Source organism: Microbacterium sp. KHB019 (genome assembly GCF_037285405.1).
Taxonomy (GTDB): domain Bacteria; phylum Actinomycetota; class Actinomycetes; order Actinomycetales; family Microbacteriaceae; genus Microbacterium.
Map to the genome: position 1 here is coordinate 674,264 of NZ_JBBDHF010000001.1, position 660,449 is coordinate 1,334,712.

Here is a 660,449-nt window from a genome sequence, read left to right on the forward strand (position 1 = left end):
ACAGTGAAACGGGGGATGCCACCATCCTATTGCCGCCGTCAGTGGTTGAAGACGATCAGCAGGACGCCCGACAGCACAGCAGCGCCGCACAAGACGAAGCAGATGTAGGCGCCGATGAGCGCGAGCGTCTTCTGACCTTCGGAGAGCGGGCTCTTCTGCGCAGCCTTGGCCGCGTGCTTCGCGGCCCGCTTCGCCTCCTTGTCGGAGATGATCGTGATCGCGTCGGTGAACTCCGCCGGCGTGACCACGGGAACGCGACCCGCTCGAACGAGAAGCCGAACGCCTGTCGCGTAGAAGCCGACGATCAGCAGGGCGCCGACCAGCGCAGCGACGAAGACGCTGACGAAGGCCATCCAATCGATCTCGACGCTCATCGCTGTGCCTCCCTGCGCGCGGCCTCTTCCTCAGAGACGTCCCATTCTGCGAGTTCGGCGCGAGCGCGCCGACTGGCGCTGAGAGTCTCCCAGTCCTGCGCGGCCTTCTGCGCCTCGGCGAGCTTGCGGTTGGCGCGATCAGCGGCCTTCCGAGCCGCCTTGACCTCGGCGGCGGAGCCGCCCTTCTTCTTCAGCTTGCGTGCGCGACGACCCGCCTTCTCGGCTTCCTCTGCCTTGCGCTCCGCGCGATCGAGCGCGCGGACGAGTTCCATGCGCGACTGGCGCCGCGTGGGCGGCGGCACGTCGGGATGCTCGACGGCGTGTCCCGAGTCGGCGACGTCGCTCATCGCGTTGGCGTGCGTGACCTCGTTGCGGCGCGAGCGCAGGAACAGCCCGACGATGATGGCAACGGCCAGGACGGCGTCGATGAGGACGCCGACTGTGCCGAGCCACACCACGAGCAGCGCGGCCAGCCCTCCAACGGCGCCGGCAGCCGGCAGCGTGAGCAGCCACCCGAGTGCGATGCGTCCCGCTGTGCGCCAGCGCACCTGCGAGCCGCGACGTCCGAGCCCCGAGCCGATGACCGATCCCGATGCGACCTGCGTGGTCGACAGGGCGAAGCCGAGCGCGCTGGACGCCAGGATCGTGGCCGCCGTCGAACTCTCCGCTGCGAAGCCCTGAGCCGGCTTCACCTCGGTGAGTCCCTTGCCGAGCGTGCGGATGATCCGCCATCCACCGAGGTAGGTGCCGAGCGCGATCGTGACGGCGCACGCGACGATGACCCAGAGCTGCGGCTCGTGGCGCTCGCCGGACTGCCACCCGACCGTGATGAGCGCGAGAGTGATCACGCCCATGGTCTTCTGCGCGTCGTTGGTGCCGTGGGCGAGGGCGACCATCGACGAGGTGAAGATCTGGCCGAGGCGGAAGCCGGATCGTCCGTCGGGCTTTCCGTCGTAGCGCCGGGTTATGCCGTACGCGATCTTGGTCGCTGCGAAGGCGATGAGGCCGGCGGTGAGGGGCGCGATCAGCGCCGGCAGAACGACCTTCGACATCACGACGCCGAAGTTGATCCCTGCCACGCCGACGCCGACCAGCGTCGCACCGATCAGTCCGCCGAACAGGGCGTGCGACGAGCTCGACGGGAGGCCGAGCAGCCAGGTCAGCATGTTCCACGTGATCGCGCCGATGAGTCCGGCAAAGATCAGCGACGGGAGCAACGCGTGCGAGATGTCACCCTCGTTGACGATTCCGCCGGAGACGGTCTTGGCGACTTCCGTGGAGAGGAACGCGCCGACGAGGTTCAATACCGCCGCGAGCAGGACCGCCGTCTTGGGCTTGAGAGCGCCCGTTGCGATGGGAGTGGCCATCGCATTCGCGGTGTCGTGGAATCCGTTGGTGAAGTCGAAGAAGAGTGCCAGTGCGATCACCAGCACGACAATGAGGGCTGCGGTTTCCACCGTTCGCTTTCAGGTCGACGAAGCAGGATTGTGCCGACGTGATCGGCGTGACGAACGAAGAGTTCATCGTGGGTTTCACATCCGTTTACCGGGCCCGCACAATCCTCGCACCGACCTCTCTACCGGTCAACTCGACACGGGATAGCGTTGAACCGTGACCAACGCTCCGCACGCCCCACGCCGTTCACATATCCGCACACACCACGGAGACTCGTTCGACGACCCGTACGAATGGCTGCGTGAGAAGGACTCCCCCGAGGTCGTCGCCCATCTCGAGGCGGAGAACGCCTACACCGACACCGCCACCGCCCACCTCGAGGAGCTCCGCGAGAAGCTGTTCCAGGAGATCAAGGGCCGCGTGCAGGAGACAGATCTCTCCGTGCCGTCGCGACGCGGCGACTGGTGGTACTACAGCCGCAGCGAGGAAGGATCGCAGTACGGCATCCACTGCCGAGCTGCGGCCGAACCCGGAGACTGGACTCCCCCGACCCTGGAGCCGGGCGTGCCCGTCCCCGGCGAGGAGATCCTGCTCGACGGCAACGTCGAAGCCGAGGGCCATGAGTTCTTCTCGCTGGGTTCGTTCGACGTGTCGGACGATGCGACCAGGCTCCTCTGGGCCCCGGATTACGACGGCGACGAGCTGTACACGATCCGGGTTCGGGATCTCGCGACCGGCGAGACGCTCGCCGACGAGATCCCGCGAACGGGCGGAGGGTTCTTCACTCCGGACGGCAGTGCGATCGTCTACACCACCAGAGACGACGCGTGGCGCCCCGACACCCTGTGGCTGCACCGTCTCGGCACCCCAGTCGAGGACGACGTGAAACTGTTCCATGAGGCGGACGAGCGCTTCTGGCTGGGAGCCGGCATCACACGCAGCCGCCGCTACCTCGTGATCGGCGTCGGCTCCAGCATCACCAGCGAGGAGTACCTCGTCGACCTCCAGGGCGACATCACGGCCGAGCCCCGACTCATCTGGCCGCGCATCGAGGGAGTCGAGTACGAGGTCGAGCACGCCGTGGTCGACGGTGAGGACCGGCTGCTGATCCTGCACAACCAGGACGCTCTGGACTTCGAGCTCGTCTCGGTGGCGGCATCCGACCCGCAGGGCGGGCGTCGGGTGGTCATGGCGCACGAGCCGGGCCGACGCATCCTCGGTGTGGACTGCTTCCGCGACTTCGGCGTCGTCGGGTACCGCAGCGAGGGACTCGAGCGGGTCGCCCTGCTCGACTACTCATCCGCCACCACTGAGGAGCTGCGCTTCGATGAGCCGCTCTTCTCGGCAGGCCCTACGGGCAACCCGGAGTGGCACTCGCCGTTCCTGCGCCTGTCGTACACGTCGTTCGTGACGCCGGCGACCGTGTACGACCTCGACCTCGCCACACGCGAACTGGTGCTGCGCAAGCAGCAACCGGTGCTGGGCGGGTACGAACCGGCGGAGTACGGGCAGGAGCGGCGCTGGGCCGAGGCGGCCGACGGCACGAAGGTGCCGATCTCGCTGGTGTGGAAGAAGTCGTTCGGCGACCCGGGCGCTGAGGTCCGCCCTCTGCACCTGTACGGCTACGGCTCGTACGAGCACTCGATCGATCCCGGATTCTCTGTCGCCCGGCTCTCGGAGCTCGACCGAGGCGTGATCTTCGCGGTGGCCCACGTGCGAGGAGGCGGCGAGATGGGCCGCAACTGGTACGAGGAAGGCAAGCTGCAGCACAAGCGCAACACCTTCACCGACTTCGTCGCGTGCGCCGAGCATCTGATCTCCAGCGGCGTGACGTCGCCCGAACGGATGGTCGCAGAGGGCGGCAGCGCCGGAGGCCTGCTGATGGGCGCGGTGGCGAACCTCGCTCCTTCGTCGTTCGCCGGCATCCTGGCATCCGTGCCGTTCGTCGATGCGCTCACGTCGATCCTCGATCCGTCGCTGCCGCTCACGGTCATCGAGTGGGATGAGTGGGGCGATCCGCTGCACGACCCCGAGGTGTACGCGTACATGAAGACGTACACGCCGTACGAGAACGTGCGGACGGATGCCGCCTACCCGCCCATCCTCGCGATGACGTCGATCAACGACACGAGGGTGCTGTACGTCGAGCCGGCGAAGTGGGTGGCTGCTCTCCGGCACGTCGGTGCGCAGGACGTGCTGCTCAAGTGCGAGATGGCCGCCGGACACGGCGGGGTCAGCGGTCGCTACAACGCGTGGCGCGAGCGCTCGTTCGAGCTCTCCTGGATGCTGGACCGCCTCGGGCTCGCCTGAGTCGTCGCGGCTCCGTCGCCGCCCGGCTTCGAGCCCCCGCCTTATGGCCGACGCCCCGTCGTAGGCACCGGCGTACGACGGGGTCTCGATGCGAAGACGGGGGCTCGGCGCCGCGAGAGCGCTCTACAAATCAGCCGAAGAGCGCTGCAGCCTCGTCGTAGCGGTAGCGCGGGACGGTGTTGAGCTCGCCGAGGGCCTCCTCGAACGGCACGCGGACGATGTCGGTGCCCTTCATCGCGACCATCTGCCCCCATGCTCCCTCGACGATCGCGTCTGCCGCGTGCAGACCGAGTCGCGTGGCGAGTACGCGGTCGAAGGCGGAGGGCGATCCGCCGCGCTGGATATGCCCGAGGATCGTCGCCCGGGTCTCGACTCCTGTGATCTGCTCGATCAGAGGGGCGAGCTGATCACCGATGCCGCCCAGGCGCGGGCGGTTGAACGCGTCGAGCCCCTTGTCGCTGTACGCCTCGTCCATGCCCTTGAGCTTGAAGCCCTCCGACACGACGACCAGCGGCGCACGTCCGCGGTCATGAGCGCTGGTAACGAGCGCGGCGATCTCGTCGATCGACATCGGCACCTCGGGAATGCAGATGACGTGCGCACCGGCGGCCATGCCTGCGTGGAGTGCGATCCATCCGACGTGGCGGCCCATGACCTCGGCGACCATGCAACGCTGGTGCGAGTCGCCGGTCGTGCGGAGGCGATCCATCGCGTCGGTCGCGATGTTCACCGCCGTGTCGAAGCCGAACGAGTAGTCGGTGGCCCTCAGGTCGTTGTCGATCGTCTTCGGCACACCGAGGACCTTGATGCCGTCCTTGGACAGTCGGTCAGCAGCAGCGAGCGTTCCCTCGCCGCCGATCGCGATGATGCCGTCGATCTTGTGACCGTAGAGAGTCTTGGCGATGTTGTCGGCTCCGCCGCGCTCGCCCTCGTACGGGTTCGTCCGGCTGGTGCCGAGGATGGTGCCGCCAACCTTCGACAGACCCTTCACCTCGTGTCGCGTGAGAGGCATGAAGTCGCCTTCGACGACGCCTCGCCAGCCGTCGCGGATGCCGACGAACTCCAGATCGTACGACGTGGTGCCCTTGAGCACGACGCCGCGGATCACTGCGTTGAGGCCGGGGCAGTCGCCGCCGCTGGTGAGGATGCCGATCTTCATGCTGATGCCTTCGGACGTTTCGGGTGGGGGAATCGGCGACGCTGCCTGCTCTCGACCCTAGTGGGCATCAGTGCCGGATGCCATTCACGAGGCGCGAGAATGCCCGATCTTGCACCCGCTTTCGACGGGATGGGCGCGTTCCACGGTCAACCGTCCGATAGGCACCGGATTCGCCCGCAAGAATGACGATTCTTGCGGGCGAATCCGTGTGGTTCAGATGCTGAGCGCCTCGCGCAGCAGATGCATCAGAGCAGCCAACTGCACGGGCTCACTCGCCGTCTCATCGACGGCCTCGCCGTCGAGAGCGCGGGCAGCGAGGCCCTGCTTCTGATCGATCAGCTCCGCGATCTTGGTGTCGATCGTGTGCGCGGCGATGATCCGCCACGCCGTGACCGGCTCGTCCTGGCCGATGCGGTGCACACGGTCGATCGCCTGCGTCTGCTCGGCCGCGGTCCAGCTGAGCTCGGAGAGCACGACGTTGGACGCCGCCTGCAGGTTGAGCCCGACACCGGCTGCGGTGAGCGAGCACACCGCGATGCCGACGCTCTCGTCGCCGTTGAAATCGTCGATCGCCTGTTGACGAGCGGGCGTCGTCTGGTCGCCTCGGATCGAGACGTACCGGATGCCGGATGACGCGAAGTGCGCCTCGGCCTGATCCATGACATCGATGTGCTTGGCGAAGAAGACGACCTTGCCGACCGAGCGCTGCAGTTGCGCCGCGTAGTCGGCGGCGAGCACGGCCTTGGCCTGACCGATCTTGCGCACCATCGTGAAGACGTTGTCTCCACCGGTGCCAGCGGCCTTCGACTCCTCGAGCTCGTTGTGCGCGACGAGACGGACGATGTCCTCGTCGATCTCGCCCTCGGCTAGCCCGCGGTCGCCACGTGCCTCGATGATGCGACGGTACTTGGCTGCCAGGCGCTCGCCCAGCTCGCGCTCCGCCTGACGGATGCCGCGGCCGAACTCGTCGTCCAGCTGCACTGGCAGGTCGGCGATCAGCTTGTCCGGCAGATCGGCGGCGACGTCCTTCTTCTTGCGCCGGACGATGCCCATCGAGATGACGGCGTCTCGCGCCTCACCGTAGAACGCCTTGTCCGCCGGCGTGAGGCCGGTGGCATCCAGCTTGCCCATCAGCTCGGAGCCCGGCTTGTCTCCCGTCGTCCACCCAAGGAACCGCCAGATCGCGTCGAAGTCCTCGACGTCGTTGATCAACGGAGTCCCGGTGAGGGCCATCATGAGCGGGTTGCGCGTGTGCTCCCGGATCCGGGAGGCCAGCGCCAGCACGTTCTGCGAACGCTGCGACGAGAGGTTCTTGATGAAGTGCGCCTCGTCGACGACCATGCCCTTCAAGCCGATCGAACCGAGCCACGACAGATGCCGATCGAGGATCTCGTAGTTGACGATGAACACGTCGGCGAACGCGTCGATGTCGGTGCCGTCGCCCTGGATGACTGTCGCACGGCGCTGCGGTGTCCACCGCTCGACCTCGCGCGCCCAGTTCATCTTGACGACGTTCGGGACGACGACCAGCAACGGGTATGCGTCCGCGAGGGATGCTGCGAGCACGGACTGCGCCGTCTTGCCGAGGCCGGGCTCGTCCGCCAGCAGGAAGCTGCGGTGACCGGCGCGCACCGCTTCGAGGAAGCGGGACTGGTGCACCATCACCTCGAGCCCCTTGGGCGAGATGTGGTCGTACTCGGGCAGCGGCGGCAGTTCCATCGTCGCCGACGAACCTCCGGCCCCCGTCTCGAAAGCCTTGTACAGCGGGCCCATGAGCTCCCACCCGTCCAAGCGACGACGCGGAGTGGTCGCGGGTCGCGGGGTGAGATCGGGGGCGAGGAAGGGATTCGCGAGCTGGCGGGACTCGACCGATGGGGGCGTCACCTGCTTCTCGGCGAGAGCGGCCGGCACGACGGGGGTCTGCACGGGAGCGATGTCCGTGATGATGAGCTCCTCGGGCGCCAGCTCGGCACCCGACTCGAGCAGCCAATCGCGGCGCATGCGCTTCGCGACTGGACTCGTGGCCTGATCGGCCTCGAGCAGCTGGATCAGCGAGGTGTCGCGTGCTGCGGTTTTCGCGAGGATCGTCGCCACGCCGTCGAGCCGCTTGAGCAGCTCGGCGCGCGCGGAGTCGCTGAACGCGTCATCCGTCTTCACCCTGGCGCGCTCCTCGCGCACCAGGAATGCGATCACCTGGAACTTGACCCTGTTCGTCGGGCCGAGTTTGCCGCGCTGTGCCTTCGCCTCGATCTCGCGGACCTTGCGGGCCAGGATCGGGATCAGCGGGGCCTCGTCATCACGACGAGATGTCTTCCTGCGCCGCGTCGCGGCAGTTGCCGAAGTCGGCATGCTCCTCCTGAGCGTGAATACCGGATCGCCGTCGGAGGCGGTCCGTGCCGTACGAGTCGCCCGCGTGTGGCGTGAGCCAGGACCGTGCGGACGTCGTTCTCGCGCTCAGCGATGCGCGAAATCCGCACCAGCAACGTCGAGAACCACACTCATCCTAGAGCATCTGAGCCCAGAATCGCGCGCGCGGCGTCGACATCCGCTGTCATCTGGACCATCAGAGCGTCAATTCCCTCGAAGGCGACCATGCCGCGGAGGCGCTGCGTGAACTCCACCGTCACGTCGTGACCGTACAGGTCGAGCGCGTCTTCGTCGATCACGTGCGCCTCGACCTGACGCACGAGCACGTCGTCGAAGGTCGGGTTCGTTCCCACCGAGACAGCAGCGGGATACCGGATGCCCGTGTCGTGATCTTCGAGCCAGCCGGCGTAGACGCCGTCGGCCGGGACGAAAGCGTCGACGGTCTCCGACAGGTTCGCCGTGGGGAATCCGAGCTCGCGCCCGCGCTTGAGGCCGTGCACCACTTCTCCACGGACGTCGACGGCCCGACCGAGCGCACGCTCCGCCGTCGCGACATCGCCTTCAGCGAGAAGCTCGCGGATCCAGCTCGACGAGACGCGCCGGTCCGAACCCTCCAGGTACACGTCATCGACCACGTCGACGGTGAATCCGTACAGCGGCCCCAGTTCTCGAAGCAGCTCGGGCGTCCCGGCACCCCGATGGCCGAACCGGAAATCCTCTCCGACGAGAACAGTCGACACGTGCAGAGCGCCGACCAGGATCTGCTCGACGAACGCCTCAGGCGACTGCGAAGCGAGTTCGCTGTCGAATGTCAGCAAGAGCGTGGCGTCCAAGCCGAGACCTCCGAGGAGCTCGAGCTTGCGATCGGTGGAGACGACGTTGTCAGGGCACAGCTCGGGGCGCAGAAGCGCGAGCGGGTTGCGATCGAACGTCACGGCCACGGAGCGTGCACCGGATGCCGCGGCATCCGCCTTCAAGCGCTCGATGACAGCCCGGTGTCCGGCGTGCACGCCGTCGAACTTGCCGATCGCGACGGCCGACCTCCCGAAGTCCGCCGGTACCTCGCTCGGGCCACGGAAGACGATCACGCGATGACCTCTGCAGGAGCCGTCGTGCGCACGACGGGGCGATGCGTACGCAGCCACCAGATGCCGAACATCGGCAGGACGAGCGGGATGAACAGGTACCCGCGGCCGAAGACCGACCACACGGAGTCGTGCTGGAAGAGTTCCGGGGCCGTCAGGCTGAGAGCGCCGACGATGAGGACGCCGGCGAGCTCGAAGACGATCGCCACCCACGCGACGGTGTACCAGCCGCGCCGGCCGGCCAGAACGAGACCCAGCGTCGCGATGATGTAGACGACGGCGGCGAGAGCCGAGAGCGAGTACGCGAGCGGCGCCTCGTCGAACCGGCGGATGATCTGCACGAAGCTCCGGCCGGTGGCGGCGAGCGCCATGACCGCGTAGACGATGACGAGAACGCGGCCGATGCCGGTCATCCGCTGTCGGGTTTCGGTGGTGGTCATAGCGTCTTCCATCCTAAGCGCGCGCGATGCCGCCGGATGCCGGGCGCTAGGCGACCTGGACCGTCCAGATAACTTCCATGCGCCACAGCATGATCGCGACGGCGAAGGCGATGACGCCGAGGATGACGGTGCTCCACCTGCTGCGCTCGAGCAGCGCCCAGATCACACCGCCGATGGGCAGCAGCACCGCAGAGACCAGGTACACCCAGAACTCGAGCAGGTCGCCACTGGGCGGATTGCCCGCGAAGGGGGCGATGATCGCCATGACGACCTGCACGATCAGGAGAACCTCGACCAGCGCAAGCGCACCGACCGTGTAGTCGCTCGGGCGTCGGCCCATGAGCCCGGCGATGACGGCGAACAGCCCCGCTGCGACCGCCACGACGATCTGGACGTTCGTGAACCACAGGATCACCGAGTCTCCTCCGGCATGTTCATCGCGCTCTTGAGGTCGCGGCCACGACGTTCGACGACGCCGACCAGGACGCCGTCCTCGTCGATCGCCGCGGCCTGCCGGCCTCGCAGCCGTTCCGCGTGATCGATGAGTCGCTTGCCGTGGCGCAGATCGCGAGCCTCCTGTGCGGACACGTCCAGTCGGTCGAGCACTCTCGCCGCGGCTTCAGCAGCCGTGAGCGTGCTCGCGCCCTCGAGGGATTCGATATCAGCAGCATCCGCGACGTCGAACGGTCCGACCCTGGTGCGCCGCAACGCCGTCAGGTGCCCGCCGACGCCCAGGGCCTCCCCCAGGTCGCGTGCGAGCGCGCGGATGTACGTGCCGGACGAACAGTCCACGACCACATCGAGATCCAGGAAGCCGTTTCCGCGACGTTCGGCGAGGACCTCGAACCGCGAGACGGTGACCGCCCGCGCCTTGAGCTCGATCTCTTCGCCGGCGCGTACACGGTCGTACGCGCGCCTCCCGTCGACCTTGATCGCGGACACGGAGCTCGGCACCTGCGAGATGGGGCCGGTGAGGGCGGCGATCCCGTCCGCCAGCCGGACGGGCGTCACGGCATCCACGTCCTCGGCCGAGGCACGCACGGTGATCTCGCCCTCTGCGTCGTCCGTGGTCGAGGCCTGACCGAGGCGAATGGTGGCGAGGTAGGTCTTGTCCGCGCCGACGATGTACGTCAGAAGCCGCGTCGCCCCTTCGATGCCGAGCACGAGCAGGCCGGTGGCCATCGGGTCGAGCGTGCCGGCGTGGCCGACCTTGCGCGTGCCCAACGCACGGCGCGTCCGCGCGACGATGTCGTGGCTGGTGAGCCCACCGGGCTTGTCCACGAGAAGGATGCCGGGTGAGACCATGCCCCCAGCCTACCGAGGCAGAGCGCGACCTCGTGTCAGCCGCAGGTCTCGTACGGAGGTGCCTCGAGCGTCGTCACGGTCACCGCGTTCGCCTGGTCTCCGGTGTAGTACTCGAAGAACATGGTCGCGCCGTCCGTGGGGACGCTGAGCCAGGTGCCGTCGCCGATCGGCGCATCTCCCTCACTCGCATCCGGATACTGCGCGAGCACCTCGTCCTTCGTCGACCCGATGCCGAGGCCCTCCTCGGTGCGCGGCCCGACCCCTGCCGTCACAGGATCCGCGGCGGATGCCGACGCCAGCACGATCGGCGCGTCATCCGACTCCGTTCCGCGGACGAAACTCATCGAGTAGCTGTTGTCATCAGCTTTCCACCATGCGGCCCAGGAGCAGTTCTCGTCGTTGTTCCACGAGTCGGGAAGCTCGGCGAGAGTCCCCTGAAAGTCTCCGCCGGTCTCGATCGGGCCGATGCCCGCGGCGGTGACGGGCCAGGTCGCCGGATCGTCGGGATCCAGGGACGGTTCGGGACTCGGAGATGGTTCGGACGATGGTTCGCCGACCGTCGAAGTCGGCGTCGGGTTCGACGTCGCACCCGGATCGGTCGTCGCGGTTGCGCATCCCGCGAGCAGCAGCGCGCTCAGCGCTGCGAGGACGACTGGGCCTGCTGTTCTGCGTGACACGCGGAAACTCCTCTGCTTCCCCCCGGAGCGCCCATCCCCTCGGCGTCCTGTGCCGAGCGCTCCACATAGGCTAACGAGATGACTCTCCGTTCGACACCCCCTGTGCATCTGGCCGCAGAGCTGTCGGACTGGTATCGCGATACCGCCAGAGACCTGCCGTGGCGCAGGCCCGAGTTCCACTACCGCTACGGCGCATGGGGCACGCTGGTGAGCGAGTTCATGCTGCAGCAGACGCCGGTCACCCGCGTGATCCCGCGGTTGGAGGCGTGGCTCGACCGCTGGCCGACGCCGGCGAGGATGGCGCAGGCGACGCCGGCTGAGGTCGTGCACGAGTGGGCTAACCTCGGCTATCCGCGCCGGGCGCTCTGGTTGCACCGTGCCGCGATCGAGATCACCGAGCGGCACGGCGGCGAGGTGCCCCGGGACGTCCCTGCGCTGCTCGCTCTGTCAGGCATCGGCGACTACACGGCGCGGGCTGTGGCCGCCTTCTCGTTCGGAGACCGGCATCCGGTCGTCGACACCAACACGCGCCGGGTGATCGCGCGTGCCGTGGACGGCCGATCGCAGCCCGGTCCTGCCGCGCGCCGCGACCTGCTCGCGATGTCCGCGCTCCTACCGGACTCGGACGCCGAGTCCGCCGTGTTCAACGCCGCCATCATGGAGCTCGGTGCGGTCGTCTGCGTGTCCAGGACGCCCCGATGCGAACGGTGCCCGATAGCCGACTCCTGCGCGTGGGTCGCCGCGGGGCGCCCTGACACCGGCGACGCCCGCCCGCGACAGGCTCGATACGAGGGTTCGGACCGTCAGGCGAGAGGAGCGGTTCTCAAGGAGCTGCGCAGTGCTGTCGCCGATGGTGTTCCCCTTGCGAGCGTGATCCACGATTGGGCCGATGCCGCCCAGCGCGATCGCGCCATCGACTCGCTGATCGCTGACGGCCTCGCCGAGGCGATCGACGGGATGCTGCGCCTGCCACGCTGACCGCTTCAGAAGACCCGGCCTGCGCGATGCGCCATCACAGCGAGCTCGACACGATTGCGGACGCCGAGCTTGTCGAAGAGACGGCCGACATGAACCTCGACCGTGCGGACGGAGACGTCGAGCGCCTTCGCGATCTCACGGTTCTCACCGCCGGCGGCCACCCGCATCGCGACTTCCAGTTCGCGCTGGGTGAGGAGCGTCTCCCACGCCGCGCGCCCTGCCGCGAGCGGGTCATCGTCGCGTATCACTGTGATCGGATCGGTCATCGGGTCGCTCGCTGCCGCCTGCGCCACGTGGAGTCGCGACATCCGCGCGTCCATCGCATCGCGCCATGCGTGCGCGCCCGAATCGTCGAACAGGCGCCGCGCGGCCCGCAGATGGCGGCGACCTGCCGCCAGATCGCCATGGAGCAGGCAGGTGGAGCCCAGCAGAGCCTCGACCCTGCCCCGGTCGAAGGAGGAACCGAGGCGACGGCACGCCTCGGAGATCTCCGAGTGGGCGTGGCGCCACGACGTCTCAGGGAGACTGCGGATGCGGTGGATGAGCTCACGGGCCTCGCTCGACTCCGGCGGCTCGACGCGCACCCGGTCGACGAACGGCCCGACCTCTTCGAGCCCGGCGACCGACAGGGCAGGCTCAGGAGCTCCGCGGTCCCGCCACAGCGCGAGATCGGTGGCAGCCTGCTCGGACTCGCCGTCGAGGTAGGCGCTCAGGCCGGCGTCAACGAGGCCGTCGATCCGGATGCCGTCCGGCAGCGTCACCGTGAGCGCCTGCGACAGCGGACCCGGTGCTCCGAGCGTCGCGGTGTCCAGGCGCTGGGCCAGAGTCGCACCGAGTCCGGCGAACGGGATGCCGACGGGCAACGACAGCGACGCCGTCGATAGACGCTCCCGCGCCACCTCGATGTCGCCGCGCCAGAACAGCAGGAGCGACTCCGTCACGGCCAGATACGCCTCGACGAGCGGGCTGTGCTCGAAGCCCGGTACCAGCGGGTCGTGCTCATCGATCAGGCTCGTGTGAGTGCCAGCCATCAGTTGGAGCCCCTCGTCGACATCGCCCGTGACAGCAGCTCGCAGCGCTGCGCTCATCGTCCCGGAGAACGGCCCATCGGCGTACGGGTTCGCGTCGTCGGCGTCCCCCGTCAGCATCCAGCACAGTGCGGCCGTCGGGTCGCGCACTTCGCCCCCGGCGCCGGCGCGAGCGTCCGCCTCGCGGACCTCGGCCAGCCAGGTGCGCATGGCCGGCGTCGCGCCGCGCTCGGCGCACATCAGCGCGGCCAGCCCTGCCGTCCGCGCCCAAGCGCACCAGTGGTGAGCATCCGAGACCTGCGGGCGCAGTTCGGCCGGTTCCAGCGCCGGTACCCATCCGCGCGCGCAGGTCTGCGCCAGGAGCACGCCGGGGAGTGCGCCGATGCGCGTGGCCGCGTCTTCGCTCTGGAGGAGCCCCGCCAGCAGCTCGTTCGCGTCGTCGAAGCATCCCGCCGCTGCCGCAGACGTCCCGGCGATCAGACGTGCCGTCTCGCGCTGCGGGTCATCCGCGTGCTCGGCCGCGGCAGTCGCGAACGCGAACGCCGATTCCATCGAACCGAGCAGGCTCAGTTCCCTGGCCGCGGTGGTCAACGCGCGCGCGACCTCAGGGCGACGCGTGACAGCGCCGCAGGCCGCATGCCAGTCCGCGGCCGCCTGGTTGCCGTGCTCTCGATGCGCACGCTCCAATCGCGCGTGCGCGTTCACCGACTCGAGCGGTGCGGCCGTGTGATCGAGCCAAATGCCCATTCGCGGATCGTGAAGAGCGAACCGGCCGTTGGATGCTGTCAGGTGCTCGGCGAGACCGCCCTGCAGGAGCTCATCGGCGGTGCAGCCGCAAGCGTCGAGCAGCGGCTCGACGCGGTCATCGATGCTCAGCGCCGCCGTCAGCAGGACCGCGCGCGTATCCGCGTCCAAAGCGACGCGGGAGAAGGCACCCTCGATCGACGGCACCAGCGGCAACGGGGATGGGAGCATCCGCTGACCGGAGCGATGAGCGCCCGAGAGTGCCGCTGCTGCTTCGCGCACGGCGAGGACGTCGCCGTTCAGTCCGCGCAGCAGACGGGTGATGACGTGCGGAGCCGTAGGCAGCTCGTCCGACAGCAGTCCGGCCGCGATGTCGGCCGTGAGCTCGCGCTCATCGGTCGAATGCTGTCCGAGCCGCAGGTCGTCCTGCCACACCGTCGTCACCGGATCGATTCCCCCCGAAATCCTGATCGCACACCGCCGGCATGCCGACAGTGCCGTTCAGGGTATCAAGGGAGGGGCGATACGGCTAGCGCTCTTCGTCGTCGGTCGGCTCGACGCGGTACGGGTCGGCATCGCCGGCGTGCTGCGCCGATGATGCGAGCTTGGCGACCTCGGCATCCCGCTCCTGCGCCTGACGCAGCAGTGCGCTGATGTTGTCTGCGTTCTCCGGGAGCGCATCGGGGATGAACTCCAGCGTCGGCACCAGACGCGTGCTCAGCTGACGGCCGACTTCGCTGCGGAGCATCCCCGTCGCGGACGCCAGTGCGGCTCCGCTGGCGACGCGCTCCTCTTCCGTGCCGAGCACGGTGTAGAAGACGGACGCGTGCTGGAGGTCACCGGAGACGCGCACGTCGGTGAGCGTGACGAAGCCCAGGCGCGGGTCGCGCAGTCCCTTCTCGAGACGCTCTGCCAGGATGACGCGGATGCGGTCCGCCAGACGGGCCTGTCGTTCTCCAGCCATTTCCTTCTCCTCTTGTGACGAATGAGGGGCGCCCGTAGGCGCCCCTCACGATCGATCGGATCAGCCGCGAGGCTTCTCCACCATCTCGGTCGTCTCGATCTCGTCGCCGATCTGGATGTCGTTGTACTTGCCGAGGCCGATGCCGGCCTCGAAGTCCGTACGCACCTCGGTGACGTCATCCTTGAAGCGGCGCAGCGACTCGATGGCCAGGCCATCGGCGAGCACGACGCCATCGCGGATGACACGGGCCTTGGCGTTTCGGGTGATCGTGCCCGAGCGGACGATGACACCCGCGATGTTGCCGAACTTCGAGGAGCGGAACACCTCGCGGATCTCGGCGACACCCGACTTGACCTCTTCGAACTCCGGCTTGAGCATGCCCTTGAGGGAGCTCTCGATCTCGTCGATCGCCGCGTAGATGACCGAGTAGAAGCGCACGTCCACGCCTTCGCGGGCCGCGGCCTCACGGGCCTTCGGGTCGGGCCGGACGTTGAAGCCCACGATGATCGCGTTGTCGATCGTCGCCAGGTTCACGTCGGACTCGGTCACTGCACCGACACCGCGGTGGATGATGCGCAGCTGCACCGAGTCGTCGACCTCGATCTTGAGCAGCGACTCCTCCAGCGCCTCGACGGCACCGGACACGTCGCCCTTGATGATGAGGTTGAGCGTCTCGACCTTGCCCTCTTCGAGAGCGCGGGTGAAGTCCTCGAGCGAGATGCGCTTGCGGGCCTTGGCCAGCAGGGCGTTGCGCTGGACGGCTTCACGCTTCTCGGCGATCTGACGGGCCATGCGGTCTTCCTCGGTGACGATGAAGACGTCGCCGGCACGGGGCACGGAGTTCAGACCCTGCACCTGGACCGGACGGGAAGGCGCCGCCTCTTCGACGGCCTCGCCATTCTCGTCAGCCATCGCCCGCACGCGACCGTAGGCCGTTCCCGCGACGATCGAGTCGCCGACGCGCAGCGTTCCGGACTGGATGAGGACGGTTGCGACCGAACCGCGACCCTTGTCGAGCTTGGCCTCGATGGCGACACCACGCGCAGCCTTGTTCGGGTTGGCGGTGAGGTCGAGGCCCGCGTCTGCGACGAGCAGCACGGCGTCCAGGAGCTCCTGGATTCCGGTGCCCTGGCGAGCCGAGACGTCGATGAACATGACGTCTCCGCCGTATTCCTCGGCGACCAGACCGTACTCGGTGAGCTGCTGACGCACCTTGGCGGGATTCGCCTCCGGCTTGTCGACCTTGTTCACCGCGACCACGATCGGCACGTTCGCCGCCTGGGCGTGGTTCAGCGCCTCGACCGTCTGCGGCATGATGCCGTCGTCGGCTGCGACCACGAGGATCGCGAGGTCGGTGACCTGCGCACCACGAGCACGCATGGCCGTGAAGGCCTCGTGACCCGGGGTGTCGATGAACGTGACAGCGCGCTCGTGGCCGTCGTGCTCGGTCCAGACCTGGTACGCACCGATGTGCTGGGTGATGCCTCCGGCTTCGCCCTCGATGACGTTGGTCTTGCGGATCGCGTCGAGCAGTCGGGTCTTACCGTGGTCGACGTGACCCATGACGGTGACCACAGGAGGACGGATCTCGAGGTCGCCCTCGTCTTCCTCGTCGAGCTCCTTCTCGAGGTCGAGACCGAAGCCCTCGAGGAGCTCCTTGTCCTCGTCCTCGGGCGAGACCATCTGGATCTTGTAGCCGAGCTCTTCACCGAGGACCTCGAAGGTCGCCTCGTCCAGCGACTCGGTGGCCGTGGCCATCTCGCCGAGGTTGAAGAGGATCGTGACGAGGGTTCCGGGCTGAACCGTGTATCCGGTCAGCGTCTCGATCTTGTCCGCGAAGTCCGAGATCGATGCGCCGCGGCGCATGCGGATGGTCTCCCCGTTGCCGCGGGTGACGTTGACGCCACCGACGACGGGGGCATCCCGCATCTCGAATTCCTGCCGCTTCGCCCTACGCGACTTGCGCTGCTTGGACTTGCCGCCTCCCTTGCCGAAGGCGCCCGCGGTTCCACCACCGGGTCCACGGCCGCGGCCGCCGCCGCCACCCGGGCGACCTGCGAAGCCGCCACCAGGACGTGCACCGGGGCCGCCTGCACCCGGACCGCCGCCCGGGCGGCCTGGGCCACCCGAACGCTGCTGGAACGGAGCACCTGGGCGACCGCCCTGACCGCCGCGAGGGGCGCCGGGACGAGGCGAGCCCGGACGCGGAGCACCCGGACGGGGCGCACCGGGGCGGGGAGCCTGCGGACGCGGGATGTTGCCCGGCGTCGGACGCTGGCCCATCCCCTGCGCAGAGGCGAAGGGGTTGTTGCCAGGACGGGGACCGGCGGGACGCTGGCCCATGCCCTGCGAGGACGAGAACGGGTTGTTGCCGGGGCGAGGCGCACCGGGCTTCGGTGCGTCCTTGTCGGCGGACGGAGCCGGGGTGCCGGCTGCGGGGGCGGCGGGAGCCGCGGCCTCCGGGGCAGCGGGTGCCTCAGCGGCGGGCTTCTCGGCTGCCGGCTTCGGCCCGGGCTTGGGGCCAGGGGTCGGCGCCTTGGGGCCGGGCTTGGCCGCAGACGAGGAGGCCGCGGGCTTCGCCGCCGGCTTCTCGTCCGCCTTGGGCTTGATCGCGCCGTCCGCCTCGATGGCAGCACGGAGCTTGCGAGCCACCGGCGGCTCGATCGTCGACGAGGGGCTCTTGACGAACTCGCCGAGCTCCTTCAGTTTTGCAAGTGCGACCTTGCTGTCGACGCCGAGTTCAGCGGCGATCTCATGTACGCGTGGTTTACCAGCCACAATTCTCCTGTCTGGGTCGGTCTGCCCAGACAGGGCAGACCACTAGTCGCGGACGGGTCTCATTTCGAGCCGTTCACTTTGTTTCCATAGCCGTTCAGCCTTTGTTCTGCGGAAGGTGCTGTTCGATGGTCTGCGAGACGGCGCCCTCGGAGAATCCGATGGATGCCGGCACGCGTAGTGCTCGTGCGAAGGCCCGGCGCCGTACGGCGTTCTCCAGGCACTCTCGCGTCGGATGCACCCACGCGCCCCTCCCCGGCATCACAGCGCGATCATCGAAGATGAGAGCGTCTGGGGATGCCACCACTCTGAGAAGAGCAGATCGGGAAGCACGCATGCGACAGCCGACGCATGTCCGTACGGGATCCATCCTACACCGCACCGCTGGGTGACGACTCCGCGACGCGGACGTCAGTCCAAGATGCTGTCGGGCTGGATGTCGATCTTGGCGCCGGTGAGCTTGGCCGCGAGGCGGGCGTTCTGGCCCTCCTTGCCGATCGCCAGCGACAGCTGGTAGTCGGGCACCAGAGCGCGGACCGCCTTGGTGTTCGCATCCAGCACGAATGCGCTCGTCACCTTCGCGGGCGACAGCGCGTGCGCGACGAAGGTCGCGAGGTCGCCGTCGTGGTCGACGATGTCGATCTTCTCGCCGGCGAGCTCCTCCGTCACAGCGCGGACGCGGCGCCCGAGCTCTCCGATGCACGCACCCTTGGCGTTGATCGACGGGTCGTTGGCCTTCACGGCGATCTTGGTCCTGTGGCCGGCCTCGCGCGCCAGCGACACGATCTCGACGAGACCGGCCGCGATCTCGGGAACCTCGAGCGCGAACAGCTTGCGCACCAGACCGGGGTGTGTGCGCGAGACCGTGATCTGCGGTCCCTTGAGACCCTTGGCGACGCTGGTCACGTAGACGCGCAGACGCGAACCGTGAGCGTACTCCTCGCCCGGCACCTGCTCCTCCGGCGGCAGGATCGCCTCGACGCTGCCGAGGTCGACGTGGATCATCCGCGGGTTCGGTCCCTGCTGGATGACGCCGGCGACGATGTCGCCCTCCTTGCCGCGGAACTCGCCGAGAACGGCGTCGTCGGCGATATCGCGCAGACGCTGGCTGATGACCTGCTTCGCGGCGAACGCAGCGATGCGGCCGAAGTCGTCGGGGGTGGCATCCTCTTCGCCGATCACGGCGCCCTCGTCGTCGGTGACGGGCTGCATGACGGTCACGTGACCGGTCTTGCTGTCGAGATCGACTCGCGCACCGGCCGGAACCGCGCCGTCAGCGGAGACGTGCTTGCCGTAAGCGGTCAGGATGGCCTGCTGAATGATCGTGACGAGTTCGTCGAAGGGAATCCCCTTCTCCTTCTCGATCCCTCGTAACAGCCCGAGTTCAATGTCCATGACGGCCTCCGTATTCAGCTCTTCGCCGCGGCATCGTGCACGCGCGGCATCCGTACAACGATACCCGCTCCGCGCGAGAGCTGTCAGCCGCGGGCCGACCCCAGAAGATTGATCGCGTCGATGAGCCGGTAAAGGCCCCCCACCTCGCGCTGACCGAGATGCAGAGCCAGACGCGGGAGCTCGATTCGATCGTTGTCCGCACGTTCGACGGGCAGGGCTCCGGAGCGCTCGATGCGCCCCTCGGCGACGATCGATGAGAATTCCTCGTTGAGGCGCTCGATCTCGGCATCCGTGGGCTGGTTCTTCAGTCGAAGCACCAGCAGGTCGTCGACCCAGCGCAGCGAGTCGTAGTTGTGCCAGAAGCCGGTGATCTCGGTCACTGCGTCTTCGGCGGAGTCGGTCACGAGCACGCGCTCGAAGTCGTCGGGCGAGATGACGCCTGCGGGAATCAGCGTGTCGATGATGAACCGCTCGAGGCCGCGCCAGAACGTACCACCCGGTTCGTCGAGCAGCACGATCGGCATGGGCTCGGCCTTGCCGGTCTGCTGCAGCGTGAGCAGCTCGAACATCTCGTCCAGCGTGCCGAAGCCGCCTGGCAGGCAGATGAAACCCGTGGACTCCTTGACCAGCATGAGCTTGCGCGTGAAGAAGTACTTCATCTCGACCGAGTGGGTCTCATCGGCGATCACCGCGCTGGGCTTCTCCTCGAACGGCAGGCGGATCGAGACTCCGAGTGCCATCCTCTCTCCCGCGCCCTCTGCTGCGGCCTGCATGATCCCGGGCCCCGCGCCCGTCACGACCATCCAACCTCGTTGGGCGAGCGCCTCGGCGACGGATCGGGCTTGGCTGTACAGCGGATCGTCCTGCCGTGTTCGCGCCGAACCGAACACGGTCACCTTGGGGACGTCCGCGTAGGGCTGGAACAGCCGGAAGGCGTCGCGCATCTCGGCCAGCGCCGCAGACGCGATCTTGAGGTTGAGCCGTTCCGTGCCGTCTTCGCCGAGCTGAATGCCGGTGCGCACGATCCTTCGGATCAGCGAGCGGTTCGCAGCCACGTCCGTCTCAGCCATGATTCGCTCGATGGCCTCGTTCAGTGCGTCGTGCTGCCCGTCCGTCATGATCAGCGTGTCAGTCGTGCGACGGCGTCAGCGAGCGCGAGGCTCTCGCGCTCCCCGGAGCGGCGGTCCCAGAGCTCGACCTGGCCGTCGGCGGCGCCACGGCCGACGACGAGCACCCGCGGGATGCCGACGAGCTCGGCGTCGCCGAACTTCACACCGGGCGACACCTTCGGGCGGTCGTCGTAGAGCACGTCGAGGCCTGCCGCCTCGAGGTCGGCCGACGCCTGCGCTGCGACGTCGAAGGCGACCTGGTCGCGTCCTGCGGCCACGACGTGAACGTCGAACGGCGCGACGGATGCCGGCCAGATCAGGCCCCGCTCGTCGTTGTTGAGCTCGGCGATTATCGCGAGGATGCGGGTGACGCCGATGCCGTACGAGCCCATCGTCACGGTCACGAGCTTGCCGTTCTCGTCGAGCACCTTGAGCCCCAGCGCCTCGGCGTACTTGCGGCCGAGCTGGAAGACGTGTCCGATCTCCATGCCGCGCGCGAGCGAGACAGGGCCGGAGCCGTCGGGGGCGGGGTCGCCGTCGCGGACGTTCGCGATCTCGACGATGCCGTCGGCGATGAAGTCGCGACCGGCGATGACCGTGTGCGCGTGCTTCTGATCGATGTTGGCGCCCGTGATCCACTGCGTGCCGTCGGCGACGCGGGGATCCACGAGGTAGCGGATACCGGTGGCGGACTCTTCGCCGAGGACGGCTCCGGTCGGCGACCAGGGTCCGATGTACCCCTTCACGAGCAGCGGATTCGCCTCGAAGTCGTCGGGCGTCGCCGTGGACACCTCGGCGGGCGCGAAGGCGACTTCGGCGCGTTTGTCGTCGACCTCGCGGTCGCCGGGGATGCCGACGACGACGAGTTCGCGGGTGCCGTCGAGATGGGTCAGCGCCAGCACGACGTTCTTGAGCGTGTCCGCCGCGGTGACCTCACGGTCGAGGACCGCGTTCGAGTGCGCGACGAGCGTTTCGATCGTCGGGGTGTTCGGGGAGTCGAAGACCACAGCCTCAGGCGCGTCATCGAAGGGGACGGCATCCGGAACCGCTGTCGTGAACGCTTCGACGTTGGCGGCGTACCCGCCCTCGCTGCGCACGAACGTGTCCTCGCCGACGGGCGTCGGGTGCAGGAACTCCTCGGAGCGCGAACCGCCCATGGCGCCGGCATCCGCCTGCACGATCGCGTACTCGAGCCCGAGGCGCTGGAAGATGCGCTCATAGGCGTCGCGCTGAGCCATGTAACTCGTGTCGAGGCCGGCATCGGATGCGTCGAACGAATACGCGTCCTTCATCGTGAACTCGCGACCGCGGAGCAGGCCTGCGCGCGGGCGCGCCTCGTCGCGGTATTTGTCCTGGATCTGGAAGATCGTCAGCGGCAGGTCCTTGTACGACGAGTACAGGTCCTTCACGAGCAGCGTGAAGGCCTCTTCGTGCGTCGGTGCGAGCAGGTAGTCGCCGCCCTTGCGATCCTGGAGTCGGAACAGCAGATCGCCGTACTCGTCCCAGCGCCCGGTTGCGGCGTACGCCTCGCGCGGCATGAGCGCCGGGAAGTGGACTTCCTGCGCGCCGGCGTCAGCCATCTCCTCACGGACGACGGCCTCGATCTTCGCCTTGACCTTGAGGCCCAGCGGCAGCCAGGCGAAGATACCTGCTGCCTGCGGTCGGATGTATCCGGCGCGGATCAGCAGCTTGTGGCTGGCGATCTCGGCGCCGGCCGGGTCTTCGCGGAGCGTGCGGAGGAAGAAGTTCGATAGACGTGTGACCACGCGTCAAGTCTAGTGACGCGTGATCACACGATCCGTACGGTCAGTTCAGGGCGCGCGTGCCCTCCGGGATCACGCCGTCGGCATACAGGCTGGTTGCGACATCCTGCACGGCGGTGAGGGCGACGCGCTGGATCATCGGACCGTACGAGATGCGGGCGACGCCGAGAGCCTCGTACTCGGACGCGGTGAGCGCACCCGGCAGGCCGATCACGCTGATCTTGCCGCGGCCGATGCCGTCGACGAGTTGGGTCGTGACGTCCGCATTCAGGATGCCGGGGATGAAGACACAGGTCGCGCCGGCGTCGAGGAAGGCACGACCTCGCTCGATCGCGTCCTTGATGCTCTCATCGATCGGCCGTTCTCCCGCACGCACGAACGCGTCGGTACGTGCGTTGAGGGCGAAGGGGATTCCTTCGGCCTCTGCTGCCTTGACGATCGATTCGACGACCGCTACGGATTCGCCGAGGGGCTTCAGACGGTCCTCGACATTGGCGCCGACGATGCCTGCGCCGATGGCGAGGCGGGTGGTCTCCCCCGCGTCGCCGTACGCATCGTCGAGGTCCGCGCTGACGGGGAGGTCGGTGGATGCCGCGATGATGCCGACCATGTCGATCATGAGATCGCGCGGAATCTGCCCATCGGCGTAGCCGAAGGTAGCGGCGATCGAGTGGCCGGCGGTGGCGAGCGCAGTGGTCTCGGGGAGGGCTGCGACGGCCTTGGCCGAGACGGAGTCCCAGATGTTGACGACCCGGAGGATCTCGGGGGCGGCGTAGAGCGAACGGAGGGTGCTTGCCTTCTCTGCAACGGTCATGGCTTCACGCTAGCCCTGTTCGCACGCTGCAGGGCGGGAATTAGGGTGGGGTCATGCCTCAGCGTCGCGCCCATGTCGCCCCGTCCGCTGCCCAGAGCGAGCTCGCCGCCGCGCTCGCGGCACTGCGCACCGGGTTGGATGCGCCTCGCGAGTTCTCCGTCGAGGCCGAGGCCGAGGCTGCGGCGGCGTCCCCACCGGCACCCGAACTCGATCTGCGCGGCGTGGCGTTCGCGACTCTGGACCCGGCGGGCGCGAAGGATCTCGATCAGGCGTTCCATCTGTCGAAGAACGGCACGGGCTACGTCGTGCGTTATGCGATCGCTGACGTGCCGGCGTTCGTCGCCCCGGGCGGAGCTGTGGATGCCGCCGCTCGTGAGCGCGGGCAGACACTCTACGCCGCGGACGGGCGCATCCCGCTGCATCCGCCGATCCTCAGCGAGGATCACGCGTCCCTGCTGCCGGATGTGGATCGCCCCGCTCTGGTGTGGACGTTCGATCTCACCTCTGACGGGTCGGTCTCGGCGTTCCGCCTGGAACGCGCTCTGATCCGCTCACGCGCACAACTCGACTACGTCACCACCCAGGCTGCGCTCGATCGTGGGGAGGACTCCCCCGCGTCACTGCTGCGCGAGATCGGCGAACTGCGGATCGCGAAGGAGCAGGAGCGCGGAGGCGCGAGCCTGAACATGCCCGACGAGGAGGTCGTTCAGAGTGCGGACGGCACCTACTCGATCGTCCGCGGAACCCCGCTGCCGGTCGAGGAGTGGAACGCGCAGCTCTCCCTCATGACCGGGATGGCGGCCGCCGAACTCATGGTCGACGCAAAGGTCGGCGTGCTGCGCACGATGCCCGCGCCCGACGAGCAGGCATTCGATGCCTTCCGCCGTCAGACCGAAGCGCTCGGCAGGCCGTGGACGACCGGTGAGTACGGAGAGTACCTGCGCAGCCTCGACCGCGACGACCCGCTGACGCTGCCCGTGCTGGAGGCCGCGGCTTCCCTGTTCCGCGGCGCCGGCTACGTGAGCTTCGACGGCTCCGTCCCCTCAGGCATCGAGCAGGCGGCCATCGCCGCCCCGTATGCACATGCCACCGCTCCCCTGCGACGCCTCGTCGACCGCTGGTCCCTGGCGATCTGCCTCGCGATCTCAGAGGGCTCGGAGGTGCCCGCGTGGGCACGCGAGTCGCTGAACGACCTGCCGGATCTCATGCAGGAGTCGTCGCAGCGGGCATCGCGGTTGAACGCAGACACGGTCAACCGCGTGGAGGCGGCGCTTCTTCGTCCGCTGATCGGCAAGACCATCGAGGCGACCATCATCGAGATCCGTGACGGCGGCGAGCGCGCCGGCATCCAGATCGCGGATCCGGCTGTGGCGGCATCCGCCCCCGTTCCTGCGGGCACGAAGCCGGGCGACACCGTGACGTTGACGGTCGTGTCCGCGGATATCGCGAAGGGCGAGGTGGAGTTCGCGCTGTGAGCGAATGGGGCCGACTCTCGCCTGTGCAGCAGGCATGGGCGCTCGAACACTTGGGAACCGCCGAAGTCGTCCGCGACATGTCATGGAACCTCGTCGAATCGATCGTGCTCCACGTGCGCACAAGTGCAGGCGACGTGGTCGTGAAGGCCGGGGATGCGAACAACCACCACATCGCTCGGGAGCTGTCCGCCCATCCGAGGCACACCGGGCCGCTCGTCGCCTCCGGACATGCCGCGAGACTGCGCGCGGCGGACGCGGATCTGCGCGTCATGATTCTCGACCATCTGCCCGGCCAGTTACTGGAAGGCACTGATGCTGAACAGCAGCCAGCGGCGTACGAGCAGGCGGGCGCACTCCTGCGCCGACTGCACGAGCAGGAGACCCGGGAGGACGCGGAGTACTGGACGCGAACGATCGCGCGGGCCCTGTCCTGGCTCGACAAGCCGAACCGTCTGGACGCCGAGGCTTCGGCTGAAGCCCGGCGCATCCTGCTGTCCTCCTGCCTCACCTCGGCGGCCGTGGTGCCCACCCACGGTGACTGGCAGCCGCGGAACTGGCTGATCGACGGCGATGTCGTGCGCGTCATCGACTTCGGGCGATTCGGATTCCGTCCCGCGGCGACGGATCTCACTCGGCTCGCGGCGAAGCAGTGGCGCAACCGCCCCGATCTGGAGTCCGCATTCTTCGCGGGGTATGGGAACGATCCGCGTGAGCGCAACCAGTGGCGGCTGGAGCGCCTACAGGAAGCCGTCGGCACCGCGTGCTGGGCCTTCGCAGTGGGTGACGTCGAGTTCGAGGCCCAGGGACATCGGATGCTGGCCGAGATTCTGTCGGAGTTCTGACGCCCGCTAGTCGCCCATCTCGTCCTCGTCGAGGATCCGTCGCAGCGTGCTGCGCCCGAGAGCGCTCATCGTCGGATTGGAGTCCGCGTAGTACCAGACCAGACCCATGGCCTGCTGGAACGCCCACGCTCTGCCCCTGTTCCACTCGAGGTCGTCGGATCCCAGGTCCGCACGGAGCACGGCACGCGCATCGGCCTCGAGCAGATGCCAGGCCGCCACGAGGTCGAGGGATGGGTCGGCCGGACCGAAGGCGCCGCCGTCTAGGACGCCGACGAGTCGGCCGTTCTCGATGAGGAGGTTGCCGGGGATCAGGTCGCCGTGGGTCATCGCGAGCGCGCCCGGATCGGGCAGCTCTCGCAGTTCCTCCCAGAGGGCGCGCAGATCGTCGACCGGGAGCAGTCCCGTGCTCTTCGTGAAGCAGAGGTCCATCCACTCGTCCGCGTCCTGCAGGTTCCCACCACGACCGACGCCGGAGAATCCGCGCCCCCCGGTGTCCGTCGCGCGCACGGCGCGGATGAGCGTTGCCAGGTCCGTGGCGAACTCCGGCGAATGCGAGACGGCATCCGGTGTCGCGACAATGCCGGGGATCCACGTCTGAACCGACCACGGCAGCGGGTAGCCGGCGCCCGGCTGTCCGAGCGCGACAGGGCGGGGAGCCGAGAACGGAGAGGCACCGGCGAACGCGGCGAGCGCAGCGGCCTCGCGGCGCAGCGTCTCGGCCGCGGCATCCGGATCGTCCCCGGTGAGCGGGAGACGCGCGGCGTGATCCTCCCCGATGCGGAAGATCGCGTTCACGGTGCCCGAACCGGCGACGCGTCGGATCGGCATCGAGCGCCACTGCGGGAACTGATCGTCGACCAGTTTCCTGAGGGTCCCGTCGTCGATGGACACCTCGTCGTCGTGCATCCTCACAGTCATGAGGGTATCGGCACGGGTCATTCCGCCAGGAAGTCCTCGATCGCGGCGATCGTCGAGACGTTATCTCGATGCAGAACAGCACGGATGCCGCACCGCTCGGCGCCGCGCTTCGGACCTTCGTTGTCGTCGATGAAGAGGACCTGCTCCGGGGACGCGCCCATCCTGTCGAGCGCGGCTTCGTATGCGCCGGCATCCGGCTTCGCCGCACCCTGCTCGTGGCTGTAGCAGATCGGATCGAAGATCGATGAGAAGCCGAAACGCCGTTCCTCCTCCTCGCGCGCGCCATCGCCGGAGTTCGACAGGATCGCCAGACCCGCGCGCCCCGTCAGAGAGCGCGCGTGATCGAGGAGTTGGATGTTCGCCTCGCCGCAGTAGGCGTCCCACATCTGTTCCCGCATCGCGGCGACTTCCGCGTCGTCGATGTCCAGGGCGATGCCGAATTTCCGCCAGTACTCCCCCGCGACGCCCGCCTGCACCGTCGTGTCAGGAAGGTCTGCGGCATCCAAGCGGTCACGCAGTTCATCGACGGGGATGCCGAGGCGATCGCTCCAGCTCTCCTCCAGTCGTTGCGGCCAGGTGTGATCGTCGACGAGTTCGAGGACGCCGCCGATGTCGTAGAGAATCCACTTCATCGGGGCAACCTAGCGCGGAATGCCGAGTGTTGGGCATTCGCCACCCGTGTCAGCGCGCTGCGATGTCGAATTCTTCTTCGAATGTCGGTGGTCTGCGAGAACATGAGTCATGGCCTTCTTCACCGACATCACCGACAGGATCAGCGCGATGCGCGATCTCGTCGGCGAGTGCGCCGAGGCCGAAGAACTGCCCGACCGCATCGAATCCCTCGCGGACGAATCCGTGATCTCGGTCCTCCGGGAGGCGAATGAGATCGTTCAGGCAGTGGAGCAGATGAGCCTGGTGGCATCCGGCGTGATCTCTCGGCGCTCCCGGCGAGAAGCCGGTCACTCCGGGCTCGCCCAGACGCACGGGCACCGCAACGCGACCTCCCTCATCCAGGACATCACCGGAACCTCTCGAGCGGATGCTGTGCGCCAGAGCCGCGTCGGCGAATCCCTTCTCGACGCCGAGGAAGAGACACCATCACCTGGCGAATCGCCCGATGGCGAGCGCCCCGGCGACGGGGCAGACGAGAATGCGATTCACATGGATGCCGCTGCTCCCGCACGCTGGGACGAACCGCTGCGAACAGCCCTGTTCAAGCGAGTGATCTCGAATCAGCAGCACGATGCGATCCGGCGCGGCCTCGGCGAGCCCCCGACCCCGGAGGGGGCTGCGGAAGCGGTGATCCACGGATTCGCCGCGCACCACATCGATCCGTTCTCGGAGGGCGGCAGAACAGACATCGATCGCGGGATCCTGCTGTGCCGGTTCCACCATATGGAGCCGCATCACGGGCAGTGGCGCATCCTGCGCGACGGCACCGAGGAGTTCCGCCTCCGACATCGTTCCGGCGAAGAGCATGAACTGAGACCTCGTGCGGTTCTCGCGTATGCGTGGGCGGGAATAGACCCACCGCCGAAACGATTCCGGCCGGAGGCCGCCTGAACGCGAAGCCGCCTGATGAGAAGCGGGCGTGAGGGCTGCTGCCTACTCGGACGGCACCACCGACGTCGTCATCACGAGAAGCTGAGGGTCGGAGAGATCCAACGACACGGAGATCGACGCGAACTCGGCGAGCGAGCGCACATGCGTGCCGCCGCACGGGAAGGAGACCTCGCCGTTGGGCAGCTCGCACACCCAGCGCCTGAGGTCGACGATCGTCGGGCCGTCGACATCGATCCGGCTCGCGGAGCCGGCGTCGACCCACCCGGCGAGCAGCTCGTTGATGCGAGCCACACGCTCGCCGAGCGACGCGGCCAACCCCTCGGTGTCGAACCCAGCCTTGCGCAGGCTCTTGCCGAGCCGGTACTCGTCAACGCTGCCGTTCGCTTGGATCCGGCTGGACTGATTCGCCCGGCCCTCGAAGTCTGGGTTGCCCAGCGGGTCGACGCCGACCTCCTTGCGCCACAGATCGGCGAGCGCGGCGTCCAGTGCTAGTGAGGCGAGATGGCAGGCCGTGTGCCCGCGGCTGAGACCCGCACGGGTGTCAGCATCCACCTCGAGCGCGACACGATGCCCCGGGGCGACGTCAATCGGGATGTCGCCGTCGACACGGTGACCGACCAGCCAGGTCCAGCCCTCACCGCCCCGCTTGACGGGAATATCGGCTCCGATGGCCAGCAGACCCTCGTCGCTCACGGCCGCCATGACGGCTTCTGCCACCGGCATCCGGTGATCACCGGCGACGATCGCGCCGGAATCGCCCGGTTGGTCCGGCCAGGTGTGGTCCACCGGGTGGAAGGGTGTCGCATCGACGATGACGATCGACGCCGCACGGTCGACCAGAAGCACTTCGGCATCCCCGGTGAGAGACCCTGCGGGGAAAGTGACGTTCGTGGAGCGCATCAGGCTGTGATCACCTGAGCGGTGCCCGGCTTTGCGTCCGGTCCCATCTCGTCGGCGATGCGGTTCGCCTCCTCGATGAGGGTGGCGACGATGTCTGCCTCGGGGACGGTCTTGATGACCTCGCCCTTGACGAAGATCTGCCCCTTGCCGTTGCCGGAAGCCACTCCGAGGTCGGCCTCGCGCGCCTCGCCGGGACCGTTGACCACACAGCCCATGACGGCGACGCGCAGGGGAACGGTGACGTCCTTGAGCCCCTCGGTCACCGAATCGGCAAGCGAGTACACGTCGACCTGTGCGCGGCCGCACGACGGGCACGACACGATCTCGAGCTTGCGCTCGCGCAGGTTCAGCGATTGCAGGATCTGGTGGCCCACCTTGACCTCCTCCGCAGGAGGCGCCGACAGCGAGACGCGGATCGTGTCGCCGATGCCCTCCGAGAGCAGGATGCCGAAGGCCGTGGCCGACTTGATCGTGCCCTGGAACGCGGGCCCGGCCTCTGTGACGCCGAGGTGCAGCGGCCAGTCGCCCCGCTCGGCGAGCTGGCGATAGGCCTTGACCATGACGATCGGGTCGTTGTGCTTGACCGAGATCTTGAAGTCGTGGAAGTCGTGCTCCTCGAACAGCGATGCCTCCCAGACGGCGCTCTCGACGAGCGCCTCAGCGGTCGCCTTGCCGTACTTCTGGAGGATCCTCTTGTCGAGCGAGCCGGCGTTGACGCCGATGCGCAGCGAGACGCCGGCAGCCTTGGCCGCCGCCGCGATCTTGCCGACGTTGCCGTCGAACTCCCGGATGTTGCCCGGGTTCACGCGCACGGCGCCGCAGCCGGCGTCGATAGCGGTGTAGATGTAGCGGGGCTGGAAGTGGATGTCGGCGATCACCGGGATCTGACTCTTCATCGCGATGATCTTCAGCGCGTCGGCATCGTCCTGATGCGGCACAGCCACGCGCACGATCTCGCAACCGGATGCAGTCAGCTCGGCTATCTGCTGAAGCGTCCCATTGATGTCGGTCGTCTTGGTCGTCGTCATCGACTGGACGCTGACAGGCGCGTCACCGCCGACCAGCACCTTGCCGACCTTGATCTGACGGGACTTGCGACGAGGGCTCAGGACTTCGGGGACGCTCGGCATCCCAAGATTGACTGCAGGCACGACTCAAGGTTACGCGGCTCTCATCGACAGGGGCTGGATGCCACCCAGCACTGTGATAGTTTCAGCGCATGCGAACGATCACCTGGTGGCCCGCCTTCTAGGCGGTGCGTTCGCAGATACTCGAATCCAGACCGCCTCCGGGGCGGTCTTTTCGTATGTCCGAGCCGGAGCACTCCACAGGAGACATCGATGACCGAACCCCTGCTCGCCGCGCTCGCCGACGACCCGGACGCCTCCTTCGTGCTGATCGCCCGCGACGGCGCGCAGACCGTCGAGATCCTCACCGGGCAGATCCACGACGTCGACCTGCTCGGCGACATCCCGCTCACCCGCGACGGCATCGTCCGCGAGGTGTTCGCGATGGTCCCGTACCGGCAGGTGCGCGAGCGCGGCTTCGACGCCGTGGACGACGGCACTCCCCTGCGCTGCCTGATGGTCGACGATCACCGGCACCTCCCGATCAGGGAGGCGCTCGCCGCCCTGCCCGCCGAACCCGTGCCCCTGACAGACGCCGGGTTCGACATCAGCGACGACGACTACGCCGAGATCGTCACCCGCGTCATCTCCGACGAGATCGGACGAGGCGAGGGCGCGAACTTCGTCATCCGCCGCGACTACACCGCGACAGTGGATGCCGACGAACGACGGGCCGCCCTCACCTGGTTCCGCGCCCTGCTCGAACACGAGCGCGGAGCGTACTGGACGTTCGCGGTCGTCACGCCCGGGTACATCGCCGTGGGTGCGAGTCCCGAGGCCCACGTCGTCGCCCGCGACGGGATCGTCACCATGAACCCGATCTCCGGAACCTTCCGCCACCCCGCGGGCGGCGCGACCAAGGAGACGCTGATCGGATTCCTCTCCTCCACCAAGGAGACCGAAGAGCTCTTCATGGTCGTGGACGAGGAGCTCAAGATGATGAGCGCCGTCTGCTCGGACGGCGGCCGCATCACCGGCCCGCACCTGAAGCAGATGTCGCGCCTCACGCACACCGAGTACATGCTGCGCGGCCGCAGTCGCCTCGACCCGCGCGACATCCTCCGCGAGACGATGTTCGCCCCGACCGTGACGGGCTCCCCCATGCAGAACGCGTGCGCCGTGATCCGGCGGCACGAAACCAGCCCGCGCGGCTACTACTCCGGCGTCGCAGCCCTCTTCACCCCCAACATCGAGGGCGGGCACGACGTCGACGCGCCGATCCTCATCCGCACCGTCTATCTCGAGAACGGCCGCCTCCGCGTTCCCGTCGGCGCCACGCTCGTGCGTCACTCCGACCCGTACGGCGAGGTCAGCGAGACGCACGGCAAGGCCGCCGGCGTCCTCGGCGCCATCGGCGCGATCCCCCGCGACACGGTGGCGGAGACGACGGCCGACCCGGACCAGCCGGATGCCGCTCCGGTGACGCTCGCGGACGACCCCGAGGTGGCCGAACTGCTCGCCTCGCGCAACTCGCGCCTGGCCGAGTTCTGGATCAACCCGCAGGGCGACGGCGCTTCCGGCCCGTTCGCCGGCCGGAGCGCACTGGTGATCGACGCCGAGGACCGCTTCACCACCATGCTCGCCCACCAGCTGCGACACCTGGGACTCGACGCCAGGATCGTGCCGTGGAGCGAGGTGCAGGATGCCGATGTCAACGCGGCCGAGCTCGTCGTCGCCGGGCCCGGTCCCGGCGACCCGCGGGACGTGGTTTCGCCGCGCATCTCGCGTATGCGCGAGATCGTGACGCGCCGGAACCACCAGGGCCGCCCACTGCTGGCGGTGTGCCTCAGCCATCAGATCCTCGCGGATTCGCTGGGCATCGATCTCGTACCGCTGAGCAGTCCGCATCAGGGACTGCAGAAGACCGTCCCGATCTTCGGAGAGGATGCCTCGATCGGCTTCTACAACACATTCACCGCCCGAGTCGCCCCCGGCACGGAGCGGGTGGGAGCGGCGGCGGTCTCAGCCGACCCCGTCACCGGCGACGTGTACGCCCTGCGCGGCGAGCGCTTCGCCAGCGTCCAGGGACACCTCGAGTCGATCCTGTCGCGCGACGGCATCCGCACCCTCGAGCGGCTGATCGCGCACGCGCTCGGCTGACTACTGCGCACCTGACTACTGGAACAGGTTCACCGGGTTCACGACGTCGGCGATCATCAACAGCGCGCCCATCGCGATCAGCACGACGGCGACGACGACCGTGAGCGGCACGAGCCTGGTCGCATCCACTGGTACGGGCGGCGGGCGACGGAACAGCTGCGCCCACGCGCGCCGGATGCCGTCCCACAGCGCCACCGCGACGTGACCTCCGTCCAGCGGCAGCAGCGGGATGAGGTTGAACACGAAGAGTGCGACGTTCAGCGAGCCGAGGAGGGTCAGCAGCACGACGAAGCGGTTCAGGATCGGAGCATCCGTCGCGGCGACCTCGCCGGCGAGGCGCCCGACGCCGACGACGCTCAGGGGGCCGTCCGGGTCACGATCGGATCCGGTGACGAGGGAGACGCCGACGTCCCAGAGCTTCACCGGCAGCTGAACGATCAGCTCACCCACGCGTGCGACGTTCTGGCCGGTCAGCTCCGCACCTGTGCCGATGGGCTGCGGTACGAATCCCATCTGCGCGCCCATGCCGACATACCCGACCTCCGCGACGATCTGCTGGCCGTTCGCATCCAGCCGCGGCTGTCCCCCGGCGTCCGTCAGCTCTCGTTTCGCAGCGATCGGAGTGATCGACAGGTGCTGCTGCCCGCCGTCGCGCGAGACCACGAGGGCGAGGGTCTTCCCCGGCGACGCCTGCACGATCTCCGTCGCGTCGGCGAAATCCGATACCGGCTGACCGTCGATCGAGACGAGCACATCACCCGGCACGATGCCGGCCTCAGCAGCGGGGGATGCCGGATCGCCCGGTTCGCACTCGGTCTGCGTGGTCCCGGCCGGCAGAACACACTCCGTCACACTGGCGATCGTCGTCGTGCCCTGCTGCAGACCGATCCCGGATGCCAGGATCGTGAAGATCACTGCAGCGAGAACCAGATTCATCACCGGGCCGCCGAGCATGACGATGATCCGCTTCCAGACCGGCAACCGGTAGAACACGCGCTCCTCGGCACCCTCCGCGATCGTCTCGTCGTTCGCGGTCCGAGCATCCTGGACCAGCGACGCGAAGAGCCCTCGCACCTGCTTGCCGTCGGATGCCGGATACATGCCCGACATCGAGATGAAGCCGCCGACCGGCAGAGCCTTGAAGCCGTACTCGGTCTCACCGATGCGCTTGGACCAGAGTCGGGGCCCGAATCCGATCATGTACTGACCCACCCGCACACCGAACAGCTTCGCCGGGACGAGATGCCCGATCTCGTGCAACCCGATCGACAGTCCGAGGCCGATCAGCATGAACACGATGCCGAGGATGTAGAGGAGGATTTCCACTCCCCAAAACTACTGCCAGCGAACTAGGAATCCGCCGCACGAGCAACCGGGGTGCCCGCAGTAGGCTGAGGGGGTGACCTCCCGGCAGCTGCGACTCCTGCGTGGAGCAGCCGCCGCCTCTGTCGCGACGATCATCGCCGCCGTATCGCACACGGTCGGCGGCGGCGCGGCACCGCACCCGTTGCTGATCGCCGCGCTGAGCGTGTTCCTCACCCCGATCGCCGCCCTGCTGATCGGCCGGCGCGCCAGCATCGTGCGTCTCATCGCCGTCGTGCTGCTGTCGCAGAGCGTCTTCCACGTTCTGTTCGTCGCGTTGAACGCGACCGTCACCCCGGCCGTCGCGAATGCGGGTCACCAGCACACGCTGAGTCTCGTATTCGTGGAGACGCTCGGTTCGGCTGAAGAAGCCGCCGCCCCCGACACCGCGATGCTCGGCGCCCACGTCGTCGCCGCCGTCCTGACGACCGCGCTGCTGTGGCGCGGCGAGACCGTGCTGCGCGCGATCCACCGGTGGGTGCGAGCCGTGCTGCGCCGCCGGGCCCTTCAACCGCACGCGGACTGGCCGGTGCCGGCATCGATCGCGGACACGACCCGCGTCTTCGTCTCGACGATCCTCGTCGGCGACGTGCGACGCCGAGGACCCCCAACGCTCTCCTGCGTCTGAGAACCGCTTTCGGCGGCTATCGGCGCACACGTGCCACTCATACACCGCGGATTCCGCGCGCCATCGGCGCGCCCGCACGCAGAGACGACTCTGCACACGTTCAAGGAGAAACCATGCTGAAGACCCCTCGCGGCGCACTGATCGCCGCCCTCGCCGCAGGCCTCGTCCTCGTCCCAGCCGCCGCAGCCCAGGCGCACGTGGGTGTCACCCCCGACACGGTGACACCGGAGGGCTCCGCCGTCCTCACGTTCTCGTTCACGCACGGCTGCGAGAACTCCCCCACCGCCGCCCTGCGCATCACGATGCCCGAGGGGCTCACCTCCGTCTCGCCCACGATCGACGCCATGTGGGACATCGACGTCGAGCGTGCAGACAACGGTCTCGTCTCCGCAGTCACGTACACGGCCACCGAACCCGTCGCCCACGACCTGCGCGGCGCGGTCACGATGGCCGTCCGAGTCGGCGAGGATGCGCCGGAGACGCTCGCCTTCCCCGTCGAACAGCGATGCGAGACCGGTGTGAACGAGTGGGTCGAGATCGCGGATGAGGGTCAGGACCCGCATGACCTCGAGTCGCCGGCTCCTGTCGTCACGGTGACGGATGCCGGCTCGGAGACCGGTCACGGCGACCACGCGCAGACCACGGATGCCGGCGCCGAAGCGACCACCGACACCGCCGACCCCGCACCCGCCGTCGGCATCGTCCTCGGCTCAGCCGGGCTGCTCGCCGGCTTCGCCGCCCTAGTGATCGCGGTTCGGGCATCCCGCCGCGCGAAGCGCTGAGCTGACCTCGGGGGCGCGCCGGGCAAGGTGCCCAGCGCGCTCCCGAGATCGCGCGTGAGATCATGTGAAGGCTATGTCTACTCAGCCCAGCCTTCCCCCCGTGCTCCGTCCTGAAGCTCCGCCACAGCGGGCCCTGACGGACCTCGCCGCCCGATTCGGCGCCGCCACCCGCGGTGAGATCGACGGCGTCACCCTGACCGGAATCACCCTCGCGACCGCCGACCTGCGAGCAGGTGAGGTCTTCGTCGCCATCCGCGGCGTCAACCAGCACGGTGCGGTGTTCGCCGCCACCGCCGCCGAGAAGGGTGCCGTCGCGATCGTCACCGATGCCGACGGCGCCGACCTCGCGCAGGATGCCGGTCTGCCGATCGTGATCGTCGACGACCCCCGAGGAGTGCTCGGAGCGCTCAGCGCCTGGGTGTACGGCACCGGAGCCGACGACGACCTGCCGCTGCTGTTCGGCACCACGGGGACGAACGGGAAGACGAGCGTCACGCACCTGCTCGAGGGGATCCTCCGTCAGATCGGTGTCGTCGCCGGCTTGTCCTCCACAGCGGAGCGTCACATCGCCGGAGAGGTCATCATCTCGCGGCTCACCACGCCCGAGGCGTCGGAGACGCACGCCCTGCTCGCACTGATGCGGGAGCGCGACGTCGAGGCCGTCGCCGTCGAGGTCAGCGCGCAGGCGCTGTCCCGTCGCCGGGTGGACGGCATCGTCTTCGACGTCGCCGGATTCACGAACCTCTCGCACGACCATCTCGACGACTACGCCGACATGATCGAGTACTTCGAGGCGAAGCTGCCGCTGTTCCGGCCCGACCGCTCTCGGCGGGCCGTGATCTCGCTCGACTCCGTATTCGGCACCGACGTCGTCGCAGCATCCGAGGTGCCCGTCGTCACGGTCGGCACCCCGGCCATCGCCGCGAACCCCGACGAGGCCGCACAGGCCGACTGGGTCGTCACGATCGACGAGGAGCGCCAGCGCGGTACGCGGTTCACGATGACCGGCCCCGAAGGACGCACCCTCACGACCGTCGTTCCCGTGATCGGCCCCCACATGGCCGCCAACGCGGCCCTCGCGATCATCATGCTGCTCGAGGGCGGATACGCCTGGGAGCGCATCACCGGGGCACTCACCCGCGATGGACGCATCGATGCGTATCTGCCAGGACGCACAGAACTCGTCTCCGGCGAACGGGGGCCGGCCGTCTACGTCGACTTCGGACACACACCTGATGCCTTCGTGAAGACGCTCGCCGCGGTCCGTCGCGTCACCCCCGGGAAGGTGCTGATGCTGTTCGGCGCCGACGGCGACCGCGACGCCACCAAGCGGCGCGACATGGGACGCACGGCCGTCGAGGGCAGCGACATCCTCGTCATCACCGATCACCACCCGCGCTTCGAGGATCCGACATCCATCCGCGCGACGCTGCTCGATGGTGCGCGCACGGCGCAGCCGGATGCCGAGATCCACGAGTTCTCGCCGCCGGAAGAGGCCATCGTCGCCGCCGTCGGCATGGTCACGGACGGCGATGCGATCCTGTGGGCCGGCCCCGGCCACCAGGACTACCGCGACATCCGCGGCGTTCGGACTCCGTACTCGGCGCGTGAGCTCGCCCGGCGAGCCGTGCGTGAGGCCGGATGGCCCGTGCCGGAGCCGCACTGGCCGGTGCCCTACCCGGACTGAGACTCGGCGTCAGACGACGAGCCGAAACGGCTATGCCGAGGCGATCAGGCGGTCGGCGATCGTGCGAGCCCATGCCTCGGCGTCCGCCAGCGACTCGACCGTCAGGGCATCCGGCGCTTCGTGCGCGTCGACGACCCGAGCGATCGTGTCGACGATGCCGAGGAATGACAGCCGTCCCTCGTGGAAGGCGTCCACGGCCTGCTCGTTCGCCGCGTTGAACACGGCGGGGAACGTCCGACCGGCACGGCCGACGCTCTTCGCGAGCACGACGGACGGGAACGCCTCATCGTCGAGCGGCTCGAAGTCCCAGCTGGTCGCCTGAGTCCAGTCCAGGGGGCGTCCGACGCCGCCGATGCGGTGCGGCCAGTCCAGCGCGAGCGAGATGGGCAGCCGCATGTCCGGAGGCGAGGCCTGCGCGATCGTCGACCCGTCGATGAACTCCACCATCGAGTGCACGATCGATTGGGGATGGACGACCACCTGGATGTCGTCGTAGTCGACGTCGAACAGCAGGTGCGCCTCGATGACCTCGAGGCCCTTGTTCACGAGCGTGGCGGAGTTGGTGGTGACGACGCGTCCCATGTCCCAGGTCGGGTGCGCCAGCGCTTCCGCCGGAGTGACGCCGGTCATCTGCTCGCGCGTGCGCCCGCGGAACGGCCCGCCGGATGCCGTGACGACCAGCCGCCGGATCTCCGCGTGCGTCCCCGACCGGAGAGCCTGCGCGAGCGCGGAGTGCTCGGAGTCGACGGGGACGATCTGCCCTTCGGCAGCAGCGGATTTCACGAGCTCGCCGCCGACGATCAGCGACTCCTTGTTCGCGAGCGCGAGCGTTCGGCCGGCTTTCAAGGCTGCAAGGGTCGAACCCAGGCCTATCGAACCGGTGATGGCGTTGAGGACGACGTCCGCCTCGACGTCGCGAACGAGCTGCTCGGCCTCAGCGGCTCCGAGTGCGGTGTGCTCTATCTGGAACAGATCGGCCTGCTGCCCGAGGACCTCGGCATTGGTGCCCGCCGCAAGACCCACCAGCTCGAACCTGCGCGGATTCGCGCGGATCACATCCAGCGCTTGCGTGCCGATGGAGCCGGTGGACCCGAGGACGATGATGCGACGCATGCCGCCAGCCTATGCCCGGCGCTGCGGCCTACTGGGCAGCCGCGGCGGGGTGCATCGTGGCGAGGATGTCGATCACGAACACCAGGGTCTTGCCGGCCAGCTCGTGGTCGCTGCTGCCTTCTTCGCCGTATCCGAGCGACGGCGGGATGACGACGAGCACCTGAGAGCCGGCCTTCTGGCCCTTCAGCGCCTCGACGAAACCGGGAACGTAGGTGTTGCCGTCGATCGAGATCGGCGCCCCGTTCTTCCACGAGGAGTCGAAGCTCTCGCCGGTCGACCAGTCGACCCCGTAGTACTGCAGAAGCGTGGTGTCGCCGTCTTCGACCGCGATGCCATCGCCCTCCTTGAGCACGGAGACCTGCAGCTCGGACGGAGCATCCCCCTCGGGGATCTCGACGCTCGGTTGACCGTCCTCGGCCAGAGTCACAGCCGGCATCCCCGCGGTCGGCTCCTTGTCCTTGCCCCAAGCCGCGGTCGGCACGACGTCGAGGACGTCGAGGACGTAGTACTGCGCGGCTGCGTCCTCCGTGGTCGGGAACACGATCGACAGACGGGAGCCGACGGTCGCGCAGCCGATCAGCTGGCCCATCGGTACATCAGCGGTGAGCTGAACGGGGAGCAGCTCTCCCTCCGTGTAGCCGGCATCACCCAGTCGATCGCCGGAGTCGCCGTCGAAGGCGCTGAGCGCGTACTGCACGTAATCGCCGTCGGCGATCTTCTCGCCGTCCCCCTCGGACAGCACCGAGCGCTGCGCCTCGTCGACCTTCTGCTCGAGATCGAACGTCGCCGTGGATGCCGTGCCGAAGTCGCCGTCGACCTTGACGCTCTCGGCGGCAGCGCCGGATTCGACCGTCGCGGAGCACAGGTCGCCCGATGCGGACTCTGCGTCATCACCCGTGGTCCCGTCAGTGCCGGTGCAGCCGGCGAGCAGCAGAACGGCAGCGGCCATGGTGGACAGGGCGACGAGCGGGCGAGTGCGCACAGTGATACCTCGGATCGAGAAAGGGAACCATCCCATCTTGCCGCACGCGCCTTTGCCCCCGCTGTATGGGCATGCCGCGTCCGCATTCCGCAGATGGAATGGACCGCGGAGTAGCCTGATCCGATGAGCTCTGCGCAGTCCGACCTTCCCGAACCGAACGCCGAGACACCCGCAGACGCGACGCCGGAGGAGACCGCTGCTCCCCGGCGTGCCGGATTCACCTACGCGCTCGGTCGTGCGGTGATCAGACCCCTTGCGCGCCTCATCTACCGGCCACGTGTCGAAGGGCGCGACAAGGTCCCGGTCGACGGGCCCGTCATCTTCGCGAGCAACCATCTCTCCTTCATCGACTCGATCGCCATCCCCGTCGCCGCTCCTCGGCCGGTGCACTTCCTCGCGAAGTCCTCCTACTTCGAGGGCCATGGGTTCACCGGGGCGGTCAAGCGCAACTTCTTCCAGTCGATCGGCGCGATCCCGGTGCGCCGCGGCGCTGGTCAGGCTGCTCTCGACGCGCTGGATCAGCAGCGTCGGCTGCTCGACGAGGGTCTCACGGTCGCGTTGTACCCCGAGGGCACCCGGTCTACGGATGGACGCCTCTACAAGGGCCGCACCGGCGTCGCCTTCCTGGCGCTGCAGACGGGCGCTCCCGTCGTCCCGGTCGGGCTCATCGGCACGGACAAGGTGATGCCCAAAGGCGCAACGATTCCCTCCATGAAGGAACGGATCACGGTCCGCTTCGGAGACCCGATCGACGTCTCAGTGCACGGACCGGCCGCAAGCGGCAAGGCGCGACGACTGGCCACGGATGAGATCATGGCCGGCATCCACGCCCTCAGCGAGCAGGAGCTCGCCGGCGTGTACAACGAGCCGCCGGCGCAGACCCCGATCGAGAAGATCAAGCAGGCGCTCCCCCACGAGCGCCGCTGACGGGTCAGCGCGACGTCACGACTGCTTCGTGGCGCACAGGGAAGTTCACCGAGTTCGCGATGAAGCACATGCGGTTCGCCTCGGCGTGAGCGTGCTCTGCCCGTTCGATCATCGACGGATCAGCCACGACGACCTCTGGGCGAAGCAGCACATCCGTGAACGCCGCACCGCTGCGGCCGTCCTCGGTCATGACGCCGGTGGCGCGGTCCTGGTAAGAGACGACCACCACGCCGGCGGTCACGCACGCGTGCAGGTACGACAGCAGATGACACTCGGACAACGCCGCGAGCAGCATGTCCTCGGGGTTCCATCGCGACGGGTCTCCCCGGAAGGGCTTGTCAGCGGATGCCAGCACGTCGGGCTTGCCATCGACCGAGAGCGTCACATCCCGGGAGTAGTCGCGGTAGCCGCTCGTGCCGGTGCCGAGGTTGCCGTTCCAGGTCGCGGTGAGTGCGTAGCGGTGTTCGCCGAGAGTCATGGCGCCAGTCTCGCACGCCGTAGACCTCGTGGCGCTGGTGTGGCCGTTAGGCTGGAGCCGTGCTGGAGACTCTCACCGTCGCGGATGCCGTTGAACTCGCTGTCGTCGAACGCAGCGGCTTCGTCGAATCCCGCCACGCGGGTGCCGCGATCGTCATGTCGCCGGACGGCGAGGTGGTCCGCAAGCTCGGCGACCCCGATTCGCTGTTCCTGCCGCGTTCAAGCCTGAAGCCGCTGCAGGCGATCGCCTGCATCACCGCGGGCGCCGAACTCGCCGGCGAGCAGCTCGCGCTGGCGACGGCGAGCCATGTCGGCACCGAACGTCATGCGAACGTCGTTCGCGAGATCCTCACCGGCGGCGGCTTGACCGAGGACCATCTCGCATGCCCTCCGGCGTGGCCGAGCGACAGCGCTTCTCGTGACGAACTCGTGCGCGAACACGGGCAGCCCTCCCGCATCCGCATGACCTGCTCCGGCAAGCATGCGGCGATGCTGCGCGCCTGTGTCGCCACGGGCTGGCGAACCGATGGCTACCTGGATCAGCTGCACCCCATGCAGGCTCACATCCGCGAGGTCGTCGAACGGCTGACCGGTGAGAAGATCGCGCACACGTCTGTCGACGGCTGCGGCGCGCCCGTTCACGCGATCACCCTCACCGGTCTCGCACGGGCCATGCACCGCATCGGGACGGCGTCGGAGCGCTCCCCCTTCGCCCTGCACCGTGTCGCCGGAACTCTGGTGCGAGCCGTGAAGGAGAACCCCTGGACGATCGAGGGCCCTGGTAAGCCCGACACGGTCGCGATCGAGAAGCTCGGCGTCTTCGCCAAGGGCGGCGCCGAGGGTGTCATGGTCATGATCGCCCCGAGCGGCGCGACGGTCGCGCTGAAGATGCTCGACGGTGCGGCGCGGGCCTCGACGATCGTCGCCGCGACGCTTCTCGCACGCGCAGGAGCAGTCAGCGACGCCGACGCGGCCTCGCTGGCCGAAGCACTTCCCCTCGCCGTCCTCGGCGGTGGGAGCGACGTCGGGATGATCCGTCCCGGCGCCGGTATCTGATGCCCTGACCCTGGGCCGTACGATCCCCTCGACGATGAGGGGTGGAGAGGAAATCACGATGAGGATCAGCGTCCCCACCGAGATCAAGAACAACGAGTACCGCGTCGCGCTCACCCCGTCGGGCGTGCACGATCTGGTCTCCGCCGGTCACGAGGTCTTCGTGCAGTCCGGCGCCGGAATCGGCTCGTCCATGCCGGATGAGGAGTACTCCGACGCCGGCGCGACACTGCTGGACGACGCGGCCGAGGTGTGGGCCCGCGCGGAGCTGCTGCTCAAGGTCAAAGAACCGATCGCGAGCGAGTACGAGTACTTCCGCGACGATCTCGCCCTCTTCACATACCTTCACCTCGCCGCCGATCGTCCGCTGACCGAGCGATTGATCGCCAGCGGGATCACGGCCATCGCCTACGAGACGGTGCAGCTGCCGAACGGCAGCCTGCCGCTGCTGGCGCCGATGAGCGAGGTCGCCGGTCGCCTCGCTCCCCTGGTCGGTGCGAACACTCTGATGCGCTCGAACGGCGGCATCGGCCTGCTGATGTCCGGCGTGCCTGGTACGCGCCCCGCAACGGTCACCGTGATCGGCGGTGGCGTCGCAGGCGCCAATGCAGCGGTCATCGCGAGCGGCATGGGCGCGGACGTCACGGTCTTCGACACGAACATCCCGCGCCTGCGGATGCTGGACGATCACTTCGGCGGGCGGGTGAAGACCGCGGCATCCAATCCCCTCGATCTACGGCGTGCCGTGCTGGACTCGGACCTCGTGATCGGTTCCGTGCTCATCCCCGGTGCACGCGCTCCGAAACTGGTCACGAACGAGATGGTCTCCCAGATGCGGCCAGGCAGCGTCCTCGTCGACATCGCCGTCGACCAGGGCGGATGCTTCGAAGACACGCATGCCACGACCCATGCCGACCCGACGTTCGCCGTGCACGACACGGTGTTCTACTGCGTAGCGAATATGCCAGGCGCGGTGCCGAACACCTCGACGTCAGCGCTGACGAACGCGACGCTGCCGTACGTGCGGAGGATCGCCGCGCACGGCTGGCGCAGCGCACTCGGCGCCGACCCCGCTCTCGCTGCCGGCCTGAACGTGACGAGCGGCACTGTCGTCAACGAGGGCGTCGCCGTCGCGCACGGGTTGGGTGCGCAGCCTGTGAGCTCAGTGCTCTGAGTCTGCTCCCGCCTGAGCGCCGGCAGTGCTCGGGTCGAGCTCGGGGATGATCACGCGCTCAGGTGCCCGGCCGTCGACGATGCTCCAGGCTCTGCCCCTGTGCGTTTCAGCGTACGGGGGCAGTTCACGGCATCCGGCGAGTGATCGCAGCTCCGATGCGCACTCGGCAAGCACGAGCATCTCGCCCTCCGCACGTACACGCTGCCAGAGCGCCCACTGGCGTTGCCAGCTCTCGGCGTCGCCGACGATGATCTGCGTACCGTGAGCATCGGCCGCAGAGTCTCCGACGGGTGCGACCTCGCTCTGCGGATGTGCACGCCGCAGGCATTCCACGGCTCGGCGCACACCGGGTGCGACGACACCGACGAGTTCGGCCGACGGCTTCCATCGGTGCCCCTCGTCGCCCAAGGCGACCTTCGGCGAGCGATCGGTCCACGCGATCTGAACCTCGGTGTCCCCGACGCGCGCACGCCCCGGCAAGCGGCCGCGAACGTATCCGTCGTTGTCTCCCCCCGCGGCCAGATGCTCAAGCTTCGTGCCCGTGCGCAGTATCATACGAGTCGGCAGCGCGTCCATGACCCGCGCCAGCTGCCCTGACACACGCCCCGTCGCCAGCGCGAAAGTCATCCGCCGTGCCGCACCCGCGCGGACGAGCGTCTCCAGCCGCTCCACGAACGCCATGCTGTGATCGGAGGGCAACCGGCCGACCAGCTGATCCAGGTCGTCGCACAGCACCAGCCGCGGCGACGCACGCCCGGCGGACAGGTCGGCCACAGCATCCCACGCCTGCTCTGGGTCCGCCGTCACCCACAGCGCATCGGGGCTCTGCGCCGCCAGCACGCGCAGCACGCCGGAACGGCCTGATCCGCTCCCGCCGACGATCGCGAGTCCTCTGTCGCGCCCCGCATGAAGGATCACCGGTCGCTGCCACTGCTGCTCCGGCTCGTCACCGAGTCCGACGAGCAGTACGCCGTCCTCGGCGTTGCCGGTCACCTCGGGGTGCTGAAGCTCGAGCTGCTCGATAGGGAGTCGATGCGGAAGTGACGGCAGCCACGGGCTGGCTGGAGGGACGGCATCCGCCCACCGTGCTCCGACTGCACGCAGATCTGAAACGCCGGTGAGGGCGATGCGCGTGGCGATCGGTCGCTCGTCCTGAGATCGCCGGACGAATGCGAGTCCGCGCGACTCCGCGCCACCGGAGAGCTCGGCGGCGTCATCCGTGCCGATCACCAGACGACTGTCTGCGGCGTCGGCGACACGCAGGCTCACCCGCAGAGGGCAGTTCGCCGCAAGCGCGTCCCGGATCACTCCGGCGGCGCGCTGCGTGCCCAGGATCAGATGCATGCCGAGCGCACGGCCTCGCGCGGCGATGTCTGTGAAGACGACGGCGAGATCGGGATGCTCCTGCAGCAGCGCAGCGAACTCGTCGACGACGATGACGAGCCTGCCCATGCGTCCGGCCGTCTCTGTGATGCTGCGTGCCCCGAGATCGGCGAGCAGAGTCTCTCGTCGGCGCAGCTCGGCGGTGAGGCTCTGCACTCCGCGCCGAGCACCGTGGTCATCGAGATCCGTGATGACGGCGGTGACATGCGGCAACTCGCGCAGCGGGTCGAAGGCTGTGCCGCCCTTGAAGTCGGCGAGCACGAACGCCACCTGCTCGGGACTGTGCGCGTGCGCGATCGCAGTGACCCAGGTCACGAGCAGTTCGCTCTTGCCCGAGCCCGTCATTCCCGTGACGATCGCATGCGGCCCGTCCTCGACGAGGTCGACCGCGTGCGATGCGGTCTCGGTCTGCCCGATCACGGCGAGGAGACCGGTCGCGTCCCCGACCGGGGTCAGGTCGCCGAGGGCCACATGGTCGGGAAGCTGCGCGACCTCCCCCTCGCGCTCGACACTCGAAGCCGCGATCGCCACGGTCTGCGGCCGCGACAGGCACTCCACTGCGATGTCCTCCAGCCCCGCCGCCGTACGCAGCCGCGCCCGCGACGGATCGATGCAGTCTATGATCGTGGTCACGCCCTCCGGCACGTCACCGTCGACGTCACGCAGTCGGATCTGGGCTGCAGCATCCGGCACTTCTTCGTCACCGATCACGACGGCGAGCCGCCACGCACCACGCCGTGCTCGTCCGGCGTGCGGAAAGCCGGCGAGGCCGAGTGGTTCGAGGGCGCCGCCGGACAGTGCCAGTTGCGAGGGAGCATGCTGCAGACACAGCTGCACGACCAGTGCGCGCGCTGCAGCGGTCACGACCGGAAGCGGACCACGCAGGCACACGCCCCGCCCCATCGGCACCGCGATCGGCGCGTCGGAGATCGCTGCGGCACGCTCACGGAAGTCGCGCGAACGCTCCGTGTCGTCGCCGTGCACGCGCAGGGCACTCGGACGGTCCCCCGAACCGATGACGACGGGCGTGCCCGCGTCGACCGGCTGCAGGTCGCGCAACGGCGGCTCCCGCAGAGACGACGCGACGTCGGGGAAGCTGCGTCGCATCTCACGCCGCTCCCGGCGGTGTCTGCGCTGGAGCTCCTGCTCCGCCGCGCTCCAGGCGTGCATCTCGCGCTCAGCGGCCAGCCGGCGCGCTCTGCGCCGACTGCGGATGCCATCCAGCAGGGAAGCGCCGATCATCAGCGGCCCGAGAGCGGCGAAGCACAGCGAGAAGATCGAGCCGGTGATGAGCCACAGGACGACGCCTGCGGCAATGGGCACCACGGCTGCGAGGAAGGGCACCGGCTGCCGTGGGGGTTCTTCAGCCGCGGCGGGAAGCGAAAGGGATTGGAGGTCCATCCCCCCATCTGAGGGGAACCGCGATCAGCGGATGCTGTTGTGCACAGCCGTTCGGGCTATTCGGCCGATTCGTCGGATGTGGAGGGCGAGTCCGCTGCTGCGGGCGCGTCGATCGTGTCGACCTTGGCGGTGACGGCATCCGCCTCATCGTCCTGTCCTGTGCGCTCGATCTTCACGACGATCAACGTGACGTTGTCGCGCCCGCCGTTCTCGAGGGCGGCTGCGAGCATCGCGTCGACGGCTGCTGCCGGGTCGGCGTTCTCGCGAAGGAAGTGCTGGATGCCGTAGTCCGTGAGCTCCTTCGTGAGCCCATCGGAGCAGATGACGAACCGGTCGCCGTCCAGTGCCTCGATGCCGAGGTAGTCCGGCGGCGTGAGCTCACTCGCGCCGACCGCACGCGTGATGACGTTGCTGTAGGGGTGGCTCTCCGCTTCCTCCGGGCTGAGGCGACCCGAGCTGATCAGTTCCTGCACGACGGAATGATCGGTCGTGACCTGGACCAGCCGCTGATCGCGCATCAGGTAGACGCGGGAGTCGCCGATGTTCAGCGACACCCAACGGGGCTCGCCGTCGGTGATGTCGAAGAAGATACCGGTGAGCGTCGTCCCGGTTCCCTCGTCCGTGGTCTCGGGGTGCGCGGCGATGTCCTCCACCGCGTGTTCCAGCGCGGCCTCGATCGCGTCCGTGGTCACACCGCCCGAGTCCACGACGTCCTTCAGACGCGTGATCGTGCTCTGGCTTGCGATCTCTCCACCTGCGTGTCCGCCCATACCGTCGGCGACGACGAAGAGCGGGAACTCGGCGAGGAAGGCGTCCTGATTGTTGTCGCGGCGGCGACCGGTGTCGGTCGCTCCCGCCCAGGTGAGGCTGATCTCATCATCATCTGCAACGGCGACGCTGTGCGAATGCGTGGTCGTCTCAGACAAAGGGATCCTCCGGGGTCGATGCGGCGTTGCGAGCCATACGTCTACGTTATCGGAGCCACGGCTCTCACATGACGAAGGACCCTCGATTGCTCGAGGGCCCTTCGTGCGCCATCAGGCGGGCGGCTGGTTGGGGTCCGCGGGCGGAGTCGGCGGTGCAGGCGGTGCTGCCGGAGGCGGCGTGGTCGGCGGAGTGGTCGGAGCCGCCGGAGGAGCAGCCGGCGCCGAGGGAGGCGGCGTGGGCGCTCCCGGCGCTGCCGGAGGCGTCTGCGGAGCTGCAGGAGGCGTCTGCGGAGCGGCCGGGGGCTGGTAGCCGGGCTGCTGGTAACCGGGAGTCGGAGGCTGGTATCCGGGAGCCTGCTGGGGGTAACCACCGGGCTGCTGGTAGCCCTGCGGAGCACCATAGCCGGGCGCCGCACCGGGCGCTGCGGCGGCGGACGGCTGGACGGGTACGCCGTCCCACACCGTGCGGTCGCCGAAGAAGCCGTTGCCGGCCCACTGTGCCGGAGCGATCTGCGCGTTCCAGCGCGACTTGTCGAAGGCGTTGATACCGAGCCAGACGAGCGTCGTGATCCCCGCGGTCAAGATGCCGAGCGCGTAGAGGACCACGAACCCAGCGCCCTTGTTGAGCTTGAGTCCGACGCGGTACGCCGCGAGCACCATCAATACGAACGAGGCAAGGCCGAGCAACTGACCGATGACCGGAAGCCAGCTGAGCAGAATGGATGCCCCAGCCGCGTACAGAATCAGCCACGGACTCATGTCGCCGAGCTTGAGGAAGATCATGCTGTTGTAGACCGGGATCCAGGCGCGCCACTTGCCCTGCACCCCTGCCTTCTCGAAGATGTTCATCAGGAACAGCGACGAGATCACGTAGATGACCAGCGCGATGATCGGAACGATCAGAAGCAGGAAAGCGAGAAACGCGAACGCTCCGCCGTCGTCGTAGTAAGAGTTCATGAGCCCCTCCGTAGTGAACGACGCGTTCCGCATCGCGTGAAACACACTAGCGTGACCGGTGCATAGCGCAACAGGCACACGCTGTCCTGGTCAGGAAGCGACCAGTTCGACGATGCCGTCTTCAGCAGCATCGCGGATCTCGATCGCGCGACCGGAAGCCCACTTGCGCAGGCCTGCGAGCGAGCGCACCCGCGGCCGATCCTCCGCGAGGGCCCGCACGAGCTCACCCTTCGCCTTCTTGTTGAAGTGGTTCAGCGCCCGTCCTGAGGCGGTCACGACGCGGACGTACGTCGAGGGGACGGATGCCGGCACCGGCCCGAGCGCGACGTACGCTTCGCTCCGCAGATCGAGCACGAATGCCGGTGCTTCCTGCGCGATCGCCGAACTTACGGCCTCGGCCCAGTGCCGTCGCAGGGGCGCGAACCCCGGAAGCGACGTCCCGGCAGCCAGACGATAGGACGGGATGCCGTCCAACGCGCCGACCGGACCGAACGGCGCCGCATGCACCCAGGCGTGCGCGCCCAGCCATCGCCGTGACGGAGCGCTCAGCGTCCCGGCATCCAGAGCGTCGTAGAGGACGCCGGTGTAGCGATCGACGGCCGGCATCGTCGCTGAGGCGCGCAGCATCCGGTTGTGTTCGATGTCGCCGACCTGACGGTCGCTCAGCTTCAGTACGCGCTGCGACTCGCCGGCATCCGCCGCAAGCGCGACGAGCGCTTCCACGACCGCCTCGCGCTGAGGCGCGAGCACGGGCAGACCGAGATCGTCGAACGCGAGCGGCGCACCGGAGCCACCAGGGCGCTTGGTCTCCGACGGAGGGAGAAGTACCTTCATGTCTCCTCGCACAGGCGAGAACGCGCCCGTCCGCCACCCGGATGGGTGACGGACGAGCGCGTTCGCGGTGGGTGTATCAGGCGATGAGCGCCGCGTTGCCGGCGACGATCGTGAGCTGGCTGCCCTCCATGGAGAGGAAGCCGTCCTGAGCGTTGGCGAGCACCTTCGTTCCGTCGAGCTGCGTGATGCGGACCTCGCCCTCGGCGAGGATCGCGAGGATCGGCTCGTGGCCGGTCATGATGCCGATCTCGCCCTCGACGGTCTTGGCGACGACGAGCGACGCCTCTCCCGTCCAGACCTCCGCGTCCGCGGAGACGAGGCTGACCTGCAATGCCATGATCAGCCGTTCTCCTTCTGGATCTGCGCCCACTTCTCTTCCACGTCGGAGATGCCGCCGACGTTGAAGAAGGCCTGCTCTGCGACGTGGTCGAAGTCGCCCTTGGCGATCGCGTCGAACGACTCGATGGTCTCCTTGAGCGGAACCGTCGAACCCTCGACACCAGTGAACTTCTTCGCCATGTAGGTGTTCTGCGAGAGGAACTGCTGGATGCGACGTGCACGCGACACGACGATCTTGTCCTCTTCGGAGAGCTCATCGACACCGAGGATGGCGATGATCTCCTGCAGTTCCTTGTTCTTCTGAAGGATCTGCTTGACCGTGGTCGCCACGCGGTAGTGGTCCTCGCCCAAGTAGCGGGGGTCCATGATGCGCGACGTCGAGGTCAGCGGGTCGATGGCCGGGTACAGACCCTTCGATGCGATCTCACGGCTCAGCTCGGTCGTCGCGTCGAGGTGCGCGAAGGTCGTGGCCGGTGCCGGGTCGGTGTAGTCGTCGGCGGGAACGTAGATCGCCTGCAGCGAGGTGATCGAGTGACCGCGGGTCGAGGTGATGCGCTCCTGGAGCACACCCATCTCGTCGGCGAGGTTCGGCTGGTAACCCACGGCGGAGGGCATGCGGCCCAGCAGCGTGGAGACCTCGGAACCGGCCTGCGTGAAGCGGAAGATGTTGTCGATGAACAGCAGCACGTCCTGCTTCTGCACGTCACGGAAGTACTCCGCCATCGTCAGAGCCGACAGGGCGACGCGAAGACGCGTTCCCGGCGGCTCGTCCATCTGGCCGAACACGAGCGCGGTCTTGTCGAAGACGCCCGCCTCCTCCATCTCGGCGATGAGGTCGTTGCCCTCACGGGTGCGCTCACCGACACCGGCGAACACGGACACACCGCCGTGGTCCTGAGCGACGCGCTGGATCATCTCCTGGATGAGGACGGTCTTGCCGACGCCGGCGCCGCCGAACAAACCGATCTTTCCACCCAGCACGTACGGGGTCAGGAGGTCGATCGACTTGATGCCGGTCTCGAACATCGTCGTCTTCGACTCGAGCTGGTCGAAGCTCGGAGCCTTGCGGTGGATGGGCCAGCGCTCGGTGATCTCGATCTGCTCACCGGGCTCGGCGTTGAGCACCTCGCCGATGACGTTGAAGACCTTGCCCTTGGTGACGTCGCCGACGGGGACCGAGATGGCCTCTCCGGTGTCGCGAACTTCCTGGCCGCGGACCATGCCGTCGGTCGGCTTCAGCGAGATGGCGCGAACCAGGTCGTCGCCGAGGTGCTGTGCGACTTCGAGCGTGATCTCGGTCGACTCGGAGCCGATCGTGATCGTGGTCTTCAGCGCGTTGTAGATGTCAGGGATCGAGTCGTGCGGGAACTCGATGTCGACGACCGGGCCCGTGACGCGTGCGACGCGCCCGACGACCGCGGTCCCAGCCTCAGCTGTGGCGGTGGGGGTCATATCTTCGTCTCTTTCTTGATGGTCTATTTGCTCGACGAGAGGGCGTCGGCGCCGCCGACGATCTCAGCGATCTGCTGCGTGATCTCCGCCTGACGCGCGTTGTTGCGCAGGCGGGTGTAGTCGGTGATGAGCTTGTCGGCGTTGTCGCTTGCGGACTTCATGGCCTTCTGCGTCGCGGCCTGCTTGGCGGCCGACGACTGCAGCAGGGCGTTGAAGACCCGGCTCTGGATGTACACCGGCAGGATCGCGTCGAGCACGGTCTCGGCATCCGGTTCGAACTCGTAGAGCGGGTAGACCGTCCCCGACGGCTCGCTGGATGCCTCGTTCTCGACGATCTCGAGCGGAAGCAGGCGCACTGTCTCGGGAGACTGCGTCATCATGCTGACGAACCGGTTGTAGACGAGGTGGAGTTCGTCGACACCGCCGTCTTCGCCACCGCGGTTGAAGGCCTCGAGCAGCGTGGCCGAGATCTCCTCTGCGGTCTTGAAATGCGGGGTATCCGTGTCGCCCGTCCACTCCGCCGCTGCCTGGATGCCGCGGAACTGGAAGTACCCGACAGCCTTGCGTCCGACGAGGTAGTACACCGGCTCGCTGCCCTGGGAGCGGATCAGCTCGCCGAGCTCCATCGCCTCGCGAAGGATCTGCGAGTTGAACGCACCGGCGAGGCCGCGGTCCGACGAGAAGATCACGACGGCGGAGCGACGGATCGTGTCGGGCTCACGGGTGAGCGGGTGGTCGACGTTGGAATACGTCGCAACGGCGGAGACGGCCTGCGTGACTGCGCGCGCGAAGGGCGACGACGCGCGCACGCGCGCCATCGCCTTCTGAATGCGCGAAGCCGCGATGAGCTCCATCGCCTTCGTGATCTTCTTGGTCGTCTGAGCAGAAGAGATCTTCTGCTTGTAGACCCGGAGTTGAGCGCCCATGGTTCAGTACCCGCGCCTTACGCGCGACGACCCTTGACGATCTTCTCCTGGTTGACGTCGTCCACATCCTGCGCGGCGTGCTCCTCGTTGCCGACGGCGCCGATGGACTGGCCCTTGCCACCCTGGAACTCGAGGATGAACGCATCGACCTGCTTGTCGAGCTCTGCGACGGTGTCGTCGCTGAGCACGTTCGTCTCACGCAGCGTGTCGAGCACGGTGGTGTTGCGACGCAGGTGGTCCAGAAGCTCACGCTCGAAGCGCAGCACGTCCGAGACCTCGATCGTGTCGAGCTTGCCGTTGGTGCCGGCCCAGATCGAGACGACCTGGTCCTCGACCGGGTACGGCGAGTACTGAGGCTGCTTGAGCAGCTCGGTCAGTCGCGCGCCGCGGTCGAGCTGGCGACGGGATGCCGCGTCGAGGTCGCTCGCGAACATCGCGAAGGCCTCGAGCGAGCGGTACTGCGCGAGCTCGAGCTTCAACGTTCCGGAGACCTTCTTGATGCTCTTGACCTGAGCGTCACCACCGACTCGCGAAACCGAGATTCCCACGTCGACCGCCGGGCGCTGGTTGGCGTTGAAGAGGTCGGACTGCAGGAAGATCTGGCCGTCGGTGATCGAGATCACGTTGGTCGGAATGTACGCCGAGACGTCGTTTGCCTTGGTCTCGATGATCGGCAGACCCGTCATGGAACCGGCACCCAGCTCGTCGGACAGCTTCGCGCAGCGCTCCAGCAGACGGGAGTGCAGGTAGAAGACGTCACCGGGGTACGCCTCGCGTCCCGGCGGACGACGCAGCAGCAGTGACACGGCGCGGTACGCCTCGGCCTGCTTCGACAGGTCGTCGAAGATGATCAGGACATGCTTGCCCTCGTACATCCAGTGCTGGCCGATGGCCGAGCCCGTGTAGGGCGCGATGTACTTGAAGCCGGCCGGGTCGGAAGCGGGAGCAGCGACGATGGTGGTGTACTCCATCGCACCGGCGTCCTCGAGCGCGCCCTTGACGGAGGCGATCGTGGAGCCCTTCTGACCGATGGCGACGTAGATGCAGCGAACCTGCTTGTTGACGTCTCCGGACTCCCAGTTGGCCTTCTGGTTGATGATCGTGTCGATCGCGATGGCCGTCTTGCCGGTCTGGCGGTCGCCGATGATCAGCTGACGCTGACCACGACCGACGGGGATCATGGCGTCGATGGCCTTGATGCCGGTCTGCATCGGCTCGTGCACGCTCTTGCGCTGCATGACGCCAGGCGCCTGCAGTTCGAGCTCGCGGCGACCCGTGGTGGCGACCTCGCCGAGGCCGTCGATCGGGTTGCCGAGCGGATCGACCACGCGGCCGAGGTAGCCGTCGCCGATCGCGACCGAGAGGACCTCGCCGGTGCGGCGAACTTCCTGACCGGCCTCGATGCCGGCGAAGTCGCCGAGGACGACCGTGCCGATCTCGTGCTCGTCGAGGTTCAGTGCGAGGCCCTGCGTTCCGTTGGCGAACGTGAGGAGCTCGTTCGCCATGACGCCGGGCAGGCCCTCGATGTGGGCGATGCCGTCCGCAGCGTCCACGACGGTGCCGACCTCGGTAGCTGCCGCGCCGGTGGGCTCGTACGCAGCGGCGAAGTCCTTCAGCGCGTCACGGATGACGTCGGGGCTGATCGAAAGTTCTGCCATTGTCTTCCCTTTGTATCTGGGTGCGCGGTTTCCCGCGCGAAGTCGTATTAGCCCGCGAGCTTCTGTCGAAGTTCGGCGAGCCGCGCGGAGATGCTGCCGTCGATGACGTCGTCGGCGACCTGCACACGCAGTCCGCCCACGACCGTGGGGTCGATCACTTCGTTGATCGAGACAGCGCCTTCATAGCGGGCTGCCAGTGCGTCGCTGAGTCGGGTGCGCTGCGTGGTCGACAGCGGCGTAGCCGTGTGAACCGTGGCCACGATGCGACCGCCCTGTGCCGAGACGATCTTCATCGCCCGGTTCAGCAGCTGGCGCACGCGGCGTCCGCGGGGCTGGCGCACCAGTGACGAGACGATGAGCACGGTCGGTGCTCCCGCCTTGCCGCCGAGCAGCTTCTCGACGAGGGCGCCCTTCGCGGTGTTGTCACCGAGACGGCCGCCGAGCGCGAGCTCGAGTTCCGCGTTCGAGGCGACGACGCCGAGGAAGGAGAACAGCTCCCCCTCGATGTCGGCAGAAGGCTCTGCGATCGCCGTTGCGCGAATGGCGAGCTCCTCGATGCCGTCGACGAGTCCGTCGGCATCCGACCAGCGCTGCCCGACAGCGGTCGTGATGACCTGCCGGGTCGCGTCAGACATACCGGCGAAGACCGACGCGACGAGCTTCTCGCGCAGGCCTGCTGGAGCAGCAGGATCCGCAAGCGCGCCGCTCAGCTGACCGGATTCGCCCACAAGACGCGCAGCGGTGAACAGCTCACCGGCCGTATCGAGGGTGACGCCCTTCGCCTGAGCGAGGGCCGCCGTCGAAGCCGCGAGTGCCTGAGTGGTCGCGCTGCCCATTACTTGGCCGCCTTCTCTGAGGCTTCGAGGTCTGCGAGGAAGCGGTCCACGACCGCGGTGGCGCGAGCGTCATCGGACAGCGTCTCTCCGACCACGCCACCGGCGAGGTCGATCGCGAGCGTGCCTACCTCGGAGCGCAGGGCGACGAGCGTCGACTGACGTTCTGCCTCGAGCTGGGTCTGCGCAGCCGCGGTGACGCGAGCAGCCTCGGTGGTCGCTGACTCCTTGGCCTCGGCGATGATCTTCTTGCCGTCCTCGCGAGCGGACTCGCGGATCTGACCGGCCTCGGTGCGTGCCTCGGCGAGCTGACGGGTGTACTCCTCAAGAGCCGCCTCCGCCTGCTTCTGCGCCTCATCGGCCTTGGCGATGTTGCCCTCGATCGCGGCGGAGCGCTCGTCGAGCATCTTCGCCACGTTCGGAAGTGCGACCTTCCACGCCACGAGCAGGATGATGACGAAGCAGACCGCGGACCAGACGATGTCGTACATCGCCGGAAGAAGCGGATTGTGCTCCGCCTCCTCGGCTGCGAGCGTGACAAGAGCGTTCAGCATCCTGTCTCCTTACGTGTGGTGGGAGGGATCAGTAGCCGAAGAGGAACGCCACGCCGATACCGACGAACGCGAGGGCCTCGGTGAAGGCGATACCGATCCACATGGTGCCCTGGAGCTTGCCGGACAGCTCAGGCTGGCGAGCAATGCCCTCGATCGTCTTGCCGACGACGATACCCACACCGATGGCCGGGCCGATGGCTGCCAGGCCGTAGCCGACGTTGGCGATCGAGCCGGTGATGTCGACGTTGATCTGGGCGAGAACAGAGATGGGATCCACTGGATCTTCCTTTCATTGTTGGGGAGCCGGGGCTCCCCGCTAGCTGTGTTTAGTGTTCTTCCGCGACTGCGAGCTGGATGTAGACCGCGGTGAGGATGGTGAAGACGTACGCCTGGAGGAAGGCCACCAGGATCTCGAAGGCCGTGAAGGCGAAGCCGAAGGCTAGCGTTCCCGCACCCAGCACCGTCCAGAAGCCGCCCATCGAGAAGATGAAGAACTGGGTCGCCGCGAAGAAGAGCACCAGCATGAGGTGGCCGACCATCATGTTCATCAGCAGTCGCAGCGTGAGCGTGACCGGACGGACGATGAAGGTCGAGATGAACTCCAGCGGCGCGACGATGATGTACAGCGCCGGCGGAACGCCGGGAGGGAAGAGCGAGTTGCGGATGAAGCCCCACGGGCTCTTGCGCACACCGGCGTAGATGAAGGTGACGTAGGAGATCACCGCGAGCAGGAGCGGAACTGCGATGATGCTCGTTCCTGCGATGTTCAGGAACGGGATGACGCCGGTGATGTTGAAGAAGAGCACCATGAAGAAGATGGTGGTCAGCAGCGGCAGGAACCTGTCGCCGTCCTTCTTCCCGATCATGTCGTGCGCGATGTTGACGCGGACGAGGTCGAAGCCCATCTCGAGCAGAGCCTGTCCACGACCGGGGACCAGCTTCAGCTTGCGGGTGCCGAGCCAGAGGATGAGCACGACGACGAGGGTCGCGAGGAACTGCACCAGGTGGATGCGGTGCACCGCGAGCGGGCCGATGTTGAAGAGGATCTCCGGGAAGAATTCCGCGATCGACGGTGGGTGGAATTCATCCGTTGCGAATCGGACGAGGAGGCTCCCGGCGTGAGTCAACATTGCTCCAGCTTCTGGGCATCGATCAAGATCGACGCGAAGATTTGGTGAGGGATTCGAGCTGAGTCGGGATTTCTCGCACGACGCAGGAAGTCGCTCAGCGAACCCGGATTCAGACTATCAAGATTTTTTCAGGCTCACGAATCCTCGCGCGCTTCCGGATCGCTCGTCGGAAGCGTCACGTCCGACACGTGCGGCACTCGGAGTCGGCTGAATGCGACAGCGTCGATGACGAGACTCACGACGATCCCCGCGACGAGCGAGAGGAAGATGACGGCGGGCACGACCCAGCTCTGGCCGCGGAGGATCACGATGGCGACGATGAAGATGACGAGCTTGAGCAGCCACCCGCCCATGACGATCCCGAAGAAGACGGTCGCGAACATCTCGCGACCGTAGAAGCGGTTGGCGATGAGCACGCTGATCGGCGTGAGCGCCAGGAAGACGACGGCGAGTCCGACACCGGTCAGACCGCTCCAGAGCCCGTCAGAGCCGGCGACGAGATAGCCGATGCCTCCCCCGAGGATGATCAGCGCCGCTGCTGCGATGCCCGTCCAGAGCAGGACGGTCCGCAGCACCGGATTGATGGCCGGGGCGGTGGGCTGGGCGGGTGAATCGCTCATCGGGTCTCCAGGGATGGGGTCGGCTCCGGCGCGCTCGATGCGCGATGGGAGGGCAGAAGGGTCACTGTCAGACAGGCAGCGGCGCCGACGACTCCGAACGCAACGCCCGGCAGGTACTGGCCCGGCCAGTCCTCGCGGGATCCGACGTACATCAGCAGCACGGCGAGTGAGATCACTGCCGTCCAGGCGTAGAAGATCAGGACGGCGTCGCGGTCGCGGTGCCCGAGATCCAGCATGCGGTGATGGAGGTGCTTGCGGTCAGGTGCGAACGGCGAGCGACCGGCGCTCATCCGCCGGAAGACGGCGAGACCGAAGTCCAGCAGCGGGAGGATCACGACGACCAGCGGGAGCAGGATCGGGATGAAAGCACCGAGCAGCTGGGAGCGCCCGAATTCCTCCGGGTCCATCGCGGCCGAGGACATCTGGCCGGTCAGGGAGATCGCCGACGTCGCCATGAGCAGTCCCATGACCAGCGCGCCCGAGTCGCCCATGAACAGCTTCGCGGGGCTCCAGTTCAGCGGCAGGAAGCCGATGCACGCGCCGATCAGGACTGCAGCGATGAACGATGCGAGGTTGAAGTAGCTCGAAGCGCCCGAGTCGCGCGTGAGGATGAACGAGTACGCGAAGAACACGCCGTTCGCGATGAGGCAGACGCCGGCGACCAGGCCGTCGAGTCCGTCGATGAAGTTCACCGCGTTCATGACGACGACGATCGCGATCATCGTCACGGCGATGCTCAACCAGCTGGAGACGATGACCATCTCCCCCAGCGGGAGCGAGAGGATCTGCAGACCGCCGACGACCGTGATGATCCCCGCCGCGAGGAACTGCGCGCCGAGCTTGATCATCCAGTCCAGGTCCCACAGATCGTCGATGACGCCGATGATCGCGATCAGAAGCGCGGCGCCCAGGATCGCCCACATGGTCTGAGGCGGGACCCAGATGATGCTGAAGAAGGGATTGGCCGCTGATACGCCGATGGCGGCGGCGATGCCGAGGAACATCGCCACTCCCCCGAGCCGCGGCGTCGGGGTCGTGTGGACGTCGCGCTCCCTGATGCCGGGGTAGAGCTTGAATCGGAGGCTGAGCTGCCAGACGGCCCAGGACATCACGAACGTGATGGTTGCCGTCAGGATGATCGTGAAGAGGTACTGCTTCACGCCGCGCCGTCCGCCGCGTCCTCCGGCTCGAGCAGATCGCCGAGGATGCTTTCGAGTCGGCGCCGGGTGACGGCGCCTTCTCGCAGCACCCGCACGCGCGGCTCGATCGCGGCATCCGCGCCCCGTCGTACCAGCGACGTCGCGTCGATGATCGTGGAGGCGACGCCGGTCTCGCTGTATCCGCCGTCGAGGTACACCGCGACGCTGTCGCCGAGCATGCCCTGCGCGTCCGCGGCCGAGATCGCTGCGGCCTTGCCGGTGAGGTTGGCGCTCGAGACCGCGAGCGGACCGGTCTCTGCCAGCAGTTCGAGAGCGACCCGCTGGTCGGGCATGCGAACCGCGACGGTGCCGAGCGTGTCTCCGAGGTCCCACGAAAGGGAGGGCTGCGCCGGGAGCACGATCGTCAGTCCGCCCGGCCAGAATTCGTCGACCAGACGCTGGACGGGTTCGGGGATCTCCTCGACGAGGGCTGCGAGTGCCGACTGCCCCGCCACCAGAACAGGCGGAGGCTGATCGCGGCCGCGTCCCTTCGCATCGAGCAGACGCTGCACCGCAGCCGGCGCGAAAGCGTCGGCAGCGACGCCGTAGACGGTGTCCGTGGGCATCACGATGAGCTCACCGCGGGCGATCGCCTGACGCGCGTGACGCATTCCGGCGAGCAGCTGAGCCTCGTCGCCGCAGTCGAAGAGAGAGGACATGACGTCGACAGTCTACGGGTTCGAACCGCAGACTCCCCGGCTCGGCGTCAGGGTTTGAGAGCAGTGGTCGCGCGGTCTCGCTGGGCGAGGTCGCGGTGGGTGGTCGTCGCACGCCAGCCGTCGGCCTCGAGCAGAGTGCGGATCTCCGCTCCCTGCAGCTCGCCGTGCTCGATCACGAGGGTTCCCCCCGAACGCAGCAGCCGGAGCGCCCGTCGGCTGAGGACGCGCACGACGTCGAGTCCGTCCGGTCCCCCGTACAGCGCCATCGCCGGGTCGTGCAGGCGCACCTCCGGGTCCCGCGGGATCGCGTCATCGGGTACGTACGGTGGATTGGAGATGACGACGGATGCCGTGCCGTCGAGTTCGCCGAGCGTGTCGGCGAGGTCCCCGTGGACGAGGGAGAGGTTCTCGGCTCCAGCGGTGTTGCGAGCCGCCCAGACGTGCGCGTCGGGTGAGAGTTCGACGGCGAAGACGCGCGAGTGCGGCACCTCCGTCGCCATCGCCAGCGCGATCGCTCCGCTGCCGGTGCAGAGGTCGACCCCGATGGGAGACGGGTCGGCATCCGCCGCCAGCGCGTCTATCGCGAACTGCGCCACGATCTCGGTCTCCGGCCGAGGCACGAACACTCCGGGGCCGACGGCGAGCTCGATGTGACGGAACGGAGCGGTGCCCGTCAGATGCTGCAGAGGTTCGCGGGCGGCACGCCGGGCGACCAGCTGCTGGAGCGCGGCGTCCTCCGGCTCGCTGAGCAGATCGCCGCGCACCATCCCGGCCTGCACCTCACCGCGACGGAGCCCGCGGATGTGTCCGATCAACAGCTCGGCGTCCACGACCGGGTCCGGTACGCCGGCTGCTGCAAGGCGCTCTGCGGCGGCGCGGACGGCGGCTGCGAGGGTCTGTTCGGGCATCCCTTCAGCGTACGTCCTCGCATCGGGCAGCCCGTCATATTGACCCCGGCGCTGCATCCGCTCGCATAGGCTGAGAGCGCACCCGTTCCGCGAACGAAAGGCCAGCCATGCCCGGCATCCACGACGACATCACGACCGCTTTCGGCAACACCCCCCTGGTGCGCCTGAACCGCGTCACCGAGGGCGTCGGGGCGACCGTGCTCGCGAAACTCGAGTTCTACAACCCCGCGTCGAGCGTGAAGGACCGCATCGGCATCGCGATGATCAACGCCGCGGAGGCATCGGGTGAGCTGAAGCCCGGCGGCACGATCGTCGAATCGACCAGCGGCAACACCGGCATCGCGCTGGCGATGGTGGGGGCTGCCCGCGGCTACAGGGTGATTCTCACGATGCCGGCATCCATGTCGAAGGAGCGTCGAGTGCTGCTGAAGGCGTTCGGCGCGGAGATCGTCCTCACCGATCCGACCAAGGGCATGAGCGGAGCGATCGAGGAGACGAAGAAGATCGTCGCCGACACCCCCGGCGCCATCTGGATCAAGCAGTTCGAGAACGCGGCGAACCCGCAGATCCACCGCGAGACCACGGCGCAGGAGATCCTCCGCGACACCGACGGCGACGTCGACATCTTCATCGCGGGCGTCGGCACCGGCGGCACGGTCACCGGCACCGGTCAGGCGCTGAAGGCGGCCAAGCCCGACGTGAAGGTCATCGCCGTCGAACCGAAGGACTCTCCCGTTCTGACCGAGGGCCACCCCGGTCCGCACAAGATCCAGGGCATCGGCCCGAACTTCGTTCCTGACGTCCTCGATCGCGAGGTGCTCGATGAGGTCATCGCCGTCGAGTTCGACGAGTCGCTGCGCCTCGCGCGCGAGCTCGCGGCGAAGGAGGGCCTGCTGGTCGGCATGTCCTCCGGTGCGGCTCTCTCGGCTGCTCTGCAGGTCGCGGCTCGGCCGGAGAACGCAGGCAAGACCATCGTCGTCGTCATGCCGGACACCGGTGAGCGCTACATCTCGACCGCGCTCTTCGAGGATCTGCGCGAGAGCTGATCCCCCACATGAGTCCCCTCTCGCGCCTCCGCGAGGACATCGCCGCCGCGCGTCTGCGCGACCCCGCCGCTCGTACGGGCCTCGAGGTCGCTGCGCTGTACCCGGGGCTGCACGCCGTCTGGGCGCACCGCGCCTCGCACGCGCTGTGGCGTCGCGGACTGCGTCTTCCCGCACGCGCGAACTCGCAGCTCGCTCGGGCGCTGACCGGGATCGAGATCCACCCCGGCGCGAAGATCGGCCGGCGGTTCTTCATCGACCACGGTTCAGGCGTGGTGATCGGGGAGACCGCAGAGATCGGCGACGACGTGATGCTGTATCACGGGGTGACTCTCGGCGGTCGTACCAGCGACGACACCGGCAAGCGGCATCCCACCCTCGCCAACGGCGTCGTCGTCGGAGCTGGTGCGAAGATCCTCGGGCCGATCACGATCGGACGCAACACCGTGGTCGGCGCGAACGCCGTCGTGACTAAGGATGCCCCGGAGGAGAGCATCCTCACCGGCGTCCCCGCTCGTGCTCGCAAGCGACGTGGCCACGACGATTTCAGCGACCTGCGCCTCGCCTCCGACTACTCGATCTGACTCAGCCCTTCCGCCGCTCTTTCGCGTCACGCTTGAGGAAGATCATCGGCAGCAGCAGCGTGCACAGCGCTGTCACGATCCAGACGATCACCGCGCCGACGATCCAACCGGCGGCATCCGTTATCCGCAGGCCGCCGATCGGCAGCAGCACGACGACGATCAGGGCGACGAGCGTCGAGACGATGCCGATGCCCCCGGTCAGCACCGGGGCGTAGCGGTCAGCGAGTCTCGCGATCAGCGGGCTCAACGCACTCTGCAGGATCGCGAAGATCACGATGCAGATGACGAAGCCCCACCAGCGATCCCACTGGATCATGAAGCCGGGCAGGACGAGATCCGCGACGATCAGTCCGATCGCCGCAGAGGCGAGGAAGACGAACAGTCGAATGAGAAAGGTGATCACGCCGCCGATCCTAGACCCGGACGGCGCGCAAGGTCAGTCTCCGCCGACAGCGGCGAGGCGCGCCTCTTCATCCGCCGTGATCGCGGACTCGATGATCGGATCGAGTGCACCGTCCATGACCTGATCGAGGTTGTACGCCTTGAAGCCGGTGCGGTGATCCGCGATGCGGTTCTCGGGGAAGTTGTAGGTGCGGATCCGCTCCGACCGGTCCATGCCGCGGATCTGGGACTTGCGGGCATCGGATGCCGCGGCATCCCGTTCCTCCTGCTGCTTGGCGAGCAGGCGGGCGCGCAGCACGCGCATACCGGCCTCGCGGTTCTGCAGCTGGGACTTCTCGTTCTGCATCGAGACGACGATGCCGGTCGGCATGTGCGTGATGCGCACCGCAGAGTCGGTCGTGTTGACGGACTGCCCGCCAGGGCCGGACGAACGGTAGACGTCGATCTTCAGGTCGTTCTGGTCGATCTGAAGCTCTTCAGGTTCATCGACCTCTGGGAACACGAGCACGCCGGTGGTCGACGTGTGGATGCGGCCCTGCGACTCGGTCGCCGGGACGCGCTGCACGCGGTGCACGCCGCCCTCGTACTTCAGGTGCGCCCACACGCCCTGCGCAGGGTCGGAGCTCGAGCCCTTGATCGCGATCTGGACGTCCTTGTAGCCGCCGAGGTCCGACTCGTTGCGGTCGAGCAGCTCGGTCTTCCATCCCTTATGAGCGGCGTACTGCGTGTACATGCGCAGCAGGTCGGCCGCGAACAGTGCGGACTCGGCGCCGCCCTCCCCCGCCTTGATCTCCATGATCACGTCGCGGGCGTCATCCGGGTCGCGCGGAATGAGCAGGCGACGCAGTCGTTCCTGCGTCTGCTGCACGTTCTCCTCGAGGGAAGGGATCTCCTCGGCGAACGCGTCGTCGTCCTTCGCGAGCTCACGAGCCGCATCGAGGTCGTCGACTGCCGCGATCCACGCGTCATGCGCGGTGACGATGCGGCTGAGCTCGGCGTAGCGCCGATTGACGCGCTTCGCGCGGGCAGCATCGGCGTGCACCGCCGGGTCGGAGAGCTCCTCCTGCACCCGGCGGTGTTCGTCGATCAGAGCCTGAACGGACTCGAACACGCCGTATCTCCTGAGCGGATCAGCGGATGCTGTTCTCGTGCCCGTGGCTGTGTCCACCGGCGACAGGAGCGGGCATCGACTTCTGCATCTGCACGAGGAACTCGACGTTCGACTGCGTCTCCTTGAGCTTGCCGAGCACGACCTCGAGGGCCTGCTGGGTGTCGAGGCCGGCGAGGGCGCGACGCAGCTTCCAGGTGATCTTGACCTCATCCTGCGACAGGAGCATCTCCTCACGGCGGGTGGACGACGCGTTGACGTCGACGGCCGGGAAGATGCGCTTGTCGGCGAGGGCGCGCGACAGGCGGAGCTCGCTGTTGCCGGTGCCCTTGAACTCCTCGAAGATGACCTCATCCATCTTGGATCCGGTCTCGACGAGAGCCGTGGCGAGGATCGTGAGCGATCCGCCGTTCTCGATGTTGCGAGCGGCTCCGAAGAAGCGCTTCGGCGGGTAGAGCGCTGCAGCGTCGACGCCACCGGTGAGCACACGGCCCGAGGTGGGCGTGGCGATGTTGTAGGCACGGCCGAGGCGGGTGATCGAGTCGAGAAGCACGACGACGTCGCGACCGAGTTCCACGAGGCGCTTCGCGCGCTCGATGGCGAGCTCGGCGACCGTGGTGTGGTCTTCTGCCGGACGGTCGAACGTCGAGGCGATGACCTCGCCCTTGACGGTGCGCTCCATGTCGGTGACCTCTTCGGGGCGCTCATCGACCAGCACGACCATGAGGTGGACTTCGGGGTTGTTCTGAGCGATCGCGTTCGCGATCTGCTGCAGGACGATCGTCTTGCCGGCCTTCGGCGGCGCGACGATGAGACCGCGCTGCCCCTTGCCGATCGGAGCGACGAGGTCGATGATGCGCTGCGTGAGCTTTTCAGGAGCGGTCTCGAGTCGCAGGCGCTCCTGCGGGTAGAGCGGCGTGAGCTTGCCGAACTCGACGCGGGTGGCGGCGTCCTCGACGGACAGGCCGTTGATCGAGTCGACCTTCACCAGCGCGTTGTACTTCTGGCGGCCCTGCTGCTCGCCCTCGCGGGGCTGCTTGATGGCGCCGACGATCGCATCGCCCTTGCGCAGGTTGTACTTCTTCACCTGGCCGAGCGAGACGTAGACGTCGCTGGCGCCGGCGAGGTAGCCGGTAGTGCGCACGAACGCGTAGTTGTCGAGCACGTCCAGGATGCCGGCGATCGGGATCAGGACGTCGTCCTCGCCGATCTCGGTCTCGAACTCGTCGGATGCGCCACCGCTGGTGCGGCGCTTGTTGCGCTGGCGGCCGCGGCCGTTGCCCTCGTCATCGGAGGAGGCGTTCTGCTGGGCGTCCTGGCCGTTCTGACCGTTCTGCGCGTTTCCGCCGCGGCCACGGCTGCGGCTGCGGTTACGGCTGCGGCTGCGGCCGGAGCCCTCGTCGCCGTCACCGGCGTCGGAGCCGTCGGCATCGCTCTGCTTGTCATTCTGGGTCTGATCCGCCTCGGCCGGCTTCTCCGACTTCGTGGACTTGCCTGCGTCAGCGGCCTCGGGCTGGGAACCGGACTTGGCGTCGGACTTCGCGTCTTCACCGGTGGGTGCTGCGTCTGCTGCGGGCTCGGTCTTCTTGGTGCGGCGTCCCCGGCCCGACTTGGGAGCGGCCTCGGCGGGTGCCTCGGCTGCGTCGGATGCTGCGCTCTCGGTTGCCGGCGCTGGTGCGTCCGCCTCGGCGGACGCGGTGTCGGCGTCAGCCTTCTTCGCGCGGCTGCGGCGCGGTGCCTTCGCCTTGGGCGCGTCAGCGGCCGGCGCGTCGGCAGCAGGTGCCGCCTCAGCAGCGGCAGGTGCAGCGACCGGTGCTGCGTCAGCGGCAGGAGCCGCCTCGGCGCCCTTGGCAGCTGCTGTCGCCGTCGTCGCCCGACGCGGAGCGCGCTTGCGCGGAGCCGTGGTCTCGGTTGCGGTGCTGTCGGCGGCTGGAGCCGAAGCGTCGGTTGCCGACTGGTCGTTCTGGGTCTCGGAGAAATTCTCCACGAGTACTCCCTTATATGTCGTGGGAAATGAGCATGTCTCGCGCACAACGGGTGCTGTGCGCGATCGCACGGACAGACGCTCGGCGTCCGCCAGCCAGCACCGGAAAAGCAGTACTGGGGGTTGCGTGCGGGTCTCGCAGAATTGCGATGGGGGTCAGAGTCACGAAATTACGTGGAACCCTCCGCTCGTTCCCTTACTGTACCACCACGCACGTCGACGGCCAGCATGAGGCCCTCCCACGGAGTGTCAGTGACGGAATCGGCGAGTTCCTTCGCCTCCTGGCGACCGCCAGGACCGTCGCAGAGGACCAGGACGCTGGGCCCCGCACCGGAGACGACGGCCGCGAATCCGGCCGAGCGGAGCGCCTGCACGAGCGCATGAGTCTCTGGCATGGCCTCGGCACGGTAGTCCTGATGCAGTCTGTCCGCTGTTGCATCGAGCAGCAGTTCTGGGCTCTGCATGAGCGCAGCGATCAGCAGTGCTGTGCGAGAGACGTTGAACACGGCATCCTCGCGGGACACCTGCGGCGGCTGCAGCGAACGGGCGAGCGTGGTCGACATCGTCCGCTCAGGGACGAGTACGAGCGGGGCGACACCACGGTGAACGAGCAGCTTCTTGTGCTGCGGTCCGCTCTCGCCAGTCCAGGCGATCGTCAGACCGCCGAACAATGCCGGAGCGACGTTGTCCGGGTGTCCCTCGAGCTCTGTCGCCAGTCGGAGCAGGTCGGCATCGGAGAGCTCGACGTCACCGGCGAGGAGTCCCTTTGCTGCGAGAACCCCCGCCGTCACCGCGGCGCCGGACGACCCCAGCCCTCGACCGTGCGGGACGCCGTTCCTGGCCGTGATCCGCAGCCCTGGCATCTCGCGACCCACGGACTTGTAGACATGCTCGATCGAACGCACGACGAGGTTCGACTCGTCGCGCGCGATCTCATCGGCACCCGACCCGGAGACGTCGATCTCGAGGCGGTCGCCGTCGAGCGCCGTGACGGTCAGTTCGTCGTACACGCTCAGTGCGAGTCCGAGGGTGTCGAACCCGGGGCCGAGGTTCGCGCTGGTGGCTGGAACCTGCACCTGCACCGTGCGCCCCTCGACAGCCGCCATCACTCGCCTTCCACGCGCAGCACGGAGACGACGCGCTCGACGACGTCACTCGCGGCGAGCTTCTCGACCGTGTCGCTGAGCGCCTGATCTGCGGCGCGGTGCGTGCCGATGATGAGGCGCGCTGTGGGGTCGTCCTCGCCCTGCACCGTCTGCACGACGGTCGCGACGGACACGCCGCCCTCGGAGAGGATGCCGGCGACAGTGGCCAGAACACCTGGCTGGTCGTTCACCTCGAGGGTGATCTGGTAGCGCGTGATGACGTGCCCGATCGGAACGGTCGGCAGGTTCGCTCGCGTCGACTCCCCGACCCCGACGCCGCCGGCGATGTGGCGTCGCGCTGCCGAGACGACGTCGCCGAGAACGGCGGACGCCGTCTGGACGCCGCCGGCACCGGCGCCGTAGAACATGAGTGAACCGGCGGCCTCGGCTTCGACGAATACGGCGTTGTTGGCACCGTGCACCGAGCCGAGCGGGTGTGTACGAGCCACGAGCGCGGGGTAGACGCGCACCGAGATCGACTCGGATCCGTCGACCGTGATGCGCTCGCACACGGCGAGCAGCTTGATGACGAATCCGGCCGCGCGGGCCTCTTCGATCATCGCCGGCGTGATGGCGGTGATGCCCTCGCGGTGCACGGCGTCGAGAGGGACGGCGGTGTGGAAGGCGAGGGATGCCAGGATCGCCGCCTTCTGCGCGGCGTCGTAGCCTTCGACGTCGGCTGTCGGGTCGGCTTCGGCATAGCCCAGGCGCTGCGCGTCGGCGAGCACCTCGGCGAAGTCGGCGCCCTCGCTGTCCATGCGATCGAGGATGTAGTTGGTCGTGCCGTTGACGATTCCCATGATGCGGACGACGCGGTCGCCGGCGAGCGAATCGCGCAGCGGCCGGATGATCGGGATCGCGCCGGCCGCAGCCGCCTCGTAGTACACCGAGGCGCCGACCTGATCGGCCGCCTCGAACAGCTCGGTGCCGTGGGTCGCCAGCAGCGCCTTGTTGGCCGTGACGACGTCTGCTCCGGAGTTCAGAGCGAGCAGCAGGTTGCCGCGTGCCGGTTCGATGCCGCCCATGAGCTCGATGACGATGTCGCTGCCGACGATGAGGCTGTCCGCATCGGTGGTGAACAGCTCCTTCGGGAGCTCCACATCGCGCGGAGCATCCACGTCGCGGACGGCGATGCCGGCGAGCTCGAGCGACGCGCCGGCACGGTCTGCCAGCTCGTCGCCGTGGCGCAGCAGCAGGTCGGCGACCTGTGAGCCCACGGCGCCGGCGCCGAGAAGCGCCACGCGAAGTCGTCGATACTGGTCGCTCGATTGGGGCTGGGTCATCGTGCTCCTTCGTTCGTGCTGATTCCGGCATCCCGCGCGAGCAGGTCATCGATGGTCTCGCCGCGCACGATCACGCGCGAGCTCCCACCGGAGACCGCGACGACAGCGGGACGCGGGACATGGTTGTAGTTGCTGGCCAGCGAGGCGCAGTACGCACCCGTCGCCGGGACGGCCAGCAGGTCGCCAGGGGCGACATCATCGGGGAGGTACTCGTGGTCGACGACGATGTCTCCCGACTCGCAGTGCCGTCCGACGACGCGGGAGAGCGTCGGCTCGGCGTCACTGGTGCGCGAGGCGATGCGGGCGGAGAACTGCGCGCCGTACAGCGCCGGCCGCGCGTTGTCGCTCATGCCGCCGTCGACGCTCACGTACAGACGGCTGGCGCCGGAGTCGAGGCTGACCGGCTTGGTCGTGCCGACTTCGTACAGCGTCACTCCGGCAGTGCCGACGATGGCGCGGCCGGGTTCGAACGCGAGCGTCGGCAGCGGGATGCCGCGTTCGGCGCATCCGGACGCCACGGCGTCGACGATCTCCGAGGCGAGACGGGCGATGGGCGTCGGGTCGTCGACGCTCGTGTAGGCGATGCCGAAGCCGCCGCCGAGGTTCAGGATCGGGATCTCGCCGCCGGCGCGCAGCGCCTGGTGGAGTTCGAGCACACGGGCAGCTGACTCGCGGAACCCCGCGACGCCGAAGATCTGCGATCCGATGTGGCAGTGCAGCCCGGCGAACTCCAGCGACGGCAGTTCACGGATGCGAGCGACGGCGGTCTCGGCATCCGCGAACGGCATGCCGAACTTCTGGTCTTCGTGCGCCGTCGCGAGGAAGTCATGGGTCTCGGCGTGCACACCGCTGTTCACCCGCACCAGAACGCGCTGCACGATGTCGAGGCGGGAGGCGGCGGCGGCTATGCGCTCGATCTCGATCGCGCTGTCGACGATGATCGTGCCGACGCCGGCGGCGACAGCCCGCTCGATCTCGGACGGGAGCTTGTTGTTCCCGTGGAAACCGATCCGCGCAGCATCCACGCCGGCGGCAAGTGCGACCTCGAGCTCACCGCGCGTGCACACGTCGACGCCCAGCCCCTCTTCGGTCACCCAGCGAGCGACTGCGGTGGACAGGAATGCCTTGCCCGCGTAGTAGACGCGAGCCGTCGTGCCGTGCTGGGCGGTAGCCGCCGCGAATGCGTCGTGGAACTCGCGCGCCCGACTGCGCACCTCGTCTTCGTCGAGCACCAGCACCGGTGTTCCGTGTTCGTGGACGATCTCGGACACCGGCATCCCGCCGAGGACGATCTCTCCATCGGCAGCGCGGTTCGCGGATGCCGGCCACACTCCTGCTGCGAGCGCATTCGCGTCGTCTGGCACGACGAGCCATTCCGGGGCGAGCGGATCTGCAGGGGGAAGCACACAGCACCAATCATGGGAGGGAAACCCCGGTGAAGACGGGCCACTCGAGGTTGCCCCGATTCTATGGCACCTGCCAGGGCGACCTGGCACCGCGCAACCCCCTCGCCGCCTCAATCCGAGATTCATTACGGTGAAGGCATGGAGATTATCAAGTCCGTGATCGCCTGGGTGCTGCGCCTGAGGGTCGTTCGAGCGTATCTGCTGTACTCCGAGCGTCGCGGTCCGATGCTCGCCGACAGCGTCACCTATCGCGCTCTGTTCAGCGTCTTCGCCGGGCTCCTGCTCGGATTCTCCATCGCTGCGATCTGGCTCGCCGGCAACCCGGACGCGTGGAAGCCGATCCTCGATGCGATCGACTCGGCCGTGCCGGGCCTGGTCGGGCCGGACGGTGTCGTGAAGGACCCGACGGAGATCGAGCCGGCCGGGTTCACGATCACCGGAATCATCTCGCTCGTCGCGCTCATCGGTGCCGCGTTGGGCGCGATCGGGGCCCTGCGGACGGCGGTGCGCAGCATCGCGGGCACCGTTCAGGACGACGTGCTCTTCGTCTGGGTGATCCTGCGCAACCTCGCGCTGGCCCTCGGGATCGCCGTCGCGTTCATCGCTGCGGCAGCGGTGACCTTCCTCGCCCGTATCGGCCTCGGCTTCGTCACCGACCTGCTCGGCCTGGCAGACGACTCCGTCATCGCCGAGTGGAGCATCCGCGTCGTCTCGCTGCTTGTCGTGTATGCCCTCGACGTGGCCCTGATCATCGGGATCTTCCTGCTGCTGTCCGGTCTGCGCGCGCCGGCGAAGGCGATGTGGGGAGGCGCGTTGCTGGGAGGCATCGGGCTCGTCGTCCTGCAGGAGCTTTCGAGCCTGTTCGTCGGCGGGGCCACCTCGAACCCGCTGCTGGCGACGTTCGCCTCGCTCCTGGCGCTGCTGATCTGGATGAACCTCTCCAGCCAGGTGATCCTCATCTCGTGCGCGCTCATCACCACCGGAGCAGAGGAGGCGCACGATCGGATCTCGGCGACGTACGGGGCGCGGACGTTCGCGCAACGGCGCGTGCAGCGCGCTCAGCAGGAGGTCGCGATCGCGACACGGGCCCTGCGTTCGGCGGAGGAAGCGGAATCCGCCGAACGGAATTCCGGCGAGAAGCAGAAGAGCTAGTCGCAGGAGCCGTTCTGCTGGAGGCTCTCGTCCGTCGCAATGGCACCGTCCACGTCGACGTCGATCACGGCCTCCGTGCCGTCGATCTTCAAGCCGGTAACGGTAAGACCTGCGGGCAGTTGATCGGCGATGCACACGCGCTGCGGCTCGGTGATCCGCGACGCCGCGTCGCCAAAGCGCTCAGCGATGTCCGCGGCGTTCAGAGTGAGACCGGCGACCTCCAGTTCGACCGGGGTCAGCACGATGTCACCGGCATCCGCGCCAGGCGTCACGGTGAGTGCGACCGGCACCGGCATGCCGAATACCTCGAAGCTGCCGGACGCCGTCACATCGGGCTCCGCGAACGTCACCGTGTCGATGGGCAGATCGGATGCCGTGACGAGCGCCGTGAACTGCTCCTGGTCGATCCGCACGGTGCCGTGCGCATCGGTGAGGTCGCCGCCGCGCAGCGGGATGCCGGTGGCCGTCACGTCGGCGGACCCTGTGATGCCGCCGAATGTCACCGCGTCCGTCGACAGGTGCAGCTCGTCGAGTCTTCCGCCGATCAGCTGCGGCAGCAGGATCCCCGCCGCGTCCACGTCGAGCTGCTGGTCCTGGGGCAGCTCGAGCTGGTCGATGACGATTCCGCGTACGACGCCGGGCAGGATGGCCCTGGCCAGGAGTTCTCCGGCGACAGCGAGTGCGGCCAGCACCAGCACGATGACGAGCACGACCCACGGCCAGCGCGCGCGACGCCTGGCGGGGCGCGGCTCGTCTCCCCTGCCGGGGATCACGAGCGTCGGATGCTCCGACGACGGCTCCGGGTAAGGCAGGGTCTGGTGCTCGTCGCTCATGGCTTCGCTGCTCCTGATGTCACATGCGCTCGGGCGCCGAGACGCCGAGCAGATCGAGGCCGTTGCGCAGGACCTGCCCCGTGGCGTCGTTCAGCCACAGACGCGTGCGGTGCACACTCTCGATCGGGTCGTCGCCGAGCGGCGTGATCCGGCAGTTGTCGTACCACCGGTGGTAAAGGCCGGCGAGTTCCTCGAGGTAGCGCGCGACGCGGTGCGGCTCGCGAACCTCGGCCGCGAACGCGACGATGCGCGGGAACTCCTGCAGGGCACCGAGCAGCGCCGATTCCGTCTCGTGGGAGAGGGTCTCGGGGGCGAACTCGCTGCGTTCGATGCCAGAGTCTGCGGCGTTGCGGCTCGCGTTGTGCGTGCGGGCGTGCGCGTACTGAACGTAGAACACGGGGTTGTCGTTGGTGCGCTTCTGCAGCAGCTCCGGGTCGAGGTCAAGCGGCGAATCGGCCGGCGAGCGCTCCAAGGAGTACCGGAGCGCGTCGGTGCCGAGCCAGTCCAGCAGATCATCCATCTCGATGATGTTTCCGGCGCGCTTGCTCAATCGAGCGCCGTTGATCGACACCATCTGACCGATGAGCACCTGGATGTTCTTCTCCGGGTCCTCACCGGCGGCACCCGCGACGGCCTTCAACCGGTGCACGTAGCCGTGGTGATCGGCACCGAGCAGATAGATCTTGTTCTGGAAGCCCCGGTCGCCCTTGTTCAGGTAGTAGGCCGCGTCGGCAGCGAAGTACGTGTACTCGCCATTGGAGCGCCGGATGACGCGATCCTTGTCGTCGCCGAAGTCTGTGGTGCGCACCCACACGGCACCTTCCTCGTCGAAGACGTGACCCTGCTCGCGCAGTCGATCAAGCGCCTGGTCGATGAGGCTGGTGCCTGCTGCACTCTTGGCGTGCAGGGTGCGCTCGGAGAACCAGACGTCGAAGGGAACGTTGAAGCGATCGAGTGAATGCTTGATCTCGGCGAGCTGGTACTCGTAGCCGAGATCCTCAGCCACGCGGAGCTTCTCGGCCTCGGGGAGGTCGAGAAGGTCGGGACGCGACTCGAGCACGCGCGCGGCGAGCGACGCGATGTATTCGCCCGGGTAGCCGCCCTCCGGCGTCGGCTCGCCCTTGGCCGCCGCGACGACGGAAGCCGCGAACCTCTGCATCTGCGCGCCGGCATCATTGATGTAGTACTCACGGACCGCGTTCGCGCCGCTGGCGAGCAGCAGGCGGACGATGGAATCGCCGAGGGCCGCCCAGCGCGTGTGCGCGATGTGCAGCGGGCCGGTCGGGTTCGCCGAGACGAACTCGACGTTGACGCTCACCCCCTGCTGCGAATCGTTGCGGCCGTACGCGTCGCCGGCTTCGACGATGGTCTTGGCGAGCACGCCGGCCGCGGCCGCGTCGAGACGGATGTTGATGAATCCGGGGCCGGCGACCTCTGCGCTGGCGACGCCGTCGATGACGACGAGGCCGTCCGCGATCTGCTGAGCCAGCTCGCGCGGGTTCGTGCCGAGCTTCTTCGCGAGGCGCATCGCGAGATTCGACGCCCAGTCGCCGTGGTCGCGGTTGCGGGGGCGCTCCAGCGGGATGTCGGACGCATCGATGTCGAGCGCCTCGTCGGGTCGCAAGGATGCCGCGATCGGCGTGACGACGGCGAGGATGGCTTCGGCGAGAGTGTCGGGATTCATATCCCCTCGATTCTAGGGCGGGAGTTGGTGTTCACCTTCCGTTCGCTTACCCTCTTCCCATGGGTTGGGGAGGTACGCGTCGGCGGAGCCGCGCGACAGTGATGGTCGTCGTCCTCGTGGCGGCGGTGTCAGCGGCGATTCTGGGCGTCTGGCGGCCGTGGGTGCCACAGGCTCTGGACGCGCCGCTTCTCGCGTCCGACGAGGTCGTCGTCGTCGCTCCGACGCCGCTCGTACTCCCTGAGAACCCTAGAGTGCTCGTGTTCGGCGACTCGTGGACGTACGGCTCAGCGGCCAGCGACCCGACCCTCGGATACGCCTACGTTCTCGCCGATCTGCTGCAGGGCGAGACGATCGTCGACGGCGTGCGCGGCAGCGGTTACCTGAAGCCCGGTCTCGACGGTCCGGCCTTCGGCGAGCGCATCACCGCGCTGGATGCTTCGATCGCTCCCGATCTCGTCATCGTCCAGGGGTCGATCAATGACCGTGCGCAGGGCGCGGAGGGCTATCGGGACGCGGTGACGGCCGCATGGGACGCTCTGGCCGCGAAGTTCCCCGAGACGGCGATCGTCGTCCTGGGTCCGGCGCCGCATGAGCTCCCGGTCGGTGCGGAGACGGCCCGGATCGACGCGGACCTTGCGGCGCTCGCCGGCGCGCGGGGCTGGTGGTACATCTCCCCCGTCAAGCAGGATTGGATCACCGATCAGAACTACCTCGACGTCATCGACGTCGACCTCGGCAACAAGCATCCGTCCACCGACGGCCACCGCTACCTCGCCGAGAAGGTTGCCGCCGCTCTCGCGGATATCGAGGCCGCCCCCGTGACCGAAGCGGGCGGTGCGGAGACCACCCCCGGTCAGTGATATCGTCGTTCGGTACGCCTCCGTAGCTCAGTGGATAGAGCGCCGGTTTCCGGTACCGTAGGTCGCAGGTTCGACTCCTGTCGGGGGCACGTGCAGAAGGCCGCTCATCGAGCGGCCTTCGTCGTTTCTAGAGGCGATCGATCGCCTTCTGAGCGGTCGACACGTCCTGCTGCGCCTCATGGAGGCGCTCGCGGGCATCGCCTCGGAGCGCGTCGACCTCATCGCTCTCCTGCTCCCGCCCCTTGAGCTCCTGCCGCGTGCGCTCGAGTTCCTGCTCGAGTTCCTCGATCCGCGCGCTGAGCCGCTCGGACTTCTCGGCGACCGACTTCGCCTTGCGCTCCAGTGCGTCTCTGTCCTGTTCCGCCTTCTTCAGCGCGCGCTCTGCGGAGCGCAGCTCGTCCTCGGCGGCCTTGCGTGCGCGGCGTGCCGCCAACTCATCCGGTCTGGTCGGGGCCGGTACGGCTGCTGACGCGACATCCAGGTCACCGGCGACGGCATCGGACACCTCTGCGGAGTCTTCGCCCGCGGCGTCCAACGGGCGGATCAGCCTTCCGGACGCCACGGCGAGCGCCGCATCGGCACGGAACATCGCCGCGTTCAGCGTCTGCTCGACGGCATCCGTCGTGGCCGGCGTGATCTTCTCCCCTCGAGCGCTCGCGAGCTCGCTCGCCTGTTGCGCTAGTGCGCCGACGAGCGCACGACGCTGCCGCCCCAGCGCCGAGAGTGCGCGTGCATCCAAGTCGTCCTGCGCCTCGCGTAGCTCACTCGCCAACTCGAGAGCACCGCGCAGGGCCGCTGCCTGTTCACGCGCGAACAGGTTCACGACCCACGCGGCGAGCAACGGCTTGCGGAGCGCACGAACCCGCTTCGCGCGCGCGGCATCCGCCAGCTGCTTGGCACGAGCGTCGCGCGCCGCGGTGAACTCCTTCGGCGGCAGCGCGTACAGCTCGGTCGCGATGTCCTCGAGTGTGACGTCCGCTTCCCGTGCCATCGTCCCATTGTGCCCGAGCCCTTCCGCTCTGCCTAGAATCACCGGATGGACTACGTCGACCTCGCTGAGCGCTTCATCGCGGCCCGATTTCCGAAGGCATCCATCGCGGTGATCGGCGGCAGCACGTCTCGCGGCGAGCGCACTCGGACGAGCGACATCGATCTCCTCCTCATCGGCGACGATCTGCTGCCCGACGGTGAGATCGGCGCTGCCCTCACCCTCGAGTTCGAGCGCGAGGCCTTCGAGGTGTTCGCCTACACGCCGCAGGGATTCGACGAGTGGGCGCAACGCAGCGTCGCGCAGCACCGTCCGGTCATCGTCCACATGCTCGTCGAGGGCACCCCGGTTCGGGCAGGCATCGAACTCGTGACGCTGCGCGCCACCTGGTCCGAACGACTCGATCGCGGCCCATCCGTCGACGCCCACGAGCTGGACTTCCGCCGATACGTCATCACCGACGTGCTGGACGATCTGCGCGACGCGACTGACCCGCTCGAGCGTCGCGTCATCGCCGCGACCGTTTTCGAGCGCACGGCAGAGCTCATGCTCCTCACCGCCGGCCGGTGGATCGGCACGGGCAAGTACCTGCCCAGGCGACTTCGTGAACTGCCGGCTGAGCGCGTCGACGAGCTGGCCGTGCCGTATCTGAGCGGAGACTTCGACCAGCTGGCGGATGCCGTGGAACGCGAACTCGACGCTGCGGGCGGCAGACTGCAAGCCGGCTTCGCCCGCTGACGCCCGGCGCGTGGAGCACCGTAACGGGCGTCAGCACGCACACCGCACGATCTACGATGGAAGCACGACCCGGCATCCATCCCCGAGCACGAACGAGGTTCCTGACGTGCAGTACATCTCCACACGCGGCGGCACGCTCGGACAGTTCAGCGACGTCCTCCTCGAAGGGCTCGCCCCCAACGGCGGCCTCGCCGTTCCAGAGCACCTCCCCCGGCTCGGCGCCGACGATCTCGAGCGCCTGCGCGTGCTGACCTACCCGCAGCTCGCGACCGAGATCATCGGCCTGTTCGCCACCGACATCCCCCGTCAGGATCTCGCCCGTCTCACCGACGCCGCCTATGGCGACGGCAAGTTCGCCGCCGAAGAGGTCGTACCGCTGACCGCGATCGACGATCTGACGCTCGTCGGGCTCTCCGAAGGCCCGACCCTCGCGTTCAAGGACATGGCGATGCAGTTCCTCGGTCAGGCGCTCGAGTACGTCCTCGAAAACCGCGACGGCGTGCTCAACGTCGTCGGCGCGACCTCCGGAGACACGGGCTCCGCCGCCGAGCACGCCCTGCGCGGCCTCGACCGCGTCTCCGTCTTCATGCTCTCGCCGCAGGGGCGCATGAGTGCGTTCCAGCGCGCCCAGATGTATTCACTGCAGGACGAGAACGTGCACAACATCGTCGTCGAGGGCGTCTTCGACGACTGCCAGAACCTCGTCAAGCGCCTGAACACCGACCTGGACTTCAAACGAGCGCACAGCATCGGCGCCGTGAACTCCATCAATTTCGGACGCATCTCGGCGCAGATCGTCTACTACGTGTGGGCGTGGCTTCGCGCGACGGACGCCATCGCCGAAGCCGACCGCTCATCCCATCACGTCTCGTTCGCTGTCCCCTCGGGCAACTTCGGCAACATCCTCTCGGGCCACTACGCCCGCACCATGGGCGTCCCGATCCGCCGTCTCGTGCTCGCCACGAACGAGAACAACGTGCTCGACGAGTTCTTCCGCACCGGTCAGTACCGCCCGCGCACCTCGGCGGACACCCTGGCGACATCGAGCCCGTCGATGGACGTCTCGCGCGCGTCGAACCTCGAGCGATTCGTGTTCGACCTGCTGGGCCGCGACCCCGAGCGCACCGCCGCCGCCTGGCACGAGCTCGAAGAACGCGACGAGATCGACCTGTCGGCAGAGCTCGGCCGTTTCGAGGCCGAGTTCGGCATCGTCAGCGGCACGAGCACGCACGACGACCGACTCGCAACCATCCGCGACGTCCACGAGCGGACCGGCGTCACGATCGACCCGCACACTGCGGACGGCGTGAAGATCGCCCGCGAGCAGCTCGAGGACGGCATCCCGATGCTCGTGCTCGAGACCGCCAAGCCCGCGAAGTTCGCCGACCTCATCCAGGAGGCACTCGGCGAGAGTCCTGAGTTGGATGCCGACACGCGAGCCCTGCTGGATGCGCCGCAGCGCGTGGTCGAGATGCCGGATGACGAGCAGCAGTTGCGGGCCTACATCTCCGAGCGTGCCCTGCACGCGTAGCCGCTCCGGTTTACGAGAAGGGCGTTCGGCGCTTTACTCGAGGCATGGTCGACACGCTCGCAGAAATTCTCGACAGGCACGTCGCGCAGGGCACGGCACCGAGCATCCTCGCCGTCACCGGCCGAGCAGGTGACCCGCTCGAGTTCACCGCTGCTGGCGACGTGCAGCAGGACGCCCTCTTCCGGATTCAGTCGATGACCAAGCCGGTTCTCGCCGTCGCCGCCCTCCGGCTCGTCCAGAACGGCCTGATCGACCTGAGCGACCCGGTCGAGAGGTGGCTTCCCGAGCTCGCCGACCGACTTGTCCTGCGCGCGCCCGACTCGCCGCTGTCCGACACCGAGCCCGCGCACCGGTCGATCACGGTCCGAGACCTCCTGACCAACACATCGGGTTTCGGCATGATGACGTCGGAGTCTCCGCTGAAGCAGGCGATGGTCGACAATCTCACCGAGGCGGGCTCGGATGCCGTCGCGCTCGGAGCCCAGGATTGGCTCGACGCCCTCGCCGAACTTCCGCTCGCCTTTCACCCCGGCACCGGATGGCGCTACCACCACTCGTTCGGCATCCTCGGGATCCTGCTCTCCCGCGTGGTCCAGGCGCCGCTCGAAGATCATCTGCGTGCAGACCTGTTCGATCCGCTCGGTATGCCGGATACCGGCTACACGGTTCCGAAGGATCAGGCGCACCGACTGCCTGCCACCTACCGCCACGACGAGTCAGGAAGTCTGGCGCAGGTCGAGCCCGCCGGCGGGGGCTTCTACGTGGCTCCGGCGCCCTTCGATCTCAGTCACGCCGAGCTCGTCTCCACGGCGGCCGACTACGCAGCGTTCGCATGCATGCTCGCGAACGACGGACGCCACGGCGCCGACGCGATCCTGGAGCCGGAGCTCGTCGATCAGATGCGCACCGATCAGGTGCCGGCATCCGTCAAGACCGACGACAGCTTCTTCCCCGGCTTCTGGAACGGCGTCGGATGGGGCTACGGGGTCGCCGTCGAGACCGCAGGCGAACACTCCGGGCGCTACGGCTGGTCGGGCGGCCTCGGCACAGACCTCTCCATCTCGCCTGATGGATCCTTCTGCCTCGTGCTGACGCAGGTCGAGATGGGCGATCAGATCATGGGACTGTTCAGGGACGTGCTGGCATGACGAAGGTCGACTTCAAGAAGACGCTCGACGCGTATCGTGCGCGAAAGGGCCGCTTCGACCTCGTCGACGTGCCGGCGATGTCGTACCTGATGATCGACGGGCAAGGCGACCCGAACACGTCACCGGAGTTCACGACGGCCATCGAGGCGCTCTACCCGATCGCCTACGGACTCAAGTTCGCCAGCAAGCGCGACCTCGACCGCGACTACACCGTCATGCCGCTCGAAGGCCTGTGGTGGGCGGACGACCACGCTTCGTTCACATCGTCGCGCGACAAGTCGGCGTGGCACTGGACGCTGATGATCATGCAGCCCGAATGGGTCGACCATGCGATGCTCGCGGATGCCGTCGCCAGGGCATCCGCCAAGAATCCGGATGTCCGCGCCGACGAGGTGCGCCTGGAGTCGCTGCACGAGGGCCTGTGCGCCCAGACGCTGCACGTCGGCAGCTACGACGATGAGGCGCCGGTGCTCGCCACGATGCATGACGAGTTCATCCCCGAGCACGGCCTGCGGTTGACGGGAACGCACCACGAGATCTACTTCAGCGACCCCAGACGCGGCGACCCGGCCAATCGCCGGACGCTGCTGCGTCAGCCCGTTCGTACGGTCAGCTGATCGCGACGGCCACGGCGAGCGCGATGACCGCCAGCAGCGGCAGTCCGCCCTGCAGCAGCGCGGAGCGTGCCATCTTCGGGTTGGAGAGCACGAGGACGAGCGCGGCTGCGAGCATCATTCCCACACCGGCGAAGATCAGGGTGAGACCGACGGTCGCCTGACCGGACAGCACCAGGACGATCCCGAGCAGCGCCGCGATCGCGAGGAACAAGTTGTAGAAGCCCTGATTGAACGCGAGCGGCTTGGTGACCTGGGCATCCGCTTCGCTGGCGACCCCGAAGATCTTCCTGGTCGCTGGCTCGGTCCACCGCACCGATTCGAGCACGAAGATGGACACGTGGAAGGCAGCCGCGAGCGCGGCGAGCAGAAGACCGACGAAGAGCATGCGTTGATTCTGCACCCTGATCGGGCCTCAGACGAGGAAGACAGGCAGCAGTCCCGGATTGTGCGCGTGCACCAGGACGGCGAACACGACGGCGTCGAACAGCAGATGCACGGTCACGACGTAGGCGAGCGAGTGGGTCCGCAGGAAGATGTAGCCCTGCAGCAGCGCGAACGGGATGGTCAGCGCCGGACCCCACTCGCGGTAGCCGAGCTCCCACAGGAACGACACGAACACGATGGCCTGCAGCACGTTCGCCGCAGCATCTGGAAAATGCCGGCGGAGCAGCGCGAAGACCGTGCAGATGAAGAACAGCTCGTCCCAGATGCCGACGGCGCCCACGCCGACGAACAGGCGTGCGACGAGGTCGGGGGAATCGACGACGGGCCAGTTCTGATAGACGCCGCTGGTGATGAAGTAGAACGGCAGGATCAGCCAGCCGAGCACGAGCACGGCGACCAGCCAGCCCCATTGCAGTCGACCCCAGCGCTTGCGCGTACGCCACGGGAAGGAGATCGCGCGGTCGCGGTAGACGAACCGAGAGATCACGTACGGGATGACCACAGCGCCGCCCAGGGCGAGGGTGAAGCGCAGCATCGCCAGATCGTCGAGCTCGGCCGCCAGCGGGATGCTGCTGACGATCAGCATCCCCAGTGCGATCAGCGACAGATCACGGGTGAGCGACGAACCGGATGCCGTGACCGCACTCCGCTCGATGATCCATGCGGTTCCGACGCCGGCGGCCATCAGAAGCCAGCCCAGCCACGGCACCTGCGCGACGAAGAACGCGGGAGCGGCGAGGCACACGAGCAGCGCAGGGGCGAGGCTCGGCATCCAGCGCTCGCCGGCGCTGGTCACCCTCGGTGCTTTCGCCGGTAGACCAGATCGCGGATCTCCCGACCCTTGGCGATGCCCTTCCGCTCGAAGGCTGTCATGACGCGACCGTCGAATCGTGCCGCCCACTCCCCCTCGAACGCCCGCTCGAACAGGGGCTCGGCGTCGAGCACCTCGCGCATCTGGAGCGCGTAGTCCTCCCAATCCGTTGCGAGGCGCAGCAGGCCCCCATCGGCGAGGGCGCGGGCCGCAGCATCCCCGAAGCCGGGGCGGATCAGTCGCCGCTTGGTGTGGCGCTTCTTGTGCCAGGGGTCGGAGAAGAAGATCCAGACCTCGGCTGCGCCGCCCTCCGGCAGGTAGGTCGAGAGCACCTCCGGCGCGTTCGCCTCGATCAGTCGCAGATTGCGGACGCCCGCCTTGTCGGCATCCAGCATCGTGCGCGCGAGCCCCGCACGGAACACCTCGACGGCGAGGAAGTCATCATCGGGGCGAGCAGAAGCCGCCGACACGATGGCGTGCCCCTGGCCGGAGCCGATCTCGACGATGAGCGGCGCGCGGCGCCCGTACTCGGCCGCCGGATCCATCCGAGCCTCCGGGTGCACGCTCGTCCACGCGATGTCACGAGGCACCTCGAGCAGATAGTTTGGGGCGAGTTCGTCGAAAGCGCGTTCCTGTGCCTCCGACATCCGTCCGCTCCGGCGCACGAAGGAGACCGGTTCATCGCGGAAAGTACGGGGTTCGGGCATGTGTCCAGATTACCGGGCGGGCTCTGTGACGAAGTCGATGAGCTCCTCGACGCGGCCGAGCAGCGCGGGCTCCAGATCACGGTATGTACGCACCTTGCTGAGGATGTGCTGCCAGGCCCTGCCGGTATCGCCCTGCGACTCGTACGGCCACCCGAACGCCTTGCAGATGCCGGTCTTCCAATCGGTGCCGCGCGGGATCTCGGGCCAGCGACCGATGCCGAGCGTCTGCGGCTTCACGCACTGCCAGACGTCGATGAAGGGATGCCCGACGATCTTCAGGTGCCTGCCGTGCGGGCCGCGCAGGATGGCGTCCGCGAGCCGCGTCTCCTTGGACCCGGGCACGAGGTGGTCGACCAGCACGCCATAGCGGCGCGTCGCGCTCGGCGGCTCGCTCGCGAGCAGCTCGTCGAGCTTGTCGACGCCTTCCAGATACTCGACGACGACTCCCTCGACACGCAGGTCCGCACCCCAGACCTTCTCGACGAGCTCGGCATCGTGTTTGCCCTCCACGAGGATGCGACTGGGCAGCGCGACTCGAGCGCGATGATCGGCGACGGCGAACGATCCGGATGCCGTGCGTCTGACCCCCTGCTTCGATGCGGCCGGGACGGTGAGCCGCACCGGTTCACCGTCGATCATGAATCCGCCCCCGAGCGGGAACACCCGCTTGCGCCCGACTCGGTCCTCGAGCTCGACGTGCCCGCCCTGCACACGGGTCACCGCTCCGCAGTACCCGTCGTCGGCGACCTCGACGACCAGATCGCGCTCGGCCGCGATGTCACGGACCTTCTTCGCGCCGCGATCGCGCCACCCAGCAGCGAGCACGTCAGAGCCGTACATATCGTCCATGCCATCCAGGGTATGTGTCAGTGCGGGCTTCCCTGCGGCGACACAGACTGTTTCCCTAGAGTCGCTATCGTCTGTCGTCGGTAGTGAATAGACTCGGAGCGCACGGGGCCAGTGGCCTCGCGGAGGGAGTGCAATGCGGACTCGGTTTACGGTCGTTCTGGGGCTGATCGTGGCGATGTTCGCTTCGGGGTGGGCAGCCTCCGCCGCCTTCGCCGCGCCGCCGGTGACCCTCGACTCCGGTTTCGTGACCGACGAGGCGGGCGTGCTCTCGTCCAACGAACTCGAAGCCTTGAACAGCAGACTCACCGCCCTCGCGGAAGCGAACGGCGGAGACCTCTACGTCGTGTTCGTCGATGAGTTCTCCGATCCGTCGGACAGCGTGGCGTGGACCGACCGGACCGCCGTCGACAACGGTCTGGCCGTCGACCAGTATCTGATCGCCGTCGCGGTGGATGCCGGCCAGTACGCGATCTCGGCCGATGCGAACGGTCCGCTCAGCGACGGTGAGGTCGACCGCGTCGTGCAGGCGATGGAGAACGGCTTGCGAGCCGGCGACTGGGACGGCGCCGTGATCGCCGCCGCCGATGCCTTCCCCGGGCAGGGAGCGAGTGTCGACGGAGGCGGCATCGTCTGGATCGTCGTCATCCTCGTCGCGATCGCGGCGGTGATCCTGATCATCGTGCTCGCGGTTCGCTCGCGGAACAAGAAGAAGCGGGGCGCCGTCGCGACGATCCCCGACCCCGACGACCCGTACTCTTCGGTCAACGACGAAGAGCTCGAGAAGCAGGCGGGCACCGCGCTCGTGCAGGCCGACGACGCCATCACCTCGAGCCGTCAGGAGCTCGGCTTCGCCGTGGCCCAGTACGGTGACGACTCCACCCAGGAGTTCACGCACGTCGTCGAGTCGGCTCACGCCAAGGTCGCCGAGGCCTTCTCGCTCAAGCAGAAGATCGACGACGAGGTGCCCGACACGGTGGAGCAGCGCCGCGCCTGGCACATCCAGATCATCCAGCTCTGCGATGAAGCCGACGATCTGCTGAACGAGAACATCGAGGCCTTCGAAGAGCTGCGCAAGCTCGAGGCAGAGGCACCGCAGGCGCTCGAGCGCATCAAGGCTCGACGCGCGACGGCGGAGCAGACTCTGGCCACGGTCGAACCCGCGCTCGCGGCTCTCGGGCAGACGTACGACGGCGCGGCCCTCGCGACGGTGCGCGACAACTCCTACCAGGCACAGCAGCGTCTCGCACTCGCCGATTCGGAGATCGCCGAAGCCGGCGCTGCGATCGCGGCGAACAAGAACGGCGAAGCCGCCTTCTCGATCCGCACGGCAGAGGAGGCCGTCGAGCAGTCCGAGCATCTGATCGACGCCGTGACGACCCTCGGATCGAACCTGACCGCTGTCGAGGATCAGGCACGCGCGATGATCACCGATCTCGAAGCCGACATCGCCGCGGCCGGAGCCATGCCGGATGCACAGGGCCAGCTCGCCCCGATCGTCGCTAGGACCCGCTCGAACATCGACGCGGCCCAGACCGCTCTGCAGGGAACGTCGCGCAATCCGCAACAGGTTCTGGACGCTCTGGGCGCCGTGAACACCGAGATCGACGGTGCACTCGGCCACGCACGTGAGACGAGCGAGCAGGCGCAGCGCACGGCGCGCATGCTCGAGCAGCGCCTGACCCAGGCGCAGGCGCAGATCGCCACGACGAACGACTTCATCAGCACCCGACGCGGCGCGATCGGCGCCATGGCACGCACCCGGCTGTCCGAGGCGAACTCGGCCTACGCCGAAGCCATCGCCGCGCAGGGTGCTGACCCGGTCCTCGCCCTCGACCGCGCGACGCGCGCGTACAGCCTGGCCTCGGAGGCGCTCGCGTCGGCGCGCAGTGAGGTCGACACATTCAACACCGGCGGGTGGTCCGGCGGCCTCGGGGGCGGCTACGGCGGCGGTTACAACAACCGCGGCAGCGACCTGGGCGGAGCCATCCTCGGCGGCATTCTCGGCGGCCTGTTCAGCGGCGGAGGCGGAGGCGGTGGAGGCGGTGGTTGGAGTTCCGGTGGCGGGTGGCGCTCCAGCGGCAGCAGCCGCAGCAGTCGCCCATCGAGCTTCGGCGGCGGCTCACGCAGCAGCTCCCGAAGCGGAGGCCGGTCACGAGGGGGTCGGTTCTAGCATCCGCTCCTTCTTCGCACGCTCACGAACAGCACGAACTCGAACGACCCCGTTCCAACCGAAAGGAAACACCATGGCCAAGCAGTCCATCTTCAGTCGCATCTCGACACTCATGAAGGCGAACATCAACGCCCTCATCGATCAGGCCGAAGACCCGCAGAAGATGATCGATCAGCTCGTCCGCGACTACACCAACAACGTCGCTGACGCCGAGGCCGCCATCGCCGAGACCATCGGCAACCTGCGCCTGCTCGAGCGCGACCACGAGGAAGACGTCCAGGCGGCCAAGGACTGGGGCAACAAGGCGATCGCTGCGAGCCGCAAGGCCGACGAGCTGCGCAGCTCCGGCAACACCGCCGACGCCGACAAGTTCGACAACCTCGCCAAGATCGCCCTGCAGCGCCAGATCGGCGAGGAGCGCGAAGCGAGCGCGGCCGAGCCCACCATCGCCTCGCAGACCGAAGTCGTCGACAAGCTCAAGAGCGGCCTGAACGGCATGAAGGAGAAGCTCGGCGAACTCAAGGCCAAGCGCAGCGAACTCCTGGCCCGCGCGAAGGTCGCCGAGGCGCAGACCAAGGTGCAGGACGCGGTCTCGTCGATCAACCTACTCGACCCGACCAGCGAGCTCGGACGCTTCGAGGACAAGGTCCGCCGGCAGGAGGCTCTCGCCCAGGGCAAGGTGGAGCTCGCGGCGTCCAGCCTCGACGCGCAGTTCGAGAGCCTGGATGACCTTGGCGAGCTCACCGAGGTCGAAGCCCGCCTCGCGGAGCTCAAGGCCGGCGGCTCATCGCAGTCGCGGGCGCAGCTCGAGTCCTGAGGCTCCGGATGCCCCGGGCCTCGTGCCCGGGGCATCTCCGTTAACCCCCGCATCACCGTCACATCCCAGGAGGTCCCCGTGGCCCGATTCCTCGTCGTCCCGCAATGGCAGGGGTCTCCATCTGCCAGGGCGATGCTTCTCGTCGACGGTGCATCCGCGATCGCCGGCGACCTGCCCCGCAACGCCACGACCGTGCTCGACATCCCGCTGGAGGCCGGCGAAGCCCTGGGCACCGGCGTGCACCGATTGAGCTCGCTGCAGCGGATCCGGGCGATGATCGCCGAAGCGATGACACCCGACACCGTTCTGGTCGGCGGCGACTGCAGCGTCACCGTCGCCGCTCTCGACACGATCGATCTGAGTGACGTCGCACTCGTCTGGTTCGACGCGCATCCCGACCTTCACACGGATGAGACCTCGCCGTCCGGGGCGTTCTCGGGCATGGCGCTGCGCGCGATCCTCGGCGAAGGCGAGCGGCAGCTCGCCCTGTCCCCCGGGCTCCCGGCCGAGCGCGTGATCGTCGCCGGCGCGCGCGTCCTCGACGACGCCGAAGAGGATCCGTTGTCACGCCTGACGCAGCTCTCCGTCGACGAGCTCGATGATGCGGAGTCGCTCGCGAACGCGGTCGAGCGCACCGGTGCGTCCCGCGTGTGGGTGCACATCGACGTCGACGTCCTCGATCCTGCCGAGATGGCAGGCGTCTCCACCGCCGCTCCGTTCGGCGCCACTGCAGCCGCACTGTCATCCGCCGTTCGTGCACTCCGCGAGCGTGTTCCGCTCGCCGGCGCGACGATCGCCGGCTTCGCTCCGCGCTCCCCGCTGGATGCGGTCGACGACCTCGGTGCTATCCTCCGACTCGTGGCGGCCGTGGCATGACACCGACGTCGCACACCGTGCCCGACTGGCAGCCGGCCGCTGACGCCGCGGTGGAACGGGGTCGCAGATTCGACCGCCGCATCCCGTCGTTCCTGCTCCGCTCACCGATCAGCCGGATCGGTTACGCCTGGGGAACGGCCGTCGGATGGGTATGGGGGTCCCTGTGGAGCACGGGTCCCGTCGAGCGACGAGCGGGCCTGTGGGTCTTCCGGGGCATGCCGAAGTGGACCTTCAACCGCGGCGGGGTGTGCGTCGGCGGCTGCTACCTGACAGGGGACACGAACCCGACCGACGCGGTGCTGCGGCACGAGGCCGTGCACAAGGCGCAGTGGTTGACGTACGGATTCCTCATGCCCGTGCTGTATCTGTTCGCCGGGCGGAACCCGTTGCGGAACAGGTTCGAGATCGAGGCGGGTCTCGAGGACGGGAACTACGTCCGCTCTAAATAGCGGTCCCTGAGCCTGTCGAAGGCGCAGGCAGCAGACCGAAGCGTTCTGGGGCGCTGATCGTGGATGCCGGGACATCGAGCGTTCCGGTCAGGTGCTCGACGATGTCGGCCGTGCCGAGGTAACCGCCGAAGAGCGTCACATGCGTCGGGAGCTCGCTGTCGCAGAGCATCTCGTCCGCCCACGCGCAGGTGGCTCGCGCCAGGGCGGCCCCCGGTGCGCAGGAGCGACCGGTGCCAGGCGCCCCGGAGCGCGACGAGCGCGCGAGCCAGGTGACCGTCATCCGGGCCGGCGCGTCGATGACGCCGATGTCGCTCGCGTCAGGCACCTCGATGAACACGCGTCCGGAGGCGCACAGCGGGAGCGTCGCCAGGAACGTCTCGAGCTCGAGCAGCGAGTTCTCGTCGGCCGTCACCAGGTGGTGCGAGCGCAGACGAGCGGCCCGGCGCTGGGCGCGGCCGCTGCGAACGTCGATGGACATCGTCATGATTCCTTCATCATATCACCGATGAAGGGTTGCCTTACCTTGCCCGTCGGAGGTCACCGTTCGACGAGACTGTCGCGAAGCGCCGCGAGTTCGTCGTCGGCGAGACCGTGCGCGCGCAGGTAGTCGGCGGCCGAACCCCAGCGCGCGTCCACCTGGTCGAGCAGGCTGCGCATCACCTCCGCCGGCGACAGCGTGGCGAGCGCGACCGCGTTCTCGGCGTGCGGATGCTGCGCCCGCAGAAACGCCGTGATGCGGCGGTTCCTCTCCTGCGGGAGAAGCGACGCCGTCAGGGCGTAGTCGGCGACCACGGCATCCCGATCGGCCTCGACAGCCGACAGCGCGAGCGCCACGGTGACGCCTGTCCGATCCTTGCCCACTGTGCAGTGCACGAGGGTGCGATTCTCTGTGGCGATGACGCGTACGGCGTCGGCCAGCCGCTGGCCGCTCTCGTCGAGCAGATGGCGGTACATCTCGCCGAGCCCCATGTCCTCATCGAAGAACGAGGCGACGGACCCGAGGAACAGCGGCAGGTGCGTGGTGGCGATGGAGGTCACCGCCGACGGCGCCTCAGCGACCTCCTGCCCGTCGCGCAGGTCGACGATGTGTCCGACCCTGCGCTCGATCTCGGCGATGCCCGACGGCGTCGCAGCGACGAGACTCCCCGATCGCAGAAGCGCCCCCTCACGGACACGCCCCCGCGCGGTCGCCATTCCACCGACATCCCGGACGTTGAAGACGCCCTCGATATCGAGAACCGTCACGCCGTCGCCTTCTCAACCCGCGGCAGGACCGGATAGCGGCCGGCGATCACGACGCGATTGAACGCATTGATCGACACGCACGCCCAGCTCAATGCCGCGTACTCCTTCTCGGTGAACACGCTGCCCACCCGGTCGTACACGTCGTCCGAGACGCCCTCATCGTGGATGAAGGTGAAGGATTCGGCCAGTTCGAGTGCTGCACGTTCCCGGTCGGAGAACACCCCGCTCTCGCGCCAGGTGGCGATCTGGAGGAGCGTGTCCGCGTCGAGTCCGGCCTTGACCGCGCGGTCGAGGTGGATGCGCGTGCAGTACGCGCATCCGTTCAGCTGCGAGCAGTGGATCATGACGAGCTCCTTGAGACGATCGTCGATGCCGTTGTCGCGGCAGATCTGCCCCACGGTGCGGGAGAACTGGTCCAGGGCCTCGTACGCCGCCGGCTCGGTCTTCGACAGGTGCACTCGCGTCTCGCTCATGCCCTCAGCTTAGGCTCAGACCCCCTGTCTAGCGTTGGTGCAGATGGCGAACTCTCAGCGCATAGCGAGTCTCGACGGGGTCCGTGGAATGGCCTCGCTGGTGGTGGTGATCTATCACTGCAGCCTCGTGGCGATGCCGCACCTGGACGAGACGCTCTCCGCCTGGCTCACCCAGAGCCCGGTCAAGCTCGCGTTCGCCGGGACGGAAGCCGTCCTGGTGTTCTTCGTGCTCTCCGGCTTCGTGGTGACCCTGCCGGTGCTGCGCGAAGGATTCAGCTGGATTCGCTACTATCCCACCCGCGTGCTGCGGCTCTATCTGCCCGTCTGGGGATCGGTCGTGCTGGCCACCGCGCTCATCGCGCTCGTGCCGCGCGGCCCCGCGAGCATGCCGGATGGCTCGTGGATGCAGAACGCGCAGGCGTCGAGCGTGAGCTGGGGCTCGTTCCTCGACGAAGCGCTCCTGCTGACGAAGAGCTACGACATCAACAACGTGCTGTGGTCGCTGCGGTGGGAGCTGATCTTCTCCCTCGCACTCCCCCTGTTCGTCGTCCTTGCCGTGGTGCTGCGTCGTCACGCGATGCTGGCGGCGACCGCCGCGTGCGCACTCACTGTCGTCGGGCGGATCATCGATGTGGAAGCACTCGTGTACCTGCCCGTGTTCATGCTGGGCTCGCTGATGGCCGTACGCCTCGACGATCTGCTCGCCTGGGTGCGCAGACCCCGCCCCCGGGCGTTCTGGCCATGTGTCACCACGATCGCGCTGACGCTCCTCATCGCCAGTTGGCTGACGCGGCCGTTCGCGGAGCCGTCGAGCATCGTGGGGCGCGCGATGTGGGGGCTCGCCGGGATCGGTGCCGCCCTGGTCATCGTTGTCGCGATGGGCTGGCCGCGGCTGCGCGCGGGGCTGGAGTCTCCTGTGCCGCAGTGGCTCGGGCGCACCTCGTACAGTCTGTATCTCGTCCATGTCCCGCTGATCGGAACGCTCGCCTACCTGTGGGGAAGCGAGAACTGGGCGCTGGTCGCGGCCGTCGGCATCCCAGCAAGTCTTTTTCTCGGCGCCCTGTTCCATCGCGTCCTCGAGGCACCAGCTCACCGGTTGGCGCGAGCCGCCGGGGCGGGTGCCGCGCCGCTCGAGCGGATGCGCTCACGCGTCTGATCGCTCGTATCGGCCGCTGAGTCGGATGATCCGTCGTTTCGCGCGGCCGATGGCTCGGCGCAGACGTCGGATCGTGGATTGCGGCGAGGATGCGGCGTGCTTGCGCTCGTACGCGCGCTCCATCTCGCGCGCCCAGGCACGAACGACTGCTCGATCGCTGAACTGCGCGGCGGTGGCCCTGGCACGCCGCCGCATCGTCTCGACGCGGTGACGCGGCATCCGCTGCAACTCGACGATGCGCTGCGCCAGGCCGTCGACGTCCCCCGGCGGCACGAGGAACCCGTTCGACCCGTGCGCGATCACGTCGGCGGGTCCGTAGGGGATGTCGTAGGCGATCGGCACGCAGCCGGCCGCCATGCCCTCGACGAGCGCGAGCGGAAGCCCCTCGGCCTTCGAGGTCAGCAGCATGAAATCCGCCGTGGCGAATGCTGATCTGGCCGCATCGTCGTGCCCGCGCAGCGACACCCGCTGCTGCATCCGCTGCGACCTGATCGTCTTCTCCAGCAGGGGGCGCCGCACCCCTTCGCCGAAGACGTCGAGTGTCACATCGGCCTCTCTGGATGCACGTGCCACCGCCTTCACTGCGTGCGAGACGCGCTTGCGAGCCGTCAAGGAAGCGAGCATGAGGCCTCGGCCGCGGCGATGCGCGGCCGGACCGCCGGACATGACGTCATTGAAACCGTTCGGGATGACGGCGACGTTCTCGTGAGGTCCGAGGTCGCTGATCAGGTCCGCCCGCTGCGCCCGAGTCAGCAGCGCGACGGAGTCGAAGTCCCCGAGGTTCTCGAGCACGCTCCGTCGGGAGGAGCTGAGACCTGAACCGTCCGCCGTGCGGTGCGACCCGTGCAGCACGTGCATCGTGACGACGTTGCGCCGACGGTAGGTGCGGGCGAACCGGGCGGCGGTCTTCGAATCGACGATGAGGAAGCTCTCGTCGTCGCCGACGAGTTCGTCCAGCCAGTGGCGATAGAGGCCCCAGGCACTCCCCCAGCTGCGCACCGGCCGGCCGCGCCGGTCGTAGAGCACCACGCTCCGCTTGCGGGTCTGCGGATCGCGGCGGTCCGTCACGAGCAGGGTGCCGTCACGACGGAACCGATCCGCAGCCAGTGCCCCGCCGTCAGCCGCGCGAACCTCTCTGAGCAGGACGACGTCGCCGTGCCGGTGTTCCACGGAGTCGGCGTCAACGGGAATCGGGTCATGGATGTGGCGAGGCGCAGTCTCCGCCCCACCGGCGTCCTCGCCGGAGTCTTCGCGGTCGCGGAGCCAGTCCCAGATGTTGATGATGCGGATGCCGTCGATCAGCTCGCCCCTGGCACGCAGGCGCTGCTCGAGCTCCGGATAGTCGACGCGGTCATCGAGAGTGAGGATGTCCACCGGGCGATCGGCCAGCAGCGCGAAGGAACGGGACCGATGCATGAGCGCTCCGGTCATGCCGCTGAACGGCTCAGGGATGCTCCACGTCAGTGCGAACTGCTTGCCAGGTCGGAAGCGGGGAGAGAGAATGGACGACCGCATACGCCACGACGCTAACAACCTCCGCTGGGAACCGGCTTCAGACACCCGGAACGCATAACGACAAGACGGACGCGTCTTTTCCTCCACTTTCGCGCACTCAATCCGCACCAAGGACTGACAGATTGCTTCAGAGTTTCACACTGGGCAGCGGTTCGGAGCAGAATATGGGCGTGACGACTGAGATCAGCGAGTTTCACTACCTCCCGCTCCAGGCGGAGGCACTCGGTGTATCTGTTCCCGCCGTCGAGCGGCTGACGCTCACGCTGCCGGACGGTCGCGAGCTGAGCGCGCTGCGCTACGGCACCGGCGCACCCGCCGTGACCCTTCTGCATGGAGCCGGTCTCAACGCACACACCTGGGACACGACCGTCCTGCTGCTCAAGGAGCCGGTTCTCGCGATCGACCTCGCAGGACACGGGGACTCGAGCTGGCGCGACGACGCCGACTACTCGGGCCGCGCACTTGCCCCCGACATCGCCTTGGCGCTGCAGGAGTGGACCACGCAGCCGCAGATCCTCGTCGGGCAGTCCCTGGGTGGGCTGACCGCGGCGGCCGTGGCATCCACGCATCCTGAACTCGTTCGCGAGCTCGTCATCGTCGACATCACGCCGGGGATCGACACCTCAGGCGGCCCCTCGGCCCTGCGTGCCTTCTACGAGGGCCCGACCGACTTCGCCACGAGGGACGAGCTCGTCGACCGCGCCATGTCACTGGGTTTCGGCAGCACCCGCCCCGAGACCGCACGCGGAGTGTTCCTGAACACTCGGGTCCGCCCCGACGGGCGCATCGAGTGGAAGCACCACTTCGCCCATCTCGCCGCGAGGGCACTGGCGATGCCCTCGTCGGGCGATGCCGGCCCTGGCGCCGTTCTCGATGCCGGCGGCTGGGATGACCTCGCCGCCGCGGCGGCGCCGATCACCCTCGTCAGGGCAGCACGCGGTTTCGTCACAGAACCAGACGCAGAAGACTTCCGGCGTCGCGTGCCGGGCTCCCGCATCGTCGCCATCGACGCCACCCACAATGTCCAGGAGACCGCGCCGACCGAGCTCGCCGAGCTCATCCGCGCCGCCTTGGTCTCTCCGGCCTGATCTTCATCTCCGACCAGACATCATCCGCCCGGCACACAGCACCCGCCGCCCGAGAGGACCCAGCACCCATCATGTTCCGCCGCACCAGACGCCTCGGCGTCGTCTCCGCGCTCGCCGCGACTGCCATCATCCTCACCGCGTGCGGGGGGTCCTCCCCCGAGCCGACTCAGACCTCGGTCGGCGAGCCGGACCCAGCCGCCACGCTCACGGTCGGGCTGGTTCTCGAACCCACCAACCTCGACATCCGCCACACGAGCGGTGCGGCCCTCGAGCAGGTGCTCGTCGACAACATCTACGAGGGCCTCGTCACGCGCGCCCAGGACAACTCGATCGAGCCTCGTCTCGCCTCGGACTACGAGGTCTCCGGCGACGGCCTGACCTACACGTTCACCCTCAACGAGGGCGTCACGTTCCACGATGGTGCGGCTCTCACGTCCGCGGATGTCGTGGCATCCTACGACGCGGTCCGCACCGACGAGTCCTTGCAGGGGAACGCCGAGTTCGCCACGGTCGAGTCGATCACGGCTCCGGACGAGAAGACCGTCGTGATCACCCTCACCGAGCCGAACCAGAACTTCCTGTTCTCTCTCACGGGGCCCGCGGGTCTCGTCTTCAAGAACGGCGACAAGACGGATCTGCAGACCGCGGAGAACGGCACCGGTCCGTTCGTCCTGCAGAACTGGAGCCGCGGCAGCAGCATCACATTCGACCGCTACGCCGACTACTGGGGCGAGCCGGCCGGTGTCGCGGAGGTCGTCTTCGAGTACATTCCGGACTTCACCGCCGGAGTCAACGCAGCCCTCGACGGCAGCCTCGATGTGCTGACGGCCGTCGACCCGAACCTCGCGCCCGAGCTCGAGAGCTCCGGCGAGTTCACCCTGACGACCGGTCGCACCACCGACAAGGCCACGCTTGCCTTCAACAACGCCAAGGCGCCGCTCGACGACGTCCGCGTGCGTGAGGCGCTGCGCCTCGCCATCGACCACGAAGGCCTCATCGAGGCGGTCGGAGCGGGCGAACCGCTGTACGGCCCGATCCCCGAGCTCGACCCCGGCTACGAAGACCTCTCCGATGTCGCACCCTACGACCCGGAGAAGGCGAAGAAGCTGCTCGCCGAAGCCGGCCAGGAGGACCTCGAGCTCACGCTCACGATCCCGTCGTTCTACGGCACCACGGTGCCGCAGGTGCTGATCTCGGACTTCGCGAAGGTCGGCGTCACCCTCGACGTCAACCCGGTCGAGTTCCCGACGTGGCTCGAGGACGTCTACACGAACAAGGACTACGAGCTCAGCTTCGTGCTGCACGTCGAGCCGCGCGACTTCGGCAACTTCGCCAACCCGGACTACTACTTCGGCTACGACAACCCCGAGGTGCAGGGCCTGTACACCCAGGCTCTCGCCGAGACCGACGCCGGCGCCTCCGCGAAGCTCCTCGCCGAGGCCGCCCGCCTGGTGTCGGAGGACCACGCGGCGGACTGGCTGTACAACGGCCAGACCATCACAGCTGTGCGGCCGATCGTCTCGGGCTTCCCCGAGGACTCGATCAACTCCCGCATCAACCTCGCCGGCGTCACGGTCGCCGGCGAGTGACCTGAGCCGACTGTCGCAGAGTGATCCGGTACACGCTGACACGAGGGGCCCTGCTCATCGCGGGACTCCTCGTGTCGAGCGTGCTGATCTTCCTCACGCTGCGCGTCTTCCCCGGCGATGTGGCGCAGCTCATCGCCGGAACGCAGGCACCGCAGGCAACCGTCGAGGCGCTCCGCGAATCGCTGGGTCTGAATCGCCCGCTGCCGGTGCAGTACGGCGATTGGATCGGAGGCGTGCTCACCGGTGACCTCGGCACGTCGCAGCTGAGCGGCGCATCGGTCGGCGCGGAGATCGCAGAGAAGGCGCGGGTGACGGTGCCGCTCGGCATCATGGCGCTGGTGATCGCCCTGCTGATCGCCGTGCCCTTCGGCGTCCTGTCGGCCCTGCTGCGCGGACGCGCCGGCGGAACGGCGATCAGCGTCGCATCGCAGGCCCTCGCCGCCGTGCCGGTGATCTGGGCCGGCATGATGCTGATCGTCGTTTTCGCGGTGCTGCTCGGCTGGTTGCCCGCTCAGGGTTTCCCCCGAGGGGGCTGGGACGAGCCATGGCAGGCCTTCCGCTCTCTTCTGCTGCCCGCCCTGACGATCGGCATCGTCGAGGGCGCCATGCTATTGCGGTTCGTGCGCAGCGCCACTCTGCAGGCCCGCGGTCAGGACTTCGTCCGCACGGCCGCTGCCAAGGGGCTCACCCGCAACCGCGCACTGATCCAGCACGGCATCCCGGCCGTCGGACTGTCGATCGTCACGGTGCTGGGACTGCAGGTCGCCGGCATCGTCGTCGGCTCGGTGATCATCGAGCAGCTGTTCACCCTTCCAGGCATCGGCCGGATGCTCGTCGCCGACGTCGGCACCCGCGATCTGGTGAAGGTGCAGAGCGAGCTGCTGGTCCTCACCGGTCTCGTGCTCGTGATCGGCTTCATCGTCGACCTCATCCACCACGTCGTCGACCCACGGCAGAGGGAGGCATGATGCCGAGCTGGTTGCGCAGACTGTGGTCCGGTGCCACGGGACGTTTCAGTCTGATCGCCGTCGCGGCGATCGCCCTCATCGCGTTGGTGGCACTGTTCTGGACGCCGTTCAACCCTCTCGACGCGGACGTCCGCAACCGCTGGGCCGCACCCAGCTGGCCGCATCTGCTGGGCACCGACGGCACAGGTCGCGACATCCTGAGCCTCATCATGGCCGGAGCGCGCACCACCGTCTTCGTCAGCATCGGCGCCGGGATCGTCGCGACGCTCGTCGGCATCGCGCTGGCGGCCCTCGGGGCGCTGACGTTCCGCTGGATGCGCGAGGCCGTCGCTGTTCTCGTCGACATCCTCATCGCGTTCCCGGTGCTCATCATCGCGATGATGATCTCCTCGGTGTGGGGAGGGTCGCTGTGGGTCGTGGTCTGGGCGGTCGGAATCGGCTTCGGCGTCAACATCGCCCGCGTCACCCGGCCAGAGCTGCGTCGCGTGCAGCAGAGCGATTTCGTGCTCGCCGGCCGTGCATCCGGCCTTACCCCGGCGCAGAACCTCGTCCGGCATCTGCTGCCGAACGTCGCGCCTGTCTTCATCGTGCAGTTGTCGTGGTCGATGGCCGTCGCCGTGCTCGCCGAGGCGGGGCTCTCCTATCTCGGCTTCGGCGCCTCGGTGACCGAGCCCTCCTGGGGCATCCTGCTCTCCGACCTTCAGCGATACATCAGCATCCATCCGCTGTCGGTGGTCTGGCCGGGCCTGGCCATCACCATCACGGTCCTCGCGCTCAACCTGCTCGGCGACGCATTGCGTGAGGCCACGGATCCGACGCTGCAGCACAGGTCAGCGCGGCGTCGAGAAGCCGAGTCCCACACCCCGGCGGTGGTCGCGTGAGCCTCGTCGTGCAGAATCTGATCGTCGAGATCGACGGCGACCGCGTCGTCGACGGCATCTCGTTCGAGGTTCCGGACGGTGCTCGACTGGGCCTCATCGGCGAATCCGGCTCGGGCAAGTCGATCACCGCGCTCGCCGTGCTCGGTCTCCTCCCCGACGGAGCGACGGCTCGGGGCAGCATCCGCTGGGATGGCACGGAGCTGCTCGGGATGCCGGAGCGGGAACTGGCGCGATTCCGCGGCGACGACATCGGCATCGTCTTCCAGGAGCCGCGCACTGCCCTCAACCCCATCCGCACCGTCGGCCGGCAGATCGCGGAATCGGTGCGCATCCACACCGGCGTCAGCAAGCGCGAAGCGCGTCAGCGCGCGATCGAAGAGGCAGCCCGCGTGCGCCTGCCAGACCCCGAGACGATCGTCGACAAGTATCCGCACCAGCTCTCCGGGGGCCAGCGTCAGCGCGTCGCGATCGCCATGGCCCTCGCCTGCCGCCCTCGGCTTCTCATCGCCGACGAACCCACCACCGCTCTCGACGTGACGATCCAGGCCGAGATCCTGAAGCTGCTGCTCTCACTCACTTCCGAGCACGGCATGTCGCTGATGTTCATCACCCACGACCTCGCCGTTCTCGCTCAGGTCGCGACCGATGGCGTCGTGCTGGAGGACGGCCGCGTAATCGAGGCAGCACCCGTGTCGACACTGCTCAGCGCCCCGGCGTCGCCGATCACCCAGGGGCTGCTCCGCGACGCCACAGCGACGCTGTGGCGACCGGACGGAGACGACTCATGAGCCTCATCGAGGCCCGCGGGCTCAGCCGCGACTTCGCCGTGCCGACCCGGTCGGTGTTCGAGCGAGCCGGCCGTCAGACGGCTCTGCAGCCCACCGACCTCGACATCGAAGCCGGTGAGTCGATCGGCATCATCGGCGAGTCGGGTTCAGGCAAGTCCACACTGGTCCGTCTGCTGCTGGGCCTGGATCGCCCGACGACGGGCAGCGTGCGCGTCGACGGACGCGCAGTGGATGCCGCGGCATCCGCTCGTTCGCTGCACTGGCTGCGACGGGCGACGGGGCTGGTGTTCCAGGACCCCTACGCGTCGCTGGACCCGCGCATGAACGCCGGCCAGATCATCGCCGAACCGCTGTGGGCGCTCGGCATCGACGACGACCGGCGGGCACGGGTGCGCGAGGTGCTCGCCCAGGTCGGACTCGAGCCCTCGATGGCCGATCGCTACCCGCACGAGTTCTCCGGCGGTCAACGCCAACGCGTGGCGATCGCGCGCGCGATCGTGCACCGCCCGCGCATCCTCGTCGGCGATGAGCCGCTGTCTGCCCTCGACGTCACCGTCCGCGCGCAGATCCTCGAGGTGCTCGAGCATCTGCTCGAGACCGAGGACCTCACCCTGATCCTCGTCTCGCACGACATCGGCGTCGTGCAGAACCTGTGCGACACCGTCGCCGTCATGAACGACGGAGCGATCGTCGAGCGAGGAACGACCCGCGACGTGCTGCTGCATCCGCAACAGGAATACACGAAGAAGCTGCTCTCAGCCATTCCGGTGATCCCCGGCCGAGGCCAGGTCAGCTCCGGCGACGACGCCCCTTCGGTTTGAGCGATCGCTGCAGGTAGACGGTTCCCAGCGACCGACCGAACTTGAATCCGACCCGGCCCATCCTGCCGACTTCGGTGAAACCGTGCTTCTCGTGCAGCCGGATGGATGCCTCGGCGCCGCTGTCGCTGATCACCGCGACGACCTCGCGCAGACCGATCTGCTCGCATGCCTCGATCAGGGCCTCGAGCAGCGCTGTGCCCAGCCCCTTGCCTCCGGCGCCCGGACCGAGGTAGATCGAGTCCTCGACGGTGTACCGGTAGGCGGACTTGCTCGCCCACGGCTGCACGAGCGCATAGCCGATCACCTCGTTCGACGGCGTGACGGCTACGAGGAACGGCAGCTTGAGCTTGGCCAGGAATGCGAACTTCTCGCGCCAATAGCGATGCGTCGAGGCCTTCTCGTCGAAGGTGACGACGGAGTTGGCGACGTAGTGGTTGTAGATGCCGCGGACGTCGGGCAGATCGCCCACCCGAGCGGGGCGGATCGTGTACGAGAAGGTGTCCGGCTCGGGCGCCGGCGCCTGCAGGTGGCGCGGCAACCGGCGACGCTGGTCGCCTGGTTCGAACTGCACTCGCTCAGCCTAACCGCAGCGAGTGAGCTCATGCTTCGCCGGCCACACGCCAGTCCACCGGCGACGCACCCTGCTCCTCGAGCAGAGCGTTCGCGCGTGAGAACGGCCTCGACCCGAAGAACCCGCGTCGGGCCGACAGCGGCGAAGGGTGGGCCGAGGCGATGACAGGTGTCTCTCCGAGCAGAGGCTGGAGATTAGCGGCATCCCGGCCCCAGAGGATCGCGACGAGCGGCTGGTCGCGGGCGACGAGGGTGCGGATCGCGAGCTCGGTGACCTGTTCCCAGCCCCAGCCGCGATGGGATGCCGGGGCACCGGGCCGCACGGTCAGCACTCTGTTCAGCAGCAGCACGCCCTGATCGCTCCACGCTGTCAGGTCGCCGTGCGGCGCAGGAGGGATGCCGAGATCGCTCTGACGCTCGGCGTAGATGTTCGACAGACTCCGCGGCAGCGGGCGCACATCCTTGTCGACGGCGAACGACAGTCCGATCGCGTGACCTGGGGTCGGGTACGGGTCCTGCCCCGTGATGAGCACCCGGACGTCCGCGAGCGGACGCTGGAAGGCCCGCAGCACGTGTGCGCCGTCGGGAAGGTATCCGGCACCGCCGGCCTGTTCGGCGCGCAGCCGCTCACCCAAAGCACGGATGTCTTCGGCCACGGGGGCCAGAGCAGCCGCCCAGCCCCGATCGATCAGGCCCTCGTCGGCGAGCTGCTCCAGCGATCTGCCCGGCACTGACCTCAGTCCTCGACCTCGGGGCGCACGCGCAGCGGGCCGCGGGCGAGGATGTGCTGCGCCGACTGCGCGACAGGGCGCATCGTGATGAGGTCGAGATTCACATGACCAGGAGCATCCAGGGCGTACCCGATGACGTCGGCGACGTCGTGCGCCGTGAGCGGCGCCTCGACCCCGGCATAGACGGATTCGGCCGCCACCTGATCTCCGCCGAGCCTGTTCAACGTGAACTCCTCGGTGTGCACCATGCCCGGCGCGACCTCGACGACGCGGATCGGCTCGCCGTTCAGTTCTTGACGCAAGGCCTTCACGAGCATGGATTCTGCGGCCTTGGCAGCGTTGTATCCGCCGCCGCCCTGGTACGCCGTCTGGGCAGCGGTCGACGTCACGAACACCGCATCGGCATGCCCGTCGGATGCCGCAGCTCGGCGCAGCAGCGGAAGGATGCGGGCGACGAGACGTTGGGTGGCGAGGACGTTCACCTCGTACATCCACTGCCAGTCCTCCGTGCTGCCGTCCTCTACGCGGTCGGTGCCGCGGGCGCCTCCGGCCACCTGGACCAGCGCGTGCACCGGTCCAGAGGCTTCGAGCTCGCCGATGAGGGCGGCGACGGCGTCCTCATTCGTGAGATCGCAGGCCACCGCGGACGCTCCGGTCTCTTCGGCCAGCGCCCGCAGGCGGTCCGCGCGGCGGGCGACGCCCACGACCTCCCACCCGCGAGAGCGCAGATCCCGCACCGTCGCCTCGCCGATCCCGGAGCTCGCACCCGTCACCACTGCGCGCCTCGCCGCACCTGCCTGTGTAGCCATGCCTCCACCGTACGACTTTTCCGCACGATCACGCGGATCCGAGATGTTACGTAACATTTCCCGCGCGTTGTCGCGCGAGGGCTCGTTCCGTAATCTCACATCAACGGCATCCGCCGCATCGATTTCGAATCCAGCCGAGGAGGCACACAATGTCCGCACCCGAGACCTGGCGTTTCGAGACCAAGCAGATCCACTCCGGCGCAGCGCCCGACCCCGTGACGAAGGCTCGAGCCACGCCGATCTACCAGACCACGTCGTACGTGTTCGACAACGCCGACCATGCCGCGAACCTGTTCGCCCTCGCCGAGTTCGGCAACATCTACACCCGCATCCAGAACCCGACGCAGGACGTTCTCGAGCAGCGCCTCGCGGCCCTCGAGGGCGGTACGGGCGCGCTCGTCCTCTCCAGCGGTCAGGCCGCATCGACGTTCGCCGTGCTGAACATCGCACAGGCCGGCGACCACTTCGTCTCGTCGAGCTCGATCTACGGCGGCACCTACAACCTCTTCAAGTACACGCTCGCCAAGCTCGGCGTCGAGGTCACGTTCGTCGAGAACCAGGACGACATCGAGGAGTGGCGCGCCGCGGTCCGCCCGAACACCAAGCTGTTCTTCGCCGAGACCATCGGCAACCCGAAGATCAACGTGCTCGACATCCGAGGCATCGCCGACGTCGCTCACGAGAGCGGCATCCCGCTGATCGTCGACAACACGATCGCGACGCCGTACCTGATCCGCCCGTTCGAGCACGGCGCCGACATCGTCGTGCACTCGGTCACCAAGTTCCTCGGTGGCCACGGCACCACCATCGGTGGCGCGATCATCGACGGCGGCACGTTCGCCTGGACCGAGCACGCCGAGAAGTTCCCCGAGCTCACCCAGCCCGACCCGTCGTACCACGGCGCGGTCTACACCGCCGCTGTCGGCGACGCCCTCGCCTACATCATCAAGGCCCGAGTGCAGCTGCTGCGCGACCTCGGATCGGCCATCGCGCCGCAGAGCGCCTGGAACCTGATCCAGGGCATCGAGACGCTGTCGCTGCGCATCGAGCGCCACGTGCAGAACGCGCAGGAGATCGCGGAGTGGCTCGAGAACCACCCCGATGTCGCCTCGGTGAACTACTCCGGGCTGCCCTCATCGCCGTGGTACGCCAAGGCCAACGAGTACGCGCCGAAGGGCGTCGGCGCCGTGCTGTCGTTCGAGCTGAAGGGCGGCGTGGAGGCCGGCCGTGAGTTCGTGAACTCGCTGTCGCTGTTCAGCCACCTGGCGAACATCGGCGACGTGCGCTCGCTCGTCATCCACCCTGCATCCACCACGCACTCGCAGCTCACGCCGGAGCAGCAGCTGACCTCAGGCGTCACGCCCGGGCTGGTGCGTCTGTCGGTGGGGCTGGAGAACATCGACGACCTCAAGGCCGACCTCGACGAGGCCCTCGCCGCAGCTCGCCGTGTCTCGGAGGCCGCTCGCGCCTGAGCATCCTTTCGCAGTAGCGCACGAATCTCGCAGACTCTCTCCGGAACTCTGCGAGATTCGTGCGTTTCTGCGATGTTTCCGCCCGCACGGCGAGCGCGACGTAACGTTCGCCCGCGAGCGGACACGAGCCGCGACAATGGAGACATGGACTGGCAGAGCACCTCCGAGGACACCGTGCCATCGGCGCGCGTGACCGAAGACGACGCCCGCCTCCTGCGTGCGCGACCGCCCGTGACCGGAGCGTGGCGTGACGGCGACCCCGCCGGCAACCGCAAGTTCGCCGCCTTCGGCGCCTTCCGCACCGAGATCGGACAGGAACTGCCAGGCATCCGCGTCGCGTACGAGTCGTGGGGCACGCTCAACGCCGCGCGCGACAACGCGGTTCTCGTGCTGCACGCCCTGACCGGCGACAGCCATCTGCGCGGCGACGCCGGCCCTGGGCATCCCACCGACGGGTGGTGGCACGATGTCGTCGGACCGGGCGCGGCACTCGACACCGACCGCTGGTTCGTCATCGCTCCGAACATGCTCGGCGGATGCCAGGGCTCCACGGGCCCCGCCAGCATCGCCCCCGACGGTTACGAGTGGGCGTCGCGCTTCCCGTACCTGACGATCCGGGATCAGGTAGCGGGGCAGGTCCGCCTCGCCGACGCCCTGGGCATCGACCGTTGGGCCGCCGTCGTCGGCGGATCCATGGGCGGGATGCACGCGCTGGAGTGGGGAATCTCCCACCCGGAGCGCGTCGAGCGCCTCGCCGTGCTGTCCACTCCCCCGGTGAACACCGCCGACCAGATCGCCCTGAACTCCGTGCAGCTCGAGGCGATCCGCATCGACCCGCGGTTCCAGGCCGGCGAGTACTACGACCAGAGCGTCGGCGAAGGCCCCCACCGCGGGCTGGCTCTCGCCCGCCGCATGGCCCTTCTGAACTACCGCAGTCCGATCGAGCTGAACCAGCGCTTCCAGCGGTCGTGGCAGTCCGAGGTCTCCCCCCTCGGTCGCGGCGGACGCTTCGCCGTCGAGTCGTACCTCGACTTCCACGGCAACAAGTTCACGCGCCGGTTCGACGCCAACAGCTACCTGACTCTCGTCGAGGCGATGAACTCGCACGACGTCGGCCGCGGACGCGGCGGCGTCGAGAGCGCACTGCAGTCGGTCACGGCGACGACGCTCGTGCTCGGCATCGACACCGACCGCCTGTTCCCCGTCGACGGGCAGCACCGCATCGCGCGCAGCATCCCGAACACCCTCGACGGCAACGAGGCGGTCGTGCTGAACAGCGACTTCGGCCACGACGGCTTCCTCATCGAGACGGATGCTGTCAGCCACCACCTGCGGCGACTCCTCGCAGCCTGAACGGTCAGTCGCGCACGTACTCCCAGGGCAGCGCGGCTGTTCCGAGCCGGTGCCGCCCCGAACCGCCATCCGGATGCTCGGCATCGCCCGCCCAGAGGAACACGCCGTCGCCCAGAAGGTGCGTGGAGTACAGCTCCGGAACAGATGCCGCGGCGACAGCGGCCGCGATGGACGAGTGCGCCGCCAGTCCCTGAAGAGTGACCCACGTCGGCGGGAAGAGCACGATCTCCCCGTCCGCGTGCCGTCGTAGAGCTTCCGCCGGCGACAGCCACTGCACGTCGATCACCTCGTCGGGCGCAGCCCGCACCTCGCCGTCCGGGGCCTCAGCCAGGAAGAACCAGGTGCGGACGCGCTTGGGCGCCTCGATCGGCGGCACCCAGCACGAGAGGGTCGTGAGCGCCGTCGGACGCAGTCCGACCTCTTCCTCACATTCGCGGGCGGCTGCCCGAGCAGCCGTGGCGTGCTCGGTGTCGCCCGTCATGATATCGACGTCCTCGACGACGCCGCCGGGAAAGACCCAGGCGCTGGCGAACGAGCCGCGGTCAGGACGACGGATCAGAAGCGTCTCGATCCCCGGATGCGCGGCACGCAGCAGAACGGCGGTCCCGCCGACGAGCATGGTCTGATCCATGCCCTCACCCTATGCGGTCGCCGTCACCCGCTCCGAGCGGTACGCCACCATCGTGATTCCCAGCCCGATGACGGCGAGCACGGCTCCTGTCCATGCCGGCGCGGTGAACCCCCAGCCGACGGCGATCACGGCACCGCCGAGGAAGGCACCCAGGCTGTTGCCGATGTTGAGCGCCGAGTGGTTCATCGCCGCTGCGATCGACTGGTTGTCGCCCGCGACATCCATGAGCCGGGTCTGGATCGCCGGACTCAGCACCGACGAGACCAGTCCGACGGCGAACGCGAAGACCGCGAGAAGGATGATCTGGAACGACAGCAGTGCCAGCATCGCGAGAACGAGCGCCATCCCTCCCATGCCGATCAGCAGCGTGCGGCGCAGGTCGCGGTCGGCCATGAATCCGCCGAGCAGGTTGCCCACCGTCATCCCGAGCCCGACGATGACGAGCACGATCGGCACGGCCCACTCCGGAGAGCCGGCGACGTCCGTGACCAGCGGCGCGACATAGCTGTAGACCGCGAAGAAACCGCCGAACCCGATCGCGCCGATGCCGAGCGTGAGCCAGACCTGACCGACGCGGAACACGCCGAGCTCCGAACGCAGTGTTCTGCCCGGTTCGCCGGGATGCCTTGGCACGAACAGAGCGATCGACGAGGCGGCGAGCGCGAACACGATCGTCACGACGAGGAACGCCGTGCGCCAGCCCCACTGCTGCCCGAGGAACGTCCCCAGAGGCACGCCGACGACGTTCGCGATCGTGAGTCCGGTGAGGATGAAGGCGACGCCCTGCGCGCGCTTGCCCGGTCCGAGGACGTCAGCGGCGACCAGGGCGCCGATGCCGAAGTACGCACCGTGCGGGAGTCCGGCGAGCAGTCGCGAGGCGCCGACGAGTTCGAAGGTGGGCATGACGACCGTCAGCGCGTTGAAGACCGTGAGCGCGATCGCGAGACCGATCATCACCCGGTGCCGCGGGAAGCGCGCTACGAGCCCGGCGATCGTCGGCGCGCCGATCACGACGCCGAGCGCGTAGAGCGAGATGAGGATGCCGGTCTGACCGATCGCCTCTTCAGGCGAGGCGGCCCACTGCGTGGGCAGCAGATCCTGCGCGATGTTCGGGAGCAGGCCCATCACGACGAACTCGGTCATGCCGATGCCGAAGGAGCCGATGGCGAGGGAGAGGAGCGCCATCATCGCCGCACCCCTCGAAAATGTCGAGGAGTGAGTCACCAGACAATGCTACTGGGCGTCGGAGTCCTCGATGGCCGCCTCGAGTCGCTCGATCTTGGCGTCGAGCTCTCCGGTGAATCCGGGTCGGATGTCGGCCTTGAGAACGAGCGACACTCGGGAGCCGAAGGGCATCACGGCCTCTGTGGCGCGCTTGACGACGTCCATGACCGTGTCCCAGTCCGGGCCCTCGACCTCGGTGAACATGCTGGTCGTGCGATGCGCAAGCCCGGACTCGCGAACGATCTTGACCGCTGCCGCGACCGCGTCGTGCACGGAGCCGTCGGTGTTGCCGGTGCCGCCTGGTGCGACGGAGAAGGCGATGAGCATGATCAGTACCTCAGTTTCTCTGGTGGGTTCGGGGAACAGGCACGCGCACGAGCGCCCGCGCAGCCATGATCAGCAGCACGGTCACCAGCACGTTGCGCACGGTCAGCAGCAGCACGGGCAGCGGCTCGGCGCGGAGCAGTCCGTCGTAGGTGAGCGGGTAGACGAGACAGGTCAGCGCACTGAGCGCGAGGACGAGCGCGACGGGGAGCCCGGAACGGGTCCTGTCGAACACGATCCAGAGGATGACGGGCGCGATCAGCCAGGTCTGGAACTGCGGCGAGCCGACCTTGTTCGTCACGATCAGCACGGCGACGAGCGTGAGGGCGAGCGGCGGGAACAGCCGAGGGAAGGATGCTCCGCGTGCCGCCTTGAACGCGCCGTAGACAAGAGCGCCGACCGCGGCGAGCGCCATGAGCGGAGTGAGCAGCGCCGAGACCGCGTCGACCCCCGGCGCGCCGATCTGGAAGGTGAGGATCTCGTAGCTGTAGTCGATGGATGCCGCCCCCGCCGCCGCCATCCACATGAAGGGCGTCGCGGCGACGGATTCGATCTGCAGCCCGCGCCCGGTCTGCTCGAACACGAACCCGAGCAGGTGCCGGTCGGCGCCGAGGAGGAACAGCAGCACGACGATCCCCGCAGTCGCCGCGAGGAAGACCAGCAGCATCCGCATGCGCGTCCGCGCCGCCGCCACCGCAGCGACGAACAGTGCACCCGGCCAGATCTTGATCCACGCGGCGAGGGCGAGCATGGCAGCGGCCAGCGCCGGGCGCTTCACGAGCCAGCAGCCGCCGATCACCGCCAACGGCACCGTGATCGCGTCGATGCGGTACATCGCGATGGGACCGAGCAGCAGGAGCGCAGCCGTCCAGAACCAGCCGGCCGACCGCCGAGCGGCCGCGCCGTCGCGCCCGACGAGCACGCCGAAGCCGACGGCATCCAGAGCCGTCACGAGCACAGCCCAGCCGATCAGATACGCGCCGGTCGTGCCGGCGAGGCCGTTCAGGGGCCACGCCAGCAGCTGGGTGAGCAGCATCGGCAGCAGCGCCGGCTGCGGGTAGACCCACGACTCGGTGATCCCGACGATCGCGCCGCCGCTGAGCGCCGAGGCGGACCACGGCTGATACACGAGCACGACATCGCCCATGGGCTGGGTCGGGTACACCCAGCCCAGCCAGGCGACGATCACGTGCGCGGCGAGGAAGGCGGCCCACAGGGCCGTCACGCGCATCTTCACGACAGCAGGTCTTCGATGGCAGCGGGGATCGCCTCGGCGACGTCGAGCGCGACGATCGGGTGCCCCGGTCCGTCGGCGGCACCGGATGCCAGCGCCGCCGCGTACCCGTGCAGCCACGTCGCGGCGGCCGCGACCTCATCGAGTGGAGCATCCGCGTTCGTGGCGATCAGCGCCCCGAGCATCCCGGCCAGTACGTCGCCGGCACCCGCGGTGGCGAGCCATCCCGGCGCTCCCGTGACATTCGTGACGCTGCCGTCGGGAGCGGCTATCAGCGTCGTCGCACCCTTCAGAAGGACAGTCGCGGACAGCAGCGCCGCCACCTCGGCAGCGTCAGCCGCACGATCGCCTGAGCTGCCCGCGTTCAGGCCGAGCCGCGCGCGCAGCCGAGCGAACTCGCCCGCGTGCGGGGTGACGACCAGCGGTGCGGTGGCTTTCGGCGCGAGATCGAGGGCGCCCGCGTCGACGGCGACCGGCGCCGTGCCGGCGAGGATGTCGTGGAGCGCGCGATCCTCGTCCCAGCTGCGGTGCGCCGCACTCGTGCCGGAGCCGATCACCCAGGCGTCGACGCGTGTACTGCCGATGTCTGCCGCGGCGACGGTCTCGGGGCGCCGGGCGATCACGGCATCCGCCGCCCTCCCCTCCCCGACGAAGCGGACGAACCCTGCACCGGTGCGCCACGCCGCCTCGACGCCGAGCACGGCGGCGCCCGGGTACGCGTTCGAACCGGTGCGCACGGCGACGACGCCGCGAGAGTACTTGTCATCGTCCGCGGTCGGCACGCGCAGAAACGGCACTGTGTCCGCACGGGACCATTCGCGGACATCGACCATGTCTTCCACGCTAGCGCGCCGACCCCCTCCACGCCGGTACTACGTTCGAAGCGTGAGTCTTCTCTTCTCCCCGCTCCGCATCCGTTCCGTCACATTCCCGAACCGGCTCTGGGTATCACCGATGTGCATGTACAGCGCCGTGGACGGCGTCGCACAGGAATGGCATCACGCGCACCTCACCCAGTTCGCGTCCGGAGGTGCCGGGCTGATCGTCGCCGAAGCCACCAGCGTCGTCCCCGAGGGGCGCATCTCCCCGCGGGACACCGGCATCTGGAACGACGAGCAGCGCGACGCCTGGGCGCCGGTCGTCGAGGCCATCCATCACCGCGGCGGAATCGCGGGCATCCAGCTCGCCCATGCCGGACGCAAAGCCTCGACGTGGTGGCCGTGGGCGGATGATCGCGGCTCCGTGCCGGAGGCGGACGGCGGGTGGGCGACGGTCGCTCCCTCCGCCGTGGCCTTCGAGGGGTTCGCCAAGCCGGTCGCCCTGGACGCTGACGGCATCGAGCGCGTCGTCATCGGATTCCGGGACGCGGCCCGAAGAGCGCTGGATGCCGGATTCGACGTGCTCGAAGTGCACAGCGCGCACGGCTACCTGCTGCACCAGTTCCTCTCCCCCCTGTCCAACCGACGTTCCGATACGTACGGCGGGTCGCTGGAGAACCGCGCACGGCTGCTGCTGAGGGTGGTCGATGCCGTGCGCGAGGTCGCAGGCAGCGGCGTGCCGATACTCGTGCGCATCTCTGCCACCGATCACGCCGAGGGCGGGTTCACCCCTGAAGAGGCCGCGACGGTGGCCGAGTGGGCGATCGCTCGCGGTGCCGACCTCATCGATGTCTCCAGCGGAGGCCTGGTCGCACACCAGCGAATCGACGTCCACCCGGGGTATCAGGTACCGCTGGCCGCCACGGTGCATCAGGAGGGCGGGATCCCCGTATCGGCGGTCGGCCTCATCACCGATGCGGCGCAGGCCGAGCAGATCCTCGCCGACGGCTCGGCCGACGCCGTCTTCGCGGGTCGCGAATGGCTGCGAGATCCGCACTTCGGACTGCGCGCGGCCCACGAGCTCGGTGCAGAGGTCGTCTGGCCGCCGCAGTACCTGCGCGCACGCTGGCGTTGATCCTGCGGCGGCCGTCGACTATCGGCCGTGCACCCTCCTGGTCGCGTCCTGGACCTCGCCGACGAGCTCCTCGAGGATGTCCTCGAGGAACAGCACCGCCGTGGTCTCGCCTCGGGCGTCGCGCACCCTGGCGAGGTGGCGGCCGGCGCGACGCATGATCGCCAGTGCATCCTCGAGGTCGGTGTCCTCCTGCACCGGCACCATGTGGTGGATGCGCTTGGAGGGGATCGGCACCAGCGTCTTCGCAGCCGCGTCGTCGCCCTCCGACGCACGGAGGATGTCCTTGAGATGCACGTACCCGAGCGGCATGCTCTCGTCGTCGACGATCACATAGCGCGAGAAACCGTACCGGGCCACGGCCCGCTCGATGTCATCCGGCGTGGTCGTCTGCGGCAGCGTCACCAGATCGCTCAGGGCGACGGCGACGTCACGCGCCTTCTTGTCGGTGAACTCGACGGCCTTCGCGACCGCACCTGAGGCGTCGCTCAGAACGCCCTCGCGTCTCGACTGGTTGACGATGGTCGCGACCTCGTCGATCGTGAAGGTCGACGCAGCCTCGTTCTTCGGCTCGACGCGGAACAGCCTCAGCACACCGTTCGCTGCTGCATTGAGCACCCAGATCACGGGGTGGAAGACCTTCGAGACCCAGACCAACGGCGGTGCGAGCATCAGCACCGCCCGATCCGGCACTGAGAACGCGAGGTTCTTCGGCACCATCTCGCCGAACACGACGTGCAGGTAGGACACCAGCACCAGGGCGATGACGAATCCGACGATGTCGACGACGGGCTCGGCCCATCCGAGGGCGTGCATCGGCACGCCGAGCAGGTGGTGGATCGCCGGTTCTGAGACGTTCAGGATCAGCAGCGAGCAGATCGTGATGCCGAGTTGCGATGTCGCGAGCATGAGCGTCGCGTGCTCCATCGCGTACAGGGCGGTCTTCGCAGCACGCGATCCCTGCTCTGCACGCGGCTCGATCTGCGAACGGCGCGCGGAGATCACGGCGAACTCGGCGCCGACGAAGAAGGCGTTCGCGATCAGCAGGATCACGAGCCAGAGGATTCCCATCCAGTCGCTCATCGGGTCACCTCCTCGGTTGTGGCATCGACCGGCACCGGGGTGTACCGGATGCGGTCGACACGGCGGCCGTCCATGCGGACGACCTGCAGCACACCGGAGTCGAGGGTGACCTCGTCACCGGTGGCCGGAACGCGCTCGAGAACGCTCATGATGTAGCCGCCGACGGTGTCGTAGACATCACCTTCCGGCACGCGCACACCCGTGCGGTTCCGCAGCTCGTCCGGGCGCAGCTCGCCGGGGAACGTGATCGAGTCACGCCCCTGCACGACGCCGGCGCGGCTTCGGTCGTGCTCATCAGAGACCTCGCCGACGATCTCCTCGACCAGGTCCTCGAGGGTCACGATTCCGGCGGTCCCGCCGTACTCGTCGACGACGATCGCGAGCTGGTAGCCCTTGGCGCGCAGTTCGGAGATCAGCACGTCGAGGTGCAGGGTCTCGGGGACGCGCAGCGGTTCTGTCGCGAGCGCGCCGACCGGCACCTCGTTGCGACGCTCACGCGGCACCGAGACGGCGGCTTTCAAGTGGACGACGCCTGTGATGTCGTCCAAGTCGTCGTCGTAGACGGGGAAGCGGCTGTGGCCGGTGCGGCGCGCGAGCTGGATGACATCCTCGGCGGAGTCGCTCGCGGCGATCGCGTGCATGCTCGGCCGCGGCGTCATGACGTCGTCGGCGGACAGTCGGGCGAACGTGAGGCTGCGATCGAGCAGGGTCGCCGTATCGGCCTCGAGGACGCCGGCGCTGGCGGAGCGGCGGACGAGCGAGGAGAGCTCCTCGGCGGTGCGTGCTCCGGAGAGCTCTTCCTTGGGTTCGATGCCCATCGAACGAAGGATGCCGTTGGCGCTGTTGTTGAGAAGCAGGATCGCCGGCTTGAACACGGTCGTGAACGCCACTTGGAACGGGACGACGAGCTTCGCCGTGGCCCGCGGGAGAGCGAGCGCGAAGTTCTTCGGCACGAGTTCGCCGAGGATCATCGACAGCACGGTCGCGATGAACATCGCCACGATCGTCGAGATCGGGCTCACCGATGCTTCTGACAAGCCCCACCCGAGGAGGACGGGACTCAGCAGGTTCGAGAGAGCCGGTTCCATCGTGTAACCGGTCAGCAGCGTGGTCAGCGTGATGCCGAGCTGAGCGGACGACAGATGGGTGGAGGTGTGCTTGAGGGCGCTGATCGTCAGCGACAGCCGCGATTCACCGCGCGCCTGACGTGCTTCGAGTTCAGCGCGGTCGAGGTTGACGAGCGCGAACTCGCTGGCGACGAACAGGCCCGTCCCCACCGTGAGCAGGAGCCCCACGCCCAACATGACGTAATCCATCAGACGCTCCCCTCCTCGGAGTGGCAGCGCGGGCAATGGGGCGATGTACTACAACTGGGAGGGTCGTCCATGGTGCATCGATTCTACCGAATCGCCCGGACGCTCTCTGTTGTTTTCGCTGTGAGTTCCCGCGGGCGCGCGACCGGCTACCAGCTGACCGGCAGCGCCTTGCCCTCTTCGTACCCCGCCGCCGACTGACGTCCCACCAGCGCACGGTCATGGAACTCGGGCACGGAGGCGGCACCGGCATAGGTGAACGACGAGCGCACGCCGGACGTGATCATGTCGAGCAGGTCCTCGACGCCCGGGCGCAGCGGATCGAGGTAGATCTTCGACGAGGAGATTCCCTCGGCGAAGAGCTCCTTGCGAGCCCGTTCGTACGCGTCGAGACGTCCGAAGCGCGCCTGCACCGCCTTGGTCGAGGCCATGCCCCACGACTCCTTGTAGAGGCGCCCGTCGCCGTCTGCCTGCAGTCGGCCCGGCGCCTCGATGGTTCCGGCGAACCACGAGCCGATCATGACGGATGCCGCACCGGCGGCGAGCGCGAGAGCGACGTCCCGCGGGTACCGCACTCCCCCGTCCGCCCATACGTGCGCCCCTGCGGCGTGCGCGGCCTCTGCGGTCTCGAGCACGGCGGAGAACTGCGGCCGCCCCACGGCGGTCATCATGCGGGTCGTGCACATGGCGCCGGGGCCGACGCCGACCTTGAGGATCGATGCTCCGGCGTCGACGAGGTCGTTCACGCCGTCGGCGGTGACGATGTTGCCGGCCACCAGCGGGATGCCGAGATCGAGAGCGGACACGGTGGCCAGAGCCCGGAGCATGCCCTCCTGATGCCCGTGCGCCGTGTCGAGGACGAGGACGTCCACGCCCGCCCCAGCCAGGGCACGCGCCTTCGCTGCGACATCGCCGTTGATGCCGATGGCCGCTCCGACCGCGAGCCGTCCCTGCGCGTCGACGGCCGGAGAGTAGAGGGTCGACCGCAGCGCACTGCGAGCGCTCAGCGTGCCGACGAGGTGCCCGTGGTCGAGCACCGTGACCAGTTCGGCGCCCGTCTCGCTGATCACGTCGAACGCCGCCCGCGGGTCGGCGGCATCCTCCGCCTCCAGCGCTGGGCTGCCGGAGCGCACGAGATCGCCGAGCTGAGCGTCGGGCAACGCCGTCGCCAACCGCGTGGCGGGCAGGATGCCGCGCACTGCGGAGGCGTCGATGCCGCGGCCGCCATCGGCCACGACGACACCGTGCCCCGCCACGGGCGGCAGCAGCTGCAGCGCATCGGCGACAGTCGCCGCCGGCGACAGAACGAGCGGGGTGTCCCATCGCACGGGCTGCGCCTTGACCTCGCGGATCGCGGCGTCCAGGTCCTGCAGCGGCATGTCCTGGGGAAGGATGCCCAGGCCACCGCGTCGTGCCAGTACGGCTGCGAGTCGAGGACCGGTGACGGAGTTCATGTTCGACGCGACCAGCGGGATGGTCGCCGGGGTGCCGTCCTGGGGTGCGAGATCGACCTCGAGCCGACTGGTGATGTCCGACCGGCGCGGCACCAGGAACACATCCGAGTACGTGAGATCTACGGCTGGTTGCTCGCTGACGAACTTCATGACTCCACGGTAGCTTTCCCGGCCGCTCCGCGGGCGCGTCACGTCACCTGTCCCCGTGTGAGAACACGTTAGGCTAGACGGCAGGATGCGCGAACCCGGGGGCCTCCCGAACTCGCGTGCACAAATATCTTCAGCGATGAAAGAGGGCGATAACGCGTGGCCAACCAGGTAGCCGGCGTCGGGGGTTCGGACGACGGAGATTTCGGAGCCAATTCCTGGCTCGTCGACGAGCTGTTCGAACAGTTCAAGGCCGATCGCAACTCCGTCGACAAGGAGTGGTGGCCGATCCTGGAGAACTACACGCCGGATGCCGCATCCGCCGCTCCCGCATCCCCCACGGCGAGCACGGCGACTGATCAGCATCCCGTCACCGCGCCCATCCCCGTGATCGGCACGCAGCCGGTCGCGAAGACCACGGCGAAGCCGGCCAAGCAGGCGCCCATCCCCGCACAGGCGCCCAAGCCGGACCCGAAGGCGAAGCCGGCCGACGAGGTCGCTGTCGATGAGGACAAGGTCACCGTCCTCCGCGGCATGCCGAAGACCCTCGCGGCGAACATGGACCAGTCCCTCACCGTTCCCACCGCGACCAGCGTCCGCACGATCCCGGCGAAGTTGATGATCGACAACCGGATCGTCATCAACAACCACATGTCGCGCTCGCGCGGCGGCAAGGTGAGCTTCACGCACCTCATCGGCTGGGCACTGATCCAGACGTTCAAGGAGTTCCCCAGCCAGAACGTGTTCTACGCCGAGATCGACGGCAAGCCCTCGGTCGTCGCCCCCGCGCACGTCAACTTCGGCATCGCGATCGACCTGCCCAAGCCGGACGGGACTCGCGCACTCATGGTGCCGAGCATCAAGAACGCCGACACGCTGACATTCACCGAGTACCTCGCCGCCTACGAGGACCTCGTCACCCGCGCCCGCGGCAACAAGCTCACCGCTACAGATTTCGCCGGCACCACGGTCTCGCTGACCAACCCGGGTGGAATCGGAACGGTGCACTCGGTGCCGCGTCTCATGAAGGGCCAGGGCTGCATCATCGGCGCCGGCGCCCTCGAGTACCCGGCCGAGTTCCAGGGCTCCAGCGACAAGACGCTCGCCGAGCTCGGCATCGGCAAGACGATCACCCTGACCAGCACCTACGACCACCGCGTCATCCAGGGCGCCGGTTCGGGTGAGTTCCTCAAGAAGGTGCACGAGCTCCTCATCGGCCAGCGCGGCTTCTACGACGAGATCTTCGCTGCGCTGCGCATCCCGTACGCGCCGATCCGCTGGAACTCGGACATCGCCGTCGACCTCGCCGAGCGCGTCGACAAGCAGTCGCGCGTGCAGGAGCTGATCAACTCCTACCGCGTGCGCGGCCACCTGATGGCCGATATCGACCCGCTCGAGTACGTCCAGCGCTCGCACCCCGACCTCGAGATCGAGAGCCATGGACTGACGTTCTGGGATCTCGACCGCGAGTTCGTCACCGGTGGCTTCGGCGGCAAGCGCGTCATGAAGCTGCGCGACATCCTCGGTGTGCTGCGCGACTCCTACTGCCGCACGCTCGGCATCGAGTACATGCACATCCAGGACCCGGAGCAGCGCCGCTGGTTCCAGGAGAAGCTCGAGATCAAGTACCAGAAGCCCGGCCACGACGAGCAGTTGCGTGTCCTTCGCAAGCTCAACGAGGCCGAGGCCTTCGAGACCTTCCTGCAGACGAAGTTCGTCGGGCAGAAGCGGTTCTCCCTCGAGGGCGGCGAGTCCCTGATCCCGCTGCTCGACGAGATCCTGCAGGGTGCGGCGACCGGTGGCCTCGACGGCGCCGCGATCGGCATGGCGCACCGCGGCCGCCTGAACGTCCTCACCAACATCGCCGGGAAGACCTACGGTCAGGTCTTCCGCGAGTTCGAGGGCACCCAGATGCCCGGCAACCAGCGCGGATCCGGCGACGTCAAGTACCACCTGGGCACCGAGGGCACATTCGTCGCCGACGACAAGTCCGAGCTGCCGGTGTACCTGGCGGCCAACCCGTCGCACCTCGAGACCGTCGACGGCGTCCTCGAGGGCATCGTCCGGGCCAAACAGGATCGCAAGCCCATCGGCACCTTCTCCTGGCTGCCGATCCTGGTCCACGGCGACGCCGCGTTCGCGGGTCAGGGCGTCGTGGTCGAGACCATGCAGATGTCGCAGCTGCGCGGCTACCGCACCGGCGGCACGATCCACGTGGTCGTCAACAATCAGGTCGGCTTCACGACCACGCCGACCGATGCTCGCTCCTCCGTTTACGCGACGGACGTCGCCAAGACGATCCAGGCGCCCATCTTCCACGTGAACGGCGACGACCCCGAGTCGGTCATCCACGTCGCTCAGCTGGCGTTCGAGTACCGTGAGCGGTTCAACCGCGACGTCGTGATCGACCTCGTGTGCTACCGCCGCCGCGGTCACAACGAGGGCGACGACCCGTCCATGACGCAGCCGCTGATGACCGACCTCATCCAGGCCAAGCGCTCGGTGCGCAAGCTCTACACCGAGGCTCTCGTCGGTCGAGGCGACATCACCGAAGAGGAGTACGAGCAGGCGAAGGCCGACTTCCAGAGCCGCCTCGAGGTCGCCTTCGCCGAGACGCACGCGGCCGAGACCGGCGCAACGCCGATCGCCCCCGAACTCGCCCCTGTGGACGAGGTCGTCGGCGCTCCGGACGTCACCGGCATCTCGAACGAGGTCGTCTCGCTGATCGGCGAAGCCTTCGGCAACAAGCCGGAGGGCTTCACCGTGCACCCGAAGATCCAGCAGCTGCTGGACAAGCGGGTCGAGATGACGAAGACGGGCAACATCGACTGGGGCTTCGGCGAACTGCTCGCATTCGGCTCGCTCCTCGTCGAGGGCACCACGGTGCGCCTCGCCGGCCAGGACTCGCGCCGAGGCACCTTCGTGCAGCGTCACGCGGTGCTGCACGACCGCGCGAACGGCCAGGAGTGGCTGCCGCTGGCGAACCTGTCCGAGAATCAGGGCCGGTTCTTCATCTACGACTCGCTGCTCAGCGAGTACGCGGCGATGGGCTACGAGTACGGATACTCGGTGGAGGCGCCGGAGGCGCTGGTCCTCTGGGAGGCGCAGTTCGGCGACTTCGCCAACACCGCGCAGGCCGTCATCGACGAGTACATCTCCTCCGCCGAGCAGAAGTGGGGCCAGCAGTCCGGCGTCACGCTGCTGCTCCCCCACGGCTACGAGGGGCAGGGACCCGATCACTCGTCCGCGCGCATCGAGCGCTTCCTGCAGCTGTGCGCGCAGGAGAACATGATCGTCGCCCGACCGTCGACGCCCGCGTCGCACTTCCACCTGCTGCGCCGCCAGGCGTACGCTCGCCCGCGCAAGCCGCTCATCGTGTTCACGCCGAAGGCCATGCTGCGACTGCGCGGCGCGACCAGCAACGTCGAGGACTTCACCACCGGCCGCTTCGAGCCCGTGCTCGACGACGAGCGCCAGCTCGACCGCAATGAGGTCAAGCGCGTGCTCGTGCACTCGGGCAAGATCCACTGGGATCTGCGCAGCGAGCTCGAGAAGAACCCCAACGATCAGATCGCCCTGGTCCGCCTCGAGCAGCTGTACCCGACCCCCATGGAGGGGCTGAAGCAGATCACCGACACGTACCCGAACGCCGAATTGGTGTGGGTGCAGGACGAGCCGGAGAACCAGGGCGCGTGGCCGTTCCTTGCGCTCGAGTTCGACAAGGTCCGCGACCGCGGCTTCCGTGCGGTGTCCCGCGCCGCATCGGCGTCACCGGCGACGGGCTCGTCGAAGGTGCACGCCAGCGAGCAGGCAGACCTGCTCAAGCGCGCGCTGACGCTGGACTGACGACCAGGGCGCTCGTCCTCAGTACCAGATGCCGAGGACGGGCGCCTGCACGGCGCGGAACGCGTCGTCGATGGATGCGGCGACCTCTGCCGCGGCATCCAGACGCCCGGCGTTGCGCAATTGCGTCGCGCTGACTCCCCCGACGTAGAGCGCCGAAAGCGTGGCGGCGTCGAGCACGGCATCCGGTATCCCGGATTCGGCCGACACGACGGCAGCCCGCCCGTCGGTGACCGTCAGCCGCCACGTCCCGGCGGCGAAGCCCAGGGAGTCGTCGACTCTCAGCACGAGGTCGAGGGGCGCCCGATACGTGCGGGCCTCGAGGGCCGCCGCGACATCGAGGATCCGCAGCCAGCCGTGGTCGTGCACACGGATCTCGACGCCGCGGGGATCCTGCACCATCCACGGCAGCGGGTCATCCACGGGGCGCAGATCAGCGGTCACCCTGTCGACGAGGTCGTGCTGCAGTGCGAAGCTCCACAGTGCGGAGAGCGCATCCGGCGTCACAGCCGACAGCAGCGAGATCTGCATCTCCGACCGGAACGCACCGGGGATGTCCTCCAGCGTGTACACGAGGACACCCCGCACGTTTCCCTCGCCGTCGACGTAGCGGACGCCGCGCACCTTTGCCGCTGAGGGATTCCCCGGAGCGACGCCGGTCATGCGGCCCCAGCGCCGCGGCCAGCCCGCGATCTGCCCGGCACGCTGCGTCCGTTCGACGTCGTGGACCGTCGCGACCGTCGTGGGCAGCGCATCCTTGTCGACGTACTCGACACGGCCCGCCGGCGCCGGCGCAGCCCAGCCGGCTCGTCGGGTGTCGACGATGACCTTGGCCACCGGGACTGCCGGTGCGAAGCCGTAGCGGCCGTAGATCGTCGCCTCCGACGCGGTGAGGCCCGCGATCGCGACGCCGGCCGTGGCGGCGGCCCGCAGCTCGCCCTCGAGGAGGGCGCGTGCGATGCCGCGGCGTCGGTGCGTGCCGGACACCGTGACCGAGCTGATCGCCCACATGCCGATCTCGCCGCCGGGCACGGTCAGCGGTGCGACCCAGGAGTTGACCGTGGCGACAGGCCAGGTGCCGACCGGAGCATCGGTCTCGAAGACGCCGACGTTGCGGCGCTCGACGATCCCGGCGCGATCCGCCGCTACGACGTCCTCTGCCGGCTCAGCATCCAGGAATCCTCGAGAATCCGCACGGAGGAACGCCTCGGTGTCGGCATCCGATGCGGTGTCGACGAGCCGGTAGGTCAGGCCCTGAGCTCTCAGGCGCTCGGCGGATGCGGGGTCGACGGGGATCTGGCGTGCGTCGGTCATCGTGCCAGCCTATGGGAGGCAGCGGACGCGGCGACAGCGCGACGCGTCAGTGGGCCGTCGCCTGCACCGCGCGCAGCTTGGCGAGCACGAGGTCGCGCAGCTCCTCAGGAGCCGTCTCCTTGCATGCGCGCGCCACGACCTCGGTCAGGGTGCTGGCGACCAGCGCCTCTCCCTGGCAGGACGGGCAGTTCTCGATGTGCTCACGGATCTGCGAGTGCTCTGTCTTGCACACCTCGTTGCGGAGGTACTCCTCGAGATCCTGACGGGCCTTGTCACAGCCGCAATCGGTCATTTCCTGCTCCTCGTGGTTGCCGTGGCGATTCCTCGCTCGGCGGCATAATCCGCCAGCAGCTCCCGTAGCATCCGCCTGCCACGATGCAGGCGGCTCATCACGGTGCCGATGGGGGTCTTCATGATGTCGGCGATCTCCTGATACGCGAATCCCTCGACGTCTGCCAGGTACACCGCCAGGCGGAAGTCCTCAGGGACCTCCTGCAGCGCGTCCTTCACGGCGGATGCCGGCATCCGGTCGATCGCCTCGGCCTCAGCCGAACGGCTGTGCGTGGCCGTCGTCGACTCCGCACCGCCCATCTGCCAGTCCTCGAGTTCGTCGATCGTCCCCTGGTACGGCTCGCGCTGCTTCTTGCGGTAGATGTTGATGTAGGTGTTCGTGAGGATGCGGTAGAGCCACGCCTTCAGGTTCGTACCCTGGGTGAACGACGACCAGGACGCGAACGCCTTGACGAACGTCTCCTGCACGAGATCAGCGGCGTCAGCGGGATTGCGCGTCATGCGCATCGCCGCGGCGTACAGCTGATCCATGAAAGGGATCGCCTGCTCCTCGAACTGGCGCTGAGCGTCGTCGGGAGTGTCTACGGAAGTCGTGTCATCCATCAACGGCCAGTCTAGGCCGACGAGGACTTCGAGCTCACGCTCGATCGTTGCGATCACGCCCCCTCCTCTCTCAGCGTTCTCGGGGCCATTCACTAAGGTTGAAACCGATGAGCGACACGACCTATTCCCCATCTCCCGCCGCGGGCGCCTACGCAGCGCCCGCAGCCGCCGGAGCCGTGCACGCAACCCTGACGATCCCCGGGTCGAAGTCGCTCACGAACCGCGAACTGATGATCGCCGCGATCGCCGACGGACCAGGCCGACTGATCGCTCCGCTGCACTCGGACGACTCGCGCCGCATGGTCGAAGCGCTGCGTGCGCTGGGCATCGGAATCGAGGAGGTCGACGGAGCCGGCGAGTTCGGTCCAGACCTCGTGATCACGCCGGAACCGCTCCACGGAGACGCGACGATCGACTGCGGTCAGGCGGGCACCGTGATGCGTTTCATCGCGCCTCTGGCGGGGCTGGCAGCGCAGGACGTGCACCTGACCGCCCATGAGAGCGCTCTGCACCGGCCGATGGGAGCCATGATCACCGCGCTGCGCGACCTCGGTGTCGACATCGACGACGAGGGCACCTGGTCGCTGCCGTTCACGATCCGCGGTCACGGCCGCATCCGTGGCGGTCGGATCGAGATCGACGCCTCCGCATCCAGCCAGTTCGTCTCCGGGCTCCTGCTGGCCGCTCCTCGCTTCGATGTCGGCCTGCACCTCGTGCACACCGGCGAGCACCTGCCGAGTCTTCCGCACATCGACATGACCATCGAATCCCTGAGCCGCCGGGGCATCCGCATCGAGCGACCGGCCGTCGGCGAGTGGCTCGTCGAAAGCGGAGTCCCCCGCGCCAAGGAGATCGCGATCGAGCCGGATCTGTCGAACGCCGCACCGTTCCTCGCCGCGGCGATGATCACCGGCGGCGAGGTGTCAATCCCCGGCTGGCCCCTGCACTCCACTCAACCGGGCGCGCTCCTGCCCGACATCCTGCAGGCCATGGGAGCGCACGTCGGCCGTCACAGCGGCACGATGACCGTGCGCGCCGGCGACGGCATCCGTGGTCTGGATCTGGATCTGTCGGCCGCCAGCGAGCTGACCCCCACGATCGTCGGACTCGCCGCGTTCGCCGACAGGCCGACGTCCATCCGCGGGATCGGACACATCCGTCTGCACGAGACCGATCGCATCGCAGCCCTCATCGCGAACCTCGCGGCGCTCGGCGGCGAGGTCGAAGAGCTGTCCGATGGGCTGCGGGTGATCCCCCGGCCGCTGCACGGCGGCGAATGGGCGGCGTACCACGACCACCGCATCGCGACCACGGGCGCCCTGATCGGGCTGCGGGTGCCTGGCGTCGTCGTCGACGACATCGGCACCACGGCCAAGACCCTGCCGGAGTTCACCCTGCTCTGGGATCGGATGCTGGCCGGAGGAGGCAGCGGCGCGTGAGCTGGCTCGATCCGGACGACGACCTCGACGACGAGTTCGAGGACTTCGACGAGAGCAGCATCCGCACCCGTCCGAATCCGAAGGCGAACCGTCCGCGGACCAAGCGACGTCCGGCGCACGAGGACGCAGAGATCGGTCGCGTGCTCGGAGTCGACCGCGGACGCTACAGCGTGATGCTCGACGAGGGCGGCTCCGATGAGCGCGTCATCACCACGACCAGAGCGCGTGAGCTGCGGCGCACACCAATCGTCACGGGCGATCGGGCTCGCGTCGTCGGCGACACCTCCGGCGTCGTGGGCACGCTCGCGCGCATCGTCGGACTCGATCCGCGCGCGTCGCTTCTGCGGCGCAGCGCCGATGACACCGATCAGGTCGAGCGTGTGATCGTCGCGAATGCCGATCAGATGCTCATCGTCGTGGCTGCGGCGGACCCCGAACCCCGGCCCCGGCTGGTCGATCGTTACCTCGTGGCGGCCCTGGATGCCGGCATCCGCCCGCTTCTCGTCGTCACCAAGACCGATCTCGCCGATCCTGCGCCGTTCCTCGCCCATTTCGCGGGGCTCGACCTCCGCGTGTTCACGAGCGAGCGCGACGAGATGCCGGTGGACGAGATCGGCGAGGCGCTGATCGGACACTCCACCGTCTTCGTCGGCCACTCCGGGGTCGGCAAGTCGACGCTCGTCAATGCTCTGGTTCCGTCCGCCGGTCGTGCGACCGGCCATGTCAATCAGGTGACAGGCCGCGGACGCCACACCTCATCCTCGACAGTCTCGCTGCGATACGAGACCCCGGCGGGCACAGGGTGGGTCATCGACACCCCCGGGGTCCGCTCGTTCGGGCTCGGACACGTCGACCCCTCGCACATCCTCGCGGCGTTCACCGAACTCGCCGAGATCGCCGAGAACTGCCCACGAGGATGCACGCATCTCGCCGACGCCCCGGATTGCGCGCTGATCGAGGCAGCGGATCGCGGAGAGCTCGGCGCCGCAGAACTCGCTCGGCTGGACTCGCTCCAGCGCCTGCTCCAGACATTCTCGGACAAGGCAGAGGGAAGAGACGCGAAGTAGGCTGGGAGGCGTGACGAATCTGCGCCTGGAACCCGGTACCCCTGCCCCCGACTTCTCGCTCACGGATCAGGACGGCGACACCGTCAGCCTGTCCGACCTGCGCGGTCAGAAGACCATTCTGTACTTCTACCCGGCTGCGATGACTCCCGGATGCACGACCCAGGCGTGCGACTTCCGCGACAGCATCGCTTCACTGCAGGGTGCCGGATACCGGGTCGTCGGCGTCTCGCGCGACGAGCCGGCGAAGCTCGCAGAGTTCCGCGACCGCGACGGGCTGACCTTCACGCTGCTCAGCGACCCGGATCACGCCGTGCACAGCGCCTACGGCGTGTGGGGCGAGAAGATGAACTACGGCAAGGTCATCGAGGGCGTCATCCGCTCGACCTTCGTGCTGGACGAGGACGGCGTCATCACGCTCGCGCAGTACAACGTCAAGGCGACGGGGCACGTCGCCCGGCTGCGCAAGGCGCTCGGCGTCGACGCCTGATCAGCTCTCGACAGGCCGGTCGCCTGCGCCCGCGTCGCCTGCGTCGGCCTTGCGCTCGCGCCTGGCTTCGATGCGCGTACTCGCGATCAGCAGCACGAACCCGACCACCCCTGGGATCCCGACACCGAGCACGAAGGGCCACGGGACAGGCGGTACCGTGAGCGAGGCCAGGGCGATCGCGATCGCCAGCACCTGAAGCACCACCCCGCCGGAGCGAGCCCAGGTGCGCCCGCGCCTCGTACCCGCCGCGAAGGCGAACAGCGCGGCCGCTCCGATCAGAGTCAGGACGATCAGCGCGATTGCCGTCGGCAGCGATGCCGCCTCGCCCGCGCCCAGTCCGATCAGGTCGATGACGGCGAACATCAGGAGGGCGAGCCCCTCGAGAGCGAGGACCGCGGCGGCGGCTGAGGCGATGGCAGATGAACGCACGGTGTCTCCGAGAAATCAGATTGCTGGCAGAAAATCCTTGATTTCACGCCACGGCTGTAACACAATGTTAACAGTCATGTGCTCCCACAGCGGCGTGGGGCGAGTATCCGCTCGCACTACTGATGAGCGTCGAACCCCGATATCGTCGCTCGCAATCGAGTCTTCGCATCGCGAACGCTCACCGTTCATCCACACCGAGGAGCCCCCATGGACTGGCGCGACAAAGCCGCCTGCTTGACCGTCGACCCCGAGCTGTTCTTCCCCGTCGGGAACACCGGCCCCGCCGTCGACCAGATCGAAAAGGCGAAAACCGTCTGCGCCACCTGCACGGTGACCGAGATCTGTCTGCAGTACGCGCTCGAGACCAGCCAGGACTCCGGTGTCTGGGGCGGCCTCTCCGAGGACGAGCGCCGCGCACTCAAGCGCCGCGCCGCACGCGCACGCCGCGCTTCCTAATCCACCGGATCCACCGGGTCAGCCGAGCCGCCTGCGGACCGAGGTCTCGACACGGCGCTTCCCGCCTCGCTCAACCATGAGTCATTTGTTGAGCCAGCGCAGCGGGATGTCGATCGACACCTCGGTGCCTTCGCCCTCCGCACCGCGCCACTCGATACTGCCGCCCAGCTCCCCCTGAATGAGGGTGCGGATGATCTGGGTGCCCAGCCCCTGGCCGACACGGCCCTCCGGCAGTCCGTGACCGCTGTCGCGCACCGACACATGCAGCTTGTCGTCCGTGCGCACGGCGTCGATCGTCACTGTGCCCTCCTTGCCAGCGAGTCCATGCTCGACGGCGTTCGTGACGACCTCGGTGAGCGCCAGTGCCAGCGGAGTCGCGTACTCGCTGGGCAGCACGCCGAAATGGCCGGTGGACTGCGTCCGCGCCCGCGTGTTCGGAGCGGATGCGACCTCGGCGACGAGCTTGAGCACGCGGTGGAACACCTCGTCGAAATCGACCTTCTGCGTCAGACCCTGCGCCAGGGTGTCGTGCACGACGGCGATCGCGTCGACACGTCGCATGGCCTGGGTGAGAGCATCCCGAGCCTCATCCGAGTGCGTACGGCGCGCCTGGATCCGCAGCAGCGAGGCCACGGTCTGCAGGTTGTTCTTGACCCGGTGGTGGATCTCGCGGATGGTCGCGTCCTTGGTGATGAGCTCCTGCTCCTGGTGACGGAGCTCGCTGACATCGCGGCAGAGGATGATGGCGCCGATGCGCGTGCCGTGGTCGCGGAGCGGGATCGCCCGCAGCGACACCGTGACCCCCCGCGCCTCGATGTCGGTGCGCCATGGCGCGCGCCCGGTCACGACGACCGGGAGCGACTCGTCGACCTGGCGAGTGCTGGGCAGGATGCGCGTGGTCACCTCTGCGAGGGACTCCCCCTCGAGCTCGTCGTCGAAGCCCATCCGGTTGAACGCGGAGAGCGCGTTGGGGCTGGCAAAAGTGCTGATGCCGTCGACGTCGATGCGGATGAGCCCGTCCGACGCGCGCGGGGCTCCGCGGCGGGGAGACGTGGGAGCAGCGAGATCGGGGAACTCCCCTGAGCTGATCATGCGGAACAGGTCGTTGGCGCACTCGTCGAAGGTGATCTGCTGGCGTGAAGGCGTCCGCGCCTCGCCGAGATTCGTGTGGCGGGTGACGACCCCGATCACGGGCGGCGTCTGCCCGTCCCGTGCCCGCGACCGGACGATCGGCACCGCCCGCACGCGAGTCGGCGTCTCCTCGAACCAGTCCGGTGACGACGAGTCGACGATCTCGCCGGAGTCGAATGCGCCCTGCACCTGAGTCCGCCACTGCGGGCGAACGCGCTCGCCGACGATGTCGCGGTAGAACAGGGTCGCTGCCCCGCTCGGACGAGTGTGCGCGACGGCGATGAAGGAACCGTCTTCGGTGGCCACCCAGATCACGATGTCCGCGGAGGCGAGATCCGCAAGCAGCTGGCCGTCACCGGCGAGACGATGGAGCCATTCGACGTCTTCGTCGTTCAGGCAGCCCTGGGCATGGACAAGGTCACTGAGGGTCGACACCCTTCCAGACTAGTCAGCGCGAGCGGCGATCAGAGCACGGCGAACGACGTGGCGCGCCAACGCCGGTCGAGACCCTCGAGCCGGATGGCGACCGCCCTGGTGCGGCCCGGTCCTGCGACGATCACGACCGCCTCGACGATGCCGTCCGCCGGCTCGGACTCCCGGATCGACAGGACTTCGAACACCGGTCGCGCCGGGGCCGTACCCCTGGCGCTGCGGGCTCGGGAAGAGAGGTTCGCTCGCGCGCTGAGCTTTCGGAACGCCTCTTCACTGAACCAACGGGCGAGCTGGTCGAGTTCTCGTACACCGGCGAAGACCTCGAGGACGCCCTGCGTGAGACTGCGCAGCAGCGGTGCGGGGTCTGGGAGATCCGACGCGGGCGTCGGCTGCGGTGCGAAATACTCTTGAAGCGTCATCATCGTCACTCTCGGTCAGCAATGGGTGCAAGTAGAGCACGCGAGCGCAGTGCTCCGCCGGGCCGCATGTAGAAGATGTGGATAACTCGTACGCCGCCGCGCACCCCTGCCGTACGCTCTCGGTGTGCATTGGGATCGTCTGTTCGAAGACCTCGAAGGTCAGCTCGCCGCCGAGTGGGAGGCCGAGAAAGCGGCGCTGGATGCCGAGTCGGAGCGGCTGCGGATCTCGAAGCTCACGCTCCTGCAACGGCTGCGGCTGATGCAGCGCAGCGATGCGCCGTTCGCCGTGCGACTCGCCGACGGTGAGCGGCAGACGGGTCGTCTGCGCGCGGTCGGAGCAGATTGGATCGCCATCCAGACCCAGGACGCCCCGGCCGCGTTGATCGTCCCCATCGCGGCCGTAGCGGGTGTCGAGACGCATCATGGGGCGATCCTGGAGACGCTCGAGGACGTCGAGATTCCGAACGACGGCATGCGCTCCCGCATGACCATGGGCTTTCTCCTCCGCGACTTCGCTCGACGCCGCCTCGCCGTGCGTCTTGCTCTCACGGACGGAGAGCAGTTGCACGGCACGATCGATCGCGCCGGGGACGACCACCTCGATCTGGCGATGCACGACCCAGGCGAGCCGCGGCTGTCCACCGTCGTGCGCGGCTTCCGGATCGTGCCCTTCACTGCAGTGCAGTGGGTTCGCACCGCCAGCGGCGCGGTCTGACCGGTGGTTCAGGGGCGGTGGGGACGCTGCGGCCCCCACACCTCGGGGAAGCTCGCCTCGTCCGCCTGTCGCCACAGAGCCATGCGCCGCGCCTCTTCGGTCTGCTCCGCGAGGTAGTCGGCGATGCTGCTCTCCTCCACCCGCCACCGCGCCGGCGTGCCCAGCTGCGCGCCGCGGAGACGCCCGGCCGTCACGAGGGCGATGACCTCATCGACCTCGATGCTCAGCAGCTCGGCGACCTGCGCGGGCGCGAGGAAGCGGGGAGCAGATGCGGGCGAATCGGCCATGCGTCCATTCTGACGTGCCGGCGCGGGCGACCTGCACCACCGCTCCCTCCTGTGGATAACTTCCGACTCGACAGCGGCGATTCTGTGACGATGAAGTCATGACGACCCACCCACGTCCCAGACGCCCGTTCTGGGGCGACATCCGGTTCCTCATCGGCGTCGTGCTCGTGATCCTCTCGATCGCCGGCGTCTGGCTGATCGTCTCCTCCGCACGGAACACGACGCCAGTGCTGCAGGCGAATCGCACGATCACCCAGGGCGAGTCGCTCGCCTCCGGCGACTTCCGCGTCGTCGAGGTGAGTCTCGGCGCCGTCGTGGATGGCTACCTCGCGCCTCAGGATCTCGAGCCCGGCATGATCGCCGCCCGCACCGTGGAGAGCGGCGAACTGCTCTCGACCACGGCAGCGGCAGACGCGCAGAGCGGGCGGACGACGAACATCGTCGTGGACAGCAGCGTCGGCATTCCCGCCCGCGTCGAGGCGGGTACGCCGGTGGAGCTGTGGTATTCGCCGCCGCTGGAGGACGACGGAGAGTACGACGCGCCGCGGATCCTCGCCGCCGACGTCGTCGTGGCATCCATCCCCGAGAGCGACGGAATGCTCGCACAGCGCAGCGCGGCCGTCGAACTCGTGATCGATCGCGCCGATGTGGCGGATGTGCTCGCAGCCATCAACGCCGGCGCCGCGCTGTCGATCGTTCCCGTCGGGTCCGGCTCGTGACGGCCGTGATCGTCGCCGTCGCCGACCCCAGGGCGACCGAGCTCGCCAGAGAACTGGAGCGCATCGGCCATCGCATCGTCGGCATCGCACCCGATCCCGATGTGCTGCACGATCAGCTCCATGACGCCGAGGCGATCATCCTCCCCGCGACCCGCACGGTCCTGAACGCCGACCTCGTCGCGGCGTGCGACGCCGCAGGAGTGCGGATCGTGACGCTCGGCGCGGGAGACTCGCGACTGCTGAGCCGATACGGACTCCCCGAGGCGCTGCCGGAGGACGCCGACGCCTGGCAGATCGCCGACGCCCTCGACGATGAGACGCCCCGTACGGCGACGAGGAGCGAACCGTCGCATCGGCGTGTGGTGGCGGTCTGGGGCTCGCACGGTGCTCCAGGCAGGTCGACCGTCGCGATCCAGCTCGCGCTCGAGCTCTCGCGTGGTCGGCGGTGCGCGCTGATCGACGCCGACACGGTCGCCCCGTCGCTGGCGCTGCTGCTCGGCCTCGGCGACGATGCTCCTGGTATCGCGGCCGCCTGCCGTCGCGCCGAACTGGGCGGCCTGGATCCGGCGGAGCTCGACCGCGTCGCGGTGGCGATGGAGACCAGCGCGGGCACCGTCGACGTCCTCGCCGGGCTCAACCGGCCGTCGCGCTGGCCGGAGCTGTCTGCCGACCGGTTGCGCGCGACCCTCGGCGTGTGCAGGGAGTGGGTCGAGGAGACCGTCGTCGATGTGTCGGCGTCGTTCGAATCCTACGAGGAGGTCTCAGACGACCTCAGCGGCCCTCGCCGCCATGCCGCCACCACTGCGGTGCTGCGCGAGGCCGATGTCATCGTCGCCGTCACCGCCGCCGATCCCCTCTCGATCTCGCGTTTCTTGCGTGATCACGCAGAGTTGCGCGGACTCGTCGGCCCCACCGCGCGCATAGTGGTCGTCGCCAACCAGGTGCGCCCTGGCCCGCTCGGCATCGACGCACGTGGACAGGTTCGACGTGCGCTCGAGCGCTTCGCCGGCATCACCGACGTGACCTTCCTGCCGTTCGATCAGCGCGCGGCCGACGCCGCCCTGCTGCACGCCGGGCCCATGGCGGATGTCACGCCGCGGTCGGCTCTCGTCGCAGCGGTCCGGCGCCTCGCCGAGCATCTGGAACCGGCGCCGACGCGCACGACCGTCACTGCCGGTAGGTCGAGAGGAAGTTCCCGAGTCGCTCGATGGCTTCGCCGAGCACCCGCGGTTCCGGCAGGGTGACGACGCGGAAGTGATCAGGTGTCGGCCAGTTGAATCCGGTCCCCTGAACCAGCAGGATGCGCTCGGCGATCAACAGGTCGTAGACGAACTTCTCGTCGTCATGGATGGCGTGCACCTCGGGGTCGAGCCTGGGAAACGCGTACAGCGCTCCCTGCGGCTTGACGCAGCTCACTCCGGGGATCGACTCGAGGCCCTGCCAGGCGATGTCGCGCTGCTCGTGCAGGCGCCCTGTGGGAGCGATCAGCGCATCGATCGACTGAACGCCTCCCAGAGCCGCCTGCATGGCGTGCTGCGAGGGGACGTTCGGGCACAGCCGCGTGGATGCCAGCAGCGTGATGCCCTCGAGGAATCCCTTGGCGTGACGCTGGGGCCCGGTGATGACGAGCCAGCCCGCGCGGTACCCGGCGACGCGGTAGGTCTTCGAAAGTCCGTTGAATGTGAGGCACAGCAGGTCGGGCGCCAGCGTCGCGGTGGAGATGTGCTCGGCGTCATCGAAAAGGATGCGGTCGTAGATCTCGTCGGAGAGGAGCAGCAGCTCGTTCTCACGCGCGATCTGCACGAGCCCCTCGAGCACCTCGCGCGAGTACACGGCACCGGTGGGGTTGTTGGGGTTGATGATGACGAGGGCCTTCGTGCGCGGCGTCACCTTGGCGCGGATGTCCTCCAGGTCGGGCTGCCAGCCGTTGTTCTCATCGCAGACATAGTGCACAGGGGTGCCTGCGGCCAGGCTCGTCATCGCCGTCCACAGCGGGTAGTCCGGTGCGGGGATCAGGACCTCGTCGCCCTCGTCGAGCAGGGCCTGCATCGTCATCGTGATGAGCTCGGAGACACCGTTGCCGAGGTAGACGTCATCCGGCCCGAACGGCGGAAAGTCCTCAATCTGCTCGTACCGGCTGACGACGGCCCTGCGGGCGGAGATGATGCCTCGGCTGTCGCTGTAGCCGTGCGCGGTCGGAAGAGCCGCCAGCATGTCGTGGACGATCTGGTGGGGTGCCTCGAAGCCGAAGATCGCCGGATTTCCGGTGTTGAGCTTGAGGATGCTGTGGCCCTCTGCTTCCAGACGCGCCGCCTCTGCCGGAACCTTGCCTCGGATCTCGTACAGGACGTTCTTCAGCTTCGACGACTGGTCGAAGGTGCGCGTGTGGGTCATTGAGAAAGCCTACCGGCATTCACCGGCAGGCTTTCTCAACGGAAGTTCAGCGCTTCTTCTTGTCTGCGGCTCGGCGCTGTTCACGGTTCTGCGGAGCGGCTGCCGGAGCATCGACCCGCTGGCCGAACGCGCCGCGCGCGCTCTCCTGCGGAGCCGCGGCATCCGTCTCGGGCGCCGCCTTCTTCACCTGGCCGCGGTCGTTGCGCACCTCGACCTCGCCGGCGTCGTTGGGCGCGGAGTACTCGAGGCGCTGCTCGCCGACATCGCTGACGAGACCCTTCGCCTCGACCTCGGTGACCTCGGAGTCCGCGGCACGACGCACCTCGACCTCGAGGTTGTAGAGGTATCCGACCGACTCCTCCTTGATCTGGCCCATCATGGACTGGAACATGGAGAAGCCCTCGCGCTGGTACTCGATGAGCGGATCGCGCTGCGCCATGGCGCGCAGACCGATGCCGTCCTTCAGGTAGTCCATCTCGTAGAGGTGGTCGCGCCAGCGGCGGTCGAGCACCTGGAGGACGACGCGGCGTTCCAGCTCGCGCATGGCAGCCTCGCCGAGGGCCGCCTCGCGCTTCTCATAGGCGATCTTCGCGTCGGAGAGCAGCTCGCGCGTGAGACCGTCCGTCGTGATCCCGCCCTTGCGTCCGCCAGCCTCGGCGACGACCTCGTCGATCGTGACGCTGACGGGGTAGAGCGTCTTCAGCTCGGTCCACAGCGCGTCGAAGTCCCAGCTCTCGGTGTGGCCCTCGCCGGTGTGGTCGGTGACGACACCGGTGACGGCATCCTCGATGAAGTGCTGGACGCGGTCGGCGATGTCGTCGCCCTGCAGGATGTGTCGGCGATCCGCGTAGATCGCCTCGCGCTGGCGGTTGAGGACGTCGTCGTACTTGAGGACGTTCTTGCGCATCTCCGCGTTGCGCGATTCGACCTGCGACTGGGCGCTGCGGATCGCACGCGAGACGAGGCCGGATTCGATCGGGACATCGTCGGGGAAGTTCGTCCGGGCGAGGATGGCCTCAGCTGCTCCGGACTGGAACAGACGCATCAGGTCGTCGGTGAGGCTCAGGTAGAAGCGGCTCTCTCCCGGGTCGCCCTGACGTCCTGAACGTCCGCGCAGCTGGTTGTCGATGCGGCGCGATTCGTGGCGCTCGGTGCCGAGCACGTAGAGGCCGCCGGCTTCGGTGACCTTGGTGCTCTCCTCGGCGACGACGGCCTTCATGGCCTCGTACGCTTCGTCCCAGGCGGCCTCGTACTCCTCGGGCGTCTCCGCCGGGTCGAGGCCCTTGCCCCTGAGCTCCTGGACGGCAAGGAATTCGGCGTTGCCGCCGAGCATGATGTCGGTGCCTCGACCGGCCATGTTCGTCGCGACGGTGACGGCACCGAGGCGTCCGGCGCGGGCGACGATCTCGGCCTCACGTGCGTGGTTCTTGGCGTTGAGGACCTCGTGCTTGATCCCCTTCTTCGCCAGCAGGCGAGAGAGGTACTCGCTCTTCTCGACGCTGACGGTGCCGACCAGGACCGGCTGACCGGTCTCGTGACGCTCCGCGATGTCCTCGACGACCTGGGCGAACTTCGCCGTCTCGTTCTTGTAGACGAGGTCGGCGTTGTCCTTGCGGATCATCGGCTTGTTCGTCGGGATCTGCACGACGCCGAGCTTGTAGGTCGACATGAACTCGGCCGCTTCGGTCTCGGCGGTGCCGGTCATGCCCGCGAGCTTGTCGTACAGGCGGAAGTAGTTCTGCAGCGTGACGGTGGCGAGGGTCTGGTTCTCGGCCTTGACCGGAACGCTCTCCTTGGCCTCGATGGCCTGGTGGATGCCCTCGTTGTATCGGCGGCCGACCAGGATGCGGCCGGTGTGCTCGTCCACGATCATGACCTCGTCGTTCATCACGACGTAGTCGGTGTTCTTCTTGAACAGCGCGAGCGCCTTGATCGAGTTGTTGAGGAACGAGATCAGCGGCGTGTTGGCGGACTCGTACAGGTTGTCGATGCCGAGGTAGTCCTCGACCTTCTCGATACCGGGCTCGAGCACGCCGATCGTGCGCTTCTTCTCATCGACCTCGTAATCCTCGCCCGCTTCGAGCGTGCGGGCGATCTTCGCGAACTCGGTGAACCAGCGGTTGGCCTCGCCCGAGGACGGACCGGAGATGATCAGCGGCGTGCGAGCCTCGTCGATGAGGATCGAGTCGACCTCGTCGACGATGGCGAAGAAGTGCTCGCGCTGGACGAGGTCCTCCTTGCGCCACGCCATGTTGTCGCGCAGGTAGTCGAAGCCGAACTCGTTGTTCGTGCCGTACGTGATGTCCGCGGCGTACTGCTCACGGCGCACCGCAGGCGTCTGGCCCGAGACGATGATGCCGGTCGTCATGCCCAGCGCCCGGTACACGCGACCCATGAGCTCGGCCTGGTACGAGGCAAGGAAGTCGTTGACCGTGATGACGTGCACGCCCTCGCCGGCGATCGCGTTCAGATACGCGGGGAAGGTGGCGACGAGCGTCTTGCCCTCACCGGTCTTCATCTCGGCGATGTTGCCGAGGTGAAGGGCTGCGCCACCCATGAGCTGCACGTCGTAGGCGCGCATGCCGAGTGTGCGCTTGGCCGCCTCGCGCACGGCGGCGAAGGCCTCGGGCATGAGCTGGTCGAGCGTCTCGCCGTTCTGGAAGCGCTCGCGCAGCACCGTGGTCTCGTTCGCGAGATCCTCATCGGTGAGCTTCTCGAAGTCCCCCTCGAGGGCGCCGACGGCCTTGACCACCTGGTTCAGGCGCCGAAGGATGCGGCCTTCACCTGCGCGCAGCAGCTTCTCAAGAGGATTCGCCACTTAAGTCATCTCCCTGTTGTGGGTCAGATCCCAGCCACCCAGATCGGGCTTCGGTGCCGGGCATACTTCGCTATGTTACCGGCCCGTGACCTGCACGTCGTCTGCACAGGACACGCCGTTCGGCCCGATCTGGCAGTAGCGACCCATTTCCGTGTATATATTTACTCAGAAATGATTTCAGGAGGTCACCGTGTCCGTTCGCCAGAGCCTGCTCGCCATCCTCGACCAGGGGCCCTGCTACGGGTATCAGCTGCGTGCGGAGTTCGACCGCCGCACCGGCTCGACATGGCCGCTGAACGTCGGGCAGATCTACAACACGCTCGAACGCCTCGAGCGTGACGCTCTGGTGCAGCGCGGCGAAGCAGACGAACAGGGCCACGTGTACTGGCAGATCACGGATGCCGGATCCGCCGAGGTCGCGCAGTGGCTCTCCTCCCCCGTCGTGCGCACCCAGGCCACGCGAGACGAGCTCGCGATCAAACTCGCCGTCGCCGCCACGCTGCCCGGCGTCGACGTCGCCGCGGTCATCCAGGCGCAGCGACGCGCGTCGCTGTCGCACCTGCAGAGCATGCAGCGGGCCAAGTACGCGGGCGGCGACCCTGAGGGACCGGCCGAGCTCGCGTGGTCCCTGGTGGTGGACTCGATGATCTTCGCCGCGGAGGCAGAGGTGCGCTGGCTGGATCACACCGAGCAGCGCCTGGCGCTTCATCCGAACCATGCGATGGGACTCGAGCTCGCGACCGAGCGGCCCAAGCGAGGGCGCCCGGTCGTTCGACAGGGGCACGCCGTCGGCACCGAGACCGAGGGATGAGGATCATGACCGAAGCAGTGCTGCAGCTCGTCGGCATCACCCAGCAGTACGGGCAGGGCGCGACAGCGGTCTCCGCGCTGTCCGGCGTCGACCTCGAGGTCAGGCAGGGCGAACTGGTCGCCATCATGGGGGCCTCGGGCTCCGGCAAGTCGACTCTCCTGTCGATCGCCGGGGGCCTCGCGACCCCGACCAGCGGCGAGGTGATCATCGAGGGGTCCTATCTCAGCGAGCAGTCCCGCTCCCAGGTCGCGAAACTGCGTCGCCGCTCGCTCGGATTCGTGTTCCAGGACTTCAACCTCATCCCGACGCTCACAGCCATCGAGAACGTGATCCTCCCGCTCGAGCTCGACGGATTCCGCGGGAGAGTCGCCCGCCGTGCCGGCAAGGACGCTCTCGCCTCGGTCGGCCTCGCCGACAAGCTCGACTCCTACCCCGACGACCTGTCGGGCGGGCAGCAGCAGCGCGTTGCGATCGCCAGAGCCGTGGTCGGCGGCCGGCGCCTCATCCTCGCGGATGAGCCAACGGGCGCCTTGGATTCCGTCACGGGCGAGATGGTGCTGAAGATGCTGCGAGCGCGGGTCGACGCGGGAGCCGCGGGCATCCTCGTCACGCATGAGGCACGCCATGCGGCCTTCGCGGACCGAGTTGTCTTCCTCCGTGACGGCCGCATCATCGACGAGACTCGACGCGACGGCGCCGAGAGCCTGCTGACCGGCGCAGCGCAATGAGCTCGACACTCGAACGGCAGCGCAGCCGGTCGACGAGACGAAGCCCGGAACCGCGACCGACTCGCGAGCGCGGCACGCATCGCGCCCGCTGGCGAGTCGCCTCACGGCTCGCGCATCGTCAGGTACGGCGCACGATCTCGTCGAGCATCCTGATCGCGACACTCATAGCGCTGCCGATCGCCGGCATGGCGGCGTTCTCGATCGTCTCGTGGAGCGCCGCATCCACGCCGGAGGAGGCCGTGCGCGCAGAACTCGGCCAGATGGAGGCGTGGGTGCAGCCGGTCGGCGTGCCGGACTCCGGGTTCTGGCAGGCACCGACGCAGCCGGACTGGAACGGCTATCCCTTCGAGAACGATCAGATGACGGTGACCGACGGCGACCCGCTGCCGGACCCGATCGGCGCCCTCCCATCAGGGACCGAGACGATCCCGGTGACCGAAGGCCAGATCCGCGCGAACACGGGTGCCGGGGTGGCGACGCTGTCCGCGTGGGCCGGTGAGGTGTGGGACGAGCGATTCGATGGCCGCTTCGACCTCGTCGAGGGGCGGATGCCCGCGGCATCCGACGAGATCCTCGTGACGCCGGCCGGTCTCGAGCGGTTCGACATCGCGATCGGCGGAGACGTCGAGATGACGGACTCCGGCGAGACGTTCACGGTCGTGGGGACGATGACCGCGAAGACCGTACCGTCGGATCAGACGGCTCTGTTCCTCCCCGCCGGCGCTCTGAGCGGATCGACGCAGTGGTTCCTGCCGAGCACACCCCTGACCTGGAGCGATGTTCAGGCGCTGAACGAGAACGGAATCATCGCTTACTCGCGTGATGTGATGCTCGACCCGCCGGCGGCGAAGGCCGGGGACCCATGGGCAGGCATGGGCGAGTACTTCGCGTGGCAGGGTCTCGTGATGATGCTGGTGGCGTCCGGCCTCTTCGCCGCGTACGTGGTCATCATGCTCGCCGGGGCGGCGTTCTCCGTGGCGGCCCGTCGCCAGCAGCGCTCGCTCGCCGTCGCCGCGAGCGTCGGTGCGACCGGAGCCGACCTCCGCCGCACCGTGGTCCTGCAGGGGACCGTCCTCGGTCTTGTCGGCGGACTGATAGGACTCGCTCTCGGCACCGGGCTCGCCGCGGTCATCATGGCTTTCACAGATGACGGCTCCGGCACGCGGTACTGGGGTTTCCACATGCCGTGGGTGGCACTCGGCGCCATTCTGGTCTTCTCCGTCCTTGTGGGAACCGCATCGGCGGCGATCCCGGCGCGCACCGTCGCGCAATCGGACACGCTGAGCGCCCTGCGCGGCGCACGACGGCCGCAGACGCCGAGAGCATCGCGACCGATCTGGGGCTCTGTCATCCTGATCGTGGGAGTGGGGATCACGATCGCGAGCGCGGTACTGACGGCTTCCCTGGGTGCTGTGCCATACGAGGAACTCGCGGGAGATTCCCCCCTGCGGGCGATCCCGCCGTTCGGGATCGTGATCGGCCCCATCCTCGTGCAGATCGGCATCCTCCTCTCGGGCAGGTGGCTGCTCTGGCTCACCTCGCGCACCCTGTCTCGTTTCAGCCTGTCCGCCCGGGTGGCGTCGCGGGATGCCGCGGCGAACGCCTCGCGCACCGTTCCCGCCTTCGCTGCCATCGGGGCGACCGTCTTCATCGCGGTGTTCGCGATGTCTCAGTCGTCGATGCAGATCGGCAACTCGAACCGGAACTGGTTCTACCAGGGGCCCGTCGACTCGCTGTCCGTGGAGTTCTACCCGGCAGGCAACGGAGTCGTCATGCCGGTGAACGCCGAGCAGGCGGATGCCGCAGCGGACGCCGCGGTCGAGCTCGTGACAGACGCGGGTGCGTCGAGCGTCGGGCTCGTCCAGGCGCAATCAGAGCCCGTGTACTACCCGTCGTCCGACGATGTTCCAGCGGACGATCAGTGGATCATGGCCGTGATGCCCGAAGAACACCTGCTCGATCCGACCGTGACCATGTCCTACGGCTTCATGCAGTCGCCGATGAACCCGATCTCCGTCGTCGAGCCCGCTGCACTGTCAACGGTGCTCGGCGTGGATCTCTCAGCCGCTCATCTCGCAGCGTTCCGTGCCGGCAGTGCACTCGTCACCGACGATCGGTGGGTGACCGACGGCACCATCGACGTCGCCGCGTGGACGGCTCGCGAGTCGTATGAAGGGCGCCTTCCGGACAACGTCTGGCAACGACAGCCTGAGCTGTCGCCCGTCGCCGAAGCGCAGTGGGAGCGGGCCGTCGAAGCGATCGTGCTCGATGTGCCGGATCAGCCGCTGGCGATCGTCATCGCTCCGGAAACAGCCGAGCGACTCGGTATGGTGGTCCAGCCGGTCACGGTCGTCGCCGCGATGCCCGAGCCGCTCGCGAACGAGGACATGGATCGCGTGTACTCCCACGCCACGCTCCTCAGCAGTCCCGACGTGGCACTCTCACCGTCATACGAGCGCGGTCCGACCACGGACTGGTTCTGGATGATCCCCACCCTCATCGGCGTCGCCGTGCTGGTCCTCGGGGCGTCCGCCGTGGCGCTGGGCCTTGCTCGCTTCGAACGCCGGCCGGACGACGCCACGCTCACAGCGGTCGGCGGCACGCCGAGCCTTCGACGACGGATCGGCTTCTGGCAGGGGCTCATCATCGCCGGATTCGGCACGATCGCGGGAGCTGCGGCCGGGATCCTCCCGCCGATCGGGTTCGCGATCCAGTCCCGGGGTGAGCTGCTCGTGGCGGACATGCCCTGGGTGGCGCTGGCGGGACTGGCGCTCGCGCTGCCCCTGCTGATCGCCGTGGCATCCTGGCTCATCCCGCCCCGAACGCCGGAGCTCACGCGCCGAACGGTCATCGCCTGACCCGCGACCCGCGCTGCGGATCAGAGATGATCCACAGCGCGCGCATCGCATACGGAAAGTAGGATCGAGCCATGGCAGGTTTCTGGGGCAAGCGTAAACGTGAGCAGGAGGCCGCTCAGGCGGCCCAGGATGCCGATCTGGCGCGCCGGGCCGAGCAGGCTCTCGTCGCAGCGGACGAGCGGATCCGCACCGCCGGTGACGAACTCGCGTTCGCCGAAGCCGAGCTGGGCGTCTCGCTCACGAAGGATCTGAAGGCCGCACTCGAGTCGGTGAAGACGCACCTCCGTGAGGCGTTCCAACTGCACCAGCTCAATCACGACGAGATCCCCGACACCGACGAAGAGCTGCGCACCCGCAACGCTCGCATCGTGCAGTTGTGCGAGTGGGCAGAAGACCTCCTCGACGAGAAGACCACCGCCCTCGCCGACTCGGTGTCGCGCGTACGGCAGGCTCCCCAGATCATCGAACAGGTCCGCAGAGATGCCGAGGCGCTCGCCGCGCGCATCCCGCAGACGCGCTCGAGCATCGAGCGACTCTCGACGCGCTACGCCGAATCGGCGATGCACCAGATCTCGGCATCCGCAGACGAAGCGGAGCAGCTCATCGCCTTCGCCACCCACGGCGCAGACGTCTCGGAGCGCCGGCGCGCTGCGCGACAGAACGAAGAGGCGAACCTCGCGCTCGAGACGGCGACGGAGGCCACCCGCCGCGCCGGCGCCCTCATGGATGCAGTGGAGGACTTCGAGATCGAGGCGCTCCGCGCCGAGTCCACCCTCGCCGAGGTCGTCGCAGACTCGCGCGGAGACATCATCGCCGCCCGGAGCGCTCCGAAGGCGCCCGCCGTCACGGCCGCCGTCGCCGAGCTGGAGCAGGCACTCGAAGCGCTCTCCCCCGCCGGATCCCGCAACGACCCGTTCGCGGAGCTCACCCAGTTGCGCACCGCCAACACCGCCCTCGACGACGCGATCGCCAAGGCGCAGTACCGCGCTCAGAACCCGCTGCCCAGTGTGGCGCAGGTGCAGCACTCGCTGGATGACGCCGACCGGCAGCTCGGCGTCGCCCGAGGACTCATCTCCGGCCACCGCGGCTGGATCGGCGCCGACGCGCGAACGCGGTTCGCCGAGGCAGAGCGCCTCCGCATCGACATCCCCGAACTGATCGCGCCGGAGGAGACCCGCGAGCAGGCTCTGGCTGCGTCCCGTCGGGTCGCCCAGCTCGCCGCCGAGGCGCTTCAGCTGGCCCAGCGCGACATCGACTCGGCGCGTCCGCAACAGCAGCAGGGCTGGGGCGGCGACGGCTGGGGCGGTGGACGCCGCGGCGGCGGTGGCGACATCATGGGCGGCATCATGGGCGGCCTGGTCATCGGAAGCATCCTGGACGGCATCTTCGACTGAGGGTCAGAACACGGAGAAGGCCCGGCATTGCATGCCGGGCCTTCTCCGATCACGTCAGGATGCGAGCGCCTCCGCGTGCTCAGGCGACGCCTGGGTGGTCAGCGAGATCACGCCGTAGTCCCAGCCCTTGCGCCGGTACACGACGCTGGGGTGATCGGTGCGAGCGTCGACGAACAGGAAGAAATCGTGCCCGACGAGCTCCATGCGATCGACGGCCTCCTCGACCGTCATCCACTCGGCTTCGAAGTTCTTGGTACGGATGACGACGGGCGAGTACTCCTCTTCCTCCTCGCTCTGCACCGGGATCGTACCTGTGGCGACCGCTTGCAACACGTCCACGGATGCCGGCTGCACGTCGATGCCCTCGAGCGAGCCGCTGCCCTTCTCGAAATGCGCACCGCGAGGGTGCTGACGACCGTCGACCCGCTTCTCCTTCGCGCGGCGCAGCTGCTCGGCGAGCTTGTCGACCGCGAGGTCGAGGGCGACGAACTTGTCTCCGTCGACGGCCTCGGCGCGAACGATGGGGCCCTTGCCGACCAGCGTGAGCTCGACGGTCTCATCCGGTACGCGTCCGCCACGATAGGCGCGATGCGTCACCTTCACATCCAGCCTCTGCGCCTTCGCGGCAAACTGCTGAACACGGGCGATCTTCTCTTCGACAACGGTTCGGAAGCGATCGGTGATACCCACCCCGACGCCAACGATGCTTGTTTCCATTGCTGCCTCCTTGTCCCGGTCCTCCCGGCCAAGGGCGGACCGTGGTCGCCTTGTGGTCCCCTACCGTAGTCCGCGTTTCCCTCGATGTCACGGTTCCTTCACAATGTGTTCCCTCAGAATTCTCGTCGGCGCGGCGTCGCCGCCAGAGTGACGGCCCCGCACACCCGGAAACCTGCCGCTGTCAGCGCCCTGGCGGCTTCGTCGAGGGTCGATCCGGTGGTCACGACATCGTCGACGACGACGACGTCACCCGCGTCCCGGGCGTGTCGCGCCCGCATGCTTCCCGTCACGTTCCGGCGACGCTCCTCGACATCGAGGTCACGCTGGTCCCTGGTTCGTCTGGTCGGTCTGAGAAGCCGTGCGGGTGCAAGCCCTGCACGCCGCAGGAGCAGGTCGGGCACCCGGTACCCGCGACGACGGAACGACGCCGCGCTCGTCGGCACCGGCACGAGCAGCGCATTCGGATGGACGGCGAGCAGTCCTGCCGCCGCGTCCGCGAGGGCCGCGCCGAGAGGCCGCGCGAGCAGGGTCTCACCGTCCTCCTTCACCCGGCGGATGCAGCGCGCGACGATGCCGTCGAAAGCAAGCGCCGAGATGACCGGCATCCCGTCGGGGGTCGAGGTGTGCACCGGCTCAGCGGTGAGCGCCGCTCGACACTCATCGCACAGCAGCGTCCCCGGCGCATCGCATCCGGCGCAGCATCCGGCCAGCACGAAGGCCGCGATCTCGTCCGCCAGCGCCGCCCACAGTGCCATGTCTCTACGGTGACGTCCTGCGCGCGCACCGCGCGACGCCGAGCGCACGACCTGCGGACGACGTGCTCCTGTGCAGGACGAGTCGCCTGCCTGGCGCGCGCCTACTGTCCGGCGTGCGTGCCGAGCACCAGCACTCCGGAGAGCCCCAGCTGCCACGTCGTGCCGCGCTGGGCGTACAGCACGCCCTCATCGCCGAGGATGCGCAGCGCGGAGTTCGTGCGGCCGCCGGAGAGCATGAGGGCGCCGCTGGGCGCGGCAGCCGCGGTCCCTGGGCCTCCCACGCTCTGCGTGACCACGAGATGAGCGGACTCGTCCTGAATGAGGACGCCGAGAGCGTCCTCGCCGATCCACGACAGCGCAAGGGGTGTGCCGTCGATCTGCGCCACCAGGTGCACATCGCCGAGCGCGACCGGCGCGTGCGCGTCGTCGCGGGTGATCGCGGCGAGCGCGATCCAGCGCTGGCCGCCGACGCTGATCACGGCTGCCAGGCGCACGCCGTCGGACGCGACGCGCAGCTGCATGATGGATGAGGCACCGGGGAATGCCTCTGCGACCTTGACCGAGGTGACATCGGACCGCCAGGCCTCGACGTCGTGCGGCGACGCCCTCGGCACGGTCCAGGTGTAGCCGTACGGGTCTATCGACGGCGCGATCTGCCCCGGTCTGGTGGGGATCTGGTTGACCTGCCCGTCTTCGACGATGTAGATCGCGCCGTTCTTGAACTGCATGGCCGCCAGCGAGTCATCCGCTGCGACATCCACGGCAGCGACCGACGAGGCGACCTCGATGATCTGGTCGCTGATTCCGTCGTACGGCGTGATCTCCTGCCCGACGAACGATCCGAACGCGTCTTCAGTGAGGACGACGGGGCTGGACTCGGCGCGTCCCGTCTCCACGGCGGCCGTTCCCGCACCGAGATCGCGACCGTTGACGAGCAGCCGCACCTCGGTCACACCCGCCGGCCGGAGAGTCGCCTCGAGCTGTGTCCGCATGCGAGAGAGCTGCCGATCGTCCAACGCCGCCGCCGCGGCCGTCAGTTCTACGGTGGCGATCTTCTCGGGGCTGATCGGCACCGAGTCGCTCGCCAACGAGACATCACCAGGAAATGCGCTGCGGACCGCAGGAGCGAGCCACTCGCCAGGGCTTCCGTCGAGCAGCGCCTGCGTGAGGGTGGTCGCGATCGTCTGCCTGCGCGGATACCACCGGAGGTCAGGCACCAGGTGCGTCCAGCTCTGATCGAAGTACTGCAGTGGATATTGCCGATACACCTGTTCGAACGCGCCGGCATCCAGCACGATGCCGTCCGCCGCCTCGGTGATGCGCCACTCCCCCTCGTCGTTCTTGGCGACGGCGAAGGATGCGACGGATTCGTCTCCTGGCAGTTCGGCGTACGCGCCGTCCTCATCGACTCGGGCGACGAGGTCGAGCACCACGCTCACGTCGCCCGTTTCGGCGTCGTCGCTCTCCAGATCCGATGAGAACTCCCGCATTCCGGCGCCGGAATCGATCGTCACGCCGGCGCTGGGCCGCCAGGTCGCCGCGAACTCAGGGCTCAGGAACTCCCGTGCGATCGCCCACCCGTTGTCTGGCGTGAGCGCAGCGTCCAGGAATCCTTCGACGATCTCTGCCGGGCTCGCCCCCTCGAGCGGCCTCGCGGCGATCTGGCTGATGTCGGGGTCGAGGTCGACGTCGTCCAGGACGAGCCCCACGTTGACCTCTCCGGCGCTCGGCAGACTCGTGCATCCGGCGAGGACGGCGGTCAGCGCGGCGAAAGCCACGATGCTCAAGCGGCGATGCCAACGGGTCATGAGTCGTCCTCCGATCGTGCGTCGAAGTACATCTCGCGCAGCTCCGTCAGCTGAATGGGCTGTGTCAGCGGACCGACGTCCGCGATGCTCTCCTGCGGCTCGAGCGACACGGGTGAGGTGCCATCGCGCTGCGCAGGATCACGCGGGATCGTCAGCACGAAGTTCGTGCCGACGGTGAGCTCGGACCAGACCGCCAGGGTGCCGCCGTGCAGCGTGGCATCCCCCAGCGCGATCGACAGCCCCAGGCCCGTTCCGCCGATCGTGCGCTGGCGCGAGGGATCGGCGCGCCAGAACCGGTCGAACACGCGCTCGGCGTCCTCCGGCGTCATGCCCAGGCCGAAGTCGCGGACGCCGACGGCGACGGCGTACTGGTTGCTGTCCACCGTGATCACGATCGGATGCTGCTCCCCGTGCTCGATCGCGTTGCCGATGAGGTTCCGCAGCACGCGGCGCACGCGCCGCGGGTCCATCTCGACCGGCGAATATCCGCCCGGTGCGACCAGACGCAGCTCGGAGCCGCGCTCTTCGGCGAGCGGACGCATCTGCTCGATGACATCCTCGGCGAGCTCGGCGAGGCTGGTGGCGTCCAGCTCGAGCTGCACGGACCCCGCGTCGTAGCGGCTGATCTCGAGCAGGTCGCTCAGCAGCGTCTCGAACCGCTGGACCTGCGTGTAGAGCAGCTCGGCGGTGCGGGAGGTCGTGGGGTCGAACTGGTCACGCTGATCGTTGAGCATGTCGGCCGCGAGCCGGATGGTCGTCAGCGGCGTGCGGAGCTCGTGCGAGACGTCCGAGACGAATCGCTGCTGCACGAGCGAGAGCTCGCCGAGCTCTTTGATCTGGGCCTCGATGCTGTCGGCCATCGCGTTGAACGACTGTGCGAGCGTCGCAAGCTCGTCCTCGCCGTGCACGGGCAGCCGCACGTCGAGGTCGCCCGCCGCGAGCCGGGCGCTGGTCTCCGAGGCTTCGATGATCGGCTTGGACACGAGGCGGAGCACGAGCCACGAGATCACCGCCACGATCGCGATGAGCACGAACCCGGCCGCCCACAGCGTGCTCTGCACGAACTGCAGCGTCTGCTGCGAGTCGGCGAGGTCGTACGCGATGTACACCTCGAACGCGCCGACGCCTGGCAGGAACAGCTGCTGGCCGACGACGATGCCCGGCGCCACCGACCCATCGGGCATGGGGATGGCGATCGACTGCCACGACTGACGGTCGGGGAACGACACCACGCGCTCGCGCAGGCCGGGGCTGATCAGGTCGGCGCTCAGATCGGTGCGGAATCCCTGCACGCCGCTGCCGACCGGCGTGTCGTCGATCGGAGAGGCGTAGACGCGCGACGACGAGGACGCCCGCGGGATCGTCTCCTGCACATCCGTCCACAGCGCACGCAGGCCGGAAGGGTCGTCCGTGACCTCCGCCGCGTCGACGCGGTTCTGCGCCTCCGCGACGGCCCGCAGCGCATCGGAGAGCACCTCGTCACGGCGCGACTCGAACAGGTTGTTCTGGATCACCAGGGCCATGATCACGCTGGTGATGAAGATCGCCATCGTGGTCAGCAGCAGCGTGATCGTGATGGTGCGGAACCGCAGCGAACGACGCCACAACGTGGCGGCGACCTCCGGCCAGCTCCGCGGATCGCGCCACACTACGGCGGCCGTCGGCGTCGCGCTCGTCGCGATCAACGCGCGCTCCTCATCGGTTCGGGCCCCTAGCTGACGCTCCCGGCCCGGTAACCGACGCCGCGGACCGTCATGACGATCTTCGGCGCGTCCGGGTCGAGCTCGACCTTGGCGCGCAGGCGCTGCACGTGCACGTTGACGAGTCGCGTGTCGGCCTTGTAGTGGTAGCCCCACACCTGTTCGAGCAGCATCTCGCGCGAGAACACCTGCTGGGGCTTGGATGCCAGCGCCACCAGCAGCTGGAACTCGAGCGGCGTGAGAGGGATCGGCGTGGTGCCGCGGCGCACTTCGTGCGCGTCGACGTCGACGACGAGGTCGCCGATGCGCAGGATCTCGCTGATCGCCTGGGTGACCGGGCGCAGCCGGGTGCGGATGCGCGCGACGAGCTCCTTCGGGTTGAAGGGCTTGACCATGTAGTCGTCGGCACCGACCTCGAGACCCCGAACCACGTCGGCCGTGTCGCCGCGAGCCGTGAGCATGATGATCGGGATGCCGGATTCGGCGCGGATGCGGGTGCAGATCTCGATGCCGTCCATACCGGGGAGCATGAGGTCGAGGAGCACGAGGTCAGGGTGCTGGGTGCGCCACTCCTCGACGGCCTCCGCACCATCGGCGCAGAAGACGGGCTCGAAGCCCTCGGTGCGTAGCACGATGCCGATCATCTCGGCCAGCGCGGTATCGTCGTCGACCACGAGGATCCGTGAGGTCATCTGATCCCAGCCCCATCTTTCTACCCAGGCGCGCCGCCGTTCGAGTGAAGGCTGAACGCGGTCGTTCCCCAGCGTACTTCATGACAACATTTCGATCACGGTAGCGCTTCCGATCCGTTCACGGCGGCAGGCGACGGATATGACACGATGGTCGTGCACCTGGGAGGGGAGCTCGATGAGCGCACAGAACTGGACACCGGCGGTCAAGGCCGGACTCGTCCCGCTCCATCCGCTGACGTTCGGCGCCCTGATCGGAAAGCCGTTCGCCGCGCTGCGGCACAACCCCAAGGTGCTGTTCGGGTTCGCGATCGTCATCCAGCTCGTCATCGCCGTCGTCACGCTCGTCGTCGTCGGCGCCGTGGCACTCGCCACGTTCGCTCGCATCGAGTCGCTGTCGCCGAGCAACCCGGACTTCTACCCCGTGCTGTGGGGGACGATCGCCATCAACGGCCTCGTCGTCCTGGCGATGAGCTTCGTGAGCCTCGCGTTCACCGCGGTCATGCAGGGCGTCGTCGCGGCCGACATCGGCGAAGCCGCACTGGGACAGAAGGCCCCGCTCGGACGCCTCTGGAAGCGGATGCGCCCTGCGTTCTGGCGCCTGATCGGCTGGAGCCTGCTGCAGGCGCTGGCCGCGATCGTCCTCATGGTCGTGATCGGCGGGATCATCGCCCTCGGCGTGATGGCCGGCGTCGGCGGCTCCGGCGAAGGCGTCGCGGTCACCGTGGTGATCGGCATCCTCGTCGTCCTGGCCGCGATTCCGCTCTGGGTGTGGCTGAGCACGAAGCTGCTCCTCGTCCCCTCCGTGCTCGTCCTCGAGCACGCGCAGCTGCGGCCCGCCCTGGTGCGGTCATGGCGACTGACCCGTGGCAGGTTCTGGAACACCTTCGGCGTGATGTTCCTCATCAGCGTCATCATGAGCATCGCGGTGAGCGTCATCAGCGTTCCGCTGTCGCTGCTCGGCACGCTGCTGCTGCCCGTGATCGCCCCCACCGGCGGTGCGGACGAGGTCACGACCTTCGCGATGGGGATGCTCGCCGGCGTCGCCCCGCAACTGCTCGTGTACGTCCTGCAGGCCGTCGCGATCGTCGTGCAGTGCGCCGCCGGTGCGTTCATCTACCTCGACTGCCGCATGCGCTACGAAGGTCTGGACCACAGCCTGATCACGTATCTCGAGCGGCGCGACCTCGGCGCAACGGACGCAGAGCTCGGCGATCCGTTCGCCGTCGACCCTGAGCGGGCCGTCAGCAGCGCCCCACCGCCCGCGCAGACTCCGCAGTACGTCGCGTCTCCGGTGGGCTGGGATCAGTACGCGGCGGCACCGCAGTATCCGGCGCAGGAGTACCCGGCGCAGCCGATTCCGCAGTACCCGCCGCAGCCGTATGCCGCGGGCGAGGCACCCCCGCCCGCTCCATACGCCCCACCGCAAGCTCCTCCGCCGCCACCGCCGGGGCATCACGGGGCATGATCTTCCTCGCCAGCCTTCTCGCGAACGATCCGTACGCTCCGGACGGTGACGACGCGCGCCGTTGGGCCGAGCAGGAGCTGCAGAATCCGCGCTACGCCGATGCGAAGCCGACGTGGTTCGACTACCTGGCGGAGGACATCGCGGAGTTCGTCTCCGGGCTCTTCTCGCCGGACACGGGGCAGCAGGTCGGCAGCACTGCCCTCGTGATCGTCACGGTCGTCATCGTCGCCGCACTCATCACGGTCCTCATCCTGTGGGGACGACCGCGCGCCTCGCGACGGGTGAGGCGCCGCGGCGGCGAGCTGCTCGGGGAGCGCGACGACCGCACAGCGTCGCAGCTGCGAACAGACGCCGAGCGCAGAGCTCGAGAGGGCGACTGGGACGCGGCGACGGTGCTGCGCTTCCGTGCGCTCGCACGTGGTCTGCTCGAACGCGACATCGTCGACCCCGCGCCCGGTGCGACCGCGCAGGCGATCGCACGCGAAGGCGCTGCCGAGCTCGGATCGCTGCACGCAGAACTCGCCGCCGCGGCGAGCGCGTTCGATCTGGTGCGCTATCTGCAGCATCCGGCATCCGAGAAGAGCTACCGCGAGCTGGTGAGCATCGACGATGCCGTCTCGAAGGCGCATCCCGCCGTGCGCGGGCCCGAGCAGCGCTCCCCCGAGAGCGTGCCCGCATGACCGACATAACGGTTCGTACGACCGGCACCGCGGTTCGCGAGAAGGGCCGACTGCGCTCGGTCCTGGGCTGGGCGGCGATCGCTGCGGCCGTCGTCGTCTTCGCCCTGATCATCAGCGCGCTCTCCTTCGGAGCCCCTGATTCCCGCGATGGTCTGGATCCCGAGAGCGCCAAGGATTCCGGCACTCTCGCCCTGGCCGAGCTGCTGCGCGATCAGGGCGTGGAGATCACCGTGGCGCGTACCCGCGGGGACGCGCAAGCTGCGATATCGGACGACACCACCCTCGTGATGGCCGATCCGTACGCCCTGTCGGACGACGCGGTCCGAGAGCTCATCGAACCTGCGAACCACACGGTGCTCCTCTCCAGCGCCTCACGGATCCTGCGTCTGCTCGACCTCGGCGAGAATGCGGCCCCGCCCGTCGCCGAGGCGCTCGCTGCGGGTTGCGATGTGCCGGAGTTCGCCAACATCGGCACGGTGCGACCCGACCGCTTCTTCGCGCCGGCGGACGGTGTCACCGGATGCTTCTCTGACGACGGGGCCGCCGGGCTGCTCATCGATGATCGGGCCGGCATCCGAACCGTGATGATCGAGGGTGCGTCACTCTTCAGCAACGAGCATCTCGCCGAGAACGGCAACGCGGCACTCGGGCTCGCGCTTCTCGGTCAGACCGGTCACGTCGTCTGGTACGTGCCATCGCTCGCGGACACCGACATCGAAGCGCAGACGCCAGACACGCTCGCGAGCCTCACCCCACCCTGGGTGACGCCGGCGATCCTCCTGCTGCTGCTCGCCGGGATCGTCGCCGGCATCGCACGGGGTCAGCGGTTCGGCCCCCTCGTCACCGAGACGCTCCCGGTCACGGTTCGCGCATCCGAGACGATGCACGGACGTGCGCGCCTGACGGCCAAGGCGGGCGACGCGGCGCACGCCGCCGCCGCGCTGCGGGACGGCTCGCTGCGGCGCCTCGCGACGCGTCTGGGCCTGACGGCTCGCTCGACGCCCGTCGAAGTCGCGGATGCGGCATCCGATCGTCTGCGCATACCGCGCGGCTCCCTGCACGACCTCCTCGCCGGGCCTCTGCCCGCCAACGACTCCGAACTCGTCGACACTGCCCGTCGACTCGCAGAACTCGAGACGGCGGTCGATTCCGCCGTGCACGTGGAAAGGAACACCCAGTGACCGATACAGACGAGTCCGTGACCGGCGCCGCTCCAGCAGCGTTCGATGACGCTCAGCTGCGCAAGGCCATGCACCGCGTGCGCACCGAGGTCGACAAGGCCGTGGTCGGCCAGGCAGGAACCGTCACCGGACTTCTGGTGTGCCTGCTCGCCCGCGGCCATGTGCTGCTCGAGGGCGTACCCGGTGTCGCCAAGACGCTGGTCGTGCGATCGTTCGCGCGGGCGCTGGGTCTGGACACCAAGCGCGTCCAGTTCACCCCCGACCTGATGCCGGGTGACGTCACGGGTTCGCTCGTGTACGACGCGAGAACCGGCGAGTTCGAGTTCCGCCAGGGGCCGGTGTTCACGAACATCCTGCTCGCCGACGAGATCAACCGCACCCCGCCCAAGACCCAGGCCGCTCTGCTGGAGGCGATGGAGGAGCGGCAGGTGTCGGCCGACGGCGAGAGCCGCGACCTGCCCGACCCCTTCCTGGTCGCTGCGACGCAGAATCCGATCGAGCACGAGGGCACGTATTCTCTGCCCGAAGCGCAACTCGACCGCTTCCTCATGAAGCTCGTCGTGGGGATGCCGGAGCGCGACGCCGAGGTCACGGTGCTGCGGCTGCACGCCGGCGGCTTCTCGCCGCGCGAGCTCACGGGCGTCGAGTCGGCCGTCACCGCGGAGGAGATCCGTGCCGCTCAGGATGCAGCGGCCCGCGTCGAGGTCACCGATGAGGTGCTCGGCTACGTCGTGGACCTGGCCCGTGCTACCCGCCAGTCCCCGTCCGTGCTGCTGGGCGCGAGCCCGCGCGCCTCGACCGCGCTGCTCGCGGCCGCGAAGGCGTGGGCGTGGCTGAACGGGTCCACCGCAGTCACCCCCGATCATGTGCAGACCATGCTCGTTCCGGTCTGGCGGCACCGACTGCAGCTGCGACCGGATGCCGAGATGGAGGGCGTCTCGGCGGACGCCGTGCTCGCGTCGGTGATTCAGCAGACCCGGGTGCCGATCTAAGTGTTCATCACCCTCCGCCTCGCACTCCTCACCGGGATCGGACTCGTCCCCGTCGTGGCCCTCGCCATCGCGGGTGCACCGGTGTGGGCGGTCATCGGCGGATGGCTCGTGCTGTGCGGCATCCTGCTCGCGATCGACGTGTCCCTGGCGGCGAGCGCCCGCACCGTCACGGTGACCCGACGCGTGCCTGCGCGTGCTCGCATCGGCGAGCCGATCGACGCCGAGCTGGTGCTGCACAACCACGGACAGCGGACCCTGAACGCACTGATCAGGGACGCCTGGCAGCCGACGGCCGGGGCGAGTCCCGAGCGGATGCGGCTCGTCGTTCCAGCCGACGAGCGGCGCCGGCTGACCGTGCCCCTGCTCCCCCGTCGTCGCGGCGAACTCGTGAGCACTTTCGTCTTCATCCGCTCGCGGGGGCCGCTGGGGCTCGGCGGCAGGCAGGCCAGGCATGAGGTGCGCGGCGCCCTCCGCGTGCTGCCGGCATTCGCCTCCCGCAAGCACCTGCCGTCGCGTCTGGCGCGGCTGCGTGAACTCGACGGCAACACCAGCATCCAGGTCCGCGGGCAGGGCACAGAGTTCGACTCGCTGCGCGAATACGTCCGAGGAGACGACGTGCGCTCGATCGATTGGCGTGCGACCGCCCGCGCGGGGACGACGATGCTGCGCACCTGGCGACCCGAGCGCGACCGGCACGTCGTCATCCTGATCGACACCGGACGGACCGCGGCCGCCCGCGTCGGCGACAGCACCCGTCTGGATGCCGCGCTCGAGGCCTCTCTCCTCCTCGCCGCCCTCGCCGCGAGAGCCGGCGATCACGTGCATCTGCTGATGTACGACCGCGTCGTGCGCGGCCGCGTCACCGGCGTCGACGGCCCCGGACTCCTGCAGGCGATCACAGACGCCATGGCACCGGTGCACGCCCGGCTCGTCGACACCGACTGGGGCGGTGCGTTCGCGGCGATCCGGACGCTCACCACGCGGCCGTCACTGATCGTCGTCCTCACCGCGCAGGATGCCGCCGAGTCCGCCCGCAGCTTCCTGGGCGCGTTCCCCAACGCCTCACGCGCCACGACCGTGCTCGTCGGCTCCGTCACCGACGATGCCGTCGGAGAGCTCGCCATGCAGCGCGACTCCCGCGAGGACATCTATCTCGCGGCCGCCGCAGAACGCACCATCCGCGATGCGGAGAACGTCGCGGATGCCATCCGTCGCGCAGGCGGCGAGGCCATCGCCGCCGATCCGGAGGAGCTTCCGCCGAAGATCGCCGACCGGTATCTCGAGCTCAAGGCCGCCGGACGCCTCTGAGGCCGGCATCCGCCCCGAGCCCTTTCAGGTCGCAGAATATGCCGTTCTGAACGCGCGATACCGGCACAATTCGCGACCCGAACGCGCCGCGGTTCCGTGGAGGACGATCCAGACCCTTGGGTCGCACAATTCGCCGCTAAGCGTGAGCGATACCGGCACAATTCGCGACCCGAGCACTCGTTCGCGGCCCACTTGTGGATAACTCCCGCGGGCGGGGCGCCGAGTCGCCGTGTTGGCGGCATCCGGGGCTCAGGTCGCAGAAAACGCCACCATGGATGCCGTCATAGCGGCACAATTCGCGACCTGAACGCGCGCCGCGGCTTCGGTGAGTACAGCGCGGACACAGTGCGACGCTGTGGACAACGGCCGTGAAGGAGACGACGTCGGTGGGACGGTTGTGCGATGCGAACGCCCCGCCTGATCCCCTACCAGCTCGGACCCGCGTTCACCGTGCAGGCTGCCCGGGATGCCGGGCTGAACCGCGGTCGGATGCGCCGCACTGATCTCGACGCGCCCTTCCACGGCGTCCGCGCGCGGGGCGCCCCCATCGAAGAGACCGACCTCGACATCTTCGAACGACAGGCTGCCGAGCGCCGGACGCGCGCTGTCCGGTACGCGCCGCGGCTCAAGCCGGATCAGTTCCTCAGCCACGAGACCGCTGTGGCCATGCTGCGTGGCCCGCTTCCGCTCGCGACCGACCAGACGGGAGTGGTGGATGGCATGGCGCTCCACGTCCACGTGAGCACTCGCGGTCCGGGTCCGCTCGTCCGTACTGTCGGCGTGCGTGCACATCGCGCTGATCCTCGTACAACGCAGACGCTCGAGCTGCACGGATTCCTCGTCGCTGATCCAGCAACAGCTTGGGCGCAGCTCGGGTCCTGGAGTGTTCCCGATCTCGTCGCCCTGGGCGACTTCTTCTGCCGGGTCTGGCGTCGCGGCCCAGGGCGTCCAGACGCCGGGAGGCCTCCGCTCAGCACTGTAACCGAGCTGCATAGCCGGATCGAAGGAGCCCGACGGCACGGCATCCGCCGGCTGCGCGAAGCCATCGAGTTGATCCGCGAGGATTCCTGGTCGCCGCGCGAGTCGAAGCTGCGGTGCCTCATCGTCCAGGGAGGTCTCCCGGAGCCCGAACTCAACTACGACATCCATGACGGCGACGGCCGGTTCCTGGGATGCTTCGACCTCGTCTACCCGGGCAAGAAGGTCGCGATCGAGTATCACGGGCTCTTGCACGCCTCGACGTACGCCGCGGACGTCGAGCGCATCGCCGCGCTCCGCGCCGCCGGCTGGACGGTCATCGAGGTCACCAGCGCCCTGTTCGCACGTCCCACCGAGCTGCTCGCACGCATTCGTCGCGCAATCAGTCGGTGACAGCATCCGATGACCCGTTCAGGTCGCGGAATATGCTGCTTCCACGCGCCGAGACCGGCACAATTCGCGACTTGAACGACGGGTGGCCGTCCCGTAAACCTGACCGGTTCCTTTTTGTGAATGATTCAGAAAAAGGCTACAATGGATGCGATGACAATCGCCGCCCCGCATGAAGCACCCGAGCGCCTGCGCGCCGCTGGTCTGCGTGTCACGGTGCAGCGCGTGGCCGTTCTCGAAGCGCTGGCCGCTCGGCCGCACGCCTCGGCGGAGACCGTCTTCTCCTCATTGCGCGACCGACTCAGCGGTGTGGCGCTGCCCACCGTTCACGGCATCCTGGGCGACCTCACCGGCGCTGGAATCGTGCGCAAGGTGAGCCTCCCCGACGCCGGCAGCGCCCTCTACGAGGTGCAGGACGAGTTCGACAACCACCACCACCTGCAGTGCGTCGAATGCGGCCGCGTCGAAGACGTCGCGTGCGCCGTCGGCGAAGCCCCCTGCCTGCATCCGTCCCACGACCACGGGATGCGGATCATCGAAGCCTCTGTGACCTACCGAGCCATCTGCTCCGACTGCGAAAGGAAGAAGTGAAATGACTGACAAGACTTTCACGACCACCCAGACCGGAACACCTGTCGCCAGCGACGCACACTCGCTGACGTCCGGTCCCGACGGGATCACCGCGCTGCACGACCGATACCTGGTCGAGAAGCTCGCCTCGTTCAACCGCGAGCGCGTGCCGGAGCGCAACCCGCACGCCAAGGGCGGCGGAGCCTTCGGTGAGTTCGTCGTCACCGAGGACGTCTCGCAGTACACGCGTGCTGCCGTCTTCCAGCCCGGCGCCACGAGCGAGACGCTGCTGCGCTTCTCGTCGGTCGCCGGCGAGCAGGGCTCCCCCGACACGTGGCGCGACGTGCGCGGATTCTCGCTGCGCTTCTACACCACCGAGGGCAACCTCGACATCGTGGGCAACAACACCCCCACGTTCTTCCTGCGCGACGGCATGAAGTTCCCCGACTTCATCCACTCGCAGAAGCGCCTGACCGGCTCCGCCCTGCGCGACGCCGACATGCAGTGGGACTTCTGGACGCTCTCCCCCGAGTCGGCCCACCAGGTCACCTACGTCATGGGCGATCGCGGTCTGCCGCGCTCGTGGCGCCACATGAACGGCTACGGCTCGCACACCTACCAGTGGGTCAACGCCGAGGGCGAGCGCTTCTGGGTGCAGTACCACTTCCTCACCAAGCAGGGCGTCGAGCCGATGTTCTCCGACGAGGCCGAGCGCATCGCCGGCCAGGACGCCGACTACTACCGTCGCGACCTCTACGAGGCGATCGAGAACGGCGACCACCCGTCGTGGGACGTCTACGTTCAGGTCATGCCGTACGAAGAGGCCAAGACGTACCGCTTCAACCCGTTCGACCTCACCAAGACCTGGTCGAAGAAGGACTACCCGCGCATCAAGGTCGGCACCTTCACGCTGAACCGCAATCCGCGCAACTTCTTCGCCGAGATCGAGCAGGCCGCCTTCTCGCCGGGCAACCAGGTTCCGGGCACCGGCATCTCGCCCGACAAGATGCTCATGGCTCGCGTGTTCTCCTACCCGGATGCCCAGCGGTACCGCATCGGCGCGAACTACAACCAGCTGCCGGTCAACCAGCCGCACGCCGCCGAGGTGAGCAACTACATGCATGAGGGCAACATGCAGTATCACTTCAACACGGCGGAGCACCGCGTCTACACCCCGAACTCCTATGGTGCAGCCGGTGGCCCCGAGGCCGACCCGCAGCGCGGTGTCGAGGCGAGCTGGGAGAACGACGGCGCGCTCATCCGCACGGCGGCGACTCTGCACGCAGAGGACGACGACTTCGGCCAGGCGCGCACGCTGATCAACGAGGTCTTCACCGCCGAGGAGCGCCAGCGCTTCATCGAGACCCTCGCCGGTCAGTACGACGCGCTGACCGTCCCGGCCATCCAGGAGCGCTTCTTCTGGTACTGGGGCCAGGTCGACCAGAAGGTCGCTGATGACGTGCGCGCGCTCACCAGCCGTGCGTTCGACAACGCGGAGCCGGTGGGCGTCGGCGAGTGAGCCGCTGATTCCCTGAATCGTCGATTCGCGCGTGGGGTCGGATGCTTCGGCATCCGGCCCCACTAGCATGTGCCCTGAATTCGATCGATCCCGGTCGAACCGACGAGAGGGAATTCCATGAGCGAAACGCTCGCTGAAGCTGCGGCTCCGGTCCCGTCCACCGGATCCAAACTGACCGCCGAAGCTCTCGGCACCTTCCTGCTGGTCCTCGGCGGCGTCGGCACCGCACTGTTCGCCTCCAACCACTTCACCGACCCGGGCTCAGGCTCGGCCGTGTATGTGGCCGTCGCCTTCGCCTTCGGCCTCACGGTGGTCGTCGGCGCCTACGCGTTCGGCCCGATCTCGGGGGGACACTTCAACCCCGCTGTCACGCTCGGTGTCGCTGCCGCAGGACGCCTCCCGTGGCGCGACGTACCCGGCTACATCATCGCCCAGGTCGTCGGCGGCATCGTCGCGAGCACGATCCTCGTGCTCATCGGTCTGTTCGGACCGGACGGATGGCTCACCACCGCACAGGACGCCGGATTCGCCAGCAACGGCTGGGGAGAGCACTCCCCCAGTGGATTCGGCATGTGGGCGGCCATCATCATCGAGATCGTGCTGACGGCCGTGTTCCTGTTCGTGATCCTCGGCACGACGCACAAGCTGCGTCCGACGCCATTCGCCGGGCTCGCGATCGGACTCACGCTGACGCTCATCCACCTCGTCAGCATCCCGGTGGACAACACCTCGGTGAACCCGGCACGCTCGATCGCCGCGGCGATCTACGGCGGCGTCGGTCCGCTCTCGCAGCTGTGGGTGTTCATCGTCTTCCCGATCGTCGGCGCAATGCTCGCCGGCGTCGCGTACAAGACGCTGCTCGACGGCACCGTCGTGCACGACGCCAGGAAGCGCGCCTGACGCGAGAAACGCTCAGCCGGCGGTGAGCTGCGGAGTTCCTGCTTCGTACTCGAGGAGGTCTCCGCGCTCACCGCGCCGGTACGCACGACGCCCGACCAGCAGCATGTAGACGAGGAACACCGCGAGAGCGGCAGCTCCGATCCCGATCTTCACCGGCCACGGAAGCGACCAGCCGGTGACGAAGCCCTCGACGAGGCCGGACAGGAACAGCGCGAACACGAGCCCGATCGCCACGGTCGCCAGCGCCCTGCCCTCTTCGGCGAGGGCTGCGCCTCGGGTACGACGGCCGGGGGCGACCCACGCCCAGAACAGGTGCAGGCCGGCGGCTGCGGCCACGAAGATGCTCGTGAGCTCCAGCATCCCGTGCGGCAGGATGTACAGCACCATGACGTCGAGGCGGTCGTGTGCGGTCATGATGGCGGCGGAGACGCCGACGCCGAATGCGTTCTGCACGATCACGTACACAGGCCAGACACCCGTGACGCCGAATAGCACGCACTGCGCGGCGATCCAGGCGTTGTTGGTCCACACCATGCCGGCGAACACCGCCGCAGGATTCTCGGTGTAGTACCCGGTGAAGCTCTCCTCGGCGTACTGCTCGAGGAAGTCCGCTGGCCCGAGCGTCGCCACCAGCGCCGGATCGCCCGAGATCCAGGCCGCCACCAGTACGGTGATCGCGATGAAGACCACGGCGATCACGAGGGTGGTCCAGCGCAGCCGGTACAGAGCCGCCGGGAGCTGGTCGACGAAGAACCGGGCGATCTGGGTCAGGATGCTGTCGGACGCACCGGTCAGGCGCAGGCGCGCCTTCGAGAGCACGGATGACACGTACGCGCCCTGCGGCGAGTCGCCGACCGATGTCTTGAGCTCGGCGAGATCCGCGGATGCCGCGCGGTAGCGCACGATCAGCTCATCGACGCCTTCGCCGTCCAGGCGCGCGCGGCTGAGCTCGTTCAGTCGTTCCCACTCGGCGCGGCGCGTATCGGCGAGAGCATCGGCATCCACCTGATTTACTGTACTCATGTCAACGCCGATCGACACCGCCGACGAGGTCCTCTCGGGCGAAGCGGTCGCGATCGACGTCCAGCCGCTCGGATTCTTCATGCGGGCCCTGGGCTCGCTGATCGATATGGCCGTCGGCTGGGTGCTGTTCGCACTGTTCATCTGGCTCCGCACGTGGCTGGTGGTCTCCGGGATCATCGGCGGTTCGATCGACGGCATCCTGACCGTCGCCGCTCTCGTCGTCTGCTTCGTCGTCGTGCCGATCGTCGTCGAGCTGGCCACACGAGGCAGAAGCCTGGGTCGCCTGGCCGTCGGCGGCCGCATCGTGCGGCTGGACGGCGGCGCGGCAGGTTTCCGCCACGCCTTCATCCGCGCGCTGATCGGCGTCCTCGAGATCTACATGACGGCGGGCGCCGTCGCGATCCTGTCCGGAGCCTTCACCGCACGCTCACAGCGGCTGGGCGATCTCGTCGCGGGTACGTACAGTCAGCGTGTGCGAACGCCGAAGCTCGTCCCGCTCTCGCCCGTGATGCCGCCCGCTTTGGCCGGATGGGCCCAGATCGCGGACGTCGCGCGGATGCCCGACCGACTGGCACGACGGATCTCCCAGTTCCTGCAGCACGCCGAGCGGATGTCGCCGCCCGCTCGCGCTCGCGTCGCTCACGATCTCGTCGCCGAATCGTCCGCGTACATCTCGCCCCAGCCGGCGGCGCACCCCGAACAGCTGCTCATCGCCATCACGGTGCTGCGCCGTGAGAGGGAGCGCAGGGCACTCGCGATCGCGGATGCACGGGCCGAGAGGCTGACCGGCCGATGCGTCGGGATCTGACCCTTCGACAGGCTCAGGGATCGCTAGGCGCGCAGCGCCTCATGGCGAACGACGATCCACCCCGCCGGCACGGACAGCCGGTCGGCGTGCTGAGCGCACAGGTCGTGGGCGTGCGGATGATCTGTGCCGCCGAGCGGCCCGAGAGCGGCCATCTGGTCGCCGTAGTCGAACGTCAGCGTGGCCACAGCCTCGCGTGCGCAGGTCACCTTCGAGCAGAGTCGTCCGTCCATCTCTGCCAGCGTAGGCCGCGCGACCGGTCCGGTCGGGATGCCGCGCGGAACACATAGACTTTCGACATGACCCGCCGTCGAACCGCTGCCTCACCTCCCCGTCGCGGAGCCAGGCACGGACGCCACGGACGCCTCGGACGCAGTGAGGTCGTCCGCCCGCCTCTTCCGCCGCTCGACGGCCGCATCGACCGGTTCGACGCGACGATCGGCACGGCGGTCGAGTTCCTCCGCGGTACCTGGCCGGAACTGCAGGAGGTGCGCTTCGAGATCGGCGGGCTCCCGATGAAGCCCGACGCGGACGGCATCCCTCGTTGGGAGATCGATCGCGATCAGCGGAGGATCGTGGTCTTCCGGATCCCGATCGAGCGCCTCCTGCCGCCGGGACACGATGACGACATGCACCGGCGGGTTGCCATCGAGAGCGCGGTCTTCCGCGCGGCGGCCGAGTACGTCGGCAAGGATCCGTGGGAGTTCGGCTCCGACGGCCCCTGAGCCCGTCCGTGAAGACGACGGAGATCAGGGGTAGACAATGATAGCCTCCTGCGCCGCTGCTCCCGGCCACACCGGCCATCCCGCCAGCGCATCCGTGCCGGAGAGCATGACCGCAGCGCGAACGGGCTGATCCGTCGTGAGCGCGTACACCCGGTCGGCTCGAACGTCCACGACGCTGTCGCCACCGGCGGGGATCGTGATCTCCTGAGCCGCTCCGCCCGCGGCCGGGTTCAGGGTGATCGATGCATCCGCTTCCGACGAGTTCGCCAGATGCAGGCGCGGGCTCGGGCCGGAGGGAACAGCGACGAACACCTCGCCGCGCAGCTCGGGCGCCGACGGCGTCCATGCGAAATCGCTTCCTGCGCCCGCTCCCGTCGTCTGACGGACCGCACCGACGACGGAGGCATCCGCCTCGATGTCGATGCTGTACACGCCGGGCTCGAGCTGGTCGAGATTCACCTCGGCGGGAATGCGGGCGTCGAGCGGGACGGAGGTCTGCATCACTTCCGTGCCGTTCGATCGCACGACGATCCGCGCCTTGGTCGCCTGGTCGGTGGCCATGAGCCGGAGAAGCGTGAGTGCGGTGTCCTCGCTGGTGTCCAGGACCTGGATGCCTGCGAAGCCGATGCGCGCGTTCGGTGCGGCCGCGGAGTCCTGGATATCGATGCCGGAGGGATCGAGGGTGCGGATGAGCGACGACTGCAGCTCAGCGCGCAGCGGCGCGCCCTGAGCGGTGACTCGCACGACGGGTGACGGCGTTCCGGCGGCGACGGATGACAGCGGCACGGTGACCTGCGTCCCAGCCGGCACGAGTGCAGTCGTGGACGTCTCCGTTGGTCCGAACACCGTCAGCGTCGCGGTGGCGGTCACATCGCCGGGGTTGGACAGGATGATCAGGTCGCTCGTCCCCGTCTCGACCGTGCCCCCGACCAGCCAGGACTCGGTGCGCGTCTCTCGACATGCTGATGCCGCCAGGCCAGACAGATCGTCTGCGGCGAGAGTGAGCGATTCCGCTGCGGCCACGAGTGCCGCACCGCCCTGCTCCGCACTGCCGACGAACCGCTTCGGGCCGCTGGACTCGCCGATCTCAGGGGCAGCGAGCACGGAGTCGGCGAGGACGCCGGTGCTGCCGACGGTGAGTGACGGCGTGCCGGCGGACATCTGCTGCGCGGCATCCGCCGGGTTGCGTCCGAGTGCGCGGAACTCCCCGGAGCAGACAAGAGTGGTGTCGCCCGCCGTCGGCGTGACGGACACCTGGGCGGGTTCGCTCTGCGCGCCGGGCCACGGCAGCGCGACAGCGATCACCACGGCAACGACGCAGCCGACAGCGAGCGCCGCTCCGGTCAGGAAGCGTGCACCGGTGGCGACGAGTCGGACGGCTCGGTTCTGGATCATCGGTCCTCCTCGTCATCATCATCACCGTCGTCGTCCGCGCGCTCACGAGGCGGATCCTCACGACGGCGAGGCAGGATCATCGGCTCTTCAGAGGACCGGCCGACGATACGGGACTGCGCCCGAGCTGCACGGCGGGAAGCACGGGTCGGGATCGCGAGCAGGAGGGCGGCAAGCAGAAGGACGAGCTGGACGGCGATGATCGTGCTCGCCGTGCCGCCTTCGGCGCGGGTCAGGTTGGCGCGCTCGGCCGGCTTGGTGTCCAGGCGCCACAGCACGCCCTTGTCGGTCTCGCCGACCTTCACGAATCCGGCGCGCTGGTCGAGTGCGGTGATCGCTTCCACCCGGAAGGCGCGCGCGGCGTCCGACTCCTGGCCGCTCACCTGATCGAGAAGGACGAAATGGATGCCGTGAGCCGCAAGCTCGGCCGGCGCATCGAAGGTGCGCGGGGAGAGGAGGTCCACCGCGAGAGCGCTGACGTCGACCCCCTGCGGCGCTGTCGCGGTGCTGAGCATCGTCGTCTGCGCTCCGAGCGTCTCGCTGGGCCCCCAGACGACGCCTGCTGCGAGTCCACCGTTGTTCTGCGGGGTCAGCACGAGAGTCGAGATCTCGCGGTCGCCGCGCGCTTCGGCAGCCACATAGGCGGGGAGCGTGCTCTCCGGGCCGTTGGTGAGCTCGGTACGGTCGCCGTGAAGGGCTGTGAGTGCCGGCACCGCGCAGACGGCGAGTGAGAGGCCGGCCAACGTGACGGCGAGGATGCGGAGCTTCGGCATCGTGATCGCCGTGTCGAGCGTGACGAGCGCACCCCCGATCAGTCCGGCCCACGCGAGGCTGAGTCCGGTACCGGGCCAGATCTCGACGGGGGTGCCCTGGACGAAACTGACCGTCACACCGACGGCGAGGAAAGACGTGGCGATGCCGGCCATCGTGACACCGAGCAGAGCGATGCCGGCACCCCATCGTGGAGCGACGGCGGCAGCGAGCGCCAGCAGCGCGACAGGAGCGATGAGAATGGGAGCCCAAGCCGCGAGTGCCGGATCGAGGACGTCCATCCACCCGGCGAGGTCCGTGGTCGGGAAGCCGGTGGCCAGCAGCAGCCGGCCGGCAGAATCGGCAGCGACCTGGGGGCCCGCCCACACAGCACCGGGGTCGGCGAACACCGCCCAGATGTTCCCGTGTCGGGCCTGCCAGACGATGAGCGGCGCGAACAGGGCCGCGGTCGGCACCAGGATCCAGAGCAGTCTGACCGCACCGTGGAACCAGGCGCGGGAGAGCACGATGATGATCGCCAGCAGCCAGAGCACGAGAAGCGCCGGGGCGAGCGAGGGCGCGCACGCGAGAGTCGCCGCGAGAACGATCGATGCGGCACCCGCCGCGCCCCAGGAGCGGTGTGCGACGACAGCGGTGTGGAAGAGCCACGGCAGCAGCAGATGCAGCAGTACGGCGGCTGGTCGTCCCTCGATCAGGGCGGTGAGGAAGGTCGGCGCCAGCGCCCAGGCCACGCCGCCGAAGATCCGCAGCCCCCCGCGATCCGTGATGCGCGTCGCGGCGAACCACCCGCCGAGCACGGCCAGCGGCAGGGCGGCCAGCCACAGCAGCACCATCGCGAAGGACGGAGCCCCAGGCCACAGCGAACCGACGACCGCGAGCACGCCGGCGAACGGATCCGCCGGCCCCGTCACGTCGATGCCCAGGCCGCGCTGGCCCCAGGCCGCGTCGGCCCAGAGGCCTGCGAGCGTGTCGCGCATCGGCAGGAGCGCCCCACCGCCGATCGCGGGCCACGCGAGCAGGGTGGTGAAGGCGGCCACGCTCACGACGAGCGCGCCGAGAACTGCCCATGCGCCCCCGCCGGAGAAGAAGTCGAGTTCGCTGACGGCTCCGCCCTCGCTGCCGTGCCCATCGTCGAGGCGGCGGTGCAGCTCACCGCGGGTGATGCGGAGCGGCGCGATGCTCGCCCAGGATGCCGTTCGGTGCGAGCGGATGCCGCGACGCGATCTGGCGACGGAACCGAAGCGCGCCATCGCTGTCACAGCGGCACCCCACTCCGGTGCCACCGCCGCCGGACGCTTCGCGATCAGGTGGACGATCGTCCGCCACAGGGCGAGCGGCAGCAGCGTGAGCCAGTGCAGGGGCACGGCTGCCGCTGGAGCGTAGGAGAGACGGCGGTGCAGCTGGGCGAGACGCGTGCCGAAGGCTCGCTGCGCCACGCCCTGCGGCAGCGCCGCAGGACCGTCGGGGCTCACGGTGATCCGGGCACTCGGCGCGAGGACCACTCGACCACCGCCCAGGCGCGCTCGGACGCCGAGGTCGAGCCCCTCGTCCGCTCCGCCCAGGGCCGGGTCGGGCTGCAGATCGCGCCGCACCTCTGCACGGATGAGCGTGCCGCGGATGTCCGCGCCGAGGACGTCCTCGCGCCCGTCGTGCTGATTCTGGTCGAGTTCACCCGCAGCCAGTTCGACGGAACGACCCCAACGAGTCATGGTGACGCCGAGGCTGACAAGTTCACGATCGTTGTCGACGTCCACGAGCTTGGGAGCGGCGACGGAGGCGGACGGTGAACGCTCGAGGGCGCCGGCGAGCTGTGCCAGCGCCTGCGGGTGCGGCGCCGTGTCGTGCGCGAGCAGCCACACGGCTGTGTCGTCGGCCACACGCGGCTGCGCGTAGGCGACGGCCTCGGCGAACGATGTGCTGCTCCGGGCTTCGATGATGCCCTCGACCGAACGCGCGATCACCTCGCTCTCGCGAGCCGCCGTTCCGTCACCGCAGACGACGAGTGTCACGGCATCGGGCTGACGCGTCTGCAACGTCAGCGCATCGAGCGTCCGCAGCAGCTGAGCACGAGATGACTGTCCTGGACGCGCGACGATGATGGCATGGACTCGGGTTGGCATGGCCTGGTCAGCCTAAGCGCTCGGACTCGACCACATCGTCAGCCCGCGCGGCGTGGCCGCCAAGCAGTCCGCTCAGCCGGCCTGTCGCTTGAGCTTGCGGCGCTCGCGCTCGCTGAGACCGCCCCAGATGCCGAAGCGCTCATCGTTGTTCAGCGCGTACTCGAGGCATTCGCCGCGTACGTCGCAGGACGAGCAGATGCGCTTCGCATCGCGCGTCGAGCCGCCCTTCTCAGGGAAGAACGCTTCCGGGTCGGTCTGCGAGCAGAGTGCGTCGGTCTGCCACGCGAGAGCCGTGTCCGCTTCATGCTCTGGACGCCTGACCCCGGGTACCCCGAGATTGACCGGATCGACAAACCAATTCTCGGGAACGTCGGAACGGTAACCCGTCATATCGTTCTCCTTGCCCTATAACAGTCCCCCACTGGGCTTTGCTTCACTAATTACACCCGTGTCATTCGCCTCGGTCAAGTCGCGGATCGTAAACCCTCAAGCGCATATTGAAAGTTCACGGCGTGTCATCGGCGTGTCGCGCCGGGCTCGGCGACGAAGGCGACTCCCTCCCCCGACAGCACCAGGGTGCGTTCGCCCTCCGAGGCGAAGACGACCTGGCCGACGGGCACGGTGACGGTCGCAGCATCCGCCCCTTCGACGGTCACCTCTCCCCCGGCGCTCAGCACCATCGCCGGGGCGACGACGTCGACGGGCACCGGCGTTCCGTCGAGCACGACACGGCGCAGCGCGAAGTCGGGGACATCGACGGGGTACGACGTCACGGGATCCGTGGTCGCCGGGCGCAGAACGGGGACCGCCCCCGGCGTGGTGTCCAGAATCGAGAGCAGTTCGGGCACGTCGATGTGCTTGGGCGTCAGTCCGCCGCGCAGGACGTTGTCACTGGCCGCCATGATCTCGACGCCGAGGCCGGAGACGTAGGCGTGCAGCAGCCCGGCGCGCAGGAAGATGCCCTCGCCGCGGCCGAGCACGATGAAGTTCATCAGGAGCGCCACGACGACGCCGGCGTCGCCGGGGTTGCGAGCCGCGATCCTCCGCGCTGCGTCCAGCTCGGGGGCGAACTCGTCGGATGCTGCGTGCTCCAGTGCCGCGATGATGTCGGCCACCTCGGCCTGCGCCGCGCCGGAGAGCAGCCAGGCGATTGCGTCTCCCAGCGCGTCCCCGTCGGCCGACAGGCGCACGCGCAGTGCTGTGACGGCGGATGATGGACCGAGACTGTCGAGAAGGCGCAGCGTGTCCGCGACGGGACGCAGCCCGCCGAGAGCCTCGAAGCGGTCGCTGAGCGCCACGATGAGCTCCGGTTTGTGGTTCTCGTCGCGGTAGTTGCGGGTGGGGTCGTCAGCGGCGAGATGAGTCTCCCGTGCCCAGCCGTCGCGTGCCTGTGCGATCGTCGGATGCACCTGGATCGAGAGCGGGTCACCGGCGGCGAGGAGCTTGAGCAGATACGGAAGGGTGCCCCCGGTGACGGCGTCCAGCGTCGAGCCGTCTTCGACATCGGCAGGGTCTCCTGGGTGATCGCCGAACCAGACCTCCGCCTCCGGGGAGCCGCTCGGCTGTCGACGCTCGAGCTCGGCCAGAAGGGTGGGCGATCCCCAGGCGTAGTCGCGAGGGATGTTGGAGAGACGAAGCAGCATGGGCCCAGCGTATCGATCTGCCGTGGCACGGCTGGGCCGAGGGTGTCGCGCGGTAGCCTGATTGCGATGGCGCAGTACACGAAGCACCCAGTGGCGGCCCCGCCCACCGCGCCGGAGCGCGAGTCGACGGGGCATCTTCTGCTGCGCGGGTACACCACGCTCATGCTGTTCGTCGTGTTCGCGCACACCGCCGTGTACAACCTGCTCGGCGAGGTCGGGGCCGCGGTGGTCCTCGGACTGTCGGTTCTCGGATCGTGCGCCATAGGCATCCCGATGCTCGCGAAGAACCGTCCGCACCCGTTCGCCTGGCGGCGACTCCCGTGGGCGGCGCTGGGCTATGTCGCGCTCGCGCTGCTGTCTTTGGCGTGGTCGCAGTGGCGCGCCGCCACGATCGTGACGTGGGTGCTGCTGGCGGCCGTCACCGTCACCGCACTGCTGATCGCCCACGTGCTCACGTGGCACGAGATCGTGCAGTCCCTGGCATCCGCCTTCAAGTGGATCGTCGGCCTGTCCCTCGCGCTCGAGCTGCTCGTCGCGGTGGTGCTCCGGCATCCGCTGCTGCCCAACTTCCTGACGCTCCCCGAGGGCGACGTCGATGCGCAGTGGTACTGGGTGCGAGAAAACCTCTTCGACGGCGGACGCATCCAGGGGATCGTCGGCAACGCGAACGTGCTCGCGATCCTGTGTCTGTTCGCGATCATCACGTTCGGTGTGCGCATCGCGCAGCGTGCGCGCTGGCGCGTCACGCATGCGCTGTGGATCGTCGTCGCGGCGTATCTGATGCTCCGGGCGTCGTCCGCCACGGCGTACGTCTGCGCCGCGGCGGTCGCTGTCGTGCTGGTCGTCGCGATCCTCATCAGACGGACGCACGCGCCGGGTGCACGCGCACGGATCTACGCCACGTGCGGCACGCTCGTCACGATCGCCGTCGCCGCCGTCGTGGTCTTCCGCGAGCCCCTGTTCACCGCGCTGGGACGAGGTGCAGATCTCACCGGACGGACCGACCTCATCTGGGCGAAGGTCGTCGAGCGCGCCGGACACCACCCGATCTTCGGGAATGGCTTCTCCAGCCCATGGGTTCCCACAGAGCCGGCGTTCGACAGGTGGATCGTGGACCACGGCATCACGGTCTTCCACGCGCACAACATGTGGCTGGACGTGCTGATGCAGCTCGGCGTCGTCGGCGTGATCCTGATGGCAGCCGCCTATCTGAGCCTGCTGTGGCGGGCGTGGTTCTTCGCAGCAGACCGGCCGCGCTGGGATCTGCGAGCCGACCGTCCGTTCTCCCCTCTGACGCTGCTGCCGATCCTGTTCACGGTGATCCTGCTCGTCCAGGGCCTCGTCGAGTCCACGCCGATCATGCTCTGGGGCTGGATGCTGCTCGTGCTGTTCTCGTTCAAGGTCAAGGCCGTTCCCCTGATCGGAGTGGGCCTCGACGAGAAGTCCCGCGTCACGGAGCGCGGCCGTGAGGCTCGGCGCATCCCGTGACGGGGGGTCAGGCTGCGCTCACCCGCCTGCTCGGGTCTGTGGAGATGGCGCGCGCGTACACGCTCACAGCACTCGGTGCGACGTTCGGATCGTTCGCGATCGAGCGGATGACCTCCGCTGCGACGTTCGCGACGATCGTGCTCCTGCTCGCGCTGCTGGGCATCGCGATCCTGTTCGTCCGCCGCGAGGAGCTCTCGCTGCTGCGCATCGCACCCACGTCGCTGCTGATGTTCCTGACGCTGGCGCTGGTGAGCATCATCTGGACGACCGACAGATCGGACACCTTCATCGGGTGGCTGTGGCTGCTCGGCTTCGCCGTGATCGCGATCACGATCGGCCACATCCGCGACACGCTGCAGACGGTGCGTGCGATCGGCGACACGCTCCGGGTCACGCTCGGGCTCTCGCTCGGCGTCGAGATCCTCTCCGGCGTACTCCTCGACGTGCCGATCCATTTCCTGGACATCGCGGGCAACCTCGCCATCGGCGGCCCTATCCAGGGCCTGTTCGGCACGAGGAACATGCTCGGCTTCGTCGCCGTGATCGCACTCATCACGTTCGTCATCGAATGGCGCTCGCAGTCGGTGATCGCCCCCATCGCCGTCCCGTCGATCGCATTGGCCGGCTTCCTCGCCCTGCTGTCCGCGTCCCCGACGGTCCTCGTGCTCGCCGTCGCCGTCGGTGTGGTCACGGGCGCACTGACGATCGTCCGCCACACCTCGGTCGAACGACGCACGTTGGTTCAGTGGGCGCTCGGCGCGCTGGTCGCGCTGGCACTCGCCCTGGCGTTCGCGTTCCGGCATCCCATCATCAGGTGGATGGGCGCGGGGTCCGACTTCTCGACGCGAGCGGATCTGTGGAACAAGATCCTCGACTTCTCAGCGGTCAAGCCCCTCCAGGGGTGGGGCTGGTTCGGGCCGTGGGATCGCGGCGAGTACCCCTTCGTCTACATCAACTACTGGCTCGCCGACCACCACGAGACGGCGCTGAACGCGTTCTTCGACGTGCTGCTCCAGCTCGGCATCATCGGGCTCGTGCTGTTCCTGCTGCTGGGTGGAGTGGCGATCGTGCGCTCGTGGCTGGTCGCCAGCGCGCGCCGTTCCGTCGTCTACGCCTGGACGCCGCTGGTGCTCGTGACGCTCGCTGTGGATTCGATGTTCGAGAGCTTCACGCTCGCGGGCGCCGGATGGTTCATGCTGGTCCTCTGCGCCCTGCGTGCCGGGCAGTCGAGGTCATGGCGGGAGAACATCGATGCGGCCAACACCGGGGTCGTGCCGACGCTGCGTGCGGAGGGGTGACGGGTCATCCACAACTGCGACGGGTAGGCTGTTCCTGCTCGTCGAACCCCGTTGGGCACCCGAACCGGGTCCTGCGGGAATAGAACTTCGGAGATCCATCACGTGACTCACGTCCTTCAGAATGTCGTCTTTCCCCTCGACCGCGACCCTGATCTGCTTCCGCTTTACGCCGACCCGGAGACGTGGTCGTTCATCGATGAGAAGCCGGTTCGCGTCTCGAACCGTGCGCAGCTCGGAAACGTGCTCGGCCGTCATCGTGCCCGCATCGTCTCGGGACGCCGAGTCTCGCTCGGCACGTACTTCAACGCGTTTCCCGCTTCCTACTGGCAGCACTGGACGAGCGTTCGGCAGGTGCGGCTCACGGTTCGCACCACGGGGCCCGCGACGATCCTCGTGTACCGCTCGAACGGCTCTGGAGTACGTCAGCGCATCGATACGCGCGAGGTGACGGATGAGGCCACGACAGCCTTCGACCTCGAACTCACTCAATACAGCGACGGTGGCTGGATCTGGTTCGACATCGTCGCCGAGGACAAGCAGGCAGTGCTCGAGGGCGCGGAGTGGACGACGGAGCAAGAGCCCGCTCGCGCGGGCAAGGCCTCCCTCGGCATCACGACCTTCAACAAGCCCGACTACTGCGTGGAGACGCTTCAGGCGCTTGCCGCGTCGCCGGACGCCCTCGAGTTCGTCGACCGAATCTTCCTGATCGACCAGGGCACCCAGCTCGTCGCTGATCAGGACGGCTTCGATGGGGTCGCAGGTCAACTCGGCGACACGCTGCAGGTGGTGCGTCAGCCGAATCTCGGCGGCTCGGGTGGATTCGCGCGGGCCATGCACGAGACACTGCAACGTCCCGAAAGCGACTTCGTGCAATTGCTGGACGATGACGTGCGGTTGGAGCCGGAGTCCCTGCGTCGCTCGATCGTGTTCGGCCAGTACGCCACGAAACCCGTCCTCGTCGGCGGGCACATGTTCGATCTGCTCGACCGCCCCAAGCTGCACGGTTGGGCAGAGGTCGTCGATGAAGCGCCGTTCATGTGGCGCAACCTGTATCAGGAGGAGATGCCGCACGACTTCGGGGCATCGAACCTGCGTCAGTCCACACTCCTGCACATGCGCATGGATGCCGACTACAACGGCTGGTGGATGTGCCTGATCCCCCTCGATGCGATCCGCGAGGTCGGCCTCGCGTTGCCGGCATTCATCAAGTGGGACGACGCCGAGTTCTGCCTGCGGGCAGGCGAAGCCGGATTCCCGACCGTCTCCATGCCCGGTGTCGCGCTCTGGCACGTCTCGTGGGTGAACAAGGACGACACGATCGACTGGCAGGCGTACTTCCACGCGCGGAACCGCATCGTCGCAGGTCTCCTGCACTCGAACGCGCCACGCGGTGGGCGGCTGATCAGACACAGCCGTCGCGCCGATCTCAAGCACCTCATGATGATGCAGTACTACCCCGTCGAACTGCGGGCACGCGCACTGCGTGATGTCCTATCCGGCCCAGACCACATGCCGAAGAATCTGGCGACGGCGATGCCTGCTGCCAGGGCCCTCGCCGCCGAGTATCCGGAGACCACGGTCCACCGCGATCCGTCGGCGGTCTTGCATTCGCGGTACGGGCGACGCGTGTACAAGCAGACCTCTCGGCACGAGTTCGACAGCCCGAGCGGTCTACAACTGCGATGGTTCACCTTTGTGACGCTCGTGGCGCACTGGCTCCACAAGCCCGACCCCGCGAACGTGGAACGGCCGGAGGTCGAGTTCGGCAAGGAGGACGCCCACTGGTGGCGTGTGCCGGCCTTCGACAGCGCGCTCGTGAGCGCCGCGGACGGTTCGGGCAAGAACATCTACACCCGTGACCGCAAGAAGTATCGGCGCATGCTGCGCGACACGATCCGGCTCCACGCCGAACTCCAGCGACGGTGGCCCGAGCTGCAGCGTCAGTACCGGCAGGCGCTGCCGGAGCTCGTCTCGCCAGAGTCCTGGCAGCAGATCTTCGAGGAGACGGCATGACCGCGGCGTTCGATCCCGCGTCTTCGGCGATCGTCATCGTCACCTACAACCGCTCCCACCTGTTGTCCGGCCTCCTCACGAGCATCACCGCGATGGATCCGAAGCCAGGACGCGTCGTCATCATCGACAACGCGTCAGTTGACGACACGACGGAGGTCGTCGAGTCGTTCCGCGACGGCATCGGCACGGAGATCGTCTATCGCAAGCTGGAGACCAATACCGGCGGCTCCGGTGGTTTCAGCGAGGGCATGCGGACTGCGTACGAGCTCGGCAGCGAGTGGATCTGGATGATGGACGACGATGTCGAGGTCGTCCAGGACGGCCTGGCGAAGATGGGCAAGTGGGCCCCGCGGTTCAAGAGCATCCAGGGACGTCGTTACGACTACGACGGCAGCGAGTTCTACTGGCAGTACCGCATCGCCGAACGGATGGGCATCCCGATCCCGTTCGCACCGGCCGGGTTCGATGGCTCCGGCTTCAAGGAGATGAACAGCGGATGCTTCGAGGGGATGTTCATCCATCGCTCGATCGTGTCGCAGATCGGACTCCCTGACCCGCGCTTCTTCATCTACTGGGACGACCAGATGTACGGATGGCTCGCCTCGCGGCTGACGACTGCCGTGATCGTCGACGAGTTCGTGTTGCGCCGTACTCGCGAGATCAAGCAATGGGACATGGGCGTGCGGCACATGAATGCCTCGAGCAACGCCTACCGCTACTACATCATGCGCAACCGCGCGTTCATCAAGCACTACTACCGGGTGCACGGCGTCTACAATCCGGTCCTTTTCGGTCTCGGGACCACAGCGACGTTCTTCAAGGAGCTCATTCGCCTCGTGTTCGTCGAGAGAACCGTGCGCGGCACCAGTAATCTGTTCCGAGGTCTCCGCGACGGCGGCAAGGCCGCACGTGATCGCACCTGGCAGCCCATGCCCGCATTGGAGAAGTGATGAGCGACGGACAGCCTCGAGCCGAATGGATCTTCCCGGAAGAGAAGAAGAGCAATAAGGGTCGCATCTGGCTGATCGTGGGCCTGTCTGTTCTCGCTCTGGCGATCGTCGGGACGCTGCTGTTCTTCCTGCTGCCTCGCGACGGTGAGCCAACACCATCTCCGTCTCCGAGCGCCAGCTCCTCTGCGACGACGTCGCCCTCGCCGACATCAGCGCCGACGCCGACTTCCACGCCCACGTCCGAGCCCGTCCCTACTCAGCCGCCTCCTGCTCCAGATCCGGACGTCGATGCCTTCGTCGCTCAGGTGCAGCCGCGTCTGGACGACGCTGTACGCGGGCTTCAGCTGGTCAGGGACAACATGGACCTCGGCGCGCAGATCGTCGACTCGTTGCAGAACGATGCAGCCGTGTTGTCGGACACCCCCGCCCCGAGTTCGCTCGCTGCGGACTGGAGCGACGCGGTTTCGCAGTACGCCTCGAAGCTTGCCGACCTTCGTGCGGCGTACGACAACGGTTCAGATCCGCAGGCGCCTCTCGAGGCGGCGAGCACGGCTTTGCAGAAGGTTCGCGCGGTCGCCGGGCTCTGAAGTCACTTCACGCCAGAGTCGGCGTTGTAGCGGTCGAGGACCTCGTCGATCCCGGCATCCAGTACCAGCGCGCCCTTGTTGAGATAGAGGCCGCGCTTGCAGAAGCGGCGAAGGTCGCGCTCGTTGTGGCTGACGAAGAAGAGCGTGCGCCCCTCGGCGAGCAGCTCGTCGATGCGCTGGTAGCACTTGTCACGGAACGCCTTGTCCCCCACCGCCAGGACCTCATCGACCAGGAGGATCGGCTCGTTGAGCTGTGACACGACCGAGAACGCGAGCCGCACTTTCATACCGTTCGACAAGTGCTTGTAGGGCGTCTCCTGGAAGTCCTCCAGCTCCGCGAACGCGATCATCTCGTCGTACCGACGTGCGATCTCCGCCTTCGACATGCCGTGCAGCCCAGCGGTCATCCGCACGTTCTCACGAACCGTGAGATCACCGACGAACCCGCCGGTGAGTTCGATCAGGGGGGCCACTCCCCCATGCACGGTGACTGAGCCCTCATCGGGGAGCAGGACCCCGGCGACGAGCCGCAACAGTGTCGACTTGCCTTGGCCGTTGCGGCCCACTACGCCGATCGATTCGCCCTGTTGCACGGTGAATGAGACGTCGCGCAGCGCCCAGAACTCGCCGGGGCGGCTACGGCGTGACGCGCCCGCGAACATGTCCTTGAAGCTTCGCCGTCCCCGACGATTGCGACGGAAATGGACGCCGAGTCTCTGGACGTCGATCGCGGCAGACATCACAGCTCCTTCAGCACGGGACGCTCGAGTGTGCGGAACACCCACGAGCCGAGAACGAAGATCAGAACGCTCATGACCGCACCGATGACCACGGTGTTCGTGTGCCACTGGTCGGGGAAGAAGGCCATCCGATAGAGGGTGAAGATCCCCGCCAGCGGATTGAAGGATCCGATCGTCTCGAACGGGCCCGGCAGGTTGTTCACGCTGTAGATGATGGGTGTGGCGTAGAAGAGTGCTCGCAGGATCAGTCCCGTGGTGCGCTCCAGGTCGGAATACAGCGCGCAGAGCGGTGCGACGAGCATCCCGAGTCCGACGAGCAGGATCACCTGGAGAAGCATGGCCACGGGGAACCACAGGATGCCCCACCCGAACTGTGTCCCGGGCGAGAACACCGCGAAGAGTACGAGCACAGGGAGCGAGAACAGGAACTCCATCCCCTTGCTGAGGACGATGCGGTTGACCCAGATCGAACGAGGGATGTTCGTTGAGCGCACCAGTCTGGAGTCGCGCTTGAATGCCTTTGTGAAATCCGACACCGAAGAGTTGAACCACACCCACGGCAGCAGTGCGCTGATCAGGAACACGATATACGGATCTTCACCGACGTCGCGCTTGAAGATCTGGGTGAACACGAACCAGTAGATCGCACTCATGACGAGCGGATCGAGGACGGACCAGAGGTATCCGAGGAAGCTCGTCGAGTAACGAACCTTCAGGTCGCGGGCAGACAGCAACCACAACGAATGCAGATACCGCCGGGGCGTTCCCGGCGCCCCGACAGCAGCGTGACTCACGATTCTGAGTCTAAGAGAGAGTGTTGTTCCACATCGACAGCGCCGAGCCGATGGCCATGTGCATGTCGAGGTACTGGTACGTGCCGAGGCGCCCGCCGAAGTGGACGTCCTTCTCGCCCTTCTGCAGCTCACGGTAGGCCAGCAGTCCATCGCGATCAGCGGGCGTGTTCACCGGATAGTACGGCTCGTCGCTCTTCTCAGCGAACCGGGAGAACTCGCGCATGATGACGGTCTTGTCCGTCGGGTACACGTCCTTGCGCTCCGGGTGGAAGTGCTTGAACTCGTGGATGCGGGTGAAGGGGACATCCATGTCGGGATAGTTCATGACCGGGGTGCCCTGGAAGTCGCCGATGTTGAGCACTTCCTGTTCGAAATCGAGCGTGCGCCAGCTGAGCTCACCCTCGGCGTAGTCGAAGTAGCGATCCACCGGGCCGGTGTATACGATCGGCACCTGACCGACGAGCGCCCTCTTGTTCAAAGGCTGCGACTCGTCGAAGAAGTCCACGTTCAGCTTCACGTCGATGTTGGGGTGCTCGGCCATCCGCTCCAGCCACGCGGTGTAGCCGTCGGTGGGCAGGCCCTCCCATGTGTCGTTGAAGTACCGGTTGTCGTAGTTGTACCGGACGGGCAGACGGCTGACGATGTCACCGGAGAGCTTGTGCGGGTCGGTCTGCCACTGCTTCGCCGTGTAGTCACGGAAGAACGCCTCGAAGAGAGGGCGGCCGACGAGGGCGATGCCCTTCTCTTCGAAGTTCTGCGCTGTCTTGACGTCGAACTCGCCAGCCTGTTCCTTGATGAGGGCTCGTGCTTCGTCCGGCGAGTACGCGGCCTGAAAGAACTGGTTGATCGTTCCGAGGTTCACTGGCATCGGATACACGACGCTGTTGTGGTTCGTGTACACGCGGTGGACGTAGTTCGTGAAGGACGTGAAGCGGTTCACGTACTCCCATACCGTCGCGTTCGACGTGTGGAACAGGTGTGCACCGTAGCGGTGGACCTCGATACCGGTTTCGGGCTCCGCCTCGCTGTAGGCGTTGCCGCCGATGTGAGGGCGGCGGTCGATGACGGTGACCTTGCGGCCGGCTTCAGCGGCACGCTCAGCAATGGTGAGGCCGAAGAAACCCGACCCTACGACGAGGAGATCCATCAGGCGGCCGTCCCGACGACGACGCGGGGTGTTCCTGCCCAGAGGGCGGCGTCGGTGGCGTTGCGTCCGTCGACGAGGAGCTTCACACCGGGGAGGTCTGCCGGGGTGAGGGTCTTGTAGTCGGCGTGGTCGGTCTGCAGGATGACCAGGTCAGCGTCCCCGCCGATCTCGTACGGGTCGAACCCGAGCCCGCGCAGTTCCTCGTCTGTGTAGAGCGGGTCGTGCACGACGACCTGCGCCCCACGATCCGTCAGCGCCTTCACGGTCGGGAACACGCCGGAGAACGCGGTCTCCTTCACCCCGCCCCGGTACGCAGCACCCAGCACGACAGCCTTCTGCCCGGACAGATCGCCGAGGATCCCCTCAGCCTGCGCGACCAGACGTTCCGGCATCGACGCGTTGAGCTGCCGGGCCACGCGCACGATGTCCGCATCCGGATCCGTCGACAGGTACAGCCGCGGATACACGGGGATGCAGTGCCCGCCCACGGCGATACCCGGACGGTGGATGTGGCTGTACGGCTGCGAGTTGCACGCCTCGATCACCTTGTACACGTCGATACCGTGCGACGCGGCGAACAGGCCGAACTGGTTCGCCAACCCGATGTTCACATCCCGGTACGTCGTCTCAGCGAGCTTCGCCATCTCCGACGCCTCCGTCGACCCGAGGTCCCACACCCCGTTCGGCTGGGCAAGGTCGGGACGCTCATCGAACTGCAGCACCGCCTCATAGAACTCCCGCGCCCGCCGGTTGCCCTCCTCCGAGAGCGCGCCGATCAGCTTCGGATACTTACGGAGGTCGGCGAAGACCCGCCCCGTCAGGACGCGCTCCGGCGAATACGCCAAGAAGAAATCCTTCCCCTCGACAAGACCCGACCCCTCCTCGAGCATCGGCTTCCACCGGTTACGGGTCGTTCCCACTGGGAGAGTCGTCTCGTACGAGACGAGCGTGCCCGGGGTCAGATGCTCAGCGAGCGAACGCGTCGCCGCGTCCATGTACTTGAAGTCCGGCTCCCAGGTCTCATCGTTCACGAACACCGGCGCGACCAGCACCACGGCATCCGCACCGGGGATCGCGTCCGCGTAATCCGTCGTCGCACGAAGCCGACCGGCCGGAATCAGCTCAGACAGCTTCTCCTGCAGATGAGCCTCACCCGGGAAGGGCTCGAGCCCCGCGTTGATGGTGTCGACTGCCCGCTGGTTCACGTCGACCCCCACCACCTCATGACCGGAGTCGGCGAACTGGACGGCGAGGGGAAGCCCGATCTTTCCGAGGGCGACGACGGCAATACGCATGAGATCCAGTCTACGGGGCGAAGGTGTGGCGGACGCTCAGGCAGACTCAGGCTTCGGCAGCGTCGAGGAGCTCGCTGATCACGCGCTCCGCTGCGTGGCCATCACCGTACGGTGCCGCGTCAGTAGCGATAGGCCGAGGCCGCGTCACGGCCGCGGCGATCTCTTCGGCGCTGTTCGCGAGGACGTTCCATCCCAGTTGAACCGTCTCGACCCACTCGGTCTCCGTGCGCACCGTCGTGCACGGGACACCCAACAAGAACGCCTCCTTCTGGAGGCCGCCGGAGTCGGTGACGACACCTGCGCTCGAGAGCGCGGCGGCGATGAGCTCGGGGTACGCCAGAGGTGCGTGTGCGATCAAAGATCCCTCCATGAGCTGGATGTCGTGTGAAGCGGCCTTGGCGACGACCCGCGGGTGGGCGAGAAGAACCACAGGCTTGTCGAGCCCGGCCAGACCGGCTACCACGTCCCGAAGACGATCCGGATCATCGGTGTTCTCGGCTCGATGGATCGTCGCGACGTAGTACCCGCCACGGGTCAGGCCCAACTCCTCCAGCAGCGCGGAAGGTCGACCGGCGACATCGTCGCGAACCTCGAAGAGCACGTCGGTCATGACGTCGCCTACGAGCACAGTCCGGCCGGCCAGCCCCTCGGTCGCAAGGTGGTCGACTGCCACCTGGGTCGGAGCCAGCAGCAGGTCTGCCGCGTGGTCGGTCATGACGCGGTTGTGCTCTTCGGGCATCCGCCGGTTGAAACTGCGCAGGCCGGCTTCCAGGTGCGCGACGGGGATATGCATCTTCACCGCGCTGAGGGCTGCCGCGACCGTCGAGTTCGTGTCGCCGTAGACGAGCACCCAGTCGGGCCGATGCTCGTCGAACACTGCGTCGAGGGCCGCGAGCATCGATCCGGTCTGCACCCCGTGCGACCCGCTCCCGACGCCCAGGTGCACGTCTGGCGCGCCGATGCCCAGGTCGTCGAAGAACACGTCCGACAGCATCGGGTCGTAGTGCTGTCCGGTGTGCACGATGATGTGCTCCACCCCGGCGGCGAGCGCCGCCTTGTGGATGGGAGCGAGCTTGACGAACTGCGGGCGCGCGCCCACGACACTGACGATCTTCACGGCGTCAATCTTAGGGTGCCCGTCTGATCCTCCGATGGACCACGCGCATCGCGGATGGTAGACCGCGCACGCACGCGCGCGGTCTACGCCACGAGCCTGCGCAGAATCTCGTCTTCGACGAGCACATCGGACTTCGAAGACAGCCGTTCGGCGACACGGTCGGCAGCCAACTTGAAGCCGGCGATCTGATCTGCGGTCAGACCGCGAATTGCGTCCGCCAGATCTTCCGCGGAGTATCCGGGCACGATGACACCGAGACCATTCTCATTGATGAGTCGGTCGGTCTCGACCGCCGAGCCGAAGACGAAGCCGAGGCGCGCCTGGACGAAATCGAAGAACTTGTTCGGCAGCATCAGCCGGTGGTTCGGCGTATGGTGCGGCAGCGCGAAGACACCGAGGTCGTAGGGATTCAGCGTCGCCGGCAGATCGTCAGGTGCCACCGCGGCGTGCAGCTGCGTACGGGGGCTCGCTTCGACGCGAGCGACCAGCTGGCGCCAATAGGCATCCGCCTGCCTGGACTTCACCAGGTAGAGGTCAAGGGTGTGCCCGTCGCCGAGCAGGTCGACGGCATCGATGATCGCCTCCAGGTTGCGCCCCGGCACCGCCCCACCGCTGTGCACCAGACGGATGCTGTCCGCCGCAGGCGACGGCGAGAGTTCCGGCCGGTACTCGATGGCGTTCCGGACGATCTCGCAGCGGACTCCGAACTGCTCCTCGTACATCTGCGCGATCGACGCGTTCACAGTCGTCGCGGCATCCGCTCGCGGGAGATACTGCGCGCATACCCAAGTCATGAACGGCGCGACCAGAACACGCCACGACAGCACATGCGTCCGCTCCTCCGGCGCCCACTCGTGCAGATCGCACCAGATCTTCGGTGCCCCCGCCACCTCGAAGGCGAGAGGAAGCGCGCGTGCCTCGTTGGCCACCACGATGTCGAACTCCCGGCCGCCCAGAAGTGCCCTGGCTGCCTTCACGGCAGGTGCCTCCATGGCGACGGATCGGAATCGACGCAGCGCGAGTTTGACGACGCCGACGGGCGTCTGCGGCAGTGAGGGCAGCTCGCTCGGAATCGAGAGATGATCCGCGGCGGCGTCCGGGCGGTCGCCGTACGACAGGGTGGTGACGTCGCCATGTCGGGCGAGCACCTCCAGCTGCCTCAGGACGCGGGCGTCGCTGCGGATGTCCGAGAAGGAGATGCAGAGGATGCGCGGGCGGGTCATGAGTGCTCCTCGGTCAGATCGCGATAGTGCGCGGACAGCTCAGCAGCGCTGGTGCGCAGGCTCCGCTTCTCGACGACGAAGTCCCTGGCCCTGGCGCTCATGGCCCTCCAGTCGGCACCCGGCAGGGCGAGCACGGAGCGGATCGCATCACCGAGCGCCGGGATATCTCCCTCTGGCACGACGACGCCCGTGCTGCCGTCTTCGAGCATCTCGGCCGCTCCCCCTGAATCGTAGACAATCGCCGGGACACCGGACGCCTGCGCCTCCAGCGACACAAGGCCTGCGGCCTCGCGCCAGCGACCGTACCGTTGCGTAGGAAGAACGAAGACCGACGCACCCGAAAGCGCGTCGCGGACGCCAGCTCGGTCGACCGGCCCGCGCACGTCGATATGGGAGTGCCCAGCGGCCGCGGCCTCAGCTTCCGCGCGCAGCGCCCCGTCGCCGACGAGGACGAGCTCGTGAGGAACGCCACCGACGATGTCGATGGATGCGCGGATAAGGTCGCGCACCCCCTTCGCCGGAGAGAGCGCGCCGACGAAGACGACCCGCGGAATCCCGTCGCGCACGGCAGCTGCAGGGCGATAGAGGTCGGTATCGACGCCCTGGTAGTGCACCTCCACCCGCGCCGAATCGGCTCCGGCTCTGACAACCATGCCCGCGAGATACTCGCTCACCGCGAGAATCCGCGTCGAGGCGTCGAATGCCCTCGTCACAGTGCGTTGGTGCCACCGGAGCATGGGCTTGCCGAACGCGTTCCGCTCGGAGAGCGGGGTCAGCGGCACATACACGTCTGCACCATGAACGGTGAGCAGGAGAGGCACGCCGAGCCGGCGTGATGCCGCGACAGCCGGCTGCGACCAGTTCGCGAAGTGCTGGTGCACCACTTCCGGTGCAAACTGCTGGATCTGACGTCTCATGCGCCCGAAGAGCAGCGGGAGGGCCCGCTCGCGACGGCTCCAGGAGAGCCGTCGCGACGGCACGAGCGAACCGGCCGACGCGTCTTCTACTCGGATCCCCCGCAGCACATCCGCGTCGGTGACCTCGGCGGCCATCGTGAACATCCTGAAGTCGAAGTCATCGGCGAGCGCGAGAGCATGCTGCACGGCGAAATAGGTCGGGGGAATCCGCAGTGACCCCTTCGTCAGAGCGATCCGCGTCGTGTTCATGGTCGCACCACCCGCCGCAGGGCTTCGATCCGCGGAGCCAGCTGCGCGTGGCGCGCGTAGCGCGAGCCCCAGGCCTGCGCTTTCGCCCGCTCCTCGGGACTCTGGCACGCAGCAATGCCTGCTGTCTCACCCAGCGCATCGGCGATGTCGGACGCACCGAGTGATCGGGCGCCGACCCAACCAGGAGCGCCTTGGATGACGTCCGTGGCCGCGTTACCAGGGTCGTGCACCGAGATGATCGGGATACCGGTTGCCGCGTACTCATAGACCTTTCCGCTGGTGACGTACTTGCCGGTACCGAGCGCAAGCACCAAGGCGTCGAAATCTGCGTAGGCCTCGCCGATCCGCGACTTGCTCACGGGCCCGAGGAAGCTCACGCCGTCCGCCGCGAACTCACCCAGCACTCCCGAGGCGGCACCGTCGCCGGTGTGGCCCAGGTACCCGTGGATCACGAGTTGAGCGGACGCGGGCACATCGCCGCGTTCTCTGGCCAAGCGCCAGCCCTGCAGTAGCGGCGCGATCGGAACCTGATCCGTCACTGTGCCGATGTAGCCGAAGACCAGTCCATTCACCCGATCCGGTCGAACGGGCGCGGTGAGCGGCACCTCATACTCGTCGAAGCCGTTCGCCACGACGTGCATCCGGTCGCCTCGACCGTACCGACGCTCATGCCACGCTCGGATCGGATCATTGACGAACCACACCTCGGTCGCGGACGACAGGAGCCTGCGCTCGAGGCGCGCCACTCCGGGGATCCAGCTGTGGAGAGTCTCGCCGCTGAACACGTCCAGCGTCCACGCGTCGCGGTAGTCCATCACATACGGGATCTCGTAGCGACGCGCGAGGTACGCTCCAGTCGAGAAGTCCACGTTCGGGTTCGCGGTTCCGATGCACAGGTCGACCGGATGCGCTGCGTGCACGCGCGCCGCTGCCCTCTCCAGCTCGGGACGCCAGCGACCGTAGGTGAGCTCGGGAAAACTTCGAAGATCGCGCAGTCGATCGATACCGCGCCAGAGCTCGATGTTGCGCGCGCGCAGTCGACTCCACGCCCGCAGATCGTTGCGATGCGCAGTGGCGTGTGGGTCGACGCGCACCACTCGAACGCCCGGATCCACCGTCTCCTCGAGGGACGGGTCGATACCGGTGCTGGTCTCGAAGACCGCACGCGGAACGGTGAGTACAGTGACATCCCAGCCCGCGCGCGCGAACGCATTGACTGTTGCGAGCGCCCGGTACACCCCGCCCGCACGGCTCGGGGGAAAGCTCCACGCTGTGTACAGCAGGTGGGGTCGTCTCATCGGCCCGCCTCTCACGGTACTTCCTGCTTCGCCGCCGCATAGCCGCTCACTGCACGGAGATCCGCGCGGCGCGCGAGCTGCCAGCAGGTGAAGTTGGCGTCGCGGTCGCCGGCGACCAGCAGGTCGACTCCGCAGAGGAACTCGCGCACGCGCGCGTCACCGCGAACCGCGCGCCAGAATCGCGCGCCCGGATCCAGCGGAGACATCCGCAGAAGCATCCGCGCAGCTGCGTTCCGCGACAGCATCCTCGAGATGCGATCCGCCGCGCGCGCGACGGGTCCATGCGGCTGCGCGATGACCAGCACCTCTGCCGACGAGTGCACTCCGCCCGTGGGCATCATCCAGCGAACACGCACCGTGTCCGACAGATCACCCAGCGGCTGACTGGTCGGAGCGCGCGTCGTCACGACGACCACGTTCACGCGAGACCCGCCAGACGTGCCTGCGCCGCGAACGCCGGGTTGGTCGCGACGACCTCGTCGAACGTGCCCTGGGCGCCTATCGTGCCGTCCTGCATGAAGATGATCTGATCGGAGTCGCGGATGGTGCTGAGGCGGTGCGCGACGGCAATGACCGTCACGTCGCCGTGCAGTTCCCGGATCGCCTCGGCGACATCGGCCTCGGTCTTGGTATCCAAGGCGCTGGTCGCCTCATCGAGCACGAGCACCAGGGGCTCGTTGTAGAGGGCGCGGGCGATGCCGAGACGCTGCCTCTGCCCCCCGGACAGGCTCAGGCCACGCTCGCCCACCCGGGTGTCGAGACCATCGGCTCGTCCCTCGATGACGCTCCACAGCTGCGCACGACGTGCTGCCTCCTCGACCCGAGCACGGTCGTAATCGTCGCTCCACGTCAGCGCGATGTTTTGCGCGATGCTGCCATCGAACAGAGTGACCTCCTGAGGCACATACCCGACGTGGCTCCGCCACGCCCGCAGCACATCGGCCAGCGGGCGGTCGTCGACGCTGATGGCCCCCCCGGTAGGTGAGAGCAGACCGAGGAGCAGGTCGACGAGCGTCGACTTACCCGCACCGGAGGCACCGGCGATGCCGACCGTGCTGCCGAGCGGTATGTCGAGGGAGACATCGCGAACGGCGGCGACGTCGCTGCCCGGGAACGCGAATGACACGTCCTCCAGTCGCAGAGCTTGCGGCTGGGCCGGGAGCGGCTCGTACCCGAGCATCTCGCGGTCGGCGTGATATCTCTTCGAGGCCTCGATATCGGCGATGACGAGTTCGATGTACGGAGCCGCGGTGACCGTGCGGGTGAGCACGGTCTGAAAACCAGTCAGCGAGGGCACGAGCCGGAACCCGGCGACGCCGAAGAGTGCGACCGCCGAGATCGTTGCGCCCATGTCACCGCCGTTGGTGAGATACGCTCCACCGCCCACGACGATGAACCCGCCGATGATGGCCGCATCGAACACGAATCGCGGCACGGCGGATAGGAAGCTCGAATTCGCCCGCGCCTGCGAGGTGCGTGCACGGGTTGCGCCGACCACTGCAGTCACCTCGTCCGCCTTGTCACGGAGCGTGATCTCCTTCAGCGCGGCGATCATCCCCGAGATCAGAGCGGCAACGCGAAGGGAGGAATCACGGGCGACCCTGGCGGCCTGGCGAGTCTTCCCGCTGAGCACGAAGTACTGCAGCAGTGCGATACCGCCGAGGTACACGATCGTGATCAGCGCTGTCAGCGGCTGCGCCACGACGATGACGGCGACGACCCCGACAGACGTCACGAGCAGGCCGGGCAAGGTCGTGATCGGCAGCAGGAAACCCGCGACGACGTTCGCGATCGCGCTGTCGGTCATAGCGACGATCTGGGCGCTGTTACGCGATATCCGGTCGGTCCACGAGGAGCGGATGTAGGCGCCGAACAGCTCCTGCCCGACCGCCAGCTCGTAGCTCGCGAACCGGCGCGTGGCGATCCACTGCAACCAGACGTTGGCTGCGGACTTCGCGATGACGATCGCGGCCAGAATGAGGATCAGCCACACCAGTTGGTCCTGGGGAATTTTGCCCACCAGCGGAAGCGAGGCACCCGTGCCGGCGACCGTCCCCGCCAGGGCGACCGCGAGCAGCATCAGCGCGGTGACATCGATCAGAGCGAGGACCGCCGACACTAAGCCGAAGACCGTCAGGAACCTGCCCGTGGACGGCGGCAGCAGGGGCAGCAGCCGCCTCAGGGTGCGAAAGATCTCGAGCATGGCTCAGAGGTGCACTGACTCGCCGACGCGGGCGGATTCCAGGGCCGCTTCCACGACGACGAGCGTGCGCTGTCCCTGTTCCATCGTGACGACATCGGTCTGCTGTCCCAGGACGGCGTCACGGAAGTTCTCGTGCTCGACACGCAACGGCTCGCGCTTGGCGAACGCGAAACGCGTGACATCGCCCTCCGACACACCTCGGAACGACGACACAGACTCCCACTCGAGCGGGATCGTTCCGTTGGCGTAGAACGTGAGGTCGCCTGTGGAGGTGTCGGCGATGAAGGCGCCCTTCTCACCCGTGACGACCGTGACACGCTCCTTCATCGGAGACAGCCAGTTCACGATGTTGTTCACGATCACACCGGATGCTGTGCGCCCGGTGATCGTGATCATGTCCTCGTATTCACGACCGGACTTAAACGCGGTCTGCGCGAAGACCCGCTCGTAGTCGGATTGCACGACCCACGCGGTGAGATCAACGTCATGGGATGCGAGATCCTTTGCCACGCCCACGTCAGCGATACGCGACGGGAACGGGCCCTGACGGCGTGTGGCGACCTGGTACAGAGCGCCCAGCTCGCCTGCTTCGATCCGACGGCGCAGCTCCTGCAGAGCGGGGTTGAAACGCTCGATGTGCCCGACGGCACCGACCAGACCTGCAGCCGCGAACGCATCAACCATCCGCTGTCCTGCCTCGATGCTGTGCGCAATCGGCTTCTCGACCAGCGTATGAACACCGGCGGCCGCAAGCTTCAGCGCAGCATCCTCGTGGAACCGAGTCGGCACCGCCACCACGGCGATGTCGATGCCCGCATCGATCAGCGCGTCGATATCCGGAAGGACCTGCAAGTTTCCGGCCACGCCATGCGGGTCTCCGCCCGGATCAGCGATCGCGGCGAGCTCGACTCCGTCCAGCTCACGCAACACACGGGCATGATGGCGGCCCATCATGCCCACACCGAGTAGACCAGCGCGCAACACCATCAGGCACCCGCCTTCGCGACAGCGTTCACCGCGGCGACGATCCGATCCAGATCGTCCTGCGACAGCGACGGATGCACCGGCAGGGAGACGACCTCACGCGCGGCCCGCTCCGTCTCGCGAAGATCCAGCCCCGGAGCGTAGGGTGCGAGCGAGGGCAGACGGTGGTTCGGGATCGGGTAGTACACCCCGGCGCCCACATTGTGCTCCGCCTTGAGCGCGGCGACGAACCCGTCACGGTCCTCGGGAACCCGGATCGTGTACTGGTGGTACACGTGCACCGCGCCATCGGCGACCGGCGGTGTGAGCACGCCGCGCAGATTCGCATCGAGGAAGGCTGCGTTCTGCTGCCGCGTTTTCGTCCACGCGTCAACCTTCGTCAACTGCACACGGCCGATAGCAGCGTGGATGTCCGTCATGCGGGCATTGAACCCGATGATCTCGTTCTCGTACTGCTTCTCCATGCCCTGGTTGCGCAGCAGCTTCACCCGACGGGCGAGGTCCTCCGTGGCGGCGGTCACCATGCCGCCTTCGCCACTGGTCATGTTCTTCGTCGGGTACAGGCTGAACATCGCGAACTCGCCGAACGTGCCGACCGGGCGCCCCTCCAGCGACGCACCGTGCGCCTGCGCGGCATCCTCGTACAATGCGACGCCGCGCTCCGCGGCCAGCGCCTCCAACTCCCGCATCCGCGCGGGGTGCCCGTACAGATGCACTGGCATGATCCCCTTCGTCGCGGACGTGAGCGCCGCGGCAACGGCCTCAGGATCCAGCGTGAAAGTGTCCGGCTCGATGTCGACGAACACGGGCGTCGCACCCGTCAACGCCACCGAGTTGCCCGTCGCCGCGAAGGTGAACGACGGGACGATGACCTCGTCACCCGCACCCACGCCCGCCGCCAGCAGGCCCAGGTGCAGACCTGCCGTACCCGAATTCACCGCGACCGCCGCGCGGCCCGCGACGAAATGCTCCGAGAACTCGCTTTCGAATGCGGCGACCTCCGGCCCCTGTGCGACCATGCCGCTGCGCATCACACGATCGACGGCTTCCCGCTCCTCATCACCGATGATCGGCTTCGCGGGGGGAATGAAATCGCTCACACGGACTCCTTGCTCAAAATGCCATCGTTCTCTACATACCGGTCGCCGGTGTTCGGGCAGACCCACACGTCCTCGTCCTCGCCCGCCACGAGCGGGATGCCCGACTCCCCCACCCAGCCGATTCGGCGCGCAGGGACGCCCGCGACGAGTGCGTAGGGCTGAACGTCCTTGACGACGACGGCACCGGCGGCGACCGTCGCCCAGGCCCCGATCCTCACAGGGGCGACGCAGGTCGCACGCGCGCCGACGGATGCCCCGCGCTCGATTGTCACGCCGACGGGCGTCCAGTCATGGGCGCTCTTGAGCGAACCGTCCGCATTGATAGCGCGAGGGTACGTGTCGTTCGTGAGAACCACGGCCGGGCCGATGAAAACGCCGTCACCGAGTCGAGCCGGTTCGTAGACGAGTGCGTAGTTCTGCACCTTGCAGTTGTCGCCCATGACCACGCCGTTGCCGATGTACGCGCCACGCCCGACGATGCAGTTCTCGCCCATCCGCACGTTCTCGCGCACCTGCGCGAGGTGCCAGATAGAGGTGCCATCGCCGATAGATGCGTCAGCTGCGACGTCGGCGGAGTCGACGATGCGAACAGAAGTGGAGCGAGTCACGCGGCCTGCCCTTCATCTCGGTCAGCGGGTCTGTCCGAAGCGTCCCCCAGCTTACCCGCGGTGCCCAGGGCCGCCTGGGAGACCACCGCCGAGACGCGCGCTGCGACCGCGGTGAGAGACACGTTCGCTCTCGCCCACGAGCTCCGCTGCGCACGCAACCGCTCACGCGTCCCGTCCTCGGTCTCGGCGATCAGCTCCCGCATGGCCGCGGCCACGGCCACAGGGTTGAAATCGACGGCGTGACCGAGTTGAGCCGAACGCACCAGCTCCGAGCCGGTGGCGGGACCTGCGAAGAGCACCGGGGTTCCGACGGCGGCCGCGGCGTACGTCTTCGTCGGTCGCGCGAAGTCGTAGCCGATTCCCGGCACGATGCTCACGAGCGAGGCGACCGCGCCGCGGATCCAGGACGCCGACTCCTCTGGGGTGACGACTCCGCCGAACTCGACCCGTCCGGGCACGAGTTCCTCCGCGATCCGCTGCAGCTGCTCCTTCATCGCGCCCTGTCCGAAGAATCGCAACCGCACGTCGGGAACCTCATCGGAGATCTGAGCGAACCCGCGGACGAAGATCTCGGGCTGCTGCCACTCGGACATCGTGCCGGTGTACACGAAGTAGCGGTCGGACGCCGCCGGCTCCACCTCCGGGGTGAACACGTCCGTGTCTACGCCGTTGCCGACGGTCGTGACCCGGCCACGGTCGGCGCCGAGCGCGATGAGCCGCTCCGTCACCTCATCCGAGACCGAGATGATACGAGCGGAGCGCGCAAGTACGGTGCGCTCGAGCATCTTCATGATCGTGATCACCGCTTTGGGAGCACCCATCGAGATGACCCCGTCGGTCCACACGTCTGCGGCGTAGTACACCACGGGCTTCCGGCGCAGAATGCCGGCGAGCACGACCACAAGGCCCGTCGTCGGCGGGGACTCCGAGACTGCGACGTCGAAGCGGCGCGTGAGGACGCGCAGCATCAGTGGGATGTCGAAGCTCATGTACTGCACGTAACCGCGGACGTTTCCGCCGGCGTCGCGCAGCACGGGCCAGCGGCGCACATGCACGCCAGGGGGGTCGGCGATCGTGGGCGCCGTGCTCGGGGGCGTCGTCGTCAGCACGGTCACCTCCGCCTCGCGACGGGAGAGGGATCGGGCGAGCGCGCCGAGCCGGAACGCGCCGGCGCTCACCTCCGGTGGGAAAAGACGAGAGGCGATCAGGGCACGGATCGGGCGTCTCATTCGGTGCGGTCCTCCGGGCTCTGGTCATCGGGATGCTTCGGCGCACTGAGGCGTCGCTCGAGCTCGGCGATGCGGTGCTCGTGGAACGCGGATCGTTCGGCGAGCGTGCGCAGCTTCTCCTCGACGCGAGTGAGCTCGGCCCCGTACTGCAGACTCACGAGGAAGAGGAGTCCGATGGCGATGAAGAACACGAGGTTCGTCGGAACGCTCACACCCAGCGTGCGGGCGGCCCAGGTCAGCGTCTGCGGGAAGATCGCGATGACCAATGCAAGGACGCCGCCGACAAACCACCACACTGCGTGGCGTTCGCGCAGCGTTCCCCGGCGCATCAGCTCGACGATGGCGATGAGGGCGAAGACGGCGGCAGCAATGCCGAAGGCATAGGTGATCGGATTCACGCTTCCTCCTCCAGCGGCGTGCGCGGCCGCATCATCGCGAGGCCGAACGCGGCGCAGGCACGGAATAGGTACACCGCGGCCTTGATCGGGTGGTGCGACGGCGTACCGGCCTGGCGTTCGTGCATCACCACCGGCAGCTGACGGATGATGAGCCCCGACCGTGCAGCAATCACGAGCGACTCGATGGTGTCACCGAGGTACTCCGCAGGGAAGCTGTCCGCGAACAGGCGCACTGCCCTGGGGCCCGCAGCTTTGAAGCCGCTCGTGACGTCGGTGAGCCTGGTGTGCGCCACCGAGCTCATCACGACGGCGAGCAGACGCATCGCCCATCTCCGTGGTCCGCGCGCGCCGTACTCCCCAACACCGGCGAATCGCGCCCCGATAACGAGATCGGCCTCGTCGAGCGCAGCGATCAGCTGCGGAATGGCGACCGCGTCATGCTGTCCATCGGCGTCCACTTGCACGACGACGCCGAAACCGCGATCGAGTGCGAAGCGATAGCCCGCGCGCATCGCCCCGCCGACACCGAGGTTGTACGGCAGCGTCAACACCTCCGCACCCGCCTCTGCGGCACGCCGGGCAGTCGCGTCGGTTGATCCGTCGTCGATGACCACGACCGTCGCGGTCGGGACCGCGGAGCGCACGTTGCGGACCACGTCCGCGACGGAATTCTCTTCGTTCAGCGCCGGAATCACGACGAGAACGGACAGCTCTAGTGGACGCATCGCCTGTGATCCTACCGACTCGGCCGACCGTTTCACGGAGCGCATGCCGTGATGCGCCACAGAGACGCATCACCCCGCTCTGCAACAAGCTCGAAGCCGTCCTCGCCAGCGAAATCGGTCATCCCCGGCATCAGCCACCGGCCGGCCCGCGCCTCGCCCGGCCCGAAGTCGAGCACGAACTCGGGGTCGCCAAACGCGTGCAACGCCGTGCACACGGCGGGATCGGATGCGGCATCCCGCAGATCCTCCGCGAGGACGTTCCACGCCTTGCCAGCGGGGGGCGACCAGGTGCGAGGGAACACGTCGTAGCCGGCGAGCATGTACCCGAATCCCGCTCCCGTGGACGGATTGGCGATGATGCGATCCCCTGGCGGCACGTACTCTCGCAGATCTTCGAGAAGCTCCCGTTCATCCGGCTCGAGATAGTCGCTTTCCTCGACGGCGTACTTCGAGTGCAGTTCGACGGTCGCGTCGAGGAACTGGGGCATCGCGACCGGGCGCAGCAGCACCAGCACCACCATGCCCACCACAGCGACCGCGAGCGGGATCAGGGTGGTGCGCGTGTCGTCATCGCCATGCTTTCGCGGCACCCGCTGCCGGACCAGCCGCACTAGCGCATCGAAGCCGATGGCGGCAAGAGGCACGACGACGATCGGGGCGAGAGCTGCGAGACGGTACGGGTCGGCGTACCACACGGCGAGCACCCCGTTGCGGATGTTCTCGCGACCGACGGTGGCGACGAGGAAGTAGAGCACGCTCACCGCGACCCAGCCCACTGCAAACCACTGCAGAGGCCGACGCCGCACGGCGACCGCGAGCCCGACGACCATGAGGACGCTTATGCCCACGGCCCACGGGATGCGCATGTGCCCGTTCAGGAGGATGTCGAGAAGTGCCTCCCCGCGGCTCCGGAACGGAGGCCAGTGCGACCCACTGGTACCGGATGCGAGGTATCGCCACGTCACTGCGACGACCGCCCACGCGAGGACGACGAGACCGAGTCTTGCCACAAGGGCGCGCGGCACAGGGTTGCGCAGAATCCAGAACGTGAACCAGATCGCACACAGCAGCGCCCACGGGACCGCCGTCGACGGCTGCGCTAGGAGCAGAGAGACCGCGGCGATTCCGACGAGGATCACTCCGAGGATGCCGTGGCGCACCGTGCGGTCTGCGAGAAGCCAACGTGGCAGCGATACCACCGCCGCCACCGCGGCCGGAACGAGCGCAGTCGACAGCGCGTTCGGATAGAGGACGCCCCATTGAAACAGCAGCAGCGGGAAGGTCTGCAGCGCACCAGCGAACACAGCCGCGAACCCTGCAACGATCCCGGAGCCGGTGAGCACCCGCGTCAGCCATGCGATGCCGAGCGTCCAGATGCCGGCCCCAATGACGAGCGTGACGACGTTCGCCGCGACGGGGATCTCCACCCCTGTGACGAGGACGATGAGTGAGACGAAGCCGTGCCACACGGCCGGATAGAAACTGTGCCCACCGATCACGCCGCTCACGTGCAGGACGGACGCGTCAGAGGTGTCCAGGATGTACTGGACGGCATTCAGATGGAACACCGCATCGTTCGTCTGCGAGATCGCCGACGCCGGTCCGATGTAGGCGATCAGCCGCCATCCAGTCACGAGCATCCCGACCGCGATCGCCACGGGGAGCACCCACGTCCTGCCGACGAAAGTCCGATGCTCGACACGCACGCGCCCGAGGAAGACACCCAGCAGCCAGGCGACTGCGGCGAGCAGCAGCAGCGCTAGCGCGACGGTCAGCGGATTCCAGGAGACGCCGGCGAAGCCGAAGATCAAGCCGACGGCAGCGAGCATGATCGCACTCACCGGGGGTGCGAACGCAACGAGGGGCAGGCGGCGCACCCCGATACCCGCGAGTGCGACGCCACCGGGTACGAAGAAGAGCGCAACCGCGACGAGCAGCGCCGGCAGCGCGGCGACCCACTCGCCAATCATCGGTCTACCAGCGCGATCGCGCCCTCGATGTCGCCGTCGAAGACCACCTCGCCCTTGTTGATGACGACGCCGCGGGTGCACAGCTCGCGCACCATCTCCATGTCGTGGCTGACTACGACAAGCGTCTTGCCCTGCTCGATGAGCTCTTCGAACTTCAGCCTGCACTTCTCACGGAACGGAGCGTCGCCGACGGAGAGGATCTCATCGACGAGGAGCACGTCGAGTTCGACGTGGATCGCAACTGAGAACGCAAGACGCATGAACATGCCCGACGAGTAGTGCTTGACCTCCTGGTCGATGAACTGCTCGATTTCGCTGAACGCGACGATCTCATCGTAGCGTTCCTCAATCTCATGCCGTTTCATCCCGAGGATCGCGGCGTTCAGGAACACATTCTCTCGCCCGGAGAGTTCGGGATGAAAACCCGCACCGACCTCGATGAGGCCGGCGACCCGACCACGAGTGAGGACATCGCCCTCGTCAGGCTCCATCACACCGGAGATGAGCTTGAGCAGGGTGGACTTGCCGGATCCGTTAAAGCCGAGGATCGCCACTGACTCGCCCTCTTCAATGACGAGGTCGACCCCCTTGAGCGCTTCGAATTCGCTGGTGAGTTTGCGTCGCTTGATCCACGACACGACGGTGTCCTTGAGCGAGAACGCGTGATTGAGGGTGAAGCGCTTGCGAGCGTCGTCGATGATGATGCTGGGCTTGGACACGGTGTGCGCAGTCATAGGTCCTGGGCGAACCTTCCCTCGAGGCGGCGGAAGACAGCCTGTCCGATCAGCAGAGTGACGATGGCGATGAGGAACGTCCACAGGGTATTCCAGCCCAGATTCGGAGGCAGATCGGCCATGCCGATCCCCTCGATCGTGATCGTTCCCTCGGAAACCGGGCGCCAGAACGCGTAGTGGAATAACTCCACGGCCTGTGTGATCGGGTTCAGAAGGTAGACCTCCACGAGCCACTGCGGCCAGCCGAGCTTGCTGACGATCGCATCCTGCACCTGAGTCCAGCTGTACAGAACCGGCGACGCCCACGTGGCCAGTAGCAGGAGGAGTTCGACGATGTTCTCGGCATCCCGATAGCGCACGTTGAGCGCGCCGAACAGCAGACCGAGACCCAGGCTGAATAGGAGTACGAGTGCGATTGCTGCGAAGATCGCTAGCACTCCGAGGAGCGACACGTGCGTGATCCAGCCGAGCACGAGGCAGACCAGCAACAGCAGCGCGAGCTGCGGCAGGAAGTGCACCAATGCCACGATGGCAGCAGAGACCGCGAACAACTGCCGCGGCAGGAAGACCTTCCGTACCAGCGGCGCATTGCCGACGATCGACGTCGTCGCGTTCTTGAACGCCTCGGAGAAAAGGTTGATGACGATGATCCCCGAGAAGAGGTACACCGCATAGTTCGGGATGCCCCGATCGAGGTTCAGGAAAAGTCCGAGAACCACCCAGAACACCAGGAACTGGGCGCCGGGACGCACGTACGACCATGTCCAGCCGAGCACGGAGTTGCGGTACCGCGTGGTGACACCTGTGCGCACTAGGAGCAGGAGAAGGTAGCGCCAGCGCACCACGTCGATCAGGCCACGGCTCTTGCCCGGTGTGTCGAACTGGTTGCGCGGGACAGCGGCGAAAAGATCTCGGGTGTCAGTCACGGGCCTACTCATTCAGCACGCGACGACGGTTACGCCGCGGGGATGACGCCATTCTAGGACAGAGAACCTGAGTCGCCACTCATCGCGGACGCGTGCGCGTCGCATGCGCGTCGTCGTCGGCGACACGTCTTTCCAGCCACTGCGCGTAGGCGGCAACGGCATCCGGCGCCCAGATCGCGGGGTCGGCCGTCGCGACGAACCGCCCTCCGTGCTCGATGTCGGCGAGCCTCGCCGCGACGCCGGGGACGTCGACGACGCGCACACCGAATGCGTCGCCGATGACGTTTTGCGCGAATGCGCTGTCGCGCGCGATCACCGTGCAGCCGAATGCGCGTGCTTCGAACAGCACCGTGCTCGCCTCCCCGATGACCACGGCAGCATGCTTCAGGGACTCGTAAACGTCGGGTTCGACGTCCACGGCGATGCCGGGAGTCGACGCGATCCGCGGGTACCGTCGTGCTGTCTCCGCGCGCTCGCCCGGATGCGGACGGAACGCGATCGCCCAGTCACCGCCCACTGCGGCGTGCAGATCGGCGACGAACCCATCTGTCGCGCTCGGATCGGTGCGTGAGGAGATGACGAGTATCCGTCTCGGGCGCTCGGCCTCGGCCAACGCCGCCTGACGCTCGAGATGAGGCTTGCCGATGGTTGTGACTCGACCGGGGTGACGGATCGAATCCGTCCAGTAGTCCCCGAACGTCAGCACCTCGTCCGGGAGGGCGCGTCGAAGCGATGGCTCCTGGAATGCTCGCCCGTAGTTGTAGGCGGCATGCGAGGGACCAATCCAGCCGTGCTGCGGTTCGACGACGTACGCGCCTGCGTCCTTCATCGCACCGACCGTCTCGCCGTGATACGAATACGATCCGTTGTCGAACACGACAAGGCGTGGGCGCATCCTGTCCAGCATCCGACGCAGTTCGTCCATCTCGAACGGACGAAGACGTTCCGTCCGCAGCGCGCGCGTGCCGATGTCGTCGAAGGCGTCGGCCTCGACTCCGAGCCTCGACGCGTACTCACGGAGCAGTCGTCGCACACCGTCTGCGAATCCGGTGGGCAGCATCGCGCCGCGCTCGCGCCACCTGGCCCGGGCTGTCGCGGGCTCCATGCTCAGCGTCGGTCGGAACAGCGGCGCTCCGGCGGGCGCAGGGAGCGGCTTCTTCTGCACGACGACCGCGCCGGGTGTCACGAAGGCGAAGTCGTCCACGAGCCAGTTACGCGCACGATCACCTGCGACGGTGAGCGTCGTACCGGAGACGTAGAAGCATACGTCGTGTGCGCGGCCGTGGCGCACGGCATCCCATCGGCTGGGGAGGTGGCCGCGGACGACGCGCCTGAACTCGCCCCAACGCGTCCACGTGGATTCCGACGCGACGGACACGCTCCCCGTCTGCCGTTCGCCGAGCGCCCAGGCGATCTGGACGCGCACGTGCGCCCAGAACGGAACAGTGGCCCCTGGAAGCACCTCGAAGAGCGAGTCAGGCGACTCCTCCTCCAGTTCGAGGATGGCGCGCACGGCATCCGAGGTGCGTCCATCGAGATCGGCGTGATCGGTCACAGGTCGACCCGCTGGTCCATCAGCCATTCGACGATGCGGAAATCGAACTCGCTGTCGACGTCGATGGATCGCTCCGCCGGCATCTCGTACAGGATCGTTGACGGAAGGAACACCACTTGATCCTCCAGCAGCGACTCCCGGCGCCAGACGTAGATCGAGCCGTTCATATCGAAGCAACGAGGCGCATCCTGTCGGCGCAGAACCGCATCGTCGGGCTTCTTGCTCACCGCGACAGTGCCGTCCGGCTGCTCTTCGACAAGGTTGAAATACGGATTCCGGCGTGCTTCCGACCCTGTGATCAGGGACTCTGGACGGACCTCTTCGAACATCGACACGGCAGTGCGGATGTCGTCGACGGTGCGAAGCGGGCTGGTCGCGTCGAGATCGACACACACGTCGTATCGGGCACCGGTGCGATCTTCCGTGCTGCGCACGGCGTGGGCGATGGCCGGGACCTTGCCCGCGGTGTCCGTCGCCATCTCGGGCGGGCGGCGGATGACCCCGGTGGCACCGAACGTGGGGGCTAGAGCCAGGATCTCGTCCGAGTCGCTGGAGACCACGACCTCGTCGAACAGTCCGGTGGCGACGGCCTGCGCCACCGAGTGGCCGAACAGCGGTCTGCCTGCCACGATACGGAGGTTCTTCCCCGGCACGCCTTTCGATCCTGCTCTCACCGTTATCGTGCAGATCCTCATCGTCCGCTCCGTTCCCACGCCTGTCGAGCGCGCTCAAGATCCTCTGGGCGCCCCACGTCGATCCACTCCTCGTGGATCTCGAAGGCTCCGACGGACCGACCTTCGTCCATGAGCCGGGCGAGCACCGTCGGCATGTCGCAGTACTCGTCGGCCGCGAGCGACTCCAGCACTCTCGGGTCCAGCACATAGATGCCGGCGCTGACGAGCTCGCTGTGATAGGGCTTCTCCGCGAGCGCGGTTACCCGGTCGCCTTCGCGTCGAATCACCCCGAACGGGATCTCGAACCCGTACTCGCGCGCGCCGATGGTGGCCGTGTGTCCGGCAGCCGTGTGGGATGCGAGCATGCGACGAAGATCGACCTGGGTGAGCAGGTCGGAGTTCATCACCACGAAGGGCTCATCGACGGCACCACGGAGCTGCGCCAGAGCGCCGGCGGTCCCCAGTGGCGCTGGTTCATGCAGATACGTGATCTCGAGGCCGTGCTCTGCACCGTCTCCGAGATGCTCCTCGATGAGATGACCCAGGTGATTCACCGAGACATGCACCCGACGGAAGCCCTGATCGTACAGTCGGCTGAGGATGATATCGATCATCGGCACGTCGCCCAGCGGCACCAGCGGTTTGGGGATGTCCTTCGTGATCGGATAGAGCCTCTGTCCCCGACCGCCGGCCATCAGCACGACCGGCGTGGGCAGAGGCGTCGCGATGCGGTCGCCCTCCGCCACCACATCGACCATTCGCCCGGCGTCGTCGACGACCGCGACCACTCGGATGCCGCGGCGCGACTTGAGCTCGTCGACGACTTCCTGGCTCGCGGTCGGAGCAACGGTGGCCGGAGTCCGATTCATCACTGCCTCAACACGGTCCTCCAACCCGGAGCCCGAGAGCAGTCCTCGACGCACGTCGCCGTCGCTGACGGCACCGACCAGCCGACCCTCGACGTCCTCGACGAACACGACTTGAAGGCGGCTGCGGTCCAGGTGTATCAATGTCGTCCTGATCGTCGTGTCCGGCGCAACGATCAGGTCCGTCCTGTCGATCATGCATGCACTTCCTTGTTCGGGCGGGGCCGCGCGGGCACGCCGACCACTGTGACGCCCGGAGCCACGTCCGAGATCACGACCGCTCCCGCACCGACGACACTCCCCGACCCTATCGTGAGCCCTTGTAGCACACGGGAGCCGAGCCCGATGTGGGCGCCGCCGCCGATACGGACCTCCCCGCCCAGTACAGCCCCCGGCGAGACGTGCGCATGCGCCTCCACGATGCAGTCGTGCTCGACGATCGCTCCGCTGTTGACGATGGCGTCCACGTCGATCGTCGCCCCGGCGCTCACGATGGCGCCGGCGAGCACCTGCGCCGACGGATCGATGCTGGCTTCAGGATCGACGATCGCGCGGGGATGAATCACGCCGACGACGGTGAACCCGCGCGCGATTGTGTGATCGTGCAACCGGCGGCGGGCTGCTGTGGAGGCGATTGAGCCTAGTCCGTTCACGATGCGGACGTCCGCCGGATCCAGACCGTCGAGGACGTCATCGTCGCCCAGGTAGGGCAGCGACCAGTCCGGCGACGGCTCGGGGGCGAGGTATCCGCGCACACTCTCCCCCGCGGCGAGAAGCGCAGCGAGCACGGATCGCGCATGTCCCCCGCCGCCGAGAAGGATGAGGTCAGGCATCGATCAGATCACCCCTGCGGTACGCCCGACTGGCGCTAGTGCCGACGACCTCCCAGAAATCGAACGATGTCCGGCCCGATGCAGGTCGGAAGCAGGCGACGTCATCCTCGACGATCGTCGCGCCGGCGGCGATGGTGCGCGTGGCGACGAGGCTGCGGCGCACGACCGCGCGATTCCCCTCCTCCACCGGCTGACAGTGCTTCTCGCGCGAACCGAGCATCACCGGCACGCGTCGCAGGTCTGCGACATACGCGTGCAGCCCGTCCGGGTCGAGCGACGCAGCGTGGTCTGGGCCGTCTGCGTTCACGTCGAAGGTGAAGTGCTTCTCAACGACAGTGGCGCCCAGGCCGACCGCGATGACAGAGGCCAGCGATCCCAGCGAGTGATCCGAATAGCCGACCCTGTGTCCGAACGTCTCGGCGATTGTCTGCATCGCGCGAAGGTTGAGATGCTCGTCAGCCGCCGGATACTCGGTGGTGCAGTGCAGGATCGTCACGTGCTGCGAGAAGTCGACGAACTGGTCTCGTTGCGCCCAGGCACGGGCGAGTTTGTCCTCGTGCAGGCGTGTGCCGACCGGCAGTACGCCATGTGCCTGCGCCACCCCGGCTGCAAGGAATCGCAGCGCCCGCTGGATTTCGGGAATCTCGGCCATCCCGGTTGAGAGGATGATCGGAAGCCCCGTACGACCGGCGGCGACCAGTAGCGGGGCGAACGTCAGGTCACCCGAGGCGATCTTGACGATCGGGATGCCGAGTTCGCCGACGAGGAAGTCGAGCCCCGCCTCGTCAAAGGCCGTCGACAGGAACTGGATGCCGCGTGAGTCACAGTGGTCACGCAGGGAGCGGAACTCTTCGTGCGTCAGTTCGAGCTGTCGCAGCAGATCATGCTGCGTGCGACCGTCTTCGTCGGACAGTCGCTGGTAGTCGGCAAGCGCGGCGCTCTCCAGCGCAAGTGCATCAGCCGAGAACGTCTGGAACTTCACGGCGTCAGCGCCGGCGGACGCGGCGAGATCGACGAGTTCCTTGGCCGTCTCGAGCGAACCGTTGTGGTTCACTCCTGCTTCTGCGATGACGAAAACCTGGTCAGTCATGGGCGGGTTCTCCCTGAAGGTCGTGGAAGGACTTGCGTGGCGGGCGCGGAATGGTCGCGTCACGCAGGGTAGCGGCGGTGCGTTCAGCGAAGCCGGAGCCCCCGAAGATGCTGGTCTCGACCGTGGTCGAGGTTCGCTCGATCGCCGCGCGCACGGCGGCCGCGATCGAGTGGCGATCCGGCCGGGGGACAGCGACGGACTCCGCGATCGGGCGACCCTTCTGTCGGTCCCCGATGAGCACGGATGGAACGCCGAGGACCGGAGCCTCGAGCACGGTGCTCGACGAGTTGCCCGCGACGACGGCGACGGAGGACATCGCGCTGAGGTACCCGAGCTGACCAAAGGACTCGACGAAGTCGACTCTGTCGGGATGCTCGGTGACGAAGGCCGCGATGCGGGCTCGCACGTCCGCCGTGCCGATGTCCGAGTTCGACCCCGTGATGACCATGTGCAGCCCGTTCACGGCGAGGAGGCCATGGAGAAGCTCATCGACGAGAACCTCGGGCTCTGCGGCATCCATCACGGCAGGATGGAAGGTGACCAGAGCCGTCGGTTCAGGCAGGCGGATGCCGAATCGACGCTCGACCTCACCCTTGGACAGCAATTCAAGAGCATCCAGCGCGTCGACGATCGGGGCGCCATGGGCGTACACGCGGTCCGGCGCTTCCCCGAGCTGGATAACGCGGCGGCGATGATCCTCTGTGGACGCGAAATGCAGGTATGACATCTTCGTCAGCGAGTGCCGCAGCGCGTCATCCATCGCGCCTTCGGTGACCTCGCCGCCGTGGATGTGCGCGACGGGCACGGAGAGGATCGTCGCCGCGGTCGCTGCGGCGAAAGCTTCGAGCCTGTCACCGAGAACTACCAGCACATCGGGAGCGATCTCGGCGAGCGCGTGTGCATAGCGGGGTATCGCAGCACCCACATCTGCGGCAACGGCCAGCCGGTCGTCGCAGCCGGTCCAGATCGGAACGGCTGCGGCGACGGCGAATCCGTCAGCCTCGATCTCGCTGCTCGTCCGTCCGAACTCGTCAACGAGATGGGTGCCGGTGGCGATCAGCCGCAGCGCGAGCTCCGGGTCGTCTTCGATGGCACGAAGAAGGCCCCGCAGCAATCCGTAGTCCGCCCGCGTCCCGGTCAGAACCGCGATCGTCCTCATGCGGCCGCCAGCGACGGCGTGCTGGGGATGCAGATCGTACTGGCATGCAACGCCTCGGCGACTGGAGTCTCTGCACGGGGAAGATCGCGGTACGGCGCTTGCCTGTGGAGCAGATTCCAGAACGGTCGGCACTGCAGCCCGGCGTCGTTGGTCGCCTCCAGCACCGCGTCACGCTCGCGCAAGCCGCCATCGACGCGCAGCGCGCAGAGCCAGTAGTTGCTGGTTGTTCCGGTCGGTTCGGCGAGGAAGTGCAGTCCAGGCATGTCGGCGAACGCCGACCGGTACCGGCCGGCGAGCATGCGCTTGGCCGAGAGAAACTCGGGTAGCCGCTCGAGTTGGGCCACGCCCAGTGCGGCGTTCAGATTCGGCATTCGGTAGTTGTAGGCGACCTCGTCGTGTTCGAACTCCCAGCGATGTGGAAGCTTCGCCGTCGTGGTCACGTGTTTGGCGCGTCGGGCGAGTTCGTCGTCCGCGGTGAGAATCATGCCGCCGCCGCCCGTTGTGAGGATCTTGTTCCCGTTGAAACTGAGAATGCCCAGGCGGCCGAAGATTCCGGTGTGCATGTCAGCGACCCGGCTGCCGAGGGACTCAGCGGCGTCCTCGACGACGGGCACGCCGTACTCGTCCCCGAGCGCCACCAGCTCGACGATCCGCATCGGATGGCCGAGGGTGTGCATCGGAACGATCGCGGCGATCCGCCGCCCCGTGCTTCCGTCGACCAGGCCGTCAGGCCCGGAGCTTGCGGCACGCAGTACACGCGCGACAGCTTCGACGGACATCCCGAGCGTCTCCTCGTCACTGTCGACGAAGAACGGCACGGCCCCGGCATGGGAGACGGCGTTGGCTGTCGCGACGAATGAGAGTGTCGGGACGATCACCGCGTCGCCAGGACGCACACCGGCGAGTTCGAGAGCCACCTGGAGCGCGGAAGTTCCGTTGGAGACGGCGATCGCGTGCGCCGCGCCGGTGTACGAGGCGATGCCGTCCTCGAAATCTGTGACGAATGTGCCGACGCTGGAGACGAAAGTCGAGTCCAGACACTCGAGCACCCTGGCCTTCTCACGCTCGGTGATACTCGGGATGTGGAGTCCGACGAACGAGTCGTCGCCGACGACACTGCGGATGGCGCCGACGACCTCTGCCGCGACGCTCATACGACGTACGCGTCGGTCCGATAGCGGGCGAGGTTGTCCGGGTCGGTGAACCACTGCGCGGTCTCGCGCAGCCCCTCGCGGAAGCCGTCGTCGCCGCTGAAGCGGGGAGCCCAGCCGAGGATCTCCCTCGCCTTGGTGTTGTCGGAGAAGAGTCGCTCGACCTCGGAGTTGGCCGGGCGCAGTCGCGCGGGGTCTTCGGTGGCGACCGCGTCGATTCCCATGGCTTCGGCGATGAGCTCGAAAGTGCGCCCGATCGAGACCTCGAAGCCGACGCCGAGGTTGATGACCTCGCCAACTCCCGCGGTGCTCGTGAGTGCAGTAGTGAAGCCCGCCACAGTGTCAGGCACGTAGGTGAAGTCGCGCGTCGGTGTCAGCGCGCCGAGCTGGATCTCACGCTTACCCGCCGCGAGCTGGCTGATGATCGTAGGAATCACGGCACGCGCCGATTGCCGGGGCCCGAACGTGTTGAACGGGCGGATCGTCACCGTCGGCAGGCCGAAGGACGCGTGATATGAGTTGACCATCTGGTCGGCGGCGATCTTGGAGGCCGAGTACGGCGACTGCCCCTGGAGCGGGTGCCCCTCGTCCATGGGGACGTAGCGAGCCGTGCCGTAGACCTCGCTCGTCGAAGTGTGGATGAAACGGCTCACGTCCGCCGCCCGCGCCGCATTGAGGAGGTTCAGGGTGCCCTGGATGTTCGTCTGGACGTAGAGGTCGGGAGCAGCGTACGAGTACGGGATCGCTATCAGCGCGGCGAGGTGCAGGACGGCGTCGCGGTCGCGAACAGCCGACATCATCAGCGCGGGATCGCGGATGTCTCCAGGGAGGAACTCGATCTGAGAGGCCACGTCGGGAGAGATCCCGTCAAGCCATCCACGCGAGTCGAACGAGTTGTACAGCACGAGTGCCCGGACGTCGTGTCCATCCCTGACGAGCTGCTCCGCGAGGTGCGATCCGATGAAACCGTCAGCGCCTGTGAGCAGTACCTTCATACTCCCAGTCTAGCCATCGCAGCCGCTCACCCTCACTTGAAGGTGGTGACCGCCGGCTTGCCAGGAGAGTACGAGATCGTGCCGCCTGTGAACGTCTGCGAGCACGTTGTCCCGGAGCAGGTCTCGGCTCCCGTCGGCCATCCGAGCTTGCCCCGCAGCCATCCGGCCGCGCTGTACGCCTTCATCACGGTCGACGACGATGCGAACGTTCCTGCGGCCGATGAATGCACCCAACCGCCCTGGAACGACTGGGCGACGCCATTGCCGTTGCGGTCGGTCACGACCTGCTCGGCCTTCACCGGCCAGCCCAGGTCGCCACGCACCCAGCCCGCCGCGCTGTACCCTGCCATGATCTTGCTGGAGGACGCGTACGTGCCTGCGTTCGACGAGTGGATCCAGCCACCCTCGAACTCCTGAGCGACACCATTGCCCTTCGGATCGGTCACAGTCTGCTCAGCCTTCACCGGCCACCCCAGCGAACCACGAAGCCAGCCCGCAGCGCTGTAGCCGGTCATGATTCTGAGGCTCGACGAGAACGTTCCTCGATCCGAGGCATGCAGCCATCCTGCCGCGTACTTGCGAGCGAGCCCGTTTCCGTTCGGGTCCTTCACGACCTGGACGCCAGCAGCCGCAGCACCGATACCGGTCGCCTGCGGGGATCGGAGCGTTGCAAACGCCTGGGCAGCGATGCCATGCAACGCGACAGCGGGTTTGCCGGGCGAGTAGGCGATCGTGCCCCCTTCGAACGGCTGAGAGCACAGCGTTCCAGAGCAGGTCTCGATCCCCGTGGGCCAGCCGAGCGTGCCACGCAACCACCCAGCGGAGCTGTACGCGGTCATGACGCTCGTCGAGGAGACGAACGTTCCCTTATCCGAGGAGTGCACCCATCCGTTCGCGAACTTCTGAGCCAGCCCGCTGCCGTTCGGATCCGCGATCACCTGGAGCGGTGCCTGTGCGGCACCGAGCGACTTCGTCACGTTCACCTGTTGGGTGGCGGCCGTCTTCATCGCTGCGGGTGTGACGCCGATCTTCGTGACGGCGCCCTGGCCCTTGACGTATCCGATCACACCCTTGGTGAAGGCCTGGGCACACGCCTGCCCGGTGCACGCCTCGTCGCTCGTCGGCCAGCCGAGCTGTCCGCGCACCCAGCCGGCAGCGCTATAAGCCTTCATCATCTCGGTCGACGAACTGAACGTGCCTGCGGTTGAAGAGTGCACCCAGCCGCCTTGGAACTCCTGCGCGACACCGTTCCCATTCGGATCGCTAACGATCTGCTCCGCCTTGATCGGCCAGCCGAGGAAACCGCGAAGCCACCCGGCGCGGCTGTAGCCGGTCATGATGCCCGTCGATGACCAGAACGCTCCTGAAGAGGAGGCATGCATCCACCCGTTCTGATACTTCTGAGCGAGCCCCCCGCCGTTCGGGTCACCCACCACCTGCAGTTCGCCGACCATCGCTCCGACAGTGCTCAGCCCGGGGGATGCCGCATACAACGACCGCTCTGTGAGGCCGAGAGTCGTCGTCGCTGGTTTTCCGCTCGCGTAGGAGATGATCCCACCGTCGAACAATTGCGTGCAGGAGCCGTTGGCGCAGGCCGTCTGCGAGAGCGGCCATCCGAGGCTTCCACGCAACCAGCCGGCCGCGCTGTAAGCCGTCATGATCGGCGTCAGTGAGGAGAACGTCCCCGCCGCGGATGAGTGGATCCAACCTCCCGCGAACTTCTGCGCGAACCCGTTGCCGTTCGGGTCCGTTACGGCCTGCACTACCGCAGCGGGCTTCCCCAGCGCGCCCGAAGCGCCGCCCATGCGCTTCCACTCGGTGGCGATGGCTCCGGTGGGTGTGATCGCCGGGGTCTGCGTCGACCCGAACCAGTCGGTGAAGTAGTTGTAGAAGTTTCGGTTGCCATAGCTCGAGCAGCCGTCGCCCGTCCCGTAACCCGCCTTCAGCGCTGCCGCGTTGGGCTGGTACGGCGTGTAGTAGTAAAGGGCCTCTGTCGCCTTGTTCGCGATATACACGGGCGCCGTACCGCAGGAGGCATTCGGGTGGTAGAGCACCGGCCAGGTCCTGCCGGCCTTGTACCACTGGAAGTACTTGCCCTCCATGTAGATCTGCATCTGGCGCGCAGCGCCGTACACCTGCGCGAAGAAGCCGGCGAATGCCGTGTCGCAGGGTGCCGTATCCGGGCACGCCTGGCCCATCGCCTTGTTGTATCGCCAGTTGCTCGGCCACACGTGGTTCACGAGACCCTGCTCCTTCTGGAGCATGACGATCAGCACCTGCGGATTGATGTTGCAGGCGCGAGCCACCTTGTAGAGAATCCGCGCCGCTGGCTCACTCGAAGCGCCTGCGTACGCCGAGCAGTACATGTCGGCCGCCTTCGACTGCGTCGGTACTTTCAAGTCCTTGAGGCAGACGAACGGCAGACCGTCCTCGTCCTTGCCGACGACGCACTTCGCGACTTTCCCGTTCAGGAACGACTGGATCTGCGCCTCGGTCATCGTGCCCGAGTTCGTGAACATCGCATCGCTGATGATGTTGCCGGGATTGAACCCGGCAAGCGACGTCTTGACCATGCCCGTCTGCGCCACATCGCCCGTCGACCGCGCGAGGCTCGTCGACGCGGACATCGCTGCAGACGCCGTCGCCGACTCAAGCGGCGCGACCGTGCCGATGACGACGGCGATGGCGGCGACGAATACGGTCAGGAACCGAGTACGGTGACGCACGGATCCGGAGCGTTGGGCACGACGAGACATGTGACTAGTGTGACTGAAGTTGCGAGATGATGCCACTGGGATTCATAGATCCGCATAAGAAACCGGCGTGTCGCACGAACTGTCAGCCAGCGTGCAGGCTCCGAACCCGCACAAAATGCGTCAAAGATCGGCGTGCAGCGCCCACACGCGCTCCGCCGAACTCGCCCACGAGAACGCCTTCGCTCTGTCGCTTGCGAGCACCCTGAGCCGCCGCTCCCCCGCAGCCACGGCATCCACCACCGCATCCGCGATCTCGTCGGAAGACACGAGCATCCCGCCTTCAGCGATCGCGTCGCGATGCCCACCGCTGGCAGCAGCGACGATCGGAACTCCCAGGGTCAGAGCCTCCATCGCCCGCCATGGCCACGCGGACCGTTCGCTGGTCGCCACCAGAGCGGAAGCCGCTCCGAGCACCGCGGCCCGGTCCTCGAGCGACAGCGTGCCGCGGATGTGCGCGCGTCGCTCCGGCAGGCCGGCGGCCGAGGCTGCGTCGGCGAGCCGCGGCTCTGCTCCCTCAGCGACATCCAGCACGACCGCATCGATGTCGGCTGCGGCCGCGGCCCGGAAGCCGGACTGCAGCTCGCCGGCAGTCCCGGTCAGCACCACATAGCGCGACGGCAGAGACAGTTCACCCCTGCGCGCACCGGCATCGACCGGAACAGCGAAACCGGTGGGCGGGGCGCCGGCGATCACCCGCACCCGATCGCCGAGCTTCGCGAGCTCTCCGATCCGCTCCGCCATCGCGTGCGAAGGCACGACCACGGCATCGGCATGCTTCGCCGCTCGCCGCAGCATCCCGCGCTGCCAGGCCACCGCGGACTTGGACAGCGTCTGCGGCGCCTCCCACGCATTCAGATCCCACACGGTGATCGCCGTCTGATCGTGATCATGCACTCGGTCGTGCTTGGCGAGCGGTGCCATCAAGGACGGCGCGTGGATCAGTCCTCCACCGACGCCGGAGACCAGACCGAGTTGCCAGGACGCCGCGAGTTCGCGTCGGCGGAGGCCCAACGCGTGCACGGAGGCGACGCCGTCGATCTCAGCCGCCGAGCCGGAGGGGACGATGACCTCCACTGTGCAGTCCTTCGGTGCGGTCTCGACGAGCCCGACGACGAGATCGCGTGCCGCGCCGGCCTGATCGACGTCGACGACGCTCGCGATCTGGTCGAGGACGACGCGCAGCTCAGCACTCATGTGCACAGCGTAATCGCGCAGACGAGCGGTTACACGGATCGCCTCACCCTTCGACGCCCCAGGGACCGGGCTGAACCCGAATCGCGAACATCGGCAGCACGCCGCGACGTGCTTGAATGCAGTCATGAGCGACGGGCGACTGCCGACACGACGGCGTTGGGCCGGGTGGACCATCGCCGTGGTCGCCGTGGTCATCGTGTTCGCGGTCAGCTGGGTGGTCGTCCGCGGCTTCGGCGCGTTCAGCGAGCTCCAGAACCTCCGCCATTCCGCGGCCCAGCTGCGCAGCGCGATCGACGAACGCGCCTACGAACGCGCCGAGCGGATCGCACCCCGCATCGCGGACCATGCCGCCCTCGCCCACGACCTCACCTCCGACCCGATCTGGCGAGGCTTCGAGTTCATCCCCTGGCTGGGCCAGAACCTCACCGCCGTCCGCGAGGTCGCCGAGATCGCCGACGACGTCGCGGACGACGCCGTCGCGCCGATCGTCGCCCTCGCCCCCGACGTCGACCTGGCGACGCTGGGGTTCGCCGGGAGCCGGATCGACCTGACCACACTGCCGACCATCGCCGAGCCCCTCGCAGACGCCGCCTCGGCACTGGCAGGCGCGAACGCTCGGGCGCGCCTCATCGACGCCGAGGTCTCTCTTCCCCCGATCGCGGATGCGGTGCGCGAGGCCAAAGCTCTCCTCCGCGACGCGGCATCCAACGTGGGGGCGCTGCACGATGCGTCCCTGCTGCTGCCGGGCATGCTCGGTGGCTCCGAACCGCGCACCTACCTCATCGCGGTGCAGAACAACGCCGAGCTGCGCTCGCAGGGCGGTGCGATCGCAGCCCTCGTCCTGGTCAGCGCCGATGATGGAGCGATCTCCATCGACCGCGCCATGACCGGACACGATCTTCCCTCGTTGAAGGATCCCGCCCCGACGGATGATGCGGTGGTCGCACTGTTCGGCGACGCCCCTGGTCGCGTGGCGCGCGATCTGACGAGCATCCCGGAGTTCTCCCTGGCCGGGGAGCACCTGGCTCAGCGATGGCAGGACGCGTTCGGCGGCAAGGTCGACGGTGTCGTGGCGGTCGATATCGAGACCATGCGCAGGATCCTCGCGGCCACAGGCGGCGTGACCTTCGATGGATTCAGCGCGACCGACCGGTCACTCGTCTCCATCCTCACCGCCGAGGTGCCGGCGACTGCGGCCGATCCCAGAGCACAGGATGCTGCATTCGCGCATGCCGCGACTGCCGTCCTCACAGCCGCGCTGTCCTCTCAGGAGCCGGCCGCCGTGCTCGCAGCTCTCAGCGGAGCCGCGACCGACGACCGCATTCGTGTCTGGAGCGCCCGCCCCGAGGAGCAAGAACTGCTCGCCGCATCCAGTCTCGCCGGCGCACCGCCGACCGACGGCGAGAGCGCGTCCGACATCGGGGTGCTGTTCAACGACCGGACCGGAGCGCCTCTCGGCGCGTACGCCGACGCGACGATCAGCACGGCCATCGGCACGTGCGAAGGCGCACCCACGACTCAGGTGCGCGTGACGTGGACGAGCGAGGTCCCTGAAGGCATCGCGGCCGCAGCGCCAGCACCGGCTGACGGCGCCCCGGGTGACATCCGAACGCTCATCGCCGTCTACGGGCCGGACGGATCGACTGTTCGCGGCGGGGCGACGACGGCGATGCTGGGCGCCCGCCCTGTCGTCCAGCAGGATGTGACGGTATCCCCCGGCGAATCGACGACCGTCACCGCCACCTTCACCGGCGGTGGCGCAGGCGAACGAGTCGCACGCGTCCACCACACACCGCTCCTCGCGTCACCGGACGTCGTCCGGGCGGACGTCGACTGCGGCTGAATCGCCGCCCAACCTACGGCGTCGGCGTCGGCGTGGCCGTCGGCGGATGCAGCGTCTCCTGCGCCAGTTCACGGATGTGGGCGTAGTCCGGCTCGAACTCGTCGACACCGCTAGCCGGGGTCAACTCGATCGATGTGACCGGCTGCTCCTTGGCCTTCATCATCAGGTCGAAGAACTCCGGCAGCTTGTCCTTGGGGAGGTCGGTGTCGATGAGAACCGTGCCGGCGGCCGCGATCTCGTTGAACCGCGACAGCACGTTCTGCGGTGTGAACTGCTTCAGCATCGCGACCTGCAGCTCGCGCTGCCGCTCCATGCGATCCCAGTCGCTCGTGGTGTAGCGCGACCGGGCGTACCACTGAGCGGTGTCGCCGTTCATGTGCTGCTGCCCTGGTTCGATCCAGCCGATCGCCCATTCATTGACATCGTTGCCGGTCCAGCCCTCGGGCGGTCCACCCTTGGGCAGCCGCTCCGTGACGTTGATGTCGACGCCGCCGAGCGCGTCGATCATGTCGGCGAACCCGTGCATGTCGATGAAGACGTAGTACGGGATCTGAATGCCGAGGATCCCCTCTGCGGCGTCCTTGGTCGCTTCGATCCCCGGAGCGGAGCCGTGGGCGGCCGCATCCGGATACAGGCTCGCGCCCTCGTCCTCACGGCAGACCTCGGCGGCGTAGCGGATGTGATTCACCCAGCCGTTCCATCCGCAGGTCGCCGATGACTGACCCTGGAATCCGTCCGGGTACAGCTCTTGCATCGGGCTGCCGTCACTGAACGGCGGGTGCGGCAATTCACGCGGGATGCCGAAGATCGTCACAGCTCCGGTGTCCGCGTTGATCGACGCGACAGAGATGCTGTCGAAGCGCATGGAGTCGCGTCCGTCACCGCTGTCGGCCCCGAGGAGCAGGATGTTGTAGTACCCGTCGCTGGGCTCGACGCTCGGACCGCTGTTGGCGAAAATGTCTCCGAGGGCACCGCGGCCGGATGCTGCCGCACTGGCTGCGTACAGCGCGCCCCCGCCGACGAGCGCAAGCACGAGCAGTGACGCGATCGGAATCGCCCACCGCGAGACCGGCGGCACCTTCACCAGACGCACCAGCCGCAACGTATCGGTCGTGAGCACCAGCCACAACACGAAATACCCGATGAGCAGCACCTGCACGAGCGTCAGCACGCCCCACGACAGCGGACCGCTCACGAGCCACACGAGTGTGGAACGCGCGAACAGTGCGATGCCGGCAGCCACGAGAACCAGCAGCCACCCGAACAGCGTCGCCCCGAGGCCGAACCTTCCGAGCTTGCGATTGCGCCCCGCGAGGATCTGCGCAGAACCGGGCACCAGGACGTTCATCGCGACCAGCCACCAGCCGCGCCGGCCCATGAACGCCGGATCGGCGCTGTCGGGGTTGCGCAGCGGCCGCGGCTCGATCAGCCGGCGGCCGACGCCCGCTGTCGCGCGCGGTGCGGCAAGGGTCACAGGGAATCCTTCAGCCGCTCGTTCTTCTCCGCCACCTGCGACTCGAGGGTCTTCGCGTAGTCCTCGAGACTGTCCGCGATCGCGGCATCCGCCGCTCCGAGGATGCGGGCAGCGAGGATCCCGGCATTGCGAGCACCGCCGATCGACACCGTCGCGACGGGGATGCCGGCCGGCATCTGCACGATCGACAGCAGAGAGTCCATACCGTCCAGGTACGCCAGCGGCACGGGGACGCCGATCACGGGCAACGGCGTCATCGAGGCGACCATTCCTGGCAGGTGCGCTGCACCGCCTGCGCCGGCGATGATGACCCGGATGCCGCGTGATCGCGCCTCGCGCGCATAAGACATGAGCTTGTCCGGCGTCCGGTGCGCCGAGACGACCTCGATCTCGTGCGGGATGCCGAAGTCGGTGAGCGCCTGGGAGGCGTCGCTCATCACGCGCCAGTCGGAGTCGGACCCCATCACGACGCCGACGACGGGCACGCTGGAGGAGTGCAGTTGCTCAGTCACCAACCCAGGCTACTTTCTGGTCGCCGATGATCGACTGAACGGCGCGCGCGGTTTCGACTCGGCTGCGCCCCGCTCAACCCGTTTCGTCTCGCGTTGCTCGCTCAACGACCGCCCGCTCGTGTCAGGCGAAATGTGCGGCGGCGGCGCGGGCCTTGTACACGATGTCGTCGAGGTCGTCACCCGAGACGTTGACGTGTCCGACCTTGCGCCCGGGACGCGCAGCCTTGCCGTACGTGTGGATCTTCGCGTCAGGATGCTCGGACATCGCCGCCTCGAAACGGCTCTCGAAGGTGCCGTCGGCCGGGCCGCCGAGGATGTTGACCATCGTCGCCCACTCGGCGGTCGGTGATGCATCGCCGAGCGGCAGATCGGCCACGGCCCTGAGGTGCTGTTCGAACTGCCCTGTGACGGCGCCGTCCTGGCTCCAATGGCCGCTGTTGTGCGGACGCATCGCCAGCTCGTTCACGAGGATCCGCTCGTCATCGGTCTCGAACAGCTCGACCGCGAGCATCCCGGTCACCCCGAGGCCCTCCGCGATCAGCCGGCCGATCCCCTCGGCCACCTGCGCCAACCGATCCCCCGCGCCGGGTGCCGGGGCGAACACCTCGGCACACACGCCGTCGCGCTGCACGGTCTCGACGACCGGATAGGCGACCATCTGCCCGCTCGGCCGGCGCGCGATCTGCTGCGCGAGCTCGCGCCGGAAGGACACGAGCTCCTCCACGAGCAGCGCATCGCCGGCCTCCGTCTGCGCGAACCAGTCCGCGGCGTCGTCCGCCGATCGCACGACCCGCACGCCCTTGCCGTCGTAACCGCCGCGCGGTGTCTTCACGACGGCACGGCCGCCGTGGTCGTCCAGAAAGGCCTGCAGTTCGTCGGCATCCGTCACCCGCGCCCAGTCGGGCTGGGGAACATCGAGTTCGGCAAGACGAGCGCGCATGTCGAGCTTGTCCTGCGCGTACCGCAAGGCATCGGGTCCCGGGTGCACGGCTGCGCCGTCGGCCACCAGGGCCCGAAGCACTTCCTGCGGCACATGCTCGTGATCGAACGTGATCACGTCGACGTCCTTCGCGAAGGCGCGCACCGTGTCGAGATCGCGGTAGTCCCCGACCGCCGTCGCCGCCAGTTGCGCCGACATGCCATCGGACTCGGCGAGCACGCGGATCTCGATGCCGAGTTCGACCGCCGGGGCGATCATCATCCGGGCGAGCTGTCCGCCGCCGATCACACCGATGCGCAACGCCATGTGGTTCTCCGTTCGTCGGGTCCTATTGTCTCGCACCGGACGAACGGCTTCGACTCCCTGCGGTCACTCAGGCCGTTTCGTCTCGCTGCGCTCGCTCAACGATCCGCAGGAGCAGGCTCGCTCAACGCCCCCAGCACAGGAAACCGTGCGCGTGCGTCAGGCGACAGGATCGGTGTCGCCCATCGTCTGCGCGTCGCGGTGAGCGAGGATCTGGTTCACCTCGATCTGGTCGGCGAGAGCCTCGTGCACCAGCGTCACGTGCGGGATGTTCACCAGGCGCAACGGCGCATCCAGGCCGTTCGTCAACGTGATCGTTCCCGCACCCCACATGCGCTGCGGGATGCCGCGGCGCACACCGATCGAGTACCCGCGCACATGCGACATCTCCCGCCGCTGGCGCGCCCCCATGCCCTGGCGGACGATCACGCGGCGAGTGGTCAGAGTGTAAGTGCGTGAGAGCCAGACCGAGTACGGGACGACGACACCCACGAGGATGAGCGCACCGGCGGCTGCGAGCAGCATCCAGTTCTCGAATCCGGCAGGCAGGTTGTCGTAGAAGAACGCCGTCGCCCCGCACACGGCGATCAGCAGCAGCGCGCACCAGAAAAGCCCGCGCCCCTGGCTGCGGAAGCGCGCGATGAGCAGCTCTTCGGCAGGCGCTCCCGGCGGCGGCATCATGGGCCGACCACCGAGGGTCACTGGCTGGGTCATGGCTCCATTGTGCCTGCCGTCGCAGACATCTCCCGCCGTGTGACGGCGTGTCCTGGCAGGCCTCGCTTCAGGCGAGCCGCGCGTGCACGACGTCACCCGCCGAGATGAGCCTCTCAGCACCGTCGACATCGACGCACAGCCGGCCATCGCGTTCGAGCCTCACAGCCGTACCCTGCAGCGTCGAGTCATCCGGCAACGACACCTCCACCTCGCGACCGAGCGTCACGCAGCGCGCCGAGACGGCGGAATGCACCCCGCTGCGGTCGGCATCGCCCCACGCGGAGAGCGCGGAGAGCAGCCCGTCCAGGCGACGGAGGTAGTCCGCGATCAGTCGGTCTTCGTCGGCCACCGCGCCCAGCGCGGCGAAGGACGTCGCGGTCGGCACCGGCAGCTGGGCCGCCGTCATCGCCGTGTTCACACCCGCGCCGAGCACGATCGCCGATCCGGTCGACTCGGCCAGGATCCCGCAGAGCTTCTTATCGCCGACGAGCACGTCGTTGGGCCATTTCACGCCCACCTGATGATCCGCGAGCTGAACCGTGACGGCATCCGCCATCGCGAGCCCGGCTACCAGGGGGATCCACCCCATCGCCTCAGGGTCGCTCGGCAGCTCGCGGATCAGCACCGAGATGGCGAGCGCGCTCCCTGCCGGCGTCTCCCAGGACCGGTCGAGGCGCCCTCGTCCAGCCGTCTGGTTGTCCGTGAGCACGACGGACAGGTGCGGCCATGCATCCGCATCGCTGGACAGGACGCGCATCGCCGCGTTCGTCGACGCCGATTCGGCAAGGTACTCGAAACGGGATGCCACGGCCGAAGCCTGAGGAAAGTCCATGCGACCAGTCTATGAATCCGACCGCCCCTCCGTCAGGGGCGCGTCAGATGTCAGGGCACGTCAGAGCTCGTCGTCCTTGTCCTCTTCGTCGTCGTCGTCCTCGTCGGGCGTGATGGCGCCGATCTCACGGTCGCGCCAGCGCTCCCACAACGCCATGAGCTGCTCGATCGCCGCATGGAACTTCGCGGTCGCCACGCCCGGGGCGGTGTCGCCGAAGTAGTGCTGAACCCACATGCGCAGCTTCGCGATCGCCTCGTCGTCAGCACGGACCCGGTCGACCTCGGCCACGATGTCGGCCGCCGTGTCCGCCGTCAGCCACTCGCAGTCCGAGAGGTAACCCGCAGTGTCGATCGAGGCGCGCTCGTCGAGAGGTCGGGTGATCATCAGTGGCTTGCCGGAGGCGAGACGGTCGTAGACCATGGCCGAGATGTCGACGATCGCGACGTCGGCTGCGGCGAGCTGCCAGCCGAGCTCGGGCCCGTCGTCGTAGATGTGGTTCGCCGTCGTGTCGTTCGCATTCGCCTCAGCGATCGCCGTGATGATGCGTCGGTGCGCGGCGCCGTATTCGTCATCGACCACGCCGCTGCGCGGGTGGGGCCGGTAGACGACCCGGTGCCGGCCTGTGGCGAGCAGCCCCTTCACGAGCGTCTCGCCGTGCGTCGCTATCGAGCCGTAATGGGCGCTCGGACGGTCGCCCTCCCAGGTCGGCGCGTAGAGAACGACGATCCGGTCATCGGGCGTGTAGGGCAGGATGCCGGAATAGTGGTCGGCCTGCGGACGCCCGATGTCGATCGTCCTGGCATCCACGTTGTAGTGCCACAGCGTGCGGCTGAGCCGGTCGCGCGCAGCCTGGCCGGCGACGAACGCGTAGTCGTACGCCTTGTACTGGTTCGTGGTCATGTACATCTTGTCGGACTCGCCGTGGTTGATGAACACGTGCCAGCGTCGGCCGTACCGGAACATCTGGAAGTTGCGGGTGTTCTGGTTCACGTAGAGGACGATGCGGATGTCCTGCTTCGCGATGAATCGCTCGAGGTCGCGGACGGTCGGGACGAAGGCGACCGGCGGAGCATCCTCTTCGATCAGCTTCTCCGCACCGCTGGCATTGCGCGCGAGCACCACGACCGGCCACAGCTTCTGCAACTCGGCCAGCGGGCGGTACCACTGACGCATCTGGTACATGTTGACCGCGCCGTCGGCGAAATAGACCGCGATCTTGTAGTGCTGCTCCGGGTGGACAGGGCGGGATGCGAGCGTTCGACGGACGCGCTGCACGGCCTTGCGCGAACGCAGGGCCTTCCGCAGCAGCCGGTACGCCTTCTTGACATCGCTGACACCACTCACCACTCAAGAGTACGCATGGAGCCTGCGCGCGCCATGACATGATCGACGGGTGGAAGAGCACGATTCGACAACACCTGCGACCGGGGTGTCGTTCGTCATGCCCGTGCTCAATGAGAGGGCCTATCTGGAGCACGCGGTGGCATCCGTGCTCGCGCAGGAGCTGACGGGGCCGAGCGAGCTCGTCCTCGCGCTGGGGCCGTCGACGGACGGCACGACGGAGCTCGCCCGACGCCTGGCAGCGGAGGACGACCGCATCCGCCTCGTGGAGAACCCGGCGGCGCACATCCCCGTCGGCCTCAACGCCGCCATCCGCGAGAGCCGTTACCCCACCATCGTCCGCGTGGACGCGCACTCCGAACTCGCACCGGGGTACGCCGAGCGTGCACTGGCGACGCTCGAGCGCACCGGAGCGGCGAACGTCGGCGGTGTCATGCGCGCCGACGGCCGCACGCCGTTCCAGCGGGCAGTCGCACGCGCCTACAACTCCCCGATCGGCCTCGGCGGCGGCGCGTATCACGGCACGACCCACGAGGGTGAAGCCGAGTCCGCCTACCTCGGGGTCATGCGGCGCTCCGTGCTCGACGAAGTCGGTCTGTTCGACGAATCGGTGCGACGGGGCGAGGACTGGGAACTCAACCTGCGCATCCGGCAGGCCGGGTACAAAGTGTGGCTGGACCCGAAGCTGTCCGTCACCTACTGGCCACGGGAGAGCTGGTGGCGTCTGGCCAGGCAGTTCCGCGCGACCGGCGCGTGGCGCGGCGAACTCGTTCGCCGGTACGGCCGCAGCAACGGCCTGCGCTTCTTCGCGCCACCCGCGCTCGTCCTGAACGTCGCACTCGCGCTCATCGTCGGAGTTCTGCAGCTCACCCGCGTGCTCGGCTGGGTCGCCTCGGTCGTGGCATCCATCGTCTATCTGCCGCTCATCGCCTACGCGTTGCTCGTCACCGTCATGGCCCTGAAGCCAGGAGGCGGGCGCACCCCGAGAGAACGGCTCTGGACGCTGGCAGTGCTGCCGACGATGCACCTCTCGTGGGGTCTGGGGTTCATCAGCGGCGTGCTGCGCGGCGCACGTGACACCGTGGATGCTTCGCGTCTGGGCACCCGGAACACGCCGCTGCCGTAGCCGACTCAGCCGTCGATGTACCCGAGATCGATCAATCGGGAGACGACGCGCTCCGCCGCGTGACCGTCGTCCAGGCCGTTGAACTGACGCCGCCATGCGGCGTATCGCTCGGCGTACTGCGCGGGCACGCCCTCGTCGAGCACCGCGGCGACGAGCTCGTCCTGCGAGCCGACCAGCGGGCCCGGTGAGCGCTGAGCGAGGTCGAAGTAGAAGCCGCGCAGCTGCCCCCGGTAGTGCTCGAGGTCGGGGACGAGGAAGTACATCGGCTTGCCGGTGACGCTGAAGTCGAACATCACCGAGGAGTAGTCCGTGATCAGCGCATCGGCCACGCTCAGGAGCCGTGCCGTCTCGGAGAAACCCGTCACATCGATAACCCGCGCTCCGCCGTGGTCCTTGCCGGGTCGCAGCGTCCGCGAGTGGCCGCGCACCAGAACGACGGCATCCGTCTGCTCGGCGAGCAGCTGCGGATCCACGAAGTCGACGATCTCCGACCGGTCGTCACGCCACGTCGGCGCGTACAGCAGCACCTTCTCGTCCTCCGCGATGCCGAGCTGCGCACGCGTGGCTGCGCCGTCGTCGGTGCTGAGCATGTCGTTGCGCGGGTACCCGTCGGTCCAGATCGGCTTGCCGAAGAATGCGTAGGCCCGCTTGAGGATGCGCTCGGCGTACAGGTTCTGCGCGAGCAGCACGTCCCAACGACGTGATTCCTTGACCACGGCGGCCATGCGCCGCGGGTCGAACCCGGGGCGGTGCAGCGCCAGGCGTTTCAGCGGTGTGCCGTGCCAGGTCTGCAGAACCTTCTGGCCCGCTTTGCGCGCGAACCGTCGACGCAGCCAGTCGTTGACGATGAGCAGCCGGGCAGCTCCCCGCGCGCGCCACCATTCCGGGCTCCCCTCGACGATCGCCACCGCACCCTCGGGAACGGGGACCGAGAGGTCGACGACGCTCCAGTACCGGGTCACGCCCGGTGCTCGACGTGCGAGCTCACGGTCGATCGCACGCGGATTGCAGCCTGCGCTCTGTCCGTAGAAGCTCTCGAAGAACACCGCGTTCTCGTCGCCGCCTGCCTGAGCGGCGTAGCTCGCCTCGAGCGCCGCCTGCCCGCCTGGCGACTCGTTCTCCTGATCGAGCGGCGGCGCGATCTCGACGTCGGCGCGGTGGATCGAGATCCGCAGCGTCGGCAGCAGGCGCACCTCCGATTCGATCGCCGACAGATCGACGGCGTCGACCGCCAGCCGGTACGACCCTGACGGCAGCGGAAGCTCCTCGCCACCCCACCGCGACGCCCGAAGCGGGAACGCCGCCTTCCAGGTCTTCCCGCCCCCGGTGATGACACCGTCGACGCGCGCACGGGCGCCGGCCAGAACCGCAGACGCGGGTCGGGGTCCGACCCCTGCGATGATCAGTCGCTCGGCCTGCTCGTCGATGCGGGCAGTCGTCATCGTTCTCCTCTCGGCGCGGAGATCATCCGCGCGCGGATCGCGTCGTACACGCGCCGCGTGTTGCGACCGTCACGATGGGCATGCATCCGAGCGCTGAGCGCAGCGGACTGCTCGGAGCGCTCGGCGAACGCCCGCTCATCGGTCAGCAGGCTCTCGATCTGGTCGATCAGCGCGGGCCAGTCGGCGGCCGCGCTGCCGCCCGTGACCGCCTCGTAGCGGCCGTAGAAACCACGCGTTCGCGCGTAGTCCGCGGCATCCGGTGCGAGGTAGAGCACCGGCATCGCGAGCAGTCCGACGTCGTACGCCATCGACGAGTAGTCCGTGATGAGCACGTCGATACCGGGGAGCGCGGGCGTCACATCAGCGAGGACATCCGAGCCGAGCATCCGCACGCGGGCACTCGGGAGCGGTGGCTGGTAGGAACCGGCTCCCAGCGGATGCGACCTCACGAACAGGACCGCGTTCTGCTGCTCGAGCAGAGCGATGATCCGCACCCAGTCCGCTGCCGTCGGCACGGCAGGGTCCTCTGCCCCGTCGCGCCAGGTGGGCGCGTACAGGACGGTGCGGGCGTTCGGCGGAATGGGGCCGGCGGTCGCTTCGAGGAGAACGGATGCCGCCTGCTGGCGCTCGTCGCTCGTGCCAGCCGAGAGCACATCGACGCGCGGTTCTCCGGTCACGATGACACGGCCGCCACCGAGTGCGAAGGCGGATTCCAGTCGCCCTCTGGAGCGATCGGATGCGGCGGGCATCAGCGAGATCCGCTGAGCGGTGCTGCGGTACAGGACCCCGACGAGCCGGCGCAGCAGCGAAGCTCCGGGCACAGCCGGGACCTGGGTCGTGGCCGAGGAGTCCAGACCGATGCGCTTGAGCGGGATTCCGTGCCACAGCTGGACGAGAAAAGCGCCCGAGGTCGCGTAGCGGTTCACATCGCCTTGACCGTGCGTGACGACGAGCACACCGGCCCGCGCCGTCGCCCACCATCCGCGCAACGACGACTTCGGGATCGTCGGGATGCCGAGATGCGCAGCATCCGTTCGCTCACGGTCCGACGACGTGAGCCAGACGGCATCGCGCCCCTCGTCGGTCGCGACCCGCCACAGCGCCAGCGCGCCGTCACCGATCCCCGCGCCGCAGCCGAACACCCAACGGCGACCGCGCGGAACGACGAGGGTTCCTATGCGTCCTGCGGCATACAACGGCATCCGCAGCAGCTTGGCCGCGTTGCCGGAGCCGAAAGAGAAGGACGCCACCCCGCGAGCCTATCGCGGGTGGCGTCCTTCTCCCTGAACGGTCTCGGCTCAGAGATCGAGCTCGCCGAGGGTGACATCCACCTCGAAGGTCTTGCCCCCGCGGACGTAGGTCACGGTCGCGTCGCTGCCCGCGGCGGCCGCCCGCACCTGAGCGGTGAGGTCGGTCGCTCCAGAGATCGGCAGCCCGTTGAACTTCGTGACGATATCGCCCTTCTTCAGGCCGGCATCGGCCGCAGGGCCTCCCGGGGTCGGGTCGACGATCACGGCACCGGCGACATCCGCGCTCGAGACCGACGTGGCGTCCTGGACCGTCGCACCGAGCAGCCCGTGCGTGGCCGCGCCGCTCTCGATGATCTCCTCGGAGACGCGCTTGGCGATGTTCGAGGGGATCGAGAATCCGACGCCGATCGACCCGGACTCCTCCGAGCTTCCTGCGGTCGCGATCGCGACGTTGATGCCGATGAGCTTGCCCTCGCTGTCGACCAGTGCGCCACCGGAGTTGCCGGGGTTGATCGCGGCGTCCGTCTGGATCACCGAGATCGAGATCGACGAGTTCGGGTTCTGCTGCTGAGTGCCCGGGAGGTCGAACTGGAACGGGCTGCCGCCCTGATCCCCCTGGTCGCCCTGGTCATCCTGCGAGTCCTGAGTGGAGTCCGGCACGGCCGAGGAGGCGATCTGGATGCTGCGGTTCAGCGCGCTGACGATTCCGGTGGTCACCGAGTTCGACAGGCCCAGAGGCGCACCGATGGCGACCGCTGTGGAACCGACATTGAGCTTGGACGAGTCACCGAATTCGATCGGCGCGAGGTCGCTCGCACCCTCGAGCTTGATCACCGCGAGGTCGTAGATCGGATCGGTGCCGACGACCTTCGCGTTGTAGAGGTGGCCGTCGGAGGTCGTCACGCGGATCGTCGGGTCGGCCTCGGCGCCGCCGAGGGTCACGACGTGCGTGTTCGTGAGCACGTAGCCGTCATCGCTGAGAACCACGCCGGAGCCGCTGCCTGATTCGCTGCTGCCGGCGACCTGGATGGTCACGACGGACGGGAGGACCTCGGTGGCGATCGCCGTGGTCTCGTTGACGGAGCCGGGATTGTTGACGGTGATCGTGTCCGGGCCGGTCGCAGTCGATCCGACGGGCTGCGACCACAGGGTGCTGCCGAGGTAGCTGGTGCCGAGTCCTGCTGCGCCGCCGACGAGCGACGCTGCGACGATGAGCGCCGCGACTTTGCCCGCGCCGAAGGACTTCTTCTCCCTGGGCTTGGTCGCGACAGGCGTCACAGGTGCTGTCTGGTCTTGCCCGATTCCCTCGGGTCCCTGCGGCCGGATGCCGAAGGACGAACCGTTCGCGGTGTTCGCCGCCGGTGCGGTGAAGTGCGCGACAGGAGCGGTGAACTGCTCGGTCGGTGCCGTCTGCTGCGAGGCGTGCGACGTGAACGCGGCCGGCATGTCGTGGCCCGAACCGGTGCCGCCCTGGGGCTGTGAAGTCTGCTCGGGGACCGAGTTCTCTTCGGGGGTGTTGTTGTCGTTCATGTCTGCTCCTTCATCGACGCCATCTCAGATTGCCGCCTGTTGCTGTGCGTTCGATATGGGCGAGGTGAGTGCGGCCTATGGCCTTAGCCTGGTTTGCATGAGTGCAATTCCCGGCGCCTGGCGGCGCACTGCAGCCGGAGCGGGCCTGCTCTCCCCCGACGGCGTCGTCGCGCCCACCATCTTCGCAGAGATGTCGGCGGCCGCGGTCCGAACCGGGGCGATCAACCTCGGCCAGGGCTTCCCCGACGAGGACGGCCCGGCCGAGGTTCTCGAGGCTGCGCGCGAAGCGATCGCGCGGGGCGTGAACCAGTACCCGCCGGGCCGCGGCAACCCCGAGCTGCTCACGGCGATCAGTGAGCATCAGCGCCGGTTCTACGGGCTCGAGGCGGATCCGGCGACAGAGATCATCGTCACTGCCGGTGCGACCGAGGCGCTGACGGCGACGCTGCTCGCGCTCATCGATTCACCCGACGACGAGGTTGTCGTCTTCGAGCCGTACTACGACTCGTATGCCGCGGCCGTCGCCCTCGCTGGAGCGCGGTTGCGGACGGTACCGCTGCGGCTGCCGGATTTCCAACCGGATCTCGAGGTGCTCGCGGCATCCGTCACCGATCGAACCCGGATCATCCTCGTCAACGACCCGCACAATCCGACCGGAGTCGTCTTCACGCCGGCGGTGCAGGCCGAGATCGTCCGGCTCGCCGACGAGCACGACGTGATCATCGTCACCGACGAGGTCTACGAGCACCTGACGTTCGCCGGCCCTCATGTGCCGCTGGCGACGCTCCCCGGGGCTGCGGAACGGACGCTGACGATCTCCTCGGCCGGCAAGACATTCTCGACGACGGGGTGGAAGATCGGCTGGGTGCACGGCCCCGCCGACCTCATCTCCGCCGTGCTGACCGTCAAGCAGTACCTGACGTATGTGAACGGGTCGCCGTTCCAGCCGGCCGTCGCGGTCGGGCTGCGGATGCCGGATTCATTCTTCACGGATGCCGCGGACGCCCTGCGACGCAAGCATGCGATTCTCGGCGATGGCCTGCGCGCAGCGGGCTTCGACGTCATCCCGCCCCAGGGCGGATATTTCACGGTCGCAGACGCCACGTCCCTGGGTGGGGCGGATGCCGCGGCCTTCTGCCGAACCCTGCCGGAGACGGCCGGGGTCGTCGCGATCCCGCTGAGCGCGTTCGTCAGTTCGGAGCACCAGGGCGATTTCGCCGGACTCGTGCGGTTCGCGGCCTGCAAGCGCGTCGAGGTACTCGAGGAGGCCGCCTCGCGGCTCGCGGCGGCGACGTTCTGAGGTCGAGGCTTCGGCTCGTCGCTGCCCTCCTCGCTCAGCCCGTTTCGTCTCGCTTCGCTCGCTCAGCGACCCGGTGCTGCTCCCCGGCGGGTCGTTGAGCGGAGGAGGCGCAGCCTCCGAAGACGAAACGCGTTGAGCGAGCCGCAGGCGAGTCGAAACGGCGTCAGCGCGGGACGACTGCGTAACGACGCAGTCGCAGCACGGGGTTCACCTCGCGCACTCGAGCGATGGCACCGGCCGTGATCTCCGCGACGGCGATGCCCTCCCCTGTCCCGACGCCGGCGAGGACGACGCCCTGCGGGTCGATGACCTGCGAGTGGCCGACGCCGATCGGTCCTGGGTGGTCGGCGGCGACGACGTACACGGTGTTCTCGATCGCGCGGGCTGCGAGCAGGGTCGTCCAGTGCTGCTCCTTGAGCGGGCCGCGCACCCACTCGGCCGGAACGACGATCACGTCGGCCCCGGCGTCGACGAGCGTGCGGGCGACCTCGGGGAAGCGCAGGTCGTAGCAGGTCATCATGGCGAACCGCAGTCCTTCGATCTCGAGGGTCTGCGGCTCGTCGATCGCGCCGGCCTCGATCCAGTCGGACTCTGTCTGCCCGAACGCATCGTAGAGATGCTGTTTGCGGTACACAGCGCGCAGCCCTGTGGCATCCACGGCGACGAGGGCGTTGCGCACCTTCTCGCCGGCATCCTCGACGAGCCCCGCGACGATCGTGACGTCGTGAGCGGATGCCGTCTCCTGCAGCGCCCGCACGAACGCGCCCTCCAGCGGCTCGGCGTTCTCGGCGAGGGTGGAGTCCATGGGGTCGACGAAGTAGCTGGAGTACTCCGGGAAGACCACCAGGTGCGCCCCTCGGCGCGCGGCTTCCGCTGTCAGATCCGCGATGCGCGCACGATTGTCCGCACGCGAGGCGGTCGGGCTGAACTGGCAGACGGCGACGATCGTGGACATGCCCCCATCCTCGCGCATCCCGGCCGGTGGCATCCCGCACTCCGAACGCGTGCTAAGCTATAAGACGTGCCGCGGGGTGGAGCAGTTCGGTAGCTCGCCGGGCTCATAACCCGGAGGTCGCAGGTTCAAATCCTGTCCCCGCAACGAGAATGCGACACACGAAAGGCCCCTGATCAGGAGAAATCCGATCAGGGGCCTTTCGCTTTCGCGCACGCAAGCGGCCCGCATCCGTGTCGCAGAAATGGCGGGTCGCGCACGCGCGAACCCGCCATTTCCCAGACATTCCGCCGGCTGGACCGGCTCCGATCACTCCCCGGCTGCGGCCTCCAGCGCCAGCAGCTCGGTGACGGCATCCGTCAGGCGCTTGTCCGCCTCGGCGAACGCCGTGAGATCGCCGTCCTTCAGAGCCGCCTCGCGGTCGGCCAGCGCCTGCTGAGCCGCGTTGAGCGCCGTCTGGTAGGCGTCCGCGTCGGTTCCGGTACCCGGAGTCTCCGTTCCCGGGTCCGTGCCGCCCTCATCCGGGGGCGTCGTCTCACCAGGAGTCGGTTCCACCTCTTCATCGCCGCCGGTGGCACCGGAGTCTCCGCCGAAGATCGTGTCGAGCGCCGCGGTGAGCGTGTCCTCGAAGGCGACGTTGTCGCCGAAGGTCACGAGCACCTTCTGCAGCAACGGCAGCTGCGTGCCGCCGGCATCGGACGACTGAACGTACACGGGCTGGACGTACAGCAGACCGCCGCCGACCGGGAGGGTCAGCAGGTTGCCGTACTTCACCTCGGACTCGCCCTGCTGCAGCAGGTTGAGCTCTCGCACGACGTTCGGGTCGGAGTTGAACGTGTTCTGCACCTGACCGGGGCCGGGCACCGTCGTATCCGCGTCGATCTCGAGCAGACTCAGCTTTCCGTAGCCTTCGGACTTCTCACCGGCGGTGGATCCGGCATCCGAATCCACGGCCAGGTAGCCCATCAGGACGTTGCGACTCGTCGTACCCTGCGCCGAGGCGGGGATGAACGTCGAGAACATCGAGAATCGCGGCGAATCCTGACCGGGCATCTGCATCGACAGGTAGTACGGCGGCTGCAGCGACGTCGGGTCGCGCGGGTCGTCCGGCGTCTGCCAGCGGTTGTCCTGCTGAGCGAAGGATCCTGCCGTGTCGACGTGGTAGACGCCGAGGATCTGGCGCTGCACCTTGAAGAGGTCGGTCGGGTACCGGACGTGACTCATCAGATCGGCGGACATCTCGCTGATCGGTTCGACGGTCGTCGGGTAGACGTTCTCCCACGCCTTGAGGATCGGGTCCTCGTCGTCCCAGGCGTACAGCGTCACCGAACCGTCATAGGCGTTCACCGTGGCCTTGACGGAGTTGCGGATGTAGTTGATGTTGTCGAGCGCGAAGCTCGGCGCCGGTGTGTTCGAATCGGTGATCGCATCCGGCAGGTTCACACCGGTGGAGTACGGGTACGTCGCACTGGTCGTGTACCCGTCCACGACCCACACGATCTCGCCGTCGACGACGCTCGGGTACGGGTCGCTGTCGAGCGTCAGGTACGGCGCGACCTTCTGCACGCGATCGACCGGGTCGCGGTCGTAGAGGATCTGCGATTCGTCGTTCACGAGGTCGGAGAACAGGATCTCCGCCTCCTGGAACTTCAGCGCGTACAGCAGCTTGTTGAACGTGTTGCCGATCGCGGGGCCGCCGTCGCCGTCGAACGTGTTCTTCGTCTCGTTGGCACCGTCCTCACCGCGCGGGTAGTCGATCTCGACGGGGTCGGTGCCCTCCGGCGCTCCGACGATCGAGTAAGGCGGCGAGGTCTCGCCGAAGTACACCCGCGGCTCGAACTTCTCGGCGTCGGTGAGGAAGCCGGACGACGGGATGCCGCGCTCGAGGAACACCGGCTCGCCCTCGCTGCTGCGCTGGTTGCCTGCGGCGACGACGAGGCCGTAGCCGTGCGTGTACACCGCTGTGCGGTTGTTCCAGTTGTTGCTGTCGCCGAGGCGATTCACGTCGAGTTCACGGACCGCGACGACGGTGTCCTGCGTCTCTCCATCGATCTCGTACCGGTCGACGTCGAGCGTGTCCTGGAACTGGTAGTAGCCGCGGAACTGCTCGAGCTGCTGCACGGTGGGGCTGATGATGCTCGGGTCGAGGATGCGGATGGATGCCGTGGTCTCGGCGTCATCGCGCAGCTGACCGGCCTCGGCCGTGGTCTCTGCCTTGAACGGCGTGACCTCGAGGTCGTCGATGCCGTACGCCTCTTTGGTGCCGTCGATGTTGCGCTGGTAGTACTCGGCCTGGAAGCTGTTCTGGTTCGGGCGCACCTGGAAGGTGGTCACCACCCAGGGGTAGCCGATGCCGACGACCAGGGCCGCGACGATGAGCAGCGCGGTCGCCGCCAGCGGGAAGCGCCAGCGGCCGATCACGGCGGTCACGAAGAACAGCACCGCGACGAGCGCTGCGAGGATCGCGAGGATGGCAAGGCCGGGGATGGTCGCGTTCGCACCGGTGTAGGCCGCACCGGTGATGCGGTCTTCCTCGGTGACGAGGGTCTTGTAGCGGTCGAGCCAGAGGCTGGCCGCCTGCACCAGCAGGTAGAGACCGGCCAGAACCGCGAGCTGGATCCGGGCCGGCTTGGAGATGCGAAGCTCGCCCTGGCCGATGCGCACCGAGCCGTACAGGTACGAGACGAGGGCGGTGACGATGAGGCAGAGCAGGAGGACCGCCGACACGAACGCGAGGACGATCGAGTAGAACGGCATCGCGAACAGGTAGAAGCCGGTGTCCATGCCGAACTGCGGGTCGGCTACGCCAGTGGAACCGCCGCTGAACCACAGCCAGACGGTCTCCCAGTTTCCGGCTGCGGCGAAGCCCGCGAAGATGCCGAAGAAGATCGGCATGCCCCACATGGCCAGGCGGCGCAGCGGCTCGATGACCTCCTGGTAGCGGTCGAGCTGCGAGCTCAGCCGCACGTACACCGGGCGCAGCCGATAGGCCAGCTGGATGACGACGAACAACGGTGCGGCCATGCCGAGGAAACCGATGACGAACATCACTGCCGCCGCGAGCCACTGCGTGGTGAGCACTCGCTGGAATCCGAGCTGATCGAACCACAGGAAGTCCGTGTACAGCGAGGCGAAGACGAAGAAGGCCGCGACCAGCGCGGCGATGATCACCAGCGAGATCGTGAGGATCCGTCGGGAGGTTCGGGGCGTGGCCGGATTCGGCGCTGAGGTCGTGGTCACCTGACCATCCTATGTGCGCTCCCTATGTGCGGGCCGCGTGTCAGGAGACGTCGGCAGTGCATTTCGGCAGATCGCCGACGTCGCCTCCGTCGGCGATCACCTCGATGGCGTCGATCGACTCCTCCAGCGTGGCGGTGCTGATGACGGTGAGGCCGTCGGGCACATGACCCACGACCTCGTCGCAATTGGACGCCGGCGCGAGGAAGTAGTTCGCTCCGGCATCGCGCGCGCCGTAGAGCTTCTGACGGATGCCGCCGATCGGCCCGACCGCACCGGTGGCGTCGATCGTGCCGGTGCCGGCGATGTCGTTGCCTCCGGTCAGCTCCCCCGGTGTCAGTTCGTCGACGATGCCGAGGGCGAACATCATGCCTGCGCTCGGTCCGCCGACGTTGTCGAGCTGGATGTGGACGTCGAACGGGAAGTCGTACTCCGTGCTCAGGGTGATTCCCACCAGCCAGGTGTCGACCCCGTTCACCTGTTCGAGCTCGGGGGCGACGTCGATGCCCAGCTGCTGGTCGCCGCCCCGCAGCACGGTCAGCTCGACGGCACCCCCCTCGGAATCCTGGATCGCCGCCCGCAATGCGGCGGCGCTCGTGACGTCGACGCCGTCGACCTTCTCGACGATGTCGCCCTCCTCGAGCAGCCCGTCGGCCGGTGAGTCGTCGATGGTCGAGACGACCGTCACCTCGGCGCCGGTGTCGTAGCCCAATTCGTGCAGGGCAGCGGCCGTCGCCTCGTGCTGCGAGTCGACCATGAGGTCGGCGTTGCGCTCGTCGCGCTCCTCGGTGGTGACACCCTCAGGGAATACCGAGTCGAGGGGCACCACGGCGCGTGAGGAATCCATCCAGGCGAGGGCGAGCTCGAACCACGACGGCGTGCGCTCGCGGTTGCCGACGACCTGCACGGTCGTGAGATTGAGGCTGCCACCCGTCTCGTACGTGTCCGCACCGTCGATCGCGATCAGCGGCACCTGCTCGCCGTCCGTGCTGGCGGCGCTGCCGAGTGTGTCGTACACGGGTCCTGGTCGCTGGATCACGTAGGGGGTGGGCAGGAAGGTGAGCACGACCAGCGCGACGAGCGCGACGATGAGCGCCCAGACTCCGAGCCCGATGCGGGCAGGGCGGGTTCGTGTCACGGTTATCCTCCGTCGTTCGCGACCGGCGTACAGCGATCTGCTCGCGTCGGGGGTGCGTGCAGAAACCTGCAACTAGCGTAGATGGCACGGCTAGCGACGTGCTGAGAGGCGACCGACATGGCAGACAACGATCCGAATCCTGAGGACTTCCAGGAGTTCCTGCGAAGGATGATGTCCGGCGAGGGCCCCGGCGACTTCGACCTGAGCGCGCTGCAGAACGCGTTCGGCGGAGCTGAGGGACTCCAGATCGACCCGGCGATGATGGCCGCACTCTCGCAGCAGCTGCAGAACGCCTTCAGCGGCGACCCCTGGGAGAACACGCTGCGCCAGGCGCTGCACATCGCCAATCGCGAGGGCCAGGGGATCACCGACGGCTCGCGACACTCGCTCGTCGACGCGTTCGCACTGGCGAGCCTGTGGCTCGGCGAGGCGACCACGATCTCGGAGCTGTCCGAGAGCCCGCGTCCGATGACCCGCGGCGAGTGGGTCGAGAAGACGCTTCCGGTGTGGAAGGAGATCGCCGGCCCCGTCTCGACGAGCATCGCCGACGCCCTCACCAGCGCCCTGGACACGCAGGTGCCCGACGACATGCGAGGCGCGATCCAGGGAGCGGGCAAGCTCATGCGCGGCCTCGGCTCCTCGGTCTTCGCCGCTCAGTTCGGCCAGGTGCTCGGCAATCTCTCACTCGAGGCTGTCTCCGGCGGAGACGTCGGCATCCCCGTCCTGCCCCCGGGCACGGCGGCCGTCATCCCGCAGAACATCACCGCGTTCGGCGAGGGCCTGGAGATCCCCGAAGACCAGATCACGCTCTACCTCGCGACCCGCGAACTCGCGTACGCCCGCCTGTACCGCCACGCGAAGTGGCTGCACCTTCAGGTCATGTCGCAGATCACGGACTTCGCCAGGGGCGTGACGGTCGACGTCGACGCACTCGAAGACGTGGCGAGCAGGCTGGACCCGTCCAACCCCGAGGAGCTGCGTGCGGCGATCGAGGGCGGGGCGCTGCTGCCGGCGCAGACCGAGGCGCAGCGCGAGGCGCTCGCCCGTCTCGAGAACATCATCGCCATGATCGACGGCTGGGTCGACGTCGTCACCAGTGAGGCGACCTCACGCCTCCCCGACGGCGCTCGACTCGCCGAGGCCGCACGTCGTCGTCGCGCCGTCGGCGGACCCGCCGAGGATGCTCTGGGCGCCCTGGTCGGACTGAAGCTGCGCCCGCGTCGCATGCGCGAGGCCGCCGCGATGTGGCGCAAGGTGACGGATGCCGTCGGCATCGCGGCGCGTGACTCGCTGTGGGACTACCCCGATCTGCTGCCGACAGCCGCCGACATCGATGACCCGACAGGACTCATCGACCGGCTCCAGGCCCGTGCCCGCGGCGAGGCTCCTGCCGCCGATGAGTTCGACGAGGCGCTGGCCCGCCTGCTCGACGGCGACGACTTCTCCGGCGCTGACGACGAGAACACCGAAGAGGACGACGACCCCGGCGAGGGCGAGAAGCCGGTCTGATCCGCCCAGCGCAACTCGTTCTGCACCACTCGGCGATCCGCCGAAGTTGTGCACGGATCGTCGATCGGCGCTCCGCCGACGCCCCCGGCTGAGCAGAATCGGGGCATGTCTCCGACGACACCGACCACCGTGACCAGGATCGATCCGGCGCAGCCGCTGCTGTGGCGCGACGCCGACACGATCCAGTTCGGCCTCGACGGCACGCTCAGGGTTCCGCTGACGGCGCCCTGGATCGAGCCGCTCCTCCAGAGGATGCGATCGGGATTCCGGCGCTCGGGGTTCGATGTCATCGCGCACGGCATCGGCGCGCCACGCGAAGACGCACGGGCACTGCTGGCTGCACTAGAACCGATTCTCATCACCGACCGTCCGCCGCTCCCCTGCATCTGGATCGAGAGCATCGACATCGACGATTCCCGCGTCGATGCACGCATGGAGCTCGCCCTGTGCGACGAGGGGTTCGGGACAGCACCCCGGGGCGCCGCGGGATCGGTGGGGATCGTGCTCGTGCAGGGCGCGGCATCCGCCCATCGGCTCGGCAGCTATCTGCGCGACGACCTCACGCACGTGCCGGTCGCCTTCGAACCGGGAGCCACCGTCGTCGGCCCCCTGATCGTCCCGGGTCGCACGCCGTGCCTGTCCTGCCGCGACGCGCACGAGCGCGACCGCGATCCGGCCTGGCCGGGCATGCATGCGCAGCTCATAGGCGCGAACTGCGGACAGATCACCACCACTCGCACTGCAGAGGCAGCAGGTCTCATCGCCCGACTGCTCGGCGACGCCGATGTCGCCAAGCGCAGGAAGTCCGTGCGGATCAGCCCCGACGGACGCCGCGTGTGGCGCGAGGCGACGTTTCACGAAGAATGCCGGTGCCACGACCAGTCGTTCCGATCTCCTGAAGGAACCGCGACGGACGACGCTCCCCTCGGCCCGCCGAATGCGACCATGTCAGCTCCAGCGTTCGCGCGGCGCGCGTGATACCCACGTAGGCGAGCCTGCGTTCCTCGTCTATCGCGTCGAAGCTCGTCGCGTACGAAATGGGAAGCGCACCCTCCGCGCATCCGGCGAGGATGACGTGCGGCCACTCGAGTCCCTTCGCCGCGTGCAGCGTCGACAGCGTCACCATCTGCATGGTGGGCTCGTGCTGGTCCTTCGCGCGAGCCATGAGCGTGTCGCTGAAGGATCGCAGGGTGGTGTCGTCCGGGGCTTCCTCGGCGAGTCGGAGGATGGCCCGTCTCGCCTCCCATCCGTCGCGCTGCGCTCCGCCCGCTGTCGGGGGCTCATCCGTGAGCCCCATCTCACGCAGCACCCGCCGTACGTTCGGCAGGAAGCCGCGCTCGGTGGGCGCGACCGAGGCGCCGCGCAGAGCGAGAACGGCCTGACGGACCTCTGGCATGTCGAAGAATCGTTTGCCGCCGAGGACCGTCGCGGCGATACCTGCGCCGGCGAGCGCCTGCTGGATCGCGGCGGACTGCGCGTGGGCGCGGTACAGCACCGCGATCTCCGACGACGCCGCTCCGGACTTGATGCGGGCCGCCACGGATGCGGCGATCCCCGCCGCCTCCTCCGTCTCGCTGTCGAACGCCGTGAGCGTCGGCGGTTCGGCTGTCGGTGCCTCGCGCGCTGCGACGAGCTCGAGCGCGCCGGGCCGCCCCTTCATGAGTGCGTTGGCTGCGGCGAGGATCGGCGGCTGCGACCGGTAGTTCGTCTCCAGCCGCACGATCGTGGCATCAGGGAACCGCCGGCCGAACTCCAGCAGGTAGCGCTGGTCGGCGCCGGCGAACGAGTAGATCGTCTGGCTGGCATCGCCGACGACGCAGAGGTCTCTGCGCTCACCGAGCCAGAGCTCGAGCAGCCGGTTCTGCAGCGGCGATACGTCCTGGTACTCGTCCACGGTGAAGTGGCGGTACTGCTCGTGCACGGATGCCGCCACTCGGGGCTCGGCCTCCAGCATCCCGGCGCAGGCGAGCAGGACGTCCTCGAAGTCGAGCTGACGCCGGTCGTCCTTGAGCACCTCGTAACCGCGCTGGAGGTCGGCGAGCTGCTCGGTGCCGACCCTGCCGACCGACTTGCCGAGCGCTGCGTGCTGGTCGATCGACATCATCGAGACCTTGCGCCATTCGATCTCGCTCGCGACGTCACGGAGAGTCGCGGTGTCGAGCCGCAGACGCAGCTGCTCCGCGGCCTGGCCGAGCACGCGCACCTTGTTGTCGATGATCGAGGGCGCGGGAGAGCCGGCGAGAGTCGGCCAGAAGAAGTTCAGCTGCGCGAGGGCCGCGGCGTGGAAGGTGCGTGCCGCGACACCTTCGATCCCGAGCGCGCGCAACCGCCCCCTGAGCTCACCGGCGGCTTTCGCCGTGAATGTCACCGCCATGACACGGCTCGGCGAATAGGCGCCCGTGTCGACGCCGTGCGCGATCCGGTGGGTGATGACGCGCGTCTTTCCGGTACCGGCGCCGGCGAGCACCGCAACCGGCCCACGCAGCACGGATGCTGCTTCCCGCTGGCGTTCGTCGAGTGCGTCGAGCGCACTCACGCGCGCTCCTCGCACCAGTCGAGGATGAGTGATCTGGCGATGGATGCCGGACCAGGCAGCCCGACGGGGCCATCGCCCCTCAGGGCGCTGCGGATCTCGTCGCGGGTGAACCAGCGGACGTCGATGATCTCCTCGCCGTCCGGACGGGCGCGTCGCTGATCGGATGCCGTGGCCCGGAAACCGATCATCAGCGACCGAGGGTACGGCCATGCCTGCGAGGAGATGTAGCGGACCTCGTCGAGCAGGACACCCGCCTCCTCCTGGATCTCGCGGTGCACCGTCGTCTCGAGCGACTCCCCTGCTTCGACGAATCCCGCGAAGCACGAGTACATCCGCCCCCGCCAGTTCGCGTTCGCGCCCAGAAGCAGCCGTTCCCCATCGGCGCTCTCGACCGCGACGATCACCGCGGGGTCCGTCCGCGGGAAGATGTCGTGTTCGCATCTCTCGCAGCGGCGCGACCACCCGCCCTGACCGAGAACCGTCTCGGCGCCGCACGCCTGACAGAAGCGCGCCTCGCGAAGCCAGGAGGCGAGGGCGACCGCTGTGACCAGGAGATCGGTGCCCTCGGCATCCAGCACTCCGCCGCTGTCGCGGACGCCGAGCCAGGTCTCGGCCGGTGCGGAATCGATCGACTCGGCTTCCGGGCCCTCGGCGGCCAGCAGCAGCGGGGTTCCGTCGCTGCGGCGGCCGAGGAGCGTCCATACAGCGTCGTCGTCGACGTCGGCCGGGGTGACGGCGACGAGCGCGCCGTCCTCGACACGGGCGCGACCGTCTCGGACGACGATGACGCGGGCGTCGGCTGATGACCGCAGTGCGTCGATGATGCCCGGCTCGTCGCGGAGGTGTCCCGCTCGATCGAACTGAGCGCTCTGGACGGTCATCGACTCCCTCTCTCACAGGCGTGGCGTAGGCGGAACCGCGCCCGACCAGACCTAATCTTGGGGTCATGGCACGGTCTCCCTTTACTCTAGCGGCGGCGGTCACAGCCGCACTGCCCGGGGCGGAGGTCGTGGGCGCACGATCGCTCACCGCCGACGGTGACGGACGCTTCGACTCCGCCGTCGCCACTCTCGCCGATGGACGCGAACTCGCTATCCGGGTCGCCGAGGACGATGAGACATCGCGCGAGCTCGCAGCCGAGGCACTGGCGCTGCGCGCGCTCACCGCCGGCGCTCGCGCGATGCTGCCTTTCGCCGTGCCCGAGTACGTCGGCGAGACCCGCCTCGCAGAGGGCCGCGCGCTGGTCGCGGAGCTGCTGCCCGGTTTCCAGATCGAGGCGCACCACGTACCCCGAGGCCGTGGTGCCGCGACCTCGATGGGCGCATCGATCGCCGCCGTCCATTCCCTCCCCGCTTCGGTGGTCCGCAGCGCTGGGCTCACCGCACGGAGCGCCGAGGAGGCGCGCGACGAGATCCGTCAGCTCGTCGATCGTGCTGCAGCCACCGGCCGGGTGCCGGCCCGCCTGACCGTGCGGTGGCGCGAAGCCGTCGAGGACGACGACCTGTGGCGCTTCGAATCCGCCGTGACACTGGGCGGCACGAAGGCGACGTCGTTCCTGTTCGACGACGACCCTGACCGCGGGCCCGAGGTCATCGGCGTCCTCGACTGGAACGGTTTGTCGCTCGGCGACCCCGCAGTCGATCTCGCCTGGCTGTCGTCCGCACCGGACGCCGCAGGCGACGTGCACGCCGCATACGCCGAGGCGTCCGACCGCGCACCGGATGCGGCGCTGGCCGTGCGGGCGCGGATGCTGGCAGAACTCGAGTTCGCACGCTGGCTGGTGCACGGCGATGTGCTGCGCCGTCCGGACATCGTCGACGATGCTGCGGCCCTTCTCGAAGCCCTCGCCGACGGACTGCGCGAGAACGACCTGTCCGTCATCGCAGCGCGAGGCGAGGGCGTCGACTCGGCGCTCGATGCGCTCGACCGTGTGCCCGAGACAGCAGCCCCGAGCATCAACACCTCGATGCAGACCGATGCATACAACCCGAGCGATCTGATGCCCGAAGAACTCCACGACCTCGAGGAGGCGCCGGTGGGTGACGCCACGGAGGACCTCAGCGAGGTCGCCGCCGCCTGGGACGACGGATCAGGGGACGGTGCCGGGCCATCGACGGGCTCAGGGACCGACGCGGCTGAAGCGTCTTCGCTCGCTGGGCCCGTCGACGGCCCGGAGAACGACGGCGAAGAGCACGACCCAGCCGACGAGGCTCAGCGGGCCGCGCGAGCGGCACTCCACCGCTGGACCAACTCCTCCTCGGAGTAGACCCGGTCGCCGCGGATGATCAGGTCGTCTGCGACGTAGTACAGCGCCACGTCGATCTCCTCGAGCGGAACACCGAAGCGGCGGTGATAGGCGAGTCGGTACAGAGCGAGCTGCAGCATCCGCTCCTCCCGCTCAGCGGCCGTGCGGGGCGCTCGTCCGGTCTTCCAATCGACGATCTCGATGCGCCCGCCGCGGTCCTCACGGCGATAGACCGCGTCGAGCTTGCAGATCACGATGTGCTCCGGGTGGCCGGCGACCGAGCCGGTACCCCCGAATGCGAAGTCGATCTCGATCTCCACCGCGATCGGACGAAGCGGGGCCCACTCGCTGCGCTCGAAGATGTCACGAAGCGACTGCAGGTCAGCGTCGTCCGCTGCCGACACGCTCCCCTGTTCCGGCTGTTCGTCATCGCTGTCCCACAGCGCGGCGTCGACGCTGGGACCGGCGCCGACGAGACCCGATCGGTGCTCGACCCAGGCGTGGAAGAGCGTCCCGAGCCTCGTCTGCCGGTACGGGCGCTCCGGCATCGGACGCGACAGCTCGCGCACCGTGCTGTCGAAATCGGTCACGTAGTCCTTGAACTTGGATGCCGGCACACGTGTCGGCGGTTCGGCGATGACTCCCCGCTGCCGCTCGGCACGCTCGGCGAGCAGACGCTCGAGGTGCGGCGACGCGGGGGTCGGCTCGCCCTCGAGCGCGGTTCTCACGAACGCGGCGGCAGCCTCGACCTTCGCACGGCGCGCCCCCAAGGGGTCGAGCGGCCACACGGTGGTCTTGCCCTCGCCCTCGTACGGGTTGTCCTCGGCGTCCACCTCTCCGATCACGTCCGCATCGAGGACGGTCATCGCCTCGAGCAGATACGGCCCGGCCTCACGCGGCTTCTTCTGCCCGGCCCAGTGCGCGCCGGTCAGCAGCAGGTCGGTGCGCGCGCGGGTGACGGCGACGTACGCCAGGCGACGCTCCTCCTGCTGCTGATACCCGCGGTACGCGTCCTTGAACATCGTGATAGCACCAGGAGCCGTCTTGCTCTTGCTGGTGAGCGACGCGACGCCGGCCTTCAAGCGCTTGGCCGGATTCGGTTCATCATCGAGCGGAGCACTCCACGAGAACCTCGGCAGTGCGTCGCTGTCGCCGCGCAACGCGAAGGGCAGCACGCCGAATCCGAACCAGCCCGACGTGTCCGTCGGCCTGGACGGCAGTTCGCCGTCGACCATGCGCACCACTGCCACGGCATCCCATTCGAGGCCCTTGGATCCGTGGATCGTCAGGAGCTGCACGACACCGGGCTCCGGTGGCTCGGGGCGTGGCATGAGTTCATCGGTGCTCTCGGCCTTGTCGAGCCACGCGAGGAGGCTGCCGATGGTGCCGCGCTCGTCAGCGGCGAGGAACGTGCGCACCTCATCGGTGAACGCGCGCAGCTGGGTCGATGCGACGCGCGCAGGACCCCGGGTCTCATTGGCTGCCAGCTCGATGTCCAGCCGCAGCTCGACCTCGATGAGGCGGATGAGCTCAGGGATCGGCTGCGCGGACGCGCGCCGAAGCCTTTCGAGCATCTCCCCCGCCGCGCGGATGCGTTCGCGCCCCTCTGGAGTGATCTTCTCGATGAGCCGGTAGTCGTCACGGAGTCCCCGGACGACATCGACCGCGTCCACGATCGACACGGCCTCGTCCGCCCCGCGGGAAGCGCGGATGCGGGCGCGGAGCTCATCGGGCAGGGGCAGCAGCCCGCTGTCGCGCCGAGCGAGCTCGCCGGCGAGATCGTAGAGGGCGCCCATGTCGGCGACGCCGACGGCGAACCGTGGCCCGACGAGCAGTCGGATCAGCGCTGACCCGGCGTTCGGATCGTGGACCACCCGCAGCATCGAGACCAGGTCGACCACCTCCGGCGTCGCGAGCAGCCCGCCCAGCCCCAGGATGCGGTGCGGGATGTCACGGGCGGCGAGCGCCTCGGCGAAGGTCTGCATGTGACGCTTCGAGCGGAACAGGATCGCCCCGGTGTGCGGCTTCGCCGTCCCCAGCGGAGCACGACCGTCATGCTCTGCACGACGCTCGGCGAACCAGTCGGCGACCTCGGCTGCCTCGTCGTGGACGGTCAGCGGATAGCGGACCTCGACGTTGCCGGCGCCGGCGCCCGGTCGCGGCTCGAGCGGCGGGACGTCCAGGCCCGGCCGCTGCAACGGCTCGAGAACGCGGTTCGCGATGCCGAGGATCGCGCTGTCGTTGCGCCAGCTCGTCATCAGGCTGTAGCTGTGCGAAGGCTGCTCGGCGGCGAACGTCCGTGCGAACGCGTACAGGTTGTCGGCGCTGGCCCCGCGCCACCCGTAGATGGACTGGTGCGGGTCGCCGACGGCCATAACGGCCGAGTCCCGGAAGACGGCGGAGAGGAACCGGGTCTGGATTACCGAGGTGTCCTGATACTCGTCGAGGAGGACCACCCTGTGCTGCTCTCGTAGGGCGTCACGCACGTCGGGCGACGATTCGACGATGTCGAAGGCACCGCTGACCTGATCGGCGAAGTCGAGCACGCCCCTGCGCTGCTTCTCGGAGATGTACTCGCGCACGAGAGAGGCGAGCGTGGGAAGGGCGAGCAGGTTGTCCGCTGCCTTCTGGACCTCGCCGTTGCTGCGATACGGCTCGAACGCGGCCGCATGTTCGAGAGCGATCCGCTCCGCACGCTCGAGGTCGGCGCGGTGATCGAGTGACTCCCCTGCCAGACGCTGCACGGCGTCGACGACGGTGGCGACGGACAGCTCGATGTCCTCCAACTGCGGCAGGTCGGCGCGCAGCACGACCTCGCGCGCCAGCATCCACGACGCTGCCTGGCTCAGCATCGCGACATCAGGGTCACGACCGATTCTGGCGGCGTGCTCGCGCACGATCGAATCGGCGAAGGCGTTGTAGGTCGACACCCGAGGGCGGATCAGCATCTCCTCAGCGGTGCGCGGCGTCGCGGCATCCCAGCCCGTTTCATAACGCGCCGCCAGCTCGTCCAGCGCGTGTGCTCGCACGGCGGATCGGTTCGCGGCGTCGGCGGCGTCGACGCGCGCCAGCGCACCGGATGCGACGATGGCGGGGACGTGCGGGAGCAGGCCGCGGCGTCCGAACTCGTCGATCACGGCGAGGCGGGCGCCGATGCGCTCGGCCAGTTCGCCTGCTGCCTTGCGCGTGAAGGTCAGGCCGAGGATCTCATCCCGGCGAACGTGACCGTTCGCGACCAGCCAGACGACCCGTCCCGACATCGTCTCCGTCTTGCCGCTCCCAGCGCCGGCCACGACGAGCGCCGGTGTCGGGGGAGCCTCGATCACGCGCTGCTGAGCGTGCGTAGGCGGCGGCTGACCGAGAGCGGCAGCCACCTCCAGCGCGGACAGCCCAGGGCCGGTGTCACCCCAGACGGCGCTCATGCGCTCACCGAGGGAACCGTGTGGATGCGACAGGGCTGAACACGCCACTGCACATCGGCGCAGTGGGCCTCGACATGGGCCGTGAAACTGCCGGCGGACATGCCCCGAGCGGCGTCGGCGAGCCGATTCAGGAAGCGCGTGCGCAGCTCGCCCTCGAGCGTGTGCTGATGGGCGACCCGATACTCGCTGCCTGACAGGGTCTTCGAGATGATGAGCAGTCGTGCACCCGTGAGAGCGGCGGGGTCAGCACCCTCGATGAGCCCCTGCTCCACAGCGATCTGGTAGGCGGCGAGCTGTGCGTGCTCCTCGACCTTGCCGTCGGATTCCGGCTCGTACTTGCCCGTCTTCAGATCCACCACGACGACGCATTCCCCGTCGGAGCCCTCACCCATCGGCGCAGCCCCGCGGCCGCGTGCGACCATGTGCTCCCCCGCACCGCTCGGGTATGCCTCGACGCGGTCGATGAAGCCGTGCACGACGGCGCGCGACGGCCCGCCCGCGTCTTCGCCGATGTGCACCGCCGGCGTCGCCGCCGAGCCCGCGTCGCCCACCTCGACCGCGAAGCGGAACTCCACCTCGCTCGCGAGCACCCGGCCTCCGTCGCGCGCGACCTCTCCGAGGTACGAGCTCAGCCGATCGACGTACAGATCGGCCCTGCGGTGCTCCTTGCGACTGATCCACTCGGTCTCGAAGTCCAGCTCTCCCCAGTGCTCGGCGACGATCGCGCGCATGACGTCGAGATCTCCGTCCGGCACCTTCTCCATCGCCTCATGGATGATCGTGCCGATACCAGCAGACGGGGGCAGCACCGTGTCACCGCCCAGGGCGGAGATCGCCCAGTGCAGCTCGCACTCCTCGAAGGACTCCATCCGCGACGGCGACACCCGCGCGGCTTCGACGGCCAGATCGTTCAGCGGCGCCAGCGTCGACGGCGCGGCCGTGCCGTACCACTCGGTGGGATCGGCGCCGGGGACGCCCTCCCTCGCGAGCACAGCGAGCTGGCCGGCGGCTTCAGCACGCGAGGCAGGATCGGGCGAGCTCGTGAGCGTGCGTCGATGACGTGCGACCAGACCGCGCAGCGTCAGGGGATGCTCGGCGGCCGGATGGTCGGATGCCGGGGGCGGTTCGGGGAGGAACATGAAGAACGGGCTGGCGCTGGAGTCGTCGTCATCGACCGCTGTCATGAGGATGCGCGAACGCGCACGCGACACCGCACGCACGAACAGGCGCAGCTCGTCATGCAGCGCGTCGCGGCGACGGTCGAGCACACCGGGATTTCCTGCTGGGCTCCCCGTGCGGGCAGAGACCACGGCATCGGCCAGCCGCCAGGTCTCGAGCAGTCCGCCGCGCAGGCGCGTGTTGGGCCACACGCCGTCCTGGACACCTGCGACGACGACGACCTCGAACTGGGTGCCGAGAGCGGTGGCCGGTGTCAGCAGGGTGACGAGGCCCGGCCGATCGGGCGTCGAGAGCGAGTCCTCTGGCACCTCGCTGTCGAGGATGTCGCGAACGAACGTCTCCGGATCCTCGTTCGGCGTGCGCTCGACGAATCGCTTGGCGGCGTCGAACAGCGCCACCAGAGCGTCGAGGTTGCGTGCGATCTCCGCGCCGCCAGGCTGCCCTGCGGCCTCCTGCCAATGCCGGGCGAGCTTCGAGCCGTCGAGAGCGCGGGCAGCGTCCCAGACGCGCCAGAGCAGCTCATGAATAGTCTCGTGCGCCTCGGCGGCAGCAGCCGTCTCGGCGAGGGTGGTGGCGAATCGCGCCGCGATGCGTGCCTCCGGCGCGTCGACGAAGGTGAAGTGCGCGGGGAACTCCAGCGCCTGACGCAGCAGCTCGGAAGCCGGCGTGGCGCCCCCGTCGGCGAGCTCGACATGCCGCAGACGAGCCCGCAGGCGCCGGAGCCCGACGGCGTCCAGCCCGCCGAAGGGCGAGCGCAGCGCTTCGACGAGGTCTTCCGGAGTGCGTTCGGATGCCGGCTGCAGCGCGAGACGCACGATGCCGACGAGGTCGCGCACTACGCCCTCGCTGCCCAGCGGCCGCTGCACGCCGGCCGCCCTTGTCGGCACCTCCCGCGCGGCCAGCTCGGTCTCGAGCGTCGACACCTGACGGGTGTCGTGCGCGATCACGGCCATGTCGCTCCACGGGATGCCATGGCTGAGGTGCCAGTCACGAAGGGTGCCTGCGATGCGGTCGACCTCCTCATACGGCGAGGACGCCAGATACGCCTGCACCGGCTCATCGGAGGTGCGCACCGGGTCTGGCGTCTGCGGCGCCGGCCGAGGCGGACGCCGATGCTCGACGCGACCGGCGACGCCGATGGCCTGCGTGACCTTTCTGGTCAGGTCGGTGAGCGCAGGGCGCTGCCGATGCGCGCCGTCGAGCACGTGCACGTCGCCGAGCAGACTGGACAGCTCGTGGAACAGTTGCGGGCTCGCCCCGCGGAACGCACCGGATGAGATGTCGGGATCGCCGAACGCCGTCACCGAGATGCCGCGATCACGCAGCGCACGAATGAGCGCGATGCCGCCGCGAGTCACCTCCTGCGCGTCGTCGATCAGCACGACGCGCAGTGCCGCGAGCGGACCGAGAGCGGCCGGTTCGGCGTCGCGCAGGATCGCCGACGCCTCGCTCAACAGATCGGCCGCGTCGCGGTACGCCGTGCGCATGCCGGCGAGCACCGTGCGGTACTCGTCGATGAACGTCCCGGCGGCCGCCCAGACAGGATTGTCCGAACGCTGCAGGTCGCCGGGCAGCACCTCGAGCTCCGTGCATTCGGCGAGGAAGGCGCGCAGCTCGGATCGGAAGTCCTTCGAGGCGCGCACGCTCGCCGACAGCGTCGCCGGCCAACGGCTGTGCATCCCGGCGGCCTCATCGTCGGCGTCTCCGGCCAGCAGGTCGGCGATGATGCGATCCTGGTCGGCCCCGGTGAGCAGGGCGGGGGGCTCGGAGCCTGCGTGCACCATCGCGCCGCGGACGAGCTGGAAGGCGAACGACCCCAGCGACCGAGCGAGCGGCCCCGGCGTCGCCTGGCCGATGCGCACGCCGATCCGATCGCGGAGGGTCGTCGCTGCCTGTCGGCTCGGCGTGAGGACGAGCACTTCCTGCGGCGCGAGCGCGTGGTGACTCAGAAGAGCCACGACACGGTCGATGAGCGTGTGCGTCTTGCCTGTTCCCGGCGCGCCGATGACGACGCCGGATGCCGTGACAGGTGCGTCCACGACCGCCTGCTGCCCGGCATCCGCCGTCACTCGGGCAGCGGCATCGGTCATGGCATCCACGCTATCGGCCGCTGCCGACATCGTCCGTTCGCGGCCTCGCGAGCCGCCCCGTCGAGATGCTTGTGCGCCCAGGGCGAAACCGGTCGTGTGCCCGATCCGCCGCTGCATCGCCGGGGTAGAGTCGTCTCAGTCCCCGAATCTTCAAGGAGCACGCGTGGAAATCCGCATCGGCATCATCAACACCGGCCGCGAACTGAACTTCGAGACCGCCACCAGCGCGGACGATGTCCGCACCCAGGTGGCCGCCGCTCTCGAGCAGAACAGCGCTCACGTGAGCTTCACCGATGTCAAGGGCAACTCCTACATCGTCCCGACCGCGAACCTCGCATACATCGAGCTCGGCACCGAGGAGTCCCGTCGCGTCGGCTTCGTCGCCTGACCCGATGTACATCCTCCTCGCGCTGATCGCCGCGTGCGCGTTCGGCATCGGCGTGCACTTCCTGCTTCCAGACCGCGCGCTGCGCGGCGTCGCGGTCGTGCCGGCCGTCGCCACGGCCGCGGCGGCGAGCATCTACACGCTCATGCAATGGTCGGGCGTCGGCGAGGACAGCGGCTGGCTCTGGCTGGCCAGTATCCTCGGCAGCCTCGTCGTCGCCGCGGCCGCGGGCCTCGCCCTCACGGCATCCCGTCGCAGGTCGGATGCTGCGAAGCGCGCCGCGCTCGGAATCTGAGCCCGCTGCCGCCCGAGAAACCACTTCCGACGCGAGACACCGCGCGCCACGTGATGTTTCGTGCAGTTCGTGATTTCTCGCGGGACGGACGCTACGCGGCCAGCCCCATCGCGTCCATGCGGCGCGCATGCGCGCCCATGAGCTCGGTGTACACGGGCTCGACGCGGTCCTCGTCCTCGATGAGGCGCTCGGCTCGCAGCGCCTGCCGCGCCACCAGCACGGTGTCCCCAACCATGCGCCGCGCCCACATCGACAACAGCGAGCGCCACTCGTTGTCGATCTCGATCGTGCGCTTGAGGATGGCGACGATCTCGCCGGTGTCATCGTCCTCGCGCAGGATCTCGGCGACCCGTGCGCCGGTATCGCCGTAGCTCGAGGCGAGGGCGAGGTAGAAGTCGTCCAGCATCCCCGCCGTGATGTACACCGCGAGAAGCGTCTCGCGCGGCCTCGCGCCGATGGTCTTGCGCCGGAAGGCGTCCAGGTGCTCCTGGAACGGCAGCATGATCTCGGTCGGATCCTCGCCCTGGGCGCGGATCACCTCGACGATGCCGCGGTGCTTGCTGAGGGCCGCGCCGGCGGCTCGTGCGAGCGCTTCCTTCTCATCGAGCTCAGGGGTAGCGCGGATGAGGCGCGTGAGCGTCTCGAAGTAACCGAGCTGCAGATAGGCGGCCTGCCCGAGGAAGCGGTTGAGCTCCGGCGCGAGTTCGGCGAAGTCGACGCGTGTCGCGTCTCCCATGTCCCCCCGACTGCGCAGGGTCAGGGTGCGCCGGGGCTTGTCTCGCTGCCAGAACCACTTCACCACGGGATCAGACTACCTGCGCGCACCGGATCCTCGTCTGCGGGGCCGCCTCGGGTAGGCTGGACGCGTCCTGCCGGTGGAGCAGGACGCCGCGCCTGTGGCACAAGAGACGGCGTGGATCCGTAACGTGGTGGCTCCGTCTTCGTGAAGGCCGCCGGACAGGCAACAGAACAAGTGACAACTTTCGCTGATCTCAACATCGATCAGGACATCATCGACGCGCTCGCTTCCAAGGGCATCGTCGACGCGTTCCCCATCCAGGAGCAGACCATCCCCCTGGGCCTTCCCGGGCAGGACATCATCGGGCAGGCGAAGACCGGCACCGGCAAGACCTTCGGCTTCGGCATCCCCGTCGTGCAACGACTCGGCAAGGACCCGGAGCACGGCGTCAAAGCCCTCATCGTCGTCCCGACCCGCGAGCTCGCGGTGCAGGTGTACGAGGACATCGACCTGCTGACGAGCAACCGCTCGACCAGCGTCGTCGCCATCTACGGCGGCAAGGCCTACGAGGGCCAGATCGACCAGCTCAAGGCCGGTGCGCAGATCGTCGTCGGCACACCGGGCCGTCTGATCGACCTCGCCGGTCAGCGTCTGCTCGACCTGTCGAACGCCACGGAGGTCGTCCTCGACGAGGCAGACAAGATGCTCGACCTCGGCTTCCTCGCCGACATCGAGAAGATCTTCCAGAAGGTGCCGGCGGTCCGCCACACCCAGCTTTTCTCGGCGACCATGCCCGGCCCGATCGTGGCGCTCGCCCGCCGCTTCATGTCGAACCCGATCCACATCCGTGCGAACGACCCCGACGAGGGCCTCACCCAGGCGAACATCAAGCACCTCGTCTACCGCGCGCACTCACTCGACAAGGATGAGGTCATCGCCCGCATCCTGCAGGCCGAGGGCCGCGGCAAGACCGTCATCTTCACGCGCACCAAGCGCGCGGCGCAGCGACTCGTCGACGAACTCGGCGATCGCGGGTTCAACGTCGGCGGCGTTCACGGCGACATGGGTCAGGAGCAGCGCGAGCGCTCAATGGCCGCGTTCAAGGCCGGCAAGCGCGACGTCCTGGTCGCGACCGACGTCGCCGCCCGCGGCATCGACGTCGACGACGTCACGCACGTCATCAACCACACGATCCCCGATGAGGAGAAGACGTATCTGCACCGCGCCGGGCGCACCGGCCGCGCCGGCAAGACCGGTATCGCCGTGACGTTCGTCGACTGGGAGGACCTGCACAAGTGGGCCCTCATCAACCGCGCGCTCGAGTTCGGTCAGCCCGAGCCCGTCGAGACCTACTCGTCGAGCGCGCACCTGTACACCGACCTGGACATCCCCGAGGGCACGAAGGGCCGTCTGACGACCGCACCCAAGGCCGAGAAGACGGCGGCAGAGCGTCGTCAGCGTCAGCCCCAGAAGGCAGCGGATGCCGCCGCAGAGGGTACGGACGAAGGCACCACGAAGCGTCGGCGCCGCCGCCGCCGCGGTGGCGCGAGCGGTGCAGTCGGCTCGACGTTCACCGAGGACGCTGCGACCCCCGCCGCCGGCGGATCGGAGTCGGCACCGGCCGCAGGCCGTGATGCCGAGGGCGCCGGCACCCATGACGGCGACGCCACCAGCGAGCACCGCGACGGCAAGCCGGCGCCGCAGCGTCGTCGCCGTCGTCGCCGCTCCGGCGGTGCAGCGCCGGCCGGAGCCTGAGCAACGGCGCCGGCTACGGGTAGCGGGGGCTCGTCCCCGTCGCCTGGGCGATGATCCGAGCCACCATCTCGTCCGAGGTGGTGTTCTCGCCCGGCCTGTTGGGCTTGCCAGCACCGTGGTAGTCGCTCGACCCCGTCACGATGAGGTCGTGCTTCGACGCGAGCTTCTGCAGCGTCCGTTTGCCCTGTTCGGTGTTCTCGCGGTGGTCGATCTCGAAGCCGCCGAGCCCTGCGGCGATGAGCTGCTCGATGAAGTCGAGCGGCATCATGCGATCGCGCCCTGACGTGACGGGGTGCGCGATGATCGTCACTCCCCCCGCATCCGCGATCAGCCGGACGGCGGTGAGTGGATCCGGCGCGTAGTGCGGCTCGTAGTACCCCTCGCGGGGATGGAGAATGCCGTCGAACGCCTCTGCGCGGTCGCGGACGATCCCGCGGGCGACGAGTGCGTCGGCGATGTGCGGGCGGCCGACCGTGGCATCCACCGTCGTCTGCTCGAGCACATCCGCCCAGCTCAGCTCGTAGTCCCGGCCGATGTTGCGGACGATCCGCTCCGCCCGCCCGACCCGGTCGTCGCGGATGCGGTCCGTCTCGGCACGGAGCGCCGCGTCCTCCGGATCGAACAGGTATCCGAGCACGTGGACGCTGCGCCATTGGTGCTTCGCCGACAATTCCATGCCGGGGATGAAGGTCATGCCGAGAGAAACGGCGGTGCGAGCCGCCTCGTCCCACCCTGTGGTGCGGTCATGGTCGGTGAGCGCCATCGTGCGGATGCCGTGTTCACGCGCCTGACGGACGACCTGACCGGGGTTCTCGGTGCCGTCGGAGTGATTCGAGTGCATGTGCAGGTCGCTCGGCCCCGCGAAGCTCCGGTCGGTCATGACTCGACACTACTGCGGGCCCAGGACGACGGCGCGGCGCCCTCACGGCAGGCGATTCACAGCGTGCGCCCTTAAGCTCGAGAGGATGTTTCGACTGCTGGGAATCCTCCTCACCGTGCTGTTCGCGATCGCGTCGGCGATCGTGGTGTGGCCGCAGTTCTTCCAGCTCGAGCAGACCTTCCCATTCGCGCAGCTGGTAGCCGTTCGCGGCCTCGTGCTGGCCGCTTTCGTGGCCATAGCATTGCTCTCGCTGCTGCTGCTGTTCGCCCGCCCGCTGCGCGGGTTCGCAGCATCCATCCTCATCGTCGCCCTGCTGGGCGCGGCGGCAACCGGCGCGATCGGTGCGATGCGCGGCTTCGGCACGGGTCCCCTGCCCGAGAAGACGGATGCCGGCGTTCGGGTCCTCACGTGGAACACCGCCGGCGAGGCGGTCTCGGCCGAGACGATCGCCGACGCCATCCTGACGCAGCAGGTCGACGTCGTAACGCTCCCCGAGACGGCGGAATCCGTGGGCGAGCGCATCGCCGTCATGCTGCGGGAGCAGGGGCATCCGATGTGGGTCCACCACGTCCAGTTCGGCAACGTCGAGAACGGCCCGCAGGCGTGGGAGACGACGATCCTCATCTCACCCGAGCTCGGCGACTATTCGGTGATCGCGTCGTCCGAGGACGGCAGCAGCAACACCAGCTCCGTTCCGAGCGCCGTGATCATGCCGGTCAGCGGTTCGGGGCCCACCATCGTCGCGGTGCACGCTGTGGCACCGCGCGTCGAAGCGATGGCGCGGTGGCAGTCCGACCTGGAGTGGATCGCGGATCAATGTCCCCAGGGCGATTTCATCCTCGCCGGCGACTTCAACGCGACCCTCGACCACATGGCCGGGCTCGGCGTCGACGGCGGCGACATGGGCAACTGCCGTGATGCCGCGTCGCGCACCGGCACCGGGGTCACCGGCACCTGGCCCGCCGACTATCCCGAGCTGATCGGCGCCCCGATCGACCACGTCATGGCGACCGAGAACTGGAATCCGACCGGCTCCCTGGTGCTGGATGCCGCCGGCTCCGACCACCGCGCGCTCGTCGTGCAGCTCGAACCTGCCGGCTGACCCCGCGCTCAGGAGGCCGTTCGCGCCCGTGCCCGCCGCACGAGTGCGGCCACAGCGCGCCAGCCGAGCAGGAACAGGGCCAGTGTGAGCGTAGCGACGATGATGAAGGGCACCGCCGTCCCCTGACCGCTGACGGCGCGCAGCAGCAGGCCGAGGACGACCGTGACGGCCCACACGAGCAGCCCTGGCAGCATCCTGTCGGGCCGCGCCCGGCGAAGCAGAAGCGCGGCGTGCGCGATGAGCGCCGCCACCGCGAACGGCCAGATCGTGTTCATGAGTCCAGGTAGGTCGCCGAAGATCCCCTCCGCGTGCGAGAGCCGTCCGATCACGCAGAAGACGACCACGAGCACCAGATCGATGAGAATCACCACATTCCCCACCCTACGCAGGAGTGAGAGACTGGATGGATGAGCACCGCAGAGAACGAGACGATCGAAGAAGCCCCCGTCACGAACCGCAAGCAGCCGTTCCCGCGAGGATTCCTGGACACGATCTCCACCGGGTGGGCCGAGCGTCCGGAGTCGCTCCCCGCCGCCCGCGAGCAGGCCGCCTACGCCGCTGCTCGTCGCGACAAGGTGTCCGCAGCCTTCCCCGGCAAGCGCCTGGTGATCGAGGCCGGCTCCCTCAAGCAGCGCAGCAACGACACCGACTACCCGTTCCGTGCGCACTCCGCCTTCGCCCATCTCACCGGGTGGGCGGCCGACACCGAGCCCGACTCCGTCCTGGTGTTCGAGCCCCGTTCTTCGGACGCAGCGGATGACGGTCACGACATCACCCTCTACTTCCGTGAGCGGGCCGACCGCACGACGACCGAGTTCTACGCCGATGCCACGGTCGGGGAGTTCTGGATCGGCCCCCGCCCCTCGCTCGCCGGCGTCGCCGCCGACCTGGCGGTGACCACAGAGCACCTCTCCGCGTTCGGCGCGACCGACGACGACGTGACGCTGGCGGATGCCGACCTCGAACGCTTCGTGTCCGAACTGCGCCTGGTCAAGGACGACTACGAGATCGCCGAGATGCGCCGAGCCGTCGAGATCACGGCGCGCGGATTCGACGACATCATCGCGGCTCTCCCCGACGCCGCCCAGCATGCCCGCGGCGAACGCGTCGTGGAGGGGGTCTTCCACCGCCGCGCCCGCGAGGACGGCAACGGCGAGGGCTACGACACGATCTCGGCTTCCGGACCGCACGCCTGCTACCTGCACTGGACGCGCAACGACGGCGCCGTTATTCCCGGTGACCTGATCCTCGTGGACGCCGGCGTCGAAGCCGACAGCCTGTACACCGCGGACATCACCCGCACCCTGCCGGTGAACGGGCGGTTCTCGGACGTGCAGCGCCGCGTCTACGAGACGGTTCTCGAAGCCGCTGACGCCGCATTCGCCGCAGCGCGCCCCGGTGTCCGTTTCCGCCAGGTTCATGAGGCCGCCATGGCTGTGATCGCGAAGCGCACTGCCGAGTGGGGCCTGCTGCCGGTGACCGCCGATGAGGCTCTGGACGCCGACGCAGGGGGCCAGCACCGCCGCTACATGGTGCACGGCACCTCACACCACCTCGGCATCGACGTGCACGACTGCGCACAGGCACGCCGCGAGATGTACTACGACGGCGTGCTGGAGGCCGGCATGGTCTTCACGATCGAACCCGGCCTGTACTTCCAGATCGATGACCTCACCGTTCCGGAGGAGTTCCGCGGCATCGGCGTGCGCATCGAGGACGACATCCTCATGACCGCGGACGGTCCCGTGAACCTGTCGGCCGACATCCCTCGCACGGCCGACGAGATCGAGGCCTGGATCGCTCGGGGCTCTGAGGCTCGGGGCTCTGAGGGATGACGGGCCCGGGGGCTTGAGCAGTTCGCGCGGCGTCGCCGGCCGGCTCTTCTGGGCCGGTTTCGCGGCGTACTCCGCGTTCGCCGTGTGGGCGGAGTACGTCCATTGGCGATCGAGCAGGCGGATGCTTGGTGCAGCCGCACCGGCGAGCAGCACCGAGGCCGTCGTCGTCCTCGGCTACGGCAACCGCGGCGAGCGCGCGAACTTCATCAACCGCTACCGCGTGCGCGCCGGCATCCGCTCCATCGATCGCGATGCCCGCAGCACCGTCGTGATGTGCGGCGGCACCGTGGAGGGCGACGTGCCGGAGGCCGTCATCATGGAGCGGTACGCGCGCGAGGAACTCGACTACACCGGACACATCGTGCTCGAGCCGGACAGCCGTTCCACGTGGGAGAACATCGAGAACGCGATTCCGCTGATCGAGCACGCCGACCGGATCAAGATCGTCTCGAACTCCCCGCATGCCGAAGTGGCTCGGGAGTACCTGCGTCAGCAGCGTCCGGACCTGGCCGACCGCCTCGTGCGAGCCGATGAGCACCGCTTCGGCGAGATCGTGCCGATGAAGATCGGAGCGTCGCTGCGGCTGCTGCTGTTCCGGTGGCAGCACCGCTGAGAGGCAGGTCGGCGTCGTTCACCCGCTGAGATCATCAGTTCGAGGTGAAGTCCGCGACCACCGGGGCGAGCGATGCCCCGATCTCGGCGGCCGGTCGCTTCTGCCCCTTCACCTCGAACGAGTGTCCGCCGCCTTCGACCCAGACGACCTGGGCGTCCTGGCAGGTCCGGACGACCTCCTCGAGCTGGGCAACGGGCTGTACGAAGGGGTCGTTCGTTCCTTCGATGAACAGCTGGGGCACGGCGATCGCCGGCAGGTGCTCCGCGCGCAGCTTCCCAGGGTCGCCCGGCGGGTGCAGCGGGTAACCGAGATACACCAGTCCGTCGACGACGAGCCCCTCAGCGACTGCCATCGATGCCATCCGTCCCCCGTAGGACTTGCCCGCCGCCCACAGCGGACCGGCGGGATCGAAAGTGCGGGCATACGCCACTGCGGCCTTCCACGTCGCGATCGCGTGGGCGGCGGGTCCGGGCATCCGCCTGCCCTGCTCGCGGTACGGGAAGTTGAACCGCAGGGTCGAGAGACCGATGGCGTTCAGAGCGTCGGTGAATCCGACGAGGAACGGATGCTCCATCCCGGCGCCGGCGCCATGAGCGACGAGGACGGTTCCGCGCCCGATGCCGTCTCCCCAGGCCGTAGAGATCGACACCGTCCCCCGAGGGAGCTCGACGTCGAAGCCCATGTCAGGCCCGGTCGTCGCGCTTCTGGGCCGACTCGTCCGTCACGGGCGCGGCTTCTGCGGAAGTCCCCGTCCCTCCGGGCGCTGTCTCAGCGGTGGCCGACTCGGGCGCAGCATCCCCGTCAGCGGCATCCGTCGGCGTCGGGTCCTGCGTCGGCGCGGCCTGCTCGACCCGCTCGCCGTATTGCGGCCGCGCTTCCGCAGGACGCGGGTCAGCGGGACGGGGAGGGATCACGTGCCCGGCGGGAGCCTGCGCGCCCGCCTGCGCCGCGGTCTCGGTGCCAGGAGCGACCCGCTCGCCGTACCGCGGCGGTTCGTCCAGGTCGACCGTCGGCCGGGCGACCTGGGTGCGCGGGGCGGATCCGAGCGCCGCGCGAGCCTTCGCGAGGGAGTCCGGCGCCACCGTCACCTCGTAGTGATCGGCCGCGAGCTGCGTCACGCTCGCGAAATCCCGCCTGCGGCGAACGATCGCATAGGTCACAAGGCTCAGGATCATGCCGAGCGCGACACCGATGAACACGAAACCCACGAACAGCTGGATCGGAGCATCCGGGTTGCCGATCACGAGGATCGCCGACAGCAGAAGCCCGATGAGCACGCCGTTGACCGCCCCGGAGCGTGCCGCTGCGGCATAGCCGAGCCGTCCTGTGACGCGCTCGATCGTCCGGACGGACTGGCCGACGATCGCGATGTCCCTGGCGGGGACATCGGCGGCGATCAGTTTCGACACCGTCTTCTGCGCGGCCTCGTATTCGCGGACCGACGCGACGGTCTCACCGACGGCAGTGCCGTTCGCAGGACGGTTCAACATGCTCATACCTCCATTGTTCCATGCGCGTCTCTGCGGGGCCCGAGTTCGCAGGCTCGCGCACTACGCTGGACAGCGTGAGCACACAACGGGTTTTCGTCGCGCGCCTGGCAGGCTGCGCCGTCTTCGACCCCGTGGGCGACCGGCTCGGCAAGGTCCGGGATGTCGTCATCGTTTACCGAAGTACCGCCTCCCCCCGCGTGATCGGACTGGTCGTCGAGATCCCCGGCCGCCGGCACGTGTTCATGTCCATCGGCCGGGTCACGTCGATCCGCGCCGGGCAGGTTCTGACCACCGGACTGATCAACGTGCGCCGGTTCCAGCCCCGGCCCGGTGAAGTCCGTGTGCTCGCCGAGCTTCTGGGCCGGCGGGTCGAGCTCGCCGACGGCAGCGGCAGCGCCGTGATCGAAGACGTCGCGATCGAGCCGAACCGCCTCGGAGAGTGGAGCGTCAATCAGCTCTTCCTCCGCAAACCCAAGACGAGCGCCTCGCCGTTCGCGAAGGGACCGACCACGTTCGCCGCGTGGAACGAGGTCGCCGAGAAGCGCGCACCGGGCGAGTCGCAGTCCGCCGAGCAGCTCGTCGCGACCTACTCCGAGCTGCACGCCGCCGACCTGGCCACCACGCTGCTCGACCTTCCGCAGCAGCGTTTGATCGAGGTCGCCGAAGAGCTGCCGGACGACCGGCTCGCCGACGCTCTCGAGGAGATGCCGGAAGAGGACCAGGTGCACATCCTGGACGGTCTCGGCGACGAGCGCGCCGCCGACATCCTCGACCACATGGAACCGGACGACGCGGCCGACCTGCTCGCCCAGCTCCCGAAGAAGCGCCTCGAACAACTCCTCGACCTCATGGAGCCGGAAGAGGCCGAGGACGTCAGGACTCTGCTGAGCTACGGGCCGGACACCGCCGGCGGTCTGATGACCACCGAGCCGATCGTGCTCTCGGCCGATGCCACCGTCGCCGAGGCTCTGGCACTGATCCGTCGGCACGAGCTGCACCCCGCACTCGCCGCCGCGGTCTTCGTCACCCTTCCGCCGTTCGAGACGCCGACCGGTCGCCTGCTCGGCGTCGTCCACTTCCAGCGGATGCTGCGCTACCCCCCGCACGAACGCCTAGGTGCGATCGTCGACGAGACGATGGAGCCCATCTCGGCGATGGCCTCCGCAGCGGAGACCGCCAGGCTGCTCGCCAGTTACGACCTCGTGTCGCTGCCGGTGGTCGATGCCGCCGGCCGCCTCGTCGGGGTGGTGAGCATCGACGACGTTCTCGACTATCTGCTGCCCGATGACTGGCGCACACAGGATGCCGACGACAGCGAGACGGCGGGCGGTGCACGATGATGGCCAAGAGCGACCGCTCCGGTCTCGACGCCCCCCTCGGCCGCGGCACGACGCGGCAGCGCCCCGAATCCAGCGACCGCTTCGGCCGGTTCACGGAGTGGGTGGCCCGTGCGATGGGCACGCCGACGTTCCTGCTCATGCTCACCCTGTTCTGCCTGCTGTGGATGGTCTACACGGTCGTCGCCGAGCAGAACGGCTGGTGGCGCTTCGACTCAGCCGCGCTCGGCTTCACGGCGCTCACGCTGATCCTGTCGCTGCAGGCCTCGTACGCCGCCCCGCTCATCCTGCTCGCGCAGAACCGCCAGGACGACCGCGACCGCGTGCAGATCGAGCAGGACAGGCAGCGCGCAGAACGAAACCTCGCCGACACCGAGTACTTGGCCCGCGAGATCGTCGCTCTGCGCATGTCGCTCGAGGAGCGCAACACCCAGGCCGTGACTCGCGATGTGCTGCGGCAGGAGCTGCGGGCGCTGCTCGCCGATCTCAGCGAGGAGCACGACGGCGACGCCGACACCAGGACGGCTCCGGTCAACAGGCCGGGCCGCCAGCGACCATGAGCCGTGCCGACCAGGTTCGCCGCGCGGTCGGCGCGGTCTCCGATCCGGAGCTGCGCCGACCGATCGGCGAACTCGACATGCTCCGCGACGTCTCCGTCGAGGGCGATCATGCGACGGTCGGCATCGCCCTGACGATCGTCGGATGCCCCGCCGCCGACCGCATCGAATCGGATGTGCGCCGTGCCGCAGCATCCGTCGTCGGCATCGACGAGGTCACGGTCGAGGTCGGTGTCATGACTCCGGGCGAGCGGAAGGCCCTCACCGAGAAGCTGCGCGACGGACGCCCTGCACGGCAGATGCCGTTCGGGCCCGACTCGCTGACGCGGGTGATCCTCGTCTCCAGCGGCAAGGGCGGGGTCGGCAAGTCGACCATCACCGCGAACCTGGCCGTCGCCCTGGCCGAGAAGGGGCTCGCCACTGGTCTCGTGGATGCCGACGTGCACGGCTTCTCGATCCCCGGACTCCTCGGAATCCCCGCAGGCACCCAGCCCACGCGCATCGACGATCTGATGCTGCCGCCTGTCGCCCACGGCGTGAAGGCCGTCTCGATCGGGATGTTCCTGCGTGACGGCGAGGCCGTCGTCGCATGGCGCGGTCCGATGCTGCATCGCACGGTCCAGCAGTTCCTCACGGACGTGTTCTTCGGCGATCTGGACGTGCTGCTCATCGACATGCCTCCTGGCACCGGCGATGTCGCGATCTCGATCGGGCAGCTCCTCCCCCATGCCGAGGTGCTGGTCGTGACGACACCGCAGACGGCTGCCTCCGACGTCGCGATCCGCAGCGGTCTGGTCGCGCGGCAGACCGGACAGCGCGTGATCGGCGTCGTCGAGAACATGGCCGCGTTCACGCTTCCCGACGGCACGACGGTCGACCTGTTCGGATCAGGCGGCGGGGCCCAAGTCGCCGGCGCACTGTCCGGACCGGATGACGCGGTCCCGCTGATGGCCTCCGTGCCGCTGAGCCCCGCGCTGCGCGCAGGGGGCGACGCCGGCGTCCCGATCGTGCTCAGCGACCCGCAGGATGCCGCGGCGCAGACCATCCGCGGCATCGCGGACCGGCTGGCGCAGCACGGCCGAAGCCTCTCCGGCCGGTCGCTGCCGATGTCCGTGGCCCGGACCCCGGCATCCGAGTCATGACAGACTCGTGACGTGACTGCCGACTCCGCCGCCCGTACCGCCACCGTCGACGCCGAGATGATCCGCGGCATGACATGGGATGCCGTCATCTACACGCTCACGCGCCCGCTCGCCGTCATCGCGTACACGGCCCTCATCGCGGCGTTCGCGGTGAACGCGATCGTGCTGGGGATGGTCGGTGGCGCCGATCAGGAGCAGACGACCACTCTGACCTGGACGATGGTGGCGATCGCGGCGCTGATCGTCGCCTCGATCATCTTCACCCGTGCATCCACCCGCCGTGCGATCAGCACGACGATGCCATCCGGGTCGGTCGTGCGCGTAGAACTCGGCGACGAGTCGATCAAGATGGTGTCCAAGAGCGGCGTCTCCGATGTCGCCTACTCGACGTTCCGGTCGGTCCACGTCGGCAGGTACGCCGCGCTCCTGCGCCTTCGGGGCACGTCGGTGGTCACTGTGGTGCCGCGCATCCTGCTCAGCGATGACGACGTGGTGCGCCTGAAATCACGCGTGAAGTCGACGAACTGACCCCGCGGGCCGGCCGGTCGGATCAGGTCGCCTCGAGGTCGAACGGCGGCGGCGAAGCCTTCGTGAAGTCCGGGCGCACCCGCGACGGCTGTCGTTCTGCGACCGCAGCGGGCACCGCGGCAGGAGCGACGGCAGTCGCGGTCGCGGTCGTCGACGGGGCGTCCTCGAGCAGCGCGTCGCGGATGATCCGGCGAGGGTCGTACTGACGTGGATCGAGCTTTCGCCAGTCCACCTCGTCGATCTCAGGACCGATCTCGTCACGCATCCTCGTGCGGGTGTCCCGCAGGTACTCCCCGACCTTGCGGACGACGCCGGCGAACGTCTCAGCGGCCTTCGGAAGACGCTCGGGGCCGATGATGAGCGCGGCGATCACACCGATGAGAAAGAGCTTCTCGATGGTGAGGCCGAAATCCATGTAGACAGGCTACCCGCCGCGCCTGACGGCGATGAACACGACGGGCGAATACTCTGGATGCGGAGGATACGGCCATGAGTGAGAACGACGCGAACGCACGGTACATCCGCGAGGCGATCATCGAGCCGGCGCACATCGCCAGGGCCCGCACCCACGCGCAGGAGCTCGGCGTCACTTCGGTGAGCCCCGCTGTCGGCTCGCAGCTGGCCGTGCTCGCCGCGACGACCGACGCCCGCTCGATCGTCGAGATCGGCACAGGCGCCGGGGTCTCCGGCCTGTGGATGCTGCGCGGCGCCCCCCGCGCCGTCCTGACCTCGATCGACAACGAGCCGGAGCACCTTGCCGCAGCGCGGCGAGGTTTCAGCGAGGCGAAGGTGCCGTCCACCCGCGCGCGGTTCATCACCGGTCGCGCCGCCGACGTCCTGCCCCGCATGAACGAGGGCGCGTACGACATCGTCCTCGTCGACGCCGACCCGGAGAACGTCATCGAGTACGTCGAGCACGGGCTGCGCCTGGTGCGCACCGGCGGGGTCGTCGCGGTTCCGCGCGTGCTGGCCGGTGGCCGCGTCGCCGACCCTGTGCAGCGGGATGCCGTCACCAGCGCATTCCGCTCACTGATCCAGGAGACGCAGGAGTCGCCTGCCGTCCTCGCCGCGATCTCCACCGCAGGTGAGGGGCTGCTGCAGCTGGTCAGTCTCAGCACCGAGTAGTCGCAAGCACCGAGCAGTCGCAAGCGCCGAGTAGTTGCAAGCACCGAGCAGTCGCACCCGCAGACGTGAGCTGCGCCCCGGCCTGAGCCGGGGCGCCGCTTCTGCGTGCTGGTCGGATCAGTCGAGGATGCCGCCGAGCATCGAGTCGACATCGCCGGACACGTCGCCGATGAGGTCATCGACGTCAGCGCCGATGTCGCCGACCGAGACGCCGGAGTCGTTGCCGGAGCCGACGACGTTGCCGTTGGCGTTGCCGGAGCCGACCTCGTTGCCTGAGACGTCGTTGCCGGAGCCGATCGGAGCATCGATCGGGGCGGTCACGTCGTTGCCCGAGCCGACAGGGGCCGAGACCTCGTTGCCGGAGGCGACCGGGGTGTCGTTGCCCGAGAGCACGTCACCGCCGAGGGAATCGCTGACCAGCGGGCCGTCGACCACGGGGCCATCGACGAGACCGGTGTCGTTTCCGCTGGCGAGGACGGTCTCGCCGAGCCAGGCCTGGAGTCCCTCGATCGAGCTCATGAAGTCGGTCGTCGAGGTGGTGGAGGTGGATTCCTGCGTGCTGTCGGACGACTCAGCGGCCGTGGCCGGCAGAGCGAATCCTGCGATCGCGAGAGCGGCTGCGCCGGCGCCCGCGGTGCTGATGAGTCCGAGTCGTGTCATCTTGCGCATGATGTTCCTTTCCGTTTCGTGCGACATTCGCCGCACAACAGGTCGTTCGGACCCGTCGTGGAATCGGATGGGATGGTGCTCGGATCGCCGCAGCAGACGCAGAAGGGCGGCGGATCCGAGGATCCGCCGCCCTTGAAGGTGCTACCGGTTCAGCTCACGACGCCGGCGAGGACGTCGTGCAGCTCCTTCGCCTCTTCGTCGTTGACCGAGACGACCAGTCGGCCGCCACCTTCGAGGGGAACCCGCACGATGATGAGTCGTCCCTCTTTCACGGCCTCCATGGGTCCGTCTCCGGTCCTCGGCTTCATCGCTGCCATCGTGGCTTCCTTTCCCTCGGTGGTATGCATCAAGTTTATCGGTACACTTCCGCCCCGGCGCGCGCGGTGCCGTAATACCTCGTGAACACCACGTCACGTGACGTCTTCGCCGCGGTCACGGCACCTGCCAGTAGGCGCTCCCCTGCGCGTAGACCTGATCGATCCAGATCCACTGACCGAGCACGCACAGCGCGAGCACCACGATGCGGTAGCCCCGCGACCTCGGAACGGCCAGCGCTCCCGCCAAGGGCGTGAGCGGCAGCAGCAGGCGGAACGTGCTCGACTGCGGGAAGAACACGGCCAGCAGATACAGCAGGTAGCTCGCGCTCCACAGCCGCAGATCGACTCCGAGGCGGCGCACCTGCGGGGAGAAGAGCAGCATCGCCGCCGCAGCGAGCACGAGGATCCCGAGAGCGATGAGACCCCACCACCCAGGCATCCCCCATTGCGTGAACCAGAACTGCGCGGCCTGCACCCAGCCGTCGAACGGCACGAACGCCGCGTCGTCGACGCCCCAGTTGCGACGCCAGGACAGTTCGGTCGCCATGTACGCCCCGGGGTCTCCCGTGACGAACCAGGCGATCAGCTGCCATGCGAAGCCGGTGGCTGTCGCGAGCGCCCCGAGCGCGATGATGTGCACGACCTCACGGGTCGAGAGCGGGTCATGACGGCGGCGGATCCAGCGCAGGATGCCGTGCAGCCCGAGATACAGCGCGAAAGCCAGGATGCCTGGACGGGTGAAAGCCATCACGGGGATGACGAGGTACAGCCAGGCGTACCTGCGCCGAGCGACCAGATCGAGCGCGATGAGCAGCAGGAGCACGAACAGCGACTCGGCGTAACCGACCTGGAACAGCGCGGCCAGCGGGCCCCAGGCGAAGAAGACCACCGCCCACATCGTCGCCGAGGCGCCGATCCGATGCCGAAGAAGCCGATGCAGCGCGACGCAGGCGAAGAACCCGGCGACCAGCGATATCAGCAGGGCCCCTGCGCCCCACGCGCCGAACGGCAGGCCGACGATCTGCGCGGCGTACGCGTATACGGGCATGAACGCCCACGCGTTCTCGGTGACCTGCCCGGTCTCGGTGAGGGGCAGCACATGGGGATAGCCCTCCCAGGCGACCAGCCAGTACCACTGCGCGTCCCATCCGAGCACGAAGCTGCCGATGGTCGCGTCCGCACCGAACCGCGATCCGACTGTCGAGCGCTCCGCGGCCAGCAGCAGGAATCCGGTCGTCACCGCTCTGCCGAGCAGATAGACGACGGCGATCCGCGCGATCACGGGCAGGCGCACCCAGTGCTCGAGCACCCCGCGGCGTGCGCCGACGGTCAGCGCCCGGTGAGCCACGCCCGAAGGCCCTGCTCGATCGCGTCGATCTGCGCGAGCGGCACGCGCTCCTCGTCGTGGTGGGCCAGGTGCGGGTCGCCTGGGCCGTAGTTCACGGCAGGGATGCCGAGAGCACTGAACCGCGCGACGTCGGTCCAGCCGTACTTGGGCCGAGGGACGGCGCCGACCGCGGCGACGAACTGCTGTGCGATCGGAGCATCCAGGCCGGGACGAGCGCCGTCGGCGGCGTCCGTGATCTCGACGTCGAAGCCCTGGAGCACTCCTCGCAGGTGCGCCTCTGCGTCTGCGGACGTCTTGCTCGGGGCGAAGCGATAGTTCACCTCGACCTCGCACAGGTCTGGGATGACATTGCCCGCGACACCGCCGGTGATGCGCACGGCGCTCAGACTCTCGCGGTACGCGAGCCCTTCGACAGTGACCTCCTTCGCCCGGTACTCGGCCAGACGCGACAGGATCGGCGCCGCGGCGTGGATCGCGTTCTCGCCGATCCACGCCCTCGCGCTGTGCGCACGGACACCACGTGTGCGGACCATCGCGCGCAGAGTGCCGTTGCATCCACCCTCGACCTCGCCGTTCGACGGCTCGCCGAGGATAGCGAAGTCTGCGGTGAACAGATCGGGGCGGTCCTTCGAGAGCAGGTTCAACCCGTTGAGGGATGCCGCGACCTCTTCGTTGTCGTACCACATCCAGGTGATGTCGACGATGGGCTCGGTGAGCTCGGCGGCGAGCTTGAGCTGCACCGCGACGCCGGCCTTCATATCAACGGTTCCGCGCCCCCACAGATGCGGCTTCCCGTCGATGTCGACGAGCCGCGTCGGCAGGTTGCCGTTGATGGGGACCGTGTCGATATGACCGGCGATCACGACCCGTCGGTCGCGGCCGAGGTTCGTGCGGGCGACGATCGTGTTGCCGTGTCGGATGACCTCGAGGTGGGCCAGCGGTGCGACAGCGGCTTCGACGGCATCCGCCAGGGCTGCCTCGTCACCGGAGACGCTGGGGAGGTCGCAGATCGCGCGCGTGAGGTCGACGGAGGAGACGGTCGGGTCGAGCAGCATGCGTCCAGCCTACGGCGCGGCCCTGCCTCGGGAGCGCGGTAGCGTGGACGTATGACCAACGCGCGCACTGTCTGGGGACTCGGCCTCACCACGATCGCCGGCAACGGCACCGTTCTGGATGCCTGGTACCCGAAGGTCGGCATCGGCTCCGTGATGGAGTCCTCCCCGGCGACGGACTCGACGGCCGCAGACCTCGAGGCGCAGACCGGTGCGGACGAGCGCCGAGGCGTCACGATCGAGACGGTGACGCTCGAGATCGATCTGGACGCTCCCCCCGTCTCGACCGCGGACGCGTACCTGCGCCTGCACGCGCTGTCGCATCTGCTGGTGCGTCCCAACGAGCTGAACCTCGACGGCATCTTCGGCCACCTGCCCAATGTCGCCTGGACCAATGCGGGCCCCATGCACCCCGACGACGCCGCTCGCCTGCAGCCGCAGATGCGCCGCCACAGCATCCAGGTTCAGGGGCTCGACAAGTTCCCGCGCCTGACCGACTACGTGCAGCCCGCCGGCGTCCGGATCGCGGATGCCTCGCGCGTTCGCCTCGGCGCCCACCTCTCCCCCGGCACCACCGTCATGCACGAGGGGTTCGTGAACTTCAACGCCGGCACGCTCGGGGCCTCGATGGTCGAGGGTCGCATCTCGCAGGGTGTCGTCGTCGGCGAGGGCAGCGACATCGGCGGCGGAGCATCCATCATGGGCACGCTGTCCGGCGGCGGAACCGTCCGCGTCTCGATCGGCGCGCGCACCCTCCTCGGTGCGAACTCGGGGCTCGGCATCGCCCTCGGCGATGACTGCATCGTCGAGGCTGGCGTCTACATCACCGCCGGGTCGAAGGTCGTCCTCGCCGACGGCACTCGCACAGCCGACGGCGGCCAGCGCATCGTGAAGGCAGCGGAGCTCAGCGGGCAGAACGGCATCCTGTTCTGGCGGAACTCGGTCACCGGCGCGATCGAGGCGAGGCAGCGCCAGGGCGCCGGCGTGACGCTCAACGACACCCTGCACGCCTGATACCCAGCCGCACTCTGCTAGTCTTGTGAGGTTGCCCGGCATCGGGCGACTGCGTCGTCGACACGGGGTCCACCCAGACCGAAGTGAGCTGCAGAGCTCCTCCACCAGTTGGCGTTTCGAACGGCGAACCTCTGCGCACCTCCTGTGCGCGGTCGCCCATCTCACTATTCGCGCACGGATCATCGTGCGCTGACGGAGTATCTCTATGCCCACCTTCCTTGAACTCGGCGTGCCCGCACGCCTCGCTGACGTGCTCGCCGCGGACGGCAAGACCGAGGCGTTCGCGATTCAGCGCGACACCCTTCCCGACTCGCTCGCCGGGCGCGACCTGCTCGGCCGCGGCCGCACCGGCAGCGGCAAGACGATCGCGTTCGCACTGCCGCTGGTCGCTCGACTGAGCGCCTCGCAGAAGCGCACGCGCCCTCAGCACCCGCGCGGTCTGGTGCTCGCACCGACGCGTGAACTCGCCACGCAGATCGCGGCGACCGTCGCGCCTCTCGCCGAGGCCGCCGGCCTCCGCGTCACCACCGTCTTCGGCGGTGTCAGCCAGCGTCCGCAGGAGCAGGCGCTCCGCAGCGGCGTCGACATCGTCGTGGCGTGCCCTGGCCGCCTCGAAGACCTCATGAAGCAGAAGCTCGTCTCGCTCGACTCGGTCGAGGTGGCCGTCCTCGACGAGGCCGACCACATGGCCGACCTCGGCTTCCTGCCAGGTGTCACGCGCATCCTCGCCTCGACTCCCGCCGGTGGCCAGCGCCTGCTGTTCAGCGCGACGCTGGACCGCGGAATCGACTCGCTCGCCAAGCGCTTCCTGTCGAACCCGGTCAGCCACGAGGTCGACGAGGCAAGCGTCCCCGTCGGCGAGATGACCCACCGCGTGCTCGTGACGACCTCGACCGAGCACAAGACTGTGCTCGTGCGCGAGCTCGCCTCCGGTACCGGGCGTCGCATCCTCTTCACCCGCACCAAGCACCAGGCGAAGAAACTCGCCAAGGTGCTCACCGCGGCCGGCATCCCCTCCGTCGACCTGCACGGCAACCTGTCGCAGAACGCTCGTGAGCGCAACCTCAGCGCGTTCTCGGCCGACCCCGCCGAGGGCGGCGTGCGTGTGCTCGTCGCAACCGACGTCGCTGCCCGCGGCGTGCACGTCGACAACGTCGATCTCGTCGTCCATGTCGACCCGCCCATGGAGCACAAGGCGTACCTGCACCGCTCCGGCCGCACCGCGCGTGCGGGCGCTGCCGGCACCGTGGTCACCGTCGTGCTGCCAGAGCAGCGCCGCGATGTGAAGGATCTCCTGCGCAAAGCGCAGATCACGGCCGAGCTCGAGACGGCGAACTCCACGATCGTCGACGAGCTCGTCGGAGATCGCGCCGCCCACGTCAAGCCGGCGCCGGTGCAGCCGCAGCAGCGCCAGCAGCCGAAGAAGCCGCGTCAGCCCCAGCAGGGCGGCGCGCCGGCCTCCGGCTCCCCCGCTCGGCGTCGCCGTCGTCCGCAGGGACAGGGCGGCCAGGGTCAGGGCGGACACGGACAAGGCGGCCACGGACAGAGCATCCAGGGCCAGTCCGCAGGTCAGGGCCAGCGTTCCGGTGGCGGGCAGCGCGGCGGCCAGCAGAACCGCATCCAGGTGGGCCAGCGCGTCGACACCCGGCGCCCGCGCCGCGCGCAGGGCGGCGGTTCGCAGGGACGCTGATCCCTCGGATACGAAAAGCCCCGGCCGCTTCCTTCGGGAAGCGGCCGGGGCTTTTCGCATCCCGCGCTGTGCGGAACCGTCCGATCAGCGGGTCTGGAACTGCCGCTCCGGCGCCCCCGTGTACAGCTGCTGCGGGCGACCGATCTTGGTCTGCTTGTCGAGGTTCAGCTCGCGCCACTGCGCGAGCCAGCCGGGAAGACGACCGATCGCGAACAGCACGGTGAACATGCGGGTCGGGAAGCCCATCGCCTTGTAGATGACACCGGTGTAGAAGTCGACGTTCGGGTACAGGCGACGCTCCTTGAAGTAGTCGTCCGCGAGGGCGATCTCTTCGAGCTCCTTGGCGAGGTCGAGCAACGGGTCGGTGACGCCGAGTTCGCGCAGCACCTCGTCGGCAGCCTCCTTGACGAGCTTGGCGCGCGGGTCGTAGTTCTTGTACACCCGGTGGCCGAAGCCCATGAGCTTGACGCCCTCTTCCTTGTTCTTGACGCGCTCGACGAAGCGCTGCACGCCCTGACCCGAATCGCGGATCTCGGCGAGCATGCTGAGCACGGCCTCGTTCGCGCCGCCGTGCAGCGGGCCGGAGAGAGCCTGGATGCCGGCGGAGATCGACGCGAACTGGTTGGCGCCGGTCGAGCCGACCAGGCGAACCGTGGACGTCGAGGCGTTCTGCTCGTGGTCCTCATGGAGGATCAGCAGCAGCTCGAGCGCCTTGGACATGACCGGATTGATCTCGTAGGACTCGGAGTGGACACCGAAGTTGAGCTTGAGGAAGTTGTCCACGAAGCTCAGCGAGTTATCGGGGTACAGGAACGCCTGCCCGACGCTCTTCTTGTGCGCGTAAGCGGCGATGACCGGGAGCTTGGCGAGCATGCGAACCATGTTCAGTTCGACGTGCTCGGGGTTGTTCGGGTCGGTCTGGCCCTCGTAGTACGTCGACAGGGCCGCGACTGCGGACGAGAGCACCGACATCGGGTGCGCGGTGTGCGGCAGCGCCGAGAAGAAGTGCTTGATGTCCTCATGCAGCAGCGTGTGACGGCGGATGCGGTCGTCGAAATCGGCGAGCTCGGACGGCGTCGGCAGCTCACCGTAGATCAGCAGCCAGGCGACCTCGAGATACGTGCAGTTCTTCGCGATCTGCTCGATCGGGTATCCGCGGTAGCGCAGGATGCCCTGGTCGCCGTCGATGAACGTGATCTTCGACTTGGTGGATGCCGTGTTCACGAACCCGTAGTCGAGACCGGTGTAGCCGGTCTGCTTGGTCAGCGTCGAGAAGTCGATGCTGTCGGCGCCTGCAGTGCCGCGCAGAATGGGGAATTCGGCAGTGGTCTCGCCGATCGTGAGAGTGGCCTTCGCCTGCTGGTCTCCCGCTGCACTCACGCGGACCTCCTTGTACGTTTACGCGACCGTGGTCGGTCAGAGTCGTCCTGTTGGTCGGATGGATCGAGGGCGATGCACGGCGCAGAGCGCCTGGCCGGGTCACGACCGAATCGCCTTTACAGCCTAGTCGCCAGATCGGCCTACTGTGACATCCGCCAAGAGATGGAGGAGTTCAGCGGTGGGAACCTACAGCGACTCGCCGCGCAGGCGGCGAGCACCCTCGGCGACGCGCTCGAGCGGGGCCGTCAGCGCGAGGCGCACATGCTGCGCGGCATCCGCTCCGTAGAAGGGCCCAGGGCCGGCCAGGATGCCGAGATCCGCGAGCGCGCCCATCGACTCCCAGGCGTCCCTGCCCTCTGTGGCCCAGAGATACAGCCCGGCCTCCGAGCCGTCGATCCGGAAGCCGGCCTCCTGCAGGGCTGGGCGCAGCAGGTCACGGCGGGCGCGATACCGCTCCTTCTGGGCGGCGACGTGCTCGTCATCGCCCAGAGCTGCGACCATCGCCTGCTGAACAGGGGCGGGCATCATCAGACCGAGGTGCTTGCGAGCGCTCAGCAGGTCGGCGATGACACGTGCGCAGCCGGCTGCGAACGCTGCACGGTACCCCGCGAGGTTGGACTGCTTGCTCAGCGAATAGACGCTGAGCAGGTTCTTCCGCGAGCCCCCGGTGACGCGAGGGTCGAGCACTGATGGCACCGGCTCGGCGGCCCAAGGACCGTCCCAGCCGAGCTCCGCGTAGCACTCGTCGCTCGCGAGCACGGCGCCGAGCTCGCGGGCACGGCGGACGGCGACCGCGAGCTCGTCGACGGTCCAGGTGCGCCCGTCCGGGTTGCCGGGGGTGTTGATCCAGATGAGCTTCGTGCCCTCCGGCCACGCCGCGGGGTCGTCTTCGGCGACCGGTGCGGCGCCGGCGACGCGCGCACCGACTTCGTAGGTCGGGTACGCGACGCGGGGGAACACGACGATGTCGCCCTGGCCGAGGCCGAGCAGCGTCGGCAGCAGCGCCACGAGCTCCTTCGAGCCGACGGTGGGCAGGACGTTGTCCACGGTGAGGTCGGGCACTCCCCTGCGGCGGGCGTACCAGGCGACGATCGCCTCGCGCAGCGCCGGGGTGCCGATGTTCTGCGGGTACGCATGAGCGTCGGTCGCTTCGGCGAGCGCGCGCCTGATCACCTCAGGCGTCGGGTCGACGGGAGAGCCGATCGACAGGTCGACGAGCCCCCGTGGATGCAGTGCCGCGCGCTCACGGAACGGGACGACGGCATCCCACGGATAGTCGGCGAGGTCCCGAACCCCCACGCGTCACTCCCCCTGCGGCGGGAGCGCGGCGATGATCGGGTGATCGTGCTTGATGACGCCGACCTTGGCGGCGCCGCCAGGCGAGCCGATCTCTTCGAAGAACTCGACGTTCGCCTTGTAGTAGTCCTGCCACTCGTCGGGCAGGTCGTCCTCGTAGTAGATCGCCTCGACGGGGCACACGGGCTCGCAGGCGCCGCAGTCGACGCATTCGTCGGGGTGGATGTACAGCGACCTTTCGCCCTCGTAGATGCAGTCAACGGGGCACTCGTCGATGCAGGCGCGGTCCTTGACATCGACGCACGGAAGGGCGATCACATACGTCACCCCTTCAGTCTACGACCCGTTCTCGGGGTGAGGCGCCTCACGCGGCGCGTGCTGTGCCTGGCGTCGGAGGTTCGGCCAGGCGATCACGAGCAGCGCGATGCCGGCGACGAGGTAGATCCAGACCTGCCCGATCGGGGTGTTCGGAACGATGATGGAGCCGCCGGGCCCTGGGCCGGAGATGATCAGCAGCATCCCGATCATGCCGAGAGCCGTGGCGATGGTCGCCGCACGGTCGTGGGTGAGTGCGCGCACAGCAATGAGCAGTGCGGCACAGGCGATCGCGCCGACGATGAGCCCGATCGGCACCGGCCCCCACATCAGACTGTGCGCGATGGTGCCGGCGGCGCCGTAGACGACACCGACAAGGGCAGCGGCGATCCAGGACAGCGTTCGAGACAACCAGTTGGGCACGGACAGATCTTACGCCGCGAGTGCCGGGTTCCCGCCTTCAGACAGCCCAGCCGACGAGCCGCAGCACGGCGGCGACTGCGGCTGCAGCGATCACGACGACGAGGAACGACTGGCGCAGGTACAACAGCCCAGCCGCGACCAGGACGGCCGGGATCCGCGCATCGACCACGATGGCCTGACCGTTGCCGAGGGTCTGCACGGCGACCAGGGCGGCGAGAAGGGCGACGGTGAGCAGATCCGAGATCCGCGCCGGCCGCGGCGCTTCGAGCAGGCGTGCGGGGATCAGGTAGCCGAAGGCCTTGAGCGCCGCACAGATGCATGCGGCCAGCAGCACCGCGCTCCAGACGCTCACCGGGCTCCCTCGCCCGACGGGCTCTGGTCGCGCCCCAGCCAGTTGAACCACCCGACGAGGATGGCGACGACGGCGGCCACGAGCACCGGCAGCCCCGGCATGATGAACGGGGTCAGCGCCGCTGCGACCACGGCAGCCGCCACGCCGACCGCGATGGCCTGACGCTGCTTGAGGCGCGGCCAGAGCAGCGCGAGGAATGCGGCTGCGGCCGCCGCATCCAGCCCCCAGGTCTTGGGATCGCCGAGCACGTCGCCGAGGAGCGCGCCGAGGAGTGTGGTGAGATTCCAGCCGATGAACACGCCGAGACCGGTGACCCAGAAGCCCAGACGACGCAGAGGCGTCGTGCTCTGCGAGATCGCCACGGCCGTCGATTCGTCGATCGTGACATGCGCGGCGGCCGTGCGACGCAGGGCGCCGGCGCCGATGATGGGCGACATCCGCATGCCGTACGCCACGTTGCGCACGCCCAGGAGGGCAGCCGAAGCGATCGCCGAGGGCAGGGCGCCGATGCCTCCTGCGCTGAGCACCCCGATGAACGCGAACTGGGATCCGCCGGTGAACATCAGCAGGCTCAGCACGCACGTCTGCCAGACGTCGAGGCCGGATGCCACGGCGAGGGCTCCGAACGAGATGCCGTACGCGCTCGTGGCCACGGCGACGCCGATGCCCTCGCGCCAGACCTCGCGGCGCGCGACATCGGCGGATCCGGCATCCGCCGTTCGATTCGATGAACGCATGCTCGTCATTCTGAACACCTGCCGCGGGATAGTCAAGTGAACGAACGTTTGACATGATGAACGCATGGATCTCGGAACACGCATCGCGCGAACTCTGCGCCGAGAGCGCGAAGCACGCGGGCTGTCCGTCTCGGAGCTCGCCAGGCGAGCCGGAGTGTCGAAGGCGACGGTGTCGCAGCTCGAGGGCGGATCGGGGAACCCGAGCGTCGAGACGCTCTGGGCCCTCGGCGTCGCGCTGGACGTCCCGTTCGCCGTCCTCGTGGATCAGCAGGCGAACGCGCCGACGCTGATCCGCGCAGCCGACCTCGCCGGAGTGCCATCGGCGGCCGCCGCGTACAGCGCAACGCTGCTGTCGGCCAGCCCTCCTGGCGCCCGTCGCGACGTTTATCTCATCCAGGCCGAGCCCGGTGAACCGCGCCGATCCGACCCGCATCACGCCGGCACGACGGAGCACGTCATCCTGCTCTCCGGCCAGGCGCTGATCGGACCGGCGGGAGACGGCGTGCTGCTGAACCCCGGGGACTATCTCGCGTACGCCGGCGACACCCCGCACCTGTTCGAGGCGAAGGTCGCCGGCACGAGCGCTGTGCTCATCTCCGAGTTGCGCTGAGCGGCGGGCGCTAGGTCGACACAGGATCCGGATCGGGGATCTCGTCGGGCTTGTATCGAGGCAGACGCGAGGCCGGCAGGATCGCCAGCGCACTGATGCCGGCGAGGATCAGAAGGCCGAGCCGCAATGTTCCGAGCCTGGACTCCTCGTTGACGGTGACGGCCGCATCGACCTGCTCCTGCGTGGCATCGGTACTCTCGAGCACCGCGCGCAGATCGTCGTTGCTGACGAAGTTGATGTCATCCATGTTGACCTGCGCGACCAGCGACGGGGGCAGCTCAGGATGCTCGAGCACTGCTCGCCCGACGCTGATGCCGAGCAGAGACACCAGGAGTGCGCCGGCGACCGCTGTTCCGACTGCCGAGGCGAGGTTCTGCGTCGTGCCGCGAAGGGAACCCACATCTCCCGCGAGCGCGGCAGGGGCGGAGGTGACGAGCACATTGAACACCAGCGTCACCAGAGCGCCCTGCCCGACGCCGAAGACGAACAGGCCGAGGATGGTCGGAAGCGTCTCCCAGTTGTTGTTCACGACGATCGACAGCCAGATCAGTGCCGCAGTCGTCAGAATGAAGCCGAAGACGCCGATCGTCCGCGGCGGATACCGCTTGTAGAAGCGAACGACCAGGGTCGCGGTGACGAACACGGTGAGATTGAACGGCATCATCGCCAGAGAGGTGTCGAAGGGCGTGCGCCCCTGCACGATCTGGATGTACAGCGGGATCGAGAAGTTGACGCAGGCCTCGAGCGCCACGACGATGAACATCGCGTAGACGGCGGCGCGCTCCCGCGGTGAGTCGATGATGCTGAGGTCGATCAGGGGCACCTGCCCTCGCGACATCCGCCGTCTCGTCCAGAGGAAGAATCCCTGACCGAGCACGACGCCGACGATGATGAACAGCGGTGCCGGCGACAGGCCGAACACGGTGAACGGTGCCCCCTCGGTCGCGGCGAGCGCTCCCCAGGTGTTGAGGTTGTTGAAGCCCAGGGTGAGGAGCACGATCGCCGAGCCGATCAGCAGCGCGGCGACGAGGTCGATGCGGATCGTGGCGTTCCCGTGGTCGCCGCGCAGTGTGAAGCTCAGCGCGAAGACGACGACGGCGATGCCCAGCACGATCATGAACACCGGTCGCCAGCCGACCAGGGTACCGAGCGTTCCTCCGATGAGGAACGCGCTCACACCGGAGATCGCACGCGCCGAACCCAGAGCGCCGATCGCGGTCGCCTGCTGCGGGCCGTGGTAGTTCTCGGCGATCAGCGCGACGAGCGATGGCACGATGATCGCTGCCGCGGCTCCGGCGGCGGCCTGACCCGTGATCGCCCAGGCCACCGTGGGCGCGAAGATCATCAGCAGGGATGAGCCGGCGAACAGCACGATCACGATGCGGAAGATCAGCACCCAGCCGACGCGCTGCCCGAGCTTCGCGCCGGTCATCACGAGCGCCGCCACCGCGAGCCCGTACACGACGATGGTCGAACTCGCGATCGTCGGCGGCACACCGAAGTCCTCGACCATGCCGCCCAGCGAGATCGGCAGCGCTGCGACGTTGAACGACATGAGCACCTGCGCGAGGAACAGGCTCACCATGGGCAGCCAGGACGTCCTCTGCGAGGCCTCCTTCGCGACGGTGTCGGTCATGATCATCACTCCTCGGCGCGGGTCATCGGCGCTGATGCGAACAGGTTCAATCCCAGTGATCGTGAGAGATGGCCGATCGCAAGCTGCGCGCGCACCGAGTTGCCTGCGCTGTCCAATGGCGGCGAGAACGCGCCGGCCGCCCCTTTGCCGGGCGCGACGGCGACGATGCCGCCGGACACCCCTGACTTCGCCGGAAGGCCGATCTCGAAGAGCCACTCCCCCGAGCGTTCGTATAGTCCGGATGCCGCGACCACGGCGAGAGTGTCGCGACAGACATCCGCGGAGACGACTCGACGCCCCGTGACGGGGTTCACGCCGCCGTCCGCGAGAGTCGCGCCCATGACGGCGAGGTCATGCGCCGGGACGTTCAGCGAGCACTGGCGCGTGTAGACGTCGACGATCTCGTCCGAGTCGCCCGTCAAGCGTCCGTAGCTGCCGAGCAGCCGACCCAGTGCGCGGTTGCGTTCGTTCGTCTGGATCTCCGAGTGATACACGTCGTCGTCGAACGGGAGCTCCCGCCCGGCGAATGCGGAGAGCCCGTCGCGGATGCTCTCCCATTTGGCATCAGGGTCGGCACCGGGCATCAATGCCGTCGTGGCGATCGCCCCGGCGTTGACCATCGGGTTCATCGGATGCCCGCCGTTGAGCTCGAGCGCCATGACCGAGTTGAACGAGAGCCCGGTGTTGTTGACCCCGACGATGTCGCGCACGGTCTCATGGCCGTGCTCCTGGATCGCGAGCGCGTACACGAACATCTTCGAGATCGACTGGATAGAGAACGGATGCAGAGCGTCACCGGCGTCGTGGACGCCGCCCGTGGCATCCACCACGGCGAGTCCGAACAGCGCCGGGTCCGCCGCTCCGAGAATCGGAATATAGTCGGCGACCTCGCCCGACGCCTCACCCGAGTGCCGACGATGCGCCTCGAGCACGAGTTCTTCGACACGCTCCCAGCCCGGCAGCGCGCCCGTGGCGACCGCTTGGTCGATTCCTTCGGTGTCGGTCGGGATCAACCCGAGGCTCCTCACGCTCTCGGTGTCACCGTAGACCCGGCCGAGGTTTCTGTACAGACCGGCCTGCACAGGATCCTGACACGACGAAACCCCCTCGCGGCACCCGCGCCCCCGCGCAGCGACGTACGTCAGCGGGGGCGTCGGCGGCCGGAGGGGGCCTCGACGGAATGAGGTGTTACGCGTTCGCGTCCTGACGCTTCATGCGCGAGGTCTCGCGGCCGCGGATCGTCTGGTCGAGGATCACCTTGCGGATGCGGACGACTTCAGGGGTCACCTCGACGCATTCGTCGTCGCGGGCGAACTCGAGGCTCTCCTCGAGCGTGAGCTGGCGCGGCGGCGTCATCGACTCGAAGGAGTCCGAGCTCGCGGCACGCATGTTCGTGAGCTTCTTCTCCTTGGTGATGTTCACGTCCATGTCGTCGGCGCGCGAGTTCTCGCCGATGACCATGCCCTCGTAGACCTCCTGCGTCGGCTGCACGAAGAACGACATGCGCTCCTGCAGCGCGATCATCGCGAACGGGGTCACGACGCCCTGTCGGTCGGCGACGATCGAGCCGTTCTGACGCGTGGTGATCGAACCAGCCCAGGGCTCGTAGCCGTGCGAGATCGCGTTCGCGATGCCGGTGCCGCGCGTGGTGGTCATGAACTCGCTTCGGAATCCGATGAGGCCGCGCGACGGGACGATGAACTCCATGCGCACCCAGCCGGTGCCGTGGTTGATCATGTTGTCCATGCGACCCTTGCGGTTCGCCAGAAGCTGCGTGATCGCGCCGAGGTGCTCTTCCGGCGTGTCGATGGTCAGGTGCTCGAAGGGCTCGTGGACCTTGCCGTCGACCTTCTTGGTGACCACCTGCGGCTTGCCGACGGTGAGTTCGAAGCCCTCACGGCGCATGTTCTCGACGAGGATGGCCAGCGCCAGCTCGCCGCGGCCTTGAACTTCCCAGGCATCCGGTCGGCCGATGTCGACGACCTTGAGCGACACGTTTCCGATGAGCTCGCGGTCCAGGCGGTCCTTCACCATGCGAGCGGTGAGCTTGTGCCCCTTCACCTTGCCCATCAGAGGCGACGTGTTGGTGCCGATCGTCATCGAGATGGCCGGGTCGTCCACATGGATCTGCGGCAGCGGGCGCACGTCCTCTGGGTCGGCGATGGTCTCGCCGATCGTGATGTCCTCGAAGCCGGCGATCGCGACGATGTCGCCCGGCGCGGCGGACTCGGCCGGGTAGCGCTCCAGAGCGCGGGTCTTCAGAAGCTCGGTGATGCGGGCGTTGCTCGTGGTGCCGTCTGCACGGACCCAGGCGACGGTCTGGCCCTTCTTCAGCGTGCCGTTGAAGACGCGCAGCAGGGCGAGGCGGCCGAGGAACGGGCTGGAGTCGAGGTTCGTGACCCACGCCTGCAGGGGCGCCTCGTCGTCGTACGACGGAGCCGGGATGTGCTCGAGGATCGCACCGAACAGCGGCTCGAGGTCGTCGTTGTCGGGCAGGCTGCCGTTGTCGGGACGGTTGAGGCTGGCAGCACCGGCACGGCCGGACGCGTACACGACGGGGACGTCGAGCAGCGCATCGACATCGAGGTCGGGCACGTCGTCGACCAGGTCGGATGCCAGGCCGAGGAGCAGGTCGTGCGCCTCTTCCTCCACCTCTGCGATACGGGCGTCCGGACGGTCGGTCTTGTTGACCAGGAGAATGACCGGGAGCTTCGCCTCGAGCGCCTTGCGCAGCACGAAGCGGGTCTGCGGCAGCGGGCCCTCCGAGGAGTCGACCAGCAGCACCACACCGTCGACCATGGACAGGCCGCGCTCGACCTCGCCGCCGAAGTCGGCGTGGCCGGGGGTGTCGATCACGTTGATCGTGATCTCCTCGCCCTTGGCGTGCTCACCCTTGTAGGTGATCGCGGTGTTCTTGGCGAGGATCGTGATGCCCTTCTCGCGCTCGAGGTCGTTCGAGTCCATGGCGCGCTCGTCGACGTGAGCGTGCTCACCGAAGGAGCCCGTCTGACGAAGCATCGCGTCCACGAGGGTCGTCTTGCCGTGGTCGACGTGCGCGACGATAGCGACATTGCGGAGGTCAGAGCGAAGGGCGTGCGCCATGCAGGTTTCCTAAAGGGATTGGTATGTGATGGAGGTGCCGCTTGTACTGAGCGAGCGTCAGCGAGACGAAGTGACGGTACAGGATATCGCACGCTCGCTGACCGCTCACCGAGCACCCATATGAACGCTCCCGTAACATCGGGCTGTGTCGTCGGAATCCGCCTCTGTCTCACGTGCTCGCACGTGGTGGGAGATCGCCATCGTGCTGGGCCTCGGACTGGGCGAATCGGCGATCTACGCGATCGTGCAGCTCGCGTACCGGCTCACGGATGCCACGCCTCTCGCCGACCAGACCACCACGCTCAACCCCTCGCGCAGCGACCGCGAGGTGTTCGACCTGATCTACCAGGTGCTGGGGATCGGATTCTCGATCGTTCCCGTGCTGCTCGTGTGCTTCGTGATGTGGCAGAGCGCTCGTCCTCATCTCGGGCGACTCGGACTGGACGGCACGCGAGTCGGCAGGGATGCCGGTCACGGCATCCTGCTCGTGCTCGCCATCGGGATCCCCGGCCTCGCGCTCTACGTCGGCGGCCGGATGCTCGGGCTGTTCGTCGCCGTGGATCCTGCCGGGCTCGACACGCACTGGTGGACGGTACCTGTTCTGCTGCTGTCGGCCGCTCGCGCCTCGATCATCGAGGAGTTCGTGGTGCTCGGATACCTGTTCTCCCGCCTCCGCACGCTCGGCTGGGGCCTGTGGCCGATCATCATCGCCACCTCGGTGCTGCGTGCCAGCTATCACCTGTACCAGGGCCCTGGCGCGTTCGTCGGCAACCTCGCGATGGGCCTGCTGTTCGGGTGGCTGTTCGCCCGAACAGGCCGCCTGCTCCCGTTCCTCGTCGCGCACTTCCTCATCGACGGGATCGCGTTCGTCGGCTACCCCTTCGTCGCTCCCCTCCTCCCTTAGCGAGACTGCAAAACCACGCCGAGACCGCATCGCTTCGCGTGCGTCTCGGCGTGGTTTTGCAGTCTCGGTAGTGACATCTCTCTCTGCACATCAAGCGCCACGGGCCCTACCTGTGGAAACGCGGTGCCAGTGGACACATAACGTCCATTGTGGGGTGATGCAGCTTCTCCCCAGCCCGTTGTCTCTGCTCCTCTCCCGCGACGAAGGCGTAAGCCACACCGAACGAGGCTGGCGCTCCGGAGCACTCACACGCCTCGCACGCGGCGTCTACGTGAACACTGACGGTTGGCGACTTCTCCCGCCGTGGGAGAAGCAGTTGGTACGCGTGCATGCCGTGTTGGCAGTCGATCCGCGACGAGTGATCTGCGGCGAATCAGCGGCCGCCCTCCTCGGCGTGCTCGTCGCTCACCCGTCCCGACCTGTGCATCTGCTCACGGAAACGGGAGCCTCACGCGAGTATCGCGGCGTCCGTACACACTCCTCCGTCGATGCGCGCGAGATCATCGTCGTCGACGGCATCCGTCTCACGTCGCCCGCCGCCACTGCAGTCGACATCGCACGTTCTCGCCCACCGGCCGAGGGTCTGGCATACGCGGACGCACTGATGCGAGCGGATCCCACGATCTCGCGAGCGTCCCTCATCGCATTGAACGATGCGCTCGCATCCGGGCGAGGACGGCGTCAAGCGCGCTGGGCTCTCGAACGTGCGACGGGCCGTCCCGAGAGCGTCCTCGAATCGGCCAGCCTCGCCGTGATCGAGTGGCTCGGCTACGAGGCGCCCACCGTGCAGCAGGAGTTCTTCTTCGAGGGGCATGTCGACCGCGGGGACTTCTACTGGGAAGATGTCGATGTCGTCGGCGAATCTGATGGGGATTTCAAGTACTTGGGCGATCTGGGAGACCCTGCTCAGACGATCATCGACGAGAAACGTCGAGAGAACCGTTTACGTCGAAACACCGCAGGGCTTGCGCGATGGGGATGGACGGAGCTTCACGAGATCGAGCCGCTTGATGCGGCACTACGTGCAGCTGGTCTGCATCCTGTGCGCCCTCGCGACACGATGCGCCTGACCGGATTTCGTCCGCTCGGCCGAGACTAATTCCGAAACTGCAAAACCACGCCGAGACCACATCGCTTCGCGCGTGTCTCGGCGTGGTTTTGTTGATTCGAGGGATCAGTGGGCACCGAGCGAGATCGACGCGCCGGGGATCGCGCTGAGCAGACGCTCGGTGTACTCCTGCTGCGGGTTAGCGAAGATATCGTCCACGGTGCCCTGCTCGACGATCCGGCCCTTCTCCATGACGCAGACGCGGTCGGCGATGACGCGGACCACCGCCAGATCATGGGTGATGAACAGGTACGTCAGGTTCAGCTCGGCCTGCAGGTTCGCGAGCAGGCTCAGCACCTGGGCCTGCACCAGGACGTCGAGCGCCGATACCGCCTCGTCCAGAACAACGATCTCGGGCTTGAGTGCCAGCGCGCGCGCGACGGCGACGCGCTGCCGCTGCCCACCGGAGAGCTCGTTCGGATACCGGTCGACGATGCTCGACGGCAGTGCGACCTGGTCGAGCACCTCGAGCACACGAGCACGACGCGAATCCGTATCGCCCACTCCGTGAACCCGAAGCGGCTCGGCGACCGTGTTGCCGATGTTGTGCAACGGGTCGAGCGAACCGTACGGGTCCTGGAAGACCGGCTGCATCTGGCGACGCATCGCCAGCAGCTCCGACCTGTTCATCGTGTCGGTGTCGCGGCCGTTCACGAGGATCGAGCCGGACGTCTTGTGCTCCAGGCGCAGCAGCATCTTGGCCGCAGTCGACTTGCCCGACCCGGATTCGCCGACGATCGCCATCGTCGACCCCTTAGGCACCTGGAACGAGATGTCATCCACAGCCGTGAAACGCGTCGATGTGAACCCGGTTCCCCGGATCTTGAACACCTTCGTCACGTCCCGGAACTCGATCACCGGCTCTGCCGACTCGATGGCATCGTGATCGACGACGGTGGGGATGACGGCGAGGTCATCCAGCCCCTCGACCTCGATCGAGTCGACGGACTCATCATGGCTTGAAGCGGACTGGATGCGCTTGGACGCCAGGCTCGGCGCAGCCGCGACGAGTCGCTGCGTGTACGGATGCTGCGGATTCTGGAGGATTTCCAGCGCCGGCCCCGACTCCACGATGCGTCCACGGTGCATTACGACCAGGTTCTCGGCGCGCTCGGCTGCGAGCCCGAGGTCATGCGTGATGAACAGCACGGCGGTGTTCCGCTCAGCGGCGAGACTCTCGAGGTGATCGAGGATCTTCTTCTGCACCGTGACATCCAGCGCACTGGTCGGCTCGTCGGCGATCAGCAGCTCGGGATGCGACGACAGGCCGATCCCGATCAGGACGCGCTGCCGCATCCCGCCGGAGAACTCGTGCGGGAACTGGCGCAGTCTGGACTCAGCATCCGCCAGCCCCGCCTGCTGGAGAACCTCGACGGCGCGCTTGCGAGCGGCCCTCTTGCTGTCTGCGAGCCCGTTGGCCCGGATGGTCTCCTCGACCTGGAACCCGATGCGATGCACCGGATTGAGGCTGTTCATCGGGTCCTGCGGGACGAGGCCAATGAGCTTGCCTCTGACCTCTTCGATCTGGGACTTGCTCAGCGTCGTGAGATCCCGCCCCTGGAACAGCACCTTTCCTCCGGTGACCTGCCCGCTCCCGGGGAGCAGGTTGATGATCGCGTGGGCGGTCGTCGACTTGCCGGAACCGGATTCCCCCACGATCGCCATGGTCTCGCCGGGATAGATGTCGAAGCTTACGCCGCGCACGGCCGGCACGACGCCGTCCTGGGTGCGGAAGGCGACCTCCAGATCCTGCACCGACAGCAGCGGAACGTTCGCGTCAGCAAAAGGCATCATCGCAGCGCCCTCGCCTTCGGGTCGAGCGCATCGCGCACTGTCTCTCCCAACATGATGAACGACAGCACAGTCAGCGACAGCGCGATCGATGGATAGATGAGCGGCATCGGGTCGGTGCGGAGGCGGATCTGCGCATCGGCGATATCCTTGCCCCACGAGACGACGTCGCCGGGAAGCCCCACGCCGAGGAACGACAGCGTCGCCTCGGCCGTGATCGCCGCGGCCAGACCGATCGTGCTGACGACGATCACCGGAGCGATCGAGTTCGGCAGCACGTGGGTGAACATGGTCCTGACCTTCGAGACGCCGAGCGCCTCGGATGCCATGACGTAGTCCGCAGACCGCACTCGCAGAATCTCCGAGCGCAGGATACGGGCAAGCGCAGGCCATCCGAAGAAGCCGATCGCGAGCGAGATCACGAGGATGTTCCGGTTCGCGAGGAACATAGACATGATGACGACGGCCGCGAGGACGTAAGGGATCGCGAAGAACATGTCGCCGATGCGCATCAGCACCGCGTCGACCCATCCGCCGAAGAACCCGGCGAACGCTCCGATGACGATCCCCATCACGGCGATGATGAGCGTCACCAGGAGTCCGACGGAGAGCGAGGTGCTCGTGCCGTGGATCACGCGGGAGTAGACGTCGCAGCCCTGGAAGTCGAAGCCGAGCGGATGCCCCGACTCAGGTCCCGCGTTGGAGTTGGACAGGGCACAGTCGTTCGGGCCCACCTGCACGAACAGTCCGGGGAACACCGCCACGACGACGAGGATCAGGACGAACACCCCCGACACCCAGAACATCCAGCGTCCGCGCAGATCGCGCCAGGCATCCAGCCAGAGATTGCTCTTGCGCTCGCTGACGCGCACGGCGTCGACGGCTCCGAGTCCGACCTCGTCGAGTTCGGCGACATAGTGCGGCATCCGCCGCGTGGAGTCATTTGACATAGCGGATCCTCGGGTCGAGCACGCCGTACAACAGGTCGATCACCAGGTTCACGAGAACATAGATGACCACGAGCACGGTGACGATGGAGACGATCTCCGGGGCATCGTGTCTTCGAATTGCGCCGAACAGCTCGTTGCCGACGCCTGGCACGTTGAAGATCCCCTCCGTGACGGTGGCACCGACGATCAGGATGCCGAAGTCGGCCGCCAGATTCGTCGTGACGGGGATCATCGAGTTGCGCAGCACGTGCACCGGTATGACGCGACGCGTTGGCAGGCCCTTTCCGAAGGCCATCCGCACGAAGTCCTGCTGGCGCGTCTCGATCACGGACGCACGGGTGAGGCGGACGACGTACGCGAAGTTCAGGGCGGCGAGCACAATCGCGGGAAGCAGCAGGTCTTCCCATGGCACGCCTCTGCTCACCGTGGGTCTGAATATCCCCAATTGGATGCCGAGAAAGAACTGCGCCACGAAGGCGAGGACGAAGACCGGCAGCGAGATCAGGAACAGACTGATGAGCATCGACACATGGTCGAAAACGCTGTTCTTGCGGAGTCCGGCGACCAGGCCGACGAGCACGCCGAAGACGAGCTGGATGATGATCGCGAGAAGGGCGAGTCGCAAGGTCACCGGGAAGGTGCGCGCGAGGATGTCGTTCACACTCTGGCCGCGGAAGGTCGTACCCAGGTCGCCCTGGAACAGGTCGCCGAGGTAGATCAGGTAACGGGTCAAGAACGGCTGGTCGAGGTGGTATTCGGCCTGCAGCGCGGCGTACTGCGCGTCCGTCGGTGTCTTGTCACCGAACAGCGCGAGGATCGGGTCGCCCGGTAGAAGGAAGACCATCGAGAAGATCAGGAAGGTCGCCCCGAGGAAAACGGGTACCGCCTGCAGGAGGCGTCGAAGAATGTATCCAGTCATAGCGAGTACCAGAACCGTGCGGTGCGGTGCGGGGCGACAGAACCTCATCGCCCCGCACCGCACGCTCCGGACAGAGCCTGTGTCTTACTCCGCCTTCGTGATCTGGTAGACGATCGGCCAACTGTCCCAGCCGTACTCGACGTTGTCGACGGCGGTGGAATAGCCGGCGTTCGTCGACCGGTACCAGAGCGGCAGCACGGGCAGATCCTTGAACAGAACCTCCTGAGCCTGCTCGAACTTGGCGTTGCCCTCTTCGACGGACGGTGCCGTGGCGCCCTCCTGCACGAGCTTGTCGTACTCGGGGTTCGAGTAGTCGCCGTCGTTGGAACCGGCGCCGGTGATGAACAGCGCGCCCAGGATGTTGTACGCACCCGGGTAGTCGAACTGCCAGCCCGAACGGGTGGCGGCGTTCAGCGTGCGGTTCTTGATCTCCTCACGCAGCGTCGCGAGGTCGGGGAACGCCTGACCCTGCGCGTCGATGCCGAGAGTGTTCTTCAGCTGGTTCGACACAGCGTCGACCCACGGCTGGTGTCCGCCGTCGGTGTTGTACGCAATGGTGAACGTGCCGCTCCACGGGGAGATGGCGTCGGCCTGCGCCCACAGATCCTTCGCCTTGTCGGCGTCCGCGTGGGTGACCTCTGAACCGGCGATGTCATCCTTCCATCCGTCGATGACCGGTGACGTGTAGTCGACGGCGGGCGTGCGGGTGCCCTCGAAGATGACGTCGGTGATCTCGTCGCGGTCGATCGCGTAAGAGATCGCCTGGCGACGCAGGTTTCCCTCTTCGTCGTTGCCGAAGTGGTCGAGGCGAGCCGGGATGGTCAGACCCTCCCAGATAGCAGCGGGCTGATCGACGGCGCGGTCGCCGAGGTCGTCCTTGTACGTCGCCAGAGCGGACGGCGGGACACCGGGGTTGATCACGTCGAGGTTGTCGGAGAGCAGGTCGGCGTATGCGGCCTCACCTGTTCCGTAGAAGACGAGGTCGACGCCGCCGTTCTGCGGCGTGCGGGGTCCGTCGTAGCCTTCGTTCGGGACGAGGGAGATGACCTGGTCGTGCTCCCAGTTGTCGAGCTTGTAGGGGCCGTTGCCGACCGGAGCCTGACCGAAAGCCTCCGGGTCGTCGAAGAACGAGTCGGGCAGCGGAGAGAACACCTGGTAGCCGAGACTGATCGGGAAGTCCGACTGCGGTGCGGCGAGCTGGACGGTGAAGGTGGTGTCGTCGACGACCTCGAGCGAGAGAGTGTCTTCGCCGCCTTCGGCGGAGTATCCCTCGAAGTTCGCGAACCACCACTGGTTCTCGAAGGCCGCGTCGGATGCCGCGTACTGCCAGGCCTTCACGAACGACTCGGCGGTGACAGGAGTGTCATCGCTGAACTTCGTGCCTTCCTTGATCTTGATAGTCCAGAGCTGGTTGTCCTCGGACTCGATCGACTCGGCGACGTCCATCGCCATCGCGCCGTCGGCTTCGTAGTACACCAGGCCCGCGAAGAGGTTCTGCAGCGCAAGACCGCCACCGACCTCGTTAGTCACAGCCGGAATCAGCGGGTTCTGGGGCTCATTACTCTGAACCGTGACGATGCCGGTAGAGGCTCCGCCGCCTCCGCCGTCGCTGTCACCGCCGCCAGTGCTCGATGAGCATCCGGAGAGGGCGATCGCGCCTGCAGCAAGCAGGCCGACGGTCGCCAGCAGAATCCTTTTTCTCTTCACGTTGTCCTCCTGTGGACATGTAGAAGTGCACCCCCTCGTCTTCGAGAGGCAGATAGTCGAGAATAACCCGACGTGGTGCCCGCAACTCGCATCCGTGTCCCTCCGTTAATCAACCGTTACTGAACGATCGGACAGGAATTACCAACCACGCTTCCCGATACCGCAAAACCACGCCGAGACGACGTCGTTACGACGTCGTCTCGGCGTGGTTTTGTCGATCGGGAAGAGGACCTACGCGAAGGCCTCCACAGGCGGGCAGGCGCACACCAGGTTGCGGTCGCCGTACGCCTGGTCGATCCGGCGCACCGGCGGCCAGTACTTGCCCGCGACGAGGGAGTGCACGGGGTAGGCAGCATCCTCGCGGGTGTAGGCGTGGTTCCACTCCCCCGAGATCAGCGAGACGGCGGTGTGCGGTGCGTTCACGAGCGGGTTGTCGTCGGTCGGCCAGCGACCGGCCGCCACCGCTTCCGCCTCCTGCTTGATCATGATCATCGCCTCGATGAACCGGTCGATCTCGCCGATGTCCTCCGACTCCGTCGGCTCGACCATGAGCGTCCCCGGCACGGGGAACGACATGGTCGGCGCGTGGAAGCCGTAGTCGATCAAGCGCTTCGCGACGTCGTCGACCGTGATGCCGGTGGCCTCCTTGAGCGGACGCAGATCCAGGATGCACTCGTGGGCGACGCGGTCGTGCTCGCCGGTGTACAGCACCGGATAGTGGTCGCGCAGGCGTGCGGCGATGTAATTCGCCGAGAGGACGGCCGCGGCCGTGGCATCCCGCAGTCCTTCGGCGCCCATCATGCGCACGTACGACCACGAGATCGGCAGGATGCCGGCAGAGCCGTACGGTGCGGCCGACACCGGGCCGCCCGCGAATTCGAATCCGCCCGCGTGTGCCGCGCGCTGCGCGAGCGGGTGCGACGGCAGGTGCTCGGCGAGGTGCGCCTTGGCGGCCACCGGTCCCACGCCGGGTCCCCCACCGCCGTGCGGGATCGCGAACGTCTTGTGCAGGTTCAGGTGCGAGACGTCGCCGCCCAGGTCGCCGAAGCGGGCGAAGCCGAGCAGCGCGTTGAGGTTGGCGCCGTCGACGTACACCTGGCCGCCGGCGTCGTGCACCGCGGTCGTGATGTCGACGACATCCTGCTCGTAGACGCCGTGCGTCGACGGATACGTGATCATGAGCGCCGCGATCTCGTCGGCGTGCGCCGAGATCTTCGCCCGCAGGTCGTCGAGATCGACGTTGCCGAGCTCATCGCAGGCCACCACGACGACCTTCATGCCAGCGAGCACGGCGGATGCCGCGTTCGTGCCGTGCGCGGACGACGGGATCAGGCACACGGTGCGGTGCTCGTCGCCGTTCGCCAGATGGTAGCCGCGGATCGCGAGGAGCCCGGCGAGTTCGCCCTGCGAGCCGGCGTTCGGCTGCAGCGAGACCGCGTCGTAGCCGGTCACCTCGGCGAGCCAGCCCTCGAGCTGATCGATCATCTCGAGGTAGCCCTCGACGTCGGACTCCGGCGCGAACGGGTGGATCTGCGCGAACTCCGGCCACGTGATCGACGCCATCTCGGTCGCCGCATTGAGCTTCATCGTGCACGAGCCGAGCGGGATCATCCCGCGGTCGAGCGCGTAGTCGCGGTCGGCGAGGCTCTTCAGGTACCGCATCATGGCGGTCTCGGAGCGGTGCACGTGGAAGACGGGGTGGGTGAGGAACTCGTCCTTGCGGTGGAGTTGCTCCGGCAGAGCGCCGTGCGACCCGCTTCCGAAGAAGCCGAACGAGCGCTGCTCCTTGCCGCCGAACATGATCGCCACCTGGTGCAACGCGCCGAAGTCCGTCGTCTCGTCGACCGAGATGCCGATCGTGTTCTCGTCGACGAGGCGGAGCAGGATGCCGAGCTCGTCGTGTGCACGGGCCACGACCGCCGCGGCATCAGAAGTGCGCACCTCGACCGTGTCGAAGAACGCGTCGTGGACGACCTCTGCGCCCGCCTCGACCAGCCAGTCGCGGAACATCGATGCGCGGAGCGCGACGTTGCGTGCGATGTTCGCCAGCCCGTCCGGGCCGTGGTAGACCGCGTACATCGACGCCATGACGGCGAGCAGCACCTGTGCGGTGCAGATGTTCGAAGTCGCCTTCTCACGGCGGATGTGCTGCTCGCGGGTCTGCAGCGACAGGCGGTACCCGGGCTTGCCGTCGGCATCCACAGAGACCCCGACCAGGCGTCCTGGCAGCTGACGCTCGAGTCCCTGACGGACGGCCATGTACCCGGCGTGCGGACCGCCGAAGGCCATCGGCACCCCGAAGCGCTGGGTCGTGCCCACCGCGACGTCGGCGCCGAGCGAGCCGGGCGAGGAGATCAGGGTGAGGGCGAGCAGATCGGCCGCCACGACCGCGAGACCGTCGGCGAGGTGCGCGGCGTCGATCACGGCCGACGGGTCCCAGATGAGACCGGATGCCGCGGGGTACTGCACGAAGACGCCGAACAGCTCCTCCGGCAGAGCCTCGCCGCCGGACAGGTCGCGCTCGACGAGCTCGATGCCCAGCGCCTCGGCCCGCGTCGCGAGCAGTGCCTTCGTCTGCGGGAACGCATCGGCGTCGACGACGAACACGTTCGACTTCGCCTTGGACGCGCGCCTGGCCAGCAGCATCCCCTCGGCGACCGCCGTCGACTCGTCGAGCATCGACGCGTTCGCGGTCGTGAGGCCGGTCAGGTCGGCGACCATCGTCTGGAAGTTGATGAGCGCCTCGAGGCGCCCCTGCGAGATCTCGGGCTGGTACGGCGTATAGGCGGTGTACCAGGACGGGTTCTCGAGCACGTTCCGCTGGATGACACTCGGGGTGATCGTGCCGTAGTAGCCGAGCCCGATCATCGGGGTGTTCACCGTGTTGCGCGATGCGAAACCGCGGAGCTCCGCGAGCGCCTCGGCCTCGGTGGCGGCGTGGGGGATGCGTGTCTCTCCGAACGCGGTCTTGACGTCGGTGTATATGGCACCGGGAACCGCCTGACGCATCAGCGCCTCGACCGGGCTGATGTCGTCGGTCGCTGCCGTGAGCCCGAGTGTCTCGAGCATCGTGTACTGCGTCTGAGCGGTGGTTCCGATGTGGCGATCGGCGAAGCCTGTCACGAGTGGGGTCAACCCTCCGTCAGGGCGACGTAGGCGTCGCGGTCGAGCAGACCCTCGGCCGCGCCGTCCGCGATCGTCACCTTGATGAGCCAGCCGCCCTCGAACGGCTCGGCGTTCACCAGCGACGGGTCGTCGACGACGGCGTCGTTGATCTCGGTGACCGTGCCCGCCAAGGGCGCGTAGAGCTCGCCCACCGACTTGGTCGACTCGACCTCGCCGACCACCGCGCCGGCGGTGATCTCGGTGCCGACGGCAGGGAGTTCGACGAAGACGACGTCGCCGAGCTTGTCAGCGGCGTAGTCGGTGATGCCGACAGTCGCCGTGGTGCCGTCGATGGCGAGCCACTCGTGCTCGTCGGTGTACTTGAGAGCGGTGAGATCGGTCATTTCTTCCTCCGGTAGAAAGGCAGGGCGGTGACGGTCGCGGGGATCTTGGTGCCCCGCACATCCAGGTAGACGGTGGTTCCCGCATCGGCGGACGCGGGGTCGATGTAAGCCATCGCGATCGGGTGGCCGAGCGTCGGACTGAGCGCGCCGGACGTGACCTCGCCGAGCACGGTGCCGTCCTCGGCGACGACGGCGTAGCCGGCGCGGCCGGCGCGCTTGCCCTCGGCCTCGAGGCCGACGAGCACGCGGGCGCCGTCTGCGCCGGTGGACGACTTTCCGACGAAGTCCTCCTTGTCGGATGCCACGACGCGGCCGAGGCCCGCCTGCGCGGGCTTCGTGTCGAGCGAGAGCTCGTGGCCGTACAGCGGCATGCCCGCCTCGAGGCGAAGGGTGTCGCGGGCTGCGAGCCCTGCGGGGACGAGTCCGTGCGGGCTGCCGGCGGCGAGCGCCGCGTCCCATAGGTCTGCGGCGTCCTCGGCGCGGACGAGCAGCTCGAAGCCGTCCTCGCCCGTGTAGCCGGTGCGTGCGATCAACAGCGGATGCCCGAGGAAGAGGGCGTCGGACCACGCGTAGTACTTCTGGTCGCTCCATGGTGCGCCGAGCTCGGTGACGCCGGCGATCTGCGAGACGATCGCTTCGGATGCAGGACCCTGGACGGCGATGAGCGCGTAGCCGTCAGACACGTCGGCGACGATGACGTCGAACCCGCCGGTGCGTTCCGGAAGCGCCGCGGCGACGGCGTCCCGGTTGCCCGCGTTAGAGATGATCAGGAAGCTGTCGCCCCCGAGTCGATAGACGATGACATCATCGATGATGCCGCCGTCCTCGGCGAGCAGCAGCGAATACTTCGCCTTGCCGACCGCCATGGTCGACAGGCGGCCCGCGAGTGCGTAGTCCAGGTAGGCCGCGGCATCCGGCCCCTCGATCGTGAACTCAGCCATGTGCGAGATGTCGAAGAGCCCTGCCGCCTGACGCACGGCGTGGTGCTCGGCGAGGTCGGAGGTGTAGCGAACCGGCATCTGCCAGCCGCCGAAGTCCGTGAAGGACGCGCCGAGCGACTCATGTCGCTCGCGAAGCGGGGTGTAGCGGGCCTCGGTCATGGAGTTCTCCCGTATCGATCGGAAGGATGCCGTACGGAATGCACGGTATCCGAGAACTCCCCCTCTGTCATGGGCCTGAGAGTTTCGCCGCCCGTTGCGCACGGGGGCTTTCACCGTCGGCGGATCGTGAGATCGCTTTTCAGAGCGGCCGGACGTGCGCGGTATGGATACCTGAGAGATTGGCGGGGAGGCTTGCTCCTTCGGTGCCCGATCGCGTTCATCGGGCTCTCCCGCGCAGGTCATGCGGCCTGTGTTCACTTAGCGCTCCCAGCATAGCCGCACCGCTCATCTACGCTCGATCATGTGGACGCATCCCCAGCCAGTTCCGACGCGATCCGCGTCGCCGTCTCGACCGTCATCTTCTCGCTGCGGGCGGGCGACGACGGCGACCGGCTCATGCTGCCTCTGGTCCGGCGCACGCGCGAGCCGCACCTGAGCATGTGGGCGCTGCCAGGCGGCTGGCTCGATCCGGCGGAAGACCTGGATGCCGCAGCATCCCGCACCCTCGCTGAGACGACAGCATTGGGGCCCAGCCATCTCGAGCAGCTCTATACGTTCGGCGACGTCGATCGCTCTCCCGCGCGCGCCGTCTCGATCGTCTACTGGGCGTTGCTGCGCTCGGACCTCGTGGATGCTCAGCGCGGTGCCGCCGGGGCGCCCGAGAACGTCGAGTGGTTCGACGTGGACGACCTGCCGACGCTGGCGTTCGATCACAACCGCATCGTCGAATACGCGCTGTGGCGGCTGCGGAACAAAGTCGGCTACAGCTGGATCGGCGCGGGGCTGCTGCCCGACGAGTTCACACTCACCGAGCTGCGCGAGGTCTACGAGACGGTGCTCGGCCGCAGGCTGGATCCGTCGAACTTCCGGCGTCTGCTCGAAGGATCGGACGAGCTCGTGCCGACGGAGTCGTTCCGCACCGGCAAGCACCGCCCCGCCCGCCTGTTCCGCCTTGCGACGGGAACCTGACGCACCGCGAATTGCACTTATGGTCAGGTCGACATAATCTGATCCTGCACAGTAAGTGTCGATTCGACCATAAGGCGGCGCCCCGATGCCAACCTCGACCATTCGCATCACAGACCCCTCAGTCGACCACCTGATCCAGGCGGCGCCGGCTGACTCGTGCAGCACCGATCTCGCCGCGAGCCCGTGGACCTTCGACAGCATCCCCGGCTATGGGCCCGGCTCGTCGATGGGCGACGTCATCCCGACCGGTGCTCCTCGACAGGGCGAGCTGCCTGCGGCGTACCGCGAGGCGGACGAGGCCGATCTCGAGCGGCGCATCCGCGCAGCCAAGGCCGCGCTCGGCGACCGCGTCGTCGTGCTCGGGCACTTCTACCAGCGCGAAGAGGTCGTGCAGCACGCCGACTACGTGGGCGACTCGTTCCAGCTCGCGAACGCCGCGCTCGAGCATCCCGATGCGGAGGCGATCGTCTTCTGCGGCGTGCACTTCATGGCCGAGACCGCCGACCTGCTCTCTACCCCCGACCAGGCCGTGATCCTTCCGAACCTCGCGGCCGGCTGCTCGATGGCCGACATGGCCGACATCGACCAGGTCGAGGACTGCTGGGAGCAGCTCGCCGACGTCCTCGGCCCACTCGACCGCGTCGACGCCGACGGCCGCGTGCCGGTCATTCCGGTCACCTATATGAACTCCTCCGCAGCGATCAAGGGCTTCGTCGGCCGGCACGGCGGCATCGTCTGCACCTCGTCGAACGCAGAGACAGTGCTGGAATGGGCGTTCGAGCGCGGCCAGCGTGTGCTGTTCTTCCCCGATCAGCACCTCGGCCGCAACACCGCCAAGGCGATGGGCGTGCCGCTCGAGCGGATGCCGATGTGGAACCCGCGACGCCCCCTCGGCGGGTCGTCCGCCACCGACCTGGAGGACTCCGAGGTCATCCTCTGGCACGGCTTCTGCTCGGTGCACCGCCGGTTCACCGTCGCGCAGATCGACCAGGCGCGAGCCGCGCATCCGGATGTCCGCGTTATCGTGCACCCCGAGTGCCCGATGGAAGTCGTGGATGCCGCCGACGAGGCAGGCTCCACCGACTACATCCGCCGCGCGATCGCCGCCGCGACGACGCCCACGACCTTCGCGATCGGCACCGAGATCAACCTCGTGCGTCGGCTCGCGGCGCAGTTCCCGCAGCACGAGACCTTCTGCCTCGACCCCGTCGTCTGCCCGTGCTCGACGATGTACCGCATCCACCCCGGCTACCTCGCGTGGGTGCTCGAAGAGCTCGTCGCCGGCCGCGTCGTCAACCAGATCTCCGTGACGGCGGAGGTCGCAGATCCGGCCCGCGTCGCCCTCGAGCGGATGCTGGCAGCGAAGCCCCGCTCATGAATGTCATCGTGGTCGGCTCCGGGATCGCGGGTCTCACCGCGGCGCTGCATGCGGCCGATGCCGGGCACCGGACGACGCTTGTGACGAAGGACGCGCTCGGCGGCGGCTGCACGCCACTCGCGCAGGGCGGCGTCGCCGGGGTCTACGGCCCCGACGACTCCCCCGCCCTGCACGCGTCGGACACGCTTGCGGCGGGCGCAGGGTGGTCGGATCCAGCAGCCGTCGACATTCTCGTGCATGACGGATCGGCGCGCATCGCCGAGCTGATCGCTCGTGGGGTCGCGTTCGATCGCGATGCGAACGGGATGCTCCTGCTCGGCCGCGAGGCCGCTCACACGCACGCACGCATCGTGCACGCCGGCGGAGACGCGACGGGTGCGGCGATATCTCGCGCCTTGGTCGCGAAAGTGTGGTCGTCGAGCATCGAGGTGATCGAACACGCGCTGCTCGTGGATCTTCTCGCGCACGACGGTTCCGTGCGCGGCATCCGGATCCTGCGGGGCGGCGCCTGCACTGAGATCCATGCGGATGCCGTGATCCTCGCGACCGGCGGCGCGGGGCGACTGTTCGCGCACACGACCAACCCGCCCGGCGCGACGGGCGACGGCATCGCTGCAGCACTGCGGGCCGGCGCCATGGTCGCCGACCTGGAGTTCGTTCAGTTCCATCCGACGGTTCTGGATGCCGGTGAGCCATTCCTCATCTCCGAGGCCGTGCGCGGCGAGGGTGCGGCGCTCATCGACGACGAGGGGCGACGGTTCGTGTTCGAGGTGCATGCGGACGGCGAACTCGCCCCGCGGGACGTCGTCGCGCGGGCAGTCGCCCGTCAGGCTGCGTCTCAGGGATCGCCGGTGCGGTTGGATGCGACGATGATCGGCGCCTCGCGTCTCGCCGAGCGGTTCCCGACGATCGACCGCGTCACACGGGAGCGGGGGTTCGACTGGTCGCGGGAGCCCATTCCGGTGACGCCGGCCGCGCACTACCTGATGGGCGGCGTGGTCACGGACCTCGACGGACGTACATCGGTGCCGGGGCTCTTCGCCGCCGGCGAGGTCGCCCGCACCGGGGTGCACGGCGCGAACCGCCTGGCGTCGAACTCGCTGCTCGAGGCCGCGGTCTTCGGAGCGCGAGCCGCGGATGCTGTGACGAGCAGCCTGTTCAGATCGCGAATCATGCCGGTATCCGCGGTTCTGAGCGGCGGAATTCGCGACCTGAACGTCGTTGGTTTCTCACGAAGCGCACTCCAGCACCTGATGTGGGACCACGTCGGGCTCCTCCGCACCCGCACCGGAATCGCAGAGGCTCTCGAGACGATCCGCGCGTGGCGCGCCGCCGCCCCGGCCCCGACCACCCGCACCGAGCACGAAGACGCCGACCTGCTCCTGGTCGCCGAGGCGATGGCATCCGCTGCCCTCGCGCGCACCGAGTCCGTCGGCGCGCACCATCTCGAACTCGAACCCGCCCTGATCGGAGCCTGATGCTCACCACCGCCACCCTCACCCGCGTCGTCGGTGCCGCTCTCGAAGAGGATTCGCCGTGGGGCGATCTCACGAGCACGACGCTGCTGCCGGCTGATCTCACGGCGACCGCCGACCTCACGGCGCGTGAGCCGGGCGTGTTCAGCGGCGGCGACGTCTTCTCGGCGGCGTTCGCCCTCACCGACCCGTCGCTCACCGTCGACGTGCACGTCGGCGAGGGCGACGACTTCGCCCCTGGCGACGTGCTGGCGTCCGTATCAGGACCGGCGCGCAGCATCCTGACGGCCGAGCGAGTCGCGCTGAACTTCACGCAGCGGATGAGCGGCATCGCCACGCTGACCGCACAGTACGTGCGCGCCGTCCACGGCACCGGTGCGCGCATCGCAGACACCCGCAAGACCACGCCGGGGCTCCGCGCCTTCGAGCGGCATGCGGTCGTCTCGGGCGGCGGAAGCAACCACCGTTTCTCCCTGTCGGATGCCGTGATGGCCAAGGACAACCACCTCGCCGTGCTGACCTCAGCACGCGGTGACCTCGCCCAGGCTCTGCGCGCGGCGCTGTCGAAGCTTCCGCACACCACGCACGTCGTGATCGAGGTCGACCGGCTCGATCAGATCGAGACCGTGCTCGCCGGGGGCGCGAACACGGTTCTGCTGGACAACTTCTCGCTCGACGACCTGCGCGCCGGCGTGGCTCTGATCGGTGACCGCGCGAAGGTCGAGGCATCCGGAGGAGTGAATCTCGACACGGTGCGGGCGATCGCCGAGACCGGTGTCGGCATCATCTCGGTCGGCGCACTCACGCACTCGGCCCGCGCGCTCGATCTCGGCTTGGACGTGCGGATCGGCTGAGCATGCTCTATCTCGACCACGCAGCGACTTCCCCGGCGCGTCCGGAGGTGCTCGGCGCGATGCGCCCGTACCTCACCGGAGTGTTCGGCAACCCGTCCAGTCACCACACGGCCGGTGAGGCGGCGGCGAGCGCGCTCGAGGACGCCAGGGCGCGCGTCGCGCGGGTGCTGGGCATGCGGGCCGGCGATGTGATCTTCACGGCGGGCGGCACCGAGGCGAACAACCTCGCAGTGAAAGGCATCGTGCTGGCCGCTCTCGACCGCGGTCGTGCGCACCTGATCACCTCGACGATCGAGCACGAGTCGATCCTCGAATCGGCGGCGTACTTGAAACGGTTCCATCGCGTCACAGTGACCATGGTCGACGTCGACGGCACGGGCCGCGTCTCTCCCGACTCGCTCGCTGCGGCGATGCGCGATGACACCGCACTGGTCTCGCTCGGCCATGCGAACAACGAGATCGGCACGGTGCAGGACGCCGTGTCCCTCGCCCGGATCGCGAAGGATGCCGGCGTCCCCTTCCACCTGGATGCCGTGCAGTCCGCCGGGTGGCTGCCGCTGGGTGAGCTCGGCGCCGATGCCGTCTCGATCGCGGGGCACAAGCTCGGCGCCCCCAAGGGCATCGGTGCTCTGGCGGTGCGCGGCCGGGTACCGCTCGAGCCGCTGCTGCACGGCGGCGGACAGGAGCGGGGCCGCCGCTCTGGGACGGAGAACGTCGCGGGCGCAGTGGGACTCGCGGCGGCGCTGGAGCTCGCGGAGACCGAGAGTGCTTCGCGCGCCGCTTCCGTCGGCGCGCAGACCGCGCTGTTCATCGACGGCGTACTCGCGAACGTGCCGCAGGCTGCACTGACCGGCGATGCAGATCATCGGCTGCCGGGCACCGCGAGCTTCACGTTCGCCGGCACCAGCGGCGAAGCCGTGCTGCTGGAACTGGAGCGGCGCGGCGTGATCTCGTCGAGCGGCTCGGCATGCGCTGCGGGCAGCGATGAGCCGTCGCACGTGCTGCTGGCGTGCGGAGTCGCCCCGGACGTCGCGCAGACCTCGGTGCGGTTCACGTTCGGTAGAGAACCGCTGCCGGAGGACGCACCCGAGCGCCTCGCCGCCCTCGTGGCGGATGCGGTTACCGCGGTTTCCGGCTGAGCGAGAGGCTTCGACTCGCCTACGGCTCGCTCAGCCCGTTTCGTCTCGCTCCGCTCGCTCAACGACCCGCAGGAGAGTTCTCGCGGGTCGTTGAGCACGGGTCGTTGAGCGCAGGCGCGAAGCGCCGAGGCCGACCTCGACCGAATAAGCTCGACGAGTGCCAGACCCGATCGTCACGCTCATCGTCCCCGGCCGCGACATCGAGTCGTTCGCGCCGGCGGCGATCGCCTCGCTGCAGGCTCAGACCGAACCCCGCTGGCGCGCCGTCCTCATCGACGACGGGTCGGTGGATGCCACGGGCGACGTGTTCGCGGATGCCGCGGCATCCGACTCCCGGTTCACGGTTCTGCGCCACGAGGCGTCCCGCGGCCTCGGCGCTGCTCGCAACGTCGGACTCGACCTCGTCGACACTCCCCTGCTCGGGTTCCTGGACGGCGACGACGAGCTCACCCCGACCGCACTCGCGCGTCTGACGGGGACGCTGCTCGAGACCGGCAGCGCCTTCGTCGCCGGCGCCTACGTCCGCTCCCGTCTGCGCGGAGGTTCATACGCGCCAGGACGCGTGCAGCCCTGGACCGTCGCAGCAACAGCGCCCGAGCGGATGCGCACGAACATCTTCGAGCACCCCGCGGCCTCGGCGAACATCGTCGCCTGGTCGAAAATCAGTCGCACGGACTTCTGGGCCGACCTGCGATTCCCCGAAGACGTCGCCTATGAGGATCAGGTCGTCGCCCAGCGGATGTACACCCGGGCGACGGCGTTCGATGTCATCCCGGATGTCGTGGTGAACTGGCGCCTCCGCGCCGATGGCACCTCGATCACGCAGGGCAGGTCGCGGCTGCCGGTGCTGCGCGACTACCTCGAGGCTCTCCGCGGCGGCATCCGCGTGCTTCACCAAGCGGGCGCGATCGCTGCTGTCGTCGCACGGCTCGACCTCATCCTCGCGATGGACGTCCCTCCTCTCCAGGCGATCGCGGCCACGCACGACGACCCGGGCTACAGCGCCGCGCTCACGGAGTTCCTCGACGACCTGCGGTCCCTGCCCGAATACGCCGAGGCCCGCCCCGATCCGAACATCGCGGCCGCGCTGGCATGGTGAATCCGACGAGGCGCGAATCCTGCGCGAAGGGAGCCTGATGAATTCCTACCTCTCCGAGCTGTTCTCGCTCGATGGCCGCACGGCGGTGGTCACCGGCGGCAGCTCAGGCATCGGGCGCGGCATCGCCACCGCACTCGCGCGTGCCGGAGCATCCGTCGTCATCGTCGCGCGCGGGCGCGAACGCATCGACGAGACCGTCACCGAGCTGTCGGCATTCGGCGCGCGGGCTGCCGGAGTCGTGGGCGATCTCAGCACCCGCGACGGCATCCACGCCGCCGCCGAGGACGCGACGACGCCGTTCGGCGAGCCGGACATCCTCGTGAACTCTGCCGGCATCAACATCCGCCCGCCGTTCGCGGAGATCACCGAGTCCGACTGGGACGCCACCATGACCGTGAACGCGCTGGCACCGTTCCTGCTCGGGCAGCGGTACGCACAGGGCATGGCCGAGCGCGGGTACGGGCGGCTCATCCACATCAGCTCTCAGCAGGCGCACCGCGCTTTCGTCGGCAGCGGCGTGTACGGCGCGTCGAAGGGCGCAGTGGAGTCCCTGATGCGGTCGGAGGCCGAGGCCTGGGGCCACCACGGCGTCACCAGCAACGCGCTCGTGCCCGGCTTCGTGCTCACGCCGCTGAATGCGCGACTGCAGGACGACCAGGCGAAGGTCGCCGAGCTCGCCGACCGGACGATGATCGGCCGCAACGGCCTGCCGGAGGACTTCGCATCAGCAGCGGTCTTCCTGGCCGGGGCGGGCTCGGCCTATGTCACCGGCCATTCCCTTTTCGTCGACGGCGGCATGTCGGCGCACTGAGAGCCGCCCGCACGAGCCCGCCGCGACTCACCCCTCGGCCGGGTAGACGCGCTGGTCCGTCCCCTGCCCGTCCAGGAGCGGCACCGACGCGGTGAGTGTGTTCACGGCATCCTCTGCGACTGAGCCGTCGGGCGCGCGATCCGCCCGCCGGTCGGCGAACGCCGCCATCAGACCGCCGGAGACGCCCTGCTCGATCTCCGCCTCGGTGTTCAGAATCTGGGATGCGGCGACCTGCTGAGCCGCGAGCTCGGCGTACAGCCCCCCGGCCGCGAGCAGCTCCGCGTGTGTGCCCGACTCGACGATCCTCCCGGCCTCGAGGACGTGGATGACATCCGCACCCATCACCGTCGACAGGCGATGCGCGATCGACAGCACCGTCCGCCCCCTGGCGGCCTCGTCCAGGGCCTCCTGCACGACCCGCTCGGACACGGTGTCCAGGGCGCTCGTGGCCTCGTCGAGCAGCAGCACCGGCGGGTCCTTCAGGAGCACCCTGGCGATCGCGATGCGCTGCTTCTCTCCCCCGGAGAGCCGGTAGCCGCGTTCGCCGACGATCGTGTCGTAGCCGCGCTCGAATCCGGCGATGATGTGGTGGATGTTGGCCGCCTGGCAGGCCGCGATCAGCTCATCCTCCGTGGCGCCGGGCTTGGCGTAGAGGAGATTCTCGCGGATCGTCGCATGGAACAGGTACGTCTCCTGCGACACGATGCCGACGTCATCGATGATCGACTCCTGCGTCAGCGTTCGCACATCGGCGCCGGCGAACAGCACCGAGCCGCCGTGAGCCTCGTACAGCCGGGGCGCGAGGTACAGCACCGTCGTCTTGCCTGCACCGGACGGTCCGACGAACGCGACGTGCTGACCGGGGTCGGCTGTGAACGAGACTCCCTGCAGCGTCGGCCGGGTGTCGGGTGCGGCATCCGGGTATCGGAAGACGACGTCCTGGAACTCGAGGCGTCCACGAGGCCCTGGCGCCTGCGACACCGCAATGGCATCCGGGGCGTCCTCGATCTCGGGCACAAGGTCGAGGTATTCGAAGATGCGCGCGAACAGTGCGGACGACGTCTGCAGATCGAGCGATACGCGCATGAGACCCATCAGCGGCATCAGCAGTCGCGCCTGCACCGTGGTGAACGCGACGACGGTTCCGGCGGTGATGGCGCCCTCGCCGCCCGCGATGAGGTATCCGGCCACGAGATAGATGACGGCGGGGACGGATGCCATCAGCACCTGCACGACGGCGAAGAAGCCCTGACCGCTCATGGCCCGCCGTACCTGCAGCGTCACCTGGTTGCGGTTCTCCGACTGGTACCGGTCGGACTCCGTCCGCTGTCTGTTGAACGACTTCGACAGCAGCATCCCCGAGACGCTCAGGGTCTCCTGCGTGATCGAGGTGAGCTCTGACAGCGACTCCTGCGTCTCCCCCGCGATCCGAGCGCGCACCTGTCCGACCTTGCGCTGCACGACGATGAGGAACGGCATCAGCACGACCGCGATCAGCGTCAGCCTCCAATCGATGAGGATCATCGCGACGAGCGACGCGATCACCGTCACGACATTGCCCAGGATGCTTGTGACCGTGTTCGTCAGCACTCCGGATACCCCGCCGACGTCGTTCTGCAGACGCGACTGGATCACGCCGGTCTTGGTCCGGGTGAAGAATCCGAGCTCCATGGCCTGCAGGTGCTCGAACAGCCGAACACGCAGGTCTCCGGTGACGCTGTTGCCGACCGTCGAGGTCAGCCACGTCTGCGCGACGCCGAGCACGGCGGAGAAGAGGAACAGCCCGACCATGGCGAGGACGAGGCGGATGAGCAGTCCGATCTCGGGGTTGCCGCCGTCTGTCGGGAAGAGAGCGTCATCGAAGATGCGCTGCACGATGAGCGGCGGGATCACCGCGATGGCGGCACCGGCGATCACGAGGATGCCGGTGACGATGATGCGGCCGAGGTAGGGCCGGAACAGCGCCACGACTCGCCTGCCGAGGCCGTCGATCCTGGGCGCCTGCGCGTTCAGCTTCTTCTGCGCGGCCTCGTCGACACCCCGGAATCCGCCGCCACCGCCGCCGCGTCCGCCGCCCATTCCACCCATGCTCATGCGCTCAGCCTAAACCGCCGAAAAAATGTGGCGGCGACGGGAATGCGGAGCATCCTCAGGGGGTTATCCTGGAACGTCGCGCACGAGCGGATGCCAGATCTGTCGGCTCCGCGCCCGGCCTTCCCGCCCACCCCATGCCGTTGAGGAGACGTTTTGGCCACCACTTCCACCGGTTCTGTTCCTGTCGTCAAGGCCGCGCCCGTCATCGCGCCCTCCGACATGCGCGTCATCTGGCTGCTGCTCGTCGCCGCGTTCGTCGCGATCCTCAACGAGACGACGATGGGGATCGCGATCCCGCACTTGAACACCGACCTCGGCATCCCGCCCGAGCTCGGTCAGTGGCTCACGAGCGCGTTCATGCTCACGATGGCCGTCGTCATCCCCACGACCGGCTTCCTGCTGCAGCGCTTCACGACGCGTCAGATCTTCATCGCCGCGATGAGCGCGTTCACACTCGGCACCCTCGTCTGCCTGCTCGCACCCGGATTCACGGTGCTCCTCGTCGGACGCGTCATCCAGGCCGGCGGTACGGGCATCATGATGCCGCTGCTCATGACGACCATGATGAACGTCGTCCCACCGCAGTCGCGAGGTCGGATGATGGGCCGGGTCGGCCTCGTCATCTCGCTCGCGCCCGCGATCGGCCCGACGCTCGCCGGCGCCGTCCTCGACGCGTTCAATTGGCGCGTGCTGTTCGCCATCGTCCTCCCGATCGCGATCATCGCCCTGGCGATGGGTGCCAAGTGGATGACGAACCTCGGCGAGACCCGCAACGCCCCGATCGATGTCCTCTCGATCGTGCTGTCCGCCTTCGGCTTCGGCGGCGTCGTCTACGGCCTGAGCCAGTTCGGCGGCGAGAGCGCATCAGGCGGTGCGACGATCGGCATCGTCTCACTCGCCGTCGGTGCCATCGCCCTCGCCCTGTTCGTGTGGCGGCAGCTCGTGCTGCAGCGTGTCGATGACGCCCTGCTGGATCTGCGCGTGTTCCGCACCGGCAACTACACGGTCGCGGTGATCGTCATGGCGATCCTCGCGCTGTCGATGTTCGGCACGCTCACCCTGCTGCCGCAGTACCTGCAGAACGTCGCCGGCCTCGATCCGCTCCAGGCCGGTCTGATCCTGCTGCCCGGCTCCGTGCTGATGGGCCTGCTCGGACCGCTCATGGGTCGCATCTACGACGCACGCGGTACGCGGACGCTTCTCGTACCAGGAACGATCATGGTCTCGGCCGCGCTGTTCTTCTACTCGACCGTCGGAGAGCACACCGAGTGGTGGATGCTCGTGATCGCGCAGACCGTGATGTCGGTCGGACTCGCGATGTCGTTCACCCCGCTGTTCTCGTCGTCGCTTGGTTCGCTGCGTCGACACCTGTACTCGCACGGTTCTGCCGCGCTGAACACGATTCAGCAGGTCGCCGGCGCTGCCGGTGTCGCCCTGCTGACGGTGACGTACTCGTCGATCCTGCATGCAGGCGAGCACGAGGGTCTCGACACCGCGGTCGCCGGCGCACCGGGCGCGCGTATGGCGTTCCTGATCGCCGCGATCATCTCGCTCGGCGCGGTCGTTCTCAGTGCTTTCGTCCGCAAGCCTGCAGACGACGTCGACGGTGAGTTCGTCGGCGGGCACTGACAGCTGACGGGGTCGACGGGTTCTGCGTCAGAGCGAGCAGCACCCGTCGGCGCCGCAGCATCCACCCGCGTTCGTCTCACCCAGAAGGTTGAGGCCGGCGGGCGCGGCGAGCGGCTGCGCGTCCTGCGTGGCGGCCGCCTGCGTGGTCTGCGATGAAGTCATGCCTCCATGCTACGCCGGAATGCCGGAACCGGCCCCGTCATCCTGGGCAGTCGCGGACGCGCTGCCCGACGCCGTCAAGGGTCTGGACAGGACCGTCCTCGTCTGACCAGACTCGGCACATGGACCACGACGCCCCCACCGAGGACGCCCTGAGCGAAGACGGCCGCGATGAGACGGCGAACGAGCGCGCCGACCGCAACTGGGATGAGCTCATGCAAGAGCTGCGGGTCATGCAGACCGGCACTCAGGTGCTTTCGGGGTTCCTGCTGGCCGTGGCGTTTCAGCCGAGATTCACGGAGCTGGATCCGCTGCAGGTGGGGTTGTACCTGGTTCTGGTGGGTCTCGCCGCGCTGGCCACTATTCTCGCGCTCGCCCCTGTGGGGATGCACCGCTCGCTGTTCGGCAGGCGACGCAAGCCCGAGCTCGTGCGAATCGCAGCACGACTCGTCAAGGCGAATCTCGTGGTCGTCGGCATCCTGAGCGTCGGGGTGACGGTGCTGGTCGTCGATTTCGCGCTCGACCGCACGGTCTCGGTCGTCGTCCTCATCGTCGGCGCCGTCGTGGTGCTGAGCCTGTGGCTCGTTCTGCCGCTGTTGATCGGGCGCGGACGGCAGCAGTCCTGAGCTCCCCATGCCCGATCACGCATACCGCGTGTCCTACGGTGGGAGGATGCTGCGACGACTCATCGCCCGCGCTTTCTGGGCTGTCAGCCGTTGGAAGCTCGTCGGCGAATCGGCCCCTGACCGCCCGACCGTGTTCGTGGGTGCTCCGCACACGTCGAACTGGGATTTCATCCTCATGCTCGCGATCGCCTGGCGGCTCGGCGTCGACATCCGCTGGCTCGGCAAGAAGAGCCTGTTCGCCGGCTGGCGCGCACCGCTGATGCGCAGACTCGGGGGGATCCCGGTCGATCGGGCGGACGCGAGCAGGGTGGTCGACGATGTCGTCGCGCTCGCTCGCGCCGGGGAGGTCTTCGGTCTCGTGATCACTCCTGACGGCACGCGCGGCAGCAACGACTACTGGAAATCGGGTTTCTACCGCATCGCGCGCGACGCCGGGATGCCGGTGACGCTGTGCTTCGTTGATCGCACGACGATGACGACAGGACTCGGCCCGACGTTCGAGCTGACCGGCGATGTGCGTGCCGACATGGACCGGATCCGCGCGTTCTATGCGGATAAGTCCGGGTTTCGACCCGAGCGGCGCAGCGAACCCCGTCTGCGCGAAGAGGAGCCGCGTCCGTGAACCTCACGATCGACCCCATCTCACCGGATGACGCCGGTGAGATCATGACCGTGCAACGCGCGGCTTTCGTGTCGGAAGCCCTCATCTACGGCGACGCTGACATGCCGCCGCTGACGCAGACGCTCGAACAGGTGCGCGCGGAGATCGCCGAGAACTCCGGCTGGGTCGCTCGTGTGGACTCCCGACTCGTCGGGGTCATCCGCGCAGTGCAGGACGGTGATCTGCTGCTCATCGGGCGCATAGCGATCGCGCCGGACATGCAGGGCGAGGGCATCGGCCGCGCCCTGCTCGAGGCGACTGAGAAGGCCAGCTCGGCGAACGAGGCCGAGCTGTTCACCGGCAGTCTGAGCGAAGCGAACATCCGTCTGTACGAATCGTGCGGCTACGTCGAGACGCACCGTGTTCCTCAGGGTGACGGAATCGAGCAGGTGTTCCTGCGCAAGCGGCTGCGCAGCTGACCGCGAAGTCGCAAGAGCCCCGAGGGTGGGGATCCCCCGAAGCTCTCGCGGGCTCTCTCAGGCTTCGACGTCACCGCGCCATGCGCCGGTCTCCGACCCGCGCGCTTCGATGAACTCCTTGAAGTTCTGAAGATCCTTCTTCACTGCGTGAGATCCGACGCCGAGCATCGACCCGGCCTTCTCGACGAAGCCTTCGGGCTCCCAGTCGATCTGGACGGTCACGCGCGTGGACGCGTCGTCGAGCTTGTGGAACGTGACTGCGCCGGCGTGTTCGGTCTCGCCACCCGTGCTCGTCCAGGCGACGCGCTCGTCCGGGTGCTGCTCGGTGATGACGGCGTCGAACTCCCGCTCCGTGCCGCCGACCTTCACCTTCCAGTGCGTGTTCGTGTCGTCGACCTGCGTCAGGGAGACGACCTCTTCGAGGAACTCCGGAAAGCTCTCGAACTGGGTCCACTGGTCGTACGCCGCGCGAACGGGAACCTCGACGTCGACGGTCTCGATGATCTGCACCATGTTCTGCTCCTCTGTCTCGGTGTTCTCGGTATCGATGCCAGTCAGCCCGGCCGACTGTCCATGGCACAGGGGGTTGACACGATCGAGAAGCCCGATGCACCTGGACATGAGAGGTTCCTCCGAATCCTGAGCTGAGCTTGAAGACGACGGCAGGGTGCGGAATCGTGGCCCGGACATGTTCTGACCGGAGCATGTCCGCAAAACGGAAGGAGAGCGCTGTGCTCACCCTGACCGAGAATGCAGATGCCGTCGTCACCACGATCGTCGGCCGAGAGGATGCCGGTGCAGAGGCGGGACTGCGCATCCAGACCGCGGAGGGGCAGGGACCGAACGGCGAAGCACGTTTCGCCGTTCACGTCGTGCCCACTCCCGAGCCCGCCGATGTCGTCGTCGAAGGACCGGCGAGCCGAGTCTTCCTGGAGGACACCGCCGCCGAGGCCCTCTCGGACAAGGTGCTCGACGCCGGGGTGGACGACCAAGGCGCAGTGAGCTTCACGATCCTGCCGCAGCCGGCGTGACGATGTGAGAAGTACGAGAAGGTGGGGTGCTCCGGCATCCCACCTTCTTTGTCCTCGCACGTCAAGCCCCTCGTGGGATCCGCGAGATCTGCAACAGTATGGGGCCATCGAACGGAAGGAAGACATCATGTCCGATCCGAAGGACCCGGAAGACGAGCAACTCACCGACGCGCCCGCAGAGAACACTCGAGACGACAGCGACGGTTTCGAGCCCATCACCCCCGACGGCGTGCAGACGGGAACCCCGGCCGTACCCGACCCCAAGGATTCACAGAATCCGCCGCCTCGGCGCCTGTGACGCCGAACCGTCCGCGAGACCATCACGAACGAGGAGAGATCATGGCACAGCTTGATGGCAAGACGGTGGCGTTCCTGCTCACCGACGGATTCGAAGACAGCGAACTGACCAGTCCCTGGGGTGCGGTGATGGATGCCGGAGCACGGGTCCGGCTGATCTCACCAGCTGACCAGACCGTGACCGGCAAGAACGGACACGAGCAGAAGGTCGACCAGGACGTCGCGGATGCAGATGCGTCCGACTTCGACGCCCTCGTGCTGCCCGGTGGCGTCGTGAACGCCGATCATCTTCGGATGGATCGGGATGCCGTGGCGTTCGCCAAAGCGTTCTTCGAGGCGCACAAGCCGGTGTCGGTGATCTGCCATGGCGCCTGGATCCTCATCGAGGCCGATGTCGTCCGCGGGCGCACGCTGACGAGTTACCCGAGCCTGCGAACCGACCTGCGCAACGCTGGGGCCACCTGGGTCGATCGGCAGGTGGCGGTCGACAGCGGGCTCGTGTCGAGCCGCACCCCCGATGATCTGCCGGCGTTCAACTCCAAGACGATCGAGGAGATCGGCGAAGGGTCGCACGCCGGTCAGCACCCCTGATGACCGAATATCGCCTGGACGGGTCAGGGATCAACGGGATCTCCGACCTCTACGAACAGTTCAACCGCGAGTTCATGCGCGATGAGGATTGGCGGATGGGCGCGAGCCTGGACGCGCTGAACGACATCCTGTACCGCCTGGATGCCGAGTCGCGCGACGGGGAGCCAGTGGTCGTCGTATGGCGCGACCATTCGCGCAGCCGGGAGGTGCTCGGGTTCGACGAGACGCAGAGATGGCTGCTCGGCAAGCTCGCCCAGCCTGGAACGTTCAACGAGGCCCGGCTCATGGCAGACCTGGACGCGCTGCGCGCTGGAAAGGGCAAGACCTACTTCGAGATCGTGCTCGAGGTGTTCGCCGATCACCCGCTCATCGACCTGCGGCTGCAGTAGGCGCCGGGGGCCGGGTCAGTCCCAGTCGAGATACTCCTCGATGATGACGGCCGTCTCGATCGGGTGCGTCACCGGGAAGAAGTGATCCGCGCCCTCGAGGTTCTTCACACTGGCCCGCTCAGGGGCGGTCGCCTGGAGTCGCTCGCCGTTCGTCGGCGGAGTGACGGTGTCTTCCGATCCCTGCACGATGAGGACGGGGATGGCGGGGGCGAGCGGGGCGTCGTCGTCTTCAGCGCCGAGCAGCAGCAACCCGTTGACGCGGTCGGTGTGCGTGGCGGCGAACGCGCGTGCGACGGTGCCGCCGAAACCATGGCCACCGATCCACGTGTCGTCCAGGCCGAGATCGTCGATCAGCGCGAGGACGTCATCGATCTGCTCGGCGGCGGCAGCGGGTTCCGCACCTTCGGCCTGCAGGCCGACGCGGACGACGTGGAAGCCGGCCTCCTCGGCGAGATAGTGCGCGACGACGCCGAGACCATCGCTTTCGAGGTCGCGCACCGTCACGAGGACGAGGGAGACGGGCCCCTCCCCCTCGACGACGAACGGCACGGCACGGCCTTCCGGCTCGAAGATGCTCTGCTGAGTCACGGTGGTCGGGCCTCCTGAGTACGACGGTTCTTCCGCCACCAGTCTAGATGTCGGCGCGCGGTCGCCGACGAGCGCGGATCGGGCCAGTGCGGATCGGGCCAGTGCGGATCGGGCCTGTATCGATCAGACCTGTGCGGCAGACTGGTTCCATGGATGATCTGCGCGTGCCGCCGGGCCCGGGCGCGCCGCACGGTCTCCGCATTCCGGATGTCGAACTGATCGAACAGTTCACCCGTGCGTCCGGCCCTGGAGGTCAGGGAGTCAACACGACCGATTCGCGCGTGCAGCTGAGCATCGATCTGGGCAGCACGACGGCATTGGACGACATCCAGCGGACGCGCGTCATCTCCCGGCTCGGAGGACGCCTCGTGGGAACAGTGCTCACGATCACCGCCGCCGAGCACCGTTCGCAGCGCCAGAACCGCCTGGCTGCGAGAGAGCGACTCTCGGATCTTCTTCGTGAGGCCGTCGCACCCGCCGTCGCACGACGATCGACAAGACCGACCGGCGGATCCCGACGACGGCGGCTCGAGGGCAAACGGCGCCGCGCGGAGACGAAGGCGGGGCGCAAGCGACCTGGTTCGTCCGACTGACTCGCGTTGTTCTCTGCGGTCTTGGCGTCAAGCAGCCCGTCGGTAGTGCATTGCGACGGCACCGTTGCTGAGCGGCTCGGCTGAGACCAGAGCGAGACGGCGCGTCGCCGGCAGCCCGCCCTCGTGAAGCCTCGGGCCGTGACCTGCGATCATCGGGTGCACGAGGAACTTGTACTCGTCGATGAGGTCCAACCGGTCGAGCTCCGCCGCCAGCCTGCCGCTGCCGACGAGCACTCCTTCAGGCGTTCGTTCCTTGAGTCCTCGCACCGTCGCGCTCAGCTCGCCGGCAAGGTGGTGGCTGTTGGTCCAGGGGAAGTCACTTCGAGTCGTCGACACGACGTACTTCGGCTTGGCCTCGAGCTTGAGCGCCCACTCGCGCAACGCCAACGGTGCATCGACCTCGCCGCGGGCGATCTGCGGCCAGGAGCTCTCCATCATCTCGTAGGTGGTGCGGCCCCACAGCATCGCGCCGGACTCATCCATGAGGCTGGTGAAGTAGGCGTGCGTCTCGTCGTCGGCGATCCCCTCGCGGTGATCGACGCAGCCGTCCAGGGTGACGTTCATGCTGAAAGTCAGAGCACTCATGCGGTGATTCTAGGCCGCCGGGCGTCTGGACGTCATCGGTCGACGGCTGCTCATCGCCGTCACGCACGCATTCGAACTCCAGTCCCGCCCGTTTGGCGAGTGGGCTGTCGCAAGCGTGAGCGACACCGGCCATCTGTGCGTTAGGGGTGTGCGCCGCCGCGCGGCACAACCCGTCAAGCCGGTGTCGAAATGAGCCGCGCCCGTTCGTGGTCCTGATAGCCGGGATGCAACGATTTCGGCCCGATCAGGAAGGGCCTCCTCCATGTATATCGATCCGATGTTGACGATCACCTACCTCCAGGCCGAGATCCAGCGGGCCGTGGTCGAGGCGGAGCGGCGTCGCGTTGCCGCTGAACGCAAGGCAGCCGCCAAGGCCGAGGGGCCGCTGCGAAAGTCTTCCGATCGCACACCGATCCGAAGGATTTTCCGGAAGACTCTCGCAAGCTGAACGGCCCGCTCGGAGAGCAGATGCAGCGAGGAGATGATGACCATGCCGGAGCCCCGGGACGACACTCGGGATGTCGCGACGGTGATCACGCGCACGCATCGCGAGGAGTGGGCGCGGATCGTCGCGGGACTCACGCGGCGGTTCGGAGATCTCGACCTGGCCGAGGAGATGACCGCGGAGGCGTTCGCGACCGCCGTCGAGCATTGGCCGGCACACGGCATACCGCCGAACCCTGCCGGGTGGGTGACCACGACAGCGAATCGCAGGGCGATCGATCGGCTCCGACGGGAGGCGCGTCGAGACGAGAAGCATTGGGAGGCGCTGCGGCTGCATGATCCGGAACCCTCCGCCCCGACCGGCGCCATCGAGGATGATCGGCTTCGGCTGCTGTTCATCTGCTGCCATCCGGCGCTCTCGCTCGACGCGCGCGTCGCGCTGACCTTGAGGATCGTCGGCGGGCTCACCGTCGCCGAGATCGCCCACGCGTTCCTCGTGCAGGACGCGACCATGGGTCAGCGGATCAGCCGGGCCAAAGCGAAGCTCAAGGCGGCCGGCATCCCCTTCGCGATCCCCGCGGCGGAGGATCTCCCCGCGCGCATCGATGCCGTCCTCGTTGTGCTGTATCTCGCCTTCAACGAGGGATACCTCGCTTCCGGCCCCGACACGCCTGCGATCCGGCGCGAACTGACCGCCGAGGGGATCCGACTCACCCGGCTCGCACATGGACTCCGTCCTGACGATGCCGAGGTGGTCGGTCTGCTCGCATTGATGCTGCTCACCGACGCCCGCTCTCAGGCCCGCGTCTCGGTCGACGGTGAGCTGGTGCGGCTCGATGAGCAGGATCGTGGGTCCTGGGACCGAGAGCTGATCGCTGAGGGGCTGCAATTGCTCGGATCACGGGATGCTGATGAGCCCTTCGGCAGGTACCGGCTGCTCGCGGAGATCAATGCCGCCCACGTCATCGCCCCGCATCCGCGTGACACCGACTGGGCGCGCATCGCGAGCCTCTACTCCCGGCTCGAGGAGATCGACCCGAGTCCACTCGTCACCCTCAACAAGGCCATCGCGCTCTCCGAGCACGACTCACCCGACCTCGCTCTCGCAATCATCGATCGACTCGCCGACAAGCTCGACGGTCACCACGCCTTCCACGTCACCCGTGCGGAACTGCTGCGCGCGACCGGCCGCTCCGCCGACGCCCGAGCGGCCTATGACCGCGCAATCGATCTGGCCGGGAACACCGCCGAGACTGCTCACCTCATCCGCCGACGAAATCAGCTCGCACCATCGAATGGAGAACTCTCATGAGCGGCAAGTACCTCGTCATCCACATGTCCGACCCCACCGGCACCGATCTGACCCGGGCCGAGGACCAGGCGATGCTCGAACGCTGGGCTGCCGAGGGCGAAGCGGCGGGACGTCTCGGCGAGGGGGCACCCGTCGCGGGTCCCGAGCAGGCGAAGTCCGTCGTCGTCCGTGACGGCCGACCCCTGATCACCGACGGCCCGTTCCCAGAGTTCAAGGAGTGGTTCGCCGGCTACGACCTCATCACCGCCGATTCGATCGACGAGGCCGCCGAGTACATGACGAAGCATCCGGTCGCGACCCTCGGCCGCATCTACATCCTGCCGCAGGTGAGGCTGCCGTGGGATCAGGAGTGACCGGCGACAAGAATGACGCTAGACGTTGAAGCGGAACTCCACCACGTCGCCGTCCTGCATCACGTAGTCCTTGCCCTCCAGGCGTGCCTTGCCCTTGGCGCGCGCCTCGACGACCGAACCCGTCTCGACGAGGTCATCGAACGAGATGACCTCGGCCTTGATGAAGCCCTTCTCGAAGTCGGTGTGGATGACGCCGGCGGCCTGCGGAGCCTTCGCGCCGCGTGGGATCGTCCAGGCGCGGGACTCCTTCGGACCGGCGGTCAGGTAGGTCTGCAGGCCCAGGGTGTCGAAGCCGATGCGGGCCAGCTGGTCGAGTCCGGACTCGTCCTGACCGGTGGATGCCAGCAGCTCGGCCGCGTCCTCGGGGTCGAGGTCGATGAGCTCGGACTCGATCTTCGCGTCGAGGAAGATCGCCTTCGCCGGCGCGACCAGGGCTTGGAGCTCGGCCTTGCGCGCAGCATCCGTCAGCACGCTCTCATCGACGTTGAAGACGAAGATGACCGGCTTCGAGGTGAGCAGGCCCAGCTCCTTGATCGGTGCGAGGTCGATGCCGCTGACCGAGAGCAGCTGGCCGCGCTCCAGTGCATCCTTCGCGGCGTTCGCTGCCTCGAGGACCGACGGGTCGAGCTTCTTGCCGCGGACTTCCTTCTCGAACCGGGGGATGGCCTTCTCGACGGTCTGCAGGTCGGCGAGCATGAGCTCGGCGTTGATCGTCTCGAGGTCGCCCTTCGGGTTGATCGCGCCGTCCACGTGCACCACGTCGTCATCATCGAAGCCGCGCACGACCTGGGCGATGGCATCCGCTTCACGGATGTTCGCGAGGAACTGGTTGCCGAGCCCCTCGCCCTCACTCGCTCCGCGCACGATGCCGGCGATGTCGACGAAGGACACGGTCGCAGGCAGAATCCGCTCGCTGCCGAAGATCCCGGCGAGCGTGTCGAGTCGCGAGTCAGGAAGGTTCACGACGCCGACGTTGGGCTCGATCGTCGCGAACGGATAGTTCGCCGCGAGCACGTCGTTCTTGGTCAGCGCGTTGAAGAGGGTGGACTTGCCGACGTTGGGCAGGCCGACGATTCCGATAGTTAGGGCCACGGGGGTCCAGTCTACCGTCGGCCGCTACTCCAACCGCTTCCAGTGACCTTCGGAGATCAGGTCGACGTCGCTGCCGACGACACGGATCGCCGTCTGGTCGTCGATCGCGTATGCGGGCCCGTCGATGTGCTCCGCCCACTTCTCGGCATGCGCCAATGTGTTCTCGGGGAACGTCGGGTAATCGAGGTGCGGGAAGATCGAGAAGTCCACGAGGCCGAGTGCGCCCTCGCCCTCCTCGGGCGACGTCCACTGCTCGAACTCCTCGCCGATGCGCGGCGTCATCACCATGCTCCCGGCGCTGACTCCCACCCATACTGTTCGTTCGAGGCGAGGGAACAGCTTCAGAAGTCCCGACCGGCGGATCCAATGCGCGAGATAGGTCGCATCGCCGCCGTCAACGAGCAGGGCGTCGGCCGACTCCACCCAGGGGATCCACCGCTCCCCCGCCATGGAAGGCAGCGCCGTGAGCTCGAGCACACCGACCGATGCCCAACCGAGTGCCGTCATCGACTGCGGACCGGCGAGCGACCGGAAGGTGATGTCCGGCGTGCACATCGGATGCCCGTACTGAGCGGTCGGGATGTACAGGGCCGATGACGCTTCGATGGGCTTGCCGAGCATCTCGACCAGAGCCGTACGGATGCTGGGGTTCGTCACCCCGCCTGAGGTGAGCAGAAGTCTCATTCCGTCAGGGTACGACCGCGCTGAGCCGAGAGGGGTGTCAGTCCCGCACTGCGCGGAAGGCGCGCGTCACGTACGGCAGGTCGATGGTGGCGTCGCCGTGCACGCCCAGCTCGTCGAAGAGCGCGTCCATGTCGTCGTGGATGCTGCGCCGGACCGATTCGGATGCCGTGATGAAGAAGCTCCGGGAGTCCGCCATCCGGTGCAATCGAGCACGTGTCATCGGGCGCACCCACCGCCAGTCGTTCGCCTCGAGCTCGGCGAAAGGTGCCGCGACGGTCGGGCCGTCGCCCTCGAACATGCCCGCCGCCGGCGACGTGCGCATGATCTCGGTCAGCCGCATCACCCACTCCACGCTGTCGTCGCGCAGATTCCAGATCAGCCCGAGGGTGCCACCGGAGCGAACCGCTCTGCCGATCTCGGCTGAAGCTGCGACCGGATCCACCCAGTGCCACGCCTGGCCGAGCACCACGGCGTCCAGGCTGGCGTCCGGGAGGGACAGCTTCTCCGCCTTACCGAGAAACGTCGGGACACCGGGGACGCTCTCGCGCAGTTTCGCGAGCATCTCGGCATCCGGATCTATCGCGATCACCTCGGAACCCGGAGCATCCGCGAGCACGCGGGTCAGCTTGCCCGTGCCGGCGCCGACATCGGCGACGCGACTCGATCCGATCGGCAGATTCTCGAGCATCCAGGCCACGGCCTCGAACGGATAGTCCGGCCGCGAGGCCTCGTAGTCGCCTGCTGCGACACCGAATGAGGTCGCCCGCTCATCGCTCATGTCGCCAGCCTACGGCGAGCCTGCGTCGTCCGCGTCGCGAGCGGCGAGAAGGTGAACAGGTGCCCCTGGACTTCACCGCGATCGACTTCGAGACCGCCAACTCCAGTTCCGCATCCGCCTGCTCCGTCGGTCTCGTGCGGGTGCGCGACGGCCAGGTGGTCGCCACAGCCGGATGGCTGATCCGCCCGCCGGCAGGGCACGACGATTTCCAGGAGTGGAACGTCAAGATCCACGGCATCCGTCCGCAGGATGTCGAGGACGCCGCGACCTGGCCCGAGCAGTTCGATCGGCTGTGCGGCTTCGCCGGCGCCGACGTGCTCGTGGCGCACAACGCCGGGTTCGACCTGAAGGTGCTGCGCACCGCCTCCGAGGTCACCGCACTCGACTGCCCTCCGTACCGTTCGCTGTGCAGTCTGCAGGTCGCACGCAAGGTGTACGACCTCGATTCGTACCGGCTGCCGAAGGCCGCTGCCGCAGCCGGGTTCGCCGATTTCTCGCATCACGACGCCCTCGCGGATGCCCGCGCATGCGCCGAGATCGTCATCGACTCCGCGCGACGAGTCGGCGCCGCTGACGTGCACGCGCTCGCGAAGGCGCTGAGCCTGCGGGTGACGGATGCTCCGGCGCCCGTCGCTCAGGATCGCGCGGCCTGAGCGCATTCGCACGCCCGTCACGCCAGAATGAGTGCATGACGAATCCTTCCGGAGACTCCCCCGTCAGCCTCGAGGTCATCGAGGGCACCTTCGACCTCGCGCGCCAGGGCCGCACCGGACCGCTCGGCGAGATGATCGACGCGGGTGTGCCGATCGATCTGCGGAATCCGCGCGGCGACACGTTCCTCATCGTCGCGACCTATGCCGAAGAGGCGCACACGGTCGCGGACCTGATCCGACGGGGCGCAGCCCTGGATGCCGTGAACGACAACGGCCAGACCGCGATCTCGTGCGCTGTGTTCCGCAAGAACGAGACGCTCCTTCGGATGCTGCTGGACGCCGGCGCGGATCAGACCGCAGGGGCCCTCTCCGCGCTTGCGATCGCCGACCAGTTCGGGCTGTCCGACATGCGCGCGATCCTCGAGGAGCACGCCGCGCGCTGAACGCCGCTCGGGGCGTCGGCGCCGTAATGTCGGTGGCCGTCGGCATCATGGCGGTATGGATGCTCCGCTAATCGTTCTCCTGGCCGTCGCGGCTCTCGCCGCCGGCGCCGCCATCGGGTGGTACGCGCGCGCAGCTCGGTCGTCGACGCAGCTGTCGTCGGCTGCAACCGACCTCGCGCGTGCTCAGGCAGAGCTCTCCGCCGCTCGGGATGACCGCGACCGGCAGTACGACCTGTACCGGGATGCCGTCGAGCACGCCCGCACGCAGCAGCGGGCCGAGGCAGACCGGGTGCAGCAGCAGAACGCCGTGCTCACGGCACTCGCCCCTGTGCGAGAGTCGCTGCAGCAGATGCAGAGCAAGGTCGCCTCACTCGAACAGGAGCGGCATGCGCAATTCGGCTCGCTGGCCGAGCAGCTGCGCAGGGCTCAGGAGTCGGATGAGGCGCTGCGGGCCACGACCGAGTCGCTCGCGGGAGCACTGCGTTCGACATCGACGAGGGGCGTGTGGGGTGAGACCCAGCTGCGGCGCGTCGTCGAGGCCGCGGGCCTCACCAGGCACGTCGACTTCGATCTGCAGTCGACGATCTCGTCCGACCGAGGGCAGGGGCGACCAGACATGGTCGTGCGTCTCCCGGGCGGCACCTCGATCGCCGTGGATGCCAAGGTCCCCCTCGACGCGTATCTCGAGGCGACGGCGCTGCCGGGCGGCGACGGGCACGAGGCGCAGCGCCGTGCGCACATGCAGAAGCATGTGAAGGCCGTCCGGGCGCACGTGGACGCGCTGGCGAAGAAGGCGTACTGGTCAGGGCTCGACGCGAGCCCCGAGTTCGTCATCTGCTTCCTCCCGAGCGAGTCACTGCTGGCCGCGGCCATCGATGAGGACCCTGCGCTGCTCGACTACGCTTTCGGCAAGCGCGTGGCTCTGGCGTCACCGGTCAACCTCTGGGCGGTGCTGAAGACCGTCGCCTACACCTGGACCCAGCAGGAGGTGTCGACCGAGGCCCGCACCCTGCTCGCGCTCGGCACGCAGCTGTTCGACCGGCTCGGAACACTCGCCGGCCACGCCGACGACCTCCGGCGGGCGCTCGAGCGCACGGTGGACAGCTACAACCGCTTCGCCGGTTCGCTGGAGACGCGGGTGCTCGTGACGGCGCGGCAGTTCCCCGGGATCGATGCATCATCGCTGGAGGCTGCGCCACCGGTCATCACCAGCAGCCCGCGCAAGTTCACCGCCCCTGAACTGACCGGCGACGCACGCGACGGCGGCGGGCCGGCAGCAGATCAACCGATCGTCGAGATCGAGGCGGATCTCGGGCCGGTGCGGCACCGACTGGCTGACGAGGATGTAAGCAGGGATCAGGCGCTGTAGGGAACCCAGCTGAGCAGGGCGATCACAAGGCCCGAGCTCACGACGAATGCGCCGACCATCCACCACGGGCTGAGTTCATGCCCTTCGGCACGGCGGACGCGGAACAGCACGTCGGTGCGGCGTGCGGGATCCATGTTCGGGGGCGCGGTCGTGGCGGCTGCCGCAGCGGCTGCGCGGGCGGCCTCGTCCTCTGGCGAGATCCGAAGGATGCGACCTGTGTTGGTGGTGACCATCTTCACCGGTGCCGGCTTGTCGCCGCTTCCCGTCGTTCCCGTGGTCATCTCTCACCCTCCTGGAGGCCGTCGCCGTTGAGCTCGACGACGACTCCCATTCTGCCAGGTAAGCCTGAGAAGCGCGGGAGCCGCTCTCAGGAGCCGCGTGCAGCGACCGGCTCCGACGTCAGAGCCACTTCGAGACGAGGTGCTCCGACGAGATGCGGCGGAGCGTCCCAGATGCCCCGCGAAGCACGACGGACTCGGTGTAGACGTAGTTTCCCTCGCGGCGCACACCGGCGACGAGCTGTCCGTCCGTGACACCGGTGGCGACGAACAGCGTGTTGTCGCCCTTGACCAGTTCATCGGCTTCGTACACGTAGTCCATCTGGAGCCCGGCGTCGACGCCGCGCTGGCGTTCCTCGTCATCGCGCGGCCAGAGGCGCCCCTGGATATGACCGCCGAGCGCCTTGATCGCGCAGGCGGTCACGATGCCCTCCGGGCTTCCGCCGACGCCGACGCACATGTCGGTGCGCGCCCCGTGGCGCGCCGCGTTGATGCCTCCGGCGACGTCGCCGTCGCTCATGAGGCGCGTGCCGGCTCCGGCCTCGCGGATCTCTTCGATGAGCCTCTCGTGGCGGGGACGGTTCAGCACCGATACGACGATCTCGTCGATGGGCTTGTCGAGCGCCTTCGAGAGCAGACGGATGTTCTCACCGATCGGCAGGCGGATGTCGACCACGCCGACTCCGGCCGGCCCGGTGACGAGCTTGTCCATGTAGAAGACGCTGGAGGCGTCGAGCATCGTTCCGCGATCCGACACCGCGATCACGGACAGCGCGTTCTGCCGTCCGGCGGCGGTGAGCGAGGTGCCGTCGATCGGGTCGACGGCGATGTCGCACTCGGGGCCGCGCCCTGAGCCGACGACCTCGCCGTTGAAGAGCATCGGGGCGTTGTCCTTCTCGCCCTCGCCGATGACGACTCTGCCCTGGAAGTTCACGGTGCCGAGGAACGCGCGCATGGCGTCGACGGCCGCGCCGTCTGCCGCCTCCTTGTTCCCCCGACCGATGAACGGCACGGCGCGGATCGACGCTGCCTCGGTTGCGCGCACGAGCTCCAGCGCGAGGTTGCGGTCGGGACGCAGTGGGCTCATATCGGCCGTCAGACTCACCATGGGGCCAGCCTAGCCAGCACGATAGCGAGAGAACGGGCAGTTTCGGGCCGAAACCGATGAAGGAATCGTCATTCTTAACATCCGGGAAGACCAGCACTCTCGGGAGCGATCGCCGCCGACGGCAGCCATCGATCGCCAGCGATAGAGTGAGCACTGTCCCGGTCTCATCTATCGCAGGAGATTTTCATGCCCGTCGCCACTCCGGAACAGTACGCAGAGATGCTCGACCGCGCGAAGGCCGGTGGTTTCGCGTATCCCGCGTTCAATGTCTCCAGCTCGCAGACCATCAATGCCGTCCTGCAGGGCCTGACCGAAGCCGGCTCCGACGGCATCATCCAGGTGACCACCGGCGGTGCGGACTACTTCGCCGGCCACACGGTCAAGGCACGCGCGACCGGCGCCCTCGCCTTCGCCCGCTACGCCACCGAGGTCGCCAAGAACTACCCCGTCACCGTCGCGCTGCACACCGACCACTGCCCGAAGGACGCCCTCGCCGGTTTCGTCGAGCCGCTCATCGCGGCATCCGAGGAAGAGGTCAAGGCCGGACGCAACCCGATCTTCCAGTCGCACATGTGGGACGGGTCGGCCGTGCCGCTGAACGAGAACATCGAGATCGCGAAGGACCTGCTCCCCCGCATCAAGGCGATCAACGCCATCCTCGAGGTCGAGATCGGCGTCGTCGGTGGCGAAGAGGACGGCGTCCAGCACGAGGGTTCGAACGACGCGCTCTACACGACCTTCGCCGACGTCGACCAGGCCGTTCAGGCGCTGGGTCTTGGTGAGCAGGGCCGCTACATCGCAGCCCTCACCTTCGGCAACGTGCACGGCGTGTACAAGCCGGGTGGCGTGAAGCTGCGCCCCGAGCTGCTCGGCGACATCCAGGAGCAGGTCGCCGCGAAGTACGGCACCGGTCCCAAGCCCCTCGACCTCGTCTTCCACGGCGGCTCGGGCTCGACCGACGAGGAGATCGCGACCGCGGTCGCCAACGGCGTCATCAAGATGAACATCGACACCGACACCCAGTACGCCTACACGCGTGCGATCGCCGACTACATGTTCAAGAACTACGACGGCGTCCTGAAGGTCGACGGCGAGGTCGGCAACAAGAAGCAGTACGACCCGCGCGCCTGGGGCAAGGTCGCCGAGTCGGCGATGGCGGCCCGCGTCGCGGAGTCAACGCGCCAGCTCGGCTCGCACGGCCAGTCCCAGAGCTGACGCACGCACCGCGAACCCGCAAAACCACGCCGGGACCACGTCGATTCGACGTGGTCCCGGCGTGGTTTTGTCGTTTCGAAGCCGGATGGCGCGCTCAACTAGCGCGTCGACCCGTCCAGGTAGGCGATGAAGGCCGGGTCGCTCATCATCGGAACGCTGATGCAGATCGACGCCACGATCATGGTCACGGCCGCGCCGACCAGCGGAATCCACCAGGTGAGCCTGCCCCGCCGAAGACGCCGCATCGACAGCCACGCCGTGATGACCCAGCCGATGACGAGCACGATCGCCGCGGTCGTGCCCCAGATCTTGGCCTGGTCGAAGTTCGTGAACTCCCCATCGATCCCGAGGATGTTCATGCTCTGGTTCATGACCGTCGGGAGGTCGAGGTACGACATCCCCGTCATGAAGACGTTCACGATGCCGTAGGCGAGGAGCGCGATCGTGATGACACGATCCCACGGACGCGCCGCCGGCTTGGCCGCTGATGCGGCCCCTGTGGGAACGGCGTCGGCGGGTCCGGACGCCGTGGCCACAGCCGCCTCCGGCGCAGCATCCTCCGGCGCAGCATCCACCGGCGGCAGGCCGGCGAGCCGCCGCTGCTCCTCCGGTGTCGCGTACTCGCCGTACTGCGGGCGATCGGTCATGACGTAGCGGTCTTCGTGCGTCCGCCCGGCCCGCGCGCGTCCCGCTGACCTGCGAGATCCTGGCGCAGCTCCTTGGGCAGGGAGAACATCAGGTCCTCCTCCGCGGTCCGGACCTCTTCGACATCCGCGTATCCGGCGGTGCTGAGCGTCTCGAGCACTTCCTTGACGAGCACCTCCGGCACAGAGGCGCCGCTGGTCACGCCGACCGTCTCGACGCCGTCGAGCCACTCCTGCTTGACCTCCTCGGCGTAGTCGACGCGATAGGCGGCCTTGGCGCCGTACTCCAGCGCGACCTCGACCAGGCGGACCGAGTTCGACGAGTTCGCCGATCCGACGACGATGACGAGGTCGGCATCCTTCGCGACCTTCTTGATCGCGACCTGGCGGTTCTGGGTGGCGTAGCAGATGTCGTCGGACGGCGGATTGTGCAGCTCGGGGAAGCGAGTGCGCAGGCGGTTGACCGTCTCCATGGTCTCGTCGACGGACAGCGTGGTCTGCGACAGCCAGACGACCTTCGACGGATCCTTCACCTGCACGGTGTCGGCCTCTTCCGGCGAGTTCACGATCGTGACCCGCTCGGGCGCGTGGCCGGCGGTTCCTTCGACCTCTTCGTGGCCGTCGTGGCCGATCAGCAGGATCTCGAAGTCATCGCGGGCGAATCGCACAGCCTCGCGGTGCACCTTCGTGACCAGGGGGCAGGTCGCGTCGATCGCGTGCAGCCCTCGGTCGGATGCCGCGTTCACGACGGCGGGCGAGACGCCGTGCGCGCTGAACACGACGTGGGCGCCCTCCGGCACCTCGTCGACCTCTTCGACGAAGATCGCACCCTGCGCCTCGAGCTCGGTGACGACATGGATGTTGTGCACGATCTGCTTGCGCACGTACACCGGTGCACCGTAGCGCTCCAGAGCCTTCTCGACGGCGACGACGGCACGGTCCACACCGGCGCAGTAGCCTCGCGGGGCTGCGAGCAGGACGCGCTTGTGTCCGTCGACCGGGTTATTCTGAAGCCGCGTCGCCCGCGACCGAGGGATGCGGGGAACGGGAAGATGTACGGTGGCCTGGCTCACACCTCGAGTCTACCGAGGGACGCCATGGAGGGGCCTGGACGACGATTCAGGTGCGAGCAGACGGAAAGGACCCGATGACGGTCTTCGAGGCATCTCACGTGAACGGTCAGACGCCGCCGGCCGACGCCGTCGCGCCGCGTGATTCGACGGCGGATGCCCCCACCTCCGTGGCACGTCTGAACGGCACCATCCGCGACTTCATCGCGCGATGGAATACCGTCTGGGTCGAGGGTGAGATCACCTCCTGGAACATCCGCGGCGGGAACGTGTTCGGGCGGCTCAAGGACACCCAGTCCGACGCGCAGATCTCGATCCGCGTATGGTCGAGCGTTCGCGGTCGCATTCCGGCGGACATCGGCGTCGGCGACCACGTCGTCGCGGCGGTCAAGGCGGACTACTTCGTCAAGGCGGGTGACTTCAGCTTCACCGTCTCGAGCATGAAGCACGTCGGACTCGGTGATCAGCTCGAACGGCTCGAGAGGCTTCGATCCCAGCTGCGCCAGGAGGGGCTGTTCGATGCGGCGCGCAAGAAGCAGCTGCCCTTCCTCCCCCATGTCATCGGCCTGATCACCGGCGAGCGATCGGATGCCGAGAAGGACGTTCACCGCAATGCCGAGCTCCGGTGGCCGCAGGTGCGCTTCCGCACGCGGTACGCCGCGGTGCAGGGCGACCGCTGTGTGCCGGAGACCCTCGCAGCGCTGGCAGCGCTGGACGCCGATCCTGACGTCGACGTCATCATCATCGCCAGAGGCGGTGGCGATCCGCAGACGCTGCTGGGGTTCAGCGATGAACGCCTCGTGCGGGCGGTGGCCGCGGCATCCACCCCGATCGTCTCGGCCATCGGACACGAGAACGACCACCCGATCCTCGACGATGTCGCCGACCTGCGCGCTTCGACGCCGACGGATGCCGCCGAACGCGTCGTCCCAGACGTCGGAGAGCAGCGCGCACTCATCGGCCAGCTGCGCGCTCGTGCCACGTCGCGTCTCACGCAGCGGGTGAGTCACGACATCGCGCAGCTCGAGCAGCTGCGGTCGAGGCCGGTGCTGCGTTCACCCGACCCGATCATCGAAGACCGGGCGCAGGAGCTGTGGCTGCTGCTGTCACGCGGCCGCGACAGCGTCGCCCGTCAGCTCGACTCGGCGGCCCGCAAGACGTCCGAGCTGCGCGCCTCGCTGCGCGCGCTGTCGCCGGCGGCGACGCTCGCCCGCGGCTACGCGATCGCCCACCTCGACGGCGGCGTGATTCTGCGGGATGCGGCAGACGCTCCGGCCGGCACTGCGCTGACCATCACGGTCGATCGAGGCTCGCTCGCTGCGCGGTCGGACGGCGAGATCGCCGAAGCCGACTGACGCGGCATCCGACCGGCCGCCCGAGAATTGCTTTGCATGCCGAAACGGCCGCTGCCAGCAGCATTCTCGGCGCGCAGGGCGATTCTCAGTGGCGAAAGCGCGGCGGCGGCCCCGTCGTAGGATGGAAGGCGTGACTGCGCCGAACGCCACCCCCGTGGAGACCCTGTCGTTCGAGGCCGCCCGTGATGAGCTCGTCCGTGTCGTCGCCGAGCTCGAACAGGGCGCGCCGACCCTCGAGCACTCGCTCGCCCTGTGGGAACGCGGCGAGGCCCTCGCTGCGCGCTGCGAGGAGTGGCTGCTGGGCGCGAAGCGCCGCCTCGAAGCGACGCGGCCAGAGGCATCCGGCGCCGACTCCGCATCAGCCGAGGACGAGTCATGAGCAAGCAGCCTCCGATCGTCGCGGAGCTCGGACGTCCGGAGACTCCGGCCGAAACCGCTGCGCGCAAGGCGGAGTTCAGCAGGAACTACCGGGCGAGCCAGTCGTTCCGCAATCTCATCGCGGCCCTCATCATCACGCTCGCCGTGGTCGCCATCATCATCTTCGGCGTGCCGCGCGGCCAGCCGGCGACGGAGCACGAGATCGACGTCGACCGCATCGCGGCCGATGTCGAGTCGACCATGCAGCGCCCGGTCATCATCCCGGATCAGGGTGACTTCTGGCGTGTGAACGCCGCCAGCCTCGAGGGTGGGGCGATCAACGTCTGGAAGGTCGCCCTGGCCCCGGCCGCGGAGAACGAGCGCGGCTTCATCACGGTCGCTCAGGCGTTCGACGCCGACGCCTCGTGGGCGCCGCAGGTCCTGAACGGTTCGGCTCCCACCGACACGACCCGGATCGGCGGGCTCGAGTGGGACGTCTACTCCCTCGCCGGCAAGACCGAGAACAACGTCAGTTACGCCGTCGGCACCCAGGCCGGCGACGACTACGTGCTGCTGTACGGGGCCCGTTCGGCTGACTCGACCGCGGAGTTCGCCGAATCCCTCGTCCCGCAGATCCGCACCGTTTCGGAGGCAGAATGACAACGCTCACCCCGACCGCCGCCTGGCAGGAGATGCTGGACGGCAACCGCCGATTCGTGGCCGGTGAGCCGCGGCATCCGAATCAGAACGTCGAGCGACGTCACGACCTCGCGAACGAGCAGCATCCCGTAGCGACCCTGTTCGGATGCTCGGACTCGCGCCTCGCAGCCGAGATCATCTTCGACAAGGGCCTCGGCGACCTCTTCGTCGTGCGCAACGCCGGACAGGTCATCGGCGAGTCGATCGTCGGCAGTCTCGAGTACGCCGTCGAGATCCTCCAGGTGCCGCTCATCGTGGTCCTCGCGCACGACTCCTGCGGCGCCGTACGCGCCGCGATCGACGGGACCGCGATCGACGCCGCTCCGCTCCCCCCGCACATCTGGAAGCTGATCGCCCCGATCATCCCCGCCGCTCGCAAGGTCCTGGCGGCGAACGGCGGGTCGACCCCCGCCGAGATCGACGCCGAGCAGGTCGGGCGCGAGCATCTGCGCAACACCGTCGCGAACCTGCTGCAGTCGTCCGAACTGATCAGCGAGGCCGTCGCCGAAGGACGCCTGGGCATCGTGGGCGCGAACTACCGTCTTGCCGAGGGCACGGCCGTGCCCGTCATCACTGTTGGAATCGACACGGGGTCAACCGGCGACCTCGAAAACCAGGAGGGATCGAAGTGACCGAATCACACCAGCGCAGCGGCGAAGAATCGCAGGGCTACCGCATCGAACACGACACGATGGGCGAAGTGCGAGTGCCCGTGAACGCGCTGTACGGCGCGCAGACGCAGCGCGCCGTGGAGAACTTCCCGATCTCGGGCAAGGGACTGGAGTCCGCTCAGATCGCCGCGCTCGCGCGCATCAAGAAGGCCGCTGCCCTCGCCAACAAGGATCTCGGCACGCTCGACGGCGCCATCGCCGACGCGATCGCTCGGGCCGCCGATGAGGTCGCTGCCGGTCGCCACGACGGCGAGTTCCCCGTCGACACCTATCAGACCGGCTCCGGCACCTCGTCGAACATGAACATGAACGAGGTGCTGGCGACTCTGGCCACCGGCATCCTCGGCTCCGCCGTGCATCCGAACGACCACGTGAACGCATCGCAGTCGTCGAACGACGTGTTCCCGACGTCCGTGCACATCGCCGTCACGCAGGCGCTGATCGACACGCTGATCCCATCGCTCGACCACCTCGCCGTCGCCCTCGAGGCGAAAGCCGAGCTGTGGAAGGACTCGGTCAAGTCCGGTCGCACCCACCTGATGGATGCCACGCCCGTCACTCTCGGCCAGGAGTTCGGCGGCTACGCCCGCCAGGTGCGCCTGGGCATCGAGCGCGTGCAGTCCGCGCTCCCCCGCGTGGCCGAGGTTCCGCTCGGCGGCACGGCCGTCGGCACCGGCATCAACACCCCGCTCGGCTTCCCGCAGAAGGTCATCGAGCTGCTCGCCGCCGAGACAGAGCTGCCGATCACCGAGGCGAAGGATCACTTCGAGGCGCAGGCCAACCGCGACGGCCTGGTCGAGACCTCTGGGGCGCTGCGCACGATCGCCGTCTCGCTGACGAAGATCAACAACGACCTGCGCTGGATGGGCTCCGGCCCGAACACCGGCCTCGGTGAGCTGCACATCCCCGACCTGCAGCCCGGTTCGTCGATCATGCCCGGCAAGGTGAACCCCGTCGTGCCCGAGGCCGTGCTCATGGTCTGCGCACGGGTCATCGGCAACGATGCGACCGTGGCATGGGCCGGAGCATCCGGTTCCTTCGAGCTGAATGTCGCGATCCCTGTCATGGGCACCGCGCTGCTCGAGTCGATCCGCCTGCTGGCCAACGCCTCGCGTGTGCTGGCCGACAAGACCGTCGACGGCCTCGAGGCGAACACGGAGCGCGCCGCCGCGTTCGCGGGTATGAGCCCGTCGATCGTCACCCCGCTGAACAAGGTCATCGGCTACGAGGCAGCGGCGAAGATCGCCAAGCACTCGGTCGCCAAGGGCATCACGGTGCGCGACGCCGTAATCGACCTCGGCTACGTCGAGCGCGGCGAGATCACGCTCGAGCTGCTCGACGAGAAGCTCGACCTCCTCAGCATGACGCACCCGGGCTGAGCCCGGGCGGCCAACGCCCCCCGCGACACGTTGGGGGCCACTTGCACGGATGTCGGACGATTCTTCGGAATCGGTCCGACATTCGTCGTTTCGGCCCCGTTCTGTCGCCCGCGACTTGCCCTGCACAGGATGCCGGGCAGAGGAGTCGTCCACCGATAGTGGATCCCACGCCATCAGGCCGGGCCGGCACCCGTCAAGGTGGCAGCATGTTCGATCCAGCGACACTGCTCTCGCGCCTGGGCGGCATCAGCCGTGGAGTCACACTTCAGAAGTTCGGCGTGACACGACATCAGCTTGCGGCCGCTGTCGGCAACGGCGAAATACAGCGAGTCCGCCCAGGAACTTTCGCATCTTGGGACGCGAGGCCTGCGCTCGTGACGGCCGTATGGCACGGCGGAGCCTTGACCTGCTCCGCAGCGCTGCGCCATCACGGAGTGTGGGTCTTGTCCGCAGCAGGAGCACCACACGTGTGGGTCGGTCAGCGCGGCCGCGTGCACGTTCATCCTCAGTGCGTCTGTGTGAGTCACTTCTTCCGAGGAACCCCTCCCCTCGGCCTCGCCGCAGTGGAAGACGCTCTCGTGCATCTTTATCGCTGCGAGGGAGCCGAGTCGTTCTTCGCTTCGTTCGAATCAGCCTGGCAGCTCGGTCGTCTCTCGAGATCGGCTCGATCACGCGTACGGTCGGCTCTGCCGGCATCCGCTCGATGGCTGGTCGATTTAGCACGGCCAGATGCCGGCAGCGGTCTCGAATCCCTCCTCCGCTTGCGGCTTCATCTGATGGGAATCGTGCTCGCATGTCAGGTACACATCGATCGCGTCGGCCGGGTGGACTTCGTCGTGGGTGGCCGGCTGATCATCGAGGTCGATGGGCGGGAGAACCATGAGGGGCAATCGATGCGCCACAAGGATCTGACACGCGATGCCGCGGCATCCGCACTCGGTTACGAGACTCTCCACTTCGACTATGCCCAGGTCATCCACGACTGGCCGAGCGTGCAACAGGCCGTGGTCGGGGCGCTTGCGCGCCTCCGCGAGCACGCGTGACTGACACTTCGGGGGTGCAAACGACGGATGTCGGACGATCTCCCCCGATCAGTCCGACATCCGTGTTCTCGACCCCCGAACTGTCGGGGTGGCGGGCTCAGCTGAGCTCGCCGCCCTCCAGCAGGTCCGTGACGAGCGCCGCGATCGCCGAACGCTCTGAGCGCATCAGGGTCACGTGCCCGAACAGCTCATGTCCCTTCAGGGTCTCGATCACCGAGGCGATGCCGTCGTGGCGGCCGACACGCAGGTTGTCGCGCTGCCCGACGTCGTGGGTGAGCACGACGCGCGAGTTCTGCCCCATGCGGCTGAGCACGGTCAGCAGCACGTTGCGCTCCAGCGACTGCGCCTCGTCGACGATCACGAAGGCGTCGTGCAGCGAGCGTCCGCGGATGTGCGTGAGCGGCAGCACCTCGAGCAGCCCCCGTTCTACGACCTCGTCCATCACGTTGCCGGAGACCACAGAGCCGAGCGTGTCGAACACTGCCTGGCCCCAGGGACCCATCTTCTCGTTCTGGTCTCCGGGCAGGTAGCCGAGTTCCTGCCCGCCGACGGCGAACAGGGGGCGGAAGACGATGATCTTCTTCTGCTGCTGCCGCTCCAGCACCGCCTCGAGACCGGCGCACAGCGCGAGCGCCGACTTGCCCGTTCCGGCGCGGCCGCCGAGTGAGACGATTCCGACCTCCGGATCCAGCAGCAGGTCGATCGCGATGCGCTGCTCAGCCGAGCGGCCATGCATGCCGAACAGTTCCCGGTCACCGCGAACCAGTCGGTACTCGCCTTCGCCGGTCATCCGGCCGAGCGCCGAACCCCGTTCGGAGTGGATGATGAGACCGGTGTTCACCGGCAGTCCTCTGGCGTCTTCGCTGATTCCGACTTCGCTCTCGTACAGGTCGCTGATCTCGTCGCCCGACAGGTCGAGCGGGGCGATTCCGGTCCACCCGGAGTCAACGGCCTGCTCGGCGAGGTACTCCTCCGCGATGAGCCCCAGCGACGCCGCCTTCACACGCATCGGCAGGTCCTTCGAGACGATCGTGACGTCCTGCCCGTCCTGCGCGAGATTCATGGCGACGGCGAGGATGCGACTGTCGTTGTCGGCCAGGCGGATGCCGCTGGGCAGCGCACTCGCGTCCGTGTTGTTCAACTCGACACGGAGGGTTCCCCCCTCGCCGACCGGCACGGGGAAGTCGAGCCGTCCGTGCTCGATGCGCAGCTCGTCGAGATGACGCAGCGCCTGCCTGGCGAAATAGCCGATCTCCGGATCGTGGCGCTTGCCCTCGAGCTCCGTGATCACCACGACCGGAAGGACGATCGAGTGCTCTGCGAAGCGGAACAGCGCCTGGGGATCCGACAGCAGCACCGACGTGTCGAGCACATATGTGCGGAGGTCCTGATCCTGGGCGTCCGAAGACGACCTGTCCGAGGACGACCGGCGCGAGGCCTGACGGGTGGACTGCTGTGCTGTACGTGTGGTCACGACCCACTCCCGACCCGGGATGTTTCCCGGCTATGCCACGAGTCGACCTGGGGCCACGAGTCGCGTACCTTAAGGCCGACTCGACCGGACACCATGTCCGATGCCTTGAACGTACGACCGGGTCGCCGATCACGACATACGACACGCCCGAAGCGTCGGTTAAGCCGAGATTAACTCTGCGCGCGGGTCAGACGCCGGGCGCGACGACGGTCCGGAGCGCGTCGTCGAGCATGCGCAGAGTGTCGTCGCTCGTGCCGGCGTGGGCGGCCACACGCACCGTCGTGCCGCGCGTCGTCGCGACGATCCCCTCGTTCGTCAGTGCCGCCGAGACCGCGGCAGGAGCCTCCGGGGCGAGCGTGACGATGCCGGCGCGACGCTCGCGGTCCCGCGGTGTGAGAACCGGGATGCCGTGACGGTGGGCGATCTCGAAGATCGTGTCGATCCGCCCGCGGATGGTCTCCTCGATCTCCGCCACACCGGCGTCGCGCACATCGCGGAGCCCGATCGCGAGGCGCGCGACCGCGAGCTGGTCCGGCCCGTTGACGATGAACGCCCGAGCGGATGCCGCTGGCGCGGGCAGCTCGTCGATGGGGAGCCCGCCATCCACCCCGGCGAGCCCGGACAGCACGGGTTCGATGCGCTCGCGCGCCTGAGCCGAGAAGGATGCGAAGCCGGTTCCCCGCGCGGCGCGCAGCCACTTGTAGCCATGGCCGACCACGACGTCCGCAGCTGCGTAGTCGTCGTCCACGACGCCGAACGACTGCACGGCGTCGACGATCAGGAGCCGATCGGGCCCGAGGACGTCACGCAGCCCGGCGAGATCGGTCCGGTAGCCGGTTCGGAAGTCCACGTGGCTCACCACGAGGGCTGTGACGTCGTCATCGAGCGCTTCGGCGACGGCATCCACCGTGACGAATCCGTCCTCCGGCATGATCCAGCGCGGCACGAGGCCACCGGCCGACAGCTGCGCAGCACGCTCGAGCGTCATCGTGACGCTCGGAAACTCTGCGGTCGAGGCGATCACGGTTCCGGAGAGGCCGAACAGGGCGTGCATGAGGCCGTGCGACGACGACGGCTGCAGCGTCACCGTCTCGGAATCGACACCGAGCAGTTCGGCCGCGAGGACACGCGCCTCATCGAGACGCTCGGCGACCAGTGAGCGCGATGACGGTCGTCCGCTGCCGAGCAGATCGGCGTCGGCGAACACCTCGGCGCGCACGGTCGGCGAGATCGGCCCGAAGGCTGCCCAGTCGAGGTAGCCGGGGTCGCCGTCGAACGTGGCGAGATAGTCGTCGAATGTGCTCACTCGATGAGTCTCCCATGGGAGCTCTCCGGCAGGTATGGGTAGTGGGGCCCGGTCCTTCCCGGGGTCAGCGCCCGAATCGGCGATCGCGGTCGGCGAAGTCCCGGATGGCGCGCAGGAAGTCGACCTCGCGCAGATCCGGTCCGAGCGCCTCCACGAAGTAGAACTCGCTGTGCGCGCTCTGCCAGAGCAGGAAATCGCTCAGCCGCTGCTCGCCGCTCGTGCGGATGACGAGATCGGGATCGGGCTGCCCGCCGGTGTAGAGGTGCTCGCCGATCATCTCGGGCGTGAGGTGGGCTGCGAGGTCCTCGAGGGTGCCGCCTGAGGCGTCGTGCTCGGCGATGATCGAGCGCACCGCATCCACGATCTCGTTGCGTCCGCCGTATCCGACGGCGAGGTTCACGTGCAGTCCGGCGTTCCCTCGGGTGCGCTCCTCTGCGTCGTGCAGCACTCTGGCGAGCTCATCGGGGAGGATGTCGGAGCGACCGACGTGCTTCACGCGCCAGCCCGCCTGCTGAGACAACGACTCGGCGAGCTCGGCGATGATCTCGATGAGGTCTTCGATCTCCTTCGAGTCGCGCTTTCGGAGGTTGTCGCTGGAGAGCAGGTAGAGCGAGACCACGCGGACGCCGATCTCATCGCACCAGCCGAGGAACTCGCGCATCTTCGCCGCTCCGGCGCGATGCCCGTCGGCGGCCGAGTCGAAGCCCAGCTGCCTGGCCCAGCGCCGATTGCCGTCGATCATCATCGCGACGTGGTGCGGCACGGACGCCCTCTCGAGCTGACGCCGTAGACGGCTGCTGTAGAGCCGGTACAGCGGGCCCCTGCCCTCGCTCGTGCGTGGATTCACGTGCCTACGCTATCGCGAGGACTCCTGCGGCCCGTGTGATGGTGCTGTGGATCGCCGATATGTGTGGTTCGAGGCATGAGCGGCGATTTAGAGTAAGCACGTGAGTACTCCCGAGACTGACGCCGTCCCCGTGCCCGAGCTTCCGCTGCTGAAAGCAGCGGCAGCCGATGCCGAGATCAAGCCGACCTGGCGTGGATGGCTGCACGCCGGGACCTTCCCCGTCGCGATCGCGGCGGGGATCGTGCTCATCGTTCTTGCGCAGGGCGCCCCGGCGAAGTGGGCGGCCGTCGTGTTCATGGTGAGTTCTCTGCTGCTGTTCGGCAACTCGGCGCTCTATCACCGGATCGACTGGAAGCCGAAGACCAAACTGATCCTCAAGCGGATAGATCACGCGAACATCCTGCTGCTGATCGCGGGCACCTACACGCCGCTGGCGGTCAACGCACTGATCCCCGAGAAGGGCGTGCTGCTGCTCTGCGTGGTGTGGGGCGGCGCGATCCTCGGGATCCTGTTCCGGGTGTTCTGGATCAATGCACCGCGATGGCTGTACGTCGCGCTGTACCTCGCCCTCGGCTGGGCCGCCGTGATGTACATGGCCGACCTCGTGCAGGCCAATGTCGCCATGATGGTGCTGGTCTGCGTCGGCGGCGTCCTGTACACGCTCGGCGCCGTCGCCTATGCGCTCAAGAAGCCCAACCCGTGGCCCGGGCACTTCGGTTTCCACGAGATCTTCCATCTGTGCACCGTGCTGGCGTTCCTGTGCCACTGGACGGCCTGCCTGCTGATCTCCCTCGCCCCGTACTCCCCCTCGCTCGGCCTTCCCGGCTGAGCATCCGGACTCGAACCATCCAGCCCCAAGGAGAAGAAATGGCCGACGTCGAGAGCTTCACGCTCGACCACACCGCTGTCCTCGCCCCGTACGTGCGTCTGATCGGCGTCGAACACGGACCGAAGGGCGACGCGATCTCCAACTTCGACGTCCGCTTCGTCCAGCCGAACGAGGGCGAGATCCCCACGGCCGGCCTGCACACGATCGAGCATCTGCTCGCGAGCCTCATGCGCGACCGCATGGACGGCATCATCGACATCTCGCCGTTCGGATGCCGCACAGGCTTCCACTTGATCACCTGGGGCGAGCCGCAGGTTCCTCAGATCGTGGATGCCGTCACCGGCAGTCTCACCGCCATTGCGGAAGAGATCACGTGGGACCAGGTTCCCGCGGTCAGCGCGGTCGAATGCGGGAACTACCGCGACCACAGCCTGCACAGCGCGCGCGAGTGGTCGAAGCGCATTCTCGAGCAGGGCATCAGCTCGGATCCGTTCGAGCGCATCGGCGTCTGACGCCCTGAGTCGCCGAAGTCCGCGGCCCGATCAGGACGGCGGGTTCTGCTCGTCCTCCTCCTTCGCCGCGGCCTCCTCAGCGTCCAGCTCCTCGCGCACCTCGGCGCGGTAGCGGACCCGGCGGACTCGGCGGTTCATGTCCCAGATCAGCAGCGCGACGGCGATCACGACGATCACGATGACCGCGAAGCCCGCGGGGCCAGGGGTGACCGAGTTCGGGTCGACCGTCATCGACGGCGTCGGCATCGGGGTCCCTGTCTGGGAGAACACGGCACCAGCGAGCACCGCTCCGAAGTCCACCATCATCTGTCAGCCTCTCGATCTCAGGTCGCGTAACCTGGAATCTCAAGCCTAACGACCGAAAGGCCCGCGCCGTGACGACCGCACTCGAGCTCGACGAGCGATACGGGCGCACTCGCCGCGGGCGGCTCCCCTGGGTGATCGGCATCATCGTCGTCATCGCCATCGTCGGAGCCTTCGCATGGATGACGCTCGCCCAGTCGATGAACTCCGTGGACACCGACGACCTCGGATTCGAAGTCACCGATGAGCACAGCGTCACAGTGCGGTTCCAGGTCACCGGCGGACAGGGCAAGGACGTCGCATGCGCGGTCGAGGCGCTCGATGAGGAGTTCGGCATCGTCGGCTGGAAGATCGTCGAGATCCCGGCATCCGAGGGCCATCTGCAGCAACTGAGCACGACGGTCCCCACCGTCTCGGAGGCCACCACAGGTTTGGTGAACGCCTGCTGGGTCGCATAGAATCCTCTGAGACGACGCCCTGGCCCATTCGCCGGGGCGTCTTGGCATATCCCCTCCGCCGGAGACGGCGGTCAGCACACTCGCCCTGAAGGGCGTTCGATGAAGGAGCACGCTGTGTCCACAGACGCTCAGGTCCCGTTCCTCACGCAGGAAGCCTACGATCGGCTCGTCGCCGAGCTCGAGCACCTCTCCACCGTCGGTCGCGATGAGATCGCCAAGCGCATCGAAGCGGCCCGTGAAGAAGGCGACCTCAAGGAGAACGGCGGCTATCACGCCGCGAAGGACGAGCAGGGCAAGCAGGAGGCGCGCATCCGCACGCTCGAGCAGCTCCTGAAGACCGCCAAGGTCGGAGAGGCTCCGGCCAGTCGCGGCATCGTCGAACCGGGAACCGTCGTCACCGCGCTCGTCGCGGGCGGCGAGGAGCAGTTCCTGCTCGGCAGCCGCGAGATCGCCGGCGGCACCGACCTCGATGTCTACAGCGAGGCGAGTCCGCTCGGCCAGGCCATTCTCGGGCTCAAGATCGGCGAGAAGACGTCGTACGAGGCGCCCAGCGGCAAGTCGATCTCGGTCGAGGTCACCGGCGTCGAGACGTACTCCGGCTGACGGGCTCCGAAACTCCGAATGGCCCCTCCGTGCGGAGGGGCCATTCGCGTACGGCGCGGGTCAGTCGGGGACGACGATGGGGTCGTAGCCGGCTTGGCGGAGCGTGTCGAGCGTGAGCTCCGTGTGCTCAGCGCCGCGCGTCTCGATGCTCAGCTGCAGGCTGACCTCGCTGATCTGCAGCCCCTGACCGTGGCGGGTGTGCATGACCTCCATGACGTTCGCGCCAGCCTGGGCGACGAGTTCTGACACGCGAGCGAGCTGGCCAGGACGATCAGGCAGCGGGATGCGGACGGTCAGATAGCGACCGGATGCCGCAAGACCGTGCGAGACCACGCGCTGCAGCAGCAGCGGGTCGATGTTGCCGCCGGTGAGAACCGCGAGGGTGTTGCCGGTGTCCTTCACCTTGCCCGCGAGGATCGCTGCGACGCCGACAGCCCCAGCGGGCTCGACCACGACCTTCGCCTGCTCGAGGAGCACGAGGATGGCACGCGCGATGTCGTCGTCGCTGACCGTCACGACCTCGTCGACGAGGTCCTGGATGATCTCGAACGGCACGTCGCCGGGCTTCGCGACGAGGATGCCGTCGGCGATCGTCGGGTGCGTGACGATCTCGACCGGATGCCCGGCCTCCAGCGACGGGGCGACGGCGGCGGCGTTCTCGGCCTGCACACCGATCACGCGGATCGTGCGACCGAGCCGGGCCGCTGCGGCCTTGGCTGCGGTGGCGACTCCGGCGATGAGACCGCCCCCGCCGATGCCGACGAGGATCGTGTCGACATCAGGAGCGTCCTCGATCAGTTCGATCCCGAGCGTCCCCTGCCCGATCACGATGTCCCGGTGGTCGAACGGATGGATCATGATCGCGCCGGTGCGCTTGGCGAACTCCGCGGCGAGGCGCAGGGACGTCGCGACGGTCTCGCCCTCGAGGACGACTTCCGCGCCATAGCCGCGCGTCGCGAGAAGCTTCGGAACCGGGACGCCAAGCGGCATGAAGATCGTCGCGGGGATGCCGAGGGCTTGAGCCGCGAGCGCGACGCCCTGCGCGTGGTTGCCGGCGGATGCCGCGACCACGCCGTGCGAGCGCTCCTCCTCGGTGAGCTGCGCGAGGCGGTGCCCCGCGCCGCGGATCTTGAACGATCCGGTGCGCTGGAGGTTCTCCATCTTGAGGACGACGGGAGACCCGAGGATGTCGGACAGCGCCCTGGACGGCAGCGTGGGCGTGTGGGAGATCACGCGCTCCAGCCCCCGTGCGGCCTCTTCGAACTCTGCCAGGGTGGGGACTGCGCTCATGTATTCCTCCGTCGCCGCTCGCGCGGCACTGTACTCCAGATGAGATCACCGGCTGGTTGTCTGCCGGTGCGCCACGAGCCGGTGCTCAGCGTCACCGCGACGACGTTCACGAATGCGGCCAGCGGGACGGCGAACAGCGCACCGGGGATGCCTGCGATCATCGACCCGCCGGCGACGACGAGGACGACGGCCAGCGGATGCACCTTCACGGCCGACCCCATCAGGATCGGCTGCAGGATGTGACCCTCGATCTGCTGAACGCCGATGACGACGACCAGCATCCAGAACGCGTTCCACGGGTCGTTGTAGACCAGCGCGAGGAAGACGGCGACCGTACCGGTGGCGACGGCTCCGACGATCGGGATGAACGCACCGAGGAAGACGAGCACCGCGACGGGGATGGCGAGCGGAACCCCGAGCAGGAACGCTCCGAGGCCGATGCCGATCGAATCGATCGTCGCCACGAGCAACTGCGTCTTGGCGTAGTTGACGACTGTTCGCCAGCCGCTGCGGGCCGACGCGTCGACCGCGGGGCGCGCGTCACGCGGGAAGAGCTTGGTGGTCCACCTCCAGATGCCGCCGCCGTCGGCGAGCAGGCAGATGAGGACGAACAGGGTCAGCAGAGCGCCGACCACGACGTGGCCCGCGGTACTGCCGATCGCCAGGGCACCCGACCAGAGGAGCTCGGCCTGCTGCTGGATGAGGGCCCAGCCCTGATCGAGGTAGTCCTGGATCTGCGTCTCGGTGAGGTGGAGCGGGCCGTCGATGAGGTACTTCCGGAATTCCTCGACCGCGGCGACCGTGCGCGATTGGACCTCGGACCATTCGCGGGCGACCTGCCAGCCGACCAGCCACATGAGCCCGGTGACGATCGCGATCGTGCCGAGCAGGGCGATGAGGATCGCGAGCCACCGCGGGAACCGGCGGCGGAGCATCCACTCGAAGGCGGGCCAGAGCAGGGCGGTGATGAGGATGCCGATGAGCAGCGGGATGACCAGGAGCTTGAGCTGGATGACGATCCAGATGATGACGCCGGCAGCGGCTGCGATCAGGAGCAGCCGCCAGGCGTAGGCCGCCCCGACACGCAGCGAGAGCGGAACGGTGTTGTCCGCCTCGGTGGACACCGTGCGGTCCGTCGGCATGCGACCCCACAGAAGATCGCGCTTGCGGGGGCGCTGCTCGTCCGTCATGGGCCAAGTCTAGTTGCGGCGCTGTGGGGATGCTGTGACGCACGCCATCCGCCCATGTCGGAGGCGGGCGGTACGCTGACCGGGTGCCAGAGACACTCAGCGCCGCCCAGGCTCGTCGCGTCGCCCTGGCCGCCCAGGGGTTCACTCGTCGGCGTCCGGTGGCTCAGGTCTCCGCGCGCCACGTGCACCGAGCCATGGAGCGGCTCGGTGTGCTGCAGATCGACTCCGTGAACGTCTTCGCCCGCAGTCACTACCTGCCGCTCTTCTCGCGCCTGGGTGCCTACGACCCTGCACTGCTCGACCGCGTGTTCATGTCGCGCACGACGCACTACGTCGAATACCTCGCGCACGAGGCGACGTTCGTCCCCGTCGATGACTGGTCGCTGTGGCGGTTCCGCATGGACGACTTCCGACGGCGCTGGGCCGCGCCCGATTCGTGGGTGAGCCAGAACTCGCGCACGCTCTCGTGGGTGCAGGACGAGCTGCGCGATCGCGGGCCTCTGCGGCCGGCCGAGCTGCGTGCCGACGCGCCGCGCGAGCGCGGCACCTGGTGGGACTGGGACGAGGTGAAGCTGGCGCTCGAGCATCTGTGGCGCACCGGAGACGTCGCGATCAGCGGTCGACGCGGGTTCGAGCGGCTGTACGCGCTGGAGGAGCAGGTGATCCCGGCCGATGTACGCTCACGCGAGGTGCCGCGGCAGGATGCCATCCGCGAGCTCGTCCATCGAGCCGCACGATCTCAGGGTGTGGCGACGGAGTCCGACCTGGCCGACTACTACCGTGTCCGTGATCGCGTCTCGATTCGTCAGGCGATCGACGATCTGGTCGATGCCGGCGATCTGCAGCCGGTCCAGGTGCGCGGCTGGGAGCGGGGCGGTCGGCCGGTTCCGGCATGGATCCATCGCGAGGCCGTCGTGCCCCGACGAGTGGATGCCGCAGCCATCCTCACGCCGTTCGACCCGGTCGTATGGTTCCGTGATCGCGCGTTGCGCGCGTTCGATCTCGACTACCGGATCGAGATCTACGTGCCGGCGGAGAAACGCCGCTACGGGTACTACTCCCTGCCCGTGCTCGTCGGCGACCGGATCGTCGCGCGCATCGATCTGAAGTCGGAACGGGCTTCCTCGACGCTGCAGGTGCAGTCGGCCTGGTGGGAGCCGCAGGCGCGGCCCGGCGACGCCGACGCGATCGCCGACGAGCTCGCTCTGGCGGCTTCCTGGCAGGGCCTGGAGAACATCTCCGTCTCCGGGTGGGGCGATGCCTCGGATGCCGTGGCCGCTGCTCTGCACATCAATCGCGGCGGCGTGCTGCGGCACGTGCACGATCGGCAGCGTCAGGCGTGACCAGGAGGGCGCGCGTCGGCGTCGCGGCGATCATCGTCGTCGCACTCATCGTCGTCGCTGTCGTCGTGATCGCGCTGTGGCCGCGAGAGGGCGATTCGACAGCGCCGCGAGCCGGCTCAGGGGTGGCGTCCGAGCTCGCCGATGACCAGTTGAGCGCTCTCGCGCGGCGGCCGTTCGACGCCCTCGTGGAGACCTGCGCGCAGCCGTCGACCGAGGTGTCGAAGGGCTGCGGCATCCGACTCCCCTGGGCTGCCGACTTCGCTGAGGTCGACGGCATCCGGTACCGCGTCGAAGCGCCGCCGACCCTGACGGTGACGCCTCCGACGTTCCGCGCGGACGACGGCATCCTCGTCGCGACCGTCACCGGAACGGGCATCGACGGCGCCACGAAGTCACTGACCTATCGCACGGAGAACTGGATGCTCCGCGGCGATGTGACGGTCAAGAACGCCGGGGTCGTGCTGTCGGCCTGGTGACCGTCTCGATCAGAATTGCACGCGCGGCGGCTCGGCGATCGCCGCGCCGTCGGCGACCTCGAAGAACTCGCGCTCGGTGAAGCCGAGGCTGCGGGCGAACAGGTTGTTCGGGAAGACCTTGATCTTCGTGTTCAACTCGCGCACACCGCCGTTGTAGAAGCGACGTGCGGCCTGGATCTTGTCCTCGGTGTCGACCAGCGCGTGCTGCACCTGCAGGAAGTTCTGGCTCGCCTGCAGCTGCGGGTACGCCTCGGCGACGGCGAACAGGCTCTTCAGCGCCTGCTGCAGATGGCCCTCGGCGATGCCCGCCTCCCCTGGACTGGTGGCTGCGAGTGTCTCGGCCCGAGCGCGCGTCACGTTCTCGAACACGGCCTTCTCGTGCGAGGCGTATCCCTTGACCGTCTCGATGAGGTTGGGGATGAGATCGGCTCGTCGCTTCAGTTGCACCGTGATGCCGCTCCAGGCCTCATCGACGCGGACGTTCAGCTGCACGAGGGAGTTGTACGTCGCCCAGAGATAGATGCCGATCAGCACCACGACGGCGACGACGATCAGTACCGGAATGAGCCATTCCATCTCAGGCAACCCCCTCGGAGCGAATTTCTTTCATCCTATCCAGGCACCCTGCGTGTGCACTGGGGATCGGGTCACTCACCGAGCACGCGATCCAGGTATCTGTTGGCGAATCGGCGAGCAGGATCGAGGCGATCGCGCAGCGCCGTGAAGTCATCGAACCGCGGGTAGCGTTCGCGCAGCCGGGCGGCGTCCAGCGTGTGCAGCTTGCCCCAGTGCGGCCGGCCGCCGTGCTCGAGGCAGATCTGTTCGACCGCCTCGAAGTACTCGGTCGGGTCTGCGCGCCAGTAGCGGTGGACCGCGATGTATCCGCTCGCTCTGCCGTGCGCGGTGGAGAGCCAGAGATCGTCGGATGCGGCGAAGCGCACCTCGATCGGGAACTCGATCTTCCATCCTCGTCGGCGGATGAGCGCCTGCACCTCCCGGAACGCCGGAGCGATGTTCTCGGCGGGGAGTGCGTACTCCATCTCGCGGAATCGCACCGTCCTGCTCTGGGTGAGCACCGTGTGCGAGCGGTCGATGTACTCGCGATCGCCGGTGAGCTTCACGGCCAGCCGGCTGAACGGGGGCGTGATGACGGGTGCGATCTGACCGGCGGCGCACACGACCCGGTAGACGCCGTTGGAGAGAAGCGACTCGTCGATCCAGCGCCCCAGCTTCGGCAGCGGGCGGCGCGGGGCGGACTCCGGCAGACGCGTCTGGCGCTTCGTGAGGGCGACCTCGGTGTGCGGGAACCAGTAGAACTCGAAATGGTCGGATGCCGCGACCCGCTCGTCGAGCGTCTCGAGCACCTCATCGAGCGGTGCCGGCTCGTCGATCGCGTGCATGACGAAGGCCGGCACGCACTGGAGGGTCACCTCGACGAGGATGCCGAGAGCCCCGAGCCCGAGCGCCACGGCGGGCAGCAGTTCGGCGTTCTCCGTCTCGCTGACACGCAGGAACTCGCCGTCGCCCGTGATCAGCGTGGCCGCGACGACCTGGGTGGCCAGGCCGCCGAACCCGGCACCGGTGCCGTGCGTTCCGGTGGAGATGGCGCCGGCGATCGACTGACGGTCGATGTCCCCGAGGTTCTGCATCGCGAGGCCGTGCGGCGCGAGCAGCCGCGGAATCCTGTGCAGCCGGGTGCCGGCGAACAGCGTCACCCTGGACTGCTCGGCGTCAACCGAGACCAGCCCCTGCATGTCGTCGAGTTCGAGCAGCACACCGGGTGCGACGGCGATGCCGGTGAAGCTGTGACCGGCACCGACAGCCTTGATGGGCAGGTTGTGGGCGATCGCGGCTCGCACTGCGCGCTGCACTCCCTCAGGGCTGCGCGGTCGTTCGACGCTGGCGGGCTTCACGGTCGCCGACCGGCCCCAGTTCTGCCAGGTGCCACCGGGTCTGGTCACAGGAACGTCTTCCCTTCGCCGCGGTAGGTCGGCAGTTCATCGATTACCTCGGTGCCGGAGACCAGGTGGTACGTCTCGATGCGCTCGGCCGGCTCACCGCTCTTGGCGTGCCGGAACCAGACACGGTCGCCGACGCTGAGCCCAGCCGCCGCACGACCCTGCAGCGGCGTCTGCACCTCGCCCGCAGCCTCACGCGGCATGGTGCGCAGTCCCTCGGGCCAGATCGCGCGCGGCTGGCGAGATGCGACGGCGGGGCCGGAGGCGATCCATCCGCCGCCGAGGACGGTGGCGATGTCGGCGGCCGGTCGCCGCACGACGTCGAATGCGAATGCACTCGCCGGCGCGGGGTGGAACGAGCGGTAGCCATCGAAGAGGTGCCCGCCGAGCAGCCCGCTGCCGGCTGACGCCTCGGTCACGGACTCGTCGCTGCCCGTGAACTCCAGAGATCCTGTGCCGCCCCCGTTGAGGAACTCGAGCGGTGCGATATCGGTGAGCGCGTCGGCGATCTCCGCTCGGCGGGTGCGGAGTTCGGCGCGCGAACGTGCCTGCACCGTGCGGATGATGGGGGAATCAGGGCCGTTGTCGCCCTGACCGGCGATCTGCGCCTCGTACATCTGCAGGCCGACGAGCTCGAACCCGGGCCGGGCGACGATCGTGCGCGCGAAGCGCGTCACGTCGGATGCCGTGAACAGGGGCGACCGGCGAACGCCGATGTGCCCGAGCGCCGATGAGCGCCACGACGCATCCGCGTCGATCGCGACCCTCACTGTGGCGCGGTCGCCCGGTGCAGCAATGCTGTCCACGAGGTCGAGGTGGGCGACGTCATCCACCATGAGCGTGATGCGGGATGCCGCCTCCTCGTCGTGCACGAGCCGCTCCAGGCTCGCCCGGTCGACGGTCGGATAGCCGACGACGATGTCGTCGTGGGTCTCGGCCAGCCAGAGCGCCTCGGCGAGCGTGAACGACAGGATGCCGCGGTACCCGGGGATCCGCAGCACGGCGTCGAGCACGGCACGCACCCGCACCGACTTGGAAGCCACGCGGATCGGGATGCCGCCGGCGCGGACGAGCATGTCCATCGCGTTGTGGCGCAGCGCATCGAGATCGATCACGCCGACAGGTGCAGGGAGGTGAGCCGTGGCCTCGGTCAGACGCGGCCACCATCGCGACGGGTCCTCCCAGGCACGATCGGCTGCGGACGTCGGCGGCGCGGTGAGGTCGAGCACTCCCCCACCATACGACCTCGGAGTCTCGAGACGCCCTAGGCTGAGGATGTCATGCCCCCATAGCCCAATGGCAGAGGCAGGCGACTTAAAATCGCTTCAGTCTGGGTTCGAGTCCCAGTGGGGGCACCGCCTCGAGAACGCAGAAACCGCCCTTCCCGAATGCGGGAGAGGGCGGTCTCTGCGTTGTCGCGTTACTTCGCGGCTGCCTTCGCAGCCTCGGCGGCCGAGACGGACGGCTTCGCCGGAGCCTTCTTCGCGGTCGCCTTGGCGGCTGCGGGCTTGTCAGCAGGCTTGGCCGCGGGAGCAGCATCCGCTGCCGGACGCGGACGCGCGGCGAACTCCTCGAAGATGTAGCGCGGGTTCTGCACGGTCTGCAGGTTCACGAGGTCGCGACCCAGCCACAGGTTGTTCCACCAGCCCCACAGGACGCGCCACTTGCGCTCCCACGTCGGCATCGCGAGGCCGTGGTAGCCGCGGTGCGCGACCCAGGCGACGAAGCCCTTGAGCGCGAGGTTGCCCGACTGGAAGACACCGTTGTAGAGGCCGAGACCGGCCACGGCACCGAGGTTCTTGTGGAAGTAGTCCTTGGTCTCCTCGCCGCGCAGGACCGCGGTGAGGTTCTTCGCGAGGCGCTTGGCCTGACGAACGGCGTGCTGTGCGTTCGGGACGCAGTAGCCGCCAACGCCGCCACCCGAGAGATCGGGAACGGCGGAGACGTCACCGGCCGCCCAGGCGCCCTCGACGAAGGCTTCTGGCGTGCCGACGCGGAGGTCGGCACGGGTCTGGATGCGACCGCGCTCCTCCGCGGGAAGGTCGCCGCCGCGGACCACCGTCGGATTCGCCATGACGCCCGCGGTCCAGATGATGAGGTCGGTCGGGATGACCTCGCCGGTGGAGAGTGCTACGTTGCCGCCCTCTGCACCCTGAACCTGCGTGTCGAGGTGCACGTACGCGCCGCGCTTGGCGAGGTCCTTGAGTACCCACTCGCTCGTCTTCTGCGAAACCTCGGGCATGATGCGCCCCATCGCCTCGATGAGGTGGAAGTGCGTGTCGTCGAAGGTCAGCTGCGGATACTTGCCGACCAGCGAGGAGGCGAGCGAGCGGAGCTCGGCGAACGCCTCGATGCCGGCGAAGCCACCACCGACGACGACGACCGTGAGCAGGCGGTCGCGCTCGGGGCCCGCAGGCAGCGATGCGGCCTTGTCGAAGTTCGACATGAGGCGGTCGCGGACCGCGACGGCCTCTTCGATGGTCTTCAGCCCGATCGCGTTGTCGGCGATGCCCGGGATCGGGAACGTGCGCGACACGGCACCGGCGGTGACGACGATCTGGTCGTATTCGAACTCGTACGACTCACCGAGCGGAGGCGTGATCGTGGCGACCTTCTGCGCGTGGTTGATGCCGGTCACCTTGGCGGTGATGACATTCGTGCGCTTGAGGTGACGACGGTGGGCGACGACAGCGTGACGCGCTTCGATCGAGCCGGCTGCGACCTCTGGCAGGAACGGCTGGTAGGTCATGTAAGGCAGCGGGTCGACCATGGTGACCTCCGCCTCGCCCTTGCGGAGGTGTTTCTCGAGCTTCCACGCCGTGTAGAAACCTGCGTAGCCGCCACCGACGACCAGAATCTTGGGCACGCTGTTGTTCGTAGGCACAGTGTTCACTCGCTCAGTGCTGTTCTCAGGCACAGAAGGACAACTCCTCGTCAGGCTGCTGGCGTGCTTGGCTTGCGCGCCGATCGGATGCGCCGGGCAGCTGCGGTGACGCCTAGCGCAATCAGAATACCAGGGACTGTGAGCACCAAGAGCGGCAGGGTACCGTAGCGCAGCGACTCGGCACTCGGAATCAGCGGAGAACCGGGTTCGCTGGGCGGATCGGCGGCCGGCAGCGGCAGCACCTCGGCCGGTTTCACCTCCGGTTCGGGGGCCGGTGCGGCGTCCGCGCGGCGGTAGAGCCGCACCCATTCGGCGAGATCGCCCATCGGATTCTTGTCGACCAGGGGCAGCGAGGTCTTCACCGCTGCGGCGGCGTTGAGCAGACCGTATCCGTACAGTGGATCGGGCAGGTCCGTCACGCCCTCGACGGGGATCGCGGTCTTGATGATGCGGTTGATCACGTTCGCGGCATCCAGCTCGGGGTGAGCCGACCGGATCAGAGCGGCGGCACCGGCGACGATCGGCGCCGCGCCGCTCGTACCGCGCCACGAGGCCAGCTCGCCATCGGCCGAGACGCCGAGAAGGCCCTCACTGGGCGCGGAGATGCCGATCGTGATGCCCTGCGTCGAGGCTTCGACGCTGGCTGTCCCCGTCTGGTCGACGCCGCCGACCGTCAGCACGCCGGGGATCGTCGCCGGTGCACCGATCATCGACGTGCCGCTGCCGCGGTTGCCTGCGGCGACCACGACCACGACGTCGTGCTCATAGGCGTAGAGGAACGCGTCGTCCCAGCTCTCATCCCAGTCGAGCGTGTTCGTCGTGAAGGACATGTTGATGATGTCCGCACCGTTGTCAACAGCCCACCGGATGCCCTTCGCGACCTGGTCGACGAAGGGGACGGATGCCGATGCTCCGAAGCCGATCGAGACCGACAGCAGGTTCGCCTCCGGTGCGACGCCGATCATTCCGGTGCCGTCCGCCTTGCCGCGCCCTGCCGCGAGCGACCCGACCCAGGATCCGTGGTCGCCGTCGACCACGCCAACGGGCGAGCGCCCGTCCGACGACCCGCTCCCCGACACGTCGGTGCCGCCGACGACAGCATCGCCGAACACCGAGGGCACCTTGCCGATGCCGGTGTCGATGACGGCGATCGTCACGCCCTTGCCCCGCGTCGTCTGCCAGGCTTCGCGGATGCCGGCGCCGTCGAGCCAGTACTCCAGCGCCCGCACCGGATCGGTCGGGTCGTCGGGAATCGGCGGGGTGGGCGTCGGCGATGGTGTCGCCGTCGCTCCGGTGAGCAGAACGGATGCCGCGACCGCAACCGCTGCGACGGTGCCTCGCAGCATCGCCTTCCACCTCATCGCGTCGCGGCTCCCGGATCCTCGCACTGGCAGCGCTCGGGCGACCAGCTCGAGCGCTCGAGCGCGGCATCCCCGATCGGATTCACGCCGGGGCCGGCGGCGAGCGCGTGTCCGGCGAGTGCATGCAGGCACTTCACGCGCGTGGGCATGCCACCGGCGGAGATGCCGTCGATCTCCGGCACCTCACCGAACTGCGCACGGTCGGCCAGGTAGGCCTCGTGCGCCGCGCGATAGGCGTCGGCGACCGTCTCGTCCGCTTCCAGCAGCGCGGCGAGCTCTGGCATCACCTGAGTGGCCTCGAGCGTCGACATGGCCGCGGTGGCCGCCGGATGGGTGAGGTAGTAGAACGTCGGGAACGGCGATCCGTCATCGAGACGGGGGCTGGTGGCGACCACGGTCGGATTGCCGCAGACGCACCGAGCGGCGATCCCGACGACGCCGCGCGCCCGGCGACCGAGCTGCGCCGACACCACGTCGATCTCGGCAGGCGTCGGCAGGGCGAAGGGGGGCGTCGTCACCGTCACAGCCTACGGGAGCCCCACCTGGGAAACCCGTGGACTACTCCGCGGACGTGGCGTTCTGAGCGAGCCCGGCACCGGCGACGGAGCGCAGCAGCTGCGGCATCCAGTCCGCCGGCGTCTCCTCCAGTTCGTCGCTCACCGGCGCCTGTTCCTGCGGAAGAGATGCCGGGTCCAGATCGTTGTCCACGAGGTACACGACCTCGCCGGGTTTGACGTAGTACAGCCGCTCGCGCGCCTGCGTGGTGATGTACGCCGGGTCGTCCCAGCGTTCACGCACCTGCTCGAGCTCCTCGATCTGCTCGGCACTCACCTGCACCGATGCCTCGAGCGCCGCGATCTTCTGCCGCTGGTCGATGTAGGTGCCGAGCGTCGGCACCAGGACCCAAGCGCCCAGGATCACCAGCGAGAGCATGATGACCATGAATCCGGACAGGCGGATGCCCGACGCCCAGTCGCGAACGTCGACCTGAGGCCGTCGGGATGCGCGCTCCGCCTGAGCACGCTGTGCCTGTGCAACAGACGGTGCCTGAACACGAGAAGGGGGAACCGGACGCCTGGCCATGGTTCCCCCTTCTGTCGTGTCTCAGCTGCGCTGCGTCAGCATTCAGCCCTGGAACCGGGGGAACGCCGAGCGACCCGCGAACACGGCGGCGTCCGCGAGGTCCTCCTCGATGCGCAGAAGCTGATTGTACTTCGCGACGCGCTCGCTGCGAGCGGGCGCACCGGTCTTGATCTGACCTGCGTTCGTAGCGACGGCGAGGTCGGCGATCGTGGTGTCCTCGGTCTCACCCGAACGGTGCGACAGCATGGCGGTGTAGCCGGAGCGCTGGGCGAGGCTGACGGCGTCGAACGTCTCGGTCAGGGTGCCGATCTGGTTGACCTTGACCAGCAGCGAGTTGGCGACGCCGCGCTTGATGCCGTCGGCGAGACGCTGCGGGTTGGTGACGAACAGGTCGTCTCCGACCAGCTGGACCTTCGAGCCGAGCGCGTCGGTGAGGAGCTTCCAGTTGTCCCAGTCGTCCTCGGCGAGGGCGTCCTCGATCGTGACGATCGGGAAGTCATTGACGAGACCCTGGTAGTACTCGATCAGCTCGGGGCCAGACCAGTCCTTGTTGTCGAGGCGGTACACGCCGTCGCTGAAGAACTCGGTGGCGGCGACGTCGAGGCCGAGGGCGATGTCCTTGCCCGGGGTGAAGCCGGCCTTCTCGATCGCCTTGATGAGGAACTCGAGACCCTCGCGGTTGCTGGGCAGGTCGGGGGCGAAACCGCCCTCGTCGCCGAGGCCGGTGGCGTAGCCGGCGGCCTTCAGCTCGCTGCGCAGCACGTGGTAGGTCTCGACGCCCCAGCGGAGCGACTCGGAGTACGTCTCTGCGCCGATCGGGGCGAGGAAGAACTCCTGCATGTCGATGCCGTTGTCGGCGTGCTCGCCGCCGTTGATGACGTTGAACAGCGGCACGGGCAGAACGTGCGCGTTCGGTCCGCCGAGGTAGCGGTACAGCGGCAGGTCGGCGCTGTCCGCGGCGGCCTTGGCCACGGCGAGGCTCACGCCCAGGATGGCGTTCGCACCGGTGCGCTTCTTGTTCTCGGTGCCGTCGGTCTCGTTGAGGATCTCGTCGACGATGCGCTGCTCGCTCGCCTCGACGCCCTCGATCGCAGGGCCGAGCTCGTCGATGATGGCCTCGACGGCCTTCAGGACGCCCTTGCCGCCGTAGCGGGACTTGTCGCCGTCACGAAGCTCATACGCCTCGAATGCGCCGGTGGATGCGCCGGAGGGGACAGCTGCCCGCTGGACGATGCCGTCGTCGAGGAGCACCTCCACCTCGACGGTCGGGTTGCCGCGGGAATCCAGAATCTCGCGTGCGCCTACAGCCTCGATGAGTGCCACGTATGTGCTCCTTGCTCAGAGAAAGGGTGGTGTGTGGAGCGTCGTCGATCCGTCGCCAGTCTAGTGCGCGGCATCCGCCCGTCACAGGACGAGAGCGAGCGCGACGCCGTCCCAGCCCTTGATCCCGACGGTCTGCAGCGCCGTGGCGTCGAAGCGCGGATCGTCGGCCAGCATCCGCAGACCGTCGCGGGTGCCGATCACCATCGGGTCGGTCGTGTCGTCGTCGACGATCTCGCCCTCACGGCCGATGTTGTCGACGATCACGACGGTTCCGGACCGACCGAGGCGTGCGGCCCAGTCGAGGTAGATCGTGTTCGACTCCTTGTCAGCGTCGATGAAGACGAGGTCGAACGGATCCGAGCCTTCGAGGGTCGGGAGAACGTCTGCTGCGCGCCCGATGCGGATCGCCACACGATCGCCGACTCCTGCTGCGTCGATGCTGGTTCGTGCGATCGCCGCGTTCGCCGGCTCCGCCTCGATCGTCACGACCTCTCCCCCGTCGCCGACGCCTCGCGCGAGCCAGATCGTCGAGTAGCCGCCCAGCGTGCCGATCTCGAGCACGCGCCGCGCGCCGCTGAAGCGTGCGAGCAGGTTCAGCAGCTTGCCGCTGACCGGCGCGACCTCGATCTCGGGAAGCCCGGCGTCATGCTGCGCGGCGAGCGCCGCGTCGAGACCGGGGTCGTGTCCGACGAGCAGATCGGAGAGGAACTCATCGGTGCGGCGCCAGTTCGCCGGTGTGGATTCGGCCATGGCTCCACCCAACCCCGCCCGGTCGATGCCGTCAAGGCTCAGGAGCGCGGCGGCGAGAGCAGCCGCCCTGGGGCTCCGGCGAGCTCCGGCTGCCGACGGAACTGGCCCGTCACTGCGAGCACGACGGCCGCGATGGCGCAGACGATCCATCCGGCGACGCCGAGGGAGCCTGCGACCGCCATGTCGAAGGTCGTGCCCGATGCGTAGAGCAGCGTGATGAGCGCGGCGGACGCGTTCATCATGCCGTGCGCGAAGACAGCGGGCCACACCGACGCCGAGCGCAGGCGCAACCAGCCCAGCAGGATGCCCCAGGCGATGCATCCGCCCGTCATGAACAGCACGCCGGTGAGGTCGAACCGGCCGAAGTTGTAGCCGAGCAGGATGATCGGTGCGTGCCAGACGCCCCAGATCGCTCCGCTGAGCAGTAACGAGGGCCAGGTGCCGAGCGGCCGGAGCGCCGGCACGAGGAATCCCCGCCATCCGAGCTCCTCCCCGAAGGCGACGACGGCGTTGACGGTCGTGGCTGCGATCGGGATGAGCACGAGCTGCGACAGGATCGCGAGACCGGCGGGCGGCACGGGCGCACCGGCAGGCACGACCTCCGCCAGCACGTCGGCGTAGCCCGAGAAGTGCACGAGGTCGAGCTGCACCCAGCCGAACAGCGCCGCCACCGCGACGGATGCCACGACGAGCACGAGCGGTGCGAACAGGCCGAGGACGATCATCCAGACGACGCACTTCGCCGGGCGCAGCGGCCACATGCCGAGGAATCGCAGTCTCTCGCCCGCCGGCACGGGACGCAGCACGAGCATCACGATGACGACGGCGATCGTCGGAGTGAACATCATCAGCGGGACGAGAACGCCGAACAGCGGACTCGCGAGTCCGCCATCCATCCACAGGGGCAGGGCGACGAGCCAAGCGAGCCCCAGGGCCAGGATGACGAACGAGATGGTGGCGATCGGGCGGATGCGGGTCATGAGCTGACTCCCTTCACTGCAGTGGACAGAACGGCGGCTGCGGTCGCGGCATCGTCGACGGTGACGACGAATCGGCGGCCGCTCCGGCGCGTCACCTGAAGACCGTCGCCTGTACGCAGGACCACCCCCATCCGACCGTCGACCGCGATGCGCACGCCCCACCCGCCGAAGTCGCCCATCGGATTGACGGACACGGCGCGCACGTCGGTGATGTCCGATGCCGGGATGCTCCAGCGCGGCCAGCCGGCGATCGACCGCACCCGCAACCCCTCGGCGCTCACTCGGACTCGGAACACGAGGCTCGTGGCGATCAGCACGATCACGAGCAGCGTCGCCGCTGCCAGGATCCAGCCGACCCCGACGTCCATCACGAACACCCAAGCGGTCGTGGCGGCCAGGAGCAGCACCGCCAGCACCAGTCCGATGACGCCGGGTCGCCCCATGGCCGCCGTTCCGAACCAGGCGGCGCGCTCCCCTGGCGCCAGGCCCAGCTGCACGGCGCGGCGCGTGGCAGGTGACATCGTCACGTTCGGCTGCAGGAACCAGCCGACGACCCCGAACACGAGCATCCCGCTGAAGCCGATCGCCATGACGATGCCGATGCCCGCGCCGTCACCGCCGCCGCGCTGCACGGCGACGGAGCCGACGGATGCCGAGGCGATCAGCACGGAGGCGCCGAGTGACACCGCTGCGAGAAGCCGGCAGGTCATGCCCCACGCCTCGCGCATCAGGCCGAGCACGGGGAGCGTCAGAAGCAGCGGGACGCCGAGCCCGACGATGAGTTGAAGCCAGATGTACATGTCGGGGCTGCCGAAGCCGTCCGGTCCGTTGGGCCCCCAGTGCGTGACGACCCGGTCGGGCAGCTCAGGGAGCCAGATGAGGATCGGGGCGAGCGCGGCGGCCGCGATCACGAGAGGGGCCGCGAGTCCGACCAGGAGGAAAGCCCGCCGCGCGCGGCGCAGGTCTGCGGGGCGCTGTTCGGATGTGTTCATGAGTCGACCTCCGTGACGACGACGGCCTCTGTGATCAGAGCGGCCAGAGTTGTGGACGAGATTCCGAGAGAGGCTGCGCGGCGGACGAGATCCGCGACGTCCCCGGCGAGTTCCGCGAGTGGAGCAGCGGATGCCGAGATCACGGCACCGCGTCCGCGTCGAAGGTCGACCAGACCCTCGTCGCGCAACTGCTGGTAGGCGCGCAGCACCGTGTGCAGATTGATGTCGAGCGCTTCTGCCACGTCGCGCGCTGTGGGCAGTCGATCGCCTGGCCCGACGCGTCCGGCGAGGATGTCGCCGCGCACAGAGGACGCGACCTGCTCGAACAGTGGTCGCGTGCTGTCCGCGTCGATTCTGATCAGCATGGCGCCCCTTTCCTTGTGTGACTAATTCTAGTACTACTAGAACAACTGTGACAACCCTGCAAACACTTTCGGGCGCACGGAGCGGATCGCCAGACTGAGATCATGAAGATCACGCCGCGTCGTCTGGCGCTCGGCATGAGCCTGTGGATCCCGAACCTGTTCACCGGCATCCGCATCCGCCGGTTCAGCGACGACTGGACGCACGCGACGGTCGAACTGCACGTCAACGTCCTCACCCGCAACTACGTGGGGACCGCCTTCGGCGGGTCCATGTCGGCGATGACCGACCCGTACTTCTTCATGCTCGTGATGCACCAACTCGGACGCGATTACGTCGTGTGGGACACCCGCGGCGAGATCGAGTTCCTCAAACCGGGCCGCGGGGTGCTTACGGCGCACTTCCACGTCTCGAAGGAGCGTGCGGAACAGATCCGCGACCGAGCCCACGGCGGCCAGAAGGTGCTCGAGTGGTTCGAGACCGAGATCACCGATCGCGACGGCGACGTCGTGGCGAAGGTGCGCCGCGAGGTGTACGTCCGCGAGAAGAGACGGGTAACCAGCGCGCGTACGAGCTGATCCCGATCGTTCACCTGCGCGTGCCACGATGAACGGGTGCAGCTCGCCCGACGCCTGACCCTCACCGACGCGGTGGCCGTCGGACTCGGCTCGATGATCGGCGCAGGAGTATTCGCCGTCTGGGGCCCGGCGCTCGAGGCCGCAGGGTCTGGACTGCTCATCGCCCTCGCGATCGCCGCGGTCGTAGCCTTCTGCAACGCCACCTCGTCGGCCCAGCTCGCTGCCGTGCACCCGGTCGCCGGTGGCACGTACGCGTATGCGCGTGCGGAGATCGGCCCGTGGTGGGGCTTCATCGCCGGATGGTGCTTCGTGATCGGCAAGCTCGCCAGCTGCGCGGCGATGGCGATGACCTTCGCGGCGTACGCGGCCCCCGCCGGGTGGGAACCGCTCGTCGCCGCCGTCGCCGTCGCCGCTCTCGCGACCGTGAACTGCTTCGGCGTGACGCGCACGGCACTGCTGACCCGCATCCTCGTCGCCGTCTCCCTGCTCGGACTCGCCGTCGTCGTCGCGGTCGGGTTCGCGTCGGTGCCGTCCTCGGGACCCGCTCCCCTGCCCGATCTCACCGCGTACGGCGTGCTGCAGGGCGCCGGGCTGCTGTTCTTCGCGTTCGCGGGGTACGCGCGCATCGCCACGATGGGTGAGGAGGTCGTCGACCCAGCGCGCAGCATCCCGCGCGCGATCGTCCTGGCGCTGACCGGAGCCCTGGTCGTCTACGTGCTCGTCGCCGTCGTCGTCCTGCTGACGCTGGGTGCGGATGTCTCGGCCCATACCGCTCCTCTGGCAGCCGTCGTCGATGCCGCAGGGCTGACGGGGCTGGAACCCGTCGTCCGCATCGCCGCAGCCGCGGCATCGCTCGGCGCTCTGCTCGCCCTCCTGACCGGCATCGGACGCACCACGCTCGCGATGGCACGGGAGTCCGATCTGCCACGGTTCCTCAGCGCGGTGCATCCGCGCTGGCGGGTGCCCTATCGTGCCGAAATCGCCGTCGCCGGCATCGTGATCGTGATCGTGCTCGTCGCCGACCTGCGTGGCGCGATCGGATTCTCGTCGTTCGGCGTGCTGCTGTACTACCTGATCGCGAATGCCGCGGCGTTCCGGCAGGCGGGCGCCGCGCGCCGCTATCCGCGCGCGCTGCAGGTGCTCGGCGTGCTGGGCTGCCTCGTTCTCGTGAACACCCTGCCGGTACTCGCATCGCTGATCGGCACGGGTGTCCTGCTCATCGGCGTGGCCTACCGGATGCTGCGACTGCGCCTCACGCGGGCATCGACGCCGTCGCCCTGACAGCGGGCGCGGCGAGCGCCATCTCCACGGCGGGCAACAGGGCCTCGGCCGTACGGCGGTAGCCGGCGGCGCTCGGGTGGAATCGGTCGAGACCGAACATCTCATCCGGTTGCTCGCGGAACGTCGGACCCACCGCCTGTCGCAGGTCGACGGGAATGGCCCCTGTACGCCAGGCGACCTTGGTCTGCTCGAGTGCGAGCCGGTGCGACATCCGCGAGAGCAAAGAGCGCAGCGGCTGCGGCACCGGCTGCAGGGTGCCGAGGTCTGGGCAGGTGCCGACGACCACCGGAGTGCCGCACTCCTGGAGGCGGGTGATGGCCCTTTCGAGCTCGGCCGCCGCCGACCACGGCGGCACGAGATGCGTGACGTCGTTGCCGCCGATCACGATCACGGCGACGTCGGCACGGTAGTCCTCCGGCAGCGCGTCGAGCTGCCCGGCGAGCGCCGTGGACTCCGATCCCACGACGGCTGCCGTTCGCAGCCGCACGGGGCGCAGCATCCGTTTGGCTACGGCCTTGGCGATCCGCCCGCCCAACGTCTCCTTGCGCCGCTCAGCACCGAGACCGGCGGCGAGCGAGTCGCCGAGCAGCAGCAGTTCGATCGGCGTGCCGTCGAGGGACTTCTTCCACACGCGATCGGCGTCGATCGACTCCTCACCCAGCGGCTTGCCGATTCGACGCCGCGCGATCGCGGCCTGACGGGTCAGCAGAGTCCGGATGCCGAGCGCGACGAGGCCAAGCGCTGCCGCAGCTGCCAGGATGCGCGCCCTGATCATGCGCCCATTCGACAGGAACCGCGTGAACGCGGCATGAACGCCCGGGGTCGCGAGACAAGGTCGGAGCGGGCGGGAGCCGGTGGCCCGGCAGCCCCGGTACACCTGCACGACGCGGGTACGGATGTACGACTGAAACTGCGGATGCGTCGTGCAAGTGTTCCCGGGTCGTGCAGGTGTTCCCGAGACAGGACGGCGGCGAGGGTCAGTTGAGCGGCTTGATCTCCAGCGATCCGGGATCGGTGCCGGCCGACACTGTTGCGAACGCGGTGTAGCCATCGGCGGCCGAGCGATCGAGCAGCGCCTTGAAGTTCTTCACGCGGCGCTCCAGCCGCACCCGACCCTGCGTCATGAGCGCGGCCTTGTGGGCGATGAGCTCGGTCAGCGGCACGTCGGCGTCGTGGACCAGCACGATGGCCCTGGTTCCGGCATCCGCCTCGGGTTCGAGCAGATCCGCGAGGCGTTCGAATCCGAGCGAGAACCCGACGGCTGGGACCTGCTGGCCGAGGAATCGGCCGATCATGCCGTCATAGCGTCCGCCGCCGCCGAGCGAGTACGACACCGAGGGGTGCGCGAGCTCGAAGATCGTGCCGGTGTAATAGCCCATGCCTCGCACGAGGAAGGGATCGAAGACGAGGGGGATGTCGGCAGCGCCGGTGCCGACGGCGACGGCCTCGCCGATGCCGACCAGGTGCGCGACGATCTCGTCCGGCGCGTTCTCCGGCAGAGCCTTGCGGATCTGCCGCTCGCCGTACGGGTTGTACTCCATGGTCTGCGGGCGGCGGAGATACGCCTCGAACGCGTCGACGGCGGATGCAGTCGCCCCGCGCTCGCGCAGCTCGGAGACGATGCCATCAGGGCCGATCTTGTCGAGCTTGTCGATCGTGATCAGCACTCCGGGACGCTCGTCGGCGGAGAAGCCGAAGGCATCCAGCATCCAATCGAGCACGCGGCGATCGTTGACGCGGACCGTCGCGCCGTCCAGTCCCAGCGCGCCGAGCGCGTCGAGGGATGCCACAATCAGCTCGGCCTCGGCGCGCGCCGAGTCGTCCCCGATGATGTCGATGTCGCACTGCACGAACTGGCGATAACGGCCCTTCTGCGGGCGCTCGGCGCGCCAGACCGCGCCGATCTGGATCGCACGGAAGACCGTGGGCAGCTGGCCGCGGTTACTGGCGTAGAAGCGGGCCAGGGGGACGGTCAGGTCGTAGCGGAGCCCGAGGTCGCTGAGCGCGGCGGGATCGTCGGCTGCTTCGCGGATCGCGTCGGCATCCAGACCGCGGCGCAGGATGTTGTACGACAGCTTCTCGTTGTCGCCGCCGATGCCGGCGTGCAGGCGGTCGTACTCCTCGACGACGGGCGTCTCGATCTCGTCGAATCCATGCGCCAGGTAGCGTTCGCGGATGACGGAGAGCAGGCGCTCACGACGGGCCTTGTCGGCGGGGAGGATGTCGCGCATGCCGCGCGGCGGGTTCACAGTAGCCACGCCTCTATCTTTCCAGGTGTCGTCGGCGGCTCGCACGTCGGCACAACTTCGGATGCCGCGGGCGACACGCCGCGAATCAGCGGCACACAGCGGAGTGTCGGGCGCCGAGTCCGAAGTCGTGCACGGGGAACCCGGCGGCGTCAGGCTTCGGCGTCGCGGACCTCGTCCTCGAGCAGCCGCAGGCGCTCGCGCAGGGCGCGCTCGGCGTCCCAGCCGTTCGCGCGGGCCGTGGCGGTGAGCGTCAGCAGCAGGTCGCCGAGCTCCTCCTCCGTCTCCGGCGCTGCGCCGATCTCGGCCGCGTCGTGTGCGGCGAGCGCGACCTCTTCCCCCGCTCCCACCGAAGCCGCGCGACCCAGCACCTTCTGCGCACGCGCCAGCGACGGCATCGCCGATGGCACACCATCGAGCACGCTGCGGCGCTCGCGCTTCTCGGCCGCCTTCGCGGCGTTCCAGTGCACGAGCACCTCATCCGACGTGGTCGCGACGGCATCGCCGAACACGTGGGGATGCCGTCGCACCATCTTCTCGGTCAGAGTCTGGGCCACGTCGTCGATGTCGAACGGGTCATCCGGATCCTGCGCTGCGATCGCGGCATGGAACAGCACCTGCCACAGCAGGTCGCCGAGCTCCTCCCGCAGATCCGCGCGCGTACCGCCCTCGACGGCGTCGATGACCTCGTGCGACTCCTCGATCAGGTACGGCACGAGATCGCGGTGCGTGATCTGCTGAGACCACACGCAGCGCTCGCGCACGGCCTTCATGGTGTCGGCCGCGCCGCGCAGCGGGTCGATGTCCGTCATCGCATCCTCCAGGTCGTCAGGAACTCGCAGCCGTCACCCTGCGGTGCCACGCCGCCCTGGCGGACACGACGATCCCGGCGAGCACCACGGAGATCAGCGATCCGACGAGCACTCCGAGGATCGCCTGATCGCGGGTTGCGGGGTCGCTCGCGAACGCCAGGTTGGCCAGCAGCAGCGACACGGTGAACCCGATGCCGCCGAGCGTCCCGGCGGCGAGCAGATCGGTGACCGTCAGAGCGGGGGGCCGGCCACGGGAGCCGATCCGGATCGCGATCCAGCCGAACGCGGTGATGCCGATGATCTTGCCGAGCGGAAGAGCGACGGCGATGCCGAAGAACGCCGGCGAGAGCTCGGACGGAGACACTGCGGGGATCACCACGAACGCTGCCGCGAACGCGAAGATCGGCAGGATCGCACCGTTCACCCACGGTTCCAGCACGTGACGGGCTCTCATCGACGGCGACTGCGCGATCGCGAGTCCGAGCATGACGCCGGCGATCGTGGCGTGGATGCCGGACAGCAGCACCAGCGCCCAGACCACCACACCGATGATGATCATGGCCGTGATGATGATCCAGGAGCGCTTGTCCGGCAGCATCCGGGACAGGAAGCCGAACGCGACGACGCCGACGATCGCGAGGACGAGGTACAGCCAGTTCAGATCGTGCGCGAACAGCACGGCGATGAAGACGATGCCGATGATGTCGTCGAGGATCGCGAGCGCGAGCAGGAAGACGCGCACGGCTGCGGGCAGTCCCTTGCCGAATACGGCGAGGACGCCCAGGGCGAAAGCGATGTCGGTGGCGGTGGGGATCGGCCAACCGGATGCAGTCGCATCTCGACCTGCGATGACGAGGTAGATGATGATCGGCACGAGGACGCCACCCGCTGCGGCGATGGCCGGCTGCAGCGCCTTGCCGAAGGAGTTCAACTCGCCTCGGGTGAGTTCGTACTGGAGCTCCATCGCCACGACGAAGAAGAAGATCGCCAGCAGGCCGTCCGAGATCCAGTGCGCGACCGACAGGTCGATGCCGGTCCCCGGAATCGCGATGTGGAAGCCCAGCACCGCATCGATCGGGCCGAAGCTCGGGAGATTCGCGAGGAGAATGCCCAACGCGGCGGCGACAAGGAGCAGCACCGCAGGGAACTGCTGCGAGCGCAGAAAGTTTCGGGTATCAGACATCCGCTCCATGCTATGCCCCGGTCGTCACGCCTCGTCACGTGGTCGGGACTGCCGCCAGGACGCCGCTAACCTCGAAAGAATGACCCCCGAGCCCACCAACACAGAGGCCATCCGCGTCATCGGCCGGTTCGAAGCCGGACGCGGGATTCCCGACGAGATGCGTGCGGACGTGCGCATGCTCGGTGCCCTCCTCGGTCAGGTGCTGCGCGAGTGCGGCAGCCCGGGACTGTTCGAGGACGTCGAGCGTCTGCGTCTGGCGACGATCCAGGCGTATGAGGCGGAGACCGCCCTCGCGGAAGGAACCGAGGCGTTCGAGCGCGCGACCGAGATCGCCGAGTCGTTCACGATCGAGCGGGCCGATGAGGTCGCCCGGGCCTTCACCTGTTACTTCCACCTCGTGAACCTCGCCGAGGAGCACCAGCGGGTGCGCATCCTCCGCGAGCGCGCCGGTCAGCCTGGGCGCGAGGATGCCACGGACACGGTGGCGGCCGCGTACGAGCAGCTGCGCCGCGAGGTCGGCGACGACGAGGCGCGGCGGCGCCTGGCAGGGCTCCGCTTCCACCCGGTGTTCACCGCTCATCCCACCGAGGCGCGGCGTCGTGCCGTCTCCACCAGCATCCGCCGCCTGTCGGAGCTGCTCACCGATCACGATGCCGCGAGCGACGGCGGGTCGGAGGAGCACCGTGCACGCCGCCGGATGCTGGAAGAGGTCGACACGCTGTGGCGCACCGCGCCCCTGCGGGCACAGAAGCCCTCGCCGACCGACGAGGTCCGTACCGTCATGTCGGTGTTCGACGAGACGCTCTTCACGACGGTCCCGCACGTCTACCGCCGGATCGACGACGCGCTGCGGGGAGAGGACTCCGGCGCCAGCACCCCTGTCGTACCCGCCTTCGTGCGAGTCGGGTCGTGGGTGGGCGGCGACCGCGACGGCAACCCGTTCGTCACGGCATCCGTCACCCGCGAAGCGGCCCAGATCGCCTCTGACCACGTCCTCCGCGGGCTCGAGCGCGCCATCGACCGGATCGGCCGCGGACTCACCCTCGACGCCGACAGCACGCCGCCAAGCGACGAGGTCGCCGCGATGTGGGACGCGTTCTCGGCGTCGCAGCAGGACGTGGCCGACGAGATCGCCGCACGCTCTCCGGAGGAGCCGCACCGCCGCGTGATGCTCTCGCTCGCCCGCCGCGTCGCCGCGACCCGCCTGGGCGGCGACGGCGCGTACACCGCGCCAGAGCAGCTTCTCGCAGATCTCCGCGCCGTGCAGGAGTCCCTCGCGGCATCCGGCGCGAAGCGGCACGCGTTCGGCGGCATCCAGCATCTGATCTGGCAGGTCGAGACCTACGGGTTCCACCTCACCGAGCTCGAGGTGCGCCAGCATTCGCAGGTGCACCGCCAGGCCCTTGCCGAGCTCGAAGCCGGCGACGACCAGCAGCTCAGCGAGCAGACGCTCGAGGTTCTCGAGGTGTTCCGAGCGATCGCCGAGATCCAGCGCCGCTACGGTCTGCGCGCCGCTGGACGCTACGTCGTCTCGTTCACGCAGTCCGCCGAGGACCTCGCGAACGTGCATCGCCTCGCCAGGCACGCCCTGGGCGACGATGTGCCGGTATTGGACGTCGTTCCGCTGTTCGAGACCTTCGCCGACCTGCAGGCGGCGCCCGCGATCCTCGCTGAGGTCGTCGAGTTCCCCGAGTTCCGCGCTCGCATGTCCGAGACCGAGAACCGACTCGAGGTCATGCTCGGCTACTCCGACTCGTCGAAGGATGTCGGACCGGTCGCGGCGAACCTCGCTCTCTACGAGGCGCAGGAGAAGATCGCGCTGTGGGCGCAGGGTGCCGGCATCGCACTGACACTTTTCCACGGTCGCGGCGGAGCACTCGGACGCGGCGGCGGCCCCGCCAACTCGGCGATCCTCGCGCAGCCGCCGCACTCCGTCGACGGACGCTTCAAGCTCACCGAGCAGGGCGAGGTGATCTTCGCCCGCTACGGCGAGCCCGCGATCGCCATGCGGCACATCGACCAGGTCGCCGCCGCCACCCTGCTCGCATCGTCGCCGAGCGTCGAGCAGCGCACCAGCGGCGCTGCCGCCCGCTACGCGGACATCGCGCAGAAGATGGATGCCGCCTCCCGCGAGCGCTTCTTCTCGCTGGTCAAGGCGGACGGCTTCGCTCCGTGGTTCGCCACGGTCACCCCCATGGAGGAGATCGGGCTGCTCGCGCTGGGCTCCCGCCCTGCTCGCCGCGGTCTCTCCGTCGAGTCCCTCGAGGACCTGCGGGCGATCCCGTGGGTGTTCGCGTGGACGCAGGCTCGCATCAACCTGGCCGGCTGGTTCGGACTCGGCACTGCGCTCGAAGCAGTCGGCGACGAGGCGCGCCTCGCGGAGGCCTACCGCGAGTGGCCGCTGCTGCGCACCATGGTCGACAACGTCGCCATGAGCCTGGCGAAGACCGACGAGCGCATCGCTCGCCGCTACCTCGCCCTCGGCGACCGCGATGATCTCGCCCAGCTGGTGCTCGACGAACTGGCCCTCACCAGGGAGTGGGTCATCCGCCTCACCGGAGGCTCCGGCCTGCTCGAGAACAAGCCGATCCTGCAGCGAGCGGTGGCCCTGCGCAGCCCGTACGTCGACGCCCTGTCCCTGCTGCAGCTGCGCGCTCTGCGCGAGCTGCGGTCTGCGGCATCCGCCCCCGAGGGGTCGGGAGCCGACGACGAACAGCGCCGTCTCCTCCTGCTGTCGGTCAGCGGCGTCGCCGCCGGCCTGCAGAACACCGGGTGATCCCGCCCGTTCCTCACACGGAAAACCCCGGGGTAAAGTGAGATCTCGCGCCCGATCCGGCGCACTTCTCACGCGACACGATCGCCCCTCAGCCGTCCAACTCAGAAAGCCGTCCCCGCGTGACCGCAACTCTCACTGAATTCCACCCGCTCACCGAGTCCGTCCAGCCCGTGTTCGACACGGTGCTGGCCCGCAGCCCGCACGAACCCGAGTTCCAGCAGGCCGTGCACGAGGTTCTCGGAACGATCTCGCCGGTGCTCGAGCAGCATCCGGAGTACGTCGAGGCCGGCATCCTCGACCGGGTCGTCGAGCCGGAGCGGCAGATCATGTTCCGCGTGCCGTGGATCGATGACGCCGGCAAGATGCAGGTCAACCGTGGTTACCGCATCCAGTTCTCCTCGGTTCTCGGGCCGTACAAGGGCGGGCTGCGGTTCCACCCCTCGGTGAACCTGTCGATCATCAAGTTCCTCGGCTTCGAGCAGATCTTCAAGAACGCGCTCACCGGTCAGGGCATCGGCGGCGCCAAGGGTGGGTCGGACTTCGACCCGCACGGCAAGACCGACGCCGAGATCATGCGCTTCTGCCAGTCGTTCATGAGCGAGCTGTACCGCCACCTCGGCGAGCACACCGACGTCCCCGCCGGCGACATCGGCGTCGGCGGCCGCGAGATCGGCTATCTGTTCGGCACGTACCGCAAGATCACCAACCGTCACGAGTCGGGCATGTTCACGGGCAAGGGCACCGGATGGGGCGGCGCCGAGGTGCGCACGGAGGCCACCGGCTACGGCGCGGTCTTCTTCGCGCAGGAGATGCTCGCCGTCCACAACGAGTCGTTCGAGGGCAAGCGCGTCGGCATCTCCGGTTCCGGAAACGTCGCCATCTACGCCATCCAGAAGGCCACCCAGCTCGGTGCGACCGCGGTGACGGCATCCGACTCCTCCGGCTACGTCGTCGACGACGCCGGAATCGACCTGGATCTGCTCCGTCAGATCAAGGAGGTCGAACGCGGCCGCATCAGCGAGTACGCGGCTCGACGCGCAAGCGCCCGCTTCGTCCAGGACGGCAGCGTCTGGGACGTTCCGGTCGACATCGCCGTCCCCTCGGCCACGCAGAACGAGCTCAGCCTCGAAGACGCCGAAGCCCTGATCGCGAACGGCGTTCGGGCCGTCTCCGAGGGCGCGAACATGCCCTGCGTCCCGGATGCCGTCGCAGCCTTCCAGCGCGCAGGGGTTCTGTTCGCCCCCGGCAAGGCCGCCAACGCCGGCGGTGTGGCGACCTCAGCGCTCGAGATGAGCCAGAACGCGGCGCGTCAGCGCTGGACGTTCGAGGACAGCGAGAACAAGCTGCGCGAGATCATGCGCGACATCCACCAGGCGGCGTTCGACGCGGCGGAGAAGTACGGCGTTGGCGGCGACTACGTCGCAGGGGCGAACATCGCCGCGTTCCAGCGCGTCGCGGCCGCGATGCTCGCGCAGGGCGTCATCTGAGTCGGTTCGGCGTTTCGTCTCGCTTCGCTCGCTCAACGACCCGCGCAGAACAGTTGCGGGTCGTTGAGCGAAGGCGCGCAGCTCCGAAGACGGAACTGGCTGAGCGAGCCGATGGCGAGTCGAAGCCGCTACACCGCGTGGTCGTCGGCGTGCCGCGCGAGGGACGAGCCGTAGCGCTCTGTGAGCTGCACCATGAGATCAGGGGTGTCGCGGTCGACTCCGAACACGTGCCCTGGAAAGTCCAGGTCGGGCTGAGCTGCGGCGATATCGTCGGCGCGGTCGGGTGAGAACAGCTGCACCGGGTCGCCGGCGGCCACCCATCCGATCGGGACGACGGTGCCCTCGGGCAGCACGGCACGACGGGTCACGATCGCGTTGACCCTGATCTCGCAGCGCGACCCGACGATCGCGCCGTTGAAGATCCGGGCGCCTGAGGCGAAGAACACCTCCTCGCCGACGGTCGCTCCGGCGACGCTCGCGAGCGTGCCGACGAGCGTGTGATCGCCGATGTGCACCGCGTTGGCAGCCGTGGCCCTGATGAGTGCGTTCTCCATCACGATCACGTGCTCGCCGAGCGTGATCGGTCCGCCCTCGGCGGTGATCACGGCACCGTGCAGCACCTGGCAGTTGGCGCCGATCTCGACGTCGCCGGAGATCACAGCGGTCGGCGCGACGACGGCGGTGTCATCGATGCGGGGCCGAGCCCCGAGGTGCTCGTACAACATGCCGCCAGACTAGCCCGACGAGTTCACTGCGGTGCACAATTTCGGACGACACCGGCGACACGCCGCGGCATCCGGCATGGTGCCGGCGCGCCGCGCGCCGGATCCGAAGCGGTGCACGGGATGCCGGCACGAGGCGTGACAGTATTGCCGTGGCGCGCGCCGCGGCGTACCGTCACGACATGACGGTGACACGGCTGTTCCCGATCCTGCGCACGACCGACTTGCCGCGACTGGTGGCGTTCTACGAGGCTGCGTTCTCGGCATCCATCGACTACCACTACGAGCAGGACGGAACAGACGTGTACGTCGCTCTCGCCGTCGGGGGCGGGAGCATCGGAATCGGGCTCGAGCCAGGCGTCTCCCCCGGCGATCCGGTCGCGATCTGGCTGTACGTCGACGACGTCGACAGCGCGCACGCCCGGGCAGTGGATGCCGGGGCGACGTCAGTCGCGGACCCCGAGGACATGCCCTGGGGCGAACGCGTCGCGCAGGTGCGAGACCCCGACGGCACGCTGCTGTACCTCGGCGCCTGATCCGGCCTCTGATCAGCTCGCGGTCTTGACCTGCTCGGGGAACATCGCGGCGATGAGCTGCGAAACCCACTCGAGGATCTCGACGTCCGCCGGGACCGGCACGAGCAGCGCCTCTCCCCCGGCGACGAGCTTCGACTTGGGGTAAAGCCGCTGCAGGCGGACCTTCATCGAGTCCTCGAGGCGAGCGGGCGCCACCCGCAGGTTCGAGCCCATGACCACGACATCCGTGAGGCCCGACGCTGCGGCACGACGACGCAGCCGCGCGACGGAAACGAGTCCCTCGACCTCTTCCGGAGGAGTGCCGTACCGGTCGGTGAGCTCTTCGACCACGAGGTCGATCGCCTCGTCCTTCGCACTCGGCACGGCAGCGGCCGACAGCTTCTGATAGGCCTCGAGCCGTAGCCGCTCGCTGTCGATGTACGTCTCGGGGATGCGAGCGTCCACCGGAATCTCCATCCGGAGCTCGACGTCACTCGACGTGTCCTCGCCGCGGAAGTTCGCCACGGCCTCGCCGATCATGCGCAGGTACAGGTCGAAGCCGACACCGGCGATGTGGCCGGCCTGCTCTCCGCCGAGCATGTTGCCAGCGCCGCGCAGCTCGAGGTCCTTCAGCGCGACCTGCATGCCGGAGCCCAGGTCGTTGTTGATCGCGATCGTCTGCAGGCGATCCGCAGCCGTCTCGGACAGCGGCTTGGAGTCGTCGTAGAGGAAGTACGCGTAGGCGCGCTCGCGTCCTCGTCCGACACGCCCACGAAGCTGGTGCAGCTGCGACAGACCGTACTTGTCGGCCTTGTCGATGATGATCGTGTTCGCGTTCGAGATGTCGAGACCGGTCTCGATGATGGTCGTCGACACGAGCACGTCGTACTTGCGCTCCCAGAAGTCGTCGACGACCTGCTCGAGCTGGTGCTCGCCCATCCGGCCGTGCGCAACGGCGATCCGCGCCTCGGGGACGAGCTCAGCGAGCTCGGATGCGACGCGCTGGATCGACTGCACCCGGTTGTGCACGAAGAACACCTGACCCTCGCGCAGGATCTCGCGCCTGATCGCGGCCGCGATCTGCTTGTCGCTCCGCGGCCCGACGAACGTGAGGATCGGGTGCCGGTCCTCCGGTGGCGTCGCAAGCGTCGACATCTCGCGGATGCCGGTGACCGCCATCTCGAGCGTCCTCGGGATCGGCGTCGCACTCATGGCGAGGATGTCCACGTTGGTCTTGAGCTTCTTCAGTCGGTCCTTGTGCTCGACGCCGAACCGCTGCTCCTCGTCGATGATCAGCAGCCCGAGGTCCTTGAACATCACCTGATCGGTGAGGATGCGGTGGGTGCCGATGACCATGTCGACCGAGCCGTCGAGCAGTCCCTCGAGTGCGAGGCGCGCCTCCTTGTCAGTCTGGAACCGTGAGAGCGGCCTGACCTTCACGGGGAACCCGGCGAACCGTTCGGTGAACGTCTCGAGGTGCTGCTTGACCAGCAGTGTGGTCGGGACGAGCATCGCGACCTGCTTGCCGTCCTGGATCGCCTTGAATGCAGCGCGCACGGCGACCTCGGTCTTGCCGAAGCCGACATCGCCCGAGAGCAAGCGGTCCATCGGGATGTCCCGCTCCATGTCGGCCTTGATCTCATCGATCGTCTGCAGCTGGTCGAGTGTCTCGGCGAAGGGGAAGGCCTCTTCGAGCTCCCGCTGCCAGGGCGTGTCCGGGGCGAAGGCGTACCCCTTGGCCGCCATGCGCGCCGAGTACAGCTTGACGAGCTCGACGGCGATGTCGCGGACGGCCTTGCGGGCCTTGCCTTTGGCTGCTGACCAGTCGCTGCCGCCCATCTTCGACAGGGTCGGAGCCTCGCCGCCGACGTACTTCGAGAGCAGGTCGAGCTGGTCGGTCGGCACGTACAGCTTGTCCCCGGGGTAGCCGCGCTTGGACGGTGCGTACTCGAGCACGAGGTAGTCGCGGGTGGTCTTGGTGGCGTTGCGACCACCCGTCGAGACCTCGCGCTGCGTCATCTCGACGAACTTCGCGATGCCGTGCGTCGCGTGCACGACGTGGTCGCCGTTCTTCAGCTGCAGGGGGTCGACGACATTGCGCCTCCTGGAGGCGAGCTTCTTGACGACGCGCTGGTCGCCGCCGATCGTGCGGCCGTAGAACTCGTTGTCGGTGAGGACGGCGAGTTTCGCCTCCGGCACCTGGAACCCGGATTCCAGGGATCCGAGCACGAGAGTCGCGACACCGGCATCCGGAGCATCGGTCAACGTCTCGACGGGACGCGCGGCGAGCCCGCGGTCGGAGAGCACGTCGCGCGCGCGGTCGACGAGGCCGGTTCCGGATGCCACGACCACGACGCGCCAGTCATCAGCCAGGCGAGCGGCGACGAACTCGATCGCACCGTCGACGTTGCCGTGGAAGGACGGGATGATCGAGGCATCGATGTTCGCGGCATCCGCATCGTCGGTGGCGAAGGGGCTGAACCGCCACCACACACCGTCGCGCGCACGGACGATCTCGCGCAGCCGCGCGACGCTGAGGAAGTCGCCCGCACCCAGGTCGATCGGAGCGGATGCTCCGGACGTCGCAGCGCTCCACGCGGCATCCAGGAACTCGCGGTTCGTCTCGCCGAGGCTCTGCGCACGGGTGCTCGCGCGCTCCGGGTCGACGAGCGCGACGGCGGTACCAGGGGCGAAGTACTCGGCGAGCGACTTCAGGGGGCCGGCGACGGCGGGCAGCAGGGACTCCATGCCCTCGACGGGGATGCCTTCGGCCATCTTCTCCAGCATCCCTGCGATGGCGGGGAACCCGGCGACGAGCGAGCGGGCCTTGTCGCGCACGTCCGCGGTCAGCAGCAGCTCGCGGGTCGCAGGGAGCTCGACCAGGTCGACGTCACCGGGGAGCGAGCGCTGATCGGCGACCGAGAACGCGCGGATCTGGTCGATCTCGTCGCCGAAGAACTCGACGCGATACGGGTGCTCGCTCGTCGGCGGAAAGACGTCGAGGATTCCGCCGCGGACCGCGAACTCGCCGCGACGGGACACCATGTCGACTCGGGTGTACGCCCGTTCGACCAGCTGCTCGATCGTGTCGTCGAGATCGAGACCGCGGGCGCCGAGCGCGAGCGAAAGCGGTGCGGTGTCACCGAGGTTGGACGCGATGGGCTGCAGAGCCGCGCGCACGGAGGCGACGACGATGAGCGGGTGATCGCCCGCCCAGGTCGTGATGCGGCGCAGGGTGTCCAGGCGCCGTCCGACCGTGTCAGCGCTGGGGCTCAGACGCTCATGCGGCAGCGTCTCCCAGGCCGGGAAGCTGAGGATCTCGGCATCCGGGACGAACGAGCCCAGCGCTGCGGCGAGCGACTCGGCGCGACGCCCGGTCGGCGCGATGACGAGGAGGGATGCCGGATGCCCCGAACTCGCACGCTTCTCGAGCAGCCCTGCGATCGTCGGGGCGTCGAGCCCGTCGACGAGCCCGAGGTCGGCATCGGTCTGCGCCCAGGCGAGGGCGTCGTGGTACAGGTTCGCCCTTTCCAAGGCGCGCAGAATCCCCGGAACAGTCACCAGGCAAGCTTAGACGCGGCATCGGACATTGCGGCAGGCTCGGCAGGCTCAGCGCATCGCATCGGCATCGCGAACAGCCACTAGCCTGTCCGGATGGAACCCGTCACGCTGCGCACCGAACGCCTCGTCCTCCGCGCACCGACCGCTGACGACATCGATGCGATCACCGCCGCCTGCCAGGATCCGGCCATCCAGCGCTTCACGTCCGTGCCGAGCCCTTACGCACGCACGGACGCCGAGGACTTCGTTCGCCTCGTCGCCGAGTGGTGGGAGGACGCGTCGCAGACGGTCTGGACGATCTACGAGCAGGATGTGCTGATCGGCGCCGTCGGGCTCCATCACATCGATCAGGGTGCGGCGGAGATCGGCTACTGGGGCGTGGCGGAGCACCGTGGCCGCGGGCTCCTCGGAGAAGCGGCACTCGCCGTCACCGATTGGGGGTTCGGCGCACTGGGCCTCGTGCGGCTGAGCTGGCGCGCGGTCGCCGGCAATCTCCCGTCCGCCCGGCTCGCGCGAAGCCTGGGCTTCCGCTACGAGGGCACCCTGCGCCAGGCGTTCATGCACGGTGCGCACCGCGACGACGGGTGGGTGGCCGGCCTCCTGGCATCCGACGACCGGATGCCGGTGGACTGGCCGGTCGCGCTCGCCTGACGCACGCCACCCTGTCGAACGTCCCACCCGGATGGCAGGATGGGCGCATGCCTGAGATGCCTGAGGTCCAGGGGCTCGTCGATTTCCTCGGCGAGCGCGCGGTCGGGCACGCGATCACGCGCACGAGCGTCGGCGAGATCGCAGCGCTGAAGACCTACGATCCACCGAACACCGCCCTGCACGGTGCGACGATCACGGCCGCAAGCAGGCACGGCAAGTTCGTGGTGCTCTCGTGCGGCGCCGAGCTGCACCTCGCCTTCCATCTGGCGAAGGCCGGTTGGCTGCGCTGGTACGAGCTGCTGCCGACGACGCTGATCAAGCCGGGCAAGTCGCCGATCGCACTCCGCGTCGCACTCGACGACGACGGAGGATTCGACCTCACGGAGGCCGGCACGAAGAAGTCCCTCGCGGTGTACGTCGTGCGCGATCCGCAGGACGTGCCCGGCATCGCGCGCCTCGGTCCGGAGCCGCTCAGCGATGCGTTCACCCGCGACGCCTTCGCGGGTCTCCTGGAGGGCAGGCGGATGCAGATCAAGGGCCTGCTGCGCGATCAGTCCGTCATCGCGGGGATCGGCAACGCATACAGCGATGAGATCCTGCACACCGCGAAGATGTCTCCCTATGCGATCAGCGGAAAGCTCGACGCCGACGAGATCGACGGCCTGTACGAGGCGATGCAGACGACGTTGAAGGATGCCGTGACCGCCGCATCCGGCAAGCCGCCTGCCGACCTCAAGGACACCAAACGCGCCGGCTTCCAGGTGCATGCGCGCCGAGGCGAGGCGTGCCCCGTCTGCGGCGACACCGTCCGCAGCGTGTTCTTCGCCGACCGCTCGCTCGAGTACTGCCCGACGTGCCAGACCGGCGGCAAGATCCTCGCCGATCGGCGGCTGTCGCGCCTCCTGAAATGACGGAGTGCGTCACCGGAATGAAATGCGCGTGCATGCGTTGAGTACACTGAGCATCAACGTGCTCCGGGGTCGGTGTGAATCCGAACCGGCGGTGACAGTCCGCGAGCGCTTCGGATCTCCGAAGTGCCGATCCGGTGGAATTCCGGTACCGACGGTGATGTGAGAGAGATCTCACTAGTCCGGATGGGAGGCAGCACGATGCGCGGCGACGCGCATTCTGTCATCCCCGGAGCCTGGACGAAGGACGACGGATGGCAGTGACCGAGGCGGAGCGCCGCGCGATGACGCGTGCGCTCGAACTCGCAGCCAACGGCCCCCGCGGCATCAACCCGCAGGTCGGGGCCGTCCTCCTCTCCCCAGCCGGCGACGTCATCGCCGAGGGCTGGCACCGCGGCGCAGGAACCCCGCACGCCGAAGTCGACGCGCTCTCGAAGCTCGCGGACGGCGCCGCGCGCGGCGCGACCGCAGTCGTCACTCTCGAACCGTGCAACCACACCGGCCGCACCGGCCCGTGCGCCCTCGCACTCATCGAAGCCGGGGTCTCCCGCGTCATCTACTCACTGGACGACCCAGGCGCCGTCTCCGGCGGCGGGGCAGAGCGCCTGCGCGCCGCGGGCGTCGAGGTCGAGTCGGGCGAACAGGCCGGCTCCGCGCACGCCCTCATCGCTGACTGGCTGACCGCGAAGCGGCTGGGCCGCCCGCACATCACCGTCAAATGGGCGCAGAGCCTGGACGGCCGCGCCGCCGCAGGCGACGGGACGAGCCAGTGGATCACCGGCCCCGAGGCCCGCGCCGACGTGCACCGTCGCCGCGCAGCGGCCGACGCGATCGTGGTCGGCACCGGCACCGTGCTCGCCGACGACCCCTCGCTCACCGCCCGCGACGGGGACGTCCTGCACGCGCACCAGCCGATCCCGGTCGTGATCGGAACGCGTGAGACACCGGCGGATGCCGCGGTCCGCAGGCACCCGCACGAGCCGCTGTTCTACGGCACGGGCGACCTGCACGCCGTCACGCGAGATCTTCATGCCCGCGGCATCCAGAGCGTCTTCATCGAGGGCGGGCCGACACTGGCCAGCGCGTTCATCGCCGCCGGCCTCGCGGACCGGATCCTCGCCTATGTGGCGCCGGTGCTGCTGGGCGGCGAGCGCCTGGCCCTCACCGACATCGGCGTTCCCACGATCGGCGCCGCCCGCCGACTGACGATCGACGAATGGGTTCCGCTCGGCGCCGACATGCTCGCGATCGCGCGATTCGAAACACAAGAAGGAGTCCGCTGATGTTCACCGGAATCATCGAGGAGATCGGCGAGATCACCGCCATCGCACCGTCCGGCGACGGCTGGCGTCTCACCGTCCGTGCGCCGAAGGCCGCGCAGGATGCCGTGCACGGCGAGTCCATCGCAGTGTCGGGTGTGTGCCTCACCGTTGTCGGGTCGACCTCCGGCACCTTCGACGCCGACGTCATGAAGCAGACGCTCGACGTGTCGGCGCTGGCGGCGGCATCCGTCGGCACCCCCGTCAACATCGAGAAGGCGATGCCGGTCGGCGCGCGTCTGGGCGGTCACATCGTCCAGGGACATGTCGACGGCACCGGTGAGATCGTCGAGGTCCGCCCCGGTGATCAGTGGAGCGTGCTCCGCGTCGCGATCCCCGCCGACCTCGCACCGCTCGTCGTCGACAAGGGGTCGATCTCGATCGACGGCACGTCCCTCACCGTGAGCGGCGTGAGCGCCGCCGGCGACGCAGAGCACTGGCTCGAGGTCTCGCTGATCCCCGAGACCCTCGCCGCCACCACCCTGGGAAGCCGCACCGTCGGCGACCGCGTCAATCTGGAAACCGACATCCTCGCCCGTCATGTCGAACGCCTCCTGGCGTTCCGGGCTGTCTCGGAAGGAGGCTCGCGATGAGCCTTGCCACCATCGAAGAAGCTCTCGAGTCGCTGCGTGCAGGTCGCCCTGTCATCGTCGCCGACGACGAGAACCGCGAGAACGAGGGCGACGTCATCCTGTCGGCCGAGCTCGCCACACCGGAGTGGGTCGCGTGGACCGTGCGCTGGTCGTCCGGATTCATCTGCGCTCCCATGCCCGCTGACCTCGCCGATGCGTTGAACCTCCCCCCGATGGTCGAGGCCAACGAGGATGCGCGTTCGACCGCGTACACGGTGAGCGTGGATGCTGCAGAGGGAGTCACGACGGGCATCAGCGCGTCCGACCGCGCACGCACCCTCAACGTGCTCGCGGATCCGGCCTCGACGTCCACGAGCGTCATCCGCCCAGGGCATGTGCTCCCGCTTCGCGCGGTCGACGGCGGCGTGCGCGAGCGCGGCGGCCACACCGAGGCCGCCGTGGACCTCATGAAGCTCGCTGGTCTCCAGCCGGTCGGTGCGATCGCCGAGGTCGTCGCCGAGGACGGCAGCATGATGCGCCTGCCCGGTCTCAAGGAGCTCGGCAAGCGCGATGGCGTTCCCGTCATCACGATCGAGCAGCTCATCGCCCACCTCAACGAGATCGACCCGCTGGACGGCCCTGTGACCTCATCCCGCGCCGGCCGACGCCGCGTGAGCCTGCGTGCGGACGCCACGGTGCCCACCGACCACGGTGTGTTCCGGTTCCTCGCGTACAAGGACCGCGTCACCGGCACCGACCACATCGCGGTCGTCTCCGGCGAGCCCGCCGAGACAGCGCTGGTGCGCGTGCATTCCGAGTGCCTGACGGGTGAGGCGTTCGGCTCGCTGAAGTGCGAGTGCGGACCGCAGCTGGACGCGGCGCTGGATGCGATCGAGCAGGACGGCGGCGTCGTCATCTACATGCGCGGCCACGAGGGGCGCGGGATCGGCCTCATCAACAAGCTGCGTGCGTACAGCCTGCAGGAGGAGGGGCTCGACACCGTCGACGCCAACCTCGCTCTCGGCCTTCCGGCCGATGCCCGCGAGTACGCCGCCGCGGCCGGCATCCTCAGCGACCTCGGGATCTCGAAGGTGCGCCTGCTCACGAACAACACCGACAAGGTCAAGCAGCTGCGGGAGCTCGGCCTGGACGTCATCGAACAGGTGCCGCTCATCGTCGGCGTCGGACCGAACAATCACCAGTACCTCGAGACCAAGCGCGATCGCATGGGTCACATCATCGGCGAAGCAGAGCTCGCCGAGGCCCTCGCGCACGGAAAGGACAACGCATGAGCGGCGCAGGAGCCCCTTCCCCCACCGAGAAGATCGACGGCACCGGCCTCCGCGTCGTCGTCATCGCCGGCACCTGGCACGAGGTCATCACGAACGGGATGATCGCCGGCGCTGAGCGCGTGCTCACGGCATCCGGAGCATCCTACGAGATCGTTCGCGTCCCTGGATCGTTCGAGCTCGCGGTGGCCTCGCAGGCGGCGTTCGCCGGCGGCGCGGATGCCGTGGTCGCCCTCGGCGTGATCATCCGCGGCGGCACCCCGCACTTCGAGTACGTATCGGCCGCGACGACCGACGGCCTCACACGCGTGGCTCTCGACGCCGGCAAGCCGGTCGGCTTCGGTGTGCTCACGATCGACGACGAGAAGCAGGGTCTGGATCGCGCCGGCCTCGAGGGGTCGAAGGAGGACAAGGGCGCCGAGGCAGCGGATGCCGCGCTCCGCACCGCGCTGGTGGTCAAGGCACTCCGCCGATAACCTGAGCGCATGGAGACCCTGCGCCTGATCGTCGTATTCATCCACCTCATCGGCTTCGCCGTGCTCTTCGGAGCGTGGGCGGCCCAGGCGTTCGGCGGCAAGCGCCAGATCACGCGGGTGATGGATTACGGCCTGGCGATCGCCGGTCTCGCCGGCCTTGCCCTCGCAGCCCCGTGGGGCATCTCGTACGACCTGAACTACGTCAAGATCGGCGTGAAACTCGTCGTGCTGCTGATCATCGGGGCGCTGCTCGGCATCGGGTCCGCTCGCCAGAAGCGCGGTGACGCCGTGCCCGCCGCCGTCTTCTGGCTCGTCGGCATCCTGACACTCGCCAACGCCGGAATGGGAATGCTCTGGCGGTAATACGCGGCAATTCGCGCTCAGCTGATTCCCAGGTGGCGTAAACTCCCGGGGTGCTCTTTCTCTGAGCACCGATCGTCAGGAGCACCTTGAGCACCACCGTCAAACCTGCCAACCCCCGCTCGCGCGTCATCACAGCGAGTCTGGTCGGCACCACCATCGAGTTCTACGACTTCTACGCCTACGCGACGGCCGCTGTTCTCGTCTTCCCGATCCTCTTCTTCCCGAGTGACAACGAGACCGCGTCGCTCCTGGCGTCCTTCGCCGTCTTCGGCGCCGCCATGGTCGCGCGCCCCATCGGCGCGATGGTCTTCGGGCACTTCGGCGACAAGTACGGGCGCAAGGCGACGCTCGTGGCATCCCTGCTCACCATGGGAATCGCAACCGTCCTCATCGGCGTGCTGCCGACGTTCCAGCAGATCAACTGGGTCGCGCCTCTCCTGCTGCTCGTCCTGCGTTTGGCGCAGGGCTTCGCGCTCGGCGGCGAATGGTCAGGGGCCGCGCTCGTCGCGACCGAGAACGCCCCCAAGGGCAAGCGCGCCTGGTACGGGTCGTTCCCGCAGCTGGGTGCCCCGATTGGCTTCATCATCGCGAACTTCATCTTCCTGGCGATCAACTGGCTTCTGCCGCACGCCGAGGACCCGTCGCTGAAGTCCGAGGCGTTCCTGGCATGGGGATGGCGCATCCCGTTCCTCTTCTCGGCCGTCATGGTCATCATCGGCCTGTGGGTGCGACTGCGGCTCGTCGAGTCCGACACGTTCAAGAAGGCCGCCGAGACCGGAGCGATCCGGAAGATGCCTCTGGCGACGGTGTTCCGCCACTACTGGAAGCAGCTCCTCCTGGGCACGTTCATCATGCTGGCGACATACGTGCTGTTCTACCTGATGACGAACTTCACGCTCACCTACGGTGTCGCCCTGACCGATGCCAAGGTGCCAGGTCTCGGGTTCGGATACACCGATTTCGTGCTCATGCAGATCGTCGGGGTGGTGTTCTTCGGCATCTTCACGCTCCTGTCGGGCCCGATCGCTGACGCTGTCGGACGCCGTCGCCTGCTGATGTGGGTCACCGCGGCGATCATCGTCTTCGGTCTCAGCTTCAACGTGTTCCTGCTTCCGCAGGTCGACCCGAGGTTCACGGGAGCGCTGACCCAGGCGTTCCTGATCCTCGGCTTCATGCTCATGGGCACGACCTTCGGCCCGATGGGGGCGCTGTTGCCCGAGCTGTTCCCGACCAATGTGCGGTACTCGGGGTCGGCGATCTCGTACAACGTGTCCTCGATCCTCGGTGCCGCCGTCGCACCGTTCATCGCCGTTGCGCTGTGGAGTGCTGTCGGCGGCCAGCCGTGGCTGGTCGGCCTGTACCTGTCGGCCATGGGCGTGCTGACCTTCATCGCGCTGATCTTCACGCCCGAGACCAAGGATCACGACTACGAGTCCGATCTCGGGCTCGCGCAGAGCGCGGAGCTGTAGCCCGCGCTACCGCGTCCCGCTTGCCGAGGCCCCGTCTCATAACCGAGGCCCCGTCGCAGAGTCACATCTACGACGGGGCCTCGGTACGTAGACGGGGGCTCGGCGTCAGTAGATCGCGTGGATCGTGCGTGCCGCGCCGTCGAGGAGCATCCGGCCGCCGTACGGCACGATCCACTGCGGACGAGTGTGCCCGAACGGCACACCGACGCAGACGACCGCATCCGGGTTGTAGCGCGCGACCGTCTCGATGACGACGTCGCGCTGGGCGCGGCGGAGCGCCTCGGCCTGGGATGCTGAGGGGCGGAAGTCGAAGTCGCTCACCGGCGGACGGGCGACGACGACTCCGGCGACCGCCGAGAGGATGCCCCGCTCCCCCAGTCCGCGCATCCATCGCGCGACCCAGGATGCCGGGGGCCGCTCCTCGCTCGTCTCGATCAGCAGGATCGCACCCTCGAGATCGGATGCCGGAGGCAGACGATCAGCGAACGCCACGCCGTCGAGTACCTCGAGGCAGCCGCCCCACGTTCGCCCCTCGACCCGCGCGGCGGGTCCTGCCCAGACCCATGGCTCGGTCACGACGCGGTCGCCGTACTCCGTGAGAGCACGCGGGTCCTCCCAGCGCTTGCCGACGTCTTCGGACTCCCCTGGCTCGGTGAGCTCGAGCTCTCCGCCGTCGAGGAGCGCAGCGCGCAACGATCGCAGGTGGATGTCGTCGACGGCGGGACCGGGTCCGAGGTGCACGGCGGTCGAGCCGCCGTAGAAGCCCGGGATGCCGAGGCCCCACAGCCAGTTCAGGAGGTTGGTGTTGTCGCTGTACCCGACGAAGTGCTTCGGATCGGCCTGTGCGAGCGCGGCATCGAGATGCGGCACCACGAGGATCTGGTCGTCGCCGCCGATGGTCGCCAGGATGGCCCGGATGCTCGGGTCGGCGAACGCTGCGTTGACATCGGCCGCTCGCGCCTCGGGCGAGGCACCGAGTTCGCGGGTCGTCGGGTACTCGACCGGGACGAGTCCGGTCAGCTCTGTGAGGCGGCGCAGCGCCTGTTCGTGAAGCTCAGGAGCGACCGCAGGAGCCGCGAAGGCGGGCGAGAGGATGGCGACGCGGTCGCCGGGAACGAGCTTGGGCGGTGTCAGCATCAGGCCATTCTGCCGGTCGACGACGGACGCTGTATCGCTTTGGTCGGCTTCGAACGATCAGAACCGACCGAAGTCATACAGCATGACGCACTCAAGCGTCAGCTTTTGTTGACACAGACCGAGCGGTCAACATAGATTGACGCTATGACCGTTCACACCGCGCAGGCCCTCGACCCGGACGGCGAGCCGATCGCCGAACTGCACCGGCTCGCCGGCATCCGTCTCGAGATCGCCCGCGCCGAAGAAGCGCAGGTGCGCCGCGCACGCCTGGCCGGATACTCCTGGCAGGCGATCGCCAGCGCCCTCGGCGTGACGAAGCAGGCCGCGCACAGGAAGTACGGTCGTAGGTAACCCCTTTTTCTTCAGATCGAGGTCTCGCATGTCTCGTACGGCGCCCACTCGCCGGCGCGGACGCGGTGCGCCGCAGGACGGTCCGCGCGCCACATTCCGCCAGCTTCTCCCCTTCCTGTTCGAGCACAAGCGCACGCTGATCGTCGTCGCCGTGCTCAGCGTCATCGGCGCACTCACCTCGCTGGCCCAGCCGCTGCTGGTCGGTCAGGTGATCGGGTTCGTCCAGGAGAGCCGGCCGCTCGGCATGCTTATCTGGGCACTCGTCGGGTTCGTGATCGTCTCGTCGGTGATCTCGGGGTACCAGCACTACCTGCTGCAGCGCACAGGAACCGCCGTCGTGCTCTCCAGTCGCCGCAAGCTCATCGCCCGCATCCTGCACCTGCCGATCCGCGAATTCGATGCTCGACGCACCGGCGACCTCGTCTCACGTGTCGGCACCGACACGACGCTGCTGTACGCCGTCCTCACCCAGGGGCTCGCAGACGCCGTCGGCAGCGCGCTGCTCTTCCTCGGCGCTCTGATCGCGATGCTCGTCATCGACCCGCTCCTTCTTCTGATCATCGTCGTGGTCGTAGGCGTCTCCCTGGTCGTCGTCGTGCTGCTCAGCGGCCGCATCCGCACGGCATCCACGGCCCAGCAGGTAAAGGTCGGCGAACTCGCCTCGGCCGTCGAGCGCGCGGTCGGGTCGATTCGCACCGTACGAGCGTCGGGAGCGACCGAACGCGAGACGCACTCCGTCACAGGGCTCGCCGACGAGGCCTACGGCATCGGCGTGCGGATCGCGAAGGTCTCGGCGCTGGTCGTGCCGATCGCCGGCGTCGCCCTGCAGCTGTCGCTGCTCGCTGTGCTCGGCGTCGGCGGCTTCCGGGTAGCGGCCGGTGCCATCACCGTCGCCTCCCTGGTCACGTTCGTCATGTTCCTTTTCATGCTGATCATGCCGCTCGCCACGACGTTCGGCGCGATCACCTCGGTGAACCAGGCGCTCGGCGCGCTCGGACGGATCCAGGAGGTGCTCGACCTGCCGACGGAGGACCAGGAGGATGCCGCGATCGCCCAGTCGCTGTCGGCGGAATCCGTCCCGTCGGCAGATGCCGGGCCGACGGTTCCCGCGCTCTCTTTCCACGACGTCCGCTTCCGCTACCCCGACGCTGTCGTCGCAGCCCGCGAGGCGGCGGCCAGCGAAGCACGCACGCTGCTCGTCGACGCTCATCTCGAGCGCCAGGGCGATGCGGTGCCCGAGGAGACCGAACGCGCTGAGGTGCTTCGCGGGGTGTCGTTCTCCGTCCCGCGCGGTGCGCGCGTGGCGCTGGTGGGGCCCAGCGGTGCCGGTAAGAGCACGATCCTGTCTCTCATCGAGCGCTTCTACGACCCGACCGGCGGATCGATCCGTCTGGACGGCGACGACATCCGCACGTACCCGCGGGCCGAGCTGCGCGCGAACTTCGGCTATGTCGAGCAGGATGCCCCGACCCTTGCCGGCACCCTCGCCGACAACCTGCGGCTCGCGTCCCCCGACGCCACGGATGCTGACTGCGAGCGCGTCCTGCGCGCCGTGAACCTCGGAGACGTGCTGGAGCGGGGGCCTCTGGGTCTGCAGACACCGGTAGGCGAGGACGGCGTGATGCTCTCGGGCGGTGAGCGTCAGCGGCTCGCGATCGCGCGGGCCCTGCTCACCGAGGCACCGATCCTGCTGCTGGACGAATCGACGTCATCTCTCGACGGCGTGAACGAGCAGCGCATGCGCGAGGCCATCGACGCCGTCTCGGCCGATCGCACCCTCATCGTGATCGCACATCGGCTGTCGACCGTTGTCGACAGCGACGTGATCGTCGTGCTGGAGGACGGCGAGGTCGTCGGCACCGGCACGCACACGGAGCTCATCGAGCAGGTTCCGCTCTACCGGGATCTCGCGAGGCATCAGCTGCTGGCGTAGCATCCGGTCGTCACGAGGCTTCAACTCGCTTCGTCAGCCCTTTTCATCTTCGGGCTTCGCCCTTCGCTCAACGACCCGCGAGTGCGCGAAGGTGCGGACGCTGTCCCGATCTGCAGACTGATTCCCCCGAAACGTCTGCAGAGCGGGACAGGCCCGGCTGTATCGCGGCGGCAGGATGATCGGGACCACTCAGCCATGGGTTTGTCCCTGCCATCCCGCCGCCGCGAGTCTGTGCGAGGCGCCTACTGCGCCTGTGCGAGGCGGTACCGCAGCGACGCGAGCTCGGTGCGGAGCGCCGCCGGCAGGGTCTCGCCGAAAGTGTCGTAGAACGCCTCGGTGGAATCGGCTTCCTGAGCCCAGGCAGCCGGGTCGACGCTGAACAGCTCCTCGAGATCCTGCTCAGGGATGTCGATCCCGTCGAGGTTCAGATCGGAGGTCAGCGGCAGGCGGCCGATCGGGCTGTCGACGGCTGCGACCTCGCCGCTGATGCGACGGATGATCCAGTCGACGACTCGGGCGTTGTCGCCGAAGCCGGGCCACAGGAAGCGGCCGTCCGATCCGCGGCGGAACCAGTTGACCTGGAAGATCCGCGGTGCACGGTCGAAGCGCAGGGAGCGTCCGACCTTGAGCCAGTGCGCGAAGTAGTCGCCCATGTTGTAACCGCAGAACGGCAGCATCGCGAACGGGTCGCGGCGCAGCTCGCCGAGCGTGCCCTCGGCCGCGGCGGTGCGCTCGGACGAGATGGTCGAGCCGAGGAAGACGCCGTGCGTCCAGTCGGTCGCCTCGACGACGAGCGGGACGTTGCTCGCGCGACGGCCACCGAACAGGATGACGTCGAGCGGGACGGCCTCTTCCCAGTCGTCGGAGATCTGCGGGCACTGCGCAGCAGCGACCGTGAAGCGCGAGTTCGGGTGGGCTGCGGGGCGTCCGGAGTCGGGCGTCCAGTCGTTGCCCTCCCAGTCGATGAGGTTCGCGGGCGGGGTGTCGGTGAGTCCCTCCCACCAGACGTCACCGTCGGGGCGCAGCGCGACGTTGGTGAAGATCGTGTTGCCCCAGAGCGTCTCGATCGCGGTCACGTTCGTCGACTCGCCGGTGCCAGGTGCGACACCGAAGAATCCGGCCTCGGGGTTGATGGCCCACATGCGGCCGTCCTCACCGGGACGGATCCAGGCGATGTCATCGCCGAGCGTCTCGACCTTCCAGCCAGGAATCGTCGGCCGGAGCATCGCGAGGTTCGTCTTGCCGCACGCCGAGGGGAAGGCGGCGGCCACGTGGTAGGCCTTGCCGTTCGGGTCGATCACTCGGATGAGGAGCATGTGCTCGGCGAGCCATCCCTCATCGCGGGCGATCACCGAGGCGATGCGCAGTGCGAAGCACTTCTTGGCGAGGATGGCGTTTCCGCCGTAACCCGAGCCGTAGGAGTAGACCTCGAGAGTGTCGGGGAAGTGGACGATGTACTTGTCGTCGTTGCACGGCCACTCGACATCGGCCTCGCCCGGTGCGAGCGGAGCTCCGACGGAGTGGACGGTCTTGACCCAGGGAGCGCCCTCGGCGATCTGGCGGGTCACGGCGTCGCCGACCCGAGTCATGATTCCGATGGATGCCACGGCGTACGCGCTGTCGGTGACCTGGACGCCGATGTGCGACAGCGGACCGCCCACGGCACCCATCGAGAACGGCACGACGTACATCGTCCGGCCGCGCATCGAGCCCTCGAAGATCTCGGTCATCTTGGTGCGCATCTTGGACGGGTCCGCCCAGTTGTTCGTGGGGCCGGCGTCCTTCTCCTGCTCCGAGGCGATGAAGGTGCGCGCCTCCGTGCGAGCGACGTCGCTCGGGTGCGAGCGGGCCAGGTACGAGCCAGGACGCCATTCGGGGTTGAGCTTGATGAGCTTGCCCTCGTCGACGAGACCGCGCAGCATCGCGTCGTTCTCGGCGGGCGACCCGTCGACCCAGTGGACGGCGGCGGGCTGCGTGAGCTCGCGGATCTCTTCGACCCACGCCTTGAGCTCGGACAGGGCAGGAGTGTCGTACGTCGGAGCCGCGCCCAGGGTGCGCACTGCGGAGACCGCGGGAACGCGAGGGGTGAAGGTCTCGGCCATAGCCATTTCTGCTCCTTGGGTTGAGGATCCGTGGATCGAAGGGATCGGTACCTGCATCCATTCTGTGCAACCTTGACGGCCGTTTTCGGGCGATTCCGATCTAAAGAAGCTCGTTTCTTTCGCTATGCTCAAAGAATGAGCAGCTCCGGCATCCATCTCACGACACTGGGTCATCGCATCAGGCACCACCGCGTCTCGCACGGGTTCACGCTGGACGAACTCGGCGCGAAGGTCGGCGTCGCCGGGTCGCAGCTCAGCCTGATCGAGAACGGCAAGCGCGAGCCGAAGCTGTCCCTGCTGCAGGCGATCGCCCAAGCGACGGACACCGACGTCGCCGACCTCATCTCGGGCGAACCGCCGAACCGGCGGGCAGCGCTCGAGATCGAGCTAGAGAAGGCGCAGGCGAGCCCCGTGTTCCGCCAGCTCGGCGTCAGTCCGGTCCGGGTGTCGAAGGGCATCCCGGACGAGACGATCGAGTCGATCCTCGGACTGCACCGCGAGCTGCAGAGGCGGGAGCGCGAGGCGATCGCGACGCCGGAGGAGGCTCGCCGAGCCAACACCGAGTTGCGGCTGCGCATGCGCGCGCAGAACAACTACGTCGCCGAGATCGAGAAGCTCGCCGAGAAGCAACTGAAGTCGGCCGGCCACGTCAGCGGAGCGCTCACCCACCGAACCGTGATCCTCATGGCCGAGAAGCTGGGATTCGAACTCATCTACGCGAGCGATCTCCCGCACTCCACGCGGTCGGTGACCGACCTGGAGAACAGTCGCATCTATCTGCCGCCGGCATCCATCCCCGGCGGCCACGGCCTGCGCTCGATGGCGTTGCAGGCCATGGCGCACCGGCTGCTGGGCCACACCCCGCCGACCGACTACGCGGACTTCCTGCAGCAGCGGCTCGAGATCAACTACTTCGCCGCTGCGTGTCTGATCCCCGAGACCGCTGGGGTCGCGTTCCTGCAGCAGGCGAAGAAGGACCGCAACCTCGCCGTCGAGGACTTCCGCGACGCATTCGGAGTGACCCACGAGGCAGCGGGCATGCGGATGACGAATCTCATGACCGAGCACCTGGGCATGAAGCTGCACTTCCTGCGCGTCGAGGACAGCGGCGCCATCACCCGCGTCTACGAGAACGATGATCTGCCGCTGCCGATGGACGTCACCGGCGCCGTCGAGGGACAACCCGTCTGCCGCAAGTTCCAGGCTCGGGCGGCCTTCACGCAGCAGAATCGCACGACCGAGCGCTATCAGTACACCGACACCCCCTCGGGCACGTTCTGGTGCGCGACGCAGACGGGATCGGGCAGCGACGGCGAGTTCTCGGTCACGGTCGGGGTGCCGTTCGACGACGCGCGCTGGTGGCGTGGACGCGAGACGTCGGACCGCGTGGTGTCGACCTGCCCGGACGAGGCCTGCTGCCGCCGCCCCGACCCCGCCCTCGCCGCACGCTGGAACGGCAACTCCTGGCCGAGCGCCCGCGTCCACACGCACATGTTCTCGCCGCTCCCCCGCGGCGCGTTCCCCGGAGTCGACGACAGCGAGGTCTATGCGTTCCTCGACCGGCATGCGGTGGAGTGAGGCGCGCGATCAGCCGGTGATGAAGGCCGCGTAACGGTCGAGGGCTGCGATGACGCCCGCGTCGCTCGCGCTTCCCGGGGCGAGCAGGTCTGGCACGGGGTCGTCGGCGTGGCGGCCGACGGCGGTCGAGTGCCGCCACGTGCCGACGACCACGCCGTCCGCCAGGAGGATCGGGCGCACCATGCCGTTCTTGCCCGGCCCAACGGCCGCCGAATGCTCCGGCGCACACGCGACCGAGCGGTCGGCGTACGAAATGTAGTACTCCTCGAATGAGGCGAGGGCCAGCACGGATGCCGCACGCGGACTGCGCCGCGGCCGGCCCCGCGCGGCGAAGACGCCGTCGTCGACCTCGTGGATGCGCTCGTCGCCCTGTGCCGCCGACGCCGCAGCACGCGCCACCGTAAGCGTGAGACCGGCCCACCAGGCGAAATCGGCAGCCGTCGCCGGACCGTGCCCGCTGATGTATCGCACGAACATCTCCGCAGCGGGATCAGCGGGCCACGCCGACTCGCGGATATGCTCCTCGACGAGCACGAAGTACTGCTCGCGGCTCACCCCGCCCGGTCGCGCCACCACCGGCCCCTGGCAGATGATGCCGTGCAGCGCGAGGGCGCCGATCGCGTGGGCGCCGCGCTGTCCGGCGGGGTCGACGCCGATGCCGGTGAACAGATCGAACAACTCTGCGCGCGTCAGGGCGTTGCCGCCTCGCAGCGCCGCCCGGACGGCGTTCTCAACCCGCGTCAGCACATCGGCGTCGAGCCCGAGCTCCCGCAGCCGCGGCTCCTGTGCGCGCATCTGGCGTGCGCCGGTGGCCTGCAGCATCCATCCGAAGTCGCGCGCCGGGACGATGTGCAAGGTGCCGCGCTGCGTCCACGCCCGGATGAGGATGCCGCGCTCGAACAGCCGATCGACGGCGCTCAGCGTCGGCGCACCCGTGGCGCGGGATGCCAAGGCCCAGCGGCCGCCCCAGAACTCCTGGGCCTGCACGGCGAGCATGTGGCGCGCGGCATCCGCCACCGAGCGCGCCGGCGCAGTCAACCGGTGCGAGCGCAGGCGCTCCGCCCGCAGCATCCCGGTGTCCATTCCCCCATACTGCCCGCCGCCTCCGACATCGCCCACCCGCTAGGGTCGATTCCAATGCTGACCCGACGAGGACGGACGACGATGGCTGCGGAATCTCGAAGACCCAACTGGTTCGCTGTCTGGATCTCGATCGGCGTGGTGATCGCGCTGGTCGTCGCGGGCATCCTTGTCGTGGTGCTCAACCAGCGGAAGGGCACGGAAGCCCTGGCTCCCGGCGGAGCCATCGTCGATCAGCAGACCGGTGCCATCACGATCGGCGATGGTCCTGATGACGTCGAGCTCTGGTTCGACTTCGCGTGTCCGCATTGCCAGGACTTCGAGGAGCTCTACGGTCCGAGCATCCAGGATCTCGTCGACGACGGCGCGATCAGCCTGCGTCTGCAGCCCGTCGCCCTCTCGGGTCTCAACGCGGCATCCGGCACGCAGTTCTCGGAGCGGTCGGGAAGCGCGCTGTACTGCGTCGCGGACGCTGCCCCCGGCGCCGCCTACCCGTTCTTCACGAAGCTGTTCGCGATGAAGCCCAGCGGCCCTGGCGTGCCGGACGACGAGCTGACATCACTCGCCGCCGAGGTCGGCGGCGCGGATGCCGCGGAGTGCATCGCAGATGGCACCTACCGGCAGTTCACGGTCGATCAGGCGCAGCAGCTGCCGCAGAATCCGCAGACCGGCGGAGCGGGCACCCCGACGCTGGTCGTCAACGGCGAGTACATCGCCGTGACGGGCGACGTGGATGCCGACATCGTCAGCCGTCTGAACGGCTGACCGACCTCGCTCAGGCTGTATCGATTCGGTCGGTTGTGAACGATCAGAACCGACCGAATCGATACCGCATCCGGTCTGGGGGGCCGCCTCAGCCCTGCAGCGTCACCTCGCGGCGCGGAGGCAGCACGACGGGGTGCGAGCCCGCCATGACCTCGAGCACGCGGATGACCTGGCACGAGTAGCCGTACTCGTTGTCGTACCAGACGTAGAGGATGACGTCCTGCTCGTTCGCGATCGTGGCGAGCCCGTCGACGATGCCTGCGCGGTGCGACCCGACGAAGTCCGTCGAGACGACCTCCGGCGACTCGACGTAGTCGATCTGCTGCCGCAGCTTCGAGTGCAGTGAGACGCGACGCAGATAGTCGTTGAGCTCGTCCTTCGTCGCCGGGCGCTCGAGCGTCAAGTGGAGGACGGCGAGCGAGACATCGGGAGTGGGAACGCGGATCGACGACCCGGTGAGCTTGCCCTCGAGCTCGGGCAGGGCACGCGCCACCGCCTTGGCCGCCCCCGTCTCGGTGATGACCATGTTCAGCACCGCCGAGCGCCCGCGGCGATCACCCGAGTGGAAGTTGTCGATGAGGTTCTGGTCGTTCGTGAAGGAGTGAACGGTCTCGACGTGGCCCCGCACGATCCCGTATGCCTCGTCGACGGCCTTCAGCACCGGCGTGATCGCGTTCGTCGTGCAGGACGCCGCGGACAGGATGCGATCCTCGGGCGCGATGGTCGCGTCGTTGATGCCGTGGACGATGTTCTTCAGCTTCCCCTTGCCAGGGGCGGTCAGCAGCACGCGGGCGACGCCCTTCGCCTCGAGGTGACGGCTGAGACCCGCTTCGTCGCGCCAGCGCCCGGTGTTGTCGACGACGATCGCGTTCTGGATGCCGTAGCCGGTGTAGTCGACGGATGCCGGGTCGTTCGAGTAGATCACCTGGATGCGGGTGCCGTTGGCGATGATCTGCTCGGCGTCCTCGTCGACGGTGACGGAGCCCGCGAAGCGGCCGTGCACGGAGTCGCGCATCAGCAGCGACGCACGCTTGACGAGGTCGTTCTCCGACCCTCGACGCACGACGATCGCGCGCAGCCGCAGACCGCTGCCGCCGCTGTTATGCGCGATGAGGATGCGGGCGAGCAGACGCCCGATACGACCGAACCCGTAGAGAACGACATCAGTTGGTTCAGCCGGGGTCGCTCCCATCGCGGGGGCGAGTGCCTCCCGCAGGTACTCGTCGAGCGGGGCATCCGTTCGTCCGGCGACGAGCCGGGCGACATCGATCGACGAGGCTCCTGGTTCGAGATCGCGCAGCCCCTCGAGCACGGCGAGAGTGTCGTCGAGAGCGAGTTCCTCGTGACCGAGCTGAGCGACGCGCTCGTGCAGCTCGATGATGCCGGTGGTCGACAGACCGAGCAGGCGATGCCCGTGCAGCGACGTCACCACCTCGTGATCACGTCGCAGCGCACCGACCAGCGGAACCATCCGCTCGGCGAGCTCCTCTCTGGCCATCCAGTCGTCACGGTGTGTCACGAAGCCCTGTGCCGCGAAGTCGTTCATCTGCGTCCTTGCATGTCTGAGCGCGCCGAAGATCGTCCGGCGCGCGGGTTGCCGGGTGGAGCATCGGGGGATGTACCCAGGATAGTGGGCGGCGGGGGCGTCCATCGCCCGGGCTAGCCTGGACGCATGGTCACGACTCTCACCGCCCGCGCCGCGCTCCTCGACATGGACGGCACACTCGTCGACTCGACGGCCGTGGTCGAGCGGCTGTGGCTGGAGTGGGCCGAGCCCCACGGCCTCGACCGCGACACCGTGCTCGCGACGGTGCACGGGCGTCAGGGATGGCAGAGCATGTCGATCCTGCTCCCGGAGCGCGACCACGCGATCAACCTCGAGGAGAATCGGCGGATGCTCGCCCGCGAGAGCGCCGAGACCGACGGCGTCGTCGCGATCGCCGGCGCGGCGGAGTTGCTGCACGCGCTTCACGGCTACCCGCACGCCATCGTCACCTCCGCGGACGTCGCTCTCATGACCGCTCGGATGGGCGCCTCGGAGCTCAGCATCCCCGAGCTCGCCATCACGGCAGAGCGGGTGACCAACAGCAAGCCCGATCCGGAGGGCTTTCTGCTCGCGGCGTCCACGCTCGGCATCGCTCCCGAGGACTGCGTGGTCTTCGAGGACTCAGGCGCCGGCATCCGCGCCGGACTCGACGCCGGCATGACGGTCATCGGCGTCGGAGCGCACGCGCCCGCTTTCGGCCCTGCCCACCACGTCGACGATCTGACGCAGCTCGTCATCGCGCCCGGCGGCGAAGGCTTCGAGATCCGGATCAGCTGAGCGCCGCGATCGCCTCACGCAGGATGCCGTCTGCCTGAGCCAGCGCTCCGCGCGCCCGATCCACGTCCGCACCGGTGGCCAGCGTCAGCAGGGCGAGCTTCACCGACCCGCCGGCCACCTGCAGCGCTTCAGCAGCCTCGCCGACTCCAACTCCGGCGATCTCCGTGACCGTCCGGATCGACCGGGCATGCAGCTTCTCGTTGGTCGCCAGCAGGTCGACCATCACGCCGCGGTATGTCTTGCCGAGTTTGATCATCGACAGCGTCGTCAGCATGTTCACGACGAGCTTCTGGGCGGTCCCCGACTTCAGACGCGTCGACCCGGAGATGAACTCGGGGCCGGTCACGATCTCGATCGGAACTTCGGCCGCCGCCCCGATATCGGAGTCACGGTTCGATGCGATCGCCACCGTCAATGCGCCGATCCCCCGCGCGTACCGCAGTCCGCCGACGACGTACGGCGTGCGACCGGACGCCGAGATCCCCACGACGGTGTCGCGGTCGGTGAGTCCGATCTCCCGCAGCGAAGCCTCTGCCGCGTCGGCGTCATCCTCCGCGTTCTCGACCGCCGAGCGGATCGCCGGCTCTCCCCCAGCGATGATGCCGACCACCATGGACGGATCCGTGCCGAACGTCGGCGGGCACTCGCTCGCGTCGAGCACGCCGATGCGTCCGGCAGTGCCGGCACCGATGTAGATGAGCCGCCCACCACGGCGGAATCGCTCGGTGATCCCGTCGACCGCGCGAGCGATGTCGACTGCGCGCTCGGCGACAGCGACCGGAACGCGCTGATCCTCGGCGTTCATCCGACGCACGAGATCGACCGTGTCGAGCAGGTCGAGATCGCCGCGCTCCGTCGTGGCCGCCTCGGTGTCGAGCTGCGAGAGCACGCCGAGCAGTTCTGCGAGGCGAGTGGAGTCGGAGGAGTTGTTATCAGGCACGGTGTCATCAGGCACGGTTTTATCAGGCACGGTGGACGAACCTTTCGTGGGGCGTATCGGTATGGCGTGCGAGCAGCGCAGCGCCGTCGAGGGCATCGCCGGCCGCGGCCACGATCACACGCCCGGCGGAGGTCAGGAGTTGTTCGAGCTCGGCGCGGAACCAGGCGTGGTCGCCGAGGCCGCCGTGGATCACGACGTCAGCATCATCGGATGCCGCGACAGCTGAAGCTGTGAGCAGGCGTGCGGCTTCGGCGGCGATCCCGGCGGCGACGTCGTCGCCGGCCGCCGCCGCATCGAGCACGAGCGGCGCGACGCTGGCGAGCTGCCGGGCGACGGGTTCGTCGCCGGCCAGCCAGGCGACGGCATCCGGAGCCGGAGCGATGTGCGAGCGCACCGCGTCGCCCAGGACCGTCGGCCCGCCGAGGCCGTCGCGGGCGCGCAGCGTCGCGCGGATCCCCTCGCGACCGATCCAGGACCCGCCCCCGAGGTCTCCGAGATCGGGCCCCCAGCCGTCCACCAGGCGAACCCCTGAGGAATCCGCACCGAGCGCGGCGGCACCGGTGCCGGCGATGAGGAGAGTGCCCGATGCTCCGCTGAGCGCCCCGGCGTGAGCGGTGACGACATCGGAGGTCACAGCCACGGCCGCGCCGGTGGACTGCGCCAGCAGGGCTGCGAGCTCACGCGCGGCATCCGGGACGCTCCACGCGCCGGCGACGCCGATGCTCAGGCTCTGGACGTCGCCGGTCTGGGCGAGCAGAGGAAGGATCGCAGCGAGAGCCGTCTGCACGCCATCGGGTGTCGCCAGGCCAGGGGAACCCGCACCCGCATACGACTCACGCCCGTCGGCGGCGATCACCGCGAGGCGACAGCGCGTCTTTCCGAGATCGACGGCAACGATGGGGTGCTCGATCGGCATCTCTCAACTCTCAGAACAGCTCGGCTTCGGAAAGAGTCTACATGGCACGTAAACTTTTTGAAAAGAATTTACCATCGGTCGACTCACCGCCGAGACAAGACCGTCGACGCGACATACTGTAATCCCAGCACTCAGGAGCGCGGATGAGCATCCAGACCACCATCGAAGCGGCCGCTTCGACCCTGCCGCCCTCGCTCGCGCGCATCGCGACAGTCGTACGCGAGAGTCCGTCCGTCGTCGTCGACATGACGATCAACGAACTCGCGAACCGATGCAGCACGTCGGTGGCCTCGGTCGTGCGATTCTGCCGAGCGATCGGATTCAGCGGTTACGCTCCCCTGCGCATGGCTCTGGCGACCGAACTCGGCAAAGAGGCGGCGCAGTTCTCCGCCAGGGGCATGGTCGGACCCGAGATCTCGGACGGCGATTCGCTGCGCGAGGCGGTCTCCAAACTCGCCGCCCTCGAGCTGCTCGCCATCGAGGAGACCGTGGAGGCGCTCGACTTCGACGTGCTCGAGGCCGCGATCACCGATATCGATCGAGCAGACCGCATCCTGCTGTACGGCATCGGAGCCAGCCAATTCGTGGCCGAGGACCTGGCGCAGAAGCTCCTTCGCGTGGGGCGCAACGCCCACGTGCTCCGCGATCCGCATGAAGCCGTCGCAGCGACGGTCCTCAACACGGGACCGACCGTCGCGATCGGGTTCTCCCATTCGGGGACGACGAACGAGACGGTGCGGTTCCTGCGCACCGCGCGACAGAGCGGCGCAGCGACGATCGCCGTGACCTCCGCCAAGAGCTCGCCCCTTGCGCGTGCCGCGGACCACGCGCTGTTCACCGAGGTGCGTGAGTCGTCCTTCAGGGCCGGCGCGATGGTCAGCCGGATCGCACAGCTCACGGTCGTCGACTGCCTGTTCGTCGGCATCGGCAAGCGTCGGTTCGCCGAGACGATGGATGCCCTCCAGCGCACCCGCGAAGCCACTCGCGCTCTGCGCGACTGAGTTTCACACCGCCGGCTGCTGCTCGACGGCGTTCTCGGTCGCCGGCTGCGACTGCACGTCGTCGGCGGCACGCAGGAACACGATGATCCAGCTGAAGATGAGTATTGCGGCGATCAGCTCGACCGCGGTGAGGTTGTAGTAGCCGGTCGCGAAGAAGATGCCCAGCAGGACGATCACGGCGACGTACACGTAGCCCATCCCCACAAACACGCGCGAGATCGACGGGAGCAGCCACGGCAGCGCGATCACGACCGCTGCGAAGGCGACGGCCATGCCCGTTGCCACGGTGTTGTGCACGATGAAGAACGCGTCGACAGGGAAGACACCGACGCAGGTGAGGAAGATCCCCATCAGGATCATGCCGATCCGAACGTAATGGCGGCCGCGCTTCTGCTGCGGATCGGCGACCGGCAGACCGGCGGTCGCATAGCGGCTGACCGTCGTGACGATGACCCCCGCGACGATCAGCGTTCCGTTGAAGATCCAGGCGGAATCGTTGCTCGCCATGCCGAGGGCCGAGAGGTTGTCGCGCCACCAGTGCCGGTCGGTCGCCGTGAGCATGCTCGCGAAGGCGCCAACCACGAGGAAGATCGCGAGCACCAGCGAGAGCATCATGGGCGTGAGGGATGCCGCGCTCAGGAAGCACACGTATGCCGTGAGCGCGAAGGCCACGGCCACGAGGATCGCACCGGGGAAGTCGTAGACGGGAGCATCCGCGAAGCTGAGTTCGAGCAGCGCGGCGATGCCGGACCAGCCCAGCAGGGCGGTCGCGGCGTACGCGAGGGTGATGGCCGCCGTGTCGTACCAGCGCAGGCGATCGTCGCGCATGGTGAGGCCGTCGGCCTGTGCGGCTATCCGGCCCCGCCGCACGACGACCCGCCCCAGCAGCACCGAGAGGATGGCGACGACCGCTCCGCCGACGGCGGCGTACGCCCCGATCGACCAGGCGCCGGCGATGTCGAGCTCTCGTCCCCAGAACAGCGGGAGCGACACCACGAATCCGACGGAGAAGAACGCTGCCCCGACGAGAAGCGCCGTCGTCTCGAGCGACAGGGAGCCGGCCCTCGAACGCCGAACCAGGTCGTGCCAGAGAGAAGCCGCGCGTGTCGCCATGCGACCATTCTGGCCGGAGTGCGGAGCTAGAATCGAGGGGTCCGGTTCAGCCGGTGCTCGAAAAAAGGGCACGAAGCCGACGTCGCATCGATGCGCCGCGCGAGACACATACGGAATCTCTCACCGATACCGTCTCGAAAGGCACTGTTATGCCCTCCGTCTCCGCTCACGTCGCCCTCACGCTGGCGCAGCACATCGACGCCGTCTTCGGCGTGATGGGCAACGGCAACGCGTACTTCCTCGATGCTCTCGAACGCGACACCGACGCTTCGTTCACCGCGGTCCGCCACGAACAGGGCGCGGTGGTGGCGGCCGATGCGCACTATCGCGCGTCGGGCAGGATCGCCGCCGGTACGGCCACGTACGGCGCCGGCTTCACGAACACGCTGACGGCGCTCGCTGAGGCGGTTCAGGCACGCATTCCGCTGGTTCTCGTCGTCGGCGACGAGCCCACATCGGGTCCGCGGCCGTGGGACGTCGACCAGATCGCCCTGGCGTCGGCCGTCGGCTCTCGTACGTACACGGTGGGCAGAGCGGATGCCGCGGCGACCACGATCATCGCCATCGAGCATGCTCTGACCTATCGACTGCCGGTCGTGCTGGCCATCCCCTACGATGTCGCCGCGCTCGAGGCAGGGCCGGTGCCCGAGGCGCCGTCACCGCGCTCCCCTGCTCCGCTCGCTCCGAAGGGCGAGTTCGCCGACGGGATGCTCGACGAGATCGCAGCAGCCCTCCGGGACGCCGAGCGCCCGTTCCTGCTGGCCGGCCGGGGCGCGTGGCTTGCGGGAGCCGGTGAAGCGCTCGGCGCTCTGGCCGACGCGACCGGGGCGCTCACGGCATCCACCGCGCTGGGGCGGGGCGTCTTCCCCTCCGCGGAGCACGACCTGGGCGTGACGGGTGGGTTCGGCGCCGAGGGCGCCATGGACCTCGTCCGCGAGGCGGATGTCGCGGTCGTCTTCGGAGCGTCGCTGAACCAGTTCACGATGCGCTTCGGCGAGCTGTTCGCACCGGGGACCCGGGTGTTCCAGGTGGATGTCGCGCCGGCCGCGACGCACGCGAACGTCGGCGGGTTCGTCCGCGGTGATGCTCGCGTGGTGGCGGAGGCGCTCGTCCAGCGCCTCGCCTCCATGAGAAACCATCTCCGGCACGAGAAACCACGCGGGGAAGGGTTTCTCGCGCCGGAAGTGGTTTCTCAAGGCGGGCCGTGGCGTGAGACCGTCGACGTGGCGGCGGCCCGGACGTATGACGGCGGCGACGAACTCGCCCCCGACGGCCGACTCGACCCGCGCTCCGCCGCCCGTCGCATCGCCGAGCTGCTGCCGCAGGACCGCGTCGTCGTCTCGGACGGCGGGCACTTCATCGGGTGGGCGAACATGTACTGGCCGGTGGCATCGCCCGACCGCATGATGATGATCGGCACCGCCTTCCAGGCGATCGGCCAGGGCTGGCCGAGTGTCGTCGGCGCGACCCGCGCGAGGCCCGAATCCACGATCGTCCTCACCAGCGGTGACGGCGGCGGGTTGATGGCGATCGCGGACCTCGAATCAGCCGTTCGTGCAGCAGGAGGCCGTGGCTGCGCCGTCGTCTGGAACGACGCCGCCTACGGTGCGGAAGTGCATCTGTACGGACTCAAGGGCCTGGCCGAGGACCCCATGCGCATCCCGGAGGTCGACTTCGCCGCCTTCGCCGCGGCAGTCGGTGGCGAAGGCGTCGTCGTGCGCACTCTCGAGGACCTCGAGCGACTGGAGACGTGGTCTGCGGAGCCGGCATCCGAGCGGCCTTTCCTGCTTCTCGACCTGCGCATCTCCCCCGCCGTCGTCGCGCCGTACCAGCAGGAGATCATCCGCGTGAACAGCTGATGCGCTCCCTCCGATAGGCTCCTCGCCATGGCCGATGCCCCCGAGATCCTGCGCTACAGCGCGTTCGCAGCGACACCGGAGGGCGGCAATCCGGCGGCTGTCGTCCTGGATGCTGCGCACCTCGACGATGCGTCGATGCAGCGGATCGCGGCCGAAGTCGGGTACTCGGAGACGGCGTTCGTCATCGGTCAGGATGTCGAGACGCACAGGTATCGGGTGAGATTCTGGTCGCCGGCCGCCGAAGTGCCGTTCTGCGGCCACGCAACCGTCGCGACGGCCGTCGCACTGGTCGAACGGGGCGGCGCCGGGGACGCATCCTCCGAAACCCTGTCTTTCGAAACACAGGGGGGACGCGTGGAACTGCGCCCGACGCGGAGCACCGACGGCTCCGTCACGGTGTCTTTCACCAGCGTGGAGCCCGAGGTCCGCGACATCGACGTGCGGGTGCGCGACCGGCTGCTCGCCCTTCTCGGACTCGGCGAGGCCGATATCGACCCGCGCTTCCCCGTACGCGAATCGTTCGCGGGCAATTGGCATCCGATCGTCGTCATCACTGATCCGGAGGTGTTCCACCAGTTCCGCTTCTCCCCCGCCGAGGTCGCCGCCCTCATGCGCGAGCAGGGCTGGCTCGGGACCGTGACCGTGCTCCATGCCCTGAGTCCGTGGGAGTTCGAGGCCCGCAACCTCTTCCCCGTCGGAAGGATCACTGAAGACCCGGCGACGGGCTCGGCCGCCGCGTCCACCGGCGCGTACCTGCGCGCCCAGGGATATCCGGAGCAGGTGATCCGGATCCAGCAGGGACGGCACGTCGGCCGGCCGAGCACCCTCGACGTGAGGATCCCGACCGCAGGCGGCATCGAGGTGACCGGCGGCGCGACGCGGATCGCCTGATCGCTCAGTCGAGTGGTTCGATCCCCTGCATGCGAACCTGCTCGAGGTCGAGGTTCGCAGAGATCCGCCGGACGACGATGTCATCGACCGTTCCCGACCGGCGCAGGCTCAGCAGCACCTCGCGCTTGTGGTCGAGCATCGCCAGCTTGAGTCTCGAGAACTCGTCGTACCTGATCAGCGGCGAGCGCTGCTCCAGGTCCACATCGGCGGACGTCGCGACCATCTGCAGCGTCGTTCCGTCGACGACCGTCGGCGCACTGCTCACGTCGGCGGAACCGTCGGCGAACGGGTCGGGAGCGCCGAGCATGTCCTCCATCGCGCCGACCTCGGCGTCGATGAGCGCCCGCTCCCTCGCCATCGCCCTGGCGTTGGCGAGCTCCAGCATCTCGTACCCGTCCCGCCGCACACGATCGCGCACCTCATCGCTGATGCCGTGCTCGGACGCCAACGCGTCGAGCGCCGCCATCGCCGACCCCGAGATCGCACGCTCAGCGAGCTCGAACTCCTCGTCCTCGCCGTGGTCGACGGGGTACCGCGCCCAGCGGACCACCGCTGGGAGCAGCGGCCCCTGGACCAGCAGGCTCAGCAGGATCACTCCCGCGGTGACGAAGATGACCTCGTCGCGGCCCGTGAGCGCCGAGCCGTCCGGCATCGTGAGCGGCACGGAGAGAGCGATCGCGAGCGAGACGGCACCGCGCATGCCCGCCATCGTGCTGACCACCATCATGCGTGTGCGCAGACCCCGCGGATGCTGCGCGCCGCCGCGCTGGAACGGCACCGAGAGCAGCTGGAACAGGAACCGCACGACGAGCAGCGCGACCCACACCGCGACTGTGGCGAGTGAGAGCCAGCCGATCATCGGCAGCGACGTCTGGTGGACGACCCACTGCACCTCGAGACCGATGAGCACGAACAGCGCGCCGTTGAGCAGGAACACCCCGAACGGCCAGGCGGCCTCGGATTGGCGGCGGGATGCCGCCGTCGTGATCCGCGGGCCCACGTAGGCGGCGATGAGGCCGGCCACCACGACAGCCAGCACGCCGGACGCATGGATCAGCTCGGCCACCATGAACGCGGTGAACGGCACCAGCAGCATCGTCACGTTGATCGCGATCGTGCTGTGCACTCGCCGAAGCAGCAGCCACGCGGCCGCCGCGACCAGTCCTCCGACGGCGATGCCGCCGACGTAGGACACGACGACGGTCCCGGTGATCATCAACGGCGTGACCTGACCGCCGACCGCGAGCGAGACGGCGATCGCGTACAGCACGAGGGCCGTACCGTCGTTCGTCAGGCTCTCGGCCTTCAGCTTCATGAAACTGCGCCGAGGCAGCAGCCGCCCGAGGGCGGCGACGGCCGTGGCGTCCGGCGGCGCGACCGCCGCGCCGAGGATCAGGGCGATCTCCCATGGCATCCCGAAGAGCACGGCGACCGCGGCGACGGCGAATGCCGAGGCTACGACGAGCAGCGTGCTCATCGGCAGGATGTACCGGAAGTCGCGACGGATCGACCGCAGTGACGTCGTCACGCTCTCCCAGAACAGCATGACCGGCAGGAACAGCAGCAGCACGGTCTCCGGCGGCAGCTGGACCTCGCGCAGGGCGGGGACGAACCCGAGCAGCAGACCGAACACCACGAGCACCAGGGGCAGCGCGAGGCGCACCCGGGGCGCGAGAAGTGTTCCGACCAGAATCGTCAGCCCGAGCAGGACTGTGACCTCAAGACCTTCCATACGCGCACCCATCTGCCGTCGCGGACGGGCGCGACGTGCGAAGAGACACAGCGCCCGTCAGGCAAACCGTATTCCCGACTCGCCGCACGCGGAAGCCCCGAATGCGAACGCGTCGCGGATCAGCCGGCTGTGCTGTAGTCGGGCATCTGCTGCAGAGTCCAGGTGTTGCCGTCCGGGTCGTCGAACGTCACGAACCTGCCCCAGGCCTGCTCGTCGACACCGTCGGCCTCGACCCCTGCATCGCGCAGTTGCGCGAGCGCAGCATCCGCATCGGGCACGACGACCTGGATCGTGTTCTGTTGACCGGGCTCCAGGTCGACCCCCAGTCCCTCGCCGAACGCGATCGAGCACGCCGACCCAGGCGGGGTCATCTGGACGAACCGCAGGCCCTCCTGCACCACGTGATCGTGGTCGGCGTTGAACCCGATCCCGACGTAGAACGCCTTCGCCCTGTCGACATCCGTCACCGGCACGAAGATTAGCTCGATCTTCCAATCCATCACGCACTCCTCCTGGCGAGCGTCGGCGCCCGACCACGGCTCACGCTACGCGCGGGGTCGGACATCCGACGCGGACGATCGGCTAGATCCAGCCCTTGTCCTGCGCGATCCGCACGGCCTGCGCTCGATTCGCGGCCCCCACCTTTCCGATCGCGGCCGACAGGTTGTTGCGCACCGTCCCCGCAGACAGGAATACCTCGGCGGCGATGGCCGCTGCGCTGCGTCCATCGGCCGCGAGCCGCAGCACCTGCTGCTCGCGATCGCTCAGCGGGTTGGCGCCTTCGAACAGGCTCGCCTCGGCGAGCGCGGAGTCGACGACCCGCAGTCCCGAATGCACACGTCGCACCGCATCGGCCAGTTGCTCCGCCGGGGCGTCCTTCACGACGAAACCACTGGCGCCGGCATCCAGAGCAGAGCGAAGGTAGCCGGGCCGCGCGAAAGTCGTCACGATGAGCACGCGCGTGTCAGGGCTGGCGGCGCGCACAGCGCGCGTCGCGGCGATGCCGTCCATCCCCGGCATCTGGATGTCCATCAGGCACACGTCCGGGGCGGTGTCGGCGACCAGTCGGACCGCCTGCTCGCCATCCCCTGCCACCCCCACGACCGTGAGATCGTCCTCGAGTTCCAGCAGCGCAGCCAGCGCGCCGCGCAGCATCGCCTGGTCATCGACGATGACGATGCGGATCGTCGCTGCATCCGTCACCATGTCACCTCGATCCGGGTACCGCCCGGCTCATTCGAGTGCACAGTCAATGCTGCGCCGCCGGTGGTCGCACGCTCTCGCATGCCCCGCATCCCGTTGCCCTCACCGCCGGCGAGACCGCGACCGTCATCGGCGACCGAGAAACTCCCCGGCACCATCCGCACGGTCATCGTGCGCGCGCCGGCGTGGCGCAGCACGTTGGTCGTCGCCTCGCGTAGGATCCAGCTCGCGGTCAGCGACTGCGCCGGCGACAACGCCGCCGCGTCGCCCTCCACCCTCATCGACACGTCTGCGGCAGCCAACGCTCCGCGGCACGACTCGAGTTGATCGATGAGGGTCGCATTGCGCACCCCGGCCACCGTCGCACGCACACCGGCGATCGCCTCTGCCGTGAGCGATTCGATGTCGGCGAGCTCGGCCTTGGCCCGCTCAGGGTCGCTGTCCATGAGCTTGCGCACCAACTGAGCCTTGAGCTTCACCACCGTCAGCGAATGACCGACCAGATCATGCACGTCGCGGGCGACGGCCTCGCGCCCCTCGCTGGTGGCGAGTTCGAGACCGAGCTTCTCAGCCTCAGCGGAGCGGATGATGAGGCTCGTCGAGACCGTGTTGACGACGCCGAGAAGTGCGAGGATCGCGAGGATCGTCAGATAGTCCAGCCCTCCGGGCGTCAGGAACACGATCAGCGCGGTGATGACGATGCTCGCTGCCAGAGTGAGCCAGTGCGCCAGGCGCGTGAGCCCGTACGATGCGAACGACATGATGAACGGCATGAAGCTCAGCGCTGACCCGCCCGCGGCCGGCACCGTCAGCACCGCGCACACGATCATCCCTCCGAAGGCCACCCACTGGATCGGCTTCGGAGGGTCCGTGAGCCCGCCGCCGCCGAAGCTCATGCCGTTCATGAACCCCGCGACGTAGACCAGGATGAACGCTCCGAGCGCCACCCAACCGGTGATGATCCAGGCTTGTGCGGCATCCGATCGCAGCAGCGCGATCACCGGGTAGGCGAGGAACACCAGCCAGACCGCTGCCATGACCCATCCGAAGCGTTCCCACGGCGATCTGGCTCCCTGGCCAGGGCTCGTCCTGCTTCGACGGCTCCCCGGTGCGCCCAACGCGGCTGGGGTGACGCCGGCCGCTGTGGCCGCCGCCGCATCCCGCGCATCCCGCGATCGCGTCACGTCATCCGTCATGCTGTCGACACTATCGGCGAGAACGCGACCGCTTGACGCCGAATGCCACGAGGACGGCGAACACGATCAGCCATGCCACGACGTTCAGCGAGACCATCAACAGCGAGTCGGTCTGCCCTGTTGTGAGAACGCCATCCGTGAGCGGCCAGCGGCTCAGCGCCACGAACCCGTACAAAGGTGTGAAACGGGCGATGTCGAGCATCACGCCGTCGAGCGGGATGAAGACGTTGCCGAAGAACGCGAAGAACGTCATCGAGATGGATGCCAGCGCCGCCGCCGTGTCGGAGTTGAAGAACAGTCCGACGCCGAGGCCGTACAGGCCGAACATGAGTCCGATGGCCAGGATGATCCCTGCGGTCGCCCACCAGCGCCAGGCTTCCGTCGCCTCTGCGCCGGTCATGAGCCCTGCGATGAAGACGAGGAGCACGGCGAGCGCCGAGAACGAGACCGCAGTGAGGAGCTTCGTCCACGCGTAGCCTGCTGTGCCGAGCGGGGTCATCGCGAGCTGGCGTCCCCACCCCTGCTTGGCCTCGGTCGCGGCGAGCGATGTGATCGAGCTCATGGCCACGGCAGTGCCGTAGGCCGCCATGGACACCATGACGTAGAACTTGACGTTGCCGTTGCCTGCGGTGATCGAGCCGTAGCCCATGCTCGCGCCGAACAGCAGGTACATCGCGACGGGCATGCCCAATGTGAACGCGAGCGTGTACGGGTTGCGGATCTGGCGGATGGCCTCGACGCGCAGCATCGTGGGTGAGATCGACATGGTCATGATCAGTCCTCCGTGAGAGCTGTGAAGGCGGTTTCGAGGGTGGGGGCCGCGATCTCGAGATCGTGGGCCCCGGCGTTCAGAAGAGCGGATGCCGCAGCGTCCGAGTCCAGAGCTCGCAGGCTCACGCGATCGGCGTCGACGCGGACGTCGCTGATGCCGTCGGTCTCGCTCAGCCGCTGGACGAGAGCGTCTCCCCCCGCTGTCGGCAGGTTCGCGGCGAGCGTGCGGCCGCCGAGGTTCGCGCGCAGCTGCGCGGTGGGTGCATCGGCGACGATGATGCCGCGGTGCATGACCACGGTTCGCCGCGCGAACTGCTCGGCCTCCTCGAGGTAATGCGTGGCGAAGATGATGGTCCGCCCGGCATCCGCATCGGCACGCATGACGTCCCAGAAATGGCGGCGGGCGTTCACGTCCATGCCTGCGGTCGGCTCGTCGAGCACGAGGATGTCGGGGTCCGCGACCAGCGCGAGCGCGAACTTCACCCGCTGCTGCTCGCCGCCGGAGCACTTGGAGATGCGGCGGCGGGCGAGCCCCGCGAGCTCGGTGCGGGCGAGGACCTCTGGCACGCGCGCGAGCGACTCGCGCCCGTGCAGGGATGCGATGACTTCGACCGTCTCACGGACGCTGAGGTCGGAGAGCAGTCCTCCGGTCTGCAGCACCCCGGCGATCACGCCGGCCTTGGCCGCCCTGCCCGGCTTGTTCCCGTACACCGAGACGGTTCCGGTGCTCGGGTCCGTCAGCCCGAGGAGCATGTCGAGTGTGGTCGTCTTGCCTGCACCGTTCGGGCCGAGGAGGGCGACCACCTCGCCACGACGGATGCTGAGATCCAGCCCGTCGACCGCCTTCACCGTGCGCTCCCCCAGGCCGAAGTGCTTGGTGAGGCCGGCGATGGAGACGGCTGTCTCGGATGCTGTGGCCGATGTGCTCGTGCCGGATGCGCTCGGGCGGGATGTGCTCGGGCGGGTCGGTGCTGCCGCTGCTGTGGTCATGGTTCCAGCGTGGCGGACGCCGTCCGCCCGATCAGGAGGGCGGTGTCACCTCCTGCACATGACACGTGTCATCCGGATGCGGCCCGCCCGCCGCACTCAGGCCGGGAGGAACGCGCCGTCGAGGAAGGCGGCGAGTTCGGCCGTGGCATCCAGCGGCAGCACCGCGGCGACGTACTGATCAGGGCGCACTACCACGACAACGCCGTCGCGGGACAGCTCCCGCTCGTCGAAGATGTCGCTGCGGCACCAGGCGTTCGGCGCCGCGGAGTAGACCTTCTCCCAGTCCGTGAGTCCGAGCGGCCCCGTCCGCGGCAGGAACAGCTGAGGCGCGGCCAGCTGATCGAGCGAATCGAACGACTCCTGATACACGACCTTCGCGTCGATGACGGCATCCGCATCGGCATCCGCCGGGGTGACACGGGCGATCAGAGGCGCGACCGCCGACGCCCACTCGCGCAGGCGCGTGCCACCGGCATCCGCGAACGCATACACGCGCCAGCGACCGTCGGCCTTCGCATGGTGGCCGAGGTGCACGACGTTGCCGTCGCAGACCCGGACGACCTCGGCCGACTTGAACCGCTTGCCGATCGGGAACCCGGCGGCCAGACCCTGATGCGACGCGTCGCCGGTGATGGCGGAGGGGCCGTACTGGGTCATGAAGCCGGAGGGGAACTCCGCCGTGCCGAGATAGTAGTTGGCGAGCTCCTGCGGGTCGGAGATCTCCTCTGGTTTGCGCGCCATGAGCGATGACCATTCGCGGTCGAAGTCGATCAGCTGCTGAGCGACCGGGCGCCGCTCCGCGCCGTAGGTGGCGAGCAGGCTCTCCGGCGACCGGCCGGTGAGAACGGCGCCGAGCTTCCACCCGATGTTGAACCCGTCCTGCATCGACACGTTCATGCCCTGACCGGCCTTGGCGCTGTGGGTGTGGCAGGCGTCGCCGGTGAGGAACACGCGGGGCGTGCGGTCGGAATCGTCGATGACGTCGTCGAACCCGTCGGTCACCCGGTGTCCGACCTCGTAGACGCTGTGCCAGGCGATCTCCTTCACGTCGAGCGTGTACGGATGCAGGATCTCGTTGGCCTTCTCGATGATCTTCTCGATCGGCGTCTGGCGCACCCGGTGGTTGTCGTCGGCTGCGACCTCGCCGAGGTCCACGTACACGCGGCTGAGGTATCCGCCCTCGCGCGGGATGTGCAGGATGTTGCCCGCCTTGGCGTTGATCGCGCACTTGGTGCGCCAATCGGGGAAGTCGGTGTTCACCAGGATGTCCATCACGCCCCAGGCGTGTGCTGAGAATGCGCCGACGTGCTTGCGCCCGATCGCCTCCCGCACGCCGCTGCGGGCGCCGTCGGAGCCGATGACGTACTTCGCTCGGATCGTACGCTCCCCCGACGCCTGGCGGACGCGCACCTCGACCGGGTGATCGCCCTCGTCGTGCACGGTCAGGCCCAGGAACTCGACGCCGTAGTCGGGCACGATGCGCCCTGGGCCGTGGGCTGCCGCTTCGGCGAAGTAGTCCAGCACCCGCGCCTGGTTCACGATGAGATGCGGGAACTCGCTGATCTTGAACCCGTAGTCCTCGGTACGGGTGGTCCGGATGATGTTCTCGGGGTTAGCGGGATCCGGATTCCAGAAGTTCATCCATCCGATGTTGTAGGCCTCGGCGATGATGCGTTCGGCGAACCCGAATGCTTGGAAGGTCTCGACGCTGCGCGGCTGGATGCCGTCCGCCTGACCGAGCACGAGACGCCCCTCGCGCTTCTCGATGATCCGCGTCGTGACGCTCGGGAACTGCGACATCTGCGCCGCCAGCAGCATACCGGCGGGGCCGGAGCCGACGATGAGCACGTCCATCTCGTCCGGCAGATCAGCGGAGCGATCGATCCCCGTGCCCGCCGCCGCGACGATGCGCGGATCCTGAGAGACGTAGCCGTGGTGATGGAACTGCATCGATTCTCCTTGTTGGTACGTTCTGTCGGGGCGGATGCCGCATGCATCCGCCCCGTCGATGGCTCAGGCCTTGGCAAGCCCGTAGATCGGGCTGACCGACTGCTCCTCCTCGTGATCCGGCCCGAGCGGGATGCCGCTGCGGTCGCGCAGCAGCAGCGTCGCGATGAGGCCGATGACCGTCATGCCGGCGAGGTACCACGTGACCGACATCGTCGTGCCGGTGCTCTTGACGAGCGCGGTGGCGATCGTCGGCGCGAACGCGCCGCCCGCTATCGCGCCGATCGCGTACGAGATCGAGACGCCGGAGAAGCGGATGCTGGCGGGGAACAGCTCGGTGTACAGCGCTGCCTGCGGGCCATAGGTGAAGCCGAGACCGATCGTGAGGATCGCGAGCCCGGCGAACAGCAGTCCGATGCTTCCGGTGTTCACCAGCGGGAACAGCGCGAACACGCCGACGAGCTGCAGGACCCAGCCGATGATGTACGTCGTGCGGCGACCGAGCCGATCGGAGACGAAGCCGGCGATCAGAGTCGACAGCAGCCAGGTGACTGCGGATCCCGCGACGGCCCAGAGCACGGGTCCTCGGTCGAGGGCGAGCGGGCCTTCGGGGTCGGTCGAGTAGTTCTGGATGTAGCCGCCGGTGGTCATGTATCCGACGGCGTTGTTGCCGGCGAACACGAGCGCAGCGATGATCACGAGCAGCAGGTGCTTGCGGAACAGCTGCACGATCGGCATCCGCGCCTTCTCCTTGCGCTCGGCGAGTTCAGCGAAGACCGGGCTCTCCTCGACGTTGCGACGCACGTAGTAGCCGACCAGGATCAGCACGACGCTGAGCAGGAACGGGATGCGCCAGCCCCACGCGACGAACTGCTCTCCCGGGGCGATGGCGGTCATGATGGCCATGACGCCCGATGCGAGCAGCAGCCCCAACGGCACGCCGATCTGCGGCGATGCGCCGAATGCCCCGCGCTTCTTCTTGGGCGCGTGCTCGACGGCCATCAGGACCGCGCCTCCCCACTCGCCGCCTGCGGAGAGTCCCTGCAGGATCCGCAGCAGCACGAGAAGGATCGGCGCCGTCATGCCGATGTTCTCGTACGTCGGCAGCACACCGATGAGGGCGGTCGCCGCTCCCATCAGGATGAGCGTCCACATCAGCACCCGCTTGCGGCCGAGGCGGTCGCCGAAGTGCCCGGCGAGGAACGCTCCGAGAGGGCGGAACAGGAAGCTGATGCCGACAGTGGCGAACCCGATGAGGATGCTGTCGGCGCCCAGCGCCTTGAAGAACAGCTCCCCGAACACGAGGCCGACGGCGGTGGCGTAGATGAAGAAGTCGTACCACTCGACGGTGGTTCCCACGACCGTGGCGAAGACCACGCGTCGCCGGTCGGCTGGACTGGCGATGGTGCCGGTCGGTGTGAAGCCGGGCTGATCAGTCATTGAAGCTCCTTGGATGACGTCGTTGTCCGGGTGATCAGGTCGTCGTGAAGCGATGCTTGCCACCCGTTGTCAGGATGATATACGATTTCAAATACATCGCACAAGGGCGATGAATCGACGCAAGGAGGCGCTACCTGTGACGGACCAGCCCATTCTCGGCAGCCAGGTCGCCCGCCCGGGCAAGATCATCGCGATCCACCTCAGCTACGCATCCCGCGCCGACCAGCGCGGTCGTCGCCCCGCCCACCCCTCCTACTTCTTCAAGGCGACGAGCTCCGTCGCGGCCTCCGGCGGCACCGTCGAGCGCCCGGCCGGCACCGAGCTGCTCGCCTTCGAGGGCGAGATCGCCCTCGTCATCGGCGAACCGGCGCGCAACGTCAGCCTCGAGGACGCCTGGTCGCACGTGGCCTCCGTCACCGCGGCCAACGATCTCGGCCTCTACGACCTGCGCGCGAACGACAAGGGCTCGAACGTCCGCTCCAAGGGCGGAGACGGCTACACGCCGCTCGGCCCCGACCTCATCGACGCCCGCGCGGTCGACCCGCACGACATCCGCGTCCGGACCTGGGTCAACGGCGAGCTGCGCCAGGACGACGACTCGTCCGGCCTCATCTTCCCGCTCGCGCAGTTCGTCGCCGACCTCTCCCAGCACTTCACGCTCGAGACCGGCGACGTCATCCTCACCGGCACCCCGGCGGGGTCGTCCGTGATCGTTCCCGGCGACGTCGTCGAGGTCGAGGTGGATGCTCCGAACGCGCCGGGTGCGCCCACATCGGGTCGCCTGGTCACCACTGTCGTCCAGGGCGATGTGCCGTTCGACGAGACTCTCGGGTCGATGCCGGCGGTCGATGACCTGCAGCGTACCGAGGCATGGGGATCGGCCGAGGCGGCCGGGCTGGAGCCGGCCCCCGCGACGACGACCGCCCTGTCCGCAGAACTCCGCGCCAAGCTCGAGAAGGCGCCGACCGCAGGGCTCTCGGCACAGTTGCGCAAGCGCGGCCACCACCACTGCTTCATCGACGGCGTGAGCGCGAACCTCCCCGGCACGAAGATCTTCGGCACGGCCCGCACTCTGCGCTTCATCCCCGCACGCGAAGACCTCTTCACCAGCCACGGCGGCGGCTACAACGCGCAGAAGCGGCTGTTCGACACGGTCGACGAGGGCGAGATCATCGTGATCGAGGCGCGCGGGGATGCCACGACCGGCACCCTCGGCGACATCCTGGCGCTGCGTGCCACGGCACGCGGGGCCGCCGGCGTCGTCACAGACGGCGGCGTGCGCGACTTCGACGAGGTCGCGCGCATCGGGCTTCCGGTCTTCTCGCAGGGCGCCCACCCGTCTGTTCTCGGACGGAAGCACGTCCCGTGGGACCTCGACGTCACGATCGCCTGCGGCGGGGCCGCCGTGCAACCAGGAGACGTGATCGTCGGCGACGGCGACGGCGTCATCGTGATCCCGCCGTCCCTCGCGGAGGAGGTCGTCGACGCGACGCTCGCCCAGGAGGACGAGGACTCCTGGATCGCCGTGCAGGTCGAGGCGGGGCATCCCGTCGACGGCCTTTTCCCGATGAACGCCGAGTGGCGCGCCAAGTACGAAGCGAGCCGCGGATGACCAAGGGAAAGACGCTGAGCAAGTCGCAGCAGGCGTACCACTGGATCAAGGGACGCATCGCCAGCCAGACGTTCACGCCCGGGTACCGGCTCGTCCTCGGAAGCATCGCCGGGGAACTCGATATGAGCGTCGTCCCGGTGCGCGAAGCGATCCGCCAGCTCGAGGCCGAAGGGCTCGTGCAGTTCGAGCACAACATCGGAGCCCGCGTCGCCATGGTCGACGACAGTCAGTACCGGAACAGCATGGAGGCCCTCAGCATCCTCGAGGGCAGCGCGACCGCGCTCTCCGCCCCGCGCCTGACGGTCGATGATCTCAAGGCCGCCCGCGCGATCAACGCGAAGATGATCGAGACGCTCGACCACTTCAACCCGTCGGCGTTCACCCAGCTGAACCAGGAGTTCCACGCCGTGCTCATCGCGCCGTGCCCCAACCCTCGGCTGCATGAGCTCGTCACGGTCGAGATGCAGCGCCTGAACCGCCTGCGCGACTCGACATTCAGTTTCGTGCCCGGCCGCGCGCACGAGTCCGTCAAGGAGCACGAACAGATCGTGTCGCTGATCGAGAACGGCGCCCCCGTCGTCGAGATCGAACGCGCCGCGCGCCTGCACCACGCATCCACGCTCGACGCCTATCTCAGCAAAGAGCACGGCGCCGACTCCGACATGCGCGGCGACGCCGCCGCCACCCACGTCCACTGAACTGGTCCACCGCACCGGAGGAATCATGACCGACAACCGCATCCCCGCTGATCTTCCCGATCACATCCAGCACTACATCGACGGCGAGTTCGTAGATTCGATCGACGGCGACACGTTCGAGGTGCTCGACCCGGTGACCAATGAGAACTACACCACCGCGGCAGCAGGCAAGAAAGCCGACATCGACCGTGCCGTCGCCGCCGCCAAACGGGCGTTCGACGAGGGCCCGTGGCCGAAGATGCTCCCCCGCGAGCGCTCGCGCGTCCTGCACCGCATCGCGGACCTCGTCGAGTCCCGCGACAAGCGCCTCGCCGAGCTCGAGTCCTACGACTCCGGTCTGCCGATCACGCAGGCGCTGGGCCAGGCCCGCCGCGCGGCCGAGAACTTCCGCTTCTTCGCCGATCTGATCGTCGCCCAGGCGGATGACACGTTCAAGGTCCCCGGCCGCCAGATCAACTACGTCAACCGCAAGCCGATCGGTGTGGCCGGCCTCATCACGCCGTGGAACACGCCGTTCATGCTCGAGTCGTGGAAGCTCGGCCCCGCGCTCGCGACGGGCAACACCGTCGTGCTCAAGCCCGCCGAGTTCACGCCGCTGTCGGCATCGCTGTGGGCGGGCATCTTCGAGGAGGCAGGGCTGCCGAAGGGCGTCTTCAACCTCGTCAACGGCCTCGGCGAGGACGCCGGCGACGCCCTCGTGAAGCATCCGGACGTGCCGCTGATCTCGTTCACCGGCGAGAGCCGCACCGGGCAGATCATCTTCGCCAACGCCGCTCCGTACCTCAAGGGCCTGTCGATGGAGCTCGGCGGCAAGTCGCCCGCGGTGGTCTTCGCCGACGCCGATCTGGATGCCGCGATCAACGCGACGATCTTCGGGGTGTTCTCCCTCAACGGCGAGCGCTGCACGGCCGGCTCCCGCATCCTCGTCGAACGCAGCATCTATGACGAGTTCGTCGAGAAGTACGCGGCTCAGGCGAAGCGCGTCAAGGTGGGGTTCCCGCACGACCCGTCGACCGAGGTCGGTGCGCTGGTGCACCCCGAGCACTACGACAAGGTCATGAGCTACGTCGAGATCGGCAAGACCGAGGCGCGCCTCGTCGCCGGAGGCGGGCGCCCCGATGGCTTCGAGACCGGCAACTACGTCGCCCCGACCGTGTTCGCCGATGTGTCGCCGGATGCCCGGATCTTCCAGGAGGAGATCTTCGGCCCGGTCGTCGCGATCACTCCGTTCGACACCGACGAGGACGCGCTGGAGCTGGCGAACAACACGCGCTACGGTCTCGCGGCGTACATCTGGACCAATGACCTCAAGCGCGCGCACAACTTCGCGGGCAATGTCGAGGCCGGCATGGTGTGGCTGAACTCGAACAACGTCCGGGACCTCCGCACCCCCTTCGGCGGCGTGAAGGCATCAGGCCTCGGCCACGAGGGCGGCTACCGCTCGATCGACTTCTACACCGACCAGCAGGCCGTGCACATCAACCTCGGTGAGGTCCACAACCCCGTTTTCGGAAAGCAGTGAGGACGCTGACATGACGAACCGTGCAGACATGACGCTCACCTCATCGGGCTACTACGTGAGCCAAGAGGCCCCGATCGAGACCGACAATCCGATCGCCACGCCCCAGGCGTCGCCGCCCGATATCCTCCGCTGCGCCTATATGGAGCTCGTGGTCACCGATCTCGCGGCATCCCGTCAGTTCTACGTCGACATCCTCGGGCTGTACGTCACCGAGGAGGACGACGAGGCGATCTACCTGCGATCGACGGAGGAGTTCATCCACCACAACCTCGTGCTGCGCAAAGGCCCGGTCGCCGCTGTCGCAGCGTTCTCGTACCGGGTGCGCACTCCGGAGGATCTCGACCTGGCCGTCGCCTTCTACGAGGAGCTCGGCTGCGACGTCCGCCGCAGCGCCGAAGGGTTCGTGAAGGGCATCGGCGACTCGGTGCGCGTGGTCGACCCGCTCGGCTTCCCGTACGAGTTCTTCTTCCAGGCCGACCACGTCGAGCGGATGTCGTGGCGCTATGACCTGCACGTCCCCGGCGAGCTCGTCCGCCTCGACCACTTCAACCAGGTCACCCCCGATGTGCCCCGAGCCGTGAAGTACATGCAGGATCTCGGCTTCCGCGTCACCGAGGACATCCAGGACGAAGAGGGCACCGTCTACGCCGCGTGGATGCGCCGCAAGCCCACCGTGCACGACACCGCGATGACCGGCGGCGACGGACCGCGGATGCACCACGTGTGCTTCGCGACGCACGAGAAGCACAACATCCTCGCCATCTGCGACAAGCTCGGGGCTCTCCGCCGCTCGGACGCGATCGAGCGAGGCCCAGGGCGCCACGGCGTCTCGAACGCGTTCTACCTGTACCTGCGCGACCCCGACGGGCACCGCGTCGAGGTGTACACGCAGGACTACTACACCGGCGACCCCGACAACCCCGTGGTCACCTGGGACGTGCACGACAACCAGCGCCGCGACTGGTGGGGCAACCCCGTCGTCCCGTCGTGGTACACCGAGGCGTCTCTCGTGCTCGACCTCGACGGCAACCCGCAGCCCGTTCACGCCCGCACCGACGACAGCGAGATGGCCGTGACGATCGGCGCCGACGGCTTCTCGTACACGCGCCGCGATGAGGGCGAGGAGTCGATGCCGGAGTACAAGCAGGGCGAGTACAAGCTCGGGAACCAACTGTGACGCTCACACCCGAGCAGCGCGAGCAGATCGCCGATGAGCTCGCCGATGCGGAGCACACGCACGCGGTGATCCCCCGGATCACGGCGCGGTACCCGGATGCCACGATCAACGACTCGTATGCCATCCAGGGCATATGGCGCGACAAGAACCTCGCTGCCGGGCGGACGCTCGTCGGTCGGAAGATCGGTCTGACCTCCAAGGCGATGCAGCAGGCAACCGGGATCACGGAGCCCGACTACGGCGTCATGTTCGACGACACCGTGTACGCGACGGGCTCCGAGATCCCGTTCGACGACTTCTCGAACGTGCGCATCGAGGTCGAACTCGCGTTCGTGCTCGCCCGGCCGCTCGAGGGCCCGGACTGCACGCTCGACGATGCCCTCGCCGCGATCGACTACGCCGTGCCCGCGCTGGAGGTGCTGAACTCCCACATCGAGCTCGAGGGCCGCACGATCGTCGACACGATCAGCGACAACGCCGCCTACGGCGCGATGGTGCTCGGCGACGTGCACCTGCGCCCCGACGAGATCGACCTGCGCTGGGTGCCCGGCGTGCTCGCGCGCAACGGCGAGATCGAGGAGACCGGCGTCGCACAGGGCGTCCTCGGCCACCCCGCGACCGGAGTCGCCTGGCTGGCGAACAAGTTCCACCAGCACGGCGCGCGGCTCGAGGCCGGCGAGATCATCCTGGCAGGATCGTTCACGAGACCGATGTGGGTGCACAAGGGCGATCTGGTGCGCTGCGACTACCGCGAGATGGGAGTCATCGAATGCCGTTTCGTCTAGAACCTGCGCCGTCGTTCCGCGACCGGCTGGCCTCCGCCTCGCGCGCGCAGGTCGGAGCGTGGATCTGCTCCGGCAGCCCGATCGCCGCCGAGATCATCGCCGGCTCCGGCCTCGACTGGACGCTGATCGACGGCGAGCACAGCCCGATCGGCCTGGAGTCGATCCTCGCCCTGCTGCAGGCCGTCGCGCCGTATCCGATCACCCCGGTGGTCCGGGTGCCGTCGGCGGATCCGGTCTGGATCAAACAGGTCCTCGACACGGGAGCGCAGAACCTGCTGGTGCCGATGGTGAACACCGCAGCGGATGCCGCAGCCGCCGTCGCCGCGACCCGCTACCCGCCGCGCGGCATCCGCGGAGTCGGCAGCGCGCTCGCGCGCGCCGGGCAGTTCAACCGGATCGAGAACTACCTGCACCGCGCGCACGAGATCACTTCGCTGAGCGTGCAGATCGAAACGGATGCCGCCGTGCAGAACGCCAGGTCGATCGCCGAGGTCGACGGGGTGGATGCCGTGTTCATCGGCCCGAGCGATCTCGCGGCGTCCATGGGGCTGCTCGGCCAGCAGGAGCATCCCGATGTGGTCGCCGCGGTAGAGCACACGATCGCCGAGGTGCGCGCGGTCGGCAAGCCGGCCGGCGTGAACGCCTTCAACCCGGACACCGCCCGTCGTTACCTCGACGCTGGAGCATCGTTCGCGCTGGTCGCCGCCGATGTTTCGATCCTGGCCCGTGCGACGGAGAAGCTCGCTGCCGACTGGATCCCCGAAGCCGATCCGACTCAGCGCGCCGGCTACTGAAGCCGGGAAGACAGCGGGTCGGCGAGCAGCTCGGCGAAGGCCGCTTCTGCTGCGCCGATGAGCAGGCGGTCCAGACCGAGCGCTGCCGAGGCGATCTCGAGGCCCTCAGCCGCGACGGCGAGAGAACGCTCACGAACGTCGGCGTCGAATCCCTCGGGGTCGCGGTCGCGCAGGATGCCGAGGAACCCGCCGAGCACGATCATCGACGGGTTCAGCGCGTTCACCGCGTTGCTGATCGTGGCCGCGAGCACTCGACGCTGACGCACCACCTCTTCGTCGGCGGTCGGGCCGGGGGCACCGGAGAGTGCCGCTGCGAGCGCGTCGTCATCACCGGCGACCAGCGTCGCCGCCGCCATGAGCCGGGCGCGATTGACCTCGTCCTCGAGCACACCGTCGTGAGTGCGGCGGTGCGCCTCGTTCGCGATGCCCGGCCTCGTCTGGCCCCACTCCCCTGCGTAGCCGCCGGCTCCGCGGATCAGGGTTCCGTCCAGGATCACCCCACCGCCGATACCGCTCGCGCCGCCGTTGAGGTAGACGACGTCGGTGTGCTCGCGCGCCGCTCCGAACAGGTGCTCGGCCCGCGCGCCGAGCGAAGCGTCGTTGTCGACGGTCACCGGCAGCCCGAGAGCCTCGGCGAGAGGCGTCGCGATGTCCTCGTCGCGCCAGCCCAGGTGCGGTGCGAGGCGCACGAGCCCGTCCGATGCTCGCACGAGACCCGGGACGGCGACACCGACACCGACGATCCGGCATCCGACGAGCTCCTCGCTCCGCCAGCGCGTGACGAGATCCGCGATCGTGGCGACCGCATCAGCGACAGCCGGCACGTCCGTGAGCTCGATCCGCGCGCGTGCCCGCAGACCGCCTCCGAGGCTGACCGCACCGATCTCGATCGCATCGACCTCCGGGTTGACGCCGATCGCCACCACATCCGCGCTGGCCGTGACCACGGGGCTCGGGCGGCCGACGCGCTTGTTCGCATCCGGTTCCTGCTCGGACACGAGCCCTCGCTCGGCGAGCGCCGTCACGAGATCGGCGACCGTCGATCTGTTGAGCCCCGTCTCTGCCGTGAGGAGCGAGCGCGAGCGCGGACCGTGTCGGTGGACCAACCGCAGCACCTCGCCCAGGTTCGTGCGGCGCACCGCTTCGACGGCAGTCGCGCGTTCCTTCATCGATGGCTCGTTCCTGTGGGCTGCGGCGGGTGCACTCAGGCTATCGGCACGGCGGTGGCATCTCTGCGCGGCTCGTAACGGAATTCGTCGATCCGCACCGTGCCGCTCGGCGGCAGGCCGTCACTGGTCGCGAAGACTCCCAGCCAGACGCCGAGGAAACCACCGGTGGAAGACGCGTCGAGCTCGCGCCCGTCGACAGCGGCGAGCACCTCGCCACCGGCGACGAGCTCGTAGGAGTAGCCCCGCACGCGCACACCGAGATGCACGGAATCCGTCGCGTCGTCGACCTGCTCGGCGAGCACCGTGTCCACTCCGCCACGGCGATGCATCGCCCGAACCACGAGCCCCTCAGCCGTCCTGGCCACGTGAACGGTGGCGTGATCCTGCTCCGATTGCCGGACGATGAGGCCGGCCCGCTCGCCGTCGGCGAGTGCTGCTAAGTCGAGGATGCCTGTCACGTCGACCTGGGCGTGCTGCTGTCGGATGCCGAGGAAGGCGACCGTACCGGCATCCGCCGGCGTCTCACCGCGGACGGGAAGCACCCACGACCCGTGCGCATCCGCGGTCGCGATGTCGTTCGGCAGAGCGCGCAACGACGTCCATCGCGCATCGCCCGGTTCGACGACGCCGGGCCGCCGGTCGTCCGGCTGCCAGCTCCCCGCGGGGGCCGCGGCATCCGCCCAGGGGATCTCGATGCTGTCGGGCAGTCGGCCGAGCCCCGGCGCGAAGACCGGCCAGCCGTCCTCCCACGCGATCGGGCACAGGAACGTCTCCCGTCCGAGCGGATAGTGATGCCCGTCGGCAGCCCGCATGGCGAGCATGACCGCGTGCCATGATCCGTCCGGCGCCTCGACGAGGTCGGCGTGACCGGCGCCGATGACGTCCACGCCTCGCCCGAGGTGACGATGCGTGAACACCGGATTGGACCGCGTGCCCTCGTACGGCCCGGTGACCGAGTCCGCCCGTGCGACGCTCACGGCGTGGTGGAACTCCGTACCCCCCTCGGCTGCGATCAGGTACCAGCGCCCGTCGATCCGGTACAGATGCGGGCCCTCGGCCCAGACCGCTCCGTGCACGGCGCCCCGCCAGATGACGTGCTCGTCGCCGACCAGGGCGTGTTCGTCGCGCGAGTACTCGCGCACCCAGACCTCCGTCTGGTCGTGCCACTGCGGGTCGCCGGCCAGACGGGTTCCGTGCATCCACACCCTGCCGTCCTCGTCGAACGCGAGGGACGGATCGATCCCGTCGGCATCCATCCGGATCGGGTCGCTCCACGGGCCCGCAGGATCGACGGCGGTGATCACGAAGTTCCCGCCGCGGGTCGCGTCCGTCGGGTCGACCAGCGTGCAGACGATCCAGAACCGTTCCCCGTCGTGCCGGATCGTCGGCGCGTAGAGCCCTCCGGACGACGGGATGCCACGGTAGTCCAGCATCCCCGAGCGATCGATGGCGTGGCCGATCGTCTCCCAGCGCACGAGGTCGCGGGAGCGCATGACGGGCAGCCCCGGCAGGTACTCGAACGTCGAGGTGACCAGGAAGTAGTCATCTCCGACCCGGCAGATCGACGGGTCGGGGTGGCACCCGGGGAGGATCGGATTGGACGCTCTGATCATCCCTGAACGACCTCGACGATCCGCGCGTCTCCGGCCGTGACCTCATGCACATCGCCCGTGAGCACCACGGTCCGTCGGGGCGTGGCCGTGCCGGGGACCTCGCGGTGGTCACGGCCGCGCGAGTTCGAGATCACGCCGCCGGTCGCGGCATCCATCTCCGTCGTGGACGACGCGGCGGCGGCGTGCGAGGCGACCCACACGTCGATGTCGCCTGGTTCGACGATCTTCACTCCGCGGCGATCCGTGAACGCCAACCGCGTGGTCGGCACCTCGAACCTCACGCGGCGCGACTCCCCCGCAGCCAGCCTCACGCGCGCATAGCCGAGCAGCTGAGCCACGGGCCGGGTGACCGAGGCGACGCGGTCGCGTGCGTACAGCTGGACGACGTCCGTACCGGGCCGGTCGCCCGTGTTGCTGACCGTGACCGACGCGGTGAACCGTCCGCCGGTGCCCGTGCGCTCGTCGACGGCCAGGTCGTCGTACGCGAAGGAGGTGTATGAGAGCCCGAAACCGAAGGGCCGCGCGGGAGTCGAGTCCGCCGAGGTGACATCCGACGCCCCGCCGAGGATCGGGTGCAGGTAGGTGTACGGCTGCGCTCCGGCCGACCGGGGAAGACTCACGGGGAGCCGTCCGGACGGGGACGCCTCACCGGTCAGGATCGCGGCGATCGCACGGCCGCCCTCCTCCCCGGGGAAGAACGACTGCAGCACGGCCGCCGGGCGGGCGGGCTTGTCGTCCAGCGCCCAGCCGATCGCGTACGGCCGACCGGTGAGCATGACCATGACGACCGGCGTTCCGGTCGCGACCAGACGCTCGACGAGCTCCCGCTGCACGCCGGGAAGCTCGAGCGAGTCGACGTCGTTGCCCTCGCCGACGGTTCCGCGGCCGAAGAGTCCCGCCTGGTCGCCGATGACGACGATCGCGACATCGGCGGAAGCAGCCGCAGCGGCTGCCTCATCGAACCCCGATCGGTCGTCTCCCTCGACGTCGCAGCCTCGAGCGACGACGACGTCCGCGCCTGGCAGCGCTTCGACGAGCGCCTCGCGGACGCTGGGAATCTCGAACCCGACCTCGTACCCGGGGTGGTGCGCAAGCACATGATTGGCGAACGAGTAGCAGCCCTGCAGAGCCTCGGCACGGTCGGCGTTCGGACCGATCAGCGCGATGCGGTTCGCGGACGCGGCGAGCGGGAGCACGGGGCCCGACCCCGCAATCGGGTCGTTGGACAGGAGCACGATGGACTCCTCCGCCAACAGGCGTGCGACTGCGCGGTGACGCGGGCTGTCGAGGTCGACGTCCTGCGGCGGCTGCCCCTCGAAGGCGTCCTCGTCGAGCAGACCGAGCTCTTCCTTCTGCTTCAGCACGCGGATCACCGCGCGGTCGAGGTACGCCTCGTCCAGCATCCCTGATCGCACGCGATCGACGAGCGGCGCCAGATACGCGTCCCCCGACGGCAGTTCGACGTCGATCCCGGCCGTCAACGCCAGTTGGGCCGCCTCGCCGCGGTCGGCCGCGACGGCGTGCATGGCTTCCAGGAACGCGACGGCGAAGTAGTCGGCGACGACCACGCCGTCGAATCCGAGCTGCTCGCGCAGGAGTCCCGTCAGCAGCGCCGGGTCGGAGGCGACGGGCACCCCGTCGATCTCGGCGTAGCTGTTCATGACGCTCCGGACCTCGCCGTCGCGGATCGCCATCTCGAACGGCGGCAGGAAGATGTCGGCCACCTCGCGCGGTCCGGCCGAGACGGGCGCGTGGTTGCGGCCGGCGCGCGAGCCGGAGTATCCGAGGAAGTGCTTGAGCGTGGCGTGCACCCCTGTGGACTGGAGACCCCGCACATACGCCGTTCCGACTGTTCCGACCAGGTAGGGGTCTTCGCCGATGCATTCATCGACGCGACCCCAGCGCGGATCGCGGATCACGTCGAGCACAGGAGCGAGCCCCTGATGGATGCCGAGATCGCGCATCGACTCTCCGATCAGCGACCCCATCTCGGCGACGAGCTCCTGATCGAACGAGGCGCCCCACGCGAGCGGCGTGGGGAAGGATGCGGCCTTCCAGGCGGCGAGCCCCGTGAGGCACTCCTCGTGCACGAGCGCCGGGATGCCGAGCCGGGTCTCACGCTTCAGACGTCGCTGCTCCTCCCACAGCCAGGCGGCGCGCTCCGCAGGCTCGACCGGGCGGGTGCCGTACACCCGCGTGTAGTGCCCGATGCCGTCCCTGGTGATGTCGGCGAGCGTCTCGCCTGCGCCGGTGCGACCCATCTCGTTCTGCATCGGGGCGACGACCTCACCGCCCTGATCCAGCCAGTAGCCCACGAGCTGGGCGGCCTTCTCCTCCAGCGTCATGCGCGCGAGCAGCTCGCTCACCCGCGGTGAAGCGGCCGGGAAGGCGGGGATGTCCGCGGACATGGGGGTCTCCGTCGAAAGTGCGTTGGTCACAGATCAGCCCTTCACAGCGCCGGTGAGGCCGCCGACGATGCGGCGTTCGAAAAGGCTGAAGAAGATCAGCGCCGGCAGCATCGACAGCGACGTGTACGCGAGCACACGCGCGGTGTCGACCGAGTACTGCGAGGCGAAGTTCTGCACGCCGAGGGGAAGAGTGAACAGGCCGGGGTCGCTGAGGATGAACAGCGGCAGCATGTACCCGTTCCATGAGCCCACGAAGGCGAGGATGCCGACGGTGACGACCCCTGGGAGGCTCAGCGGGATCACCATCCGCCAGAAGAACCCGAGCCGGGATGCTCCGTCGATGGCCGCCGCCTCTTCCAACTCCTTCGGGATCGCCCGGAGGAACGGCACGAGGATGATGATCGTCGTGGGAAGCGCGAACGCGATCTGCGGCAGGATGATCCCGGCCAGGCTGTTCACCAGGCCGAGGTTGCGGATGAGCAGGTACAGCGGCGTGATCGCCACCGTGATCGGGAACATCAGTCCTGCGGCGAACAGCGCGTACATGACGCCCCGACCGCCGAAGTCGTATCGCGCGATCACATAGCTCGCCATCAGGCCGAGGAGGACCGCGCCCGCCGTTGTGCCCACCGCCGCGATGGTGGAGTTCAGCATCGCGCTCCAGAACTCGGAGCTCGCCAGCACGTCGCCGTAGTTGGCCACCTCCCACGGAGTGGGGAAGCCCGATGGGTCCACGGTGATCTGCGCGTTCGTGCGGAACCCGCCGATGATGATGTACAGCACAGGGGTGATGCAGATCGTGATCAGCACGATCGCGATGAGGTACACGCCTGGACTGCCCCAACGCACCTGGGGGGCACGGCGCCGGCCGTCGGGGCGCTTCGGCTGGATCACGAGCGACGTGCTCAGGCTGTCGGTCGTCATGAGCGCTTCCTTCCGCTTGCGCCGGTGACAGCGCCCTCCGTGTCGCGCCGCAGGACGAAGCGCTGGTAGACGAGTGCGATGACGAGGGAGATCAGGAACAGCATGACGGCGACCGCGTTGCCGAAGCCGTAGCTGCCGGCCAGGTGCCCGTTCTGATACATGTACGTCGCCATCGTCGATGTGCCGGCGGTCGCGGCGATGTACTGGCCCCAGATGATGTTGACGAGGTCGAACAGCTGCAGCGATCCGATGATCGACAGGAAGGCCCAGATGCGGATGGTCGGTCCCAGCAGCGGCAGCGTGATGCTCCACTGGATCTTCCAGAAGCCGGCGCCGTCGATGGCGGCAGCCTCGTACAGCTCCTCCGGGATCGACTGCATGCCGGCGAGCATGAGGATCACGGCGAAGCCGATGTACTTCCACGTGATGATGACCATGAGCGTCCACATCGCGATGGACGGATCGGCGAGCCAGGACTGCTGGAGCACGCCGAGGCCCCATTTCTCGAGAAGGGAGTTCAGCGCTCCTGCGTCCTGCATCATCAGGCTCCACCCGATGCCGACGATGACCTCGGAGATCACGTACGGCATGAAGATCAGCACGCGGATCAGCGAGCGACCGCGGATCTTCTGGTTCAGCAGCAGGGCGAACAGGATGGCGATCGGGCCCTGCATGACGAGCGAGAGGACCACGATGATGAAGTTGTGCAGCACGGCGTCGCGGAACGACTCGTCCTGCCAGATCAGGAGGTAGTTGTTCAAGCCGACGAACTCGGTCGGCCAGCCGAAGCCGTTCCATTTGAAGAAGCCGTAGAACGCGGCCATCGCCACCGGGAAGATCACGAAGCCGACGAACATCAGCAGCGCAGGTCCGGAAAGCAGCGCTATCTCACCGCGCTTGCGCCAGTCGACGCGCGGGCGGCGGCGCACCGGGGCTGGCGTGTCGCCGGCCCCGGTGCGGACGTTGCTCTCAGGCACGGCAGCCGCCATCACCTGGGTCTCTGTCATCGCCCGTCTCAGCCCCTCGCCGAGGCGTCGGTGATCTTCGACACGAGCTTCTCGGGAGAGCCCTGGCCCGCGAGCAGCTCGACGACGCCCGTGTTCAGCGCGTTGCCGACGTTCTGGCCGAGTGCGGTGTCCAGCCACAGCGCCACGTACGGCGCCTTGCTGTAGGCCTCCATCAGCGGCGTGAGCGACGGGTCGGTCACGGCACCGGTGGCGTCCTGCGATGCGGGGATCGTCTGGAACGCGACGGCGTACTTCTCCTGCCACTCCTTCGACGAGATGAAGTTGAGGAACTGCTCGCAGGCCTCAGGCGAATCGATCGAGCAGGAGTAGCCGTCGACGCCGCCCATCATGGCGCCGGGGGTTCCGTTGCCGCCGTCGACCTCGGGGAACGGGAACCAGCCCAGATCAGGCAGCGGCTTCTCGTCCGGCGTCAGACCGGCGATGACTCCGACGTCCCAGGCGCCCATGAGCTCCATGGCCGCCTTGTGGTTGGCGACGAGGCCGGCCGAGGAGTTCGCGCCCTCCTGCGCGGAGGTGGTCAGGAATCCGCTGTTGAAGGGCTCTGTGGCCACGAAGTCCGCGAGGTTGTCCGCCGCGGTGAGCCAGCATTCGTCGCTGAAGTCCGGGTTGGTCGCGAGGTTCGAGATGATGTCCTCGTCGCAGGCGCGGACCGCGAAGAAGTAGTACCAGTGCGCAGCCGGCCAGGCGTCCTTGGCGCCGAGGGCGATGGGTGCGATGCCCGCGTCCTTCAGCTTATCGACGGCCTCTCCCAGCTCGTCGATCGTCGTCGGCTCCGCGGTGATGCCGGCCTGCTCGAAGAGATCCTTGCTGTAGAAGATTCCACCGGGCAGCACAGCGCTGGGCATCCCGTAGATCTTGCCGTCGACGGTGAAGGCGCTGAACGGCGCGTCGCCGAACGCGGTCTTGACGTCGTCGTCGATCAGGTCGGTCAGGTCCTTGACCTTGCCTGCCCCGACGATGTCCGCGAGCTTGCCTCCACCGCGCGCCATGAAGATGTCCGGCATGTCTCCGGAGTTGACGGCGGTCTGCAGCTTGCCGTCCATGTCCTCGTTCTGGATCGACGTGACCTTGATCGTCACCTCGGGGTTCTCCTCGTGGAAGGCCGCCGCGGCGTCTTCCCAGTACTGCTTGCCTGGGCCGGTGGTCGAGTTGTGCCACATCGTGAGCGTGGTCTCGCCGCCATCTCCTGCGTCGCCTGATCCGCCGGAACAGGCGGTCAGCCCTACTGCCATCAGGGCTGCGACGGCTGCCGCTGCGGCCCGTGCATTGCGCGTCTTCATTGCCGTGTCTCCTCTTCATCGAGTGATTGCACCGCTGCGTCGAGCGGTGGGATGCGGCGGAGGGAGGGTGCCCCACTGCCAATTTGTTGCCAGCAACACCAATATGCTGTGCGCCAACTCTGACACCAGATCCCGGCGCGTGTCAATCGATATCGATAACGTTTTCTACGATCCCGATATCATGATGCCATGAACCGTCGGACCACGATCAACGATGTCGCTCTCGCTGCCGGAGTCTCGGTCGCGACCGTGTCCAAGGCGATCAACGGCCGATACGGCGTCTCCCCCGAGACGCTGTCCCACGTAATGGGGATCGTGGAGGACCTCGGATACGAGAGTTCGATCGTCGCGACATCCATGCGTCGGCGCAGCACGAACGTCATCGGCGTGCTCGTCGCCGAGTTCGAGCCGTTCGCCCTGCAGCTGCTGCGCGGCGTCTCCACCGCTCTCGAGACGACCGATTACGACGTGCTCGCCTACGCCGGAAGCGTCTCAGCCGGCGAGCACCTGGGCTGGGAGCGGCGGTCGCTTTCGCGGCTGGGCGGAACACTGATCGACGGCGCGATCCTCGTGACGCCGACGACCACCCCCACCCAGACGTCGGTGCCCATCGTGGCGGTCGACCCTCATGTCGGCGCCGCCGACGCCGCCACCGTGACCGTGGCCAACGTCGAGGGGGCGCAGGCGGCCACCGAGCACCTCATCTCCCTCGGGCACCGCCGCATCGCGCACCTGCGCGGACGCACCGACCTGGAATCCGCCAGGGAGCGCGAGCAGGGCTACCGCAGTGCGCTCGAGGCAGCCGGCATCCCCTTCGACCCCACCCTGGTCGTCGACGGCAGCTATCGCGCCGCCGACTCGACGGCCGGAGCGAACGCCATCCTCGACCTCGCGGACACACCGACCGCCGTCTTCGCGGCGAACGACCTCTCCGCCATCGAGATGATGCGGGTCGCCGCCGAACGGGGGCTGCGTGTGCCCTCCGACCTGTCGGTCGTCGGCTTCGACGACATCCTCGACGCGGGATCGCACGTGCCGCAGCTGACCACGGTGCGCCAGCCCCTTCCCGAAATGGGGACGGCAGCGGTTCGGATGCTGCTCGATGTGCTGCAGGGCCACGATCCCGAGCCGATCCGGATGCCCACGACGCTCGTGGTGCGCGAATCCACCGCACCGCCGCACGCCTGACGTCTCGCTTCTGGCGCGCCGCGACGCGATTGCGGACGCTCGGCGGATGCTATATGTTGTGTTTCACAACTTATATTCGTCCATCCGCTTGCAGAGGAGCAGCCATGCCCACCCCCACCCGCGAAGACAAGTTCTCCTTCGGTCTCTGGACGATCGGGTACAACGGCACCGACCCGTTCGGCGGCCCGACCCGCCCCGCCATGGACGTCGTGCACGCTGTCGAGAAGCTCGCCGAGCTCGGCGCGTACGGCCTGACGTTCCACGACGACGATCTGTTCGCCTTCGGGTCGTCCGACACCGAGCGACAGAACCAGATCGACCGGCTGAAGGGCGCTCTGGCCGACACCGGCCTCATCGTCCCGATGGTCACCACGAACCTGTTCAGCGCCCCCGTGTTCAAGGACGGCGGCTTCACCTCCAATGACCGGGATGTGCGCCGCTACGCGCTGCGCAAGGTGTTCCGTCAGCTCGACCTCGGTGCAGAGCTGGGCGCCAAGACGTTCGTCATGTGGGGCGGCCGCGAGGGCGCCGAGTACGACTCGGCAAAGGACATCCGCGCGGCGCTCGAGCGCTACCGCGAGGCCGTGAACCTCCTCGGCGACTACGTCACCGACAAGGGATATGACATCCGCTTCGCGATCGAGCCCAAGCCCAACGAGCCGCGCGGCGACATCCTGCTGCCCACGCTCGGCCACGCGATCGCGTTCATCGACTCGCTTGAGCGGCCCGAACTCGTCGGACTCAACCCCGAGGTCGGGCACGAGCAGATGGCGGGCCTGAACTTCGCCGCCGGCATCGCCCAGGCGCTGTACCACGGCAAGCTCTTCCACATCGATCTGAACGGCCAGCGCGGCATCAAGTACGACCAGGACCTCGTCTTCGGCCACGGCGATCTGCACAACGCATTCGCGCTCGTCGACCTGCTCGAGAACGGCGGCCCCGGCGGGGTCCCGGCGTACGAGGGCCCGCGTCACTTCGATTACAAGCCGAGCCGCACCGAAGACGAGAAGGGCGTGTGGGACTCGGCTGCTGCGAACATGCGCACCTACCTGCTGCTCAAGGAGCGTGCAGCGGCCTTCCGCGCCGACCCCGAGGTGCAGGAGGCGCTGGCGGCAGCCAAGGTCGACGAGCTCTCGACGCCGACACTGAACCCCGGTGAGTCGTACGACGACTTCCTCGCCGACCGCAGCGCGTTCGAGGACTTCGACGCCGACGCGTACCTGGGTGGCAAGGGCTTCGGCTTCGTGCGCCTGCAGCAGCTCGCCACCGAGCACCTCCTCGGCGCACGCTGACCCGACCGCCCTCCTCTTCGTCGAGACCCCGTCTTCGCGTCGAGACCCCGTCGTGCAGACGTCACGAAGACGGGGTGTCGACGATACGACGGGGTCTCGGCAATGCGATGAAAGGATGCCGAACATGACACTCGTGATGGGCGTCGACAGCTCGACCCAGTCCTGCAAGGTCGTCGTCGTGGACACCGCCTCCGGCGCGATCGTGCGCACAGGTCGCGCGTCGCATCCTGACGGGACATCGGTCGACCCCGAGACGTGGTGGGAGGCGCTGCAGGCGGCGATCGCGGATGCCGGAGGCCTGACCGACATCGCGGCCTGGGCGATCGGCGGGCAGCAGCACGGGATGGTCGCCCTCGACGCAGACGGTCGCGTGATCCGCGACGCTCTGCTCTGGAACGACACCCGGTCAGCGGATGCCGCGGCCGATCTCATCGCGGAGTTCGGAGCGGAGCAGCTCGCCGCGCGCACCGGGCTCGTGCCGGTGGCATCCTTCACGATCACCAAGCTCCGCTGGCTGCGCGACACCGAACCAGAGAACGCCGCCCGCGTCGCGGCCGTAGCACTCCCCCACGACTGGCTGACCTGGCGCCTGCGCGGATTCGGACCCGACAACCCCGTCCTCGACGAGCTCGTCACCGACCGTTCGGACGCCTCGGGAACCGGCTACTGGAACCCCTCCACCGGCGAGTACGACCGTGAGCTGCTGATCACGGCGCTCGGGCACGACGCGATCCTCCCTCGGGTGCTCGGACACGACGAGAGCGTGCGCGACGCGGATGGCCGCCTGGTCGGCGCCGGAGCCGGCGACAACGCCGGAGCCGCTCTCGGTCTCGGAGCAGAGCCCGGCGACGTGGTCGTGTCGATCGGCACCTCGGGCACCGTCTTCGCAGTGAGCGACAGGCCGGTGACCGACCCGACGGGCACAGTCGCCGGGTTCGCGGATGCGACCGGCAACTTCCTGCCCCTGGTCGCAACACTCAACGCCGCGCGCGTGCTGAGCGCGACGGCATCCCTGCTCGGCGTCGAACTCGACGAGCTCAGTGAACTCGCACTGCAGGCGGAATCCGGAGCCGGCGGGCTCACCCTCGTGCCCTACTTCGAGGGCGAGCGCACCCCGAATCTGCCTGATGCCACGGCCGAGCTCACGGGCATGACGCTGTCCTCGACGACCAGGCCGAACCTCGCACGCGCCGCCGTCGAGGGGATGCTGCGCGGACTCGGCGCCGGAATGCAGGCGCTCCGCGACCTCGGCATCCCCCTCGAGCGAGCCATGCTGATCGGCGGCGGTGCGCAGTCCGAAGCCGTGCGCCGGATCGCCCCCGACGTGCTCGGTGTGCCCGTCGAGGTGCCGGAGCCGGCCGAGTACGTGGCGCTGGGCGCCGCACGGCAGGCCGCGGCCCTCACCAGCTAGAGGCAGACCCACTGGAGACGCACTCTCTAGAGGCCGAACCGCTCCAGGTAGTCGTTCACGAACTTCCGCTCGGGGTCCAGGCGATCCCGCAGCTGCGCGAAGTCGTCCCACCGCGGGTAGCGGGCACGGACCTCGTCGCCCGGAAGCGTGAACACTTTGCCCCAGTGCGGACGAGCGGACGACGGCAGCGCAGCCTCCAGCTCGGGCAGGAGGGCCCGGACGGACGGCTCGTCGGGTCGCCAGGTGAAGTGCAGGCCGACGGCATCCGTGCCGTATGACGAGCTCAGCCAGAGGTCATCCTCCTGTACCGTTCGGATCTCGTTCACGAGCAGCAGCGGCGCGATCCGGTCGGCCATGGCCCGCACGGCCTCGATCGCGGCGACGGCATCCGCGCGCGGCACGAGGTATTCGCTCTGGATCTCGGCGCCGGCCGAGGGCGTGAAGTCCATACGGAAATGCGGGAGGCGCAGGAACCAGGGTCCCGGGACGCCGTCCTGCTCGGTGGCAGCCTCGGCGGGCTCGGAGAGGATCGGATGCCGCCGGTGCGTGGCCGCTGCGGCCGAGAGGCGCGCCATCACGGCCTCGCGTTCGTCGCGCGTGGCATCGGGCTGGGCCTGTTTGACCCAGATCTGATCGGCGTCATCGGTGCGCTGCCAGGTCGAGAAGATGCTGACGCTCGTTCCGGCACTGGTGACGACGTCGAGGTCCTCGAGGACGGCGTCCCAGCGCGGATGCTCGAACACGTGCTGCGCGTACGGCACGGAGGGCTGCAGGTCGAGGGTGACGTCGAGCACGGCGCCGAGCGCGCCGAGCGAGACGACGACGCCGTCGAAGTCCGCCTCCCCGCGCGTGACGGTGCGAACGCCGCCGTCGGCGGTCAAGAGCGAGACGGCGCGGACGGCGCTCGCGAGCGATCCGGTGCGGTCGCCGGATCCGTGCGTTCCGGTGGCAACGGCGCCCGCGATCGAGATGTGCGGAAGCGACGCGAGATTGGCGAGTGCGAGCCCCTGCGCCTCGAGAACCGGCGCGAGGTCGCCGTAGCGCAGGGCGCCTGCGACGCGCACAGCATCCCGCGCCTCGGTCACCTCGATCACCGGGGGCAGGCCGGCGAGACTGAGCTGCGTGCCCGCTGTGTCGGCGATGTCGTTGAAGCAGTGCCGCGTGCCGAGGACACGGATCGAGCGGCTGCGGGCGATCAGCTCGCGCGCCTCGTCGACGGAGGCGGGCTCGGCGAGTTCCGCTGCCCGGTAGGTGAGGTTGCCCGCCCAGTTCTTGCGCATCACAGTCCGTTCAGGAGGTTCGATTCAGATCGCGCTGGTCCGTCGATGGCACTGATCCGCCAGGAGGCGTAGTGCTCGTCGCCCGGCGCGAGCGTCACCAGGTCGACACCGGAGTTGAAGGCATCCGGCGGGCAGGTCATCGGCTCGACGGCGAGCCCTGCGCGGTGGGCTGCGGGCAACGTCGGGTTGTCGGCCGTGTGGATCTGCACCCATGGGCAGCCCCGGTCCCAGCTCATCGACACGCCGGTGCCGTCGGATGCCGTCACCCGCACCTCGGCGAGGTCATCCGTGCGGTCGAGTCCGGTGAAGGCGTGGTCGATGAAGACGTCCTGGATCGGCCGCGGCATCCGGAAGTCCCACTCGGGGTGCGCGTCGACCGGCTCGACGCCGGTGGGGATCAGTCGGTCTTCGGTGACCGTCAGGACCTCGGATGCCGGCAGCAGAAGCGTCCAGTCGTCCACGTTCCCCGGCCCGCCGACGAGGTACGGATGCGGGCCGGTGCCCCAGGGCGCGGCATCCGCCCCGAGGTTGCGGGCAGTCACGGTCTGCGAGAGACCGTCGTCGTCGAGGCGGTACTCGACCTCCACTTCGACGCGGAACGGATAACCCGTCTGAGGTTCGATCGTCGCCGCGAGAACGACGCGGTCGGGTTCGACCGTGCTGTCGAGAGTCGTGCGCACGGCGAAGTCGGCCCAGCCGAGCAGCCCGTGCAGGGCGTGGCCGCGTTCGGGCTCGGTCAGCGGCAGTTGCAGCTCGACATCGCCGAGGCGATAGCGGCCGTCGACGATGCGGTTGGGCCAGGGCGCCAGCGTCGCGCCCCGGTACGCCGGACGGACCTCGTCGGCGTCGAACGGCACGACGAGATCGCGGCCGCGGTGGCGCAGCGCTCGGAGGGTGGCGCCGACAGTGGCGATCTCGGCCTGGTAGTCGTGGTGGGAGAGGGCCAACTGGCGGCCGGATCGCGGGGTCATCATCGTCTGCGAGTCTATGGCGCGGTACCCCCGGCCGCGTCCCCCGGCGCCGGGGAAGGGGGTGAAAAGATATCTGAATGCTCGGCGCGATGCAGGACTCAGGATTCCGGTGGTTCTTCATCGCCCGTGCGATCACGCTGATCACCGGATCGATGTCGTCGATCGCGCTCGCCTTCGCAGTCCTGCAGGTCGACAACGAGGCCCTCTCGCTCTCGTACGTCCTCACCGCGTTCACGGTCGCGAACATCGTCTTCGTGCTGTTCGGCGGAGTCGTGGCCGACCGGCTCCCCCGGGCCCTGATCATCCAGAGCTGCTACGTGCTCGACATCCTGTCGATGGGCACCGTCGCCGCTCTCCTGTTCACCCAGACCGCCACGATCCCGCTCCTCGTCGGCCTGGCTGCGGTGAACGGAGCATCCACGGCCTTCGTGCTGCCGGCGATGCAGGGCATCATCCCGCAGCTGACCAAGCCGGAGCACCTGCAGCAGGCCAACGCGATGCTGTCGTTCGTGCGATCGGCGGTGACCATCGGCGGGCCGGTCATCGCCGGCGTCCTCGTCGCGACAGCGGGTCCGGCGTGGGCGATGGTGGTCCAGGTCGGCGGATGGGTCGTCGCGATCCCGGTGCTGGCACTCGTGAAGCTGCCGCCACCGCCGCGCAACGAGGGCTCGACATTCCTTCGGGACCTCCGCACCGGCTGGGACGAGTTCCGCAGCCGCACCTGGCTCTGGGTGATCGTCCTGGCCTTCATGATCATGAACGCGATCCACGTCGGCGCGTGGGGCGTCGCAGGCCCCTACATCGCGAAGAACGACGACCGGCTGGGGATCACCGGCTGGGGATGGGTCGTCAGCGCCGAGGGCATCGGCGTGCTGCTGATGACCGTCGTTCTCATGCGGTTCCCGCTGCGCCGGCCGCTTCGGCTCGGCATGATCGGGATGGCCTTCTTCGCCGTGCCGCTCACCATGCTCGGCATCCACCCGGCCGTCGTGCTCCTCGCGATCGCCGCGCTGATCGCGGGTGCCGGTGCCGAGGTCTTCAGCACAGGCTGGAACGTCACCCTCATGGAGAACGTGCCCACCGACAAGCTCTCGCGCGTCTCCAGCTACGACATGCTCGGCAGCTTCGTGGTGATGCCGATCGGCACCCTCATCTACGGATGGCTCATCACCCACGCGGACGTCGGCGTCGTCCTGGTGACCTCCGGCGTGCTCTACGCGGCGTGCGCCGTGGCCACGCTCGCCGTGCCCAGCGTGTGGCGGATGGGAAGGAGGGCCCACACGGTGGAGGTGGCGGACTCATAGGATCTGCGGCCAGACTGTTCGCATGACCTTCGCAGCACTCCAGCCACTCGCCGATCGCGCCGCCCTGTTCGCCGCACTGCGCCAGGACGCGCTCACCGACGCCGTCGACGCCCTCGGCGAGCACCGCTGGGATGCTGACATGGATGCAGGGACCCTGACCTTCAGTTCGGCAGTGGACCCGACGCGCACCATCGTCACCCGCCCGCACCTGATCGCGACGATCGCACCAGGGCCGCGCTCGATGCTCTGGGCATGGGCGCACCCGCAGGGCGACCCGCAGGGTGTCGCGGCGCAGTTGCGCGACTACGGCACCCAGTACGGACTCGAGGAGCTGGCGCAGGCTGAAGTGTCGTTCCCCGCCGACATCGGCGACGACCTCGAGACCTGGATCGCGAACACCGCGCATCAGATCGGCACGATCGCGGTCGAGATCACCGGTCGTTCTCCGTACTACTCGGCACCGATCGGCGGCGGCACGCGCGCTGTGTTCCTGCTCGACGCACCGATCGCGCAGACGACGGTCGCCGAGGCCGTGACCAAGGCACCCCGGCTGCTGTCGTCGCTCGACCTCGGCGACGCCCGCTCCTCGGTATGGGATGCCGCACGCCTGGCCGGCTGGAACATGGAGTGGACTGACGAGGCGTTCACCGGCGCCACGATCAGCGACTCTTCCGGCTCCGCTACTTTCCGATTCGACGAGCAGGCGCGCATCACGGGCATCGAAGGCAGCCTCGGCGGCTGAGTCCATCCGACTCGGGTGCCCCGATCGGCACGCGTGTGCAAGGCTGATCGCATGAAGAACTGGCTGATCCGCGCAGCATCGCTGTACGTCTTCAATGTCGTCGTCCTGCTGCTGATCGGACTGCTCATGCGCAGCGTCAGCGTGGGCTGGAACGCGCTGTGGGCGTCCGTCATCCTCACACTCGCGACACTGGCCCTGAAGCCCGCACTGCTGAAGGCGTTCCGCGGTGCCGCTGCCAGGTCGGCTGACACCCGCACGCGGGTAGGCGAGAAGGTCGTCCAGTACGTGCTCGTCTTCGTCGTCGAGCTCATCGTCTGGGTGCTCACGGTTCTGCTCAGCGGAGTCGACGTCAGCGGCTGGTTCTGGGGTTACGTGCTGCCGCCGATCTACTTGCTGATCGCTTGGGTCGTCTACGACCAGATCGACGACAGGATCGAGGCCAAGACCGGCGAGGTCATCGGCTCGGTCTCGTCTCGCATCAAGCGATCGGATGCTGCGGCATCCGCCCCGTCGTCGGGCGCAGCATCGTCGACCTCGACCTCGCCCGAATCGAAGATCGGGCGCGACGAGCTGAACGACGGGCTGACGCCCGAGCAGCGCCGGATGCTCGACGAGCTGTAGCCCGTCCTCGTCCGCGAGTCGTTGAACGAGCGGAGCGAGACGAAACGCGTCAGCCGGCCAACCGCTCCGCGGCCTCGACGACGTTCGTCAGAAGCAGCGCGACGGTCATCGGACCGACCCCACCGGGGTTCGGCGAGATGAAGCCGGCGACCTCGGCGACATCAGGATGCACATCCCCGAAGACCCTGCTCTTGCCGGTCTCCGGGTCGTCCTCACGCGTGACGCCGACGTCGAGCACAGCAGCGCCCGGCTTGACGTCCTCGGCGCGGATCAGGTGCTTGACGCCCGCTCCGGCGACGATCACGTCGGCCTGACGCAGGTACGGGCTCATGTCCGGCGTTCCCGTGTGCACCTGAGTGACGGTCGCGTTGATGTCGCGACGGGTCAGCAGCAGGCCCATAGGGCGTCCGATCGTCACGCCGCGACCGACGACGACGACGTGCTTGCCCTTCAGGTCGTAGTCGTTGCGCAGCAGCAGCTCGATCACGCCACGCGGTGTGCACGGCAGCGGCGTGTGGATCGGCGCGTTGACGTTCAGCACGAGGCGACCGAGGTTGGTCGGGTGCAGACCGTCGGCATCCTTGGCCGGATCGATGCGCTCGAGGATCGCGTCGGTGTCGATGTGCTTCGGAAGCGGCAGCTGCACGATGTACCCGTGGCAGTCGGGGTCGGCGTTGAGCTCGTCGATCAGGTCCTCGACCTCGGCCTGCGTCGCATCAGCCGGCAGCTCGCGCTGGATGGAGTTCATCCCGATCGCCTCGGACTGGCGGTGCTTCATCCCGACATACAGCTGAGACGCCGGGTCCGCCCCGACGAGCACTGTGGCGATGCCGGGGATGGTCCCCCGCGCACGCAGCGCCGCGACGCGCTCTGCGAGCTCGCTCTTGATCTCCGCCGCCGCGGCCTTGCCGTCGAGTATCTGCGCGGTCATGTCAGGCTCCTTCCGTTCGCCGAAAAACCATGTGCCGACTGAGACACCATCTCTCACGTGGTTTCTCAGGCGCGACGTGGTTTCTCGCTCGCGTGTATGCGATGAGAGGGTTACTGGTGCAGGTCGGGGTACAGGGGGAACGCCTCGGCGAGGCGCACCACTCGGGCCTTCAGGGCAGCCGTGTCAGCGCCCGGCAGCAGCGCGAGCGCGATGATGTCCGCGACCTCGGTGAACTCGGCATCCCCGAACCCTCGGGTGGCGAGCGCTGCGGTGCCGATGCGCAGGCCGGAGGTGACCATCGGCGGGCGAGGGTCGTTCGGGACCGCGTTGCGGTTGACCGTGATCTGGATGTCGTGCAGCAGATCCTCGGCCTGCTTGCCGTCGATCGCGGCATCCCGCAGGTCGACGAGGACGAGGTGGACGTCCGTGCCGCCGGAGCGCACCGCGATGCCCGCGTCCGCGACATCCTGCTGGGTGAGACGGTCGGCGAGGATGCTCGCGCCGGAGAGCGTGCGCACCTGACGGTCCTTGAACTCGGGCGTCGCTGCGAGCTTGAACGCCGTGGCCTTGGCGGCGATCACGTGCATGAGCGGCCCGCCCTGCTGGCCGGGGAAGACGGCGGAGTTGATCTTCTTCGCGATCTCGGGGTCGTTCGAGAGGATGAAGCCCGAGCGGGGCCCGCCGATCGTCTTGTGCACGGTCGACGAGACGACGTGCGCGTGCGGGACGGGGTTCGGGTGGAGGCCGGCTGCGACGAGCCCGGCGAAGTGCGCCATGTCGACCCACAGGTACGCGCCGACCTCGTCGGCGATCGCGCGGAAGGCGGCGAAGTCGAGCTGACGCGGGTACGCCGACCAGCCGGCGACGATGACCTTCGGCTTGTGCTCGAGCGCGAGGCGGCGCACCTCGTCCATGTCGACGAGCGAGGTCTCGGGGTCTACGCCGTAGGCGACGATGTCGTACAGGCGGCCGGAGAAGTTGATCTTCATGCCGTGCGTGAGGTGTCCGCCGTGGTCGAGCGAGAGGCCGAGCAGCGTGTCGCCGGGGCGGGCGATGGCGTGCATGACGGCTGCGTTGGCGGTGGCGCCGGAGTGCGGCTGGACGTTCGCGAACTCGGCTCCGAACAGCGACTTCACGCGCTCGATGGCCAGGGATTCCGCGATGTCGACCTCTTCGCAGCCGCCGTAGTAGCGACGGCCGGGGTAGCCCTCGGCGTACTTGTTGGTGAGCACGGAGCCCTGCGACTGCAGCACCGAGACGGGTACGAAGTTCTCGGACGCGATCATCTCGAGGAACGTGCGCTGACGGTTCAGCTCGCGGTCGAGGACCTCGGCGATTTCGGGATCGACCTCGGAGAGCGGGGCGTTGAAGTACGGATCAGTCATGTCCTCTTCTTTCGTTGCGGAAGCTGCCATCGGGAATGGATGTCATCGGCCCAGGCGCGCGGTCGAATTCCGTAACGGTCGCTCCCCGGTGGTGACCCACCCAGACGCCAGTCGCGACCGTTCGAGCATAGCGGACTCCCCCGTGCGCGGTAGGTTTTGTTCATGGTCTCAACCGTCATCCACTCGGCTCGGCTCATCAGCGACGGCGCGGAGACGGCGGACGCCTGGGTCCGTTTCGACGACGGCGTGGTCACTGCCGTCGGCACTGGTGCCGTCCGGCCGGATGCCGACACCGTGCTGGATGCGACCGTCATCGCCGGCGCGGGCGCCGTTCTCGCGCCGGGGTTCATCGACATCCACGGTCACGGCGGAGGCGGCGTCTCCTTCGATGACGGCACGTCGTTCGATGAGACCGTCACCGCGATCCGCACCGCGCGCGACCTGCATCGCGCCCATGGCACGACGCGCGCCGTGGTCTCGCTCGTGACCGCGCCACTGGACGACCTGGCGCGGAGGGTCGGCGAGATCGCCGATCTCATGCAGACGGATGCCGACATTCTCGGCTCGCACCTGGAGGGCCCGTTCCTCGACCCGGCGCATCACGGCGCTCACGAGCCGTCGCTGCTGCGCGAGCCGGTTGCGGCCGACGTGCAGCGGCTGCTCGACGCCGGGCGCGGCACGGTGCGACAGGTCACTATCGCCCCGGAGCTGCCTGGCGGCATCGACGCCATCAGAATGATCGTCGCGTCGGGTGCTGCCGCTGCCGTCGGCCACACGAGCGCGGATGCCGCGCTGGCCGCCGCCGCGTTCGACGCTGGCGCCACGATCCTCACGCATGCGTTCAACGCGATGCCGGGCATCCATCACCGCGCACCGGGGCCCGTCCTCACCGCGGCCGCCGATCACCGCGTGGTGCTGGAGGGGATCGCCGACAACATCCATCTGAACCCGATGGTCATCAAGCTGCTGTTCGATTCCGCACCCGGGCGTGTGGCGCTGGTGACGGATGCCATGGCAGCGGCCGGCAGTGCAGACGGACGGTACGACCTCGGTGCAGTCAGAGTGACGGTGACAGACGGGGTCGCCCGAGCGGACGAAACCGGCTCGATAGCCGGATCCACGCTCACACAGGACGTCGCGCTGCAACGGGCGGTCCAGGCCGGCGTCCCGCTGGTCGAGTCGGTGCGCGCGCTCACCTCGACCCCGGCGAGGGCGATCGGACTCGACTCCCAGCTCGGGAAGTTGGCTCCCGGGTTCCTCGGCGACGCCGTGCTGCTCGACGAGAACCTGCAGATGAGGCATGTGCAGACCGGAGCGCGCATCCGCTGAACCGCGCCCGCTGCTTCGGTTCGCAGGGGACAGACGGGGGCCGCCGCAGCGGCGGCCCCCGGCGTTCCTCCGATCGAGAGCGGGCGGGCCCAGGCGCTCCTCCCCCGAGGCTCCCGAGCCCGCCCGACCGGCACGATCCCCCTCGCACCGATGCCCGAACTCCCCCTCCCCCGGTGAAATTCGCGGCTGTCTCTACTGATGAGACGTCGCGCAACGCAGATCATTACGCGGAACCCGAGATTCTTCTGACGGGCTGTATGCGAGTTCTCCACAGGGGTGGCCTCACTCAGCTTTTCGAGAGACAATGGCTCGGGCGCGTCGAGAGGAACCAGTTCACGCGCTTGTTCATGTGGAGGCACATCCTCGCCCCACGACCAATGGATGACTGTGCACAACGACTTCGAGACAGGCCAGACAGCCGACGCAGATCTGATCCTGCGCACGCGCTCCGGCGACGCAGACGCGTTCAGCGAACTGTGGCGCCGTCATTACCCATCGGGCATCGCCGTCGCGCGATCCATCACGTCGAGCATCGACCCCGACGACCTCGTCCAAGAGGCGTTCGCACGCATCTTCCAGGCCGTCGTCCGCGGCGGCGGGCCGAACGGCTCCTTCCGCGCATACCTGTTCACGAGCATCCGCAACACGGCGGCTGCCTGGGGCCGCGCCCGCCGTGAGACCCCGATCGACGAGCTCGAATCCATCGTCGACCCGGACAGCACCGAGCAGGCTGCGGATGAGGCCCTCGATCGCAGCCTCACCGCTCATGCCTTCCGCGGACTGCCGACGCGCTGGCAGGAAGTGCTCTGGTACACCGAGATCGAGCAGATGAAGCCCGCCGAGGTCGCCCCGCTGCTCGGGATGAGGGCCGGCGCGGTGTCTCAGCTCGCGTTCCGCGCCCGCGAGGGCCTGCGCGAAGCCTGGATCCAGGCGCACGTTCGCAGCACGGCATCCGACTCCGAATGCCACTGGACGATCGCGCACCTCGGCGCCCATTCCCGTGGCAACCTCAGCACGCGCGATCAGAAGCGGCTCGACGCGCACCTCGACGACTGCGCCCGGTGCATCATCGTCGCCGGTGAGGTCAAGGACGTCTCCAGCAGACTCGCGCTCGTCCTCCTCCCCCTGGTCCTCGGCGTCACGGGGGCCGCCGGGTACACCGCGCTGCTCCAGCAGGGCAGGATTCCGACCATCGCCGTCGCGGGGATGCCGTCGGACGTCGTCTCCGGTGCTGTCGCCGCGACCGGCATCGGCGCACCGAGCGGCCTCGCGGGAACGACGCTCGGCGGGTCAGGTGCAGCCGCCGGTTCGACATCGGGTGCGGCTCCCGGCGGCGCCATCTCGGGGATCGGCGCACTGGTCGGCGCCGGCTCAGCAGCCCTCGTCGTCGCGGGTGTCGTCGCGGCAGCGACCATCGTCCCCGGGCTCGTCAGCGCCAGCCCGGTGACCTCGCTCCCCAGCGCAGGAGACGCGGACGGTTCGTCGATCTCGTCCGAGCTCGTCCCCGGCAACGACATCGAGGCGGACGAGATGCTCGTCCTCGAGCTCCCAGCGCCCGACGACAGCGACGATGATGTGGCGCCGCGGAAGGCGCCGCCGCCTGTCACCGCGCCGGAGGAGGCAGCGCCTCCCGCAGCGAGCACGCCGGTGAGTGATGAGAAGCCCGCAGGCGGAGCAGGTGGCGACGGAAGCGAGTCCACCGAGCCGCCGTCGACACCCGAGCCGGAGCCAGAACCCGAGCCGCAGGTGCCGGACGGATCTCCAGAATTGGGTTCTGCCACTCAGACGTGCACCGGCGATGACGGTCTGGTGACCCAGTACTCCGTGCCGCTCTCCGGAGCTCCCAACGCGACCGTCCGCGTCGTGGTCGAAGGCGCCGCCGGCGCGGATGCCGGTGTTTACCGCACCGTTCTCTCGGCGCAGGGCGCCGGCACAGTCGATCTGAGGCCGACGGACGCGCAGGTTCAGGATGCAGCGCAGATCGACGTCTCGCTCGGATACATCCTGGGTGACAGCAACGGAGAGCAGAAGGTCATCGCGTTGGCCGCGCTTTATGCCGGCCCGACGTGCCAGGAACTGGCTGATGCTGCTGCGGACGAACCTGCGCTGGAAGAGCCGTCCGACGTCGCGCCTCCGACCGACGGCGCCGCGGCTGACGACGCACTGACCGGTGAGGCTCCATCAAGCCCCGAATCGACGGAGGACGCGTCGACAGAGGAGAGTCTTCTCACCCCGGCACCGGTTGAGGACACCGCCGCAGACCTCCTCGCGCTGGCTACGCCGAACGAGGCCCTCGCCCCCGCCGAATAGACTGGGGGCATGCCCGAAGCCCCCGACGCCGTGCCTGGTGTCAACCGTCCGAACATCACCCCGCTCGACATCATCCGGGCCGTCGTCCTGGTCGTGGCGCTCGCGTCATTGGCGCTGTGGGGCTTCGCGATGTGGGACTTCCCGTGGAACCTCGTCTTCGGCATCGGCTCGCCGCTGATCGTCCTGCTGATCTGGGCGCTGTTCCTCTCACCGCGTCCCGTGCTGCAGCTGCATCCGTTCATCCGCGCGGCCGTCGAGCTGCTCATCTACGCCGGCGTCACACTCGCCTGGTGGTCGATGGGCCAGGCGTGGGCCGGTGTGGCGTTCGCCGTCGTCGCGGTCGCCGCGGGTCTCTTCGCCGGTCGGAGAACCCTGAAGTGACAGTGGTCGCGGCCCTGCGCGACGCACTCGGCGACGTCGTCGATGTGACCGAGGTCTCACTCGAGGCGGCCAGGGGGGACCGGTCGGGTCACCGCTCCCCCGGACGACCCATCGGCGTCGTCCACGCGCGGACCGTCGCCGACGTGCAGCATACGATGCGCATCGCGACGGCGACCCGCACACCCGTCGTCGTGCGTGGCGCCGGCACCGGTCTCGCGGGAGCCGCGAACGCCGGACCCGGCGAGATCGTGCTGTCCACGATGCGTCTGAATCGCGTGCTCGAGGTGCGACAGGACGATCTGCTCGCCGTCGTCGAACCCGGGATCCTGAACGCCCAGCTCAATGCGCGCCTGGCCGAAGACGGCCTGTGGTGGGCGCCGGACCCCGCCAGCCGCGACATCTCCACGGTCGGCGGCAACATCGCCACCGGCGCCGGCGGGCTGCTGTGCGCGAAGTACGGCGTCGTCAGGGATGCCGTGCTCGGCGTCGACCTCGTCCTCGCCGACGGCCGGCTCCTCCACCTCGGCCACCGCAGCGTCAAGGGCGTCACCGGGCTCGACCTCACAGCGCTCGTGATCGGATCAGAGGGGACGCTCGGCGTCGTCGTCGGTGCCACACTGAAACTGAGAAGACTCGTCGAAGGCGAGGTCTGCACCCTCACCGCGTTGTTCCCGACCGTGCGCGCTGCGGCCGCCGGGTCGGCGGCGGTGACGGCATCCGGAGTCCAGCCCGCGATCATGGAACTGATGGATGCCCCGGCGTTCGCCGCCGTGCACGCGCACCTCGGCCTGCCTGCGCCGGCGGCCACCACCTCACAACTGACGATCCAGACCGACGGCCCTGCGGCCGCCGCCGAGGCTGCGCGCATCGCCGAGACGCTGCGCGCGTCAGGCGGCACCGTGACGCTCACGACCGACCGCGCGGAGGGCGAGCAGCTGCTGGCGATCCGGCGGTCCATGCACGGCGCCATGGCAGCCCTCGGCACCACTCTGATCGAAGACGTCTCGGTGCCGCGCAGCGCGCTTCCGGCCATGTTCGACGAGATCGCTCGGATCGAAGCCGCCCACGGGCTCACGATCCCGACGGTCGCGCATGCCGGCGACGGCAACCTGCACCCGAACTTCATCTTCGAGGGCAGCGAGGTCCCCGACCACGTCTGGGCGGCAGCAGACGAGCTGTTCCGCGCCGCCGTACGTCTGGGCGGCACCCTCACCGGAGAGCACGGCATCGGCATCCTGAAGAGCCGCTGGCTCGCTGACGAGCTCGGCGAGGATCAGTGGGAGCTGCAGCGGCAGATCAAGGCCGTGTTCGATCCGCTCGGCATCCTGGCTCCGGGAAAGGTGTTCGCGCATGCCTGACATCCACGTCAGCGCCGCCGTCATCCACGATGAGAGCGGACGTGTCCTCGTCGTGCGCAAACAGGGCACGACGGCGTTCATGCAACCGGGCGGCAAACCGGAGGCCGGCGAGAACCCGGCGCAGACGCTCGCCCGCGAGCTGGAGGAGGAGCTGGGGCTCAGCATCGACGAGAACGCGATGCGGCCGCTCGGGCGCTTCATCTCCGCCGCCGCGAACGAACCCGGCCACCGGGTGATCGCCGACGCGTTCGCCCTGACGATCGAGGCGGATGCCGTGACCGTGCAGGCCGAACTCGCCGAGCTCCGCTGGATCACGCCCGACGCGATCGGCACGCTCGAACTCGCACCGCTGAGCCTCGAGCACCTGCTCCCGATCGCGTGGCCCGACGTGCTCGGAAGCGCCAGCCGGGGTTAGAGGCCCTGCCAGGCCGGCTTGTTGTCGAACGTGTAGCGGTAGTAGTCGGCGAGCTTCAACTCGGATGCCGCCGCCTCGTCGACGACGACCGTGACATGCTCGTGCAGCTGGATCGCCGACCCCGGGAGGATCGCGCTGACCGGCCCCTCGACCGCGGCAGCGACGGCCCTGGCCTTCCCAGAACCGAACGCGAGCAGCACGAGGTGACGTGCACGCAGGATCGTGCCGAGGCCCTGGGTGATGCAGTGCATCGGAACGTCGTCGATCGAGTCGAAGAACCGCGCATTGTCCTCACGGGTCTGCACGGTGAGCGTCTTCACGCGCGTGCGCGATGCGAAGGAGGATCCCGGTTCGTTGAAACCGATGTGTCCGTCGGTGCCGATGCCGAGGATCTGCAGGTCGACGCCACCGGCGGCCTCGATCGCCGCCTCGTAGTCGTCACCCGCGTGCTGCACACCATCGGCGGCACCGTTGGGCGTGCGGATCAGCTCGGGGTCCAGCCCCAGCGGCTCGACGACCTCGCGCGTGATCACCGAGCGGTAGCTCTCGGGGTGAGCGGGGTCGATGCCGACGTACTCGTCGAGGGCGAATCCGCGCACGCGCGAGACATCCACTCCCGCGAGACGCGACGGCAGCGCTTGGTACACCGGCAGCGGCGTCGAACCCGTCGCCAGGCCGAGCACGGCATCCGGCTTCTCCGTGATGAGACGAACGATCTCATCCGCGACCAGCGCACCCGCAGCGGGGGCGTTCTCGACGATGACGACTTCAGCCATGGACGGCGATCTCCTGTTCAGAAGCGAGCGGACTGCGAACGCGATGAGCGCTGCCGCGGGGAAGAAGGGGAAGACAGTTCGATTGTCTCAGAGTGCGGCGTCCTCAGGAGACGCCGAGCTGGCTCGAGAGGACCATCACAGCCGTTCCGCGGAGCACGATATCCGGCTGCTGGGTCGGACGGATCACGACGTCATCGAAGACGCCTTCGAGGGTCCGCGACCGGAGAGTCCGGGTAGCTGCGTCGATGAACGTCCCGTCGAGCAGGTCGAGCGGCCCCGACAGCACGATCTCGGAGAGGTCGAGCGCGGTCACGATCGGTGCGATGGCGATCGCCATCCGGGTTCCGGCATCGCGCAGGACCACGTCGCGGGATGCGGGATCGGCGGCGATCTCGTCGCGCAGTCGGCTGACGCTGAGCCAGGCCTCGAGGCACCCGTCACGACCGCACACGCAGTGCGGGCCGCCGTCGGTGCCGACGACGACGTGACCGATCTCGCCCGCGGCGTACCGGCTGCCGAGAAGCGGCTGGCTGCCGGAGATGAGCCCGGCGCCGACACCGAACCCGATCTTGATGAGGACGAAGTCCGAGCGAGCCTCGCCGAACGTGTACTCCGCCAGCACCGCGGCGTTCGCGTCGTTGCGGGCGATCACCGGCAGCCCGAGATCGCGGCCGAGCTCGGATTCCAGCGCGAAGTCCGTCCAGCCGATGTTCGGCGAGCTGAGCACGACGCCGTCCGGCCGGACGATGCCAGGGGTGCCGACCCCTACGCCGAGCAGCGTCGCCGTGGATGCCGCGACGAGCTCCTCCGCGAGCCCTCGCACAGCGGCGTACGCGCCCTCGCCGTCCGACGGCGCCGGCCTCGCGACTTCGCGGCGCTCGAGCACGTCGCCGTCGAGGCTCATGACCGAACCGCGGTACACCTCGGCATCAGACAGATCCAACCCGATGATCTGGTGACCGAGGCGGTCGATGTCGACGAGGATCGGCGGCTTGCCCGGCCCGACCGTCTCGCGGATGCCGAGTTCGATGATGATGCCGTCGGCGATGAACTCGGCGACCAGGTCAGAGATGGTGACGCGGGTGAGGCCGGTCTCCCTCGACAGATCAGCCCGGCTCATCGATCCGGAGTGGTACAGCGTCTGCAGCACGAGCGCGCGGTTGTGTCCTCTGGCGTGCTCCGGGAGGACCTTGGTGCGCGATCGGAGGTTCTGCGACGACCCGAAGGCGTGCGTCGCCGCGTTGGTTCGCGCGGCCGGTGCGGCCTGTCGCGGTTCACCCGTCTCGGACATATCTGTCAATTCACCTTCGGAGCATGAGCTGGGCCATGGCGGAAACCGGCGACCAGGTCGGAGACGTGTCGTTCGCGATCGGCGACGCTTATCGGTTTTCCAGGGATTCCGTCTCGTCGCTGATCGGGTGTCGGGCCCTGGAGCCGACGATACTGCACCCCGGCACGCGCGAGACGCCGCAGGTGCAGCGGAAGACGCCGCAGGAATGCTTCCGTTTCGCCCGGCTCTCCCCCGGCCCACAGGCGCTCGGCGATCGCGCTCAGCCGCGGGAACATCGCGTAGTCGAGCCGATCCCTGGTGGGCAGGTGCTCGGTCCAGGTGTTCGCCTGTCCGCCGACGGCGCCGGCCGGAAGCGTCAGGGTGTAGGCGCGCTCGATGGTCAAGGGCGGTCCGACCGGCACGGGTTCGTCCGCCGATTCGGATTGGCGGTAATCGAGATACGCCTCCAGATCGGGGCATCCGACCACCGGGATGCCGCGCCGCAGCGCCTCCGCCATCGCAGCCGGTCCTCGCCAGGCGAGGATCCGCACGCCATCGGGCACGTCGCCCTCGAGAACCTCGTCCCACGCGAGGGCCGTGCGGCCGTGCGAGTGGACATGCGCCACGAAATGCTCGGTGAACCAGGGCTGCACGTCGTGCGGCTCCGCGAGCCCGAGCAGACGCATCCGTTCGCCGGCGGCAGCGCTCTGCGCCCATTCGTCGACAGGCACCTCGTCGCCGCCGATCCCGATCCACGGCGAGTCGAAGATGTCGCACAGCGCGTCGATCGCGGCTCGGCCGAAGTCGAGCGCCTCGTCGGTGGGCGCGAGCACGCGCGGGTTCACGCCGAACCGCTCCCATGGCGCCGTGACCCTCTCACCGATGTCGGTGTTGCCGAGCTCGGGGTATGCGGCGAGCGCAGCCTGGACGTGACCTGGCAGCTCGACCTCCGGCACGATGGTCACGAAGCGGTCGGCCGCGTATGCGACCAGTGAGCGCAGCTCGGCCGTCGTGTAGAAGCCCTCGTGGACGCCGGGTTCGACGGTCGCACGCGGGCCGTGGCCGCGCTGGGTGGCCTCTCGCCGCGCACCGATCTCGGTGAGCCGCGGGAATCCGGGGACCTCGAAGCGCCAGCCCTGATCGTCGGTGAGATGCAGGTGCAGCACGTTCAGGTGGTGCATCGCCAGCAGATCGATGAGGCGACGGACGTCATCGGCCGGGCGGAAGTGCCGAGCGACGTCGAGCATCGCTCCCCGCCATCCATACGCCGGCTCACCCTGCCAGACACCGGCCGGGATACGAGTGGCGATCGCGGTCTCGGGCGTGCACAGCTGCCGCAGGGTCATCGCGGCACGGAAGACGCCGACGGGAGCGGCGCCGATGAGCTCGACGCGCTCGGCGGTGACGTCGATGCGGAAGGACTCCTCCCCACCGAGGCTCTCGTCCACACGCAGCAGGATCGATGGGGCCTCTGGGTCGGAATCCGGTGCGAGGTCGAGGGCATCGCGCAGCAGGGAGGCGATCCTCGAGAGGTCTTCTGACCCGATGATCGGCGCATCGTGATGCAGGAGGAACGGAGCCGCCTGCGGATCGATCGTCGAGTCGATCAGCGGCACCGTGGCACGGTGCGGCTGCGGTGGCATCCGCAGGGCGCTGCCCGGGGTCGCGCCGGCGACCTCGCCGCCGGAGATCACCGCGACGCCGGACACCAGCACCTCATGGATGCCGACCGGAGCCGCGCGTGGATCGTCGAATGTCGCGCCGGCGGCGATCATCTCAGGATCGAACAGCACGAGGTCGGCCATGGCGCCGGCACGGATGACGCCGCGCGGCGTGTCCCCGCGGTCGAGGCCGAGACGTCGCGCCGGAGCGGCGGACAGGTGCTGCACTGCCTCCTCGAGGCGGAGGACGCCGAGCTCGCGCACGTAGTGGCCGAGGTAGCGCGGGAAGGTCCCGAACCCGCGCGGGTGCGGCTTCGCGCCGATCAGGATGCCGTCGCTGCCGCCCGTGTGACGGGGGTGCCGCATGATCGCGCGCACGTTCTGCTCGTCGCCGATGTGCATGAGGATGCCTGTCGCCCCGGCATCCGCCACGATCGTGTCGAGGACGACATCGACGGGACGGCGTCCTTCGGTACCGGCTATCTCATCGATCGTGCGCCCGACCAGGTGCGCGAGCGCGGGGTTCGCGGTGCCGGAGACCTCGATCTGCGACCAGTCGGCCCGCTCCCCGTGGAAGCCGTCGCACCCGATGTCCTCGAGCTCGACGCGCACCTGCTCGCGCTGAGCGTCGTCCAGCGACCGGATGCCGGCGACGAGATCGCCGCCCGCCGCGAGGCGGCTGGGCAGGAGGGCCGAGAGAGTCGTCGCCCCTGGCAGGTACGGGTAGGTGTCGAGCGTGACGTCCACACCGTCGGCGATCGCCTCGTCGACGAGGGCGAGCAGCTCGGCGGCCCGCCCACGGTTGGGGGCGAAGTTCATGGTGGCGTGCGTGAGGTGCACAGGGCATCCAGTGCGGCGGCCGATGTCGAGCGCCTCACGGTACGCGTCCAGCGCACCGGCGCCGTAGCTGCGGGTGTGCGGAGCCCAGTAGCCGCCGCGCTCGGCGACGACGCGGCAGAGCGTCTCCAGCTCCGCGGTGGAGGCGTACATGCCCGGTGTGTAGGTCAGGCCGCTCGACATTCCGAAGGCTCCGGCGTCCAGGGCCGCGCCGAGCAGCGCGCACATGGCCTCGAGCTCATCCGGAGTCGCCGGACGGTTCTCGTGCCCGATGGTCATCATCCGGAGGTTGCCCTGCGGCACGAGCACGGCGACGTTGGCGACCGTCGCCGCGTCGATCGCGGCGAGCAGCTCGTCCACGGTGCGCCACGGGACGTCGCCGGACGTGCTCGGGCCCGTCGTGCTCAGGGCAGGAGCGCCGTTCCAGCCGGCGATCTGCGTGGGGACGGCGGATGCCGCGACGTCGTCGAGCGGTGCATAGCCGAGTCCGTCCTGCCCGATGACCTCGGTCGTGACGCCCTGCCTGATCTTCGCCTGATGATCGGCGCCCGTGAGTACGGCGAGGTCGCTGTGCGCATGCATGTCGATGAAGCCGGGTGCGAGGACCAGATCGTCGGCCTCGATCTCCACCGCGCCGGAGGGAAGCTCGAGAGCCTCGTCGTCGTCGGCGCGGACGACCGCGACGATCGTCGAGCCCTCGATCGCGACGTCCGCACGGTACCGATCGGCTCCTGTGCCGTCGACGACGGTCGCCCCGCGGTACACGCGCACCCGGCCGGCTCCAGCCTGCTCGGCACTCAGAAGCATGTCGCCACCGCCCCGATCACGCGCGGATCATCGGCATCCGGATCGTCGATCACCGGGATGACCCGCCACTTGTCGAACGCCGTGCACGGATGCGAGAGCCCGAGTCTGACGACGTCGCCGACGGCCGCCTGCGCGCCGGGGGCGAGGGAGAGGAATGCGTGCTGATCGTTCAGCGCGGTGACGTCGCCCGCGACCGACTGCGGTATGGGGAGGTCGATGTCGAAGGGCACGTCGCGGCGGCCGGCATCCAGCAGCGCGAGGCCCGGCTCTGGTCGCGAGACGACACGGGCCCAGGCGTGCATGGCCGAGCGCAGCGGGGCGGTGCCGGTGAGTGAGCCGAACGGAGACATCCGGGAGTAGAACCCGTCGTCGTGGATCTGGAAGGCACCGGAGCGCAGCACGATCTCGGCCTCGCCGCGCAGCGGCGCGAGCACGGCGGCTGCGCGGTCCGGAAAGGCGCTGCCTCCGGCAGTGAGGATGGGCGTCGGCCCCTCGCCGTAGGTCAGCCGGCGGTGCAGGTCGACGATCGTCTGGAGGTACGCGTCCACTGCTCGCACCGACGCGTCGCTGCGGTCGGGTCCGAACGGACCCTCGTACCCGCCGACGCCGGCGAGCCGCAACCCTGGGGCGTCATCGATCGCGCGGGCGATCCGTTCGCCCTCCTCGACCGTGCGGGCGCCGGTTCGCCCTCCTGCGCCTCCCATCTCCACGAGGACGTCGAGCGGATGCTCCTGATCGATGCCGGCGGCGGCGAGGAGTGCGACGGTGTCGGTCGAATCGGCCCAGCAGATGATCCGCAGCTCTGGATCGGCAGCCAGCTGGGCGCCGAGGTCGACGACTGCGGCAACATCGGTGACGGCGTTCGCGATGAGGATGCGGTGGACGCCGGCATCCACCGCGACGGCGGCCTGCCACGGCGTCGCGACGGTGATGCCCCAGGCCCCGGCATCCAGGAGGCTCTGCCACAGCGCCGGCGCCATCGTGGTCTTGCCGTGCGGTGCGAGCACGACGCCGACGTCGCGCGCCCAGTCGAACACGGCCTGCTCGTTGTGGGCGACCGACTGCTCGTGCAGGGTCATCACCGGAGTGCTGAACTCGGACAGCGACAATCCAGCATCCGGGATCTCGCTCAGCCGCAGCCCGTGCGAGCGAGCCGGGAACGCCTTCGCCCACGGGCCGAGCGTCGGATCCGGAATTTGTAGAGGCATCTAACAAGGCTACTAGGCTGAGGTGATGAGCACGAAGACTCGAATCACGACCGACGCCGCCCCCGCTCCAGCTCACACGTTCTCGCAAGGCGTGCGCAAGGGCCCGTTCGTCCAGGTCTCCGGACAGGGACCGGTCGACCCCTCGACGAACGAGTACGTGTTCGAGGGCGACGTGGCCGCGCAGACCACCCGCACGCTCGAGAACGTGAAAGCGATCGTCGAGGCGTCGGGTGCGACGTTCGACGACGTCGTCATGCTGCGCGTCTATCTCACGCAGCGCTCCGACTTCGCCGCCATGAACGACGCGTACGGCGCGTTCGTCGCGGCGCACACGCCGAGCGGCGTTCTCCCGTCGCGGACCACCGTCTTCACGGGTCTTCCGCGCGAGGAGATGCTCGTCGAGATCGACGGCATCGCCATCGTCGAGGGCTGACCCTGCGGCGGGTCATGGGTCATTCTGCCCATCGAGACCCCCGTGGCCGGTGTGCTTGACTGGTTTCTCGACCGGAGAATCGAGCACCGCACTTCGTGGTGCCGTCATTGAGGGGTAATCACATGAACCGCCGTATCGCAGCATTCGCCATCGCCACCGTCGCCGTCCTCGGCCTGACCGCCTGCTCCGGTGCGGCTGAGGAGCCCACGTCCGACAAGGCGGACTCGGGCGACTCGGCTCCCGCAGAGGAGACGAACACCGACCAGTCCGTCGAGGACGCGTGCGGCATCGTCATCCCGCAGCTGACCGAGGCCAGCAACGCGATGTCCAGCATCGACCCGGCGAGCGCCGACCCGCAGGCGACCGTCGACCAGTTCAACGAGTACATCGGCAAGCTCGGCGACACCGTCGACAGCGTCTCCAACACCGAGGTCAAGGAAGCCACCACCGCCGTGTACGACGACTTCGTCGCACTGGGCGAGGTGCTCACCAAGGTCGTCGTAGAGCAGGATCTCGACGCTGCCGGCGACCTCAGCACGATCACCAGCGACGTCACCGAGTCGGCCACCGCACTGCAGCAGCTCTGCAGCTGACGCACGGCCGCATCGATGATGCCCCGGGATCCGCGTGATCCCGGGGCATCATCGTCTCAACCGTTGCCCGCTCGTTATCTGCGGCCACGTATGATAGAGAAACTGTCGCGTTGACTCTCGGGGGGTGAAATCGTGACCGACCTTGTCGCCGCATCCGGTGAAGCCACCGGCGAGTCCACGACCAGCACGCAAGCGATGCCGCCGATCGACGGTGCTCGTCCAGTCGAGTGGGCTCCCCGCGAGCCTGCGCCGAAGAGGCATCGCACCGGCCTCTGGGTCGGCGTCGGCGTCGGCGCGCTGCTTCTCGCTGCGGGCGCGGCATCCACGATCCTCATCGCACCGGGTACGACGATCGCCGGCGTTCCGGTCGGCGGACTGACGCCGGCCGCCGCGGCAGAGACCGTCGAGGCGCACCTCGCCGGCCTGCAGATCTCGCTCACCGACTCCGCGGAGGACCTGGTCGTGACCGGGTCCGAGCTCGGCGCCTCGATCGATGCGAAGGCTCTTGCGGATGCCGCGTACGCCGAGCACCCGATGTGGAACGTCGGTGCCTGGCTGCCCGAGCCCATCGCCGCCGACATCTCACTCGACCCAGAGGTCGCGCACGACACTTTGCGCGGCCTGGTTCCCGCGAGCTACGAGGACGCGATCGACGCGAAGGTGTCGTTCGACGCCGGCAGCGCGTCCTACACGACCACCCCCGCTGTCGCGGGAACCGGCATCGACCTCGACGCGCTCACCGGCGCCATCACCGAGGCGATGAGTGACGGTGCGGGCACGCTCGAGTTCTCCGCCGCGCCGGCAGAGGCACCGGCTGCGGTCAGCGACGAGGAGGCCGCGGCGGTCGCCGACCAGCTGAACGGCATGCTGGCCGAAATCGGCTTCTACGTCGGCGACGAGCGGACGGTTCCGGTGTCGCCAGCCGTCGCAGCGACCTGGCTCGACGTCGTCGACACGGACGGCGAGCTGACGATCTCCGCAGACGCCTCAGCCATCCAGGAGACCGTCGACACCCTCGCCTCGAAGGTCGATCGCGCTCCCGTGGACGCCAAGACCATCGTCAACGGCAGCGGCACCGTCCTGCAGGAGCTGACCGCCGGCGTCACCGGCCGCACCCTCGGCGACACCAGCACGCTCGCGTCCGATTTCGCCGCGCAGCTCGAGAACGGCACGGCCGTTCAGCCGGTCGAGGTCGAAGAGGTCGCGTTCAAGACGACCACCCTGCTGCGACAGATCGACGTGAACCTGTCCACCCAGGTCGTCAGCGCCATCGAGAACGGCGTCGTCGTCGACTCCTGGTACGTCTCCTCCGGTGTCGACGGATTCAACACCCATCCCGGCACGTACCCCATCGGCTGGAAGACGTCGAGCCAGAACATGGGCAACCGCGATCTCACCAAGGCGCCGCACTACTTCCAGCCCGATGTCAAGTGGGTCATGTACTTCAATGGCGACCAGGCGCTGCACGGCGTCTACTGGCACAGCAACTGGGGCACGCGCATGAGTCACGGCTGCGTCGGCATGCCGGAGTGGCGCGCGCAGTGGTTGTTCAACTGGACGCCGCAGGGTGTCGGCGTCAACGTCCACTACTGACGCCCCGCAGACAACCTCCTCGCGCTGCTGTTCCCAGCCTCGCGCTGCTGTTCCCTGTCGACGCTGCTGATACTTCTGCAGCGCGAACAGGATTGAACAGCACGAACGAGGCGGACACCGCGCGCCGGTCAAGACGCGAAAGGCCGGATGCATCAAGCATCCGGCCTTTCGTCGACTGAGCATCAGACCGCGTCGATGATCCCGTTCAGCGTCTGCGACGGGCGCATGATCTGCGCGACCTTGGCGACGTCGGGGCGGTAGTAGCCTCCGATGTCCACCGCGTGGCCCTGGGCGCCGTTGAGCTCGGAGACGATGTCCTGCTCCTTCGAGGTCAGGTTCTCGGCGATCGGGGCGAACGCCGCTGCGAGCTCGGCGTCCTTGGTCTGCTTGGCCAGCTCCTGAGCCCAGTACAGGCCCAGGTAGAAGTGGCTGCCGCGGTTGTCGATCGTTCCGAGCTTGCGGCCCGGCGAGCGGTCCTCTTCGAGGAAGGTGCCTGTTGCGGCATCCAGCGTCTCGGCCAGTACACGCGCCTTCTCGTTGCCGGTGCGGTCCGCGAAGTGCTCGAGCGAGGCGGCCAGCGCGAAGAACTCGCCGAGCGAGTCCCAGCGCAGGTAGTTCTCCTCGACGAGCTGCTGCACGTGCTTCGGGGCCGATCCGCCTGCACCGGTCTCGAACAGCCCGCCGCCGGCGAGCAGCGGGACGATCGAGAGCATCTTCGCCGAAGTGCCGACCTCGAGGATCGGGAACAGGTCGGTGAGGTAGTCGCGCAGCACGTTGCCGGTGACAGAGATGGTGTCCAGGCCGTGGCGCATACGTGCCAGCGTGTAGCGGGTCGCCTCTTCAGGGGCGAGGATCGAGATCTGCGCTCCATCGGTGTCGAGGGTCGCGAGCGCCTGGTGCACCTTGGCGATCAGCTGCGCGTCGTGTGCGCGGTTGAGGTCGAGCCAGAACACGGCAGGGGCCCCGGTCGCCTGGGCACGGGTGACCGCGAGCTTCACCCAGTCCATGACAGGGATGTGCTTGGTCTGCGTCGCACGCCAGATGTCTCCGGCGCCGACATGGTGCTCGATGACGACGGTTCCGTCGCCGTCCACGACCTCGATGCGACCGGCCGAGGCGATCTCGAACGTCTTGTCGTGGCTGCCGTACTCCTCAGCCGCCTGCGCCATGAGGCCGACATTGGGGACGGTGCCGATCGTGGCCGGGTTCAGCGGGCCGTTGGCGATCACGTCGTCGAGCACGGCCTGGTACACACCGGCGTACGACGAGTCGGGGATGACGGCGAGCGTGTCATCTTCGGCGCCGTCGACGCCCCAGAGCTTGCCGCCGTTGCGGACGAGCGCCGGCATCGAGGCATCCACGATGACGTCCGAGGGGACGTGCAGGTTCGTGATGCCCTTGTCGGAGTTGACGTACGACAGACGGGGGCCGTCGGCGATCTTCTTCTCGAAGTCCGCAGCGATCTCGGCTCCGCCCTCGATGCCGGCGAGTCCGGTGAGGATCGAGCCGAGGCCGTCGTTGGCGCTGAGGCCTGCGGCGGCGAGCTGATCGCCGAAGCGCGCGAACACGTCGGCGAAGAACGTCTTGACGACGTGGCCGAAGATGATCGGGTCCGAGACCTTCATCATCGTCGCCTTGAGGTGCACCGAGTAGAGCACGTCGTCGTTCTTGGCGGTCTCGAGCGTCTCGGCGAGGAACGCGTCGAGAGCTGCTGCCGACAGGAAGGTCGCGTCGATGATCTCGCGCGGCAGCACCTTGAGGTTGTCCTTGAGGACGGTGACGGTGCCGTCTTCGGCGATGTGGCGGATGGTGAGGACGTCGTCGTGCGCGGCGATCCAGCTCTTCTCGTTGTGCTTGAAGTCGTCGTGCCCCATGGTGGCGACGCGGGTCTTCGAGCCCTCGGCGAACGGCTTGTTGGTGTGCGGGTGCTTCTTGGCGTAGTTCTTGACGGCCAGCGGCGCGCGGCGGTCGCTGTTGCCCTCGCGCAGAACGGGGTTCACGGCAGAGCCCTTGATGCGGTCGTAGCGAGCGCGGATGTCCTTCTCGTCGAGCGAGGACGGCTCGTCCGGGAAGTTCGGGATGTCGTAGCCCTGGGCCTGCAGCTCGGCGATGGCCGCCTTCAACTGCGGGATGGATGCCGAGATGTTCGGCAGCTTGATGATGTTGGCCTCGGGGAGCGTGGCGAGTCCGCCGAGTTCGGCGAGGGCGTCGGACACCTCCTGCTCGGCGGTGAGGCGCTGCGGGAAGGCTGCGAGGATGCGGCCGGCGAGCGAGATGTCGCGCGTCTCGATCTCGATGCCCGCCTTGCCGGCGTATGCCTGGACGATCGGGAGGAGCGATGCGGTGGCGAGAGCCGGTGCCTCGTCCGTGTAGGTGTAGATGATGGCGTCGTCGGTCACCGGGAGATTCTCCGTTCACGAGTCAAATTTGTCTCGATACCAAGATACCTGAGTGCCCCAGTCCACGTTCCCGGACTTCTTTCTGTCCGCACTCGTCCAGAGAGGTTACCCTGGGGCTATGACTGAACTGCGCGTGGTCGAACTGTCCGCTGCGACGATCGTCGCCGTCAACAATCTGTCCCTGAAGCCGGGGCAGGAGCAGTACCTCGCGCCCGTCTCGTACGGGATCGCCGCTACCGTCATCAACCCGCAGACCTCCTGGCAGCGCGTCGTTCTCGACCGCAATGAGGTCGTCGGATTCGTCAGCGCGAACTTCGACCCCGAGGCTCCGGAAGAGCACTTCCGGTCGGTCCTGTGGCGCATCAATGTGGATGCCGACGACCAGGGTCGCGGCATCGGACGGTACGCCGTCGAGGCGCTGATCGAAGAGGCTCGCTCCCGAGGGATGAACCACGTCGATGTGATCTACGAAGCCGGTGACGCGGGTCCTGCCGCGTTCTTCGAGCGCGTCGGATTCACACAGGTCGGCGAGACCGAGTACGGCGAGGTCATCGCCTCCATCCAGGTCTCATCCTCGTAGCGGCGGCGGGGTCTCGGATCCCCTCCCCCACCGAGGCTCCGTCGTCTTTCGACGCGGGGTCTCTCCACGCCTCGATCCAGGAGAACCGAATGACGACCACGACCGGCTCCGCCGACTACCGCGACACGGGCCTCGTCTTTCCGCCATCGTTCACGTTCGGGTCTGCCACCGCGTCGTATCAGATCGAGGGCGCGGCTTCGGAGGACGGTCGCACGCCGTCGATCTGGGACACGTTCAGCAAGACGCCGGGCAAGGTGTGGAACGGCGACACCGGGGATGTGGCGTGCGACCACTATCACCGGCTCGATGAGGACCTGGACCTCATGGCGGAGCTCGGCCTGCAGGCCTACCGCTTCTCGATCGCGTGGCCGCGGATCCAGCCGACTGTCGACGGCGCCGTCGACCAGCGCGGGGTCGACTTCTACTCGCGCCTCGTCGACGGACTGCTCGCGCGCGGCATCCGGCCTGTCGCCACGCTCTACCACTGGGATCTTCCGCAGTACCTCGAGGACGCCGGAGGCTGGACCTCCCGCGCGACCACGGACGCGTTCGAGCGCTATGCCTCGGTCATGGGTGAGGCGCTCGGGGACCGGGTGCACACCTGGACCACGCTGAACGAGCCCTGGTGCTCGGCATACCTCGGCTACGGCCAGGGCGGTCATGCGCCCGGCCGCACCGAGCCGGCATCGGCCCTCTCGGCGGTGCACCACCTGAACCTCGCGCACGGCAGGGCGATCCAGGCGCTGCGCTCCACGTCCGCCGGCGACCCCGACTACTCGGTGACCCTGAACTTCCACGTGCTGCGCGGGCAGGGCGACGGCGCTTCGGAGGCGATGCGCCGGATCGACGCTCTCGCGAACCGTGCGTTCACCGGCCCGATGCTGCGAGGCGAGTACCCGGCCGATCTGCTCACCGACACCGCAGGGGTGACCGACTGGTCGTTCGTGCAGGACGGCGACCTGCAGACCATCAACCAGCCGATCGACGTGCTCGGAGTCAACTACTACTCCACCGCGACCGTGCGGCTCTGGGACGGCGTCTCCGAGAAGCAGCAGAACGACGGGCACAAGGGCACCTCAGCGGGAACCGCGTGGCCGGGCAGCGATCAGCTCGTCGAGTTCGTCGAGCAACCGGGTCCGTACACGGCGATGGGCTGGAACATCGCGCCGGAGGGACTGGAGGAGCTGCTCGTCTCGCTGTCGGAGCAGTTCCCCGGCCAGGCGCTCATGGTGACCGAGAACGGTGCCGCGTTCGACGATCAGGTCGCCGAGGACGGGTCGGTGCCCGATCCGGAGCGCACCGACTATCTGCGCCGCCACTTCACTGCGGCGCACCGGGCGCTGGCGCGGGGCGTCGACCTGCGCGGCTACTTCGTGTGGTCGCTGCTCGACAACTTCGAATGGGGCTACGGCTACGCCAAGCGGTTCGGCATCGTCCGGGTCGACTTCGACACGCTGGAGCGAACGGTGAAGGACTCGGGCCGCTGGTACCAGGAACTCGTCCGCACGCGCGCGCTGCCCGCGTAGGCGGCTCGGCGTCGCCTCACGAACGCGTGGGTTCGTCGTCCTTCGGCTTGCGGCGGGCGGTCCACGTCGCGAATGCGGACGCCGCGGCCCCGGCAGCGCGGTCCAGTGCCTCCGCCGACCGGCTGAGCACGTCGTGCGCTGTCTCCTGCCAGGCCTGCGAGGCACCGGGGTCGCGCCCTGCGGCCCGCTCCTTCGCCGTGTACTCGGCGACGTCGAACGTGCGCTCGAGATCGGCTACGGCATCCCGGTACGCCGAGAACTCCGCCGGCGTCACACCGGACGTCGACGATGGCCGCAGGTCGCGTGCCCGCCGCGCTGCGGCGAGGAACGCCGCCATCGCCGGATCCTTGCCGTTGCTCATGACGGGGTAGGCGATCAGCTTCGCCGGGTCGGTCTCGTAGTCCATCCACCGCGCCGTGATGGCGTCGTGGGCCCTGTGCAGCCGCGCGACCGGATAGCGGTCGGCCTGGGATGCGCGAGGCAACTCTGCCTGGGCTGCGCTGACGCGCGCCCGCCGTGCACGGACGTCAGCGGACGCGGCCTTGGCGTCGTACTCGGCCTGCTTCAGCGCGCGCCGCCCGCTGGCGACATCGGCGCTCGAGGCTCGGGATGCCGTCCGCTCTGCGACCAGACGGGCATGCTCGGCCCGCGCGACCTTCACGGCACGCCGGCGCTCGCCGACCTCGCGCTGAGCATCCCGCAGATCGCTGCGCGCGGCATCCAGCGCCAGGCGTCGGCCGCTGCGCTTACGACTGCGGCGCACGCCGACGGCGGTGACGGCACCGGCTCCGACAGCGGTCGGGGCGATCCACCACCACTCGGCGGCCAGCATCCACAACGGATCCACGTTCCGATCGTATCGGTCCCGCCCCATCGCGTCTCCGGTGTCGGGAGGGGTCGCAAGTCGTCGCCTCAGCACCCGCCAGGCGACCAGACGCGACCCCTCCCGCGCAGGGCGGGCGGATGCCCGCGCTAGACCAGCGTCTCCTGCCAGGCGGCGTGAAGCTGCGCGAACTTGCCGGTGCCGCCGATGAGGGCAGCGGGGGCGTCGTCCTCGATGATCTGTCCGTGCTCCATCACCAGCACGCGGTCGGCGATCGCGACCGTCGACAGGCGGTGCGCGATGATGATCGCCGTGCGGTCCTTGAGCAGCGTCTGCAGCGCATCCTGGATGAGCCGCTCCGACGGGATGTCGAGTGACGCCGTGGCCTCGTCGAGGATCAGCACCGCCGGATCGGCGAGGAACGCCCGCGCGAACGAGATTAGCTGACGCTGCCCCGCCGACACCCGACCGCCACGCTTGTTCACGTCGGAGCTGTATCCGTCGGGCAGGGCCGAGATGAACTCGTCCGCGCCGACCGCCCTGGCCGCCGCCCTGATCTCGTCGAGCGTGGCATCCGGCTTCCCGAGCGCGATGTTGTCGGCCACCGTCCCGCTGAACAGGTACGCCTCCTGCGTGACCATGACGATCGCGCGGCGCAGGTCCTTCGGATGCAGCGACCGCAGGTCGACGCCATCGAGCGTGACCCGACCCAGTGACGGGTCGTAGAACCGCGAGATGAGCTTCGCGAGCGTCGACTTTCCCGCACCGGTCGTGCCGACCAGCGCGATCGTCTGACCGGCGGCGATGTCGAGCGAGAAGTTCGGGAGGATCGTCTTCTCCCCCGAGTATCCGAACGTGACCTCCTCGAAGCGCACGTGACCGCGCGACTCCCACAGATCGACCGGCACCTCTGGATCGGGAACGGTCGGCTGCTCCTCGAGCACGCCCGACACCTTCTCGAGAGCGGCGGTGGCCGACTGGTAGGAGTTCAGGAACATCGCGATCTCCTGCATGGGCGCGAAGAAGTTGCGCACGTACAGCACGGCCGACAGCAGCACGCCGACGGTGAGCGCACCGTCGGCGACGCGGATGCCGCCCCAGAGCACGACGAGGCCGAGCGTCAGCGCGGCGACCGCCATGAGGCCCGGCTCGAACGTGCCGAACAGCAGCATCGAACGACGGTTCACATCGCGGTAGTCCCCGGCGACCTTCTGGAAGGTCACGTCGTTGCGGGGCTCCTTGCGGAACGCCTTGACCGCACGGATGCCCGTCATCGTCTCGACGAACTGCACGATCACCTTGGCGCTGATCACGCGCGACTCGCGGAACACGACCTGCGACCGCGAGTAGAACCAGCGCATGAGCAGGTACAGCGGGATGCCCGCTACAGCCAAGATCACACCGGACTGCCAGTCCCACACGATGAGCGCGATGAACGTGAACGCACCGAAGAGCACGCCGGAGACGAGGTTGTTCAGACCGCCGTCGAGGAGCTCGCGGATCGAGTCGAGGTCGCTGGTCTGGCGCGAGATGATCCGGCCGGACGTGTACGTCTCGTGGAACTCCAGGCTCAGACGCTGCGTGTGCAGGAAGATGCGCTTGCGCAGATCGATCAGCACGGCCTGCGTGATGCGAGCGGCGACGACGACGTACCAGCCGATGAGCGCCGCGGCCGTGGCACCGGCGAACAGGTAGATGAAGCCGATCGTGAACGCCGGCATCCAGTCCGCGTGATCGAGGACCTGCGGCAGCGCCTTGTCGAGCCCGATGCTGATGAGGATAGGGCCGGCGACCTGCAGCGCCGTCGAGACCACGAGCACGATCGCTGCGAGAACGATCTGCGCCTTCAGCGGCGACACGAGCGAGCCGAGCAGACGCAGCGAGCGCTGGCGGATCGCCTTGCTCTCCTCGCGGGTGTAGTTGGAGCGGTCTTCGCCCTGGGTTCCGGTGAGTGCCGTGCTCACGCCTGCACCTCCTCTTCCTCGGTGGTGGATGCTTCGACCGCGGCTGCAGCCTCTTCGGCCTCTTCGAGATCCTGATCGGTGATGATCGGGATCGCGCCGGTGCGCGCGGCCTCCTCGGCCTCGAGGCTCGAGATCACGTGGCGGTAGTGCGTGCTCGTCCTCAGGAGCTCGGAGTGCGTGCCGACGGCGGTGATGCGCCCGCGCTCGAGCAGCGCGACGCGGTCGGCGAGCGCGACCGTCGACGGGCGGTGTGCGACGATCATCGCCGTGGTGTCGGCGAGGACGTGGCGCAGTGCCTCCTCGACGAGAGCCTCGGTGTCGACATCGAGCGCGGAGAGCGGGTCGTCGAGCACCAGCACCCTGGGCTTGGCCGCGACGGCGCGCGCGAGAGCGAGACGCTGGCGCTGCCCACCGGACAGGCTCAGCCCCTCTTCGCCGATGACCGTCTCGACGCCTTCAGGCAGCTGGTCGACGAACCCGGCCTGCGCGACGTCGAGTGCCTCGCGAAGCACGCGCTCGCCCTCTTCGCTGTGGACGTCGAGCTCGGCGCGGCCGAGCAGCACGTTCTCGCGCACCGAGGCCGAGAACAGCGTGGCGTCCTCGAACGCCATCGCGATGTGCTGACGCAGCTCGACGAGCGTCAGGTCGCGCACGTCGACGCCATCGAGCGTCACGCGCCCGCCTGTCACGTCGTACAGGCGCGTCGGGAGCGTGGTGAGGGTGGTCTTGCCGCTGCCGGTGAGGCCGACGAGCGCCATGGTCTCCCCCGGGCGCAGCACGAGGTCGATGCCGTCGAGCAGGTCGCGCTCTGCAGCGCCGGCATCCTGGTACCGGAAGTGCGCGTTCTCGAAAGCGAGCTCGCCGCGGGGCTCCGCGATCGTCACGGGGTTCTCCGGGTCGGTGATCGCGTTCGTCTCGGAGAAGATGTCGAACACGCGGTCGGTCGCGGTGCGGGCATCCAGCATGAACGAGAACAGGAACCCGATCGATTCGATCGGCCACCGCAGCACGGTCGCCATAGCGAAGAAGGCGAACAGCTCGGGCAGCTCGATGGCGCCCTGCGCGATCAACCAGATGCCCGACATCAGGCTGAGGCCGAACGCGATCTGCGGCATGAGGTCGAGCCAGAACCAGATCGATCCGATCGCGCGGGCCTTGCTGAGCTCGGTCTCGCGCAGGCTCTCCGCCTGCGTGCTGAAACGGTTGAGGGCGTGCTTGCCGCGGCCGAAGGCCTTGAGCACGCGGATGCCGTGGACGCTCTCCTCGACGCTGGTCGCGAGGTCGCCCGCCTGGTCCTGGCTCTGGCGAGCCAGGCGCCCGTAGCGCTTCTCGAAGAGGTAGCCCTGGATCCACAGCGGGATCGCCGTGACGATGAAGATCGCGCCCAACAGCCAGTGCCAGCGGAACAGCAGCACGGAGCCGATGATGATCGTCAGGATGTTGACGACGAGCAGGATGAGACCGAACGCCAACCAGCGGCGGATCAGGCCGATGTCCTGCATCATGCGGCTGAGCAGCTGCCCCGACTGCCAGCGGTCGTGGAACGCGACCGGCAGCGTCTGGAGGCGCGAGTAGAGCTGCGTGCGCATCCGGTACTCGACCTCGGTCGAGGGCTTGAGGATGAACCAGCGCCGCAGCCAGACCATGACGGCTTCGCCGAGGCCGAGAGCGAGGACGGCGAGAGCGCCGAGGACGATCATTCCGACCGCGCCGGACTGCACGGGGCCGCGCACGATCTGCTCGAGCACGATCGGCACCATCAGGGCGATGATCGCAGCAGCGAGCGCGCTGGCGGCACCGCCGACGAAGCGCCAGACGACCGGCTTTACGAAAGGCGCGAGGCGCCACAGTGCCCGGGGCGTGGACAGCGAAGAGGACGTTGAAGACGAAGAAGGCGAGGAGGACATGACTCTCAGACGAGTTGTGGAGCGGAAGAGGTTCGAGTGGAGGGCGCGGCTGCGAAGCGCAGCGCCCTGGATGCGGCGGGCGGCCGGGAATCAGCCGCGCGAGAACCGGGTGGCGGTGTGGGCCGGGTTCGAGCCAGGAACGGTGATCTGCGCGACGGCGATCGAAATCATGGTGTCCTCCTCAGGCTCGAAGCCTCGCACCGGTCGGCGCGACAGCCCTCCAGCCTATTCCTGTGAACCGGCTGAGGGCAAGAACCATTCCGGATTTTGTTTGCGCTCCGCTCGAATTCACCGTGCGGCGCGTTCTCGGGCGAGCAACGACTCCTTCACGTCGACCCCCCAGGCGAAGCCGCCCATCGATCCATCCCCCCGCAGCACGCGATGGCACGGGACGAACAGCGCCGGCGCGTTGCGCGCGCAGATGGATGCCGCGGCGCGCACAGCGCTCGGGCTGCCCAGGGCCACGGCGAACTCCGTATAGGTCAGCGGCTGCCCCGGTGTGACGCGCCGGAGTGCGTCCCACCCGGCCCGCTGCATCTCGGTGCCGAACTGTCGCACCGGCACGTCGTCGATAGCGGAGAGATCGCCGTCGTAGTACGCGCGGACGGCGGACGCGGCATCGGTTGTGCCGTCGCGGACCTCTGCCGGACGGTTCTTCTCGGCCAGTCGGCCGACGATCTCGTCGTGGTCCGCGGTCCAACCCGAGGCGAGGACGCGCTGGTGCTCGTCGACGAGGATGGTGAACGGCCCGTCTGCGGTGTCGATGGTCTGGATGAGAGCGGTCATGAGACCTCCTTGGTCGAAGGTGTGGTCGAGGACGTAGTCCGTGTCTGTCGAGGTCGTGGAGTGCGAACGGGTGCTGCGCGCCACAGATGAGCGCAGAGGTAGCTGCGCCACGGGGCCGTGCGTTCTGCCCAGGTCGTGAGTTCGGCGGCTGGGCCGACCGCACCATCGATCTTCTTCGACGCGATGATGCCGGCTGCGGCGGCCCCGGCGCGGACGGCGACGTCTCCCGGCAGCAGGATGTCCGGATCGCCGAGAACGCGCATCCGCACGTAGTCCGCGGTCCACGGCCCGATGCCCGGCATCGCCAGCAGCGCCGCACGCTGAGCAGCGCTGTCGTCGCCGACCGTGAGGGCGAGCGAGCCGTCGGCGAGTGCGGCGGCAGCGCCGGTGACGGCGCGGATGCGCGCGGCGGGCCCGCGCAGCACTTCAGCCCCGTGCTCGGCGATCGCCGTCACGGTCGGGAACAGGAGTCCGTCGTCGGCCGCTCTCTCCCCCAGCGCCTCGGTCAGCGACGTCAACGCCGTTCGGGCGGCGGCGACGGTGATCTGCTGGCCGACCATGGCCCGGATGAGCATCTCATGCGGGTCGGCCGCGCCCGGGACGCGGATGCCGGGGACCCGAGCCACGAGCGGCGCCAGCTCTGAATGAGCCGACAGCGCCGAGTCGATCGCGACGGGATCGGCATCCAGGTCGAAGATCCGGCGCGCTGTGGCGACCAGCGGAGCGAGGTCGCCGAGGTGGGTGACGCGGGCTCGCAGTCGCAGTCGTCGGTCCACGCCCTGGCGCACCTCGAACCACGCCGGCCCGCCTGGCATCCGCAGGTGCCGGGCGAACGATGTCGCGGTCGCCGTCTCGACGCCGGGGATGGCGCGGGCGATCATCCAGGCGAAGATGCCGGCTGCATCCATCGGCTCACGGTGCGGCAGAAGCAGGTCGATCTCGCCCGGCGTCTCGATCCCGCGGTGCCGCTTCGCGCGCAGCTCGGTCGGGGTGAGCCCGAACACCTCGCGGATCGTCTCGTTGCACTGGCGGATGCTGGCGAATCCGGCCGAGAACGCGATGTCGGCGATCGGCAGGTCGGTGCCGACCAGCAGCATCCTGGCGTTGTGGGCGCGGTGAGCCCGGGCGAGGGCCAAGGGTCCTGCGCCGAGTTCAGCGGTCAGCAACCGCGTGAGGTGGCGGCTGGAGTATCCGAGCCTCGATGCCAGCCCCGGAACGCCCTCGCGCTCCACCACGCCGTCGGCGATGAGGCGCATGGCGCGTGCCGCGGCATCCCCCCGCACGTCCCACGCCGGCGAGCCGGGCGCGGCCTCGGGAAGGCAGCGCTTGCATGCGCGGAAACCGGCCTCATGAGCTGCGGCGCTCGTCGGGAAGAAGCTGACGTTCTCGCGCTTCGGCGTGCGCGCAGGGCAAGAGGGGCGGCAGTAGATGCCGGTGGAGTGCACGGCCGTGACGAACTGCCCGTCGAAGCGGGTGTCGCGCGCGTCGATCGCGCGATACCGCTCGTCGAATGTCATGCCGCTCAGAGAGCTGGTTGCCATCGTCAGGAGGCTCATGCCTCCACTCTGACACGTCCGAAAGCCGCCGGCTCGCGGAAATCGGACATAACAGTGACACCTACAATCGAGGCCCCGTCTTCGCATCGAGACCCCGTCGTACACACGTCAGTACGACGGGGTCTCGACAACAAGACGGGGTCTCGCGTGGCCTGGCGAAGCGTCAGTGGAAGAAGTGGCGCTCGCCCGTGAAGAACATCGTCACACCGGCCGCCTTCGCCGCCGCGATGACCTCGTCGTCGCGCACCGAGCCGCCGGGCTGGATGATCGTCGAGATGCCGGCGTCGAGCAGCACCTGCGGTCCGTCCGCGAACGGGAAGAAGGCGTCGGATGCCGCCACCGACCCGGCAGCCCGGTCGCCTGCCCGCTCCACCGCGAGGCGGCAGGAGTCGACGCGGTTGACCTGGCCCATGCCGATGCCGACGGTGGCGTTGCCCTTGGCGAGCACGATCGCGTTGGACTTCACGGCGCGGCAGGCCTTCCACGCGAAGATCATGTTCTCCATCTCGGCCTCGTCAGGCTGCTCGCCGGTGACGAGCTGCCAGTCCTTGGCGACCGACTGGATGTCATCGGGGAACCGGTCGGCGTCCTGCAGCAGCAGGCCGCCCGAGACCAGGCGCACGTCCATGCGCTCCTGCTGCCAGTCGTCCGGCAGCTGCAGCAGACGCAGGTTCTTCTTCGCCTTGAAGACCTCGAGCGCAGCGGGCTCGAACGACGGCGCGACGATGACCTCGGTGAAGATGTCCTTGAGGTTCTCGGCCATCTTCAGGGTGACGGTGCCGTTCGTGGCGATGACGCCGCCGTACGCCGACACCGGGTCGCACTCGTGCGCACGCAGGTGGGCGCTGGCGATCGGGTCGAGAGCGTTCGGGGCCGTCGTCGCGATGCCGCAGGGGTTCGCGTGCTTCACGATCGCCACGGCCGGCAGGATCATGTCGAACGCGGCGCGCAGCGCGGCATCCGCATCGACGTAGTTGTTGTACGACATCTCCTTGCCCTGCAGTTGCACGGCCTGGGCGATGCCATGGCCGCCGACGCGGCTGTAGATCGCTCCGCGCTGGTGCGAGTTCTCGCCGTAGCGGAGGGTCGCGAGGCGCTCGGCTTTGATCGTTAGGTGCTCCGGCAGCTCGCCGCCCTCGGTGAGGGTGCCCTCGGCGAACCAGGCGGCGACGGCCGTGTCGTACGACGAGGTGTGCGCGAACGCGCGGGCTGCGAGCTCGCGGCGCTGCGTGAGCGTCGTGCCGCCGCTCTGGATCGACTCGATGATCGCCGGGTACGACTCCGGTGAGACGACGATCGCGACGTTGGCGTGGTTCTTCGCGGACGCGCGCACCATCGCGGGGCCGCCGATGTCGATCTGCTCGACGACGTCATCCCCGGTCGCGCCGGACTGCACGGTCTCCACGAACGGGTACAGGTTGACGACGACCAGCTCGAACGGCGAGATGCCGAGCTCGGCGAGCTGACGCTCGTGATCCTCGAGGCGCAGGTCGGCGAGCAGGCCGCCGTGGATGCGGGGATGCAGGGTCTTCACTCGACCGTCGAGCATCTCGGCGACTCCGGTGACGGCAGCGACGTCCGTCACCGCGAAGCCCGCCTCGCGGATGGTGGCGGCGGTCGAGCCGGTGGAGACGACCTCGACACCCGCATCGGCCAGAGCCGCTGCGAGCGCGAGCAGATCGGTCTTGTCGCTCACCGAGACCAGTGCGCGCTTGATCGGGACGATGTCGCGGTCGCGGTACAGGGACTTGTCGTGGCTCGGGCCGGCCATGGATGATCTCCTTCTTGCGTGGGCGTGCGGGGTCGGTCAGTGGGTGAGGGCGAGGTCGCCGGTGGCGATGCGACGCACGACGTCGATGAGCAGGCGCCTCTCGACGGGCTTGATGCGCTCGTGAAGCGTGTCCTCAGAGTCGCCCGGATGCACCGGGATGCGCTCCTGGGCGAGGATCGGGCCGGTGTCGACGCCGTCGTCGACGACGATGACGCTGGCCCCGGTCTGGGTGACGCCGGCGGCGAGCGCATCGCGGACGCCGTGTGCGCCGGGGAACTCGGGCAGGTATGCCGGGTGGGTGTTGATGATGCGAGGCGTGTACCGGGCCACGATCGCGGCCGGCAGGAGGCGCATCAGCCCGCTGAGCACGATGAGGTCGGGCTGCCAGACGTCCAGCTGCGCGGCGACGGCCTGGCCCCAGGCGTCGCGGGTCTCGAAGTCGCGGAACGACTCCGTGAAGCTCGGGATGCCGTATTCCTCGGCGTGCGCGAGTCCTTCGGCGTCGCGATCTGCACCGACGACGACGATCCGCGCTGGGAAGTCCGGGTGGCTTGCTGCTTCCAGGAGTGCGCGGAGGTTCGAGCCGGTGCCGGAGATGAGAACGGCAACCGTGAGCACGGTGCCAGTCTAGTGGGGCGCCTCGCCTAGCGAGGTGTCGGGGTGCCGTCCCCGAGGAAGCCGTGATCGTCGAGGGGCTGCGTGTCGTTCTGGTCGGGGACGTGCGCGTCCGCCGTACCGGCATCCGCCCACGAGAACACCGCATCGGGATCGGCCGTCGGCGAGGTGCCCATCTCGGCGACCCAGCGGTCGGTGCGCTCCTCGGCCAGCTCATCGCGGTGCCGCGGAGCGAGCAGCAGGATCGCCGCGCCCACGAGCACCTCGAGGCCGACGGCGAGCGCGGTCCAGCCGACATTGGGACCGACCTGCGCCATGCGCCCCGGTCCGATCGAACCGGATGCCAGCACCACGGCGATCGCGACGACGCCGGCTCCGGCGATCGCGATGCCGGCCGCGATGCCGACCCGAGGAGCCAGGGGGCCGGCGGCATCCTGCCAGACCAGTCGCGATCGGACGATCCACCCGGCGAACGCCCCTGCGCCGACGGGCAGCAGGATCACGATGAGCATCCAGATCGAGCTGTTCTCTGGGAGCAGACCGAGCATCGGGATGCCGGGGACCACCCCGAGCTCGGTACCGGCCGGCGAGACCGACGTGCCGGCGCCGACGGCGAATCCGGGGCCTGCGAGCCACGCGACGGCCCACACGAGCAGCGTCGGCAGGTAGGCGAGGTGGCCGAGCGTGAGGACGGTGGCGCCGGTGGCATCCACCCGCGCGGCCTCGAACAGGGCGACCATCTCCGCCCCGCGCACGGCGACCATGACGGCGACGGCGAGGCCGGCGATGCCGGTGAGGGCGACCACGACGACGGTGGTCCCGCGGACCACCTCTCCGGGGACGACGCTCCAGTGCCCGAGCCCGTCTACGCGATCATGGATGCGGTCGATGAGCCCGCCATCCCCCTCGCGCCATGCGTAGCCGACGGCACCGGACAATGCTCCGACGAAGTAGACGCCGGCAGGCAGCAGGATCGCCAGCCACATCGGGACGCTCGCGATGTCCGTACCCGCCGTGACGGCGACGGCGGCCGCGATCACCGCGAAGGTCAGAGTGCCCGCAGCCACCCCGAGACCCCAGGCACCCGAACGCGCGGCCCGGACTCCGGAGCGGCCGGCGAACAGCAGCGTGAACACGAGGAACGCCAGGGGCGTGAGCGAGAGCGTGAAGTTCGCGGCATCCGGCGCGATGCCGATGGCGGAGACCACGGCATCCGGCAGAGCGATCTCGAGCGGGACGCCGTGGCCGAACTGCCAGAGCGTTCCGGTGGCCGGCCACAGGCCGCCCCAATCGGCCGTCGCACCGAACGCGAGCGTCCACAGCAGAGTGAGAGGTGCGAGCAGCACGGCGAGGCCGACTGCCGCCGCGATGGCAGCGTCGACCGCGGCGAGGATCGCGACGAGGAGGCGTTGCATGTCTCAACGAGACTACGACGAGAACCTGGCGGTCCCGCGCGGGCGCGCGCGAGGGCGCAGACACGATATCGTTCCCGAGGAGGTTCCCCGATGACAACTGCCCCCTCGTCCGCACCCGATCAGACCGCCGAGCCGAAGAACGCGCTGGATCGCTTCTTCGAGATCACCAAGCGGGGCTCGACGATCGGCACAGAAGTCCGTGGCGGCATCGTCACATTCGTCACGATGGCGTACATCGTGATCCTGAACCCGATCATCCTGTCCGGCGCGGCCGACATCGACGGCAACACTCTGAGCTTCAGCGCGGTCGGCGCCTCGACCGCGCTGACCGCCGGCGTGATGACCATCCTGTTCGGTCTGATCACCCGTCTGCCGTTCGCGTTCGCGGCGGGCCTGGGCATCAACGCCTTCCTCGCGTTCTCGGTCGTCGGACAGGTCACCTGGCCCGAGGCCATGGCACTGGTGATGATCAACGGTGCGGTGATCGTGCTGCTGGCCGCAACCGGCCTTCGGAAGATGATCTTCGACGCCGTGCCGTTCCAGCTGAAGATCGCCATCACGGTCGGCATCGGCCTGTTCATTGCCTTCATAGGCTTCGTGAACTCCGGTTTCGTCACCTCTACCGGCAGCGCATCGCCGCCCGTCGGGCTCGGCATCGGCGGCTCCGTCGCCACCGTTCCGACCCTGCTGTTCGTGGCGACCCTGATCATCACCGGCATCCTCGTGGCTCGCAAAGTCAAGGGCGGGCTGCTCATCGGCCTGGTCACCGGCACCGTGCTGGCCGTGATCGTCGAGGCGATCTGGCACCTCGGTCCGCAGTTCGGCGATGACGGCTCGGTCAACCCCGGCGGCTGGAGCCTCACGGTTCCCGCGCTCACGGGTACGCCGGTGAGCCTGCCCGACCTCAGCCTGGTCGGCGCCGTGGACTTCGGATTCGACTTCGGCAAGGTCAGCGTCGTCGCCCTGGTCATGATCGTGTTCACGCTCGTCTTCTCGAACTTCTTCGACGCCATGGGCACGATGACCGGACTCGCCAAGGAGGCCGGCCTCGCCGATGCGAAGGGCGACTTCCCCCGCATCAAGTCCGCCCTGATCGTCGAGGGCGTCGGCGCCATCGCCGGTGGTGGCACTTCATCGTCGTCGAACACGGTGTTCATCGAGTCCGGCGCCGGTATCGGCGAGGGCGCCCGCACCGGATTCGCCAACGTCGTCACCGGCGTGATGTTCCTGCTCGCGATGTTCCTGACGCCCCTGACGTCGATCGTCCCGACCGAGATCGCAGCGGCCGCACTGGTGATCGTCGGCGCGATGATGATGGCTCAGATCAAGCACATCGATCTGAGCGACTTCGGCGTCCTGCTGCCGGTGTTCCTCACCGTCACCGTGATGCCGCTGACCTACTCGATCGCCAACGGCATCGGTGCGGGCTTCGTCAGCTGGGTGCTCGTCCAGGCACTGGGAGGCAAGGCGAAGAGCGTGCACCCGCTGCTGTGGACCGTGGCGGCCGGTTTCGTGCTGTTCTTCGCCCGCGGACCGATCGAGGCGGCCTTCGGGGTCGCCTGACGCGCACACCATGGCAGATCAGCGGGGCGGATGCTGCGGCATCCGCCCCGCTTTCGTTCCGTTGGACGGCGTCAGAAGAAAGTAACGAAAAGGTCTCGACTTCGAGGCGGCTTCTCTGCCAGGATGCGGATCATGAGCGGTCGCCGTCGACGCCTGTGGAGCACAGGAGCCATCGGCGTCGCCGCGTCCCTGGCCCTTGCGACGTTCTCCTCCCCGCCCGCTGAAGCGCTGGCGTCCCACCCTGCGCATTCCCGTCCAGCAGCAGAGGTCTCCACTGCGTCTGCTCCCGCGGCGAAGACCTCGCTCGCGGCGCTCGACGCGATCATCCTGCGACCGCTCACTGTGCTGCGCGGCCCCGGCGAGGCGGGAGCGATCATCGCGCACCGCGGCAATTCGTCGGCGGCTCCGGAGAACACGATGCCGGCGTTCGTGTCGTCGATCGAGAGCGGTGCGGAGTACTGCGAGATCGACATCCGTCTGTCGAAGGACGGCGTCCCTGTCGTCATCCACGACCGCACCGTCGATCGGACGACGAACGGGGCGGGTGCCGTCTCGGAGATGACGATCAGCGAACTGCGGGCGCTGGATGCCGGTTCCTGGCTCTCCGAAACGTTCGCCGGGACACCGATCCCGACACTCGACGAAGTGCTCGCCCTGGCGGCCTCCAGCGGGACGCGAGTGCTCATCGAGTACAAGGGCACATGGAGCAAGGCAGGCGTCAAGACGACGGTCGACATGATCGAGGCGGTCGGGCTCACGAGCACGGTCGTCGCCCAGAGCTTCAGTCAGAAGACTGTCGCTCGCATCGCGGATGCCGCCCCCGAATTGACGGTGGGGTGGCTCACCGAGGATCTCGACGCGTCGACCGTCGCGACGGCGACGGCTATCGAAGCGGACGCCGTGAACCCGCGCACCGCGACCGCACGGGGAGTCGCTCGCGCTCACCGCGCCGGGCTCGGGGTGTTCGTCTGGACGCAGGATGCGGAGACGGACTGGCGGGCGCTCACGGCGATGGGTGTCGACGGCATCATCACGAACCGACCCGATGCACTCCTCGAATGGGTGCTCGACCGGGAGAAGTCCGCCGCCGGCCTCTTCTGATTCGGCATCCGGCATCCGCTATCCGCTCGACAGTCTGGGGGCCCGGACGACGGCCGGATACGAGTGAAGGCCCCGGGGTGGAGCCCGGGGCCTTCACTGAGAGTCTACCTGCTTACAGCGACTCCACGATCGCGCGCATCAGGTCGGCGGTCTCGGACGGGGTCTTCCCGACCTTGACGCCGGCGGCCTCGAGGGCCTCCTTCTTCGCCTGGGCGGTACCGGCCGAGCCGGAGACGATGGCGCCTGCGTGGCCCATGGTCTTGCCCTCTGGGGCGGTGAAGCCTGCGACGTAGCCGACGACCGGCTTGGTGACGTGCGCCTTGATGTACTCGGCCGCACGCTCCTCGGCGTCGCCGCCGATCTCGCCGATCATGACGATCGCCTTGGTCTCGGGGTCGGCCTCGAACGCCTCGAGAGCGTCGATGTGCGTCGTGCCGATGACCGGGTCGCCGCCGATGCCGATGGCGGTCGAGAAGCCCAGATCGCGCAGCTCGAACATCATCTGGTAGGTCAGGGTGCCCGACTTCGAGACGAGTCCGATCGGGCCCTTACCGGTGATGTTCGCCGGGGTGATGCCGACGAGCGCCTCGTCCGGCGTGATGATGCCGGGGCAGTTCGGGCCGATGATGCGGGTCTTGTTGCCCTTGCTCTTCGCGTACGCCCATGCCTCGGCCGAGTCGCCGACGGGGACGCCCTCGGTGATGACGACGAGGAGCGGGATCTCGGCGTCGATGGCCTCGATCATGGCGGATTTGGTGAACGCACCGGGGACGAAGGCGATCGACACGTCGGCGCCGGTCTCCTTCATGGCCTCTTCGACCGAGCCGAAGACCGGAAGCTCGACCGGAGCGCCGTCCTTGTCGGTGTGCGAGACGGTCGTGCCGGCCTTGCGGGCGTTGACGCCGCCGACGACCTGGGTGCCGGCCTTGAGCATGAGGGCGGTGTGCTTGGTGCCCTCACCGCCGGTGATGCCCTGGACGATGACCTTGGAATCCTTGTTCAGGAAGATCGACATTTCTTCTTGTTCCTTTGCCTTAAAAATCCGGTCCCTGAGCCCGTCGAAGGGTCAGGCGTTCGCCAGCTCGGCGGCCTTGTCGGCGCCCTCGTCCATGGTGGCGGCGAGAGTCACGAGCGGGTGGGCGTACTCGGCGAGGATCGCGCGACCCTCTTCGACGCGGTTGCCGTCGAGGCGCACGACGAGCGGCTTGGACGCCGTGTCGCCGAGCGTCTGCAGAGCGCCCTTGATGCCGTTGGCGACGGCGTCACACGCCGTGATGCCGCCGAAGACGTTGACGAAGACGGACTTCACCTGCGGGTCGCCGAGGATGACGTCGAGGCCGTTCGCCATGACCTCGGCGGATGCTCCGCCGCCGATGTCGAGGAAGTTGGCGGGCTTCACGCCACCGTGGTTCTCGCCCGCGTACGCGACGACGTCGAGCGTGGACATGACCAGGCCAGCACCGTTGCCGATGATCCCGACCTCGCCGTCGAGCTTGACGTAGTTCAGGCCCGACTTCTTGGCCTTGGCCTCGAGCGGGTCGGCAGCGTCCTTGTCCTCGAGCTCTTCGTGCTCGGGGTGGCGGATCTCGGAGGCGTTCTCGTCGAGCGTGACCTTGCCGTCGAGCGCGATGATGTCGCCCTCTTCGGTGCGGACGAGCGGGTTGACCTCGACGAGGGTGGCGTCCTCGCCCTTGTAGACCTCGTACAGCTTGACGAAGACGTCCGAGACCTTCTCGATGAGGTCCTCGGGGAACTTCGCCGCACGGGCGATCTCGACGGCCTTGGCCTTGTCGATGCCGGTCAGCGGGTCGACCTCGATGCGGGCGAGGGCCTCGGGGCGCTCGACCGCGAGCTCTTCGATCTCCATGCCGCCCTCGACGCTGCACAGCGACAGGTAGGAGCGGTTGGAGCGGTCGAGCAGCACGGAGAAGTAGAACTCCTCGGCGATGCGGGCGCCGGCGGCGACCATGACGCGCTTGACGATGTGGCCCTTGATGTCCAGTCCGAAGATCGCCTTGGCTGCTTCGTACGCCTCATCGGGGGTCTTGGCGACCTTGACTCCGCCAGCCTTGCCACGACCTCCGGTCTTGACCTGAGCCTTGACGACGACCACGCCGCCGAGCTTCTCCGCTGCCGCTTTCACCTCCTCGGGGGTGTCCGCGACGATGCCGGCGAGGACCGGCACTCCGTACTTCTCGAAAACGTCTCGTGCCTGGTACTCGTACAGATCCACTGTGCTTCCTTCACTGGGCTGCGGGGGCGGAAAGTCTCTCGATGTCGAGATATCGACCAGGAACAAAGCTTACTACTCCTGCCTGAACGGCCCTGCCGCCGGTAGCCGCGTTCACTCGGCATTAGGCTTCTCGCTATGCATGAGTCCGCGCGGATGCCGGGCGGCGTCGTTGCCGCCGCACTCGACCTGTTCCAGTCGCAGGGGTTCGATCAGACCTCGGTCGAGCAGATCGCCAAGGCAGCCGGTGTCTCGCGGTCGACGTTCTTCCGCCAGTTCGGCGGCAAGGAGGATGTGGTCTTCGCCGACCACGAGGTGCTGCTGGGCGAACTGCGCGACTTCCTCGCCGAGGGCCACCCCGACCCGTGGGAGGCGGTGTGCCGCGCATCGCAGCACGTGTTCGATCATTTCGCGCACGATCCGGACCTCGCGCGGCTGCGCTACCAGGTGGTGCGCCAGGTGCCCGCTCTGCGCGAGCGCGAGATCGTGACGGTGTTCCGCTACGAACGGCTCTTCGACGACTACCTGCGCCGATCGCTCCCCGGCATCGATCCGCTGGATGCCGTCGGCTTCGCCGCCCTGGTCACCGCGGTCCACAATCACGTGCTGCGCCAGCTGCTGCGCGGCACCAAGCGCGTCGCGCCGGCGGTGCTGCAGTCGGCGCTCGACGATGTGCGCCGCCGTTACGGTGTGTTCCAGGACGGCGACGCGGATGCCGCGGACGATGTCGTCGTGGCGGTCTTCCCCCGCGCGATGCCGATCGCGGAGATCTCGCGCCGGTTGCAGTCGCAGCTCGAGAAGTAGTCCGGGCCGGGCTCAGTCGCAGCCGCAGCCGCCGGAGGCGTTGCGGACCATGAAGCACACGTCGCACACCCCGTAGTCCCGCTCTGCGACCGGTTTCGCCTTCGGCTTCGCCGGCGAGACAGGCGTCGCACGAGGCGTTCTGGTCGATTTCTTCGTCGAGGTCGTCACCGGCAGGAACTCGCTGGGATGCACCGCGTAGAAGTACGGTGCGCGGCCTTCGCTGGGCTGCAGACGCAGCGGCGCCGACCCGACGACGATCGTCTCGTCCTCGGCGAAGCCGTTCGTGTAGGTGCGACCGATGTGCAGCGGTGCGCCGTCGCCACGGCGGATCGCCTCGATGTAGCGGCCACGGTCGATGAGCGTCGAGATGCCGACGGCATCCACGATCGCGGTGATGAACTCGTGGTTCGCCGGGTCGATCCGGTGCGCGCGAAGCGCGTCGGACAGATTTCGGTACGGTCGGGAAGTGCCGGTGGGCGTCGGGCCCTGGGTCTCGTTCATCACCTCCAGGATCGCACGTTCGAGGACCGTCTGAAAGACTGAGGGACATGAGGCGCGCGACGATCGTCGGCAGCGGACCGAACGGGCTCGCGGCAGCCGTCTCCCTCGCCCGCGCGGGCTATGAGGTGCGCGTGCTCGAGGCGGCGGACAACGCCGGCGGCGGCCTGCGCACGACGGCGTCGACCCTGCCCGGTTTCGCCCACGACGTGTGCTCCGCCGTGCATCCGGCCGCCCTCGCCTCCCCGTTCTTCCGGGCGTTCGGGCTTGCCGAGAAAGTCGACTGGATCACCCCGGAGATCTCGTACGCCCACCCGCTCGACGGCGGCCGGGCGGGTGTCGCGTGGCGCGACATCGAACGGACGGCGGCTGCGCTCGGACAGGACGCGCGCGCCTGGCTCGCGCTCCTGAGGCCGTTGAGCCGGCACATCGACGGCGTCGTCGACTTCACCGGCAACCAGCTGCTGCGGATGCCGCGAGATCCGGTGACCGCGTTCCGATACGCCGTCAGGATGCTGGAGCAGGCCACACCCCTCGCACGCGCTTCTCTCCGCACCGACGAGGGCTCCGCGCTGCTCTCCGGCGTGCTCGCCCACGCGAATGCTCCCCTGCCGTCGCTCGCCGGCGCTGCGGCCGGTCTCCTGCTGGCGGCTCAAGCGCACGCCGGCGGCTGGATGTATCCGCGAGGCGGCGCCCAGCGCATCGCGGACGCCCTGATCGCAGACCTGCAGACGCACGGCGGCACGCTCGATACCGGCGCGCGGGTGCGCGACCTCGACACCCTCGACTGGGGCGACCCGTCTCAGGGCGATGTGCTGCTGCTGAACACGTCTCCGCGGCTGGCACTGACGCTGGACAGCATCCCGTCGTCATATGCGCGGGCGCTGCGCGGCTACCGGTACGGCCCGGCGGCCGCGAAGGTCGACTTCGCGCTGGACGGGCCAGTCCCGTGGTCGAACCAGGAGGTCGCGCAGTCCCCGACCGTGCACGTCGGCGGCACCCGCGACGAGGTGTGGGCGAGCGAGAACGCCGTCGCGACCGGCCGCGTGTCCGAGCGGCCATACGTTCTGACGGTGCAGCCGTCGGTATTCGACGACTCCCGGGCGCCGGAGGGCAAGGCCGTGCTCTGGGCCTACATCCATGTTCCCCACGGATCCGATCTGGATGCCACCGAGCTCATCACCCGGCAGATCGAACGGTTCGCCCCCGGCTTCCGCGACCGCGTGCTCGCGACGCATTCCGTCCCGGCATCCGACCGGGAGGCGATCAATCCGGCCGAGATCGGCGGCGACGTGCTCGGCGGAGCGTTCACGATCTCCCAGGCGCTGCGTCGCCCCGTCCTGTCGACGCGGCCGTGGCGCACACCGGTGCGCGGCGTGTATCTGGCATCCGCCTCCACTCCGCCGGGGCCCGGCGTGAACGGCATGGCCGGCTGGCACGCGGCCAGCACCGTCCTCGAGGATGCCGGCACGTTCGACGCGCTCGACGACAGTCAGCTGCTCGCCGACCTGTTCGCGTGACCTCGCCCGGAACACCCGGCTGGACGTTCGCACACCTGGCTGATGTTCGGGCGAGAACGGACAGCCGCCCGCCCCATCCTCCAGCCATCCGTCCCGTGTTCAACCGATCTCGCGGTGGGAGGCATCCGCGCGCGAAGATGGTCGCATGCGCTACGAGATCCCCGCCCCCATGCTGGCCAAGGCGGCAGCACGCGTCCCCGACCCGGCGAAGACACCCGGTGGGATGCTGTTCGAGCCGAAGTGGGACGGGTTCCGGGGCCTGATCGCATGGGACGGCGACACCGTCGAGATCGGCTCCCGCGGCGCCAAGCCGCTCACGCGCTACTTCCCCGAACTCGTGGAGGCTCTGCCGCAGATCCTCCCCCAGCCGTGCCTGCTCGACGGGGAGATCGTCGTCGCCACGGGAGAGCAGGGGTCGCAGCGGCTGGCCTGGGAGGCGCTGAGTCAGCGCATCCACCCGGCGGCGTCGCGCATCGCGCTGCTCTCGGAGCAGACGCCGGCGATGTTCGTCGCTTTCGACCTGCTCGCCCTCGGCGACGAGTCCCTGCTGAACGAGCCGTTCCACGCGCGCCGCGCGCGGCTCGAGGAGCTGCTCGCCGACGCCCGGCATCCGCTGCACCTGACGCGCACGACGACCGATCACGCGACGGCGACGCGCTGGCTCGACGAGTTCGAGGGCGCAGGACTCGACGGGGTGATCGCCAAACCCCTCGACCAGCCCTACGCGCCGGGCAAGCGCACCCTGATCAAGATCAAGCACGCCCGCACCGCCGACGTCGTCGCGCTCGGCTACCGCATCCACAAGTCGGGCTCGGGGGTCGGATCGCTGCTCGTCGGTCTGTACGACGGCGACGGCACCCTCCATCAGGTCGGCGGCGTCGCGGCCTGGAGCGACAAGCGTCGGCAAGAGCTCATCGACGAGCTCGCCCCGCTCGTCGAACGAGACGACTCGGGTGAGGCCATGAAGGCCGAGGGCGAGCGGAGCCGGTTCACCGGTGCGAAGGACGTGTCGTTCGTTCGGCTGCGACCGGAGCGCGTTCTCGAGGTGCGCTACGACCAGCTCGAGGGTGCGCGCTTCCGTCACACGGTGCAGTTCGAGCGCTGGCGGCCCGATCGCGAAGCGCGTTCGTGCACGTACGACCAGCTCGACACCGTCGCCGGCTACGACCTCGCCGACGTGCTCGCATGATGCGCGGGTGGAAGGTCCTCTCGGTGATCCTGGCCGTCATCGTCGCGTGCTGCGCCGTGAGCGCCTGGGCGTTCATCGCCTTCCTCGCCCCCGTGGCGCTGGGCACTGGCGAGGTCTGGCCGCGTGACCAGACCGCGCTGCTGTGGTTGGCAGTCGGCACCATGATCGTCGGTGTCGTGCTCGGCTTCGTGCTCGACTACTCATCCCTGTGGACCGACCGGCTGCCGCTGCTGTCCGATTCAGGGAGCGCAGCATCGCTCGCCGGCTCCGCGCTCGGGTCTCTCGCCGCCTCGGTCACCTTCGCCGCCGCCGTTCGCGATGCAGCCGCCATCGTGGTCATCGCCGGCGCGATCGCTATCGTGTTCGCGTGGTTCGCCTGGCGGCGGTATCGCACCGCGGTTCGCGAGGCGCGCTCCCACGATCGGGAGCTGGCGCGTGTCGACGCGCTGCACGCAGAGGGGACCCGCGTTCGTGCGGACGTCGTCGACGTCCGGTTCCACAACACCTGGGTGGGCGGGGATGCCCCGCTGTTCACCGTGACAGCGGACTACGACACGCCCTCAGGCAGACAGCACGCCGAGGGCCGCACGATCACCACGCCGGAGACCGCTCCGATCGTCGGAGGCACGGTTCTGCTGTGGTTCGCCGGCGACGGCTCCGACACGTCGAACGTCGACATTTGGCGCGACCCGGAGAGCATCGCCGACCCGGATGCCGCTGATGCCTATCGGGCGCCGACCGCCTGACGCTCCCGCGGCGCGTGGGTCAGAGGCGCTCGACTAGTCGCCGACGCGATTGCCTTCGGCGTCCCAGTTCTCGGCGACGCGCTTGCTCGGCTGCACGCGGGGCGGCTCGCCGGGCATCTTCGGGAACTCCGGCGGGAACGACAGCTCCCCGAGCCCGTTCTCGACGTCGCGCTCCCACCAGCCGAGCAGCGTGTCGATGCGCCCTGGCTTGTCCTGCATCCGCGCCCAGGGATCGCCGACGTCGGCCAGGCGCTGCGGGATGCTGCGCACCGTGAAGCTCGCAGGCTCGACCTCGTCCAGCTCCTCCCACTCGACCGGAGTCGACACCGTCGCCGTGGGCAGGGCACGCGGGCTGTACGCGCCGGCCATCGTCCGATCGCGGTTGGCCTGATTGAAATCGATGAAGATGCGCTCGCCGCGCTCTTCCTTCCACCAGTTCATGGTGACCTGCTCCGGCATCCGGCGCTCGAGCTCGCGCCCGGCAGCGATCACGGCATGGCGGACGTCGAGGAACTCGTGCGCAGGCGTGATCGGGCAGAACACGTGCAGTCCCCGGTTGCCACTGGTCTTGATGAACGGCTCGAGGTCGGCCTCACGGAGCACTTCACGCAGCCCGTGGGCTGCGACGACGGCATCCTTGAAGTCGGTACCAGGCTGCGGATCGAGGTCGATGCGCAGCTCGATCGGGTTGTCGGTGTCGGAGGCGAGCGAGGCCCACGGGTGGAACACGATCGTGTTCATCTGCACGGCCCACACGATGGCGCTCGGGCGGTTGAGCACGATCTGCGGATGCTGCCGGCCGCTGTTGTACGTGACGGTCACGGCATCGACGAAATCGGGAGTGCCCTTGGGCGGGTTCTTCGAGAAGAAGCTCTCGGATCCGGCTGTCACTCCGTTGCGGAAGCGCTCAAGGGACACCGGACGGTGACCGTTCGCGTTCAGGAACGGCTCCGCCACGGTCTGCACGTAGTCCGCGAGCTCGGCCTTGGTGATGCCGGAGTCCTTCCAGATCACCTTGTTCGGACTCGACAGGTCGACGTCGCGCTCCCCGTCGGGATCCGAAACCGTCAGCGTCACGCGTTCAGAGGCCATGCTCCGACCCTATGGGCGCCGCGCGTCACGCGGTAGGGGTCACCCGCCGGCGGTCACCCGACGACGTTCACTCGCTGACATTCACTCGCTGACATCGACTGCGCGGACGAGCACGGCTCCGAGCGCCGCGCGCTCGACGACCATCGACGGCCCTGCCGAGTCGACGATCACACCGGCCAGGGAGTCGTGCCCCGACAGCACCTTCGCGAGCTGTTCCGGCTCGAACGGCATCGGCTTGTCGCTGCGGCCGAGGGCGACGATCTCGAGCGGGTGCGAGAACACCTGGAGGAAGCGACGACCGTCCGCGGTCTGCGCCTCGGCGATGCCGACCTGCCCGTTGCCACTGCCGTCGTTGACGGCCACCCACATCTTCGTCTCGGCGAGCGCGTCGCCGACCTTCTGCTGCGAGTCCGCGTCACGGGGCGCTGCGAGCAGCATCTTGATCGTCATGTTCGCGTCGGCCTGCTCAAGGGCCTTCGACAGCACCTCGACGGGGAACACCGCGCGGTGGACACCGGAGGCGTTGTCCAGGATGAGTCCGGCGAACTCGCCCGTGACGACCTGGTGCAGCACCGCGGTCACGGGCTGCGCGATGGCGGACGTCGCTGTCGGGTCGGTCTCGCGCTGGACCGACTCGCGCACGGCGGCAGCCGAACTGAACGCGAGCATGTAACTGCGATCGCCGTCGCGCACGACTGCGATCGACAGGGGCTTGCCCTCGGCGAGCTGCTCTCGGGCGTCGCCGTGGACGCGCAGGTACAGATGGTTCTGCATCATCTGGCGCAGAACGCCGACGAGCTGCTCGTTGGTCGCGCCCTCCTCCAGCTCGGAGAGCGCTGCGCGCAGCAGGACGTTGTCCTTCATCCCCGGCACCGATTCGGTCGGCTCGGGGGGCAGGGCAGGGGCCAGCGGCAGGGCGCGCTTCTGCGGTGCCTGCTGACTCTGCTGAGCCTGTGGAGCGGATGCCGTCACCGTGGGCGCTGCGGCTCGAGCGGCGCTAGCGGCATCGGGGTCGGGAAGCTTCACCTCGGGGCCGGCGTCAGCGCCGACGCCGCGGAACGCCTGGACCGAGATGCCGATCTCGGGCACCGGCTCGCTGGGAGCCTGTTCCTCGTGCAGGGCGTCTTCCGGAGCATCCGCCTCGGTCGGCGTCTGCGGGTCGGAAGGTGCGTCGTCGGTCTTCTTGCGGCGAGAGAACAGTGCCATATCGCTCAGCCTAACCCGGTCGGCAGTCCGGGTCGGCCCGTAGCATGGGGCGCATGGCAGCCCCGGAGAAGCTCTCTGACATCGTCACGTCGTTTCTCGACATCGTCCACGACCGCCTCATCAGCGACAGACGCGGGGCGGTCGCCGACTACATCCCGCAATTGGCGGATGCCGACCCCGAGTTGTTCGGGATCGCACTGTGCGGCCTCAACGGCCGCGTGTACGAGAGCGGAGACACCCGGGAAGAGTTCACCATCCAGTCGGTCTCCAAGCCGTTCGTGTATTCACTCGCCCTCGACGACTGCGGCCTCGACGCCGTCCACGACCGGGTCGGTGCGGAGCCGAGCGGCGAGGCGTTCAACTCCGTCAAGCTCGAGGCCGGCACCGGGCGCCCGCCTAACCCGATGGTCAACGCCGGTGCGATCGTCACGACGTCGCTCGTGGGCGGCCGCTCATCCGAGGATCGCTTCGCGCGCATCCTCGCCAGGCTCAGCGCGTTCGCCGGCCGTGACCTGTCGGTCGACGAGGCGGTGCTTGCGTCCGAGCAGGAGTCGGGCGACCGCAATCGAGCGCTCGCCTACCTGATGAGCGGCGCCGGGTCGCTGACGGCTCCTGTTCTGGAGACGCTCGACACGTACTTCCGGCAGTGCTCCGTGCTGGTGACCGCGCGGGACATCGCCGTGATGGGGGCGACGCTCGCCAACGGCGGCGTGAACCCGGTCACCGGCAGGCGGGTGACCAGCGCGGAGACGTGCCAGCACGTGATGACGATCATGGCCACGTGCGGCATGTACGACTATGCGGGTGAGTGGCTGCTTCGGGCGGGCCTGCCGGCGAAGTCCGGCGTCGCCGGAGGGCTCGTTGCGAGCTCGCCCGGCGAGTTCGGGCTCGGCCTGTTCAGCCCGAGGCTCGATTCGAGCGGGGCGAGCGTGCGCAGCGTCGTGGCCGCTCAGCAGCTCGCGACCCGGTTCGGGCTGCACGTGCTGCATCGTCCGCTCACGCTGTCGGCATCCGAGGTCATGGCCGCGAACGACGAGCTGGCGGCCGGCCTCGGCGCAGAGCAGGATGCCGCCGCGGCGCAGATCCTGCAGCAGAACGCCGATGATCTGGCGGTGTGGCGTCTGCGCGGTTACATCGACTTCGACGGCGCCGAACGGCTGCTGCTCGACCTCGACGCCTGGCTCGACGCGCGCCCTGCCGACCGTGAATCGCCGGCGGTGATCGTCCTCGATCTGACCGAGGTGACGCAGTTGCAGTCCGTTGCGGTCTGGATGCTCGCCGCCCTGGCCACGTGGTGCCGGGCGCGCGGCATGCGGGTCATCGCCAGCGATCCGCAGGGTCGAAGCCTCGGCGTCGCCGGGCTCTCGCAGTCCGCCGGATTCGAGGATGCCGTACGCGACGCCGCAGCCATGACGGGTGCGAACCCGAACGACTGAGAGGTCAGCGTCAGAGCTTCTCGATCGGCGCGATCTTGATGAGGAGCTTCTTCAGGCCCGCGGAGTCGAATCGCACGTGGGCGATGCGTTTCGCGCCCTCGCCGGTCACGGCGTCCACCCGGCCCTCGCCGAAGTCGTCGTGACGGATGCGGTCGCCTGCCACGAGCTCGAGGTCGCCGTTGTCACGGACCTTGCCGGTGACCTTGTTCGGGAACTTGTCCATCGCGGTCGACAGCGGCTTGAGACCGTCGCGCTTCGCGAGCGGCTGGATGCCGAACCTGTCGCCGCCGCCGTTGCCGCCGCCGAATCCGCCGCGACGGGCGTTGAGGGCGCGTGACTGGGTGCCGCCGCGGGAGTTCACATCGCCAGGCGACTGCCGCCAGTCGACGAGCTCGGCCGGGATCTCTTGCAGGAAGCGGCTGGGCATCGCCACCGAGACCTCCCCGAACTGCGCGCGGGTCATGGCGAGCGACAGGTGCAGGCGCTTGCGGGCACGGGTGATGCCGACGTAGAACAGCCGACGCTCCTCCTGCGGGCCGCCGGGCTCCCCCGCCGAGATCCGGTGCGGGATGAGGTCCTCCTCGACGCCGGTTACGAACACCGCGTCGTACTCGAGTCCCTTGGCGGTGTGCATCGTCATGAGCGACACAGAGCCGGACTCGTCGTCCAGATCATCGGCGTCGGAGACCAGCGCGACCTCGGTGAGGAAGTCGGCGATCGTGCCCTCGGGATTGTTGCGTGCGAAGTCGCGGGCGACGGCGACGAACTCGTCGAGGTTCTCGACGCGGGCCTCGTCCTGCGGGTCGCGGCTGGCACGCAGCGCGTCCAGGTAGCCGCTCTTCGCGAGCAGCAGGCTGAGCCCGTCGGCGACGACGGTGGGCGCCGGAACCTCGCCGGATGCCGGCAGCATCAGCTCGGTCGCCTCTCGCAGCACGGCATCCAACTGACCGATGCCCGCCTGGATCTTGGGTCCGACGCCCAGCTGACCCGGCACCGACAGCGCCTCGCGGAACGTGATCCCGTGCGTCTCGGCGAACTGCGCGATGCTGGCCTCGGTGACCCCGCCGATTCCGCGACGGGGCTTGTTCAGGATGCGGCGCACCGCCATCTCGTCGGCGGGGTTCGCGACCGCGATGAGGTAGGCCAGCGCGTCCTTGATCTCGGCGCGCTCGTAGAACTTCGTGCCGCCCATGATCTTGTACGGCACGGCGGAGCGGATGAAGATCTCCTCCAGCGCGCGGGACTGCGAGTTCGTGCGGTAGAACACCGCCATCTCGGAGTACGGCATGCCTGCTCGGCGCAGTGCCTCGACCTCGTCGGCGACGAACTGAGCCTCGTCGTGCTGCGAGTACCCGGTGAAGCCGACGATCTTGTCGCCGTCGCCGCGATCGCTCCACAGCTTCTTGTCCTTGCGGTCGAAGTTGTGCCCGATGACCGCGTTCGCCGCCGAGAGGATGTTCTGCGTCGAGCGGTAGTTCTGTTCGAGGAGGACGACCCTCGCCCCGGGGAAGTCGCGTTCGAACTCGCTGATGTTGCGGATGTCCGCCCCGCGGAAGGCGTAGATCGACTGATCGGAGTCGCCGACCACGGTGAGCGATGCGCCCTCGAGCTCGGGCGTCGTCGCGTCTGAATGGGACGGCTCGAAGATCATCATGCCGTTCGAGGCATACGGGTCTGGGGCTTCTGCCGAGACCGGGCGGGTCAGCTCGTGGATGAGGGCGTACTGCGCGTGGTTCGTGTCCTGATACTCGTCGACGAGGATGTGACGGAAGCGGCGACGGTACGTGTCGGCGACCTTAGGGAAGGCGCGGAACAGATAGACCGTCTGGCCGATCAGGTCATCGAAGTCGAAGGCGTTCGCCTTGCGCAGCTGCCGCTGGTAATCGGCGAAGATCTCGACGAACTTCTGCTCGGCCGGGTCGCTCATGTTCGCGTCGCGAGCGTAGGACTCGGAGTCCTGCAGCTCGTTCTTGAGCTTGGAGATGCGGCCCTGCACTGATGCCGGCGTCAGCCCGTACGCGTCGGCCTCGTGCTCTTTCACGAGGCGCTTGATGAGCGCCCGCGAGTCGCCGGAGTCGTAGATCGTGAAGGACTTCGTGAAACCGAACTGCTCGGCCTCTCGACGCAGGATCCGAACGCACGCCGAGTGGAACGTCGAGATCCACATGCCGCGAGATGCCTCGCCGACCAGAGCGGCCACCCGCTCGCGCATCTCGCCCGCTGCCTTGTTCGTGAACGTGATCGCGAGGATCTGGCTCGGCCACGCCTCACGCGCGCGCAGCAGCGACGCGATGCGACGGGTGAGCACGCTCGTCTTGCCCGAGCCGGCGCCCGCGACGATGAGCAGCGCCGGTCCCCGGTAGGTGACGGCGGCGAGCTGCTGCGGGTTGAGTCCGGCGAGGAGGTCGTCCCCGTCGGGCGCTCCCGAGGATCCGGGACCGACGGAGGAGGGAACGATCCGTGCAGAGTCAGTGAGAGGGGCTTCGGTCATGGCCCTACGAGTCTAGGCTGGGCCGCAGACACCCGCTTGCGAGCCGCATCGAGGAGGACGAGATGATCAGCGATCTGCAGGAGAAGGAGTGCTACGAGCTCCTGACCAGCACCACGGTGGGAAGAATCGGGTTCGTTCTCGACGAGCGCGTCGAGATCTTTCCCGTGAACTTTCGCGCTTCGGGACAAGATCTCGTCCTGCGCACCGCATCGGACGGCATTCTGCGTCGAATCGCTGACCACGGCGCGCAGGTCGCGTTCGAGGTCGACTACCACGACGACCTCGGCGGCACGGGGTGGAGCGTGCTGATTCACGGGCGCCTCTCCGTGGTCGCGGACGAGGACCCTCCGGAAGGGCTCCGACGCGTATCCCCCTGGGCCGGCAGCGATCGCGCGACCCCGCTGCGACTCGCCATCGACAGCATCTCGGGCCGTCGCGTCCGCCGCGAACAGCACTGATCGAAGGACGGATCGATGCGCACAATCCTCAACATCATCTGGGTCGTCTTCGCCGGCTGGGTGCTCTTCCTCGGCTACGTGGTCGCCGGCATCCTGCTGTGCATCCCGATCGTGACGATCCCCTGGGCCATCGCCTCGTTCCGTCTGGCCGGGTACGCGTTCTGGCCGTTCGGGCGGCGCGTGGTCGAGAAGCCCACCTCGGGTGTGGGCGCATTCCTCGGCAACATCATCTGGGTGGTGCTGGCCGGCTGGTGGCTCGCGATCGGGCACATCCTGTCCGGTCTCGCGCTGTGCATCACGATCATCGGCATCCCGATGGCGATCGCCGACTTCAAGATGGTGCCCATCTCGCTCATGCCGCTCGGCAAGGACATCGTGTCCACGCGGCGCGGCCCGTTCGACGCGAAGTAGCCGGCATCCGGCTCAGTCGCGATCCGGCTCAGTCGCGATCCGGCTCAGTCGCGATCCGGCTCAGTCGCGGCAGCACCGGGGCGGGCGAGCGCCCAGCCGGCGGCGACGAACATCCAGACGAACAGGGCGAAGGCAAGCGTGATGTGGATCGACCGCGGCACCGGTTCGGTCCAGGACGCGAACCAGTAGCCGCCTGGCCCGCTCAGCGACACCGCGACGAGCGTGAGAGCGCAGCGCAGCACGACAACCCCGCCGACCACGGCGATCACCGGCCATGGCGAGCGCCGGCGCGCCATGAGCACCACCACCACGAGGAACGCCGCCCAGGCGCCGAGCACGATCGCCGGATGCGTCCACCACAGCAGCGAGGTCTGCACCGCCCTCGTCGCCACGAGCAGAGCCGCTGGTACCGCGACCAGCAGCACCCGGTCGGCTCCCAGCATCCCGAGCGTCGATTCCTCCGCACGCCATGGTCTGGTCGCGCTCACCCAGCTGGCTCGCGCTGCGGCAGCGCCGGGGCGCCGCACGAGACGGGTTCTGGCGGCCAGCATCCCGATGACGAGCCACGCGATCGCCAGCGCGAGCAGCACCCGCGCAATCCAGGCCATCGCGAGGTCACGGTCTGCGCGCTCGATGCCGAGTTCGGCGGCGGCGACGTTGTGCGCCGGATAGTCGACACCCCCGACGGCGAGCGACAGCCCGAAGCCGGCGCCGAGCAGAACCAGCACGACGAGGATCGCGATCCCGCCCCGCCATCGCGCCGTCGCTCCCATACGAGGACTCTAGTTCGCTCAGGCGGTATCAGTTCGGTCGGTTACTCCGCGCCATAACCGACCGAACTGATCCCGCATGGGACTGCGGGGATACGCCGAAGGCGCGTGGAGCGCTGGGCCCCACGCGCCTTCGTGCGCGGTCCGGTTACACGTTCTGCATGCGGCGGCGCAGCGTCAGGGCCAGGCCGCCGGCGAGCAGCAGGCCGAGCGCGAGGACGAGTCCACCGGCCGACGTCTCGGCACCGGTCGTCGCGAGCTCGCCGCTTACCTGGATGTTCGCCCATCCGAGCAGTTCGCCGTCGGCCGAGTACACCGCGAGGCGGTGGGCGCCGGCCGGAGCATCCGCGGGGATGGTGACCGTGATCGCACCGGCGGCGTTCAGCGTACCCGCCGCGAGGAAGACCGGGTCGGAGTACATGAACACCTCGACGTCCACACCGGCGTGCTTAGCACCCAGCGTGATCGTCACCTGGCCGCCGGGTGCGACGACCGTCTGGTCGACGGTCGCGCCACCGCGGTTGTCGTCCACCAGGCCGGTGCCGGGGAGCGGCTCGACCGACGGACCGGGCTGGTTGCCGCCGTCGTCGGATCCGCCGCCACCCGGGTTCTCGCCGGGGTTCTCACCCGGGTCCTCTCCAGGGTCGGTGTCTGCGAGACCAGGCATTGTTCCGACGTGCAGCGCCTCCGACGTGAACCCGTCGGCGAACCACCACACCGGACGCTGGCCGTCGGTCGACAGCGAAGCAGGCGCCGTGGCGAAGCCCTCGTTGTTGATGTCGGGCATGCCGGCCGGGCGCGCGAAGTGCGCGATGCCGGGCTTGTCCGTCCCGTTGAGCGTCACCTGCGCCGAGGTGCCGCCGCAGCCGTCGTCGCACACCGCCCACAGGACGCCCAGGAACGAGTCGTAGTCGAGGCTCATGACACCGGCGAGGCCGGGGTCGATGGTCGACACGAGCGTTGCGAACCCGCCCGCTGCGAGCGCGAAGGCGTACACGCCGCCGTTGTCCTCGACAGCGACGAAGAACAGTCCGCCGCCGGCGTACGTCGCAGCTTCGTACGGCGCCTTCGTGTTGTCGTCGTAGAGCTTGCCGGCCAGCGCCGCATCCGGCACCCACTCGACTGCCTCCATTCCGAGGTTCGCGCCTACCGCAGGCAGCTGGGCGGTGAGGTCCCACTCGGTCTGAGCGACCAGGTCGGGGCCGGGTGCGTTCGGGTCGACCTGCAGGATCTTGTTCTGGTTGACGCCCTTGTCGCCGTTGTCGCGCTCGGATGCCACGTAGACCAGCCCATTGCCGTCGACGGTGATGCCCTCGGTGTCGGGGCCGGCCGCGTTCGGGTCGGATGCGTCCTTCTGGAAGCGCACGCGCTTGCCGTCGGCCCAGCCGTCAGCGAACGCGACGGATCCGTCCGCTGAGGCCGTCATCTTCCAGATCTTTCCTGTGCCGTTGTCCACGGCCCAGAGGAACGTGCCATCTGCGGTCTGCTGGACGTCGAGCCCTGAACTGTCCTCGAGGAAGGTCGGGATGCTGTCGAGCGCACGCACGTCGGCCGAACCGGGCCACGGCGACACCGGGATCTCGCCGACGCAGACGTTCGGCGCACCGGGTGTCGATTCCGCCGTCGCGGCGAATGCGCCGGTCGTGTCCGGGCAGCGTCCCCAGGTCGGAGCCACGTGCCCTGCACCCCACGAGGTGGAGTCCACGAGCATGTCGCCGTCGAACACGCGGATCGTGTCGTCCTTGCCGATTCCGAACTCGAGGTCGTCGAGAACGAGGTAGCCGTTCGCCGGGATGCTGGTGCCCGCGGCGATCTCGTGAACGTGGGTGTCGTCGTCGTCCTTCACGACGATGCCGGAGACATCGAGCACCTCGGCGGTCGGGTTGACGAGCTCGACCCAGTCGGGGTCGCCGTCCGATTCGACCTCGTTGATGCGCACGGGGTTGCCGCAGGCGTTGCGGAGGCCCTTGGTGCTGACCGCGACGTCGACGAACTCGCCGGTGCCGTCCTCGCACCGTGCGAGGACGCCCGCTGCGTGCTCTGCGTAGACGTGCTCGTCGACGGTGCTGCCGTTGGCATCGCGCACGGTGACCGTGTCGCCGCCGCCCAGGCCGAACGCGAAGTTCGTGTTCTGGTCGAAGACGAAGTATGCGCCGGGTTCGAGCACCGTGCCGGTCGGCAGCGGCGTGGTCTCGCCCGCGTGACCGACCGGGTCGCTGTCCATGAGCGTCCAGCCGGAGATGTCGACGGGCGCGGAACCGATGTTGACTACCTCCACCCAGTCGGTGGCGTCGCCGTTCGACTCGATCTCGTTGATCGCGACGGTCGGCGGCACGCACTCGTTTGCCGCGCCCTTGGTCTCGAAGGCGAGCACGAAGTCGCCGGTGCCGTCGGGGCAGCGCGCGAGCGTCGCCGCAGCGAAGTCGCCGTCGATGCTGGCGTGCTCCTGCCAGGTTCCGGTGCGGTCGACCAGCTCGAGCGCGGTGTCGAACAGGCGGACCTCGTCGGCGCCGCCGATGCCGAACTCGCCGAACGCGGTCTCCACTCCTGCGGTGAGCCCGATGTCGCCCTGTTCGACGACGAGGAACTCGCCTCCGGCGAGCGTCGTTCCCTCGAGGAAGGCCCAGCGGTGATCGGTGTCGTCGTCGCTGTCGCGGATCTCATAGCCCGAGAGATCGAACGGCTCGGTGCCGGGGTTGTACAGCTCAACCCAGTCGGACGGCTGCGAGTCGACCTCGTTCAGCACGACGGAGCCGGACACGGTCTCGCCTTCGCCCGGTTCGCCCTCACCGGGCTCGCCCTCGCCGGGATCGCCTTCACCGGGTTCGCCCTCACCGGGTTCGCCCTCACCGGGTTCGCCCTCGCCGTCGGACGCGAAGACGTTCGCCGCGCCCTTCGTGGATTCGGCCGTCAGCTCGTACGTGACGTCGGCGGCGTCGCCCTTGGCGCCCCAGCTCGGCACGGCGTGTGTGCCGGCCGGCCACGTCGCCTGGAGCAGCGGGTCAGCGCCGTTCGCGTCACCGGGCGCGAACAACCGGACGCTGTCGCCCTTGCCCAGGCCGAAGTCGAAGTCGCCCACGCCGTCCACCAGCGTGTCGAGCACGAGGTACGCACCGGGCTCGAGAACCGTCCCGGTGGGAAGCGTGTACGGGTTCTTGTCGCTGTTGTCCTGGACGATGTAGCCGCTCAGGTCGACCTGCGTCCCGGAGTAGTTGTAGAACTCGATCCAGTCATCCGGGCTGCCACTGTTCGAGACGACTTCATTGATGCGGACGCCGAGCGGCGCCGCTTCGGCGAGAGCTGCGGTGGGCACGGCGAACAGGGTGGCTGCGCCGAGGGCGCACACCGCCGATGCTGCCAGCCCGCTGGTCAGGCGAGACATGTGACTCCAGAAGAATCGGGATCGGGACACGAACGTGCCTCAGTCGACCGATTCCGACTGTCCGGCAGTCGCACGGGGTCCGTCCAGAAGGTGAACGGCCCGTGTCGCAACGGGGTCAGGCGAGCAACCCGATCCAGATGAGCAACGCGGTCAGGCGATGCGGGTACCGGGTGGCAGCATCCGCGCCGGCGTCGTCGTTCGCGCCCAGGCGCCGGCGAACAATCCACCGGCGAGCACGATCTGGACGCCCAGACCGACGAACCAGCTCGGAACGGTGCTGTCGATGACCTCCTGGGCGGTCCGGTCCTGGGCCTGCGACTCGTCCGGGTTGCACTCGTCCCAGCGGTAGTCCTGCGGCGGCAGCTGCGCGCTGCGGACGCCGTACTTGATCTGACCGAACATGTCGGCCGGCCATCCGCCGTCGCCGTAGACAGTGGGCGTGGCGTCGGCCAGCACGACGAAGGGGTTCGCCGCGAGCACCCACCAGACGCGATCGAATCGCGGCGTCTCGTAGGTGTAGGTCTCCCAGCGGTCGCAGTCCACGTTGCCGAAGCTGTCGTAGGGCCGGTTGTAGTTCGTGGTCTCGGTGCGAAGCGCCGTGCCGCCGAGGGCGAAGACGATGAGCGTCCCGATCGCGAGCGCCGCGACGACCAGGTAGGTGGCAGCGACCGAGAACAGCGGCCGGGCGATCAGACCGCTGAAGCCGACGCCGATCGCGGCGACGACGATGATCTCCACGGCGAGCACGATCAGTGACACCGCGAGCGTGCCGGGGTGCGCTCCCCCGCCGATCAGCGAGATCGCGAGGAACGGCACGGCGACGAGCAGGAACGCCCCGCCCGTCGCGACAGCCGCAAGGAGCTTGCCGAGCATGATGTCGCCGGTGGAGACGGCCGTCACCTGCACGGCCGCGAGGGTGGCGGCATCCCGATCGCCGTTGATGGCGTTGCCGCTCAGCGTGGGCGAGACGAGGACGACCAGCAGCAGCACGATGTTGACGACGATCGAGTACACGCCGGCGCCGGCCATGCCGGTGTACGAGTACACCGCGAACGACAGGCCGGTGATGCCGAGCAGGATCAGCGCGTAGACGCCGAGCAGGATGTACCAGCCGACACTGCGGAGCCGCTGCGTGAGCTCGAGCCGGGCGATGATGCCGATGTGCGTGAGGTTCATGCGTTCGGCCCCGTCTGCGGCAGGTTCAGGAAGGTGTGCTCCAGCGCGCTCTGCGCGGGTGAGAACTCGGTCACGTCGAGTCCGGCTTCGACGATGAGGCGGAGCCCTGCGGCCGCCGCCTGCTCGCTCTCGAACCCGGCGACGGCCGCGTTGCGGTCGATGCCCAGCGCACCGGGCTCCATCCCGAGCGCTGCGGCTATCCGATCCGCGTCCGCCATCCCGCGTGCAGGGTCGGCGCCGGCGAGGCGGATGCGCCAGCCGCGGGCGGTCGAGTTCGCCGGGGCTGCGTCGACGACAGCACCGGCGACGAGGAAGACGGCGTCGTCGATCACCTCTTCGAGCTCGGAGAGGATGTGGCTGGAGATCAGGATCGTGCGACCCTCGGCCGCCAGCCGTCGAAGCAGAACACGCAATTGCACGCGAGCGGCGGGGTCGAGGCCCGATGCCGGCTCGTCGAGCAGCAGAACCTGCGGATCGTTCACGAGGGCGCGGGCCAGGCCCAGCTTCTGCTTCTGCCCGCGGGAGAGCACCTTCGCCGGAGAATCGGCGAGCTCGCCCAGCCCGACGAGCGAGAGCAGTTCGGCTGCCTTCTGCTGCGCTGCGTCGCGTTCGATGTCGTACAACCGCGCGGTCGTGACGATCGTCTCGCGGGCGGTGAGCGAAGGCCAGGCGCCGAGAGCGTCCGGCATCCACCCGAGCAGGCGTCTGGCGCTCAGCGGATCGTCCATCGGGTCGACCTCGCCGATCCGGATCGTGCCCGTATCGGGGGCGAGCAGGGATGCCAGCATGAGCAGCAGCGTCGTCTTCCCCGCGCCGTTGGGCCCGACGAGGCCGGTCACGCGACCCGGCTCAGCGCGGAAACTCGCACTGCGGACGGCCTGCACGGTACTCGCTCCTGTACCGAACGATCTGCTGACGCCCTCGGCGACGATTCCGGTCATGCGGTCAGTCTGGCAGGGAATCAGCGACGGAAGAACGCCACGCCGAGATCGGGATGGTCGACGAACACGCCGTCGATGCCGCTGCGGGCCAGGACCGCCCACTCGGCCTCGTAGTCCCCGTATGCCTGGCGCCCCCCGTCCCCGCGGAACTCGGCCGCGAGGAACGCGTTCTCCGGGCGCGCGGTCCACGTGAACACCTTCAGTCCGCGTGCATGCGCGTCGGCGACGATCGTGTTGTCGCGGGCGAGCAGCATCCGCTTGTTCACGCTGATGCCGTCGACTCTGCCGATCAGGGCATCCAGACCCTTGGGAGTCACGACCGACTTGTACGACGCGGCGTGCCTGCCGACGGCCACGACCTGATCGTAGGGGCGACCTGAGGCCTCGATCAGGTAGATGTACGAGGCCGAGATCCCCTCCGCCCGAAGCTGGGCGAGCACCGTCGACTCGAAGGACTCGATCGTGAGCGGCAGTTCGCCGTCCGCCCAGCCGGCCGCGCGCAGATCACGCGCGATCAGCGGTGCGAGGTCGAGGCCGATGCTCGAGAAGTAGGTGGCGTGCTTGATCTCGAGCACGACGCCGATCTCGCGACCGTGCTCGGTCGAACCGGCCCGCACGAGATCGAGCAGGTCGATCAGGCGCAGCATCGGCTGGGCATCGCCGAAGGTTGCGCTGGAAGGGCGGACCTCCGGCAGCCGCTCCCTCGTGCGAAGTATCGACAGTTCCTGCCAGGTGAAGTCCTCGGTGAACCATCCGGTCAGCGGCTGCCCGTCGATGCGCTTGGTCGTCTTGCGTGCCGCGAACTCCGGACGGTCGGCGACATCGGTCGTGCCGGAGATCTCGTTCTCGTGCCGGATGACGAGCACGCCGTCGCTGGTGGCGACGACGTCCGGTTCGACGGCATCGACGCCCATCGCCAGCGCCAATTCGTATGAGGAGCGGCTGTGCTCCGGGCGATAACCCGGGGCGCCGCGATGTCCGATGACGAGCGGGGACTTCCTGGGCATGGATTCAGGTTAGAACACCCCACGCATAGGAATCCGCCGGTATCGTTGAAGAAAGCGACCTTCAACCACTTTCGGAGTGAGGCCCACAATCATGAGCAACTTCGCCTTCAACAACCCGGCGTTCCAGAAGCAGGATCCGCGCAACGTGGCCACCTATCCGGGCGCGCCTGGCGCTCAGACCGGTATGCAGGGCGCTCACACCGCGTCCTTCCAGCACGCGAGCATGGATGCCGCGGCCAACGCGCAGCTCGAGGGCATGTACACGGCCCCGTCCGCCGGCGCCATCGAGACGGACCGCATGTCCGTCGAGGACACGGTGTGGAAGACCGCCGGCCTGTTCGGCATCCTCCTCGTCGCCGCGGCTGTCGGCTGGGTGTGGACCCTGGGCGGCATCGCCGCCCCTGAGTACAACCCGTACTCGGACTTCGCGCCGAACATGCTGCCGTGGATCGTCGGAGCGCTCGGCGGCTTCGTCCTCGCCATGGTGATCACCTTCACCGCGCGCAAGAAGGTGCGTCCCGCTCTGATCTTCGCCTACGCGGTCTTCGAGGGGCTCTTCGTCGGCGGCATCTCCGCGTTCTTCGAAGTCATCTACCCGGGCATCGTGACGCAGGCCACGCTCGCGACGGTCGCGGTGGTCGGCGTGACCCTCGCCCTCTTCGCCAGCGGCAAGATCCGCGCGTCGAAGAAGGCCACCAAGGTCTTCATGATCGCGATGGTCGGCTACCTGGTCTTCTCGCTCCTGAACCTCGTGCTGATGTGGACCGGCATCAACCAGAACGCCTTCGGCCTGTTCAGCACTGAGATCGCCGGCATCCCGCTCGGCCTCATCATCGGCGTGCTCGTGGTCATCATGGCCGCGTACTCGCTGGTGCTCGACTTCGACCAGATCCAGCAGGGCGTCCGCAACGGCGCGCCGCGCAAGTTCGGCTGGATGGGCGCCTTCGGCATCATGGTCACGGTTGTCTGGCTGTACGTCGAGATCCTGCGCATCATCGCGATCGCCCGCGGAAGCAACTGATCCGAATCGTCTCAAGGGGCCCGTTTCTTCGGAGACGGGCCCCTTGCCGTATCTGCGACACTCCGTCAACGGGGTACATGAAACTCACAGACAAGAGGATCATGTAGCCACCGTCACAATCACAGACGTAAAGGAGCACATCATGGGTTTTCTCGGATTCCTTCTTCTCGGACTCATCGCCGGGGCGATCGCGAAGCTGATCCTCCCCGGCAAGCAGGGCGGCGGCTGGTTCGTCACGCTGATCCTGGGCGTTGTCGGCGCACTGCTCGGAGGCTGGATCGGTGGCCTGCTCTTCGGCCGCGGGCTCGAGGAGTTCTTCGATCTCGGCACGTGGGCTCTCGCGATCGGCGGCGCGATCATCGTGCTGCTGATCTACGGCCTCATCGTGGGTCGTGGCAACAAGGTGCGCGACTAGCCGATCTCCGCGCGTAGACGCGCCACGAGGCCCCCGGGTGTCACCACCCGGGGGCCTCGCTGCGTCAGTCTTCGGCTTTCGACTCCAGAAGGGCGCGCTCTCTGTCGTTCCCCGCGAGTCTCGCAGCAGTGGCGAACTCGGTGCGGGCCTCGTCCTTCCGCCCCAGCCTGAGCAGCAGCTCGCCCCGTGTCGCCGGAAGCAGGTGATAGCCGGCGAGTGCGCCGGATGCTGCGACCTCGTCGATGATCCGCAGAGCGGATGCCGGCCCCGTCGCCATCGCCACGGCCGCGGCCCGGTTCAGCTCCACCACGGGAGACGGCGCGATCCGGCCGAGCGCCTCGTACAGCAGGACGATCCGGTCCCAGTCGGTCTCCTCGACGGATGCCGCGACGGCGTGGCATTCGGCGATCGCGGCCTGGAGTCCGTACGAGCCTCTCCCCTGCCCCAGCGCGTCCGCCTGTCGGAGTGCTGCCCGGCCGCGCGAGATGCGGCTGCGATCCCAGCGGCTGCGGTCCTGATCGGCGAGGAGGATCGGTTCGCCGTTCGCGTCGATCCGCGCGGGAAACCGGGCGGCGGTGAGCTCCATGAGCGCGAGCACGCTGTGCGCATCGCGCTCTCCAGGCACCAGCGCCGTGAGCACGCGCGTCAGCCGGATCGCCTCGTGGCTGAGCTCAGGGCGCATCCAGCTGTCGCCGCTCGAGGCCGCGTGCCCCTCGTTGAAGATCAGATAGAGCACCCCGAGGACCGCGCTCAACCGCTCGGCGTAGTCCTCGCGCGACGGGACTTCGAACGGCACCTTCGCGGCTCCCAGGGTCTTCTTCGCTCGCACGATACGCTGCTGCACCGTGGCCGTCGGGACGACGAAGGCCCGGGCGATCTCTTCGCTTCCGAGACCGCCGACGACCCGCAGTGTGAGTGCCACGCTGGCCTCCCGCGAGAGCACGGGGTGACAGGAGATGAAGATCAGGCGCAGGACGTCATCGTCGATGGCATCCGGGTCCCAGGGAGCGGCATCCATCGCGTCCGCGTTCTCGCTTTCGAGGTCGTGCGCGATCGTGGTGATCCGGTCGTCATAGCGCTCCTGACGGCGCCAGCCGTCGATCGCGCGACGCTTGGCGACGGCCGTCAGCCAGGCCGCGGGGGTGCGCGGCACACCGACCTGGGGCCACTGCTGCAGTGCTTCGAGGAGCGCGTCCTGTGCCAGGTCCTCCGCGAGGCCGAAGTCGCCGACCATGCGCGTCAGCGTGGCGACGATCTTCGCCGACTCTATGCGCCATACGGCGGCGACGGCGCGCTCCGCATCAGTTGTGGAACGCACCGTCTCGCCGCTTTCAGCAGAGCTCATGGCATCGCCGGTTCACTGCTGCGCGCGCTGCTCGGCCTCGTCGCGCCAGCCCTGTTCCTTCTGGATCCACTCGTTATCGGCCGGGAAGTCGTCCATCTCCTGGACGCGCCGCACTTCGAGGAAGTTGCCTGCGGTCAGCGGGGCGCGGCTCGCCCATTCGGCTGCCTCTTCACGCGAGGAGACTTCGATGATCCAGAAGCCGTTGAACAGCTCCTTGGTCTCGCCGTAGGGGCCGTCGGTGATGAGCGGCTTCTCGGCGCTGAAGTCGACGACGAACCCCTCGGAGGCGTCGCTGAGGCCCTCGCCGGCGGCCAGGACCCCGGCCTTGATCATCGACTCGTTGTACTTGCCCATGGCTTCAATGATCTGCTCGAACGGAATCTCGCTGTACGCCTGGACAGCCTCGTCGGTCGCGCGCATGATCAGCATGAACTTCATGATGTTCTCCTTCAGTTGCGGGGTCGGTTCCGACCCTCTCACTGAAGACGTCGAACGGGAAGACGTCAGATCGACATCGGCTGCGAAAAAATCTCAACCGATCTCACTCCCACTCGATGGTCCCCGGGGGCTTCGAGGTCACATCGAGCACCACGCGGTTGACATCGCGGACGCCGTTGGTGATGCGGTTGGAGATCTTCGAGAGCACGTCGTAGGGCAGTCGGGTCCAGTCGGCTGTCATGGCGTCCTCGCTGGACACGGGGCGCAGAACGATCGGGTGCCCGTAGGTGCGTCCGTCGCCCTGCACGCCCACCGAGCGCACATCGGCGAGCAGCACGACGGGGCACTGCCAGATCTCGCTGTCGAGGCCGGCCTTGGTCAGCTCCTCGCGGGCGATGGCGTCGGCCTCGCGCAGAATCTCGAGGCGGTCAGCGGTGACCTCACCCACGATGCGGATGCCGAGGCCGGGGCCCGGAAACGGCTGCCGTCCGACGATCGCCTCAGGCAGTCCCAGCTCGCGGCCGATCGCGCGGACCTCGTCCTTGAACAGGGTGCGCAGCGGCTCGATGAGCTCGAAGTCGAGATCCTCCGGAAGGCCGCCGACGTTGTGGTGCGACTTGATGTTCGCCGTCCCCGTTCCGCCACCGGACTCGACGACGTCGGGGTACAGGGTGCCCTGGACGAGGAACTTGATCGGCTCGCCCTCGGCCTTGGCCTCGGCGACCAGGTCGAGCTGCACCTTCTCGAACGCGCGGATGAACTCGCGTCCGATGATCTTGCGCTTCTGCTCCGGGTCGCTGACGCCTTCGAGGTGCCCGAGGAAGGTGTCGGCGGCGTCCACTGTGATCAGGCGGACGCCCGTTGAGGCGACGTAGTCGTTCTCGACCTGCTCGCGCTCGCCCTTGCGGAGGAGGCCGTGGTCGACGAAGACGGCGGTGAGCTGGTCGCCGATGGCCTTGTGCACGAGGGCCGTCGAGACGGCGGAATCGACGCCGCCGGAGAGGGCCGAGATGACGCGGGCCGAGCCGACCTGCTCGCGGATGCGGGCGACCTGCTCGTCGATGACGTTGCCGCTGTTCCAGTCCGAGGCGAGGCCGGCGGCCTTGTGCAGGAAGTTCTCGAGAACCTCCTGGCCGTGATCGGAGTGCTTGACCTCGGGGTGCCACTGCACGCCGTAGAAGCACTTCTCATCGCTGCCGAACGCGGCGACGGGGGTGTCGGTGGTGGATGCCAGCACGTCGAAGCCTTCTGGCGCACGGGAGACCTGGTCGCCGTGGCTCATCCAGACGTTCTGCGTGCTCGGCTGACCGCCGAGCAGCACGCCGCCGTCTTCAGCGATCACCGCATCCGTCGCGCCGTACTCGCGCAGGCCGGTGTTGGCGACCTCGCCGCCGAGCGCACGCGCCATCATCTGGAAGCCGTAGCAGATGCCGAGGGTCGGAACGCCGAGGTCGAAGATCGCGGAGTCGAGCGCTGGTGCGCCCTCTTCGTAGACCGATGACGGCCCGCCGGAGAGGATGAGCGCGACCGGGTTCTTCTCGCTGATCTCGGCGGCCGAGACGCTGTGCGGGACGATCTCGCTGTAGACGCCGGCCTCACGGACGCGGCGGGCGATCAGCTGCGCGTACTGGGCGCCGAAGTCGACGACGAGGACGGGGCGCTGGGCGGTGTCGGCGCTCATAGCGCTGCCTCCTGGGTGAGTGATGCTTCGGCGACGGATGCTTCGCGTGATGCGAGGTAGGCCTTCACCTCGCGAGAGACGCGGACCTCCATGATGAATGAGAGGGCCGGGATGACGCCGCCGAGGGCGAGCATGATGAAGCGGACGAACGGCCAGCGCATCAGGCTCCACAGGCGGAAGATCGCGAACAGGTACACGACGTAGAACCAGCCGTGCGCGACGAGGATGAGCAGCGAGATGTTCGTCCCGTCGCCGACGGAGGTGAGCTCGCAGCCCATGCCGCCGGGAACGAACAGTGAATACCACTGGCATCCGTCGCCGACGATGACGTCTGCGAACCAGAGCAGGCCGCCGGAGCCGCCGGCGAACAGCTCGAGGTGCGTGGGGCTGTACTTGAGGATCATCTCGGCCAGCAGCAGAAGCAGCATGACACCGGTGATGATCGAGGCGACCTGATAGAACCTCAGCGCCCCGCGGATCTTCGGGAACGAGGCTGCTTTCGGTTCGGGCATGGCCTCAAGTCTACTAGCGCGCGGCGCACGGCGAAGGCCGCCGGGAATGCTCCCGGCGGCCTTCGCCGTCAGTCGCTCAGAACCAGCCGGAGATCAGATCCCACAGCCAGTCGACCACCGCCTTGATGATGCCGCCGAGGCCGCCGCCGTTGCCGCCGCCCTTGTTGACCGTGACCTGATCGGTGGCCTGGTCGCCATCGGCCTGTGCGACGATCACGGTGTAGCGCCCGGCATCCGTGTTCTTCGGCACCGTGAGGGATGCGGAGAACGAGCCGTCCTCGTCGACCACGACGGTGCCGAGCTCGACGAGCTTGCCCTTCTTCGACTCGAGGGTCACGGTCACCGTCTCGCCCGGCGTGAAGTCGTCGCCGGAGACGGCGAGCTTCTTGCCTGCGCTGACGGTGTTGCCCTTGACCTCGATCGTCCCTTCGAACTCCTCCTCGCCCGCATCCGCGAACGTGATCGGAACGCGGACGTTCGTGCCGGCATCCACGACCGCGACGGTGAGCAGCTGCTCGCCGGACACCCCCTCCGGGACCGTGAACGTCAGGCTCGCTCGGCCGGCCTCGTCGGTGGTGTCGACGACCGTCGGATCCACCGCGCCGCTGGCGAGAACGACGTCACCGAGCGAGACGCTGACCTCACCCGGCGCCGGGTCGCCGCCGCTGAACGCGAGCGATGAGAGGTCGATGGTGACCTCGTCGCCAGCGCTGTAGCCGTCGGCATCCGGAGCGCTGAGCGTCACGCCGACGGCGCGCTGCGCGAGGTCGGGCGTCGCCGTGCCGTTGGCGTCGAACCAATCGACCACGGACTGCAGGTCGATCTTGCCCGTGTCGGCCTTGTTCGTGCCCTCGGCGAGGGTGAAGAAGTTGTCTCCACCGGCTGCGAGGAACGAGTTGGCCGCGACGACGTAGGACGCCTCAGGGTCGATCAGGTCGCCGTTCAGCGTGATCGCGGTGATCCGCTCCCCCGCCGCCGCCGTCGGGTCGTACGTGTACTGCAGACCCTCCGAGAGCCCCAGCTTGAGGAACGGACGGCTCGCACCCGCCGGCTGCCACTGCTCCTCGAGCACGCCCTTCAGCTGCGCACCGGTGAGGTTCAGGGTGACCAGCGTGTTGGCGAACGGCTGCACCGTCGCCGCCTCACGGAACGTCACGTTGCCGTCCGGATCGGATGCCCCGGACGACGCGTACGTCAGGTTCGCTCGGATGCCACCGGGGTTCATGATCGCGAGGTCAGCACCGGTCGCCCACTGCTGCACGTCGGCCACGAAGTTGCCGATCGTGGACTCGCCGCCGCGGTTCTCCGAGCCGTTCGTCTGACGCGCCCGGTTGAAGTCACCGGTGATGGTTCCGACCGGCTCAGCACCGAGGACGTCGGCCTCTGCCTTGGCATCGTCGACGATCGACTGCACCTCGGCGATCGGCTCGTAGAGCGGAGCACCGTCCTGCGTGAGGGGCTTGATCTCGTTGGTGATCGAGAGCAGTTCCTTCGTCTCCGGGTCGACCTGCAGGTTCATCAGGCCGAAGTTCTCGCCGTACTGACCCGCCGAGACCACAGGGCGGCCGTCGATGACGTGGTTGTACGCGAGGTGGGTGTGCGCCGAGACGATCGCGCTCACACTGTCGTCGACGCCGTCGACGATCGTGCCCAGCGCCGACTCGGGCGTGATGCTCGCGACGTCCGTGGACGTCGCACCCTCGTGCACGAGCAGGATCAGCACATCGGCCTCGCCGTTGGCGGAGTCGCCGTCGGTCAGATCATCGGCCACGTCGTTCACCGAGTCGACGATGCTGCGCACCTCCAGATCGGCGATGCCCTCTGGCGAGACGAGCGAGTCGAGCTCCTCGGTCACAGCGCCGATGAAGCCGACGCGGACGCCGTCCATCTCCTTGACCCATGCCGGGGCCAGGGCGGTCTCGCCGGTCTCGGTGAGGAACACGTTCGAGGAGATGTACTCCCAGTCCGCGCGGTCCTGCACGCGGTCGCGAAGGTCCTCCCAGCCCTGATCGAACTCGTGGTTGCCGGCGGCGCTCACTTCGAGCCCGGCGGCGTTCAGCGCGTCGATCGTGGGGTTGTCGTCGTTGATGAACGACGTGAACGTGGATGCTCCGATGAGGTCGCCCGCAGCGGCGAACACCGTGTTCGGGTTCGCGTCGCGGACAGACTTCACAGCCCCGGCGAGCACGGCGGCACCGGCCGCCGCACCGTCGGCCTCGATGCGACCGTGGAAGTCGTTGATCGTGACGATGTCGATGTCGACCGGCGGGATCTCGCTCGAGATGCCGACGATGACCGGGTCGTGGTCGCTGGAGCGGAACGGCGTGCCCGCCTCGGTGGCGCCGAACGCGTAGCCGCGGTCGCTCCACTCCGGCGAGTTGATCGTCCAGACACCAGTGCCGGTGATCGACGCCGAAAGGGACGGCGAGGCGATGGCGTGGTCGAGGGAGCCGAGCTCGCCGTCGAACGAGTACGTGTATTGGCCTGCGGCGTTCGCTGGCACGAGGTCGCTCCAGCCCGCCTCGGAGAACACGTTGATCGGGTCCTCCTTCGCGTACGCGTTGAAGTCGCCGAGGAGCAGAACGTCGTCGCTGCCCGATGCCTCCGTGATCTCGTCGGTGAACTCCAGCAGAGACTGCGCCTGAGCGGTGCGGTCGGCGTTGAAGTGTCCCTGACCGTCGGCCGGCTCTGCGCCGTCGCCCGACTTCGACTTGAAGTGGTTGGCGACCACCGAGATCGTGCGACCATCCATGTCGAAGGTCTGCGCGATCGGCTCGCGGGCGTTGCCCCACACCGTCTCGTCGATCTTCGCCATGCTGTCTCCCACCGGGGTGACGGCATCCTTCTTGTAGATGATCGCGCTCGTGATGACGTCGGTCGTCGTGTCGAGCAGCTCGTCGGGCGTCTCGACGTAGTCCCACACGTCGCTGCCCGCGTCGGCATTCAGACCGTTCACAAGGTTCTGCAGCGCCACGTCGGGCGTTCCGTCGCCGAAATGCACCGAGTTCTCGATCTCCATCAGCGCGACGACGTCCGCATCCAGGCCATTGATCGCCGTGACGATCTTCGAGCGCTGGATGTCGAAGAACGCCTGGTTCTTCGCCCCGCGGGCGTCGGGGTCGTCCTCCGAGAACGTCGTGAAGTAGTTGAAGACGTTGAACGCCGCGACCTGGACGTCACCGCCGACCTCGGGGGCCGTCGCAGACCGAGGGTTCTCGGTGGCGAACGTCGCCTTGTCGGCGGCGGCCGTGTCGCTGTTGATCGGCGTGACCGGCTGCAGGCGCCAGTCGTCGAATCCGTACTGCAGCACGTAGCCGTCCTGGGCGAAGTCGACGGCGTCGCCGTTGCGGACCACCGTGTCCTTCGTGAAGTACGGCTGGTCGCCGGGGTGCGCGCTGTTGCTGATCTGGACGTTGTATCCGTCGTCGAGGAGGATGCGATCGGCGCGGTTGGATGCTGCGATCGCATTCGCCGCGTCACCGGGGCGCTCGAGCTCGGTGCTCTTGACGTTGAGCTCGCCCGGGTTCAGCCACAGGGTGCCGAAGTTGTAGAGCTGGTGGCTGGACGCGATCAGGTAGTCGCCGGACGGGGCGACGAGCATGTTCTCGTACGCCTCGCGGTCGCCGCCGACGACTGTCCCGGGGAGCGGCGTCGCTGCGGGAACACCCGCACCGGCGGTCACGAGCGTGACGCCGGCGGCGACCGCCGGGCTGATCTGGGTCTGCCCGAAGTACTCGGAGACGGTTCCGGTGACCGAGACGAGGTCGCCGATGGCTCCGGGAACCGTCTTGCCGTTCAGGAAGACGAAGACGCCGTCGGAGGCACCGGGGGTCGCGTCGTTCTCGCCCCCGGAGTCCTTCGTCTGGATGACGATGCCGTTGTAGCCGCCGGTGCGGTAGTCCGCCGTGACGACGCCTTCGACGGTGACGGTCTGTCCGTTCAGGGGCGAGACGTCCGTCGCGCCCTGCACCTCGGCGATCGTCGCCGTCGTGGGATCGGGGTCGCCGGGGTCACCGGGGTCGCCCGGGTCTGTCTCGGAGGCCTGCGGGGTGATGGTGGCCGAGAGCGTGAAGTCGGCCGAGTTGTCGTCGGTGTCCACGCCGTCGGTTCGGTTCAGGGACTTGACGTCGGTGTTGCCGGCCGGAGCCGTCGCCGGTGCGGTCTCGAACGTGTTGGACGTGCCGTAGCCGAGCACGTCGATGACGCCGTCGGCGCCGACGACGGAACCGGTTCCGAGGGCGACGGCCGCCGTGCCCTGCACCAGGGCGAGCGTGCCGGTGGTGCCGCTCGGGTTGAGGTTGCCTGCGGCGTCGGCCTCAGGCAGCACGGCTCCGTTCGCGCCGTTCGAGCCGCCCTGGACGAGGTAGTATCCGCCGGCGGGGATGACGCCCGAGAGCGCGACGACGCCGTTCGAGTTGCCGGTGCCTGTCGCCGACCGGTACTGGACCGACATGCCGTCGAGGGTGATGTCGGCATCGGTCGGGTTGTACAGCTCGACGAACTTGTTCTTGAAGGCGGCACCGGCGCTGCCGCCGGACAGGTACGCCTCGTTGATGACGACGCCTGTGCCGTCTGCGGCGGCGAAGGCGGGCGCGGCGACGAGCGTTCCGAAGCTCAGCGCGCATGTGGTGGTCAGGGCGAGGGTCGCGATGCGCCCCCGTCTGCGTGCGATGGACGACCCAGCGCGACGCGCTGCACCGTCAGGGGTGGACGACATCATTCGGTTGTTCTCCTCGTCGACAGATGAGACCCCGGGCGTCGCCATGAGGCGCACGAGGGAGCTTTCGCGACGCACAGGGTCGGTGCATGCGGCCACTCGCGTGTGAGCTTATGAGCGGGCTGAGACTTTCCCGAGAGAGTTCAGAGATCGCTAACCGGAAGTTCTTCCGAGCCGACCTGCGTTACGACTTTCGGCAGGGCGCAACGTCGGCAGTCATTGGACGAAAGTGGAAGGGCCGTGCTGCTCCGATCAGGATGCCGCGGCCGCGCGCTCCTCGAACTCCTCGACCTCGAGCTGCCACCGGTCCTTCGCGAGCCGGTACCAGATGTAGAACGCGAAGCCGGCGAACACGGCCCACTCGATGGCGTAGAAGACGTTCAGCCAATTGACGCTGGACAGCTCGTGCGGCGCAGGCGAGACGATGTCGACGAGTCCGTCCGGAGCATCCACCGATGCGAGGTACGGACGGTACATCGACAGCTGCTCCACGTCGTGCCACTGCCCCAGCAGCATCGCCGGCGACATCTTGCTCAGCGCGAAGGGCTCGTCGGCCGGTGGGAGGGCAGCGCCCTCATCGGAGATGATGCGGCCGGTGATCTCGGCATCGGCACCGGCGGCATTCCTGTCCAGATCGGCGACGGCGGCATCCGCGCTCTCACGATCGGGCGCCCAACCGAGCGCGACGGCGATCGATGTGCGATCGGCGACGCGGAGCTGCCCCGTCACCCAGTAGCCCGACGTTCCCTCATCGGCTCCGTCGCCGTCGTTGAACCGCGACGAGACGACGAGGAAGTCACCGCCCACCCAGGTGCCGGAGGTCTCGACCCGCTGTCCGACCAGCGGCTCCGCCAAATACTCGCCCGGTTCGAGGACGTCGGCGAGCGGCCGCACCTCCTCCGTGATCCCTGCCGGCGGCGGATCCGTGTCGATGGCGCGTTCCAGCTGCCATTGGCCGAGGAACGCGAAGACACCGGCCACGACGAGGCATGCGCACAGCACGCCGATCCAGCGCCCGCGCAGCATCACCTCGCGCAGAGTCGGCGGGAACTCCTGAGTCGGCGGGATCTCGGGCGTGGTCGTCACGGGCAGCGCGCGCCCGTCACGACTCGTACGGGGCGAGTACGACCTCGACGCGCTGGAACTCCTTGAGGTCGGAGTAGCCCGTCGTGGCCATCGACTTGCGGAGCGCGCCGATGAGGTTGGCGGTGCCGTCGGCGACGGGCGCCGGTCCGTACAGGATCTCCTCGAGCGTCGCGATGCCCGGTGTCTCGACGCGACGGCCGCGCGGCAGCTGCGGGTGATGAGCCTCGGGACCCCAGTGGAAGCCCCGGCCGGGGGCGTCGGTGGCGCGCGCGAGCGCGACACCGAGCATGACGGCATCCGCGCCCATCGCGAGCGCCTTGACGATGTCGCCGGAGGTGCCGACGCCGCCGTCGGCGATCACGTGCACGTAGCGTCCGCCGGACTCGTCGAGGTAGTCACGACGTGCCGCCGCGACGTCCGAGACGGCGGTGGCCATCGGAGCGTGGATGCCGAGCGTCGCGCGAGTGGTGGATGCCGCTCCCCCGCCGAATCCGACGAGCACGCCGGCTGCGCCGGTGCGCATGAGGTGCAGGGCCGCGGTGTAGGTCGCGGCTCCGCCGACGATCACGGGCACGTCGAGGTCGTAGATGAACTTCTTCAGGTTCAGCGGCTCGTCGACGCTGGAGACGTGCTCGGCCGACACCGTGGTGCCGCGGATCACGAACAGGTCGACGCCGGCAGCGGCGACGGTGTCGTAGAGCTCCTGGGTGCGCTGCGGGGTGAGGGATGCCGCGACGGTGACCCCGCCCTCACGGATCTCGGCGATGCGCGTGGTGATGAGCTCGGGCTTGATCGGCTCCGAGTACAGCTGCTGCATCCGTACGGTGGCCTTGTCGGCCGGGAGGGCAGCGATCTCGGCGAGCAGTGGCTCTGGGTTCTCGTAGCGCGTCCACAGGCCCTCGAGGTCGAGGACTCCGAGGCCGCCGAGCTTGCCGAGCATGATCGCGGTCTGCGGGCTCACCACCGAGTCCATCGGGGCGCCGATCACCGGGGTGTCGAACGAGAACGCGTCGATCGACCACCCGGTCGAGACGTCCTCCGGGTTGCGGGTGCGCCGCGACGGCACCACCGCGATGTCGTCGAACGTGTATGCGCGGCGCGCGCGCTTGCCTCGACCGAGTTCGATGTCCATGCTCACCCGTCCAGCCTACCCGTGCCGTCGGAGGGGTCGGGAGTGGCCGCCATACCGATTCCGTGGCGACGAGTTGCGACCCCCGCCCGGCTGCGCGGCGGTGGCAGCTAGCTCGCGGCGCGGGTTGCGTGCTTCTCGGCCTGAAAGACCCGGATCGCCTCATAGCGATCGGCGGAGCGGGCCCGGCGCTTGGCAGCCTCGTGCTCGCGGTTCTTCGGCGGCGCTGTGGTCACCAGGTCGTCGAGGAGACGGCGAGTCGCCTCTGCGATCTCGGCGACTGCGCGGTCGAACACGGCCTGGTTGGCCCTGGACGGCGCGTTCGACCCGGAGATCTTGCGCACGAACTGCAGGGCCGCGTCCTGACACTCGTCGTCGGTCGCGGCGGGTTCGAGGTTGTTCAGCGGGACGATGTTGCGGCACATGCCCGTCACGCTACGCCGCGGTCGCGGCATCCGGAACCCCGGGAGCACCCCTCACGCACTCGAGCCCCCGTCTTGTTACCGAGGCCCCGTCGTAGAAGCGTGAATGAGACGGGGTCTCGACACTAAGACGGGGGCTCGACACCGGGGGCTCGACACCGGGGGCTCGACACTGGGGCGGGACGACCTACTTCTTGTAGTTGGGCGCCTCGACGACGATCTGCACGTCGTGCGGGTGCGACTCCTTGAGTCCTGCCGCCGTGATGCGCACGAACTTGCCGCGGGTCTTGAGCTCTTCGATGGTGCGCGCGCCGACGTAGAACATCGACTGCCGCAGGCCGCCGACGAGCTGGTATGCCACCGCCGACACCGGGCCGCGGTACGGGACCTGACCCTCGATGCCCTCGGGGATGAGCTTGTCGTCGCTGGGCACGTCCGCCTGGAAGTAGCGGTCCTTCGAATACGAGGTCTGCTTGCCGCGCGTCTGCATCGCACCGAGCGATCCCATGCCGCGGTACTGCTTGAACTGCTTGCCCGACTGGAAGACGATCTCACCGGGAGACTCGTCGGTTCCTGCCAGCAGCGAGCCGAGCATCACGGCATCCGCACCGGCGACAAGGGCCTTGGCGATGTCGCCGGAGTACTGCAGACCGCCGTCCGCGATGACCGGGATGCCGGCTGGACGAGCGGCGAGCGAAGCCTCGTAGACCGCGGTCACCTGCGGAACGCCGACACCGGCGACGACACGGGTCGTGCAGATGGAACCGGGACCGACGCCCACCTTGACGGCATCCACGCCGGCGTCCACGAGGGCCTGGGCGCCCTCACGGGTCGCGACGTTGCCGCCGATCACGTCGATGTGCGCGAACGACTCGTCCGCCTTCAGACGCCGCACCAGATCGATGACGCCCTGCGACTGGCCGTTGGCCGTGTCGACGACGAGCACGTCGACACCGGCGTCGCGCAGCGCCTCTGCGCGCTCCCACGCGTCCCCGAAGAACCCGATCGCCGCTCCGACGCGCAGGCGGCCCTGCTCGTCCTTCGTGGCCAGCGGGTACTTCTCGCTCTTGTCGAAGTCCTTGATGGTGATGAGACCCGCGAGCTTGCCGCTCTCGTCGATCAGCGGCAGCTTCTCGACGCGGTGCTTCGCGAACAGCGCGATGACCTCGCCCGCCGCGACGCCGACGGGCGCCGTGACGAGGTCCTCAGAAGTCATGACGTCCTTGACGAACGTCGTGGGCCGCTCGAAGCCCGAGACGAAGCGCATGTCCCGGTTGGTGATGATGCCCACCAACCGGCCATCGCCGTCGACGACGGGAAGGCCGGAGATGCGGTACTTCGCGCACAGCTGGTCGACCTCTTCGACGGTGGCGTCGGGGCTCGTCGTGATCGGGTCGGTGATCATCCCCGACTCGCTCCGCTTGACGCGGTCGACGTGCGCTGCCTGGTCGGCGATGGAGAGGTTGCGGTGCAGGATGCCGATGCCGCCCTCTCGGGCCATGGCGATGGCCATGCGCGACTCGGTGACGGTGTCCATCGCGCTCGAGAGCAGCGGAGTCGCGACCGAGATGCGGCGCGTGATGCGCGAGGAGGTGTCCGCCTCGCTCGGGATCACGTCGGTGTGCCCGGGGAGGAGAAGGACGTCGTCGTAGGTGAGTCCGACGAAACCGAAGGGATCGTGCTGGTCCATGGATGATCCTCCTGCAGGCGAGAGCGGCGCGTTCACCAAGTCTAAACGGCGCAGACGTAACGAAAATTCCTCGGTTCGGGCGCGTGACTAGTGAATGGCCGCGCGCCACAGTACGCTCAAACCCACGCCTGGCCGACCCGAAGCCGTGGCGAGCACTCAATGTGGAGGATGCGTGAGACCCACGTCCGTTGCCGTCCGTCGAGCCCGACCATGGATGGTCGCCGCGCTCGGTGTGCTGATGGCGCTCTCGTTCTTGATATTCCAGCCCGCGGCATCCGCGCTCGCCGAGACGGACGACGGGCAGGAGGTCACCGACTACTACTTCGCCGGGGTCATCACCTTCGACGATGAGCCGGTTCCCGATGTGACGGTGAAGATCGACGGCAACGGCTTCGACGCCGAGACCACGACGGATGCCGACGGCAAGTGGCGCCTGTACGTCCCCGAGAAGGAGACCTACACGCTGACGGTCGACGAGGACACGCTCCCCGAGGGCGTGATCGTCGAAGGCGACTCGGCATCGCAGGAGGTTGAGTTCGCCCTCACGAACACGAAGATCGTCAACCTCTTCCTCGGCGAGGGCGTTCGAGAGACCACGTCGTTCATCGATCAGCTGCTGTCCCGCATCGTCGGCGGCCTGAACTTCGGCCTGCTGCTGGGACTCGCGGCCATGGGCGCGGCCCTGATCTACGGCACCACCCGCCTGTCGAACTTCGCCCATGGCGAGATGGTCACCTGGGGCGCCGTGATCGCGCTCCTGTGCACCTCGTTCTGGCACCTGCCGATGTGGCTCGGCATCATCGCGGCGATCATCGCCGGCGGCCTGCTCGGTCTCGCGATGGACGCCGGACTCTGGCGTCCTCTTCGCCACCGGGGCCTGGGCATCGTGCAGCTCATGATCGTCAGCATCGGGCTCTCGCTGGCACTGCGCTACTTCCTGCAGTACATGATCGGCGGCGCCACATACCAGCTGCAGGGCGCGAGCCCGACCCCGATCAAGCTCGGCCCCGTGTCGCTGTCGTACATCGACATGATCGGCATGGGCACGAGCATCATCGTGATCCTCGGCGTCGCCTACTTCCTCACGCGCACCCGAGTCGGCAAGGCCACGAGGGCCATCTCCGACAATCCGCAGCTGGCCGCGGCATCCGGAATCGACGTGGACAGGGTCGTCCGCATCGTCTGGGTCCTCGCCGGCATGCTCGCGGCGGTCTCCGGCGTCCTGTGGGCGTACTTCCGCCCCGGTGTGAAGTGGGACATGGGCATGCAGATGCTGCTGCTGATCTTCTGCGCCATCACGCTCGGCGGCCTCGGGTCGGCGATCGGCGCCCTCATCGGCTCCATCATCGTCGGCCTCGCCGTCGAGGTGTCAACGCTGCTCGGCGTCCCCTCCGATCTGAAGTACGCGACGGCGCTGGTGGCGCTGATCGTGATCCTCCTCGTCAGGCCCCAGGGTCTGCTGGGACGCAGGGAAAGGCTGGGCTGATCATGGACTTCGGCAACATCTTCGGCAATACCGCCTCGTACCTGCTCAGCCCGACGACCATCGCGTACGCGCTGGCCGCGACGGGTCTGGCCGTGCACTTCGGCTACGCGGGTCTGCTCAACTTCGGCATGGCGGCATTCATGGCCGTCGGCGGATACGGCTACGCGATCTCGATCCTCAGCTTCGGCTTCCCCTGGTGGGGCGGTGTGGCGTTCGGCGTTCTCGCCGGCGCCGTGTTCGCGCTGCTCCTCGGCATCCCGACTCTGCGTCTGCGAGCCGACTACCTCGCCATCGCGACCATCGCGACGGCCGAGGTCGTCCGCCTGCTGTTCCTGACCGAGCTCTTCCGCGAGTGGACGAACTCGGCCGGCGGTCTCAGCGGGTACCACCAGAGCTTCCGCGACATGAACCCGTTCCCCGAGGGCACCTACGGCTTCGGCCCGTGGACGTACAACGCCACGGACCTGTGGGTGCGCCTGTTCGGCCTGATCGTGCTCGGGCTGTCGGTGTTCGTGGTCTGGGCGCTCATGCGCAGCCCGTGGGGCCGTGTGATCAAGGGCATCCGCGAGGACGAGGACGCCGTGCGCTCGCTCGGCAAGAACGTCTTCGCATACAAGATGCAGGCGCTCGTCGTCGGTGGCATCATCGGCGCACTCGGCGGCGTCGTCTTCGTCCTGCCGTCGGCCGTGATCCCCGGCAGCTACTCGACGTCGTTGACGTTCTTCCTCTGGACGATCCTGCTCCTCGGCGGAGCTGCGACCGTGTTCGGCCCCACCCTCGGTGCGGTGCTCTTCTGGGTCGTGTTCGCCTTCCTCGGCGGACTGCTGCCCGAGATGGCGCGCGTCGGCTGGCTGCCGATGACGACGAACCAGGCCGACGTCGTCCGCTACATCGTGATCGGCATCGTGCTCATGCTGATCGTGATCTTCCGTCCGCAGGGCATCCTCGGGAACAAGAGGGAGATGACCTTTGTCAAGTAACATTTCGACCCCTGAGCCTGTCGAAGGGGCCCAAACGGGCAGCATCCGCCGTCCGAAGACGGCGGGCCTCGCCAAGGGACCGGCTGCACCGGGCGTGGCGAAGGTCGATCCGATCCTCGTCGCGGATGCCGTGACCCGCCGCTTCGGCGGACTCACCGCCGTCGACGTCGATCACCTCGAGATCCCCCGCGGCGCCATCACGGCGCTGATCGGGCCGAACGGCGCCGGCAAGACCACCCTGTTCAACCTGCTGTGCGGGTTCGACCGCCCGAACACCGGCACGTGGTCGTTCGACGGCAAGAACCTGTCAGGCATCCCATCGTTCAAGGTCGCCCGCATGGGCCAGGTGCGCACGTTCCAGCTCACCAAGTCGCTCTCGCTGCTGACGGTGCTCGAGAACATGAAGCTCGGTGCGACGCACCAGCGCGGCGAGGGGTTCTGGGCGAGTCTGTTCCCGTTCCTCTGGCGGGCGCAGGACGCCGAGATCGAGGAGAGAGCCCGTGAACTGCTCACCCGGTTCAAGCTCGACGCGAAGGAGAAGGACTTCGCCGCCTCGCTCTCGGGCGGTCAGCGCAAGCTGCTCGAGATGGCGCGCGCGCTGATGAGCGACCCTCAGCTGGTCATGCTCGACGAGCCGATGGCCGGCGTCAACCCGGCGCTGACGCAGTCGCTGCTCGATCACATCCTGGATCTCAAGGAACTCGGCATGACGGTGCTGTTCGTCGAGCACGACATGCACATGGTCCGCCACATCGCCGACTGGGTCGTCGTGATGGCTGAGGGCCGAGTGGTCGCGGAGGGCCCGCCGGACACGGTGATGGAGGATCCGGCCGTCGTGGACGCCTACCTCGGCGCCCACCAGGACGTCGACCTCGGCGCCGTCACCGGACGCCTGCAGGTCATCCCGGATGCCGACGCCGCCGAGCTGCGCGAGCAGATCGAGGCAGAGGCAGAAGCAGAGCTCGAGGCCGACAGTGCGGCCACCGACGAGGAGAAGGCATGACCGACAACGTGTCGACCGGGCAGGGCGCCGATGACGTGATCGTCGAGATGAAGGACGTGCACGCCGGATACCTGCCGGGCGTGAACATCCTCAACGGCGCCAACCTCGTGGCGCGCCGCGGGGAGCTGATCGGGATCATCGGCCCGAACGGTGCGGGGAAGTCGACGCTGCTGAAGGCCATCTTCGGCATGGTGCAGGTCCGCGACGGCGACATCACCGTCAAGGGCGAGAGCATCGTGGGTCTGAAGGCCGACAAGCTCGTCAGACGCGGTGTCGCGTTCGTACCGCAGACGAACAACGTCTTCCCCTCGCTCACCATCGAGGAGAACCTACAGATGGGGCTGTACCAGAACCCCAAGATCTACGCCGAGCGTCTGGAGTTCGTCAGCGACATCTTCGCCGAGCTCGGCAAGCGCCTGAAGCAGCGTGCCGGTTCCCTCTCGGGCGGAGAACGGCAGATGGTCGCGATGTCGAGGGCACTGATGATGGACCCGTCTGTGCTACTGCTCGACGAGCCGTCCGCCGGCCTGTCACCGGTGCGTCAGGATGACGCGTTCATCCGCGTCTCGGACATCAACAAGGCCGGTGTCACGACGATCATGGTCGAGCAGAACGCTCGCCGCTGCCTGCAGATCTGCGATCGCGGTTACGTCCTCGACCAGGGTCGGGATGCATACGAGGGGTCAGGGCGCGACCTGCTGAACGACCCGAAGGTCATCGGGCTGTACCTCGGCACGCTGGGCACGGACGCCGCGTAGGTTCTGGCGCCCGCCCTAGGCTCGTCCTATGACGAGCATTCTCTACCTGGGCGGCACCGGAACCATCAGCGCGGCGTGTGTGCGCCGCTCCGTCGAACGAGGCCACGACGTGACTGTGGTCAACCGCGGCAGCGGTCGGCGTGGTCTGCCGGATGCCGTGACGACGGTGTCGGCGGATGTCCGCGACCCCGCGGCGCTGAGGGATGCACTCGCCGGGCGCGAGTTCGATGCGGTGGCCGACTTCCTGTCCTTCTCCCCTGCGGACATCGCCGGCAACCTCGACGTGTTCGAGGGGCGCACGGGACAGTACGTGTTCATCAGCTCAGCGTCGGCGTACCAGAAGCCGCCGGCGCAGCTGCCGATCACCGAGCGCACGCCGCTCGAGAACCCGTTCTGGCAGTACTCCCGCGACAAGATCGCGTGCGAGGACCTGCTGCGCGCAGCATCCGCCGACCGCGGACTGCCGATCACGATCATCCGCCCCTCGCACACCTACGACGAGCGCCGCTTCCCGACGATGGGCGGCTGGAACGACATCGCGCGCATGCGCGCCGGACGCCCGGTCGTCGTGCTCGGCGACGGCACGAGCCTGTGGACCGTCACGCACGCCGATGACTTCGCCGTCGGCTTCACCGGGCTCATCGGTCACAAGGGCGCGATCGGCGAGGACTTCACGATCACCGGTTCCCACGCGCCGACGTGGAATCAGATCTACACCTGGATGGGCGCTGCGGCCGGTGTCGATGCGCCGGAGCTCGTGCACGTGGCATCCGACACGATCGCGGCGTTCGCGCCGGATCTCGGCCCGACCCTGATCGGAGACAAGGCGAACTCGACCCTCTTCGACACGTCGAAGCTGCAGGCGCTGGTGCCCGAGTTCGCCACGACGATCACGTTCGACGAGGGCGCGCGGCGGGCCGTCTCGTACCACGACGCGCATCCGGAGGCGCAGGTCGTCGATGCAGAGCGCGACGCGCAGTTCGACCGCATGATCGCCCACGCCCGCTCCGCCGGGTAGAAGGCCGGCACACACGAAAGCGCCCCGGATGCTGCATCCGGGGCGCTTCCTGTGTGCTGTTGTTACTTGATGCGAGTGGTCACGTTGTCGGCATCGAACTCGTAGACGCCGATCGCGGCACCCTGCGGGTCGTTGTCGTCGTTGAACGTGACCTCGCCGGAGAGGCCGTCGTAGTCGGCCACGCCTCCGCCGTTGATGATCTCGGCGCAGTCGGCGAACGTGGTGCACTTCTCGCCTTCGCCCGAGCCTCCGGACACCTCCTGCATGTTGGCCGCGATGTCCTTGCCCTCGACCGAGATGCCCTTGAGAGCAGCCAGTGCGATGAGGATCGTCGCGTCGTACGCCTCAGCGGAGTACGTCACGGCGTCGATCGGCTGGTTGCCCTGCGCGGTCCACACCTCGTTGAGCTGGTCGATGAAGTCGTCGGGCAGCTCAGCGCCTGCGCGCGTGCCCTTCGAGCCCTCGAGGCTCACACCGAGGTCCGGCCAGTCCTTCAGGTTTCCGTCGACCAGGTACAGCGCGCCGGTGTCGACGCCCGCGTTGCCGAGCAGCGGGGCGATCGTGGCGAACTGGTCGTACGAGACGATGGCCACGGCGTCCGGGTTGGCCGCTGCGACCTCCTGCACCTGGGCGTTGAACTGACCGTCGCCCTGGTTGTAGGACGTCTCGGCGACGACCTCGCCGCCTGTGCCCTCGAACGTGGACTTGATCGCCTCGAACAGGCCGGTGCCGTACGGGTCGTTCTGGTAGATGATGCCGAGGGTCTTGTGACCGTCCTCGGCGATCTGGTTGCCCAGCACCTCGCCCTGCAGGTTGTCGCTCGGCGCCGTGCGGAAGTACATCGGGTTGATGCCCGTGAAGTCCGGCGACGTGTTCGACGGCGAGACGGTGAGGATGCCTGAGCCGGCGTTGCCGTCGAGGATCAGCTTCGTGACGCTCGACGAGGCGGCACCGACCATGGCGGTGATGCCTGCGCTCTGCAGGTTGGTGATCGAGGTCTCGTACGCCTTGTTGTCGAGGTCGCCCTCGTCAGCGGGGGTGAGGTTGACCTGGATGCCGGCATCCGCCTCATTGATCTGGGCGACGGCGAGCTGCACGCCTGACTCCATCGGGGCGCCCAGGAAGGCGAGCGATCCGGTCGAGGGAAGCAGCGATCCCAGCTCGAGTGTCAGGTCGACATCGGCCGGGCGCTCGGTGTTCGTGCCCTCACTGGATTCGGGTTCGGGTGTGCTGCTGCTGCAGCCCGTGATCACAAGCGCCGAGGCGCTGACGAGCGCAAGGCCAGTCAGCCACTTCGTACGCGACAGCGTGCGGTTCATAGTGCTCCTTTGCAACGATGGGCATGCATGCATGCTCTCGGGTGATCCAACTTTATGGTGCGGGCGGGGCCGGTGGGTCTCGGTGCGCTAACGATCTGGTCGCAAGCAGCAGATCGACGACGAACACCCCGACGGCGATCCACACGACGATGAAGCCAACCCAGCGCTCCAGCGGCATCGGCTCGTGCAGGATCAGCACCCCGGTGAGGAACTGCAGGATCGGGGTGACGAACTGGATCATCCCGATCACCGTGAGGTTGATGCGTCGGGCGCCTGCCGCGAACAGCAGCAGCGGGACGGCCGTGGCGATGCCCGCGAACAGCATGAGCGCGGTGTGCCAGGCGCTCACGGTGCCGAAGGTGATGCCATCCGCCTGCGCGACCACGATGAGCTGGATGATCGCGATCGGGATGAGCCAGAACGATTCCAGGGTCAGACCGCTCACGGCATCCACCGCCGGTCCGATCTTCTTCTTGATCAGGCCGTAGACGCCGAAGGACGCCGTCAGCGACAGCGCGATCCACGGGAAGGAGCGGTACGCGACGACGATGACGACGACGGCGAGCGCGGCGATCCCGATCGCGATCCACTGCAGGCGACGGATCCGCTCATGCAGCACGAAGACGCCCAGCAGCACGGTGGTGATCGGGTTGATGAAGTAGCCGAGCGCCGTCTCGACCACCCGACCGCTCAAGGTTCCGATCAGGAACACCTGCCAGTTGACGTAGATGAGCACGCCGGCGAGCGCCGTCCAGACGAGCAGCCGCGGCTGCCGGATGATCGCCATGATCCGCCGCCAACCGCGCATGATCGTCAGAAGCAGCACGCAGAAGACGAACGAGAACAGCACGCGCGCGGCGACGACCTCCCACGGGCCGGTCGGGACGAGCAGCAGGAAGTACAGGGGCAGGAACCCCCACAGCAGATAGGCCCCGCCCGCGTAGGCGACTCCCGCCGCACTGGTTCTCGCGGGCGCATCGGGGGTCACAGATTCACACTAGCCCTCGCCGGGAACACCCCTACCGCCCGGCGGCCAAACGACCTATAGTGAGCGTGTCCGACTCCACAGCTGGGGGATGGTAGGCGGAAAGGGAATGGGCGAGTCCGAATTCGTACTCGCGCTTGACTTGGGGAACAGCCGCATCACAGCGGCATCAGCGGGTCTCGCGCAGAGTGAAGAGATCGACGCCGACTCCAAGGTGCTGGGGCACCGGAGCGGCCCCCTCGCCGCGCTCGCCTATGTGACTCCCGAGGGCGATCTGCTGTTCGGCGACGTCGCAGAGCAGCGCGGCTTCACCCACCCGGAGAACCTCATCCGCTCGTTCATCGGCGATGTCGGCGACGACGTGCCCCTCGTCGCCGGGACGCGCTCGATCACCGCGGCCGAGTTGACCGCCGCGCTGATCTCGTGGGCGGCAGGGCTCGCCGAGCGGCACAACGCGCGGCCCCCGGTTCTCGCGATCGCGCACCCGTCGTCGTGGAGTGCGCATCGGATCGATGCGCTGCGCACAGCGCTCGGCGACGCCGGGCTCGAGGACGCTCACCTGATGACGTCTGCGGCAGCTGCTCTGCATCACCACGAGCGGATGCTCCGCGACATGGACGCACCCGCCCTGGCGACGGGCAGCATCACCGCGGTCTACGACCTGGGTGGCGAGACGTTCGAGGCGACCGTGCTGCGCAAGGACGGAGCGGCGGAGTATCGGATCATCGGTGAGCCGGTCGCCCTGCCGGACGCCGGGGGCGCGCTGTTCGACGACCTCGTGCTCGAGCACGCCATCCGCATGTCCGCCGGCGCTGATGGCCCGTCGATTCCGGATGCCGGCGACCGCGTGGCCCTTGCACGGCTGCGGCGAGCGTGCGTCTCGGCCAAGGAGTCGCTCTCGTTCGACTCCGACGCCGCCATCCCCGTGACCCTGGCCGGGCGCAGCGCGAGCGTGCGGATCACCCGCTCGGAGCTCGACACGATGATCGACTCGACGCTCGATCGCACGGTGGAGGCCCTCGAGCGCGCTCTGGACGACGCGCAGGTGCGGTCGGACCAGGTGGATCACATCCTGCTCATCGGCGGGTCCTCGCATGTCCCGTTGGTCGCTCAGCGGTTGTCCGAGCGGTTCGACCGGCCTCTCGTCTCCGCCCCGGATGGCGCCGCTGCGTTCGGCGCTGCGGTGCTCGTGTTGGAGGAACTCGGCGCAGAGCGTCGGTCCGTCGCCGCTCTGCCGACGGAGACGGCTGCCGAGCAACCGAGCATCGATATCCAGGCGGATGCGGCGCCGCGACCTCGACGGAGGCGCTTGATCCCGATCTTCGGTCCCGCATCCGTCCGCACGGCGACACCGGCCGTCGTGACGATCGCCGCAGTCGTGGTCGCCGCAGGCGTGGCCACCAGCACAGCGGGGGCCGCGACCCTGCGAGGCACCGCAGACGATGCTCCGGCGACGACGAGCACAGCGGCGCTCACGGACCTCGGCGTGCTCGACCCCTTCGCACCGCTGTTCTCCCCGGTCGAGGGGCCGGCGCCTGCCGATCAGGTGGCTCCGGTCGACGTTGAGCCGGCGCCGATCATCACGCCGAAGCCGGCAGAGCCGTCCGGCCCGCGCAACGTCGTCCGCGACACGCTCCCGTCTGCGGAGAAGAAGCGCCCTCAGGCGCCGGAGCAATCGCGTCGTGGTCCGGTCATAGAGAACGCGGCGACGCCGCCCTCCTCCCCGCCCTCGTCCACCCCGGTCAGGACGCCGTCGCCGAACCCCGCTCCCTCCGTCGCCCCGACGCCCAGCGACCCGCCGCCGAGCGACCCGCCGACCGACCCCCCGGTCGACCCGACACCGAGCGATCCCCCGAGCGACCCGCCGACCGACCCCCCGGTCGACCCGACACCGAGCGACCCGCCGACCGACCCCCCGGTCGACCCGACACCCAGCGACCCGCCGACCGAACCCCCGGTCGACCCGACGCCCACCGCAGCCCCTGCCGACCCTGTTCCGACGCCGCCGGCCGACGGGCCGACGCCTTCTGCTCCCTCAGCGGATCCGACCTGAGAGAGCCGACCACTATGACTGTTGTTTCCATGCGGCAGGACCATGCGCCGCACGCCGCCCCCGTCTTCCTGTGGAACCGACAGCTGCGGGCGGTCATCGAAACCATCGCCGCGTCGCCCGAGTCCCCTCCTCGGGCGACGCTCATCGGGAACGCCGGCTCCGGCAAGTCGGCGTCGCTGCGGCACCTGCGCCGGATGCTGCTCGATCGCGGCCTCAGCGCGGAGCTCCTGTCATCACCTGACCCGGCGCTGATCGGCAGGACCCCTCCCGAGACGGTCCTGCTGGTCGACGATGCGCACCTCCTCGACGATGAGCAGCTGGCCTCGCTGCGGGAGCGAGCCGACGACGCGTCGACGGCGCTCATCGTCGCAGCACGCCCCTGGCCGTCGCCGGAGTCGCTGCGCGGCATCGCGCGAACGCTGGAGCGGACGGGCTCGTCGGTCGTTCTCGGGCATGTCAGCCCCTCGGACCTGATTCCGCACCTGGAGGCCGATGCGACGGCGATGCGCGATGCCTGTCTGCAGCACATTCTGCAGTCCACGGGCGGGGTGACCTGGCTCGTCGTCGAAGCGCTGAGCCATCACGACGAGCTGGACTGCATCGACGACGACGCGCACGCCGAACTGCAGCGAACGCTCGCCGAGACCGTGCTGCACCGGCTCGACACCATCGACCCCGTCCACCGTTCGACCGTGGAGGCGCTGTGCCTGCGGTCGGCTCAGCACGTCCCCTCCGCCGAGGCGGACGACGCCGTGCGGTGCGGGCACGCCGAGGGGCTGCTGCTGCGCAGCGGACGCCCCGTCCCCCTGGTGCTGTCGGCTGTCCGGGCCTCGCTCCCCGCGCGCAGACTCGCCGAGCTGAGCGGCTCGATCACGGTGACAGACGCCGAATCCGACGGCCAGGGGGTCATCGCTCTGGCGGAGGAGATCGGCTCGGAGGCCGTGGCCGACGCCCTGGTGCGACACGGCGACCGGATGCTTGACACCGACCCCGCCCGCGCCGAGGAGGCCTACCGGGAAGCGATCCTGTGCGGCACCGTGCCGTCTGCACTCGCCGCCAGACGGGCGGCAGGCGCCTGGGCGCGAGGCGAGCTGGACGACGCGATCGCCATCGCCGACGAGGCCACGCCGGATGCACGCGCCGTCGACGCCGGCCTGCTGACCGACGTCGCCGCCGGGGTGTGGTCCGCTCGGGCGATGATGACGCAGGCGGATGCGGTCTACCGCGCCTGTCCACCGCAGGATGCCGTGTCAGCCGTCCTCGCCACGATCGCCGCCGTGGCAGTCGGATCCGCCTCCGCCTCTCCCGCGGCGGGCGACGACGGTGCACCGTCGACGCTGAGCGTGGCCATGATGCTCCTGCGCCGGGGCATCCAGGCGTCGATCGCCGGCGACGCCTGTGACGCCGTGCTCGCCGACGTGGTCCGCTCCGCCGAGATGTACACGAGTTCGCGCGCCACGGGTGCCGTCCCTGAGCTGCCGGCGGTCATCGCGGCCGTCATCGCGTTGAACGCCGGGGCCACCGCGACAGCGCGGACCGTCGTCGACGACGCGATCCGCGGCGCACACGGCGGGTCATGGGCCGCACCGCGCCTGCTGCTCTGGCGCGCGTGGATCGCCGTGCAGCGCGCCCGCCCTGCCGACGCCCGCGCCGACCTCGCCCGCGCGTACGAGCTCGCGCCGTCGATGTCGGCGCGGGATGACCTGCTCGCCCACGCCGTGCGCGTCGCGATCGCCAGGCGCTACGAGGACGCCTCCGGCGCCGAGGAGGCGTGGCGGCATGCGCGCGGCAGCGTCCTGCGCGCGGAGATCGACCTGTTCCTGCTGCATCCGCTGTCGGAGCTCATCAGCTCGGCGACCCGCGCGGGCGACGCCGCACGCGTCGAGCAGCACTTCGCGCACGCGCTCGCGATCACCGCTGGCATCGGCGACCCGCCGCTGTGGATAGCGCACCTGCGCTGGGCAGGGATCCAGCAGGGCATCCTGCTCGGCAGCCCCGCGCACCTGACGCCTCATGCGAAGGCGCTGGTCGCGGCATCCACCGGCAGTCGGGTCGCCGCTGTGATGGCGCGCGCCGGTCGCGTCTGGACCTCTGTGCTCGGCGGCACCGTCGACCCCGCCGCAGTCGAGGCCGCGGCGGAGGGTCTCGCATCCATCGGTCTGAAATGGGACGGCGCCCGCCTGGCCGGCCACGGCGCCGCGCGCACGGAGGACCGCAAGATCGCCGCTCGGCTGCTCGCCTGCGCTCGCGAACTGCATCCGACCGAGGCCGCACGCAAGGCGTCAGAGGCCGCGGCGGCAGACGACCAGGGCGAGACCCGGACCTCCCAGGAGGAACTGCTCAGCGACCGCGAGATCGAGGTCGCGCGCCTGGTTCTGCAGGGCAAGACCTACGCCGAGATCGGCGAGGCCATCTTCATCTCGCCCCGTACGGCCGAGCATCACATCGCGCACATCCGCAACCGCCTGGGCGCGACATCGCGCTCCGAGGTCCTGGCGAAGCTCCGGCAGCTCATCGGTGAGGATCACACGGTCGGCTTCATCCGCCCCGTCGACTCGTCTCCGGTCGGCGAATCCCCCACCCCGCAGCTGCGGGTATCGGGGTGATCCCCGATGCCACGGGCGGTGGGCGCGCATACGCTCCGTATCAGGATCTGGGGATCTGCGGGCTCGCGCAGGGGCGAACGCCCGGCGAAGTGCATTGAGCTTCGAACGATATCCAAGAGGGGGACTTCTCCATGACGTCACCGATCGAGACGATCGCGGATGCGCTGATCGCCTTCATCCTGAGCCTGCTCCGCGATCCGGATGCAGCAGCAGATTTCGCGGCCGATCCCGACAACGCTCTCGAGCAGAACAATCTGCACGGTGCCTGCCTGGCCGACGTCGCATCCATTCGCCCGGTCATCGTCGATCGGCCTGATGTCGTCACGCGCACGCAGCCGGAGAACCCGCCTCCGCCCACCACCCACACCGAGGTGACCAACGAGATCATGCGGATGGTCCAGCAGTTCACCACCATCGACGCGCGGTCGACGATGATCGACCAGTCGGTGAACCAGAACATCTGGACGGCCGGCGGCGACGTCACCCAGGTCTTCGATCAGGATGCGATCGTGGCATCCGGCGACGGCTCTGTGGCCGCAGGTGATGACGGCATGATCGACGAGAGCGACACGGATGTGACCGTGGGAGACGTGTCGATCGGCAACGAGACGTACGACGGCAGCTTCAACGACGCCGACGTGGACGTCACGGTCCCCGATCCGGCCGACCCCGTCGCCGTCGACCCGGCACCGGCTCAGGAACCTGTCGCGCCTGCAGCACCCGTCGACGTCGCCGAACCCGCCGATGTCCTCGACACCGACATGTCGGCCGCCGACGACGCCTACGACGCCGATGCGGCGAGCGCAGCGATCGCCGACGAACCGGCCGTCGAAGAACCGCTCGAGGAGGACTGACATCGGCGCCGTGACCGAACAGGATCCGGACCAGGCTCGGGAGGCACCGCGCCGTCCGGAGGTGACCAGTGCGAACGTCGCGCCGGTGCTGGTGAAGCTGACGCCGCCGTTCGAGGTGCGGCTCAGCCAGTTCTTCTGGATCATCAGCTTCGCGGTCGGCGCGTTCGCGGTCGTGTTCCTGTTCGTCGTCAGGGAGGAGCTGCTGCCCCTGATCGAAGAGGTGGCGCGCGGTGTCACGGACGGTCGCAGCGATGAGACCTACACGAGCGCAGCCGACATCCTGTTCTGGATCGTGTTCGGAGCGCTCGTCGCCGTGCTGCTCGTGCAGATCACCCTGATGGTCTCGTTCACCAGCCGGCGCCCGAACGTGCGGTGGTGGCAGCTGTCCACTCTCGCTCTGCTCGCGCTGATCGTCGTCCTCTCACCCGAATGGGTGGCGCTGGGATCACACGGGGCGCAGTTTCAGGCGATGATCGCGGCGCAGGCGGGGCTCGTCGTCCTCGCGCTGCTGTGCAGCATCCTGCCGAGGGCCATGAGCTGGTCGGCCCGCCGGGTCGACGTCAGGCGCGGACCCGCGGGAGTCCAAGGGCACGTCGATCTCTGACGCGATCCCCTCGAGACTGCGAATCACCACCCGGCACACCTCGAGCGCTCCCCGGTCGGCGAGCGGTGATGCGCTGAGCCGTCGCCAGTGCCCGATGGCCTCGCGGGCAGCGGAGCAGACGGCGTCGTCATCCGCCTGCGGCGACAGCCCGAGCCTGGTGCGGGCGTCGGTGCCCTCGGCGCCGATGATCCGCTCCGCCTGAGGCGCATCGTCGTCCGAGACGGGCAGCCCCTGCGATCGTGCCTGGGCGAGCAGCGAGAGCTCGCGCAGCGTGTGCGCCGCCAGCGTGAACCGCTCGACACCGGCGCGGATGGCCTCTGTCCCCGCGCGAGGCGACTGGTGCACGAGCCGCTCGAGCTGGTGCACGATCCCCCGCGCCTTGAGCGTGGCCGCGCGAGGCTGGAACTGCGTCGCCACGACGTCCTGGATCTCCAGCAGGCCGCTCTGCTGCACCAGCTGGTCGGAGAGCTCCGACGAGCTGGCCGCGCCGCCGCGGATGATCGCCGTCGCCATCCGAACTCCGAAGATGCCGAATCGGGCCAGCAGATCGCGGCGGACGACGACGCTCAGGCCTGTGGCATCCGTCTCGCGCAGGAATCGGTCGGCCGAGATGAGCAGCCGTTCCCGCTCGTCCCTGTCGAGGCCGGCGAGCTCGCGGAAGGCGATGTACTCGCTCTCCCGAAGCGTCCGTGCGCCTTCGGCCACCAACCCGGTCACGGGGACCACTCCGAGCGTGAGGGAGGCGAGCTCCGGGTCCCGCTGATAGCGATGCGCGACTCTCCGCGCCGAGAGCAGGGAGTCGATGCGCCCTGACCCGACCTCGTCCGCCCGCGAGAGCACGCTGATCGCGCACACGGTCTGGGCGGCACCGGCGGCGTTGTCGTGGAACGCCTCGAGGAACTTCACGTCGGACCCGTGCAGGTGACGCAGCAGATACACCACGGCATCCGCCGCGGATGGAGCGTCCTCCGGGGTGAGGAAGCGGACGGCTCTGGTCGAGGTGTCCTCCGACAGGGATGCGATACCCGGCGTGTCGATCAGGATGACCGACTTCAGCGCCTGCAGCGGCCAGCCGACGTCGATCCACTCGACCTCCTCTGCCGCGAGTCCGCCGAGGTCGAGCACGAGCAGCCCGTGATCGCGTCGGATCGGCATCCTGCGTGGTTCGCCGACACGGGGATGCAGGGTGATGGTCGGTGTCGGCGAGAAGCGGTACCAGGTGACGACGCGCGTGCACTCCCCGGTGTCCGTGGGGGCGATCCGCTCGCCGAGCATAGCGTTGAGGAGCGTCGACTTGCCCGCCTTCACCATTCCGGCCAGGGCCAGTCGCAGGGGCTCGTGCAGACGCTGCTCGAGCTGCTCGATGATCTCGAGCTCGGCGGCATCGCCCTGGTAGACGTCGCGGGCCGTTCCGAGGAGGTCCTCGGTGATCTCGATGATGGATGCCGTCATGAGTCGGCGCGTCCGAATCCGCCGGCACCCAGCGCACCCACTGGCCTCGGCGTGTGCTCGATCGCCTGGGCCGCGGCGGGATCGAGCGCTGGGATCCGGCTTCTGAGCTCGTCGAGCTGACTGATGCGCGCGCGCAGCGTGTTCACGCGAGCGTCGCGCTTGGAGGTGAAGGTCGTCGCCGCCTGCTTGGCGGTCGTGAGTGCTTCGGAGAGCGAGCGGTGCAGCTCCTCAGCCATCGATCCGAAGTGGTCGCGGGCGGTGCGCTGCACGAGGCGCAGGCGATCCTTGAGCTGCTTGCCGACCTGGAAGGTCACCTCGTCGATGTGCCGGCGGACGATGAGCTTCGCCTCCTGCTGACGCCTGGCCAGGCGCGCATGCATGTCCTCGCGGTACGCGCGTCGTCCCACCAGGACGCCGGCGAGCAGGGAGAGCGGGTTGATCAGCGTCATGCCGATGAGGCCGGTGACCAGACCCACCATGAGAACGCCGCCATAGGAGCCGCGTACGCCGATGTAGATCTTCTCACCCGCGCTGAGCTGCCCCGGGTCCAGGCCCGCGATGTCCTCCACCGGGTCGAGCACGCCCCCGGTGTCGCGCACATCGATCGCCGGCAGCGCCGTCTCGCCGCGGCTGAACAGGTCGGCGACCTCTTCGGACAGCCACCTCGATCGCTCGTCGGTCCAGACGAAGGTCTCGGCGACGGCCGCGGCCACCCGCTGATCGAGCCATTCGGTGATCTGATCCCAGATCGGACCGGGATCGCCCTCGTCGATCGACTTCTCCGCCTCACGCATGACGCGGCGAAGACGGTCGCGGACGTCGTGCTCCATGTCGGCGACGAGATCGGCGATGCCGTCCGTCAGCGTGACCTGCCAGCGGGCCGATCGTCCGCGGAACTCGTCCGCGCTGGCCTTGGCGGCCTCGAGTTCGGCGATCATGCGCGGCGTGTCCTCAGGGTTCTGCAGCGCGTTCAGTTCGGTGCGCATCGACAGCGTCAGCTGGTCGATCACCGAGAGCAGATCGTGCACGGCGCCGCGTTCGTGGATCACCTCGGCGCGGCCGAGCACCTCGCGGCGCAGGTGCGCGACGAGCGCGGGGAACCCCGAGTCATCGTTCAGGCTCCGGTCCTGCATCTCGGCGGCCAGCAGCCGCAAATCGCTCGAGACCGCGAAGATCGGCACGTCACCGGCATCCATCAGATGCCGACGATCGATCTGCTCGACCTCCCGCCATTCCGGGTACAGGTCGGTCTTGGCCAGCACGGCCGCCACATTGGGCGAGATGCGCATCGCGTGGCGCAGGAACTGCACTTCGGGTTCGGTGTATTCCTGAGAGGCGTCGGAGACCATGAGCACGGCATGCGCCGAGGAGAGTGCCGCGAGCGTGGTCAAGGCGTTGGTGGACTCCAGGCCGCCGACTCCTGGCGAGTCGATCAGTTGCAGGCCGCCCTTGAGTATCTCGCGAGGCAGGAGCACCTCGGCCGAGACGATTCCGCGTTCATTGCCCGGATTGCCGCGCTCCGAGACGTAGTCGGCGAGCTCCGCGAGCGGGATCTCTCGGCGTTCGAAGTTCTGATGCAGCGGGTCTCGGCCGCTGTTCTTGCCGCGCTCGATGATCCACGCGGAGGGCTCCGGCGCGTAGCCGACGACGGTCGCGACGCTGGTCGCCACGTCGTCGTCCACCGGGCACGCCGGCGCATTGACCAGCGCGTTGATCAGCTTGCTCTTGCCCTGCTTGAACTCGCCGACCACGATGACCCTGATGCCGGGATCGAGCAGCCGATCCCGCGTCTGCTCGAGACGCTCGGCAAGATCGGCTCTGCCGGCGGACGCCGCGAGGCTGCCCACCTCGCGGACTGTTTCTGCGACCGATTCCCCAGCGGTGCGCACTTCCGGCACGTGCTCCCCCAATTGCTTGTGAGCTGACGAGGTGGTGCACCACCTCTGCTCCCCGTTTCGAGATCAGGCCAGAAGGCCTGGTCCCACTGCTGCCCCGTCCAGGTCGGGTGCGGCAGCCGGGTCATCTCCCCAGATGACGTCCGGATCCACTTCCCAGTCGGAAGAGTCGATGTTCTCGATCTCCGCAGTGAACATGTTCGTCCCCGCCGGGTCGGTGTCTGCTGCGGCATCCGTCCAGACGGTCGCATCGAAGACGGAGTCGTCGATCGGCTGCTCTGCCGATTCGCTGTCACCGTACATCTCTCACGACCTTCGGATCGGATTGTCTGCAGTGTACTGCTCTGCCCGGCCGCCTTCCAGAGGCAGCCAGGCAGAGCAGGCTCTGTGCCTCAGAAATCGACGTCGTTCATGTCTCCCGTAGGGCTGCCGACATTGATGTCGTCGACCGCCACGTCGACATCCAGCGAGTCGTCGACCATCGAGTTGTCCTGGAACGAGTCGTTCACGGACCAGGTGTCGGAGTTGTCCGTCATCGAGTTGTCCTGGAACGAGTCGTTCACCGACCAGTTGTCCGACAGATCGGTCATCGAGTTGTCGGAGTTGTCCGTCATCGAGTTGTCCGAGTTGTCGGAGTTGTCCTGGAACGAGTCGTTGATCGACCAGTTGTCCGAGAAGTCCTCGTTGAAGGAGTCCGTGTTCCAGGTGTTGCCGATCGACACATCGCCCACCGTGATGTTGGTGTTGATGTTCGTCAGCGACCCGTCTCCGCCGGCTGCGACGGATCCGTCCCCGGATGCCGTGATGCTGCTGTTCGCGATGACCTGGTTGACGTCGCCACCGGTGGTGTCGCCGCCGCCTCCACCCCCGCCGCCGTAGCCCAGGGTGGCGAGTCCGGCCGAGCCGGCCGCGCCGCTGGCTGCGGTGGAGATGTTCTGGTTCACGGACTGGTCGTTCAGCGTCGCCCTGGCGTCGATCGTCAGGTTTCCGCCCGCACCGGCCGCCCCCGCTGCACCCGCGATGTTCAGATCGTTGAATCCGGCGTTGAACTGCCGCGTGCCGACGCTGATCGAGTGATCGTTCAGCGTGGTGTTGCCGGAGTCGTGAACCGAGTTGTTCTGGAACGAGTCGTTGATCGAGTTGTCCGAGTTGTCCGAGTTGTCGGAGTTGTCGCTGTGGTCGGAGTTGTCCTGCCACCAGCTCGAGTTGTCGGAGTTGTCGGAGTTGTCGCTGTTGTCCGAATTGTCGGAGTTGTCCGAGTTGTCGGAGTTGTCGGAGTTGTCCGAGTTGTCGCTGTTGTCCGAGTTGTCGGTCGAGTTGTCGGAGTTGTCCGAGTTGTCGTCCGCCGAGTTGTCCGAGCTGTCGCTGTTGTCCGAGTTGTCCGAGTTGTCGGAGTTGTCCGTCCACGAGTTGTCGGAGTTGTCCGAGTTGTCGGAATTGTCCGTCGCGGAGTTGTCCGAATTGTCCGTGTTGCCGTTGCCGACGTCTTCGATACCCAGATTCCACTGAGCGCCGAGCAAGTTGGCGTTGTCCTGCACAGCCATGATGAGACCCCTTTATCCGTGTGAGTGCCGAGTGGCGCTTGATACGAGTCTGGAACTCACGGCAGCGCCGGGCATCGGGGAGCATCCCGCGCCGTATCGGGGAATGGTCGGGGGATCATCGGGGGCGCGGTGGGGGTCAGTAGGGGTCACCGGATACGACGAAGGTCCGGATGCTGAAGCATCCGGACCTTCGAAATTGAAAAGCGCGTCAGCGAACGACGACGGCGAGGACGTCGCGGGCCGACAGGACGAGGAACTCGTCTGCGCCGAACTTCACCTCGGTGCCGCCGTACTTGCTGTAGAGCACACGGTCGCCGACGGCGACGTCGAGCGGGACGCGGTTGCCGTTGTCATCGATGCGGCCGGGGCCGACGGCCACGACCTCGCCCTCCTGGGGCTTCTCCTTGGCGGTGTCGGGGATGACCAGGCCACTCGCGGTGGTCTGCTCGGCCTCGACCTGCTTGATGACGATGCGGTCTTCGAGCGGCTTGATGGAAACCGACACGGTCTACCTCTTCTTTCTTGACGCTGACACGAAAGACTTGTTCGCACTCTCAACCCGAGAGTGCTAATCACAGTGTAGGCGCTGGGTTGGCACTCATGCAACGCGAGTGCCAACCCTCCTCACACCCCTGTTGCCTGAATCAGCTTTCATATACGGTGATGCGCAAACCGATCAAGGAGGATCGATGACGTTGCAATCACCAACACGCATGCCTCGACGGCGTCTCACTGCCGCTCTCGTCACGGCGGGGCTCTCGCTGGCCGCACTGGTCGGGATTCCGGCCGCAGCCCAGGCGATCACGTGTCCGCCGGGATTCGAGAGTCTCCCCGGCTGCACGAATACCGAGGGTGGAGGCACCGACACCGGCGGCGGTGGCGCCGCATCGCCCGGCACGTGGTCGTCCGAGACGATCGCCGGCATGACCGTACGCCTCTACACGCCGACGACGCAGGCGGCTCTCCCCGCCGGCCGCGCACTGATGGTGAGCCTGCACGGCTGCGTGCAGACCTCGTCCGATATGCAGAACGCCGGCAACTGGGCTGCGACCGCGGAACAGTACGGGATGGTCGTGGCGCTCCCTTCCGCTCCGAACGGCGGAGTCCTGCTGGGCTGCTGGGACTACTACGACGCGAACCACTCCAGTTCGGCGCCATCACGCCACGACGACAACCTGCTCGATCTCGTCTCGGCGCTCACCGCACGCTCCGCGCTCGGGATCGACGCGGATCAGGTCTACATCTCCGGGCTGTCGTCCGGGGGCGGAGAGACGATGGTCATGGGATGCCTCGCGCCGACTGTCTTCGCCGGCATCGGGATCGACGCCGGACCGACGGTCGGCACGACGTCCGGTCAGATCGGCGCTGTCGCGGTGTCGAAGGCTCAGGGCACGGCGACCTGCAACGCGTTCGCGGGCACGGGATCCAGCGGATTCGCCACGCAGCTGACGTCGGTCGTCTACGGCAGCAGCGACACGACGGTGGCGACCGGCTACAACGCGTTGAACGCGCAGATCATGGCCGGTCTGTACGGTGCCGCATCGACGTCGTCGTTCTCACTCGCGGGTCTTCCTGGTGCGAACACGAACGGCACCGGCACCCTCTACTCCGACGGCGACGGCCCTCGGGTCTCGCTGATCCAGAACACCGGGCTCGGTCACGCGTGGCCGGCGGGTGCCGGCAGCGGCGGCAACTACATCTCGGCGAACAGCATCGACTACCCGGCGTACGTCACGGAGTTCTTCTTCGACAACAACCGCCGCGTCGACCGCGACGCGACGGATCCCGACCCCGACCCCACGCCGACGCCGGACCCCACGCCGACCCCCGATCCCACGCCTGATCCGGACGGCTGCTTCACGGCATCCAACGCGGATCACAAAGCCGCGGGGCGCGCGACGTCGTACGGCGTGAACCCGTACAACCCCTACTACGCGAAGGGCTCTCTCGCGTACATGGGGCAGGGCGACGCCACCGTCACCAGCCTCATGCAGACGGGCGACGCGTCGTTCGCGCTCGTCGCATCCTGCAGCTGACGCGACGATCTCCACCCGCTCGGTCGTTAGGCTGAGCGGGTGGAGATGTCCGAGCTGACCGCGCTGCTCACCCCCGACGGGCTTCGGCTGCTCGACGAGGTCGGGACGATCAGCACGACCTCCGAAGTGGCGCAGACCGTATCGCGGCTGCGCGCCGCTGGTCATTTCCCGGATCTCGTGTCCGCCGTCGTCGGCCAGGCGCATCTGCGTGCGAAGGGCGTCGCGAAGTTCGGTGCCTTCGCCGAGCGGATGCTGTTCACGAGGTCGGGCCTCGAGCAGGCTACGCGTCTGGGCGTGGCGGCCCGGCACGCCGGTCGCATGCGCCGCGCCGGCATCGAGAGCGTCGCGGACCTGGGTTGCGGGATCGGCGGCGACTCCCTCGCGTTCGCCGGCGCCGGGCTCAGCGTGCGGGCGGTGGATGCGGATGAGGTCACCGCGGCGATCGCCGCGTACAACCTCGCTCCGTTCGGGGAGGATGCCACTGTCCAGCACGGCACTGCGAAAGACTTCGTCGGCGCGAACTTCGCAGATGAGCACGAACTTCGCACGAATTCGGGCGATTCCTACGAAGAAACTGCGCTTCTGCGATGGAAGCGCACGGCGGTGTGGCTCGACCCCGCCCGCCGCACGGCTGGGCACAGCGAGACGCGCCGGGTCGCGGCATCCGACTACTCCCCCTCGCTCGGCTGGGCCTTCGATCTGGCGGAACGGATGCCCGTTGGCATCAAGCTCGGTCCAGCGCACGATCGCGATGCGCTCCCCGCGGACGCAGAGGCTCAGTGGGTCAGCGCGGACGGCAGCGTCGTCGAGCTGGTCGTGTGGTCCGGCGCCCTGGCGCGCGAGGGCGTGCGGCGATCGGCTCTGGTGATGCGCGGCGACGAGTCTCACGAGCTGACGGCGGGTGCGGACTCTGAAGATGCCGAGACCCGCGAGCTCGGCGCGTTCGTCCACGAACCGGACGGCGCCGTCATCCGTGCGCGCCTGATCGGCGATGTCGCCCGGAGCCTGGATGCCGGGATGCTCGACCCGAAGATCGCCTACCTCACCGGGGATGCCGCGGTGACGAGCCCGTTCGTGCAGTCGTTCAGGGTGCGCGAGGTCGCAGCGGCGAACCCCAAGTCGATCAACCAGATCCTGAAGGCGCACGGCGTCGGGACCCTGGAGATCAAGAAGCGCGGGATGGATGTCGACCCCGCGGCCTTCCGCAAGAAGCTGACCCTGCGCGGCACGGAGTCGGCGACGCTCATCCTCACGCGGGTCGGCGACAAGCGGATGGCGATCCTCGCCGACCGCGTCTGAGACCTACTCGCCGGTCTTGTCGTCGATCTCCGGATCGTCGCTGAAGAGGTCGTCGAACATCGGGTCGTCGCCGGAAGGATCGATCACATCCCCGGTCTCGGAGTCGACCGTGGTCGGCGCCGGATGACGGACGACCGTGAACTGCGGGCCGCGCATCTCCGTCTGCGAGAGGATGTAGTCCGTCGGCACACCGTCCACGGTGGTGCTCAGCGCGACGTCGACCCCGACGTCCTCCGCGCAGTCGTCCAAGACCTGGTCGTCGATGATGGCGATGATGCACAGGCCCTGGCCCGCCCAGTCGTACCAGATGTTCGTGTCGCCATCGCTGCCGATGATGCTGAGGTTCTCCGGCCTGTACCCGGCCGCCTCGATCTGCCTCAGCTGCGCGAGCTCAGCATCGGAGTACTGGGACTCCCAGTCCCAGTCGTCACTGGACTGGAGTTGGATGTACGGCACGAGCTCACCGTCGACGGTGCGCAGCACCGCGGCGGACAGGGATCGTCCGGCGTTCTCCTGCCCGTCGGGGACGGTGATCGAGGTGGATGGCCACCAGCCGTTCTTCTCGAGCTCCTCGTATGTCGTGCAGCTGCTCGAGGTGCGGTCGGACAGCGTGATGATGACGCACGTATCCTCGCCGTTCGAACGCTCGGCCCGCCAGACGACGGCGCCGTGCTGTTCGGCCATGGCGACGACCGTGCCCGGATCGTATTGCTTCTCGAGTTCTGCGCGTTGGTCGCCGTGAGCGGCGGTCAGCGCGAACGACCGCGCATCCCAGCCCCAGATCGCCCACCCGATGCCGAACCCGATCGCGAGGATTCCGGCGATGGATGCCGCGAGCACGGGCCAGCGGCGGCGAGCTGCGGCCGGAGCTTGTGTGGAGGCTTCGGCGCGCTCCGCGTGCTCAGCCCGTGGTTCCTGAGCCTGTCGAAGGGTCGTCTCGCTGCTGCGCTCCTCGCTCAACGACCCGAAGAGGTCTTCCTGCGGGTCGTCTTCCGGCGAGTCGTCTTCGTGCGGGTCGTTGAGCGGAGGCGGCGAAGTCGCCGCAGACGGCCGAAGCCGCCCCTCGAGCTCCTGCAAGCGCGCAAGCTCGTCCGCCGACAGGTCTCCGCCAGGGCCGTAGGCCTTGGCACGCAGCATCCGCAGCTCTGCGGAGGAGTCGGCGTCCGGCATCCTTTATCCCACTCTCTCGAGCTGCATCCCGGCCCAGATGAGCCAGCCCAGGCTGAAGAGCGTGGCTGCGAGGCCGAGCACCAGGGCCCAGGTCGAGATCGCCCGGCTCTCGACCGGCCGCCGCAGCGACATGATCGCGGCGATCACGGCGATGATCGCGAGCGGGATGCCCCACCCGACGAACCACGAGGCGACGAGCGCCACGATCGCGGCGACGAGGGCCCACGGAGCGAGACGACTGTTGTCGTCGGCGGAAGGCTCATCGTGCGGGGCCCACTGCACCGCCCCCATGCCCGCCGTGTCGGCCGGGCCGCTGGCGACCAGGGGTTCCGTGCTCACGGGTCCGGTGGGCATCTTCGTGTACTCACCGCGGGGGGCGCCAGGAACACGGGCGCGATCGGCCGGATGCTCGACCTCGGGGTGCGGAGGCTCGACCTGCGGCTGCTTCTGCGGTTCCAGGTCGCTCATGCGGCGCTCCCCTGGGTCTCGACGCGCTCGGCGACCTGGATCTCGGTGACGGGCAGCGTCGAGTCCGCACCGAACGCGAGCGTGGAGGGACGGCGTCCGGAGGCGATGAGATCGGCGGCGAGAGCGGCGATCATCGCGCCGTTGTCGGTGCACAGGCTCAGCGGCGGGATGCGCACCGTGACACCGGCGGACTCTGCACGCTGGATCGCGACCTCCCGGAGGCGCTTGTTGGCGATGACGCCTCCGCCGAGCAGCAGCCGCGGCACACCGCGGTCAGCGCACGCGGCGAGCGCCTTGGTGACGAGCACGTCGACGACCGCCTCGCGGAAGCTCGCGGCGACATCGGCGCGCTGCGACGCGCTCAGGGCGCGACCGGCGTCCTCCTCGCGCTCGACCCACCGCGCGACAGCGGTCTTCAGTCCAGAGAACGAGAAGTCGTAGCGGTGCTTCGCCATGTCGGTGGCCTTCGACAGCCCACGAGGGAAGCGGATCGCCTTCGGGTCGCCGGCTCCGCTCGGCGAGGAATCGGCTGCGCGATCGATCTCTGGTCCGCCGGGATACGGCAGCGAGAGCAGGCGGGCGACCTTGTCGAATGCCTCGCCGGCTGCGTCGTCGATCGTCTCGCCGAGCAGCTCGACGTCCGTCGTGAGATCGCGCACGTGCAGGAGCGACGTGTGTCCGCCCGAGACCAGCAGCGCGATGGTCGGGTACTCCAGCGGCTCGGACTCCGGCGTCACGATGTCGGCGGCGATGTGCCCGACCAGGTGGTTGACGGCGTACAGCGGCTTGTTCAGCGAGACCGCGAGCCCCTTCGCCGCGCCGACGCCCACCATGAGGGCTCCGGCGAGACCCGGGCCGCTGGTGACGGCGATGGCATCGAGATCGTGGAGCGAGACCTGCGCCTCGGCGAGTGCGGCATCGATCGTCGGCTGCAGCGCTTCCAGGTGCGCGCGGGCGGCGACCTCCGGCACGACGCCGCCGTAGCGGGCGTGCTCCTCCATGCTCGACGCGATGGTGTTCGAGAGCAGAGTGCGACCCCGGACGATGCCGATCCCGGTCTCGTCGCAGCTCGTCTCGATGCCCAGCACCAGGGGTTCCAAGACCAGTGGTTCGTTCATGCCAGTTTCACCTTCATCACGATGGCATCCACGTCGTCGGGCTGGTAGTACCGGGGTCGACGGCCGATCTCCTCAAAGCCCTCGGACAGGTACAGCCCTTCGGCGGACGGGTTGTCGGCTCGCACCTCGAGGAACACCTCGCGCGCCCCGCGGGCAGCGGCCTCGGCAAGCAGCGTTCGCAGCATGGCGCGCCCCCTGCCCTGTCCCCTGCGCGTCTCGGCGAGCGCGATCGTCTGGATGTCGGCATCCGCGTTTCCTGGAATGGATCGGAGCCCGGCGTACCCGATCACGGCGCCGGCGTCCTCATCGACGATGTAGTGGCTGTACGCGGTGGCGAGTTCGGCGGCCATGGACTCGCTGCTCCAGGCGTCGGTGGGGAACGAGGCGTTCTCGAGCGCCATGATCGCGTCGAGGTCGGCTGGCGTCGCGGTGCGGATGGTCATCAGCTCACCCGCTTCGGCGCGCCGGGGACGGTGACGTCCGGCTGGCGCAGGTAGATCGGCTCGACGCCGGTGAGCTCGCGGCCTGCGCGGGCCGCGAGCATCCCGACACGGGCGAGGGCGCCGGCGTCGAGTGTCGCCACCTCGATCTGGTGGATGCCGTCGAGCCGCGCATCCGCACCGGACCTGGGCACGAGGACGGTGGGTTCGACGAGATTCGGGATGCCGTCGGCATCCACCCCGTCGAAGACGGAGATCGCCACCTCGCGGCGGCGGGCGTCGGTGACGATCGCGAAGCGGGTCTCCGGAGCCTCCGCCTCGAGGATGGAGAGGGCCGCGGCGAAGTGGCTGGGGACGGGGACGACGGGGATGCCGCGACCGATCGCGAACGCTCGTGCCGTGGCGATTCCGATCCGCAGGCCGGTGAAAGGGCCGGGCCCCATCCCGGCCACGACATGCGTGATGACGCCATCGCCGATATCGCTCACAGTCCGTTCCAGCAGGGTGCCGATGACCTCGGCGTGTCCGAGCGGATCGGGGCTGCAGGCGTCGGCGCGCACCTGACCGTCGGAATCGATGAGGGCGACGGCCGTACCCAGCGAGGTGTCGACGGCGAGGATCACCTCTCCAGGGTAGTCGGCGCCTTCTTCACCCGCTCCCAGCGATCGCCGCCCTCGTCGCGCGCGCGGGCGGCGGCCTGCGCTGCAGCTTCGATGAGCTCGTCGTAGTCGTAGCCGACGACGCTCACACCGGCCCATCCGACGCTGGCGGACAGGCGTATGCCCGCGCTGGCACCAGCGCCTCCGATGGTGGAGATCCGCCGAAGCATCGTGCGCACATGGTGCTGCACCGACTCGTCGCTGCCGTGGATGATGACGATGCAGCGGTCGTCGTCGACGCGATCCGCATCGGCCGCGGCGGGGAGGCTGTCGATGATGTCGTCGTGGAACCGGTCGACGATCCGTCCGAAGCCCACGCCGGTGGTGGATTCACGCAGATCGGCCGTGTCGTCCAGGCGCACGTCGAGGATCGACCAGGCCTGATCGCCGTGCAGACGCGCCTTCTGCAGCCGGCGTCGGGCGCGCACGGCTCCGAGCGCGGCGGTGTCGACCTGCTGGCCGTCGGCTCGGACCAGCAGCACCAGCGTGAACGCCGCGCACACGCTCGTCACGAGCGTGCCGACGCTGTTGATCTCCCGGAGCACGTCGAGCTGCACTGACAGGCTGAGCTCCGTGTCGAACAGCGCAGCCGCTCCGCCCACGACCGCGAGTATCGCGAACGCGCAGGACGCCAAAGCGAGGGGCAGTTTGATGTCACGGCGGGGGCTGGGGTTGCGGAAGAGCTCGTACGCGATGAGCGCCGCGAACACGCCGGCGGCCAAGAAAACGGCACGGAACACGGGCTGGAAACCCGGACCGTCGGCCGACACGGCGAGAACCGCAGGCACGATCAGGACGAACGCCACGACCGGCCACCAGATCGGACGCTTGCCGAAATGCATGCGCAGGCCCAGCCAGATGATCGGCTCGAAGCAGATCATGAACCCGGATGCCGCGGCCTGCAGCACGGCCGAGTCCATCTGCTGAGCCCCGACCCAGAGGTATGTCCCGAGCAGACCGAGGCCGAACGCGACGCCCCACGTGATCGTGGCGCGACTGGGACGAGCGAGTGTGATCAGACCGAACACGAGCGCCGTGACGAGAGTCACCATCGCGACGAGCCCCGTCGAGGCGTCGACGCGGATGGCGTCGTGAGCGGCGTTGACGATCATGCTGGCTCTCTTTCGTCTGTGCGCTGCGTCGCACGCTGTGTCGAGTGCTCAGCCGAGGCGTGCGTCGACCGCTCCTCGCGCTGGCGCGGGAACCGCAGCGTGACGCTGGTCCCGACGCCCGGCTCGCTGGTGATGTCGATGGTGCCGCAGTGCGCGGTGATGATGTCTCGCGCGATCCCCATGCCGAGGCCCGTTCCGGGGATGCCGCCCGATCTGGCCTCATCGGCACGGAAGTACGGGTCGAACAGGTGCTCGAGCTCGTCCGGGGCGATGCCGAGACCCGTGTCGGTGATCGTGACCTCGGCCCTGCTCTCGTCGTCCACGCCCAGGTCGATCCCGATGCGACCGTTCGCCGGTGTGTACTTGACGGCGTTGCTGAGCAGGTTGTCGATCACCTGTCGCAGTCGGAACGCGTCCCCGTAGATGAGCAGGGTGTCGCGACCCGTGACCTCGATCGTGTGCCCCTGGCTCGTCGCGGTCGGGTGGTAGCTGGCGACTGAGGCGTCGACCACCTGACGCAGATCGACGGGCTCGGAGAGCACGACCGGCTCGTCCTTGGACTCGTCGAGCGCGGTGGACACCAGTCGCAGCATCCGCTCGCCGGCATTCGCGACGACCTCGAGCTGCGCGACGACGTCGGAGGGCAGATCGTCGCGTTCCAGCATCAGGTCTACGTGTCCGATGACGGCCGTGAGCGGATTGCGCACCTCGTGCGAGACGATCGCCGAGACGTTGCGACGGTTCTCGGCCGCTTCGAGCGCCTCGGTGACGTCGTCGATGATGATGAGCGTCGTGCGCTGCGCGTCGGATGCCCCTGCGAGCTGCTGCGTGCTCACCTGCAGTGCCCTCCACCGGCCCTGGCTGTCGTACAGCCACACTCGCTCTCCGCGCATGAGCTCGCAGCGCGCCGCTCGGGCGAGGACCGTCTGATCCGGAGGGAGCGGCTCTCCGCGGCGGTCGTCGTACTCGACCGCCGGCGAAGGGAGGGTCGCGCCGAAACGATCGCGTCCGTAGAGCGAACGGTAGGCATCGTTCATCCGCTGGATGACGCCGTCCTCGCCGATCGCTGCCAGAGCAGTATCCAGCACGTCGATGATCTGCGTGACGCGCTGCTGGTGCGTCTCGGCGCGCGTCGCAGCCGTGTTCACCTGTTCGGACTGCCGCTGCAGCAGGCGTCGGGCTGCGCGCGAGCGCTGGGTGCCGATCCGCAGTGTGGTGCCGAGGAAGCCGAGGGTGATCACCACGATGAGCACCCGCAGCATCATCTGCGCCGGATCGCCAGGGTGGTTGCCGAACGCGATGAGGCACACGCTGATGAAGGCGATGCCGATGAACACCCAGGGCATGGTGAAGTACGTTGCGAGCCAGGTGACCGGGAACACCCACAGGAAGCCGAGTCGAATGTCGGGTGTGCTCGTGGTCAGGCCGATCGCGAAGGCGTCCAGCAGAGGGACGCTGACGGCCGCGATGGCGGGCAGCCGGTCCCAGGGAACCATGATCGTGGCGAGTGTGATGAGGATGACCAGCGCGAAACCGGCGACGACCAAGGGGGTCGCGAACGTCGCCGGCCGGAAGGCCGCGATCATCACTGCGATGGCGACGATGCCGCCCGTGAAGATCAACTGCCAGCGCCAGATCGATGGCGTGCGGACCATGCGTGCTCGCCTCTCGGAACGGATACTCAAGTCTGCCGCAAGATTACTCAAAGAACGGCTCGACTGCGTTCCCACGGCGCACGCCTGATCATACGATCATGAGCGGGAATCTGAGGCCGCGGTGATGGGGCACCGCGGCCTCAGTGGCGCGAGAGGGACATGAATGAGCAGCACGAACGGTCATACGGCCACGCCGCGACGCCGCAGGCAGTGGGGCACGGAGAAGACACATGCTCCGCTTCCCGCCGTACACGCGCGTCCGTCGACGCGCAAGCTCGTCCTGGCGCGAGTGGCGATCTGGCTCACCATCGCGGCGTGGATCCTCTACGTGCTCACCGTTCTGCTCACGCTGTTCCTGGCGGGCGAGTTCGACACCACCTGGCGCATGATCGAGGCGGCGTCCTACATCGTCGTGGTGTCGTTCCTCACCTTCTCCGCCCTGATGTATCTGCTCGCCCGCTACGGGGCGTTCCAGCGGTTCCGCACGCACCGGCGCACGGCGCGCGCCGAGCTCGACCGGCACTTCTCGGTCGATCATCGTCCCTTGACCGTGCTCGTCCCCTCCTACGCGGAGGAGCCGGGCGTCATCCGCAAGACGCTGTGGTCGGCCGCGCTGCAGGAGTACCCCGAGATGCGCGTGGTGCTGCTCATCGACGATGACCCGTACCCGAGCAACCCCGAGACGCGCGACAAGCTGAACGCCACACGCGCCGTGACGGCAGAGATCGCCTACGCCCTGCACGAGCCGCGCGAGCGCGCCGTCGACGCGCTCGCCTTCTTCGAGAGCATCCGCGATCTGCCTGGCATCGCGGAGGACGCCCTCCCCGATCTCATCGACCAGCACTGGCTCGCGATCACCTGGCTGCGGGACTTCGCGGATGCCGAACCCCGCGAGGACCACGTCGACGACTTCTTCGTGGAGGAGATCCTTCGAGGCCTGGCCGATGATCTGGAATCGACCGCCGTCGCGCTCGAGATGGCTGCGGCCGAAGGCTCGGCGCCGACCCCTGAGCGGGTCCACGAGCTCTACCGCCGCCTGGTGTGGATCTTCTCCGTGGAGATGACCTCGTTCGAGCGCAAGCGCTACGCATCGCTCTCGCACGAGGCGAACAAGGCCATGAACCTGAACGCCTACATCGGCCTGCTGGGGGGCCGGTTCGTCGAGCACGTCACTCCGGACGGCGTGATGCTGCGGCCCGCACCGGGAGGCGCTGCGGCCGATCTCGAGATCCCGTACTCCGACTTCGTGCTGACCCTCGACGCCGACTCCCTGCTGCTGCGCGACTACTGCCTGCGGCTGGTGCACTTCCTCGAGCAGCCCGAGAACGCGAACGTCGCCGTGACCCAGACGCCCTACTCGTCGTTCCGCAACGCCCCGACGCGCATCGAACGCCTCGCGGGGGCGACCACCGACGTGCAGCACATCCTGCATCAGGGCATGACGAAGTACAACGCGACTTTCTGGGTCGGCGCCAACGCCGTGATCCGCATGGAGGCGCTCGACGACATCCTCGAGATCGAGAGCATCGACGGCATCGAAGTCCGTCGCTACGTGCAGGACCGCACCGTCATCGAAGACACCGAGTCGAGCGTCGACCTCACCCTCTTCGGCTGGAAGCTCGTCAACTATCCGGAGCGTCTCAGCTACAGCGCCACTCCCCCTGACTGGGGCTCGCTGATCGTGCAGCGCCGCCGGTGGGCCAACGGCGGTCTGCTCATCCTGCCCAAGATGTGGCGACAGATGCGCGACAGCCGGCGGCTGCACAAGCCGCTCGGCACGGCCGAGATCTCCCTGCGGATGAACTACATGGCCTCGATCGCCTGGGCGAGCTTCGGCTTGATCTTCCTGCTCGTCTATCCGTACGACAACAGGCTCGTGAGCCCGTTCATCCTCTTCGGAGCCCTGCCGTACTTCCTGGCCATGTCCAGCGATCTCCACTACAGCGGATACAAGCGCACCGACATCTTCCGGATCTACGGCTTCAACCTCATCCTGCTGCCGGTGAACCTGGCCGGCGTCCTCAAATCGCTGCAGCAGGGCATGACGGGTCGCAAGATCCCGTTCGCCCGCACACCGAAGGTCAAGGACCGCACGAGCTCGCCGCTGCTGTACATCATCAGCCCGGTGGCGATCATCGCGTACTCGGCATTCATCGCCTGGCGCAGCTACCAGGACGCGTCCTGGTGGACCCTCGCATTCTCGGCCTTCAACGCGATCTGCGCTGCCTGGGCGTTCCTCGGGAACATCGGCATCCGCAACGGGCTCGTCGACACCTGGATCGGGCTGACCGACTGGATGTACGTCGACATCGAGCGTCCGGAGCCTGCGGAGCAGACGAAGGATGCCACGCCGGACTGGCGGGCGATGCTGCACGAGGGGCACCCGGCACCTGGGACGTCCGCACCGCGCGCGACAGCGCAGGAGCGACCCCTCGTCGAGCCGGAGCAGGCCGATGCACGCTCCGAGCTGGAGCTGCGCTCGTGAGCGGCGCCGAAGGGCAGGAGGGACTGGAGTTGTCCGAAGATCAGCCGACGCAGGAGCCGAAGGACCGGCCGAGCCGGGAGCGCGCACCCCGTCAGGGACGCCATGCCGGCAAGCGTCTGTCTCCCTGGCGCGTGCTCCTGGGCATCGCCGTCGTCCTCGTCGTCGCGACCGGAGCCGTGGCGGTGCCGTGGTACCTCACGCGGGCCGATCCCGCGATCGCGGAGACGGCGGGCCCGCAATGGTTCGGCGGCTACTTCGATGTGACGGCGGCGGACGTCTCGATGTCGCCGACCGTCGGCGACGGCAATGACGACACGATCGTGCTCGGGTTCATCGTCGCGTCCAGCGCGACGCGGTGCGCTCCGTCCTGGGGCACCTTCTACAGCCTCTCCGAGGCCGGCGCGAAGCTCGACCTCGATCGCCGGATCGACGGCATGCGGCGCGACGGCGCTCACGTGGCGGTGTCGTTCGGCGGCGCGCTGAATCAGGAGCTCGCCGTCGCCTGCGACACCACCTCGTCGCTGATGCAGGCGTACTCGCGGGTGATCGACCGGTACTCGATCACCACGATCGATCTCGACCTCGAGGGCGAAGGACTCGAGAATGTCGAGGCCGGCGCCCGCCGCGCGGCGGCCATCGCGGCGCTGCAGCGTCAGCGAGAGGCGTCCGACGGCGCTCTCGACGTCTGGGTGACCCTGCCCACCGCGCCGACGGGCCTGACCGCATCCGGTGTCAACGCGGTCCAGCAGCTGCTGGAGGCCGGCGTCGACCTCGCCGGCGTGAACGTCATGACCATGGACTACGGCACTGATCTCGGCGACGCGACCATGGCGGAGACGTCGATGCAGGCGCTGAACGGCGTGCACGACCAGCTGACGACGCTCTACCGCAGCCTGCGGGTGCCGCTGCCGGCGGCCGGCGCCTGGGCCGTTATGGGCGCGACGCCCATGATCGGGCAGAACGACGTCCGCGAGGAGGTGTTCACCCTCGACGACGCCGCAGCATTGAGCGACTTCGCCCAGCAGAAGCAGCTCGCGCGGATGTCGATGTGGTCGATCAACCGCGACCGTACCTGCGGACCCAACTATCCAGACGTGTCGATCGTGTCCGACTCGTGCAGCGGCGTCGAGCAGGCCGGGGAGACCTTCGCCGGCATCCTCTCGACCGGCTACGACGACTCGCCGTCGGATGCCGCAGCCACCCCGGCCGCGACGCCGGTGCCGGACGACCCCGAGACCAGCCCGTACCCGATCTGGTCGGAGGACGCCTCGTACTCGCACGATGTTCGCGTCGTGTGGCACGGATACGTCTACGCGGCCAAGTGGTGGGTCAGCGGAGGACCTCAGCCGGATGACCCGACCCAGACGGCCGAGACGACGTCATGGGTGCTGGTGGGCCCCGTGCTGCCGGAGGACGAACCGTACGCGCTGCCGACGGTTCCCGCAGGGACGTATCCGGAGTGGAATTCGGGTCAGGTCTACCAGAAGGGCGCCAGAGTCGTCGTCGACGACGTTCCGTTCGAGGCCCAGTGGTGGACTCAGGCGGAGGATCCGCTGGAGGGCATCACCGACCACGACCGCTCACCGTGGGAGGTCGTCGACTGACGGGCGCCGCCGGGTATCCGCCAGACGCACGACGCCCGCCGGACGGCGGGCGTCGTCAGATGATGGCGGGAACCTCGGCTGGTGTGAGCCGATAGCCGACGCCCCGGACCGTCTCGATGTAACGCGGCTCGACCGTGTTGTCGCCGATCTTGCGACGCAGATTGGTCATGTGCGCCTCGATAGCGCGCTTGTCCGGCTCTCCGACGTAGTACGACGTCGAGCCGAAGGCCTCCCCGCGCAGGACGAGGGCGAGGTCCGCCTTGCTCCGCACACGGCGCTTGGACTCGAGCAGCGTCGCGAGAAGATCGAACTCGGTCGGGGTGAGCTCGACCTCGCGCTGCGAGACGAGGGCGGTGTGGGTCGCGAGGTTCAGGCTGATGTCGCGGTGCGACTCCCAGCGGTCCAGGCTCTCCGGGTCCACGATCGAGATGGATGATGTGGCTGTGGGGTTGCGCGCCGCGGTGGGCACCGGCCCCGTCGTGGCGGCGTCCGCGGACGGCGGGTCGAGGCGGGGGCGTCGCATCAGCGCCTCGATACGTGCACGCAGCTCGCGCGGTCGGAACGGCTTGACGACGTAGTCGTCGGCGCCGGAGCTGAGTCCGAGCACGACGTCGGTCTCCTCGGACAGAGCCGAGAGCATCATGACGAACGAGGAGCTCGTCTTGCGGATGCGACGCACGACCTCGATGCCGTCGATGCCGGGAAGGTTGACGTCGACCGTCGTGATCGCCGGTTCGTGCTCCTTCACAGCGGCGATGCCGTCGAGGCCGGAGCCGGTGAGGACGACCTCGAAGCCGGCTGAGCGGAAGACCGCGTCGAGCAGACTGCGCACGTCCGGATCGTCGTCGATCACCACTGCGACTTTTGGCTGGCCCACGACCGTCGGCTCGAGGTCGATCTCCGATTGCACTGCGACACCGCTCATAGCTGTCCCCTCAGACTCATCGGGGAATGACGTCAAGAGCGCCAACTTCCCGATGCTCGGAATTATAGCCATAGGTCGTAAACATCCGACACCATCTACGACTTAAGTCCACATCGAGTCTCAGCTCAAGGCTGCACGCAGCGGGTAGTCCTGCCCCTCCAGAATCACCTGAGAAGCGACACCGGTGCCGCGGTTCACCACGACCGGAGCGAGGAGATTCACGCTGACGCCATCGGCCGCCGGGTGCGCCACGACGAGCAGCATCGCGTCCTCGGGCGCGGAGAGCGCGAGCTCGTCCGTCTGCTCGTCGGTCAGCATCGGGGCGTAATCGGTCAGCACCGTGCTCGGATCGACGAGGTACAGCCGCAGCTCCGCGTCGTCGACGGCGCGCAGGGTGAACAGTCCATCGGAGCCGTCGACGGGCGTCAGGGCGAAATCCACGTGCGGCGCGAGCCCGGGCGGCGGCGCGACGAAGCTCAGAACGGCGCTCATCGCAGGAAGTCCATGAGGGACGGCTGGAGCACGCGCGCGTTGACGGCGAGAGCGGATCGGTAGACGAGCTCCTGAGCCTGCAGCTTCACCAGCACCTCCACTGAGTCCACATCCTCGACCGCCGCACGGCGCGATTCGAGCGAAACCGAGTTCTGCACAGCCGCCTCCTTGGCGCGTTCGATCTGTGACTGGCGGGTGCCGACCGCGCCCTGGGCACTGAGCATCGCGTCGCGGCGATCATCGATCTCGGCGAGTCGCGGCCCGACGTTCGTCCCGGAGCGCAGATCCGAGATGATGTTGTCGACCAGGGCGAACACCGAGCCCGCCCCCGTGCCGAACACGGCGGCTCCGTCGGTGTCGACCCGAACGGATGCCGTGTCGGAGACGCGGCGCATCACCTGTCCGTCCGATGACCCGCTGTGCGCGTACGCGCTGTCGAACGCCGCGGTGTCGGAGGTGCCGGCGAACACCGAGCGGCCGAGGATCCTCGTATTGGCCTGCGCGAGCAGCTCGTCGCGGATGCCCTCGAGCTCGACCGCGATGGCCTCCTTCGCCGTGGCATCCATCGCGCCGTCGTTCGCGCCCTGGATCGTGAGGTCGCGTACTCGGCCGAGGAGCGCGGTGCTGCGAGTGATCGCGGAGTCGGCGGTGGTCACCCACGCGAGCCCGTCGTCGATGTTGCGCGCGTACTGGTCGTTGCGACGCTGCTCGGCGTGCAGGTCGAGTGCGGCCGCCGCTGCGGCCGGATCGTCGGATGGCGCGGCGAACGCGCGCTGGGACGTCGCCTGCTCCTGGAGCCTCGCGAGCTCCGACAGATTGGACTGCAGATGGCGCATGGCCGTCTGCGTCATCGAGGATGCTGTCACACGGGAGATCATGATGGCCCTTCCATCAGCGTCCGACGACGCCGGTGCGGTTGATCAGGACGTCGAGTGCTTCGTCTACGGCGGTCAGTACTCGTGCTGCGGCCTGATAGGCGGTCTGGTAGGTGAGCAGGCTGATCGTCTCCTCGTCGCCGTCGACGGCGGCGACGGACTGCTGTGCCGCGGCTGCGGTGATGGTCGCGGTCTCGGAGACCCTGGCGCGCTGGATGTCGGCGGCGGTGCTCACGCCCAGGCTCGACACCTGCGCCGCCCAGATCGCGTCGGGGCCGCCGGCGCTGAGACCGATCTGCGAGATGTCGTCGGCATTGCTGGAATCCCAGGCACCGGCGCCGGGCTTCGCGAGCGCGAGCTCCGCGCCGGAGGTCACGACGACGCTCAGCCCGAGCGCAGCGGGGCCGGTGGTGGAGATCGCGAAGAAGTCGCCGCCCGGCTGACCGGAGGAGGTCACCCCCGCGCGGTGCTGCGTGTTGACCGTGCCGGCGAGAGCCGTGGCGACCTCGTTGTACCCGGCGGCGAGCTTCGCCAGCATCCCGCCATCCTCTGCGGGAGCAAGGACCGACAGGTTGCCGCCGAGTTCGCCGCCGACGATCGACACCGGGATGTCGGATGCCGAAGCCCACGACACGGTCATGCGCCCACCCGCGTCGATGGAGGTCGGTCCGCTCAGGGCCAGATGGCGGGCGTCGGAACCGGCGACGAGCGCGTTGCCGTCGATGCGCACTGTGAGCGTGCCGTCGCTTTCGATGCTCGCCTTCCCTCCGGCGAGACGGGCGACGTTCTGCGCGAGCACGCTGCGCTGGTCGATGAGCTCGTTCGCGGAGTGGCCAGAGGCGAGAGCGTTGCGGATCTCACGGTTCAGATCGGCGATCTGGTCCGCGACCGCGTTGACCTGGGTCACGGTGCGCTCTGCCGCCGTTCGGGCGTCCGACCACTGGGTGGCGACCGTGCGGTATCCCCCGGCGATCTGGGCGGCGAGTTCTCCGGCGGATTCCAAGACGACGGATGCTGCCGCTCCAGCGTCAGGCGTGTTGGCGAGATCCTGCCAGCCCGCCCAGAACTGCGAGAGCCGAGCGGCCAGTCCGTCGGCTGTCGGCTCGGCGAGCGCCGCCTCCATCGTGGTGGCGGCAACGGCCCTGGTGGACCAGAAGCCCGACGACGCCAGGGTGTCGCGCACTCGCGCGTCGAGGAGCGCGTCGCCGAGACGCGCCACTCCGTCGATCGAGACCCCGTGCCCCGGTGCCGCTCCGGTGCTGAAGCGGCCGGTGTGCGCCAGGGCGGCGACGGACGAGGTGACCACGCGCTGCCGGGTGTACCCCTCCGTGGTCTGGTTGGCGATGTTCTGGCCGACCACGTCCATTCCACGGCGCGCTGCGGCGAGGCCGCTCGCGGCGGTGGTCAATCCACTGAAAGTCGACATCGTCTCTTCTCTGTCCGATCGCGGTGTGTCAGATCTGGGTGTCGACGATGCGCGCTGAATCGTCTCGCGCACGGACGCCGGCGGTGGTGTACTCCCCCGTGTCCAGGCCGAGGCTGGCGATCGTCTCCTGCGTGGCGCGCATGACGCCGGCCAGCTGGTCGGCGTTCGTGTCGCGAAGCTGCGCGATCTCGGCGGTCAACTGCGTGAGGGCATGCATGTGGTCGGCGAAGACATCGCGCCAGACGCCCTCGGGTGCGTGCTGAAGCAGCTCGCGCAGCGACGAGTCGTCGGCCGCGCCCCATTCCTCTGCCACCGCCGAGACCTCGACGGAGCGTGCGAGCGCGGTCGCGCGCAGACGCTCGAGTACCTGCTCGATCTCACGTGTAGCAAACTGTATCCAGTGCGATCGCCCTGCGGCGAGCAGAAGCTGCTGTTCGTCGAGTTTGAACAGCAGCATCTCCAGCAGTTCACGCTCTCGCCACAACTGCATCGACAGTTCGTTGGCTCCCATTTTTCCTTCCCCAGTACTCCCCAGCGGTGCGCCGAATTTTTTCGGCTCGTTGTACCTCTATCGGCCACCGTGGCCCTAAGGTTACTACCGGGGTATTTGATGGATAGTTCTCCCCATGGACATATCGCTGTGGTAGTGATATGGACGAGACCGAGTTGCAGACGAGCGTTTCGCTCCCATGAGAGGTGGACACCCCCATGTCGCCGCTTGCCGACCGCAATCGCCTCGTCGAGGAGAACCTCCCCCTCGTCGGATACCTCGCAGCAGAGACGCACGCGCGCGCGACGCACATCCCGCGTGAAGAGCTCGCCGCTGTCGGAGCCCTGGCTCTCGTCACCGCGGCCGATGCGTTCGACGCCTCGCTGGGCGTCCCCTTCGGCGCGTATGCGCGCCGTCGCATCCTCGGCGCCTTCGCCGATGAGATGCGCGCCATGGACTGGGCCTCACGCGGCATCCGCAAGCGCATCAAGGAGACGACGGCGGTTCGCGACACGCTGACGGCGGGCCTTGGTCGCACGGCGACGGTCGCAGAGATCGCGACGGCGATGGCGGTTCCGACGGACGTCGTCTCCGAAGCACTGGCCGACGCCTCACGCAGCGTGGTCACGCTCGAAGACCCGTCTGCGCACGCTCTTGCCTCCGACATCCCCCTCCCCGACGAGTCCGCCATGGTGAGCGAACGGCGCGAGGTGCTCGAGCACGCGGTCGCCGCGCTCCCCGAGCGCATGCGCTTCATCGTGCAGGCGGTGTACTTCGACGAGCGCCCGGTGAAGGAGATCGCCGAAGAGCTGGGAGTCTCGCACTCCGCCGTGTCGCAGCAGCGTTCCGAGGCGATGCGCCTGCTGCGTGACGCTCTCGAGCAGTACTTCGCCGACGGAGAGGCGCCGACACCCGTCGCCCGGGTATCGGTCGCCGTCCGGGACGCGTTCTTCGCGCGGATCGCCGAGACCGGCAGCGCCCGCCTGGGGAACGTGTTCCGCGGTGCGCCGGCCGCGTCGGCCATCGCCTGAAAATCCCGGTCAGAGCAAGATTTCTTGGCTTGAACCCCTCCGTTTTTCGAACCTTTGTACTACCATGGATGCATGGAGCAGTACTTCGACGATGTGGACGATCGGCCTCGTGACGCCGCGTTCGCCGTCGAGTCTGCGTTGGCCGATCTGCAGTGCGCCGACATCGATCTGAACCGGTACGCGGCTCGTCGTGCGGGGCAGATCGCGGATGCTGTGGCCCTCGCTCGCCGGAACCCCGAGGTATACGTGCTCGAGTGCGGCCCGGATGCTGCCGATGAGGCCGAGCGGGCGGTGATCTTCGACATCTCGCTGCGGCTGAAGCGGTCTGAGGACGACGTGAGGGCCGAGCTTTCTGTGGTGCAGACGGCTATGCGCCAGTTGCCGAACCTGTGGCACCACGCCCGGGATGGATTCGTGTCGATGCACCTCGTGTCGCGTGCGGTGTGGGCGCTGCGTCGGCTGCGGGCGCCTGTGAACGCCACGCCGGAGCAGCGGGATGCCGCGCGTGCGGCTGCCCACCGGATCGATGAGGAGACGTCGGAGTGGGCGTTCACGTGTTCGCCGGCGAACTTCCTGCGCCGGCTGCGTAGACTGGCCGATCGGCTCGACCAGGAGCCCCGCGAGGTGCGTCATGCCCGCGCGGTGGCGGACCGTCGCGTGGGGTTCGAGCATCTGGATGACGGGGTGAGCTGGATAGGCGCGCTTGTTCCGACGCCCGAGGCTGTGGAGATCCAACAGCGTGTGACCGCGAGCGCGACGCAGGTCAAGAAGAACGACCCGAACGAGGCGCGCACGCTCGCGCAGATCCGCGCCGACTTGTTCTCGGACTGGCTGCGCGGCGTCGGCACCGACCGGGCCTCGAAGACGAAGATCTTCGTCACGGTCCCCGTTCAGCTCCTCGACGGCGCAGCCGCGGATGGCATCGCTGATCTGCCGGTGCCGGAGGCGGAGATCGTCGGTCAGGGTCCGATCGATCCGCTCACCGCGAAGCAGCTGTTCCTCGACACCGGGGTCTTCCGCCGCGTTGTCGTCGACCCGATCCGCAGCGTGGTCGTCGACATGGACCGCCGCAGCCGCCGCGCCACGCCGGCTCAGCGTGATTGGTTGGTTCTGCAGCACGGCACGTGCGCGGTCGACGGGTGCACACGGCTCGCCCTCGACACCGACATCGACCACGAAGTCCCCTGGGCGCAGGGCGGAAAGACCGACCTCGCCGGGCTCCGTCCCCTCTGCCCTCGACACCACACGCTGCGACATCGCGCACGCGCCGTCTTCCGATCACGACCAGACGGATCCGTCGAAGTCACCACGCCGACGGGGTTCCGCAGCTCGGCGCCACCGCCCGAATCCAGGATCGGAGTGAGCCTCACGGCCGATCTCGCCGTTCCCGATCCCGTCGCACCGCCGTTCTGACGGACGCGCACCTCTGTCTAGCGCCCGGCTCTGCCTAACGTCCGGGAGGGTTCCGCCGATAGGTCTGTACGGAGCCCACGGATGGGCTTCAGTACGAACCCAATCACGGAGGAACACACCATGGGTATGCAGATCAACACCAACGTGTCGGCGCTCAACGCCTACCGCAACCTGTCCAGCACGCAGAACGACGTGTCGAAGTCGCTGGAGAAGCTCTCCAGCGGCCTGCGCATCAACCGCGCCGCGGACGACGCCGCCGGCCTCGCGATCTCCGAGGGCCTGCGTTCGCAGGTCAACGGTCTGAACGTCGCCGCGCGCAACGCTCAGGACGGCATCTCGGTCATCCAGACCGCTGAAGGCGCCCTGACCGAGGTCCACTCCATCCTGCAGCGTGTGCGCGACCTTGCGGTGCAGGCCGGTAACGACTCGAACAACGCCGACTCGCGCGCCGCGATCAAGACCGAGGTCACCGGTCTCGTGGATGAGCTCACGCGCATCGCAGATTCGACGAACTTCAACGGTATCCAGCTCCTCAGCGGTGACGTTGACGGTGTCGGTGCCGGCACCGGTGCTGTGCTGAGCTTCCAGGTCGGTGCAGATGGAACTTCAGCAAACCAGATCGAGGTTGACCTCAGCGGTGCCGACATCAAGACGCTTGCTGCGGACCTCAAGACTGCGATCATCACGACTGATGGTTTCGCGGACGCAGCGGCGGCCGCTGGGACGATCACGACAGTCAGCGACGCCATCAAGGACGTTTCGTCGGCTCGCTCTACTCTCGGTGCCGCGCAGAACCGCTTCGAGTCGACGATCAACTCGCTCAACGTCTCGTCGGAGAACCTGGCTGCTGCCGAGAGCCGCATCCGCGACACCGACATGGCGGCCGAGATGGTCAAGTACACCGCTGCGAACATCCTGTCGCAGGCCGGTACGGCGATGCTCGCTCAGGCAAACCAGAGCACGCAGGGCGTTCTTCAGCTCCTGCGTTGATTCGCTCGCTGGTTCCGGGTGGGCGGGAGACCCTCGCCCACCCGGAACCAGCACACGCCACTGATTCGGAAGGGCACCCATGGGTATCGCGCTCGACGGCCTCGTCTCCGGCCTCAAGACTTCAGAGCTCATCGACGCGCTCATGGACGTGCAGGCCATTCCGCGCAACCTCATGAGCGCGAAGTCCGATGACAAGAAGTTCATCATCACCCAGCTGCAGACGCTCAACACCTCTCTGCAGGACCTCGCGGCCAAGGCGAAGAAGGCCGCCTCCGGCGAGAGCATCGCTCAGCTCTCCGCGGCCTCGTCCTCCGAAGCGGTGAAGGTCGCCCTCCGATCCGGAGCATCCGCCGTCACGGCCGACATCGTCGTCGACCGGCTTGCCCAGAAGCACACCGTCGTCACTGCGGCATCCACCCAGTGGCCGGATTCGCCCCCCACCCTCATCCTCGAGAACGCCGCCGGCGAGCGCGTCGAGGTCACGGCCGACTCCTCCTCGATGGCCGACATCGCCCGCGCCATCAACAAGGCCGGAGCCGGCATCTCGGCGACCGTCGTCTCGGCCGGCACGGACGCCGACGGCAACCCCCTCCAGCGCCTTCAGCTCATCGCGACGGAGTCCGGCGCCGATGGCAGCTTCCGCGTCCTCCGTGCGAACGGAGACGACGTCGCCACCGCCCCCGGCGCAGCCGTGGTCGCCACCGGCTCCGACGCGCAGGTGCGGCTGTGGGCCGGCACCGCGGCCGAGCAGGTGATCACATCATCGAAGAACACCTTCACCGATCTGTTCACCGGAGTGGACGTCACCGTCAGCGCAGTCTCGACAGAACCGGTCACCGTGTCCGCTGCCGCTGACGATGCCGCGAGCACGAAGGCCGCCGCCGAGTTCATCAAGCAGGTCGCTTCCCTCCTGACCCGCATCGACAATGGCTCCAAGGCCACGGTCGGCGCGACCGCGGGCGAGACGACGACCCTCGGCGTGTTCACCGGCGACAGCACGATCCGCGCGCTTCGGCAGTCCCTGGCTGACGCGATCCAGCATCCGATCGACGGCACCTCCCCCTCGAGCATCGGCATCTCCATCGACCGCTACGGGGTTCTGACCATCGACGAGACGAAGTTCGCGGCCGCGCTGGCCGACGACCCGACTGCCGTCACCACCATGTTCACCGGTATCGCCGAGCGCGTGCAGCAGACGACCGAGACGTACTCCGACAAGTACGACGGCCTCCTCACCGCGCGGATCACCGGCCAGCAGAGCGAAGTCGACAGCCTGGGCAAGCAGCTCGAGCGCTGGGACCTCCGGCTCGAACAGCGCCGCGCGACGCTGGAGCGCACCTACGCGCGCATGGAGACGATGCTTTCGCAGATGCAGTCCCAGTCCTCCTACCTCACCTCGCAGCTGTCGAGTCTGCCGAGCTACGACACCGGATCGAAGTGATCTCATGAACGCCACAGCCGTACTTCGTGCCCAACAGCGCTACCGTGACGACGCCGTCCTCTCCGCCACCCCCGAGCGTCTCGTCACCATGCTCTACGACAGGCTTCTGCTCGACATCGAACGCGGCGAGAGCGCCCAGCGCGCCGGCGACTGGACCGAGGCGAACACCCAGCTGCAGCACGCCCAGGCCATCGTCGCGGAACTGACCTCGTCGCTGTCGAACGACTGGACCGGCAGCACCGGCCTCCGCGCGCTCTACACGTTCCTGACACAGACCCTCATCGGCGCGAACATCGGCCGCGACCCCGAGCGCACGCGGGCCTGCCACGAGCTGGTCGTCCCGCTGCGTGAGGCCTGGCACGCCGCCGCGGCGGCCGTCACCGAGGCACGAGCATCATGAGCGACGCCTGGGTGGCGCTGCTGGATCGCTTCGAGGCCGATCTCGACGAGGCGACGGCCGTGCTCGCTCCGTGGACCCCGCCGACCACACCGATCCCCGCGCATCTCCACGACCGCGCCCATACGGTGCTGCGCCGGCAGCAGGAGCGGATCGCCCTCATGGGACAGGTGCTCGATGACGTGCGGCACCAGCTCGAAGTCCTGCGAATGGTTCCCGCCGACGGCCGGTGGGATGCCCCGGCCTACCTCGACGTCAACGGCTGAGATACCCGCCTAACGAATTCCTTCCCACCGCCGATAGAGCACTCCGAGCAGGGAACGCTCGCTGACTCGGCCATGGATCGGCCGCACCACCCACCGACGGGAAACGGGTTCGTGTTCGATTCAGTGACCATCTCCGCGCTCTCCAGTGCGCTCGACGGCCTCGCACTGCGCCAGCGTGCCATCGCCGACAACATCGCCAACGTCAACACCCCGAACTACCACGCCAAGCGCGTGCAGTTCGAGGAGGCACTCGCGGATGCCGTCGCGTCCGGTACCGGCCGTGCGACCGCCACGGTCGAGGAGTCCCTCGAGCCGACCCGCCTGGACGGCAACAACGTCAACCTCGACACCGAGACGCTCTCCAGCATCGACACGATGCTGCGCTACCAGTTCGCGACGCAGGCGATCAACGGATCGTTCTCCTCGATGCGCACGGCGATGAGGACCTCATGACCTTCGACGCCATCGGCATCGCCGGCACCGGACTGACCCTGCACCGCAAGTGGCTCGATGCCGTGAGCGACAACATCGCCAACATCAACACGGTCACCGCGACGAACGGCGACGCATTCCGCCAGAGGTACGTACTCGCGCAGACCAGCCCCGACTCCCCCGGCGCCTACGTCGCCGGCACCGCGCTCGGCAGCGCTGAGGGACGCCTCGTGCACCAGCCCGACCATCCGCTCGCCGACGAGGACGGCTACGTCCGCCTGCCCGACATCGACCTCGGCGACCAGATGAGCCAGCTCATCCTCGCTCAGCGCGGCTACCAGGCCAGCGCGGCGATCGTCGACCGTGCGCGCAACACCTACGAAGCCGCCCTGCAGATCGGACGAAGCTGATGGCCGCCGTCTCCGGCATCGAGGGCATCTCCTCGGCACTCACCGCTCCCGCCTCCCCGCTCGCGAACACCGCTCCGACCGGAGATTCGGCGTTCGCGACGAGCCTCACCGGCGCGATCGACGAGCTGCACGCCCTGCAGTCCGAGTCGAACACGCTCAAGGTCGCCGCCGTCACGGGCGATCTCGATGACATCCACTCGGCCATGATCGCGTCCTCGCGTGCGTCGGTCACCCTCGAGCTCGTCGCCGCCGTCCGTAACAAGGGAGTCGACGCGTTCAACGAGATCATGAGGATGCAGGCCTGATGCCCCAGGCAGTCCAGAACGTGTTCCAGCGGATCGGCCGCGTGATCGCCGGGTTCACCGTCGCTCAGCGCACGATCGCCATCATCGGTGTCGCCGTGCTCGCGCTCGGGATCATCGCTCTGTCCAGCTGGCTCTCCCGCCCGACGTTCACACCCCTGTTCTCCGGCCTCAGCCCTTCGGACGCCAACGCCGTCGTCGAGCAGCTGCGCTCGGCATCCGTGCCGTACGAGCTGAGTGCCGGCGGCACGACCGTGCTCGTCCCGGAGAAAGACGTGTACGACCAGCGACTGACCGCCGCTGCGGCAGGTCTTCCCACCTCGAGCTCCGGCGGTTACTCGCTGCTCGACGACATGGGCGTGACGACCTCGGAGTTCCAGCAGTCGGTCACGTACAAGCGCGCGATCGAGGGCGAGCTGGCAGCGACCATCTCGGCGCTCGACGGCGTCTCGGCCGCATCGGTGCAGCTCGCGATCCCCGAGGAGAGCGTGTTCGTCTCGGAGACCGTCGACCCGACGGCATCCGTCTTCATCGAAACAGGCAACGGGTCGACGCTCTCTCAGAAGCAGGTCGAGGCGATCGTCCACCTGACCTCCGCGGCGGTCAGCGGCATGAAGCCCGAGAACGTGGCCGTCGTCGACCAGACGGGGCACACGCTCTCCGCCGCCGGTGTCGGCGCGACCGGTGGCGTCGATCAGCAGGCCGGCGATTACGAGGCGCGCGTCGAGGCATCCGTGCAGCAGATGCTCGACACGGTCGTCGGCGCCGGCAACGCGACCGTCACCGTATCCGCGGTCATCGACCGCTCGCAGAACGAGCGTCTCGACGAGACCTACACCCCGGCTGAGGGCACCCCTCCGCTGACCGAGGAGATCCGCAGCGAGACGCAGAACGGCAGCTCGACGGGCGCGGGCGTGCTCGGCCCCGACAACATCGCCGTCCCCTCAGAGGGCGGCGACGGCACATCGGAGTCCACGGCCGAGACCCGCACCAACGCCATCAACAAGACCACGCAGTCGACGACGACACCGGCGGGAAGCCTCACACGGCAGTCCGTCTCGGTCGCGATCGACCAGGCCACCGCCGGCGACGCCAACATCGCGAAGCTGAACGATCTGGTCGCAGCCGCAGCCGGAATCGACACGGATCGCGGCGACACGCTCAGCGTCGAGATGGTGGCGTTCAGCCAGACCAGCGCCGAGGCTGCGCAGTCGGCGCTTCAGGCTGCAAAGGAAGCAGAGCAGGCCGCGCAGCAGGCCGCGCTGCTGAACACCGTGATCGTCGCGGCGGCGATCGGCCTGCCGCTGCTGGCCGCCGTGATCGCCCTGATCGTGCGTGCACGACGGAAGTCGGGGGCCGCCGCTGAGATGGACGCCATGTTCGGCGATCGCCCCGAGGCACTCGGCACGCTCGGTTCGAACCTGCTCACGGCGCCCACCGCGCTGCTCGATTCGCCGACCGTGCCGCTCGCGATCACTGAGCCGGACCCGCATCCGGTGGCGGAACTCGAGATCGAGACCGAGCCGGCACAGGTGACCCTCGAGCGGCGCCGCATCGAGCTTGACGCGCTGACGCGGCAGGACCCCAAGCGCACGGCCGAGCTGCTGCGCACCCTCATCGACGACAGGCAGCCGGCGTGAGTGCGCTGAGTGACCGCCAGACGGCGGCAGTTGTGCTCATGAACCTCGATCGGGCGCATGCCATCGAGGTGATGAAGCATCTCTCCGAGGCCGAGGCCGAAGCCGTGGCATCCGAGATCATCGGCCTGCAGAATCTCGACACCGAGACCACCGCGCACGCCCTCAACCGTTTCCACCGGATCGCATCCGGCCACCTGCCGCCCGCCCGCGGCGGCCGCGACATCGCCGCCGGCCTCCTGGAGGCATCGTTCGGCGCGGAGCGCGCAGCGGCCGTACTCGGTCGCGTGACCTCCACCACGGCGAACTCGTCGTTCGACTTCCTCGGCGCGGCCGACCCTGCTCAGCTCGCCACCCTCCTGGACGGCGAGCTGCCGCAGACCGTCGCCCTCGTTCTCGCGCACGTCACGACCGAACAGGCGGCAGCCGTGCTGGCCGCGCTCCCCGACCCGGCCCGCACCGACGTCGCCCACGCGATCGCGACGATGGGCACGGCGACGCAGGAGGCGATCACGATCGTCGCCGACGCGCTGAAGGCGCGCACCGGCACGTTCGCATCGCGTGAAGCGCCTGAGACCCTGGGCGGCGTCGAGCCGCTGGTGGAGATCATCAACCGGTCGGATGCCACGATCGAGAAGGCGCTGCTGGCCAGCATCGAGACCCGCGACAGCGCACTGGCGGAGGACATCAGGTCGCGGATGTTCACGTTCGCCGACATCGTCAAGCTCGAGGACCGCGACGCGCAGAGCGTTCTGCGCGGCATCAACCTGCGCTCGCTCGCGCTCGCCCTCAAGGGCGCCAACCAGGGCATCGCCGACGTCATCCGCCGCAACGTCTCGGAGCGCAACCGCGAGAACCTCGACGAGGAGTCGCGAGCGCTCGGCCCGGTGCGCGTCTCGCAGGTCGAGGAGGCGCGTGCGGAGATCGTCCGCACGATCCGCGCGCTCGAGGCGTCCGGCGACATCACGGTGCAGCGCACCGACGAGGACGAGTATGTCTACTGAGGCGTTCTCCCCTGCGGTCTTCCCCCGCCTGCACGGCGGAGGTCTGGCTGCCGAGCGCGAGCAGGCTCGCGTGCGCGGATACGCCGATGGTCATGCGGCGGGGTTCCGTGCCGGGAACGCCGCCGCAGAGGCTGCGCTCGCGACCGCTGCGGCGGAACGCCTGGCGCAGGACGTCGAGGCGGCACAGGCCGCGGCCGACGCCGCCGCCGCCCTGCACGCGGCCGCGCGCTCCCTCGCAGAACGCGAGAGGTCGCTGGTCGCCGCGACGCAGTCGCAGGTTCTCAGCCGCGCCGTCGAGCTCGCCGAGCTGATCCTGGCGGGCGAGCTGACGGATGCCGATGACTCGGCCACCGCCGCCGTGCGACGCGCACTGGCCGCGGTCGACAGCGCCCAGGTGCGCGAGCTGCGGCTGCACCCCGAAGACATCCGCACGCTGCAGCGGCTCGGCACACAGCCGGACGGCTTCGCTCTGACCGCCGATGAGACGCTCGACCGAGGGGACGCCTTCGCCGCACTCGACCACGGATTCGTCGACGCCCGAATCGGTTCCGCACTGGAGCGCGCACGCGCAGCAGCTGCCGCAGCTGCCGCTACTACGGCGGAGCGCGACGCATGAGCGCCTGGGACGCTGTGCGAACGGCGGTGCTGCCGGAGCGGATCGGCGAGGTCTCGCAGATCCGCGGGCTCAGCGTCCACGTGCGAGGGCTGGAGTGCGCGATCGGCGACGTCGTGTCGATCGGTCAGGACATGACCGGTCAAAGCGTGGACGCCGAGGTCGTCGCGACCGGTGAGGACGGCATCCGATGCATGCCGCTCGGGCCAGTGGCGGGCCTCACGGTCGGAACGACGGTGCGCTCCAGCGGCGGCGCTGTGCGCGTGCCGACAGGGCCTGCTCTCCTCGGCCGCGTGCTCGACGGGCTGGGCCGGCCGATCGACGGCAAGGGCCCGATCGCCGGCCCGCAGGTCGCCCTCGACCACGACCCGCCTTCGATCATGGGGCGCGACCGGATCTCCGCTCCGCTGCCGCTCGGCGTGCGAGCGCTCGACACCATGACGAGCGTAGGCCGCGGTCAGCGCGTCGGCCTGTTCGCCGGATCCGGGGTGGGAAAGTCCTCCCTGCTGTCGATGATCGCGCGCGGCACCGAAGCCGAAGTGACCGTGATCGCCCTGGTCGGCGAGCGCGGACGCGAGGTGCGCGAGTTCATCGAAGACGATCTGGGGCCCGAGGGTCTCGCACGTTCGGTGGTCATCGTCTCGACGTCCGACCAGCCGGCGATGGCGCGCATCCGCGCTGCCTTCACGGCGACCCGCATCGCGGAGGCGTTCCGCGACGAGGGCGCCCACGCGATCCTCATGATGGATTCCCTCACCCGTGTCGCGATGGCGCAGCGCGAGATCGGCCTCTCCGCCGGCGAGCCTCCTGCCACCCGCGGGTATCCGCCGTCGACGTTCTCCCTGCTCGCCGGGCTCCTCGAACGCGCGGGCACCGATCGCGGCGGGTCCGTCACCGGCATATACACCGTGCTCGTCGACGGCGACGACCACAACGAGCCGATCGCCGACGCCGTCCGCTCGATCCTGGACGGGCACGTGGTGCTCGACCGCGCACTCGCGCTGTCAGGGCATCATCCGGCGATCGACGTGCTGGGGTCGATCTCCCGCGTCGCGGGCAAGATCACCTCAGCCGAGCAGCGGGCCGCGGCATCCACGCTGCGCGCTGTTCTGGCCGCCCGCCGCCGCGCGAACGACCTGATCGACATCGGCGCGTATCAGTCGGGAGCCGACGCCCGCATCGACGCGGCGATCGCGAACGAGCGGTCGATCTCGGCGTTCCTCACGCAGCCGCTCGACGAGACCAGTCACAGCGAGGAGTCGTGGCGACGTCTCGGCGACCTGGTCGCGGCGTTCGGAGATGTCGCATGAGCCGTCAGTTCTCACTCGCAGGGCTGCTGCGCGTACGGGGCATCCAGGAACGCCAGGCCGCGCAGCAGCTCTCTCGCGCGGTGCTCGACGCCCAGCACACCCAGGCCAGGGAGCGGAACCTGCGTGCGGCCCTCGGCGGTGAGGGGACGGATGCCGTCGACGTGCGCTCACTCGCGGCCCTCGCCGCCGCTCGGAGCGCGAGCCGCAGCATGCTCGCCGAGATCACCTCGCTCGCAGCCGTGCAGCAGAAGTCCGTCGACGAGGCGCGCATCCAGCACGCCGAGGCGCGGCGAGCCCAGCGCGGCCTCGATCGGCTCTCGGACGCCCATGCCCTGCGCGTGCAGGCCGAGGATCTGCGCGCCGAGCAGGCCGAACTCGATGAGATCGCATCGCGGACGAAGCCGGAGGACGCGTGATGAGCCTGATCAGCATGCTGGCAGGGCCGGTCGCGAAGACCACGCGCAGCGCCGAACCGGCGGCCGCCGCCGACGGCGAGAAGGCACTGGCATTCGCGGATGCCGTGGACGATGCGCGGGCCGCTCTGACTGATTCCGCGACCTCGGATGCCGTGACCTCGGATGCAGTGACGCCGGATGCCGCGACGCCGGATGCGGCGACGCCGGTGACGCCTGCTCTCATCGCGACCGCTCCGGGCGCTGAGCCGGGGGAAGCGGCTTCCTCGAAAGGCTTCGGCTCGCTGACGCTCGCTCAGCCCGTTTCGTCTCCGACTGCTTCGCAGCCTCCGCTCAACGACCCGCAGGCGGGCGCCGAAGCATCCGAGGAAGCGCCGACCCTTCGACAGGCTCAGGGATCGGCGGCGCCTCAGGGGACGCTCGCAGGAGCATCCACGACGCAGCCTAAACAGCGGGTCGTTGAGCGAGCCGAAGGCGAGACGAAACGCGTTGAGCGAGCGTCAGCGAGTCGAAACGAGACCTCGGAATCGGCTCCAGACGGGAGGCCTCGACTCGCGCCGCTCGCTCAGCCCGTTTCGTCTGCGTCGGCTCCGCCGCCTCCGCTCAACGACCCGCAGCCCACGTCGGGGACGCTGAGCGAGCAGACACCCCAACTCGGGACGTTGAGCGAGCGCAGCGAGACGAAACGCGTTGAGCGAGCGTCAGCGAGTCGAAACGAGACCCCGACCCCGGTCGAACTGCCGCAGAGCCTTCGACCTGCTCAGGCATCGGCGGCGCCGACGACAGCATCGGCGATGCCGGCGGCGATGGTCCGCCCTTCCCTGCTTCCCCAGGTGTCAGCCCCGGTGCTCGCTCTGACGCAGGCGGCCGACGGCGATCACCAGCTCACACTGACCATCTCCCCCGAGAGCCTGGGCCCCGTGACCGTGCGGGCGCACATCTCCGGCGGCACGATGCGCATCGAACTCGCCGCGCCCACCGACCTCGGTCGAGACGCGCTGCGGATGATCCTCGCCGATCTCCGCCGCGATCTCGCCGCCGCCGCGCCGCACGCCACGCTCGCGATCTCGGCACAGGACGGCGCCCACTCCGGATCGAGCCAGTCGGGCTCGGGTCATTCCGGTGCCGGCCAGCCGAGCGCGGCGTTCACGGCTGCGAACGGCCACGGCTCGTCGCAGAGCTCCGGGTCTCAATCCGGAACCCAGAACGGCGGTTCGCCGGCCGATCGAGGGCAGACGCGCACTTCCTCGCCGGATACCCCCCAGCCCACTCCCACACCGCTCACGACGCCGCACGGCGGCATCGACGTCTACGCCTGATCGAGAAGGATCGAGAAGAGGAACCCATGACCACTGTCGATGCGATCTCCGCAGCATCCACTGTCTCCACCACCGGCCTGCAGACCGGCACCACGACGCCGGCGACCGAGCGCAAGCAGACGCTCGACTCCGAGGTCTTCCTGAAGCTGCTCGTCACGCAGCTCACCAATCAGGACCCGAGCTCTCCCATGAACACCAACGAGATGATCGCGCAGACCACGCAGCTGGCATCCATGGAGCAGCTCACGGCCCTGAGCACCACAACGAACGAGAACTTCGCGCTGAGCATGCGTCAGACGGCCGCGACGCTCATCGGTCAGCAGGCTCAGTACGTCGATGATGCGGGCGTCGAGCACACCGGCATCGTCTCCGCCGTCTCGTTCAGCAGCGCCGTCCCCATGGTGACGATCGGCGACACCGCCGTCCCCCTCGATTCGGTCTCCGGACTGACGCTCGTCTCCCCGACCACTCGATCCTGACCCACCCAGAAAGGCACCATCATGCTTCGCTCCCTTTTCTCCGGCATCTCGGGTCTGCGCTCGCATCAGACCATGCTCGATGTCACCGGCAACAACATCGCCAACGTCAACACGACGGGATTCAAGGCGTCGGCCGTGCAATTCCAGGACTCGCTCTCGCAGCTGCTGCAGAACTCGATGATGCCGCAGCAGGGCGCTGGCGGGCAGAACCCCGCCCAGGTCGGGCTCGGCGTGCAGGTCGCCGGCATCCGCACCAACTTCGCCGCCGGTGCCCCGCAGCCGACCGGTGTCCCGACCGACCTCATGATCAGCGGGGACGGCTTCTTCGTCGTCCGCTCCGGCGGCGAGACGCTCTACACCCGCAACGGCGGATTCTCGTTCGACACCAACGGCCAGCTCGTCAGCGCTGACGGTGCGCTGGTGCAGGGCTGGACGGCCGTGAACGGCACCATCGTCCCCGGTCAGGGCCTGGGCAGCATCACTCTGCCCGTCGGCGCGCTGATCCCGGCGACGGCGTCCACCTCGGCGACGGTGAAGGGCAACCTGCCGTCCGAGGCGGCTGCCGGCGACGTCCTCGTGCGCGACGTGCAGGTGTACGGCGCTGACGGCACCGAATCCTCGCTGCGGCTCACGTTCACGCGCACGGCGACCGGTTGGGACGTCAGCGACGGAAACGGCGCCAGCACGACGCTCGCCTTCACCGACGGAGCGCAGACCGGAGCCGGATCGCTCGTGTCCGGCGGCATCACGGTCGACCTGTCCGCCGTCACGGGTTTCGCCGACGTAAGCGACATCGCGATCACCGAGCAGAACGGCAAGCCGGCCGGAACGCTGAGCTCGTACGCACTGACGAACGACGGCAGCCTCGTCGGCACGTTCAGCAACGGCGAGACCGAGGTACTGGCGCGCGTCGCCCTGGCCGGCTTCGTCAACCCCGGCGGGCTCGAGAAGGCCGGCTCGTCGCAGTTCCGCGCGAGCGCGAACTCGGGTCAGGCGACCATCGGCTCCGCCGGCTCCGACGGACTCGGCGGCATCATCAGCGGTGCGCTCGAGATGTCGAACGTCGACCTGTCGCAGGAGTTCACCAACCTCATCGTCGCGCAGCGCGGCTTCCAGGCGAACGCCCGCATCATCACCACCAGCGACGAGGTGCTGCAGGAGTTGACGAACCTCAAGCGCTGATCCGGCGCTCGACGACGAGGGAGAGCCGCCCGGCCTGCCGGCTCTCCCTCGTCAGCACTCACCGCAACACGGCCCCGAAAACGATGCCCGGTAGCAAGCTTTAGCAGTGCTAACCGCGAGTAGCGGCGCCGCTAGCAAGCTTTAGCAGTGCTAACCACGAGTAGCGACCTGCCGCCAACCGTTCACTCAGCCGATGCGTGAGCGTGCAGGCGATCGGCAGGACGTCGAGGGGTCCGATGTGGGTCATGCTTCCACCTCAGCAGAGCCGCCCTGCTCGAAATCCTCGAGGGCTTCGAACGGAGAGTCGACATCCCCGCGCCAGGCCTCGACCCCCTCGCGTATCGCGAGGACCGAGACGACGAGCGCAGCGACCGAATCGGCCCATGCCCATCCGAGCAGTGCGTTGAACAGCAGCCCGAGCAGCACGGTGCCGGACAGGTAGATGCACAGCAGCAGCTGTTTGGCGTCGGCCTGCACGCTGCGCGAGCCGAGTTCTCGTCCGGTCCGGAACTCGAACCACGCCAGTGCCGGCATGATGATGAGGCTCGCGATCGCGATTCCGATGCCGACCGGGGTGTACTCCGGCGTGCGCACGCCGACCAGCGCGAGGATCGCTTCGACGATGACGTACGCAGCGAGCGCGAAGAAGGCGATCCCGATCACGCGGACGGTGACCTTCTCCCATCGCTCCGGATCCCTGCGGGTGAACTGCCAGGCGATCGCCGCAGCGGATGCGACCTCGATCGTGGAATCGAGCCCGAACCCGATCAGCGCAGCAGAAGATGCGAGGGCGCCCGCCGCGAGGGCGATGACCGCCTCGATGATGTTCCACGAGATCGTGAAGAAGACGATGAAACGCACCCGACGGTGCAGGATGCGCCGCCGCACATCGGTCAAGGTGACGCTCATGCGAGGTCGGGTCCGCAGCAGCCGGGGACCGCGCACGTCGGGTCCATGCACGGGGCATCTTCGTCGACCGCGAGCGTGACGTCGATGAGCGCTGCCAGGGCGGCCGTCAGATGCGGGTCGGCGATCTCGTAGCGGGTCTGGCGCCCCTCCGCCCCGGCCACGACGATCCCGCAGCCGCGCAGACAGGCCAGATGGTTGGAGACGTTCGTCCGGGTCAGCTCCAGCTCGTGGGCGAGCTTCGCCGGGTACCCGGGCGCCTGGAGAAGAGACAGCAGGATGCGAGAACGTGTCGGGTCGGCCATCGCACGCCCGAGTCGATTCATCACGTCCACTCGTGTCGCAATAGTCAGCATGCACTGACTATACAGTCAACAGTGACCTATCGAAACACGTACCCCGCTAACGCTCCGGAGTCGGCGGCCGACAGTCAACCACGACGGCCCAGGATGGGCGGTCAGTCCTCACGGATCGAGGACACGTTGTTTCCAGGATGGAGCCCATGATCGTCGTCACGCGCCTGAACCGAACACGGTTCGCGCTGAACCCTGACCTGATCGAGCGGATCCAGGCCTCCCCCGACACCACCATCATCATGGTGGATGCCGCCACCTTCGTCGTCACAGAGACGATGGCCGAGGTGATCGCGAAGATCACCGAGTACCGCGCCGGCGTACTCGCCGCCGCGGCGAACCTGGCCCGCATCCCGATCTCCCCCGCCGACGAGCCGGAGGCGGTGCGCTGATGGATCCGTCACTCATCCTCGGCCTCGTCCTCGCGTTCGGCGCCCTGCTGGCCATGATCGGCATCGAGGGCGCCTCCGTGACGGCCCTTCTGCTGCCGGCGCCCATGATCCTCGTCTTCGGCGGCACCATCGCCGTCGGCATCGCGACCGGAACCATCCGCGACTTCCTGCACGCGATCAAGGCGCTGCCGCGTGCTTTCCGCGGCGACAAGCACTCGGCCTCGAGCATGATCGACAAGATCGTCGGCCACGCCGAGAAGGCGCGCTCCGAGGGTCTGCTCGCACTCGAGCAGTCACTCGTCGACGAGAAGGATCCGTTCCTGCGTCAATCGCTGCAGAGCATCGCGGACGGCGTCGACGCCGAAGAGCTCCGCACGCTGATGGAGGACGAGATCACCTCGGCCGCCGCACGCAACCGCACTGCATCCAAGTTCTACATGACCCTCGGCGGATTCGCGCCGACGGTCGGCATCGTCGGCACCGTGGTCTCGCTGACGCACGTGCTCGAGAACCTCGACCAGCCGGACGAGCTGGGCCACATGATCGCCGCCGCATTCGTCGCCACGCTGTGGGGCCTGCTGTCGGCGAACTTCATCTGGCTGCCGATCGGCGGCCGTCTCCAGCGTCTGGGTGAGCTGGAGGTCGAGCGGATGACTCTGGTGATGGAGGGCATGCTGGCCGTTCAGGCAGGGTCCCCGCCGCAGTTCGTCGGCGAGCGCCTCCGCGCCCTCGTCGCACATCGTCCGACGGCGAAATCCAACCGCAGGGGTGCGGGTCAAGGGGCAGCGGATCCGGCACCGACGTCATGAGCGTCAGAGCGCGTCGACAGGTCCCGCACGACGAGCACAGCGGGCCCGACGAGCGCTGGATGGCGTCCTACCTCGACATGATCACGGTGCTCATGTGCCTGTTCATCGTGCTGTTCGCGATGTCGACGGTCGACCAGGAGAAGTTCGCGGCCCTGAGCGCATCGCTGGCCACCGGGTTCGGGCAGGACCCGACGGAGTTCGCCGACACCGCAGAGGGCGTCGTCGTTCCCCCCGAGCTCATCGACGAGAAGGGCGAACCGGCCGACCCTGACCTGAACGCCGCCGTCGTCGAGTTCGAGGAGCTGTCCGCGCTGCGCGACAAGCTGCGTGACGTGCTCGCCCAGAACCACCTGGAAGCAGACGTCACCTTCACGATCGACGACCGCGGTCTCACGATCGGACTCGTCAGCGCCGAGACGTTCTTCGAGACGAACAGCACGAAGCTCAGCGGCAAGGCCGTCGCCGTGCTCGACGCCCTGGGCACGGTGCTGGTCAGCGTCCCGAACGACATCTCCGTCGAAGGCCACGCCGATCACCGCGTCGCAGCGGCCCCGTTCGCGACGAACTGGGAACTGTCCTCCGGCCGCTCGACCCAGGTGCTCCGGCACCTCGTCGAGTCCGGCGGTCTGCCGCCCACTCACGTGAAATCCGTCGGCTATGCCGACACCCGTCCGATCGCCACAGGGTCCAGCGCAGACGCGCTGGCCAAGAACCGACGGGTCGACATCGTCGTCCTCTCCCAGGTGAAAGAGGAGGTGCGCTCGCTCATCCCGTCCGTTCAGGCCTCTGCGGGGGGATCCAAGCCGGGACCCTGACCTCTCCGTCGCCTAACGCGCGCACGTCACCGCCCGATAGTGGGGTTCGTGGTGATCGACGACAGCGCGCGATCCGGCATGCCGACGGAGGGGCCTTCGGCGACCGCCGAGATCGCGGCATACGACTTCGAGCGTTCGGCGACGCTCTCCCGCGAGCACGCGCGCGCGCTCGAGCTGGCGTTCGAGACGTTCTCGCGCCAGTGGGCCGCCGAGCTCTCGGCCAAGATCCGCGTGCGGGCGACCGTCACGGTCGAGTACGTGACGATGCAGAGCTACGGCGAGTACGCCCAGTCGCTGCCGACCACAACTGCACTCGTCGTGTGCGCCCTGCCCGACTCGTCCGAGCGGATGATCGTGCAGTTCCCGACGTCGGCGGCGACCGCCTGGATCGTGCAGATGGTCGGCGGACGCCCCGTCGGCGCGACGGAGGAGCGCACGTTCACGCCGATCGAGCAGGCTCTGATCGGATCCCTGATGACGGATGTTATCGCCCTGCTCACCGGCACGATGGACGGGCTGCTCCCGCAGGGCGTGACGATCGCCGGCATCCAGTACAACTCGCAGTTCGCGCAGGTAGCCGCAGACAACGAGCCGGTGATCGTGGCGCAACTCACCATGCGTCTGAGCGGACGCTCCGTTCCGACGAGCGTCATGCTGCCGGCATCCATCCTCTCGGCGTTCGCTTCCACCGCCCCCGCGGACCGCTCCGCCAACCCCGAGCTCGTGCGCCGGCAGGTCGAGGAGACGCCGATCGAGGTGTCGCTGCGGCTCAGCCCGCGCACCATGCTCCCGCGCGAGGTCCTCGGCCTCGCGGTCGGCGACATCGTGCCGCTGCCGCACGCGGCCGACCGGCCACTCCTCCTGCTCGTGGGCGATCAGCCCATCGCCACGGCCGCCGTCGGCACCGCCGGCGCGCGCCTGGCCTGCGTCGTCACGACCACGATCCCCGACCCCAGCACCGTTTCCGTCCCCGCCTCCGAGGAGTCCGTGTGACCACCACCACCGCTTACGAGTCCGCCGTCGCCGCAGCCTTCGCGGCCCGGCTCCCCACTGCGGCTCCCACCGGCGTCCGGCCGTCGCGTTCGTCGGGCGATACCGGCGACGCCGTCGTCGTCTCGTTCGTCGGAGAGGCCAGTGCCGAACTCGCCGTGCAGATCCTCGACCCGCTCACACTCGTCGACGGCCTGCCCGACGCGCCGCTCGCGGACCGGCTGCTCGACGCCCTCGAGGCATCGGCGACCGCGCTCGGCCCTGGTGCGCTGGGCGAAGCGCGCATCGGCGACGCATCGGCGATCTTCTCGCATCCCGCCGTGCAGGTGTTCGATCTTCTCGACGACACAGAGCGCACGATCGGCCGTCTCGCCGTCCGCGTGACGCAGCTCCCTTCGAACGACCGGACGGGGAGCGGCGCCACCTCGTCGCGCCGTCTGCAGCGCATCGCCGGCGTCGAGATGGACCTCACGGTCGAGATCGGCCGCACGCGGATGGCCGTGCGCGACGTGCTCGACCTCGAGCCAGGACGCGTCGTCGAGCTGGATCGCTCGGCCGGCGCACCCGCCGACGTGAAGCTCAACGGCCGCATCATCGCCCACGGCGAGATCGTCGTCGTCGATCAGGATTATGCGGTGCGCATCACGCGCATCCTCGAGAACATCGAGGCCTGATCCTGGAGGAGCTGCTCGTCGGACTGCGCGTCGCCCTGTCGCTGGCGGCGGTGCTCGGGCTGCTCTGGTACCTGCAGCGACGGTTCTCCCGCGGGGCATCGCGCCGCCGCGACGCCCAGCCGATCACGGTGCTCGGTCGCCAGAACCTCGGGTCGAAGGCGCAGTTCGTCGTCGTGCAGACCTCAGACGCGCGATACGTGCTCGGGGTCACCGAGCACGGCGTCAGCGTCATCGATCGCCTGGACGTCGACGAGGATGCCGAGCGAGAGGATGCCACGGCATCCGGGATCATCGCGAACGACGCATCGCGGCATCCGGAAGACGCATCGCGGCATCCGGACGACGCGACCGGCGCATCCACGGCGTTCGACAGCATCCTCGCCGGGGCATCCGACACAGGCGCGCCAGAACTCCGTCGCCGCGTACGGCGTCGGAACGACCCCCTGCGCGGATCGATCATCTCCCCCGACACCTGGCGTCAGACCGCCGAGGCCTTCCGGCGTTCACGATGAGCGCTGCGCTGCAGGCCGCCGTCGTCCCTCTGCTCACGATCGACATCGACGGCGTCGACGGCTCCCCCTCAGGGTCGATCCTCACGCTGCTCGGGATCACGCTGCTGTCGGTGGCACCGGCCCTGCTGCTCATGATGTCGTCGTTCACGAAGATCTTCGTCGTGCTCGCGATGACCCGCAACGCGCTCTCGCTGCCCAGCATCCCGCCGAACCAGGTGCTCGCTGGGCTCTCGCTGTTCCTGTCGCTGTTCATCATGTGGCCGGTGCTCACCGAGATCAACACGGTCGCAGTGCAGCCGTACATCGACGGGTCTCTCACGTTCGCGCAGGCCTTCGACGTGGGTCAGGCGCCGCTGCAGGACTGGATGCTGCGATTCACGCGCGAGGAGGACCTTGCGCTGATGTCGCGCATGGCGGCGCAGGACAACCCCACCGACCCGCAGAGCGTGCCGCTGTACACGCTGATCCCGGCCTTCATGATCTCCGAGCTGCGCGCGGCCTTCATCATCGGCTTCGTCATCTTCGTGCCGTTCCTGGTCATCGACCTCGTCGTCGCCGCGGCGCTGATGTCGATGGGCATGATGATGCTGCCCCCGGTGATGATCTCCCTGCCGTTCAAGATCCTGCTGTTCATCCTGGTCGACGGATGGGGGCTGATCATCACATCGCTCCTGGAGAGTTACGGAGGGGTCGGATGAGCCCGGAGGCTGTACTCGACATCGGCACGCAGGGCCTGCTCATCGCGGCGAAGCTCGCCGCCCCCGTGCTCATCACCGCGCTCGTCGTCGGCTTCGGGATCTCGCTGCTGCAGTCGATCACCCAGGTGCAGGAGGTGACGCTGTCGTTCGTGCCGAAGATCGTCGCCGTCGGCATCGCCCTGCTGATCGCCGGCAACTGGATGATCGCCGAGATCATCGCCTTCACGAACGACATGTTCGACCGCATCCCGATGCTGCTGAGCGGCGGATGACGTGAACATCCCGATCGACTTCGCCTGGCTGGAGGCGACCATGCTGGCCGCGGTGCGCATCACCGCGTTCATCGTGATCGCCCCGCCGTTCTCGTACGGGGGCATCCCCATGCGCATCAAGGCGATGCTGGCGATCGGGCTGTCCCTGGCGATGGGCGCCGCAGTGGCTCCCGGTTATGAGCCGCTCGACACGGGCCCGTTCTTCGGCGCACTCGCCATGCAGGTGCTCACAGGAGCGCTGCTCGGCTTCCTCGTGATGCTGTGCTTCGCCGCCCTGCAATCGGCCGGCAACCTCATCGACGTGTTCGGCGGCTTCCAGCTGGCGCAGGCGTTCGACCCGCAGTCCATGATCAACGGTGCCCAGTTCACCCGGCTGTTCCACATGGCGGCGCTCGCGCTGCTGTTCGCGTCCGGCGGCTACCAGATCATCCTCGCCGGGCTGGCGCGCAGCTTCGAAGCGGTGCCGGTGACCGGGGTCCTCGAGGTCTCGGGCCCCGCCGAGCTGCTCGTGGACGGCGTCTCGCAGATGGTGCTCGCCGCGGTGCAGATCGCCGGCCCGCTCGTACTGGTGCTGTTCCTCGCCGATGCCGGCCTCGGGCTCATCACCCGTGTGGCCCCCGCGCTGAACGCGTTCGCGATGGGCTTCCCGGTGAAGATCCTCCTCACCCTGCTTCTCGCCGGCACAGTGTTCATCGCCCTCCCCGCCCTGGTCGACGCGCTGGCGTCCGAGGCCCTGCGCATGATGCGGGGGGTGCGGGTATGAGCAACGACAGCGGTGAGCGCAGTGAGAAGGCCACGGACAAGCACCTGCGCGAAGCCCGGCAGAAGGGGCGCATCTCGCGCAGCCAGGACCTCACCGCCTGGCTCGGGATCGGCGCGGCCGCGGTCGCGCTGCCGGCGGCCATCGGGCTCGGGGCGTCGGCCGGCACCGAGCAGCTGATCTCGCTCACTTCGATCGTCCATGCACCGTCGCCCGCATCGGCGCTCGGTGCTCTCGGTCAGGGGCTCGGCTCGATCCTCCCGACGCTCGGAGTGATGCTCGCCACCGTCGCCATCGTCACGCTTCTCGGAGCCGTGATCCAAGGTGGCGTGCACCCGCGCAAGCTCGCAGGACGGTTCGAGCAGTTCAACATCGTGAACGGCGTCAAGCGCGTGTTCGGCCTGCAGGCGCTGTGGGAGGGCGCGAAGGCCCTGCTGAAGACCGCCGCGATCGGACTGGCCCTGTGGGTCGTGATCGCCGGGCTCATGCCCGTGCTCTCCGCGAGCGGCTCGCACTCGATCTCGCGACTGCTCGGCACTGCCAGCGAGGGCAGCGCTGCACTGCTGCAGACGGCGATCGCGGTCGGGCTGGCGCTGGCGGCGATCGACGTGTTCGTCGTGATGCGCCGAAACACCAAGCACACCCGCATGACCAAGCGCGAGGTGCGCGATGAGAACAAGAACTCCGAGGGCGACCCGCTGATCCGCCAGCAGCGCCGCTCGCGTCAGCTCGCGATCAGCCGCAATCGCATGATCGCCGCTGTCGCCGGCTCCGACGTCGTACTCGTGAACCCGACCCACGTCGCCGTCGCCCTGAAGTACGAGGCCGGCCGCTCGGCGCCGAAGGTCGTGGCCAAGGGCACGGGCGTGATCGCCGACAGCATCCGAGAGCGGGCCAAGACGGCCGGAGTGCCGATGATCCGCGAGATAGCGCTCGCCCGTGCGCTGTTCGCCTCGTGCGAGGTCGGGCAGGAGATCCCCGAGGACCTGTACAACGCCGTCGCCAGGGTGCTCGTGTTCGTCGACAGTCTGCGCAAGCGCGGTGCCGCCCGCGGCATCCATTCCCTTCCCTACCGGAGGACCGTATGAATCAACTGCTGCGGAAGCTCGCGGTGCCGATCGGCGTGGTCGGCATCATCATGCTGCTCGTCGTGCCGATCCCGCCGTTCCTGCTCGACACGCTGATCATCCTGAACATCATGTTCGCGCTGGTCATCCTGCTGACGTCGATGTTCGTGCGCAAGCCGCTGGACTTCTCGGTGTTCCCCTCGCTGCTGCTCGTGGCGACGCTTTTCCGGCTCGGGCTGAACGTGGCATCCACCCGTCTCGTGCTCGGCGAGGCGTACGCCGGGCAGGTGATCGAGGCGTTCGGGGCGATCGCCGTCGGCGGCTCGCTGATCATCGGCGCCGTCGTGTTCCTCATCCTCGTGGTGATCCAGTTCGTCGTGGTGACCAAGGGTGCGGAGCGCGTGGCCGAGGTGGGTGCGCGCTTCACCCTCGACGCCATGCCGGGCAAGCAGATGGCGATCGACGCCGACCTCAACGCGGGGCTGATCACCGACACACAGGCGCGTGAGCGCCGCGCCGAGGTCGCCGCTGAGGCCGACTTCTACGGCGCGATGGACGGTGCGTCGAAGTTCGTCAAGGGCGATGCGATCGCCGGCCTCGTGATCATCATCATCAACATCATCGGCGGCATCGCGATCGGGCTCGTCTCGCACGGCATGGACATCGAGGAGGCCGTCAGCACGTACAGCCTGCTGACGATCGGCGACGGGCTGGTGACGCAGATCCCCGCGCTGCTGATGGCGGTGTCGACGGGCATGATCGTCACGCGCTCGAACGCCGAAGCCGAGATGGGTCAGGCCGCCACCGCGCAGCTCGGGCAGTCGCGAAACGCGCTGCTGATCGCCGGGTGCGCGGCGCTCGTCATGGGTCTGATCCCCGGGATGCCCGTGCTGCCCTTCGTCGCCGTCGGAGCGCTGCTGCTGTTCGCGGCGCAGCAGGTCAAGGCGGGAGAGGCGAAGGCGGCCGCTGAGGAGGCGACGTCGGCCGCGGATGCTTCCTCGGCTTCAGCGGCCGACCAGCCGGAGGAGCTCATCGAGAAGATGCGGGTGCACGCGCTCGAGATCCAGCTCGCCCCGAACATCGTCGACCTCGTCACCGGCGGCCCCGACGACCTGCTGGCGCGAGTCAAGGCGCTGCGGCGCAGGATCGCGCTGGACCTCGGCCTCGTCGTTCCTCCGGTCCGAACGCGCGACAGCATCGAGCTGCCGGTGTCGACGTACACGATCCGCATCGCGGGCGTCGAGACGGGCCGCGGCACCGCTCCGCCCGGATCCGTGCTCGCGCTCGGACAGGGGCTGGATTCCCTGCCGGGCACCGCGGCGCTCGACCCGGTGTTCGGGCTCGAGGGCAAGTGGATCCCCATGGAGATGCGGCACAGCGCGGAGTTCTCGGGGGCCACGGTGATCGACCGGGCGAGCGTGATCATCACGCACCTGTCGAGCGTCATCCAGTCCAATGCCGCTCGCCTGCTCAGCCGCGAGGACGTGCGGCAGCTCACGGACGCGCTCAAGCAGGTCTCGCCGTCGGCCGTCGAAGAGCTCACGCCCGCGCTGCTGTCGCTGGCCGAGGTGCAGCGGGTGCTGCAGGGGCTGCTCGCCGAGCGCGTGCCCATCAACGACCTCAGCCGCATCTACGAGGCGCTCGCGCTTCGCGCCAAGACCTCGACGGAGCCGGACGGACTGATCGAGGCAGCGCGTGCGGCGCTCGGCCCCGCGATCGCCGCACGGTTCGCGGATGCCGGAACACTGCGCGTCATCATGATCAACCCTCTCCTGGAGCAGGCGATGCTCGAGAACCTGCGGACGAGCGACGACGGCCCGCAGATCGTGTTCGACCCGCAGCGGCTCGAAGGGGTCATCGAGTCGGTCAAGCAGGCTGTCGCGGCCATCACCGATGGCGCAGAGCCGGTGCTGGTCTGCGCGCCGACGCTGCGGGCCGCGGTGCGGAGGCTGGTTTCGGCGCAGACCGACGGGCTGCCTGTGCTGTCGTACAACGAGGCGACGGCCGCAGCACTCACGATCGAGACGGTCGGCGTGGTGCGCGACAGCCCTGCTCTGTCCGCACCCGTGGGTGCTGTGCCGACGCCCGGTCCGTGAGCCGAGGCCCGGTCCGTGAGCCCGTCGAAGGGTAGGCTGATCTCGTGCTGGTGTTGACGAGGCGGATCGGTGAGAGCGTACGCATCGACGGCGAAATCGAAGTGACGCTGCTCGACATCAAGGGCGACAGCGTGCGCATCGGTGTCAAAGCGCCGCGCGAGACCCGCATCCAGCGGTCGGAGATCGTGGATGCCGTCGTCGCCGAGAACGTCTCGGCCGCCGCTGATTCCGGAGCCGACGCCGAGAAGGCGATCTTCGAGGCCCTCGCCGCCCGCCGCCGGGCTTCCGGCGAGGACTGAGGCTTCGACGAAAGCTCGCGCTAAGCCGCGACCCGCTCGATCACGACGAACCGGGCGGCGTCAGCATCCAGGTCCTCGTCGGCGATGCCATCGGCCCCGCCGACGGGACGCTCGATCTCGATATCCCACCACTCGTCGGCGATCGCGGAGGCCATTTCGCGCCCCCACTCGATCACCACGACGGAGCGGGCGAAGTCGATGTCGAGGTCGTCGAGCTCGGCGGCTGAGCCGAGCCGATACGCGTCGACGTGCACGAGCGGCGCGCGCCCGACCAGCGACGGATGCGTGCGGGCGATCACGAACGTCGGGCTCTGCACGGGCCCTCGCACGCCGAGGCCCTCCGCCAGGCCACGTGTGAAGGTCGTCTTCCCGGCACCCAGCGGTCCGGTGAGCACGAGCAGATCGCCCGCCCCCAGCTGCTCGCCGATCAGGAAGCCGAGGCGCTCCATCTCGTCGGATGTGTCGATCTCACGGCGTCCGAGGAATGCCGGGTCGACGCTCACGCGCTCCTCCGCGGAACGCGGTTGCCGACGCGCGTGACGATCTCGTAGTTGATCGTGCTCGCCGCGTTCGCCCACTCCGTCGCCGACGGCAGGCCGAGCGTCGGATCGCCGAACAGCACGACCTCATCGCCCACAGAGACCGCCGAGTCGCCGACGTCGACGATGAACTGGTCCATCGCGACGCGTCCTGCGACGTGGAACCGCCGGCCGTTGATCATGACGGGTCCACGACCGGATGCCTGGCGCGGGACGCCGTCCGCATACCCGAGCGGCACGAGCGCCAGCGTGGTGTCGCGGTTCGTGCGGTGGTCGTAGCCGTACGAGACGCCGGCACCCGCCGGCACCCGCCGCACTGCGGCGACTGCGCCGCGCAGAGTCATCGCCGGGCGGAGACCGAGGTCGGCGGACGACCGATCGTCGAACGGCGACAGGCCGTAGAGCCCGATTCCGATGCGCACGGCGTCGAGGCGCATCTCCGGCAGGTCGATCGCCGCGGCCGTGGCGGCGATGTGCCGGATCTCGGGGCGGATGCCGGCGGATGCGGCGGCCCTCGTCCCCTCGTCGAAACGGGCGAGCGCCGCACGGTCATCGGCGGGCGATGTGTTGGAGAGGTGGCTGAACAGGCCGAAGATCCGGATGCGTCCGATGCGTTCGAGCCGCGCGGCCTCGGCGAACACGCGACCCCAGTCGCCCGGCGCGATGCCGTTTCGCGAGAGACCCGTCTCGAGTTTGAGGTGCACAGCCACGTCGCCGCCGGCGACGGCCCCCGCGGCCTCGAGCTGGTCGAATGACGAGATGCCGACCTCGATGCGGTTGGCCGCCGCGAGCTCGAACGTCTCGCCCGGTTCGAGCAGCCAGGCGATGATGGGGGCGGTGATCCCGGCGCGGCGCAGCTCGATGCCCTCGGCGATCTCGGCGACGCCGAGACGGGTGGCCCCGCCGGAGAGCGCGGCGACAGCGGATGCCGTGGCCCCGTGCCCGTACGCGTTGGCCTTGACAACGGCGATGACCTCGGTGCCCGTGAGCTTGCGGATGTGCCGGGTGTTGTCGGCGATAGCATCCATCTCGATCGTCGCCTCGCGGAACGGCGCGCTCATGCTGCGCCCTCCGAGCGCTCGGATCGTCTCGCGTCCCGCCGAGACCCCGTCGTCGCGTCGACACCCCGTGTTAATGGCGCGCCTGCGACGGGGCCTCGGCGGTAAGACGGGGTCTCGGCGAACCGGGCGGGGGTCATGCGGCACCCTCGATCCGCTCAGCGACGACGAACGCGGTCGCGAGGCCGGCGTCGTGCGACATGGTCAGGTGCAGCGCCGTGATGCCGCGCTTCTCGATGACGTCGGCGGTCGTGCCGGTGAGCCGGAAGTACGGCTTGCCGGATTCCTCCGACCCGATCTCGATCTCGGTCCAGTGCACGCCGTCCGAACCGCCCAGCGCTTTGATGAGCGCCTCTTTGGCTGCGTAGCGCGCGGCGAGCGACGGCAGCCTCAGCTCACGCTCGGTCGGGGCGAACAGGCGCTCCATCAACCGCGGCGTCCGGGACATGGTGCGCTCGAACCGCGGGATGTCGACGAGGTCGATGCCGGTCCCGATGATCACTGCTCCAGCCTACCGGCGCGCGCCCTGCCCGCACGGAGCCCTCGCGTCAGAGCCCGCCGAACCGCTCCTCGTACCCGGGCGAGAGTTCGGCGAATCGCGCGTCCCAGTCCTCCGGAATCGGCTCACCGGCGACGTCTGCCGCAAGCCGCTCGAGGTACGTCTGCCATCCGGCACCGTAGAAGATCGACCGGATGCCGGTGTGCACGAGCCGCATGCGCGTACCGCCCGCCACCGGCTCGAGCGTCACGGTGAGCTCGGTGGGTTCCTCTTGCGTGGCGTGCCACGTCGTGGTGAACGAGCGGGGCTCGTCGCAGAAGCTGATGGTGCCCGTGGCCCACGGTTGCTCAGCTCCCTCGGTGGCGACCGCCCAGGTGCCGCCCTCGCGGAGATCGCCCGTGTACTCGACCATCCAGCGCGCCAGGCGCTCGCGCGTCGTGATCGCCTGCCAGAGGTCGTCGATGTCGGTCGCGTAGACCTCTTCGTAGACGAGGCGGAAGCCGTCGCCGTGCCGCTCGATGGTGGGGTTGTCGACGGTCATGATGCACTCCTGTTCTCGTTGTGACTGGTCTTCTGCTGCGCTGTTGCACGCCGGCCGCGGGCGACCTCGGTGTGCAGCGCGTCGAGTCGCTGGGAGAGCGGCGCGCACAGCGCAGCGAGGGCGCGCTCCGCGGCATCCGGCCCCGCAGGGTCGAGGGCATAGAGCCGACGCGCGCCCTCGGCGCGCACCGTCGCGAACCCGTTCTCGCGCAACACCTTCAGATGCTGCGACACGGCGGGCTGCGAGATGCCGAACTCGGCCCTGACGATGTCGGTCAGGACGCCAGCCGGCTGCTCCCCCAGCGCGAGCACCGCGACCAGCCGTCGCCGCACGGCATCCGCGAGCACCTCGAACTCATGCATCCTCAAATCATATAAGCATCACCTTATATCCTCAATAGGAATCCACGCTGAGACCCCGTCTTAGCACCGAGGCCCCGTCGTAGTTCGGTGACTACGACGGGGCCTCGGAAGCAAGACGGGGTCTCGGCGAATGCTCGGCGGGGCCCGGCGGGGCCGGCGGGGGCGCGGCGGGGCCGACCGGGAACGGGCTACTCGACCGTGACGGACTTCGCGAGGTTGCGGGGCTGGTCGACGTCCAGGCCCTTGGCCGTGGCGAGTGCCATGGCGAAGATCTGCAGCGGAACGACCGCGAGCACGGGCTCGAACATCGCGCCCGCGAGCGGGATGTGGATGACCTCGTCCGCGAACGGCAGGACGGCTGCATCCCCCTCTTCGGCCACGACGATCACGCGAGCACCGCGGGCGCGGATCTCCTGGATGTTCGAGACGACCTTGGAATGGATCAGCGACGAGTGACGCGGCGACGGCACGATCACGAACACCGGCTGACCGGGCTCGATGAGCGCGATCGGACCGTGCTTGAGCTCACCGGCGGCGAAGCCCTCGGCGTGGATGTACGAGATCTCCTTGAGCTTCAGCGCACCCTCGAGGGCGATCGGGTATCCGACGTGGCGGCCGAGGAAGAGCACCGAGCGGGTGTCGGCCATCCAGTTCGCGAGCTGGGTGACGTGGTCGTTCTCCTTCTCGAGAACCGACGCGATCTTCTCGGGCAGCGAGGCGAGCTCGGCCACCGCAGAAGTGTCGGTGAGGACCGAACGAACGCGGCCCATGTGCAGGCCGAGCAGCAGCAGGGCGGTGATCTGCGCCGAGAACGCCTTGGTGGATGCCACGGCGACCTCAGGGCCGGCGTGGGTGTAGACGACGGCATCCGACTCGCGCGGAATCGTCGCGCCCTGCGTGTTGCAGATCGACAGCGTGCGGGCGCCGCGCTCGCGGGCGTACTTGACGGCCATGAGCGTGTCCATGGTCTCGCCGGACTGGCTGATCGAGATGACGAGCGTGTCGTCGCCGATCACCGGGTCGCGGTAGCGGAACTCGTGCGCGAGCTCGACGTCCGTCGCGACGCGGGCCCACTGCTCGATCGCGTACTTGCCGACGAGGGCCGCATAGGATGCTGTGCCGCACGCCGTGATGATCACGCGGTTGATGCCGACGAAGAGGTCATCCAGCCCATCGAGCTCGGGAATGACGACCTGCCCGTCCTGCACGCGGCCGCGGATCGTGTTCGCGACGGCCTCGGGCTGCTCGGCGACCTCCTTGGCCATGAACGACGACCATCCGCCCTTCTCGGCGGCTGCGGCATCCCACGACACGTCGAACGGCTCGGCCTCGACCGGGTTGCCGGCGAAGTCCGTGACGGTGACCTCGGAGGGCGTGATCGAGACGATCTGGTCCTGCCCGATCGCGAGCGCCTTGCGCGTGTGCTCGACGAAGGCGGCGACGTCGGATCCGAGGAAGTTCTCGCCCTCGCCGAGGCCGATCACCAGCGGCGAGTTGCGGCGGGCGCCGACGACGAGGCCCGGGTGGTCCTGGTGCGTGGCCAGCAGGGTGAACGCGCCCTCGAGACGGTTCACGACGGCCTGGAAAGCGGCCTGCAGGTCGGGGTTCTTCGCGTACTCGCGGCCGAGCAGGGCAGCGGCGACCTCGGTGTCGGTCTCGCTGAGGAACTCAACGCCCTCGGCGATGAGCTCATCGCGGAGCGGGGCGAAGTTCTCGATGATGCCGTTGTGGATGACGGCGAGCTTGCCGCCATCGGCGAGGTGCGGGTGCGCGTTGAGGTCGGTCGGGCCACCGTGGGTCGCCCAGCGCGTGTGGCCGATGCCCGTGGTGCCCTCTCCGAGAGGAGCATCCTTGAGCGAGTCGCGCAGCACGGCCAGCTTGCCGGCCTTCTTGCGCATTCCGAGGTGTCCGTCACTGTCGATGACGGCGATACCGGCGGAGTCGTACCCGCGGTACTCGAGGCGGGCGAGGCCGGCGATAAGGATGTCCTGGCTGGGGCGCGGGCCCACGTATCCGACGATTCCACACATGCGATCAAGAATAAGCGGTCGATTTTGCGAGGGTTCCGAACAATCTTGCTCTACAACTGCGCCACCAGGTGCTCGGCGATCGCGAGCGAACTCGTCGCCGCCGGCGATGGCGCGTTGCGCACCAGAGTGACAGCGCCCACCCGGTCGATCGCGAAGTCGTCGAGCAGTTCGCCGCCTCTCCCCCAGGCCTGCGCGCGGACGCCGGCGGTCGAGGTGCGGCGCAGGTCCGACATCCGCAGTTCGGGGATGAACCGCTGCGCCTTGCGGAAGTAGCGCGGCTTGAGCACCGAGGCGCTGACCTCGTCCATTCCCATGCGCCAGTGCTGGCGAGCCAGCGGCGCTGCTCCCGGCCAGCGCAGCGATTCCCACGTGTCGCGGATCGAGATGCGGCCCCAGCTGTAGCCCTCGCGAGCGAGGGCAGGAACGGCGTTCGGCCCGACGTGGACGTCGTCATAGACGCCGCGGGTGAAATGCACGCCGAGGAACGGGAACCGAGGATCGGGCACCGGATAGATCATGCCGCTAACGAGCGAGGTGCGGTCGGGATGCAGTGCCCAGTATTCTCCGCGGAAGGGCAGGATCTTCGGCGAAGGGTCCGCACCGACGAACCGGGCGACGACGTCGGACTGCAGTCCGGCGCACACGACGACGTGATCGAACACGTGGTCGGAGACCGTCGTGCGCACCTTCACCCGATCGGTCGAGGCCGTCATCGCGGTGACCTCATGACCGAGCAGGATGCTGCCGCCGGCTGCCCGCACGTCCTGCGCCATCGCCTCGGTGATCGAGGCGTAGTCGACGACGGCGGTGTGCGGTGAATGCACGGCCGCCACCCCCTGAGCGTGCGGTTCGAGTTCGGCGATGCGACGGATGTCGTCGATCCGCTCGAGGTCGGGCACGCCGTTGGCGCGCGAGCGCCGTTCGATCTCATTCAGCGCGGGGATCTCCGTCTCGTCGACGGCGACGACGAGCTTGCCGACCTCGCGGTACGGCAGCCCCTTCTGCCGGCAGAACTCCTGCAAGAGGTCGCGGCCGGTGGCGCACAGCGTCGCCTTCAGCGAACCCGGCGCGTAGTAGAGGCCGGCGTGAACGACGCCCGAGTTGTGGCCGGTCTGATGCGCGGCGAGCCGCTGCTCCTTCTCGAGCACCGTGACCTCGTCGCCGCGCCGGGCGAGAGCGCGCGCGAGTGCGATGCCGACGATGCCTCCGCCGATGACGCCGAACCGGCTTCCCGAAGCGCCCGGAACCCCCATGTTCCCCATGGGGCGAGCATACTCACGGGGTCGGTCTGCGCCCAGGTTTCGACTCGCTTCGCTCGCTCAACCCGTTTCGTCTCGTCTTGCGGCTCGCTCACCGCCCCACGCACGGGTCAGAGCTTGCGCAGCAGCACGCTCTCGACGTTGTGGTCGATGCCCTTGTTCAGCACCAGTGTCGCGCGGTGGCGCGTCGGCATCACGTTCTCGATGAGGTTCGGCATGTTGATGTCGCGCCAGTACCCGAGCGCGGTCGTCTCTGCCTCCGCATCCGTGAGGTGTGCGAAGACGTTGAAGTACGACGACGGGTTGCTGAACGCCCCCTGGCGCAGCGCCAGGAACCGATCCACGTACCACTTCTCGATGTGGGCGGGGTCGGCGTCGACGTACACCGAGAAGTCGAACAGGTCACTCACCGCGACGTCGTTCGGCGCGGGCGGCGGCTGCAGCACGTTCAGGCCCTCGACGATCACGACGTCCGGCCGGCGCACGACGACGCGGGCATCGGGAACGATGTCGTAGCGCATGTGCGAGTAGAAGGGCGCACGCACCTCGGGGGCTCCGGACTTCACCTCGGTGAGGAACTCCAGCAGCGCGCGCCGGTCGTACGATTCGGGGAACCCCTTGCGATCCATGAGCCCTCGGCGCTCGAGCTCGGCGTTCGGGTACAGGAACCCGTCCGTCGTCACCAGTTCAACGCGCGGCGTGCCCGGCCAGCGGCTCATGAGCTCGCGCAGCAGACGCGCGATGGTCGACTTGCCGACCGCGACAGAGCCTGCGACGCCGACCACGAACGGCGTGGTGACGTCGACTTCATCCAGGAATGAGCTCGTCGCCGCGCCCAGCTGCTTGGTCGCGGTCGCGTACAGGCTGAGCAGGCGGCTCAGCGGCAGGTACACCTCGCGCACCTCTGTGAGGTCGAGCCGGTCGCCGATTCCGCGCAGCTCGACGACCTCGGTCTCGCTGAGCGGCTGGTCGAGTCCCGCGGCCAATCGCGCCCACTCTGCTCGTCCGATCTCGCGGTACGGCGACAGTGGCGTGGTGGGGTCAGCGGCGGTCACGGCATCCATCGTATCGGCGCACGCTCCCGCACATCGGCCCGCGCACCATCGGCGTGCACGGCGCGACTCACCCTCCGGCGTGCAGCGCCTGTCGATGGCGGCGGTCGGCCAACCCTCGGCCGACCATCCGCACGGATGCTCGCGGAACGAGCGCGACCCGCCGCCCGACGGGCTTCGCCTGCAGGATCAGTCTGCCCGTGGCATCCGACACGATCACGCCCGTGGCGACGACGCCGTCTCCGTCGGCGAGCAACCGGGTGCGCACGTACTTCAGACCGAGCTCGCGCACGCGCTGAGCGAGTCGGTGGTGGCCGACGCGAGTGGTCCCGACGACGGCCTGGTCGCCGGGACGGCCGCGCATGCTCACGCCGTCCGGCCGCACGTACACGAAGACGTCGCCGAACAGCACGTAGAACGGGGATGCCTCGCCGTCGATGCCCGTGTGATCCTTCAGCACTCGCATCGACGTGACCCAGTGGTCCTCGAGGTATCCCGTGTTCACGTCGTGCTTGCCGACGTTCGTCTGCCACACCTCCTGGCTCGTGCCGTCAGCGGTCCACGAGACGCACGCGCCGCCATAAAGCGGGTCTCGCAGCATCCGCTCGCCCGGAGCCGCCACGATGCGGCCGGCGAAACTCCGGATCCCCGGCGTCGTCGGATCGCGGCGCTGCACCCGGCGGAGCACCCGCCAGCGGCCGTAGTCCCACACGAAGTACGCGAGCCACAGCGTCGCTCCGATGAACCAGATCACGGCGACCCAGAGCGCCGTGCCGCTCGGGTCGGCGGCGCGCCGTATCTCGGCGTTCACGACCCACAGCGCGAACGCGCTCCACACGCCGAGCGCGACGAGCAGCGCCACCGCCGCGCTCGAAGCCGCGATCCACGGTGTTCGGAATTCGTCCATCTCACGCGCCCACGGCATCGCCAGCAGCACCAGGACCACGATCGCCGCGACGCCGATCGCGAACGAGCCGACCGCGTTGTCGCGCCAGATCGGAGCCGCCGTCCACGTCCACTCACCCCGCACGTGCTCGCCGGTGACCAGCAGCACGACCGCTCCGACGACCGCCCACAGAACGACTGACCCCAGAATCACACGCATGCCGCCCCCAGTGCGTTGCAGAACCGACCTCGGTCGTCGGATCAGGATCCGCCCCATACGAATCTGCAGTCATCATGACAGACGGTGCGGACGTTGGCCACTGCCCGAGTAGTCTCAGTCCGTGCGCTTGGGAATCCTCGACATCGGGTCGAACACCGTCCACCTGCTCGCGGCGGACGCCCGCCCGGGCGGAAGACCGCTCGCGACGACGAGCGACCGCAGCGTCGTCCGCCTGATGCGCTTCCTCACCCCGGAGGGTGCGATCAGCGAAGAGGGCGTTCGAGCCCTCGAGGATGCCGTCACCCGCGCCCGCGGGATCGCCGAGACAGAGCGCGTCGAGACGCTGCTCGCCACCGCGACAAGCGCGGTCCGCGAGGCCATCAACGGCGACGAGGTCATCGCGCGCATCGAACGCGCGCTCGGTCAGCCGCTGCAGGTGCTGACCGGCGAACAGGAGGCCGAGCTCACCTTCCTCGCCGTGCGGCGCTGGTTCGGGTGGGATGCCGGGCGCATCCTGCTCCTCGACATCGGCGGCGGTTCGTTCGAGTTCGCGGCCGGCGGCGACGAGCTGCCGGAGGTCGCGGCATCCGTTCCGCTGGGGGCCGGGCGCATGACCGTGCAGTTCCTGCCGGATGACCCGCCGGGTGAGGATGCTGTCGAACTGCTGCGCGCGCACGCCCGTGAGGTCCTCGCGCCGGTAGCCGCGAAGCTCAATGCGCTTCCCTCCCCCGATCACCTGGTGGGATCCTCCAAGGCCATCCGTTCGCTGGCGAACCTCGCTGGTCGCGAGGTGTCAGGACTCGGCTTCGACCGCACTGTGATGTCCCGCTCGAGCCTGAAGTCGTGGATTCCGCGGCTCGCCCGGATTCCGGCATCCGCTCGTCAGGAGCTGCCGGGGATCACGCCCGATCGCACGTTCCAGATCGTCGCGGCCGCCGTCGTGCTGCACACGGCGATGAAGATGCTCGACATCGACGAGATCGAGGTGTCGCCGTGGGCGCTGCGCGAGGGCGTGATGCTGCGCTACACCGAGTCGATGAACTGGGGCGGCGCCGGGATCTGAGTCGCCGCTCACTCCACCGCCCGCCCCCTTGCCGGGCGCTCCATCCCGGGAGGGGTCGCAAGTTGTCGCTTCAGTGCGCCTATAGCGACACAACGCGACACCTCCCGGCGAGGTGGGGCCGGCGCGGGGCGGGGCCGGTGCGGCCGGCGCGGGGCGGGGTAGCTACCGACGCCCCAGCGGCGGCCGCAGTTTGTCGAGGAAGGGCGCGGCTGTCGCATCCCCTCTCAGGCGCTCGACGACCGCGGCCACTGCATCCCGATCCGCCGCCGGGTCGCGCGCGAGCACGTCGACGCCCGCCGCCGTGAACGGCGTGCGCGCGAAGCGGATCGACGCGAACGGCTCATCGTGCAGCAGTACGCGCCAGCGGCTGCGCACCAGCAGGGTCAGCGGCTGCACGCCGCGCCAGACGAAGGAGCCGTCTGGCTGCTGCTCGTCGATGCCCGCGATGACGCTCCAGCCTCGACGCCCGCGAGAGAGCACGGTGTCGCTGATGCGTCCGTCGGGCAGCGGTGCGTAGGTGATGCTCGGCTCACTGCGCCGCTGCCACATGCTGAGACTCGTCGTCACCACGTGCCAAGTGCCCTGCAGCATCGCGTCGCTCATGCAGCGAGTCTTTCAGGCCGAATGTCCAGCCGCCGCAGCCACTGCGCGTTCAGAGCCACGACGATCGTCGACAGCGACATCAGGATCGCGCCGACCGACATCGGCAGCACGAACCCAACCGGTGCGAGCACACCGGCCGCCAGCGGCACCGAGATGAGGTTGTACCCGGCGGCCCACCACAGGTTCTGCTTCATCTTGCGGTAACTGGCACGCGACAGCTCCATGATCGACAGCACAGCACGCGGGTCGTCGCTCGCGAGGATCACGCCGGCGGACGCGATCGCCACGTCGGTTCCGGCGCCGATCGCCACCCCGACATCCGCCTGCGCCAGAGCCGGCGCGTCGTTCACGCCGTCGCCGACCATCGCCACGCGGCGCCCCTCGTCCTGCAGCTGCTTCACAGTGGCGGCCTTGTCCTCCGGTCGCACGCCCGCGAAGTACCGGTCGATGCCGAGTTCGCTCGCCACCGACGCGGCCACGGCTTCGGCGTCGCCCGTGATCATCACGACCTGCACGCCACGAGCATGCAGTGCGGCGATCGCCTGCCGCGATTCGCTGCGCACCTCGTCGGCGAGCCGCAGCGCTCCGACCACCCGTCCGTCGACGAGCACGTGCAGGATGATCGCGCCCTCCGCCCGCCACTCGTCGGCGACGGGCAACTCGGTGACGCCCTCCTGCTCGAGCAGATACGGCCCGCCGACCTGCACGCGGTGGCCGTCGACGGTGGCGCGCACGCCGACGGCCGGCGACGATGCGAACCCCGATGACGACGGCACGGCCACGTGCGCGGCCGCCTGAACGATCGCGCGCGCCAGCGGATGCTCCGAATCGGCCTCCGCGCTCGCGGCGAGCGCGATGAGCCGATCGCCGTCGATCCCGTCCACGGGGTGGATGCCTGTGACCGCAGGAGCACCCTTCGTCAGCGTTCCCGTCTTGTCGAACAGCACCGTGTCGACGGTGCGCATGCTCTCGAGCGCCAGGCGGTCCTTCACCAGCACGCCGCTGCGCGCGGCACGTTCGGTGGCGATCGACACCACCAGCGGGATCGCGAGCCCGAGCGCGTGCGGGCACGCGATGACGAGCACGGTGATCGTCCGCACCACGGCCTGATCCGGCATCCCGATCAGCGTCCACACGAGGGCGGTGATCGCAGCGGCGGCGAGCGCGAACCAGAACAGCAGGGCGGCTGCGCGATCCGCGATGCGCTGCGCGCGGGAGCTCGAGTTCTGCGCCTCGGTCACGAGCCGTTGGATGCCGGCGAGCGCCGTGTCATCGCCGATCGCGGTGATCTCGACCCGAAGTCCCGAGTCCGTCGCTACGGTTCCCGCGACGACATGGTCGCCCTCCGAGCGGCGCACCGGCTGGGACTCTCCGGTGATCATGGCCTCATCCATGCTCGCCGTTCCCTGCACCACGCGCCCATCGGCCGGCGCACGTCCCCCTGGCCGGATCACCACGACGTCGCCGACCCGCAGCTCGGCCGGGGCGACCGTGACTGTGCTCTCCCCCTCGACGCGCTCGGCCTCATCGGGCAGCAGAGCGGCCAGGGAGTCCAGCGCCGAGGTGGTCTGCGCGAGCGAGCGCATCTCGATCCAGTGCCCGAGCAGCATGATCACGATCAGCAGCGCGAGCTCCCACCAGAACTCGAGCTCGTGGTGCAGCATCCCGAGGGTCGCGCCCCACGAGGCGAAGAAGGCGACCGTGATCGCGAGTGCGATGAGCAGCATCATGCCCGGGGCGCGCGAGCGCAGCTCCTGCACGGCGCCGGTGAGGAACGGCGCTCCGCCCCAGGCGTACATCACGGTGCCGAGCACCGGAGAGATCCACATCACCCAGGCGGAGGGCAGTTGATAGCCGAGCAGCATCGCGAACGCGTTCGAGAACACGACCGCAGGAATCGCGACGACGAGCATGATCCAGAACAGCCGCCGGAACTGCCCGACATGATCGCCGTGACCCGCATGCCCGCCGTGCCCCGCGTGCTCACTGTGCTCGGCGCCGCCCTGCTCATGATCGACGTGCTCGTGATCACCGTGACTCATCATGTGCTCGTGCTGGCTCATCAAGACTCCTCGATTTCGAGATCGAATACCCCTAGGGGGTATAAGGCGTGAGCTGCCTCCAGCATTCCACACGCTCCCGGATAGACTTCCATCTATGAGTCCGATCGAGGATGCCGGGGCGCTCACAGCCCTCGCCGATCCGACTCGCGCGCGCATCGTTCGCCTGATCCGGGACGCCGAAGGCAGCCGCGCACTGGTCGGACAACTCGCCGAGGCACTGGAACTGCGCCAGCCGACGGTCAGCCATCACATGGGCATCCTGCACTCCGAAGGCGTCGTCGCCCGCGAGAGAGACGGGCGACGGGTCTGGTACTCGATCAGCGTCGACCAGGCCCATCGCGTGTCCGCTCTCCTCGGGCCTCAGAGTTCGGAACCCGCGGCCGAACCAGACCTCGATCGCGTCATCGACGACCTCACCGCCCGCTACCGCGGCGCGTTCAACCGCCAGACCGTCGCCCGCTGCGTGCGAGAGAGCCACGACCTGCTGAAGCAGACCGGCGGTACGAACCTCCTCGCCTCGCGCACGGCCCGGTTCGCCTCAGACCGGCTCGACGACCGCTCGAGCGTGAAGCAGCACACGACGAACAGAACGGTCCTCTTCGTGTGCGTGCAGAACGCCGGGCGCTCGCAGCTCGCGGCCGGCATCCTGCGCCAGCTGTCGAACCACGTCACCGTCCGCACGGCCGGTTCCGCCCCGACCTCCGATGTGCGTCAGGTGATCGTCGCCGCGCTCGACGAGATCGGCGTCGACATCGGCGGGGAGTTCCCCAAGCCGCTCACCGACGAAGCCGTGAAGGCTGCGGACGTCATCATCACGATGGGGTGCGGCGACGCCTGCCCGGTGCTGCCCGGCAAGCATTACGAGGACTGGGACCTCGACGACCCGGTGGGCAGGCCGTTGACCGCCGTCCGTGAGATCCGCGACGACATCGACCGCCGCGTCCGCACTCTGCTTGCGAACCCGGTGCTTGCGAACCCGGTGCTCGCCAACCCGGCACTCGCCAACACATAGACTCTCATCTATGCTTTAGGCATGAGCGCCGAGACCGCAGCCAAGCCCACCGTCCTGTTCGTGTGCGTCCACAACGCCGGCCGCTCCCAGATGGCCGCGGGTTTCCTGCAGATGATCGCCGGAGATCGCGTCGAAGTCCTCTCCGCCGGCTCCGAACCCAAGGACCAGATCAACCCCGTCGCCGTCGAGGTCATGGCCGAGGCGGGCATCGACATCGCGAACAACACCCCCAAGCTGCTGACCGTCGAAGCCGTCAAAGAGTCGGACGTCGTCATCACGATGGGATGCGGTGACGCCTGCCCGATCTTCCCCGGCAAGCGCTACGAGGACTGGCAGCTCGATGACCCGGCCGGGCAGGATGCCGCGACCGTTCGCCGCATCCGCGATGACATCCGCGCGCGCGTCGAGACGCTGATCGACGAACTCACCGCGTGAGCGGCCACTCTCGCGGACGCGGCCTCGCACGCCGCAGTCTCGCCGAGTTCCTCGGCACCGGGCTTCTCGTGACGATCGTCGTCGGCTCCGGCATCGCCGCGCAACGGCTGTCCGCAGACACCGGGCTGCAGCTGCTCGAGAACGCCCTCGCCACGGCGATGGGCCTCGGCGTGCTCATCGTGCTGCTGGCCCCGGTCTCCGGCGCGCACTTCAATCCGGTCGTGACGCTGGTGATCGCCATCCTCGAACGTCGCGCCCACGATCGGATGCGGCTGCGCGAGATCGCCGCGTACATCCCCGCACAGATCGCCGGAGGCATCGGCGGCGCCATTCTCGCGAACCTGATGTTCGCCGTGCCGACCGCCCTGTCCACGACCGACCGTGCAACCCCTGCCACGTTCCTCGCCGAGGTCGTCGCGACCGCCGGGCTGGTTCTCGTGATCACGGGGCTGATCCGGACGCACCAGTCGATCACCGTGATCGCCACGGCGGTCGGAAGCTACATCGGCGCCGCCTACTGGTTCACCAGCTCGACGTCGTTCGCGAATCCAGCCGTCACGATCGGCCGCATGTTCACGGACACGTTCGCCGGCGTCGCGCACGCATCCGTCGTGCCCTTCATCGCAGCGCAGATCCTCGGCGGAGCGGTCGCCGCCGGCCTCACGATCGCCCTGTTTCCTCGCCGAAGCGCGGTCGTTCCACGAGCCCGAACCGGTCCCTGAACTTGTCGAGGGGTGGTCACGCGCAACTCAGCGCGCGGTGATCAGGTGCCGCGGCGGACCTTCGACTCGCGCGAGGGCGATCTTCACCTCGACGAGCTCGTCAGCGACCTTGTCGATCCGAGCGCCGAGCTTCTCGTCCAGAGCGTCGATGCGAGCGCCGAGCTTCTCGTCCAAAGCGTCGATCCGAGCGCCGAGCCGCTCATCGCCCGCGTCGATCCGAGCGCCGAGCCGCTCATCGCCCGCGTCGATGCGAGCGCCGAGCTTCTCGTCCAAAGCGTCGATCCGAGCGCCGAGCCGCTCATCGCCCGCGTCGATCCGAGCGCCGAGCTTGCCCTCGAGCCGGTTCTCGAGAACATCCATCCGGTGAATCATCCAGCCGAAAGCGCCCGCCAAGGCGAGCAGGATCGAGACGATGCCGATGAGCATCGTGATCATCTCGACTGACATGTACACCGTCCCATTGTGCCCGAGCTTTGCCGCGGAAGGCAGATGAAAGACGGTATCGCGCAGGCCGGACAGACGGCCGACGACAGAACATGAAGCATGCAGATGGGGTGCGCTGCGACACCTGTGCGGAGCGACTCGCGCCACCCTGCTCTATCGCAATCGCCATCGAATTGGTAGCGTCACTCTGAACAGGCACACTCGAGCCGCGACGTGGGGTCGCAGCTCACCGCTCCGCCTGGCGGAGCATTCGGCGTTCTGGGGACGCTGTGCCCGTCGACTGATCACCTGGGGAGGTGCCAGTCGTCGACCACTGGGGAGGGGTTGACAGATGTCAGAGCTGTCCGCGCGTAGGCGCAATTCACATTCAATTGCATGGATTGCTCGGGGGGAACCGCGCAAGCGAACCGGCTCGAAGCCTCGTGCGCGTCGCACCGCCGTCTGGGTGGAGCTGGGCATCGTGCTCGCGCTCGTCGTCATCGGTACCGCCGGCGGGGTCGTCGGCAACCGCGTGTACGCGCAGGCGATGGAGGCGAAGTCGTCGCTCGAGCAGGTGATGCCGCTGACATCGACGGTGCGCGACCAGATCCTGTCCGGCGACACGGAGGCTGCGAGCGCGACGATCGCGCAGCTCACCGCGTTGACGTCGGACGCCCGGTCGCAGACCGACGACCGCATGTGGAAGAGCCTCGAGTGGTTGCCTTTCGTCGGCGACGACCTCCACGCGATCCGCGTGGCATCCGCGGTCACGGACGATCTGGCCACCGCGGTCATCGCTCCCGCGAACGACCTGAATCTCAACGCGCTGCGCCCCGTCGACGGCGCCGTCGACATCGCGGCCGTGGCCGGCATGCAGTCGACGGTGGCGGCAGCGTCGGCCGCCCTCGACACAGCGGCAGCCGATCTCGCAACGCTTGATCGCGCCGACCTCATCCCGCAGGTCGACGGCGCCCTGACCCAGCTGACGGAAGCCGTCACCGCGGTGCGCCCGCTGCTCGGCGGGGCGAGCGAGATCATCGGCGTGCTCCCTGCTGCGCTCGGCGCGGACGCCCCGCGCAACTACCTGCTCGTGTTCCAGAACAACGCCGAGTCCCGCAGCACCGGCGGCATCCCGGCGGCCTTCGCACTCGTCACCGCTGAGAAGGGCAAACTCAGCATCACGCAGCAGGCGTCGAGCGCGAACTTCCGCAACGCCAGACCCGAACCCATCATCCCGCTCGATCCGGGGCTGCAGGCACTCTACGGCGACAAGGTCGGCCGATGGGTGATGGATGCCACGATGAGCCCGGACTTCAGCGAGTCGGTCGACATCCTGCGCGCGTACTGGGCGGAGTCGTTCGGCACGCAAGTGGATGCCGTCATCTCGTTCGACCCCGTCGCGCTGAGCTATCTGCTGGACGCGACAGGACCGATCGATGTGACGATGAGCGACGGGAAGTCGACCACGATCAGCAGCGAGAACGCGCTTCAGGTGCTGCTGTACGACGTGTACGGCCATTTCTCCCCGGAAGATCAGGATGCTTTCTTCGCCGCGACGGCGAAGTCGGTCTTCACGGCAATGGTGTCGGGCGGTGCGGCACCGCAGGCGCTGTTCGAGAGCCTGACCCGTGCGATCGACGAGAACCGGCTGATGTACTCTCCTGCGACCGAGGACGAGGCGAAGCTCGTCGGCGACTCGAAGCTGTCCGGGCGCCTGCCCGCTACGAACGAAGACCGAACCATCGTCGGCGTCTACGCGAATGACTTCACTGCGGCGAAGATGGGAACCTTCATGCAGCTCGACGTCGCCGCAGCATCCACCCAGTGCACGACGTTTGACAGCCCGACGTTCACGACGACGGCGACGCTGACGAACACCGTGGCATCCGATCAGGTCGCAGGCTTGCCGTGGTACGTCGATCCGCCGCTGTACTTCAACCGCGGCACGGTCGCCACGTACCTCGTCTTCTACGGCCCAGTGGGGTCCACGTTCACGGGCGCGACGGTCGACGGCGAGCCCGTGCGCGGCACAGTGGCCGAGCATCTCGGACGCGGCGCCGTGAAGATCGCGGTGGAGAACGCGCCGACGCAGACCCACACGGTCGTGGCGACGTTCGCCGGCGCCGAGGGCGAGTACGGCCCGCTCGAACTGCAGCACACGCCCATGGTGCGGCCGGTCGGCGTCGAGCTGACGGCCGAGGGGTGCGAGCCGTGATCGGTCTCGACGCCGCGTCTTCGCCCATTGTTCATTGGGCGGACGACAGGCGTCCTCTCGGAATCATCCAGACGGCCGATGATGGGGCCAGCGTTCTCCTTGGGAAGGAACAGCGATGCAGCTTTCAGTGATCGGATGCGGGTACCTGGGTGCGGTGCACGCCGCGGCCATGGCATCCATCGGCCACGATGTCGTGGGGATCGACATCGACCAGCGCAAGATCGACGCGCTGTCGCGGGGAGAGGCGCCGTTCTTCGAGCCGGGGCTGCACGAGATCCTCTCCGAGGGCGTCGCTGCCGGCCGTTTGCGGTTCACCACGGACATCGCCGCGGCCGAGGGCGCGGCCGTGCACTTCATCGGGGTCGGCACCCCGCAGCAGCAGAGCGGTCATGCCGCCGACCTCACCTACGTGAACGAAGCGTTCGACGCCCTCATCCCGCACCTGCGCGCGGGCGACATCGTCGCAGGCAAGTCGACGGTGCCGGTGGGCACGGCGGCGACGCTCGCCCCGAAGGTGGATGCTGCGGGCGCGACGCTCGTCTGGAATCCTGAGTTCCTCCGCGAGGGCTGGGCCGTGCAGGACACGATCGATCCCGACCGTCTCGTCGCCGGCGTCCACGAGGGGCCGGGCGGCGAGCGCGCCGCCGAGATCCTCCGAGAGGTGTACGCGCCGGCCGTCGCCAAGGGCACGCCGTTCATCATCACCGACTACGCCACCGCCGAGCTCGTGAAGGTCTCGGCGAACGCGTTCCTCGCGACCAAGATCTCGTTCATCAACGCGATGGCCGAGATCGCCGAGGTGACCGGTGCCGACGTCACGCTGCTCGCAGACGCGATCGGGCATGACGTGCGCATCGGACGGCGGTTCCTCGGTGCCGGCATCGGATTCGGCGGCGGATGCCTGCCGAAGGACATCCGCGCGTTCGCCGCCCGTGCCGAAGAGCTCGGGCGGGGCGAGTCGGTGAACTTCCTCCGCGAGGTGGATGCCATCAACATGCGCCGCCGCGACCGCGCGGTGGAGCTGGTGGTCGATGGCCTCGGCGGCTCGGTGTTCGGCAAGAAGATCGCGGTGCTCGGCGCGGCCTTCAAACCGCACAGCGACGACGTGCGCGACTCCCCCGCCCTCGACGTGGCGGTCCGCTTGAACGGCCTCGGCGCCGAGATCGTCGTCACCGACCCGCAGGCGATCGACAACGCCCGGCGGCTGCACCCGCAACTCGCGTACGAGGTCGACCGCGACACCGCGCTTCGCGACGCGGATGCCGTCGTGCTCGTCACCGAGTGGGACGAGTACCGGCGCGAGATGTCACCGGAGCACGTCAGCACGCTGACGCACGGACGCGTCGTCGTCGACGGACGCAACGGCCTGGATGCCGCGGCTTGGCGCGCCGCCGGATGGAACTACTACGGCATGGGCCGCCCGTAGTCGGTGCAGATGACTCGACCGGCTCAGCTGCCCGCACTCACCTGCAGCTCCGCCGAGACCGGCAGGTCGTCAGCGCTCGGACCGGTCGCGAGCACATACCTCCCCGGCTGCACCCGCAGCGCGCCCTCGTGCACCCAGTCGTCCACGGCACCGTCAAGCCGCAGCGACTCGTCCCACACCGCGAGCCTCGCGACGTCGAACGACAGCTCGACCTCCCGGCTCTCCCCCGGCTCGAGACGCACGCGTCGGTACGCGACGAGCAGCCGGCGGGGTGCGGGCAGAGGGAGCGACGGAGCGAGGGCGTACACCTGGACGAGCTCCTCGGCCGGACGATCCCCCTCGTTCGTCACGGTCACGGTGACGTGCACGTCGCCCTCTTCGCCGAGCGCCGGATGCCGGTGCGTCGGCTCCGGCGCCACGACCTCGGCCGTCGCGGTGACAGCCGAGTACGAGACCCGCGAGTACGTCAGCCCGTGGCCGAAGGCGAACGTGTACGGCTTCGGCTGATGGCGGTACGTCGCCTGCTGCCGCAGCGTGTCGTAGTCGAAGAGGTCACCGGCCTGCGCCGGGTCGGACGGCCACGACTGCGCGAGTCGTCCCGTGGGTTCGCGGTCTCCGCTGAGTACGTCGGCGATGCCCGACCCGAGTTCCTGCCCGCCGTGGCTCGACCAGACGACGGAGGCCGCGGCATCCGCCTCGCCCAGCACATAGGGGTAGCTCGACACGACCGTCAGCACCGTCTGCGGGTTCGCGCCGTGCGCGAGGCGCCAGATCCTGGCGAAGGCATCGGGAAGCATGAGGTGCGGCCGATCGGCCGCCTCGCGTCCGGCAAGGTGCGGATCGTTGCCCACCGCGACGATCACGACGTCAGCGGATGCTGCAGCCGCAGCCACCGCTTCAGCACCCGATCGCACGACCTCGACGCTGAACCGTTCCGCGTCGTCCAGCGTCACGCCCTCCGCGAGCAGCAGCCCGACGTCGCGCGAGGCGCGCACCCAGCGTCCTGAGCCCAGGTGCAGCAGCGACCAGGTGCCGTCGGCGTGCTCGTGTCTGCGGAAGCTCTCCTGCACGACCCAGCCGCCAACGCGCTCGGCGTCGGCTCGCATCGGCCAGGCGCCTCCGGTGAGCAGACCACCGCTCGCGTGCGAACGCAGGGTCAGCAGCCCGTCGCCCCAGTCGGTCACGTCGAACAGCGACCCCTCGCCAGAGCCGGACGCAGAGGGAGCGACTGCCGCCACCTGTCCGCCATCGTCCGACACCACCACGTACAGACCGCTGGCGGCCCGCAGCGTGATCGTGTCTGCTCCGGTCTCGACCGCGACCGAGGCCGACGGGTACCGGCCCCGCAGCCCGGACGCGATGCCGACGGCGTAGGGAGGCGTCCCCGAATACCAGTCCGTGAGCACGGCATCCGCCAGCGGCCCGACGACCGCCAGACGCGTCGGCTCCTGCAGCGGCAGCACCCCCGCGTCGTTGCGCAGAACGACGACCGAACGGCCGGCCGCCTCCCGCGCCAGTGCACGCGACGAGGGCACATCGATCGCGTCGACGCCGATACCGGCGTACGGGTCCCCACCTCCATGAAAACCACCGCCATGAGAACCGTCGCCATGGAAGCCATCGCCGTCGAACTCTCCGGTGCGGATGCGCATCTCAAGGATGCGGGTCACCGCACGATCGACGTCGTCCCAGGTCAGCAGCCCCTGATCGAGCGCACCCTGAACGTTCGCGATCGTCGGCTTCGCATCGGCGTCGTTGTCGGTGAACGAGTCCATTCCGCTCGTCACGAGCGCCGCCGCGGCGTGCGCGCCGTCGGGCTGCGCACCCTGAATCGTGACGGTGAAGGTCGGGGCTCCGGCATCCGAGACGATCGCGATCGATCCGTCCGCCCAGCTCCGGGCCTCGGCGACGAGCTCGGGCTGCGTGTGCGCCGGCGTGCCGTTGACCCGGTTGTAGGCGAGCATCATGGACCCTGCCGCCTGCCGCTCGATCGCCGGACGGAACGCTGCGAGCTCCTCCTCGTGGAGGGTCCGCAGCGACATCTCGCTCGACGTCGCCGAGCGGTCCGTCTCGTTGCTGTAGGCGAGGAAGTGCTTGAGCGCCGGCACCGTCTTCCACACCCGCTCGTGCCGACCGCGCAGCCCCTGGGCGTAGGCGCACCCGAGCTGCCCTGTCAGATGCGGATCCTCCGAGTACCCCTCCTCATTGCGACCCCATAGCGGGTGGCGAAGCGTGTTCACCACCGGCGCCCACGCGTTCAGGCTCACGAGCGGGTTCTCAGCCCGTTTGGCGCGCAGCTCGGTCGACGCGACATCGCCGACTGCCTCGATCAGCTCCGGATCCCAGGTCGCAGCCAGGCCCACGGGCTGCGGGAAAACCGTACCGGTGCCGAGCCACGCCACACCGTGCAGCGCCTCCGCACCGGTGCGCGATTCGGCGACATCGAGCCGTTCGATCGCCGGCATCGCCTGATGCAGCATCGCGATGCGTTCGTCGGGCGTCAACTGCGCCAGCAGGTCGGCCGCGCGTTCGCTGACGGTCAGATCGGTTCGACGGAAGTTCATCGGTCACCCTCCACGGGGTTCGAGACGGAATCAGAGTGGGAGTCGGTTTCGGGGACAGACACGGAGATCTCGCCCGCGCCGTCGGCGGATGCCACGGCATGCCCCACCTGCACCGACCACGACGCCACGGCATCCGAGCTCGAAGCAGTGATCGTCGCGCCCGAGCGACAGACGCGGAACGACGTGGATCCCCCGTCGAGCGCTGGGACCACCGTCACCGCGTCGTATCCGTCCGGCAGCTCGAAGCAGCGCAGCGTCACCCCGTCCGCCCACTCGTAGTCCGGTCGGGAGTCGACGGCGCCCCAGGGCAGCACTGTGCCGGGCCGCACGCGCAGCGGCACCGACAGGAAGTCATGAGTCTCCGCAGCCCAGCGGCATCCGGGTGCGACCGAACCGTCCAGCAGCGACGTCCACGCCCCGGCCGGCAGGTAGTACGACACCTCGCCCTCGGCGGTGAACACCGGTGCGACGAGCAGCGCGTCACCGAGCATGTACTGCGTGTCTGCGTCGTGTCCTGAGCGGTCCTCGGGGAACTCGAGCACCATCGCGCGCATCATCGGGACGCCGTCCGTGTGCGCCTCTTCGGCGACCCGAGCGAGATACGGCATGAGCCGCATCTTGAGATTCGTGAACAGCCGCGTGACCTCGACGGCCTCGTCGTCGAAGATCCACGGCACGCGGAAGCTGTCGGAGCCGTGCAGACGCGAGTGCGACGACAGCAGACCGAACGCCAGCCAGCGCTTGAAGAGCCCGGCGTCAGGGGTTCCCTCGAACCCGCCGATGTCGTGGCTCCAGTATCCGAAGCCGCTCATCGCGAGCGACAGCCCGCCGCGCAACGACTCCGCCATCGACGAGAACGTCGAGTCGGAATCGCCGCCCCAGTGCACGGGGAACTGCTGTCCACCAGCGGTCGCCGAGCGGGCGAACAGCACTGCGTCACCTGCTCCTCGGTGCTTCTCGAGCGCGCGGAAGACGATCTCGTTGTACAGCTGCGGATAGTAGTTGTGCATGCGTGCGGGGTCGGAGCCGTCGAACCACGCGACGCCCTCGTGCGGGATGCGCTCGCCGAAGTCGGTCTTGAACGTGTCGACGCCCTGCCCCATGAGGCGCTCGAGGTGCGCGACGTACCAGTCGGCTGCCTCGGGGTTCGTGAAGTCGACGATGCCCATGCCGGCCTGCCACAGGTCCCACTGCCACACGCTGCCGTCGGTGCGCTTGAGCAGGTATCCCTTCTCGACCGCTTCGGCGAACAGCGCCGAGCGCTGGGCGATGTACGGGTTGATCCAGGCCGAGACCTTCAGGCCGCGCTCGTGCAGCCGAGCGAGTTGGCCCTCGGGGTCGGGGAACGTACGAGGGTCCCATTCGAAGTCGGTCCACTGGTACTCGCGCATCCAGAAGCAGTCGAAGTGGAACACGCTCAGCGGCAGGTCGCGCTCGGCGAAACCGGCGATGAACTCGTTGACGGTCGCCTCGTCGTAGTCCGCGGTGAACGACGTGGTCAGCCAGAGTCCGAACGACCAGGCCGGCACGCGCGCGGGGCGGCCGGTGAGCGCGGTGTATCGGCTGAGCACGTCCTTGGGCGTGCCGCCGCCGATGACGTAGTAGTCCAGCGTCTCGCCAGGTACCGAGAACTGCACCCGGGAGTTCACCTCGCTGCCGACCTCGAACGACACCGCGTCGGGGCTGTCGACGAGCACGCCGTAGCCGCGCGCCGAGACGTAGAACGGCACCGACTTGTACGCCTGCTCGCTGGACGTGCCGCCGTCGGCGTTCCAGCTGTCGATGACCTGCCCGTTCTTCACGAACGCGCCGAAGCGCTCGCCGAATCCGTAGACGCGCTCACCGGGTGCGAGCGAGAGCTGCTGGTGCACCCAGGTCTCCGGCTCGACGCCGCCCTGAGCGGGCGCGCTGTAGTGCCCGATCGACCGGGGCTCGGAGCGCGTGAGCACGCGCCCACCCTCTTCGAACGTCACGTTCCAGCCGTCTCCGCGTGCGATGCGCACGGTGAGGTCGCCGGTCTGCAGCACGCCCTCGCCGTCGGTCACCGACACGGCAGGCACGAAGCCGTTCTCGGCGTTGATAGCGAAGTCCGGCCCGCGGTGCACACCGCCGGCATGCCGCTGCACGCGCGTCTTCACGACCCCTGGTGCCGGCGACGAGAACGTCACCGTGAGCATCGGCCGGTTCAACGTGTCACCTCGATGGCGGATGTGCGTCGTGGGCGCGAAGACGGTGAGCGTGCCAGCCGCCTCGTCGATGCGGATGTCGTCGACCTCGATCGCGAACAGCGGGGTGAGCCCCGGTCGGGTCAGCCAGTAGCCGTCGGTGAACTTCACCTGTGTTGCCTTTCGCTCAATGCTCGGACGTCGCCCGGCGCGATGCCGACGATGTCTCCGGTCTCTTCTCCGGTGAGCAGGTCGACAAGACCCGCCGTCACCGGCACATCGATGGGGTGCTGCGTGTGGTTCAGCAGGAAAAGCACGTCGCCGCGTCGCACGGCCTCGAGCCCGTCGGGCAGCGTGTCGAGTCCGTCGATCGGGCCGGTGACGGATGCCGCGGCGAGAGCCCGCGCGAGGACGGCATCCAGTACGCCGTCCGAGACCACGGCGCCGAGATACCAGGCGTTGTCGTTCCGGATCACGGCGGGGATGCCGGCGAGATCGCCGTCCGCGTGTGCGGCGAGCACCTCACCGCCTTCTGCCCGCAGGCGCTCGGCGAGGATGCTCGCCCTCGGCGCGTCGTCATCAGCGCTGAATCCGTCCGCGAGCTGCAGCGCGCCGGGGAGCATGCCCGACCACTCCTCGCCGCTCGCGCCGATCAGTTCGCGCAGCTGCACGGGCGATCGCCCCTGCAGGATCCCGGCGTTCTCGTCGGCGACGCCGCTGAACGGTCCGATCACGACCTGCGCGCCCCGTGCGGCTGCGCCGGCGAGCGCCTGGGCGGCCGCGTCGCTGAGGATGTAGGCGTGCGGCACGAGGATCACGCGGTAGTCGTCGAGCTCGGCATCGGGATGCCGGACGTCGACGGGGATGCCGCGGCGCCACAGCGACCGGTACCAGCGGTTCACCTGCTCCATCGTCGACAACCGCTCGGTGGGGCGCGCCGGTTCCTCGCCCGCCCACCATGCCGACCAGTCGAACAGCAGCGCCACGTCCGTCGCGATCTCGGTGCCGGCGACAGCGGCGAGCTTCTGCAGGTCGGCGCCCTGCCGGCACGCGCCGCGGAACACATCACTGTCGGCGCCGGCGTGCGGGAGCATCGACGAGTGGAACCGCTCGGCGCCGGAGCGCGCCTGACGCCATTGGAAGAAGCAGATCGCGTCGGCACCGCGGGCGACGGCCTGCAGCGAGTCGCGGCGTGCGCGCAGCGGCGACTTGGGCAGGTTGTGCTCGCGCCACGAGACGGCGCTGATGGACTGCTCCATGAGCATCCAGCTGCGCCCCCGGCCGAGCGATCGCATCAGGTCCTGCACGAGGGCGATCTCGCTGGCGGCATCCGGATTCGCTGGGTCGGGGTACTGGTCGTCCGAGACGACGTCGGCCTCGGCGGCCCACGAGTGGTAGTCGGCGTGCGCGAAGAATCCCATGAAGTTCGTCGTGATCGGCTGTGGGGCGCCGGACGCCCTGATGGCGTCGCGCAGCTCGGTGTAGCAGGCGAGCAGCTGGTCCGAGCTGTGGCGGCGGAAGTCGAGCGACTGAGCAGGGTTCACCAGGTACGGCATCCGGCGGGGCGGGAGGATCTCGTCGAACGAGTCGTAGCGCTGCGACCAGAACGCGGTGTTCCAAGCGGCGTTGAGGGCGTCGATCCCGCCGTAGCGACGCTCGAGCCAGATGCGGAACTCGCGCGCGGCCTCGTCGCCGTGGTCTATCTGGCCGTATTCGTTTCCGACGTGCCACATGCGCACGGCCGGATGCTCGGCGTAGCGCGCGGCGATGTCACGGGTGATGGCCAGCGCGTGCTCGCGATACGTCCGCGAGGCCGGCGAGAACTGGTTACGCGATCCGGCGATCAGTCGCACGCCGTCGCGGTCGACGGGCAGGACGTCCGGATGCTGGATTCCCAGCCACGGCGGCGGTGAGGCCACCGGAGTTGCGAGGTCGACGGCGATGCCGTTCTCGTGCAGCAGCGCGAGGATCTCATCGAGCCAGTCCCACTCGCGGGCACCGGGTCGCGGTTCGATCGTCGCCCAGCTGAAGACGCCGACGGTGACGAAGTTCACGCCGGCCTCGCGCATGAGGCGCACGTCTTCGCGCCACGTCTCCCTCGGCCACTGCTCGGGGTTGTAGTCGCCGCCGAAGGCCAGCCCGCGCTCGGCGATGAGCGCGTCGAAGGCCGCTCGTGCCGTGGTCGTCGATGACATTTTCTGTATTCCCCGTCGAATTGTCGAAGCGTTTCAACAACGAGAACATATACTAACCACATGCCGATGTCCACGCCGGGCGAAGACGCCCTGCACGTTCTGCGATACCGCCGTCCCTCGACGGTCTGGACGGACGCTCTGCCCGTCGGCAACGGGCATCGAGCGGCGATGTGCGAGGGCCGCCCACTCGGCGAGCGCCTGCACCTGAACGACGGCTCCGCGTGGTCGGGGCCCGTTCCCGAGGGGCTGCTGGCCGGCGCTCAGGATTCCGGCGCCGACGCTCTCGCCGCCCTGCGCGCGGCCATCGAATCAGGAGATCTGGATCGTGCCGAGCAGCTGGCGATGCGACAGCAGACGCCGTGGGCGCAGGCGTTCCTGCCGTTCGGAACCGTCGACATCGCCCTCGTCGACCAGATCGGCTCCACCGTCGTCGAAAAGCCCGACTCCGCCGTCGACCTCGAGCGCACGCTTGATCTGCGCACGGGCATCGCCGCGCACACGTATGCCATGGCGGGCATCGGTCGAGTGCAGCACGAGACGTGGGCGGATGCCGTCACCGGAGCTCTCACGCATCGCATCGTCGCCGAGGCGCCGGTGCGGCTCGAGGTGCGTGTGGCGGGGCCGTTCCCGGACGCTTCGGCGGGCTCAGCGACCGGGAACGCGCGCGGCGCGCTCACCGCACACTGGCACCTGCCCGTCGACGTCCCTCCTGGCCACGCCGAGCCGCCGGCCGAGATCCGCTACGACGTCGAGCGCGGACGACAGGGTGCCGTGGTCATCCATGCATCCACGGCGTCCGCCGTCACCGACGGCGTGCTGCGCACCGAGGCGGCCCGCGAGCACCTGCTTCTGATCGGCACCGCGACAGCGGATGTCGGCACCGACGTCGTCGCGCTGGCCACGGCCGTGGCATCCGCCGCAGACTCCGACGCAAGCGACGCGGCCGCGTTGCGCGCCGCGCACATCGCCGCCCACCGGGAACTGTACGACCGCTGCGCTCTCGACCTGCCGGTCACGACTGAGGTCGCGGCGCTCGACACCGACGAACGCATCCTCCGTGCGCAGAAGGTCGACGACCCGGCGCTCAGTGCCCTGTCGTTCCACTACGGCCGCTACCTGCTGATGTCGTCGTCGCGGCCGGGCGGGCTGCCGGCGAACCTGCAGGGCATCTGGAACGCCGAGCTCCCCGGCCCTTGGTCGAGCGGATACACGACCAACATCAACCTCGAGATGGCCTACTGGCCGGCCGAGACCACCGGACTCGCCGAATGTCACGAGTCGTTGCTGGACTTCATCGGTCGCGTCTCGGCGGGCACCGGAGCGACCGTCGCACGTGAGCTGTACGGGGCCGACGGCTGGGTGCTGCACCACAACACCGACCCGTGGGGCCATGCGGCAGCGGTCGGGCAGGGCGCCGGGGATCCGGCCTGGTCGACATGGCCGATGGGCGGCGTCTGGCTGAGCCTGCACCTCTGGGAGCACGCCCGCTTCAGCGGTGCTGACCGGGTCGGCGGCGACACGCAGTGGCTGGCGAGCACCGCCTGGCCGGTGCTCGAGCGCACGGCGCGCTTCGCGTTGAGTTGGGTGCAGACGGACGGCGTCCGCGCATGGACGAGCCCATCGACGTCTCCGGAGCACAGTTGGGTCGATGCCGACGGCACGCCGCGGGCACTCGGGCTCATGGCGACGATGGACGCCGAGCTGCTGCGCGCACTGGCGGACGCGTGCGCAGATGCTGCCGCGATCCTCGATCGTGACGATGCCTGGGTGGTCGAGCTCGCCGCGCGCGTCGCGCTGCTGCCGCCGTTGTCGGTGGATGCCCGAGGGCGGATCCAGGAGTGGGCTGCCGACGTTCCAGACGCCGAACCAGAGCACCGGCATCTGTCGCACCTGGTGGGACTGTTCCCGCTCGGTCTCATCACTCCGGACGCCACCCCCGAGCTCGCTGAGGCCGCAGCGCGGTCGATCCTCGGGCGCGGCCCGGAATCGACGGGCTGGGCGCTCGCATGGCGGGCGCTGATGTGGGCGCGCCTGCACGATGGCGAGCGCGTGTACGAACAGCTGCGCATGCTGCTGCGAAGCGCGCACGGTTCCGACACCGCAGCCCACCGTGGTGGCGTCTATCGCAACCTCTTCAGCGCGCATCCGCCGTTCCAGATCGACGGCAACCTGGGGTTCACGGCCGCGGTGGCCGAGGCTCTCGTGCAGTCGCACGAAGGCGTGATCGACGTGCTCCCTGCGCTGCCGTCGGCATGGCCCGAGGGCTCGGTGCGCGGCATCCGCGCCCGTGGCGGCGTCGAGGTCGACGTGGCGTGGACGGCCGGTCGCGTCACCCGGATAGCATTGCGCAGCGCACGTGCACTGGCGGTGCGCCTCCGCGGACCCGGATTGGCCGAGCGGGCGGTCGAGCTCGTTCCCGGCCGGCAGACGACCGTCGAGGCTGCACACGAGCCAGTGCAAGAGAAGGAGCTTTCATGGTGACGATCGCCGATGTCGCAGCGGCCGCCGGCGTGTCGATCTCGACCGTCTCGTATGTGATGAGCGGCAAGCGCACGATCTCGCAGGACACCCGCGACCGGGTCGAGTCCGCGATCGCGAAGCTCGAGTACAGCCCGCACGCCAGTGCTCGCTCGCTGGCCTCCCGGTCGACCAACGTGATCGGGCTGCAGGCGCCGCTGCGCGCCGGCGTCGACGTGCACGTGATCATGGAGATCGTGGCCGGCGTCGTGAAAGAGGCGCGCGAGAACCAGTACGACATCCTGCTGCTGACCAGCGACGACGCCGACGGCCTGATCAACGCGGCGCGCGGCTCGCGCGTCGACGCGCTGATGGTCATGGACATCGAATCCGACGACCCCCGCATCGCCTCGCTGCGGGATCTCTCGACACCCAGCGTCCTGATCGGACTCCCCTCAGGCGCCGAGGGGCTCATCTGCGTCGACTTCGACTTCGAGGCGGCAGGACGCCTGGCCGCGCAGCGCCTCGGCGCGCTCGGACACACCAGGATCGCGCTGTTCGGCGCCCCGGGTGAGGTCGTCGAGCGGCACACCTCTTACGTGGAGCGCCTGAACCGCGGATTCCTCACGGCGTGCGACGAGCTCGGCATCACGGGCACCGTGCACGCGTGCCCGAGTTCGGCGGATGCCGTCGAGGCGGTGGATGCCGTGCTCGATGCGGATGCCGACATCACCGGCATCCTGTTCCACAACGAGGCCGCGCTCCCCCATGTCGCCGCGCATGTCAGGGAGGACAGCGCGAAGCGCGACGTGATCGCGCTGAGCCCGCTCCAGCTCGTGCACGGCGTATCCGGCCTCGTCGACACGATCGACATCCCCGCGGGCGAGATCGGCGCGGCGGCTGCGCGGGCGATCCTCGCCGAGCTCGCAGGCCAGGAGACCGAGCGAGTGCACCTGCTGCCTCCGCGACTCGCCGGCGCATCGGTGGTCTGAGTGCGCATCGGCATCGACCCGGAGGGGCGCACGGCCCAGGGCGTCACCGGGTTCCTCAGCTTCGTCGCGCTCAACCTGCTCTACATCGCGCTGTGCCTGCCGATCCTGACGATCCCTGCGGCGACCGCGGCGCTGTACGAGGTGACGATCCGCTACTCGGATGACGAGAGCGGCCGGCCTCTGAAGGATTACCTTCCGGCGTTCGGGCGCAACTGGCAGTCCGCGTCGCTGCTCGGGCTGGCGCTGCTGCTGCCCGTCCTGCTGCTCGCGTTCAGCGCCGTGTTCTGGGCGGGCTCGCCGACCGTGCTCGGCGGCATCGCGATGGTCGTGTCCATCCTCGCCGGCGTGCACTTCTTCGCCGCATTCCTGTACGCGATGGCGCTGACCGCGGTGTACGACAACCCGGTGCGGGCGACGTGGAAGAACGCGCTGCTGCTGCCGACGAGCGAGCCGGTCCGTACGATCGGCATCCTGCTGATCCCTGCGACGCTGGTATGCGTCACGATCATCTTCCCGATGTTCGGCGTGATCATCGCCACGGTCGGCTTCTCGGTGGGTGCCTACGCCTCGGCGTTCCTGTTCCGCAGCGTCTTCGCCCGCCACACCCCCGGGGCCTGAGGTTCCGCACGCGAAAGGGCCCGGAGCGCACGCGCTCCGGGCCCATCCACAGCATCCGCCTACTCGGAGAACTCCTTCGCGACGGCCTTGCGCTGCTCGTCCTGAGCCTTCGCGGTCGCGAGGTCGACCTCGAGCACCTTGTCGTACCCGAGTCCTGTCGCGGTCTTCTGCAGGTCGGACCAGATCTGGTCGAACTGCGCGTCGCTCTCGGCGAAGGTCGCCTGCCACGACGACTGCACGATCACGGCCTTGACCTGGTTGCGCAGCGTCTCGATCTCAGAGTCGTCCGCCGGAATCGTGAAGCTCGCACCGGGGGCGACGATCACCTGGTCGTTGTTCTTCAGGTACTCCATGGTCGTCGCAGCTCCCCCCATGTGCTCCGACCAGTCCTCGGTGAGCGGGTTGGCGGTGAGCTCCTGGTACGACTCCCACAGCTTGTAGCTGTAGGGGAACCCGCTGTCCGGGTCGGTGTCGATCGGAAGCACGACGCTCACGTTCAGCGCCGAGACGCCGTCGAGGTACGCGCCGCCGCCCCACTCGGCGGGGACGGGCGCGTCACCGCTGAGGAAGACCTGCTTGCCGAAGTCCGTCAGCGCCGGCTCCCCAGCGTCGTTCATCTCCCAGGTGAGCCCCTCCGGCCCCGCGGCGCCCATGGTCTGGCTGCTGTTGGTCAACGAGCCCTCGGCCGAGTAAAGCCAGTCGATGAATGCGGCCACGCGCTCCGGGTCCTCGGCCTTCGAGCCGACGGCGAGCACCTGCTTGCCTCCGTAGGCCTCTGCGCCGTACGAGAAGATCTTCTGGTCTTCGAGCGGGGCGATCATGAAGCCCTTGCCCTCGGCCATGTTCGCGTCGGTGTTATAGGCCGACTGACCGAGCCACGGCCACCAGGTGAAGAGCACCTGCCCGTTCTGCATCTTCGAGAACAGCGTGTCGTAGTTCTGGGTCGTCGACTCGGGGTCGACCAGGCCCATCTCGTTCGCCCTGTGGAAGAAGTTCAGCACCCGCTCGTACATGCCGTCGTCGTCCAGGATGCCCTGGTAGTCCGAGCCGTCTGCCATGGCGAGCGCGAACTGCACCTCGTCGTAGCCGTAGTACGTGATCGGCTGCTTGGCGTTGTTCATGAAGTTGCCGTCCCAGTCCTTGAACAGCGACAGGGCGTACACCTTCTGACCGTTCGGGGCCGTGGGCTCCAGATCCTGCATGTCCTTGAGGACCGGCAGCAGGTCTTCCAGCGTCTCGATCTTCGGGTAACCGAGTTCCGCGTACAGGTCCCACCGCAGGAACGGACCGAACGTCGGGTCGATGCCCTCTGACGACTCGGTGGGCGGGATGCTGGAGACGGACGTCGGGAACGCGTAGACGCCGTCGGCGTTCTCATTGAGCTTCTCGATCGCCTTGTCGAAGCGGCCGGCGTTCTCCATGGCCGGGTAGTAGGCGGACGTGTCGGCGACGAGCCCGCCCTGGATGAGCTCGTCGAGCTTCTCGCCCTTGTCGGTGATGATGAGGTCGCCGAGGTCGCCGGCCGAGACGCGAGTGTTGTAGAGGGTGTCTCCGCCACCGGCGACGTTCGGGGCGATGATGTTCAACTTCATGTTGAACTTGTCCTTCACGATCTTGCCGAACCAGCCCTCCTGCACGCCCATGTAGTTGGCCAGGCCGTCGAACACGTCGATCGTGATCTCCTCGTCCCACTTGCTGGGGAACGCGTCGATCTTCTCCGTGGTCTGGTCGGCGTCGCCACCGGTGCAGGAGGTGAGCAGTCCGATCGCGAGGAGTGCGATCACACCCGCCGCGGCTTTCCGCTTCAGCTTCATTGCTTTTCCTTTCTCAAATGGTGCGAGGCGCGTCAGCCCTTGACGGCGCCCAGCATGATGCCCTTCACGAAGAAGCGCTGGAACAGGGGGTAGATGAAGATGATGGGCAGCACGACCAGCACCGACACCGTCATGCGGATCGAGGTCGGCGTCTGCGAGGTGGCGGCCCCGGCGATCGCGCTGAGGTCGCCGCCGGCGTTCTGCGCCGCCTGGGCGAGGCTCGATGCCTGGTTGATGAACATGTAGAGCAGGTACTGCAGGGTGTACAGGCTCTGGTCGGTGATGTAGATCAGGGTGTCCTGGAAGCTGTTCCACTGCGCGACGGCAGAGAAGATCGCGACGGTCGCGAGGATCGGCGTCATGTTCGGCAGGTACACCTTGAAGAAGATCTGCACGATGTTCGCGCCGTCGAGCTCGGCGGCCTCCTGCAGCGATTCCGGCATCGACTCGACGTAGGTCTTGACGAGGATGATGAAGAACGGCTGCACGATGAACGGCAGCACGTACACCCAGAAGTTGTTCGTGAGTCCAAGGTTCTTCATGATGATGAAGATCGGGATGAGCCCGGCGCTGAAGTACATCGTGACGATGACGAAGCGGTACCAGAACTTGCGCGCCCACATCCGGCTCTGGGTGAACATGAACCCGAGGAAGGCGGATGCCAGCACCGTGGCGATCGTGCCGATCACGGTTCGCGCGACGCTGACGACGGCGGCCAGCGGCAGCCCGTTGAGCTGGAAGACCTGCTGGTAGTTGCCGAGGTGGAACCCGGTCGGCAGGAGCCGCACATCGCCGAGGGCGGAGACGTCGTTGGCGCTGACCGAGTTGATGATCAGGTAGTAGAACGGGTAGGCGCAGATCACCACGAGCAGCCCGAACACCGTGTAGTTGACGATGGCGAACAGCATGTCCCCACCGGATCGGTGGCCTGGACGGGGATCGGGGCGGCGCGAGGGTCGCAGCTTCAGAGCGGTGTCGAGCGCGGTCATGGTCCGGCCCCTCTCAGACGATCGCTTCGCCGCGCACACGCTTGGCGATGCCGTTGACGGTGAACAGGAGGATGACCGAGATGATGCTCTTGAGCATTCCGATCGCGGTGGCCATCGACAGGCTGTTGCCCGTCATGCCGATGTTGTAGACGTAGAGGTCGAGCACCTGGATCCACTGCATGTTGAATGCGTTCTGGAACACGAAGTACTGCTCCATGCCGTTGTTGAGCAGGTTCGCTACCGACAGCAGCAGCAGAACGAGATAGGTCGGCATGAGGGCGGGGACGGTGATGTACCACATCGTCTGGAAGCGCCCTGCGCCGTCGATCCGCGCGGATTCGTACATCGACGGGTCGATGCCGCTGATGGCGGCGAGGTAGATGATCGCTCCCCAGCCGAGTCCCTTCCAGATGCTCCAGAGGGTCATGACCAGCCAGATGTTGTCGCTGGTGTCGAGGAACTTGATCGGCGCCGTGATGACGCCGAAGTCGGTGAGCACGTTGTTCACGAGTCCGGAGCTCGAGAACAGCGAGAACGCGATCATGTAGACGAGCACCCACGAGATGAAGTTCGGCAGGGTCGTGAGCGTCTGCACGGCGTTGCGGAACCACTTGGCGCGCACCTCGTTGAGGAACACGGCGAACGCCAGGGGCAGGATCGAGGTGAGGATGCCGAGGAAGCTGATCGCCAGCGTGTTCAGCAGCACCTGCCCGATCTGGGCGAGCTGCGTCGGTGAGCTGACGAGCAGCTGGAACCACTGCAGCCCGACGAACTCGCTGCCCTCAAGGCCGAGCGCCGGCTTGTAGTCGTAGAGGGAGTAGATCCACCCGTACAGCGGGAAGTAGCTGAACAGGAACACGAGCACCAGGAACGGCACGATGACGAGGAACATCCCGAACGACTTGCGCCCGCCGGCCCGCTTCTCGAGGCGTTTGCGTGCGCGTGGCGAGCGTTCGCCCTTCTGATCGAGTTGCTCGGCCACGGTTCTCGTGACCGAGGTGGGGGTGGTGATGGTCATCGCGTACTGCCTTTCGCGCCGGTGTACCGGACCTCCGTGAACACGACGGGTGCGCCGTCGGGAGCACCGTCCGCTCGAAGCCCGATCGTTCTGCCGAGGAAGCCACCGGCGACCTCGGTCGACAGGTAGCGGCCGTCGATGCGGTCGAGCTCTCGCTCACCGGCGTCGTCGACGACGGTGAAGATCAGGTCGTCGGGGCCGCGGTGCGTCGGCGCCGCCGCCTCGATGCGCAGTGTGACGACGCCGCGCGCCGCGGCGCTCACGGGCGCCTCGTCCCGGACGATCCGTTCGGCCGGGCCGATCCGGACGTGCAGCGCTGCGTGCCCGTCCTCGACGCGGATCTCCGCCCAGTGGGCCTCGTCCATGCGCAGCCGTACCGCCGGCACTCCCCCGGCCGCCGCATCAGAAGCGCTGGCATCCGCACCGCCGAAATCCGCACCGTCGACATCAGCACCGCCGGCATCCACGCCGAAGACGTCTGCCTCGAAACGCCACTCGAGATCCGTCGTCCGCGCGGCGAGCATCGCCGGCGCGCCGTTCGGCGACGAGGCGGACGAGATCTGGATGCCGCGGCCCGGCACTGCGCGCGCGAACGACGTCACTTCGGCCCCGGGCGAGATCCAGCGCAGGTCGAGAGCGTCGCTGTCGAACCGGTCGGTGAAGTCGGTGGCGTCCGGGGTGAACGAGTACGCATCGGGGACGACGACCGGCCATCTGTCTTCCCATGCGATTCCGGCGACGAACGCCTCTCGTCCGTTTACGTGGAACATCGGGGTGGTGCCGCGGGCGCGTACGCCCAGGTAGACCATCGCCCAGCTGCCGTCCGCGCATTCGACGATGTCGGCGTGACCGGTGTTCTGCACGGGGAAGACCATGCTGCGACGGGTGAAGATCGGGTTCTCGGCCGAGAGCGTGAACGGTCCGTCCGGTGCGGTCGCGCTCGCGATGCTCACGCAGTGTCCGCGTTCGGTGCCGCCCTCGGAATAGAGCAGATACCACCAGTCGCCGCGGCGGAAGATGTGCGGCCCCTCCGGGTAGGCCATGCCCATGCCGTGGCAGATCGTGTACGGCTCGCCGATGATCTCGCCGCGCTCGAGGTCGACACGCACCTGCGCGATGTCCGGGGCGCTGTCGTCGTCCGAGCTGTAGGTGACGTAGCAGGTGCCGTCCTCGTCCCACGCGAGGTCGGGGTCGATGCCGATGATGCCGGGGATGACCTTCGCCGGCCCCCACGGGCCGGTGATCGACGGCGCCGAGGTGACGAGCTGCCCTCCACCACCGGAGACGTCGGTGGTGATCATCCAGAAGCGGCCGCCGTGGTGGCGCAGCGTCGGCGCGTAGACCCCGCCGTTCGCGCCGGCGCGGCCGGCGGGGAAGCGCGGCTCGTCGGCGAGTGCGTGCCCGACCAGGTTCCAAGAGACGAGGTCGGTGCTGTGCCACAGAGGCACACCGGGGTGGTACTCGAATGACGAGTGCGCGATGTAGTAGTCGTCGCCGACGCGGCAGATGGAGGGGTCGGGGTGGAATCCGGGGATGATCGGATGCTCCGCAGCACTGAGTGCCCGCTCGTCCGCGCGCAGCGCGGAGTCGGACGGGGCCTGGCCCTGGAGGGTCGTCATCGAGTCTCCACCCACCTCTCGTCGTTGAGGACGTGTCTGCGCTGCTTCTCTGAGGTCGATTTCCTCAGGAAGTCGAAACGCTTCGATTCGAAAGACTAGACGGTCGATGGCGTCTCCGCAACACTTTTGGCGAAGCGTTTCGAAAGGTCGCCTCCGATGCGGTACGGTGACCGGGTGCCGCTGACTGACATGCCCCTGGAAGACCTCCGCTCGTACCGTCCCGATGTGGCCGAGCCGTCCGATTTCGACGAGTTCTGGGCGTCGACGATCGCGCAGTCGCGCACCGCGGCATCCGACCCGACGCTCGTGGCAGCCGAGACGCCGATCACGCAGCTGGTCGTCGAGGACCTCACGTTCTCGGGTTTCGGCGGCGAGCCGATCCGCGCATGGGTGACCAGACCGCGCAGCGATGCCGCCCTTCCCGCGGTGGTGGAGTACATCGGGTACGGCGGCGGGCGCGGCATCCCCGGCGAGCGTCTGCAGTGGGCGAGCGCTGGATACGTGCACGTGCTCATGGACACGCGTGGGCAAGGATCGAACTGGGGCTCGGGTGGGCACACGCCTGACCCGCACGGCTCAGACGGCTCGACGACAGGGTTCATGACCCGCGGCATCCTCGACAAGGACCAGTACTACTACCGGCGGGTCTTCACGGATGCCGTGCTGGCGGTGGATGCCGTTCGGTCGCTGCCGTTCGTAGATGCCGCACGGGTCAGCGTCACGGGCGCCAGTCAGGGCGGCGGCATCTCGCTCGCTGCTGCGGCGTTGAACCAGGACGTGTTCGCGGCGATGCCGGACGTGCCGTTCCTTTGTCACTTCCGCCGGTCGGTCGAGCTCACGCCCGACAACCCGTACCGCGAGATCGAGCGCTATCTGGCTGTGCACCGCGAGGCGATCGAGCCGGTCTTCGAGACCCTGTCGTACTTCGACGGTGTGAACTTCGCCCGGCGGCTTGCGCGCCCCGCGCTGTTCTCGGTCGCGCTGATGGACGGCATCGTGCTGCCCTCGAGCGTGTTCGCCGCCTACAACCAGGTGGCGTCACCGGATGCCGAGATCGAGGTGTACTCGTTCAACGGCCATGAGGGCGGGCAGCACGCGCACTGGGTGCGTCAGGTCGGCTGGCTCGGCGAGCGCCTCGGCTGATCCGCCGCCCGCGTGCACTCCGCCGCCCGCGTGGCGCACGGGCGTCACGCGGCGGGTCGGAATCGTTTCGGCGGCGGATCGATCCCGCCCCACGCGTACCTCAGCGCTGTTCGAGGTCTCATCGCGAACGTCTCCCCCGACGTGTGATGCAGGACGAAGTCACTCTGACCTTGACGGGTGATCCGCCAGCCGCCGTGGTGCAAGGTCATGTGGTGATATCGGCACAGCAGAATGCCGCGATCGATGTCGGTCCGGCCTTGATCTCTGTCCCACTCATCGATGTGATGCGCCTCGCCGTATGACGCCGGCCTGTCGCAGCCTCGCCATCTGCATCCACCGTCGCGGATCGCGAGCGCGATGCGCTGTTTCGGTGTGAAAAGTCTCTGCTCGCGCCCGACGTCGAGCGGATTCCCGCACGCATCGACCGTGACAGGCACGAACCCGCTGTCGCAGATGTGCTGCTCGGCAACGACCCCGGGCATCGACACCAGGTGGTCTTCGGTGTGAGCGACGGGCGCACCGCGGCCGTCGGCGTCCACGACCTGGACGAGGCGTACGCCGGGTTGCCGGGCACCGAACACCGACTCCGCATCGGCGAGGGCGCCGGCGCGCATCACGTCCATGATCAGGTCGTAGGCGAGCTGGTCGTTCGTGCGCGGGTCATCCACGAGGGACGCGGCCTGTTCCTTCTCGTCAGAGTCCACGAATCGCGGGCCGCCACGCCGGGGGCGCAGCGCTGCGGCCATCATCGTCTCCAGGAACAGGTCGCCTTCGTCCTCGAGAACGATCGACGCGCGCTTCTGCCCGTCCGGCCCACGGAACGTTCGGAACGAGCGATTCTCAAACCGCGCGAGGAATCGGGCTTCAGCACCCTCGGGGTCGAGCAGATCGCGCACCGTCCGCGCCGCTTGCCACAACTCCTCGACCGTCCGCTGCGCGGCTTCGCCCACGAGATGCTCAGCCGCTTGCGACCATGCCGCCCGCGTCACCTCCTCCGCCTGGGCGAGAGCGTCAGCAGCCATATCGGCGCCCGAAGCCGGCACAGCGTCGGCTCCGATCTGGGGCGGGTCGCCCAGCCCGCGCTTGATCGCGTCGAACTGCGCCGACGTCACACGACTGTCGCGCAGCGCGTCACGGAGCGGCTGATGCCAGGGCGTCGCGACCGGCAGGCCGTCGCACGACTGCCCACCCTGCGAGATGTCACCCGCAGCATCCGCCTCATCGTGCAGCAGCGCATCGTCCAGCAGCGCCTCGCCGACGCGCACCACCCGATTGGCATCCGCCTTCGTCGACCCCGTCACGTCTTGGATCAGGGACGCCGCCGACCGGTGCCCGCGCGACGCCGACAGACCCGAATGCCCGCGATCGCGCGTGGACCGCACCGCAATCACACCCGCAGCAGCGGTCTGGATCTGCTCGAGCTGCCGAGCCAGAAACGCCGTCTCTTCGAGGACCTTCACGACGTCGGCATCCGTCATCCGCATCATCGACGCACGCGCGCAGTCGGCATCGCCACCGTCGACGAGCTGCCCGCACAGAGTGGGGATCAGCGCCGCGACGTCGGTGAAAGTGGCCATACTTCATAGTCCCAGGGGGCACCGACATTCGAATGGAGACGGTTGGTCGAAGGACAGCATCCCTACCGCGCCAGCTCCGCCTCCACATCGAGCCGGCCGAGCTTGTGCGGATTGGCGATCGAGAAGATGCGCGTGATGCGTCCGCCCTCGATCTCGAAGCAGATCGCGCCGGCAAGCGCACCATCGACCTCGCCGCGGATCGCCGGGTGGCCGTTCACCCATGTCGGGCGCGCCTCGAACGGCATCCCGAGCTTCGCGAGTCCGCCGAGCAGGTAACGGCTGATCTTGTCGGCGCCGACGATCGGCCGTCGAGCAGCACCGCGCACCACCCCGCCGCCATCGGCGACCGATACGACGTCGGGGGCGAGCACATCCATGAGCCCCTGCAGGTCGCCGGAGTTGACCGCCGCGACGAACCGCGCGACGACGGCCTCCTGCTCCGCGCGCTCGACGTTCACCCGCGGACGCCGCGCCGCGACGTGCTCCTTCGCCCGGTGAGCGATCTGCCGGACCGCAGCGGGCGTCTTGTCGACGGCCGATGCGATCTCGTCGTAGGGCACGTCGAACACCTCACGCAGCACGAACACCGCCCGTTCGGTGTGCCCGAGCGTCTCGAGCACGGTGAGCATCGCGATCGACACGCTCTCGGCGAGTTCGACGTCGTCCGCCACATCCGGACTCGTCAGCAGCGGCTCGGGCAGCCACTCTCCGACGTAGGTCTCGCGCCGGCGCGAGATGGCGCGCAGATGGTTCAGAGCCTGGCGGGTCACGATCCGCACGAGGTATGCACGCGGATCGCGCACGTCGGACTGGTCGGCTCCGTCCCATCGCAGCCACGACTCCTGCAGCACGTCCTCGGCGTCGGCCGCCGACCCGAGCATCTCGTAGGCGACCGTGAAGAGCAGGTTGCGGTGGGTGACGAACGGGTCGTCGGTCATGACCCCGAGCCTACGCCGGCCGCTCGCCCGGGCTCGGCGGCGGCATCCGTGGTCGAATCTGTCGACCGCGTCGCGAGCGGCGGCAACTCGCACGATTCGGCGTAACCCTCAGAATGGATGCCGAGCGCGACGTTCATGCGCGCACTCATGTTCATGAATGCGACCCGGGCCGCGAGCTCGATGAGCGCTGCCGGTCCGAGCTCAGCCAGCAACGCGGCCGAGAGCTCGTCCGTGACGGCGGGCGGGGTCTCGCACATCGCCTCGGCGTACTCCATGACGTTGCGCTCGAGGGGTGTGAAGACGGATGCCGCGCGCCAGTTCGGCACCTGCCGGGCCTTGGCCTCGTCGAGCCCGTCGTTGTGCGCCTTGTAGTAGTTGAAGTCGAGACACCAGCTGCATCCGATGTGCGCTGCCGTCGCCATCACGGCGTAGGTCGTAAGGTCGTCGTCGAGCTCGTCGAGCGCCTCGATCTTGCGCCCGATGCCCATCGATGCCTGCATGAGAGCGGGATGGTGCGCGAGCACTCCCATCGAATCGGGCACCCGACCGAGCATGCGCCGGGCGGCGATCTTCACCACTGTGCCGAAGATGCCGGTGAGTTCGGCCGCCGGGATGCGGGTCTGCGAGGTCTCGGTCGTGGGCGCGCTCTGGGTGGGCATGATGTCCTCCTGCGATCGACGGCCGGGATGGATTCCCGATCGTTCCGTCGACATGAAGACACCGGATGCTGCGCGCCTGTGACAGCGCGCATTCGATCCCGCGCCCCGAGCCGACGTCAACCGTCGGCGATCACCGACCGGTGATCAGGTGCCGCGGCGTCCCCTCGATGCGGTCGACGGCGATCTTGACCTCGACCAGCTCACCCGCGAGGTTGTCCACCCGCGTACCGAGTCTGTCGATCCGCGAGCCGAGATCGGCCTTCAACTCGGCGTTGCCCGCGTCCATGCGATGGATCATCCAACCGAACGCGCCGGCGAGCGCCAGCAGCATCGACGCGGTGCTGATGAGCACCGTGATCGTCTCGGTCGACATGTACACCCTCCTATTCTGCCCGAGATCTGCCCGGATGTGCGTTGCGGATGACACTACCGACGGCCTCCGACGCAAGCAGAGCGGGTCCCAAGAATCGTCAAGAAACGCTACGGAACGCCGACTGTGCAGGAGGAGTCACCCGCGCGCATCACTCGCAGGCGACGCCGGCGAGGAGGTTCATGGGTCGTTCGCGAACGACGCGCGCTCGTTGGCGGAGAGCTACTCGGCACCCTTCTGCCACGCATCCGAAGGGCGGCTACGTGGTCAATCTGCGGATGGCGGGCGATGTGCTGATCCGCAGACCGATCCCTGAGTCGGTCGAAGGGCCGCGTCCAGCACTGCCGCGGATGCCGCGGGCGCAGTCCCCCCGTGCACTCCAGCGCGCCGACGTCAATCGTCGGCGATCACCGACCGGTGATCAGGCGCCGCGGCGTCCCCTCGATGCGGGCGACAGCGATCTTCACCTCGACCAGCTCACCCACGAGGTTGTCCACCCGTGTGCCGAGCCTGTCGACCCGCGAACCGAGCTCATCGATCCTCGATCCGAAGTCGGCCTTCAACTCGGCCTTCACGTCGGCGTTGCCCGCATCCACGCGATGGATCATCCAACCGAACGCGCCGGCGAACGCGAGCAGCATCGACACGGTGCTGATGAGCACTGTGATCGTCTCGGTTGACATGTACACCCTCCCATTGTGCCCGAATCCGCCTCGAACAGCCCGAGCTTCGACGGTGCTGCCGAATCCGGTGCCCGGTCAGGGCGGATCCCAGCATGGGTGCGCAACCCGCAGGTGAACAACTACGTGCAGAACAAGCGGGCGACGAGCACTGCCGACGACTCGTCGGTGAGCTCAATTCGCAGCCATGACGGTCTGCAGGAAGCCTGACACCCTGTCCAGCGGGACATCACTGGACAGGTCTGCTGCGTTCCAACTGCCGCCGGCAACAGAAACACCGCACATGTTCGTCGCGACGGTTTGGCAGTGATTGCCGTTACTGTCTGCCGGCTGGTCCGCTAGAAAACCGATATTCTCGGACGCGGTATATGTGACCGAGATGATACTTCCGGTTGAATCGCAACCTTGCGCGGCCATGCTGTCCGAGGACGAGGTGTAGTAGGCCTTGGCGTATTCCACGTTGCTCAATTCGACGCCGTCGCTCGCCACTGTTTCGCCTGCGAGCGCGCCGCCGAGGAATGTGCACACGGTTCCGCCTGGGTACATCGCAGAGAACTCGGCATACTCCGCTTCGCTGACTAACCGGTAGTCGTCGACCATAGCGGGAAAGTTCCGACCGCCCCAGGACCCTTCGCCCTCGGTAGCGGTCCAGGCGACGGTCTGGAGAGGAGAGTCAGGCTGCCAATCCTGAAGAACGCGCAGAATCGAGGTATCGGATGAATATGTCATAGCGCACGCATCCTGAAGGCCCGCCATTGTGTCCCAGCCCTCTTCTTCAGAGAGATCTGGGTTGCCATACGCTTCACCGATGAGTTGAATGGCGGCGTCGGTCGACTCGAGTTGGTTGTAATAAAAGCACGTGGGCCAGTGGCTGAACGGGAGGCCTGTCGGTTCCGTAACGATGGTCTGCTCTGTTGCAGAATCGCCACCACCACCGCCACCAGTCACCGCAGGTCCGGCCGACGTGTTGCTTGCTGCGCATCCGGATACGAGAACCAAGGCGGCAGCGACAATGAATGCGCTTGAGTAGCGCCCGAGCGTGTTCAGGGCGTCGATCTTCATCTGATGCTTCTCCATTCGTTTCCTGTGCTGTGCTCGGCCGATACGAACGTGTTGCCATCGTCCTCGAAGTCGCCTCGTTCGCAGTCCCAATCGAGGCCCGTTTGGCCTGTCCATCGAGCCGAATCGGGCGCTACAGATACCTCTAGACTCTCGGCCCATCCCTCCGCGATTCGCGCGGCGTTGACACTCTCATAGCTGAGCTCGTCCGGAAGCTGAATCACCCATCCCGGGCCGCCGTTCTCGGGCACTGTTGTGAGTGTTCCGTTTACTGCCAACGTGTAGTCGTACTGCGTCCAGTAGAGATCTTCGCCCGTACGCGCAGTGCCGATTGAGATGTGCGAAGCGGTTACCTTCAGGTGATAGGTGTACTCGTTGTCGGAGTTGCCGTCTTCGCTTGTGGTCAGGCACTGCCAGTCTCCCTCGATGAACTTCGCCGGAGTGGGCGGCTTCTCTGTCTCGGGGACGCCGGCCGCGCTGCATCCGACGAGTACCGCGCTTGATACAACCAATGCCATCAGCGGACCGCCACGCCTGAAGCTGATCATTGAATCGTCAACGACGACCCTCAGTGATGTTGCGCATGGGCGGTTCATTGGGGTGCCTCCGGCCGGGTGAAGATGTTGAGATCGTCCACGGTTGGTTCCCCCTGGGGATGTCTGGCGAGAATGAGGGTGTCGTCGCTGAAGGTTCCGCCGTCGATGCGAAGAAGCGTCCAGCTGGCTCGTGCGTCTTCGGGAACGCGCAGCACCTCGTACGACTCGGTTATCTGGCTGATGCGGTCTCCCGTGCTCGCGTCCACCACGTCGAGACCTGAGCTGTTGGTGAGCCAGATGAGCCCGTTCCACATCCCGACCACGTCTTCGACGCCGGCGGCGTGTGCGCTGTTCGCATCGAGGGAGATCGTCTCCTCACCATCGGCGCTGCGGACGAGGAACCCAGGCTCATCGGAGCTGCCCCCGTCGAGGACATACCATGCGAATGACATGCCCCCGGTGAGCTGGTCCACGGCATACGAGTGAAACTTCTGCGCAGGGTCCAGCACGCTTCCCGTATCGATGTCGAGGAACGTGACGGGATCGGGGCCGATCCACGCAGACGCGGACTCGTAAGCGGTGAGGTACTGAGACACGGCGCCCTGAGCATGGACGGAATTCATCTGTGGCGCCGTCCACCGGATGGCACCAGTGCGCGGGTCGAACGCGCTCAGAGTCTCTTGCCAATCAAGCGCAACCAGTCCGTTCGCCAGAGGGGCACCTGCTTCCTCTGGCCTGATGGCACCGGCTGTGCGCCAGAGCTCGCTCGCGTCTTCGATGTCGTAGCCGACGACGACGAATGTGCCGTCCTCGAGTTCGGTGCTGAAAACCAAGACGCCGGCGACGAGTGTTCCGTATGCGGACGGATCTGCTGTGAAATCCCACCCTGGTTCGATTGGCGTGCCGACGATGCCGTTCCCGAGATCTTCGCGTAGAAGCTCATCGCCGCGCTCGTCGTACACTCGCATCTGAACCCGGTCAGGAACAGCGTTGAGTCCGGAGGCCTCTGTAGTGACGTAGACCAGCGCCACCGCCTTCGGGTCCGAGTCGGGATCCTGCTCGACCGCCCAGTGCACTCCCGCGATGTCTTCGTTAACAGCTACGTCGAGGTGAATCAGACCTGGCACCTGCGCCGTCATCGAATACAGATATGCCTGATCCGGCTCGTCGTCCGGCCGGACGAGGACAAGTTCGGCTCCCATGCCTGATTCGTAAACGTCGCCCTGCAGCACCGCGTCGGTGAAAGCGATCGGCGCCTGTGGAGACGGTGACGCTGAAGGCGGCGGCGACTCAGCCGCCGGTGCCGGCGTCGCGGACGTCTGCGGTGGTTCTCCAGTTCCACACCCGGCCAGCGCTGCAGTGAGGAGGAGGAGGAGCATCGCACCAGCGGGCATTGCCAGCTTTCTGATCCAGCGTCGACGACCCGCTTTGGCTCGGCGTGCTACCAGTGAGCGTGCGTCGCTCATCGCCTCAGAGCTTCTGGCGCAGGTGGTCGCTGAATGTGCGGAATGGCTTGTACGCCGGCGCGCTCCACGGCGACACGGGGATGAACGCGAGCATCGTGTCCCGTACACGCATGTAGTCCCCAACAGAGAATTGCACTCGGCGACTTTCACCATCTGGCGCATCGGTGACCGTAAGTGTGAAGTCTCCGTGTGTGACTCGAACGAAGTTCTTCACCACGCCGGTGAAGGTCGTCGGGTTCTTCTGTGTGATCGTGATCTTCCCGCCACCGGCACCGGCCAGATCCGCGGCGTCAGTAATCGACTGTGCGATCTTCTCCAGAGGCTTCGTCGATGTCACTGCGAAGTTCAAGGCGCTCATCTTGTCATCGATCGCGGCCATCTTACTGCTCCGTCGCATCGCGATCGGCGATACGCCGCTCGACATTGCTTCGCTTGGCTGCTTGCGACAAGCGCTGCCCGAACCACAACAGGCCCGCACCGACGGCGAGCAGGCCGAGCAGAAGAGGTAGGTCACTTGCGTAAAAGCCGACGACCACGCCCCAGATGAGGCCGATGGCTGCGAGGATGGCGCCTATGCCGATGAGCACGTAGCCGAGAACAGGACTCTTGGTTTCCACAGCGGTATCCATTCTTCGTTAGTCAGAAAGAACGGGTGCACCTACCTGGTTACCTTCGTGCCCCCCATGGCGGCGCGCCAGGCAGGCGACTTCCCCAGGCGCCATTCAAGCGTTGCGGTGTGCTCGAGGGCGTCCGGAACCGTCTGTTTCGGTTGTGTCCGGAAGTATCCGACAGCTCAGATGCAGAGGGGCTCGCCCAAGTCGATACTCGTCCCGTCAACGGTGATCGCCCCCACTGTGCACAGCCGAGTCTGAGGGGTCGGGCGCACGACGAGTGTCGTGTACGCCCCTTGCACGTTGGGCTCTGTTGCGGCCTGACGGTCTGGTCCTTGCGCGGCAGTTTCCGGATAGATGGCCACCGTCACCGAGTTACCTGAGATCTGTTCGTCGTAACGGGTGACGCGAGCCCAGCCGGCATAGCACTTGTTCGACCAGATAATTTCGAGAAGCGTGTCGTTCGTCCGCGGCGAGGACGTAGCGACTTCTGCATCGTTCACGCATTCCGTCATCGCCGGGTCCACGCCGTTGTGCACATTGATCTGTGCGCGTGGGTTCGTGGAGGCGTTGGCCAGCTCGTCGCGCACCGCCTGCGCCGCGGTGAACTTCGCCTGCTCGACGACGGTACTCGTGACCGCCCAGCTGATCCCGCCAGAGACAATGAGTCCGCATGCGAACGCTGCAGCAGCGACCATCAAGGCCGTGCGCCGTGGCCACCCCGTAGCCGTCAGACTTTCGGGTGGCTCAGTTGAAGTGTCTGCGGACTCGCCTTCGAGCAGTGACGTTGCGAGCAGATCACGACGCCGCACCCACTCGGTGCTGTCATTATCGAGCGAGCGGACAATCCTGTCGACGGTCCGTGCGGACGGGAGGCGTTTGCCACCGAAGGCATCAGAGAGAACGCTTCGTGAGATGTCGGTGTCGTGATGCAAGCGACTCAACGTGGGGCTGTTGGCCTCCAGGCGGAGCGCGCGTAGAGATGCGGCGAACTCAGCGATCGAGTCCGCTTCGGGCATGTTCGTCATCTGCGATCTATTTCTCGAGGTGCAACTCGGGTGATTACCCTCTTTAAATACCACGGACGTCATCGCTCCCAGGTCTCCGTTACAGGACTGATGCGCATTCGCCCATCGGCGGGGCCTGCGCCGGCTCGGGCGTCGAGCGCGCGCTCTCATCGCGACCGCCAGCCAAGTAGCGCGTCGTAACGCCCGAGTTTCCGCTACCCGTCGGGCCCCCGCAATCTATTCGCGCTGGCAGTTGTAGGTCAGCTCCCGATCAGGGACAGCTTGCTCGAGGACCGCAGAATTGACCTCTTGCATGGTGATCGTGGACGACGCACCAGCGAACGCACCTTCTCTATTGAGAAGCGTCGGTTCAAGCGGAATCCCGACGCCGGGCATCACAGCAGGGACTTCGACGTGATTGCCGCCGTCGAAGGTCCATCGGTCCGTCGTGGGAACGAAGTTCACCGCCATCGGGTCACCGAAGCCCTCGCCGGGATTGAGCGCGAGACCGGCGACCACCGATTCGGCCGGTTCGTCTGCGGCGGACTCTGACGTATCAGCCGCGCACCCTGCGGCGATCGCAACGGGGGATGGCCAGAAAGGCCGGCGGCAGGTCTGGTCGAACAACCCGAACGCGCCTCAAGCGGGCGATCCGCCGCCGCACCGACGGCGGGATCGTCCCGAACCGCGACAGCATCATCCGCCTCGTCGGTGCCGTCCTCGCCGAGCAGCCAACGAATGTGCCGAAGACGCCGGTGAGTTCGGTGGGCGGGATGCGGGTCTGTGCGGTCTCGGTCGTGGTCGCGCTCTGGGTGGTCACGATGTCCTCCTGCGATCGTCGACGGTCGGGATGGATTCCCGAATCGTTCCGGAAGGCTGACCGCGCAAAGAGAGACGCCCACACGCATCACTCGCAGCCGATGCCGTCCCCGTCCCTGTCGAGCTTCCGGCTGTACCCGGGGTCGCCCGTCCTGATGGGCGCCGCGCCCGCGTTGCGGACAGCCGTGCAGTTCTCGTAGTACACGTTCGAAGGCGGCGCTGGCGCAACCGGCACGGGCTTCGCTGGCGCCGGCTTCGGAGGAGTAGGTGCCGGCGCGACGGGTACGGGCTTCGCCGGAACCGGCTTCGGCGGCACGACAGGCGCAGGCTCGGGCGTGACCTCGGCGACCGGCGCCGCGGCCGCGTACTTTGACGTCATGGCGGGTTCATCGGCGCAGTCGCCGAGCACACGTGCGATCGCGTCGTGCTCCGCCTGGGTCACCCACAGTCCGTAGGTCGCCTTGACCGAGACCTGGCGAGCGACGTACTCGCACCGGAAGCTTTTGTTCGAGGGCAGCCAGGTGGCGGCATCCCCATCGCTCTTCTGGGCGTTCGCCTTGCCGTCGACGGCGAGGAGGTTGAGCGGGTCGTTCGCGAACGACGCGCGCTGGTCGGCGGTGAGCTGCTGAGCGCCCTTCTGCCATGCGTCCGAGAGGGCGACCACGTGATCGATCTGCACGAGTTCAGAAGTTCCCTGTCCGCGCTCGAAGTCGATCGTCCGTCCGGTGAACGGATCGTCGAGGATGCCGGAGGTGACGCGGCAGGGGCCGGAGCGGATGATGTCGGTCAGCTGCGCCGCGAGCGTGTCGTTGCGGGTATCGCATCCGTTGCGGTCGACGTCGAGCCAGCGCTGACCGAACTGGTCGCGGTCGTATCCGGTCTTCGGGGCGCGCCCCTTGATCGGGAGTGTGTCGAGCACCTCGAAGGCGGTCATCCCCTCGGTCGCTGACGCGTCCGAGGCGGTGCCGACTTCGCCGACGAAGGCGGCCGGCTCGGCGTCATCCTCGAGCGGCGTGGGGGTAGGAGTCGGCGTCGACGCCGGAGTCGCCGGTGCTTCCGTGGTGGCCGCCGGCGCCGGCTCCGCCGCTGGCGGGTTCGCAGTCCCTCCGATGACGGCGCTGGCGATGCTTCCGGTGAGGAGGAAGGCGACGGCTGAGATGGCCGTGACGATCGTCGCGACCTTGCGGTCGCGGAACCGCAGCCAGGTAGGCGTGTTCTTCACGAGCGCGACGATGCCGGTGATGAGCACGACGAGCCACAGCGGCGCGAAGATCGGCGAGAGGATCAGTCCGAGCAGGACGGCGGCGATACCGATCAACAGCCAGGCCCACAGCGGCAGCCGACGTTTGGCGGGACTGCTCGCGTCGGGTGCGGATGGCGGTGGCAGCAGCGCGTACGCCGGCAGTGCGGCAGGCTGCACCTGTGCGGTCCAGGCGGCGCCGTCCCACCAGCGCTGCTGGCCCGCACCGTCAACAGAGGGATCCGGGTACCACCCGGCCGGCGGAATCGATGTCATGTCCCCAGCTCCTTGCAACGTCCGTCAACTGTCACAATCGACCAGCGACATCCGGCGGTAAGCCGTTCCCAAGGCACCCCGCTCTAGACTCCCCTCATGCCTGACACCCGCACTCCCCCGTTCGCGACCGTGGCGCGCGTGCTGCTCGTGCCGTACCTCATCGGTGTGGCACTGATCGTCTGGCTGCCGGCGACCATGGCCTCGAAGGTCACCGGTATCGCGTTCCGCTTGGCACGGTACGTCAGCGAGCACTTCGGCGTCGCACTGGGCACGAGTTACACGGTCTTCGAGTTCCTGGCGAACATCGCGCTGTTCGTGCCGCTCGGTCTTCTTCTCGTGGCCGCGTGGCCGCGGTCGAACGCCTGGGTGGTGCTGCTGATCGGCTACTCAGCGAGCGCCACGATCGAACTCGTGCAGACGCTGCTGCCGAGCCGTTACCCGACGCTGTCCGACGTCATCGCGAACACCCTCGGCACCGCGATCGGATGCTTGCTGGTGCGGTTGTTCGTCCAGCGCCGCCCCGCGCTCCGCACGGCGCCTGTCGCTGTCGCTGCGCGCTGAACCGCCATCCGATCCCTGAGCCTGTCGAAGGGTGAGGAAGGCACCACCCCGTACGCTTGACCCCATGATCTTCCGTTCGTCCGACCGCCCGCCCGAGGGCATCAGCCGCCGCGAATGGCGCCGTCGGAACCTTCAGACGACGCCGCCGGCATCGACAGCGGATGCCGACCCCGCACCGGTCCCCGTCGCCCCAGAGCCGGCTCCGCAGAGCACTGCGCCCGACGTCGACGACAACCGTCCGACGATCCTCACGGTGTGCACCGGCAACATCTGCCGCTCCCCCATGGCCGAGGTACTGCTGCGCGCTCGCCTCGAGCCCCTGGGCGTGCGCGTGCACAGTGCCGGCACGCACGCGCTGGTCGACCACACGATGACCGAGCCTGCCCAAGAGATCGCGGTCGAGCTCGGAGCCGGCCCGGATGCCGCAGCCGGTCACCGCGCTCGCTACCTGGTGGAGCCGATGCTGAAGGATGCGGATCTCGTACTGACCATGGCACGCGAGCACCGGTCGCACTCGGTGCAGCTGATGCCGAGCGCGCTCAAGCGCACATTCACCCTGCGCGAGTTCGCACGCCTGGCCTCGACGCTCAGCACCGAAGCCGCTCGCGCAGCGGCCGACGCCGCCGGCGACGACCCACGAGAGCGGCTGCGAGCGGCGGCTCTCGCGGTGACCGAGCAGCGCGGGCTGACTCCTGCCGCGCCAGACGAGGACGACATCATCGACCCGTACCGCCGCTCGCGGGAGACCTATGAGCTCTCAGCGTCGCAGCTTGCCCCCGGGATCGACGACGTCGAACGCATCGTGCGCGCTGCGCTCGTGCGCTGAGGATCTGATCTACGCCTGACGGAGCTTTGCGCCGTTCTGTTGCCACGCCCAGTCGTCGCGGCACGCGTCCGCGAGGGTTCGCTTCGCCTGCCAGTCGAGCACCGCACGCGCCTTCGAAACGTCCGCGTACGACACCGCGATGTCGCCGGGACGACGTTTCGCAACCCGGTAGGGGATGTTCAGCCCGGCCGCGGCACCATACTCGCGAATCACGTCGAGAACGCTTGCCGGGACTCCAGTCCCGAGGTTGATGGCCTCAAAGCCGGGGAGAGCTCTCTCGGCGGCACGGACATGCCCCTGCGCAAGATCCTGCACGTGAATGTAATCACGAACGCCCGTGCCGTCAGAGGTCGGATAGTCATCACCGAAAACCACGACGGAGTCCAACGCTCCGCTGGCCACGCGGGCGACAATCGGCATGAGGTTGTTCGGAACCCCGCGCGGATCTTCGCCGATGAGCCCCGACGGGTGCGCGCCGACAGGGTTGAAGTATCGAAGCGCGGTTATGCGTAGCTGCTCGTCGGCCGCGCTCACGTCGCGAAGGATTTCCTCAATCATGTGTTTCGTCTTGCCATACGGGTTGGAAATGCCGTGCCCCACGTGCGCGTCCTCAGCGTGTGGCACATTCTCGCTGGCGCCGTAGACGGTCGCTGAACTCGAGAAAACGAGGTTGTGGATCTCATGCTTCTTCATCACACGAAGCAGGGCGAGCGTGCTGCCGATATTCACGTCGTAGTAGCGCTCGGGTTGCGCAACCGACTCCCCGACCGCCTTCAATCCGGCCAGATGGATGACCGCGTCGACGGGGCCGTGTTCTTGCAGGAAGCCAGAAACGGCTGCCTCGTCCCGCACGTCGACGATGAGCGCCGGGATTGCAACTCCACTGATCTGGGCGATTCTGCTGATCGAGTCCGGATGCGCATTCGATAGATCATCCACGATCAACGGTGAGTGACCGGCTTCAAGGAGGGCAAGGGCCGTATGCGATCCGATGAACCCGGCTCCGCCGGTCAGGAGAACTCTCACCATGCCACAGTATCGCGGCGCCCAGGCGATCCCGGAAGCCGGACGCTCACGGCTTCCCCTCTGCTTTCCCTGAATACGATGGACCTCATGACGACAAGAGCCGAGCTGCGTGCTGAGAAGCCGCGCCGACCCCTGCTGCGCAGTTTCCGTTTCTGGGTGCCTATGGGGATCCTCCTGCTGCTACTCGTGATCGCTCTTGTCGGAGTCCTGGTCGGTAAGCCGATCTATGACCGTGCGATGTCCGCTCGAGCCTCCCTTGTTCAGGCAATGCCGCTCGCGACGACGGCGAAGAATCAGATCCTCTCCGGTGACAGCGAAGGCGCGAAGGCGACCGCAGCGAAGCTCGCGTCGCTAACAGCGGATGCCCGCGAGCAGACCGACGACGGCACGTGGAAGAGTCTGGAGTGGGTGCCGTTTGTCGGCCCCAACCTGCATGCTGTGCGGACCGCCGCGGCTGTCACGGATGACCTCGTTACTGGCGCTGTCACGCCCGCGACGGCCCTGAGCCTCAATGCCCTGACGCCTGTCAACGGCGCCATCAATCTCGAGGCGATCACTGGCATGCAATCGACTGTGACCCAGGCGTCGGATGCTGTCGACAAAGCAGCAACTGATCTCGAGTCGATCGATCACGATGCGCTCATCCCTCAGGTGGAGGGCGCGCTCACACAGCTCATCGGCGCGATCGATGAGCTTCAGCCTCTCCTCGGCCCGGCCAAGGACATCCTCGGTGTGCTCCCCGCCGCGCTCGGCGCAGACGGCCCACGGAACTATCTGACGATCTTCCAGAACAACGCCGAGTCCCGCGGCACCGGTGGCAACCCTGCGGCGATCGTGATGATCACGGCCGACAAGGGCAAGATCAGCATCACGCAACAAGCCTCAAGTGGCGATTTCGAGAATGAGCGCCCCGAACCCGTTACCGCGCTCGATCCAGAACTCGAGGGCCTGTACGGCGACAAGGTTGGTCGCTGGATCTCGGACACCACGATGAGCCCGGACTTCAGCGAATCAGCAAGCATCATTCGCGCGTATTGGGCCGAATCATTCGGAACTCCGGTCGATGCCGTCGTGTCTTTTGACCCTGTCGCACTCAGCTACCTCTTGGCCGCGACCGGACCGGCGGTGATCCCTATGGATCCAGTCGAGGTTGAGGGAAATCTGGTGCAGCTATTCGATGAGCCGATCACCCTCACTAGCGAAAACGCCGTGCCCATGCTGCTCAACGAAGCGTATTCGAAATATCCGAACGGGTATCTTCAGGATGCGTTTTTCGCAGCGGCAGCGAAGTCGGTCTTCGACGCACTAACCTCGGGGGCGGCGAATCCGGCGCTGCTGCTGGAAAGCTTGGCACGAGCCATCGACGAGAATCGTCTGTTGTACTCGCCGTCGGACGATGCTGAGGCGAGGCTAGTAGGCGAGTCGAAACTCTCGGGGCGCCTACCCAGCACCAATGAGAATCGCACACTCGTGGGCGTCTATGTAAACGACTTCACCTCAAGCAAGCTCGACTATTACATGCAACTCGACCTATCGGCCAGTTCGACTCAGTGCACCGAGCCCGACAGCCCAACGTTCACAACGACCGCGGTGCTTACAAATACGATCACGCCCGAGCAGGCTCCTCATCTGCCGTACCACATCGCTCCAGGTATCTACTTTGATCGCGGCACGGTCGCCACTTACCTAGTCTTCTACGGACCGGTCGGTTCCACGTTTGCGAGCGCAACGATCGACGGTGAACCGGCCAGCGTCACGGGTGTGCAGCACCTCGGCCGCGGAGCGGTAAAGGTAGCAGTTGAAAATGTTCCGTCGCAGACGCACACAGTGACGGCTGAATTTGCCGGTACGACGGGCGAGTACGGACCATTTGTAATCCAGCACACCCCTATGGTTCGCAAGGTCAGCCAGGACGTTACATCGCCAGGTTGCGACTGAGCCCACCACCAGCCGACGAGGCTGCGACGACAACGCCTGAACCCGGCGCGAGCGGTCTCTACGGAGTCGAAGTTGCGCCTCCGGCAACAAGCTCATCAAGCACCGGCTTTAGCGCGGGAGCTAGATACGACACGAACGGCGTGGTCAGGTGATTAACATCCCGGTAGACCAGAAGGTCATCGACAATGACAGGACACCATTGGTCGTCGCAGATGTAATCCGACAAACCCAACACAGTCCCGTCTGCCTGCTCCACATGGTGACGCTCTGCCATCAAGAACGGCTCATCAAGGACGTCAGCCCTAGGGCCGGCGCACTCCTTCACGCTTGTGGGGTTTCCCGAGATGCAAGTCGGTGGCGGAGACTCAAAGCGGGGTGTGTCGGAAATCAGTAACACCTGGCTGCCAGCAGCCTCTAGTTGCTTGACCGTCTCCTCCACGCCCTCGCCCCACGCTGTCTCACGCTTATCCCCTGAGACTCCGGGCAGCTGATACGCGGAATAGTTGGAAATAACCACTACGTCAGGTGCCGCTGCGACGAGAGCGGCCAGGACGGCGTCTCTCCAGCGATCGCAGGATACATACGGGACGCCCTTATCAAGCACGGTCAAGTTGGCGGAAGGACAGGATGACTTCGTGTAGACATCGATCCCGACGCCGGTGTTCGTCTCCGCCCAGTCAGCCAAAGCTGGGAACCATTGCGCCGCATGTGAGTCACCGAAGAGCGCGACGAGGGTGTGCGCATTCTTCGCACCGTACCTACATTCCTGAACCTCCGCGCGATCGAAGTCATTGTGACAACCGTCCCCGTACAGCCGCGGAACATCGTCCGCCACAGCGGCAAGTTTCGGCCTGAGATTACTCGGAAGAACCTCGGTCGCGTGTGGCGGCACCTGCGGCGTTGACGGGGCTACCGACACCGGCGGACCGGCAGGCACGTCACGGGTGCTCGACCAGGCGATGGTCACGCCGAAGCTCAGCGCGAGTGCCATGGTGAGTGCCAAGATACCGACCAGAGTCACCCGCGGCCGCCTCTTCGTTAGCCAGCTAGGGGACCGAAGTGGGGTCTCCACGAAGCGAAAGAGCAACCAGGCAGCAGGGACTGCAAGCACAACACCGATCAGAATCTTGATTCCCGTATCTAACGGATGTTGTTCACCCACGGCTGCCTGTGACAGAACCAGGAGCGGCCAGTGGACTAGATACAGAGAGTAAGAAATGAGACCAATGAACTGCATGGGCCGAGTAGCCAGGGCCATGCCGGGGCCGCCAGCTGCGGAAACTGATCCGAACAAGATCATCAGCGCAGCGCCCAAGGCCGGCGCAAGGGCCGCGGTTCCCGGGAAAACCGTTTGATCATCGTAGGCAACGGAGCAGACGAGAATTACCGCCAAGCCGCACCAGCTACCAATCGCCGCAACCCAGTTCGGGATTGCCAGCGCGCGGCGAAGCAGCAGTGCCGCGACCAAGGCGCCAAGGAGAAGCTCCCACGCACGGGTTGGCAGCAGAAAGAATGCGTAGGGCTGGTTCATCGGAGTAACGACAATTCCGAGTGCGAAACTTCCGGCCGCGAATACCGCAATGGCACCGATCACAAGACCGCGACGTCGGCGAACTAGCAATACTAAGACCATAAGCAACAACGGCCAGCCCAGGTAGAACTGTTCCTCAACGCCGAGGGACCAATAGTGCTGGTACGGTGACGGCGAATGATCAGCGAGATAGTTGGTGTTCTGAATCGCAAACCACACGTTGGGAACGTACAGAATCGTAGCGAGTCCGTCCTTCAAGACCCGCTCAAGTCCAAGCGGCGGAACAACAACAACAGCAGCGGCAGCGGTGAGGACAGCGACTACGAGCGAAGCGGGCAGAATGCGACGAACTCGTCGCGCGTAGAACTCCCCAAAGTCGATGCGACCATTGCGCTGGAGTGAATCGAGCAAGTGGCTGGAGATCAAGTAGCCGGAGATGACGAAAAAGACGTCAACGCCGATGTATCCCCCGGAAACGAACGGAACTCCGGCGTGATAGAGCAACACAAGCCCAACCGCGATAGCGCGCATCCCCTGGACATCTGCCCTGAACCCGCGCCCGGCCTGTGCCGCTGATCGCGTCATGCCCTCGACAGTGGTCATCGAGGACTGCATCAGGCCCGATTGTCCCGTAGCACAGTGGCGCCGTCCACTACTGAGCCCCCTTGATCAGGAGACCGTCAGAGGTCTTCTCCGAGATGACTTTTGCGGGAACACCACCAAGCGTCACATTGCCAGCCTCGAAGCTCTTGTTCACGACGGCGTTGGCGCCGACCGCAGTGTTGTCTCCGATGCTAATCGGCCCCATTAGTTTGGCGCCCGGGCCCAGATAGCAGTTGTCGCCCAAAGTCGGTGCAGCGTCGGATTGGCCTGCGGCAGTCCCTATCCCAACTCCCGGGTGGATCCGACAGTTCCTTCCGATCCTTGCACCTGCGTTGACCGTGATCGTACCGTGGTGCGCGATCGAGAGCCCCGGACCGAAGTTCCCTGGGTGAATTGTGAAGCCCAGACGGATTCCTTGCCGACGTAGGCTCCATTTTGCAAGCAGTCGCCGCGCAAAGTTTGCGTTAGTGCCATACAGGTACTCGACTCGGCGCAAGGTTCGTTGATACCGCCAGATCTCATCGAAAAGGCGTCGCACGAGCGTGTTCGAGCGGCCCAGCGAGATGCGATCGGCTTCAAGATAGTTGCGGTACTCCGAGCGCGTCCTGATCACGTTCTGAAGTATAACGGCTGCGCGAAGCTCCCTATTTGCGAACGCTCACGTCCTCCTGTCTGGCCGCAACTAGCCCGCACACCCACGTCACGAGGTACGTTGCCGACAAGCCTGAGTAGACGATCCACAGCGCCGGAATCAAGTCGATCCCTAGGGAAAGAACGACGCTGAAGCCGAGCGCGACAATCACGACACGCAAGACATCCATCGACAGGGTGAGCATCGGGCGTTGGAGCAGAACAAGGAACTTACTAAGCGGCCCGCCCAACAACCGGACAGCCGACGTGATCGCCATTATCTGCACGACGGTCCCAGCGAGCGCCCAATCAGCGCCAAGTAGCCACGGGACCACCCAGCCGCCCAAGACCCCGAAACCGAGAGCAACGAGAGCCGCAATGGCCACCAGGGCCGAGCTGTAGCGGACGTAGGTCCGATGTAGGCCTCCGCTACGCTCTCGCACCCGCTTTGAGACCTCGGCATCGATGACCTGACCGATCGCGACACCGACGAGAGTAATAGGGAGCCCGACGATTCGCTCGGCCATCCCAAGTTGGCCGCCTATCGATACACCGTAGATCAACGTAAATCCAACCAGGGGAGCCTGCAGCCCAAGCGCATTCAAGAGTGCGGACGGCGTAAAGAGCACAGGAAACCGCCAATAATTTCTCCACACCTCGCCCAGAGCAGCGCGACCAGGGTAGTGGAGGTACGTGCGGGCGCTCTTTGCCATAGCGATGAGGCCCGCCAAGTTGCCGAGCGCGGCGCCGGCGGTCAGTCCAGCAGCGCCCTGTCCGAGCAAGCCGAGCCCCAACTGGCCCGCAGCGGTGACCCCAGCGCGTACAACCGAACGCTGTGAGACGAGTGCGTACTGCCGGTTTCGAAGGCTTAGTTGACTGAATATTGCGAAAAGCGCGTAGATGAGAACCATCGCACCCACCCAGAGCGAAATGTAATCATACTTGGACAGATCCGTAATTCCACTCCAGGTGATCACTTGAAGCACGCCGCCGCTCAGAAGTGCCACGCCGACGCTAACAAGCAGAGCGTTCCACACTAGTGCTCGCACGTCGCGAGTTTCAGCAGGCAACATCGCTGCTGTTTCGAATCGCAAAGTCGCTGCAGGCCCTACGATGGCGGTGAGCGCAAGAACCAGAGAAAAGTATCCGAACTCCTCGGGCGAGTACAATCGTGATAGCAGTGGCAGTGCCATCAGGGTGATCAATTGCGCTCCGACGGTGCCGGACAGCACGTATGCGAACCCTTTGCTGGCGATACCCAGCCGTAACCTCGGCATGCAACTCCTCGCGTAAGACGTACGGTACCGAACATAGCCGAGGGACGTGCGCTCGCCGCATCAAGTGACAGCAACCGTGAGTGTGAGCTCACCGCGCAAGCCCGCGTCAGGAGCCTTGCGCCTTCGCTATCGTTGACGTTGCGGTTGTGTCTGCCGCGCCCATACCCACGCCCCGGAGCAAACGGTCAGAAATCGATGAAAATCCTGCACCTTGTACCACTTCACATCCCAGCGAGTGGCATCGTCCAGCAAGCGATCGCTGAGCAACGCGCAGCAGATGAGACCGACATAGACTGGGACGTCCGCTTGTTCACCGACATCGACCTCCCGGAAGCTGCCGAATCACTTCGGATTTGGGCACACCCGCACAAGAAGTCGACGCAACGATCCTCGTTCTGGCTTAGGTATGTGGCAGACAAGATCGAGCATCGGCGGCGGCTCTACAAGTGGATCGGCGAGCACCACCTCGAGTACGACGTCATCCTCCTTCGTTACACGACGTCGGATCTTTCCCGGGCTCGCACACTCAGCACCATCTCGACGCCAGTGGTGTCGATGCATCACACTCTCGAGATCCCCGAGTTGAAGCTGATTCCTGGGTACCAGAGGTACTTGCAGGTGGCTATGGAAGCGCTAGTGGGGCCCAGGAACCTACGTGCGGCGTCGGCTATCGCCGGCGTCACCGAAGAGATTGTGGACTACGAGCTCGCGCGCACCGGAGCAAATCGGCCCACGCTCACGTTCCCCAACGGAATCAATCTCGATCAGCAGCCGGTCGCCGCTGATCACCGAGGCAATGTGCCAGAGATTTTGTTCGTCGCAAGCAAGTTTGTCGAATGGCATGGACTCGACTTGGTCCTAGAGGACATGTCACGGTCCGACGAGGAGTTCACGCTCCACCTCGTGGGCGAGGTGGAGCCTGCCGATCTAGAAAGAGCGTCACACGACCCGCGCGTGAAGATCCACGGTCGACTAACCAAGGAGGAGATCGGCGACTTGATCGCCCGTTCTTGGGTTGGCCTGTCGTCCTTCGCGCTCGAGCGAAAATCGATGAGGGAAGCATGCACTTTGAAGGTGCGGGAGTACCTCGCAGCGGGTCTACCCACCTACTCTGGGCACCGCGACCGCTTTCCCGCCGATGCGCCTTACTACCGGCAGGGTCCGGCAAACATACGGAATATTCTCGACTACGCCCGCAGTATGCGAACTCACACCCGAAGCGATATTCGCCAACAGAGTGCGCCACTTCTTTCAAAAGCAAACATCATCGTAAGCACCCATGACTTACTCGCCAAGATGCCAGCGCGCTCAAGCTGACTCCAGGAGAATCGACACTCGCGCGGGCTTGCTCGCGCCGGACGCTAGATACGTCATAACTTCTCGACGCTAGACACGTCGTAAAGGTACTGCTGCCGCCTCTTGCCGGAACAGTACATCGCCCGAACGACGATGACGCCACACCTGAAACCCGATGGCCGCTGCGGGGATGAGGGCTACCAGTGGCATCAGCCGCATCCTCACAACGAGGCCGTAGTTTCCAGCTGTGATTGACAGAATGGCGACAAGCGTCATCGCAAGAACCACCAGAACGACAAAGCTTCGTGCGCGGCGTTTCTCGGTTGGCTGGCTCCGCGTCGCTTCGGCCCTTCGAAGACCAGGGAACAACAGCAGCGCACCCAATATGCATGCCAGCCAGAAAATGTTGGACATGGCTGCGATAACGATGCCGCCGCTCAGGTTCAGTTCCGTGGGGAACGGACCAAGAGCGGCTCGAGGGAGATTGAAGAGAACAATCTCCAGCAAGCTGTCGGCGGTGTAGGCGGTCTCGCCACCGTCGAACGCGCTAGACGCATCCGTCAACGCCCGATTGCGCAAAGCGATGCTCTCTGCGCTGAGGTCTGAAGTCGAATCCACGAATGCCCAGGTAACAGCAAAAATCAGCGCGAAGCATGGACCAACCAGCATTACTCGCGAAAAGACGTGTCGGTAGCGCGTTGAGTAGGCAACGATCGAGCTCAGCACAATCCCGGCGATAATTCCCATGCCCACCTGTGCGCGAATCGTCACCATCACCGCTGCCATCAGGCCTACTCCGATCAAGAGCATCGGTCTCCGGGCTTCCAAATACTTGAGAAACCAAAGGATCATCAAGCCAATCAGAAGCATGCTTATGCTCTCGCGCAGCATCCGTGGAACCCAGATGACGATCGCGGGACACAACGCCACGAAATAGCAAGCCCACCTAACAGCTTTGGTCGCAGCAACGTCGGAGAGTCGTAAGTCCCGCGCTACTAGGTTCGTCACTGCACCACAGATCGGAACGAGCAAGATAAACGTAAGTGCGCCGAACACTATCGGCACCAACGGTGCAGGACCAGAAATCCAATAGAGCGTCCCGATGATCCAGGAATATCCCTCTTTCCCTGCGCTCAGGTTGACCGTAGCCGATTGCCCACTCGAGAGATACTCAGCGACGGAGATCGACTGAGCATGCCAAGTCTTCTCATCGCTCAGTAGGTACACGTCGTTGGTGAGCCGAAAGAACGTCATTGTCGCGCTAGTGGCGATCGCCACGATCACAGGAGCGGCAACGGAGACGGTTCTTGGAAGATCTCTTCGCAGGAAGGCGCCGAATGCCCACGCCACCAGCACGAGCAGCGTTATGACTGCAACTGCTGGAAAGGTCAGCGCACCCTGGAGAATCGGAGTTGTCATGACGCCGCCGTCCTTCGCGACCATTCCTCTATGTAAAAGTCTACGTGCAACTTGCAGACCAGATGATGGGAGAACTGATCTTCGACGCGTTCCCGCCCGGCGTGCCCCATCGTGCTGCGCTTGGCGGGGTCAACGAGTAGCGAACGGATAGCGATGGCTAGGGCTTGGACGTCGCCCGTGGGTACCACGTATCCCGTGCAGCCGTCGACGACCGAGTCGATCGATCCGGTGCTGTCAGCCACAATCGCCGGAACCTCCATGCTGGCCGCTTCGAGGATCACGTTCGGGAAGCCCTCTCGCAGCGTCATGAGGACGATTACATCCATCTCCGCCAGATACGGTCGCGGATCCGCGACCTGACCGACGGTATGAACAGGAAGCTCAGCTAAGGAGGGCAGCCGGGCGCCCTCGTCGCCTCCAACAAGGAGGGCTCTAACCTGGTCTCCGCTAGCCAAGCACAACCGCACCGCCTCGATTAGGACGTCCACCCCCTTGTCAGGGTGGAGCCGCCCGACGAAGCCGATGGTGAATCCCGAGGACCGATCCAAGAATTGGCGCGTGCCCGTGTCGACATCTGCCCGAACTGCACTGCGAGAGAATCGTTCAACGTCCACACCATGAGAAGACCCCTCGCCCAACAGGACCGGCGATTTTCCGCGTAGCACGCCTAACTCGCTCGCACGAGAAGCCAAGCTAGAGCTGTTGGGAACGACGGACGACGAGAGAGCTACGGTGACCCTCTCTAGGGCACGCAGTACCTTACGACCGAATCCAACTGAAGTCTCCATGCGCAGACCCCAGAGCTCATATACTCGAGTATTAATCCCTGACAGGAACGCTCCAATGGACGCGAGCAGGCTTGCCTTCGGCGTTGCATAAACGACTATGTCTGGGCGTACCTTTCGAAACAATCGGATCATGCGGACCAGCGCCACCAAATCCATGAGGGGGGAAGGTTCGCGCCGCATCGGCAACGGCAGAATCGTTGCGAGGCCCTCGAAGCCAGCGGTTCCGCCCCCTGGGGAACATACGATCGTAAGGCGATGCCCTTGTCGGCGCAGCTCATGTGCGTACCCCTTGAGAAACGCGCCAACTGTCAGATCGCTGGTGACGACGAAGCACACGTGAAGGCTTGGGCCAGTCACCGAGGGCCTCCGACACGCGCAGGCACTCCATACACGGTGGTCCCAGACGGCACGTTGTGCGTGACGCACGCGCTCGCACCGACGACGGCCTCAGCGCCAATCTCGAGCCCCTGAAGTATGACTGCGCCGGCGCCGATCAGCGACCTGGGGCCGACAACCACCTCGCCCGAAATAACTGCTCCCGGGTTCACCGATACAAAATGATCCAAGCTCGCGTCATGCCCCACGACAGCTCCGGGGTTAATGTGCGTGTGCCTGCCCATCTTCACGTTTGTCGAGACTTGAACTCCTCCGCATACCACCGTTCCCTCTCCGAGCGCGACTTGTGAGCCAATCACGGCGCGCGGATGCACCAAAGTTGCCGCTCGTCCGCCCAATTCATCCACGTACGAGGCTAGGCGTCCACGAACCTTCGGGGACCCGATCGCGACGATATGCGAAGTGCGTGACAGCGCTTCTCTGTTATCGCCTAGAGCTCCGAGCCACGGAACTCCCCGCGCCCGCAGGCGAGTCTGCTGAATCGCGCTGGGCGAATCGTCAACGACACCCCTGACGTGCCAAACGGCTTCACTCGCCACAGCATTTATCGCGTCAATGACGTCGAGTGTTTCGCGCCCAAATCCGCCAGCCCCGATGACAATGATCTCTTTAGTCATCAGTCTCTCCGAACTTGCGTGTAGTCGCCTGACCCTCGGCCGAGATCCCCTCGCGCACGATAACGGATCTAATCGTGCGCGCGATTAGGCGTACGTCGAGCCCCAAACTGCGGTTCTCAACGTAGATAACATCGAGTCTGAACTTGTCCTCCCAGGTCAGCGCGTTGCGTCCACTCACCTGCGCGAGTCCAGTGATGCCAGGTCGCACTTCATGTCGGCGCGCTTGCTCCTGCGTGTAATGCGGGAGGTACTCGACGAGCAGTGGCCGTGGCCCCACGACGCTCATCTCGCCTCGCAAGACGTTCACCAGCGATGGCAGCTCATCAAGGCTGGTAGAACGCAACGCACGCCCGAATCGCGTAAGGCGCTCTTCGTCGGTTACCAATCCTCGAGCCTCGTCAATGCTGCGCATCGAACGGAACTTGTACAGCCTGAAGACCTTGCCACCGCGTCCAGGCCGCGGCTGGGTGAAGAGAACGGGAGCCCCGAGTTTGAGCCTGACTGCGATTGCCGTCGCCAGGATCACTGGGCTGAGCACAACCAGTGCGACCGTTGCGGCGATCATGTCGAGCCCGCGCTTCGCAATGTCGTAAGGACGAAACGTGCTCATAAGGCTGTCAGCGCCCATCGACGAACTTCCGGATCCCTACCACCACACGTTCGCGTTGCGCACTTGTCAATGCAGAGCCGCTGGGCAACGTCAGTCCAGTCTCGAACAGCTGCTGGGCAACGCCATTGATGTTGCCACGCGCCCCCGCGAAGATCGGTTGCATATGCATCGGCTTCCAGAGCGGTCGGCTCTCGATGTTGTCTGTGGCGATAGCCGTGGCGAGGCTAGCGGGCCCCCAGCCGGTGACAGACTCGTCGATGATGATCGATGTGAGCCAGACGTTGTCCTGCTCGTCATCGTCTGCACCAAACACCTCGACGCCGTCAACACTCGCAAACATGTCCTTGTAGAGCTCGCGCATTTCGCGCCGTTTCGCGATCATCTCGTCCAGGCGAGACAACTGCGCGCGTCCAAGAGCGGCCAGCAGGTTGCTCATCCGGTAGTTGTAACCAATGTCGGTGTGCTCGTAGTGAACGACTGGTTGCCGAGCCTGCGTCGCGAGGTAACGAACGTGCTGGGCGAACTCTGCATCGTCTGTGAGCAGCATGCCGCCGCCGGAGGTCGTCATGATCTTGTTGCCGTTGAACGACACGATCGATGCTCGCCCGAAGCTGCCGGCCGCCTTGCCAGCGTGCGTCGCGCCGAGCGACTCAGCGGCATCCGCAAGAACCGGCACACCGAACTCGTCCGCGATCGCGAGAATCGAGGTATAGTCGACAGCCTTTCCGAGCAAATCGACTGGCACCACGGCGGCAACGTTCTCTCCCGCCGCGTGAAGATCTGTCAGCGCTTTTCGGAGGAGTACGGGATCCATGTTTCCGGTAGCAGGATCGGCGTCGATGAAGTACGGCTCAGCCCCCGTGTAGACGATCGCGTTGGTCGTCGCTGCGAACGTCATGGTCGACGTCACAACCACGTCGCCGGGCTCGACGCCCAGTGTCAACAATCCCAGGTGCAGGGCGGCTGTACCGGAACTCAGAGCGACCCCCTGCGCGACGCCGACTCGATCGGCAAGCTCGCGTTCGAACGCATCGACATCTGGTCCAAGCGGTGCGATCCAACCAGAACGCATCGCCGCGACGACCGCATCCTCCTCAAGCTGCCCGACGTCAGGCGATGACATGAAAATACGGTCGCTCACCTCTCGCCCTCCGTTCCACCGACGTGAATCGGATTGATGATCGTCGTGTCGTTGTTGCGTGGCACGGAGAACATGCGCGCCTCCCATCCCGCCTTGTCCAAGCGCTCGGGCGAAATCGCGTCAGCGCGGGTGTGCGAGACCTTCGGGTGGAAGGGACGTTCCAAGTCTTCGCGATTGCCAACCAGCACCTCATGCAGCTTCTCGCCGTGGCGAAGGCCTGTGAAGACGATCTCGATGTTCTTGCCCGACATCGCGATCATGCGCTTTGCGACCTCGAGGATGGAGACGGGCTCGCCCATGTCCAGGATGAGGACCTCACCGGGCCGCCCGATTCCACCGGCCTGAATCACGAGCTGGCACGCCTCGGGAATCGTCATGAAGTACCGAGTGACATCCGGATGCGTAACCGTAAGTGGTCCTCCGGACTCGATTAGCGCTTGGAAGGTGGGAAGCATCGACCCGCGGCTCCCGATGACGTTGCCGAATCGGACCGAAAGGTAACGCATGCCGGTCTCTTCAGCTGCCCACGCCGTGAGCTTCTCGGCGACGCGCTTCGAGTGCCCGAGCACGCTGGTCGGGTTCGCCGCTTTGTCTGTCGAAATGTTGACGAACGTGTCGACTCCGGCACTGCGCGCGGCCTGAAGCACATTGAGTGTGCCAAGTACGTTTGTTTTCCATGCCTCGTCGGGGTACTGCTCCAGCATCGGCAGATGCTTCAAGGCCGCCGCGTGGAACACGACCTCAGGTTGCCGATCAGCAAAGATCTCGTCGAGCGTCGCACTTTCGCGGATGTCAGCAAGCACAACATCCTTCGAATCGAGCAGCCCGTGACCGGCGGTACCCAACTGCGCGAGCTGCAGGCCGGTCTCGTCACGGTCGAGCATGATCAACTCACTCGGGCCGTACTTAGCCAGCTGACGGCACAATTCCGACCCGATCGAGCCGCCTGCACCAGTGACGAGCACCCGGCGCCCAGTGACGTAGCCCGCGATCAGCTCGACATTGGTGTCCACAGGATGCCGACCAATCAGGTCCTCGATGCTGATGTCACGAAGGTCCGCAGCAGACTTTTCACCGCTGAGCAAGCTTGACAATGTCGGTGTCACTGAGACAGTGAGACCGGCCTTCGCTGCCTCGTCGGTGAGGCGCCGAAGCAGCGTGCTGTCGGCCTGACCGATCGCGATGATCAGGGCGCTGGCTCCTGTCTTCTCGGCGGCCTCGGCGATCTTCTTCGTGCGTCCGATCACCGGAACGCCGCGCAAGCGCAGGTTCTTCTTCGCCGGGTCATCATCGAGGATGCCCACTGGGCGGAACGGTGACGTCGGGTCTGTGATCAGGTTGTGTACCAGCGTGCTGCCGAGATAGCCGGCACCCACAATCAGCGCCGGCTTCGCCTGCTCCCCAGGCTTACGCGTCCGCTCGAGCATGAGGCGCGCCAGATAACGCACGCCGAACATCATCAACAGCACGAACGGGAACGCCAGAATCACTGTGCCGCGTGGCACGCCGAATATTGGGCCGAACGACATCACCAGCGCTGAAAGGACGATTGCCTGCAGCAGCACTGCAAGCCCAAGCATCCGCACTTCTTCGAATGAACCGTACGTGTACCGGCCCCGGTAGAACGCGAAGTAATAGCCCACGATCACCTGGAGTCCGGCAGCGACGAGCGCGAGAATGAGGGTCGCAGTCCAACCCCTGAGCGTTGGGTCGTACTCGAATCGGAGCGCGAGAGCGGCGAAGATGCCGATCACCCACGCCAAGCTGTCCACGACGGCGGCTGCGAAACGTCTGCGTCGTTGCGCGACCGACACTATTGGAATTGATCCCGTGCTTGCGCTCGGTTCCACCCGATTTCCCCCCAGCAGTAACAGATGCCTCTATGCGCCAGCATTGAAAGCCCGGCGCACAATCAATGTTGACACATCGTCCGGTCGATTGTGGACAAGGTACAACCGCCACGTGCGCGTCCTATGCACGGTGCCGGGCACTTCGACAGGCTCAGTGACCGACGATGGCTCAGAAAATCGGATCGTCAGCGTCAGGGATCGGATCCGGCTCGGTCGGCGGGTTCGTCGTGCCGGGGTTCGTCGTGCCGGGGTTCGTCGTGCCGGGGTTCGTCGTGCCCGGATCGGTGGTTCCGGGATCTGTCGGCTCTTCCGACGCCGGCGGAGTCCAGTTGTTGTTCTGCTGGTTGTTGCGCGCGGCCTCCTCCTCGACGCGCGCACGGTAGTCGTCATCGTGCAGTGCGATCACCGCATCCCGATAGGCGGTCAACGCCGTCGCACCCTCCGGCGTGTTCAGGGGGGTAGCTGCGATCGCCGCAGCAGCAGCGGTCACGGCATCTCGGAACTCCTGCTCGGCCACCGGATACTCCTCAACCTCGCTCTGCGCGTGCGCGGCGAAGGAACTGGCGAACGCCGACAGCTGAGTCGAGTATGTCGTCGTCAGGGTGTCTGCACTCGCTCGAGCAGCTCGCAGCTGCTCGGCGACGGCATCCACCGCGACAGACGCTTCCTGCACCCGATCGATCGCATCGCCGACGCTCTGCAGCGAACCCGTGTCGACCTTTCCACGCTCGTACGCCGCAGGGACCTCGGGGATGGCGATCTCGCTCAGGCCCGCCGTGTACTCGTCGACCGACTTCGTCATTGCGGCGAGCGCTGCCGGATCAGCGGCCGCCGGCTGTTCGTCGGTCTCGGCCAGGACTCCTAACGCCTTACGCAGCGCAGCAGCATCCGACGCGCCGGCGCTGATGGTCTCCTCGAGGCGAGCCTTCGAGGCAGCCGCCGCCTGCTCGGCACCGGCGAGCGACGCCTCATCCGTCGTGAGAATCTGCACAGCGCCCTGCGTAGGGCTGGCACTTGCCATCTGCACACCGGTGAAGGTCGCAGCCCCAGCGGCAACCACGATCGCTACTGCGGCTGCCCCCACGTTCAACCAGTCGATGCGTCGATATCCGCGCGCCTTCTTCTGCTTCACGCTCTTCAGAAATCCGCCCGGCACCAGCGTCGGCGAGCTGTTCACTGCTGCTGACTCGACCATGGCGACGAGCCGGACGGCATCCCGTCCTTCATCAAGAGGAGCGTCGGCGCGGCGGGGCGCGCCCACGAGCGCCTCCAGCTTCGCTGCGGTGGGGGACATCTGTTCACTCTCCGTGCTGGCGCGCCACGAGACGCGCGGCGAGGGGCTAATGTCATTGAGGATACTCGGCCACGCCGACCACAAGCCGACCATCGGGAGAGCGATGACCATCCAGGACTACCTGCGCGTTCTGCGACGCAACCTCGTCCTCATCCTCTCTCTTACTCTGATCGGCCTGTCCATCGGCGCGGTCATAGCGATCACCACGCCCACTCGGTACAGCGCGTCGACGGAGTTGTTCATCTCCGCTCAGGCCAGCACCGGAACGCCTGCCGAACTCAACCTCGCCCGCACCTACGCCCAGCAGGCCGCCACGAGCTACGTGGCGATCATCTCGAGCTCACTTGTGTTGCAGCCCGTGATCGACGACCTCGGTCTCGACGCGAGCGTCGACGCGCTCGCGTCAGAGGTCAGCGCCACCGCAGCCACCGCGAGCACTGCGATCACGGTGACGGTCACCGACGAGAACCCCGGGCAGGCCGCGCGCATCGCCAACGCGATCGGCGAGAGCTTCACCACGGTCGTCGCAGAGCAGCTCGAGCGTCCGATCGATGCCCGGCCGAGCATCGTGCGCATCGACACCCTCGAGCCTGCCCAGGTTCCCGTGTCGCCCTCTGCGCCGAACGTGCCCCTGATCGTGACCCTCGGAGCCTTGCTCGGACTCGCCGCCGGCATCGGCGTCGCCGCGCTGCGCGCTGTGCTCGACAACCGCATCCGTTCGATCGAAGACGTCGAACGCACGATCAGCGCGCCCACCCTGGGCGGCATCGCCCTCGACCCGCACGCTAGAGAGCACCCGCTGGTGATCGCCGCTGATCCGCGCGACCGTCGAGCCGAGGCATTCCGCTCGCTGCGCACGAACGTGAGGTTCCTCGTCACCGGCGGCGATCCGGCGGCGTTCGTGATCACCAGCGCCGGTCCCGGCGAAGGTAAATCCACCACCGCCGCCAACCTGGCCATCACGTTCGCCGAGTCGGGCGCCCGCGTCGCCCTACTCGACGCCGACCTGCGCCTGCCGCGCGTCGCCGAGTACTTCGCGATTGAAGGCGGTGTGGGGCTCACCGAGGTGCTGGTCGGGCGCCTCAACGCCAGCGAGGCGATGCAGCGCTGGGGCAAGGGTGCGCTGTTCATCCTGCCCTCGGGCGCGATCCCGCCGAACCCCGCTGAACTGCTCGGCTCGACTGCGATGACGAACCTCATCTACGAGCTCAAGCATGCGTTCGACATCATCATCATCGACGCTCCCCCGGTCGGCCTCGTCACCGACGCCGCCGTGCTCGCCAAGCAGGCCGAGGGAGCCATCATGGTCGCCGCGGCGGGCAAGACGCATGCCCCGCGACTGGCGGATGCTGTCGAAAGCATCGAAGGCATCGGAGCGAAGGTGCTCGGCACGGTCGTCACCATGCTGCCGACCAAGGGCGTCGACAAGACCGCCTATGGCGTCTACGGCTCGTATGAGGCGGCATCTCGCTGAAAATCAGGCTTGGCCTGACCGACTAGTAACCTGTACAAGAATCACGGCACCGCATCGCGGAACCGGCCAACTGACCGAGGGAATCGACAAGCGTGGAGCTTCGCGACTACATCCGCATCCTGCACAAGAACTGGATAGCGATCCTGGTGCTGCTCATCCTCGGCCTCGCCGGGGGAGCGGCGTACGCCTCGACACAGGCGCCGAAGTACGTGGCATCCACTCAGCTCTACGTCTCGGTGCGCACCGAAGGCGCCGCCACCGGCGACCTCGTGCAGGGCACCACGTTCGCCCGGCAGATCGTGACCAGCTATGTCGACGTCGTCGGCACCGCCCTCGTGCTCGAGCCCGTGGTCGAAGAGCTGGGGCTCGATGTCTCGGCGCAGGCGTTGTCTTCGCGCGTCTCGGCCACCACACCGCTGAACACTGTGCTCATCGACATCACCGTCACCGATACCGATCCGAAGCAGGCTGCGGCCATCGCCGACGCGACCGCGGTGAGCTTCGCAAACGTGGTGCAGACGCAGCTCGAGCGGCCGGATGCTGAGGGCGGAGCCAGCCCCGTGCAGATCACTGTCACTGACCCGGCCGCCGAGCCCACGACGCCGTCGAGCCCGAACGTGCCGCTGCTGATCGTCCTCGGCGGACTCCTCGGTCTCGCCGCAGGCATCGCGTTCGCGGTGCTGCGCAGCGTTCTCGACACGCGCATCCACACGCTGCACGACCTCGAGACGATCACCGACCGCCCGATGCTCGGCGGCGTCGCTTACGACCCCGAGGCGAAGAAGCGCCCGCTCATCGTGCACGCCGACCCGCGCAGCCCACGCGCGGAGTCGTTCCGCACGCTGCGAACCAACCTGCAGTTCCTCGAGGTCGACTCTGACTCTCGCACGTTCGTGATCTCGAGCGCCGGGCCTGGTGAGGGAAAGTCGACCACGACCGCGAACCTCGCCATCGCGCTTGCCGAAACGGGCGCGCGAGTGGCTCTCATCGACGGCGACCTGCGCCTCCCCCGTGTCGCGGACTACATGGGCATCGAGGGCGGCGTCGGACTCACCAACGTGCTCATCGGTCAGATCGATGTCGCCGATGCCCTGCAGAAGTGGGGCAAGAACGAACTCTTCGTGCTGCCGAGCGGGCCGATCCCGCCGAACCCGAGCGAGCTGCTCGGCTCGTCGGCGATGGATCGGGTGCTCAAGCCGCTGGAGGAGTACTTCGACTACATCCTCATCGACGCTCCCCCGCTGCTGCTCGTCACCGACGCCGCCGTCGTCGGCAAGAAGACCCGCGGCATCATCCTCGCCGCGGCATCGGGCAAGACGAAGAAGCCCGAACTCGCCGGCGCGATCCGAACACTCGAGACGGCTGGCGTGAACCTGCTCGGCGTCGTCGTGACCATGCTGCCGACGAAGGGTCCGGACAGCTACGGCTACGGGTCGTACACGTACGGCTCGACGCACACGCTCGAGCAGGCGCCGACGGAGCTGACTGCGGCGCAGGCGAAGCCGAAGCGGGTGCGGCGGGCGCGGACTAAGGTCGGGGCTTAGCGGCTTCTCGTAGCGTCCGTTCCGAGCACCCCGGCGGCGATACGCGAATGCGGCGTTTGATGGGCACGTATGTCTCGCGTGTGGCCACAGCTCCTCTTGCGACAGCGGACAAGAAACAGCGACCTGTTCTTACCACTCCGAGTTGGCCGCTCATGGTGCGGGATTCAAACGGAGATGACAGCCCACAGGCAACCTTCATGGCCTCGGTTGCACGGCGCGAGGAGAAGGGGTCTGACGTGAACGTCGCGTCCCATCTCTTGCTTGATATCCTCGAGAAGCGTGTGGACGCGGCGATTGTGATCAGCAATGACAGCGACCTGGAGTTTCCAATTCGCCAAGCTCGGGAACGAGTTCCCGTCGGTACGGTCAATCCAACGCGCAGTTATCTCGCGGGTGCGCTCGCTGGGAAGTCCACCGACGGGGTGGGAGACCACTGGTGGCATCAGCTTACGACCGCACAGATTACCTCGTCACAGCTGCCCGCTATCGTGGGCAAGCTGTCCCGACCAACTGGCTGGTGATTCCGCCGGATCCGGGAGCGTGCTATGTTTGGTCAATACCACTCGGTCCCTCTGGGGCCGAGTTTTTTCTTGCTTGCTCTGGCTGGGTGCCGCCCCTTCGATGGGCTCAGGGAGCGTTGTCAGCCGGCGGACTTCGACGGGCGGAAGACGACCTTGTGGTAGAGCACGAAGCGGAAGAGCACCACGATCACGATGCTGATCAGGTTGACGACGTTCAGGGCGAACGCGCCGGTCGCGTGACCGACGATGGCCTCCAGCGCCTCGACGCCGAGCCAGACGAGGCCGGCGCCCAGCAACGTGCAGACGCCGTTCGTCGCAAGGAACAGCACGAGCTCTGAGATCCGTCCTCGGCGGTCGCGGTGGCGGAACGCCCACTCACGATTGCCGATGTAGGCGTTCACGAGAGCGACGAGCGAGGCGACGATCTTCGACACGACCGGATCCCAGTCGAACACGAAGACGAACAGGTTGAACGCCGCGATCTCGATCACGGTGCTGATCGCACCGACGATGAGGAACCGGCTTCCCACACCCGCCAGGCGTCGCAAACGGGCAGGGATCTTCACTCCATTAGAGTACTAGGTGCATGCGCTGCGACCGGCGCACCCACCAGCGCCTGAGGATTCCGTGACCGTCACCCATCTCGCCATCGTCATGCCCGCCTACAACGAGGCCGAAGGCATCAGAGGATTCATCGACGAGATCCGCGACCACGTCGCACCGCTCGCCGAGCGCGTCTCGTTCTTCATCGCCGACGACCGATCCACCGACGAGACGGCGCACGTCTTCGACGACACGTCCGACGTCGAGGTGCAGACCCAGCCGGCGAATCGTGGCCACGGACCCACTGCGCTTGCCGCCTACCGCTTGGGTCTGGCATCAGACGCCGACCTCATCGTGCACGTCGACGGCGACGGACAATTCCTCGGCACGGACTTCGTCCGCGTGATCCGCGCCATCGAGTCGACGTCGGCCGACGTCGTGCACGGCGTACGCGGCGGCCGCACCGACCCCTGGTACCGGCAGACGCTCACGGCGTGCGTCGGACTGCTGATCGCCGCGGCATCGGGTCGTCGCATCCCCGACGTCAACACTCCCCTGCGCGCCTACCGGCCGGCAGCCCTGCGGGCGCTCGTGGATGCCGTGCCCGCCGACGCTGCAGTGCCCCACGTGCACTTCTCGCTGGCCGAGGCCCGAGCCGAGTTCATCGTGCGCTATGTGAGCGTCACGAGCATCCCCCGCCGGGGCGAATCGCAGAGCGGCACGATGTGGGGACGCGCCGCCAGCCTGCGGCTGCCCCCGAAGCGCCTGCGCCAGTTCGCCATTGCGGCCCTCCGCGAGACGTGGACGCAGTCGCTGCGCCCGTCGGCGCCGCTGCGCTCCGTCCGACGCCCGGTTCCTGTCGATTGACATGAAGACGTTTCGTTCTGCCCTGTTCTGGGTGCTGGCTGCAGCGCTGCTCGCCGGGCACCTCGTGCTCGCGTGGAACAGCCTGGTCGTCTGGCGCTTCTGGGAGGACGAGGCGTTCAACCTCACCGTCCCCCTGAACCTGCTCTCGGGCCTCGGCTACACGAGCGACGGCGCGCTCTCGGGCTCGACGCTCACGCCGTTCGATCCGCGGATCTCGACCGGCCCGGTCGTGCTGCTTCCGGTCGCTGCGATGCTGACGACCGGAATCGACCCGGTGATCGGCGCGCGCCTGATCCCGCTGGCCTACTGGGCGCTGCTGCTGGCCGGACTCTTCGTGCTCGGCCGTCGCATCGGCGGCCGCCGGGCGGCGCTCGCGGCCGTCGCCGTTCCCCTCGCCTTCACGACCGGTGTCGGCGTCTCGCCCATTCAGGGCCCCGCGGATCTGCTCGGCGAGATCCCCGCGGCGGCGCTGCTCGTGTGGGCGCTGGTCGTCCTGCCCCGCCGCACCTGGCTGGCCGGCCTGCTCGTGGGGCTCGCTGTTCAAGCGAAGCTCATCGTGCTGCTGGCGCTGCCCGCCTTCGCCGTCGCGCTGTGGCTGCTGCCGTCCGATGCTTCGACGGTCGGTGAGCGAGTCAAGACTCTGCTCAAGCGATCCTGGGTTCCGCTGCTGTTCGTGGCGCTGCCGACGTTCCTGGTCGAGCTGTTCGCGCTCGTGTCACTCGGCCTCGACGGGTTCATCATGCACCTGCGAGAGCTGTGGTGGTTCATGCGCAGCGGCGGGCAGGGCGGCGAGCCGACGACCGTGGTGTCGAAGCTGACGACCCTTGCCGACTCATGGTCGCTGCCGGTGTGGGCAGCTGTCGTGCTCGCCGTGGTGTCGATCGGACTGATCGCCGCCGGACTCTGGGTTGCTCGAGGCTCGGACTCCGCGAAGAGCGTGTCGCTGTACGTGTGGCCGGCGTTCGTCGGTGCGCTCGCGTTCGTCGGGTGGTGGGCCACCGCGTCTCACCTGCCGCTGTGGGTGCGGCATCCGGCACCCGGCGTGTTCGCGTTCTTCCCGATCCTGACGGCTGCCGCTTTCTGGGCCTGCGTGGTGCTGTTCCGCGGACGCACGACGCGCGTGGTCGCAGTGGTGGCGGCATCCGTTCTCGCACTCGGAATCGGCGCCGGGTCGGTACTGCACGTCGTCGTCGCGACGACTGCGGCGCGCTGGGAGACCCTCGTCATGCAGCGGGACGCCGTCGAACCGCTCGCCGAATGGGTCGCCGAGAACGACGCCGAGTGGCTGGCCGCCGCTCCCTGGGGCGCCGCCGTCTCGCCGATCGTGCTCAGTGGAGCCCACGTGGGACTGTGGGATGCGCCTGCCATGAACGGCGTCCCTCGCCTGACCGGCGCGAAGTGCACGACCGACGTCCTCGCCGACAGCGGTCGCTACCGCATCTGCGCCGCGGAGTAGCCACGGAGCGAACCCGCTGCGCATCGGGTTTTCACCCGTCATGGAGCCGCCCGACGCGGGGGTTCTCCCCTTCGTGACGTCATCCGGAGAATTAACCGACGAATGTCTATGCATCGCGTGCCGGGTTGGGCTAATGTGAGCGGCATCCGAACTGCAAGACAGTGAGCATCGAGTGGGATCGATGCGAGCAACCGTGATGTGGGATCACGTGTCTTGCAACCGTCGCAAGGGGTTGTGACGTTCGGATGCGCCGTGATGTGGGATCACGGTTACTGGGGATGAAACTGGGGAAGCAATGTCGCACTGGGGTATGCGTGCATGCGCTGCTCGGGGTGCACGGACATGACGTCCGTGGAGAACGCTCTGAGCCTGACACGCGAGGACTCGGCCGTGATTTCGGCGTCCGTTCCGCGCGTACGGGTCGAGACGACCACGGCTCCGATGCCGCGCGTCTCGGCGACGCTGGAGCACCGTCTGCACTGGGAACGGGCGCACCGCGTCCGCCTCGGCCTGACGGATGCTGCCGTGATCGCGATCGCCACTGGCGTCGCCTCCGGAATCCAGCTTCATCTGGGTGAACCGCCCGTGGATGTCGTGACGCGCGCTGCGCTGTTGGCGACGGTGTGGTTCGCCACGCTGCTCGCCATGCGCACGAGCCTCACGGCTCTGTTCGGCTCGAGCACCGCCGAGTATCGGGGCATCGCGCATGCCTCCGGCCTCGCCATCGGACTGATGGCGGTTCTGGCCGTTCTACTCGACTGGGACTCGATGCGGCTCACCGTGCTCATCACCCTCCCCACGGGCCTGCTCGGCCTTCTGATGAGTCGGTGGTCGTGGCGGCGCTGGTTGAGCATCCAGCGTCGCCATGGCCGATTCACGTCGCAGACCCTCGTCGTGGGGAACCGCGATGAGGTCGAGTACGTCGTGCGCGCCCTCGAGCCGATCGGCACTGCCGGCTACCAGATCGTCGGCGCCACGCTGCTCGACGGCAACGCCCGCGAGATGGACCTCGGACGCACGACCGTCCCCGTGCTCGGCAACCTCAACACGGTCGCCGAGGTCGCCATCGCGCTGAACGCCGACACGATCATCGTCGCCGGTCGCCCCGAACGCGACCCTGACTTCATCAAGCGGCTCAGCTGGGAGCTCGAGGGCACGGCATCCGAACTCGTCCTCACCGACCACCTCGCCGACGTCGCCGGTCCTCGGCTGTCGTTCACACCGGTCGACGGCCTGCCGATGATCAAGATGCAGATCCCGACCTACGAGGGTGCAAAGCACGTGCTCAAGCGGGCCCTGGACATCGTCGTATCGACCCTCGCACTCGTGCCGATCATCTTGCTGACGCCGGTACTCGCGCTGCTGATCAAGCTCGATTCTCCCGGCCCCGTGTTCTTCTTCCAAGAACGCGTGGGCCGGGATGGGAAGCCCTTCCAAATCGTGAAGTTCCGGTCCATGCATGCAGATGCCGAGCAGCGCCTCGCTGCGCTGAAGACGGCGAATGAGGGCTCAGGGCTCCTGTTCAAGATGAAGAACGACCCGCGCATCACCCGCGTCGGGCGGATCCTGCGCAAGCTGTCGTTCGATGAGCTGCCGCAGTTCTGGAACGTTCTCGCCGGCGAGATGAGCGTCGTCGGCCCGCGGCCGCCGCTGCCCAGCGAGGTCAGCGACTACGACGGCACCGTCTCACGCCGCCTCTACATCAAGCCCGGCATCACCGGACTCTGGCAGATCTCGGGGCGCAGCGACCTCAGCTGGGACGAGAGCATCCGCCTCGATCTGCGCTACGTCGAGAACTGGTCGGTCATCACGGATCTGCAGATCATGTGGCGCACGGCCAGAGTCATGTTCGCTCCGAGAGGGGCGTACTGAGGGCGCGGGCGCACCGACAGCGCACACGCATCAAGACCCGAGGGGAGACGGGTGGATGACACACACAGCAGAAGAACGCACGCTGACACCGGCGATGAAGATCGCCCTCGGCGTGGTCGGGGTACTGGTCGTCGGAGGCATCGTCACGGCCATGGTGTGGAACGGATCAGGTTCGCCCGACGCCGCGGCACCGGTCGCCTCGACCAGTCCGCCGGCGCCGACGACGCCGGGACCACTGCCCGACGCCACGCCGACGACTGGTTCCGAAGTGCCGTCGACCGGTTCCGAGGTGCCGCCGGCAACCGCCCGCGGCACCGGATTGCCCCCGCTCGATGCCGTCGTTCCGCTGGTGAAGGCGCCTCTCCCCGCGCCGGCATCGCGAAGCGGCGGCATCGTGTCGGGCTTCCCGACCCGCATCGCAGACGCCATGGACGGTTCGACGGTCGTGTCGACTTCGATCGCCACGGAGAACACCGTCATGCAGGTGAGCCTCGTCGCATCCAGCACGGATGATCCGGACAGTATTCGTGCGCACTACCTCAAACTGTGGACGGGTCTGGGTCTCGTAGAAGCCCCCGACAACGGCGAGATGCTCGCTGTCACCGGCTCGTTCGAGTCGCTGACGCTGAGCGTGAAGACGACTGGCACGGGCAACCTGTACACGATCTTCGGCGTCTTCAAGACGGAGTGACACGTGTACATCTCCTTCACGAACACGCCCAAGCAGGCGGACACAGAACCCCAGGGCAAGAAGCGCCGGCCGGGGCGACGCACCGTCTCATCGACCGTCGTCACCCTCGGCATCGTCTCGATGCTCACCGACATCTCGTCCGAGTCGGTCTCGGCGATCCTGCCCCTCTACATCACCGGGTTCCTCGGCATGTCGACCATCGCGTTCGGATTCCTCGACGGGTTCTACCAGGGCATCAGCGCCCTGGTCCGGATCGCCGGCGGCTACACGTCCGACCGGCTCGACCAGCCCAAGTGGGTCGCCTTCACCGGGTACGCCCTCGCCGCGGTCGCCCGCGTCGGGCTGCTGTTCGCGTCCGGCTTCGGAGCGCTGACGGCGGTGATCACGGCAGACCGCATCGGAAAGGGCATCCGAACGGCGCCACGGGATGCCGTGATCACCGCATCATCGAAGCCCGAGAACCTCGGAGCATCGTTCGGCGTGCACCGGACCCTCGACAACATCGGCGCGGCCATCGGGCCGCTCCTGGCGTTCTTCATCCTGCTGCTGATCCCTGACGGCTACGGCACGATCTTCGTCGCCTCGCTCGGCTTCGCCGTGGTCGGCGTGACGATCCTCGGGCTGTTCGTCCCGAATGTGCGGTCGCGCTCCCGCGGGTCGTTGAGCGAGCCCAAGCCGAAGTTCGACTGGAGCTCGATCACCTCGGGCCCGATGCGGCGCGTGCTCGCGGCATCCGGCATCCTGGGCCTGCTGACGATCGGCGACGGCTTCATCTATCTCGTCCTGCAGGCCCGAGGCGACTTCGCCGCGCAGTGGTTCCCGCTCATGTACGTCGGCACGAACATCGCCTTCCTCGCCTTCGCGATCCCGCTCGGGCGGCTGGCCGACCGCATCGGGCGCGCACGCGTCTTCGTGTACGGTCACGCGGGCCTGCTCGGCGCCTACCTCGCCGCGATCGTGCCGATGGCCGACATCGCGGCCACGATGCTCTGCCTGGCACTGCTCGGCGCGTTCTACGCCGCGACCGACGGGGTTCTCGCCGCGCTCGCCGCGCAGCTCACGGCTCCGGAGGCCAGGGGCACCGGCATCGCCGCGGCGCAGACCGTCGTCGCCCTGAGCCGTTTCGTCTCGGCGGCCGGTTTCGGCATCTTCTGGTTCGTCGTCGGCCGCGAGGTCGCGATGATCACGGTCGCAGGTCTCCTGCTCGTCGCCGTCCCCGTCGTCGCCTGGCTGCTGCGAGCGCACCTCGCAGCTCCGCGGGCAGCCGTCGCGCCGGCCGATGCGGAGCAGAGCCCGTGACACCCCGTGCGAAGTGGATCGTGATCGTCGTCGTCTCGGCGGTCGCGCTCGGCGGCACGATCGGCATCGGCATCTCCGCCTGGGCGCAGTACCAGCAACGCCAGAACGCCCCTTCGGCGGCCGACACGACCACGACGGACGACGCACCGTCGGGCGACCGCATCCTGTTCCGCAACACGGCATCCGGGCAGGGGTACGGCCACGTCGCCAGCGTTCCCCTCGCCGAGCCCGGGGGCCCGCGGGCCGTGCTCGACATCGCCTGCGATCGGGTCGCAGCATCCGGTGGCGCCATCTCGTGCCTGCGATCGGAACGCGGCATCACGCCGAGCTACGGCGCGCACCTCTACGACGCGGCCGGTACGACGGAGCAGCTCGGCTGGGCGCTGCCGGGGATACCCAGCCGCACCCGGTTCTCGCCGGACGGCTCGCTCGTCGCGACGACCTCGTTCGTCACCGGTCACGCCTACGCGACGATCGGGTTCTCGACCGAGACGGTGATCCACAGGACGGACGACGGCGAGAGCTTCGGCAGCCTCGAGGAGTGGACGCTCCTCATCGATGGAGCCCCGAGCGCACCGCTGGACCGCAACTACTGGGGCGTCACGTTCGTCGACGACGACACGTTCTACGCCACGGTCGGCATGACCACCACCGGCGAGACGCACCTCGTCGTCGGGGACATCGCGAAGCGCACGCTGACGGCCCTCGCCGACGATGTGGAGTGCCCCTCGCTGTCCCCGGACGGCACGCGCATCGCATTCAAGCGCGTCACGTCGGGGTCGGGGCCCACCGTGCACTGGACGCCGGCGGTCTACGACATCGCATCCGCCGCCGTGACCGTGCTGGATACCGAGTCCCGCAGCGTCGACGACCAGATCGCCTGGCTCGACGACGGCACGCTGCTCTACGGGATGCCGAACGACACCGTCGGCGACTCAGACGTGTGGTCGCTGAACGCCGACGGCTCCGGCACTCCGACGATTCTCATCGAACACGCATGGTCACCCGCCGTGGTGACGGAGAAGTGAGGAAGCCATGGTCAGTGTGATCATCGCCGCGCACAACGAGGAGTCGGTGATCGAGCGGTGCCTCGGGTCGCTCCATCGGGGCGGGACCCCGCTGCAGATCATCGTCAGTGCGAACGGCTGCACGGATGCCACTGCCGAGCTCGCGCGATCTCTGAACACGACCGTGGTCGAGCGCTCGGAAGCAGGGAAGGCCGGGGCGCTCAACGCCGCAGAGGAAGTCGCGACCTCGTTCCCGCGGGTGTACCTCGACGCCGACATCCTCGTGCCCTATGGCGGCATCGCAGCCCTCGCCGCCGCACTCGACGACGAGTCCGGCGTGCTGGCGACGATGCCCCGCCGACGGGTCAACACGGCCGGGCGGCCCTGGGCCGTACAGGCGTACTTCGAGATCAATCAGCGGCTGCCCGTGTTCCGCAGCGGACTGTTCGGGCGCGGCCTGATCGTCCTCTCCGAGACCGGGCGGGCGCGCTTCGGCGCGTTCCCCGACCTGATCGCCGACGACCTCTTCCTCGACGGGCAGTTCACCGCCGAAGAGAAGCGCGAGGTGCCTGAGGTCGAAGCCGTCGTCGAGGCACCATGGACCACCGCCGACCTGCTGAACAGACTCGTCCGGGTGCGTCGCGGCAACACGCAGATGCGCAGGGCGACGGCGTCGCACGAGGTGAGCGGCAGCGTCCGGTCGTCAGATCGCTGGTCCTGGCTGCGCGACGTGGTGCTCAAGGACCTCAGCCTCGCACCCGCCGGCGTGGCCTACGCCGCGATCACCGTGATCGCCGGCCTTCGCGCTCGACGTGCCCGGCAGGACGTGTGGGGGCGGGACGCGAGCACCCGAGAGCGCAGTACGGAGACCGCAGCGTCAGCTGCGCTTCCCACGAGGCCCCGCTAACCGCCTCCGGCGGCGCACGACGAACCAGGCGAGGGCGGCGCCGACCGCCGCACCGAGCGCATTGGCGAGCACGTCCCGCGCGCTCGGTGTGCGCGCGGGAATCAGGATCTGTCCGAGCTCGGCGGCGATCGACAGGGCAGCGGCGAGCAGCGCCCCTCGCCAGGGGTGGTCGAACAGGAGGGTCAGGAGGAATCCCAGCGGCGCGAAGATCAGGATGTTCGCACCGAACTCCACCCAGTGCGGATTGACGGATTCAGTGCCCAGGACTGCGCTGATCTGCGCGGTCGCCGCTTCGATGAGCCCGCCGTATCCGATGGGGAGCACGAGCACGAGCACAACGAGCACGCCGTAGATCACGAGCCCCCACGCAGCCCAGGGCAGACGTCCACGTGTCATCAGCGGCCGGCCGCTTCGGCGATGAACCGCAGCACGTCCTCATCGGTCGACGAGTTCGACTGCACGTGCACGGCGAGGTCGTCGGGGCGCATCGCGTCGACGAACGGCCGCGCTGTCTCGATCGTCAACGGTGTCTGACCCCAGTGGCTGTGGCAGAGACTCTGCTCACCGACGTACGCGCGATGCGCCGGCTCGGCGATCGACATGACGTAGGTGCCGTAGGTGATGTATTCCGACAGATCGAGGCACGCCGCGACCGTCTCCAGCCAGCCGCGTCCCCGCACCTCGGAGATGCGTCCGATCAGTGCGCGGACCAGGGTCGGATCCCAGCTGACGAAGGCCGAGATGTAGTCGGGCGAGTCGTCCTCGACCTGATCGATCCCGAGCAGCTCGAGCGCCCTGGTGCGCTGTGCGACGTGCCGCGTCATCGCGGGGGTGATCCCGTGCGGCCTCCGGTACAGCCGCACCGTGCCGTCGGCGGCGCGGAAGGCGGACTCCGTCAGGGTGCGCACGACCACGACGTCGGAATCGATGAGCAGCGCCACGTCGTCGGACAGCTCGGAGACGAGCGCCAGCTTGATCACCTGCTGCATGATCCACCCGCGGACCGGCGGCCACGGGTGCGCGACGTTCACCGCCGCGATCCGCAACCCGCGAGGAACCCCGGGGAGGGTCTGCACCCACGCGGTCTGCAGGAATCGTCTGGGCAGGACGGAGCTGTACGGCCGCACGTCGAGCCTCGCCGAACCCAGCGATCGGAACAACGACGCGTGCGCGTCGGGCACCACGACGATGTGTCGGACGTCGTCAGCGCTGTGAGCCACGACCGACTCGTGCAGCCGACGGAACGTGACGAAGTCGGGCGCGTAGCTCGCGGTGACGACGGTGAGCGTCATGGCTTCGCCGTTCCGCGCGCCCGTGCCGCCGCATCCGCAGCCGACGGGTCGGATCTGGTCGCCCGAGGCAGCTCGGCCCACGAACGCGGGCGCAGCACGGTGCGCAGGATCGCGCGGTGGCGCGCATCGCGCGCACGCGTCACCTCGTTCAGCACGGCGGTGAAGTGGAAGAGGGCCGTGGCGACGGCCCCGTGGTACTTCGCGAAGTAGCGGATGCGGTTGACGGCCAGCAGCGTGAACTGCTGCAACGAGCCGCCGGAACCGCCCTCGGCGTGACGGACGACGGCAGCGGGCTCGTACCAGACCGTGAAGCCCGCTTCCCTGGCACGACGGAAGTAGTCGGTCTCCTCCGAATACAGGAAGAAGCGCTCGTCCCACTCCCCGATCGCAGCGGCGGCCTCGCTCGAGACCATGAGGGCAGCACCCGTCGCCCAGTCGACGCGCCGCGCAGCGCCGTACACCTCCGGCACGAAGATCATCTCGGCGAAAGCCCCGGGTCTGCGCCTGAGGCGCCCGCCGAGCAGAGCATCGCCGAGACCGCGCAGGATGCTCGGCTCCCGTCGCAGCGAGTCCGTGCGCTCGCCCGCGCTGTCGACGATCATCGGCACGACCACGCCGACGCCGTGCTGGTCGAGACGCGACCGCATGGCCGCGATGGCCCCCGGCTCGACCTCGATGTCCGGGTTGAGGACGAGGACGGCGTCAGCCGATCCGGCGTCGCGAGCGGCCGCATTGATGCCGCCGGAATAGCCCAGATTGCCGCCGCTCGAGAAGGCGATCACGTCAGAATGGGCGCGCGCCGCCGACAGTGTGTCATCGGGCGAATCGTTGTCGGCGATGATCACCCGAAGGCGATTCGCGGTGGCCTCCCGTCGCAACGACTCGATGAGGCGATCGATGTCGGACGCATTGCGATACGTCACGACGACGACGGCGACGTCCGCGTGCTCCTTCGCATCGACGAACCGGGCCTTGCTCTCCACAGGTCTCCTCGCCATCCCCAGTGACGTGAACGCCGGCCCGGAGATCCCGAGCGCAACGGCTTGCCTGATTGCCAAAGTACCACGCACTAAGATCAGTGCCGTGGGGAAGCTTCGAAGGAGAATCCGTCTGCTGGGGATGCTGGCCAGGAGACGTCTCTTCAACATCTGGATGAACGCGTTCGTCTCATCCGAGCTCGTCCCCGAGCATGCCCGGTGGATGCTGCTCCGAGCCTCAGGCATCCGTGCGGAGCGGTGTCTGATCGACTCGGGCGGGTACATCGGCAGCCGCCGCATCGAGATCGGACGCGGAAGCTCTCTCAATCGATGCGTCTTCCTGGACGGCTCCGACAGGGTGGTCATCGGCAGGAACGTCTCGATCGGCATGAACGCGCTCGTGGTCACCGGTTCTCACGAAGAGGGCGGCCCCGACAATCGAGCGGGAGGGGCGTTCACGACGGCTCCCGTGCGGATCGAGGACGGCGCCTGGATCGGGGCGGGCTCGGTGATCCTGCCCGGCGTGACCATCGGCCGGGGTGCGATCGTCGCGAGCGCGTCGCTCGTCATGAAGGACGTCGCACCGAACACTGTCGTGATGGGAAATCCGGCGCGTGTCGTCCGGCACATCGACGATGACCCCGCCGCCGACTCAGCCCCTGCCGTCCCTCGCTGAGCGCGGCGGGAAGGTCGACAGAGCGTCGCTGGACGGATACATCGGCGTCGCACCCGCCGCGAACAGGGGCGTCGCCTCGGTGGTGGCCACCGTGCGGATCGCGCCGCAGAGTCCGACGAGCACGAACAGCAGTCCGGCCGCGATGGGGAACGACAGTCCGTCGAAGAATGCGAACTGCAGTGCGGTGTTGAGAACCGCGACGGCGAGTGCATAGCCGGCGATTCTCACGTCCGGGTCGCGGGACGACGCCCGCGCGCGGCCGGCGCTCCAGGCGGCAGCGATCAGCATTCCGGCGAAGGCGAGGACCCCGAGGATTCCGAGCTGAATGGCCGAGACCGCCCATTCGTTGTCGAAGATGTAGTACTCGGGCAGGAACGTGCCGGGGCCGACGCCGATCAGCGGAGACGGCGCCATGAACTCACCCAGACGGGCGAGCGCGTCCGTGCGGGACAGCGTGCTGCCGTCCTCCGCAGCGCCGGTGAACAGGCGGAGGGTCGAACTGGCCAGGCCAGGGACGGCGACGACCAGCATCGACGTGATCACGATGCCGCCCGCGATCACCCACGCGCGGAACCTCCGCGGCGCGGCAGGGATCATCGCGGCGAGCGCGACGATGAAGCCGATGATCGCCGTCCGCGAGAGTCCCGTCAGCGCCACGACCGCGATCCACGCGGTCGCTCCCCACCACCACCAGACCGCCGCGCGGGAGCGTCCGGTGCGGAATCCGCCTGAGAGGGCCGCGGCGACGCAGATCGAGAGCGCGGCGTTGATCGTCGTGACGAACTCGAGCGGATGCGTCGCCGTCGCGGCCGCCCGCACCTGCCCGTTGCGTTCTGCGAGCCCTCCGAACCCCACAGACAGCCCGGGGACGGATCGCCAGAAGTCCAGGAGGTACTGCTGGGTCAGCACCTGAAGGAGTGCGAGCGCCGCCAGCAGCGCGGCACCGATGGCGATCCTGCGGAGCAGCGCCCCGACGTCGTTCATCGTTCGGACGCCGTCCATGATCACCAGGAGGACGCCTGCCGATGAGATCAGGATGATCATCGTGGAGATCGCCGGGCTCACCTGTGCGGCCGGCTGGCCGCGCAGCATCGCGGCCGCGAAGCTCACGAGAGTGATCACCAGGTAGATGACGAACGCTGTGCGGACGGGCTGCGCCAGACGGCCGCCCCCTGGAGTGCTGCGCCAGCCGAGCCGCGAGAGCACCCACAGCGCGAACAGCACGAGTCCCCAGAGCATCGCCGGCCTGCCCAGAGACCCGAGGCCGTTGATGGTCACATTGGACGGGATCGCGAACAGCAGCACGATGTAGACGGTGACGAGGCTCACCGCATCCGGGATGCGGTTCCGGCCGGCGAAGATCGTGTGCTCGGCAGCGACGCGGGGCGCCGTGTGCCTGGCGCCGAGCGGCTTCATCCTTCCGCCGACTCCGCGGACGCCCGATCACGCTTCAGCGCGCCTTCATCAGGTGCGGCATCGTCGGACGCGACAGTATCGGACGCGACATCCGGCGCACTGTCATCCCGCACAGCGTCGTCGTCCGCCGCGCCGTCGTCCACGGCATCGTCATTCCCCCGGCGCATCGGGATCGGGTCGCCCTCAGCGGCCGTCGCACGGCGGCGCGAGCCCTTTCCCGAACGGCGGCGGCGGGTGATGAGCCCGTCGATCAGTGCGGCGAGGCCGAGCGAGACCACCAGCATCCCGAGACCGATGCCACCGGCCGTGAGTAGACGCTTGCGCTGATCCGTCTTGCTCTCGGTGTCGACGGTGAGGGTCATGATCGACATCTGGCTGGCGCTGCTGATGCCCTCGGACTCCTGCATGTCCGCGAGCGTCGTGACGGTGCTCTGCATCATGATGTCGAGCAGTTCCTCCGCCGCGTCATCCGATGCTGCCTTCACGCTGATCGACAGGATGGGGGCGGACGTGCCGGTGCGGACGACCTCGACGGAGGCACCGGGGAAGTCCTGCAGGACTTCGCCGAGCACGTTCTCGCCGGTCACCGCCTGAGCGACGATGTCCGTGGGCAGGGAGAGACCGCTGAGGTAGAGGTAGGGGTTGGTGGCACCCTCCGGCAGCGAGCTCAACCCGGGCAGCACGATCTGCGTGCCCTGCCGCTCGTACTCCGGCTCCACCGCGTTCCAGGCCGTGTACGCGAGAGCGACGGCGATCACCAGACCCGCTGCGACGACGTACCACCGTCGCAGCAGCATCCGCAGGACGTCCGCCGGCCTCACGCGATCGCCCCTTCGGCGACTCGACCGGCACGGCCGGCCCGCCGCGCCATGCGCGCCAGGGTGGCACGCTCCCACATCAGTGCTGCACCCACGCCGCCCATGACCCCCGCAGCGAGCATGGCCGCGAAAGCCGTGATCTGGCTCGAACGCGACGGCGTGATGTGCTCGATCCGCGCCGACAGGGGCTGGAGCGCGTGGACGACGTACTCGGGACGGCTCACGCTCACCTCCTCCTGGAGCGCGTCGGCGGTCTTCAGGACCTCATCCGTCAACGCAACCTGTCTCGCTCGCACCTGCTCCTCCGATCGACCGACGACGCTCACTGTGATCGCTGCCACAGGATGATCGGTCACCCACTGATTGCCCGTGAAGGACAGGTCGACGACGGCGGCGTCGCGAATGCCGGCACCGTAGAGCGGTGCTTCGTCCTGAGAGTAGCGAAACGGCTCGTGTCCGTCGTTCACCCTGGTCGCCACCATGTCGGCGAACGAGATCACACTGTCGTTCTCGAAACCGCTGTCCGCTTCGATGCGTGCCGCACCCGGCCAGCGGAACTCGACGACGGCACGAGTGGAGTACACGCCGCTGCCCTGCAGGAAGAGCGCGGTCAGCAGGGCGGCGAGCAGGAGCGCCGCGACGGTGGTGTACCAGCGCCGCAGGACGACATGAAGGATCTCCCGAACCGTCACGCGACCACTCCCCTCCCGAGCATCGACGCCCGCCGCACAGTGGACGCCCCCTAGCGTGTCGGCCGACATCGTGTTCCGCCTGATGTCCAGCCGCACATGCACTGTGAGGGTTCCCAGGAACACCGTATAACATCCGTTGTGCCGAGCAGACCGTGTCCGATGCCAACACTGAGGAAACCCACGTGTCTAACTCCCCGAACACCGACCCCAACCGACCCCTGACCCGTCGCTCCCACCGTGTCGCTCAACACCGTGGTCGACGCCTTCGACTGACCACCGGCATCGCCATGACCATCGCCGCGATCTTCGGCGCCTCGCTCGTCGCGACCACCGCGACTGCCGCCACGCCCACCAGTGTGCTGGCATCCACGATCAAGCCGACGACCCCCGTCGACTCCGACCGCGTTCCCGTCGAACTCGGAGTGAAGTTCTCCGTCGCCTCTGCCGGGACGATCACCGGCATCAAGTTCTATTCGACGCCATCGAACAAGGGCAAGCACACCGGATCTCTGTGGAGCCAGAACGGGACGCGTCTGGCGACGCTCACCTTCCCCACGGTCAAGACGACCGGATGGGTGTCGGCCACGTTCTCCAAGCCGGTCGCAGTGAAGGCCGGCCAGTCGTATACCGCCTCCTACCTCGCTCCCGCCGGCGGCTACGCGGTCAGCGAGAAGTTCTTCACACAGGCCAAGTCCAACGCCGGGGTGACATTCCCGAAGAACGCCGGCGTGTACCAGTACGCCAAGAACGGCGGCTTCCCGACGCAGACCTATCGCGCGTCGAACTACTTCGTGGATGTGCTCTACCTCGCCGGTGCACCGACGACCACCGCGCCGAAGCCGACCGTCACGCCGAAGCCGACGACCGCTCCGAAGCCGACAGTCACCCCGAAGCCGACGCAGACCGCGGCGCCCACTCCGGCGCCGACCACGACGCCGAAGCCGACTCCGACCGTGACGCCGAAGCCGACTCCGCCGACCGAGGCGGGATCGACCCCGGCCTCCGGCAAGAACTGCATCACCGTGCCGAGCCAGTGCGGTTACCCCGATGAGACCAACACCGGTCCGGCAGCGGGCGTCGCCCTGACTCGCGTGCCGGAGGATGCGACCAGCGGCCCCGGTTGGACGTACCGCTCCGACATCCGCGCGATCCAGACCACGGCGGATGGGGCGACCCTGTCGAACCTCTCGCTCGCGAACGGCTCGATCATCGTGCAGCACCGCGGTGTCACGATTCGCAATGCTTTCATCGATTCGAACGACTACTACCCGGTCAACTGCGTGTACGCCGGCGCCACCCGTGACGCCGACAGCTGCCTCGGGCTGACCGTGGAGAACACCGAGATCGTCGGCACGGCGACCTGCCAGGCGGGTCTCGCCTTCAACGGATACACCGCCCGCGGTGTGCACGTCCACGGCTGCACCGATGGGTTCAAGGCCGACCGCGACGTCTTGATCGAGAACAGTTACGTGACGGGGCTCACGGTCTCGTCCGGTTCTCACAATGACGGCGTCCAGTCCACGGCGAGCGGCAACATCACCGTGCGGCACAGCACGTTCAAGCTCGGCGGCCAGTCGGACATCAACGCCGTGTTCCAGATGGGCGTCACCGGGGCTGACAACCGCGGGGTCACCATCGAGAACAACCTCATCGACGGCGGCGGATGGATGCTCAACTCCCGGCCGATCGCCGACGGCGTGATCAAGGACAACCGGTTCACCCACCGGTCGACCTGGGGCATCGGCGATGTCGCAGGCGCGTCTTGGACGGGCAACTACTGGGACGACACGCTCGCCCCCATCCCGAACAACAACTGATCCGCTCGGATCGACTAGGTTCCCTCTGCGGCTCGCGTCACGTGTGACGCGAGCCGCAGTCGTCCGCCCTCAGGCCGCCAGGGCGAGCTTGCCCTCGACGAAGGCCGTGAGAGTGCCGACGGTCTCGAAGATCTCCGCACCGAACTCGTCATCGTCGATCGTGATGTCGAAGCGGTCCTCGATCGCCGCCACGAGCTGCAGCACGCCGAACGAGTCGAGCTCGGGCAGTTCGCCGAACAGCACGGTGTCGGGCGTGAGATCCGCAGGAGCCTGCTGCAGCTCGAGGCTCTCGATGAGCACAGCGCGGATGTCATCCAATGTCTTCATCATCTCTGTCCTTTCCAGGTGGTCGTTCACGCGTTGACCAACTGGGGCCAACGTGCTGCGGGGATGTTCGCGTCCAGGACCGGCAGGGCGCCGTCCAGGAACCCGTCCGGAGTGCGGTCGGAGCCCAGGATGATGCCATCGACCCCGTCGACGGCATCCGCTCGCGACGCGAACAGCAGCTTCTCGAGGTGCGGCAGTCGAACGCGGATGTACGACTCGTTGCTGCCGACGAGTTCAGCAGGATTCACGACGTCGTCGTAGATGCGCACCTCGACGCCCTTGCCGGTGAGCGTCTCGGCGATGTCGACGTACGGGCTCTCCCGCAGATCATCCGTGCGGCTCTTGAAGGCCAGTCCGAGCAGGGCGACTCGTCGCCACCCGAGCGAGAGGACATGGTCCACCAGACGGTGCGTGTGCGCCGCATTGCTGGCGAGAACGCTGCCCAGCATCGGCACGTCCACATCTGCTCGCCTGGCGGCGTACGTCAGCGCCCTGACGTCCTTGGGCAGACACGAGCCGCCGAACGACGAACCGGGGCGCAGGTAGCGCGGTGAGACGTTCAGAACGGTGTCCTGGACGAACACGTCCATCAGCTCGTCGGCGTCGACACCGTACGCGTCCGCGAACCGCGCCATCTCGTTGGCGAAGGTGATCTTCACCGCGTGGAACGCGTTGCTGGCGTACTTGATCGACTCCGCCGTCGCGATCGAGACGTGACGAACCGGTGCGTCCGCCGACTCGAAGAGCGCGGCGACCGTGTCGCGCGCGATGTCGTCGTCGGTGCCGATGATGGTGAACGGCGGATGCCCGAAATCGCTGATGGCCGTCGATTCCCTCAGGAACTCGGGGCAGTACGCGACCGCGTAACGGGTGTCGTCGATCCCGGACATCGCCGGAGGGATCAAACCATCGGTGGTGCCGGGCAGCAGCGTGCTGCGCACCACGACCGTCAGGTGTGCGGCACTCGGGGTGCTCGCGAGGTACTCGGCGATCTCCGCCAGCACCGTCTCGACGAACACCGTGGTCAGCGACCCGTTCGCAGCCGATGGCGTGCCGACGCAGATCAGTGCCGCCGCCGTGCCGTTCAGCGCCGCGTGGACGTCCGTCGTCGCCGTGAGCCGGCCGGATTCCACCCCGCGCCGGGTGAGATCGTCGAGTCCTGGCTCGGCGAGCGGCGCCCGCGCCTGAAGGATGGCATCCACCTTCGATTCCGAGACGTCGACGCCGACGACGTCGTGTCCTGCATCAGCCAGGCACGCCGCCGTCACGCTGCCGACGTACCCCAGTCCGAATACCGCTACTCTCACGCTTCCCACCCCATTTTGTCGATGGACTGTCGCCAGTCCCCTGTCTTCCCCGGATTTCTCATCGCCGCACCGCCGCTGGCCGCGAAGCGAGCCCTGCATACAGAGCGACGAGCCTTCCTGCCTGGATCTCCCAGCACAGCTCCTCCTGGAACCGCGCGCGCCCCGCGGCGCCCATCGCCTCGGCGGTCGCGGGGTCGGTCAGGACGCGTTCCACGGCATCGGCGAAGCTGCGGGCATCGTTGTCCTCCGCTGCATACAGCGACGCCGCTTGGGCCGAGAAGCGCCCCTCGCGCACGTCGAACTGCACGATCGGGCGTCCGAGCGCCATGTACTCGATGATCTTGTTCATCGTGGACAGGTCGTTCATCGTGTTGACCTCGTCGGGGTTCACGCACACATCTGCGTCGGACAGGATGCTCTTCATCTGCTCGTCGGAGACGCGTCCGTGGAACTCGACACGCTCCGCCAGCCCCTGCTCGCGGACGTGCGACTCCAGCCGTTCCCGATCCGGGCCCGATCCGATCAGCGCCAGATGCACATCCAGGCCGCGTTCGGCGCTGAGGATCTTCACCGCGTCGATGAGGTACTCGATGCCCTCCTGCCGCCCCATGACGCCGACGTAGCCGAGCAGGAAGCGTCGGCCGCGGTGCCAGCCCTCACCCGTCGGGCGGTAGTCGGCCCACTCCCGATACGGCCCCGACCGCACGACCGTGACATCCTCACCGGCGAAGCCGCCGCGGCCCATCGCCACAGCACGGTAGCTCTCGTTGGTCGATATGACGTGGTCCGCCCATGCGTACGTGCGACTCTCGAACAGCCGCGCGATCGACGAGAACAACCAGGGCAGCGGCATCCGCTTCGCTGCGACGAGCTCAGGACCGAGGTCGTGCTGGTCGAACACGAGAACTGATCCGTCCTGCCGCTTCGCACGCGTCGCGATCAGGTACAGCAGATCCGGCGGGTTGCAGAAGTGGACGATGTCGAAGGGCCTGTTCGCACGGGCGCGGTTGAACAGCGCCGCCATCCTGCGGAGCGAGACCCCGTACTCGTTGACGTACCCGGCGATCCCCTTCGCCTCCCGCGGCGCCTCGTAGCGAAGCACCAGGACACCGTCGATCAGGAATTCGCCGACCGGGTGCCGCGCGTCACTCGGACACACCACCGTGACATCCGCACCGGCCGCCGCGAGCGACGTCGCCTCCTGCCAGACTCGGCGGTCGAACGGCACAGGCAGGTTCTGCACGAGGATCGCGACGCGCACATCGCGCAGCGCCTCGTTCGGGGGTTCGACAGTCACGTTCTCCCCCAGATGTCTTCTGTTCGTCATTCCCCGTTCCCCTCTCATCTCAAGCCAGCACCTCTGCAGGGGCCGGATGGCCGAGGAAGGCCGTCGGGCTCGCCGTGAGCCCGTACGCACCCTGCTGAAAGATCACGATCAGATCGTCGACGTCGGCGTCGGGCAGGGCGACGTCATCGCCGAGCAGGTCGAGGGGTGTGCAGAGACAGCCCACGACGTTCACCGACTCCCCGCCGGCCGCGGCCACCCTGTTGCCGACGACGAGCGGGTAGTTGCGGCGGATCGCCTGCCCGAAGTTGCCGGATGCCGCGAGCTGGTGGTGCATGCCGCCGTCCACGACGAGGTACGTCCTGCCGCGCGACACCTTCCGGTCGAGCACTCGCGTGACGTAGACCCCGCATTCGCCGACGATGAAGCGGCCGAGCTCGATGACCGGAGTCGCGTCAGGCAGCCGTCGGGCGATCGGCCCGTCGACGAGTCGGTGCAGGTCCTCTGCGACGGCGGACAGATCGAGCGGCTGATCCCGTTCGGTGTAAGGGATGCCGAACCCGCCGCCGAGGTTCAGATAGCGGATCGGAGTCGGCAGGTGCTCGGCGAAAGAGCTGATGAGGTCGACCGTGTGCCGTTGGGCTTCGGCGATGATCGCCGCGTTCAGGTTCTGCGATCCGGCGAACACGTGGAACCCGAGGATCTCGACACCGGTTCCGGCGTACTCGGCCAGGACAGCGGGCACCGTCTCCGCGTCGATGCCGAACTGCTGCGGTCCACCGCCCATGCGCATCCCGGAGCCCTTCACCGCGAAGTCCGGGTTCACGCGGATCGCGACGCGGGGGACGATGCCGAGATCGTCACCCGCCTGGATCACCCGCTTCATCTCCGTCGTCGACTCGACCTCGACGATGACGCCGGCCGCGACGGCCTGGCGGATCTCTGCCGGAGCCTTCCCCGGCCCGGCGAAACTGACCTTCCCGGCCGGGATCGAGGTGTCGAGCGCCGTGCGCATCTCGAGCCCCGACGCCACGTCGATGCGATCGACCCGGCGGGCGAGATGCTGGACGATCGCCGGCATCGGGTTCGCCTTCATCGCGTAGCTCAGTTCGAGCGTCGCAGGCAGCGCCGCTCGGAGTGCGTCGATGCGCGCGTCCAGCAGCCCTCGGTCGTAGGCGAAGAACGGCGTCGAGCCCACCCGCTCGGCCAGGCGGCTCAGAGGCATCCCTCCGACGCGCAGCTCGCCGTCCAGCATCCCGAAGGCTGCGACGTGATCATGCGGCATCATCCGGCCACCTCCTGCTTGATCAGGTTCCGGTCGTACTTGCCGTTCGGAGAACGGGGCAGCTCGTGCCGCTGTTCGATGCGCGACGGCACCATGTACAGGGGCAGCTGCCGGCGCAGGCGCTCCAGAACCGCATCCGCCTCCAGATCCGCTCCCACCGGGGTCACGACGAGCACGATGCGCTGGCCGGCGGCGGCGTCTTCGACCCCGAAGGCGACAGCATCGCGGACCAGGCCGGTCCCGTATGCGGCCTCTTCGATCTCGGTCGGACTCACGCGGTATCCGGACGTCTTGATCATGTCGTCCCGACGCCCCACGAAGTAGAGGAACCCCTCCTGGTCTGCGACGACGGTGTCGCCGGACCACACGGCCATCTCCGGCGCGCGCCACTCCTGGTCGAGGTGCGCGACGGGCCGGTAGCGCTCACTCGTGCGGACCGGATCGTTCCAGTAGCCGAGCGTCACGAGCGCACCGCGGTGGACGAGCTCACCCGGCTCGTTCGGCTCGCAGGGCGTGCCGTCCGGACGCAGCACGAGGATCTCGGCGTTCGGGATCGCCTTGCCGATCGAGTCCGGTCGCCGATCGACCTCTGCGGGGTCGAGGTACGTCGATCGGAAGGCCTCGGTCAGGCCGTACATCAGGTACGGCTTCGCCTGCGCGAACACGCCCCGCAGACGGTCGAGCGTCGCCCGCGGCATCCGTCCACCGGTGTTCGCGAAGTACCGCAGCCGCCGCACCGCCGTCTCGGGCCACGGCACCTCGGCGACCTGCAGCCACAGCGGCGGCACGCAGGTGATGCCGGTCACGCCGTACCGCTCGCAGATCTTCGGAACGTCGCGCGGCAGCAGGTAATTCATGAGGATGACGTGCGCGCCGACGGCGAACGCCGTCGTGACCTGGCTGAGCCCGGCGTCGAAGCTGAGCGGCAGAACGCTGAGGATCACATCCTCGGCGGTGTTCTCGAGGTACGTGCTGACGCTCTCGGCTCCGACGATCAGGTTCCGGTGACTGAGCACGACACCCTTCGGCCGACCGGTGCTGCCCGACGTGTACAGGATCGCCGCGGGATCGACGTCGATGGACGGTGCGGTGCGCAGCGCGCTCGCCGCGTCGCGATCGTCCTCCCAGGCGCGCACGCGCCTGCCGCGCGGCATCTCCTCGTGCGGGATCGTGCCGACGAGGATGATCTCCGTCACCAGGGTGTCGGCGAGGGTGTCGGCGAGCTGCGCGAGTCGATCCGCCGAGGTGATGAGGATGCTCGCACCGCTGTCGGCGAGGATGTGACCGACCTGCAGGGGCTTGAGCACGTGGTTGATCGGGACGAACACGCCCCCGGCGGCGGAGACCGCGAAGATCGCAGCGACCGTCTCGATGCGCTTCTCGCAGTAGATCGCGACACGGTCGCCTCGCTCGAGGCCCATGTCCTGCAGCTGTGCCGCTGTCGACGCCGCAGCCGTCCACGCCTGCGCGTAGGTGACGGTCACGTCACGGTAGGTCAGCGCCGGCGCATCCGGCGTTGCGACCGCGGTGTGCTCGAGCAGGTCGTGGAACTGCGTGCGCGCCCGGCTCATCGCTCACCCTCCTCATCGATCCAGGCGAGCAGCTGCTCGGCACGTGCTCCCCAGGCGGCGTGTGCGACGGACCGCTGGATCGCCTCGCGATCGCGGTCGTTCGCCAGGAGGTCGACCGTGGCGGCGGCGAACTCGCCGGCGGATGCCGCGATGCGCACGAACCGCTCGTCCAGCCCGTCGGTCGGAGCCACGTCCGTCGCGACGACCGGTATCCCCGCCGCGAGGTACTCCACTGTCTTGAGCGGATAGCTGCGACGGTTGAACATCGTGTCGGCGTAGGGCGTCAGCCCGGCGTCGAACCAGGCGAGATAGGCAGGAAGCTCCTCCTTCGGCACGCTGTCGACCCACTGCACGCCCGGTTGACCGATCAGCCGCTCGAAGTCCGCCTCGCCCTCGGGCATGTGGAAGCGGCGCGGTCCGACGAGCAGAAGGCTGACCCCCGACTGCTGCACCGCCTCCAGAACCGAGAAGTCGGTGCGCGCGTTGAACTGCCCTGCGACACCGGCGATGGGCGGAGACAGTCGGACGTCCTCTGCCCTCTCGACGACGGCTCCGGCGTGATCGAGGTCGGCGCCGTTGGGCAGCCACAGCGATGCGCGGCCGGTTCGCTGCAGTCGGCGTCCGAGCTCCGGCGTCACCGCCAGCACGAGATCGGCGGCACGCAGGTTGGCCTCGCGGGCGGATGCGAGGTAGCGCTGGCTCACTCCCCACAATGCACCGGCCTCGACGAAGTCGTCGGTGGCGTAGTAGACCTTCACGCCCGGCAGGTCGCGGGTGAGTGCGAGCGACGGCGACGATGACGCGCACACCACCGCAGACGGGTGGATGCCGTGCCGTGCACAGTGCTGCCGCAGCTCGCGCACGCACCAGCGGTCGGCGATCGTCCGCAGCACAGGGCGATGGTTCGACGGCACCGGCACGCCGCGCAGGCGCGTGATGTTCCCTTGCGGATTCGACGCTCTGGAGGCCGGGCGCCCTCGCCCGCGGAACGGGCTCTGCGGCGGGTCGATCCAGATCACCTCGCGGTGCTCGGACAGTTCGGCGACGATCTGTCGATCGGTGCCGGCCACGTGATCCCAGGCCGCTCCAGCGAAGTAGACGATGGGGCCGGATGCCGGACTCGCCGTCCGCGCACCGCGCGCCGTGCTGTCGGCGGATGCGACGGGCACCGCGTTGAAGTCGTCAGTGCGTCGCCGGCCGCGCAGTCCGTCGAGTCGGCGAAGAACGCGGTAGCGGGCGAAGCGCAGCGCTGATGCCGTGGCACTCAGGCGTCGCCGCTTCTGCGCGTCACGATCAGCCCAGAGGTCCCGGTAGCACGCGACCATGCGACCCGCCGTGGCCTCGAGCGAGAACCGCTCCACGACCTCCCGACCGAAGACGCCGCGCTCACGGCGCAGGGCGCGATCGGCGAGGAGCGGCTGGAGCGCCGCGATCAGATGGTCGACCGCGCGACCGTGACCGTCGCCGATGCCGTACCACCCCTGCCAGAGGAAGGTGTCGACCGTCTCGGCCGACAGCGGGCGGAAGAACCCCTGCTCGCCCTGGACGATGAGCGGCTTCTCGAATGCGAGCGCCCGCAGCGCCGATCCGCCCATGCCGAGCACGATGTCGGCGGCGGCGTACGCCGCGCGCGGATCGGTGAGCTCGCCGGTGAAGACGACGCTCGCGCGTCCGCTGCGTGCTGCAGCCCGCCGGGCAGCATCCTCCATGTCCTGACGTGAGGCACCGTCGCCGACGATCAGAAGCTGGAACGGTGCGCCGGGAAGTTCGGCGGTCGCCTCGATCGCGGTGAAGATGCCCTCGGCTTTCAGATCGGGCACCAGCCGGCTGACGCAGACGACGATGGGCCGCTCATCCAGCCCCCAATGGCTGCGGAAGGCCGCGATCTCGGCGGGCGGGAGCGGCGCGTTGTATGCGAGGTCGACGGGCGGCTCGAGCAGGTCCACCGCACGGCGTCCTCGCGCCTGCTCCGCGGCCGAGATCTGCTGCGTGCCGACGAACAGCGGCATGCTCGTCGGCAGGAACGGCGCGACCGCCATCGACATCACGGTGCAGATGGCCGCAGCATCCGCCTCGCTCTCGACGGCGAGCGCGGCCTCGAGCCCTGTAGGCCACTCGTACCCGTGGACGATGTCGATGCCGCGTTCGCGGATCAGCCGCCGGATGTCGCGTGCGACTCGCAGCGACGGACGCCGACCGGGTTCCGGCGCCTCGATGAACTCGAGCCCGAGCTCCTCGATCCGTGCGCAGAGCGCCCCGGGGCGCCCGTAGACCATGCACTCGTGACCGAGTCGCGTCACCGCGGCGGCGAGTTCGATGGCGTTCAGCTGGCTGCCGCCCATGTCGAGGTCATGGGGATAGACGAGAATCCTCATGCTCCGACCTCCTGTCGCGCCCGGACGGCCCCGAGCGCGCGCAGACTCGACCGCGACGCCGCCATCGCGAGAGCCACGACCGCGAGCGCGAAGCAACCGGCCGCGAGTGCGGCGAAGAAGTCGGCGGTGATCAGGTCAGACAAGAGCGCGCCGCCCGCCCATGCGAGGATCCCCGCCGAGACCGGCACGAGCAAGGTGCGCGCGAGCGCGCCGATCCGCACGCCGCCACGTCGCAGCGCCCAGCCGTAACCGCCGACGAGCACGACGAGCGCGACGGCGACCTGCGCGATCGCCACCCCGCCGATGCCACCGAGGTGAGCCCCGACGATGACAGCAGGCAGAAGGAGCGCCAGCCACACGCCCTGGATGACCATCAGGGTCACCGACCGCCGCTTGACGGCGAGGAAGTCGTAAGCGAGCTCGAACGCGATCCGGATCCCGCCGTGCAGCGCCAGCCACTGCAGCGCCAGCGCGGCCGGTGCCCATGCCGCCCCGTAGACGAACGTGATGACAGGGACGGCGGCCGCGGCCAGGAACGCGCACACGGGCAGCGCCACCGCCATGAGCACTCGCGACGCTGCTCGGAAGTTCAGGTCCATCCTGACGCCGTCTTCCTGGATGCGGGCGAACGCGGCCGGCGCGACGGCGCGCACCGGCTGCGACAGCATCGACACGGGCCAGCTCGCCAGGTTGAAGGCGAGCAGGTAGAAGCCGAGCGCCTGCGCGCCGAGAACGGCGCCGACCACGAGCTGATCGGCGTAGCCGACGGCGAACACGACGATGCTCGCGCCGGCGAGAGGGAGTCCGAACGCGAGCAGCGGACGCACGTACTGCCGATCCCATCCGAACCGCAACGGCACGGAGCTGAAGGCGAGCAGCATCACGGCGAACACCACGGATGCGACGACCCGTCCGATCGCGAGGCTCATCGCCCCGACCCCGGCGATGGCCAGTGCCACGGACAGCCCGGCGCCGAGCCAGGCGTTGACCTGATCGGCGATGGTCCGCTTGCCCTGCTGGTACTCGCGCTGCATCACCGCCGCCGCTGTCGCCACGAGCCCGTTCAGCGGTACGCACAGCAGCATGAGCTGCACCACAGGCGTCGCCGTCGGATCCCCCATCGTCGACGCGAACAGCGGCGCCAGCATCCAGCCGACTGCGAAGACGATCAGGCTCGCGCCGACAGAGATCGTCGTGACGGTCGGCGCGATCCGGCGCGGGTCCTCCTGCCAGCGCACGATCGCAAGACTGACGCCCAGCTCGTTGAAGCTCAGCACCGCGAGAAGGGCGACCATCGCGATCGCATACGTCCCGAACTCATCCGGACCGAGCACGCGCGCGATGATGATGCCGATCAGCAGTCCGCCGAGCTTGCCGAGTGCCGCATTGGCGAAGCTCCAGCTGAGCGCACGGCGCGCCCCCGGCTGCCGGGTCTGCGTCGCGGTCATGATCTCACCAGCACGTCGGTTGCAACGCTGCGCCCAGCGCCGCCCTGCACGGCGGCGCGCAGCGCACTCGCCACCTGCACCTGCTGCTGCTCGGTCAGGTGCGGGAACATCGGCAGCGACAGGATGCTGTCGGCCGCGGCCTCGGCCACCGGGAACTGCCCGCTGCGGTAGCCGAGCGACCGGTAGGCCTCTGTCAGGTGCACGGGTGTCGGGTAGTGGATGCCGACGCCGATGCCTGCCTCGCCGAGTTCGGCCATCACGCGGTCGCGCTCCTCGGCGCGGACCACGTAGAGATGCCAGACGTCCTCATTGCCCTCTCGAACGGACGGCAGACGTAGCCCGTCGACGTCCGCGAGCAGCTCGGCGTAGCGGTCGGCTGCGTCACGGCGCGCGGCGTTCCAGGTGTCGAGTCGGCGCAGCTTCGCCCGCAGCACCGTCGCCTGCACGGCATCCAGTCGCGCGTTCATGCCGACGCGGTCGTGCACGTACTTGATGCTCGAGCCGTGCCCGCCGAGGTTGCGGACGGTTGCGGCGATCTCGGCATCGTCGGTCATCACCGCACCGGCGTCCCCCGCCGCCCCCAGGTTCTTGCCCGGATAGAAGCTCGTCGCGGCCACACGACCGACAGAGCCTGCCCTGCCTGCAGGTCCGGATGCGCCCTGTGACTGCGCGGCGTCCTCCACGATCGTGAGTCCGTGCCGCTCGGCGATCGGGACGATCTGCTCCAGCGGCGCGGTCTGACCGAACAGGTGCACCGGAGCGATCGCGCGCGTGCGTTCGGTGATGGCTGCCTCGATCGCCGCCGGGTCGATCAGCAGGTGCTCGTCGTCCACGTCGACGAGCACCGGCACGGCGCCGAGCCGCGACGCGGCCTCCGCCGTGGCGATGAAGGTGTTCGCGGGCATGATGATCTCGTCACCGGGCTGTACGCCGACGGCGCGGTAAGCCAGCTCGAGGGCGTCGGTGCCGTTCGAGACGCCGACCGCGTGCGCGACGCCGATGTATGCGGCGTACTCCTGCTCGAAGGCGTGGACCTCCGGCCCGCCGACGAAAGCCGCGGTCTCGAGCTGCCGCTGCCATGCGGTGAGGATCTCATCGGCGACCTCGGCCTGCTGTGCGGGGAGATCGAGGAAGGGGACGTTCATTCGTGCGCTCCCGGCTGGTGTGCGGTCAGGTGCCGTGCAGGAGCTCCGGCCCAGGTCTGTCCTTCTGGCACGTCGGCGAGTACGACGCTGCCCATCCCGACCGTGGCGTTCTCGCCGACCGTGATGCCGGGGTGGACGGACGCGTTCATCCCCAGATAGGCGGCCTCGCGGATGTGCACTGAGCCGCCGAGGGCCACCCCTGCCGCGAGCGTCGCGAAGTCGTCGATGACGTCGTCGTGCGTGATCGTGCAGTTCGGCATCACGACCACGTGGCGTCCGAGTCGGGCGTCGGCCGTGAGGACGGCGCCGTCGAGCAGGATGCTGCCGACGCCGACGTCGCTGGTCGAGCCGATCCGTGCTGAGCGGGCGGCGAAGACGGCGAATCGCTCGTCGTCGACGCCGATCTGCCGCAGCCGTCGCACCACGTCGCGGCGGCTGACGCTCGGGCCGATGCAGACCAGAAGCTGCTCGCTGCGGCCTGCGGCGGAGTCAACCGGGCCCAGCACGAGCACGCCGCTGACGGCCGTGCCGATCAGCGACGGATCGTCGTCGAGGATGCCGGTGACACCGGCAACGCCCGCGGCGATCACCTCTCTGGCCAGGCCGCTCGCGCCGATGAGCAGCAGCCCCGTGGTCATACGACGGCCCCTGCGGTCTCGGTGATGACACGGCTCATGGCCGCCGGGGTCTTCGGCACCGGGTTCTTCAGCACCGAGATCACGCGGTCCTGATCGGACGCGCTCAGGGTGTGGAATACCGGCAGGATCAGCGTGCTATCGGTCAGCCGTTCGGTCACCGGAAGCCCGGCGGGGGGTGTGAGATCGACGTACGGCGCCTGGCGATGGGCGGCCATGATGCCGCGGCGCGCGGAGATGTCGGCGCCTGCGAGCGCGGTCAACAGCCCGTCGCGATCGGTCGGGTAGTCGGATTCGACCTCGACCCAGAAAGACTGGAAGTTGCTCGTGCCGTACGCCGGATCGGTGACCGCACGCAGTCCGCAGATTCCGCCGATCGCGTCCCGGTAGCGCGCGGCGATCTCGCGGCGGCGGGCGACGATCGCGGGCAACCGGGTGAGCTGCACGAGCCCGACGGCAGCCTGCAGGTCGGTCATGCGGAAGTTGTACCCCACCTCGGAGTACTCCTCCGCCGGGGGCAGCACCGACGCGTGCCGGTCGGCCGCCGAGACGCTCATGGCGTGCTCGCGCAGGTGCCCGGCGCGCACGGCCCACTCCTCGCGGTTCGTGGTGATCATCCCGCCCTCACCGGTCGTGAGGAGCTTGCGCGGGTGGAACGACCAGGTCGCGATGTCGGAACCAGTGCCGACCGGGCTCCCCTTGTACGTGGATCCGGCGCCGCACGCGGCATCCTCCACGACGACGATCCCGTGCGGGTCGGTGACCCGGCGGATGTCATCGAGGTCGACGGGAACACCGCCCTGGTCGACGACGATCACCGCATGCGTCCGGTCCGTCAGCACCGCGGCGATCGAGTCTCCGGTCACGTTGCCGGTGACGACGTCGACGTCGGCGAACACGGGGTTCGCACCGACGTAGCGCACAGCATTGGTCGTCGCGATGAACGAGAACGATGGGATGACGACGTCATCGCCCGGTCCGATCCCCGCCACGATCAGGGCGAGGTGGAGCGCCGTGGTGCAGCTCGTGGTCGCGACTCCGAACCGTGCACCCATGGCCTGAGCGAACTCCTGCTCGAACCGCGCGACGCGCGGGCCCTGTGCCACCCATCCGCTCGCGATGGCCTCGGCGACGGCATCCGCCTCCTCCTGGCCGAGCCACGGGACCATGACGTTGATGCGCTCCTGCACATCGATGCGCTCGCTCATGCTGCGTCCACCGCCCTTCCGGCTGCGATCTCGTCCCGCAGCGGCGCCCACCACTCGACGAGCCGGCGCAGGCCCTCTTCGAGCCCGATCGTCGGCTCCCAGCCGAGATCCCGCTTCGCGGCGGTGATGTCTGCGAGGCGACGGACGACGCCGTTCACTGCCCGCTCCGGTCCGTGCGCGACGTCGAGGTCGGAGCCCATGACCCGCAGCAGCGCCTCGGCGAGCTCGAGCAGGCTCGTCTCGGTGGAGCTGGCGATGTTGTACGTGCCCTCCACGATGTCGCTGCGGGCGGCGAGCACGTTCGCACGGGCGATGTCGGGCACGCACACGAAGTCCATCGTCTGGTTGCCATCGCCGAAGATCAGCGGCGGCTTGCCGTCGACGATGCGCTCCATCCACCGTACGAGCACCTCGGTGTACAGGCCGTGCACGTCCATGCGAGGGCCGTAGACGTTGAAGTAGCGCAGCAGCACGTAGTCGAGCCCTTGCATGGCCCGGAAGCTGCGCACCAGGCCCTCGTTGAACGTCTTGGCCGCGCCGTAGATCGTGTCGTTGTTCTCGTGGTGGTGGCGTTCGGTGGTCGGAAACTCCTCTGCCATGCCGTACACCGAGGCACTGGATGCCGCGATGAGCTTGCCGACCTTGTGCTTCGCCGCTGCCTCGACGACGTTGAACGTGCCGTCCACCAGCACCTCGAGGGCGAGCCGCGGCTCCTCGGCGCACTGCGTGATGCGGATCGCGGCCTGGTGGAACACGATGTCCTGCTCGGCCACGAGCTCGTCGACGAGCCTCGGGTCACGGATGTCGCCGTCGATGAGCGAGGTCCGCCCGGTGGCGAGCGCCTCGTCGAGGTTGGCGCGGCGACCACGGACGAGGTTGTCGAGCACATCCACGTGCGCGGCGCCGGCCGCGAGCAGCTGATCGACGAGGGTGGAGCCGATGGTGCCGGCCCCGCCGGTGACGAGGATGCGGGATCCTTCGATGGCGGTCATGCTGCTGCGCTCCTTGCGGGCTGGATGTCGAGGGTGAGAGGTGCGGGCGCGCCGCCCGCCTGGAGGCTGCGCTGCGCGGCATCCAGAACCGAGAGCACGCGGAGGCCGGCCTCGCCGTCTGTACGCGCCGGCCGACCCTCGCGGATCGCGCTTGCGAACTCGGCGGTGACGCCTGCGAGCGCCTCGCGCTCCGGCAGCGCCGGTGACCAGGTGTCGCCGAGTCGGTAGGAGATGTTGGCGTCGCGCGCCACAGTCGAGACTGTCTTGGTGACCGAGGCGATGTCGACGCCGCGGTCGTAGACGCTGATGCGCTGCTGCGGGTTCAGGTCGTCCCAGACGAGCGTGCGCTCCGTGCCGCCGATGACCATCTGACGGATCTTCGTCGGGCTCAGCCAGTTCACGTGGATGTGGGCCATCGCTCCGCCGACGAGCGGCATGGCGAGGTATCCGACGCACGCCTTGCCGGTGCGCAGCGGGTCGGCACCGTGGGCTGCGACCGAGGTGGTGGAGAGGCCGCCGGGCAGCACGAAGTCGATGATCGACAGGTCGTGCGGGGCGAGGTCCCAGAACACGTCGACGTCGGGCTGGATGAGACCGAGGTTGATCCGGACGCTGTCGACGAACAGGATGTCGCCGAGCTGTCCGTCGGCGATCAGCTCGCGGATCTTCAGCACCGCCGGCGTGTAGCAGTACGTGTGGTCGGCCATGAGGACGAGCCCGCGCTCCGCCGCCCGGGCGACCATGTCCTCGCCACGGTGGCGCTGGTCGGCCAGCGGCTTCTCGACCATCACGTGCTTGCCGGCGTCGAGCGCCGCGAGCACGATCGGGTGGTGGGTGCGGGCCGGTGTGGCGATCGCGATCGCGTCGACTTTCGGGTCGGCGAGCACCTCGTCGAGGCCGGCGGTGACCGGGGCTCCCCCGATCCCGTCGGCGACCCGCTGAGCCCGCTCGATGTCGAGGTCGCAGATCGCCGCCAGGTTCCAGTCGGCGCTCGTGCGGAAGTTCCGCGCGAGGTTGGGCCCCCAGTACCCGGCGCCGATGACTGCGACGTTCAGTTTCTCCGTCATGATTCCCCTCATTTCTCCCCAGATATGCGTCATCACGGTTGGTGCGTCATGGCACCTATTCGACGGGGTCGAACAGCACGTCGACCCAGTAGTTGTTGTCAGAGACGTTGCTCGGGAACTCCCGCGAATAGACCCAGGCGCTGCCGTCGTCGGGAATGGTGAAGTGGCCGATCACGGTCTGCCAGCGCAGGGTGCGCACGTCCACGGCGTACCGCCCTGTCGTGCCGTACAGACCCACGCGGTACTCGACCCCCGGCTGCAGCGCCACGGGTGTGCTCAGCGCGGCCGTCTGCCAGCCGTCCGCGGTCTCGTCGGTGAACTGCACCTCGGCGAGCTTCACCCCGGCTGCGTTCCAGAGATAGCCCGTGTGCTCACCGGTGTTGGCCGCGCCCTTGTAGAAGCGGATGCCGGTGGCCGTGCCCGCCACATCGACGGTGAACCTCGTCGCGACCTGCACCCCGTCCGGGTCGTTCCAGGCCGGAGTCTGCGGAACGGCGTCACCGAAGATGCTCACGACGTCGATGATCGGCGGTGCGGCCGTGGTCGTGAAGCTCCAGGTCGCGCCCGTGATCTGCGCGGTTCCCGCCGTGACGGATGCCGTGTAGGCCGTCGACCACGCCAACGGCTCAGTCGGGGTGAAGGTGACGGTGCGGGTCGAGGCGTCGTAGTCCGATGCACCGGCAACGCTGCCGGCGGCCGTCGTCAGCGCCAGCGCCGCCGCCGGAGCGTCGGCGTCGAGCGTCGCGGTGATCGTGGTCGTCGGCGCCACCTCGGTTCCCGCCGACGCCGGCTCACGCGCAGTGACCGTGAACGTCGGCGCGGGTTCGGGTGTCGGTGTCGGCGTCGGTGTCGGCGTCGGTGTCGCTGTCGGGGTTGGCGTCGGTGTCGGGGTTGGCGTCGGGGTTGGCGTCGGGGTTGGCGTCGGGGTTGGCGTCGGGTCGGGGGCCGGAGTCTGAGGGGGTGACTCCGGCGATCCCGACCCGAACGCTATCTCGGCATCCACGAAGTACGCGGACGAGTTCCATGAACCCGTCGGGTAACCACCTGTGGTGCCGTAAAGGTATCGGCCGTTGTCTCCGCCGGGTGCGGTGATGGAGCCGCTGGTCCGGCCGGAGGCGAAGTACGCCGGTGTGATGGCGTAGTGGCCGTTCGGTGCGAAGTACGAGACGACGTAGGTCGTGCCTGGCGAGACTGCCACCGGTGTCGACAGCGCGGCGCGCTGCCACCCGGATGCGGTCTCGCCGGCGAAAGTGACGGTGGCGAGCGCCGTGCCATCCGCGCCCCACAGCGTGCCGGTGTGGGTGCCCGTATTCCCGGCGCCCTTGTAGAAGCGGATCGCGGTGACGTAGCCGCTGCGGGCGACGGAGAACGCCGTCCCCACCTCCACAGCATCGCCGTCCGAGGCGGCCTCGCTGCTCGGCGCGGTGTCACCGAAGATGGTGTCGGTCGCGCCGGGCAGTTCGGGCTCGACGGTCGTGAACTGCCATTGATCGAGCGCCTGCCCGCCGATGAGCACCTGAGCCGTGTACGTGGTCGCCTGCGTGAGGTCGCTCGACGGCGTGAACGTGATGGTGCGCGAGTCCGTGTCGTACGCACTCGTGCCGGCCACGGCGCCATCGGACGATGTGAGCACGATCTTCGGGTTCGCGGCGTCGATGTTGAGGTGCGCTGTGACGTCAGCAGTGACCGCGACCTCCACGCCGGTCGGCGACTTCGACGTCACGGAGACGACGGTGCCGGAGCCGGTGCCCGCCCTGAACTCGACGTCGGCGTAGTAGTTCGTCGCGCGGAAGCTCGAGGTCGGCATGACCCCGCCACCGCCGTACCGATACACGCCGTTGACGTCGGCGTCCGCGGTGAGCGGCCCGCTCGTCTTCGCGACATCGAAGTAGTCGCTCGCCGCGGGGTATCGCCCCTGGGAGGACAGGTAGGAGACCGTGTACGTCTGCCCCGCCGTGACCGTCACCGGGTTCGTGAGCGCCGCGCGCTGCCATCCGGATGCCGTCTCGTTCTGGAACACGACGGTCGCCAACGCCTGCCCGGTGGACGACCACAGCGTCCCGGTGTGCGTGCCCGTGTCGCCGGAGGTCTTGTAGAAGCGGAGCGCCTTCACCTGCCCGGTGACGGAGCTGTGGAACGACATGCCGAGCTCGACGGGCGTGGCGTCGTTCGCGAACGACGCGGACGGCTCGTCGTCGCCGAAGAAGGTGTGCACCATGGTGGCGGCATCCTGCTCGACGGTGAACGCCCACGTGCGGTCCGTCCCCGCACCGTCCGCACCGACGATCCCGCCCACCTCCACGGTCACTGTCGCCCCGTAGGGGAGCGGGCCGCTCGGGGTGAAGGTCACCGTCTTCCCGTCTGCGGAGAGCGTCGACGCGCCGGCGACGGCGGCACCGTCCGCGTGGACCGTCACGTCGGGCGTCGAGGTCAGCGCTTCGTCGAAGGTCGCCGAGATCGCGATGTCGCGATCGACGTCGACGGCACCGCCGGCAGGATTCATCGCGACGAGCGCAGGCCCGACGATGTCGGTCTCGAACACGATGTCGACGTAGTAGCTCGTGCTCGTCGTCCGCGTCGGCATACCGCTGCTGTACGTGAAGACGCCTCCGTCAACCGGTACCGAGATGGGGCCGCGGGAGTATCCGTCTGCGAACGAGTACGACGTGACGGCATAGTGGCCCGACGGAGCGGTATACGCCACGATGTACTCGGTGCCCGGCTGGAGTGCAACGGGAGCCGTCAGCTGAGCTGTCTGCCAACCAGACGCGGTCTCTGCGCTGTACGTGACCTGCCCGAGCTTCTGACCGGTGCTCGTCCACAGCGTCCCGATATGGGTGCCCACGTTGCCGAAGCCCTTGTAGAAGCGGAGGGCTGTGACCAGGCCCGGCTCATCGACGGTGAACCGCGTGCCCAGCGTGACGGAATCCGGATCAGCATCCGCAGAGATCAGCGGGCGATCCAGATCCGTGTAGATCGAGCACGGGCACTGCCCCTCCGGCAGCACAGGCGCCGCGGTCGTGAACTTCCAGGCCCCACCGGCGTCGAACTGCTTACCACCCGCCGGCGTCGCGTCGATCGTGACCGTATAGGTCGCGGCCGCGGCGAGCGCCGCGGACGGAGCGAAGCGAACGGTGCGGGTCGACGCGCTGTACGAGTTCGTCCCGGCGACCGCCGTGCCGGCGGCATCCTTCACGTGCAGCTGTGCGCTGACGACGTCACCGGTGAACACGGCTGTGACGTCGGTGTCGGTCGGCACGCTCGAGCTGTTCGCAGCGGGTTGGCGCGCTGCGACGCGTACCTTCGTGTCCGGCACCGAGTCGAACACGACGTCGACGTAGTAGTTCGAGTTTCCCCACGTGTACGTCGGGAAGTCTCCGGCGTAGCCGTACACACCAGGGCTGGCATCGCCGACCCCGGAGGTCACGATCACCGGCGTCGACGACCGCGCCTTGTACGGCCAGAAGTCGTCGACGTACGCGTACCCGCCGTTCGGCGCGGTGTACGAAACCACGTACTGCTGCCCCGCTGCCACGGGCACGGAGCTGCTGAAGCGCGCGGACTGCCACCCGGTGGCCGTCTCGCCCCCGAACGTGACGCTGGCGAGCTTCTCCCCCTCGGCGGACCACAGCGACCCGACATGGGTGCCGGAGTTCCCCGGCCCCTTGTAGAACCGCACGCCGCTGACGTAGCCGTCCGTCGCCGTGCTGAAGCGCAGGCCGAGCTCGACCGCCTGCGTGTCTGTCGCCGACGCGAGCGACGGCACGGCCTCGCCCTGTGCAGAGTACGGGCCCGTCACCGACACCGTGCGCGTAGTGCCCGATGCCGAGAAGTTCGCGCTGTCGTCGATGGCGCGGGCGATGATCGTCGTCTGACCGGTCCCCTGCTGGATGTACGAGTACGTCCAGCTCGTCGTGCCTTCCGCCGGATGCCAGGAGCTTCCGCCGTCGGTCGACACCTCGACCCCGGCGACGCGGCCGCCCATGTCCGACGCCGTCCCCGCGGCCGTCACCCGCGTGCCGTGCGGAACCTGTTCGCCGGCGGCAGGCGACGTGATGACCGTCGTGGGAGCCGTCGTGTCCGCGCTCTTGGTCGCGCGGGTGAGGCCGGCCATCAAGGTGGTCGGCTGGGCATCCATGTCGGCGAGCAGGTTGACCTCCGCCTGCTGCATGCGTGCGTCCGCTGCGGGGCGCGCGACATCATGCGTGCTGTCCAGACCCCAGCCCCATTGCACGCTCGCGGCGGAGAACACCAGCGCTCCGCTCGCGGCCCGGTACAGCGTGACGTGGTGCTCGGTGGTGCCGGCGGTCACCGTGTTGCCGTAGTCGAGCAGGTACTGCTGCGTTCCCGCGACGGTCGTCGACAGCCGGATCAGGCCCTCAGGACGGAACCCGTTGTCGATGTCCTCGTTCGACTCGTAGCCGAGCGTCTGGTCGCCGAGCGGCTCAGAGCTCCCCGCCGGGATCGCGTTGAGACCGGTGTCCCGCCATAGCCGCATACGGCCCTCGTCCGAGGTCACCGTGATCGGATACGCGACGTCGTTGACCATGTACATGGTTCCGGTGAGGGCGTTCTCCGGCAGATGACCGCCCTGTGCGGCACCCGCGAATCGCGGATCGCGCCACGTGCCGGTCCACTCGGCGGCCGGGTCTATCTTCGCGTTGCTCCAGGTCTCCTTGTACGAGACGAGGGTGCGGTACGGCGTCGCCGAGTCGTCGGCTGATGCCTCGTAGCGCGTGCGCCAGTACCCCTCGTTGCCGGTGAGGAACTGCATGTTGACGCCAGCATCCCGCGCGGCTTCGATGTTCGCGCGCTGCGCGCCCGACCAGTACTCGTCATGGCCGACCGACAGGAAGACGTTGTGACCCAGCAGCTCTCCACCGCGACGGTCCGTGTCCAGCCCCGCGATGTACGTCATGTCGTAGCCGTTGCGCTCGAGGAATCTGACGGTTGCGTACTCGGCGCTGAAGTAGAAGTCGCGCTTCTCGATGCCGTCCCGAGTGGCGAACGGGCGGTTGTAGCTGATCTTGTACGCCCTGCCGTTGGCTGCGCCCTGGTAGAAGTCGGAGCCGCCGTACTTGTTGTACGCGTGCCAGGTCGGGTCGGAGGTCTGGAACAGGATGTCGGATGCCACGCCATCGTTGCGGACGATGAAGATGATGTGGCTGGATCCGCCGGTGTCGGTGCGGGTCAGCTTGGCGATGTAGACCCCGGAGACCGCGTCGGCAGGGACGTCCCAGGAGGACGAGACGTGCCAGGTGCCGCAGTCGTAGAGTTCCGTGGCGACGTCGGACTTGCACTCCGGCTGGCTCTGCGGGAGGGTCGCGGTCACGGGCACGGACTGGATGAAGCGGGCGCCGAGACCCTGGTACCAGCCGGTGCGGTAGATGTCGATCGTGTACGCCGAGGCATCCGTGTCGATCTTGAAGTCGATGCGCTGACCACGGTTGACCGAGATGTCGGTCGCGAATCCCTGGATGCTGGCATCGCCGGCGCCGTCGATGTCCCAGACGTTCGGGGCGGTGCCCGGCTTGGAGTTCTCGCACGCGATCGCGTTGATGGTCGGACCGCACGGACTGCCAGCCGCCTCAGCGGGAGCGGGCATCGTCGTGAGCCCGGCCGCGACCAGTGCAAACGCCGATGCCAGTGCGGCGACAGCGCGAAGGATCGGCTGCGGTCGCCTCCCACGGCGAACGATTGAACTCCCCATTGTTCCCAGTTTCCCCAGTCCGGCCACACGCCCCCGCGTGACCTTTCACGGTTCGCGTGCTTGCACCGCTCATCCCCAGAACGAGCGGACACGGAGAACCGTCCCGAGCGTCACTATAGCCGCACAGCCCCCGTCCGTCACCACCTTTTTCTCGCGCCCGTCCGCAGACCCTCCGCCCACCCGCATCGCAGACGGCGCCACTGCCCCTGTCGCAGCGTGCTCCGTGTGGGCTACGCTGTGCCGTGCGGGACGGCTCGGGGAAGTCCCCCGCACGTACGCACTGGGGAGTGCGTGATGAGACTGGGGAGTTCTCATGAAGGGGATAATTCTCGCGGGCGGATCAGGCACGCGTCTGCATCCGATCACGCTGGGTGTTTCGAAGCAGTTGGTTCCGGTGTACGACAAGCCGATGGTCTATTACCCGCTGTCGACGTTGATGCTGGCGGGGATCGACGACATCCTGGTGATCACGACACCGCATGACGCGGCGCATTTCGAGCGGCTGCTCGGTGACGGGTCGCAGTTCGGGATCCGATTGACGTTCGCGCAGCAGGCGTCGCCGGACGGTCTGGCGCAGGCGTTCACGATCGGTGCGGAGTTCATCGGCGATGAGCCGGTGGCCCTCGTGCTCGGCGACAATCTGCTGTACGGGCCAGGCCTGGGCGATCAACTCGGCCGGTTCTCGGGCATCGATGGTGGTGCGATCTTCGCGTACTGGGTGGCGGATCCTGCCGCGTACGGTGTGGTCGAGTTCGACGGGGCCGGGGTGGCGGTGTCTCTGGAGGAGAAGCCGGTGGTGCCCCGGAGCAACTACGCGGTGCCCGGTCTGTACTTCTACGACAACGACGTGGTGGAGATCGCGCGGGGCCTGGCGCCGTCGGCACGGGGCGAGTACGAGATCACGGACGTGAACCGGGAGTATCTGGAACGCGGGAAGCTGCAGGTGGAGGTTCTGCCGCGCGGCACGGCGTGGCTGGACACGGGGACGTTCGATCAGATGACGGATGCCGCGGACTACGTGCGCACGATGGAACGCCGCACCGGGTTGAAGATCGGGGTGCCCGAGGAGGTCGCGTGGCGGCGCGGGTTCCTCAGCGACGACGCGTTGCGTTCACGTGCGGAGGGTCTGGTGAAGTCGGGGTACGGCCGGTACCTGCTGGAGCTGCTGGATCGGGGAGATCGATGAAGCTGCTGGTGACCGGTGGTGCCGGGTTCATCGGGTCGAACTTCGTGCACCATGTGGTGGAGCACACCGATCATGAGGTGACGGTGCTGGATGCGCTGACCTATGCGGGCAACCGGGCGTCTCTGACCGGTCTGCCGGAGGATCGGGTCGCGTTCGTGCACGGGGACATCACGGATGCGGCGCTCGTGGACGGGCTGTTCGCCGAGGCGGATGCTGTGGTGCACTATGCGGCGGAGTCGCACAACGACAACTCGTTGGATGACCCGCGTCCGTTCCTGGAGACGAACATCGTCGGCACGTACACGCTGCTCGAGGCCGCCCGCCGGCACGGGACCCGGCTGCATCACATCTCCACCGACGAGGTGTACGGGGATCTCGAACTGGATGACCCGGCACGGTTCACCGACACTACCCCGTACAACCCGTCGTCGCCGTACTCGTCGACGAAGGCCGGGTCCGACCTGCTGGTGCGGGCGTGGGTGCGATCGTTCGGGGTGCAGGCGACGATCTCGAACTGCTCGAACAACTACGGCCCGTACCAGCACGTGGAGAAGTTCATCCCCCGGCAGATCACGAACATCATCCGCGGCATCCGCCCACGTCTGTACGGGGCCGGACAGAACGTGCGGGACTGGATCCATGCCGACGATCACTCGTCCGCCGTGCTCACGATCCTGGAGAAGGGCCGCATCGGGGAGACGTACCTGATCGGCGCCGACGGAGAGCGGAACAACCGGGACGTCGTGGAGCTGATCCTGCAGCTCATGGGTGAACCGGTCGACGCGTACGACCATGTCACCGACCGGGCAGGGCACGACCTGCGGTATGCGATCGATTCATCGAAGCTGCGCACCGAGCTCGGGTGGGAGCCGCAGTTCGCGGACTTCGAGGCGGGGCTGGCTGCGACGATCGACTGGTACCGCGAGAATGAGTCGTGGTGGGCTCCGGCCAAGGATGCCACCGAGGCGTTCTACGCACGAAAGGGCCAGTGATGGTGTTGATCGCTCAGACCCCGATCCCCGGCCTGCTCCTCCTCGACCTTCCGGTGCACGGCGATTCCCGGGGCTGGTTCAAGGAGAACTGGCAGCGGCAGAAGATGGTCGCGGCGGGGCTTCCCGACTTCGGTCCGGTGCAGAACAACATCTCGTTCAACGACGCGGCCGGGACGACCCGTGGCATCCATGCGGAGCCGTGGGACAAGTTCATCTCCGTCGCCACAGGGCGGATCTTCGGAGCGTGGGTCGACCTGCGCGAGGGCCCCACGTTCGGGGTCGTGTTCACGGCGGAGATCGACCCGTCACGGGCGATCTTCGTCCCCCGCGGAGTCGGCAACTCGTACCAGACCCTCGAGCCGAACACCGCGTACACGTACCTCGTGAACGACCACTGGTCGGCCGACGCCGACTACGCGAACCTGAACCTCGCCGACGAGACCGCCGCCATCGACTGGCCGATCCCGTTGGACCAGGTGCAGATCTCTGAGAAGGACAAAGCACACCCCCGGCTCGCCGACGTCACCCCGATCCGGCCGAAGAAGATCCTCATCACCGGCTCGAACGGGCAGCTCGGTCGCGCCCTGCGCGCCCGCTACGGCGACGCCCCGCACATCGAGTACACCACCAGGGCCGAGCTCGACATCACGAGCCCCGACCTCGCGACAGCCCGCCGGTGGCGCGAGTACAGCACCATCATCAACGCCGCCGCGTACACCGCCGTCGACACCGCCGAGACGCCTGACGGCCGGGCGGTCGCGTGGGCGATCAACGCCACAGGTCCCGCCGCACTCGCCCGCATCGCCACCGAGTACGGCCTCACGCTCGTGCACATCTCCAGCGACTACGTCTACGACGGCACCAGCACCGAACCGTACCGCGAGAACGCCCCGGTCAGCCCGCTCGGCGTCTACGGACAGTCCAAAGCCGCCGGCGACCTCGCCGCAGCAACCACCCCACGCCACTACATCATCCGAACCTCCTGGGTCATCGGCGACGGCAACAACTTCGTCCGCACCATGGCGAACCTCGCCGCACGCGGCATCGACCCGAACGTCATCGACGACCAACACGGACGCCTCACCTTCACCGACGACCTCGCCCGCGGCATCCACCACCTGCTCACCACCGGCGCCCCGCACGGCACCTACAACCTCACCGGCACCGGCCCCGCACGAACCTGGGCCGACATCGCGCGCGAGGTCTACCGGCTCACCGGCCACGACCCCGCACGCGTAACACCCGTCGGCACCGAGGCGTACTACGCACAGGCGACAGGGCCCATCGCACCGCGGCCGAGCAACAGCATCCTCGACCTCGAGAAACTGACAGGCACCGGGTACAAGCCGCAAGACTCAGACGCAGCGCTCAAGGCATACGTCTCGCAACTCGGCGAGTGAGTGCGGGCCGGCGACCGACGTCTGCACGTCGCGCGTGAGGCACGTCGGTCGCTGGCCGGAGGGGCCTCGATCATCGTTTGACGATGCCGCCGCGCTGCGCGCGGCCTCGATGATGCGTCCTCCTCGGCTGCTGGTGCCGATGGATCCGGCAGTTGTCACCGCCGGTAGATCAGCGTCCGGCCAGCAGGCCGACCATGGCGACGCGCGTCACGCACGAAGCCAACAACCCACGTATTCTCCCCTGGGTCCCCAATCCCCATTCCGGTTCGACGACGAGTCCTCCTAGGAAGGGCTCACGCTGATCCGGACCTTTCTCTCGCCTCGAACGCTCGGATTACGCTCGGAACAAGTGCGGCAAGCATAGGCCGCGCGCGGGAGGCCAACAAGATTGCGCGAGCAACTCGTTATCTTTCCGTGATCTTCGCCTACCACAAATGCGAGATTGGATCGGATACGATCCGCGCTTTAACCTGATGAGGTCCGGTTAAAGCGCGAGCCGCTCCTTGACCACGGCGACGAGCCTGTCCGCATGAGCCTTCGCAGACTCTGCATCCGCAGCCTCGACCATCACCCGAACGAGCTGTTCGGTGCCCGACTTGCGCAGCAGTACGCGGCCGGTGTCACCGAGTTCGGCCTCGACGGCGGCGACGGCCTCCTGGACGCCCTCGTCATCGGCGCAGCGGTCCTTGTCGACGTCACGCACGTTGACGAGGATCTGCGGATAAACGGTCATGACGGCAGCGAGCTCGGCGATCGACTTCTTCTGCCGTGCCATCTCCGCGACCAGATGGAGTCCGGTGAGGACGCCGTCGCCGGTGGTGGCGAACTCGCTCATGATGACGTGCCCCGACTGCTCGCCGCCCAGGGCGAAGCCGTTCGCGTTCATGTCCTCGAGGACGTAGCGGTCACCGACGGCGGTCTGCCGCACCGTGATGCCGTTCTCGCGCATGGCCATGTGCAGACCGAGGTTGCTCATGACGGTCGCGACGAGCGTGTCGTCGGTGAGGTGACCACGCTGCTTCATCGCGACGGCGAGGATCGCCATGATCTGGTCGCCGTCGATGATGTTGCCTTCGGCGTCCACGGCGAGGCAGCGGTCCGCGTCGCCATCGTGGGCGATTCCGACATCGGCGCCCAGGCGGACGACAGCCTCAGCGAGGTTGTGCAGATGCGTGGAGCCGACGCCGTCGTTGATGTTGAGACCGTCGGGGTCGGCGCCGATCACCGTGACGGTGGCTCCGGCATCCTTGAAGGTCTCAGGCGAGACGCCTGATGCGGCGCCGTGCGCGCAGTCCAGAACGACATGGATGCCGTCGAGGCTGTGCGGCAGAGAGCCGAGCAGGTGCAGCTTGTACCGGTCCTCCGCATCGGAGAAGCGCTCGATGCGCCCGACACCGGAGCCCGTGGGGAGAAGCTTCTCGCCCGCCATCGCGGCTTCGATGCGCTGCTCGACGACGTCGGGAAGCTTCACACCGCCGCGGGCGAAGATCTTGATCCCGTTGTCCGCCGCAGGGTTGTGCGAGGCCGACACCATGACGCCGAAGTCCGCGTCGTGGTCGCCGATCAGGAACGCCAGGGCCGGAGTGGGGATGACACCCGCGTCGAGCACGTCGACACCGGATGCTGCGAGGCCTGCCGAGACGGCGGCCACGAGGAATTCACCGGAGACGCGGGGGTCGCGGGCGACGACTGCGGACAGTCGCTTGCCTTCGGCCTTGCGAGCCTCTGCGGTGCGGCCCTGGCCCAGGACGACGGCAGTCGCCTGGGCCAGGGAGAGCGCGAGATCGGCGGTGAGGACGCCATTGGCAAGTCCACGTACGCCGTCCGTGCCGAAAAGCGGCATCAGAGATTTAGCGCTTCGAGTACTGAGGCGCCTTGCGGGCCTTCTTGAGACCAGCCTTCTTGCGCTCGATGACGCGAGCGTCACGAGAGAGGAAGCCGGCCTTCTTCAGCGTCGCGCGGTTGTTCTCCACGTCGATGCCGTTGAGCGCACGGGCGATGCCGAGACGCAGCGCGCCGGCCTGGCCCGAGTCGCCGCCACCCGAGATGCGAGCGATCACGTCGTACGCGCCCTCGAGGTTCAGGACCTTGAACGGGTCGTTGATCAGCTGCTGGTGCAGCTTGTTCGGGAAGTAGTCCTCGAGCGTACGGCCGTTGACCGTGATGGTGCCGGAGCCAGGGACCACGCGCACGCGGGCGATGGCCTGCTTGCGGCGACCGACGGCAGCGCCGGAGACGTTCAGCACGGGACGGGGAGCCGTCTCGGTTGCCACAGCCTCCGGGCTGGAGGTCGAGTAGTTCTGAGGGGTTTCGGTGGATTCGATGTCAGCCACGAGTATGTCCTTAGTCGTTGCGGCGCTTACTGGGCGACCTGGTCGAGGGTGTGCAGCTTCGGCTGCTGAGCGGCGTGCGGGTGCTCGGCACCGACGTACACCTTGAGCTTCGTCAGCTGCTGACGGCCCAGGCTGTTCTTGGGGAGCATGCCGCGGACGGCCTTCTCGACAGCGCGGACAGGGTTCTTCTCGAGAAGCTCGGCGTACGAGACAGCCGTGAGGCCGCCCGGGTAGCCCGAGTGGCGGTAAGCCATCTTCTTCTGGAGCTTCTGGCCGGTCAGGGCGACCTTCTCGGCGTTGATGATGACGACGAAGTCGCCGGTGTCGACGTGGTTTGCGAAGGTCGGCTTGTGCTTGCCGCGCAGGATCGCTGCGGTGTGCGAGGCCAGGCGGCCGAGAACGACGTCAGTGGCGTCGATGACGATCCAGTCGCGCTGGACCTGCCCGGTCTTCGGTGTGTAAGTGCGCGTCACAATAGTGCTGCTTTCTTGATCGAACGGAGAGGTTCGTGAATCCCACTCCGGGGTGGTTCTTCGTCTAGTGACTCGAACACGCCAGTGGAGGGCTCACGTTCGCGGCACTCGGCAGTCGAGTACCAAAGTGATAGCTTACGGCATCCCGGGGCGGGGGCCAAATGCGGGCCTACTCCGGGAACGGGATGCGCGGGGCGCGACCGGTCGGCGCCTTCGCGAAGTCCTTCTCGGCCCGGGCGCGGTCCTTGTCGATCTGCTCGAGCGCGGTCTCCACGGAACCGGCGAACACGTCTCCCCCGGCCTTGCCGGGGTGGATGCCGTCACCGGCGAGCAGATCCTCATGGGGCGCGATGTCGCCGGACCAGTCCGCGACCCAGACGCGCCGATGCCGATCCGCGAACTTCTCGATGTCCGAATTGACGCCGGGGATCCACTCACGAGGGGCATGAGCGTTGACGAGGATGAGGTTGCGGTCAGGACCCGCGATCTTGGACATCTGCTCGAGCACGCCCCAGTCGACCGGTCCGTTCGTGCCGAGTCCGACGACGACGTTCTGCCGCAGCTGGCCGTTGTCCTCAAGGTGCTGCAGGATGTCGGGACCTGCCCAGATCGACCTCGAGACCTCTGCATCCACCTCGATGCCCGGGAACTCTTCGAGCAGGGAGGGAGCGGATGCCAGCATCACGGAGTCGCCGACCGCCGTGATCTCGGTGCCCTCCGGGATGACGGCTTCCTGTGGAGTCGGCTTCGGGGTCGGCTTCGCCTTCTCGTCCGCGGTGTTCAGCGCGTCTTCGCCGCGGTCGATCGCCGCGGCAGCAGTGGTCGAATGCGGGGCGTTCACGATCGCCGCTGCGGTGCCGCCGATCGCCACCAGGGCGATCGTCAGCGCGGCGATACCTGCGACCTTGCTCATCGGCCGTCCGGCGATCCGTCGCCCGAGGCCGCGCATCGCATGCCGGAACCCGTACTTGCGGAACGGCGCCTCCACGAACCGGTACGACACCGCGGATGCACCGACGGCGAGCACGAGCGCCGACGCGCCGGCCCATACCGGCACCCCGGCCTCCGGTCCGAAGCCCTGCGTGCCGACGAGCACGAGCACGAGCACCGGCCAGTGCCAGAGGTAGATGCCGTACGAGCGATCGCCGATCCACTTCAGCGGTTGCACGTCGAGCGCGCGGCCGAACCAGGATCCGGGCCACACCCCGGCGCAGATCGCGGTCACCGAGCCGACACTCGCAAGCAGCAGGGTGCCGGGGAACGTCACGGCATCCGAGGTCTCCGGCATCAGCGCGGCGACGACGATCGCGGCGAGTCCGAGCAACCCGATGAGCAGCGACGCCGACTTGGCGGTCCGCGACAGCATCCATTCCTTCTGCGGCATGTTCGCGACGGCGAGCGCCAGCGCGATGCCGATCAAGAGCCCGAACGCGTGCGCATCGGTACCGAAGTACGCGCGGGTGACGTCTCCGCCGGCGACCAGCTGTGCCATCCACCACGCGGACCCGCCGCCGGCGACGACCACGAGCGCGACCCGAGCCCAGCGCCCGGGGATCAGCAGCACGAGCGGAAGGAGCAGCGGCCACACGACGTAGAACTGTTCCTCGACGGCAAGCGACCAAAAGTTGCGGAACAGCTCGGGCGCGGTCGCGGCGAAGTAGTCGGTGCCGTCGGCGACCGCGAGCCAGTTGTAACTGAAGGTCGCAGCCCCCAGCACCTGGCGGCCCATGCCGACGAGCAGGTCGCCGCCCAGCATCCACGCGGCCGTCGCGCAGACGGTGACGACCACGGCGAGCGCCGGCAGCAACCGTCGCGCGCGCCGCCGCCAGAAGTCGATGAGGCGACGAGGCGAAGCGAGGCGCCCCAGCCGTGACGGCCGAAGCAGCAGCGACGTGATCAGGAACCCGCTGATCACGAAGAACACGTCGACGCCGACGAACCCGCCGACGAGCGGCAGCCCGGGGAACAGGTGGTAGACGACCACAAGGGTGACGGCGACCGCGCGCAGGCCGTCGAGGCCGGCGAATCGCGTGAGTGTCGTCTGGTTCTGCATGTTTCCGGGGTTGTGCCACGGCTCGCGTCCGGGCGAAGTCAAAGCTCCAGCTTAGAGTGGGCAGGTGAGAATCCGCCTGGACATCGCCTACGACGGCACGCACTTCCGCGGGTGGGCGAAGCAGCCCGACCTGCGCACGGTGCAGGGCACGCTCGAGGCGGCCCTCGCGCGGATCGTCGGGTCGGATGTGCAGTTCGTCGTCGCGGGGCGAACGGATGCCGGCGTGCACGCCTCCGGCCAGGTCGCTCACGTCGATCTGGACGAAGCGCAGTGGGCGCGCGTGCTCACCCGCCATGGCCGAGCGTCGACCGACCCGGCCGGCTCCGTCGCCGCTCGGATGCGCGGGGTGCTCGGCGCCTACCCCGACGTCACGGTGCACCGGACGTCGCTCGCCCCGGAGGGCTTCGACGCGCGGTTCTCGGCAGTCTGGCGACGTTATCGGTACCGGCTCGCCGACGAGGTGGCCGGCTTCGATCCGGCGCGCAGGCTCGATACCACCAGCATCCGCGGATCGCTCGATGTCGAGGCGATGGATGCCGCGGCGCAGTCCCTCATCGGTCTGCACGACTTCGCGGCGTACTGCAAGGCCCGCGACGATGCGACGACGATCAGGACGCTCCTCGACTATCGGTGGGCGCGGGATGCCGACGGCGTGCTCGTCGCCGAGGTCAAGGCCGACGCCTTCTGCCACAGCATGGTGCGCGCGCTCGTCGGGGCCTGTGCGGCTGTCGGCGAGCAGCGTCTCGACGTGGGCGATCTCGTCGTGCTGCGCGATGCGCTGCGGCGCACGAGCGAGTTCAAAGTGCTCGCCGCCCGCGGGTTGACGTTGACCGAGGTCGGTTACCCCGCCGACGAACTGCTGGCTGCGCGCGCCGAGCAGACGCGCGCGCGACGCGATTCCGAGTAGCCGAACCGGAGTCGTTCACGGTTTCGACACCCGCGACTCAGGTGAGCGCAGTAGCGTGGCGATGATGAAGGTCATCTCCTACAACCTGCGAAAGCATCGTGCGGCTACCGAGCTCGAGGAGCTCGTCGACCTGCACGAGCCGGATCTGCTGTGCCTGCAGGAGTGCGACGTGGCGGATCTGCCGAACGAGATCAGCGGACTGGCGCTCGCGGATGCCACCCAGGGCAACCGGCTCGGGCTCGCGCTGTACTACCGGACCAACCTGTTCCGCCTGCAGGACATCCGCACGATCGGGCTGAAGAAGTCACTGCACGACCGGATGCTCAAGCCGGCGCATGAGCGGGTGCTCGGCGTGCGGCTGCAGGACATCGACAACGGGCAGGAGTTCATCGTCGCGTCGTTCCACGCAGCACCGTTGACCGCGTTGAACTCGTTGCGCCGCAACCAGATCCGTGCCGCTCTCACCGAGCTCGAGACGATGGGACCGGGACTGCCGGTACTGATGGTCGGCGACTACAACTACCCCGTGTTCAAGGAGAATCTGGGGCAGACCGTCCGCGATCACGGCTACACGCTGACGCTCAGCGACGAGCGCACGTACACCCGGTACCGGGTGTTCAAGGGGCACTACGACTTCGCGACATCCGACGGCTTCACGATCGACAGCATCCAGACGCTGCCGCAGCGGTCGAGCGACCACCGCCCGATCCTGGTGACCGCGGCCGTCGGGTAGCAGCGGGTCGGGTCAGGAGGCCCGAGACTCAGAGATCGCTGAAGTCATCCGATGGCGCATAGAACTGCTTCACTTCGTCGCCCTCGAGCGTGAACAAGACGTATACGATTCCCACGGATCCCGGATTGGAGAGCGACTTCGTGCCCGGCACTTCCCGCCCGCCGACTCCTAGCTGCGTCGCCGTCGCCTGATCCTCCTCGAATACAAGCGCCCAGCCATCGGCAGCCAGCACCTCGTCGCGAGTCGAGCCGACGGTGAGTCCGTCTTCCGTGGCGATCGGGATGCCGTCGACCTGAGCGCCGACCACGGCAATGCGCACCGGCATCTCATGATCGACGTCGGCTGTGACCCACAGGCCGTCCCAGCTGTAGCGCTCCAGCTGCATGTCGTAGCCGGTCGGCGGCTCGATCGGCTCCGGGGCGGGCAGCTCCCCCGTGGCTTGTTCCAGGAGAGCGAGCACTGCGTCGCGGTCGTCGAACGGCACTGTCTCGGCGCCCGCGGCATCGATGTATGAGATGCCGTCCGAGTCGACGACCAGATTCGGCTCAACCGCGGGTACCGACAAGGCTGACGGCGTCGGCGTGCCCGACGGATCCTCGTGTACCGATGCTTCGGTGGACGGCTCCGCCGAAACGACACCATTGGCGCATCCTACGAGCAGAATCGAAACCACGGCGAGAAGCGGGGCCACGGCGCCGGCAACACGATTCATGCAGCATTCCCCCACAATCTGCGACCGAACGGGTGCCACGCCGGGCGTCACTGGCGATCAGCGCTCGACGAGGATGCCGTCTTCGTCCGAGTACAGGCGCTTGCCGACGCGGAACGTCACTCCCGCGAACTCGAGGTCGATGTCGACCTCGCCGGCGCCGAGCTTCGCGCTCTTGCGAGGGTTGGTTCCGAGTGCCTTGACGCCGAGGTCGAGAGCGTTGATCGCGACGCTGTCGCGGATAGCGCCGTGGATGACGACACCCGCCCAGCCGTTCGCGACGGCTGATTCGGCGATCATGTCGCCCATGAGCGCGGTGTTCAGCGAGCCGTTGCCGTCGATCACGAGCACGGCACCATCGCCCGGAGTCGCGAGTGTCGACTTGACGAGTGCGTTGTCCTCGAAGCAGCGGATCGTCCGGATCGGCCCATCGAACGCCGAACGTCCGCCGAAGGAGCGGAACTGCGTAGACACGGACTGAAGGTCATCGCCGAACTCGTCGTAGAGGTCTGCCGTGGCTTGAGTCATGCGGCCATCCTCGCACGGGGCAATGTCAGGAACATCCATTGGGAATACCCCCAGGGGGTACTATGGTCACCTCTGACGAACGAAGGGAAACCCACCATGAGCACCACCGAATACCAAGTGACCGGCATGACCTGCGGCCACTGCGAGATGTCCGTGCGCGAAGAGGTCGGTCAGATCGCCGGCGTCGACGCGATCGAGATCAGCGCGCAGACCGGCAGGCTCGTCGTGACGGCATCCGCTCCCCTCGACGACGCGGCGATTCTCGCGGCCGTCGACGAGGCCGGGTACTCCGCCGTCCGCGCCTGACACGACAAGCAGCACAGAAAGAAGCGACCATGAGCAGCGTCGAACTCGAGATCGGCGGCATGACCTGCGCCTCGTGCGCGACGCGCATCGAGCGCAAGCTGAACAAGCTCGACGGTATCCAGGCGACCGTCAACTACGCGACCGAGAAGGCGAAGGTGACCGCCCCGTCCGGATTCGACACCGCGCTGCTGATCGAAGAGGTCGAGAAGGCCGGATACTCCGCGCAGCTTCCGACGGCGATGCGGGAAGCGACGGGCGAGCAGGACGACCCCGAACTCACGTCGCTCCGCCAGCGGCTGATCGTCTCGATCATTCTGACGGTGCCGGTGATCCTCATGGCCATGATCCCCGCGCTGCAATTCACGTACTGGCAGTGGGCGTCGCTGACGCTCGCAGCGCCCGTGATCGTGTGGGGCGCGTGGCCGTTCCACCGCGCGGCGTGGACGAATCTGCGGCACGGCGCCGCCACGATGGACACCCTGATCTCGATGGGGACGCTCGCCGCGTTCGGCTGGTCGCTGTACGCGCTGTTCTTCGGCACGGCCGGGATGCCCGGCATGACGCACCCGTTCGAGTTCGCGCTGTCGCGGTCGGACGGCGCCGCCAACATCTACCTCGAGGTCGGCGCCGGTGTCACGATGTTCATCCTCGCCGGACGCTACTTCGAGAAGCGCGCCAAGCGACAGGCCGGCGCAGCACTGCGGGCTCTGCTGGACCTCGGCGCGAAGAATGTTGCGGTGCTGCGCAAGGGCGTCGAGGTCTCGATCCCGATCGAGCAGTTGCGCGTCGGCGACGAGTTCGTCGTGCGTCCGGGCGAGAAGATCGCCACCGACGGCGTCGTCGTCTCCGGCCACTCGGCCGTGGACGCCTCGATGCTCACCGGCGAGTCGGTTCCGGTCGAGGTCGGCGAAGGGGATGCCGTCACCGGAGCGACCGTGAACGCCAGCGGCCGCCTCGTGGTCCGCGCGACGCGCGTCGGATCGGACACGCAGCTCGCGCAGATGGCCCGGCTCGTGGAGGACGCACAGACCGGCAAGGCCCAGGTGCAGCGCCTCGCCGACCGGATCTCGGGCGTCTTCGTGCCCATCGTGCTCGTGATCGCTGTCGCCGCACTCGCCGGCTGGCTGGTCGCCGGGTTCCCGGTGTCGGCTGCGTTCACGGCCGCCGTCGCCGTGCTCGTGATCGCGTGCCCCTGCGCACTGGGATTGGCGACGCCGACCGCACTTCTGGTCGGCACCGGCCGCGGCGCGCAGATGGGCATCCTCATCAAGGGTCCGGAAATCCTCGAGTCCACGCGCAAGGTCGACACGGTCGTCCTCGACAAGACCGGGACAGTCACGTCAGGGCGCATGGCGCTCACAGGCGTGATCGCCGAAGACGGGGTGGATGCCGATGAGTTGTTGCGCCTGTCCGGCGCCGTCGAGCACGCGTCGGAGCATCCCGTCGCTCAGGCGATCGCCGCGCGCGTGCCCGGCGAGATGCCCGCCGTCGAGGGGTTCGCGAACATCGAGGGTCGCGGAGTTCAGGGCGTTGTCGACGGACACAGCGTCGTCGTCGGACGCGAGTCTCTGCTCGCGGACTGGGCGCTGACGTTGTCGCCGCGCGTCGCCGCCGCGAAGGCCGCCGCAGAAGCCGAGGGCAAGACCGTGGTCGCCGCCGGGTGGGACGGTGCTGCGCGCGGCATCCTGATCGTCTCTGACACCGTCAAGCCGACCAGTGCTGAGGCGGTGCGCGGCCTGCGCGCGCTGGGCCTGACGCCGATCCTGCTCACCGGAGACAACGCGGCAGCCGCGCGGCACATCGCGGCAGAGGTCGGCATCGAGGAGGTCATCGCCGAGGTGCTGCCGGCTGACAAGGTCGAGGTGGTGAAACGGTTGCAGTCAGAGGGTCGCGTGGTGGCGATGGTGGGCGACGGCGTGAACGATGCCCCGGCGCTGGTTCAGGCCGACCTGGGGCTCGCGATGGGGACGGGCACGGACGTGGCGATCGAGGCATCCGACATCGCACTCGTCCGGGGGGATCTGCGCAGCGCGGTCGACGCGATCCGCCTGTCGCGCAAGACGCTCGGTACGATCAAGTCGAACCTGTTCTGGGCGTTCGCGTACAACGTCGCCGCCATTCCGCTCGCCGCGCTCGGGATGCTGAACCCGATGCTCGCGGGGGCCGCGATGGCCCTGTCGAGCGTGTTCGTCGTCGGCAACAGCCTGCGGCTGAGAGCCTTCCGCTAGGGCGCAGCATGGCGTCTGGCCGCCCGACAGCGCCCGGGAGGAGTACGGTCAGGATCAGAGGAGGCGCGCCATGTCGATGAGCGACGGTCAACAGCATCCGCATCATGTGCCGGATGCCGGCGAGCCGAGCGTGCCGGAACTCGAACTCGACGAGAACATCGCGCCTCGCCCCGAGGAAGAAGCCGCCGACTTGGCCCGAGCGACGCCGGACACGGCGGACCACAGTCACGACGACGCGTGATGGATTCCGTCGCTTGTCCCGGATCCCGGATTCAACGACCGAGGATGCGATCAGCACCCCGCGATGCTGTATCAGTTCGGTCGGTTTTGCGCGCTCATAACCGACCGAACTGATACCGCATGCGACTTACGGGACCACGAAGGACGGGACGACGAAGGACGGGACGACGCGGGCAAGGGACGGAACGACCCCGGACACGACAAAACCCCCGGCTGCACCGGGGGTTTCATTCTGTAGCAGGAGCGGGGCTTGAACCCGCGACCTCACGATTATGAGTCGTGCGCTCTCACCAACTGAGCTACCCTGCCGCACTGCATTCCGCATGAAAAGCGGAAGCTGCGAGCCCCGAGTCAGGATTGAACTGACGACCCCTTCCTTACCATGGAAGTGCTCTGCCACTGAGCTATCGGGGCGTTGTCACCCGTGAAGGCAACCACACGAGAATACCATCACTTCGGCGTTCTCACGAAACCGGGGCGACCCCGTCGTACCTGCCGGAGTTCTTGTTGAACCACGGCAGCGGATCGATGGTCGAACCGTCGACGATCAGCTCGAAGTGCATGTGCGCCCCGTACGACCGACCGGTGTTGCCGACCTTGCCGATGATGTCGCCGACCTTGACGGTCTGGCCCGCGACGACGCGCAGCGAGCCGTACTGCATGTGCGCGTAGTGGCTCGTGATCAGCTCCCCGTCGATCATGTGATCGATGTACACCGTGACGCCGTAGTTGCCGCCGGACTCGGTGGCGATGCGAACCTTGCCGTCCGCGATCGCCTGCACAGGAGCACCGTCGCCAGGAAGCAGATCCAGTCCCTCGTGGAGGGTCCCGTTGCGCATGCCGTAGCCGTAGCTCATGCCGACGCCCACCATGAACGGCCACTGGATCGCAGCATCCGGATCGTTCGTGTAGATCTTGTTCGAGTACGTGATGCCCTGCTGACCGGCGAGATCGATCAGGGACGCGGTCGAGAAGCCGTCGGAGCGCTGGATCGCCTCGTTCTGCAGGTCGGATGAAGCGACGTACGCCTGGATCTCGTCGGCATCGGCCGAGGACGAGGCCTGGGATGCCGCCACCAGCGACATCCCCGCAGACGAAGGAGCGCCGTTCGCAGCAGCGAGCGCTTCGGCCGGGAACGTCATCGACACCGCAAGAAGACCTGCGATGCCCATCACGCCGACCGTCGCACCGACGGCGACGATCTTGCGCCCCTTGCGCGGTGCCGTGTGGATCGCGGTGGCCGCGGTCGGCAGCTTCTGCCGAGGCGCTGCCTCGACGACACGCATGGCCGGGTCCGTCGCGACGGAGGCGAATGCTCGGGATGCCGCGGAGAACGCATCCTCGTCGGAGCGAGCTTCCTGCTCGACGACAGGCTCAGCCTCGACGACAGGCTCAGCCTCGACGACCGCCTCGGCATCGGCGACGACCGCCTCAGCCTCTGCCACGACTTCGGACTCGGCGACGACGCTCTCGATGATGATGTCGGTCGCCGCGGAACGAGCGCGCTCGCGCACTTCTCGGCGCGACAGCGTCGAGACGGGAACGTCCGCTGGGGCCGCAGGAGGGGTCTCTTCGATGCTCACCGAGGTCGCGGTGTCCGCGGTCCGGCGACGGCTCGAGCGTCGCGTAGGCGCACTCTCAGCCATAGGGGTATCGAAGGGCAAGACAGTCTCTCGGGTAATTCGTCAGTTTCCGGGGCAAGATCCCGCGCATCGGGCTACGCGGGTAACGATCGGGAAAACACTATCGCGAGTGGCCTGGGAACGCCATGCACGCCGCACCTCGATCTACGAGTCGAGAACGCGCACGAGCTCAGCGTGCAGCTCTGGTCCGGCGGCGATGATCATCGGGCGGGCGGATGCCGTGTCGAGCCGCGTGACGACTCCCCCTGCTTCTTCCACCAGGAGCGCACCGGCGGCGAAATCCCACGGCTTCAAGCCTCGTTCGAAGTAGCCATCCAGCCGGCCGGCCGCGACGTACGCGAGGTCGAGCGCCGCCGAGCCGATGCGCCGCAGGTCGCGGGCGAGCGGCATGACCTCGCGCACGGTCGCCAGGTCGCCGTCATGGGTCGACGGGTCGTATCCGAATCCGGTGGCGAGGAGCGCCCCGGCAGGATTCGCCGGGTTGACGGCCAGTCGCTGGGCGCCGAGCCACGCTCCCCCGCCGCGCGAGGCCGTGAAGAGTTCGTCCATCGCCGGGGCGTAGACCGCGGCCGCTAGCGCGTGCCAGGAGTTCGGGTCACCAGTGCCGTGGACGGCCGCGATGCTGACGCTGTACGCCGGGATGCCGTACGCGTAGTTCACGGTGCCGTCGATCGGGTCGACGATCCAGGTGATCCCGGTCTCGCTGACTGCCGCACCGGATTCCTCGCCGAGGAAGCCGTCGCCGGGGCGCTCGGCGCTCAACCTCGAGCGGATGAGCTGCTCGACCTCGCGATCCGCCTCGGTGACGATGTCGGCCAGAGTCGTCTTCGTCGCGGCGAGCGCGACGCCGGCCGCACGGCGCTCGCGCGCGAGCGCCCCGGACTCACGAGCGATGTCGGCGGCGAGTTCCTGAAGCTCGACCGCGAGCGGCAGCTCGCCGGTCACCGTCGGGGCGCCGGCGGAGGCGGAGGGAACGCGCCGGGCACTGCGGGCGGCGTCGGCGGATCCTCGGGCTGCGGGGGAACCGGAGGCTGCTCCGGCGCGTGCTCGGGCACCGGCGCTTGCTCCGGCACTGGCGCCTGTTCGGGCACCGGCACCGGCGACGGCTCCGGTGCTGGCACAGGCTGCGCAGCCGTCTCACCGGCGATCCCATCGTGCGCAGCTGGTGCCCCGGCGGGCGGGACCGGGAACCCGTCCGCACCGATCGGCGCATCAGGCGACGACACCAACGGCTGCGCATGCCCGTCCGACGACACCGTCGGGAATGAGGGCGTCGACTCCTGCGTCGGGTAGTAGCTGTGGGCCGGCGCCTGCTGCTGCGTCGGATAGCCGGTGTAGTACGCGTTCCAGTCCGGCGACCCGTCGGGCAGCACCGGCAACGGCGTCGCACCATCGGCGTACGTCGGCCACTGCTGGGCCCCCTGGGCGGTCGGCGCCGCGGGCAGGGCTGCGACGGCCGAGCCGGCGAATGCTCCGTGGGCCTGTGCCGCCAACGGGCCCACGTGCTTCTTCGGCGCGAACAGCGCGTTCAGCAGTGGGATGAGCGTCGTACCGACAGCGGTGAGGATCGCCAGCGCGACCACGATGCGCCAGTACAGGTCGGCGTACTCGAACGTGTCGGGGAAGGTCAGGAAGAACACGAGCATCGCGACGAGAAGCACGAGCATCGCGATCGTGACGTAGTAGATGACCCGCGTGAACGTCGTGACGTAACGCTGCGCCGCCGGGGTGAACAGCCGCACGTGCAGCAGGCCGAGCTGAAGCACGCCGATGATCACGAGCAGCAGGAAGAACCGCCCGACACCGCCGGTGTACTCGTCGTACTCGGTCGGCAGCCAGATCTTGATGGCGCCGGCGATGAGCGCCACGATCCAGGTGATCATGCTCGCCAGAGCCAGCCAATCCGGGCGCTTCGGCGCGAGACCGGCCTCGAGGATCGCAATGCCGGCGAATGCCGCGAGCAGGAGGATCGTCAGGAATGCCCGCCCGATGATGCCGTCCTGATCTCCGATCAGCACCCACACCACGCACACCAACGCTGCGGCGATCAGCGCGCCGATGGCGATCCAGATCGCTCCGCGGATCAGCAGCGAAGCGTTCGCCTTCGTCCGCGTTTCATTGACCTCTGACATCGTGATCCCCTCTTCGGCCGACGTTGCACTCATCCTCGCATGCGAGGGTCGCGTCGCGCCGCGGTGTCACGGCTTTTGTGGGTAAGTCAGCGCGCCTTCTTCGCGGATGCCGCAGCGAAAGCCGCGACGCGGGCCTTGGCATCCGGGGTGTCGAACGACGCTCCGATCGAGCGCGCCTCCTCCTCCAGTTGCTCGGCGAACGTGCGCGAGGGCTGCGAGCGCACCAGGCGCTTCGCCTGCCCGTACGCCTCGGCGGCCCCGGCCAGCCAGAACCGGGCGATCTCCTCCGCGCGGGCACGAACGCGCTCAGCCTCCTCGGCGGCATCCGCACCGGTCACGACCTCGGCGACGAGTCCCCATTCGAGAGCCTCGTCGGCGCTGAGCAGGCGGTCCTGAAGGACGAGCTGCAGCGCACGGCGCCGGCCGACCGCGTCCGCGAGCTGCGCCGACACAGACAGATCGGGGGTGAGTCCGATGTTCGCGTAGAGGCTGCCGATCTTGGAACCGCCGCCGACGATCGCGTAGTCCGTGCTGAGCAGGATGCCGAGTCCGCCACCGGCAGTCGTGCCGTGCGCCGCGGCGACCACAGGGATCGACGACTCGGTGAGCGCGCGGATGCCGGCGTTGATGACGCCGGCGAGCTCGGTCAGCGGCGAACCATCCGTCATGAGCGTCGCCATCTCGAGGACGTCCCCTCCAGCGCAGAACGCCGGGCCCGCGGCATCCAACAGGATGGCCCGCACATCAGAGCGCGAGGTCGCCTCGGCCGTGGCATCCCGCCACGCGTGCGCCAGGTCGGAGTTGAAGGCATTGAGACGGGTCGGACGGTTCAGCGTGAGGCGCGCGAGCCCCTCATCGACCGAGAACAGGATGGGATCGCTCATGGGCATCTCCTTCGAAGCGCGGACTTCGTCAGCCTATCCAGAGCGTGCACTCAGTCCGTTTCGTGTTGTACCCGACCGACAAAATTCTCCATACGACGACGGGTGCCGTCCAGTCGCGTATCCACCTGGCCGGCGGCGCGGACCTCGTTCGGTGCGAGTGGATGCGCGAGCCGGACGTTCTCGTGGCAGGACAGATCGGCGCAGATGTAGGTGCCGACGCTGTCCCCGCGTCGTCCGGCATCGCCGGCCTTGCGCGCCCCGAAGAGGGCGACCTGGTTGCCGGGCTGCATGGTATGGCAGATGTTGCACATGCCGTTGCGGCTGCGACCCGGTTCGCTCGCGCGCACCACGATGCCGACCACATCGTCGCCGCTCTGCACGAGGATGCAGCCGCGCTTGCTGGATGCCGGGTCGCGCCAGGCCAGGAAATCGTGGAAGTCCCAGTCGACGAGGAGGAAGTCGTGCGGCATCTCGATCATCCGCAGCTCGTCGTCTGTCGCGTTGATGAACGCCGCGCGGACGTCGGACTCGGTGAGCGCTCGCATCGCTCCAGTCTATGAAGTCACGGCGTCGGCGGGCGCGCGGTCGCGGCTGCGGTCTCGGATGAGGAACCCGAAACCGAAGGCGACGAAGAACATCAGCACGCCGTAGACCGCGGCAGGCAGGCTGAGCTCGGTCGAGCCGAGCACGCTCTGGGCGATCACGATCGCGAGGGTGGCGTTGTGGATGCCGATCTCGAACGACGTCGCGATCGCCTGACGCCGTTCGATCTTCAGGCCACGGGGCACGACGTATCCGAGGGCGAGGCTGATCAGACAGAACAGGATCGTGATCAGGGAGAGTTGAGCGAAGTTGTCGACCAGCAGCGACCAGTTGGATGCCACGGCACCCGCGATCACGACGATGAGGATGATGACGCTCGCGATCCGCACCGGCCGATCCATGCCATCGGCGAACTTCGGCCAGAAGCGCCGGATGAGCATCCCGACGGCGACAGGGAGCAGCACGATCGCGAACACCTCGAGCGCCTTCGCCCACTGCAGTCCGAGCTGGTCGTCGAAGGGCTCGAAGTACATGATCGCGAAGTTCGTGATCAGCGGCAGCGTGATCACCGCGATGACCGAGTTCACGGCGGTGAGCGAGATGTTCAGCGCGATGTCACCGCGGAACAGATGGCTGTAGAGGTTTGCCGTCGTCCCTCCTGGCGATGCCGCGAGCATCATCATGCCCACCGCGAGCACGGGCGGCAGTTGGAACAGCAGCACGAGCCCGAAGCAGATCGCCGGCAGCACCAGGAGCTGACAGACCAGGGCGATGAGCACCGCCTTCGGCTGCTTGAGCACGCGCGCGAAGTCGGCGAGTGTGAGGCTGAGCCCGAGTCCCAGCATGATGATGCCGAGGGCGACGGGGAGTCCGATGGTGGTCAACGCTGATCCCATGGGACTCAGTGTGGCGGATGCTGGGTCCGGATGTCACGCGCTTCCGCAGAAACGAAAGGCCCGCGTGCATCACCTGATAAACGAACTGAGCGCCGCCCCTGCGGGACGACGCTCAGTTCATTTGGTGGCAAGTGAGGGACTCCGGTGTTCGCTGCGCTCACGCCTCCCCGAATCCCGCATCACCTGATAAACGAACTGAGCGCCGCCCCTGCGGGACGACGCTCAGTTCATTTGGTGGCAAGTGAGGGATTCGAACCCCCGAATGCGATGCAGGCTGATTTACAGTCAGCTCCCTTTGGCCACTTGGGTAACTTGCCAAATGCACACCCGTCCAGCTTGTACAGCCAACCGGGGGCGCGAGTATCAATCATACCTGCCAGAAGCAGGTGCAAGAAATCGAACCGTCAGCTGCCGTGCACGCCCCGTTCCCCGTCCTGAAGCGACTCCGGAGTGCGCAGCAGCCCGCCCTCGGCGCGGCAGGTCGCAGCCGCGACATCCATGGCCCGAACGAGCAGGCCCTGCCAGTCCTCGGACGTCGCAGGTCGAGCGCCGACGAGACCGGCAGCCACCGCCGCCAATGTCGCATCCCCGGCTCCGACCGTGTCGACGACGGACCCTGGCAGCTCGGATATCGGGGCCGTGAAGGTGCCGGCATCCGTCTCGAGAACCGCCCCGTCGCGGCCGGCCGTCGCCAGCACGGCATGCGCACCGGCGTCGCGCAGCCGGGCCCGCAACGCATCGAGGTCGCCGTCGTAGAGGATCGTCGCGTCGTCCGCGCCGACTTTGACGATCGCGGCATCCGCGGCCACCCGTTCGAATCCCCTGACGAACTCCGCGCGGTCACTGAGCATGCCGGTGCGCGGATTCGGATCGATCGCGACCCGCGCTCCCACCAGGGCCTCGGCGAGAGCGTCCACCTCGTCCGCCCGATCGAAGGGGAAGCAGCTGATCGCCACGAGGTCAGCGCCGCCGATCGCCTGCTTGGCCGCGTCGCCGTAACGGATGCTGCGCCGCTGCGCCGCGTCGTTGAACACGTACGTCGGCTCTCCGCTCGCATCACGCCGCACGATCGCGCGCGACGAACCGTTCGGCGCCGTACTCTCCACGAGCGTCACGTCGTGGTCGGCGAGATACTCGCGGATGTGGTCGCCCGCCTCGTCATCGCCCACCATCGCGATGAGGGTGCTCTGGATGCCGAGACGCCGCAGCCCGACCGCGACGTTCAGGGCGGCGCCGCCGACCAGTTCTCGCACTCCGCCGGAGTCGTGGATCTCGTCGATGAGGGCGTCGCCGATGACGACGGAGCGAGGTGTGTGCGGCATCCACTCATTGTGTCGCACCCGCGCTTACACGTGCTCCCGCGCGCGTCTTCTTGGGGTATGCGAGAAGGATCTCGGGGCTTCAGGCGGCGTCGGAGCCGCGAAATCCTTCTCCGGTCGCGACGGATGCCCTACCGTGTGGGCATGAGGACCACGATGTCGTCTCTGGCCGCTGCCGCCATGTTGCTCGCGCTTGCACTCGTCGGGTGCACGCCCGCGCAGACGACGCCGTCGCCGTCGGGCTCGGCATCCGGGTCCGCGGGTCCATCGACCGCAGCATCCGCATCGCCTGAGCCGAGCGAGACGCCGGCGGCGGACGCGATTCCGATCCCGGACGACTGCCGGGCACTCGTGTCCGACGACGTGCTCGCTCAGCTCGACGGCATCCCGCTGAACGACCCGGATGTCGGTGCCACCGGCATCCAGCCCGACGGCTCGCTGCTGTGCATCTGGCGCGACCCGCGCGCAGACACCACCGCACTCGCCACGACGATCTCGCACCTGAACCGCGGGCCGGCGCTCGACATGCTCAACGAGCTCGCCGACGAAGAGGGCTTCACCTGCTTCACGCCCGACGATGGCACCCGGTGCGAGAAGACCTGGAAGAACGACACCTACCCCGTGACCGACGGACGCACCCTGTTCTGGCGCGAGGGCGTACTCATCGACACGAGCTACTCCAACCTCGCCCCGAGCGGGTACACCTCGAGCATCGTCGCGCACCTGTTCGACTAGACGTGATGTCCAGGGACGTTGTTGTGTGAATCGCTCGTGATTGCTGAGGGGTGAAGGCCTCCGGTTGCGAGAGTGGAGCTGTCTAGAAACCGCTCACACAACACAGGAGGCCTTCGTGTCCCACGCTAA

General features: G+C 68.0%; 600 protein-coding genes, 6 tRNA genes, 1 pseudogene and 4 riboswitches. Of the genes and pseudogenes, 253 read left to right on the forward strand and 354 right to left on the reverse strand.

All coding sequences use genetic code 11. The features are described 5' to 3' along the window. Nucleotides 1-38 precede the first annotated feature (38 nt). Both KHB019_RS03375 and KHB019_RS03380 read right to left on the reverse strand, forming a co-directional pair. A complete protein-coding gene (locus KHB019_RS03375; RefSeq protein WP_230103425.1) occupies nucleotides 39-374 on the reverse strand; it encodes a peptidase in 336 nt (111 codons plus the stop codon). Then, on the reverse strand, nucleotides 371-1,831 hold the full coding sequence (locus KHB019_RS03380) for an inorganic phosphate transporter (RefSeq protein WP_230103426.1): 1,461 nt from the start codon (nucleotides 1,829-1,831) through the stop codon (nucleotides 371-373). Before KHB019_RS03380 ends, KHB019_RS03375 begins: the two co-directional genes overlap by 4 nt. 154 nt (nucleotides 1,832-1,985) lie before the next feature. On the opposite strand from KHB019_RS03380, the gene KHB019_RS03385 reads away from it, so the two are divergent. After that, nucleotides 1,986-4,079: a S9 family peptidase gene (locus KHB019_RS03385; protein WP_337458065.1), complete on the forward strand. Its 2,094-nt coding sequence runs from the start codon at nucleotides 1,986-1,988 to the stop codon at nucleotides 4,077-4,079. A gap of 130 nt (nucleotides 4,080-4,209) precedes the next feature. Here KHB019_RS03385 and KHB019_RS03390 read toward each other — a convergent pair whose 3' ends face one another. The 7 genes from KHB019_RS03390 to KHB019_RS03420 form a co-directional block, all read right to left on the reverse strand. Then, a complete protein-coding gene (locus KHB019_RS03390) occupies nucleotides 4,210-5,238 on the reverse strand; it encodes a 6-phosphofructokinase (protein ID WP_230103428.1) in 1,029 nt (342 codons plus the stop codon). 213 nt (nucleotides 5,239-5,451) lie between these two features. Then, entirely contained in the window at nucleotides 5,452-7,587 is a 2,136-nt protein-coding gene (locus KHB019_RS03395; protein ID WP_337458066.1) for a DEAD/DEAH box helicase, read from the reverse strand. Nucleotides 7,588-7,736: 149 nt separating this feature from the next. Beyond that, nucleotides 7,737-8,693, reverse strand: a complete 957-nt coding sequence (locus tag KHB019_RS03400; RefSeq protein WP_337458067.1) for a bifunctional riboflavin kinase/FAD synthetase — start codon at nucleotides 8,691-8,693, stop codon at nucleotides 7,737-7,739. Beyond that, nucleotides 8,690-9,130: a hypothetical protein gene (locus KHB019_RS03405; protein WP_337458068.1), complete on the reverse strand. Its 441-nt coding sequence runs from the start codon at nucleotides 9,128-9,130 to the stop codon at nucleotides 8,690-8,692. The genes KHB019_RS03400 and KHB019_RS03405 overlap by 4 nt, the downstream gene beginning before the upstream one ends. A 46-nt stretch (nucleotides 9,131-9,176) precedes the next feature. After that, nucleotides 9,177-9,545, reverse strand: coding sequence for a hypothetical protein (locus tag KHB019_RS03410; RefSeq protein ID WP_337458069.1), 369 nt, complete (start codon nucleotides 9,543-9,545; stop codon nucleotides 9,177-9,179). Further along, nucleotides 9,542-10,435, reverse strand: a complete 894-nt coding sequence (truB, locus tag KHB019_RS03415; RefSeq protein WP_337458070.1) for a tRNA pseudouridine(55) synthase TruB — start codon at nucleotides 10,433-10,435, stop codon at nucleotides 9,542-9,544. Before truB ends, KHB019_RS03410 begins: the two co-directional genes overlap by 4 nt. Nucleotides 10,436-10,470: 35 nt before the next feature. Then, entirely contained in the window at nucleotides 10,471-11,112 is a 642-nt protein-coding gene (locus KHB019_RS03420) for a hypothetical protein (RefSeq protein ID WP_337458071.1), read from the reverse strand. Between the two features lie 78 nt (nucleotides 11,113-11,190). Here KHB019_RS03420 and KHB019_RS03425 point away from each other — a divergent pair, with 78 nt between their 5' ends. Beyond that, entirely contained in the window at nucleotides 11,191-12,090 is a 900-nt protein-coding gene (locus KHB019_RS03425; RefSeq protein ID WP_337458072.1) for an A/G-specific adenine glycosylase, read from the forward strand. A gap of 5 nt (nucleotides 12,091-12,095) precedes the next feature. On the opposite strand, the gene KHB019_RS03430 is transcribed toward KHB019_RS03425, so the two are convergent. The 8 genes from KHB019_RS03430 to KHB019_RS03465 form a co-directional block, all read right to left on the reverse strand. Then, on the reverse strand, nucleotides 12,096-14,306 hold the full coding sequence (locus KHB019_RS03430; RefSeq protein ID WP_337458073.1) for a helix-turn-helix transcriptional regulator: 2,211 nt from the start codon (nucleotides 14,304-14,306) through the stop codon (nucleotides 12,096-12,098). 85 nt (nucleotides 14,307-14,391) lie between these two features. Continuing rightward, complete coding sequence (gene rbfA, locus KHB019_RS03435) at nucleotides 14,392-14,826, reverse strand: 30S ribosome-binding factor RbfA (RefSeq protein ID WP_230103436.1); 435 nt, start codon at nucleotides 14,824-14,826, stop codon at nucleotides 14,392-14,394. Nucleotides 14,827-14,886: 60 nt separating this feature from the next. After that, complete coding sequence (infB, locus tag KHB019_RS03440) at nucleotides 14,887-17,604, reverse strand: translation initiation factor IF-2 (protein WP_337458074.1); 2,718 nt, start codon at nucleotides 17,602-17,604, stop codon at nucleotides 14,887-14,889. A 94-nt stretch (nucleotides 17,605-17,698) separates the two neighbouring features. Further along, nucleotides 17,699-17,971, reverse strand: coding sequence for a YlxR family protein (locus KHB019_RS03445; protein ID WP_337458075.1), 273 nt, complete (start codon nucleotides 17,969-17,971; stop codon nucleotides 17,699-17,701). 41 nt (nucleotides 17,972-18,012) lie between these two features. Next, the gene (gene nusA / locus KHB019_RS03450) at nucleotides 18,013-18,996 is read right to left on the reverse strand and encodes a transcription termination factor NusA (RefSeq protein ID WP_230102321.1); all 984 of its coding nucleotides are present in this window, start codon (nucleotides 18,994-18,996) and stop codon (nucleotides 18,013-18,015) included. Between the two features lie 83 nt (nucleotides 18,997-19,079). Further along, nucleotides 19,080-20,114 carry a TIGR00730 family Rossman fold protein gene (locus KHB019_RS03455; protein WP_325471433.1) on the reverse strand — a complete coding sequence of 345 codons (1,035 nt, stop codon included), beginning with the start codon at nucleotides 20,112-20,114 and terminating at the stop codon, nucleotides 19,080-19,082. A gap of 2 nt (nucleotides 20,115-20,116) precedes the next feature. After that, nucleotides 20,117-21,871: a proline--tRNA ligase gene (locus tag KHB019_RS03460; RefSeq protein ID WP_230102319.1), complete on the reverse strand. Its 1,755-nt coding sequence runs from the start codon at nucleotides 21,869-21,871 to the stop codon at nucleotides 20,117-20,119. A 40-nt stretch (nucleotides 21,872-21,911) separates the two neighbouring features. After that, complete coding sequence (locus KHB019_RS03465) at nucleotides 21,912-22,682, reverse strand: isocitrate lyase/PEP mutase family protein (protein WP_230102318.1); 771 nt, start codon at nucleotides 22,680-22,682, stop codon at nucleotides 21,912-21,914. Between the two features lie 53 nt (nucleotides 22,683-22,735). On the opposite strand from KHB019_RS03465, the gene KHB019_RS03470 reads away from it, so the two are divergent. Continuing rightward, nucleotides 22,736-24,157 carry an RNB domain-containing ribonuclease gene (locus tag KHB019_RS03470; protein WP_325471432.1) on the forward strand — a complete coding sequence of 474 codons (1,422 nt, stop codon included), beginning with the start codon at nucleotides 22,736-22,738 and terminating at the stop codon, nucleotides 24,155-24,157. 50 nt (nucleotides 24,158-24,207) lie between these two features. Beyond that, entirely contained in the window at nucleotides 24,208-24,999 is a 792-nt protein-coding gene (locus KHB019_RS03475) for a phosphotransferase family protein (RefSeq protein WP_337458076.1), read from the forward strand. 6 nt (nucleotides 25,000-25,005) lie between these two features. Here the strand turns inward: KHB019_RS03475 and KHB019_RS03480 are convergent, their stop codons facing one another. Together KHB019_RS03480 and KHB019_RS03485 are read right to left on the reverse strand one after the other, a co-directional pair. Next, the gene (locus tag KHB019_RS03480) at nucleotides 25,006-25,905 is read right to left on the reverse strand and encodes an aminoglycoside phosphotransferase family protein (RefSeq protein WP_230102349.1); all 900 of its coding nucleotides are present in this window, start codon (nucleotides 25,903-25,905) and stop codon (nucleotides 25,006-25,008) included. Nucleotides 25,906-25,934: 29 nt separating this feature from the next. Further along, complete coding sequence (locus tag KHB019_RS03485) at nucleotides 25,935-26,549, reverse strand: HAD family hydrolase (RefSeq protein ID WP_230102315.1); 615 nt, start codon at nucleotides 26,547-26,549, stop codon at nucleotides 25,935-25,937. 109 nt (nucleotides 26,550-26,658) lie between these two features. Between KHB019_RS03485 and KHB019_RS03490 the strand changes: the two genes are divergently transcribed. Beyond that, on the forward strand, nucleotides 26,659-27,480 hold the full coding sequence (locus KHB019_RS03490) for an HNH endonuclease signature motif containing protein (RefSeq protein WP_230102314.1): 822 nt from the start codon (nucleotides 26,659-26,661) through the stop codon (nucleotides 27,478-27,480). Between the two features lie 42 nt (nucleotides 27,481-27,522). Here the strand turns inward: KHB019_RS03490 and KHB019_RS03495 are convergent, their stop codons facing one another. Continuing rightward, a complete protein-coding gene (locus KHB019_RS03495) occupies nucleotides 27,523-28,380 on the reverse strand; it encodes a hypothetical protein (RefSeq protein WP_230102313.1) in 858 nt (285 codons plus the stop codon). After that, nucleotides 28,380-29,510 (reverse strand): flavodoxin-dependent (E)-4-hydroxy-3-methylbut-2-enyl-diphosphate synthase, encoded by a 1,131-nt coding sequence (gene ispG, locus KHB019_RS03500; protein WP_230102348.1) that lies wholly within the window; start codon nucleotides 29,508-29,510, stop codon nucleotides 28,380-28,382. Before ispG ends, KHB019_RS03495 begins: the two co-directional genes overlap by 1 nt. 210 nt (nucleotides 29,511-29,720) lie before the next feature. Here ispG and KHB019_RS03505 point away from each other — a divergent pair, with 210 nt between their 5' ends. Then, the gene (locus KHB019_RS03505; protein WP_337458077.1) at nucleotides 29,721-31,607 is read left to right on the forward strand and encodes an anthranilate synthase family protein; all 1,887 of its coding nucleotides are present in this window, start codon (nucleotides 29,721-29,723) and stop codon (nucleotides 31,605-31,607) included. A gap of 15 nt (nucleotides 31,608-31,622) precedes the next feature. Here KHB019_RS03505 and KHB019_RS03510 read toward each other — a convergent pair whose 3' ends face one another. Further along, nucleotides 31,623-32,933 (reverse strand): M50 family metallopeptidase, encoded by a 1,311-nt coding sequence (locus KHB019_RS03510; RefSeq protein WP_337458078.1) that lies wholly within the window; start codon nucleotides 32,931-32,933, stop codon nucleotides 31,623-31,625. Between the two features lie 73 nt (nucleotides 32,934-33,006). Here KHB019_RS03510 and KHB019_RS03515 point away from each other — a divergent pair, with 73 nt between their 5' ends. The 3 genes from KHB019_RS03515 to KHB019_RS03525 all read left to right on the forward strand — a co-directional run bounded on the left by KHB019_RS03515 (nucleotide 33,007) and on the right by KHB019_RS03525 (nucleotide 36,066). Further along, nucleotides 33,007-33,597 carry a hypothetical protein gene (locus tag KHB019_RS03515; RefSeq protein ID WP_337458079.1) on the forward strand — a complete coding sequence of 197 codons (591 nt, stop codon included), beginning with the start codon at nucleotides 33,007-33,009 and terminating at the stop codon, nucleotides 33,595-33,597. Nucleotides 33,598-33,710: 113 nt separating this feature from the next. Then, nucleotides 33,711-34,379, forward strand: coding sequence for a YcnI family copper-binding membrane protein (locus KHB019_RS03520; RefSeq protein ID WP_337458080.1), 669 nt, complete (start codon nucleotides 33,711-33,713; stop codon nucleotides 34,377-34,379). A 73-nt stretch (nucleotides 34,380-34,452) separates the two neighbouring features. After that, nucleotides 34,453-36,066 carry a Mur ligase family protein gene (locus KHB019_RS03525; protein ID WP_230102308.1) on the forward strand — a complete coding sequence of 538 codons (1,614 nt, stop codon included), beginning with the start codon at nucleotides 34,453-34,455 and terminating at the stop codon, nucleotides 36,064-36,066. A 30-nt stretch (nucleotides 36,067-36,096) separates the two neighbouring features. Here the strand turns inward: KHB019_RS03525 and dxr are convergent, their stop codons facing one another. Then, nucleotides 36,097-37,179 carry a 1-deoxy-D-xylulose-5-phosphate reductoisomerase gene (gene dxr / locus KHB019_RS03530; protein WP_230102307.1) on the reverse strand — a complete coding sequence of 361 codons (1,083 nt, stop codon included), beginning with the start codon at nucleotides 37,177-37,179 and terminating at the stop codon, nucleotides 36,097-36,099. 28 nt (nucleotides 37,180-37,207) lie between these two features. Continuing rightward, nucleotides 37,208-38,161 (reverse strand): FKBP-type peptidyl-prolyl cis-trans isomerase, encoded by a 954-nt coding sequence (locus KHB019_RS03535; protein ID WP_230102306.1) that lies wholly within the window; start codon nucleotides 38,159-38,161, stop codon nucleotides 37,208-37,210. Nucleotides 38,162-38,284: 123 nt separating this feature from the next. On the opposite strand from KHB019_RS03535, the gene KHB019_RS03540 reads away from it, so the two are divergent. Then, the gene (locus KHB019_RS03540; protein ID WP_230102305.1) at nucleotides 38,285-39,088 is read left to right on the forward strand and encodes a lysophospholipid acyltransferase family protein; all 804 of its coding nucleotides are present in this window, start codon (nucleotides 38,285-38,287) and stop codon (nucleotides 39,086-39,088) included. A gap of 4 nt (nucleotides 39,089-39,092) precedes the next feature. Here the strand turns inward: KHB019_RS03540 and KHB019_RS03545 are convergent, their stop codons facing one another. Further along, on the reverse strand, nucleotides 39,093-39,566 hold the full coding sequence (locus KHB019_RS03545) for an OsmC family protein (protein WP_325471429.1): 474 nt from the start codon (nucleotides 39,564-39,566) through the stop codon (nucleotides 39,093-39,095). Nucleotides 39,567-39,625: 59 nt separating this feature from the next. Between KHB019_RS03545 and KHB019_RS03550 the strand changes: the two genes are divergently transcribed. Then, a complete protein-coding gene (locus tag KHB019_RS03550) occupies nucleotides 39,626-40,621 on the forward strand; it encodes an asparaginase (RefSeq protein WP_337458081.1) in 996 nt (331 codons plus the stop codon). A 58-nt stretch (nucleotides 40,622-40,679) separates the two neighbouring features. After that, entirely contained in the window at nucleotides 40,680-41,792 is a 1,113-nt protein-coding gene (ald, locus tag KHB019_RS03555; RefSeq protein WP_337458082.1) for an alanine dehydrogenase, read from the forward strand. On the opposite strand, the gene KHB019_RS03560 is transcribed toward ald, so the two are convergent. The 16 genes from KHB019_RS03560 to prmC form a co-directional block, all read right to left on the reverse strand. After that, complete coding sequence (locus KHB019_RS03560; protein ID WP_337458083.1) at nucleotides 41,781-44,576, reverse strand: FtsK/SpoIIIE domain-containing protein; 2,796 nt, start codon at nucleotides 44,574-44,576, stop codon at nucleotides 41,781-41,783. The two genes, ald and KHB019_RS03560, sit on opposite strands and share 12 nt — an antisense overlap. Nucleotides 44,577-44,632: 56 nt before the next feature. Next, nucleotides 44,633-45,502: a PP2C family protein-serine/threonine phosphatase gene (locus tag KHB019_RS03565; RefSeq protein ID WP_325471425.1), complete on the reverse strand. Its 870-nt coding sequence runs from the start codon at nucleotides 45,500-45,502 to the stop codon at nucleotides 44,633-44,635. 111 nt (nucleotides 45,503-45,613) lie between these two features. Then, nucleotides 45,614-46,459 carry a large exoprotein gene (locus KHB019_RS03570; protein ID WP_337458084.1) on the reverse strand — a complete coding sequence of 282 codons (846 nt, stop codon included), beginning with the start codon at nucleotides 46,457-46,459 and terminating at the stop codon, nucleotides 45,614-45,616. Nucleotides 46,460-46,549: 90 nt separating this feature from the next. Beyond that, nucleotides 46,550-47,293, reverse strand: coding sequence for a YaaA family protein (locus KHB019_RS03575; protein ID WP_325471423.1), 744 nt, complete (start codon nucleotides 47,291-47,293; stop codon nucleotides 46,550-46,552). Between the two features lie 76 nt (nucleotides 47,294-47,369). Continuing rightward, complete coding sequence (locus KHB019_RS03580; RefSeq protein ID WP_194422197.1) at nucleotides 47,370-47,630, reverse strand: F0F1 ATP synthase subunit epsilon; 261 nt, start codon at nucleotides 47,628-47,630, stop codon at nucleotides 47,370-47,372. Nucleotides 47,631-47,632: 2 nt separating this feature from the next. Continuing rightward, entirely contained in the window at nucleotides 47,633-49,084 is a 1,452-nt protein-coding gene (atpD, locus tag KHB019_RS03585; RefSeq protein ID WP_325471421.1) for a F0F1 ATP synthase subunit beta, read from the reverse strand. A gap of 23 nt (nucleotides 49,085-49,107) precedes the next feature. Beyond that, entirely contained in the window at nucleotides 49,108-50,010 is a 903-nt protein-coding gene (locus KHB019_RS03590; protein WP_230102296.1) for a F0F1 ATP synthase subunit gamma, read from the reverse strand. A 17-nt stretch (nucleotides 50,011-50,027) separates the two neighbouring features. After that, nucleotides 50,028-51,668: a F0F1 ATP synthase subunit alpha gene (gene atpA / locus KHB019_RS03595; RefSeq protein WP_230102295.1), complete on the reverse strand. Its 1,641-nt coding sequence runs from the start codon at nucleotides 51,666-51,668 to the stop codon at nucleotides 50,028-50,030. 47 nt (nucleotides 51,669-51,715) lie between these two features. Then, the gene (locus tag KHB019_RS03600; RefSeq protein WP_325471420.1) at nucleotides 51,716-52,504 is read right to left on the reverse strand and encodes a F0F1 ATP synthase subunit delta; all 789 of its coding nucleotides are present in this window, start codon (nucleotides 52,502-52,504) and stop codon (nucleotides 51,716-51,718) included. After that, nucleotides 52,504-53,055 (reverse strand): F0F1 ATP synthase subunit B, encoded by a 552-nt coding sequence (locus tag KHB019_RS03605; protein WP_230102293.1) that lies wholly within the window; start codon nucleotides 53,053-53,055, stop codon nucleotides 52,504-52,506. Before KHB019_RS03605 ends, KHB019_RS03600 begins: the two co-directional genes overlap by 1 nt. Before the next feature lie 28 nt (nucleotides 53,056-53,083). After that, complete coding sequence (atpE, locus tag KHB019_RS03610; protein ID WP_147037730.1) at nucleotides 53,084-53,332, reverse strand: F0F1 ATP synthase subunit C; 249 nt, start codon at nucleotides 53,330-53,332, stop codon at nucleotides 53,084-53,086. Between the two features lie 49 nt (nucleotides 53,333-53,381). Then, nucleotides 53,382-54,185, reverse strand: coding sequence for a F0F1 ATP synthase subunit A (atpB, locus tag KHB019_RS03615; protein WP_230102292.1), 804 nt, complete (start codon nucleotides 54,183-54,185; stop codon nucleotides 53,382-53,384). 134 nt (nucleotides 54,186-54,319) lie between these two features. Next, entirely contained in the window at nucleotides 54,320-54,805 is a 486-nt protein-coding gene (locus KHB019_RS03620) for a hypothetical protein (protein ID WP_230102291.1), read from the reverse strand. Next, nucleotides 54,802-55,965 (reverse strand): MraY family glycosyltransferase, encoded by a 1,164-nt coding sequence (locus tag KHB019_RS03625; protein WP_337458085.1) that lies wholly within the window; start codon nucleotides 55,963-55,965, stop codon nucleotides 54,802-54,804. Before KHB019_RS03625 ends, KHB019_RS03620 begins: the two co-directional genes overlap by 4 nt. Continuing rightward, complete coding sequence (locus KHB019_RS03630; protein WP_230102289.1) at nucleotides 55,962-56,663, reverse strand: L-threonylcarbamoyladenylate synthase; 702 nt, start codon at nucleotides 56,661-56,663, stop codon at nucleotides 55,962-55,964. Before KHB019_RS03630 ends, KHB019_RS03625 begins: the two co-directional genes overlap by 4 nt. 47 nt (nucleotides 56,664-56,710) lie before the next feature. Further along, a complete protein-coding gene (prmC, locus tag KHB019_RS03635) occupies nucleotides 56,711-57,571 on the reverse strand; it encodes a peptide chain release factor N(5)-glutamine methyltransferase (RefSeq protein ID WP_230102288.1) in 861 nt (286 codons plus the stop codon). 107 nt (nucleotides 57,572-57,678) lie between these two features. Here prmC and cysK point away from each other — a divergent pair, with 107 nt between their 5' ends. Then, nucleotides 57,679-58,617, forward strand: coding sequence for a cysteine synthase A (gene cysK / locus KHB019_RS03640; RefSeq protein WP_337458086.1), 939 nt, complete (start codon nucleotides 57,679-57,681; stop codon nucleotides 58,615-58,617). Nucleotides 58,618-58,625: 8 nt separating this feature from the next. Then, complete coding sequence (epsC, locus tag KHB019_RS03645; protein WP_230102286.1) at nucleotides 58,626-59,198, forward strand: serine O-acetyltransferase EpsC; 573 nt, start codon at nucleotides 58,626-58,628, stop codon at nucleotides 59,196-59,198. A gap of 1 nt (nucleotide 59,199) precedes the next feature. Here epsC and KHB019_RS03650 read toward each other — a convergent pair whose 3' ends face one another. The 6 genes from KHB019_RS03650 to lysA all read right to left on the reverse strand — a co-directional run bounded on the left by KHB019_RS03650 (nucleotide 59,200) and on the right by lysA (nucleotide 66,526). Continuing rightward, nucleotides 59,200-59,601: a phage holin family protein gene (locus KHB019_RS03650; RefSeq protein WP_230102285.1), complete on the reverse strand. Its 402-nt coding sequence runs from the start codon at nucleotides 59,599-59,601 to the stop codon at nucleotides 59,200-59,202. A gap of 33 nt (nucleotides 59,602-59,634) precedes the next feature. Beyond that, complete coding sequence (gene prfA, locus KHB019_RS03655) at nucleotides 59,635-60,711, reverse strand: peptide chain release factor 1 (protein ID WP_230102284.1); 1,077 nt, start codon at nucleotides 60,709-60,711, stop codon at nucleotides 59,635-59,637. 19 nt (nucleotides 60,712-60,730) lie between these two features. Further along, nucleotides 60,731-62,695, reverse strand: a complete 1,965-nt coding sequence (gene rho, locus KHB019_RS03660; protein WP_337458087.1) for a transcription termination factor Rho — start codon at nucleotides 62,693-62,695, stop codon at nucleotides 60,731-60,733. Nucleotides 62,696-62,862: 167 nt separating this feature from the next. Then, nucleotides 62,863-63,798 carry a homoserine kinase gene (thrB, locus tag KHB019_RS03665; protein ID WP_230102282.1) on the reverse strand — a complete coding sequence of 312 codons (936 nt, stop codon included), beginning with the start codon at nucleotides 63,796-63,798 and terminating at the stop codon, nucleotides 62,863-62,865. Further along, nucleotides 63,798-65,120 carry a homoserine dehydrogenase gene (locus KHB019_RS03670; RefSeq protein ID WP_230102281.1) on the reverse strand — a complete coding sequence of 441 codons (1,323 nt, stop codon included), beginning with the start codon at nucleotides 65,118-65,120 and terminating at the stop codon, nucleotides 63,798-63,800. The genes thrB and KHB019_RS03670 overlap by 1 nt, the downstream gene beginning before the upstream one ends. Then, nucleotides 65,117-66,526 (reverse strand): diaminopimelate decarboxylase, encoded by a 1,410-nt coding sequence (gene lysA / locus KHB019_RS03675; RefSeq protein WP_230102280.1) that lies wholly within the window; start codon nucleotides 66,524-66,526, stop codon nucleotides 65,117-65,119. Before lysA ends, KHB019_RS03670 begins: the two co-directional genes overlap by 4 nt. Before the next feature lie 138 nt (nucleotides 66,527-66,664). Here lysA and KHB019_RS03680 point away from each other — a divergent pair, with 138 nt between their 5' ends. Beyond that, entirely contained in the window at nucleotides 66,665-67,678 is a 1,014-nt protein-coding gene (locus KHB019_RS03680; protein ID WP_230102279.1) for a YihY/virulence factor BrkB family protein, read from the forward strand. Here the strand turns inward: KHB019_RS03680 and KHB019_RS03685 are convergent. Together KHB019_RS03685 and argS are read right to left on the reverse strand one after the other, a co-directional pair. Continuing rightward, entirely contained in the window at nucleotides 67,675-68,511 is an 837-nt protein-coding gene (locus tag KHB019_RS03685; protein WP_337458088.1) for an LmeA family phospholipid-binding protein, read from the reverse strand. The two genes, KHB019_RS03680 and KHB019_RS03685, sit on opposite strands and share 4 nt — an antisense overlap. 19 nt (nucleotides 68,512-68,530) lie before the next feature. Then, a complete protein-coding gene (gene argS / locus KHB019_RS03690; RefSeq protein WP_230102277.1) occupies nucleotides 68,531-70,195 on the reverse strand; it encodes an arginine--tRNA ligase in 1,665 nt (554 codons plus the stop codon). A gap of 59 nt (nucleotides 70,196-70,254) precedes the next feature. On the opposite strand from argS, the gene KHB019_RS03695 reads away from it, so the two are divergent. After that, nucleotides 70,255-71,055, forward strand: coding sequence for an SGNH/GDSL hydrolase family protein (locus tag KHB019_RS03695; RefSeq protein WP_230102276.1), 801 nt, complete (start codon nucleotides 70,255-70,257; stop codon nucleotides 71,053-71,055). Nucleotides 71,056-71,071: 16 nt separating this feature from the next. Beyond that, nucleotides 71,072-71,144, forward strand: a tRNA-Arg gene (locus KHB019_RS03700). 38 nt (nucleotides 71,145-71,182) lie between these two features. Here KHB019_RS03700 and KHB019_RS03705 read toward each other — a convergent pair. After that, a complete protein-coding gene (locus tag KHB019_RS03705; protein ID WP_337458089.1) occupies nucleotides 71,183-72,046 on the reverse strand; it encodes a transposase in 864 nt (287 codons plus the stop codon). 45 nt (nucleotides 72,047-72,091) lie between these two features. Here KHB019_RS03705 and KHB019_RS03710 point away from each other — a divergent pair, with 45 nt between their 5' ends. The 4 genes from KHB019_RS03710 (at nucleotide 72,092) to KHB019_RS03725 (ending at nucleotide 76,077) form a co-directional block, all read left to right on the forward strand. Continuing rightward, nucleotides 72,092-72,781: a nucleotidyltransferase domain-containing protein gene (locus tag KHB019_RS03710; protein ID WP_230102274.1), complete on the forward strand. Its 690-nt coding sequence runs from the start codon at nucleotides 72,092-72,094 to the stop codon at nucleotides 72,779-72,781. Between the two features lie 106 nt (nucleotides 72,782-72,887). Next, nucleotides 72,888-74,312, forward strand: a complete 1,425-nt coding sequence (gene thrC / locus KHB019_RS03715; protein WP_337458090.1) for a threonine synthase — start codon at nucleotides 72,888-72,890, stop codon at nucleotides 74,310-74,312. Between the two features lie 44 nt (nucleotides 74,313-74,356). After that, nucleotides 74,357-75,460, forward strand: coding sequence for a serine hydrolase domain-containing protein (locus KHB019_RS03720; protein ID WP_230102272.1), 1,104 nt, complete (start codon nucleotides 74,357-74,359; stop codon nucleotides 75,458-75,460). After that, nucleotides 75,457-76,077: a GyrI-like domain-containing protein gene (locus KHB019_RS03725; RefSeq protein ID WP_337458091.1), complete on the forward strand. Its 621-nt coding sequence runs from the start codon at nucleotides 75,457-75,459 to the stop codon at nucleotides 76,075-76,077. Before KHB019_RS03720 ends, KHB019_RS03725 begins: the two co-directional genes overlap by 4 nt. Here the strand turns inward: KHB019_RS03725 and KHB019_RS03730 are convergent. From KHB019_RS03730 to KHB019_RS03745, 4 genes are read right to left on the reverse strand one after another with little or no spacing between them, the layout of a single operon-like run. Then, nucleotides 76,070-76,462, reverse strand: coding sequence for a DUF1304 domain-containing protein (locus KHB019_RS03730; protein WP_337458092.1), 393 nt, complete (start codon nucleotides 76,460-76,462; stop codon nucleotides 76,070-76,072). The two genes, KHB019_RS03725 and KHB019_RS03730, sit on opposite strands and share 8 nt — an antisense overlap. A 27-nt stretch (nucleotides 76,463-76,489) precedes the next feature. Continuing rightward, nucleotides 76,490-77,293 (reverse strand): CPBP family intramembrane glutamic endopeptidase, encoded by an 804-nt coding sequence (locus KHB019_RS03735; RefSeq protein WP_337458394.1) that lies wholly within the window; start codon nucleotides 77,291-77,293, stop codon nucleotides 76,490-76,492. A gap of 20 nt (nucleotides 77,294-77,313) precedes the next feature. Continuing rightward, a complete protein-coding gene (gene trmB / locus KHB019_RS03740; RefSeq protein ID WP_337458093.1) occupies nucleotides 77,314-78,039 on the reverse strand; it encodes a tRNA (guanosine(46)-N7)-methyltransferase TrmB in 726 nt (241 codons plus the stop codon). A gap of 9 nt (nucleotides 78,040-78,048) precedes the next feature. Beyond that, nucleotides 78,049-78,888 carry a DUF3097 domain-containing protein gene (locus tag KHB019_RS03745; protein ID WP_325471398.1) on the reverse strand — a complete coding sequence of 280 codons (840 nt, stop codon included), beginning with the start codon at nucleotides 78,886-78,888 and terminating at the stop codon, nucleotides 78,049-78,051. A 133-nt stretch (nucleotides 78,889-79,021) separates the two neighbouring features. Here KHB019_RS03745 and KHB019_RS03750 point away from each other — a divergent pair, with 133 nt between their 5' ends. The 4 genes from KHB019_RS03750 (at nucleotide 79,022) to KHB019_RS03765 (ending at nucleotide 83,200) form a co-directional block, all read left to right on the forward strand. Then, a complete protein-coding gene (locus KHB019_RS03750; protein ID WP_337458094.1) occupies nucleotides 79,022-81,058 on the forward strand; it encodes a TPM domain-containing protein in 2,037 nt (678 codons plus the stop codon). Between the two features lie 73 nt (nucleotides 81,059-81,131). Further along, nucleotides 81,132-81,875: a PspA/IM30 family protein gene (locus KHB019_RS03755; protein WP_337458095.1), complete on the forward strand. Its 744-nt coding sequence runs from the start codon at nucleotides 81,132-81,134 to the stop codon at nucleotides 81,873-81,875. 78 nt (nucleotides 81,876-81,953) lie between these two features. After that, nucleotides 81,954-82,751 carry an arginase family protein gene (locus KHB019_RS03760; protein WP_337458096.1) on the forward strand — a complete coding sequence of 266 codons (798 nt, stop codon included), beginning with the start codon at nucleotides 81,954-81,956 and terminating at the stop codon, nucleotides 82,749-82,751. Continuing rightward, nucleotides 82,748-83,200, forward strand: coding sequence for a Fe-S oxidoreductase (locus KHB019_RS03765; protein ID WP_337458097.1), 453 nt, complete (start codon nucleotides 82,748-82,750; stop codon nucleotides 83,198-83,200). The genes KHB019_RS03760 and KHB019_RS03765 overlap by 4 nt, the downstream gene beginning before the upstream one ends. Here the strand turns inward: KHB019_RS03765 and KHB019_RS03770 are convergent. Genes KHB019_RS03770 through KHB019_RS03780 form a run of 3 tightly spaced genes read right to left on the reverse strand, consistent with a single transcriptional unit; the run spans nucleotide 83,193 to nucleotide 84,918 of the window. Next, nucleotides 83,193-83,684 carry an SIP domain-containing protein gene (locus KHB019_RS03770; RefSeq protein WP_230102262.1) on the reverse strand — a complete coding sequence of 164 codons (492 nt, stop codon included), beginning with the start codon at nucleotides 83,682-83,684 and terminating at the stop codon, nucleotides 83,193-83,195. The two genes, KHB019_RS03765 and KHB019_RS03770, sit on opposite strands and share 8 nt — an antisense overlap. Before the next feature lie 53 nt (nucleotides 83,685-83,737). Further along, a complete protein-coding gene (locus KHB019_RS03775; protein WP_230102261.1) occupies nucleotides 83,738-84,445 on the reverse strand; it encodes a tyrosine-protein phosphatase in 708 nt (235 codons plus the stop codon). Beyond that, nucleotides 84,442-84,918, reverse strand: a complete 477-nt coding sequence (locus tag KHB019_RS03780; RefSeq protein WP_230102260.1) for a carboxymuconolactone decarboxylase family protein — start codon at nucleotides 84,916-84,918, stop codon at nucleotides 84,442-84,444. The genes KHB019_RS03775 and KHB019_RS03780 overlap by 4 nt, the downstream gene beginning before the upstream one ends. Before the next feature lie 43 nt (nucleotides 84,919-84,961). Between KHB019_RS03780 and KHB019_RS03785 the strand changes: the two genes are divergently transcribed. Further along, nucleotides 84,962-86,074 carry an acyltransferase family protein gene (locus tag KHB019_RS03785; protein WP_337458098.1) on the forward strand — a complete coding sequence of 371 codons (1,113 nt, stop codon included), beginning with the start codon at nucleotides 84,962-84,964 and terminating at the stop codon, nucleotides 86,072-86,074. Here KHB019_RS03785 and KHB019_RS03790 read toward each other — a convergent pair. Beyond that, on the reverse strand, nucleotides 86,063-87,589 hold the full coding sequence (locus KHB019_RS03790) for a glycosyltransferase (RefSeq protein WP_337458099.1): 1,527 nt from the start codon (nucleotides 87,587-87,589) through the stop codon (nucleotides 86,063-86,065). The two genes, KHB019_RS03785 and KHB019_RS03790, sit on opposite strands and share 12 nt — an antisense overlap. 170 nt (nucleotides 87,590-87,759) lie before the next feature. On the opposite strand from KHB019_RS03790, the gene KHB019_RS03795 reads away from it, so the two are divergent. The 6 genes from KHB019_RS03795 to KHB019_RS03820 all read left to right on the forward strand — a co-directional run bounded on the left by KHB019_RS03795 (nucleotide 87,760) and on the right by KHB019_RS03820 (nucleotide 93,724). Then, the gene (locus tag KHB019_RS03795; protein WP_443193184.1) at nucleotides 87,760-88,677 is read left to right on the forward strand and encodes an alpha/beta fold hydrolase; all 918 of its coding nucleotides are present in this window, start codon (nucleotides 87,760-87,762) and stop codon (nucleotides 88,675-88,677) included. Nucleotides 88,678-88,748: 71 nt separating this feature from the next. Next, nucleotides 88,749-90,266: an ABC transporter substrate-binding protein gene (locus tag KHB019_RS03800; RefSeq protein ID WP_337458101.1), complete on the forward strand. Its 1,518-nt coding sequence runs from the start codon at nucleotides 88,749-88,751 to the stop codon at nucleotides 90,264-90,266. A 20-nt stretch (nucleotides 90,267-90,286) separates the two neighbouring features. After that, the gene (locus KHB019_RS03805) at nucleotides 90,287-91,234 is read left to right on the forward strand and encodes an ABC transporter permease (RefSeq protein WP_230102255.1); all 948 of its coding nucleotides are present in this window, start codon (nucleotides 90,287-90,289) and stop codon (nucleotides 91,232-91,234) included. Continuing rightward, nucleotides 91,231-92,115: an ABC transporter permease gene (locus tag KHB019_RS03810; RefSeq protein WP_414684023.1), complete on the forward strand. Its 885-nt coding sequence runs from the start codon at nucleotides 91,231-91,233 to the stop codon at nucleotides 92,113-92,115. The genes KHB019_RS03805 and KHB019_RS03810 overlap by 4 nt, the downstream gene beginning before the upstream one ends. Next, a complete protein-coding gene (locus tag KHB019_RS03815) occupies nucleotides 92,112-92,903 on the forward strand; it encodes an ATP-binding cassette domain-containing protein (RefSeq protein ID WP_230102254.1) in 792 nt (263 codons plus the stop codon). Before KHB019_RS03810 ends, KHB019_RS03815 begins: the two co-directional genes overlap by 4 nt. After that, nucleotides 92,900-93,724, forward strand: a complete 825-nt coding sequence (locus KHB019_RS03820; RefSeq protein ID WP_337458102.1) for an ABC transporter ATP-binding protein — start codon at nucleotides 92,900-92,902, stop codon at nucleotides 93,722-93,724. The genes KHB019_RS03815 and KHB019_RS03820 overlap by 4 nt, the downstream gene beginning before the upstream one ends. Here KHB019_RS03820 and KHB019_RS03825 read toward each other — a convergent pair. From KHB019_RS03825 to KHB019_RS03835, 3 genes are read right to left on the reverse strand one after another with little or no spacing between them, the layout of a single operon-like run. Next, complete coding sequence (locus tag KHB019_RS03825; protein ID WP_337458103.1) at nucleotides 93,693-94,295, reverse strand: GNAT family N-acetyltransferase; 603 nt, start codon at nucleotides 94,293-94,295, stop codon at nucleotides 93,693-93,695. The genes KHB019_RS03820 and KHB019_RS03825 overlap by 32 nt on opposite strands. Before the next feature lie 28 nt (nucleotides 94,296-94,323). Next, a complete protein-coding gene (locus KHB019_RS03830) occupies nucleotides 94,324-95,025 on the reverse strand; it encodes a uracil-DNA glycosylase (RefSeq protein WP_337458104.1) in 702 nt (233 codons plus the stop codon). A gap of 5 nt (nucleotides 95,026-95,030) precedes the next feature. Beyond that, complete coding sequence (locus KHB019_RS03835) at nucleotides 95,031-95,834, reverse strand: SDR family oxidoreductase (protein ID WP_337458105.1); 804 nt, start codon at nucleotides 95,832-95,834, stop codon at nucleotides 95,031-95,033. A gap of 149 nt (nucleotides 95,835-95,983) precedes the next feature. Here KHB019_RS03835 and KHB019_RS03840 point away from each other — a divergent pair, with 149 nt between their 5' ends. Both KHB019_RS03840 and metX read left to right on the forward strand, forming a co-directional pair. Further along, on the forward strand, nucleotides 95,984-97,306 hold the full coding sequence (locus KHB019_RS03840) for a bifunctional o-acetylhomoserine/o-acetylserine sulfhydrylase (RefSeq protein ID WP_230102249.1): 1,323 nt from the start codon (nucleotides 95,984-95,986) through the stop codon (nucleotides 97,304-97,306). 144 nt (nucleotides 97,307-97,450) lie between these two features. After that, nucleotides 97,451-98,659 carry a homoserine O-acetyltransferase MetX gene (gene metX / locus KHB019_RS03845; protein ID WP_337458106.1) on the forward strand — a complete coding sequence of 403 codons (1,209 nt, stop codon included), beginning with the start codon at nucleotides 97,451-97,453 and terminating at the stop codon, nucleotides 98,657-98,659. Nucleotides 98,660-98,663: 4 nt separating this feature from the next. Here the strand turns inward: metX and KHB019_RS03850 are convergent, their stop codons facing one another. Genes KHB019_RS03850 through KHB019_RS03870 form a run of 5 tightly spaced genes read right to left on the reverse strand, consistent with a single transcriptional unit; the run spans nucleotide 98,664 to nucleotide 102,905 of the window. Then, entirely contained in the window at nucleotides 98,664-99,290 is a 627-nt protein-coding gene (locus KHB019_RS03850; protein ID WP_230102247.1) for an NUDIX domain-containing protein, read from the reverse strand. 9 nt (nucleotides 99,291-99,299) lie between these two features. Continuing rightward, on the reverse strand, nucleotides 99,300-100,478 hold the full coding sequence (locus KHB019_RS03855; RefSeq protein WP_337458107.1) for an MFS transporter: 1,179 nt from the start codon (nucleotides 100,476-100,478) through the stop codon (nucleotides 99,300-99,302). A 45-nt stretch (nucleotides 100,479-100,523) separates the two neighbouring features. Then, nucleotides 100,524-100,841 carry a thiamine-binding protein gene (locus KHB019_RS03860; RefSeq protein ID WP_337458108.1) on the reverse strand — a complete coding sequence of 106 codons (318 nt, stop codon included), beginning with the start codon at nucleotides 100,839-100,841 and terminating at the stop codon, nucleotides 100,524-100,526. 10 nt (nucleotides 100,842-100,851) lie between these two features. Continuing rightward, nucleotides 100,852-102,063, reverse strand: coding sequence for a hypothetical protein (locus KHB019_RS03865; RefSeq protein ID WP_443193185.1), 1,212 nt, complete (start codon nucleotides 102,061-102,063; stop codon nucleotides 100,852-100,854). 8 nt (nucleotides 102,064-102,071) lie between these two features. Continuing rightward, entirely contained in the window at nucleotides 102,072-102,905 is an 834-nt protein-coding gene (locus tag KHB019_RS03870) for an ADP-dependent NAD(P)H-hydrate dehydratase (RefSeq protein WP_337458109.1), read from the reverse strand. A gap of 52 nt (nucleotides 102,906-102,957) precedes the next feature. On the opposite strand from KHB019_RS03870, the gene KHB019_RS03875 reads away from it, so the two are divergent. Then, nucleotides 102,958-104,025 (forward strand): NADH:flavin oxidoreductase/NADH oxidase, encoded by a 1,068-nt coding sequence (locus KHB019_RS03875; protein ID WP_337458110.1) that lies wholly within the window; start codon nucleotides 102,958-102,960, stop codon nucleotides 104,023-104,025. An 18-nt stretch (nucleotides 104,026-104,043) separates the two neighbouring features. Here KHB019_RS03875 and KHB019_RS03880 read toward each other — a convergent pair whose 3' ends face one another. From KHB019_RS03880 to KHB019_RS03890, 3 genes are all read right to left on the reverse strand, one after another. Then, on the reverse strand, nucleotides 104,044-105,105 hold the full coding sequence (locus tag KHB019_RS03880) for a hemolysin family protein (RefSeq protein WP_230102242.1): 1,062 nt from the start codon (nucleotides 105,103-105,105) through the stop codon (nucleotides 104,044-104,046). Beyond that, on the reverse strand, nucleotides 105,102-106,421 hold the full coding sequence (locus KHB019_RS03885; RefSeq protein WP_230102241.1) for a hemolysin family protein: 1,320 nt from the start codon (nucleotides 106,419-106,421) through the stop codon (nucleotides 105,102-105,104). The genes KHB019_RS03880 and KHB019_RS03885 overlap by 4 nt, the downstream gene beginning before the upstream one ends. 146 nt (nucleotides 106,422-106,567) lie before the next feature. Beyond that, on the reverse strand, nucleotides 106,568-108,022 hold the full coding sequence (locus tag KHB019_RS03890) for a GuaB1 family IMP dehydrogenase-related protein (protein WP_337458111.1): 1,455 nt from the start codon (nucleotides 108,020-108,022) through the stop codon (nucleotides 106,568-106,570). Nucleotides 108,023-108,178: 156 nt separating this feature from the next. On the opposite strand from KHB019_RS03890, the gene KHB019_RS03895 reads away from it, so the two are divergent. Beyond that, nucleotides 108,179-111,865: a multifunctional oxoglutarate decarboxylase/oxoglutarate dehydrogenase thiamine pyrophosphate-binding subunit/dihydrolipoyllysine-residue succinyltransferase subunit gene (locus KHB019_RS03895; RefSeq protein WP_337458112.1), complete on the forward strand. Its 3,687-nt coding sequence runs from the start codon at nucleotides 108,179-108,181 to the stop codon at nucleotides 111,863-111,865. 18 nt (nucleotides 111,866-111,883) lie between these two features. Here the strand turns inward: KHB019_RS03895 and KHB019_RS03900 are convergent, their stop codons facing one another. From KHB019_RS03900 to KHB019_RS03910, 3 genes are read right to left on the reverse strand one after another with little or no spacing between them, the layout of a single operon-like run. Beyond that, nucleotides 111,884-113,176: a GNAT family N-acetyltransferase gene (locus KHB019_RS03900; protein WP_337458113.1), complete on the reverse strand. Its 1,293-nt coding sequence runs from the start codon at nucleotides 113,174-113,176 to the stop codon at nucleotides 111,884-111,886. Nucleotides 113,177-113,222: 46 nt separating this feature from the next. Then, on the reverse strand, nucleotides 113,223-113,468 hold the full coding sequence (locus tag KHB019_RS03905; RefSeq protein WP_230102237.1) for a zf-HC2 domain-containing protein: 246 nt from the start codon (nucleotides 113,466-113,468) through the stop codon (nucleotides 113,223-113,225). Further along, complete coding sequence (locus KHB019_RS03910) at nucleotides 113,465-114,070, reverse strand: sigma-70 family RNA polymerase sigma factor (RefSeq protein ID WP_337458395.1); 606 nt, start codon at nucleotides 114,068-114,070, stop codon at nucleotides 113,465-113,467. Before KHB019_RS03910 ends, KHB019_RS03905 begins: the two co-directional genes overlap by 4 nt. 107 nt (nucleotides 114,071-114,177) lie before the next feature. Here KHB019_RS03910 and aroA point away from each other — a divergent pair, with 107 nt between their 5' ends. From aroA to bcp, 3 genes are read left to right on the forward strand one after another with little or no spacing between them, the layout of a single operon-like run. Then, nucleotides 114,178-115,509: a 3-phosphoshikimate 1-carboxyvinyltransferase gene (gene aroA / locus KHB019_RS03915; RefSeq protein WP_337458114.1), complete on the forward strand. Its 1,332-nt coding sequence runs from the start codon at nucleotides 114,178-114,180 to the stop codon at nucleotides 115,507-115,509. Continuing rightward, complete coding sequence (gene rsgA, locus KHB019_RS03920) at nucleotides 115,506-116,576, forward strand: ribosome small subunit-dependent GTPase A (RefSeq protein WP_337458115.1); 1,071 nt, start codon at nucleotides 115,506-115,508, stop codon at nucleotides 116,574-116,576. The genes aroA and rsgA overlap by 4 nt, the downstream gene beginning before the upstream one ends. A 10-nt stretch (nucleotides 116,577-116,586) precedes the next feature. Continuing rightward, a complete protein-coding gene (bcp, locus tag KHB019_RS03925) occupies nucleotides 116,587-117,063 on the forward strand; it encodes a thioredoxin-dependent thiol peroxidase (protein ID WP_325471384.1) in 477 nt (158 codons plus the stop codon). On the opposite strand, the gene KHB019_RS03930 is transcribed toward bcp, so the two are convergent. Further along, complete coding sequence (locus KHB019_RS03930; RefSeq protein ID WP_325471383.1) at nucleotides 117,064-117,492, reverse strand: hypothetical protein; 429 nt, start codon at nucleotides 117,490-117,492, stop codon at nucleotides 117,064-117,066. Between the two features lie 207 nt (nucleotides 117,493-117,699). Between KHB019_RS03930 and KHB019_RS03935 the strand changes: the two genes are divergently transcribed. Continuing rightward, nucleotides 117,700-117,948, forward strand: a complete 249-nt coding sequence (locus KHB019_RS03935; protein WP_017203224.1) for a WhiB family transcriptional regulator — start codon at nucleotides 117,700-117,702, stop codon at nucleotides 117,946-117,948. Nucleotides 117,949-118,029: 81 nt separating this feature from the next. On the opposite strand, the gene KHB019_RS03940 is transcribed toward KHB019_RS03935, so the two are convergent. Further along, the gene (locus KHB019_RS03940; protein WP_325471382.1) at nucleotides 118,030-119,514 is read right to left on the reverse strand and encodes a sensor histidine kinase; all 1,485 of its coding nucleotides are present in this window, start codon (nucleotides 119,512-119,514) and stop codon (nucleotides 118,030-118,032) included. 29 nt (nucleotides 119,515-119,543) lie between these two features. Continuing rightward, the gene (locus KHB019_RS03945; protein WP_230102231.1) at nucleotides 119,544-119,930 is read right to left on the reverse strand and encodes an Rv3235 family protein; all 387 of its coding nucleotides are present in this window, start codon (nucleotides 119,928-119,930) and stop codon (nucleotides 119,544-119,546) included. A 124-nt stretch (nucleotides 119,931-120,054) separates the two neighbouring features. Here KHB019_RS03945 and KHB019_RS03950 point away from each other — a divergent pair, with 124 nt between their 5' ends. Continuing rightward, nucleotides 120,055-120,645: a hypothetical protein gene (locus KHB019_RS03950; protein ID WP_337458116.1), complete on the forward strand. Its 591-nt coding sequence runs from the start codon at nucleotides 120,055-120,057 to the stop codon at nucleotides 120,643-120,645. Between the two features lie 8 nt (nucleotides 120,646-120,653). Here KHB019_RS03950 and KHB019_RS03955 read toward each other — a convergent pair whose 3' ends face one another. Further along, nucleotides 120,654-120,932, reverse strand: a complete 279-nt coding sequence (locus KHB019_RS03955; protein WP_337458117.1) for a helix-turn-helix domain-containing protein — start codon at nucleotides 120,930-120,932, stop codon at nucleotides 120,654-120,656. 98 nt (nucleotides 120,933-121,030) lie between these two features. Between KHB019_RS03955 and KHB019_RS03960 the strand changes: the two genes are divergently transcribed. Both KHB019_RS03960 and KHB019_RS03965 read left to right on the forward strand, forming a co-directional pair. Then, complete coding sequence (locus KHB019_RS03960) at nucleotides 121,031-121,651, forward strand: SAF domain-containing protein (protein WP_337458118.1); 621 nt, start codon at nucleotides 121,031-121,033, stop codon at nucleotides 121,649-121,651. After that, entirely contained in the window at nucleotides 121,648-122,895 is a 1,248-nt protein-coding gene (locus KHB019_RS03965) for an AAA family ATPase (protein WP_230102227.1), read from the forward strand. Before KHB019_RS03960 ends, KHB019_RS03965 begins: the two co-directional genes overlap by 4 nt. Here the strand turns inward: KHB019_RS03965 and KHB019_RS03970 are convergent. Together KHB019_RS03970 and secA are read right to left on the reverse strand one after the other, a co-directional pair. After that, the gene (locus KHB019_RS03970) at nucleotides 122,819-124,045 is read right to left on the reverse strand and encodes a pyridoxal phosphate-dependent aminotransferase (protein WP_230102226.1); all 1,227 of its coding nucleotides are present in this window, start codon (nucleotides 124,043-124,045) and stop codon (nucleotides 122,819-122,821) included. The genes KHB019_RS03965 and KHB019_RS03970 overlap by 77 nt on opposite strands. A 46-nt stretch (nucleotides 124,046-124,091) precedes the next feature. Next, entirely contained in the window at nucleotides 124,092-126,863 is a 2,772-nt protein-coding gene (gene secA / locus KHB019_RS03975; protein ID WP_337458119.1) for a preprotein translocase subunit SecA, read from the reverse strand. A gap of 190 nt (nucleotides 126,864-127,053) precedes the next feature. Here secA and KHB019_RS03980 point away from each other — a divergent pair, with 190 nt between their 5' ends. The 4 genes from KHB019_RS03980 to KHB019_RS03995 all read left to right on the forward strand — a co-directional run bounded on the left by KHB019_RS03980 (nucleotide 127,054) and on the right by KHB019_RS03995 (nucleotide 132,654). Next, the gene (locus KHB019_RS03980; RefSeq protein WP_230102224.1) at nucleotides 127,054-127,674 is read left to right on the forward strand and encodes a PadR family transcriptional regulator; all 621 of its coding nucleotides are present in this window, start codon (nucleotides 127,054-127,056) and stop codon (nucleotides 127,672-127,674) included. Nucleotides 127,675-127,679: 5 nt separating this feature from the next. Further along, a complete protein-coding gene (locus KHB019_RS03985) occupies nucleotides 127,680-128,402 on the forward strand; it encodes an ABC transporter ATP-binding protein (protein ID WP_230102223.1) in 723 nt (240 codons plus the stop codon). Beyond that, complete coding sequence (locus tag KHB019_RS03990) at nucleotides 128,399-131,260, forward strand: FtsX-like permease family protein (RefSeq protein WP_337458120.1); 2,862 nt, start codon at nucleotides 128,399-128,401, stop codon at nucleotides 131,258-131,260. The genes KHB019_RS03985 and KHB019_RS03990 overlap by 4 nt, the downstream gene beginning before the upstream one ends. A gap of 71 nt (nucleotides 131,261-131,331) precedes the next feature. Next, complete coding sequence (locus tag KHB019_RS03995; RefSeq protein WP_337458121.1) at nucleotides 131,332-132,654, forward strand: hypothetical protein; 1,323 nt, start codon at nucleotides 131,332-131,334, stop codon at nucleotides 132,652-132,654. A 54-nt stretch (nucleotides 132,655-132,708) separates the two neighbouring features. Here the strand turns inward: KHB019_RS03995 and hpf are convergent, their stop codons facing one another. From hpf to mtrA, 5 genes are all read right to left on the reverse strand, one after another. Then, nucleotides 132,709-133,371, reverse strand: coding sequence for a ribosome hibernation-promoting factor, HPF/YfiA family (gene hpf / locus KHB019_RS04000; protein ID WP_230102220.1), 663 nt, complete (start codon nucleotides 133,369-133,371; stop codon nucleotides 132,709-132,711). Between the two features lie 113 nt (nucleotides 133,372-133,484). Next, nucleotides 133,485-134,126: a ComF family protein gene (locus tag KHB019_RS04005; protein ID WP_230102219.1), complete on the reverse strand. Its 642-nt coding sequence runs from the start codon at nucleotides 134,124-134,126 to the stop codon at nucleotides 133,485-133,487. Nucleotides 134,127-134,227: 101 nt separating this feature from the next. Then, the gene (locus KHB019_RS04010; protein WP_337458396.1) at nucleotides 134,228-135,904 is read right to left on the reverse strand and encodes an LpqB family beta-propeller domain-containing protein; all 1,677 of its coding nucleotides are present in this window, start codon (nucleotides 135,902-135,904) and stop codon (nucleotides 134,228-134,230) included. Between the two features lie 26 nt (nucleotides 135,905-135,930). Further along, entirely contained in the window at nucleotides 135,931-137,619 is a 1,689-nt protein-coding gene (gene mtrB, locus KHB019_RS04015; protein WP_230102217.1) for an MtrAB system histidine kinase MtrB, read from the reverse strand. A gap of 26 nt (nucleotides 137,620-137,645) precedes the next feature. After that, nucleotides 137,646-138,326, reverse strand: coding sequence for an MtrAB system response regulator MtrA (mtrA, locus tag KHB019_RS04020; protein ID WP_230102216.1), 681 nt, complete (start codon nucleotides 138,324-138,326; stop codon nucleotides 137,646-137,648). 175 nt (nucleotides 138,327-138,501) lie between these two features. On the opposite strand from mtrA, the gene KHB019_RS04025 reads away from it, so the two are divergent. The 9 genes from KHB019_RS04025 (at nucleotide 138,502) to aqpZ (ending at nucleotide 148,309) form a co-directional block, all read left to right on the forward strand. Continuing rightward, the gene (locus KHB019_RS04025; protein ID WP_337458122.1) at nucleotides 138,502-139,791 is read left to right on the forward strand and encodes a hypothetical protein; all 1,290 of its coding nucleotides are present in this window, start codon (nucleotides 138,502-138,504) and stop codon (nucleotides 139,789-139,791) included. Next, the gene (locus tag KHB019_RS04030; RefSeq protein ID WP_337458123.1) at nucleotides 139,788-140,471 is read left to right on the forward strand and encodes a DUF4129 domain-containing protein; all 684 of its coding nucleotides are present in this window, start codon (nucleotides 139,788-139,790) and stop codon (nucleotides 140,469-140,471) included. Before KHB019_RS04025 ends, KHB019_RS04030 begins: the two co-directional genes overlap by 4 nt. After that, complete coding sequence (locus tag KHB019_RS04035; RefSeq protein WP_337458124.1) at nucleotides 140,468-141,652, forward strand: DUF4350 domain-containing protein; 1,185 nt, start codon at nucleotides 140,468-140,470, stop codon at nucleotides 141,650-141,652. The genes KHB019_RS04030 and KHB019_RS04035 overlap by 4 nt, the downstream gene beginning before the upstream one ends. Nucleotides 141,653-141,720: 68 nt before the next feature. After that, complete coding sequence (locus tag KHB019_RS04040; protein WP_230102344.1) at nucleotides 141,721-142,644, forward strand: AAA family ATPase; 924 nt, start codon at nucleotides 141,721-141,723, stop codon at nucleotides 142,642-142,644. Then, nucleotides 142,645-143,952 carry a DUF58 domain-containing protein gene (locus KHB019_RS04045; RefSeq protein ID WP_337458125.1) on the forward strand — a complete coding sequence of 436 codons (1,308 nt, stop codon included), beginning with the start codon at nucleotides 142,645-142,647 and terminating at the stop codon, nucleotides 143,950-143,952. 402 nt (nucleotides 143,953-144,354) lie between these two features. Further along, entirely contained in the window at nucleotides 144,355-145,323 is a 969-nt protein-coding gene (locus tag KHB019_RS04050; protein ID WP_337458126.1) for a hypothetical protein, read from the forward strand. 150 nt (nucleotides 145,324-145,473) lie between these two features. Next, the gene (locus tag KHB019_RS04055; RefSeq protein WP_230102211.1) at nucleotides 145,474-145,911 is read left to right on the forward strand and encodes a Fur family transcriptional regulator; all 438 of its coding nucleotides are present in this window, start codon (nucleotides 145,474-145,476) and stop codon (nucleotides 145,909-145,911) included. Nucleotide 145,912: 1 nt separating this feature from the next. Then, nucleotides 145,913-147,409 carry a catalase gene (locus KHB019_RS04060; RefSeq protein ID WP_337458127.1) on the forward strand — a complete coding sequence of 499 codons (1,497 nt, stop codon included), beginning with the start codon at nucleotides 145,913-145,915 and terminating at the stop codon, nucleotides 147,407-147,409. A gap of 117 nt (nucleotides 147,410-147,526) precedes the next feature. After that, nucleotides 147,527-148,309, forward strand: a complete 783-nt coding sequence (gene aqpZ, locus KHB019_RS04065) for an aquaporin Z (RefSeq protein ID WP_337458128.1) — start codon at nucleotides 147,527-147,529, stop codon at nucleotides 148,307-148,309. Nucleotides 148,310-148,321: 12 nt separating this feature from the next. Here aqpZ and KHB019_RS04070 read toward each other — a convergent pair whose 3' ends face one another. Continuing rightward, complete coding sequence (locus KHB019_RS04070) at nucleotides 148,322-149,314, reverse strand: stage II sporulation protein M (protein ID WP_337458397.1); 993 nt, start codon at nucleotides 149,312-149,314, stop codon at nucleotides 148,322-148,324. Nucleotides 149,315-149,330: 16 nt separating this feature from the next. On the opposite strand from KHB019_RS04070, the gene KHB019_RS04075 reads away from it, so the two are divergent. Next, a complete protein-coding gene (locus KHB019_RS04075; RefSeq protein ID WP_337458129.1) occupies nucleotides 149,331-150,140 on the forward strand; it encodes an RDD family protein in 810 nt (269 codons plus the stop codon). Between the two features lie 23 nt (nucleotides 150,141-150,163). On the opposite strand, the gene KHB019_RS04080 is transcribed toward KHB019_RS04075, so the two are convergent. Then, a complete protein-coding gene (locus tag KHB019_RS04080; protein WP_147037642.1) occupies nucleotides 150,164-150,370 on the reverse strand; it encodes a DUF3499 family protein in 207 nt (68 codons plus the stop codon). Between the two features lie 66 nt (nucleotides 150,371-150,436). Here KHB019_RS04080 and KHB019_RS04085 point away from each other — a divergent pair, with 66 nt between their 5' ends. Then, the gene (locus tag KHB019_RS04085; RefSeq protein ID WP_337458130.1) at nucleotides 150,437-150,862 is read left to right on the forward strand and encodes a hypothetical protein; all 426 of its coding nucleotides are present in this window, start codon (nucleotides 150,437-150,439) and stop codon (nucleotides 150,860-150,862) included. 24 nt (nucleotides 150,863-150,886) lie between these two features. Here the strand turns inward: KHB019_RS04085 and KHB019_RS04090 are convergent, their stop codons facing one another. The 4 genes from KHB019_RS04090 to manA form a co-directional block, all read right to left on the reverse strand. Then, nucleotides 150,887-152,257, reverse strand: a complete 1,371-nt coding sequence (locus tag KHB019_RS04090) for a DUF5719 family protein (protein WP_337458131.1) — start codon at nucleotides 152,255-152,257, stop codon at nucleotides 150,887-150,889. Then, nucleotides 152,254-155,145, reverse strand: coding sequence for a glycosyltransferase (locus KHB019_RS04095; protein WP_337458132.1), 2,892 nt, complete (start codon nucleotides 155,143-155,145; stop codon nucleotides 152,254-152,256). Before KHB019_RS04095 ends, KHB019_RS04090 begins: the two co-directional genes overlap by 4 nt. Nucleotides 155,146-155,217: 72 nt before the next feature. Next, nucleotides 155,218-155,535 carry a WhiB family transcriptional regulator gene (locus KHB019_RS04100; protein ID WP_230102204.1) on the reverse strand — a complete coding sequence of 106 codons (318 nt, stop codon included), beginning with the start codon at nucleotides 155,533-155,535 and terminating at the stop codon, nucleotides 155,218-155,220. 125 nt (nucleotides 155,536-155,660) lie between these two features. Next, a complete protein-coding gene (gene manA / locus KHB019_RS04105; protein WP_337458133.1) occupies nucleotides 155,661-156,788 on the reverse strand; it encodes a mannose-6-phosphate isomerase, class I in 1,128 nt (375 codons plus the stop codon). A gap of 66 nt (nucleotides 156,789-156,854) precedes the next feature. Here manA and KHB019_RS04110 point away from each other — a divergent pair, with 66 nt between their 5' ends. The 5 genes from KHB019_RS04110 (at nucleotide 156,855) to KHB019_RS04130 (ending at nucleotide 163,124) form a co-directional block, all read left to right on the forward strand. Further along, nucleotides 156,855-158,276, forward strand: a complete 1,422-nt coding sequence (locus tag KHB019_RS04110) for an O-antigen ligase family protein (protein ID WP_337458134.1) — start codon at nucleotides 156,855-156,857, stop codon at nucleotides 158,274-158,276. After that, the gene (locus tag KHB019_RS04115) at nucleotides 158,273-159,574 is read left to right on the forward strand and encodes an O-antigen ligase family protein (protein ID WP_337458135.1); all 1,302 of its coding nucleotides are present in this window, start codon (nucleotides 158,273-158,275) and stop codon (nucleotides 159,572-159,574) included. The genes KHB019_RS04110 and KHB019_RS04115 overlap by 4 nt, the downstream gene beginning before the upstream one ends. Nucleotides 159,575-159,676: 102 nt before the next feature. After that, nucleotides 159,677-161,587, forward strand: coding sequence for a glycosyltransferase (locus tag KHB019_RS04120; RefSeq protein WP_337458136.1), 1,911 nt, complete (start codon nucleotides 159,677-159,679; stop codon nucleotides 161,585-161,587). Beyond that, nucleotides 161,584-162,537, forward strand: a complete 954-nt coding sequence (locus tag KHB019_RS04125; protein WP_325471365.1) for a glycosyltransferase — start codon at nucleotides 161,584-161,586, stop codon at nucleotides 162,535-162,537. Before KHB019_RS04120 ends, KHB019_RS04125 begins: the two co-directional genes overlap by 4 nt. Continuing rightward, nucleotides 162,537-163,124 carry a hypothetical protein gene (locus KHB019_RS04130; protein WP_325471364.1) on the forward strand — a complete coding sequence of 196 codons (588 nt, stop codon included), beginning with the start codon at nucleotides 162,537-162,539 and terminating at the stop codon, nucleotides 163,122-163,124. The genes KHB019_RS04125 and KHB019_RS04130 overlap by 1 nt, the downstream gene beginning before the upstream one ends. Before the next feature lie 2 nt (nucleotides 163,125-163,126). Here KHB019_RS04130 and KHB019_RS04135 read toward each other — a convergent pair whose 3' ends face one another. From KHB019_RS04135 to KHB019_RS04275, 29 genes are all read right to left on the reverse strand, one after another. Beyond that, nucleotides 163,127-163,864 carry an ABC transporter ATP-binding protein gene (locus KHB019_RS04135; RefSeq protein ID WP_230102197.1) on the reverse strand — a complete coding sequence of 246 codons (738 nt, stop codon included), beginning with the start codon at nucleotides 163,862-163,864 and terminating at the stop codon, nucleotides 163,127-163,129. Beyond that, the gene (locus tag KHB019_RS04140; protein ID WP_325471363.1) at nucleotides 163,864-164,658 is read right to left on the reverse strand and encodes an ABC transporter permease; all 795 of its coding nucleotides are present in this window, start codon (nucleotides 164,656-164,658) and stop codon (nucleotides 163,864-163,866) included. The genes KHB019_RS04135 and KHB019_RS04140 overlap by 1 nt, the downstream gene beginning before the upstream one ends. Before the next feature lie 10 nt (nucleotides 164,659-164,668). Continuing rightward, nucleotides 164,669-165,805, reverse strand: a complete 1,137-nt coding sequence (glf, locus tag KHB019_RS04145; RefSeq protein WP_230102195.1) for a UDP-galactopyranose mutase — start codon at nucleotides 165,803-165,805, stop codon at nucleotides 164,669-164,671. Next, nucleotides 165,805-167,100 (reverse strand): nucleotide sugar dehydrogenase, encoded by a 1,296-nt coding sequence (locus tag KHB019_RS04150; protein WP_230102194.1) that lies wholly within the window; start codon nucleotides 167,098-167,100, stop codon nucleotides 165,805-165,807. The genes glf and KHB019_RS04150 overlap by 1 nt, the downstream gene beginning before the upstream one ends. A gap of 46 nt (nucleotides 167,101-167,146) precedes the next feature. Further along, the gene (gene wecB, locus KHB019_RS04155; RefSeq protein ID WP_230102193.1) at nucleotides 167,147-168,217 is read right to left on the reverse strand and encodes a non-hydrolyzing UDP-N-acetylglucosamine 2-epimerase; all 1,071 of its coding nucleotides are present in this window, start codon (nucleotides 168,215-168,217) and stop codon (nucleotides 167,147-167,149) included. 83 nt (nucleotides 168,218-168,300) lie between these two features. After that, a complete protein-coding gene (locus KHB019_RS04160) occupies nucleotides 168,301-169,440 on the reverse strand; it encodes a hypothetical protein (RefSeq protein ID WP_230102192.1) in 1,140 nt (379 codons plus the stop codon). Beyond that, complete coding sequence (locus KHB019_RS04165) at nucleotides 169,437-170,606, reverse strand: glycosyltransferase (RefSeq protein WP_337458137.1); 1,170 nt, start codon at nucleotides 170,604-170,606, stop codon at nucleotides 169,437-169,439. The genes KHB019_RS04160 and KHB019_RS04165 overlap by 4 nt, the downstream gene beginning before the upstream one ends. Then, nucleotides 170,603-171,904, reverse strand: a complete 1,302-nt coding sequence (locus KHB019_RS04170) for a glycosyltransferase (RefSeq protein WP_230102190.1) — start codon at nucleotides 171,902-171,904, stop codon at nucleotides 170,603-170,605. Before KHB019_RS04170 ends, KHB019_RS04165 begins: the two co-directional genes overlap by 4 nt. Nucleotides 171,905-171,915: 11 nt before the next feature. Then, nucleotides 171,916-172,326 (reverse strand): hypothetical protein, encoded by a 411-nt coding sequence (locus KHB019_RS04175; RefSeq protein ID WP_230102189.1) that lies wholly within the window; start codon nucleotides 172,324-172,326, stop codon nucleotides 171,916-171,918. Then, the gene (locus KHB019_RS04180) at nucleotides 172,323-174,107 is read right to left on the reverse strand and encodes an ABC transporter ATP-binding protein (RefSeq protein ID WP_230102188.1); all 1,785 of its coding nucleotides are present in this window, start codon (nucleotides 174,105-174,107) and stop codon (nucleotides 172,323-172,325) included. The genes KHB019_RS04175 and KHB019_RS04180 overlap by 4 nt, the downstream gene beginning before the upstream one ends. Before the next feature lie 3 nt (nucleotides 174,108-174,110). Beyond that, the gene (locus KHB019_RS04185) at nucleotides 174,111-175,097 is read right to left on the reverse strand and encodes a Gfo/Idh/MocA family protein (protein WP_230102342.1); all 987 of its coding nucleotides are present in this window, start codon (nucleotides 175,095-175,097) and stop codon (nucleotides 174,111-174,113) included. Beyond that, entirely contained in the window at nucleotides 175,094-176,191 is a 1,098-nt protein-coding gene (locus KHB019_RS04190) for a DegT/DnrJ/EryC1/StrS family aminotransferase (RefSeq protein WP_230102187.1), read from the reverse strand. Before KHB019_RS04190 ends, KHB019_RS04185 begins: the two co-directional genes overlap by 4 nt. Continuing rightward, nucleotides 176,188-176,799: an N-acetyltransferase gene (locus KHB019_RS04195; RefSeq protein ID WP_230102186.1), complete on the reverse strand. Its 612-nt coding sequence runs from the start codon at nucleotides 176,797-176,799 to the stop codon at nucleotides 176,188-176,190. Before KHB019_RS04195 ends, KHB019_RS04190 begins: the two co-directional genes overlap by 4 nt. Continuing rightward, nucleotides 176,796-178,028: a glycosyltransferase family 4 protein gene (locus KHB019_RS04200; protein WP_230102185.1), complete on the reverse strand. Its 1,233-nt coding sequence runs from the start codon at nucleotides 178,026-178,028 to the stop codon at nucleotides 176,796-176,798. Before KHB019_RS04200 ends, KHB019_RS04195 begins: the two co-directional genes overlap by 4 nt. Next, the gene (locus KHB019_RS04205) at nucleotides 178,025-178,426 is read right to left on the reverse strand and encodes a DUF2304 domain-containing protein (protein WP_230102184.1); all 402 of its coding nucleotides are present in this window, start codon (nucleotides 178,424-178,426) and stop codon (nucleotides 178,025-178,027) included. Before KHB019_RS04205 ends, KHB019_RS04200 begins: the two co-directional genes overlap by 4 nt. After that, a complete protein-coding gene (locus tag KHB019_RS04210; protein WP_230102183.1) occupies nucleotides 178,423-179,151 on the reverse strand; it encodes a glycosyltransferase family 2 protein in 729 nt (242 codons plus the stop codon). The genes KHB019_RS04205 and KHB019_RS04210 overlap by 4 nt, the downstream gene beginning before the upstream one ends. Nucleotides 179,152-179,183: 32 nt before the next feature. Next, nucleotides 179,184-181,121, reverse strand: a complete 1,938-nt coding sequence (locus KHB019_RS04215) for a DUF6541 family protein (protein ID WP_337458138.1) — start codon at nucleotides 181,119-181,121, stop codon at nucleotides 179,184-179,186. Next, nucleotides 181,118-181,855: an ABC transporter ATP-binding protein gene (locus KHB019_RS04220; RefSeq protein WP_230102181.1), complete on the reverse strand. Its 738-nt coding sequence runs from the start codon at nucleotides 181,853-181,855 to the stop codon at nucleotides 181,118-181,120. The genes KHB019_RS04215 and KHB019_RS04220 overlap by 4 nt, the downstream gene beginning before the upstream one ends. Next, the gene (locus KHB019_RS04225) at nucleotides 181,852-182,781 is read right to left on the reverse strand and encodes an ABC transporter permease (RefSeq protein WP_230102180.1); all 930 of its coding nucleotides are present in this window, start codon (nucleotides 182,779-182,781) and stop codon (nucleotides 181,852-181,854) included. Before KHB019_RS04225 ends, KHB019_RS04220 begins: the two co-directional genes overlap by 4 nt. 79 nt (nucleotides 182,782-182,860) lie before the next feature. Then, nucleotides 182,861-184,336, reverse strand: a complete 1,476-nt coding sequence (locus tag KHB019_RS04230; protein ID WP_230102179.1) for a hypothetical protein — start codon at nucleotides 184,334-184,336, stop codon at nucleotides 182,861-182,863. Further along, complete coding sequence (locus KHB019_RS04235) at nucleotides 184,333-185,031, reverse strand: acylneuraminate cytidylyltransferase family protein (RefSeq protein ID WP_290368243.1); 699 nt, start codon at nucleotides 185,029-185,031, stop codon at nucleotides 184,333-184,335. The genes KHB019_RS04230 and KHB019_RS04235 overlap by 4 nt, the downstream gene beginning before the upstream one ends. Then, on the reverse strand, nucleotides 185,028-186,074 hold the full coding sequence (locus tag KHB019_RS04240) for a nucleotidyltransferase family protein (RefSeq protein ID WP_230102177.1): 1,047 nt from the start codon (nucleotides 186,072-186,074) through the stop codon (nucleotides 185,028-185,030). The genes KHB019_RS04235 and KHB019_RS04240 overlap by 4 nt, the downstream gene beginning before the upstream one ends. After that, nucleotides 186,071-186,709, reverse strand: coding sequence for a NeuD/PglB/VioB family sugar acetyltransferase (locus KHB019_RS04245; protein WP_230102176.1), 639 nt, complete (start codon nucleotides 186,707-186,709; stop codon nucleotides 186,071-186,073). Before KHB019_RS04245 ends, KHB019_RS04240 begins: the two co-directional genes overlap by 4 nt. Then, nucleotides 186,702-187,799 (reverse strand): N-acetylneuraminate synthase family protein, encoded by a 1,098-nt coding sequence (locus tag KHB019_RS04250; protein ID WP_325471339.1) that lies wholly within the window; start codon nucleotides 187,797-187,799, stop codon nucleotides 186,702-186,704. The genes KHB019_RS04245 and KHB019_RS04250 overlap by 8 nt, the downstream gene beginning before the upstream one ends. Next, complete coding sequence (neuC, locus tag KHB019_RS04255) at nucleotides 187,792-188,958, reverse strand: UDP-N-acetylglucosamine 2-epimerase (protein ID WP_230102174.1); 1,167 nt, start codon at nucleotides 188,956-188,958, stop codon at nucleotides 187,792-187,794. The genes KHB019_RS04250 and neuC overlap by 8 nt, the downstream gene beginning before the upstream one ends. Then, on the reverse strand, nucleotides 188,955-190,112 hold the full coding sequence (locus KHB019_RS04260; protein WP_230102173.1) for a LegC family aminotransferase: 1,158 nt from the start codon (nucleotides 190,110-190,112) through the stop codon (nucleotides 188,955-188,957). The genes neuC and KHB019_RS04260 overlap by 4 nt, the downstream gene beginning before the upstream one ends. After that, nucleotides 190,109-191,104 (reverse strand): GDP-mannose 4,6-dehydratase, encoded by a 996-nt coding sequence (locus KHB019_RS04265; RefSeq protein WP_230102172.1) that lies wholly within the window; start codon nucleotides 191,102-191,104, stop codon nucleotides 190,109-190,111. The genes KHB019_RS04260 and KHB019_RS04265 overlap by 4 nt, the downstream gene beginning before the upstream one ends. A gap of 32 nt (nucleotides 191,105-191,136) precedes the next feature. Next, on the reverse strand, nucleotides 191,137-193,830 hold the full coding sequence (locus KHB019_RS04270; protein ID WP_337458139.1) for an LGFP repeat-containing protein: 2,694 nt from the start codon (nucleotides 193,828-193,830) through the stop codon (nucleotides 191,137-191,139). A gap of 150 nt (nucleotides 193,831-193,980) precedes the next feature. Beyond that, on the reverse strand, nucleotides 193,981-195,054 hold the full coding sequence (locus KHB019_RS04275; protein WP_337458140.1) for a glycosyltransferase: 1,074 nt from the start codon (nucleotides 195,052-195,054) through the stop codon (nucleotides 193,981-193,983). 124 nt (nucleotides 195,055-195,178) lie between these two features. Here KHB019_RS04275 and KHB019_RS04280 point away from each other — a divergent pair, with 124 nt between their 5' ends. Continuing rightward, nucleotides 195,179-196,897, forward strand: a complete 1,719-nt coding sequence (locus KHB019_RS04280; protein ID WP_230102169.1) for a DUF4012 domain-containing protein — start codon at nucleotides 195,179-195,181, stop codon at nucleotides 196,895-196,897. Between the two features lie 13 nt (nucleotides 196,898-196,910). Here KHB019_RS04280 and KHB019_RS04285 read toward each other — a convergent pair whose 3' ends face one another. The 6 genes from KHB019_RS04285 to KHB019_RS04310 all read right to left on the reverse strand — a co-directional run bounded on the left by KHB019_RS04285 (nucleotide 196,911) and on the right by KHB019_RS04310 (nucleotide 203,016). Next, complete coding sequence (locus tag KHB019_RS04285; protein WP_337458141.1) at nucleotides 196,911-198,371, reverse strand: LCP family glycopolymer transferase; 1,461 nt, start codon at nucleotides 198,369-198,371, stop codon at nucleotides 196,911-196,913. Continuing rightward, nucleotides 198,368-198,835, reverse strand: a complete 468-nt coding sequence (gene purE / locus KHB019_RS04290) for a 5-(carboxyamino)imidazole ribonucleotide mutase (protein WP_325471543.1) — start codon at nucleotides 198,833-198,835, stop codon at nucleotides 198,368-198,370. The genes KHB019_RS04285 and purE overlap by 4 nt, the downstream gene beginning before the upstream one ends. A gap of 169 nt (nucleotides 198,836-199,004) precedes the next feature. After that, nucleotides 199,005-200,165 (reverse strand): 5-(carboxyamino)imidazole ribonucleotide synthase, encoded by a 1,161-nt coding sequence (locus KHB019_RS04295; protein ID WP_337458142.1) that lies wholly within the window; start codon nucleotides 200,163-200,165, stop codon nucleotides 199,005-199,007. A 120-nt stretch (nucleotides 200,166-200,285) separates the two neighbouring features. Further along, complete coding sequence (locus KHB019_RS04300) at nucleotides 200,286-200,840, reverse strand: PH domain-containing protein (RefSeq protein WP_337458143.1); 555 nt, start codon at nucleotides 200,838-200,840, stop codon at nucleotides 200,286-200,288. A 67-nt stretch (nucleotides 200,841-200,907) separates the two neighbouring features. Next, nucleotides 200,908-201,672 carry a biotin--[acetyl-CoA-carboxylase] ligase gene (locus KHB019_RS04305; RefSeq protein WP_337458144.1) on the reverse strand — a complete coding sequence of 255 codons (765 nt, stop codon included), beginning with the start codon at nucleotides 201,670-201,672 and terminating at the stop codon, nucleotides 200,908-200,910. Between the two features lie 60 nt (nucleotides 201,673-201,732). Next, nucleotides 201,733-203,016, reverse strand: coding sequence for a CDP-glycerol glycerophosphotransferase family protein (locus KHB019_RS04310; RefSeq protein ID WP_337458145.1), 1,284 nt, complete (start codon nucleotides 203,014-203,016; stop codon nucleotides 201,733-201,735). A gap of 97 nt (nucleotides 203,017-203,113) precedes the next feature. On the opposite strand from KHB019_RS04310, the gene KHB019_RS04315 reads away from it, so the two are divergent. Beyond that, nucleotides 203,114-204,139 (forward strand): glycosyltransferase family 2 protein, encoded by a 1,026-nt coding sequence (locus tag KHB019_RS04315; RefSeq protein WP_337458398.1) that lies wholly within the window; start codon nucleotides 203,114-203,116, stop codon nucleotides 204,137-204,139. A gap of 5 nt (nucleotides 204,140-204,144) precedes the next feature. On the opposite strand, the gene KHB019_RS04320 is transcribed toward KHB019_RS04315, so the two are convergent. The 3 genes from KHB019_RS04320 to KHB019_RS04330 are packed head-to-tail and all read right to left on the reverse strand — an operon-like array spanning nucleotide 204,145 to nucleotide 208,361. Then, on the reverse strand, nucleotides 204,145-205,581 hold the full coding sequence (locus KHB019_RS04320) for a CDP-glycerol glycerophosphotransferase family protein (protein WP_337458146.1): 1,437 nt from the start codon (nucleotides 205,579-205,581) through the stop codon (nucleotides 204,145-204,147). Further along, nucleotides 205,578-206,831 carry a CDP-glycerol glycerophosphotransferase family protein gene (locus KHB019_RS04325; RefSeq protein ID WP_337458147.1) on the reverse strand — a complete coding sequence of 418 codons (1,254 nt, stop codon included), beginning with the start codon at nucleotides 206,829-206,831 and terminating at the stop codon, nucleotides 205,578-205,580. Before KHB019_RS04325 ends, KHB019_RS04320 begins: the two co-directional genes overlap by 4 nt. Before the next feature lie 48 nt (nucleotides 206,832-206,879). Next, nucleotides 206,880-208,361: a S1C family serine protease gene (locus KHB019_RS04330; RefSeq protein ID WP_337458148.1), complete on the reverse strand. Its 1,482-nt coding sequence runs from the start codon at nucleotides 208,359-208,361 to the stop codon at nucleotides 206,880-206,882. Between the two features lie 97 nt (nucleotides 208,362-208,458). On the opposite strand from KHB019_RS04330, the gene KHB019_RS04335 reads away from it, so the two are divergent. Then, on the forward strand, nucleotides 208,459-209,661 hold the full coding sequence (locus KHB019_RS04335; RefSeq protein ID WP_337458149.1) for an aminotransferase class I/II-fold pyridoxal phosphate-dependent enzyme: 1,203 nt from the start codon (nucleotides 208,459-208,461) through the stop codon (nucleotides 209,659-209,661). A gap of 163 nt (nucleotides 209,662-209,824) precedes the next feature. On the opposite strand, the gene KHB019_RS04340 is transcribed toward KHB019_RS04335, so the two are convergent. After that, on the reverse strand, nucleotides 209,825-210,616 hold the full coding sequence (locus KHB019_RS04340; protein ID WP_230102159.1) for a carbon-nitrogen hydrolase family protein: 792 nt from the start codon (nucleotides 210,614-210,616) through the stop codon (nucleotides 209,825-209,827). A 70-nt stretch (nucleotides 210,617-210,686) separates the two neighbouring features. Here KHB019_RS04340 and KHB019_RS04345 point away from each other — a divergent pair. Beyond that, nucleotides 210,687-210,760 (forward strand) — tRNA-Met (locus tag KHB019_RS04345). A 162-nt stretch (nucleotides 210,761-210,922) separates the two neighbouring features. Here KHB019_RS04345 and KHB019_RS04350 read toward each other — a convergent pair. Continuing rightward, nucleotides 210,923-213,853, reverse strand: a complete 2,931-nt coding sequence (locus KHB019_RS04350) for a UPF0182 family membrane protein (RefSeq protein ID WP_337458150.1) — start codon at nucleotides 213,851-213,853, stop codon at nucleotides 210,923-210,925. A 40-nt stretch (nucleotides 213,854-213,893) separates the two neighbouring features. After that, on the reverse strand, nucleotides 213,894-214,988 hold the full coding sequence (locus KHB019_RS04355) for a YlbL family protein (RefSeq protein WP_337458151.1): 1,095 nt from the start codon (nucleotides 214,986-214,988) through the stop codon (nucleotides 213,894-213,896). 117 nt (nucleotides 214,989-215,105) lie between these two features. Between KHB019_RS04355 and KHB019_RS04360 the strand changes: the two genes are divergently transcribed. After that, a complete protein-coding gene (locus KHB019_RS04360) occupies nucleotides 215,106-216,497 on the forward strand; it encodes a zinc-dependent metalloprotease (protein WP_337458152.1) in 1,392 nt (463 codons plus the stop codon). A gap of 814 nt (nucleotides 216,498-217,311) precedes the next feature. On the opposite strand, the gene KHB019_RS04365 is transcribed toward KHB019_RS04360, so the two are convergent. Together KHB019_RS04365 and nudC are read right to left on the reverse strand one after the other, a co-directional pair. Then, a complete protein-coding gene (locus tag KHB019_RS04365) occupies nucleotides 217,312-219,033 on the reverse strand; it encodes an ATP-dependent helicase (RefSeq protein WP_230102155.1) in 1,722 nt (573 codons plus the stop codon). Beyond that, complete coding sequence (gene nudC / locus KHB019_RS04370; protein WP_230102154.1) at nucleotides 219,030-219,914, reverse strand: NAD(+) diphosphatase; 885 nt, start codon at nucleotides 219,912-219,914, stop codon at nucleotides 219,030-219,032. Before nudC ends, KHB019_RS04365 begins: the two co-directional genes overlap by 4 nt. A 65-nt stretch (nucleotides 219,915-219,979) precedes the next feature. Between nudC and KHB019_RS04375 the strand changes: the two genes are divergently transcribed. After that, complete coding sequence (locus tag KHB019_RS04375; protein WP_230102153.1) at nucleotides 219,980-221,299, forward strand: phosphotransferase; 1,320 nt, start codon at nucleotides 219,980-219,982, stop codon at nucleotides 221,297-221,299. On the opposite strand, the gene KHB019_RS04380 is transcribed toward KHB019_RS04375, so the two are convergent. Together KHB019_RS04380 and KHB019_RS04385 are read right to left on the reverse strand one after the other, a co-directional pair. After that, the gene (locus KHB019_RS04380) at nucleotides 221,245-224,700 is read right to left on the reverse strand and encodes an ATP-dependent DNA helicase (RefSeq protein ID WP_337458153.1); all 3,456 of its coding nucleotides are present in this window, start codon (nucleotides 224,698-224,700) and stop codon (nucleotides 221,245-221,247) included. The two genes, KHB019_RS04375 and KHB019_RS04380, sit on opposite strands and share 55 nt — an antisense overlap. Next, complete coding sequence (locus KHB019_RS04385; RefSeq protein ID WP_337458154.1) at nucleotides 224,697-227,969, reverse strand: ATP-dependent helicase; 3,273 nt, start codon at nucleotides 227,967-227,969, stop codon at nucleotides 224,697-224,699. Before KHB019_RS04385 ends, KHB019_RS04380 begins: the two co-directional genes overlap by 4 nt. Nucleotides 227,970-228,132: 163 nt before the next feature. Between KHB019_RS04385 and KHB019_RS04390 the strand changes: the two genes are divergently transcribed. Together KHB019_RS04390 and KHB019_RS04395 are read left to right on the forward strand one after the other, a co-directional pair. Then, nucleotides 228,133-228,357 (forward strand): DUF3107 domain-containing protein, encoded by a 225-nt coding sequence (locus KHB019_RS04390; RefSeq protein ID WP_230102150.1) that lies wholly within the window; start codon nucleotides 228,133-228,135, stop codon nucleotides 228,355-228,357. A 4-nt stretch (nucleotides 228,358-228,361) separates the two neighbouring features. Continuing rightward, complete coding sequence (locus KHB019_RS04395; protein WP_230102149.1) at nucleotides 228,362-228,649, forward strand: hypothetical protein; 288 nt, start codon at nucleotides 228,362-228,364, stop codon at nucleotides 228,647-228,649. A gap of 91 nt (nucleotides 228,650-228,740) precedes the next feature. On the opposite strand, the gene KHB019_RS04400 is transcribed toward KHB019_RS04395, so the two are convergent. After that, entirely contained in the window at nucleotides 228,741-229,451 is a 711-nt protein-coding gene (locus KHB019_RS04400) for a ferritin-like fold-containing protein (protein WP_230102148.1), read from the reverse strand. Between the two features lie 171 nt (nucleotides 229,452-229,622). Here KHB019_RS04400 and KHB019_RS04405 point away from each other — a divergent pair, with 171 nt between their 5' ends. After that, complete coding sequence (locus KHB019_RS04405) at nucleotides 229,623-231,143, forward strand: DEAD/DEAH box helicase (RefSeq protein ID WP_337458155.1); 1,521 nt, start codon at nucleotides 229,623-229,625, stop codon at nucleotides 231,141-231,143. Nucleotides 231,144-231,156: 13 nt separating this feature from the next. On the opposite strand, the gene KHB019_RS04410 is transcribed toward KHB019_RS04405, so the two are convergent. Beyond that, a complete protein-coding gene (locus tag KHB019_RS04410) occupies nucleotides 231,157-232,023 on the reverse strand; it encodes a PHP domain-containing protein (RefSeq protein WP_337458156.1) in 867 nt (288 codons plus the stop codon). A gap of 85 nt (nucleotides 232,024-232,108) precedes the next feature. Here KHB019_RS04410 and KHB019_RS04415 point away from each other — a divergent pair, with 85 nt between their 5' ends. Beyond that, nucleotides 232,109-233,125 carry an endonuclease/exonuclease/phosphatase family protein gene (locus KHB019_RS04415; protein ID WP_337458157.1) on the forward strand — a complete coding sequence of 339 codons (1,017 nt, stop codon included), beginning with the start codon at nucleotides 232,109-232,111 and terminating at the stop codon, nucleotides 233,123-233,125. Nucleotides 233,126-233,133: 8 nt separating this feature from the next. Here KHB019_RS04415 and KHB019_RS04420 read toward each other — a convergent pair whose 3' ends face one another. Next, nucleotides 233,134-233,496 carry a DUF3054 domain-containing protein gene (locus tag KHB019_RS04420; protein ID WP_325471324.1) on the reverse strand — a complete coding sequence of 121 codons (363 nt, stop codon included), beginning with the start codon at nucleotides 233,494-233,496 and terminating at the stop codon, nucleotides 233,134-233,136. Nucleotides 233,497-233,532: 36 nt separating this feature from the next. Here KHB019_RS04420 and KHB019_RS04425 point away from each other — a divergent pair, with 36 nt between their 5' ends. After that, nucleotides 233,533-234,960 carry an aminopeptidase P family protein gene (locus KHB019_RS04425; protein ID WP_230102143.1) on the forward strand — a complete coding sequence of 476 codons (1,428 nt, stop codon included), beginning with the start codon at nucleotides 233,533-233,535 and terminating at the stop codon, nucleotides 234,958-234,960. Between the two features lie 13 nt (nucleotides 234,961-234,973). After that, nucleotides 234,974-235,573 (forward strand): YdcF family protein, encoded by a 600-nt coding sequence (locus KHB019_RS04430; RefSeq protein WP_337458158.1) that lies wholly within the window; start codon nucleotides 234,974-234,976, stop codon nucleotides 235,571-235,573. Nucleotides 235,574-235,607: 34 nt separating this feature from the next. Here KHB019_RS04430 and KHB019_RS04435 read toward each other — a convergent pair whose 3' ends face one another. Together KHB019_RS04435 and KHB019_RS04440 are read right to left on the reverse strand one after the other, a co-directional pair. Beyond that, the gene (locus KHB019_RS04435; RefSeq protein WP_325471322.1) at nucleotides 235,608-236,255 is read right to left on the reverse strand and encodes an alpha/beta hydrolase family protein; all 648 of its coding nucleotides are present in this window, start codon (nucleotides 236,253-236,255) and stop codon (nucleotides 235,608-235,610) included. Nucleotide 236,256: 1 nt separating this feature from the next. Further along, nucleotides 236,257-237,069, reverse strand: a complete 813-nt coding sequence (locus KHB019_RS04440; protein WP_337458159.1) for a general stress protein — start codon at nucleotides 237,067-237,069, stop codon at nucleotides 236,257-236,259. Between the two features lie 68 nt (nucleotides 237,070-237,137). On the opposite strand from KHB019_RS04440, the gene KHB019_RS04445 reads away from it, so the two are divergent. Genes KHB019_RS04445 through KHB019_RS04460 form a run of 4 tightly spaced genes read left to right on the forward strand, consistent with a single transcriptional unit; the run spans nucleotide 237,138 to nucleotide 240,627 of the window. Further along, nucleotides 237,138-238,403, forward strand: coding sequence for a magnesium transporter (locus KHB019_RS04445; RefSeq protein ID WP_230102139.1), 1,266 nt, complete (start codon nucleotides 237,138-237,140; stop codon nucleotides 238,401-238,403). Then, nucleotides 238,403-238,960, forward strand: a complete 558-nt coding sequence (locus KHB019_RS04450; protein ID WP_230102339.1) for a DUF1003 domain-containing protein — start codon at nucleotides 238,403-238,405, stop codon at nucleotides 238,958-238,960. Before KHB019_RS04445 ends, KHB019_RS04450 begins: the two co-directional genes overlap by 1 nt. Continuing rightward, nucleotides 238,957-240,099, forward strand: a complete 1,143-nt coding sequence (locus tag KHB019_RS04455) for an Mrp/NBP35 family ATP-binding protein (protein ID WP_230102138.1) — start codon at nucleotides 238,957-238,959, stop codon at nucleotides 240,097-240,099. Before KHB019_RS04450 ends, KHB019_RS04455 begins: the two co-directional genes overlap by 4 nt. Nucleotides 240,100-240,111: 12 nt before the next feature. Beyond that, nucleotides 240,112-240,627, forward strand: a complete 516-nt coding sequence (locus KHB019_RS04460; RefSeq protein WP_337458160.1) for a hypothetical protein — start codon at nucleotides 240,112-240,114, stop codon at nucleotides 240,625-240,627. A gap of 22 nt (nucleotides 240,628-240,649) precedes the next feature. Here KHB019_RS04460 and KHB019_RS04465 read toward each other — a convergent pair whose 3' ends face one another. Beyond that, nucleotides 240,650-241,042, reverse strand: coding sequence for a Sec-independent protein translocase TatB (locus KHB019_RS04465; RefSeq protein ID WP_230102136.1), 393 nt, complete (start codon nucleotides 241,040-241,042; stop codon nucleotides 240,650-240,652). A 74-nt stretch (nucleotides 241,043-241,116) separates the two neighbouring features. Between KHB019_RS04465 and KHB019_RS04470 the strand changes: the two genes are divergently transcribed. Next, nucleotides 241,117-241,752 carry an O-methyltransferase gene (locus tag KHB019_RS04470; protein WP_337458161.1) on the forward strand — a complete coding sequence of 212 codons (636 nt, stop codon included), beginning with the start codon at nucleotides 241,117-241,119 and terminating at the stop codon, nucleotides 241,750-241,752. A 117-nt stretch (nucleotides 241,753-241,869) separates the two neighbouring features. Here the strand turns inward: KHB019_RS04470 and KHB019_RS04475 are convergent, their stop codons facing one another. From KHB019_RS04475 to dapE, 4 genes are all read right to left on the reverse strand, one after another. Continuing rightward, nucleotides 241,870-242,421 carry a hypothetical protein gene (locus KHB019_RS04475; protein ID WP_230102134.1) on the reverse strand — a complete coding sequence of 184 codons (552 nt, stop codon included), beginning with the start codon at nucleotides 242,419-242,421 and terminating at the stop codon, nucleotides 241,870-241,872. Between the two features lie 149 nt (nucleotides 242,422-242,570). Beyond that, nucleotides 242,571-242,738 (reverse strand): DUF3117 domain-containing protein, encoded by a 168-nt coding sequence (locus KHB019_RS04480; RefSeq protein WP_147039918.1) that lies wholly within the window; start codon nucleotides 242,736-242,738, stop codon nucleotides 242,571-242,573. A 115-nt stretch (nucleotides 242,739-242,853) separates the two neighbouring features. Next, nucleotides 242,854-244,086: a hypothetical protein gene (locus KHB019_RS04485; protein WP_337458162.1), complete on the reverse strand. Its 1,233-nt coding sequence runs from the start codon at nucleotides 244,084-244,086 to the stop codon at nucleotides 242,854-242,856. After that, nucleotides 244,068-245,141, reverse strand: a complete 1,074-nt coding sequence (gene dapE, locus KHB019_RS04490) for a succinyl-diaminopimelate desuccinylase (RefSeq protein ID WP_325471315.1) — start codon at nucleotides 245,139-245,141, stop codon at nucleotides 244,068-244,070. Before dapE ends, KHB019_RS04485 begins: the two co-directional genes overlap by 19 nt. A gap of 51 nt (nucleotides 245,142-245,192) precedes the next feature. Here dapE and dapD point away from each other — a divergent pair, with 51 nt between their 5' ends. After that, entirely contained in the window at nucleotides 245,193-246,152 is a 960-nt protein-coding gene (gene dapD / locus KHB019_RS04495; protein WP_230102131.1) for a 2,3,4,5-tetrahydropyridine-2,6-dicarboxylate N-succinyltransferase, read from the forward strand. A gap of 205 nt (nucleotides 246,153-246,357) precedes the next feature. Beyond that, a complete protein-coding gene (locus KHB019_RS04500) occupies nucleotides 246,358-247,842 on the forward strand; it encodes a DEAD/DEAH box helicase (RefSeq protein WP_230102130.1) in 1,485 nt (494 codons plus the stop codon). 84 nt (nucleotides 247,843-247,926) lie between these two features. Here KHB019_RS04500 and KHB019_RS04505 read toward each other — a convergent pair whose 3' ends face one another. The 6 genes from KHB019_RS04505 to KHB019_RS04530 form a co-directional block, all read right to left on the reverse strand. After that, nucleotides 247,927-249,222 carry a citrate synthase gene (locus KHB019_RS04505; RefSeq protein ID WP_337458163.1) on the reverse strand — a complete coding sequence of 432 codons (1,296 nt, stop codon included), beginning with the start codon at nucleotides 249,220-249,222 and terminating at the stop codon, nucleotides 247,927-247,929. A 186-nt stretch (nucleotides 249,223-249,408) separates the two neighbouring features. After that, nucleotides 249,409-250,521 carry a succinyldiaminopimelate transaminase gene (dapC, locus tag KHB019_RS04510; protein WP_337458164.1) on the reverse strand — a complete coding sequence of 371 codons (1,113 nt, stop codon included), beginning with the start codon at nucleotides 250,519-250,521 and terminating at the stop codon, nucleotides 249,409-249,411. Between the two features lie 3 nt (nucleotides 250,522-250,524). Beyond that, nucleotides 250,525-250,845, reverse strand: coding sequence for a ferredoxin (fdxA, locus tag KHB019_RS04515; RefSeq protein WP_227530477.1), 321 nt, complete (start codon nucleotides 250,843-250,845; stop codon nucleotides 250,525-250,527). A gap of 9 nt (nucleotides 250,846-250,854) precedes the next feature. After that, nucleotides 250,855-251,256, reverse strand: a complete 402-nt coding sequence (locus KHB019_RS04520) for a histidinol dehydrogenase (RefSeq protein ID WP_230102127.1) — start codon at nucleotides 251,254-251,256, stop codon at nucleotides 250,855-250,857. Between the two features lie 37 nt (nucleotides 251,257-251,293). After that, nucleotides 251,294-251,608 (reverse strand): AzlD domain-containing protein, encoded by a 315-nt coding sequence (locus KHB019_RS04525; protein ID WP_230102126.1) that lies wholly within the window; start codon nucleotides 251,606-251,608, stop codon nucleotides 251,294-251,296. Further along, the gene (locus tag KHB019_RS04530) at nucleotides 251,605-252,345 is read right to left on the reverse strand and encodes an AzlC family ABC transporter permease (RefSeq protein ID WP_230102125.1); all 741 of its coding nucleotides are present in this window, start codon (nucleotides 252,343-252,345) and stop codon (nucleotides 251,605-251,607) included. The genes KHB019_RS04525 and KHB019_RS04530 overlap by 4 nt, the downstream gene beginning before the upstream one ends. A 64-nt stretch (nucleotides 252,346-252,409) precedes the next feature. Here KHB019_RS04530 and KHB019_RS04535 point away from each other — a divergent pair, with 64 nt between their 5' ends. After that, entirely contained in the window at nucleotides 252,410-252,955 is a 546-nt protein-coding gene (locus tag KHB019_RS04535) for a helix-turn-helix domain-containing protein (protein WP_230102124.1), read from the forward strand. Nucleotides 252,956-252,965: 10 nt separating this feature from the next. Here the strand turns inward: KHB019_RS04535 and KHB019_RS04540 are convergent, their stop codons facing one another. The 3 genes from KHB019_RS04540 to typA all read right to left on the reverse strand — a co-directional run bounded on the left by KHB019_RS04540 (nucleotide 252,966) and on the right by typA (nucleotide 257,693). Next, complete coding sequence (locus KHB019_RS04540; protein ID WP_230102123.1) at nucleotides 252,966-254,591, reverse strand: MFS transporter; 1,626 nt, start codon at nucleotides 254,589-254,591, stop codon at nucleotides 252,966-252,968. 5 nt (nucleotides 254,592-254,596) lie between these two features. Then, nucleotides 254,597-255,604 carry a glutaminase A gene (gene glsA, locus KHB019_RS04545; protein ID WP_337458165.1) on the reverse strand — a complete coding sequence of 336 codons (1,008 nt, stop codon included), beginning with the start codon at nucleotides 255,602-255,604 and terminating at the stop codon, nucleotides 254,597-254,599. Between the two features lie 175 nt (nucleotides 255,605-255,779). Then, complete coding sequence (typA, locus tag KHB019_RS04550; protein WP_230102121.1) at nucleotides 255,780-257,693, reverse strand: translational GTPase TypA; 1,914 nt, start codon at nucleotides 257,691-257,693, stop codon at nucleotides 255,780-255,782. Between the two features lie 145 nt (nucleotides 257,694-257,838). Between typA and KHB019_RS04555 the strand changes: the two genes are divergently transcribed. Both KHB019_RS04555 and KHB019_RS04560 read left to right on the forward strand, forming a co-directional pair. Further along, the gene (locus KHB019_RS04555) at nucleotides 257,839-258,597 is read left to right on the forward strand and encodes a CPBP family intramembrane glutamic endopeptidase (protein ID WP_337458166.1); all 759 of its coding nucleotides are present in this window, start codon (nucleotides 257,839-257,841) and stop codon (nucleotides 258,595-258,597) included. Nucleotides 258,598-258,667: 70 nt separating this feature from the next. Further along, entirely contained in the window at nucleotides 258,668-259,696 is a 1,029-nt protein-coding gene (locus tag KHB019_RS04560) for a type IV toxin-antitoxin system AbiEi family antitoxin domain-containing protein (RefSeq protein WP_337458167.1), read from the forward strand. 75 nt (nucleotides 259,697-259,771) lie between these two features. Here the strand turns inward: KHB019_RS04560 and KHB019_RS04565 are convergent, their stop codons facing one another. From KHB019_RS04565 to gcvT, 7 genes are all read right to left on the reverse strand, one after another. Beyond that, a complete protein-coding gene (locus tag KHB019_RS04565) occupies nucleotides 259,772-261,499 on the reverse strand; it encodes an ABC transporter ATP-binding protein (RefSeq protein ID WP_325471306.1) in 1,728 nt (575 codons plus the stop codon). Further along, on the reverse strand, nucleotides 261,496-262,446 hold the full coding sequence (locus tag KHB019_RS04570) for an ABC transporter permease (protein WP_337458168.1): 951 nt from the start codon (nucleotides 262,444-262,446) through the stop codon (nucleotides 261,496-261,498). The genes KHB019_RS04565 and KHB019_RS04570 overlap by 4 nt, the downstream gene beginning before the upstream one ends. After that, the gene (locus KHB019_RS04575; protein WP_337458169.1) at nucleotides 262,436-263,365 is read right to left on the reverse strand and encodes an ABC transporter permease; all 930 of its coding nucleotides are present in this window, start codon (nucleotides 263,363-263,365) and stop codon (nucleotides 262,436-262,438) included. Before KHB019_RS04575 ends, KHB019_RS04570 begins: the two co-directional genes overlap by 11 nt. A gap of 84 nt (nucleotides 263,366-263,449) precedes the next feature. After that, nucleotides 263,450-265,072: a peptide ABC transporter substrate-binding protein gene (locus KHB019_RS04580; protein WP_230102115.1), complete on the reverse strand. Its 1,623-nt coding sequence runs from the start codon at nucleotides 265,070-265,072 to the stop codon at nucleotides 263,450-263,452. 231 nt (nucleotides 265,073-265,303) lie between these two features. Further along, entirely contained in the window at nucleotides 265,304-268,141 is a 2,838-nt protein-coding gene (gcvP, locus tag KHB019_RS04585; protein WP_443193194.1) for an aminomethyl-transferring glycine dehydrogenase, read from the reverse strand. Nucleotides 268,142-268,203: 62 nt separating this feature from the next. Then, entirely contained in the window at nucleotides 268,204-268,581 is a 378-nt protein-coding gene (gene gcvH, locus KHB019_RS04590; protein ID WP_337458171.1) for a glycine cleavage system protein GcvH, read from the reverse strand. Beyond that, nucleotides 268,578-269,681: a glycine cleavage system aminomethyltransferase GcvT gene (gene gcvT, locus KHB019_RS04595; protein ID WP_337458172.1), complete on the reverse strand. Its 1,104-nt coding sequence runs from the start codon at nucleotides 269,679-269,681 to the stop codon at nucleotides 268,578-268,580. The genes gcvH and gcvT overlap by 4 nt, the downstream gene beginning before the upstream one ends. Before the next feature lie 57 nt (nucleotides 269,682-269,738). After that, nucleotides 269,739-269,829: riboswitch (glycine riboswitch) on the reverse strand. A 1-nt stretch (nucleotide 269,830) separates the two neighbouring features. Next, nucleotides 269,831-269,924: riboswitch (glycine riboswitch) on the reverse strand. Nucleotides 269,925-269,984: 60 nt separating this feature from the next. On the opposite strand from gcvT, the gene KHB019_RS04600 reads away from it, so the two are divergent. From KHB019_RS04600 to KHB019_RS04630, 7 genes are all read left to right on the forward strand, one after another. Continuing rightward, on the forward strand, nucleotides 269,985-270,650 hold the full coding sequence (locus KHB019_RS04600; protein WP_325471303.1) for an NUDIX hydrolase: 666 nt from the start codon (nucleotides 269,985-269,987) through the stop codon (nucleotides 270,648-270,650). A gap of 85 nt (nucleotides 270,651-270,735) precedes the next feature. Further along, on the forward strand, nucleotides 270,736-272,028 hold the full coding sequence (gene nadA, locus KHB019_RS04605) for a quinolinate synthase NadA (protein WP_337458173.1): 1,293 nt from the start codon (nucleotides 270,736-270,738) through the stop codon (nucleotides 272,026-272,028). Next, complete coding sequence (gene nadB / locus KHB019_RS04610) at nucleotides 272,025-273,506, forward strand: L-aspartate oxidase (protein WP_337458174.1); 1,482 nt, start codon at nucleotides 272,025-272,027, stop codon at nucleotides 273,504-273,506. Before nadA ends, nadB begins: the two co-directional genes overlap by 4 nt. After that, nucleotides 273,506-274,357, forward strand: a complete 852-nt coding sequence (gene nadC / locus KHB019_RS04615) for a carboxylating nicotinate-nucleotide diphosphorylase (protein WP_337458175.1) — start codon at nucleotides 273,506-273,508, stop codon at nucleotides 274,355-274,357. The genes nadB and nadC overlap by 1 nt, the downstream gene beginning before the upstream one ends. A gap of 2 nt (nucleotides 274,358-274,359) precedes the next feature. Next, a complete protein-coding gene (locus tag KHB019_RS04620) occupies nucleotides 274,360-275,496 on the forward strand; it encodes a cysteine desulfurase family protein (protein WP_337458176.1) in 1,137 nt (378 codons plus the stop codon). 157 nt (nucleotides 275,497-275,653) lie between these two features. Further along, on the forward strand, nucleotides 275,654-276,595 hold the full coding sequence (locus KHB019_RS04625) for a glycosyltransferase family 2 protein (RefSeq protein ID WP_337458177.1): 942 nt from the start codon (nucleotides 275,654-275,656) through the stop codon (nucleotides 276,593-276,595). Nucleotides 276,596-276,632: 37 nt separating this feature from the next. Then, entirely contained in the window at nucleotides 276,633-277,406 is a 774-nt protein-coding gene (locus KHB019_RS04630) for an SDR family NAD(P)-dependent oxidoreductase (protein ID WP_337458178.1), read from the forward strand. A gap of 27 nt (nucleotides 277,407-277,433) precedes the next feature. On the opposite strand, the gene KHB019_RS04635 is transcribed toward KHB019_RS04630, so the two are convergent. Further along, nucleotides 277,434-279,494 (reverse strand): ABC transporter ATP-binding protein, encoded by a 2,061-nt coding sequence (locus KHB019_RS04635; RefSeq protein WP_337458399.1) that lies wholly within the window; start codon nucleotides 279,492-279,494, stop codon nucleotides 277,434-277,436. A gap of 225 nt (nucleotides 279,495-279,719) precedes the next feature. Here KHB019_RS04635 and KHB019_RS04640 point away from each other — a divergent pair, with 225 nt between their 5' ends. Further along, a complete protein-coding gene (locus tag KHB019_RS04640; RefSeq protein WP_230102336.1) occupies nucleotides 279,720-281,129 on the forward strand; it encodes an MDR family MFS transporter in 1,410 nt (469 codons plus the stop codon). 27 nt (nucleotides 281,130-281,156) lie between these two features. On the opposite strand, the gene KHB019_RS04645 is transcribed toward KHB019_RS04640, so the two are convergent. Next, nucleotides 281,157-281,291 (reverse strand): hypothetical protein, encoded by a 135-nt coding sequence (locus KHB019_RS04645; RefSeq protein ID WP_290368240.1) that lies wholly within the window; start codon nucleotides 281,289-281,291, stop codon nucleotides 281,157-281,159. Between the two features lie 119 nt (nucleotides 281,292-281,410). Between KHB019_RS04645 and KHB019_RS04650 the strand changes: the two genes are divergently transcribed. From KHB019_RS04650 to KHB019_RS04660, 3 genes are read left to right on the forward strand one after another with little or no spacing between them, the layout of a single operon-like run. Beyond that, on the forward strand, nucleotides 281,411-281,914 hold the full coding sequence (locus KHB019_RS04650; protein ID WP_230102105.1) for a DUF6328 family protein: 504 nt from the start codon (nucleotides 281,411-281,413) through the stop codon (nucleotides 281,912-281,914). Between the two features lie 46 nt (nucleotides 281,915-281,960). Next, nucleotides 281,961-282,536 carry a 1-acyl-sn-glycerol-3-phosphate acyltransferase gene (locus KHB019_RS04655; RefSeq protein ID WP_230102104.1) on the forward strand — a complete coding sequence of 192 codons (576 nt, stop codon included), beginning with the start codon at nucleotides 281,961-281,963 and terminating at the stop codon, nucleotides 282,534-282,536. Nucleotides 282,537-282,580: 44 nt separating this feature from the next. Beyond that, nucleotides 282,581-282,994, forward strand: a complete 414-nt coding sequence (locus KHB019_RS04660) for a GNAT family N-acetyltransferase (protein ID WP_230102335.1) — start codon at nucleotides 282,581-282,583, stop codon at nucleotides 282,992-282,994. A 57-nt stretch (nucleotides 282,995-283,051) separates the two neighbouring features. On the opposite strand, the gene KHB019_RS04665 is transcribed toward KHB019_RS04660, so the two are convergent. Further along, entirely contained in the window at nucleotides 283,052-283,507 is a 456-nt protein-coding gene (locus KHB019_RS04665; protein ID WP_230102334.1) for an SRPBCC family protein, read from the reverse strand. Between the two features lie 218 nt (nucleotides 283,508-283,725). On the opposite strand from KHB019_RS04665, the gene KHB019_RS04670 reads away from it, so the two are divergent. The 4 genes from KHB019_RS04670 (at nucleotide 283,726) to KHB019_RS04685 (ending at nucleotide 285,302) form a co-directional block, all read left to right on the forward strand. Next, a complete protein-coding gene (locus KHB019_RS04670) occupies nucleotides 283,726-284,025 on the forward strand; it encodes a Fe-S cluster assembly protein HesB (protein WP_230102103.1) in 300 nt (99 codons plus the stop codon). Between the two features lie 127 nt (nucleotides 284,026-284,152). Next, nucleotides 284,153-284,323 carry a hypothetical protein gene (locus KHB019_RS04675; RefSeq protein ID WP_325471301.1) on the forward strand — a complete coding sequence of 57 codons (171 nt, stop codon included), beginning with the start codon at nucleotides 284,153-284,155 and terminating at the stop codon, nucleotides 284,321-284,323. Between the two features lie 41 nt (nucleotides 284,324-284,364). Continuing rightward, nucleotides 284,365-284,913 carry a type 1 glutamine amidotransferase domain-containing protein gene (locus KHB019_RS04680; RefSeq protein WP_325471300.1) on the forward strand — a complete coding sequence of 183 codons (549 nt, stop codon included), beginning with the start codon at nucleotides 284,365-284,367 and terminating at the stop codon, nucleotides 284,911-284,913. Continuing rightward, nucleotides 284,913-285,302 carry a barstar family protein gene (locus KHB019_RS04685; RefSeq protein WP_230102101.1) on the forward strand — a complete coding sequence of 130 codons (390 nt, stop codon included), beginning with the start codon at nucleotides 284,913-284,915 and terminating at the stop codon, nucleotides 285,300-285,302. The genes KHB019_RS04680 and KHB019_RS04685 overlap by 1 nt, the downstream gene beginning before the upstream one ends. A gap of 15 nt (nucleotides 285,303-285,317) precedes the next feature. Here the strand turns inward: KHB019_RS04685 and KHB019_RS04690 are convergent, their stop codons facing one another. Further along, nucleotides 285,318-285,890: an alpha/beta fold hydrolase gene (locus KHB019_RS04690; protein ID WP_230102100.1), complete on the reverse strand. Its 573-nt coding sequence runs from the start codon at nucleotides 285,888-285,890 to the stop codon at nucleotides 285,318-285,320. A 149-nt stretch (nucleotides 285,891-286,039) separates the two neighbouring features. Here KHB019_RS04690 and arfB point away from each other — a divergent pair, with 149 nt between their 5' ends. Next, entirely contained in the window at nucleotides 286,040-286,483 is a 444-nt protein-coding gene (arfB, locus tag KHB019_RS04695; protein ID WP_230102099.1) for an alternative ribosome rescue aminoacyl-tRNA hydrolase ArfB, read from the forward strand. Nucleotides 286,484-286,510: 27 nt separating this feature from the next. Here the strand turns inward: arfB and KHB019_RS04700 are convergent, their stop codons facing one another. After that, nucleotides 286,511-287,068 (reverse strand): dihydrofolate reductase family protein, encoded by a 558-nt coding sequence (locus KHB019_RS04700; RefSeq protein ID WP_337458179.1) that lies wholly within the window; start codon nucleotides 287,066-287,068, stop codon nucleotides 286,511-286,513. A 262-nt stretch (nucleotides 287,069-287,330) separates the two neighbouring features. On the opposite strand from KHB019_RS04700, the gene KHB019_RS04705 reads away from it, so the two are divergent. The 3 genes from KHB019_RS04705 to KHB019_RS04715 are packed head-to-tail and all read left to right on the forward strand — an operon-like array spanning nucleotide 287,331 to nucleotide 289,177. Further along, on the forward strand, nucleotides 287,331-287,516 hold the full coding sequence (locus KHB019_RS04705; RefSeq protein ID WP_337458180.1) for a hypothetical protein: 186 nt from the start codon (nucleotides 287,331-287,333) through the stop codon (nucleotides 287,514-287,516). A gap of 42 nt (nucleotides 287,517-287,558) precedes the next feature. Next, nucleotides 287,559-288,824 (forward strand): RNA polymerase sigma factor, encoded by a 1,266-nt coding sequence (locus KHB019_RS04710; RefSeq protein WP_337458181.1) that lies wholly within the window; start codon nucleotides 287,559-287,561, stop codon nucleotides 288,822-288,824. Then, complete coding sequence (locus tag KHB019_RS04715; protein ID WP_337458182.1) at nucleotides 288,821-289,177, forward strand: YciI family protein; 357 nt, start codon at nucleotides 288,821-288,823, stop codon at nucleotides 289,175-289,177. Before KHB019_RS04710 ends, KHB019_RS04715 begins: the two co-directional genes overlap by 4 nt. 18 nt (nucleotides 289,178-289,195) lie before the next feature. Here the strand turns inward: KHB019_RS04715 and ychF are convergent, their stop codons facing one another. From ychF to KHB019_RS04730, 3 genes are read right to left on the reverse strand one after another with little or no spacing between them, the layout of a single operon-like run. Continuing rightward, a complete protein-coding gene (ychF, locus tag KHB019_RS04720) occupies nucleotides 289,196-290,269 on the reverse strand; it encodes a redox-regulated ATPase YchF (protein WP_337458183.1) in 1,074 nt (357 codons plus the stop codon). Between the two features lie 24 nt (nucleotides 290,270-290,293). Beyond that, nucleotides 290,294-290,953 carry a Type 1 glutamine amidotransferase-like domain-containing protein gene (locus KHB019_RS04725; protein WP_337458184.1) on the reverse strand — a complete coding sequence of 220 codons (660 nt, stop codon included), beginning with the start codon at nucleotides 290,951-290,953 and terminating at the stop codon, nucleotides 290,294-290,296. Nucleotides 290,954-290,990: 37 nt separating this feature from the next. Continuing rightward, nucleotides 290,991-291,731, reverse strand: coding sequence for a class I SAM-dependent methyltransferase (locus KHB019_RS04730; RefSeq protein WP_337458185.1), 741 nt, complete (start codon nucleotides 291,729-291,731; stop codon nucleotides 290,991-290,993). Nucleotides 291,732-291,790: 59 nt separating this feature from the next. On the opposite strand from KHB019_RS04730, the gene KHB019_RS04735 reads away from it, so the two are divergent. From KHB019_RS04735 to rmuC, 3 genes are read left to right on the forward strand one after another with little or no spacing between them, the layout of a single operon-like run. Next, nucleotides 291,791-292,384 carry an exonuclease domain-containing protein gene (locus KHB019_RS04735; RefSeq protein ID WP_337458186.1) on the forward strand — a complete coding sequence of 198 codons (594 nt, stop codon included), beginning with the start codon at nucleotides 291,791-291,793 and terminating at the stop codon, nucleotides 292,382-292,384. Nucleotides 292,385-292,419: 35 nt separating this feature from the next. Beyond that, on the forward strand, nucleotides 292,420-292,827 hold the full coding sequence (locus KHB019_RS04740) for an ankyrin repeat domain-containing protein (protein ID WP_230102090.1): 408 nt from the start codon (nucleotides 292,420-292,422) through the stop codon (nucleotides 292,825-292,827). Between the two features lie 55 nt (nucleotides 292,828-292,882). After that, complete coding sequence (rmuC, locus tag KHB019_RS04745) at nucleotides 292,883-294,196, forward strand: DNA recombination protein RmuC (RefSeq protein WP_230102089.1); 1,314 nt, start codon at nucleotides 292,883-292,885, stop codon at nucleotides 294,194-294,196. Here the strand turns inward: rmuC and KHB019_RS04750 are convergent. Next, on the reverse strand, nucleotides 294,184-294,477 hold the full coding sequence (locus KHB019_RS04750) for a hypothetical protein (RefSeq protein WP_230102088.1): 294 nt from the start codon (nucleotides 294,475-294,477) through the stop codon (nucleotides 294,184-294,186). The two genes, rmuC and KHB019_RS04750, sit on opposite strands and share 13 nt — an antisense overlap. Nucleotides 294,478-294,595: 118 nt before the next feature. Next, nucleotides 294,596-295,582: a class II fructose-bisphosphatase gene (gene glpX / locus KHB019_RS04755; protein WP_230102087.1), complete on the reverse strand. Its 987-nt coding sequence runs from the start codon at nucleotides 295,580-295,582 to the stop codon at nucleotides 294,596-294,598. Nucleotides 295,583-295,762: 180 nt separating this feature from the next. Between glpX and fbaA the strand changes: the two genes are divergently transcribed. Then, a complete protein-coding gene (gene fbaA, locus KHB019_RS04760; RefSeq protein WP_337458400.1) occupies nucleotides 295,763-296,797 on the forward strand; it encodes a class II fructose-bisphosphate aldolase in 1,035 nt (344 codons plus the stop codon). 98 nt (nucleotides 296,798-296,895) lie between these two features. Here fbaA and KHB019_RS04765 read toward each other — a convergent pair whose 3' ends face one another. Both KHB019_RS04765 and KHB019_RS04770 read right to left on the reverse strand, forming a co-directional pair. Then, nucleotides 296,896-297,444: a DUF6264 family protein gene (locus KHB019_RS04765; protein ID WP_230102085.1), complete on the reverse strand. Its 549-nt coding sequence runs from the start codon at nucleotides 297,442-297,444 to the stop codon at nucleotides 296,896-296,898. Then, on the reverse strand, nucleotides 297,441-298,478 hold the full coding sequence (locus KHB019_RS04770; RefSeq protein WP_337458401.1) for a 4-hydroxy-3-methylbut-2-enyl diphosphate reductase: 1,038 nt from the start codon (nucleotides 298,476-298,478) through the stop codon (nucleotides 297,441-297,443). The genes KHB019_RS04765 and KHB019_RS04770 overlap by 4 nt, the downstream gene beginning before the upstream one ends. 110 nt (nucleotides 298,479-298,588) lie before the next feature. Between KHB019_RS04770 and xseA the strand changes: the two genes are divergently transcribed. The 6 genes from xseA (at nucleotide 298,589) to KHB019_RS04800 (ending at nucleotide 304,015) form a co-directional block, all read left to right on the forward strand. Then, entirely contained in the window at nucleotides 298,589-299,866 is a 1,278-nt protein-coding gene (xseA, locus tag KHB019_RS04775) for an exodeoxyribonuclease VII large subunit (RefSeq protein ID WP_337458402.1), read from the forward strand. Nucleotides 299,867-299,987: 121 nt separating this feature from the next. Then, on the forward strand, nucleotides 299,988-300,245 hold the full coding sequence (locus KHB019_RS04780) for an exodeoxyribonuclease VII small subunit (RefSeq protein WP_230102082.1): 258 nt from the start codon (nucleotides 299,988-299,990) through the stop codon (nucleotides 300,243-300,245). Beyond that, nucleotides 300,242-300,883 (forward strand): DUF4245 family protein, encoded by a 642-nt coding sequence (locus KHB019_RS04785; protein WP_337458187.1) that lies wholly within the window; start codon nucleotides 300,242-300,244, stop codon nucleotides 300,881-300,883. The genes KHB019_RS04780 and KHB019_RS04785 overlap by 4 nt, the downstream gene beginning before the upstream one ends. After that, complete coding sequence (locus tag KHB019_RS04790) at nucleotides 300,880-301,554, forward strand: carbonic anhydrase (protein ID WP_230102080.1); 675 nt, start codon at nucleotides 300,880-300,882, stop codon at nucleotides 301,552-301,554. The genes KHB019_RS04785 and KHB019_RS04790 overlap by 4 nt, the downstream gene beginning before the upstream one ends. After that, nucleotides 301,551-302,972, forward strand: coding sequence for a class II fumarate hydratase (locus KHB019_RS04795; RefSeq protein ID WP_337458188.1), 1,422 nt, complete (start codon nucleotides 301,551-301,553; stop codon nucleotides 302,970-302,972). The genes KHB019_RS04790 and KHB019_RS04795 overlap by 4 nt, the downstream gene beginning before the upstream one ends. A gap of 776 nt (nucleotides 302,973-303,748) precedes the next feature. Further along, a complete protein-coding gene (locus KHB019_RS04800; RefSeq protein WP_230102078.1) occupies nucleotides 303,749-304,015 on the forward strand; it encodes an endonuclease domain-containing protein in 267 nt (88 codons plus the stop codon). 97 nt (nucleotides 304,016-304,112) lie between these two features. On the opposite strand, the gene KHB019_RS04805 is transcribed toward KHB019_RS04800, so the two are convergent. The 3 genes from KHB019_RS04805 to KHB019_RS04815 form a co-directional block, all read right to left on the reverse strand. Further along, nucleotides 304,113-305,387 (reverse strand): PhoH family protein, encoded by a 1,275-nt coding sequence (locus tag KHB019_RS04805; RefSeq protein ID WP_325471538.1) that lies wholly within the window; start codon nucleotides 305,385-305,387, stop codon nucleotides 304,113-304,115. Between the two features lie 289 nt (nucleotides 305,388-305,676). Next, nucleotides 305,677-306,795 carry an aminotransferase class V-fold PLP-dependent enzyme gene (locus KHB019_RS04810; RefSeq protein WP_325471287.1) on the reverse strand — a complete coding sequence of 373 codons (1,119 nt, stop codon included), beginning with the start codon at nucleotides 306,793-306,795 and terminating at the stop codon, nucleotides 305,677-305,679. 64 nt (nucleotides 306,796-306,859) lie between these two features. Beyond that, nucleotides 306,860-307,642: an isoprenyl transferase gene (locus KHB019_RS04815; protein WP_325471286.1), complete on the reverse strand. Its 783-nt coding sequence runs from the start codon at nucleotides 307,640-307,642 to the stop codon at nucleotides 306,860-306,862. 100 nt (nucleotides 307,643-307,742) lie between these two features. Between KHB019_RS04815 and trhA the strand changes: the two genes are divergently transcribed. Together trhA and KHB019_RS04825 are read left to right on the forward strand one after the other, a co-directional pair. After that, nucleotides 307,743-308,471: a PAQR family membrane homeostasis protein TrhA gene (gene trhA, locus KHB019_RS04820; RefSeq protein ID WP_414684022.1), complete on the forward strand. Its 729-nt coding sequence runs from the start codon at nucleotides 307,743-307,745 to the stop codon at nucleotides 308,469-308,471. Between the two features lie 38 nt (nucleotides 308,472-308,509). Continuing rightward, nucleotides 308,510-308,983, forward strand: a complete 474-nt coding sequence (locus KHB019_RS04825; protein ID WP_230102075.1) for an S-ribosylhomocysteine lyase — start codon at nucleotides 308,510-308,512, stop codon at nucleotides 308,981-308,983. A 30-nt stretch (nucleotides 308,984-309,013) separates the two neighbouring features. Here KHB019_RS04825 and KHB019_RS04830 read toward each other — a convergent pair whose 3' ends face one another. Then, nucleotides 309,014-309,289 carry a hypothetical protein gene (locus KHB019_RS04830; protein ID WP_230102074.1) on the reverse strand — a complete coding sequence of 92 codons (276 nt, stop codon included), beginning with the start codon at nucleotides 309,287-309,289 and terminating at the stop codon, nucleotides 309,014-309,016. 68 nt (nucleotides 309,290-309,357) lie between these two features. Here KHB019_RS04830 and KHB019_RS04835 point away from each other — a divergent pair, with 68 nt between their 5' ends. Both KHB019_RS04835 and greA read left to right on the forward strand, forming a co-directional pair. Beyond that, nucleotides 309,358-309,744 (forward strand): DUF4307 domain-containing protein, encoded by a 387-nt coding sequence (locus tag KHB019_RS04835; protein WP_230102073.1) that lies wholly within the window; start codon nucleotides 309,358-309,360, stop codon nucleotides 309,742-309,744. Nucleotides 309,745-309,858: 114 nt separating this feature from the next. Next, nucleotides 309,859-310,347, forward strand: a complete 489-nt coding sequence (gene greA, locus KHB019_RS04840) for a transcription elongation factor GreA (protein WP_230102072.1) — start codon at nucleotides 309,859-309,861, stop codon at nucleotides 310,345-310,347. Between the two features lie 60 nt (nucleotides 310,348-310,407). Here the strand turns inward: greA and ilvA are convergent, their stop codons facing one another. After that, complete coding sequence (gene ilvA, locus KHB019_RS04845; RefSeq protein WP_337458189.1) at nucleotides 310,408-311,637, reverse strand: threonine ammonia-lyase; 1,230 nt, start codon at nucleotides 311,635-311,637, stop codon at nucleotides 310,408-310,410. Beyond that, nucleotides 311,634-312,827, reverse strand: coding sequence for an AI-2E family transporter (locus tag KHB019_RS04850; protein WP_325471284.1), 1,194 nt, complete (start codon nucleotides 312,825-312,827; stop codon nucleotides 311,634-311,636). The genes ilvA and KHB019_RS04850 overlap by 4 nt, the downstream gene beginning before the upstream one ends. An 83-nt stretch (nucleotides 312,828-312,910) precedes the next feature. Here KHB019_RS04850 and KHB019_RS04855 point away from each other — a divergent pair, with 83 nt between their 5' ends. Next, complete coding sequence (locus KHB019_RS04855) at nucleotides 312,911-314,170, forward strand: winged helix-turn-helix domain-containing protein (protein WP_230102069.1); 1,260 nt, start codon at nucleotides 312,911-312,913, stop codon at nucleotides 314,168-314,170. Next, nucleotides 314,167-314,646 carry a hypothetical protein gene (locus KHB019_RS04860; RefSeq protein ID WP_337458190.1) on the forward strand — a complete coding sequence of 160 codons (480 nt, stop codon included), beginning with the start codon at nucleotides 314,167-314,169 and terminating at the stop codon, nucleotides 314,644-314,646. The genes KHB019_RS04855 and KHB019_RS04860 overlap by 4 nt, the downstream gene beginning before the upstream one ends. A 9-nt stretch (nucleotides 314,647-314,655) precedes the next feature. Here KHB019_RS04860 and KHB019_RS04865 read toward each other — a convergent pair whose 3' ends face one another. The 3 genes from KHB019_RS04865 to KHB019_RS04875 form a co-directional block, all read right to left on the reverse strand. Beyond that, a complete protein-coding gene (locus KHB019_RS04865; RefSeq protein WP_230102067.1) occupies nucleotides 314,656-315,222 on the reverse strand; it encodes a LemA family protein in 567 nt (188 codons plus the stop codon). A gap of 71 nt (nucleotides 315,223-315,293) precedes the next feature. After that, complete coding sequence (locus KHB019_RS04870; RefSeq protein ID WP_337458191.1) at nucleotides 315,294-316,607, reverse strand: D-arabinono-1,4-lactone oxidase; 1,314 nt, start codon at nucleotides 316,605-316,607, stop codon at nucleotides 315,294-315,296. Continuing rightward, nucleotides 316,604-317,833 (reverse strand): alanine racemase, encoded by a 1,230-nt coding sequence (locus KHB019_RS04875; protein WP_230102065.1) that lies wholly within the window; start codon nucleotides 317,831-317,833, stop codon nucleotides 316,604-316,606. The genes KHB019_RS04870 and KHB019_RS04875 overlap by 4 nt, the downstream gene beginning before the upstream one ends. Nucleotides 317,834-317,886: 53 nt before the next feature. On the opposite strand from KHB019_RS04875, the gene KHB019_RS04880 reads away from it, so the two are divergent. Next, nucleotides 317,887-317,959, forward strand: a tRNA-Leu gene (locus tag KHB019_RS04880). A gap of 65 nt (nucleotides 317,960-318,024) precedes the next feature. On the opposite strand, the gene KHB019_RS04885 is transcribed toward KHB019_RS04880, so the two are convergent. From KHB019_RS04885 to KHB019_RS04925, 9 genes are all read right to left on the reverse strand, one after another. Continuing rightward, nucleotides 318,025-319,470, reverse strand: a complete 1,446-nt coding sequence (locus tag KHB019_RS04885; RefSeq protein WP_337458192.1) for an NAD(P)/FAD-dependent oxidoreductase — start codon at nucleotides 319,468-319,470, stop codon at nucleotides 318,025-318,027. Nucleotides 319,471-319,538: 68 nt separating this feature from the next. Then, nucleotides 319,539-320,849: a S8 family serine peptidase gene (locus tag KHB019_RS04890; RefSeq protein WP_337458193.1), complete on the reverse strand. Its 1,311-nt coding sequence runs from the start codon at nucleotides 320,847-320,849 to the stop codon at nucleotides 319,539-319,541. After that, nucleotides 320,846-321,367 carry a DUF501 domain-containing protein gene (locus KHB019_RS04895; RefSeq protein ID WP_230102062.1) on the reverse strand — a complete coding sequence of 174 codons (522 nt, stop codon included), beginning with the start codon at nucleotides 321,365-321,367 and terminating at the stop codon, nucleotides 320,846-320,848. Before KHB019_RS04895 ends, KHB019_RS04890 begins: the two co-directional genes overlap by 4 nt. A 40-nt stretch (nucleotides 321,368-321,407) precedes the next feature. Further along, nucleotides 321,408-321,932, reverse strand: a complete 525-nt coding sequence (locus tag KHB019_RS04900; RefSeq protein ID WP_230102061.1) for an FtsB family cell division protein — start codon at nucleotides 321,930-321,932, stop codon at nucleotides 321,408-321,410. 42 nt (nucleotides 321,933-321,974) lie between these two features. Continuing rightward, the gene (eno, locus tag KHB019_RS04905; RefSeq protein WP_230102060.1) at nucleotides 321,975-323,255 is read right to left on the reverse strand and encodes a phosphopyruvate hydratase; all 1,281 of its coding nucleotides are present in this window, start codon (nucleotides 323,253-323,255) and stop codon (nucleotides 321,975-321,977) included. Nucleotides 323,256-323,336: 81 nt separating this feature from the next. Continuing rightward, complete coding sequence (locus KHB019_RS04910; protein ID WP_337458194.1) at nucleotides 323,337-324,005, reverse strand: O-methyltransferase; 669 nt, start codon at nucleotides 324,003-324,005, stop codon at nucleotides 323,337-323,339. Between the two features lie 38 nt (nucleotides 324,006-324,043). Beyond that, nucleotides 324,044-324,985 carry a CPBP family intramembrane glutamic endopeptidase gene (locus tag KHB019_RS04915; protein ID WP_337458195.1) on the reverse strand — a complete coding sequence of 314 codons (942 nt, stop codon included), beginning with the start codon at nucleotides 324,983-324,985 and terminating at the stop codon, nucleotides 324,044-324,046. Then, complete coding sequence (locus KHB019_RS04920) at nucleotides 324,982-325,977, reverse strand: DUF1648 domain-containing protein (protein WP_337458196.1); 996 nt, start codon at nucleotides 325,975-325,977, stop codon at nucleotides 324,982-324,984. Before KHB019_RS04920 ends, KHB019_RS04915 begins: the two co-directional genes overlap by 4 nt. Then, nucleotides 325,974-326,342 (reverse strand): GntR family transcriptional regulator, encoded by a 369-nt coding sequence (locus KHB019_RS04925; protein WP_230102056.1) that lies wholly within the window; start codon nucleotides 326,340-326,342, stop codon nucleotides 325,974-325,976. The genes KHB019_RS04920 and KHB019_RS04925 overlap by 4 nt, the downstream gene beginning before the upstream one ends. Before the next feature lie 102 nt (nucleotides 326,343-326,444). Here KHB019_RS04925 and KHB019_RS04930 point away from each other — a divergent pair, with 102 nt between their 5' ends. Together KHB019_RS04930 and KHB019_RS04935 are read left to right on the forward strand one after the other, a co-directional pair. Beyond that, nucleotides 326,445-326,918, forward strand: a complete 474-nt coding sequence (locus KHB019_RS04930; RefSeq protein ID WP_230102055.1) for a DUF4442 domain-containing protein — start codon at nucleotides 326,445-326,447, stop codon at nucleotides 326,916-326,918. Nucleotides 326,919-326,954: 36 nt separating this feature from the next. Then, entirely contained in the window at nucleotides 326,955-328,199 is a 1,245-nt protein-coding gene (locus KHB019_RS04935) for an APC family permease (protein ID WP_337458197.1), read from the forward strand. On the opposite strand, the gene KHB019_RS04940 is transcribed toward KHB019_RS04935, so the two are convergent. The 4 genes from KHB019_RS04940 to nhaA form a co-directional block, all read right to left on the reverse strand. Next, a complete protein-coding gene (locus KHB019_RS04940) occupies nucleotides 328,171-328,974 on the reverse strand; it encodes an SGNH/GDSL hydrolase family protein (protein WP_337458198.1) in 804 nt (267 codons plus the stop codon). The genes KHB019_RS04935 and KHB019_RS04940 overlap by 29 nt on opposite strands. 202 nt (nucleotides 328,975-329,176) lie before the next feature. After that, entirely contained in the window at nucleotides 329,177-330,430 is a 1,254-nt protein-coding gene (locus KHB019_RS04945) for a histidine--tRNA ligase (protein ID WP_325471536.1), read from the reverse strand. Nucleotides 330,431-330,597: 167 nt separating this feature from the next. After that, nucleotides 330,598-331,257 (reverse strand): MazG family protein, encoded by a 660-nt coding sequence (locus tag KHB019_RS04950; RefSeq protein WP_325471275.1) that lies wholly within the window; start codon nucleotides 331,255-331,257, stop codon nucleotides 330,598-330,600. A gap of 16 nt (nucleotides 331,258-331,273) precedes the next feature. Further along, nucleotides 331,274-332,440 (reverse strand): Na+/H+ antiporter NhaA, encoded by a 1,167-nt coding sequence (nhaA, locus tag KHB019_RS04955; protein ID WP_325471274.1) that lies wholly within the window; start codon nucleotides 332,438-332,440, stop codon nucleotides 331,274-331,276. 79 nt (nucleotides 332,441-332,519) lie between these two features. Here nhaA and KHB019_RS04960 point away from each other — a divergent pair, with 79 nt between their 5' ends. Both KHB019_RS04960 and gdhA read left to right on the forward strand, forming a co-directional pair. Next, nucleotides 332,520-335,216 carry a phosphoenolpyruvate carboxylase gene (locus KHB019_RS04960; RefSeq protein ID WP_337458199.1) on the forward strand — a complete coding sequence of 899 codons (2,697 nt, stop codon included), beginning with the start codon at nucleotides 332,520-332,522 and terminating at the stop codon, nucleotides 335,214-335,216. A 119-nt stretch (nucleotides 335,217-335,335) separates the two neighbouring features. Next, nucleotides 335,336-336,703: an NADP-specific glutamate dehydrogenase gene (gene gdhA, locus KHB019_RS04965; RefSeq protein WP_230102050.1), complete on the forward strand. Its 1,368-nt coding sequence runs from the start codon at nucleotides 335,336-335,338 to the stop codon at nucleotides 336,701-336,703. A gap of 128 nt (nucleotides 336,704-336,831) precedes the next feature. On the opposite strand, the gene KHB019_RS04970 is transcribed toward gdhA, so the two are convergent. Then, on the reverse strand, nucleotides 336,832-337,428 hold the full coding sequence (locus KHB019_RS04970) for a gamma carbonic anhydrase family protein (RefSeq protein WP_230102049.1): 597 nt from the start codon (nucleotides 337,426-337,428) through the stop codon (nucleotides 336,832-336,834). Between the two features lie 179 nt (nucleotides 337,429-337,607). Here KHB019_RS04970 and KHB019_RS04975 point away from each other — a divergent pair, with 179 nt between their 5' ends. Beyond that, nucleotides 337,608-337,961: a VOC family protein gene (locus KHB019_RS04975; RefSeq protein WP_230102048.1), complete on the forward strand. Its 354-nt coding sequence runs from the start codon at nucleotides 337,608-337,610 to the stop codon at nucleotides 337,959-337,961. 12 nt (nucleotides 337,962-337,973) lie between these two features. Here KHB019_RS04975 and mfd read toward each other — a convergent pair whose 3' ends face one another. Next, the gene (gene mfd, locus KHB019_RS04980) at nucleotides 337,974-341,501 is read right to left on the reverse strand and encodes a transcription-repair coupling factor (RefSeq protein ID WP_337458200.1); all 3,528 of its coding nucleotides are present in this window, start codon (nucleotides 341,499-341,501) and stop codon (nucleotides 337,974-337,976) included. Nucleotides 341,502-341,594: 93 nt separating this feature from the next. Here mfd and KHB019_RS04985 point away from each other — a divergent pair, with 93 nt between their 5' ends. From KHB019_RS04985 to KHB019_RS05020, 8 genes are all read left to right on the forward strand, one after another. After that, nucleotides 341,595-342,152: a GNAT family N-acetyltransferase gene (locus KHB019_RS04985; RefSeq protein WP_337458201.1), complete on the forward strand. Its 558-nt coding sequence runs from the start codon at nucleotides 341,595-341,597 to the stop codon at nucleotides 342,150-342,152. A 47-nt stretch (nucleotides 342,153-342,199) separates the two neighbouring features. Beyond that, complete coding sequence (locus tag KHB019_RS04990) at nucleotides 342,200-343,063, forward strand: Fpg/Nei family DNA glycosylase (RefSeq protein WP_337458202.1); 864 nt, start codon at nucleotides 342,200-342,202, stop codon at nucleotides 343,061-343,063. Between the two features lie 55 nt (nucleotides 343,064-343,118). Continuing rightward, a riboswitch (FMN riboswitch) is annotated at nucleotides 343,119-343,263 on the forward strand. 51 nt (nucleotides 343,264-343,314) lie between these two features. Continuing rightward, nucleotides 343,315-344,343 (forward strand): bifunctional diaminohydroxyphosphoribosylaminopyrimidine deaminase/5-amino-6-(5-phosphoribosylamino)uracil reductase RibD, encoded by a 1,029-nt coding sequence (ribD, locus tag KHB019_RS04995; protein ID WP_230102044.1) that lies wholly within the window; start codon nucleotides 343,315-343,317, stop codon nucleotides 344,341-344,343. Further along, on the forward strand, nucleotides 344,343-344,972 hold the full coding sequence (locus KHB019_RS05000) for a riboflavin synthase (RefSeq protein ID WP_230102043.1): 630 nt from the start codon (nucleotides 344,343-344,345) through the stop codon (nucleotides 344,970-344,972). The genes ribD and KHB019_RS05000 overlap by 1 nt, the downstream gene beginning before the upstream one ends. After that, on the forward strand, nucleotides 344,969-346,243 hold the full coding sequence (ribA, locus tag KHB019_RS05005; protein WP_230102042.1) for a GTP cyclohydrolase II: 1,275 nt from the start codon (nucleotides 344,969-344,971) through the stop codon (nucleotides 346,241-346,243). Before KHB019_RS05000 ends, ribA begins: the two co-directional genes overlap by 4 nt. Beyond that, nucleotides 346,240-346,716, forward strand: a complete 477-nt coding sequence (gene ribH / locus KHB019_RS05010) for a 6,7-dimethyl-8-ribityllumazine synthase (RefSeq protein ID WP_337458203.1) — start codon at nucleotides 346,240-346,242, stop codon at nucleotides 346,714-346,716. Before ribA ends, ribH begins: the two co-directional genes overlap by 4 nt. Before the next feature lie 9 nt (nucleotides 346,717-346,725). After that, nucleotides 346,726-347,079, forward strand: coding sequence for a Fe-S protein (locus tag KHB019_RS05015; protein WP_230102040.1), 354 nt, complete (start codon nucleotides 346,726-346,728; stop codon nucleotides 347,077-347,079). A gap of 86 nt (nucleotides 347,080-347,165) precedes the next feature. After that, nucleotides 347,166-348,548, forward strand: coding sequence for an MFS transporter (locus tag KHB019_RS05020; RefSeq protein WP_230102039.1), 1,383 nt, complete (start codon nucleotides 347,166-347,168; stop codon nucleotides 348,546-348,548). Between the two features lie 105 nt (nucleotides 348,549-348,653). On the opposite strand, the gene KHB019_RS05025 is transcribed toward KHB019_RS05020, so the two are convergent. Continuing rightward, complete coding sequence (locus KHB019_RS05025; RefSeq protein WP_337458204.1) at nucleotides 348,654-349,685, reverse strand: S66 peptidase family protein; 1,032 nt, start codon at nucleotides 349,683-349,685, stop codon at nucleotides 348,654-348,656. Between the two features lie 144 nt (nucleotides 349,686-349,829). Here KHB019_RS05025 and KHB019_RS05030 point away from each other — a divergent pair, with 144 nt between their 5' ends. Both KHB019_RS05030 and KHB019_RS05035 read left to right on the forward strand, forming a co-directional pair. After that, a complete protein-coding gene (locus tag KHB019_RS05030; RefSeq protein WP_230102037.1) occupies nucleotides 349,830-350,036 on the forward strand; it encodes an AsnC family protein in 207 nt (68 codons plus the stop codon). 28 nt (nucleotides 350,037-350,064) lie between these two features. Next, the gene (locus tag KHB019_RS05035; RefSeq protein WP_230102036.1) at nucleotides 350,065-351,969 is read left to right on the forward strand and encodes an ABC transporter ATP-binding protein; all 1,905 of its coding nucleotides are present in this window, start codon (nucleotides 350,065-350,067) and stop codon (nucleotides 351,967-351,969) included. Between the two features lie 242 nt (nucleotides 351,970-352,211). On the opposite strand, the gene KHB019_RS05040 is transcribed toward KHB019_RS05035, so the two are convergent. Further along, nucleotides 352,212-354,077: a phosphoenolpyruvate carboxykinase (GTP) gene (locus KHB019_RS05040; protein ID WP_230102035.1), complete on the reverse strand. Its 1,866-nt coding sequence runs from the start codon at nucleotides 354,075-354,077 to the stop codon at nucleotides 352,212-352,214. 129 nt (nucleotides 354,078-354,206) lie between these two features. Between KHB019_RS05040 and KHB019_RS05045 the strand changes: the two genes are divergently transcribed. Then, nucleotides 354,207-355,649: a helix-turn-helix domain-containing protein gene (locus KHB019_RS05045; RefSeq protein WP_325471266.1), complete on the forward strand. Its 1,443-nt coding sequence runs from the start codon at nucleotides 354,207-354,209 to the stop codon at nucleotides 355,647-355,649. 9 nt (nucleotides 355,650-355,658) lie between these two features. Here the strand turns inward: KHB019_RS05045 and KHB019_RS05050 are convergent, their stop codons facing one another. Then, a complete protein-coding gene (locus tag KHB019_RS05050) occupies nucleotides 355,659-356,732 on the reverse strand; it encodes a winged helix DNA-binding domain-containing protein (RefSeq protein ID WP_337458205.1) in 1,074 nt (357 codons plus the stop codon). Between the two features lie 81 nt (nucleotides 356,733-356,813). On the opposite strand from KHB019_RS05050, the gene KHB019_RS05055 reads away from it, so the two are divergent. Then, nucleotides 356,814-357,494 carry a DsbA family protein gene (locus KHB019_RS05055; RefSeq protein WP_337458206.1) on the forward strand — a complete coding sequence of 227 codons (681 nt, stop codon included), beginning with the start codon at nucleotides 356,814-356,816 and terminating at the stop codon, nucleotides 357,492-357,494. A gap of 88 nt (nucleotides 357,495-357,582) precedes the next feature. On the opposite strand, the gene KHB019_RS05060 is transcribed toward KHB019_RS05055, so the two are convergent. Then, complete coding sequence (locus KHB019_RS05060; RefSeq protein ID WP_337458207.1) at nucleotides 357,583-359,040, reverse strand: glyceraldehyde-3-phosphate dehydrogenase; 1,458 nt, start codon at nucleotides 359,038-359,040, stop codon at nucleotides 357,583-357,585. A gap of 126 nt (nucleotides 359,041-359,166) precedes the next feature. Between KHB019_RS05060 and KHB019_RS05065 the strand changes: the two genes are divergently transcribed. Beyond that, nucleotides 359,167-359,817, forward strand: coding sequence for an HAD-IA family hydrolase (locus tag KHB019_RS05065; RefSeq protein ID WP_337458208.1), 651 nt, complete (start codon nucleotides 359,167-359,169; stop codon nucleotides 359,815-359,817). Here KHB019_RS05065 and murQ read toward each other — a convergent pair. Continuing rightward, nucleotides 359,810-360,772 (reverse strand): N-acetylmuramic acid 6-phosphate etherase, encoded by a 963-nt coding sequence (gene murQ, locus KHB019_RS05070; RefSeq protein ID WP_337458209.1) that lies wholly within the window; start codon nucleotides 360,770-360,772, stop codon nucleotides 359,810-359,812. The genes KHB019_RS05065 and murQ overlap by 8 nt on opposite strands. 7 nt (nucleotides 360,773-360,779) lie before the next feature. Further along, nucleotides 360,780-361,673 (reverse strand): BadF/BadG/BcrA/BcrD ATPase family protein, encoded by an 894-nt coding sequence (locus KHB019_RS05075; RefSeq protein ID WP_337458210.1) that lies wholly within the window; start codon nucleotides 361,671-361,673, stop codon nucleotides 360,780-360,782. A gap of 143 nt (nucleotides 361,674-361,816) precedes the next feature. Between KHB019_RS05075 and KHB019_RS05080 the strand changes: the two genes are divergently transcribed. Further along, nucleotides 361,817-362,674, forward strand: a complete 858-nt coding sequence (locus KHB019_RS05080) for a MurR/RpiR family transcriptional regulator (RefSeq protein ID WP_337458211.1) — start codon at nucleotides 361,817-361,819, stop codon at nucleotides 362,672-362,674. Between the two features lie 3 nt (nucleotides 362,675-362,677). On the opposite strand, the gene KHB019_RS05085 is transcribed toward KHB019_RS05080, so the two are convergent. Next, nucleotides 362,678-363,787, reverse strand: a complete 1,110-nt coding sequence (locus tag KHB019_RS05085) for a DUF998 domain-containing protein (RefSeq protein WP_337458212.1) — start codon at nucleotides 363,785-363,787, stop codon at nucleotides 362,678-362,680. A 149-nt stretch (nucleotides 363,788-363,936) separates the two neighbouring features. Between KHB019_RS05085 and KHB019_RS05090 the strand changes: the two genes are divergently transcribed. Continuing rightward, nucleotides 363,937-365,646: a thiamine pyrophosphate-binding protein gene (locus KHB019_RS05090; protein WP_337458213.1), complete on the forward strand. Its 1,710-nt coding sequence runs from the start codon at nucleotides 363,937-363,939 to the stop codon at nucleotides 365,644-365,646. 27 nt (nucleotides 365,647-365,673) lie between these two features. Next, nucleotides 365,674-366,537, forward strand: coding sequence for a PhzF family phenazine biosynthesis protein (locus KHB019_RS05095; RefSeq protein ID WP_337458214.1), 864 nt, complete (start codon nucleotides 365,674-365,676; stop codon nucleotides 366,535-366,537). A 4-nt stretch (nucleotides 366,538-366,541) separates the two neighbouring features. On the opposite strand, the gene KHB019_RS05100 is transcribed toward KHB019_RS05095, so the two are convergent. The 8 genes from KHB019_RS05100 to KHB019_RS05135 form a co-directional block, all read right to left on the reverse strand. Beyond that, nucleotides 366,542-368,269 carry a Na+/H+ antiporter gene (locus KHB019_RS05100; protein ID WP_337458215.1) on the reverse strand — a complete coding sequence of 576 codons (1,728 nt, stop codon included), beginning with the start codon at nucleotides 368,267-368,269 and terminating at the stop codon, nucleotides 366,542-366,544. Between the two features lie 119 nt (nucleotides 368,270-368,388). Next, entirely contained in the window at nucleotides 368,389-368,769 is a 381-nt protein-coding gene (locus KHB019_RS05105) for a VOC family protein (protein WP_337458216.1), read from the reverse strand. Between the two features lie 82 nt (nucleotides 368,770-368,851). Continuing rightward, nucleotides 368,852-369,475, reverse strand: coding sequence for a response regulator transcription factor (locus KHB019_RS05110; RefSeq protein ID WP_337458217.1), 624 nt, complete (start codon nucleotides 369,473-369,475; stop codon nucleotides 368,852-368,854). Beyond that, nucleotides 369,469-370,668 carry a sensor histidine kinase gene (locus tag KHB019_RS05115; protein ID WP_337458218.1) on the reverse strand — a complete coding sequence of 400 codons (1,200 nt, stop codon included), beginning with the start codon at nucleotides 370,666-370,668 and terminating at the stop codon, nucleotides 369,469-369,471. The genes KHB019_RS05110 and KHB019_RS05115 overlap by 7 nt, the downstream gene beginning before the upstream one ends. Before the next feature lie 10 nt (nucleotides 370,669-370,678). Beyond that, nucleotides 370,679-371,440, reverse strand: coding sequence for an ABC transporter permease (locus KHB019_RS05120; protein WP_337458219.1), 762 nt, complete (start codon nucleotides 371,438-371,440; stop codon nucleotides 370,679-370,681). Between the two features lie 2 nt (nucleotides 371,441-371,442). Beyond that, on the reverse strand, nucleotides 371,443-372,429 hold the full coding sequence (locus KHB019_RS05125) for an ABC transporter ATP-binding protein (protein WP_337458220.1): 987 nt from the start codon (nucleotides 372,427-372,429) through the stop codon (nucleotides 371,443-371,445). A gap of 96 nt (nucleotides 372,430-372,525) precedes the next feature. Continuing rightward, nucleotides 372,526-374,379: an FAD-dependent monooxygenase gene (locus KHB019_RS05130; protein WP_230102018.1), complete on the reverse strand. Its 1,854-nt coding sequence runs from the start codon at nucleotides 374,377-374,379 to the stop codon at nucleotides 372,526-372,528. A 63-nt stretch (nucleotides 374,380-374,442) separates the two neighbouring features. Then, nucleotides 374,443-375,816 (reverse strand): MFS transporter, encoded by a 1,374-nt coding sequence (locus KHB019_RS05135; protein WP_230102017.1) that lies wholly within the window; start codon nucleotides 375,814-375,816, stop codon nucleotides 374,443-374,445. A gap of 109 nt (nucleotides 375,817-375,925) precedes the next feature. Here KHB019_RS05135 and KHB019_RS05140 point away from each other — a divergent pair, with 109 nt between their 5' ends. The 6 genes from KHB019_RS05140 to KHB019_RS05165 are packed head-to-tail and all read left to right on the forward strand — an operon-like array spanning nucleotide 375,926 to nucleotide 382,404. After that, a complete protein-coding gene (locus KHB019_RS05140; RefSeq protein ID WP_443193186.1) occupies nucleotides 375,926-377,428 on the forward strand; it encodes a fumarylacetoacetate hydrolase family protein in 1,503 nt (500 codons plus the stop codon). Further along, complete coding sequence (locus KHB019_RS05145; RefSeq protein WP_325471253.1) at nucleotides 377,425-378,126, forward strand: GntR family transcriptional regulator; 702 nt, start codon at nucleotides 377,425-377,427, stop codon at nucleotides 378,124-378,126. The genes KHB019_RS05140 and KHB019_RS05145 overlap by 4 nt, the downstream gene beginning before the upstream one ends. Before the next feature lie 25 nt (nucleotides 378,127-378,151). Then, entirely contained in the window at nucleotides 378,152-379,648 is a 1,497-nt protein-coding gene (hpaE, locus tag KHB019_RS05150; protein WP_325471252.1) for a 5-carboxymethyl-2-hydroxymuconate semialdehyde dehydrogenase, read from the forward strand. 10 nt (nucleotides 379,649-379,658) lie between these two features. Further along, nucleotides 379,659-380,825: a 3,4-dihydroxyphenylacetate 2,3-dioxygenase gene (hpaD, locus tag KHB019_RS05155; RefSeq protein ID WP_325471251.1), complete on the forward strand. Its 1,167-nt coding sequence runs from the start codon at nucleotides 379,659-379,661 to the stop codon at nucleotides 380,823-380,825. After that, nucleotides 380,822-381,610: a 2-keto-4-pentenoate hydratase gene (locus KHB019_RS05160; RefSeq protein ID WP_337458222.1), complete on the forward strand. Its 789-nt coding sequence runs from the start codon at nucleotides 380,822-380,824 to the stop codon at nucleotides 381,608-381,610. Before hpaD ends, KHB019_RS05160 begins: the two co-directional genes overlap by 4 nt. Next, nucleotides 381,595-382,404: an HpcH/HpaI aldolase family protein gene (locus tag KHB019_RS05165; protein ID WP_337458223.1), complete on the forward strand. Its 810-nt coding sequence runs from the start codon at nucleotides 381,595-381,597 to the stop codon at nucleotides 382,402-382,404. The genes KHB019_RS05160 and KHB019_RS05165 overlap by 16 nt, the downstream gene beginning before the upstream one ends. Here the strand turns inward: KHB019_RS05165 and KHB019_RS05170 are convergent. Genes KHB019_RS05170 through KHB019_RS05195 form a run of 6 tightly spaced genes read right to left on the reverse strand, consistent with a single transcriptional unit; the run spans nucleotide 382,398 to nucleotide 390,826 of the window. Next, a complete protein-coding gene (locus tag KHB019_RS05170) occupies nucleotides 382,398-383,573 on the reverse strand; it encodes an ROK family transcriptional regulator (RefSeq protein ID WP_337458224.1) in 1,176 nt (391 codons plus the stop codon). The genes KHB019_RS05165 and KHB019_RS05170 overlap by 7 nt on opposite strands. 35 nt (nucleotides 383,574-383,608) lie before the next feature. Next, a complete protein-coding gene (locus KHB019_RS05175; protein WP_337458225.1) occupies nucleotides 383,609-385,186 on the reverse strand; it encodes a glycoside hydrolase family 43 protein in 1,578 nt (525 codons plus the stop codon). Further along, nucleotides 385,183-387,594 carry a glycoside hydrolase family 3 N-terminal domain-containing protein gene (locus KHB019_RS05180; RefSeq protein ID WP_337458226.1) on the reverse strand — a complete coding sequence of 804 codons (2,412 nt, stop codon included), beginning with the start codon at nucleotides 387,592-387,594 and terminating at the stop codon, nucleotides 385,183-385,185. Before KHB019_RS05180 ends, KHB019_RS05175 begins: the two co-directional genes overlap by 4 nt. 33 nt (nucleotides 387,595-387,627) lie before the next feature. Next, nucleotides 387,628-388,518: a carbohydrate ABC transporter permease gene (locus tag KHB019_RS05185; protein ID WP_337458227.1), complete on the reverse strand. Its 891-nt coding sequence runs from the start codon at nucleotides 388,516-388,518 to the stop codon at nucleotides 387,628-387,630. Then, nucleotides 388,515-389,507 carry a carbohydrate ABC transporter permease gene (locus tag KHB019_RS05190; RefSeq protein WP_337458403.1) on the reverse strand — a complete coding sequence of 331 codons (993 nt, stop codon included), beginning with the start codon at nucleotides 389,505-389,507 and terminating at the stop codon, nucleotides 388,515-388,517. Before KHB019_RS05190 ends, KHB019_RS05185 begins: the two co-directional genes overlap by 4 nt. Nucleotides 389,508-389,533: 26 nt before the next feature. After that, nucleotides 389,534-390,826: an ABC transporter substrate-binding protein gene (locus KHB019_RS05195; RefSeq protein ID WP_337458228.1), complete on the reverse strand. Its 1,293-nt coding sequence runs from the start codon at nucleotides 390,824-390,826 to the stop codon at nucleotides 389,534-389,536. Nucleotides 390,827-391,015: 189 nt separating this feature from the next. Between KHB019_RS05195 and KHB019_RS05200 the strand changes: the two genes are divergently transcribed. From KHB019_RS05200 to xylB, 3 genes are all read left to right on the forward strand, one after another. Continuing rightward, complete coding sequence (locus KHB019_RS05200; protein ID WP_230102005.1) at nucleotides 391,016-392,014, forward strand: LacI family DNA-binding transcriptional regulator; 999 nt, start codon at nucleotides 391,016-391,018, stop codon at nucleotides 392,012-392,014. Nucleotides 392,015-392,118: 104 nt separating this feature from the next. Further along, nucleotides 392,119-393,306: a xylose isomerase gene (gene xylA, locus KHB019_RS05205; protein ID WP_337458229.1), complete on the forward strand. Its 1,188-nt coding sequence runs from the start codon at nucleotides 392,119-392,121 to the stop codon at nucleotides 393,304-393,306. 124 nt (nucleotides 393,307-393,430) lie between these two features. Next, nucleotides 393,431-394,717, forward strand: coding sequence for a xylulokinase (xylB, locus tag KHB019_RS05210; protein ID WP_337458230.1), 1,287 nt, complete (start codon nucleotides 393,431-393,433; stop codon nucleotides 394,715-394,717). A 26-nt stretch (nucleotides 394,718-394,743) separates the two neighbouring features. On the opposite strand, the gene KHB019_RS05215 is transcribed toward xylB, so the two are convergent. Beyond that, nucleotides 394,744-395,997, reverse strand: coding sequence for a D-arabinono-1,4-lactone oxidase (locus KHB019_RS05215; RefSeq protein WP_337458231.1), 1,254 nt, complete (start codon nucleotides 395,995-395,997; stop codon nucleotides 394,744-394,746). Continuing rightward, nucleotides 395,997-396,971 (reverse strand): aldose 1-epimerase family protein, encoded by a 975-nt coding sequence (locus KHB019_RS05220; protein ID WP_337458232.1) that lies wholly within the window; start codon nucleotides 396,969-396,971, stop codon nucleotides 395,997-395,999. The genes KHB019_RS05215 and KHB019_RS05220 overlap by 1 nt, the downstream gene beginning before the upstream one ends. An 86-nt stretch (nucleotides 396,972-397,057) precedes the next feature. Here KHB019_RS05220 and KHB019_RS05225 point away from each other — a divergent pair, with 86 nt between their 5' ends. The 3 genes from KHB019_RS05225 to KHB019_RS05235 are packed head-to-tail and all read left to right on the forward strand — an operon-like array spanning nucleotide 397,058 to nucleotide 399,635. After that, nucleotides 397,058-398,272 (forward strand): MFS transporter, encoded by a 1,215-nt coding sequence (locus KHB019_RS05225; RefSeq protein WP_337458233.1) that lies wholly within the window; start codon nucleotides 397,058-397,060, stop codon nucleotides 398,270-398,272. A gap of 22 nt (nucleotides 398,273-398,294) precedes the next feature. Further along, nucleotides 398,295-399,014 (forward strand): DUF6882 domain-containing protein, encoded by a 720-nt coding sequence (locus tag KHB019_RS05230; RefSeq protein WP_337458234.1) that lies wholly within the window; start codon nucleotides 398,295-398,297, stop codon nucleotides 399,012-399,014. Nucleotides 399,015-399,065: 51 nt separating this feature from the next. Next, nucleotides 399,066-399,635: a hypothetical protein gene (locus KHB019_RS05235; protein ID WP_325471242.1), complete on the forward strand. Its 570-nt coding sequence runs from the start codon at nucleotides 399,066-399,068 to the stop codon at nucleotides 399,633-399,635. A gap of 49 nt (nucleotides 399,636-399,684) precedes the next feature. On the opposite strand, the gene KHB019_RS05240 is transcribed toward KHB019_RS05235, so the two are convergent. Together KHB019_RS05240 and glyA are read right to left on the reverse strand one after the other, a co-directional pair. Beyond that, nucleotides 399,685-400,566, reverse strand: coding sequence for a bifunctional methylenetetrahydrofolate dehydrogenase/methenyltetrahydrofolate cyclohydrolase (locus KHB019_RS05240; RefSeq protein WP_337458235.1), 882 nt, complete (start codon nucleotides 400,564-400,566; stop codon nucleotides 399,685-399,687). Between the two features lie 110 nt (nucleotides 400,567-400,676). Beyond that, nucleotides 400,677-401,951 (reverse strand): serine hydroxymethyltransferase, encoded by a 1,275-nt coding sequence (gene glyA / locus KHB019_RS05245; protein ID WP_337458236.1) that lies wholly within the window; start codon nucleotides 401,949-401,951, stop codon nucleotides 400,677-400,679. A gap of 41 nt (nucleotides 401,952-401,992) precedes the next feature. Next, a riboswitch (ZMP/ZTP riboswitch) is annotated at nucleotides 401,993-402,076 on the reverse strand. Between the two features lie 37 nt (nucleotides 402,077-402,113). Between glyA and nagA the strand changes: the two genes are divergently transcribed. The 5 genes from nagA to KHB019_RS05270 all read left to right on the forward strand — a co-directional run bounded on the left by nagA (nucleotide 402,114) and on the right by KHB019_RS05270 (nucleotide 407,744). Then, nucleotides 402,114-403,280, forward strand: coding sequence for an N-acetylglucosamine-6-phosphate deacetylase (nagA, locus tag KHB019_RS05250; protein ID WP_325471239.1), 1,167 nt, complete (start codon nucleotides 402,114-402,116; stop codon nucleotides 403,278-403,280). Nucleotides 403,281-403,661: 381 nt separating this feature from the next. After that, nucleotides 403,662-405,590 carry a sigma-70 family RNA polymerase sigma factor gene (locus tag KHB019_RS05255; RefSeq protein WP_337458237.1) on the forward strand — a complete coding sequence of 643 codons (1,929 nt, stop codon included), beginning with the start codon at nucleotides 403,662-403,664 and terminating at the stop codon, nucleotides 405,588-405,590. Between the two features lie 9 nt (nucleotides 405,591-405,599). Beyond that, entirely contained in the window at nucleotides 405,600-405,971 is a 372-nt protein-coding gene (locus KHB019_RS05260) for a YrdB family protein (RefSeq protein WP_337458238.1), read from the forward strand. Beyond that, complete coding sequence (locus KHB019_RS05265) at nucleotides 405,968-407,329, forward strand: FAD-binding oxidoreductase (protein WP_337458239.1); 1,362 nt, start codon at nucleotides 405,968-405,970, stop codon at nucleotides 407,327-407,329. The genes KHB019_RS05260 and KHB019_RS05265 overlap by 4 nt, the downstream gene beginning before the upstream one ends. Beyond that, nucleotides 407,322-407,744 carry an NUDIX hydrolase gene (locus KHB019_RS05270; RefSeq protein WP_337458240.1) on the forward strand — a complete coding sequence of 141 codons (423 nt, stop codon included), beginning with the start codon at nucleotides 407,322-407,324 and terminating at the stop codon, nucleotides 407,742-407,744. Before KHB019_RS05265 ends, KHB019_RS05270 begins: the two co-directional genes overlap by 8 nt. On the opposite strand, the gene nagB is transcribed toward KHB019_RS05270, so the two are convergent. From nagB to KHB019_RS05290, 4 genes are all read right to left on the reverse strand, one after another. Next, nucleotides 407,741-408,520, reverse strand: a complete 780-nt coding sequence (nagB, locus tag KHB019_RS05275) for a glucosamine-6-phosphate deaminase (RefSeq protein WP_337458241.1) — start codon at nucleotides 408,518-408,520, stop codon at nucleotides 407,741-407,743. The genes KHB019_RS05270 and nagB overlap by 4 nt on opposite strands. Nucleotides 408,521-408,623: 103 nt before the next feature. Continuing rightward, entirely contained in the window at nucleotides 408,624-409,811 is a 1,188-nt protein-coding gene (locus KHB019_RS05280; RefSeq protein WP_230101989.1) for an ROK family transcriptional regulator, read from the reverse strand. A gap of 5 nt (nucleotides 409,812-409,816) precedes the next feature. Beyond that, nucleotides 409,817-413,095, reverse strand: a complete 3,279-nt coding sequence (locus KHB019_RS05285; RefSeq protein ID WP_337458242.1) for a family 20 glycosylhydrolase — start codon at nucleotides 413,093-413,095, stop codon at nucleotides 409,817-409,819. Next, the gene (locus tag KHB019_RS05290; RefSeq protein WP_337458243.1) at nucleotides 413,086-414,303 is read right to left on the reverse strand and encodes an alanine racemase; all 1,218 of its coding nucleotides are present in this window, start codon (nucleotides 414,301-414,303) and stop codon (nucleotides 413,086-413,088) included. Before KHB019_RS05290 ends, KHB019_RS05285 begins: the two co-directional genes overlap by 10 nt. A 25-nt stretch (nucleotides 414,304-414,328) precedes the next feature. Between KHB019_RS05290 and KHB019_RS05295 the strand changes: the two genes are divergently transcribed. From KHB019_RS05295 to KHB019_RS05305, 3 genes are all read left to right on the forward strand, one after another. Then, complete coding sequence (locus tag KHB019_RS05295; RefSeq protein ID WP_230101986.1) at nucleotides 414,329-414,736, forward strand: RidA family protein; 408 nt, start codon at nucleotides 414,329-414,331, stop codon at nucleotides 414,734-414,736. 122 nt (nucleotides 414,737-414,858) lie between these two features. Continuing rightward, nucleotides 414,859-415,329, forward strand: a complete 471-nt coding sequence (locus tag KHB019_RS05300) for a hypothetical protein (protein ID WP_230101985.1) — start codon at nucleotides 414,859-414,861, stop codon at nucleotides 415,327-415,329. Nucleotides 415,330-415,461: 132 nt separating this feature from the next. Continuing rightward, entirely contained in the window at nucleotides 415,462-416,922 is a 1,461-nt protein-coding gene (locus KHB019_RS05305; protein WP_337458244.1) for a L,D-transpeptidase family protein, read from the forward strand. A 182-nt stretch (nucleotides 416,923-417,104) separates the two neighbouring features. On the opposite strand, the gene KHB019_RS05310 is transcribed toward KHB019_RS05305, so the two are convergent. Further along, nucleotides 417,105-419,321 carry an NADP-dependent isocitrate dehydrogenase gene (locus KHB019_RS05310; protein ID WP_337458245.1) on the reverse strand — a complete coding sequence of 739 codons (2,217 nt, stop codon included), beginning with the start codon at nucleotides 419,319-419,321 and terminating at the stop codon, nucleotides 417,105-417,107. Nucleotides 419,322-419,439: 118 nt separating this feature from the next. On the opposite strand from KHB019_RS05310, the gene KHB019_RS05315 reads away from it, so the two are divergent. Both KHB019_RS05315 and KHB019_RS05320 read left to right on the forward strand, forming a co-directional pair. Continuing rightward, nucleotides 419,440-419,901, forward strand: a complete 462-nt coding sequence (locus KHB019_RS05315) for a GNAT family N-acetyltransferase (RefSeq protein WP_230101982.1) — start codon at nucleotides 419,440-419,442, stop codon at nucleotides 419,899-419,901. Between the two features lie 89 nt (nucleotides 419,902-419,990). Then, nucleotides 419,991-421,427, forward strand: coding sequence for a GH1 family beta-glucosidase (locus KHB019_RS05320; RefSeq protein ID WP_230101981.1), 1,437 nt, complete (start codon nucleotides 419,991-419,993; stop codon nucleotides 421,425-421,427). 16 nt (nucleotides 421,428-421,443) lie between these two features. Here the strand turns inward: KHB019_RS05320 and KHB019_RS05325 are convergent, their stop codons facing one another. From KHB019_RS05325 to KHB019_RS05360, 8 genes are all read right to left on the reverse strand, one after another. Then, nucleotides 421,444-422,274: a hypothetical protein gene (locus tag KHB019_RS05325; protein ID WP_325471229.1), complete on the reverse strand. Its 831-nt coding sequence runs from the start codon at nucleotides 422,272-422,274 to the stop codon at nucleotides 421,444-421,446. A 125-nt stretch (nucleotides 422,275-422,399) separates the two neighbouring features. Then, on the reverse strand, nucleotides 422,400-424,214 hold the full coding sequence (locus KHB019_RS05330) for an ABC transporter ATP-binding protein (RefSeq protein WP_230101979.1): 1,815 nt from the start codon (nucleotides 424,212-424,214) through the stop codon (nucleotides 422,400-422,402). After that, a complete protein-coding gene (locus KHB019_RS05335; protein WP_230101978.1) occupies nucleotides 424,211-426,121 on the reverse strand; it encodes an ABC transporter ATP-binding protein in 1,911 nt (636 codons plus the stop codon). Before KHB019_RS05335 ends, KHB019_RS05330 begins: the two co-directional genes overlap by 4 nt. A gap of 288 nt (nucleotides 426,122-426,409) precedes the next feature. Further along, nucleotides 426,410-426,907, reverse strand: coding sequence for a methylated-DNA--[protein]-cysteine S-methyltransferase (locus KHB019_RS05340; RefSeq protein WP_230101977.1), 498 nt, complete (start codon nucleotides 426,905-426,907; stop codon nucleotides 426,410-426,412). Continuing rightward, complete coding sequence (locus KHB019_RS05345; protein WP_337458246.1) at nucleotides 426,904-428,448, reverse strand: Ada metal-binding domain-containing protein; 1,545 nt, start codon at nucleotides 428,446-428,448, stop codon at nucleotides 426,904-426,906. The genes KHB019_RS05340 and KHB019_RS05345 overlap by 4 nt, the downstream gene beginning before the upstream one ends. A 178-nt stretch (nucleotides 428,449-428,626) precedes the next feature. Then, nucleotides 428,627-430,234, reverse strand: a complete 1,608-nt coding sequence (purH, locus tag KHB019_RS05350) for a bifunctional phosphoribosylaminoimidazolecarboxamide formyltransferase/IMP cyclohydrolase (protein WP_230101975.1) — start codon at nucleotides 430,232-430,234, stop codon at nucleotides 428,627-428,629. 36 nt (nucleotides 430,235-430,270) lie between these two features. Further along, nucleotides 430,271-430,852: a phosphoribosylglycinamide formyltransferase gene (purN, locus tag KHB019_RS05355; protein ID WP_230101974.1), complete on the reverse strand. Its 582-nt coding sequence runs from the start codon at nucleotides 430,850-430,852 to the stop codon at nucleotides 430,271-430,273. A 26-nt stretch (nucleotides 430,853-430,878) separates the two neighbouring features. Further along, nucleotides 430,879-432,264, reverse strand: coding sequence for a cell division protein PerM (locus tag KHB019_RS05360; protein ID WP_325471792.1), 1,386 nt, complete (start codon nucleotides 432,262-432,264; stop codon nucleotides 430,879-430,881). A 90-nt stretch (nucleotides 432,265-432,354) separates the two neighbouring features. Here KHB019_RS05360 and KHB019_RS05365 point away from each other — a divergent pair, with 90 nt between their 5' ends. Further along, a complete protein-coding gene (locus tag KHB019_RS05365) occupies nucleotides 432,355-433,827 on the forward strand; it encodes an NCS2 family permease (RefSeq protein WP_325471793.1) in 1,473 nt (490 codons plus the stop codon). Nucleotides 433,828-433,959: 132 nt separating this feature from the next. Continuing rightward, on the forward strand, nucleotides 433,960-434,928 hold the full coding sequence (locus KHB019_RS05370; RefSeq protein WP_230101971.1) for a glycerophosphodiester phosphodiesterase: 969 nt from the start codon (nucleotides 433,960-433,962) through the stop codon (nucleotides 434,926-434,928). Between the two features lie 112 nt (nucleotides 434,929-435,040). Here KHB019_RS05370 and sucD read toward each other — a convergent pair whose 3' ends face one another. Both sucD and sucC read right to left on the reverse strand, forming a co-directional pair. Then, nucleotides 435,041-435,943 carry a succinate--CoA ligase subunit alpha gene (gene sucD / locus KHB019_RS05375; RefSeq protein ID WP_230101970.1) on the reverse strand — a complete coding sequence of 301 codons (903 nt, stop codon included), beginning with the start codon at nucleotides 435,941-435,943 and terminating at the stop codon, nucleotides 435,041-435,043. A gap of 51 nt (nucleotides 435,944-435,994) precedes the next feature. After that, nucleotides 435,995-437,161, reverse strand: a complete 1,167-nt coding sequence (sucC, locus tag KHB019_RS05380; RefSeq protein WP_230101969.1) for an ADP-forming succinate--CoA ligase subunit beta — start codon at nucleotides 437,159-437,161, stop codon at nucleotides 435,995-435,997. Between the two features lie 135 nt (nucleotides 437,162-437,296). On the opposite strand from sucC, the gene KHB019_RS05385 reads away from it, so the two are divergent. Continuing rightward, on the forward strand, nucleotides 437,297-437,962 hold the full coding sequence (locus tag KHB019_RS05385) for a TetR/AcrR family transcriptional regulator (protein ID WP_230101968.1): 666 nt from the start codon (nucleotides 437,297-437,299) through the stop codon (nucleotides 437,960-437,962). 12 nt (nucleotides 437,963-437,974) lie between these two features. Here the strand turns inward: KHB019_RS05385 and KHB019_RS05390 are convergent, their stop codons facing one another. Further along, the gene (locus KHB019_RS05390; protein ID WP_230101967.1) at nucleotides 437,975-438,463 is read right to left on the reverse strand and encodes a hypothetical protein; all 489 of its coding nucleotides are present in this window, start codon (nucleotides 438,461-438,463) and stop codon (nucleotides 437,975-437,977) included. Between the two features lie 47 nt (nucleotides 438,464-438,510). On the opposite strand from KHB019_RS05390, the gene KHB019_RS05395 reads away from it, so the two are divergent. The 3 genes from KHB019_RS05395 to KHB019_RS05405 all read left to right on the forward strand — a co-directional run bounded on the left by KHB019_RS05395 (nucleotide 438,511) and on the right by KHB019_RS05405 (nucleotide 441,915). Next, a complete protein-coding gene (locus KHB019_RS05395) occupies nucleotides 438,511-439,980 on the forward strand; it encodes a phytoene desaturase family protein (RefSeq protein WP_337458247.1) in 1,470 nt (489 codons plus the stop codon). Nucleotides 439,981-440,125: 145 nt separating this feature from the next. Further along, nucleotides 440,126-441,169, forward strand: coding sequence for an ATP-dependent DNA ligase (locus KHB019_RS05400; protein WP_325471798.1), 1,044 nt, complete (start codon nucleotides 440,126-440,128; stop codon nucleotides 441,167-441,169). Further along, on the forward strand, nucleotides 441,166-441,915 hold the full coding sequence (locus KHB019_RS05405) for a hypothetical protein (protein ID WP_337458248.1): 750 nt from the start codon (nucleotides 441,166-441,168) through the stop codon (nucleotides 441,913-441,915). The genes KHB019_RS05400 and KHB019_RS05405 overlap by 4 nt, the downstream gene beginning before the upstream one ends. Nucleotides 441,916-441,948: 33 nt before the next feature. On the opposite strand, the gene ligD is transcribed toward KHB019_RS05405, so the two are convergent. Further along, on the reverse strand, nucleotides 441,949-443,007 hold the full coding sequence (ligD, locus tag KHB019_RS05410) for a non-homologous end-joining DNA ligase (protein ID WP_337458249.1): 1,059 nt from the start codon (nucleotides 443,005-443,007) through the stop codon (nucleotides 441,949-441,951). Between the two features lie 81 nt (nucleotides 443,008-443,088). Beyond that, nucleotides 443,089-444,213, reverse strand: coding sequence for an SseB family protein (locus KHB019_RS05415; protein ID WP_337458250.1), 1,125 nt, complete (start codon nucleotides 444,211-444,213; stop codon nucleotides 443,089-443,091). Between the two features lie 53 nt (nucleotides 444,214-444,266). Between KHB019_RS05415 and glsA (KHB019_RS05420) the strand changes: the two genes are divergently transcribed. Continuing rightward, on the forward strand, nucleotides 444,267-445,649 hold the full coding sequence (gene glsA / locus KHB019_RS05420) for a glutaminase A (protein ID WP_325471801.1): 1,383 nt from the start codon (nucleotides 444,267-444,269) through the stop codon (nucleotides 445,647-445,649). Between the two features lie 10 nt (nucleotides 445,650-445,659). On the opposite strand, the gene KHB019_RS05425 is transcribed toward glsA (KHB019_RS05420), so the two are convergent. Next, on the reverse strand, nucleotides 445,660-448,140 hold the full coding sequence (locus KHB019_RS05425; protein WP_337458251.1) for an ATP-dependent helicase: 2,481 nt from the start codon (nucleotides 448,138-448,140) through the stop codon (nucleotides 445,660-445,662). A 62-nt stretch (nucleotides 448,141-448,202) separates the two neighbouring features. Between KHB019_RS05425 and KHB019_RS05430 the strand changes: the two genes are divergently transcribed. Then, the gene (locus KHB019_RS05430; RefSeq protein WP_230101959.1) at nucleotides 448,203-448,598 is read left to right on the forward strand and encodes a pyridoxamine 5'-phosphate oxidase family protein; all 396 of its coding nucleotides are present in this window, start codon (nucleotides 448,203-448,205) and stop codon (nucleotides 448,596-448,598) included. Nucleotides 448,599-448,613: 15 nt separating this feature from the next. Further along, on the forward strand, nucleotides 448,614-449,009 hold the full coding sequence (locus KHB019_RS05435) for a YccF domain-containing protein (protein WP_337458252.1): 396 nt from the start codon (nucleotides 448,614-448,616) through the stop codon (nucleotides 449,007-449,009). 44 nt (nucleotides 449,010-449,053) lie between these two features. Here the strand turns inward: KHB019_RS05435 and KHB019_RS05440 are convergent, their stop codons facing one another. From KHB019_RS05440 to KHB019_RS05460, 5 genes are all read right to left on the reverse strand, one after another. Continuing rightward, nucleotides 449,054-449,782, reverse strand: a complete 729-nt coding sequence (locus tag KHB019_RS05440; RefSeq protein ID WP_337458253.1) for a hypothetical protein — start codon at nucleotides 449,780-449,782, stop codon at nucleotides 449,054-449,056. A gap of 145 nt (nucleotides 449,783-449,927) precedes the next feature. After that, entirely contained in the window at nucleotides 449,928-453,161 is a 3,234-nt protein-coding gene (locus KHB019_RS05445) for a lamin tail domain-containing protein (RefSeq protein WP_337458254.1), read from the reverse strand. Nucleotides 453,162-453,311: 150 nt separating this feature from the next. After that, nucleotides 453,312-454,337 carry an ABC transporter permease gene (locus KHB019_RS05450; protein ID WP_230101955.1) on the reverse strand — a complete coding sequence of 342 codons (1,026 nt, stop codon included), beginning with the start codon at nucleotides 454,335-454,337 and terminating at the stop codon, nucleotides 453,312-453,314. Continuing rightward, a complete protein-coding gene (locus tag KHB019_RS05455; protein WP_325471808.1) occupies nucleotides 454,334-455,278 on the reverse strand; it encodes an ABC transporter ATP-binding protein in 945 nt (314 codons plus the stop codon). The genes KHB019_RS05450 and KHB019_RS05455 overlap by 4 nt, the downstream gene beginning before the upstream one ends. Nucleotides 455,279-455,298: 20 nt before the next feature. Beyond that, complete coding sequence (locus tag KHB019_RS05460) at nucleotides 455,299-456,285, reverse strand: glycerophosphodiester phosphodiesterase family protein (protein ID WP_325471809.1); 987 nt, start codon at nucleotides 456,283-456,285, stop codon at nucleotides 455,299-455,301. A gap of 91 nt (nucleotides 456,286-456,376) precedes the next feature. Between KHB019_RS05460 and KHB019_RS05465 the strand changes: the two genes are divergently transcribed. Together KHB019_RS05465 and KHB019_RS05470 are read left to right on the forward strand one after the other, a co-directional pair. Next, nucleotides 456,377-457,306: a Bax inhibitor-1/YccA family protein gene (locus tag KHB019_RS05465; protein ID WP_230101952.1), complete on the forward strand. Its 930-nt coding sequence runs from the start codon at nucleotides 456,377-456,379 to the stop codon at nucleotides 457,304-457,306. A gap of 142 nt (nucleotides 457,307-457,448) precedes the next feature. Continuing rightward, entirely contained in the window at nucleotides 457,449-457,721 is a 273-nt protein-coding gene (locus KHB019_RS05470) for a GlsB/YeaQ/YmgE family stress response membrane protein (protein WP_230101951.1), read from the forward strand. A 64-nt stretch (nucleotides 457,722-457,785) separates the two neighbouring features. Here the strand turns inward: KHB019_RS05470 and KHB019_RS05475 are convergent, their stop codons facing one another. The 9 genes from KHB019_RS05475 to guaB all read right to left on the reverse strand — a co-directional run bounded on the left by KHB019_RS05475 (nucleotide 457,786) and on the right by guaB (nucleotide 470,741). Beyond that, nucleotides 457,786-459,066, reverse strand: a complete 1,281-nt coding sequence (locus KHB019_RS05475; protein ID WP_337458255.1) for an RNA polymerase sigma factor — start codon at nucleotides 459,064-459,066, stop codon at nucleotides 457,786-457,788. A gap of 12 nt (nucleotides 459,067-459,078) precedes the next feature. Beyond that, complete coding sequence (locus tag KHB019_RS05480; protein ID WP_337458256.1) at nucleotides 459,079-459,504, reverse strand: YciI family protein; 426 nt, start codon at nucleotides 459,502-459,504, stop codon at nucleotides 459,079-459,081. 103 nt (nucleotides 459,505-459,607) lie between these two features. Next, nucleotides 459,608-461,185: a glutamine-hydrolyzing GMP synthase gene (guaA, locus tag KHB019_RS05485; protein ID WP_337458257.1), complete on the reverse strand. Its 1,578-nt coding sequence runs from the start codon at nucleotides 461,183-461,185 to the stop codon at nucleotides 459,608-459,610. Continuing rightward, nucleotides 461,182-461,697 carry a DUF3817 domain-containing protein gene (locus KHB019_RS05490; protein WP_230101947.1) on the reverse strand — a complete coding sequence of 172 codons (516 nt, stop codon included), beginning with the start codon at nucleotides 461,695-461,697 and terminating at the stop codon, nucleotides 461,182-461,184. Before KHB019_RS05490 ends, guaA begins: the two co-directional genes overlap by 4 nt. Before the next feature lie 76 nt (nucleotides 461,698-461,773). After that, nucleotides 461,774-466,417: an ExeM/NucH family extracellular endonuclease gene (locus KHB019_RS05495; RefSeq protein ID WP_337458258.1), complete on the reverse strand. Its 4,644-nt coding sequence runs from the start codon at nucleotides 466,415-466,417 to the stop codon at nucleotides 461,774-461,776. A gap of 249 nt (nucleotides 466,418-466,666) precedes the next feature. Next, complete coding sequence (locus KHB019_RS05500) at nucleotides 466,667-467,440, reverse strand: SURF1 family protein (protein ID WP_230102326.1); 774 nt, start codon at nucleotides 467,438-467,440, stop codon at nucleotides 466,667-466,669. 76 nt (nucleotides 467,441-467,516) lie between these two features. Then, a complete protein-coding gene (locus KHB019_RS05505; RefSeq protein WP_230102325.1) occupies nucleotides 467,517-468,632 on the reverse strand; it encodes a GuaB3 family IMP dehydrogenase-related protein in 1,116 nt (371 codons plus the stop codon). Nucleotides 468,633-468,739: 107 nt separating this feature from the next. Beyond that, nucleotides 468,740-469,054 (reverse strand): DUF2277 domain-containing protein, encoded by a 315-nt coding sequence (locus tag KHB019_RS05510; RefSeq protein ID WP_337458259.1) that lies wholly within the window; start codon nucleotides 469,052-469,054, stop codon nucleotides 468,740-468,742. A 184-nt stretch (nucleotides 469,055-469,238) separates the two neighbouring features. Next, a complete protein-coding gene (guaB, locus tag KHB019_RS05515; protein WP_230101942.1) occupies nucleotides 469,239-470,741 on the reverse strand; it encodes an IMP dehydrogenase in 1,503 nt (500 codons plus the stop codon). A 214-nt stretch (nucleotides 470,742-470,955) separates the two neighbouring features. Here guaB and KHB019_RS05520 point away from each other — a divergent pair, with 214 nt between their 5' ends. From KHB019_RS05520 to KHB019_RS05540, 5 genes are read left to right on the forward strand one after another with little or no spacing between them, the layout of a single operon-like run. After that, nucleotides 470,956-472,227 carry a branched-chain amino acid ABC transporter permease gene (locus KHB019_RS05520; protein WP_414684015.1) on the forward strand — a complete coding sequence of 424 codons (1,272 nt, stop codon included), beginning with the start codon at nucleotides 470,956-470,958 and terminating at the stop codon, nucleotides 472,225-472,227. Between the two features lie 2 nt (nucleotides 472,228-472,229). After that, nucleotides 472,230-473,207, forward strand: coding sequence for a branched-chain amino acid ABC transporter permease (locus KHB019_RS05525; protein ID WP_337458260.1), 978 nt, complete (start codon nucleotides 472,230-472,232; stop codon nucleotides 473,205-473,207). A gap of 43 nt (nucleotides 473,208-473,250) precedes the next feature. Next, on the forward strand, nucleotides 473,251-474,210 hold the full coding sequence (locus KHB019_RS05530; protein WP_230102324.1) for an ABC transporter ATP-binding protein: 960 nt from the start codon (nucleotides 473,251-473,253) through the stop codon (nucleotides 474,208-474,210). After that, nucleotides 474,207-474,968, forward strand: coding sequence for an ABC transporter ATP-binding protein (locus KHB019_RS05535; RefSeq protein WP_230101939.1), 762 nt, complete (start codon nucleotides 474,207-474,209; stop codon nucleotides 474,966-474,968). Before KHB019_RS05530 ends, KHB019_RS05535 begins: the two co-directional genes overlap by 4 nt. A gap of 28 nt (nucleotides 474,969-474,996) precedes the next feature. Beyond that, nucleotides 474,997-475,986: an NAD-dependent epimerase/dehydratase family protein gene (locus tag KHB019_RS05540; RefSeq protein WP_230101938.1), complete on the forward strand. Its 990-nt coding sequence runs from the start codon at nucleotides 474,997-474,999 to the stop codon at nucleotides 475,984-475,986. Nucleotides 475,987-476,048: 62 nt separating this feature from the next. Here the strand turns inward: KHB019_RS05540 and KHB019_RS05545 are convergent, their stop codons facing one another. Continuing rightward, entirely contained in the window at nucleotides 476,049-477,305 is a 1,257-nt protein-coding gene (locus KHB019_RS05545) for an ABC transporter substrate-binding protein (RefSeq protein WP_230101937.1), read from the reverse strand. A 52-nt stretch (nucleotides 477,306-477,357) separates the two neighbouring features. Next, complete coding sequence (rarD, locus tag KHB019_RS05550) at nucleotides 477,358-478,293, reverse strand: EamA family transporter RarD (RefSeq protein WP_230101936.1); 936 nt, start codon at nucleotides 478,291-478,293, stop codon at nucleotides 477,358-477,360. Between the two features lie 106 nt (nucleotides 478,294-478,399). On the opposite strand from rarD, the gene KHB019_RS05555 reads away from it, so the two are divergent. The 3 genes from KHB019_RS05555 (at nucleotide 478,400) to KHB019_RS05565 (ending at nucleotide 483,803) form a co-directional block, all read left to right on the forward strand. Further along, on the forward strand, nucleotides 478,400-480,343 hold the full coding sequence (locus KHB019_RS05555; RefSeq protein ID WP_337458261.1) for an Hsp70 family protein: 1,944 nt from the start codon (nucleotides 478,400-478,402) through the stop codon (nucleotides 480,341-480,343). Nucleotides 480,344-480,357: 14 nt separating this feature from the next. Further along, a complete protein-coding gene (locus tag KHB019_RS05560) occupies nucleotides 480,358-482,949 on the forward strand; it encodes a LuxR C-terminal-related transcriptional regulator (RefSeq protein ID WP_337458262.1) in 2,592 nt (863 codons plus the stop codon). Nucleotides 482,950-483,080: 131 nt separating this feature from the next. Further along, on the forward strand, nucleotides 483,081-483,803 hold the full coding sequence (locus KHB019_RS05565) for an IniB N-terminal domain-containing protein (RefSeq protein WP_337458263.1): 723 nt from the start codon (nucleotides 483,081-483,083) through the stop codon (nucleotides 483,801-483,803). A gap of 445 nt (nucleotides 483,804-484,248) precedes the next feature. Here the strand turns inward: KHB019_RS05565 and KHB019_RS05570 are convergent, their stop codons facing one another. The 5 genes from KHB019_RS05570 to groES form a co-directional block, all read right to left on the reverse strand. Then, entirely contained in the window at nucleotides 484,249-485,859 is a 1,611-nt protein-coding gene (locus KHB019_RS05570; protein WP_337458264.1) for a dynamin family protein, read from the reverse strand. Then, the gene (locus KHB019_RS05575) at nucleotides 485,856-487,706 is read right to left on the reverse strand and encodes a dynamin family protein (protein WP_337458265.1); all 1,851 of its coding nucleotides are present in this window, start codon (nucleotides 487,704-487,706) and stop codon (nucleotides 485,856-485,858) included. Before KHB019_RS05575 ends, KHB019_RS05570 begins: the two co-directional genes overlap by 4 nt. Nucleotides 487,707-487,820: 114 nt before the next feature. Continuing rightward, a complete protein-coding gene (locus tag KHB019_RS05580) occupies nucleotides 487,821-488,057 on the reverse strand; it encodes a hypothetical protein (RefSeq protein WP_337458266.1) in 237 nt (78 codons plus the stop codon). Between the two features lie 89 nt (nucleotides 488,058-488,146). Further along, nucleotides 488,147-489,298, reverse strand: a complete 1,152-nt coding sequence (locus KHB019_RS05585; RefSeq protein ID WP_337458267.1) for a hypothetical protein — start codon at nucleotides 489,296-489,298, stop codon at nucleotides 488,147-488,149. 208 nt (nucleotides 489,299-489,506) lie between these two features. Further along, nucleotides 489,507-489,803 (reverse strand): co-chaperone GroES, encoded by a 297-nt coding sequence (gene groES, locus KHB019_RS05590; RefSeq protein ID WP_017203655.1) that lies wholly within the window; start codon nucleotides 489,801-489,803, stop codon nucleotides 489,507-489,509. A gap of 208 nt (nucleotides 489,804-490,011) precedes the next feature. On the opposite strand from groES, the gene KHB019_RS05595 reads away from it, so the two are divergent. Continuing rightward, nucleotides 490,012-491,334: an extracellular catalytic domain type 1 short-chain-length polyhydroxyalkanoate depolymerase gene (locus tag KHB019_RS05595; RefSeq protein ID WP_337458268.1), complete on the forward strand. Its 1,323-nt coding sequence runs from the start codon at nucleotides 490,012-490,014 to the stop codon at nucleotides 491,332-491,334. Between the two features lie 39 nt (nucleotides 491,335-491,373). Next, nucleotides 491,374-492,633, forward strand: a complete 1,260-nt coding sequence (locus KHB019_RS05600; protein ID WP_337458269.1) for a class I SAM-dependent methyltransferase — start codon at nucleotides 491,374-491,376, stop codon at nucleotides 492,631-492,633. A 3-nt stretch (nucleotides 492,634-492,636) separates the two neighbouring features. On the opposite strand, the gene KHB019_RS05605 is transcribed toward KHB019_RS05600, so the two are convergent. The 7 genes from KHB019_RS05605 to KHB019_RS05635 are packed head-to-tail and all read right to left on the reverse strand — an operon-like array spanning nucleotide 492,637 to nucleotide 499,255. Beyond that, nucleotides 492,637-493,803 (reverse strand): hypothetical protein, encoded by a 1,167-nt coding sequence (locus tag KHB019_RS05605; RefSeq protein WP_337458270.1) that lies wholly within the window; start codon nucleotides 493,801-493,803, stop codon nucleotides 492,637-492,639. Nucleotides 493,804-493,806: 3 nt separating this feature from the next. Next, a complete protein-coding gene (locus KHB019_RS05610) occupies nucleotides 493,807-494,271 on the reverse strand; it encodes a hypothetical protein (RefSeq protein WP_325470970.1) in 465 nt (154 codons plus the stop codon). After that, nucleotides 494,268-495,389 (reverse strand): tRNA (adenosine(37)-N6)-threonylcarbamoyltransferase complex transferase subunit TsaD, encoded by a 1,122-nt coding sequence (gene tsaD / locus KHB019_RS05615; RefSeq protein ID WP_337458271.1) that lies wholly within the window; start codon nucleotides 495,387-495,389, stop codon nucleotides 494,268-494,270. The genes KHB019_RS05610 and tsaD overlap by 4 nt, the downstream gene beginning before the upstream one ends. Continuing rightward, the gene (gene rimI, locus KHB019_RS05620) at nucleotides 495,386-495,832 is read right to left on the reverse strand and encodes a ribosomal protein S18-alanine N-acetyltransferase (RefSeq protein ID WP_337458272.1); all 447 of its coding nucleotides are present in this window, start codon (nucleotides 495,830-495,832) and stop codon (nucleotides 495,386-495,388) included. Before rimI ends, tsaD begins: the two co-directional genes overlap by 4 nt. Continuing rightward, nucleotides 495,832-496,452: a tRNA (adenosine(37)-N6)-threonylcarbamoyltransferase complex dimerization subunit type 1 TsaB gene (tsaB, locus tag KHB019_RS05625; RefSeq protein ID WP_337458273.1), complete on the reverse strand. Its 621-nt coding sequence runs from the start codon at nucleotides 496,450-496,452 to the stop codon at nucleotides 495,832-495,834. Before tsaB ends, rimI begins: the two co-directional genes overlap by 1 nt. Next, nucleotides 496,449-497,600, reverse strand: coding sequence for a hypothetical protein (locus tag KHB019_RS05630; RefSeq protein ID WP_337458274.1), 1,152 nt, complete (start codon nucleotides 497,598-497,600; stop codon nucleotides 496,449-496,451). Before KHB019_RS05630 ends, tsaB begins: the two co-directional genes overlap by 4 nt. Beyond that, nucleotides 497,597-499,255, reverse strand: coding sequence for a sensor histidine kinase (locus tag KHB019_RS05635; protein ID WP_230104076.1), 1,659 nt, complete (start codon nucleotides 499,253-499,255; stop codon nucleotides 497,597-497,599). Before KHB019_RS05635 ends, KHB019_RS05630 begins: the two co-directional genes overlap by 4 nt. A gap of 163 nt (nucleotides 499,256-499,418) precedes the next feature. On the opposite strand from KHB019_RS05635, the gene KHB019_RS05640 reads away from it, so the two are divergent. Both KHB019_RS05640 and KHB019_RS05645 read left to right on the forward strand, forming a co-directional pair. Next, nucleotides 499,419-501,740: a glycosyltransferase family 2 protein gene (locus KHB019_RS05640; RefSeq protein WP_337458275.1), complete on the forward strand. Its 2,322-nt coding sequence runs from the start codon at nucleotides 499,419-499,421 to the stop codon at nucleotides 501,738-501,740. After that, complete coding sequence (locus KHB019_RS05645; RefSeq protein WP_337458276.1) at nucleotides 501,737-503,344, forward strand: chitinase; 1,608 nt, start codon at nucleotides 501,737-501,739, stop codon at nucleotides 503,342-503,344. Before KHB019_RS05640 ends, KHB019_RS05645 begins: the two co-directional genes overlap by 4 nt. Before the next feature lie 55 nt (nucleotides 503,345-503,399). Here the strand turns inward: KHB019_RS05645 and KHB019_RS05650 are convergent, their stop codons facing one another. From KHB019_RS05650 to KHB019_RS05670, 5 genes are all read right to left on the reverse strand, one after another. After that, on the reverse strand, nucleotides 503,400-504,269 hold the full coding sequence (locus KHB019_RS05650) for a response regulator transcription factor (protein ID WP_230104073.1): 870 nt from the start codon (nucleotides 504,267-504,269) through the stop codon (nucleotides 503,400-503,402). Nucleotides 504,270-504,389: 120 nt separating this feature from the next. Then, the gene (fliW, locus tag KHB019_RS05655) at nucleotides 504,390-504,761 is read right to left on the reverse strand and encodes a flagellar assembly protein FliW (RefSeq protein WP_230104072.1); all 372 of its coding nucleotides are present in this window, start codon (nucleotides 504,759-504,761) and stop codon (nucleotides 504,390-504,392) included. Then, entirely contained in the window at nucleotides 504,758-505,639 is an 882-nt protein-coding gene (gene flgL, locus KHB019_RS05660; RefSeq protein WP_337458277.1) for a flagellar hook-associated protein FlgL, read from the reverse strand. The genes fliW and flgL overlap by 4 nt, the downstream gene beginning before the upstream one ends. A gap of 13 nt (nucleotides 505,640-505,652) precedes the next feature. Further along, nucleotides 505,653-507,062 (reverse strand): flagellar hook-associated protein FlgK, encoded by a 1,410-nt coding sequence (flgK, locus tag KHB019_RS05665; protein WP_337458278.1) that lies wholly within the window; start codon nucleotides 507,060-507,062, stop codon nucleotides 505,653-505,655. 28 nt (nucleotides 507,063-507,090) lie between these two features. Further along, nucleotides 507,091-507,573: a flagellar protein FlgN gene (locus KHB019_RS05670; protein ID WP_337458279.1), complete on the reverse strand. Its 483-nt coding sequence runs from the start codon at nucleotides 507,571-507,573 to the stop codon at nucleotides 507,091-507,093. Nucleotides 507,574-507,770: 197 nt separating this feature from the next. On the opposite strand from KHB019_RS05670, the gene KHB019_RS05675 reads away from it, so the two are divergent. The 17 genes from KHB019_RS05675 to KHB019_RS05755 all read left to right on the forward strand — a co-directional run bounded on the left by KHB019_RS05675 (nucleotide 507,771) and on the right by KHB019_RS05755 (nucleotide 522,191). Continuing rightward, on the forward strand, nucleotides 507,771-508,583 hold the full coding sequence (locus tag KHB019_RS05675) for a sigma-70 family RNA polymerase sigma factor (protein ID WP_230104068.1): 813 nt from the start codon (nucleotides 507,771-507,773) through the stop codon (nucleotides 508,581-508,583). Nucleotides 508,584-508,655: 72 nt separating this feature from the next. After that, on the forward strand, nucleotides 508,656-509,996 hold the full coding sequence (locus KHB019_RS05680) for an HNH endonuclease signature motif containing protein (RefSeq protein ID WP_337458280.1): 1,341 nt from the start codon (nucleotides 508,656-508,658) through the stop codon (nucleotides 509,994-509,996). A 120-nt stretch (nucleotides 509,997-510,116) separates the two neighbouring features. After that, nucleotides 510,117-510,986, forward strand: coding sequence for a flagellin N-terminal helical domain-containing protein (locus tag KHB019_RS05685; RefSeq protein ID WP_337458281.1), 870 nt, complete (start codon nucleotides 510,117-510,119; stop codon nucleotides 510,984-510,986). Between the two features lie 79 nt (nucleotides 510,987-511,065). Further along, nucleotides 511,066-512,427: a flagellar filament capping protein FliD gene (gene fliD, locus KHB019_RS05690; RefSeq protein WP_337458282.1), complete on the forward strand. Its 1,362-nt coding sequence runs from the start codon at nucleotides 511,066-511,068 to the stop codon at nucleotides 512,425-512,427. Nucleotides 512,428-512,431: 4 nt separating this feature from the next. Then, nucleotides 512,432-512,827 carry a flagellar export chaperone FliS gene (fliS, locus tag KHB019_RS05695; protein ID WP_337458283.1) on the forward strand — a complete coding sequence of 132 codons (396 nt, stop codon included), beginning with the start codon at nucleotides 512,432-512,434 and terminating at the stop codon, nucleotides 512,825-512,827. Beyond that, nucleotides 512,824-513,090, forward strand: coding sequence for a hypothetical protein (locus tag KHB019_RS05700; RefSeq protein ID WP_230104064.1), 267 nt, complete (start codon nucleotides 512,824-512,826; stop codon nucleotides 513,088-513,090). The genes fliS and KHB019_RS05700 overlap by 4 nt, the downstream gene beginning before the upstream one ends. A 111-nt stretch (nucleotides 513,091-513,201) precedes the next feature. Continuing rightward, on the forward strand, nucleotides 513,202-513,543 hold the full coding sequence (locus KHB019_RS05705) for a flagellar basal body rod protein FlgB (protein WP_337458284.1): 342 nt from the start codon (nucleotides 513,202-513,204) through the stop codon (nucleotides 513,541-513,543). Beyond that, a complete protein-coding gene (locus KHB019_RS05710; protein WP_230104062.1) occupies nucleotides 513,540-513,932 on the forward strand; it encodes a flagellar basal body rod protein FlgC in 393 nt (130 codons plus the stop codon). Before KHB019_RS05705 ends, KHB019_RS05710 begins: the two co-directional genes overlap by 4 nt. Beyond that, a complete protein-coding gene (gene fliE / locus KHB019_RS05715; protein WP_337458285.1) occupies nucleotides 513,932-514,237 on the forward strand; it encodes a flagellar hook-basal body complex protein FliE in 306 nt (101 codons plus the stop codon). Before KHB019_RS05710 ends, fliE begins: the two co-directional genes overlap by 1 nt. Further along, entirely contained in the window at nucleotides 514,237-515,874 is a 1,638-nt protein-coding gene (fliF, locus tag KHB019_RS05720) for a flagellar basal-body MS-ring/collar protein FliF (RefSeq protein ID WP_337458286.1), read from the forward strand. Before fliE ends, fliF begins: the two co-directional genes overlap by 1 nt. Beyond that, complete coding sequence (gene fliG / locus KHB019_RS05725; protein ID WP_337458287.1) at nucleotides 515,871-516,875, forward strand: flagellar motor switch protein FliG; 1,005 nt, start codon at nucleotides 515,871-515,873, stop codon at nucleotides 516,873-516,875. The genes fliF and fliG overlap by 4 nt, the downstream gene beginning before the upstream one ends. Continuing rightward, a complete protein-coding gene (locus KHB019_RS05730) occupies nucleotides 516,865-517,491 on the forward strand; it encodes a FliH/SctL family protein (protein ID WP_337458288.1) in 627 nt (208 codons plus the stop codon). Before fliG ends, KHB019_RS05730 begins: the two co-directional genes overlap by 11 nt. After that, nucleotides 517,488-518,798: a FliI/YscN family ATPase gene (locus KHB019_RS05735; RefSeq protein WP_230104057.1), complete on the forward strand. Its 1,311-nt coding sequence runs from the start codon at nucleotides 517,488-517,490 to the stop codon at nucleotides 518,796-518,798. Before KHB019_RS05730 ends, KHB019_RS05735 begins: the two co-directional genes overlap by 4 nt. Continuing rightward, a complete protein-coding gene (locus KHB019_RS05740) occupies nucleotides 518,795-519,214 on the forward strand; it encodes a hypothetical protein (protein ID WP_230104056.1) in 420 nt (139 codons plus the stop codon). Before KHB019_RS05735 ends, KHB019_RS05740 begins: the two co-directional genes overlap by 4 nt. Further along, nucleotides 519,214-520,530 carry a flagellar hook-length control protein FliK gene (locus KHB019_RS05745; protein WP_337458289.1) on the forward strand — a complete coding sequence of 439 codons (1,317 nt, stop codon included), beginning with the start codon at nucleotides 519,214-519,216 and terminating at the stop codon, nucleotides 520,528-520,530. The genes KHB019_RS05740 and KHB019_RS05745 overlap by 1 nt, the downstream gene beginning before the upstream one ends. A 26-nt stretch (nucleotides 520,531-520,556) precedes the next feature. Continuing rightward, a complete protein-coding gene (locus KHB019_RS05750) occupies nucleotides 520,557-521,009 on the forward strand; it encodes a flagellar hook assembly protein FlgD (RefSeq protein WP_337458290.1) in 453 nt (150 codons plus the stop codon). Nucleotides 521,010-521,030: 21 nt separating this feature from the next. Beyond that, nucleotides 521,031-522,191: a flagellar hook protein FlgE gene (locus KHB019_RS05755; protein ID WP_325470957.1), complete on the forward strand. Its 1,161-nt coding sequence runs from the start codon at nucleotides 521,031-521,033 to the stop codon at nucleotides 522,189-522,191. A 243-nt stretch (nucleotides 522,192-522,434) separates the two neighbouring features. Here KHB019_RS05755 and KHB019_RS05760 read toward each other — a convergent pair whose 3' ends face one another. Then, nucleotides 522,435-523,100, reverse strand: coding sequence for a cation transporter (locus tag KHB019_RS05760; RefSeq protein WP_325470956.1), 666 nt, complete (start codon nucleotides 523,098-523,100; stop codon nucleotides 522,435-522,437). Further along, nucleotides 523,097-523,453, reverse strand: coding sequence for a Cd(II)/Pb(II)-sensing metalloregulatory transcriptional regulator CmtR (cmtR, locus tag KHB019_RS05765; RefSeq protein WP_337458291.1), 357 nt, complete (start codon nucleotides 523,451-523,453; stop codon nucleotides 523,097-523,099). Before cmtR ends, KHB019_RS05760 begins: the two co-directional genes overlap by 4 nt. Before the next feature lie 146 nt (nucleotides 523,454-523,599). Between cmtR and KHB019_RS05770 the strand changes: the two genes are divergently transcribed. The 12 genes from KHB019_RS05770 to csrA are packed head-to-tail and all read left to right on the forward strand — an operon-like array spanning nucleotide 523,600 to nucleotide 532,834. Next, complete coding sequence (locus KHB019_RS05770) at nucleotides 523,600-523,842, forward strand: flagellar FlbD family protein (RefSeq protein ID WP_230104050.1); 243 nt, start codon at nucleotides 523,600-523,602, stop codon at nucleotides 523,840-523,842. After that, nucleotides 523,842-524,651 (forward strand): motility protein A, encoded by an 810-nt coding sequence (locus KHB019_RS05775; protein ID WP_230104049.1) that lies wholly within the window; start codon nucleotides 523,842-523,844, stop codon nucleotides 524,649-524,651. Before KHB019_RS05770 ends, KHB019_RS05775 begins: the two co-directional genes overlap by 1 nt. Beyond that, nucleotides 524,648-525,466 carry an OmpA/MotB family protein gene (locus tag KHB019_RS05780; protein WP_325470954.1) on the forward strand — a complete coding sequence of 273 codons (819 nt, stop codon included), beginning with the start codon at nucleotides 524,648-524,650 and terminating at the stop codon, nucleotides 525,464-525,466. The genes KHB019_RS05775 and KHB019_RS05780 overlap by 4 nt, the downstream gene beginning before the upstream one ends. A gap of 48 nt (nucleotides 525,467-525,514) precedes the next feature. After that, on the forward strand, nucleotides 525,515-526,459 hold the full coding sequence (locus KHB019_RS05785; protein WP_337458292.1) for a flagellar motor switch protein FliM: 945 nt from the start codon (nucleotides 525,515-525,517) through the stop codon (nucleotides 526,457-526,459). Further along, nucleotides 526,456-527,130, forward strand: coding sequence for a flagellar motor switch protein FliN (gene fliN, locus KHB019_RS05790; protein WP_337458293.1), 675 nt, complete (start codon nucleotides 526,456-526,458; stop codon nucleotides 527,128-527,130). The genes KHB019_RS05785 and fliN overlap by 4 nt, the downstream gene beginning before the upstream one ends. Nucleotides 527,131-527,180: 50 nt before the next feature. Beyond that, entirely contained in the window at nucleotides 527,181-527,642 is a 462-nt protein-coding gene (locus tag KHB019_RS05795) for a FliO/MopB family protein (RefSeq protein ID WP_337458294.1), read from the forward strand. Then, nucleotides 527,639-528,340, forward strand: a complete 702-nt coding sequence (fliP, locus tag KHB019_RS05800) for a flagellar type III secretion system pore protein FliP (RefSeq protein ID WP_230104044.1) — start codon at nucleotides 527,639-527,641, stop codon at nucleotides 528,338-528,340. The genes KHB019_RS05795 and fliP overlap by 4 nt, the downstream gene beginning before the upstream one ends. Next, the gene (gene fliQ / locus KHB019_RS05805; protein ID WP_230104043.1) at nucleotides 528,337-528,612 is read left to right on the forward strand and encodes a flagellar biosynthesis protein FliQ; all 276 of its coding nucleotides are present in this window, start codon (nucleotides 528,337-528,339) and stop codon (nucleotides 528,610-528,612) included. Before fliP ends, fliQ begins: the two co-directional genes overlap by 4 nt. Before the next feature lies 1 nt (nucleotide 528,613). After that, nucleotides 528,614-529,375 carry a flagellar biosynthetic protein FliR gene (locus tag KHB019_RS05810; RefSeq protein ID WP_337458295.1) on the forward strand — a complete coding sequence of 254 codons (762 nt, stop codon included), beginning with the start codon at nucleotides 528,614-528,616 and terminating at the stop codon, nucleotides 529,373-529,375. Then, nucleotides 529,372-530,460, forward strand: a complete 1,089-nt coding sequence (locus tag KHB019_RS05815; RefSeq protein ID WP_230104041.1) for an EscU/YscU/HrcU family type III secretion system export apparatus switch protein — start codon at nucleotides 529,372-529,374, stop codon at nucleotides 530,458-530,460. The genes KHB019_RS05810 and KHB019_RS05815 overlap by 4 nt, the downstream gene beginning before the upstream one ends. After that, nucleotides 530,457-532,535 carry a flagellar biosynthesis protein FlhA gene (locus tag KHB019_RS05820; protein WP_337458296.1) on the forward strand — a complete coding sequence of 693 codons (2,079 nt, stop codon included), beginning with the start codon at nucleotides 530,457-530,459 and terminating at the stop codon, nucleotides 532,533-532,535. Before KHB019_RS05815 ends, KHB019_RS05820 begins: the two co-directional genes overlap by 4 nt. Nucleotides 532,536-532,579: 44 nt before the next feature. Then, complete coding sequence (csrA, locus tag KHB019_RS05825) at nucleotides 532,580-532,834, forward strand: carbon storage regulator CsrA (protein WP_290368280.1); 255 nt, start codon at nucleotides 532,580-532,582, stop codon at nucleotides 532,832-532,834. Nucleotides 532,835-532,854: 20 nt separating this feature from the next. Here csrA and tsaE read toward each other — a convergent pair whose 3' ends face one another. The 9 genes from tsaE to KHB019_RS05870 form a co-directional block, all read right to left on the reverse strand. Beyond that, nucleotides 532,855-533,337, reverse strand: a complete 483-nt coding sequence (tsaE, locus tag KHB019_RS05830; protein ID WP_443193187.1) for a tRNA (adenosine(37)-N6)-threonylcarbamoyltransferase complex ATPase subunit type 1 TsaE — start codon at nucleotides 533,335-533,337, stop codon at nucleotides 532,855-532,857. Beyond that, nucleotides 533,334-534,434 carry an alanine racemase gene (alr, locus tag KHB019_RS05835; RefSeq protein ID WP_337458297.1) on the reverse strand — a complete coding sequence of 367 codons (1,101 nt, stop codon included), beginning with the start codon at nucleotides 534,432-534,434 and terminating at the stop codon, nucleotides 533,334-533,336. The genes tsaE and alr overlap by 4 nt, the downstream gene beginning before the upstream one ends. A gap of 133 nt (nucleotides 534,435-534,567) precedes the next feature. Then, nucleotides 534,568-534,933 (reverse strand): holo-ACP synthase, encoded by a 366-nt coding sequence (locus KHB019_RS05840; protein ID WP_230104038.1) that lies wholly within the window; start codon nucleotides 534,931-534,933, stop codon nucleotides 534,568-534,570. Nucleotides 534,934-534,979: 46 nt separating this feature from the next. Beyond that, nucleotides 534,980-535,471: an SRPBCC family protein gene (locus tag KHB019_RS05845; protein WP_230104037.1), complete on the reverse strand. Its 492-nt coding sequence runs from the start codon at nucleotides 535,469-535,471 to the stop codon at nucleotides 534,980-534,982. Then, nucleotides 535,468-535,833 carry an ArsR/SmtB family transcription factor gene (locus tag KHB019_RS05850; protein ID WP_230104036.1) on the reverse strand — a complete coding sequence of 122 codons (366 nt, stop codon included), beginning with the start codon at nucleotides 535,831-535,833 and terminating at the stop codon, nucleotides 535,468-535,470. The genes KHB019_RS05845 and KHB019_RS05850 overlap by 4 nt, the downstream gene beginning before the upstream one ends. A gap of 188 nt (nucleotides 535,834-536,021) precedes the next feature. Continuing rightward, the gene (gene glmS / locus KHB019_RS05855) at nucleotides 536,022-537,863 is read right to left on the reverse strand and encodes a glutamine--fructose-6-phosphate transaminase (isomerizing) (protein WP_230104120.1); all 1,842 of its coding nucleotides are present in this window, start codon (nucleotides 537,861-537,863) and stop codon (nucleotides 536,022-536,024) included. Between the two features lie 50 nt (nucleotides 537,864-537,913). Beyond that, on the reverse strand, nucleotides 537,914-539,125 hold the full coding sequence (lhgO, locus tag KHB019_RS05860; RefSeq protein ID WP_230104119.1) for an L-2-hydroxyglutarate oxidase: 1,212 nt from the start codon (nucleotides 539,123-539,125) through the stop codon (nucleotides 537,914-537,916). A 107-nt stretch (nucleotides 539,126-539,232) separates the two neighbouring features. Continuing rightward, nucleotides 539,233-540,186, reverse strand: a complete 954-nt coding sequence (gene coaA, locus KHB019_RS05865; protein ID WP_230104118.1) for a type I pantothenate kinase — start codon at nucleotides 540,184-540,186, stop codon at nucleotides 539,233-539,235. 58 nt (nucleotides 540,187-540,244) lie between these two features. After that, a complete protein-coding gene (locus KHB019_RS05870) occupies nucleotides 540,245-541,279 on the reverse strand; it encodes a hypothetical protein (protein WP_337458298.1) in 1,035 nt (344 codons plus the stop codon). 121 nt (nucleotides 541,280-541,400) lie between these two features. Here KHB019_RS05870 and KHB019_RS05875 point away from each other — a divergent pair, with 121 nt between their 5' ends. Continuing rightward, on the forward strand, nucleotides 541,401-542,342 hold the full coding sequence (locus KHB019_RS05875) for a Ppx/GppA phosphatase family protein (RefSeq protein ID WP_230104116.1): 942 nt from the start codon (nucleotides 541,401-541,403) through the stop codon (nucleotides 542,340-542,342). 162 nt (nucleotides 542,343-542,504) lie between these two features. Here KHB019_RS05875 and KHB019_RS05880 read toward each other — a convergent pair whose 3' ends face one another. Both KHB019_RS05880 and KHB019_RS05885 read right to left on the reverse strand, forming a co-directional pair. Beyond that, the gene (locus tag KHB019_RS05880; protein WP_337458299.1) at nucleotides 542,505-542,945 is read right to left on the reverse strand and encodes a hypothetical protein; all 441 of its coding nucleotides are present in this window, start codon (nucleotides 542,943-542,945) and stop codon (nucleotides 542,505-542,507) included. After that, a complete protein-coding gene (locus tag KHB019_RS05885; RefSeq protein WP_443193188.1) occupies nucleotides 542,942-545,008 on the reverse strand; it encodes a heavy metal translocating P-type ATPase in 2,067 nt (688 codons plus the stop codon). The genes KHB019_RS05880 and KHB019_RS05885 overlap by 4 nt, the downstream gene beginning before the upstream one ends. Nucleotides 545,009-545,102: 94 nt before the next feature. Here KHB019_RS05885 and KHB019_RS05890 point away from each other — a divergent pair, with 94 nt between their 5' ends. The 3 genes from KHB019_RS05890 to KHB019_RS05900 are packed head-to-tail and all read left to right on the forward strand — an operon-like array spanning nucleotide 545,103 to nucleotide 547,177. Continuing rightward, complete coding sequence (locus tag KHB019_RS05890) at nucleotides 545,103-546,020, forward strand: metalloregulator ArsR/SmtB family transcription factor (RefSeq protein WP_337458300.1); 918 nt, start codon at nucleotides 545,103-545,105, stop codon at nucleotides 546,018-546,020. 21 nt (nucleotides 546,021-546,041) lie between these two features. Then, a complete protein-coding gene (locus tag KHB019_RS05895; protein ID WP_230104113.1) occupies nucleotides 546,042-546,455 on the forward strand; it encodes an arsenate reductase ArsC in 414 nt (137 codons plus the stop codon). Further along, on the forward strand, nucleotides 546,452-547,177 hold the full coding sequence (locus KHB019_RS05900; protein WP_337458301.1) for an aquaporin: 726 nt from the start codon (nucleotides 546,452-546,454) through the stop codon (nucleotides 547,175-547,177). Before KHB019_RS05895 ends, KHB019_RS05900 begins: the two co-directional genes overlap by 4 nt. Before the next feature lie 27 nt (nucleotides 547,178-547,204). Here KHB019_RS05900 and KHB019_RS05905 read toward each other — a convergent pair whose 3' ends face one another. After that, a complete protein-coding gene (locus KHB019_RS05905; protein WP_443193189.1) occupies nucleotides 547,205-547,630 on the reverse strand; it encodes a response regulator in 426 nt (141 codons plus the stop codon). A 436-nt stretch (nucleotides 547,631-548,066) separates the two neighbouring features. Between KHB019_RS05905 and KHB019_RS05910 the strand changes: the two genes are divergently transcribed. Both KHB019_RS05910 and KHB019_RS05915 read left to right on the forward strand, forming a co-directional pair. Then, entirely contained in the window at nucleotides 548,067-549,815 is a 1,749-nt protein-coding gene (locus tag KHB019_RS05910; protein WP_337458302.1) for a DUF4012 domain-containing protein, read from the forward strand. A 115-nt stretch (nucleotides 549,816-549,930) separates the two neighbouring features. Then, nucleotides 549,931-551,241: a UDP-glucose dehydrogenase family protein gene (locus tag KHB019_RS05915; RefSeq protein WP_337458303.1), complete on the forward strand. Its 1,311-nt coding sequence runs from the start codon at nucleotides 549,931-549,933 to the stop codon at nucleotides 551,239-551,241. Nucleotides 551,242-551,264: 23 nt separating this feature from the next. Here KHB019_RS05915 and KHB019_RS05920 read toward each other — a convergent pair whose 3' ends face one another. From KHB019_RS05920 to KHB019_RS05930, 3 genes are read right to left on the reverse strand one after another with little or no spacing between them, the layout of a single operon-like run. Further along, entirely contained in the window at nucleotides 551,265-553,805 is a 2,541-nt protein-coding gene (locus tag KHB019_RS05920; RefSeq protein ID WP_337458304.1) for a glycoside hydrolase family 3 C-terminal domain-containing protein, read from the reverse strand. Further along, nucleotides 553,802-556,141, reverse strand: a complete 2,340-nt coding sequence (gene yicI, locus KHB019_RS05925; RefSeq protein WP_337458305.1) for an alpha-xylosidase — start codon at nucleotides 556,139-556,141, stop codon at nucleotides 553,802-553,804. Before yicI ends, KHB019_RS05920 begins: the two co-directional genes overlap by 4 nt. Continuing rightward, on the reverse strand, nucleotides 556,138-558,165 hold the full coding sequence (locus KHB019_RS05930; protein WP_337458306.1) for a beta-galactosidase: 2,028 nt from the start codon (nucleotides 558,163-558,165) through the stop codon (nucleotides 556,138-556,140). Before KHB019_RS05930 ends, yicI begins: the two co-directional genes overlap by 4 nt. A 60-nt stretch (nucleotides 558,166-558,225) precedes the next feature. Between KHB019_RS05930 and KHB019_RS05935 the strand changes: the two genes are divergently transcribed. From KHB019_RS05935 to KHB019_RS05945, 3 genes are read left to right on the forward strand one after another with little or no spacing between them, the layout of a single operon-like run. After that, nucleotides 558,226-560,646, forward strand: a complete 2,421-nt coding sequence (locus KHB019_RS05935) for a glycosyl hydrolase family 95 catalytic domain-containing protein (RefSeq protein ID WP_337458307.1) — start codon at nucleotides 558,226-558,228, stop codon at nucleotides 560,644-560,646. Then, nucleotides 560,640-561,614: a LacI family DNA-binding transcriptional regulator gene (locus KHB019_RS05940; protein ID WP_337458308.1), complete on the forward strand. Its 975-nt coding sequence runs from the start codon at nucleotides 560,640-560,642 to the stop codon at nucleotides 561,612-561,614. Before KHB019_RS05935 ends, KHB019_RS05940 begins: the two co-directional genes overlap by 7 nt. Further along, nucleotides 561,615-562,232: a YesL family protein gene (locus KHB019_RS05945; protein WP_230104104.1), complete on the forward strand. Its 618-nt coding sequence runs from the start codon at nucleotides 561,615-561,617 to the stop codon at nucleotides 562,230-562,232. A 59-nt stretch (nucleotides 562,233-562,291) separates the two neighbouring features. Here KHB019_RS05945 and KHB019_RS05950 read toward each other — a convergent pair whose 3' ends face one another. Genes KHB019_RS05950 through KHB019_RS05965 form a run of 4 tightly spaced genes read right to left on the reverse strand, consistent with a single transcriptional unit; the run spans nucleotide 562,292 to nucleotide 567,672 of the window. Further along, complete coding sequence (locus KHB019_RS05950) at nucleotides 562,292-564,046, reverse strand: ABC transporter substrate-binding protein (protein ID WP_337458309.1); 1,755 nt, start codon at nucleotides 564,044-564,046, stop codon at nucleotides 562,292-562,294. Between the two features lie 32 nt (nucleotides 564,047-564,078). Next, nucleotides 564,079-565,035: a carbohydrate ABC transporter permease gene (locus KHB019_RS05955; RefSeq protein WP_337458310.1), complete on the reverse strand. Its 957-nt coding sequence runs from the start codon at nucleotides 565,033-565,035 to the stop codon at nucleotides 564,079-564,081. A gap of 13 nt (nucleotides 565,036-565,048) precedes the next feature. Next, nucleotides 565,049-566,053: an ABC transporter permease gene (locus tag KHB019_RS05960; protein WP_337458311.1), complete on the reverse strand. Its 1,005-nt coding sequence runs from the start codon at nucleotides 566,051-566,053 to the stop codon at nucleotides 565,049-565,051. Next, nucleotides 566,050-567,672 (reverse strand): glycoside hydrolase family 43 protein, encoded by a 1,623-nt coding sequence (locus tag KHB019_RS05965; RefSeq protein WP_337458312.1) that lies wholly within the window; start codon nucleotides 567,670-567,672, stop codon nucleotides 566,050-566,052. The genes KHB019_RS05960 and KHB019_RS05965 overlap by 4 nt, the downstream gene beginning before the upstream one ends. A 174-nt stretch (nucleotides 567,673-567,846) precedes the next feature. Between KHB019_RS05965 and KHB019_RS05970 the strand changes: the two genes are divergently transcribed. Further along, entirely contained in the window at nucleotides 567,847-568,815 is a 969-nt protein-coding gene (locus KHB019_RS05970) for an acetylxylan esterase (protein WP_337458313.1), read from the forward strand. A gap of 44 nt (nucleotides 568,816-568,859) precedes the next feature. On the opposite strand, the gene KHB019_RS05975 is transcribed toward KHB019_RS05970, so the two are convergent. The 5 genes from KHB019_RS05975 to KHB019_RS05995 form a co-directional block, all read right to left on the reverse strand. After that, the gene (locus KHB019_RS05975) at nucleotides 568,860-570,392 is read right to left on the reverse strand and encodes an HNH endonuclease signature motif containing protein (protein WP_337458314.1); all 1,533 of its coding nucleotides are present in this window, start codon (nucleotides 570,390-570,392) and stop codon (nucleotides 568,860-568,862) included. 62 nt (nucleotides 570,393-570,454) lie between these two features. Beyond that, nucleotides 570,455-571,330 (reverse strand): RNA polymerase sigma-70 factor, encoded by an 876-nt coding sequence (locus KHB019_RS05980; RefSeq protein ID WP_337458315.1) that lies wholly within the window; start codon nucleotides 571,328-571,330, stop codon nucleotides 570,455-570,457. Next, nucleotides 571,327-571,989, reverse strand: coding sequence for a carboxymuconolactone decarboxylase family protein (locus tag KHB019_RS05985; protein WP_337458316.1), 663 nt, complete (start codon nucleotides 571,987-571,989; stop codon nucleotides 571,327-571,329). Before KHB019_RS05985 ends, KHB019_RS05980 begins: the two co-directional genes overlap by 4 nt. A 130-nt stretch (nucleotides 571,990-572,119) precedes the next feature. Beyond that, the gene (locus KHB019_RS05990) at nucleotides 572,120-572,362 is read right to left on the reverse strand and encodes a hypothetical protein (RefSeq protein ID WP_337458317.1); all 243 of its coding nucleotides are present in this window, start codon (nucleotides 572,360-572,362) and stop codon (nucleotides 572,120-572,122) included. Between the two features lie 404 nt (nucleotides 572,363-572,766). Next, entirely contained in the window at nucleotides 572,767-573,042 is a 276-nt protein-coding gene (locus tag KHB019_RS05995; protein ID WP_337458318.1) for a hypothetical protein, read from the reverse strand. Nucleotides 573,043-573,057: 15 nt separating this feature from the next. Between KHB019_RS05995 and KHB019_RS06000 the strand changes: the two genes are divergently transcribed. Further along, a complete protein-coding gene (locus KHB019_RS06000; RefSeq protein ID WP_337458319.1) occupies nucleotides 573,058-573,249 on the forward strand; it encodes a hypothetical protein in 192 nt (63 codons plus the stop codon). Here KHB019_RS06000 and KHB019_RS06005 read toward each other — a convergent pair. From KHB019_RS06005 to KHB019_RS06035, 7 genes are all read right to left on the reverse strand, one after another. Then, on the reverse strand, nucleotides 573,214-574,101 hold the full coding sequence (locus tag KHB019_RS06005; RefSeq protein ID WP_337458320.1) for a hypothetical protein: 888 nt from the start codon (nucleotides 574,099-574,101) through the stop codon (nucleotides 573,214-573,216). The genes KHB019_RS06000 and KHB019_RS06005 overlap by 36 nt on opposite strands. After that, nucleotides 574,098-574,616: a hypothetical protein gene (locus KHB019_RS06010; protein WP_337458321.1), complete on the reverse strand. Its 519-nt coding sequence runs from the start codon at nucleotides 574,614-574,616 to the stop codon at nucleotides 574,098-574,100. Before KHB019_RS06010 ends, KHB019_RS06005 begins: the two co-directional genes overlap by 4 nt. Nucleotides 574,617-574,690: 74 nt before the next feature. Beyond that, nucleotides 574,691-575,836 (reverse strand): hypothetical protein, encoded by a 1,146-nt coding sequence (locus KHB019_RS06015; protein ID WP_325470922.1) that lies wholly within the window; start codon nucleotides 575,834-575,836, stop codon nucleotides 574,691-574,693. 268 nt (nucleotides 575,837-576,104) lie between these two features. Continuing rightward, on the reverse strand, nucleotides 576,105-576,479 hold the full coding sequence (locus tag KHB019_RS06020) for a hypothetical protein (RefSeq protein ID WP_325470921.1): 375 nt from the start codon (nucleotides 576,477-576,479) through the stop codon (nucleotides 576,105-576,107). Between the two features lies 1 nt (nucleotide 576,480). Next, entirely contained in the window at nucleotides 576,481-576,717 is a 237-nt protein-coding gene (locus tag KHB019_RS06025) for a hypothetical protein (protein ID WP_325470920.1), read from the reverse strand. A gap of 176 nt (nucleotides 576,718-576,893) precedes the next feature. Next, nucleotides 576,894-577,739 (reverse strand): DUF2690 domain-containing protein, encoded by an 846-nt coding sequence (locus KHB019_RS06030; RefSeq protein WP_325470919.1) that lies wholly within the window; start codon nucleotides 577,737-577,739, stop codon nucleotides 576,894-576,896. A 216-nt stretch (nucleotides 577,740-577,955) separates the two neighbouring features. Next, nucleotides 577,956-578,345, reverse strand: coding sequence for a hypothetical protein (locus tag KHB019_RS06035; RefSeq protein WP_325470992.1), 390 nt, complete (start codon nucleotides 578,343-578,345; stop codon nucleotides 577,956-577,958). On the opposite strand from KHB019_RS06035, the pseudogene KHB019_RS06040 reads away from it, so the two are divergent. Beyond that, nucleotides 578,329-578,449: pseudogene (locus tag KHB019_RS06040) on the forward strand (transposase); the annotation flags it as partial. The gene KHB019_RS06035 and the pseudogene KHB019_RS06040 overlap by 17 nt on opposite strands. Nucleotides 578,450-578,625: 176 nt before the next feature. Here the strand turns inward: KHB019_RS06040 and KHB019_RS06045 are convergent. Then, nucleotides 578,626-580,053, reverse strand: coding sequence for a GmrSD restriction endonuclease domain-containing protein (locus KHB019_RS06045; RefSeq protein ID WP_337458322.1), 1,428 nt, complete (start codon nucleotides 580,051-580,053; stop codon nucleotides 578,626-578,628). A gap of 96 nt (nucleotides 580,054-580,149) precedes the next feature. Here KHB019_RS06045 and KHB019_RS06050 point away from each other — a divergent pair, with 96 nt between their 5' ends. Next, nucleotides 580,150-580,614: a VanZ family protein gene (locus KHB019_RS06050; RefSeq protein ID WP_337458323.1), complete on the forward strand. Its 465-nt coding sequence runs from the start codon at nucleotides 580,150-580,152 to the stop codon at nucleotides 580,612-580,614. Nucleotides 580,615-580,678: 64 nt separating this feature from the next. Then, the gene (locus KHB019_RS06055) at nucleotides 580,679-581,440 is read left to right on the forward strand and encodes an arsenate reductase/protein-tyrosine-phosphatase family protein (RefSeq protein WP_337458324.1); all 762 of its coding nucleotides are present in this window, start codon (nucleotides 580,679-580,681) and stop codon (nucleotides 581,438-581,440) included. 9 nt (nucleotides 581,441-581,449) lie between these two features. Here KHB019_RS06055 and galE read toward each other — a convergent pair whose 3' ends face one another. After that, nucleotides 581,450-582,469, reverse strand: coding sequence for a UDP-glucose 4-epimerase GalE (gene galE, locus KHB019_RS06060; protein ID WP_337458325.1), 1,020 nt, complete (start codon nucleotides 582,467-582,469; stop codon nucleotides 581,450-581,452). A gap of 84 nt (nucleotides 582,470-582,553) precedes the next feature. Here galE and KHB019_RS06065 point away from each other — a divergent pair, with 84 nt between their 5' ends. After that, nucleotides 582,554-584,404, forward strand: coding sequence for a DUF4012 domain-containing protein (locus KHB019_RS06065; protein WP_337458326.1), 1,851 nt, complete (start codon nucleotides 582,554-582,556; stop codon nucleotides 584,402-584,404). Between the two features lie 58 nt (nucleotides 584,405-584,462). On the opposite strand, the gene KHB019_RS06070 is transcribed toward KHB019_RS06065, so the two are convergent. From KHB019_RS06070 to KHB019_RS06080, 3 genes are read right to left on the reverse strand one after another with little or no spacing between them, the layout of a single operon-like run. Continuing rightward, the gene (locus tag KHB019_RS06070) at nucleotides 584,463-586,538 is read right to left on the reverse strand and encodes an acyltransferase family protein (RefSeq protein ID WP_337458327.1); all 2,076 of its coding nucleotides are present in this window, start codon (nucleotides 586,536-586,538) and stop codon (nucleotides 584,463-584,465) included. 49 nt (nucleotides 586,539-586,587) lie between these two features. Further along, nucleotides 586,588-587,151, reverse strand: a complete 564-nt coding sequence (locus tag KHB019_RS06075) for a serine O-acetyltransferase (RefSeq protein ID WP_337458328.1) — start codon at nucleotides 587,149-587,151, stop codon at nucleotides 586,588-586,590. 31 nt (nucleotides 587,152-587,182) lie between these two features. After that, on the reverse strand, nucleotides 587,183-588,400 hold the full coding sequence (locus tag KHB019_RS06080; RefSeq protein ID WP_337458329.1) for a lipopolysaccharide biosynthesis protein: 1,218 nt from the start codon (nucleotides 588,398-588,400) through the stop codon (nucleotides 587,183-587,185). Nucleotides 588,401-588,640: 240 nt separating this feature from the next. On the opposite strand from KHB019_RS06080, the gene KHB019_RS06085 reads away from it, so the two are divergent. Then, complete coding sequence (locus KHB019_RS06085; RefSeq protein WP_337458330.1) at nucleotides 588,641-589,762, forward strand: glycosyltransferase; 1,122 nt, start codon at nucleotides 588,641-588,643, stop codon at nucleotides 589,760-589,762. Nucleotides 589,763-589,831: 69 nt separating this feature from the next. Here the strand turns inward: KHB019_RS06085 and KHB019_RS06090 are convergent, their stop codons facing one another. The 7 genes from KHB019_RS06090 to KHB019_RS06120 form a co-directional block, all read right to left on the reverse strand. Beyond that, nucleotides 589,832-591,184 carry a hypothetical protein gene (locus KHB019_RS06090; protein ID WP_337458331.1) on the reverse strand — a complete coding sequence of 451 codons (1,353 nt, stop codon included), beginning with the start codon at nucleotides 591,182-591,184 and terminating at the stop codon, nucleotides 589,832-589,834. After that, nucleotides 591,157-592,374 carry a glycosyltransferase gene (locus KHB019_RS06095; protein ID WP_443193190.1) on the reverse strand — a complete coding sequence of 406 codons (1,218 nt, stop codon included), beginning with the start codon at nucleotides 592,372-592,374 and terminating at the stop codon, nucleotides 591,157-591,159. The genes KHB019_RS06090 and KHB019_RS06095 overlap by 28 nt, the downstream gene beginning before the upstream one ends. After that, nucleotides 592,302-592,961, reverse strand: coding sequence for an acetyltransferase (locus KHB019_RS06100; RefSeq protein WP_337458332.1), 660 nt, complete (start codon nucleotides 592,959-592,961; stop codon nucleotides 592,302-592,304). Before KHB019_RS06100 ends, KHB019_RS06095 begins: the two co-directional genes overlap by 73 nt. Beyond that, nucleotides 592,954-593,589, reverse strand: coding sequence for a sugar transferase (locus tag KHB019_RS06105; protein ID WP_337458333.1), 636 nt, complete (start codon nucleotides 593,587-593,589; stop codon nucleotides 592,954-592,956). The genes KHB019_RS06100 and KHB019_RS06105 overlap by 8 nt, the downstream gene beginning before the upstream one ends. Then, complete coding sequence (locus tag KHB019_RS06110) at nucleotides 593,579-594,712, reverse strand: DegT/DnrJ/EryC1/StrS family aminotransferase (RefSeq protein ID WP_337458334.1); 1,134 nt, start codon at nucleotides 594,710-594,712, stop codon at nucleotides 593,579-593,581. Before KHB019_RS06110 ends, KHB019_RS06105 begins: the two co-directional genes overlap by 11 nt. Further along, entirely contained in the window at nucleotides 594,709-596,466 is a 1,758-nt protein-coding gene (locus tag KHB019_RS06115) for a polysaccharide biosynthesis protein (RefSeq protein WP_337458335.1), read from the reverse strand. The genes KHB019_RS06110 and KHB019_RS06115 overlap by 4 nt, the downstream gene beginning before the upstream one ends. Before the next feature lie 265 nt (nucleotides 596,467-596,731). After that, nucleotides 596,732-597,856 (reverse strand): hypothetical protein, encoded by a 1,125-nt coding sequence (locus KHB019_RS06120; protein ID WP_337458336.1) that lies wholly within the window; start codon nucleotides 597,854-597,856, stop codon nucleotides 596,732-596,734. A 103-nt stretch (nucleotides 597,857-597,959) separates the two neighbouring features. Here KHB019_RS06120 and KHB019_RS06125 point away from each other — a divergent pair, with 103 nt between their 5' ends. The 3 genes from KHB019_RS06125 (at nucleotide 597,960) to KHB019_RS06135 (ending at nucleotide 601,395) form a co-directional block, all read left to right on the forward strand. Then, nucleotides 597,960-599,330: a polysaccharide biosynthesis tyrosine autokinase gene (locus KHB019_RS06125; protein WP_337458337.1), complete on the forward strand. Its 1,371-nt coding sequence runs from the start codon at nucleotides 597,960-597,962 to the stop codon at nucleotides 599,328-599,330. A 92-nt stretch (nucleotides 599,331-599,422) separates the two neighbouring features. Then, on the forward strand, nucleotides 599,423-600,874 hold the full coding sequence (locus tag KHB019_RS06130; RefSeq protein ID WP_337458338.1) for a polysaccharide biosynthesis tyrosine autokinase: 1,452 nt from the start codon (nucleotides 599,423-599,425) through the stop codon (nucleotides 600,872-600,874). Between the two features lie 236 nt (nucleotides 600,875-601,110). Beyond that, nucleotides 601,111-601,395 carry a hypothetical protein gene (locus KHB019_RS06135; protein ID WP_337458339.1) on the forward strand — a complete coding sequence of 95 codons (285 nt, stop codon included), beginning with the start codon at nucleotides 601,111-601,113 and terminating at the stop codon, nucleotides 601,393-601,395. Between the two features lie 119 nt (nucleotides 601,396-601,514). Here the strand turns inward: KHB019_RS06135 and KHB019_RS06140 are convergent, their stop codons facing one another. Next, on the reverse strand, nucleotides 601,515-601,961 hold the full coding sequence (locus KHB019_RS06140; RefSeq protein ID WP_337458340.1) for a GtrA family protein: 447 nt from the start codon (nucleotides 601,959-601,961) through the stop codon (nucleotides 601,515-601,517). A 61-nt stretch (nucleotides 601,962-602,022) separates the two neighbouring features. On the opposite strand from KHB019_RS06140, the gene KHB019_RS06145 reads away from it, so the two are divergent. The 7 genes from KHB019_RS06145 (at nucleotide 602,023) to KHB019_RS06175 (ending at nucleotide 610,037) form a co-directional block, all read left to right on the forward strand. Beyond that, complete coding sequence (locus tag KHB019_RS06145; protein ID WP_337458341.1) at nucleotides 602,023-602,805, forward strand: glycosyltransferase family 2 protein; 783 nt, start codon at nucleotides 602,023-602,025, stop codon at nucleotides 602,803-602,805. Nucleotide 602,806: 1 nt separating this feature from the next. Next, nucleotides 602,807-604,261 carry a hypothetical protein gene (locus KHB019_RS06150; RefSeq protein WP_337458342.1) on the forward strand — a complete coding sequence of 485 codons (1,455 nt, stop codon included), beginning with the start codon at nucleotides 602,807-602,809 and terminating at the stop codon, nucleotides 604,259-604,261. Nucleotides 604,262-604,603: 342 nt separating this feature from the next. Continuing rightward, complete coding sequence (locus tag KHB019_RS06155) at nucleotides 604,604-606,133, forward strand: sugar transferase (RefSeq protein WP_443193191.1); 1,530 nt, start codon at nucleotides 604,604-604,606, stop codon at nucleotides 606,131-606,133. A gap of 55 nt (nucleotides 606,134-606,188) precedes the next feature. Then, nucleotides 606,189-606,824 (forward strand): hypothetical protein, encoded by a 636-nt coding sequence (locus KHB019_RS06160; protein WP_337458343.1) that lies wholly within the window; start codon nucleotides 606,189-606,191, stop codon nucleotides 606,822-606,824. 3 nt (nucleotides 606,825-606,827) lie between these two features. Beyond that, nucleotides 606,828-608,123, forward strand: coding sequence for an MFS transporter (locus KHB019_RS06165; RefSeq protein ID WP_337458344.1), 1,296 nt, complete (start codon nucleotides 606,828-606,830; stop codon nucleotides 608,121-608,123). After that, a complete protein-coding gene (locus tag KHB019_RS06170; RefSeq protein ID WP_337458345.1) occupies nucleotides 608,120-609,151 on the forward strand; it encodes a hypothetical protein in 1,032 nt (343 codons plus the stop codon). The genes KHB019_RS06165 and KHB019_RS06170 overlap by 4 nt, the downstream gene beginning before the upstream one ends. Nucleotides 609,152-609,158: 7 nt before the next feature. After that, the gene (locus KHB019_RS06175; protein WP_337458346.1) at nucleotides 609,159-610,037 is read left to right on the forward strand and encodes a glycosyltransferase; all 879 of its coding nucleotides are present in this window, start codon (nucleotides 609,159-609,161) and stop codon (nucleotides 610,035-610,037) included. Here KHB019_RS06175 and KHB019_RS06180 read toward each other — a convergent pair. Genes KHB019_RS06180 through KHB019_RS06190 form a run of 3 tightly spaced genes read right to left on the reverse strand, consistent with a single transcriptional unit; the run spans nucleotide 610,008 to nucleotide 612,312 of the window. Beyond that, nucleotides 610,008-610,433: a VanZ family protein gene (locus KHB019_RS06180; protein ID WP_337458347.1), complete on the reverse strand. Its 426-nt coding sequence runs from the start codon at nucleotides 610,431-610,433 to the stop codon at nucleotides 610,008-610,010. The two genes, KHB019_RS06175 and KHB019_RS06180, sit on opposite strands and share 30 nt — an antisense overlap. Then, nucleotides 610,433-611,329: a DUF6492 family protein gene (locus tag KHB019_RS06185; RefSeq protein WP_337458348.1), complete on the reverse strand. Its 897-nt coding sequence runs from the start codon at nucleotides 611,327-611,329 to the stop codon at nucleotides 610,433-610,435. The genes KHB019_RS06180 and KHB019_RS06185 overlap by 1 nt, the downstream gene beginning before the upstream one ends. Next, the gene (locus tag KHB019_RS06190) at nucleotides 611,326-612,312 is read right to left on the reverse strand and encodes a glycosyltransferase family 2 protein (RefSeq protein ID WP_337458349.1); all 987 of its coding nucleotides are present in this window, start codon (nucleotides 612,310-612,312) and stop codon (nucleotides 611,326-611,328) included. Before KHB019_RS06190 ends, KHB019_RS06185 begins: the two co-directional genes overlap by 4 nt. A 100-nt stretch (nucleotides 612,313-612,412) precedes the next feature. Here KHB019_RS06190 and KHB019_RS06195 point away from each other — a divergent pair, with 100 nt between their 5' ends. Beyond that, entirely contained in the window at nucleotides 612,413-612,982 is a 570-nt protein-coding gene (locus KHB019_RS06195) for an acyltransferase (RefSeq protein WP_337458350.1), read from the forward strand. Here the strand turns inward: KHB019_RS06195 and KHB019_RS06200 are convergent. From KHB019_RS06200 to KHB019_RS06210, 3 genes are read right to left on the reverse strand one after another with little or no spacing between them, the layout of a single operon-like run. Then, complete coding sequence (locus KHB019_RS06200) at nucleotides 612,959-614,398, reverse strand: O-antigen ligase family protein (protein WP_337458351.1); 1,440 nt, start codon at nucleotides 614,396-614,398, stop codon at nucleotides 612,959-612,961. The genes KHB019_RS06195 and KHB019_RS06200 overlap by 24 nt on opposite strands. Then, nucleotides 614,395-615,219 (reverse strand): hypothetical protein, encoded by an 825-nt coding sequence (locus KHB019_RS06205; protein WP_337458352.1) that lies wholly within the window; start codon nucleotides 615,217-615,219, stop codon nucleotides 614,395-614,397. The genes KHB019_RS06200 and KHB019_RS06205 overlap by 4 nt, the downstream gene beginning before the upstream one ends. Then, the gene (locus KHB019_RS06210) at nucleotides 615,216-615,908 is read right to left on the reverse strand and encodes a hypothetical protein (RefSeq protein ID WP_337458353.1); all 693 of its coding nucleotides are present in this window, start codon (nucleotides 615,906-615,908) and stop codon (nucleotides 615,216-615,218) included. The genes KHB019_RS06205 and KHB019_RS06210 overlap by 4 nt, the downstream gene beginning before the upstream one ends. 182 nt (nucleotides 615,909-616,090) lie before the next feature. Here KHB019_RS06210 and KHB019_RS06215 point away from each other — a divergent pair, with 182 nt between their 5' ends. Next, entirely contained in the window at nucleotides 616,091-617,725 is a 1,635-nt protein-coding gene (locus tag KHB019_RS06215) for a DUF4082 domain-containing protein (protein ID WP_337458354.1), read from the forward strand. Nucleotides 617,726-617,794: 69 nt separating this feature from the next. On the opposite strand, the gene KHB019_RS06220 is transcribed toward KHB019_RS06215, so the two are convergent. Genes KHB019_RS06220 through KHB019_RS06280 form a run of 13 tightly spaced genes read right to left on the reverse strand, consistent with a single transcriptional unit; the run spans nucleotide 617,795 to nucleotide 638,080 of the window. After that, nucleotides 617,795-618,055 (reverse strand): acyl carrier protein, encoded by a 261-nt coding sequence (locus KHB019_RS06220; protein ID WP_337458355.1) that lies wholly within the window; start codon nucleotides 618,053-618,055, stop codon nucleotides 617,795-617,797. A 23-nt stretch (nucleotides 618,056-618,078) separates the two neighbouring features. After that, complete coding sequence (locus KHB019_RS06225; RefSeq protein WP_337458356.1) at nucleotides 618,079-619,359, reverse strand: nucleotide sugar dehydrogenase; 1,281 nt, start codon at nucleotides 619,357-619,359, stop codon at nucleotides 618,079-618,081. A gap of 58 nt (nucleotides 619,360-619,417) precedes the next feature. After that, on the reverse strand, nucleotides 619,418-620,656 hold the full coding sequence (locus KHB019_RS06230) for a glycosyltransferase family 4 protein (RefSeq protein ID WP_337458357.1): 1,239 nt from the start codon (nucleotides 620,654-620,656) through the stop codon (nucleotides 619,418-619,420). 49 nt (nucleotides 620,657-620,705) lie between these two features. Next, nucleotides 620,706-621,932: a pyridoxal-dependent decarboxylase, exosortase A system-associated gene (locus KHB019_RS06235; protein WP_337458358.1), complete on the reverse strand. Its 1,227-nt coding sequence runs from the start codon at nucleotides 621,930-621,932 to the stop codon at nucleotides 620,706-620,708. Beyond that, nucleotides 621,929-623,500, reverse strand: coding sequence for an acyl-CoA ligase (AMP-forming), exosortase A system-associated (locus KHB019_RS06240; RefSeq protein WP_337458359.1), 1,572 nt, complete (start codon nucleotides 623,498-623,500; stop codon nucleotides 621,929-621,931). Before KHB019_RS06240 ends, KHB019_RS06235 begins: the two co-directional genes overlap by 4 nt. After that, nucleotides 623,497-625,875, reverse strand: a complete 2,379-nt coding sequence (locus KHB019_RS06245; RefSeq protein WP_337458360.1) for a glycosyltransferase family 4 protein — start codon at nucleotides 625,873-625,875, stop codon at nucleotides 623,497-623,499. Before KHB019_RS06245 ends, KHB019_RS06240 begins: the two co-directional genes overlap by 4 nt. After that, nucleotides 625,872-627,323, reverse strand: coding sequence for an oligosaccharide flippase family protein (locus KHB019_RS06250; protein WP_337458361.1), 1,452 nt, complete (start codon nucleotides 627,321-627,323; stop codon nucleotides 625,872-625,874). Before KHB019_RS06250 ends, KHB019_RS06245 begins: the two co-directional genes overlap by 4 nt. Continuing rightward, a complete protein-coding gene (locus KHB019_RS06255; RefSeq protein WP_337458362.1) occupies nucleotides 627,320-628,468 on the reverse strand; it encodes a DegT/DnrJ/EryC1/StrS family aminotransferase in 1,149 nt (382 codons plus the stop codon). Before KHB019_RS06255 ends, KHB019_RS06250 begins: the two co-directional genes overlap by 4 nt. Then, on the reverse strand, nucleotides 628,465-629,106 hold the full coding sequence (locus KHB019_RS06260) for a NeuD/PglB/VioB family sugar acetyltransferase (RefSeq protein ID WP_337458363.1): 642 nt from the start codon (nucleotides 629,104-629,106) through the stop codon (nucleotides 628,465-628,467). Before KHB019_RS06260 ends, KHB019_RS06255 begins: the two co-directional genes overlap by 4 nt. Beyond that, entirely contained in the window at nucleotides 629,103-630,311 is a 1,209-nt protein-coding gene (locus tag KHB019_RS06265) for a DegT/DnrJ/EryC1/StrS family aminotransferase (RefSeq protein ID WP_337458364.1), read from the reverse strand. Before KHB019_RS06265 ends, KHB019_RS06260 begins: the two co-directional genes overlap by 4 nt. Next, nucleotides 630,308-631,303: an NAD-dependent epimerase/dehydratase family protein gene (locus tag KHB019_RS06270; RefSeq protein WP_337458365.1), complete on the reverse strand. Its 996-nt coding sequence runs from the start codon at nucleotides 631,301-631,303 to the stop codon at nucleotides 630,308-630,310. The genes KHB019_RS06265 and KHB019_RS06270 overlap by 4 nt, the downstream gene beginning before the upstream one ends. Beyond that, nucleotides 631,300-632,370: a Gfo/Idh/MocA family protein gene (locus KHB019_RS06275; RefSeq protein WP_337458366.1), complete on the reverse strand. Its 1,071-nt coding sequence runs from the start codon at nucleotides 632,368-632,370 to the stop codon at nucleotides 631,300-631,302. Before KHB019_RS06275 ends, KHB019_RS06270 begins: the two co-directional genes overlap by 4 nt. 55 nt (nucleotides 632,371-632,425) lie before the next feature. Further along, on the reverse strand, nucleotides 632,426-638,080 hold the full coding sequence (locus tag KHB019_RS06280; RefSeq protein WP_337458367.1) for a DUF4082 domain-containing protein: 5,655 nt from the start codon (nucleotides 638,078-638,080) through the stop codon (nucleotides 632,426-632,428). A 313-nt stretch (nucleotides 638,081-638,393) separates the two neighbouring features. On the opposite strand from KHB019_RS06280, the gene rfbA reads away from it, so the two are divergent. Genes rfbA through KHB019_RS06295 form a run of 3 tightly spaced genes read left to right on the forward strand, consistent with a single transcriptional unit; the run spans nucleotide 638,394 to nucleotide 641,658 of the window. Continuing rightward, entirely contained in the window at nucleotides 638,394-639,266 is an 873-nt protein-coding gene (gene rfbA, locus KHB019_RS06285) for a glucose-1-phosphate thymidylyltransferase RfbA (protein ID WP_337458368.1), read from the forward strand. Continuing rightward, nucleotides 639,263-640,258, forward strand: a complete 996-nt coding sequence (rfbB, locus tag KHB019_RS06290; protein ID WP_337458369.1) for a dTDP-glucose 4,6-dehydratase — start codon at nucleotides 639,263-639,265, stop codon at nucleotides 640,256-640,258. The genes rfbA and rfbB overlap by 4 nt, the downstream gene beginning before the upstream one ends. After that, nucleotides 640,258-641,658, forward strand: a complete 1,401-nt coding sequence (locus KHB019_RS06295; RefSeq protein ID WP_337458370.1) for a bifunctional dTDP-4-dehydrorhamnose 3,5-epimerase family protein/NAD(P)-dependent oxidoreductase — start codon at nucleotides 640,258-640,260, stop codon at nucleotides 641,656-641,658. Before rfbB ends, KHB019_RS06295 begins: the two co-directional genes overlap by 1 nt. Nucleotides 641,659-642,142: 484 nt before the next feature. Here KHB019_RS06295 and glmM read toward each other — a convergent pair whose 3' ends face one another. The 4 genes from glmM to KHB019_RS06315 all read right to left on the reverse strand — a co-directional run bounded on the left by glmM (nucleotide 642,143) and on the right by KHB019_RS06315 (nucleotide 646,559). Further along, nucleotides 642,143-643,501 (reverse strand): phosphoglucosamine mutase, encoded by a 1,359-nt coding sequence (gene glmM / locus KHB019_RS06300; protein ID WP_337458371.1) that lies wholly within the window; start codon nucleotides 643,499-643,501, stop codon nucleotides 642,143-642,145. Nucleotides 643,502-643,508: 7 nt separating this feature from the next. Continuing rightward, nucleotides 643,509-643,991 (reverse strand): 30S ribosomal protein S9, encoded by a 483-nt coding sequence (gene rpsI, locus KHB019_RS06305; RefSeq protein ID WP_290368232.1) that lies wholly within the window; start codon nucleotides 643,989-643,991, stop codon nucleotides 643,509-643,511. Nucleotides 643,992-644,017: 26 nt separating this feature from the next. Continuing rightward, on the reverse strand, nucleotides 644,018-644,464 hold the full coding sequence (rplM, locus tag KHB019_RS06310; protein ID WP_325470863.1) for a 50S ribosomal protein L13: 447 nt from the start codon (nucleotides 644,462-644,464) through the stop codon (nucleotides 644,018-644,020). A 169-nt stretch (nucleotides 644,465-644,633) separates the two neighbouring features. After that, nucleotides 644,634-646,559 (reverse strand): acyltransferase family protein, encoded by a 1,926-nt coding sequence (locus KHB019_RS06315; RefSeq protein ID WP_337458372.1) that lies wholly within the window; start codon nucleotides 646,557-646,559, stop codon nucleotides 644,634-644,636. Nucleotides 646,560-646,581: 22 nt separating this feature from the next. Here KHB019_RS06315 and truA point away from each other — a divergent pair, with 22 nt between their 5' ends. Together truA and KHB019_RS06325 are read left to right on the forward strand one after the other, a co-directional pair. Further along, entirely contained in the window at nucleotides 646,582-647,424 is an 843-nt protein-coding gene (truA, locus tag KHB019_RS06320) for a tRNA pseudouridine(38-40) synthase TruA (protein ID WP_337458373.1), read from the forward strand. Between the two features lie 64 nt (nucleotides 647,425-647,488). After that, the gene (locus KHB019_RS06325) at nucleotides 647,489-648,157 is read left to right on the forward strand and encodes an endonuclease/exonuclease/phosphatase family protein (RefSeq protein ID WP_230101427.1); all 669 of its coding nucleotides are present in this window, start codon (nucleotides 647,489-647,491) and stop codon (nucleotides 648,155-648,157) included. A gap of 28 nt (nucleotides 648,158-648,185) precedes the next feature. On the opposite strand, the gene KHB019_RS06330 is transcribed toward KHB019_RS06325, so the two are convergent. Together KHB019_RS06330 and rraA are read right to left on the reverse strand one after the other, a co-directional pair. Beyond that, complete coding sequence (locus tag KHB019_RS06330; protein WP_337458374.1) at nucleotides 648,186-648,920, reverse strand: hypothetical protein; 735 nt, start codon at nucleotides 648,918-648,920, stop codon at nucleotides 648,186-648,188. Between the two features lie 6 nt (nucleotides 648,921-648,926). Continuing rightward, entirely contained in the window at nucleotides 648,927-649,394 is a 468-nt protein-coding gene (rraA, locus tag KHB019_RS06335; RefSeq protein WP_325470859.1) for a ribonuclease E activity regulator RraA, read from the reverse strand. A 96-nt stretch (nucleotides 649,395-649,490) separates the two neighbouring features. Between rraA and KHB019_RS06340 the strand changes: the two genes are divergently transcribed. From KHB019_RS06340 to KHB019_RS06350, 3 genes are all read left to right on the forward strand, one after another. Continuing rightward, complete coding sequence (locus KHB019_RS06340; RefSeq protein ID WP_337458375.1) at nucleotides 649,491-649,700, forward strand: heavy-metal-associated domain-containing protein; 210 nt, start codon at nucleotides 649,491-649,493, stop codon at nucleotides 649,698-649,700. A 29-nt stretch (nucleotides 649,701-649,729) separates the two neighbouring features. Next, nucleotides 649,730-651,928, forward strand: a complete 2,199-nt coding sequence (locus tag KHB019_RS06345) for a heavy metal translocating P-type ATPase (protein ID WP_337458376.1) — start codon at nucleotides 649,730-649,732, stop codon at nucleotides 651,926-651,928. A 70-nt stretch (nucleotides 651,929-651,998) separates the two neighbouring features. Next, entirely contained in the window at nucleotides 651,999-652,169 is a 171-nt protein-coding gene (locus KHB019_RS06350; RefSeq protein ID WP_337458377.1) for a hypothetical protein, read from the forward strand. A 234-nt stretch (nucleotides 652,170-652,403) separates the two neighbouring features. Here KHB019_RS06350 and KHB019_RS06355 read toward each other — a convergent pair. The 10 genes from KHB019_RS06355 to KHB019_RS06400 form a co-directional block, all read right to left on the reverse strand. Next, nucleotides 652,404-652,477: transfer RNA gene (locus tag KHB019_RS06355), tRNA-Met, on the reverse strand. Nucleotides 652,478-652,510: 33 nt separating this feature from the next. After that, nucleotides 652,511-652,582, reverse strand: a tRNA-Thr gene (locus KHB019_RS06360). A gap of 50 nt (nucleotides 652,583-652,632) precedes the next feature. Next, nucleotides 652,633-653,814 carry a M23 family metallopeptidase gene (locus KHB019_RS06365; protein ID WP_337458378.1) on the reverse strand — a complete coding sequence of 394 codons (1,182 nt, stop codon included), beginning with the start codon at nucleotides 653,812-653,814 and terminating at the stop codon, nucleotides 652,633-652,635. 141 nt (nucleotides 653,815-653,955) lie between these two features. Then, nucleotides 653,956-654,744: an inositol monophosphatase family protein gene (locus KHB019_RS06370; protein WP_337458407.1), complete on the reverse strand. Its 789-nt coding sequence runs from the start codon at nucleotides 654,742-654,744 to the stop codon at nucleotides 653,956-653,958. 8 nt (nucleotides 654,745-654,752) lie between these two features. Continuing rightward, on the reverse strand, nucleotides 654,753-655,976 hold the full coding sequence (locus KHB019_RS06375) for a hypothetical protein (RefSeq protein WP_337458379.1): 1,224 nt from the start codon (nucleotides 655,974-655,976) through the stop codon (nucleotides 654,753-654,755). Between the two features lie 53 nt (nucleotides 655,977-656,029). Beyond that, nucleotides 656,030-656,827: an enoyl-CoA hydratase/isomerase family protein gene (locus KHB019_RS06380; RefSeq protein ID WP_337458380.1), complete on the reverse strand. Its 798-nt coding sequence runs from the start codon at nucleotides 656,825-656,827 to the stop codon at nucleotides 656,030-656,032. A 50-nt stretch (nucleotides 656,828-656,877) separates the two neighbouring features. Continuing rightward, nucleotides 656,878-657,372, reverse strand: a complete 495-nt coding sequence (locus KHB019_RS06385) for an FBP domain-containing protein (RefSeq protein ID WP_230101436.1) — start codon at nucleotides 657,370-657,372, stop codon at nucleotides 656,878-656,880. Nucleotides 657,373-657,381: 9 nt separating this feature from the next. Continuing rightward, entirely contained in the window at nucleotides 657,382-658,266 is an 885-nt protein-coding gene (locus KHB019_RS06390; protein ID WP_337458381.1) for a bile acid:sodium symporter family protein, read from the reverse strand. A 232-nt stretch (nucleotides 658,267-658,498) separates the two neighbouring features. Then, nucleotides 658,499-658,583: transfer RNA gene (locus tag KHB019_RS06395), tRNA-Tyr, on the reverse strand. 87 nt (nucleotides 658,584-658,670) lie between these two features. Then, nucleotides 658,671-659,588: a carbohydrate kinase family protein gene (locus tag KHB019_RS06400; protein ID WP_337458382.1), complete on the reverse strand. Its 918-nt coding sequence runs from the start codon at nucleotides 659,586-659,588 to the stop codon at nucleotides 658,671-658,673. Nucleotides 659,589-659,729: 141 nt separating this feature from the next. On the opposite strand from KHB019_RS06400, the gene KHB019_RS06405 reads away from it, so the two are divergent. Continuing rightward, a complete protein-coding gene (locus tag KHB019_RS06405; protein ID WP_337458383.1) occupies nucleotides 659,730-660,320 on the forward strand; it encodes a hypothetical protein in 591 nt (196 codons plus the stop codon). Nucleotides 660,321-660,449 lie beyond the last annotated feature (129 nt).

What these genes read in the sequence shown, in the direction of transcription:
- KHB019_RS05995 (WP_337458318.1), bottom strand. Translation starts at nt 573,042, where the DNA reads ATGTCAACCGAGACGATCACAGTGCTCATCAGCACCGTGTCGATGCTG.
- KHB019_RS04565 (WP_325471306.1), bottom strand. Translation starts at nt 261,499, where the DNA reads ATGATGCCTTTTGCTGACGCGAACGTTCCGCTGCTGTCGGTGCAGGAT.
- KHB019_RS04920 (WP_337458196.1), bottom strand. Translation starts at nt 325,977, where the DNA reads ATGAACACATCCGAACAGCGCCCCGCAGACCTGCGCCGCGCGCGGCGG.
- flgL (WP_337458277.1), bottom strand. Translation starts at nt 505,639, where the DNA reads ATGATCTCCCGTGTGACAGCATCCTCGATGACGCAGACGGCCATGCGC.
- KHB019_RS05220 (WP_337458232.1), bottom strand. Translation starts at nt 396,971, where the DNA reads ATGATGACCCCGCGATCCGGCCGCCAGTTGGCCCTCTCCCACCACGAC.
- KHB019_RS06260 (WP_337458363.1), bottom strand. Translation starts at nt 629,106, where the DNA reads ATGACCACGGGGCTGCTGCTCATCGGCGCGAGCGGCCTGGCCAGAGAG.
- KHB019_RS05335 (WP_230101978.1), bottom strand. Translation starts at nt 426,121, where the DNA reads ATGTCCTCCTCGCCTTCTTCGTCTTCAACGTCCTCTTCGCTGTCCACG.
- KHB019_RS03870 (WP_337458109.1), bottom strand. Translation starts at nt 102,905, where the DNA reads ATGGTCGATGTCCGCGAATGGTCCCGTGCGGACACAGTGCCGTTTCTG.
- KHB019_RS04080 (WP_147037642.1), bottom strand. Translation starts at nt 150,370, where the DNA reads ATGGACGGACGACTCTGCTCGAAGGTGACCTGCGCACGCGAGGCTGTG.
- KHB019_RS03790 (WP_337458099.1), bottom strand. Translation starts at nt 87,589, where the DNA reads ATGCGGTCGTCCATTCTCTCTCCCCGCTTCCGACCTGGCAAGCAGTTC.
- nagA (WP_325471239.1), top strand. Translation starts at nt 402,114, where the DNA reads ATGGTCTCAACCGTCATCCACTCGGCTCGGCTCATCAGCGACGGCGCG.
- lhgO (WP_230104119.1), bottom strand. Translation starts at nt 539,125, where the DNA reads ATGGGGAACATGGGGGTTCCGGGCGCTTCGGGAAGCCGGTTCGGCGTC.
- KHB019_RS05565 (WP_337458263.1), top strand. Translation starts at nt 483,081, where the DNA reads ATGACGTCACCGATCGAGACGATCGCGGATGCGCTGATCGCCTTCATC.
- KHB019_RS04005 (WP_230102219.1), bottom strand. Translation starts at nt 134,126, where the DNA reads ATGGCACTGTGGGCGGCGCTGGCGGACGAGATCGCGGCCTTCGTGCTG.
- ribA (WP_230102042.1), top strand. Translation starts at nt 344,969, where the DNA reads ATGAGCCTTGCCACCATCGAAGAAGCTCTCGAGTCGCTGCGTGCAGGT.
- truB (WP_337458070.1), bottom strand. Translation starts at nt 10,435, where the DNA reads ATGGTCTCACCCGGCATCCTTCTCGTGGACAAGCCCGGTGGGCTCACC.
- KHB019_RS05360 (WP_325471792.1), bottom strand. Translation starts at nt 432,264, where the DNA reads ATGCAACGCCTCCTCGTCGCGATCCTCGCCGCGGTCGACGCTGCCATC.
- KHB019_RS05635 (WP_230104076.1), bottom strand. Translation starts at nt 499,255, where the DNA reads ATGGTCCGCACGCCATCGATCTGGCGCTGGCAGTTGATCTTCACGGGC.
- KHB019_RS06295 (WP_337458370.1), top strand. Translation starts at nt 640,258, where the DNA reads ATGGTGTTGATCGCTCAGACCCCGATCCCCGGCCTGCTCCTCCTCGAC.
- KHB019_RS05015 (WP_230102040.1), top strand. Translation starts at nt 346,726, where the DNA reads ATGGAGACCCTGCGCCTGATCGTCGTATTCATCCACCTCATCGGCTTC.
- ligD (WP_337458249.1), bottom strand. Translation starts at nt 443,007, where the DNA reads ATGGCCTCTGAACGCGTGACGCTGACGGTTTCGGATCCCGACGGGGAG.
- KHB019_RS03710 (WP_230102274.1), top strand. Translation starts at nt 72,092, where the DNA reads ATGGACTACGTCGACCTCGCTGAGCGCTTCATCGCGGCCCGATTTCCG.
- KHB019_RS05455 (WP_325471808.1), bottom strand. Translation starts at nt 455,278, where the DNA reads ATGACCGGAATCGTCGCCGAGGGCGTCAGCAGATCGTTCGGTACAGGA.
- guaB (WP_230101942.1), bottom strand. Translation starts at nt 470,741, where the DNA reads ATGGACCAGCACGATCCCTTCGGTTTCGTCGGACTCACCTACGACGAC.
- KHB019_RS06275 (WP_337458366.1), bottom strand. Translation starts at nt 632,370, where the DNA reads ATGACGGAGAAACTGAACGTCGCAGTCATCGGCGCCGGGTACTGGGGG.
- KHB019_RS03840 (WP_230102249.1), top strand. Translation starts at nt 95,984, where the DNA reads ATGTCCGCACCCGAGACCTGGCGTTTCGAGACCAAGCAGATCCACTCC.
- KHB019_RS03935 (WP_017203224.1), top strand. Translation starts at nt 117,700, where the DNA reads ATGGACTGGCGCGACAAAGCCGCCTGCTTGACCGTCGACCCCGAGCTG.
- hpf (WP_230102220.1), bottom strand. Translation starts at nt 133,371, where the DNA reads ATGGAAACAAGCATCGTTGGCGTCGGGGTGGGTATCACCGATCGCTTC.
- KHB019_RS04380 (WP_337458153.1), bottom strand. Translation starts at nt 224,700, where the DNA reads ATGAGCGCCGTCTGGGGTGACACCGGCCCTGGGCTGTCCGCGCTGGAG.
- KHB019_RS03945 (WP_230102231.1), bottom strand. Translation starts at nt 119,930, where the DNA reads ATGACGCTTCAAGAGTATTTCGCACCGCAGCCGACGCCCGCGTCGGAT.
- KHB019_RS05145 (WP_325471253.1), top strand. Translation starts at nt 377,425, where the DNA reads ATGACCAAGGGAAAGACGCTGAGCAAGTCGCAGCAGGCGTACCACTGG.
- KHB019_RS06070 (WP_337458327.1), bottom strand. Translation starts at nt 586,538, where the DNA reads ATGACCACTGTCGAGGGCATGACGCGATCAGCGGCACAGGCCGGGCGC.
- KHB019_RS05540 (WP_230101938.1), top strand. Translation starts at nt 474,997, where the DNA reads ATGACGAGCATTCTCTACCTGGGCGGCACCGGAACCATCAGCGCGGCG.
- KHB019_RS05125 (WP_337458220.1), bottom strand. Translation starts at nt 372,429, where the DNA reads ATGACCACAGCAGCGGCAGCACCGACCCGCCCGAGCACATCCCGCCCG.
- KHB019_RS06005 (WP_337458320.1), bottom strand. Translation starts at nt 574,101, where the DNA reads ATGAAGATCGACGCCCTGAACACGCTCGGGCGCTACTCAAGCGCATTC.
- ribD (WP_230102044.1), top strand. Translation starts at nt 343,315, where the DNA reads ATGGCAGTGACCGAGGCGGAGCGCCGCGCGATGACGCGTGCGCTCGAA.
- KHB019_RS05315 (WP_230101982.1), top strand. Translation starts at nt 419,440, where the DNA reads ATGACTGAACTGCGCGTGGTCGAACTGTCCGCTGCGACGATCGTCGCC.
- KHB019_RS05465 (WP_230101952.1), top strand. Translation starts at nt 456,377, where the DNA reads ATGAGCAACTTCGCCTTCAACAACCCGGCGTTCCAGAAGCAGGATCCG.
- KHB019_RS05920 (WP_337458304.1), bottom strand. Translation starts at nt 553,805, where the DNA reads ATGAACTTCCGTCGAACCGATCTGACCGTCAGCGAACGCGCGGCCGAC.
- KHB019_RS04635 (WP_337458399.1), bottom strand. Translation starts at nt 279,494, where the DNA reads ATGGGTGGAATGGGCGGCGGACGCGGCGGCGGTGGCGGCGGATTCCGG.
- KHB019_RS05230 (WP_337458234.1), top strand. Translation starts at nt 398,295, where the DNA reads ATGACCTTCGCAGCACTCCAGCCACTCGCCGATCGCGCCGCCCTGTTC.
- KHB019_RS03495 (WP_230102313.1), bottom strand. Translation starts at nt 28,380, where the DNA reads ATGCGCTCCACGAACGTCACTTTCCCCGCAGGGTCTCTCACCGGGGAT.
- KHB019_RS05750 (WP_337458290.1), top strand. Translation starts at nt 520,557, where the DNA reads ATGACCACTGTCGATGCGATCTCCGCAGCATCCACTGTCTCCACCACC.
- KHB019_RS04395 (WP_230102149.1), top strand. Translation starts at nt 228,362, where the DNA reads ATGTACATCCTCCTCGCGCTGATCGCCGCGTGCGCGTTCGGCATCGGC.
- KHB019_RS05025 (WP_337458204.1), bottom strand. Translation starts at nt 349,685, where the DNA reads ATGCTGACACCGCCCAAGCTCGTTCCCGGCGACCGCGTCGCCATCCTC.
- KHB019_RS04300 (WP_337458143.1), bottom strand. Translation starts at nt 200,840, where the DNA reads ATGACCCAGCCAGTGACCCTCGGTGGTCGGCCCATGATGCCGCCGCCG.
- KHB019_RS05780 (WP_325470954.1), top strand. Translation starts at nt 524,648, where the DNA reads ATGAGCGTCAGAGCGCGTCGACAGGTCCCGCACGACGAGCACAGCGGG.
- KHB019_RS05930 (WP_337458306.1), bottom strand. Translation starts at nt 558,165, where the DNA reads ATGTCATCGACGACCACGGCACGAGCGGCCTTCGACGCGCTCATCGCC.
- KHB019_RS03810 (WP_414684023.1), top strand. Translation starts at nt 91,231, where the DNA reads ATGATGCCGAGCTGGTTGCGCAGACTGTGGTCCGGTGCCACGGGACGT.
- KHB019_RS04470 (WP_337458161.1), top strand. Translation starts at nt 241,117, where the DNA reads ATGAGTGAGAACGACGCGAACGCACGGTACATCCGCGAGGCGATCATC.
- KHB019_RS06100 (WP_337458332.1), bottom strand. Translation starts at nt 592,961, where the DNA reads ATGACTAAAGAGATCATTGTCATCGGGGCTGGCGGATTTGGGCGCGAA.
- KHB019_RS03745 (WP_325471398.1), bottom strand. Translation starts at nt 78,888, where the DNA reads ATGGACGATATGTACGGCTCTGACGTGCTCGCTGCTGGGTGGCGCGAT.
- KHB019_RS03590 (WP_230102296.1), bottom strand. Translation starts at nt 50,010, where the DNA reads ATGGGCGCTCAACTCCGGGTCTACAAGCAGAAGATCTCTTCTGCTCAG.
- KHB019_RS04975 (WP_230102048.1), top strand. Translation starts at nt 337,608, where the DNA reads ATGACGGTGACACGGCTGTTCCCGATCCTGCGCACGACCGACTTGCCG.
- xylA (WP_337458229.1), top strand. Translation starts at nt 392,119, where the DNA reads ATGCCCACCCCCACCCGCGAAGACAAGTTCTCCTTCGGTCTCTGGACG.
- KHB019_RS06020 (WP_325470921.1), bottom strand. Translation starts at nt 576,479, where the DNA reads ATGGCCGCGATCGATGACAAGATGAGCGCCTTGAACTTCGCAGTGACA.
- KHB019_RS04970 (WP_230102049.1), bottom strand. Translation starts at nt 337,428, where the DNA reads ATGTTGTACGAGCACCTCGGGGCTCGGCCCCGCATCGATGACACCGCC.
- KHB019_RS03780 (WP_230102260.1), bottom strand. Translation starts at nt 84,918, where the DNA reads ATGAGCGAGACGCGAGTGCACCTGTCGAAGACCGAGCCGGCGGCGTAC.
- KHB019_RS03900 (WP_337458113.1), bottom strand. Translation starts at nt 113,176, where the DNA reads ATGACCGACGCACGCCAGATCCCCGTCGACCCCGCATCCGCCGAGCGC.
- KHB019_RS03570 (WP_337458084.1), bottom strand. Translation starts at nt 46,459, where the DNA reads ATGAACTCTTACTACGACGACGGCGGAGCGTTCGCGTTTCTCGCTTTC.
- KHB019_RS04960 (WP_337458199.1), top strand. Translation starts at nt 332,520, where the DNA reads ATGACCCCCGAGCCCACCAACACAGAGGCCATCCGCGTCATCGGCCGG.
- KHB019_RS06325 (WP_230101427.1), top strand. Translation starts at nt 647,489, where the DNA reads ATGAAGGTCATCTCCTACAACCTGCGAAAGCATCGTGCGGCTACCGAG.
- KHB019_RS04455 (WP_230102138.1), top strand. Translation starts at nt 238,957, where the DNA reads ATGAGCCGTGCCGACCAGGTTCGCCGCGCGGTCGGCGCGGTCTCCGAT.
- KHB019_RS05990 (WP_337458317.1), bottom strand. Translation starts at nt 572,362, where the DNA reads ATGTCGACCGAGACGATCACGGTGCTCATCAGCACCGCGTCGATGCTG.
- KHB019_RS05940 (WP_337458308.1), top strand. Translation starts at nt 560,640, where the DNA reads ATGGTGACGATCGCCGATGTCGCAGCGGCCGCCGGCGTGTCGATCTCG.
- KHB019_RS04620 (WP_337458176.1), top strand. Translation starts at nt 274,360, where the DNA reads ATGCTCTATCTCGACCACGCAGCGACTTCCCCGGCGCGTCCGGAGGTG.
- KHB019_RS03960 (WP_337458118.1), top strand. Translation starts at nt 121,031, where the DNA reads ATGACGACCCACCCACGTCCCAGACGCCCGTTCTGGGGCGACATCCGG.
- KHB019_RS03905 (WP_230102237.1), bottom strand. Translation starts at nt 113,468, where the DNA reads ATGACCGATTGCGGCTGTGACAAGGCCCGTCAGGATCTCGAGGAGTAC.
- KHB019_RS04280 (WP_230102169.1), top strand. Translation starts at nt 195,179, where the DNA reads ATGAGCGACGGGCGACTGCCGACACGACGGCGTTGGGCCGGGTGGACC.
- KHB019_RS03395 (WP_337458066.1), bottom strand. Translation starts at nt 7,587, where the DNA reads ATGCCGACTTCGGCAACTGCCGCGACGCGGCGCAGGAAGACATCTCGT.
- arfB (WP_230102099.1), top strand. Translation starts at nt 286,040, where the DNA reads ATGGATGATCTGCGCGTGCCGCCGGGCCCGGGCGCGCCGCACGGTCTC.
- KHB019_RS03525 (WP_230102308.1), top strand. Translation starts at nt 34,453, where the DNA reads ATGTCTACTCAGCCCAGCCTTCCCCCCGTGCTCCGTCCTGAAGCTCCG.
- KHB019_RS03620 (WP_230102291.1), bottom strand. Translation starts at nt 54,805, where the DNA reads ATGAGCGATTCACCCGCCCAGCCCACCGCCCCGGCCATCAATCCGGTG.
- KHB019_RS03695 (WP_230102276.1), top strand. Translation starts at nt 70,255, where the DNA reads ATGGGTTGGGGAGGTACGCGTCGGCGGAGCCGCGCGACAGTGATGGTC.
- KHB019_RS05340 (WP_230101977.1), bottom strand. Translation starts at nt 426,907, where the DNA reads ATGACCGCTCTCATCCAGACCATCGACACCGCAGACGGGCCGTTCACC.
- purE (WP_325471543.1), bottom strand. Translation starts at nt 198,835, where the DNA reads ATGGGGTCCGACTCCGACTGGCGCGTGATGAGCGACGCCTCCCAGGCG.
- KHB019_RS06250 (WP_337458361.1), bottom strand. Translation starts at nt 627,323, where the DNA reads ATGACCGCGACGCAGACCCGGCAGCCGGGGGCGCGCCGTGCGCTCAGC.
- aroA (WP_337458114.1), top strand. Translation starts at nt 114,178, where the DNA reads ATGAGCGACACGACCTATTCCCCATCTCCCGCCGCGGGCGCCTACGCA.
- KHB019_RS04725 (WP_337458184.1), bottom strand. Translation starts at nt 290,953, where the DNA reads ATGAGACTTCTGCTCACCTCAGGCGGGGTGACGAACCCCAGCATCCGT.
- rraA (WP_325470859.1), bottom strand. Translation starts at nt 649,394, where the DNA reads ATGACTCAAGCCACGGCAGACCTCTACGACGAGTTCGGCGATGACCTT.
- KHB019_RS04180 (WP_230102188.1), bottom strand. Translation starts at nt 174,107, where the DNA reads ATGCTCGAGATCTTTCGCACCCTGAGGCGGCTGCTGCCCCTGCTGCCG.
- KHB019_RS05470 (WP_230101951.1), top strand. Translation starts at nt 457,449, where the DNA reads ATGGGTTTTCTCGGATTCCTTCTTCTCGGACTCATCGCCGGGGCGATC.
- KHB019_RS05415 (WP_337458250.1), bottom strand. Translation starts at nt 444,213, where the DNA reads ATGGCACTGTTCTCTCGCCGCAAGAAGACCGACGACGCACCTTCCGAC.
- KHB019_RS04945 (WP_325471536.1), bottom strand. Translation starts at nt 330,430, where the DNA reads ATGCGCGACATCCTCCCCGCCGACAAGGCCCGTCGTGAGCGCCTGCTC.
- glmM (WP_337458371.1), bottom strand. Translation starts at nt 643,501, where the DNA reads ATGCCGCTTTTCGGCACGGACGGCGTACGTGGACTTGCCAATGGCGTC.
- KHB019_RS05390 (WP_230101967.1), bottom strand. Translation starts at nt 438,463, where the DNA reads ATGAACGAGACCCAGGGCCCGACGCCCACCGGCACTTCCCGACCGTAC.
- KHB019_RS04925 (WP_230102056.1), bottom strand. Translation starts at nt 326,342, where the DNA reads ATGCTGATCAGAATCGACGCGGACAGCACGCGACCACTGTTCGAGCAG.
- KHB019_RS05870 (WP_337458298.1), bottom strand. Translation starts at nt 541,279, where the DNA reads ATGCGTGTGATTCTGGGGTCAGTCGTTCTGTGGGCGGTCGTCGGAGCG.
- KHB019_RS05450 (WP_230101955.1), bottom strand. Translation starts at nt 454,337, where the DNA reads ATGAACCTCACGCACATCGGCATCATCGCCCGGCTCGAGCTCACGCAG.
- manA (WP_337458133.1), bottom strand. Translation starts at nt 156,788, where the DNA reads ATGCTGCTTCGTCTCTCCAACATCCCTCGCGACTACGCCTGGGGATCG.
- KHB019_RS04540 (WP_230102123.1), bottom strand. Translation starts at nt 254,591, where the DNA reads ATGACCGACACCGTCGCGAAGGAGGCCTCGCAGAGGACGTCCTGGCTG.
- KHB019_RS06345 (WP_337458376.1), top strand. Translation starts at nt 649,730, where the DNA reads ATGAGCAGCGTCGAACTCGAGATCGGCGGCATGACCTGCGCCTCGTGC.
- KHB019_RS03985 (WP_230102223.1), top strand. Translation starts at nt 127,680, where the DNA reads ATGACCGAAGCAGTGCTGCAGCTCGTCGGCATCACCCAGCAGTACGGG.
- KHB019_RS05295 (WP_230101986.1), top strand. Translation starts at nt 414,329, where the DNA reads ATGAGCACGAAGACTCGAATCACGACCGACGCCGCCCCCGCTCCAGCT.
- glsA (WP_325471801.1), top strand. Translation starts at nt 444,267, where the DNA reads ATGGCAGCCCCGGAGAAGCTCTCTGACATCGTCACGTCGTTTCTCGAC.
- KHB019_RS05980 (WP_337458315.1), bottom strand. Translation starts at nt 571,330, where the DNA reads ATGACCGACGACCCGTTCGTCACCCACCGCAACCTGCTCTTCACGGTC.
- KHB019_RS03720 (WP_230102272.1), top strand. Translation starts at nt 74,357, where the DNA reads ATGGTCGACACGCTCGCAGAAATTCTCGACAGGCACGTCGCGCAGGGC.
- KHB019_RS03505 (WP_337458077.1), top strand. Translation starts at nt 29,721, where the DNA reads ATGACCGAACCCCTGCTCGCCGCGCTCGCCGACGACCCGGACGCCTCC.
- KHB019_RS05055 (WP_337458206.1), top strand. Translation starts at nt 356,814, where the DNA reads ATGGCTGCGGAATCTCGAAGACCCAACTGGTTCGCTGTCTGGATCTCG.
- fliQ (WP_230104043.1), top strand. Translation starts at nt 528,337, where the DNA reads ATGAGCCCGGAGGCTGTACTCGACATCGGCACGCAGGGCCTGCTCATC.
- KHB019_RS04440 (WP_337458159.1), bottom strand. Translation starts at nt 237,069, where the DNA reads ATGAGCATGTTGAACCGTCCTGCGAACGGCACTGCCGTCGGTGAGACC.
- KHB019_RS06270 (WP_337458365.1), bottom strand. Translation starts at nt 631,303, where the DNA reads ATGACCGCCATCGAAGGATCCCGCATCCTCGTCACCGGCGGGGCCGGC.
- KHB019_RS06400 (WP_337458382.1), bottom strand. Translation starts at nt 659,588, where the DNA reads ATGCCGCACACACCTCGCTCCGTCGTCATCGGCGACGCCCTCATCGAC.
- KHB019_RS06340 (WP_337458375.1), top strand. Translation starts at nt 649,491, where the DNA reads ATGAGCACCACCGAATACCAAGTGACCGGCATGACCTGCGGCCACTGC.
- KHB019_RS05430 (WP_230101959.1), top strand. Translation starts at nt 448,203, where the DNA reads ATGATCAGCGATCTGCAGGAGAAGGAGTGCTACGAGCTCCTGACCAGC.
- KHB019_RS04940 (WP_337458198.1), bottom strand. Translation starts at nt 328,974, where the DNA reads ATGATCAGGGCGCGCATCCTGGCAGCTGCGGCAGCGCTTGGCCTCGTC.
- KHB019_RS06185 (WP_337458348.1), bottom strand. Translation starts at nt 611,329, where the DNA reads ATGACGCTCACCGTCGTCACCGCGAGCTACGCGCCCGACTTCGTCACG.
- KHB019_RS04700 (WP_337458179.1), bottom strand. Translation starts at nt 287,068, where the DNA reads ATGAGTGCTCTGACTTTCAGCATGAACGTCACCCTGGACGGCTGCGTC.
- flgK (WP_337458278.1), bottom strand. Translation starts at nt 507,062, where the DNA reads ATGTCGACTTTCAGTGGATTGACCACCGCCGCGAGCGGCCTCGCCGCA.
- KHB019_RS05115 (WP_337458218.1), bottom strand. Translation starts at nt 370,668, where the DNA reads ATGACGGATGACGTGACGCGATCGCGGGATGCGCGGGATGCGGCGGCG.
- KHB019_RS04075 (WP_337458129.1), top strand. Translation starts at nt 149,331, where the DNA reads ATGTCAACGCCGATCGACACCGCCGACGAGGTCCTCTCGGGCGAAGCG.
- KHB019_RS05505 (WP_230102325.1), bottom strand. Translation starts at nt 468,632, where the DNA reads ATGGACATCGAACTCGGTCGAGGCAAGCGCGCGCGCCGCGCATACACG.
- purH (WP_230101975.1), bottom strand. Translation starts at nt 430,234, where the DNA reads ATGGCCGGCCCGAGCCACGACAAGTCCCTGTACCGCGACCGCGACATC.
- KHB019_RS04320 (WP_337458146.1), bottom strand. Translation starts at nt 205,581, where the DNA reads ATGACGACTGCCCGCATCGACGAGCAGGCCGAGCGACTGATCATCGCA.
- KHB019_RS04165 (WP_337458137.1), bottom strand. Translation starts at nt 170,606, where the DNA reads ATGAACACGACGCGGATCGCTCTGACGAAGGGGTCACTGCGGATTCCC.
- ispG (WP_230102348.1), bottom strand. Translation starts at nt 29,510, where the DNA reads ATGCCGAGCGTCCCCGAAGTCCTGAGCCCTCGTCGCAAGTCCCGTCAG.
- KHB019_RS03765 (WP_337458097.1), top strand. Translation starts at nt 82,748, where the DNA reads ATGACACCGACGTCGCACACCGTGCCCGACTGGCAGCCGGCCGCTGAC.
- KHB019_RS05560 (WP_337458262.1), top strand. Translation starts at nt 480,358, where the DNA reads ATGACTGTTGTTTCCATGCGGCAGGACCATGCGCCGCACGCCGCCCCC.
- fliP (WP_230104044.1), top strand. Translation starts at nt 527,639, where the DNA reads ATGAGCGCTGCGCTGCAGGCCGCCGTCGTCCCTCTGCTCACGATCGAC.
- KHB019_RS04710 (WP_337458181.1), top strand. Translation starts at nt 287,559, where the DNA reads ATGCCGGAGCCCCGGGACGACACTCGGGATGTCGCGACGGTGATCACG.
- KHB019_RS05850 (WP_230104036.1), bottom strand. Translation starts at nt 535,833, where the DNA reads ATGCATGAGTTCGAGGTGCTCGCGGATGCCGTGCGGCGACGGCTGGTC.
- KHB019_RS05735 (WP_230104057.1), top strand. Translation starts at nt 517,488, where the DNA reads ATGAGCGCCTGGGACGCTGTGCGAACGGCGGTGCTGCCGGAGCGGATC.
- KHB019_RS03490 (WP_230102314.1), top strand. Translation starts at nt 26,659, where the DNA reads ATGGCCTTCTTCACCGACATCACCGACAGGATCAGCGCGATGCGCGAT.
- KHB019_RS04930 (WP_230102055.1), top strand. Translation starts at nt 326,445, where the DNA reads ATGAAGATCACGCCGCGTCGTCTGGCGCTCGGCATGAGCCTGTGGATC.
- KHB019_RS05285 (WP_337458242.1), bottom strand. Translation starts at nt 413,095, where the DNA reads ATGCTTCTGAGTGCCGAGCAGGCTGGAGCCGGCCGGGTGCGCGTGTAC.
- KHB019_RS06015 (WP_325470922.1), bottom strand. Translation starts at nt 575,836, where the DNA reads ATGGGAGCCGAACTTGTCCTCGTCCGGCCGGACGACGAGCCGGATCAG.
- glmS (WP_230104120.1), bottom strand. Translation starts at nt 537,863, where the DNA reads ATGTGTGGAATCGTCGGATACGTGGGCCCGCGCCCCAGCCAGGACATC.
- KHB019_RS05955 (WP_337458310.1), bottom strand. Translation starts at nt 565,035, where the DNA reads ATGACCGCGCTCGACACCGCTCTGAAGCTGCGACCCTCGCGCCGCCCC.
- KHB019_RS05640 (WP_337458275.1), top strand. Translation starts at nt 499,419, where the DNA reads ATGAGCAGCACGAACGGTCATACGGCCACGCCGCGACGCCGCAGGCAG.
- KHB019_RS04130 (WP_325471364.1), top strand. Translation starts at nt 162,537, where the DNA reads ATGAGCGACGGACAGCCTCGAGCCGAATGGATCTTCCCGGAAGAGAAG.
- KHB019_RS04990 (WP_337458202.1), top strand. Translation starts at nt 342,200, where the DNA reads ATGCCTGAGATGCCTGAGGTCCAGGGGCTCGTCGATTTCCTCGGCGAG.
- gcvP (WP_443193194.1), bottom strand. Translation starts at nt 268,141, where the DNA reads ATGCTCGAGACACTCGGGCTCACGGCAGCGACCGACGACATCAGCCCG.
- KHB019_RS05400 (WP_325471798.1), top strand. Translation starts at nt 440,126, where the DNA reads ATGCGCTACGAGATCCCCGCCCCCATGCTGGCCAAGGCGGCAGCACGC.
- KHB019_RS05235 (WP_325471242.1), top strand. Translation starts at nt 399,066, where the DNA reads ATGAAGAACTGGCTGATCCGCGCAGCATCGCTGTACGTCTTCAATGTC.
- rfbB (WP_337458369.1), top strand. Translation starts at nt 639,263, where the DNA reads ATGAAGCTGCTGGTGACCGGTGGTGCCGGGTTCATCGGGTCGAACTTC.
- nadC (WP_337458175.1), top strand. Translation starts at nt 273,506, where the DNA reads ATGCTCACCACCGCCACCCTCACCCGCGTCGTCGGTGCCGCTCTCGAA.
- KHB019_RS03455 (WP_325471433.1), bottom strand. Translation starts at nt 20,114, where the DNA reads ATGACGGACGGGCAGCACGACGCACTGAACGAGGCCATCGAGCGAATC.
- KHB019_RS06010 (WP_337458321.1), bottom strand. Translation starts at nt 574,616, where the DNA reads ATGGCATTGGTTGTATCAAGCGCGGTACTCGTCGGATGCAGCGCGGCC.
- KHB019_RS03990 (WP_337458120.1), top strand. Translation starts at nt 128,399, where the DNA reads ATGAGCTCGACACTCGAACGGCAGCGCAGCCGGTCGACGAGACGAAGC.
- gcvH (WP_337458171.1), bottom strand. Translation starts at nt 268,581, where the DNA reads ATGACCGATCTCACCGCTCTCAAGTACACCGACGAGCACGAGTGGCTC.
- KHB019_RS04435 (WP_325471322.1), bottom strand. Translation starts at nt 236,255, where the DNA reads ATGGGCTTCGACGTCGAGCTCCCTCGGGGGACGGTGTCGATCTCTACG.
- KHB019_RS05175 (WP_337458225.1), bottom strand. Translation starts at nt 385,186, where the DNA reads ATGATCAGAGCGTCCAATCCGATCCTCCCCGGGTGCCACCCCGACCCG.
- KHB019_RS04110 (WP_337458134.1), top strand. Translation starts at nt 156,855, where the DNA reads ATGGCGCAGTACACGAAGCACCCAGTGGCGGCCCCGCCCACCGCGCCG.
- KHB019_RS04330 (WP_337458148.1), bottom strand. Translation starts at nt 208,361, where the DNA reads ATGAACGACAACAACACCCCCGAAGAGAACTCGGTCCCCGAGCAGACT.
- KHB019_RS04800 (WP_230102078.1), top strand. Translation starts at nt 303,749, where the DNA reads ATGGGAATCGTGCTCGCATGTCAGGTACACATCGATCGCGTCGGCCGG.
- KHB019_RS03730 (WP_337458092.1), bottom strand. Translation starts at nt 76,462, where the DNA reads ATGCTCTTCGTCGGTCTTCTGCTCGCCGCGCTCGCGGCTGCCTTCCAC.
- KHB019_RS05435 (WP_337458252.1), top strand. Translation starts at nt 448,614, where the DNA reads ATGCGCACAATCCTCAACATCATCTGGGTCGTCTTCGCCGGCTGGGTG.
- KHB019_RS04575 (WP_337458169.1), bottom strand. Translation starts at nt 263,365, where the DNA reads ATGACTGGATACATTCTTCGACGCCTCCTGCAGGCGGTACCCGTTTTC.
- neuC (WP_230102174.1), bottom strand. Translation starts at nt 188,958, where the DNA reads ATGAGGACGATCGCGGTTCTGACCGGGACGCGGGCGGACTACGGATTG.
- KHB019_RS03520 (WP_337458080.1), top strand. Translation starts at nt 33,711, where the DNA reads ATGCTGAAGACCCCTCGCGGCGCACTGATCGCCGCCCTCGCCGCAGGC.
- KHB019_RS05605 (WP_337458270.1), bottom strand. Translation starts at nt 493,803, where the DNA reads ATGCCGGACGCCGACTCCTCCGCAGAGCTGCGGATGCTGCGTGCCAAG.
- KHB019_RS05185 (WP_337458227.1), bottom strand. Translation starts at nt 388,518, where the DNA reads ATGACGACCGACAGCCTGAGCACGTCGCTCGTGATCCAGCCGAAGCGC.
- KHB019_RS05475 (WP_337458255.1), bottom strand. Translation starts at nt 459,066, where the DNA reads ATGAGCTCTGCTGAAAGCGGCGAGACGGTGCGTTCCACAACTGATGCG.
- KHB019_RS03995 (WP_337458121.1), top strand. Translation starts at nt 131,332, where the DNA reads ATGGCAGGTTTCTGGGGCAAGCGTAAACGTGAGCAGGAGGCCGCTCAG.
- KHB019_RS03425 (WP_337458072.1), top strand. Translation starts at nt 11,191, where the DNA reads ATGACTCTCCGTTCGACACCCCCTGTGCATCTGGCCGCAGAGCTGTCG.
- KHB019_RS05890 (WP_337458300.1), top strand. Translation starts at nt 545,103, where the DNA reads ATGAGTCCGATCGAGGATGCCGGGGCGCTCACAGCCCTCGCCGATCCG.
- nagB (WP_337458241.1), bottom strand. Translation starts at nt 408,520, where the DNA reads ATGGCTGAAGTCGTCATCGTCGAGAACGCCCCCGCTGCGGGTGCGCTG.
- KHB019_RS03705 (WP_337458089.1), bottom strand. Translation starts at nt 72,046, where the DNA reads ATGGCACGGGAAGCGGACGTCACACTCGAGGACATCGCGACCGAGCTG.
- KHB019_RS05395 (WP_337458247.1), top strand. Translation starts at nt 438,511, where the DNA reads ATGAGGCGCGCGACGATCGTCGGCAGCGGACCGAACGGGCTCGCGGCA.
- KHB019_RS05105 (WP_337458216.1), bottom strand. Translation starts at nt 368,769, where the DNA reads ATGGATTGGAAGATCGAGCTAATCTTCGTGCCGGTGACGGATGTCGAC.
- KHB019_RS04475 (WP_230102134.1), bottom strand. Translation starts at nt 242,421, where the DNA reads ATGCGCAAGATGACACGACTCGGACTCATCAGCACCGCGGGCGCCGGC.
- KHB019_RS06240 (WP_337458359.1), bottom strand. Translation starts at nt 623,500, where the DNA reads ATGAGCCGGGCGCGCACGCAGTTCCACGACCTGCTCGAGCACACCGCG.
- KHB019_RS05120 (WP_337458219.1), bottom strand. Translation starts at nt 371,440, where the DNA reads ATGACCATGTCGATCTCACCCACGATGCTGCGCGTCGAGGCCATCCGC.
- glf (WP_230102195.1), bottom strand. Translation starts at nt 165,805, where the DNA reads ATGGATCTCCTCGTCGTAGGGTCGGGTTTCTTCGGCCTCACCATTGCT.
- guaA (WP_337458257.1), bottom strand. Translation starts at nt 461,185, where the DNA reads ATGAGCGCCGACACCGCCCAGCGCCCCGTCCTCGTCGTCGACTTCGGC.
- KHB019_RS03885 (WP_230102241.1), bottom strand. Translation starts at nt 106,421, where the DNA reads ATGGATTACGTCATGTTGGGCGTGGGGCTCCTGCTCACGGTGGGGACG.
- cysK (WP_337458086.1), top strand. Translation starts at nt 57,679, where the DNA reads ATGCCCGGCATCCACGACGACATCACGACCGCTTTCGGCAACACCCCC.
- KHB019_RS05820 (WP_337458296.1), top strand. Translation starts at nt 530,457, where the DNA reads ATGAATCAACTGCTGCGGAAGCTCGCGGTGCCGATCGGCGTGGTCGGC.
- KHB019_RS06385 (WP_230101436.1), bottom strand. Translation starts at nt 657,372, where the DNA reads ATGCGAGCGCTCACCGAGTCCGACGTCCGCGCGGCGTTCATCAACGCG.
- fliD (WP_337458282.1), top strand. Translation starts at nt 511,066, where the DNA reads ATGGGTATCGCGCTCGACGGCCTCGTCTCCGGCCTCAAGACTTCAGAG.
- KHB019_RS05300 (WP_230101985.1), top strand. Translation starts at nt 414,859, where the DNA reads ATGAACCGCCGTATCGCAGCATTCGCCATCGCCACCGTCGCCGTCCTC.
- KHB019_RS04790 (WP_230102080.1), top strand. Translation starts at nt 300,880, where the DNA reads ATGACAACGCTCACCCCGACCGCCGCCTGGCAGGAGATGCTGGACGGC.
- KHB019_RS05075 (WP_337458210.1), bottom strand. Translation starts at nt 361,673, where the DNA reads ATGCCGATCGAGCACCCCATCGTTGCCGTCGATCTCGGAAAGACGCGC.
- KHB019_RS06350 (WP_337458377.1), top strand. Translation starts at nt 651,999, where the DNA reads ATGTCGATGAGCGACGGTCAACAGCATCCGCATCATGTGCCGGATGCC.
- KHB019_RS05095 (WP_337458214.1), top strand. Translation starts at nt 365,674, where the DNA reads ATGGCCGATGCCCCCGAGATCCTGCGCTACAGCGCGTTCGCAGCGACA.
- KHB019_RS03970 (WP_230102226.1), bottom strand. Translation starts at nt 124,045, where the DNA reads ATGACCCACACGCGCACCTTCGACCAGTCGTCGAAGCTGAAGAACGTC.
- KHB019_RS05755 (WP_325470957.1), top strand. Translation starts at nt 521,031, where the DNA reads ATGCTTCGCTCCCTTTTCTCCGGCATCTCGGGTCTGCGCTCGCATCAG.
- KHB019_RS04730 (WP_337458185.1), bottom strand. Translation starts at nt 291,731, where the DNA reads ATGAGCGATGAGCGGGCGACCTCATTCGGTGTCGCAGCAGGCGACTAC.
- gcvT (WP_337458172.1), bottom strand. Translation starts at nt 269,681, where the DNA reads ATGACCGAGGCCCGCTACACCCCGCTTCGCGAGCGACATGAGTCGCTC.
- KHB019_RS05260 (WP_337458238.1), top strand. Translation starts at nt 405,600, where the DNA reads ATGCCCGAAGCCCCCGACGCCGTGCCTGGTGTCAACCGTCCGAACATC.
- KHB019_RS05190 (WP_337458403.1), bottom strand. Translation starts at nt 389,507, where the DNA reads ATGGCGGCTGCCGTGCCTGAGAGCAACGTCCGCACCGGGGCCGGCGAC.
- KHB019_RS05060 (WP_337458207.1), bottom strand. Translation starts at nt 359,040, where the DNA reads ATGAACGACTTCGCGGCACAGGGCTTCGTGACACACCGTGACGACTGG.
- KHB019_RS04275 (WP_337458140.1), bottom strand. Translation starts at nt 195,054, where the DNA reads ATGAGTGCTGAGCTGCGCGTCGTCCTCGACCAGATCGCGAGCGTCGTC.
- KHB019_RS05270 (WP_337458240.1), top strand. Translation starts at nt 407,322, where the DNA reads ATGCCTGACATCCACGTCAGCGCCGCCGTCATCCACGATGAGAGCGGA.
- thrB (WP_230102282.1), bottom strand. Translation starts at nt 63,798, where the DNA reads ATGGCGGCTGTCGAGGGGCGCACGGTGCAGGTGCAGGTTCCAGCCACC.
- KHB019_RS05950 (WP_337458309.1), bottom strand. Translation starts at nt 564,046, where the DNA reads ATGAAGCTGAAGCGGAAAGCCGCGGCGGGTGTGATCGCACTCCTCGCG.
- KHB019_RS05080 (WP_337458211.1), top strand. Translation starts at nt 361,817, where the DNA reads ATGAGCATCCAGACCACCATCGAAGCGGCCGCTTCGACCCTGCCGCCC.
- rmuC (WP_230102089.1), top strand. Translation starts at nt 292,883, where the DNA reads ATGGATGCTCCGCTAATCGTTCTCCTGGCCGTCGCGGCTCTCGCCGCC.
- KHB019_RS03820 (WP_337458102.1), top strand. Translation starts at nt 92,900, where the DNA reads ATGAGCCTCATCGAGGCCCGCGGGCTCAGCCGCGACTTCGCCGTGCCG.
- KHB019_RS05345 (WP_337458246.1), bottom strand. Translation starts at nt 428,448, where the DNA reads ATGGCAACCAGCTCTCTGAGCGGCATGACATTCGACGAGCGGTATCGC.
- KHB019_RS03880 (WP_230102242.1), bottom strand. Translation starts at nt 105,105, where the DNA reads ATGAGCGACTGGATGGGAATCCTCTGGCTCGTGATCCTGCTGATCGCG.
- KHB019_RS04740 (WP_230102090.1), top strand. Translation starts at nt 292,420, where the DNA reads ATGACGAATCCTTCCGGAGACTCCCCCGTCAGCCTCGAGGTCATCGAG.
- KHB019_RS05730 (WP_337458288.1), top strand. Translation starts at nt 516,865, where the DNA reads ATGTCTACTGAGGCGTTCTCCCCTGCGGTCTTCCCCCGCCTGCACGGC.
- KHB019_RS05555 (WP_337458261.1), top strand. Translation starts at nt 478,400, where the DNA reads ATGGGCGAGTCCGAATTCGTACTCGCGCTTGACTTGGGGAACAGCCGC.
- fliF (WP_337458286.1), top strand. Translation starts at nt 514,237, where the DNA reads ATGCCCCAGGCAGTCCAGAACGTGTTCCAGCGGATCGGCCGCGTGATC.
- KHB019_RS03725 (WP_337458091.1), top strand. Translation starts at nt 75,457, where the DNA reads ATGACGAAGGTCGACTTCAAGAAGACGCTCGACGCGTATCGTGCGCGA.
- KHB019_RS04465 (WP_230102136.1), bottom strand. Translation starts at nt 241,042, where the DNA reads ATGGATTTCGGCCTCACCATCGAGAAGCTCTTTCTCATCGGTGTGATC.
- KHB019_RS05960 (WP_337458311.1), bottom strand. Translation starts at nt 566,053, where the DNA reads ATGACCATCACCACCCCCACCTCGGTCACGAGAACCGTGGCCGAGCAA.
- KHB019_RS03470 (WP_325471432.1), top strand. Translation starts at nt 22,736, where the DNA reads ATGCCTCAGCGTCGCGCCCATGTCGCCCCGTCCGCTGCCCAGAGCGAG.
- KHB019_RS03800 (WP_337458101.1), top strand. Translation starts at nt 88,749, where the DNA reads ATGTTCCGCCGCACCAGACGCCTCGGCGTCGTCTCCGCGCTCGCCGCG.
- KHB019_RS05985 (WP_337458316.1), bottom strand. Translation starts at nt 571,989, where the DNA reads ATGCCCACCCAGAGCGCGCCCACGACCGAGACCTCGCAGACCCGCATC.
- KHB019_RS04660 (WP_230102335.1), top strand. Translation starts at nt 282,581, where the DNA reads ATGACCGTGCAACGCGCGGCTTTCGTGTCGGAAGCCCTCATCTACGGC.
- epsC (WP_230102286.1), top strand. Translation starts at nt 58,626, where the DNA reads ATGAGTCCCCTCTCGCGCCTCCGCGAGGACATCGCCGCCGCGCGTCTG.
- KHB019_RS05195 (WP_337458228.1), bottom strand. Translation starts at nt 390,826, where the DNA reads ATGAAGACGCGCAATGCACGGGCCGCAGCGGCAGCCGTCGCAGCCCTG.
- KHB019_RS03890 (WP_337458111.1), bottom strand. Translation starts at nt 108,022, where the DNA reads ATGAAGTTCGTCAGCGAGCAACCAGCCGTAGATCTCACGTACTCGGAT.
- KHB019_RS04265 (WP_230102172.1), bottom strand. Translation starts at nt 191,104, where the DNA reads ATGAAGGTACTGCTCACAGGCGCTGACGGTTTCATCGGATCGCACCTC.
- KHB019_RS05885 (WP_443193188.1), bottom strand. Translation starts at nt 545,008, where the DNA reads ATGAGCCAGCACGAGCACATGATGAGTCACGGTGATCACGAGCACGTC.
- KHB019_RS05570 (WP_337458264.1), bottom strand. Translation starts at nt 485,859, where the DNA reads ATGACGGCATCCATCATCGAGATCACCGAGGACCTCCTCGGAACGGCC.
- KHB019_RS05440 (WP_337458253.1), bottom strand. Translation starts at nt 449,782, where the DNA reads ATGGGAGCGACGGCGCGATGGCGGGGCGGGATCGCGATCCTCGTCGTG.
- KHB019_RS06120 (WP_337458336.1), bottom strand. Translation starts at nt 597,856, where the DNA reads ATGTCCCCCACCGCAGCGAAGCTGGAGGCGCTCGTGGGCGCGCCCCGC.
- KHB019_RS03375 (WP_230103425.1), bottom strand. Translation starts at nt 374, where the DNA reads ATGAGCGTCGAGATCGATTGGATGGCCTTCGTCAGCGTCTTCGTCGCT.
- KHB019_RS04685 (WP_230102101.1), top strand. Translation starts at nt 284,913, where the DNA reads ATGACCGAATATCGCCTGGACGGGTCAGGGATCAACGGGATCTCCGAC.
- atpD (WP_325471421.1), bottom strand. Translation starts at nt 49,084, where the DNA reads ATGACCCCCACCGCCACAGCTGAGGCTGGGACCGCGGTCGTCGGGCGC.
- KHB019_RS05280 (WP_230101989.1), bottom strand. Translation starts at nt 409,811, where the DNA reads ATGTCCGAGACGGGTGAACCGCGACAGGCCGCACCGGCCGCGCGAACC.
- KHB019_RS04785 (WP_337458187.1), top strand. Translation starts at nt 300,242, where the DNA reads ATGAGCAAGCAGCCTCCGATCGTCGCGGAGCTCGGACGTCCGGAGACT.
- KHB019_RS06180 (WP_337458347.1), bottom strand. Translation starts at nt 610,433, where the DNA reads ATGACACGTGGACGTCTGCCCTGGGCTGCGTGGGGGCTCGTGATCTAC.
- KHB019_RS05975 (WP_337458314.1), bottom strand. Translation starts at nt 570,392, where the DNA reads ATGGCCACTTTCACCGACGTCGCGGCGCTGATCCCCACTCTGTGCGGG.
- KHB019_RS04850 (WP_325471284.1), bottom strand. Translation starts at nt 312,827, where the DNA reads ATGACGGACGAGCAGCGCCCCCGCAAGCGCGATCTTCTGTGGGGTCGC.
- KHB019_RS05030 (WP_230102037.1), top strand. Translation starts at nt 349,830, where the DNA reads ATGACCGTTCACACCGCGCAGGCCCTCGACCCGGACGGCGAGCCGATC.
- prmC (WP_230102288.1), bottom strand. Translation starts at nt 57,571, where the DNA reads ATGCCCGAACAGACCCTCGCAGCCGCCGTCCGCGCCGCCGCAGAGCGC.
- KHB019_RS03600 (WP_325471420.1), bottom strand. Translation starts at nt 52,504, where the DNA reads ATGGGCAGCGCGACCACTCAGGCACTCGCGGCTTCGACGGCGGCCCTC.
- KHB019_RS06200 (WP_337458351.1), bottom strand. Translation starts at nt 614,398, where the DNA reads ATGAAGCCGCTCGGCGCCAGGCACACGGCGCCCCGCGTCGCTGCCGAG.
- dapD (WP_230102131.1), top strand. Translation starts at nt 245,193, where the DNA reads ATGACCAACGCGCGCACTGTCTGGGGACTCGGCCTCACCACGATCGCC.
- KHB019_RS05685 (WP_337458281.1), top strand. Translation starts at nt 510,117, where the DNA reads ATGGGTATGCAGATCAACACCAACGTGTCGGCGCTCAACGCCTACCGC.
- KHB019_RS04305 (WP_337458144.1), bottom strand. Translation starts at nt 201,672, where the DNA reads ATGGACTTTCCTCAGGCTTCGGCCGTGGCATCCCGTTTCGAGTACCTT.
- KHB019_RS06105 (WP_337458333.1), bottom strand. Translation starts at nt 593,589, where the DNA reads ATGGGCGCTGACAGCCTTATGAGCACGTTTCGTCCTTACGACATTGCG.
- KHB019_RS04900 (WP_230102061.1), bottom strand. Translation starts at nt 321,932, where the DNA reads ATGGCCAGGCGTCCGGTTCCCCCTTCTCGTGTTCAGGCACCGTCTGTT.
- KHB019_RS04640 (WP_230102336.1), top strand. Translation starts at nt 279,720, where the DNA reads ATGCGCGTCATCTGGCTGCTGCTCGTCGCCGCGTTCGTCGCGATCCTC.
- KHB019_RS04245 (WP_230102176.1), bottom strand. Translation starts at nt 186,709, where the DNA reads ATGCCTGACCTCATCCTTCTCGGCGGCGGGGGACATGCGCGATCCGTG.
- KHB019_RS05610 (WP_325470970.1), bottom strand. Translation starts at nt 494,271, where the DNA reads ATGAGCGACCTGGAACCGCAGAAGCAGCCGCAGGTCGAGCCTCCGCAC.
- KHB019_RS04890 (WP_337458193.1), bottom strand. Translation starts at nt 320,849, where the DNA reads ATGAGGTGGAAGGCGATGCTGCGAGGCACCGTCGCAGCGGTTGCGGTC.
- KHB019_RS06375 (WP_337458379.1), bottom strand. Translation starts at nt 655,976, where the DNA reads ATGAGTGCAACGTCGGCCGAAGAGGGGATCACGATGTCAGAGGTCAAT.
- KHB019_RS05445 (WP_337458254.1), bottom strand. Translation starts at nt 453,161, where the DNA reads ATGTCTCGCCTGACCAGCGGGCTGGCAGCATCGGCGGTGTGCGCCCTC.
- KHB019_RS04315 (WP_337458398.1), top strand. Translation starts at nt 203,114, where the DNA reads ATGCCCGTGCTCAATGAGAGGGCCTATCTGGAGCACGCGGTGGCATCC.
- KHB019_RS04240 (WP_230102177.1), bottom strand. Translation starts at nt 186,074, where the DNA reads ATGATCGACAGGACGGACCTGATCGTTGCGCCGGACACGACGATCAGG.
- sucD (WP_230101970.1), bottom strand. Translation starts at nt 435,943, where the DNA reads ATGTCGATCTTCCTGAACAAGGATTCCAAGGTCATCGTCCAGGGCATC.
- KHB019_RS04215 (WP_337458138.1), bottom strand. Translation starts at nt 181,121, where the DNA reads ATGATTGGCGAGTGGGTCGCCGCGCTGCCGGCGCTGCTCGTCGCGGTT.
- typA (WP_230102121.1), bottom strand. Translation starts at nt 257,693, where the DNA reads ATGGCGCACGCCCTTCGCTCTGACCTCCGCAATGTCGCTATCGTCGCG.
- KHB019_RS06030 (WP_325470919.1), bottom strand. Translation starts at nt 577,739, where the DNA reads ATGACGAACATGCCCGAAGCGGACTCGATCGCTGAGTTCGCCGCATCT.
- KHB019_RS05140 (WP_443193186.1), top strand. Translation starts at nt 375,926, where the DNA reads ATGAATCGACGCAAGGAGGCGCTACCTGTGACGGACCAGCCCATTCTC.
- KHB019_RS05480 (WP_337458256.1), bottom strand. Translation starts at nt 459,504, where the DNA reads ATGAAGTTCATGCTGATCATGCGCGCGACCGACGAGGCTGTCCAGGCG.
- KHB019_RS04480 (WP_147039918.1), bottom strand. Translation starts at nt 242,738, where the DNA reads ATGGCAGCGATGAAGCCGAGGACCGGAGACGGACCCATGGAGGCCGTG.
- KHB019_RS04750 (WP_230102088.1), bottom strand. Translation starts at nt 294,477, where the DNA reads ATGACCACGGGAACGACGGGAAGCGGCGACAAGCCGGCACCGGTGAAG.
- KHB019_RS05670 (WP_337458279.1), bottom strand. Translation starts at nt 507,573, where the DNA reads ATGGGAGCCAACGAACTGTCGATGCAGTTGTGGCGAGAGCGTGAACTG.
- KHB019_RS04210 (WP_230102183.1), bottom strand. Translation starts at nt 179,151, where the DNA reads ATGCGTCCACTAGAGCTGTCCGTTCTCGTCGTGATTCCGGCGCTGAAC.
- KHB019_RS05320 (WP_230101981.1), top strand. Translation starts at nt 419,991, where the DNA reads ATGACGACCACGACCGGCTCCGCCGACTACCGCGACACGGGCCTCGTC.
- KHB019_RS06160 (WP_337458343.1), top strand. Translation starts at nt 606,189, where the DNA reads ATGACACACACAGCAGAAGAACGCACGCTGACACCGGCGATGAAGATC.
- mtrA (WP_230102216.1), bottom strand. Translation starts at nt 138,326, where the DNA reads ATGACCTCACGGATCCTCGTGGTCGACGACGATACCGCGCTGGCCGAG.
- KHB019_RS04985 (WP_337458201.1), top strand. Translation starts at nt 341,595, where the DNA reads ATGGAACCCGTCACGCTGCGCACCGAACGCCTCGTCCTCCGCGCACCG.
- KHB019_RS04135 (WP_230102197.1), bottom strand. Translation starts at nt 163,864, where the DNA reads ATGTCTGCCGCGATCGACGTCCAGAGACTCGGCGTCCATTTCCGTCGC.
- KHB019_RS06090 (WP_337458331.1), bottom strand. Translation starts at nt 591,184, where the DNA reads ATGGTCGCGAAGGACGGCGGCGTCATGACAACTCCGATTCTCCAGGGT.
- KHB019_RS04060 (WP_337458127.1), top strand. Translation starts at nt 145,913, where the DNA reads ATGACTGACAAGACTTTCACGACCACCCAGACCGGAACACCTGTCGCC.
- tsaD (WP_337458271.1), bottom strand. Translation starts at nt 495,389, where the DNA reads ATGAACGAACCACTGGTCTTGGAACCCCTGGTGCTGGGCATCGAGACG.
- alr (WP_337458297.1), bottom strand. Translation starts at nt 534,434, where the DNA reads ATGAGCGCGCCGTTCCGCGAGGCGACGATCGAGATGGATGCTATCGCC.
- KHB019_RS04260 (WP_230102173.1), bottom strand. Translation starts at nt 190,112, where the DNA reads ATGAGCGTCGCGGCAGAGGTCGTCGGCGCCATCCGCAGTGTCGTCGGC.
- KHB019_RS05385 (WP_230101968.1), top strand. Translation starts at nt 437,297, where the DNA reads ATGCATGAGTCCGCGCGGATGCCGGGCGGCGTCGTTGCCGCCGCACTC.
- KHB019_RS03580 (WP_194422197.1), bottom strand. Translation starts at nt 47,630, where the DNA reads ATGGCATTGCAGGTCAGCCTCGTCTCCGCGGACGCGGAGGTCTGGACG.
- KHB019_RS04425 (WP_230102143.1), top strand. Translation starts at nt 233,533, where the DNA reads ATGAGCACCGCAGAGAACGAGACGATCGAAGAAGCCCCCGTCACGAAC.
- KHB019_RS05045 (WP_325471266.1), top strand. Translation starts at nt 354,207, where the DNA reads ATGAGCAGCTCCGGCATCCATCTCACGACACTGGGTCATCGCATCAGG.
- KHB019_RS05510 (WP_337458259.1), bottom strand. Translation starts at nt 469,054, where the DNA reads ATGTGCCGCAACATCGTCCCGCTGAACAACCTCGAACCCGCCGCGACC.
- KHB019_RS05675 (WP_230104068.1), top strand. Translation starts at nt 507,771, where the DNA reads ATGTCGCCGCTTGCCGACCGCAATCGCCTCGTCGAGGAGAACCTCCCC.
- KHB019_RS05000 (WP_230102043.1), top strand. Translation starts at nt 344,343, where the DNA reads ATGTTCACCGGAATCATCGAGGAGATCGGCGAGATCACCGCCATCGCA.
- KHB019_RS05490 (WP_230101947.1), bottom strand. Translation starts at nt 461,697, where the DNA reads ATGCCCGAACCGAAAGCAGCCTCGTTCCCGAAGATCCGCGGGGCGCTG.
- KHB019_RS05815 (WP_230104041.1), top strand. Translation starts at nt 529,372, where the DNA reads ATGAGCAACGACAGCGGTGAGCGCAGTGAGAAGGCCACGGACAAGCAC.
- KHB019_RS04415 (WP_337458157.1), top strand. Translation starts at nt 232,109, where the DNA reads ATGTTTCGACTGCTGGGAATCCTCCTCACCGTGCTGTTCGCGATCGCG.
- coaA (WP_230104118.1), bottom strand. Translation starts at nt 540,186, where the DNA reads ATGGATGCCGTGACCGCCGCTGACCCCACCACGCCACTGTCGCCGTAC.
- KHB019_RS05520 (WP_414684015.1), top strand. Translation starts at nt 470,956, where the DNA reads ATGGTCGCCGCGCTCGGTGTGCTGATGGCGCTCTCGTTCTTGATATTC.
- xseA (WP_337458402.1), top strand. Translation starts at nt 298,589, where the DNA reads ATGACGGTCTTCGAGGCATCTCACGTGAACGGTCAGACGCCGCCGGCC.
- fliS (WP_337458283.1), top strand. Translation starts at nt 512,432, where the DNA reads ATGAACGCCACAGCCGTACTTCGTGCCCAACAGCGCTACCGTGACGAC.
- KHB019_RS05680 (WP_337458280.1), top strand. Translation starts at nt 508,656, where the DNA reads ATGGAGCAGTACTTCGACGATGTGGACGATCGGCCTCGTGACGCCGCG.
- KHB019_RS05050 (WP_337458205.1), bottom strand. Translation starts at nt 356,732, where the DNA reads ATGGACACCGGGATGCTGCGGGCGGAGCGCCTGCGCTCGCACCGGTTG.
- fliE (WP_337458285.1), top strand. Translation starts at nt 513,932, where the DNA reads ATGGCCGCCGTCTCCGGCATCGAGGGCATCTCCTCGGCACTCACCGCT.
- KHB019_RS05535 (WP_230101939.1), top strand. Translation starts at nt 474,207, where the DNA reads ATGACCGACAACGTGTCGACCGGGCAGGGCGCCGATGACGTGATCGTC.
- KHB019_RS06150 (WP_337458342.1), top strand. Translation starts at nt 602,807, where the DNA reads ATGAAGACGTTTCGTTCTGCCCTGTTCTGGGTGCTGGCTGCAGCGCTG.
- KHB019_RS03630 (WP_230102289.1), bottom strand. Translation starts at nt 56,663, where the DNA reads ATGTCCTCTCTCTTCGACTGCGGCGACGAGGCTCAGCTGCTCGCCGGA.
- KHB019_RS03485 (WP_230102315.1), bottom strand. Translation starts at nt 26,549, where the DNA reads ATGAAGTGGATTCTCTACGACATCGGCGGCGTCCTCGAACTCGTCGAC.
- KHB019_RS03575 (WP_325471423.1), bottom strand. Translation starts at nt 47,293, where the DNA reads ATGAAGGTACTTCTCCCTCCGTCGGAGACCAAGCGCCCTGGTGGCTCC.
- nhaA (WP_325471274.1), bottom strand. Translation starts at nt 332,440, where the DNA reads ATGTCTGATACCCGAAACTTTCTGCGCTCGCAGCAGTTCCCTGCGGTG.
- nudC (WP_230102154.1), bottom strand. Translation starts at nt 219,914, where the DNA reads ATGACCGTCCAGAGCGCTCAGTTCGATCGAGCGGGACACCTCCGCGAC.
- KHB019_RS05935 (WP_337458307.1), top strand. Translation starts at nt 558,226, where the DNA reads ATGCCGATGTCCACGCCGGGCGAAGACGCCCTGCACGTTCTGCGATAC.
- KHB019_RS06265 (WP_337458364.1), bottom strand. Translation starts at nt 630,311, where the DNA reads ATGAGCGAGCGCATCGATGTGCAGGAGCGCATCAACGTCATGGTCCCG.
- KHB019_RS05240 (WP_337458235.1), bottom strand. Translation starts at nt 400,566, where the DNA reads ATGACCGCGCAGATACTCGACGGCAAGGCCGCGGCGGCGGAGATCAAG.
- nadB (WP_337458174.1), top strand. Translation starts at nt 272,025, where the DNA reads ATGAATGTCATCGTGGTCGGCTCCGGGATCGCGGGTCTCACCGCGGCG.
- hpaD (WP_325471251.1), top strand. Translation starts at nt 379,659, where the DNA reads ATGACGAACCGTGCAGACATGACGCTCACCTCATCGGGCTACTACGTG.
- KHB019_RS05200 (WP_230102005.1), top strand. Translation starts at nt 391,016, where the DNA reads ATGAACCGTCGGACCACGATCAACGATGTCGCTCTCGCTGCCGGAGTC.
- KHB019_RS04025 (WP_337458122.1), top strand. Translation starts at nt 138,502, where the DNA reads ATGAGCGCACAGAACTGGACACCGGCGGTCAAGGCCGGACTCGTCCCG.
- metX (WP_337458106.1), top strand. Translation starts at nt 97,451, where the DNA reads ATGGACTGGCAGAGCACCTCCGAGGACACCGTGCCATCGGCGCGCGTG.
- KHB019_RS05965 (WP_337458312.1), bottom strand. Translation starts at nt 567,672, where the DNA reads ATGACGACCCTCCAGGGCCAGGCCCCGTCCGACTCCGCGCTGCGCGCG.
- KHB019_RS03860 (WP_337458108.1), bottom strand. Translation starts at nt 100,841, where the DNA reads ATGCTCATCGCCTTCTCCGTCGCACCAGGCGGCACCGGCAACACCGAC.
- KHB019_RS03955 (WP_337458117.1), bottom strand. Translation starts at nt 120,932, where the DNA reads ATGGCCGATTCGCCCGCATCTGCTCCCCGCTTCCTCGCGCCCGCGCAG.
- KHB019_RS03445 (WP_337458075.1), bottom strand. Translation starts at nt 17,971, where the DNA reads ATGGATCCCGTACGGACATGCGTCGGCTGTCGCATGCGTGCTTCCCGA.
- glyA (WP_337458236.1), bottom strand. Translation starts at nt 401,951, where the DNA reads ATGACTGATCCGTACTTCAACGCCCCGCTCTCCGAGGTCGATCCCGAA.
- KHB019_RS04780 (WP_230102082.1), top strand. Translation starts at nt 299,988, where the DNA reads ATGGAAGGCGTGACTGCGCCGAACGCCACCCCCGTGGAGACCCTGTCG.
- KHB019_RS05065 (WP_337458208.1), top strand. Translation starts at nt 359,167, where the DNA reads ATGGTCACGACTCTCACCGCCCGCGCCGCGCTCCTCGACATGGACGGC.
- KHB019_RS05215 (WP_337458231.1), bottom strand. Translation starts at nt 395,997, where the DNA reads ATGCGCAAGAACTGGGCGGGCAACCTCACCTACCGGGCAGCGGAACTC.
- KHB019_RS03670 (WP_230102281.1), bottom strand. Translation starts at nt 65,120, where the DNA reads ATGACCCAGCCCCAATCGAGCGACCAGTATCGACGACTTCGCGTGGCG.
- hpaE (WP_325471252.1), top strand. Translation starts at nt 378,152, where the DNA reads ATGACCGACAACCGCATCCCCGCTGATCTTCCCGATCACATCCAGCAC.
- KHB019_RS05915 (WP_337458303.1), top strand. Translation starts at nt 549,931, where the DNA reads ATGCAGCTTTCAGTGATCGGATGCGGGTACCTGGGTGCGGTGCACGCC.
- KHB019_RS04150 (WP_230102194.1), bottom strand. Translation starts at nt 167,100, where the DNA reads ATGCGTATTGCCGTCGTCGCCCTCGGAAAGATCGGGCTTCCCCTCGCC.
- fliW (WP_230104072.1), bottom strand. Translation starts at nt 504,761, where the DNA reads ATGAGCGCCGTTCTGAGCTTCGTCGCGCCGCCGCCCGGGCTCGCGCCG.
- KHB019_RS05225 (WP_337458233.1), top strand. Translation starts at nt 397,058, where the DNA reads ATGCAGGACTCAGGATTCCGGTGGTTCTTCATCGCCCGTGCGATCACG.
- KHB019_RS05085 (WP_337458212.1), bottom strand. Translation starts at nt 363,787, where the DNA reads ATGGCGACACGCGCGGCTTCTCTCTGGCACGACCTGGTTCGGCGTTCG.
- KHB019_RS03735 (WP_337458394.1), bottom strand. Translation starts at nt 77,293, where the DNA reads ATGCCGAGCCTCGCCCCTGCGCTGCTCGTGTGCCTCGCCGCTCCCGCG.
- trmB (WP_337458093.1), bottom strand. Translation starts at nt 78,039, where the DNA reads ATGCCCGAACCCCGTACTTTCCGCGATGAACCGGTCTCCTTCGTGCGC.
- KHB019_RS03850 (WP_230102247.1), bottom strand. Translation starts at nt 99,290, where the DNA reads ATGGATCAGACCATGCTCGTCGGCGGGACCGCCGTTCTGCTGCGTGCC.
- KHB019_RS04340 (WP_230102159.1), bottom strand. Translation starts at nt 210,616, where the DNA reads ATGTCCACGATCGTCGCCGTCTGCCAGTTCAGCCCGACCGCCTCGCGT.
- KHB019_RS05775 (WP_230104049.1), top strand. Translation starts at nt 523,842, where the DNA reads ATGGATCCGTCACTCATCCTCGGCCTCGTCCTCGCGTTCGGCGCCCTG.
- KHB019_RS06405 (WP_337458383.1), top strand. Translation starts at nt 659,730, where the DNA reads ATGAGGACCACGATGTCGTCTCTGGCCGCTGCCGCCATGTTGCTCGCG.
- KHB019_RS05180 (WP_337458226.1), bottom strand. Translation starts at nt 387,594, where the DNA reads ATGTCCGCGGACATCCCCGCCTTCCCGGCCGCTTCACCGCGGGTGAGC.
- KHB019_RS04950 (WP_325471275.1), bottom strand. Translation starts at nt 331,257, where the DNA reads ATGACGGACATCGACCCGCTGCGCGGCGCGGCCGACACCATGAAGGCC.
- KHB019_RS05760 (WP_325470956.1), bottom strand. Translation starts at nt 523,100, where the DNA reads ATGAGCGTCACCTTGACCGATGTGCGGCGGCGCATCCTGCACCGTCGG.
- KHB019_RS04450 (WP_230102339.1), top strand. Translation starts at nt 238,403, where the DNA reads ATGGCCAAGAGCGACCGCTCCGGTCTCGACGCCCCCCTCGGCCGCGGC.
- atpA (WP_230102295.1), bottom strand. Translation starts at nt 51,668, where the DNA reads ATGGCAGAACTTTCGATCAGCCCCGACGTCATCCGTGACGCGCTGAAG.
- KHB019_RS03465 (WP_230102318.1), bottom strand. Translation starts at nt 22,682, where the DNA reads ATGACCGTTGCAGAGAAGGCAAGCACCCTCCGTTCGCTCTACGCCGCC.
- KHB019_RS03910 (WP_337458395.1), bottom strand. Translation starts at nt 114,070, where the DNA reads ATGGATGACACGACTTCCGTAGACACTCCCGACGACGCTCAGCGCCAG.
- KHB019_RS04360 (WP_337458152.1), top strand. Translation starts at nt 215,106, where the DNA reads ATGGCAGACAACGATCCGAATCCTGAGGACTTCCAGGAGTTCCTGCGA.
- KHB019_RS05650 (WP_230104073.1), bottom strand. Translation starts at nt 504,269, where the DNA reads ATGAGCGGTGTCGCAGTGCAATCGGAGATCGACCTCGAGCCGACGGTC.
- KHB019_RS05630 (WP_337458274.1), bottom strand. Translation starts at nt 497,600, where the DNA reads ATGATCGTCAACGCCGCTCACGACGCCATCCGCGTCGACGCCTCGACG.
- KHB019_RS05165 (WP_337458223.1), top strand. Translation starts at nt 381,595, where the DNA reads ATGCCGTTTCGTCTAGAACCTGCGCCGTCGTTCCGCGACCGGCTGGCC.
- KHB019_RS03685 (WP_337458088.1), bottom strand. Translation starts at nt 68,511, where the DNA reads ATGAGCGACGAGCACCAGACCCTGCCTTACCCGGAGCCGTCGTCGGAG.
- KHB019_RS03770 (WP_230102262.1), bottom strand. Translation starts at nt 83,684, where the DNA reads ATGACGATGTCCATCGACGTTCGCAGCGGCCGCGCCCAGCGCCGGGCC.
- KHB019_RS03545 (WP_325471429.1), bottom strand. Translation starts at nt 39,566, where the DNA reads ATGACTCTCGGCGAACACCGCTACGCACTCACCGCGACCTGGAACGGC.
- KHB019_RS04910 (WP_337458194.1), bottom strand. Translation starts at nt 324,005, where the DNA reads ATGGCCGAATCCACACCGGCGAACTGGCGCCGCACCGATGAGTTCCTC.
- KHB019_RS04765 (WP_230102085.1), bottom strand. Translation starts at nt 297,444, where the DNA reads ATGACCGATCGCCCGCAGTACGGCGAGTACGCGACACCGGAGGAGCAG.
- KHB019_RS06065 (WP_337458326.1), top strand. Translation starts at nt 582,554, where the DNA reads ATGACGACAAGAGCCGAGCTGCGTGCTGAGAAGCCGCGCCGACCCCTG.
- KHB019_RS06280 (WP_337458367.1), bottom strand. Translation starts at nt 638,080, where the DNA reads ATGGGGAGTTCAATCGTTCGCCGTGGGAGGCGACCGCAGCCGATCCTT.
- cmtR (WP_337458291.1), bottom strand. Translation starts at nt 523,453, where the DNA reads ATGCTGACTATTGCGACACGAGTGGACGTGATGAATCGACTCGGGCGT.
- xylB (WP_337458230.1), top strand. Translation starts at nt 393,431, where the DNA reads ATGACACTCGTGATGGGCGTCGACAGCTCGACCCAGTCCTGCAAGGTC.
- KHB019_RS05545 (WP_230101937.1), bottom strand. Translation starts at nt 477,305, where the DNA reads ATGAACCGCACGCTGTCGCGTACGAAGTGGCTGACTGGCCTTGCGCTC.
- KHB019_RS03680 (WP_230102279.1), top strand. Translation starts at nt 66,665, where the DNA reads ATGGAGATTATCAAGTCCGTGATCGCCTGGGTGCTGCGCCTGAGGGTC.
- KHB019_RS03540 (WP_230102305.1), top strand. Translation starts at nt 38,285, where the DNA reads ATGAGCTCTGCGCAGTCCGACCTTCCCGAACCGAACGCCGAGACACCC.
- KHB019_RS05460 (WP_325471809.1), bottom strand. Translation starts at nt 456,285, where the DNA reads ATGCCCAGGAAGTCCCCGCTCGTCATCGGACATCGCGGCGCCCCGGGT.
- KHB019_RS03785 (WP_337458098.1), top strand. Translation starts at nt 84,962, where the DNA reads ATGGCGAACTCTCAGCGCATAGCGAGTCTCGACGGGGTCCGTGGAATG.
- glpX (WP_230102087.1), bottom strand. Translation starts at nt 295,582, where the DNA reads ATGGTGAGTCTGACGGCCGATATGAGCCCACTGCGTCCCGACCGCAAC.
- KHB019_RS04715 (WP_337458182.1), top strand. Translation starts at nt 288,821, where the DNA reads ATGAGCGGCAAGTACCTCGTCATCCACATGTCCGACCCCACCGGCACC.
- KHB019_RS06255 (WP_337458362.1), bottom strand. Translation starts at nt 628,468, where the DNA reads ATGAACGTCCCCTTCCTCGATCTCCCCGCACAGCAGGCCGAGGTCGCC.
- KHB019_RS05110 (WP_337458217.1), bottom strand. Translation starts at nt 369,475, where the DNA reads ATGGTGACGGATGCAGCGACGATCCGCATCGTCATCGTCGATGACCAG.
- dapE (WP_325471315.1), bottom strand. Translation starts at nt 245,141, where the DNA reads ATGCTGCTCGACCCGACCGTCTCCTCCGTCGACCTCACGCGCGCGATC.
- KHB019_RS05500 (WP_230102326.1), bottom strand. Translation starts at nt 467,440, where the DNA reads ATGCTGCGCGGGCGCTGGATCGGCGTGCTGTGCGCATGCCTCGTCGTG.
- KHB019_RS04100 (WP_230102204.1), bottom strand. Translation starts at nt 155,535, where the DNA reads ATGACGGGTTACCGTTCCGACGTTCCCGAGAATTGGTTTGTCGATCCG.
- KHB019_RS04335 (WP_337458149.1), top strand. Translation starts at nt 208,459, where the DNA reads ATGAGTGCAATTCCCGGCGCCTGGCGGCGCACTGCAGCCGGAGCGGGC.
- dxr (WP_230102307.1), bottom strand. Translation starts at nt 37,179, where the DNA reads ATGCGTCGCATCATCGTCCTCGGGTCCACCGGCTCCATCGGCACGCAA.
- KHB019_RS06365 (WP_337458378.1), bottom strand. Translation starts at nt 653,814, where the DNA reads ATGGCTGAGAGTGCGCCTACGCGACGCTCGAGCCGTCGCCGGACCGCG.
- KHB019_RS03605 (WP_230102293.1), bottom strand. Translation starts at nt 53,055, where the DNA reads ATGCTGAACGCTCTTGTCACGCTCGCAGCCGAGGAGGCGGAGCACAAT.
- KHB019_RS05135 (WP_230102017.1), bottom strand. Translation starts at nt 375,816, where the DNA reads ATGACTGATCAGCCCGGCTTCACACCGACCGGCACCATCGCCAGTCCA.
- KHB019_RS04200 (WP_230102185.1), bottom strand. Translation starts at nt 178,028, where the DNA reads ATGAGACGCCCGATCCGTGCCCTGATCGCCTCTCGTCTTTTCCCACCG.
- KHB019_RS03750 (WP_337458094.1), top strand. Translation starts at nt 79,022, where the DNA reads ATGCGGACTCGGTTTACGGTCGTTCTGGGGCTGATCGTGGCGATGTTC.
- KHB019_RS05595 (WP_337458268.1), top strand. Translation starts at nt 490,012, where the DNA reads ATGCCTCGACGGCGTCTCACTGCCGCTCTCGTCACGGCGGGGCTCTCG.
- KHB019_RS05495 (WP_337458258.1), bottom strand. Translation starts at nt 466,417, where the DNA reads ATGATGTCGTCCACCCCTGACGGTGCAGCGCGTCGCGCTGGGTCGTCC.
- KHB019_RS06380 (WP_337458380.1), bottom strand. Translation starts at nt 656,827, where the DNA reads ATGAGCGATCCCATCCTGTTCTCGGTCGATGAGGGGCTCGCGCGCCTC.
- KHB019_RS06175 (WP_337458346.1), top strand. Translation starts at nt 609,159, where the DNA reads ATGGTCAGTGTGATCATCGCCGCGCACAACGAGGAGTCGGTGATCGAG.
- KHB019_RS06125 (WP_337458337.1), top strand. Translation starts at nt 597,960, where the DNA reads ATGACCATCCAGGACTACCTGCGCGTTCTGCGACGCAACCTCGTCCTC.
- KHB019_RS05170 (WP_337458224.1), bottom strand. Translation starts at nt 383,573, where the DNA reads ATGAAGGAACGCGCGACTGCCGTCGAAGCGGTGCGCCGCACGAACCTG.
- KHB019_RS05770 (WP_230104050.1), top strand. Translation starts at nt 523,600, where the DNA reads ATGATCGTCGTCACGCGCCTGAACCGAACACGGTTCGCGCTGAACCCT.
- KHB019_RS05365 (WP_325471793.1), top strand. Translation starts at nt 432,355, where the DNA reads ATGACAACTGCCCCCTCGTCCGCACCCGATCAGACCGCCGAGCCGAAG.
- KHB019_RS04220 (WP_230102181.1), bottom strand. Translation starts at nt 181,855, where the DNA reads ATGACTGCGCACACCGTGTCCAAGCCCAGCATCATCATCGACGACGCT.
- rimI (WP_337458272.1), bottom strand. Translation starts at nt 495,832, where the DNA reads ATGACCATCCGCACCGCGACGCCAGCCGACCTCGACGCGATCATGGCG.
- nadA (WP_337458173.1), top strand. Translation starts at nt 270,736, where the DNA reads ATGCCAACCTCGACCATTCGCATCACAGACCCCTCAGTCGACCACCTG.
- KHB019_RS04125 (WP_325471365.1), top strand. Translation starts at nt 161,584, where the DNA reads ATGACCGCGGCGTTCGATCCCGCGTCTTCGGCGATCGTCATCGTCACC.
- KHB019_RS05880 (WP_337458299.1), bottom strand. Translation starts at nt 542,945, where the DNA reads ATGAGCGACGCGATGCTGCAGGGCACTTGGCACGTGGTGACGACGAGT.
- KHB019_RS04680 (WP_325471300.1), top strand. Translation starts at nt 284,365, where the DNA reads ATGGCACAGCTTGATGGCAAGACGGTGGCGTTCCTGCTCACCGACGGA.
- KHB019_RS05255 (WP_337458237.1), top strand. Translation starts at nt 403,662, where the DNA reads ATGACTGTGCACAACGACTTCGAGACAGGCCAGACAGCCGACGCAGAT.
- galE (WP_337458325.1), bottom strand. Translation starts at nt 582,469, where the DNA reads ATGGTGAGAGTTCTCCTGACCGGCGGAGCCGGGTTCATCGGATCGCAT.
- KHB019_RS03835 (WP_337458105.1), bottom strand. Translation starts at nt 95,834, where the DNA reads ATGGCTACACAGGCAGGTGCGGCGAGGCGCGCAGTGGTGACGGGTGCG.
- KHB019_RS05845 (WP_230104037.1), bottom strand. Translation starts at nt 535,471, where the DNA reads ATGACCGTCGACAACCCCACCATCGAGCGGCACGGCGACGGCTTCCGC.
- KHB019_RS04500 (WP_230102130.1), top strand. Translation starts at nt 246,358, where the DNA reads ATGCCCACCTTCCTTGAACTCGGCGTGCCCGCACGCCTCGCTGACGTG.
- KHB019_RS04050 (WP_337458126.1), top strand. Translation starts at nt 144,355, where the DNA reads ATGCGAACGCCCCGCCTGATCCCCTACCAGCTCGGACCCGCGTTCACC.
- KHB019_RS06220 (WP_337458355.1), bottom strand. Translation starts at nt 618,055, where the DNA reads ATGATGAAGACATTGGATGACATCCGCGCTGTGCTCATCGAGAGCCTC.
- KHB019_RS05405 (WP_337458248.1), top strand. Translation starts at nt 441,166, where the DNA reads ATGATGCGCGGGTGGAAGGTCCTCTCGGTGATCCTGGCCGTCATCGTC.
- KHB019_RS04705 (WP_337458180.1), top strand. Translation starts at nt 287,331, where the DNA reads ATGTATATCGATCCGATGTTGACGATCACCTACCTCCAGGCCGAGATC.
- KHB019_RS05290 (WP_337458243.1), bottom strand. Translation starts at nt 414,303, where the DNA reads ATGCCTCTACAAATTCCGGATCCGACGCTCGGCCCGTGGGCGAAGGCG.
- KHB019_RS04535 (WP_230102124.1), top strand. Translation starts at nt 252,410, where the DNA reads ATGGATCTCGGAACACGCATCGCGCGAACTCTGCGCCGAGAGCGCGAA.
- KHB019_RS04915 (WP_337458195.1), bottom strand. Translation starts at nt 324,985, where the DNA reads ATGACCCGCATCCGCCCGATCGCCACCATCTCGTTCGTCATCCTGGCC.
- KHB019_RS04410 (WP_337458156.1), bottom strand. Translation starts at nt 232,023, where the DNA reads ATGACCGACCGGAGCTTCGCGGGGCCGAGCGACCTGCACATGCACTCG.
- KHB019_RS05040 (WP_230102035.1), bottom strand. Translation starts at nt 354,077, where the DNA reads ATGGCTATGGCCGAGACCTTCACCCCTCGCGTTCCCGCGGTCTCCGCA.
- KHB019_RS04825 (WP_230102075.1), top strand. Translation starts at nt 308,510, where the DNA reads ATGGCCGACGTCGAGAGCTTCACGCTCGACCACACCGCTGTCCTCGCC.
- atpB (WP_230102292.1), bottom strand. Translation starts at nt 54,185, where the DNA reads ATGTTGACTCACGCCGGGAGCCTCCTCGTCCGATTCGCAACGGATGAA.
- KHB019_RS05700 (WP_230104064.1), top strand. Translation starts at nt 512,824, where the DNA reads ATGAGCGACGCCTGGGTGGCGCTGCTGGATCGCTTCGAGGCCGATCTC.
- KHB019_RS06390 (WP_337458381.1), bottom strand. Translation starts at nt 658,266, where the DNA reads ATGGGATCAGCGTTGACCACCATCGGACTCCCCGTCGCCCTCGGCATC.
- KHB019_RS05745 (WP_337458289.1), top strand. Translation starts at nt 519,214, where the DNA reads ATGAGCCTGATCAGCATGCTGGCAGGGCCGGTCGCGAAGACCACGCGC.
- rfbA (WP_337458368.1), top strand. Translation starts at nt 638,394, where the DNA reads ATGAAGGGGATAATTCTCGCGGGCGGATCAGGCACGCGTCTGCATCCG.
- KHB019_RS03480 (WP_230102349.1), bottom strand. Translation starts at nt 25,905, where the DNA reads ATGCACGACGACGAGGTGTCCATCGACGACGGGACCCTCAGGAAACTG.
- KHB019_RS05585 (WP_337458267.1), bottom strand. Translation starts at nt 489,298, where the DNA reads ATGGCTGTGCAGGACAACGCCAACTTGCTCGGCGCTCAGTGGAATCTG.
- KHB019_RS04170 (WP_230102190.1), bottom strand. Translation starts at nt 171,904, where the DNA reads ATGAGACGACCCCACCTGCTGTACACAGCGTGGAGCTTTCCCCCGAGC.
- rbfA (WP_230103436.1), bottom strand. Translation starts at nt 14,826, where the DNA reads ATGGCTGGAGAACGACAGGCCCGTCTGGCGGACCGCATCCGCGTCATC.
- KHB019_RS04375 (WP_230102153.1), top strand. Translation starts at nt 219,980, where the DNA reads ATGGCACGGTCTCCCTTTACTCTAGCGGCGGCGGTCACAGCCGCACTG.
- KHB019_RS03390 (WP_230103428.1), bottom strand. Translation starts at nt 5,238, where the DNA reads ATGAAGATCGGCATCCTCACCAGCGGCGGCGACTGCCCCGGCCTCAAC.
- KHB019_RS05740 (WP_230104056.1), top strand. Translation starts at nt 518,795, where the DNA reads ATGAGCCGTCAGTTCTCACTCGCAGGGCTGCTGCGCGTACGGGGCATC.
- KHB019_RS05035 (WP_230102036.1), top strand. Translation starts at nt 350,065, where the DNA reads ATGTCTCGTACGGCGCCCACTCGCCGGCGCGGACGCGGTGCGCCGCAG.
- KHB019_RS06235 (WP_337458358.1), bottom strand. Translation starts at nt 621,932, where the DNA reads ATGATGCCGCATGATCACGTCGCAGCCTTCGGGATGCTGGACGGCGAG.
- KHB019_RS04160 (WP_230102192.1), bottom strand. Translation starts at nt 169,440, where the DNA reads ATGACCCGCCCGCGCATCCTCTGCATCTCCTTCTCGGACATCCGCAGC.
- KHB019_RS04665 (WP_230102334.1), bottom strand. Translation starts at nt 283,507, where the DNA reads ATGGTGCAGATCATCGAGACCGTCGACGTCGAGGTTCCCGTTCGCGCG.
- argS (WP_230102277.1), bottom strand. Translation starts at nt 70,195, where the DNA reads ATGAATCCCGACACTCTCGCCGAAGCCATCCTCGCCGTCGTCACGCCG.
- KHB019_RS04250 (WP_325471339.1), bottom strand. Translation starts at nt 187,799, where the DNA reads ATGACTGACCAGGTTTTCGTCATCGCAGAAGCAGGAGTGAACCACAAC.
- KHB019_RS04865 (WP_230102067.1), bottom strand. Translation starts at nt 315,222, where the DNA reads ATGGAATGGCTCATTCCGGTACTGATCGTCGTCGCCGTCGTGGTGCTG.
- KHB019_RS03405 (WP_337458068.1), bottom strand. Translation starts at nt 9,130, where the DNA reads ATGACCACCACCGAAACCCGACAGCGGATGACCGGCATCGGCCGCGTT.
- KHB019_RS04095 (WP_337458132.1), bottom strand. Translation starts at nt 155,145, where the DNA reads ATGCCAACCCGAGTCCATGCCATCATCGTCGCGCGTCCAGGACAGTCA.
- KHB019_RS03755 (WP_337458095.1), top strand. Translation starts at nt 81,132, where the DNA reads ATGGCCAAGCAGTCCATCTTCAGTCGCATCTCGACACTCATGAAGGCG.
- KHB019_RS04675 (WP_325471301.1), top strand. Translation starts at nt 284,153, where the DNA reads ATGTCCGATCCGAAGGACCCGGAAGACGAGCAACTCACCGACGCGCCC.
- KHB019_RS03855 (WP_337458107.1), bottom strand. Translation starts at nt 100,478, where the DNA reads ATGATGGCGCTCCTCTCCCTCGCCATCGGCTCCTTCGGCATCGGCATG.
- KHB019_RS04530 (WP_230102125.1), bottom strand. Translation starts at nt 252,345, where the DNA reads ATGCGTTCATCGAATCGAACGGCGGATGCCGGATCCGCCGATGTCGCG.
- KHB019_RS06155 (WP_443193191.1), top strand. Translation starts at nt 604,604, where the DNA reads ATGACGTCCGTGGAGAACGCTCTGAGCCTGACACGCGAGGACTCGGCC.
- ilvA (WP_337458189.1), bottom strand. Translation starts at nt 311,637, where the DNA reads ATGAGCGCAGTCCCCACCCTGGCAGAGTTCGAAGAGGCCGCACGGGGG.
- KHB019_RS05090 (WP_337458213.1), top strand. Translation starts at nt 363,937, where the DNA reads ATGCCCTCCGTCTCCGCTCACGTCGCCCTCACGCTGGCGCAGCACATC.
- KHB019_RS06045 (WP_337458322.1), bottom strand. Translation starts at nt 580,053, where the DNA reads ATGACATCGATTCCGCCGGCCGGGTGGTACCCGGATCCCTCTGTTGAC.
- KHB019_RS04385 (WP_337458154.1), bottom strand. Translation starts at nt 227,969, where the DNA reads ATGACCGATGCCGCTGCCCGAGTGACGGCGGATGCCGGGCAGCAGGCG.
- KHB019_RS05895 (WP_230104113.1), top strand. Translation starts at nt 546,042, where the DNA reads ATGAGCGCCGAGACCGCAGCCAAGCCCACCGTCCTGTTCGTGTGCGTC.
- KHB019_RS06055 (WP_337458324.1), top strand. Translation starts at nt 580,679, where the DNA reads ATGATCTTCCGTTCGTCCGACCGCCCGCCCGAGGGCATCAGCCGCCGC.
- KHB019_RS06245 (WP_337458360.1), bottom strand. Translation starts at nt 625,875, where the DNA reads ATGAGGATTCTCGTCTATCCCCATGACCTCGACATGGGCGGCAGCCAG.
- KHB019_RS06085 (WP_337458330.1), top strand. Translation starts at nt 588,641, where the DNA reads ATGAAAATCCTGCACCTTGTACCACTTCACATCCCAGCGAGTGGCATC.
- KHB019_RS06050 (WP_337458323.1), top strand. Translation starts at nt 580,150, where the DNA reads ATGCCTGACACCCGCACTCCCCCGTTCGCGACCGTGGCGCGCGTGCTG.
- aqpZ (WP_337458128.1), top strand. Translation starts at nt 147,527, where the DNA reads ATGAGCGAAACGCTCGCTGAAGCTGCGGCTCCGGTCCCGTCCACCGGA.
- KHB019_RS04030 (WP_337458123.1), top strand. Translation starts at nt 139,788, where the DNA reads ATGATCTTCCTCGCCAGCCTTCTCGCGAACGATCCGTACGCTCCGGAC.
- KHB019_RS05370 (WP_230101971.1), top strand. Translation starts at nt 433,960, where the DNA reads ATGAGCGGTCGCCGTCGACGCCTGTGGAGCACAGGAGCCATCGGCGTC.
- KHB019_RS04630 (WP_337458178.1), top strand. Translation starts at nt 276,633, where the DNA reads ATGAATTCCTACCTCTCCGAGCTGTTCTCGCTCGATGGCCGCACGGCG.
- KHB019_RS05425 (WP_337458251.1), bottom strand. Translation starts at nt 448,140, where the DNA reads ATGACCGAAGCCCCTCTCACTGACTCTGCACGGATCGTTCCCTCCTCC.
- KHB019_RS04040 (WP_230102344.1), top strand. Translation starts at nt 141,721, where the DNA reads ATGCACCGCGTGCGCACCGAGGTCGACAAGGCCGTGGTCGGCCAGGCA.
- ribH (WP_337458203.1), top strand. Translation starts at nt 346,240, where the DNA reads ATGAGCGGCGCAGGAGCCCCTTCCCCCACCGAGAAGATCGACGGCACC.
- KHB019_RS04570 (WP_337458168.1), bottom strand. Translation starts at nt 262,446, where the DNA reads ATGTCAAATGACTCCACGCGGCGGATGCCGCACTATGTCGCCGAACTC.
- KHB019_RS04035 (WP_337458124.1), top strand. Translation starts at nt 140,468, where the DNA reads ATGACCGACATAACGGTTCGTACGACCGGCACCGCGGTTCGCGAGAAG.
- KHB019_RS03560 (WP_337458083.1), bottom strand. Translation starts at nt 44,576, where the DNA reads ATGGACCTCCAATCCCTTTCGCTTCCCGCCGCGGCTGAAGAACCCCCA.
- ald (WP_337458082.1), top strand. Translation starts at nt 40,680, where the DNA reads ATGAGGATCAGCGTCCCCACCGAGATCAAGAACAACGAGTACCGCGTC.
- KHB019_RS04055 (WP_230102211.1), top strand. Translation starts at nt 145,474, where the DNA reads ATGACAATCGCCGCCCCGCATGAAGCACCCGAGCGCCTGCGCGCCGCT.
- nusA (WP_230102321.1), bottom strand. Translation starts at nt 18,996, where the DNA reads ATGGACATTGAACTCGGGCTGTTACGAGGGATCGAGAAGGAGAAGGGG.
- KHB019_RS04085 (WP_337458130.1), top strand. Translation starts at nt 150,437, where the DNA reads ATGACCCGCCGTCGAACCGCTGCCTCACCTCCCCGTCGCGGAGCCAGG.
- KHB019_RS04830 (WP_230102074.1), bottom strand. Translation starts at nt 309,289, where the DNA reads ATGATGGTGGACTTCGGAGCGGTGCTCGCTGGTGCCGTGTTCTCCCAG.
- KHB019_RS05710 (WP_230104062.1), top strand. Translation starts at nt 513,540, where the DNA reads ATGACCTTCGACGCCATCGGCATCGCCGGCACCGGACTGACCCTGCAC.
- KHB019_RS04090 (WP_337458131.1), bottom strand. Translation starts at nt 152,257, where the DNA reads ATGATCCAGAACCGAGCCGTCCGACTCGTCGCCACCGGTGCACGCTTC.
- KHB019_RS05100 (WP_337458215.1), bottom strand. Translation starts at nt 368,269, where the DNA reads ATGGAAGGTCTTGAGGTCACAGTCCTGCTCGGGCTGACGATTCTGGTC.
- KHB019_RS04655 (WP_230102104.1), top strand. Translation starts at nt 281,961, where the DNA reads ATGCTGCGACGACTCATCGCCCGCGCTTTCTGGGCTGTCAGCCGTTGG.
- KHB019_RS05525 (WP_337458260.1), top strand. Translation starts at nt 472,230, where the DNA reads ATGGACTTCGGCAACATCTTCGGCAATACCGCCTCGTACCTGCTCAGC.
- KHB019_RS05580 (WP_337458266.1), bottom strand. Translation starts at nt 488,057, where the DNA reads ATGTACGGTGACAGCGAATCGGCAGAGCAGCCGATCGACGACTCCGTC.
- KHB019_RS04645 (WP_290368240.1), bottom strand. Translation starts at nt 281,291, where the DNA reads ATGACTTCATCGCAGACCACGCAGGCGGCCGCCACGCAGGACGCGCAG.
- KHB019_RS04650 (WP_230102105.1), top strand. Translation starts at nt 281,411, where the DNA reads ATGGACCACGACGCCCCCACCGAGGACGCCCTGAGCGAAGACGGCCGC.
- KHB019_RS05130 (WP_230102018.1), bottom strand. Translation starts at nt 374,379, where the DNA reads ATGCAGTTCCATCACCACGGCTACGTCTCTCAGGATCCGCGCATCGTC.
- KHB019_RS04235 (WP_290368243.1), bottom strand. Translation starts at nt 185,031, where the DNA reads ATGAGGATCTGCACGATAACGGTGAGAGCAGGATCGAAAGGCGTGCCG.